The sequence below is a fragment of the Streptomyces sp. HUAS MG56 genome, assembly GCF_058673395.1.
In genome coordinates this window covers 1412793-2319157 of the sequence record NZ_CM178722.1, presented here as the reverse complement: position 1 = coordinate 2319157, position 906365 = coordinate 1412793, and the positions used below count along the sequence as shown (strand labels likewise).

At 72.7% G+C, this 906365-nt stretch carries 793 protein-coding genes and 28 pseudogenes (1 of these 821 only partly in view); 413 read left to right on the top strand and 408 right to left on the bottom strand.

Features of this window, described 5'->3' with window-relative positions:
* Positions 1-630, top strand: the 3' portion of a protein-coding gene (locus AC4OXY_RS11130) for a cation efflux transmembrane domain-containing protein (RefSeq protein WP_491993807.1). 102 nt of this gene lie to the left of the window's left edge; 630 of the gene's 732 nt are visible here — the last part of the coding sequence; its start codon lies off the left edge, out of view; it ends in the stop codon at positions 628-630.
* Positions 602-946 carry a hypothetical protein gene (locus AC4OXY_RS11125; protein ID WP_491993806.1) on the top strand — a complete coding sequence of 115 codons (345 nt, stop codon included), beginning with the start codon at positions 602-604 and terminating at the stop codon, positions 944-946. Before AC4OXY_RS11130 ends, AC4OXY_RS11125 begins: the two co-directional genes overlap by 29 nt.
* Here AC4OXY_RS11125 and AC4OXY_RS11120 read toward each other — a convergent pair.
* The 3 genes from AC4OXY_RS11120 to AC4OXY_RS11110 all read right to left on the bottom strand — a co-directional run bounded on the left by AC4OXY_RS11120 (position 936) and on the right by AC4OXY_RS11110 (position 2761).
* A complete protein-coding gene (locus tag AC4OXY_RS11120; protein WP_491993805.1) occupies positions 936-1580 on the bottom strand; it encodes a polysaccharide deacetylase family protein in 645 nt (214 codons plus the stop codon). The two genes, AC4OXY_RS11125 and AC4OXY_RS11120, sit on opposite strands and share 11 nt — an antisense overlap.
* Before the next feature lie 244 nt (positions 1581-1824).
* Positions 1825-2283: a Fur family transcriptional regulator gene (locus tag AC4OXY_RS11115; RefSeq protein WP_491993804.1), complete on the bottom strand. Its 459-nt coding sequence runs from the start codon at positions 2281-2283 to the stop codon at positions 1825-1827.
* Between the two features lie 13 nt (positions 2284-2296).
* The gene (locus AC4OXY_RS11110) at positions 2297-2761 is read right to left on the bottom strand and encodes a metal ABC transporter permease (protein WP_491994812.1); all 465 of its coding nucleotides are present in this window, start codon (positions 2759-2761) and stop codon (positions 2297-2299) included.
* A 98-nt stretch (positions 2762-2859) separates the two neighbouring features.
* On the opposite strand from AC4OXY_RS11110, the gene AC4OXY_RS11105 reads away from it, so the two are divergent.
* The gene (locus AC4OXY_RS11105; RefSeq protein ID WP_491993803.1) at positions 2860-3321 is read left to right on the top strand and encodes a hypothetical protein; all 462 of its coding nucleotides are present in this window, start codon (positions 2860-2862) and stop codon (positions 3319-3321) included.
* 652 nt (positions 3322-3973) lie between these two features.
* Here the strand turns inward: AC4OXY_RS11105 and adh are convergent.
* The 7 genes from adh to xylB all read right to left on the bottom strand — a co-directional run bounded on the left by adh (position 3974) and on the right by xylB (position 13353).
* A complete protein-coding gene (adh, locus tag AC4OXY_RS11100) occupies positions 3974-5497 on the bottom strand; it encodes an aldehyde dehydrogenase (RefSeq protein ID WP_356023311.1) in 1524 nt (507 codons plus the stop codon).
* Positions 5498-5553: 56 nt separating this feature from the next.
* Positions 5554-6861 (bottom strand): GAF domain-containing protein, encoded by a 1308-nt coding sequence (locus AC4OXY_RS11095; protein ID WP_356023313.1) that lies wholly within the window; start codon positions 6859-6861, stop codon positions 5554-5556.
* Positions 6862-7044: 183 nt separating this feature from the next.
* Positions 7045-7698: an N-acetylmuramoyl-L-alanine amidase gene (locus tag AC4OXY_RS11090; RefSeq protein WP_376288508.1), complete on the bottom strand. Its 654-nt coding sequence runs from the start codon at positions 7696-7698 to the stop codon at positions 7045-7047.
* 110 nt (positions 7699-7808) lie between these two features.
* Positions 7809-8822 carry an acetamidase/formamidase family protein gene (locus tag AC4OXY_RS11085; RefSeq protein ID WP_491993802.1) on the bottom strand — a complete coding sequence of 338 codons (1014 nt, stop codon included), beginning with the start codon at positions 8820-8822 and terminating at the stop codon, positions 7809-7811.
* A gap of 94 nt (positions 8823-8916) precedes the next feature.
* Positions 8917-10401 (bottom strand): APC family permease, encoded by a 1485-nt coding sequence (locus AC4OXY_RS11080; protein ID WP_491993801.1) that lies wholly within the window; start codon positions 10399-10401, stop codon positions 8917-8919.
* Between the two features lie 254 nt (positions 10402-10655).
* Positions 10656-11864, bottom strand: coding sequence for an ROK family protein (locus tag AC4OXY_RS11075; RefSeq protein WP_491993800.1), 1209 nt, complete (start codon positions 11862-11864; stop codon positions 10656-10658).
* Positions 11865-11898: 34 nt separating this feature from the next.
* Entirely contained in the window at positions 11899-13353 is a 1455-nt protein-coding gene (gene xylB / locus AC4OXY_RS11070; RefSeq protein WP_491993799.1) for a xylulokinase, read from the bottom strand.
* A gap of 133 nt (positions 13354-13486) precedes the next feature.
* On the opposite strand from xylB, the gene xylA reads away from it, so the two are divergent.
* On the top strand, positions 13487-14653 hold the full coding sequence (gene xylA / locus AC4OXY_RS11065; protein ID WP_491993798.1) for a xylose isomerase: 1167 nt from the start codon (positions 13487-13489) through the stop codon (positions 14651-14653).
* A gap of 175 nt (positions 14654-14828) precedes the next feature.
* Here the strand turns inward: xylA and AC4OXY_RS11060 are convergent, their stop codons facing one another.
* Entirely contained in the window at positions 14829-16160 is a 1332-nt protein-coding gene (locus tag AC4OXY_RS11060; RefSeq protein ID WP_491993797.1) for an SWIM zinc finger family protein, read from the bottom strand.
* On the bottom strand, positions 16157-19060 hold the full coding sequence (locus tag AC4OXY_RS11055; RefSeq protein ID WP_491993796.1) for an SCO1167/SCO6262 family helicase: 2904 nt from the start codon (positions 19058-19060) through the stop codon (positions 16157-16159). Before AC4OXY_RS11055 ends, AC4OXY_RS11060 begins: the two co-directional genes overlap by 4 nt.
* 386 nt (positions 19061-19446) lie before the next feature.
* Between AC4OXY_RS11055 and AC4OXY_RS11050 the strand changes: the two genes are divergently transcribed.
* Entirely contained in the window at positions 19447-19629 is a 183-nt protein-coding gene (locus AC4OXY_RS11050) for a tail-anchor membrane protein (RefSeq protein ID WP_356023334.1), read from the top strand.
* Positions 19630-19813: 184 nt separating this feature from the next.
* On the opposite strand, the gene AC4OXY_RS11045 is transcribed toward AC4OXY_RS11050, so the two are convergent.
* Positions 19814-20695: a hypothetical protein gene (locus AC4OXY_RS11045; RefSeq protein ID WP_491993795.1), complete on the bottom strand. Its 882-nt coding sequence runs from the start codon at positions 20693-20695 to the stop codon at positions 19814-19816.
* Between the two features lie 313 nt (positions 20696-21008).
* Here AC4OXY_RS11045 and AC4OXY_RS11040 point away from each other — a divergent pair, with 313 nt between their 5' ends.
* Positions 21009-21914, top strand: coding sequence for an oxygenase MpaB family protein (locus AC4OXY_RS11040; RefSeq protein WP_376288509.1), 906 nt, complete (start codon positions 21009-21011; stop codon positions 21912-21914).
* Positions 21915-22032: 118 nt separating this feature from the next.
* Here AC4OXY_RS11040 and AC4OXY_RS11035 read toward each other — a convergent pair whose 3' ends face one another.
* Entirely contained in the window at positions 22033-22632 is a 600-nt protein-coding gene (locus AC4OXY_RS11035; RefSeq protein WP_362820232.1) for a class I SAM-dependent methyltransferase, read from the bottom strand.
* Positions 22633-22782: 150 nt separating this feature from the next.
* Here AC4OXY_RS11035 and AC4OXY_RS11030 point away from each other — a divergent pair, with 150 nt between their 5' ends.
* The 7 genes and pseudogenes from AC4OXY_RS11030 to AC4OXY_RS11000 form a co-directional block, all read left to right on the top strand.
* Positions 22783-23556 (top strand): MHYT domain-containing protein, encoded by a 774-nt coding sequence (locus AC4OXY_RS11030; protein ID WP_356023341.1) that lies wholly within the window; start codon positions 22783-22785, stop codon positions 23554-23556.
* 48 nt (positions 23557-23604) lie between these two features.
* Positions 23605-26163 carry a sensor histidine kinase gene (locus AC4OXY_RS11025; RefSeq protein WP_491993794.1) on the top strand — a complete coding sequence of 853 codons (2559 nt, stop codon included), beginning with the start codon at positions 23605-23607 and terminating at the stop codon, positions 26161-26163.
* The gene (locus AC4OXY_RS11020; RefSeq protein WP_491993793.1) at positions 26160-26597 is read left to right on the top strand and encodes a roadblock/LC7 domain-containing protein; all 438 of its coding nucleotides are present in this window, start codon (positions 26160-26162) and stop codon (positions 26595-26597) included. Before AC4OXY_RS11025 ends, AC4OXY_RS11020 begins: the two co-directional genes overlap by 4 nt.
* Before the next feature lie 17 nt (positions 26598-26614).
* Positions 26615-27028 (top strand): DUF742 domain-containing protein, encoded by a 414-nt coding sequence (locus tag AC4OXY_RS11015; RefSeq protein ID WP_356023348.1) that lies wholly within the window; start codon positions 26615-26617, stop codon positions 27026-27028.
* 197 nt (positions 27029-27225) lie between these two features.
* Entirely contained in the window at positions 27226-27825 is a 600-nt protein-coding gene (locus tag AC4OXY_RS11010) for a GTP-binding protein (protein ID WP_356023351.1), read from the top strand.
* A 273-nt stretch (positions 27826-28098) separates the two neighbouring features.
* Positions 28099-28512: a roadblock/LC7 domain-containing protein gene (locus AC4OXY_RS11005; protein ID WP_071379824.1), complete on the top strand. Its 414-nt coding sequence runs from the start codon at positions 28099-28101 to the stop codon at positions 28510-28512.
* A 126-nt stretch (positions 28513-28638) separates the two neighbouring features.
* Positions 28639-29475, top strand: a pseudogene (locus tag AC4OXY_RS11000) (DUF6397 family protein); the annotation flags it as partial.
* A gap of 548 nt (positions 29476-30023) precedes the next feature.
* Here the strand turns inward: AC4OXY_RS11000 and AC4OXY_RS10995 are convergent.
* Both AC4OXY_RS10995 and AC4OXY_RS10990 read right to left on the bottom strand, forming a co-directional pair.
* A complete protein-coding gene (locus tag AC4OXY_RS10995; protein ID WP_491993792.1) occupies positions 30024-30890 on the bottom strand; it encodes an acyl-CoA thioesterase in 867 nt (288 codons plus the stop codon).
* Between the two features lie 40 nt (positions 30891-30930).
* Entirely contained in the window at positions 30931-33444 is a 2514-nt protein-coding gene (locus tag AC4OXY_RS10990; RefSeq protein ID WP_491993791.1) for a DEAD/DEAH box helicase, read from the bottom strand.
* Positions 33445-33589: 145 nt separating this feature from the next.
* Between AC4OXY_RS10990 and AC4OXY_RS10985 the strand changes: the two genes are divergently transcribed.
* Positions 33590-34384, top strand: a complete 795-nt coding sequence (locus tag AC4OXY_RS10985; RefSeq protein WP_356023358.1) for a metal-dependent hydrolase — start codon at positions 33590-33592, stop codon at positions 34382-34384.
* Between the two features lie 77 nt (positions 34385-34461).
* Here AC4OXY_RS10985 and AC4OXY_RS10980 read toward each other — a convergent pair whose 3' ends face one another.
* The 4 genes from AC4OXY_RS10980 to AC4OXY_RS10965 all read right to left on the bottom strand — a co-directional run bounded on the left by AC4OXY_RS10980 (position 34462) and on the right by AC4OXY_RS10965 (position 39353).
* The gene (locus AC4OXY_RS10980) at positions 34462-34725 is read right to left on the bottom strand and encodes a type B 50S ribosomal protein L31 (protein WP_491993790.1); all 264 of its coding nucleotides are present in this window, start codon (positions 34723-34725) and stop codon (positions 34462-34464) included.
* 42 nt (positions 34726-34767) lie between these two features.
* Positions 34768-35238 carry a DUF5709 domain-containing protein gene (locus AC4OXY_RS10975; protein WP_356023362.1) on the bottom strand — a complete coding sequence of 157 codons (471 nt, stop codon included), beginning with the start codon at positions 35236-35238 and terminating at the stop codon, positions 34768-34770.
* A 531-nt stretch (positions 35239-35769) separates the two neighbouring features.
* Positions 35770-37551, bottom strand: a complete 1782-nt coding sequence (locus AC4OXY_RS10970) for an ABC transporter ATP-binding protein (RefSeq protein WP_376288420.1) — start codon at positions 37549-37551, stop codon at positions 35770-35772.
* Entirely contained in the window at positions 37548-39353 is a 1806-nt protein-coding gene (locus AC4OXY_RS10965; protein ID WP_491993789.1) for an ABC transporter ATP-binding protein, read from the bottom strand. The genes AC4OXY_RS10970 and AC4OXY_RS10965 overlap by 4 nt, the downstream gene beginning before the upstream one ends.
* Before the next feature lie 306 nt (positions 39354-39659).
* Here AC4OXY_RS10965 and AC4OXY_RS10960 point away from each other — a divergent pair, with 306 nt between their 5' ends.
* Together AC4OXY_RS10960 and AC4OXY_RS10955 are read left to right on the top strand one after the other, a co-directional pair.
* Positions 39660-40403, top strand: coding sequence for a L,D-transpeptidase family protein (locus AC4OXY_RS10960; RefSeq protein WP_356023368.1), 744 nt, complete (start codon positions 39660-39662; stop codon positions 40401-40403).
* Positions 40404-40455: 52 nt separating this feature from the next.
* Positions 40456-42066 carry a peptide-N4-asparagine amidase gene (locus AC4OXY_RS10955; RefSeq protein WP_491993788.1) on the top strand — a complete coding sequence of 537 codons (1611 nt, stop codon included), beginning with the start codon at positions 40456-40458 and terminating at the stop codon, positions 42064-42066.
* 226 nt (positions 42067-42292) lie between these two features.
* Here the strand turns inward: AC4OXY_RS10955 and AC4OXY_RS10950 are convergent, their stop codons facing one another.
* The gene (locus tag AC4OXY_RS10950) at positions 42293-42742 is read right to left on the bottom strand and encodes a MarR family winged helix-turn-helix transcriptional regulator (protein WP_491993787.1); all 450 of its coding nucleotides are present in this window, start codon (positions 42740-42742) and stop codon (positions 42293-42295) included.
* Positions 42743-42856: 114 nt separating this feature from the next.
* Between AC4OXY_RS10950 and AC4OXY_RS10945 the strand changes: the two genes are divergently transcribed.
* Positions 42857-44665: an ABC transporter ATP-binding protein gene (locus AC4OXY_RS10945; RefSeq protein ID WP_376288423.1), complete on the top strand. Its 1809-nt coding sequence runs from the start codon at positions 42857-42859 to the stop codon at positions 44663-44665.
* A 193-nt stretch (positions 44666-44858) separates the two neighbouring features.
* On the opposite strand, the gene AC4OXY_RS10940 is transcribed toward AC4OXY_RS10945, so the two are convergent.
* From AC4OXY_RS10940 to AC4OXY_RS10920, 5 genes are all read right to left on the bottom strand, one after another.
* Entirely contained in the window at positions 44859-45938 is a 1080-nt protein-coding gene (locus AC4OXY_RS10940; protein WP_491993786.1) for an NAD(P)-binding domain-containing protein, read from the bottom strand.
* Positions 45939-46204: 266 nt separating this feature from the next.
* Complete coding sequence (locus AC4OXY_RS10935) at positions 46205-46345, bottom strand: RICIN domain-containing protein (RefSeq protein WP_491993785.1); 141 nt, start codon at positions 46343-46345, stop codon at positions 46205-46207.
* An 804-nt stretch (positions 46346-47149) separates the two neighbouring features.
* Positions 47150-48157 carry an ABC transporter substrate-binding protein gene (locus AC4OXY_RS10930; RefSeq protein ID WP_491993784.1) on the bottom strand — a complete coding sequence of 336 codons (1008 nt, stop codon included), beginning with the start codon at positions 48155-48157 and terminating at the stop codon, positions 47150-47152.
* Positions 48158-48218: 61 nt separating this feature from the next.
* Positions 48219-48965, bottom strand: a complete 747-nt coding sequence (locus tag AC4OXY_RS10925; protein ID WP_362820219.1) for an ABC transporter ATP-binding protein — start codon at positions 48963-48965, stop codon at positions 48219-48221.
* Positions 48938-49840: an ABC transporter permease gene (locus AC4OXY_RS10920; protein ID WP_356023387.1), complete on the bottom strand. Its 903-nt coding sequence runs from the start codon at positions 49838-49840 to the stop codon at positions 48938-48940. Before AC4OXY_RS10920 ends, AC4OXY_RS10925 begins: the two co-directional genes overlap by 28 nt.
* A 421-nt stretch (positions 49841-50261) precedes the next feature.
* Here AC4OXY_RS10920 and AC4OXY_RS10915 point away from each other — a divergent pair, with 421 nt between their 5' ends.
* Positions 50262-50690 (top strand): secondary thiamine-phosphate synthase enzyme YjbQ, encoded by a 429-nt coding sequence (locus AC4OXY_RS10915; protein ID WP_356023389.1) that lies wholly within the window; start codon positions 50262-50264, stop codon positions 50688-50690.
* A 479-nt stretch (positions 50691-51169) separates the two neighbouring features.
* On the opposite strand, the gene AC4OXY_RS10910 is transcribed toward AC4OXY_RS10915, so the two are convergent.
* The 3 genes from AC4OXY_RS10910 to AC4OXY_RS10900 are packed head-to-tail and all read right to left on the bottom strand — an operon-like array spanning position 51170 to position 57117.
* Positions 51170-52384, bottom strand: a complete 1215-nt coding sequence (locus AC4OXY_RS10910) for a hypothetical protein (protein ID WP_376288429.1) — start codon at positions 52382-52384, stop codon at positions 51170-51172.
* Positions 52381-55386, bottom strand: coding sequence for a DEAD/DEAH box helicase (locus AC4OXY_RS10905; RefSeq protein ID WP_491993783.1), 3006 nt, complete (start codon positions 55384-55386; stop codon positions 52381-52383). The genes AC4OXY_RS10910 and AC4OXY_RS10905 overlap by 4 nt, the downstream gene beginning before the upstream one ends.
* Positions 55387-55395: 9 nt before the next feature.
* The gene (locus AC4OXY_RS10900; RefSeq protein ID WP_402065139.1) at positions 55396-57117 is read right to left on the bottom strand and encodes a phosphorylase family protein; all 1722 of its coding nucleotides are present in this window, start codon (positions 57115-57117) and stop codon (positions 55396-55398) included.
* Positions 57118-57515: 398 nt separating this feature from the next.
* On the opposite strand from AC4OXY_RS10900, the gene AC4OXY_RS10895 reads away from it, so the two are divergent.
* The 4 genes from AC4OXY_RS10895 to AC4OXY_RS10880 all read left to right on the top strand — a co-directional run bounded on the left by AC4OXY_RS10895 (position 57516) and on the right by AC4OXY_RS10880 (position 62398).
* The gene (locus tag AC4OXY_RS10895; protein ID WP_491993782.1) at positions 57516-58823 is read left to right on the top strand and encodes a glycoside hydrolase family 3 N-terminal domain-containing protein; all 1308 of its coding nucleotides are present in this window, start codon (positions 57516-57518) and stop codon (positions 58821-58823) included.
* 74 nt (positions 58824-58897) lie between these two features.
* Positions 58898-60361: an amidase gene (locus tag AC4OXY_RS10890; RefSeq protein WP_491994811.1), complete on the top strand. Its 1464-nt coding sequence runs from the start codon at positions 58898-58900 to the stop codon at positions 60359-60361.
* 220 nt (positions 60362-60581) lie between these two features.
* Positions 60582-60785 carry a cold-shock protein gene (locus tag AC4OXY_RS10885; RefSeq protein WP_356023399.1) on the top strand — a complete coding sequence of 68 codons (204 nt, stop codon included), beginning with the start codon at positions 60582-60584 and terminating at the stop codon, positions 60783-60785.
* Between the two features lie 170 nt (positions 60786-60955).
* On the top strand, positions 60956-62398 hold the full coding sequence (locus AC4OXY_RS10880; RefSeq protein ID WP_356023401.1) for a DEAD/DEAH box helicase: 1443 nt from the start codon (positions 60956-60958) through the stop codon (positions 62396-62398).
* A 16-nt stretch (positions 62399-62414) separates the two neighbouring features.
* On the opposite strand, the gene AC4OXY_RS10875 is transcribed toward AC4OXY_RS10880, so the two are convergent.
* The 7 genes from AC4OXY_RS10875 to AC4OXY_RS10845 all read right to left on the bottom strand — a co-directional run bounded on the left by AC4OXY_RS10875 (position 62415) and on the right by AC4OXY_RS10845 (position 77251).
* Positions 62415-63602 (bottom strand): cytochrome P450, encoded by a 1188-nt coding sequence (locus AC4OXY_RS10875; protein ID WP_491993781.1) that lies wholly within the window; start codon positions 63600-63602, stop codon positions 62415-62417.
* Between the two features lie 289 nt (positions 63603-63891).
* Entirely contained in the window at positions 63892-65610 is a 1719-nt protein-coding gene (locus tag AC4OXY_RS10870; protein WP_491993780.1) for a hypothetical protein, read from the bottom strand.
* Positions 65607-69218 carry a DUF5682 family protein gene (locus tag AC4OXY_RS10865; protein WP_491994810.1) on the bottom strand — a complete coding sequence of 1204 codons (3612 nt, stop codon included), beginning with the start codon at positions 69216-69218 and terminating at the stop codon, positions 65607-65609. The genes AC4OXY_RS10870 and AC4OXY_RS10865 overlap by 4 nt, the downstream gene beginning before the upstream one ends.
* A 140-nt stretch (positions 69219-69358) precedes the next feature.
* Complete coding sequence (locus AC4OXY_RS10860; RefSeq protein ID WP_491993779.1) at positions 69359-70528, bottom strand: ATP-binding protein; 1170 nt, start codon at positions 70526-70528, stop codon at positions 69359-69361.
* A 94-nt stretch (positions 70529-70622) separates the two neighbouring features.
* Positions 70623-75716, bottom strand: a complete 5094-nt coding sequence (locus tag AC4OXY_RS10855) for a hypothetical protein (RefSeq protein ID WP_491993778.1) — start codon at positions 75714-75716, stop codon at positions 70623-70625.
* The gene (locus AC4OXY_RS10850) at positions 75713-76567 is read right to left on the bottom strand and encodes a DUF4132 domain-containing protein (protein ID WP_491993777.1); all 855 of its coding nucleotides are present in this window, start codon (positions 76565-76567) and stop codon (positions 75713-75715) included. The genes AC4OXY_RS10855 and AC4OXY_RS10850 overlap by 4 nt, the downstream gene beginning before the upstream one ends.
* 288 nt (positions 76568-76855) lie before the next feature.
* Positions 76856-77251 (bottom strand): DUF5997 family protein, encoded by a 396-nt coding sequence (locus tag AC4OXY_RS10845; RefSeq protein ID WP_491993776.1) that lies wholly within the window; start codon positions 77249-77251, stop codon positions 76856-76858.
* A 103-nt stretch (positions 77252-77354) separates the two neighbouring features.
* On the opposite strand from AC4OXY_RS10845, the gene AC4OXY_RS10840 reads away from it, so the two are divergent.
* On the top strand, positions 77355-78116 hold the full coding sequence (locus AC4OXY_RS10840) for a LysR family substrate-binding domain-containing protein (protein ID WP_491993775.1): 762 nt from the start codon (positions 77355-77357) through the stop codon (positions 78114-78116).
* Between the two features lie 81 nt (positions 78117-78197).
* On the opposite strand, the gene AC4OXY_RS10835 is transcribed toward AC4OXY_RS10840, so the two are convergent.
* Entirely contained in the window at positions 78198-79667 is a 1470-nt protein-coding gene (locus AC4OXY_RS10835; protein WP_491993774.1) for an MFS transporter, read from the bottom strand.
* A gap of 129 nt (positions 79668-79796) precedes the next feature.
* Entirely contained in the window at positions 79797-80273 is a 477-nt protein-coding gene (locus AC4OXY_RS10830; protein WP_356023421.1) for an Lrp/AsnC family transcriptional regulator, read from the bottom strand.
* Between the two features lie 230 nt (positions 80274-80503).
* Here AC4OXY_RS10830 and AC4OXY_RS10825 point away from each other — a divergent pair, with 230 nt between their 5' ends.
* Both AC4OXY_RS10825 and AC4OXY_RS10820 read left to right on the top strand, forming a co-directional pair.
* Positions 80504-82021, top strand: coding sequence for an FUSC family protein (locus AC4OXY_RS10825; RefSeq protein WP_356023423.1), 1518 nt, complete (start codon positions 80504-80506; stop codon positions 82019-82021).
* Positions 82022-82136: 115 nt separating this feature from the next.
* A complete protein-coding gene (locus tag AC4OXY_RS10820) occupies positions 82137-83174 on the top strand; it encodes a lactonase family protein (RefSeq protein WP_362820205.1) in 1038 nt (345 codons plus the stop codon).
* A gap of 72 nt (positions 83175-83246) precedes the next feature.
* Here AC4OXY_RS10820 and AC4OXY_RS10815 read toward each other — a convergent pair whose 3' ends face one another.
* The 4 genes from AC4OXY_RS10815 to AC4OXY_RS10800 all read right to left on the bottom strand — a co-directional run bounded on the left by AC4OXY_RS10815 (position 83247) and on the right by AC4OXY_RS10800 (position 87201).
* Complete coding sequence (locus AC4OXY_RS10815) at positions 83247-84173, bottom strand: sirohydrochlorin chelatase (RefSeq protein ID WP_356023425.1); 927 nt, start codon at positions 84171-84173, stop codon at positions 83247-83249.
* 190 nt (positions 84174-84363) lie between these two features.
* Entirely contained in the window at positions 84364-85338 is a 975-nt protein-coding gene (locus tag AC4OXY_RS10810) for an N-acetylglucosamine kinase (protein ID WP_356023427.1), read from the bottom strand.
* On the bottom strand, positions 85335-86012 hold the full coding sequence (locus tag AC4OXY_RS10805) for a uracil-DNA glycosylase (protein ID WP_491993773.1): 678 nt from the start codon (positions 86010-86012) through the stop codon (positions 85335-85337). Before AC4OXY_RS10805 ends, AC4OXY_RS10810 begins: the two co-directional genes overlap by 4 nt.
* A 100-nt stretch (positions 86013-86112) precedes the next feature.
* A complete protein-coding gene (locus AC4OXY_RS10800; protein ID WP_491993772.1) occupies positions 86113-87201 on the bottom strand; it encodes a WD40/YVTN/BNR-like repeat-containing protein in 1089 nt (362 codons plus the stop codon).
* A 272-nt stretch (positions 87202-87473) separates the two neighbouring features.
* Between AC4OXY_RS10800 and AC4OXY_RS10795 the strand changes: the two genes are divergently transcribed.
* Positions 87474-88064: an Rv1733c family protein gene (locus AC4OXY_RS10795; RefSeq protein WP_491993771.1), complete on the top strand. Its 591-nt coding sequence runs from the start codon at positions 87474-87476 to the stop codon at positions 88062-88064.
* A 90-nt stretch (positions 88065-88154) separates the two neighbouring features.
* Here AC4OXY_RS10795 and AC4OXY_RS10790 read toward each other — a convergent pair whose 3' ends face one another.
* Positions 88155-90137: a HEAT repeat domain-containing protein gene (locus tag AC4OXY_RS10790; RefSeq protein ID WP_491994809.1), complete on the bottom strand. Its 1983-nt coding sequence runs from the start codon at positions 90135-90137 to the stop codon at positions 88155-88157.
* Between the two features lie 147 nt (positions 90138-90284).
* A complete protein-coding gene (locus AC4OXY_RS10785; RefSeq protein ID WP_491993770.1) occupies positions 90285-91964 on the bottom strand; it encodes an acyl-CoA dehydrogenase family protein in 1680 nt (559 codons plus the stop codon).
* A 72-nt stretch (positions 91965-92036) separates the two neighbouring features.
* Here AC4OXY_RS10785 and AC4OXY_RS10780 point away from each other — a divergent pair, with 72 nt between their 5' ends.
* Entirely contained in the window at positions 92037-92795 is a 759-nt protein-coding gene (locus AC4OXY_RS10780) for a PaaX family transcriptional regulator C-terminal domain-containing protein (RefSeq protein WP_356023437.1), read from the top strand.
* Positions 92792-93202: a DUF6221 family protein gene (locus AC4OXY_RS10775; RefSeq protein WP_356023439.1), complete on the top strand. Its 411-nt coding sequence runs from the start codon at positions 92792-92794 to the stop codon at positions 93200-93202. Before AC4OXY_RS10780 ends, AC4OXY_RS10775 begins: the two co-directional genes overlap by 4 nt.
* Here AC4OXY_RS10775 and AC4OXY_RS10770 read toward each other — a convergent pair.
* Both AC4OXY_RS10770 and AC4OXY_RS10765 read right to left on the bottom strand, forming a co-directional pair.
* Positions 93199-95538 (bottom strand): DEAD/DEAH box helicase, encoded by a 2340-nt coding sequence (locus AC4OXY_RS10770; RefSeq protein WP_491993769.1) that lies wholly within the window; start codon positions 95536-95538, stop codon positions 93199-93201. The two genes, AC4OXY_RS10775 and AC4OXY_RS10770, sit on opposite strands and share 4 nt — an antisense overlap.
* Before the next feature lie 120 nt (positions 95539-95658).
* Positions 95659-96738 (bottom strand): NADH:flavin oxidoreductase/NADH oxidase, encoded by a 1080-nt coding sequence (locus tag AC4OXY_RS10765; RefSeq protein WP_491993768.1) that lies wholly within the window; start codon positions 96736-96738, stop codon positions 95659-95661.
* A gap of 151 nt (positions 96739-96889) precedes the next feature.
* On the opposite strand from AC4OXY_RS10765, the gene AC4OXY_RS10760 reads away from it, so the two are divergent.
* Positions 96890-97246 (top strand): ArsR/SmtB family transcription factor, encoded by a 357-nt coding sequence (locus AC4OXY_RS10760; RefSeq protein ID WP_491993767.1) that lies wholly within the window; start codon positions 96890-96892, stop codon positions 97244-97246.
* Here AC4OXY_RS10760 and AC4OXY_RS10755 read toward each other — a convergent pair.
* Together AC4OXY_RS10755 and AC4OXY_RS10750 are read right to left on the bottom strand one after the other, a co-directional pair.
* Entirely contained in the window at positions 97214-98587 is a 1374-nt protein-coding gene (locus AC4OXY_RS10755) for a nucleobase:cation symporter-2 family protein (protein WP_362820198.1), read from the bottom strand. The genes AC4OXY_RS10760 and AC4OXY_RS10755 overlap by 33 nt on opposite strands.
* A 145-nt stretch (positions 98588-98732) precedes the next feature.
* Positions 98733-100070, bottom strand: coding sequence for an FAD-dependent oxidoreductase (locus AC4OXY_RS10750; protein ID WP_356023448.1), 1338 nt, complete (start codon positions 100068-100070; stop codon positions 98733-98735).
* 208 nt (positions 100071-100278) lie between these two features.
* Between AC4OXY_RS10750 and AC4OXY_RS10745 the strand changes: the two genes are divergently transcribed.
* Entirely contained in the window at positions 100279-100980 is a 702-nt protein-coding gene (locus AC4OXY_RS10745; protein ID WP_356023450.1) for a DUF6214 family protein, read from the top strand.
* A gap of 13 nt (positions 100981-100993) precedes the next feature.
* On the opposite strand, the gene AC4OXY_RS10740 is transcribed toward AC4OXY_RS10745, so the two are convergent.
* The 4 genes from AC4OXY_RS10740 to AC4OXY_RS10725 form a co-directional block, all read right to left on the bottom strand.
* Positions 100994-101662, bottom strand: a complete 669-nt coding sequence (locus AC4OXY_RS10740; RefSeq protein ID WP_356023452.1) for a TetR/AcrR family transcriptional regulator — start codon at positions 101660-101662, stop codon at positions 100994-100996.
* Between the two features lie 206 nt (positions 101663-101868).
* Positions 101869-102561 (bottom strand): HAD family hydrolase, encoded by a 693-nt coding sequence (locus tag AC4OXY_RS10735; RefSeq protein WP_491993766.1) that lies wholly within the window; start codon positions 102559-102561, stop codon positions 101869-101871.
* A 330-nt stretch (positions 102562-102891) separates the two neighbouring features.
* The gene (locus tag AC4OXY_RS10730; RefSeq protein WP_491993765.1) at positions 102892-103827 is read right to left on the bottom strand and encodes a M56 family metallopeptidase; all 936 of its coding nucleotides are present in this window, start codon (positions 103825-103827) and stop codon (positions 102892-102894) included.
* Positions 103828-103941: 114 nt separating this feature from the next.
* Positions 103942-104499, bottom strand: a complete 558-nt coding sequence (locus tag AC4OXY_RS10725) for a DUF5134 domain-containing protein (RefSeq protein WP_491993764.1) — start codon at positions 104497-104499, stop codon at positions 103942-103944.
* 164 nt (positions 104500-104663) lie between these two features.
* Here AC4OXY_RS10725 and AC4OXY_RS10720 point away from each other — a divergent pair, with 164 nt between their 5' ends.
* Both AC4OXY_RS10720 and AC4OXY_RS10715 read left to right on the top strand, forming a co-directional pair.
* Entirely contained in the window at positions 104664-106349 is a 1686-nt protein-coding gene (locus AC4OXY_RS10720) for an FUSC family protein (RefSeq protein WP_491993763.1), read from the top strand.
* Between the two features lie 68 nt (positions 106350-106417).
* A complete protein-coding gene (locus AC4OXY_RS10715; RefSeq protein ID WP_491994808.1) occupies positions 106418-107056 on the top strand; it encodes a MarR family winged helix-turn-helix transcriptional regulator in 639 nt (212 codons plus the stop codon).
* On the opposite strand, the gene AC4OXY_RS10710 is transcribed toward AC4OXY_RS10715, so the two are convergent.
* The 3 genes from AC4OXY_RS10710 to AC4OXY_RS10700 all read right to left on the bottom strand — a co-directional run bounded on the left by AC4OXY_RS10710 (position 107053) and on the right by AC4OXY_RS10700 (position 109149).
* A complete protein-coding gene (locus AC4OXY_RS10710; RefSeq protein WP_491993762.1) occupies positions 107053-107304 on the bottom strand; it encodes a hypothetical protein in 252 nt (83 codons plus the stop codon). The genes AC4OXY_RS10715 and AC4OXY_RS10710 overlap by 4 nt on opposite strands.
* Positions 107305-107464: 160 nt before the next feature.
* A complete protein-coding gene (locus tag AC4OXY_RS10705; RefSeq protein WP_356023465.1) occupies positions 107465-108229 on the bottom strand; it encodes a VOC family protein in 765 nt (254 codons plus the stop codon).
* A 527-nt stretch (positions 108230-108756) separates the two neighbouring features.
* On the bottom strand, positions 108757-109149 hold the full coding sequence (locus AC4OXY_RS10700) for a VOC family protein (protein ID WP_356023467.1): 393 nt from the start codon (positions 109147-109149) through the stop codon (positions 108757-108759).
* A 70-nt stretch (positions 109150-109219) separates the two neighbouring features.
* On the opposite strand from AC4OXY_RS10700, the gene AC4OXY_RS10695 reads away from it, so the two are divergent.
* On the top strand, positions 109220-109759 hold the full coding sequence (locus AC4OXY_RS10695) for a GNAT family N-acetyltransferase (protein WP_356023469.1): 540 nt from the start codon (positions 109220-109222) through the stop codon (positions 109757-109759).
* A 15-nt stretch (positions 109760-109774) separates the two neighbouring features.
* Here the strand turns inward: AC4OXY_RS10695 and AC4OXY_RS10690 are convergent, their stop codons facing one another.
* Positions 109775-110458: a glycerophosphodiester phosphodiesterase gene (locus AC4OXY_RS10690; RefSeq protein WP_491993761.1), complete on the bottom strand. Its 684-nt coding sequence runs from the start codon at positions 110456-110458 to the stop codon at positions 109775-109777.
* A 396-nt stretch (positions 110459-110854) separates the two neighbouring features.
* On the opposite strand from AC4OXY_RS10690, the gene AC4OXY_RS10685 reads away from it, so the two are divergent.
* The 4 genes from AC4OXY_RS10685 (at position 110855) to AC4OXY_RS10670 (ending at position 114808) form a co-directional block, all read left to right on the top strand.
* Positions 110855-112252, top strand: coding sequence for a DUF6421 family protein (locus AC4OXY_RS10685; RefSeq protein WP_362820191.1), 1398 nt, complete (start codon positions 110855-110857; stop codon positions 112250-112252).
* Positions 112253-112308: 56 nt separating this feature from the next.
* A complete protein-coding gene (locus tag AC4OXY_RS10680) occupies positions 112309-113058 on the top strand; it encodes an SDR family NAD(P)-dependent oxidoreductase (RefSeq protein WP_362820190.1) in 750 nt (249 codons plus the stop codon).
* On the top strand, positions 113055-114125 hold the full coding sequence (locus AC4OXY_RS10675; protein WP_356023477.1) for a threonine aldolase family protein: 1071 nt from the start codon (positions 113055-113057) through the stop codon (positions 114123-114125). Before AC4OXY_RS10680 ends, AC4OXY_RS10675 begins: the two co-directional genes overlap by 4 nt.
* Positions 114126-114214: 89 nt before the next feature.
* On the top strand, positions 114215-114808 hold the full coding sequence (locus AC4OXY_RS10670; RefSeq protein ID WP_491993760.1) for a transglutaminase domain-containing protein: 594 nt from the start codon (positions 114215-114217) through the stop codon (positions 114806-114808).
* Positions 114809-114895: 87 nt separating this feature from the next.
* Here AC4OXY_RS10670 and AC4OXY_RS10665 read toward each other — a convergent pair whose 3' ends face one another.
* Positions 114896-115321 (bottom strand): DUF4267 domain-containing protein, encoded by a 426-nt coding sequence (locus tag AC4OXY_RS10665; protein WP_376288461.1) that lies wholly within the window; start codon positions 115319-115321, stop codon positions 114896-114898.
* A gap of 92 nt (positions 115322-115413) precedes the next feature.
* Entirely contained in the window at positions 115414-115860 is a 447-nt protein-coding gene (locus AC4OXY_RS10660; RefSeq protein ID WP_491993759.1) for an anthrone oxygenase family protein, read from the bottom strand.
* A 91-nt stretch (positions 115861-115951) separates the two neighbouring features.
* On the opposite strand from AC4OXY_RS10660, the gene AC4OXY_RS10655 reads away from it, so the two are divergent.
* A complete protein-coding gene (locus tag AC4OXY_RS10655) occupies positions 115952-116530 on the top strand; it encodes a TetR/AcrR family transcriptional regulator (RefSeq protein ID WP_362820184.1) in 579 nt (192 codons plus the stop codon).
* A 223-nt stretch (positions 116531-116753) separates the two neighbouring features.
* Here AC4OXY_RS10655 and AC4OXY_RS10650 read toward each other — a convergent pair.
* Together AC4OXY_RS10650 and AC4OXY_RS10645 are read right to left on the bottom strand one after the other, a co-directional pair.
* Positions 116754-117043 (bottom strand): annotated as a pseudogene (locus AC4OXY_RS10650) (Tn3 family transposase); the annotation flags it as partial.
* An 834-nt stretch (positions 117044-117877) separates the two neighbouring features.
* Positions 117878-118606, bottom strand: a complete 729-nt coding sequence (locus AC4OXY_RS10645; RefSeq protein ID WP_356023487.1) for a lysophospholipid acyltransferase family protein — start codon at positions 118604-118606, stop codon at positions 117878-117880.
* Positions 118607-118894: 288 nt separating this feature from the next.
* Between AC4OXY_RS10645 and AC4OXY_RS10640 the strand changes: the two genes are divergently transcribed.
* The 6 genes from AC4OXY_RS10640 (at position 118895) to AC4OXY_RS10615 (ending at position 125357) form a co-directional block, all read left to right on the top strand.
* The gene (locus AC4OXY_RS10640) at positions 118895-119242 is read left to right on the top strand and encodes a TlpA family protein disulfide reductase (RefSeq protein ID WP_376288464.1); all 348 of its coding nucleotides are present in this window, start codon (positions 118895-118897) and stop codon (positions 119240-119242) included.
* A 208-nt stretch (positions 119243-119450) separates the two neighbouring features.
* The gene (locus AC4OXY_RS10635; protein ID WP_491993758.1) at positions 119451-119960 is read left to right on the top strand and encodes a flavin reductase family protein; all 510 of its coding nucleotides are present in this window, start codon (positions 119451-119453) and stop codon (positions 119958-119960) included.
* A 217-nt stretch (positions 119961-120177) separates the two neighbouring features.
* Positions 120178-120966 (top strand): electron transfer flavoprotein subunit beta/FixA family protein, encoded by a 789-nt coding sequence (locus tag AC4OXY_RS10630; protein ID WP_376288466.1) that lies wholly within the window; start codon positions 120178-120180, stop codon positions 120964-120966.
* A 53-nt stretch (positions 120967-121019) separates the two neighbouring features.
* Positions 121020-121982, top strand: a complete 963-nt coding sequence (locus AC4OXY_RS10625; RefSeq protein WP_356023495.1) for an electron transfer flavoprotein subunit alpha/FixB family protein — start codon at positions 121020-121022, stop codon at positions 121980-121982.
* Between the two features lie 183 nt (positions 121983-122165).
* Entirely contained in the window at positions 122166-123464 is a 1299-nt protein-coding gene (locus AC4OXY_RS10620) for a DUF6986 family protein (protein WP_402065097.1), read from the top strand.
* Positions 123465-123587: 123 nt separating this feature from the next.
* Positions 123588-125357: a serine/threonine-protein kinase gene (locus tag AC4OXY_RS10615; protein WP_491993757.1), complete on the top strand. Its 1770-nt coding sequence runs from the start codon at positions 123588-123590 to the stop codon at positions 125355-125357.
* Positions 125358-125415: 58 nt separating this feature from the next.
* Here AC4OXY_RS10615 and AC4OXY_RS10610 read toward each other — a convergent pair whose 3' ends face one another.
* The gene (locus AC4OXY_RS10610) at positions 125416-126465 is read right to left on the bottom strand and encodes a LacI family DNA-binding transcriptional regulator (RefSeq protein ID WP_362820174.1); all 1050 of its coding nucleotides are present in this window, start codon (positions 126463-126465) and stop codon (positions 125416-125418) included.
* A 239-nt stretch (positions 126466-126704) separates the two neighbouring features.
* On the opposite strand from AC4OXY_RS10610, the gene AC4OXY_RS10605 reads away from it, so the two are divergent.
* Entirely contained in the window at positions 126705-127652 is a 948-nt protein-coding gene (locus AC4OXY_RS10605; RefSeq protein ID WP_356023503.1) for an ROK family protein, read from the top strand.
* An 80-nt stretch (positions 127653-127732) separates the two neighbouring features.
* Here AC4OXY_RS10605 and AC4OXY_RS10600 read toward each other — a convergent pair whose 3' ends face one another.
* Positions 127733-129793, bottom strand: coding sequence for an NPCBM/NEW2 domain-containing protein (locus AC4OXY_RS10600; protein WP_491993756.1), 2061 nt, complete (start codon positions 129791-129793; stop codon positions 127733-127735).
* Between the two features lie 214 nt (positions 129794-130007).
* Complete coding sequence (locus AC4OXY_RS10595) at positions 130008-130790, bottom strand: maleylpyruvate isomerase family mycothiol-dependent enzyme (RefSeq protein ID WP_376288470.1); 783 nt, start codon at positions 130788-130790, stop codon at positions 130008-130010.
* Positions 130791-131006: 216 nt separating this feature from the next.
* Between AC4OXY_RS10595 and AC4OXY_RS10590 the strand changes: the two genes are divergently transcribed.
* Both AC4OXY_RS10590 and AC4OXY_RS10585 read left to right on the top strand, forming a co-directional pair.
* Positions 131007-131249 carry a hypothetical protein gene (locus AC4OXY_RS10590; protein WP_356023772.1) on the top strand — a complete coding sequence of 81 codons (243 nt, stop codon included), beginning with the start codon at positions 131007-131009 and terminating at the stop codon, positions 131247-131249.
* Positions 131250-131439: 190 nt separating this feature from the next.
* On the top strand, positions 131440-132483 hold the full coding sequence (locus AC4OXY_RS10585; protein WP_491993755.1) for an NUDIX hydrolase: 1044 nt from the start codon (positions 131440-131442) through the stop codon (positions 132481-132483).
* A gap of 17 nt (positions 132484-132500) precedes the next feature.
* Here AC4OXY_RS10585 and AC4OXY_RS10580 read toward each other — a convergent pair whose 3' ends face one another.
* The gene (locus AC4OXY_RS10580; protein WP_491993754.1) at positions 132501-133205 is read right to left on the bottom strand and encodes an MBL fold metallo-hydrolase; all 705 of its coding nucleotides are present in this window, start codon (positions 133203-133205) and stop codon (positions 132501-132503) included.
* A gap of 83 nt (positions 133206-133288) precedes the next feature.
* A complete protein-coding gene (locus AC4OXY_RS10575) occupies positions 133289-134641 on the bottom strand; it encodes a dipeptidase (RefSeq protein ID WP_356023513.1) in 1353 nt (450 codons plus the stop codon).
* 131 nt (positions 134642-134772) lie between these two features.
* Here AC4OXY_RS10575 and AC4OXY_RS10570 point away from each other — a divergent pair, with 131 nt between their 5' ends.
* Positions 134773-136014 carry a geranylgeranyl reductase family protein gene (locus AC4OXY_RS10570; protein ID WP_356023515.1) on the top strand — a complete coding sequence of 414 codons (1242 nt, stop codon included), beginning with the start codon at positions 134773-134775 and terminating at the stop codon, positions 136012-136014.
* Here the strand turns inward: AC4OXY_RS10570 and AC4OXY_RS10565 are convergent.
* Complete coding sequence (locus AC4OXY_RS10565; RefSeq protein WP_356023517.1) at positions 136004-136453, bottom strand: nitroreductase family deazaflavin-dependent oxidoreductase; 450 nt, start codon at positions 136451-136453, stop codon at positions 136004-136006. The genes AC4OXY_RS10570 and AC4OXY_RS10565 overlap by 11 nt on opposite strands.
* 127 nt (positions 136454-136580) lie before the next feature.
* Between AC4OXY_RS10565 and AC4OXY_RS10560 the strand changes: the two genes are divergently transcribed.
* The 3 genes from AC4OXY_RS10560 (at position 136581) to AC4OXY_RS10550 (ending at position 139271) form a co-directional block, all read left to right on the top strand.
* Positions 136581-137267, top strand: a complete 687-nt coding sequence (locus AC4OXY_RS10560; protein ID WP_362820167.1) for a TetR/AcrR family transcriptional regulator — start codon at positions 136581-136583, stop codon at positions 137265-137267.
* 103 nt (positions 137268-137370) lie between these two features.
* Complete coding sequence (locus AC4OXY_RS10555; RefSeq protein ID WP_491993753.1) at positions 137371-138609, top strand: sensor histidine kinase; 1239 nt, start codon at positions 137371-137373, stop codon at positions 138607-138609.
* Positions 138606-139271, top strand: a complete 666-nt coding sequence (locus AC4OXY_RS10550; RefSeq protein WP_356023523.1) for a response regulator transcription factor — start codon at positions 138606-138608, stop codon at positions 139269-139271. The genes AC4OXY_RS10555 and AC4OXY_RS10550 overlap by 4 nt, the downstream gene beginning before the upstream one ends.
* Here AC4OXY_RS10550 and AC4OXY_RS10545 read toward each other — a convergent pair.
* The gene (locus AC4OXY_RS10545) at positions 139232-139516 is read right to left on the bottom strand and encodes a DUF6332 family protein (protein WP_356023525.1); all 285 of its coding nucleotides are present in this window, start codon (positions 139514-139516) and stop codon (positions 139232-139234) included. The two genes, AC4OXY_RS10550 and AC4OXY_RS10545, sit on opposite strands and share 40 nt — an antisense overlap.
* A 271-nt stretch (positions 139517-139787) precedes the next feature.
* Positions 139788-141284, bottom strand: a pseudogene (locus AC4OXY_RS10540) (MFS transporter).
* Positions 141285-141369: 85 nt separating this feature from the next.
* On the opposite strand from AC4OXY_RS10540, the gene AC4OXY_RS10535 reads away from it, so the two are divergent.
* Positions 141370-141768 carry a MarR family winged helix-turn-helix transcriptional regulator gene (locus AC4OXY_RS10535; RefSeq protein WP_356023529.1) on the top strand — a complete coding sequence of 133 codons (399 nt, stop codon included), beginning with the start codon at positions 141370-141372 and terminating at the stop codon, positions 141766-141768.
* 25 nt (positions 141769-141793) lie between these two features.
* Here AC4OXY_RS10535 and AC4OXY_RS10530 read toward each other — a convergent pair whose 3' ends face one another.
* Positions 141794-142579 carry a maleylpyruvate isomerase family mycothiol-dependent enzyme gene (locus tag AC4OXY_RS10530; protein ID WP_356023531.1) on the bottom strand — a complete coding sequence of 262 codons (786 nt, stop codon included), beginning with the start codon at positions 142577-142579 and terminating at the stop codon, positions 141794-141796.
* Positions 142580-142652: 73 nt separating this feature from the next.
* Entirely contained in the window at positions 142653-143831 is a 1179-nt protein-coding gene (locus tag AC4OXY_RS10525; protein WP_491993752.1) for an MFS transporter, read from the bottom strand.
* Between the two features lie 417 nt (positions 143832-144248).
* Here AC4OXY_RS10525 and AC4OXY_RS10520 point away from each other — a divergent pair, with 417 nt between their 5' ends.
* A complete protein-coding gene (locus AC4OXY_RS10520) occupies positions 144249-144644 on the top strand; it encodes a luciferase domain-containing protein (protein WP_491993751.1) in 396 nt (131 codons plus the stop codon).
* A gap of 338 nt (positions 144645-144982) precedes the next feature.
* Here AC4OXY_RS10520 and AC4OXY_RS10515 read toward each other — a convergent pair whose 3' ends face one another.
* On the bottom strand, positions 144983-145762 hold the full coding sequence (locus tag AC4OXY_RS10515) for a DeoR/GlpR family DNA-binding transcription regulator (RefSeq protein WP_356023537.1): 780 nt from the start codon (positions 145760-145762) through the stop codon (positions 144983-144985).
* Positions 145763-145885: 123 nt separating this feature from the next.
* On the opposite strand from AC4OXY_RS10515, the gene AC4OXY_RS10510 reads away from it, so the two are divergent.
* A complete protein-coding gene (locus AC4OXY_RS10510; RefSeq protein ID WP_356023539.1) occupies positions 145886-146767 on the top strand; it encodes an SIS domain-containing protein in 882 nt (293 codons plus the stop codon).
* 330 nt (positions 146768-147097) lie between these two features.
* Positions 147098-147958 carry a class II fructose-bisphosphate aldolase gene (locus AC4OXY_RS10505; protein WP_356023541.1) on the top strand — a complete coding sequence of 287 codons (861 nt, stop codon included), beginning with the start codon at positions 147098-147100 and terminating at the stop codon, positions 147956-147958.
* Between the two features lie 8 nt (positions 147959-147966).
* Here AC4OXY_RS10505 and AC4OXY_RS10500 read toward each other — a convergent pair whose 3' ends face one another.
* Positions 147967-149100: a methyltransferase gene (locus AC4OXY_RS10500; RefSeq protein ID WP_356023543.1), complete on the bottom strand. Its 1134-nt coding sequence runs from the start codon at positions 149098-149100 to the stop codon at positions 147967-147969.
* 79 nt (positions 149101-149179) lie between these two features.
* Here AC4OXY_RS10500 and AC4OXY_RS10495 point away from each other — a divergent pair, with 79 nt between their 5' ends.
* Genes AC4OXY_RS10495 through AC4OXY_RS10485 form a run of 3 tightly spaced genes read left to right on the top strand, consistent with a single transcriptional unit; the run spans position 149180 to position 151846 of the window.
* Positions 149180-149830 carry an alpha-ketoglutarate-dependent dioxygenase AlkB family protein gene (locus tag AC4OXY_RS10495; RefSeq protein ID WP_356023545.1) on the top strand — a complete coding sequence of 217 codons (651 nt, stop codon included), beginning with the start codon at positions 149180-149182 and terminating at the stop codon, positions 149828-149830.
* Positions 149831-149876: 46 nt separating this feature from the next.
* Entirely contained in the window at positions 149877-151115 is a 1239-nt protein-coding gene (locus AC4OXY_RS10490) for an ROK family protein (protein ID WP_356023547.1), read from the top strand.
* Positions 151112-151846: an NUDIX domain-containing protein gene (locus AC4OXY_RS10485; RefSeq protein WP_491993750.1), complete on the top strand. Its 735-nt coding sequence runs from the start codon at positions 151112-151114 to the stop codon at positions 151844-151846. Before AC4OXY_RS10490 ends, AC4OXY_RS10485 begins: the two co-directional genes overlap by 4 nt.
* A 145-nt stretch (positions 151847-151991) precedes the next feature.
* Here AC4OXY_RS10485 and AC4OXY_RS10480 read toward each other — a convergent pair whose 3' ends face one another.
* From AC4OXY_RS10480 to AC4OXY_RS10470, 3 genes are read right to left on the bottom strand one after another with little or no spacing between them, the layout of a single operon-like run.
* On the bottom strand, positions 151992-152900 hold the full coding sequence (locus AC4OXY_RS10480; RefSeq protein WP_491993749.1) for a phosphotriesterase family protein: 909 nt from the start codon (positions 152898-152900) through the stop codon (positions 151992-151994).
* Positions 152897-153475 (bottom strand): DUF4865 family protein, encoded by a 579-nt coding sequence (locus tag AC4OXY_RS10475; protein ID WP_362820157.1) that lies wholly within the window; start codon positions 153473-153475, stop codon positions 152897-152899. The genes AC4OXY_RS10480 and AC4OXY_RS10475 overlap by 4 nt, the downstream gene beginning before the upstream one ends.
* Before the next feature lie 5 nt (positions 153476-153480).
* Positions 153481-154056, bottom strand: a complete 576-nt coding sequence (locus tag AC4OXY_RS10470) for a TetR/AcrR family transcriptional regulator (protein WP_356023555.1) — start codon at positions 154054-154056, stop codon at positions 153481-153483.
* Between the two features lie 223 nt (positions 154057-154279).
* On the opposite strand from AC4OXY_RS10470, the gene AC4OXY_RS10465 reads away from it, so the two are divergent.
* The 3 genes from AC4OXY_RS10465 to AC4OXY_RS10455 are packed head-to-tail and all read left to right on the top strand — an operon-like array spanning position 154280 to position 157880.
* Positions 154280-154573, top strand: coding sequence for an SHOCT domain-containing protein (locus AC4OXY_RS10465; protein ID WP_356023557.1), 294 nt, complete (start codon positions 154280-154282; stop codon positions 154571-154573).
* Positions 154570-155322: an ABC transporter ATP-binding protein gene (locus tag AC4OXY_RS10460; protein WP_491993748.1), complete on the top strand. Its 753-nt coding sequence runs from the start codon at positions 154570-154572 to the stop codon at positions 155320-155322. The genes AC4OXY_RS10465 and AC4OXY_RS10460 overlap by 4 nt, the downstream gene beginning before the upstream one ends.
* Positions 155319-157880, top strand: a complete 2562-nt coding sequence (locus AC4OXY_RS10455; RefSeq protein WP_491993747.1) for an ABC transporter permease — start codon at positions 155319-155321, stop codon at positions 157878-157880. Before AC4OXY_RS10460 ends, AC4OXY_RS10455 begins: the two co-directional genes overlap by 4 nt.
* A 947-nt stretch (positions 157881-158827) precedes the next feature.
* Here AC4OXY_RS10455 and AC4OXY_RS10450 read toward each other — a convergent pair.
* A pseudogene (locus tag AC4OXY_RS10450) lies at positions 158828-159307 on the bottom strand (ATP-binding protein); the annotation flags it as partial.
* A gap of 251 nt (positions 159308-159558) precedes the next feature.
* Complete coding sequence (locus AC4OXY_RS10445) at positions 159559-159882, bottom strand: hypothetical protein (RefSeq protein WP_071374519.1); 324 nt, start codon at positions 159880-159882, stop codon at positions 159559-159561.
* 305 nt (positions 159883-160187) lie between these two features.
* Here AC4OXY_RS10445 and cds1 point away from each other — a divergent pair, with 305 nt between their 5' ends.
* Positions 160188-161312 carry an L-cysteine desulfhydrase Cds1 gene (gene cds1, locus AC4OXY_RS10440; protein ID WP_491993746.1) on the top strand — a complete coding sequence of 375 codons (1125 nt, stop codon included), beginning with the start codon at positions 160188-160190 and terminating at the stop codon, positions 161310-161312.
* A 61-nt stretch (positions 161313-161373) separates the two neighbouring features.
* On the opposite strand, the gene AC4OXY_RS10435 is transcribed toward cds1, so the two are convergent.
* On the bottom strand, positions 161374-161835 hold the full coding sequence (locus AC4OXY_RS10435) for an SRPBCC family protein (RefSeq protein ID WP_362820152.1): 462 nt from the start codon (positions 161833-161835) through the stop codon (positions 161374-161376).
* Between the two features lie 78 nt (positions 161836-161913).
* Positions 161914-162750: a DeoR/GlpR family DNA-binding transcription regulator gene (locus AC4OXY_RS10430; protein WP_356023567.1), complete on the bottom strand. Its 837-nt coding sequence runs from the start codon at positions 162748-162750 to the stop codon at positions 161914-161916.
* Positions 162751-163046: 296 nt separating this feature from the next.
* Between AC4OXY_RS10430 and AC4OXY_RS10425 the strand changes: the two genes are divergently transcribed.
* On the top strand, positions 163047-165422 hold the full coding sequence (locus AC4OXY_RS10425; protein WP_491993745.1) for a hypothetical protein: 2376 nt from the start codon (positions 163047-163049) through the stop codon (positions 165420-165422).
* A 34-nt stretch (positions 165423-165456) separates the two neighbouring features.
* Here AC4OXY_RS10425 and AC4OXY_RS10420 read toward each other — a convergent pair whose 3' ends face one another.
* From AC4OXY_RS10420 to AC4OXY_RS10405, 4 genes are all read right to left on the bottom strand, one after another.
* Entirely contained in the window at positions 165457-167895 is a 2439-nt protein-coding gene (locus tag AC4OXY_RS10420; protein ID WP_356023569.1) for a right-handed parallel beta-helix repeat-containing protein, read from the bottom strand.
* 230 nt (positions 167896-168125) lie between these two features.
* Complete coding sequence (locus AC4OXY_RS10415) at positions 168126-168734, bottom strand: Rv1733c family protein (protein ID WP_356023571.1); 609 nt, start codon at positions 168732-168734, stop codon at positions 168126-168128.
* A gap of 186 nt (positions 168735-168920) precedes the next feature.
* Positions 168921-169745: an MOSC domain-containing protein gene (locus tag AC4OXY_RS10410; RefSeq protein ID WP_356023573.1), complete on the bottom strand. Its 825-nt coding sequence runs from the start codon at positions 169743-169745 to the stop codon at positions 168921-168923.
* A 43-nt stretch (positions 169746-169788) separates the two neighbouring features.
* A complete protein-coding gene (locus AC4OXY_RS10405) occupies positions 169789-170223 on the bottom strand; it encodes a DUF6643 family protein (protein WP_362820146.1) in 435 nt (144 codons plus the stop codon).
* A 287-nt stretch (positions 170224-170510) separates the two neighbouring features.
* Between AC4OXY_RS10405 and AC4OXY_RS10400 the strand changes: the two genes are divergently transcribed.
* Entirely contained in the window at positions 170511-171794 is a 1284-nt protein-coding gene (locus AC4OXY_RS10400; protein WP_491993744.1) for a TerD family protein, read from the top strand.
* Positions 171795-171800: 6 nt separating this feature from the next.
* Here AC4OXY_RS10400 and AC4OXY_RS10395 read toward each other — a convergent pair whose 3' ends face one another.
* Positions 171801-172976: a glycosyltransferase gene (locus AC4OXY_RS10395; RefSeq protein WP_376288488.1), complete on the bottom strand. Its 1176-nt coding sequence runs from the start codon at positions 172974-172976 to the stop codon at positions 171801-171803.
* Between the two features lie 57 nt (positions 172977-173033).
* On the opposite strand from AC4OXY_RS10395, the gene AC4OXY_RS10390 reads away from it, so the two are divergent.
* Both AC4OXY_RS10390 and AC4OXY_RS10385 read left to right on the top strand, forming a co-directional pair.
* Positions 173034-173819: a glutamate racemase gene (locus tag AC4OXY_RS10390; protein WP_376288489.1), complete on the top strand. Its 786-nt coding sequence runs from the start codon at positions 173034-173036 to the stop codon at positions 173817-173819.
* Between the two features lie 100 nt (positions 173820-173919).
* Entirely contained in the window at positions 173920-174465 is a 546-nt protein-coding gene (locus tag AC4OXY_RS10385; RefSeq protein WP_356023583.1) for a hypothetical protein, read from the top strand.
* A 27-nt stretch (positions 174466-174492) separates the two neighbouring features.
* Here the strand turns inward: AC4OXY_RS10385 and AC4OXY_RS10380 are convergent, their stop codons facing one another.
* Positions 174493-175464 (bottom strand): O-antigen ligase family protein, encoded by a 972-nt coding sequence (locus AC4OXY_RS10380; RefSeq protein ID WP_491993743.1) that lies wholly within the window; start codon positions 175462-175464, stop codon positions 174493-174495.
* Positions 175465-175881: 417 nt separating this feature from the next.
* Here AC4OXY_RS10380 and lnt point away from each other — a divergent pair, with 417 nt between their 5' ends.
* The 6 genes from lnt to AC4OXY_RS10350 all read left to right on the top strand — a co-directional run bounded on the left by lnt (position 175882) and on the right by AC4OXY_RS10350 (position 182066).
* The gene (gene lnt / locus AC4OXY_RS10375) at positions 175882-177489 is read left to right on the top strand and encodes an apolipoprotein N-acyltransferase (protein ID WP_402065061.1); all 1608 of its coding nucleotides are present in this window, start codon (positions 175882-175884) and stop codon (positions 177487-177489) included.
* Positions 177490-177557: 68 nt separating this feature from the next.
* A complete protein-coding gene (locus AC4OXY_RS10370) occupies positions 177558-178037 on the top strand; it encodes an NUDIX hydrolase (RefSeq protein ID WP_491993742.1) in 480 nt (159 codons plus the stop codon).
* 55 nt (positions 178038-178092) lie between these two features.
* Entirely contained in the window at positions 178093-178908 is an 816-nt protein-coding gene (locus AC4OXY_RS10365; RefSeq protein WP_491993741.1) for a 3-hydroxybutyrate dehydrogenase, read from the top strand.
* A 77-nt stretch (positions 178909-178985) separates the two neighbouring features.
* Positions 178986-180905: a helix-turn-helix domain-containing protein gene (locus AC4OXY_RS10360; RefSeq protein WP_356023590.1), complete on the top strand. Its 1920-nt coding sequence runs from the start codon at positions 178986-178988 to the stop codon at positions 180903-180905.
* 124 nt (positions 180906-181029) lie between these two features.
* Positions 181030-181590 carry a pyridoxamine 5'-phosphate oxidase family protein gene (locus AC4OXY_RS10355; protein WP_356023592.1) on the top strand — a complete coding sequence of 187 codons (561 nt, stop codon included), beginning with the start codon at positions 181030-181032 and terminating at the stop codon, positions 181588-181590.
* A gap of 20 nt (positions 181591-181610) precedes the next feature.
* Positions 181611-182066: a VOC family protein gene (locus tag AC4OXY_RS10350; RefSeq protein WP_356023594.1), complete on the top strand. Its 456-nt coding sequence runs from the start codon at positions 181611-181613 to the stop codon at positions 182064-182066.
* Between the two features lie 8 nt (positions 182067-182074).
* On the opposite strand, the gene AC4OXY_RS10345 is transcribed toward AC4OXY_RS10350, so the two are convergent.
* Positions 182075-182440: a DUF1330 domain-containing protein gene (locus AC4OXY_RS10345; protein ID WP_491993740.1), complete on the bottom strand. Its 366-nt coding sequence runs from the start codon at positions 182438-182440 to the stop codon at positions 182075-182077.
* 286 nt (positions 182441-182726) lie between these two features.
* On the opposite strand from AC4OXY_RS10345, the gene AC4OXY_RS10340 reads away from it, so the two are divergent.
* Complete coding sequence (locus tag AC4OXY_RS10340) at positions 182727-183401, top strand: ankyrin repeat domain-containing protein (protein ID WP_491993739.1); 675 nt, start codon at positions 182727-182729, stop codon at positions 183399-183401.
* Positions 183402-183526: 125 nt separating this feature from the next.
* Here the strand turns inward: AC4OXY_RS10340 and AC4OXY_RS10335 are convergent, their stop codons facing one another.
* Both AC4OXY_RS10335 and AC4OXY_RS10330 read right to left on the bottom strand, forming a co-directional pair.
* On the bottom strand, positions 183527-184600 hold the full coding sequence (locus tag AC4OXY_RS10335; protein WP_491993738.1) for an NAD(+)/NADH kinase: 1074 nt from the start codon (positions 184598-184600) through the stop codon (positions 183527-183529).
* Positions 184601-184796: 196 nt separating this feature from the next.
* A complete protein-coding gene (locus AC4OXY_RS10330) occupies positions 184797-185594 on the bottom strand; it encodes a helix-turn-helix transcriptional regulator (protein WP_376288494.1) in 798 nt (265 codons plus the stop codon).
* Positions 185595-185648: 54 nt separating this feature from the next.
* Here AC4OXY_RS10330 and AC4OXY_RS10325 point away from each other — a divergent pair.
* From AC4OXY_RS10325 to AC4OXY_RS10315, 3 genes and pseudogenes are all read left to right on the top strand, one after another.
* Positions 185649-186833, top strand: a pseudogene (locus tag AC4OXY_RS10325) (MFS transporter); the annotation flags it as partial.
* A 485-nt stretch (positions 186834-187318) separates the two neighbouring features.
* Positions 187319-188821: a purine-cytosine permease family protein gene (locus AC4OXY_RS10320; RefSeq protein WP_491994807.1), complete on the top strand. Its 1503-nt coding sequence runs from the start codon at positions 187319-187321 to the stop codon at positions 188819-188821.
* Positions 188818-189366, top strand: a complete 549-nt coding sequence (locus AC4OXY_RS10315) for a cysteine hydrolase family protein (protein WP_356023604.1) — start codon at positions 188818-188820, stop codon at positions 189364-189366. The genes AC4OXY_RS10320 and AC4OXY_RS10315 overlap by 4 nt, the downstream gene beginning before the upstream one ends.
* Positions 189367-189386: 20 nt before the next feature.
* On the opposite strand, the gene AC4OXY_RS10310 is transcribed toward AC4OXY_RS10315, so the two are convergent.
* Positions 189387-190652, bottom strand: coding sequence for an alpha-L-fucosidase (locus AC4OXY_RS10310; RefSeq protein WP_491993737.1), 1266 nt, complete (start codon positions 190650-190652; stop codon positions 189387-189389).
* Between the two features lie 150 nt (positions 190653-190802).
* On the opposite strand from AC4OXY_RS10310, the gene AC4OXY_RS10305 reads away from it, so the two are divergent.
* Complete coding sequence (locus AC4OXY_RS10305; protein ID WP_356023606.1) at positions 190803-191204, top strand: SseB family protein; 402 nt, start codon at positions 190803-190805, stop codon at positions 191202-191204.
* Positions 191205-191330: 126 nt separating this feature from the next.
* Positions 191331-192221, top strand: a complete 891-nt coding sequence (pqqB, locus tag AC4OXY_RS10300; RefSeq protein ID WP_491993736.1) for a pyrroloquinoline quinone biosynthesis protein PqqB — start codon at positions 191331-191333, stop codon at positions 192219-192221.
* On the opposite strand, the gene AC4OXY_RS10295 is transcribed toward pqqB, so the two are convergent.
* The 6 genes from AC4OXY_RS10295 to AC4OXY_RS10270 all read right to left on the bottom strand — a co-directional run bounded on the left by AC4OXY_RS10295 (position 192218) and on the right by AC4OXY_RS10270 (position 197592).
* Positions 192218-192637 (bottom strand): MarR family winged helix-turn-helix transcriptional regulator, encoded by a 420-nt coding sequence (locus AC4OXY_RS10295; protein ID WP_356023610.1) that lies wholly within the window; start codon positions 192635-192637, stop codon positions 192218-192220. The genes pqqB and AC4OXY_RS10295 overlap by 4 nt on opposite strands.
* A gap of 102 nt (positions 192638-192739) precedes the next feature.
* A complete protein-coding gene (locus tag AC4OXY_RS10290; RefSeq protein ID WP_356023612.1) occupies positions 192740-193090 on the bottom strand; it encodes a VOC family protein in 351 nt (116 codons plus the stop codon).
* Between the two features lie 320 nt (positions 193091-193410).
* Positions 193411-194442: a LacI family DNA-binding transcriptional regulator gene (locus AC4OXY_RS10285; protein WP_356023613.1), complete on the bottom strand. Its 1032-nt coding sequence runs from the start codon at positions 194440-194442 to the stop codon at positions 193411-193413.
* Positions 194439-195344 (bottom strand): carbohydrate ABC transporter permease, encoded by a 906-nt coding sequence (locus AC4OXY_RS10280; protein ID WP_362820127.1) that lies wholly within the window; start codon positions 195342-195344, stop codon positions 194439-194441. Before AC4OXY_RS10280 ends, AC4OXY_RS10285 begins: the two co-directional genes overlap by 4 nt.
* Positions 195341-196279 carry a carbohydrate ABC transporter permease gene (locus AC4OXY_RS10275; protein ID WP_356023617.1) on the bottom strand — a complete coding sequence of 313 codons (939 nt, stop codon included), beginning with the start codon at positions 196277-196279 and terminating at the stop codon, positions 195341-195343. The genes AC4OXY_RS10280 and AC4OXY_RS10275 overlap by 4 nt, the downstream gene beginning before the upstream one ends.
* Positions 196276-197592, bottom strand: coding sequence for an ABC transporter substrate-binding protein (locus AC4OXY_RS10270; protein ID WP_356023619.1), 1317 nt, complete (start codon positions 197590-197592; stop codon positions 196276-196278). The genes AC4OXY_RS10275 and AC4OXY_RS10270 overlap by 4 nt, the downstream gene beginning before the upstream one ends.
* A gap of 236 nt (positions 197593-197828) precedes the next feature.
* Here AC4OXY_RS10270 and AC4OXY_RS10265 point away from each other — a divergent pair, with 236 nt between their 5' ends.
* From AC4OXY_RS10265 to AC4OXY_RS10210, 12 genes are all read left to right on the top strand, one after another.
* A complete protein-coding gene (locus AC4OXY_RS10265) occupies positions 197829-199850 on the top strand; it encodes a beta-galactosidase (RefSeq protein ID WP_491993735.1) in 2022 nt (673 codons plus the stop codon).
* 110 nt (positions 199851-199960) lie between these two features.
* On the top strand, positions 199961-201523 hold the full coding sequence (locus AC4OXY_RS10260; protein ID WP_491993734.1) for a glycosyl hydrolase 53 family protein: 1563 nt from the start codon (positions 199961-199963) through the stop codon (positions 201521-201523).
* A 192-nt stretch (positions 201524-201715) separates the two neighbouring features.
* A complete protein-coding gene (locus tag AC4OXY_RS10255; protein WP_356023625.1) occupies positions 201716-202003 on the top strand; it encodes an ArsR family transcriptional regulator in 288 nt (95 codons plus the stop codon).
* A 68-nt stretch (positions 202004-202071) separates the two neighbouring features.
* The gene (locus AC4OXY_RS10250; protein WP_491993733.1) at positions 202072-202470 is read left to right on the top strand and encodes a CrcB family protein; all 399 of its coding nucleotides are present in this window, start codon (positions 202072-202074) and stop codon (positions 202468-202470) included.
* A gap of 59 nt (positions 202471-202529) precedes the next feature.
* Entirely contained in the window at positions 202530-203366 is an 837-nt protein-coding gene (locus AC4OXY_RS10245; RefSeq protein ID WP_356023629.1) for an undecaprenyl-diphosphate phosphatase, read from the top strand.
* Between the two features lie 174 nt (positions 203367-203540).
* Complete coding sequence (locus AC4OXY_RS10240) at positions 203541-204221, top strand: FadR/GntR family transcriptional regulator (RefSeq protein ID WP_356023764.1); 681 nt, start codon at positions 203541-203543, stop codon at positions 204219-204221.
* Positions 204218-205657, top strand: coding sequence for an amino acid permease (locus tag AC4OXY_RS10235; protein WP_356023631.1), 1440 nt, complete (start codon positions 204218-204220; stop codon positions 205655-205657). Before AC4OXY_RS10240 ends, AC4OXY_RS10235 begins: the two co-directional genes overlap by 4 nt.
* 41 nt (positions 205658-205698) lie before the next feature.
* On the top strand, positions 205699-206715 hold the full coding sequence (locus AC4OXY_RS10230; protein ID WP_356023633.1) for an asparaginase: 1017 nt from the start codon (positions 205699-205701) through the stop codon (positions 206713-206715).
* A 60-nt stretch (positions 206716-206775) separates the two neighbouring features.
* Entirely contained in the window at positions 206776-208185 is a 1410-nt protein-coding gene (gene aspA / locus AC4OXY_RS10225; RefSeq protein WP_356023635.1) for an aspartate ammonia-lyase, read from the top strand.
* A 50-nt stretch (positions 208186-208235) separates the two neighbouring features.
* Positions 208236-209174 (top strand): glutaminase, encoded by a 939-nt coding sequence (locus tag AC4OXY_RS10220; protein WP_356023637.1) that lies wholly within the window; start codon positions 208236-208238, stop codon positions 209172-209174.
* 142 nt (positions 209175-209316) lie between these two features.
* Positions 209317-210720, top strand: coding sequence for a polyprenol phosphomannose-dependent alpha 1,6 mannosyltransferase MptB (gene mptB / locus AC4OXY_RS10215; RefSeq protein ID WP_491993732.1), 1404 nt, complete (start codon positions 209317-209319; stop codon positions 210718-210720).
* The gene (locus tag AC4OXY_RS10210) at positions 210717-212120 is read left to right on the top strand and encodes a glycosyltransferase family 87 protein (RefSeq protein WP_491993731.1); all 1404 of its coding nucleotides are present in this window, start codon (positions 210717-210719) and stop codon (positions 212118-212120) included. Before mptB ends, AC4OXY_RS10210 begins: the two co-directional genes overlap by 4 nt.
* Before the next feature lie 59 nt (positions 212121-212179).
* Here AC4OXY_RS10210 and AC4OXY_RS10205 read toward each other — a convergent pair.
* Positions 212180-212875, bottom strand: a pseudogene (locus AC4OXY_RS10205) (D-alanyl-D-alanine carboxypeptidase family protein); the annotation flags it as partial.
* Positions 212876-213126: 251 nt separating this feature from the next.
* Entirely contained in the window at positions 213127-214275 is a 1149-nt protein-coding gene (gene rho, locus AC4OXY_RS10200) for a transcription termination factor Rho (protein ID WP_491993730.1), read from the bottom strand.
* A gap of 331 nt (positions 214276-214606) precedes the next feature.
* Between rho and AC4OXY_RS10195 the strand changes: the two genes are divergently transcribed.
* A complete protein-coding gene (locus AC4OXY_RS10195) occupies positions 214607-215869 on the top strand; it encodes a cytochrome P450 family protein (RefSeq protein WP_402069366.1) in 1263 nt (420 codons plus the stop codon).
* A gap of 71 nt (positions 215870-215940) precedes the next feature.
* Here AC4OXY_RS10195 and AC4OXY_RS10190 read toward each other — a convergent pair whose 3' ends face one another.
* A complete protein-coding gene (locus tag AC4OXY_RS10190) occupies positions 215941-216345 on the bottom strand; it encodes a nuclear transport factor 2 family protein (RefSeq protein ID WP_356023646.1) in 405 nt (134 codons plus the stop codon).
* 72 nt (positions 216346-216417) lie between these two features.
* On the opposite strand from AC4OXY_RS10190, the gene AC4OXY_RS10185 reads away from it, so the two are divergent.
* Both AC4OXY_RS10185 and AC4OXY_RS10180 read left to right on the top strand, forming a co-directional pair.
* Positions 216418-216981: a PadR family transcriptional regulator gene (locus tag AC4OXY_RS10185; protein ID WP_376295179.1), complete on the top strand. Its 564-nt coding sequence runs from the start codon at positions 216418-216420 to the stop codon at positions 216979-216981.
* Between the two features lie 4 nt (positions 216982-216985).
* Entirely contained in the window at positions 216986-217741 is a 756-nt protein-coding gene (locus AC4OXY_RS10180) for a class I SAM-dependent methyltransferase (protein WP_491993729.1), read from the top strand.
* On the opposite strand, the gene AC4OXY_RS10175 is transcribed toward AC4OXY_RS10180, so the two are convergent.
* From AC4OXY_RS10175 to AC4OXY_RS10155, 5 genes are all read right to left on the bottom strand, one after another.
* Positions 217711-218469 carry a GntR family transcriptional regulator gene (locus tag AC4OXY_RS10175; protein WP_356023652.1) on the bottom strand — a complete coding sequence of 253 codons (759 nt, stop codon included), beginning with the start codon at positions 218467-218469 and terminating at the stop codon, positions 217711-217713. The two genes, AC4OXY_RS10180 and AC4OXY_RS10175, sit on opposite strands and share 31 nt — an antisense overlap.
* Before the next feature lie 141 nt (positions 218470-218610).
* Complete coding sequence (locus tag AC4OXY_RS10170) at positions 218611-219579, bottom strand: acetylxylan esterase (RefSeq protein WP_362822927.1); 969 nt, start codon at positions 219577-219579, stop codon at positions 218611-218613.
* A 186-nt stretch (positions 219580-219765) separates the two neighbouring features.
* Positions 219766-220350: an Rv1733c family protein gene (locus AC4OXY_RS10165; protein WP_356023656.1), complete on the bottom strand. Its 585-nt coding sequence runs from the start codon at positions 220348-220350 to the stop codon at positions 219766-219768.
* A 295-nt stretch (positions 220351-220645) separates the two neighbouring features.
* Entirely contained in the window at positions 220646-221437 is a 792-nt protein-coding gene (locus AC4OXY_RS10160) for a ferredoxin reductase (protein ID WP_491993728.1), read from the bottom strand.
* Positions 221430-222035 carry a sulfite oxidase-like oxidoreductase gene (locus AC4OXY_RS10155; protein ID WP_362822929.1) on the bottom strand — a complete coding sequence of 202 codons (606 nt, stop codon included), beginning with the start codon at positions 222033-222035 and terminating at the stop codon, positions 221430-221432. The genes AC4OXY_RS10160 and AC4OXY_RS10155 overlap by 8 nt, the downstream gene beginning before the upstream one ends.
* Before the next feature lie 170 nt (positions 222036-222205).
* Between AC4OXY_RS10155 and AC4OXY_RS10150 the strand changes: the two genes are divergently transcribed.
* Both AC4OXY_RS10150 and AC4OXY_RS10145 read left to right on the top strand, forming a co-directional pair.
* The gene (locus AC4OXY_RS10150) at positions 222206-223138 is read left to right on the top strand and encodes an NADP-dependent oxidoreductase (protein WP_491993727.1); all 933 of its coding nucleotides are present in this window, start codon (positions 222206-222208) and stop codon (positions 223136-223138) included.
* Entirely contained in the window at positions 223135-223899 is a 765-nt protein-coding gene (locus AC4OXY_RS10145; protein WP_356023662.1) for a GNAT family N-acetyltransferase, read from the top strand. The genes AC4OXY_RS10150 and AC4OXY_RS10145 overlap by 4 nt, the downstream gene beginning before the upstream one ends.
* A 51-nt stretch (positions 223900-223950) precedes the next feature.
* On the opposite strand, the gene AC4OXY_RS10140 is transcribed toward AC4OXY_RS10145, so the two are convergent.
* A complete protein-coding gene (locus tag AC4OXY_RS10140) occupies positions 223951-224349 on the bottom strand; it encodes a MarR family winged helix-turn-helix transcriptional regulator (RefSeq protein WP_356023768.1) in 399 nt (132 codons plus the stop codon).
* Between the two features lie 123 nt (positions 224350-224472).
* Here AC4OXY_RS10140 and AC4OXY_RS10135 point away from each other — a divergent pair, with 123 nt between their 5' ends.
* Positions 224473-225600: a hypothetical protein gene (locus AC4OXY_RS10135; RefSeq protein WP_491993726.1), complete on the top strand. Its 1128-nt coding sequence runs from the start codon at positions 224473-224475 to the stop codon at positions 225598-225600.
* 66 nt (positions 225601-225666) lie between these two features.
* Here AC4OXY_RS10135 and AC4OXY_RS10130 read toward each other — a convergent pair whose 3' ends face one another.
* From AC4OXY_RS10130 to AC4OXY_RS10120, 3 genes are all read right to left on the bottom strand, one after another.
* Positions 225667-226908, bottom strand: a complete 1242-nt coding sequence (locus AC4OXY_RS10130; protein WP_491993725.1) for a vWA domain-containing protein — start codon at positions 226906-226908, stop codon at positions 225667-225669.
* The gene (locus AC4OXY_RS10125) at positions 226905-228134 is read right to left on the bottom strand and encodes an AAA family ATPase (protein WP_491993724.1); all 1230 of its coding nucleotides are present in this window, start codon (positions 228132-228134) and stop codon (positions 226905-226907) included. Before AC4OXY_RS10125 ends, AC4OXY_RS10130 begins: the two co-directional genes overlap by 4 nt.
* 77 nt (positions 228135-228211) lie before the next feature.
* A complete protein-coding gene (locus tag AC4OXY_RS10120; RefSeq protein WP_491993723.1) occupies positions 228212-229684 on the bottom strand; it encodes a hypothetical protein in 1473 nt (490 codons plus the stop codon).
* Positions 229685-229996: 312 nt separating this feature from the next.
* Here AC4OXY_RS10120 and AC4OXY_RS10115 point away from each other — a divergent pair, with 312 nt between their 5' ends.
* The gene (locus tag AC4OXY_RS10115; protein ID WP_491993722.1) at positions 229997-230806 is read left to right on the top strand and encodes a putative protein N(5)-glutamine methyltransferase; all 810 of its coding nucleotides are present in this window, start codon (positions 229997-229999) and stop codon (positions 230804-230806) included.
* A 12-nt stretch (positions 230807-230818) separates the two neighbouring features.
* On the opposite strand, the gene AC4OXY_RS10110 is transcribed toward AC4OXY_RS10115, so the two are convergent.
* Positions 230819-232897 carry a SpoIIE family protein phosphatase gene (locus tag AC4OXY_RS10110; RefSeq protein WP_356023674.1) on the bottom strand — a complete coding sequence of 693 codons (2079 nt, stop codon included), beginning with the start codon at positions 232895-232897 and terminating at the stop codon, positions 230819-230821.
* Positions 232898-233227: 330 nt separating this feature from the next.
* On the opposite strand from AC4OXY_RS10110, the gene AC4OXY_RS10105 reads away from it, so the two are divergent.
* Positions 233228-234106 (top strand): hypothetical protein, encoded by an 879-nt coding sequence (locus tag AC4OXY_RS10105; RefSeq protein ID WP_491993721.1) that lies wholly within the window; start codon positions 233228-233230, stop codon positions 234104-234106.
* A gap of 118 nt (positions 234107-234224) precedes the next feature.
* Entirely contained in the window at positions 234225-234596 is a 372-nt protein-coding gene (locus AC4OXY_RS10100; protein ID WP_362822937.1) for a hypothetical protein, read from the top strand.
* A gap of 16 nt (positions 234597-234612) precedes the next feature.
* Here the strand turns inward: AC4OXY_RS10100 and AC4OXY_RS10095 are convergent, their stop codons facing one another.
* Entirely contained in the window at positions 234613-235026 is a 414-nt protein-coding gene (locus AC4OXY_RS10095; RefSeq protein ID WP_491993720.1) for a tautomerase family protein, read from the bottom strand.
* Positions 235027-235194: 168 nt separating this feature from the next.
* Between AC4OXY_RS10095 and AC4OXY_RS10090 the strand changes: the two genes are divergently transcribed.
* Positions 235195-237210 (top strand): oxidoreductase, encoded by a 2016-nt coding sequence (locus tag AC4OXY_RS10090; protein ID WP_491993719.1) that lies wholly within the window; start codon positions 235195-235197, stop codon positions 237208-237210.
* Between the two features lie 39 nt (positions 237211-237249).
* Complete coding sequence (locus AC4OXY_RS10085) at positions 237250-237795, top strand: PadR family transcriptional regulator (protein ID WP_356023684.1); 546 nt, start codon at positions 237250-237252, stop codon at positions 237793-237795.
* Between the two features lie 51 nt (positions 237796-237846).
* On the opposite strand, the gene AC4OXY_RS10080 is transcribed toward AC4OXY_RS10085, so the two are convergent.
* Positions 237847-238332, bottom strand: coding sequence for a hypothetical protein (locus AC4OXY_RS10080; RefSeq protein WP_356023686.1), 486 nt, complete (start codon positions 238330-238332; stop codon positions 237847-237849).
* A 184-nt stretch (positions 238333-238516) separates the two neighbouring features.
* Positions 238517-239491 (bottom strand): fibronectin type III domain-containing protein, encoded by a 975-nt coding sequence (locus AC4OXY_RS10075; protein WP_491993718.1) that lies wholly within the window; start codon positions 239489-239491, stop codon positions 238517-238519.
* Positions 239492-239936: 445 nt separating this feature from the next.
* Between AC4OXY_RS10075 and AC4OXY_RS10070 the strand changes: the two genes are divergently transcribed.
* Positions 239937-240638, top strand: a complete 702-nt coding sequence (locus tag AC4OXY_RS10070) for a glycoside hydrolase family 75 protein (RefSeq protein WP_356023689.1) — start codon at positions 239937-239939, stop codon at positions 240636-240638.
* 37 nt (positions 240639-240675) lie between these two features.
* Here AC4OXY_RS10070 and AC4OXY_RS10065 read toward each other — a convergent pair whose 3' ends face one another.
* The 3 genes from AC4OXY_RS10065 to dhaK are packed head-to-tail and all read right to left on the bottom strand — an operon-like array spanning position 240676 to position 242747.
* The gene (locus AC4OXY_RS10065) at positions 240676-241086 is read right to left on the bottom strand and encodes a PTS-dependent dihydroxyacetone kinase phosphotransferase subunit DhaM (protein ID WP_356023690.1); all 411 of its coding nucleotides are present in this window, start codon (positions 241084-241086) and stop codon (positions 240676-240678) included.
* Entirely contained in the window at positions 241083-241697 is a 615-nt protein-coding gene (gene dhaL / locus AC4OXY_RS10060) for a dihydroxyacetone kinase subunit DhaL (protein WP_491993717.1), read from the bottom strand. The genes AC4OXY_RS10065 and dhaL overlap by 4 nt, the downstream gene beginning before the upstream one ends.
* A gap of 57 nt (positions 241698-241754) precedes the next feature.
* A complete protein-coding gene (gene dhaK, locus AC4OXY_RS10055; RefSeq protein ID WP_356023694.1) occupies positions 241755-242747 on the bottom strand; it encodes a dihydroxyacetone kinase subunit DhaK in 993 nt (330 codons plus the stop codon).
* A gap of 356 nt (positions 242748-243103) precedes the next feature.
* Here dhaK and AC4OXY_RS10050 point away from each other — a divergent pair, with 356 nt between their 5' ends.
* From AC4OXY_RS10050 to AC4OXY_RS10040, 3 genes are read left to right on the top strand one after another with little or no spacing between them, the layout of a single operon-like run.
* Positions 243104-243649 (top strand): STAS domain-containing protein, encoded by a 546-nt coding sequence (locus AC4OXY_RS10050; RefSeq protein WP_376295205.1) that lies wholly within the window; start codon positions 243104-243106, stop codon positions 243647-243649.
* Positions 243646-245103: an ANTAR domain-containing protein gene (locus AC4OXY_RS10045; protein ID WP_491993716.1), complete on the top strand. Its 1458-nt coding sequence runs from the start codon at positions 243646-243648 to the stop codon at positions 245101-245103. Before AC4OXY_RS10050 ends, AC4OXY_RS10045 begins: the two co-directional genes overlap by 4 nt.
* A gap of 43 nt (positions 245104-245146) precedes the next feature.
* Positions 245147-245602 (top strand): RpiB/LacA/LacB family sugar-phosphate isomerase, encoded by a 456-nt coding sequence (locus AC4OXY_RS10040; protein ID WP_491993715.1) that lies wholly within the window; start codon positions 245147-245149, stop codon positions 245600-245602.
* Positions 245603-245688: 86 nt separating this feature from the next.
* Here AC4OXY_RS10040 and AC4OXY_RS10035 read toward each other — a convergent pair whose 3' ends face one another.
* Entirely contained in the window at positions 245689-246054 is a 366-nt protein-coding gene (locus AC4OXY_RS10035; RefSeq protein ID WP_356023702.1) for a DUF6479 family protein, read from the bottom strand.
* A 186-nt stretch (positions 246055-246240) separates the two neighbouring features.
* Here AC4OXY_RS10035 and AC4OXY_RS10030 point away from each other — a divergent pair, with 186 nt between their 5' ends.
* The 6 genes from AC4OXY_RS10030 to AC4OXY_RS10005 all read left to right on the top strand — a co-directional run bounded on the left by AC4OXY_RS10030 (position 246241) and on the right by AC4OXY_RS10005 (position 255242).
* The gene (locus AC4OXY_RS10030; protein ID WP_491993714.1) at positions 246241-247419 is read left to right on the top strand and encodes an acyl-CoA dehydrogenase family protein; all 1179 of its coding nucleotides are present in this window, start codon (positions 246241-246243) and stop codon (positions 247417-247419) included.
* Positions 247420-247428: 9 nt separating this feature from the next.
* Positions 247429-248292 (top strand): oxygenase MpaB family protein, encoded by an 864-nt coding sequence (locus AC4OXY_RS10025; RefSeq protein ID WP_491993713.1) that lies wholly within the window; start codon positions 247429-247431, stop codon positions 248290-248292.
* 119 nt (positions 248293-248411) lie between these two features.
* The gene (locus AC4OXY_RS10020) at positions 248412-250394 is read left to right on the top strand and encodes a serine/threonine-protein kinase (RefSeq protein ID WP_491993712.1); all 1983 of its coding nucleotides are present in this window, start codon (positions 248412-248414) and stop codon (positions 250392-250394) included.
* A 520-nt stretch (positions 250395-250914) separates the two neighbouring features.
* On the top strand, positions 250915-252483 hold the full coding sequence (locus tag AC4OXY_RS10015; RefSeq protein WP_491993711.1) for a phytoene desaturase family protein: 1569 nt from the start codon (positions 250915-250917) through the stop codon (positions 252481-252483).
* Between the two features lie 78 nt (positions 252484-252561).
* A complete protein-coding gene (locus AC4OXY_RS10010; protein ID WP_376295212.1) occupies positions 252562-253671 on the top strand; it encodes an NAD(P)H-dependent flavin oxidoreductase in 1110 nt (369 codons plus the stop codon).
* Positions 253668-255242, top strand: a complete 1575-nt coding sequence (locus AC4OXY_RS10005; RefSeq protein WP_362822950.1) for an acyl-CoA synthetase — start codon at positions 253668-253670, stop codon at positions 255240-255242. Before AC4OXY_RS10010 ends, AC4OXY_RS10005 begins: the two co-directional genes overlap by 4 nt.
* 47 nt (positions 255243-255289) lie before the next feature.
* Here AC4OXY_RS10005 and AC4OXY_RS10000 read toward each other — a convergent pair whose 3' ends face one another.
* Complete coding sequence (locus AC4OXY_RS10000; protein WP_491993710.1) at positions 255290-257698, bottom strand: penicillin acylase family protein; 2409 nt, start codon at positions 257696-257698, stop codon at positions 255290-255292.
* A 104-nt stretch (positions 257699-257802) separates the two neighbouring features.
* Between AC4OXY_RS10000 and AC4OXY_RS09995 the strand changes: the two genes are divergently transcribed.
* Positions 257803-259299: an acyl-CoA synthetase gene (locus AC4OXY_RS09995; RefSeq protein ID WP_402067436.1), complete on the top strand. Its 1497-nt coding sequence runs from the start codon at positions 257803-257805 to the stop codon at positions 259297-259299.
* On the opposite strand, the gene AC4OXY_RS09990 is transcribed toward AC4OXY_RS09995, so the two are convergent.
* The 3 genes from AC4OXY_RS09990 to paaK all read right to left on the bottom strand — a co-directional run bounded on the left by AC4OXY_RS09990 (position 259289) and on the right by paaK (position 262141).
* Positions 259289-260218, bottom strand: a complete 930-nt coding sequence (locus AC4OXY_RS09990; protein WP_402067438.1) for a TIGR03620 family F420-dependent LLM class oxidoreductase — start codon at positions 260216-260218, stop codon at positions 259289-259291. The genes AC4OXY_RS09995 and AC4OXY_RS09990 overlap by 11 nt on opposite strands.
* A 179-nt stretch (positions 260219-260397) precedes the next feature.
* Positions 260398-260742, bottom strand: coding sequence for an ArsR/SmtB family transcription factor (locus AC4OXY_RS09985; RefSeq protein WP_356031981.1), 345 nt, complete (start codon positions 260740-260742; stop codon positions 260398-260400).
* Between the two features lie 94 nt (positions 260743-260836).
* On the bottom strand, positions 260837-262141 hold the full coding sequence (gene paaK, locus AC4OXY_RS09980; RefSeq protein WP_356031979.1) for a phenylacetate--CoA ligase PaaK: 1305 nt from the start codon (positions 262139-262141) through the stop codon (positions 260837-260839).
* A 160-nt stretch (positions 262142-262301) separates the two neighbouring features.
* Between paaK and AC4OXY_RS09975 the strand changes: the two genes are divergently transcribed.
* Both AC4OXY_RS09975 and AC4OXY_RS09970 read left to right on the top strand, forming a co-directional pair.
* Complete coding sequence (locus tag AC4OXY_RS09975) at positions 262302-263168, top strand: alpha/beta fold hydrolase (protein ID WP_491993709.1); 867 nt, start codon at positions 262302-262304, stop codon at positions 263166-263168.
* Between the two features lie 83 nt (positions 263169-263251).
* Positions 263252-263971 carry an alpha/beta fold hydrolase gene (locus AC4OXY_RS09970; protein WP_491994806.1) on the top strand — a complete coding sequence of 240 codons (720 nt, stop codon included), beginning with the start codon at positions 263252-263254 and terminating at the stop codon, positions 263969-263971.
* On the opposite strand, the gene AC4OXY_RS09965 is transcribed toward AC4OXY_RS09970, so the two are convergent.
* Positions 263889-265568: an alkaline phosphatase family protein gene (locus AC4OXY_RS09965; protein WP_491993708.1), complete on the bottom strand. Its 1680-nt coding sequence runs from the start codon at positions 265566-265568 to the stop codon at positions 263889-263891. The genes AC4OXY_RS09970 and AC4OXY_RS09965 overlap by 83 nt on opposite strands.
* Before the next feature lie 187 nt (positions 265569-265755).
* Complete coding sequence (locus AC4OXY_RS09960) at positions 265756-267372, bottom strand: acyl-CoA synthetase (protein WP_491993707.1); 1617 nt, start codon at positions 267370-267372, stop codon at positions 265756-265758.
* 157 nt (positions 267373-267529) lie between these two features.
* On the opposite strand from AC4OXY_RS09960, the gene AC4OXY_RS09955 reads away from it, so the two are divergent.
* The 7 genes from AC4OXY_RS09955 (at position 267530) to AC4OXY_RS09925 (ending at position 273468) form a co-directional block, all read left to right on the top strand.
* A complete protein-coding gene (locus tag AC4OXY_RS09955) occupies positions 267530-268330 on the top strand; it encodes a crotonase/enoyl-CoA hydratase family protein (protein WP_491993706.1) in 801 nt (266 codons plus the stop codon).
* Between the two features lie 14 nt (positions 268331-268344).
* Complete coding sequence (locus AC4OXY_RS09950) at positions 268345-269286, top strand: Zn-ribbon domain-containing OB-fold protein (protein ID WP_491993705.1); 942 nt, start codon at positions 268345-268347, stop codon at positions 269284-269286.
* Positions 269283-270353: a thiolase family protein gene (locus tag AC4OXY_RS09945; protein ID WP_356031962.1), complete on the top strand. Its 1071-nt coding sequence runs from the start codon at positions 269283-269285 to the stop codon at positions 270351-270353. The genes AC4OXY_RS09950 and AC4OXY_RS09945 overlap by 4 nt, the downstream gene beginning before the upstream one ends.
* Positions 270350-271516 carry a thiolase family protein gene (locus AC4OXY_RS09940; protein WP_362820910.1) on the top strand — a complete coding sequence of 389 codons (1167 nt, stop codon included), beginning with the start codon at positions 270350-270352 and terminating at the stop codon, positions 271514-271516. Before AC4OXY_RS09945 ends, AC4OXY_RS09940 begins: the two co-directional genes overlap by 4 nt.
* A 104-nt stretch (positions 271517-271620) precedes the next feature.
* Positions 271621-271863, top strand: coding sequence for a DUF397 domain-containing protein (locus tag AC4OXY_RS09935; RefSeq protein WP_071385297.1), 243 nt, complete (start codon positions 271621-271623; stop codon positions 271861-271863).
* A 122-nt stretch (positions 271864-271985) separates the two neighbouring features.
* Positions 271986-272888, top strand: a complete 903-nt coding sequence (locus AC4OXY_RS09930; protein WP_362820909.1) for a universal stress protein — start codon at positions 271986-271988, stop codon at positions 272886-272888.
* 82 nt (positions 272889-272970) lie between these two features.
* Positions 272971-273468, top strand: a complete 498-nt coding sequence (locus tag AC4OXY_RS09925; protein WP_356031951.1) for a hypothetical protein — start codon at positions 272971-272973, stop codon at positions 273466-273468.
* A 13-nt stretch (positions 273469-273481) separates the two neighbouring features.
* Here AC4OXY_RS09925 and AC4OXY_RS09920 read toward each other — a convergent pair whose 3' ends face one another.
* A complete protein-coding gene (locus AC4OXY_RS09920; RefSeq protein WP_362820908.1) occupies positions 273482-275455 on the bottom strand; it encodes an N-acetylmuramoyl-L-alanine amidase in 1974 nt (657 codons plus the stop codon).
* 270 nt (positions 275456-275725) lie between these two features.
* Positions 275726-276865 carry an aminoglycoside phosphotransferase family protein gene (locus tag AC4OXY_RS09915; protein ID WP_356032325.1) on the bottom strand — a complete coding sequence of 380 codons (1140 nt, stop codon included), beginning with the start codon at positions 276863-276865 and terminating at the stop codon, positions 275726-275728.
* Between the two features lie 282 nt (positions 276866-277147).
* On the opposite strand from AC4OXY_RS09915, the gene AC4OXY_RS09910 reads away from it, so the two are divergent.
* Positions 277148-278638: a DNA-binding protein NsdB gene (locus tag AC4OXY_RS09910; RefSeq protein ID WP_356032323.1), complete on the top strand. Its 1491-nt coding sequence runs from the start codon at positions 277148-277150 to the stop codon at positions 278636-278638.
* An 81-nt stretch (positions 278639-278719) separates the two neighbouring features.
* On the opposite strand, the gene AC4OXY_RS09905 is transcribed toward AC4OXY_RS09910, so the two are convergent.
* Positions 278720-280174 carry a PP2C family protein-serine/threonine phosphatase gene (locus tag AC4OXY_RS09905; RefSeq protein ID WP_362820907.1) on the bottom strand — a complete coding sequence of 485 codons (1455 nt, stop codon included), beginning with the start codon at positions 280172-280174 and terminating at the stop codon, positions 278720-278722.
* A gap of 348 nt (positions 280175-280522) precedes the next feature.
* On the opposite strand from AC4OXY_RS09905, the gene AC4OXY_RS09900 reads away from it, so the two are divergent.
* Complete coding sequence (locus AC4OXY_RS09900; RefSeq protein WP_356032319.1) at positions 280523-280936, top strand: SsgA family sporulation/cell division regulator; 414 nt, start codon at positions 280523-280525, stop codon at positions 280934-280936.
* A gap of 128 nt (positions 280937-281064) precedes the next feature.
* Positions 281065-283092, top strand: a complete 2028-nt coding sequence (locus AC4OXY_RS09895; protein WP_491993704.1) for a phosphocholine-specific phospholipase C — start codon at positions 281065-281067, stop codon at positions 283090-283092.
* Here the strand turns inward: AC4OXY_RS09895 and AC4OXY_RS09890 are convergent.
* The 3 genes from AC4OXY_RS09890 to AC4OXY_RS09880 all read right to left on the bottom strand — a co-directional run bounded on the left by AC4OXY_RS09890 (position 283082) and on the right by AC4OXY_RS09880 (position 285796).
* A complete protein-coding gene (locus tag AC4OXY_RS09890) occupies positions 283082-284116 on the bottom strand; it encodes a Gfo/Idh/MocA family protein (RefSeq protein ID WP_491993703.1) in 1035 nt (344 codons plus the stop codon). The genes AC4OXY_RS09895 and AC4OXY_RS09890 overlap by 11 nt on opposite strands.
* A 71-nt stretch (positions 284117-284187) precedes the next feature.
* Positions 284188-285282 carry a baeRF3 domain-containing protein gene (locus tag AC4OXY_RS09885; RefSeq protein ID WP_362820904.1) on the bottom strand — a complete coding sequence of 365 codons (1095 nt, stop codon included), beginning with the start codon at positions 285280-285282 and terminating at the stop codon, positions 284188-284190.
* Positions 285283-285355: 73 nt separating this feature from the next.
* Positions 285356-285796, bottom strand: a complete 441-nt coding sequence (locus AC4OXY_RS09880; RefSeq protein ID WP_362820903.1) for a PaaI family thioesterase — start codon at positions 285794-285796, stop codon at positions 285356-285358.
* A 79-nt stretch (positions 285797-285875) separates the two neighbouring features.
* On the opposite strand from AC4OXY_RS09880, the gene AC4OXY_RS09875 reads away from it, so the two are divergent.
* Positions 285876-286328 carry a MarR family winged helix-turn-helix transcriptional regulator gene (locus AC4OXY_RS09875; RefSeq protein WP_356032309.1) on the top strand — a complete coding sequence of 151 codons (453 nt, stop codon included), beginning with the start codon at positions 285876-285878 and terminating at the stop codon, positions 286326-286328.
* Between the two features lie 278 nt (positions 286329-286606).
* Positions 286607-288448 (top strand): asparagine synthase (glutamine-hydrolyzing), encoded by a 1842-nt coding sequence (asnB, locus tag AC4OXY_RS09870; protein WP_356032307.1) that lies wholly within the window; start codon positions 286607-286609, stop codon positions 288446-288448.
* On the opposite strand, the gene AC4OXY_RS09865 is transcribed toward asnB, so the two are convergent.
* Both AC4OXY_RS09865 and AC4OXY_RS09860 read right to left on the bottom strand, forming a co-directional pair.
* Positions 288441-288986: a DUF4232 domain-containing protein gene (locus AC4OXY_RS09865; protein WP_491993702.1), complete on the bottom strand. Its 546-nt coding sequence runs from the start codon at positions 288984-288986 to the stop codon at positions 288441-288443. The genes asnB and AC4OXY_RS09865 overlap by 8 nt on opposite strands.
* 60 nt (positions 288987-289046) lie before the next feature.
* A complete protein-coding gene (locus tag AC4OXY_RS09860; RefSeq protein ID WP_402067459.1) occupies positions 289047-290681 on the bottom strand; it encodes an alpha/beta hydrolase in 1635 nt (544 codons plus the stop codon).
* A gap of 308 nt (positions 290682-290989) precedes the next feature.
* Between AC4OXY_RS09860 and AC4OXY_RS09855 the strand changes: the two genes are divergently transcribed.
* From AC4OXY_RS09855 to AC4OXY_RS09845, 3 genes are all read left to right on the top strand, one after another.
* On the top strand, positions 290990-291628 hold the full coding sequence (locus tag AC4OXY_RS09855; RefSeq protein ID WP_491993701.1) for a chaplin: 639 nt from the start codon (positions 290990-290992) through the stop codon (positions 291626-291628).
* A 74-nt stretch (positions 291629-291702) separates the two neighbouring features.
* Positions 291703-292212 (top strand): hypothetical protein, encoded by a 510-nt coding sequence (locus AC4OXY_RS09850; RefSeq protein WP_362820899.1) that lies wholly within the window; start codon positions 291703-291705, stop codon positions 292210-292212.
* Entirely contained in the window at positions 292209-293063 is an 855-nt protein-coding gene (locus AC4OXY_RS09845; RefSeq protein WP_356032295.1) for a GNAT family N-acetyltransferase, read from the top strand. The genes AC4OXY_RS09850 and AC4OXY_RS09845 overlap by 4 nt, the downstream gene beginning before the upstream one ends.
* 13 nt (positions 293064-293076) lie before the next feature.
* Here AC4OXY_RS09845 and AC4OXY_RS09840 read toward each other — a convergent pair whose 3' ends face one another.
* On the bottom strand, positions 293077-293553 hold the full coding sequence (locus AC4OXY_RS09840; RefSeq protein ID WP_491993700.1) for a nucleoside deaminase: 477 nt from the start codon (positions 293551-293553) through the stop codon (positions 293077-293079).
* Between the two features lie 190 nt (positions 293554-293743).
* Between AC4OXY_RS09840 and AC4OXY_RS09835 the strand changes: the two genes are divergently transcribed.
* Together AC4OXY_RS09835 and AC4OXY_RS09830 are read left to right on the top strand one after the other, a co-directional pair.
* Positions 293744-294520 (top strand): GNAT family N-acetyltransferase, encoded by a 777-nt coding sequence (locus AC4OXY_RS09835; protein ID WP_491993699.1) that lies wholly within the window; start codon positions 293744-293746, stop codon positions 294518-294520.
* Positions 294521-294709: 189 nt separating this feature from the next.
* Positions 294710-296176 (top strand): hydrolase, encoded by a 1467-nt coding sequence (locus AC4OXY_RS09830; protein WP_491993698.1) that lies wholly within the window; start codon positions 294710-294712, stop codon positions 296174-296176.
* 57 nt (positions 296177-296233) lie between these two features.
* On the opposite strand, the gene AC4OXY_RS09825 is transcribed toward AC4OXY_RS09830, so the two are convergent.
* Positions 296234-298954 (bottom strand): glycoside hydrolase family 2 protein, encoded by a 2721-nt coding sequence (locus tag AC4OXY_RS09825; RefSeq protein WP_491993697.1) that lies wholly within the window; start codon positions 298952-298954, stop codon positions 296234-296236.
* Positions 298955-299080: 126 nt separating this feature from the next.
* Entirely contained in the window at positions 299081-300268 is a 1188-nt protein-coding gene (locus AC4OXY_RS09820; protein ID WP_491993696.1) for an ROK family transcriptional regulator, read from the bottom strand.
* A gap of 138 nt (positions 300269-300406) precedes the next feature.
* On the opposite strand from AC4OXY_RS09820, the gene AC4OXY_RS09815 reads away from it, so the two are divergent.
* Entirely contained in the window at positions 300407-301840 is a 1434-nt protein-coding gene (locus AC4OXY_RS09815; protein ID WP_491993695.1) for an APC family permease, read from the top strand.
* Positions 301841-301952: 112 nt separating this feature from the next.
* Positions 301953-302465 carry a GNAT family N-acetyltransferase gene (locus AC4OXY_RS09810; RefSeq protein ID WP_356032279.1) on the top strand — a complete coding sequence of 171 codons (513 nt, stop codon included), beginning with the start codon at positions 301953-301955 and terminating at the stop codon, positions 302463-302465.
* A 57-nt stretch (positions 302466-302522) separates the two neighbouring features.
* Here AC4OXY_RS09810 and AC4OXY_RS09805 read toward each other — a convergent pair whose 3' ends face one another.
* Positions 302523-303161: a hypothetical protein gene (locus AC4OXY_RS09805; protein WP_491993694.1), complete on the bottom strand. Its 639-nt coding sequence runs from the start codon at positions 303159-303161 to the stop codon at positions 302523-302525.
* Between the two features lie 248 nt (positions 303162-303409).
* Here AC4OXY_RS09805 and AC4OXY_RS09800 point away from each other — a divergent pair, with 248 nt between their 5' ends.
* Positions 303410-304177 (top strand): ArsR/SmtB family transcription factor, encoded by a 768-nt coding sequence (locus AC4OXY_RS09800; protein WP_356032275.1) that lies wholly within the window; start codon positions 303410-303412, stop codon positions 304175-304177.
* A gap of 126 nt (positions 304178-304303) precedes the next feature.
* Here AC4OXY_RS09800 and AC4OXY_RS09795 read toward each other — a convergent pair whose 3' ends face one another.
* From AC4OXY_RS09795 to AC4OXY_RS09785, 3 genes and pseudogenes are all read right to left on the bottom strand, one after another.
* Complete coding sequence (locus AC4OXY_RS09795) at positions 304304-304738, bottom strand: SPW repeat protein (RefSeq protein ID WP_356032272.1); 435 nt, start codon at positions 304736-304738, stop codon at positions 304304-304306.
* Between the two features lie 200 nt (positions 304739-304938).
* A pseudogene (locus AC4OXY_RS09790) lies at positions 304939-305973 on the bottom strand (FAD-binding domain-containing protein); the annotation flags it as partial.
* 62 nt (positions 305974-306035) lie between these two features.
* Positions 306036-306941 carry a LysR family transcriptional regulator gene (locus AC4OXY_RS09785; RefSeq protein WP_491993693.1) on the bottom strand — a complete coding sequence of 302 codons (906 nt, stop codon included), beginning with the start codon at positions 306939-306941 and terminating at the stop codon, positions 306036-306038.
* A gap of 137 nt (positions 306942-307078) precedes the next feature.
* Between AC4OXY_RS09785 and AC4OXY_RS09780 the strand changes: the two genes are divergently transcribed.
* From AC4OXY_RS09780 to AC4OXY_RS09750, 7 genes are all read left to right on the top strand, one after another.
* On the top strand, positions 307079-307162 hold the full coding sequence (locus AC4OXY_RS09780; RefSeq protein WP_356032329.1) for a putative leader peptide: 84 nt from the start codon (positions 307079-307081) through the stop codon (positions 307160-307162).
* A gap of 174 nt (positions 307163-307336) precedes the next feature.
* A complete protein-coding gene (gene sfnG, locus AC4OXY_RS09775; protein WP_491993692.1) occupies positions 307337-308464 on the top strand; it encodes a dimethylsulfone monooxygenase SfnG in 1128 nt (375 codons plus the stop codon).
* 74 nt (positions 308465-308538) lie between these two features.
* Positions 308539-309768, top strand: coding sequence for an acyl-CoA dehydrogenase family protein (locus AC4OXY_RS09770; protein WP_402067471.1), 1230 nt, complete (start codon positions 308539-308541; stop codon positions 309766-309768).
* Positions 309769-309830: 62 nt separating this feature from the next.
* Positions 309831-310385, top strand: a complete 555-nt coding sequence (gene ssuE, locus AC4OXY_RS09765) for an NADPH-dependent FMN reductase (RefSeq protein WP_356032261.1) — start codon at positions 309831-309833, stop codon at positions 310383-310385.
* Between the two features lie 8 nt (positions 310386-310393).
* Complete coding sequence (locus AC4OXY_RS09760; RefSeq protein ID WP_376293140.1) at positions 310394-311581, top strand: SfnB family sulfur acquisition oxidoreductase; 1188 nt, start codon at positions 310394-310396, stop codon at positions 311579-311581.
* A 47-nt stretch (positions 311582-311628) separates the two neighbouring features.
* Positions 311629-312771, top strand: a complete 1143-nt coding sequence (locus tag AC4OXY_RS09755; RefSeq protein ID WP_356032255.1) for an LLM class flavin-dependent oxidoreductase — start codon at positions 311629-311631, stop codon at positions 312769-312771.
* A gap of 28 nt (positions 312772-312799) precedes the next feature.
* The gene (locus tag AC4OXY_RS09750) at positions 312800-312973 is read left to right on the top strand and encodes a hypothetical protein (RefSeq protein ID WP_491993691.1); all 174 of its coding nucleotides are present in this window, start codon (positions 312800-312802) and stop codon (positions 312971-312973) included.
* 93 nt (positions 312974-313066) lie between these two features.
* Here the strand turns inward: AC4OXY_RS09750 and AC4OXY_RS09745 are convergent, their stop codons facing one another.
* Positions 313067-314101, bottom strand: coding sequence for an acyl-CoA dehydrogenase family protein (locus AC4OXY_RS09745; RefSeq protein ID WP_491993690.1), 1035 nt, complete (start codon positions 314099-314101; stop codon positions 313067-313069).
* Between the two features lie 209 nt (positions 314102-314310).
* On the opposite strand from AC4OXY_RS09745, the gene AC4OXY_RS09740 reads away from it, so the two are divergent.
* From AC4OXY_RS09740 to AC4OXY_RS09715, 6 genes are all read left to right on the top strand, one after another.
* Positions 314311-315633 (top strand): aldehyde dehydrogenase family protein, encoded by a 1323-nt coding sequence (locus AC4OXY_RS09740; protein ID WP_491993689.1) that lies wholly within the window; start codon positions 314311-314313, stop codon positions 315631-315633.
* 70 nt (positions 315634-315703) lie between these two features.
* A complete protein-coding gene (locus AC4OXY_RS09735) occupies positions 315704-316621 on the top strand; it encodes an aldo/keto reductase (protein ID WP_376293152.1) in 918 nt (305 codons plus the stop codon).
* Positions 316622-316774: 153 nt separating this feature from the next.
* A complete protein-coding gene (locus AC4OXY_RS09730) occupies positions 316775-317155 on the top strand; it encodes a BlaI/MecI/CopY family transcriptional regulator (RefSeq protein WP_356032245.1) in 381 nt (126 codons plus the stop codon).
* Positions 317152-318078, top strand: a complete 927-nt coding sequence (locus AC4OXY_RS09725) for a M48 family metalloprotease (protein ID WP_402067482.1) — start codon at positions 317152-317154, stop codon at positions 318076-318078. Before AC4OXY_RS09730 ends, AC4OXY_RS09725 begins: the two co-directional genes overlap by 4 nt.
* A 154-nt stretch (positions 318079-318232) precedes the next feature.
* The gene (locus AC4OXY_RS09720; protein WP_362820883.1) at positions 318233-318625 is read left to right on the top strand and encodes a VOC family protein; all 393 of its coding nucleotides are present in this window, start codon (positions 318233-318235) and stop codon (positions 318623-318625) included.
* A 35-nt stretch (positions 318626-318660) separates the two neighbouring features.
* On the top strand, positions 318661-319740 hold the full coding sequence (locus tag AC4OXY_RS09715; RefSeq protein WP_491993688.1) for an adenosine deaminase: 1080 nt from the start codon (positions 318661-318663) through the stop codon (positions 319738-319740).
* Here AC4OXY_RS09715 and AC4OXY_RS09710 read toward each other — a convergent pair.
* The 3 genes from AC4OXY_RS09710 to AC4OXY_RS09700 all read right to left on the bottom strand — a co-directional run bounded on the left by AC4OXY_RS09710 (position 319722) and on the right by AC4OXY_RS09700 (position 322778).
* The gene (locus AC4OXY_RS09710) at positions 319722-320237 is read right to left on the bottom strand and encodes a mycothiol transferase (RefSeq protein ID WP_362820882.1); all 516 of its coding nucleotides are present in this window, start codon (positions 320235-320237) and stop codon (positions 319722-319724) included. The two genes, AC4OXY_RS09715 and AC4OXY_RS09710, sit on opposite strands and share 19 nt — an antisense overlap.
* A gap of 28 nt (positions 320238-320265) precedes the next feature.
* Positions 320266-321774, bottom strand: a complete 1509-nt coding sequence (locus tag AC4OXY_RS09705) for a carotenoid oxygenase family protein (protein ID WP_491993687.1) — start codon at positions 321772-321774, stop codon at positions 320266-320268.
* Positions 321775-321851: 77 nt separating this feature from the next.
* Positions 321852-322778 (bottom strand): LysR family transcriptional regulator, encoded by a 927-nt coding sequence (locus tag AC4OXY_RS09700; RefSeq protein ID WP_402067488.1) that lies wholly within the window; start codon positions 322776-322778, stop codon positions 321852-321854.
* Positions 322779-322889: 111 nt separating this feature from the next.
* Here AC4OXY_RS09700 and mgrA (AC4OXY_RS09695) point away from each other — a divergent pair, with 111 nt between their 5' ends.
* The gene (gene mgrA, locus AC4OXY_RS09695) at positions 322890-323882 is read left to right on the top strand and encodes an L-glyceraldehyde 3-phosphate reductase (protein WP_362820880.1); all 993 of its coding nucleotides are present in this window, start codon (positions 322890-322892) and stop codon (positions 323880-323882) included.
* Between the two features lie 28 nt (positions 323883-323910).
* Here mgrA (AC4OXY_RS09695) and AC4OXY_RS09690 read toward each other — a convergent pair whose 3' ends face one another.
* Both AC4OXY_RS09690 and AC4OXY_RS09685 read right to left on the bottom strand, forming a co-directional pair.
* Complete coding sequence (locus AC4OXY_RS09690) at positions 323911-324372, bottom strand: DUF5990 family protein (RefSeq protein ID WP_362820879.1); 462 nt, start codon at positions 324370-324372, stop codon at positions 323911-323913.
* A 78-nt stretch (positions 324373-324450) separates the two neighbouring features.
* Entirely contained in the window at positions 324451-324831 is a 381-nt protein-coding gene (locus AC4OXY_RS09685; protein WP_362820878.1) for a nuclear transport factor 2 family protein, read from the bottom strand.
* A gap of 317 nt (positions 324832-325148) precedes the next feature.
* Between AC4OXY_RS09685 and AC4OXY_RS09680 the strand changes: the two genes are divergently transcribed.
* The 4 genes from AC4OXY_RS09680 to AC4OXY_RS09665 all read left to right on the top strand — a co-directional run bounded on the left by AC4OXY_RS09680 (position 325149) and on the right by AC4OXY_RS09665 (position 329607).
* Complete coding sequence (locus tag AC4OXY_RS09680; RefSeq protein ID WP_356032217.1) at positions 325149-325559, top strand: hypothetical protein; 411 nt, start codon at positions 325149-325151, stop codon at positions 325557-325559.
* An 83-nt stretch (positions 325560-325642) separates the two neighbouring features.
* Positions 325643-327985 (top strand): ABC transporter ATP-binding protein/permease, encoded by a 2343-nt coding sequence (locus AC4OXY_RS09675; RefSeq protein ID WP_362820877.1) that lies wholly within the window; start codon positions 325643-325645, stop codon positions 327983-327985.
* Between the two features lie 78 nt (positions 327986-328063).
* On the top strand, positions 328064-328615 hold the full coding sequence (locus AC4OXY_RS09670) for a hypothetical protein (RefSeq protein WP_491993686.1): 552 nt from the start codon (positions 328064-328066) through the stop codon (positions 328613-328615).
* Positions 328615-329607 (top strand): serine/threonine-protein kinase, encoded by a 993-nt coding sequence (locus AC4OXY_RS09665; protein ID WP_356032210.1) that lies wholly within the window; start codon positions 328615-328617, stop codon positions 329605-329607. Before AC4OXY_RS09670 ends, AC4OXY_RS09665 begins: the two co-directional genes overlap by 1 nt.
* An 11-nt stretch (positions 329608-329618) precedes the next feature.
* Here the strand turns inward: AC4OXY_RS09665 and AC4OXY_RS09660 are convergent, their stop codons facing one another.
* Positions 329619-330896, bottom strand: coding sequence for a streptophobe family protein (locus AC4OXY_RS09660; protein WP_491993685.1), 1278 nt, complete (start codon positions 330894-330896; stop codon positions 329619-329621).
* Positions 330897-331033: 137 nt separating this feature from the next.
* Between AC4OXY_RS09660 and AC4OXY_RS09655 the strand changes: the two genes are divergently transcribed.
* The 4 genes from AC4OXY_RS09655 to AC4OXY_RS09640 all read left to right on the top strand — a co-directional run bounded on the left by AC4OXY_RS09655 (position 331034) and on the right by AC4OXY_RS09640 (position 333934).
* Positions 331034-332335, top strand: a complete 1302-nt coding sequence (locus AC4OXY_RS09655) for a DUF6777 domain-containing protein (RefSeq protein WP_491993684.1) — start codon at positions 331034-331036, stop codon at positions 332333-332335.
* A gap of 114 nt (positions 332336-332449) precedes the next feature.
* Positions 332450-332902 (top strand): ATP-binding protein, encoded by a 453-nt coding sequence (locus tag AC4OXY_RS09650; RefSeq protein WP_356032202.1) that lies wholly within the window; start codon positions 332450-332452, stop codon positions 332900-332902.
* 67 nt (positions 332903-332969) lie between these two features.
* The gene (locus AC4OXY_RS09645) at positions 332970-333371 is read left to right on the top strand and encodes a helix-turn-helix domain-containing protein (protein ID WP_491993683.1); all 402 of its coding nucleotides are present in this window, start codon (positions 332970-332972) and stop codon (positions 333369-333371) included.
* A gap of 80 nt (positions 333372-333451) precedes the next feature.
* Entirely contained in the window at positions 333452-333934 is a 483-nt protein-coding gene (locus tag AC4OXY_RS09640; RefSeq protein ID WP_376293173.1) for a VOC family protein, read from the top strand.
* A gap of 76 nt (positions 333935-334010) precedes the next feature.
* Here AC4OXY_RS09640 and AC4OXY_RS09635 read toward each other — a convergent pair whose 3' ends face one another.
* The 3 genes from AC4OXY_RS09635 to AC4OXY_RS09625 all read right to left on the bottom strand — a co-directional run bounded on the left by AC4OXY_RS09635 (position 334011) and on the right by AC4OXY_RS09625 (position 337456).
* Positions 334011-334886 (bottom strand): geranyl diphosphate 2-C-methyltransferase, encoded by an 876-nt coding sequence (locus AC4OXY_RS09635; RefSeq protein WP_071385249.1) that lies wholly within the window; start codon positions 334884-334886, stop codon positions 334011-334013.
* A 64-nt stretch (positions 334887-334950) separates the two neighbouring features.
* Positions 334951-336003 carry a family 2 encapsulin nanocompartment cargo protein terpene cyclase gene (locus AC4OXY_RS09630; RefSeq protein ID WP_376293174.1) on the bottom strand — a complete coding sequence of 351 codons (1053 nt, stop codon included), beginning with the start codon at positions 336001-336003 and terminating at the stop codon, positions 334951-334953.
* A 16-nt stretch (positions 336004-336019) separates the two neighbouring features.
* On the bottom strand, positions 336020-337456 hold the full coding sequence (locus AC4OXY_RS09625; protein ID WP_491993682.1) for a family 2B encapsulin nanocompartment shell protein: 1437 nt from the start codon (positions 337454-337456) through the stop codon (positions 336020-336022).
* A 393-nt stretch (positions 337457-337849) separates the two neighbouring features.
* Here AC4OXY_RS09625 and AC4OXY_RS09620 point away from each other — a divergent pair, with 393 nt between their 5' ends.
* Together AC4OXY_RS09620 and AC4OXY_RS09615 are read left to right on the top strand one after the other, a co-directional pair.
* Positions 337850-338644 (top strand): VOC family protein, encoded by a 795-nt coding sequence (locus AC4OXY_RS09620; protein WP_491993681.1) that lies wholly within the window; start codon positions 337850-337852, stop codon positions 338642-338644.
* A gap of 38 nt (positions 338645-338682) precedes the next feature.
* Positions 338683-339387, top strand: a complete 705-nt coding sequence (locus AC4OXY_RS09615; RefSeq protein WP_376293178.1) for a ribonuclease H family protein — start codon at positions 338683-338685, stop codon at positions 339385-339387.
* Positions 339388-339408: 21 nt separating this feature from the next.
* On the opposite strand, the gene melC2 is transcribed toward AC4OXY_RS09615, so the two are convergent.
* Both melC2 and melC1 read right to left on the bottom strand, forming a co-directional pair.
* The gene (gene melC2 / locus AC4OXY_RS09610) at positions 339409-340230 is read right to left on the bottom strand and encodes a tyrosinase MelC2 (protein WP_356032183.1); all 822 of its coding nucleotides are present in this window, start codon (positions 340228-340230) and stop codon (positions 339409-339411) included.
* Between the two features lie 35 nt (positions 340231-340265).
* The gene (gene melC1 / locus AC4OXY_RS09605) at positions 340266-340655 is read right to left on the bottom strand and encodes an apotyrosinase chaperone MelC1 (RefSeq protein ID WP_491993680.1); all 390 of its coding nucleotides are present in this window, start codon (positions 340653-340655) and stop codon (positions 340266-340268) included.
* 334 nt (positions 340656-340989) lie between these two features.
* Here melC1 and AC4OXY_RS09600 point away from each other — a divergent pair, with 334 nt between their 5' ends.
* The 4 genes from AC4OXY_RS09600 to AC4OXY_RS09585 all read left to right on the top strand — a co-directional run bounded on the left by AC4OXY_RS09600 (position 340990) and on the right by AC4OXY_RS09585 (position 345346).
* Entirely contained in the window at positions 340990-342186 is a 1197-nt protein-coding gene (locus AC4OXY_RS09600; RefSeq protein WP_491993679.1) for an FAD-dependent monooxygenase, read from the top strand.
* A gap of 133 nt (positions 342187-342319) precedes the next feature.
* A complete protein-coding gene (locus AC4OXY_RS09595; RefSeq protein ID WP_376293184.1) occupies positions 342320-343141 on the top strand; it encodes a lipase family protein in 822 nt (273 codons plus the stop codon).
* Between the two features lie 115 nt (positions 343142-343256).
* Positions 343257-344753: an MFS transporter gene (locus AC4OXY_RS09590; RefSeq protein ID WP_491993678.1), complete on the top strand. Its 1497-nt coding sequence runs from the start codon at positions 343257-343259 to the stop codon at positions 344751-344753.
* On the top strand, positions 344750-345346 hold the full coding sequence (locus AC4OXY_RS09585) for a TetR/AcrR family transcriptional regulator (RefSeq protein ID WP_376293187.1): 597 nt from the start codon (positions 344750-344752) through the stop codon (positions 345344-345346). Before AC4OXY_RS09590 ends, AC4OXY_RS09585 begins: the two co-directional genes overlap by 4 nt.
* Before the next feature lie 279 nt (positions 345347-345625).
* On the opposite strand, the gene AC4OXY_RS09580 is transcribed toward AC4OXY_RS09585, so the two are convergent.
* Positions 345626-347377 carry a cholesterol oxidase substrate-binding domain-containing protein gene (locus tag AC4OXY_RS09580; protein WP_491993677.1) on the bottom strand — a complete coding sequence of 584 codons (1752 nt, stop codon included), beginning with the start codon at positions 347375-347377 and terminating at the stop codon, positions 345626-345628.
* Between the two features lie 158 nt (positions 347378-347535).
* Here AC4OXY_RS09580 and AC4OXY_RS09575 point away from each other — a divergent pair, with 158 nt between their 5' ends.
* On the top strand, positions 347536-348519 hold the full coding sequence (locus AC4OXY_RS09575; protein WP_491993676.1) for an aldo/keto reductase: 984 nt from the start codon (positions 347536-347538) through the stop codon (positions 348517-348519).
* 55 nt (positions 348520-348574) lie between these two features.
* Positions 348575-349129 (top strand): DUF6328 family protein, encoded by a 555-nt coding sequence (locus AC4OXY_RS09570; RefSeq protein ID WP_491993675.1) that lies wholly within the window; start codon positions 348575-348577, stop codon positions 349127-349129.
* On the opposite strand, the gene AC4OXY_RS09565 is transcribed toward AC4OXY_RS09570, so the two are convergent.
* From AC4OXY_RS09565 to AC4OXY_RS09525, 9 genes are all read right to left on the bottom strand, one after another.
* Positions 349126-349539: a VOC family protein gene (locus AC4OXY_RS09565; RefSeq protein ID WP_362820862.1), complete on the bottom strand. Its 414-nt coding sequence runs from the start codon at positions 349537-349539 to the stop codon at positions 349126-349128. The genes AC4OXY_RS09570 and AC4OXY_RS09565 overlap by 4 nt on opposite strands.
* Positions 349540-349741: 202 nt before the next feature.
* A complete protein-coding gene (locus tag AC4OXY_RS09560; protein WP_362820861.1) occupies positions 349742-350830 on the bottom strand; it encodes a hypothetical protein in 1089 nt (362 codons plus the stop codon).
* Positions 350831-350894: 64 nt separating this feature from the next.
* Positions 350895-352499 carry a serine/threonine-protein kinase gene (locus AC4OXY_RS09555; RefSeq protein ID WP_356032157.1) on the bottom strand — a complete coding sequence of 535 codons (1605 nt, stop codon included), beginning with the start codon at positions 352497-352499 and terminating at the stop codon, positions 350895-350897.
* Between the two features lie 146 nt (positions 352500-352645).
* Positions 352646-353614 carry a threonine/serine dehydratase family protein gene (locus tag AC4OXY_RS09550; protein WP_376293198.1) on the bottom strand — a complete coding sequence of 323 codons (969 nt, stop codon included), beginning with the start codon at positions 353612-353614 and terminating at the stop codon, positions 352646-352648.
* Between the two features lie 104 nt (positions 353615-353718).
* Positions 353719-354750, bottom strand: coding sequence for a polyprenyl synthetase family protein (locus tag AC4OXY_RS09545; RefSeq protein ID WP_491993674.1), 1032 nt, complete (start codon positions 354748-354750; stop codon positions 353719-353721).
* Entirely contained in the window at positions 354747-355787 is a 1041-nt protein-coding gene (locus tag AC4OXY_RS09540) for a tetratricopeptide repeat protein (RefSeq protein ID WP_356032149.1), read from the bottom strand. Before AC4OXY_RS09540 ends, AC4OXY_RS09545 begins: the two co-directional genes overlap by 4 nt.
* Before the next feature lie 182 nt (positions 355788-355969).
* Positions 355970-356647 carry an AIM24 family protein gene (locus AC4OXY_RS09535; RefSeq protein ID WP_356032148.1) on the bottom strand — a complete coding sequence of 226 codons (678 nt, stop codon included), beginning with the start codon at positions 356645-356647 and terminating at the stop codon, positions 355970-355972.
* Positions 356648-356703: 56 nt separating this feature from the next.
* A complete protein-coding gene (locus tag AC4OXY_RS09530; RefSeq protein WP_491993673.1) occupies positions 356704-358035 on the bottom strand; it encodes a CAP domain-containing protein in 1332 nt (443 codons plus the stop codon).
* 85 nt (positions 358036-358120) lie between these two features.
* On the bottom strand, positions 358121-359305 hold the full coding sequence (locus AC4OXY_RS09525) for a serine hydrolase domain-containing protein (protein ID WP_491993672.1): 1185 nt from the start codon (positions 359303-359305) through the stop codon (positions 358121-358123).
* Positions 359306-359614: 309 nt separating this feature from the next.
* On the opposite strand from AC4OXY_RS09525, the gene AC4OXY_RS09520 reads away from it, so the two are divergent.
* The 5 genes from AC4OXY_RS09520 to AC4OXY_RS09500 all read left to right on the top strand — a co-directional run bounded on the left by AC4OXY_RS09520 (position 359615) and on the right by AC4OXY_RS09500 (position 368163).
* On the top strand, positions 359615-361393 hold the full coding sequence (locus AC4OXY_RS09520; protein WP_402067512.1) for a M4 family metallopeptidase: 1779 nt from the start codon (positions 359615-359617) through the stop codon (positions 361391-361393).
* A 159-nt stretch (positions 361394-361552) separates the two neighbouring features.
* Positions 361553-362740, top strand: coding sequence for an ROK family protein (locus AC4OXY_RS09515; RefSeq protein ID WP_491993671.1), 1188 nt, complete (start codon positions 361553-361555; stop codon positions 362738-362740).
* A gap of 37 nt (positions 362741-362777) precedes the next feature.
* On the top strand, positions 362778-364580 hold the full coding sequence (locus AC4OXY_RS09510) for an alpha-galactosidase D (RefSeq protein ID WP_491993670.1): 1803 nt from the start codon (positions 362778-362780) through the stop codon (positions 364578-364580).
* A gap of 14 nt (positions 364581-364594) precedes the next feature.
* Positions 364595-366946 carry a glycosyl hydrolase family 95 catalytic domain-containing protein gene (locus tag AC4OXY_RS09505; protein ID WP_491993669.1) on the top strand — a complete coding sequence of 784 codons (2352 nt, stop codon included), beginning with the start codon at positions 364595-364597 and terminating at the stop codon, positions 366944-366946.
* On the top strand, positions 366943-368163 hold the full coding sequence (locus AC4OXY_RS09500; RefSeq protein ID WP_491993668.1) for an SGNH/GDSL hydrolase family protein: 1221 nt from the start codon (positions 366943-366945) through the stop codon (positions 368161-368163). The genes AC4OXY_RS09505 and AC4OXY_RS09500 overlap by 4 nt, the downstream gene beginning before the upstream one ends.
* Positions 368164-368185: 22 nt before the next feature.
* Here the strand turns inward: AC4OXY_RS09500 and AC4OXY_RS09495 are convergent, their stop codons facing one another.
* Genes AC4OXY_RS09495 through AC4OXY_RS09485 form a run of 3 tightly spaced genes read right to left on the bottom strand, consistent with a single transcriptional unit; the run spans position 368186 to position 371706 of the window.
* Positions 368186-368545 (bottom strand): UBP-type zinc finger domain-containing protein, encoded by a 360-nt coding sequence (locus tag AC4OXY_RS09495; protein WP_491993667.1) that lies wholly within the window; start codon positions 368543-368545, stop codon positions 368186-368188.
* A complete protein-coding gene (locus AC4OXY_RS09490; protein ID WP_491993666.1) occupies positions 368542-369996 on the bottom strand; it encodes an ATP-binding protein in 1455 nt (484 codons plus the stop codon). Before AC4OXY_RS09490 ends, AC4OXY_RS09495 begins: the two co-directional genes overlap by 4 nt.
* Positions 369997-370032: 36 nt before the next feature.
* Entirely contained in the window at positions 370033-371706 is a 1674-nt protein-coding gene (locus AC4OXY_RS09485) for an FAD-dependent oxidoreductase (protein WP_491993665.1), read from the bottom strand.
* A gap of 29 nt (positions 371707-371735) precedes the next feature.
* Between AC4OXY_RS09485 and AC4OXY_RS09480 the strand changes: the two genes are divergently transcribed.
* The 6 genes and pseudogenes from AC4OXY_RS09480 to AC4OXY_RS09455 all read left to right on the top strand — a co-directional run.
* Complete coding sequence (locus AC4OXY_RS09480; RefSeq protein ID WP_491993664.1) at positions 371736-372233, top strand: recombinase family protein; 498 nt, start codon at positions 371736-371738, stop codon at positions 372231-372233.
* A 616-nt stretch (positions 372234-372849) separates the two neighbouring features.
* Complete coding sequence (locus AC4OXY_RS09475; RefSeq protein WP_356037075.1) at positions 372850-373458, top strand: hypothetical protein; 609 nt, start codon at positions 372850-372852, stop codon at positions 373456-373458.
* 13 nt (positions 373459-373471) lie between these two features.
* On the top strand, positions 373472-374812 hold the full coding sequence (locus AC4OXY_RS09470; protein WP_491993663.1) for a Dyp-type peroxidase: 1341 nt from the start codon (positions 373472-373474) through the stop codon (positions 374810-374812).
* A 28-nt stretch (positions 374813-374840) separates the two neighbouring features.
* A complete protein-coding gene (locus AC4OXY_RS09465; RefSeq protein ID WP_491993662.1) occupies positions 374841-375929 on the top strand; it encodes a catalase family protein in 1089 nt (362 codons plus the stop codon).
* A 102-nt stretch (positions 375930-376031) separates the two neighbouring features.
* Positions 376032-376679 carry a TetR/AcrR family transcriptional regulator gene (locus AC4OXY_RS09460; protein ID WP_356037082.1) on the top strand — a complete coding sequence of 216 codons (648 nt, stop codon included), beginning with the start codon at positions 376032-376034 and terminating at the stop codon, positions 376677-376679.
* Positions 376680-376746: 67 nt separating this feature from the next.
* Positions 376747-376990, top strand: a pseudogene (locus AC4OXY_RS09455) (Stk1 family PASTA domain-containing Ser/Thr kinase); the annotation flags it as partial.
* Between the two features lie 371 nt (positions 376991-377361).
* Here the strand turns inward: AC4OXY_RS09455 and AC4OXY_RS09450 are convergent.
* Positions 377362-378975, bottom strand: a complete 1614-nt coding sequence (locus AC4OXY_RS09450) for an MFS transporter (protein WP_376293230.1) — start codon at positions 378973-378975, stop codon at positions 377362-377364.
* A 184-nt stretch (positions 378976-379159) separates the two neighbouring features.
* On the opposite strand from AC4OXY_RS09450, the gene AC4OXY_RS09445 reads away from it, so the two are divergent.
* Both AC4OXY_RS09445 and AC4OXY_RS09440 read left to right on the top strand, forming a co-directional pair.
* Positions 379160-379798 carry a TetR/AcrR family transcriptional regulator gene (locus AC4OXY_RS09445; RefSeq protein ID WP_376293233.1) on the top strand — a complete coding sequence of 213 codons (639 nt, stop codon included), beginning with the start codon at positions 379160-379162 and terminating at the stop codon, positions 379796-379798.
* Positions 379799-379868: 70 nt separating this feature from the next.
* The gene (locus AC4OXY_RS09440; protein ID WP_491993661.1) at positions 379869-380669 is read left to right on the top strand and encodes an LmeA family phospholipid-binding protein; all 801 of its coding nucleotides are present in this window, start codon (positions 379869-379871) and stop codon (positions 380667-380669) included.
* Between the two features lie 11 nt (positions 380670-380680).
* On the opposite strand, the gene AC4OXY_RS09435 is transcribed toward AC4OXY_RS09440, so the two are convergent.
* On the bottom strand, positions 380681-381316 hold the full coding sequence (locus AC4OXY_RS09435; RefSeq protein ID WP_356037093.1) for a TetR/AcrR family transcriptional regulator: 636 nt from the start codon (positions 381314-381316) through the stop codon (positions 380681-380683).
* A gap of 134 nt (positions 381317-381450) precedes the next feature.
* On the opposite strand from AC4OXY_RS09435, the gene AC4OXY_RS09430 reads away from it, so the two are divergent.
* The 6 genes from AC4OXY_RS09430 (at position 381451) to AC4OXY_RS09405 (ending at position 387811) form a co-directional block, all read left to right on the top strand.
* A complete protein-coding gene (locus AC4OXY_RS09430; RefSeq protein WP_491993660.1) occupies positions 381451-382596 on the top strand; it encodes a VOC family protein in 1146 nt (381 codons plus the stop codon).
* Between the two features lie 29 nt (positions 382597-382625).
* Positions 382626-383564 (top strand): fumarylacetoacetate hydrolase family protein, encoded by a 939-nt coding sequence (locus AC4OXY_RS09425; protein WP_491993659.1) that lies wholly within the window; start codon positions 382626-382628, stop codon positions 383562-383564.
* Positions 383565-383584: 20 nt separating this feature from the next.
* Positions 383585-385174, top strand: a complete 1590-nt coding sequence (gene mhpA / locus AC4OXY_RS09420; protein WP_491993658.1) for a bifunctional 3-(3-hydroxy-phenyl)propionate/3-hydroxycinnamic acid hydroxylase MhpA — start codon at positions 383585-383587, stop codon at positions 385172-385174.
* Positions 385171-387150 carry an acetoacetate--CoA ligase gene (locus AC4OXY_RS09415; protein ID WP_491993657.1) on the top strand — a complete coding sequence of 660 codons (1980 nt, stop codon included), beginning with the start codon at positions 385171-385173 and terminating at the stop codon, positions 387148-387150. The genes mhpA and AC4OXY_RS09415 overlap by 4 nt, the downstream gene beginning before the upstream one ends.
* Complete coding sequence (locus tag AC4OXY_RS09410; RefSeq protein WP_491993656.1) at positions 387147-387485, top strand: DoxX family protein; 339 nt, start codon at positions 387147-387149, stop codon at positions 387483-387485. Before AC4OXY_RS09415 ends, AC4OXY_RS09410 begins: the two co-directional genes overlap by 4 nt.
* A 140-nt stretch (positions 387486-387625) precedes the next feature.
* The gene (locus tag AC4OXY_RS09405) at positions 387626-387811 is read left to right on the top strand and encodes a hypothetical protein (RefSeq protein ID WP_491993655.1); all 186 of its coding nucleotides are present in this window, start codon (positions 387626-387628) and stop codon (positions 387809-387811) included.
* A 377-nt stretch (positions 387812-388188) separates the two neighbouring features.
* On the opposite strand, the gene AC4OXY_RS09400 is transcribed toward AC4OXY_RS09405, so the two are convergent.
* The 3 genes from AC4OXY_RS09400 to AC4OXY_RS09390 all read right to left on the bottom strand — a co-directional run bounded on the left by AC4OXY_RS09400 (position 388189) and on the right by AC4OXY_RS09390 (position 389821).
* On the bottom strand, positions 388189-389070 hold the full coding sequence (locus AC4OXY_RS09400) for a PhzF family phenazine biosynthesis protein (protein WP_491993654.1): 882 nt from the start codon (positions 389068-389070) through the stop codon (positions 388189-388191).
* A gap of 109 nt (positions 389071-389179) precedes the next feature.
* The gene (locus AC4OXY_RS09395) at positions 389180-389491 is read right to left on the bottom strand and encodes an EthD family reductase (RefSeq protein WP_491993653.1); all 312 of its coding nucleotides are present in this window, start codon (positions 389489-389491) and stop codon (positions 389180-389182) included.
* 87 nt (positions 389492-389578) lie between these two features.
* Positions 389579-389821, bottom strand: a complete 243-nt coding sequence (locus tag AC4OXY_RS09390) for a putative quinol monooxygenase (protein WP_491993652.1) — start codon at positions 389819-389821, stop codon at positions 389579-389581.
* A gap of 91 nt (positions 389822-389912) precedes the next feature.
* Between AC4OXY_RS09390 and AC4OXY_RS09385 the strand changes: the two genes are divergently transcribed.
* Positions 389913-390815 carry a LysR family transcriptional regulator gene (locus AC4OXY_RS09385; protein WP_376293251.1) on the top strand — a complete coding sequence of 301 codons (903 nt, stop codon included), beginning with the start codon at positions 389913-389915 and terminating at the stop codon, positions 390813-390815.
* A 142-nt stretch (positions 390816-390957) separates the two neighbouring features.
* Here AC4OXY_RS09385 and AC4OXY_RS09380 read toward each other — a convergent pair whose 3' ends face one another.
* Complete coding sequence (locus AC4OXY_RS09380) at positions 390958-391557, bottom strand: TetR/AcrR family transcriptional regulator (RefSeq protein WP_491993651.1); 600 nt, start codon at positions 391555-391557, stop codon at positions 390958-390960.
* A 101-nt stretch (positions 391558-391658) separates the two neighbouring features.
* Here AC4OXY_RS09380 and AC4OXY_RS09375 point away from each other — a divergent pair, with 101 nt between their 5' ends.
* From AC4OXY_RS09375 to AC4OXY_RS09360, 4 genes and pseudogenes are all read left to right on the top strand, one after another.
* Positions 391659-392822 (top strand): epoxide hydrolase family protein, encoded by a 1164-nt coding sequence (locus AC4OXY_RS09375; protein ID WP_491993650.1) that lies wholly within the window; start codon positions 391659-391661, stop codon positions 392820-392822.
* A gap of 36 nt (positions 392823-392858) precedes the next feature.
* A complete protein-coding gene (locus tag AC4OXY_RS09370) occupies positions 392859-393179 on the top strand; it encodes an MFS transporter (protein WP_402067539.1) in 321 nt (106 codons plus the stop codon).
* Positions 393180-393293: 114 nt separating this feature from the next.
* A complete protein-coding gene (locus AC4OXY_RS09365; RefSeq protein WP_491993649.1) occupies positions 393294-394415 on the top strand; it encodes an alpha/beta fold hydrolase in 1122 nt (373 codons plus the stop codon).
* A 171-nt stretch (positions 394416-394586) separates the two neighbouring features.
* Positions 394587-394733, top strand: a pseudogene (locus AC4OXY_RS09360) (non-reducing end alpha-L-arabinofuranosidase family hydrolase); the annotation flags it as partial.
* Here AC4OXY_RS09360 and AC4OXY_RS09355 read toward each other — a convergent pair.
* The 3 genes and pseudogenes from AC4OXY_RS09355 to AC4OXY_RS09345 all read right to left on the bottom strand — a co-directional run.
* Positions 394717-395055: pseudogene (locus tag AC4OXY_RS09355) on the bottom strand (ATP-binding protein); the annotation flags it as partial. The pseudogenes AC4OXY_RS09360 and AC4OXY_RS09355 overlap by 17 nt on opposite strands.
* 209 nt (positions 395056-395264) lie before the next feature.
* Entirely contained in the window at positions 395265-396656 is a 1392-nt protein-coding gene (gene dctA / locus AC4OXY_RS09350; protein ID WP_491993648.1) for a C4-dicarboxylate transporter DctA, read from the bottom strand.
* Complete coding sequence (locus AC4OXY_RS09345; RefSeq protein WP_491993647.1) at positions 396653-397771, bottom strand: PrpF domain-containing protein; 1119 nt, start codon at positions 397769-397771, stop codon at positions 396653-396655. Before AC4OXY_RS09345 ends, dctA begins: the two co-directional genes overlap by 4 nt.
* Before the next feature lie 146 nt (positions 397772-397917).
* Here AC4OXY_RS09345 and AC4OXY_RS09340 point away from each other — a divergent pair, with 146 nt between their 5' ends.
* On the top strand, positions 397918-398826 hold the full coding sequence (locus tag AC4OXY_RS09340) for a LysR family transcriptional regulator (RefSeq protein ID WP_402067543.1): 909 nt from the start codon (positions 397918-397920) through the stop codon (positions 398824-398826).
* A 321-nt stretch (positions 398827-399147) separates the two neighbouring features.
* On the opposite strand, the gene AC4OXY_RS09335 is transcribed toward AC4OXY_RS09340, so the two are convergent.
* Together AC4OXY_RS09335 and AC4OXY_RS09330 are read right to left on the bottom strand one after the other, a co-directional pair.
* Entirely contained in the window at positions 399148-399435 is a 288-nt protein-coding gene (locus AC4OXY_RS09335; RefSeq protein WP_356036488.1) for a hypothetical protein, read from the bottom strand.
* A gap of 374 nt (positions 399436-399809) precedes the next feature.
* Positions 399810-401303 (bottom strand): RICIN domain-containing protein, encoded by a 1494-nt coding sequence (locus tag AC4OXY_RS09330; RefSeq protein WP_491993646.1) that lies wholly within the window; start codon positions 401301-401303, stop codon positions 399810-399812.
* Positions 401304-401616: 313 nt separating this feature from the next.
* Between AC4OXY_RS09330 and AC4OXY_RS09325 the strand changes: the two genes are divergently transcribed.
* Both AC4OXY_RS09325 and AC4OXY_RS09320 read left to right on the top strand, forming a co-directional pair.
* Positions 401617-403542, top strand: coding sequence for a glycoside hydrolase family 97 protein (locus tag AC4OXY_RS09325; protein ID WP_491993645.1), 1926 nt, complete (start codon positions 401617-401619; stop codon positions 403540-403542).
* Between the two features lie 747 nt (positions 403543-404289).
* Positions 404290-406254 (top strand): S9 family peptidase, encoded by a 1965-nt coding sequence (locus AC4OXY_RS09320; RefSeq protein WP_491993644.1) that lies wholly within the window; start codon positions 404290-404292, stop codon positions 406252-406254.
* A 4-nt stretch (positions 406255-406258) separates the two neighbouring features.
* Here AC4OXY_RS09320 and AC4OXY_RS09315 read toward each other — a convergent pair whose 3' ends face one another.
* Complete coding sequence (locus tag AC4OXY_RS09315) at positions 406259-406624, bottom strand: hypothetical protein (protein WP_491993643.1); 366 nt, start codon at positions 406622-406624, stop codon at positions 406259-406261.
* Positions 406625-406720: 96 nt separating this feature from the next.
* On the opposite strand from AC4OXY_RS09315, the gene AC4OXY_RS09310 reads away from it, so the two are divergent.
* Both AC4OXY_RS09310 and AC4OXY_RS09305 read left to right on the top strand, forming a co-directional pair.
* Complete coding sequence (locus tag AC4OXY_RS09310) at positions 406721-407098, top strand: molybdopterin-binding protein (RefSeq protein WP_402067551.1); 378 nt, start codon at positions 406721-406723, stop codon at positions 407096-407098.
* Positions 407099-408052: 954 nt separating this feature from the next.
* Positions 408053-408919: a universal stress protein gene (locus tag AC4OXY_RS09305; protein WP_356036500.1), complete on the top strand. Its 867-nt coding sequence runs from the start codon at positions 408053-408055 to the stop codon at positions 408917-408919.
* Position 408920: 1 nt separating this feature from the next.
* Here the strand turns inward: AC4OXY_RS09305 and AC4OXY_RS09300 are convergent, their stop codons facing one another.
* The 3 genes from AC4OXY_RS09300 to AC4OXY_RS09290 form a co-directional block, all read right to left on the bottom strand.
* The gene (locus tag AC4OXY_RS09300; protein ID WP_356036502.1) at positions 408921-410156 is read right to left on the bottom strand and encodes a DUF4032 domain-containing protein; all 1236 of its coding nucleotides are present in this window, start codon (positions 410154-410156) and stop codon (positions 408921-408923) included.
* Between the two features lie 61 nt (positions 410157-410217).
* Positions 410218-410964, bottom strand: coding sequence for an MBL fold metallo-hydrolase (locus tag AC4OXY_RS09295; RefSeq protein ID WP_491993642.1), 747 nt, complete (start codon positions 410962-410964; stop codon positions 410218-410220).
* 85 nt (positions 410965-411049) lie between these two features.
* On the bottom strand, positions 411050-411679 hold the full coding sequence (locus tag AC4OXY_RS09290; protein WP_356036508.1) for an alpha-ketoglutarate-dependent dioxygenase AlkB: 630 nt from the start codon (positions 411677-411679) through the stop codon (positions 411050-411052).
* Positions 411680-411798: 119 nt separating this feature from the next.
* Here AC4OXY_RS09290 and AC4OXY_RS09285 point away from each other — a divergent pair, with 119 nt between their 5' ends.
* Together AC4OXY_RS09285 and AC4OXY_RS09280 are read left to right on the top strand one after the other, a co-directional pair.
* On the top strand, positions 411799-412443 hold the full coding sequence (locus AC4OXY_RS09285; RefSeq protein WP_376293281.1) for a TetR/AcrR family transcriptional regulator: 645 nt from the start codon (positions 411799-411801) through the stop codon (positions 412441-412443).
* Between the two features lie 35 nt (positions 412444-412478).
* Positions 412479-414152, top strand: coding sequence for an FAD-binding dehydrogenase (locus AC4OXY_RS09280; protein ID WP_356036514.1), 1674 nt, complete (start codon positions 412479-412481; stop codon positions 414150-414152).
* A 26-nt stretch (positions 414153-414178) separates the two neighbouring features.
* Here AC4OXY_RS09280 and AC4OXY_RS09275 read toward each other — a convergent pair whose 3' ends face one another.
* On the bottom strand, positions 414179-414529 hold the full coding sequence (locus AC4OXY_RS09275) for a DUF488 domain-containing protein (RefSeq protein WP_356036517.1): 351 nt from the start codon (positions 414527-414529) through the stop codon (positions 414179-414181).
* A 166-nt stretch (positions 414530-414695) separates the two neighbouring features.
* Here AC4OXY_RS09275 and AC4OXY_RS09270 point away from each other — a divergent pair, with 166 nt between their 5' ends.
* The 4 genes from AC4OXY_RS09270 to AC4OXY_RS09255 are packed head-to-tail and all read left to right on the top strand — an operon-like array spanning position 414696 to position 419082.
* On the top strand, positions 414696-416123 hold the full coding sequence (locus tag AC4OXY_RS09270; protein WP_362823429.1) for a M1 family metallopeptidase: 1428 nt from the start codon (positions 414696-414698) through the stop codon (positions 416121-416123).
* 42 nt (positions 416124-416165) lie between these two features.
* Positions 416166-416465 (top strand): hypothetical protein, encoded by a 300-nt coding sequence (locus AC4OXY_RS09265; protein WP_491993641.1) that lies wholly within the window; start codon positions 416166-416168, stop codon positions 416463-416465.
* 29 nt (positions 416466-416494) lie between these two features.
* Positions 416495-417199, top strand: coding sequence for a response regulator (locus tag AC4OXY_RS09260; RefSeq protein ID WP_376293286.1), 705 nt, complete (start codon positions 416495-416497; stop codon positions 417197-417199).
* A gap of 35 nt (positions 417200-417234) precedes the next feature.
* Positions 417235-419082: an ATP-binding protein gene (locus tag AC4OXY_RS09255; RefSeq protein ID WP_376293289.1), complete on the top strand. Its 1848-nt coding sequence runs from the start codon at positions 417235-417237 to the stop codon at positions 419080-419082.
* A 33-nt stretch (positions 419083-419115) separates the two neighbouring features.
* On the opposite strand, the gene AC4OXY_RS09250 is transcribed toward AC4OXY_RS09255, so the two are convergent.
* The gene (locus AC4OXY_RS09250) at positions 419116-419367 is read right to left on the bottom strand and encodes a WhiB family transcriptional regulator (protein WP_356036527.1); all 252 of its coding nucleotides are present in this window, start codon (positions 419365-419367) and stop codon (positions 419116-419118) included.
* Between the two features lie 295 nt (positions 419368-419662).
* Positions 419663-420547, bottom strand: a complete 885-nt coding sequence (locus AC4OXY_RS09245) for a LysR family transcriptional regulator ArgP (RefSeq protein WP_376293291.1) — start codon at positions 420545-420547, stop codon at positions 419663-419665.
* Between the two features lie 66 nt (positions 420548-420613).
* Between AC4OXY_RS09245 and AC4OXY_RS09240 the strand changes: the two genes are divergently transcribed.
* On the top strand, positions 420614-421228 hold the full coding sequence (locus AC4OXY_RS09240; RefSeq protein ID WP_376293294.1) for a LysE/ArgO family amino acid transporter: 615 nt from the start codon (positions 420614-420616) through the stop codon (positions 421226-421228).
* An 83-nt stretch (positions 421229-421311) separates the two neighbouring features.
* A complete protein-coding gene (locus AC4OXY_RS09235; RefSeq protein ID WP_362823425.1) occupies positions 421312-422613 on the top strand; it encodes an MFS transporter in 1302 nt (433 codons plus the stop codon).
* A gap of 16 nt (positions 422614-422629) precedes the next feature.
* Here AC4OXY_RS09235 and AC4OXY_RS09230 read toward each other — a convergent pair whose 3' ends face one another.
* The 10 genes from AC4OXY_RS09230 to AC4OXY_RS09185 all read right to left on the bottom strand — a co-directional run bounded on the left by AC4OXY_RS09230 (position 422630) and on the right by AC4OXY_RS09185 (position 438415).
* Positions 422630-423088: a cyclic nucleotide-binding domain-containing protein gene (locus AC4OXY_RS09230; RefSeq protein WP_356036537.1), complete on the bottom strand. Its 459-nt coding sequence runs from the start codon at positions 423086-423088 to the stop codon at positions 422630-422632.
* A 281-nt stretch (positions 423089-423369) separates the two neighbouring features.
* On the bottom strand, positions 423370-425619 hold the full coding sequence (locus tag AC4OXY_RS09225) for an FUSC family protein (RefSeq protein ID WP_491993640.1): 2250 nt from the start codon (positions 425617-425619) through the stop codon (positions 423370-423372).
* A gap of 171 nt (positions 425620-425790) precedes the next feature.
* Positions 425791-427158, bottom strand: coding sequence for an NAD(P)/FAD-dependent oxidoreductase (locus tag AC4OXY_RS09220; protein WP_356036542.1), 1368 nt, complete (start codon positions 427156-427158; stop codon positions 425791-425793).
* Between the two features lie 250 nt (positions 427159-427408).
* A complete protein-coding gene (locus tag AC4OXY_RS09215) occupies positions 427409-429307 on the bottom strand; it encodes an AMP-dependent synthetase/ligase (protein ID WP_491993639.1) in 1899 nt (632 codons plus the stop codon).
* A 203-nt stretch (positions 429308-429510) separates the two neighbouring features.
* Positions 429511-430599, bottom strand: coding sequence for a glutamate--cysteine ligase 2 (locus tag AC4OXY_RS09210; RefSeq protein WP_356036547.1), 1089 nt, complete (start codon positions 430597-430599; stop codon positions 429511-429513).
* Positions 430600-430691: 92 nt separating this feature from the next.
* Complete coding sequence (gene glgB / locus AC4OXY_RS09205) at positions 430692-432905, bottom strand: 1,4-alpha-glucan branching enzyme (RefSeq protein WP_491993638.1); 2214 nt, start codon at positions 432903-432905, stop codon at positions 430692-430694.
* Positions 432906-432909: 4 nt separating this feature from the next.
* Entirely contained in the window at positions 432910-434274 is a 1365-nt protein-coding gene (locus AC4OXY_RS09200; RefSeq protein WP_356036552.1) for a maltokinase N-terminal cap-like domain-containing protein, read from the bottom strand.
* A 30-nt stretch (positions 434275-434304) separates the two neighbouring features.
* The gene (treS, locus tag AC4OXY_RS09195; protein WP_376296074.1) at positions 434305-436020 is read right to left on the bottom strand and encodes a maltose alpha-D-glucosyltransferase; all 1716 of its coding nucleotides are present in this window, start codon (positions 436018-436020) and stop codon (positions 434305-434307) included.
* A complete protein-coding gene (locus AC4OXY_RS09190; RefSeq protein WP_491993637.1) occupies positions 436017-438008 on the bottom strand; it encodes an alpha-1,4-glucan--maltose-1-phosphate maltosyltransferase in 1992 nt (663 codons plus the stop codon). Before AC4OXY_RS09190 ends, treS begins: the two co-directional genes overlap by 4 nt.
* A gap of 107 nt (positions 438009-438115) precedes the next feature.
* Entirely contained in the window at positions 438116-438415 is a 300-nt protein-coding gene (locus AC4OXY_RS09185) for a DUF5133 domain-containing protein (protein WP_071376163.1), read from the bottom strand.
* A gap of 303 nt (positions 438416-438718) precedes the next feature.
* On the opposite strand from AC4OXY_RS09185, the gene AC4OXY_RS09180 reads away from it, so the two are divergent.
* Entirely contained in the window at positions 438719-439231 is a 513-nt protein-coding gene (locus tag AC4OXY_RS09180) for a pep a2 (protein ID WP_356023781.1), read from the top strand.
* Positions 439232-439260: 29 nt separating this feature from the next.
* On the top strand, positions 439261-441381 hold the full coding sequence (glgX, locus tag AC4OXY_RS09175) for a glycogen debranching protein GlgX (RefSeq protein WP_362822171.1): 2121 nt from the start codon (positions 439261-439263) through the stop codon (positions 441379-441381).
* A gap of 5 nt (positions 441382-441386) precedes the next feature.
* Here glgX and AC4OXY_RS09170 read toward each other — a convergent pair whose 3' ends face one another.
* Positions 441387-442196: a VOC family protein gene (locus AC4OXY_RS09170; RefSeq protein WP_356023783.1), complete on the bottom strand. Its 810-nt coding sequence runs from the start codon at positions 442194-442196 to the stop codon at positions 441387-441389.
* A gap of 130 nt (positions 442197-442326) precedes the next feature.
* Between AC4OXY_RS09170 and AC4OXY_RS09165 the strand changes: the two genes are divergently transcribed.
* From AC4OXY_RS09165 to AC4OXY_RS09150, 4 genes are all read left to right on the top strand, one after another.
* Positions 442327-442800: a MarR family winged helix-turn-helix transcriptional regulator gene (locus AC4OXY_RS09165; RefSeq protein ID WP_376288048.1), complete on the top strand. Its 474-nt coding sequence runs from the start codon at positions 442327-442329 to the stop codon at positions 442798-442800.
* Complete coding sequence (locus AC4OXY_RS09160; protein WP_491993636.1) at positions 442797-443702, top strand: ABC transporter ATP-binding protein; 906 nt, start codon at positions 442797-442799, stop codon at positions 443700-443702. Before AC4OXY_RS09165 ends, AC4OXY_RS09160 begins: the two co-directional genes overlap by 4 nt.
* Entirely contained in the window at positions 443662-444507 is an 846-nt protein-coding gene (locus AC4OXY_RS09155; protein WP_402068496.1) for an ABC transporter permease, read from the top strand. The genes AC4OXY_RS09160 and AC4OXY_RS09155 overlap by 41 nt, the downstream gene beginning before the upstream one ends.
* Before the next feature lie 212 nt (positions 444508-444719).
* The gene (locus AC4OXY_RS09150; RefSeq protein ID WP_362822109.1) at positions 444720-445244 is read left to right on the top strand and encodes a hypothetical protein; all 525 of its coding nucleotides are present in this window, start codon (positions 444720-444722) and stop codon (positions 445242-445244) included.
* Positions 445245-445271: 27 nt separating this feature from the next.
* Here AC4OXY_RS09150 and hemC read toward each other — a convergent pair whose 3' ends face one another.
* From hemC to AC4OXY_RS09135, 3 genes and pseudogenes are all read right to left on the bottom strand, one after another.
* Positions 445272-446213, bottom strand: coding sequence for a hydroxymethylbilane synthase (gene hemC, locus AC4OXY_RS09145; RefSeq protein ID WP_376288051.1), 942 nt, complete (start codon positions 446211-446213; stop codon positions 445272-445274).
* 18 nt (positions 446214-446231) lie between these two features.
* Positions 446232-447185 (bottom strand): ATP-dependent DNA ligase, encoded by a 954-nt coding sequence (locus tag AC4OXY_RS09140; RefSeq protein ID WP_362822172.1) that lies wholly within the window; start codon positions 447183-447185, stop codon positions 446232-446234.
* Between the two features lie 129 nt (positions 447186-447314).
* Positions 447315-447967 (bottom strand): annotated as a pseudogene (locus AC4OXY_RS09135) (response regulator transcription factor).
* 544 nt (positions 447968-448511) lie between these two features.
* Between AC4OXY_RS09135 and AC4OXY_RS09130 the strand changes: the two are divergent.
* Together AC4OXY_RS09130 and AC4OXY_RS09125 are read left to right on the top strand one after the other, a co-directional pair.
* On the top strand, positions 448512-449165 hold the full coding sequence (locus tag AC4OXY_RS09130; RefSeq protein WP_491993635.1) for a TetR/AcrR family transcriptional regulator: 654 nt from the start codon (positions 448512-448514) through the stop codon (positions 449163-449165).
* The gene (locus AC4OXY_RS09125) at positions 449132-449464 is read left to right on the top strand and encodes a hypothetical protein (RefSeq protein ID WP_491993634.1); all 333 of its coding nucleotides are present in this window, start codon (positions 449132-449134) and stop codon (positions 449462-449464) included. The genes AC4OXY_RS09130 and AC4OXY_RS09125 overlap by 34 nt, the downstream gene beginning before the upstream one ends.
* 81 nt (positions 449465-449545) lie before the next feature.
* Here AC4OXY_RS09125 and AC4OXY_RS09120 read toward each other — a convergent pair whose 3' ends face one another.
* Entirely contained in the window at positions 449546-450355 is an 810-nt protein-coding gene (locus AC4OXY_RS09120) for an EamA family transporter (RefSeq protein WP_491994805.1), read from the bottom strand.
* Between the two features lie 152 nt (positions 450356-450507).
* On the opposite strand from AC4OXY_RS09120, the gene AC4OXY_RS09115 reads away from it, so the two are divergent.
* Together AC4OXY_RS09115 and AC4OXY_RS09110 are read left to right on the top strand one after the other, a co-directional pair.
* Entirely contained in the window at positions 450508-451365 is an 858-nt protein-coding gene (locus AC4OXY_RS09115; RefSeq protein WP_356023801.1) for a LysR family transcriptional regulator, read from the top strand.
* Positions 451366-451411: 46 nt separating this feature from the next.
* Positions 451412-451519 (top strand): annotated as a pseudogene (locus AC4OXY_RS09110) (GntR family transcriptional regulator); the annotation flags it as partial.
* A 292-nt stretch (positions 451520-451811) separates the two neighbouring features.
* Here AC4OXY_RS09110 and AC4OXY_RS09105 read toward each other — a convergent pair.
* The 3 genes from AC4OXY_RS09105 to AC4OXY_RS09095 all read right to left on the bottom strand — a co-directional run bounded on the left by AC4OXY_RS09105 (position 451812) and on the right by AC4OXY_RS09095 (position 453806).
* On the bottom strand, positions 451812-452594 hold the full coding sequence (locus tag AC4OXY_RS09105) for an XRE family transcriptional regulator (RefSeq protein WP_356023803.1): 783 nt from the start codon (positions 452592-452594) through the stop codon (positions 451812-451814).
* 257 nt (positions 452595-452851) lie between these two features.
* On the bottom strand, positions 452852-453277 hold the full coding sequence (locus AC4OXY_RS09100) for an SH3 domain-containing protein (protein ID WP_356023805.1): 426 nt from the start codon (positions 453275-453277) through the stop codon (positions 452852-452854).
* A gap of 241 nt (positions 453278-453518) precedes the next feature.
* The gene (locus AC4OXY_RS09095; protein ID WP_356023807.1) at positions 453519-453806 is read right to left on the bottom strand and encodes a putative quinol monooxygenase; all 288 of its coding nucleotides are present in this window, start codon (positions 453804-453806) and stop codon (positions 453519-453521) included.
* Between the two features lie 165 nt (positions 453807-453971).
* On the opposite strand from AC4OXY_RS09095, the gene AC4OXY_RS09090 reads away from it, so the two are divergent.
* The 3 genes from AC4OXY_RS09090 to AC4OXY_RS09080 all read left to right on the top strand — a co-directional run bounded on the left by AC4OXY_RS09090 (position 453972) and on the right by AC4OXY_RS09080 (position 457504).
* Entirely contained in the window at positions 453972-454499 is a 528-nt protein-coding gene (locus AC4OXY_RS09090; RefSeq protein WP_491993633.1) for a MarR family winged helix-turn-helix transcriptional regulator, read from the top strand.
* 138 nt (positions 454500-454637) lie between these two features.
* Positions 454638-455105, top strand: coding sequence for a peroxiredoxin (locus AC4OXY_RS09085; RefSeq protein ID WP_491993632.1), 468 nt, complete (start codon positions 454638-454640; stop codon positions 455103-455105).
* Between the two features lie 56 nt (positions 455106-455161).
* Complete coding sequence (locus AC4OXY_RS09080; RefSeq protein WP_491993631.1) at positions 455162-457504, top strand: SpoIIE family protein phosphatase; 2343 nt, start codon at positions 455162-455164, stop codon at positions 457502-457504.
* A 24-nt stretch (positions 457505-457528) separates the two neighbouring features.
* On the opposite strand, the gene AC4OXY_RS09075 is transcribed toward AC4OXY_RS09080, so the two are convergent.
* Positions 457529-458668 (bottom strand): diaminopropionate ammonia-lyase, encoded by a 1140-nt coding sequence (locus AC4OXY_RS09075; RefSeq protein ID WP_491993630.1) that lies wholly within the window; start codon positions 458666-458668, stop codon positions 457529-457531.
* Positions 458669-458753: 85 nt separating this feature from the next.
* On the opposite strand from AC4OXY_RS09075, the pseudogene AC4OXY_RS09070 reads away from it, so the two are divergent.
* Positions 458754-459521: pseudogene (locus AC4OXY_RS09070) on the top strand (LysR substrate-binding domain-containing protein); the annotation flags it as partial.
* A 74-nt stretch (positions 459522-459595) separates the two neighbouring features.
* Here the strand turns inward: AC4OXY_RS09070 and AC4OXY_RS09065 are convergent.
* Positions 459596-460459 carry an oxidoreductase gene (locus AC4OXY_RS09065; protein ID WP_491993629.1) on the bottom strand — a complete coding sequence of 288 codons (864 nt, stop codon included), beginning with the start codon at positions 460457-460459 and terminating at the stop codon, positions 459596-459598.
* Between the two features lie 169 nt (positions 460460-460628).
* Between AC4OXY_RS09065 and AC4OXY_RS09060 the strand changes: the two genes are divergently transcribed.
* Positions 460629-461492 carry a helix-turn-helix domain-containing protein gene (locus AC4OXY_RS09060; protein WP_356023816.1) on the top strand — a complete coding sequence of 288 codons (864 nt, stop codon included), beginning with the start codon at positions 460629-460631 and terminating at the stop codon, positions 461490-461492.
* 117 nt (positions 461493-461609) lie between these two features.
* Positions 461610-462584 (top strand): TauD/TfdA dioxygenase family protein, encoded by a 975-nt coding sequence (locus AC4OXY_RS09055; protein WP_491993628.1) that lies wholly within the window; start codon positions 461610-461612, stop codon positions 462582-462584.
* Between the two features lie 12 nt (positions 462585-462596).
* On the opposite strand, the gene AC4OXY_RS09050 is transcribed toward AC4OXY_RS09055, so the two are convergent.
* The 3 genes from AC4OXY_RS09050 to AC4OXY_RS09040 form a co-directional block, all read right to left on the bottom strand.
* Entirely contained in the window at positions 462597-463625 is a 1029-nt protein-coding gene (locus AC4OXY_RS09050; RefSeq protein ID WP_362822117.1) for an LLM class flavin-dependent oxidoreductase, read from the bottom strand.
* Positions 463626-463692: 67 nt separating this feature from the next.
* The gene (locus AC4OXY_RS09045; RefSeq protein ID WP_491993627.1) at positions 463693-465195 is read right to left on the bottom strand and encodes a metallophosphoesterase family protein; all 1503 of its coding nucleotides are present in this window, start codon (positions 465193-465195) and stop codon (positions 463693-463695) included.
* A 111-nt stretch (positions 465196-465306) separates the two neighbouring features.
* A complete protein-coding gene (locus AC4OXY_RS09040; protein WP_491993626.1) occupies positions 465307-466047 on the bottom strand; it encodes an SDR family NAD(P)-dependent oxidoreductase in 741 nt (246 codons plus the stop codon).
* Between the two features lie 217 nt (positions 466048-466264).
* On the opposite strand from AC4OXY_RS09040, the gene AC4OXY_RS09035 reads away from it, so the two are divergent.
* Positions 466265-468682: a M4 family metallopeptidase gene (locus AC4OXY_RS09035; protein WP_491993625.1), complete on the top strand. Its 2418-nt coding sequence runs from the start codon at positions 466265-466267 to the stop codon at positions 468680-468682.
* A gap of 47 nt (positions 468683-468729) precedes the next feature.
* Here the strand turns inward: AC4OXY_RS09035 and AC4OXY_RS09030 are convergent, their stop codons facing one another.
* From AC4OXY_RS09030 to AC4OXY_RS09020, 3 genes are all read right to left on the bottom strand, one after another.
* Positions 468730-469929, bottom strand: a complete 1200-nt coding sequence (locus AC4OXY_RS09030) for a glycoside hydrolase family 64 protein (protein ID WP_376288062.1) — start codon at positions 469927-469929, stop codon at positions 468730-468732.
* A 179-nt stretch (positions 469930-470108) separates the two neighbouring features.
* Complete coding sequence (locus AC4OXY_RS09025) at positions 470109-470864, bottom strand: dienelactone hydrolase family protein (RefSeq protein ID WP_356023830.1); 756 nt, start codon at positions 470862-470864, stop codon at positions 470109-470111.
* A gap of 123 nt (positions 470865-470987) precedes the next feature.
* A complete protein-coding gene (locus AC4OXY_RS09020; RefSeq protein WP_356023832.1) occupies positions 470988-471608 on the bottom strand; it encodes an L-threonylcarbamoyladenylate synthase in 621 nt (206 codons plus the stop codon).
* 389 nt (positions 471609-471997) lie between these two features.
* Between AC4OXY_RS09020 and AC4OXY_RS09015 the strand changes: the two genes are divergently transcribed.
* A complete protein-coding gene (locus tag AC4OXY_RS09015; RefSeq protein WP_491993624.1) occupies positions 471998-473539 on the top strand; it encodes a helix-turn-helix domain-containing protein in 1542 nt (513 codons plus the stop codon).
* Between the two features lie 123 nt (positions 473540-473662).
* Here the strand turns inward: AC4OXY_RS09015 and AC4OXY_RS09010 are convergent, their stop codons facing one another.
* Positions 473663-473785: a hypothetical protein gene (locus AC4OXY_RS09010; RefSeq protein ID WP_376288063.1), complete on the bottom strand. Its 123-nt coding sequence runs from the start codon at positions 473783-473785 to the stop codon at positions 473663-473665.
* A gap of 274 nt (positions 473786-474059) precedes the next feature.
* Here AC4OXY_RS09010 and AC4OXY_RS09005 point away from each other — a divergent pair, with 274 nt between their 5' ends.
* Entirely contained in the window at positions 474060-474323 is a 264-nt protein-coding gene (locus AC4OXY_RS09005; protein WP_491993623.1) for a hypothetical protein, read from the top strand.
* A 4-nt stretch (positions 474324-474327) separates the two neighbouring features.
* On the opposite strand, the gene AC4OXY_RS09000 is transcribed toward AC4OXY_RS09005, so the two are convergent.
* The 5 genes from AC4OXY_RS09000 to tgmA form a co-directional block, all read right to left on the bottom strand.
* Positions 474328-474795, bottom strand: coding sequence for a hypothetical protein (locus AC4OXY_RS09000; RefSeq protein WP_356023840.1), 468 nt, complete (start codon positions 474793-474795; stop codon positions 474328-474330).
* Between the two features lie 207 nt (positions 474796-475002).
* Complete coding sequence (locus tag AC4OXY_RS08995) at positions 475003-476160, bottom strand: PP2C family protein-serine/threonine phosphatase (protein WP_491993622.1); 1158 nt, start codon at positions 476158-476160, stop codon at positions 475003-475005.
* A gap of 120 nt (positions 476161-476280) precedes the next feature.
* Positions 476281-477168 carry a Gfo/Idh/MocA family protein gene (locus AC4OXY_RS08990; protein ID WP_356023844.1) on the bottom strand — a complete coding sequence of 296 codons (888 nt, stop codon included), beginning with the start codon at positions 477166-477168 and terminating at the stop codon, positions 476281-476283.
* A gap of 38 nt (positions 477169-477206) precedes the next feature.
* Positions 477207-478190 carry an ATP-grasp ribosomal peptide maturase gene (gene tgmB / locus AC4OXY_RS08985; protein ID WP_376288066.1) on the bottom strand — a complete coding sequence of 328 codons (984 nt, stop codon included), beginning with the start codon at positions 478188-478190 and terminating at the stop codon, positions 477207-477209.
* A gap of 17 nt (positions 478191-478207) precedes the next feature.
* Positions 478208-478399, bottom strand: a complete 192-nt coding sequence (tgmA, locus tag AC4OXY_RS08980) for a putative ATP-grasp-modified RiPP (protein ID WP_071376133.1) — start codon at positions 478397-478399, stop codon at positions 478208-478210.
* A 467-nt stretch (positions 478400-478866) separates the two neighbouring features.
* Here tgmA and tap point away from each other — a divergent pair, with 467 nt between their 5' ends.
* Positions 478867-481341, top strand: a complete 2475-nt coding sequence (gene tap, locus AC4OXY_RS08975) for a telomere-associated protein Tap (RefSeq protein ID WP_491993621.1) — start codon at positions 478867-478869, stop codon at positions 481339-481341.
* A gap of 34 nt (positions 481342-481375) precedes the next feature.
* Here the strand turns inward: tap and AC4OXY_RS08970 are convergent, their stop codons facing one another.
* Positions 481376-482251: a fructosamine kinase family protein gene (locus tag AC4OXY_RS08970; RefSeq protein ID WP_491993620.1), complete on the bottom strand. Its 876-nt coding sequence runs from the start codon at positions 482249-482251 to the stop codon at positions 481376-481378.
* A 188-nt stretch (positions 482252-482439) separates the two neighbouring features.
* Between AC4OXY_RS08970 and AC4OXY_RS08965 the strand changes: the two genes are divergently transcribed.
* Complete coding sequence (locus AC4OXY_RS08965; protein WP_356023852.1) at positions 482440-483150, top strand: cyclodityrosine synthase; 711 nt, start codon at positions 482440-482442, stop codon at positions 483148-483150.
* A complete protein-coding gene (locus AC4OXY_RS08960; protein ID WP_491993619.1) occupies positions 483147-484367 on the top strand; it encodes a cytochrome P450 in 1221 nt (406 codons plus the stop codon). Before AC4OXY_RS08965 ends, AC4OXY_RS08960 begins: the two co-directional genes overlap by 4 nt.
* 130 nt (positions 484368-484497) lie before the next feature.
* Here the strand turns inward: AC4OXY_RS08960 and AC4OXY_RS08955 are convergent, their stop codons facing one another.
* Both AC4OXY_RS08955 and AC4OXY_RS08950 read right to left on the bottom strand, forming a co-directional pair.
* Positions 484498-485361 carry an SCO6745 family protein gene (locus tag AC4OXY_RS08955; protein WP_362822129.1) on the bottom strand — a complete coding sequence of 288 codons (864 nt, stop codon included), beginning with the start codon at positions 485359-485361 and terminating at the stop codon, positions 484498-484500.
* A gap of 301 nt (positions 485362-485662) precedes the next feature.
* Positions 485663-486502: a hypothetical protein gene (locus tag AC4OXY_RS08950; protein ID WP_491993618.1), complete on the bottom strand. Its 840-nt coding sequence runs from the start codon at positions 486500-486502 to the stop codon at positions 485663-485665.
* Between AC4OXY_RS08950 and AC4OXY_RS08945 the strand changes: the two genes are divergently transcribed.
* Positions 486497-486619, top strand: a complete 123-nt coding sequence (locus tag AC4OXY_RS08945; protein ID WP_356023860.1) for a hypothetical protein — start codon at positions 486497-486499, stop codon at positions 486617-486619. The genes AC4OXY_RS08950 and AC4OXY_RS08945 overlap by 6 nt on opposite strands.
* A gap of 166 nt (positions 486620-486785) precedes the next feature.
* On the top strand, positions 486786-487532 hold the full coding sequence (locus AC4OXY_RS08940) for a class F sortase (protein WP_376288071.1): 747 nt from the start codon (positions 486786-486788) through the stop codon (positions 487530-487532).
* A 55-nt stretch (positions 487533-487587) separates the two neighbouring features.
* Here AC4OXY_RS08940 and AC4OXY_RS08935 read toward each other — a convergent pair whose 3' ends face one another.
* From AC4OXY_RS08935 to AC4OXY_RS08925, 3 genes are all read right to left on the bottom strand, one after another.
* Positions 487588-488754 carry a GDSL-type esterase/lipase family protein gene (locus AC4OXY_RS08935; RefSeq protein WP_376288072.1) on the bottom strand — a complete coding sequence of 389 codons (1167 nt, stop codon included), beginning with the start codon at positions 488752-488754 and terminating at the stop codon, positions 487588-487590.
* A gap of 61 nt (positions 488755-488815) precedes the next feature.
* Positions 488816-489385 carry a TetR/AcrR family transcriptional regulator gene (locus tag AC4OXY_RS08930; RefSeq protein WP_356023866.1) on the bottom strand — a complete coding sequence of 190 codons (570 nt, stop codon included), beginning with the start codon at positions 489383-489385 and terminating at the stop codon, positions 488816-488818.
* Positions 489386-489511: 126 nt separating this feature from the next.
* The gene (locus AC4OXY_RS08925) at positions 489512-489823 is read right to left on the bottom strand and encodes a substrate-binding domain-containing protein (protein ID WP_491994804.1); all 312 of its coding nucleotides are present in this window, start codon (positions 489821-489823) and stop codon (positions 489512-489514) included.
* Between the two features lie 32 nt (positions 489824-489855).
* On the opposite strand from AC4OXY_RS08925, the pseudogene AC4OXY_RS08920 reads away from it, so the two are divergent.
* The 3 genes and pseudogenes from AC4OXY_RS08920 to AC4OXY_RS08910 all read left to right on the top strand — a co-directional run.
* Positions 489856-490919, top strand: a pseudogene (locus AC4OXY_RS08920) (His/Gly/Thr/Pro-type tRNA ligase C-terminal domain-containing protein); the annotation flags it as partial.
* A 162-nt stretch (positions 490920-491081) separates the two neighbouring features.
* Positions 491082-492035, top strand: coding sequence for a LysR family transcriptional regulator (locus AC4OXY_RS08915; protein ID WP_356023870.1), 954 nt, complete (start codon positions 491082-491084; stop codon positions 492033-492035).
* 147 nt (positions 492036-492182) lie between these two features.
* A complete protein-coding gene (locus AC4OXY_RS08910; protein ID WP_376288073.1) occupies positions 492183-494141 on the top strand; it encodes a collagenase in 1959 nt (652 codons plus the stop codon).
* Positions 494142-494226: 85 nt separating this feature from the next.
* Here AC4OXY_RS08910 and AC4OXY_RS08905 read toward each other — a convergent pair whose 3' ends face one another.
* Positions 494227-495672 carry a glyceraldehyde-3-phosphate dehydrogenase gene (locus AC4OXY_RS08905; RefSeq protein WP_356023874.1) on the bottom strand — a complete coding sequence of 482 codons (1446 nt, stop codon included), beginning with the start codon at positions 495670-495672 and terminating at the stop codon, positions 494227-494229.
* A gap of 219 nt (positions 495673-495891) precedes the next feature.
* Here AC4OXY_RS08905 and AC4OXY_RS08900 point away from each other — a divergent pair, with 219 nt between their 5' ends.
* On the top strand, positions 495892-497115 hold the full coding sequence (locus tag AC4OXY_RS08900) for a glycosyltransferase family 39 protein (RefSeq protein ID WP_356023876.1): 1224 nt from the start codon (positions 495892-495894) through the stop codon (positions 497113-497115).
* Positions 497116-497394: 279 nt separating this feature from the next.
* Here AC4OXY_RS08900 and AC4OXY_RS08895 read toward each other — a convergent pair whose 3' ends face one another.
* From AC4OXY_RS08895 to AC4OXY_RS08885, 3 genes are all read right to left on the bottom strand, one after another.
* Complete coding sequence (locus tag AC4OXY_RS08895) at positions 497395-497865, bottom strand: MFS transporter (protein ID WP_491993617.1); 471 nt, start codon at positions 497863-497865, stop codon at positions 497395-497397.
* Positions 497866-497873: 8 nt separating this feature from the next.
* Complete coding sequence (locus tag AC4OXY_RS08890; RefSeq protein WP_491993616.1) at positions 497874-498380, bottom strand: MFS transporter; 507 nt, start codon at positions 498378-498380, stop codon at positions 497874-497876.
* 275 nt (positions 498381-498655) lie between these two features.
* Positions 498656-498970 carry a hypothetical protein gene (locus AC4OXY_RS08885; RefSeq protein ID WP_356023880.1) on the bottom strand — a complete coding sequence of 105 codons (315 nt, stop codon included), beginning with the start codon at positions 498968-498970 and terminating at the stop codon, positions 498656-498658.
* A gap of 336 nt (positions 498971-499306) precedes the next feature.
* On the opposite strand from AC4OXY_RS08885, the gene AC4OXY_RS08880 reads away from it, so the two are divergent.
* Both AC4OXY_RS08880 and AC4OXY_RS08875 read left to right on the top strand, forming a co-directional pair.
* Positions 499307-500137, top strand: coding sequence for a PP2C family protein-serine/threonine phosphatase (locus AC4OXY_RS08880; RefSeq protein WP_356023882.1), 831 nt, complete (start codon positions 499307-499309; stop codon positions 500135-500137).
* Positions 500138-500292: 155 nt separating this feature from the next.
* A complete protein-coding gene (locus AC4OXY_RS08875; RefSeq protein ID WP_356023884.1) occupies positions 500293-501306 on the top strand; it encodes an MASE1 domain-containing protein in 1014 nt (337 codons plus the stop codon).
* A 52-nt stretch (positions 501307-501358) separates the two neighbouring features.
* Here the strand turns inward: AC4OXY_RS08875 and AC4OXY_RS08870 are convergent, their stop codons facing one another.
* Positions 501359-502591 (bottom strand): RNA polymerase sigma factor, encoded by a 1233-nt coding sequence (locus AC4OXY_RS08870; protein WP_362822136.1) that lies wholly within the window; start codon positions 502589-502591, stop codon positions 501359-501361.
* On the bottom strand, positions 502588-502959 hold the full coding sequence (locus AC4OXY_RS08865) for a YciI family protein (protein WP_356023888.1): 372 nt from the start codon (positions 502957-502959) through the stop codon (positions 502588-502590). Before AC4OXY_RS08865 ends, AC4OXY_RS08870 begins: the two co-directional genes overlap by 4 nt.
* A 212-nt stretch (positions 502960-503171) precedes the next feature.
* On the opposite strand from AC4OXY_RS08865, the gene AC4OXY_RS08860 reads away from it, so the two are divergent.
* From AC4OXY_RS08860 to AC4OXY_RS08845, 4 genes are read left to right on the top strand one after another with little or no spacing between them, the layout of a single operon-like run.
* The gene (locus AC4OXY_RS08860) at positions 503172-504668 is read left to right on the top strand and encodes an MFS transporter (RefSeq protein WP_376288074.1); all 1497 of its coding nucleotides are present in this window, start codon (positions 503172-503174) and stop codon (positions 504666-504668) included.
* A gap of 52 nt (positions 504669-504720) precedes the next feature.
* Positions 504721-505143 (top strand): MarR family winged helix-turn-helix transcriptional regulator, encoded by a 423-nt coding sequence (locus tag AC4OXY_RS08855; RefSeq protein WP_362822138.1) that lies wholly within the window; start codon positions 504721-504723, stop codon positions 505141-505143.
* Positions 505140-506957, top strand: coding sequence for an MFS transporter (locus AC4OXY_RS08850; protein ID WP_491993615.1), 1818 nt, complete (start codon positions 505140-505142; stop codon positions 506955-506957). Before AC4OXY_RS08855 ends, AC4OXY_RS08850 begins: the two co-directional genes overlap by 4 nt.
* Complete coding sequence (locus AC4OXY_RS08845; RefSeq protein WP_356023894.1) at positions 506933-507502, top strand: cysteine hydrolase family protein; 570 nt, start codon at positions 506933-506935, stop codon at positions 507500-507502. The genes AC4OXY_RS08850 and AC4OXY_RS08845 overlap by 25 nt, the downstream gene beginning before the upstream one ends.
* Positions 507503-507509: 7 nt before the next feature.
* On the opposite strand, the gene AC4OXY_RS08840 is transcribed toward AC4OXY_RS08845, so the two are convergent.
* The 5 genes from AC4OXY_RS08840 to mgrA (AC4OXY_RS08820) form a co-directional block, all read right to left on the bottom strand.
* Complete coding sequence (locus AC4OXY_RS08840; RefSeq protein ID WP_356023896.1) at positions 507510-508139, bottom strand: DedA family protein; 630 nt, start codon at positions 508137-508139, stop codon at positions 507510-507512.
* A gap of 45 nt (positions 508140-508184) precedes the next feature.
* On the bottom strand, positions 508185-509435 hold the full coding sequence (locus AC4OXY_RS08835) for a cation:proton antiporter (RefSeq protein WP_362822140.1): 1251 nt from the start codon (positions 509433-509435) through the stop codon (positions 508185-508187).
* 4 nt (positions 509436-509439) lie between these two features.
* Positions 509440-509925: a cation:proton antiporter regulatory subunit gene (locus AC4OXY_RS08830; protein ID WP_356023900.1), complete on the bottom strand. Its 486-nt coding sequence runs from the start codon at positions 509923-509925 to the stop codon at positions 509440-509442.
* A gap of 126 nt (positions 509926-510051) precedes the next feature.
* Positions 510052-510234: a hypothetical protein gene (locus AC4OXY_RS08825; RefSeq protein WP_376288077.1), complete on the bottom strand. Its 183-nt coding sequence runs from the start codon at positions 510232-510234 to the stop codon at positions 510052-510054.
* A gap of 172 nt (positions 510235-510406) precedes the next feature.
* Entirely contained in the window at positions 510407-511450 is a 1044-nt protein-coding gene (gene mgrA, locus AC4OXY_RS08820; RefSeq protein WP_491993614.1) for an L-glyceraldehyde 3-phosphate reductase, read from the bottom strand.
* 292 nt (positions 511451-511742) lie between these two features.
* Between mgrA (AC4OXY_RS08820) and AC4OXY_RS08815 the strand changes: the two genes are divergently transcribed.
* Together AC4OXY_RS08815 and pgm are read left to right on the top strand one after the other, a co-directional pair.
* On the top strand, positions 511743-512591 hold the full coding sequence (locus tag AC4OXY_RS08815; protein WP_491993613.1) for a chitosanase: 849 nt from the start codon (positions 511743-511745) through the stop codon (positions 512589-512591).
* 138 nt (positions 512592-512729) lie between these two features.
* Positions 512730-514370: a phosphoglucomutase (alpha-D-glucose-1,6-bisphosphate-dependent) gene (gene pgm, locus AC4OXY_RS08810; protein WP_491993612.1), complete on the top strand. Its 1641-nt coding sequence runs from the start codon at positions 512730-512732 to the stop codon at positions 514368-514370.
* 11 nt (positions 514371-514381) lie between these two features.
* Here pgm and AC4OXY_RS08805 read toward each other — a convergent pair whose 3' ends face one another.
* A complete protein-coding gene (locus AC4OXY_RS08805; protein WP_356023909.1) occupies positions 514382-515308 on the bottom strand; it encodes an SGNH/GDSL hydrolase family protein in 927 nt (308 codons plus the stop codon).
* A 159-nt stretch (positions 515309-515467) separates the two neighbouring features.
* Between AC4OXY_RS08805 and AC4OXY_RS08800 the strand changes: the two genes are divergently transcribed.
* The 4 genes from AC4OXY_RS08800 to AC4OXY_RS08785 all read left to right on the top strand — a co-directional run bounded on the left by AC4OXY_RS08800 (position 515468) and on the right by AC4OXY_RS08785 (position 521069).
* Entirely contained in the window at positions 515468-517075 is a 1608-nt protein-coding gene (locus AC4OXY_RS08800; protein ID WP_491993611.1) for an adenosine deaminase family protein, read from the top strand.
* Between the two features lie 235 nt (positions 517076-517310).
* Positions 517311-517967, top strand: a complete 657-nt coding sequence (locus tag AC4OXY_RS08795; RefSeq protein ID WP_491993610.1) for a maltokinase N-terminal cap-like domain-containing protein — start codon at positions 517311-517313, stop codon at positions 517965-517967.
* Between the two features lie 169 nt (positions 517968-518136).
* Entirely contained in the window at positions 518137-520008 is a 1872-nt protein-coding gene (locus AC4OXY_RS08790) for a M1 family metallopeptidase (protein WP_491993609.1), read from the top strand.
* A gap of 197 nt (positions 520009-520205) precedes the next feature.
* Positions 520206-521069: a lysozyme gene (locus AC4OXY_RS08785; protein WP_491993608.1), complete on the top strand. Its 864-nt coding sequence runs from the start codon at positions 520206-520208 to the stop codon at positions 521067-521069.
* Positions 521070-521192: 123 nt separating this feature from the next.
* Here AC4OXY_RS08785 and AC4OXY_RS08780 read toward each other — a convergent pair whose 3' ends face one another.
* Complete coding sequence (locus AC4OXY_RS08780) at positions 521193-521528, bottom strand: hypothetical protein (RefSeq protein WP_362822147.1); 336 nt, start codon at positions 521526-521528, stop codon at positions 521193-521195.
* Positions 521529-522030: 502 nt separating this feature from the next.
* Between AC4OXY_RS08780 and AC4OXY_RS08775 the strand changes: the two genes are divergently transcribed.
* The 3 genes from AC4OXY_RS08775 (at position 522031) to AC4OXY_RS08765 (ending at position 524923) form a co-directional block, all read left to right on the top strand.
* Positions 522031-522561: a PadR family transcriptional regulator gene (locus tag AC4OXY_RS08775; RefSeq protein WP_376288085.1), complete on the top strand. Its 531-nt coding sequence runs from the start codon at positions 522031-522033 to the stop codon at positions 522559-522561.
* 98 nt (positions 522562-522659) lie between these two features.
* The gene (locus AC4OXY_RS08770) at positions 522660-523838 is read left to right on the top strand and encodes a DUF2306 domain-containing protein (protein ID WP_491993607.1); all 1179 of its coding nucleotides are present in this window, start codon (positions 522660-522662) and stop codon (positions 523836-523838) included.
* A 158-nt stretch (positions 523839-523996) separates the two neighbouring features.
* Positions 523997-524923 (top strand): hypothetical protein, encoded by a 927-nt coding sequence (locus AC4OXY_RS08765; protein WP_402068538.1) that lies wholly within the window; start codon positions 523997-523999, stop codon positions 524921-524923.
* Positions 524924-525083: 160 nt separating this feature from the next.
* On the opposite strand, the gene AC4OXY_RS08760 is transcribed toward AC4OXY_RS08765, so the two are convergent.
* Entirely contained in the window at positions 525084-526244 is a 1161-nt protein-coding gene (locus tag AC4OXY_RS08760) for an FAD-dependent monooxygenase (protein WP_402068539.1), read from the bottom strand.
* Between the two features lie 105 nt (positions 526245-526349).
* Between AC4OXY_RS08760 and AC4OXY_RS08755 the strand changes: the two genes are divergently transcribed.
* On the top strand, positions 526350-526907 hold the full coding sequence (locus AC4OXY_RS08755; protein ID WP_376288089.1) for a TetR/AcrR family transcriptional regulator: 558 nt from the start codon (positions 526350-526352) through the stop codon (positions 526905-526907).
* Positions 526908-527230: 323 nt separating this feature from the next.
* Here AC4OXY_RS08755 and AC4OXY_RS08750 read toward each other — a convergent pair whose 3' ends face one another.
* Entirely contained in the window at positions 527231-528418 is a 1188-nt protein-coding gene (locus AC4OXY_RS08750; protein ID WP_491993606.1) for an AI-2E family transporter, read from the bottom strand.
* Positions 528419-529001: 583 nt separating this feature from the next.
* Here AC4OXY_RS08750 and AC4OXY_RS08745 point away from each other — a divergent pair.
* The 3 genes and pseudogenes from AC4OXY_RS08745 to AC4OXY_RS08735 all read left to right on the top strand — a co-directional run bounded on the left by AC4OXY_RS08745 (position 529002) and on the right by AC4OXY_RS08735 (position 530937).
* Complete coding sequence (locus AC4OXY_RS08745) at positions 529002-529673, top strand: glycoside hydrolase family 11 protein (RefSeq protein ID WP_491993605.1); 672 nt, start codon at positions 529002-529004, stop codon at positions 529671-529673.
* Positions 529670-530362 (top strand): annotated as a pseudogene (locus tag AC4OXY_RS08740) (polysaccharide deacetylase family protein); the annotation flags it as partial. The gene AC4OXY_RS08745 and the pseudogene AC4OXY_RS08740, both read left to right, overlap by 4 nt.
* A gap of 365 nt (positions 530363-530727) precedes the next feature.
* On the top strand, positions 530728-530937 hold the full coding sequence (locus AC4OXY_RS08735; protein ID WP_356023937.1) for an antitoxin: 210 nt from the start codon (positions 530728-530730) through the stop codon (positions 530935-530937).
* A 16-nt stretch (positions 530938-530953) separates the two neighbouring features.
* Here the strand turns inward: AC4OXY_RS08735 and AC4OXY_RS08730 are convergent, their stop codons facing one another.
* Entirely contained in the window at positions 530954-531850 is an 897-nt protein-coding gene (locus AC4OXY_RS08730) for a LysR family transcriptional regulator (RefSeq protein ID WP_356023939.1), read from the bottom strand.
* A gap of 78 nt (positions 531851-531928) precedes the next feature.
* Between AC4OXY_RS08730 and AC4OXY_RS08725 the strand changes: the two genes are divergently transcribed.
* Positions 531929-532279 carry a DoxX family protein gene (locus AC4OXY_RS08725; RefSeq protein WP_356023942.1) on the top strand — a complete coding sequence of 117 codons (351 nt, stop codon included), beginning with the start codon at positions 531929-531931 and terminating at the stop codon, positions 532277-532279.
* 9 nt (positions 532280-532288) lie between these two features.
* On the opposite strand, the gene AC4OXY_RS08720 is transcribed toward AC4OXY_RS08725, so the two are convergent.
* Both AC4OXY_RS08720 and AC4OXY_RS08715 read right to left on the bottom strand, forming a co-directional pair.
* The gene (locus tag AC4OXY_RS08720) at positions 532289-533503 is read right to left on the bottom strand and encodes a PP2C family protein-serine/threonine phosphatase (RefSeq protein ID WP_356023944.1); all 1215 of its coding nucleotides are present in this window, start codon (positions 533501-533503) and stop codon (positions 532289-532291) included.
* Entirely contained in the window at positions 533500-534588 is a 1089-nt protein-coding gene (locus AC4OXY_RS08715) for an aromatic acid exporter family protein (protein WP_356023946.1), read from the bottom strand. The genes AC4OXY_RS08720 and AC4OXY_RS08715 overlap by 4 nt, the downstream gene beginning before the upstream one ends.
* Positions 534589-534952: 364 nt before the next feature.
* On the opposite strand from AC4OXY_RS08715, the gene AC4OXY_RS08710 reads away from it, so the two are divergent.
* Positions 534953-536758 carry an alkaline phosphatase family protein gene (locus tag AC4OXY_RS08710; protein ID WP_491993604.1) on the top strand — a complete coding sequence of 602 codons (1806 nt, stop codon included), beginning with the start codon at positions 534953-534955 and terminating at the stop codon, positions 536756-536758.
* A gap of 118 nt (positions 536759-536876) precedes the next feature.
* On the opposite strand, the gene AC4OXY_RS08705 is transcribed toward AC4OXY_RS08710, so the two are convergent.
* Both AC4OXY_RS08705 and AC4OXY_RS08700 read right to left on the bottom strand, forming a co-directional pair.
* Positions 536877-537548, bottom strand: coding sequence for a response regulator (locus AC4OXY_RS08705; protein WP_356023951.1), 672 nt, complete (start codon positions 537546-537548; stop codon positions 536877-536879).
* Positions 537545-538786, bottom strand: coding sequence for a sensor histidine kinase (locus AC4OXY_RS08700; RefSeq protein ID WP_491993603.1), 1242 nt, complete (start codon positions 538784-538786; stop codon positions 537545-537547). The genes AC4OXY_RS08705 and AC4OXY_RS08700 overlap by 4 nt, the downstream gene beginning before the upstream one ends.
* Before the next feature lie 137 nt (positions 538787-538923).
* On the opposite strand from AC4OXY_RS08700, the gene AC4OXY_RS08695 reads away from it, so the two are divergent.
* On the top strand, positions 538924-540504 hold the full coding sequence (locus tag AC4OXY_RS08695; RefSeq protein WP_491993602.1) for a nitrilase-related carbon-nitrogen hydrolase: 1581 nt from the start codon (positions 538924-538926) through the stop codon (positions 540502-540504).
* A 4-nt stretch (positions 540505-540508) separates the two neighbouring features.
* Here AC4OXY_RS08695 and AC4OXY_RS08690 read toward each other — a convergent pair whose 3' ends face one another.
* Complete coding sequence (locus AC4OXY_RS08690) at positions 540509-541312, bottom strand: serine hydrolase (RefSeq protein WP_491993601.1); 804 nt, start codon at positions 541310-541312, stop codon at positions 540509-540511.
* A gap of 215 nt (positions 541313-541527) precedes the next feature.
* On the opposite strand from AC4OXY_RS08690, the gene AC4OXY_RS08685 reads away from it, so the two are divergent.
* The 3 genes from AC4OXY_RS08685 to AC4OXY_RS08675 all read left to right on the top strand — a co-directional run bounded on the left by AC4OXY_RS08685 (position 541528) and on the right by AC4OXY_RS08675 (position 544291).
* A complete protein-coding gene (locus AC4OXY_RS08685) occupies positions 541528-542565 on the top strand; it encodes a permease (RefSeq protein ID WP_376288098.1) in 1038 nt (345 codons plus the stop codon).
* Complete coding sequence (locus AC4OXY_RS08680; RefSeq protein ID WP_402068552.1) at positions 542562-543341, top strand: TIGR03943 family putative permease subunit; 780 nt, start codon at positions 542562-542564, stop codon at positions 543339-543341. Before AC4OXY_RS08685 ends, AC4OXY_RS08680 begins: the two co-directional genes overlap by 4 nt.
* A 347-nt stretch (positions 543342-543688) precedes the next feature.
* The gene (locus AC4OXY_RS08675; RefSeq protein ID WP_491993600.1) at positions 543689-544291 is read left to right on the top strand and encodes an Rv1733c family protein; all 603 of its coding nucleotides are present in this window, start codon (positions 543689-543691) and stop codon (positions 544289-544291) included.
* Between the two features lie 461 nt (positions 544292-544752).
* Here AC4OXY_RS08675 and AC4OXY_RS08670 read toward each other — a convergent pair whose 3' ends face one another.
* From AC4OXY_RS08670 to AC4OXY_RS08660, 3 genes are all read right to left on the bottom strand, one after another.
* Positions 544753-545685 carry a M56 family metallopeptidase gene (locus AC4OXY_RS08670; protein ID WP_491993599.1) on the bottom strand — a complete coding sequence of 311 codons (933 nt, stop codon included), beginning with the start codon at positions 545683-545685 and terminating at the stop codon, positions 544753-544755.
* 33 nt (positions 545686-545718) lie between these two features.
* Positions 545719-546102 (bottom strand): BlaI/MecI/CopY family transcriptional regulator, encoded by a 384-nt coding sequence (locus tag AC4OXY_RS08665; RefSeq protein ID WP_491993598.1) that lies wholly within the window; start codon positions 546100-546102, stop codon positions 545719-545721.
* Between the two features lie 152 nt (positions 546103-546254).
* Positions 546255-546521 carry a GlsB/YeaQ/YmgE family stress response membrane protein gene (locus AC4OXY_RS08660; protein WP_071376074.1) on the bottom strand — a complete coding sequence of 89 codons (267 nt, stop codon included), beginning with the start codon at positions 546519-546521 and terminating at the stop codon, positions 546255-546257.
* Between the two features lie 201 nt (positions 546522-546722).
* Between AC4OXY_RS08660 and AC4OXY_RS08655 the strand changes: the two genes are divergently transcribed.
* The 4 genes from AC4OXY_RS08655 to tatA (AC4OXY_RS08640) all read left to right on the top strand — a co-directional run bounded on the left by AC4OXY_RS08655 (position 546723) and on the right by tatA (AC4OXY_RS08640) (position 550690).
* The gene (locus AC4OXY_RS08655) at positions 546723-547850 is read left to right on the top strand and encodes a TerD family protein (protein WP_491993597.1); all 1128 of its coding nucleotides are present in this window, start codon (positions 546723-546725) and stop codon (positions 547848-547850) included.
* A 91-nt stretch (positions 547851-547941) separates the two neighbouring features.
* Positions 547942-548334 (top strand): ArsR/SmtB family transcription factor, encoded by a 393-nt coding sequence (locus AC4OXY_RS08650; protein WP_362822168.1) that lies wholly within the window; start codon positions 547942-547944, stop codon positions 548332-548334.
* 359 nt (positions 548335-548693) lie between these two features.
* Complete coding sequence (locus tag AC4OXY_RS08645) at positions 548694-550400, top strand: LCP family protein (RefSeq protein WP_491993596.1); 1707 nt, start codon at positions 548694-548696, stop codon at positions 550398-550400.
* A gap of 83 nt (positions 550401-550483) precedes the next feature.
* Positions 550484-550690 (top strand): Sec-independent protein translocase subunit TatA, encoded by a 207-nt coding sequence (gene tatA, locus AC4OXY_RS08640; protein WP_356023979.1) that lies wholly within the window; start codon positions 550484-550486, stop codon positions 550688-550690.
* Between the two features lie 20 nt (positions 550691-550710).
* Here tatA (AC4OXY_RS08640) and AC4OXY_RS08635 read toward each other — a convergent pair whose 3' ends face one another.
* Positions 550711-550944 carry a hypothetical protein gene (locus tag AC4OXY_RS08635; RefSeq protein WP_356023981.1) on the bottom strand — a complete coding sequence of 78 codons (234 nt, stop codon included), beginning with the start codon at positions 550942-550944 and terminating at the stop codon, positions 550711-550713.
* Between the two features lie 60 nt (positions 550945-551004).
* Positions 551005-551175 (bottom strand): twin-arginine translocase TatA/TatE family subunit, encoded by a 171-nt coding sequence (locus AC4OXY_RS08630; protein WP_356023983.1) that lies wholly within the window; start codon positions 551173-551175, stop codon positions 551005-551007.
* A gap of 233 nt (positions 551176-551408) precedes the next feature.
* Here AC4OXY_RS08630 and AC4OXY_RS08625 point away from each other — a divergent pair, with 233 nt between their 5' ends.
* On the top strand, positions 551409-552473 hold the full coding sequence (locus AC4OXY_RS08625; RefSeq protein WP_356024270.1) for a LacI family DNA-binding transcriptional regulator: 1065 nt from the start codon (positions 551409-551411) through the stop codon (positions 552471-552473).
* On the opposite strand, the gene AC4OXY_RS08620 is transcribed toward AC4OXY_RS08625, so the two are convergent.
* From AC4OXY_RS08620 to AC4OXY_RS08605, 4 genes are read right to left on the bottom strand one after another with little or no spacing between them, the layout of a single operon-like run.
* On the bottom strand, positions 552436-553821 hold the full coding sequence (locus AC4OXY_RS08620) for a glycoside hydrolase family 32 protein (RefSeq protein WP_362822843.1): 1386 nt from the start codon (positions 553819-553821) through the stop codon (positions 552436-552438). The two genes, AC4OXY_RS08625 and AC4OXY_RS08620, sit on opposite strands and share 38 nt — an antisense overlap.
* Positions 553818-554672, bottom strand: coding sequence for a carbohydrate ABC transporter permease (locus AC4OXY_RS08615; protein WP_362822844.1), 855 nt, complete (start codon positions 554670-554672; stop codon positions 553818-553820). Before AC4OXY_RS08615 ends, AC4OXY_RS08620 begins: the two co-directional genes overlap by 4 nt.
* A 14-nt stretch (positions 554673-554686) precedes the next feature.
* Positions 554687-555634, bottom strand: coding sequence for a carbohydrate ABC transporter permease (locus AC4OXY_RS08610; protein ID WP_376288105.1), 948 nt, complete (start codon positions 555632-555634; stop codon positions 554687-554689).
* On the bottom strand, positions 555631-557040 hold the full coding sequence (locus tag AC4OXY_RS08605; RefSeq protein WP_491993595.1) for an extracellular solute-binding protein: 1410 nt from the start codon (positions 557038-557040) through the stop codon (positions 555631-555633). The genes AC4OXY_RS08610 and AC4OXY_RS08605 overlap by 4 nt, the downstream gene beginning before the upstream one ends.
* Before the next feature lie 158 nt (positions 557041-557198).
* On the opposite strand from AC4OXY_RS08605, the gene AC4OXY_RS08600 reads away from it, so the two are divergent.
* Entirely contained in the window at positions 557199-558779 is a 1581-nt protein-coding gene (locus AC4OXY_RS08600) for a glycoside hydrolase family 32 protein (protein ID WP_491993594.1), read from the top strand.
* Between the two features lie 426 nt (positions 558780-559205).
* Positions 559206-559766, top strand: a complete 561-nt coding sequence (locus tag AC4OXY_RS08595) for a hypothetical protein (protein ID WP_356023997.1) — start codon at positions 559206-559208, stop codon at positions 559764-559766.
* Between the two features lie 156 nt (positions 559767-559922).
* Here the strand turns inward: AC4OXY_RS08595 and AC4OXY_RS08590 are convergent.
* Positions 559923-560033 (bottom strand): annotated as a pseudogene (locus AC4OXY_RS08590) (cold-shock protein); the annotation flags it as partial.
* Here AC4OXY_RS08590 and AC4OXY_RS08585 point away from each other — a divergent pair.
* The gene (locus AC4OXY_RS08585) at positions 560032-560478 is read left to right on the top strand and encodes a hypothetical protein (protein ID WP_356023999.1); all 447 of its coding nucleotides are present in this window, start codon (positions 560032-560034) and stop codon (positions 560476-560478) included. The pseudogene AC4OXY_RS08590 and the gene AC4OXY_RS08585 overlap by 2 nt on opposite strands.
* Here AC4OXY_RS08585 and AC4OXY_RS08580 read toward each other — a convergent pair.
* From AC4OXY_RS08580 to AC4OXY_RS08565, 4 genes are all read right to left on the bottom strand, one after another.
* A complete protein-coding gene (locus AC4OXY_RS08580) occupies positions 560436-561137 on the bottom strand; it encodes a GNAT family N-acetyltransferase (RefSeq protein ID WP_491993593.1) in 702 nt (233 codons plus the stop codon). The two genes, AC4OXY_RS08585 and AC4OXY_RS08580, sit on opposite strands and share 43 nt — an antisense overlap.
* Before the next feature lie 45 nt (positions 561138-561182).
* Positions 561183-562052, bottom strand: a complete 870-nt coding sequence (locus AC4OXY_RS08575) for a class II glutamine amidotransferase (protein WP_491993592.1) — start codon at positions 562050-562052, stop codon at positions 561183-561185.
* 164 nt (positions 562053-562216) lie between these two features.
* The gene (locus AC4OXY_RS08570) at positions 562217-563131 is read right to left on the bottom strand and encodes a TIGR01777 family oxidoreductase (RefSeq protein ID WP_491993591.1); all 915 of its coding nucleotides are present in this window, start codon (positions 563129-563131) and stop codon (positions 562217-562219) included.
* Between the two features lie 109 nt (positions 563132-563240).
* Positions 563241-564188 carry a TIGR01777 family oxidoreductase gene (locus tag AC4OXY_RS08565; RefSeq protein ID WP_491993590.1) on the bottom strand — a complete coding sequence of 316 codons (948 nt, stop codon included), beginning with the start codon at positions 564186-564188 and terminating at the stop codon, positions 563241-563243.
* Positions 564189-564357: 169 nt separating this feature from the next.
* Here AC4OXY_RS08565 and tpg point away from each other — a divergent pair, with 169 nt between their 5' ends.
* Positions 564358-564912, top strand: coding sequence for a telomere-protecting terminal protein Tpg (gene tpg / locus AC4OXY_RS08560; protein WP_356024008.1), 555 nt, complete (start codon positions 564358-564360; stop codon positions 564910-564912).
* Between the two features lie 41 nt (positions 564913-564953).
* Here tpg and AC4OXY_RS08555 read toward each other — a convergent pair whose 3' ends face one another.
* Positions 564954-566948, bottom strand: coding sequence for a hypothetical protein (locus tag AC4OXY_RS08555; RefSeq protein WP_491993589.1), 1995 nt, complete (start codon positions 566946-566948; stop codon positions 564954-564956).
* A 130-nt stretch (positions 566949-567078) separates the two neighbouring features.
* Entirely contained in the window at positions 567079-569625 is a 2547-nt protein-coding gene (locus AC4OXY_RS08550; protein ID WP_491993588.1) for a beta-L-arabinofuranosidase domain-containing protein, read from the bottom strand.
* A 180-nt stretch (positions 569626-569805) separates the two neighbouring features.
* Here AC4OXY_RS08550 and AC4OXY_RS08545 point away from each other — a divergent pair, with 180 nt between their 5' ends.
* Positions 569806-570549, top strand: a complete 744-nt coding sequence (locus AC4OXY_RS08545; protein WP_356024016.1) for a class I SAM-dependent DNA methyltransferase — start codon at positions 569806-569808, stop codon at positions 570547-570549.
* A gap of 76 nt (positions 570550-570625) precedes the next feature.
* On the opposite strand, the gene AC4OXY_RS08540 is transcribed toward AC4OXY_RS08545, so the two are convergent.
* Positions 570626-571792 carry a PucR family transcriptional regulator gene (locus tag AC4OXY_RS08540; protein ID WP_376288114.1) on the bottom strand — a complete coding sequence of 389 codons (1167 nt, stop codon included), beginning with the start codon at positions 571790-571792 and terminating at the stop codon, positions 570626-570628.
* A gap of 158 nt (positions 571793-571950) precedes the next feature.
* Here AC4OXY_RS08540 and AC4OXY_RS08535 point away from each other — a divergent pair, with 158 nt between their 5' ends.
* Both AC4OXY_RS08535 and AC4OXY_RS08530 read left to right on the top strand, forming a co-directional pair.
* Positions 571951-573438 (top strand): long-chain-fatty-acid--CoA ligase, encoded by a 1488-nt coding sequence (locus tag AC4OXY_RS08535; protein ID WP_491993587.1) that lies wholly within the window; start codon positions 571951-571953, stop codon positions 573436-573438.
* Between the two features lie 90 nt (positions 573439-573528).
* Positions 573529-573972 (top strand): DNA-binding protein, encoded by a 444-nt coding sequence (locus AC4OXY_RS08530; RefSeq protein ID WP_356024023.1) that lies wholly within the window; start codon positions 573529-573531, stop codon positions 573970-573972.
* Positions 573973-574019: 47 nt separating this feature from the next.
* On the opposite strand, the gene AC4OXY_RS08525 is transcribed toward AC4OXY_RS08530, so the two are convergent.
* Both AC4OXY_RS08525 and AC4OXY_RS08520 read right to left on the bottom strand, forming a co-directional pair.
* Positions 574020-577175 carry an amidohydrolase family protein gene (locus tag AC4OXY_RS08525; RefSeq protein ID WP_491993586.1) on the bottom strand — a complete coding sequence of 1052 codons (3156 nt, stop codon included), beginning with the start codon at positions 577173-577175 and terminating at the stop codon, positions 574020-574022.
* 167 nt (positions 577176-577342) lie between these two features.
* Positions 577343-578689 (bottom strand): hypothetical protein, encoded by a 1347-nt coding sequence (locus tag AC4OXY_RS08520; protein ID WP_491994803.1) that lies wholly within the window; start codon positions 578687-578689, stop codon positions 577343-577345.
* Positions 578690-578850: 161 nt separating this feature from the next.
* Here AC4OXY_RS08520 and AC4OXY_RS08515 point away from each other — a divergent pair, with 161 nt between their 5' ends.
* A complete protein-coding gene (locus AC4OXY_RS08515) occupies positions 578851-580083 on the top strand; it encodes a molybdopterin-dependent oxidoreductase (protein ID WP_491993585.1) in 1233 nt (410 codons plus the stop codon).
* A 328-nt stretch (positions 580084-580411) separates the two neighbouring features.
* Here the strand turns inward: AC4OXY_RS08515 and AC4OXY_RS08510 are convergent, their stop codons facing one another.
* The 3 genes from AC4OXY_RS08510 to AC4OXY_RS08500 form a co-directional block, all read right to left on the bottom strand.
* Positions 580412-581176 carry a class I SAM-dependent methyltransferase gene (locus AC4OXY_RS08510; protein ID WP_491993584.1) on the bottom strand — a complete coding sequence of 255 codons (765 nt, stop codon included), beginning with the start codon at positions 581174-581176 and terminating at the stop codon, positions 580412-580414.
* A 136-nt stretch (positions 581177-581312) separates the two neighbouring features.
* Complete coding sequence (locus tag AC4OXY_RS08505; RefSeq protein ID WP_491993583.1) at positions 581313-581930, bottom strand: TIGR04282 family arsenosugar biosynthesis glycosyltransferase; 618 nt, start codon at positions 581928-581930, stop codon at positions 581313-581315.
* Positions 581927-582628, bottom strand: a complete 702-nt coding sequence (locus AC4OXY_RS08500) for a glycosyltransferase family 2 protein (RefSeq protein WP_362822858.1) — start codon at positions 582626-582628, stop codon at positions 581927-581929. Before AC4OXY_RS08500 ends, AC4OXY_RS08505 begins: the two co-directional genes overlap by 4 nt.
* 104 nt (positions 582629-582732) lie before the next feature.
* Between AC4OXY_RS08500 and AC4OXY_RS08495 the strand changes: the two genes are divergently transcribed.
* From AC4OXY_RS08495 to AC4OXY_RS08485, 3 genes are all read left to right on the top strand, one after another.
* Positions 582733-583464 (top strand): response regulator transcription factor, encoded by a 732-nt coding sequence (locus AC4OXY_RS08495; RefSeq protein ID WP_491993582.1) that lies wholly within the window; start codon positions 582733-582735, stop codon positions 583462-583464.
* 2 nt (positions 583465-583466) lie between these two features.
* Positions 583467-584579: a sensor histidine kinase gene (locus tag AC4OXY_RS08490; protein WP_356024038.1), complete on the top strand. Its 1113-nt coding sequence runs from the start codon at positions 583467-583469 to the stop codon at positions 584577-584579.
* Between the two features lie 111 nt (positions 584580-584690).
* A complete protein-coding gene (locus AC4OXY_RS08485; protein ID WP_491993581.1) occupies positions 584691-585941 on the top strand; it encodes an MFS transporter in 1251 nt (416 codons plus the stop codon).
* 55 nt (positions 585942-585996) lie between these two features.
* Here AC4OXY_RS08485 and AC4OXY_RS08480 read toward each other — a convergent pair whose 3' ends face one another.
* Positions 585997-586998: an NAD-dependent epimerase/dehydratase family protein gene (locus tag AC4OXY_RS08480; RefSeq protein ID WP_491993580.1), complete on the bottom strand. Its 1002-nt coding sequence runs from the start codon at positions 586996-586998 to the stop codon at positions 585997-585999.
* A 94-nt stretch (positions 586999-587092) separates the two neighbouring features.
* The gene (locus tag AC4OXY_RS08475; RefSeq protein WP_491993579.1) at positions 587093-588934 is read right to left on the bottom strand and encodes an ATP-binding protein; all 1842 of its coding nucleotides are present in this window, start codon (positions 588932-588934) and stop codon (positions 587093-587095) included.
* 308 nt (positions 588935-589242) lie between these two features.
* Between AC4OXY_RS08475 and AC4OXY_RS08470 the strand changes: the two genes are divergently transcribed.
* Entirely contained in the window at positions 589243-590115 is an 873-nt protein-coding gene (locus AC4OXY_RS08470) for an SGNH/GDSL hydrolase family protein (protein WP_356024048.1), read from the top strand.
* A gap of 18 nt (positions 590116-590133) precedes the next feature.
* On the opposite strand, the gene AC4OXY_RS08465 is transcribed toward AC4OXY_RS08470, so the two are convergent.
* Positions 590134-590931 (bottom strand): SDR family NAD(P)-dependent oxidoreductase, encoded by a 798-nt coding sequence (locus AC4OXY_RS08465; protein WP_491993578.1) that lies wholly within the window; start codon positions 590929-590931, stop codon positions 590134-590136.
* 87 nt (positions 590932-591018) lie between these two features.
* Between AC4OXY_RS08465 and AC4OXY_RS08460 the strand changes: the two genes are divergently transcribed.
* Complete coding sequence (locus AC4OXY_RS08460) at positions 591019-591870, top strand: helix-turn-helix transcriptional regulator (RefSeq protein ID WP_356024052.1); 852 nt, start codon at positions 591019-591021, stop codon at positions 591868-591870.
* 28 nt (positions 591871-591898) lie between these two features.
* Here the strand turns inward: AC4OXY_RS08460 and AC4OXY_RS08455 are convergent, their stop codons facing one another.
* The 18 genes and pseudogenes from AC4OXY_RS08455 to AC4OXY_RS08370 form a co-directional block, all read right to left on the bottom strand.
* Entirely contained in the window at positions 591899-592663 is a 765-nt protein-coding gene (locus tag AC4OXY_RS08455) for an NADase-type glycan-binding domain-containing protein (RefSeq protein ID WP_491994802.1), read from the bottom strand.
* A 501-nt stretch (positions 592664-593164) separates the two neighbouring features.
* A pseudogene (locus AC4OXY_RS08450) lies at positions 593165-593290 on the bottom strand (zinc-ribbon domain-containing protein); the annotation flags it as partial.
* Positions 593235-593798 (bottom strand): phage tail protein, encoded by a 564-nt coding sequence (locus tag AC4OXY_RS08445; RefSeq protein ID WP_356024055.1) that lies wholly within the window; start codon positions 593796-593798, stop codon positions 593235-593237. The pseudogene AC4OXY_RS08450 and the gene AC4OXY_RS08445, both read right to left, overlap by 56 nt.
* Positions 593795-595756: a putative baseplate assembly protein gene (locus AC4OXY_RS08440; RefSeq protein WP_491993577.1), complete on the bottom strand. Its 1962-nt coding sequence runs from the start codon at positions 595754-595756 to the stop codon at positions 593795-593797. The genes AC4OXY_RS08445 and AC4OXY_RS08440 overlap by 4 nt, the downstream gene beginning before the upstream one ends.
* Complete coding sequence (locus AC4OXY_RS08435; RefSeq protein WP_356024060.1) at positions 595756-596178, bottom strand: GPW/gp25 family protein; 423 nt, start codon at positions 596176-596178, stop codon at positions 595756-595758. Before AC4OXY_RS08435 ends, AC4OXY_RS08440 begins: the two co-directional genes overlap by 1 nt.
* A complete protein-coding gene (locus AC4OXY_RS08430) occupies positions 596178-596495 on the bottom strand; it encodes a PAAR domain-containing protein (RefSeq protein ID WP_356024062.1) in 318 nt (105 codons plus the stop codon). Before AC4OXY_RS08430 ends, AC4OXY_RS08435 begins: the two co-directional genes overlap by 1 nt.
* A 77-nt stretch (positions 596496-596572) precedes the next feature.
* Entirely contained in the window at positions 596573-598396 is a 1824-nt protein-coding gene (locus AC4OXY_RS08425) for a VgrG-related protein (RefSeq protein ID WP_362822868.1), read from the bottom strand.
* Complete coding sequence (locus tag AC4OXY_RS08420) at positions 598393-599115, bottom strand: CIS tube protein (protein ID WP_356024280.1); 723 nt, start codon at positions 599113-599115, stop codon at positions 598393-598395. Before AC4OXY_RS08420 ends, AC4OXY_RS08425 begins: the two co-directional genes overlap by 4 nt.
* Positions 599112-599537 carry a phage tail protein gene (locus tag AC4OXY_RS08415; protein WP_356024067.1) on the bottom strand — a complete coding sequence of 142 codons (426 nt, stop codon included), beginning with the start codon at positions 599535-599537 and terminating at the stop codon, positions 599112-599114. The genes AC4OXY_RS08420 and AC4OXY_RS08415 overlap by 4 nt, the downstream gene beginning before the upstream one ends.
* A 24-nt stretch (positions 599538-599561) precedes the next feature.
* Complete coding sequence (locus AC4OXY_RS08410) at positions 599562-602513, bottom strand: hypothetical protein (RefSeq protein WP_491993576.1); 2952 nt, start codon at positions 602511-602513, stop codon at positions 599562-599564.
* 4 nt (positions 602514-602517) lie between these two features.
* On the bottom strand, positions 602518-602676 hold the full coding sequence (locus AC4OXY_RS08405) for a DUF6760 family protein (protein WP_356024072.1): 159 nt from the start codon (positions 602674-602676) through the stop codon (positions 602518-602520).
* A complete protein-coding gene (locus AC4OXY_RS08400) occupies positions 602673-603173 on the bottom strand; it encodes a hypothetical protein (RefSeq protein ID WP_356024074.1) in 501 nt (166 codons plus the stop codon). Before AC4OXY_RS08400 ends, AC4OXY_RS08405 begins: the two co-directional genes overlap by 4 nt.
* Positions 603170-603610: a phage tail protein gene (locus AC4OXY_RS08395; RefSeq protein ID WP_071376035.1), complete on the bottom strand. Its 441-nt coding sequence runs from the start codon at positions 603608-603610 to the stop codon at positions 603170-603172. The genes AC4OXY_RS08400 and AC4OXY_RS08395 overlap by 4 nt, the downstream gene beginning before the upstream one ends.
* Before the next feature lie 35 nt (positions 603611-603645).
* The gene (locus AC4OXY_RS08390) at positions 603646-605205 is read right to left on the bottom strand and encodes a phage tail sheath family protein (RefSeq protein ID WP_491993575.1); all 1560 of its coding nucleotides are present in this window, start codon (positions 605203-605205) and stop codon (positions 603646-603648) included.
* Positions 605206-605321: 116 nt separating this feature from the next.
* Complete coding sequence (locus AC4OXY_RS08385) at positions 605322-607403, bottom strand: ATP-binding protein (RefSeq protein WP_491993574.1); 2082 nt, start codon at positions 607401-607403, stop codon at positions 605322-605324.
* Positions 607400-608107, bottom strand: coding sequence for a Pvc16 family protein (locus tag AC4OXY_RS08380; RefSeq protein WP_356024081.1), 708 nt, complete (start codon positions 608105-608107; stop codon positions 607400-607402). Before AC4OXY_RS08380 ends, AC4OXY_RS08385 begins: the two co-directional genes overlap by 4 nt.
* Positions 608104-611265 carry a TolB family protein gene (locus AC4OXY_RS08375; RefSeq protein ID WP_491993573.1) on the bottom strand — a complete coding sequence of 1054 codons (3162 nt, stop codon included), beginning with the start codon at positions 611263-611265 and terminating at the stop codon, positions 608104-608106. The genes AC4OXY_RS08380 and AC4OXY_RS08375 overlap by 4 nt, the downstream gene beginning before the upstream one ends.
* A 251-nt stretch (positions 611266-611516) precedes the next feature.
* A complete protein-coding gene (locus tag AC4OXY_RS08370) occupies positions 611517-612209 on the bottom strand; it encodes a helix-turn-helix transcriptional regulator (RefSeq protein ID WP_362822875.1) in 693 nt (230 codons plus the stop codon).
* A 269-nt stretch (positions 612210-612478) separates the two neighbouring features.
* Here AC4OXY_RS08370 and AC4OXY_RS08365 point away from each other — a divergent pair, with 269 nt between their 5' ends.
* A complete protein-coding gene (locus AC4OXY_RS08365) occupies positions 612479-613804 on the top strand; it encodes a COG1470 family protein (protein ID WP_362822876.1) in 1326 nt (441 codons plus the stop codon).
* A 194-nt stretch (positions 613805-613998) separates the two neighbouring features.
* Here AC4OXY_RS08365 and AC4OXY_RS08360 read toward each other — a convergent pair whose 3' ends face one another.
* Both AC4OXY_RS08360 and AC4OXY_RS08355 read right to left on the bottom strand, forming a co-directional pair.
* On the bottom strand, positions 613999-614697 hold the full coding sequence (locus AC4OXY_RS08360; protein ID WP_376288134.1) for a TetR family transcriptional regulator: 699 nt from the start codon (positions 614695-614697) through the stop codon (positions 613999-614001).
* 142 nt (positions 614698-614839) lie between these two features.
* Positions 614840-615520 (bottom strand): hypothetical protein, encoded by a 681-nt coding sequence (locus AC4OXY_RS08355; RefSeq protein WP_362822877.1) that lies wholly within the window; start codon positions 615518-615520, stop codon positions 614840-614842.
* A gap of 173 nt (positions 615521-615693) precedes the next feature.
* Between AC4OXY_RS08355 and AC4OXY_RS08350 the strand changes: the two genes are divergently transcribed.
* The 3 genes from AC4OXY_RS08350 (at position 615694) to AC4OXY_RS08340 (ending at position 619179) form a co-directional block, all read left to right on the top strand.
* Positions 615694-616056 carry a 5-carboxymethyl-2-hydroxymuconate Delta-isomerase gene (locus AC4OXY_RS08350; RefSeq protein ID WP_356024095.1) on the top strand — a complete coding sequence of 121 codons (363 nt, stop codon included), beginning with the start codon at positions 615694-615696 and terminating at the stop codon, positions 616054-616056.
* 119 nt (positions 616057-616175) lie between these two features.
* Positions 616176-616832 (top strand): maleylpyruvate isomerase N-terminal domain-containing protein, encoded by a 657-nt coding sequence (locus AC4OXY_RS08345; RefSeq protein ID WP_356024097.1) that lies wholly within the window; start codon positions 616176-616178, stop codon positions 616830-616832.
* 166 nt (positions 616833-616998) lie between these two features.
* Positions 616999-619179: an MMPL family transporter gene (locus AC4OXY_RS08340; protein WP_362822879.1), complete on the top strand. Its 2181-nt coding sequence runs from the start codon at positions 616999-617001 to the stop codon at positions 619177-619179.
* A gap of 69 nt (positions 619180-619248) precedes the next feature.
* On the opposite strand, the gene AC4OXY_RS08335 is transcribed toward AC4OXY_RS08340, so the two are convergent.
* On the bottom strand, positions 619249-620136 hold the full coding sequence (locus AC4OXY_RS08335) for an MBL fold metallo-hydrolase (protein ID WP_491993572.1): 888 nt from the start codon (positions 620134-620136) through the stop codon (positions 619249-619251).
* A gap of 364 nt (positions 620137-620500) precedes the next feature.
* Between AC4OXY_RS08335 and AC4OXY_RS08330 the strand changes: the two genes are divergently transcribed.
* From AC4OXY_RS08330 to AC4OXY_RS08305, 6 genes and pseudogenes are all read left to right on the top strand, one after another.
* Positions 620501-621448, top strand: a complete 948-nt coding sequence (locus AC4OXY_RS08330; RefSeq protein WP_402071053.1) for an ABC transporter ATP-binding protein — start codon at positions 620501-620503, stop codon at positions 621446-621448.
* Positions 621445-622290 carry an ABC-2 transporter permease gene (locus AC4OXY_RS08325; RefSeq protein WP_356024106.1) on the top strand — a complete coding sequence of 282 codons (846 nt, stop codon included), beginning with the start codon at positions 621445-621447 and terminating at the stop codon, positions 622288-622290. Before AC4OXY_RS08330 ends, AC4OXY_RS08325 begins: the two co-directional genes overlap by 4 nt.
* Before the next feature lie 59 nt (positions 622291-622349).
* Positions 622350-623612, top strand: a complete 1263-nt coding sequence (locus AC4OXY_RS08320; protein WP_356024283.1) for a sensor histidine kinase — start codon at positions 622350-622352, stop codon at positions 623610-623612.
* Positions 623609-624277: a response regulator gene (locus tag AC4OXY_RS08315; RefSeq protein WP_356024109.1), complete on the top strand. Its 669-nt coding sequence runs from the start codon at positions 623609-623611 to the stop codon at positions 624275-624277. Before AC4OXY_RS08320 ends, AC4OXY_RS08315 begins: the two co-directional genes overlap by 4 nt.
* Before the next feature lie 372 nt (positions 624278-624649).
* Positions 624650-625399, top strand: a pseudogene (locus AC4OXY_RS08310) (LysR family transcriptional regulator); the annotation flags it as partial.
* A gap of 40 nt (positions 625400-625439) precedes the next feature.
* A pseudogene (locus AC4OXY_RS08305) lies at positions 625440-625796 on the top strand (LysR family transcriptional regulator substrate-binding protein); the annotation flags it as partial.
* A 116-nt stretch (positions 625797-625912) separates the two neighbouring features.
* On the opposite strand, the gene AC4OXY_RS08300 reads toward AC4OXY_RS08305, so the two are convergent.
* Positions 625913-626656, bottom strand: a complete 744-nt coding sequence (locus AC4OXY_RS08300) for a TetR/AcrR family transcriptional regulator (RefSeq protein ID WP_491993571.1) — start codon at positions 626654-626656, stop codon at positions 625913-625915.
* 92 nt (positions 626657-626748) lie between these two features.
* Between AC4OXY_RS08300 and AC4OXY_RS08295 the strand changes: the two genes are divergently transcribed.
* From AC4OXY_RS08295 to AC4OXY_RS08275, 5 genes are all read left to right on the top strand, one after another.
* Positions 626749-627618: an NmrA family NAD(P)-binding protein gene (locus AC4OXY_RS08295; protein WP_491993570.1), complete on the top strand. Its 870-nt coding sequence runs from the start codon at positions 626749-626751 to the stop codon at positions 627616-627618.
* Between the two features lie 80 nt (positions 627619-627698).
* Positions 627699-628391 carry a lytic transglycosylase domain-containing protein gene (locus AC4OXY_RS08290; RefSeq protein ID WP_491993569.1) on the top strand — a complete coding sequence of 231 codons (693 nt, stop codon included), beginning with the start codon at positions 627699-627701 and terminating at the stop codon, positions 628389-628391.
* Between the two features lie 94 nt (positions 628392-628485).
* The gene (gene tatA / locus AC4OXY_RS08285; protein WP_362820108.1) at positions 628486-628779 is read left to right on the top strand and encodes a Sec-independent protein translocase subunit TatA; all 294 of its coding nucleotides are present in this window, start codon (positions 628486-628488) and stop codon (positions 628777-628779) included.
* Positions 628780-628914: 135 nt separating this feature from the next.
* The gene (locus tag AC4OXY_RS08280; protein ID WP_491993568.1) at positions 628915-629490 is read left to right on the top strand and encodes a TerD family protein; all 576 of its coding nucleotides are present in this window, start codon (positions 628915-628917) and stop codon (positions 629488-629490) included.
* A gap of 135 nt (positions 629491-629625) precedes the next feature.
* Positions 629626-630894: a KAP family P-loop NTPase fold protein gene (locus AC4OXY_RS08275; protein WP_376288142.1), complete on the top strand. Its 1269-nt coding sequence runs from the start codon at positions 629626-629628 to the stop codon at positions 630892-630894.
* Between the two features lie 48 nt (positions 630895-630942).
* Here AC4OXY_RS08275 and AC4OXY_RS08270 read toward each other — a convergent pair whose 3' ends face one another.
* The 4 genes from AC4OXY_RS08270 to AC4OXY_RS08255 form a co-directional block, all read right to left on the bottom strand.
* The gene (locus tag AC4OXY_RS08270) at positions 630943-631668 is read right to left on the bottom strand and encodes a polysaccharide deacetylase family protein (protein ID WP_356024126.1); all 726 of its coding nucleotides are present in this window, start codon (positions 631666-631668) and stop codon (positions 630943-630945) included.
* Between the two features lie 171 nt (positions 631669-631839).
* Positions 631840-632505 carry a DedA family protein gene (locus tag AC4OXY_RS08265; protein WP_362820105.1) on the bottom strand — a complete coding sequence of 222 codons (666 nt, stop codon included), beginning with the start codon at positions 632503-632505 and terminating at the stop codon, positions 631840-631842.
* Between the two features lie 101 nt (positions 632506-632606).
* Positions 632607-633404: a polysaccharide deacetylase family protein gene (locus AC4OXY_RS08260; protein ID WP_356024131.1), complete on the bottom strand. Its 798-nt coding sequence runs from the start codon at positions 633402-633404 to the stop codon at positions 632607-632609.
* The gene (locus AC4OXY_RS08255; RefSeq protein ID WP_491993567.1) at positions 633401-634783 is read right to left on the bottom strand and encodes an MGDG synthase family glycosyltransferase; all 1383 of its coding nucleotides are present in this window, start codon (positions 634781-634783) and stop codon (positions 633401-633403) included. Before AC4OXY_RS08255 ends, AC4OXY_RS08260 begins: the two co-directional genes overlap by 4 nt.
* 146 nt (positions 634784-634929) lie before the next feature.
* Between AC4OXY_RS08255 and AC4OXY_RS08250 the strand changes: the two genes are divergently transcribed.
* Positions 634930-635340, top strand: a complete 411-nt coding sequence (locus AC4OXY_RS08250) for a BlaI/MecI/CopY family transcriptional regulator (RefSeq protein ID WP_362820103.1) — start codon at positions 634930-634932, stop codon at positions 635338-635340.
* Positions 635341-635360: 20 nt separating this feature from the next.
* Positions 635361-636368, top strand: coding sequence for a M56 family metallopeptidase (locus AC4OXY_RS08245; protein ID WP_491993566.1), 1008 nt, complete (start codon positions 635361-635363; stop codon positions 636366-636368).
* Positions 636369-636393: 25 nt separating this feature from the next.
* Here AC4OXY_RS08245 and AC4OXY_RS08240 read toward each other — a convergent pair whose 3' ends face one another.
* Together AC4OXY_RS08240 and AC4OXY_RS08235 are read right to left on the bottom strand one after the other, a co-directional pair.
* Positions 636394-637680: an FAD-dependent oxidoreductase gene (locus AC4OXY_RS08240; protein WP_491993565.1), complete on the bottom strand. Its 1287-nt coding sequence runs from the start codon at positions 637678-637680 to the stop codon at positions 636394-636396.
* 196 nt (positions 637681-637876) lie between these two features.
* The gene (locus AC4OXY_RS08235) at positions 637877-638464 is read right to left on the bottom strand and encodes a rhodanese-like domain-containing protein (RefSeq protein ID WP_362820100.1); all 588 of its coding nucleotides are present in this window, start codon (positions 638462-638464) and stop codon (positions 637877-637879) included.
* A gap of 96 nt (positions 638465-638560) precedes the next feature.
* On the opposite strand from AC4OXY_RS08235, the gene AC4OXY_RS08230 reads away from it, so the two are divergent.
* Positions 638561-638848: a metal-sensitive transcriptional regulator gene (locus tag AC4OXY_RS08230; RefSeq protein WP_356024145.1), complete on the top strand. Its 288-nt coding sequence runs from the start codon at positions 638561-638563 to the stop codon at positions 638846-638848.
* A 39-nt stretch (positions 638849-638887) separates the two neighbouring features.
* Here the strand turns inward: AC4OXY_RS08230 and AC4OXY_RS08225 are convergent, their stop codons facing one another.
* Both AC4OXY_RS08225 and AC4OXY_RS08220 read right to left on the bottom strand, forming a co-directional pair.
* A complete protein-coding gene (locus AC4OXY_RS08225; RefSeq protein ID WP_376288149.1) occupies positions 638888-639637 on the bottom strand; it encodes a sulfite exporter TauE/SafE family protein in 750 nt (249 codons plus the stop codon).
* Between the two features lie 112 nt (positions 639638-639749).
* On the bottom strand, positions 639750-641123 hold the full coding sequence (locus AC4OXY_RS08220; protein WP_356024150.1) for a rhodanese-like domain-containing protein: 1374 nt from the start codon (positions 641121-641123) through the stop codon (positions 639750-639752).
* 222 nt (positions 641124-641345) lie between these two features.
* Between AC4OXY_RS08220 and AC4OXY_RS08215 the strand changes: the two genes are divergently transcribed.
* The 6 genes and pseudogenes from AC4OXY_RS08215 to AC4OXY_RS08190 all read left to right on the top strand — a co-directional run bounded on the left by AC4OXY_RS08215 (position 641346) and on the right by AC4OXY_RS08190 (position 647038).
* Positions 641346-642539, top strand: a complete 1194-nt coding sequence (locus AC4OXY_RS08215; RefSeq protein ID WP_356024152.1) for an acyl-CoA dehydrogenase family protein — start codon at positions 641346-641348, stop codon at positions 642537-642539.
* 93 nt (positions 642540-642632) lie between these two features.
* Positions 642633-643411 (top strand): annotated as a pseudogene (locus tag AC4OXY_RS08210) (GntR family transcriptional regulator).
* A 6-nt stretch (positions 643412-643417) separates the two neighbouring features.
* Positions 643418-644650, top strand: coding sequence for an MFS transporter (locus tag AC4OXY_RS08205; RefSeq protein WP_356024157.1), 1233 nt, complete (start codon positions 643418-643420; stop codon positions 644648-644650).
* Positions 644651-644654: 4 nt separating this feature from the next.
* A complete protein-coding gene (locus AC4OXY_RS08200) occupies positions 644655-645638 on the top strand; it encodes an NADPH:quinone reductase (protein WP_362820095.1) in 984 nt (327 codons plus the stop codon).
* A gap of 166 nt (positions 645639-645804) precedes the next feature.
* On the top strand, positions 645805-646425 hold the full coding sequence (locus tag AC4OXY_RS08195; protein WP_356024161.1) for a phosphatase PAP2 family protein: 621 nt from the start codon (positions 645805-645807) through the stop codon (positions 646423-646425).
* 103 nt (positions 646426-646528) lie between these two features.
* A complete protein-coding gene (locus tag AC4OXY_RS08190; protein WP_356024163.1) occupies positions 646529-647038 on the top strand; it encodes a GNAT family N-acetyltransferase in 510 nt (169 codons plus the stop codon).
* Positions 647039-647053: 15 nt separating this feature from the next.
* Here the strand turns inward: AC4OXY_RS08190 and AC4OXY_RS08185 are convergent, their stop codons facing one another.
* The 4 genes from AC4OXY_RS08185 to AC4OXY_RS08170 form a co-directional block, all read right to left on the bottom strand.
* Positions 647054-647296 carry a hypothetical protein gene (locus tag AC4OXY_RS08185; RefSeq protein ID WP_356024166.1) on the bottom strand — a complete coding sequence of 81 codons (243 nt, stop codon included), beginning with the start codon at positions 647294-647296 and terminating at the stop codon, positions 647054-647056.
* Positions 647297-647492: 196 nt separating this feature from the next.
* Complete coding sequence (gene pcp / locus AC4OXY_RS08180; protein WP_491993564.1) at positions 647493-648143, bottom strand: pyroglutamyl-peptidase I; 651 nt, start codon at positions 648141-648143, stop codon at positions 647493-647495.
* A gap of 81 nt (positions 648144-648224) precedes the next feature.
* The gene (locus AC4OXY_RS08175) at positions 648225-649199 is read right to left on the bottom strand and encodes a DUF979 domain-containing protein (protein ID WP_362820092.1); all 975 of its coding nucleotides are present in this window, start codon (positions 649197-649199) and stop codon (positions 648225-648227) included.
* Positions 649196-649915 carry a DUF969 domain-containing protein gene (locus tag AC4OXY_RS08170; protein WP_491993563.1) on the bottom strand — a complete coding sequence of 240 codons (720 nt, stop codon included), beginning with the start codon at positions 649913-649915 and terminating at the stop codon, positions 649196-649198. Before AC4OXY_RS08170 ends, AC4OXY_RS08175 begins: the two co-directional genes overlap by 4 nt.
* A 177-nt stretch (positions 649916-650092) precedes the next feature.
* Between AC4OXY_RS08170 and AC4OXY_RS08165 the strand changes: the two genes are divergently transcribed.
* The 5 genes from AC4OXY_RS08165 to AC4OXY_RS08145 all read left to right on the top strand — a co-directional run bounded on the left by AC4OXY_RS08165 (position 650093) and on the right by AC4OXY_RS08145 (position 655200).
* Positions 650093-650845: a LamB/YcsF family protein gene (locus AC4OXY_RS08165; protein WP_356024176.1), complete on the top strand. Its 753-nt coding sequence runs from the start codon at positions 650093-650095 to the stop codon at positions 650843-650845.
* Entirely contained in the window at positions 650842-651492 is a 651-nt protein-coding gene (locus AC4OXY_RS08160) for a 5-oxoprolinase subunit B family protein (RefSeq protein ID WP_491993562.1), read from the top strand. Before AC4OXY_RS08165 ends, AC4OXY_RS08160 begins: the two co-directional genes overlap by 4 nt.
* Complete coding sequence (locus AC4OXY_RS08155) at positions 651489-652346, top strand: 5-oxoprolinase subunit C family protein (RefSeq protein ID WP_362820090.1); 858 nt, start codon at positions 651489-651491, stop codon at positions 652344-652346. Before AC4OXY_RS08160 ends, AC4OXY_RS08155 begins: the two co-directional genes overlap by 4 nt.
* A 139-nt stretch (positions 652347-652485) precedes the next feature.
* A complete protein-coding gene (locus tag AC4OXY_RS08150; RefSeq protein WP_376288156.1) occupies positions 652486-654558 on the top strand; it encodes an FUSC family protein in 2073 nt (690 codons plus the stop codon).
* A gap of 126 nt (positions 654559-654684) precedes the next feature.
* Positions 654685-655200 (top strand): hypothetical protein, encoded by a 516-nt coding sequence (locus AC4OXY_RS08145; RefSeq protein WP_356024184.1) that lies wholly within the window; start codon positions 654685-654687, stop codon positions 655198-655200.
* 54 nt (positions 655201-655254) lie between these two features.
* Here AC4OXY_RS08145 and AC4OXY_RS08140 read toward each other — a convergent pair whose 3' ends face one another.
* Positions 655255-656163, bottom strand: coding sequence for a TolB-like translocation protein (locus AC4OXY_RS08140; RefSeq protein WP_356024186.1), 909 nt, complete (start codon positions 656161-656163; stop codon positions 655255-655257).
* A gap of 122 nt (positions 656164-656285) precedes the next feature.
* On the opposite strand from AC4OXY_RS08140, the gene AC4OXY_RS08135 reads away from it, so the two are divergent.
* The 3 genes from AC4OXY_RS08135 to AC4OXY_RS08125 all read left to right on the top strand — a co-directional run bounded on the left by AC4OXY_RS08135 (position 656286) and on the right by AC4OXY_RS08125 (position 659929).
* Positions 656286-657311, top strand: a complete 1026-nt coding sequence (locus AC4OXY_RS08135; protein ID WP_356024189.1) for an alpha/beta hydrolase — start codon at positions 656286-656288, stop codon at positions 657309-657311.
* 4 nt (positions 657312-657315) lie between these two features.
* Positions 657316-658146, top strand: coding sequence for a M55 family metallopeptidase (locus AC4OXY_RS08130; protein WP_362820086.1), 831 nt, complete (start codon positions 657316-657318; stop codon positions 658144-658146).
* Between the two features lie 67 nt (positions 658147-658213).
* Positions 658214-659929, top strand: coding sequence for a DUF885 domain-containing protein (locus AC4OXY_RS08125; protein ID WP_491993561.1), 1716 nt, complete (start codon positions 658214-658216; stop codon positions 659927-659929).
* 68 nt (positions 659930-659997) lie between these two features.
* On the opposite strand, the gene AC4OXY_RS08120 is transcribed toward AC4OXY_RS08125, so the two are convergent.
* The 3 genes from AC4OXY_RS08120 to AC4OXY_RS08110 all read right to left on the bottom strand — a co-directional run bounded on the left by AC4OXY_RS08120 (position 659998) and on the right by AC4OXY_RS08110 (position 669831).
* Positions 659998-660477, bottom strand: a complete 480-nt coding sequence (locus tag AC4OXY_RS08120; protein WP_356024197.1) for an HIT family protein — start codon at positions 660475-660477, stop codon at positions 659998-660000.
* 43 nt (positions 660478-660520) lie between these two features.
* A complete protein-coding gene (locus tag AC4OXY_RS08115) occupies positions 660521-661972 on the bottom strand; it encodes a tryptophan 7-halogenase (RefSeq protein WP_491993560.1) in 1452 nt (483 codons plus the stop codon).
* Between the two features lie 65 nt (positions 661973-662037).
* Positions 662038-669831, bottom strand: coding sequence for a beta-ketoacyl synthase N-terminal-like domain-containing protein (locus AC4OXY_RS08110; protein WP_491993559.1), 7794 nt, complete (start codon positions 669829-669831; stop codon positions 662038-662040).
* Between the two features lie 168 nt (positions 669832-669999).
* Here AC4OXY_RS08110 and AC4OXY_RS08105 point away from each other — a divergent pair, with 168 nt between their 5' ends.
* From AC4OXY_RS08105 to AC4OXY_RS08090, 4 genes and pseudogenes are all read left to right on the top strand, one after another.
* Entirely contained in the window at positions 670000-670386 is a 387-nt protein-coding gene (locus AC4OXY_RS08105; RefSeq protein ID WP_376288162.1) for a (2Fe-2S) ferredoxin domain-containing protein, read from the top strand.
* 30 nt (positions 670387-670416) lie between these two features.
* Positions 670417-670557, top strand: a pseudogene (locus AC4OXY_RS08100) (acyl-CoA dehydrogenase family protein); the annotation flags it as partial.
* Entirely contained in the window at positions 670554-671651 is a 1098-nt protein-coding gene (locus AC4OXY_RS08095; protein ID WP_376288163.1) for an enoyl-CoA hydratase/isomerase family protein, read from the top strand. The pseudogene AC4OXY_RS08100 and the gene AC4OXY_RS08095, both read left to right, overlap by 4 nt.
* 174 nt (positions 671652-671825) lie before the next feature.
* A complete protein-coding gene (locus AC4OXY_RS08090; RefSeq protein WP_362820081.1) occupies positions 671826-672110 on the top strand; it encodes a hypothetical protein in 285 nt (94 codons plus the stop codon).
* On the opposite strand, the gene AC4OXY_RS08085 is transcribed toward AC4OXY_RS08090, so the two are convergent.
* The gene (locus AC4OXY_RS08085) at positions 672100-673359 is read right to left on the bottom strand and encodes a glycoside hydrolase family 88 protein (RefSeq protein WP_491993558.1); all 1260 of its coding nucleotides are present in this window, start codon (positions 673357-673359) and stop codon (positions 672100-672102) included. The genes AC4OXY_RS08090 and AC4OXY_RS08085 overlap by 11 nt on opposite strands.
* 175 nt (positions 673360-673534) lie before the next feature.
* Between AC4OXY_RS08085 and AC4OXY_RS08080 the strand changes: the two genes are divergently transcribed.
* The 4 genes from AC4OXY_RS08080 to AC4OXY_RS08065 all read left to right on the top strand — a co-directional run bounded on the left by AC4OXY_RS08080 (position 673535) and on the right by AC4OXY_RS08065 (position 679566).
* The gene (locus AC4OXY_RS08080) at positions 673535-674299 is read left to right on the top strand and encodes a hypothetical protein (protein ID WP_491993557.1); all 765 of its coding nucleotides are present in this window, start codon (positions 673535-673537) and stop codon (positions 674297-674299) included.
* Positions 674300-674445: 146 nt separating this feature from the next.
* Positions 674446-675450 carry an ABC transporter ATP-binding protein gene (locus AC4OXY_RS08075; protein WP_491993556.1) on the top strand — a complete coding sequence of 335 codons (1005 nt, stop codon included), beginning with the start codon at positions 674446-674448 and terminating at the stop codon, positions 675448-675450.
* A complete protein-coding gene (locus AC4OXY_RS08070) occupies positions 675447-676811 on the top strand; it encodes an ABC transporter permease (RefSeq protein ID WP_491993555.1) in 1365 nt (454 codons plus the stop codon). The genes AC4OXY_RS08075 and AC4OXY_RS08070 overlap by 4 nt, the downstream gene beginning before the upstream one ends.
* A gap of 4 nt (positions 676812-676815) precedes the next feature.
* Positions 676816-679566, top strand: coding sequence for an alkaline phosphatase family protein (locus tag AC4OXY_RS08065; RefSeq protein ID WP_491993554.1), 2751 nt, complete (start codon positions 676816-676818; stop codon positions 679564-679566).
* Positions 679567-679644: 78 nt separating this feature from the next.
* On the opposite strand, the gene AC4OXY_RS08060 is transcribed toward AC4OXY_RS08065, so the two are convergent.
* From AC4OXY_RS08060 to AC4OXY_RS08030, 7 genes are all read right to left on the bottom strand, one after another.
* Positions 679645-681357: a carbohydrate binding domain-containing protein gene (locus AC4OXY_RS08060; RefSeq protein ID WP_491993553.1), complete on the bottom strand. Its 1713-nt coding sequence runs from the start codon at positions 681355-681357 to the stop codon at positions 679645-679647.
* A 154-nt stretch (positions 681358-681511) separates the two neighbouring features.
* Positions 681512-683176 (bottom strand): allantoin permease, encoded by a 1665-nt coding sequence (locus AC4OXY_RS08055; RefSeq protein ID WP_491993552.1) that lies wholly within the window; start codon positions 683174-683176, stop codon positions 681512-681514.
* A gap of 123 nt (positions 683177-683299) precedes the next feature.
* Complete coding sequence (locus AC4OXY_RS08050; RefSeq protein WP_362820073.1) at positions 683300-684307, bottom strand: isopenicillin N synthase family dioxygenase; 1008 nt, start codon at positions 684305-684307, stop codon at positions 683300-683302.
* Between the two features lie 46 nt (positions 684308-684353).
* Positions 684354-685841 carry a class I adenylate-forming enzyme family protein gene (locus AC4OXY_RS08045; protein ID WP_362820072.1) on the bottom strand — a complete coding sequence of 496 codons (1488 nt, stop codon included), beginning with the start codon at positions 685839-685841 and terminating at the stop codon, positions 684354-684356.
* Positions 685838-686704 carry an alpha/beta fold hydrolase gene (locus tag AC4OXY_RS08040; RefSeq protein ID WP_491993551.1) on the bottom strand — a complete coding sequence of 289 codons (867 nt, stop codon included), beginning with the start codon at positions 686702-686704 and terminating at the stop codon, positions 685838-685840. Before AC4OXY_RS08040 ends, AC4OXY_RS08045 begins: the two co-directional genes overlap by 4 nt.
* Positions 686705-686719: 15 nt before the next feature.
* Positions 686720-687679 (bottom strand): cucumopine synthase-related protein, encoded by a 960-nt coding sequence (locus AC4OXY_RS08035; RefSeq protein WP_356024232.1) that lies wholly within the window; start codon positions 687677-687679, stop codon positions 686720-686722.
* The gene (locus AC4OXY_RS08030) at positions 687676-689226 is read right to left on the bottom strand and encodes an FAD-binding oxidoreductase (RefSeq protein ID WP_356024234.1); all 1551 of its coding nucleotides are present in this window, start codon (positions 689224-689226) and stop codon (positions 687676-687678) included. The genes AC4OXY_RS08035 and AC4OXY_RS08030 overlap by 4 nt, the downstream gene beginning before the upstream one ends.
* Before the next feature lie 357 nt (positions 689227-689583).
* Here AC4OXY_RS08030 and AC4OXY_RS08025 point away from each other — a divergent pair, with 357 nt between their 5' ends.
* A complete protein-coding gene (locus tag AC4OXY_RS08025; RefSeq protein ID WP_491993550.1) occupies positions 689584-690780 on the top strand; it encodes a cytochrome P450 in 1197 nt (398 codons plus the stop codon).
* Between the two features lie 610 nt (positions 690781-691390).
* On the opposite strand, the gene AC4OXY_RS08020 is transcribed toward AC4OXY_RS08025, so the two are convergent.
* A complete protein-coding gene (locus tag AC4OXY_RS08020) occupies positions 691391-692854 on the bottom strand; it encodes a dihydrolipoyl dehydrogenase family protein (protein WP_402067151.1) in 1464 nt (487 codons plus the stop codon).
* A 229-nt stretch (positions 692855-693083) separates the two neighbouring features.
* On the opposite strand from AC4OXY_RS08020, the gene AC4OXY_RS08015 reads away from it, so the two are divergent.
* Both AC4OXY_RS08015 and AC4OXY_RS08010 read left to right on the top strand, forming a co-directional pair.
* Positions 693084-693836, top strand: a complete 753-nt coding sequence (locus AC4OXY_RS08015) for an SDR family NAD(P)-dependent oxidoreductase (RefSeq protein WP_356024241.1) — start codon at positions 693084-693086, stop codon at positions 693834-693836.
* A gap of 152 nt (positions 693837-693988) precedes the next feature.
* Entirely contained in the window at positions 693989-694405 is a 417-nt protein-coding gene (locus tag AC4OXY_RS08010; protein ID WP_491993549.1) for a hypothetical protein, read from the top strand.
* Positions 694406-694741: 336 nt separating this feature from the next.
* On the opposite strand, the gene AC4OXY_RS08005 is transcribed toward AC4OXY_RS08010, so the two are convergent.
* A complete protein-coding gene (locus AC4OXY_RS08005; protein WP_356024243.1) occupies positions 694742-695257 on the bottom strand; it encodes a DUF2231 domain-containing protein in 516 nt (171 codons plus the stop codon).
* 101 nt (positions 695258-695358) lie between these two features.
* A complete protein-coding gene (locus AC4OXY_RS08000; RefSeq protein WP_356024245.1) occupies positions 695359-696291 on the bottom strand; it encodes a LysR family transcriptional regulator in 933 nt (310 codons plus the stop codon).
* A gap of 182 nt (positions 696292-696473) precedes the next feature.
* Between AC4OXY_RS08000 and AC4OXY_RS07995 the strand changes: the two genes are divergently transcribed.
* The 3 genes and pseudogenes from AC4OXY_RS07995 to AC4OXY_RS07985 all read left to right on the top strand — a co-directional run.
* On the top strand, positions 696474-696776 hold the full coding sequence (locus tag AC4OXY_RS07995) for a muconolactone Delta-isomerase family protein (protein WP_362820065.1): 303 nt from the start codon (positions 696474-696476) through the stop codon (positions 696774-696776).
* An 82-nt stretch (positions 696777-696858) separates the two neighbouring features.
* The gene (locus tag AC4OXY_RS07990) at positions 696859-698103 is read left to right on the top strand and encodes a YbfB/YjiJ family MFS transporter (protein WP_491993548.1); all 1245 of its coding nucleotides are present in this window, start codon (positions 696859-696861) and stop codon (positions 698101-698103) included.
* A gap of 78 nt (positions 698104-698181) precedes the next feature.
* Positions 698182-699276 (top strand): annotated as a pseudogene (locus AC4OXY_RS07985) (CapA family protein); the annotation flags it as partial.
* A gap of 26 nt (positions 699277-699302) precedes the next feature.
* Here the strand turns inward: AC4OXY_RS07985 and AC4OXY_RS07980 are convergent.
* Positions 699303-699962, bottom strand: coding sequence for a dienelactone hydrolase family protein (locus AC4OXY_RS07980; protein ID WP_402067299.1), 660 nt, complete (start codon positions 699960-699962; stop codon positions 699303-699305).
* Between the two features lie 168 nt (positions 699963-700130).
* Here AC4OXY_RS07980 and AC4OXY_RS07975 point away from each other — a divergent pair, with 168 nt between their 5' ends.
* Both AC4OXY_RS07975 and AC4OXY_RS07970 read left to right on the top strand, forming a co-directional pair.
* On the top strand, positions 700131-700550 hold the full coding sequence (locus AC4OXY_RS07975) for a CBS domain-containing protein (protein ID WP_356024252.1): 420 nt from the start codon (positions 700131-700133) through the stop codon (positions 700548-700550).
* 95 nt (positions 700551-700645) lie between these two features.
* The gene (locus AC4OXY_RS07970; protein ID WP_491993547.1) at positions 700646-701446 is read left to right on the top strand and encodes a GNAT family N-acetyltransferase; all 801 of its coding nucleotides are present in this window, start codon (positions 700646-700648) and stop codon (positions 701444-701446) included.
* A gap of 9 nt (positions 701447-701455) precedes the next feature.
* Here the strand turns inward: AC4OXY_RS07970 and AC4OXY_RS07965 are convergent, their stop codons facing one another.
* From AC4OXY_RS07965 to AC4OXY_RS07920, 10 genes are all read right to left on the bottom strand, one after another.
* The gene (locus tag AC4OXY_RS07965; protein WP_376288178.1) at positions 701456-703099 is read right to left on the bottom strand and encodes an FAD-dependent monooxygenase; all 1644 of its coding nucleotides are present in this window, start codon (positions 703097-703099) and stop codon (positions 701456-701458) included.
* An 85-nt stretch (positions 703100-703184) separates the two neighbouring features.
* The gene (locus AC4OXY_RS07960; RefSeq protein WP_356031765.1) at positions 703185-704027 is read right to left on the bottom strand and encodes a methyltransferase domain-containing protein; all 843 of its coding nucleotides are present in this window, start codon (positions 704025-704027) and stop codon (positions 703185-703187) included.
* Between the two features lie 161 nt (positions 704028-704188).
* Positions 704189-704836 (bottom strand): dTDP-4-dehydrorhamnose 3,5-epimerase family protein, encoded by a 648-nt coding sequence (locus tag AC4OXY_RS07955; protein ID WP_491993546.1) that lies wholly within the window; start codon positions 704834-704836, stop codon positions 704189-704191.
* A gap of 82 nt (positions 704837-704918) precedes the next feature.
* Positions 704919-706028, bottom strand: coding sequence for a DegT/DnrJ/EryC1/StrS family aminotransferase (locus AC4OXY_RS07950; protein WP_362820061.1), 1110 nt, complete (start codon positions 706026-706028; stop codon positions 704919-704921).
* A gap of 28 nt (positions 706029-706056) precedes the next feature.
* Positions 706057-707067 carry an NAD-dependent epimerase/dehydratase family protein gene (locus tag AC4OXY_RS07945; protein ID WP_491993545.1) on the bottom strand — a complete coding sequence of 337 codons (1011 nt, stop codon included), beginning with the start codon at positions 707065-707067 and terminating at the stop codon, positions 706057-706059.
* On the bottom strand, positions 707064-708503 hold the full coding sequence (locus AC4OXY_RS07940; RefSeq protein WP_362820059.1) for an NDP-hexose 2,3-dehydratase family protein: 1440 nt from the start codon (positions 708501-708503) through the stop codon (positions 707064-707066). Before AC4OXY_RS07940 ends, AC4OXY_RS07945 begins: the two co-directional genes overlap by 4 nt.
* A 67-nt stretch (positions 708504-708570) precedes the next feature.
* Positions 708571-709398, bottom strand: coding sequence for a class I SAM-dependent methyltransferase (locus AC4OXY_RS07935; RefSeq protein WP_491993544.1), 828 nt, complete (start codon positions 709396-709398; stop codon positions 708571-708573).
* Positions 709399-709439: 41 nt separating this feature from the next.
* Positions 709440-710687, bottom strand: a complete 1248-nt coding sequence (locus AC4OXY_RS07930; RefSeq protein ID WP_491993543.1) for a cytochrome P450 — start codon at positions 710685-710687, stop codon at positions 709440-709442.
* Positions 710688-710726: 39 nt separating this feature from the next.
* Complete coding sequence (locus AC4OXY_RS07925; protein ID WP_491993542.1) at positions 710727-714005, bottom strand: ferritin-like domain-containing protein; 3279 nt, start codon at positions 714003-714005, stop codon at positions 710727-710729.
* Positions 714006-714063: 58 nt separating this feature from the next.
* Entirely contained in the window at positions 714064-715614 is a 1551-nt protein-coding gene (locus AC4OXY_RS07920) for a flavin monoamine oxidase family protein (protein ID WP_491993541.1), read from the bottom strand.
* Positions 715615-715972: 358 nt separating this feature from the next.
* Between AC4OXY_RS07920 and AC4OXY_RS07915 the strand changes: the two genes are divergently transcribed.
* Genes AC4OXY_RS07915 through rfbB form a run of 4 tightly spaced genes read left to right on the top strand, consistent with a single transcriptional unit; the run spans position 715973 to position 720557 of the window.
* The gene (locus AC4OXY_RS07915) at positions 715973-717280 is read left to right on the top strand and encodes a glycosyltransferase (RefSeq protein ID WP_491993540.1); all 1308 of its coding nucleotides are present in this window, start codon (positions 715973-715975) and stop codon (positions 717278-717280) included.
* On the top strand, positions 717277-718503 hold the full coding sequence (locus tag AC4OXY_RS07910) for a cytochrome P450 (RefSeq protein WP_362820052.1): 1227 nt from the start codon (positions 717277-717279) through the stop codon (positions 718501-718503). Before AC4OXY_RS07915 ends, AC4OXY_RS07910 begins: the two co-directional genes overlap by 4 nt.
* A gap of 48 nt (positions 718504-718551) precedes the next feature.
* Positions 718552-719616 (top strand): glucose-1-phosphate thymidylyltransferase, encoded by a 1065-nt coding sequence (locus tag AC4OXY_RS07905; RefSeq protein ID WP_362820114.1) that lies wholly within the window; start codon positions 718552-718554, stop codon positions 719614-719616.
* The gene (gene rfbB / locus AC4OXY_RS07900) at positions 719613-720557 is read left to right on the top strand and encodes a dTDP-glucose 4,6-dehydratase (protein ID WP_491993539.1); all 945 of its coding nucleotides are present in this window, start codon (positions 719613-719615) and stop codon (positions 720555-720557) included. The genes AC4OXY_RS07905 and rfbB overlap by 4 nt, the downstream gene beginning before the upstream one ends.
* 9 nt (positions 720558-720566) lie before the next feature.
* Here the strand turns inward: rfbB and AC4OXY_RS07895 are convergent, their stop codons facing one another.
* Complete coding sequence (locus AC4OXY_RS07895) at positions 720567-723401, bottom strand: LuxR C-terminal-related transcriptional regulator (protein ID WP_491993538.1); 2835 nt, start codon at positions 723399-723401, stop codon at positions 720567-720569.
* Positions 723402-723675: 274 nt separating this feature from the next.
* On the opposite strand from AC4OXY_RS07895, the gene AC4OXY_RS07890 reads away from it, so the two are divergent.
* Together AC4OXY_RS07890 and AC4OXY_RS07885 are read left to right on the top strand one after the other, a co-directional pair.
* Positions 723676-724086, top strand: a complete 411-nt coding sequence (locus AC4OXY_RS07890) for a VOC family protein (RefSeq protein WP_356031800.1) — start codon at positions 723676-723678, stop codon at positions 724084-724086.
* Positions 724087-724233: 147 nt separating this feature from the next.
* Positions 724234-725457 carry an alginate lyase family protein gene (locus AC4OXY_RS07885; RefSeq protein WP_491993537.1) on the top strand — a complete coding sequence of 408 codons (1224 nt, stop codon included), beginning with the start codon at positions 724234-724236 and terminating at the stop codon, positions 725455-725457.
* A 42-nt stretch (positions 725458-725499) separates the two neighbouring features.
* Here the strand turns inward: AC4OXY_RS07885 and AC4OXY_RS07880 are convergent, their stop codons facing one another.
* Positions 725500-726195 (bottom strand): alpha/beta fold hydrolase, encoded by a 696-nt coding sequence (locus AC4OXY_RS07880; RefSeq protein ID WP_491993536.1) that lies wholly within the window; start codon positions 726193-726195, stop codon positions 725500-725502.
* A 125-nt stretch (positions 726196-726320) separates the two neighbouring features.
* Positions 726321-727163: a class I SAM-dependent methyltransferase gene (locus AC4OXY_RS07875; RefSeq protein WP_491993535.1), complete on the bottom strand. Its 843-nt coding sequence runs from the start codon at positions 727161-727163 to the stop codon at positions 726321-726323.
* A 138-nt stretch (positions 727164-727301) separates the two neighbouring features.
* Between AC4OXY_RS07875 and AC4OXY_RS07870 the strand changes: the two genes are divergently transcribed.
* Positions 727302-727886, top strand: a complete 585-nt coding sequence (locus AC4OXY_RS07870; protein ID WP_491993534.1) for a TetR/AcrR family transcriptional regulator — start codon at positions 727302-727304, stop codon at positions 727884-727886.
* Between the two features lie 14 nt (positions 727887-727900).
* On the opposite strand, the gene AC4OXY_RS07865 is transcribed toward AC4OXY_RS07870, so the two are convergent.
* Both AC4OXY_RS07865 and AC4OXY_RS07860 read right to left on the bottom strand, forming a co-directional pair.
* Entirely contained in the window at positions 727901-728722 is an 822-nt protein-coding gene (locus tag AC4OXY_RS07865; protein ID WP_356031813.1) for an SDR family NAD(P)-dependent oxidoreductase, read from the bottom strand.
* A gap of 105 nt (positions 728723-728827) precedes the next feature.
* Entirely contained in the window at positions 728828-729406 is a 579-nt protein-coding gene (locus AC4OXY_RS07860) for a TetR/AcrR family transcriptional regulator (RefSeq protein WP_362820044.1), read from the bottom strand.
* Positions 729407-729676: 270 nt separating this feature from the next.
* Here AC4OXY_RS07860 and AC4OXY_RS07855 point away from each other — a divergent pair, with 270 nt between their 5' ends.
* The 7 genes from AC4OXY_RS07855 (at position 729677) to crcB (AC4OXY_RS07825) (ending at position 737012) form a co-directional block, all read left to right on the top strand.
* Complete coding sequence (locus AC4OXY_RS07855; protein ID WP_362820043.1) at positions 729677-730258, top strand: (2Fe-2S)-binding protein; 582 nt, start codon at positions 729677-729679, stop codon at positions 730256-730258.
* Positions 730255-731247, top strand: coding sequence for an FAD binding domain-containing protein (locus AC4OXY_RS07850; RefSeq protein WP_491993533.1), 993 nt, complete (start codon positions 730255-730257; stop codon positions 731245-731247). Before AC4OXY_RS07855 ends, AC4OXY_RS07850 begins: the two co-directional genes overlap by 4 nt.
* Positions 731244-733382 carry a xanthine dehydrogenase family protein molybdopterin-binding subunit gene (locus AC4OXY_RS07845; protein ID WP_491993532.1) on the top strand — a complete coding sequence of 713 codons (2139 nt, stop codon included), beginning with the start codon at positions 731244-731246 and terminating at the stop codon, positions 733380-733382. Before AC4OXY_RS07850 ends, AC4OXY_RS07845 begins: the two co-directional genes overlap by 4 nt.
* The gene (locus tag AC4OXY_RS07840; RefSeq protein ID WP_376288191.1) at positions 733375-734511 is read left to right on the top strand and encodes an XdhC family protein; all 1137 of its coding nucleotides are present in this window, start codon (positions 733375-733377) and stop codon (positions 734509-734511) included. The genes AC4OXY_RS07845 and AC4OXY_RS07840 overlap by 8 nt, the downstream gene beginning before the upstream one ends.
* Before the next feature lie 97 nt (positions 734512-734608).
* Positions 734609-735904 carry an FAD-dependent oxidoreductase gene (locus AC4OXY_RS07835; RefSeq protein ID WP_491993531.1) on the top strand — a complete coding sequence of 432 codons (1296 nt, stop codon included), beginning with the start codon at positions 734609-734611 and terminating at the stop codon, positions 735902-735904.
* A gap of 242 nt (positions 735905-736146) precedes the next feature.
* Entirely contained in the window at positions 736147-736641 is a 495-nt protein-coding gene (crcB, locus tag AC4OXY_RS07830; RefSeq protein WP_491993530.1) for a fluoride efflux transporter CrcB, read from the top strand.
* Positions 736638-737012, top strand: a complete 375-nt coding sequence (gene crcB, locus AC4OXY_RS07825) for a fluoride efflux transporter CrcB (RefSeq protein WP_356031833.1) — start codon at positions 736638-736640, stop codon at positions 737010-737012. The genes crcB (AC4OXY_RS07830) and crcB (AC4OXY_RS07825) overlap by 4 nt, the downstream gene beginning before the upstream one ends.
* A gap of 97 nt (positions 737013-737109) precedes the next feature.
* Here crcB (AC4OXY_RS07825) and AC4OXY_RS07820 read toward each other — a convergent pair whose 3' ends face one another.
* Together AC4OXY_RS07820 and AC4OXY_RS07815 are read right to left on the bottom strand one after the other, a co-directional pair.
* Positions 737110-737511, bottom strand: a complete 402-nt coding sequence (locus AC4OXY_RS07820; protein WP_491993529.1) for a YrdB family protein — start codon at positions 737509-737511, stop codon at positions 737110-737112.
* 102 nt (positions 737512-737613) lie between these two features.
* Entirely contained in the window at positions 737614-737895 is a 282-nt protein-coding gene (locus AC4OXY_RS07815; RefSeq protein WP_356031839.1) for a hypothetical protein, read from the bottom strand.
* A gap of 272 nt (positions 737896-738167) precedes the next feature.
* Between AC4OXY_RS07815 and AC4OXY_RS07810 the strand changes: the two genes are divergently transcribed.
* Positions 738168-738587, top strand: a complete 420-nt coding sequence (locus AC4OXY_RS07810; protein ID WP_356031841.1) for a hypothetical protein — start codon at positions 738168-738170, stop codon at positions 738585-738587.
* 29 nt (positions 738588-738616) lie between these two features.
* On the opposite strand, the gene ppk2 is transcribed toward AC4OXY_RS07810, so the two are convergent.
* Complete coding sequence (gene ppk2 / locus AC4OXY_RS07805) at positions 738617-739456, bottom strand: polyphosphate kinase 2 (RefSeq protein WP_356031844.1); 840 nt, start codon at positions 739454-739456, stop codon at positions 738617-738619.
* Between the two features lie 132 nt (positions 739457-739588).
* Here ppk2 and AC4OXY_RS07800 point away from each other — a divergent pair, with 132 nt between their 5' ends.
* Together AC4OXY_RS07800 and AC4OXY_RS07795 are read left to right on the top strand one after the other, a co-directional pair.
* Entirely contained in the window at positions 739589-739936 is a 348-nt protein-coding gene (locus AC4OXY_RS07800; RefSeq protein WP_356031847.1) for an ArsR/SmtB family transcription factor, read from the top strand.
* 135 nt (positions 739937-740071) lie between these two features.
* A complete protein-coding gene (locus AC4OXY_RS07795) occupies positions 740072-741097 on the top strand; it encodes a zinc-dependent alcohol dehydrogenase family protein (protein ID WP_491993528.1) in 1026 nt (341 codons plus the stop codon).
* Positions 741098-741105: 8 nt separating this feature from the next.
* On the opposite strand, the gene AC4OXY_RS07790 is transcribed toward AC4OXY_RS07795, so the two are convergent.
* A complete protein-coding gene (locus AC4OXY_RS07790) occupies positions 741106-741813 on the bottom strand; it encodes a TetR/AcrR family transcriptional regulator (RefSeq protein ID WP_356031852.1) in 708 nt (235 codons plus the stop codon).
* 97 nt (positions 741814-741910) lie between these two features.
* Between AC4OXY_RS07790 and AC4OXY_RS07785 the strand changes: the two genes are divergently transcribed.
* Positions 741911-743134 carry a saccharopine dehydrogenase family protein gene (locus AC4OXY_RS07785; protein WP_402067207.1) on the top strand — a complete coding sequence of 408 codons (1224 nt, stop codon included), beginning with the start codon at positions 741911-741913 and terminating at the stop codon, positions 743132-743134.
* Between the two features lie 52 nt (positions 743135-743186).
* Here the strand turns inward: AC4OXY_RS07785 and AC4OXY_RS07780 are convergent.
* The 5 genes and pseudogenes from AC4OXY_RS07780 to AC4OXY_RS07760 all read right to left on the bottom strand — a co-directional run.
* Positions 743187-743498, bottom strand: a pseudogene (locus tag AC4OXY_RS07780) (TetR-like C-terminal domain-containing protein); the annotation flags it as partial.
* A 128-nt stretch (positions 743499-743626) separates the two neighbouring features.
* A complete protein-coding gene (locus AC4OXY_RS07775; protein ID WP_491993527.1) occupies positions 743627-743953 on the bottom strand; it encodes a plasmid stabilization protein in 327 nt (108 codons plus the stop codon).
* 82 nt (positions 743954-744035) lie between these two features.
* Positions 744036-744335, bottom strand: coding sequence for a hypothetical protein (locus tag AC4OXY_RS07770; RefSeq protein ID WP_356031860.1), 300 nt, complete (start codon positions 744333-744335; stop codon positions 744036-744038).
* A gap of 106 nt (positions 744336-744441) precedes the next feature.
* Positions 744442-745533 (bottom strand): enolase C-terminal domain-like protein, encoded by a 1092-nt coding sequence (locus AC4OXY_RS07765; protein ID WP_356031863.1) that lies wholly within the window; start codon positions 745531-745533, stop codon positions 744442-744444.
* A 48-nt stretch (positions 745534-745581) separates the two neighbouring features.
* A complete protein-coding gene (locus tag AC4OXY_RS07760; RefSeq protein ID WP_356031865.1) occupies positions 745582-745749 on the bottom strand; it encodes a hydrophobic protein in 168 nt (55 codons plus the stop codon).
* Positions 745750-746030: 281 nt separating this feature from the next.
* On the opposite strand from AC4OXY_RS07760, the gene AC4OXY_RS07755 reads away from it, so the two are divergent.
* From AC4OXY_RS07755 to AC4OXY_RS07735, 5 genes are all read left to right on the top strand, one after another.
* Positions 746031-746825 carry an RNA polymerase sigma factor SigF gene (locus tag AC4OXY_RS07755; RefSeq protein WP_356031867.1) on the top strand — a complete coding sequence of 265 codons (795 nt, stop codon included), beginning with the start codon at positions 746031-746033 and terminating at the stop codon, positions 746823-746825.
* Positions 746826-747018: 193 nt separating this feature from the next.
* Positions 747019-747354, top strand: a complete 336-nt coding sequence (locus AC4OXY_RS07750) for an ANTAR domain-containing protein (protein ID WP_356031870.1) — start codon at positions 747019-747021, stop codon at positions 747352-747354.
* A gap of 179 nt (positions 747355-747533) precedes the next feature.
* On the top strand, positions 747534-748631 hold the full coding sequence (locus AC4OXY_RS07745; RefSeq protein WP_491993526.1) for an alpha/beta hydrolase: 1098 nt from the start codon (positions 747534-747536) through the stop codon (positions 748629-748631).
* Positions 748628-751036 carry a GMC oxidoreductase gene (locus AC4OXY_RS07740; RefSeq protein WP_491993525.1) on the top strand — a complete coding sequence of 803 codons (2409 nt, stop codon included), beginning with the start codon at positions 748628-748630 and terminating at the stop codon, positions 751034-751036. The genes AC4OXY_RS07745 and AC4OXY_RS07740 overlap by 4 nt, the downstream gene beginning before the upstream one ends.
* A gap of 110 nt (positions 751037-751146) precedes the next feature.
* Positions 751147-752589 carry an MFS transporter gene (locus tag AC4OXY_RS07735; protein ID WP_491993524.1) on the top strand — a complete coding sequence of 481 codons (1443 nt, stop codon included), beginning with the start codon at positions 751147-751149 and terminating at the stop codon, positions 752587-752589.
* 104 nt (positions 752590-752693) lie between these two features.
* Here AC4OXY_RS07735 and lgt read toward each other — a convergent pair whose 3' ends face one another.
* Positions 752694-753581: a prolipoprotein diacylglyceryl transferase gene (gene lgt / locus AC4OXY_RS07730; protein WP_491993523.1), complete on the bottom strand. Its 888-nt coding sequence runs from the start codon at positions 753579-753581 to the stop codon at positions 752694-752696.
* A 192-nt stretch (positions 753582-753773) separates the two neighbouring features.
* On the opposite strand from lgt, the gene AC4OXY_RS07725 reads away from it, so the two are divergent.
* Positions 753774-754286: a MarR family winged helix-turn-helix transcriptional regulator gene (locus tag AC4OXY_RS07725; RefSeq protein ID WP_356031882.1), complete on the top strand. Its 513-nt coding sequence runs from the start codon at positions 753774-753776 to the stop codon at positions 754284-754286.
* A gap of 60 nt (positions 754287-754346) precedes the next feature.
* On the opposite strand, the gene AC4OXY_RS07720 is transcribed toward AC4OXY_RS07725, so the two are convergent.
* Together AC4OXY_RS07720 and AC4OXY_RS07715 are read right to left on the bottom strand one after the other, a co-directional pair.
* Entirely contained in the window at positions 754347-755771 is a 1425-nt protein-coding gene (locus AC4OXY_RS07720) for a M1 family metallopeptidase (protein ID WP_491993522.1), read from the bottom strand.
* The gene (locus tag AC4OXY_RS07715; RefSeq protein ID WP_491993521.1) at positions 755768-759733 is read right to left on the bottom strand and encodes a Pls/PosA family non-ribosomal peptide synthetase; all 3966 of its coding nucleotides are present in this window, start codon (positions 759731-759733) and stop codon (positions 755768-755770) included. Before AC4OXY_RS07715 ends, AC4OXY_RS07720 begins: the two co-directional genes overlap by 4 nt.
* A gap of 294 nt (positions 759734-760027) precedes the next feature.
* Here AC4OXY_RS07715 and msrA point away from each other — a divergent pair, with 294 nt between their 5' ends.
* The 6 genes from msrA to AC4OXY_RS07685 all read left to right on the top strand — a co-directional run bounded on the left by msrA (position 760028) and on the right by AC4OXY_RS07685 (position 765599).
* On the top strand, positions 760028-760534 hold the full coding sequence (gene msrA, locus AC4OXY_RS07710; RefSeq protein WP_491993520.1) for a peptide-methionine (S)-S-oxide reductase MsrA: 507 nt from the start codon (positions 760028-760030) through the stop codon (positions 760532-760534).
* Positions 760535-760864: 330 nt separating this feature from the next.
* Positions 760865-761950: an S-(hydroxymethyl)mycothiol dehydrogenase gene (locus AC4OXY_RS07705; RefSeq protein WP_356031891.1), complete on the top strand. Its 1086-nt coding sequence runs from the start codon at positions 760865-760867 to the stop codon at positions 761948-761950.
* Complete coding sequence (locus AC4OXY_RS07700; protein ID WP_491993519.1) at positions 761950-762582, top strand: MBL fold metallo-hydrolase; 633 nt, start codon at positions 761950-761952, stop codon at positions 762580-762582. Before AC4OXY_RS07705 ends, AC4OXY_RS07700 begins: the two co-directional genes overlap by 1 nt.
* 259 nt (positions 762583-762841) lie before the next feature.
* On the top strand, positions 762842-763204 hold the full coding sequence (locus AC4OXY_RS07695) for a bifunctional 3-phenylpropionate/cinnamic acid dioxygenase ferredoxin subunit (RefSeq protein ID WP_356031896.1): 363 nt from the start codon (positions 762842-762844) through the stop codon (positions 763202-763204).
* Positions 763201-764370 carry an NAD(P)/FAD-dependent oxidoreductase gene (locus AC4OXY_RS07690; protein ID WP_356031899.1) on the top strand — a complete coding sequence of 390 codons (1170 nt, stop codon included), beginning with the start codon at positions 763201-763203 and terminating at the stop codon, positions 764368-764370. The genes AC4OXY_RS07695 and AC4OXY_RS07690 overlap by 4 nt, the downstream gene beginning before the upstream one ends.
* 95 nt (positions 764371-764465) lie before the next feature.
* A complete protein-coding gene (locus AC4OXY_RS07685; RefSeq protein ID WP_491993518.1) occupies positions 764466-765599 on the top strand; it encodes an aromatic ring-hydroxylating oxygenase subunit alpha in 1134 nt (377 codons plus the stop codon).
* A gap of 65 nt (positions 765600-765664) precedes the next feature.
* Here the strand turns inward: AC4OXY_RS07685 and AC4OXY_RS07680 are convergent, their stop codons facing one another.
* Positions 765665-766462, bottom strand: coding sequence for an IclR family transcriptional regulator (locus tag AC4OXY_RS07680; protein ID WP_491993517.1), 798 nt, complete (start codon positions 766460-766462; stop codon positions 765665-765667).
* Between the two features lie 153 nt (positions 766463-766615).
* Here AC4OXY_RS07680 and betA point away from each other — a divergent pair, with 153 nt between their 5' ends.
* The 12 genes from betA to AC4OXY_RS07620 all read left to right on the top strand — a co-directional run bounded on the left by betA (position 766616) and on the right by AC4OXY_RS07620 (position 784645).
* The gene (gene betA, locus AC4OXY_RS07675; RefSeq protein WP_356031905.1) at positions 766616-768286 is read left to right on the top strand and encodes a choline dehydrogenase; all 1671 of its coding nucleotides are present in this window, start codon (positions 766616-766618) and stop codon (positions 768284-768286) included.
* Positions 768287-768289: 3 nt separating this feature from the next.
* A complete protein-coding gene (locus tag AC4OXY_RS07670; RefSeq protein WP_491993516.1) occupies positions 768290-769126 on the top strand; it encodes a methylenetetrahydrofolate reductase in 837 nt (278 codons plus the stop codon).
* A 111-nt stretch (positions 769127-769237) separates the two neighbouring features.
* On the top strand, positions 769238-770707 hold the full coding sequence (locus AC4OXY_RS07665) for an aldehyde dehydrogenase family protein (RefSeq protein WP_356031910.1): 1470 nt from the start codon (positions 769238-769240) through the stop codon (positions 770705-770707).
* A 20-nt stretch (positions 770708-770727) separates the two neighbouring features.
* The gene (locus AC4OXY_RS07660; RefSeq protein ID WP_356031912.1) at positions 770728-771819 is read left to right on the top strand and encodes a quaternary amine ABC transporter ATP-binding protein; all 1092 of its coding nucleotides are present in this window, start codon (positions 770728-770730) and stop codon (positions 771817-771819) included.
* Positions 771819-773795, top strand: a complete 1977-nt coding sequence (locus AC4OXY_RS07655) for an ABC transporter permease (RefSeq protein WP_356031914.1) — start codon at positions 771819-771821, stop codon at positions 773793-773795. The genes AC4OXY_RS07660 and AC4OXY_RS07655 overlap by 1 nt, the downstream gene beginning before the upstream one ends.
* 13 nt (positions 773796-773808) lie before the next feature.
* Positions 773809-774774, top strand: coding sequence for an ABC transporter substrate-binding protein (locus AC4OXY_RS07650; protein WP_376288210.1), 966 nt, complete (start codon positions 773809-773811; stop codon positions 774772-774774).
* A gap of 219 nt (positions 774775-774993) precedes the next feature.
* Positions 774994-777432 (top strand): GcvT family protein, encoded by a 2439-nt coding sequence (locus AC4OXY_RS07645; RefSeq protein ID WP_356031919.1) that lies wholly within the window; start codon positions 774994-774996, stop codon positions 777430-777432.
* A gap of 21 nt (positions 777433-777453) precedes the next feature.
* Positions 777454-778314, top strand: a complete 861-nt coding sequence (locus AC4OXY_RS07640) for a bifunctional methylenetetrahydrofolate dehydrogenase/methenyltetrahydrofolate cyclohydrolase (RefSeq protein WP_356031921.1) — start codon at positions 777454-777456, stop codon at positions 778312-778314.
* On the top strand, positions 778311-779594 hold the full coding sequence (gene glyA, locus AC4OXY_RS07635; RefSeq protein ID WP_491993515.1) for a serine hydroxymethyltransferase: 1284 nt from the start codon (positions 778311-778313) through the stop codon (positions 779592-779594). The genes AC4OXY_RS07640 and glyA overlap by 4 nt, the downstream gene beginning before the upstream one ends.
* Positions 779591-780823 carry a sarcosine oxidase subunit beta family protein gene (locus AC4OXY_RS07630; protein WP_362820012.1) on the top strand — a complete coding sequence of 411 codons (1233 nt, stop codon included), beginning with the start codon at positions 779591-779593 and terminating at the stop codon, positions 780821-780823. The genes glyA and AC4OXY_RS07630 overlap by 4 nt, the downstream gene beginning before the upstream one ends.
* A gap of 11 nt (positions 780824-780834) precedes the next feature.
* Positions 780835-784050, top strand: coding sequence for a sarcosine oxidase subunit delta family protein (locus AC4OXY_RS07625; protein WP_491993514.1), 3216 nt, complete (start codon positions 780835-780837; stop codon positions 784048-784050).
* Positions 784043-784645, top strand: a complete 603-nt coding sequence (locus AC4OXY_RS07620; RefSeq protein ID WP_376288214.1) for a sarcosine oxidase subunit gamma — start codon at positions 784043-784045, stop codon at positions 784643-784645. The genes AC4OXY_RS07625 and AC4OXY_RS07620 overlap by 8 nt, the downstream gene beginning before the upstream one ends.
* Positions 784646-784674: 29 nt before the next feature.
* On the opposite strand, the gene AC4OXY_RS07615 is transcribed toward AC4OXY_RS07620, so the two are convergent.
* The 5 genes from AC4OXY_RS07615 to AC4OXY_RS07595 all read right to left on the bottom strand — a co-directional run bounded on the left by AC4OXY_RS07615 (position 784675) and on the right by AC4OXY_RS07595 (position 790669).
* A complete protein-coding gene (locus AC4OXY_RS07615) occupies positions 784675-785472 on the bottom strand; it encodes an IclR family transcriptional regulator (RefSeq protein ID WP_356031933.1) in 798 nt (265 codons plus the stop codon).
* 129 nt (positions 785473-785601) lie between these two features.
* Positions 785602-786474 carry a formyltetrahydrofolate deformylase gene (gene purU, locus AC4OXY_RS07610; protein WP_491993513.1) on the bottom strand — a complete coding sequence of 291 codons (873 nt, stop codon included), beginning with the start codon at positions 786472-786474 and terminating at the stop codon, positions 785602-785604.
* A 90-nt stretch (positions 786475-786564) separates the two neighbouring features.
* The gene (locus tag AC4OXY_RS07605) at positions 786565-788211 is read right to left on the bottom strand and encodes an MFS transporter (protein WP_491993512.1); all 1647 of its coding nucleotides are present in this window, start codon (positions 788209-788211) and stop codon (positions 786565-786567) included.
* 16 nt (positions 788212-788227) lie between these two features.
* Positions 788228-789661 (bottom strand): alpha/beta hydrolase, encoded by a 1434-nt coding sequence (locus AC4OXY_RS07600; protein ID WP_491993511.1) that lies wholly within the window; start codon positions 789659-789661, stop codon positions 788228-788230.
* A gap of 186 nt (positions 789662-789847) precedes the next feature.
* On the bottom strand, positions 789848-790669 hold the full coding sequence (locus AC4OXY_RS07595) for a PaaX family transcriptional regulator (protein ID WP_491993510.1): 822 nt from the start codon (positions 790667-790669) through the stop codon (positions 789848-789850).
* A gap of 96 nt (positions 790670-790765) precedes the next feature.
* Between AC4OXY_RS07595 and AC4OXY_RS07590 the strand changes: the two genes are divergently transcribed.
* Positions 790766-791287, top strand: a complete 522-nt coding sequence (locus AC4OXY_RS07590) for a hypothetical protein (RefSeq protein ID WP_491993509.1) — start codon at positions 790766-790768, stop codon at positions 791285-791287.
* Positions 791288-791299: 12 nt separating this feature from the next.
* Here the strand turns inward: AC4OXY_RS07590 and AC4OXY_RS07585 are convergent, their stop codons facing one another.
* Both AC4OXY_RS07585 and AC4OXY_RS07580 read right to left on the bottom strand, forming a co-directional pair.
* On the bottom strand, positions 791300-791728 hold the full coding sequence (locus tag AC4OXY_RS07585) for a hypothetical protein (RefSeq protein ID WP_362820004.1): 429 nt from the start codon (positions 791726-791728) through the stop codon (positions 791300-791302).
* A gap of 153 nt (positions 791729-791881) precedes the next feature.
* Positions 791882-792652, bottom strand: a complete 771-nt coding sequence (locus AC4OXY_RS07580) for an SDR family NAD(P)-dependent oxidoreductase (protein ID WP_356037915.1) — start codon at positions 792650-792652, stop codon at positions 791882-791884.
* Between the two features lie 183 nt (positions 792653-792835).
* On the opposite strand from AC4OXY_RS07580, the gene AC4OXY_RS07575 reads away from it, so the two are divergent.
* Together AC4OXY_RS07575 and AC4OXY_RS07570 are read left to right on the top strand one after the other, a co-directional pair.
* Positions 792836-793450 (top strand): TetR/AcrR family transcriptional regulator, encoded by a 615-nt coding sequence (locus AC4OXY_RS07575; protein ID WP_491993508.1) that lies wholly within the window; start codon positions 792836-792838, stop codon positions 793448-793450.
* A gap of 576 nt (positions 793451-794026) precedes the next feature.
* On the top strand, positions 794027-795211 hold the full coding sequence (locus AC4OXY_RS07570) for a type III polyketide synthase (RefSeq protein ID WP_491993507.1): 1185 nt from the start codon (positions 794027-794029) through the stop codon (positions 795209-795211).
* Between the two features lie 93 nt (positions 795212-795304).
* Here the strand turns inward: AC4OXY_RS07570 and AC4OXY_RS07565 are convergent, their stop codons facing one another.
* The 4 genes from AC4OXY_RS07565 to AC4OXY_RS07550 form a co-directional block, all read right to left on the bottom strand.
* Positions 795305-797467, bottom strand: coding sequence for an ATP-binding SpoIIE family protein phosphatase (locus tag AC4OXY_RS07565; protein WP_376288222.1), 2163 nt, complete (start codon positions 797465-797467; stop codon positions 795305-795307).
* Positions 797468-797640: 173 nt separating this feature from the next.
* Positions 797641-798912, bottom strand: a complete 1272-nt coding sequence (locus AC4OXY_RS07560; RefSeq protein WP_362820001.1) for a L,D-transpeptidase — start codon at positions 798910-798912, stop codon at positions 797641-797643.
* 300 nt (positions 798913-799212) lie between these two features.
* Entirely contained in the window at positions 799213-799737 is a 525-nt protein-coding gene (locus AC4OXY_RS07555) for a hypothetical protein (RefSeq protein WP_491993506.1), read from the bottom strand.
* Between the two features lie 189 nt (positions 799738-799926).
* Complete coding sequence (locus AC4OXY_RS07550) at positions 799927-800535, bottom strand: TetR/AcrR family transcriptional regulator (protein WP_491993505.1); 609 nt, start codon at positions 800533-800535, stop codon at positions 799927-799929.
* Positions 800536-800581: 46 nt separating this feature from the next.
* Here AC4OXY_RS07550 and AC4OXY_RS07545 point away from each other — a divergent pair, with 46 nt between their 5' ends.
* On the top strand, positions 800582-801046 hold the full coding sequence (locus AC4OXY_RS07545) for an SRPBCC family protein (RefSeq protein ID WP_356037934.1): 465 nt from the start codon (positions 800582-800584) through the stop codon (positions 801044-801046).
* Between the two features lie 111 nt (positions 801047-801157).
* On the opposite strand, the gene AC4OXY_RS07540 is transcribed toward AC4OXY_RS07545, so the two are convergent.
* From AC4OXY_RS07540 to AC4OXY_RS07530, 3 genes are all read right to left on the bottom strand, one after another.
* On the bottom strand, positions 801158-802249 hold the full coding sequence (locus AC4OXY_RS07540; protein ID WP_362820112.1) for a glutamate--cysteine ligase 2: 1092 nt from the start codon (positions 802247-802249) through the stop codon (positions 801158-801160).
* 261 nt (positions 802250-802510) lie between these two features.
* Positions 802511-802891, bottom strand: coding sequence for a hypothetical protein (locus AC4OXY_RS07535; protein ID WP_356037936.1), 381 nt, complete (start codon positions 802889-802891; stop codon positions 802511-802513).
* Between the two features lie 492 nt (positions 802892-803383).
* Positions 803384-804181: an MBL fold metallo-hydrolase gene (locus tag AC4OXY_RS07530; protein WP_402067268.1), complete on the bottom strand. Its 798-nt coding sequence runs from the start codon at positions 804179-804181 to the stop codon at positions 803384-803386.
* An 81-nt stretch (positions 804182-804262) separates the two neighbouring features.
* On the opposite strand from AC4OXY_RS07530, the gene AC4OXY_RS07525 reads away from it, so the two are divergent.
* Positions 804263-804871, top strand: a complete 609-nt coding sequence (locus AC4OXY_RS07525; RefSeq protein WP_402067270.1) for a CGNR zinc finger domain-containing protein — start codon at positions 804263-804265, stop codon at positions 804869-804871.
* A gap of 133 nt (positions 804872-805004) precedes the next feature.
* Here AC4OXY_RS07525 and AC4OXY_RS07520 read toward each other — a convergent pair.
* A pseudogene (locus tag AC4OXY_RS07520) lies at positions 805005-805190 on the bottom strand (hypothetical protein); the annotation flags it as partial.
* Between the two features lie 142 nt (positions 805191-805332).
* Between AC4OXY_RS07520 and AC4OXY_RS07515 the strand changes: the two are divergent.
* A complete protein-coding gene (locus tag AC4OXY_RS07515; protein ID WP_491993504.1) occupies positions 805333-805515 on the top strand; it encodes a hypothetical protein in 183 nt (60 codons plus the stop codon).
* On the opposite strand, the gene AC4OXY_RS07510 is transcribed toward AC4OXY_RS07515, so the two are convergent.
* Positions 805512-805730, bottom strand: a complete 219-nt coding sequence (locus AC4OXY_RS07510; RefSeq protein WP_356037944.1) for a ferredoxin — start codon at positions 805728-805730, stop codon at positions 805512-805514. The genes AC4OXY_RS07515 and AC4OXY_RS07510 overlap by 4 nt on opposite strands.
* An 8-nt stretch (positions 805731-805738) precedes the next feature.
* The gene (locus AC4OXY_RS07505) at positions 805739-806929 is read right to left on the bottom strand and encodes a cytochrome P450 (protein ID WP_362819996.1); all 1191 of its coding nucleotides are present in this window, start codon (positions 806927-806929) and stop codon (positions 805739-805741) included.
* A gap of 136 nt (positions 806930-807065) precedes the next feature.
* On the opposite strand from AC4OXY_RS07505, the gene AC4OXY_RS07500 reads away from it, so the two are divergent.
* The 3 genes from AC4OXY_RS07500 to AC4OXY_RS07490 all read left to right on the top strand — a co-directional run bounded on the left by AC4OXY_RS07500 (position 807066) and on the right by AC4OXY_RS07490 (position 810616).
* A complete protein-coding gene (locus tag AC4OXY_RS07500; RefSeq protein WP_376288228.1) occupies positions 807066-807779 on the top strand; it encodes a TetR/AcrR family transcriptional regulator in 714 nt (237 codons plus the stop codon).
* Positions 807780-808026: 247 nt separating this feature from the next.
* Positions 808027-808905, top strand: coding sequence for an endonuclease/exonuclease/phosphatase family protein (locus tag AC4OXY_RS07495; protein ID WP_491993503.1), 879 nt, complete (start codon positions 808027-808029; stop codon positions 808903-808905).
* A gap of 1291 nt (positions 808906-810196) precedes the next feature.
* Positions 810197-810616 carry a DUF3566 domain-containing protein gene (locus tag AC4OXY_RS07490; protein ID WP_491993502.1) on the top strand — a complete coding sequence of 140 codons (420 nt, stop codon included), beginning with the start codon at positions 810197-810199 and terminating at the stop codon, positions 810614-810616.
* 14 nt (positions 810617-810630) lie between these two features.
* Here AC4OXY_RS07490 and AC4OXY_RS07485 read toward each other — a convergent pair whose 3' ends face one another.
* The gene (locus AC4OXY_RS07485; RefSeq protein WP_356037952.1) at positions 810631-810927 is read right to left on the bottom strand and encodes a DUF1330 domain-containing protein; all 297 of its coding nucleotides are present in this window, start codon (positions 810925-810927) and stop codon (positions 810631-810633) included.
* A gap of 247 nt (positions 810928-811174) precedes the next feature.
* On the opposite strand from AC4OXY_RS07485, the gene AC4OXY_RS07480 reads away from it, so the two are divergent.
* The 4 genes from AC4OXY_RS07480 (at position 811175) to AC4OXY_RS07465 (ending at position 814620) form a co-directional block, all read left to right on the top strand.
* Positions 811175-811717: a HEAT repeat domain-containing protein gene (locus AC4OXY_RS07480; protein ID WP_491993501.1), complete on the top strand. Its 543-nt coding sequence runs from the start codon at positions 811175-811177 to the stop codon at positions 811715-811717.
* A gap of 152 nt (positions 811718-811869) precedes the next feature.
* Complete coding sequence (locus AC4OXY_RS07475; RefSeq protein WP_356037956.1) at positions 811870-812361, top strand: peptidylprolyl isomerase; 492 nt, start codon at positions 811870-811872, stop codon at positions 812359-812361.
* 246 nt (positions 812362-812607) lie between these two features.
* On the top strand, positions 812608-813267 hold the full coding sequence (locus tag AC4OXY_RS07470) for a GNAT family N-acetyltransferase (protein WP_356037958.1): 660 nt from the start codon (positions 812608-812610) through the stop codon (positions 813265-813267).
* Between the two features lie 348 nt (positions 813268-813615).
* A complete protein-coding gene (locus tag AC4OXY_RS07465) occupies positions 813616-814620 on the top strand; it encodes a 2-dehydropantoate 2-reductase (RefSeq protein ID WP_491993500.1) in 1005 nt (334 codons plus the stop codon).
* Between the two features lie 386 nt (positions 814621-815006).
* On the opposite strand, the gene AC4OXY_RS07460 is transcribed toward AC4OXY_RS07465, so the two are convergent.
* Entirely contained in the window at positions 815007-816386 is a 1380-nt protein-coding gene (locus AC4OXY_RS07460) for a gluconate:H+ symporter (protein ID WP_491993499.1), read from the bottom strand.
* Positions 816387-816584: 198 nt separating this feature from the next.
* Between AC4OXY_RS07460 and AC4OXY_RS07455 the strand changes: the two genes are divergently transcribed.
* A complete protein-coding gene (locus tag AC4OXY_RS07455; protein ID WP_491993498.1) occupies positions 816585-817682 on the top strand; it encodes an asparaginase in 1098 nt (365 codons plus the stop codon).
* Here AC4OXY_RS07455 and AC4OXY_RS07450 read toward each other — a convergent pair.
* Genes AC4OXY_RS07450 through AC4OXY_RS07440 form a run of 3 tightly spaced genes read right to left on the bottom strand, consistent with a single transcriptional unit; the run spans position 817564 to position 819557 of the window.
* On the bottom strand, positions 817564-818541 hold the full coding sequence (locus AC4OXY_RS07450; protein WP_491993497.1) for an NAD-dependent epimerase/dehydratase family protein: 978 nt from the start codon (positions 818539-818541) through the stop codon (positions 817564-817566). The genes AC4OXY_RS07455 and AC4OXY_RS07450 overlap by 119 nt on opposite strands.
* Positions 818538-818975, bottom strand: coding sequence for a MerR family transcriptional regulator (locus tag AC4OXY_RS07445; RefSeq protein WP_356033213.1), 438 nt, complete (start codon positions 818973-818975; stop codon positions 818538-818540). Before AC4OXY_RS07445 ends, AC4OXY_RS07450 begins: the two co-directional genes overlap by 4 nt.
* 54 nt (positions 818976-819029) lie before the next feature.
* A complete protein-coding gene (locus AC4OXY_RS07440; RefSeq protein WP_491993496.1) occupies positions 819030-819557 on the bottom strand; it encodes a GNAT family N-acetyltransferase in 528 nt (175 codons plus the stop codon).
* 187 nt (positions 819558-819744) lie between these two features.
* Between AC4OXY_RS07440 and AC4OXY_RS07435 the strand changes: the two genes are divergently transcribed.
* Both AC4OXY_RS07435 and AC4OXY_RS07430 read left to right on the top strand, forming a co-directional pair.
* Complete coding sequence (locus AC4OXY_RS07435) at positions 819745-820386, top strand: methyltransferase family protein (RefSeq protein WP_491993495.1); 642 nt, start codon at positions 819745-819747, stop codon at positions 820384-820386.
* A gap of 414 nt (positions 820387-820800) precedes the next feature.
* The gene (locus tag AC4OXY_RS07430; RefSeq protein ID WP_491993494.1) at positions 820801-821880 is read left to right on the top strand and encodes a S1 family peptidase; all 1080 of its coding nucleotides are present in this window, start codon (positions 820801-820803) and stop codon (positions 821878-821880) included.
* 115 nt (positions 821881-821995) lie between these two features.
* On the opposite strand, the gene AC4OXY_RS07425 is transcribed toward AC4OXY_RS07430, so the two are convergent.
* Positions 821996-822403 carry a hypothetical protein gene (locus AC4OXY_RS07425; RefSeq protein WP_356033203.1) on the bottom strand — a complete coding sequence of 136 codons (408 nt, stop codon included), beginning with the start codon at positions 822401-822403 and terminating at the stop codon, positions 821996-821998.
* Positions 822404-822514: 111 nt separating this feature from the next.
* On the opposite strand from AC4OXY_RS07425, the gene AC4OXY_RS07420 reads away from it, so the two are divergent.
* The 5 genes and pseudogenes from AC4OXY_RS07420 (at position 822515) to AC4OXY_RS07400 (ending at position 825248) form a co-directional block, all read left to right on the top strand.
* Complete coding sequence (locus AC4OXY_RS07420) at positions 822515-823018, top strand: LURP-one-related/scramblase family protein (protein ID WP_356033201.1); 504 nt, start codon at positions 822515-822517, stop codon at positions 823016-823018.
* A gap of 129 nt (positions 823019-823147) precedes the next feature.
* On the top strand, positions 823148-823849 hold the full coding sequence (locus tag AC4OXY_RS07415; RefSeq protein WP_356033199.1) for a metal-dependent hydrolase: 702 nt from the start codon (positions 823148-823150) through the stop codon (positions 823847-823849).
* A 97-nt stretch (positions 823850-823946) separates the two neighbouring features.
* Positions 823947-824027, top strand: a pseudogene (locus AC4OXY_RS07410) (hypothetical protein); the annotation flags it as partial.
* Positions 824011-825038 (top strand): annotated as a pseudogene (locus AC4OXY_RS07405) (NAD(P)/FAD-dependent oxidoreductase); the annotation flags it as partial. The pseudogenes AC4OXY_RS07410 and AC4OXY_RS07405, both read left to right, overlap by 17 nt.
* A gap of 39 nt (positions 825039-825077) precedes the next feature.
* Entirely contained in the window at positions 825078-825248 is a 171-nt protein-coding gene (locus AC4OXY_RS07400; protein ID WP_376288241.1) for a hypothetical protein, read from the top strand.
* Positions 825249-825295: 47 nt separating this feature from the next.
* On the opposite strand, the gene AC4OXY_RS07395 is transcribed toward AC4OXY_RS07400, so the two are convergent.
* Positions 825296-826450, bottom strand: a complete 1155-nt coding sequence (locus tag AC4OXY_RS07395) for a Gfo/Idh/MocA family protein (protein WP_491993493.1) — start codon at positions 826448-826450, stop codon at positions 825296-825298.
* Between the two features lie 110 nt (positions 826451-826560).
* On the opposite strand from AC4OXY_RS07395, the gene AC4OXY_RS07390 reads away from it, so the two are divergent.
* A complete protein-coding gene (locus tag AC4OXY_RS07390) occupies positions 826561-827568 on the top strand; it encodes a LacI family DNA-binding transcriptional regulator (RefSeq protein WP_376288243.1) in 1008 nt (335 codons plus the stop codon).
* A 55-nt stretch (positions 827569-827623) separates the two neighbouring features.
* On the opposite strand, the gene AC4OXY_RS07385 is transcribed toward AC4OXY_RS07390, so the two are convergent.
* Together AC4OXY_RS07385 and AC4OXY_RS07380 are read right to left on the bottom strand one after the other, a co-directional pair.
* A complete protein-coding gene (locus AC4OXY_RS07385) occupies positions 827624-829201 on the bottom strand; it encodes an alpha/beta hydrolase (RefSeq protein WP_491993492.1) in 1578 nt (525 codons plus the stop codon).
* Positions 829198-830415 (bottom strand): serine hydrolase domain-containing protein, encoded by a 1218-nt coding sequence (locus tag AC4OXY_RS07380; RefSeq protein ID WP_491993491.1) that lies wholly within the window; start codon positions 830413-830415, stop codon positions 829198-829200. Before AC4OXY_RS07380 ends, AC4OXY_RS07385 begins: the two co-directional genes overlap by 4 nt.
* A gap of 287 nt (positions 830416-830702) precedes the next feature.
* Between AC4OXY_RS07380 and AC4OXY_RS07375 the strand changes: the two genes are divergently transcribed.
* Both AC4OXY_RS07375 and AC4OXY_RS07370 read left to right on the top strand, forming a co-directional pair.
* The gene (locus AC4OXY_RS07375) at positions 830703-832661 is read left to right on the top strand and encodes a S53 family peptidase (RefSeq protein WP_491993490.1); all 1959 of its coding nucleotides are present in this window, start codon (positions 830703-830705) and stop codon (positions 832659-832661) included.
* Between the two features lie 202 nt (positions 832662-832863).
* Positions 832864-833904 (top strand): ATP-grasp domain-containing protein, encoded by a 1041-nt coding sequence (locus AC4OXY_RS07370; RefSeq protein WP_362819980.1) that lies wholly within the window; start codon positions 832864-832866, stop codon positions 833902-833904.
* 79 nt (positions 833905-833983) lie between these two features.
* Here the strand turns inward: AC4OXY_RS07370 and AC4OXY_RS07365 are convergent, their stop codons facing one another.
* Complete coding sequence (locus AC4OXY_RS07365; RefSeq protein ID WP_491993489.1) at positions 833984-834877, bottom strand: LysR family transcriptional regulator; 894 nt, start codon at positions 834875-834877, stop codon at positions 833984-833986.
* A 136-nt stretch (positions 834878-835013) separates the two neighbouring features.
* Here AC4OXY_RS07365 and AC4OXY_RS07360 point away from each other — a divergent pair, with 136 nt between their 5' ends.
* Both AC4OXY_RS07360 and AC4OXY_RS07355 read left to right on the top strand, forming a co-directional pair.
* Complete coding sequence (locus tag AC4OXY_RS07360; protein ID WP_491993488.1) at positions 835014-836129, top strand: alcohol dehydrogenase catalytic domain-containing protein; 1116 nt, start codon at positions 835014-835016, stop codon at positions 836127-836129.
* 268 nt (positions 836130-836397) lie between these two features.
* Positions 836398-836568 carry a hypothetical protein gene (locus AC4OXY_RS07355; protein WP_376288249.1) on the top strand — a complete coding sequence of 57 codons (171 nt, stop codon included), beginning with the start codon at positions 836398-836400 and terminating at the stop codon, positions 836566-836568.
* A gap of 72 nt (positions 836569-836640) precedes the next feature.
* Here AC4OXY_RS07355 and AC4OXY_RS07350 read toward each other — a convergent pair whose 3' ends face one another.
* Positions 836641-837411, bottom strand: a complete 771-nt coding sequence (locus AC4OXY_RS07350) for a maleylpyruvate isomerase N-terminal domain-containing protein (RefSeq protein ID WP_491993487.1) — start codon at positions 837409-837411, stop codon at positions 836641-836643.
* Between the two features lie 417 nt (positions 837412-837828).
* Between AC4OXY_RS07350 and AC4OXY_RS07345 the strand changes: the two genes are divergently transcribed.
* The 5 genes from AC4OXY_RS07345 (at position 837829) to AC4OXY_RS07325 (ending at position 842488) form a co-directional block, all read left to right on the top strand.
* Positions 837829-838944, top strand: a complete 1116-nt coding sequence (locus tag AC4OXY_RS07345) for a Gfo/Idh/MocA family protein (RefSeq protein ID WP_402068183.1) — start codon at positions 837829-837831, stop codon at positions 838942-838944.
* Positions 838941-839873, top strand: coding sequence for a DUF6807 domain-containing protein (locus tag AC4OXY_RS07340; protein WP_491993486.1), 933 nt, complete (start codon positions 838941-838943; stop codon positions 839871-839873). Before AC4OXY_RS07345 ends, AC4OXY_RS07340 begins: the two co-directional genes overlap by 4 nt.
* Positions 839867-840637: a cupin domain-containing protein gene (locus AC4OXY_RS07335; protein WP_491993485.1), complete on the top strand. Its 771-nt coding sequence runs from the start codon at positions 839867-839869 to the stop codon at positions 840635-840637. Before AC4OXY_RS07340 ends, AC4OXY_RS07335 begins: the two co-directional genes overlap by 7 nt.
* A gap of 430 nt (positions 840638-841067) precedes the next feature.
* Entirely contained in the window at positions 841068-841625 is a 558-nt protein-coding gene (locus AC4OXY_RS07330) for a carboxymuconolactone decarboxylase family protein (protein ID WP_491993484.1), read from the top strand.
* Positions 841622-842488, top strand: a complete 867-nt coding sequence (locus tag AC4OXY_RS07325; RefSeq protein WP_356033163.1) for an RNA polymerase sigma-70 factor — start codon at positions 841622-841624, stop codon at positions 842486-842488. The genes AC4OXY_RS07330 and AC4OXY_RS07325 overlap by 4 nt, the downstream gene beginning before the upstream one ends.
* 43 nt (positions 842489-842531) lie before the next feature.
* Here the strand turns inward: AC4OXY_RS07325 and AC4OXY_RS07320 are convergent, their stop codons facing one another.
* Positions 842532-842675, bottom strand: a complete 144-nt coding sequence (locus AC4OXY_RS07320; RefSeq protein ID WP_356033160.1) for a hypothetical protein — start codon at positions 842673-842675, stop codon at positions 842532-842534.
* A gap of 112 nt (positions 842676-842787) precedes the next feature.
* On the opposite strand from AC4OXY_RS07320, the gene AC4OXY_RS07315 reads away from it, so the two are divergent.
* Positions 842788-843327 carry a PadR family transcriptional regulator gene (locus AC4OXY_RS07315; RefSeq protein WP_356033158.1) on the top strand — a complete coding sequence of 180 codons (540 nt, stop codon included), beginning with the start codon at positions 842788-842790 and terminating at the stop codon, positions 843325-843327.
* A gap of 64 nt (positions 843328-843391) precedes the next feature.
* On the opposite strand, the gene AC4OXY_RS07310 is transcribed toward AC4OXY_RS07315, so the two are convergent.
* From AC4OXY_RS07310 to AC4OXY_RS07280, 7 genes are all read right to left on the bottom strand, one after another.
* A complete protein-coding gene (locus AC4OXY_RS07310) occupies positions 843392-844354 on the bottom strand; it encodes an alpha/beta fold hydrolase (RefSeq protein ID WP_356033155.1) in 963 nt (320 codons plus the stop codon).
* Between the two features lie 65 nt (positions 844355-844419).
* Positions 844420-845409, bottom strand: a complete 990-nt coding sequence (gene hypE / locus AC4OXY_RS07305) for a hydrogenase expression/formation protein HypE (RefSeq protein WP_356033224.1) — start codon at positions 845407-845409, stop codon at positions 844420-844422.
* 91 nt (positions 845410-845500) lie between these two features.
* Positions 845501-846622 carry a hydrogenase formation protein HypD gene (hypD, locus tag AC4OXY_RS07300; RefSeq protein ID WP_362819969.1) on the bottom strand — a complete coding sequence of 374 codons (1122 nt, stop codon included), beginning with the start codon at positions 846620-846622 and terminating at the stop codon, positions 845501-845503.
* On the bottom strand, positions 846619-846963 hold the full coding sequence (locus AC4OXY_RS07295) for a HypC/HybG/HupF family hydrogenase formation chaperone (protein ID WP_356033151.1): 345 nt from the start codon (positions 846961-846963) through the stop codon (positions 846619-846621). Before AC4OXY_RS07295 ends, hypD begins: the two co-directional genes overlap by 4 nt.
* 10 nt (positions 846964-846973) lie before the next feature.
* Positions 846974-849346: a carbamoyltransferase HypF gene (gene hypF, locus AC4OXY_RS07290; RefSeq protein ID WP_491993483.1), complete on the bottom strand. Its 2373-nt coding sequence runs from the start codon at positions 849344-849346 to the stop codon at positions 846974-846976.
* On the bottom strand, positions 849343-850092 hold the full coding sequence (gene hypB / locus AC4OXY_RS07285) for a hydrogenase nickel incorporation protein HypB (protein WP_356033146.1): 750 nt from the start codon (positions 850090-850092) through the stop codon (positions 849343-849345). The genes hypF and hypB overlap by 4 nt, the downstream gene beginning before the upstream one ends.
* Positions 850093-850095: 3 nt before the next feature.
* Complete coding sequence (locus AC4OXY_RS07280) at positions 850096-850494, bottom strand: hydrogenase maturation nickel metallochaperone HypA/HybF (RefSeq protein ID WP_491993482.1); 399 nt, start codon at positions 850492-850494, stop codon at positions 850096-850098.
* A gap of 86 nt (positions 850495-850580) precedes the next feature.
* Between AC4OXY_RS07280 and AC4OXY_RS07275 the strand changes: the two genes are divergently transcribed.
* Complete coding sequence (locus AC4OXY_RS07275; protein WP_356033141.1) at positions 850581-850994, top strand: helix-turn-helix transcriptional regulator; 414 nt, start codon at positions 850581-850583, stop codon at positions 850992-850994.
* Here the strand turns inward: AC4OXY_RS07275 and AC4OXY_RS07270 are convergent.
* The 10 genes and pseudogenes from AC4OXY_RS07270 to AC4OXY_RS07225 form a co-directional block, all read right to left on the bottom strand.
* Positions 850970-851086 carry a DUF6893 family small protein gene (locus tag AC4OXY_RS07270; protein WP_376288257.1) on the bottom strand — a complete coding sequence of 39 codons (117 nt, stop codon included), beginning with the start codon at positions 851084-851086 and terminating at the stop codon, positions 850970-850972. The genes AC4OXY_RS07275 and AC4OXY_RS07270 overlap by 25 nt on opposite strands.
* A 3-nt stretch (positions 851087-851089) precedes the next feature.
* On the bottom strand, positions 851090-851641 hold the full coding sequence (locus AC4OXY_RS07265) for a hydrogenase maturation protease (RefSeq protein ID WP_491993481.1): 552 nt from the start codon (positions 851639-851641) through the stop codon (positions 851090-851092).
* Complete coding sequence (locus tag AC4OXY_RS07260) at positions 851638-853047, bottom strand: hypothetical protein (protein WP_491993480.1); 1410 nt, start codon at positions 853045-853047, stop codon at positions 851638-851640. Before AC4OXY_RS07260 ends, AC4OXY_RS07265 begins: the two co-directional genes overlap by 4 nt.
* Complete coding sequence (locus tag AC4OXY_RS07255) at positions 853044-853691, bottom strand: DUF6084 family protein (protein ID WP_356033133.1); 648 nt, start codon at positions 853689-853691, stop codon at positions 853044-853046. The genes AC4OXY_RS07260 and AC4OXY_RS07255 overlap by 4 nt, the downstream gene beginning before the upstream one ends.
* Positions 853688-854317, bottom strand: a complete 630-nt coding sequence (locus AC4OXY_RS07250; RefSeq protein ID WP_356033130.1) for a DUF5947 family protein — start codon at positions 854315-854317, stop codon at positions 853688-853690. The genes AC4OXY_RS07255 and AC4OXY_RS07250 overlap by 4 nt, the downstream gene beginning before the upstream one ends.
* Positions 854314-855225 (bottom strand): NifU-related iron-sulfur-binding protein, encoded by a 912-nt coding sequence (locus tag AC4OXY_RS07245; RefSeq protein ID WP_491993479.1) that lies wholly within the window; start codon positions 855223-855225, stop codon positions 854314-854316. The genes AC4OXY_RS07250 and AC4OXY_RS07245 overlap by 4 nt, the downstream gene beginning before the upstream one ends.
* 35 nt (positions 855226-855260) lie before the next feature.
* Positions 855261-857042, bottom strand: coding sequence for a nickel-dependent hydrogenase large subunit (locus AC4OXY_RS07240; protein ID WP_376288261.1), 1782 nt, complete (start codon positions 857040-857042; stop codon positions 855261-855263).
* Between the two features lie 19 nt (positions 857043-857061).
* Positions 857062-858144, bottom strand: coding sequence for an NADH-quinone oxidoreductase subunit B family protein (locus AC4OXY_RS07235; RefSeq protein WP_376288262.1), 1083 nt, complete (start codon positions 858142-858144; stop codon positions 857062-857064).
* A 127-nt stretch (positions 858145-858271) separates the two neighbouring features.
* Positions 858272-858646 (bottom strand): annotated as a pseudogene (locus tag AC4OXY_RS07230) (alpha/beta fold hydrolase); the annotation flags it as partial.
* A 129-nt stretch (positions 858647-858775) separates the two neighbouring features.
* A complete protein-coding gene (locus AC4OXY_RS07225; RefSeq protein ID WP_356033221.1) occupies positions 858776-860245 on the bottom strand; it encodes an MFS transporter in 1470 nt (489 codons plus the stop codon).
* 297 nt (positions 860246-860542) lie between these two features.
* Between AC4OXY_RS07225 and AC4OXY_RS07220 the strand changes: the two genes are divergently transcribed.
* The 4 genes from AC4OXY_RS07220 to AC4OXY_RS07205 all read left to right on the top strand — a co-directional run bounded on the left by AC4OXY_RS07220 (position 860543) and on the right by AC4OXY_RS07205 (position 865968).
* Entirely contained in the window at positions 860543-861385 is an 843-nt protein-coding gene (locus AC4OXY_RS07220; protein ID WP_356033119.1) for an MBL fold metallo-hydrolase, read from the top strand.
* Between the two features lie 113 nt (positions 861386-861498).
* Complete coding sequence (locus AC4OXY_RS07215; protein ID WP_376288263.1) at positions 861499-862059, top strand: nitroreductase family protein; 561 nt, start codon at positions 861499-861501, stop codon at positions 862057-862059.
* Positions 862060-862247: 188 nt separating this feature from the next.
* On the top strand, positions 862248-863309 hold the full coding sequence (locus AC4OXY_RS07210) for a PI-PLC domain-containing protein (RefSeq protein WP_402068168.1): 1062 nt from the start codon (positions 862248-862250) through the stop codon (positions 863307-863309).
* Positions 863302-865968, top strand: coding sequence for a lectin (locus AC4OXY_RS07205; protein ID WP_491993478.1), 2667 nt, complete (start codon positions 863302-863304; stop codon positions 865966-865968). Before AC4OXY_RS07210 ends, AC4OXY_RS07205 begins: the two co-directional genes overlap by 8 nt.
* A 10-nt stretch (positions 865969-865978) precedes the next feature.
* Here AC4OXY_RS07205 and AC4OXY_RS07200 read toward each other — a convergent pair whose 3' ends face one another.
* Entirely contained in the window at positions 865979-867409 is a 1431-nt protein-coding gene (locus tag AC4OXY_RS07200) for a M14 family zinc carboxypeptidase (RefSeq protein ID WP_356033109.1), read from the bottom strand.
* 398 nt (positions 867410-867807) lie between these two features.
* Between AC4OXY_RS07200 and AC4OXY_RS07195 the strand changes: the two genes are divergently transcribed.
* Positions 867808-868767, top strand: a complete 960-nt coding sequence (locus tag AC4OXY_RS07195) for a hypothetical protein (RefSeq protein WP_491993477.1) — start codon at positions 867808-867810, stop codon at positions 868765-868767.
* Between the two features lie 220 nt (positions 868768-868987).
* A complete protein-coding gene (locus AC4OXY_RS07190; protein WP_491993476.1) occupies positions 868988-870565 on the top strand; it encodes a serine/threonine-protein kinase in 1578 nt (525 codons plus the stop codon).
* Between the two features lie 48 nt (positions 870566-870613).
* Here AC4OXY_RS07190 and AC4OXY_RS07185 read toward each other — a convergent pair whose 3' ends face one another.
* Complete coding sequence (locus AC4OXY_RS07185) at positions 870614-871180, bottom strand: DUF6817 domain-containing protein (protein WP_491993475.1); 567 nt, start codon at positions 871178-871180, stop codon at positions 870614-870616.
* A 95-nt stretch (positions 871181-871275) separates the two neighbouring features.
* A complete protein-coding gene (locus AC4OXY_RS07180; RefSeq protein WP_491993474.1) occupies positions 871276-872832 on the bottom strand; it encodes a GntT/GntP/DsdX family permease in 1557 nt (518 codons plus the stop codon).
* 201 nt (positions 872833-873033) lie between these two features.
* Between AC4OXY_RS07180 and AC4OXY_RS07175 the strand changes: the two genes are divergently transcribed.
* Both AC4OXY_RS07175 and AC4OXY_RS07170 read left to right on the top strand, forming a co-directional pair.
* Positions 873034-874680, top strand: coding sequence for a sensor histidine kinase (locus tag AC4OXY_RS07175; RefSeq protein WP_491993473.1), 1647 nt, complete (start codon positions 873034-873036; stop codon positions 874678-874680).
* Positions 874677-875360 (top strand): response regulator, encoded by a 684-nt coding sequence (locus AC4OXY_RS07170; RefSeq protein ID WP_402068157.1) that lies wholly within the window; start codon positions 874677-874679, stop codon positions 875358-875360. Before AC4OXY_RS07175 ends, AC4OXY_RS07170 begins: the two co-directional genes overlap by 4 nt.
* Positions 875361-875394: 34 nt before the next feature.
* On the opposite strand, the gene AC4OXY_RS07165 is transcribed toward AC4OXY_RS07170, so the two are convergent.
* The 4 genes from AC4OXY_RS07165 to AC4OXY_RS07150 all read right to left on the bottom strand — a co-directional run bounded on the left by AC4OXY_RS07165 (position 875395) and on the right by AC4OXY_RS07150 (position 880190).
* Positions 875395-876309: a YceI family protein gene (locus tag AC4OXY_RS07165; protein ID WP_356033094.1), complete on the bottom strand. Its 915-nt coding sequence runs from the start codon at positions 876307-876309 to the stop codon at positions 875395-875397.
* Between the two features lie 94 nt (positions 876310-876403).
* Positions 876404-877483: a maleylacetate reductase gene (locus AC4OXY_RS07160; protein WP_491993472.1), complete on the bottom strand. Its 1080-nt coding sequence runs from the start codon at positions 877481-877483 to the stop codon at positions 876404-876406.
* Positions 877480-878376, bottom strand: coding sequence for an intradiol ring-cleavage dioxygenase (locus AC4OXY_RS07155; RefSeq protein ID WP_491993471.1), 897 nt, complete (start codon positions 878374-878376; stop codon positions 877480-877482). The genes AC4OXY_RS07160 and AC4OXY_RS07155 overlap by 4 nt, the downstream gene beginning before the upstream one ends.
* Positions 878377-878450: 74 nt before the next feature.
* A complete protein-coding gene (locus AC4OXY_RS07150; protein WP_491993470.1) occupies positions 878451-880190 on the bottom strand; it encodes an FAD-dependent oxidoreductase in 1740 nt (579 codons plus the stop codon).
* A gap of 179 nt (positions 880191-880369) precedes the next feature.
* Between AC4OXY_RS07150 and AC4OXY_RS07145 the strand changes: the two genes are divergently transcribed.
* Both AC4OXY_RS07145 and AC4OXY_RS07140 read left to right on the top strand, forming a co-directional pair.
* Complete coding sequence (locus AC4OXY_RS07145) at positions 880370-882082, top strand: helix-turn-helix domain-containing protein (RefSeq protein ID WP_491993469.1); 1713 nt, start codon at positions 880370-880372, stop codon at positions 882080-882082.
* Positions 882083-882160: 78 nt separating this feature from the next.
* Positions 882161-882892 carry a DUF7873 family protein gene (locus AC4OXY_RS07140; protein ID WP_491993468.1) on the top strand — a complete coding sequence of 244 codons (732 nt, stop codon included), beginning with the start codon at positions 882161-882163 and terminating at the stop codon, positions 882890-882892.
* 421 nt (positions 882893-883313) lie between these two features.
* On the opposite strand, the gene AC4OXY_RS07135 is transcribed toward AC4OXY_RS07140, so the two are convergent.
* Complete coding sequence (locus AC4OXY_RS07135) at positions 883314-883955, bottom strand: TetR/AcrR family transcriptional regulator (protein WP_491993467.1); 642 nt, start codon at positions 883953-883955, stop codon at positions 883314-883316.
* A 109-nt stretch (positions 883956-884064) separates the two neighbouring features.
* Here AC4OXY_RS07135 and AC4OXY_RS07130 point away from each other — a divergent pair, with 109 nt between their 5' ends.
* Positions 884065-885120, top strand: a complete 1056-nt coding sequence (locus AC4OXY_RS07130; RefSeq protein ID WP_356033075.1) for an aldo/keto reductase — start codon at positions 884065-884067, stop codon at positions 885118-885120.
* Positions 885121-885144: 24 nt separating this feature from the next.
* On the opposite strand, the gene AC4OXY_RS07125 is transcribed toward AC4OXY_RS07130, so the two are convergent.
* A complete protein-coding gene (locus tag AC4OXY_RS07125) occupies positions 885145-885717 on the bottom strand; it encodes a hypothetical protein (protein WP_491993466.1) in 573 nt (190 codons plus the stop codon).
* Between the two features lie 47 nt (positions 885718-885764).
* Between AC4OXY_RS07125 and AC4OXY_RS07120 the strand changes: the two genes are divergently transcribed.
* Positions 885765-886097 carry a hypothetical protein gene (locus tag AC4OXY_RS07120; protein ID WP_491993465.1) on the top strand — a complete coding sequence of 111 codons (333 nt, stop codon included), beginning with the start codon at positions 885765-885767 and terminating at the stop codon, positions 886095-886097.
* 59 nt (positions 886098-886156) lie between these two features.
* On the opposite strand, the pseudogene AC4OXY_RS07115 reads toward AC4OXY_RS07120, so the two are convergent.
* Positions 886157-886324, bottom strand: a pseudogene (locus AC4OXY_RS07115) (ADP-ribosylation/crystallin J1); the annotation flags it as partial.
* A gap of 138 nt (positions 886325-886462) precedes the next feature.
* Here AC4OXY_RS07115 and pyrF point away from each other — a divergent pair.
* Complete coding sequence (pyrF, locus tag AC4OXY_RS07110) at positions 886463-887158, top strand: orotidine-5'-phosphate decarboxylase (protein WP_491993464.1); 696 nt, start codon at positions 886463-886465, stop codon at positions 887156-887158.
* Between the two features lie 105 nt (positions 887159-887263).
* On the opposite strand, the gene AC4OXY_RS07105 is transcribed toward pyrF, so the two are convergent.
* From AC4OXY_RS07105 to AC4OXY_RS07090, 4 genes are all read right to left on the bottom strand, one after another.
* Entirely contained in the window at positions 887264-887980 is a 717-nt protein-coding gene (locus AC4OXY_RS07105; protein WP_356033067.1) for an NADPH-dependent F420 reductase, read from the bottom strand.
* A 418-nt stretch (positions 887981-888398) separates the two neighbouring features.
* On the bottom strand, positions 888399-888971 hold the full coding sequence (locus AC4OXY_RS07100) for a HutD/Ves family protein (protein WP_491993463.1): 573 nt from the start codon (positions 888969-888971) through the stop codon (positions 888399-888401).
* A 245-nt stretch (positions 888972-889216) separates the two neighbouring features.
* The gene (locus AC4OXY_RS07095) at positions 889217-891043 is read right to left on the bottom strand and encodes a hydroxysqualene dehydroxylase (RefSeq protein WP_491993462.1); all 1827 of its coding nucleotides are present in this window, start codon (positions 891041-891043) and stop codon (positions 889217-889219) included.
* Positions 891044-891186: 143 nt separating this feature from the next.
* Positions 891187-891735: a hypothetical protein gene (locus tag AC4OXY_RS07090; RefSeq protein ID WP_491993461.1), complete on the bottom strand. Its 549-nt coding sequence runs from the start codon at positions 891733-891735 to the stop codon at positions 891187-891189.
* A 620-nt stretch (positions 891736-892355) separates the two neighbouring features.
* On the opposite strand from AC4OXY_RS07090, the gene AC4OXY_RS07085 reads away from it, so the two are divergent.
* On the top strand, positions 892356-893015 hold the full coding sequence (locus AC4OXY_RS07085; protein WP_491993460.1) for an MSMEG_1061 family FMN-dependent PPOX-type flavoprotein: 660 nt from the start codon (positions 892356-892358) through the stop codon (positions 893013-893015).
* Between the two features lie 121 nt (positions 893016-893136).
* On the opposite strand, the gene AC4OXY_RS07080 is transcribed toward AC4OXY_RS07085, so the two are convergent.
* The 5 genes from AC4OXY_RS07080 to budC form a co-directional block, all read right to left on the bottom strand.
* Positions 893137-894147 (bottom strand): STM4015 family protein, encoded by a 1011-nt coding sequence (locus tag AC4OXY_RS07080; protein ID WP_356033055.1) that lies wholly within the window; start codon positions 894145-894147, stop codon positions 893137-893139.
* Positions 894148-894292: 145 nt separating this feature from the next.
* Positions 894293-894457 (bottom strand): hypothetical protein, encoded by a 165-nt coding sequence (locus tag AC4OXY_RS07075; RefSeq protein WP_356033052.1) that lies wholly within the window; start codon positions 894455-894457, stop codon positions 894293-894295.
* Between the two features lie 365 nt (positions 894458-894822).
* Positions 894823-896148, bottom strand: a complete 1326-nt coding sequence (locus tag AC4OXY_RS07070) for a lipase family protein (protein ID WP_491993459.1) — start codon at positions 896146-896148, stop codon at positions 894823-894825.
* Between the two features lie 150 nt (positions 896149-896298).
* The gene (locus tag AC4OXY_RS07065) at positions 896299-897327 is read right to left on the bottom strand and encodes an alpha/beta hydrolase (protein ID WP_491993458.1); all 1029 of its coding nucleotides are present in this window, start codon (positions 897325-897327) and stop codon (positions 896299-896301) included.
* Positions 897328-897347: 20 nt separating this feature from the next.
* Positions 897348-898115 carry a meso-2,3-butanediol dehydrogenase gene (gene budC / locus AC4OXY_RS07060; RefSeq protein WP_491993457.1) on the bottom strand — a complete coding sequence of 256 codons (768 nt, stop codon included), beginning with the start codon at positions 898113-898115 and terminating at the stop codon, positions 897348-897350.
* A gap of 100 nt (positions 898116-898215) precedes the next feature.
* Here budC and AC4OXY_RS07055 point away from each other — a divergent pair, with 100 nt between their 5' ends.
* The 3 genes from AC4OXY_RS07055 (at position 898216) to AC4OXY_RS07045 (ending at position 900652) form a co-directional block, all read left to right on the top strand.
* Entirely contained in the window at positions 898216-898782 is a 567-nt protein-coding gene (locus AC4OXY_RS07055; RefSeq protein ID WP_356033044.1) for a TetR/AcrR family transcriptional regulator, read from the top strand.
* Positions 898783-898898: 116 nt separating this feature from the next.
* A complete protein-coding gene (locus tag AC4OXY_RS07050) occupies positions 898899-899861 on the top strand; it encodes an ATP-binding cassette domain-containing protein (RefSeq protein ID WP_491993456.1) in 963 nt (320 codons plus the stop codon).
* On the top strand, positions 899858-900652 hold the full coding sequence (locus AC4OXY_RS07045; RefSeq protein WP_356031233.1) for an ABC transporter permease: 795 nt from the start codon (positions 899858-899860) through the stop codon (positions 900650-900652). Before AC4OXY_RS07050 ends, AC4OXY_RS07045 begins: the two co-directional genes overlap by 4 nt.
* On the opposite strand, the gene AC4OXY_RS07040 is transcribed toward AC4OXY_RS07045, so the two are convergent.
* Positions 900630-903764, bottom strand: a complete 3135-nt coding sequence (locus AC4OXY_RS07040) for an ATP-binding protein (protein WP_491993455.1) — start codon at positions 903762-903764, stop codon at positions 900630-900632. The genes AC4OXY_RS07045 and AC4OXY_RS07040 overlap by 23 nt on opposite strands.
* A gap of 210 nt (positions 903765-903974) precedes the next feature.
* Here AC4OXY_RS07040 and AC4OXY_RS07035 point away from each other — a divergent pair, with 210 nt between their 5' ends.
* Positions 903975-905171 (top strand): alpha/beta hydrolase family protein, encoded by a 1197-nt coding sequence (locus AC4OXY_RS07035; protein WP_362822284.1) that lies wholly within the window; start codon positions 903975-903977, stop codon positions 905169-905171.
* Positions 905172-905340: 169 nt separating this feature from the next.
* Here the strand turns inward: AC4OXY_RS07035 and AC4OXY_RS07030 are convergent, their stop codons facing one another.
* Entirely contained in the window at positions 905341-905787 is a 447-nt protein-coding gene (locus AC4OXY_RS07030; protein WP_491993454.1) for a hypothetical protein, read from the bottom strand.
* Between the last annotated feature and the right edge of the window lie 578 nt (positions 905788-906365).

Here is a 906365-nt window from a genome sequence, read left to right as displayed (position 1 = left end):
GCCGTCGAGGCGGCCGTCGCCCTCACGGCCGGGACCCTGGCTTCGTCCACCGCGCTGATCGGCTTCGGCCTCGACTCCGTCATCGAGGTCTCCTCGGCCGCCACCGTCGCCTGGCAGTTCTCCGCCCGCGAGCACGCGGTGCGCGAGGCCCGGGAGAAGACCGCGTTGCGGATCATCGCGCTGTCGTTCATCGCGCTCGCCGCCTACGTCACCGTCGACGCCGCACGGGCCCTGAGCGGCACAGGTGACGCCGCGCGCTCTCTGCCCGGGATCGTGCTGGCTGCCCTCTCGCTCGTGGTCATGCCGGTCCTGTCGGCGGCCCAGCGCCGTGCTGGACGGGAACTCGGCTCCGCATCTGCCGTGGCCGACTCCAAGCAGACACTGCTGTGCACCTATTTGTCGGCCGTGCTACTGGTGGGCCTGGTCGTCAATGCTGTGTTCGGCTGGTCGTGGGCCGATCCGCTCGCGGCCCTGGCCATCGCCGCGGTCGCGGTGAAGGAGGGGCGCGACGCGTGGCGCGGACAGGCGTGCTGCGCAACATCGGCAGCCGTGGCACCCAGCCCCGGCCGGCGGCAGGCGGACGCAACGGATGCCTACGGTTGTGTTTCAGACTGCGACTGCTGCGGTTGACGGAGGCGCGATCCGCTTCGGCACGCCGGCCGAACGCTTTCCCGCGACGTCCTGCGTCGGCCGGGGCAGCGACTTCGCGGCCGTGGCGGTCCGCACCGGCGCCGAGGTGCTCAGTCGGACGTGGGGACCGGGGAGCCACGCCGAGTACGTTCTCGTGCCCGAGACCCAGGTGGTGCTCAAGCCGGCCACGCTCGGCCGGGAAGCGGCCGGGTCGCAGTACGTTGCGGGCGCCACCGCGTTCGCCGCCACCAAAGCGGGTGGCGCGAGCGAGGGCGAGGTGGCGGCCGCCCCGGCGGCGGTGGCGCCTACGGGGTGACGAACTGGTAGCCGGCGTCGAGCAAGCGGGGAAGCACCAGGTGCAGGGCGGCCACTGTCTGGGAGCGGTCGCCTCCGCCGTCGTGTTCGAGGATGATTGATCCGGGATGGGCGTGAGCCATGATCCGCTCGACGATGAGCGAGGTGCCTGGTCGTGACCAGTCGTGGGGGTCGACGGACCAGTCCAGCAGGCGCATGCCCATCGCGCGGCAGGTGGCCAGGGTTGGCTCCGACCAGGCTCCGTAGGGGGCGCGGAAGATCGTGGGGCGCTGGCCGGTGACCTTCTCGATCGTGTCGCTGGTGCGTTCCAGCTGGGAGCGGACGGTCGCTGAGGATGCCCGGGCCAGGTCGGCGTGGGTCCAGGTGTGGTTGGCGATCAGGTGGCCTTCGGCGGCCACCGCCCGCACCAGGTTGGGGTACGCGCTGATGCGGGCACCGACCTGGCAGAACGTGGCGGTTACGGCGTAGCCGTGCAGGAGGTCCAGCACCTGCGGAGTCCATTCGGGGTTCGGGCCGTCGTCGATGGTCAGCGCGATGGCTCGCGGGCCCTGGTGAACGTAGAACTCCGGCCTGCCCGGCAGCTCGACGTGGGCCGGCTCGCTGGCGTGAGAGTCGCCCGGATGAGTGGGCTTCACGATGTCGGGTGCTGACGTCCCTGTGTGTTCAGGCGTACCGCCATGGGCTGTGCAGGCGCTGAGAAACATCAACCCGCCGACTGACAGCAGGGCTCGGCGGGTGACATGCGTACTGCCTGTGTTCTCCATGCCTTTGGTAACTGCACTTCTCCGGAGGGTGGTTGCGCTCTTTGGGGTAAGAACACTGGGGGTCTGATCCACTCGACGTAGCGGGCCCCTGGCCGACATCAGACGGCGCTCGCGTTCAGTGTCGTTCGGCCGTCGCATGCCGTCGGTCGCAGTCCGGGCACACGCCGGACAGTTCCACCGTGTGCCGGACGTTGGCGAAGCCGGAGGTCCGTGCGATGGCGTCGGCCCAGTTCTCCACCGGGCCGGAGTCGACGGGCCGGCTCAGGCCGCATTCGGTGCAGAGGAGGTAGTGGCGGTGGTCGGGGCCGGGGCGGTAGCGGAAGAGGCGTTCGCCGCCGGTGTCGCGGACCATGTCGGCCCGGCCTGCGTCGGCCAGGGCGGTCAGGGTGCGGTAGACCGTGGACAAGCCGACCGGTGTGCCGTCGGCGGCGAGCCGGTTGTGGAGTGACTGGGCGCCGACGAAGCCCTCGGTGCGGATGAGTGCCTCGACGACGACCGTGCGTTGCTGGGTGTGGCGGCCGATCAGAGTGACGTCGGCTAAGGGCGTGGGGGCGGCTGGTCGGTTGCGTTCCATCGGGTGCCTTCGCTCATGTGCCGGTGGGGACGACGGTTCGCGTACGACGACCGGAGGCGAGCCACCGTATGAGGAACGTTGCGGCGTATACGGCCGTGGCGACGGCCATGATGGCGAAGCTCGGCGGCATCCTCGGCACCGCGTACGAGGCGGACAGCCCCGCCCACATCTCCAGTACCGCCAGTGCGGCGGAGAGGGCGAGTGCCCGGTAGGGGCGGTCGGTGAGCCGGATGGCGGCGCCTGCGGGTGCGGCGAGGAGGCCGAGCAGGAGCAGGGAGCCGACCGCCTGGGTGGCCTCGGCGGCGCTGATCCCGGCCAGGGCGAGGAAGCCGTACCCGAGCAGGCGGACCGGTACCCCGCGCGCGGCGGCCACGGCCTCATCCAGCGTCGCGAACAGCAGTGGCCGGGCGATGAGGACCACCAGCAGACCAACCCCGGCGGCCACCAGAGCGGCGATGACCGCGCTGGAGGAGGAGATGCCGAAGATGGACGCGGCGGCGTGTCGGCCCCGTCCAGACCGATCTGCTGCTGTCGCTGGCCGGTGCCACCGTCAACGGGCTCTGCGCCGGCATTGGCATGCCCGCCGTCGACGCGGCGCACCGGCTGCTGCTGCTCGGCGAGGTCCGCGCCCGGCGGCGGGTGTGGGAGCGGCGCGAGGGGGACCTGTGCTCGGGCCCGGACTGCGTACCGCGCACCCGGCCGGCGCGGCACCTGCGCGCCAGGACCCGGCCGCCCGGGCCCGTGGAGCAATGGGAGAGACGGCTGGCGCGGTCCGCCCCGCTCACCGTCGCCGCTGTCCTCGCGCTCAGGGGGAGTCCCGGGCGGGCGGCGGACGCGCTGCTCGCCACCGTACCCAGGGCCGCCCGCTACGGCCGGGAGGCGTTCGCCGTCATGGTCGGACGCGAGCTTGCCCGGCACGGTGTCGTACCGCTCGACCCGTCGGCGCGCTGCCTGCTGCCTGCGGCGCGGGTAACACGCTGCACGCCACGCAGCGGGTCATCGCCGAGTTGGAATTTTGTGACCCACCTCAGGGGATGACAGGCAGTCACTCGTTGTGGGTGAGCGGGGGCTCGAGTGGAGTCACCCACGGCATCCGGTACGTGATCCAGGTCCATGTCCGTGACGGTGACCCACTTGGGTTCGGCCACAGGCAGGCTCGGCTGCTGGTTCCGGAGGTTGACGTCGACGATGTTCCGGAAGCCGGGGGCTACAGCCGCCGCCACGGACAGAGGTGTTGAGGGTGCAAAGCGTGTGCGTCGTCTGCTATGACCCTGCGGGTCGGAAGACATCGGGAGGCGGCGCCTTTGTGCAGGGGCTGTGCGGTTCACCTGATGGGTGACGTCTCTGCGCTACGTGTCCGGGGGACGAATAAATGGTCATCGTGGCGCTGTAGCTGGTTTTTTCCGGCCTGGCCGTCCCCGGTGGGACCGGGCGGATCCCTACCGCCGTCGCTGCCGGGGACGGGTGGCTCGCACCGAACCGTGCATTGTTCGATGCCCTGCCTCCAGCGATTGGCTTGCGGCCTCCAGGTGGCCCGCTGTTTGGTCCGTGACTGGTCCGGAAGGGCGGCTCAGGAAGCCGGCGCCAGCGTGATGAATCGGGCAATTAATGCAAATGGGCCTCGCGTGATGAGGCGAAGGTAAATGGGCTCCGGTGGAGGATTCCCAGCTCAGCGCCCACTTCAAGCACCCTAGAAGAATCCAAGTTTCTTGGGCGAGTAGCTACAAAAGATGTTCTTGGTCTGCTGGTAGTGCTCCAGCATCATCTTGTGCGTCTCGCGGCCGATTCCCGACTGCTTGTATCCGCCGAACGCGGCGTGCGCCGGGTAGGCGTGATAGCAGTTGGTCCACACCCTGCCCGCCTGGATCGCGCGGCCCGCCCGGTACGCGGTGTTGGCGTCCCGCGTCCACACGCCCGCGCCCAGCCCGTACAGAGTGTCGTTCGCGATCTTGATCGCGTCGTCGAAGTCGTCGAACGAGGCCACCGAGACGACCGGGCCGAAGATCTCCTCCTGGAAGATCCGCATGCGGTTGTCGCCCTCGAAGATGGTCGGCTGGACGTAGTATCCGCCCTTCAGCTCGCCGTCGTACTCGATGCGCTCACCGCCCGTCAGGACCTTCGCGCCTTCCTGGCGGCCGATGTCGAGGTAGGAGAGGATCTTCTCCAGCTGGTCGTTGGACGCCTGCGCGCCGATCATCGTGTCGGTGTCGAGCGGGTGACCGTGCTTGATCTGCTTCGTCCGTTCGACCGCCGCCTGGAGGAAGTCGGCGTAGTGGCCACGCTGGATCAGCGCACGCGACGGGCACGTGCACACCTCACCCTGGTTGAGCGCGAACATGGTGAAGCCTTCGAGCGCCTTGTCACGGAAGTCGTCGTCCTGCGCCCACACGTCGTCGAAGAAGATGTTCGGCGACTTGCCGCCGAGTTCGAGCGTGACCGGCTTGATGTTCTCGGAGGCGTACTGCATGATCAGCCGCCCCGTCGTGGTCTCCCCGGTGAACGCCACCTTCGCCACCCGCGGGCTGGACGCCAGCGGCTTTCCCGCCTCGACGCCGAAGCCGTTGACGATGTTCAGCACGCCCGGCGGCAGCAGATCCGCGATCAGGCTGACCCAGTAGTGGATGGACGCGGGGGTCTGCTCGGCCGGTTTGAGGACGACCGCGTTGCCCGCGGCGAGCGCCGGCGCCAGCTTCCAGGTCGCCATCAGGATCGGGAAGTTCCACGGGATGATCTGCGCGACGACCCCGAGCGGTTCGTGGAAGTGGTACGCCACCGTGTCGTCGTCGATCTCGCCGAGCGACCCCTCCTGTGCCCGGATCGCCCCCGCGAAGTACCGGAAGTGATCGATCGCCAGCGGGATGTCCGCCGCCAGCGTCTCCCGGACCGGCTTGCCGTTCTCCCAGCTCTCCGCCACCGCCAGCGGCTCCAGGTGCGCCGCCATGCGGTCGGCGATCTTCAGGAGGATGTCGCTGCGCTCCGCCGCCGGCGTACGGCCCCACGCGGGCGCGGCCTCGTGCGCCGCGTCCAGTGCCCGCTCCACGTCCTCCGCGGTACCGCGCGCGATCTCGGTGAACGGCTGCCCGTTGACCGGCGACGGATTCTCGAAGTACTGCCCGCGTACCGGCGGCACGTACTCTCCGCCGATGAAGTGGTCGTAGCGCGCCTGGTAGGAGACGATCGCGCCTTCGGTGCCCGGCGCCGCGTAACGAGTCATGCTGGTCTGCCTCCTGGTGCAGCGCTGCCCGCCGTTGGGCAGCTGTCGGCGCGAGGCTAGGCGGGCGGACGTTGCAAGTACGTTGCGCCGCCGGTCCGCCCCGGTGCCGGACCGGCCGGAGCCGTCAGCTCGGCCTCCAGCGCGGCGAGCCGGGCCCGCACCGGGGCCGTGGGCCGCACCGCGGCCAGCGCCCGCCACACCACCAGGTCGTCCTCCCCCCAGGGCGCGTGCGCCCAGTCCGCCAACAGGTCCGGGTCGCCGTGCGCGATCAGTGCCGTGCGCAGCCCGTCGGATATCCGCTCTCGCAGCCGTACGATCGCGGGCGCCTGCGAACCGGGCAGCAGCGGGCCGCAGTACGCCTCCGCCGCCGCCGTGACCGCCCCCGCCTCCAGCCGGCGTTCCAGCACGGTGACGTCCGACTCGACGGCCGCCGTGAACCGGTACGGCCGCGAGGCGAGCAGCCCTGGCCCCAACAGCCTGCGCAGTCGGGCGAGTTCGGCCCGCAGCGTCACCGGTGGCACCGACTCGTCGGCGTAGAGCGCGCACAGCAGCTCGTCACCGCTCAGCCCCTCCGGATGCCGGGCCAGCAGCACGACTATCTCGCTGTGCCGACGGCTGAGCCGCGTCCGGCGGCCGTCCAGGACGAGTTCGGCCTCGTCCCGGCCCAGGGCGCTGAGCATCGGGATGTCCGCGGCTCTCAACGGTGGCGTGAGCAGCGCGAGCTGAGCCTCCGCCGCGCGCGCCACCGCCTGCACGAACCCGAGGCTGTGCGGATGTGCGAGCCCGTCACCACCGGTGATGTCCACGGCGCCCAGCACCCGGCCGGTGCGCGGGTCGTGCACCGGGGCGGCTGCGCACGTCCACGGCTGGACCCGGCGTATGAAGTGCTCCGCGGCGAACACCTGCACCGGGCGGTCCACGGCGACGGCGGTGCCCGGCGCGTTGGTACCGACCGCCGTCTCCGACCAGCGCGCCCCCGGCACGAAGTTCATCCCGTCCGCCCTGCGCCGGGTCGCCCGGTGCCCCTCCACCCACAGCAGTCTGCCGTGCGCGTCGCACACCGCCAGCAGATGCTCGCCGTCCGCGGCGAAGGTGCCCATCAGCTCCCGGAACAGGGGCATCACCCGGGCCAACGGGTGTTCCGCACGATAGGCGCCGAGGTCGCCGTCGGTCAGCTCCACGCTGGCGGCACCGTCCGGCCCGACCCCGGCCCGGGCGCTGCGCCGCCACGACTCGGCGACCACCGACCGCACCGGGCGGGGCACCGTACCCGCCGTGGTGAACGTCTCGTGCGCCCGGCGCAGCACACGGACCCGCTCGGCGGGGTCGGCCCCCGGCTCCAGGGCCACCCACGGATCGCTCAACTCGGCCTCCCCGGACGGTGAAAGCGCGTAGATGCGGCTGGGACCATCGTCACTCGCAGTGTTCGTGCGGACAACCTGTTCGACCTCGGTTCGACTCGGCTTCGTCGCTGACCGTGTCTGCCCTGCGGCTCCTCACTGTGGTGGGCTGTGGCGCGCGGCGCTCCGTCCCGGCCCGGTGGGCGACTAGGCGAAATTGACGAGGCGGATGTAGCGGACCCAGTCCCAGTAGGGCCCCGGGTCGGTGTGATCGGTGCCCGGCACCTCGTAGTGGCCGATGATGTGGTCCCGGTCCTTGAGGATGCCGTGCTTGTCACAGACCGCCGCGGTGAGCTTGGCCGACTCCTGGTAGAGAGAGTCGGTGAAATAGGAGGGCTGGTCCACCCATCCTTCGTGCTCGATGCCGATGCTGCGGGTGTTGTAGTCCCAGTTGCCCGCGTGCCAGGCGATGTCGGCCTCGTGCACGCACTGTGCGATGTGCCCGTCCGCCGAGCGGACCAGATAGTGCGCGGACACCTTCTTCTGCGGGTTGGCGAAGATCCCCAGTGTGTTGGTGTACGTCTCCTGCGTGACGTGGATGATCACACGGTCGATCGCGTAGCTGCCGGGGCGGTCGGACGCCGTGTAGTTGGAGCTGCTCGCCGGCTGCCACTCGGCGGGTGGATAGTCGACGGCCTCGGTCTGCGCGCCGGCCCGTGGGTCCGGGAGCAGTGCGTAGGGCACGGCGGCCAGCGCGGCGCCCTTCAGAATCCGCCGCCTCGTGAGGGGCGAGGGGGCCGGGCGCGCAGAGGGTGCCGATCCGGCTGGTTCTTCCGGCTGCACCGAACCGGGCGGGTCCATGTCCATGAGCGGGTGCCTTTCGAGCGTCGTGGAGAGTGGGGGGAGGACGGGGCGGCGGAGGCGGCGGGATCGGGACGACGGGGCCGACGCCTGGAGGGCCGGCGCCGCTGTCAGCCGCGCAGTGTCCGCGCGGTCTCACGCAGCCGCGCGTGCACACCCCGGTACGTCTCGCGCGCGGGCAGCCACTCCTTACGGAGCTTGGCCACGCACGTGTAGTTCGTGTCGCATACGTTGGCCAACGGTGATTCGACCGCCTGGGTTGCGAATTGATACGCGTCCGGCTCACTGAACCCGTAGTCGCGTGCCAGCCACTGCACCAGGTCGAGCTGGGATATCCGGAACGCGTCCTCCAGCGGGCGGGCCGAGCCCGTTGAGATGATGTGAGTGTCCGACTCCAGCCGGGGCCACGGCGTGGCGACGTCCTTGAGAAGGTCCACGATCACCACCGTGTTCATCGCGCACTCCACGGCCACCCCGCAGGTCTCGCCCTCACCCTGGCGTGCATGCCCGTCGCCGAGGCTCAGCAGCGCGCCCTCGACGTTGACCCCCAGGTAGCAGCTGACGCCCGCCCGCATCTCGGGCGTGTCCATGTTCCCGCCGTGCGCGTCCGGGACGAGGGCCGAGCGCACTTCGAGATGGGCGGGGGCGACGCCCACCGTGCCGTGCATCGGGTCCATGGGCAGTTCCACCCGGATGTCACTGTCGCGCGCCTGGAACAGGGCGGTGCGCCGCGTGCGGTCCAGGTGCCAGATCCAGACCCGTTCCTCCAGCGGGGGCTGAAGCGTGGCCGTGGCGTGCGTGGAGGTGAGGGCGCCGAACAGCGGGACCGTCGTCGAGGCGGCCCAGTCGCGAGCCGGTTCGATCGACACGAAGTGCACGGCCACGGTGTCGCCGGGCTCGGCGCCCTCGATGTGGAAGGGACCGGTCTGCGGATTGAGGTAGGGGAACTCACAGACCTCGGAGACGAGGTCCTTCTCGGAGCGGACCCGGCCGGCGAAGCAGTCCTCGGTGTACAGGTCGAGCACAGTGCCGGGCGCGATCCGCGCCACGGGCGCCGCGCCGCCGAACGTCCAGGCGTACTGATCCGGTTCCGGGCGCACGGTGAGGATCCGGGGGTCGGTCATCGTGAAGGGGTCCCTTCTGGCAGGGGCGGTCGGGGAACGGAGGCCTTTGGGGGGCGGCGTCGGTCCGCGCGGCTGCCGAGCGGGCCGGTGGTGGTCAGCCGGACACGGTGCCGTCCTGCCGGTGGCCTTCCGGGGCGTACTGGTCGAGGTGCACCCGCGCGGTCTCGGCTATCCGCTCGGGGTGCCGTCGTATCAGCAGGAGCAGCACCACCACGCCCGCCGCCATCCAGACGCCGACGATCGGGCCGGCGTAGGACACCGGGGCCTTGAGCGGGGTCACGAAGTCGAACACCGGGAGACCGGCGGCCGTCAGCAGGGCCGGGACGAACGCCACGATGCCCAGCACCGGGAACAGCAGATGCCGCACCGGTTTGAGCAGGGCTCGGCCGGCCCGCAGGAAGTAACCGGCGCAGGCGAGGTTCACGACGATGTAGACGCCGACGACGACCGTGACGATCACCGTGGCGAGGAGCAGGAACGCGGTCACCGGGTCGTACGCGAAGCCGAGCCCCAGCACGGCCCCGACCGCCACGACGGTCTGCACCGCGATGCCGGCCACGGGGGAGCGGTGCCGGGGATGCAGCGTGGCGAGCAGCCCGGGCAGGACCCGGATACGGGCCAGGGCGAAGGCCGTGCGGGTCGAGACGTTGGCGCACGCGTTGGCGTTGGCGATCGCGGAGTTGATCACCGCCAGGAACACCAGCACCCAGAAGAGGCCGAAGGAGGCCCGGGCGACACCGTCCCAGGACGCTTCGCCCGAGGCGCCGAACTTCGTGAAGCGGTCCGGGCCGTAGTAGACCGTCATCGCATAGGTCGTGATCACGTAGAACAGACCGATCCCCAGAGCCGCCCCGAGCACCGCGCGGTGCATCGTCCGTCGGGGGTCACGCGTCTCCTCGGCGAGCGGCGCCGCCGCCTCGAACCCGGAGAAGGCGAGCACCGTGTAGACGGATCCGGCGAACACGCCGCTGAACCCGGCGTACCCGTCGGCGGTGTGCGAAGTCCCGAACACCGACAGGGTGTTGGCGCTGCCCGCCTTGCCGATGAGCAGGACCGCGAACACGAGGAAGACGAGGATCTCGAAGACACCGAGGACCGTCCCGAAGCGGGCCGAGGCCCGGACGCCGAGGTATCCGGCGACGGCGATCACGGCCGCACCGGCCAGCGACCACGGCCACCAGAGGTCGGCCGGACACGAGGCCCATTCCTCATGCAGCGTGCCGGCCGCCGTGAAGCCCAGCTGCAGAAGCAGCAGGGGCGGGACCAGCGCCTCCACGAAGACGTAACCCCAGCCGACGAGGAAGCCGACGGCCGGATGCAGCCCCCGCGCCGCATAGGTGGCCACCGAGCCCGCCGCCGGTAACTCCCGGGCCAGCTCGGCCACGCACGATGCCGTGAACAGGCAGGCCACAAGCGCGATCAGCACCGCCAGTGGCAGACTGCCACCCGCGAAGGCGGCGCCGGACGGAATCGACGCGGCCACCGCGGCGGCCGGCGCCATCGCCGTGACGCTCTGGAACAGCACCTCGCGCAACCCGATGGCGTCGTGCCGCAGAGCCTCGGTCCTCTCCCCGTGCATGCGTGTCCCCCGATGCGTGTCAGCCCGATGCCACCCGACGTGTGTGAAGTGCCGTCATCTCGCGTACGCACCAGATCCATGACGAATCGTTGGCAGCGTCTCGCGTGAATCACGGTACGGCGCGGACGGGGCGGGCAGAAGGGCTCGCAGCGGATCCGTGGACAGCCTGCTGCCTGTGGAAAACTCCGTCACCCGATCGGGTGAATCCTGGCTCGGAAGATCGCCGCGACGGTACTGACGCGGTGCCGATACGGTCAGGACCGCTCGGCCACCACGGCCGGGTCGTCCAGCACGGAGCGGACGACCGAGTGCGCCGCACCCAGCAAGGGGCCCTCCGGCCCCAGCCGCGAGACGGTCACCGGGCAGGCCGGGCCCGCGGTACGGCCCGTCAGTTCCGCCTCCAGGGACGGCAGCAGCCAGGGGGAGAGGCCGGCCAGGGCACCGCCCAGGACCACGGTCTCGGGATCGAGCAGGTTCACCGCTCCGGTCAGCGCGATGCCGAGCGCCGCTCCCGCGTCCCGCAGAGCCGCCCGTACGTGCTCGTCGCCGTCCTCGGCGCGCCCCGCGAGCAGGCCCACCCGGTCCTCGCCCGGCTCCAGTCCGGCCGCGCGCAGCACCGCCTCCTCGCCGGCGTACTGCTCCAGGCACCCCCGGCCGCCGCACGGGCAGGGCGGCCCGTCCGGTCGTACGGGTATATGGCCCAGCTCGCCCGCGAAGCCCCGGGTGCCGCGCAGCAGCCCGCCGCCCACGACGACCGCGGCACCGATGCCGATCTCGGCGGACACATGCAGGAAGTCGCGCGGGGTGTCCTCGCCGAGCCACAGTTCCGCGAGGGCACCGTAGTTGGCCTCGTTGTCCACGGTCAGCGGCCATGCGCCGGGCAGCAGGGCACCGATGTCGGTGTCGTGCCAGTCGAGGTTCGGGGCGCGGACGACCGTACGGCCGTCCCGGGCCACGAGTCCGGGGACGGCGACGGCGAGCCCGGCCGGCCAGAGTTCCTCGCGCTGTGCCTCCGTGACGACCCGGTGCGCCAGTTCCGCCAGCTCCGCGGCCACTGCCTCGGGCGCCCGGCCCCCGTTCGCCCCGCGTCGCACGGCCCGGGAGCGGACCGTGCCGCGCAGGTCGACCGCGCACACCGCGAGATGGTCGACGCCGATCTCGGCGCCGATCCCCGCCGGACCGCGGCCGCTCACCGCGAGCGCGGACCCGGGCCGGCCGACCCGTCCCGGCCGCTCCGGCCCCAGCTCCTCCAGCAGCCTCCAGCGGATCAGCTCGTCCACCAGCGTCGACACGGCCGCCCGCGTCAGCCCGATGCGCGAGGCCACCGCGGCCCGCGACAACGACCCCTCGGCGCTGACGGCGTGCATCACGCGGGCCAGATTGCGCCGGCGCATGCCCTGCTGGGTGTCCGGCAGGGTGCGCCCGGAGCCCGGCGGGCGGGCCTCGTGCAGCGGTGCGGTCATGCCTGCGTCGATCCTCGCTGTCCGCCGCCCGGCGTCACGCCTGCGGCCCGGTGTCCGTCCCCCGCTCCAGCAGCGGGGCCGCGTCGGAGAGTACCCCGGTGATCCGTTCCAGCGTCGCCTCGTCCCGCTCCACCGCCTCCAGCACCGGACCTGCGGCCGTGTTCCAGCGGCGTGCCACGGCGGCCGGGTCCTCGCCGGTGAGCAGCCCGGCGGCCTGTGCGGCGGCCCCGAGGGCGACCAGTTCCCGCGCCTCGGGCACCTGGACCGGCCGCCCCGACAGCCGCAGTACCGTCTGCTGCCAGGCCGTCCCGCGAGCTCCGCCGCCGATCAGCAGCAACGGGGTGCTGCGGTCCGCGTCCGGGTCCAGGACCAGGTCGAGGGCGCCGAGCAGCGCGTGCACGGCGCCGTCGTACGCGGCCTGGAGCAGCTGCCCGCCGGTCGTGTCGTGGCGCAGTCCGTGCAGCAGCCCGGAGGCGTGGGGCAGGCTCGGGGTGCGCTCGCCGTCCAGATACGGCAGCAGCGTCACGGTGCCGCCGGGCTCGACGGCGTCCCGGTCCAGGCCCAGCAGGGCCGCGACACGGTCCACGGCGAGCGTGCAGTTCAGGGTGCACGCCAGTGGCAGCCAGTCCCCGTGCGCGTCCGCGAAGCCCGCCACTGTGCCGGTCGGGTCGGCCGGGCGGCGCCGGGAGACGGCGTAGACCGTGCCGGACGTGCCGAGGCTGAGCACCGGGGCGCCCGGCCGCAGACCGAGACCCAGCGCAGCCGCCGCGTTGTCGCCGGTGCCCGGGGCGACCAGCGTGCCCTTGGAGAACGGCAGGTCATGGCTGTCGCGCACGGTGCCGGCCACCTCGCCCGGCCGCACCACGCGGGGCAGCAGCGCCGGGTCGAGCCCGATGTGCACGAGGGTCTCCTCGTCGTAGCCTTCCGTCCCGGACGCCCACCAGCCGGTGCCCGAGGCGTCGCCGCGGTCCGTCGTGCCCTGTCCCGTCAGGCGCTCGGTGAGGTAGTCGTGGGGAAGCCGTACCGCGCGCGTGGCGCGCACCGCCTGCGGCTCGTGCTCGGCGAGCCACGCCCATTTGGTGACCGTGAACGACGCGCCGGGCACGCTGCCGGTGCGCTCCGCCCAGGCCTTCGGCCCACCCAGTTCCTCCACCAGCCGGCGGGCCTGCGGCGCCGAGCGGACGTCGTTCCACAGCAGCGCGGGACGCACCGGCTCGCCGCGCTCGTCCAGGGTGACCAGGCCGTGCTGCTGGCCGCCGATCGACACCGCCGCCGCCTCGTGCGCCGCGTCACCGCACTGGCGCAACGCCTCGCACAGCGCGCCCCACCACTGACGCGGATCACTCTCGCGGCCCGCGCCCGAGGACACGGTGTGCGGTGCCTGGCCGCTCGCCACCACCTGCCCGGTCGACGCGTCGACGACCAGTGCCTTCGTGGACTGGGTGGATGTGTCCACGCCGACGACGAGCGGACCTTCGGATGCTGACATCGGGCTCTCCTCTTCCGCGGCTCTGCGGTATCTGCATCTTGTCTCTTCCCAGAGGTGCGTGCGCATACTAATTTGTAAACCGCCATGACGAAATAGTCGTCACGCAGCAAGAACGCAGCAAGGGAGCCGCGGCATGAGCTACCAGCCCACCCCCGAGGACAGGTTCACCTTCGGCCTGTGGACCGTCGGCTGGCAGGGAAGGGATCCGTTCGGCGACGCCACCCGCCGTGCCCTCGACCCGGTCGAGACGGTCCAGCGCCTGGCCGAGCTGGGCGCCCACGGGGTGACCTTCCACGACGACGACCTGATCCCCTTCGGCGCCTCGGACACCGAGCGCGAGTCGCACGTCAAGCGGTTCCGCCAGGCTCTGGACGCCACCGGTATGACGGTCCCGATGGCCACCACGAACCTCTTCACGCATCCCGTGTTCAAGGACGGCGCGTTCACCGCCAACGACCGCGACGTGCGCCGCTACGCACTGCGCAAGACCATCCGCAACATCGACCTCGCGGTCGAACTGGGCGCGAAGACCTACGTCGCCTGGGGCGGGCGCGAGGGCGCCGAGTCGGGCGCCGCCAAGGACGTGCGCGCCGCCCTGGACCGTATGAAGGAGGCCTTCGACCTGCTGGGCGAGTACGTCACCGCGCAGGGCTACGACCTCCGCTTCGCCATCGAGCCCAAGCCGAACGAGCCCCGCGGCGACATCCTGCTGCCGACCGTCGGCCACGCCTTGGCCTTCATCGAGCGCCTGGAGCGCCCCGAGCTGTACGGCGTCAACCCCGAGGTCGGCCACGAGCAGATGGCCGGCCTGAACTTCCCGCACGGCATCGCGCAGGCTCTGTGGGCGGGCAAGCTGTTCCACATCGACCTCAACGGACAGTCCGGCATCAAGTACGACCAGGACCTGCGGTTCGGCGCCGGTGACCTGCGGTCGGCGTTCTGGCTGGTCGACCTGCTGGAGAGTGCCGGTTACGAGGGACCGCGCCACTTCGACTTCAAGCCGCCGCGGACCGAGAATCTGGACGGTGTGTGGGCGTCGGCTGCGGGCTGCATGCGCAACTACCTGATCCTGAAGGAGCGTGCGGCCGCCTTCCGGGCCGACCCGGAGGTCCGGGAAGCGCTGCGCGCTTCGCGCCTGGACCAGCTGGCCCAGCCGACCGCGGCCGACGGCCTTCAGGCCCTGCTCACCGACCGTACGGCCTTCGAGGACTTCGACGTGGAGGCGGCGGCCACCCGCGGGATGGCCTTCGAGCGCCTCGACCAGCTGGCGATGGACCACCTGCTCGGAGCGCGCGGCTGACCGTTCGCACGCGCGCGTGCCCTTGCCGGGGCATGAGAAAGGGCTGGGGAGCGCAGCCGCATCACACGCTGTTCTCCCCAGCCCTCGCCCATCGCCAACATGGTCCGACCGGCCACGAGGTCGATGCCGGAATCGGGAGCTCGCCGGATCGTGGCGATGTCGTGGTGACGGTGCCTCAAAACTCCTTGCTATCCAGGGACTTCACCTCGGCATGCTCCACGCGCGGCGTGGCCTCCGTGCCCGTGTCGAGGCGAGCCACGGTCAGAGCCGCAGCCGGATCGCGGTCGGGCCCGCCCGCCGGGATCCAACGGCCGCCGCCGTCGCGGTACGGCCACCAGCGGCCGTCGGGGCCGAGACGCAGCTGAACTCCTTCGCCGGGCACGGTCCATCGGTTGCCGTTCCGGTCGAACGACGGCTGCTCGTCCGCCTCCCAGGCCGCTTCCAGCGCCACACGCGCGCGTGCGAGCGCCGCATCCCGCACCGGCCACACGTCGTCCAGCACGGCCAGGGCCGCCGCGCCCCCGGCGTGCCAGGCCCGGACGGCGGTCAGCAATCCCTCGCGGCCGCGGCCGGACCTCTCGGCGAGCCGGTCGGTGACCGAGCCCGCAGGCGCCGCGCAGGCGAGGCGTACGGCGTCCTGTGCCGCTGTCAGGGCGGTGCCGTCCCGCACGTCGCCGCGAAGGGCCTCTGCCAGCAGCCGGTACGCCTCCACAGCGGTGCGGTCCGCCAGGTGCTCCAGTGCCACAGGATCGATCCCGGGCGCCGCGGCCGCCCCGGTGCCGAGACATGGTGGGGTACCGGGTACCGCGGGAAGCCCGGGCAGCTCGGGGAGCGGGGGCAGGATGTCACCGGCCGCCCATGACTCCGCCGCGTCCACACCCTCGGCCGCGCGCGCGTCGGTTTCCGACAGGGACGCGGAAGCGCTACCGCGCCCTTGCAGCTCCGCGAGGAAGACCTCCCGCTCCCGCCCGCGCAGCAGCAGGAGCAGAAACGGATCTTCGTCCAGCAGGCGCGCCACCTGGTGGCACAGCGCGGCGGTGTGCCCGCAGTGGTCCCACGTTCCGCAGTCGCACTCCGGCTCCAGATCGCCGAGGCGCGGCAGCAGCTCGATTCCGCTCACCGTGGCATCCTCGATCAGATGTGGCGGCAGCTCCCGGTCGAGCAGTGCCGCCATGTGCCCGGCCTGCTCCACGGCCACGTCCAGGAACCGGGCCCACTCCTCCTCGGACAGCTCCGGCAGCAGCACGTCGGCCCGGTGGGCCGCGCCGCCGGGCTCGCGTACGACGGCGGTGACCCGGCCCGGCCGTACGGTCATCGCGCCCACGCCGCCCGCGCGCGCGAGCCGGCGCCCCGCCGCGACCGCCGCGTTGTCCAACGCCCCGTCCTCCAGTGCTCGCAGCCAGGAGCGGCCCCACCAGGTCCGTGCGAACGCCTGCCCGCGCGCGGGCGGTTGCGTGGCGAACGTGCGCCCGGCCACGCGTGTGTGCTTCTCGTCGTAACGGTTCATCGCGCCTCCCCGCGCAGTTCCACCAGCGCCGCCAGTTCCGTGTCGGTCAGCTCCGTCAGTGCTGCCTCACCGGTGGTGAGCACCGCGTCCGCCAACTCCCGCTTGCGGGCGAGCATCTCGGCGATCCGGTCCTCCAGAGTGCCCTCGGCGATCAGCCGGTGGACCTGTACCGGACGGGTCTGCCCGATGCGGTACGCGCGGTCGGTGGCCTGCGCCTCGACCGCGGGATTCCACCAGCGGTCGTAGTGCACGACATGGTCGGCCCGCGTGAGGTTGAGTCCCGTCCCCGCGGCCTTCAAGGACAGAAGGAAGACGGGCACTTCACCCTCCTGGAAGCGCCGGACCATCGCCTCACGAACGGTGACCGGCGTCCCGCCGTGCAGCAGCAGCGAGGGCACGCCACGATCCGTCAGATGCCGTTCGAGCAGGCGGGCCATGCGCACGTACTGCGTGAAGACGAGCACGCCCGAACCCTCCGCGAGGATCGTGCCGAGCAGTTCGTCCAGCAGCTCCAGCTTTCCGGAGCGCCCGGTGAGCCGCGGTTCGTCCTCCTTGAGGAACTGCGCCGGGTGGTTGCAGATCTGCTTCAGGCCCGTCAGCAACTGCACGATCAGACCCCGGCGGGCCATGGCGTCGGCGGCCGCGATCCGGTCCAGTGTCTCGCTGGCCAACGCCTCGTACAGTCCCGCCTGTTCGGGGGTGAGGGCCACGGGGCGATCGCTCTCGGTCTTCGGCGGCAGCTCGGGAGCGATGCCGGGATCCGACTTTCGCCGCCGCAGCAGGAACGGCCGCACGAGCTTCGAGAGCCGCCGCGCGGCGGCCGGGTCGAGACCTCCCTCCACCGGATGCGCATACCGCGCGCGGAAGGCACCGAGCCGGCCGAGCAGGCCGGGTGTCGTCCAGTCGAGGATCGCCCACAGTTCCGTGAGGTTGTTCTCCACAGGGGTGCCGGTGAGCGCCACACGCGCGCGTGCGCCGATCGAGCGCAGTGCCCGCGCGGTCGCCGCGTAGGGGTTCTTCACGTGCTGAGCCTCGTCGGCCACGACCAGACCCCAGGGCACCTTCGCGAGCCGCTCCGCGTCGAGGCGCATGGTGCCGTATGTGGTGAGCACGAACTCCCCGGACACGACGGAGCCGAGATCACGCCCGGGCCCGTGGAACCTGCGCACCGCCACACCGGGAGCGAACCGCTCGATCTCGCGCTGCCAGTTGCCGAGCAGGGAGGCCGGGCAGACCACGAGCGTCGGGCCGGCGGACGAGCCGTCCGTCTGCCGGTACAGATGCAGCGCGATCAGTGTGACGGTCTTGCCGAGGCCCATGTCGTCGGCGAGGCAGCAGCCCAGACCGAGGGAGGTCATACGGGCCAGCCAGTCGAGGCCGCGCAGCTGGTAGTCCCGCAGCGTGGCGGACAGGCCCGGCGGAGGGCCGACGGCGCGTACCGGCTCGGGGTCCGTGAGCCGCTCCCGGAGCTGTTCCAGCCACCCCGTCGAGCGCACGTCGACCAGTCGGCCGTCGACCTCCGTCGACCCGGTCAGCGCGGCGGCCAGCGCCTCGACGGGAGCGACCGAGCGCTCCTGCCGGGTCCGGGCGTCGTTCGCCTGCCGCGGGTCGACCAGGGCCCATCCGTCGTGCAATCGCACCAGGGGCCGTTTGGCCTCCGCGAGCCGGTCCAGCTCCGCCCGGGACAGCTGCCGCCCGCCCAGCGTGAAACCCCAGGAGAAGCCGACGGAGGCGTCTGCGGCGAGGAATGTCGGGGGAGCCGGGGCATCCCCTGGGGCGGACGTGTCGTCGTCCGGCGGACCGACGGTCGCGTGCAGGGTCAGGTCGCGCGACAGTTCCTTCGGCCAGTGCACGTCGACGCCCGCCACGGCCAGCGCACGGCTGCCCTCGCCCAGCAGTTCGGCGATCTCGTCGTCGGCGAGGTCCACGGCGTCGGGCACGGCGGCGGTGAGCATGGGCGTCAACGGCGGCCAGGCGCGGACCGCGCGGCGCAGCGCCAGCAGCGCGTCCGCACGCGCGCGTGTGCCGAACGACTCGTGTCCCTGGCCGGTGCCGCTCCACAGACCGGTGGCGTCCATGACGTCTGGCGCCCCGCTCGGCCCGTGTACTTGCAGCACCGCATGGAACCGGACCCGGCCGTCGTCCTGCTCAGCGGCACGGTCGAGCCCCGAGACCTCGACACGCAGCGACAGTCGTATGCCGGCGTCGTGGGCGGCGGCGATGTCGTCCGCCCAGGACCGCAGCTCGGGCAGGCGCTGCGGCTCGGGCGTCGCGTACGCCGGACCGCCGGTCACCCAGGAGGCCGCGGGAGAGCGTGGGAGCACATCGGCGACCGCGTCCAGGAACGCCCGGAGCAGCCGTTCCGGGTCGGGCAGCCGGGCCGGCTCCGTGGCGGTGAGCGGCACTGCGTGGGCCTCCGGGGGCATGCCGGCCGCGAGTTCGCGGACCAGCTCCGCGTCCCGTGCGGACAGTGGGCCCACCCGCCAGGCGTCATGATCGCCCGGGGACAGGCCCGGCAGCAGCAGTCCGCGCGCGAGGAAGTGCAGGGCCAATCCGCGGGCAGCTTCCCAGAAGCAGGCCGAGCGATGCCCCTCCGGCAGTGCACGCGCGCGCGTGAGCAGCGGGAGGGCATCTTGCACGGGGAGCAGGACCGCGGGGGTGCGGACCCGTTCGACACCGCCGTTCTCGGTGGGCAGTACGACGTCCAGCTCCGTAGTGGAGCCGCCGGGGACGGCAGGCGGAGTCTCACCGTCCCAGTGCCAGAAGGCGAAACTCCCCGCTCGCGCCGGGTCGGACGGCAGGAACACGGCGCAACAGCGGGCCAGTTCGGAGAGTTCTGAGGGGGGTGCCGTGGGGATGGTCTGCACAGCTCTGCCGCACTCCTCAAATTTGACTACCATGGATGGGGTGCCCGACGGTACAGCACGCCGTGGGCGCACCCCGCACGCCGACGTCGTGATCAAGGCCACTTCACAATCTGTTCGATCAGCGGGGTCGTTCGCGGAACACAAGCGGGGCGTGGGCCCCGGCGTCACGACGGCCGGCGGGCGCTGTGACGGGCTGGAGGGCGTGTCGGCGAGACAGTTGAAATTGCTCGTACCGGCGGCCCACACAGGGCGCGTGGCGGAGCGATACTGCGAACAGAGCCCGGACTGTGCGCAGCCCCCGGCGGGACCATTAGGGGGTGGGCTTCGGGGAAGTCTCAGGGTCGGGGTCCGGAACCGCCAAGAGCGCGGGGCCGTTTTCTGAGCAGAGAGCGGCAGTGGCCGCGAAGGAGGCGACGTTCATGTCCAAGAACGCGAAGATCGCCGCAGGAGGCGTGGCGGCCGGGCTGATCCTGCTCATATGGCTGCCCTGGTGGGTGTCATTCCTGATCGTGGTCGGGGTCCCGGTGGCCGCGTACCTGACGCTGGACCCCTCGCAGCGGCGCAGGCTCCGCAGGGTGACCCGCAAGGAACTCGGCCGCTGAGGCGGCGGACAGCCGGAGACGCCCGCCCGGGCTCCGGGCGGGCGTAGAGGCTCGAACAGGCGCCCGCGGAGGTCCGGACGGCTCCCGAGGGGCGCGCCGTCGCCGGGAGTGCGGTGTCCGGGGCCGGTACGGGCGGCTGGTTCAGGTGGCGGGTGCGGCGGCCCCGGACGGGGGCCGCCCAGCGCTAGAGGGGCCGCACGGCCATCTTGTCGAGCGCCTCCAGCAGCCCCGGCAACTCGGGGCCCCGGCCCACCGGCAGGACCTCGCCGGGTTCCTCGTCCAGCAGGACGAACGCGATGTCGTCGGTGCGGGCCACCATCGACCAGCCGGGCCCGTCGGCGCGCAGCGTACGGGCGTCTCCCGGGGCGAACGACGAGCGTACCCGGCCGAGCGGCGGCGGCGAGTCGACGTAGGCGCGCGCCTCCGCGAGCACCCGCTTGACACCACGGTGACCGCTGTGCGGCACGCTTCCGCCGTCCGGCGCGGATTCGGCGGACTCGTCGGCCTCCTCGCCGTGCGCCGAGGATTCGGTGGCCTGTGCCCGTTCGTCCGGTGTGGAGAACTTCTCGTCGTTGATCTGGTCCCGCCACGCCGCCCACTGCAGGGCGATCTCGTCGGCGCCCAGGCGGCGCTGGGCCGGTCCCCAGGCGCTGGTGTCCGGTGGGCTCAGCGGAGGCCCGTCCGCCACGTCGGGAGTGGGGTCGTGAGGTGCGGGGACGCCGGGGGCGGCCACGGCGACCGCCAGGGGCCAGCCCGGCAGTGCGGTCACGACCGCGCGCTCGTCCGGCGACAGTTCGTACTCCATGCCGCAGTCCCAGGATGCGATCGCCACGGCGACCAGCGAGACGTCGTCGATGACGACCGTCCAGCGGGCGCCGTCACCGTCCTGTCCCAGCACCAGGCCGTACCCGTCGGCAAGGGGCGCCAGCCCCAGCGCCATGCACGCCTCCGGATAGTCGTCGCCCAGCACGCTCGGAAACTGCGCCGGCGTCAGCAGCACCGCCGTCAGTACGTACAGCGCATCGTCCGCGGCGGCGGCGACGGCCGCATCGTCCGTCCCGGCCATCCCAGCCTCCCCAGTGGTTCGTCCAACGGCGCGCACCCTAGTGCGAGCGCAAGCCCCTTGTCACGACAGCCCACACCACGTGGAGCTGCTGGTTTCCACCTGGACGGGGGCGAAACGGCCACAGCGGACCAGGGGCGTCGCCATGGTCAGGGGCGGCCCGAGCGGATCACAGGCCTCCGTCGCCGCTGCCTCGAACATATTGTGTGCGGACCGCCTCCGCGCCCCGATCGGGTCGTCGCCGATAGCTCATCCTCGGTCACCCATCGTAGAGTTGGACCCTCTTCGGAAGAGCCGTAAGAAGGGGGACGGTGTGGTGAAGCGGTTCGAGCGGCTCGGTCGGATCCGTCGGCTGGATCCGGTGGCGGACGCGGTGGAGATCTACCGCCTGAGTACGGCGTTCGAGTTCCCCTGGGACTACACACGAGCCCTTGAACTGGCCCTGTACCGCACCTATGCCGTGCCGAGCATCGGCCGGCTGCTCGCCGAGACGGCGGAGCTGACCGAGCGTACGCAGAAGCGGTACGACGACACCGTGCTGCTCCTGGACACCATCGTCGAGCACGGCTTCGCCGCCGAGGAGGGTCGCACGGCGATCCGTCGCATCAACCAGATGCACCGCAGTTACGACATCAGCGACGACGACATGCGCTACGTCCTGAGCACCTTCGTCGTGGTGCCCAGACGCTGGATCGACGCCTACGGATGGCGACGGCTGTCCCGGCACGAGATCGTGGCCGCGACCGAGTACTACCGCACTCTCGGCCGGCACATGGGCATCCCCGGCATCCCCGCGACCTATGAGGAGTTCGAGGCGCTCCTCGACTCCTACGAGCGCGATCACTTCGGCTGGGACGAGCGGGCCCGGCAGGTCTCCGACGCCACCCTCTGCCTGATGGCGTCCTGGTATCCGCGCCCGATGGCGCCGGTGCTGCGCACGGCGACGCTGGCACTGCTCGACGAGCCGCTGCTGCGCACGTTCCGTTACGCGCCACCCGGCGCTGCGACGACCGCGCTGGTGCGCCGTGCGGTACGCACGCGTGGCAGGCTCGTCCGGCTGCTGCCGCCGCGCAACGCCCCCCACTTCGCCCGCCAGAACCGCGAGATCAAGGGCTACCCGAACGGCTACCGCGTCGACGGCCTGGGGACCCGTCCGACTGCCGGACTGCGTGGCTGCCCGGTGCGGCACCGGGACGTCACTGCCGCCGACGCCATCGAGTGACGCGAGCACACCGCCTGGCTCGGATTGCCCCTTGCGCGGCGGTGAGGGTACCGGGCCGGAAGGGGGCGCAGCTCCGCCGTCACGGCACCGCGTCGGAGCAGCATTGTCGACATGCCGATCAGCTCTCGCGTGTTGCGAGGGCGAGGAACCGCGCGTCCTCGTCGACGTACGACGTCATGCGCCATCCCGAACCGGCCAGGAGCGGACCGAGGTTGGCCTCGGCACGCAGGTCGTCGGCCGTGATCTGTCGGCCCTGCCGGGCCGCCAGGGCCGCGCGCCCGACGGGATGGAACAGCGCGAGCGCGCCGCCCGGCCGTACCACGCGCGCCAGCTCCCGCAGGTTGTCCACCGGTTGCGGCAGATGGGCGATCAGGCCGGCCGCGAACACGGCGTCGAGGGTCCGCGAGCGCAGCGGCAGCGCGGCGACGTCCGTGAGCAGCAGCCGTCCGTCCCGGTCCCTGCCCGCTCGCGCGGCCGCCTTGAGCATCGCCGGAGTCAGGTCGGCGCCCAGCACCACCCCGGAGGGGCCCACGGCGGCCCGCAGCGGTGGCAGGGCGCGCCCCGTGCCGCAGCCGGCGTCCAGCACGCGGTCCCCCTTCCGCAGTCCGAGATCGGTCACAGCGGCCGTGTAGGCGGGGCCGTCGTCGGGGAACCTGCTGTCCCAGCCGGCCGCCCGGGCACCGAAGAACTCCTGCACACGTGTGTGGTCTTCGCTCATGCTCCGCATGATTCCTCACCGTCACGGGGGATATGTAGGCGCACATGTTCGGGCCGGACGCGATCGTTCCGGCGCATCCGCCTGTCATATTCCAGCACCTTTCGAAATGCGCCCCCCATGTGCGCCCGTGCCCCCTAGCGTCCCTTGGCCATGGGACACTTGGACCACGCCGCCTTCGGCTGGCTGACCCCCGTGCTGTCGTACCTGATGGCCTGTACGGGCGCCGCACTCGGACTGCGCTGCACCGTCCGCGCGCTCGCCACCACCGGCCGCTCGCGCCGCAACTGGCTCGTCACCGCCGCATCCGCGATCGGGACGGGCATCTGGACCATGCACTTCGTGGCCATGCTCGGCTTCCGCGTCAGCGGCACCGACATCCGTTACGACGTACCCCTGACCATCCTCAGCCTCCTCGTCGCGATGGTCGTCGTCTGCGCCGGCGTCTTCGCCGTCGGCTACGGTCGCGACCGCAACCGGGCGCTGCTGCTCGGCGGACTCACCACCGGGCTGGGCGTCGCCAGCATGCACTATCTGGGCATGGCGGCGGTGCGGCTGCACGGCGACGTCCGGTACGACCCCGTCCTCGTCGGACTGTCGGTACTGATCGCCGTCGTGGCGGCGACCGCGGCCCTGTGGGCCGGCCTCAACATCACGTCGCCCCGTGCGGTCACCGTCGCCTCCCTCGTCATGGGGGCGGCCGTCAGCAGCATGCACTACACCGGGATGTTCGCGGTGAGCGTGCGTGTGAACCCCTCCGGCGAGACCCTGCCCGGGGCCACGGCGATGCAGTTCATCTTCCCCCTCGCCGTCGGCCTCGGGTCCTATCTCTTCATCACCTCGGCGTTCGTCGCCCTCTCGCCCACGGCCGACGAGCGCGAGGCCTCCGCCTCCGCCCAACGGCCCGTCGAGACCGTCGCCCGCTAAGGGGAGCCAGGCCAGAGCGCCCCGACCCACGTCCCGATCGAGGAGGCCATGCGCCCGCCCCGTACCGCCCCGAAAGCCGATGCCTCGGCACACCCCCCGCGCGGCCGCCGTGCGCACGCCGGACCGCCCGCCGACGAGGCCGCCGACCGGCTCGTCAGCGCGTCTCCGGCACAGGCACGCGCGCGTGGGAGCCGCCGGTACCTGCGCCCGCGTACCGTGCGTGCAAAGGTCGTCAGCCTGCTGATGGTCCCGGTCGTCTCCCTGCTCTCCCTGTGGGCCTACGCCACCGTCAGCACCGCCCAGGACGTCGCCCGGCTGCGTCAGTCCCAGCAGGTCGACGCCGAACTGCGTACCCCGGTGGCCGCGGCCGTCGCCGCCCTGCAGGCCGAGCGCGCCGCGGCCGTGCGCCACGCCCTCTCACCCGGCGCGGCCGACGGCGGCGATCTCCAGGCTCTGGCCGGCCGCACCGACCGGGCCGTGGGCGAGCTGCGCCTCGGCGGCGACAACACCGTCGCCGACAGCGAGGAACTGCCCGCCGACGTCTCCGGGCGCCTCGCCGTCTTCGTCACCGGTGCCGAGCGCCTGCGCGCGCTGCGGACGGCCGTGCTCGACCACAGGTCCGGCTGGGACACGGTGTACGCGCAGTACACGAAGACCATCGGCGAGGCCTTCGCCGTGGACGGCGCTCTCACCGGCATCCAGCAGGCCGATGTCGGCTCCGACGCGCGCGTACTGCTCGAATTCTCCCGGGCCGCCGAGGCGTTGGCCCAGGAGGACGCGCTGCTCGGTGGCGGTGCGGACGGTCTTCAGGGCGAGCGGCTGCGGCTGTTCGGCGCCGCCGTCGCCGCGCGCCGTACGTTCACCGACACAGCAGTCGCCGATCTGCCGGCCGCCCAGCACGCCGCCTGGCGGGACCTGTCCCGCAGCCGCTCCTACGCGGCCCTCGGGGCGGCCGAGGACAAGATCCTCACCGCCGGGCCGGGCAGCAGGTCTGCCGAGGTGGCATCGCAGGCTTCCTGGAGTGCCGCCCACGCACGCGTGCAGGACGGCATGCGGAGCATCGCGACGGACACGGGCCGGAATGTGGCGGGCCGCGCCGACCCGGTGACCCGCGGACTGCTCAGCCCCGCCGGTGCCGCCGTACTGCTCGGGCTGGCCGCCGTCGCCGCCTCGCTCGTCATCTCCGTGCGTATCGGACGCGGACTCGTGGTCGAACTCGTGAGCCTGCGCAACGACGCCCTGGACATCGCCCGTCGCAAACTCCCGGAAGCGATACGCAGACTGCGCGTGGGCGAGGAACTCGACATCGAGGCGGAGGCCCCCGCGGGACCGCCGGCCGAGGACGAGACGGGCCAGGTGTCGGAGGCGCTCACCACCGTCCACCGCGCAGCCCTGCACGCCGCCGTGGAGCGCGCCGAGCTCGCCAGCGGCATCTCCGGGGTCTTCGTCAACCTCGCGCGCCGCAGCCAGGTGCTGGTCCACCGCCAGCTCAGCCTCCTCGACAGCATGGAGCGCCGTTCCGACGATCCCGACGAACTGAGCGACCTGTTCCGCCTGGACCACCTCACCACCCGGATGCGGCGCCACGCCGAAAGCCTGATCATCCTCTCGGGTGCGGCACCCGGCCGCGCCTGGCGCATGCCGGTGACGCTCACGAACGTCGTACGGGCCGCCGTATCGGAAGTCGAGGACTACGCGCGCGTGGAGGTCCGCCAACTCCCCGAGGCGCACGTCATCGGTGCCGCCGTGGCCGACGTCACCCACCTGCTCGCCGAACTCGTCGAGAACGCCGCCCAGTTCTCGCCGCCGCACACACGCGTGCGTGTCACCGGCGAACCCGTCGGCAACGGCTACGCGCTGGAGATCGAGGACCGGGGACTGGGCATGGGTGCCGAGACCCTCGCGGAGGCCAACCGGCGCATCGAACAGTCCGAGGCCCTCGACCTGTTCGACAGCGACCGTCTCGGGCTCTTCGTCGTCAGCCGGCTCGCCTCGCGGCACGAGGTGAAGGTGCACCTGCGGACCTCACCGTACGGCGGCACGACCGCCGTCGTCCTGCTGCCCACCGCCCTGCTCCACGGCGCGTCGAAGGAACCCGCCGCCCCGCACCCCGAACGAGCCCGCCACGAGCAGGAACGCGCGTACGCGCACGTGCCAGGCGCGGCCGGACTCCACGAGGCCGTCACCGCACGGCCGGACCGCCCCGCCCTCGCGGCCACCACGCTCCGTCCGCACACCGCGGCCGGCGAGCCCGGACGCCGCGACAGGGACGAGGCGCAGGGCGGGCACGGCACGACCGTCGAGAACCCGCCCCCCGGAGTCACCGCCTTGCGCCCGCACCGCCCGCCCCATGACGCCGAGCCTTCCGGTGACCTTCCACGCCGCGTGCGCCAGGCGAGCCTCGCTCCCCAACTCCGACAACAGCGCACCGAAGAAGCAAGGCCCGATCGGCGCGGTGACGACCTGCGCACCCCCGAACTGGTGCGGGACCGCATGGCGGCCTACCGCGACGGCTGGGCGCGCGGCGGCGGCAGACAGCCCGGACGCGGAGCCACCCCGGGCCCCGTAACGGCCAGTGACGACAGCAGCGAAGGAGACCCGGCATGATCCAGGACCCCCAGACGAGCGCCGGCCGGCGATCCGGCGAACTGGACTGGCTGCTCGACGACATGGTGATGCGCGTGAGGGATGTACGGCACGCCGTCGTGCTCTCCAACGACGGGCTGGCCGTCGGCGCCTCCACCGGCCTCACGCGCGAGGACGCCGAGCATCTCGCCGCCGTCGCCTCCGGCTTCAACAGCCTTGCCAAGGGCACGGGCCGGCACTTCGGAGCGGGCGGGGTGCGCCAGACCATGGTCGAGATGGACGACGCGTTCCTGTTCGTGGCCGCGGCGGGTGACGGTTCCTGCCTCGCGGTGCTCACCGCGGTCACCGCGGACATCGGACTGGTCGCCTACGAGATGGCGCGCCTGGTCAAGCGAGTCGGCGAGCACCTCTACACGCCACCGCGCGCCGCAGCACAGCCGCCCGTCGCCGGATGAGCCGGAAGGCGCCACCGATGACCGAGAACCCGATGGACGGCCCGCGGGAGCCGGGCAGCCAGTGGTACGACGGCGAGGCCGGGCCCCTGGTCCGCCCGTACGCCATGACAGGCGGACGCACCCAGGCCGGGCCCACCGGGGTGCGTTTCGACCTGATCGCCCTCGTCACCCTCGACCCCGCGACCCCGGCCCTCGACGACGACACGGCGCTCGGCCCCGAACACCGGACCCTGATCCGGCTGTGCCGCACGGAGACGCAGTCCGTTGCCGAACTCGCGGCGGACGCCGACCTTCCCGTCGGCGTGGTCAGGGTGCTCCTCGGAGACCTCCTGGAACTCGGCCGCGTGGTCATCAGCCGCCCCGTGCCCCCGGCGCACCTGCCCGACGAGCGGATTCTGCGCGAGGTCATCGCCGGATTGCGAGCACTGTAGATGATCGCGCGGAGCGCGTCGTACGCCTCACCCCGTCCCCATTCGGGCGCGTTGCACCCCCGACCGGGTGCGAGTCGCTCACATCAGGTGCATTTCAGTCAAACCATCCACAAGACCGCCCTATTTGTCACGGTGTCGATGCCGCGCCCGGCGTGCGCGGACGCCGACCGTGACCGGTCCTCCCGAGAGAAGTGATCATGGCTGCCGAGCACTCCGACGTCACCGGCGACACCGCGCTGGCGCTGAAGATACTGGTCGCCGGAGGGTTCGGCGTGGGCAAGACCACCCTTGTCGGGGCCGTCAGCGAGATCCGGCCGCTGCGCACGGAGGAACTGCTCAGCGAGGCAGGGCAGTTGGTCGACGACACCGACGGCGTGGACCGCAAGGTCACCACCACCGTCGCCATGGATTTCGGGCGGATCACCATCCGCTCGGGGCTGTCCCTCTACCTCTTCGGCACGCCGGGACAGGACCGCTTCTGGTTCCTCTGGGACGAGTTGTCCCAGGGTGCCCTCGGCGCCGTCGTCCTCGCGGACACCCGGCGCCTGGAGGACTGCTTCCCCGCCGTCGACTACTTCGAGCACCGGAGCATCCCCTTCGTGGTGGCCGTCAACTGCTTCGCGGGAGCCCGCACCTACGGTGCCCACGACGTCTCCCGCGCCCTCGACCTCGACCACGGCACCCCCGTGGTGCTGTGCGACGCACGCGACCGGGACTCCGGCAAGGAAGTCCTGATCCGGCTCGTGGAGTATGCGGGACGGATGCACACGGCCCGGATCCTCAACTCGGTCGGGTGAGCCGCGAGATCGCGCCTTGTCGAGGTGTCCCCGCCCCGAGCCGGACGCGGTCGGTCCCCGGCCGGCGGGGGTCGGCCGGTCCTGGTGTCAGCGCTTCGTCGCCGCGAAGGGTGGTCAGGTTGGCGGTATCTGTACCGTCCGGGGCGAAGGTCCGACATTGCCCGTCGGTCATCTTCTGTGCCATGCGCCGATCCGGCTTGCCCGGACGCCGGACGTGGTGAAGGCTGGCGGGGAGTTCCTCCAGTCAGGGGGATGTCACACGGGGAGACGGAGATGGCGCAGAACCAGGGACTCGGCTGGCTCCTGGACGATCTGACCGAGCGGGTGGACCATGTGCGGCACGCGCTGGTCCTGTCGAACGACGGACTGGTCACGGGTGCGAGTACGGGCCTGCGCCGTGAGGACGCCGAGCACCTGGCTGCCGTGGCATCCGGGTTGCACAGCCTGGCCAAGGGGTCGGGGCGCCACTTCGGCGCGGGCAGTGTGCGCCAGACCATGATCGAGTACGACGACGCCGTGCTGTTCGTGACCGCAGCGGGCACCGGCAGCTGTCTGTGCCTGCTCAGCGGCGCGGAGGCCGACATCGGCCAGATCGCCTACGAGATGACCCTGCTCGTCAACCGCGTCGGCGAACACCTCGGAGTCGATGCCAGGCAACCCGAGCGAACCCCCAATCAGGACCTCTGAGCTGCACGTTCGCCTGCCCATGTGGAGTTATCCACAGGCTCGCCGCGAGTTGCGCCGAACCGGCTACGGTGTGTACACGGTTCGCGCACAAGGCGTGAGCCTTCACTCCACGGGGGAGCGACGACCATGTCGGCAAACATCATCAGCCCGCCCCGGCCCGCCACATACACCCTGAGCCGTGCCGCTCGGGAACTGGGCCTCAAACGAAGCGAGTTCGACCTCGCTCTGCATCTCGGTCACATCCGCACCGTGCCCGACGAGGGAGGGGGAGGAGCCCGGCGAGTGGAGCGCGCGGAGCTCGACCGGCTCCGCCAGCGGCGCGACTTCCCGGAATCCCTGCGCGAGCGTGTCCAGGTGGTGGGCACCACCGAGGGCGCGGCGCTCATGGAGATCCCGGCCGGCCGCTTCACCCGCCTCGCCCGCCTGGGACTCCTCGTGCCCGTACGCTGGTATCTGAACCGCTACCGCGCCGTGGTCTGGCTCCATCTGGCGGACGACCTGCGGAACTTCACCCTGGCCCCGGAGAACGCGCACCTGCTCAAGGGACGCACTCCCGCGACCCTGCGCGGCCAGTTGGAGGCGGGAGTCGACCTGCGGGCCCGCAACTGGCGCGGACGCCAACTCGGCTTCCTGCTGCGGCACGCCGAGGAACCGTGGGCGCGAGCCGGAGCCGTGGCCGCCTTCCTCTCACCCGTCGAGATCGCCGACATCGTCAAGGATCCTCGCGAACGCTCGTATGTGAATCGCTTCCGGCCCACGCCACTCGGCCAGGGCCTCCCGGGATCGGCCGCGGCGCAACTCGCCGAGCGGATCACGAACGCGCAGGATGCGGACGAGATCGACTGGCTGCGCGGCGAACTGGCCCGTGTGCTGGAGGAGGCCCGCAGCGCGACGCCCGCGCCGCGCCCGGCCGCCCGGCATGTCGCGCCCTCCGTGCGAGCGGCTGCTCGCCCGATCCCGCCCCTGGCCCGAACGGTCACGCGGGACATGGAGCCGGGGGTGCCGCCGGGCATGATGATCACAGGGGCCCGGAGGCGGGACGACGAACCGGCGGTCGGGACACCCGAGTCGGTCGGTGAACCGATGGCGGAGCCGTGCGCGGTGGACAGCGCGCCTGTGGTGAGGACATCCGAGCTGCCCGATGAGCCCGCGCCGGGGAAACCCGTTCCCAAAGCCGGGCCAGCGCCCGCGATGGACGGTGAGCAGGAGCCCACGGTGGCCGAGCCGGACGCCAGGCAGCCTCCCGGGGAGTCCGAGGGGCATGCCGGTCCGGTGTTCGGGGCGCCATGGCCCGAGGACGGGGCGGCGGGCCGGGCGTTCGCATGGGATCGCGCGCCGGTGGTACGGCAGGCCGGGCCGCCGGCGCGCCGGGACCGCCGGCCCGAGCGAGCCGCCCCGGCGCCGGCGAACCGGGGGCTGCGCGGCTGGTTGCGGCGCAAAGCTCCACGCCCTGAACGCAGCTGAGCCCGACCGGTGTCTCACGGCGGGCCGAGGGCCCGGGCGCCGGGTCGCTACAGGGACCTGAACAGACCCTCCTGGACGACCGAGACCAGCAGTCTCCCCTGCAGGTCGTAGATACGCCCACGGGCCAGCCCGCGCCCACCGGTGGCGATCGGCGACTCCTGGTCGTACAGGAACCACTCGTCCGCGCGGAACGGCCGGTGGAACCACATGGCGTGGTCCAGCGAGGCCATGTCGAAGTTCCGCGGGCCCCACAGGGATTCGACCGGGATGCGGACCGCGTCGAGGAGCGTCATGTCACTGGCATAGGTCAGCGCGCACGTGTGGACCAGGGGATCGTCCCCCAGCGGTCCGACCGCGCGCATCCACACGGCGCTGCGCGGCTCGGCCCCCTGGATCTCCTCGGCGTTCCAGCGCAGCCGGTCGACGTACCGGATGTCGAAGGGCTGGCGGCGCGCCATCCGCTCCAACTGCTCGGGCAGCGCACCGAGGTGCTTGCGGATCTCCTCGGTGACCGTCGGCAGCGACTCCGGGTCCGGCACCTTGCGAGCAGGCGGCAGCTGGTGCTCGAACGGTCCTTCCTCAGGCTTGTGAAAGGAGGCGGTCAGATTGAAGATGGTGCGGCCCTGCTGCACGGCCGTGACCCGGCGCGTGGTGAACGACCGGCCGTCACGGACGCGCTCCACCTGGTACACGATCGGCACTCCGGGGCGCCCGGGGCGCAGGAAGTACGCGTGCAACGAGTGCACCGGGCGGTCGCCTTCCGTGGTGCGGCCGGCGGCGACCAGCGCCTGGCCCGCCACCTGGCCGCCGAAGACCCGCTGCAAGGACTCCTGCGGGCTGAGGCCACGGAAGATGTTGACCTCTATCTGCTCCAGGTCGAGCAGGTCGACCAGTCTCTCGGCAGGGTTCGTCATCGGTGGGTCTCTCCTTGGCTCACACCTGGTCGGGCACGGCTCACAGCTGGCCGACTTCGGTGACGCGCACGATGGCACGTCCCTCGGCGTCCGAGGCCGCGAGATCGATCTCCGCGCTGATGCCCCAGTCGTGATCGTTGTTCGGGTCGTCGAAGATCTGGCGGACGCGCCAGAGGCCGTTCTCCGGCTCCTCCTTGATGACCAGCAGCTTGGGGCCACGGGCATCGGGGCCGGTGCCGAGATCCTCGTACTCGTCCCAGTACTTGTCCATCGCCTCGCCCCAGGCGTCGGCGTCCCAGCCGGAGTCGGCGTCCATCTCGCCGAGTTCCTCGACCTGATCGAGGGCGGCCAGCTCCACGCGGCGGAACATGGCGTTGCGGACCAGCACCCGGAAGGCTCGCGCGTTGGCGGTGACCGGCTTGACCTCGTCGGCCTTCTCCTGGGCCTCCTCGGCGGTCATCTCCTCCGGGTTGGCCAGCTGCTCCCACTCGTCGAGCAGACTGGAGTCCACCTGGCGCACCATCTCGCCGAGCCACTCGATCAGATCCTGAAGGTCCTCGGACTTCAGGTCGTCCGGAATGGTGTGATCGAGCGTTTTGTAGGCGCTGGCGAGGTAGCGCAGCACGATGCCCTCAGTACGAGCCAGCTCGTAGAAGGACACCAACTCCGTGAAGGACAGCGCACGTTCGTACATGTCGCGGATGACGGACTTGGGCGAGAGCGGGTGGTCGCCGACCCAGGGGTGGCTCTTGCGGTAGGTGTTGTACGCGTGGAAGAGCAGTTCCTCCAGCGGCTTCGGGTACGTGATGTCCTGGAGTCGCTCCATGCGCTCCTCGTACTCGACCCCGTCCGCCTTCATCGCGGCCACGGCCTCGCCGCGCGCCTTGTTCTGCTGGGCGACGAGGATCTGCCGCGGGTCGTCCAGGGTGGACTCGACGACGGACACCATGTCGAGCGCGTAGGACGGCGACTCGGGGTCGAGGAGTTCGAACGCGGCGAGCGCGAAGGTGGACAGCGGCTGGTTGAGCGCGAAGTCCTGCTGGAGATCGACCGTGAGCCGGACGATGCGCCCCTCGGCGTCCGGCTTGTCGAGCTTCTCCACGATGCCGCCGTCGAGCAGCGAGCGGTAGATCGCGATGGCGCGGCGGATGTGCCGCAGCTGCTGCTTGCGCGGCTCGTGGTTGTCCTCCAGCAGATGACGCATCGCCTCGAAGGCGTTGCCCGGTCGGGCGATCACCGACAGCAGCATCGTGTGGGTCACCCGGAAGCGCGAGGTCAGCGGCTCGGGTTCGGAGGCGATCAGCTTCTCGAAGGTGTTCTCCGTCCAGGCGACGAAGCCCTCCGGTGCCTTTTTGCGTACGACCTTGCGCCGCTTCTTCGGGTCGTCGCCCGCCTTCGCCAGAGCCTTCTCGTTCTCGATGACGTGCTCGGGCGCCTGTGCCACGACGAGTCCGGCGGTGTCGAAGCCGGCCCGTCCGGCCCGACCCGCGATCTGGTGGAACTCACGGGCCCGCAGAGTGCGGACGCGACTGCCGTCGTACTTGGTCAGCGCCGTGAACAGCACCGTGCGGATGGGCACGTTGACACCCACGCCGAGCGTGTCCGTGCCGCAGATGACCTTCAGCAGGCCCGCCTGGGCGAGCTTCTCCACCAGACGGCGGTACTTGGGCAGCATGCCGGCGTGGTGGACGCCGATGCCGTGCCGGACGTAGCGGGAGAGGTTGCGGCCGAACTTGGTGGTGAAGCGGAAATTGCCGATCAGTTCGGCGATCTGGTCCTTCTCCTCGCGCGAGCACATGTTGATGCTCATCAGCGCCTGCGCCCGCTCCACGGCTTGCGCCTGCGTGAAGTGCACGATGTAGACGGGGGCCTGCCTGCTCCCCAGCAGATCGGTCAGCGTTTCCGTGAGCGGGGTGAGCTCGTACTCGTAAGAGAGGGGCACCGGCCGGGTCGCCGAGCGGACCACTGCCGTGGGGCGGCCCGTGCGGCGGCTGAGATCCTTCTCGAAGAAGGACATGTCGCCCAAGGTGGCGGACATCAGGATGAACTGCGCCTGGGGGAGCTCCAGCAGCGGGATCTGCCACGCCCAGCCGCGATCACCCTCGGCGTAGAAGTGGAACTCGTCCATGACGACCTGGCCGACGTCCGCGTCCTTGCCGTCGCGCAGCGCGATCGACGCCAGCACTTCGGCGGTGCAGCAGATCACGGGGGCATCGGCGTTCACGGAGGCGTCGCCGGTGAGCATGCCGACGTTCTCGGTGCCGAAGATCTTGCACAGCTCGAAGAACTTCTCGGACACCAGTGCCTTGATCGGGGCGGTGTAGAAGGTGACCTCGTCCCGGGCCAGCGCGGCGAAGTGCGCGCCCGCGGCGATCATGCTCTTGCCGGATCCGGTGGGCGTCGAGACGATCACGTTCGCCCCGGACACGACCTCGATCAGCGCCTCCTCCTGATGCGGGTAGAGGGTGAGGCCGCGCTCCTGCGCCCACGACTCGAAGGCTTCGTACAGGGCGTCGGGGTCGGCGGTCGGCGGCAGCTGATCGATGAGGGTCACGCACCCATCTTGCCTGGCCTGGCCCCCGAGAGGGGAATCGGCTGCGACGACGAAGATCACGGCAGCTACGCTGTGTCGCCGACGAAGCGTCAGCGCACCGGTTCAACTGGACAGCGATACACGAGGAATGGGGCGGGAAGCGGCCATGATGGGACCAGCACACTCACTGTCGGGGGCCGCGGCCTGGCTCGGGGCCGGAGCGGCCGCCGCGGCGTACGGACACCCGATGCCCTGGCCCGTCCTTCTCGTCGGCGCGCTGATCTGCGCCGGCGCCGCGCTCGCCCCGGACCTCGACCACAAGGCGGCGACCATCTCGCGCTCCTTCGGGCCGATCTCCCACTGGGTCTGCGAGATCGTCGACAAGCTGTCCTGGGCCGTCTACAAGGCGACGCGCATGAAGGGCGACCCGCGACGCAACGGCGGCCACCGCACGCTGACGCACACCTGGCTGTGGGCGGTCCTGCTCGGAGCCGGCGCCTCGGCGTCGGCTGTCACGGGTGGCCGCTGGGCGGTGCTGGCGATCCTGTTCGTGCACATGGTGCTGGCGATCGAAGGCTTGCTGTGGCGGGCGGCCCGGGGTTCCAGCAGCGACATCCTCGTCTGGCTGCTGGCGGGGACCAGCGCGTGGATCCTCGCGGGCATCCTGGACAAGCCGGGCAACGGCTCGGACTGGTTGTTCACGGCGCCGGACCAGCAGTACCTGTGGCTGGGGCTGCCGATCGTGCTGGGCGCGCTGGTGCACGACCTCGGGGACGCGCTGACCGTGTCCGGCTGCCCGATCCTGTGGCCCATTCCGGTGGGCCGCAAGCGCTGGTACCCGGTGGGACCGCCGAAGGCGATACGGTTCCGGGCCGGCAGCTGGGTGGAGCTGAAGGTCCTCATGCCCGTGTTCATGCTGCTCGGCGGGGTGGGCTGCGCCGCCGCACTCAATGTGATCTGACGGCGGGCACGGCCCGGGGCAGGCTCTGCGGTCGGTTCCGTCGCTCCGGCCCGGAGGGGCCGGGGCCCCGCTCCCGGTCAGCCTGCCTCGGCGGACTCCCCTCCGCCGTACCGGCGCTCGAAGCGGGCGATGCGGCCCTCGGCGTCGACCGTGCGGGCCTTGCCCGTGTAGAACGGGTGGCTCTCCGAGGAGATCTCCACGTCGACCACCGGGTAGCTCTCGCCGTCGTCCCACTCGATGGTCTGTTCGCTCTGCGCCGTCGACCGGGTCAGGAACGCGTATCCGGCGGCGCGGTCGCGGAAGACCACGGGGCGGTAGTCAGGGTGCTTGTCCTGCTGCATGGCGGCTCCTCGTGCGGGGCGGTCGGGCAGGGGGCCTGCGGGTCAGCCGGACAGGGAGTCCTCGTCGACGATGTGCATCGCTGCCTCTTCGGCGGAGGCGGCGGCACCGTCGATGCCGACATCGGTGGCGAGCAGGGCGGCCTCGTCGTCCTCGTGGGCACCCTCGTCGGGGGCCACCAGTCGGCCGGAGCGGAGGTCGCCGACCTCGTTGTCCAGGAGTTCCCCGTCGGTGCCGTCGCAGTCGCCGATGCCGTCGCCGTCGGGCGCGGAGAGGTCGGGTTGCTCCTCGGCGAGCCGCTGGTCCAGGGTCTCGCCCGCCTGGCGCTCGGCGGCCGTCACACCGGTGTGTTCCACCGCCCACGGCCGCTCGGGAGGGGACCAGCCACGGTCGAGCGGGTCGTCGACGCCGTCGAAGTCAAGTGTGTCCTCGACGTCGAGCACCCCCGAGTCCTCCCGGATCTCCGAGGGATCGGGCTGGTAGACGTCGTCCCCCCAGCTGTCGGCGCTGTCCACGAGTACCTCCGGGTGATGAGGACGGCCGCATGCCACCGCACGGGGCGGCGGGCCGCCGACACGTGCGGCACGGGTGCCACACGCCGCGAACCAGACGGTTCGCCGACGCTCCCCGAACCGGTGCCGCTCTCCAGCCTTCCACCCCGGCTCGGGACCGCGCAACGGCACGGCCCCCGGCGGAGGCCTGTGTGCGCATACGGGTACCCGGCAGGGCCCACCGCGACGCGGGCCGCCGAGTCCCGGTCCCCTCGTGTTTCGGCTGGGGCAGGACCCCTGGCGGGCCGGTGCACCGGAGCCCCGGCGGTCCGGGCTCCGGTTGTGGCGGCGTCCGCGTCGAGGCGGCCGGCCATGGCCCGACCGCCCCGCTTGCCGGGAACCGAAGCCACCGCGGTCCCGGAAGCCACCCCGGTCCCGGCCTGCCGGGGCAGCCGAGGCATCGTGAGCACCAGGACCGGTGCGACCGGCGGCGCGACCGGTATCGGCAGCGGATGCCTCACTCCGGTACCGATCGCCGGCCGCTCCGGCGGGTCCTCATCCGTGCCAGGAGCGCCACAGGGCCGCGTACGCGCCGTCGGCGGTGACCAGCTCGTCGTGGCTGCCCAGCTCGCTGATGCGGCCGTTCTCCACGACGGCGATCACGTCGGCGTCGTGGGCGGTGTGCAGGCGGTGGGCGATGGCGACCACCGTGCGCCCGTCCAGGACGCGGGCCAGGGAACGCTCCAGATGGCGGGCGGCACGCGGGTCGAGCAGCGAGGTCGCCTCGTCCAGGACCAGCGTGTGCGGATCGGCCAGCACCAGCCGGGCCAGCGCGATCTGCTGGGCCTGCGCCGGAGTGAGCGCCAGGCCGCCCGAGCCGACCTCGGTGTCCAGGCCGTCGTCCAGGGCTCGCGCCCAGTCGTCCGCGTCGACCGCTCCCAGTGCCGCCCACAGCTCGGCGTCGGTGGCACTGGTGCGGGCCAGCAGGAGATTGTCGCGCAGGGAGCCGACGAATACGTGGTGCTCCTGGTTGACGAGGGCGACGTGGGAGCGGACGCGTTCGGCCGGCATGCGGGACAGCTCGGCGCCGCCCAGCGTGATCGTGCCGTCCCGGGGTGCGTAGATCCCGGCCAGCAGCCTGCCCAGCGTGGACTTGCCGGCTCCCGACGGGCCGACCAGGGCCAGCCGGGTGCCCGGCGCGACCTCCAGCGAGACCTCGCGCAGCACGTCGACACCCTTGCGGTAGCCGAAGTGCACCCGGTCGGCGGACACGTCCCGCCCCTCAGGATCCAGCGAGGCGTCCCCGGCATCCGGTTCGATGTCGCGCACACCGACCAGCCGGGCCAGCGACACCTGGGCGACCTGCACCTCGTCGTACCAGCGCAGGATCAGGTTCACCGGGTCGACCAGCATCTGGGCGATCAGGGCGCCGGTGGTCAGCCGGCCCACGTCGAGCCAGCCGTGCAGCACGAAGACCCCGCCGACCATCAGGACCGAGCCGAGGACGATGACATGGACGGCGTTGATGACCGGGAACAGTACGGACCGCAGCCACAGCGTGTAGCGCTCCCAGGCCGTCCACTCCTTGATCCTCCGCTCCGACAGGGTGACACGGCGGGCGCCCAGGCGGTGCGCCTCGATGGTGTGGCCCGCGTCCACGGTCTCGGCGAGCGCGGCGGCGACGGCGGCGTACCCGGCCGCCTCGGAGCGGTAGCCGGAGGGCGCCCGCTTGAAGTACCAGCGGCATCCGGCCAGCAGCACCGGGACGGCGAGCAGCACGGCGGCGGCCAGCGGCGGAGCCGTCACGACGAGCCCGCCGAGCAGCAGCAGTGCCCACACGACACCGATCGCCAGCTGCGGCACGGCCTCGCGCATCGCGTTGGCCAGCCGGTCGATGTCGGTCGTGATACGGGAGAGCAGGTCGCCGGTGCCCGCCCGTTCCAGCACGCCCGGCGGCAGCCCGACGGAGCGGACGAGGAAGTCCTCGCGCAGGTCCGCCAGCATTCGCTCGCCGAGTACCGCACCTCGCAGCCGTACCTGGCGTACGAACACGGCCTGGACGGCCAGCGCGAGTACGAACAGTCCGATGGTCAGGCCCAGTTGGAGATCCCGGGAGCGGTCGGACACCCGCTCGACCAGGCCGCCGAGCAGGTACGGCCCCACCATGGAGGCGATCACGGCGACCGTGTTGACTGCGATGAGCAGCAGGAAGGCCCGCCGGTGCCGCCGGAACAGCTCGGTGACGTAGGCGCGCACCGTCGCGCCCGCGCCGACGGGCAGGGTGGTGGCGGTCGTCGGGGCCGCCGGGTCGTACGCCGGCGGCGCAACGCCGATCATGCGCTCTCCTCGATCTCTTCCAGCTCCTGGAGGGTGTCCAGCAGGACGTCCTCGTCGGTCGCGGCCAGTTCCTCTTCCGTCTGCCGCGTCACCACGGCGCGGTACCGCGGCTCGCTGTCGACCAGGTCGCGGTGCACGCCGACCGCCACGACCTCGCCCTCATGGACCAGGGCGACCCGGTCGGCGCGGTCGAGCAGCAGCGGCGAGGAGGTGAAGACCACGGTCGTCCGGCCCGAGCGCAGCCGGTGCAGCCCGTCCGCGATCCGGGCCTCGGTGTGCGAGTCGACCGCGGAGGTCGGCTCGTCCAGCACCAGCACCTCGGGATCGGTGACCAACGACCGGGCCAGCGCGAGCCGTTGGCGCTGGCCGCCGGAGAGGGAGCGGCCACGCTCGGTGATGCGGGCGTCCATCGGGTCGGCGGCGTCCACCGATCCCTGGACGAGCGCGTCCAGCACGTCGGCGCACTGCGCAGCGGCCAGGGCGTCTTCGGCCGGCACAGCCGCGGAGGCGGGCACGTCGAGCAGTTCGCGCAGCGTGCCTGAGAGCAGCACCGGGTCCTTGTCCTGGACGAGGACGGCGGTCCGGGTGCTGTCCAGAGGGAGTTCGTCCAGGGCGATCCCGCCGAGCAGCACCGAGCGGCCCGGTTCGGCGGGGTGGCCGCCCAGCCGTTCCGCCAGACGTCCGGCCGCGTCGGGGTCGCCGCACACGACGGCGGTGAGCCGGCCGGCGGGAGCGAGCAGCTTGGTGTCGGGGTCGTACAGATCCCCGGTCGGCACCTCGGCCGCGCGGGTGCCGTCGGTGGCCGTGGACCGCTCCAGTGCCAGCACCCGGGCCGCCCGTTTGGCCGACGGGCGGGAGAAGGAGTACGCCATGGCGATTTCCTCGAAGTGCCGCAGCGGGTAGTTGAGGACCATGACCGCGCTGTAGACGGTGACGAGTTCGCCGACGGTGATCCGGCCCTGGCGGGCCAGGTGGATGCCGTGCCAGACGACCGCGATGAGCAGCAGTCCGGGCAGCAGCACCTGGATGGCGGAGATCAGCGACCACATCCGGGCGCTGTGCACGGCGGCGTGCCGTACCTCCTGCGAGGCCCGGCGGTAGCGGTCGAGGAACAGTTCCTCGCCGCCGATGCCGCGCAGCACGCGCAGTCCGGCGACCGTGTCCGAGGCCAGCTCGGTGGCCCGGCCCGCCTTCTCGCGCTGTACATCGGCGCGGCGTGTGGCCCGGGGCAGCAGCGGCAGCACCGAGACCGCGACGATCGGCAGTCCGATCGCGACGACCACACCCAGGGCGGGCTGATAGACGAGGAGGCCGACACCGACCACGACGACCGTGAGCGCCGCGGCGGTGAACCGGGAGATCGCCTCGACGAACCAGCCGATCTTCTCGACGTCGCCGGTGGACACGGCCACCACTTCGCCGGCGGCGACCCGTCGGGTCAGGGCGGAGCCGAGCTGGGAGGCCTTGCGGGCGAGCAGTTGCTGGACCCGGGCGGCGGCCGTGATCCAGTTGGTGACCGCGGCTCGGTGCAGGAAGGTGTCGCCGAGGGCGATGCCCGTGCCGCACAGCAGCATCAGAGCGCCCGTCAGGGCGAGCCGGGTGCCGGAGCGGTCGACGACGGCCTGCACGGCCAGGCCGACACAGAAGGGCAGGGCCGAGACGGAGACGAAGTGGAGCAGGCCCCAGGCGAGTGCCTTCAGCTGTCCGCCCAGCTGGTTGCGCCAGAGCCACCACAGGAATCGGGGGCCGGAACGCGTGTCCGGGACCCCCGGATCGAAATACGGAAGGTCTTGAATCTGCATGACGTCCCAGTGGCTCGTGTCAGGGAGGGGGAGACGGAGGGGTGTGCCAACAAGCCGTGAAAGGTTCGCGTCGCAGAGTGGTGAATTTCAAACGGTTTTCCCGGCGGACCGGCCGAATCAACCGGCTTCCGGCCACGGATCCATGAGGTCACGGGCGGGGCTGGCATCCACGTCGGGAGTCCGGTCGTGGTCGGCGGCCGGGTGATCCGATTCTGTGCAGGTCACTGCTGCTGTGCTGTCAGCCAACCCGGTGAAATGGGAGGATTAGTCACATGATCGATCGTTATGTGGTGCCACCATGGTCATGTGAGGATCTACAGCGTGCGGCTCGTGGCGGCCGCGGTGACGATCGGGGCTGTCCTGGCGACCCTTTCCGGGTGCGGCAGTGACGGATCGTCGGGCCCGGTCGACACCGGCGGTGCGCAGGGTCTTCGCGCCCCGGGCGTGGCGGCGCTGCCCGCGACCGATCCGACCCGCATCCCGGACGTCGGCGAGCGCCTCCAGCGCCGGATCCCCGCCGACACCGGCCAGGTCCTGGCGGTGTACGGCGAGGGCGAGGATTCACCCGACGCCACGGCGGTGCTCTACATGAAGGAGGGTCCGGAGTGGCGGCGGGTGGCCCGTTGGGCCGCCCACAATGGCCGGAAGGGCTGGACCCTGGAGCATTATTCGGGCGACGACCGCAGCCCTGTCGGCGTGTTCGGCCTCACCGATGCGGGTGGCGTGCTCGACGACCCCGGCAGCAGGCTGCCGTACGACCAGGACTACGTGGCCTACGCACCGACGGTCAATGCCGTGGCGTACGACCATGTTTTCGACTATGTCATCGCGATCGACTACAACCGCCTGCCGGGTACCGTCCCGCACGACCCCACCCGCCCCCTCGGTGAGGACAGGGGTGGCGGTATCTGGCTGCACCTCGATCACGGCGACGGCACGTCCGGTTGTGTCAGCCTGCCCAAGGGGGCGATGAAGTTCCTGCTGCGCACGCTCGACCCGGCCCAGCATCCGATGATGGTGATGGGGGACGAGAGGGAACTGCGCGCCTGAGGCGACGAGGCGTCATTGCGGGGCGGGGTCGACTGCCCGTAGAACACGGGCCATGAGAAGACGGATAGTCATGTCCATGCTTGCCGGAGTGACCCTCCTGACAAGCGCGCTCTTCGGCACCGGAGCCGTCACCGCCCAAGCGGCCGACGTGCCGACCGAGTTCGGCACCGACTGGCACGATCCGGTCACCGCCGCGCCGCCCGTCGACCGGCCGCACACCACGTCATGCCAGGTCACGCTGGCCGACGCCCAGTTCCGCGACTTCACGCCCTATCGCGGCGCGTACACCCCGCCTCAGGGCTGTGGCGACCACTGGAGCAAGGTCGTCCTGCGCCTCGACGGCAAGGTGAAGGGCCGTCAGTACGACCGGCTCGGCTATCTGCACGTCGGCGGGGTCGAGATCCTGCGCACCTCCACTCCGGAGCCCTCGCCCGACGGCATCGCGTGGCACGTCGAGAAGGACGTCACCCGATACAGCGACACCTTTCGCAGCCCGCAGGACGTCGAGATGCTGATCGGCAACGTGGTGGACGGCACGTACACCGGCGTCATCGACGTGCACGTCACGCTGACCTTCTACGCGGGCCGCGCCGCCGAGCGCACCCCCGACCGGGTCCTCACCCTGACGGACACGCCGCACGGCACGACGCTCACCACGCCGCGCAACAGTGAGCGCATCGTCGCCGAGGTGTACGCGACCGGTTCGGGCGGCGGCTGCGAGGAGTTCTGGTATCTGACCGTGGCCGACCCGGCCTCGTACTCCTGCAAGGCCGATCACGGTCCCTATCGCGAGGTGGAGGTCAAGGTCGACGGCCAACTCGCCGGAATCGCCGCACCGTTCCCGAACGTCTGGACGGGGGGCTGGTCCGATCCCTTCCTCTGGTACGTCATCCCGGCGCCGGGCGCCTTCGACGTGCGACCCGTCCAGTACGACCTCACGCCCTTCGCGGGCCTGCTGAACGACGGCCGTCCGCACCAGGTCGAGGTCTCGGTCGTCGGCGTGCCCGCGGGACAGTCGGGCTGGAGCACGCCGGTGAACGTACTCGTCTGGCAGGACGCGCACCGTGCCCGGGTCACCGGCGCGCTCACCGCGGACACGGCGACGAACCTCGTCAACTCCTCCAGCTACACGCCGGGTTCGGAGAACCGGGTGAACACCCGGGCCGGACACCGGCTCACCGTCTCCGGATACCTCGACACCTCGCACGGCCGTGTGACGACGACCGTCAGCCGTACCCTCGCCAACACCTCCGTGCACCGCTGGACCGAGGGTGAGAACACGGACGGGCTGGACGCGACCTGGACCGACGACGAGACGGTCACCACCGGCGGACACGGCCCAGCCCGGGTGACGCACACGCAGCGCACGTACACCTTGAACGGCACGACGACCGTCGGGACGGACAACCGGCTGCGCACGGTGTTGACGCTCGGCGACCATGCGTCGGTGAGGCGGCTGCAGGACGGCCGGCGCGTCGCGTGGTCGCGGCTCGACGACACCTACAGCGGCGACGCGGCGTACACGCTCAACGTCCCGCGCGAGCAGCGGCACGCGGTCGGCACCTCCGGCGAGCGCTACCGCCGTTACGGCTCCGACGGCTGCTACGACCGTTCACTGGCCACGGCGCAGGGAATGCTGACGGAGGATCGCAAGCGGTGCTGAGCACGGCCGTGCGGGATGCGCCACGCACGGGGTGATGTACGCGGCTGTGACACGGGTGTCGCGGAAGGGATCAACGACGCCATCGGGATGATCGGCATCGGAAGCTGCCTTCTGTATCACGGAAGTCCCGTTCGGCTTCCGTGAGTCCGGCGTTCCCCGGGAAGTGCCCGTGCCACAGTCCGTGCCGTCCGTGGGCGGTGGCCTGCCGACGGGGCGGGCTCGGCCGTCAGCAGCTCTTGGCCGACTCCCCGTCGATCAGCGTGTCCAGCAGTACGCCGAGCACCGCGCGCTCCTTCTCGGTCAGCGGGGCCAGTATTTCCTCGGCCGCCGACCAGCGTGCGCCGCGCAGTTCGCGCAGGGTCGCGCGCCCCTCATCGGTCAGCTCGATCCGCGTGACGCGCCGGTTCGCCGGATCCGCCGCCCGTCGTACCTTCCCGCTCGCCTCCAGCCCGTCGACCAGCGTGGTCACCGCGCGCGGCACCACCTCCAGGCGCTCGGCCAGGTCGGCCATGCGCGGTGGCGAGGGGTAGTGCGCGAGGGTGCGCAGCAGCCGGGACTGGGCCGGGGTGACGCCCAGATCGCGCCGCTCCAGATGGCGCTTCTGGATGCGGTGCACCCGTCGGGTGAGCCGCAGCAGTTGCTCGGCGAGCAGGCCGTCGGAATCGGGGGTGCTCATGCGGGAACAATATCAGGACGACATTCATTGTGAGTATAGGTAACAATGAGCTACGATCAGTCAGTCATCGTCGGCCGGTTCCTGACCGGCCCCCGTCCGTCTCCGTAGGAGCCCATGCATCCCGACCGTGAAACGTCCTGGACCCCACCTGCCGACGCCAAGGAACAGCCCCGGCAGGTGCGGCGCATCCTGAAGCTCTTCCGTCCCTACCGCGGGCGGCTCGCCGTCGTCGGCCTGCTGGTAGGTGCCGCCTCGCTGGTCTCGGTGGCCACGCCGTTCCTGTTGAAGGCGACCCTCGACGTCGCCATTCCGCAGGGTCGGACCGGCCTGCTGAGCCTGCTCGCGCTCGGCATGATCCTGAGCGCGGTCCTCTCCAGCGTCTTCGGCGTGCTCCAGACGCTGATCTCGACCACCGTCGGCCAGCGCGTCATGCACGACCTGCGCACGGCCGTCTACGGCCGGCTCCAGCGCATGTCGCTTGCCTTCTTCACCCGCACCCGCACCGGCGAGGTGCAGTCCCGCATAGCCAACGACATCGGTGGCATGCAGGCCACCGTCACCTCCACGGCCACCTCCCTGGTCTCCAACGCCACCAGCGTGGTCGCCACGATCGTCGCGATGATCGCGCTCGACTGGCGGCTCACGATCGTCTCGCTGCTCCTGCTCCCGGTGTTCGTGTGGATCAGCCGCCGCGTGGGCAACGAACGCAAGAAGATCACCACGCAGCGCCAGAAGCAGATGGCCGCCATGGCCGCCACGGTCACCGAGTCGCTCTCGGTGAGCGGCATCCTGCTCGGCCGCACCATGGGCCGGTCGGACTCGCTGACCGCGTCCTTCGCCGAGGAGTCCGAGCGCCTGGTCGACCTTGAGGTGCGGTCGAACATGGCCGGGCGCTGGCGCATGGCCGTGATCACGATCGTCATGGCCGCGATGCCGGCCGTCATCTACTGGACCGCCGGTCTGGCCCTCCAGTTCGGCGGCCCGAAGGTCTCGCTCGGCACCATCGTCGCCTTCGTCTCGCTCCAGCAGGGCCTGTTCCGCCCGGCCGTGAGCCTGCTCGCGACCGGCGTCCAGATCCAGACCTCCCTCGCGCTCTTCCAGCGCATCTTCGAGTACCTCGACCTGCCGATCGACATCACCGAGCGCGAGCGGCCCGTCCACCTCGACCAGATCAAGGGCGAAGTCCGGCTGGAGAACGTCGAGTTCCGTTACGACAACGACGACAAGGTCCGCCCGGTCCTCGACGGCATCGACATCACCGTGCCCGCGGGCACCGGCCTCGCCGTGGTCGGCCCCACCGGCGCCGGCAAGTCCACGCTCGGCTATCTGGTGCCCCGGCTCTACGACGTCACCGGCGGTCGCGTCACGCTGGACGGCGTCGACGTCCGTGACCTCGACTTCGACACCCTCGCGCGCGCGGTCGGCGTCGTCTCGCAGGAGACGTACCTCTTCCACGCCACCGTCGCCGACAACCTCCGCTTCGCCAAGCCGGACGCCACCGACGAGGAACTGCACGCGGCCGCCGAGGCGGCGCAGATACACGACCACATAGCCGCGCTGCCCGACGGCTACGACACCGTCGTCGGCGAACGCGGCCACCGCTTCTCCGGCGGCGAGAAGCAGCGCCTCGCGATCGCCCGCACCATCCTGCGCGATCCGCCGGTCCTCATTCTCGACGAGGCGACCAGCGCGCTCGACACCCGTACGGAGGCCGCCGTCCAGGAGGCCATCGACGCCCTGTCCGCCGACCGGACCACGATCACCATCGCCCATCGCCTTTCCACGATCCGAGATGCTGACCAGATCGTGGTGCTGGACTCCGGCCGCGTCGCCGAACGCGGCACGCACGAAGAACTGCTGGAGCGGGACGGGCGGTACGCCGCCCTGGTGCGCCGGGACGCACAGCTGGAGCCGGCCGGCTGAACCCGGGAGGGAGGTCCGACACGGTTCTCGGCTTCCGCTACCAGGCTGCCACCGCCACTGCCACCGTCGCCGGCCTCGTCCAGGCCGAGGCCACGACGAGGGCGGACAGGGGCAAGGCCGCCCGGGTCGTCCTCGACCGGCCGGACCGCGGAATGCCGTTGCAGATGGGCTGCGCCGCTTGTCCGCCGCCGTCTCACACGGCGACCGGCTGCTCCTCGGACAGCAACTGCCTTATGTCCCGTACGGCGGAGCGCCCGGCCCGGTTGGCGCCGATGGTGCTGGCCGAAGGGCCGTAGCCGACGAGGTGGACACGGGGATCGGCGACGGACCGGGTGCCCTCGACCCGGATCCCGCCGCCCGGCTCGCGCAGGCGCAGCGGGGTGAGGTGGTCCAGCGCGGCCCGGAACCCGGTGGCCCACAGAATGACGTCGGCGGCGACGCGGCGGCCGTCGCTCCACTCCACCCCGTCCGGGGTGATCCGGTCGAACATCGGCTGCCGGTCCAGAACCCCGTCCGCGAGACCCTGCCGGACGGCGTCGTTGAGGGGCAGCCCGGTGACGGAGACCACACTGTGCGGCGGCAGCCCCTGACGCACCCGTTCCTCCACCCGCGCGACCGCCTCCCGGCCCGCCTCCTGGTCGAACGGCCCCTCGCGGAACACCGGGGGCCGGCGGGTGACCCAGGTGGTCGCGGCCGCGTAGGGGGCCAGCTCCAGCAGATGCTGGGTGCCCGAGGCGCCGCCACCCACGACCACGACCCGCTTCCCGGCGAACTCCTCGGGACCGGCGTACTGGGCGGTGTGCAACTGCCGTCCCCGGAAGGTCTCCTGGCCGGGATAGCGAGGCCAGAACGGCCGGTCCCACGTGCCGGTCGCGTTGATCAGCGCTCGCGTGGACCAGGTGCCCGCCGAGGTCTCCACGGACAGCCGGCCGCCGTCGCCCTCCCTGACGGCCCGTACGTCGACGGGCCGCCGCACCCGCAGGCCGAAGGCGCGCTCGTAGCGGTCGAAGTACGCGCCGATGACCTCCGCCGACGGCCGCGCGGGATCGGCGTCCGTCAGCTCCATGCCGGGCAGGGCGTGCATTCCGTGCACCTTGCCGTACGTCAGTGAGGGCCACCGGAACTGCCAGGCGCCGCCCGGCGCGGGGGAGTGGTCGAGCACCACGAAGTCACGGTCCGGCTCGAAGCCGGTGCGCCGCAGGTGATAGGCGCTGGACAGTCCGGCCTGACCGGCTCCGATGACGACAACCTCGACCTCGCGCGATTCGTTCACGATTCTACTAACTGGGGAGGGGGCGGGGATCTTCCCGGGCCTGAGCCCTGGCCGCCGTGGAGCTGGGCGACGTGTGTGTCGTCCTCGCTGCCCCAGGCACCGTCGCGTCGGCCCCAGGGCTCGCCGAGTCCCCAGGTCAGGTCGACATCTGGAACCGTCCGCTGCGCAGGTCCGGGGGGAATGTGGCGTCGGTGTAGGTCGGTGGAGTACACCGGGCGCCGTACCGGAGGTTCTGTCGTACGCCCGGCAGGCAGGGGCTTCGCTGGTCAGAAGTGCCAGGAGTGGTCTGCGCAGGTGCCGCAAGGCCACTGGATCACCGCGGCACCGTCGGCCTCGCTCGCGCCGGGGATGCCGAGGCACAGGTTGGGGTCGTAGTGGCTGAGGATGCGGTAGGCGGCGAACCCCACCTACCGGGTGCTCGCCCAGCGGGCCCACTACTCGATCGCGAAGCTCTCCGCCGCCGCGGCCGGTCGTCAACTGCCCACCCTGCCCGTGGCATGAGGAGCAGTGGGCGCGAACGTGGCGCGAGACGGCCACCCGCCTTGCCGCCGCGGAACCCCGTCCACCGTCGGCCTCGACCGCCTCCGGTGGATCATGGGAATCCGGCGAGGACACCGCGCGCTCGGTCGGTCTCGACCGATCCGGCCGAGCGCACCGCCTTCATCGCCGCTCTCGTCCGCTCCGCACAGGCCCCCCGACAGCCGCTGCCGCGTCGTCATCGCCGTCCGCGCCGACTTCTACGCCCACTGCACCCGCCACCCCGACCTGGTCCAGGCCCTGCGCGACGCCACCGGCAGCTCGGACAGCACGGTCCGGGTGTGGGACATCAGGGACTGCCGCCGCCCGGTCCCGTACGGTCCTGCCCTGCGCGGACACGGACAGGCCGTCTTCTCGGCGGCTTCAGCCCGGACGGACGCACTCTCGCCTCCGGCACCCCGCCCAGCTGGCCACACTCACTGGAGACACCGGCGCAAGCCAGTCCGTCGCCTTCAGCGCCGACGGCACCCGGGTGATCGGCGGTGGCGCCGACCACACCGCACAGATCTGGGAGACCACCGTGCCCGCGGTCACCGCCCGGGCCTGCGCCGTGACCCGTCGCACGATCACCCCGCCGAGTGGCGGCGCCACCTGCCCGGCACCGCCTACCGGCCGGACTGCTCCGGTGGAGACACCGTGCTGATCCCCGTGCCCTTCTCGCTCCCCGGCCGGGGTCAGTTCTCGGCCGGTGTCGTCGACGGGGGCAGGCCGGTGTTGAAGCGGGTGTCCACGAAGTCGCCGAAGTCCACCTTCTTCGGAATCAGCTTCAACTCGGTGAAGGCGTCGGCGATCTGCTGCTCGGAGGCGACGAGAGGTTGGTCGACGGCGACGGCGACACGTGTGGAGTTGGTCCGCTTCACCGAGTCCAGCGCCACCTCGTACGGCAGCCCGGTGTCCTTGGCCCACACCCTGGCCCAATCCTGCTGATGGTCGTGGACCCAGGCCGTCGCTCGCCGCAGCCGGGTCAGGTAGTCCTTGACGGCGGCGGCCTTCTTCGGGTCCTTCAGCGCGGAGGGCGCGGCCACCTGGAAGGTGAGCCCGTTGGTGACGCCATCGCCCGTGGTCAGCACCCGCCCCTGCCTGGCCCGCAGGATCTGGGAGGTGTACGGGTCCCAGACCGCCCATGCGTCGACCTTGCCGGAGGTGAACGCGGCGAGTGCATCGGCCGGTTGGAGGTACTTGACCTTGACGTCGGACAGGCTGAGCCCCGCCGCTCTGAGCGAGGCGATCAGCTGGTAGTGCGCGGACGAGCCCTGCGCCACGGCGACGGACCTGCCCTTGAGCTGCTTCGGACCGGTCAGCTTGGAGTCGCTGGGAACGAGGATCGTGTCGCCCTTGGACGTGCCGTGCCAGGCGGCCACCACGGAGATCTTCGAACCGGCACCGGCCGCGAAGACGGGCGGGGTGTTGCCGACGCCGCCGATGTCGACGGCCTGCGCGTTGACGGCCTCCAGCAGGGGCGGGCCGGAGGTGAAGGTGGACCACTTGATCTTGTAGTGCAGGTTCTTCAGCTCTCCCGCGGCGCGCAGGATGGCCTCAGAACCGCCTTTCTGGTCACCGACGTCGAGGGTGACCGAGCCCGTGCCGTCGGTCCCGGTGCTCGCGGACGAGTTCCCGCCGCAGGCGGTGAGCAGGAGTACGAGGGGGAGGAGAGCTGCGGCGGGGACGAGTCGTCGTCGCATGGCGGTTCCGTTCGTGTGCGGGGGTGTCGAGTGCGGTGGGACGCGGGTGCGCATCGAGGGATCAGGCGGCTTCGGCGGCGGTGTTGACGCCGAGCCGTTCCAGCAGCCCGGCGCGGAGTGCGGCGAACCGGGGGTCGGTGATCTCGCGCGGCCGGTCGAGGTCGATGTGCTGCTCGTGGGCGATGCGGCCGTCGTCCATCACCAGGACGCGGTCGGCGAGCAGTACGGCCTCCTCGACGTCGTGCGTGACCAGCAGCACGGCGCAGCCGCGGCGCTGCCACAACTCCCCGACCAGGCGCTGGGCCTTGATCCGGGTGAGCGCGTCCAGCGCGCCGAACGGCTCGTCGAGCAGCAGCAGATCGGGCTCGCGGACCAGGGCGCGGGCGAGGGCGGCGCGCTGGGCCTCGCCGCCGGACAGCGTCCTCGGCCAGGCGTCGACCCGGTGGCCGAGCCCGACCTCGGCCAACGCCTGCTCGGCGACGGCGCGTTCGGGCTTGCCGGGCAGACCGAGCAGGACGTTGCGCCAGACCTTCTTCCAGGGCATCAGCCGAGGCGCCTGGAAGGCGACCGCTCTGCGGCGCGGGACCAGTGCGGTGCCCCGGATGTCGCGGTCGAGCCCGGCGAGGATGCGCAGCAGTGTCGACTTGCCACAGCCACTGCGGCCGAGCAGGGCGACGAACTCGCCGGGCGCGATGTCGAGACGCAGATCGTCGATGACCGTACGGCCGTCGAAGGAGCGGGTGAGCCCCTCGACGTGCACGGCTCGGGTCGTCCGAGGGGTCACCGGCCGGTGAACGTCGGTCGCCATTGCAGCAACACCCTTTCGAGAGAACGGACGATGAAGTCGGCCAGCAGGCCGAGGAAGGCGTAGACGATCAGGCAGACCACGATCACGTCGGTCTGCAGGAAATCCCGTGCCTGCACCATCAGGAAGCCGATGCCGGAGTCGGCGTTGACCTGCTCGGCGAAGACCAGCGCGAGCCAGGCGATGCCGAGGGAGTACCGCAGCCCGGTCAGCGCGCCGGGCAGTGCACCCGGAAGTACGACGTGCCGTACCAGCCCCCGGCGGGAGAGTCCCAACGACTCGCCTGCCTCGATGAGTTGGGCGTCGACGCCGCGGATGCCGGCGTACACGTTGAGGTAGAGCGGGAAGGTCACGCCGAGCGTGATGATGGCGATCTTCGGGGCCTCGCCGATGCCGAACCAGATGATGAACAGCGGGATGAGACCGACGAACGGCACCGTCCGCAGCATCTGCACCGGCGCGTCCACCACGTCCTCGCCGATCCGGAACAGCCCGGAGACCAGGGCGAGTCCGGTGCCGGTCACGGTGCCGAAGAGCAGGCCGAGGGCGACGCGCCGTAGCGAGGTTCCCATGGCCGACGGCAGCGATCCGTCGCTGATCAGGTCCCAGCCGACCTGCGCGATCCGGCCCGGCGAGGCGAGCACGTCGGGCGTCAGGACGCCAGTGGCGCTGAGCAGTTGCCACAGGGCGAGCAGCAGGATCGGACCTGTGGTGCGGCGCAGCCAGCGGGGGAGGCGCAGGGAGCGGGAGGAGGCGGGGACGACGGGTTGGAGGTCGAGGCCGGTGGCGTCCGCCCCCGCCGCCTCGGCCGACCCAGTCTTGGATATACCGGAAATATCGGGTTCAGGGGAGTTGGGCGGTGCATGGCTGATGCTCATGGAGGCTCCTCGGGGAGAGGGGGAGCGAGGTGGAGGGGAGGAAGGGAGGGAGGGGGAGGGCGGGCGGAGAGACGGGGAAGCAAGGGGGCCGTGTCCCAGGCCCGTCTCAGCAGCCGGTCACCGTCGTACGCGAGCAGCCGGACCAGGGGGACACGGGTCTGCGGAATCGACGGCGGAGTGCGCCGGAGAGCGGAAGGGCGAAGCGGAAAAGAGCGTCAGCAGCCGCGGCGACACGCGGCGGAGGCCACCCACAGCAGGTCGATGTGACCGCGCGTGGTGAGCAGGGCTGAACGCAACATGCGGCTGAACGTAGCCAGATGGGCGGTCCACGGTCAACGGTGTCTCGCCCTGTGGACCATGGATATCGGCAGCCGGTCGCGCCGCCGAGAGGGGAGCCCGGCGGATGGGTCAGGATGGGAGCATGCCAGATGCCTTCGCCACCCGAACGCTGCACGTCACCACCGGCTCGCGGGAGCGCGTCGTCGACCTCACCTCCGACTGCGACGACTTCCTGCGGGAGGCGGCGGCGGGCCGTGACGGGCTGCTCAATGTCTTCACCCCGCACGCGACCGCCGGGATCGCGGTCATCGAGACCGGCGCCGGCAGCGACGACGACCTCCTCGCCGCCCTGCACACCCTGCTCCCCGCCGACGACCGCTGGCAGCACCGCCACGGCAGCCCCGGCCACGGCCGCGACCACGTCCTGCCGGCCCTCGTCCCGCCGCACGCGACCCTCCCCGTCATCGCCGGCCGTCTGGAACTGGGCACCTGGCAGTCGGTATGTCTGGTCGATACAAATCAGGATAATCCTCAACGAAAGGTGCGTCTCACGTATCTTGCGGGGGCTTGACCTCATTCCGTGTCCTGCCTCCGTGAGCAGGCGCCCGAGGGGTCCCGTGATGCGTCGCACGAGACGGCGGGCGGCGCGGGCGGCTGCGCGCGGGGTGGGCATGCCCTGCGGCAGCGGTGCGGTGCAGGGTCGTGAGCTGAAACCGGCCGGCAGGTCTGCCGCTGACAGCTGCTGGGCCGGACTGCCACGCGGCCACTGGGCGGCACCGGCCATGAGGGAGGCTGGGCGGCCACGCCGAGGGCGAGGCCGAGTGTGAACTCTGCCTTGCGCAACTCCTCCGGTCTGCCGGCCCGTTGGGACAGAGGACGTAGCGCACCTCCCCTGCGCCCGATCGCCACCTTCGAGTGGGTGACGAGGCCCAGCACCCTGGGGCAGTTGGCGTGCTCAGGAGCCGTCGGGTGGAGACGGCGTCGCTCAGTGCGGAAGGCCGCAGGCTGAGCACCAGGCGGACGGCGCCGCGAAGGACCCTCCGGCGCCGATCACACGTGTTCATCCTCCAGTCCGGCCAGTTGGGCCTCCAGGCCCTTGAGGCCGGTTCTCCCGGCGCCGGCGCGGAGCTGGGACAGGTCGGGGACCGCCAGGCGTAGCTGGCGGGCCAGGCGGGCGACGAGATCCTCTGCCTCTCCCCGCGTGGCCTGGCGGCGGGAGCCGAGGCGTTTGTCCAGACGGTCCAGCAGAGCGTGCTTCCGTGGTGTTTCGGCCGGGCACCACACGCGGAAGAAGCGGTTGCCCGCCATGCGGTAGGTGCCGATGCGGGACACGGGGATTCCGTCTTCGCCGAAGGCGGTGGCGGGCAGCGACACCGACCAGGTGCCGTCGGCGTCCTGTTCCGGTGCGACTGAGTCGAGGTGCTGCTCACGGAGCCAGTTCCGGGCTGCCCGCAGGACACGCTCGTCCGACTCCTCGCCCTGCTCCTCGTTGTCGAGAGCGCTGATCAGCTCTGGAGTACGGGCGCAGAGCGCGCTCAGCTCCGGGTCGTGTTCGGCCCCTGCCCCGGCCTGGCCGTAGACCAGGAGTCCTTCCCGGCCGCGCACCAGATAGACCGGCAGGAAGACGAGTCGCTCGTCCAGGCTCTCCACCGCGTCCAGGGCGACGGGCAGGTTGAACCGGGCCCGGTCCTTGCGGTCTTTGAGGCGTTCCAGGGCTGTGCGGTCGAAGCCGGAGGCCACGTGGATCGGGCTGAAGCGCGGATAGCGGTCGCCCCGTGTCACGGCGGCCAGTTCGTCGGGGGACAGCAGGGTCACGACCTCTTGGTCGTAGTGCGTTCGGGTCAGCGGGGCGCAGCTCAGGGCCTCGAAGTACAGCTTGCGGCGGTCCTGGCGCGTGACCACGTAGCGGATGTCGTCGTCCACGGAGCGCTGTCCCAGTGCTGTCAGGGACAAACGGCCCCCTGACTCCCGCAGGTGGCCGATCGCGGTGAGGAAGCGCACAGCCTGCGCGACCAGGGCGCCGTCCAGGGCGAAGAACGCGGCGAGTTCGTCGACCGTGTGCAGGGCGCCATGGCGCAGCCCGCGCTCCAGGAAGCGGTCGATGAGGAAGAAGTCCTCGCCCTCGGTGATGTCGGCGCGGATCTCCACCTGCCAGACGGGCAGGAGCAGGGCGTAGAGCCGGGTGGGCACGATGCCCTGGCCGAAGGCGGCGTCCTCCAGGACCCGCTCTTCGGGGAAGGGCATGAGGCGGGCGGCGGTCGTCACGCTCGGCCCCCCTTCGGGGCCAGGCCGGCGGCTTCGTCCAGGCCGGGGGCGGCTTTGTCGAGCGCTGCCATGACGTCCTGGTAGTCCCGCAGGTCGCCGCGGTCGAGCAGATGCCGGTGCAGGTCGTCGATGAGGGCGCGGAAGCCGGGGTCGTCCGCGCACAGCAAAGTGCTCAGGTCACCCGTCAGCACCAGTTGGCTCTTGGCACGGGTGAAGGCGACGTTGGCGCGGCGCAGTTCCTTGAGGAAGCCGACACGGCCATCGGGGTTGCTTCGTGTGAAGCCGTACAGCACGACCTCGCTCTCCCCGCCCTGGTAGGAGTCGACGCTGCCGACCGAGGCATCCGCGAGCTGGGAATCTCCGATCAGGGCGGTGAGGTGGCGGACCACCTCCAGGCGCTGCGCGAGGTAGGGGACGATCACCACCCACTCGGAACCCCGCCGGTGGTAGAAGGCGGCGAGGCGGGCCAGGAGACGTGCTTCGCAGTCGTTGGAGGCGCCCTTGCGGCCGCGGCCCTCGGCGCGATGCCCGCCCGACTCGCGACGTACGCCGGCGGGCAGCGAGGCAGTGTCGACGAAGGCCATCGGGCTCGCGAACAAGGGGTCGGTGTGCCGGTGTTCCTTCTCGGTGAGCAGTTCTCCCCGGTAGAAAGCGGCCGAGATGAAGTCGGCGATCTCAGCGGGCATCCGGCGCTGCCGGGTCAGCTGGACGACGTGGGAGGCGGGCAGTCCGGCACGCAGCTGCTCCAAGGCGCTCTGCGAGATCAGCCGGACCAGCCCGGGGTCGCCGACGCCCTGGGCCCAGTCGTCCACCTCGCGGTCGTGGAAGGGCGGCAGTTGCCGGTCGTCACCGACCAGGACGCCGCGGCGGACCCGAGTCAGCGGCACCAGTGCGTCCGCGACGCCGATCTGGCCCGCCTCGTCGACGATGCCCAAGTCGAAGTCGACTCCGGACAGTTCAGGGCGGGACGCGGCTCCGATACAGGTGGCGCCGACCACCTGGGCGTAGCGGACGAGTTCGGGCACCAGCTGGCCAGGGTCCTGGCCGACGGCGGCCTGCCACTGCCGGCTGAGTTCCTGGCGTTGGGAGACGAGCGGCAGCCACGCCTCCAATTGCCGGTGCAGGGCGTGCAGCGCGGCTGCCGCCTCGGCCGGATCCAGGAGCGGAGTGGGAGCGGACACGCCAGGCATGACCGTGCCGAGCGCCCGGACGGCCATGTCCGCGGCCTCGTAGGCGGAGTGAAGGCTCTCGCCGAGTCGATGCTCCACCGCCTGGCGGGCGGCCAGTCCCGAGCTGACGGCAGGCGACTCGCGGACCACACGGTCCACCTCGGCGCTCGCCGCTTCAGCCTGTCGGCGCAGTTCAGGGCCCAGGGCCTCGAACCTCTGGATCTCGTGCCGCACCGCGGTGAGCTCTTCTTCCGCGCGGCGGCCCCTGGAGCGGTGCAGCCGACCGGTCAACCAGGCGTCGGCACGCTGTTGTTCGGACTGCGCCTTCGTCCGGAGCCGGGACGCGCGCTCACTGAGCGCTCGCAAGGCCGACTCCCGTTCGTCCTCCTCGTGCCGGAGTGCTGCCAGCCGCTCCCGGGCCGGTGCCGCGGCCGCCTGGATCGCGCCTTGCAGACGCACGGTCGCGGCGCTCACCTGCTGGGCCAGGTCATCGACCCGGTGGAGCCGGTCGGCGAGTTCCGCCGTCCACGGCGCGGCGGCCTCCGCCTCCCGGTAGGCCTGGGTGCGCAGGGCCATGGTGTGTCGGATGCCCTCGGCGAGGTTCTCCGACTGCTCCTCCAGGAGCAGCGGTTTCACATCGGCGTGGACTTTGCTCTCGTCTCCGACGCGGATGACGACGAGATCCGGTGGCAGTCGGGCCAGCACGTTGTCCACCGCGCGATTGGTGTGGGAGGTGACGAGGACCCGGCCGCCGCCGGTGGCGGCCGTGATCGCGGTGGTGTGGGCGATCTCGGTGATGGTCCGGGTCTTGCCGGTACCGGGCGGGCCGAGCACCACCAGCAGGTCCTCGGTGGTCAGCGCCTTGCGGAAGGCGTCGAGCTGTTCGGGGTCGAGCTCCTCGTGCGGCCGTGCGGTGGTGGCCGGGATGGCGCGTACGTGGTGTTCGACCACGGCCGGGAGCAGACCCGGATTCCTTGTGTCCTCCGTGCGAAGGCTCGCCACGGCCTGCCGCTGTTTGTTGAAGACCACGTTGCTCGGTATGAGTTCCAGTGCTCCGCGAGCCGGGAGCCTTTCCCACGACACGGGCTGGTCGAAGCGGACGGTGACGGAACGTCCCGCGGCACGGCTCACTCTGCCGCGGGTCTCCGTATCACCCTGGATGCGGACGAATGCGCCGGTCGGCGGCAATTCCGTGTTGAGGAGCTGGAATTCATACACTGACTGCGGAGCGCTGCTCCGCCTGCCGCCGGTAGCCGTCAGGCGTTGATACGGGAACGGGGCGGCCGTGCGCTCCTCCCGGGTGGTGATCTCCTCGGTCATGTCGATCAACCGGTCCACCGTGTCGAGGAACTTCGCGTGGGCTTCGCTGACGGAGGAGCTCTCCTGCTGCTCCGACCGTGCTCGGCCAAGCCTGCGCCAGGCCTCTTCGAGGTCGTGCCACTGGGCGTCCGAGCCCTCGGGCACCGCCGGCAGCTCGAACACCATCCGCCAGGCAGGGGGGCGTACCAGGAGACAGGATCGGGCAAGGCGCGCGTGGTCGGCGAGGCGCAGCGGGTCGATGTGCTTGACGAAGTAGCCGGTACCGCGGTTCGTCACCTCAAGACGCAGCCGGTACGTGCGCGTGTGAACCAGCAGGGACGGTTTGTACCTGCCCGTGCCCGGGCTGACGCTGACCGCGGCGCCGTGTTCGAGCTGGTTCAGATCGTGGACGATCTGCGAGACGGCGGGCGGCAACCCAGCGCTGGATTCGGCCTTGGCACTGAGCTGTTCGTCCAGACCGTGCCCCGGGACGAGCACCAGCGGAGCGCGCAGCGCGACGGTGGTGACGGACATCGGCGCTCCTCAGCGCTGGGTCGGCGGGAAGGACGACAGCTCGCGGGCGGCGGCGAGCAGGGAGAGGCGGAATGCGCGCACGCCTGGACGCGCGCCCGGGTCCTGCCGCAGTGCACTGCCGACCACGTGGACGAGGCTGTCCGGAACGGAGGCCGGGGCGTTGGCGGGCGTCAGCCCGGGGTACCCGGGATCGGGGATGCGGCCGGCCAGCGCTTGATGCAGGAGTGCACCCAACTGGTAGACATCGGTGGCCGGTCCGGGTCGGAGACCGGAGCCGTACCGCTGCTCGGGTGCCTGATAGGGCCCGGGGTTTTCGCCCGGGCGGGGCCCCACGGCGGCGAGGCCGAAGTCGCGCAGCACCATGTGCGGCCGGTTCATGACGATCGCGGTCGGCCGCAGCGCCCGGTGTGAGAGATTTTCGCCGGCCAGCCGCTCCAGGACGTGAGCCACTTCGGCGATGCCCCGCACGATCGACCACAGCCGCAGCGGGTCCGTCGGCGAGGACGCGGCGGGCAGCAGTTCGTCCAGGGTCCTGACGGGCCGGCCGAGTTTCGGGTCGGCCGGCCAGGCCAGAGCCAGGGTGGCGGTGTTCCCACGACGCGCGAGCTGTACGACGGCGGGGCCGCGGAAGGCACGGCACAGCCCGGCTTCCTTTTCGAGCGCGGCCAGGGGGTCGACGCGGCCCGGGCCGGGACGTGGCCGTGCCCACTCGACCTGCCGCAGCCAGGCGTAGGAACCGCGGGAATCCCGGTCCGACACCACACGCGCCACTGCCTGGCGCCGTACCACGTCGCCGTCCCGCGACTCGTCAAGAAGGTCTCCGGGACCTTCGTACAGCAGGTACTGCTGTCCCTCGACCTCGACGGTGGGCCGACTGTCCCATGCGGTGGGGCCGGAGTCGCGGTCGGGTCCGGCCACCACGACGACCGCGGGCCCCTGGGGCCGCCGTTGGGCCGGCCGTCCGGCGGGGCGCAGGTCGCGCAGCACCCGCAGCGCGAAGGCGGCGGCGTGCCGTGATGCTGTCTCCTGGGAGCCTGCGGCGTCGGACGCGGCCTTGCCGGGACCGGCGAAGTCGCTGATGCCGCGGACGGAGAGCGCCCGCACCGCGCGATGCATCCGGGCCGCGTGGGTGACGCCCTGGCTCTCCATGTCGACGGCCACGGCGTCGTTGTAGTGGCTGCGGATCCGGCGGGCCGTCTCGGAGTCACGGCTGCCGATCAGCACGTCTCCCGAGGCGATCGGCTCGAAGTGGACCCTGGGCGTCGCGGCGGACGGTGTATTCGGGGAGAGGAAGGCCCATGGCTCGTTGCGGCGGGCGGAGCGCACCAACTGGTCGATGTCGTATGCCGGTTCCCAGGCGTCAGGCCGAGCCTGGAACCCGTCCACGCTCTCACGGCCGCCGTGATAGCCGTAGACCTTCCTGGCGACGACCACGTCACCGAGGTGCACATCGTCTTTGAGGGCGCCTGCTACGCCGACGAAGAACACGGCCTCGGCGTCGAAGTACTCGATCGTGGGCTGCGTGACGAGCGCGGCCCGGGTGTTGGTGGGACCTGTCTCGGCCAGCGCCACTTCCCAGTCGAGGCCGGGTACCCTGCCGACGTCGACGAGGGTGCCCTGTGGCAGCGCGACCTCGTGAACGTCCTCCAGGTGCCGGCGCACCGCTTCGTACTCCACCTGCAGGGCGGTGAGTACGACCACCGTGGGCCGCCGCCCGTTCGCTCCCCCCAATGGAACCCCTCGCTTCACGGGATCTGCGAGATCACCTTAGCCGGGATGCCCTGAACGGGATTCGCCAGCGGTCAACTCCGCCGACGGCGGATCCCTTCGCGGGCTCGTGCGTCGTCGAGAGCCTGACCGACGACATCGGTCGGGTCGCAGGCCGCGGCACCACGCCGGCGGGGTCATCGAGCCATGCTGACCAACTGGAATGCCGAGGCGGGCGCCGGGGCTGCCGACGCGCTGCCGCCTTGCCGCGCCGATCCGCCGCGGAGCCCGCACCGTCTGGCCAAGGGGCGAACGAATGCCCCATAACGTACGGTGTGATGGACGCAGCAAGCCGGGCTCGCCGTGACGGAAGTGGCTACGCGGCGCGGTGACCCCGGCTCGTCCAGGCCGGAGGAAGAAGCATGACCATACGCGTCCGGCAGCAGCCCAGGAACCGCCGCTGCGCAGCCCTGCGCACCAGGATCCCGCTGGTCACCCTCGTGTTCGCCGTCACAGGCTGTGGCGGATCGGTCGCGCCAGGGGCGACACCCGACTCCCCCGGATCCCCCGCCGTCAGCCATGGCACACCGACCCCGGGTGCCTCCAGCGCACTGCCGAGCCGTACCGGCGCCGATGCCGCCCCTGCCACCGCGCGCGCCACCTCGTCGGCGCCCGCCGCCACCTGTACCGACCGATACCTGTCAGGCATGACGACTGCCCAGCGGGTCGGACAGCTGCTCATGGGGGGAATCTCCGCGTCCCAGCCCGACCAGGCCCAGCTGCGCATCCTGCGCGACAACCACGTGGGGTCGGTCATGCTGACGGGCCGCAGCAGCGCCGGTACGACGGCGACCAGAAAGCTCGTCGACGGATTCCGAGGCCAGGCGGACCAGGTCGCCGGGCGGCGGGTCGGCCTGCTGGTCTCGACGGACCAGGAGGGCGGCCGGGTGCAGGTTCTCAACGGCCCCGGCTTCTCGGCCATGCCCAGCGGCCTGACCCAGGGCAGCTGGCCGACATCGACGCTGCGTACCCGGGCCGCCGCATGGGCCAACGAGCTCAAGGCCGCCGGGGTCAACCTGAACCTGGCACCGGTCGCCGACGTCGTCCCGGCCGCGCTGGGCGTCCGCAACATACCCATCGGTTCTTTCCAACGGGAGTACGGCCACACCGCGGACGTCGTGACCTCGCACAGCGGCGCCTTCGCCGCCGGCTTCGCGCAGTCGGGCGTGATGACCACGCTCAAGCACTTTCCCGGACTGGGCCAGGTGATCGGCAACACCGACACCACCGCGAACGTCGTCGACTCGGTGACGACCGCCGACAGTTCCAGCCTCACGCCGTTCCGGGCCGGGATCAAGGCCGGATCGCCCTTCGTGATGATCTCGTCGGCCACCTACACCAAGATCGACCCCAACCACCTGGCGGCCTTCTCGCCGACGGTCATCGAGCACCTGCTGCGCGGCCAACTCGGCTTCAACGGCGTGGTCATCTCGGACGACCTCGGCAACGCGGTCGCGGTACGGTCCTTCACGCCTGCCCAGCGGGCCGTGAACTTCATCGCGGCGGGCGGGGACATGATCCTCACGGTGCAGCCGAGCACCATACCCGCGATGGCACAGGGCATCCAGGCCCGGATGGCACAGGACGCCTCCTTCCGGGCCAAGGTCGACGCCGGTGTGCGCCGGATACTCGACGCCAAGCACAACGCGGGCCAGCTCGACTGCGGTTGAGGTCCGCAGACATCAAACCCGTTGTGCGAAACGGCATTTTATGGCCTGCTCCAGAGGCCTGTACGGTCTGGTTCATGGAGTGGAGCTTTCAGACGGCCGAAAGGCTCGCGGCCGCTTTGTGTGCCGGTGAAGTGACCTCGGTGGAACTGACCGACGAGGCGATCGCCCGTATCGAGCGGGACGACAAGGCGGTCAACGCGATCTGTGTGCCGGACTTCGACCGTGCGAGGGCTGCCGCGCGCGACGCCGACCAGGCGCGCGCCCGCGGTGAGGACCGGCCGCTGCTCGGCATACCGGTGACGGTCAAAGAGTCCTACAACATCGCCGGGCTGCCCACCACCTGGGGCATACCGCAACACCGGAACCACATGCCGGCCGAGGACGCGGTGCAGGTGTCGCGGCTCAAGGCCGCGGGCGCGGTGGTGCTCGGCAAGACCAATGTGCCCTTGGGGCTGCAGGACATACAGAGCTTCAACGAGATCTACGGCACCACCAACAACCCGTGGGACCACGGTCGCACGTCGGGCGGATCCTCCGGCGGGTCGGCGGCGGCACTGGCGTCCGGATTCGGCGCGCTGTCCATCGGCTCCGACCTGGCCGGTTCGTTGCGCACCCCCGCGCATTTCTGCGGTGTCTACGCGCACAAGCCGACCCTGGGGCTGGCGGCGAACCGCGGTATGGTCCCGCCGTCCGTGCCGGCCCTGCCGGTCGATCTCGACCTCGCCGTCGTCGGCCCGATGGCGCGCAGTGCCCGCGACCTCATGCTCCTGCTCGACGTCATGGCAGGACCGGACCCGCTGACCCTCGGCGTGGCGCACGCCTTGACGCTGCCGCCCGCGCGCCACGAGCGGCTCGGCGACTTCCGGGTCCTGGTCCTCGACGAGCATCCGTTCATTCCGACCGGGGCCGCTGTGCGGGCGGGCGTGAACCGGGTGGCCGACGCGCTCGTCGACGGCGGCGCCCGCGTCGAACGGCACAGTCCGCTGCTGCCCGATCTGGCCGAAGCCGCGGAGCTCTACACGCAGTTGATGTTTTCGAGCGCTGTCGCGCGTTTCCCCGTCGAGGCGTACGAGGAGCTGCGGACCCGCGCCGCCGCGCTGAGCGCGGACGACCGCAGTCTCGATGCGGCGCGGCTGCGCGGCATGGTGTTCCGCCACCTCGACTGGATCGAGGCCGACAACCGTCGCCAGCTTCACCGCCACGGGTGGCGGCAGCTCTTCGCCGAGTTCGACGCCGTGGTGTGTCCCATCACGCCCACTCCCGCGTTCCCGCACGACCACAACCCCGATCCGAGGGAACGCCGGATCGACATCGACGGCGTCGAGCACCCGTACTTCGACCAGCTCGTCTGGGCCGGTGTGGCCACCATGCCCGGCCTGCCCGCCACCGCCGTACCCGCGGGACGGTCCCCCGAGGGTCTGCCGGTGGGGGTGCAACTCATCGGGCCGATGTTCGAGGACCGTACCCCGCTGCGGCTGGCCGAACTGCTGGAACAGAGGATCGGCGGCTTCCAGGCGCCGAAGCGTGACGCAATCTGAAGGTTCACCTTCCGTGGTGAAAGAAAGTAGTACAGATCCGCGTACTCTGCTAAACTTACCGGTAGTTGCAGTTGTAGTTCCCGAAACTTCAAGTGCCTCGGCGGCCGTATGCCGCCGGGCATTTCTGTTTATCCGGTGCCTGTCCGGACGGGGTTCAATGTGGCAACGCAGGGGTTCACACGGTGTGGACCCGCGGGCACTGCCCCCAAGGAGATGTGACATGGCTACCGGCACCGTGAAGTGGTTCAACTCGGAAAAGGGATTCGGCTTCATCGAGCAGGACGGGGGCGGCCCGGACGTCTTCGCGCACTACTCGAACATCGCCAGCCAGGGCTACCGTGAGCTCCACGAGGGCCAGAAGGTGAACTTCGACGTCACGCAGGGCCAGAAGGGCCCGCAGGCGGAGAACATCACCCCCGCCTGACGCCGAAGCGTACGAGATATCTGGGGCCCCGTCCTGCGGCGGGGTCCCAGATATCTTTTTTGCATTCCGGTGAAATTCTTTCCGTCTCACATCCGGCTCGTTCTTGCAATTCATCCGGCTCATTCCTGTCGTGAATTCCTCGATGCGTGCCCCGTCGAGGAAGGTTCTCCATGAGCCGCTCAGCTCGCCCGAACGACCGCTCCACCGGCCGCCGTCCCGCCGCGCCCCAGGGGGAGTTCGCCCCGCCGGTCACCGTCACCCCGGCCCTGCCCGCGGTCGCGAACTTCGGTGAACTGGACATGCCTGCCGAGCTGTTGAGGATGCTCACCGATCTCGGCGTGCACGAGCCGTTCCCGATCCAGGCGGCCACGTTGCCGAACTCCCTCGCGGGGCGCGACGTCCTGGGGCGCGGGCGGACCGGATCGGGCAAGACGCTCGCCTTCGGCCTGGCGCTCCTCGTCCGCACGAGCGGACAGCGCGCCGAGGCGAAGAGGCCACTGGCCCTGGTCCTCGTCCCCACACGCGAGTTGGCCCAGCAGGTCACCGATGTGCTCACCCCGTACGCCCGACTGCTGAAGCTGCGACTGGCCACCGTGGTCGGCGGCATGTCGATCGGCAGGCAGGCCGGCGCACTGCGTGCCGGGGCCGAGGTGGTCGTCGCGACTCCCGGGCGCCTCACGGATCTCGTCGAGCGCAGGGACTGCCGCCTGGACCGGGTGAACGTCACCGTCCTGGACGAGGCCGACCAGATGGCGGACATGGGGTTCATGCCGCAGGTCACCGCACTGCTGGACCAGGTACGTCCCGACGGTCAGCGCATGCTGTTCTCGGCCACGCTGGACCGCAACATCGACCTCCTGGTCCGTCGTTACCTCCATGACCCGGTCGTGCATTCGGTCGACCCGTCGGCGGGCGCGGTCACCACGATGGAGCATCACGTGCTGCAGGTGCACGGTGCCGACAAGTACGCCACCGCCACCGAGATCGCCGCCCGCGACGGACGAGTGATCATGTTCCTGGACACCAAGCATGCTGCCGACCAGTTCACCAGGCACCTGCTGAGCAGCGGCGTGAAGGCCGCGGCCCTGCACGGCGGCAAGTCGCAGCCCCAACGCACCCGCACCCTGGAGCAGTTCAAGACCGGCGAGGTCACGGCGCTGGTGGCCACCAACGTCGCGGCGCGGGGCATCCACGTCGACGACCTCGATCTCGTCGTCAACGTCGACCCGCCCCACGACCACAAGGACTACCTGCACCGCGCCGGCCGAACCGCCCGCGCCGGCGCGTCCGGAAGCGTGGTCACCCTGGTCCTCCACGGCCAGCGCCGGGACGTGGCCCGTCTCCTGTCCGACGCAGGCATCAGGCCGCGGATCACGCAGGTCCGCTCCGGCGAGGCCGAGCTGAGCCGCATCACCGGCGCCCAGGCTCCCTCCGGTGTCCCCGTCGGCGGCAGCGGGCCGGTCGCGGAGCGTCCGAAGCGCGGCGGTGCCCCGTTCCGCGGGATGGGCACCCGACCGGGGCGGCCCGGCGGCGACGGCACGTCGCGCCGGTCCGCTGAGGCCCGCCGGATCGCCGAGGCCCGCCAGGCCGCCCGGGTCCGTCGTGGCGCCTAGACAGGCTGGCGCCGGGTCAGCGCCGCACCGGCACGTCCCAGCGGACGCGCACGGCCGGGGGCTTGCGGAAGACCAGGCCTGTGGGCGCGGTGGGTGAGGCCGGGTCGAGCCGCAGGCCGGGAAGACGGTCGAGGAGCGCGAGGAGGCAGGCGCGGGTTTCCAGGCGGGCGAGGTGGGCGCCCAGACAGAAGTGCGGGCCGTGCGCGAAGGCCAGCTGGAGACGGGAGTTGTCCCGTCGCAGGTCGAAGACGTCGGGGTCCTGGAAGACCTCGGGGTCGCGGTTCGCGCCGGCGAGCGAGACGACCACCAGATCACCGCGCCGCACGTCGGCCCCGCCGATCGTCACGTCGGTGGTCGCGTAGCGGTCCACGTTCGCCGCGGCGGGTTCCAGGCGGAGCGATTCCTCGATCGCCGCGTCGACCAGGTCCGGATCGGCACGCACGAGGGCGAGTTGACCGGGGTGCGCCAGCAGGTGCAGTACGGCGTTGGCGATCATGCCCTCGGTGGTCTCGATACCGCCGAACATCAGCACCGCGGCGTTGGCGACCACCTCCGGCAGCTTCAGGCGCTTGCTCCGGGCCGCCGCGACCAGCGGCGACGTGTCGCCTCCTGCCGCGACCGTCGCCTCGACGCTTCCTCGCAGCTGGTCGAAGGCCGCCGCCCCGGCGGGGTTCGCCGGCCGCCCGGCGGTGAGGTCGGAGACCGCGCTCACGATGGCGTCGTACCAGGTCAGTACCTCCTCCGCGGCCGCGCCGACCAGGCCCAGCGACTCGGCGACGACGGCGACGGCCAGCGGTCCGGCCACCTCCCGGCGCAGCTCGGCGCTGCCCCGCGGCCGGATGCCTGCCACGAGCCGGGCTGCTTCCTGTTCCACGAAGCCGGTGAACCGGTCGTGCACGTCCTGCGCGCGGAACGGGTCGGCGAAGGGGGCGCGGTGCCGCTTGTGCTCGGCGCCCTCCACGGAGAGCATGCTCGGACCGACCACCTGGGCGGTGGAGAAGCGGGGATCGTCCACCGTGAAGGTCGCCGCGTCGCGCATCACGCGCAGTGCGAGATCACGCCGGGTCACCAACCAGCCGCCCAACACGGGGAGCCACGACACCGGTTCGTGGGCGCGCAGCAGGGCCAGCCGGGGATGGGGGTCGTCCGTCAGGTCCGTGAGCGTGGTCGCGGAGCCGAGCGGAAACCGGCGCGCTGTCACCATGGAGCCGTCCCCTGTTCCTGTTTCTGTTCCTGTGCCTGGAGTTCCGGCGTGATCCGGTGAGCTGGATCCTAGGCGTGGACGGCGTACGGCGGGTCCTTGCCGTGGTGTGCGGCCAGGAGGTGCGGGTCGGGGCGAGGGCGAGGAGTCCGGCCAGGGACGGGACCGTCGTACAAGGCAGGGCGTCCAGCTCGGGGCGGTGCGCATGGTTCCGGCCGGGAGTCGCACGGCCGTCACCTCGACGAGCATGCGCCCCGGCCCGGTCTCGGGAACCCCGGGCCCGGACCCGGACTCAGGTCCAGGCGGCGGCGCACAGGGCCCGGTCCAGTTCGTCGGTGTAGCGGGCCGCCGCCAGCCACGCGCGGGCGAAGCGGTCCGGGTCCGTCGGCAGGAGGCGGCCGAACACGTCACGGGACCGCTCCGCCGCCGCCCCGTGCAGCGCCTCCAGCAGGTCGCCCGCCGTCGCGAGCCCGGACCGGCCCAGCCGACGGACGTCACCCGCCGAGTCACCGGGGAAGGACAGCACCCGCCGCCCGCCCGACACCGCCTGCTGCACCCGGCGGCGCAGCAGATGGACCGGGGCCTCTTCCGGCGCCGGGGACGCGGCCGGCGCGAGGGACGCGGGCACGGCCGGCAGGTCCGCGCGCTGGAGCCGGTCGAAGCCGAGGTCGACACGCTCGCCGGCCACCGTCGGATGCTCGGCCGCCAGGAGCTGGGCCCGGGGATGCGCGGCCGGTGTGAGCCGGGCGACGACCCGGAGTCCGCTGCCCCGGGCCGCGGCCAGCAGCCGCAGGTTGTCCCGGCAGGGCAGCGCCGGGTCGTCGTGGGCCCGGGTCAGCCGCAGCGCGACGCCACCGCACTCGGCGAGCAGACACTCGCCCGCCGCCTCCGCCGCCGTACCGGCCAGGGTGACCTCCAGGAACAGCAGATCGTGACCGCCGCTCAGCGCCCGCGCGATCTGTTCGGCCACGGGCACCTTCCAGAGCCGGTCCAGCGGCTCCTCGCGCCAGCCGGCACCGGCCGCCGCCACCGCCCGTACCCCCGCGCCCGCGCCGAGCCGACCGCTGGGCGAGACGGTGGCCCCCGACACCGCCAGACCCGCTCGGGACAGCTCCCGGTGGCTCAGGGCCGTGTCACCGATCCGGACCGCCCGGTCGGCAGCGCCCACCGCGCGCCCGGTGCTGCCCGGAGCGACGTCGGACACCTGGTACAGCCGGCCCGTGGCGTCCGCGGTCCAGGTGACGGCACCCGCGTAGCCGCTCGCGGTGACCACCGGCTCGGAGAACAGGCCGTACAGCCGCAGCGAGCCGTCCGGGCGGTACGGCTGCCGTGCGGTGCCGCGCAGCCCGGTCAGTTCGGTGCCCTCGGCGGCCGGGACGCGGTGGGCCACGGTCAGCACGTCACGCAGTCGTGCGACGAGGTCGTCCAGCCGGTAGGCCGGATCGGCCGCGCGGGCGGCGCGCAGCGCGGTGACCACCGACACGGCCGAGGCGGCGGCCCGGTGCAGACCGGCGAGGCGCGCCGTGTGCGCGGCGCGCAGCAGCCCGGCCTGGAGCACCGCGCCCGCGCCGTCCGTACCGGCCTCCAGTACGTCGGCCGCGGCGGAGTGGAGCGCGCGGGCGGCGGCGCGCTGCTCGGCCGTGGCCGTCTCCGGCCGGACGGAGGGTTGCTGCGCGGCGGGCTCCTCCTCCGAACTTCCCTCGATCTCCTCGGAGTCGGTGTCGTCCGCGACCGGGGCCGCCGAGGCGATCGCGGCGCGGTGCAGGCACTCCGGCGCCAGCAGACAACCGCAGCGGACGGCGTCCGTGCTCCTCACCGTGCCGTCCGGGGCGTGCAGTTCGAGGTCGGTGGCGTCGTCGAGGGCGATGCGCACGACGGCGCCGTCGCGCTCGACCGGGCGGTCCGCGAGCTTGGCGATGCCCGTGTCCAGGCGTCTCCGCAGCCGGGGTGAGAGGGCCGCGACGAGAGCGGCGGTCACGGACGGTGCGACCGGCGGCAGTTCCCGGCTCATGCGATCTTCTCTCCTATCCAGCGAGCGAGTTCGAGCGGACTGAGTGCGGCCACCGGCATGCCCGCGGCGACCAACTGCCCGGCCACGCCGGTGGAGTAGCGGGGCCGGCCCGCGTCGTCGAGGCTCGCGCAGCCCAGTACGTGGCAGCCGGCCCCGACCAGGGCACGGACCTCGGCCAGCAGCCCGCCGACCGGGTAGCCCTCCTCGAAGTCGCTGACCACCACGACGAGCGTGCGCGACGGCACGCTGACCAGCTCGCGCGCGTGCCGCAGCCCGGCCGCGATGTGGGTGCCGCCGCCGACGCTGACCTCCAGGAGGAGGGAGAGCGGGTCGGCGACGTGGTCGGTCAGATCGATCACCTCGGTGGAGAAGGCCAGGAAGTGCGTGGACAGGGTGGGCACCCCGGCCAGCACCGAGGCCGTGAGCGCCGCCCAGATCGTGGACGCCTCCATGGAGCCCGACACGTCGGTGACCAGGATCAGCCGCCAGTCGGCCGCCCGCTTCGCACGGCTGCGGAAGACGGGCCGCTCGGGTATGACCCGCACCGTGCCGTCCGGCATACGGCGGGCGGTGGCGAGGTTGGCCCGCAAGGTGCGGGGCAGGTCGAGGCCGCCGCCGGGGCGCCGGCTGGGGCGGGCCAGCGCGGTGCCGTGCAGGGCGGGGCGCAGCCGGGTCGCCAGCTCCCGGGTCAGCGCGTCGACCAGCCGGCGGACCAGCGGACGCAGCGCCGCGATCCGGGACTCGGGCAGACCACCGGCGTGCCGCAGCACCGACCGCAGCAGATCGACGGAGGGCCGCACCCGATCCGGGTCCAGCTCCGCGAACACGTCCTGGCGGCCGGTCGCGGCGGCCGCCGCCAGCACCTCCTCCCGGATCCCCGGGCCGAACAGCGCCGCCAGTTCCTCGGACCACTCCCGCACCCCGGGAAACGCCGCCTCACGCCCGCCGCGGTTCCCGTGTCCGGAGAGCTCTCCGCGACTGCCCTCACCGCGCCCACTGCCGTACAACTCGTCCAGCGCGGTCGCCAACGGCCGTGCGGATGAGTCAAGTTGGCCAGTCCGACGACCCAGGGCGAGCCGCCACCGGTCGGCGGGAGGGAGCCTGTGCCCGGCATCGGCCGGGGCGGGCGTGGGGCGATCCCCGCCGGACGCGGGCGTGTTGGGCGTGGGCGCGTTGGACGTGAGCGTGTTGGTCGTGGGCTTGTCGGACGTGGGTGTGCCGGACCCGTCCCGGTGTGTTTCGTCCCGCGATTCCTCGCCGGCGCGCGCCCCGGTGGGCCGCTGCGGCGGCAGGAGCCCGAGCGCGGCGAGCGTCTCGCGGGCCGTCAGATCCGCACGGGTCCAGACGGCGAGGGTCGCCGGGTCCACGGCCCCGGTGTCGTCCGGCCGGTCGCCGCCGAGGCGCCGCTCCACCGCGGCCAGCAGCCGCTCGCGAGCCGCCGGGCTGAGCGTGTCGAAGCCGCCGCGCAACGCCGGGAGCCGGTCGAGGAAGTCCCGGTCGGACAGCTCCGACACCCGGTTCAGCAGCGGTTCCAGCGCGGGCGGCGCCGACTCCAGCAGCGGCCCGGCCGCGCTCAGCAGACCGGCCAGCCGCGCGGTCAGCGCCGTACGCGACGCGGCGTCGACGGCCCCGTCCACCCAGGACGCGACCCGGTCCCCGAGGGCCCGGGCCTCCTCCTGCCCCAGCAGCACGCGGACGGCCCCGGCGGCGCCCCGCATCAGCGGGGAGCCGTCGGCCGCCAGCCGGGCGAGCGCGTCGGTGAGCCGGATGCCGCCCAACACATCCGCGCGGTGGGCGAGTTCCACCAGGGCGTGCGCGTCGGCCGGGTCCTCCGAGCCCGTGAGCCCGTCGACCTGGCGCACCGCGGCGGCCGTCAGCAGCTCGGCTACGGCCGCCGCCCGCGCCGTACGCTCCTCGTCACGGCCGAGTCCGGCGCTGTGCCCGGCCCGCAGCCGGTCCAACAGGGCCAGTCCGGCGAGGAGTTCGGGCAGCGTGCCGGAGCCGGGCAGCACCTCGGCGGTGTCCGTCAGGCGCTCGTCGGCGAGCCCGGACAGGCCGCATTGCGCCGCCTGCTCCAGCCCCGCCAGGGTCTGCGCCGCCGTCGGGCCGCCCTCGTCCCGCTCCGTACGCCGCCGCTCCCGCAGCACCCCCTCGGTCGCCTGCGCCAGGGTGACCCCGCGCACCCCGGCCGCCGTCAGCATGGCCGCCGTGGCCGGGGTCCAGCGGACCTCCCAGCGCGAGGTGAGCGCGTCGGCGCCACCCGTGCCGGTCACCGCCTTGGGCTCGCCGTACGGAACCCCGCACACCGTCAGGCGCCGCAGCAGGAGTTCACGGCGGCGGTCCAGGTCCGAGCGGAGCGGGTCCAGGCGCAGGTCCCGGACGCCGGCGGACGGTGCGTCCGCCGGGCCCGGCAGGCCCAGCTCGGCCACGTCCGCCTCGACCGCCGGGGCCAGCCCGCTGCGCGGCGCCCCTGGCGCCGGGCGCCCGGTGCGCGTACCCACCAGCACCCGCTCCATCGCCCGGGCGACGGCCCGCCCCCGCCCGTACGGCTCGCCCTGCGCCAGCACCGTCTGCACGGCCTCGACCAGTTCGCCCCGGCCCGCCGCGGGCAGCCCCCGCAGCCGGGCCAGGTCACCGGCCAGCCGCGCGATCTCCCGTGCGTCGGCCGGCCCGGACGGATGACCCAGCGCCCGCAACTCGGCACACACCCCTACGGCGGCCCGGATCAGCGCCTCCTCCAGCGCCGCGGGGTCACCGGCCGCGTCCAGCACCCTGTGCTGCCACTCCGGGTCACGGATTCCGGCGGGGTAACCGGAGCGCTCGTCGAGCAGGGCGTAGCTGTACGGGACGAGGGAGGTCGTCCAGGCCGGGTCGGCAGGCTGCCGCCGCGCGGCCGGCTCACCGGCGTCGTTCTCGCCGGCGTCGTCCTCGGCCGGTCCGAGGAGCGCCGGGGCGTGGAAGGCGCCGACGAGGACCGCGGCACGCTCCCCGTTCGCCGTGGCCGCCGCGAGGCACGAGCGCATCCAGCGCTCCCGCCGCAGATCCAGTTCCGGCACCCCGCCCGAGGCCAGCGCCTCCTCACGCAGCGCCCACCCTGTCAGCAGCGCAGCCCGCCGCAGTGCCTCCGGCGGCGAACCGGGGGCGGCCGCCTCGACCAGCCGGTCCCACAGATCGTCCCCGGGACGGCCGGTGAGCCGGGCGCGGAGGGCGGCGACGACTCCGGGTACGCGACCAGTGTCACTGTCACCGTCGTTGCCGTCGCTTCCGTCCGTCGGCCGGGCCGCGGCGTGCGGCGCCGCCGTCCACGCCCGGTCCGCGAGCGGCAGGTCGCAGGCGATCACCGGCACCTCGTTGCGCGCGGCCCAGCGCACGGCGGCCAGTTCCGGTGAGAAGTCGGCGAAGGGGTAGAAGGCCGGACCCCCGACCGCGCCGCCGCCGCCGGGTGCCGCGGCGAGCGCGACCGGCGCCCGGGTCTCCTCGTGGGCGAGCCACGGCAGCCATTCCTGCAACTCGGCGGGGAGCTCGACCAACAGCACGTCCGGCCCGGCGGCGTCCAGCAGCGCGGGTACGGCGGCGGCCAGGGACGGCGCGTGATGCCGTACCCCGATGAGATACGGCGCCGACGGCCCGGTGAGCGCGGCGACGGCCGCGTCGGGCGCGCGAGTACTGCCGCGAGCCCCGGCGTTGTCCTCGACCTGGGTCCTGCCCTGGCCTGTCGCCTCGGCGGCGGACGGGTGGGTCACGATCCTCAGCCCTCCAGCACCGTGCGCAGATCCCACAGCGTGCGCCAGGTGGCCGACCCCTGTTCGGCCCGGCGCCGGACCGCTCCGTCCCAGTAGCCCCGCAGCCGCGCCGCGTCCGCCGGGTCGTCCTTGCGCACGACACCCAGGAGATGGCCGGGCAGCAGCCCGAGCACGTCCCGGTCACCGGGGAAGTACGCCGCGGCCAGTCCCAGCGCACCCGCCACGGCCACGGCCTCCGCCGTGCTCATCACCGTGGACGGCCGCTCGACCTCCCACCCCTCCGCCGACCTGCCCTCCCGCAGATCACGGAAGACGGTGACCAGGGCCTCCAGGACGGCGTCGTCCACCCGGAAGGCCGCGCCCGCCTGCTCCACCGCCGCCCGGGCCTGGCCGCGCACGAGCGCCGTCTCGGCGTCGAGGTCCGGGATCGGGCCCACCGTCTCGAAGTTGAAGCGTCGCTTGAGCGCGGCCGACATCTCAGAGACGCCCTTGTCCCGCAGGTTGGCGGTGGCGATGAGGTTGAACCCGGGTGCCGCGTGCGCCAACGCGTCCTCGCCGCCCGCCAGTTCGGGTACGGCGATGCGCCGTTCCGACAGCAGCGACACCAGGGAGTCCTGCACTTCGGGCAGACAGCGCGTGACCTCCTCGACCCGGGCGATCGCGCCCCGCGTCATCGCCGTGAGCACCGGCGACGGGACGAGCGCCTGCCGGGTGGGGCCCTGGGCGAGCAACAGGGCGTAGTTCCAGCCGTACTTGAGCTGGTCCTCCGTCGTGCCGGCCGTGCCCTGCACGACCAGCCCGCTGGTGCCGCACACGGCGGCCGACAGCAGCTCCGACAGCATCGACTTGGCCGTGCCGGGCTCGCCGACCAGCAACAGGCCCCGCTCACCGGCGAGCGTGACCACGCACCGCTCGACCAGCGCGCGGTCACCCACGAACTTGCCGGAGATCACCAGCCGGCGAGGCACGCCCTCCGGCGCCGTCACGTCGTCGGGCAGGCGCAGCGCCTGCCCGGCGCTGCCCATGACGAACGTGACGACGGCCCGGGGCGTGAGCCGCCAGGCGGGCGGCCTGGGACCGGCGTCGTGGGCGGCGAGGAAGGCCAGTTCGGCGGCGTACCGGTCCTCGGGAGGGACGATCTGACGGGTCGCGTTGGGCGCGAGGGCGGCGGTCATCGGCGGGAGTCCTTCGGTGCGGTGCGGACAGCGGTCGGTGAGAGGGCGCGGAGCAGGGGCCGGGGCGAGCCTCCTGACCAGGGCCGGCGGGACGTCATCGGCGCCGCCCCCGCCGGGTCGCGCGGGTGGTCAGTTCCTCGTACGCCGGGGCGTCGCCCGCGCGGACGCGGTCCCAGGCGCGCCGGAACAGCTCCGGCACCGGAAGCAGCGGTATCGCACGCTGCCGGGCCGGGACCGGATACAGGCCCTCCTTCCAGGTCTCCACCGGCAGCGCGGGCGACTTCAGGTCGCGCCAGCCGCACGGCAGGAACAACGTCCGCCCGGCGCGCGGCCGCTTGGCCGTGACGACCAGGTCCGTGCCGGCCAGCTCGGTGCGGGCCTTCTTCAGTCGTGCGGGCCTCCAGCCGGTCCAGCGGGCGCAGTTGCGGTCCGTCGGATCGGGCAGGGCGAGCAGCTGGAGGTAGAGCGCGGCCGCGTCCTGGCTCAGTCCGTGGGCCCCGGCGACCTCGGCGACCAGCTCCGGCACGCTGACGGCCGGGTCCTGGGCGTATCCCGTCAGGCCCTCGGTACCGGTCGCGACCGCGCGGCCCAGCTCCTCGTCGAGCAGCGTGCGCAACATGCGCAGGCCGTGCCCCCGGTGCGGCCCCACCAGGCCCTCCAGCAGCCCGAACACGGCGTCGTCGGGACCGGTGAGCCCGGCCGGGCGGACCAGGACCGTCTCGACGTCGTGGTACCAGGGGCGCAGGGCGAGCGCCTCGCCGACCCGGGTCGTGCCGTGGGCGTCGGCTCCGCCGGCCGCGGGCAGTCCGTAGGCCTTGCGCAGCTCCACCGCGGTGGGGCCGCCCTTCTCCGTCGACTCCACGCCCAGACCGAGCATCAGCTCCGGGTCGGACATCCGGCGCCGCACCGCGGTGAGCCCCTCCGGCAGGAGAGCGCGCAGCGGATGGCCGTACGGCAGGACGTAGGCCATCGCGGCGAGCGCGCCGACCGCCTCGGCCAGGGTGTGTCCGCCGGGCAGCGCCTGCGGGTCAGCCGGGGTGAGCCGGCCGTCCTTGTCCCACCGCATCACCGTCGTACGGCTCAGCCACGGCGTGCGGGACGGGTTGAGCACGTCCTCGGCGCCGCCGGCCCCCATTCCGGACAGCTCGGCGCAGAGGTCCTCGGGCAGCCGGACCAGCGAGCCGAACCGCTCGGTCCACATCCGCCCGGCGGCGTCGAGGTCCGGTCCCGCCGTCCACAGGGCGACCGGGTCGGCCGGCAGCAGCGCCCCCATGAGCGCCAACCGCGGCTCCATGCCGAGGGCTTGCAGCAGGGCGGCGCCGAACTCCCGCTGCTTCGGCTTCAGTCCGACGGCGGCGAGGCTCTCGGCGGGCGCCTCCTGCGGCACTCCGGCGAGCAGCACGGTGGCCTGGAGCGGCCCCAGCCCGCCGCCGGTCGCCGCGATCAGCGCCTCGGGCGCCCCCGGCTGCCAGGGAGCGGCGCCCTTCGCCCGGACCAGGCCGATGACGGCGGCGAGGTCCTCGGCGGAGACCGTCGGGGTGTACCGCGTCTCCGCGTCCAGCGTGAAGTGCGCGACCGCGCCGAACGCACCGGCCGGATCGTGGTCCAGCGCCAGCCACTGGATCCGGTGGTGCTGCCGGTCGATCCGGTGCGTACCGAGGATCACCACCGTGCGCCCGGCGCGGCGCAGTACCTGCCCGTCGCGCTGTTGCTGCTTCTCCTCCAGCGGTTCGCCCAGTACGACCTGCCGCAGTGTGCCGTCGGCCGACGCGAGCGGACCCTCGCCGAGGGCCTCGCCGAGCAGCAGCAGTGCCTCCCGGTGCGCGTCGGAGAGGACGGGCGAGGCGGCCCGGTACAGCATCGCCCGCAGGGTGCCCAGGACGGGCGGCCACGTCAGGCCGATCGCCGGGACGGTGTGCTCCTCGCTCGTCCAGCCGTCGGTGAGGGCGTCGAGCCGCTCCGTGCCGGGCAGTTGCCGGCCGTCGGCGGGCCTGCCGGACAGCACGTGGTTGACCGCGCGGATCTGCCGCAGCACGGTGTACCGCTCCCCGGGCCACCAGCCGTGCAGGCCGACGACACCGGACAGGGCGTCGGACAGCGTGCGGTCGTCGCCGTGCGCGGGGCTGTAGTCGGCGAACATGCCCTCGGTCCGGCTGCGCGGCTGCCGTGGCGGCTCCTTCGGGGGGCTCGCGAAGGAGAGGGCCGAGTCGGTGATGTGCAACGCCGACCTGACGAGCCCGGCGACACCGATGCGCAGCCGCTCGTCGGTGATCTCCGGGAAGAAGTGCTCCACGGCCTTCAGCACGATGAGGTCGGCGGTCGGCACGGCGGCCCTGGCGGCCTCGTCGCTCCCGGCCTTCGCCAGCGCTTTCTGACGCAACGTCAGCGTCTCGGTGGTCCTCCCGAGCGCCTCGGCGACCCGCTCGTCGTCCAGTGCACGCAGTGCGGCCGAGCCCTGTTCGTCACGCGGGCGCAGCGCGTGCCAGAAGGGCAGCGGAGGTACGAAGCGGGTCCCGGCGGCGTACTCACCGCCGCCGGCGTTCGGCGTCACGCGGCCCAGCAGCCCGTCGCAGGACGTGTCCTCGCGTGCGTAGAGCCCGAGTTGTCCGCCCGGGCGCGCGTGGTGGCGGGTCAGCTGAGCCACCACGGGCTCGGCGTCGCAGGGCAGCCGCAGCGCGCCGAGGGGAACGCCCGCCGCGCCTGCGTCGTCCATCGCGAGCGACACGGTCCGCCCGTCCGGCGTCCCGGCCGTCCGGCGCTCCTCGGCACCGGCGCCCTCGGTGCGCACCCAGCGTCCGAGCACTGTGCCGTCGGTGCCGAACGGGCTGTGTTCCAGGCCGGGTTGCAGCGGCAGGACCTCGCACAGCTCGGGCAGCAGCTCGGCGTCCTCGCGGATGCCCGAGCGCAGCAGCGCGGGCAGGGAGGCGCGGCCGTGCGTGCCGGTGGCCGGGTCGTACTCCAGCCAGACCGTCCGGCGGCCCTGCCGGCCCTGGCGCCACAGGGTGGTGCCGTCGCCGATGACGGCTCGGCACGGGGGCAGGTCCGTGTCCCCGGCGTGCAGCGTGCGGCCTCCGGTGGCACGGCCCCCGCCGGCCAGCGGGACCGACGCGATCGCCGTCTCCCGGCCGGACCACCAGGTCGGCAACTGCTCGCCGCCCAGCTCGAACACCTCGGCGGGCCGGGCCGACCAGTAGCCGTGCTGCTTGTTCTCGCTCCGCCACATCACGAGCAGTTCCCCGTCCACGAACCGGAATCGGGGGCGCTGCCGGCGGTCCAGTTCGTGCGGCACGCGCAGGTCGTGTGCGAGCAGTACGCGCTCCGGTCCGACGACGACCGCCTTGCGGCCGCGGCTCAGGACCAGCGCGGGCCAGGCCTCGTGGACGGCCAGTTCGTCGTCACCGTCGTTCCGCTTCTTCTTGCCGACCTGGCCACCCTGGCCGCTCTGACCGGCCTTGCCGACCTCGCCGATCTCGTCGTCGAGCAGCGTCAGCGCCTCGTCGAGGGCGGGCCAGCCCAGTTCGTCCAGGACGCCGGCGCGCAGGGTCCGGCCGAGCAGCGGCGCGACCTGGTGCCCGGCGACCCGGGCCACCGCGTCGGGGGCGACCTCGGCGGCGATCACCCGGAACGGACGCAGCCGGTCGAGCGCCGCGCGGGCGCCCGGCAGGCCCACCGCGCGCGTGACGTCGTCGGCGGCCTCCTCCAGCCATTCCCGCAGCACGTCGGAGAGCACCGGATGACCCGCGACGGACTTCAGCAGCTCGCCGGATCGCTGATGGCCGCCGACCCGGCCCATGGTCCGGTGCAGCAGGCGCCGCAGCCGCGGGTCCGCCGCGACCGCCGCCAGGTCACGCCGGCCCTCCTGGGTGTCCAACAGCCATTCGGGCACCGGCAGATACACCGGTACGTCGGCGCCCGGCAGCGTCAGCGGGATCCGCTCGGCCGCGCACAGGTCCAGCAGATCGAGGTCGGCGCCCGCGTGCCAGCGTCCGGTGCACAGGTCCACCGGGCGGCCCGCTTCCCGCAGCAGCGGAGCCATGCGCTCGACCAGTGCCAGCGTGGCCGGGCAGCGCCGCGCGTACGATCCGCCGTGCTTGCGGAAGGCCGCCCAGCGGCTCAGCCAGTCCGCCGGATCGGCGCCGTGCTCCCGGGCCGCCGGCCCATCGGTCAGCAGCCGCTCGGTCCCGGTCTCCGCCAGCAGCGTCAGCCAGAACGCGTCGTCCTCGACGTCCCGGCCGAGACCGGCCGGCATGATCTCCAGGAGCCGCAGCCGGACCTCCGGGCGACGCTCGGCGAGGACGGGCAGCACCGGGCGGTAGGCGGTCCAGAAGGACTTCGGCGCGCGTACGGCGGCGGGAGAGGCGATCAGGTCGGCGACCAGCGCGCACTCCTCGGTGACCCGGTCCAGGCCCGCCGCCCTGATCAGCCCGCGCGCGTCCTGCGGCAGCGAGGCGTACGGCGGCATCCCGGCCGCACAGCGCTCCACCGTGAGCTGCCGGAACTGCGTCCAGGCAGCCGCCGGGTCGAGCCGGGCGGTCAGGTCCCGCACATGCTCCTTGAGCGCCTTCACGGTCAGCGCCCCGGCGAACGCGAACTCCAGGAAGACGGCCCGCTGGCGCTCCTCGTCCACCGCGAGCGCGTGCACCCGCTCGGCCTCCCGGGCCTTGCCGAAGAACGCGGCCGCGTAGGTGGTGTTCTCATGCTCCAGGAAGACCCGCGCGGCCTGTTCGTAGAACGTCGGCAGGAAGTGCGGCACGGCCCGGCCCAGCCGGGCGCCGAGTGCCTCGAAGCCGTCCTTGGCGCCTCCCGGCTTGGACTTGGCCTGCCGCGCGAGCCGCTCGACGTCCTTCACCAGGGCGAGCGCGTGATGGCCGTTGGCCGGGTCGTGGACCAGCGCCCAGGCCGGGAAGCCCAGCGTCTCCCGGCGCACCTGCCCGACCTCGGGAGTCTCCGGCTCGCGGGTCAGGCCCAGGAACTCCAGTGCCAGGTCCTCGGCCTCGCCGAGCGTGCCCGGCACCAGCCGGACCACCGGGCGGCCGTCCAGGGCGGCGTGCGTGTAGGTGCGGACCGTGAGAGTGTCGGCGTCCTCGCGCGCGGTGCTGCCCGGCGGCAGGACGGCACCGGCATCCAGCAGCGCCGACACGGCGGCCCCGTCGTGCCCGTCGTTCCGCTTGTCCCCGTCGTACGTCATGCCGCCCGCTCCTCGTCCTCGATGTCCCGCCCCGCGTAGAGCGCGGCCGCCATGCGCATGCCCTCCGACCAGGCCACCGGCCCGACCTGACCGAGCCTCAGGACCCTCCCGGTGGAGTCCGACCAGGCCAGCGGGCCGGTCTCGGTCTCCGACCAGCCGTCGTAGTCGCCGATCCAGACGCGGGCCTCGGCGCTGCGGCCGTCCTCCAGGACCGGGCACACCGCGTACCCGCCGCGCACCCGGTAGCCGAGCTGGGCGGCCCTGCCGTGCAGGAAGCGCAGCTCCTTGAACGAACCCCCGGCGTATTCCTCGACCTGGGTCGCCTCCGCGTCGAGTGCGGCCGGGCGGTGCCAGACCTCGCGGAAGAGCTGCTGCGCGCGCTGCTCCACACCCAGTTCGACGGCGAACTCCCGCAGCTCCTCCAGGTCGTCGAGCAGGACGGGGTGCGGGACGCGGACGAGGGCGGGGGAGATGCGGACGGTGTCGCCGTCGAGGTCGACCAGGCCGAGGCCGCGCTCGGGGTCGGCGTCCCGCAGGAAGCCGGCGACCTGTCCGTCGGCTCCGGTGACGACGAGGTCGCGCAGCGCGGCCTGCCAGGCGGGGTCCGGCCACACGCGCGTGAGGACGTCGAGCGGGACCGGCAGCGAACGCACCATCCACCGCTCGGTATCGGCCAGGCACTGCCGCTTGTGCCGCTCCAGCCACTCCGTCAGCTGCTTCAGACCCACGACCGCCGGATCGTCCGCGATCTTCGGGGGCACCGACTTCAGCAGCCGCCCCGAGGCGTTGCGGCAGACCACCTTCCCACCGTCGAGGGCGACTTCGTAGTCGCCGGCCGACACCCACCCCATACGTGCCTCCCGCACCCGTACTGATCAAGTGACGGGAACTGTAGGGCACACCACTGACAACGCCCGCGGGCCCTGGGGAGGACCGGCACGGGGCCTCTCACCAGCGGGGCAGCCGCAGTACGTGGTGCAGCCTGAGCCGGAGCCGCGCGCGGCTGTCCCGGGCGTCACCGCCGCGACGGTGAGCACGTCGACGGCGCGCCGGCAGCACGACGACGCCCCCACCGCGCCGTACGACTCGGCGATGGGGGCGTCGGGCAAGCTCCAGGCGTTGCGGGGACGCTCGGTGCGTCAGGGGCGTGCCTGCTCCGCGCGCTCGGCGTTCCTCTGTTTGATCCGCGTGGCTTCCTTGCGGACCTCGGCCTGTGTGGCGCGCTCCTTCTCCAGCCACTCGGGCCGTTCCTGCTTGAGCGCCTCGATCTGCTCGGTGGTCAGCGCCTCGGTCACCCCGCCGCGCGCGAGACCGGCGATGGAGACGCCGAGCTTCGCGGCGACCACCGGACGCGGGTGGGGGCCGGTGCGGCGCAGCTCGCTCAGCCACTCCGGCGGGTTCGCCTGGAGCTCGTTCAGCTCGGCGCGCGTGACGACGCCCTCCTGGAACGAGGCGGGGGTGGCGGGGAGGTACACACCCAGCTTCTTCGCCGCGGTCGCGGGCTTCATCGTCTGGGTGCTCTGCTGCGAACTCATGAGGTCAAGGGTATCGGCCGTGTGCCCGGTCGCCGACCACGGCCGTGCGCGGGGGCGGGCCGCCGGTGACGGCCCCGCAGCCGACGGCCGGTAACCTGGCCTGGTGACAGGCTCGGAGGAATCACCGTCGTTCCGGCTCGCGTACGTCCCCGGAGTGACGCCCGCCAAATGGGTGAAGACCTGGAACGAACGCCGGCCGGACACCCCGCTCACCCTCGTTCAGGTATCGGCCGCCGAGGCACCCGCAGTGCTGCGCGCCGCCGAGGCCGACGCGGGCCTCGTCCGGCTCCCCGTCGACCGTACGTACTTCAGCGCGATCCCCCTCTACACCGAGACCACGGTGGTCGTCGTACCCAAGGACCACGTGATCACGGCCGCGGACGAGGTGACCCTCGCGGACCTCGCCGACGAGGTGGTCTTCCACCCCCTGGACGACGTCTTCGACTGGGACGGTCCGCCCGGCGAGCCCGCCTTCGAGCGGCCCGCGACGACACCGGACGCGATCGAGCTGGTCGCCGCGAACGTCGGGCTCCTGGTCGTCCCGCAGTCACTGGCCCGCCTCTACCACCGCAAGGACCTCACCTACCGCCCCGTCACCGACGCCCCACAGTCCGGCGTCGCCCTGTCCTGGCCGGAGGAGGCCACCACCGACCTGGTGGAGGACTTCATCGGCGTCGTCCGCGGCCGCACGGTCAACAGCACCCGCGGCCGCACCCAACCGCCTGCCGAACAGAAGCCCAGGCGCTCCGAGGGCGCGGGCACCCGCCAGAAGCCCCAGGCGAAGTCCCCGGGCCGCACGCCCCGGGCCCGCACGGCGGGGGGCAAGCCGACGCCGAAGCGGGGGAAGCCGCGGCGCAGGTCGTGAGGCCGGCGGTGGCGGGAGCGGCGCCATGCGCGCCGCCTCGTCCCACGGGCCGCCCCGTCCCGCACCCCGGCACGACTCCGGCTACGCCCCCTGCCTGGCGGCCTCCGGTCTTTTCTCCTCCTCCGGGTGAGAGCGCCGCTCGCGCTGGTCGGCGTAGGCCAGGACGAGGGCCAGCAGAATGATGCCAATGGACGTGACCAGGCCCAGCTGGAGCGCGGCCGCGGGGCTGCCGCGGTGGGCCAGATGGGCGAAGTAGACCGAGCCCACGACCGCGATGCCGGCGGCCGAGCCGATGCGCTGGGCGGTCTGGAGGACCCCGCCCGCGGCCCCGCCCCGCCCCACCGGGACGCGGGAGAGGGTCAGGGTGGTGTTCGGCGAGATGGTCAGGCCCGAGCCGAGTCCGGCGACGAGCAGCGGCAGCGCGGCCCCCCAGGCCACCGCCCGCCCCGGCACGAACTGCACGGCCGTGACGACGCCGACCATCCCCACCGCCACCGTGGTCAGGCCGCCGATGACCGTCCGGCGCCCGAACCGCAGCACCAGCCGGCCCCCGAGCGCGGAGCCCACCGCGGCGCCCAGCGCGAACGGCATGGACGACAGCCCCGCCGCGAGAGCGCCGTACCCCATGCTGTTCTGGAGGAACAGCGTGTAGACGAAGAACAGGGTCGTGAAGCCGCCGAAGTACACGAGGCTCAGCAGCGCGCCGAGCGTGAAGGAGCGCAGCCGGAACAGCCCGAGGTCGATCAGCGGCGCCCGGCCGCGCCGCCCCTGCTGCCGCTCCCACGCCCAGAACGCGGCCAGCAGGCCGGCTCCGGCCGGGAGCAGTGCCCACTTCGACCGCCCGTGCCACTGCTGGTTCTGCACGAGGGGCAGCATGAGGGCGAGCACGCCCGCACCGAGCAGCAGGACGCCCGGCAGGTCGAAACTCTCGCGCCTGCCCGCCGAACCGGGGGAGCGGGGCAGCAGTCGCAGGGCCGCGCAGAAGACGGCCACGCCGATGGGCAGGTTGACGTAGAAGACCCAGCGCCAGCCCTCGGGGCCGCCGGACGCCTGGATCAGCAGGCCGCCCGCGAGCGGGCCGACCGCGGTGGAGATCCCGATGGTGCTGCCCATCATGCCGAACGCGCGCGCCCGCTCCGGGCCCTGGAACATCTGCTGGATCAGCGCCGAGGTCTGCGGCGCGATCAGCGCCGCCGACGCCCCCTGGAGCAGCCGGAACAGCACCAGCCAGGAGGCACCGGACGACAGCCCGCAGGCCGCCGACGCCAGCGTGAACAGGGCGAGCCCGGTCAGGAAGGTCTGCCGCCGCCCGCGCATGTCCCCGAGCCGGCCCGCCGGGACGAGGCAGAGGCCGTAGGCGAGCGCGTAGCCGGACATCACCCAGGACAGGTCGGCCTCGTCGGCGTGCAGCCCGCGTTCCACCGAGGGCAGGGCCACGTTCACGATCGAGGTGTCCAGCAGCGTCATGAAGGCCGCGGTCAGACAGACGGCGAGCGCCTTCCACCGCCGGTCACCGACGACCGGCACCGGTCCGGCCTGGTCTGTGGTCATGCGATCACGCTATGCAGTCACGGCCGCGTGCGCACGACGGGGATCCGCGAGCGGTCGTGCCCGACGCACGTCATGTCGTACCGGCTCGTGCCGGGCTCCCATGGGCCACGCCGATCCGCGGGCCCCGCCTCAGGTGCGGGACGCCCGGCCGACCGACTCCACCAGGGGCAGCAGCCGGTACGGGACGCGCTCGCGCAGCGCCACCTCGGTGCGGGTGCGCACCACGCCCGGGAGGCTGATCAGCTTCTGGATGACGTCCTCCAGATGGGCGTTGTCCCGGCCCACCACGCGCGCGAGCAGATCCCCGCCGCCGGTGATGGAGAACGCCTCCACGATCTCCGGTACGGCGGCCAGCGCGTCCCCCACGTCGTCCAGATGGCCCTGGGTGACCTCGATGTGCACGAACGCCAGCACCGGATGGCCCAGCGCGGCGGGGGAGAGGGACGGGCCCGTGCCGGTGATCACGCCGTCGCGTTCCATGCGGTCCAGCCGGGCCTGGAGCGTGCCGCGGGCGACGCCGAGAACGCGGGCGTACTCGCGCACGCTGGTGCGCGGCTGCTCCAGAAGCAGTCGCAGGATGCGGGTGTCGAGTTCGTCCACGGCCATGACCGGTGACTGTACCAATGGCTCAGGCGTGTCGCCGGGACGAAGACCCTCCGACCTGGTCCGTTGGCTTTTCCATGAGCGCCGCGGCACTGCCCGTGCTGTGCCAATGGACCAGCGATTCGGCGATCACTTGAGCCAGTGAGCCGAGTGATGCTCTCATGGAGACGTCGATGGCGCTGCGGATCCCCGCGGCGCCTTTTCTGTGCCGGAGTTCCATGGGGAGGGCAGCAGTGCTGAAGAGGATGTTCGTGGCGCCGGACCCGGGCCGGGCGCGGTTGCGCTTCGCCGCGCGGGCCGTCCTCGGCATCGGGCTGGCGGTCGTCGTCTGCTTCGCCGCCGGACACTCCCTCGTCGGCGCGGTCACCGGCGGCCTCGCCGCGCTGCTCGCGCTGTTCACCGTGGCCGACGCGACCGTGCGGGGGCAGGCGGTCACCACCGCGCTGCTGCCCGTCGTGGGCGTGCCGGTGCTCGCCGCCGCGGCCGAGCTGCACGCGTTCCCCGTCGCGCGCGACCTCGCCTTCCTGGCCGTCGTCGGCGCCGGGGTGTACGCGCGCCGTTGGGGGCCGCGCGGGCACAGCCTCGGCGTGTTCGCCTTCATGACCTTCTTCGTGGCCCAGTTCGTGCACGCCACCCCGGAGAAGCTGCCCGAGCTGTACGCCGCCGTCCTGCTGTCCGTGCTGAGCGCGGCCGTGGTGCGCTTCGGGCTGTGGTGCTACGAGCGCCGGCTGCCCCCGGCCGCCGCACCCTCGGCCTCGTCCGCGCCGGCCGGGACCGGCCTCGCCCGGGTGACCACGCGACAGGCGGTCCAGGCGACCGCGGGCGCCGGCTTCGCACTGGTCGTGGGCCAGCTGGTGTCGGAACAGCGCTGGTACTGGGCCGTCGGTGCCACCTGGTGGGTCTTCGTCAACACCGCCTCGCGCGGCGAGACGCTGGTGCGCGGCTTCCGCCGCGTCCTCGGCACGCTGATCGGCATCGGCCTGGGCTTCCTCGTCGCCGTCCCCGTACACGGCGCGCCCGTCCCGACCGCCGTCCTCGTCGCGATCGCCGTCTTCGGCATCTTCTACTCGGCCGCCGTCTCCTACACCTGGATGATGCTCTGGGTGACCGTGCTCGCCGAGTCCCTCTACGGCCTCCTCGGCGTCCTCAGCCCCGGTCTGCTCGGCCTGCGCCTGGTCGAGACCGGTGTCGGCGCGCTCGGCGCCGCGCTCGCCGTGCTGTTCGTCCTGCCGGTCACCACCCACGCCGTCACCGACGGCTGGATCCAGCGCGCCCTGCGCTGCGTCCACGCCTGCACCGCCGAGGCCGCCGACCGGCTCGCGGGCTCCGCGACGGCCGACCCGGCGCCGCGCGTGGCCGAGCTGGAGCAGCTGCTCGGCCGGGTCCGGCTCGCGGTCGCCCCGCTGGTGCACCCGCTGAACCCGATGCCGGCCCGCAAGGAGCGCGCCCGCCGCGTCCTCGCGCTCCTCGACGACTGCGTCCGCGAGGTGCGCGGCCTGGTGGCGGTCGCGGCCGACCCCGAGGCCTCGCACGACGCCCGGCTGGCAGCGGCCTGCTGGCGGGTGGAGGCCGCCGTCGAGGCGCTCACGGCTGGCCGCCCGGAGCCGCACCGCGGCCGCACCGCACCCTCCGCCGAGTCCATCCCGGCCCACCCGCCCGCCCTGGCCCATCTGCACGGCCTGGAGCGTGCCCTCGCCGATCTTGCCGAGCCCCTGCGGTCGCCGTCAGGTTCGCGGCTCGTGGGCGCCTGAGCCGACGCCGCATTCCGGGGGGCGCGCCCTGTGTCTCTTGGTCTAGACCCCGCGTGATCGACTGCTACCGTCGGCCCCGGACCGGCTCCACCGGGACGACCGAGAGGGGACAGCGGTGGCACAGGACGGCAGCTCCGGCGGGCACCGGGCGTTCATCGGCTCGTTCACGGCGGCGGGCGGCCCCGGACTGGTCACCGCGACCGTCGCGCCGGACGGCGGCGCCCTCACGCTCGGGGCCACCGCCGACGACGTCCGCGACCCGTCGTATCTGGCCCTCTCACCCGACGGCGACACGCTCTACGCGGTCAGCGAGACGGCCGAGGGCGCCGTCGCCGCCTTCCGGGTCGGCGGCGAGCGGCCGGAACTCGCCGGACCGCCCGTGCCGGTGGACGGCAGCGGCCCCACCCACCTCGGCCTGTACGACGGCCACGTGCTGACCGCCAACTACGGCTCCGGCAGCGTCACCGCCGTACCGCTGCGCCCGGACGGCACCCTCGCCGCCAAGGCTTCCGGGCTGCTCCAGCACACCGGCTCCGGCCCGCACGACCGGCGCCAGCGCGGCCCCCACGCGCACCAGGTCCAGCCCGACCCGAGCGGCCGCTGGGTCGTCAGCATCGACCTCGGCACGGACTCGGTACGGGTGTGCGCCCTCGCGGCCGGCGTCCCCGTCGTGCACCGCGAGATCGCCCTGCGCCCCGGCGCCGGCCCCCGTCATCTGGCCTTCCATCCGGAAGGCCGGCACGCCTACGTCGTCAACGAACTCACCCCGACGGTGACCGTCTGCCGCTGGGACGCCGCCCGCGGCTCCCTGAAGCCTCTGACCGAGGTCCCGGTGCTGCCCGGCGCCCCGGCGGGCGACGCCTATCCGTCCGGCATCGTGGTCTCGCCCGACGGCCGCTTCGTGTGGACCGCCACGCGCGGCGAGGACGTCCTGTCGGTCCTCGCCGTCGAGGGCGACGCGCTCCGCCTCGTCGGCGCGGTGACCTGCGGCGGGAACTGGCCGCGCGCGCTCGCCCAGCGTGCCGGCTTCCTCTACGTGGCCAACGAGCGCTCCGGCGACGTCACCTGGTTCGCCGTGGACGAGGCGACGGGGCTGCCCCGCTACGACGGCTCGGTGCCGGTGCCCGCGGCCTCCTGCGTCGTCTTCGGCTGAGTGCGAAGGGCCCGCTCCGGGTGTGGAGCGGGCCCTCGGCCGTACGGATGCCGGGTGGGTGCCGGCGTGGGATCAGCGGACCGGCGTGCCCTGCGGCTGCTGCGGGGCGATGCCCAGCGCGGTCGTGTACTTGGCGAGGGCGAGCTTGCCGATCGCCGGGTACGCGCCGAGCGACTCGGCCGTGGCACAGCCCGCCTCCTCGGCGGCCGCCGCGAGCAGCCCCGCGTCGATCTCCGGGCCGATCAGGTACGGCGCCAGGGCCAGCTGCTGCGAGCCGGACGAGCGCAGCTGCTCGGCGACGGAGGAGATCGAACCCTCCTGGTCCAGGGCCGCCGCCATCACCGGCACGGCCAGGCGCGCGGCGAGCAGCATGCCGGTGATCCCGGCCGCCTGCACCGCCTCGTCGCCGCCCACGGACGCCAGGATGATGCCGTCGGCGGCGGTGGCCACGGTGAACAGCCGGGCGCGGTCGGCGCGGGCCAGGCCCGCCTCGGACAGCCGCACGTGCAGGCCCTCGGCGAGCAGCGGGTGCGGGCCGAGGACGTCGGTCAGATCGGCGGCGACCCGGCTGTCCATCACGGACTGGCGGATCTGGCGCAGCAGGGCGCTGTCCGGACCGGCCAGCAGCGGCACGACGACGGCGACCGGGCCGTCGGGCTCCTTGATCCCCTCGACACCGGCGGCGACGGCCTGCTCGTAGCGGGCCGTGCGCTCCTCGGCGGCGTGCGCCAGCACGGAGCGGAGCGTGGGGAACTCGGCGTCGTCCCCGTCCAGGTACCCGATCCGGGCGTCCAGGCCGGGCAGCTCGGAGCGGGCGATGCTCACGACCTCCTCGGCGAGGCCACGGGTGGTGGTGCTGGGCGCGCCGGGCACCGCGAGGACGAGCGCGGGCGCGCCCTCGGGAGCCGCCAGCGGTTCCGGTCGGCGGTGCCGTCCGGGCTGACGAGGTCGCGGCATTCGTACTGGCAGGCCGGACGCGGGTCCAGTGGGGGAGCTCATGGCGCCGCATGTTACTGGCTTCGGGGGTTCCTCCGTTCGGGGAGGGTGCAGGTGAGCGGTATCCGTCCTGTTTTGTCTGATGATTTACGCACCAAGGACACGTGTTCCGGGCACGTGCCGGGAACATGGGCCGACAGGGCGAACAATCCGCTTTTACGGTGATCTCGACCCGCTTGCTCCGCCCGTTCGCTCAACCCCCTCGTACGGGGACCACGGAGAGCATCGCCGGTTCACTCGGCAGAGTGAGCCGCCCCGCCGCGAGGTCGGCCGCGATGCGTACCGAGCCGTGCAGGGGATCGCCCTCGGCCGGCACCTGCCGGGCGTGCGGCAGCCTGCTCGCCAGCTCCTCGCGCAGCGGTCCGATGAGCGGCTCGCCCATGCCGAACAGGCCGCCGGTGAGCGCCAGTTCGGGCACCCCGTCCGCCGGGCACACCGCCGCGGCGGAGTCGGCCATGTGCCGCGCCGCCGCGCGCAGGACGTCCGCGGCCATCGGGTCGTGCGCGGCGCACGCGGCCACCGCGGGCGCGAACGAGGCCAGCACGGCGGGCCGGTCGGTGCGCGGGTAGAGCCTGCCCGGCAGTTCGCCCACCGGCCCGAACTGTTCCTCGGCGCAGGCCAGCAGGGGTACGGAGCCGCCGTCGCGGCCGTCGTGGGCGCGCAGCGCCGCCTCCAGGCCGGCCCGGCCGATCCAGGCACCGCCGCCGCAGTCGCCGAGGAGATGTCCCCAGCCGTCGGCCCGCCGCCACCGGGCGAGATCGGTGCCGACCGCGATCAGCCCGGTGCCCGCGGCGAGCACGGCGCCCGGCCGCGGCCCGAGGGCGCCGACATAGGCGGTGACGGCGTCGGCGGCGAGCGCCACCCGCCGCACCCCCAGCTCCCGGGCCAGGGCGCCCGGCAGCTCGGCGCGCAGGGCGTCACCCAGCGTGGCGAATCCGGTGGCGCCGACGACGGCCGTGTCCAGCCCGTCCACGCCGGCCTCCACGGCCGCCGCGCGGGCCAGGGGGAGGAGCTGCGCCAGCAGATGAGCCGGATCGATGCCCCGCGCACCCGTGCGGACGGGTTCCCGTGACTCCCGCCGGGCGGCCGGCGCCCGGCCCGGCACGCCGACGGCGACCCGGACACCGGAGCCCCCGGAGTCGACCGCCAGATATCCGGGGACGGTCACGGCAGACGCCAGTCCACCGGCTCTCCGCCCTGCTGGACCAGCAGGTCGTTGACCCGGCTGAAGGGGCGCGAACCGAAGAACCCGCGGTCGGCCGACATCGGCGAGGGATGCGCGGACTCGACCGCCGGCAGGCTGCCCAGCAGCGGGCGCAGATTGCGCGCGTCCCGGCCCCACAGCACCGACACCAGCGGCTTTCCGCGCGCCGCCAGCGCCCGTATCGCCTGCTCGGTGACCTCCTCCCAGCCCTTGCCGCGGTGGGCGCCCGGGCTGCGCGGAGCCGTGGTCAGCGCCCTGTTGAGCAGCAGGACGCCCTGCTGGGTCCACGGGGTCAGGTCGCCGTTGGACGGCTGGGCCAGGCCCAGGTCGGTGTTCAGCTCACGGAAGATGTTGATCAGACTCGGCGGCAGCGGGCGTACCTCGGGGGCGACCGAGAACGACAGGCCCACCGCGTGCCCGGGGGTCGGATACGGGTCCTGACCGACGATCAGGACCCGTACGTCGTCGAAGGGTTGCTGGAACGCACGCAGGACGTTGGATCCGGCCGGGAGATAGGTGCGTCCCGCGGCGATCTCCGCGCGCAGGAAGTCGCCCATCTGCGCGATCCGCCCGGCGACGGGTTCCAGGGCCTTCGCCCAGCCCGGTTCGACGATTTCATGCAAGGGTCGTGGTGCCACGGGCGTCACCCTACTGCCGTACAAGGGCCCGTGATCAACCGATGGCCGGAGCTCGGCGCCCACGCCCGCGCTCCCGCCGCGCACGCGGGCGTGGGAGACGTCAGCCGATCACCGCCGCCCGCACGCACAGCACGTCCGGCAGATGTGAGGCCAGCTGCTGCCAGCTGTCGCCGTCGTCGGACGAGGCGAACACCTCGCCGTTGCGGTTGCCGAAGTACACACCGGCCGGGTCGGCGTCGTCCGTGCACAGGGCGTCCCGCAGGACCGTGCCGTAGTGGGCCTCCGGCGGCAGCCCCTCGGCCAGCGGCTCCCAGGTGCGGCCCGCGTCCGTGGTGCGGAAGACCCGGCAGCGGTGCTCGGCGGGCACCCGGTCCGCGTCGGCGTTGATCGGGAAGACGTACGCCGTGTCGCCCCGGCGCGGATGCGTGGCCACCGCGAAGCCGAACGTGGACGGCAGATCCGCGCCGATGTCGGTCCAGTGCCCGCCCGCGTCGTCGCTGCGGTACACCCCCCAGTGGTTCTGCAGATACAGCCGGTCCGGGTCGGCCGCGTCCTTGGCGATCTTGTGCACGCACTGGCCGAACTCCGGGTTCGGATCCGGCAGGAACACCGCGGACACACCGGAGTTGGACGGCTCCCAGCTCGCGCCGCCGTCGGTCGTGCGGAACACCCCGGCCGTCGAGACGGCCACGGTCACCGCCTTCGGATCGCGGGCGTCGGTGACCACCGTGTGCAACCCCTCACCGCCGCCGCCCGGCACCCACTGCGCGCGCGTCGGATGCTCCCACAGCGGCCGGACCAGCTCGAAGCTCTCGCCGCGGTCCACCGAGCGGTACAGCGCCGCGGGCTCGGTGCCCGCGTAGACCACGCCGGGCTCGGAAGCTGCCGGATGCAGCTGCCAGACGCGCTCCAGCGAAGCGCCGGTGTCCTTCGGGAACCTGACGGCCGGCCGCTCGGGCTCGGTCCAGCTGCGGCCGAGGTCGTCGGAGTGGAAGACCGACGGTCCCCAGTGCGCGCTGTCACCGCCCGCCAGCAGCCGGGGCCGGCCCTCCCGGGTGTCGATGGCGACCGAGTAGATCGCCTGTGCGTTGAAGTACGGGCCGTCGTCGAACTCCCAGCTGCCGCCGCCTTGTCGCCGCCCGATGAACAGGCCTTTTCGGGTGCCCACCGCCAGCAGAACGTCGGTCATGCCGATCACCTCCGGGACGCCGTTGTCCAGGTAGTCGTCAGATATCGGCCAGTCTGCACCCCACCACTGACACTCTCCCTCCGCGTGCGCGTCTGCGCAGGTCACGGCGGTGTCGTCGGCCTGGGGCGGGGATCGGCCGGATGCGTTCCGGCATGTGCCTGCGCGAACCGGGTGTCTCGTGCGACCGTCGAGGAGACGGCTCGTCGTGAGCAACGGAGCGATCTCCCGCGTATGGGAGGGCGGTCCGGCCGGTCGGTGCGCTCGTGAGGAGGATGCCTTTGAAGGCGTTCCGTGGTCCGAAGGTGTGGCTCTGGCGCTGGCGGCGCAACCCGCTCAAACGCCGGGCCGACGTGGTGGAGGCCTGGGTGGTGCTCGGCACGTGGCTGCTGACCGTCGTCGCCGGGGTGCTGGCCGGTCTCGCGGCCGCCGGGGCGGTGGAGCACGGATTCGCCCGGGAGCGCGCCGAGTGGCAGCCCGTCGTGGCCCGTGTCGTGGGAGTGGCCAGGCAGACCTCGTCCCCGCATGCCCACACCTCCGGGGAGGAGCGGGTGTGGGCCGAGGTGCGCTGGACGGTCGCCGACGGCACCGCCCACACCGGGCAGGTCAGGGTGGGGCTCGGCAGCAAGGCCGGTACGCCGGTCACCGTCTGGACCGATCCCCAGGGCCGTCTCGTCGGCCGCCCCACCTCCGCCTCCGAGGCCGCCTTCCGGGGCACCCTCATCGGCGGGCTGGTGGGCACGGGCGCAGCGGCCGTCCCGCTCGGCGGCGGCCTGGCCCTGCGCCGCCGGCTCGAACGCCGCCGGATGGACGCCTGGGACACGGAATGGGCACGGCTCGGACCACAGTGGGGACGGACGGTCTGACCACCACACCCACACGAGCCACCCCGAACACTCCCAACACCCATGCACCATCAGCTACAACACCCACTGCACCGCCGGTCGCATCACCCGCTACACCATCATCAGCACCTCCCGGCAGGCGCGCAGCAGTGCCTCGTCCTTCGGTACGCCTCGGCGGCAGGACGCGCCCGCGCGGGCCAGATGGCGGCGGGGGGCGGCCAGTTCCGCCGTGACGAGGTTCCGTAGCGGGGCCGCGGCCGGGCCCATCGTGGTCAGGCAGTGGGCGATCGTGCCGCGGGCGCGCAGGTCCTCCGCCCAGGCCGCACGGAGGACGGGGAGCACGGGCTCCGGATCCGCGGCGATGTGCCACAGCGCGTACGCGGCCGACGTCCGCTGCTCTGTCCGCCCCGACCGGGTGGCGCGGCGCAGTGCGGGCAGCGCGGGCCGTGCGGCCGGACCGAGTCTGCCCAGCCGGCGGGCGGCCACGCACCGGCTCGCAGGCTCGCCCTCGGTCAACTCCCGCAGCAGGACCGGGAGTACGGCGGCGCTGTCCCCGTCCGCCGACCAGAGCGCCCCGGCCGCCGCGGCCGCGTGCCGGGTGGGCAGGAGCGCGTGCAGGAGCGGGACCGCCCGCGCGGTGGCGCCCAGGGTCTCCAGCGTTGCGATCACCTGACTCGCCAGCGCGTCCCGTGTCCTCAGGGCGTCGGGGGCGTCCGACAGCAGCCGCAGCACCTCCGGGACCGCCTCCGCGTCCCCCGCGGCTCCCACCGCCGCCAGCAGCGGGGCGGCGAGCCGGGCGGCGGACGGGGAGGACAGCGGGACCCGGCCGAGCCGGTGCCGTACCGCCGGGGCGAGCGGGGCCGCGGCGGCGCCCAGGTGGCTCAGTTCGAATCCCAGCTCCACGGGCGCAGCCGGGCCCGCCAGGAGCTGGGCCAGGGCCGGGAGCGCGCGGGGATCACCACTCCTGGCCAGCGCCTTGAGCGGGCCGCCGAGCGCGGGGGCGCCGCGCTCCCAGCGGTGTGTCCACAGGTCGGGCCTGGCGCACACGAGCGCGTGCAGGGCGTCGGCCGCGGGCGTCGCCAGCGCGTACAGCTCCGCCAGGACCACGACCGCCGCGTCCCGCAACCGGTCCTGTTCCGCGTCCAGTTGGCGGCCCAGCAGCGCGACGGTCGCCCTGTGGTCGCCGCGCCAGCCGCGCAGCAGGGCCGCCGCCAGCCACACCGCGTTGCACCGGTCCACCGGGTCCGCACTGGTCAACTGCCCGGACAGCAGGGCGCTGCGGTCCGCCACACGGTCGCCCAGCGCGGAGTGCAGGGTGCGCAGCAGCCGGGCGCCCTCCTCGTCCGAGGGACGCAGTCGCCGCAGCCGCCCCACGAGGGTGTCGGCCGCGGGCTGTTCTGCGGCGCCGGCACGCCGCGCGGACCGCTCCCGCAGCAGCCGGACCGCCGTCGGCACCAGGCCGGCCGGAAGCCGGGCGGGCGCCGCGAGCGCGAGCTGCCCGAGGGCGGCCAGCCGCAGCCCCGCCTCGTGCGGCGGCGCGCTCAGCTCGGCCAGGAGGTCCACCGCGGCGTCGGCGTGTGCGGGGTGCCGGAGGGCGAACAGGCCGAGCGCCTCGGTGAGGGCGAGCAGGACGGGGCCGTCCCGCTCGGCCCGCAGCCGCCGCCGTAACACCTCCAGGGTCCGCGCGGGCTCGGTCGGGAACCGCACGAGGGCTCCGGCCGCCGCCGCGCGCAGTGCCGGGTCCGGGTCCGCGGCGAGCGGGACGAAGTCCTCCGCACCCGCGCGCACCGCCTCCCACGCGCGCGTGTCCCCGTCCGGACCCGCCGTGCCGACGCCGACCAGCAGTTCCACGATGCCGGCCCGGTCCGGGACCTCCGCTCTGGCCGCGAGCGAGAACAGGAAGGGGACGCAGACCGGTGTGGCGTCGTACACCCCGCCCTCGTGGCGCAGCGCGCCGTACATCCCGTCGAGCGCGGCCGCCCGCTCGGCGTCGTCCGCGGACTCCAGCGCCCGCAACCATCCAGGCACGTCCCGCGCGCTGCCGTGGGCATGCCGCAGCGAGGCCCAGTCGACCTCGTCGATCCCCGTGAACACGTAGTCCTCCCCCACGCGAGTGCCACCTGATCGCGAGTGTGCACCACGGCACTGACAACGGTCCGCAGTCACGGTCTGACTGTGTGCGATCCGTCGGCTGTCACCGGCCACACGCGCGCGTGGCCGGCACTCGCCGGGGGAGAGGGGTCAGTTCAGGCCGGGCAGGGCCCGCTCCAGGATCGCGTCGAGGCCGGTCCCGGCGGACAGCGTGCCGAACGCGTGCCCCCAGTCACCGCCCAGCCTGCTCGCGCAGAAGGCGTCCGCGACCGGCTGCGGGGCGTACCGGACCAGCAACGAGGCCTGCAGGGCGAGTGCCATCCGCTCGACCAGCCGGCGGGCGCCCACCTGGTCGGTTTCGGCCAACTGGTCCTTCAGCCCGGCCACCGTGGCGTCCAGCCGGGCGTCCGCCCCGCGCGCGAGGGCGAGTTCGGCGAACAGCGCCTCCACGGAGTCCGGTTCGCGGCCGAGGGCGCGCAGCACGTCGAGCGCGTTGACGTTGCCCGAGCCCTCCCAGATCGACAGCAGCGGCGCCTCCCGGTAGTGCCGGGGCATGCCGGAGTCCTCGACGTAGCCGTTGCCGCCCAGGCACTCCAGGGCCTCCGCCGTGAACGCGGGGCCGCGCTTGGTGACCCAGTACTTGCCCACGGCGGTGGCGATCCGCCGGAAGGACCGCTCCCCGGCGTCCCCGCGCACCGCGCGGTCGGCCGCGCCGGCCAGCCGCAGCGTGAGCGTCGTCGCCGCCTCCGACTCCAGCGCCAGATCGGCCAGGACGTTGCGCATCAGCGGCTGGTCGAGGAGCCGGGCGCCGAACGCGCTGCGGTACCGGGCGTGATGCCCCGCCTCGACCAGCGTCTTGCGCATCAGGGTCGCCGTGGACATCACACAGTCCAGCCGGGTGCAGTTGACCATCTCGATGATGGTCTTCACCCCGCGCCCCTCCGGCCCCACCAGCCAGGCCACCGTCCGGTCGAACTCCGGCTCGGAGGACGCGTTGGAGCGGTTGCCCAGTTTGTCCTTCAGCCGCTGGATGCGGAACGTGTTGCGGCTGCCGTCCGGCAGGATCCGCGGCACCAGGAAGCAGGACAGGCCGCCCGGGGCCTGCGCGAGCACCAGGAACACGTCGCACATCGGCGCCGACGTGAACCACTTGTGCCCGCGCAGGGTGTACACGCCCGGCTCGCCGGTGGGCGTGGCCGTCGTGGTGTTCGTCCGGACGTCCGAACCGCCCTGCTTCTCGGTCATGCCCATCCCGGCGAGCAGACCCGGCTTCTCGGTCGGCACGCGCAGCTCCGGGTCGTACTCCCGGCTCGTGAGCAGCGGTTCGTAGAGCTTGGCGAGGTCCGGCTGGACGCGCAGCGCGGGGACGGCGGCGTACGTCATCGAGGTCGGGCAGCCGTGCCCGGCCTCCGTGTGCCCCCAGACCAGGCCGCCCGCGCTGCGGGCCACGTGGGCGCCGGGCCGCTCGTCCGCCCACGGGGCGCCGGCCAGGCCCTCGGCGACCGCCGTGCGCATCAGGTGGTGCCAGCTGGGGTGGAAGTCGACCTCGTCGATGCGGTGGCCGTAACGGTCGTGGGTGCGCAGTTCGGGCTCGTGCCGGTTGGCCAGCTCGCCCCACTCCTGCGCTTCCGCGCTCCCGGCGCGCGCCCCCAGCCGCCGGAGGTCCTCCTCGGCCCACCCGGCGCCCTCCCGGCGCAGCCCCTCCAGCAGGGCCCGGTCGTCGGAGGCGTCGTACGGGGCCAGGGGCGGGGCCTGGTTGGTGACGTCGTGCGTGGCGTACTGCGGCCGAGCCGCGGACTGCAGCCGTTGCTGTGCGGGTGTGGAGACCATACGGCAATGTTGCACTCTTCCTGCGGCTGTAGCAATAACGCAACAATAAGAGCGCACGTAGAGTACGTGCCCATGCGCATGAACGTCCCGCCCGAGCCGGAGGACGCGGACCTGCGGCCGCTGTCCGCGCGGTCGGCCGTGCTGAGCCTCCTGCTCGGCGCACACCCGCCCGAGCTGCCGGTGAAGGACCTGGTCCGGCTGGTGGAGCCGTTCGGCGTGGGCGGCTCCACGCTGCGTGCCGCCCTCAGCCGGATGGTGGCCGCCGGGGACCTGCGGCGCGCGGACGGCGTCTACCGGCTCAGCGACCGGCTGCTGGCCCGCCAGCGCCGCCAGGACGAGGCTCTGCGTCCCGGCACGCGCGCGTGGGACGGCGACTGGGAGATGGTGGTGATCACGGCGACCGGACGCGGCCCCGCGGAACGCGCCGACCTGCGCGCCCGGTTGACCGCCCTGCGCCTGGCCGAACTCCGCGAGGGTGTGTGGCTGCGCCCGGCCAACCTCGACCGCCCGCTGCCTGCCGACCTGCACCGCGTCGCCCTCACGTACACCGCCCGCCCCGACGATCCCGCCCCCGAACTGGCCGCCCGGCTCTGGCCGTTGGCCGCCTGGGCCGCCACCGCGCGGACGCTGCTCGCGCACACGGCGGCCGGCCGCGGCCCGGCGGACCGCTTCACCGCCTGCGCGGCGGCCGTGCGCCACCTGCTCACCGACCCCGTCCTGCCGCCCGCCCTCCTCCCGGCCGACTGGCCGGGGGAGGCCCTGCGCACGGCCTACGCCGACTACCAGCGGGAGCTGTCCGCATCGGTCGGCCGCAGAGAGCGCGCCGCATGACGACGACGGCTCTGGAGGCGTTCCTGCGGGACCGCTTCGAGGAGGAGGAACGGGTGGCCCGCGACGCGGTCGCCGGTGCGCCCGGCGCGGTCTGGGGCGTCGTCGCGGACGAGATCGAGCAGGTGCTCACGTCCCGGGACGGCGGGTCCACGCACACGCCGATGGTGCAGTTCGGCGCCGAGGACCCGGTGAAGCTGCTGACCCATGTGGCCCGGCACGATCCGGCCCGGGTGCTGCGTGAACTCCGGGCGAAGCGGGCCCTGGTGGCGGAGCACCGGACCGGGGACGGCGGCAGATGCCGCACCTGCCGCGAGGGCGGGCACCCCCGTGCACCCTGCACCACCCTGCGCCTGCTCGCGCTGCCGTTCGCCGGTCATCCCGAATACGACGACCGCTGGCGCCCCTAGGGGGTGTTCGACCGTTCCGGCGCCGGGATCCGTTCCGGGTGCGTGTGTCGCACCGGCATGGAATGGCCGTCGCTCACGCCGAGTTCGTCCAGTCCACCGAGTCCGCCGGGTGCGCCACAAGCGGCGTCGTCGGCTTCGCCGCCGGTCTCCTCGGCCTCATCGGCACCCCGCCCGCCGTGCGCCAGGCCCAGCCGGATCTGCTCCTCCTCGACGATCAGGCGCGCCAGGTCCGAGTCCGACACGTCGACGGCGTCCGGGGTGGCCTCCGCGAGCGCGCTGCGGCGGGCGTAGGTGTCGAACAGACGGGCCTTGCGGTTCAGCATCTCCACCATCCGCTCGTCCACCCCGCCCGGCGCCAGCAGCCGGTGCACCCGGACCGGTCGTACCTGGCCCATGCGGTGGGCCCGGGCCACCGCCTGCTGTTCGACGGTCGGCTTGAGCTGGGGCTCGCAGATGACCACGACGGAGGCGGCCTGGAGGTTGAGGCCGACGCCCGCCGCCTGGATCTGCGCCAGCAGCACCGCCGGGCCGGACACGGCGGCGAACTCGTCGACCAGCGACTGACGCCGATCGGGCCGCACGCTTCCGGTGAGCGGGCCGAGCACCGGCCCGCCGCCCCGGCGCGGGTCGGGACCGAGCGCCTCCCGCACCACGCCGAGGACGTCCCGGAAGGCGGAGAACACCACCACCTTCAGCCCGTTCTCCCGCGCCTCCTGCACGATCTCGCGGAGCCGGACGAGCTTGGCGGACCGCTCGGGACGGGCGTACGCCGCCCTGCGCATCGCCATGAAGTTCCCGGAGCGCACCGCCTCGCGGTACGCCTCCTCGTCCGTGGCGCTCGGTTCCTCCCACTCGTCCGTGTGCTGGAGCGCGGGGAGTTCGGCGAGCACGTCCACCTGGTTGCGGCGCAGATAGACGGGGGCGACCGCCTTCCGGAAGGCCACGGAACCGGGCAGCCCGGCACGGTCGCCGATGCGTTCCGCCACGGCCTCGTCGAGCATCCGGACCAGGTTGCGGAACTCGGCGACCCGGTTCTCCATCGGTGTGCCCGTCATGAACAGGACCCGTTCGCAGGGCCCGGCCCACTGGGCGACGGCCTGGGAGCGCAGGGTCCTGGGGTTCTTCACGCAATGCGCCTCGTCGACCACCAGCATCCCGATCTCAACCCCGTCCGGCACCGGGAATCCGCGCAGGGCGTCGAAGGTCGTCACGGCGACCCCGCCCCGCCCCTTCCAGTGGGCGAACGCCGCGTGCCGGTCCGGTCCGTGCAACGGCGTGACATGCAGCGAGGTGCGCGCCTCGATCTCCCGCGTCCAGTTCACCAGGACACTCGCCGGACAGACGACCAGGAAGTGGCTCTGCCCCGCGGCGGCCAGATGCGCCAGCGCGGCCAGCGCCTGGATCGTCTTCCCGAGCCCCATCTCGTCGCCGAGCAGGACCCGGCGCTGCGCCAGCGCGAAGCGGGCCCCGAACGCCTGGTAGCCGCGCAGCGACACCCGCAGCCCGGAGTCGTCCACCTGCTGGCCGTGCACGCGCTCGGCGATCTCGTCGGGCAGGAAGCCCTCGGCGGCCGCCGTGTCGGGAGCGCGCCCGGAGATCTCGGTGAGCAGGCCGTAGTACTCGGCGGAGCGCAGCTCGAAGTCCACCCAGGCCGCGAGGTCGTTCGACGGCGCCCGCAGCAGGTCCACCGAGGCCTGCGCGAGCGCCCCGGGGGTGCCGGCCCGTTCGGCGTCCGCCACGACCGTGCGCAGCTGCTCGACGGCCGCCAGCGCGCGGACCTTCTTGTCCTGCCCGGCGACCAGCAGGCTCAGGCGCCCGGCGGCGGGCCCGGCGTCGGACAGCAGAGGTTCGAGGCGCCGCGCGAGCACGCCGGCCGCGCCGACGGCACGCCGCGCCTGCGGCCCGGCCTCCACCAGCACCTGAAGCGCCCTGACGAGCGCCGTCGTCCGCGGCTGCGGCCGGTCCACGTCGAGGTGTACGGCGACGGTCTCCCGCACGGCGTCGGCGAGCCGGCGCGCGGCCGCGACGATCTGACCGGCGGTCCGCTCACCCACCCCGGGGATCTGCCGCAACCGGTAGGGGCCGGCGTCGAGCACCTGACGCACCGTGTGCAGCCCGCTGCCGTCCACCTCGTTCAGCCGCAGCCGCCCGCCGGTGGCGTCCTGGAGCCGGGCCACGGGCAGGGCGTCGAGCGCCTGCTCCACCGCCGCGTCCTCGATCGGCCGCAGTGCCGCCCGTACCGCCTCGACCGCATTGTCGTGGTCGTCGGCCAGCGAGCGTGCCGCCTCGTACAGCCGCGCCGCGCGCGCGACCGCCTCCCGTTCCCTGCGCCCCATCCGCTCTCCCCTCGCCCCCACATCCTGTCACCGGCCGGTGCGGACCTGGGGGAGACGGGCGTGCGGCGAGGCCCGGCAGTGTCGCCGTGCCGAGGGGTGGCCGGCGGCGGGCCGTCGGGCTCAGACCGACCGGTGGTACTGCACCGGCACCCGGGTCTCGGCGCCCAGCTCGCGCGCCGCCTGCCGGGCCCAGGAGGGGCTGCGCAGCAGCTCGCGGCCGAGCAGGACGGCGTCGGCCTCGCCGTTCGTCAGGATCTTCTCGGCCTGCTCCACCTCGGTGATCAGGCCCACGGCGGCGACGGGCAGCGGCGTCTCGGCCTTCACCCGGGCGGCGAACGGCACCTGGTAGCCCGGCTCGACCGGGATGGTCACGCCGGAGGCGTTGCCGCCCGTGGAGACGTCGAGGAGGTCCACGCCGTGGGCGTGCAGATCGCGGGCGAAGCGTACCGTGTCCTCCGTGGTCCAGCCGCCGTCCTGGAGCCAGTCGGTGGCCGAGACGCGGAAGAACACCGGCTTGTCCTCGGGCCACACCTCGCGTACGGCGTCGACGACTTCGAGGGCGAAGCGGGTGCGGTTCTCGTACGAGCCGCCGTAGGCGTCGGTGCGGCGGTTGGAGTGCGGCGAGAGGAACTCGTTGACGAGGTAGCCATGGGCGCCGTGGATCTCGGCGACCTCGAAGCCCGCGTCGAGCGCGCGGCGCGCTGCGGCGGCGAACTCGCCGACGATCGAGGTGATCTGATCGGTCGTCAATTCGGTGGGTACGGGATGCCGTTCGTCGAAGGGCACCGCGCTCGGTGCGACGGGCTGCCAGCCGTGCGCCTCCGGTCCGACCGGCGCGCCGCCCTTCCACGGCCGGTCGGTGGAGGCCTTGCGGCCGCCATGGGCGAGCTGGATGCCGGGCACCGAGCCCTGGGCGGTCAGGAAGCGGGTGATCCGGCGGAAGGCCTCCACCTGGGTGTCGTTCCACAGGCCGAGGTCGTAGGGGGAGATCCGGCCCTGCGGCGAGACGGCGGTGGCCTCGACGATGATCAGGCCGGTGCCGCCCGTGGCGCGCGCACCGTAGTGCGCGAAGTGCCAGTCGTTCGGGGCGCCGGTGAGCGGCCCCTCCGGGTCGGCCGAGTACTGGCACATGGGGGGCATCCACACCCGGTTGGGGATGGTGACTTCGCGCAGGGTGAAGGGCTCGAAGAGCGCGCTCACGACGGACTCCATTCGTCACGGGACCGCTGGTCGACTCGTACGATAACCCTCGTACTATGAGAGATGTCAAACTATGATGGGTGTCGTACAATGGTGCGTGGGCCACGATCACGGATCGACGGGCCAGGATCATGTGACGAAGGGCGCCGCCGTGACCGACACCGCCACCACCGGCCGCGCGCTGCCGCACCCGGAGCGGGGCGAGATCCGGCTGGAGACCGTGCTGCATGCGCTCGCCGACCCGATGCGGTTGCGGATCTTCCGTGAACTCTCCGCCGGTGAAGGGGAGTTGAGCTGCTCGCAGTTCGACCTGCCGGTGACCAAGTCCACCACCACGCACCACTTCCGGGTGCTGCGCGAGAGCGGGGTCATCCGGCAGGTCTACCGGGGCACGGCCAAGATGAACGTCCTGCGCCGGGACGATCTGGACGACCTCTTTCCCGGGCTGCTCGACAGCCTGCTCGCCGCCGCCGCGCTACAGATCCGCCGGCTCGGCGGCGGAGCCTGAACCCGCCTGCCCCGCCGAGCCGCCGGCACCCGAACCCGCCGTCGCCGTACGGTGGTTGAAGAGCAGGTTCAGCACGATCGCGGACAGGCAGCCCGCGCTGATGCCGCTGTTCATCACCGTCCGGAACCAGTCCGGGAAGCCGTCGTACACCGTGGGCACTCCCACCGGCAGCATGCCGATCGCCACCGAGACGGCCACCACGGTCAGGTTGTCGTTGCCCCGGAAATCGACCCGGGCCAGCGTCCGCAGCCCGCTCGCCGCGACCGTCCCGAACATCACCAGACCGGCGCCTCCCAGCACCGGCGCCGGGACCGCCGCGACCACCGCACCCAGCTTGGGCAGCAGGCCGAGCAGCACCAGGATCCCGCCGGCCGCCGCGACCACCCAGCGGCTGCGCACCCGGGTCATGCCGACCAGACCCACGTTCTGCGCGTACGCCGTGTAGGGGAAGGTGTTGAACACCCCGCCGAGCACGGTCGACAGACCGTCCGCGCGCAGCCCGTCGGCCAGCGACCGCGGCTCGACCTTCCGCCCGGTCAGCTCACCGACGGCGATCAGGTCACCGGTCGTCTCGGTCATGCTGACCAGCGCCACCACCAGCATCGACACGATCGCGGACACATGGAACGCCGGGGCGCCGAAGTGGAACGGCGTGCTGATGCCGACCCAGTCGGCGTCCGCGACCGCGCCGAAGCGGGTGAACCCGAACGGCACCGCGACCGCCAGGCCCACCGCGATGCCGATCAGCACGGCGATCCGGGCGAGGAAGGCCGGCGCGAACCGCTGCACGCCGAGCACCACCGCCAGCACGAAGGCCGCCAGCGCCAGGTTCCTCGGCGCGCCGAAGTCCTTCGCCCCGGCGCCGCCGGCGGCCCAGTCACCCGCCACCGGCAGCAGCGAGACGCCGATGATCAGGATCACCGTGCCGGTCACCAGCGGCGGGAAGAAGCGCAGCAGCCGGCCGAAGACCGGCGCCAGCAGCATGATCGCCAGCCCCGCTACGATCACCGCGCCGTAGATCGCGGGCAGCCCGCCGTTCGTCGTCCCGATGAGCACCATCGGCGACACGGCCGCGAACGTACAGCCCTGCATGATCGGCAACCGCACGCCGAACCGCCAGAAGCCGACGCACTGGATCAGCGTGGCGACGCCGCACACCAGCAGATCGGCGGTGATCAGATACGCCAGGTCGGCGGGCGACAGCTTCATCGCGCCGCCCACGATCAGCGGCACGGCGACGGCGCCCGCGTACATCGCGAGCACATGCTGCAACCCGAAGGCGGCCAGCTGCCGTACCGGCGGTATCTCGTCGACGGGGTGCACCTCTGCGGTGGTGGCCATGGGAACTCCAGCAAGCGGCGGGCGGGGAGTGACATCCGAACAGGAGGAGACCGTAGGCGCCTTGAACAGTTTGTTGATTTCCGGACTGTTGCCGGTGTGTGTCACCCCGGCCGCCCGCCTCCGCGGCGCAGCGGAGCAGGCCCGGCTACGCCGAGCGGGCCGCGGTGCGCAGCGCGTCCCAGTCGGCCAGCTTGACCACGCTCCGCCCGAGCCGCGCGCCCAGTGCGGCCTCGGCCCGCCGGATCGCCAGCCAGCCCGACCACGGCACGGGATCGAACCCGGCCGCCCGCAGCGCCGGCACCGGATCCGCGGGCACCTCCCTGGCGAGCAGCGCGGGCGCGTCCGCGAGGAGCGAGGCGGCCGTCTCCTTCGCGCAGGGCCGGTTGGTGCCGATGACACCCGTCGGGCCGCGCTTGATCCACCCCGCGACGTACTCGCCGGGGGCGGGCGCACCGCCCCGCACGATCCGGCCCCCCTCGTGCGGCACGGTGCCGCTCACCGGGTCGAACGGCAGCCCGTCCAGAGGCACTCCGCGATAGCCCACCGACCGCAGCACCAACTGGGCCGGCACCTCCTCGTACCGGCCCGTGCCCGTCACTCCGCCCTGCCCGTCCGGTGCCGTCCGCTCGAAGCGCACGGCGCCCACCCGGCCGCCCTCGCCCGCGAGCAGTTCCACCGGCCGCAGGAAGAAGCGCAGGGCGATCCGCCGCGCGGCCGGCTCCGGCCCGGGCTCCGCCCAGCCGCGCAGCACCTCCAGATTGCGCCGCGACACCCCGGGCAGCGTGCCGGGGTCGCTCGGATCAAGCGCCAACTCATGTGCCCGTACGGTCACTTCGGTGTCGGGCAGATCGCCGAGCTCGCGCAGCTCCTTGGTGGTGAAGCGGGCCTGCGCCGGGCCGCGCCGCCCCACCACGTGCACCTCGGCGAGCCCGCTCTCCGCCAGTGTGTCGAGAGCCGCCTGCGGGATGTCCGTCGGGTTCAGCTCCGCGGCGCCCCGGACCAGCATCCGTGCGACGTCCACCGCCACATTGCCCACTCCGATGACGACGGCCGAGCGCACACCGTGCAGAAAGCCCGCGTCGATCGCGTCCGGATGAGCGCTGTACCAGGCCACGAAGTCGGTCGCCGGCCAACTGCCCGGCAGTTCCTCGCCGGGGATCCCGAGGCGGCGGTCACCGGCCGCGCCCACGCAGTACACCACCGCGTGGTACAGCTCCCGCAGCCGCTCCACCGGCAGCCCGCCCGGACCGCCCACCCGGACCCCGCCGAGGAACCTCACCCGCTCGTGTTCGAGCACCGACGCGAGGCTGCCCTGGAGCGACTTGATCTTCTCGTGGTCCGGGGCGACACCGTAACGGACCAGGCCGTACGGGCACGGCAGCCGGTCCAGGACGTCCACGTGGACCCCTGGATCCCGCTGAACCAGACTCTGGGCGGTGTAACACCCGCTCGGGCCCGAACCGACGACGGCGACACGCAGCACAGCGGAACTCCTTGAGGGAAGGAGAGTGTGCGGACGTCACCAGCATGGCACCGCCCGGCGCGGTACGGCAGGGGCCGCCGGGGTGACGTGGACGCGTGTCCGTTCGTATGGAGTGTGATCATGCGGTTACGTTGCGTGCGTGCCTGGAGCATCCTTTCTTGATCTTTCTGACCTCAATCTGACTGATCGGGACCCGGAGGACGGTGCGGTGTCCGTGTGGCCCGCGTGGGAAGTGCGGGAGCGTGACGGCACCCTGTCCTGGTTCCACGTCCGGCTGGCCTTTCCCGACGGCGCCCGCGTCGACGCGCTGGCCGTCGCCCGCGAGGGACGCGTGTCCATCGAGGACGTCCAGGCCGAACCGGCCCTGTCCCTCGCCGACCTGACAGCCCTCGCGGACTGGCTCAAGGGGCCGCTCTCCGGGGCGTGCGGGGTGGCGGGGGACGCGGTGGACGCGGCGGACCAGGGCGAGGATGCGGCGGCGGGTGCGCGGGCTGAAGCGGTGGAGGGGGCGCAGGAGTGGGTGGTCGAACAGGGTGCTCGTGCGGCGGAGGAGCCGCACGAGGTGAGCGTGAACGGCGCGGCGGGCGAGGGCGCTGAGGACGGTAAGGGCAGCGAGGGCGGCGAGGGCCCTGTGGGCGGTGAGCGGGACGAGGGCGGTGTGAGCGGCGAGGCCGACGGGGAAGCAGCCGGCGTCTGCGCCACGGCTCGACGTGAACGGTCGGCCTGGCCGCGCGGTGTCGAGGGGTGCCGGCGGGCGGCCCTGGAGTACCGCGCCGCGCAGGAGGAGGGCACCGACCCGGTGCTCGCCGTGATGACCGCGACCGGGCGCAGCCGTCGCCGCTCCCTCAAACTGATCGCCCAGGCGCGGGACGCGGGTTTTCTGACGGCGCGTCACGCGCGCCGCGGCTGAGGCCGGTTGGCCGTCAGTCCTGCTCCGGCCGGGCCTCCGTGGCGAAGAACCGGGACAGATCCCGCTTCCGCGCCCCGGTGGCCGGCTCGCTCTCCGGCGGCATCCCCATCGCCCAGTCGAGCCCGTACCGCTGGAACAGTTCGGCCCGCAGGACCGGCAGGGGCATCGGCGCCCCCGGCAGCAGTGCCGCGTACACCGCGCCCATCAACAGGGCCCGCAGCTTCGGGTAGTCGGCCGGGACGTTCTCCGAGCCGTACCGGGCGACGGTGTCCCCCAGCAGTTCCCCCAGCCGCTGCTGCTCCGGGCACTGCACGAAGCCCTCCGCCTGTAGCAGGCCGGCCATGTGCTGCCGCATCAGGACGGGGTGGTCGCGGGTCAGGCCCAGGATGGCGTCGATGGCCCGGGCCAGCCGCTCCCTGCCGTCCTCGGTGTGCGGCTCGCGCTCCAGCGCCTCCTCCAGCGTGCGGTGCATCAGCCGGTGCACGGCGGACTGCACCAACTGACGCTTGCCGGGGAAGTAGTACGACACCAGTCCGCGCGCCGAACCGGCCCGGTCCGCGATGTCGCCCAGCGTGGTGGCCTCGAAGCCGTGCTCGCCGACCATCTCCACCGCCGCCTGCAACAGCCGTTCCCGGGAACGCCGTCGCAACTCTTCATTGACCGAGGCGCTGCGCGGGGACATCCTGTAACTCCTGCGTTGACTGGCTGCCAGCCAACTATACTCAACGCGGGAGGCCCCGCCATGGGCGGGGCCGGTCCAGGGCTGCCGTCCGTCTGGGGCGACGCGGGGGATCGTCTCAGACGGGCGGCGCGTGAGCGAGCCGTTACTCTCCACACCCTTCAGGGCCCCTACCCGAACGGCCGCGGCCCGGCGGCCCGGAGGCGGCCTCAGTCCACGAGGTCCAGCACCGGCAGCAGTGCGCCGGGCCGCTCTTCCGCCGGTAGATGATCGACGAAGTGCACCCGGCAGCCGAGCGCGGCCGCACCGCCGTCCGCCTCCTTGCTGTCGCCGACCATCACCACCTGGCGCGGATCGGCGCCCAGTGCCGCGCAGGCCACCGAGAACAGCCGCGGGTCCGGCTTCTGCACCCCGTGTTCGTACGACAGCACGTACGCGTCCACGTACCCGTCGAGCCCGTGATGGCGGAATACCGGGCGCAGGTCCCAGCCGATGTTGCTGACCACGCCGACCCCGATGCCGCGCTCGCGCAGCGCGCTCAACACCTCGACCGCGTCCGGGTACGGGGACCAGGCGGCGGGCGCCATGTGTCGCTCGTACAGGGCGTCGTACAACTCCGGCCAAGGCAGAGGCACTTGGCGGGCCGCGCCGGTGTAGGCGGCCCGGTGCAGCGGTGCGCTCTCGTCCCGCACCGCCCACATGGCGGCCAGTTCGGTCGGCAGCGCGACCGGTTCCACACCGCTGCCCGGCAGTGCGCCGGCCGCTTCCAACGCCCTCGCGGTGTCGAGTAGTTGTGGTTCGGGGAGGCTGTGCCCCGACGTGTTCAGCGTCGCGCGCAGCCAGGATTCGGCGGACTCGATCCGGAACAGGGTCCCGGAGAAGTCGAACAGCACAGCAGCCATGCCCTCGACCCTATCGGGAGCGGTGTCCAGGTGAGTTGAGCCGGCCGATCCCGACCCGCTCGTGCACCGACACGGCCGACGTCACGGCCAACGCCCCGAACAGCCGGCCGCCGAGCACGTCCGAGAGCCGGCGCACGCCCAGCCGTACCGGGGTCGCTCCGACGCCGAGGCCGCCTTCACCGACTGCTGTACGAGCGTGGCCGCGCACACCAGGCGCACCGTGAGCGGGTCCCAGTGGGCCGAGACGAGGCCGGTCGGCGGGGGCCGTGACCGGCACCCCGGAGGCTCGACGGCGGCTCCCCGACAGCGCCTCGGCGGCTCCGTGGCAGCTCAGCCCAGTGCCCGCAGCCCCGGTACGAGGGCCACCAGCACCGGGATCACCGGCACCAGCGCGGCCAGCGCCGTCAGGCGGAGCCGGTGCAGGGCGGGGAGCCGGTCCGGGGCGGCGAGCAGGCGGTGCACGCGCTGTGGGACATGGGCCTGCGGAGTGGGGGAGGGGCCGAACACGCCCCGCTCCTCGTTCAGTTCGACCAGGGCCAGCGCGGTCGTCAGCCGGCCGAAGCGCCGGGAGGCCATGTCGTCGGCGGCCAGCTCGACCAGCCGGTGCATCTCGTCGCGGAACGCGGCGAACACCGGCACCTGCGGGAACCCGCCCGCCAGCGCGGCCGAACTGTGCAGCAGCCAGTCGTGCCGGGCCTGTGCGTGACCCTGCTCGTGCGCGAGCAGCGCGTCCAGCTGACGCCCCTTCAGGCGGCGCAGAGCGGCCGTGGTGATGACGAGCTGGGGCGCGGCACCGGACAGCCACCAGGCGTCGGGACGGTCGCCCTCCAGCACCACCAGCCGTCCGCTTACCGCCTTCTCGCCGGGCAACAGCGGTGCGCGCACGAGGAGTTCGGTCCGCCGTGCCCGCCGGCGCGTCCGGGACCGTACGACCTCGCGCACCAGCATCGCGAGGCTCCACAGGCCCCCGGAGGCGAGCAGCACGGCGGTGGTCGCGGCCCACGGCCCGGCGGCGCCGAGCGCGTAGGCGTCCACGACCGCGCGCGGCGCCGGGGCGAACACGTTCCCGCGCACCGCCACCCAGGCCGCGGCCGCGCTGAGTGTCATCGAGAGCGCGCAGCACAGCAGGACGGCCACCACCACGCACTGCCACACCCACAGGGCGACGACCGGTTCGCGGTCCGCCCAGTCGGCCCGGGCGAGCAGCCGGGGAGCGACAATGGCGGTCACGGTGCCGAGCAGCAGCAGTGCCACGGGGACCATCATGGGCAGCACCCTATGAGCGCGAGGCCGCTCACCGTACGGCCCGTGACGCCGAAGTGACGCAGGCAACGCTCCCGTCGGGTCCGTCCTCGGGTCCTCGGCCCCTCGGGTGCTCGCTCACATCGTGAGCAGCATCGCCATCATCCCGATGCCCATCGACAACCGGCAGGCCCGGGCCAGTTCCGGGCGGTCTCCCCAGCGTGCCGGTCCGGATCGCGGTCCGCCCACGGCGACCGTGGCCGGCACCAGGCGGGAGCCGGTGAGGAGCACGTACCCCGTGAAGTAGACGAGGAGCGCGCCGGTCAGCACCGGTACGCCCGAGCCGCCGTGCGCATGGTGCGCGGCGGGCGGGGCCACGGCCATCGCCGCCGCCATGTAGACCATCGCGGACGTGCCCACCAGATGGTGCAGATGGTGCGGCGCCGTGCGGGCGGCCCACAGTGCGCGCAGGGCCGCCGCCCCGAACACCGCCGCGTACGCCGGCCACGCCCACCGCGGCGGGGTGAAGGCGGCCGCCGGTACGGCCATCACGGCCATGCCGAAGCCCATCAGCGCCTCGCCGCCCGCGGAGCGGCGCTGCTCCTCGACCCCGCTGCGCATCCGCAGCAGGCAGTAGACCCCGGTCGCCGCGCACAGCGCGAACAGCAGCCAGGCAGCCGTCAACGGTCCGTGCACGCGCACCTCCCCGCTCGACGCTCGGTCGAGGGATGCGATGCCCGGGCCGACCGGGGCGCACGCGAGCGCAAGGGTGTACACGGGGAGCATTCGACGGAGCGCAGCAGGTGAGCGGGACGGGTGGTGAACGTTTTACGAGTAAAACATGTGCTAAATTCATAGGTATGAGCAGTGCGACCCTTCGCCGACTTCCCTTCTCCGGAGTGCTCCGCCTCGGGCGGCCCTCCGACATCTGGTTCAAGCCCGCGCTGAGCGTGGTCGCCGCCATCGCCCCGCCCAACCTGATCCTGCTGGCGCTGGGCCGCCTCGACCTCGCCATGTACACGATGGCCGGATCCCTGTGCGCGCTCTACGGCCACAACCGGCCCTACGCCGCCCGCGCCCGCGTCCTCGCCTGGGTGGTGGCCGGCATGGTCGGCGGCCTCGCCGTCGCGCTGCTCGCGGCGTCACTCACCACGAACGCCGTCGTCCTGGTCACCGTCGGCGCCGTCATGGCGGCCGTGCAGAAGACCGTGTGCGACGCGACCCGGCTCGGACCGCCCGCCAACGTGGTCCTCGCCTTCATCAGCTCCGCCTCGCTGTTCGCACCGCAGACCCTCGGCCAGGTCCCCGGGCACGTCGGGCTGGCCCTGGCGGCGGGCGCCTGGGCCTGGCTGGTCGGCATGGCCCCCGGGCTGCTGCGCCCGCACGGCCCCGAACGGCGCGCCACCGCCCAGGCCCTGAACGCCACCGCCGCGTACGCCGCCACGGACCGCACCGGCGACGGACACGCCAAGGCCCGTGCCGCGAGCGCCGCCGCGATCCACGCCGCCTGGCAGTCGCTGCTCGCCGCACGCCCCGACAGGGCCCGCCGCGCCCTCGAACAGCTCGTCGTGCGCGCCGAGGTCGCCCTCGCCGCCCCCGCCGACAGCGACCCCGCCCGCCTGCGCGCCTGGGCCCGAGAGCTGCGCGGCACCGGCCGGATACCGCGGGTGGCGCCGCCCCGTGAGTCCCCCGACGAACTCCTCGGCGTGGACACCGAACTCGCCCTGCGGCCACGGTCGTTGCGGCACCGCCTCGCCCCGCTCGCGCCGGTCGCCGCGCGCACCGCGCTCGGCTGCGCCCTCGCCGGCTACGCCGCCCTCGCGCTCGGTGTCGGCCGCCCCTACTGGGCCCTGGTCACGGCGGCCTCCCTCTACCAGGCGAACGTCACCCTCACCTGGAACCGGGCCGTCCAGCGCGTCGTCGGCAACCTCGTCGGCGTGCTCGCCTTCGCGGTCCTCGCCCCGCTCGCCCATCTCCACCCGGCCGCCCTGGTGCTGTGCTGCCTCGCCCTGAGCTTCGGCGCCGAGGCGCTGATGGGCCGCAACTACTGGCTCGGCAGCGTCTGTGTGACCCCGATGGCGCTGCTCATCACCGAGTTCGCCCGCAGCCAGGACCCTGGGCGGCTGATGACCGAGCGGGTCGTGGACACCCTCGTCGGCGCGCTGGTCGGTTTCGGCGCGGCCGTCGCCGTCACCAACCGGCGCGCGGGCGACCGCCTCGAACACGCCCTGAGCACGGCCGAACGCGCCCGCGAGCACGCCGCCCGACTGCTGGCCGAGCCGCACCCGGCGCCCCGCGCCCTGGAGTCCGCCCGCCGTGCCCTCGCCGCCGCCCTCGCCGACCTGCCCGCCACAGCCGACGCCGCCTTCGGCGAATGGTGGCAGCGCGCCCTGCCCGAGGAGCGGGTCGTGCTCGCCGAGCAGTCCGGACACCGTACGCTCGCGGCGACGGTACGACGCCAGGGGTACGTGCCGGGGCAGGACGAGGAGCAGGCCCGGGGCCGGAGGCAGGACCCGGACCGGGCGACGGAGGACATACGGCCATGACGGCGAGCAACGGCGGACCGGCACCCGCGGACGACACGACCCGGGCGGAGGCGGGACCGAGCCGGGGCGTGGAGCGGACCGACGCGGGCTCCGGCCCGGGTTCCGGCGCCGACGCCGTGGGCGAGGCCGGGAGCGGGACCGGGCAGGCCGACCGTACGGGTACGGCCACCGGTACCGGCCCGGGCCCCGGTTCCGAGGCCTCGCCCGATGACACCGTCGCCGCCGTGGTCCGGCAGTGGCGGGCCGTGCACCCCGAGCTGGACACCGGGCCCATGGAGGTGATCGGCCGGATCAACCGCTGTGCCGCCCTGCTCCAGCAGGCCGAGGACGCGCCCCTGCGCCGGGCCGGTCTCAGCCGCCCGGAGTTCGATCTGCTCGGCGCGCTGCGCCGCACCGGCCACGAGCTGACCCCGGGCGAGCTGGCCCGCGAGACCTTCTCCTCCGGGGCCGCCGTCACCAAGCGGCTCAAGCAGCTGACCGAGCGCGGGCTGGTCGAGCGGCGCGGCGACACCCGTGACCGCCGCGTCGCCCACCTCCGGCTCACCGACACCGGCCGTGACCTGGTCGACGGCATCCTGCCCGAGCAACTCGCCTACGAGACCGCCGTACTGTCGGTCCTCGCTCCCGAGGGGCAAGGCGAACTCGCCGGTCTGCTGGGGGAGTTGCTCGTCCGCCTGGAGGGCCGGATGGGGGCGCTGCGTGCCTAGGGAGGCCGGGTCAGAGGACGTCGTGGACCGTCGGCGGTCGCCGTATTCCGCGTGACGGTCGGCTCGTGCGGGAGGCCGAGCGGGAGCGCGCGCACCTCGTCCAGCCGGACCTCGGCGCTCGCCGGGCTGTCGGTGAGCCGGGCCGTCCTCGTGGCCGCGACGTTCGGGACGACGTTGCCCTGCCGCCCCAGCAGCCGGGCCGGCGCCACCTGCGCCGGAGTCCGTCCGCCCTGCTCGGCGATCTTCACAGCTCCGCAAGGGTGTTGGCCCGAACGATCTCCCACGCGGGCCGGTCCGACACGCCCCTCGACCGAGGGCACGAGGTTCTTCCGGTGGTTGCCCGCGGTGGGCAGGGCGCGATGCGGGCGCCGACGTCCTTTCCTGGTGGGTGACGGGATCGCCCGCTCCTCAGCCCTCCGGGTCCATGAGGTGCACCCCGAAGGCCGCGCCCTGCGGATCCCGCAGCACCGCGATGCGCGGGCCGTCCGGCACGGTCGCGGGAGGCATGACGACGGCACCGCCCGCCAGGTCCGCGACCTCGGCAGTCGCGTCCACGTCGGCCACCGCGAAGTACGGCATCCAGTGCGCCGGCACGTCGGGCGGGAACCGGTCGGTCATGTCGGCCATGCCGCCGAACTCCGCGCCGTCGAGGGCCCACTCCGTGTACCACTCGGAGGACTGGGCGCTCCAGTCGAACACCGTGGTGTAGAACTCCCGGGCCCGGCGGGTGTCCCGGGTGGCCAGCTCCACCCAGCCGAGTGTGCCGGGCGCGTTGAACAGCCCGGCGCCCCGGAACGTCCGCGCCTGCCACAACTGGAAGGCCGCGCCCGTCGGGTCGAGGGCCACCGCGAACCGGCCCACGTCGAACACGTCCATCGGACCGACGACCACCGCACCGCCGGCCTCCTCCACACGCCGCACCGCCGCGTCCGCGTCCGGCACGGAGAAGGAGACGTTCCAGGCCACCGGCTGGGAATCCTGGTAGAGCGGGGTGAGCGCGGCGACGGGCGCGTCGCCCAGGTGGGCCACCGTGTACCCGCCCGCCTCCGGCCGCGGGTCCGTCTCGGGACGCCACCCGAACAGCTCGGCGTAGAACCGCTTGGCTCCCTCCAGATCGCTGGTCCCCAGCTCGGTCCAGCACGGGCCGCCGGTCACGGGCTTGTCGAACTCCATCGCGGTACCTTCCGGACGAGCGGATGGGCGGACGGGCCCGGCGCACCCCGCGGAGCCCTCTCCCGGCACGCTAACCCCACCCCACAGGCCCGGCCATCCGGGACGCCCTCGCCCCCGACCACCCCCACCGCCCCGCCCGCGAGCCCGAGCCCACGCCCACCGAGCCGTCTTCGAGAACGCGGACACGCTCTGCCGGGCGCCGCGCCGCTCCACAGGTCGGGAGGCCCTGCGCGAGGCCGGACCGACCCGGTCACCCCCACCGCCCCGCCCACGAGCCCGAGCCCCATGCCCGCGGACCCGTCTTCGAGAACACGGCCACATCCGGCCGGCGGTCACGCTGCCCCACGGACCGGGAGGCAGCGTGCCGGGCCGGACCCGAGAACCCTCGGCCGGGCGGCCTGACGCACGGCGCGCCCGCCGACGCAGCCGCACGCGAGCCCCGTACCGGCACCGCGTCAGCCCGGCACCGCACACCCCCTCGGCCCTCCTGCCACCGCCGCCTGTGCCACAGCCACCGCCGTCCCGGATCAGATACCCGGTCGGTACCGCATCGGATGTTCCGCCGGGACCTCCACCAAGGCGATGCGCGTGTCGTCCGGATCGGCGATCCACATCTCGATCAGGCCCCACGGCTCCTTCACCGGCGGCCGGACGACGGCGACGCCCTTCGCGCGAAGCTCCTCGTGCGCCGCCGTCACGTCGTCGACCTGGAGCCACAGCCGGACGGCGGGCGACGGCGGGGTCTCGGAGCGGCCGGAGACCTCCAGGAAGCCGCCGCCGAGGAAGTAGACCGTGCCGCGCTCGGGTCCGGTACCGAACTCGCGATAGACGCACAGCCCCAGCCGCTCGCCGTAGAAGACACGGGAGCGCTCGGGGTCGGTGGGGGTGAGCAGCGTCCGGCTGCTGAGTACATGCACCATGCCGGCGGAGCCTACTGGCAGGGTTACCCTCGACCCTGGCTCAGCCACGCCCGAGATCGAAAGGCCGCCCATGGACACCAGCGCCACCTCCGTCACCTTCCGCGACGCCACGGACGCCGACGTCGACGCGCTGGTCGCGCTGATCGAGTCGGCGTACCGCGGCGACGCCAGCCGGGCGGGGTGGACCACCGAGGCGGACATCCTGGAGGGGCAGCGCACCGATCCCGAGGGTGTGCTCGACGTGATCAAGTCGCCCGACAGCCGGCTGCTCGCGGTGGAGCGGGACGGCCGTATCGTCGCCTGCTGCCAGCTCGAACACCGCGGTGACCACGCCTACTTCGGCATGTTCGCCGTCAGCCCGACCATGCAGGGCGCGGGTCTCGGCAAGGTGGTCATGGCCGAGGCCGAGCGCCGGGCGCGCGAGGCGTGGGGTGTCGGCGAGATGCGCATGACGGTGATCTCCGTGCGCGACGACCTGATCGCCTGGTACGAGCGCCGCGGCTACCGCCGTACGGGACAGATGAGCCCCTTCCCGTACGGCGACGAGCGCTTCGGCATCCCGCAGCGCGCCGACCTCCAGTTCGAGCTGCTGGTCAAGCCGTTGGTGTGACCCTCGCGCGCGCGATCACGCGGTGAAACGCGCGGCGCGCTTGATCTCCGGGAAGTCGGTCGTCGCGCCGTCCAGCTGCAGGGCGCGGACGAGGCGCAGATGGTCGTGCGTGTTGACCACCCAGCCGATGATCCGCAGATCGGCCTCGCGCGCGTGCTCGACGATCTCCAGGGTGATCCGGCGGATGTCGAGACAGAGGGTCGGGGCGCCGACGGCCACGGCCCGCTCCACCACGTCGGTGCCGTAGCGTTCGGCGATCAGTGCCGTGCGCACCCCCGGCACCAGCCGGGCGATCTCGGCGACCGCCTCGTCGTGGAACGAGGACACCTCGACCCGCCCGACCAGGTCCCGTTCGTGCATCACCTTCGCCAGCGCCCTGGCCGCCGCCACGTCCTTGATCTCCGCCTGGATCGGGCTGCGCACCGTGTCCAGCACCTCCTCGAACACCGGCACCCGCTCCCCGCGGCCCGCGTCCAGGTCGCGCAGCTCCTCCAGGGTCTTCTCGGCGATCGGCCCGGTGCCGTCGGTCGTACGGTCGATCTCGGCGTCGTGCATGACGACCAGAGCGCCGTCCTTGCTCAGATGCAGATCGAGTTCGATGAGATCGAGGCCGGCGTCCTGCGCGGCGACGAAGGAGCGAAGGGTGTTCTCGGGCTCGACACCCATGACCCCGCGGTGACCGATGGTAAGGAAGTTCAAGGTTCGACTCGCTTCCGTCGACGGCGGCTCGGCGCGCGCGGGACGGACGAACGGACGCCGTCGTCCGCGCGGGCAGGCTCGCAGCCTAATCGCCGGGGCCCGCGATGAACCCGCACGTGCACGCCGTACGGGTGCGTGCCGCGCGCCTCAACTGGCCGGTATGCGCCCCCACCGTCACCCGCGCGTGGGCGAGTCTCCGTGTCCTTGACCGGCCGGAGCGACACCCTGCCCGGGCGCGCTGTAAGCGACGGAAGTGAGCGCCGTCACGGTTTAGCACAGGAAAATCATCGGTGACCAAGCCATGTAGCGGGAAAATTTCCCGAGATGCCTCTTGATGGCGGAAACCGGGTATGCATACGGTGTCCTTACGCGAGGTTCTCCCGTGAAGGATGGGTCATGACGGAAATTCTTGTGCAGTCGGCTATGAAGGAACAGATTCCTTCGTCGACCAGGGTGATTGAGCACCCGGCCTGGCCGGTGCTCAAGGATGCCGTGGAGCGGATCCGGCCATGGCAGTCCAAGGACGGGTCGATCGACTTCGACGCCGAGGGCGCCCCGGCCGAGGCGGACGCCCAGGCGGCCGTACGGCGTGTCGTGGACGCGGTCGAGCAGCTCTCCCCGCTGCTCCCGCACGACAAGGCCTACCACGAGGCGCTCGTGCGCGACCTGGCCCGCTGGGCCGAGGGCGGCTTCGAGGTGCCGGACTTCCTGGACTCCCTGCTGGCCTTCCAGCCGGCCGCCGGCCGCGCGGACGGCCTCCAGCACCTGGTCGTCTTCCCGATGTACACGCAGAACGGCAACCTCGACCGCAACCTGGAGGCGGTCGTGCTGCGCATGGTCTGGCCGGACTGGCTGGCCGAGCTGGAGCGCACCCGCTACGACAACCCGCTGTTCTGCGGCATCACCTTCGAGGACTTCACCTCCGGCTACGACACCAACTCGGCCGTCCTCTTCCCGGAGACCATCGCCGTACGCGAGGCGCCGGAACGTTTCTCCTGGGGTGGCATCTTCTGCGACCGCGAGGCCGCCCGCTTCCGCCGGGTCACCGACGCGGCCGTCGACCTCCTGGGCCTTCAGCTGCCCGAGGACATCGCCGCGATGGTCCACGACCAGAAGCGCTGCGAAGAGGCCTTCGTGCTCTGGGACATGGTCCACGACCGCACCCACAGCCACGGCGACCTGCCGTTCGACCCGTTCATGATCAAGCAGCGCCAGCCGTTCTGGATGTACGGCCTGGAGGAGCTGCGCTGCGACCTCACCGCCTTCAAGGAGGCCGTGAAGCTCCAGGCGGACGGCGTCGCGCAGGCCCGTGACGTGCAGTACGCGGTGCTCTTCGACCGGATGTTCCGCTTCCCCGTCACCGGCGACCGCGTCCGCAACTACGACGGCCTCGGCGGCCAGCTGCTCTTCGCCTACCTGCACAAGCACGACGTCGTCCGCTGGACCGACAACAAGCTCTCCATCGACTGGGAGCGAGCCCCGCAGGTCACCAACCAGCTGTGCGCCGAGATCGAGAAGCTGTACAAGGACGGCATCGACCGCCCGAAGCTGGTGCACTGGTTCGCCGGATACGAGCTGGTCGCCACCTATCTGGCACCGCACCCCGGCTCCAAGTGGGCCAAGGGCCCGGACGCCCTGGACCTCACCCAGCCGCCGCGCAAACTCGTGGACGACGTGCTTCCGGACGAGTTTCCGCTGAGCATGTTCTATGAAGCCCTGTCCAAGAAGCTGAAGAACGTGATCGCCTCCACCAAGGGCATCACGGCGGACGGCGCCGGGCGGACCGCCGCGTGAGCGACCGCGACGGGATCACTGTTCAAGCTGTTCGAGCTGTTCAAGAGGGGAAGAACGTGGGGAACAACGGGTCTCTCAAGGGAACGGTGATCGCGGTGGCCGGCGCGGGCGGACCCGCCGGGCACGCGACGCTGGTCCGGCTCGCCGAGGCCGGCGCCGTCGTCGTGGGCGCCGACAACAACCCCGAGCGCCTGGCGGAGGCCGTGGACGCGGCCCGCTACGCGAACGGCGGCGCCACGGTCACCGGCGAGACGGTCGACCTGCTCGACCTCGGCTCGACCCGCGACTGGGCGGCGCGCATCGAGAAGGACCACGGCCGCGTCGACGGCCTGGTCCACCTCGTGGGCGGCTGGCGCGGCAGCGCGAACTTCGCCGAGACCGATCTCGCGGACTGGGACCTGCTGGAGAAGCTGCTGATCCGCACCGTCCAGCACACCTCCCTGGCCTTCTACGACGCCCTCCAGCGCAGCGAGCGCGGCCGCTACCTGCTGATCAGTGCCGCAGGCGCCTCGAAGCCCACGGCGGGCAACGCGGCGTACTCCGCGGCCAAGGCCGCCGCCGAGGCCTGGACGCTCGCCATGGCGGACGGTTTCCGCAAGGCCGGGGGTGAGGAGGGTCCGCGTTCGGCGGCTGCCATCCTGGTGGTGAAGGCGTTGGTGCACGACGCGATGCGCGCGGAACGCCCCAACGCGAAGTTCGCGGGCTTCACGGACGTCAAGGACCTCGCCGAGGCCGTCGAGGGCGTCTGGAGCAAGTCCGCCGCCGAAGTGAACGGAAACCGTCTGTGGCTGACCGAGAAGCCGTGAACCCACCCAAGACCGACGCGCGTCGCCACCACGACCCGCAGGTCCGCGGTTTCGCCAGTGACAACTACGCCGGAGCCCACCCCGAGGTGCTGGCCGCCCTGGCCCTGGCCAACGGCGGCCATCAGGTGGCGTACGGCGAGGACGAGTACACCGAGAACCTTCAGCGGATCATCCGCGGCCACTTCGGATCCACGGCCGAGGCCTTCCCGGTCTTCAACGGCACCGGCGCGAACGTCGTCGCGCTCCAGGCGGTCACCGACCGCTGGGGCGCGGTGATCTGCGCCGAGAGCGCGCACATCAACGTCGACGAGGGCGGCGCCCCCGAGCGCATGGGCGGCCTGAAGCTGCTCACCGTGCCCACGCCCGACGGCAAGCTCACCCCCGAACTGATCGACCGGCAGGCCTGGGGCTGGGAGGACGAGCACCGTGCGATGCCGCAGGTCGTCTCGATCACCCAGAGCACGGAGCTGGGCACGCTCTACACGCCCGAGGAGATCCGGGCGATCTGCGAGCACGCCCACGCGCACGGCATGAAGGTGCACCTGGACGGCTCCCGCATAGCCAACGCGGCCGCCTCGCTCGACGTGCCCATGCGGACGTTCACCAACGCGGTCGGTGTCGACATCCTCTCGCTCGGCGGGACGAAGAACGGCGCCGTCTTCGGCGAGGCCGTCGTCGTCATCAACCAGGACGCGGTGCGGCAGATGAAGCACCTGCGGAAGTTGTCGATGCAGCTGGCCTCCAAGATGCGCTTCGTGTCGGTCCAGTTGGAGGCGCTGCTGGCGAAGGACCTGTGGCTGCGCAACGCCCGGCACTCCAACGAGATGGCCCAGCGCCTCGCCGAGGGGGTGCGCGCGGTGCACGGCGTGGAGATCCTCTACCCGGTCCAGGCCAACGGCGTCTTCGCGAAGCTTCCGCACGACGTGAGCGAGCGGCTGCAGCAGCGGTTCCGGTTCTACTTCTGGGACGAGGGCGCCGGAGTGGTGCGCTGGATGTGCTCCTTCGACACCACGGAGGAGGACGTCGACACCTTCGTGGCGGCGCTCAAGGAGGAGATGGCGCGCTAGTCGTACCGTCGCTCGACAGATTGCATAGGTATGCGATCACCTGAAAGTTGATTGACTCTCGGGTGATCGCATTCCTATGCTCTGCACCCATGGAGCTGATCCAGGACACCGCCGACCTCTCTGCCTACTTGGCTGACGACGAGGCCGTCGACCATCACCGTCCCGTGGTCCGGGAAACGGCCGCCCGGCTGGCCGAAGGGGTCGCGGACTCGTATGCCTATGCACGCGCCGCTTTCGCGTTCGTCCGCGACACCATCCCGCACTCGGCCGACGCCGGCGACCCGCGGGTCACCTGGCGCGCCTCGGACGTCCTGGAACTGCGCACCGGCATCTGCTACGCGAAGGCCCACGCCCTGGCCGCACTGCTGCGGGCCGGGGACACCCCGACCGCCCTGTGCTACCAGCGCCTGGCGCACGACGACGGCAGCGGTCACGCCGTGCACGGTCTGGTCGCCGTGCGCTTCCACGGTGCCTGGCACCGGCAGGACCCCCGCGGCAACAAACCGGGCGTGGACGCGCGGTTCTCCCTCGACGGCGAACGGCTGGCCTGGATCCCCGACCCCGCGGCCGGCGAGACGGACTACCCGGTGCTGTACGCCGCACCGCATCCGCGCGTCCTCGACGCCCTGAGGGCCGCGCCGGACCGACCGTCCCTCTGGAAGACACTCCCCGACGCACTCTGAGGCCTGCCGGGTCCGACCCGGGAGCGACCGACTACCGGCCGTCGCAAGGGCGGTGACAGGTGGATACCGACACGCGCCGAGGTGGCGTCAGGCGGGCTGCGGGGCGGGCGTTGCCGGAGCGGCCGTGACCCCGCGGGTCTCGCGCATGATCAGCAGGCCGTTGACCACCATCAGTGTCGCGGTCAGGCAGTGGACGCCGAGCGCGGTGGCCACGGAGCCGTGGTGGGCCAGCACGTTGGCCATGTCGCCGTACGCGGCGAGGGCCTCCACCAGCAGCGCCCAGCCCAGCGCCCGGCGGTGGCCGGTCACCAGCAGGATGCCCAGGACCAGGGCCAGGACGACGTCGCGGATTCCCTTGACGACCAGGAAGCCGCCGCCGTCGCCGGACGGCCGGCTCGGCAGGCCGTAGCCCGGCGCCGTCGTCTCCGGGCTCAGAATGAATTCCGTCCCGAACCAGAGGATGAAGAGGATGAAGGCTGCGGCCAGGACGGTGTTGATCTTCTTCAGCGACATTGTTCTTCTCCTTGCGGGTCTTCGGCAGCTTGGTGAGCTTCGTGGCGCCCGGTGAGTCGTGTGCGCCACCGGCGCGGGGTCGGCCCGCGGGCTCAGGCGAGGGCGGCGACCAGCAGGGTGAAGGCGGCGATGATGACGGCGACGCGGACGTAGTGGTAGCGGTCCCAGCGGTGCAGCTGCTGCTTCCAGTCGGCGGGCCGGTTGTCGGGGGTCCAGGTCTTGTTCCGGTTGTTGATCGGGACGAGCAGCAGGAGCGACATGACCACGCTGAGGATCAGCAGGCCGGCGGCGGTGACGACGAGTCCGGCGCCGTGGTGGTGCCATCCGGCGACGGCCCAGACCGCGCTGAGGACGAGCGAGCCGATGTACCAGAACGGCATCAGGGCGCCGAGCATCCGGCCGGCGTGGGCGTGGCCGAGCTGGCCGCTGTCCTCGGGAAGCGCGTCCAGGATCCGGTTCATGACGAAGGCGACGGAGAACTCCACCCCCACCATCAGACCGACGATCACGGTGGTGAACACCTCAAGTGCGTTGAGCATGACGACCCCTCCGTTGAACTAGCGTTGCTAGCAGGCGGGGCAACGCTAGTACTACTGGCGCTCGATTGTCTAGCGATGCTAGGATCAATGCATGTCGGTACAGGAACGCAAGCAGCGCGAACGGGCGGAGCGCGAGCGCCTCATCGTGGCGGCGGCCCGCGAACTCGCCGAGCAGCAGGGCTGGGACGCGGTGACCACCCGCCGGCTCGCCGAGCGCATCGAGTACAGCCAGCCCGTCCTCTACAGCCACTTCCGGGGCAAGCGCGAGATCATCGGCGCCGTCGCCCTGGAGGGCGCCGCCGAGATGGCCGTGGCGGTGCGGGCCGCGACCGCCGTCGCGGACGGCCCGCGCGAGCGGGTCGCCGCCCTGGCCCGTGCCTACCTCGACTTCGCCGAGCGCAACCCGGCGGTCTACGACGCCATCTTCCAGCTCGACGGCGGCCTGGCGTACGCGCAGGAGCACACGCCGGAGCCGCTGAAGGACGCCTTCGCCGCGCTGATGGAGAGCCTGGGCGAGGTCGCCGGGGACGGCATCGACCCGGGGCTGTTCACCGAGACGTTCTGGGCGTCCCTGCACGGGCTCGCCACCCTGACCCGGGCGGGCCGCCTGCTGCCCGAGGACGCCGAGGCGAGGGTGGAACTGCTGGTGGAGCGGCTCGCCAAGGTCTGACACACCATCCCGGCGGGCACGCAGCCGAGGCCCTCGGGCCCGGCATCCCGGACGGGCACCCGCCCCGGAAGCTGCGATGCTCGTCGATCGCGACCCGATACGCGCCCTGACGCCCCGTCATCCGCCGGTGTCCTCGTCCAGGACGTCATGCTCCCGCTCCTCGGGAGGCAGGGCCCGCAGGTGGTCGACGGCGGCGTCGGGGCAGGCCGAGCGCGCCGAGTTGGTCGACCGGGTCGACGACCCGGAGCAGGTGCCGGGTTTGGCGATGCACCCGTACTCGGCGAACGCCTGCCCCAAGGGCGTGGGCCGCCCCTCGCGGCCGAACAACCGCAGCAGGCCGTACGCGCGGAGCTGCCCGGTCGCCAGTGAGCCGATGGCCCGCGGCATGTCCGGCCAGCGCGCGGCGAGCTTGGTCAGGTCGACCTCGTTGCGGGCCAGGTCCTCCAACAGCCCGTGGCCACCGGTCTCCACACCGGGCATCTCCGCCCGCCAGAACCGCTGGCCGCCCAGATCGCCCGAGCTTTGCCGCACCTCGGCAGGGCCGTTGGACGCTCTGCTGGACGGCAAGATCAGCCCTTGGCGCCAACGGCTGTTCCCTTGTTCCCCGGGGCCGCGTACGACCCGCCGTACGGCGCCGTGGAGTCCCGGACGTGCCATGGTCGTTGGGTGCATGGTCGGTCTGCCTGGCGACACGGCGCAGGTGGCGAGGGGGCGCACCGGCGTGTGTGGCGGGGTCGGCGAGGCGGAACCCTCGTGGATGGCCGGGCGTGGCGCGGCCGTTGGGTCGCCCGGGGCGCCCGCACCGCCACCCCACCCGGCCGGGCGTCGGCGTGCTGTGGCCGTACGGGGATACGTCCCACTGGTTCCGCGCCATGTCGGTGAGGGCGCCGGCTCTCCCCGTCTCTGCTCCGGGACGGTCGTCCCGCCCCGGGTCGGTCCGGGACCGTGCGCCGCCGGGCGGCGTACCCGGGCCGTGCGGCATCGGGTCGGTGTCCTCGGCCACGGACTTCGGGCGGCGGTCGTCGGTCGGACGCGGGTGGTCGGTGCGACTCGGTCACCTGTGCCGGGCCGATGGGTTGTGGTCGTCCGTTCACCGGGCTGGTGGCCCTCGGTCGGACGCGCGCGTTCACTGCGTCCCGGTCACCTGCCCCGGGCCGGTCGGCCTTGGCCGTGCGCTCCGTGAGGCAGTCGGCCTCGGTCAGGTGGCCTTGTGATGGGTGCGCGTGGCCGAACAGCGCCTCGCCGACGCCCCCCCCGCATCCCGGGGAAGCCGCGCTGGCGAAGTCTCCCGCAGAAGTCTCCGCCGAAGTCCGCTCCGCAGAGCCCCTTCGGTCCGCGCCTCGTGCCTCAGTGCGCCTCGGCCGCGCGCAGTTGCTCCATCGTCGGGGCCGTGCCGCCCAGGTGGGAGGGGAGCCACCAGGAGTCCTCGGAGTCCTTGGGGCGGCCGGGGTAGGTGCGCTGGGCGGCGTCGAGCAGATCCTGGACGCGTTCGCGCAGGCGGCGTGTGATGGCGCCCGCGTACTGGTCGCGCGGGGCCTCGACCGACTCGCCCACGCGGATCGTGACGGGCAGATGGCTGCGCTTGAAGTTGCGCGGGTGGCCCTTCGTCCACAGTCGCTGTGTGCCCCAGACCGCCATCGGGACGAGCGGGACGCCCGCTTCCTGGGCCAGGCGCGCCGCGCCCGACTTGAAGCTCTTCAGCGTGAACGACTCCGAGATGGTGGCCTCCGGGAAGACCCCGATGACCTCGCCGGAGCGCAGCGAGTCCAGCGCGTGCGCGTAGGCCGCCTCGCCCTGCTTGCGGTCGACCGGGATGTGCTTCATGCCGCGCATGAGCGGGCCGGAGACCTTGTGCCGGAAGACCGATTCCTTCGCCATGAAGCGCACCAGGCGCTTCTGCGGCAGGGCGGCCAGGCCGTTGAAGATGAAGTCGAGGTAGCTGATGTGATTGCTCACCAGCACGGCGCCGCCCGAACGCGGGATGTTCTCCGAGCCCTGGCAGTCGATCTTCAGGTCCCAGACCTTGAACAACGTCTTCGCGAAACCGACGACGGGACGGTAGACCAGCTCTGCCATGTGCGGGGTGGACCCTTTCTGCTCTGCTCGGGAAAGGGGCTCCCGGCGGGAAAGTTACGCAGCCGTAGGTTTACGGCGTCTCGCAGATCGTGCCCGAAGAACGGACGGGTAGCCAGTCCTGGTGCCTTGCGGCGGCGAGATCCTCGTCACGTCGGCCTACATCCCACCTCGGATCTTTAAATCGGCTTTACGTGCGATGCGAACCTTCCGTCATGCTGGAGGAATCTTCACGGGCTGATCCGCGCTGGTACGGATGCCGACCACAAGTGTCGACCAGGAAGTGACGTCATGCGGTGCGGAGGAGACGGCGTGCGGTGCGGAGATGACGGCGTGCGGCTGGCGGCTGCCGAACTGGGCGCCGAACTGGGGGAGCGGGCCACCCTCGTCCAGTTCTCCAGCGCCTTCTGCGCGCCCTGCCGGGCCACCCGGCGCCTGCTCGGCGAGGTGGCGGCACTGGTCCCCGGCGTGGCGCACGTCGAGATCGACGCCGAGGCCCACCTGGGTCTCGTACGCGAGTTGGAGATCCTCAGGACGCCCACCGTGCTCGTCCTCGACGCGGACGGCCGGGTGGTGCGCCGCGCCGCCGGACAACCGCGCAAGGCCGACGTCATCGCGGCCCTCGGGGAGGCGGTGTGAGGGTGTCTCCACGGGCGGCGCACCATCTTCCGGCCACCGGAACGCACTTGACTGCGCGCGCCACCTATCGTCAGCCTGACCGTATGCCGATCAAACTCCTTCTCTTCGGGCGGGCCCACATCGACCTCGCCCGCACCGCGAGCGCGCGCTGTCCGGGCTGTTGAGCAGCTACGCACCGGCTCGTCCCCCTCGGCAGAAGGACCCTTCCATGACGGCCTCGCCCGAACTCGGCACTCCCCGGCTCGCCTCCCCCGACCTGCTCCGCTCGACGTTCCGCCGGCACGCCGCCGGTGTCGCGGTGATCACAGCGCGCGGCGCCACCGGCCCGGTCGGCTTCACCGCCACCTCCCTCACCTCGGTCTCCGCCGACCCTCCGCTGATCTCCTTCGGCATCGGCACGGGCGCCTCCAGCTGGCCCGCGATCGCCGAGACGGACCACGTCGGCGTGCACATACTCGGCGAACACCAGGGCGAGCTGGCCGGCACCTTCGCCCGCAGCGGCGCCGACCGGTTCGGCGCGCCCACGGCCTGGCGCGAGGGTCCGGAAGGCGTACCGGTGCTCGACGACGTGCTCGCCTGGCTGGTCTGCCGGATCGTCGGCTGTGTCCCGGCCGGTGATCACCGCATCGTGCTCGCCGAGGTCGTGCTGGGCGACCCCTCGGGCACCGGGCGCCCCCTCCTGTACCACCAGGGGCGCTTCAACGGTCTGCGGGATTGATCACGCCGCCGTCATCTGCGGGCCGGTCGAATTCCGATTACGCTGCGTTGCGAAGGTCACAGTTCAAAGCGCTTGCTTAGCGGGCATGAACTGGGTGTACTGACGAGTAATATTTCGGTCGGAGCGCGCGGACGCCCCGACCGGGATCGGCCGCTTGAGGCGCCTATGCTGCCTGCAAGAGGCAGCCCGGAAATGTCGATGCAGTAGGAGAGCCGGCGTGAGCTTGAGGATCGTTGTCACTGTGAAGTACGTGCCCGACGCCACTGGCGACCGGCACTTCGCCGATGACCTGACCGTCGACCGCGACGACGTGGACGGTCTGCTCTCCGAGCTGGACGAGTACGCGGTCGAGCAGGCCCTGAAGATCTCGGAGGACTCCGACGACGACGTCGAGGTCACCGTTCTCACGATCGGCCCGGAGGACGCCAAGGACGCGCTCCGCAAGGCCCTGTCGATGGGTGCCGACAAGGCCGTCCACGTCGAGGACGACGACCTGCACGGCACCGACGCCATCGGCACCTCCCTGGTGCTGGCCAAGGCGATCGAGAAGGCCGGCTTCGACCTGGTCGTCTCCGGCATGGCTTCCACCGACGGCACCATGGGTGTCGTGCCGGCGCTGGTCGCCGAGCGTCTCGGTGTCCCGCAGGTCACCCTGCTCTCCGAGGTCTCCGTCGAGGACGGCGTCGTGAAGGGCCGTCGTGACGGCGACGCGGCGAGCGAGCAGCTGGAGGCCTCCCTCCCGGCGGTCGTGTCCGTGACGGACCAGTCCGGCGAGGCGCGTTACCCGTCCTTCAAGGGCATCATGGCGGCGAAGAAGAAGCCGGTTCAGTCCTGGGACCTGTCGGACCTCGACATCGAGGCCGAAGAGGTGGGCCTGGAGGGCGCGTTCACCACGGTCGAGGCCGCGAACGAGCGCCCGGCGCGCACGGCCGGCACCATCGTCAAGGACGAGGGCGAGGGCGGCAAGCAGCTCGCTGAGTTCCTCGCGAGCCAGAAGTTCATCTAAGGGCTCGCCCCCGCTGACCGCCCCTCAACTTCCTTACGCAGGAGAGCAATCCCATGGCTGAAGTCCTCGTCTACGTCGACCACGTGGACGGTGCCGTCCGCAAGCCCACCCTGGAGCTGCTGACCTTGGCCCGCCGCCTCGGCGAGCCCGTCGCCGTCGCGCTGGGCAACGGCGCCGCCGACACCGCCGCCACCCTCGCCGAGCACGGCGCGGTGAAGGTCCTCACCCACGACGCGTCCGAGTACGCCGACTACCTGGTCGTGCCGAAGGTCGACGCCCTCCAGGCCGCCCACGAGGCCGTGTCCCCGGCCGCCGTGCTGGTCCCGTCCTCCGCCGAGGGCAAGGAGATCGCCGCCCGCCTCGCGCTGCGCATCGGCTCCGGCATCATCACCGACGCCGTCGACCTGGAGGCCGGTGACGAGGGTCCGGTGGCCACCCAGTCGGTGTTCGCCGCGTCCTTCACCACCAAGTCCCGTGTCAGCAAGGGCACCCCGGTCATCACGGTCAAGCCGAACTCGGCCGCCGTGGAGGCCGCCCCGGCCGCCGGTGCGGTCGAGGCCCTCGCCGTGACCTTCTCGGAGAAGGCGACCGGCACCAAGGTCACCGCGCGCACGCCGCGTGAGTCGACGGGCCGTCCGGAGCTGACCGAGGCCGCGATCGTGGTCTCCGGCGGCCGTGGTGTCAACGGCGCCGAGAACTTCTCGATCATCGAGGCGCTCGCCGACTCCCTCGGCGCGGCCGTCGGTGCCTCGCGTGCCGCCGTCGACGCCGGCTGGTACCCGCACACCAACCAGGTCGGCCAGACCGGCAAGTCGGTCTCGCCGCAGCTGTACATCGCCAACGGCATCTCCGGCGCGATCCAGCACCGCGCCGGCATGCAGACCTCGAAGACCATCGTGGCCGTCAACAAGGACGCCGAGGCCCCGATCTTCGAGCTGGTCGACTACGGCGTCGTCGGCGACCTCTTCGACGTCGTCCCGCAGCTGACCGACGAGATCAAGGCCCGCAAGGGCTGAGTCCGGCCAGGCGCTGTCCGAGGCCCCGGTGACCCACGCGGTCACCGGGGCCTCGGTGCATCCTGAAGACGACTCTCTCTCGTGGGCCGGCGTACGGACAGGGTGTTGACCAGCGCGAACCGCCCGGATAACTTCATTCTGCGGATTATTGATTCCGTACAGCGGAAAATAGGAGGGTGTGGGATGGGTCAGCAGGAGAAGGTGGCGACGAGCCTCGCGGGCGCCGTGAGCGAGGAGATCAGCGCCTCCCTCGCACCGGTCGACGCGCAGCTGGAGCGCCTCTACCCCGGGGACCCCGGCACCCGGCAGCCCGTCCACACCGTCTACGTCCCCGGCGACGCCTTCGCCGCCGACACCATCCGCTCCTGGGGCGACCGGGCCCTCGCCGCCCTCGACGAACACGCCCCCGACGCCGCCTCCTTCGCGGCCGTCCTCGGCCTCGCGGACGAACTGGCCGAGCCGGTCTACACGCGCGTGCGCGCCAAGCTGGAGCGCGAACCCATCGAGGACCTGCGCGTCGACTTCGAGGACGGCTACGGCCCCCGCCCCGACGCCGAGGAGGACGCGACCGCGGCCCGCGCCGCCCGCCTGATCGCGGAGGCGTACGAGAACGGCACGGCGGCGCCGTACATGGGCATCCGCATGAAGTGCATGGAGGCCGCCGTCCGCGACCGGGGCATCCGCACCCTCGACGTCTTCCTCACCGGCCTGATCGAGGCGGGCGGTCTGCCCGAGGGCCTGGTCCTCACCCTGCCGAAGGTGACGTACCCCGAGCAGGTCGGCGCGTTCGTCCGGCTCCTGGAGGCCTTCGAGAAGGTCCACGGCCTCGACGCCGGTCGGCTCGGCTTCGAGATCCAGATCGAGACCAGCCAGTCCATCCTCGCCACCGACGGCACCGCGACCGTCGCCCGGATGATCCAGGCCGCCGAGGGCCGCGCCACCGGTCTGCACTACGGCACCTTCGACTACAGCGCCTGCCTCGGCGTCTCCGCCGCCTACCAGGCCAGCGACCACCCCGCCGCCGACCACGCCAAGGCGGTCATGCAGGTCGCCGCCGCGGGCACCGGCGTACGCGTCTGCGACGGCTCCACCAACGTCCTGCCCGTCGGCCCGACGGCCAAGGTCCACGACGCCTGGCGGCTGCACTACGGTCTCACCCGCCGCGCCCTGTCCCGCGCCTACTACCAGGGCTGGGACATGCACCCCGGCCACATCCCGACCCGCTACGCCGCCGTCTTCGCCTTCTACCGCGAGGGCTTCGAGCAGGCCGCCGGCCGCCTCGCCCGCTACGCGGGCCACGTCGGCGGCGACGTCATGGACGAGCCCGCCACCGCCAAGGCCCTCAGCGGCTACCTGCTGCGCGGCCTGGACTGCGGCGCCCTCGACATCGCCGAGGTCGCCCGCCTCACCGGCCTGACCCGCCTCGACCTGGAGGGGTTCGCCGCGCCCCGGCGCGGTGACCTGACCGCCTCCGCGCAGTAGACGTCGCGGACCGGTCACGACCCCCGGCCGCGGGAGTTGGCCGGCGCCGCCGCCCCGTACGCTGGACGCCACGCATCGACCAGGCGGACGCGACAGAGCAACGACTTCAGGAACGGGGCGGCGGTGTCTTCGGGGGAGCAGGGACCGGAGCGGTACGGGCACTCGGACGGAGCCGGCCGGCTGCTGGCCGGGCGCTATCGCGTGAGCGCACGGCTCGGGCGCGGTGGCATGGGCGTGGTCTGGCGGGCGGTGGACGAGGTCCTCGGCCGCGAGGTCGCCGTCAAGGAGCTGCGCACGTACACGGACGCGGCCGGACCGGAACTGTCCGAACTGCGGCTGCGCATGCAGCGCGAGGCCCGGGCCGCCGCCCGGGTCCGCCACCCCGGTGTCGTCGCCGTGCACGACGTGGCCGAGGTGGACGGGCGCCCGCTGATCGTCATGGAACTGATCGAGGGTCCCTCCCTGGACGACGTCCTGCGCGAGCGCGGCACCCTCGACCCGTACGAGGCGGCACGCATCGGCGCCGCCGTGACGGACGCCCTGGCCGCCGCCCACGGCGCCGGCGTCCTGCACCGCGACGTCAAACCCGGCAACATCCTCCTCGACCGCTCCGGGCGCGTCGTCCTCACCGACTTCGGCATCGCCACCATGGACGACCCCGGCGACGGCTCGGCCACCCGCCTCAGCCGCAGCGGCGAACTCGTCGGCTCCCTCGACTACCTGGCCCCCGAGCGCGCCCAGGGCGCCGAGCCCGGCCCGGCGTCCGACGTCTGGGCCCTGGGCGCCACGCTGTTCGCGGCCGTCGAGGGCGCCTCCCCGTTCCGCCGCACGTCCACCTACTCCACGCTCGCCGCGATCGTCACCGAACCGCTGCCCGAGCCCCGCCGGGCCGGAGCGCTGGCCCCGGTCCTGCGGCGCCTGCTCGACAAGCGCCCGGACGCCCGCCCGGATGCCGAGGAGGCCTGCGAGGCGCTGCGCGAGGTGACCGGCACACGGACGCCGGACACGCCGACCACCACCCTGCGCGCGACACCGCCGGGCGCACCCGAACGCACGGAAACCACCACACCGGCCGCGCCGCCGGGATTCGGCCCGGCGGCGCCGCCGGGCCCGGCCGGACAGTTCGCCCACAGCCCCGTGCCCCCGGCCGGTGCGCCGACGAGCCCGGTGCCCGTCCACGCCCAGGGCTCCACCGGAGCGGCCACCCTCGCACCCGGCACCCGCACCGGGCCCGTGAACACCCCGCCGGGCACACCCCGTCGCAGGGGCCGCGTCCTGCTCGCCGCCGCTGCCGTCGCCGTCGTGCTCGCCGCGGCCGGGATCACCGTCGCCACGCTGCGCGACACGGGCTCGTCGAAGGCGGCGCCCGCGCCCGCCGCCTCGCGCTCCGCGAGCGCCACCGCCCAAAGGGCCGGCACCGAGCGGTCCACCCGGCCCGGGCACACCCGCCCGAACGGCAGCAAGGGCGCGGAACCCAGCCCGACGCCGAGCGGCCCGGACACCACCGGACCGACCTCGCGCGCCGCCGCCTCCGCCACGGCCGCACCACCGGGCAAACCGTCCCACGGCCCGGCCCCGACCGGCGGTCCGGGCCACACGTCCGGTCCGACGGCAGCGTGCCGGTCCACCGGCGGCGGCAAGTACACCTGCGGCGTGTGGCGCACGGCCACGTCCTACACGGCCTCCGGCGCCGCGGCCGGGACTCTCAACGCGGGCACCAACTACTTCTACTGCCAGGCGAACCTGGGCCGCCGGGAGACCTACGGCCGCTGGACGAACGTGTGGTGGGCGAAGACCGACGACGACAGCGGCAACACCGGCGTCTACGTCAGCGACGTCTACCTGGAGGGCGGGAACAACGACGCCCCGGTGCCCGGCCTCCGGGTCTGCTGACCGCCGGCGTACGGCGCCGGGCCGGCCGGCTGACGTGGGTGCTCCGGTCCCGCGCGGCTCAGTCCGCCGGCGGCAGTTCGCCCGAGCCGCGCGTGATCAGCCGGGTGGGCAGCTCGATGCGCTCCGGGGCGACGAGCCCGCCGTCCAGCTGGCGGAACAGACGCTCGGCCGCCGTACGGCCGAGGGCGGCCGCGTCCTGGGCGACGACCGTGATCCCGGGCTGGAGCAGATCGGCCAGCTCGAAGTCGTCGAAGCCCACCAGGGCGACCCGGCGGGAGTGCTCGGCCAGGACCCGGATCACGGTGACCGTCACCCGGTTGTTGCCCGTGAAGATCGCGGTGACGGGCTCGGGCCCGGCGAGCATCTCCTCCGCCGCCCGGCGCACCCGCTCCGGATCGGTCTGTCCGAGGGACATCCAGGCGTCCTCGACCGGTATCCCCGCGTCCTCCATGGCCGCCCGGTAGCCGCGCAGCCGCTCGGCGGCCGTGTGGATGCGGGGCATGTCGCCGATGAACCCGATCCGGCGGTGGCCGTGCGCGATCAGATGCGCGACCCCGTCCCGGGCGCCGCCGAAGTTGTCGGACAGGACCACGTCCGCGTCGATCCGCCCGGCCGGCCGGTCCACGAACACGGTCGCCACCCCGGCCCGGATCTCCGGCTCCAGATAGCGGTGGTCGTCCCCGGCCGGAATCACCACCAGCCCGTCCACCCGGCGCGCGCACAGCGCCAGCGCCAGCTCCTGCTCGCGCTCCGGGTCCTCGGCGCTGGAGCCGTTGATGAGCAGGGCGCCATGGGCCCGGGCCACCTCCTCTACGGCGCGGCTGAGCGGGCCGTAGAAGGGGTCGGCGAGGTCCTCCAGCACCAGGCCGATGCTCGCCGTACGGCCCTTGCGCAGCACGCGGGCGCTGTCGTTGCGGCGAAAGCCCAGCGCTTCGATGGCCTCCTGCACCCGCCGCTCGGTGTCCGGCGTGACCCCGGGCTCGCCGTTGACCACCCGGGAGACCGTCTTCAGCCCGACACCGGCCCGCGCCGCCACGTCCTTCATGGTCGGGCGGTTGCCGTAGCGGGTGCCGGGCAGGCGGTCTGTGGGGCGGGTGGTGTCGGGCACGATGCGGGGTCCTGTCCTGTCGTCCGTCTCGTCCGCGCGGTCGGTGCGTGTGCGCAATGTCCCGAGGGGGCTGCGCCGATCCGGCGTTTGTATGAGGATGTGGCGTCGAGCATAGAGCCTGGACAACGTTGTCAGATGCGCGAGACACTGTCCACCGCTGTCTGTCGGCCTGCGCCCCCACCGCTTGACCGGCCCTGCTCTGTATGGTTATCAAGCTTCGACGGGGAGATCTGACTCTCATGCACACCGACCTTGTGGCGGCCCTGGACATCGGTGGCACCAAGATCGCCGGCGCACTGGTGGACGGTGACGGCCGCATCCTGGAGCGCGCTCAGCGTGCCACGCCCGCCCAGCAGGACGGCGAAACGGTCATGCGGGCCGTCGAGGTGGTGCTCGGCGAGCTCGCCGGGTCACCGCTGTGGGTCCGCGCCGGCCTCCTCGGCATCGGCAGCGCCGGCCCGGTGGACGCCTCTGCGGGCACCGTCAGCCCGGTCAACGTGCCCGGCTGGCGGGACTTCCCGCTGGTGGAGCGGGTCCGCGTGGCCACCGGGGGCCTGCCGGTCGAGCTGATCGGGGACGGCGTCGCGATCACCGCGGCCGAGCACTGGCAGGGCGCCGCGCGCGGCCACGACAACGCGCTGTGCATGGTGGTCTCGACGGGTGTCGGCGGCGGCCTGGTCCTGAACGGGCAGCTGCACCCCGGCCCGACCGGCAACGCCGGTCACATCGGCCACATCAGCGTCGACCTCGACGGCGACCCGTGTCCGTGCGGTTCGCGGGGCTGTGTGGAGCGCATCGCCAGCGGGCCCAACATCGCCCGCCGCGCCCTGGAGCAGGGCTGGCTGCCGGGCCCCGACGGCGACACCTCGGCCGCCGCGGTGGCCGCCGCCGCCCGCGCGGGCGACCCGGTCGCCGTGGCCTCCTTCGAGCGGGCCGCCCAGGCGCTGGCCGCCGGCATCGCGGCCACCGCGACCCTGGTCGAGATCGACATCGCGGTGATCGGCGGCGGCGTCGGCAAGGCGGGCGACATCCTGCTCACGCCGCTGCGCAAGGCGCTCACCGGCTACGCGACCCTGTCGTTCGTGCAGCGGCTGACGGTCGTCCCCGCCCAGATGGGCACCGACGCGGGGCTGGTCGGGGCCGCCGCGGCGGCGCTGGCCCGGCGGCCGGACGCGGCGGGGGTCTGAGCCGGGACGGGGCGCACACCGCGGTGCCCCCGCCGGCCCGCGGCCGCGTGCCGGTCGCCGCGCCCGGCGGATGGGCGCCGTCAGCAGGTCAGTGCGGCGTCCGCCCAGTCCGCGTGGTCGGAGTCGTTGCCGTCGCCGCCGTCGGTCACGACGAGGCGGACCACCTGGGCGCCGGTGACGTCGGCGGTGAGGGGCTGGGCGGGCATCGTGTTGGTCAGGACGCCCGTGGCGGCGACCTTCGTGCCGTCCGCCCAGATCTCGAAGGCGACGGTGCCCTTCAGGCCCTTCTCGTCGTCCACGCCGACGGCCGCGCGGACCGTCGTACAGGCCCGGCCGGTGTAGAAGGAGATGTCGCTCGGCGCGTGCGCCCCGAGCCCCTTGGCGTACACGGTGCCGCCGATGGTGATCGGGTGCCCGTCGCCCGCGGCGCTCTCCCCGTTGCTGGTGTCGCGTTCCACCGGTCCCCAGCCGTTGGTCGCCGACAGCCAGGGCAGATCGCTCAGGTACGACGTCCCGGCGGGCGGCCGTACCACCACGGACGCGCTGAGCGGGAGGGCGCTGGAGACCTGTTCGCCGGACGGTGAGCGGTAACGGGCCCGGAGCGTCAGGTCGTAGGCCCCCGTCGGGGTTCCGGCCGGGGCGGTCACGCGCCAGCCGGTGCGCAGGGTCCGGCCGGTGGGGAGGGCGCCGGCCGTGGTCGCCGAGGTCGGCCGCACGCTCCAGCCCGCCGGTCCGGTGAGCGACACCGAGAGCCGGCGCGCGGGTGTACGGCCGAGGTCGGTGACCGTGCCGGTCAGTGTGACCGGGGTGGCCGCCTCCAGCAACGGGCTGCCGTCCAGGCCGAGTTCGACCGCCGGCGGGTGGGTCGCCCAGCGCGGGTCGGCGGAAACGCGCAGCAGCACCGTGCCGTGGGCCGGTACGGTCGAGGCGAGGGTGCCGGCGGTGTTGTCGTCGCGGTGCTGCCACAGGTCCCGCACGGTGTAGGCGGGGGCGGCGGGCAGGCCGACGGCGCTCGCGGTGGTGGCGATCCGCTGGGCGGTGCCGGACTCGTTGAAGAGGGCGACCGCCCGGCTGCCGTCCTTCATCTCCTTGACGATGACCCAGCGCCCGCCCACGGAGGAGATCACCGTGCCCTGCTTGCCGAGCGGGTCCTGGTCGACGGCGATGACGTCTTTGTTGTCCAGGATGTCGAAGGTCGCCGGGGTGGCCTTGCGCAGATCGGTGCCGATCAGCAGGGGTGCGGCCATGATCGACCAGAGCGAGAAGTGCGAGCGGTACTCGGTGTCCGTCATGCCGCCGTTGCCGACCTCCAGCATGTCGGGGTCGTTCCAGTGCCCGGGGCCGGCGTAGGGCGCGAGCGGCAGGTTCTGCTTGAGGATCGAGACCATCGAGCCCCAGTCGTCGCTGATGTCACCTGTGGTCCGCCAGAGGTGACCGACGTCCGCGGCCCATTCCCACGGCTTGTTCTCGCCCCATTCGCAGATGCTGTACACGATGGGCCGCCCGGCCGCTCTCAGTGCGTCCCGCATGGTCCGGTAGCGCGACCGGGCGTCGACGCCGAGGTTGTTGCAGTTGTCGTACTTGAGGTAGTCCACGCCCCAGTCGGCGAACTGCCGCGCGTCGCTGTACTCGTGGCCGAGCGCGCCCGGGAAGCCCGCGCTGTTGCAGGTCTTGATGCCGGCGCTGGTGTAGATGCCGAGTTTGAGGCCCTTGGAATGGACGTAGTCGGCGACGGCCTTGATGCCGTTCGGGAAGCGGGCCGGGTCGGGCACCAGCTTGCCGTTCGCGTCGCGGTTCGGCAGGGCCCAGCAGTCGTCCAGGTTGACGTACCGGTAGCCCGCGTCCTTCAGGCCCTTGGCCACGAAGAGGTCCGCGATGCCCTTGACCATCGTCTCGTTGAAGTCGGCCCGGCAGTGCGTGGAGTTCCAGTTGTTGAAGCCCATCGGCGGGGTGAGGGCGAGCCCGTCGGCCAGGGCGGGGACGGCGGGGGCCTGCGCGGGGGCCGTGGTGACGGGGGCGCGGGCGGCCGGGGTGGCGACGGCGGGGGTGGCGAGGCCCGCTGTGCACAGCAGCCCGGCGCCGAGGGCCCCGAGCAGTCTTCGGCGGGCGGTGCGGGTCGTGCGGGTGTGAGGGTGACGCATCGTGGACGTTCCTCCGACTCGCGAACGGTGGCTGACGACCGGGCGACGCCTGGGTGTCAGCGAGGCTCAGTCGTGCGCGTTTACGGTAGGACCTGTCGGAGTCTGTTGGAAGAGGTAGGTCTGGACTGTTCGATATCCCGTCAAAAGCCTTGACAGCTGGGCTGTTTCACCCTGTGAGCTCGTCGAGTGTTCGGATGTGTTGGCTTCGCTCGGCTCATGCGCCGTCGCCGACGCGGCCCCAGCCCGGCAGCGGAGGCTGGGGCCAGGCGGGCGGCCGGGGCAGGAGATGCGCCGGTGCGTCAGGAACCAGGGTGTCGGCGGGCAGTCGTCCGGTGAGCCAGCCGAGGATCCGGTGTCCGGCCCCCGTGACCGAGGGGCCCTGCGGCGCCAGGGTCCAGCGCCGGCCCAGGTCCACGGCCTCCACCGAGGCGAGCGCGAAGCCCTGCGCCCGCAGGGTGCCGAGCGTGTCGTCCAGCGCCCAGGAGACATACGCGCCGGGCCACTGCTCGGTGCCGTGACCGGTGCCGAGGTCCAGGTGGTGGGTCTCCAGCTCCCGCAGGCAGCGCAGCATCAGATACCAGGCCGGGTGCCGCCAGCCGGCCAGCGCGGGGACCAGACGGTCCCAGGCGGGGGCGGGCATCGCGCGCGCCTGCGCCGTGAACCGGTCGAGGCTCTCGCGCAGCAGGGCCGTGAGCCGGCCGGCGGGCAGGGCCGCGTCCCGCTCCAGCGCGGCGGCCAGTGACGCCCGGTCCGCGCGGGGGCCCGGCTCGCGGCCGGTGCGCGCGAGCCCGAGCAGCCGGACGTAGGCGTCGGCGCTGTGGGCGACATGGGCGAGCACATGGCCGCGCGTCCACCCGGGCAGCCCGGCCGGGGCACGCAGCGCGGCGTCGGACAGCGCGCCGGCGGACCGTACGAGCCGGTCGGCCGAGCGCGCCACGAGACCGAGGGGATCGCCGTCGGGGCCGACGGCCGGGAAACCGCTCACCTGCGCGCGCATGCGACCTCGATCCGTCCGGCGGTGGGGCGTTGAAGAAGGTGATCGTCGACGCTCTGGCCCCGGAGGATATCCGGCACATGATCGGCGGAGCCACGGAATTTTCCCGCCGGGGCGCCCGTACGGCCGGGGCGCCCGCGCGCCGGACGGCGATCGGCCTGATGAGCGGAAGGCGCGCGGTCCGCGTGACCCCCGGCCGCCTTTCCAGTTGGTCAGCGCATGAAGAAGCGCAGCATCCTCGCCCTCGCCACCCTGGCCACCGGATTCGTCGTGGCCGCCGTCACCCCGTCCCACGCGGCGGACAACGGTCCGCTCGACGAGCTCGGTGTCCAGGACACCGTCCACTCGACCGGTGACCTCGTCGACCAGGACGGTCTCGCCCCCGCCGGCCGGCAGTCCGGCGCCCAGGCCTTCGACCACGCCTTCGATCGGGCCTTCCCGCAGGACTTCGGGCAGAACTAGGGGGTGTCGTCTGGATCAGGCCGGCCTGATCCAGACGACACCCCCTGGCTTCGGCGCTCTCCGCGCGCATGCCGGTGTTCCCGCCGCAGGGGGCACCGGCACTCCTGTGCGGACGCCCTCACCGGGGCGGGGTTTCCGTGGCAGGGTGTTGCGGGCAAGCCACAGGGGGCCAACAGAAGAGGGGGAGTCCGTGACCGTCGTCTGGATCAACGGCGCGTTCGGTGCGGGGAAGACCACCGCCGCACGGGAACTGATCGAGCTGATCCCGAACAGCACGCTCTTCGACCCCGAGGTCGTCGGCGGGTCGCTCACGCACCTCCTGCCGCCCAAGCGCCTCGCCGAGGTCGGCGACATCCAGGACCTGCCGATCTGGCGCAGGCTGATGGTCGACACGGCCGCCGCGATGCTGGCCGAGCTGGGCGGGACCCTCGTGGTGCCCATGACCCTGCTCCGCCAGGAGTACCGCGACGAGATCTTCGGCGGCCTCGCCACCCGCAGGATCCCCGTGCACCATCTGCTCCTCGCCCCGGCCGAAACGATCCTGCGCGAGCGGATAGCCGACCGGGAGATCCCGCCCGACCTGCCCGACGGCGAGATACGGATACGGCAGTGGTCGTACGACCACATCGAGCCCTACCGCGCCGCCCTCGCCTCCTGGCTCACCGCCGACGCCCACCTCGTGGACACCGGCGACCTCACCCCGTACGAGACCGCCGTCCGCATCGCCGACGCCGTCTCCGGCGGGACCGTACCCCCCTGCGACATCGTGCAGACCCCCGAGCCGACCGCCGAGACGCTCGCCGCCGGGGTGCTGCTCTTCGACGAACACGACCGGGTGCTGCTCGTCGACCCGACCTACAAGCCCGGCTGGGAGTTCCCCGGCGGGGTGGTCGAGCGGGGTGAGGCGCCCGCCCGTGCCGGGATGCGGGAGGTCGCCGAGGAGACCGGGATAGAGCTGCGGGAGGTGCCCCGGCTGCTCGTCGTGGACTGGGAGCGGCCCGCCCCGCCCGGCTTCGGCGGGCTGCGGCTGCTGTTCGACGGCGGCAGACTGGAGCCCGCCGAGGCGTCCCGGGTGCTGCTGCCGGGCCCGGAGCTGCGCGCCTGGCGCTTCGCCGGCGAGCAGGAGGCCGCCGGGATGCTCCCGCCGGTCCGCTATGAGCGGCTGCGCTGGGCGCTGCGGGCCCGTGAGCGGGGCACCGCCCTGTATCTGGAGGGCGGGGTGCCGGTCGGCTGATCCCGGTGGTCCGGTGTTCAGGCGGTGGCTGCCACCTCGCGCAGCACCGCCGCCGCACCCGACAGCACCGGGTCGCCGTGCCCGAAGCACGCCACCTCCGCGTCCAGCTCCGCCAACCGCCGCAGAGAGGCGAGGAGTTGCGGGCGGTCGAGGTTGAACACCCCTGGGATCACCGAGCCGTCGGCCGGTGACGCGGCCACCGTGTCCCCGGTGAACAGCACGCCCTCGGCGGGCAGGAACAGCGCGATGCTGCCGTCCGTGTGCCCGGGGACATGGAGCACGCGTGCCCCGCCGCCGAAGTCGAGCACCTCGCCGTCGGACACGTCGGTGACCGAGGGGGGCGGCACCGGCGTCCCCTGGGGCAGGTGCTTGCTCACTTCAAGGTGGATCGGCAGCTCCCAGTCCTCGAACCGGGGCCGTGGGCCGGGGAGTTCCCCGCGGACGACCGGGGCGTCGAGGTGGTGCGCCAGCACCTCGGCGCCGCTCAGCGCCGCGAACTCGCCCGCCCCGCCCACGTGGTCCTCGTGGAAATGGGTCAGCACGATCCGCCGTACGTCCGAGGGCGCGTGCCCCAGCGCCGTGATCGCGTCGGCGATCGCCGGGCCCGCACCGATCGTGCCCGTGTCGACGAGCGTCAACTCGTCGTCGTCGCGCCAGAGATAGGCCTGGCCGACAGGGAAGCGCAGCAGGTGCAGCCGGGGGAGCAGTTCGATGACGTCCATGCCCCGACCGTAGGCAGCGCCCCCGCCCGCAGGCGAGGGCGCTCTGCCGCCGGCAGAAGCGGCGGACGGGGGACCCGGAGGGGTCAGCCGGCGTAGTTGCGCAGGAACAGCGCCTCGGCGACCGACAGGCGCTCCAGCTCCTCGGGGGAGACGCTCTCGTTGACCGCGTGGATCTGCGCCTCCGGCTCGCTGAGACCGATCAGCAGGATCTCGGCCCGTGGGTACAGCCCGGCGAGGGTGTTGCACAGCGGGATGGAGCCGCCCTGTCCGGCGTACTGCATGGTCTCACCGGGGTAGGCCGCGGCCATCGCGTCGGCCATCGCCCGGTAGGCCGGGCTGGTGGGGTCGGCGCGGAAGGGCTGGCCCTGGCCGATGTGCTCGGTGCTGACCCGGGCGCCCCACGGGGTGTGCGCCTCGATGTGGGCCTGGAGCAGCTTGGTCGCCTCGGCGGCGTCCACGCCCGGCGGCACCCGCAGGCTGATCAGGGCCCGGGCCGTGGACTGCACCGAGGGGGTCGCGCCGACGACCGGCGGGCAGTCGATGCCGAGGACGCTGACCGCCGGGCGGGCCCACAGGCGGTCGGCGACGGCGCCGCCGCCGGTCAGTTCGACACCGTCGAGCACCCGGGCGTCGGAGCGGAACTGCTCCTCGGTGTACTCCAGGCCGTCCCACGTGGCCGAGGAGTCGAGACCGTCGACGGTGGTCGAGCCGTCCGCGGCGCGCAGCGAGTCCAGGACCCGGATCAGCGCGGCCAGCGCGTCCGGGGCGGCTCCGCCGAACTGGCCCGAGTGCAGGTTGCCCTCCAGGGTGTCGATCTGCACCCGGACCAGGGTCATCCCGCGCAGGATGGTGGTCACGGTGGGCAGGCCGGCCCGGAAGTTGCCCGCGTCGCCGATCACGATCGTGTCGGCCGCGAGCAGCTCGGGGTGCTGCTCGGCGTAGCGCTCCAGACCGCCGGTGCCCTGCTCCTCCGAGCCCTCGACGATCATCTTCACGTTCACCGGGACGCCGCCGTTCGCCTTCAGGGCGCGCAGCGCGAGCAGGTGCATGATGAAGCCGCCCTTGCAGTCGGCGCTCCCGCGGCCGTACCAGCGGCCGCCGCGCTCGGTCAGCTCGAACGGCGGGGTGGTCCAGCCGGCCTCGTCCAGCGGCGGCTGCACGTCGTAGTGGGCGTAGAGCAGAACCGTTTTCGCACCCTCGGGGCCCGGCAGGTAGCCGTAGACCGACTGAGTGCCGTCCGGGGTGTCCAGCAGGGCCACGTCGACGAAGCCCTCGGCGGTGAGCGCCTCGGTGATCCAGCGCGCGGCGGCCTCGCTCTCGCTCTTCGGGAACTGCGCGAAGTCGGCCACCGACCGGAAGGCGACGAGCTCGGTCAGCTCCGCCTTCGCCCGGGGCATCAGCGAGGCGACGGTCTCGGCGACCGGATTCGACGACATGGGCACGCTCCTCGTGGGTGCGACGTTGAACGGGGTGAGTACCCCGATACTCCCACAGTGGCCTGCGGCGACGACCGCCGTAGGATGCGGGGGACACTACGGCAGCGGCTGGATCGGAGCAGTAGACCATCGTGAGCGGCGAGAACTCTTCGGCGGACGACGTGCAGCAGGTGTGGGACGTCGTCGTGGTGGGCGCGGGACCCGCGGGGGCCTCGGCCGCCTATGCGGCCGCGGTCGCCGGACGGCGCGTGCTGTTGCTGGAGAAAGCCGAGTTGCCGCGCTACAAAACCTGTGGCGGCGGCATCATCGGCCCCTCGCGCGACGCGCTGCCCCCGGGCTTCGAGCTGCCCTTCCGCGACCGGGTGCACGCGGTCACGTTCTCCCACAACGGCCGGTTCGCCCGCACCCGCCGCTCCAAGCAGATGCTGTTCGGCCTGATCAACCGCCCCGAGTTCGACCAGCAGCTGGTCGAGCACGCCCAGAAGGCGGGCGCCGAGCTGCGTACGGGCGTCACGGTGCAGCGCGTGGAGCAGCACGGCTCGGCGGTCCCCGACCGGCGCACGGTCGCCGTCCTGCTCCAGGGCGGCGAGACGGTGCTGGCCCGCGCGGTCGTCGGCGCCGACGGCAGCGCCAGCCGGATAGGGGCCCATGTCGGGGTGAAGCCGGCCCAGGTGGACCTCGGCCTGGAGGCGGAGATCCCGGTCCCGGAGTCCGTCGCGGAGGACTGGAAGGGCCGGGTCCTCATCGACTGGGGCCCGATGCCGGGCAGTTACGGCTGGGTGTTCCCGAAGGGCGACACCCTGACGGTCGGCGTGATCTCCGCGCGCGGCGAAGGCGCCGCCACGAAGCGGTACTTGGAGGACTTCATCGCCCGGCTCGGTCTGGCCGGCTTCGAGCCGTCCATCTCCTCCGGGCATCTGACCCGCTGCCGCGCGGACGACTCGCCGCTGTCCCGGGGGCGGGTGCTGGTCTGCGGTGACGCGGCCGGTCTGCTGGAGCCGTGGACGCGCGAGGGCATCTCCTTCGCGCTGCGCTCGGGCCGGCTCGCGGGGGAGTGGGCGGTGCGCATCGCCGAGGCGCACGACGCGGTCGACACCCGCCGCCAGGCCCTGAACTACGCGTTCGCGGTCAAGGCCGGACTCGGCGTCGAGATGAGCGTCGGCAAGCGGCTGCTGACCGCGTTCGAGAAGCGTCCCGGCCTCTTCCACGCGGCCCTCACCGGATTCCGCCCCGCCTGGCGGGCGTTCCGGGAGATCACCCAGGGCAAGACCTCGGTCGCCGAGATCGTCCGCTCCCGCCCGCTCGCCCAGCGCGCCCTGACCGCGCTGGACCGGGAGCAGGGCGCCCCGGCGGAGGATCCGGTCAGTTCGTGACGGTGATCCGGAAGACGGGGTGGTCGGGGGCGATGCGGCGCAGGTCCTCGTCCGGGGAGTCGGGGCCGACGCCGTCGAAGAAGACTCCGACCTCTGCCTTCCAGCGCTTGAGGTAGGCGCGCAGCAGCGGGACCTTGTCGTCGTCGGCGACCTCGGCGGCGGTGAAGACGTCCACGTTACTGCCGAGCCTCAGCTCGCCCCCGCCGACCGCCCGCATGTTGCGGGTCCACTGGACATGGCCGCGCGGGGCGACCAGGTACTGCTGCCCGTCCACCGTCAGCAGGTTCACCGGAGTCGTACGCCACTGCCCGCTCTTGCGTCCGCGCACCGCGAGGACCCGGGAGCCCCAGATGCTGATGCCGCGGCCGGTGAGCCAGGCCACCGTCCGGTTGAAGACGTTGACGGTGAACCAGCCCGGCTTCTTGACGTGTGACGACATGGTGACCCCCACGGTTCGGGAGAGCGGTGCTCTCGGTTGGCTCCAGTGTGGGGGAGGCCGGCACGAGAATGCAAGAGCGCTGCTCTCTTTTGTGTGCACTGCTCTCTCTCGTGGCAGACTTGAGGGTATGAGCACCCCACAGGGCGCCCGCGCACGGGCCAGGACCGAAGTCACCGCCGCCATCAAGGAAGCGGCCCGCAGACAGCTGGCGGACGAAGGAGCGGCGAAGCTCTCGCTGCGGGCCGTCGCGCGCGAACTCGGCATGGTCTCCTCGGCCCTGTACCGGTACTTCCCCAGCCGCGACGAGCTGCTGACCGCCCTGATCATCGACGCCTACGACTCCCTCGGCGAGCGTGCGGAGCGGGCGCACGACGCGGCGCGCGGTGCCGCGCCCGTGGCCCGCTGGACCGCCGTGTGCGAGGCGGTGCGCGGCTGGGCGCTCGCGCATCCGCACGAGTACGCGCTGATCTACGGCTCGCCCGTGCCCGGCTACGCCGCCCCCGAGACCACCGTCCCGGCCGCCTCCCGCGTGGGCCTCGTCCTCATCGACATCATCCGCGCCGCCCACGAGGGCCCCGGGCTCGCCGACCTGCCCCTGCCCGCCTCCCTGCGCCCCGAGGCCGAGCGCATGGCCGCCGACCTCGCCCCCGACCTGCCCCCCGAGGTCGCCGCGGCGATGGTGGCGGCCTGGGCCCAGCTGTTCGGGCTGGTGAGCTTCGAGCTGTTCGGCCAGTTCCACAAGGTGGTCGAGGACCGGGAGAGCTTCTTCCGGCACACGGTCACGCGGCTGGCACACGGGGTGGGGCTGCGGTAGGGGCGGGGTCCCCTGTGGCGGGCGCCGTACTCCCCGGGGAGTACGGGTGATCACCTCGCCCGGCGGACGTCCGGCGCCGCCGCCGGCGTCTAGCGTGGCGGGCATGGAAGAGCAGCGCGCCCCCTCGCCGCGGTGGCGGTACGGGCCCCCGTGGTCGCGGTACGGACCTGCCTGGCGCGACGGCCCGGACGACACGGAGCCGCACCGGGGGCGGGCCTGGCCGTGGCGCTCGACGGCGCTGTTCACCGTGTTCGTGCTGGTCGGCAGCAACTTCGCCGGGCACGGCCAGCCGCACCGGGTGCCGCTCGATCTCTACGCGCGCGTGCTGCTGCTCGCCGCCTCGCTCCTGCTGCTGTGGCGCCACCGCCACCCGGTGGCCGTGGTGTTCGGCACGGCGGCGGTGACCCTCGGTTACCTGGCCGCGGGCTACCCCTACGGGCCGGTCTATCTGACGGTCGCGGTGGCCTGCTTCAGCGCGGTCGTGGCCGGGCACCGGCGAGCCGCCTGGGCGGCCGTGGGACTGCTGTGGGCCGGGCACGCCCTGGTCGCGCTCTGGCTGTACCGCTGGCTGCCGCCCCCGGGGGACAAGGGCGCGGGCGTCATCCAGGAGATCGGCCTCGCCGTCTGGGTGCTGGCGGTGTTCGCCGTGGCCGAACTGGCCCGGGTGCGGCGCGAACAGTGGGCCCGGGAGCGGGCTGACCGCGCCCAGGCGGCCCGGCGGCGCGCCGACGAGGAACGGCTGCGGATCGCCCGCGAACTGCACGACGTCCTCGCGCACAGCATCTCCGTCATCAACGTCCAGGCCGGCATGGGCCTCGCGCTGCTCGACAGCGACCCCGAGCAGGCGCGGACCGCGCTCACCACCATCAAGGCCGCCAGCAAGGAGGCCCTCGGCGAGGTCCGCCAGGTGCTCGACACCCTGCGCGCCCCCGGCGCCGCCCCGCGCACGCCCGCCCCCGGCCTGGACCGGCTGCCGGAACTGGTGGAACAGGCGGCCGCCGCCGGGCTGAGCGTCGAGGTCGAGGGCGTGCCGCCGCAGCTGCCGGCGGGGGCCGACCTGGCCGCGTTCCGCATCGTCCAGGAGGCGCTGACCAACGTCGTACGGCACTCCGGATCGCGGCACGCGCGCGTGGCGTTCGCCCATGACGGCGACGCGCTGCGGCTGCGCGTCGACGACGACGGACCCGCGACCGGAGCCGACGCCGGGGGCAGCGGGAACGGGCTGGCCGGCATGCGGGAGCGGGCGGCCGCGCTGGGTGGCACCATCGAGGCGGGCCCGCGCCCCGACGGCGGCTTCCGGGTGCTCGCCGTGCTGCCGTCGCATCTCAGGGAGGACCAGTGATCCGGGTACTGCTCGCCGACGACCAGTCGCTCGTGCGGGCCGGTTTCAGAGCGCTGCTCGACGCGCAGCCGGACATCGAGGTGGCCGGCGAGGCGGCCGACGGCGAGGAGGCGCTGCGCCTGGTGCGCGAACGGGCGCCGGACGTCGTCCTCATGGACATCCGCATGCCCCGGCTCGACGGCCTGGCCGCGACCCGGCGCATCACGGACGACGCGGATCTGGCGGACGTCAAGGTGGTCATGCTCACCACCTTCGAGCTCGACGAGTACGTCTTCGAGGCCATCCGCTGCGGCGCCTCAGGCTTCCTGGTGAAGGACACCGAACCGGACGAACTCGTGCGCGCCGTACGGGCGGTGGTCGACGGCGACGCGCTGCTGTCGCCGGGCGTCACCCGGCGCCTGATCGCCGAGTTCGCGGCCCGCTCCAAGGAGCCCGCGGCGGCCGACGCCCTCGCCCGGCTCACCGAGCGGGAGCGGGAGGTGATGGCGCTGGTCGGCATCGGCCTGTCCAACGAGGAGATCGCCCGCCGCCTGGTGGTCAGCCCGCTGACGGCCAAGACCCATGTGAGCCGCGCGATGGTGAAACTGGGCGCCCGCGACCGCGCCCAACTCGTCGTGCTGGCCTACGAGTCGGGATTGGTGCGACCCGGCTGGCTGGGCTGAGCGCCCCGCCGGAAGCGCACCAGCACGCTCACCACCCGGGCCAGGAAGACCACGGACGCGGCCACGAGACCGATCCACACCAGCGCCGTCCTCAGCGCTCGGGGCAGAGCGAAGAGCAGCGCCGGCCCCGCGACGGCTCCGAACAGCACCGCGGCCGCGAACCCGGCGCTCACCAGCGCATAGCCGATCTCGACCGTGGCCGCGTCCTGCTGGACCTTGGTGCGGCGTCCCCCGTGGCTGTCCATCACCTCAGCCTCACAGACGTGCGCCCGGCGGGCAAACCAACTCCCGCCGGGCGCACGTACGGAGGCTTCCCCCTGGGAGGTGTCGTCTGGATCATCCCGGCGTCGCGGGCCCTGGCACGCCCTCCCCCAGAGGGGGCACCCCCAGCCGGGTTGTCGTCACTCGCCGACTCCCCACGCTCGGCTTCGCTCGCGCGGGAGGGGCCCCACGATCCCGCTCGGGTCGGCCGATCCGCACCGTTCGTCTCGGCCGGCCTGATCCGAACGACACCCGCTAGTCGCGGACCGCCACGCGCTCCGCTTCCGCCTCCCGCGCCGTGGACGTGGACCGGGCGACCACCACGGACGGCCGGCTACGGCGGCCGCGCAGACCGGTGAGCGTGATCAGCAGGCCCGCCAGCGCGATGCCCGTGACGACGAGGAAGCCGGGCCGGTAGCTGTCGAGGACGGCCTGCGGAGTGGCGTGTGCGGGGGCGCCCGCGGTGACCACGGCCGTCGCCACCGCCAGGAACAGCGCGCCGCCCACCTGCACCGAGGTGTTCAGCAGACCGGAGACCATGCCCTGCTCATGGTCCTCGACGCCGTTGGTGGCCTGGATGTTGAGCGAGGGGAAGACCAGCGCGCAGGCGGCGCCGATCAGCAGCATCGACGGCAGGACGACCGCCGCGTACACGGGGTCGAGATCGACGCGCAGGAACAGGGCGTACCCGAGCGCCATGAAGGCGAAGCCCAGCGCGATCAGCCGGGGCGTACCGAACCGGTCGACGATCGCGCCGACCTTCGTGGACGACACCGCCACCAGTGCGCCGGCCGGCAGGAACGCGAGCGCCGTGTGCAGCGCGGACCAGCCGAGCAGGGACTGCATGTAGAGCGTTGTCAGGAACTGGAAGCCCACGTAGGAGCCGAAGAAGGCGATGGCGCCGAGCTGGGCGCGCACCTGGCTGCCCGAGCGCAGCACGCCCAGCCGGATCAGCGGGCTCGGCGAACGCCGCTCGACCAGGACGAACGCGGTGAGCAGCACGGCGACGGCGAGGAACGACAGCAGCGTACGGGCCGAGGCCCAGCCGGCCTCGGGGGCCTGGACGACGGTGTAGACCAGCAGCAGCATCGACGCGGTGCCGAGGACGGCGCCCGGGATGTCGTAGCCGGCGTGGTTCTCCTCGCGGGCGCTGCGCGGCAGCAGCCGCAGGCCCGCGGCCAGTGCGAGCAGGGCGATCGGCGCGGGCAGCAGCATGGTGAAGCGCCAGCTGGCCTCGGTGAGCAGGCCGGAGAGCACCAGACCCATGGAGAACCCGGTGGCGGCGCAGGTGGTGTAGATGGACAGGGCCCGGTTGCGCAGCGGACCCTACGGGAACGTCGTGGTGATGATCGACAGTCCGGCCGGCGCGGTGAAGGCCGCGCTGAGGCCCTTGATGAAGCGGCTGGCGATCAGCAGCGGACCGGAGTCCACGAGCCCGCCGAGCAGCGACGCGAGCGCGAAGACGCCGAGCGCGACGAGGAACACCTGGCGCCGGCCGAGCAGGTCGGCGGTGCGTCCGCCGAGGAGGAGCAGGCCTCCGTAGCCCAGGATGTAGCCGCTGACGATCCATTGCAGCGTCGACGTGGACAGATGCAGGTCGGAGCCGATGGAGGGGAGCGCGACACCGACCATCGACACGTCCAGCGCGTCGAGGAACATCGCCGCGCAGAGCACCAGCAGGGTGCCCCACAGGCGAGGAGTCCAGCGGACGGCCGGGGACGGGGCCGCGGAGGGGGTGAGCGGAGAGGTCATGCCGAAGACAGTACATGCGCATGCATTGAATGCAAATGCATTTAATTACGGTGCAACAATCTTGATTCTCTGCTACGGTGCGCCCATGGCGGCGAACAGGGCCGAGCAGGCACTCGTGGAGCAGTGGCGGAACATCCTGGCCCTGCACGCCCGCACCCAGTGCGAGCTGGACCGGGCGCTGCACGAACACGGCTTGTGCGCCAGCGACTTCGAGGTCCTCGACCTGCTGGCCGAGGGGGTGGCGGCCGACGGCGGCTGCGCCTACCGCGTGCAGGAGATCTCCGAGCGGGTCCACCTCAGTCAGAGCGCCCTGTCCCGCCTGATCGGCCGCCTGGAGAAGGACGGCCTGGTCGACCGTGCGATGTGTGCCGAGGACCGGCGCGGGGTCCGGGTGGCCCTGACGGGCAAGGGGCGCGCGCTGCACGGCGAGGTGCGGCCCGTGCAGCGCGCGGTGCTGGCGCGGATGCTGGCCTGCGCCGACTGAAGGAGAGATGGAGGCTGACGGAGTGTCAGATGCCGCCCTTCTCCCGCCACAGCTCGGCCAGCGAGTGATCGCCGCGCACACTCGGCACCGGCCTGCGGTTCCACAGCGCCAGGTACAACTCGTCGGCGGGCCCGAACAGTTCGGCCTCGGCCTCACCGGCCTCGCCGGTCTCGTCATTTGCGCCGGCCGTGTTCCGCACGGTCGCCGGCGGCTCGGCCGACAGCCGTACGGTCCACACGGTGTCCGCCCCTTGCGCCCCTTCCGTCCCCGCGTGCAGCGCGCGCACCCGCAGGACGCGCGGCTCCTCGGTGCGCAGCCGGCTCCGGGAGCGGGCGTGGAAGCCGCGCAGCAGTTCGTCGATGCCGTCGACCGCGAAGTCCGGGGCGATCGGGGAGGCCGTACCCCCGCGCGCCGCCTCCGCGTCGTACCGGTGGACGGTCGTCTCGTGTGCCTGCCGGCGGGTCCAGAACGCCAGCGGTGAGGGGCTGGGCGCCGGAAGGAACGTCCAGCACTCCAGGTCGGCGGGTGCGGCGGCCAGGGCGTCGACCAGCAGGCGGTGACTGTCCCGGTACCAGGCCACCAGCTCGGCGCCGTCCAGCTCCGGCGGGTCGCCGAAGGGGCGCCGTGCGGTGCCCTCTTCGGTGATGTAGCCGGCGGCCCAGCGGTGCACGGCGCCGGTGTGCCGCAGCAGGTCGCGCACCTGCCACTCCGGGCAGGTGGGCACCTTGGCGTCGGTCCCCGCGGCGTCGGCGGCCGCCGCGAGCAGTCGGCCCTCGCGGTCCAGGGTCTGAAGGAAGTCGGCAGTCTCCATGGGGCGAGTGTGCCGGATGGAGTCCGCTCGAAGGCCCGCCTTTTCCGCTGCACCGCCGCGTGGCCGAGGTCCGTCAGCGCCCCATGGTCCGCCGCGTCGTGACCCCGATGAACGCGGCGACGGCGGCCAGCGCCGCCACGCTCGTGAGCGCGGTCGGCAGAGAGAACCAGTCGGCCATGAAGCCGATCGAGGGCGGCCCGAGGAGCATGCCGCCGTAGCCCAGCGTCGAGGCGACGGCGACCCCGGACGGGCCGGTCAGCGCGCCCGCCCGCTCGACGGCGACCGGGAAGAGGTTGGCGAGCCCGAGCCCGGTGACGGCGAAGCCGATCAGCGCCGCCCACACGGAGGGCGCGAGGGAGCCGAGCAGCATGCCCGCCGCCGCGACGGCGCCTCCGGCGATCACGGTGCGCGCGCGGCCGAGGCGTTCGAGGAGTGTGGTCCCGGTCGCCCGGCCGATGGTCATGGCCAGCGCGAAACACGAGTACCCGGCCGCCGCCACGCCCGACGAGGCCGCCAGGTCCTGCTGGAGATGGAGCGCGCCCCAGTCGGCCATGGCGCCCTCGCCGTAGGCCGTGCAGAGCGCGACCAGCCCGAAGACGAGCACCAGCCCGCGGTGGCCGCCGCGTCGCGGGCCGCCGGTCCGCGGATTCTGGTGCGGCGACGGGCGGGTCCGGGCCGGCACGGGCGGCTCCTGCCGCAGCAGGGTGCGTCCGGCGAGGGCGGTGACGAGGAGCCCCGTGAGGGTGAGGCCGACCAGATGCCGGGTGGGGGAGAGCGCACCGGCGACCAGTCCGCCGAGGCCCGCGCCGATCATGCCGCCGAGGCTGAACGCGGCATGGAACGTGGGCATGATCGGCCTCCGCAGTGCGGCCACCAGATCGACGGCGGCGCTGTTGAAGGCCACGTTGATCCCGCCGTAGGCGGCGCCGAACACCAGCAGTACGGCGCCGAGCGCGGGCGCGGAGTGAGTGAGCGGGGGCAGGGCGACGCTGAGGGAGAGCAGAACGGCGCAGGCCACGGTGACCGGATGGCTGCCGTAGCGCCGGCACAGGCGCCCGGTGAGGGTCATCGTGATCACCGCACCGGCGGAGACGCCGAGGAGCGCCAGGCCCAGATCGCTGGCCGAGGCGTGGGTCTGCTCCTTGATGTCGGGAATCCGGACGACCCATCCGGCGAAGATGAAGCCGTCCAGGGCGAAGAAGGCGGTCAGGGCGATCCGCAGCCGGGTGAGATCGGTACTGCTGCCCGGCACGACGTTGTGCGATCGGGTTTTGTTTATTTGCGGCACAAACTCAGGTTAGGGGGAGGCCGAAGGGAGGGGCAAGGTCTTTCCAGGGTGCTCGCGTGTACGGACGGGCCAAGCGTGTTCATATCGCGAGACAACCGGATACGCGTCAGCGCTCGCCTCGGTGACGAGCGCCTTCGCATGCCGTCCGGGCCGCCCTCGGCCGCGTGCGACTGGCTCCGGCCTGTCCGTGGCGGGAGCGATGTGTCCTTGACCTGCGCCTACTTGTGTGCCTTGATGCCGGCCGTGCCGTCAACCCCGCGCACCGTGTGCCCCGTTCGGGGTGGCCGGAGTCATTCCGTGCGCGGTCCTCCGGTGGATACAGGTCGGTTAATGCTTGCTCACGAGCTGGTTGCCGAGGGGTGAGCGGTCCATGATGGCCCCATGACGTTGGCCTCGCGCGCGCTCGCGCAACTGGCGACCTGGCCCGACCTGAGCCAGGCGATCCCGAGCTGCGGCCTGGGAGAGGCGGTGGGTTCGGCCCACGGAGAGATCGCCCACTTCCACTCGGACCGCGATGTCGATCTACGGCTGACCGACCGGGCCATCCGGCGCTTCGCCAAGGACCTGAGGGACTCGGGGGCGATCAGGATCGTGCCCGGCTCTCAGTGGGTGACCCTGCGCCTCGACGCCGCGAGTGACGTCGACCTGCTGCTCACCCTGGTGAGCGTGGCCCTCCAGGCCCAGCAGACCTGGCCCGACCCGGCCGACCGGCCGCAGACCGGGTGCAACGACCAGCGGGGGGCGGGGTTCGTGAAGGCTGACCTGGGGCGGTTCTGAGGCGGTCGGCACGGAAGCGGACGTCGGCACGGAAGGGGCCGGATCCGAAGCGGCCGGGTCCGAGGTGGCCGGATCCGGCGTGGGCGGAGCCCGATGCGTCGGTGGCGTGCGCCGCTTCTGTGCGGGCCTCCGCGGTGACCGGGCTCGGTGTCCGGGCTCGGTGTGGGTCGATGTGTCGTGGGTGGGGTTCTGCGCCGGCCGGTGTGGCGGGTGGGTCCGGTGTGGGCCGGTGTCGTGCCCGGGGGTTGCGCACCGGCCGCCGTGCCGGGTGGGCTCGGTGCGGGCCGGTCGCGGCCGGGGCCGGCCGGCCGTCGCGTCGGCGGGGCTCGGGCCGGGCGTCACACCGCCAGGACCCGGATCCCTGCCTCCTCGAAGAGGCGTACCGTCTCCTGCGGTACCGCCGTGTCCGTCACGAGCGTGTGCACCAGCTCCGCTCCGCAGATCCGGGCGAAGGCGCGCCGGCCCAGCTTGCTGGAGTCGGCGGCGACCACCACCCGCTCGGCGCGCTCGCACAGCAGCCGGTTGATCGCGGCCTCCGCCTCGTCGTGCGCCGCCGCCCCGTGCGTGGCGTCGAAGGCGACGACACCGAGTACCGCCACGTCGAGCGTGATCTGCCCGAGCACCCCGTCCGCGAGCGGGCCGATGAGCTCGTACGACTGCGGGCGCGCGACCCCGCCCGTCACCACGATCTTGAACTGGGGCCGTACCGCGAGCTCGTTGGCGATGTTGAGCGCGTTGGTGACGACGGTCAGCGCCGGTGAGCCGCTGGACAGGTCGCCGCGCACGGCCAGGGCGCGGGCCACCTCCGTGGTGGTCGTACCGCCCGTGAGCCCCACCGCCTCGCCCGGCGCCAGCAGATCGGCCACGGCCTTGGCGATGCGCTGCTTCTCGGAGGCGCGGCGGGCGGTCTTGTAGCGCAGCGGGAGTTCGTACGACACCCCGTGCACCACCGCTCCGCCCCGGGTGCGCACCAGCATCTGCTGCTCGGCGAGCTGGTCGAAGTCCCGGCGGATCGTCGCCGCCGACACCTCCAGCTCGGCCGCCGCCTCCTCGACCTCCAGCCGGCCGCGCTCCACGAGCAGTTCCAGCAGCGCCTTCCAGCGGGCGTCCCGGGACATCCGCAGCCTCCTTCTCCGTGTTCCCGGTGACCCTAGCGCACGGTCCTCTGCGCGTTGATGCTTGATTGTGCTCGAAAGCTCGCTATATCTTGCAGGAACAATCAGCGAGGGAAGGGTGTGGGCATGACCCATGTCGAGGACGAGCTGAACAGCCAGCCGGAGTGCTGGGCGCGGGCCGCCGAAGGGGCGCAGCGGTACAAGGCCGCGCTGCCGGAGTCCGGGGAGCGGGTCGCGATCGTGGGGTGCGGGACCTCGTACTTCATGGCGCAGGCGGTGGCCGGGCTGCGGGAGGGCGCCGGGCAGGGCGAGACCGACGCGTTCGCCGCCTCCGAGTTCCCGTCCGGGCGGTCGTACGACCGGGTCGTCGCCCTCACCCGCTCCGGTACGACGACGGAAGTGCTGGAGCTGCTCGGCGCGTTGCGGGGGCGGACGCGGACCACCGCCGTCACCGCCGACCCCGCCACCCCTGTCATGTCCGCCGCCGACGACCTCGTCGTCCTGGACTTCGCCGACGAACGCTCCGTCGTCCAGACCCGGTTCGCCACCACCGCCCTCACCCTCCTCCGCGCCCATCTCGGCCTGCACACCGACTCCGTCGTCGCCGACGCGCGCACGGCCCTCACCACTCCTCTTCCCGAACAGCTCGTCGCCTGCACCCAGTTCACCTTCCTCGGGCGCGGCTGGACCGTCGGGCTCGCGAACGAGGCCGGTCTGAAGATGCGCGAGGCCTCGCTGTCCTGGACCGAGGCCTATCCGGCGATGGAGTACCGGCACGGCCCGATCAGCATCACCACCGCGGGCAGGGCCGCGTGGATGCTCGGCGAGGCGCCCGAAGGGCTCGCCCAACAGGTCGGCGCCACCGGCGGGTTGTGGATCGAGGGCGAACTCGACCCGCTGGCCGAACTCGTCCGGGTCCAGCGGCTCGCGGTCGCCGTCGCCGCCGCGCACGGCCTCGACCCCGACCGGCCGCGCCATCTCACCCGCTCGGTGATCCTCGCCCCCTGACGCCCGGCCGACCGGCTTGACCCCCGGCCGACCGGCCGGCCCAGACTGACGACCGGCCGCCCCCGGCCCGACCCTGGCCGACTCCGGCCCGCGCATGGCCGGCCCCGGCCCGCGCGCGGCCGGGCTCCCGCCGACTTTCCCCGATGTGCGGCCCACGCGCAGCCACCCCCCAGCCACCGCCTGCCCGGCCCCCCGGCCGCCCATCTCCGGCGGCAGCCCGGCTCACCCTCTGCCGGTACCCGGCCGACCCCTGGCCGTTCCCGGTCGAACCTCCGGCCGCCCCGCCCCTGCTGCCACCCCCCCGGTCCGCGTCTCGGAAGGACTCCCGAAGTGCCCCTCGTGAACACAGGCGAGCTGATCACCTCCGCTTCCGCGGCCCGCTCCGCGGTCGCCGCGTTCAACGTCATCACCCTGGAACACATCGAAGCCGTCATCGCCGGCGCCGAGTCGGCCGAAGCCCCCGTCGTCCTCCAAGTCAGTGAGAACGCCGTCAAGTTCCGCTACGGACGGCTGCTGCCGCTGGCCCGCGCCGCCGTCGCCGCCGCCGAACGGGCCACCGTGCCCGTCGCGTTGCACCTGGACCATGTGCAGAGCGACGACCTGCTGCGTCAGGCACCGGGCGCGGGGTTCGGCTCGGTGATGTACGACGCGGCCCGGCTGCCGTACGCCGACAACCTCTCCGCCACCCGGGCCGCCGCCGACTGGGCGCATTCCCAAGGACTCTGGATCGAGGCCGAGTTGGGGCAGGTCGGCGGCAAGGACGGCAGACCTCCGCTGGACGCCCACGCGCCCGGCGCGCGCACCGATCCCGACCAGGCCCGTGACTTCGTGGCCGGAACCGGCGTCGACGCGCTCGCCGTCGCCGTCGGCAGCGTGCACGCCATGACCACCCGCACGGCCCGCCTCGACCACGCACTGCTGAAGCAGCTGTCCGCGGCGCTCGCCGTCCCGCTCGTCCTGCACGGCTCCTCCGGCGTACCGGACGACGGCCTGGTCGAGGCGGTCGCGGGCGGCATCGCCAAGGTCAACGTCGGCACCGCGCTCAACGTGGCGATGACCGGGGCGATCCGGGAGTTCCTCGCCACCCACCCCGAGGCCGTCGACTCGCGGAAGTACCTGAGCGTGGGGAGGGAGGCGATGGCGGACGAGGTACGCCGGATCATCGGGGTGCTGAGCCGCACCTCCGGCTGACCGGCCGTTCAGTCCTTCCTGACCGCCCGCAACACCACGAACTTCGGGTCGGAGGCGACCAGTTCGCTGTTGCCGAACAACCGTTTCAACTTCACGTGGTACCCGAGATGACGGTTGCCGATCACCCACAGCTCGCCGCCCGGCCGCAGCGCGCGCTTCGCGCCGGTGAACATGCGCCATGCCGTCGCGTCGGTCGTCGCCTGGTGGGAGTGGAACGGCGGGTTGTTCAGGACGAGGTCCACGCTGCCCGGGGCCACCCCGGCCAGCCCGTCACCGACCCGGAACTCCGCGTGCCCGGGCACCCCGTTGGCCTTGTACGTCGCCTCCGCCGAGGCCACCGCCTGGAACGACTCGTCGACGAACAGCACCTCGGCCGACGGGTCCGCCAGCGCCACCGCCGTACCGACGACGCCGTTGCCGCAGCCGAGGTCCACCACGCGGGCGGCGCCCGGGCCGGGCAGGTGCCGCAGCAGGAAACGCGTGCCGATGTCGAGACGGTCGGCGCAGAAGACGCCGGCGTGGTTGACGACCGTGCGCCCGGAGGCCGGCCCGACGTCGCCCGGGAGGGCGTAGGTGTACGGCCACGGGTTCGCGGGCCGCTCCAGCGCCGGGTCCGGGGTGCAGAAGACCAGCCGGGCCTTCTGCCGGGCCAGCGAGGTGCGGGTCGGACCGAGGACCCGCTCGAAGAGCTGGAGCGTGGAGGTGTGGATCTCCTTCACCATGCCGGTGCCGACGACGACCGTGCCCGCGTGCACGGCGGGCGCCAGCCGCAGCAGCTGGTCCTCCAGCAGGGCGAGGCTCTTCGGCACCCGTACCAGCAGCACGTCCACGCGCTCCGGCGGCGGGTCCTGGGTGGTGAGCAGCTGGACGGCACCCGGCTCCACGCCGGCCCGCGCCAGATTCGCCCGGGTCGCCTCCTGGCTGAGGAAGGAGTCGGTGATCTGTGTCGGGTGGTACGCGGCGAGCGCCGTCGCCAGCGCGCCCCAGCGGTCCCCGACCACCACGACCGCGCCGGTGAGCGGCACCTGTTCCTCGGCCAGGTGGCGCAGCAGGTACGCGTCGGAGGCGTCCCAGGCACGCAGCCGGTCGCGGGGATCCTCGGGGAAGCGGGTCAGCTCGACCTCGCCCCACGGTGTCGTCATACGGTCGCTCATCGTGCCCCCAGGCTAGCGGAGCCGCAGATCAGGGGTGGTGCGGCGGGCCTGCGCCATGATGGAGCGCGTGGACGCGGAGCTGTTTCCCAGGGAGAGCGCGCAGGTCGCACCGGGCGCCGTGCACGCCCCGGGCTGGCTGGCGGACGAAGAGCAGCGGCATCTGCTCGCCGCCTGCCGGGACTGGGCCCGGCCCCCGGCCGGACTGCGCACGGTCCGCACACCCGGCGGCGGCACGATGACCGCCCGGCAGGTCTGCCTGGGCTGGCACTGGTATCCGTACGCCTATGCCCGCACGGCCGTCGACGGCGACGGCGCCCCGGTGAAGCCCTTCCCGGCCTGGCTCGGCGAGCTGGGCCGCCGCGCGGTCGCCGACACGCTCGGCCCGGCGGCGGTCCCCCCGGCGCCGTACGACATCGCGCTGATCAACTTCTACGACGGCGACGCCCGCATGGGCATGCACCGCGACGCCGACGAGCGCGCGGACGCACCGGTGGTCTCGCTGAGCCTCGGCGACACGTGCGTGTTCCGCTTCGGCAACACCGGGACGCGCGCCCGGCCGTACACCGACGTGGAGCTGCGCAGCGGCGATCTGTTCGTCTTCGGCGGGCCGTCGCGGCGGGCCTACCACGGGGTGCCGCGCGTACGTCCCGGTACGGCACCGCCCTGGCTGGGACTCGGCGGACGGCTGAACATCACCCTGCGGGTGAGCGGGCTGTAGCAGGCGGCCCGGACCCACGGTTGCGGATCATGGGAGACTCGCCCTCATGAGCGGCAAGGCGGACCCCCGGACGGCGGGGGAGAGGACGACCCCGAGGGCGCGACTGGACCGGGGGCGCGGCGCGCTCGGGCCCGCGCTGGAGCTCGTGCACACCGGGCGCGCACCGACCCGGGCCGTGCTCACCGCCGAACTCGGGGTCACCCGGGCGACGGCGGGTGCGGTGGCCGCCGAGCTGGAGGCGCTCGGGCTGATCCGGGTGGACGCCCGGCCCGGCGCGGCCGCCGGCTCCCAGGGGCGGCCCTCGCACCGGCTGGAGCTGGCCGAGGACGGGCCGGTGGCGCTGGCGGCCCAGGTCCACGCCGACGGGTTCCGGGCCGCGCTCGTCGGCCTCGGCGGACGGATCGTGGCGACCGCACCGGGCTGCGAGACCGTCGACGCCGACCCGGCGAAGGTGCTCGGCTCGGTGGTGGAGGCGGGCGCCGAGCTGTTGCGCACGACCGGCCGGCGCTGTGTCGGCGCCGGGCTCGCCGTACCGTCGGCCGTCGCCGAACCCGACGGACTCGCCCTCAACCCCCTGCACCTGGCCTGGCCCGTCGGCGCCCCCGTCCGGCGGATCTTCGCGGAGTGCGTGCGCGCCGCCGGCCTCACCGGCCCCGCGTTCGCCGGCAACGACGTCAACCTCGCCGCGCTCGCCGAACACCGGCACGGCGCCGGCCGGGGCGCCCGCGACCTGCTGTGCGTGGCCACCGGGCACCGGGGCGTCGGCGGTGCCCTGGTCCTCGACGGCCGTCTGCACACCGGCAGTTCGGGCCTCGCGCTGGAGGTCGGCCACCTCACGGTCAACCCGGAGGGCCGCCCCTGCCACTGCGGCAGCCGTGGCTGTCTGGACGTCGAGGCGGACCCGCTGGCGCTGTTGGTCGAGGCGGGCCGCGAGCCGGGCCCCGAGGTGTCCCTGCTCCAGCAGGCCAACGACCTGCTGCGCACGCAGTACGACGACCCGTCCGTCCGTACGGCCGCCGAGGCGCTCATCGACCGCCTGGGCCTCGGTCTCGCCGGGCTCGTCAACATCCTCAACCCCGACCGCATCATCCTCGGCGGCCTGCACCGCACCCTGCTGGACGCCGACCCCGGCCGGCTGCGCGCGGTCGTCGCGGACCGCAGCCTGTGGGGCCAGAGCGGCGGCGTGCCGATCCTGCCGTGCACGCTGGACCACAACAGCCTGGTCGGCGCGGCCGAACTGGCCTGGCAGCCGGTCCTGGACGACCCGCTGGCGGCACTGCGGTGACCGCGCACGGCCCCGCGACCGTGGAACTCCTGCCCGCCGTACGCCTGCGCCTGGTCGAGACGGCTCTGCCGGCACTGTCGGGACCGCACCGCTCGGCGATGGACGAGGTGTGGGAAGAGTCGGTCCGGGCGAACCCGGCCCTCTTCGACGGCCCGGCGGCAGCACTCGTCGGGGTGGAGCGTGACGGGGCGGACGGCCTGGTGCTGACCTGGGCCCGGGCCACCTACCGGTACCGCGCGCTGCGGCACGTGCCCGGCTCGCCCACGCTCTCGTCCCTGTTCGTGGCCGTGGTCCAGCCCGCCGACGACGGCCGTCTGACGGTGGGCCGGATGTCCCCCTCGACCGCCGCTCCCGGCCGTTGGCAGCTGCCCGGCGGAACCGTCGAACCCCCGGCCGGGCCCCACGGGTTGGACCTCGCGGCGCTGCGTGCCCACGCGGCCCGCGAACTGGCCGAGGAGACCGGCTCCGACACCCCGCCCGAGGCCCTGACCTGGTGGCTGACCACCCGGGGCGAGCGCGGCGGCGTCGGCGTGCTGTTCCTCGCCCCGCCGCGTCCCGCACCGGAGTTGTACGACCGGTACGCCGAGCTGGTGGCGGCGGAGACCGCCCGCGGTGACGATCCCGAGTTCGACCGGATCGAACTGGTCGGCTCACCAGCGGACCTGTCCACCCTCCCGGGCCCGCACGTGGACTACCTGCACCCGGTCCTACGCCACTACGCCGACAACTGAGCCTGGTCACACCGCCGTCGGCGCCCTCGCCGGCGGCCCCGCTCCGGCGCCGAATCCGCCCGGCCCCCGGCCGCCCGGTCGCGGACCGCGCGCTGTGCCCCGGCACGCGCCGGAGGACCACCCCGCGCACGAGGCCGGCCAGCACTCACCGCCGGCCGATCCCGAACGCCCGCCCCGGATGCTCCGTGAGGATCCGCTCCACCAGCTCCGTACCCAACTCCGCCACCAGCCGCGGCCGCACCCTGCGCAGCAGATACGGCATGCCGGGCCCGCCGTCGACCGAGCGGGCGCCGGCGAGCACGGTGTCGCAGCCGAGCAGCAGCCGGTCGGCGAAGCCGGCCTCCGTCAGGTCGCGCACCGCGCCCGGCATCCGCCAGTCGGTGGCGTGGTGTGCGCGGGACGGCCCGTCGAAGGCCAGCCAGCAGCCCGAACGCGCGGCCTCCCGCTGCACCACCGGGTCGGGGGAGCGGTTCAGATGCCCGAGGATCACCCGCTCACCCGGTACATCCAACTCCCCGCACAGCAGGTCCAGTACGTCCAGCGCGCCGGTGCCCATCTCCAGGTGCACGGCGATGGGCGCGCCGGTGGCACGGCTCGCCTCGGCCGCCGCCGTCATCGTCCAGCGGGCGTGCGCGTCGAGCGCGTGGAAGCCGCCCGCCACCTTGATCAGCCCGGCCCGGACCCCGGTCGTACCGATACCCTCGGTCAGCTCGGACACGAACACCTCCGCCAGGCGGCCGCGCAGCCCGGCCAGCAACTCCGGTGTGTAGTGCGCGGCCTGGTGCAGGCCGGTGGCGCACACCAGCGTCACTCCCGTGGCCCGGGACAGCCCGGGCAGGTCCGCCGCCCGGCGCCCCAAGCCGTACGGCGTCCACTGCACGACGGCCGCACCGCCGGCCGCCCGGAACGCCCCCAGCTCGGCCCGGGCCGCGGCGGTGTCGTTCAGCTCCCGGCCCGGGAACATCGGGCTGGTCAGGAAGAGATGGTCGTGCGCGTCGCACACGCCCAGGTCCTCGGGTGCGATGTCGCCGAGGACCGTACGGACGCGACTCACCACTGCCGGCCCCGCGGGAGCCGGTCCCGGCCGGGCGCGGACAGGTGCAGCACCTGGAAGACGTCCCCCTCGGCCTTCGGGGCGTCATGCTCCCAGAGCGAGAAGTGCACCAGCTCCCACGCGCGCGTGTCCACGGCCGCCGCCGCCAGCACCGCGCCGTCCTCGGTGGCCAGCCGCTCCGCCTCGGCGACGGCATCCTCCACCGTTCCGGCCAACTCCACGCCTTCCGCGAGCGGTTGACGGCGCCGCACGGCGAACGCCGCGCGCGTACCCGTCCCCTCGGCGCAGCCCAGCCCGGTCCACTGCCGCACGGTGGGCCTGCCGAAGTCGTTCACCAGCCCCTGGAAGGCGCCGCCCCACAGGAAGCGGTTCATGCCCTCGACCGTGTGCCACAGGTAGAACGGTGCGTACTGGTTCACCACGGAGTTGTACCGCCCGCGTTCGCGCAGCAGGTACGCCTTGAAGCCGAGGCCGTCCCAGTCGTCGAGCAGATGCCCGATCCGGGCGACCCGGGTACGGATGATCCCCGTGTCGTAGTCGGCGGGGAGCGTCAGCTCGTACTGCATGGCATGCATCGGATTCAGCGGTCCTTTCCGGTGGCCGGAGGCGTCAGCAGGGAGAGCAGGCCGCGTACGCCCGCGTCGAACGCGGCGGGGGAGCCCGAGGCGCGGGCGAGGACGTAGCCGCCCTGGATCGTCGCGAGGACGGCCGCGCCGATCTCCTCGCCGTCCAGTCCGGGCGCGAACTGCCCCTGCCGCTTGCCCTCTTCGACGAGCTCGGCGATCCGCCGCCGGATGAACGCGATCGTCTCGTCCACCGGCGCGCGCAGCTCCTCGCTGGCGATCACGTCCGGGTCCATCGTGAGCCGGCCGACCGGACAGCCGCGCAGCACGTCTCGCTCGCGCAGCAGGTAGGCCTCGATGCGCTCGTACGGCGTGCCCGGCCCGGCGAGGACGCGCTCGGCCGTGGCGCGCAGTTCGTCGGCGGTCCGCCGGATCGCCGCCAGGGCGAGATCGGGCTTGCCCTTGAAGTGGTGGTACATGCTGCCCTGGCCCGCGCCCGCGCGCTCCAGGATCGCCTTCGGGCTCGTGCCCACGTAACCGCGCTCCCACAGCAGTTCGCGCGTGGACTCGATCAGTCGTTCCGGGGTGCTCATGCGGCTACTGTACATACTAGTAGTTACAAATCGCCAGTTCCCGAGGAGCGAGCGTCCCCGAGGAGCGTCCGTCCGCGCGGAGCAGACGCACCCCGTCGCCGTACTCCCCGGGGGGTACGCGCGGTGCCGCCGGCCGCACGACGACCCGGGCCCCCTGCGGGAGGGAGTCTCGTGGCGTCCCCGAAGACCGGGGACGACGCGACGACAAGGGAGATGACCCGAGATGCAGACCCTGGCGAGCTGGCACGGCGGGCCCGGCCCGTGGATCCTGTTCTTCCCGCTGATCTGGGCGGCCGTCGTGATCGGCGCCGTCACCCTGCTGCGCCGCACCGGGTGGCGCGGTCGCGGCGGTCCCTGGTACCGGCCCGTCGACGGCGGCCGCCCGGCCGGGGACTCCCCGCTCGCGGTGCTGGGCCGCCGCTTCGCCTCCGGCGAGATCGACGAGGACGAGTACTGGCGCCGCCTGTCCGTCCTGGACGAGCAGTTCGGCCGCACGGGCAAGGGGGGCCCGGCATGACCACGACGACCGCACAGCGAAAGGCCGCGGCCGGCGTGAGGGACGCGGTCAAGGTGTACGGCGGTGGCGACACCGCCGTACGCGCGCTCGACGGTGTCACCGTGGACTTCCCCGCCGGACGCTTCACGGCGATCATGGGCCCCTCCGGCTCCGGCAAGTCCACGCTCATGCACTGCGCGGCCGGCCTCGACACCCTCACCTCCGGCACCGCCCGCATCGGCGACACCGACCTGGGCGCGCTGGACGACCGCCGCCTGACCCTGCTGCGCCGCGACCGGATCGGGTTCGTCTTCCAGGCGTTCAACCTGGTGCCCACGCTGACCGTCGCGGAGAACATCACCCTCCCGCTGGACCTGGCCGGGCGGCGCGGCGACCCGGAGTGGACCGACGCGCTCGTGGACGTCGTCGGGCTGCGCGACCGGCTGCACCACCGGCCGTCCGAACTCTCCGGCGGCCAGCAGCAACGCGTCGCCGTGGCACGGGCGTTCGCCGGCCGGCCCGACGTCGTCTTCGCCGACGAGCCCACCGGCAACCTGGACTCCCGCTCCGGCGCCGAGGTCCTCGGACTGCTCGGCCGGGCCGTGCGGGAGATGGACCGCACGGTCGTCATGGTCACGCACGACCCGGTGGCCGCCGCGCACGCCGACGAGGTGCTCTTCCTCGCCGACGGCGGCTTGGTCGACCGCATGGCAGCGCCCACCGCCGACCGCGTCCTGGACCGCATGAAGGCCTTCGAGGTGCGGTCATGAACGCCTCGCTCCGGCTGAGCCGCGCCTCGCTGCGCGCGCACCGACGCCGCTTCGCCGGCACCTTCCTTGCCGTGTTCCTCGGCGTCGCGTTCCTGACCGGCACCCTCGTCATGGGCGACACGCTCAGGGCGAGTTTTGGTGCCATGTTCGGCGAGGCCACCGTCGGTACGGACGCCGTGGTGCGCGGCGCCGACGCCATCACCGCACCCGGCCAGGGCCAGGGCGTACGGCAGCCCGTCGAGACCTCGCTGGTGCGCACCGTCGAGCGGGTGCCCGGCGTGGCCGCAGCCGTCCCGGACATCGAGGGGCGCGGCCAACTCGTGGGCGCCGACGGCAAACCCGTCGGCGGTCAGGGGCCGCCGACCCTCGCCGGGAACTGGATCACCGACCCGCGGCTCAACCCGTACCGGCTGGCCGAGGGCCGCGCCCCCGCCCGCACCGGCGAGGTCGTGGTGAACCGGGGCGCGGCGAAGAAGGCGGGCCTGAAGATCGGCGACACCACCACCCTGCGCACCCCCGACCCGGTGCGCGTGACCGTCGTGGGCCTCGCCACCTTCGGGGGCCAGGACGGCATGGCACAGGTGACCTTCACCGGCATGACCCAGGCGGACGCCGAGCGGTATCTCACCGCCCGGCCGGGGCAGGCGGCGGCCATCGACGTGCGGGCGGCGCCCGGAGTCGGTCAGGGCGAGCTCGTGCGGCGACTGACTCCGGTACTGCCCAAGGGAGTCGAGGTCGTCACCGGGCAGCAGTCGGCGCGCGAGAACACCGGCATGGTCTCCGGCCAGTTCCTGACCCTCTTCACCACCTTCCTGCTCGTGTTCTCCGGCGTCGCCCTGCTCGTCGCCACCTTCTCCATCCACAACACGTTCGCGATCGTGGTCGCCCAACGCACCCGCGACAACGCCCTGTTGCGGGCCCTGGGCGCCGCCCGCCGACAGGTGACCGCCATCGCCCTCGCCGAGGCGCTCGCGGTCGCGCTCACCGCCTCGCTCACCGGGCTCGCGGGCGGCATCGGCATCGCCGCCGGGCTCCAGGCGCTCTTCCCCGCGATCGGATTCCCGTTCCCCGACGGCGAGTTGGTGATCAAGACCCTGTCGATGGCACTGCCGTTCACGGTCGGCGTCGTGGTCTGTGTGGCCTCCGCGCTGCTGCCCGCCCTGCGCGCCGGACGCACCGCGCCGCTCGCCGCGCTGCGCGAGACGGACGTCGACACCTCGGGCGCCTCCCGCCCGCGTGCGGTCACCGGCGCCGCCCTCGGCGCGCTCGCGCTCGCGGCGACCCTCGGCGGTGTCCTCGTGACCCCGTCCGTATGGCTCGCGGGACTCGGCGCGCTGCTCGCTCTGGCGGCCTTCGTCGTCCTCGGGCCGGTCGCCGCGACCGCCGTCGTACGCCTGCTCGGCCGTCCGCTGGACCGGCTGCGCGGGGTCACCGGCGGCCTCGCCCGGCGCAACGCCCTGCGCAGCCCGAAGCGGACGGCCGCCACCGCGAGCGCGCTGATGATCGGCGTGGCCGTGGTGTCCCTGTTCACCGTCTTCGGCGCCTCGCTGAAGGCCACCATGGACCAGACGGTGTCCCGGTCCTTCGCGGGCGACGTCGCCGTCAGCAACCCCTCCTTCGGCGCGGGCGGCAGCGGACTCAGCCCCCGGCTCGCCCCGGCCCTGAGCCGGCTTCCCCAGGTGGACACCGCCGTCGGTCTCGGCCGCGGGGTCGCCGAAGTCGACGGCAGGGGGAGGGCGTTGACGGTCACCGACCCGGCCGCGCTCGCCCACGCCTTCGACCTCGGCACGGTCACCGGTTCGTTGCGCGACCTCGGCACCGACGGGATCGCCCTCACCCGGGCGGAGGCCGGCCGGCAGCATCTGCGCACCGGTGACACCGCCCGCCTGACCTTCACCGACGGCACGAGCGAGAACTTCACCGTCCGGGCCGTGTACGGCCGCTCCGAACTGGCCGGTGACTACGTCATCACCCGGGCCGCCTGGGCCCCGCACCGTACCCAGGACTCCGACACCCTCGTCGCCGTCACCTTCAGGCACGGGGTGGGCGCCGACGCGGGCAAGGCGGCGGTGCAGCAGGTCGCGGCACGCTACGGCAACCCGCAGGTGCAGACCCGCGACGAGTACGCGCAGTCCTCGGCGGGCGGGATCGACATGATGCTCACCCTCGTCTACGCCCTGCTCGCCCTCGCGGTGCTCATCGCCCTGCTCGGCATCGCCAACACCCTGACCCTCGCGCTGCACGAACGCACCCGGGAACTGGGGCTGTTGCGGGCCGTCGGGCAGACCCGCACCCAGCTGCGGGCCATGGTCCGCTGGGAGTCGGTCCTGGTCGCCGCGTTCGGCGCGGTCGGCGGACTCGGCCTCGGCGCCTTCCTCGGCTGGGTGCTGGTGAAGGCCTCCGACGGCGCGAGCGACACCGCGTTCGCCTTCGCCCTGCCACCCGCACGGCTCGCCGTGGTCGCCCTCGTCGGCCTCACCGCGGGCGCCCTCGCGGGCCTGCGCCCGGCCCGACGAGCGGCCCGCCTCGACGTCCTGAGGTCGATCGCCACGCAGTGACCGCCCCGAGGAGCACGGAACCCGCCGGGCGCGTCCGCGTCGGATCTGCTGCCCGGTGCGGTGTGCCCTGGCGTGGGTGGCGCGGCCGTCGGGGTCCCGGGGGCGCGGGGTCCGTTGCGGTCGGCCGCGCGGGATCTGGAGCTGGGGATGGTCCGGCGTGGTTCGGCGGGTGGGTGTGGTCGTCCGGTTCACGGGGTTCGGGGTGCACTGCGACTGGCCGCGTGGGGTGTGTGGCCGGGCTCGGTCCGAGCTGATCTGGTGGGCGGGTGTGGCCGTCGAGGTCCCGGGGGTGTGGGGTCCGTTGCGGTCGGCCGCGTGAGATCTGGAGCTGGGGATGGTCCGGCGTGGTTCGGCGGGTGGGCGTGGTCGTCGGGGTCCCGGGGCGTGCGATCCGCTGTGACCGGCCGCGTGGGATCTGCAGTCGAGCGGGGTCCGACCCGGTTCGGCAGGTGGGTGTGGTCGTCCGGGTTCCGGGGTGCGGGGTGTGGGGTCCATCGCGACCGGCCGCGTCGGGACTGCAACCGAGTTCGGTCCGACCCGGCTCGGCGGATGGGCGTGGTCGTCGGCGTTCCGCGAGTGCGGGAACTGTCGCGATCGGCCGCGTCGGAGGCGCAGCCGGGTACGGTCCGAACCGGCCCGGCGGGCAGGCGCGCCCGTCCGGGTCCGGAGGCGGCCTCACCGCCCGGTCAGCCGGGAACGGCCGACCGGGCGGGAGCCTGTGCCCCGGGCCCGGCGGAGGCGTGTGCCACCGCGGGAACGGGAGCCGGGGACGGGGCCGGTGCGGGCGCAGGAGTCGCGCTCGCGGCAGCGACGGCGGCGCCCACGGGCGTTCCGGCGGTCACCGCAGCCGCGGCAGTCACGGGAGTCCCCGCGGCCACCGAAGCCGCCACCGTGACCGGCACCGTGACCGGCATCGTGGCCACCACGGGCACGGGTACCGGCGTCGGCCGGGCCGGCTGTGCCGCCCGTGCCGGACGGTGCGGGGCCTGTGCCGGACGCGTCCGGGCCTCCTCCGGGGCGGGCAGCGTGAACCACACGACCTTGCCGTTCTCGCCGTCCGGCCGCGCGCCCCAGCTGTCGCTCACCGCGGCCACCATCGCCAGCCCCCGGCCGCAGGTGGCCAGCGGCCCGACGTCGGGCGCGTCCGCGGCCGTGTCGGCCGGCACCGGCAGCCGCGGGTCGCTGTCGCGCACCGAGACCGTGAGCCGGTCCGCCAGCAACTCCAGCTCGACGGTGCACGTCTTGTCGGGCCGGGCATGCCGGTGGACGTTGCTCAGCAGCTCCGTCACACCGAGTGCGGCCCGGTCTATCAACGGGTCCATATGCCAGTAGCGCAACTGCGCAGATACGATTCTGCGGACCTGGCCGATCCGCGACGGCAGGGCTTGCAGCTCCACCGTGCAGTGCCTGCTCGGATGACTGATCACGGCTCGCGACTCCCCGATGTAGAGGTCCGAAGGGACCGGAAGAACACGGAGAACAACGGATCCAGCAGGGTGCTTGCGTCCAAACGTCGCCTGCTGTCATGGCCGGCGGGCTGGTTCGCAGCGTTATCGCCGGTAAACCCAGAGTGACGTGTGTGAACAGCGTGACAGGGCGGATGCGCTCCCGCAACTCGCCGCGGCGCGACGCTGCTCGGAGTGTGTGACCGGTACCCCCACCCGCGGCCCTACGGCACTCAACCGCCGCGGCCTGCGGCCCGGCGCACCGCCTCGATGAACCGCCGGGCCGCGGGCGGCCCCGGCTCGCCGGGGGCGGGGTCGTGCTCGCCCAGCGTCAGCAGATACCGCTGGCCGTTGAGATCGGCCAGTGCCCGGTCGTCCGCCGCGAACCACGGCTTCGACGCCCGCACCGCCTGCACGGGCGCGCTGTCGATCTCGCTGCCGTAGCTGTTGAGCAACTCCAGCCTGCCGTCGTTGATCCGGACCTGCCCGGCCCGCGTGAGCGAACGCAGCCGCTTGCCGATCCGCACGCCCGTGGCCGTGAACTCCGGCTCCGCCATCGCTTGCAGCCCCCTTGCGCGTGTGCTTCCGCGACCCAGTGTGCGCCCCTGGGGACGACAGGTCCCGTCGCGTGCAGTCTGCCCCGAGGGGGCCGAGAGCACCAGTACACGCGGGGCGCGCGCGACGACCGCCCGGAGCACTCCCGCCAATGCGCCCCTGGCCGGCCGCGCCCGCCTGTGCCCCAGGGCCGCTTTGGGTCGCCCAAAGATGCGTTTATGCAGGTGGGAAGCGGTGTCAAAGATGCCTATGCTCGACGTGTCGGCCGCGTCAGGCGTTGTCGGCGCCCAGCGTAAGGAGCACCGCCGTGAGCACCACCCCCCAGATCCGCACCGGCGCCACCCTCGACGTGGACCGCAGCGACCCGGCCTACCGCGACTGGCTGAAAGAAGCCGTACGCAAGGTCCAGGCCGACGCCAACCGCTCGGCGGACACGCACCTGCTCCGCTTCCCGCTGCCCGAGCGGTGGGGCATCGACCTCTACCTCAAGGACGAGTCGACGCACCCCACCGGGAGCCTCAAGCACCGCCTCGCCCGTTCCCTGTTCCTCTACGGCCTCTGCAATGGCTGGATCCGCCCCGGTCGCCCGGTGATCGAGGCGTCCAGCGGCTCGACGGCCGTCTCCGAGGCCTACTTCGCCAAGCTGATCGGCGTGCCCTTCATCGCGGTCATGCCGCGCACGACCAGCGCCGAGAAGTGCCGCCTGATCGAGTTCCACGGCGGGCGGTGCCACTTCGTGGACGACTCACGGAAGATGTACGAGGAGTCGGCCCGACTCGCGGTGGAGACCGGCGGCCACTACATGGACCAGTTCACCTACGCCGAGCGGGCCACCGACTGGCGCGGCAACAACAACATCGCCGAATCCATCTTCCGCCAGCTGGAGTTGGAGCGCTTCCCGGAGCCGGCCTGGATCGTCGCCACCGCGGGCACCGGCGGCACCTCCGCGACCCTCGCCCGCTACGTCCACTACATGCAGTACGACACCCGCGTCTGTGTCGCCGACCCGGACAACTCCTGCTTCTTCGAGGGCTGGACGACCGGCGATGCCGACGTCACCTGCGACTGCGGCTCCCGGATCGAGGGCATCGGCCGGCCGCGCATGGAACCGAGCTTCGTGCCCGGCGCGATCGACCGGATGATGAAGGTGCCGGACGCGGCGAGCGTCGCCGCCGTACGCGCCCTGGAGCGGGCCATCGGCCGCAAGGCGGGCGGCTCCACGGGCACCGGGCTGTGGAGCGCGCTGAAGATCGTCTCCGAGATGGTGGCCGAGGGCCGGACCGGCAGCGTCGTCACCCTGCTGTGCGACCCGGGCGACCGCTACCTCGACAAGTACTACTCCGACGCCTGGCTCGCGGAGCAGGGCCTCGACATCACGCCGTACTCGGCGGCGATCGACACCCTGCTGACGACGGGCGCCTGGCCCGACTGAGCCCCCGGACGGGCCGGGGGGCGGTCCACGGGCGGCCGGCCGGGACGGCGTCGCGGGCGGTTCAGCGCAGGCGCCGGTCGAGTGCGGCGACCGCCGTGCGGAAGGAGCGGCCGACTCCGGGGCGGGCCAGTCCGCACACCAGCCGGAAGGGCGCCGTGCCGTCGAGGGCGAAGGTCATCCGCACCCGCGTTCCCGGTCCGGCCGGGGCCAGCCGCCACTCCTCGATCCAGGCGCGGGCGCCCGGCGTGTTCGTCACGTCGACCCGATAGGCGTACACCTCGGGCCCCTTCGCCGCGAGCACCGTCTCGCGGAAACGGATGCCGCCGCGCAGCCGCACCTCGCGCCCGCCCTCGGTCGGCCGGGCGGAGGCGATGGCCGAGAACCACTGCGGCCAGCCGGGCACGTCCTCGGCGAGGGCGTGGAAGACGGCCTCCGGAGGGGCGGCCACGTCCTGTGTGAACACGAGTCGTACCGGCGCGCTGTCGACGAACTCCGGCCCGACCGGGCGCAGACGGTGCGGCATGACGCGAACCCCCTCGTGAAATCTGAAGTCCTGTCCCGAAGCAGACAGTTGAGGGAGTTCAGCGTAGTTGACGGGCCGTCAGATGTCCTCGGCTGCCTCGATGTCGCCCTCGCCCGCCACGATCAGCCGCGGCAGATGCTCCGAGATCTCCGTACGCGCCTCGGCCGGCAGCCCCGCGTCGGTGACGAGCGTGTCCACCTGCTCCAGCGTGGCGAACGAACTGAGGCCCACCGTGCCCCACTTGGTGTGGTCGGCGACCACCACGACCCGGCGTGCGGAGTGCACCAGCCGCCGGTTTGTCTCGGCCTCCGCGAGGTTCGGCGTGGACAGCCCCGCCTCGACCGATATGCCGTGCACACCGAGGAACAGCAGATCGAAGTGGAGGGCGGCGATGGCCTGGTCGGCGACCGGCCCCACCAACGAGTCCGACGGTGTGCGCACCCCGCCCGTCAGCACCACCGTGGCCGCGCCCTGGCGCTGACCCGAAGTGCGCTGCGCCGCGTGGAAGACGTCCGCGACCCGCACCGAGTTCGTCACGACGGTGAGGTCGGGCACCTCCAGCAGATGCTGCGCGAGCGCGTACGTCGTCGTACCGCCGGACAGGGCGATCGCCGCGCCCGGGCTGACCAGCCGGGCCGCCGCCCGCGCGATGTCCTCCTTGGCGGTCAGCTCCAGACCCGACTTGGCCTCGAACCCCGGCTCATGGGTGCTGGCCTCGACCACCGGCACCGCCCCGCCGTGCACCTTCTCCAGCATGCCCTGACGGGCGAGGGAGTCCAGGTCACGGCGCACGGTCATGTCCGAGACCCCGAGCTTGCGGGTCAGCTCGTTGACCCGCACACCGCCCCGGCGCCGGACCTCGTCCAGGATCAGGGCGCGGCGCTGCTCCGCGAGGAGGTTCTGATTCTCACTCACGCACGCACCGGTCCTTTCGCCGCCAACCGTCCGACTCGCCCGCCGCACCGGCTCCGACCAGGAGAATCCGGAGAACCGGAAGTGCGCGGGCGTCCCATCCTTTCACGGTCCGGCAGGGGTCGCGCCACCCGCCTGTCACGACGCGCACATGCCACTCGTGTCGCACGCGTTGCGTCACGACGTCACACGGATCGGGGAGATTCCGTGACGAGCGGTGCGCGGCACCGGCGGAGCGGAGATCCTGAAGCCCGCATCGACTCAGACCGTTCGGGCGTGGGCACGGGAGTGCGACGACAGTGGAACGCGCGCAGAACCGCCCCACGGGGCGGCAGACCGACGGGCCCGGCGAGGCGGGCACCGACCGGGCGGACGGGCCCGCCGCGCCGCTGGCCGAGCTGGAGCTGCTGGTGCACGGGGTCGGCGGCACCACACCCGAGAAGATGCTCGGCGACCCGCGCACGGTCCGGGTCACCGGCGACGACACCGCCGCGGTGTTCCGCCGCGCGGCGGACGCCGAACCGGGGAAGGCACCACGCGGCGAGCCGGTGCGGGAGGCGTACGTCTGGTGCAACCTGACCTCCGGCGACAGCAGCCGCGCCCTGTGGCTGTTACTGCTGCCGTTCATGGTGGTCAACCTCGCCCACTGGATGCGCCCCGCCGCGACGGACCGGCCGCGCGCCGTCCGCCTGTACGGCCTCCTCGTGCGCCTCACCGCCCTCACCCTCACCGTGCTGCTGGTGGCCGCCGCCTGCGAGGTGGCCCTGGACCTGGTCGCCTGGCAGTGCGCGGGCGCCCCCGAGTGCGCCCGCCGCCACACCTGGCTGACGTTCTCCGGCGTCGCGGCGTCCGTCGCGGACGGCGGCTGGTGGAGCCTGCCCGGCCGTCGGCTCGCCCTCGCGGCGCTGGTGCCGGTCGCGCTGACCGCCCTGCTCTGGTACCTCTCGCGCCGCACCTGGAGTGCATACGAGTCGCACCGGCCGATGTCCCGCGAACCGGAGCCGGAGACCGACGGCAGCGCGCTGGCGATGCCCGGATTCTGGTACGGGCGCCGCCTCGTGGCCCGGCTGCGCGCCGCGCACACCGCGGCCGGCCTGCTGACCGTGGCCGCCGCCCTCGCGACCCCGGCGACCCGCTTCGACCACCGGCCGGGCGGTCCCGTGGCCCTGAACGTCCTGAGCTGGCTGCTGACCGCGGCCCTGCTGGCCGGGGCGGCAGCGGCGGTGGGCGTGGTCTGCCGCCGGGGCCGCAGCGAGAACACCCTCGACCAGGCCCTCGACCGGCATCTCGTACGCCGCCTGCCGCTCGCCGCGCTCGGCCTGCTGCTGCTCACCGCGCTCTACGCCGGCTGGTCCCGGCCCGGCTGGCACTCCAACGGGCGGCTGCCCGGCGACCCGGCCTTCGGCACGCTCATGCTGGCCCAGGGACTGCTTGTGATCGCCCTCGCCGTCGTCGCCCGGGACCTGCACCGCCGTGCTCCCGACCGCCGCGCCGGGATGCGGGGCCTCGGCGGCCCGGCCGTCGCGCTGCTCGCATGCTCCCTGGGCGGCGTGATGTCCGGCGGGGTCGCCCAGCGCGTCGCGGGCTGGCTGGACGGCACCGGCGCCCTGCCCGCCGGGCCGCCCGTGCTGCTGACCTGGCAGGCGTCCACGATCCCGCCGGTCCTCGCGGTCCTGCTGCTCCTCGGCGTCCGGCTCGGACTGGGCACCGCCCGGCTCGCCCGCGCCGAGCGCGCCCGCATCCGCCACGAGCACCCCGGCGAACCCGAGGACCCCGGCCGCACCCGCACCATCGCCCAGGTCCGGGCCATGGCCACCCTCACCGACCGCGCACCCCTCGTCGTCGCCGTGCTCACCGCCACCACCTTCGTGCTCGGCGCCCTGGCCCTGGCCGGCGCCATGACCACCGGCAAGACACCCGACGGCGCCGCCCGCCGCACCGTCGACGTGCTGCGGGCGGCGGCCGAGACCTCGCAGGCGCTGGGCTCCTGGCTGGTCGGGTTCGCCTTCCTGCTGTTCGTGACCTGGGGCCGGCGCGCCTACAAGGACGCCTCGGCACGGCGCACCATCGGCATCCTGTGGGACGTCGGCACCTTCTGGCCGCGCGCCGCCCACCCCTTCGCGCCCCCGTGCTACGCGGAGCGCGCCGTGCCCGACCTGACCTGGCGGATGGCGACCTGGACGCAGCGCACCGGCGGCCGCCTGGTCCTCTCCGGCCACTCCCAGGGCAGCGTCCTGGCCGCGGCCGCCGCCTGGCAGCTGACCCCGTCGACCCGCAAACGGATCGCCCTGCTGACCTACGGCTCCCCGCTGGAGCGTCTCTACGGCCGTTGGTTCCCCGCCCACTTCGGACCGCCGGCGCTCGCCGCCCTGCACCACGACGTCGCCTGCTGGCGCAACCTCTACCGCCGGACCGACCCCATCGGCGGACCCGTCCGGGTCCCCGACGACACCACGCCCGAGGTCGACCACGGCCCCTTGCGGGACCCCCTCGCCTACGGCCGCACCCCGGACCATCCGCTCCCGGCACCCATCCTCGGCCACTCCGACTACCAGGCGGACCCCGACTTCGACCGGGAACGCGCCCGCCTGCTGGCCCGGTTGCGCCCGGAGCTGCCGGGGCAACGCCCGCGGCCGCGACCGGATCCGCGGGACTCCGCGGGCGGCGTCGACTAGACCGTGTGCCGGACCTACCTGTGCCGCCCGGTGCTCACGGCAGTTCGGGCAGATCCTCCGCGTACAGCAGGGTGAGGTCGTCGGTGCTCGGGTCGGCGAGCTGGGCGACGCGGCTCGCGTGCCGCTCCACCATCGCCTCGAACGTCTGCCGGGCGGTGCGGCCGTTGCCGAACGCCGGGCCCTTCGGGATCGCCGTGAAGTACTTCAGCAGTGCCTCGGACGTGCCCGGCGCCAGCCGGTACTCGTGCTCGTCGGCCTGCTGCTCCACGATCCGCAGCAGCTCCTCGGGGCCGTAGTCGCCGAAGGTGATGGTGCGGGAGAAGCGGGAGGCGACACCGGGGTTGACGGACAGGAAGCGCTCCATCTCCGCCGTGTACCCGGCGACGATCACCACCACCGCGTCCCGCTGGTCCTCCATCAGCTTCACCAGGGTGTCGATGGCCTCCTTGCCGAAGTCCCGCCCGGCGTCCTCCGGTGACAGCGCGTACGCCTCGTCGATGAACAGCACGCCGCCGTGCGCCCGTTGAAAGGCCTCCTGGGTGCGGATCGCCGTGGAGCCGATGTGCTCGCCGACCAGGTCGACCCGGGACACCTCCACCAGGTGCCCCTTCTCCAGCACGCCGAGCGAGGCGAGGATCTCGCCGTAGAGCCGGGCGACCGTCGTCTTGCCGGTGCCGGGGGAGCCGGTGAACACCAGATGCCGTTTGACCGAGGCCGCCTTCAGGCCCGCCCGCTGCCGGCGCCGGCCCACCTCGATCATGTCGGTCAGCGCCCGCACCTCGCGCTTGACGCTCTCCAGGCCGACCAGCGCGTCGAGTTCCCCGAGCACGTCCTTCGAGGTGCGCGCCTGCGCGGCCGGTTCCGCGGTGTCGGCCACCGGCTCGTGCTCCGTGGTGCGCTGCCCGGGGATCGAGCCGAGCAGGCCGCCGGCGTGCGTCGCCGTCTGTACGGCGGTCTCCCGCACCGCCGGCGGGCGCAGGCCCCCGCTCTCGTCGCTGGTGCAGTCCTCCACGACCGGGCCCGTCCCGGAACCGGCGTCCGGGCCGTTGTCGGCGAACTCGTAACCGCCGCGCGCGCAGCGCTCCGTACGGCACTTGCGCAGGGTCGCCCGGCAGCCGTCGATCACATGGAAGCCGTACCCGCTGCTGCCGCTGACCCGGCAGTTGAGGAAGCTGCCGCGACCGCCGGCGGAGACGTAGAAACCGGCCTCGGCGGGGGAGTCGACCGTGCACCGCTCGACGGTGGGGTCGGCACCCTTGGTGACGATCACGCCGGTCTGGGTGCCGTCCAGGGTGCAGTTGTTCAGCGTGCCGCCGCTGCCGTGGTCGCGGAACCAGGCGCCGGTGGCCGCCTCCCGGATACGGCAGTCGTCGAGCTGCGCGGTCGCCCCGTCGCTCACCGACACCGCCGTGTTGCGCACCTGGGACAGGTCGCTGTCCACGACGTCCGCGCGCGAGCCGCGGTCCAGCACGAACAGCGCGTCCGGCACGTCGTGCACCCGGCAGGAGTCGAGGACGGCCGTGGCGCCGTCGCTCACCCACACCGCCGGGTAGTCGCCCGTGCTGTCGAAGATCTCGCACTGGTTGGCGTCCACCCGCGTGCCCGGGTCCCACACCGACAGGCCGTTGCGCCCGAACTGACGGACCGTCGTGCGGGTCAGCGTCAGCACCGAGCGGGAGCGCAGGTCGACCGCGTTCTCCGGGATGTCGTGGATACGGCAGTCGGCCAGGGTGAGCACCGCGTCCGTGTCCAGCGTGACGCCGTCGGCGGTGGTGCGGTGCACGTCGCAGTCGGTCAGATGCGCGGTGGCGCGCTGGCTCACCTGCACACCGGAGCCGCGGACCTCGTAGATCTCACAACCCACCGCCTCCAGGGCGGAGTTCTCGCCGGTCGCCGTCAGCCCGGGACCGGAGGCGTGATGCACGCGGCAGCGCACCAGGCGCGGATGGGCGCCGCCGCGGACGGCCACGCCCGCCTGTCCGGCCGCGACGACCTCGCACTCGTCGAACACCCCGCTGCCGCCGTCGAGAACGGCGATGCCGACGCCCGCGGGGTTGTCCACCGTGCAGCGGCGCACGGTCGGGCGGGCACCGCCGCGCACCTCGATGCCGACGGCGGAGCGCGTGACGATCCGCACGTCCGTCAGTTCGGGCGTGCCCTCCTCGACCAGCAGCGCCGGTGCCGCCACGTCCTGGCCCTCCACGTGCAGGTCCTGGACCACGGCCGAGGCCCGCACCGTCAGCGGCACTCCCGCCTCGGGCGCGATCCGCACCGATCCGGGGGAGCCCTCGGGGCCGCGGAGCGTCACGGACCGCTGCACGACGAGGTTCTCCCGGTAGGTGCCGGGGGCGATGGTGAGGACGTCGCCGTCGGCGGCGGCCTCCAGGGCGGCGGCGAGAGATGCGTACTCACCCGTGCGGCGCCGCCACCGCGACGTACCGGTGTGCGTCACCTGGACCGTGCCCTGTGCCATGGCGTTGCCGTGCCCCCACCTCGTCGTACTGATGACTCGATCCCGCGCGGGACCGTGCCGCCGGTGACGGGAGCGCGACGGTGCCGGACCTGGGGCCGGTGCGCCTGCGCGCTCTTCGAAAACCTGCGTGTCCCTGCGGTTCGCTCATCCGCGGGTTGTCGCCGAAAGCGTTTCGGCCGGTCCACCGTAGCGTGTGCGTGCCTGGTGGGTTGACCAGAGCCGTCAGGCCGTCAGCTGCCGGTGCCCGCCTTGCCCCAGTCCGGGCCGGCCCGGTCCCAGGCCTGGTCCCAGCACGCGTACCGCCGGCGGATCATGCGCCATACGGCCAGCCGCCGGACACCCTCGACCAGGCCGGCGATCAGCAGGGCCGCGCCGAATCCGGCCAGCACCGCGTGCGTCGTCGCGGTGGGGGAGTCCAGCGGCCGCGTGGTTATTCGGCCCTGCGGGTCCGTCCAGACGGCGAAGTGGTCGCCCGTGTGAGGGGACTTGAGGTCCGCCAGGGCCGCGCCGTGCTGCGCGGTGCCGTCCGGTGCGGTCCAGTCGGCGAGGACGCGGTGGCGCGACTCGCGCACCACGGCGGCGTCGGGATCCGTCTCCAGCGAGGGGGTGTCCTTGAGGGCACGCACCACCGTGGCGGTGACGAGATGGCGCGTGTGCTGCTGCTCGCGCACCGACCGCTGAAGCGAGTCCTGGGCGACGGCCCCGACCAGACCACCCGTCGCGGGCGCGGCCACGGCGATCAGCGCCAGCGCCACGAGCGCCACCCATGCCTCGGCCAGATCGGTCGGTCGGCGCAGCGGGTTGTGCCGCCAGCGCCACAGCCCCCTGATGGCCCGCATGTCCCCACCCCCTTCCGCTCCGTCATAGCCCCCGGGGCGGGCGTGCGTCCGTGCCCCGGAGCAAGAGAGAGCGACGTCACGTCCGCCGCGGACGGTCCCGAGCGCGGCTTCTCAGGCGTTTCTCATGCACTTTCAACGACGGTGCCCCCCTTTCGGTTCCCGTCCGCATCCGGCCGTTGTCGCGTGTCACTCCAGCACCCGCACCGGGTCCCCGACCCTGATGGTGCCGGGCGTGACGGGCACCAGGTTCTGCCCGAAGACCAGCATCGAGCCGGCCCTGCGGTGGCGGGCCAGGGTGAGCAGGGGCTCCCGGCCGCGTACGGCGGTGTCCTGGTCGGTGGTGGTGACGACGCACCGTCCGCTCGGCTTCGCGACGCGCAGGACCACGTCGCCGACGCGGACGCGGGACCAGTGGTCCTCGGCCCAGGCCTCGGTGCCCGCGACGACGAGGTTGGGCCGGAAGCGGTTCATCGGCAGCGGACCCTCGTGGCCGTGGGTGCCCTCCGCTATCAGGGAGTTGAGGGCGTCGAGGGAGGCCGCGGAGGTGACCAGCAGCGGATAGCCGTCGGCGAAGCTGACCGTCTCGCCGGGCAGGGCGTACGCGGGGTCGACCGGGCGGCGGGTGGCCGGATCGTCCATGTGCACCAGGCGGACGTCCGCCTCCAGAAGGGCGCTGCACCAGGCATGCGCGGGCGGCGCGGCCGGGACCGCCTCCACCTTCGTGCCGAAGATGCTGATCGGCACGGTCTCGCCCGGCTCGGGCACGGTCACCGGCAAGGGCGCCCGGCCGGGCGCGGACAGCAGAACGCCGCCGCCGGGCAGCAGCTCGGCGGCGGCCAGCGCGAGGCGCGGCTGCTCGCGCTGGGTGACGACCTTTCCCCCGTCGTCGATCAGTGTCCAGCGCCGGTCTCCGGCCAGGCCCCAGGGCTCCACCACAGCTTCCCGGGGCGCGAATCCCCGGAAGGCCTTGACCGGATGGACGTGGATCGACTGCACTTCGGCGTGTTCCATGACGCCATCGTGCCAGGCGGCACCGACAGCGAGGAGGCGCCGGTCAGTAGCCGCGGTACTGCTGGTTGTTGTACGGGTCCTGGTAGGGAGCCGGTGCGGGCCGCGGCGCGGGACGCATGGCCTCGTACCCCGTGCCGCCCGCCATCGGGCGCTGCGGCTGCGGGGCCTGCGGACCGGGGTAGCCGCGCGGGGCGCTCGCCTGCTGCGGGATGTACGCCGTGGGCGCCTGCTGGAGCGGCGCGGGCTGCGGCGTCTGCGGGTAGCCGTAGGCGGGGGGCTGCGGTGAGGGGGCCGCCGGGAGGGCGGGCAGTGCCGACGGCAGGGCGGGCAGGTTGCTGCCCATGTCGTAGGCGGCGGGGACCCGGATCGGGGCGATCTGCGGGGTGCCCCGCTCGGCGACGAGGGAGTCGTAGATCGGGGTGTCCGGGAAGGAGGCGGAGTAGTAGCCGCCACCATAAGTGGAGCGGGGGGAGGTCATGGCACATAAGTTAAGCCCACGATGTGCTCGTTGGGGAGACCGATAAGAGGGTTCTTTTCCGTGTCGGCAGTGACCTGGGATCCCCAATCCGAGCGAACTTGGCAAAATGGGGCGCCGACCCGCGTTTGAATCATGTAAAGGGAGACTTTCCGCGGGGTTACCGGCGGTCGACCGGCGATCTTCCGGTGCTGTTCAGGGGAGTTCGCCCGCCCCGGGAATAGGTTGTGCGGGTAGGGATGACCGGACGGCCGGGGGTGCCCGGGAGCCGACACGGATTGGGGCGGGACATGTCAATGCCGAAAGGGTCGAACGCGCCGGTGCCGACCACGGCCCTGCGCGTCGAATTGGGCTGGCGCTCCGGTCCCGGCGTGCCCGACGCGGACGCCTCGGCGCTGCTGCTCGCCGCCGGACGGGTCCGCTCCGACGGGGACTTCGTCTTCTACAACCAGCCCGCGCACCCCTCCGGCGCCGTACGCCACGAGGGCAAGCGGACGGCCGGCGGACAGGTCACCGACACTCTTTCCGTCGACCTCGCGCGCGTGGAGGGGGTGATCGAGCGGATCGTCCTCGCCGCCTCCGCCGACGGCGGCACGTTCGCACAGGTCCCCGGCCTCTACATCGAGGTGACCGACGGCGCGACCGGCTCCGTCGTCGTCCGCTTCGACAGCCCCGGCGCGACCTCGGAGACGGCCTTCGTGCTCGGTGAGTTCTACCGCCGCCAGGGCGGCTGGAAGTTCCGTGCCGTCGCCCAGGGCTACAGCAGCGGTCTCGAAGGCCTGGCAACGGACTTCGGGATCACCGTGGACGAACCGCAGCGCGCCGCACCGCCCGCGGTGGCGACGCCGCCGGCACCCGCGACGCCCCCCGTACCGCCCCCGCCGCCGGCCGTGCCGCCCCCGCCGCCGGCGCCCCCGGTCGCCGCACCGCCCCCCGCGCCGGTCCGCCTGTCCAAGGTCACGCTCACCAAGGCCGCCCCCTCCGTCTCGCTCGCCAAGCAGGGCGGAACGTCCGGTGCCCTGCGCGTGAACCTCAACTGGCAGGTGCGCAAACAGTTTTCGGGCTGGGGCGGCCGCTGGGGAGGCGGCGGCAGCGGGGACGTCGACCTCGACCTGTGCGCCCTGTACGAACTCGCCGACGGCCGCAAGGGAGTCGTCCAGGCCCTCGGCAACGCCTTCGGATCGCTGCACCGGCCGCCGTACATCCACCTCGACGGCGACGACCGCACCGGTGCCGTGGCCGCCGGGGAGAACCTCACCGTCAATCTCGACCACCTGCGGGACTTCCGGCGCATCCTCGTCTTCGTCACCATCTACGAAGGCGCCAGCTCCTTCGCCGACCTGCACGCCACCGTCACCCTCCGGCCGCAGCACGGCGCACCCATCGACTTCTCGCTCGACGAGTGCACCGTCCCCTCGACGGTGTGCGCGCTCGCCCTGATCACGAACACCGGCGGCGACCTCCTCGTACAGCGCGAGGCCCGCTATCTCGTGCCGGCGCGCGGAGTGAGCCCGCAGCGGACCGTGGACCGCGCCTACGGCTGGGGCATGAACTGGACGCCCGGCCGCAAGTGACCGGGCTCAGCCCTCGTCGGGCACGGCATCGGGACGCGCGTACGTACGGCCCTTCCAGGCGGCCCCGCGCCCCCGGTAGTGCTGCACGGCCGAGTCCACCGTCATCAGCAGGTACAGCAGCGCGGTGAACGGCAGCAGCGGGGCGAGCCACAGCGGCTGGCGGTAGTAGCGCAGCATCGGTACGTACGTGCCCGCCATCACCGCCCACGCCAGAGCGCCGCACACGGCCGTCGTCACGCTCCCGCCGGCCGCGCCCGCGACCAGTGCGGCGGGCGGCACCAGGTAGACCAGGGCGAGCCCGGCGACCGTACCGAGGAGCAGCAGCGGGTTGTGCCGCAACTGGGCGTAGGCGCTGCGCGAGACCATCCGCCACAGGTCGTGCAGCCGCGGATAGGGCCGCACGCTGTCCACCCGCTCGGCCAGCCCCAGCCAGACGTGGCCGCCGGCGCCCTTCACCGCGCGCGCGAGCGCCACGTCGTCGATCACGGCGTGCCGGATGGCGTCCGGGATGCGCGCCCGCTCCGCCATGTCCGCGCGCAGCAGGACGCAGCCGCCCGCCGCCGCGGCCGTGCGCGATCCCCGGCGGCCGATCCACCGGAAGGGATACAGCTGCGCGAAGAAGTACACGAACGCCGGCACCACCAGCCGCTCCCACACGCTCTCCACCCGCAGCCGCGCCATCTGCGACACGACGTCGAAGCCACCGGCCCCCGCGGCCGCGACCAGCTCCCGCAGGCTGTCCGGCGCGTGCGCGATGTCCGCGTCCGTCAGCAGCAGGTACTCGGGACCACGCGCGCGTGCCAGGCCGATGCCGTGCCGCACCGCCCACAGCTTGCCCGTCCAGCCCGCCGGCGGCTCCCCCGGCGAGCCCACCGTCAGCGGCAGGCCGCCGTGCCGCCGGGACAGCTCCCGGGCCAGCTCGCCCGTGCCGTCCGTGCTCCCGTCGTCCACCAGGACGACCTCCGCCCGCCCCGGATACTCCTGCGCCAGCAGTGACGGCAGGCTCGCGGGCAGCACGGCGGCCTCGTCGCGCGCCGGTACGACGACGCACACGGACGGCCACGCGTCCGGTTCCCGGCGTGGCGGCAGCCGGACGTCCGTGCGCCAGAAGAAGCCCTGGCAGAGCAGCAGCCAGCACCAGGCGGCCAGTGAGACGACGGTGATCCACAGCAGGGTGCTCACGGCCGCAGTCTGCCCCACCCGGGCGGTCCGCAAGGGCGGATCGTCTATCGTGGCCGGGTGAAGATCGCGCTCATGGACTCCGGAATCGGCCTGCTCCCCGCCGCCGCAGCGGTACGGCGGCTGCGCCCCGACGCGGATCTCGTGCTCTCCTGGGACCCGGACGGGATGCCCTGGGGACCGCGGACCCCGGAGGACATCACGCAGCGGGCCATCGCCGTGGCCGAGGCGGCCGCCGCCCACGAGCCCGACGTCCTGATCGTCGCCTGCAACACCGCGTCCGTGCACTCCCTGCCGCAGATGCGGGCCCGTTTCGAACCGGATCTGCCGATCATCGGAACCGTCCCGGCGATCAAGCCGGCCGCCGCGGCCGGCGGCCACGTCGCCATCTGGGCCACCCCCGCCACCACCGGCAGCGCCTACCAGCGCGGTCTGATCGACCAGTTCGCCGCAGGCGTCACCGTCACCGAGGTGGCGTGCCCCGGCCTCGCGGACGCCGTGCACCACGCCGACGAGGCCGCGGTCGAGGCCGCGATCGCCTCGGCCGCCGCCCGCACCCCGAAGGACGTCACCGCCGTCGTCCTCGGCTGCACCAACTACGAGCTGGTCGGCGAGCGGATCCGCGCGGCCGTCCAGCGTCCGGACGCCCAGCCGCTCGTCCTGCACGGTTCCGCCGGTGCGGTGGCCGCCCAGGCCCTGCGCCGGATCGGCGCCGAGCCGACCCCCGACGCCCTCGCCGACACCACCCTCACGGTGCTGCTCAGCGGCCGCGAGGCCACGCTCCCCGACACCGCCCTCACGTACGCGGAAGGCCGCTTCCTGCGGGCCGTCAGCCCGGTCCGCTGACCGGCGGCGACGGCGCACCGCGAGCGAGCCCGTCCCGCCCGGGCCGGTCGTCCTCCGCACGCCGGTACCCGCGCGGCGAAACCTGAGTAACCTCATAAACATGAGGGACCACCCCCACGCCGAGGACCCCGCACACCCCGACGTCTGGACCGGGCGGGCCACCAACCGCGTGCAGTGGCTGCTGGCCCTGGTCGGTGCGGCGTGCATGGCGCTCGGCATCGAGCTGGCCGTGGACTCGGCCTGGACCTCCGGCGTCGCCCCGCTGGCGATGTCCGTCGTGGGCTGCATCGCGGCCGGGCTGCTGGTCCTGTTCGGCACGCTCGCCTTCGTGCACGTCGACCTCAGGCTCGACAGGGAGTGCGTCGAGGTGCGCTGCGGCCACATAGGGCTCCCGCGCCGCCGCATCCCGCTCTCGCACGTGGCCGGCGCCGACTTCACCGCCCTGGTCACGCCCCGGCACTGGGGCGGCTGGGGCTACCGGTGGCGCCCCGAGAAGGGCACCGCGGTCGTCGTACGCCGGGGTGAGGGTGTCGTGCTGCGCCTGTGGGACGGGCACACCTTCACGATCACGGTGGACAACGCGGAGTCGGCGGTACGGGTCATCCGGGCCCGGCTGCGGGCAGGCCAACCAGGCCCGGCTGCCTGACGCCGCGTGCCGGGGCGGCCCCGTCGCTCAGATCCGCGGCTCCGCGCCCTCGCGCGCCCAGGGCCGTGCCGTCGCCCACCCGGCCAGCAGTCCGGCGCCCGCCGTCACCGACGTGAAGCTCAGCGCGTTGCCCAGCGAGGCGAGCGCGGCCAGCGCCGTCAGGGCGACGCCCGTGGTGAGGGCGACCGGCGTCGAGCGGGGCGTACGCCACAGCGCGTGCAGCACCCAGCAGAACGCGGCCCCGAGCAGCACCACCCCGGCCAGGCCCTGCTCCGAGGTCACCTGCAACGGGGCCGAGTGCGGCTTGCCGTCGGAGGGCACCGTCCGCGTCGCCGCCGGGCTCAGTTCGCCGAACCGGTCCGGGCCGACCCCGAGGCCCCCGTGCCGGTCCGCCATCCGCAGCGCGTCCTGCCACAGCTCCACCCGGTGCCCGGTGAGCCGCCCTTCGAGCACGTCCGCGAGGCCGTCGGGCAGCACACCGGCGGCAAGCGCCCACGTCGTGCCCGCGACCAGGGCCGCAGCCGCGGCCAGCCCCAGCAGGGACAGACCCCGGCGGGTCACCGAACCAGCGGCCAGCGCGCACAGCAGGACGGCTGTGCTCGCCGCGCAACCGGCCGCCGAGCCGAGGACGGCCGCGGTCAGTACGACTGCGGCGGCCAGCGCCCACAGCCCCAGCCGCAGTGCCGGTCCGGGCGCGGCCCAGGCGGCACAGCACGCGGCTCCCGTGGCCAGTGCCAGCAGGGCGGCCGTGCCGCCGGCGTGGCCGAGCGGAGTGGCGTACCAGACGCCGGGGGAGAGATCGGGCTGCGCCACGGCCAGCGCCAGCGCGGCCAGCGCGCCGGCACCGGGCGCGGCGACCGGGAGCAGGGCTCCGGAGACCCGGCCGACGGCATGACCGGCGGTCACGGCCAGCACCGCGAGCAGTACACCCTCGGGCCGTCCGTCGTGCACGGCCGCGGTGATCAGCGCCCACCCGGCGCAGGCCCCGAGCAGGATCATGCCCGCGCCGTCAGAAACGTTCCCTCTGACGTTTGCCGCGTTCACCGCGTTCGCCGCAGCCGTACCGGCCGCAGGCCTCATCTCCGTCGAGCCCACCCGCCGCCCCTCGTCCCCCGCACACCCATGCCGGGCCCACGACAGGGCACGGCGCCGGGTCCGGTCGCACTGCCGAGGCTGGGCACACCGTAGCGGCTGATGACCGCTTTGGGCACGAGATGCGGCGGATCGTCGTGATGAGGAGCGTGGTGAGAAGGGGGAGGACCGAGGCGGGGCCGGCGAGCGGCGGCACGGTGCGGTCCCGGGGTTCCGCGGCCCGCCACACGGCGGTGACCAGCGGAGACCGCCCCGGGCCGACGCCGGTGCCGGCCCTCGAACCGTGCTGTTCGCGGTCAGCCCGGCCGCCGTACACTCACCCGGGTGACCGTCACCGCAACCTCCGTGGACCAGCCGGACCAGCTCCAGCCGTCCGCCTCCGGCACGCGCGGCGCCCGGCTGCTGCGCCTGGTCCCGGCCCTCGCCTCCGCGCTCTGCGGAGTGCTGCTCTACGTCAGCTTCCCGCCCCGCCCCCTGTGGTGGCTGGCGCTGCCCGCCTTCGCCGGCTTCGGCTGGGTGCTGCGCGGCCGGAGCTGGAAGGCGGCCCTCGGCCTCGGCTACCTCTTCGGGCTGGGCTTCCTGCTGCCGCTGCTCGTGTGGACCGGTGTGGAGGTCGGCCCCGGTCCCTGGCTGGCCCTGGTCGCCATCGAGGCGGTCTTCATCGCCCTGGTCGGCGTCGGGATCGCCGCCGTCTCCAGGCTGCCCGCCTGGCCGGTGTGGGCCGCGGCCGTGTGGATCGCGGGCGAGGCGGTACGCGCGCGCGCACCGTTCAACGGCTTCCCCTGGGGCAAGATCGCCTTCGGCCAGGCCGACGGCGTCTTCCTGCCGCTGGCCGCGGTGGGCGGCACGCCCGTGCTGGGATTCGGGGTCGTGCTGTGCGGCTTCGGCCTGTACGAGGCCGGGCGGCTGCTCGCCGAGAAGCGCCGGAGCGCGGCCGTACGGCGCGGAGCCGCGGCCGCCGCGCTGCTGAGCGTGGCCGTTCCGGTGGCGGGCGCGGTCGCCGCCCGGGCGCTCGTGAGCGACAAGGCCGAGGACGGCACCCGGACCGTCGCGGTCATCCAGGGCAACGTGCCGCGCTCGGGGCTGGAGTTCAGCGCCCAGCGCCGGGCCGTGCTCGACTACCACGTGCGCGAGACGCTCAGGCTCGCCGCCGACATCAAGGCGGGCAAGGTCGCGAGGCCCGACTACGTGCTGTGGCCGGAGAACTCCTCCGACATCGACCCCTTCGCCAACCCCGACGCGGCCGCCGTCATCGACGAGGCCGCCAAGGCGGTCGGCGTGCCCGTCTCGGTCGGCGCGGTCGTGGAGCGTGACGGCAAGCTGCTCAACGAGCAGGTCCTGTGGGACCCGGCCAAGGGACCGACGCAGACCTACGACAAGCGGCAGATCCAGCCGTTCGGCGAGTATCTCCCCCTGCGCGGGATCGTCGGCGCCATCAACAAGAACTGGACCGGCATGGTCCGCCAGGACTTCAGCCGGGGCAGCAAGCCGGGCGTGTTCGACATGGACGGCGCCAAGGTCGGCCTGGCCACCTGCTACGAGGCCGCCTTCGACTGGGCCGTGCGGGACACCGTCACACACGGCGCGGAGATGATCTCCGTGCCCAGCAACAACGCCACCTTCGACCGCAGCGAGATGACCTACCAGCAGCTCGCCATGTCCCGGATCCGCGCCGTCGAGCACAGCCGCACCGTCACCGTGCCGGTGACCAGCGGGGTCAGCGCGATCATCATGCCGGACGGGCGGATCACGCAGAGGACCGGCATGTTCGTGCCCGCCTACCTCGTGCAGAAGGTGCCGCTGCGCACCTCCGAGACCCCCGCGACCGAGCTGGGCATCCTCCCGGAGATCGCCCTCGTGCTGGTCGCCGCGGGCGGCGTCGGCTGGGCGATCGGGTCCGGGCTGCGCGCCCGGCGCACCGGCGGCGCGTGACCGCACGACCAGGGTACGGATCCTGAACCGGCAGGAGAGGGCACGCCGGTCCGGTTAGGGTCGAGGCCATGGCTACTCCTGACTTCATCCGCACGCTCAGGGCCTCGGCCGGCCAGCAGCTGCTCTGGCTTCCCGGGGTCACCGCGATCGTCTTCGACGACGAGGGCAGGGTCCTGCTGGGCCGGCGGACCGACACCCGCAAGTGGTCGGTGATCGGCGGCATCCCGGACCCGGGTGAGCAGCCCGCGGCCTGCGCCGTGCGGGAGGTCTTCGAGGAGACCGCGGTGCACTGTGTCGCCGAGCGGATCGTCCTGGTGCAGGCCCTGGAGCCGGTGACCTATCCCAATGGCGACACCTGCCAGTACATGGACGTCACCATCCGCTGCCGCGCCGTGGGCGGCGAGGCGCGCGTCAACGACGACGAGTCGCTGGAGGTGGGCTGGTTCGCCCCGGACGCGCTGCCCAACCTCAACGAGTTCGGTCTTCTCCGGATCAAGCAGGCCATGTGCGAGGAACCCACATGGTTTGCCCCTACGACTCTTGACTGAAGTGTGGGTGGGCACCACATGTGGTGACGGGTTGGGTGCCGCTTAGGGTCGGCCCATGACCGCCCCCAGCCTCCCGTCCGGTCCGCGCTCCCAGCCGCTCTCCCCGGACCTCGGCGGCCGCACCGCACTCGTCACCGGTGCCGCCGGCGGCATCGGCCGCGCCTGCGTGCTGCGGCTCGCCGCCGCCGGGGCCGAGGTGCGGGCCGTCGACCGCGACGCGGCGGGCCTGGCCGAGCTGGCGGCGGAGGCGGACCGAGCCGCCGGCCTGCCCGGGACCGTCGTACCGCACGCCCTGGACCTCACCGACCTCGACGCCGCCGAACGGGCCGCCGCCGGTACCGATGTGCTGGTCAACAACGCGGGCCTGCAACTGGTGCGCCCCATCGAGGAGTTCCCGCCCGATGTCTTCCACACGGTGCTCACCGTGATGCTGGAGGCGCCCTTCCGGCTCATCCGCGGCGCGCTGCCGCACATGTACGCGCAGGGCTGGGGCCGGATCGTCAACGTGTCCTCCGTCCACGGTCTGCGTGCCTCCGCCTTCAAGTCGGCCTATGTGGCCGCCAAACACGGACTGGAGGGCCTGTCCAAGACGGCCGCGCTGGAAGGCGCGCCCCACGGGGTCACCTCGAACTGCGTGAACCCCGCCTATGTGCGCACCCCCCTGGTCGAGAAGCAGATCGCGGACCAGGCGCGGACGCACGGCATCCCCGAGGAGCGTGTGCTGTCCGAGATCCTGCTGAAGGACAGCGCCGTCCGGCGGCTCATCGAACCGGAGGAGGTCGCCGAGGCCGTGGCCTATCTGTGCGGCCCCCAGGCGTCCTTCGTCACCGGCACTTCGCTGGTGCTCGACGGCGGGTGGTCGGCTCACTGAGGTGCGGGCCGGGAGCGTCCGGCGAGAGTTGTCCACAGGCTCGGCGGGCCGGGCCGATGATGCGCAATCCTGTGACCATGTCTCGCGATCACCTCCAGTCGGCACCCCGCCACAGCCCCGAGGTCCCCTACCTGGAGCTGCTGGCCCGCGACGCCTCGGTGGAGGCGTACGAGCAGCCGGTGCTGCTCGCCCGCGCCGAGGGCCGGCCGGCAGCGCGGATCGCCGAGCTGGAGCAGGCCAGGGCGCTCGCCCTGCGCGTCCGGGCCGAGCTGGAGGGCCGCCGGCGCCGCGAGGCGGAGCTGTCCGCGCTCTTCGAGACCGCCCACGATCTCGCGGGCCTGCGCGATCTGGACGCCGTCCTCCAGGCGATCGTGCAGCGCGCCCGCTCCCTGCTCGGCACGGACGTCGCCTACCTCACCCTGAACGACCCGGCGCACGGCGACACGTACATGCGCGTGACCGAGGGTTCCGTCTCGGCCCGCTTCCAGCAGCTCCGGCTCGGCCTGGGGGAGGGGCTCGGCGGACTGGTCGCGCAGACCACACGGCCGTACGTCACCGACGACTACTTCGAGGACGCCCGCTTCCAGCACACCCGCACCATCGACGCCGGCGTCCATGACGAGGGCCTGGTCGCCATCCTCGGCGTCCCCCTCGTGCTCGGCCCGCACGTGATCGGCGTCCTCTTCGCCGCCGACCGCCGGGCCCGTGTCTTCGAACGCGAGCAGATCGCCCTGCTGGGCTCCTTCGCCGCGCTCGCCGCCGCCGCCATCGACACCGCCAACCTGCTCACCGAGACCCGCGCGGCGCTGGCAGGCCTGGAGAGCGCCAACGAGATCATCCGGGACCGCAGCGCGGTCATCGAACGCGCCTCGGACGTCCACGACCGGCTCGCCGAACTCGTCCTGCGCGGCGGCGGGGTGCGCGACGTGGCCGCCGCCGTCTCCGAAGTCCTCGACGGCACCGTGGAGTTCACCGAGGCCGGCGCGGCACCGGCCGAGGCGCTGGAGGCCGCGCGGGCCGAGGGTCATGCCGTACGGCACGGCCGGGACTGGATCGCCCCGGTGGCCGCGGGCGACGAAGTCCTCGGCGCGCTGGTCTTGCGCGGACACCCCGGCCTCGACCCCGTCGACCAGCGCACGCTGGAGCGGGCGGCGATGGTCACCTCGCTGCTCCTGCTCGCCCGCCGCTCCGCCGCCGAGGCCGAACAGCGCGTACGGGGCGAGCTGTTGGACGACCTGCTGGACGCCCGCGACCGGGACCCGCGCCTGCTGCGCGAGCGCGCCGCCCGGCTCCATGCCGACCTGGACGCGACCCATGTCGTCCTCGCCGCCCGCCTCGACGGCCCGGCCGCCGACGCCGACGAGGAGGCCGCGGCCCGCCGCCGCCTGTGGGCGGCAGCCTCCCATCTCGCCGCCACCCGGCAGGGCCTGGCCGCCGCACGCGACGGCGGCACGGTCCTGCTGCTGCCGCTCGGCGCCGGCGACAGCGCCACGGAGGTGGCCCGCCGCACCGCCCGCCACCTGGGCAGGACCGTCCGCCAATCCGTCACGGTCGGCGCCTCCGCCCCCGTCTCGGGTCTCGCCGCCCGGCCCGAGACCGTGGCCGGCGCCTACGCCGAGGGCCGCCGCTGCCTGGACGCGCTGCGTCTGCTGGGCCGGGCCGGGGACGGTGCGGCGGCCGAGGACTTCGGCTTCCTCGGCCTGCTCCTCGCGGGCGAACGGGACGTCGCCGGATTCGTCGAGCGCACCGTGGGCCCCGTCGTGGCGTACGACGAGCGGCGGGGCACCGATCTGCTGCGCACCGTGGACGCGTACTTCTCCTGCGGCATGAGCCCGGCCCGCACCAAGGACGCCCTCCACGTCCACGTCAACACGGTCGCCCAGCGCCTGGAACGCGTGAGCCGGCTCCTCGGCGCGGACTGGCAGACCCCGGCCCGCGCCCTGGAGATCCAACTCGCCCTGCGACTGCACCGGCTGGCCGCCCCGGACAGACGCTGATTCCGGTACGGACGTGTCGTACGGCCGCCCAGGCACGCGGGCTCCGCCCGGTCACGCGCGCGGCGATGATTTCCGCGCTGCCCGGCGGTCGTTATGAGGGAGGAGAGAAAGAAGGAGATCCGTCATGCCGACACAAGACCCCGCGCGGCCCGAGCCAACGGCCTCGCTCGACGCCCGCTACAGTTCCGCCCTCCAGCCCCGGCCCGGTGCCGAGAACGCCACCGCCACCGAGTGGGCCGAGGCCCAGCGGCACCTGGAGGCCGCCGAGATCTTCTGGGTGTCCACGGTGCGCCCCGACGGCCGGCTGCACGTGACCCCCGTGATCGCCGCCTGGCACGACGGGGTGCTGTACTTCGCCACCGGTCCGGGAGAACAGAAGGCGAGGAACCTCGCCCATCACGCCCAGTGCACGCTGACCACCGGCGGAAACTCGCTCACCGAGGGGCTCGACCTCGTGGTCGAGGGCACGGCGGAGCGGGTGGCCGATCCCGCGGTGCTGGAGGAGGTGATCGCGGCGTACGAGGCGAAGTACGGGTCGCACATCACCTCGCCGGAGGGCACCTTCCACGGGATCGGGGACGCGTTCCGTGCAGGGGACGCGGTGGTGTTCGCGGTCGCCCCGGACACGGCGTACGGCTTCGGCCGGGACAACGGGGTCTACACGCACACGCGGTGGGTGTTCTGACGGTCCTTTACAGTAGGCCGATGGTCACCCGTCCCACACTCCAGCTGACCGTCGACTGCGCCGAGCCGGAGCGGCTCGCCGTGTTCTGGGCGGTCGCGCTCGGGTACGAAGTCGAGCCGCCGCCCGCGCCGTTCGCCACCTGGCGTGCGTACTGGCTGGACCAGGGTGTGCCGGAGGAGGAGCTGGGCACGGGCGACTGCGCCGACTCCGTGATCGATCCGCGGGGTGTCGGGCCACGGATCTGGTTCCAGCAGGTGCCCGAGCCGAAGGCAGGCAAGAACCGGCTGCACCTCGATCTGGGGGTGAGCGGCGGGCGGAGCGTCCCGTTCGCCACGCGGAAGGAGCGCGTGCTCGCCGAGGCGCTGCGCCTGGAGAGCGCGGGCGCCGCCCGGCTGCGCGTGCAGGACGCGGAGAGTTCGGGGTCCTTCTCCGTCGTGATGCGGGACCCGGAGGGCAACGAGTTCTGCGTCCACTGACCACGGCCTCATCGACGGCGTGACGGCCCCGGCACGGAGTGCTCCGTACGGAGCTTCGCCGCGCGCTCGCGCGGGTCGTACCCGGGGGCGACGCCCTCCACGAGGACGAGGTCTCCGTCGATGTGGTCGGCCCGCAGCCGCAGGATGTCCTGGTAGGCGGGGGAGTGGTACCAGGCGCGGGCCGCGTCCAGGTCGGGGAACTCGATCAGCACCATGCTGCCCTCCCACGCCCCCTCGACCACTTCGGCGGGCGGACCGTGGACCACGAACCGGCCGCCGAACGGCGCGAGGGTCTCCTGGATCCGTTCCAAGTACGCCAGGATGTCCGGGTGATGACGGCGGCTTCGAAGGTGCGCGAAACCGTAGGCGGACATGGGCGGCTCCTTCGTCTCCGGCACGTCGGCGCGCCGGACCGAAAGTAGCCGCGAGGGCTTCCGGCCGGCCATTACCCCGGAGGTAAGCGCCCGGAGCCCGCCTCCGCGCCCTGCCGTTGTGCAGGCGGGTGTCCGTACCTCTGCGCCGGCGGCCGGTACGGTCTGGGCCGCGTGCGGGTGCGGGAGGCGCGCTGTCGACGGGTTCAGCCGCAGTCGGTGCGGGGGTCGTGCGCGGGACCGGCCGGGAGGTGGCGGAGGACGCCGTCCGGTTCGTACACTCGCCCTCGTGGATCATGAGAAAGTCGCGCACTGGGACGGTGTCACGCGCCGGTCGAGCCTCAAGGACGAGTACGCGGCACTGCGCGACCGGCTCGCCGACGCCGCCCGGGACGGTCACTGGCACAACGTGCTGGCTCTCCTCGGCGAGAACCGCGACTGGGTCAACACCGCGCGACTGGAAGGCCGTAGCGGCTTCACGCCCCTGCACCAGGCCGCCTGGCACGGTGCCTCGGCCGAGACGGTCGAGCGGCTGCTGGAGGCCGGCGCGTGGCGGACCCTGCGCACCGGCGACGGGACGCGCGCCGTGGACATCGCCGCGCAGCGCGGCCACCACCACATCACCGCCCCGTTGTGCCCGGACATCCGGCACCCGCTGCCCGCCGACGTGACCGGCCGCCTCCAGTACCACCTGCACCGGCTGATCCGGCACCGGGCGGGACTGGAGGGCGGCACCGACCTCGCCACCCAGCAGGGGATGCGGCTGCCGGAGGTGGAGGTGCTGACCGAACTGGCGCACCCGGTGTGCTGGTTCCCCGTGCCCGGCATGTACGGCGGCTTCAAGATCGCCCTGAGCGGCCGCGAGCTGACCGTGGACAGCTGGATCCGCGTCGTCGGGGGGTCCGAGCGGACGGACGTCGTCACGATCGACGGGGTGAACATCCAGGAGGGCGGGCAGCTGTAGCGGGCCAGGCGCAGGTCAGGGGCGGCCCGCCGGGGCGGCACGAGCGCGGACGGCCTACGGTGAGCGAGGCTTACGGCGCCCGCGGCTTACGAGGTGGTCACGCGGCGGCTCGCGACGAGCCCGGCTCACGACGGGGGCGGTCCGTCGGCCGGGGCCGGGGGCAGCGCGAGGTGGGCCAGGTCGCCCGGCGGGGGAGTGCTGACCGGCCACAGCGGAGCCGCCTCGCCGTCGGCCAGCGCGGCCGGGGCGTCGGTGAGGTTCATGCGCTCGCGCAACCGGCCGTAGAAGTCCGTCGGGCCCAGCCGGACGGCCTTGAGCCGGTGGGGAGCGGCGTACACGCCGATCCAGTCCCCGGGGCTCAGCACCCCGCGCAACTGGCCGTCGATGCTCACGGCGGCCTGGCCCGAACGCTCCAGCACCCGCAGCCCGATGGGCTCGTCGGGGGCGGCCACGACCGAGCGGTTGAACACCATGTGCGGGGCGACCGGCGTGAAGACGAGCCCGTCGGCGCGCGGCGAGACCACCGGACCGCCCGCGGCGAAGCTGTACGCCGTCGACCCCGTGGGCGTGGCCACCAGCAGCGCGTCGGCGGAGTACGAGGCGAGCAGCCGGCCCGCCAGGTAGACCCCGACCGACACCTGGCGGTCCCGGGTCAGCCGCTCCACGACGACGTCGTTCAGCGCCGTGACGTTCAGGGCCACGCCCCACTCGTCCCCGGTCTCGCACTCCGGGCGCACCCGGGGCGGCGGCAGCATCGGCCCGCGCCCGTACCGCATCAGCGCCTCCATCTGCGCCGGAACCTCCAGCCGGCACGACGCGCGCATCGTCAGCAGCATCCGGCGCTCGACCGTGATCCGCCCGTCCCGTACGGCGTCCAGTGCCACGCGCACCGCGGAGACCGGGACCTCCGTCAGAAAGCCGACCCGGCCGAGGTCGACGCCGAGGACCAGGGCGTCGTGCTCGGCGGCCAGCCGGGCACCGCGCAGAAATGTGCCGTCGCCGCCGAGGGTGACGATCAGGTCCGGATCGCCCGCGGCCTCGACCTCCTCCAGCGCGCTGTGCCGCGCGCCCTCCTGCCACACGTCGATGTCCGTGCAGCCCACCGCGTGCTCGGCGCACCACTCGCGCACGGCCCGTGCGGCGACCACCGCCTCGGGGCGTCCGCCGTGCACCACCAGGCCGACACGGTTCACCGTCATACCCGCCTCCGCCTTTCCGCCGGCTGCTCCCGGGCCCGTCACCGAGCGCCATCCTCGCCGCGCACCCCGGCGGCGCGGCACACGCCACGCCGCCGGTTGCCGCGACCGGACGCGCCAGGCCGCGGGCCACGGCCGAGAGCCCCGCCGGTGGCGGTCGGAGGATGTGCCGGTGCCGGTGGAGGTGCTCGCAGGTGTGTCAGCCGAGGTTGTCGGGGGTGCCGGGAGTACCGGGGGTACGGGGGACGCCGCCGGGGTCCGCCGGGCGCGCGCCCGGCGTATGACCGAAGGCGCGCCGGAAGACGTCGATGAACGCGCTGGCCGAGGACCAGCCGCAGCGGTGCGCCACCGCCGTCACCGGGGTCTGCTCGGCCAGCAGCACCAGCGCCCGGTGCAGCCGCGCCTGGGTGCGCCACTGCGGAAACGTCATGCCCAGCTCGCCGCGGAACAGCCGCGACAGCGTACGGTCGCTCGCGCCGACCTCCCGGCCCAGCTCGGCGAGGGTACGGCCGTCCGCCGGATCGGCGAGCAGGATGCCGCACAGCGCGCGCAGCAGCGGCGACGACGGCGCCGGCAGGTGCAGGGGCTGCTGGGGCGAGGCGCGCAACTGGTCCAGCAGCACCGCGCGCAGCCGCGCCCGCTCGGGACTGCCGTCGTCCGGGGTACGGGTATGCGCGATGATCAGCTCGCGCAGCAGCGGGGACACGGCGAGCACGGTCGGGGTGTCCAGACCCAGCGGGTTCTCGGTCGAGGGCAGCCCCATCAGGTGCAACTCCAGCTCCCCGTACGCCTCGTGGGCGTGCACCGTGCCGGCCGGCACCCACAGGGCACGGGTGGCCGGGGCGACCCAGGAACCGGCGTCGGTGGTGACGGCCACGACGCCCCGGCCCGCGTAGACGATCTGGTGGTCGTCATGCCGGTGGGCGTCGATCCCGGTACGGGACGCCAGCAACCGGGTGCGCGTCGGAGCGATCGGTTCATGGCGGATTTCTGTCATTGTCCGGCAGTTTATCGAAAGCACGACAGTCCCACCCGGTCGCAGCATGGCGAGGTGCGAAAGAACGCCTCGATCACCCTGCTGTCCGTGGGGCACGCCTGCGTCGACGTCTACCAGGGCGCCGTCGCGGCCCTGATCCCCTTCCTCGTCGCCGGGCGCGGCTACGGCTACGCCGCCGCCTCCGGTGTCGTACTGGCCGCCTCCCTGCTGTCCTCGGTGGCGCAACCGCTGTTCGGCGCCCTCACCGATCGCCGCGCGGTCCCCTGGCTGCTCCCCGTCAGCACACTTCTCGCCGGCCTCGGCATCTCCTCTTCCGGCCTCGACGGCGGCTACGGCCCCACCCTCGTGTGCATGGCGGTGACCGGGATCGGCGTGGCCGCCTACCACCCCGAGTCGGCCCGCGTCGCCCGGCTCGCGAGCGGGGGCTCGCACCGTGCCATGGGCTGGTTCTCGCTGGGCGGCAACGTGGGCTTCGCCCTCGCCCCGCTGCTGGTCGCGGCCGTCGTGGGCACGGGCGGGCTGCGCCGGACCCCGGCACTGGCACTGCCCGCGCTCGCGGGGACCGCGCTCTGCCTGGCCGTCCTGCGCACCCCCGGACGCCGCCCACCGGCCTGCTCCGCCGGTACGGCCGCGCGGACCGGACCCGACGACAGGGCGTCGTTCGTCCGGCTGTCGCTGGCGGTGGTGTGCCGCTCGATCGCCTTCATCGGCCTGAGTACCTTCCTGTCCCTGTACGCCGAGCAACGCCTGGGCGGCGGAGCGGGCGCGGGTACCGCCGCGCTGTGTGTGCTCTACGCCGGCGGCGCGATCGGCTCCGTGCTCGGAGGCGCGCTGGCCGAGCGGTGGGACCGGGTCACCGTGTGCCGGTGGTCGTACCTGGTGTCGGCCCTGGCGGTCGCGGGCGTCGTGTTCGTCCCCGGCCCGGCCCTGTACGAGTGCGTGGCGCTGACCTCCGCCGGCCTCTACGTGCCGTTCTCCCTCCAGGTCACCCTCGGCCAGGACTATCTGCCCTCACGGGTCGGCACGGCAGGCGGCATCACCCTCGGCCTGGCGGTGAGCGCCGGCGGGCTGGTGACCCCGCTCATCGGCCGGCTCGCCGACGCCACGTCCCTGCGCACCGCCCTCGCCCCGCTCATCCTGATGCCCGTACTGAGCTGGCTGCTCGCCCGCACCCTGCCGGAACCCCCGACCCCACGGCCGGAACCCTCGACCCCACGGCTGGAACCCGCGGCCTCGCGGCTGGAACCCGCCGTCCCAGGGCCGGGAACTGTTGGCCGACGGCCCGAACCTGCCGCCCTGCGGCCGGAGTCCGGCGCGACGCTGCCGGGAGCCCTCATCCCACGGCGTGAACCCGCCGCCCGACGGCCTGAACCCGCCTCCCTGCCGCCGGAGTCCGGCGCGACGCTGCCGGGAGCTGCTGCCCCGCTGCCGGGAGCCGCCGCCGCACGGCGTGAACCCGCTGCCCGACGGCCCGAACCTGCCTCCCCGCGGCCGGAGTCCGGCGCGACGCTGCCGGGAGCCGTTGCCCCGCTGCCGGGAGCCGCCGCCGCACGGCGTGAACCCGCCGCCCGACGGCCCGAACCCGCCTTCCCACGGCCGGAGTCCGACGCGACGCGCCCGGTCCCGCCCCGCAGTGCCGACGTGCGCCAACTCGATTGACGCTCCCGGGGTGCCCGCCTAGCGTGATCGCGACACGCCCGGACGGGCAGGACAGGGGGCCCGGTGTGACGACGTACCCGCAGGACCCGGTCGACGGCAGACCCGCCGGCCGCCCGATCCAACTGGAGACACACGGCCTCGACGTGATCGGGGACGCGGAGCGCAAGGGCACGCCGCGCACGCTGTTCTGGCCCTGGTTCGGCGCGAACGTCTCGGTCCTAGGGCTGAGTTACGGCGCGTTCGCGCTCGGCTTCGGCATCTCCTTCTGGCAGGCCCTCGCCGCAGGCGTGCTCGGCATCGTCGTCTCGTTCCTGCTGTGCGGGTTCATCGCGGTCGCCGGAAAGCGGGGCTCGGCACCGACGATGGTGCTCAGCCGGGCCGCGTACGGAGTGCGCGGCAACCGGCTGCCGTCCCTGATCTCCTGGATGCTCACCGTCGGTTGGGAGACGGTACTCACGGCGCTCGCCACGCTCGCCACCGCGACGGTCTTCGGCCGCCTCGGCTGGGGCGGCGGCACCGGGACCAAGGTGCTCGCCCTCGTCGTCGTGGCCGCGCTGACCGTCGTCGGCGGAGTCATGGGCTTCGACGTCATCATGCGGCTGCAGACGGCGATCACCGTGATCACGGGCGTCCTCACCGTCGTCTACGTCGCCCTCGTCGCCGGCCACATCCACTGGGCCGCCGTCAGCGCCGTCCCGGCCGGTTCCCCGCAGGAGTTCATCGGCGCGCTCGTGTTCATGATGACCGGCTTCGGCCTCGGCTGGGTCAACGCCGCCGCCGACTACTCCCGCTATCTGCCCCGCAGTTCGGCCGGCCGGGCGGTGATCGGCTGGACCACCTTCGGCGCCTGTGTCGCCCCGCTGCTCCTGCTCGTCTTCGGGCTGCTGCTGGCCGGTTCCTCGCAGTCACTGAGCAAGGCGGTCGCGGCCGACCCGATCGGCGCGCTCACGACCATCCTGCCGACCTGGTTCCTGGTGCCGTTCGCCGTCGTCGCCGTCCTCGGTCTGGTCGGCGGCGCCGTCCTCGACATCTACTCCTCCGGCCTCGCCCTGCTCTCCGCCGGTCTGCCGGTGCCCCGCTACCTGGCCGCGCTCCTCGACGGTGCCCTGATGATCGCCGGCTCCGTCTACATCGTGTTCTTCGCCGGCGACTTCCTCGCCCCGTTCACGGGATTCCTCACCACGCTCGGCGTCCCCATCGCCGCCTGGTGCGGCATCATGCTGGCCGACCTCGCCCTGCGCCGCCGCGACTACGACGACGGCGACCTCTACCGCCCGCACGGCCGCTACGGCGACATCCCCCCGGCACCCCTGCTGCTCACCCTCGCCGCCACGGCCCTCGGCTGGGGCCTGGTCACCAACACCTCCGCGAGCTGGCTCAGTTGGCAGGGCTATCTGCTCGGGCCGCTCGGTCTCGGCGGCAAGTCCGGCGCCTGGGCGTCCGCCAACCTCGGTGTCCTCGCCGCCCTCGCGCTCGCCTTCCTCGGCACGCTGCTCCTCGGCCGCCGCCGGGTGCGCGCCCAGGAGGACGGGGCACCGCCGCCCGGCGAAGGGATGCTCCCCGCATGAGCGCCGGCCACCTCGCCGTCATCGACATGCAGCACGTCTTCGCCGACCCGGCGAGCCCCTGGGCCGCACCCCGGTACGCGGACGCGGCGGCAGGCGTACGCAGCCTGCTGCCCGCCTTCACCGGCCGCGTGACCTTCACCCGCTTCGTGGCCCCCGAGCACCCGACCGGCGCCTGGCGCGCCTACTACGAGCGATGGCCCTTCGCCCGCAGGCCCCCGGACGCCGAACTCTGGGACCTGGACGCAGAGTTCACCGACGAGGCTCAGCACGTCCTGGACGCCACCACCTTCGGCAAGTGGACCCCGCAGCTCGCCGCCCGTCTCGCCCCCGGCGACCGTCTGGTCCTGGCCGGCGTCAGCACCGACTGCTGTGTCCTGTCCACCGCCCTGGCCGCCGCCGACGCCGGCACCGAGGTGCTGGTGGTCGCTGACGCCTGCGCGGGCGCGGACGACGACTCCCACCTCAAGGCCCTCCAGCTGATGGACCTGTACCGGCCGCTGGTCCGGGTCACCACCGTCGCCGGCCTGCTCGCCGGGCCCGGCTGACGACCGCGCGGCCGACGGCGTCAGGTCCGCCCGGTACCCCAGTACAGATCGAGTTCCCCGTCGAGTTCCACGGCGAGCACGGTCGCGTACTCGTCCACATCCGTGGCAGCCGGCGCGTCGATCCAGGTCACGCCCGGTACGTCGTGCAGCCCGCCGGTGACCCGGTGGCCCAGACCGGCGCCCGTCCCCAGCACCCGCACCCGGCGCACCCGGTTGCGCAGCCCGCGCACGGACACCGTCTCGCGCGGGGTGTCGAAGCACACGAGGTACAGCGTCCGCCGGTCGGCCGACAGCGTGCTCGGGCCGTAGTGGTGGCCCGGCGGCAGCCCCGCGACCGTGCCGTACACGGCCTCGGCGTGCCGGCCGATCCACGCCCCGAGCCCCGTGAGCCGGCCCGCCTGTTCCGCCGGGATCGTGCCGTCCTCGCGCGGGCCCACGTCGAGCAGCAGGTTGCCGCCCGCGGCGATCGTCTCCGTGAAGTAACGCACCAGCTGGCGCACCGACTTGTGGTTGTGGTCCCGGTGCTGGAAGCCCCAGGAGTCGTTGACCGTGAGGCACAACTCCCAGGGCCCGTCGGGCGCCTGGAGCGGCACGCCCTGCTCCGGGGTGGCGTAGTCGCCGTGGCTCAGCATGCGCGCGTTGAGCACGGTGTCCGGGTTCCCGGCCAGGATCCGCGCGGCCAGGGCGTCCAGCCCCCACTGCTCCTCGGTGCGCTCCCACTCGCCGTCGAACCACAACAGGTCCGGCCGGAACCGGTCCACCAGCTCCCCGACCTGCCCGTCCCGGTAGGCGAGGTACCGCGACCAGGCCGCCGGATCCTCCGCACCGAGCCGGGCGTGCGCGAGGGGGTTCGGGGGATCCTCGTCCGGGGCGGGGTGCCGGGTGCTCGCGTAGTCGGGGTGGTTCCAGTCCGAATGGGAGTAGTACAGGCCCACTTTGAGGCCGCGCTCCCGCAGCGCGTCCGCGTACCCGGCGATCAGGTCGCGCCCCGCCGGGGTGCGGCGGACCACGTCCAGCCCGCCGTACGCGCTGTCCCACAGGGCCACCCCGTCGTGATGACGCGCGGTGAGCACGGCGTACCGGGCCCCGGCGCGGGCGAAAAGCTCCGCCCACGCGCGCGGGTCGTAACGGGACGCCGTGAAACCGTCCAGCTGCCTCATGTACTGCTCGTGGGAGACCTGGCCGGTGTAGAAGGACCAGGACTCCGGCACTCCGTCCACCGCGTAGACGCCCCAGTGGACGAAGATGCCCAGCTTGGCCTCGCGGAACCAGGGTCGCATCGGCATGAGGACACGCTAGGGCGCGCGCCCGCGTGCTCACCAGACCTCCCCGCGCTCCCCACGCATGCCCCCGGGCCCAGCGGGTACGCGACCGGGAGCGCCCGGGCACGGACCCGCCCGGGAGGCCGCATCACCGCAGCTACCTGGGGATCTGCCATGGAGACATCCGCCGCACACGACCACCGGCCGACACCGGCCCAGCAGGCGCTGGACGCGCTGGCCGTGAACGCCGAGGACCAGGCCGCCCTGGACACCCTCGCGCACAGCGACGTGCTCGTCCCGGTGCCGGACGACGCGCCTGACGAGGAGGGAGCCGAAACCTCCTCGCTGGCCCTGCCCGTCCTGGAACAGCCCGGAGGCGAACCGGTCGTTCCCGTGTTCACCACGGAGGGCGAGCTGGGCCGGCTGCTGCCGTTCATCTCGCGCTACCGCCTCGTCCCGCTCGGCGCCCTCGCCGCACAGTGGCCCGACGAGGACCTGGCCCTGGCCATAGACGGCAACTCGGCCCACGCCCTGACGCTCACGTCACAGGGGGTACGGACACTGCTGGCCCGCTGAAACACGCCCTCAGCCCCCTTTGGGCGACCGAACGGCCGGAACTGCTCCCCGCGCCGGGGTGGCCCCTCTCCTCGCGAGGGGAAGATCCCAGCGGGAGAAAGGCCGGTCGAACGCGGAGGGGTAATCGTGAGGGTCGTCCTGCTGGGCACCGCCGCCGGGGGCGGCTTCCCGCAGTGGAACTGTGCCTGCGCGCTGTGCGCGGCCGCCCGGGACGGCAGGCTGCCCTCCCGTACCCAGGAGTGCGCCGCCGTCAGCGGCAACGGCCGCGACTGGTGGCTGCTGAACGCCTCGCCCGATCTGCGCACCCAGCTCACCGCCACACCGGCACTGTGGCCCGGCCCCGGCCCCCGGGACACCCCGCTGCGCGGGGTCCTGCTCACCGACGCCGAGGCCGACCACGTCGCCGGACTCGGCGAGCTGCGGGGAGCGGCGGGCCTGAAGGTCTACGCGGCTCCGCCGGTCCGCTCGGCGCTCGCCCCCGTCCGCGCCGCCCTGGAGCGCTACGCCCCCTGGGAATGGGCGGACACCCTGGCCGACGGCGGATTCGTGCTGGCCGGCGGGCTGGTGGTCACGGCCCGTACGGTGGGCGCGAAGATCCCGAAGTACATTCCGGTGCAGGCGCCGCAGCCGGCCGGCCCGTGGGTGACGGCGTACCGCGTCGAGGACCTGGCCAGCGGGGGAGTGCTGGTGTACGCGCCCTGCGTGGGCGCCTGGAGCGCGGAGCTGGACGAGCTGTGCGCCGAGGCCGACTGTGTGCTGGTCGACGGCACCTTTTACGCGGCCGACGAGATGGGGACGGCGGTACGGTCCGGCGCCGGGCAGGCGGCCATGGGGCATCTGCCGGTCACCGGCCCGGACGGCACCCTCGCCGCCCTCGCCCGGCATCCCGGGGCGCGCCGGGTCTACACCCATCTCAACAACACGAACCCGCTGCTCGACCCGGCGTCACCGGCACGCGCGCGTGCCGCCGAGCACGGGGTCGAGGTGCTGGACGACGGGGCCGAACTGCTGCTCTAGGGCTGTGGAGCCGATGCTCTGACGTCCTGCTCGGCGAGCATGCGCTCCAGCACCGCCCGCTGGAGCGGCAGCACCGCCGTGTGCAGGGCGCGGCCCTTGGGGGTGAGCGCCACCCACACCCCACGCCGGTCCTCCGCGCACACCGAGCGCTCGACCAGCCCGTCCTTCTCCAGCCGGCCGATCAGCCGGGACAGCGCGCTCTGGCTCAGGTGCACCCGGCCGACCAGATTCTGCACCCGGCACTGCTCGCCCGGCGCGGGCGACTCGGTCGCCAGGATGTCGAGCACCTCGAAATCGCTGGCGCCCAGTCCGTGCGGGTGCAGCGCCCGGTCTATCTCGCACATCGTGCGCGCGTGCACCGCGAGGATGTCCCGCCACCGTTCCTCAAGCCGGGCGTCCGCCGTCTTGACTGCCATACCCGCACCGTAGCACCGATCCAGCCAATCGTTGAGTGTGCAACTAGTTCGGGATACGGGCGGTGACCGGGGCTCGCGGGGCGGGTCTCAGGCAGCCGGGTCTCAGGCAGCCGGGTCCTGGAGGAGGCCGATCAGGTTGCCGTCGGGGTCCTTCACGGAGGCGATCAGCCGGCCGTTGCCCACGTCCCGCACGTCCTGGAGCACCTCGGCACCCGCCTCCACCAGCGTCGCGAGCCGCTCGCGCAGGTCGGTCACGTGCCAGAACGGCACCGGGCCGGTCAGGCCCTGCGCGTGACCGTTCGGGTCGAGCCCGACGTCCTGCCCGGCGGCCTTGAAACCGATGTAGTACGGCTCGTCGGCATACGGCTGGACGCCCAGCAGGGCGGTGAACAGCGCCTTGGCGGCCTTCGCGTCCTTGACGGGGTAGATGATCGTCTGCACGCCTGTGGTCATGGCACTCACTCCTTCGCGATGCGCGGGCCGGCGGGTCGTCCCGCCGGTGCACCTCACGCTAGGACCGGTCGGCCCGCCACGGCTTCTCCGATCCTGACCGGTTGCCGACACCGGCCCGCGATCTTCACCCGGGTGGCGCCCGTCACGCACCGGTCCGCCCTCATCCCGGCGCTGCAGCCGCCTGGATCCCCGGGCCGACGTGAATGCCGGTGACCCTGATGAGCTGCGGCCTAACCACGGAACTGGCCGCCGCGTGGGCGCGAGAGACCACGACGCCGCCGCAGACGGCTGACGGCCTCTCCCAGCACTCCGGTCGGCGCTCAGGCCGACGCCCGCCGCACCAGTTCCGTCGGCAGAATCACCGCCGCCGGATCCTCCCCGCCGATCTGCGCGAGCAGCACCCGCACCATCTCGCTGCTGATCCGGTCCCACGGCTGCCTGATCGTCGTCAGGGCCGGAGTGGCCGCTGTCGCCGCCGGGGAGTCGTCGAAGCCGCCGACAGCGATGTCATCCGGCACCTCCTTCCCGGCCCGGTGCAGCGCCGCCAGCACGCCCTGCGCCATCAGGTCGGAGGCCACGAACACCGCGTCCATGTCCGGCGCCTGTGCCAGCAGCCGCTCCGCGCCCGCCTCACCGCTCGCCCGGCTGTAGTCGCCGGAGACGACGAGCCGTTCGTCGACCCCGATGCCGGCCTCGGTGAGCACCTCCTTGTACCCGGCGAGCCGCTCCACCCCACCCGGTGTGTCCAGCGGACCGGTGACCACACCGATCCTGCGCCGCCCCAGCGACAGCAGATGCCGGACCATGTCCCGCGCGCCGTCCCGGTCGTCGGCGGCCACGTAACTCACCTTCGAGCCCAGGCCGATGGGCTTTCCGCAGGCGACGAGCGGCACGCCCGCCTCCCGCAGTTCCTGCGCGACCGGATCACCGGAGTGGCTGGAGACCAGCAGCACCCCGTCGACGTGCCCGGCGGTGATGTACCGCGTGATGCGCCGCCGTTCGTCCTCGGTGCCCGCCAGCATCAGCAGGAGCGGCACGTCGTGCGCGGCCAGCGCCTGGGTGCAACCGCGCAGCAGGACATTGAAGTTGGGGTCCTCGAAGAACCGCTCCTGCGGCTCGGTCAGCAGAAAGCCGACCGAGTCGGAGCGTCCGGTGATCAGTGAACGGGCGTGCCGGTTCACGACGTACCCGGTCCTGCGGATGGCGGCGTTGACCGCCTCCTGCGCGGCGGGAGAGACGTAGTGCCCGCCGTTGAGCACGCGCGAGACGGTGCCGCGCGAGACGCCTGCCTCGCGCGCCACGTCGTGGATCGTCGGCGGTTTGCGCCGGCCCCCCGGATTGCTCATGGTCATGACTTTACGGCCCCGGACAGCAGGTCGAGGCTCCAGAACCGCTGAATGACCAGGAACAGGGCGATCAGCGGGAGGACCGCGAGGAACGCGCCCGTGATCACGAGGGTGTACAGCGCCGGGGTGTTGGAGCCCTGTTCCAGCAGCGTGTACAGGCCCAGCGTGAGCGGGAACTTCTCGTCGTCGCTGAGCATGATGAACGGCAGCAGGAAGTTGTTCCAGATCGCGACGAACTGGAACAGGAACACGGTGACCATGCCCGGGATCATCATCGGCAGCGCGATCCGGGTGAAGATCCGCCACTCGCTCGCCCCGTCCATGCGCCCGGCCTCCACCACATCGGCGGGGACGGCCGCGGCGGAGTAGATCCGGGCCAGGTAGACCCCGTACGGGGAGAGGATCTGCGGCAGCAGCACGGACAGGTAGGAGTCCGTCAGGTTCGCCTTCGCCAGCAGCAGGTACTGCGGGATCGCGAGGATCACCGGCGGCATCAGCACGCCCGCGAGCAGGACGTTGAAGATCGTCTCGCGGCCCTTGAAGCGGTAGGTCGCGAGCGCGTAGCCGCTGAACGCCGAGACGGCCGTGGAGAGCAGTGCGCCGAGACCGGCGTACAGGGCGGAGTTGCCCATCCACTTCCAGTAGACGCCCCCGCGGTAGGCGCTCAGGTCCTCGATGTTCCGCGTGAACCCGGTGCCCGGCAGGAAGGTGAAGGTGGAGAACAGCTCGTGCCCGGACTTGGTGGACGCGATCACCACCCACGCGACCGGCAGCAGCGTGTAGATCGCCCCGGCCAGCAGCGTGATCGTCGGCACCAGTGCGATCCGGCGGCGCAGCGGCGGACCCTGGGCCGTGCCAGGGGTGGTGCCCGCGGCCGGGGCCGCCTTGCGCAGGGCAAGAGAACTCATCGCGCGTCTCCTTGACTGACGTCCCGCTTGCTGCGGCTGTTCGCGGCCCGCAGGAACCCGAACGACAGCAGCAGCGTGACCAGGGCGATCAGGGTCGCCTCGGCGGCCGCCGAGTAGATGTCGTTGCGGCCGAAGGCGTCCTGGTACACCTTCATCAGCGGACTCCACGTCGTGTTGACGGAGTTGGTGAGCGGCTTGAGGGTCGTCGGTTCGTTGAAGACCTGGAGCGTCGCGATGATCGAGAAGAAGAAGGTCAGCACCAGCGAGGGCGCCACCATCGGGATCTTGATCTTCAGGGCGATCTGCAGCGGGCTCGCGCCGTCCAGCTTCGCCGCCTCGTACACCTCGGCCGGGATGGACCTCAACGACGTGTAGATGACGATCATGTTGAAGCCGGTGCCGCCCCAGACCGCGATGTTCGACAGGGCGAGATAGAGCGGACCGCCGTCCAGCAGGTTCGGCTGCGGCAGATGCAGCTTCGCCAGCAGGTAGTAGAAGGGGCTCACGTCCGGCAGGTACAGGAAGCCCCACAGCAGCGCCGCCACCACGCCGGGGACGGCGTACGGCAGGAAGATCGCGAGCCGGGTGAACGGTGTGAGCCGCACCCGCTCGGAGTCCAGCATCAGCGCGAACAGCAGGGCGAGGCCCAGCATCACCGGGACGACGATGCAGCCGTAGCCGAGCACGCGCAGCGCGCCCTGGAGCAGCTCGCTGTCCTTGAAGGCCTCGGTGTAGTTCGCGAAGCCGGCCCAGACCTCAGCGCGCGCACCCGCGCCCAGGCCGAGCCCGGAGACGTGCACCTTGCGGAAGCTGAGGAAGACGGCGTAACCGATGGGCAGCGCGAAGAAGAGGGCGAAGAGTGCGGTGGCGGGGAAGAGGAAGGCGTACGGGGCCCCCTTGACCCCGTACGACTTCCGGCGTGCGGGGCTCGTCACTGGGAAACCCCGAAGCCCTGCTTCTTCATGTCGGCGACCGTGGCGTCCTGCATCGTCTTCAGGGCGGCGGCGAAGTCCGACTTGTTCTTGGCGGCGGAGCCGAACGCGTCGTTGAACGACGTGTAGGCGACGTTCACGTTCGGGCCCCATGCCGAGGGCGCCGTGGTCTTCGCGATGTCGGCGGCCTTGGTGTAGAAGTCGGCCTGGTTCGAGAAGTAGTCCGGCGGGTTGGAGAAGGCGCCACTGAGCTGCGCGGACGTGGAGGCCGGGTAGATGCCGCCGTCCTTGGCCAGCGCGTTGAGGGCGTCGTGGTCGGTGTTCAGCCAGGCGGCGAACTTCGCGGCCGCCTCCTTGTGCGCGGAGTCGGTGGTCACGGCCGTGGAGGAACCGCCCCAGCTGCCGGTCACGTCCTCGGTGGCCGACCACTGCGGCAGCGGCGCCATCGCCCACTTGCCCTTCGTGTCGGGCGCGGCCGTGGTCAGCGTGCCCGGCGCCCACACGGCGCTCACCCAGGCGAGCTGCTTGCCGGTGTCCAGCGCCTTGTTCCAGGCGGGGGTGTACATCGGCTGGTTGTCGATGACGCCTTCCTTGACCAGCCCGCCCCAGAACGTGGCGACCTTCTGGGTGGCCGTGTCGTCGATGGCGACCTTCCACTTGCCGCCGGAGGCGGTCCACCACTTGGCGCCGGCCTGCTGGGCGAGACCGGCGAAGAGGCCGGAGTCGTTGGCGGAGAAGGTGGTCAGGTCCTTGTCCGGCGCCTTCTTCTTCAACTGGCGGGCGGTCTGAGCGAACTGCTCCCAGGTGGTGGGGACCGTCAGGCCGTACTTCTTGAACAGGTCCGCGCGGTAGTAGAACATCATCGGCCCGATGTCCTGCGGGACGGCGTAGACGGCGTTCGTGCCGAGCGTGGTCTGCTGCCAGACGCCGTCGGCGAACTTGCGCTTGATGTCGCCGACCTGCTGGGAGATGTCGGCCAGCGCGTCGTTGCTGACCAGGGTCGGCAGCGCCTGGTACTCGGCCTGCACCAGGTCCGGGGCCTTCTTCGCCTTGTGCGCGGTGAGGATCTTGGTGACCAGCGTGTCGCCGGACGCCTGCTTCTTCACCGTGACCGTGATCTGGTCCTTCTTCCCCGGCCCCTTGTTCCACAGGTCCACGACCTTGTCCATGCCGGGCGTCCAGGTCCAGTACGTCAGCGAGACCGGACCGGACTCGGACTTGCTGTCGTCCCCGGAGCCGCAGGCGGCGAGGGTGGTCGCGCCGAGCGCGACGGCGAGGGCGGTTGTCACGAGGCGACGACGCTTCGTGTGCGGCATGGTTTCTCCCCTGACCTGGGTCCCCGCCTCCTGCGGGGACCTGCCATGCAGATGTGCACGTTCACATGAACTAGGTCCCCGCCTGTCCGGAGTCCCCGCCATGCTTCTGTGAGCGTTCACAGTAGAGAAACATCCCGGACACTTGTCAATGGTTGTTGCTGTGCGGTTATGTTGGGCTCGCACCGCCTCCGTTGTGTGTGCACGTTCCCAAATGATCGATTCAACGGGAGACACCCATGCCGGACACCAGCCCCAGGGGCCTCACCAGGCTCGCCTTCGGTGGCGACTACAACCCCGAGCAGTGGCCGGAAAGCGTCTGGCTGGAGGACGTCCGGCTGATGCGGGAGGCCGGCGTCACGATGGTGAGCGTCGGGATCTTCTCCTGGGCCCTGCTGGAACCGGCCCCGGGGGAGTACGACTTCGGCTGGCTCGACCGGGTGATCGGCCTGCTCCACGAGAACGGCATCCGCGTCGACCTCGGCACGCCGACCGTCGCCCCGCCCGCCTGGTTCTACCGCGTGCATCCCGAGGCCCTGCCGGTGACCGCCGACGGCACGCGATACGAGTTCGGCTCCCGCGGCGCGATCTGCCACAGCAACGCCGACTACCGGGCCGCGGCCAGGGCGATCACCGTGAAACTCGCCGAACGCTACGGCGACCACCCCGCACTCGCCCTGTGGCACGTCCACAACGAGTACGGCGTCCCCGTCTCCGCCTGCTACTGCGACTCCTGCGCCGCACACTTCCGCCGCTGGCTCGCCCGGACCCACGGCACCGTCGAAGCCGTCAACGAGGCATGGGGGACGGCCTTCTGGGGGCAGCGCTACACGGGCTTCGAGCAGATCAACCCGCCCCGGGCCACCCCGACCGTCGGTAACCCGGGCCAGGCCCTGGACTACAAGCGGTTCGCCGACGCGACCATCCGCGAGAACTTCACCGCCGAACGCGACATCCTGCACCGCCTGTCACCCGGTGTCCCGGTCACCACGAACTTCATGACCGCGCTCAGCCAGTGCGACTCGATCGACTACTGGTCCTGGGGCCGCGAGGTCGACCTCGTCACCAACGACCATTACCTGATCACCGACGGCCGCCGCACCCACGTCAACCTCGCGATGGCCGCCGACCTCACCCGGTCCGTGGCCGGAGGCGCACCCTGGCTGCTCCTCGAACACTCCACCTCCGGCGTCAACTGGCAGCCGCGCAACCCCGCGAAGGCCCCCGGCCAGATGGCCCGCAACTCGCTCGCCCACGTGGCCCGCGGCTCCGAGGGCGCGATGTTCTTCCAGTGGCGCCAGTCCCGGCGCGGCGCCGAGAAGTTCCACTCGGCGATGCTGCCGCACGGCGGCACCGACACCCGGGTGTGGCGCGAGGTGGTCGAACTCGGCGCGTCCGTCGACTCGTTGAGCACGATCCGCGGCACCCGCACGGAGGCCGACGTCGCCATGCTGTGGGACTGGCAGTCCTGGTGGGCGCAGAACCTCTCCTGGCGCCCCAGCGAGGACCACGACCCACGCGAACGCGCCGACTCCTTCTACGAGGCCCTCTACGACCGCCACCTCACGGTCGACTTCGCCCACCCGGAAGCCGACTTGTCGGCCTATCCCGTTGTCGTCGTACCGGCCCTCTACCTGATGACGGAGGCGGCCGGGAACAACGTCCGGGAGTACGTCGAGAACGGCGGCACGCTCGTGGTGTCGTACTTCTCCGGCATCGTCGACGAGTACGACGCCGTGCACGAGGGCGCCTACCCGGGCGCGCTGCGCGACGTCCTCGGTCTGACGGTGGAGGAGTTCTCGCCGCTGCTCAAGGACGAGCGGGTGCGGCTGGCCGGACCCGACGGCTCCGAGCTGACCGGGGACGTGTGGACGGAGTTCGTCGTGCCGCGCGGCGCCGAGACCGTGTGGACCTACGCCGACGGGCTCACCGCCGGCCGCCCCGCCGTCACCCGGCACCGGCTCGGCGACGGCACCGCCTGGTACGTCTCCACCCGCCTCGACGCCCATGGCCTGGACGCGCTGATCGGCTGGGCCGCCGACGACGCCCGGCTCGCGCCGCGCGCAGACCTGCCCCGGGACGTCGAAGTGGTGCGCCGCAGCGGCGCGTCGGGCACGTACCTCTTCGCGATCAACCACACCGCCGGCGACACCAAGGTGCCGCTGGAGTCGCCCGGCACCGAGCTGCTGACGGGCGAACGCGCCGCGGGCCGCCTCCCGGTCCCGGCAGGGGCCGTACGGGTCGTACGACTCGACGGCTGAGCAGGCTCCCCTCCGCCCGCGTGTGCCACGAGAGCCGCGGGCGGAGGGGTTCTCCTCCAGCCCCGCCGGAGGACACCCCCTCCCCAGTCACGTCGAAGGGACGACGGACGATGAAGTTCCATCCCGGACGCACCACCAGAGCCCTGCTGCTGCCGCTCACGGCCGGGCTCGCCCTCACCTTCCTGCCCGCGCAGGCCGCCCACGCCGCGAGCACGCTGACCAACAGCGGCTTCGAGGCCGACGGCACCGGCACGGCCACACCCACCGGCTGGTCCGAGTACGGCGACACCGGGGCCTCGTACACCGAGTCCGGCGGCCACAGCGGCAGTTACCGCCTCACCCAGTACGCGGCGTCCGCCTACAAGGTGGAGACGTACCAGTACGTGTCGGGCCTGACCAACGGCGACTACACGTTGACCGCCTGGGTCCGCTCCAGTGGCGGGCAGAACGCCGCGTACATAGCGCTCAAGAATTGCGGGAGTGCCGAACAGCGCACCGATCTGCCCCTCTCGTCCAGTGGGTGGATCCGTATCGTCACGCCGATCAAGGTGACGAACAGTCAGTGCACCATCAGCATCAACAGTGACGCGAATGCCGGCAACTGGATCAATGTTGACGATCTGACCTTCACATCCGGCACCACCGGCACGTCCATCCACGGCGCCGACATCTCCTCCCTCGCCAAGAGCGAGGCCAAGGGCGGTGTCTACAAGACGAGTTCGGGCACCACGGGCGACGCCCTGGCCATCCTGAAGTCGTACGGCATGAACTACGCCCGCCTGAAGGTCTGGGTGAACCCGGCGGACGGCTTCAACGACAGGGCACACGTCCTCGCGATGGCCAAGCGCATCAAGGCGCAGGGCATGAAGCTCCTGGTCGACTTCCACTACTCGGACACCTGGGCGGACCCCGGAGCCCAGACCAAGCCGGCCGCATGGACGGGCCATACATACAGTCAACTCAAGACGGACGTGTACAACCACACGTACGACGTCTTGAACGCGTTGAAGGCTCAAGGAACCACCGCCGACATGGTCCAGATCGGCAATGAGATCAATGGCGGCATCCTGTGGTCCGAGGGCTCCACGTCCAACTGGAGCCAGCTGGCCGGTCTGCTCAACTCGGGCTACGACGCCGCCAAGGCGGTCAGCTCCTCCACGGTCGTCGCGCTGCACCTGGCCAAGGGCGGTGACAAGTCCGGCACGGAGTGGTGGTTCGACAACGCGGTCGCGAACGGCGTGAAGTTCGACGTGATCGGCCTGTCGTACTACGGCTACTGGCACGGCCCGCTCTCCGACTTCCAGACCACCCTGGACGACGCGGCTTCCCGCTACGGCAAGCCTGTCTTCGTCGCCGAGACCGCCTACCCGTTCACACTGGCCAACAACGACGCGCTGGAGAACCAGATCGACACCACCGCCAAGCTGGTCTCCGGCTACCCGGCGACCGTGGCCGGCCAGACCAAGTGGATGAACGACGTCGCGAGCATCGTGGAGGCCGTCCCGGGCGGCCGTGGCCTCGGCGTCTTCTACTGGGAGGGCACCTGGACCGCCGTGTCCGGCAACGGCTGGGACCCGACCGACGCCACCTCCGGCAACGGCTGGGAGAACCAGGCCCTGTTCGGCTACGACGACAAGGCGCTCTCCTCCATGACGTGGTTCAGCCACCGCTGAACCACCCCAGCAGGGGGCCCGGCCGTAAGGGGCGGCCGGGCCCCCGTCGTCGTACACGGCCCGGGCCCGTTACTCCTCGGCCGCATGCCCGTCCCGTACCGGACAACGGCCGTCGAGTGCCGCACACGACGGCGTCGCCCGGGCCACAGTGGGAACACTGCGTACGAGGAGGCGGCGACGGAGGGCGGACGGATGACGGGAGCACCCTCGGGCCGGATACGGCGCACCATCCTGGAGTGGCTCAAGGACCCGGCGGCCCACTTCCCGGCCCGCGGGCGCGGCGACCTCGCCGAGACCGGTGTCACCGCGCGGGCCGTCGCCGTCAAGCTGGGCGTCCCGCCCCGCACAGCCCGCGCCCACCTCGACTTCCTCACCCGCCTCGGCCTGCTGCGCACCCGCCGCGTGCGCTGCCGCGTCTGCTACCGGCGCGACGAGATCCGCATCGCCGAGGTCGCCCGCGTCTTCGAGAAGGGCTGGTGAGGCCCGGCCCCGGGAGCGGATCCGTGTTCCGGCCCCCGCCCGCCGGGGGCAGCAGGTAAGAGTTCGTCGTGAACTTGCCCATGATGACCGCGGAGGTCGTGGCCGGCGCGCTCCTGGGCCACCTCGCCGACCGCGCCGTGCGGGCCCGCCACGACTCGGTCGTCCCCTGGGGTACGTTCGTCGCGAACAGCTCCGGGCGCCTCGTCCTCGGGACGTTCGCAGCTGTCGTGTCCACCGGGGTCACAGGCTTTCACCTGCAACTTCTCCTGGATGCCGGACTGTGCGGGGCGCCGGCGCCGTGCGCCGCCTTCTCCGGCGAGACCCTGCGGCCGACCAGGGTCGGCTCGGGGCTCTACGCTGCCGTCAACGTCGTCGCGAGCGTGGCGGCCGGGCTCGCTGCAGCGCTCGCGGGGTTCGCCCTCGCCGGTACGTTGTTTGCCTGGCTCTTGCCCTACGGTCGGGCATAGTAAGACCGTCTACAGCACTGTCGACCAGCCGTTCCTCCTCTTCCCCAGAACTGGATCCCATGAGCGCCATCTCCGTCGGTCAGGCCGTCGTCCTCGGAGTCGTCGAGGGGGTGACCGAGTTCCTCCCGGTGTCCTCCACCGGTCACCTGAAGATCACCGAGGGGCTCATGAACATCCCCGTCGACGACAAGTCCGTGGTCGGCTTCTCCGCCGTCATCCAGGTCGGCGCCATCGCCGCCGTGCTCGTGTACTTCTTCAAGGACATCAAGCGCATCGTCTCCGCCTGGTTCCGCGGTCTGACCAACCGCGAGGAGCGCTATCACCACGACTACAAGTTCGCCTGGTGGGTGATCGCCGCCACCATCCCGATCGTCATCGTGGGCCTGGCCGCCAAGCCGCTGATCGACGGCGCCCTCGGCTCGCTGTGGGTGGTGGCCGGCTCGCTGATCGTCGGCTCCGGCGTGATGTGGGCGGCCGACCAGATGGGACGGCACAAGCGCGGCGAGGACGACACCTCGTTCAAGGACGCCATGTGGGTCGGCTGCTCCCAGATCCTCGCCCTGCTCTTCCCCGGCTTCTCCCGCTCCGGCGCCACCATGTCCACCGCGCTCATCCTGGACCTCGACCGCGTGGCCGCCACCCGGCTGTCGTTCTTCCTCGGCATCCCGGCCCTGACCGGCGCAGGCATCTACGAGCTGAAGGACGCCCTCGGCGCCGGCGTGGGCGCGGCCCCGCTGGCCGTCGGCACCCTCGTGTCCTTCGTCGTCGCCTACGCCTCCATCGCGTGGCTGCTGAAGTTCGTCGCCAAGCACTCCTTCAACGCGTTCGTGATCTACCGGATCGTGATCGGCGTGGGCCTGCTCGGCCTGCTCGCCACGGGCGTGCTCAGCGCCTGACCGAAGACCGCTGATCACCCACGGGGTGCGGATGCCTGTTTTCAGGCATCCGCACCCCGTGAATGTTTCCTTACCGGATGCCTTGACAGTATCTGCGGGCAACCCGCAGGATCGTCACTCGTGAACCTGTCAGACAGCCAGACAGGTGGTCGGAGCCCCCGGCGCGTGAGCGCCATGGAAGCTGTACTCGGCCACCTCCGCGGCGCCATCGAACGCGGCGACTACGCCATCGGTGACAAGCTCCCCTCCGAGGCCGAGCTGTGCCGCACCCTTGAGGTGTCGCGGCCCGTGCTGCGCGAGGCGCTGCGGGCCCTGCAGACGATGGGCCTCACGGTCTCCCGGACCGGCAAGGGCACCTTCGTCGTCGCGAACGCCGTCGAGGACCCCACCTTCGGCGACTACGCGGCCAGCGACCTTCTGGAGGTGCGCCGGCACATCGAGATCCCGGTCGCCGGGTACGCGGCCCTGCGCCGCACGCCCGAGAACCTGGACCACCTGGCGCACCTGCTCGACCGCATGGAGCGGGAGACGGACACCACCGCGTGGGTCGCGATGGACACCCTCTTCCACCTCGCCGTGGCCGAGGCCGCGCAGAACCCGGTCTTCCGCCGGGTCATCGAGGAGATCCGCGACGCACTGGCGCGTCAGTCGGCCTTCCTCAACGAGCTGGGCGGCCGCCGCGAGCAGTCCAACCGCGAGCACCGGGAGATCGTCGAGGCGCTGATCGACGGTTCCGAACCCGACGCGGTGGAGGCGATGAGCCACCACCTGGACCGCGTCGAGACGACCCTCACCGACATCGTGCGTCCCCAGCGGACGCACGACCTCCCCACGGAAGGCGGACCCGAGGCGTGAGCGAGCAGCACCTCAAAGACGAGACGCGCCCCTCGTCCGGCCATGTCGACGCCGGAGACGCCGGCTACAGCAAAGGCCTGAAGCACCGGCACGTCAACATGATCGCCATCGGCGGGGCCATCGGCACCGGCCTCTTCCTCGGCGCGGGCGGCAGGCTCGCCGACGCCGGACCCTCCCTGTTCATCGCGTACGCCGTCTGCGGCCTCTTCGCCTTCCTGGTCGTGCGCGCCCTCGGCGAGCTCGTCCTGTACCGCCCGTCCTCCGGCGCCTTCGTGTCGTACGCCCGGGAGTTCCTCGGGGAGAAGGGCGCGTACACCGCCGGCTGGATGTACTTCCTGAACTGGGCCACCACCGGTATCGCCGACATCACCGCGGTCGCCACGTACACCCACTACTGGGGCATGTTCTCGGACATCCCTCAATGGTTGATCGCATTGATCGCGCTGGCCGTTGTGTTGACCGTCAATCTGATCTCGGTCAAGATCTTCGGCGAACTGGAGTTCTGGTTCGCGATCGTCAAGGTCAGCGCGCTGGTGATCTTCATGTGCATCGGCATCTTCCTGCTGGTCACCCAGCACCCGGTCGACGGCCACCAGCCCGGCCCGTCCCTGATCACCGACAACGGCGGCATCTTCCCCAACGGCCTGCTGCCGATGCTGCTGATCATCCAGGGCGTCGTCTTCGCCTACGCCTCCGTCGAACTGGTCGGCGTGGCCGCCGGCGAGACCGAGAACCCCGAGAAGATCATGCCGAAGGCGATCAACTCGATCATGTGGCGCGTGGGCCTGTTCTACGTCGGCTCCGTCGTCCTGCTCTCGATGCTGCTGCCCTGGAACGTGTACAGGTCCGGCGAGAGCCCCTTCGTGACGGTCCTGTCCCACATCGGCGTCCCGGCGGCCGGCGGCGTGATGAACCTCGTCGTCCTCACCGCGGCCATGTCCTCGCTCAACTCCGGCCTGTACTCCACCGGCCGCATCCTGCGCTCCATGGCCATGAGCGGCTCGGCGCCGAAGTTCACCGGGAAGATGAGCAGCAGCCAGGTCCCGTACGGCGGGATCCTGCTCACCAGCGGTATCTGTGTCCTCGGTGTGGGCCTCAACTACGTCGTCCCCGCCGACGCGTTCGAGATCGTCCTCAACTTCGCGGCGATCGGCATCCTCGCGACCTGGGGCATGATCATGGTCTGTCACGCGCTCTTCTGGCGGAAGACCCAGAAGGGCGAGCTGACCCGGCCGTCCTACCGGCTGCCGGGCTCCCCCTGGACCGAGATCGTGACGCTGGCGTTCCTCGTCTCCGTCCTGGTCCTCATGTACGCCGACGGCGGCGCCGGACGCACCACCGTGCTGTGCCTCCCGCTGATCGTCGCAGCGCTGGTCGCGGGCTGGTACGCCATCCGCGGCCGCATAGCGCGCTCGTCCACCGGCGCCGACGCGTGACCCGCGAACCGGCCCGCACCGACCCACCGATACAGGCAGTGATGTACAGCAGTTCCCCCGCCGACGCACCCGTCGTCCGCGAACCCCTCCACGCTCCCGTCGCCCACCTCGTCCGCGGCGGGGTCGTCGAGGGCATCCACTACGGCTCCGTCGTCGTCCTCGGCGCCGACGGCCGGGTGGAGTTCCAGCTCGGCGACATCGAGGCCGCCTTCTACCCGCGCTCGGCCGTCAAGCCGCTGCAGGCCGTGGCCATGCTGCGGGCCGGGCTGCCGCTCGACGGCGACCTGCTCTCGCTGGCCGCCGCGAGCCACTCCGGCGAGGAGCGCCACCTCGCCGGCACCCGGCGCATCCTCGAACTCGCCGGACTCACCGAGGACGACCTGCGCAACGTCCCCGACATGCCGTTCGACCCGGTCGTCCGGGACGCCTGGGTCCGCGAGGGCCGGCTGCCCTCCCGGCTCGCGCAGAACTGCTCCGGCAAGCACGCGGCCATGCTGTGGACCGCCCGGCTCAACGGCTGGACGCTGGAGGACTACCTCGACCCGGCGCACCCGCTCCAGCAGGCGATCCAGGAGATCGTCGAGGACCTGACCGGCCAGCGCGTCGCCCGCGTCACCGTGGACGGCTGCGGGGCGCCGCTGTTCTCCATCTCCCTGCACGGACTCGCCCGCGCCCTCGCCCGGATCACCTCGGCCGCGCCCGGCACGCCGGAGGCCGAGGTCGCCGACGCGATGCGCGAGCACGCCGAGATGGCCTCCGGCTCCGGCCGTGACGTGGCCGCGCTGATGCGGGCCGTGCCGGGGCTGCTCGCCAAGGACGGCTTCGAGGGCGTGCAGGTCGCCGCGCTGCCCGACGGCCGGGCCATCGCCGTGAAGATCGCCGACGGGGCGAACCGGGCGCGGATCCCGGTCGCCGCGGCCGCGCTCGCGCGCGCGGGCGTGGATCCCGGGCTGCTCACCGAGTTCGCGGGCGAATCGCTGCTCGGCGGCGGGAAGCCGGTGGGGTGCGTGCGCGCTGTCCGCGCACTGGACCCGGTTTCGCAGCCCGCGTGTGCGTAGTCCGCCGTCACTGAACCCCGATCACCCTCACCCCCTCAGAAACAGAGGACCTGAACCCTCATGACCGCCGCCACCCGCAGCGAGCACGATCTGCTCGGCGACCGTGACGTACCCGCCGACGCCTACTGGGGTGTGCACACCCTTCGGGCCATCGAGAACTTCCCCATCACGGGTACGCCGATCTCCGCGTACCCGCATCTGATCGACGCCCTGGCCGCCGTCAAGGAGGCCGCCGCGCTCGCCAACCAGGAACTGGGGCTGCTGGCGCCCGAGAAGGCCGGGGCGATCGTCGCCGCCTGCCGGGAGATCCGGGCGGGCGCGCTGCACGACCAGTTCGTCGTCGACGTCATCCAGGGCGGCGCCGGTACGTCGACCAACATGAACGCCAACGAGGTCGTGGCGAACCGGGCGCTGGAGCTCCTCGGGCACGAGAAGGGGCAGTACGCGTATCTGCACCCCAATGAGGACGTCAACCTGGGGCAGTCAACCAATGACGTCTACCCGACCGCCGTCAAGGTAGCGACGGTGTTCGCGGTACGTGGACTGCTCAAGGCCATGGCTGTACTGCAGGACTCGTTCGCCCGCAAGGCCGTCGAGTTCCGTGACGTGCTCAAGATGGGCCGTACACAGTTGCAGGACGCCGTGCCGATGACGCTCGGCCAGGAGTTCTCGGCCTATGCCGTCATGATCGAGGAGGACCGCAGCCGTCTCGCCGAGGCCGTCGAGTTGATCCATGAGATCAACCTCGGCGCCACGGCCATCGGCACGGGACTCAACGCGTCCCCGGGCTACGCCGAGGCCGCCCGCGGGCACCTGTCGGCGATCACCGGGCTGCCGCTGGTCACCGCGGCCAACCTGGTCGAGGCCACCCAGGACTGCGGTGCCTTCGTCCAGATGTCCGGCGTGCTCAAGCGGATCGCGGTCAAGCTGTCCAAGAGCTGCAACGACCTGCGGCTGCTCTCCTCCGGACCGCGCGCGGGCCTCGGCGAGATCAACCTGCCGCCCGTCCAGGCCGGTTCGTCGATCATGCCGGGCAAGGTCAACCCGGTCATCCCCGAGGTGGTCAACCAGGTCGCCTTCGAGGTGATCGGCAACGACGTCGCCATCACGATGGCCGCCGAGGCCGGACAGCTCCAGCTCAACGCCTTCGAGCCGATCATCCTGCACTCGCTGTCCGAGTCGATCACGCATCTCCAGAGTGCCTGCCTGACGCTGGCCGAGCGCTGCGTGAACGGCATCACCGCCAACACCGAGCGGCTGCGCGCGAGCGTCGAGAACTCCATCGGCCTGGTCACGGCGCTCAACCCGCACATCGGCTACACGGCGGCGACCGACATCGCCAAGGAGGCTCTCGTCACGGGCCGCGGCGTGGCCGAACTCGTGCTGGAGAAGGGCCTGCTGCCCGCCGAGCGGCTAGCCGACCTGCTGCGCCCCGAGGTCCTCGCGGGCAGCGGAGCACCGGTCGCCTGACCTGCGGCAACGCACGCTCGATTACGCTCCGGGACCGGCTGGGAGGCACAATGGCGATCATGACAACGACGTCGTCCCACACCTTCCTGCCGGTCCTGGAGCGCATCGCCGAGGAGATAGGCCACACCCCCGGCCGCGGCCGTCCCGCCGACTACATCCCGGCTCTCGCCGCCCGCGATCCGCGCAGCTTCGGCATGGCGGTCGCCGAGCTGGACGGCACCGTGTACGGGGTGGGGGAGTGGCGCGAACCGTTCTCCACGCAGTCGATCACCAAGGTCTTCACGCTCGCCCTCGACCTGGCCCGCGAGGGCGACGAACTCTGGGAGCACGTGGGCCGCGAACCCTCCGGCAACCCGTTCAACTCCCTGGTCCAGCTGGAGTACGAGAACGGCATCCCGCGCAATCCCTTCATCAACGCGGGCGCGCTCGTCGTCACCGACCGCCTCCAGACCCGTACCGAGGACGCCGCCGGACAGCTCCTGGACTTCCTGCGCGCCGAGAGCGGCAACCCGGCACTGGACTTCGACCACGAGGTCGCCGCCTCCGAGACCGCCTACGGTGACCGCAACGCCGCACTCGCCCACTTCATGGCCTCCTACGGCAACATCGACAACGACGTGACGGTGCTGCTCGACCAGTACTTCCGGCAGTGCTCCGTCGCCGCCTCCTGCGCCGACCTGGCCCTCGCCACCGGCTTCCTCGCCCGGCACGGTATCCGCGCCGACGGCTCCCGGCTGCTCACCCGCAGTCAGGCCAAGCAGGTCAACGCGGTCATGCTGACCTGCGGGACGTACGACGCGGCCGGCGACTTCGCCTACCGCGTGGGCCTGCCCGGCAAGAGCGGAGTGGGCGGCGGCATCATCGCGGTCGTCCCGGGCCGCTGCACGCTGTGCGTGTGGAGCCCCGGCCTGGACGAGCGCGGCAACTCGGTGGCCGGAGTGGCGGCGTTGGACCGCTTCACGACGCTGACTGGTTTGTCGGTGTTCTGAGCGGTTCGGGAGGTTCGGTTCGGGAGATCCGCGCTGGGTGGGGCACTGTTCCTCACACGCCGGACACGTCCGGGCCGCCCTTCGGTGGTGGGACCGTAGTCTTCCGGCCACCCGACGTCGACACGCTGACTCAGTGTTGGCCATGGCATTCCCCGTCGATCTCCGCCGCTGTCAGCTGCTCGGGCTGGCCGGTACCGCCTTCCTCGCGTTGGGCGGTGAGACCGCCGGTGCCCTGCCCGTGCAGGATCTGCTGGCCCCCGCCTCGGCGCAGGCGGCGCTCGGGCTGGTCGGCGTGTACTTCGGTGTCGTCCTGCTGATAGCGGCCTGGGTGCTGCTCGGCCGCCTGGTGCGCGGACCCCGGCCGCCCAGCCCGCGCGCCCTGCTGCTCGTCCTGGCGGTATGGACGGCCCCGCTGCTGCTCGCGCCGCCGCTGTTCAGCCGGGACGTCTACAGCTATCTCGCGCAGGGCGCCATGGTCGACGCCCACATGGACGTCTACGCCCATGGCCCGGCCCAGCTCGGCGGCCCGCTCGCCGACGAGGTCGCGCCCACGTGGCAGCACACCGGCGCCCCCTACGGCCCCGCCTTCCTCGGGCTGGCCTCCGCACTGTCCGGGCTGACCCGCGGCGAACTGCCCGCGGGCCTGCTGGGCATGCGCCTGGTCGCGCTGCTCGGCGTGGCGCTCATGGCGCTCGCGCTGCCCCGGCTCGCCCGGCACAGCGGCGCCGACCCGGCCGCCGCCCTCTGGCTCGGCGCCCTCAACCCGCTGGTCCTGCTGCACCTGGTGGCGGGCGCCCACAACGACGCCCTGATGCTCGGTCTGCTGGGGCTCGGCCTGGTCGCCGCGCGCGGCCGCCGGCCGGCCGCCGGGATCCTCGCGGCCACCCTCGTCACACTGGCCGCCCTGGTCAAGGCGCCGGCGGCGCTCGGCCTGCTCGCGGTGCTCGCGCTCCAGCTCCGCTCCGGCCGCCACCCGCTGCCCGCCGTCCTGACCACAGCCGGCGCCGCTGCCGCGACGACAGTCGCCGCCACGGCCGTCGCCGGCACCGGCTACGGCTGGATCGGCGCGCTGGCCACCCCGGTCTCCCCGCAGAACTGGGCCCTGACGAGCCTGCTCGGCCGGGCCACCGGCGCCCTGCTCCACCACCTCGGCAGCGGTCTGGCCCCGCTCGCCGTCCCGGCCTGGCACCTGCTGGGCCTCGCGGTCACCGCCGTGGTCGTCGCGCTGATATGGCTCCGGCTGCGCCTGAAGCCCGTGTACGCGCTCGGTCTGAGCCTGCTGACCGTCGCCGTCTTCGGCCCGGCGATCCGCCCCTGGTACCTGCTGTGGGGGCTGTTCCTCATCGCCGCCGCCGCGCCCGAGACCTCGGTACGGCACCGGGTCGCGGCCCTGGCCGGCGTGCTCGCTCTCGCCGTCCTGCCCAGCGGCGGCCCCGCCGACCTGGGGCAGCTGGTGCTCGCCGTCTCCGGCGGGGTCCTCGGCGTCGTCGTGCTGTGGCAGGCCCACCAGGCGGCGCAGGCCCCGGCCCCGGGACGTCCCGCATGAGCGCGCTGACCGGTCCGATCGGGCCGCGTACCCGCAGGGGCCGGCTGCTCCTGGTCCTCGCCCTCGCCGCGGCGGTCACCGTCTTCACCGCGACCGTGCCGCTGCTGCGCGACTTCTTCGACCTGCGCGTCTACTACGGCACCGTGCACACCTGGGTCCGCCACGGCGGCCGCATCTACGACTACCACGTGCCCGGCACCGCGTACGGCTTCACCTATCCGCCGTTCGCCGCCCTCACCATGCTGCCGCTGGCCCCGCTGGGCCGGACCGCCGCGATCGCCTTGTCCCTCCTGATCAACCTGGCCGCGCTGGTGGCGGTCCTGCGGATCCTCGCCGGTGCCGGCTGGCGACGGCACGGCTGGTACCGCTGGGCGCTGCTGCTCTGTCTGCTCGCGCTGTTCGAGCCGCTGCGGGACACCTTCAGCTTCGGCCAGGTGAACCTGGTGCTCCTCGCCCTCGTCCTCGCCGACTGCTGGCTGCTGGCCACCGGCCGGGGGCGCTGGGCCGGTGCCGGGATCGGGCTGGCCGCCGCCGTGAAGCTGACGCCCGCCCTGTTCATCGGCCTGCTGCTGCTCGCCGGGCGCCGCCGCGCGGCCGCTGTCGCGACGGCTGTCGCCGCCGCGGCGACCGCGCTCGCGGCCTGGGCCGACCCGCGGGCGTCCCACTACTACTGGACCGAGGCCCTGTGGGACACCAGCCGGGTGGGGCGGCTCGACTACGTGTCGAACCAGTCGCTCCAGGGCGTGCTGGCCCGCCTCGGCGAGACCGGCCGCCCGCTGTGGGCGACGCTCGTCCTGCTGACGCTGTGCGTGTGGGCCTGGCGGACCCGGCGGGCGGTGACGGCCGGCGACTGGACGGCGGCCTTCGCGCTCACCGGGGCGGCGGCCTGCCTGGTCAGCCCGATCACCTGGGTGCACCACCTGGTGTGGCTGCTGCCGTCCTTCGCCGTGCTGGTCCGCGCAGGGCGCCCGCGGATCGCGGGCGCCCTGTACGCGGTGCTGTGCACGAGCGTGGTGTGGCTCTGGTACGACGGCGCCTCGGGCGTCGGCGGCTTCCTCGGCAGCAACGCCTACACGTGGATCACGCTGGGCCTGCTGCTGGGGTTGCCGACGGGTCAGCGGCGCGCGGCCTTGTTCCTGGCCCGCCGCTGGAGCGCCAGGGTCAAGGCGCCCGCGCCGAGCCCGGAGAGCCCCGCGATGACCGCCGTGCGCGGCCAGTCCACGCCGTCGCCCGGTGCCTGCGACGCGGCGGCGGCCACCGGTGCGGCCGGGGGCTTGGCCGGGCGGGACGTGACACGCAATCCGTCCAGCGAGCCGACCGGATCCACCCGCCCGGCCGCGTCGAAGCCCCAGTCCAGTAGTTCGCGGGCCTCGTCGTACACCGTGAAGCCGCCGCCCTGAGGGTTCATCACGGTGACGACGAGCGTGCGTCCGCCCCGGTCGGCCGCGGCCACCAGGGTGTTGCCCGCATTGCTGGTGTAGCCGTTCTTGATGCCGATCAGGCCCCGGTACGGCTGCACGCCGTTCGCGCCGGTCAGCAGGCGGTTGGTGTTCTGGATCCCGAACGACCAGCCGTCGGCCGGGAACGTGGCCTGGGCGGTGGAGCAGTAGCGGGCGAAGTCGGGGTTGCGCAGTCCCTCCCGGCCGAAGACCGCGAGGTCGTACGCCGAGGACACCTGGCCGTCCGCGTCGTAGCCGTCCGGGGAGACGACATGGGTGTCCAGGGCGCCGACCGAGCGGGCCTTGGCCTGCATCCGCGTGGCCGTGGCGTCCCAGCCGCCGGCCATCGAGGCGAGCACGTGGACGGCGTCGTTGCCGGAGCGGAGGAAGACCCCGCGCCACAGGTCGGCCACCTGATAGGTCTGGCCCTCCTTGATGCCGACCATGCTGCTGCCCGCGCCGATGCCCGCCAGGTCCTCGTTCCGCACGGTGTGCCGCATCCCGCTCGGCAGCGTCGGCAGCACCGTGAGGGCGAACAGGGTCTTCAGCGTGCTGGCGGGCGGCAGTCTGCGGTGGGCGCCGCTCGCGGCCAGCACGTCCCCGGTGCGGGCGTCGGCCACCACCCAGGACAGCGCCGACACGTTCGGCACCTCGGGCGCGTCGCGGTGCGGCCGGACCTGTGTGCCGGAGCCGTAGAGCAGGGACGGTCCGGGCATCCTCGCCCTCGGGCCGGCCGGGGCCGGCTCCCCGGGGGACGGGACGGGGGCCGCGGCATGGTGCCGGGCGGAGGCCGCGGCCGGTGAGAGCGTCAGGACCCCCGCCGCGCACAGGGCACAGGCCGTGACGGCCGCCCGTTGAGAAAGTCCGTTGAACATACAGATCAACGTACGAATGGGGCTGCCGCTCCTCGCGCGCTGCGGTCCGTTCGGCCCATGCGAGCAACCCGGACGAGGCACCCCGGGCGGGTTCAGCCGGCGGGCAGGGTGGGCCGGATCTGCCGCAGGAACGTGGCGTTGTCCGGTGTGGCGCGCAGCCGGTCCAGCAGGGTCTCCAGGCCGGACGGACCGCCCTCGCGACCGCGCAGCACCCGGCGCAGACCGTGCGTGGCCGTCAACTCGGCCGGGGCGAGCAGGAGTTCCTCGCGGCGGGTGCCGGTCGCGTCGATGTCGACGGCGGGGAAGTGGCGGCGGGCGGCCGCCTCCCGGTCGAGCCGCAGCTCCATGTTGCCGGTGCTCTTCAGCTCCTCGAAGTAGTACTGGTCGGCACGTGAGCCGGTGTCCACCAGCACGGTGGCGAGGATGGTGAGCGAGCCGCCCTCCTCGGCCTGGCGGGCGGCGCCGAAGAACCGCTTCGGACCGAGCAGCGCGCCCGCGTCGACACCGCCGCTCAGGGTGCGCCCGCCGGCAGCGGAGGCGTTGTTGTGGGCCCGGCACAGCCGGGTGAGCGAGTCCAGCAGGACGACGACGTCCTCACCGGCCTCGACCAGGCGCTTGGCCCGCTCGACGAGCAGCTCGGCCAGCGCGATGTGCTCCCTGGGGCTCCGGTCGAACGTGGAGGCGTACACCTCGCCGCGCACCGAGCGGCGCATCTCGGTGACCTCCTCGGGCCGCTCGTCCAGCAGCAGGACCATCAGCCGGCACTCCGGGTGGTTGCCGGCCACGGCCGCGGCGAGCTGCTGGAGCAGCACCGTCTTGCCGGTCTTCGGCGGGGCCACGACGAGTCCCCGCTGGCCCTTGCCGACCGGCGCGAGGAGATCGGTGACGCGGCCGGCCAGCCCGGCCGCGGGGTGTTCGAGGCGGATGCGGTCGTGCGGGTGGAGCGGGGTGAGGTCGCGGAAACGGCGCCGCTCGCGCACGTCCGCCGGGGCACGGCCCTCGACGCGAGAGACCTCGGTCAGCGCCCGCTTCTCGCCCCGGACGCCCTCGACGAGGTCGCCCTTGCGCAGTCCGTGGCGGCGGATCAGGGCCGCCGGGACCTGGGGGTCGGCGGGGGTGGCCAGGAGGTTCACGGGCCGCAGGTGCCCCTTCCCCTGCGCGTCGATGTCGAGGACACCGGTGACGAGCCGGGCGGCCGGGGCCTGCGGGGCCATGGGAGGGTGTTCGAGTGTGGTGGTCATGGTGCGGAGTCCTTTCGCGGACGGAAGAGAAAGCGTGGGAAGGGGGGAGAGGCCGCGAACGGGAGGCGCGTACGGCGCGTACGGCATGCCTCCGGGCGGCGGGAACGGCACCTCGGGTACGGCGGAAACGCCCTGGTCACGAGGTGGTGCTGAGAGGAAGCCCGGGCCGGTCGAACGCCATGGCCGAGGGGCTGGCGGAGAAGTGCGCGACACCGGTGTCCGTACGACGGGACACGCACATGCGCTGATCGCACTATACCCGTGCGTCCGCTTCGGTCAACATGATGGCGTCCGCGTTCATTCCCGGCCCGCCCGACCGTCAGGAGAATCCGTGGAGACCCCTCCCGCCCGGCCCCCGTACCGTCTGGACCCCTCCGGCGGCTGCCCGCACGCCGTCAACGCGCGGCTGCTGGCCGACGGAGCTGTGGCCCCGGTCGAACTGCCCGGCGGCATCGAGGGGATGGCCGTGCTCGGGCACGAGGCGCTGAAGGAGTTCCTCCAGCACCCAGAAGTCGCCAAGGACGCACGGCACTTCACGGCCCTGCGGGAGGGCCGGATCGGCCCCGGTTGGCCGATGCTGACCTTCGCGACCGTGCGGGGCATGACCACCGCGGACGGCGACGACCACCGCCGCCTGCGGTCCCTGGTCAGCCGGGCCTTCACGCCAGGCAGGGTGGCCGAACTCCGGCCTCGGATCGAGGAGTTGACCGAACTTCTGCTCGACGATCTCGCCCGCGCCGCCGACGCCGGTGACGGTGTCGCCGATCTGCGGCGGCACTTCGCCCTGCCGCTGCCGATGGCAGTCATCAGCGAACTCCTGGGCGTGGACGCCGAGTTCCGCGACCGGCTGCACCACCTCAGCAGCCAGGTCGTCGCCACCGACATCACACCCGCCCGGGCCGTCGCCGCCAACCGCGAACTCGTCGCCGTACTGGACCGGATCGCGACGGCGAAGGCAGCGCACCCGGGCGACGACCTCACCAGCGCGCTGATCGCCGCCCGCGACGAGGGTGGCGACCGGCTCAGTGACCAGGAGCTGATCGGCACCCTCGTCCTGATGATCGTCGCCGGACACGAGACCACCCTCAACCTCGTCACCAACGCCGTACGCGCCCTGTGTGCCCATCGCGACCAGCTCGACCTCGTGCGCACGGGCAGGGTGCGCTGGGCGGACGCGGTGGAGGAGACGCTGCGCTGGGACGCGCCGGTCAGCTACTTCCCGTTCCGCTATGCGGTGCGGGACCTCACCGTCGACGGCACCCGCATCCCCGCGGGCTTCCCCGTCCTCGCCGGCTACTCCGCCGCCGGCCGCGACCCGGCCGCGTACGGTCCCGACGCCGACCGCTTCGACGTCACCCGCCCCGCCCGAACCGACGCCGTGCGCCATCTCTCCCTCGGGCACGGCGCGCACTACTGCCTCGGCGCGCCGCTGGCCCGGCTGGAGGCCGCTGTCGCGCTGGAGCGGCTGTTCACCCGCTTCCCCGGCCTCGAAGTCGCCGCGGCCGAAGCCGATCTGCTGCCGCACTCCGGCTTCGTGGGCAACAGTGTGCGCACCCTGCCCGTCCGGCTCGCCCCCGCCGGCGCCCGAGGGTGACCTCTACAACGGCGTGCGCACGGGCGGGAACATGGTCCTGGCCTTCGAGAAGGCGACCGCCGAGGGCGTGCTCACGCCGACCGTGCCTCCGCCTCCGCCTCCTTCACGATCCGGTCGAACCGCGCCCCCATGGCCTCCGCGAGCGCATGGGCGCCGGACAGCGGACGGACCATGACCATGAAGTCGTCGATCAGCCCGTCCTCGTTCACGTGGATGAAGTCGCAGCCGGTCAGCTCGCGGTCGCCCACCCGGGCCCTGAAGACCAGCGCGTGGTCGGCGCCGTCCGGGGCGCCGATCTCGCGGACGTACCGGAAGTCCTCGAAGACCTGGGAGACCGTGCGCAGGATCGCCGCGGTGATCGCCTTGCCCGGGTACGGCTTGAAGACGACCGGGCTGCTGAAGACGACGTCCTCGGCCAGCAACGCCACGGCGGCGTCGATGTCCCCGGCCTCCACCGCCTCGCGGAACGCGCGCATCGGATCACCTCGCATAATCAATTAATTGAATAGGTGCGGATGAGATTAATCAACGGCTGCTAGCCTGTCCACATGTCGCTCAAGTACGCCGTCCTGGCCGCCCTGCTGGAGGGCGAGGCCTCGGGCTACGAGCTGTCGAAGGTGTTCGACGTCTCGCTCGCGAACTTCTGGCCCGCCACCCCGCAGCAGCTCTACCGGGAACTGGAGCGCCTCGCGCAGGACGGGCTCGTCGAGGCCCGCACCGTGCAGCAGGAACGGCGGCCCAACAAACGGATGTTCACGCTCACGTCGACCGGCCGGGCCGAGCTGGGCGCGTTCGCCGCCGAGCCGCCGAAGCGGCCCACGGCCGTCCGCGACGAGCTCCTCATCAAGATCCAGGCCATGGACGGCGGCGACCCCGAGGTCACCCGGGCGCTGATCGAGGAGCGCAGGGGCTGGGCGCGCGGAAAGCTCGACCGCTACCGGCGGGTGCGCGAGCGCCTGCTGGACGGGCGCGGCGAGGAGGAGTACCTGCGCACCGCCGAGCGCGTCGGGCCGTACCTCACCCTCATGGCCGGAATCTCCTTCGAGGAGGAGAACCTGCGCTGGTGCGAGCGGGCCCTCGCGGTCCTCACGCGGCGGGTGAGCCTGGGCTGAGACGATGTTCGGTCCCGAAGGCCCCACCCTGCGCGAACTCGCGGTCCAGGCACTGTCGTCCGTCGAGCGGGGCTACGACCTGCTCGCCCCGAAGTTCGACCGCACCCCCTTCCGGACACCGGACGCGGTGCTGGAGTCGGTCGCGACGGCGCTCGCCCCGCTCGGCCCGTTCGCGGACGGGCTCGACCTGTGCTGCGGCACGGGTGCGGGAGTGGAGGCGCTGACCGGCCTGTGCGACCGGAGCGTCACCGGCGTCGACTTCAGCGCGGGCATGCTGGACGTGGCCCGGCACCGGGTACGGCCGCCCGCCGGCGGGCCCGGGGTCGCCTGGGTGCGCGGCGACGCCCGTGCCCTGCCGTTCGCGGCCGCCTTCGATCTCGTGGTCTCCTTCGGCGCGTTCGGCCACTTCCTGCCGAGCGAGCTGCCGGGGCTGTTCGCACGGGTCCACGCGGCCCTGCGGCCCGGCGGCCGGTTCGCCTTCCCGGTGCTCGCCCCGCCCCGCCCGACGCGGCCCGGCTACTGGGCCCTGCTCGGCTTCGACACGGTGATGCGGGTGCGCAACGCCCTGTGGCGGCCGCCGTTCGTCATGTACTACCGGTCCTTCCGACTCGGCGGCGTCCTGCGGGAGTTGGGGGAGGCCGGCTTCGTGACCGAACTGCGGGCCCTGCCGGAGTTCGGGCGGCGCGGCGACGGCGGCCCGCGGGTCCGGCTGGTGGTGGCCCGCAGGCCTCAGCCCGCGGCGGGCAGCGTGAACTCGTAGACCAGCATGTCCTGTTCGTTCACGACCAGGTCGGTGATCTCCAGCGGCCGGGCGTACTGGTCGTGCACCCGGCGGGTCACCCGCACCGAGGAGGCGTCGCCGACCTGGCTGATGGCGTCCCGGTGGTGCAGGGTCAGACCGGCCCTGCGCATCCAGTCGTAGGCCCGTCGCAGTTGCGCCGGGGTGGCCCCGTCGGCCCGGCCCCGGTAGCGGGCCAGCTCCGCGACCTCGGCCAGTGCCACCGCCGAGAACGACGTCACCGCGGTGCGCAGCGACCGGCCGTCCGGGGTGGCCGACCGGTAGCGGTGCACCAGCGTCGGCCGCTGCGGGGCGAGGCCCAGGGCCCGCGCGTGCTCCGGCGGCGGCGCCTCCCAGGTCACCGTGGCCCGGTCGACCGCACACGGGTCCGCCGAGCGGGCGCCCAGCGGGAAGACCGGGGTCCCCGGCGCCTCGACCGGCCGGCCGGGCAGCGTGACATGGCTGCCGCGCCGGTCGGTGGCGACCAGACCGCCCCGGCGCAGCACCTCCAGCGCCTGCCGGACGGTCTCCCGGCTGACCTGGTAGTGGGCGGCCAGGTGTCGTTCGCCGGGCAGCCGTTCGCCGGGCGGAATGGTGCCGGCGCGCAGTTCGTCGAGCAGCAGAGCCGCGATCCGCCCGTACAGGGGCCGGTCGTCGAGCCGTGCGGGTTCGTGGCTCTGCTCGGGTTCGTGCGGGGTGGTGCGGGCCATGCCGCGCCCTCCTGTGGTGACAAGACGTAGCCGTGCGGGCTCATTGCGCGACCACCATTGCATTGGTCTAAACCACAAGGGAAGAGCGGTATGGCGGTTCGGCCGAAACCCGCCCCGCGCTGTCAGACGGACGACGCGCCGTCAGGCGTACGACCGCAGCCAGCGCACCTTCGCCGCCTCGTGGAACGGCCCGCCGCCCTCGTGGTCGTTGAAGTCGTACACCTCGATCGCCTTGTCCTCCTGCGCCCAGGAGTTGAAGGCCGCGAACACCGTCGACGGCGGGCAGGTCTGGTCCTCCAGGGCGGCGGAGAACAGTGCCGGCGCCCGGCCGCGGGCCGCGAAGTGCACACCGTCGAAGTACGACAGGGTGCGCTGCACCTCCGCCGAGCGGCCGCGGTGCGTCTTGAGGAACTGGCCGATCTCCCGGTAGGGGTGACGGTCCGTCAGCGTCGTGGCGCGCGGGAAGTCGCACAGGAACGGCACGTCCGGCGCGACCGCGACCAGGTCCGGGACCAGGCCGCCGACCGCCAGCGCGATGCCGCCGCCCTGGCTGGCACCGAGCGCCACCGTGCGCGCGGCGTCGGCCAGCGGGTGCGAGCGGGCGGCCTCGACCGCGCGTACGGCGTCCGTGAACACCCGCCGGTAGTAGTAGTTCTCGGGCGCGTCGATGCCGCGCGTCATGAAGCCCGGGTACGCCGGTGCCGCGCCGACCGGGTCCGCCGTGCCGCCGCCCGCGCCCCAGGCGCTGCCCTGGCCGCGGGTGTCCATCGTGAAGTGCGCTCGGCCCGTCGACGCCCACAGCAGGTTCTCGTGCGGGAGCCCGCGCCCGCCGCCGTACCCGATGAACTCCACGACCAGCGGCAGGGGTTCGGTGGCGCCGGCCGGCAGCCGCAGCCAGCCCTTGACGGGGTGGCCGCCGAACCCGGCGAAGGTCACGTCGTACACCTCGACCGTCGACAGCCCGGTGTCCACCGGCTCGAAGCGGGCGTCCAGTTCGAGCTCGCGCGCCTGCTCCAGGGTCTTGTCCCAGAAGGCGTCGAAGTCCTCGGGCTCGGTGGACTCGCTTCGGTACGCGTGCAGTTCGTCGAGGGAAAGGTCGAACAGGGCCATCAACAACCGCCTTGGTGAAGGGACAGTGCGTCGACTCACCGTACGGGGATGATCGGAGGACCGGCCAGGCCCAAGGGGGCATGCCCTACGGTTTCCTGATGGGCGACACGCCTGCTCACGCGATGAGTAAGCGCTTGCTCCCGGGTGGTCCCGGTACCCCGGCCGGACACAGTGGTCGGGTCGCTGTCACGTCCTGGGCTGGGTCCACTTCGGCCCGGTGCGCGCCCACCCGCGCTCCCACTCCGCCATCCGGTGCCGCAGCGCGATCCGGCGCTCGATCGCGTGCCCGAGGAGCACGACGGCGGCCGCGCCGCCCGCCGCGCACACGCCGACGGTCACCGAATGCTGCACGATCGCCGCGTCGTCCGGCGGCGGGGCGACGTCCCGGCCCCGCGTGTCGAGCCACACGGAGACCGTGTCGCCGGCCCGGGTCCCCGCCGGCACCCGGGTCCACGCCGTCCGGGTCCCCCTGCCGGGTTCGGTCCAGCGCACCTGGGCGCGGTAGGGTCGCTCACGGTCGCCCTCCACGGCGGACACCCGGCGCGGCGGTTCGCCGATCACCCGGGCGCGCACCTGGTGCCGTTCGGCACGGGCCGCCGCGGCGAGCGAGCCGGCCTGGTCGTACGCGCGCAGGCCCGCGGCCACTCCGGCCAGGGGCACCACCACGAACAGCAGGACGGAGACGACCAGCACCGTCCACGCCTCCACGACGTCCGAGCGGCGCCGCAGCGGATTGCGCTGCCAGCGCCAGCCATGAACCCGGGTCCGCATGTCCACCTCCTCGCCCCGTAGGAGCCGGAGCGCCGGACGGACCGCTTCACGGGCCCGCCGTCCCCCATCGCTCACGCACACGAGCGTCCACACCCGTCTCGTACCCCGTACGGTGCCCCTCGCTCACGCCGCGAACCGCGAGTTCAAGCCCGCTTGGAGCGCGGAACGAGCCATGCGCCCCACGGTCGCGCGCCCGGCCCCGGCGCGCGACCCGGACAGGTGTTCCAGTCCTGCTCCCGACGGTGTTCCGGAGGATGTCTCGGGCCACGTTCCGGACCGTGTTCCGGACGGGGGGTCAGCCGAAGCGCTCGATGCGGATCCGCTCCACCGGCTGCCCCGCCGCGACCAGCAGCCGGGAGGCGTGCTCGGCGAACGCGTTGGACCCGCACACATAGGCCTCCCACCCACCGGAAGGCCGCTCGGCCAGGAGCGGCGCCACATGTGCCGCCGCCATACGTCCCACCGGCACCCCCTGTGGGGCGCTCCGCGTGAACACGGGCGTCGTCTCCGCGCCCAGTTCGGACGCGTAGATCAGCTCCTCGGGGCTGCGCGCGGACACCAGCAGGCGCAGCGGCACGTCGAGGCCGCGCAGCCGGTGGTGGCGCACCATCGACATCAGCGGTACGACGCCGGAACCGGCGCCGACCAACAGCGCGGGCCGGTCGCCCGGCCAGGCGAAGAAGCCGCTCAGCGGCCCGCGCACCTCGACCGTGTCACCGGGTCGGGCCACCGTGTGGAACCAGCCGGAGACCTCGCCGCCCGGGACGTGGTCCAGGGTCAGCTCGATGTGCCCCGAGTCGTCGGGCGCCGACGCGAGGGAGTAGTGGCGCTGCGCGATGTAGCCGTCCGGCGCGGTCAGCCGCAGCATCAGGTGCTGGCCGGGCAGATGCCCCGCCCAGGCGGGCACGGCCAGCCGGAAGGTGGCCGTCCGCGGCGTCTCGCGCCGGATCTCGGTCAGCGTGGCCGTCTGCCACACCGCGGCCGCCGGGTCGCTCACCTCGATCCGCCCCGGCACGGCGAACCGTGTCGCGGGGACGAGGGGGCCGCCGGCCGTGGCCGTCGGGTTCGTCGTCGCCGTCTCAGTCACCGGAGTACCGCTGCTCCTCCCAGGGGTTGCCGCGCCCGTGGTAGCCGTTGCGCTCCCAGAAGCCGGGTTCGTCGTGGTCGAGCAGCGTGAGACCGGCGATCCACTTGGCGCTCTTCCAGAAGTACAGATGGGGCACGATCAGCCGCGCCGGGCCGCCGTGCTCGGACGGCAGCGGCTCGCCGCCGTACTCCCAGACGATCCAGGCGCGCCCGCCGGTGAGGTCCGCGAGGGGCAGGTTCGTGGTGTAGCCGGTGTGCGAGTAGGCCACGGCATGGGTGGCGGACCCCTGAGGCCGCACCACGTCGAAGAACGCGTCCAGACTGACGCCGCCGAAGCGCACGCCGAACTTCGACCAGCCGGTCACACAGTGGATGTCGCCGGCGTACGCCGACTCCGGCAGCCTGTGCGCCGCGTCCCAGTCCCAGCTCTGCGGCCGCTCGACCAGGCCGTCGATACGGAAGGACCAGTCGGCCGGCGCGAGGTCCGGAGTGACCTCGGCGGACAGGACGGGCCAGTCCTCGCCCGCGTCGTACTGCCCGGGCGGCAGCCCCGGGTTGTCGACGCGCGGACGGCCCGTGAAGCCTCGCGTGACGTTCATGGTTCAACCGTACGCTGTCGTTCCGGGTGCTCCGTCCCAGGTCACCGCGTGATCATTGCGCCCGCATGAACTCTTTCGGGCCCCGGGAATAGCTCTGCGGCGCTTCTCCTTTGCGCTCGATGCGGGTGCCGGTACACCGGTGGCAGCGCGAGAGAAGCGAGGAAGAGAACATGCCCAAGGCGTATGTCTACACGCGGCACGGCGGACCGGAGGCCGAGGCGCTGACCGAACTGGACCGTCCGAGCCCCGGCCCCGGCGAGATCCTGATCGCGGTGCGCGCGGCAGGGGTCAACCCCGTCGACTGGAAGCTGCGGAAGGGCTTCCGGCGCCCTGGTGAGAGCGAGCGCCCCTTCCCCCGGGTCTTCGGCAGCGAGGCCGCGGGTGTCGTGGCGGAGACCGGCCCGGGCGTGACCGGCTTCGCGGTGGGCGACGAGGTGTTCGGCAGCACCGCCAGCGGCGGGTACGCGGAGTTCGCCCTGCTCACCGCCGACGTGACCGTCCACAAGCCCGCCGCGCTGTCCTACACCGACGCCGCCACCCTCCCGGTCGCCGCGGCCACCGCCTACGACGGCATCCGCCAGCTCGACCTGCCGGGCGGGACGACACTGCTGATCACGGGCGCCGGCGGCGGGGTCGGCAGCGCGGCCGTGCAGATCGCCCGGGCCTTCGGACTGCGGGCCGTGGGCGTGGCGAGCGAGGGCAAGAGGGAGTTCGTGGAGTCGCTCGGCGCCGTCCACGTCCCCTACGGCCCCTCCGGTCCCGGCCTCGTCGAGCGGGTGCGCGCCGCCGTGCCCGACGGGATCGACGGGGTGTACGACCTGGTGGGCGGGCCGGTGCTCGCCGAGGCCGCCGAACTGCTCAAGGACCGCAGCAAGCTGGTCACCGTCGGCTCCCCGCTGGAGACCGTGGCCGAGCTCGGCGGTGCGCAGGTCCAGCGCGCCCGCACCGCCGCCGTCCTGGAGGCGGTCGCCGACCTCGCCGTGCGCGGCGAGCTGAAGCCGTACGTCACCCGCACCTTCCCGCTGGAGCAGGCCGACCGGGCGCTGCGCGCCGTCGAGGACGGCCACACCCTCGGAAAGATCGTGATCGAGGTGGCCGCGTGAGCCTCATAGCCGGACCGGGCGGCGGCGACCGGACGTCCGCCGCCGCCCCGCACGTCCTCGACCGCCCCGCCCTGGCCGCGCTGACCGGCCCGCACGCGCGCTTCGCCGAGTGGCGCGGCCGGGTGGTGCGCTATCCCGTCGACGTCACCCCGTGGCTCGCCCTGCCCGACGAGCCGGACGCACGGGACTGGGCGGACCTCGCAGCGCTGGCGGGTCCCGGCGCGGAGGTTCCGCTGCTGGGCTACCGTGGCGAGGTCCCCGACGGCTGGGAGATCACCTTCCGCGTCGAGGGCGTGCAGCTCGTGGACGACGGTCTCGACGCCGCGCCGGACCCGGAGGCGGTTCCGCTCGGCCCGGCGGACGTGCCCGAGATGCTCGACCTCGTGGCACGCACCCGGCCCGGACCGTTCCTGCCGCGCACCATCGAACTCGGCACCTACCTCGGCGTCCGCCGCGGCGGGGCGCTGATCGCCATGGCGGGGGAGCGGCTGCACCCGCCGGGCTGGACCGAGATCAGCGCGGTCTGCACCGACCCGGCCCACCGCGGCGAGGGCCTCGCGACGCGGCTGATCCGCGCCGTCGCCCACGGCATCCGGGAGCGCGGCGAGACGCCGTTCCTGCACACGGGCGCCCAGAACACGAACGCGATCCGGCTGTACGAGTCCCTGGGCTTCCGGCTGCGCCGCCGCACCGCGTTCGGCGCGGCCCGTGTCCCCGAGCGCCTGGCCGAGGACGACCACGCGGCGGTGCCGGTGGCGTAGCCGTAGCCGTCGCGGGAAACCGGCGTGCGCCGCGCCGCCGCACCCGGAGTCTCACTCGGCCCCGGAGTCGCCCCGCCCCGCGTTGTACCGCTCCAGATAGGCCGCGAAGCGGACCAGGTCCTCCTGAGGCCAGTCGGCGAGCCGCTCGTGGAAGGCGGCCCGGCGGCTGCGGGTCACCTGGGCGAGGATCTCCTCGCCCGCCTCCGTGAGATGGAGCACCTGGACCCGGTGGTCCTCCGGGTCCAGCCGGCGCTCGATCAGCCCGGCCCGCTCCAGCGCCGCCACCTGCCGGCTCACCGTGGACTTGTCGAGGGCGTAGTGCGCCGCGAGGTCCGTGGCCCGGCAGCCGCCCTGCTCCTCCAGGTGGCCGAGCAGGGTGTACGAGACCAGCGACAGCTCGGGGTGCATGCGGCCCGCCGAGGCGCGGGCCCGGCGGGCGAAGATCGTCATCTCGCGCTGGATCGTCTCGACGGCCGACTCCGCTGAGCTCACGGGAATACCTCCTCAGGCGTTCTAGTTGTATAGTACAACTTGAAGCTGAAGTTGTATAAGCCAACCATTGGAGGTCGCCCGATGAGGTCACCGGCACTGCGTCACGTGCTCACGCACCTGATCACCCCGCTGCTGATGTGCATCGGCATGGGGCTCGCGTACATGGGGGCCTTCGTCACCCCCGAGCCGCACCACCTGCCGGTCGCCGTCGTCGGCACCACCCCGCGGGCCAAGGTCTTCGCCCAGACGGTCAAGGACACCGCGGGGGACAAGCTCGACGTCCGTACGGTCGCCACCCGCGCCGACGCCGTCGAACTGCTGAAGTCCCGGGACGTGACCGGCGCCTACGTGCCGAGCGCCAAGGCGCCCGAACTGCTCGTGGCCAGCGCCGCCTCGGACATGGGCGCGACCGCCGTCGAGAAGGTCTTCACCCCGGTCGCCGCCCGGCAGGGCCTCCCGCTGAAGATCACCGACGTGGCCGAGCCGGTCTCCGACGACCCCACCGGCCAGGGCCTGTTCTTCCTGCTGATCGCGGTCAGCATCGGCTCCTACGCCTCGGTCGCCGCCCTCGGCGCCGCGGGCGGCGCGCTCCCGATGCGGATACGGGCGCTGCTCGCGCTCGGCGTCTCCGCCGTCGTCGGCGGCATCGGCACCCTGCTCGCCGGGCCGGTGTTCCACCTCGCGCACCACGACCTCGCGAGCCTGTTCGGCATGGCGTGGCTGTACTCGGCGGGCATCCTCCTCATCGGCGTCGGTCTGCACACCTTCCTCAAGCGCTGGACCACGCTGGCCATGATGGTGCTGTTCGTGATGCTCAACTTCACGAGCTCCGGCGGGTTGTTCCGCCCCGAGCTCCAGAACGGCTTCTTCGGCACCCTGCACGCCTTCTGGAACGGCGCCGGCTTCGTCGAGGGCATCCGCAGCCTGCTGTACTTCGGCGACGACGGCCTCGGGCGCAACGTGTGGACCCTCGTGGTCTGGCTGCTGGCCGGCCTCGTGGTGACCGGGATCGCGGCCCTGTACGAGCGCCCCCGGCACGCCCGGCACGCGGCCGGCCACGGCGAGACCACCGCGGTCCAGCCGGCCACGGCGCCCGCCGCCCCCACCGCCCTCGCCGGGCCCGCCGCGCCGCAGACGGCGGGGGACCAGGAGAAGGCACAGGCCGAGGAAGAGATCGAGGAAGAGGTCGAGGAGACGGTCGGCGTCTGATCCGGCACCGGCCGCCGACGACAGGGAGCCAACCGCCCGGCCGCGGGCGGTGCCCCTGCCGGCGCCTCATCCCGACGCCGAGCCGATCGTCACCACCCGCGCCCACGCGGGCGGTGTGTCCGGCCGGTAGCCGGGATCGTTCTCGTCGTACGACCCGCCGGCCCGCGGGAACAGGCCCACCACCGTCCGGCAGGGCGGCCGTGCCTCGGGCCACGGAGTCTGGCCGTCCGTCAGGACCACCACCACGTCGGGCCGCATGCGCAGCGCCCGGGCGAACCCGGTGCGCAGGTCCGTCCCGCCGCCGCCCACCAGCTCGATGCCCTCCGTGCGGCACAGCGGCTGCACCGTCTGGGCCGCCGCGTCGCAGGACAGCACGGAGACCAGGTCCCGCCGCCCGCCCGACGCCCGGCAGATCGCGGCGACTTCCAGCAGTGCGCTGCCCAGTTCGGCGTCGCTGACCGAGCCCGAGGTGTCCACCACCACACAGACCCGCGGCGGACTGCGCCGCAGACTCGGCAGCACCACTTCGGGCAGCCCGGCCGAGCGCCGCGCCGGACGCCCGTAGCGGTAGTCCTCGCCCACGCCCGACGCCGAGACGGCCGAGCGCAGCGCCGAGCCCAGCAACTGGCGCCAGGGCTGCGGCGGATGGAACACCTCCTCGGCCCAGCGCCGCCAGCCCTGCGGGGCATTGCCCGGTGCGCCCCTGATGCCCTGGGCCACCCGGAACCGGACCGCGTCCCGCTCCTGCTCGCTCAGCCCGTGCGCGCCGTCGGGCCCCAGCTCCCAGGGCCGCTCCAGCCCGTCGGCGCCGCTGCCGCAGTCCAGCCAGGCCTGCCGTGCCAGGCGCGGCCCGAGCCGGAACTGCCGCAGGTAGTCCTCCATCAACTCGCCCGGACGCAGCCCCATTTTCCCCGGTGTCACGGCGTCCTCGGGGCACATCAGACCGTCGCCGTACACGTCGTCGTTGATCTCGCAGTCCGCGGCGATGTTCATCCGCAGCCGCTCCGCCGGACCGGTCAGCCCGCGCTCGCGGGCCACCCGGTCACCGCGCCCGTGATGGTCGCGCAGCAGATGCGCCACCTCGTGCACCCACACCGCCGCCAACTCCGCCACCGGGGTGCGGTCCACGAACGCCGCGGAGACGTAGCACCGCCAGTACCGGTCGACGCCCATCGTCGGCACCTGCCGCGACTCCACCGGGCGCAGCGCGAACAACGCCGTCGCCAGATACGGCCGGACCCGGGCCGCGTGCAGCCGGGCCGCGAACAGCTTGCCGAGGTCCAGCGCCCCGGGCGCGTCCGCCGTCATCGCCGGGCCCCCGCGGTCCGCGCGGGGCGCCGCGCGGCCTCGTCGGCCCGCCGGGACAGCGACACCACCCCGGCCAGCCGCTCGATCGCCGCCGGCACGTCCCAGTCCTCCCGGCGCAGCGCGGCCAGCGTGGCCGCCGGGACGACCACCACGTCCGGCGCGCCGGTCTCCATCGCCCGCACCAGCAGCGCCCAGGCCGCGTCCCAGCGGGCCCGCTCCGGCCGCGCCCGCACCGCGGCCACCACTCCGTCCAGCGCGGCCTGGCACAGATCCCCGCGCTCGGGCAGCACGGCACCCGCCGGGTCGGCCAGCAGCGACTCCGGGTCGGGCAGGTCCATCCGGTCCAGGCTCGCCAGCAGCTCCAGCCCGGGTCCGTCCCCGACGGTGCCGCGGACCAGCAGCGACAGCACGTCCCGCGCGGAACCGGCGGCGGTCGCGAAGGCGATCAGCCGCAGCGTCGCCTCCCAGCTCCGGGGTGACGGCCACGCCCCGCCCCGCCGGCCCTCCCCGTTCGGCAGCTTGTGCACGAGCCCCGGCCGTGCGCCGAGGAACGCGCACACCGCGCGCCGGGCGAAGGCCACGGCCTCCGGCAGCCGCGCCGGGTCGAGCCGGGGCAGGGCCGCGCGCGGCCAGGTCCCGCCGAGACCGCGTACGACGACCTCGTGGTCGTGGGTCCACTGCAGGTGCACGAACCGGTTGGCCAGCGGCGGGCTCAGCTCCCAGCCGTCGGCCGCCGAGGAGCGCGGGTTGGCGGCGGCCACGATCCGCACCCCGGCCGGCAGCCGCAGGGCGCCGATCCGCCGCTCCAGCACGAGCCGCAGCAGCGCCGCCTGCACCGCCGGGGGAGCGGTGGACAGCTCGTCCAGGAACAGCAGCCCCCGCCCGGCGCGCACCAGCCGCACCGCCCAGTCCGGCGGGGCCATCGGGACGCCCTGCACGGCGGGGTCGTCTCCTACGACGGGCAGCCCCGAGAAGTCGGACGGCTCGTGCACGCTCGCGATCACGGTGGTCAGCGGCAGGTCCAGCGCCGTCGCGAGCTGGGTCAGCGCCGCCGTCTTGCCGATGCCGGGCTCACCCCACAGCAGGACCGGAAGGTCCGCGGCCACGGCCAGGGTGAGCGCCTCCAGCTGCATGTCGGCGCGCGGCTCGGTGGTGGTGTCCCGGAGGAGCGTCAACAGGGTTTCGGCGACGTCGAGTTGAGGGGCGGGGGAGACGGAGACAGACATGTGTCATCACCTTGAGGCTTGTGAAGTCGGCTGGAAGGCAAGAGATGTTCGCCAAGTGGGCGTGGTGGGTGGGCGGTTCAGCGCAGCCTGTGGTGGGACTTCCGGTGCCGGGTGTGCTTGCGGTACGGGTCGGCGGGGGCGTGCTCCGGGCCGGTCAGGCCCGCGCGGTACAGGCCGTAGGCGATGCGCCGCTCGGCCGCGGCCGTCAGCTCGTCCCGCAGGGGACCGTCGCGCAGCACCGCGCCTGGACCGAGCAGCGCCTCGACCACGGCCAGGGCCCCGGCGCTGTCGCCGTGGTCCAGCCGTTCCCGGACGCCGGTGAGACAGTCCGGGCGCCGGTGCGCCTCGTCGATGACCCGCAGACACGGCAGCACCGGGCCGCCGAGCGAGGCCAGCAGCTCCTCGCGCCGGATCTCGTCCGGTCCGTGGTCCAGCGGGACCAGGACGCCGTCGACCAGACCGATCCGGTGCCGGGCACCCCGGCAGTCCACGGCGGGTGCCTCCGCCACCGGATCGGCGCCGGGCGGCGGCCCGTCCGGCCGGTGCCCGGGGACCAGCGCGGCGGCCACCAGCGGATGCAGCCCGTCCGGCGTGAGCAGCCCGGCGCGGAGCAGCTCCAGGTCGGGCGGGATCCAGGTCGCCGCGTCGGGCAGCACCGGCACGGCCGAGAGGCCGCCCGGTACACGCCCGGTGACGATCCGCAGGTCCGCCCCGCCGACGTCGTCCACGACGGAGTACGGCCGGTCCCGGGGCCCGCGCCCGGACGGGCCAGGGGGCCCGTCGGTCCGGTCGGCCGCGCGCAGGTGGCCGGCCGGACCGGGGACGTCGCCCCCGTCCGCGGCCACCGCCAGGACCAGCCTGCGCCCGCCGCCGAGCCGTACGGCGAAGGCACCGGCCGGCCGCCCCTCGGCCGCCAGCAGGAGGCGTGCCTCGGCCGCCCACCGGCCGACGGCACAGCCGTGCCCCGGCGGGGCCAGGCCCAGCGGATCGGCGTCCGGCGGCGCAGGCCCGCCGGCCCCCGAGCGGTTGCGCAGCTCGGCCGACCTGCGGGCGTCCCACAGATGCCGGTGCAGATCGAGCCGGTACCGCCGGCTCGGGCGCGGGTGCGGATGGCGGCCGGTCATGGCCCCGGCCGGATCCCACAGGGCGAGGCCGATCCGCTGGCCGGCATCCGCCCAGGCCGGCGGCGTGCGGACCACGAGGTGCAGCGGACCGGCCCGGCCGGACCCGTCGTACCGGGCCAGTGTGAGGGTCAGCCCGGGGCGCAGCAGGCCGTCGGGCGCGATCCTCGGCATGTGCCAGCGCAGCAGGTCGGGGGCGAGATGCCGGAGGTCGGCGCGGAGCCGGGCCGCGAGGTCGTGGCCGTGGGCGCGGGCGACGCGGCGCAGATCGAGGTCGACGTCGATCCGGGCGGCGGCACAGGCCCCCGCCCAGTCCCCGGCGGCACGCCGGGCGGTGGCCGGCTCGATCATGGACGGTGGCACGGCGTACGCACGCACGCGCTGCCACAGGGAAAGACGGGAATTCCCGTACGCGGTCGACGTGAGCATCAGCGCTCACCTTGCGCGGACGGGACCCCCAATCGCAGAGTCGGGTGAGTCGTCATCGCGGGGATCGTAACCACGGCCCGGGCGGCGCGTCACCCGCTTTTCCGCAGGGTCCGCCGGGGCGGCGCCGCGCGGCCGTTGGGGTAGGGTGGCCGTCCGGTCGCGAACGGTCGCGGCCCCGACGGACGAGGAGGTGGGACCCATCACCGCTGTGTCAGCCGGGGTGCTCTCTCCTCAGGACGGCGCGGTGCACCGCTAGCGGTGACCGCGGGGAGCGCCCACCGGTCAAGCGCTCCCGAAAGGCTCACGCCCTCCGTGCACTCTCCTTTTCCTCCTGACGCCGTTTCTCCCGATGCCGTTCCTCCTGAAGCCGTCGTCTCGGCGCTGCGCGCCGCCGGGTGCGTGTTCGCCGAGGACGAGGCGGAGTTGATCCTCGCCACCGCCCGGACCGACGCGGAACTGACCTCGATGGTGGACCGGCGCGTCGCGGGGCTCCCGCTCGAACAGGTCCTCGGCTGGGCCGAGTTCCACGGGCTGCGCATCGGCGTGGCACCGGGGGTGTTCGTCCCCCGCCGCCGCACCGAGTTCCTGGTCGACCGGGCGCTGGCCCTGGCGCCGCACGCGTCCGTCGTCGTGGACCTGTGCTGCGGCTCCGGCGCGCTCGGCGCGGCCCTGGCCGCCGCCCTGGACGGCGCCGAGGTGCACGCCGCCGACATCGCCCCGGCCGCCGTCCGCTGCGCCCGCCGCAACCTCGCCCCCTTCGGCGGCCGGGCCCACGAGGGCGACCTCTACGACGCCCTTCCCGCCGGACTGCGCGGTCGCGTCGACGTCCTGCTGGCCAACGTGCCCTACGTCCCCACCGCCGAGGTGCCGCTGCTGCCGGCCGAGGCCCGCGACCACGAGCCACTGGTCGCCCTGGACGGCGGTGCGGACGGCCTCGACGTGCTGCGCCGGGTGGCCGCCGAGGCGCCCGCGTGGCTCGCACCGGGCGGCCGTCTGCTGTCCGAGACCGGCGAACGCCAGGTCCCGGCCGCCCTGCGCGCCTTTGCCGACGCGGGTCTGACGGCCCGTCTGGCGGAGTCGGAGGAGCTGTACGCGCACGTGGTCATCGGCGAACGGCCGTAACGTCCGCCTCAGTTACGGCAGTTCCTGGGCCCGGGCGATGAGCAGGGCGACGTCGTCGTGGTTGTCGGGGTGGTGCAGGGTGCGCAGGAGGAGGTCGCAGGTCTCCTCCAGGGGGCGGGCGGGGTCGTCGAGCAGGGACAGCAGGAAGTCCAGGCGCTCGTCCAGCGAGTGGCAGCGGGTCTCCACCAACCCGTCGGTGTAGAAGACGAGTTCGTCGCCGGGCGCGAAGTCGACGGTGACGGTGGAGAACTCGATCCCGCCCACTCCCAGCGGTACCCCGGTCGGCAGGTCCAGCAGCTCCGGCGGCCGGCCGGGGCGGACCCGGGCGGGGGGCAGATGACCGGCGTTGGCGATCCGGCACTGCCGCAGATGCGGGTCGTGGACGGCGTACACACAGGTCGCGATGGAGTGGTCCAGGGCGGACGTCGTCTTGTCCAGGTGCTCCAGCAGCAGCGCCGGGTCCAGGCCGAGGGGGGCGAGCGTGGTGGTCGCCGTGCGCAGCCGGCCCATCGTCGCGGCGGCGCTGATCCCGCTGCCCATCACGTCGCCGACCACGAGCGCGGTCCTGCCGCCCTCCAGCGGGATGACGTCGAACCAGTCGCCGCCGACCTCGCTCGTCGCCCCGGCCGGCTGGTAGCGCGAGGCCACCTCCAGGCCGGTGGTGACCGGCGGATGGCTGGGCAGCAGGCTGCGCTGGAGCGTGAGGGCGGTGTTGCGGGCGTTCTGGTACCAGCGCGCGTTGTCGATCTGCACCGCCGCGCGGGCGGCCAGCTCGCGGGCGAGCAGGACGTCGTCCTCGTCGAACGGCGCGGGATTGCGGGTGCGTTTGAGGTCCAGGGCGCCGAGCACCTCGCCGCGGGCGATCAACGGGACCGCGAGATACGAGTGCAGGCCCGCCCGGCCCAGGAGCCCGGCGGCCTCGGGGGAGCGGGCGATGCGCGGCAGGTCCTCGTCCTTCACGTGCGGCACCAGGACCGCCTCGGCCGAGCGCACGCACTCGGTGACCAGCCGGTCGGGCTCGTACCGGGCGGTCGCGCCGGGCAAGTCCGCGGCCCGTACGGCCTCCGAGTCGTCCTGGGGGCGCACCGCGAGGGCCCGGATCACCGCCGGCTCCGTCGGGCCCAGCGTGCTGCGCCGGCCCTCCACCACCGTGTCCAGCAGGTCCACGGCGGCCACGTCGGCCAGCTCAGGCACCGCGACATCGGCCAACTCGCAGGCGGTGCGGTCCAGTTCGAGCGTCGTACCGATCCGGGCGGAGGCGTCGGCGATGACCGCGAGGCGGCGCCGCGCCGTCTCCGCCTCCACGGAGGCCCGGTGCTGCTCGGTGATGTCCATCACGGAGGCCGCGACGCCCAGCACGTTGCCCAGCGCGTCCTCCAGGCGGTACAGCGACATCGACCAGGTGTGGTCCTGCTCCGGGTCGGCCGACGTACGGCCGACCACGGGCCGGTCGATCACCGGCACCCCGGTCCGCAGCACCTGCCGGGCCTCCGCCTCCAGGGGCTCGGTCGCCAGCAGGGGCAGGACCTCGGCCAGCGGGCGCCCCACGTGGTCGGCGGCGGGCAGTCCGTTGATCCGCTCCAGCGCCGGGTTCACCGAGACGAACCGCAGCTGCGGGTCCAGGACGGCGAGGCCGCTCGGCGACTGCTCGACCATCCGCTCGGAGAGGGCGACGTCCTGTTCGAGGCGCCGCACGGTCGACTGGTCGGCGGCGAGACCGAGCGCGTACACGTCACCTCGGTCGTCCAGCAGCCGCATGTTGCGGAACTCCACCAGGCGGGTGCTGCCGTCCTTGTGCTTGATCGGGAAACCGCCGGCCCAGCTCTGCCCGGTGCGCATCACATCGGCGAAGAGCTTGCCGACCAGCTCGATGTGGCGCTCGTGGACCATCAGCCGGGCGGCGTACTGGCCGAGGGCCTCGTGCGCGCTGTACCCGAACAGCTCCTCCGCCTGCGGGCTCCACAGCACGATCCGGCCGGTGGTGTCCAGCACCACCGACGCCACGCCCAGCACGTCGAGCAGGCCGCCCGGCCGTACCGGCCCGCGGGCGGCATCGCCGCCCTGCGTCACCGGAGCCTCGGCTGCACTCATGCACTGCACCGCCTTCGCCCGTCGGCTCGGCACGTGGTCCCCCGTGCCGGCTGCCCTTGGTCCACCGCGTCACACCCGACTCCCCGGCGCGTTCGCCGGCTACCTCCACCATCTCTCACCGCGGCGGCACGCGTCCGCCGAAGCCGCCGTACCGGGTGCCTCCGCCGCGGCGGTGCGGCCTCCCGGACATCCTGCACGCGTCGTGCGCGCACCGGGAGTGTTCACGCTCATGTTGCTCGATTGGCCTGTACATGACTACGTGGCCGGGTCAGACTGTCCGCCGACCGAGTGCCCCCGTACGCAGCCCCCACCCCACCCGAGGAGTCGGCCATGCCCGTGTCCGCCCGGCAACGTTGTCACACAGTCCTCGCCGGACTCGTCACCCTGGCCACCGCCGCCGTCGTGTCCCTGGCCGCGCCCGTGCCCGCCTCCGCGGCCGACACCTGGACCGAGACCGGTTCCGACCGCGCCGACCCGCTGACCGAGAGCCAGGGGCTGACCTCGGTGGAGGTGCCGGCGAACAGCCCCAACCACTACACCGGTATCGGCACCATCCCCCTCAGTGTCTCCGTTCGTGGCTGGAACCACGTCGGCGACCCCGACGCCTCGTACAACGGCTACTACGTCGAGCCCTACCAGCAGGACTCCGGCAACTCGAAGATGTACCGCGTGCAGGCGCCCGACGGCACCTGGTCGGAGTACGTGCACACGCTCAGCTCCGGCGAGGCCCTGAACAACTCGTGGGACGCGATCTCCCCCGACGGCCAGTGGATGCTCTCGGGCGAGTGGGGCACGATGAACCGCCTGCTGGTCTTCCCGACCCCCGGCGTCAACGCGAGCACCTCGCCCTCGGCCGACCTCCCGCTGGCCTCGAAGGTCGACCTGGACCACCCGGTCCGTGACGTCCAGGGCTGCGACTTCTCCGGCCCCACCACCCTGCTGTGCTCCTCGGACGACCCCGACGGCAGCCTGTTCGGCATGACCAAGCCGCTGCTCCAGATCGACCTGTCGGCCACCCCCGGCTCCTCGGACGTCACCGGCCACGTCACCGCCCTGCGCCAGCTGCCGCTGCGCAGCTCCTGCTCGGGCACCTTCGAGGTGGAGGGCATCGACTACGACCGGCGCACCGGCATCCTGCGCGTGATCGTGATGTCGCCCGGCTTCTGCATCCTCACGGACAGCAAGACGTACAAGTTCACGCGCGGCTGAACCCCGGCTGGGGGTGTGCTCACGGGCCCGTGGTGCTTTCCTGAGGGGGGACGGGGATGGACGGGGCTCGGCGGGGGTACCCCGTTCCACCGCAGCGCGGCCACGAAAGGAGCGATCAATGGCACACACGGAGCGGTCGCATCCGGAAACCGTCACGGTGGAGATCAGCGGCTCCAAGGAGGACGCCCGCATCGTCTTCGACGCCCTGAGGTCCTGCTTCGCGTCCGACCGGGGCGCCGAGGAGGTACCCCAGCAGTTGCACGAGGTCCGGCCGATGGTGTGGCTCGGCACCTACGACATCGCGGACGAGCATGTGCCGCACTGTGCGCCGGTCCACCTCGGCTCGCCCGTCCAGGCGGACGTCCAGGGCGGCTACTGGGCCGTGGACCGGTTCCGGCACACCCTGGACTCGATCTTCACCGTCCAGGAGACCTGCACGGCCTCCGGCGACCAGGAGCGGGATCTGCACCTGCGCCTGGAGAGCGCCTGACACCGATCGCGCAGCGTCACCGCAGCGCCCCGGCCGGCCCCTCGCCGTCCGGGGCGTACTGCGCCACGCCGTTCCCGAAGGACCAGTCGGCGGACGCGTTCTCGGTGAGGGTGACGAGCACGTTCGCCGGGTCCGTGCCCGTGCGCTCGTGCACCAGCTCGGCGATCCGCCGGTACAGCGCGCGCTTGCGGTCCGGGGCGCGCCCGGCGCGCAGGGTGATCGCGACGAACACCACCAAGTCGTCCTTGGGCACGCCGAGGTGGGCGTCGTAGCGGAGCGTGCCGGTCACGCCGTCGTGGCCGGTCAGCACCTGGAAGCGGTCCTCGGGCGGGACGCCGAGCGTCTCCACCAGGGCGCCCTGGACGGCCTGGCCGAGCGCGTCGAGCCGGGCGGGGTCGGTGCCGAGCGTGTCGATCCGGACGAAGGGCATGGCGGTCCTCTCGGAGGCGGGTGGCGGTCCGTGCTCTGCCGTGCGACTGTACATACTAGTAGGTACAGAGTGGTCGGTGTCACCCTCCCATAGTTGTGCAACTAGTTGCACAAAGGCTCGGGTGTCCTCTACAACAAGGAGTGACGACACCCGTGCACGGAGGGCCCGATGAGCCGTTACCCGCATCTGATGACCCCGCTCGACCTGGGCTTCACCACCCTGCCCAACCGCGTGCTGATGGGCTCCATGCACGTCGGCCTGGAGGAGGCCGAGCGCGGCTTCGAGCGGATGGCGGCGTTCTACGCGGCCCGCGCGCGCGGCGGCGTCGGCCTCATCGTCACCGGCGGCATCGCGCCCAACGACGAGGGCCGGCCGTACGAGGGCGGCGCCAAGCTCACCACCGAGGCCGAGGCCGAGCAGCACCGGACCGTCACGGAGGCCGTGCACCGCGAGGGCGGCCGGATCGCGATGCAGATCCTGCACTTCGGCCGGTACGCCTACCACCAGGACCTCGTCGCGCCGAGCCCGCTCCAGGCGCCCATCAGCCCCTTCGTGCCGCGCGAGCTGAGCGACGCCGACATCGAGCGGACCATCGACGACTACGCCCGCGCCGCCCGCCTCGCCCGGCAGGCCGGCTACGACGGCGTGGAGATCATGGGCTCCGAGGGCTACCTCATCAACGAGTTCATCGCCCTGCAGACCAACCGGCGCACCGACCGCTGGGGCGGCTCCTACGAGAACCGGACGCGCTTCCCCGTCGAGATCGTCAAGCGGGTGCGCGAGGCCGTCGGCGAGGACTTCATCGTCATCTACCGGCTGTCCATGCTGGACCTGGTTCCGGGCGGTTCCTCGCTGCCGGAGGTCGTCACCCTCGCCAAGGAGATCGAGGCCGCCGGGGCGACGATCATCAACACCGGCATCGGCTGGCACGAGGCCCGCATCCCCACCATCGCCACCTCGGTGCCGCGCGGCGCCTACACCTGGGTCACCAAGAAGCTGATGGGCGAGGTGTCCGTCCCCCTGGTGACCACCAACCGCATCAACACCCCCGAGGTCGCCGAGGAGTTGCTGGCCGGCGGCTTCGCCGACATGGTCTCCATGGCTCGCCCGATGCTCGCCGACCCCGACTTCGTCGCCAAGGCCGCCGCCGGCACGCCCGAGGCCATCAACACCTGCATCGGCTGCAACCAGGCCTGCCTCGACCACACCTTCAGCGGCAAGATCACCTCCTGCCTGGTCAACCCGCGCGCCTGCCACGAGACCGAGCTGGTGCTCGCGCCGACCCGGCTGAAGAAGCGCGTCGCCGTCGTCGGCGCGGGACCGGCGGGCCTCGCCTGCGCCGTGAGCGCCGCCGAACGCGGACACGCGGTCACGCTCTTCGACGCCGCGAGCGAGGTCGGCGGTCAGCTCAACGTCGCCCGCAAGGTCCCCGGCAAGCAGGAGTTCGACGAGACCCTGCGCTACTTCCGCCACCAGCTCGACGCGCACGGCGTCGACGTACGCCTCGACACCTGGGTCACCGCCGAGACCGTCACCGGCTACGACGAGGTCGTCGTGGCGACCGGCGTCACCCCGCGCACCCCCGACATCCCGGGCGTCGACCACCCCCGCGTCCTCGGCTACCTCGACGTGCTGCAGGGCGGCGTCGCCGTCGGCGACCGGGTCGCCGTCCTCGGCGCCGGCGGCATCGGCTTCGACGTCGCCGAGTACCTCACCGACGGCGGCGACAAGGCGAGCGAGGACCCCGCGACGTACTTCCGCGGCTGGGGCGTCGACATGGACTACCGGACGCCGGGCGGCCTCGCCGCACCCGAGCGGCCCGCCCCGCCCCGCCAGGTCCACCTGCTCCAGCGCAAGACCAGCAAGGTCGGCGCCGGGCTCGGCAAGACCACCGGCTGGATCCACCGCACCGAGCTGAAGCACCGGGGCGTGACCATGGTCCCGGGCGTGCGCTACGACCGCATCGACGACGCCGGACTGCACATCACCGTCGGCGAGGAGAGTACGGTCCTGGAGGTCGACACGGTCGTCCTGTGCACCGGCCAGGAGCCGCGCCGCGACCTGTACGACGAGCTCGCCGCCGCCGGGCGCAGCGTCCATCTGATCGGCGGCGCGGACGTCGCGGCCGAACTGGACGCCAAGCGGGCGATCAAGCAGGGCACGGAGCTGGCGGCGGCGCTGTAGGGCGCCTGCCGCACCTGCCCGCCTCCCTAGGATGAGCCCATGTCACTCCCGCACGCGATCCTCACCGCCCTGCTGGAAAAGCCGTCGTCGGGACTGGAACTGACCCGCCGCTTCGACAAGTCGATCGGCTACTTCTGGTCCGCGACGCACCAGCAGATCTATCGCGAGCTGGGGAAGCTGGAGGCCGACGGGCTCATCCGCGCGCTGCCGGCGCAGGCGCCGGCCCGCGGGCAGAAGAAGAGCTACGAGGTCCTGCCCGCCGGCCGCGCCGAGCTGGCCCGCTGGACCGCGGCCGCGCAGGACCCCAAGCCGCAGCGGGACGTGCTCCTGCTGCGGCTGCGGGCCGCCGCGGTGGTCGGCACGGCGGGTCTGGAGGCGGACCTGCGCCGCCATCTGGAGCTGCACCGGTGGCAGTTGGCCGAGTACCGGGGGATCGAGCAGCGGGACTTCCCGCCGGACCGGGACGCCCCCGAGGACCGGCTGCGCCACCTCGTGCTGCGGGCCGGCATCGACCTGGAGACCTTCTGGACCCAGTGGCTCACCCACGCGCTGAGCGAGCTCGCCGACCTGCCGGACGGCGCCTGAGCCCCGCGCGGGGCGGGCGCGCCGGTACGGCCGTGTCGAACCGGAACGGCGTCAACGGCGGCGCAGGTACCGGCCCGTGGCGGCCACCCCGCTGCCGACCAGGGCCGCGCCGATGCCCAGCGTCAGCGGGCCGTAGTCCCGGGCGGCGCCGCCGAGGCCGCCCATGATGCCGAGGGACGGCGCGGCCGAGGACGACGGGACGCGCACCGACCGGGTGCCCGCCGTGCTGCCGCCGGAGCAGACCACGACCACGGTGTACGTCCCCGGGCGCACGCCCGACCAGGTCGCGGACTGGCCGGCGGCCGTGCCCGCCAGGGCGCTCCGCCTGCCCGCCGAGACGTTCGTCTGCCGCCCGGTCAGCAGGGCGGCGCTGCCCCAGCTGCCGTCGGTCCGCGTGCACGCGCTCGTGACCACCGAGACGGTGGACCCGACGGCGCTGACGGAGATGCCCGGCTCCGCGACGGCCTGGCCGCCGGGAAGCGCGAGGGCGGCGGCCAGGACCGGCCCGGAGCGGAGCAGAAGACGCGTGCAGCACATGGCCGGCCTCCGGCGGCACGGCCGGCGGTGCGTCCCATGGGCCGCCGAGGGTCGGGTACGTCCGTGCGCCTGGGCAGCAGCCAAGGCGCCGGCGCGGGGGCCTGCATGCGGGAGGCGGCCGGTCAGGTGACGGTTTCCTCCGTGCGGCGCAGCATCGCCCGCTCGTCCGCCCCGATCACCGGTGTCAGGTGGTCACCGTTCGTTCCTGTGACCAGCCGCCCCAGGTGCCGTCCGGCAGCCGGGCCCGTAGCCGTACCCGGTGTTCCGCGCCGGGGCCGGTGCCGGAGCCGCCGTAGAAGCTGTAGCTCGACCGCCCGGTCGGCGGTGTGCCGCCCCACACCAGCGAGGTGGCCGCCCTGCCGTCGAGCTCGATCTGGTACTCGGTGATCACCCCGTCCGCGGCCGGCGGGTCCCAGGACAGATCGATGCAGGAGGCCCCGCCGGACCGGTGGGTCCCGGCGGTGAAGCCGGTGGGCGCGGTGGCGCGGCCGTCGTCGGTACCCGGCGTGGTGAGGCGGACCGGTCCGCTCGCGGGGGAGAGGTTGTCGGCCGCGTCCCGGGCCCGGACCGTGAAGACGTAGGCGGTGCCCGGGCGCAGCCCGGTGACCACGGTCGCCGTCCGGCCGCCGCCGACGGTGTGGATCCTCGCCCCGCCCTGGTAGACGTCGTACGAGACCACGCCCCGGTCGTCCCGGGAGGCGCCCCAGGACAGCTGGACCGCGCGGCTGCCCACGACCCGCCCGACGGGCGCCGACGGCCGGGTCGGGGCCGAGCGGTCGGCCGCCACCCGGGCCGGGGTCCGCGCCGGCACCGCGCGGCTCGGCGGACCGAGGCGGCCCTGGTCGTCCCGGGCCCGCACGGTGAAGGCGTACCGGGTGGACGGCCTGAGCCTGACGACGTCCACCATGTGCTGCGAACCCGGCACTTCGGCCGCCTTCGTGGTGCCGCGGTACACCTCGTAGGTGCGGATGCCGGGACCGTCGGTCACCGCGTTCCACATCACGTGCACGCTCGTGGCGCTGCCCGCCAGCGCGGTGACCCCGGTCGGCGCGCCGGGGGCACGGCCGTCGTCGGTGTCGTCGGCCCGGCTCCAGCCGCAGGACGCGACCAGCAGCAGGGCTCCGCAGACCAGAACGAGCGGCAGGGGTGCGCGTCGCACGGCTCTGCCTCCCCTCTGCCTCCCCGGGGACGGCATCGGCATCGACCTCAAAGGTCCGGACCAATATGCCCGGCGGGCGCGGCGGCGGCAAGAGGGTCGTACGGGGTGACCGGCGGGCGGGACCCGTGTTGGTGACCATCCGGGAGAGTTACGTATGCTGAGGCTCCCTGCGGCTGAACTGACCGAGAGGACACGGGAGTTCACGCCGCCGGCGCGGACACGCTGTCGTCGCCGGAGCCGCGCCGACGCGGGCGGCCGGGGGATCCGGGCCGGCTTCGCGCCCGGATCCCCGGCCCCCTGTGGTCACAGATAATCCTCTTGTCCCTCACGGGGCGTCAGAAGCGTGCTCCATACGGCCCCTTCGGAGCGGCCCGAACGGTCGCGGGCACGAACCCGCAGCACAGTGGCGCGGGTCCGCCCGTCCTCGACGAGAGGGTCCCCCATCGTGCGTGTCCAGTCGCTGACGCTGGCCGCGGCCGGCGTAGCCCTGCTCGCCCCGGCCGCGGTGCCCGCGGCCGCTGTAGCCGTCCCGCCGCGGGAGCGCCCCCAGGCCCGGAGCGAGGGCGCCGTCGCCGCCACCGAACTGCTGTCCCGGGTGGGCGAATGCCACCAGATCTCCCGGGGCCGCTATCGCACCGACGCCGACCGCCCCGCGACCGTACCCGTGTGCGGGACACGGGACGCCGTGTTCTGGAAGGCCGACCTGGACATCGACTGCGACGGCCAGAGCACCGCCCACTGCAACCGCGGCACCGACCCGGGGTTCGCCGCCACCACCGCCTACCCGCAGTCCAACGGCCGCGGCCTGAACGCCGAGACACTGCCCTACATCGTGATTCCGGCACCGAGCCGGATCTGGGACCACCGCGACGACGGCGTGCGCGGCGGCGCCGTCGCCGCCGTCGTCTACCGCGACCGGGTGCAGTACGCGGTGGTCGGCGACATCGGCCCGCGCGACCTCATCGGCGAGGCCTCCTACGCCACCGCCCGGGGTCTCGGCATCAGCACCGACCCGAACGACGGCGGCGCGCCCTCCGGCGTCACCTACATCGTGTTCAAGGACTCCCGCGTGAAGCCCGTCGAGGACCACGCGGCGGCGGTGGCGACGGGAGAGCGGCTGGCCCGCCTGTTCGCGACCGGCCAGTGACCGCCCCGCCCCTCCGCCCCCGCCGCCCGCGCGGCCGTCATGCCTTGCGGTAGGTGTACGCCTCCGCCGCCGCGGCCTCCACCGCGTCCAGGCCCGCTCCCGCGGCGGCGGTGACCACCGCGGCCACCGCGCCCTCGACGAACGGCGCGTCCACCAGGCGGGTGCCGTCCGGCAGTTCGTCGCCCTCGGCGAGCAGTGCCTTCACGGTCAGCACCGCGCTGCCGAGGTCGCCGAGCACCGCGACCCCGGCGCCCCGGTCGACGGCGGCAGCCGCGGCGGAGATCAACTCGGCGCTGGTGCCGAGCCCGCCGTCCTCGGTGCCGCCGGCCGGGGCCACGAGCACCTCCTCGGCCCCGCCCGCGAGACCCTTCGCCAACTGCGCGACCGACGCGGCCACCTCCGCGCTGTGCGACACCAGCACGATCCCGACCAGCTTCTCGTCGCTCACGACCGGCCCCCCGCCGGCGAAGCGGCTGTTTCGAGTGCGGCGATCAGCAGCGCCGACGAGGTCGCGCCCGGGTCCTGGTGGCCGATGCTGCGCTCGCCGAGGTAGCTCGCCCGGCCCTTGCGGGCCTGCAGCGGTGTGGTCGCCTCGGCGCCCTGCTCGGCGGCGGTCCGCGCGGCGGCGAAGCCGTCCCCGAGCGCGGCCACGGCCGGCTCCAGGGCGTCGATCATGGTCTTGTCGCCGACCACCGCCCCGCCGAGCTGCTTCACTCCCTCCACCCCCGAACCCAGCGCCGCGGCCAGCTGCTCCACGCCGACCTCGGCGGCCTCGCCGAGCGCCTTGCCGGTCCGGCGCAGCAGCGTGCCGTACAGCGGCCCGGACGCGCCGCCGACCGTCGAGATGAGCTGCCGTCCGGCGAGCGTCAGGACCGCGCCCGGCGTGGCGGGCTCCTCCTTCTCCAGGGCGGCCGCCACGGCCCGGAAGCCGCGTTGCAGATTGCTGCCGTGGTCGGCGTCCCCGATGGCCGAGTCGAGTTCGGTGAGCCGCTCCGCCTCACGGTCGACGGACGCGGCGGTCACCGCCATCCAGCGGCGGAAGAAGTCGGCGTCGAGCACTGGATCTCCTTGCGTGGTGAGGGGGTTGAGCAGTGGAAGCCGGGGGGTGGGAGGCGCTCACATGCCCCAGCGCAGCGCCGGGGTGCACACCGGTGCGTCCCACAACCGCAGCAACTCCTCGTCGATCTGACACAGCGTCACCGAGGCGCCCGCCATGTCCAGGGAGGTGACGTAGTTGCCGACGAGCGTACGGGCCACCGCGACCCCGCGCTCCGTGAGCACCCGCTGCACCTCGGCGTGGAAGCCGTACAGCTCCAGCAGCGGGGTGGCGCCCATGCCGTTGACCAGCAACAGCACCGGGTTGTGCGGCGGCATGTCCTCCAGGATCGCGTTCACCGCGAAGTCGGCGATCTCCCCGGAGGTCATCATCGGCCGCCGCTCGCGGCCCGGCTCGCCGTGGATGCCGACGCCCAACTCCAGCTCGCCGTCCGGGAGATCGAAGGTCGGGGTGCCCTTCGCCGGGGTCGTGCAGGCGCTCAGGGCCACGCCGAAGCTGCGGGAGTTCTCGTTCACCCGGCGGCCGATGGCCTCCACGCGCTCCAGCGGCTGCCCCTCGGCCGCGGCGGCGCCCGCGATCTTCTCCACGAACAGGGTCGCGCCGGTGCCGCGCCGGCCGGCGGTGTAGAGGCTGTCGGTCACGGCCACGTCGTCGTTCACGAGCACCTTGGCGACCTGGATGCCCTCGTCCTCGGCCAGTTCGGCCGCCATGTCGAAGTTCAGCACGTCGCCGGTGTAGTTCTTCACGACGAACAGCACCCCGGCGCCGCTGTCCACGGCGGCCGCGGCACGCGCCATCTGGTCCGGCACCGGCGAGGTGAACACCTCCCCGGGGCAGGCGGCGGACAGCATGCCGTGGCCGACGAACCCGCCGTGCAGCGGCTCGTGCCCCGACCCGCCGCCCGACACCAGCGCGACCTGCCCGGCAACGGGAGCGTCCCGGCGGACGATCACCCGGTTCTCCACGTCCACGGTCAGATCGGGATACGCCGCCGCCATCCCGCGCAGCGCGTCCGCCACGACGGTCTCCGGCACGTTGATCAGCATCCTCATCGGTATCTCCTAGTGCGCCTTGCGGGTGGGCTCGGGACCTGCGGTTTCCGCCGCCGGGCCGGGTTCACTGGTGGTGCTGGAGGGATCATTCGGATGGAGCTAAGGGCAGTATCGACCTTGGACCGGACGAGGTCACGCGATCCGGGCGCACCCCGCGGCGGCGGGAGAGGCCGGCGCGGGAACTCCGGGTGCGCGCACCGCCCTTCGGAGCCTCCCTGCGGCCGCTGCCGGCCGGGTCCGCGCGGGGTGCGACACGCCTGGGGAAAATCGTTGCATCGGCGGCACGGGCGGAGCACAGTGAAGCCCCGGTCAAGACGCGGCTGGCTGATCCTTCTCCACCCAGGAAGCCCGATCCCATGGAAAACGGCCGGCCGTCCCGTGCCCGCGCCCGCCCTCGCGGCTCGGCCCCGCTGCTCGTGCAGACCGTGCACGAGCGACGCCCCGAGGTGGGCGGGATCAGCGTCCTGAAGGCCCGGGGCACGGTCGACGTCACCAACGCCGTGGAGTTCTCCGAGGCGCTCGCCGAACACATCGCCCACGCCGACCGGACGGCGGAACACCCCCTGCTGGACATGACCGAGATGTACCTCGCCTGCCCGGCCGCCGTGCGCTCCCTGGACCGGGCCACCGGTGCCCTCGCCTTCTCCGGCCGCGCCCTGCCCGTCGTACAGCCCCGCCCGCACGCCCGCGACGCGCTGCGCACCGCGGGACTGCCGGGCATCCGCGTGCACGCCACGATGGCGTCCGCGCTGGAAGCACTGGGAGCGCGGGGAGCAGGGGAAGCGCCGGGGACCCGTGCGGCGCCGGAGGCCCGCGGGGACGCGGTGGAGGTTCGCGACGACCGCGAGAGGGCCGGGAGCGGGCGGGACGCCCCGGCGACGCGCCGACGGGCCGGGCCATGAAGCCCGCCTCGGATTCCGACGCCGATTCCGACGCCGGCCCGTCCGCCCCGACGGGCTCGTCCGCCGACCCCGCCGTCTCCTCTCCTTCCGCCGCCGCGTCCGCCGCTGCCGGTCCCTCTGCCGTCCTGCCCGCCTCCGCCGTTCCGTCCGCCCCGGTCGTCCCGTCCGTCCCGGCCGTTCCCGTCGGCAGGCCGGCCCCGCTCCTGATCGAGTCGTCCGTCGTCGAGGGGCTGCCCGCCGAGGGGGCGGTGCTGCTGCGTATGTCCGGCAGCCTGGACACCGAGGGCGCCCAGGCCTGGTCGGCGCAGCTGCGCGGGCATCTGGAACAGGCGGATCTCGCGGGGCTGCGGCCCGTCCTCGACATGGCCCATGTGCAGCTCGGCGGCGCCGCCGTACTGCGCGCGCTCAGCGAGACGACCCGGGCCCGCACCGGCCGCCCGGACCTGGTCATCGTCCGGGCCCGGCCCGGGCTGCGCGAGGCCGTGCATCTCGCGCGTCTCGACGGCGTCCGGCTCTACGCCACCCTCGACGACGCCCTGCGTGAGCTGGCCCGGGCCGCCACCCGCGGGGCGGACCTGCCCGCCTGGCGGTCGCAGATCTCCGATCCGCTGCGGCCCAGTTACGAGGACCTGCGCAAGGAGGTCCGCGCGCTGCGGGCCCGGGTGCGCTCCGCTCCCGTCATCGGTATGGCGCAGGGTGTGGTCATGGTCCGCTACGGCCTGCCGGACTCCGCCGGCGCCTTCCGGGTGCTGCGCGAGGTCTCGCAGCGGTTCAACGTGCCGCTGCGGGTGCTCGTCTCCGCCGTCGTCGTGGCCCGGCCGCCGGACGGCGCGGTCTGGTTCCCGGGGCGCCGGTCGCTGCCCGTGCCGCAGCTGCGGATCCTGGCCCGGGAGGGACGGGACCCGCGCTACCGACGGCAGATGATCGACGCCGTGCTGCACGAGGCGCTCGCCGCCGGGCGGGCCTGTGCCGGATACGTGCGGTGTGTCGACCCGGCCGTGAACGCGCTCGTGCTGGAGTCCGACCACGGCTGTGCGGATACGTTTCTGGACCACCTGGTGCGCGGCTGGGACGAGGGCACGCCGGACACGGTCGCCCGGCTGCTCGGCCGCCGGGTGAGCGTGCCCGACGTGGCCGCCGACACGCTCCTGTCCGAGGAGTCCCGGCGGGTCCTGCTGGGCACCGGCACCCGCGCCGTGGACAGCGTCCCCGTACTGTCGGGGTCCGGGTCCTGCACCGGCGTGATCACGTTGCACTGGCCCGAGGCCGGGCACCGCCCGACCGGCGACCAGAGCCAGGCCCTCGCCCTGCTGGCCTCCGACACGGCGGCCTGGCTGAGCTGGTACCACCGCTCGGTGCTCCTCGACGCCCTGGAGGAGCTGCACCGGGAGCTGACCGGCCTGGCCGCGGGGCCCGACGACGCGCGCGGAGCACGGCACTCCCAGCACTCCTAGGCGGGCGTCACGCGCTTCCGGTGGAGCCGCTACGCTCGCCGGTATGCGGATCTCCGTCTCCTCCGACATGGACGAACCCGTCGCCTGGCTGATCCTCGCCGAGCTGGCACGACGCGGCCACGAGGTGCGGGCGCACGGCGCGCTGCGCCCGGGGGCCGACCCGCAGTGGGCGGTCTGCTCGGAGGCGGCCGCCCGGGAGGTCGCCGAGGGCACGGCCGACCAGGCGGTGGTGTGCTGCTGGACCGGCACGGGCGCGTCCATCGCGGCCAACAAGGTGCCCGGTGTCCGCGCGGCCCTGTGCACGGACGCCGTGACGGCGGACGGCGCCCGCCGCTGGAACGACGCCAACGTGCTCGCGCTCAGCCTCCGTCTGACCTCCGCACCGGTGCTGAAGGAGATCCTCGACGCGTGGTTCGCCGCCGAGCCCAGCCAGGACGCCGAGGACCGGCAGAACGTGGCCCGCGTCGGCCGCCTGGACGCCGCCCGGAGGGACTCCTAGGGGCGTAGGGCGACCCGGCGCGGGCCGGGACTGCTGTGCGGGGTGTGGCGGTGTGGTCCGGTCGGCGGGGTCGTTCGGGTCGGGGGTCAGTGGGCGCCGAGTCCGCCGCCGCCGAACGAGCCGCTGGACCCCCGGCTCCAGCGCGGACGTTCCTTCGACGCGCTCGGCCTGGTGTCCTGGTTGCTCAGCTCGTACGGGGTGAGCGGGCGACCGCCCTTGGGGATCACGGGGACGTCCTGGGATTCCCTGTTCTCCCGGACTTCCCGCACCGGTCCCTCCGGCGGCAGCGTGGGCTGCTCCTCGGGGCGGGGGCGGGGGGACTCGCGGTACTTGACTCGGGAGTTCATCCAGAATCCGCCGGCGAGCAGCGCGAGGACACCCATGGCCACGATGAACAGGACGAGGCTCATGAGGCCGCTCGCTGCGGCCAGCTGCGTCGATGCGGTACTCATAGGACAGGGATACCCCACTCAAACCCGGGCGAACCGGACACAATGTGTGACCGGTGATGGACGGACGGCGACGCCGCCGACGCCGGGCCGCCACCGGAATTCGTCCCGAGCGCGTCATTCCCTATTTCTGAAACACGTTCTACGGTGTGCGCCGTCAGGACCGCCCTTGGGGAGCCTGGAGGCGCCGTGCATCTCGACCACACGCCCGAGCAGCAGCGACTGCGCACCGAGCTGCGCGCCTACTTCGCGCAACTGGTGCCGGACAACGCCTACGCCCGGTACGCCGACCCGGCCGCGCAGAAGCGGTTCTACCGCGACACCGTCCGCCGGCTCGGCACCGACGGCTGGCTCGGCGTGGGTTGGCCGAAGGAGTACGGCGGGCGCGGCATGACGGCGATGGAGCAGTTCATCTTCTTCGACGAGGCCGCCCAGGCCGGCGTACCGCTGCCGCTCATGGCGCTGAACACCGTCGGCCCCACGCTGATGCGCTTCGGCACCGAGGAGCAGAAGGCGTACTTCCTGCCGCGCATCCTCTCCGGCGAGATCGACTTCGCGATCGGCTACAGCGAGCCCGACGCCGGCACCGACCTGGCCGCGCTGAAGACCAGGGCCGTACGCGACGGGGACGAGTACGTCGTCAACGGGCAGAAGATCTGGACGACGAACGGCGACACCGCGGACTGGGTGTGGCTCGCCACCCGCACCGACCCCGCCGCCCCGCCGCACAAGGGCATCACCATGCTGCTGGTGCCGACCTCCGACCCCGGCTACTCCTGCACCGTCATCAACACCCTCGCCTCGCACGACACCACCGCCAGCTACTACGAGAACATCCGCGTCCCGGTCTCCCGCCGCGTCGGCGAGGAGAACCAGGGCTGGCGGCTGATCACCAACCAGCTCAACCACGAGCGCGTCACCCTCGCCGCCCACGGCACGATGGCCGTCCGCGCCCTGTACGACGTCCAGCGCTGGGCGCGCGAGACCAAGCTCGCCGACGGCCGCCGGGTCGCCGACCTGGCCTGGGTGCGCCGGCTGCTGGCCCGCACCCACACCCGGCTCGACGCGATGAAGCTCATGAACTGGCAGATGGTCACGGCCGTCCAGGAGGGCACGCTCACCCCGCAGGACGCCTCCGCCGTCAAGGTCTACGGCTCCGAGGCCCGCCGGGACGCCTACGCCTGGCTCATGGAGATCATCGCGGCGGCCGGACCCCTCAAGGAGGGCTCCGCGGGCGCCGTCCTGCACGGCGAACTGGAGCGCGGCTACCGCTCGGCGGTCATCTTCACCTTCGGCGGCGGCAACAACGAGATCCAGCGCGAGATCATCTCCTGGATCGGTCTGGGGATGCCGAGGGTGCGGCGTTAGCCTGCGGACATGGGCGATCCCGGGCTGTTCACGCCGAACTCCGTGACCTGGCAGATGCACGGCGACCCCATGATGTGGGTCGCCGGCGTCCGTGCGCTGTATCTCCAGGCGCTGCACCCGCGTGCGGTGCGCGGCGTGCTCCAGAACTCCACGGCGTTTGATCGTCAAAAGGGTGGCCGGCACGACGCCTGGGGCCGGCTCATGCGCACCGCCGGCTTCGTCGGCACGACGACGTACGGCACGACCGAGGCGGCGGAGCGGGCCGGCGCCCGCGTCCGGAGGATCCACGGCATGCTCGGCGCCACCGACACGGACACCGGCGAGCGCTACGGCGTGGACGAACCCGCGCTGCTGCTGTGGGTCCACTGTGCGGAGATCGACTCGTATCTGCACGTCCTGCGCCGCTCCGGCTTCCCCCTCACCGACGCCCACGCCGACCGCTACATCGCCGAACACCGCGTCAGCGCACGCCTGGTGGGCCTCGACCCCGGGACCGTACCGGCGAGCCGCGCGGAACTGGCCGCGTACTTCGAGAAGGTGCGCCCGGAACTGGCCGCGGGACCCGAGGCGCATGTGGTGGACGACTTCCTCCTCCGCCCGCCGACGCATCCCCTCCTCGTACCGGCGCGCGACGTGCTCTGGCGGCGCGTGGCGCACCTGGCGTACGCCGCTCTGCCTCCGTACGCCCATGAGCTGTACGGCAGACCGGCCCCCGCACCTGCGGTCGTCACCCGCCGGCTGCGGGCCACGGGCAGGCTGTTGCGCGCCGTTCCCGCACGTCTGCGCTGGCAGTTGCCGCCCAAACACGTCCTGCGCGCGATGGCGAGGCTCGGCCCGGACGCGCGTCCGGCACCGTACAAACTTGGACGATAGGCCGCCATACTGGACGAGCAGGGGGGTGTGGCGCGGATCGGGCCGGCGCGGTGCGGCCGGATGCGGTCCGGGCCGGTCTCCGGGGGCGGGGGCGGACGGCGACGGGGCGGCGGATCGCGATGGGGGAGAACAGGCTCGTTCAGGGCCGGTACCGGCTGCTCGAACTGCTCGGGCGGGGCGGGATGGGCGAGGTGTGGCGGGCCCGGGACGAGTCCCTGGGCCGGCAGGTCGCGGTGAAGTGCCTCAAACCGCTGGGGCCTTACCACGATGCGGCCCTCTCCGGCGTGCTGCGGGAGCGGTTCCGCCGTGAAGCCCGGGTGGCCGCCGCGCTCTCGCACTGCGGGGTGACCGTCGTCCACGACTTCGGCGAGTGCGACGGTATGCCGTACCTGGTGATGGAGCTGCTGGACGGCCGCGACCTGAGCCGCATGCTGGAGGAGAACAAGGGGCATCCGCTGCCCGTGGACGAGGTGGCGGACATCGCCGACCAGATCGCCGCCGCCCTCGCCTACACCCATCAACGCGGCATCGTCCACCGGGACCTGAAGCCCGCGAACATCGTGCGGCTGGCCGACAGTACCGTGAAGATCTGTGACTTCGGCATCGCCCGCCTCGGCCAGGACATCGGCCTCACGGCCCGGCTGACCGGCACCGGCGTCGCCCTGGGCACCCCGCACTACATGTCTCCGGAACAGATCGGCGGCGGCGAGGTGGACCGGCGCAGCGACCTGTACTCGCTGGGCTGCGTGCTGTACGAAATCGCCACCGGGGCGCCGCCGTTCGACCTGCCGGACGCCTGGGCGATCCTCATCGGGCACCGGGACACCCCGCCGCGGCCGCTGCGCGAACTGCGTCCCGAACTGCCCGCCCACCTGGAGGAGATCATCCTCGACCTGCTCGCCAAACGACCGGAGGAACGGCCGTACGACGCCGGGGAGTTGGTCCGCCGGATCAGGGCGGGGCGCGTACCGGCCCGGGCCGGCGCACCGGAGGCGCCCGGAACGAGCGCGCGGCCGCGTCCGGCGAGCGGCGACCGACGCGTGGGCGCGGCCGGCCCCGACGTCCCCGGCGGCCCCGACGCGCCCGTGGACGATCGACGGTCCACGACCACGACCCTCGCCGCGGAGCGCCTCGTTCGCGGCGGCCGTTTCACCGACGCGCTGGCGGCCTACACGGACGTCGCCGAGGCGAGAGCGCGCGTGCTCGGCGCCGACCACCCCGACACGCTCGCCGCCCGCCAGGAGACCGCCTACGTCCTCGGTCGGCTGGGCCGTCACTTCGAGGCCCATCAGGTGTACGCCGCCGTGCTGGCCGCACGGGTGCGGGCCATGGGCCCCGATCACCCGGACACGCTGCGCTGCGGGCACAATCTCGCCTGCACCCTCGGCAGACTGGGCCGCCTGGACGACGCGCTGCGCACGGCCCTCGACGTGGCGGCGGCGCGGGCGCGCGTGCTCGGTGCGGACCATCCGGACACCCTGGTCTCGCACTGCGAAGTCGCCTATGCACAGGGGCAGTTGGGACGCTGGGAGAAGGCTCTCGCGCTGTACCGAGAGGTCGCCGCGACCCGGGCGCGGGTACTCGGTCCGGACCACGCCGACACCCTCGCCGCCCGCTACGAGACGGCGCTCAGCCTCGGCCGGCTGGGCCGCAGCACGGACGCCCTGCGGCTGTACCGCGAACTGATCGAGGACCGCACCCGCGTCCTGGGGCCGGACCACCCCGACACCCTGCGTGCCCGGCACGGCCTCGGGGTCAACCTCGGCCGGCTCGGCCGCTGGGAGGAGGCCCTGGCCGAGGCCCGCGACGTGTGCCTGCTGCGCGAGCAGGCCCTCGGGCCCGCCCACCCGGACGCGCTCGTCAGCCACCGGGAGGTCGCGGTGGCCCTGGGCTGGCTGGGCCGGTGGGGCGAGGCCCTCGCCGGGTACCGCCGGGTCGCCGCCGCCCGTGAGCGCGTCCTCGGCCCCGACCACCCCGACACCCTCGCCAGCCGCAACGACGAGGCTCACTGCCTGGAGCGCCTCGGCCGGGGCACCGAGGCGGGCGAGCTGTACCGCCGGGTCGCAGTGCTCCGCCAACGGCTCGCGCCCGGCAGCGCTTGACCTTCGACGACGCTTGGTTCCCGGGACGCTTGGGCTCTGACGGTGCCACCGGTTCGCGGGGGGTGCGTGGCTCCTGGCGGTGCTTGGTCTCCGGGGGGCTTGGTCTCCGCGAGTGCTTGGGCCCGGGTGGTGCCTGGCCTCCGGGGGGCCCGGGCTCCGGCAGTGCCTGGTCTCAGGGAGCGCCGGGGCCCCGGCAGTGCATGGTCTCAGGGAGCGCCCGGGCTCTGGCGACGCCTGGTCTCCGGCGGCGCTTGACCTCCGGCTGCATCTGGCCGCTGACGGTACCTCCTCCCGGCCGTGCTTGATCTCCGGCCGTACTTGATCTCCGGCGGTGCCCGGACTCCGCCGTGCCCGGCTTCCGCTGTGCCCGTCCTCCGCTGTGCCCGTCCTCCGCTGTGCCCGCCCTCCGCCGTGCCCGTCCTCCGCCGTGCCCGGCCCCGGTGCGGCCGCGTCAGCCGGGCCTGACCTCGGCCGGAGCGTGCCTCTGGTCGCCGTGGATCAGTACGTGTTACGAAGGACCATGCCTGCCACCGAGGGAACCCGCAGCTACGACGCCGTCATCGTCGGCGGCGGACACAACGGCCTGGTCGCCGCCGCCTACCTGGCCCGGGCGGGCCGCTCCGTCCTGGTGCTGGAGCGGCTGGGACACACCGGCGGTGCCGCCGTGTCCACCCGTGCCTTCACCGGCGTCGACGCCCGGCTGTCGCGCTACTCCTACCTGGTCAGCCTGCTGCCGCAGAAGATCGTGCGCGATCTCGGCCTCGACTTCCGGGTACGCTCGCGCACCATCTCCTCGTACACCCCCGCCGAACGGGACGGCCGGCCGACCGGACTCCTCGTCGGCGGGGGCGAGGAGCGCACCCGGGCGGCCTTCGCCCGGCTGACCGGCGGCGAGCGCGAGTACGCGGCCTGGCAGCGCTTCTACGGCAGGACCGCCCGCGTCGCCGAGCGCGTCTTCCCGACCCTCACCGAGCCCCTGCCCACCCGGGACGAACTGCGCCGACGCGTCGACGACGAGACCGCCTGGCGCGCGCTGTTCGAGGAGCCAATCGGTGTCGCCGTCGAGGAGAACTTCGCCGACGACCTGGTGCGGGGCGTGGTCCTCACCGACGCCCTCATCGGCACCTTCGCCGACGCCCACGACCCGTCCCTCGTGCAGAACCGCTGTTTCCTCTACCACGTCATCGGCGGCGGCACCGGCGCCTGGGACGTGCCCGTCGGTGGCATGGGCGCCCTCACCGACGCGCTGGCCGCGGCGGCCCGCTCGGCGGGCGCCGAACTGCGCACCGGGCACGAGGCGGTGCGCATCGCCACCGACGGTGAGCGCGCCGAGGTCGCCTACCGCACCGCCGACGGCGAGGGAGTCGCCGCCGCCCGGCACGTCCTCGTGAACGCCTCCCCGCAGGAACTGGCCACGCTCACAGGGGACTTGGCACCCGATCCCGCCGAGGGCGCCCAGCTCAAGGTCAACATGCTGCTCACCCGGCTGCCGAAGCTGCGCGACCCGGACACCGACCCGCGCGAGGCGTTCGCCGGCACCTTCCACGTCGCCGAGGGCTACCGGCAGCTCGCCACCGCCCACGACCAGGCAGCCGCCGGTGAACTCCCCGACGCGCCGCCCTCGGAGATCTACTGCCACTCGCTGACCGACCCCTCGATCCTCGGTCCCGAACTCGCCGAGCGCGGCTACCAGACGCTCACCCTGTTCGGCCTGCACACCCCGGCCCGGCTCTTCGACCGGGACAACGACGCCGTACGCGAGGAACTGCTGAAGTCCACCCTCGCCCAGCTCGACGCCCACCTCGCCGAGCCGTTGGCCGACTGCCTGGCCACCGACGCCGACGGCCGCCCCTGCATCGAGGCGAAGACCCCGCTCGACCTGGAACGGGACCTCGGGCTGCCCGGCGGCAACATCTTCCACCGCGCCCTGTCCTGGCCCTACACCCAGGAGGGCACGGGACGGTGGGGCGTGGAGACCGGGCACGCGAACGTCCTGCTGTGCGGCGCGGGCGCGGTGCGCGGGGGAGGGGTGAGCGGGGTGCCGGGGCACAACGCGGCCATGGCGGTGCTGGAGGCCACCACCCCGTGACCGTCCGGCAGTGAAAAGAATCTGACGGAACGTCAGAAAGCTCTTCCGTCGGCACGTCGGCTGCGGCATCCTGCGCCCATGCAGACGGAGCTGAGCAAGAGACTGGGAGTCGAGCACGCCGTCTTCGGCTTCACGCCGTTCCCTGCCGTCGCCGCGGCCATCAGCCGGGCCGGCGGCTTCGGCGTGCTCGGCGCGGTTCGCTACACCGCCCCCGACGACCTCAAACGCGACCTCGACTGGATCGAGGCACACGTCGGCGACCGGCCGTACGGGCTGGACGTGGTGATGCCCGCGAAGAAGGTGGAGGGCGTCTCCGAGGCAGACGTCGAGGCGATGATCCCCGAGGGACACCGGCAGTTCGTGCGGGACACCCTCGCGGGGCACGGGGTGCCGGAGCTGGCCGAGGGCGAGGCCTCCGGGTGGCGCATCACCGGCTGGATGGAGCAGGTCGCCCGCACCCAGCTCGACGTCGCCTTCGACTATCCGATCAGACTGCTCGCCAACGCCCTGGGCTCCCCGCCCGCCGACGTCGTCGCCCGCGCCCACGACCGGGACGTCCTGGTCGCCGCGCTCGCCGGCAGCGCCCGGCACGCCCGCAAGCACCAGGAGGCGGGCATCGACGTCGTCGTCGCCCAGGGATACGAGGCCGGCGGCCACACGGGGGAGATCGCCACGATGGTGCTCACCCCCGAGATCGTAGACGCCGTCGACCCGCTGCCCGTCCTGGCCGCCGGCGGCATCGGCAGCGGACAGCAGGTGGCGGCCGCCCTCGCGCTCGGCGCCCAGGGCGTATGGCTGGGCTCCGTCTGGCTGACCACCACGGAAGCCGATCTGCACGCGCCCGCGCTGACCCGCAAACTGCTCGCCGCCGGGTCCGGGGACACCGTCCGCTCCCGTGCCCTGACGGGCAAGCCCGCGCGGCAGCTGCGCACCGAGTGGACCGACGCCTGGGACGACCCGGCCGGCCCCGGCACCCTGCCCATGCCGCTCCAGGGGCTGCTGGTGGCCGAGGCGGTCTCCCGGATCCAGAAGTACGAGGTCGAACCGCTGCTCGGCACGCCCGTCGGCCAGATCGTGGGCCGGATGAACAGCGAACGCAGCGTCCAGGCCGTCTTCGACGACCTCACCCGCGGCTTCGAGCGGGCCGTGGACCGCATCAACCGCATCGCCGGAAGGAGCGGCCGGTGACCGGCACACCCCCCGCGGGATCCAGCACACCCCCCGCCGGATTCTGGGCCCAGGCCACGCACGACCCCGGCCGCACGGCCCTGATCGCACCCGACGGCGAGGAGTGGACCGCCGGACGTCTGCACGCCGCGGCCAACCGGCTCGTCCACGGCCTGCGCGCGGCCGGCCTGGAGCGCGGCGACGCCTTCGCCGTCGTCCTGCCCAACGGCGTCGAGTTCTTCACCGCCCACCTGGCCGCCACCCAGGCCGGCCTCTATCTGGTCCCGGTCAACCACCACCTCGTCGGCCCCGAGATCGCCTGGATCGTCGCCGACTCCGGGGCGAAGGTGCTCATCGCCCACGAGCGGTTCGCCGACGCGGCACGCGCCGCCGCCGACGAGGCGGGCCTGGCGCCGACCCACCGGTACGCGGTCGGCGCGATCGAGGGCTTCCGGCCGTACGCCGGGCTCCTGGACGGGCAGCCGGAGTCGGCGCCCGCCGGCCGCGAGCTCGGCTGGGTCATGAACTACACCTCCGGTACGACGGGACGCCCGCGCGGCATCCGCCGCCCGCTGTCCGGCAAGGCCCCCGAGGAGGCCTACCTGGGCGGATTCCTCGGCATATTCGGCATCCGGCCGTTCGACGACAACGTCCATCTCGTCTGCTCGCCGCTGTACCACACGGCCGTCCTCCAGTTCGCGGGCGCGTCGCTGCACATCGGCCACCGGCTGGTCCTGATGGACAAGTGGACTCCGCAGGAGATGCTCCGCGTCATCGATGCCCACCGGTGCACGCACACGCACATGGTCCCGACCCAGTTCCACCGGCTGCTGGCCCTCCCGGACGAGGTGAAGGCCCGCTACGACGTCTCGTCCATGCGGCACGCCATCCACGGCGCCGCGCCCTGCCCCGACCACGTCAAGCGAGCCATGATCGACTGGTGGGGGCACTGCGTGGAGGAGTACTACGCCGCCAGCGAGGGCGGGGGTGCCTTCGCCACCGCCGAGGACTGGCTGAAGAAGCCCGGCACGGTCGGCAAGGCCTGGCCGATCAGCGAACTCGCGGTCTTCGACGACGACGGCAAGCGGCTGCCGCCCGGTCAACTCGGCACCGTCTACATGAAGATGAGCACCGGCGGCTTCGCCTACCACAAGGACGAGGCCAAGACCCGCAAGAACCGCATCGGTGACTTCTTCACGGTGGGAGACCTGGGTGTCCTCGACGAGGACGGCTACCTCTTCCTCCGCGACCGCAAGATCGACATGATCATTTCCGGTGGGGTCAACATCTACCCGGCCGAGATCGAGTCCGTGCTCCTTGCCCACCCGGCCGTCGCCGACGCCGCCGCCTTCGGCATCCCGCACGACGACTGGGGCGAGGAGGTCAAGGCCGTCGTCGAACCGGCCCCGGGCCACGAGCCCGGCCCGGCGCTCGCCGCCGCCCTCCTCGACCACTGCGCCGAGCGGCTCGCCGGCTACAAGCGGCCCAAGAGCGTCGACTTCATCGCCGAGATGCCCCGCGACCCCAACGGCAAGCTCTACAAGCGGCGACTGCGGGATCCGTACTGGGAGGGCCGCACCCGCCCGGTGTGACAGCGGTGCGGTCCCGCCCGGAGACGTTCCCGAGCGGGACCGCACGGTCAGTGTTCGCTCACGCGGACCACCCGGAGCGCGGGCGAGGACAGCACGTCCCGCTCGCAGAACCGGGCCGTCACCCACTTCTCACCGGAGAACAGCCGGGTCTGGTCGCTGAAGTGGGACGAGTTCGGATTCGAGGACTGGGAGTACGTCAGCAGCGTACGGGCCACCGGGCACCCGCTGCCGTCCCAGCCGACGGCCTGGATGTGGCTGGAGCCCGTCGTCACCTCCGTGTAGCCGCCCTGCGCCGCGTTCCACGCCCCCTCGACCTTGTTCCACACGCCGAGCCGCTCCGAGCCGCCGGGCACGGGGATGCGCTCGCCGCCGCGCACCACGAACTGGTGCTCCCCGAGCGGGGCGTCGAGGGCGATGCCCGCCGTCCGCAGCTCCCGCACCGTGTCCGCGAGCGCCGTGGCGAAGGCGGGCGCGGCGGTGTCCAGGGTGTTCGGGGTGCGCACCGGGTCCGCCGCCGAGAACGGCACCCTCCACAGCCGCTCGGCCGGCACCGCGGCCGTCAGCTTGCGCCAGAACCGGTCGAAGAGCAGGGCGCCCCGGCTGCCGGTGCTCATGGTCCGGTCCCAGGCGCCGAGCACCGGACAGGCCGCACCGACGTCGACCTTCGTGCCGTCGCTGGCCGTCGCGGTGCCGCCGGGCAGCGCGGCACAGGCCCGGGACGCGTCACCCGCGGCCAGTTCTCCCGCGGGCGCCCGGTTCGTGAACTCCTGGTCCTGGAGGTCACGGACGGTCAGCCCGCCCCGCTGCGCGAGCGCCGCCACCTGCTCGATCGCGCCGCGGGTGCGCAGCGAGCGCGCGGTCCCGACGTCGCCGAAGATCCGCTCGTACCCCGTCAGCGGCCGGTCGGCGTTCGCCAGCCAGGCGCTGTTGTTGGAGTTCTCGGCGTACGGGGCGTCCTTGAGCGTGGGCATGCGGGCGGGCCCGAAGATGCCGGGCTGGACGGAGTCGGGGTCACTGCGGGGCGCACAGGCGCCGCGCGAGCCGTCGAGCACCGCGAGACCCGCCTGCGGGTAGGTGACCTTGCCGAGGTCGGTGGAGCAGCGGGCCACCAGGTCGTCGGTGATCCGGGGCAGCACCTGCGACTGGGTGTAGAGGCTGTGGCCCGAGGAGTCCGCGGCGATGGTGTTGACCCACGGCAGGCCCTGGTGCCGGTCGAGGGAGGCGAGGACGTCCGCCGTCGAGCGCGCCCTGCCGAAGTCGAGGGAGGTGTCCGCGAACCGCATGTTCGCGGCGTTCGGGTCGCTGAGCGCGTAGGCCGTCGTGGTGGTCCACGGCAGCGCTGGCCCGCCGTTCCCGCTGTCGGCGACGACCGGGCCGTAGCGCGTCCACCACTGGGTCCGGGTGACCGGGGCGCCGTGCTCGACGGGCACCGTCACGGTCCGCCGGGTCATCCGCTCCGGTCTGCCGTCCACCCGGTAGACGGTGGGGTCGGACGGGTCCAGGGTCAGCCGGGTCAGGTTGTACGGGACACCGGTGGACACGGTGTGGCTCCACGCCACGTACGCGTTGTAGCCGATGGAGATGGTCGGCGAGCCGAGCAGCGAGGCGCCGGCGACGTTCAGTTCGCCCGGGATGGTCTGCTGTGCCTGCCAGAACCGGCGTCCGCCCTGCCACGGGTAGTGCGGGTTGCCCAGCAGCAGGCCGCGGCCGTTCGCGGTCGTGGCACCGCTGAAGGCGACCGCGTTCGAGCCCATGTCCGCGTCGGCGGTCCGGGCCCGCACGGCCTTGACCAGTGCCTGGGCGTCGGCCCCGCGCGCGTGGGCGGTGGCGCCCGCGGGCGGCTGCGCGCCGGTGATGTCGTCCACGGCGCCGCCCTGGCCGCCGAGCACGGCGATGGCGTAGAAGCGGGCGGCCACGTCCAGCGTCGTGACCGGCCGCACCCAGGCGGCGCCCCGGCACGCCGGATCGGTGATCCGGTTCTGCCGCAGCCAGGCGTCGTAACCGGCGGCGAAGCCCCGCATCAGGTCCCGCACGTCCTCGCTCGGGCCGAGCGGCGCCGGTGTGGCCATCAACTTCCGTACGGTGCCTGCCTGGTGCACCCCGCGGAAGTACAGGTCGCTGGACAGGTTGCCGGAGGCCGACGACAGCGACCTGTCGGTCGTCGCGTCCGGGCCGAAGAAGCGGGAGCGTTCGCCGCGTACGGTCACGAAGCCGTCGGCCAGGGTGCACACCTGGTCGGCGGCCTGCGCCCAGCCGGTGCCGAAGCCGAGGTCCGCGTAGTTCCCGGCGACGATGTGCGGAATGCCGTACTCGGTGTAGCGGATGACGGCGGACAGCCCGCCGTGCGCGGGGTGTTCCTGGTGGCCCGGCCGCGCGGCCGCGGCGGCCGGCAGTGCGGACGAGGCGGTGAACAGGGCGACGGCGGCGACGGCCAGTCGTCTCAGGTGGCTGCGCAATGGTGCCTCCCAACATCATTGAGGGAAGGAGCTGTTGAGCCCACCGGAGGGCGCGTGCCCCCGGTGCTTGACCTGCCCCGGTGACGGACCGAGGATCATGAGTCATGACGCAGGGACACGGCAGCACGGTTGACGGGGTGCTGCGGCGCAGCGCCCGGCGCACCCCGGCGCGCCTCGCGCTGGAGTACGGCGAGCGACGGTGGACGTACGAGGAACTGGACGACGCCGTCTCCCGCGCGGCCTCGGTACTGCGCGCGCAGGGACTCGCGCCCGGCGACCGGGTCGCCGCCTACGGCCACAACTCCGACGCCTATCTGATCGCCTTCCTCGCCTGCGCCCGGGCCGGCCTGGTCCATGTGCCGGTCAACCAGAACCTCACCGGCGACGACCTGGCGTATCTCCTCACCCAGTCCGGCAGCACCCTGGTGCTCACCGACCCGGACCTGGCGGACCGACTCCCCGACGGCGTACGGCTGTTGCCGCTGCGGGACGCCGAGGACTCGCTGCTGGCCCGCCAGGCGCAGGCACCGCCGTACGACGGCCCGGAACCCCGCACCGAGGACCTGGTGCAACTGCTGTACACCTCCGGCACGACGGCCCTGCCCAAGGGTGCGATGATGACCCACCGGGCGCTCGTGCACGAGTACCTGAGCGCCATCGCCGCCCTCGACCTGAGCGCGGGCGACCGTCCGGTGCACGCGCTCCCCCTGTACCACTCGGCGCAGATGCACGTGTTCCTGCTGCCCTACCTGGCGGTCGGCGCGACCAACGTCATCCTGAACTCCCCGGACGGGGACCGCCTGTTCGACCTGATCGAAGCGGGCCGCGCGGACAGCCTGTTCGCGCCGCCCACGGTGTGGATCGCGCTCGCCGGCCGGTCCGACTTCGCCACCCGTGACCTCGACGGGCTGCGCAAGGCCTACTACGGTGCCTCGATCATGCCCGTCCCGGTGCTGGAGCGCCTGCGCGCACGCCTGCCGGGGCTGGCCTTCTACAACTGCTTCGGGCAGAGCGAGATCGGCCCGCTGGCCACGGTGCTCGCCCCCGACGAGCACGAGGGCCGCCTGGACTCCTGCGGCCGCACCGTGCTCTTCGTGGACGCGCGGGTGGTGGACGACCGGGGCGAGGACGTGCCCGACGGCACCCCCGGCGAGATCGTCTACCGCTCCCCGCAGCTGTGCGAGGGATACTGGGACAAGCCCGACGAGACCGCCGAGGCCTTCCGCGACGGCTGGTTCCACTCGGGCGACCTCGCGGTCCGTGACGCCGACGGCTACTTCACGATCGTGGACCGGGTGAAGGACGTCATCAACTCCGGTGGGGTGCTGGTGGCTTCACGCCAGGTCGAGGACGCCCTCTACACGCATGAGGCCGTCGCCGAGACCGCGGTGATCGGCCTCCCGGACGACCGCTGGATCGAGGCCGTCACCGCCGTCGTCGTCCCGCGCGGCGAGGTGACGGAGGATCAGCTCATCACCCATGTGAAGGAGAAACTCACCCCCTTCAAGGCCCCCAAGCGCATCGTGTTCGTGTCCGAACTGCCCCGCAACGCCAGCGGCAAGATCCTCAAGCGCGAACTGCGAGACCGCTTCAGCCGCTGACACCGGTGTGCGCCCGGGGCTGCGCCGGCAGCAGCGCCTCGGCCAGCAGCCGCCAGTGGGGCAGGGCCGACTCGCCCGGTTGGACGCCGATCACCTGGACGGCGACATGGTCGGCGCCCGCCGTCACATGGGCGTGCAGCTTGCGGGTGATCGTGTCCGAGTCGCCCCAGAACACCAGGTCGTCCACGAAGCGGTCGCTGCCGCCGGCGGAGAGGTCGTCGTCGGTGTAGCCGAGGCGGCGGAACTTGGCGATGTTGTACGGGGTTTCGAGGTAGCCGCGCAGATGTGCGCGGGCGGCGGCGCGGGCTCGGGCCGGGTCGGTCTCGAAGAGGACCGCGTGCTCGACGGCGAGGAAGGCGTCCGGTCCGAGGATCTCCCGCGCCTGCGCCGTGTGGGCCACGTTCACGTGGTAGGTCTGGGCGCCGTCGGCGCGGTCGCGGGCCAGCTCCAGCATCTTGGGGCCGTATGCGGCCAGGAGGCGCCGCAGCGGGGCGGCGGGGCGCGGGTTGGGGAGCGCGGCCGGGTCAGCGGTGGCCGACTCGTCCAGCCGGTCCAGGTATTCGGCCATGGCCGCGAGCGGCTTCACCCCGGGCCGGGGCTCGCCGCCGAAGCCCAGGCCGAGCACGTGCCGGCCCGGGTAGGCGTCGGCGAGCAGCAGCGCGGCGCCGTACGTCGAGCGGGCGCGGCGGGGCCAGATCTGGGCGATGCCGTTGACCACGCTCAGCCGGCGGCTGGACGCCAGCAGGAAGCCGGCGTGGGTGAGCGCCTCCCGGCCGAGCAGCTCGGGCACCCACAGCGCCGGCCAGCCCAGGTCCTCCAGCTCCTGGACCGCGTCCCGGATCCCGGCGGCCGGCTGGTGCTCGAAGTCGAAGGTGTAGATCCCGAACGTGCCGAGATCCAGGCCGTGCCGTCCCGTCATGTGTCTCGCTCCCCGTGTGTCGGCCGATGTGTTCGTGCCCGATGGCGACCGTGCCCGATGCGATCGATGAGGCGTGATGTCGATGAGACGCGATCGATTAATCGAAATATCGCAGATTCTCGATATGAAGCGCAAGCGGGCGCGCCTGCTGGTGCCCGGGGTCCGACGTGCGCCCTCGGCTAGAGAGCGCGGCCGAGCTCGCTGACCAGGTCGGCGATGCGCCGCTCGTCCCGCTTGTAGTGGGTCCACTTGCCCACCCGGGTGGCCCGGACCAGGCCCGCCCGCTGGAGCTCGGCCATGTAGGCCGACACCGTCGACTGGGCCAGCCCGGCCTTCTCCTGGATGTGGCTCACGCACACGCCCACCTCGGCCGGGTCGGCGATGGCCCGGTCCATCGGGAAGTGCCGCTCGGGCTCGCGCAGCCAGCGCAGCATCTGCAGCCGCATCGGGTTGGACAGCGCCCGCAGCGCGTTGACCAGGTCCGGGTCCGGGGTGGGGGCGGTGTCCGTGTCCGTGTCCGTCATGGCTCCGGAGTATAGGGAGATGCCGACGTTTCGAGGTACGTCGATATGACTGCCCCCTGACCGAAGCCGAAGCCGAAGCCGAAGCCGAGGCCGGTCACCCCGCGTCCCGCGACCGCAGGTCCACGATCCGGCGGATCTTGCCCACCGACCGCTCCAGCGACTCCGGATCCACGATCTCCACGTCGACCGACACCCCGATGCCGTCCTTCACGGCCAGGGCGATGGACCGGGCCGCCGTCTCCCGGGAATGCGCCGGTGCGTCCGGGCGGGCCTCGGCGCGGACGGTCAGCCGGTCCAGGCGGCCCTCCCGGGTCAGCCGGAGCTGGAAGTGGGGCGCCACCCCCGGCGTGCGGAGCACGATCTCCTCGATCTGGGTCGGGAACAGGTTCACCCCGCGCAGGATCACCATGTCGTCGCTGCGCCCGGTGACCTTCTCCATCCGCCGGAAGACCCGCGCCGTGCCGGGCAGCAGCCGGGTCAGGTCCCGGGTCCGGTACCGGACGATCGGCATGGCCTCCTTCGTCAGCGAGGTGAACACCAGCTCGCCCCGCTCCCCGTCCGGCAGCACCTCGCCCGTGATCGGGTCGACCACCTCCGGATAGAAGTGGTCCTCCCACACGGTCAGCCCGTCCTTGGTCTCCACGCACTCCTGCGCCACGCCGGGGCCGATCACCTCCGAGAGCCCGTAGATGTCGACGGCGTCGATCGCGAAGCGTTCCTCGATCTCGCGCCGCATCTGCTCGGTCCAGGGCTCGGCCCCGAAGACGCCGACGCGCAGCGAGGTGGTGCGCGGGTCCACGCCCTGCCGCTCGAACTCGTCCAGCAGTGTCAGCATGTAGGACGGGGTCACCATGATCACGGCCGGTTTCAGGTCCCGGATGAGCTGCACCTGCCGGGCCGTCATCCCGCCGGAGGCCGGTACGACCGTACAGCCGAGGCGCTCCGCGCCGTAGTGGGCGCCCAGGCCGCCGGTGAAGAGCCCGTAGCCGTAGGCCACGTGCACGATGTCGCCGGGCCGCGCGCCTGCGGCGCGCAGCGAGCGTGCCACCATGTCGGCCCACATGGAGAGGTCGTCGTCCGTGTAGCCGACCACCGTGGGCAGCCCGGTGGTGCCGCTGGACGCGTGCAGTCGGCGGATCCGCTCCCTGGGCACGGCGAACATGCCGTACGGGTAGTGCTCCCTGAGGTCGGCCTTGGTCGTGAACGGGAAGCGGGCGAGGTCCGCGAGCGAGCGGCAGTCCTCGGGGTGTACGCCGGCCTTGTCGAAGGACTCCCGGTAGAACGGCACATGGTCGTAGGCGTGCCGCAGCGAGGCGCGCAGCCGCTCCAGCTGAAGTGCTCGCAGCTCGTCGAGCCCGAGCCGTTCGCCCGCGTCGAGCAGATCCGTCGCATTCGTCATCGGGACGTCTCCCTTGCCGACCGTACATTCCGGGCGACCGATCGTTCGGTCGACCTGTTCGGGGTCAGTAATTCAGGTCATGCGCTCCGAGGCAAGGGGTGCGAGGACTTTCCGCGGAAAGTTGTTGCCCCCGCTGCCGCGGACCGAAATGATCGTGCCCATGCCGACTTTCACGGCGACCGATGGCACCCGGCTCGCCTACCACCTGCGGGGCGCGGGCGAGCCCCTCGTCGTCCTGCCCGGTGGCCCCATGCGCGCCTCCGCCTACCTCGGTGACCTCGGCGGGCTGACCGCACACCGCCGGCTCGCCCTGCTCGACCTGCGCGGTACCGGGGACTCGGCTGCCCCGGCGGACCCGGCGACGTACCGCTGCGACCGCATGGTCGAGGACGTGGAGGCATGGCGCGCCCACCTGGGCCTGGAGCGCATGGATCTGCTCGCGCACTCGGCGGGCGCCGCCCTGGCGACGCTCTACGCGGCCCGTCACCCGCACCGGGTCGGACGGCTGCTGCTGATCACCCCCAACCCGTCCGTGCTCGGCCTGCGGACGACGCCCGAGGACCGGCTGGCCATGGCCCGGCTGCGCGCGGCCGAGCCGTGGTTCGCGCAGGCTTTCCCCGCGTTCCGGGCATGGCTGGCGGGCGAGGCGGACTTCGACGACGTGTTCCTGCCGTTCTTCTACGGCCGCTGGGACGACGCCGCCCAGGCGCACACGGACGCCGAGTCGGAGCAGACCAACGACGAGGCGGGTGAGCGGTACTTCGGCGCCGGCGCCTTCACCCCCGACGTGACCCGGGCCGCCCTCGCCCGCCTGACCGCACCGGTCCTCGTGCTCGCCGGGGAACTCGACGGCGGCCCCCGTCCCGACCTCGCCCGCCGGGCCGCCGAGGCCTTCCCGAAGGCCGAGTTCAGCGTCCAGCCCGGCGCCGGTCACTACCCCTGGCTGGACGATCCGGAGTGGTTCGCGGGCCGGCTGCTCGCCTTCCTCGACGGGCCCGTGGGCTCCGCTCTGCCCTCGGCAGAGTAGGCGGCCCGGGACCTGGCCGCCCGGCTAGCGTGCCGGGCGTGGACACCGCAGAGCCGTACCCCGCCGAGCCGCAGCCCACGGAGCTGCCCACCGCCGAACTGCCCACCGCCGACCTGCTCACCGTCGAGGCGAACGGCATCACCCTGGCCTGCCGGACCTGGGGTCCGCCCGAGGCCCCGCCCCTCCTGCTGCTGCACTGCCGCGGCGCGGACGGCGCCGACTGGACGCCCGTCGCCGAACGCCTCGCGGCACCTCCGGCTCCGCGCCGCGTGTACGCCCCGGACCTGCGCGGCCACGGACGCAGCGACTGGCCGGGGCAGTACACCTGGGAGGCGATGTCCGACGACGTGCGGGCCCTGCTGGCCGCCCTCGGTGCCGGGCGCGCGGACGTGGTGGGCCACTCGCTGGGCGGTCACGTCGCGTTGTTGCTGGCGCAGCGCCACCCCGGAGTCGTACGACGCCTGGTGCTGGAGGACGTCTGCGCACCGGTGCCGCTCGACCCGCCCAGGCCGCCCACCCCGCGGCCCGAGGGGGAGCTGCCGTTCGACTGGGTGATGGTGCGGGCCACCGACGAGCAGCGCAACGCACCCGATCCCGTGTGGCGGGACCGCATGGGCCGGATCACCATGCCCACGCTGGTCATCGCGGGCGGCCCCAGCAGCCACCTCCCGCAGGAGCAGGTGGCACAGCTCGCCGGCCTGATCCCGGACGCCCGGCTCGTCACCCTCGACGCGGGGCACCTGGTCCATGAGACCCGGCCGGAGGAGTTCCTGGCCGTGCTGGAGGAGTTCCTCGGCCGGTAGGCCGGGGCCCGTACGCGGTCAGGAAGCGGTCGCGGAAGCCGTCCATGGGCCAGACGGGGGCGTTCGTGGCGGGCTTCAGCCCCTGCGTCCAGCCCCAGCCGGAGATCCGGTCCAGCACCTTGGGATCGCGGGCGACGATCGTGACCGGCACGTCCTTGCGGGGGCTGTTCCCGGTGACCGTCGGCACGGGCTGGTGGTCGCCGAGGAAGACCAGGACGGTGTTCTCGTCGCCGTAGCGGCGGAGGAACTGGACGAGGCTGCGCAGCGCGTACGCGATCGAGGTGCGGTATGCGGTGCGCACGCTCTCCGGGGTCCGCCAGACCTCCTCCTCGGACCGGCCCGCACGCCTGACCGGCCGGAAGACCGAGCCGTCACCCAGGTTCTCCCAGTCGACCAGCCGCGGGACGGGAGCCCAGGGGTAGTGGCTGGAGGTGAGGATGATCTCCGCCATGAGCGGGCGGCGGCCCCGCCTGCCGAGCTCCGCGCGCCGGAAGGACTCCAGGGCGAACTGGTCCGGCACCTGCGACCAGCCGAAGTCCGGGCCGTGGTACGCGAGATGACGGCCGTCGTAGACATGGTCCAGGCCGAAGAACCGGCCCTCCGGCCAGGCCGTCAGCACACCCGGCACGATGCCGACCGTGCGCCAGGCACCGGCCCTGCGGAAGGAGCCGGTGAGGGTGGTGCGGTCGCTGGAGGTGAGGCTGCGGAAGCGCTGCTGGTTGCTGATCCACAGGCCGGACAGAAAGGTCGCGTGGGCGAGCCAGCTGCCGCCGCCGGTCACCGGCGAGCGCAGCCAGCCGCTGCGCGCACCGAAGCCGGCCGCCGCCAGGCTCGCCGAGCCCTCCTTGAGGACCGCGTCGATCTGCGGCGCCATCGCCGGGTCCTCGATCGCCGAACGGCCGTAGCTCTCGACGAAGGTGAGCAGTACGTCCTTGCCGCGCAGGCCTGTGAGCAGTCGGTCCGGCGGGGTGTGGGCGAAGGCGTCGACGGCGGCCTGGCGGCGGAAGAGCCGGGCGTCGGCGAGCGAGGTGCGGACCTGCCGGGCGCGGTCGCCGAGGAGGTCGGCATCGAGTGTGGCGGCGACGGGCTCGCCGGCGTTGTGCAGGCCGAACAGGACGCAGGTGACCCACGCGGTGCCGAGCACCAGGGTCCCGCGGACCGACCGGGCGCGGTGCCGGGCCAGCAGGGTGGTCAGCCGCAGGGTGGCGCGCGTCGTCAGGACGAGGACCGCGACCGCGAGCAGCACGGCACCGGCGATCGCGGCCAGCTCGCCGGACCGCCCGGACGTCTCGCGCAGATAGTCCGCCGCGTTGCCCAGCAGCCCCCAGTCCAGCACCAGGTCGAACGGGCGGAACAGTACCGAGTAGAAGCCGATGTCGAGGCACTTGAGCAGGGTGACCAGCCCGATCAGCACGCCGAGGGCCACCGCCCCGGCCCGCCGGGCCCGGCCGGGCACCACGAGCAGCAGGGCGGCGAGCAGGACGGCCTCGGCCGGCAGGCGCAGGAACGCGGCGGGGGCGAGCAGGTCGGGCCGGTCCGGCAGGAGGAGCGAGGTCAGCAGCAGGACGGCGGCGAGCACGGTCGTGCCGACGGTCACCCCCTGCCCGATCCGAGGATGCCGACGGCACCACGCGAGCCAGGAACGAGGCGTGGGGTGCGGCACCTCAGGATCCTTCCGTGCGCGGAACTCCTACGACCCGATGTCACCATGAGTCATCAAATGACGGTGTTCGGGCACACAGGGTAATCCTCTGGTGTCGCGGGCGGGGCGGGACACCCCGGGGTCACGGCCGGTCGGCCGCCACCGCCACCTCCCGTGCCCAGCGGTAGTCGGCCTTGCCGCTCGGGGAGCGCCGGATGGAGTCGGTGATCACCAGCTGGCGAGGGATCTTGTAGCCGGCCAGGCGGGCCCGGCAGTGGGTCTGGATGTCGGCCAGGGAGGGGAGCAATGCCCCCGTGCGCAGCTGCACCACGGCCGCCACATGGTTGCCCCACGTGGTGTCCGGCACCCCGGCGACGAGCGCGTCGTACACGTCCGGATGAGCCTTGAGCGCCTGCTCGACCTCCTCGGGGTAGACCTTCTCACCCCCGGTGTTGATGCACTGCGAGCCCCGGCCGAGCACGGTCACCACGCCGTCCGCGTCGACCGTCGCCATGTCGCCGAGCAGCACCCAGCGCTGTCCGTCCTTCTCGAAGAACGTCTCGGCCGTCTTGCGCGGGTCGTTGTAGTAGCCGAGCGGTACATGGCCGCACTGCGCGACCCGGCCGACCTCGCCCACCGCGACCGGCTCGTGCGTGGCCGGATCCACCACCTGCGTACGGGAGTTGACCCGGATGCGGAAGCCCCGCTCGGGCCCGGAGTCGTCCGTCGCGGTGCCGTTGAAGCCGGACTCGGAGGAGCCGAAGTTGTTCAGCAGCATGGCGTTCGGGACCAGCTCCCGGAACTGCCGGCGCACCGTCTCCGACATGATCGCGCCGGACGAGGACACGCTGAACAGGGCCGAGCAGTCGGTGCCCCTCAGCGGGCCGCCGAGCGCGTCGATCAGCGGCCGGAGCATCGCGTCGCCCACCAGCGACACGCTGGTGACCTTCTCCCGCTCGATCGTCCGCAGCACTTCCTCGGGCACGAACTTGCGGTGCACGACGACGCGTTGGCCGAAGTTGAAGCCGATGAACGCCGTCAGCGTCGAGGTGCCGTGCATCAGCGGGGGAGTGGGGAAGAACGTGATCCCGGTGCCGCCGGCCGCGACCCGCTCGGCCAGCTCCTCCGGCGCCTTCACCGGCTCCCCGGTCGGCGCCCCGCCGCCCAGCCCCGCGAAGAACAGGTCCTCCTGACGCCACATCACGCCCTTGGGCATCCCGGTCGTGCCGCCGGTGTAGATGATGAACTGGTCGTCCCCGGAGCGTGCCGGAAAGCCGCGTCGCGGCGACCCGGCGGCCTCCGCCCGCGTGAACGGCAGCGCGCCCGGCACCCCGCACGCGTCCGCTCCCACGCACAGCAGATGCCGCAGCCCCGGCGCCCGCGGCAGCGCCCCCGCCACCCGGTCCGCGAACTCCGCGTCGAAGACCAGCGCGACGAGGTCGGCGTCCCGGTAGAGGTACGCCAACTCCTCTTCCACGTAACGGTAGTTGACGTTGACCGGGACGACGCGCGCCTTCAGGCAGGCCAGCACCGTCTGGAGGTACTCGACGCCGTTGTAGAGGTGCAGGCCCAGGTGCTCCCCGGGGCGGATCCCGCTGTCGATCAGGTGATGGGCGATGCGGTTGGCGGCCGCGTCCAGCTCCGCGTAGGTCAGCCGGCGCTCCGCGCCGGTGCCGGGATGATCGACGTACACGAGCGCCTCGCGGTCCCCGGCCACGTCGACGACCGACTCGAACAGATCGGCAAGGTTGTACTCCACCGCTCCTCCTGACCGTCGCTTCGCCGGCCATCAGAGCAAAGGGCGGCGCAACTGTGAAGGGTCCGCGCCAATAAATCTGACTGTCTGTCAGAAAACCCTTGAAGTGCCTCCCCGCCTACTGCAACCTGTTCTCGTTCTCACCGAGGGGAGAAGGCCCATGGGCGGGACGGAACACCTCACCGTGCGGCGCGAGGGCGCCACACTGGTGCTCACACTCAACCGGCCCGACGCCCGGAACGCGCTCTCGCTTCCGATGCTCGTCGGCCTGTACGACGGCTGGGTCGAGGCCGACGCGGACGACGACATCCGCTCCATCGTGCTCACCGGCTCCGGCGGCTCCTTCTGTGCCGGCATGGACCTCAAGGCGCTCGCCGGGAAGGGGATGGCCGGCGAGCACTACCGCGACCGGCTGCGGGCCGACCCCGATCTGCACTGGAAGGCGATGCTGCGCCATCACCGCCCGCGCAAACCGGTGATCGCCGCCGTCGAGGGGTACTGCGTGGCGGGCGGCACCGAGATCCTCCAGGGCACCGACATCCGGGTCGCGGGCGCCTCCGCGACGTTCGGCCTGTTCGAGGTCCGGCGCGGACTGTTCCCGATCGGCGGCTCCACCGTCCGGCTCCAGCGCCAGATCCCGCGCACCCACGCCCTGGAGATGCTGCTCACCGGCCGGCCGTACACCGCCCGGGAAGCCGCGGACATCGGCCTGATCGGCCATGTCGTCCCCGACGGCACCGCCCTCGACAAGGCGCTGGAGATCGCCGAGCGGATCAACGCCTGCGGCCCGCTCGCCGTCGAGGCCGTCAAGGCGTCGGTGTACGAGACCGCCGAGCTGACGGAGACCGACGGCCTCGCGGCCGAACTCGCGCGCGGCTGGCCGGTCTTCGACACCGCCGACGCGAAGGAAGGCGCCCGCGCCTTCGCCGAGAAGCGGCCCCCCGTCTACAAGCGCGCCTGACCCGAGGAGTCACCGTGCCCGAAGCCCTCAAGGCCCCGCTCGTCGTCGAGTTCCCCTTCACCCGCTCCCTCGGCCCCGTCCAGAGCGCCTTCCTCACCGGCCTGCGCGAAGGCGTCGTCCTCGGCGTGCGGACCGCCGACGCACGCGTCCTCGTCCCGCCCGTCGAGTACGACCCGGTCACCGCCGAGGAGATCCGTGACCTTGTCGAGGTAGCCCCGACGGGAACCGTCACCACCTGGGCGTGGAACCACGAACCCCGCCGCGGCCAGCCCCTCGCCACCCCCTTCGCCTGGGTACTCGTCCGGCTCGACGGCGCCGACACCGCCCTCCTGCACGCCCTCGACGCCCCCGGCCCCGACGTCGTGCGCACCGGCATGCGGGTGCGCATCCGCTGGGCCCAGGAACGCACCGGCGCCATCACCGACATCGCCTGCTTCGAGCCGTACGCCGGAGAGGCCGGGCAACCGACGGGCCGCACCGGCGAGTTCACCGACCCGGTCACCGGGATCGTCACTCCCGCCCGCCTCGACTACACGTACGCGCCCGGCCGCGCCCAGTCCGACTACATCCACGCCCTGTCCGGCCGGCGGACCGTCGGCGAGCGCTGCCCCTCCTGCCGCAAGGTGTACGTCCCGCCCCGGGGCGCGTGTCCCACCTGCGGCATGGCGACCGACGAACACGTCGAGGTCGGGCCGCGCGGCACCGTGACCACCTTCTGCATCGTCAACATCAAGGCGAGGAACCTTCACATCGAGGTCCCCTACGTCTACGCCCACATCGCCCTCGACGGCGCCGACCTCGCCCTGCACGCCCGGATCGGCGGTATCCCCTACGACCAGGTGCGCATGGGCCTGCGCGTCGAGCCGGTGTGGACCGAGGGCGCCCGCTACCCCGACCACTACCGGCCCACCGGCGAGCCCGACGCGGACTACGAGACGTACAAGGAGCTGCTGTGACCAGCGAAGAGGCCCGAGCGGGCCGGGACATCGCCGTCGTCGCCTTCGCCCAGACCGACCACCGGCGCTCCACCGAGGAGTCCTCCGAGGTGGAGATGCTCATGCCGGTGCTGCACGAGGTGCTCGCGCGGACCGGCCTGAGGACCGCCGACATCGGCTTCACCTGCTCCGGCTCCAGCGACTATCTCGCCGGCCGTGCCTTCTCCTTCACCATGGCCCTGGACGGCGTCGGCGCCTGGCCGCCCCTCTCCGAGTCGCACGTCGAGATGGACGGCGCCTGGGCCCTGTACGAGGCCTGGACCAAGCTGCTCACCGGTGACGCCGACACCGCGCTCGTGTACTCCTACGGCAAGTCCTCACCCGGCTCCGTGCGCGACGTCCTGACCCGGCAGCTGGACCCGTACTACGTCGCCCCCCTGTGGCCCGACTCCGTCGCCCTGGCCGCCCTCCAGGCCCAGGCACTCCTGGACGCCGGCCACACCGACGAGCCCGCCCTCGCGGCCGTCGGCGCCCGCAGCCGGGCCGACGCGGCGGCCAACCCGCACGCCCAGCTCACCGGCCGGACACCCCAAGGGGACTACGTCGTACGGCCGTTGCGCACCGGCGACTGCCCGCCCGTCGGCGACGGCGCCGCCGCCGTGATCCTCGCGGCGGGGGAGCGAGCCCGCGAACTGTGCGCGCGGCCCGCCTGGATCCGGGGCATCGACCATCGCATCGAGGCCCATGGGCTCGGCGTGCGCGACCTCACCGACTCACCGTCCACGCGGCTCGCCGGCGAAAAGGCGGGCGCCTTCGAACGGCCCGTCGACACCGCGGAGTTGCACGCCCCGTTCAGCTCCCAGGAAGTGATCCTGCGCAGGGCGCTGCGCCTCGGCGACGACGTGCGCGTCAACCCCTCCGGCGGGGCGCTCGCCGCCAACCCCGTCATGGCCGCGGGACTCCTCCGCATCGGCGAGGCCGCCGCCCGCGTCCACCGCGGCGACTCCGACCGCGCGCTCGCCCACGCCACCTCCGGACCCTGCCTCCAGCAGAACCTGGTCGCCGTACTCGAAGGGGATCCACGATGAGCAAGGAGCCCGTGGCCGTCGTAGGCATCGGCCAGACCAGGCACGTGGCCGCCCGCCGGGACGTGTCGATCGCGGGACTCGTCCGCGAGGCCGCCCGACGCGCCCTGGACGACGCCGAGTTGACCTGGGCCGACATCGACGCCGTCGTCATCGGCAAGGCACCCGACTTCTTCGAGGGCCTGATGATGCCCGAGCTGTACCTCGCCGACGCGCTGGGCGCCGTGGGCAAGCCGATGCTGCGGGTGCACACGGCCGGTTCGGTCGGCGGATCGACGGCACTGGTCGCCGCCAACCTGGTCGCCGCCCGCGTCCACGGCACCGTGCTGACCCTGGCCTTCGAGAAACAGTCCGAGTCCAACGCCATGTGGGGCCTGTCCCTGCCCGTCCCCTTCCAGCAGCCCCTGCTCGCGGGGGCGGGCGGCTTCTTCGCCCCGCACGTGCGCGCGTACATGCGGCGCAGCGGCGCCCCCGACACCATCGGCGCCCTCGTCGCCTACAAGGACCGGCGCAACGCCCTGAAGAACCCCTACGCCCACCTCCACGAGCACGGCATCACCCTGGAGAAGGTGCTGGCCTCACCCATGCTGTGGGACCCCATCCGCTACTCCGAGACGTGCCCCTCCTCCGACGGCGCCTGCGCCATGGTCCTCACCGACCGCGCCGGAGCCGCCCGCGCGCCCCGGCCGCCCGCCTGGCTGCTCGGCGGCGCCATGCGCAGCGAACCCACCCTGTTCGCCGGGAAGGACTTCGTCTCCCCGCGGGCCGGCCGGGACTGCGCCGCCGACGTCTACCGGCAGGCCGGCATCGCCGACCCGCGCCGGGACATCGACGCCGTCGAGATGTACGTGCCGTTCTCCTGGTACGAACCCATGTGGCTGGAGAACCTGGGCTTCGCCGAGGAGGGCGGCGGCTGGAAGCTCACCGAGTCCGGGGTGACCGAACTCGACGGCGACCTGCCCGTCAACATGTCGGGCGGCGTGCTGTCCGCCAACCCCATCGGCGCCTCCGGCATGATCCGCTTCGCCGAGGCCGCGCTCCAGGTACGCGGCCGGGCCGGGGAACACCAGGTGGACGGCGCCCGCAAGGTCCTCGGGCACGCCTACGGCGGCGGTTCGCAGTTCTTCTCCATGTGGCTGGTGGGATCCGAGCCGCCCGACGCCTGACCGGCCGGCCGGCGAGCCGCCAAAGTCCTTCCCAGGTGGCCTGTCGGCAGTCGGGACCGGTCGCTAGGCTGAGCCGCGGACGACGAACCGGGAGGAGCACGGACGTGGCCGAGACCACCATCCAGCAGCAGCCGCTCGCGGGCTGGGACAAGCCGGACCTGGACCTCAGCAGCGCCGAATGGCAGTCCAGCAGCCGGGGTCTGGGCGATGTCCAGATCGCGTTTGTCGAGGGCTTCATCGCGATGCGCAACAGCGGTCGCCCGGAGAGCCCCTCCCTGATCTTCACACCCGCCGAATGGGGCGCCTTCGTCTCCGGCGCGCGCGAAGGGGAGTTCGACCTGACCTGAGCCGCGCCCGGAGGCATTCCGGGCGGGATTTCCGGACACGCGACCAGCAGCGCCCCGCCGGGGCCGACCCTGCGTCAGGCTGGCCCCAGCAAGGGGAAGGTCGTGTTCCGGAGGTGAGAACGATGAGCACTGCGCCGGTCATCGCCGCGGTCGACGGTTCGGACGACAGCCTGCGCGCGCTGGACTGGGCCGTCGACGCCGCCCGGCGCCGCGCGGCACCGCTGCGGGTGGTGCACGTACGGCAGTACGCCGCCTGGGGCCAGGCCGACGTGCTGGTCGCCGGTCCGCCCGACACGGAGGGCGACCCGGTCCTCGACGAGGTCCGCGCCCGGCTCGCGGACAGCGCCGGGAACCTCGCCGTGGAGTACGTCGCCCTGGAAGGCGTGCCGGGCGCGGTGCTGCCCGAACTCGGCACCGACGCCCAGCTGTTGGTCCTCGGCTCCCGGGGCCGCGGCGGCTTCGCCAGCCTGCTGCTCGGCTCCAACGGCCTCGCCGCCGCGCGGGACTCCGAGTGCCCGGTGGTCGTCGTGCCCCGCCCCGGCCGGGAGGTCCACGGCGAGGGCCCGGCCGAACCCGGGCCGCGCGTGGTCGTGGGCCTGCACGTCGACAGCCCCGACGACCGCACGCTCGCGTTCGCCTTCGCCGAGGCCGCCCTGCGCGCGGCCCGCGTCCAGGTGATCGCCGCCTACCCGTGGCCGGTGCAGACGTGGACCGCGCCCGGACAGCTGGTGCCGCCCGCGATCGACCAGGTCGCCGTCGAGGGCGAGACCCGCACGCTCGCCGAGGGCTTCCTCGCCCCGCACCACGGGCGGCACCCCGAGGTCCGCGTCGCCACCGAGGCGCTGCCCGGCGACGCGGCCGGCCACCTCGTCGCCGCCTCCAGGGACGCCGACCTGGTGGTGGTCGGCCGCCACCGCCGCCGCCTGCTCGCGCCCGCGCGCATGATGGGCTCGGTCACCCAGGCAGTCCTGCTCCACGCGGCCAGCCCGATCGCGGTCGTACCGCCGGGGCCGCCGCAGGAGTGAGGCGCGCCATCGCGCCCTGGGGGACCTGCCGGCACCCGGTGCCCAGGTCACCCCCTGCGGCCCGGACACGTACCATGGCCGCATGTCGTTCCTCCGCCGCCGCAGCGCCACTCCTGCCGGACCCGACTTCGACGTGCTGGCCATGGACCCGGGCGACTGGCCGGGCAATCTCGGCGCGGGTCTGCTGCCCGCCCCCGACGGCACCTGCCAGGGTGTCTTCCTGCGCTACGACCTCTTCGGCGGCCGCGGCCCCGCGATGATCATCGGCAACCTCCCCGAGGGCTCCCCGGCCCGCGAGGTCGCCGAGGACGAGATCCCCTTCGAGGTGGGCCAGCTGCTGCTCGCGCTGGACAACGACGAGGACGTCACCGTCGTCGGCACCGAGGACACCCCCGTCCTCCAGGGCGACAACCTCCTCATCGTGCGGCGGCTGAAGCTCTCCGAGAGCCGGATCTCCTGCGTCCAGTTCGACCGCAGCGACGGCGTGCTCGTGACCATCGCCGCCTGGGACCGCCCCATCACCGACGACCTGTACGCCCTGCTGAAGCCGCTCCCGGCGGAGCTTTTCCAGCAGGGCTGAGGCACCGCGGCCCCTAGTCGGCCGAGCCCTCCAGGGTGACGTCCGCGGCACGGACGTAGCCGACCCGGTGGCCGTACTGGATCTCGTAGTACAGGTCCTTGCCCACCACGACCCGGTGCGCGTCGGTGGTGAAGGTGACCGAGTAGTCGTACTCGCCCGGTACCGCGTCACCGGCCACGTACCGCTGCCCGGCCGGAATCGTGTACGGCAGGGGTACGACCGACTGGACGGGGACGCCCGTCGGATAGGCCTCCTTCTCCGGGTAGGCGCGGCCGTACACCGGGACGCTTGCGAGCCCGTTCTTCGGCGTCACCAGCAGGGCCTTGGCCGGGACCGCCGTGGGCTCCTGCGGCGGGTTGCGGAACCAGGCCTTCTGGCCCAGGTACCAGATCGCCGTCCAGTCGCCCCAGCGGCCCGCGACCGCGTACTGCTGGCCGGTGGAGACCCGCGAGGACACGTCGTTGACATCGATGGTCGGGTCCTTGCCCAGGCCGATGTCCTTGATCAGCGGGGCGCCGGTGTCGTGGTCCGCGTACAGCCGCACCTCGCCGGAGCCGTGCGCGGCACAGGGCTCGCCCGACGTGGTGCAGCCCGTGTACTCCGGCTGGTTCACGGCGTACTCCGGCAGGATGGTCACCACGCCCGACTTCCTGCCCGCCGTGCGCTTGAAGGGGTGGCCCAGCAGTTCGAAGTAGTGCCGCCAGTCCCAGTACGGACCCGGGTCCGTGTGCATACCGGGGATGGTGGACGTGGTCGGGCCGGGCACGTTCTCGTGGCCCAGGATGTGCTCGCGGTCCAGCGGGATGCCGTACGTGCGGGCCAGGTACTTCACCAGCCTGGCCGAGGAGCGGTACATCGCCTCCGTGTACCAGGCGTCCGGATCGGCGAGGAAACCTTCGTGCTCGATGCCGATCGAGGCGGCGTTGATGTACCAGTTGCCCGCGTGCCACGCCACGTCCTTCGCCCTCACATGCTGGGCGATCAGACCGTCGGTGGAGCGGACCGTGTAGTTCCACGACACGTAGGTCGGGTCCTGGATCAGGTTCAGCACCCCGTTCCAGGTGCCCTCCGTGTCATGGATGACGATGTACCGGATGCGCTGCGACGCCGGCCGGTCGCCGAGGTCGTGGTTGCCGTAGTCGTTGTTGCCGAACTGGGCGTACGGCGCCCAGACCGCCTCGCAGGACACCGACTTCGGGCACTCGATGCCGTCCGTGGGCAGCGTGCGCAGGCCGGCCCGCTTCAGCTGGGCGGTGTCGGCGGACAGCCGCGGCTCGGCCGCCAGCACGACCTGCTGGCCGTCGTCCGTGGTGCGCTCCTCGCCCGAACGCAGCACGTCGTACACGTCGTTGGCGTACGCCGCCGCGGTCGCCGTGTCGTCCGCGCCGGAGAAGCGGGCCACCGCGGCGTACCAGTCGGCCGGGTCGGTGCTCAGCGGTTCGCCGAGCTGCTTCTGCGCGGCGGCGAGCAGCGCGGCCCCGCCGGCCACGTTCGCCGCCGGGTCGGTGCGCAGCTCCTCGGCGGACCGGCCCGTCAGCTGCGCCGCCTTCGGCAGCGTCTTCAGCCGGGCCGGGACCTGCGAGGCGGCCGGCACCTTGGCGGCGGGACGGACGGCCGGGCGGGATCCGTCGCCGCGGGCGTCCTCCGCGCCCTCGGCATGGTGCTCCGTGGTGGCCAACGCGGTCCGGGCGTCGGTCAGGTGCATGGGGCCGTAGCCGCCGGTCACGCTCGGCGCGCCGCCGTGCCAGTCCCAGCGGGACTGGAGGTAGGAGACGGCCAGCAGAACGCTCTGCGGCACGTGGTACTCGGCCGCGGCGCCGGCGAAGGCCTGCTGAAGCCGGTCCGCGGACGAGCCGGAGGCGGTGCTCTGCGCGGGGGCCGCGCCGAGCAGCGGCAGCAGCAGCGCCGCCGAGGCGAGCGGAACGGCAGCCCGCCGTAGATGTCTGTGGCCGGGAGTGGACAGGGAATCGGTGGCGGAACCTCGCAATGCGGCCTCCTGTGACAGGCGGGCGTGCAGGGTCGTACGACGCCGGGCTCGGTCAGTGGTACCGGCTTGCCGACGATCCGTCAATGATGCATTCGGGCCGCTGATTTCCCCTGCCACAAGGGGGTTTCGGCGAGTTTCGCCACGGCGGGGCACGGGCCTGCGGGGCGTCACTGGCATACACCAGTGGTGGCCCGTGGCGGATGGTGCGCCCGGACGCACGAAGGTCCGCGGTGCGCCGCCGCTCTGGCGCACCGCGGACCTTCGTGCCCGTCAGCGAGTGCCGACCGCCGCTCGGACGGCCTTGCGGGCCAGCTGACAGTCGTCGTGCAGCCGCCGGAGCAGCAGCCGCTGTTCCTCGCCGGACGGCGCGGCACCCGGCTGGGCCGGGGCCGCCGGAGCGGTGTCCTGCATCGAGCGCTGCACCGCGGTCTCGTACGTCCGGATCTCCCGGGTGAGCAGCAGCATCAGGTTCACCAGGAAGGCGTCCCGGGAGGCCGGGCCCGCCGACTGGGCGATCTGGCTGATCTGCCGCCGGGCCACCGGCGCGTCCCCGAGGACCAGCCACAGCGTCGCCAGGTCGTACCCCGGCAGGTACCAGCCCGCGTGCTCCCAGTCCACCAGCACTGGACCGGCCGGTGACAGCAGGATGTTCGACAGCAGGGCGTCGCCGTGGTTGAACTGGAGCATGCCGTGCCGGCCGACCTCGTGGGCGATGCCGTGCAGCAGCTTCTGGAGGTCGCCGAGGTCCCGGTCGGTGAGCAGGCCCAGCTCGTGGAACCGGGCGATCCGGGCGCCGTACTCCAGCGGCTTATCGAACGTACCCGCGGGGGGCCGCCAGGCGTTCACCCGGCAGATCGCGCCCAGCGCGGCCCGGATGTCCGGGCGGGGCGGCGCCTCCACCGGATGCCGCTGGAGCGCCGCCACCCGGCCCGGCATCCGCTCGATCACCAGGGTGCAGTTGTCCGGATCCGCCGCGATCAGCCGGGGCACACGGACCGGGGGCCGGTGCCGGACGAACGAGCGGTATGCGGCTATTTCATGACGGATCCGCTCGGCCCAGGCGGGTGAGCGGTCCAGCAGGCACTTGGCCACGGCCGTACTGCGCCCGGTCGTCCCGACGATCAGGACGGACCGCCCGCTGCGCCGCAGCACCTGCACCGGAGCGAACTCCGGGCAGATCCGGTGCACCGAGGCGATGGCGGCGCGCAGCTGGGCCCCCTGGGGACCGGACAAGTCGAGTCTCCCGCTGAGCGGTGGCGTGCCGGGCTGGCCCGGTACGCGCCGCAGCCGGCCCGCGACCGGGACGGGTCCGCCCGGACGCGCCACCGGGTCGAGGTACGGCCCGCCGCCCGCCGGGCGGGAGCGCAGCGGCCGGGGCGGGGCGGACACGGAGGACGATGCTGCGTACATGGGAGAAACAGATCCCTTCGTGTGCCTGCGGTGCCTGCCTGTGCAAGTCCTTGCGCGCAACCCGGCCCGGTCGCCCGAGGCACCCTGGGGAATGCCCCTGTCATATTGACGTCCGTCGACTCTCGCCGACTTGGGGTGACCGGGTCGGGGTGGCGCATTCCTACCTGACACCCGATGGGCAGTGGCACACCATCTGGCGCACCCTGGCGAACCGTGGCGAATAGTCGCTCGGCAACCTCCACCGGGCTACTGTCAAGTCAGCCGAGAACCTGGGGGCTTGAAGTGAGCGGACAACCCAACACCCGCCTTTCGGACCTGTTCGGCCTGGCCGGCTGGTCCAAGGGCGAACTCGCGAGGCTGGTCAACAAGCAGGCGGCGGCCATGGGCCACCCCCAGTTGTCGACCGACACCTCCCGGGTGCGGCGTTGGATCGACATGGGAGAGATCCCGCGCGATCCGGTGCCGCGGGTGCTGGCGGCCCTGTTCACCGAGCGTCTCGGCCGTGTCGTGACCATCGAGGACCTCGGTCTGGTGCGGCACGGGCGTAACGGGAAACGGCAGGACGGCGGGATCGAGGAACATCCCGACGGCGTGCCGTGGGCGCCCGAACGCACGGCCGCGGTCCTCACCGAATTCACGGGAATGGACCTCATGCTCAACCGACGCGGCTTGGTGGGCGCGGGTGCCGCGCTCGCCGCGGGATCCACACTCAGCAGCTCCATGCACGACTGGCTGCACACCGACCCGGCCCTGAAGGCCGACGCCCCCGTCCTCGACGACCCCCTGCACGCCGACCCCGCTGGGTTCGACCGCTACGAGGCCGCCCCCATCGGATCGCAGGAGGTGGAGGAGCTGGAGCGCTCGGTCGAGGTGTTCCGTGCCTGGGACGCGGCCCGCGGCGGCGGGCTTCAGCGCAAGGCGGTCGTGGGCCAGCTCAACGAGGTGGGCGGCATGCTCGCCTACCACCATCCACCCCATCTCCAGCGCCGCCTGTGGGGCGTCGCGGCCAACCTCGCCGTCCTCGCGGGCTGGATGTCGCACGACGTCGGCCTGGAGCCCACGGCGCAGAAGTACTTCGTCATCGCCGCCCATGCCGCCCGCGAGGGCGGCGACCGCCCCCGCGCGGGGGAGGCCCTGTCCCGGGCGGCCCGGCAGATGGTGCACCTGGGCCGGCCCGACGACGCCCTGGACCTGATGAAGCTCGCCCAGACCGGCTCCGGAGACCGTCTCCAGCCGCGTACGAAGGCGATGTTCCACACCATCGAGGCCTGGGCGCAGGCCTCGATGGGCAAGGGCCAGGCGATGCGCCGCACGCTCGGTCAGGCGGAGGACCTCTTCGTCGCCGACCGGCAGGACGTGGAAACGCCGGACTGGATGCAGACCTTCAAGGACGAGGACCTGTACGGCATGCAGGCCCTCGCCTACCGCACGCTGGCGGACTTCGACCCGAGTGCGGCCGCGCACGCCCAGTACTACGCGGAGAAGGCGCTCGCCCTGCGCGTCGACGGGCGGGAGCGGTCGAAGATCTTCGACCATCTCTCCATGGCGTCGGCCTGCTTCATCGCCGACGATCCGGAACAGGCCGACCGCTTCGCCCGGCTGGCCCTGATGTCGATGGGGTCGAACTCCTCGCGTCGCACCTGGGACCGGCTGCGCCAGATGTACCAGCTCACCGCCCAGTACGCCGAGTACCCGAAGATCCACCAACTGCGGGAGGAGATCAGGAGCGCCCTGCCCAGGCCGAGGGCCAAGGGCAGCAGCGCCGAGGCGTGAGCGCACGGGCACAGGGAGCCCGCGCGCACAGTTCCCTTACCGGTTACAGCGGTTGTACCGGTTGATTCGACATACCCGGGTTCACGCGGTGATTCTGGCGACGAGCACGCACGCGTCGTCCTCGCGCCCGGCTCCGCCGAACTCCTCGACCACCGTCCGCACACAGTCCTGCGCGGTGCACGCCGCGCCGAACCGTGGGCCGAGGGCGAGCAGCCGGTCCACGGCCGCCGTCGTGGTCTGCCCCGGTACCAGCCCGTCGGTGTGCAGCAGCAGGACGTCGCCCGGCCGCAGAGCCTCCTCGGCCTGCCCGTAGACGGCACCCGAGGTCGCGCCGAGCAGTACGCCGTCCGGCGCGGTCAGCATCCGCCCCGTCCCGCCGCGGTACAGCAGCGGGGCGGGGTGTCCTGCCTGTGCCCAGACCAGGGTGCGGGTCTTCGGCCGGTAGCGGCAGCAGACGGCGCTGCCCAGGGCGGGCTGCACGGTGGCGTCCAGTAACTGGTTGAGCATGCCGAGGAGTTCACCCGGACCGGTGCCGGCCAGCGCCATGCCGCGCACGGCGCCGAGCAGCATCGCCATGCCCGAGGCGACGGCGACCCCGTGTCCGGTGAGGTCGCCGACGCTGAGCAGGGTCTCGCCGCCGGGCAGGTCCAGCGCGTCGTACCAGTCGGCGCCGATCAGGGTGCTCGCCGCCGCGGGGAGGCGCTGGGCGGCGAGGTCGAGGGGGCTCGGTCCCGGGGGCGGCAGCCGCAGGGAGCCGAGCCAGGGCGGCAGCACGGCCTGTTGCACCTCGGCGGCGATCCGGTGCTCGGTCTGTTCCTGCGTGCGCCGACGGTGCAGCGAGTCACGGGTCTCGCGCACCGTCCGCTGGGTGCGGCGCAGTTCGCTGACGTCGCGCAGCACGGCCCACATCGAGGCGGTGCCGCCGTCGGCGCCGAGCACGGGCTCGCCCATCATGTGCACCGTGCGTTCCGAGCCGTCGGGCCGGGCGATGCGGAACTCGCCGTCGATCGGCCTGCCGTCGACCAGGCAGCCCGTCACCATCCCGGTCAGCTTCGGCCGGTCCTCCTCCAGGACCAGCGAGGGCAGCTCGTCCAGGGTGAGGGCGGGGTCGGCCGGATCGCGGCCGAGGATCTGGTAGAGCTCGCCGGACCAGGTCGCCTCGTCGGTCAGCAGGTTCCACTCCGCGCTGCCGACCCGGCTGAGCAGCGATCCGTGCGGGAGGTCGGACGGGGCCGTGCGCGGCCCGGACTCTGCGCCGGGCCGGGCCGGGGCGGGCTCGGCGGAAGCGGACGGCGCGGGGTCCGGGCCGTCCCGGAGCTGCGCCAAGTGGGCGTCCAGATCGTCCAGTTGGTGCAGGGCGAGGTCGTACAGAGCGCGCTGCCAGCGTTCCTCGGGGTCCGCGCCGTCGGTCCGGGTGTCCCGCCGTACGGCGTCCACGTCGCCCTTGAGTCGCCGCGTCTGCGTGATCAGCGCCTCGACCGAGCCGCGCCCGGGGGGCTGGGCGGCTGGGCGGCCCGCGGAGACTGGGGACGGCATGACGCACTCCGAAGGGGGACGATACGACCAGGGCAGGACGGGGGACCGCTACGACTGTGGCACAGCCCGCGACGCCCTGTAAGGGATTTGGCAACACACGATACGGTGGTGCTTCCGGCATATGCCAGAGTCTTCCCGGAGTGATTCGCGGATACGAATGACGTACGCGTCGGACAGGGCAAGTCGTAGGAGTCCTACGAGAGTTGACCCGTGTGGGCGATCTTCGTGTCGCGCTCACGCGTGTGTTCGACGCTCCTGTGTTCGTCTGCCTGGCCGAGCGGCCTGTACTCATCGAACTCTGACCGGATTTGGCGGCATGCGAAGGGCCCCCGCGCACTCCATATAAACATGGAGACCACTGTCGAACAGCCCGTGCTCGCCCGGCTCATCACGGCCGAGGATCAGGAGATCCCGGTGTCGGCCACCCTGCGGTACACCGCCGACGATCCGCTGGCCGTCTTCGTCGACTTCCCCGCCGAGGCGTCCCTGGAGGGCGAGGACGTCACCTGGACCTTCGCGCGCTCCCTGCTCGACGACGGGCTGCGCGCCCCGGCTGGTCACGGGGACGTACAGATCTGGCCGTACGGCCGCACCCGGACGGTGCTGGAGTTCCACTCGCCCCACGGGATGGCCCTGCTCCAGTTCCAGACCCCGGCCCTGCGCCGGTTCCTGCTGCGGACCTACGCGGCGGTGGCGCCCGGGCAGGAGGACGTGGCGCGGGTGGTGGAACGGGGACTGAGTGCTCTGTTCGGCGGGGTGTGAGCGACGCCTACGTCTTTTGACTTTTGTTCACCTCCGCCTCACCGCACGGGTATGGACCCTGACGATCACTCCGTGCACCCTGTCGCGCGGTGTGCCGCACGGGCGCACCGGTGACGAGGACGGGGCGAATGACACCGATCAGCCGCAGAGGCTTCGTGGGACTGGGCGCGTCCGTCGCGGCGGGTGTGGCGCTGGGCGCCGGAACCGCCCGTACGGCGTCGGCCGCAGCGGCCACGGCGACCGGCACGATCAAGGACGTACAGCACGTGGTGATCCTCATGCAGGAGAACCGCAGCTTCGACCACTACTTCGGCCGTCTCAAGGGCGTGCGCGGCTTCGACGACCGCAGCGGCATCACCCTCGGCGGCGGATACCCGGTCTTCGACCAGCCGAACGGGCTGGGCCGGCAGTACCCGTGGAAGCTGAGCGCGACCCCGTCCGCCGGCGGCAAGGACGGCGAGACGCTGGCCCAGTGCAACGGCGACCTGCCGCACTCGTGGTCCTCCCAGCACTCCGCCTGGAACAAGGGCCGGATGGACAACTGGGTCGCGGGCGTCGGCAACGTCCGCTCGCTCGGCTACCTGGACCGCTCCGACATCCCGTTCCACTACGCGCTCGCGGACAACTACACCATCTGCGACGCCTACTTCTGCTCCACCCTCAGCGCCACCGGCCCCAACCGCACCTTCCTGTGGAGCGGCAAGGTCGACTCCTCCTCCTACGACGGCGGCGACGAGTCCGGCCTGACCTGGCAGACCTACGCCGAGGCGCTCCAGGCCGCCGGGGTGTCCTGGAAGGTCTACCAGAACGCGGCCGACAACTACGGGGACAACGGCTGCGCCTACTTCAAGAACTTCGCGAACGCCAAACCCGGCGACCCGCTGCACGACCGGGGCATGTCCTCGGTGCCGGGCGTGACCGGCTCGACCCCGGACGACATCGCCGCCGCGATCAAGGCCGACGTCGTCGCGGGCACCCTCCCCCAGGTCTCCTGGGTCGTCCCCAACCAGGGCTTCTCCGAGCACCCCTACGCCCCGCCCGGCGACGGCGCGCACTTCGTCAACCTCGTCTACCAGGCCCTCGCCGCCGACCCGGACGTCTTCGACTCGACCGTCCTGTTCCTCAACTACGACGAGAACGACGGCTACTTCGACCACGTGCCCCCGCCGGCGCCGCCCGCCGGCACGGCCGGGGAGTTCCTGAACGGCGTGCCCTACGGCTTCGGCTTCCGGGTGCCGATGATCGTCATCTCACCCTGGACGCGCGGCGGCTGGGTCTCCTCGGAGGTCTTCGAGCACACCTCGGTGCTGCGCTTCCTGGAGAACTGGACGACCGCGCTCGGCACGCCCGTGCGGTGCGCCAACATCAGCGACTGGCGGCGACAGGTCAGCGGCGACCTCACCGGCGTCTTCGACTTCGCCAACCCGGTCCACGGCGCGGTCTCGCTGCCCGCGACCGGCGTCATCGGCATCAACACCTGCGGACCGCTGCCCAATCCGGTGCCGACGGACAACGCCTTGCCCGCCCAGGAGCCCGGCACCCGGCCCGCCCGCGCGCTGCCGTACCAGCCGAACGGCTACCTGGACCACCTGGAGTTCGACGCGGCGGGCAAGACCCTCGCCTGGTTCACCATGACCAACCAGGGCACCCCGGCCTCCCGCGCCGCCCACTTCTCCATCCACCCGAACGCCTACCGCGACACCACGCCGTACCAGTACACGGTCGACGCGGGCGGCACCGCCTCCGACTTCTTCAACATCGGGACCGGCTTCGGGGGCGGGCAGTACGACCTGACCATGGTCGGCCCCAACCGCTTCCTGCGCCGCTTCCAGGGGGACGCCACGAAGGCGGGCAAGTCGGCCGAGATTCGCGCCCGTTACGCCGTCGAGCCCGGCACCGGCAAGGTCGCGCTCTACATCAGGATGACCAACTCCGGGTCGTCGTCGGTGACGTTCACCATCACCTCGGACCACTACCGGGGCGACGGCCCCTGGACCTACACCGTCGCCGCGGGCGCCTCGACGGAGGACTTCTTCAACGCCGTCGCGTACCAGAACGGCTGGTACGACTTCACGGTGACCGTCGACTCCGACGCGACCTGGTCGCGCCGGCTCACCGGGCACCTGGAGACGGGCGCCGCGAGCGTCAGCGGCTGACCCCGGCGCGGACGTCGTACAGCTCCGGGCGCGGGGCGAGGGCGACGGCCACCCGGCCGCCGTGCTCCAGCGCCCGGACCCCCGCCTCGGCGACGACGGAGGCCGCGTAGCCGTCCCAGGCGCTCGCGCCGGTGACCTCGCCGCGCCGGGTGGCGTCGACCCATGCCTGCACCTCGCGGTCGTAGGCGGCGGCGAAGCGCACGAGGTAGTCCTGCGCCACCTCCTCGCGGGCGGCGCCGCCGGCGGTGACCACCATGGTGTGCTCGTCGCCGATCCGGGCGCTGCCCTTCTCGCACACGGCCTCGCAGCGCACCTGGTAGCCGAAGCCGCAGTTCACGAAGACCTCGACGTCCACCAGCGCGCCCCGGTCGGTCTCGAACAGCACGAACTGCGGGTCGAGCAGGCCGGCCGGGGCACCCGAGGAGGGCGTGGGGCGCAGCACGGTCACCGCCGTCAGCTCCTGCCCGAGCAGCCAGCGGGCCGCGTCGATCTCGTGCGAGACCGAGCTGTTGACCAGCATCGCGCTGGTGAAGCCGGGCGGCGAGGAGACATTGCGGTGGGTGCAGTGGAGCATCAGCGGCCGGCCGAGGCTGCCGCCGTCCAGCAGCGCCTTCAGCCGCCGGTACTCGGCGTCGTGGCGGCGCATGAAGCCGATCTGCGCGAGCCGGCGGCCCAGCCGCGCCTCGGCCTCCACGATCCGCAGCGCGCCGGTGGCGTCCGGGACCATGGGCTTCTCGCACAGCACCGGCAGGCCCCGGGAGAACGCGGCGAGCAGCGCCTCCTCGTGCGCCGGGCCGGGTGAGGCGATGAGCACGGCGGCGACACCGGGCGCGTCGAGCGCGGCCTCGGCGTCCGTGTGCACGCTCACTCCGGCGAGGCCGGCCACCGCCTCCTTCGCCCGCTCGACGTCCGGGTCGGCCACGGCCGCGACCCTGGCACCGCTCACCACCTGATCGAGCCGTCGTATGTGATCGGCCCCCATGTGCCCCGCACCCAGTACCGCCACACCCAGCAGGTCACCCATGCGCGCGCTCCCTTACGCCGACGATCACGCCGTAGCGTACGCCGCGCGGGGAGCGCCGCCGGGGGAGTGGTTCAGTACCGCAGCACGCCCGCGATCCCGTCGGCGTCGCCCAGGGCGCCGTCGGGTACGAAGCGGACGTCCGCGCCGGTCTCCAGGCACTGCTCGACGATCTCGTCGACGATGTCCTCGCGGGCCTCCAGGTCGCCGGACACGGCCGGCACCAGATGGTCGCCGAGGTCGTTGACGGTCGCCCGGAAGTTCTCCTCGACGGCGAGCAGCCGTACCCGGCCCTCGCGGGCGCTCTGCCACAGCTCGTCCAGACCGGCCGCGTAGGTCTTGTGACCGCGTGCCGCGGTCAGCTCGCCCATGACGGACGTGGTGTCCCTGCGGGCCTCGGCCTCCAGCACCGGCCGCAACGCCTGCCACACGGCCTCCGGACCGGCGTGCGCGAGGCCGCCGTGCGGGACCTGGACGGCGTTCCCGGCCACGCTGCCCGCCTCGTCCAGCAGGGACAGCGCCGCCTGCTCGCCGGTGACGTACAGGGGCCGGGGCTGCTCGCGCAGGAGCGCGGCCATGGCGGTGTCGGCGTCGCGCAGGAACTGGCGGGTGGCCTCGTCGCGGTACGCGCTCGGCGTGTCGCCGATCTGCTCCTGGCGCTCCGGGTCGAAGTTCCGCTCCGGTCGCTCCAGCGGGAAGCCGCCGGAGTCGTCGGCCACCACGCGGCCCTCGCCGCCGCTCCACAGACTGACGCGGTCCGCGGAGACCGACAGCACCCAGAACGGCCGCTCGGCCGCCTGTGCGGCGACCAGGTTGCGGGTGAGGAAGGTGTCCGAGAGCACCACCCGCTCGGGGACGGTGCGGGCCAGGGACCACACCTGGTGCTCGCCGGGGGCGGCGAAGATCACCAGGCCGTCCTCGGCGTGCGCGAGGTCGACCTCGGACAGGGCCCGGTCGAGCTGGGCTTCGACGTCGTTGCGTCGTTCACGGGTGACGGCGGGGTCGGCCTCCAGGCGTTTGCGCGCCTCGGTGAGGACATTGCGCAGCCGGACGGGATCCTGCCCGTTGTCCGGTTCGCGGCGGTGTGTCGGGGTCAGCACGGACACCGCCGGGTAGGGACGCGGGCGCCGCAGTTCGGCCAGGGTCGCGGGACTCAGTGCGTGCTCCATGACAGCACGATAGGACCGATTCACGGATGGGGCATTCGGGGCAAGCCCGCCGGGCAGGAGGGTGGTTCCCGGGTCAGGCCGTGGCGGCGGGTACGGCCGGCACGTCCACCGCGATCGATCCCTGGGCCACCGCGCACAGGGTCCGCGTACCGTCGTCGTCGACCGTGGAGAGGTCGCAGCGGCACACGACCCGGCTGCGCCCCGCCCGGATCACCCGGGCGTCGGCGCGCAGCGTCGCGCCCCGCGCCGGGCGCAGGTAGTCGATGCTGTACCCGGCGGTGATCAGCCGGGACCCGGCCACGCTGCCCGCGGCGAAGGCGAGCGCGTTGTCGGCCGCGTAGCCGAGCACCCCGCCGTGCAGGAAGCCGTACTGCTGGAGCAGTTCCTCGCGGATGTCGACTTCGAGCGTCGCCCCGCCGTCGCCGAAGGCCACGAGGCGGGCCCCGAGCAGTGCGCTGAAGGGCTGTGCGGCCAGGACCTTCCGGGCGACCGACAGGTCAGGGATGTCGTGCACGGCACGCCTCGCTCTCCCGATTCACTTCACTAGTGAAGTGAGGGTGGCGCCGGTCCGCCGCCTCTGTCAACATCGGCCCATGTCCGAGCCCGTCCGTCCCGAGCCCGACCAGCGCCTGTTCTTCCTGCTCCAGCGGGCCGCGCACCAGCTGCGCACCGCCGCGGACCGCCGGCTGCTGGCCGCCGCCGGGATCACCTCGGCGCAGCTCGGCGCGCTGTACGCGGTGCGCGACCGGCCCGGGATCACCCAGCGGGAACTCGCCGCGGACCTGGGCCTGCGCGAGTCCGGCGTCACCGCGCTCGTCACCCGGCTCACCGCCGCCGGTCTGCTCGACAGGCGTGCCCACCCCCGCGAACACCGCGCCGTGGTGCTGGAGTTGACCGAGGCCGGTGCCGCGGCGCTGGCCGCCGCCGGGCCGGAGGTCGACCGGTTCAACGCCGGTCTGCGCGCCGCGCTCGGCGCGGACGGCTTCAGCCGGGCGGCCGGGGCGTTGCGGACGCTCACCCGCTGGGAGCCGCCCACCGCGCCGTGACGCCGCAATCATGGTGAAGTCTTTGCCCGTGGCCGGTTCGTGGTGGCCGTGGCCCGGCAGGACGGGCCTCACCGGATTTCGCGCGGGCAAAAAGCGGCCGAAAGCGTGGGGTGAGGGGGCCGTCCGTGTTACGCCCACATTGACTGCCTCGGGCAACTGACGGACGCTCGACTGGTAGGTGCTCGATACAACTGGTTCCTCGACCGGAATCCGTCTCTCATAAAGACAATGCAGGTGAGCACGGGGTACGGGCGCGAACCGGAGGCAGGAGGTAGCACATGTGCGGCATCACCGGATGGGTCTCCTTCGATCGTGATCTGACCGTCGAGGCCACCACATTGGATGCAATGACCGAGACGATGGCCTGCCGGGGTCCGGACGACCGCGGCACCTGGTCCGAGGGCCCGGCCGCCCTGGGCCACCGCCGTCTTGCGATCATCGACCTTCCCGGCGGCCGGCAGCCGATGTCCCTGTCGACGCCCCAGGGGAACGTCGCCATGGTCTACTCCGGGGAGGCCTACAACTTCACCGAGCTGCGCCGCGAACTCGAAGGCCGCGGGCACCGGTTCACCACCGACTCCGACACCGAGGTCGTCCTGCACGCCTACCTCGAATGGGGCGACCAGGTCGCCGAACGCCTCAACGGCATGTACGCCTTCGCCGTCTGGGACGGCCGTCACGACAAGCTCGTGATGATCCGCGACCGCATGGGCATCAAGCCGTTCTACTACTACCCCACCGCCGACGGCGTCCTGTTCGGCTCCGAGCCCAAGGCGATCCTCGCCAACCCGCTGGCCCGCCGCCGGGTCACGCTGGACGGCCTGCGCGAGCTGTTCGTCATGATCAAGACGCCCGGGCACGCGATCTGGGACGGCATGCGCGAGGTGGAACCCGGCACCGTCGTCACCGTCGGCCGCACCGGCATCGGCACACGCGTCTACTGGCGGCTGCGGACCCTCGCGCACACCGACGACCGCGCCACCTCCATCGCCACCGTCCGCTCCCTGCTCGACGACATCGTGCGCCGCCAGCTCGTCGCCGACGTGCCGCGCTGCACCCTGCTCTCCGGCGGCCTCGACTCCTCCGCGATGACCGCGATCGCCGCCCGCCAACTCGCCGAACAGGGCGAGAAGGTACGCAGCTTCGCCGTCGACTTCGTCGGCCAGACCGACAACTTCATCGCCGACGAACTGCGCGGCACCCCCGACACCCCCTTCGTGCACGACGTGGCCCGGCTCGCGAAGACGGACCACCAGGACATCGTGCTCGACTCCCAGTCCCTCGCCGACCCCGCCGTGCGCGAGCAGGTGATCCGCGCCCGCGATCTGCCGTCCGGCCTCGGCGACATGGACTCCTCGCTGCTGCTGCTCTTCCGCGCCATCCGCGAGAAGTCCACCGTCGCCCTGTCCGGCGAGTCCGCCGACGAGGTCTTCGGCGGCTACCTCCAGTTCTTCGACGAGGACGCGCGCCGCGCCGACACCTTCCCGTGGCTGGTGCGCTTCGGACGGCACTTCGGCGACGACACCGACGTCCTGCGCACCGACCTGGCCAAGTCCCTCGACCTGGAGAGCTACATCGCCGACGGCTACCGTACGGCCGTCGCCGCGATCGACCGGCTGGACGGCGAGAGCGACTTCGAGTACCGGATGCGGCAGATCAGCCATCTGCATCTGACCCGCTTCGTGCGCGTCCTGCTCGACCGCAAGGACCGGATGAGCATGGCCGTGGGCCTGGAGGTCCGGGTGCCGTTCTGCGACCACCGCCTGGTCGAGTACGTCTACAACGCGCCCTGGGCCGTGAAGTCCTTCGACGGCCGGGAGAAGAGCCTGCTGCGGGAGGCGGCCGCGGACGTCCTGCCGCGCTCGGTGTACGACCGCGTGAAGAGCCCGTACCCCTCCACCCAGGACCCGCTGTACGCCGTCGCGCTGCGCGAGCAGGTCAAGGACCTGCTCTCCCGGCCCTCGCACCCCGTCTTCGACCTGCTCGACCGGGAGCGGGTCCGGGCGGCCGCCGAGCGCGACACCCCGGTCAGCAACCAGACGGAGCGGCGCGGTCTGGAGCGCACGCTGGACTTCGCGCTGTGGCTGGACGCCTACGCGCCGGAGCTGGTCCTCAGCTGAGACCGATGGCCCGGTCCGCGGCCGCCGCGCTCGGCTGCCACCACGTCGTCACCGGCTCCCACACCAGGACCCGCGTCCCGGTGCCGAGCCGGCCGGCGGTGAAGGTGCGGCCCGCGTGCGCGGCCGAGGCGGCCACGGTGAGGCCGTCCGCCCGGCGGGCCTCGGGGTCCGCCGGGTCACGGATGGTGCGCACGTCCGCGTAGGCGCCCTCGCCCGCCGCGAGCCGGTGGTCGCCGGTGCCGCCCGCCGGTACCGGCACGGCCGCCCCGTCCACGTCCCCGAAGGTGACCGTGGGCACCCGGTCGACGGCACACGCGCGGGTGCCGCGGTTGGTGACGCTGATGCGCACCGTGCCCGGCCGGCCGGGCACGGCCCTCGCCCGGACCGTCAGCGACGACTCAGCGCAGCGGGCGGTCCGCGCGTGTTCGGCAGGGGCCGTGCCGGTCGCGGTGGCGGCCCGGCCCGGCGCCGCGGTCAGCAGCAGGGCCGCCGCGGCGGCCGAGGCGGCGGGTACGGCGAGGGCGGCGCGGATGCGCATGATGGCCTCTCCCTGTCGCGGTCACGTGCGGGGGTGCGGGCCGCCGGGGCGCGCCTGTCGTCAGTCGCCGGAGTCCGTGGCGTCGCTCCAGGCCTTCCCGTCGGCCGGGCAGGAGCTGCCGTTCGGTGGCAGGGAGCCGTACAGCAGGAAGTCGTCGACCGTCTCGTGCACGCACGTGGAGGAGGTGTACCCGGTGTGGCCGTCGCCCTTGTTGTCCAGCACCACCGCCGGCGACCCCAGCCGAGCGGCCGTCTCCACGGTCCACCGGTACGGCGTCGCCGGGTCGCCGCGCGTGCCCACGAGCAGCATGTCACCGGTGCCGACGTTCTTGACCCGGTCGCGGACGAAGTCGGTGCCCCTGGGGCGGCCGTAGCACATGAGCAGCTGGGTCAGCCGGTAGCGGCCGAAGACCGGGGAGGCCTGCTCGTACCGGGCCAGCAGGTTCTTCAGGTCCGCGACGATCCGGTTCGCGGTGGGCCGGTCGGGGTCGTCCGCGCAGTTGATCGCCATCAGCGCGGCCGTCAGGTTGTCCGCCGGGACGTCCTGCGGATCGACGATGCCGCCCTTCCTGTGGTGCCCGCCGGAGGCCGCCGACGCCGCCGCGCCCGACCGCACGGGCAGGCTGGAGCCGCTGGTCGCGAAGGCCAGCACGCCCCGGGTGTCGCCCTCCTGCGTCAGCGAGGCCAGCGCCCGCTCCAGCGAGGGCCACAGCTCCTTGCTGTACAGGCCCTGCCCGATGGCGCCCACCAGGTCCTGCCCGGAGAGGCTGCCGCCGAGGTCCGTCGGCACCGGGTGCGCGTCGAGCGAGCGCACCAGCCGCACGATCTGCTCCCCGGCGGCACGCCGGTCCTGGCCGAACGGGCAGGCGACGTCCGTCGTACACCAGTCCAGGAAATCGTCCAGCGCGGTCTGCTGACCCTCGGCTCCCGCCACTCCCTGCTCGGACAGCGGCTCCGTCAGGGTGTCCACGCCGTCGAGGGCGAACCGTCCGACCTTGTGCGGGAACTCGGCCGCGTAGACGGCGCCGAGCCGGGTTCCGTAGGAGAAGCCCAGGTAGTTGAGCTTCTTGTCGCCGAGGGCCTGGCGGATGACGTCCAGGTCGCGGGCGGCGTCCACGGTGCCTATGTGGGCGAGCACCGGGCCGGAGTGCCGGGCGCACTCGGCGGCGGCCAGCTTCAACTGCCGCAGCAGCTCCTGGGGATGGTCGAGGCCGGCGCTGTCGTCCGCCGCGTCCGAGGCCTCGCCGGCGCCCTCGCCGCAGCTGACGGGGGAGGAGCGGCCGACGCCGCGCGGGTCGAAGGTGACCACGTCGTAGCCGTTGGTCAGGTCCATGAACTCCCGCCCGTCCGATGCGAGTTCACTGATCCCGGCACCGCCGGGACCGCCGAAGTTCAGCAGCACCGAGCCGTGCGAGGGGCCGGTCGCCCGGTAGCGGGCCAGGGCTATGTCGAGGGTTCCCGAGCGCGGACGGGCGTAGTCGAGCGGGACGGTGACCGCGGTGCACTGGAGGTCCTTCGGCATGTCCGGGCTGTCGCAGGACGACCACGTCGGCTTCTGCCGGTAGAACCGGGACAGGTCGGGCTGCGGCCGGGCGGCGGCGGTCGCGGGCAGTCCGGCGCCGAGCAGCGCCAGGGCGAGGAATCCGGCCCCCGCGCAGCGCCGCACGGCGGACCGTGTGGTCGGCTTGGCCAGCATCGATCGCCTCCCGGGACGCCTGTCGCGGACCGGGGGACGGCGCCCTCGGATCACCATAAGCGGGCCCTGCGGCGCCCGCCTCCGGGCGGGCGGGCAGCCCTTCGGTGTCGTACGATTCGCGTTTTATGTTCCCTGATATCGATCATTGAGCGGCTTTACGTGCGGTTCGATAACAGTGTCGCTCGACGGGGTGAAAGACCGATACGCCATAACTCGGATGGTTCACCTGCGTTTTACGGGGTGCGGGTGAGTGCCCGCGACGATGTCTGGAAGGCAGGGAACCTATGAGACGGGCTACCCGAAACGGTGTGATCGCCCTCGTCACCGCCTCCGGAGCGATGGCCGTGGCGCTGCCGGTGTCCGCCGCCTTCGCGGCCGACGGCAGCGCCGCCGACGGCATCGCGGCCGGCTCGCCCGGGCTGATCTCCGGCAACGGCATCCAGCTCCCGGTGGATCTGCCGGTGAACGCGTGCGGCAACACCGTCGACGTGGTCGGACTGCTCAACCCCGCGATGGGCAACCGCTGCGCCAACACCGGCGGCCACCCAAAGGACCGCGCGGCCACGTCCGGCGGAGCCGCCGCCCACGGCGCCGCCCATGACTCGCCCGGGGTGCTCTCCGGCAACGGCGTCCAGCTCCCCGTCGACCTGCCGGTGAACATCAGCGGCAACAGCGTCAACGTGGTCGGCATCGGCAACCCGGCCGTCGGCAACACCTCCGTCAACGGCCCCGTCGGCCACCCCCGCACCCCCCGGCACCCGCACACCCCGCCGCCGGCGCCCGTGCGGCACCGCACCGTCCCGCCCGCACCCGTGCCGGAGCCGTCGGTTTCCACGCTCGCCCACACCGGCAGCGACGCGACCCTCCCCGCCGCGGCGGGCAGCGCCGCGCTCCTGCTCGGCGGCGCGGTCCTCTACCGCCGCTTCCGCCCGGGCCGCACCCGCTGACCTCCCGGCACCCGGCGAGGGCCCCACCGGACGCCGGCCCGGTGGGGCTTGATCGTGTGCAGTACGTTGTCCCGGTGACGGACGGCATACGCGGGCGATGGCGGGCGCTGCCGCGCCGGGCGCGGGCGGCTCTCGTGCTCTACGCCGCTGGGTTCCTGGAGGGCACCGGCTACCACGCGCTGGATCTGGCCCGCGGCGGCCTGCACGTCTATGCCGCCGTCGGCCCACTGCCGTTGCAGGTGTTCTTCGTCGCCCTGGTCGCCCTCGACCCGCTCGCCGCCGCCCTGACCCTGTGGCTGCGCCCCTGGGGCTTTCGGCTGGCGGCCGCCGTGATGACACTGGACGTCCTCGCCAACTGGTACGTCAACTGGCCCTGGGTGACGGCGCATCCCTGGGCGGTGCTGCGGCCGGTGGGGCTGCTGCCGATCACCCTCTTCGGGCTGTTCGTCGTCGTGACGGCACCCGCGCTGCTGCGCGCGGCGCGCGGTCGAGCAACGGCCGATCTTGTCATGGCGCGGCCCCCGTCGATCCGGAAGGATGCGGGACGGCAGCCCGGTCCCGACGGAAATGGAGCGCACCGATGACCCCTGCAGCCCCCCACGACCTCGTCGTCACGCAGGCCACACTCGACGACTGGCCGATGATCGCCGCATGGGCGGCGGCGGAGGGCTGGAACCCCGGAGTGTCCGACGGGCCCGCGTTCTTCGCGCAGGATCCCGAAGGGTTCTTCCTCGGCCGGATCGACGGGGAGCCGGTGTCGGCCATCTCGGTCGTCAACTACGGCCAGGAGTACGCCTTCCTGGGCTGCTACCTGGTCCGCCCCGACCTGCGCGGCCACGGCCACGGCCTCACCACCTGGAAGACCGCCCTGGCGCACGCCGGGAGCCGCACCGTCGGCCTGGACGGAGTCGTCGCCCAGCAGGACAACTACCGCCAGTCCGGCTTCGAACTCGCCCACCGCACCATCCGGTTCACCGGCATCGCGCCCCAGGGCGAGGTGCCCGGAGACGTCCGCCCGGCCGGTCCCGGCGATCTCGCCGCCCTCACCGCCTACGACAGCGTCTGCTACCCGGCCGACCGGCCCCGCTTCCTCACCGAGTGGCTCACCGGCCCCGGCCACCGGGCCTTCGTCCGCCACGACGGCGGGCGTCCGACCGGGTACGGCGTGCTCCGCCCCGGCCACGACAGCCTGCGCATCGGCCCGTTGTTCGCCGACACCGCCGAGGACGCCCGGGCCCTGTTCACCGCCCTCACCGCCGAGGCCGAAGGCCGCGAGGTGGCCATCGACGTGCCCGAGCCGAACGCGGCCGGCATCGCTCTCGCCGAAGAGGCCGGATTCCGCGCCTCCTTCGAGACCGCCCGGATGTACACCGGCCCGGTCCGCGAACACGCCCGGCACCGCGTGGTCGGCGTGACCACCCTCGAACTCGGCTGAACGGCAGGGGGACTTACGACCGTAGGCGGCGCCGGTACAGCTCGCGCACCTCGTCCACCAGCTCCGGCACCGGCCCCTCCACGGCCACGCCGGGCGCGACCTCCTGGACGGGCAGCGGCCGCACCGGCGCCTGCGGCGCACCTGACTCGGCCGACCAGGCGGTGAGTTGGGTGGAGGAGGCGACGTACACGATGCGGCCGAGCCCCACCCACGCGTGCGCGGCCGCGCACATCGGGCAGTGCTCGCCGGAGGTGTAGACGGTGGCGCCCGCCCGCTCCTCGGCCGTCAGATGCGCGGCCGACCAGCGCGCCAGCTCGAACTCGGGATGCCGGGTGTGGTCGCCGCCGGCCACCCGGTTGCGGTCCTCGGCCGGCACCGTGCCGTCCGCCGCCACGAGCACCGACCCGAACGGCTCGTCACCGTTCTCCAGCGCCTCGACGGCCAGCTCCACGCAGCGGCGCAGATGCCCCAGCTCACTGTCCTTCACCATCGTCCACCGACCTCCTGACCGCATGATGTCCGGCGGCGCAGGTTACGGCCACCGGGACCGGCCCGGCCGGCGGCTTTGCCTCCGGGCAAGAGCGCGCCACACGGCCGGACCGGGCGGTCGTACGGCCGCACGGAGCTGTCGTACGGCCAATTCCGTTGCCCGGCGGGAGCCGATCTGCTCAGCTGGGCGCATGGATCACACGGCGGTGCTCGCACTCTACGACCGGGACGTGCGCGAGCGAGCGCGCCCCGACGGCCCCGGCGCCCGGGTCGAGCGGGCCGGCGCGGTCGTGCGGCAGGTCGCGGACGCCCACGGCTGGAACGGCGTGCTCTGGAGCGACCTGGACGAGGCCGGTGCCGACCGGGCGATCCGCGACCAGATCGCCCGCTTCACCTCCCTGGGCCGGGACTTCGAGTGGAAGCTCTACGGCCACGACCGGCCGGCCGACCTGGGTGCCCGGCTCACCGCCGCGGGATTCCGGGCCGAGCCCGAGGAGACGCTGCTCGTCGCCGAGACCGCGCGGCTCGCCCTGGACGCCGAACCGCCCGCCGGTGTCCGGCTCGTGGAGGCCGCCGACGAGGCCGGGGTCGACCTCGTCGTGGACGTGCACGAGAAGGCCTTCGGTACCGACGGTACGCGGCTGCGCCACCGGCTGCTCGCGCGGCTGGCCGCCGATCCCGGCACGGTCGTCGCCGTGGCCGCGCTCGCCGGTGACGAACCGGTCAGCGCGGCCCGCATGGAGCTGGTGCCCGGCACCCCGTTCGCCGGACTGTGGGGCGGCGGCACCGTCGAGGCCTGGTGCGGCCGGGGTCTCTACCGCGCCCTGGTCGCCCATCGCGCCCGCGTGGCCGCCGCCCACGGCTACCGCTATCTCCAGGTCGACGCCTCCCCGATGAGCCGCCCGATCCTCCAGCGCCTCGGCTTCCGCACACTGAGCACCACCACCCCATATCTGTACGGGAATTGAGGGCGCTCCTGCCGGGCGGGGGCGGGGAGAGGTCCCGTCCGTTCATTGCCGGGACTTTCTGTTCACCGGGCTGTCATGCCATGTACCTTTCAAACAGTCCACGCGTGTAGAACCCTCAACCCGGCTCTACGCGCGCAGATTTGGCGGCCCCCCAACCGCCTCTCCCCACCCCTCATGGAGGTTCGCCGGATGCTTGGATCCAGGAGATCCCGCCGCAGACTCACCACCGCCCTGGCCGGTTTCGGGCTGCTCCTCACCGGAGCCGCCGTCCAGGTCGGCAGCGGCAGCACCCCCGCCCATGCGGCCACCACGCACCGCGTCCTGTTCGACAACGCCCACGCCGAGACGGCAGGCAACGCCGACTGGATCATCTCCACCAGTCAGCCCGACCCGCTCGGTGAGAACTCCTCCCCGTCCGCCGAGACCGACTGGACCGGCGCCCTGTCCTCCTGGGGCGTGGCGCTCCAGAAGACCGGCGACTACAGCCTGAAGACGCTGCCGTCGGGCTCCAGCCTCAGCTACGGGGGCTCGTCCTCGACCGACCTGTCGAACTTCGACACGCTGGTCCTGCCGGAGCCCAACACGCTGTTCACGAGCGCCGAGAAGACGGCGATCATGAACTTCGTGAAGAACGGCGGCGGCCTGTTCATGATCTCCGACCACACCGGCTCGGACCGCAACAACGACGGCTACGACTCGGTCCAGATCCTCAACGATCTGATGACCAACAACAGCGTCGACTCCAGCGACCCGTTCGGCTTCTCGATCGACTCGCTCAACATCAGCTCCGACCACCCGGCCGCGATCAGCGACAGCACCGACCCGGTCCTGCACGGCTCCTTCGGGACCGTCACCAAGAGCCTGATCGCCAACGGCACCACCGCCACCCTCAAGCCCGGCGACAACTCCGCCGTCAAGGGCCTGCTCTACCGCACCGGTTACTCCGGAAACACCGGCGCCTTCTTCCTGACCAGCACCTTCGGCAGCGGCCGCGTCGCCTACTGGGGCGACAGCTCCCCGATCGACGACGGCACCGGCCAGGCCGGCAACACCCTGTACGACGGCTGGAACGACTCCAGCGCCACCAACGCGGCCCTCGCGCTCAACGCCACCGCCTGGCTGGCCGGCTCGGGCACCAGCACCGGCGGAGGCGGCGGCACCGGTGGCGGCGGCACCGGCACCTGCACCGCCGCCCAGCTCCTCGGCAACAACGGCTTCGAGTCGGGCAACTCCACCTGGAGCGCCTCCAGCGGTGTCATCACCAACTCCAGCGGAGAGGCCGCCCGTTCGGGCTCGTACTACGCCTGGCTCGACGGCAACGGCACCGCCACCACCGACACCCTCTCCCAGTCGGTGAGCATCCCGTCCGGCTGCACCTCGGCCGAGCTCGGCTTCTACCTGCACATCGACACGGCCGAGACCACCACCAGCACCGCCTACGACACCCTCAAGGTGCAGGTGCTGAACGGCTCCGGCACGGTCCTCGGCACCCTGGCCACGTACTCGAACCTGAACGCGGCCTCCGGCTACACCCAGCGCAGCTTCGACCTGAGCAGCTACGCCGGGCAGACCGTCACCCTGAAGTTCACCGGCACCGAGGGCTCCAAGTACCAGACCTCGTTCGTCGTGGACGACACCGCGCTCGACGTCGCCTGAGCCGAACAGCACTGCGGGGGCGGGCCGTTGGAGCCCGTCCCCGCACCCTTGTCCCCTTCATCCCGCCGGAACCGTCCGCTCGGGCGTGTTCCAGCCGGAGACCCGCACGCCCGGCGCCGAGCCGTGCAGGTCGGCCGTCCGGTAGGTGGCCGTCAGCGTCACCGACTCGCCCGGCCACAGGCTCACCTCGTTGTCCGACCAGCGCACCGGAAGCACCGGCCTGCCCTGCGCGTCCACGAGATGGACGTCCGCCAGCAGGACCGGGGTCCTCCCGCTCCCGGTGCCGCGCAGGGTGACCGTCGTGGTCGAGGTCCCCTCCGAGGCGGTCGTGGCCGCCGTCGCCGACACCGGCACCCGAGTCATCGACGCGAGCCCGGTGAGGTCCGCGTAGCTCGTCGTCGGCGTGTAGTACCAGGTGGTGCCGGACCAGTCGAGGGTGTCGGGGCGGGTGGACAGCCAGTACACGTTCCGGCTCACCTCCCTGCCCGTCGCGTCCGTCAGGTCCAGCCGGAGCAGATACGTGCGCGCCAGTCCGCTCACCGAGGCCGGGAGGGTCAGCGGGGTGGTGTGGGCGCCGTCGCCGTCCACCGAGACGTCGCGCACCGACGCGGCGTACCTCTGGGTGCCGTCGGGGTCGAAGAGGGCGGCCCGTGCGGTGAGTCCGTGCGCGGCGTCGTGCCGGTTGTTCACGACGGCGACCTGGCGGTTGTCGTACCCGTACTGGATGTGCAGCGGTTCGTTCGCCTTCTTCGCGCCGAAGTAGGCGCCGCCCTGGTCGAGATACCGGTCCGTCAACTGCCAGTGCAGGGACGTCCAGCCGCTGTTGAACATCCAGTGGATCACCCCGGTCGCGGGCTTCGAGGTATCCGTCGCGTTGCGCCCGTACGCCTCGAACTGGGCCCGGACGTCCTCGTACTGGGCCAGCTGGGCCTTGCGGACGTAGTCAGCGAGGCCCTTCGGGGCGCCGTAGCGGCCGGTGAGGGCGTTGTCGTAGATCTTCAGCGTGCCGAAGACGGAGGACGGCGAGCGGTGGTACTGCCGGGCGCCCGGATCCTGCCAGAGGGTGTCGAGCTCGGCCGGGGTGAGCATGCGGCGCAGGGTGTCGAGGGTGGGGATGCTCGGGCCCGCGCTGGTCTCGGAGTTGAAGCCGGTGGCCCCGCCCTCGCGCTTGGCGTACCAGTAGCCGGGCGGCACCCAGTCGTACGGTCCGGTCATCTTCAGGCCTGAACGGCCCAGTTGCGGCGAGGAGTTGTCCGATGCTGCGGAGACGACGGGGTCCGGCCAGTCGGCCGCCTTCAGGGCGTCCAGGTAGGTCTTCTCGATCCTCGCGTCGGGTGCGAAGTCGCTGCCGATCAGGAAGGAGATCACGCTGGGGTGACCGCGCAGCCGGGCGGCCTCGGCGGCCATGGACGCCTTCGCCACCGGATAGTCGGCGTCGGTCCACGGCTCCCCGGGCTCGTCGGCGCCGTTGACGTTGCCCTCCCACTTGTCGCAGCACTCCCAGCCGGGGAGCGTGAGGACGCCGTAGCGGTCGGCCAGGTCGAAGAACTCGTCCGGTTCCAGGTGCCCTTCGAGGCGGATCGTGTTCAGGCCGAGGTCGACGGCGTACTTCAGCCGGTCCTCGACGTAGCGGCTGTCCCAGCGCAGGAACTCGTCGGGCGACCAGCCGCCGCCCTTGATCAGCAGCGGGCGGCCGTTGATCCGGTACCGGCGGGCGCCGTCGGTGTTCAGCGGTGCCTGGACGTCGCGGATGCCGAAGCTCTCGTGCGCGGTGTCCGACGTCGTACCGGCGACGGACGCGGTGAGGCCCAGGTCGTACAGCGGCTGCCCGCCCATCCCGGCCGGCCACCACACCTTCGGCGCGGTCAGGTGCAGGCCCGGGGTGTCGGCGGGGGAGAAGGTGACGGTCTTCGTCTCGTGCGCGGCGAGCGGGACCCGGCGGGTGAAGGTGGTCGTGCCGAGGGTGCCGGTGACGTCGGCCGTGACCGGGCCGCCGGTGTCGTTGCGGGCCTGTGCCGTCACCGTCAGGTCGGCGGTGGCCAGCGACGGCACGGCCAGCCTGGTGTCCACGTGTGCGTCGCGCAGCGCGACCGGGCCGCCCCTGCGCACCAGGACGTCCCGGACGATGCCCATGTTCCGGTCGGGCGGCGGCTGGAGCCAGTCGATCCAGCCCGTCGTGAGGTCCTTGGCCGGGTCGTTGGGCCGGATACGGAAGGCGACCGTGTTCGTGCCGGGCCGCACCAGCGAGGTGACGTCCAGTTCGTGGTGCGTGTAGGCGCCGGTGACGTCCTCGGTGGTCGCGACCCGGTGGCCGTCGACGTACACGTCGGCCGCCGAGACGACCCCGCTGAAGTCGAGGTAGGTGCGCCGGGAGGTGTCCTGGACGGTGAAGTCGGCGCGGTACCACCAGGGGACCTGGAAGTCGGCCGTCGGGATCTTCTGCTGGTTGGTGGAGAAGAACGGGTCGGCGTAGACGCCGTCGGCGAGCAGCGCGGCGAGCACCGTGGAGCGGGCGCCCGCCGGATACCAGCCCGTCGCCGGATAGCCGGGGGAGGAGACCGTGGCGGCGGCGTCGGTCACCTTCGCCGAGGACTGGATGGCGTAGCCGGTGAGCGCGGTGCCGGTGCCGGCCGCCGAGGCGACGCGGGTGACCGGGGCCGGTGGCGGCTGTTGCCGTGCGCCGGCCCAGGCGCCGCTCGTCAGCGAGCCGCCGAGCAGGCCGAGGACCAGCGCGGTGGCGGCGTACCGGCGTGCCGAGGGGGTGGGGCGAGGGAACACGGCGGTCTCCAGGCTCGCTCGTAAAGTTAGGAAACTTTACTAACTCCGGTCACGCTAGGGCGCCGCACGGGGCGTGTCAATGACCCTGGCCGGAGCGGGACTTCGACCGGGCGGCCGGTCGGATGACTAGTGCGTGCCGGCCGCCCTGCGCTCGAACACCAGGTCCCGGGCCGTGTCCAGCGCCGTGGCCACCGCGCCCAGCAGCACCGCGTCCTCGCCGAGCCGGCTCGGGGCGATGCGCGGGCGCAGCGGGGTGAGGGTGCGCACCCGCTCCTGGACCGGCCGCAGCAGCAGGTCGACGCTGTGGCCGACCCCGCCGCCGAGCACCACGAGGTCCGGGTCGAGCACGGCGGCGGCCGCCGCCACGGTGTGCGCGATCCGCTCGGCCTCCAGCTCCACCGCCTGCCTGGCCGCCGGACTGCCCTGCCGGGCCGCGTCGAAGACGGTCTTCGCCGTGAGCTGCCCGCTCATCCCGAACCGCCGGGCGGCCTCCACCACGGCCACCCCGGACACCGCGTCCTCCAGCCGCTCAGGCTTGTGCCGGCCCGGCCACGGCAGGAACCCGATCTCGCCGGCCAGCCCGCGCGCCCCCGTGAACAGCCGCCCCTCGCTGACCACGCCCATGCCGAGACCGGTGCCGATGAGGATGTACGCGAACAGCCGGCTGCCGGTGCCCACGCCGTACGTGTACTCGCCGAGCGCGGCGAGGTTGGCGTCGTTGTGCACCTCCAGCGGTACGCCCAGCTCCTCGCGGATCCGGTCGACGAGCCCCGCCCGGCCCCAGCCCGGCAGATGCATCGCGTACCGCACGCGCCGCTGCTTCTCGTCGTAGACACCCGGCGTGCCGACCACCCCGTGCACCACCTCGGCCGGATTCACCCCGGAGCCCGTGATCGCCTGGCGAGCGGTGCCCACGACCAGGTCGGCCAGCGCGCCGGAGGTGCGGGCGCGGTTGCGTACGTCGCAGCGGGCGACGACCGTGCCGTCCAGGTCGGCGACCGCCACCCGCAGCCAGCCCCGGCCGATGTCGACGCCGAGCGCGTGCCCGGCGGCGGGGTCGGGGGCGTAGAGCACGGCGGTGCGGCCGCGCTCCGGGGCGTGGGTGCCGACCTCGTGCACCAGGCCGGCGCCGGCGAGCGAGGCCAGCGCGCTGGACACCGTCGGCTTCGACAGGCCGGTCTCGCGCGCCAGTTGGGCGCGCGAGGCGGCACCCTGGGCGCGCAACCGGTCCAGCAGCAGCCGCTCGTTGGTGCTGCGCAGCCGCCGGCGGTTCCAGGGCTGTTCCTGCTGCTCTACGACATCGCTCCCGGCCATTCCACCATTCTCGTGCATTCTTCACGCCTACTTGACGCCGCTAGTAAGGCTCCTTAACTTTATCGCCCAGTCAGCCCGGCCCGGGCGGAGTCGTCGCGCAGGAACGCGGGCCGCGCGCCCGTCGCGTCAGGAGTCCCCATGTCCGGTAGCCCGCCGCCCCCGGGCGGTTTCGTCCGCCGTGTCGGCCTGTTCCAGGCCACGGCCATCAACATGAGCCAGATGTGCGGCATCGGCCCGTTCGTGACGATCCCGCTGATGGTCGCCGCATTCGGCGGACCACAGGCGGTCATCGGCTTCGTGGCGGGCGCGGTCCTCGCGCTGTGCGACGGACTGGTCTGGGCCGAACTGGGCGCCTCCATGCCCGGTTCCGGCGGGAGTTACGTCTATCTCCGCCAGGCCTTCCAGTACCGCACCGGACGGCTGATGCCGTTCCTGTTCGTGTGGACGGCGATGCTCTTCATTCCGCTGATCATGTCGACCGGTGTGGTCGGTTTCGTGCAGTACCTGGGCTATCTGTCCCCCGGTCTCGGGCAGACGGCGGGCGATCTGATCGGTCTCGGCGTGATCGTCCTGGTCGTGCTGCTCCTGTGGCGCGGTATCGAGCACATCGCCCGGATCACCGCGGTCATGTGGACCGTGATGATCGCCTCGGTGGTCCTGGTGATCGTCGCGGCGGCCACCGACTTCAGCCCGCACCGGGCCTTCACCTACCCGTCCGGCGCCTTCGACCTGACGAGCGACCACTTCTGGCTCGGCTTCGCCGCGGGCCTGACCATCGGCATCTACGACTACCTCGGCTACAACACCACGGCCTACATGGGCGCCGAGATCAAGGACCCGGGCCGCAACCTCCCGCGCTCGATCCTCTTCTCCATCCTCGGCATCATGGCGATCTACCTGCTGCTCCAGATCGGCACGCTCGGGGTGATCGACTGGCACCGGATGACCGACCCGCACGACATCGCCTCGACCTCGGTGGCCTCGGCGGTGCTGGAGGAGACCTGGGGCAAGGGGGCCGCCGACGTGGTGACCGTGCTGATCCTCGTCACCGCGTTCGCCTCGGTCTTCACCGGACTGCTCGGCGGCTCCCGCGTCCCCTACGACGCCGCCCGCGACCGCGTCTTCTTCCGCCCCTACGAGAGGCTGCACCCCAGGCACCGCTTCCCGATGCTCGGCCTGGCCACCATGGGCGTGATCACCGCGGTCGGCTTTCTGATCGGCCGCCACACCGACCTTGCGACCCTGATCCAGTTGCTCACCACGGTCATGGTGATCGTCCAGGCGCTCGCTCAGATCGTCGCGCTGACCGTCGTGCGCAAGCGACAGCCGGACCTGCGCCGCCCCTACCGGATGTGGCTCTACCCGCTGCCGAGCATCGTCGCCTTCGCCGGCTGGTGCGTGATCTACGGATACGCCGACAAAAACTCCCCAGGCCGCTACCCCATCGAGTGGTCCCTGGCCTGGCTGGCCCTGGGCTGCGTCGCCTTCGTGGTCTGGGCCCGGCTGGAGAAGGTGTGGCCGTTCGGCGCGAAGGAGATCACCGAGGAGTACAAGGTCCTCGAACCGAGCTGAGCCGGCCCGGCTGCGCTGGGCAGCACAACACCCCCGTGATGAGCTAGAGTTGCACCAGTCTTTGTGAGCCTCCCCGGACCGGACACCATGTCCGCCGGGGAGGCTTTCGTTCATGAACGACACATTCCCGGCGGACGTGACCGTCCGCCCCGCGATCCCTGAAGACCGGCCCACCGTCGAGCGGCTGTGGCTGATGTTCCATCACGACCTGTCCGAGTTCCGCGGGACGCTGCCCGGCGTCGACGGCACCTTCCGCAACGAGCGGGTCGAGCAGGCCTTCACCCGGCCCGGCTGGGCGCCGTACCTCTTCCTCACCGACGGCCGTCCGGCCGGCTTCGCGTTCGTGCGCGCGCTGGACACGCCGGTGCGGGTGCTGAACGCCTTCTTCGTCGTGCGCGGTGCGCGGCGGCTCGGGCTCGGGACGCGGGCCGTACGGGACGTGCTGCGCCGGCATCCCGGGAACTGGGAGATCCCCTTCCAGGACGAGAATCCGGCCGCCGCACGGTTCTGGGCGCATGTCGCCCGGGACATGGCCGGGGACGCCTGGACGCGCGAGCCCCGGCCGGTGCCGGACCGGCCGGGGCTTCCCCCGGATGTGTGGATCTCGTTCGCCGTGACCGGCTGACCTGGCCCGGTCACCTGGATCGGTCACCGGGCCCGGATCGGCCGGAACCGGGCCTGGTTACCGGTTCTGCGCGTGGTCCGACGCGTCCTCGACCCAGGAGACCAGCTTGCCGTCCGGCTTGAGGACCACGTGCAGGCCGTTGTTCTCGCCGTGGGCGGCGCGGCCCTTGGCGGCGAGGGTGTCGAGCTTGTGGCCGTGGGCGTAGATGTCGGCCTCGTAGTGGTGGGGGCCGAGCCTGTAGACCTTGCCGGTCGAGGTGTCGTCGGCCAGCGTGCTGACGGAGACGAGGATGCGCTGGGCGACGGGCTGCGGCTTGGGCTTCGGCTTGGCCCGCTCGACCCAGGACGTCACCTCGCCGTTCGGGCGCAGTGTGACGTGCAGGCCGTTGTTCTCGCCGTGGGCGGGCTTGCCCTTGGCCACGAGGGTCCCGAACTTGGTGCCCTTCGCCCAGATCTCCGCCTCGAAGTGCTGGTGGTGCTTGCCGGTCTTGTAGACCTTGGCGACGGAGACCTTGTCCGCGAGCCGGACCGTCTTGACGAGGACCCGCTTGTCCTTGCAGTGGTGGTGGGCCGCGGCGTGGGCGGCGGGCGCCGGCTGGGGGGCCGCGGCGGCGAACGCGCCGGAGGCCGAGCCGGCCAGGACGGCGGTGGCGCCGGCGGCGACGAGGGTGGTGCGCAGGGTGTGACGTGCACGCATCGGTGAACAGTCCTTCGATCGGTTTCGTTCGTCGGTGTGTCTTCGACGCTACGGACCGTCCATCAAGGTCACCCATACGTCATGTAACAGATGTTCGTAACGTTCCCCTCGAATCACCTTATAATCCATCATTGAACGGGTGAATTCGCAGGAGATTCCAAGGATTCGCCTGTGAATCTGCTGGTCAGCTTGACATGCAAGTAATTGGCTGCATAACGTTGAGTGTGCGATCAGAGAACGACAGCGGGATGGACAAGGTCTTCAAGGCGCTGGCTGACGACACGCGCCGACGCCTGCTGGACCGGCTCCACGAGAACAACGGCCAGACCCTGGGCGAGCTGTGCGAGCGCATCGCCATGACGCGCCAGTCGGTCACCCAGCACCTGGCCGTCCTGGAGGCCGCGAACCTGATCGGCGTGGTGCGGCGGGGGCGGGAAAAGCTGCACTACCTCAACCCCGTGCCGCTCCATGAGATCCAGGAGCGGTGGATCGAGAAGTTCGAGCGCCCGCGCCTGAGCGCGCTCGGTGCCCTGAAGCGACGAGCCGAGGAAGCCATGACCGACAAGCCCAGCTTCGTGTACGTCACCTACATCGCTAGCACGCCCGAGAAGGTCTGGGAGGCGCTCACCGACGCCGACCTGACGGCCGCCTACTGGGGTCACCGCAACGAGTCCGACTGGCGGCCCGGCTCCCGCTGGGCGCATGTGCGGACCGACGGTTCCGGCGTCGAGGACGTCGTCGGCCGCGTCGTCGAGAGCGAGCCGCCGGCCCGGCTGGTCACCACCTGGGCCGCGCCCGCCGACGAGGACCGGGAGGACCGGCACTCCCGGGTCACCTTCGAGATCCAGCCGTACGAGGACATCGTCCGGCTGACCGTCGTCCACGAGGAGCTGGGCGGCGAGGAGGAGCGCTCGCAGGTCGGCGCTGGCTGGCCGGCCGTGCTGTCCAACCTCAAGTCGCTGCTGGAGACCGGGCGCACCCTGCCGCAGGAGCCCTGGCTGGTGCCGAGCCGCTGAGCGGGCGCGGTGCGGCCGGCCCGCTCGGGCGGACCGGCCGCACCCGGTCGGCTGTCCTTCCTTGTCCCTCCGTGTCTCCTTGTCCCTCCGTGTCTGCTCGCGCTCTCCTGTCGCTCGCGTCTCCTGCTACGGCCTGGGTGTGCTCCTCGCCGCCGTGCCGGCGCAGACCAGTCCGAGCACGAGCGCCAAAGCGCCGATGACGATGTTGTTGATGATCACGCCTCGGTCGGGGCTCGTGCCCACGATCCACGGCGCGATGATCATCCAGATGCCCAGGGCGCACATGGCGTAGCTGAGGCCGTACATCCGCTCGGGGGCACGCGTGAAGCCGAGAGCCAGCAGGCCTATCGCTATGCCCATGATCAGGTTGTGGGCCACGAGCGAGGGCTGGCTCGTCGTGTAGTGCACGATCCACGGGGATGCCGCGCAGTACAGGCCGAGCAGGAAGACCGGCCCGTCCACGAGCGCCACATCGCGACCGCCGAGCATACGGGCGTAGCGTTCCCGCATTTCGGAGACATCGGGGTGGGTCGTCATATCACCCCTGTGCAGGTTGGCCATGACTCGTCTCCTTTGACTTCGCAGGCCAGGCCGTGTCTGGTGCGGCGTGAGATAAGCGCCGCTTGCTTCCATTTTGCCCTTATTTCGGCTTTATGTGTAGGGCTCGGCGGTCGGGCTCCGTCCCGGGCGGAGCCCGACCCGCCGGAAGCGGGCCGGACCGTCGGCGAGGTCGGCGATCGGGCCCGGGCAGCCCCCGAGGCGGGGGCGGGTGTCGGGCCGGTGCCCGCCGCCCACTGCCAGTTCGGCTGGTTGTTCGCCAGGTCCCCGTCGGCCGGCAGGCCCAGGAAGTGCCGCGCCCCCACACGCCGGTCGACGTAGGGCGTCTTCGTCAGGAAGCCCGCCGTCAGCACGCCCGCGGTGGTGCGTCCAGCCCTCGTGGCGCAGTTGGCGCATCTCCGCGTCGATCACCGGATCGCCGGTACGGCCCTCCCGCCACGCCTCGATGTCCGCCGTGGCGGGCCGCGCGGCCGGCACCTGACGGCGGGAGTCCCGCCAGGCGGGCTGCCGGACGAACGCCTCGTCGCCGGATCCGCCCGCCTTCCGTGCGCGGTGGGCGAGTTCGACGGGCGAGAGCGTGCCGCAGTGCAGACGGGGCGACAGCTGTGAGGTAGCGTCGCCGGCCGGTCCTCGTGCCGGTCCTCGTGCCGGTCCTCGTGCCGGTCCTCGTACGCGGCGATGCCCGAACGGAGCCACGCGGTCAGCTGCTTCCCGGCCGCCGGCTCGCCTCCGGCCGGCGTCCCCGGGGACACATCCGACAGCCCGGCGCGGGAGGGGAGCTCCCCGGAGGCGATGCAGTGCGGGACGGACAGCGCGCGCGGCGCACCGAGCGGGTCGCGCAGCCGCCGCGCCGACCAGTGGCGGAAGTACGGCGTGACGCCCGCGAAATGGTCCGAGGCGCCGCGCCCGGTGTCACCGAGCAGGGCGCGAACGCCTGGGTCGCCGTGTCGTGCACGTGCAGCCGCCGCCCGCCGTGCTGGGCGTACGCACTCGCGTCGGCCGCCAGGTGCACCCCGTCGGCGCCCGCCACCGCGGCCACCGCGCACACCTCCTCGACGACGTCCGGAGCGCACCACCAGCCGCCGCCAGCCGGTCGGGCACCGCGAACCCGGCGTCCGGCACGCCCCGATCGCGCACGAACAACGGAACGACCCGGGGGCCCCGGCTGTCGCGGCCCGCAGTGGCGGGTGGTCGTGCAGCCGCAGATCGGAGGTGAACAGGACGGTCGAGACGGTCATGACGCGGCTTCGGGGTGAGGGCGAGGGCGACGACGAAGGCGGCGCGGCGCGTGGTCCGCCGGTCAGCCCGCCGTCAGTTCCCGTGCCCGCCGCACGAAAGCCGCGTGCAGGTCGTGTGCCGCCTGTGGTATCGACTCCGCGCGGCGGCGCTGGAGTGTCAGCAGCACCCTGGTCGTGTCGTCGGACAGCGGCCGGCTGGTGAGGGCGCCGGAGCGCTCCAGCGGGTCACCGGCGACGCTGAAGTCCGGCAGTACGGTCGCCCCGAGCCCCTCGGCCACCATCAGCTTGCCCATCTCCGCGCCGTCCGTCGAGTACGAGAACGCCGGGACGCGGCCCGACAGCAGCCGGTGGACGTACCGGTGCATCACGTACCCGGCGCGCATCGCGATCAGCGGCACGCCGAGCAGGTCCTCGACGCCGACCACCGCGAGCGCGGCGAGCGGGCTGTCCGGGCGCACGCACACCACCGGGCGCCCCCGCAGCAACTGTGTGCACTCCATGCCCGCGGGCATGTCGTCGCCGTCCAGGTGGTTGACCAGGCCCAGATCGAACCCGCCTTCCGCCAGGCCCCGTTGGATCTCCGTCTGCTGCGCGCCGACCACCTCGACCTGGGTGACGGGATGCGCCGCCCGGAACGAGCGCAGTACGGGGAAGAGCAGCGGCACGGTCGCCGCGTTGACCGTGCCGACCCGCACCATGCGGCTGATGCGGTGCTGCTCGCCGGCCGCCGCCCGCAGCCGATCCACCGCCTCCAGCACGCTCACGATGTGCGGCAGCAGCTCCCGGCCCGCCGCGCTCATCTTCGCGCCCGACCGCTTCCGCTCCAGAAGGTCGACACCGAGTTCCCGTTCCAGGTTCCGCACCGTCTCGCTCAACGCGGGCTGGGACAAACGCAGTTCGTCGGCCGCCCGGCGCAGGGAACCCAGCCGGGTCACGGCGGCTATGTATTCCAGCTGTTCGGTACGCACCGCCGCAGAATGCGGGGCCGGGTGGAACAGGTTCAAGGGTTTTCCTGTCACACCTTCGTGAAATTCAATGGTCCGCGATACGAGACCGGTCGGGTTCTCCTTGACGGCCGTCGCCGACGGCTGCCACGATCGACGGCATGACGATGCGACTGGACCTCACGCGGCGACGCCATGTCGACCTCGCACGCGTCTCCAGCGCCTCCTGTTGCGCCGCGGCCTGATCACCCCTCCGCGATCCGCCGCGCTTTCCCCTTTTCCTCGCTCTCGGCTTCCTCTTTTCTCGCCTGAATTCGCCGTGCCCGCACCTTCGTTCAAGTGCGCCCGCGCCCTTTGCGGCGACCGTGCCTGCACCCGAATTCGGCGTGCCCGAAAGCATGACGCACCAGGAGTTCCGCATGCCCGCAGCACCCCTGCAATTCGCCTACTGGGTCCCCAACGTCAGCGGGGGACTCGTCACCAGCACCATCGAACAGCGCACCGACTGGGGATACGAGTACAACCGCCGGCTGGCCGTGCTCGCCGAGAACAACGGGTTCGACTACGCCCTCAGCCAGGTCCGGTACATGGCCAGCTACGGCGCCGAGTACCAGCACGAGTCGACGAGCTTCAGTCTCGCCCTGCTGCTGGCCACCGAGCGCCTGAAGGTCATCGCCGCCGTCCACCCCGGCCTGTGGCACCCCGGAGTCCTCGCCAAGTTCGGCGCCACCGCCGACCACCTGTCCGGCGGGCGGTTCGCCGTGAACGTCGTATCGGGATGGTTCAAGGGGGAGTTCACCGCGCTCGGCGAGCCCTGGCTGGAGCACGACGAGCGCTACCGGCGGTCCGAGGAGTTCATCACCGCCCTGCGGAAGATCTGGACCGAGGACCACACCGAACTCGCCGGAGACTTCTACCGGTTGCGGGACTTCACCCTGAAGCCCAAGCCGCTGGACGTCCCCGGGCGCGCTCACCCGGAGATCTTCCAGGGCGGCAACTCGACCGCCGCCCGGCACATGGCGGGCCGGGTCTCGGACTGGTACTTCTCCAACGGCAAGGACTACGACGGTGTCGTCGAGCAGCTCGCCGACGTCCGCGCCTCCGCCACCGAAGCCGGCCGCGGCGCACCGAAGTTCGGCCTCAACGGCTTTCTCATCGCCCGCGACACCGAGGCGGAGGCCCGCGAGACCCTGCGCGAGATCGTCGCCAAGGCCGACACCGAGGCCGTCCACGGCTTCCGCGCCGCCGTCCAGCAGGCCGGACGGTCCACCACCGACGGCAAGGGCATGTGGCAGGACTCCGCCTTCGAGGACCTGGTCCAGTACAACGACGGCTTCCGCACCGGCCTGATCGGCACTCCCGAGCAGATCGCGGAACGCATCGTCGCCTACAAGAAGCTCGGCGTCGACCTCTTCCTCCTCGGCTTCCTCCACTACCACGAGGAGGTCGAGTACTTCGGCAAGCGCGTGCTCCCCCTCGTACGGGAGCTGGAGGCACAGCTTCCCGGGAGCGAGCCCGAGCCCGTCCCGGCACCCGCCCACGCCTGACCTTTCCTTCCCCCCGCCTTTCGCGCCGCACCGGAAGAGCACCGGGCCGCACCGCGAGAAAGAGGTCACCCCGAATGAGCAGCACCGACGGCACCGACGCGCACACCGACTGGACCACCCGCCCCGCCCCCGCCACTGCCGAGGACTGGATCGCCCGTGCCACCGAGGTGGCGGCCGTCCTCGCCACCGACGCCGCAGCCCGCGACCGGGCCGGTGCCACCCCGTACGCCGAGGTCCGGCTGCTGAAGGACTCCGGCCTCGTCACCCTGCTCGGCCCCGTCGAACACGGAGGCGCGGGACAGGACTGGCCCACCGCCTACCGGGTCGTCCGCGAGATCGCCAAGGCCGACGGCTCGATCGGACAGCTCCTCGGCTACCACTACCTGTGGTTCTGGGCCGCCCGGCTCGTCGGCACCCGTGAGCAGTGGGAGCACGTGGAGGCCGAGGCCTCCCGTGACCGCTGGTTCTTCGGCGGCGCCGTCAACCCGCGCGACAAGGACGTGATCGTCACCGAGGACGGAGACGACCTGGTCTTCACCGGCCGCAAGTCGTTCTCCACCGGCAGCAGGGTCTCCGACGTCACCGTCCTGGAAGGCGTCCTGGAGGGCACCGAGAAGCATGTCTTCGCCATCGTGCCGTCCGACTCCGAGGGGCTGACCTTCCACGACGACTGGGACAACATCGGCCAGCGGCTCACCGAGAGCGGCGGCGTCACCCTCGACGGGGTCCGCACCCCGTGGTCCTCCGCCGCCGGGTACGTGGACAAGGAGTTCCGGCCGCGGGTCTACAACACCCTCAACGTCCCCACCATCCAGCTGGTGTTCGTCAGCTTCTACCTCGGCATCGCCGCCGGCGCGCTGGACACGGCCCTCACCTACACCGGCACCAAGTCCCGCCCCTGGCTGCACGGAGGCCACGAGCGCGCGGTCGACGAGCCGTACGTCATCGACACCTACGGAGACCTCACCGCCAAGCTCTGGGCCGTGGAGGCGCTCGCCGACGCGGTCGCCGCCGAGGGACAGAAGCTGCACGACGACCCCGACGCGGTCACCGCCCGGACCCGTGGCGAGTTCGAGGTGCGGGTCGCCGCGGTCAAGGCCCGCGCCACCGAGGTCGCCCTGGAGATCACCAGCCGGATCTTCGAGGTCACCGGCGCCCGCGCCACCGCGACGGCGGAGGGCCTGGACCGTTTCTGGCGCAACGTGCGCACGCACACCCTGCACGACCCCGTCGCCTACAAGCGACGCGAGGTCGGCCGCTGGGTCCTTGAGGGCGAACTGCCCGAACCCACCTGGTACTCCTGACCGCCCTCCGCCCGGGCGCCCGTCCACGCACGGGTGCCCGGCGCACCAGAAACGAGGCACGCATGGCCACCGTCCTGTCCGTCTCCGGCAGCCCCTCCGCCACCTCCCGCACCGGCCGCCTGCTGCGCCACCTGGACCAGCGGCTGACCGCCCACGGGCACGAGGTGATCGCGCTCGACGTCCGCGCTCTGCCGGCCGAGGCACTGCTCGGCGCCGACGCGCGCCACCCGGCCATCGCCCGGACCGCCGAACTGTTCGCCCGCGCCGACGGCGTCCTGATCGGCACGCCCATCTACAAGGCGTCGTACTCCGGCGTGCTCAAAGCGCTCCTCGACCTGCTCCCGCAGTACGCGCTCACCGGCAAGACCGTGCTGCCGCTGGCCACCGGTGGTTCCACCGCCCATGTCCTCGCCATCGACTACGCGCTGCGCCCGGTGCTGAACTCCATGGGCGCCGCCCACATCGTCCAGGGCTGGTTCACCCTCGACAAGGACATCACCGTGCGCGAGGACGGCTCGCTGACCGTCGCCCCGGCCACCGCCGAGGCGCTCGGGCAGGTGGTGGACCAGTTCTCCGCCGCCCTCGGCCGGACCCCGCTGCTGGCGGCGGCGAGCTGAGCCGTCCCATGACCGCCGCACACGTCATCGCCGACGACGCCGAGGCGCTCGCCGTCGCGGCGGCCCTGGCCGCGGAGTTCCGCGCCGGGGCCGCCGAGCGGGACGCCGAACGGCGCCTGCCCCGGGCCGAACTGGACCGGCTGTCCCGCTCCGGGCTGCTCGCCGTCACGGTGCCCGCCGACCACGGCGGCGCCGACGTCACCATGGGCACCCTCGCGGAGATCTTCCGGCTGCTCGGCACGGCCGACGCGAGCCTCGCCCAGATCCCGCAGAGCCACTTCGTGTACACCAATGTGATCCGTCGTCAGGGAACCGAACGGCAGCGGAAGTTCTTCTTCGCCGAGCTCCTGGCCGGACGCCGGTTCGGCAACGCGCAGTCCGAAGCGGGCACCAAGCACGTGCAGGACATCCGCACCCGCCTGGAACCCCGACCCGACGGGTCGTACCGGCTCACCGGCGTCAAGCACTACTCCACCGGAGCCCTGTTCGCCGACTGGATCCCGGTGCTCGCCCGCGTCCCGGACGACACCCTGCACGTCGCCTACGTCCCCCGGGACGCCCCCGGCCTGAGCGTCGTCGACGACTGGGACGGCATGGGCCAGCGGACGACGGCCAGCGGTACCGTCCGCCTGGACGCCGTACCCCTGCCCGCCGACCGGGTGCTGCCCCACCACCTCACCTTCGAGGGGCCGCAACTGCACGGCGCCGTGGCCCAGTTGCTGCATGCCGCCATCGACACCGGCATCGCGGACGGGGCGCTCAAGGAGGCCGCGGAGTTCGTCCGCACCAAGAGCCGCCCGTGGTTCGAGAGCGGTGCCGACGCCGCCGTCGAGGATCCGCTGCTCGTCCAGCGCTTCGGTGAACTCGACCTCCGGGTGCGGACGGCCCGGGCGCTGCTGACGGAGGCGGCCCGCGCGGTCGACGCGGCCCGCGGTCGGCTCACCGACGACACGGCGGCCGAGGCGTCCCTCGCCGTCGCCGCCGCCAAGGTGCGTGCGGGAGAGGCCGCGGTGGAGGTGGCGGGTGCCCTCTTCGAAGTGGCCGGCACTCGTTCCGCGCTCAACTCCCTCAATCTGCACCGGTATTGGCGCGACGCCCGCACCCACACCCTGCACGACCCGGCCCGCTGGAAGATCCAGCACCTCGGCCGGTACGCGCTGACCGGCACCCCGCCGCCCCGGCACGGCCTGCTCTGACGGACCGCACGGCCCGCCGCGACGGACACCAGAGAACGGAGCCCCACGTGTCCCTCACCTTCCACTGGTTCCTGCCCACCAACGGCGACAGCCGCCATGTCGTCGGCGGCGGCCACGGCACCCCGGCCACCGCGTCGGGCCGGGACCGGCCGCCCACGGTCGCCTACCTGAGCCAGATCGCCCGCGCCGCCGAGCAGCTCGGCTTCGCCGCCGCGCTCACCCCGACCGGCGCCTGGTGCGAGGACGCGTGGCTCACCACCGCCATGGTCAGCCAGAACTCCGAGCGGCTGAAGTTCCTGGTCGCCTTCCGGCCCGGCTCGGTCTCGCCGACGCTCGCCGCGCAGATGGCCTCCACCTTCCAGCGGCAGAGCGGCGGCCGGCTGCTGCTCAACGTCGTCACCGGCGGCGAGAGCCACGAACAGCGGGCCTACGGCGACTTCCTCGACAAGGACGCCCGCTACCGTCGTACCGGCGAATTCCTGCACATCGTGCGCCAGTTGTGGGACGGCAAGAGCGTCGACCTGGACGGCGAGTTCCTGCGCGTCGAGGACGCGAAGCTCAGCCGGCTGCCCGACCCGGTGCCCGAGGTGTACTTCGGCGGCTCCTCGCCAGCCGCGGGAGAGGTCGCGGCCAAGTACGCCGACGTGTACCTGACCTGGGGCGAGCCACCCGCCCAGGTCGCCGGGAAGATCGCCTGGATCCGCGCGCTGGCCGCCGAGCACGGCCGTACCCTGCGCTTCGGCATCCGCCTGCACGTCATCACCCGGGACACCACCGCCGAGGCCTGGGCGGAGGCGGACCGGCTGCTCGACGGCTTCGATCCGGAGACCGTCCGGGCCGTGCAGGCGGGGCTCGCGCGCAGCGAGTCCGAGGGCCAGCAGCGCATGCTCGCGCTGCACGGCGGCAGCCGGGAGAGCCTGGAGATCCACCCGAACCTGTGGGCCGGCATCGGCCTGGTGCGCGGCGGCGCGGGCACGGCGCTGGTCGGCAGCCACGACGAGGTCGCGGAGCGGATCAAGGAGTACCACGCGCTCGGCATCGACGAGTTCGTCCTCTCCGGCTATCCGCACCTGGAGGAGGCGTACTGGTTCGGCGAGGGCGTGCTGCCCCGCCTCGCGGCCCAGGGACTGTGGACACACCCCGACGACGGCGCGTCCGTCCCCTCGGCGCAGGTGCCGTTCACGAGCTGACCAACTCGCCTCAGCAGACGGCCGGTTCATGACGCAAGAACCGAACGAGGTCTCCACCGCCGTCACGTGGGGTGGTGCCGCGCTGGGTGCGCATGCCGGTGCCCGAGCTACGGCGGCGGTTCCCCCGGGGTGCCGTTCCGCCGTGTACCAGACCGCGCTCAACGCCTTCGGCCTGCACGGCCTGGTCCACCCGGCCCCGTGACCTGGGCCTCGGCTTCGCCGCGGCCGAGACGGTCGTCACCCGTGCGCCGGCCAAGGGGGCGCTGCGACGGCGCTGACGCCCGCCCCGTGTGCCTCAGCCGGCCGCCAGCGCCCGCAGATGTGCCGTACGGGTCTCCGTCGTCTGCCCCTGGACCAGCAGGAACAGCGCCTCCCGGGCGAGGCGCTGGGCCCGGCTCGACAGGGCCATCGACCGGCCGCCCCCGGCGACCACCGCCGCCGTGGTGGCCCTGCGCAGCACCTCGTACGCCTCCGCCCGCACGGCCAGCCGCTCCTCGGCCCGCTCCAGCGGCACCGGATGGTCGGCCAGGGCGTAGGCCCGGCGGCGCACGTCGTCGAGCCGGGCGCGCAGCGGGGCGGCCGGCTCCTCGTCCAGCAGGTCCAGGGCGGCGCGCGCGACGCCGAAGACCGCCGGGTTGGCGTTCAGCGTCCGGGCCCGGTCGCCGGATGCCCAGCGTGCGTACGGCATCCGCAGGGCGACCGCGTCCTCGGGCAGCCGCAGTCCGGACAGTTCCAGCGACACCGTGCGCGCGGCGGTGAGGGCGGCGAGGCGCATCGGCTCCGAGGCGCGCAGTCCCGGCTGCTCGCGGGCCTCGGCGAAGGCGAACAGCACCTCGCCGGCCTCGGTCACCCCGGCGAGCAGCAGCACGTCGTTCAGCCCCCACCCCGTGTACCAGGGCACGGTCCCGTCGAACCGCAGGCCGCCGGCCTCCCGTCGGACCCGCACCGGCGTCCGCGGATACGACCGCAGATGCGCGTACGCCACCCCGGCCAGCAGCTCGCCGCGGGCCAGCGGGCCCAACAGGCATTCACGGACCGGGAGTTCGCTCTGCGCGAGGGTCTGCACCGGGGAGTGGTGCTGGGTCTGCACGAACCACGTCGAGCAGCAGGCACCGGCCAGGATCTCGGCGGTCTCGCGCAGCACCGCGGGCGGCGCGCCGGAGCCGCCGTACGCGACGGGTGCCCCCACGCCGAGCAGCCCCGACCGCTTCACCGCCGCGATATGGCTCGCGGGCACCCCCTCCTGGTCCACCCGCTCGGCCTCGGGGACGAGCAGCTCGGCGGCGAGCCGGCGGGCGCGGGTGACGAGCGGATGCGCGGTGGTGGTCATGGCGGGGATTCTTCCGGACCATTGCGGGCGACCCGTGGCGGGGGCCGGTCCGGGCGGGCGTATCGGGGGCGGCGCGGGGGTGGCCCGGGCGTGTGAGCGTGATCACTTCTGCCCGCCGGGATTAACTTGAGGACCTGAAAGGTTGGCGACTACATCCAATGAGTCCTAGGCTCGGGCCGTAACCGCCCGGCACCCCCAGCGAGGCACCCGTGAACCACCCCGCCATCGAGCAGCCCGCCGACATCGTGGCCCGGCTGCGCGCCACCTTCGCCACCGGCCGCACCAAGCCCGTCGACTGGCGCACCGAGCAGTTGCGCCGCCTGCGCGCGATGCTCACGGAACGCGGCGCCGACCTCGCCGCCGCCCTCCACGCCGACCTCGGCAAGAGCGGCACCGAGGCCTATCGCACCGAGATCGACTTCACGATCCGAGAGATCGACCACACCCTGGACCACCTCGCCGACTGGCTGCGCCCCGAGCCCGCGCCCGTCCCGGCCCACCTCGGCGCCGACGCGACGGCCTGGACGCAGTACGACCCGCTGGGCGTCGTCCTCGTCATCGCCCCCTGGAACTACCCGGCGCAGCTGCTGCTCGCCCCCATGGTCGGCGCGCTGGCCTCCGGCAACGCCGTGGTCGTCAAGCCCAGCGAGCTGGCCCCGGCCACCTCCGCCGCCCTCGCCGAGCTGATCCCGGCCTACCTCGACACCGACGCGGTCGCCGTGGTCGAGGGCGGTGTCCCGGAGACCACGGCCCTGCTGGCCGAGCGCTTCGACCACATCTTCTACACCGGCAACGGCACCGTCGGCCGCATCGTGATGCGCGCCGCCGCCGAACACCTCACCCCGGTCACCCTCGAACTCGGCGGCAAGTCACCGGTGTTCGTCGACCGCGACGCCGACCTGGACGTGGTCGCGGACCGGCTCGCCCGCGGCAAGTTCCTCAACGCCGGACAGACCTGCGTCGCCCCCGACTACGTGCTGACCGACCCCGAGACCGCCGCCGCCCTGGAGACCAGCCTGGTGCGGGCGGTCGAGACGCTGTTCGGCACCGACCCCGCGCAGTCCCCGGAGTACGGCCGTATCGTCAACGAGCGCCACTTCGACCGGCTGTCGGGGCTGCTCGGCTCCGGCCGGCTGGCCGTGGGCGGCGCGAGCGACCGCACCGCCAAGTACATCGCCCCGACCGTCCTCGCGGACGTCGACCCGGCGTCGGCGGTCATGCAGGAGGAGATCTTCGGCCCGATCCTGCCGATCGTCACCGTGCCCGGCCTGGACGAGGCGATCGCCTTCATCAACGACCGCGACAAACCGCTCGCGCTGTACGTCTTCAGCGAGTCCGAGCAGACGCGCGGGCGCATCGCCGCCGAGACCTCCTCCGGCGGCCTCGGCTACGGCCTGCCCCTCGCCCATCTCACCGTCTCCGACCTGCCGTTCGGCGGCGTGGGGGAGAGCGGCATGGGCAACTACCACGGCCGCTACTCCATCGAGACGTTCAGCCACCGCAAGGCGGTCCTGGACAAGCCGCTCGGCTGAGCCGGCCCCGGCCCGGCCGTCCTCCCCGAATTCGCTTGCGTGGACGGCCGGATGTGCGACACTCCGCCGGATGACCGCTGAAACGATCACCGCGGAAGCATCCGGCACCGTCACGCTCGGCGATCTGCCCGTCCACCGCATCGGCTTCGGAGCCATGCGGCTGACGGGCAGCGCCGCGTTCCACCTGGGCACTCCCAGCAGCCGGGAGCGCTCCCTGTCCGTGCTGCGCCGGGCCATGGAGCTGGGCGTGAACCACATCGACACCGCCGCCTTCTACTTCTCGGCCACCCGCTCCGCGAACGAGCTCATCAACACCGCCCTCGCGCCGTACGCCGACGACCTGGTCATCGCCACCAAGGTCGGCCCCTTCCGCGACTACTGCGGCGAGTGGGGCACCTCGGCCCGGCCCGACCAACTGCGCGGCCACGTCGAGGAGAACCTGCGCCAGCTCGGCCGCGACCACCTCGACCTCGTCTACCTGCGCCGGATGCGCCAGGACTCCGTCGCCGAGCACTTCGGCGCCCTCGCCGAACTGCGCACGGCCGGGCTCGTCCGCCACCTCGGCATCTCCGGCGTCGAACCGCGCCACCTCACCGAGGCCCTGGAGATCGCCCCGGTGGTCAGCGTCCAGAACCGCTACGCCCTGGACCGGCCGGATCCCGTCGACGACGAGATGCTCCGCCTGTGCGGCGAGCGCGGCATCGCGTTCGTCCCCTTCTACGCCGTCGCCGGAGAGGCGGGCGCCCACGCGGCGGCCGACACCCACGACGAGGAGGTGCGCGCCATCGCCCGTGCCCACGGCGCGACCCCCGCCCAGATCCGCATCGCCTGGACCCTCCACCAGGGCCCGCACGTCCTCGCCATCCCCGGCACGGGCAACCCCGACCACCTCGTGGAGAACGTGGCCGCGGGGGCGCTGCGCCTGACGGCGGACGAGACGGCGCGGCTGGACGCCCTGCACACCGGGCCGGGCACCGGGGCGAGCTGACGCGGGCGGGGGATCCGGCCCGGCCACTCCGGGCCCGCCCATAATGGGCGGGTAAGGGACAAGGCGGGCGCACAGCCGTACGAAGGCGCGGTTGACTACCATCGTGTAGACGGATTCCCTGGCCGCATACGTAGACGGGGTGAGGATCGTTCCATGACCGAGGCGAAGGACGAGCGCCGGCCGGCCGGTGAGCTTGAGGCGAGTGTCATGGCCACGCTGTGGGCCGCCGGAGGGCCGCAGACGCCCGGCCAGGTCCAGTCGCGCCTCGGCGCGGACCTGGCGCGGACGACCGTGACGACGATCCTCAGCCGGCTGCACGACAAGGGGGTCGTGGAGCGGCACCGCCAGGGGCGCGGTTTCGCCTACGTCCCGGTGCGCGACGTCCAGGACGCCCAGGGGCTCACCGCGCGCCGCATGCACAGCGAGCTGGACCGCGACACCGACCGCGAGACCGTGCTCGCCCGGTTCGTGGCCCAGCTCAGCCCCGACGACGAACGTGTCCTGCGGGACCTGCTCGAACCCGAAGAACGATGACCGCACTGCTCCTGCTGCCCCTGCTGCTGCCCTTCGCCCTGCCGGCCCTGGCCCGCCGGGCCCTGGACAGGCTGACCCCGGTCGTCGCGCTGTGGGCCGTCACCGTCTGTGCCGTCGTCCTCGCCGGCTGCTCGCTGGCCGCGCTCGGCTCGTTCGTCCTGATCGGGCTGTTCAAGGTGCCGCTCTTCGCCGCGCTCGGCGAACTGGTCCGCCCGCTGCACACCGCCTCGGACCTCGTCGTCCTGCCCGCCGCCGCGACCTCCGTCGGCGTGCTCGCCGTGTGCGGCTGGACCCTGGTCCGGTCCGTGCTCCGCCAGACGCGCGCCTTCCGCGTCGCGCGTACACAAGCCGGGCGCGGCCCCGCCGCGGGCGACCTGTGCGTGGTGGACTCGTCCCGCCCGGACGCCTACGCACTGCCGGGCCGCCCGCACCGCATCGTCGTCACCACCGCGATGCTGCGCAGCCTGGACGGCCCCGAGCGCGAGGCGCTGTTCGCGCACGAGCGGGCGCACAACGACGGCGGCCACCACTACTTCCTCGCCGCCGCCGAACTCGCCGCACACTGCCACCCTGCGCTGCGCCCCGTCCGCGAGTCGATCCGCCTCGCCGCCGAGCGCGCCGCCGACGAGGCCGCCGCGGCCCGGGTCGGCGACCGGCGGCTGACCGCCCGTGCCATCGCCCGCGCGGCCCTCGCCGGGCACTCCACGCCCGCCGAGCGCCCCGGCTTCGTGGCCGCCGCGACCTCCGGTCCCGTCCCGCAGCGCGTCCAGGCCCTGCTGGCCGCCCCGCGTGCCCCGCGCGCGGGCCGCACGATCGCGGCCCTCCTCCTCGCCTGCACCGCCGTCTCCTGCGTGGCCTCGGGCGCCGGAATGGCCGACTTCCACCACCGTGTGGAGATCGCCCAGGGCGACGAGACGCCCTGACCCGGACCACCGGCCGACCACCGGCCGACACTCCGCCGCAGCCCTGAGGCGACGCATGGAGGCACCCGCGGTGCAACGCGCGTAGAACGGGACTGGCGCCCGTGAAGTTTTACGTATAACCTCACCCGCTAACCAACCCCACCGGAAGGTCCCGATGCGACGCGTCGCCCTGGTCACCCTCGTCGTCGACGACTACGACGAGGCCATCCGCTTCTACACCGAGGCCCTCGGCTTCCGGCTCGCCGAGGACGCCCCGCGTCCCGACGGCTCCCGCTGGGTCGTCGTGGAGCCCGGCGGTGCCGGAGCCGGCACCGGTCTGCTGCTCGCCCGCGCCAAGGGAGAGGTCCAGCGCGCCCGCGTCGGCGACCAGACCGGCGGACGGGTCGGCTTCTTCCTGCACACCGACGACTTCGCCCGCGACCACGCCCGCATGACCGCGGCCGGAGTGACCTTCCTGGAGGACCCGCGCCACGAGCCGTACGGCACCGTCGCCGTCTTCCAGGACCTGTACGGCAACCGCTGGGACCTGCTCCAGCCCGCCGCCTGATCACCGCTGAACCACTCGCCGAGGAACGCCCTGCCATGACCGTGTCCCGCATCGACACCGAGACCCTCCGCCGGCTCCCCAAGGCCGTGCTGCACGACCACCTCGACGGCGGCCTGCGCCCCGCCACCGTCGTCGAACTCGCGGCGGAGATCGGTCACACCCTGCCCACCACCGACCCCGACGAACTGGCCGCCTGGTACTTCGAGGCCGCCAACTCCGGTGACCTGGTCCGCTACATCGCCACCTTCGAGCACACCCTCGCCGTCATGCAGTCCCGCGAGGGCCTGCTGCGCACCGCCGAGGAGTACGTGCTGGACCTCGCCGCCGACGGCGTCGTCTACGCCGAGGTGCGCTACGCCCCCGAGCTGAACACCAAGGGCGGGCTGTCGCTCGCCGAGGTCGTGGAGACCGTCCAGGAGGGCCTCGCCGCCGGCATGGCCAAGGCGGCCGCCGCCGGCGCCCCCGTCCGCGTGGGCACCCTGCTGTGCGGGATGCGGATGTTCGACCGGGTCCGCGAGGCCGCCGACCTGGCCGTCGCCTACCGTGACGCCGGGGTCGTCGGCTTCGACATCGCCGGCGCCGAGGACGGCTTCCCGGCCGCCGACCACCTGGCCGCCTTCGAGCACCTGCGCCGCGAGAGCGTGCCGTTCACCATCCACGCCGGCGAGGCGCACGGCCTGCCCAGCATCCACCAGGCCGTCCAGGTGTGCGGCGCCCAGCGCATCGGCCACGGCGTCCGCCTCACCGAGGACATCCCCGACCTCGCGGCCGGCAAGCTCGGCCGGCTCGCCTCCTGGGTGCGCGACCGCCGGATCGCGCTGGAGATGTGCCCCACCTCCAACCTCCAGACCGGCTGCGCCACCTCGATAGCCGAGCACCCGATCACGGCCCTGAAGGACCTCGGCTTCCGGGTCACCCTCAACACCGACAACCGGCTGGTGTCGGGGACGACGATGACCCGGGAGATGTCCCTGCTGGTCGAGGAGGCCGGCTGGACCGTCGAGGACCTGCGCACGGTCACGGTGAACGCCGTCAAGAGCGCGTTCATCCCGTTCGACGAGCGCAGGGCCCTCATCGAGGACGTGGTCCTGCCCGGTTACGCGGCCGCGCTCTGAAGCAGCCCCCTGAGGTAGGCGGCCTGTCCGACGTGCTGGAGATCGTCGGACAGGACGCTCACCAGGCGGACCCCCAGCGTGACCGGGGGATCCCAGCCCTCGTCCACGACCCGTTCCAGGTCCTTGGCGGCGAGCCCCTTGAGTGCCCCGAGGGTCTGCTCGTGGACGGCGTCGTAGTACCCGGTGAGCAGGTCCGCGGAGTCGACCCGCACCTTGGCGACCTTCGCCGGGGTGTGCCCGTAGCCGTGGTCGCGGGGCGGCAGGTCGAGGCCGAAGCGTTTCTCCCAGCCGTCGCTGAGCCAGACCTGCTCCAGGCCGAAGGCGTCGGCGACGTGGTCGTCCTGCACCCGGGTCAGGTGCCAGACCAGCCAGGCGAGGGAGTTGGCGTCGGGCGCCGGACGGTGGTTCAGCTCGTCCGGTCCGAGGCCGTCGAGGGCGGCGTGGACTTCTTCCTGGATGCGGCCGTAACCGTCGATGAGGATGTCCTTGGCATGCATACGGTCCACGATCGCGCATCCGGCGCCCTCACGCGTCCGGAATCCAGCTTCCGTGGAAGCCCAGCGGCACCCGCCCCGGCAGCTGGATCCGCGCCACCGGCTCGCCGGTGAAGTCCTGCGCCGCGAGGATCACCAGGTCGGCCAGGCCGCGGTCCGGGTTGTGGACGTAGGCGAGGGTGTACCCGTCGTCCTCCGCCGCCCGCCGGTCGCCCGGGTCGCGCGGGACGAACACGGCCTCGCCCGCCGCCGCGCCCCTCGGCAGCCGGTGCACCTGGGTGGTGCCGCGCAGCAGGTCGTGCTTGACCAGCCCGTCGGAGAAGGCGTCGTCGGGCGGGGCGGCGCCGTCCGGCGTCAGATACGCGGCGGTCATCCCGGCGGCCGCCGCCGTGTAGCCGTAGCGGTGCCGCCGCGCCACCCGCGCCTCGTTGACCCGCGGGAACTCCTGCGGCCGGTCGTCCAGCACCCGCTGCCGCACCCGCCCGTGGCGCAGGTCGACGCTCCAGCGCTCCAGCCTGGCCGTGCGCGCGTCGTACGGCCCGTCCGAGCCGCGCCCGGCGACGTAGAACGGCGCCGGGTAGGCCATCAGGTCGATCACCACGGACTCGCCCTCGTCATAGGCGTTGAGGGTGTGCGAGTAGAAGACCGGATCGATGCCGAACCAGCGGACCGGGCCGCCGGTACGCGGCATGACACCCACCCGGGTCGGGTGCTTCCGGTTCCAGACGTACGGCACCGGGGCGCCGGCTCCGGCCGCCGCCGCGTCGAAGGTGACCGGCAGGTCGAAGACGACGACGTACCGCTCGGTCAGCGCGAAGTCGTGCATCATCGGCGCGCCCGCCACCGGGATCCGGTGCGTCCGGGCGATCCGGCCGGAGCCGTCCACGACGAGGTGCCGGACGTGGTCCCAGTCCGGGTGGTAGGCGATCGCGTGCAACTCGTCCGCGAACGCGTCGTACTTGGTGTGCGCCGCGAACGCGCCCTCCAGCGTGCCCCGGAAGTCGTACGTGCCCACTGTGCCCAGCTCGCCGTCGAGTTCGTACGGCAGCGGGCCGCTCTCCTGGAGCGCGAGGATCCGCCCCCGGTGCGGGATGACGTGCGTGTTGCAGGCGAAGTCCTCCGCGGGCACCGGGCCGGGGTACGTCTCGCCGAGCTTCCGCGCGACCTGCGAGGAGCGCACCCAGCGGTTGCGGTACCACTCGGCCCTGCCGTCGCGCAGCCGCACACCGTGCACCATGCCGTCGCCGAGCATCCAGTGGTGGGCCCGGGGATCCTCCAGGCCCAGCACGTTGGGGCCGTTGCGCAGGAAACGGCCGTTCAGCTCGCGCGGGACGCGGCCGGTGACCGGCAGGTCGAAGGCCGTCAGTTCCTCGGTGACCGGGGCGAACACCCCTTCCATGAAGGGATAGTGACGTATCGTCAATTCCGTTGCGGGGCCCGCCGCTACGGCGCTCGCGCCCGTGCCTGTGCCCACGAGCGCGCCCGTCGCCGCGAGCCCCGCCGTGCCGCGCAGCACGGTCCGCCGTGTGTGTTCCGCCATGACATGTCTCCCTGAACCGTCGTCAGTCGTCATCGGTACGCCGACGGTTCCGAGTCTGCTGCGGCGGGCGGCCCGGATCAGGAGGCCTGGGGCCCCTCCTGGGGTGGTGCAAACCCCCCTGTCCCGCCTCCCGTTTCGAGGAGGGTGACCAGCGCGCGGGCGGCGGGGCTGGTGGCGCGGTCCGGCGGCAGCAGGGCGACCGTCTCGTACGCCGCCTCGCCCGCGCCCTTCAGCGGGAGCGCGGTGAGCGCGGGCCGCTTGTGCCGGAAGTGCCGGGGCACGACCGCGATCCCCAGGTTCTCGTCCACCAGGTCCAGCAGGCTGTGCACGTCGTTCACCTCCAGTGCCACCGTGCGCCGTACGCCCGCGGCGGTGAACGCGGCGTCGGTCGTGCGGCGCGGGCCCCAGTCCGGATGGAAGTCGACGAAGACCTCCCCGGCCAGGTCCTCCGGGGCGAGCGCCGCGCCCGCCGAGGCCAGCCGGTGGCCGGGATGGCACAGCACGGTCATCGGCTCGCTGGTCAGCGCCACCGAGCGCAGCTGATCGGAGTCCGCCCGGGTGCGGTAGGCGAAGGCCAGGTCCAGCCGCCCGGCCGCGACCTCCTCGGCCAGCGCGCCGGAGCCCGCCTGCCGCAGCCGGATCTCCACGTCCGGATGCCGCCCCCGGAAGCCCGCCAGCAGCCGTGCCACGTGCACCCCGGCGATGCACTGCTCGGTGCCGAGCGCCAGCGTGCCGCGCAGCACGCCCTGCACCGCCGCCACCGCCTCGTGCGCCGAGCGCACCTGTGACAGGATCCGCTCGGCCTCCGTCAGCAGCGCCCGCCCCGCCTCGGTGAGCGTCACCCGGCGTGTGGTCCGCACGAACAGCGGCGCCCGCAGCTCCCGCTCCAGCGCCCGGATCGAGGCCGACAGCCCCGACTGGGACACCATCAGACGCTCGGCGGCCCGGGTGAAGTGCTGGTCCTCGGCGACCGCGACGAAGTGCTGGAGATGGCGCAGTTCCATGATTGAGAAGCCTAGCCGCACAATTCCATCGGATTCTCCTGTTGGACCGCTGCGTGCGGTGCGCGCAAGAGTGGTCCTGGCAGACCATGTGCCCACCCCTCTGGAGTCGCGTTGTACACCGCACACCCCGACCGCTACGACGGCATGCCCTACCGCCGCACCGGACGCAGCGGGCTCAAGCTCCCCGCGCTGTCCCTCGGCCTGTGGCACAACTTCGGCCCGGACCGGCCCGTCGAGACCCAGCGCGCCATCCTGCGCCGCGCCTTCGACCTGGGCATCACCCACTTCGACCTCGCCAACAACTACGGCCCGCCGCCCGGCGCCGCCGAGTCCGCGCTCGGCGAGGCCCTGAGGGCCGACTTCGCGCCGTACCGCGACGAGCTGGTGATCTCGACCAAGGCCGGCTACCTCATGTGGCCCGGCCCGTACGGCGAATGGGGCTCGCGCAAGTACCTGCTCTCCTCGCTCGACCAGAGCCTCACGCGGATGGGCCTGGAGTACGTCGACGTCTTCTACTCGCACCGCCCCGACCCGGATACTCCGCTGGAGGAGACGATGGGCGCGCTGCACTCGGCGGTGCGGCAGGGCAAGGCGCTCTACGTCGGTGTCTCGAACTACTCCGCCGAGCAGACCCGGGAAGCCGCCCGCATCCTGGCCGACCTCGGTACCCCGCTCCTCATCCATCAGCCGCGCTACTCGATGCTGGACCGGCGCCCCGAGGACGAGGGCCTGCTCGACGCCCTGGACGAACTCCAGGTCGGCTCCATCGCCTACTCCCCGCTGGAGCAGGGCCTGCTCACCGGCCGCTACCTCGACGGCATCCCCGAGGACTCCCGCGCCGCCGGCGACAGCCCCTTCCTGAACTCCGACGCGGTCACCGAGGATCTCGTCGCGCGGCTGCGCGCCCTGGACGAGATCGCGAAGTCCCGTGGCCAGACCCTGGCCCAGCTCGCCCTGGCCTGGGTGCTGCGCGGCGGCCGCGTCACCTCGGCGCTGGTCGGCGCGAGCAGCGCGCAGCAGGTCGAGGACAGCGTCGGCGCGATCCGGAACCTGGACTTCGACACGGAGGAACTGGCCCGGATCGACGCGATCGTCCGTCCGTAGCCCCGCCGCAGGGCAGTGGGACGCGGGCTCACGTCTGCGCCGGCTCGCCCGCGCTCCACACGATCGCCGGGGGCACCACCCGCCCGCACAGCGGACGGCCCTTGGCGTCGGTGAGGGCGAGCCGGCCCACCAGCGTGCCGCGCCGCCGCGCCTCGGCGAGCACCTCGGGCGGAACGTCCACGAGCATCAGTTTGGCGCGCCGGAACATCCGGGACGCCTCCTCCTGCGGCTGCCTCCCGACCCAGGAGAGATAGACGAAGCGTCCGCCGAGCCGGTTCTGCACGTACGGGCCGCGCAGCTCGCCGTCGGCGGTGAACGTGCACGGGAGCGTCCACGTCGCCGTCGCGGCGTCGCCGGGCTGCGGATCGAGCAGCTCGGCCGGCCGGTCCTTGCGCTGGACCGCCACCTCGATCCCGCTAACCCCGTGAAAGTCCGGCCCGGGCCCGCAGTCGCGGCCGGGCAGGGAGTGGGCTTCGATGCGCAGGTGCATGCCACTCAGTGTGGGGGGAAGCGGGGCGGGAGGGCAGCCCCTCGCCCAGGCCGCCGGCCGGGCTGTCGCCGCGAGGCGTCAGGCGCCCTCCGGCACCCGGTCCAGGAAGCCCAGCACCTGCCGGATGCGGCCCTCCTCGTCCAGGGTGACCACGTCGAACCCGGCGACCGGAGCCGAGCCGTCCTCGCTCACCAGCTCCCAGCCGAAGCGCGCCGTGTCGTGATGGCCGTCCACCGTGCCGAGCGGGCGGAAGACGAACCCCGGGAACTGCTCGTGGGCGGCGGTGATCACGGCCGCGACGCCCTCGTGGCCGCGGACGTCGGCGAGGGGGTCGGTGTAACCGCCGTCCGCGGTCCACGCGGCGGCGACCGCCTTCTTCAGCGCCTCCGGCTCGGTGGCGTTCCAGGCCTCGAAGTAACGGGCGGCCGCGGTCTCGTAACGGTCGGTGTTCACGGACATGGTGAATCAGCCTCCATCGTGGTCGTCAGTGCTGGTCGGGCCCGGATCCGGGGCTTCGCCGATCCGGTGTGACCACCATGCCGGAGGCCGGCGGGGCGGGTCGATTACCTCTCCGGTAATGCCGGAGGCCCGCGCGCACCTCGGTGCATTCCGGTCAGAACGGGCGCCGAATATGCCAACAGGCTGGCCGGAAAGGCATGGTGACAGTGTTTCGGGAGAGGCGATACTCGAACGCCAGGGGCACTTCACCGCACAGGAGCCGCACGGGAAGGCGGGGCTTCGGCCGGCACACCAGCGAGGCGACGGGGGAGTGAGACGTGCACGACGAATTCCTGTGCCATGTCACGGCGTACGGCATGTGCGACGGCCGCCGCATCGGCGTACCGCTCGGCACCTATCGCGCGCCCACACTGGCGCTCGCCCTGTGGTGGTTACGGGACCGTGCGTCCTGGATCGCCGAGCGGCTCGACCCGAGCCCCGGGCATCCCTCCTTCCCCGTGGGCGCGCTGGTGCCCGTCGCCGAGACGGTCGCCGACGTGCCCACGCTGCTGCGCGCCTGGTGCGCCGACGACGTCGGGCAGGAGCGGGTGGCCGACGAACTGGCGGGCGGCCGGCTGGTGCGGATCGCCGCCAGCGACGACACCACCGAGTACGAGCTGCTCGCCGAGTCCGTCGACGCGCTCCGGATGCAGCGCACCCTGCCCGCCCTCGTCGTACCCGTCGCCTGACACGTGTCCATGCGCCCCGGGGGGAGGAGGGAGCGGAGAGGGCGGAGAGGCCCATAGCGGGTCTAATCGGTAGAATTCTGGCCATGGCGGAGCGGCCGGTCGCCCCGACGGCGTCCGAACTCGTCCTGGAGACCGACACGGGTTCCACGGTGATGAGCCCGGGGCGCGACTACCACGTCGGACGCGACCCGTTGAGCGACATCGTCTTCGACGATGCCCGGGTCTCGTGGCACCACGCCGTGCTGCGCTGCGACCGCGACCACTGGACCCTGGCCGACCAGCACAGCACCAACGGCACCTACGCCGACGGCCGCAGGATCGAGCGCTGGGACGTCCGCCCCGGCAGCGAGATCCGCTTCGGCAGCCCCGCCGACGGCCCCCGCGCGATGCCCGCCGACGCCCCGGAACCGGTTCCCGACCGCCCCTCCGCCGTGTCACAGCCCCGGCTGACCGGCACCTTCCGCCGCCCCACCAGCGTCCGCCCGCTGCCCCCGCGCACCGTCCGCATCGGCCGGGCCCCCGACAACGACCTGGTGGTGGACGACCTGACCGTCTCCCGCCGGCACGCCGAACTGCGCGCCCACCCGGACGGCACGTACGAGATCGCGGACCTGGACAGCCACAACGGCACCTACCTCAACGGCCGGCCGGTCACCGGCGGCGCCCGGGTCGGCCCCGGCGACATCATCGGCATCGGGCACTCCGCGTTCTGCCTCGTCGGCACGGAACTACAGGAGTACGTCGACACCGGCGAGGTCTCCCTCGACGTGCAGGAGCTCACCGTCGCCGTCGACGGCGGGCGCACGGTGCTCCTCGACCACGTGTCCTTCCCGGTGGGCGAGAAGTGCCTGCTCGCCGTGGTCGGGCCGAGCGGCGCCGGCAAGTCCACGCTGCTGAACGCCCTGACCGGACAGCGGCCCGCCGACCGCGGCACCGTCCTCTACGACGGCCGCGACCTCTACCGCGACTACGCCGAACTGCGCGGGCGCATCGGCCTGGTCCCGCAGGACGACATCCTGCACCCCCAGCTCACCGTGCGCGCCGCCCTCACCTACGCCGCCGAACTGCGCTTCCCCGAGGACACCGCCCCCGCGGAGCGGCAGGCCCGGGTGACCGAGGTCATCCGGGAACTCGGCCTCGAACACCGCGCCGACCAGCCCGTGCACCGCCTCTCCGGCGGACAGCGCAAGAGGGTCAGCGTCGCCCTGGAACTGCTCACCAAACCCTCGCTGCTCTTCCTCGACGAGCCGACCTCCGGGCTCGACCCCGGCATGGACCGCTCGGTGATGACCATGCTGCGCGGCCTCGCCGACGACGGCCGCACGGTCGTCGTGGTCACCCACAGCGTGCTCAGCCTCGGCGGCTGCGACCGCCTGCTGGTCCTCGCCCCCGGCGGCAGAGTGGCGTACTACGGCCTGCCCGACGACGCCCTCGCCTTCCTCGGCCACGAGCAGTGGCCGGAGGCCTTCGAGGCCTTCGACCGCGAGCCGGACCGCGACTGGGCCGGGGAGTACCGCGCGTCGCCGTTCCACCGGCACTACGTCACCGAGGCCACGACCCAGCCCCACCACCCCGGACCGGCCCCCGTCACCCCGGCACCGCCGCCCCGCCCACGCGGCTGGGGCGCCCAGCTCGGCACCCTGGTCCGCCGCTACACGGCCGTCCTGAGCGCCGACCGCACCTTCCTGGTCGTCATGACCGCCCTGCCGTTCGTCATGGGCGCCATGGCCCGCGCCCTGGCGGGCGGGCGCCTCACCCCGGACACGGCGATGAACGCGCTGCTCATCCTGTGTGTCGGCGCCGTGCTGACCGGCGCCGCGAACGCGGTGCGCGAACTCGTCAAGGAACGCCCCGTCTACCGGCGGGAACGCGCCGTCGGCCTGCCCAGATCGGCGTACCTGATGTCCAAGATCGTGGTGCTCGGCACGGTCACCGTCGCCCAGGCCGTCGTCCTCACCCTGGTCGCCCTGCTCGGCGTCGACCTCGACGCCCCCGGCGGCAAGGGCGTCCTGCTGCCGCCGCTCGCCGAGATCGCCCTGGCCGTCGCCCTGCTGGCGTTCACCGCCATGATGTTCGGCCTGCTCGTCTCCGCGCTGGTGCGCAAGGAGGAGGTGACGATGCCGCTGCTGGTGCTCCTCGCCATCGTCCAGGTCGTCTTCTGCGGGGCCCTGCTCACACTCCACGGTGTGCCCGGTCTGGAGCAGCTGTCCTGGCTCGTGCCCTCGCGCTGGGCGCTCGGCGCCATGGCCGGCACGGTCGGGCTGTCCCGGCTCGTGCCCGGCAAGCCGGCCGCCGACCCGCTCTTCCGGCACGCGCCGGGCGTCTGGCTGCTCGACCTGGCCATGCTGCTGGTGCTGTCCGTCCTGTGCGGCCTCGCCGTCGCCCGGCTGCTGCGCCGGCAGGAGCCCGCCCTCATGCGGAAATAGTCGGAAGCAGACGGAAGCGGACGGCAAGACGATCCGCACCCGCAGGCATCACGAGCCCCACGCGGAAGGAGGCGCCCGATGAGCAGAGCGCCCGGTCCCGGATTCCGGCCCACGCACGTCGTCCCGCCGCGTGGCATGCCCGCCTGGGAGGCCCCCGACCCGGCCCGGCCCACCGTGCCCCTCGACCCCCTGCTGCCCGTGCAGCTCCTGGAACGGCGCGGCGACTGGGCGCACATCGGCTGCGCCAACGGCTGGGCCGCGTGGGTCGACGGGCGCGGGCTCGTCGCCGTACCCGAGGACCCGCCCGTCGCCGGCGGACCGGCCGGCGCCGCCGACCCCCGGCCCCTGCTGGGCCGCGCCGCCGAGGCGCTCGCCGCCTACCGCTCCGCGGTGGACGAGCTGGCGGCCGGCTCCCTCGCCGGCGAGGACTTCGCGGACCGCACCCACGGCCTGCGGATCGGGATCGTCGTCGACGGCGAGGCCGTCTGGCTCTACGACCCCGAGGAGAGCCGCTGGATGTACGGCGACGGACGCCGGCTGACCACCTACGCCACCGACCACGCGGTCACCGGCGACACCGAGCCCGGGCACGACCCGACCCGGCTGGTGACGCCCGACGGTGAGCGCTGATGGCCCGCGAGACCAGCCTGTTCTCCGGTCGGCCCGCAGAACTGATCGGCCGGACGGTGGCGAACTACCGGATCGAGAGCGAGGTCGGGCGCGGCGGCATGGCCGTCGTCTTCCGCGCCCACGACCTGCGCCTGGACCGCACGGTCGCCCTGAAACTGCTCGCGCCCGAACTCGCCCGCAACGACACCTTCCGCAAGCGGTTCACCCACGAGTCCCAGGTGGCCGCCGCGATCGACCACCCGCACATCGTGCCCGTCTACGACGCCGGCGAGACGGACGGCGTGCTCTACATCGCCATGCGGTACGTCTCCGGCAGCGACCTGCGTCATCGGCTGGACGCGCACGGAGCGCTGCCCGTGCCGGACGCCGTCCGCATCGCCGGACAGGTGGCCTCCGCCCTCGACGCCGCCCACGAACACGGCCTGGTCCACCGGGACGTCAAACCCGGCAACATCCTGATCGCCGAGGGCACCGACCGCGACCACCCCGAGCACGTGTACCTCACCGACTTCGGGCTCACCAAGAAGTCGCTGTCCCTGACCGGCTTCACCAGCGTCGGCCAGTTCGTGGGCACCCTCGACTACGTCGCGCCCGAGCAGATCTCCGGCCGCCCCGTCGACGGCCGCTGCGACGTCTACGGGCTGGCCTGCGTCGTCTACGAGACCCTCACCGGCCGCCCGCCCTTCCGGCGCGAGGACGACATGGCGCTGCTGTGGGCTCACCAGTACGACGAGCCGCCTCCGCCGAGCGCGGCCCGCCCCGGACTCGCCCCGGCCGTCGACGCCGTCCTCGCCAGGGCCCTCGCCAAGAGCCCGGACGAGCGGTACGCCACCTGCCTCGACTTCGTCGCCGCGCTGCGGGCCACCACGGCCACCCCCGTGCACCCGCCGGCCGCCGGCCCCCGGGCGACCGAGAGGGACGCGGGCTCGGGCCGCACGGTGACCGACACCCGGCGGCCCCCGCACTGGGCCGACCCGATGTTCCACACGTGAGCGAAGGGGGCTCAGGGCGGAGGCTGCTCACCGACCTCGCCCCGCCGCCGCACCGGCAGCGCGAGCAGCCCGCCCAGCAGCCCGGCGACCAGTCCCCACAGGGCGCCCAGGCCCACCGCCTGCCAGAGCCGCGGCTCCAGGAACAACTCGCCGGACAGCCCGCCGCCGAGGTTGCCGATGCCGAGCAGGGACAGGCCGTAGTGCGCCGAGACACGGCCCGTCAGGCAGATCATGAGCACGGTCAGCGCCAGCGCGACGGCCAGGTGCAGGGCGTGCTGCCACAGCCGGATCCGGGCCGGTGAGCGCGCCGCCATCCGGAACGCGACAGCCAGCAGCAGGACCGCGTCCACGACCGCCAGCCACCACCAGCGGCCGTCGTGGGCGGTGAGCGTACGCAGATTCAGTTCCGATGCGCCCGGGGTGCGCAGCAGTTCGTCCAGGACATGGGGCACCGGCAGCCCGAACGGCCCGTCCACCCGGCCGTTCCAGGTGGCGCCCAGACCGACGGTGAGGGCCAGCCAGGCCAGGTTGGGCAGGCCGAGCAGGATCAGTGCCACGGTCGTGGCGACGTGCCCGCGGGTGGCCGCGGTGATCAGCGCGATGACGAGGCCGACGACGACGTAGCCGAGGAGCAGCACGACCACCGCGTGAGCCGCCGGGCGCACCGACTCCTGGAAGCGCAGCAGCCGCCCCGGCAGCGGAGCTCCCCGCGCGACCAGCACCGCCAGCAGCAGCACCCCGGCCAGCCACAACAGCCCGAACAGCACGGTCAGCGGCACGTCCGCGGTGAACCCGACCTTCGGCGCGGCGTTGAACAGCCCGGCCAGATCGCTGAGGGTGCCGCTGCCCACGTCGACGGCGAAGGTCTGCCGGGCGCCGAGAGCCAGCCCGATCAGCGCCAGCAGCCACAGCACCGCGAGCCGCGCCGCCCACCCGGCCAGTTCCGTGGCCGAGGCCACCGCCCGGTGCCGCAGCGGACGCAGAAAGCCCGCCCCGATCGTGAGGGCGCCCACGAGCGTCACCGACAGCGGGATCACGGTCAGACCGGCGTGGCTCTCCGCCAGCACGCCCGCGTTGCCCGACAGTTCGACGGTGCCGCCGACGGCCGTCACCAGCGTCGCGACCACCACCCTCGGGAACGCGCCGTCCGGCAGATCCGCCGCGCCGGCCGCCCACAACCCGAGTGCCGCCACGAGTGCCATGACGGCCAGCCCGGTCAGCACCGCGCCGAGGGCCTGCGCCCAGCCGTGGCGGGCGGCGGGCCGCGCGGGGGCGGTCGGAGGGCTCACACCCTTCACGCTAAGCAGCGGCCGTGCGTCTCGCCCGTCGGCTTGCGACCGCCGCGACTCTGCGACACACAATGGGCTCAATGTGCAGCCGAACGACCTAAAGGCACCAAACGGAACCGCGACGGGAAGAGGTGCTCGTGAGCGTCGAACCTCCGTCCTCCGGCCGCCCCTCCGGCCCGCCCCCCGGCCCGCTGTCGGGCTCCTCCCAGCCGCCCTCCGGCCCGCCCGGGGGACCCTCGGGCGGCGCCGGCGGGCCCAAGGAGCCGCACGAGCCGCACGGGCCGTGGTGGAAGTCCGTACCGGGCATCGCCGCCCTCAGCGCCGTCGTGGTCGCCGCCGTGGTACTCGCCGTCGTCTTCACCCGTTCGGGTGGCGGCTCGTCCGCCAAGGGCGGCGAGGTCTTCCTCCAGCCGGCCGCCAGTGCCGGCCAGGATCCCTTCACGGCATCGACGGCCAAGCGGAGTTCCGTCCCGCCCCCAGCCTCCGCCGCGCCCTCCGCGCCGGCGGGCACGGTGCAGGGCGTGCAGGGCGGGGCGCCCGGCCTGTACGGCGGCACGCAGAACGTCGCCGCCTGCGACGTCGGGCAGCAGATCAAGGCCCTCCAGGCGGACTCGGCCAAGACCAGGGCGTTCGCCTCCGTGGCCGGCGTCCAGCCGTCCGGCGTACCCGCCTATCTGCGCTCGCTCACCCCGGTCCAGCTGCGTGTCGACACGCGCGTCACCAACCACGGCTACCGCGACGGCGCCGCCACCAGCTACCAGTCCGTGCTCCAGGCGGGCACCGCCGTGCTGGTGGACAGCCACGGCGTCCCCCGGGTGCGCTGCGCCTGCGGCAATCCGCTGACCTCGCCCGTCGCCGAGAAGAACACGCCTCGGCTGGTGGGCCCGCGCTGGCCGGCGTACCGGCCCTCGAACGTGGTCGTCGTGACGCCCGCGCCGACGGTCGTCGACATCTTCGTGCTCTACGACCCCCACCACGACGACTGGATCCACCGTCCGCACGGCGACCAGGGCTGGCAGCACGACCAACACGCCAGGCCGCCGAAGGACCCGCACCCCTGGAACCCGCCGCCCTCGCCGTCGGCGTCGCCGTCGTGCCCGCCCGGCGCGCGCCACTGCCCGTCCCCCTCGGCCAAGCCGAGCCCCTCGACGGCGACCTCGTCCCCGGCCTCGCCGAGCGCGTCCGCGACGTCCCCGTCGTCCTCGCCGTCCGCCTCCCCTTCGTCGCCCTCCTCCCCCTCGCCGGCTCCTGCGTCGCCGAGTACGTCCCCGCCGATCTCCCCGTCGTCCTCCCCGTCGTCGTCTCCGCCCTCCTCCGGCGCGTCGCCGGAGTCGGCGCCGGCCGGGTCGCCCTCAGCGGCGTCCTCCTCGCCCCCGTCGGCCTCCGCACCCTCCTCCGCCGGGCCGGTATCACCGTCCCCGAGCCCGTCCGGAGGGTGACCATCGCCACTGTGCGCGCTCGGCGAACGCTTCGGGGGACTGCCGAGCCCGGCTCGGGGTACGAGGTCTGGTGCAACGGACGAAAGGCCGGACCCGGCATTCGAGAGAGACAGCATGACCGAGTACGTGGGCGGGGACGTGATACCGACTGGTTTCGATGTACCCGTGGAACCGCTGCGGCGCGCCGAGCACTACACCGGCGAACCCGGCTCCATAGCGGAGGCGCGGGCCTTCGCGGCGCGGTTCCTGGAGCAGCTGAAGACCGAGTGGTGCGCCGAGCCCGACCGCGGCGCCGACGGCGAACTGCTCCTGCTCGTGAGCGAGCTGGTCACCAACGCCGAGCGGCACAGCAACGGCCCCTACATCCTGGAGCTGGAGGGCACGGACAACGCGGTCACGGTGTGTGTCTACGACAGCAGCTCCGCGCTGCCCCTGCGCTACCCCAGGGACCCGGCACGCGTCGGACGGCACGGCCTGGAGATCGTCGACGCCCTGGCCGTGGAAGTGACCGCCGAGCGCGTCCCCGTCGGCAAGCGGGTGCGGGCCCGCTTCGCGCTCAGGCGCTGAGCCGGTTTCCCTCAGGGCGCAACGCCGGGCCCTTGCCCCGTGACCTGCGGCTCCTAGGCTGACGTGGGTGACCAACCAGGTGAGCAACGAAGCCCGAGTGATCCCGCTGCGGCCCGCACCCGTCCGCCCGCAGGCGCCCGAGACGCAACCGGCGGAGGCGGAGGGCAGAGAGCCCCTCTGGCGTGATCTGGTCGGAGAGGTGCTGCGGCGCGAGCGGCGGGCGCAGGACCGCACGCTGAAGGACGTGGCCGACACGGCCCGGATCTCGCTGCCCTACCTCTCCGAGATCGAGCGCGGCCGCAAAGAGGCCTCCTCGGAGGTCCTCGCGGCCGCCGCACACGCCCTCGGACTGGGCCTCGGCGACCTGCTGTCGCTGGTACACGGCGAGCTCACGCGGCGCACCGGCGTGCACCGCCGCCAGGCCGTCGCTCCGCACCGGCCGTCCAACGCGCTCTGCCTGGCGGCCTGACCGGCTCCGCCCCGGCCGATGAGTTTTGCCGCGCGGTCCGGTCGGTACTGATGACCGCGTTCCCCGCCCAGGAGGTACTCATGACCACCGACGGTTTCACCACCTGTCTCTGGTTCGACGGCAAGGCAGAGGAGGCCGCCGAGTTCTACGTGTCGGTCTTCAAGAACTCGTCCATCGGCCACGTCACCCGCTACACCGAAGCCGGGCCCGGTCCGGCCGGATCGGTGCTGGTGGTCGAGTTCACGGCCAACGGCCAGAAGTTCATCGCCCTCAACGGCGGCCCCCAGTTCACGTTCAACGAGTCGATCTCCTTCCAGATCTCCTGCGCCGACCAGCACGAGATCGACTCCTACTGGACCAGGCTCACCGAGGGCGGCGGCGAGCCCGGCCCCTGCGGCTGGCTCAAGGACCGGTACGGCGTCTCCTGGCAGGTCGTCTACGACCGGATGACCGACCTCCTGAACGACCCGGACCCGCAGAAGGCGGCCCGCGTCACCGACGCCATGCTGAGCATGGGCAAGCTGGACGTCGCCGCTCTGGAGAAGGCGTACGCGGGGGAGTAGGGCAACAGCCGTACGACCGGTCGCGGGGCGGCGAGGCACACCTCCGCCTCGCCGCCCCGCGCTGCCGATCTCGGGATCAGACCCGGTCGGCCACGATCAGCAGGTACTGGAAGCTGCCGTTGCGGTAGGCGTCCAGGAACGCGTCCTCGATGCCCGTCACCAGGTGGTCGGCCTGCTTGCGCAGTTCCCAGTACGGGATCGTCGCCGCGGTCAGGTCCTCCACATGGACCGGCACCAGCCGGTTCTTCGCCATCGACCGGAAGTACTCCGACCTCGGGTGGATGTCGCAGATGTAGTGCGCGTTGATCAGCGACACCTCGCGCGATGCCCGGCCGTAGGTGTCGTTGTAGCAGCCGGTGACCGTCACATAGCGTCCGCCGCGGCGCAGCAGCCGGGCGTGCTCGGCGAACAGCAGCTCCAGCTCGACGTACATCGTGGACTCGTTGTTCCACGAGGCCGCGTACGCACCCGTCTCGAAGCCGGTGTCCAGCATGTTGCGGTGGTGGTAGCGCACCTTGTCGTCGACGCCCCGCTTGCGGGCCATCTCGTTGGCGAAGTCGCACTGCTTGGCCGAGATGGTGACTCCGTCGGCGTGGCAGCCGTGGCGCAGGTTCGCCACGATGCTGCCGCCGCCCCGGCCGCAGCCGGCGTCGAAGACCCGGTCGGCGGGCGTGAGCGGGCCGAGGTGGGAGGCGAGCAGCTCCGCCTGGGCGTGCTCCAGCCGGTGCAGCTCGCTGGTGATGCGCTCCTTGCGCAGCTCGGGGTCGGGCTCCTCCAGCACCGACCGGTCGGCCTCACCGATGCCGTAGTGATGGTGGTAAAGGTCGTCGATCCTGCCGAGTTCGAGGTTGACCGGATTCTCCTCGGCGTTCCAGTAGTCCGCGACCCGGGTCTGGTAGATGGACTGGGTCGGGACCGGAACGGTGGTGGTGCGGGCGGGGGCGGTGGTCAACGAAGACTCCTCTGGACAATGTGACGGCGTTGCGGTGCGGCCGGGCTGCCGGTGATCGGGTGATTCACCAGTAGTCGGGCAGGTGGTAGCGGTTGGTGTTGGTGGCGTGCCACTCGTGGTTGCCGGAGACCCAGGCGGCCAGGCCCTCGGCGTAGCGTGCGATCACGGGTGAGGTGGCGGACAGGGCGGCCGACTCCTCCTCGAAGGCCTCCATGACCTGGTTGTGGATCTCGACGGACTTCAGGTAGGCCGCCTTCAGCCCGCGCCGGTCGTTGGCGGCGACCACCTGGGGCAGATTGAGGTGGTCCGGATCGCTCGCCAGCTCCTTGGTGAAGGAGTACAGGTCGTTCACGATCGTCGTGGCGTTGCACGCGAGGGCCGTGATCCGCTGGATCTCCGGGCGGGCGTAGACCTGCTCGGGCAGCTCGTAGCCGTCCACCGCGTCGACCAGCGACAGACAGGGGCGGAAGTTGTTGAACTGCCGCATCACCAGGTACTCCCAGATCCGCGGCATGTACCGGGACTCCATCCAGGCGGCCTCGCCGAGATAACCGAGGTGCAGCCGGGCGATGTCGTGGACGAACCGGTCGGTCTGGCTGGGGGTGGCGAAGGTGGCGTAGTCCGCGAGGGCGTGGTGGTACGAGCGAAGCGGGCCGTCGGCCTGGATGCCCTCGCGCCACTCGGCCTCCAGCTCCGGGATGCCGTGGTAGGGGTCGAGGGCCGACTGGGCGATGATCAGCGGTCCGCCGAGGCCGCTGCGCGATCCGCCCCGCCCCTCGTCCTCCTCGCAGTAGCAGGAGTCCACGATGTTCTCGGCGAGCAGCAGCTTGCCGGCCGCGGTGAGCCGGTCCAGATCGAGGCCGCCCGGGTGCTGCAGGACGACGGCCCGGCCGAACTGGAAGCCGGAGAAGTCCCCCGTCCAGGACTCGGGGAACAGGTCCAGCTCCCGGGCCCATTCCTCCAGTCGGCGGTCGATCTCGGCGGCCTTCTCCGGGTCGGCGGGCACGGCCGGTCGGCAGCGCAGGCCGGGGATCACGCCGGTGCGCCGCACCGGGCGTAGGGCCTGGGCGAGGTTCGGCGGCCCGGGCAGCGTGTAGGCGGTGGTGGGTGTGCTCATGGCGCGCTCCAGGCCGTCAGTCGGCGGTCCGGCCGAGCTGGACGTTCTCCAGGATCCCTGCCGCGTCCGGGACGAGGATGGCCATCGAGTAGTAGGCCGTGACCAGGTAGTTGATGACGGCCTGTTCGTTGATGCCCATGAAGCGGACGTTCAGGCCGGGCTGGAACTCGTCCGGGATACCGGTCTGGTAGAGGCCGATGACGCCCTGGTCGGCCTCGCCGGTGCGCAGCGCGAGGATGCTGGTCGTGTGGTCGTCGCGGATCGGGATCTTGCTGCACGGGTAGATCGGCACCCCGCGCCAGGCCGGCACCTCGTGCCCGTCGACGCTCGCGGTGCCGGGCACCAGACCGCGCCGGTTGCACTGCCGGAAGAACGCCGCGATCGCCTTCGGGTGGGCGAGGAACACCTTGGTCTTGCGCCGCATGGACAGCAGCTCGTCCATGTCGTCCGGGGTCGGCGGGCCGGTGAAGGTACTGATCCGCTGGCCGTAGTCGACGTTGTGCAGGAGCCCGAACTCCCGGTTGTTGACCAGCTCCCACTCCTGGCGCTCACGGATCTCCTCGACCGTCAGGCGCAGCTGCTGCTGTGTCTGGTCCATCGGGTCGTTGTAGAGATCGGCGATCCGGGTGTGCACCCGCAGCACGGTCTGGGTGAGCGACAACTCGTATTCGCGCGGGGTGAGTTCGTAGTCCACGAAGCCGCCGCGCAGGGTCGGCTCGCCGGCATGGCCGGCCTGCACCGGCACCTCGGCCTCGCCCTTGCGGTTCATGGGCATGCGCTGCTGCTCGACGTACGCCTGCAGATGCGCGGCGAGGGTCGGCACTCGCCGGGTGACCTCCTGGATGGCGGTCCAGGGCAGTGAGAGCACCACGCCCGCGGTGTCGGCGCGCACCGAGGACAGCCACAGCGGGTCGGACTGGCCGACCGCCTCGTCGCCCATCTGGTCGCCGGCGGAGACGATCCCGGTGACCTCCTCGGCGCCGTACTTGCCGTTGGTGTACCGGGTGAACCGGCCGTGCACGACCAGGTACGCCTCGGTCACCGGCTGGCCGGCCTCGAACAGCACCTGTCCGGCGCGCACCTCGCGCGGCTGGAAGCGGCCCGCGAGCTCCCGCAGCACCTCGCCGTCGGGATAGCCGCGCAGGACCGGCAGTTCGGTCAGGGTCTCCGGAACCACCCGGATGTCGTCCGCGCCGTTGTGCTCGAAGTGCACCCGGCCACGCCCGGTGCGCAGCTGGAGACGGCGGTTCACCCGGTAGGCGCCGCCCTTCACGTCCACCCACGGCAGCGTCTTCAGCAGCCATCGGGAGGTGATGGCCTGCATCTGCGGTTCGGACTTGGTGGTCGTGGTGAGCTGGCGTGCCGCCCGGGTGCTCAGACTGCTGAGCTGCCCGTCCGGGTCGGGGGCGGGTTCTTCGACGACGGAACCGGTGGCGCTGTCCGGTGTGGACACTTTCCCTCCAGGCAGGGCGGAACGGGGGTGACGGGATGGGGCAGTGGTGTGCCAGTGGCGTTGCGCACGCCCAGCCAAACAGGCCGGATGATCACCGGGTAAGGCGTGAAAGGGGGCGGGTGTGCGCGCGGGTTGTGCAAACCCGCCGTTTGTGTCAAACCTGCGGCGCGCGGCTGAATGCACGCTTCCGCTCATCGCCGCAGCTGGGTTTCTTCTGCGCCGTTCACCCTCAAGGGTGACCTGAAGTGTTCAGACAACTACTTTCCGTGACGGCTCGGTGTCCCGCTTCGGCCCCCGTCGCTCGGCGCGCGGGCCGACGGCGGCATGGCTAGCGTGAGCAGCGGGGTGGCAAGCGTGAGTGTCCGGACATACCGCATCAGGAGGGTCGTCAGCATGGCCGTGCAACCCGAGGGAACGCCCTGTTGGGCCGACGCGATGTTCAGTGACGTCGAGGGAGCCAAGCGCTTCTACGGCGACGTCCTCGGCTGGACCTTCGGCGAGTCGTCGTCGGAGTACGGCAACTACACACAGGCCTATGTGGACGGCAAGGCGGTGGCCGCCGTCGTCCCGCCCATGCCGGGCCAGGAGGGGCAGTCGCAGTGGTGCCTGTACTTCGCCGCGCCGGACGCCGCCGCCACCGCGCAGAAGGTCCGGGACAACGACGGGGAGGTGCTGATGGAGCCCATGCAGGTCGGGGACTTCGGCACCATGTGCCTGGCCCGGGAGCCCAGCGGGGCCGTGTTCGGCGTCTGGCAGGCGGGCAGTCACGAGGGCTTCGAGGCGACCGGCACCCCGGGCGCGTTCTGCTGGGCCGAGGTCTTCACGCGGGAACCGGAGAAGGCCGACACCTTCCTGTCCGCCGTCTTCCCGTACCGGATGAAACAGATGGAGGACCACGCCGTCGACTACCGGATGTTCGACGTGGGCGGCGACCCCGTCCTCGGTCGGATGAAGATGACCGACGACTTCCCGCCCGAGGTGCCGTCGTACATCAACGTCTACTTCACCGTGGACGACTGCGACCGGGCGGTCGAGCGTGCCGTCAAGCTCGGCGCCGTCCTCCGCTTCGGGCCGATGAGCAGCCCCTTCGGCCGGTTCGCGGCGCTGAGCGATCCGCAGGGCGCGAACTTCTCGGTGATCGACGTCACGACCACCGAAGGAGAGATGCCGTCGGTCAAGGACGTGTGAGGTCAGGGCGCCGGAGCGGCCGCCCGCGCGCCCATGGCATGATCGTGCGTATGCGTGAACGTGTGGTGGCCGCGTGCGACGGGGCTTCGAAGGGAAACCCCGGACCGGCCGGATGGGCGTGGGTGGTCTCCGACGACGAGCGGACCCCCGCCCGCTGGGAGGCCGGCCCGCTCGGCCGGACCACCAACAACGTCGCCGAACTCACCGCTCTGGAGCGGCTGCTCGCGGCGGTCGCGCCGGACGTGCCGCTGGAGATCCGCATGGACTCCCAGTACGCGATGAAGGCCGTCACCACCTGGCTGCCCGGCTGGAAGCGCAACGGCTGGAAGACCGCCGCCGGCAAGCCGGTCGCCAACCAGGACCTGGTCGTGCGCATCGACGAGCTGCTCGACGGCCGGTCCGTGGAGTTCCGCTACGTCCCGGCCCACCAGGCGGACGGCGACCCGCTGAACGACTTCGCCGACCGCGCCGCCAGCCAGGCGGCCTCCGTGCAGGAGGAGGCCGGCAGCGCGCTCGGCTCCCCGCCGCCGCCGGCCTCGCCGGACACCCCGAAGGCCGCGGCCCCGCGCAGGAAGGCTCCCCGCCGCACCGGCGGCGGGGCGGCCGGCGGCACGTCCTCGCGCACGATCAAGGCGAAGTTCCCCGGCCGCTGCCTGTGCGGCCGCTCCTACGCGGCCGGCGAGTCCATCGCCAAGAACGCGCAGGGCTGGGGCCACCCGGAGTGCCGCACGGCCGAGGCCTGACCGGGCGCCGGCGGCCCGTCGTCAGCTGTCGAAGGTGTAGAACTTCGTGTGGTCCAGCAGCTCCGCCGGACGCACGTCGTTCCACGGCTTCATCGTCTCGTTCAGGTCGACGACGTCGGGCGTCCCGCCGGTCGGCACATAGCCCGCGCCCGGGTGCCGGCCCTGCCACTGCGCCCACAGCTTGTCGACATAGGCGTGGTGCAGCCAGAACACCGGGTCGTTGGGGGAGACGCCGGTGGCCATCTGTCCGCCGACCCAGACGTGGACCCGGTTGTGCAGGTTGACTCCGCGCCACCCCTCCAGGTTGTTCCGGAAGCCGTCCGAGGCGCTGTTGTACGGCGCCATGTCGTACGTCGATATGGACAGCACCGACTCCACCTCGGCGCGGGTCGGCAGCTCGCGCACGCCCGTGCCGAGCGAGCGGCGCAGGAACGTACGGCCGTCGACCCGCACGGTCAGCGGCCAGTCGCCGGCCGCCGCGGCGAACGGGCCGTCCATCACCCGGCCGTCCGAGCTGCGGCCGGTACCGCCGAGGAAGTCCGGCGCCCACAGCGAGGCGCGCGGGGTGCGGTCGGTGCTCCAGTCCCAGTACGGCAGGGCGACCGACGAGTCCACCGACTGGAGCGCCCGCTCGAAGTCGAGCAGGAATCTGCGGTGCCAGGGCAGGAAGGACGGGGAGCGATGGCCGGTCCGCTCGCCGGTGTCGGTGTCCGACATGATGAACTCGTTGTGCGTGCGGACGAATTCGTCGTAGCGCCCGCTGCGCTTGAGCGCGAGGACGGCGTCGACGAACCGCTTCTTCTCGTCGGCGGTCAGGGCGGCCTGGTTCTTGCGTACGGTCATGGTGCGCGATGCTCCGAAAGTCCTTGTGCGGGCGGTCAGTTGGCGGGGAAAGGCAGTAGTGGGGCGCCCTGGAGCTCGTCCACCGCCGCGCGGGCGACGGCGCGCGGGGTGGCCACCGGGGCGTAGTGGCTGACGACGCTGATCCAGGTGCCGTCGGCGTTGCGCATCACGTGCAGCTCGACGTCGTCGATCAACACCTCGAATCCGCCGCCGTGTTCGGCGTGGTGGCCGCCTCCGCTCATCGGACGCCCCTGTATCCGGCGGCCCTTGTAGACCTCGTCGAAGTTGTCGGGGTGCGGCGGCATCGGCATGGGGTGCTCGTGACCGGCGGCCGAGGCAGCGGGTGCGACGAGGGTCGCGGCGGTGGCCGTCGCGGCCAGGGCTGCCGCGGCGGTGAGCGCGCGGCGACGGCTGATGTCGGGCATGCGGGTCCTCCTGAAGGGTGCTTTTGGTGGTGACGACGCATGCCTATCGAGGGGGCGGGTACGGGGAGAAATCTCCCGGAACCGGTTGGCCGTGATCCGGACAATTGGCCACATGTCATACAGGGTTGAACGAAGTTGATCTTGCCGCGTCGGGGCGTGGATCTTCTCCGGAACGGCCAATTCCTTGCCGCGCCGACCGCCTTTTCGGTGATCTTTCGCTGGTTCCGTCTGTCCGAGTGGTGCTGCTCACCACGCCAAACTGACGCGATCGAAAGGCCTGCCCGCACTGCTACCCTGCGGTCCCGTTCGACCACGTTCAGTGACAGACAGGGGTATGGCTGTGAAGGTCGTCTGCGCCGGAGGCGGGCCCGCGGGCCTGTGTCTCGCCATCCTGCTCAAGCGGCAGGACCCGTCCCACGACATCACCGTCCATGAGCGCAACCCCGAGGGGTCGACGTACGGCTGGGGCGTGACGTACTGGCGCGGCCTCCTCGACCGGCTCCAGGCCCACGACCCCGACGCCGCGCGGGCGGTCGAGGACGCCTCCGTCCGCTGGAGCGACGGAGTCGCCCACGTCCGGGATCTGACGACCCGTCACCACGGTGACGAGGGCTTCGGCATCGGCCGCCACCGGCTGCTCGACCTGCTCGCCGAGCGGGCCCGCGCGCTCGGCGTACGGCTGGAGTACGAGAGCGAACTCACCGAACCGCCCGCGGACGCCGACCTCGTCGTCGCGGCCGACGGCGTGCACAGCGCGCTGCGCACCCGGCACGCCGACGCCTTCGGCACCGAGATCGCCGCGGGCCGCAACCACTACATCTGGCTCGGCACCACCAAGGTCTTCGACGCCTTCACCTTCACCTTCGCCGAGACCCCGCACGGCTGGATCTGGGCCTACGGCTACGGCTACAGCGACGCGCACAGCACCTGCGTCGTCGAGTGCTCCCCGCAGACCTTCACCGGCCTCGGCCTGGACCGGATGGACGAGGCCGAGGGACTCGCGCTCCTCGAAAAGCTCTTCGCGGACGTCCTCGACGGTCACGGGCTCATCGGCCGCCCCGGCGCCGGCTGGCTGAACTTCCGCACCCTCACCAACCGCACCTGGCACCACGGCAACCTGGTGCTGCTCGGCGACGCCGCCCACACCACCCACTACTCCATCGGCGCCGGCACCACCCTCGCCCTGGAGGACGCCATGTGCCTCGCCGACGCCCTGCGCACGCACCCCGGCCTGCCCGAGGCGCTCGCCGCCTACGAGCGCCGGCGCCTGTCCGAGCTGCTGTCCGTCCAGAGCGCGGCCCGCTACAGCGCCCGCTGGTACGAGAACCTGCCCCGCTACATCGACCTGCCCCCGCACCGGATGTTCGCCCTGCTCGGCCAGCGCCACTCACCGCTGCTGCCGTACGTCCCCCCGCAGCTCTACTACGGCCTCGACAAGGCGGCCGGGCAACTGGAGGTGCTGCGCCGGTTCAAGCGCTGGCTCGGCCCGCGCGCGTCCCGCGCGCTGCACGTCCGTGCGAGGGGCCGCTGAGACTCGGCACGTCGGTCCTCCGCGCCCCACCGCATTTCCCCCACCCGCCTCTCCCCGATTTCCCCCACCCGTCCCCCCGATTTCCCCCACCCCCCCCTCCCTGATACCCCCCCACCCGCAAGGAGCCCCGCCCATGGCCATGCCCGACACCTTCGACCAGACCTCGACCGGCTACAGCGTGCGACGCGCCTACTGGCTCGCCCGTGCGTCCGACCTCGCGTACAAGGACGAGGCCACCATCGAGGAACAGGCCGCGAAGTGGGGCTTCGATCAGGTGCGGCACCATCGGACCCGGTTCACCCCGCCGTTCCCGCTGCAGGACACCCAGGCCTACACGATGGCCGGCGACCGGATGATCGTCATCGCCTTCCGCGGCACCGAACCCACCCAGATCAAGGACTGGCTCACCGACGCCTCGACCCCGCCCGTCAGCGGCCCCGGCGGCAGCGGGCACGTCCACTACGGCTTCGCCGCGGCGCTGCGCTCGGTGTACCCGGACGTCGAGGCGACCCTCAAGGACCTGCGCACCGACGGACAGACCCTGTACTTCACCGGGCACAGCCTCGGCGGTGCCCTCGCCATGCTCGCCGGCGCCCGGATGTACCTGGAGCACCCGAACCTCGCGGCGGACGGCATCTACACCTTCGGCCAGCCGCGCACCTGCGACGCGGTCCTCGCCGAGGCGTTCCACCAGGGGCTCGGGGGCCGCACGTACCGCTTCGTGAACAACAACGACATCGTGCCCCAGCTGCCGCCCGAGCCCGTCTTCACCCATGTACGGGCGCTGCGCTACATCGACTCCAAGGGCAAACTGCACGACAGCATGCCGATGTTCTCGGCGCTCACCGACCGGATCGCGGGAGCGAGTGCGGACGTCTTCGCGCCCGCGTCCGACGGAATCCGCGACCACTTCATGCGCAACTACCTGAAGGCGCTGGAGCAGAACCTGGGCTGACCGGAGCGCGGCTCGGGCCGGGGCGAAAGGCGTTGGTGAAACACCATTCACTCGATACGGTGAATGGGTATTCACTCCTTCTCACCGTGCCCTCGCACCGTCCCCGGGAGCGCCGATGGACCAGTCTGCCCCGATACCCCGGCCGCCCGGCACTCCGGCCGCGGTCCGCGCACTGCGGGACCGGTGCACCATCCCGGTGCTCGCGTCGGGCGGCATCCTCATGGCGGTCATGCAGACCGTCGTCGTCCCGCTGCTGCCGGACCTGCCCCGGCTCACCGGCGCGTCCGCCGCGGCCGTCTCCTGGACGGTCACCGCGACCCTGCTCTCCGGCGCCGTCCTCACCCCGGTGCTCGGCCGGGCCGGCGACATGTACGGAAAGAAGCGGGTCCTCACGGCCGCGCTCGTGCTGATGACCCTCGGCTCGGTGATGTGCGCCCTGACCTCGGACATCGGCGTGCTCATCGCCGCCCGCGCGCTCCAGGGCGCCGCCGCCTGCGTCGTCCCGCTGTCCATCAGCATCCTGCGCGACGAACTCCCGCCGGAGCGACGGGGCTCGGCGGTGGCCCTCATGAGCTCCACGGTCGGCATCGGCGCCGCGCTCGGCCTGCCGCTCGCCGCGCTGGTCGTCCAGTACGCCGACTGGCACACGATGTTCTGGCTCACCGGCGCCCTCGGCGCGCTGGGCGTCGCGGCGACCTGGTGGGCGGTCAGGGAGTCACCGGTGCGCGAGCCCGGCCGGTTCGACGTGCTCGGCGCGCTGGGATTCGCCGCCGGGCTGGTGTGCCTGCTGCTGGGCGTCTCGCAGGGCGGCACCTGGGGATGGGGCAGTGCACGGATCCTCGGGCTGTTCCTCGCCGCCCTCGTGCTCCTCGCCCTGTGGTGGTGGCAGCAACTGCGCACCGAACGGCCGCTGGTGGACCTGGGGCTGGTCAGCCGGCCGCGGGTGGGGCTGTCGCACGTGGCGGCCCTGCTGACCGGGTTCGCCTTCTACGCCAACTCCCTCGTCACCGCACAGCTGGTGCAGGCCCCGAAGACCACCGACTACGGCCTCGGCCTGTCCATCGTCGCCACCGGTCTGTGCCTGCTGCCCGGCGGAGTGACCATGCTGCTGCTCTCGCCGCTGTCGGCCCGGATCTCCGCCGCGCGCGGCCCGCGCATCACGCTCGCCCTGGGCGCCGCCGTCATCGCCTGCGGCTACGCCGTGCGCATCGCCGACAGCCGCGACCTGTGGATGATCATCGTGGGCGCCACGGTGGTGGCGACCGGCACCACCCTCGCCTACTCGGCGCTGCCGACCCTGATCCTGCGCGCCGTCCCGGCGGGGCAGACCGCCTCCGCGAACGGCGTCAACGTCCTCATGCGCACCATCGGGCAGGCCGTCTCCAGCGCCGCCGTCGCCGCCGTCCTCGTCCACCACAGCAGCCCCGTCGGCGGCGTCCCGGTCCCCACCCTGCACGGCTATCTGCTGGCGTTCGCCATGGCGGGCGCCGTCGCCCTCGCCGCCTGCGCGGCCGCCCTGACCATCCCCGGCGACGGCGGCCCCGCCGACGGCACCCGCCGGGCCCGGCGCGCCACCCCCGGCGCGCGCGACGGGGTGCCGGCGGGAACATGAGTACCGTGAGCACCCCACCCGGGCCGGACACCCGCGCCCCCGGCCGCCGTGACGCCGAGGTCACCAAGGCCGCCATCCTCAAGGCCGCCCGCCACCTCCTGGCCCGGCAGGCCCACGCCGACATCACCCTGAAGGCGGTGGCCGAACGGGCCGGTGTCAGCCCGCCGTTGATCCTGAAGTACTTCGGCAACAAGGACGCCCTGTTCGCCCGCGTCATGTCCTTCGACACCGACGCGGACGCCCTGCTCGACGCGCCGCTGCCCGACCTCGGCCGGCACATGGTCCGGCACGTCCTGACCGGTCAGCGTGACCGCGGCACCGACCCGCTGCTGCGCATCGCCTTCGCCCCGCTGCACGGCGACCGCGGCGAGATCCTGCGCGCCAACTTCCGCGCCCAGGTCACCGAACGCCTCGCCGCCCGGCTCACCGGCCCCGACCCCGGACTGCGCGCCGAACTGGCCGTCGCCGCGCTCGTCGGCCTCGGCGTGATGTACGGCATCGCCCGCGGACCGCACCTGCGTGCCACCGACGCCGACGCCGTCGCCGAGCGCTACGGGCCGCTCATCCAGGCCCAGTTGACCCCGCAGGGCTGAGTCGGCACGCCTCGTCCAGCCCGGAAGGCCGCGGCCAGTGGGCCGTCGTCCCCGCCGCGTCACGAGGGCGACCTGGCACGGTTGGACCCCGGCCGGCGGGACCGTGGCCAGGGCGCGCGGCAGGGCGCCGAGCACCTGCTCCAGCCGGTCGGCGCATCTGACGGCTCAACGACGGCTGGGCCACCCGCGGTATCGCCCTGTACGCGGACGAGGAAGGGGTGCCCCGTACCGGGACATCGTCGAGGCGATCGGCCGGGCATCTGGGGGTGCCCGTCACGTTCAGCGCAGGAGGCGGTCCAGGAAGGCGTTGCCGAACACCCGGTGCGGGTCCAGGCGGTCGAGGGTCGCGACCGCCTGCTCCCACACCGGCCGGCAGAAGGTGCCGGGCACGGCCGTGCCGAGCACGTCCGGGTCGCTCCAGGCGGAGTCGTCGGTGTACGCCCAGCCCTTGGACCACTCCGCGCGGGCGAGGGCGTGGCCGCCGTCGTACGTGCCGAACAGGAACCGCTCCACCTCGCGCAGGAACGCCTCCGCGTACGGCGTGCCGGGCAGCGTCAGCACGTCCAGCCACACCGCCGTGTCCCACTCGGGACGCTCCGCGCACGGCCGCAGCGCGGACAGCAGCGGGGTCCGCGCACCCGGCACGCCCGCCTCGGCCGGCTGGTCCAGGCCGGTCACCCGGATCTCCACCGAGCCGTTGACCGGGAAGCGGCCCCGTGCGGCGTATGCGGCGAGCAACTCCCGGTAGCGGCTGGTGAATTCGTGCACCACCCGCTGCACGCCGGCCCGCGAGGTGAGCACCGCGTACCCGCTCGCCGTGACCCGCAGCGTGGTCGGCCGCAGATACAGCAGGGTGTTCTTCGACGGCCCCCACAGGTCGGCCGAGTCCGTGGCCGCCAGCCCGAGCCTGGCCACCGTGAGCTGCGCGTTGCCCACCTCCGGCGCCAGATACCAGCCCGCGCCCGCCACCAGCCGCCCCACCAGGTCGGCCACGGGCGTCGGGACGCTGTCCGAGAAGGGGTAGTTGTACGGCGAGGTGACATGCCGCGAGCCCGGCGGCCGCACCGGTGTGACGCTCCACTCCTTCAGCCAGGGGAACTCGGTGAAGGCGAACCAGATCGCCTCGACGCGGCCCGAGCGGCGCACGAAGCGTTCCAGGGTGCGCCCGCCGGAACCGGGTGCCGCGAACAGCTCGCGGGCCGGCACGTCCGTACGGCTGACACAGCGCAGGTTGCCGTCCGGCGCGGCCCGCAGCACCACCTCGGTGACGAAGGCCCGGCCGAGGTGGGTCAGCAGCGCGGCGCAGTCCGCCTCGTCGCGACGGAACGTGCGCAGCGCGTACGCCCCGCGGCGCGCGTCCCACACCACCGCCGTCAGCTCCAGCACACGATTGCTGAGCGAGCCGTACGTCGTCCCGGGCGCCGGGCGTTCGCCGTCGGCCGGTACGGCCGTGCCGTGCGCGTCGATCGCCAGGGCGCCGCCGAGGGTCAGGTCGCCGGGGGCGGGCGTCGCGGTGAGGCCCAGCCCGTGGCCCTCCAGGAAGGTGAGCAGGGCCTCCATGGTCACGCCCGCGCCGGCGCGGACCGCCGAACCGGACTCCAGGGCCAGGCCGGTCAGATGGAGGGCGGTGTCGACCAGCAGGGTCCGGGTGCCGGCCGTCGTCCCCTCGGTGATCGTCAGGGGCGACCAGCCGTGCGAGCGGCCCCGTGCGCGGACCCGCCAGCCGCCGCGCCAGGCCCAGTCGACCACGGCGAGCACCTGCTCCGGCCCGGCCGGGGCGCAGGCCCACAGTCCGTCGGCGGTGATCTCGCCCGCCCAGTTGCGGTACGCCGAGCGGTACAGCCTCACCTCGGCCGGAAACCCGGGGAGTTCGGCAGCGGCCGCCGCCGGGTCGGCCGCGAGCAGCACCGGCGCGGCGGCCCACGCGGCGGCGCCGGCCGCTCCGCACAGCAGGCCACGGCGGCTGACGGGCCATGAACTGCCGTATGGAAAAGGAGAGTTGCCAGGGGCGTCCGTAGAGCGTTCGGTCACGGGCTCACGGTAGGGGCGCGCTGTACGCCCACCGTGCTTTCGTCCACCGCTATCACCCGAGCGGGTGAAAAGCGCACAGCTTGCGCCCAGGTGCGCCCAGGAAGCCTGCCGGAGCGGCCTGTTCCGCGCGGCCCGGTGCCGGATGACACACTGGCGCCATGGACGAACGCGAATTCGGCAGGTCGGGCCAGTGGGCCTCGGTGGTGGGTCTGGGCACCTGGCAGCTGGGCGCCGACTGGGGCCGTGTGGACGAGAAGGAGGCCCTGTCCGTCCTGGAGGCGGCGGCCGAGGCGGGAGTCACGTTCTTCGACACCGCCGACGTGTACGGCGACGGACGCAGCGAGGAGGCCATCGCCTCCTTCCTGCGCACCCGCCCCGACCTGCATGTGCTGGTCGCCACCAAGATGGGCCGCCGGGCCGAGCAGCTCCCCGGGAACTACGTCCTGGACAACTTCCGTGCCTGGAACGACCGTTCACGCCGCAACCTCGGCGTCGACCGCATCGACCTGGTCCAGCTGCACTGCCCGCCGACCCCCGTCTACTCCTCCGACGCGGTCTACGACGCCCTGGACACGCTCGTCGCGGAGGAGCGGATCGCGGCGTACGGGGTGAGCGTCGAGACCTGCGCCGAGGCGCTGACCGCGATCGCCCGGCCGAACGTGGCGAGCGTGCAGATCATCCTCAACCCGTTCCGCATGAAGCCCCTGTACGAGGTGCTGCCCGCCGCCCGCGCGGCCGGTGTCGGCATCATCGCGCGCGTGCCGCTCGCCTCCGGCCTGCTGTCCGGCAAGTACACCAAGGACACGGTGTTCGCGGCCGACGACCACCGCACCTACAACCGGCACGGCGAGGCCTTCGACCAGGGCGAGACCTTCTCCGGCGTCGACTACGCCACCGGTGTCGAGGCCGCCGCCGAGTTCGCCGCGCTCGCCCCCGAGGGATACACCCCGGCCCAGCTGGCCCTGCGCTGGATCGTCGAGCAGGACGGCGTGACGACGGTCATCCCCGGTGCCCGCAGTCCGGAGCAGGCACGCGCCAACGCGGCCGCCGCCAAGCTGCCGCGGCTGCCCGAGGACACCGTCACCGCGATCCGCGAGCTCTACGACCGCCGGATCAAGGACCAGGTCGAGCAGCGCTGGTAGCCGCCGCCCGGACGGCGGTCGTTTGAAGGAACGGCCGGACGGTTACACGGACCCCATGGCGGAGGAAGGCCGGCGCACGGGGCGCGACGAGAGCGAGGACGAGCGGGCCGACCGGATGTGGGGTGAACTCATCCAGGAGGTCCGCGTCGCCCAGACGGGCGTGCAGATCCTCTTCGGCTTCCTGCTGACGGTCGTCTTCTACCCGAGGTACCCCACGCTGCCCCACAGCGAGCAGGTCATCTACGTCGTGACCGTCGTTCTGGGCGCCGCCGCGACCGGGGCCCTCATCGGGCCGGTGTCGCTGCATCGCCTCGTCTCCGGCCGCAGGGTCAAGCCGCAGGCGGTGCGGATCGCCTCCCGGCTGACCTTCGTCGGCCTGCTCCTGCTGGTCACGACGACGACGTCGGCGCTCCTGCTGATCCTGCGGGTGGCCACGCACGGCAGCGAGGTGACCTGGCTGGTCGCGGGCGTCGTCGCCTGGTACCTGGTGTGCTGGTACGCCCTGCCCCTGTGGATCCGGCGCCGCCACACGGTCCACCCGGACACCGGGGCCTCGCTGCCGCGCCGAGAACCCGGCAGCGGCGGCGAGGACCGCCGTACGGGCGGCTAAGGGCGGACGTAGGGCCGGGTCATGATCTCCATGTTGTGCCCCGACGGGTCGGCGAAGTAGGCTCCGCGGCCGCCGAAGAGCCGGTTGATCCGGCCCGGCTCGCCGTGGTGCGGATCGGCGTAGTACGGGACGCCGAGTACGTCCAGCCGGGCGATCATGCCGTCGAACCGCTCGTCGGGCACGAGGAACGCGTAGTGCTGCGGCTGGACCGGCTCGTCCCGCCGCTCGTAGTAGTCGAGCGTGACCCCGTTGCCGAGGTCGACGGGGAGGAACGGGCCGAAGGGGGCGCCGACCTCCAGGCCGAGGACGGCGGCGAGGAACTCGGCCGACAGCCGCGGGTCCCTGGCGAGCACGGCGGTGTGGTCGAGGCGGACGGCGGTCGTGGGCGTGTGCTGTGCGGTGGTCTGCATCGGTGGGTGTGTCTCCGGGTGTCGGGATTCGCTGGAAACGGCGCCGTACGGGCGCCGGGGCAGGAACACTCGGAGACGGCGGCGGGCCTCTCGCCCGCCTCGCGCTCACGCCGAGGCCGGGACCCTCACTCGTGCGTGGCCCAAGGCCGACCCGGCAGTCACCCGGCCGACTCTAATGATCATCGTCGGCCGGGGCAACCGTTCAGTCCCGCGGCGGCCGGCCCCCGCGCGCTCCCCGCAGTGCCGTCAGACACGTGCCGATGGCCTGCTGGAGTTCCTCCAGACGCTGGACCGCTTCGTCCATGTCCTCCTCCTGGAAGTCCTGGGCGTCGTCGAAGGTCAGCTCCTCGAACGCCTTGGTGGCCTTCTGGAGGCTGTTGTAGAACCTGCTCCGCTGCTCCTGGACGCGCAGTTCGGGGTCGGCCTCGACCGCGTCGGCGACCAGCGACTTCATCGTGTCGTAGGCCTCGGTGGCCCACTCGCCGGTGTCCTCGTCGTCCGTCAGCTCGTCGATGAGCGACAGATGCCGCTCGGCCTCCTCGCGCAGCTCGACAGGGGCGTCGACGGTCTGTCCGGCAGGGGTCTTGATCTGCCCGGACTCGGCGATCTGGCGGACGTAGCCGATCCGGTCGGCCGCCCGGCTCTCGGTCGCGACGGCCTTCTTCAGGTCGTCGGTGCGTACGACGTCACGCGCCAGCTCGGCCTGCAGCTCGGGATCGTCACGGAGCCGGTCCAGCAGGGCGCTGCGGGCCGCGCGGGCGGTGGAGGGGTCGGCGAGGATCGCGGCGCGCAGCGCGGTCGGGTTCTCGGCGACCTCCAGCGCCTTGGTGGGACGGATGCCCTCGGCCTCCGCGGCCTCGGCGATGGCGGTGCCGCGCTCGGAGGTCGCGCTGTTGCGGGAGACGTAGTAGTTCAACCACGCGTCCGAGTCCGGCAGTTCGACGTCCTGGCCGGGTACGAGGGTCTCGAAGTGCGGCACGAGTGCGTCGTCGGCGGCCCGGTCCCAGGCCCGGTAGTAGCGCATGACCCGCTCCGGGGAGCAGTCGGCCAGCTGCGCGAACTCCTTCGCCGACACCTTCGGCGTCTCACCGGCGGCCTGCCCGCCCGGCCGCACGCTGCGCGCCACCATCAGCGCGAAGGCCCAGCCTCCGGTGCGCGCGTAGACGCCGAACTCACGGGCGTCGCGTGCCACGAGGTCGGACAGCGGCGCCGCGGCCGGGGCGGACGGCTCGGCCACGGCGCTGCTCTCGGACGTCTCCGATGTCTCGGACGGGTCGATGACCAGGGTCACGGATGACTCTCCTGCAAGGATGACTCGACGGACCGCACCCGGGAGCGGGCGCGGACAGGAAAGCCTATCGGGACATATCGGCCACGCGGAACGTGGCCAGGAACGTCTTCAGCGCCAGCCGGTTCACCGCGTCGTCCCAGGCCGAGGCGGGGGTGGTGAAGCGCAGCGAGAAGCTCCGGTCGCCGCCGATCAGGAAGCCGCGGCCGAAGGTGTGCACCCGGGCGTCCCCGGTGCCCGCCAGCCACTCCAGGTCGGCGGCCTTGTCGCCCTGGTAGGTGGTGGCCCGTAGGGCGCCGACGCGCTGGTAGCCCGGGAGCCGCACCAGGGACGGTTCGACGTCGTTGCGCCATACGGCGACCGGGTCCGGGCCGACGTGCTCGCTGTAGGTGACGGCCAGGGTGGGGGTGGCGCCGCCCGCGCCGAACGTGATGCGGTACCGCTCGCCGGCGTGCTCGGTGAGCAGCCGCTTCCAGCCGTTCGGCAGCGCCACCGAGAAACCCTCCGGTGCGGTGTAGCGGTGATAGCCGGCGGGCAGCGCGGACGGAGCCGTTGCGGAGGAAGAGGGGGAAGGGGAGGGCGAGGTGGACGCCGTCGGGGTGGCCGTGGGTCCGTCGGCCGGGGTGGGAGGGGCGGCCGAGGTGATGGGGCGTGCCGGTGCGTGCGCCGTGCCGGTGGCGGTGCCGGGCAGTCGGTGGGTCACGGCCAGGGCGACGAGTGCGACGGTGACCACGGCCACCGCGCTGCCGGCGGCCAGCGCCCGTCGGCTCCGCTCCGGCCCGCCGAGCCGCAGCAGACTCGGGTACCCACCGCGCAGCCGGGGCTCGGGGCCCGTCGGCAGGCCGGTGTCACCGTCCTCGTCCAGGGCCCGGGTCAGGGCCTCGCGGGTCACCGGCCGCGGCAGCCGCTCGCGCGAGTTCTTGCGCAGCAGCCCCTGCACGGCCTGGGTGAGCGGGCCCGCGCGCAGCGGGGTGCGCAGCGGCAGCCGGTCCACCGCCTTCAGCGTGGCCTCGGGCCGGCCCCGGTCCCGGAACGGCGGCCGGCCCTCCACCATCGTGTAGAGCAGCGCGCCCAGCGCCCACAGGTCCGCGGCCGGGCCGATCCGCTCGTCACGGGCCTGCTCCGGCGAGGCGTACGACGGTGCCGTGAGCCGTGGCACCAGGGTCGCCCCGGCCAGCCCGAACCCGGTGACGACGACCGGTCCGCCCTCCGGGACGAAGACCTGGCCGGGGCTCAGCTCGCCGTGCGTGATGCCCCCGTCGTGCGCGGCCTGGAGCACCTCCAGCACCTCCAGGCCGATCCGCGCCGACCGCGCCGGGCTGAACGAGCCCTCGTGGTCGAGGAGTTCGGTGAGCGGCGTGCCGTCGATCCACTCGGTGACCGTCCACAGCGCGCCGGCCTCGACCACGGCGTCCACGACCACCGCGACCCGGCCGGGGCACAGCAGCCGCATCGTCTCCGAGGTCCGCACGACCCGGGCCGTGACCCGGCGCAGGGTGTCCGCGTCGCAGTCCGCCGGCAGGGTGGTCCGGGCCACCAGCCGCGGCTGCTCGGCGGTCACGTCCTCGGCGTACCACCACAGGCGGTTCGTCTCGCGGGAGAACACCTCCAGGAGCCGGTACCGGCCTGCGACCAACTCGTGTGCGGAGACGTGCGCCTCGACCATGGTCATCCCTCGCTGAAACCCCTGTCCCGTGTCTCCCAGGGGTACGCAGAGCGCGCGGGGGTGCGTTCAAAGAATTCCCGGATGCGCCCCCTTTTTTCCACGGATTCCGGGAGCGCCCCGCTCCGGGGCTTCCGCAACGCGCTCCGCCGCGCTCACGTCAGCCCGAACCGGTCCGCCCAGCCCATGAGTTCGCGGGGTGTGGTGTTGCCCCCGCACACCACGAGGCCGAGCCGGGCGTCGTCGCCGACCCGGGCCAGCACCTGCCGGGCCGCCGGCAGCAGACAGCCCGCGGCCGGCTCGGCCCACACCTTGGCGTGCTCGGCGAGGTCCAGACAGCCCTGCACGGCGTCCCGGTCCGGAACGACGAGCACCTCCTCGACCAGCGCGGCGACATGGTCGTACGTCAGCTGGGACACGGAGGGCGCGCTGAGCGTGGTGACCAGCGACGACAGCGGTACCGGCACCGGCTTGCCCGCCTTCAGCGCGCCGGACATCGCCTCGGCGCCCTCGGTCTCCACACCCCACACCCGCACCCCGGGGCGCAGGGCGGCGAGGGCCGCCGCGACGCCGGCGATCAGACCGCCCCCGCCGATGCTGACGATCACGTCCGTCAGCCCGGCGGTGTCGCGCGCGTCCTGCCCCAGCTCCAGTCCGACCGTGCCCTGCCCCGCGATCACGACCGGGTCGTCGAACGGATGGACCAGGGTCAGCCCCTCGTCCCGCAGCCGCGTCACCAGCTCGAACGCGCTGTCCATGCCGTCGGTCAGCCGCACCGACGCCCCGGCGGCCTCGGCGAGCGCGAGGGACCGGGCGGGTGCGGTCCGTGGCATCACCACGGTCGCCTTCACGTCGAGGGCCGCCGCCATCACCGCGAGCGCGATGCCATGGTTGCCGCCGCTGACCGCGACCACGCCCGCCGCCCGCTCGGCCCCGCTCAGCGACAGCAGCTTCGCGGTCGCGCCGCGCGCCTTGAACGAGCCGGTGCGCTGGAGCAGTTCGAGCTTGGCGGTGACCGGGACACCGAGCAGCTCGGTCAGCCCCGGGCTCGGTACGGTCGGCGTCCGTACGACGTGTCCGGCGATCCGCTCCGCCGCCGCTTCGATGTCCGAGATGCCGATCACGGTGCTTCACCCTTCCGACGCGGGGGTGGGAACCCGCGTCCCTCGCACCCTTTCCCGCGTGGACAGCCCAGGTCAACACCGTTTCAGGGCCGGCCCGCGGGGTCTCACAGCTCGCGGCCCGCCAGATGGTCCAGCAGCGTGCGCAGCTCCCCGGCGGCCTTGGCGGCCAGGGGCACGTCCGCGAGGATCGCCCGCGCGGCGCCCGTGTGTCTCCGGGCCTGGGCCAGCGCCGCCGTACGGCCGCCCGCCGCCTCGATCAGCGCGGCGGCCTCCTCGGCCCGCTCCGGGCGGCCGAGCAGCTCGGGCAGCCCGCGGGCCACGGGGGAGGCGAGCACCGCCAGCACCGGGTACGTCATCTTGCGCTCGCGCAGGTCACCGCCCGCGGGCTTGCCGGTGACGGCCGGATCGCCCCAGATGCCCAGGACGTCGTCGACCAGCTGGAAGGCGATGCCGAGCTGCCGTCCGGCTTGTTCCAGCGCGCCGACCGCGGCCTCGGGTGCCCCGCCGAGCGCGGCGCCCAGCGCGACGGCGCAGCCCAGCAGCGCGCCCGTCTTGCCCTCCGCCATCGCCCGGTACTCCGCGGGGGTCACCCGCTCGGGGCCGGTCGGGGGCCGGGTTGCGAACAGCAGGTCGTCCGCCTGCCCGCGCACCAGATCGGCGAGGGCCGCCGACAGCAGCCGCACCGCGCCCGGACCCTGGGGAGCGCGTGCCAGGCTCTCCACGGCGAGGGCGAACAGGGCGTCCCCGGCCAGCACCGCCGGTCCCGTGCCGTACGCCTTCCACACGGCCGGGCGGCGCCGCCGGGTCCCGTCGCCGTCCATGATGTCGTCGTGCAGCAGCGAGAAGGCGTGGACCAGCTCGACCGCGACCGCCGCCGGGACACCGGCCCGGCCGTCGGCGCCGGCCGCCTCGGCGCCGAGCACCGCGAGCGCCTGCCGTACACCCTTGCCGCCGGACGCGGCCGCGGGTGCCCCGCCGACCTCGCACCAGCCGAAGGAGTACGCGGCCATCTCGGCCACCCACGGATGCAGCCCGGCCACCGCCTCCCGGAGCGCCGGGAGGACCAACTCCCTGCAGCGGGAGAGGACTTCGGGAGCGGAGGGCGGCGCCTGCACCGCCACGGGCCACGCGCTCACCGTACGGCCGCCGCGTCGAGGCGGAACTCCTGCTGCGCCCGGGCCACCATCTCCCGCGCGTGCTTGAGTCCGCTGCGCTCCAACGTCCGGGCCAGGTCGGCGAGTTCGGCGGCCGTCTCGGCGTGGTCCCGGCCGAGCCGGGCCAGCGACTTGGCCAGGCCCAGCCGGGCCAGCGCCTCGCCGCGGGGTTCGCTCATCGCGCGGAACTCCTCCAGCGCCAGCTCGTACAGGTCCCGGGCCTCGGCGTAACGCCCGGCGCGGTACAGGACGTTGCCGCGCATTTTGTGGTTGTAGGCGAGCGCGGAGGACAGGTTCATCGCCCGGCACCCGGCCTCCGCGCGGGACAGCAGCTCCAGCGCCCGCTCGGTGTCCTGGTCGCGGACCGAGAGGATGTCGGCCAGGCCGCGCAGCGCCCACGCGTGCCCGCGCCGGTCCTCGGCCCGCTCGGCTATCTCCGCCGCCTCCTCGAACAGCGCGTACGCCCGGTCGTGGTCGCCGGTGTTGCGGTGCATCTGCGCGATGCCCTCCAGCGCCCACACGGTGTGCCGGGCCTCTCCGCGCTTGCGGGCCTCGGCCAGCAGTTGTTCGTGCAGCCGGCCCACCGCGTCGTAGTCGCCCTGGATGCGGCCGGTCTCCGCGAGGCCCGCCAGCGAGTAGCCGCGGACCACGATGTCCCCGCCGCGCTCGCCGAGTTCGGCCGCGAGCCCGAGCAGCCGCCAGGCCAGCGGGAACGCCCCGCGCTGGCGCGCGAGGGTGCCGCCGCTCCACAGCGCCCAGGCCATGGCGCCGGTGTCGCCGGCCTCGCGTGCGGCGCGGTAGCTCGCCTTCCAGGTCCGGTCGGCGTCCTCGATCCGGCCGAGCCGTCGCTGTGCCTCGGCGACGGCCAGCCCGCAGCGGGCCGCCTCGGCGGGCTGCCCGGAGCGCTCGGCCGCGCGCAGCCGCTCGGTGCCCTCGGCCAGCACGTCGACCAGCGAGGAGTTCACGGAAAGGGAGGTCAGGGCGCCCTGGTACTCCGGGGCGAAAGCCTTGCCGTACATACGCACCTTTCTATACACGGCATGTATACGCACCGTGTATACCCCCCGGGTATACATCCCGTGCATAGGGGTTGGGAAAAGAGCCCCGGCCCGGAGGCCGGGGCGCCATCGGTCTGTTGTCGATCAAGACGCGGGTACGGCGGCGGGGGTTGCCCGTGCGACGCGGATCACGTTGTGAAGGTTCAGTGTTGCTGTGCCTTCTGCGGGGTCGCCTCGCTCGGCCGCACCACGACGAAGCCCTCGCCCCGGAGCATCAGCTGCACGGCTTCGCCCGAACCGCCGCGGAGCATCGAGCCGATGGACTGGGAGCGGTGCAGCGAGGTCTCCAGGTGGGCGGTCCAGCCGACCACCGCGTCCGTGTCGACGAACACCGGGGACTGCGCGGAAACGGGGATGACCAGCGGATTGCCCTCGCAGACCAGCCCGAGCCGGCCCTGCCCGGCGAACACGCTGTTGAACAGCCCGCCGCCGGCGATGCCGGACCCCTTCACCGTCTTGATCTCGTACGACAGCGAGGGGTCGAAGCACAGCACGTTGCGCCCGTTGACGGTGAACCGGTCGCCCGGCTCGATCTCGACGATGAAGCAGTTCTGCGCCTCGTGCGCGAACCAGGCCTCGCCCTGCCCGCGCACCGCCATGAGCGGCAGCCCCTCACCGGTGACCGCGCGCTTCAGCATGCCGCCCACGCCCTGGCCCTTGCGCTCGAACCTCAGATCGCCCCGGTAGGCGACCATCGCGCCCTGGCGGGCGTACATCTCGCCGTTCACCGTGTACCGGACGCACTTGGCGTTCTCGACGGACATGCCCGGCTGCGCGGCGGGCTGCACCACGCGCTCACTGGAAAAGAGGTCACCCTTCATGCCGGGCATCGTGTCCCGGAAGCCATCATTCCGCCAAGATGACGGAAAGTGCCCGGTCAGCCACCGAACAACTGGGCCCAGTAGGTGCCCGCCCGCCCGCCGCCCGCGAATCCGATGCCCAGGTGACCGAAGTCCCGCTTGAGGATGTTGGCGCGATGCCCGGGGCTGTTCATCCACCCCTCCACGACCTCGGCGGGCGAGCGCTGGCCGCAGGCGATGTTCTCGCCGATCGTGCGCAGCCGGGAGCCCGCGGCGGCGGCCCGGTCCCAGGGCCGGGTGCCGTCGGGACAGACGTGGTCGTAGAAGTCGCGGGCGATCATGTCCGCGCAGTGTGCCTGCGCGGCTGCCGTGAGCAGCGGATCGACGGCCAGCGGCGGCAACCCGGCCCGGCCCCGCTCGGCATTGGTGAGCGCGAGCACCTCGGCCGCCGTACGGGACAGCGCGTCCGGCGTCAGCGGAACCGCCCAGAGCGCCGTCCAGTACCGGTCGCCGGCATCGGTGTGGGCGAGGGCGGCATGCCGGAACCGGGGATCGAGGAGCGTCCGCCGGGCCCGCTCGGACCCCAGGCAGTACTCCACGAACTCCGCCGGTGAACGCGGCCCGGAGACCAGGTGCTCGCCGACGCCGATGTACGCGTACCCGGCGCCGGTGATCCGCTGGTGCACGGACACCCCGTCCCGCCCCTCGGCCCCGAGCCGCCCGGCCTCCGCCATGGCCCGGGCGTGCGAGCGCGCGGCGGTGAGGAGCCGTGGATCGAGGGCGACGTGGGGCGAACCGGCCTGTGCACGGGCCGAGTTGACCAACTGGAGGAAGCGGTCGTCGGCGGGGGAGACGGAGACCGCGGCGGGACGGGGACCGGGCGAGCGCGGTGCCGGTACGGCCGCCCCGGTGCCGGTGCCGCCGTCATCGGTGACGTCCACCCCGAAGTCCCGGGCGAGCCCGGCCAGCCCGTCCGCGTACCCCTGCCCGATCGCCCGCAGCTTCCAGCCGGTGCCGGCCCGCGGATACAACTCGGCGAGCAGCAGTACGGTCTCCGGTCCGGGGCGGGGCGGGGCGAACCGGGCCACCGCCCGCCCGGCGCCGTCGCTGACGTCGAGCCGCGGAGCGGGCAGCCGGCCGAGCGCCGTACCGGGCTCGGCCGCGCTGACGACGACGGTGACCCGGCACGCACCGCCGCGCAGCCGCCCCGGCTCGACGGTCAGGGTGTCACCGAGCAGCCGAACCCCGGGCGCCTGCGGCTGGTTGTAGAACACGAGGTCCGCGTCGGACCCGACCTTCCCGTCGGCCCCGGTGACCAGCGCGGACACATCGAACGCACCGGCCACCCGAAGCCGGACCGGACCGTCGGGCAGGACCAGATTCCCGCCGGGAACCAACTCGGACGTCATGCCTGGGAGAACGCCGCGCGCCCACGAGGAGGTTCCCGCATCCCGGACGGGCCCCCAGCTCCTTTCTGCCTCTTGCTCCTTCTTCCTACTTCCTCCCGCTCCTCTCATTCGTCTTCGCGGTCTTCCCGCAGAACGCCGAATCCAGCACCGCCCCCATCGCCTCCTGCACCTTCCCGTTGTTCGACGTGTTGGCGACGGCCGCGAGACTGCGTGAGCCGTCCTTCGTGGCGAAGGCGTAGGTGTAGTACCCCTGCACGATCCCGGTGTGCCCGTACACGGACACACCGCACGGCAGCGAGCGCCTGCGCAGCCCCAGCCCGTACGCCGTGGTGCTGTCGACCCGGCTGAACCGCTCCATCTCGCCGAGCCGTGCGGGGGACAGCAACGCGCCGCGCAGCAGGGCGGAGTAGAAGGTGTCGAGGTCCCGCGTGGTGGAGATGATCGCGCCCGCGCTCTGCGCCCACGACACCGTCTGTTCGGTGGCGTCGACCAGCGGGGCGCCGGCCCGGCCGGGGGTGAGGTAGCCGCGGGCGTAGCGGCCCGGGATCGTGGTCCTCGGGTGGACGTAGAACGTGTCGCGCAGCTTGAGCGGCTTGAAGACGCGGTCCTCGTACGCCGTCCGCACGGACTGCCCCGTGATCTTCTCGATGAGCATCCCGGCGACGACGAAGTTGGTGTTGGAGTACGCGTACGCGGCGCCGGGCGCGTTGGTGCGGGGCCTCTTCAGGGAGAGGGCGACCAGCTGGCGGTAGGTGAAGACCTTGTTCCGCACCGCCTCGAAGCCGGACTCGCTGTCCGCGAACATGTCGTTGGTGTAGTCGTACAGGCCGCTGCGGTGGCTCAGCAGATGGCGGACGGTGATCCGGTCGTCCGGCAGCAGCTTCGGCAGATAGCGGTTGACCGGCGCGTCGAGCGACAGCCGGTGTTCGTCGACGAGCTGGAGCAGGACCACGGCCGAGAAGGTCTTGGTGACGCTGCCGATGCGGAACCGGTCGTCGGCGCTCAGGGCCCGCCGGGTGCTCCGGTCGGCGAGGCCGCGCGTCACGCCGTACGCCTTGCCATGGTCGTCGATCCGCGCCATGGCGCCCGGCGCGCCCGCGTCCACCGCCGACCGCAGCGCCGCGGCCACGCCCGCGGTGTCGGGCGCCGGGAGCGCCGCCGCCCGCGCCGGGGTGTCCGGCACCGCCGTCGCGGCCCGCGCCGGAACCGCGAGGAGCGAGAGCGCGACGACACCGAGGACCGCGCCCCGCCCCACCGTTGCTGAGACCATCCGGCACCCACTTCCCTCCGTACGACATGTGATGCGACATCGATCACATTCCGGCCCTGGAACCTAGGGGATTGGGGAGCCGTCTCCACAGCCGACACACAGTTGGTCATCTTGTGATCACTCTGTGGCGCATGTTCGTAAAGGATTGTCATGGAAGATAGAGAAATCGATCATTCCGTCTTTACGTGCACATGACTGATCCGTAAGGGTTGCTCCTCGGGGCCGGTCCGGCCCCCGTGGCGCCGAACCGTGCCACGCCGCAAGGCGGTTGGCGATCCCGGCCGCCTTCGAACGAAGGAACCCTGATCAGTGCGTAGACCGCACATACGCAGCGTCGCCGTCGCCATCGCGGTGACGACCGCTGCCACGGGCCTGGCCGGTACGGCTTTCGCGGGCCCCGACACGGGGGTGGAGCGGTCCGCCGCGTCCGCCGGCACGAACACCTCGGCGGCGGTGGTGAAGGCGGCGCAGACCGCGGCCTTCGCCCACGCCTTTGCGACCGGCGTCGCGCAGGGCGACGAACTGCACGCCCAGGACGTGATGATCGACCCCGAGGGCGCGCGGCACGTCCGCTTCGAGCGCACCCACAACGGCATGCCGGTGCTCGGCGGCGACCTCGTCGTCCACCTCGACGCCAAGCTGGCTTACACGGGCGTGACCCGCGCGGCCGCCCACGCCGTCGCGCCGGCCACCACCCGGGCCAAGCTGACCGCGGAGCAGGCCGCCGCCAAGGCCGCCCAGGCCGCCCAGGGCGACGCGGGCAGCGCCCAGCTCGTGGTCGACGCCCGCGCCGGCGCCTCCGCCCTCGCCTACCAGGTGACGGTGACCGACCAGCAGGGCACCAACACGGTCGTCGTCGACGCCGTCACCGGCAAGGTGCGCAGCAACACCCCGGACAGCGACGAGTTCCTGTCCCCGAAGCTGCTCGCCGACCTGCGCAAGCACGGCCAGACGCTGGACCCGGCCACCGGCACAGCCGCCGCGCCCGACTCCGCCCTGGCCGCCTCCGGCGTCGCCCCGTACCCCACGGCGGGCAAGGGCACCGGCAAGACCCTCTTCGTGGGCAGCGTCGGCTTGACCACCACGGCCACCTCCAAGGGTCACTACCTGCTCAAGGACCCGACCCGGTACGGCACCGAGACGCGCGACGCCAAGGGCTCGACCACCGAGAAGTTCAGCGCGGGCGCGCCGTTCACCAGCACCACCGACGTGTGGGGCAACGGCACGACGAGCAACCGGGCCAGCGCCGCCGCGGACGCCCAGTACGGCATCACGAAGACGCTGGACTTCTACCGGTCCACCTTCGGCCGCAAGGGCATAGCCGACAACAGCAAGGCCGCCCAGGGCATGGTCCACTGGGGCAGCAAGGTCGCCAACGCCTTCTGGGACCCGACCTGCAACTGCATGCTGTACGGCGACGGCGACGGCAAGACCTTCAAGAAGCCGCTCGTCGTCCTCGACGTCACCGGCCACGAGCTGACCCACGGCGTCGTCGACGCGACCGCCAAGCTGGAGCCGACCTACGTCGACTCCGACGGCAACCAGTACGGTGAGCCCGGCGCGCTGAACGAGTCCCTCGCGGACATCTTCGGCTCGAACGTCGAGTTCTACGCCAACAACAAGAACGACACGCCGGACTACCTCATCGGCGAGAAGCTGGGCCTCGCGCAGAAGTTCCTGCGCCGCCTGGACCACCCCTCGCTCGACAAGCTCGAGGGCACGATCGACTCCTGGTCGACGGACACCTACTACACCGAGGTGCACGCCGGCTCCGGTGTCTCCTCGCACGCCTACTACCTCCTCGCCGAGGGCAGCGGCAAGAAGACGATCAACGGCGTCGCCTACGACTCGCCGACCTCCAACCACTCCACGGTCAAGGGCATCGGCCGCGCCAAGGCCACCGCCATCTTCTACCGTGCGCTGACCCGCTACATGGTCTCCACGACCGACTTCCACAGCGCGCGTGTCGCGACGCTGCAGGCGGCCAAGGACCTGTACGGCGCGAACAGCACCGAGTACAAGACGGTGGACAAGGCGTGGGCCGCGGTCAACGTCACCGCCGCCAACACCCCGGCCGCCCGTCACTGACGCGGCCGAAGTACCCCCGGATGCCCCGCCTCGTGCGGGGCATCCGCAGGTCCGGGCCGCGCGGCTGCCGGCATCCGCCCGCGATCGCCCCAACTGCCTCCGTAACAGCCCTTGTTTCTTTTATTGACAGCGGAAAATAACGGCCCTAGGTTCCCGGCCATGCGCTCGACCCCGCACGCCGAGACGTTCCCCGCCCACACGCCCGCCGCCGCACAGGTCTTCACGGCGGTGCTGTCCCACGGCCCGCTGACCCGGCTGGAGGCGGGCCGCCGGGCCGGGCTGTCCGCGGCCGCCGTCACCAAGGCCGTACGCCCCCTGCTGGCCGCCGGATACCTCGCCGAGGACGCCGACGACGAGGCCCGGCCCACCCCCGGCCGTCCCGCCACGCTGGTCCGGGTCAACGGCGAACGGGCCCTGTTCCTCGGGGTGAAGGTCACCGGCGGTGAGCTGATCGCGGTCCTGACGGACCTGTGCTGCCGCATCCGTGTCGCCCGCCGCCGGCCCCTGCCCGACCGGGCGCCCGGATCCGTGCTGACCTCGATCGCGGACCTCGTCCAGGAACTCCTCGCGCACGCGGCCGAGTCGGACGCGCCGGTGGCCGGGCTCGGCATCGCCGTCTCCGGCGACGTCGACCGGGCCGAGGGCGTCGTACGCTACTCGCCGTTCCTGGACTGGCGGGACGTGCCGCTCGCCGAACTCGCCGCGACCACCACCGGACTGCCGGTCACCGTCGACCACGACGTGCGCGCGCTCACCGTCGCCGAGCAGTGGTTCGGCGCCGGCGCCGGGCTCGCGGACTTCGCCGTTGTGACCGTCGGCGCCGGCATCGGCTGCGGGCTCGTCGTGCACGGGCGGGTGGTCGCCGGCGCCCATGGCGTGGCCGGGGAGATCGGCCACGTCGTCGTGGACCCGGCCGGACCCGAGTGCCACTGCGGAAACCGCGGCTGTGTCGAGGCGGTCGCGGGCGAGTCCGCGATCGTCGCCCGCATGCGCGAGGTGACGAACCGCCATATCCCCGACAGCGCACAGGCGTTGGTGCTCGCGCACGAGGGCGTGCCCGGTGCCAGAGAGGTGTACGAGCGCGCCGGGGAGGCCATCGGCCGGGGCATCGCCACCGTGGCCAACCTGCTCGGCCCCGAGCGCGTGATCATCTCCGGCGAGGGGCTCGCCGCCTACGACCTCTTCGCGGACCAGATCCGCCGGGCGTTCACCACGGCCGCCTTCGGCTCCGCCGCCCGGTGCGACGTCCTGACCCGCCCGCTGCCCTTCGAGGAGTGGGCGCGCGGCGCCGCGGCCGCCGCGATCCAGTCCTTCATCACGCAGACCCCCGGCACCGGAAAGGGCTGAACCGCCCCGACCCGAACCCACCCTGGAGGTACGGCCCATGCGGTCACCCTCGTACTCCGTCCTGCCCGCCCGCGGGCTCAGAGCCGCCGTCGTCCTGGCCCTCACCGCGGGCCTCGCGACCGCCGTCCCGGCCACCGCACACGCGGCGCCCGAGCCGGTGGTGGCGGCCAAGCCCTATATGGGCTGGTCCAGTTGGAGCATGCAGTCCTCCAAGTACCCCGGCCTCAACCCGGACGGCGACTACAGCTACCTCACCGAGGCCAACGTCCTGAAGCAGGCCGGCGCCCTGGCCGGCAAACTGAAGCCGTACGGCTACGAGTACGTCGACATCGACTCCGGCTGGTGGCGGAACGACAGCTGGAAGCCCGAGTACGACGGCTACGCACGCCAGCGGGCCGACCCGGTCCGCTTCCCGCACGGCATGAAGACCGTCGCCGACCGCATCCACGCGCTCGGCCTGAAAGCCGGGATCTATCTGCCCGTCGGCCTGGAGAAGGAGGCCTACGGCGACGGCAAGGTGCCCGTCTGGCACGCCGACGGCTGCACCACCGCCGACGTCGTCTACGACGACCTGCGCACGACCAACGGCTGGGACAGCGCCTACAAACTCGACCTGGCCAAGCCCTGCGCCCAGAAGTACATAGACTCACAAGCCCAGTTGCTGACCTCCTGGGGCTACGACTTCCTCAAGCTCGACGGCGTCGGCCCCGGCTCCTTCAAGAGCGGGGACAACTACGACAACGTCGCCGACGTGGCCGCCTGGCAGCAGGCCCTCGCCGCCACCGGCCGCCCCGTCCATCTGGAGCTCTCCTGGTCCCTGGACATCGGCCACGCCGCCGACTGGAAGAAGTACTCCAACGGCTGGCGCATCGACACCGATGTCGAGTGCTACTGCAACACCCTCGTCACCTGGGAGAACTCCGTCGACGACCGCTTCGACGACGCCCCCGGCTGGACGCGGCACGCGGGCCCCGGCGGCTGGAACGACCTCGACTCCCTCGACGTCGGCAACGGCGCCATGGACGGCCTGACCAAGGCCGAGCGGCAGAGCTACGCCACGCTGTGGGCCATCGCCAAGTCCCCCCTCTACACCGGCGACGACCTCACCAAGCTGGACGACTACGGCGTCAAGCTCCTCACCAACCGCGAGGTCATCGCCGTCGACCAGGGCGACACCCCGCCCGCCCGGCCGGTCACGCCCTCCGACCCGCAGCAGGTCTGGTCCGCGAAGAACCCCGACGGCACCTACACCGTCGCCCTGTTCAACCTCGCCGACCGCCCCGCCGCCGTCACCGCCGACTTCTCGGCCCTCGGCTTCACCGGCAGGGCGGCCGTACGGGACCTGTGGAACCACGAGAACCTGGGCTCGTACAAGAACAGGATCACCGAGGCGCTGCCCGCCCATGGCTCCCGCCTGTTCACCGTCACCGCGCACGGCAGCGCGGTGAGGACCACCGGCCGCGAGGCCGAGTCCGCCGCCAACACCCTGACCGGCAACGCCTCCGTCGCCGACTGCTCCGCCTGCTCCGGCGGCAAGAAGGTCGGCAACCTCTACCTCGGCGGTGCCCTCCGCTTCAACGACATCGTCGTGGACCGACCCGGCACGTATCTCGTCAAGGTCGCGTACGTCAGCGGGGACGCCCGGTCGGTCAACATCTCGGCCAACTCCGGTGCCGCGGTGTCCCATCGCTTCCCCTCGACCGGCGACTGGAGCACCGTCGAGACCGTGAGCGTCCCCCTCACCCTCAAAGCAGGCGCCAACACCGTGACGTTCGACAGCGGTTCGGACTACGCACCGGACATCGACCGCATCGACGTCCCCGTATCCCCGCGCCAGTGAGATCGGAGCCCGCCATGGACACCCCACCCAGCAGACGCGGCTTCCTCGCCCTCGCCGCCGCCACCGGAGCGCTCGTCACGCTGCCCGCCTTCACCGCCACCGCCGCGCCGCAGCGCGCTGCCGAGGGGCCCGTGCCGGATCCCCGGCACCAGCTCTGGTGGCAGGCACCGGCCGACGAGCAGTCGCTGATCACCCAGGGCCTGCCCGTCGGCAACGGCCGGCTCGGCGCACTCGCGACCAACGACCCCGGCCGGGAACTGCTGCTCGTCACCGACGCCACGATGTGGACCGGCGGCCGCAACGACACCCTCGACTCCGACGGCCAGTTCCCCTACGGCCGCGACGACTTCGGCTCCCTCACCCTCCTCGCCCGGCTCACCGTCGACCTGCCGGACCACGACCTGTCCGCCGTCTCCGGCTACCGCCGCACCCTCGACCTCGCCCAGGGCGTGGTGACGACGTCGTACGTCCGCGCCGGAGTCACCTACCGGCGGCAGCTGTTCGCCAGCCGCCCCGACGACGTCCTCGTCCTGCACTTCACCCAGAGCGGCGGCGGACAGTACACCGGCACCCTCACCCTCGACGGCACCCACGGAGAGACCGCGGGAGCGGCCGGCTCCTTCGCCGGGGCGTTCCCCAACGGGCTGAAGTACGGCGCCGCCGTCGCCGCCCGCGGCAGCGGCGGCAGCGTCCGCGTCGACGGCTCCCGCATCGCCTTCTCCGGCTGCCGGGAGCTCACCGTGGTCCTCAGCGGCGGCACGAACTACGCGCCCGACCCCGCCGCCCACTACCGCGCCCCGTCCCTCGACCCCCTGACGCTGGCCCGCACCAAGGTCCGCGCCGCCGCCCGCCACTCCGCCGGCACCCTGCTGCGCACGCACACCGCCGACCACCGTGCCCTCTTCGACCGGTTCGGCCTCTCCCTCGGCACCTCGACCGCCGAGCAGCGCGCACTCGACACCTGGGAGCGGATCCAGGCCCGCGCCCGGGACGGCGAACCGGATCCCGAACTGGAGGCGGCCTACGTCCAGTTCGGCCGGTATCTGATGATCTCCGGCTCCCGGGGCAGCCTGCCGCTCGGCCTCCAGGGGCTCTGGCTCGACGGCAACGACCCGGACTGGATGGGCGACTACCACACCGACATCAACCTCCAGATGAACTACTGGATGGCCGACCGGGCGGGCCTCGCCCCGTGCTTCGACGCCCTCACCGACTACTGTCTCGCCCAGCTCCCGTCCTGGACCGACCTCACCCGGCGCCTGTTCGACGACCCGCGCAACCGCTACCGCAACTCCAGCGGAAGAAACGCCGGCTGGACCCTGGCCATCTCCACCAACCCCCATGGCGGGGGCGGCTGGTGGTGGCACCCGGCCGGGAACGCCTGGCTGGCCAACACTCTGTTCGAGCACTACGAGTTCACCAACTCCCGCACCCATCTGGCGAAGATATACCCGCTGTTGAAGGGCGCCTGCGAGTTCTGGGAGGCCCGGCTGCTCCCCACCACCCTGCCCGGCACCGGCCAGGAGGTCCTGATCGCCGACAGCGACTGGTCCCCGGAACAGGGCCCGCTCGACGCCAAGGGCATCACCTACGCACAGGAACTGGTATGGGCGCTGTTCGGCAACTACCGGTATGCCGCCGCCCAGTTGGGACGCGACGCCGACTACGCGGCCACCATAGGCGGCCTGCGCGAGCGGCTGTACCTGCCGGTGGTGAGCCCGAAGACCGGGTGGCTGGAGGAGTGGATGTCCCCGGACAACCTCGGCGAGACCACGCACCGGCATCTGTCCCCGCTGATCGGCCTCTTCCCCGGCGACCGCATCCGGCCCGACGGCTCCACCCCCGCCGAGATCGTCGCCGGTGCCACCGCCCTGCTCACCGCGCGAGGCATGAACAGCTTCGGCTGGGCCAACGCCTGGCGGGCCCTGTGCTGGGCCCGGCTGAAGAACGCCGCGAACGCCTACCAGCTCGTCGTCACCAACCTGCGCCCCTCCGAGAACGGCGGCAACGGCACCGCCCCCAACCTCTTCGACATCTACGAGGTCTCCCAGGGCCGGGGGATCTTCCAGATCGACGCCAACTTCGGCACCCCGGCCGCCGTCGCCGAGATGCTGCTGTACTCCCGCCCGGGACACCTCGAACTGCTCCCCGCCCTGCCGGACGCCTGGGCGGCGGCCGGCTCGGTGACCGGGGCCGGGGCCCGCGGCGGGTTCGTCGTCGACCTCGCCTGGCGGGAGGGCAGACCCACCGAGGTGCGTATCCGCAGCGTCGGCGGGACGATGACCTCCGTGGGGTACGCAGGCACGTCCCGGACCGTCCGCGTACGGCCCGGCGAGTCCGTCACACTCCGGGACCTCGCGCGATGAGCGGCAGGATCGGACGCGGCTGCCGCGTCGTCGCAGCGCTGCTCACGGCCGCCGTCTGCCAGTCCCTGCCCGCCCAGGCCGCCGCCCCGCTGCCCGCGTCCGTCACCCGCGCCACCGGAGTCGTCACCTGGGCCGCCAGCGCCGACCGCATGAGCGAGGGCGCGGCGGACGAGGGCTACCGGATGATCGTGCACACCAGCGTCGGCGGAAGCGGTCTGCGCGTCCGTGTGACCAACGCCTTCGGCGACCGCCCGCTGACCCTGGACAGCGTCTGGGCCGGCCGGCGCGACCACGGCGCCGCCCTGCGCCGCGGCAGCAACCGGCGGCTGACCTTCGGCGGCGCCCGCACGGTCACCGTGGCGCCGGGCGCCGTCGCCTGGAGCGATCCGCTGTCCGGCACGCTGCCGCCCGGTACGGACCTCGCCGTCAGCCTGCACACCCCGGCCGCGGCCGGCCCCGCGACCGGCCACGGGATGGCGATGCAGACCTCGTACACAGGGCCGGGCAACCACACCGCCGAGGAGAGCGGCGCCAAGTGGACACGGGCGACCGGCTCCTGGTGGTACCTCGACGCCGTGTCCGTACGGCCGTCCCGCGCCGCCGTACGGGCCGTCGCCGCGCTCGGCGACTCCATCACCGACGGCTGGCATTCCACCACCGACCTGAACCGCCGCTGGCCCGACTACCTCGCCCGGCACCTGAACACCGCCCGCACCGACCTCAAGGGTGTCGCGAACGAGGGGATCTCCGGCAACCAGGTCCTCGCGGACGGAGCCGGCCAGAGCGCCCTGCACCGACTGGACCGGGACGTGCTGTCCCTGCCGGGCGTGCGCACCGTGTTCCTCTTCGAGGGCGTGAACGACCTCAAGGCGCACACCGGTGTCACCGCGGCCCGGCTCGTCGCCGGCTACCGGGAGATCGCCCGGCGGGCGCACGCGGCCGGGAAGTGCGTCGTCGCCGCCACCGTCGGCCCGTTCAAGGGCTGGCCCGAATGGGACCCGGCCGCCGAGACCGTACGCCAGGAGGTCAACCGGTACCTGCGCACCACCCGTGACGTCGATGCCCTCACCGACTTCGACCGGGTGCTGCGCAGCCCCTACGACCCGGAACGGATCCTGCCGTTCTTCGACGGCGGCGACCATCTCCACCCCAACGACAAGGGGATGCAGGCCATGGCCGACGCCGTCGACCTGGGCCGCCTGAACTGCGCCCGCTGAACCCGCCGGGCCCGCCGGCGGTTCAGCGCAGCGTCTCGGCCCAGTTCGCCGGTACCCGTCCCGCCGGGCCGGGTACCGGCTGGTCGGCGGGGTGGCTGCCCGGCGGGGCGAGTTCGGGGCCCGAGACGTACAACTCGTCCTTGGTGTAGTCCCAGAACCACTCCTCGCCCGGCTCGAAGCTCTGGATCACCGGGTGACCCGTGGCGTGGTAGTGGGCGGTGGCGTGCTTCTCGGGGGAGTCGTCGCAGCAGCCGATGTGCCCGCACTGCGCGCACCGGCGCAGATGGAACCACCAGCCGCCGGCCTTCTCGCACTCCACGCACCCGGCGCCGCTGGGCGGGACGGCCGGGTCGATCGCCTCGGTTCCGTCGGTCGCGCTCATACCGTGTCCTCCTTGTCAGGTGTCTCGGCGGTCAGCGGCAGCAGCACCTGGAACCGGGTGTCGCCGGGCACCGACTCGACGCGCAGCGTGCCGTGGTGCTTGTTGACGACGATCCGCCAGGAGATGTCCAGACCCAGCCCGGTGCCCTCGCCGACCGGTTTCGTGGTGAAGAACGGGTCGAAGATCCGGTCCTTGTTCTCCGGCGGCACGCCCGGCCCGGTGTCCCGGAACTCCACCAGCAGCCGCTCGTGGTCGAGCGCCGTGCGCACGGTCAACGTGCCCGTGCCGCCCGCGCTGTTGACGGCGGAGACCGCGTTGTCGATCAGGTTGGTCCACACCTGGTTGAGCTCCGCCGGATAGGCGGGCACCGGTGGCAGCGTACGGTCGTACTCCTTGACGACCTCGATGCCCGCGCCGATCTTGCCGGAGAGCATCAGCAGGGTGCTGTCGAGGAGTTCGTGCACGTCGACCACCCGGTACGGTGCCCGGTCCAGCTGGGAGTACTGCTTGGCGGCGTCCACGAGATGCGAGATCCGGGTGGTGGAGTCCTCGATCTCGTTCATCAACAGCTCGGTCTCGATGGTGTAGTTGAGCCAGCCGACCGCCCCGGGCAGGATCTCCGTGTCCACGGCCGCCACGACCTGCTCCAGCCAGTCGACGTCGAGCCCGGCCTGCACGAAGGCCGGCGCCAGCTGCCAGCCGTTGTCGATGCCGTGGTCGTCCAGCCAGTCGGTCAGCAGGTCCTCGCGGTCGGCGGCCTCCATCGGGCTGAGCACCGGGGCCTTGGCGACCCGCTCGGCGGTGCGCTCCTGGACCTCGATGAGGCTCGCCAACGCCTCGCGGGAGAAGGGGCCTTCGGCGATCACGGCCAGCTTGTGCCGCATCTTCGCGACCCGCTCGCGCAGCGTGGCCGTGGCCCGCACGGCCGCCGCCGCGGGGTTGTTCAGCTCGTGCGTGAGCCCCGCCGACAGCGAGCCGAGCGCCAGCAGCCGCTCCCGCTGCCCGATCGCCGCCTGGGCGCTCTTCGACCCGAAGAACAGCCCCTCCAGCAGATGCACGGCCATCGGGAACCAGTCGTTCATGACCTCCGCGAAGACGTCCGCCGGCAGCACGAAGAAGCGGGTCGGCACCGTCACCCGCATCGAGTTGTTGTAGACCTGCCGCACCCGGTCGCCGATGTAGGCCTGCATCGCGCCCGCGTACACCCCGGACTGGGAGGTGCGGGTGACCTCCACGTCGTCGCCGCCGACCCGGCGGGACAGCACCACCGTGCCCTCGATCATCACGAAGAAGCAGGTGGCGGCGTCGCCCTCGGTGTACACCGGGCCGGGTTCGAACAGCTCCACCCGCCCGTCGCTGCACAGCCGCCCGAGCTGCTCGGGGCTCAGCTTCTCGAAGAGGAACAGCGAGCTGATCTCCTTCGGACTGCACGGCATGATCCGACCGCTCATGACCTCTCCAGACCGCTCATGGCTGCTTCAGACCGTTCATGACTGTTCGAGATAGCGATGGACGAGCATCACGGCCATGGCTCCCTCGCCGACGGCGGAGGCCACGCGCTTCGCGGACTCGGCGCGCGCGTCACCCGCCACGAAGACACCGGGCACGCTGGTCTCCAGATGGTACGGCGGCCGGTCCAGCTCCCAGCCGGCCGGCGGACGCCCGTCGGGGCTCAGGTCGGGCCCGGCCAGGATGAACCCGCGCTCGTCGCGCAGCACGGAGTCGCCCAGCCAGTCCGTCAGCGGGGCGGCACCGATGAACACGAACAACCACTGCGCGTCGACCCGTTCGCTCTCCCCGGTCACCGTGTCCCGCAGCGTCACCTGCTCCAGGTGGTCCGTGCCGTGCGCCGCGTCCACGACCGTGTGCGGGCGCACCGAGATGTTCGGCGCCTCGTTGATCTGCTGGATCAGGTAGTACGACATCGACGCCGACAGATCCGGGCCGCGCACCAGCAGCGTCACCGACTTCGCGCGCCGGGACAGGTACATCGCCGCCTGGCCCGCCGAGTTGGCGCCGCCGACGATGTAGATGTCCTGCCCCTGGCAGGCCGCCGCCTCGGTCAGCGCCGAGCCGTAGAAGACCCCGCAGCCGGTCAGGTCGGTGCAGCCGGCGGCGTCCAGCTGCCGGTACTGCACCCCGGTCGCGAGGATCACGCTGTGCGCCGCGATCGCCGTGCCGTCCGCGAACCGGACGATGCGGGCGGCGCCGTTGGCCTCCAGCCCGGTCACCTCCCGCGCGGTCAGGATCTCGGCGCCGAACCGGGCCGCCTGCCGCCGCGCGCGCTCGGCGAGCTGGGCGCCGGAGACCCCGTCGGGGAAGCCCAGGTAGTTCTCGATCCGGGAGCTCTGCCCGGCCTGTCCGCCGGTCGCCGAGCGCTCCACCAGCACGGTCCGAAGCCCCTCGGAGGCGCCGTACACGGCGGCGCCGAGCCCGGCGGGCCCGCCGCCGATCACGACGAGGTCGTAGAAGTCGGCCGTGGGCGTCGTCGCCAGGCCCACCTTCGCCGCCAGCTCGGGGGCCTCCGGCTCGACCAGGACGGTGCCGTCCGGGGTGATCACCAGCGGCAGCCGCTGCCCGTCCTGACCGGCCGCGGCCAGCAGCCGGTGCCCCTCCGGCTCGTCCACCGAGTACCAGCGGTACGGCACCTGGTTGCGGGCCAGGAACTCGCGCACGTCGGACGACCGGGCCGACCAGCGGTGCCCGACGACCTTGGTGCTGGGCACGGGCCGGTAGTCGCTGCACCGCCAGGCCTGCAGCAGATCGTCGAGCACCGGATAGAGCTTCTCCTCCGGCGGATCCCACGGCTTGAGCAGATAGTGGTCGAGGTCGACCACGTTGATCGCGTCGATCGCCGCGTTGGTGTCCGCGTACGCGGTCAGCAGCACCCGCCGCGCCCCCGGATACACGTCGAGCGCCAGCTCCAGGAACTCGATGCCGTTCATCTGCGGCATGCGGTAGTCGGCCAGGATCACCGCCACCAGGTCGCCGCGCAGCTTCAGCTCACGCAGCGCCTCCAGCGCGGACTGGCCGGATTCCGCCCGTACGATCCGGTACGACTCGCCGTAGCGCCGCCGCAGATCGCGGGCGACGGCACGGGACACGCCCGGGTCGTCGTCCACGGTCAGAATTACACCTACGGTTGATTGGGCAGGAGACATAGCGCGACCGTAAGGGATGGGGGAGGGGCATGGCGACGGTAATCGGGACACGGACGGCGCGGGAGTACCTGCGGGTGTCCAAGGGCAAGGGGAAGACCGCTCGCAGCATCACCGACCAGCACCGGGACAACATCGCGGCCGAGGCCGACCACGGCCCGTGGACGTGGGGCGAGCCGTACAAGGACACCGGCAGTGCCAGCAAGTACGCGACCAAGACCCGCGACGACTTCGAGAAGCTGCTGGCCGACCTGACGTCCGGCGCGTTCGGCGACCCGGGCGACGTCCTCGTGCTGTGGGAGGTCAGCCGACTCGCCCGCGGGACCGGTCGGGGCGTGGCCCTGATCGACGCGGCGGAGGCGGGCGGCTACCTCATCCACGTGACCAGCCTGGACCGCACCTTCGACCCGCGCAACTACGGCGACCGGCACAGCCTGATCGGCGGCATCAACGACGCGGAGAAGGAGGCCCGGCCAGCAGCAGGATCAGGCGAACAGCGTCCCCGTTGGTGGGAAGGTCCCGCAGCATAGCCTCGGGCAGCCGCTCAGCACCCTCGGCCGCACGCACAGCCAGGGCCAAGCGGACCATCTCGGCGACCTTGTAGCGCCAGCCCGCGATCAACCCGTGCTCGGCCTCCATCGCCTCGATCACCGGCTGGGCCTTCTCCCATCCGGCGACGGGACGGCCGACGATTGCACTGACCGTGGCGTCGCCCAGCACGCGGGGCATGGTGAAGAGTGGGACCTGACCGTGTACCTGCGCCTCCAGTACTCGACCCCCACACTCAGTCCGTTCTTGGTGGGCCGGGGCAGCGGCCGGCCGACGCCGACCGGTCGCCGTATGTGCCGCCTACCGTGAGCTGGACCGGCCGAGGTCGCGCCTCCTTCAGGCCCAGGGCCCACTCGGCGTCTTCCTCAACTCGGATCGCCATGAGGCACGGCTTGCACAGCCCGTCCGTGTTCAGGTGTGCCTCGTGCCGGCACCGTGGGCAAACCCACTGACAAGCCGGGAGCAGTGAACTGATGATATAATCACTAATGCGGAGATGGTCAGAAGGTGGATCCCTCCCCGCTTGCACACCATCTCGCGAAGGCCTTTTTGTAGCGGTATCTGGAGTATTGCCGCATGACCCCAAGGGGAGACGCCATGAGCGAACACGTCCTGCATGCGAAGTTCCAGCAGTTCCCCGAGGCCGTCCGCGAGAAGGTGGACGCTGCGCTCTCGGACGCCAAGATCGCCCTCAAGCTCAAGGCCGCCGAGATCCTCGCCGACAAGGAGGAGACGGCCGAACACGCCGTCACCACCGCCGGCCGGATCGGCGCCAAGAGCGGCGAGGTGTCCGAGCTGACGACGATCCTGCCGCTGAAGCCGAACGGCGCCGCGCGGCTGCGGAAATTCTTCGGCCTGGTCGGCGGGAACCTGGCGGGCGCCGGTCAGGTCGGCACCCTTCACAACATGCGGTTCGTGTTCCTCGACAACGACACGAAGCTGCTGTTCGCGACCGCCTTCGACGGCGAGTGGGACCCCTACATCGACGACTTCGCCACCAAGATCCCCGAGTTCATGGACTACCTGTTCAGCAACGTCGAGGGCTGGCCCGGCATCACCTCGCCGGACGTGAAGGACTTCATCGTCAAGTACCAGATCCCGGCCGAGGCGTGGTTCGTCGCCCACCCCAACCTCACGGTCGCTGAAGGCCACCGGCTCAAGCGGCAGGAGGCCGCCGTGCAGCGTTTCCTTTCGGACCTCAACTGAAGGCAGGCGCACCATGCCTTCCCCGCTGTTCCGGCGGCTGCGCCGCCCTCCCACCCTTGACCTCGACGACATCCAGGCGACCCTGCTGCGGGCCCGGCCCGAGCCTTACTTCGGCACCCACGCGATCCTGGAGATCTCCGAAGCGGCCGCGGGCAGGGAACTGCTGCGCCGGCTGGCCCCTCGGGTGACCTCGGCGGCTCGCTGGGACGAACCGCGGCCGTCCTGGCTGGCCCTCGCCCTCAGCTACCAGGGACTGGTCGCGCTGGGTCTGCCGGAGACCTCATTGGCCTCCTTTCCGGCCAACTTCCGTGCGGGGATGGCGGCTCGCGCCGAGCGGCTGCGGGACACGGGCGTGAACGCGCCGGACCGTTGGGAGTTCCCCTTCGGCACCCCGCGCGTGCACGTGGCCGTCACGGTCTACGCCGCGAGCGAGGACGACTGGCGGGCCGAAGTCGCCGCCTACGAAAAGGAATTGGGCGAGGTCCCGGGTGTGCGGCTGCTGTCGCACCAGGACTTCGCGGCCGACGGGTTCAACGTCTTCGGCTACCGGGACGGCTTCAGCCAGCCGGTGGTCGAGGGCAGCGGCGCCGAGCCTCTGCCCGGCGACGGACGGCCCATCAAGGCCGGTGAGTTCGTCCTCGGCTACCCGAGCGAGACCGGTGTGCCGCTGCCCGTGCCGGCTCCGGATGTCCTGGGCCGCAACGGCACGTACGTCGTCTTCCGCAAGTACCACTCCCACGTCGCCGCCTTCAACAAGTGGCTGCGCGACAACGCCTCCACCGAGGCCGAACGCGAGCTGCTGGCCGCCAAACTCGTCGGCCGCTGGCGCAGTGGCGCGCCCCTCGCCCTGACCCCGGAACGCGACACGCCCGCGATCGGCGAGGACCCGAACCGGATCAACGACTTCGACTACTCCGCCGACCCGCGCGGACTGCGCACCCCGCTCGGCTCCCACATCCGCCGGATGAACCCGCGCGACACCGAGCTCACGGTCCTCACCGACGTCAACATCCGCCGGATCATCCGGCGCGGCACCTCTTACGGCACCCCGCTCCCCCCGGACCGCCTCAAGGACGACGGCACACCGCGCGGCCTGGACTTCATCGCCCTTGGCGCCCGGGCCATCGACAACGTCGAGTTCCTGCAGAGCGAATGGGTCGGCTCCGGCAACTTCATGGGCCTGGGCAAGGAGAAGGATCCCATGATCTCGCTCCAGGACAAGGGCGCCTACTTCACCGTGCCCGGGACCCCGCCGCGCCGGGTGCAGAACATCCAGTCCTTCAACACCCTGCTCGGCGGCGAGTACTTCTTCATGCCCAGCCTGTCGGCCATCCGCTGGCTCGGTAGCAACTGAACCCCCACCTCGCGCGGAGGCCCTCCCCATGACCTCGTACGTCCGATACAGCCCCGACCTCGAACAGCCCTTTCCGAACGAGGACGAACTCGTCCGCCAGGTCGTCGCGGCCATGGGCAAGGCCAATCAGCAGGTCGCCGACAAACACCGCCACGGCCTGCGCGACGCTCACGCCAAGAGCCACGGCGTCCTCGCCGGTGAGCTGCACATCCAGCCCGACCTGCCCGCCCACCTCGCCCAGGGCCTCTTCGCCGAACCGGCTGCTTACCCGGTGATCGTCCGCTTCTCCTCGGCCCCCGGCGACCTGCGCTCCGACCAGGTGCCCGTCCAGCGTGGCCTCGCGATGAAGGTGATCGGCGCCCCCGGGCCCCGTGCCCTCGACGACGGCTTCACCACCCAGGACTTCCTCCTCGTCAACCACCCCACCCTGCCCTTCGGCAACATCGCCGAGTACGCCAAACTCCAGGACCTGCTGGAGAAACAGCCCCGCCAGAGCGACCAGCAGCTCCAGCTCACCGGCGCGGCCGCCCGGGTGGCCGCCAAGGCCCTCACGCGCGTCGGACGTCCGCTTCCGCCCGCCGTCGAGACCCTGGCCGCCGCCAACGGCCGCATCCTCGGCGAGACCTTCCACTCCATGGCCGCGCTGCGCTACGGCGATCACGTGGCGAAGATGTCCGCCGCGCCCCGCTCGGCGAACGTCAGGGCCCTCACCGGCAGCCACGTCGACAAGAAGGCCGGCGAGTCGGCTCTGCGCGACCTCGTCATCGACTTCTTCGCGCACGACAGCGCCGAGTACGACATCCGTGCCCAGCTGTGCACGGACATCGACCGGATGCCGGTGGAGGACGCCTCGGTCCTGTGGCCCGAGGAACTGTCACCGCACCAGACCGTGGCCGTGCTGCATCTGCCCGCCCAGGACGCCTACAGCGACGCCCGCCGCCGCTACGCTGACGACGTCCTCTCGTTCAGCCCCTGGCACGCCCTGGAGGCCCACCGCCCGCTGGGTTCCATCATGCGCTCGCGCCGGGCCGCCTACCCCGCCTCCAGCGACTTCCGCCACCGCTTCAACGGGATCGAGCCGCAGGAGCCGTCCGACATCAAGGAGCTCCCCGCCTGATCAGGACTGCCCGATCCGTGGATGCGGCCACGGATCGGGCCGAAGCTCGCGTGTCAGAATGAAGGCGCCTGTTCTTCCGCCCGCCTGCAGCGAGGTTGTTCCGTGTCCCAGTCCGTCGGCCGCGTGCCACAGCGACGCAACGCGCGGTCCAACCGGGCGCGCATCCTGGCCACCGCACGTCAGGAACTCGGACGCAACCCCGACATCACCCTGGAGGAGCTGGCTCGCGCCTCTGGTGTCGTCCGGCGCACTCTGTTCGGGCACTTTCCCGGGCGTGCGGCGCTCCTCGCGGCGCTGGCCGAGGAGGCCGCCGAGGCTCTGCAGACGGCCGTGGCGGTCGAAGCGCCGGTGGCGGAGCCGGCGGACCGGGCGCTCGCGCACTTCACCCTGTCGATGTGGCCCGTGGGTGACCGCTACCGGATGCTCCTGGCGCTGGCCCGTCGGGATCTTGGCGTGGAACGTGTCGACGAGATCCTCAAGCCCGCCCGTGTCAGGGTCACCGGCATCCTGGAGCAGGGCCAGCGCGACGGCGTCTTCCACCCTCATCTGCCGCCCGCCGTGCTCAGCGCCGGTCTGGAGGCGATGACGGTCGCCCTGCTGGAAGAGGTCAACACGGGGGCGTTCGAGGACGACGGCACCCGGGTGGCCGTCGCCACGCTCATCGCAGCCGGTGTCCCGGAGGAGCGGGCGCTCACCGTGGTCGACGACGCCGCTGCCACGGCAGCGGCGGAGCATGTTGCCGACGACTGAGCCCCGGTGCGCCCCGTTGAGGCAGTGGTCAGGACAGACCCCGGCGTGCAGTGCGCGGCGCCCTGTACTTCGGGCCGCCGTTCACCGTGGGGACCGTGCCCTGGAAGTGACGGCCGGCGTGCTGCGGGCGTTTACCCACTCCCACCGGCAGGGCATCGTGCACCGGGACATCAAGCGGTCAGGTCGAGGGCATGGGCTTCGGGATCGCACGGGACGCACGGGACGTCGGCATGACGCAGACGTCGGTCGTGATCGGGACGGCCCAACATCTCTCGCCGGAGCAGGCGCTGGGGCGGGAGACCGACGCCCGTGATGGAGGCGGCCAGCACCGTGGTTCTCATCAGCCACGACATGAGCGGCCAGTCGTCGGGTGGCGGGACACAGACCGCCGGCGTGGCCACCACGCCGGCCTCGACGACCGGTGGTCAGCAGGACCTCATTGGCGCAGGACAACACCGAGCCCTCGACCGACGAGTGCGGTCGAGGGCTCTTGGCTGTCGTCCTCCGGGCTGCTGCGCAGCACGGGCGCGAGCGGTGGTCGGCTCCCCGGCGCGGACAGCAAAAAAGGGACGGTGCCGGGCGTCCCCTCCCGGCACCGTCCGGGACCGTGCGCCGCTCAGGCACGGTCCGTCCTGGGGTGGTGGGGGCCGGAACAGGTGTCCGGCCCGCTACCTCGTGGGGCTCAGGCGGCGCCCACGGACTCGGTCTCCTGCGCCGGCACCGGCGTGTCCTGCTGACGGTGCGTGCCGGTGTGCCCCCGGCCGGGGAGGACCGCGATGACGATCACGGCTCCGACGGCCATGATGATGCCGCCGACGAGGCTGGTGTGGGCGATGGCGTGGGCGAAGGACTCGTGCACCGCCGCGACCAAGGTCTGGGCCTGCTGGGGTCCGCCCTGGGGGTTCCTGGCGACCTGTTCGGCGACGGCGAGGCCGCCGCCGACCGAGTCCTTGGCGGTGTCCAGCGCGGCGGCCGGGAGGTGGCCGCCGACCAGGTCGGTCAGCTTGTGCTTGTAGGTCGTGGCGAGGAGCGAGCCGAGGATCGCGATGCCGAGGGAGCAGCCGAGTTCCAGTGCGGTGTCGTTCGCCCCGCCGCCGACGCCCAGCTCGTCCTCCGGGAAGGAGCCCATGATGGTGTCGGTGGCCGGGGACAGGCTCAGGCCGATCGCGAAGCCCAGCACCAGCAGGGACGGCAGGAAGTCGGTGTACGTCGACCCCGACGCGATGCGAGTGAGCAGGATGACGCCCGCCGTCCCGAGCACCATGCCGACGCCCACGACCGCCTTCACACCCAGCTTCGGCGTCAGCTTCGCGGTCACCGCGGCGCCGACGAACACGGCTCCGGCCAGCGGCAGCAGTCGTACGCCGGTCCCCAGGGCGTCGTAGCCGAGGACGAACTGCAGGAACTGGGTGGAGTAGTAGATCGAGCCGAAGGTGCCGAAGAAGAAGAACAGCACCGCCATCATCGATCCGGAGAACGGGCGCTCGGTGAACTTGCGCACGTTCAGCATCGGGTTCGGGTGGCGCAACTCCCAGGCGACGAAGGCCAGCAGGCCCACGCCGGCGACGACAGCCGCGGTGATCGGGCCGGCGCCCCAGCCGAAGTGCGGGCCCTCGATGGTCGCGTAGACCAGGGAGCCGATGGAGACGATCGACAGCAGACCGCCCACGTAGTCGATGCGGCCCATGCCCTCGGCCCTGGACGGCGGCACGAGGAGCAGCGCGCCCACGACGCCGAGGGCGGCGATGGGGACGTTCATCAGGAAGGTGGAGCCCCAGGCGTGGTGCTGCAGCAGCCAGCCGGCGGCGAGCGGGCCCGCGGCGATCGCGAGGCCGGAGGTGGCGGACCAGGCGGTGATGGCCTTGGCGCGCTCGGCCTTCGGGAAGATGGCGACGAGCAGGGACAGGGTGGCTGGCATGACGACGGCGGCGCCGACGCCCATGATGGCGCGTGCAGTGATGACCAGGTCGGTGTGGTGGACCTGGCTGCCCATCACCGAGCCGCCCGCGAAGATCAGCAGGCCCAGGACCAGGGCACCGCGGCGGCTGTACTTGTCGCCTATCGCACCCAGCACCAGCATCAGCGCGGCGTAGGGGACGGTGTAGCCGTCGATGACCCACTGCAGGTCGCTGCTGGACAGGCCCAGGTCTTTCGTCATGTCCGGCGCCGCCACGATCAGCGAGGTGTTCGCCATGACGACGATCAGCAGGCTCAGGCAGAGCACCAGCAGGGCCCACCAGCGCCGGGGATAGGGCCCGGTCATCTTCTCGGCGGGTGTGTTGGCAAAGAGCGGCATCGAAAGCTCCTCGGCAGGAGGGGAAGCGGAGGCTTCAGGGATTCGCGGATCGGGGTGAGCGGTGCGGCCTTGTCGCCTGCGAGGCACCGTGGCAGTTAATTGCCCATCGATGTGCAGACTAGTTTGTTGCTCGTCGATGTGCAAATATCGAGCTGCCCTCCCACCGTCGACCGGAGGACCCTGCATGACCAGCGCACCCGTCACAGACACCCCGGGACGAAGCCGTGCCCTCCTCACCCGGGCCCGCATCCTCGAAGCGGCCAGGCAGGAACTCGGCCGTGATCCCGACAGCAGCCTCGGTGACATCGCCGTGGCCGCGGGGGTGGTGCGTCGTACGGTCTACGGTCACTTCAACGGCCGGGCCGCGCTCGTGGAGGGTCTGGTGGAGGATGCTGCGCAGGCGCTGTGGCAGGCGCTGGCGACCCGGGGTGTTCGCGAGCCGGACGCTGTCACGGCGCTGGCACGCTTCGTGCTCGCCGTGTGGCCCGTCGGTGACCGGTACCGCATGCTGCTCCGCCTGGCCCCCCAGGACCTCGGGGCCGAGCGGGTCACCGAGGTCCTGGCTCCCGCGCGCGAGACGGCGGCGGCGATCATCGCCCGGGGGCAGCGGCAGGGGGTCTTCCAGACCAGCGTCCCGGCCGGCCCGCTGAGCCGGGCACTGGAGGGCCATCTGCTCGGGCTCCTGGAATGCGTGAACGCCGACACCTGGAGCGACGACGGCACGCGCACCGCGGCTGCCGCCCTGATCGCGATGGGCGTGGACGGCGACCTCGCCGTCACCTTTGTCCGAAGCCTCGGCCGGCCGGATCGCGCCGGCGCCTGAGTCCACCCATAGGCCCCGACCACATATCCCAAGAAGTTCCCCAGCACCTCACGGAGAGGGACAGGACACCATGTACCAGTCGCAGCCCGAGGGCGAGTTCGTCAACGAGTCCTACTACGGTGAGTCCCACTACGGCGACGCCGCCGTCTACGCGAGCCCGCCTCCTCCCCGGAGGCGGCGCGGGATCGTCATCGCCGCGTCCCTGGTGGCGCTGCTGGTCAGTGCCGTCGTGGTCGACCGCGCCGCCGCGGCCAACGCGGAGAGCCGTACGGCCAAGGCGTTCCAGGAGGGTATGGGCACACTCGACCGGCCTTCGGTGCACGTCAGCGGCTTTCCCGTGCTGACACAGCTGGCCCGGGGCAGCCTGCATCACGTCGACATCACCGCGAACGACATACCGACCCGGGGAGCGACCCGGCCGCTGCCGGTGACGAAGCTGACCGTCGGCCTGGATGGTCTCAAGACCTCGGGGAGCGCCGAGGAGGCCTATGCGCGCAGCGTCGAGGCGACCGCCTTCCTGTCGTACGACGACCTGTCGAGCGCCCTCGGCGTGCGGATCTCGCAGGGGGACGAGGCGGGCCGGGTCGATGCGACCGCGAGTCTGCCCCTCGCCGGGGACGTGACCGTGAGCGCGGCTGTCTCGGCGGCCAGTGGCAACCGCATCGCTTTCTCGGACGTACGCGCAGAGCAGGGTGAACTGCTCCCCCCGCTGAAATCACTGCTCGACAAGGCCCTGGACCAGCCCATTCCGCTGCGGAACATCCCCGAGGGGCTGCGTCTGCGGTCGGTGACCACCACCGAGGACGGGATCGACGCCCGCTTCACCGGCCGCTCGGTCACGTTCCGCCCGGACTCGTCGTCGAGTGCCTAGAGGCAGGGCGGTCAGTCGAGGTCGGGCAGCGGACGCCGGGCCACCTCGTGAGCGTCGTCCGCCGACAGGCCCAGCATGCGCAGCACCATCTCGGCGAGGTTGACCGCCGCCTCGTCGCCGTCCACGTCGGGGCGGGCGAAGCGCAGCTCCACCAGGGACAGCAGGGTTCCGCCCAGCGCGGACAGGGCGACCACGGGGTCGAGAGTGGTGAAGCGGCCGGAGGCGATGCCGACCTGGAGATCACGCAGGGCACGTCGGGCCAGACCGTTGTCCGAGTGGATGTGCCCGAGGCCACGGCGGCGCAGGACCTGCATCAGCTCCGGGTGGGAGTCGGCCATGCGGGCACTGAGCCGGAAGCCGGCCGCGAGCAGCTCCGCCGGGTCGTCGATCCCCGTCAGATGCTCGTCGAAGGCCTGCCCGAACTCCTCCAGGGCGTCGACCACCGCCGTCTCGAACAACTCCGCCTTGGAGTCGAAGTGGTTGTAGAAGGAGCCGAAGCCCACGTCCGCGCGCTCGGCGATCGCCTGGATGCTCGCGCTGGTGTCACCGCTCTCGGCGAGTATCTGCCGGGCCGCTCGCACGAGAGCCCCACGGGTCTCCGCACGACGCCGCTCGAACCGGTTGCTGGGCGGGGCTGACGTAGACATGCGCAAAGTCTAACGGTTACACAACGGCGACCGCAGACCTGATGAATCCATCATTTCCTGGCGTGAACAGCTTGACGACAGAACTGTCACAGTTGATGATTTTCTCATTACGGCGATGTTGCTCGGAGGGCACCATGTCTGAAACCCGCGTCAAGGGGGCCGACGTCAAGACGGCCCACCAGGACCTCCACAGCGAGCAGGGCGCCCTGCGCGGGGAGCATCCGGGCCGGTCCCGAAATCCCGTGATCAAGGTCGCCGACCTGGCCTGGCTGGAGTTCGAGAAGCCCGACCTGGACCAGGCCGAGGTCTTCGCCCGCGACTTCGGCTTCCAGATCGCCGCGCACACCGAGCGGGAGCTGTGGCTGCGCGGCACCTTCGCCGCCTCGCCCTGCATGGTGATCCGACGGGGTCGGACGTCCCGGTTCATCGGCCCGGCGTTCCGTGCCGCCGAGCGAGCCGACCTCGACCGGCTGGCGCGCGCCACCGGATCATCCGTGCGGGACGCCGATGTGCCCGGCGGCGGCAACGTCGTCGACCTGCTCGACCCGTCCGGCTTCCCGGTGCGGGTCGTGCACTGCGGCGTGGAGTTGCCGGCGCTGCCCGAGCAGCGGCCGCTGCTGCTCAACTTCGGCACGGATCACCGCCGTACGAACGCCACCCAGCGTCCGCCGCGCGAGCCGTCGCGGATCCAGCGCCTGGGTCACGTGGTCCTGGAGACCCGGGTGTTCGCCCGCGCCCTGGACTGGTATCTGGACACCCTCGGGATGATCGTGTCCGACTTCCTCTTCCTGGACGGGCAGCGCGACCGTGGCCCGACGATGGCGTTCATCCGCTGCGATCTGGGCAGCGTGCCGGCCGACCACCACACGCTGGCCATGCACTTGGGGCCGGGCACCGGCTATGTCCACTCGGCCTACCAGGTGACCGACCTGGACTCGATCGCGGCCGGTGGTGAGTACCTCAACGAGCGTGGCTATAAGCGCAGCTGGGGGATCGGACGGCACATCCAGGGCAGCCAGCTCTTCGACTACTGGCGCGACCCGGACCACTTCATGCTGGAGCACTTCGCCGACGGCGACCTGTTCACCTGCGACGTCGAACCCGGCTGGGCGCCCATGTCCACGAGCGGACTGGCCCAGTGGGGCCCGCCGGCCACCCGCGACTTCCTCGGAGCCAGCCCCTCACCACAGCGGATCCGCGACGTGATCGAGGCCCTGCGCGGCGACAACGAGATGGACCGCGCACGCCTGTTCGGCCTGCTCAAGGCCGCGAACTCCTGAAACCTCCGACCTCTCACAAAGGCACTGACATGAGCACCAACGTCCTGCGCACCGCCGACGGCTGGTGGGCCGTTCGCGGCCACCGCGCCGTCCTCGTCGACACCAAGGCCGCGACCACCGCGGAACTGATCGCCGACCGAGCCGCCGTGCATGAGGCGGCCCGCTCGGACGACGCGGGCACGCCCGTCGCCGACCTGGCCGCCCTCTCGCCGGTCACCACCCCCTGCCGGGTGGTCGCCCAGATGGTCAACTACCGCAGTCACGCCCGTGATTCGGGCTTCACCGGCGACATCCCGCCGGCCTTCTTCCGCAAGGCGTCCGGCTCGGTCAGCGGACCCGCTCAGGCCGTGGTCCGGCCCTCCCACGTGAAGTTCCTCGACTACGAGGTCGAGCTGGGCCTCGTCATGGGGGCGCCGCTGCCCGTCGGTACCGTGGTCGAGGAGCGGGACCTGCCGCCGTACGTCGCCGGGCTCGTGATCACCAACGACGTCAGCGCCCGCGACGTCCAGCTGACCAAGACGCAGTTCTACGAGAGCAAGTCCTACCCGACCTTCACGCCGACCGGCCCCTACCTGGCCCTGCTGGAGCCGGAGGACTTCGCCCATCTCCTCGACCTGCGGCTGACGTTGTCCGTCAACGGCGAGCTGCGTCAGGACCGCACGCTCGCCGACATGATCGTCCGACCAGCACGCGCGCTGACCCTGCTGGCCCGCTTCCAGGCCCTCGACCCCGGGGACCTGCTGCTGACCGGCACTCCCGGTGGCACGGCGCTGAAGGCTCCGCCCAAGGCGGTGGAGAAGATCGGCTCGCTGCTGCCGCCCGCGGCGAAGTGGAAGGCGTTCTTCAAGAGCCAGGCCCGCAACCCGCACTACCTTCGCTCGGGTGACGTGATCACGGCGACGATCTCGACCCCGGACGGCCGGATCGACCTCGGCGAGCAGCGTACGCCCGTCACGGACGCCAAGTAGGGACCCGAGGTGAGCCGCACATGACCGCCGACCAGCCCCCACCCCCGCACTCCGCACAGCATGCACCCGTCGTGATCATCGGCGCCGGACCGGTGGGCGTGACCGCCGCCCTTCTCCTCGCCCGGCGCGGGGTCCGCAGCGTCGTCCTGGAACGGCACCGGGACGTCTACCCGCTCCCGCGCGCGGTCGCCACCGACGACGAGGTGTGCAGGATCCTCCAGGCCGCGGGCGTGGAGAAGGAGTTCGCCGCCATCTCCCGTCCCGCCAAGGGGCTGCGGCTGCTGGACGCCCAGCACCGGGTGATGGCCGAGTTCCGACGCTCCCGACACGGCCATCACGGCTACCCGCAGACCAGTATGTTCGACCAGCCCGAGCTGGAAGTCCTGCTGCGCGACGCCCTGGTCCGACGCCCGGAGTGCGAACTGCGAGGCGGCGTGGAGGTCACCGGCGTCGGCCCGGACCCCGCGGGCCCCGTGCGCGTGACCTACCGCGACGACGACGGTGAGCATCACCTGTGGGCACAGGCGGTCCTCGGCTGCGACGGCGCCAACAGCCTTACCCGCGACGCCATCGGAGCCGTCTGGGAGGACCTGCGTTTCGAGGAACACTGGACGGTCGTCGACGTCCGGACGAACGCCGACGTCCGCTGCTGGGAGGGCGTCGACCAGGTCTGCGACCCGGACCGGCCCGCGACGTTCATGCGCGTCGGCGAGGACCGTTACCGCTGGGAGTTCCGCCTGCGGGACGGGGACGAGCCGGTCCGCGAGCTGGTCGCCCCGTGGCTGCTGCCCTCGTACGACGGGGACTTCGAAGTAGTCCGCAAGACGCAGTACACCTTCCGGGCACGCGTCGCCGACCGGTGGAGCGGCGGACGCGTCTTCCTCCTGGGCGACGCCGCCCACCTCACCCCGCCCTTCATCGGACAGGGGCTGTGCTCCGGCCTGCGGGACGCGTACAACCTCACCTGGAAGCTCGCTCGCGTTCTCCAACAGGGCGCAAATGAGCGGATGTTGGAGACCTACGAAAGCGAGCGCAAGCCGCACGCACGGCATGTGATCCGGCTCGCGGTCGCCATGGGCTGGGCCATGACCGGCGGCCAGGACGGCGCCGCCGCACTGCGCCGCAATCTTCTGGCCGCCGCGTGCCGCATCCCCGGCCTGACCGAACTGGCCGGCCGTGACCTCAGCCCGTCCCTCACCGCAGGGCCTTTGGTACGGCGTCGTGCCCGCCGGGGTCTTGCGGGCACCCACTGCCCGCAGCCCTGGGTGAGGGCCGACGGTCGGCCCACCCGCCTGGACGAGGTGCTCGGGGACGACTTCACCGTCCTGACCGCCACCGACCCGTGGCCCTCGCTGACCGCGCTCGCCCACGGGCTCGGCGTCAGAGCGATCCCCGTAGCCGACCTGCGCGACGACGGCACGCTCGCCGCCTGGCTGCACGCCGGCCGGGCGGACGCCGTACTGCTGCGCCCGGATCGCGTCGTCATGGACGTCGTCCCGGCCGGTCGGCGGGACTTCACGGACACCGCCGCCTGGGCGTCCCTGCTGCACACCACGCGCAGCCCCCACCCTTCCCCACGGAAAAGCCTGCTGAGGAGCACGACGCGATGAACACGCCGTACCCGGCCCCCTTCTTCACCCCCGATCCGGAGGACACGGCCGCCAGCCGCATCGCGGACTTCGCCCGTCACGCCGGGCTGGACGGTTCCGACTACGCCGCCCTGCACCGCTGGTCGGTCACCGACCTGGAAGGCTTCTGGGGTGCGGTGTGGGAGTACTTCGACATCGACGCGGACACCCCGTACGAGCAGGTCCTGGCCGAGGAACGGATGCCCGGCGCCCGATGGTTTCCCGGCGCCACCCTCAACTACGCCCACCACGCCCTGCGCAACATCACCGACGACGGCGTGGCGATCATCGCCCTCGACGAGACCGGCGCCGGCTACGAAGTTACCGGGAAGCAGCTGCGCTCCCAGGTCGCCTCGGTGGCCGTGACCCTGCGCGACCTCGGGGTGGGACAGGGCGACCGGGTGGTCGGCTACCTGCCCAACACCCCGCACGCGATCGTCGCGTTCCTCGCCGCGGCGAGCCTCGGGGCGGTGTGGTCGGTGTGCGGGCAGGACTATGCGCCCAAGGCCGCCGCCGACCGGTTCGCCCAGCTCGAACCCACCGTCCTCATCGCCGCCGACGGCTACCTCTTCAACGGCACCACCCACGACCGTCGCGACGCCGCACTGGAACTCGCCCGCGGCCTGCCAACGTTGAAAGCGACGCTGCTGGTGGACCATGTGGGCCTGCAGCGGCCCTCGGAGAACCACCACGCACTGATCATTCCATGGGAGGACGCCTGCACCCGGACCGAGGAACTCACCTTCGCGCCGGTGCCGTTCGACCACCCTTTGTGGGTCGTGTTCTCCTCCGGCACCACCGGCCTGCCCAAGGGCATCGTCCACGGCCACGGCGGCGTCCTGCTGGAGCACCTGAAGACCCTGGCACTGCACTCCGACCTCGGCCCCGGTGACTGCCTGCTGTGGTACACCACCACGCACTGGATGATGTGGAACCTGGTCGCCTCCACCCTGCTGACCGGTGCCACGACCTGTACCTACGACGGCAGCCCGGCGCCCTTCGCCAAGCTCGACGTCCTGTGGGAGTTGGCCGCGCGCCACCGGGTGACCGTCTTCGGCACCAGCCCGCAGTACCTCCTGGGCATGGCCAAGTACGGCATCGACCCGTCCGCGCACGACCTGTCGTCGATCCGCGTGGTCGGCTGCACCGGCTCCGCCCTGCCGGCCTCCGCCTACCCCTGGGTCCGCGACCACGTCGGCGACCACGCCCTGCTGGCCTCCATCAGCGGCGGCACCGACGTGGTGTCCGGCTTCGCGGGCAGCGCGCCCAATACGCCCGTCTGGTCGGGAGAGTTGTCCGCACCGCACCTGGGCGTGGCGCTGGCCGCGTACGACACCGAGGGCACCCGGGTCACCGACCAGGTCGGCGAGCTGGTGATCACCCAGCCCATGCCGTCGATGCCGCTGTACTTCTGGAACGACCCCGACGGCACCCGCTACCACGACGCCTACTTCTCCTCCTACCCCGGCGTCTGGCGGCACGGCGACTGGATCACGCTCACCGGGCACGGCTCGGTGATCGTCCACGGCCGCTCGGACAGCACGCTGAACCGCAACGGCGTACGCCTCGGCAGCGCCGACATCCACGACGTCGTCGAACGCCTCCCCGAGATCACCGAGGCCCTGGTCATCGGCGCGGAGGAACCCGACGGCGGCTACTGGATGCCGCTGTTCGTGGTCCCGGCCCCCGGGACGACCCTGGACGACGACCTGCGCGAGAAGATCCGCGACGCCGTTCGTACGGGTGCCTCACCACGCCACGTCCCCGACGAAATCCTCGAAGCGCCGGGCATCCCGCACACCCGCACCGGCAAAAAGCTGGAGGTCCCGGTCAAACGCCTGCTCCAGGGCGCCCCCGTCGAGCAGGTCGTCAACCCCGCCACCGTGGACAGCCCCGACCTCATCGACTACTACGCGCGTCTGGGCGCCGAGCGCCGCGAAGGCAGGACCATCGCATGACCACCGTGCTCGCCATCGTCCTGTCCCTGGTATTCCTCCCGCTGGGCCTGGCCAAGATCGCAGCGGCACCGGTCATGCGGCAAGCAGCGGCCCACCTCGGCATGTCGACCGGCCTCTATCGCGTTGTCGGCGCGACGGAGGTGGCCGGCGTCGCCGGTCTGCTGCTGGGGCTGACCTGGACGCCGCTGGGGCTGGCCGCCGCGACAGGCCTTGCGCTGCTGATGGCCGCCGCGGCGGTGGTCCACCTGCGCCACGGCGACCCGCCGGTCCGGGCCGTCCCGGCCGCCGTACTGGCCCTCATCGCTGTGACGCACGCGGCAGCAGCCATCGGCTGACGCGTGTCCTCTGCGAGCGGGTCACCATCGCACACCGGCCTTCCCTTCCCCCTGAGGGCCGAGGTGGGCCCGCGCCGACGTCCGGGGCCTGCGAGACGCCGGGCTCGACAGGCCCCCCCGATGGGGTGGTCGCGGGGTGCGTGGCGCAGGTCATCGGCCCCGGCCCGAGCCGAGACCGTCGCGGGAAGCAAGGCATCAAGCGGTCCCAGCTCACGGACGACTGCGGCATACCCGTCGTCACCGTCCCGGCCGGAGCGAACGTCCGCGACCACACCCTGCTGCCCGAAACCCTGGACGAGTTCGAAGTCCTGACCCGGGAGTCATGATCACTCACTCAAGATCAGGCCAAATCGACAGCCCATGCTCTCATCCCACCACTTGCGCTCCGCCCGTCAACCGGCACAACACCCCAACATCTCAAACACGTCTCAGGCCCCGAAGTCCGAGCCCAGACACCAGGGGACAAGCAACCCGCCGGTAGCTTTGGCGGCTCAGGCATTCGCGGCCGTGGCGACTTGTTCATCATGTTCGCGCAGCATGGGCAGGACGGTGGCGGGCGAGGGGTGCTGACCCTTCTTCGCGCCCTTGGAGATGACGAGCCGCGCCTTCGACACAGCGTCCCGCTGACGGCCGCCACCGGGTGCCAACGCTTGACCGCGGCGGACAGCCCCAGTCCCATGCGCGGATCGCAGAAGAGGGCGGTCTAGTCGTCGCCTCGGTGTCCGTCTCGGACCACCGCCAACCCGCCGACCCGGGTCGTGATGCCCGCCGGCCCGCGTCGGGCCGAAGCGAGCACGCTGGCCGGTCGACCGAGGGTGTCACCCTGCTCCACCTCGATCGTGACCGTCTGTGCCCCTGTCGTGTCGAGCAGGTGGGCGGCCAGGCAGCCGGTGCTGTTGGCGTTGGCGACGTCCTCGTCGACACCGATCGCCGGCGCGAACATCCGCGCCGCACCCGGCCGGTCGCCCACCGGCGGTACGTACACGAAACAGCCGAGGAGCCCGTACCGCCGGCACACCGCTGTCAGCCTGCGGAGGTGTGGGTGGACTCGGAGCAGGGCCGACCGGTCGTGGACCGGTACCAGCATGCGTGGTGCGCCGGGCGCGGCGATCCGTGGCGCGTCGGTCGGATGCAGGTCGTCCGCGGTGAGCCCGAGCGCGGCGACGATCGCGGCGCGCTCGTCCGGTGCCGGGTGGCGCAGCGCGACGAGGCCCTGGTCGAACCACACCTCGATGCCGGCGGGGCGGCGGATCGCGACGGTGTCGAACGTGCGCCCGCCGGTGTGCTGGCGGTCGTTCAGCTCGCCCAGCGCGGTGCGGGTCAACCGGATGGCCTGCGCGGCAACGGTGCCGTGGCCGCAGCCGGACAGTTCGGCGGTGGCGGTGAAGAACCGGACCGGCCGGCCACCGTCCGGTGTCCGCCCCGGGCCGAGGAACGCCGCGTGCGAGGTGCCGGCCGCAGCAGCGACCGCACGCCGGTCCGCGTCCGTCGCCGCCGGGTCGTCGTCGGTGACGGACGTGGGGCTGCCGCCCCGGCCGTCGCGCCGCACGCACGCATCAACCACCGTGACATCCGGCCAGGACATCGGCCCCCCTTGACCCTGGACGAACCGGCAACCGCGAACGGCGTTCCGCCGATGGCCGGACCTGGCCGAGGCGGCCGACCGAGGGCGTCCCGGAGCGTACCGTCCTGCCTCAGCCGGTGCCGTCCGGTACCGGATAGTGGATGACGACCGCACCGCCGGTGGCGTAGTTGGCGACATCGGCGGTCACCCGCTGGCCGTGCTGCGACGCCCGCGCCGCGGCCATGGCGGCGGCGTCGGCGAAGTCGCCTTCGAAGACCGCGAAATACGGCGCTTCTCCCTGGGGCGCCGCCACGTCGAAGCTGTAGCGCCACGCAAGCAGGCCGGGCCAGTTCATGACCAGTGGAAGGTGGTTGGTCACGTAGTAGTCGCGGAAGTGGTCTGGGTCTGCGGGCTTGGAATACAGGACTACCAACTTATGCATGACTGCCTCCTGCAGCTGGGTGCGGGACATCGGGATTCGGGTGAGGACGGAGGAGGTTTCGAGGCGTGCGCGGGAGTCGGTGGCCAGTCAGCGCGGGATGCCGATGAAGGCTGCGACGTCAGGGAGGGCCAGGTGGGTGTCGACCGCTGCCTGATCCGCGTGGCGTTCGCGGATCAGGCAGCGGCCCGGGTGCGTCGGGTCGTGCCGGAATCCGTGGTCGAGTACACCGGGCTCGGTGGCCGCGGCCTTCGCGAGAGCGGTGATGGCGGACTCGAAATCGGCGGTGTGCGTGCGTGCGATGTCCGGACCCACGGTCAGTTGGATCGCCATATGCGCAGGCTAGGGCTTGATGTGCGATCGAGGGAAAGACCGGTACGGGATAGACTCAGAACGGATTGTTATCAATCGGCAGGGAGGGCATGTGGCGCCGGACACGGTGAGCCTGCGGTACTTCCTGGTGCTGGCGCAGGAGTTGAACTTCACCCGCGCCGCCGCACGGATCGGTATCGCCCAGCCCGCACTCAGTGCCCGGATGCGCCGATTGGAGGCGGAACTCGGTACGAGCCTGCTGGTTCGCAACACGCGAAGCGTCGTATTGACCACGGCCGGTGCGGCTTTGGCGGAGTCCGCGCCGCCCGCGCTGGCGGCGCTGGACCGGGCATGGGACACCGCCCGGAATGCAGGGGCCGGTGAACTGGGCACGCTGCGCATCGGATACAGCCTCAGCACGGGGGCCGAGACGGCACCGGCCCTGGTGGACAGGCTCATTCGCAGCAGCCCGGGACTTGAGGTCGGCGCGGTCCCGATGGCGACACCGGAGATCTCCCCCGCGGTCGCTGACGGCCGCATCGACGCGGGGATCACCCGCGGTGAACAGCCGGGTCGTGGCGTGCGCCGGTTCCTGCTGCGGCGTCAGCGCGTTGGGGTCCAATTGGCACAGCATCATCCGCTGGCCGAACACCCGGAGATCGAGATCGCCGATGCGGCCGCGTATCCGCTGCGACTTCCCGACCGTACGGCCAACCCCGTGATCCACGATCAGCTGTCCGCACTGTTCCGTGACATCCGGCCAAACCCCCGATTCCACACGCCCGCAGTCTCCTTCGACATGTCACAGCGCGACCTACGCGACGGGCTCACCCTCGCCCCGGCCGGTGAAGCCGCGGCCACGACATCACCGGCCGGTCTCACGTGGCGACCGCTGCAGGGCGCACCCACCTTGACGATCCACCTGGTCCTCCCGCGCGTGCCGTCACCACTGCACCGCCGCATCCGTACCGTCGCCAAATCTCTGGCGCACGAGCTGCACTGGCTGCCGGACTGACGCGCAAGAGGTCAAGCGAGACGGACATCTGCGGTGGCGAGGCCGAAGACCTTGCGCCGGGCGGGGCGCGCGTCAGGTCGAGGGCGCGCCACGCGGCCTCGTTCATCCGGGGTCGGTGCGGTCGGCGAAATCTTTCATGAGGTCAGGGCTGGTCGCCTACGAGAGCGATGGCGCGCGTCTCGGGAACTCCCAGCATCAGCAGGCTCGTGATCGTCGCTGCTCGGGCGCCGAGGGTCCCGTTCGGCAGGTCGCTGTCCGCGATGGCGAACACGACGCCGTAGGCGACCTGGCTCAGAATGCCCGCCGGCAGGTGCTGTGCGAACACCTCGGTGTCCTGGCCCCGTTTCACGAGGTCGGCGAGGAGTTCGTCGACTGGCCCGAGCAGGGCGTGGATCGCCTCGCCGTACTCGCCACGGCGCAGCGCCAGCAGCACTCGGTACCGGTGCGCCACAGGCCAGAGGCGGTCGATGAATTCGACCCACGCCGCGTCCGCTTCCGCGTCGGAGGCGTTGACATCGGCGAGCACGGCTGTCATCTCGGCGACGGCCCGTTCCGTGAGTGTCCGGACCAGGTCGAGGCGCGAGGGGAAATGGTCATAGACCGTGCGACGGACGACGCCGGCGGTGGAGGCGATCTCGCCCATTCCGGCGTCGGGGTTCTCTCCCAGCAGATCGAGGGCGACGCCGAGGATGCGTTCGCGTGTCTCGTTCATCGAGCGCGCACGGGAGGACTCGGTGGGCACGGCACCAGTATTGCACACCGGTGTACAGTGAGATTGACTGTACAGCAGTGTGCAGCGAGAGTTGTGCTGCGCTTCAAAGCTCAGGAGAAGAGAAGAAGGCCATGACCGCACCGACGCCACCTGCGTCGACCCTCGTCCGCCCGTTCACCGTGTCGATCCCGGAATCGGAGATTGACGACCTCAAGCAGCGACTGGCCAGAACCCGGTGGCCGGATCCGGAAACGGTGGGCGACTGGTCGCAAGGGGTTCGTGTAGAGAACGCCAGGTCTCTGGTCGACTACTGGGAGCGCGGCTACGACTGGCGGCGCTTCGAGTCCGAGCTCAATCGCTTCCCCCAGTTCCTGACCGAGATTGATGGGCTGGACATCCACTTCATCCACGTCAGGTCCAAGAATCCCCACGCGATGCCGCTGATACTCACGCATGGATGGCCAGGCTCGATCGTCGAGTTCCTGAAGCTGATCGGCCCGCTGACCGATCCGGTTTCGTTCGGGGGAGACGCCGCCGACTCATTCGACGTCGTCGTCCCGTCGCTCCCCGGGTTCGGGTTCTCCCAGAAGCCCACGGAGACCGGGTGGACCGTCTCGCGCATCGCCAGCGCATGGGTGGAGCTGATGAAACGTCTCGGCTACACGAGATGGGCCGCGCAAGGCGGCGACTGGGGTGCCGTCGTCACCACCGCCCTCGGGGCCATGCAACCTGAGGGGCTTCTCGGAATTCATCTGAACACCCAGTACGCCTTCCCCGCTCGGATACCCGACACCTTGTCGCCCGAACAGCGCTACGCCGTGGAGACCCTCGCCCTCTATACCGGCGATCTCGGTGGGTCGAACCACCTTCAGGGCACGAAGCCGGAGACGGTCGGATTCGCCCTGGCGGACTCTCCCGCCGGCCAGGCAGCCTGGATCTACGAGAAGTTCCAGTCCAAGACCGACAACCACGGGCTCGCCGAGGACGCTCTCAGCATCGACGACATGCTTGACGCGATATCCCTCTACTGGTTCACCAACAGTGCAGCGTCGTCCGGCCGCATCTACTGGGAGAACAGATCGCTCACTTTCGCCGGCCCGAAGGTGACGCTGCCGGTCGCGGTGACCGTCTTCCCGAGGGACATCCCACGCGTGCCACGTAGCTGGATCGAAGACACCTACAGCAATCTGATCCACTACGGCGAGGCCGACAAGGGCGGGCACTTCGCGGCCTTGGAACAGCCCGAGATCCTGGTCAGCGAAATCCGCACCGGCCTGCGCACCCTTCGATCCTGACGCCAACGCGCGAGCTCAGCTGACGATAAGCGTGTCTTGTACGGCCGCGCCGCCTGCTCGGTGCTGGCCGGGCGGCTGGTCGGCACCTTGACCGACCGGTTCACCGGCTGGCAGGTGTCGGCCCGGCTTGCGGCACTCACCGTCGTCGGCGTGCTCGTGGTCGCGATCTTCACCGAGCCGGTCCCGATCGTCGTCGGCACGGCGTTGACCGTGTGCGGGTTCGCCGGCGCCCAAGCCGTACTGGTGAGCCTCGCACCGGACCTGGTCGCCGCGGACGACCGCGACACCGCACATAGCCTGCTCAACTTCATGAACGCCTCGCGGCACTCCCCCTGGCCGGACTCGTCCTCAGCCTGACCCGGCGCCCTACCGCCGACCGCCGCCCCGAACCCGACGCCACGCGTGGGCGCCCGCGACGACGGTCCACCTGCATCTGATCCGATAACTCCCTGACCAGTAAGGAGCCTTGCCATGTCCGCCGAGCCATTCGAGGTCGGCATCACCGAAGCAGAGATCGAGGACCTGCGTGAACGATTGCGACGGACACGGTGGCCCGAGCGCGAGCCGGTGGACGACTGGTCACAGGGTTTGCCGCTGGCGTATGCGCAAGAGCTTTGCCGCAGCTGGGCCGAGGACTACGACTTCGGGTTCGCCGAGCGGCTGAACGTGTTCCCGCAGTACCGCGACACGATCGACGGGCTGGGCATCCACTTCCTGCACGTCCGCTCGCCGGAGCCGGACGCGTTCCCGCTCGTGCTCACGCACGGGTGGCCGGGTTCGGTGCTCGAGTTCCTGGAGGTCCTCGGCCCGCTGACCGACCCGCGCGCGCACGGCGGTGACCCTGCGGACGCGTTCCACGTGGTCGCGCCGTCGTTGCCCGGGTACGGCTGGAGTGACAAGCCGTCGACAACCGGGTGGGGCATCACTCGCACCGCGCGCGCCTGGGACACGTTGATGGTCTCGCTGGGTTACGAACGATACGGCGCGCAGGGCGGTGACTGGGGTTCGGCGGTGTCCGCGGTGCTGGGCGAGGTGGCGCCCGAGCGGGTCGCCGGCGTGCACCTGAACCTGGGATCCGTGGCGGCGGGCACGTTCGACGACCCGACGCCCGCGGAGCTGGCGAATCTCGAGGCCGAGAAGGAGATGCAGCGCACCGGCCGGGGGTACTCGGCGATCCAGGCGACCCGGCCGCAGACGCTCGGCTACGGCCTCACCGACTCCCCGGCGGGACAGGCCGCCTGGATCGCCGAGAAGTTCTGGGCGTGGACGGACAACGACGGCCATCCCGAGGACGCGTTGTCGCGGCAGACGATCCTCGACGAGATCTCGGTCTATTGGTTCACCGCGTCGGCCACTTCGTCGGCGCGCCTGTACTGGGAGAGCTTCGCCAACTTCCGGGACAAGGTGACCGCGCCATCCGGGCTGTCGGTCTACCCGCGCGACATAACCCGCCCGTCGAGGCGGGAGGCCGAGCTGCGGTTCACCGACCTGCGCTGGTTCGAGGAGCTGCCGCATGGTGGCCACTTCGCCGCGCTGGAGCAGCCGGAGTCGCTGGTCAAGCAGGTGCGCGGGTTCTTCCGCCTGTTCCGCTGACTGTCCGGTCTTGTCTGCACCGCCCGCCTGCCGCTGTCGAGCGCCACCCTGAACCATCTCGCCGACCTGATACGCAGCCATCTGAAGAAGATCGGCTCGCCGTGGCGGGCCCGGCCCACAGGAAAGATCGCAGGGATCGTGCTGGCGGTCCTGCGCTGTGACCAGCGGCCCGGCGACCTGGTCCGCAACAACCCCGACCAGACCATGACCGTCGACCCCTGCCACCTGCAGCTCCTCTACCAGGGCAAGTCCCCCACCGCGAGCGGCCCCTACGACCGACTGCCCTGGCGGCCGGGTCTCCTCACCCTGCAGCGCTGACCTGCCTGATCCACGGTGATCGCGATCGGGTGCGGTGCGCCGGCGCGTAGACGAGCGGTCTACGGCGTGGGCGCCGGCGCCGCCTGGCCGAGAGGTCCGCAGCCCGACGACCCCACCGCTGGGAGAGCTGAGCGACGATGAGGAGGCCCCGGCCGCCTTCGTCGGAGAGGCGGGCGCGTCGCAGACGCGGGGCTGTGCTGCTGGCGTCGCTGACCAGTTCGCTCACCACGAGTTCCGCGGTGAAGGCGGCTTCCTGCTGGTGCCAGGCGGCCAGACGCTCACCGGCGGGCTCACGGGCCAGGGCCACGACGGAGGATTCGGCGGCAGTTCCATGAAGGTCCGGTTCCGCATACCTGGCCACCTGATGTACCTTCTGCGCGGCGTTCGCCGGACTTGATCAGCGGTTGGAGGACTGGGCGTACCGGAGGGCCGGACGTTCCTGATCAGGCCGGACGGCGAGTGCGACGTCCTGTTGAGACGTGGGAGGGCAGGTCCTGAGCGTGTGCTCCGGACCTGCCCTCCCGTGCGTCGTCAGATTGCGGCGGGGACGGGGTCGCGGGTTGGTGCGGGCGTCGGGCCGGGCTCGGCTGTCTCCGCAGAAGGAGCGGGGGCAGGGGCGTATGGAATGTCGCCGCGCAGGACGGCCTTGGCGCGGTCCTCGTCGAGTTCGCCCTCCCAGCGGGCGACGGCCAGGGTGGCGACGCCGTTGCCGACCAGGCTGGTCAGGGCGCGGGCTTCGGACATGAACCGGTCGACGCCGAAGATCAGCGCGAGGGCGGCGACGCGGACGTGGGGGACGGCGCTGAGGGTGGCGGCCAGGGCGATGAAGCCGGAGCCGGTGACGCCTGCGGCGCCCTTGGAGGTGAGCAGCATGACGGCGAGCATGGCCAGCTGCTGGGTGAGGCTGAGGTGGATGCCGAGGGCCTGGGCGAGGAAGACCGAGCCCATGGTCAGGTAGATGGCGGTGCCGTCGAGGTTGAAGGAGTACCCGGCGGGCAGTGTGATGCCGACGACGGGTTTCGAGGCGCCGGCGTGCTGGAGCTTGGCCATCATGCGCGGCAGGACGGGCTCGGTGGAGGAGGTGCCCAGGACGATCAGCAGTTCTTCCTTGATGTAGCGCAGGAAGGGCAGCAGCCGCAGTCCGTTCAGGCGCATCACGGTCCCGAGGACGACCAGGACGAAGAGGAGGGCGGTCAGCCAGAACGAGCCGACCAGCAGGGCCAGGTGGCGCAGGGTGCCCAGGCCGTAGTGGCCGATGGTGAAGGCCATGGAGCCGAACGCGCCGATGGGGGCGAGCCGCATGATCCAGCGGATGAGCGTGAACAGGACCGTGGAGAACTTCTCGACGCCCCGGGCGATGCTCAGGCCGGCCTCTCCGCTGGCGTGCAGGCCGAAGCCGAACAGCACCGACACCAGCAGCACGGGCAGGATCTCGTTGCCGGTCAGGGCGCTGACCAGGGTGGCCGGGATGGTGGCGAGGAGGAAGGCGGCGAAGCCCTCGTGGGCCGTGGTCGCTTCCGGCGGCAGGGCCTTGGTGGACAGGGTCGAGAGGTCGATGTGCAGACCGCTGCCCGGCTTGACGACGTTGACGACGACCAGGCCGATCACCATGGCCACGGTGGTCAGCACCTCGAAGTAGACCAGGGCCTTCAGGCTCACGCGGCCGACTGCGCGGGCGTTGCCCATGGAGGCGATGCCGTGGACGACCGTGCAGAAGATGATCGGTGCGATGAACATCTTCACCAGCGCGATGAAGCCGTCGCCGAGCGGCTTGAGGTCAGCGCCGAAGGACGGCCACAACCCGCCCACGGCGGCGCCGAGGAGGACGGCGATCAGGCACTGGACGTAGAGGTGGGACAGCATCCGGCGGATGCGGCCCGGTGGTGCGGTGACGGTACCCGGGGCGGCGTCGTTGCGGCTCATGCGGGGCGTCCTTCCAGGACGGGAACGAGGAGTTCGGCTCGGGCGATACGCCGGGCGGCGCGGTGCAGCAGCACCGTGGGGGACGCGCCGTCCGGTGCGGGGACGGCTTGGGTGGTGACCACGCCGGCGGGGGTGCCCAGACGCAGCGTTCCGTCGGCGGTCTGCCGGGCGACGCGGTGGGCGAGGGTGCCAGGGGTGGCGGCGGCCGTGGCCAGGGCCACGGCGGAGGTCAGGCCGATCGCCGGGTGCGGGGCGTGCATGGAGACATTGCGCACGGCCAGGTCGTACTCGTCCTGGTTGATGAGCATGCCCTGTGTGGTGCGATAGGGGGCAGGCCGGGCGACGATGCCCACCTTCGGCACCGCATGGCTGACCGGATCGCCGTCGCGGGCCAGGCCCATGGCCAGCGCTGCCTGGCGCCGCAGCAGCGTCAGCGCGGGCACCGCGGTGGCGAACGCGGTGAGGGATTCCGTGCCGTCGAGGCCGAACGCCTTGGCCTCGAAGAGCGCGGCCGGCGCGCCGGCGTCCACCAGGGATGCCTCGACGGGGCCGTCCGGGCCGGTCAGCTCGTCCAGGGCCCGGCCGGTCGGCAGAGCGTGGCCGGTCGTCGAGCCCGCCGGGTCCTGAAACCCGAGCAGGACCGGCACGCCCCGTGCCGAGGTACCCGGGACCACGGCCGTGCCCTCCTCCGGAGCCACGCCCGCGGGGGTGGGGATCGTGCCGGTGAGACGTGCCCCGGTGTTGACGTTGAGCATGCGGACGGTGGTGGTGTCCGACGTGATCGGCACGAGGTCGTGGTGGACGGCGTACAGGGCCACGGCGGTGGCGCAGTTGCCGCAGTTGCTGGCCCACTCCACCCGCTCGTCGCCGATGCCGACCTGTGCGAAGGCGTACTCGACATCCACACCGGGCTGGGTCGACGCCTGTACGACGGCGGCCTTGGAGGTGGTGGAGGAGGCGCCGCCCACGCCGTCGATCTGGCGGGGGTCGGCGGCGTTGAAGGCGGCGAGCAGGAGGGCATCGACGTCCACGCCCGTGGCGGCCACGTCGCGGTGGTCGAAGATCCAGCACTTGCTGGTTCCTCCGCGGATCATCTCGCCCTGCAGACGCAGCACAACCGACTCCTCACAGCCATGAAAGGGGAAGTCCACCGACGGTCTCGCCGTGCGTGGTGTCCTCCACGGTGGGTTACGGCAGCGTGAAGTACAATCTCGGAAATCTGCATGGCTATTAAGGTGAAGTGAACGCTGGAGGTGGCGGCATGCTCGACGTCCGGCGCATCCTGCTGTTCACGGAGGTCGCCCGGCGCGGCTCGGTGACCGCGACAGCCCGCGCCCTCAACTACACACCGTCAGCGGTATCGCAGCAGATCAGCCGCCTGGAAACGGAGGCAGGCCAGCCCCTGCTGGAACGCCACGCCCGAGGCGTCACCCTCACCGACGCCGGACGGGCGCTGGCCGAGCGAGGGCAACGGATCGCACGCGAACTGCAGGCCGCGGAGAACGAACTCGCCGACTTCGCCGGCCTGCGTGCGGGCACGCTGCGCATCGGCACTTTCCCTACCGTCGGCGCCTCGCTCCTCCCGCAGGCGGTGATCGCCTTCCGGGACGCCCACCCCGACGTACGGCTGACCGTCCGCAGCGCCCGCATCGCCGGGCTCTGGACGATGCTGGAGAACCGGGAGATCGAGATGTCGCTGATGTGGGACTACGACTGGAGCCGGATCGACCGGGAGGACATCGTGGTCACCCCCCTCCTCGATGACCCGCCGGCCCTTCTCGTCAGCGACCACCATCCACTCGTCGGCCGCGACGCCGCCTCATTGGCCGACTTCGCACACGATTCCTGGATCACCCGCGCCGAACAGCACCCGGTGGCCGAAGCCCTCGTCCGTGGCTGCCGCGCCGTCGGCTTCGAGCCCCACATCGCCTACGAGGCCCACGACTACCAAGAAGCCCAGGCCATGGTCGCCGCCGGCATCGGCGTCGCCCTCGCCCCCACTCTGGCCCTGGAGGGCATCCGACCCGGCGTCCACGTCCTGCCGCTCCTGCCCCCGGCCCCGGTGCGCCGCATCCTCCTGGTACGCATGAGCGACCACGCCCTGACCCCGGCCGCCGAGGCCTTCGCGGGGTTCCTGCGGGACAGCGCGGCGGTCGCCGGGCGGCGATGAAGCCCCGGCCAGGACGCCCACGATGTACGAGGCCTCGAACACAGGTCAGCAGCACCGCCAGGTGGAGGACGGTCACTCCGGGCGCCCAGGCGCTGGAGAGCTTGCCGCCGAGGATCAGGGACACTTCCAGAACCGCGAAGAACAGCAGGAGCCCACCGCTACGAGGTCTTCCTCCAGATGTCGTCGTCGACGATTTCCGCTCATGCGGCCGCCGCGGCACTGGCGGCCGCTCGGGGCGCCGGGGCGGCGTGGTTCACGTCCGGGCGGCGAAGTGACGCGCCCTGCGTCTGCGCGTGCGGCTGGGTGGGGTGATGTGCCGCGTCAGGTCGCTTCGTCGTCAAGGAGGCCCAGCAGGATGATGTCGAGCGCGTCGGCGAGCCGCTGGCGGAGGTCGAAGGGGGCTGGTTCCTCTCGGATCCAGCGCAGGACGGCCGTGAAGTAGCAGGTGGCCAGCAGTTGTCCCGCCTGGCCGCAGTCGACGCCCGCCCTGGTCTCCCCGCGCTGCTGCCCCTGTTCGACGATCCTGGCGAGTTCGGTCTCCAGGGACGGGTCCTGGAGGAGGATGTCGTCCCGCCCGGCCACGATGCACACCGCTCGACCAACGACCATTACCAGACTCCTCTGATCTCCAGAGTCATACGCAGGCCGGCCGCTGCCCTGGTGAGGCTGAATCTCTTCGGCCGCGGTTGGCAGGGCTCAAGTCCCAGCTCACGCATGACACGGCGGTCCAGCTGAGCCTGTTCGATCAGCGGCAGGGAGTCGCGCGCGCCGTCCGCCGGTTCCTACGCCGCAGGTGATGGTCCGGCAAAGGTCTTCCAAGTGGGGTAGACGGTGGGCGGCGGAGTAGCGCATGTGCTGCTCGACGGTCATGATCTGGCCGCCGTGTGACGGGTGAAGAACTCCTCCGCCGCGTGGAAGCGTTGTGGGTCAGGTACACGCAACCGACATGGTGGTTGATCCGCGTCAGCGGTCCCGGCGCCCCGTCAGGAAAGACTCCACCGCTGGCTCGTCGCGCCTGTGCCCGCTTCTTGCTCCACGGCCGCCCGGCTGGTGGTCGAGGCGTTCGCAACACTGATTTCCAGGTCGCTGCCCACGCCGGCGAGCATGTAGGTGCTGTCGGTGTAGCTGCCGACCAGGTCGAGGAACCACTGCTGGTTTGTCCCGCCGTTACAGGTCCACTGCTTCAACTGGACGCCGGTGTCGGTCGATTGGTTCGGTACGTCCAGGCACAGGCCGCTCTCCACGCTCTTGAGCGTGTAGATGTTGTCCGCCACCCGCGTGAGCGTCCACTGCTGGTTCGTGCCGCCGTTGGACGGCCACTGGATGATCCTGGCGCCGTTCGCCGTGGAGCCGCTCATCACGTCCATCAACAGGGAGCTGTTGACGTTCTTCAGGGTGTGGACGCCCTCAGCGGGGATCCCGCTGTCGGCCGTCCAGGTTCCCGCTGAGGTGTCGAGTGACCAGGTGGGGTACTGGCCGAGGTTCACCGTGGTGCCCCTGACGGTCAGGGGCAGCCAGATCAGTTTCGACGCGCCGAGGTCGGAGGTGTTCCAGCGGTCGCCGGCGTAGATGTAGGTGGTGCCGGAGGAGCCCTGGACGGTGATGACGTTCGCCGTCTGGCTGCCGTAGGTGCGGGTGCCGGGCGCGGCCAAGTTCCGGAAGGACGACCAGGGGCCGCCCAGTGACGTGGCGGTGGCGTAGATGTTGTCGTTGAGGCTCCAGCCCGTCAGGCGGGAGCCGAAGACGTAGTAGGTGCCGTCCTTCTTGATCATGGCGGGGGCCTCGACGCTGCCGCTGCTGCCGCTGCTGCCGAGCACCGCCACCGCGCTGTCCACGGACAGGTAGTCGGCGGACAGTTTGTCGACGCGCAGGCCGTTGTTGCGGTCCTCGCTCAGCAGGTAGCCGGTGCCGTCGGTGTCCTGAAACAGGCCGAGGTCGCGGCTGAGTTGGCCCAGCGGCCGGAAGCTTCCCCGGTAGGTGTAGGGGCCGCACGGGGTGCTGCTGGTCGCCACGCCGACCTTGGCCTCGGAGTAGTTCCTGCTGTCGATGTGCATGTACATCACGTATGTGCTGGTCGACTTGTTGTAGATGACCTTGGGCCGCTCCACGATGCGGCTGGGGCCGAGGTCGCCGCTGCTCTGTCTGCTCAGCGCCTGGCCCTGGTAGGCCCAGCTGGCGAGGTTGGTGGAGGTGTAGCAGGCGATGTCCTGGAAGGACGTGTCCGACGAGGTCTCGCCGGTCTTGTCCTCGCCGAAGCCGTACCAGGTGTCTCCCACCTTGATGATGCCGAGGCCGTGCAGTTGCAGGGTGTTGCCGTTCTGGTCGGTGCGTGCGGCACCCGTGGTGAACGACACCGTGGCCGCGTGCGCCTCGGTCGCCGGAAGCAGCAGCGCCGCAAGGCCTCCCAGGAGGGTCAGGAACGCTGCGGCACCGCGCCACCGTCGGCCGGCGGGCGGCCGGGGAACTCCCTGGAACATGTGCGTCCCTCTCGGTCGAGGTTTGACGATCCGTTGATGTCGCGGGGACCAATGAGAGTCGTGGCACGTTCGTGGCGTCAAGGATCGCGTTCGAGTTTGTTGAATTCATGACCGGCTCTGGGGGCACCTAATGGGGCTCGCAGGGTCGCAAGTCGCCCAGAACGTCCGGGATTTCGGACATGTAAGGGGGCGGATGCGAGGGGTTGACCTTTGGGTCTCGGGAGGCGTAGAAACCTGGCGACGGTCAGAATCTGTTACTTGTTGGTTTAGATTGTTGGAAACCATGCCCCAGCGAGGTGGGCCGACTGTGAACATGCCAGGGCGTCAGGGACCTTCCCGCCGCAGGGTGCTCAAGGGCGCGGCTGTCACCGCCGCAACGGCCGCGCTGGGCATCGGCAGCGCGTATCCGGCCGAGGCCGCAGACGCCTCGGTCACCGCAACGTCGCTCGACGGCACCACCAGCATCACCATGTCGCTGGCGGGCGGCTCGCTCCAGTGGTCGGCCCGGCGTAACGGCGCGGCATTCGTGGCCAGTTCGGCCATGGGGCTGCGGCTGAGCGACGGAACCGCCCTCGGCACCGACGCCGTTCTGACGAACTATCGGCACTGGCACGTCGACACCACCTGGAACCCGTTGTACGGGCGCAACGCGACCGTCTCCGACGCCTACCAGGAGATGCGCTGGAACCTCCGGGACAACCGCACCTCCATCAACTTCGGTGTCCAGATCCGGGCCTACGCGACCGGCGTCGCGTTCCGTTACGTCCTGCTGGACTCGGGCACCGCCACCATCGCCGGTGAACTGACGACGTTCGTCTTCCCGGACGGCACACTCGTCTACAGCGCGCGGGACGAGGACGACTACAACCCGGTCGCGCCCGGCTCCATCCCGTCCACCGGAACCTCCTCCACGGACACCGGTCCCCTGACCGACCTCCCCCTCACCGCGACCTACAGCAGCGGGCTCATCGCCTGCGTCTGCGAGTCGGCCCGCACCGACTACCCCCGCACGATGCTCAGTTCGGTCTCCGGACAGCCCAACACCCTCGCGGCGTACCTGATGCGGCACACGGCCCGCGGCTCCGGAGCGGTCCAGACGACCTCCACCGTCACCACACCGTTCGCCACGTCCTGGCGCGCCGTGGTGATCGGCTCCACCCACGCCGAACTGGTCGACAACGCGGAGCTGGTACTCAACCTGGCCCCGGCCGGTGCCCTCGCCGACACGTCGTGGATCAAGCCGGGCAAGGTCTTCCGGTGCAATCTGACCACCGCGGACGGGCTGGCGGGCGTCGACTTCGCCGTCGCCCGCGGCCTGCAGTACATCGAGTACGACTCGGGGTGGTACGGCCCCGAGCACACCTCGACCGACGCCACGCAGCCGATCCCCGCCATCGACATGCCCAAGGTCATCTCCTACGCCGCCGGCAAGGGAATCGGCGTCATCCTCTACGTCAACCCCATGGCCATGAGCAGCTCGGACAGCCTGTTCGCCCTGTACCGGAGCTGGGGCGTGGCGGGCGTCAAGCTGGGCTTCATCAACGACGGCACCCAGGCGATGACGAACCAGATCCTCGCCTGGGCCAGGACGGCGGCGACGCACAAGCTGCTGATCGACATGCACGACGACGTGCGGCCGTTCGGCTACGAGCGGACCTGCCCCAACTGGATCAGCATGGAGGGCGTGCGGGGCAACGAGCACTTCCCGACCGCCACCCACAACGTCACCCTGCCCTTCGCCCGCAACATCGGCGGCCCGATGGACTACACCATCTGCTACGGCCAGTCCCGCGACCGGACGACGAACTCTCACCAGATGGCGATGGCCGCCGTGTACTACCAGCCCCTGAACTTCCTGTACTGGTACGACGCCCCCTCGAAGTACTCCACCCCCTCCAACTGGCCCGGGCTGCCCTGGTTCGACGCCATCCCCACCGTCTGGGACCAGAGCCGGACCCTCGCCGGTTCGATCGGCGAGTACATCGCCGTCGCCCGGCGCAGCGGCACCACGTGGTACCTGGGGGCGATGACCAACGAGACCGCCCGGACCCTCTCGATCCCGCTGTCCTTCCTCGGTAGCGGCACCTACACCGCCACGATCTACGCCGACGGAACGCCGGGCAGCAGCCCGTGCCAGACCCCCGTCGCAGTGAGCACACGGACCGTGACCTCGTCGACCACGCTGCGCGTCGCGATGGCCCCCGCGGGCGGCCAGGCAGTCGTCCTGAGCCAAGGATGAGCGGCCGTAACCTGGGATTTCGCCGGATCGGGGCTGGTCCGCAAGGGGTGCCCGCCCCCTTTACGCCCTACGGCACCCAGCTCGATGTCCTCGTCCACCGCAGCGGGCGACGTCGTGGCCCCTTTTGCGACAGTAGTACAGGTCCGTCTCGGCGAAGAACGGGCGACTGTCCATCGACCGCGCCAAGGTCAAGGCCGAGAGCGTCTCGACGGCAGTACTTGCTGACCTGCTCGCACGGCTGCTGATTTCGCCCGAGCGGGGGCACCCCCACCGAGGGCTCTCTGCGCCTTGCGATGCACGGCCCCAGACCACGGGGACTGCATCGGACGCCCATAGTGCAAGGACCCCTTAAAGGACAGAGCCAGGATGCCGGGGTCCTCCACGGTGTGGACGACAGATGCAGGACCGGAGGCGAGGGTGAACTCGCCCGGGGCTCGCAGTTGGGCGAGGGCCAGTCCGACGGCCTGAGCTGTCTCGGCACGAACAGGGGCCGCACGGGCGAACGAACCCTCACCGTCCGGGTGCGGTCCACCTACGAGAACGGTGGCCGGCAGGTTGTCGTCGGCGATGCCGCGCGAGCGCACAAGGCGCGCTCGATACACCGAGGACTCCGGGGCGGTGTCGTGGAGGATCGCCAGGGGCTCGGAGGGTGAGGGTGGACAGGCGGGTGCCGAAACCCGACTGACACAGGCTCGCCAGTCCGACAAGATGTCCGTTTGTCGTACTGGCGAGTGAGAGGCAGTCCGCATGCCGCACCCTGCACCGCGACCGATTCCCGAGCCGACCGACCTGCTCACCGCGGAACTGGTGGTGGACATGGCCGCCCCCGTGGCGCCGGCCATCTCGCCGGACGGTCGCCTGGTCGCCTACGGCGTGGTCGCGAACAGCGGAACGGACGGACGTCCGCACAGCTCTGTCTGGGTCGCCGCCGCCGACGGCAGCGCAGCCCCGCGCAGGCTGACCGACGGCACGGCCCGCGACGCCACCCCGAAGTGGGCGCCGGACTCGGCATTTCTGTTCTTCACCTCCGACCGCGAGGAGCGGGACACCGCTCAACTCCAGCGGATCCTTCTGGACGGCAGCGAGGACACCGCCAAGGCTGAGTCCCTGGCCAGGTGGCGCGGGGGCATCTGCGACTACTACCCGCTCGCCGACGGCCGCACCGTCGCGCTGCTCACCGAGGACGAGCCCACCGTGGAGGACGAACGCCGGGAGGCCGAGGGCGACGACGCGAAGGTCTGGGGCCGGCACCTCCCGGTCACCCGGCTGCGCCTGCTTGACCTGGCGACCGGCGTGGTCCGCACCGTGGACGGCCTCGGAGACCGCCATGTCGTGGAGGTGACCCAGCGTCCGGACGGCGGCCCGCTGGCCGTGCTGAGCTGGGCCACCCCCGAGCTCGACCCCGGCGTCACGACGGCAAGGCTGCAACTGGTCGCCCCGGAGACGGGAGCCGTCCAGGACCTGGGCCCAGTCGGAGTCGAGGCCCAGTCCCCGGTCTGGTGGAATCACGACGATGCATGGCATCTGGCCCACCTGGCGGTGACCCCTGGGCACTTGGTAGGCGCGCTCGCGGTGATCGACACGGTCCCGCCGGCGTCCGGCCCGACCGTCGAACAGCGCAATCTCACGGTCGGCGTGTCCGCCTGCCCCACTGAGCTGGTGCAGGTTGCTGACGGGCCGCCGCTGGCGCTGTTCGCCGACGGGCTGGATACCGCGCTGTACCGGCTCGATCCGCAGTCGCTACGCTTCCACCGATTGTCCTGCGCGCCCGGCACGCTCGCCGGGCTCACTGCGAGTCACTCGGGAGAGAGCCTCGCTGTGCTGATGAGCACCGCGCGCGAGCCCAAGAACGTCCACGCGGGGCCCACGGGCGGGCCACTGCTCCGGCTCAGCGACACCAGTCCCGAACTGCGCAGGATCCGCTGGGGTGTCCAGGAACGGCTCAGCTACCGGGCGTCCGACGGACTCCAGCTGGACGGCCTGCTGATCCTGCCTGCAGGCCGGACTCGGGACGAGGGTCCGTTCCCGCTCGTCACCATGGTCCATGGCGGCCCTTACTTCCGCCATGCCGACGAGTTCACACTCAATGCGGTCGACTGCGGCCAGTGGCTGGCGACCGCCGGATACGCGGTCTTCCTGCCCAATCCCCGGGGCGGGTCGGGCCACGGCCATGAATTCGCCGCCGTGGTGGCGGGCGCGGTGGGCGGCGACGAGTGGACCGACATCCTCACCGGGATCGACCTGCTGGTCGCCGAGGAAGTCGCCGATCCCGAACGCCTGGGCATTTCCGGCTGGAGCCACGGCGGTTTCATGGCGGCCTGGGCCATCGGCCAAACCGGGCGATTCAAGGCCGCCATGATGGGCGCCGGCATCAGCGACTGGGGCATGCAGGCCGGGACCGGCGAGTGGGGATTCATGGACGCGGCGCTCGGCGGCAGCACCGGCTGGAACGGGCCGGAACCGCACATCCACGACCGGAACAGCCCGATCTCCTACGTGTCCCGGATCCGCACGCCGATCCTGATCCTGCACGGCGAGCAGGACACCAACGTCCCACTCGGCCAGGCGGTCCACTTCCATCGCGCACTGCGCCACTTCGGCGCCGAGCACGAGTTCGTCGTCTACCCCCGAGAGGGCCACGGGCTTCACGAGCGCGTCCATCAACTCGATGCCCTCAGGCGTATCCGCGCCTGGTATGACCGCTGGCTGTAGGCCCTCACCAGGGTGGGCACTGGGTCGTGATCAATGAGTGGTGAAAGCAAAGTTCTTTGATCCAGATCATCGATGTGCGTAACTGGAGGCCGGCGAGGTAGCTGCCCGGGGTCTTGCCGTAGCGGGTGGCGATGCCTGGCCATGCCTTGAGCTTGTTGATCACGTAGGAGGCGGTTTGGGCATGGCGTGCACCGTGGAGCGCCGTCCAACCGGCCGACCGCCGCCCCTGCCAGTCCGGATGGAACGGCGCTTCCGAGGACAGATGGATCAGGCGCCGTCGGAGCGCAGTGCGCGGGCATGTCGCAAGCTGCTGATAGGCGGCGTGCCACTCTTTCTGAGTGAGGGCAAGGTCGTCAGGAATCGGTCTCACGACCGAATCCAATCATGTGTTCGAATTTCTTCGCACTCCAGAAAACCTGGTTCTCCACTGTGTCGTGTCGCAGTGGGCCGACCCACCGTCTGGCCCATGTCATGGATGACGCTGGTCAGTGCAGTCGTCGGGGCCCTGATCGCGACGGTTTCCACCGCCATTCCCGTCGACGCAGACGTCCACGTCGGCAGGCCCGTAGAGATCTGGGGCTGGGCCTGGGCACACGAGCCCGTGACGCGCGTCGACGTCAGCGTCGACGGCGGACAGAGATGGACGTCCGCCGAGGTGACATCCCGCACGGGGCACGCCTGGCAGCGCTTCACGCTCACCTGGACTCCCTCGTCGGTCGGCGAACACATCCTTGCCTGCCGCGCCACGACAAACACGGGCGCGACACAGCCCTCGACACCACGCCGTAACCGGACCCACCAGCGCGTCGTCTTCGTAACCCAGGAGAAGACGTCACCAGCATGATCGTCGGAAATTTGCCCGCCACGTTCACCAGCTTCGTGGGTCGGCGGGAGGAGGTTGCCGAGGTCCGCCGTCTGCTGGGGGCGGCGCGGTTGGTGACGCTGACCGGTGCGGGCGGAATGGGTAAGACGCGGCTGGCGCTGGAGGTGGCCGCGGCCTCGGCGAAGGCGTTCCCGAGCGGGGTGTGGCTGGTGGACCTGGCGTCGGTGCACGAGCCGTCGGCGGTGGCCGACGTTGCCGCGGGCACGCTGGCAGTGGCGGACGTGGGTACCCGGCCGCTGGTGGAGTTGCTCGCCGCGTACCTGTCCGGGCGGCGGGTACTGCTGGTTCTGGACAACTGCGAGCATCTGGTGGGGGCTTGCGCGCAGCTGGCGCAGCAGCTGCTGTCGGCCGCCCCTGAGCTGGGGATCCTGGCGACCACCCGGGAGACGCTCGGTGTGACGGGCGAGCATGTCCTTGCGGTGGCGCCGCTGCCCCTCCGCCATCTGCCCGAACTGCAACATCACGCTCGCCGAAGCCAACTCCGCCTCGATGGACGACCTCGGCACGGCCGTGAACGAAGCCGTCAGCCTGGGCGCCACTGCCGTCTCCAACAGCTACGGCGGCTCGCAGTCCTCTTCCGGCACGACGTACGACTCCGAGTACTTCAACCACCCGGGCGTCGCCACCACGGGCAGGATGACGGTCCGCGCTGTCTCGGCGGCCTGTGTCATGCCTCTCCCACCCCGAGCTTCGGTTCCCGCGGCCCGGCGTCCGGGGAGCGCCGCACCGTTTCCCAGCCGTCGTATGTTCGATCGCCCCGGTTCGCCCCGGGATACCGAGGAAACGGCCCGGCCAAGCACCTCGGCCCACCGGCGCCCGAGCGCCACCGGGACGGCACCCGTGTTTCTGCGCCCGTGGCGCGGCCGCGAGATGATCGTCCCCGCGGACGCGCCGCGACGACGAGGAGGCCCACGCATGACACGCCCGATCACGGCAGGGGTGGACGGTTCCGAGGAGAGCCTGGCCGCACTGGACTGGGCCGCCCGCGAGGCGGTACGGAGGGGGTTGCCGCTGCGGGTGGTGCACGCGTGGCGCTACACCGAGCAGCTCGCCACGGCCGACCGGAGCGCCCAGCACGGGTGGGTGTCGGACGGCGTGACACAGGCCGTGCGGGGCGTCGCCGAACGGCATCGGGGTCTCGACCCGGCCGTCGACGTCGTCGAGGGCGACCCCGTGCACGCGCTGGCCCGGGCGGCGTCGGAGGCCGAGATGCTGGTGCTGGGCTCGCGGGGGCACGGCCCGGTCGTCGGGTTCCTGCTCGGCTCCGTCGGCCAGCAGGTGATCGCCGAGGCGAGCCGGCCGGTCGTGCTCGTGCGCGCCGGGGACGAGCCGGCCGCCGAGGCCGCCGGGCGGGACGTCGTGGTCGGGCAGCAGGGCGACGGCGACGACAGCGCGGCCGCGCTGCGGTTCGCGTTCGAGACGGCGGCGGCGCGCCGTGCGACCGTCCGGGCCGTGCGGGCGTGGACGCTGCCGCCGGTCTTCGCCTACAGCCCCGGCTCGCTCAAGCTGCTGGACGACGCCGGCGGCCTCGAACCGTACGAGAAGGAGGCCCTGAGCGAGGCGCTGAAGCCCTGGCGGGAGCGGTTCCCCGGGGTGCCGGTGGCCGAGCAGGTCGAGATGGGGAGCGCGGGCCAGGTGCTGCTGGAGGCGGCCGGCCGGGCCCAGCTGATGGTCGTCGGCCGGCGCGCGCACCGTACGGCCGTGGGCGCCCGGATCGGGTCGGTCGCGCACGGGGTGCTGCACCACGCCGGGTGCCCGGTCGCCGTCGTCCCGCACGACTGAGCTACTCGGGGCCGGTGGGCCCCAGGGCCGCCCGCGCCCCGGGCAGGACGTTCTCGATGTAGTCCGCGACGGCCGTGCCGAGGCCGATGTCGTGCTGTGCGCGCTCCGACAGGTACCAGCGGTGTTCCAGGAGCTCGTGGTAGATCTGGGCCGGGTCCATCGAGCCGCGCAGGTCCGGCGGCACGGCCCGCACGGTCGGCCGGAACACGTCCCGCACCCAGCGGTGGGCGAGCACCTCGGGACGGGCGGCGAGGGGATCGCCGGGCGCGTAGTCGTCCTGGGTGGCCATCCAGCTCTCCAGGTCGCCCAGCAGCCGCCGCGCCTGGTTCTCCTCGGTGTCCAGGCCGGTCAGCCGCAGCAGCTGGCGCTGATGGTGGCCGGCGTCCACGACCTTCGGCACGAAGGCGACCGAGTCTCCGTTGGAGGAGTGCTCGATCTGCATCTCGGCCACGTCGAAGCCCAGTTCGTTCAGCCGGCGGATGCGGCGCTCGATGTAGTGGTACTTGCCCGCCGGGTACACCGAGGTCCGGGTCAGCTCCTGCCACAGCCCCTGGTACCGGGTGCAGATCTCGTGCCCGAACTCCACCGGGTCGACCGACGGGTGCAGCGCGCCGGACGCCTCCAGGTCCAGCAGCTCGCCGCTGATGTTCACCCGGGCCAGGTCGAGGTCGTACTCCCGCTGCCCGGGACTCAGGCGCGGGTGCAGGTCGCCCGTCTCGGCGTCGACGAGATAGGCGGCGTAGGCGCCCGCGTCGCGCCGGAAGAGGGTGTTGGACAGCGAGCAGTCGCCCCACGCGAACCCGGCCAGGTGCAGGCGGACCAGCAGCACGGCGAGGGCGTCCATCAGCCGGTGCATGGTCGCCGGACGCATGGTCGTCTCGAACATGGAGCGGTACGGCATCGAGCCGCGCAGATGCCGCGTGACCAGGACCGGCTCCAGCGGTTCGCCCGCGCCGTCGGTCCGGCCGGTGACCACCGCGAGCGGGTCGACGGCCGGGATGCCGAGCCGGTCGAGGTCGCGCAGCAGCTCGTACTCGCGCAGCGCGGGCCGCTCGGCCAGCTCCTTGACCGCGATCACCTCGTCACCGGCGTGCGCGTACCGCACCACGTGCCGGGAGATGCCCCGCGGGAGCGGCACGAGGTACTCCTCGGGCCACTCCGCCAGGGGCACGTCCCAGGGCAGGGCGAGCAGGAGCGCGGGGTGCTCCGGGTTCGTGGCGTTGATCTGCAAGGCCATGACACGAACCCTAAAGCCCCGCGCGGGAGTTCCGGAAAGCCCTTTTCCGACCTGAGGGGGCCTAGGAAGCCCGCTCCAGGGCCAGTTCGGCCGCCGCCCGCACCGAGCCCCGGTGGACCGGCCCGTGCCCCGGCAGCAGGATGTCGCCCTCCAGCTTGCCGATCGCCTTCAGGGAGGTGAGCGCCTGGGCGCGGTCGTGGTGGAAGAAGTCGGTCAGCAGCTGCGGGCCCTTGATCCGCGAGATCGCGTGCCCGCTGACCAGTGCGTCGCCGGAGATGACGATCCCCGCGTCGGGCAGGTGGTAGACGCAGTGGCCGTCGGTGTGGCCGGGGGTGTGCACCGGCATCGGACGGCCGGGCAGGTCCAGCGGGCCGTCGGCCGGGAACGGCTCGGGCGCGGTGACCGGGTGCTGTTCCATGCCGCCGACCCGGAGGGTGTGCACGGCCCAGGGCAGGACGCCCGGCCGCCAGATGTTGCGCACCACGTCGCCGACGGCGGCCTGCTGGAGGAACTCCCGGCGCGCGTGCCGGACTTCGACGGGATGCAGGACGACCGGGGTGCCGTGGGTGGCGCGCAGGTACTCCGCCGAGCCGAGATGGTCGTTGTGCGCGTGGGTGATCAGCACGGCGGCGACCGCCGCCGGCGAGCTGCCCACCGCGGCAAGGGACTCCAGGACCCCCTGCCGGTCCCCGGGATAGCCGGTGTCCACCAGGGTGACGGCGTCGCCGTCCTTGAGGATCACCCAGTTGACGTTGCTGCCGTGCACCAGATAGGTGCCGTCGGCGACTTGGTGTACTTCTGCCCGCATGGTCTCCCCGCCCGGGTGGCCGCTGATCGTCGCCGGACAGCCAACCAGATCGGGTGCCGTCGCGCACCGGCGGGTGCCGCGCACGTCACCGCACGCCGCGCGGCCGGAACTGGATGCTGATGCGCGCTCCGGCGGCCCGCGTACTCTTCGGCACGCAGTGCTCCCACGTCCGCTGGCAGGATCCGCCCATCACGATCAGGTCGCCGTGCCCGAGCGGGCGCCGCACGGTCGCGCCGCCCGTGCCGAGGGGCCGCAGCAGAAGATCCCGGGGCACGCCGACGGAGAGGATCGCGACCATCGTGTCCTCGCGGGCGCCCCGCCCGATCCGGTCCCCGTGCCAGGCCACGCTGTCCCGGCCGTCGCGGTAGAAGCACAGCCCGGCCGTCGTGAACGGCTCGCCCAGCTCCGCGGCGTAGTGCCGGGACAGGGTGTCGCGTGCCTCGTCCAGCACGGGGTGGGGGAGCGGCTCCCCGGCCGCGTAGAAGGCCAGCAGCCGTGGCACGTCCACCACGTGGTCGTACATGGTGCGGCGCTCCGCCCGCCACGGCACGTCCGCCACGAGCCGCTCGAACAGGGCGTCGGCCCCGCTCAGCCACCCCGGCAGCACATCGATCCAGGCTCCGGCGCCGAGCTCGGTCCGGCGCAGACCGCCGAGCGGGCCGAGGCGCAGCTCGTCGGTCTGGTCGAACAGGGAGCCCTGGAGGTGCGTGGACATAGGTCCAGCGTACCTCGTAATCGAAAATGCGTTCCCTTTTTCTGGGGAGGGTGGCGGTCGCCGGGGGTCTTTCGATACGTCGATGTATCGGATACATTCGCGTATCGAATGGAGGATCGATGCCGATGCCGATGCGGATGCCGTCGAGCGACACGCCCAGGCGCGTCACCCGGCGCCGTGTCGCGACCCGGGCCCGGCTGCTCGACGCCGCCTTCACGGTGTTCGCCGCCAAGGGATTCGGCCGCGTCTCCATCGAGGAGATCTGCGAGGCCGCCGGGTACAGCCGCGGCGCCTTCTACTCGAACTTCGCCACCCTGGACGAGCTGTTCTTCGCGCTCTACCAGGACCGCGCCGACCTCATCGCGGCCCAGGTCGCCGAGGCCCTGGCCCAGGACGGGCCCGGCCTCGACGTGCCGGCCGCCGTGGACCGGGTCACCGAGGTGCTGCTGCTCGACGTGGACTGGCTGCTGGTCAAGACCGACTTCCTGGTGCACGCCGCCCGCGACCCGGAGGTCGCCCGGGCCCTCCTCGACCACCGCGCACGCCTGCGGGAGGCCGTCGCCGACCGGCTGTTCCGGGCCCGCGGCCACACCGAACTGCCCGCCGTGCTCGGCGACGTGGACAGCGCCGCGCACGCCGTGGTCGCCGCGTACGACGGGGTCACCACCCAACTGCTGCTGGACAAGGACGTCGAGGCCGCGCGGGCCTGGCTGAAGCAGCTGCTCACCGCGCTGCTGACCGACGGCAGCCGCACCCCCGTCTGAGCACCGTCAGCACCGTCAGGAAGGACACAGCCGCCATGGACGCGGACGTCATCGTCGTCGGAGCGGGCCTCGCCGGGCTCGTCGCGGCGCACGAACTCACCAGCCGGGGCCGCAGGGTGGCCCTGGTCGACCAGGAGAACGCCGCCAACCTCGGCGGCCAGGCGTTCTGGTCCTTCGGCGGGCTCTTCCTCGTCGACTCCCCGGAGCAGCGCCGCCTCGGCATCAAGGACTCCTTCGACCTCGCCTGGAACGACTGGCAGGGCAGCGCGCAGTTCGACCGGCTCGACGACGAGGACTCCTGGGCGGTGCGCTGGGCGCGCGCCTACGTCGAGTTCGCCGCCGGCGAGAAGCGCTCCTGGCTCCAGGGCCACGGCATCGAACTGCTGCCGACCGTCGGCTGGGCCGAACGCGGCGACCTCCGGGCGAACGGGCACGGCAACTCCGTGCCCCGCTTCCACATCGCCTGGGGCACCGGCACCGGCGTGGTCGAGCCGTTCGTGACGTACGCCCGCCGGGCCGCCCGGGACGGGCTGCTGACCTTCTACCACCGCCACCAGGTGGACGAGCTGGTCATCGAGGACGGCACGGCCCGCGGGGTGCGCGGCACGGTGCTCGCCGAGGACCGCTCGCCGCGCGGGGTGGCCTCCAGCCGCGACCGCGCCGGAGACTTCGAACTCACCGCCCAGGCGGTCGTCGTCACCACCGGCGGCATCGGCGCGAACCACGACATCGTCCGCCGCTACTGGCCCGAGCGGCTGGGCACGCCCCCCACCGAGATGGTCACCGGCGTCCCCGCCTACGTCGACGGCCGGATGCTCGACATCAGCGCCGGCGCGGGCGTCCGCCTGGTCAACCGCGACCGCATGTGGCACTACACCGAGGGCCTGCAGAACTGGGACCCGATCTGGCCCGGCCACGGCATCCGGATCCTGCCCGGCCCGTCCTCCATCTGGCTGGACGCCCTCGGCCGCCGCCTCCCCGACCCCTGCCTGCCGGGCTACGACACCCTGGGCACCCTCAAGTACCTGCGCACCACCGAGGACATCGCCGGGTACGACCACTCCTGGTTCATCCTCACCCGGAAGATCGTCGAGAAGGAGTTCGCGCTCTCCGGCTCCGAGCAGAACCCGGACATCACCGCCAAGGACCGGGGCGCCGTGCTGAAGGACCGGCTGCTCGGCAAGGGCGCGCCCGGACCGGTGCAGGCCTTCGTCGACCAGGGCGCGGACTTCGTGACCGCCGGCAACCTGGAGCAGCTGGTCGGCAGGATGAACGCCCTCACCGACAAACCGCTGCTGGACGCCGCCGAGGTGCGCCGCCAGATCGAGGCCCGCGACCTTCAGATCGCCAACCCCTACAGCAAGGACTCCCAGGTCCAGGGCATCCGCAACGCCCGCCGCTACATCGGCGACCGCCTCGGCCGGGTCGCCGCCCCGCACCGCATCCTCGACCCGGCCGCCGGGCCCCTCATCGGCGTGCGGATGCACGTGCTGACCCGCAAGACCCTCGGCGGCATCCAGACCGACCTCGACTCCCGTGCCCTGGCCGCCGACGGCACCCCGATCGAGGGGCTGTACGCGGCGGGCGAGGTGGCCGGCTTCGGCGGCGGCGGGGTGCACGGCTACAACGCGCTGGAGGGCACGTTCCTCGGCGGCTGCCTGTTCTCCGGCCGTGCGGCGGGCCGGCACGCGGCCCGGCAGACGGGCTGAGGGGTACGCGAAGGGGCCCGGAGGGGTCAGTGCTTCAGCAGGTCCAACAGCACCTGGGCCTGGCTGTGCGCGGGCTCCTTCGACGCCGTCAGCAGCGTCACCGGGCCCTTGTGGACCGCCTTCCTGAGGCCGTCGAGCAGCTCGGCGGCCTCAGGAGCCCTGAGCTCCTCCTCGTAGCGCTGGCGGAACTCCTCGAACCCGCCCCCGCCGCCGTGGAACCACTTGCGCAGTTCGGTCGACGGTGTGAGCCCCTTCGGCCACTCGTCGACGTGCGCCTCCTCCTTGGAGACGCCGCGCGGCCACAGCCGGTCCACCAGCACCCGCAGGCCGTCGTCGGGGTGGGGCTCTTCGTAGATCCGGCGCGCACGCACGCTCACTTCGGTCCCCTCTCGGGTCGCGGACGGTGCCGCGAGCCTAACCGCGGCCGAGCGCGGCCACCCGGTGCGACGCGGCGTAACGTGACCTGAAGGAGCGCTTCACGCGGACCGGACCGTGCCTACGCTGACGGCCAGACGATCACCGGCCGCTCCCCGAGGAGACCATGTGACGCCATCCCTCAGACCGCCCGTCCGGCGCGGCACCACCGTCCCGCGCCGGCGGGCGGCCCTCGCCGCCGTCCCCGTCGCCCTCGCGGCCCTCGTCGGCGCGGCCGCGCCCTCGGCGCCGGGCACGGCCGGCGCGCCCGGCGCGGGCGACCCCTACTTCCCGCTCAGCGGCAACGGCGGCTACCACGTACAGCACTACGACCTGACGCTGCGTTACGACACCACGCGCCGGCACCTCGACGGCACGGCCGTCCTCACCGCCCGCACCACCCAGCGGCTGAGCCGCTTCGACCTCGACCTGACGGGCCTGACCGTCACCGGCGTCACCGTCGACCGCACTCCGGCGGCCTTCCGGCGCGCCGGCCAGGAACTGGTCGTCACCCCGCGCCGCACCCTGCCCGCCGGGCGCGCGTTCCGGATCGCCGTCACCTACCAGGGCACCCCGACGCCGGTCACCGACCCGGACGGCGCCCAGGACGGCTGGATCCCCACCGACGACGGCGCGTTCGTGGCGGGCGAGCCGCAGGGCGCGATGACCTGGTTCCCGGCCGACGGGCACCCGAACGACAAGGCGTCGTACGACATCACGATCACGGTCCCGCAGGGCCGCACCGCGGTCGCCAACGGCGCACTGGTCGCGCAGCACACCGCACAGGGGCGGACCACGTTCCACTGGCGCGAGGACCGCCCGATGGCGGCCTACCTGGCCACCGCGACCATCGGCACCTTCCAGGTCCAGCGCTACACCACCCGCGACGGCATCGAGGTCTACAACGCCGTGGACCCGAGGGAGGCGAGCGCCGCCGCTCCGGTGCTCAAGCAGCTGCCGTCCGTCCTCGCCTGGGAGAGCACGCTGTTCGGGCCGTATCCCTTCCGGTCCGCCGGGGCGATCGTCGACCACGCCCCGGGCATCGGCTACGCGCTGGAGACCCAGACCCGGCCGCTGTACGACTCCGCGCCCGACCTGACCACCCTGGTCCACGAGAGCGCCCACCAGTGGTTCGGCGACTCCGTGTCGCTGGCCGCCTGGAAGGACATCTGGCTCAACGAGGGCTTCGCGACGTACGCCGAGTGGCTCTACACCGAGCAGCACGGCGGCGACAGCGCCCAGAAGGCCTTCGACGCCCTCTACGCCACCCCGGCCGGCGACGCGCTGTGGGCGTATCCGCCCGGCGACCCGGGCAGCGCCAAGAACATCTTCGGCCAGCCCGTGTACGCCCGCGGCGCCATGGTCCTGCACGAGTTGCGCAAGGCGGTCGGCGACCGGGACTTCTTCCGGATCCTGCGCGCCTGGGCGGCACAGCACCGCGACGGGCACGGGACGACCGCACAGTTCACGCGGCTCGCCGAGCGGGCGTCCGGGAAGCGGCTCGACGGGGTGTTCCACACCTGGCTGTTCGCGGGGGGAAAGCCGAACCGCGCCTGAATCCTCACCAGTTTCAAACAAGTGTCGGCCAAGGTCGGCACCATGATCCATCGCAGAACCGCCGTCGCGCTCCTCGCCTCCCCGCTGCTGCTCACCGGCTGCGGCGGCGGAGCCGAGGCGACCGGGCGCCGGGCGCCGGCCGCCCGTCCGGCGCCCACCGGCACCCCCACCCCCCACCTCCAGGCCGGACAGGCACCGCAGGGCATACCCGGCGAACGCGCCGACACGGACACCGGCCGGCAGCCGGGCGCCACTTGGCCCGCGTACAACGCCCTGCGCACCCTCGGCCCGGCCCGGCATCCGGTCGCCGTCAAGGGGTACGCCGACCGGCCGGCCGCCTGAGCCGCCCGCGACGCCTAGGATCCGAACTCGTGTGCGCACATGTGCTGGTCGCCGAGGACGACGAGAAACAGGCCGAGCTGATCCGCCGCTCGCTGCTGGCCGAGGGTCACACCGCCACGGTGGTGCACGACGGCGGCGCCGCACTGGACGCCGCCCGGCGCCTGCGGCCCGACCTCGTCGTCCTCGACCTGATGCTCCCCGTCGTCGACGGCTTCGACGTGTGCCGGGTGCTGCGCGGCGGCACGGACCCGGAGATCCCGGTGGTCATGCTCACCGCCCGCGCCGCCGAGGACGACGTGCTGCTCGGCCTCGAACTGGGCGCCGACGACTACCTGACCAAGCCGTACAGCCCGCGCGAGCTGATGGCCCGTATCCGTACGGTGCTCCGGCGCAGCGGCCGGGGCGACGGCACCCGCGGCGGCGACCTCGTCGTCCGGGCCGCCGGGCTCACCATCGACTCAGAACGGCACGAGGTGCGCTGCGACGGCGCACCGGTGGAGTGCACGCCCGCCGAGTTCCAGATCCTGCTGGCCATGGCGGGCGAGCCGGACCGCGTCTTCACCCGGCGCCAACTGCTGCACTTCACCCGCGGCTTCGACCGGGCCTCCACCGAGCGCGCCGTGGACGTGCACATCATGAACCTCCGCCGCAAGATCGAACCCGACCCCCGCCGCCCCGTCCGCCTGCTGACCGTCTTCGGCGTCGGCTACAAGCTGACCGGCACCCGGCCGTGAGGCGCGGGCGGCCGCGAGCGGGGCAGGAGGCGCGCGTGCGGCGGCGGATCCCGGTGCGCAAACGGCTGCTCGTCCGGCTGCTCTCCGTCTCCGCCCTGATCGCGGTCTGTTCGGTGGCCGCCACCGCATGGCTCGCGGTCACGACGACGACCAGCGCGCTCAAGGAGGAGCAGGGGCAGGATCTCGCGGCCGACAACAGCATCCTGGCCGAACTCAGCGGGTACGCCGCGACCCACGCCGGCTGGTCCGGTGCCCGGCGCACCGTCCAGGACCTGGCTGCCAGGACCGGGCGCCGGATCGCGCTCACCACCGCCGACCGCACCGTGCTCGCCGACTCCGCGCCCCGCGGCACCCCGCTGCCACCCCGGCCCGCCGCCACCGTCGACCCGCTGCGCACCGACACCTACAGCGAGACCGGCGCCCAGCTCAGCGGCATCGACCCGCGGGTGGTGGGCCCGTACCGGCTCCCGGCCGCGGAGCGGGCGGAGCTGGACGCGCTGGCCGCCGCCCGCAAGCGGTGCTACGCGCGCCACGGCCTGCAGTCCGGCATCGTCCACATGGCGAGCGGGCGGCCCGTCGTCACCACCGCGGACGGCACCGACCCCGCGGCCTACGGCGCCACCGACTGCGAGGACGGCAGGCTGAGCACGCCCACGCCGACCGAGAGCAGGGCCCTGAACGCGCTCACGGATCTGGCCCGCCCCTGCCTGAGAAAGGCCGGCCTCGACATCGTCGGCCCGCTGTTCCCCCTCTACGACCCCGGCGCCAAGGACCCCTTCTCCGGCGGCCGCCTGATCGCCAAGTACGTCGCCAGGGACACCAAGGCGAGCCGGGCGGCCACGGAACGCGCGGCCCAGACGTGCGTCCTGACCGGCCGGCGCGCCCAACTGGAGCCCTACGTCGCCCCGGTGGCCGAGCTGTTCCTCGGCATCGGCGACCAGAGCCCGAGCCGCTTCGACATGTCGACGGCCAACAAGGCCAAGGTGATCGGCGCGGCCGGACTGGTCCTCGCCGTCACCGTCGCCGTGACCGCCGTCGTCGCGATCCGGCTGGTACGGCCCCTGCGCGCGCTGACCGAGGCCGCGGGGGCGCCGCCCGAGCTGCACATACGGGTCCCGGTGACCACGCGGGACGAGACGGGCATCCTCGCCGAGGCCTTCAACGACCTGACCGAGCGGCGCGAACGCCTGGAGGCCCAGCGCAAGGCGATGGTCAGCGACATCGCGCACGAACTGCGCAGCCCGCTGACCAACATCCGCGGCTGGCTGGAGGTCGTCCGGGACGGCGTCGTCGAGGCCGAACCGGCCCTCCTGGACTCGCTGCACGAGGAGGCGCTCGTCCTCCAGCGGATCATCGACGACCTCCAGGACCTCGCCGCCGCCGACGCCGGCACCCTGCGGCTGCACCGTGAACCGCTGCGCGCCGCCGACCTGCTGGACCAGGTGGCCGCCGCGCACCGCGTGGCCGCCGACGCCGCCGGGGTCGCCCTGCGCACCACCGCCGACCCCGCCGCCTGGCTGGACGCCGACCCGGTGCGGATGCGGCAGGCCCTCGGCAACCTGGTCTCCAACGCGCTGCGGCACACCCCGGCCGACGGCACGGTCACCCTGGCCGCCCGCCGGGAGGGCACCGACGTCGTGCTCCGTGTCGGCGACACCGGGACGGGCATCGCGGCCGAGGATCTGCCCCATGTCTTCGAGCGGTTCTGGCGCGCGGAGAAGTCCCGCAGCCGGCGCACCGGCGGCAGCGGCCTGGGCCTGCCCATCGTGCGCCATCTGGTCGCCGCGCACGGCGGCACCGCCGAGGCCGCCAGTGCCCCCGGCGAGGGCGCCGTCCTCACACTGCGGCTGCCCGGCATCGAGGCCCCGGCCGACGGAGCCTGACGGCACGGGCGGCGAACGGCGAGGCGGCGCCGGTCAGCGCGAGCGCGGCCGGGAGCGGGCGCGGTGGCGCAGCGCCCGGCGTTCCGTCTCGCTCGTCCCGCCCCACACGCCGGTGCCCTGTCCCGTCGCCAACGCCCAGGCCAGGCACGGTTCGCGGGCCGGACAGAGCCCGCACACCTCCTTGGCCCGCTCGGTCTGCACCAGTGCGGGTCCGGTGGTGCCGACGGGGAAGAACAGGTCGGGGTCCACATGACGGCAGGCGGCGTGGTCGCGCCAGTTGTCCATCGGGGTCTCCTGGATGCATCTCCTGGACTGGATCGGAACCGTTCTCGGGATGCGAGTGACCGGTCGGCGCGGCGGGAAACCGGGGAGAGGGCGAGCCGCTCGCGCAGGGCGGGCCGGGAACGGGGCGGAGGGCCGCGAGGGCCGGGGGCGGCCGTGTCCGACCGGGCAGCGGGGGGCGCGGAGTTGGGGGCGACGACCGGACGAACCGGCGTCCGCCGCGCGACCGTCCCCCACCGTACTCCGCCATCCGGCGCCCGGCACCCGTCCCGTGACGGACCGGGCGGCGGGGCCGGGGTCAGCCGCGCAGCGTCTCGGCCGCGGTCTGCGCCACCGCGTCGGCCAGCGCGGCCAGCGCGGGGGAGTCGAGCTTCCACTGCTGCCAGTACAGCGTGCGGTCCACCCACTGCGCGGGGGCGAGCAGGCGCAGCCGGCCCTCGGCCAGCAGCGGGCCGGCCTGGGCCTCGGGGACCAGGCCCCAGCCGAGACCCGCGGCAACGGCGTCGGCGAACCCCTCGGAGGTGGGCACGTAGTGGCGCAGCGGGCTCGCGGCCCCGCGGCCCAGCCGGCGGACGAAGTCGTCCTGGAAGCCGTCCTTGCGGTCGAAGACCACGACCGGGGCCGCGGGCAGCAGCTCGGGCAGCGGACCGGTCAGATGACGCTCGGCGAACTCCCGTGCGGCGACCGGGAGATAGCGCATCCGGCCGAGCGGGCGGACCGTGCAGCCCGGCACGGGTGCGGGCAGGGTGGTCACCGCCGCCATCACCAGTCCCTCGCGCAGCAGCGCCGCCGTGTGGTCCTCGTCCTCCCGGTGCAGCTCGAAGCAGAGTCCCGCCACCCGGGTCAGCGCCGGCAGGAACCAGGTCGCCAGCGAGTCGGCGTTCACCGCGACCGACACCCGGGTCGGCTCCCCGGCACCGCTCAGCCCCAGCTCGCCCCACGCGTCCCGCTCCAGCCGCGCGAGCTGCCGGGCGAAGCGCACCAGCACCGCCCCGGACTCGGTGGGGCGCACCGGCTTGGTGCGCTGGAGCAGCACCCGGCCGGTTCGCTGCTCCAGCGCCTTGACCCGCTGGCTGACCGCCGACGGCGTCACGTGCAGGGCCGCCGCGGCGGCGTCGAAGGTGCCCTCGTCCACCACGGCGAGCAGCGTCCGCACCTGCTCCAGGGGAAGATCAGCCATCACGGCAGCTAATGCTACGTAAGAATCCTTAGCTGTACTTAGTCGGAGTCGTTTCCTAGCCTCGACGGCATGCACCACGCCCTGACCGCCGCGGCCGCCGGATTCGGCAGCGGACTCTCCCTGATCGTCGCCATCGGCGCCCAGAACGCCTTCGTCCTGCGCCAGGGGGTGCGCCGCGACGCCGTGCTCGCCGTGGTCGGCATCTGCGCGCTGTCCGACGCCGCGCTGATCGCGCTCGGCGTCGGCGGGGTCGGGGCGGTCGTGGTGGCCTGGCCGGGTGCCGTCCGCGCCGTCGGCCTCGTCGGCGGCGCCTTCCTGCTCTGCTACGGCGCCCTCGCCGCCCGCCGGGTGCTGCGGCCCGGCCCCGGCCTGCGCACGGAGGGCGAGGCGGCCGGCTCGCGGCGCCGGGCGGTGCTCACCTGCCTCGCCATGACCTGGCTCAACCCGCACGTCTATCTGGACACGGTGTTCCTGCTCGGCTCCCTCGCCGCCGACCGGGGCGCGCTGCGCTGGACCTTCGGGCTCGGTGCCGCGCTCGCCAGCCTGTGCTGGTTCACCGCACTCGGCTTCGGTGCCCGGCTGCTCGGCCGCTTCCTGGCCCGGCCCGCCGCCTGGCGGGTGCTGGACGGCCTGGTCGCCGTCACGATGCTGGCCCTCGGCGTCACGCTCATGGCCGGATCCTGAGACAACCGGTTCGGCGTACACGGGAGTTGCTGAGATAGTCAGGCTCCCGAACGGAAAAGATGTAGCGAGCAATCAGGACGGCTGTGGACACGAGCGAGAGCAGTACCACCGAACCGGGACCGATACGGGAGGAGGCGAAGGCGCCGCCGCGGCGCGGCTGGCGGCGCTGGGCGATGGACACCCGCCCCCTGCGGATCCCCGCCTACCGGCGTCTGTGGACGTCGACCATCGTCACCGCGGTCGGCAGCCAGCTCACCGCCGTCGCCGTACCGAAGCAGATCTACGACATCACCCACTCCTCGGCCTGGGTGGGCTACGCGAGCCTCGCCGGGCTCGTGCCCATGGTGGTGTTCGCACTGTGGGGCGGGGCCGTCGCCGACACCGTGGACCGGCGCAGACTGCTGCTGGTCACCAACAGCGGCATCGCGGTGACCTCGCTGCTGTTCTGGGCGCAGGCCATCGCCGGCCTGGACTCGGTCGTCGTCCTCATGCTCCTGCTCGCCCTCCAGCAGGCCTTCTTCGGCCTCAACTCGCCGGCCCGCAACGCCTCCGTCGCCCGGCTCGTGCCCGCGGAGGAGCTGCCCGCCGCGAACGCCCTCAGCTCCACGGTGATGCAGACCGGCCTGGTGGCGGGCCCGCTGCTCGCCGGTGTGCTCATCCCGGTCATCGGGCTGCCCGAGCTGTACCTCATCGACGCCCTCGCGCTGTGCGTCACCGTGTGGGCCGTCTTCCGGCTCCCCGCGCTGCCGCCGCTCGGCGACGCCCCCGCCCGCCGGGCCGGGATACGGCAGATCGCCGACGGCTTCGCCTACATCTCCCGGCACAAGGTGCTGCTGCTGTCCTTCCTCGCCGACATCGTCGCGATGGTGTTCGGCATGCCCCGCGCCCTGTTCCCGCAACTGGCAGCGCAGACCTACCAGTCCTACGGCGAAGGGCTCGCACTCGGTGTGCTGTTCGCCGGCATCCCGGTCGGCGCGGTGCTCGGCGGCCTGTTCTCCGGGGTGTTCTCGCGGGCCCGGCGGCACGGCTGGATGGTGATCGGGGCGGTCGTCGGCTGGGGCGTGGCCGTTGCCGCGTCCGGGCTGAGCGGCAACCTGTGGATCGCCATGGCCTTCCTCGCCCTGGCCGGGGTCGCCGACATGGTCTCGATGGTGTTCCGGGGCGCGATCCTGCTGTCCGCCGCGACCGACGAGATGCGCGGCCGGATGCAGGGCGTGTTCACGGTCGTCGTCGCGGGCGGCCCCCGCCTGGCCGACGTGCTCCACGGCACCGCCGGCTCGGTCTTCGGCCCCCGGGCGGCCGTGGCGGGCGGCGGCGCCCTGGTCGTCGTGGTGATGCTGAGCCTGGCGGCCGCGGTCCCGGCGCTGCGGCGCTACCGGATCTGAAGGAGCGGGCGGGCCGTCAGATCAGGCCGCTGCGCCGCCGGATGGCGTACTGGTCCATCAGCTTGCCTCGGGTTGTCTCCAGGCGGCCCGCGAGGATCTCGGCCACCGTCCGCACCAGCGACAGCCCGAGCAGCGGATCCTCCACACACAGCGCGAGCACCGCGGGCCCGTCGAACTGGTAGGCCCGTACGTTGCTGAAGGCGACCGCGCCGAAGTCCCACGTGTACGGCGGGAACAGCCAGGACCAGCCGAGCAGGTCGCCCGCGCCGAGCGTGGCCACCGTGACCCGCTGCCGCGAGGTGACCTCCGTGTCCAGGTGGACCGCGCCCGACCGGATCACCCAGAACCGGTCGGCGGTGCCGCCCGCCTCGAAGATGCGGGTGTCCTCCGGGAAGGAGACCTCCTCGGCCAGCTCCATCAGGCGCTCGCGCTGTGCCTGGGGGAGCGCGGTGAGCAGTTTGATCGCTTTGGTCATGGCGCGGGGCTCCTCGCCGGCGGCGGTTCCGGGTGATGTGCGTAAGCCCATTTCAGCCGCTGCCGCCGATCGGGGCACCTCGAAGGACGCGGAGCCGGGTGCCGGATCACCTGTCCGGTGGCGCGTGCGGGCATGAGAAAGCCCTGGCCGGACGGGGGAGGCCGGCCAGGGCCGCTTGAGGTGACGCGCGGAGGGAGGGAAGGACGGTTCCGGTCCACTCCGGCATCACGTATGTGTGAACGATAAACCATCTGGAGTGCCGGTGCGCAATCCGGAGCGGGTCACGTGACCGGTTTCACCTTCCCGCCCGTACCGGCACCCGGCCGGGGGACGCCCAGCGGCCGGGCCAGACCCGAGACCGCCTCGTCCAGGCGCTGGAGGTGACGCAGCACCCGGTCGGTCACCCGCCCGTAGCGCGGGGTGTGCAGGGTGCCCGGCTCCAGCATCGAGGCGATGCTCGGCCCGGTCTCGGTCGCGGCCGCGGAACGCGGGTCGGCGACGTGCTCGGCGATCGCCCCGATGTTGTGCAGGATCCGCGCGCACGCCCCGCGCAGCCGGGGGTCCGCCGCTATCGACGGGTGCGTGGGCAGCAGCTCGGCCGTGGCCGCGAGGGAGCGCGCGTGATAGGCGCACGTCTCCAGCAGCGCCACCACGTACCGGGCGGTGTCCCGTCGCGAGCGCATCGGGGTGATCGGATGCGTCAGCGGGTCGGTGGCCGCGCGCAGGTCGGCCAGCGCCTGGTCCAGCTCGCGCGCCTGCTCCACCAGATCGGCGCCCGCCCCGCCGCTCAGCTGGTCGACGGCGGCCCGGGCGACGTCCTCCAGCCGCCGCAGCACGTCGACGAGCAGCTCGTTGGTCCGGCGGTCGGTGTGGATCGGCAGCACCACCGCCGCCGCGATCACCCCGCAGGCCGCGCCGAGCGCCGTCTCCTCGATCCGCAGCACCAGCACCGACAGGCTGTAGGTGTTCAGCAGCGTGTACAGCAGCCCGAGCATCGCCGTGACGAAGAACGACATCAGCGTGTACGACAGGGGCGCCGTGTAGAACATCGCGAAGATGAACAGCAGCACCAGCGCGAACGCCGTCCAGGTGTGGTGCCCGACCAGCCCGGCGAGTCCGATGCCGGCCACCACACCGAGCACCGTGCCCAGCAGCCGGCGGTAGCCCTTGACCAGGATCTCGCCGGTGGAGGCGGTGTTGATGAACACGATCCAGCAGGTCAGCACCGCCCAGTACCAGCGCTGACTGGACAGCAGCTCGCCGCCCGCGATGGCCAGCGAGGAGCCGACGGCCACCTGGACCGCGGCCCGCGTCGTGGGCCGGCGCAGACCGGTCGGCTCAGGCTCCTCGGCCTCGCTCTCCGCGCCCGCTTCGACTGCCTCGATCGCGGCGTCCTCCGCGTCCAGCTCCTCCCGCGAGCGGACGGTCGCCGGGCTGTCGTCGGCCTCGGCCGGCGCCCCGTCCAGGGCGACCCGCAGGCCGAGCGCGGCCCGGGCGGCCTCGCCGAGGCCACGGAAGACGTCCTGCACGGCCGGGGAGGCCTTCGGCAGGTTCTCCTCGTCGCGGTAGCCGAGCAGCCGGTTGCGCAGGTGGGCGAGCGCGGTGCCGCGGGCCTCGCCGACCGGCCGCAGCATCAGCAGCCGCAGCGCCTGAAGGTCGCGGCGCAGCGCCTCCGTCGCCTCGTCCCGCACCGGCAGGGCACCGCCCGACGGCAGATGGGCGCCTGGCAGGTGCAGGGTGAGGGTGTCGGTCCGCTCGGCGCTGCGCGCGGTGAGCAGCAGCAGACCGAGCCGCTCGGAGGCGATCTCGGCGTCGGCGATCCGGCGCTGGAGCAGCCGGGCCACCGCCGGATCGGAGGTGCCGTCCTCCAGCCGCCCCTGGATCATCAGCGCCGTCTCGTGCAGCCGGGCGGTGGCGGTGCGCAGGTCCTCCAGAACCGTGTCCACGTCGTCCGGACCCGCGTCCAGCAACTCGGTCTGCACGGCGATCAGCTGGGCGAGCCGGGCGCGGAACGCCCGCCGCAGCCGGTCCAGGGTGCCCGCCGGGGTCTGCGGCAGCAGCACGAACCGCGCGAGGGCGCTGCAGGCGAACGCCACGCAGATGACCCCGCACAGCGCGGGCAGCAGGGCGGGGGTCGCGTGGACGAACAGGGAGAGGAAGTAGACCTGGAAGCCGATCAGGCCCAGCGCCGTACCGCGGTCACCGAAGCGGCGGCCGTAGACCGCGCTGAAGATGAGGGCGACGAAGAACAGGTCGCCGACGACGACCCGTTGGTTCAGCAGCGAGCCCAGCGTCACCGAGGCCAGCGCCACCGGCAGACCGAGCGCGAGCGTGACCGCCTGCTGGGCGCGCGACTTCTCCCGGATGGCGAAGGTCGCCACCATCGCCGCTATGGCACCGGCGACCAGCTGCGGCACCGGCACCCGCAGGGCGGCCAGGACGGCGAGGGTGAGCGCGATCGCGGTGACCGTGCGCAGCCCCGCGGTGAGCCGCAGCAGCCCGGGATCGGACGCCGCGAGCCGGTCCCGCATCCGTACCCGTCCCGACCGTCCCGCTGCCCTCACGCCGCCGCGCTCTCTCCCGTGCCAGAAATCGATCTCCGTCCCAGCATCGCACGAGTGCCCGAACCAGTTGCTCCCGGCCAGGGGCGCGACGACCAGGGCGTCGGCGTGCCCCCGGCCGAGCCGGTGATCCGGGACACATCAGCCCTCGGTGTCGGCCCCGCCCTCCACCCGTGCCCGCACCTGTTCCGGCGTCAGGTACGAGTTCGTGTACTCGAAGTCCTTCAGCCGGGCGGGCCGGTGGGCCTGGAATCCGGTGCGGACGAAATCGTCGCCCGCGACCGCGTTCAGCAGCCAGTTGGTCGCGACCCGGGTCTTGGCCACGTTGGTGCGCAGCGCCGACCAGTGGTAGCCGCGGGCCACGGCCTGGGCGGTCATCCCGCGCAGTTCGATGCCGAGCGGCTTGGACACGGCGTCCTTGCCGCCGAGGTCGACGACGAGGCCCAGGTCCCTGTGCACGTACGGCACGAGCGGCTCGCCCCGCAGGGTCGCGATGACGTTGTCGGCGACCTTCCTGCCCTGGCGCATGGCGTGCTGCGCGGTGGGCGGGCAGACCGCGCCCGTCTCGTCCTTGGCCAGGTCGGGCACCGCCGCCGCGTCCCCGAGCGCGAACACCCCGTCGTGCCCGGGCAGGGTCATCTCGGCGGTGACCGCGAGCCGGCCGCGCACCGTCTCCGTGCCGAGCGTGCCGATCAGCGGGCTCGCGACCACCCCGGCGGTCCAGATCAGCGTGTGCGTCGGCACCACCCGGCCGTCGGTGAAGGTGACCTCCTCGGCGCCCGCCTTCTCGATCGACACCCCCAGCGAGACGTCGACACCGCGCCGGCGCAGGATCTCCTGCGCGCTGCGGCCGAGCTTCTCGCCCAGCTCCGGCATGAGCCGGGGCGCGATGTCGATCAGGTGCCAGCGGATCAGGCCGGGGTCGATGCGCGGGTAGCGCTGCACGGCGGCGTGGGTGAGCCGTTGCAGACAGGCGGCGGTCTCGGTGCCGGCGTACCCGCCGCCGACCACCACGAACTGGAGCCGCGCGGCCCGCTCGGCCGGGTCGTCGCTGGCGTCGGCGAGGTCGAGCTGGGTGATGACGTGGTCGCGCACATAGGCGGCCTCGGCGAGGGTCTTCATCCCGAAGGCGTGATCGGTCAGTCCCGGGATGTCGAAGGTGCGGGTCACGCTGCCCGGGGCCAGCACGAGGTAGTCGTACGGCTCGTTCAGGAGCTTGTCGGTGATGGTGCGGACGACGCACACCTTGGCCTTCAGGTCCACGCCGATCGCGCCGCCGGGCAGGATCCGGGTGCGGTACTTCTTGCTGCGGCGCAGGCTGACGGCGATCGACTGGGGTGTGAGCACACCCGAGGCGACCTGGGGCAACAGCGGCAGATAGAGCTGGTAGGAGAACGGCGTCACCAGGGTGACGTCGGCCTCGTCGGGGGCGAGTTTCCGCTCCAGGCGGCGGACGCACTCGACTCCGGCGAAGCCGGCGCCAACCACCAGGATCCTGGGTCGTGTCACGGTGTCATCCCTTTCTGCGGCTCCAGGCGGTCCGACTCGACGCCGTTCGCATGCCCTGGACCGCCTCGCACCATGTCCGATCCCACCGCGCACCGAGCCGTTCCGCCAGCCGGGTGCGGCAGGCAGACGAACGCGTGGCCACCAGCATGCACCCGATCAGGGCCGGGTGAGCGGTAGTCGCACGGATAACCGTCGGACAGATGTCGTTGCCGGTCGGACCGTGTCCGCTCAGCGGACCAAGCGGTTCCGCTCAGCGGAAGACGTCGTCGGGCTCGTCCCAGTCCGCGGGCTCCCGCACCCCCCGCCCGGCCCGCGAGCGCGCCTGGTACATCGCCTCGATCTCGGTGGCGTAGTGCCGCACGATGACGTCCCGGCGCAGCTTCAACGACGGGGTCAGGAGCCCGTCCGCCGCGGCGAACGGCTCGGGCAGGACGCGGTGGACCCGGATGGACTCCGCCCGGGACACGGCGCTGTTGGCGGAGGCCACGGCTCTTGCGATCTCCTCGCGCAGCGCGTTCTCCTCCCGGCCCTCCCGGCCGGGGCCGCCGCCCGGCAGCGCGAGGGCGGCCCGCCAGTGTGCGAGGAACTCCGGGTCCAGCGTGATCAGCGCGCCCACGCACGGCCGGTCGTCGCCGAGTACGACGGCCTGGTGGATCAGCGGGTGCATGCGCAGCCGTTGCTCCAGCGGGGCCGGGGCGACGCTCTTGCCGCCGCTCGTGACGATGATGTCCTTCTTGCGCCCGGTGATCGTCAGATAGCCCTCGGAGTCCAGCCGCCCGATGTCCCCGGTGGCCAGCCAGCCGCCGCGCAGCGTCGCCCGGGTCGCCGCCTCGTCTCCGACGTAGCCCTGGAACACCGACGGACCGTGCACCAGGATCTCCCCGTCGTCGGCCACCTGGACGTCCGTGCCGGGCAGCGGCCGGCCCACGGTCCCGGACTTCTCCCGGCCCAGCGGCTGCATGGTGATCCCGCCGGAGGACTCGGTGAGCCCGTAACCGTCGTTGACGACGACGCCCATCCCCTCGTAGAACAGCGTCAGTTCGCGGCTGAGCGAGGAACCGCCGGAGGTGCCGCGCACCACCCGGCCGCCCAGCGCCGCGCGCAGCCTGCGGTACACCGTCCGCTCGAAGACGGCGTGCTGGAGGCGCAGTTCGAGACCGGGACCCGGCCCCGTGCCCAGCCGCCGGCGTTCCTCGGCCGCGGCGAAGTCCCGAGCGGTCTGCGCGGCCCGCTCGAACAGGGCGCCCCGGCCCGTCTGTTCGGCCGTGCGCAGGAACGTCTTGTACAGCTTCTCGAACACCGACGGCACGCCGTACAGATACGTCGGCCGGAACGTGCCGAGCGCCGACGCGAGCGCGGCCTCGGACAGCTCCGGCTCGTGCGCCATCAGGACCCCGCCGCGGACACAGATGAGCATGATCATGATGCCGTACACATGGGAGAACGGCAGGAACGCCAGCACGGACGGCTGCTCGCCCGGGGGCGCCGCGGCGTGCGCCCAGCCGGCCAGCATCGTGTCGCAGGGGTAGGCGAGGGAGCGGTGGCTCAGCGCGCAGCCCTGGGGGCGGCCCGTGGTGCCGGAGGTGTAGACGACGGCCGCCGTGGCGTCCGGCAGCACGATCCGGCGCAGCGACTCCACCGTGGTGTACGGCACGGCCGCGCCCCGCTCGACGAGTCCGGGCAGCGCGCCCGCGTCCAGCTGCCACACGTGGCGCAGCCGCGGCAGCCGGGTGCAGACCGTGCCGACCGTCATCACACCCTGCTCGTCCTCCAGCAGTACGGCGACACAGCCGGCGTCCCGCAGGATCCACTCGACCTGGTCGCGCGAGGAGCAGGGATGGACCGGCACCACCTCCGCGCCCACGGCCCACAGCGCATGGGCGAAGACCGTCCACTCGTAGCGGGTGCGGGCCATCACGGCCACCCGGTGGCCGGGCGAGATCCCGGCGGCGATCAGCCCCTTGGCCACGTCGACCACCTCGTCGCGCAGCTCGACCGCGGTCATCTCCTGCCAGCCGCCGGCGGCCGTGTCCGCGCGATACGCGAGGAGCGGCAGGGCAGGGCTGTGCTCCGCGGTCTCGAAGAGGCTGTCGGCGAGGCCCCCGGCGAGCGGCGGGGCCACGGCGGGAGCGAGGGCGACATCGCGCATGCGCTGCTCCTGGATGTACGGAGGGTCACACCGCCGATCGGCTCTGTGGTCGGCGGTGCTCGAATGTAGCCGAGGTGAGCGCGTTCGGTGCAGGGAACGGGGAAGTCGTGATCAGTTGATGATCCGGCCGTGTCACTACCCGGTGCCGTACGACCTCCACGGTATGCATCCGGCACGTCATACGTCCGGCCCGGTCCCCGCGTTCAGCCCTGGGTGTGCCGTACGCACTCGGTGACGACCTCCCGCAGGCTGCCGACCCGCTCCAGCACCCCGCGCTGCTCGCGCGCGCCCGTTCCCCGGCCCAGCAGTTCGCCGACGGCCTCCTCGACCAGGGCCGCGTCCCCGCTGTCGGCGAGCGCCTCCCCGGTGTGCTCCACCAGGGCGCGCACCACGTCGGGCGCGGGCCGGGGCAGCATCGTCACGGGGTCGAGCAGGTCCCCCTCCAGGCCGGAGCGGGCGGCGTGCCAGGCGGCCAGCCGCAGCAGGCTCACGCTGTGGCCGGCCGGCGGCCGGCCCGCCCGCCAGTCCCGCGCGGCCGTCTCCACCAGGGCGCGGACCAGCGCGGCGACGAGCACCGTGGTCTCCGCGCGCAGGCACACGTCCGCCACCCGGATCTCCACCGTCGGGTACTTCACGGACAGCCGCGCGTCGAAGTACACCATCCCGTGGTCCAGGATCACCCCGCTCGCCAGCATGTCCGCCACCTGCCGGTGGTAGCCCGCGGGCGAGCCGAACAGCTCGGTCGGCCCCGCCGACGGACCACGGCTCCACAGCCGGCTGCGGAAGCTGGCGTACCCGGTGTCCCGGCCCTGCCAGTACGGCGAGTTGGCGCTGAGCGCGCGCACCACCGGCAGCCAGGGCCGCAGCCGGTCGAGGACCGCGACCCCCTCCTCGTCGGACTCCACCGCCACATGCGCGTGACAGCCGCAGACGAGCCAGTCCTGGGTGGCGATCCCGTACCGCCCGGCCATCCACCGGTAGCGGTCGTCCGCGGTGAGCGCGCCCGTGACCGGCAGCGGGCAGGTGGCCAGCGCGGCGACCGCACAGCCCACCTCGCCCGCGACCCGGGCCGCCTCCTTGCGGGAGCGCACGATCTCGGCGCCGAGCTCGGCCATGTCCGTGTGCGGATGCGTGGCGAGCTCCAGCATCTGCCCGAACAGCTCCAGCTGGAACAGGTCCTGCCCGGGATCGTCCTGGACCGCCCGGGTCAGCACGGCGGCCGACAGTGCCTTCGGCTCGCCGCTGTCCGGATCGACCAGAAGGAGTTCCTCCTCCACACCGACAGTGCGCACGTGGGGCCGCCCTTCTGTTCAGACCGCGAGGGGCAGACGAAAGTCTGTACGACCCTGACTGCCCCTCGGGCGTCCGGCCGACTCCTGCGAGTTCAGCGCACAGGCGTCAACCAGACAGTGGCGAGCGGCGGCAGCGTGACCCGCAGGAATCCGTGCTCCGGCCGCAGGACCGCGCCGGGCGGCCCGGCACCGACGCCGCTGCCGCCGTAGCGGGTGTCGTCCGTGTTCAGGGCCTCCTGCCAGGCCGGGAGGGAATCCGGAACCCACAGCCGGTAGTCGGCGCGGACGGCCGGCGAGAAGTTCGAGACCGCCAGCAGCGCCGAGCCCTCGGCGTCGAACCGCAGGAACGCGAATACGTTGTCGTCCGCAGCGTCACACAGCACCCACTGGAAACCGCCCGGATCGGTGTCCCGCTGCCACAGAGCCGGTGTCGCCCGGTACACACCGTTCAGGTCCCGCACGAGATCCCGCACGCCCCGGTGGTCGCCGGCCGAGTGGTAGTCGTCGCCGAGCAGCCACCACTCCGGGCCGTGCGCCTCGGACCACTCGGCGCCCTGCGCGAACTCCTGGCCCATGAAGAGGAGTTGCTTGCCGGGATGGGCCCACATGAAGCCCAGATAGGCCCGGTGGTCGGCGCGCTGCTGCCACCAGTCGCCGGGCATCTTCGAGACGAGGGACCGCTTGCCGTGCACGACCTCGTCGTGGGAGATGGGCAGGACGTAGTTCTCGCTGTAGGCGTACACCATCGAGAAGGTCATCTCGTGGTGGTGGTACTTGCGGTGCACCGGCTCCTTCTGGACGTACTGGAGCGAGTCGTGCATCCAGCCCATGTTCCACTTCAGGCCGAAGCCTAGCCCGCCGCTGTCGGTGGGCCGGGTCACCCCGTCCCAGGCCGTGGACTCCTCGGCGATGGTGACGACCCCCGGGCAGCGCCGGTACACGGTCGCGTTCATCTCCTGGAGGAAGGCCACCGCGTCCAGGTCCTCCCGCCCGCCGAAGACGTTCGGCTGCCACTGCCCGGAGTCCCGCGAGTAGTCGAGGTACAGCATCGACGCGACGGCGTCCACGCGCAGCCCGTCGATGTGGAACTCCTGGCACCAGTACACGGCGTTGGCCACGAGGAAGTTGCGCACCTCGGTCCGGCCGAAGTCGAACTCGTAGGTCCCCCAGTCCGGATGCTCGGCCCGCCGCCAGTCCCCGGGCTCGTACAGCGGCTCCCCGTCGAACCTGGCCAGCGCCCAGTCGTCCTTCGGGAAGTGCGCCGGCACCCAGTCCATGATCACGCCGAGCCCGGCCCGGTGCAGCGCGTCCACCAGGAACTTGAAGTCGTCCGCCGAGCCCAGCCGGGGCGTCGGCGCGTAGTAGGAGGTGACCTGGTATCCCCAGGACCCGCTGAAGGGATGCCCGGCGACCGGCATCAGCTCCACATGCGTGAAGCCCAACTCCTTGACATACGAGGGCAGTTCGTCTGCGAGCTGACGATACGTCAATCCGGGTCGCCAGGAGGGCAGATGCACCTCGTACACCGAGAACGGCGCCTGGTGCACGGGCGTGTCACCCCGGTGGGCCATCCACTCCGCGTCGTCCCACTCGTGCCGGGACACCGCGACGACCGACGCCGTGTCGGGCGGCACCTCGGTGCACCGGGCCATCGGGTCGGCCTTGAGGAACCGGTCGCCGCGCCGGGAGGTGATCTCGAACTTGTACCGGGCGCCCTCGCCGATCCCGGGCAGGAACAGCTCCCACACCCCGGACGCGCCGAGCGAGCGCATCGGGTACTGGGTGCCGTCCCAGTACGTGAAGTCCCCGGCCACCCGCACCCCCTGGGCGTTCGGCGCCCACACCGTGAAGCGGGTGCCGGCCACGCCCTGGTGCGTCATCGGCTCGGCGCCGAGTGCCTGCCACAGCTGCTCGTGCCGGCCCTCCCGGATCAGATGGAGGTCCAGCTCGCCGAGCGCGGGCAGGAAGCGGTACGGATCGTGCACCTCCTGCTCGGTGTCGTCGTACACCACCAGCAGCGTGTACGACTTCGGCACCCGCGGCAGCGGCAGCACGGCCGCGAACAGGCCGCCTCCCTCCGACACCAGCGGATGGCGCGTGCCGCCGGTCACGACGCTCACCGCGCGGGCGTTCGGCCGCAGCGTCCGGAACAGGGTGCCGCCCGGCACCGGATGTGCGCCCAGCAGGGCGTGCGGATCGTGATGGGCGCCGCCGAGGAGCCGGCCGCGCTCGGCCGGGTCCAGGGGGACGGCCGTGACCGGTGCGGGACCGGCGGCCTCGGGGAGCGAGGTGTCGCGCAGAGCCATGCCGTCAGCCTCCCCACACGGCGAGCCGTTTGATCGCCGCCATCGGTACCGGCAGCCAGTCCGGCCGGTGTCTCGCCTCGTACAGCACCTCGTAGACCGCCCTGTCCGTCTCGTGCGCGCGCAGCAGCGCGTGCTTCTTGCGTGGATCCCAGCCCGCGCGGGCCGCGTAGCCCGCGCAGAACGCCTCCCGGCAGCGGCGCGCCCATTCGGGTCGCCAGGGGCGGCGCTGCCGGGCCGCGTAGTCGAAGGAGCGCAGCATCCCCGCCACGTCCCGCACCGGGGACTGCGGGGCCCTGCGCTCGGCGAGCGGCCGGGACGGCTCGCCCTCGAAGTCGATGACGAACCAGTCGCGGCCGGCCCGCAGCACCTGCCCGAGATGCAGATCGCCGTGCACCCGCTGCGCGGGCGGCCCGGCGTCGCACGTGGCGAGCGCCCCGAACGCGGCCCTGAGCCCCGGCACGAACGGCCGCAGCCCCGATACGGCGTGCGCGGCCGCGTCCAGCCGCGCGGACATCGCCCGCGCCGTACGGCCGTTCTCACCCGGCCCGGCCGCACCGAACGCCTCGGCCAGCGCCAGATGCACCTCGGCCATCGCCCGGCCCAGCTCCCAGGCCTCGGCCGTGAAGTCGTCGCCCGCGGCGAGCGCGCGCAGCGCCAGCGTCCAGCCGTCGGTCGCGTCCGGCAGGAACGGCTGGAGCACCCCGAGCGTCGCCGGCCGCGGTGCGCTCGTGCCGAACCAGGCCACCGGCGCCGGCACCCGGGTGCACCCCTGCGCGGCCAGCGCGGCCGACACCTCCAGGTCCGGATTGACGCCCGGCTGGATGCGCCGGAAGACCTTCAGGATGTACGCGTCGCCGTACACGAGCGAGGTGTTGGACTGCTCGGCGTCCAGCAGCCGCGGCGGCAGCCCGCCGGGCACCTGGACAGCCGGATCCGCCTCGAACCGCAGCGGGCCCGCCGCGCCCGGGTGCCGCAGCCGCTCCAGCAGCAGATGCGCCGAGCGCGGGTCGTGCAGCGCGTCGTACACCGCGAGCCCGGCGAAAGGTCCCTGCTCGGCGCGGCCGAGGAACGCCCGTTCCAGCCGCGGGGCGAGCTGCTCGCGCAAGGTCAGCAGCAGCTGGTAGCAGTCGCCGGGCGGGGGAGTGCCGCCGGGCGTGGGCACCGGCGCGTGCGAGGCGTGTACCAGCAGATGCAGACACCCGGGGAACAGCTCGGTCACGTGCAGCACCGACAGATCCGTGACGGGCCGGTCCTTGCCCGCGAACCAGCGCTGCCTCGGCAGCCACTCGCGCAGCAGCCCGCCCAGCGAGGCCAGCGGCCCGCCCCGGCCGGTCGCGGCTACCGGTCCGACAGTGATGGTCTTCGGCATGACGCGCGTCCTTTCCTCGGCGCCGGGCGTTCAGTGGCTGCCGATGCGGGATGCGACCCGGGTGAGCCGGAACCAGTAGAAGCCGTGGCCCTGCAGGGTGAGCAGGTACGGCAGTTCACCGATGGCGGGGAACCGCACCCCGCCGATCAGCTCGACCGGATGCCGGCCGTCGTAGGCGCGCAGGTCGAGTTCGGTCGGCTGGGCGAAGCGGGAGAAGTTGTGCACGCACAGGACGAGGTCGTCGCCGTACTCGCGCAGGAAGGCGAGCACCGCCGGGTTGGAGGACTGGAGCTCGTTGTACGAGCCGAGTCCGAAGGCGGGGTTCTGCTTGCGGATCTCGATCATGCGCCGGGTCCAGTGCAGCAGCGACGACGGCGAGGACATGGAGGCCTCGACGTTGGTGACCTGGTAGCCGTAGACCGGGTCCATGATCGTCGGCAGGTACAGGCGCCCCGGATCGGACCTGGAGAAGCCGGCGTTGCGGTCGGGGGTCCACTGCATGGGGGTGCGGACGGCGTCGCGGTCGCCGAGCCAGATGTTGTCGCCCATGCCGATCTCGTCGCCGTAGTAGAGGATCGGTGAGCCGGGCAGGGAGAGCAGCAGGGCGGTGAACAGCTCGATCTGGTTGCGGTCGTTGTCGAGGAGGGGGGCGAGGCGGCGGCGGATGCCGATGTTGGCGCGCATGCGGGGGTCCTTGGCGTATTCGGCCCACATGTAGTCGCGTTCTTCGTCGGTGACCATTTCGAGGGTGAGCTCGTCGTGGTTGCGCAGGAAGATGCCCCACTGGCATTTCGACGGGATCGCGGGGGTCTTGGCGAGGATCTCGGAGACCGGGTAGCGCGATTCGCGGCGTACGGCCATGAAGATGCGTGGCATGACGGGGAAGTGGAAGGCCATGTGGCACTCGTCGCCGCCGGTGCCGTAGTCGCCGAAGTAGTCGACCACGTCCTCGGGCCACTGGTTGGCCTCCGCCAGCAGCACCGTGTCCGGGTACATCGCGTCGATCTCCCGGCGCACCCGCTTGAGGAAGGTGTGCGTGGCGGGCAGGTTCTCGCAGTTGGTGCCCTCCTCGGCGTAGAGATAGGGGACCGCGTCGAGCCGGAATCCGTCGATGCCGAGGTCGAGCCAGAACTTCAGGGCCGCCAGGACCTCCTCCTGCACGGCGGGGTTCTCGTAGTTCAGGTCCGGCTGGTGCGAGAAGAAGCGGTGGAAGTAGTACTGGCCGCGCACCGGGTCGAAGGTCCAGTTGGAGGCCTCGGTGTCGACGAAGATGATCCGGGCGTCCTCGTACTGCCGGTCGTCGTCCGCCCACATGTAATAGTCGCCGTAGGGGCCGTCGGGATTCTTGCGGGACTCCTGGAACCACGGGTGCTGGTCGCTGGTGTGGTTCATGACGAAGTCGATGATGACGCGCATGCCGCGCTGGTGGGCGGCGTCCACGAACTCCACGAAGTCGGCGAGGTCGCCGAACTCGGGCAGGACGGACGTGTAGTCCGAGACGTCGTAACCGCCGTCCCGCAGCGGTGACTTGAAGAACGGCGGGAGCCACAGGCAGTCCACGCCGAGCCATTGCAGATAGTCGAGCTTGGCGGTCAGGCCCTTCAGGTCGCCGATGCCGTCGCCGTTGCTGTCCTGGAAGGAGCGGACCAGGACCTCGTAGAAGACGGCGCGTTTGAACCAGTCCGGGTCGCGGTCCTTGGCGGGCGTGTCCTCGAACGTGTCGGGTACGGGTTCGTTGACGGTCATGACGCTGCGGGCCCTCCGATCTGGGGCGTCGATCGCCCGACGTGGAGCACGTGCGCCGGCGCGCTGCCGGGCGTGAGACGCACGTAGTTGGTCCTGCCCCAGAGGAACGTCTCGCCCGTCAGTTCGTCGTGTACGGACAGGGCGGCGTCCCAGTCCAGGCCGAGTTGCGGCATGTCCAACGAGACCGTGGCCTCCTGGGTGTGATGCGGGTCGAGGTTGACGACCACGATGACCGTGTCCGTCCCCGTGCGCTTGCTGTAGGCGAGCACGGCGTCGTTGTCGGTCGGGTGGAAACGCAGATTCCGCAGGCGCTGTAGCGCGGGGTGCCGGCGTCGGACGGTGTTGAGGCGGGTGATGAGGGGGGCGATGCTGCGGCCCTCGCGTTCGGCGGACTCCCAGTCGCGGGGCCTGAGTTGGTACTTCTCGGAGTCGAGGTACTCCTCGCTGCCGTCCTTCAGCGGGGTGTTCTCGCACAGTTCGTAGCCGCTGTACAGGCCCCAGGCGGGGGAGAGGGTGGCGGCGAGCACGGCGCGGACCTCGAAGGCGGGGCGGCCGCCGTGCTGGAGGTAGGCGTGCAGGATGTCCGGGGTGTTGGCGAAGAGGTTCGGCCGCATGTACGCGGCGGCCTCGCCGGTCAACTCGGTGAGGTGTTCGGTGAGTTCGTGCTTGGTGTTGCGCCAGGTGAAGTAGGTGTAGGACTGCTGGAAGCCGATCTGGGCGAGGGTGTGCATCATCGCGGGGCGGGTGAAGGCCTCGGCCAGGAAGATCACGTCCGGGTCCGTGTTGTTGACCTCGGCGATGACCCGTTCCCAGAACACGACGGGTTTGGTGTGCGGGTTGTCGACCCGGAAGATCCGCACCCCGTGGTCCGTCCAGTGCCGCAGGATCCGCACCGTCTCGGCGACCAGGCCGTCCAGGTCGGCGTCGAAGGCGACGGGGTAGATGTCCTGGTACTTCTTCGGCGGGTTCTCCGCGTAGGCGATGGTGCCGTCGGCCCGGTGGTGGAACCAGTCGGGGTGCTTGTCCACCCAGGGGTGGTCCGGGGAGCACTGCAGCGCGAAGTCGAGGGCGACCTCCATCCCCAACTCCCGTGCCCGGCCCACGAAGTGGTCGAAGTCCTCGAACGTGCCCAGCGCCGGGTGCAGGGCGTCGTGCCCGCCTTCGGGGGACCCGATCGCCCACGGCACCCCGACGTCGTCCGGACCGGCGGCGAGGGTGTTGTTCGGGCCCTTGCGGAAGGTCGTCCCGATGGGATGGACCGGCGGGAGGTACACCACGTCGAAGCCCATCGCGGCGATCGCCTCCAGCCGGCGGGCCGCCGTACGGAACGTGCCGTGGGGCTGCTCGGCGGTGCCCTCCGACCGCGGGAAGAACTCGTACCACGACCCGAACAGCGCCCGCTCCCGCTCCACCAGCAGCGGCATCGCCTCGGACGCCGTGACCAGCTCTCGCAGCGGATGCCGCTCCAGCACCGCCGCCACCTGCGCGGACAGCGCCGGCGTCAACCGGTCCCCCACCGACAGGGAGTCGTCACCGAGCGTGCGTGCGGCGGCCCGGACGAGGTCGCGCTCCGCACCCTTCGGCGCTCCGGCGGCCGCCCGCTCGAACAGTTCGGCGCCCTCCTCCAGCACCAGCCCGACGTCGACACCGGCCGGGATCTTGACGCTCGCGTGGTGCCGCCAGGTGGCCAGCGGGTCGGACCAGGCCTCCACCCGGTAGGTCCAGCGGCCGGTCGCGTCCGGGGTGATCTCCGCGCCCCAGCGGTCACTGCCGGGGGACAGCTCCCGCATCGGTGTCCACGGGCCGCGCCGGCCCTTCGGATCGCGCAGGACCACATTGGCACCGACGGCATCGTGCCCTTCGCGGAACACGGTGGCCGTGACCTGGAAGGTCTCCCCGGCCACCGCCTTCGCCGGGCGCCTGCCGCACTCCACGGCCGGCCGGACGTCACGTACCGGTACACGGCCGATGACCGGGGTCCTGCGCATGTATCTCACCTCCGCCGTGCGCGAAGCCGGGCACTTGGCCCGGCTTCGCGATCCGATACGGGCCGACTCACGTCGGTCCCGGGGGGAACGCCTTGTACGGTGCCAGCTCAGGGGCTGGACGCCGTGGAACGCCGCTCCGGTGGCGGCGCGCTTCGCGCCGAACGGCGGCGCTTCGGCCGCCCGTTCTGCTCACGCAGGTAGGTGACCAGGTTCGTGCGCAGATAGCGCTCGGCCGCGTCCGCCGCCTCGCGGGCGCAGCGTTTGCCCATCAGCACGCACAGCGTGTAACCCGAGTCCTCGAAGGTGGCCCGGACCGCGCGGTCGTGGGGCGAGGCGAGCATCACGCGCTCCCACGCCCGGTAACGCCGCAACTGCCGGGCCACTTCGGCCTTGGCGGGGAGCAGCATCGCCGTCTTCACCTTTCACGCTCTCGACTGGGCGCGTTCCCGACGGTCGGGTGGCGTCCGCGCGCGGAAGGGCACGGCACCGTTACGGCGATCGAGGCTTTCACTTATGGTGCACGCACGACGACGCAGCGTCTTGTTGGAGCTTCAACCATGCGTGGTGTGTCGGGTGCTCGTGTTGCACGAATGGCGTAGTGCCCGCACCGTGGAGGTGACTCAGAAGCCATCGGCGCTCACGCTGTGTGTCCTGGAGCCTCCCGGACAGGCGAGGGGCGCACGAGCTTCGCCGGTGAGGAGCAAGCGACGATGGAGACCGCAGTGCCCTGCTACTACCACCTCGACGTGGAAGTCAGCCCGGAACGGGTGGGACAGGTCAGCCGCATCCTGGCCGCCCATTTGCGCTACTGGGACCTCGACAACCTCGCGGACCCCGTCCGCCGCGGCGCCGAACTGCTGCTGCGGGCGATCCACCAGCACGCCTCCAACAGGCACACGTCGATCGAGATGTGGTGGAACGGCCAGCACCTGATCACCGCCTTCGGCGACGACGACCCCGATCTGCGCCCCGACCAGGACCTGCGCTCCTGCCTCGCGGACATCGCCGCCATGAGCGACGGCTGGGGCTGCTGCACCTCGGACCGCGGCAGCACCATCATCTGGTTCACCCAGCGGGCCCGCTCCGGCGAGCGCGTCCCGCGGGTGCCCCTCACGCCCGCGCCGACCCTGCGCCAGGGCCTCCCGTTGCCGCGCACTCTGCCGGTCGCGCGGCTGGCCGCCCCGGCGGGCGCCCCGGACGACACCCTGGAGGGCAGCCGGTGACGTCCCGCACCTCCGGATCCCGGCACGGGCTGCCCGCGTGGAGCGGGCAGCCCTATCCGTTGGGCGCCACCTTCGACGGACAGGGCACCAACTTCGCACTGTTCAGCGAGGTCGCCGAGCGCGTGGACCTGATCCTGCTGGACGACGCGGGCACGCAGACCCCCGTCCGGCTGCACGAGGTCGACGGATTCGTCTGGCACGGCTACCTGCCCGGGATCGCGCCCGGCCGGCGCTACGGGTACCGGGTGCACGGACCCTGGCAGCCGTCCCTGGGCCACCGGTGCAACCCGGCGAAGCTGCTGCTCGACCCCTACGCCATGGCCGTGGACGGCCAGATCGACAACCACCCCTCGCTGTACGAGCGCGCCCCCGACGGCCCGGCGCCCGCCGACAGCGCCGGGCACTCCATGCTGGGCGTGGTGGCCGATCCGTACTTCGACTGGGGCGACGACCGCCCGCCCCGCACGCCCTATGCCGACTCGGTCATCTACGAGGCCCACGTACGCGGCCTCACCCGCACCCACCCGGACGTCCCGGAACGGTTGCGCGGCACCTACGCCGGCCTCGCGCACCCCGCGGTCATCGAGCACCTGACCTCGCTCGGGGTGACGGCGGTGGAGCTGATGCCGGTGCACCAGTTCGTGCAGGACGGCGTCCTCCAGGACCGGGGCCTGGCCAACCACTGGGGCTACAACACCATCGGCTTCTTCGCCCCGCACAACGCCTACGCCGCCTTCGGCACCCGGGGTCAGCAGGTCAACGAGTTCAAGGCGATGGTGAAGGCGCTGCACGCGGCCGGCCTCGAAGTGATCCTCGACGTCGTCTACAACCACACCGCCGAGGGCGACGAGCGGGGCCCGACCCTCTCCTTCCGGGGCATCGACAACGCCTCCTACTACCGGCTGGTCGACGGCGACTGGGCGCACTACTACGACACCACCGGCACCGGCAACAGCCTGCTGATGCGGCACCCGTACGTCCTCCAGCTCATCATGGACTCGCTGCGGTACTGGGTCACCGAGATGCGCGTCGACGGCTTCCGCTTCGACCTCGCGGCCACGCTGGCCCGGCAGTTCCACGAGGTGGACCGGCTCTCGGCGTTCTTCGACCTGATCCAGCAGGACCCGGTGATCAGCCGCGTCAAGCTGATCGCCGAGCCGTGGGACGTGGGCGAGGGCGGCTACCAGGTGGGCAACTTCCCGCCGCTGTGGTCCGAGTGGAACGGCAAGTACCGGGACGCCGTACGGGACTTCTGGCGCGCCGAGCGCGGCTCGCTCGGCGAGTTCGCCTCCCGGCTGACCGGCTCCTCCGACCTCTACCAGCACAGCCGGCGCCGGCCCCGCGCGAGCGTCAACTTCGTCACCGCGCACGACGGTTTCACGCTGCGCGACCTCGTGTCGTACAACGACAAGCACAACGAGGCCAACGGCGAGGACAACCGGGACGGCGAGAGCCACAACCGCTCGTGGAACTGCGGGGCGGAGGGTGACACCGACGACCCGGGCATCCTCGAACTGCGCGCCCGCCAGCAGCGCAACCTGCTGGCGACGCTGCTGCTCTCGCAGGGCATCCCGATGCTCTCCCACGGCGACGAACTCGGCCGCACCCAGCGGGGCAACAACAACGCCTACTGCCAGGACAACGAGATCTCCTGGGTCGACTGGGAACTCGACCGCGAACAGCGGTCGTTGACGGCGTTCACCCGGCACCTGATCGCCCTGCGCGCCGCCCACCCCGTGCTGCGCCGGAGCCGGTTCTTCCGCGGCGAGACCGCGACCAACGCCGACCAGCCGCTGCCCGACCTGATGTGGCTGCGGCCCGACGCCCGCGAGATGACCGACCGGGACTGGCAGCGCGGCGACGCCCACTCGGTGACGGTCTTCCTCAACGGCGACGCCATCGCCGAACGCGACTCCTACGGGCGGCGGATGACCGACGACTCCTTCCTGCTGCTCGTCAACGGCTACTGGGAACCGGTCGTCTTCCGGCTGCCCGGCCCCGCGTTCGCCGAACGCTGGACCACCCTGATCGACACGGCCGACGCGGACGGCATCCCGGACGAGCGGGAACACAAGGCGGGCACGAGGCTGCGGACGGAGGCACGCAGCCTGGTCGTACTGTCCAGGCCGTCACGCGTCACCGCCGGGTGACGACCCTAGCGCTGCCGGTGCGAGGTCACCGTGAACTGGGCCCCGTCCGGGTCCCGCAGGATCGCCTCGTCCTCCGCCTCGCTCAGCACACTGCCGCCGTGCTTCTCCGCCGTGCGGGCGCAGCCCAGGACGTCCGCGACGGCGAAGTGGATCTGCCAGTGCGGCCGCACGGACGGATCCGGCGCCGACCCCACCGCGCCCGAGTCGATCCGGGCCACGATGTCGCCCTGGCTGCGCAGCACCACCTCGCCGCCCTCGTACTCCACCTCGCAGCAGCCCGGCTTCCCGGACGCCCAGTCGAGGATCTCGCCGTAGAACAGTGCGGCGTCGAAGGCGTCGCGCGTGTGCAGCCGGATGAAGGTCGGCGACGCCCGGCGCCAGGCCTCCCAGTTGCCGACCAGTTCCCCCTGCCAGATCCCGAACGTCGCCCCGTCCCGGTCGGCGAGCAGCGCGGCCCGGCCCGGCGGGAAGGACAGCGGTCCGACGGCCGCCGTACCGCCGCGCTCGCGGGCCCGGGCCACGGCCGTGTCGGCGTCCGGCACCGCGAAGTACGGCGTCCAGGCCACCGCCATCTGCCACATCGCGGCGACGGCCGCGATCCCCGCCACCGGCACCCCGTCGGCCAGCGCGATGCGGAAGTGCTCGCCCAGTTTCACGCCGCGCCAGCGCCAGCCCAGGACGGCCGTGTAGAACTCCTGGGTGGCCGCGAGGTCGCGGCTGGTCAGGCTCACCCAGCAGGGGGCGCCGAAGACGGAGTGCGTGGAGACGACGTCCCGTCTGCGCGGTCCACCGTCGGCGGGGGGCTTGTGGTTCATGGCGGTCGCGTCCTGGGGTCGGGGACGGTCTGGCACCAGTGTCCACTGTGCGGCCCGGTTCGCGCTCCTCGGCCTCTTCTTCGACCGCCGTCCGGGGGAAATATCTCTGTAGCAGAGGTAATCTTCGAGTGTGGAACACGAGAGCTACCCGGAGGAGCTGGCGGACACGCTGGTGCGCATCCAGCGGCTGATCCGGCGCCGCCTGCGCGGCGGGCTCGCCCGGCCCCGGCTGCGCGGCGCCGAGGTGGAGCTGCTGCGGCTGGTCGAGTCCCGGCCCGGCATCGGCATCTCGGACGCCGCCAGGGCGCTGCACCTGGCGGGCAACTCCGTGTCGACCCTGGTCAACCAGCTGGTCAAGGGCGGCTATCTGGTCCGCGAGACCGACCCGGCCGACCGCCGGGCCGCCCGTCTGCTGCTCACCGGGGCCGCCGAGAAGAGGCTCGCCGACTGGCAGCGCCGCCGGGCCGAGCTGGTGTCCCGGCACGTCTCACGGCTCGACGAGGCCGACCGGGAGGCCCTCCGCGCGGCCCTTCCGGCGCTGCGCAGGCTGGCCGTCACCCTGCACGAGGAACACGAGGAGCACGAGGAGACAGCGAAGCCATGACGCAGCCCGAGGAACGGGACGTGAGTCCGGGCACGACGACGAGCGAGAGCACCGGTGTGGCCGACGGAGGAGCCGAGGGCGTCGCCGACGCCGTCTCCTGTATCTCCCTGGCCTACGCGTTCGGCGACACGAGGGCCGTCGACGGACTGGACCTCGCCGTCCGTGAGGGCGAGGTGTTCGGACTGCTCGGCCCCAACGGCGCAGGCAAGACCACCGCCATCCGCTGCGTCACCACGCTGCTGCCCGTCCCCGCCGGCAAGGTCCGGGTCTTCGGCCACGACGCGGCGAAGGAACGCATGGCGGTACGCCGGCTCCTCGGCTACGTCCCGCAGCAGCTCTCCGCCGACCAGGGGCTCACCGGCCGGGAGAACGTCGCCCTGTTCGCCCGGGTCTTCGACGTGCCCCGGCGCGAGCGCGCCGCCCGCGTCGCCCAGGCTCTCGCCGCCGTCGGCCTCGCCGACGCCGCCGACCGGCTCGCCGGCACCTACTCCGGCGGCATGATCCGCCGCCTCGAACTCGCCCAGGCCCTGGTCAGCGCGCCCCGGCTGCTGATCCTGGACGAGCCGACCATCGGGCTGGACCCGATCGCCCGCACCGGCGTGTGGGAGCACATCAACGCCGTCCGCGCCGCGACCGGCATGACCGTGCTCGTCACCACCCACTACATGGACGAGGCCGACCAGTACTGCGACCGGGTCGGCCTCATGCACCGCGGCCGGATCCGCGCCCTCGGCACCCCGGCCGAACTGCGCCAGGGGCTCGCCGAACGCCAGGGCACCGACACCCTGCCCACCCTGGAGGACGTCTTTCGCGCCATCGCCGGCAGCGGCCTCGACGACACGTCCAAAGGAGGTTTCCGCGATGTCCGCAGCACCCGCCGCACCGCGCACCGAGTCGGCTGACCACACGGATCTTCTGCTCACCCCGCCCGTGCCCCGCGCCGGCTGGCGGCTGCTGCCCGCCCGGGTCGTCGCCATGTGCGCCGTCGAACTGCAGAAGCTGCGCCACGACCGCACCGAGCTGTACACCCGCGCCGTCCAGCCCGCCCTGTGGCTGCTGATATTCGGCCAGACCTTCACCCGCATCCGGGCGATACCCACCGGCGGCATCCCCTACATCGACTTCATGGCGCCCGGCATCATCGCCCAGTCGGCGATGTTCATCGCGATCTTCTACGGCATCCAGATCATCTGGGAGCGCGACGCCGGCATCCTGAACAAGCTGCTCGTCACCCCGACCCCGCGCTCGGCACTCATCACCGGCAAGGCGTTCGCGGCCGGTGTGAAGTCGCTGATCCAGGCCGTCGTCGTCATCGTCATCGCGGCGATCCTCGGCGTGGCGCTGACCTGGAACCCGCTCAAGCTGCTCGGCGTCGCCGCGGCCGTCGTGCTCGCGTCCGCCTTCTTCTCCTGTCTGTCGATGACCATCGCGGGCATCGTGATCAGCCGCGACCGCCTGATGGGCATCGGCCAGGCGATCACCATGCCGCTGTTCTTCGGCTCCAACGCCCTCTACCCCGTTTCGGTGATGCCGGGCTGGCTCCAGGCCGTCAGCAAGGTCAACCCGCTGAGCTATCAAGTCGATGCGCTGCGCGGGCTGCTGCTCGGCACACCGTCGCATCTCGGCGCCGACTTCGCGGTGCTGGCGGCGGCCGCCGCGCTCGGCATCGCGGCCGCCTCCTCGTTGCTCGGTCGCCTGGCCCGGTGATCGCGCTCGCGCGGCCTGCCGATCTTGTGCGAACGTGATGTGCGGCACGCGCGCGTACCCCCGGAGAAGGGACCGTGAACGGATTCTTCCTGGGCAGCGCTTGATCAGCGATCAAAGCGGGCGAACCCGCTGGCCACGGCGCATTCTGCCCATTTGACAGTGCGCTGAGCGCACAGATAGACAGCAGCTCTCGATAGGTCGAGAGGGGCACTGTGTACGAGCCGAACGTGGTCGGTGACTGGCACGAGTACGACGAGCATGCCGGTCTGCGGGTCCGCGTCCACCGCCTGGAGGCCGCGGAGCCGCCGCGCGGACGCGACGACGCCGCCGTGGGGCTGACGTACTTCAGTGTCCGGGTGACCGTCGAGAACCGCGGTGCGCGGCACTACGGCATCCATCTGGAGGACGGTCAGATCGACGTCCGCGTCGGCCAGGACGGCGAGGCCGCGTTCATGGACTGGCGCAACTCCCAGTTCATCGAGGGCTTCGACGTCTATCCGCTGCGCCGGGCCACCGCCGTGCTCTACGCCGCCGCCCCCGAGGCCGCCCTGACCCACGTGGACGTACAGGTGCAGCTGCGGGTGGAGGAGGAGTGGACCGACCGCAGGCTGTGGGCCGGCGGCATCGGTGTCCAGGAGGCGCCCGCCGCGGCCGCCCCGGCGGGCAGCCACCAGGGCGGCCTCGCCCACCAGGTCAGCGCCTTCCTGCGGGACCAGACGGAGCCGGGCTCCGCCTGACGCCGTCGGCCCGCGCGTCGTACGACGTCAGTGCGGGATGCCGTCGATGATCTCCCGGGCGCCCTGCCGGAGCAGCGCCACGGCGACCGAGGTGCCCAGCGTGGCCGGATCGAGCCGTCCGGCCCACTCGTGGGCGTTCAGCCGGGTCTTGCCGTCGGGCGTGAACACGCAGGCGCGCAGGGAGAGTTCCCCGCTGCGGTCCACGCGCGCGTACCCGGCGATGGGGCTGTTGCAGTGGCCCTGGAGCACATGCAGGAACATCCGCTCGGCCATCGCCTCCCGGTGCGTGTCCGGGTCGCCGAGCCCGCTGACCGCGTCGATGACGCCGGTGTCGTCCTCCCGGCACTGCAGGGCGAGGATGCCCGCGCCGATCGGCGGCATCATCGTCTCCGTGGACAGCACCTCGCTGATCACGTCGGTCCGGCCGATCCGCTCCAGCCCGGCCACCGCGAGCAGCAGCGCGTCCGCCTCGCCTTCGGCGAGCTTCGCCAGCCGGCGGTTGTCGTTGCCGCGGAACGGCACGCACTCCAGATGCGGGTGCGTGGCGGCCAGTTGGGCGATCCGGCGCACCGAGGAGGTACCGATCCGGGTGCCGGCGGGCAGCTCGTCCAGGGTGAGCCCGTCCGGGTGGACCAGCGCGTCCCGGATGTCGTCCCGCTTCAGGAACGCGGCGAACACCGTCCCGGCGGGCAGCGGCCGGTCGGCGGGCACGTCCTTCACACAGTGCACCGCGAGGTCGGCCTTCCCGGCCAGCAGGGCCGCGTCGACCTCCTTGGTGAACGCCCCCTTGCCCTCGACCTGGGACAGGTCGCCGAGCCACTTGTCACCGGTGGTCTTCACCGGGACGACCTCGGTGCGCAGCTCCGGGTGCAGGGCGGCCAACTCGGCCCGGACCCGGTCGACCTGGGCCAGGGCCATGGGCGAGTCGCGGGAGACGATACGGATCAATTCGGGAACCGGCATGGGCACACGATAGACCTTCGGCGGTCACCGAAGGTCTTCGGGCAGGTCGGCCGCCGACTCCTCGGGCGCAAGGTCCGGGCGCAGCCGCAGCCAGACCGGCTGGCGCAGCAGCCCGTCCCGGGTGCGGGTGCTGTAGGAGACCTCGCCGACCAGCCGCGGCAGCACCCAGTGGGCGCCCGCGATCCGCGGCACCGGGTCGAAGGGACACCGCCCGCTCGCGGCGGCATCGAGCAGCCGGGCCAGCTCCAGGCGCTCCGCCTCGCTCCAGCCGGTGCCGACCCCGCCGGCGTACCGCAGCCGCCCGCCCGAGCGCTGGCCGACCAGCAGCGCCCCGGGCAGTCCCGTCAGCCGCCCCTTCCCGGGCAGCCAGCCACCGACGATCACGTCCTCGGCCCGCATGTTCCGGATCTTGATCCAGGCGCGGGAGCGCACCCCGGGCTCGTACACCGAGTCCAGCCGCTTGCACACCAGCCCCTCCAGACCGTGCTCCCTGGTCGCCGCGAGCGCCTCCGCGCCGTGCCCGACGACCGCGCCCGGCACCGACCAGTACGGCCCCGCCAGCTCCAGCTCCGCCAACCGCGCCCGCCGCCGGACGTACGACTGCCGGACCAGGGACTCGCCCAGATGGGGAACGTCGAAGAGCACCAGGTGGACCGGCGTCTCGGCGGCCCTGCGCGCCGCCCGCGCGGGGGAGTGGGCGAGCCCCATCCGGCCCTGCAGCAGCTGGAAGTCGGCCCGGCCGTGCTCGTCCAGGGCCAGCACCTCACCGTCCAGCACGGCGGGCGTGGCGCCCAGGGCGGCGCCGAGCGGCCGGAGTTCGGGATAGGCCGTCGTGATGTCCTCGCCCGAGCGGGCACGCAGGAGGACACTGCCGTCGCCGGGCAGGTACACCATCGCCCGCTGGCCGTCCTGCTTGGTCTCGTACGCCCAGCGCGCGTCCTGGGCGGCGGGCGGCAGTCCGCCGGGCGTGGCGAGCATCGGCGCGATGAGGGGCAGCGGCGGGGGCGGGGGGACGGCGGTCACGGCTGAAGTCCTCGACCGCTTCCGCCGGCCGCACGCGCCTTCGCCCGCCGGTTCCCCCGAACGGGTCCCGCAGCGCACGCGGGATCAGGCGTGCCGGGTGTGCCGCAGATGGGCGGGCACCGCCAGTACCCTGCGGTGCCCGCTGTCGCTCGGCGGCAGGCCCAGCTTCAGGAAGACGTTGCCGATGTGCTTGCTGACGGAGCGCTCGGTGATGACGAGCGTCCGGGCGATCGTGGTGTTGTCGTGCCCCTCGGCCATCAGCCGCAGCACCTCCCGCTCGCGCGGGGTGAGCGCGTCCAGGGGCGAGTCCGCGTGGCGGGTCATCAACTCCGTCACCACCTCGGGGTCGAGGGCGGTGCCGCCGCGCGCGACCCGGTCCAGCGCGTCGAGGAACTCGTCCACACAGCCCACCCGGTCCTTGAGCAGGTAACCCACCCCATGCGCCCCACCGCTCAGCAACTCGGCCGCGTACGACTCCTCGACGTACTGCGAGAGCACCAGGACCGGCAGTCCGGGCAGCCGCTCACGCGCGGCCAGTGCCGCGCGCAGTCCCTCGTCACGGAAGCGCGGCGGCATCCGTACGTCCAGGACGGCGATGTCGGGGCGCTGGGCGAGCAGCGCCGGCAGGACCTCCGGCCGCTGCCCACGACGGCGGCCACCTCGTGCCCGGCCGACGCCGGCAACAGCACCAGGCCCTCCCGGAGCAGGGCGTTGTCCTCGGCGATCACGATGCGCACGGCGGTTCCTTCGTCTCTCTTCGTTCCGGGACGGACCGATGGCCGCCGCGGTCGGCCGGGGCCGGGCCGGCTCCGGCGGGCTTCGGCCGGAGGCTCCCGCACGGGGCCGAGCCCGCCGTCCCCGCTCGACCGAGCGCACCGTCCCGCTCGTACGCCTCAGCACGCCGCTCGCTGGGGCCCGGTCACCGTCCCCGGAGGTCCGGCTCAGGCCACCGCTTCGGCCGAGGGCTCGGCGGCGGCCGGTGCCGGGGCCGGGTCGGCCGGACGGTGGCGGGGGAGGTCGGTCATGAGGAGAAACCTTCCGGAGGGCAAGGGGTGGGAATCGGCGGGCGACGGGTGAGAATGGCGGGTAAAACTGATTAAGTCAACTGCTTGACTTACTTTAGTGAGCCGAAAAGGCGCCGCACACGTGGCCTGTCCGTGGTGGCGCGGGCGCGCATCGTAGGCTTCTCGGGCTGGACCTCGCCGCCCCGGTCGAGGACCCGGGGTGGCGTGAGGGACTGGCCGCCCCAGGGCGCTGCGCAGTCCCGGAGCGGTGGTGAGCATGGCGCGCAGGACGGCTCGGGCCGAGCAGGTGAGCGCGACCCGGGAGGCGATCCTGACCGCGGCGGAGCGACTGTTCGCCGAGCACGGCGTGTACGCCGTCTCCAACCGCCAGGTCAGCGAGGCCGCCGGCCAGGGCAACAACGCCGCGGTCGGCTACCACTTCGGCACCAAGGCCGACCTGGTCCGCGCGGTGGCCCGCCGGCACGCCGAGCGCATCGAGACGCTGCGCGAGCGGGCGCTGGAGGCAGCCGGCGACTCCACGGACGTACGCGACTGGGTCGACTGTCTGGTGCGCCCGGTCACCGAGCACCTGGCCGGGCTCGGCAGCCCCACCTGGTACGCCCGGTTCTGCGCGCAGGTGATGACCGACCCGGCGCTGCACGAGATCATGGTCGAGGAGTCCATGACCTCACCCGCGCTGCGCCGCGCGATCGAGGCGCTGAACCGCGTCCTGCCCGAGCTGCCGCCCGAGGTCCGCGCCGAACGCCGCCAGATGGTCCGGCAGTTGATCCTGCACACCTGCGCCGAGCGGGAACGTGCCCTCGCCGAGGGCACCCCGACCCCGCGCGCCACCTGGGCGGGCGCGGCCGACGGGCTCGCCGACGCGATCGTCGGCCTGTGGCTGGCCCCGGTGGCGCGCGGCGCGCGCTGAACCCCGCGGACCCGGCCCCCGGCTCCGGCGCCGTCCACGCCCGGACCTCGCTCACCCGGAGCCACCGCACCCGGCGTTCACGCACCGGCTCACGCATCGAAGGTCACCACGACCTTCTCCGCCGCGCACGGCGTCTGCGGCGCCCGCTGTCCGGGGCGGGGATCCGGATCGAGCACCGCACCCACGCCGCCGAACAGGGCATGGCCGCGGCTCGCAATCTGCTCGCCCCCGAGCCCCGCAAGCCGTTCGCGCCGGTACCGTACTTCTGGTCCGACCAGTACGAGCTGGATGCCGTCTAAGGCCATCCGGGCGTGGCGCCAGGTCGTCGCGGCGGGATCCGCCTGGCGGGACGCGGTGGGGTAGCGGCACCGTCGGGGCGCTCACCCCTTGGCCGCGAGGCTCACCGCGTTCGCCGCCACCACCGCCCCGATCCCCGCCCACTCCGCCGCGCCCAGGCCCTGGCCGAGCACGACCTGGCCGACCAGCGCCGCCAGCACCGGGTTGACGCTCATGAACAGGCCGAAGGTCTGCGCAGGGACACGGCGCAGGGTCAGCAGGTCGGCCAGGTAGGGCACCGCGGAGGACAGGACGCCTGCCGTCACCGCGCACAGGACGGCCCCGGCCGTCGGCGGATGGCGCAGGACGACCACGATGCCGGCCGGGACGAAGGCCAGCGCCGAGACCGACGCGGCCGCCGCGGCGCCCTGCGCGCCCGGTATGCGCCGGCCGACGACGCGGTTGAGCAGGATGTACGACGCCCAGCAGCACGCGGCGACCAGGCCGAGGGCCATCCCGGCGTAGTCGGCGGAGGGCCGCGGGCGCATCAGGACGATCACCCCGGCCGCGGCCAGCACCGCGCACCCGGCGTCCAGCCGGCGCCGCGTCGCGGCCAGGGCGATGGTCAGCGGTCCGAGGAACTCCAGGGTCACCGCGAGCCCCAGACCGATCCGGTCGACGGCGCTGTACAGGCTGAGGTTCATCGTGCCGAACACCACGGCCAGCAGCAGCACCGGCCACCACTGCCGCCAGGTGAAGGCGCGCAGCCTGGGCCGGCCGACGGCGAGCAGGACGAGCGCGGCGACGTACTGCCGTACCGCGACCACACCGAGCGGACCGAGCACGGGGAAGGCCAGCGCCCCGACGGCGGCGCCGGTCTGGTTGGAGAGCCCGCTGCCGAACATGGTGGCCACACCGGCCAGGGGCCCGGACCGCGCCGGGGACGGGGTCACGGCCGTGGCAGCGGCCACGGCCGGGCGGTGGAGAGCGCGTCGCATACCGGGATCGTGTGTCACCCGCACTCTTGCGCAAAATGCATGCCTCGGCCGATCTATACGCTGAGCGTATGCACGACATCGAGCTGCGCCAGCTGCGCTGCCTCGTGGCAATCGTCGACGAGGGCACCTTCACGGACGCGGCGATCGCCCTCGGCGTCTCCCAGGCCGCCGTCTCCCGCACCCTCGCCTCCCTCGAACGCGCCCTGGGCGTACGGCTGTTGCGCCGCACCTCGCGCGAGGTGATCCCCACCGCGACCGGACTGCGCGTGGTGGCCCAGGCCCGCCGGGTGCTCGCGGACGTCTCCGACCTGGTCCGGGAGGCGTCCTCGGGACACACCCGGCTGCGGGTCGGTTACGCCTGGTCGGCGGTGGGCCGGCACACGGTCGCCTTCCAGCGGCGCTGGAACGCGGCGCACGGCGACATCGACCTGCATCTCGTGCGCGTCAACTCGCCCGCCGCCGGGCTCGCCGAGGGCGCCTGCGATCTCGCCGTCGTCCGCAGACCGCTGGAGGACCGGCGGTTCGACACCGCGATCGTCGGCCTGGAGCGCCGGCTGTGCGCGCTCGCCGCCGACGACCGGCTCGCCCGGCGCCGTTCGGTCCGGCTGGCCGAACTGACCGACCGCACCCTGCTCGTGGACCGCCGTACCGGCACGGCCACCGTCGACCTGTGGCCGCCGGACGCCCGTCCGGCCGTCTGGGAGATCCACGACGTCGACGACTGGCTCACCGAGATCGCCGCCGGACGCGGCATCGGCGTCACCGCGGAGTCGACCGCCCACCAGTACCCGCGGCCCGGCATCGTCTACCGGCCGGTGCGCGACGCCGAACCCGTCGCCGTACGGCTCGCCTGGTGGCGCGACGACCCGCACCCGGCCCGGCAGGCGGTGGTCGAGCTGCTCACGGAGCTGTACCGGTCGGCCTGAGACGGGGCGACCGGACAAAGCGGCCGAACAGCATGCGCTCGCGCGGCTGCGACAGGCGATCCTCCGCGGTGCGACCGCACCGGCCCAGCGGCAGGTGGAGACCGAACTCGCCGAGCAGTTCGGTGCGACGCGGGCCGGCATCCGGTTGGCGCTCCGGCCGGGATGGCTCAGCAGTCCCGGCCACGCCTGAGCCGCTGAGCTTCCTGGTCGCCGAGGGCCGTACCACCGAGGCCCGCGCACTCGCCGCCCGCTACGGGGCCGAACTCCGCGCGGCGAGGGCGACAACCTCGGCTCCGCCCTGACGTTCGTGGTGCTGTTCGACCTCGGCGGCCATCGTGGGCATGCTCCTCGCCGGCCGCGCCTCCGACGTGTTCGGTGCCCCGCGCGTCCGCGCGATCCGGTTCGCGCTCACCGCGGCGGGCGCAGCGGCAGCGGGCGGCGACTCGTCACCCCAGGTCGGCCGGCGTCACCTCCCGTCCCGTGCACGCCAGTTCCCCGTCCACCTCGGCACACGCCTCCACGCCGCGGGGCGAGGACACCGACAGCATCGGACTGCTGTCGCCGGCGGAGTCGTCCGCCGGATAACTCGCCGACAGCACGTCCTCCCCCTTCCGCACCGACACCTCGTGGGCCCGCGCCGAGCGCAGCCGGACCTGGGACCAGGCGGTGCCGCAGGCCGCCGACCAACGCAGCCGGACCGTATAGGCGCTGTCGGTGACCGAGCTCGTGGTCCGCGCGTCCCGGGCGCACACCGAGGCGTCGGGCAACTCGCCCTGGCACGAGCGGGCGTGGCAGCGCGGCACCGCCGGCAGGGTCTGCGCGGCGGGCGCGGTGCCCGGGCGGACGGCCAGGATCACGGTGGCGGCCACCGCCGTGACCGCACCGAACACGGCGAACGCCGACAGCGGCAGCCAGGAGGGGCGACGGGACGAGCGCCGTGACCGGAGCCGGCCCCGCGGTCGAAGCCGGCCGGACTCCTCGGCCGGGTCCGCGCCCGGCGCGTCCGGTGCCGGCGGGGGCCCGTCGCCCGCGTCGGCCGGATCCCACCGGGCGAGCACGGCGTCGGGATCGGCGCCGGCCAGCCGGCACAGCGCCTCCACGGCGGGCCGGGGCGGCGGCGTGCTGCCGGACAGATAGCGGTGCCACGCGGACTTGCTGTACGGAGTGCGTGCGGCGAGCGCCGCCAGGCTCAGTCCCGTGCGGTCCTTCAGGGCGCGCAGTATCGCCACCAATGGCTCGTCCGGCGTGGTCGATGTCGATGCTGTCGATGCCTGAGGGTGCCGCATCGTGCGTCCTCGACTCCCTTTTCCGCTATGGGCTCCCCTATGGGAGGTTTCGCCCCTGTTGTCGGAATGGCTTCCCGGGACTGCGGCGAGCGCAACACGCGGTGAGGTATGAGGAAGGTGAGGCGTGGGCGTACCGAAGGCCCGTTCGGGGGTCGTCGAACGGGCCTTCGGTGTGAGGGTGATGCGGCGGTGAGGGACCGTCAGCACCAGGGCAGGGCGCGGCGGGTGCGGACGTAGTGCGCCGTGACGTAGCCCCGGTGGTGCGCGAGCCGGTACCAGGTGCGGTTGCCGTGGACCCACGAGCCGCGCGTCCGGCAGGTGAGGTGCAGGTACTGGCCCGCGTGCCGGTGGCCGATCACCCGGTAGCCGGTACCGGGGCCGGAGCGGACGTTGAGCCGTGCGTAGCCGGTGGTGACACGGCCGTAGGTGCGGTACGTGTGGTGCCGGTGCAGGCGGTACGGGGCGTGGTGGATGTGGTGGATGTGGTGGGCGTGGTACTGGCTGATCGCGGCGGGTACCGGGTACGGGGTGGCGGCGTCGACGGGTGCGGCCCCGGCCGCCGTGGGCAGGAATGCGAGGACCGCGACCGTGGCCAGCAGACCGCTCTTGAGGGTCTGTCGGATCATGGCAACCTCCGGCTGTCGTTCTCGTGACCACGAGCCGTGATCACGACAGCCAGCGTTTCCGCGGCGGGCCGCCGCGATGCCGTTCCGGCGTCCCCGGGGACACCCGGGACGTCCCCCGGGACGGATCCCCGCGCCGCGGCCCCGCCCGCCTGCGCCGGGGCGGACCGGCGTTCCGCCGTGCCGCCCGTCTCCGCGCCGGTCCGGGTGACGCGTCCCGGGTGGGTGTTCGGGGGTGTCCGCGTCAGACGGTCTCGGCGAAGGTGATGGTCCGCTCCTTCAGCAGCGGGAACACCGTGCCCCGGATCAGCTCCGCGAAGTGGGCCGTCCGCTTGTGCGCCTCGAAGCCGTCGCGGTCGGTGTACCGCTCGTACAGCAGGAACGCCCCCGGCTGGTCCACCACCTCGTGCGCCTCGTAGGCGAGGTTCGCGGGCTCGGACGCGACCAGCTCGCGCATGGCGCGGAGCGCGTCACGCACGGTGTCCACGTCGGCGGGCGCGCACTGGTACTGGGCGACGACGGCGAAGGCCATGGGTTCCTCCGGGGTTCTTCGGGGGTGGGTCGTGGTTCTGCCGATTGCAGCACGCGGGTGGCGGGGGGCGGTCCGCACGACACGCGTCCGGTGGTGTCGGCCGGAGCCGCCTGAGGGTGCACGGAAGTTACTTGACTTACGCAACGATCCGGTAAACTGGCGGGTGTGCCCACGGAATCGCTGTCCGGCATGCCCGTCGCCTCCCCGGAGGTCGTCGAGATCGAGCGCGCTCTGACGCGCGTCACCTATCTCAGCACGCGATCCCGGCAGCACGAGCGGCTGATGGGGCTGGCCGGTGTGCCGCTGGACCGGGCCGCGGTGGCGCTGCTGCGGCAGATCGCCGACTCCGAGCCGCTGCGGCCGGGCGAGCTGGCGCAGCGCCTGGGCGTGGAGGCCTCGCACGTGACACGGACCGTCCAGCAGCTCCAGCGGGCCGGCTATGTCAGCCGCGTCCCGGACCCCGACGACCGGCGGGCCCAGCGGATCCAGCTGACCGACGCCGGGCGGGAGGCCGTCGGACGAATCCGGGAGGCCGGTGCCCGGGGCATGCAGCTCGCCCTCGCCGGCTGGCGTCCCGAGGAGCTGCGGCAGATGGCCACGCTCTTCCACCGCATGGTCGACGACTTCCTCGCGTACACGGTCGAGGAGGACTCCGGCCGGGAGGCCGACGCCGCCTCGCCGGTGACGGGCTGACGGGCGTCGCCGTACGGGGACGGCGGTGCGGGCGCCGCCTCTACCGTCCAGTAATATCCGGCCGCAGGCCGGCGCGCCGGAACACGGTGTGGCCGGCACAGCGGGGCGCGCAGTCGCCCGAAACGAGGAGGGACGGTCGTGACCGAACGCATCGAGGTCGGGAGCAAGGTCGAGGACTTCGCTCTGCCCGACGAGACGGGCACCACCCGCAGGCTCACCGCGCTGCTGGCCGACGGGCCCGTGGTCCTCTTCTTCTATCCCGCCGCCATGACCCCCGGCTGCACCGCCGAGGCCTGCCACTTCCGTGATCTCGCCGCCGAGTTCGCCGCCGCCGGCGCCCGGCCCGTCGGCATCAGCGGCGACACGGTCGACAAGCAGCAGGAGTTCTCGGGCGCCCACGGCCTCGGCATGCCGCTGCTCTCCGACGTCGACGGCACCGTGCGCGAGCGGTTCGGCGTCAAGCGCGGTTTCTCCCTCGCCCCCACCAAACGTGTCACCTATGTCATCGCCCAGGACCGCACCGTGCTGGAGGTCGTCCGCAGCGAGCTGCGCATGAACACCCACGCCGACCGGGCCCTCGCGGCGCTGCGCGCCCACCAGGGCTGAACCCGGCGCCACCGGCGCGCTTGATGCTCCGGAACAATCGGAACATCCTTGGGCGTATGAAGCATGTCGCCGCAGTGGCGATCATCGATGCCGTCGGCACCGTGACCGGGTGGAGCGACGGCGCGCGGCAGCTCACGGGCCACCCGGCCGCGGACGTCGTGGGCCGGCCGGCGGCCGGCCTGCTCGCCGAGGACATCCCCGGCGAGATCCTCGCCGCCCGCACCGGCACCGTCGTCCTGCGGCACCGTGACGGCCACCGCGTCCCGCTGGCCCTGACCGCGCTCCCCGTGGCCGGCGCCGGCGGCGAGCCCGCCGGTTTCGTCGTGACGGCCCACCCGCCCGCCACGGCCCTGGCCGCGCAGGCCTTCGAGCAGGCCTCCATGTCCATGTCGGTCTTCGACCTCAAGCAGCACTACCTGCGCGTCAACGACGCCGCCGGGCAGGTCCTGGGCGTCCCCGAGGAAGCGCTGATCGGCCGGCACTTCCTGGAGACCGTCGAGGACATGGAGCACAGCCGCGGCTTTCTCGCCCATCTGCGCCAGGTCGCCGAGACCGGCCGGGCGCTGCGCTACGAGAGCTTCACCGGCGCCCCCGCCCTCAACCGGGAGCACGCCTGGACCACCGAGATGTGGCCCCTGCACGACGAGTCCGGCACCCTGACCGCGGTCGCCCTCGCCGCCCTCGACAGCAGCGAACAGTACTGGGCCCAGGCACGCCTCGTCCTGCTCAACGAGGCCGCGGCCGCCATCGGCACCACCCTCGACGTGGTCCGCACCGCCGAGGAAGTGGTCGAACTGCTGGTGCCGCGCTACGCCGACTTCGCCAGCGTGAACCTCCTCGACTGGGTGCTCGGCACGGAGGAGCCGCCGATGATCCCGGACGGCCCCGTCACACTCCGGCGCGTCGCCCACGGCTCCACCCGCGAGGGCAACCCCGGCGCGGCCGTGCACCTCGGCGAGGCCGACGCCTACGAACCCTCCTCACCGCTCGCCAGTGCCCTGCGCGAAGGCCACTCCGTCCTCAGCCAGGCCGGTGAGCCGGAGTTCGTGAAGTGGCTGGAGGAGCGCAACCTCCGCTCGCCCGAGGGCCGCGCCTTCCGCGAGGGCGCCCACTCCGTGCTCGCGATGCCGCTGCGCGCCCGCGGCACCACGCTCGGCGTCGCGGTCTGCGTCCGCATGGCCCACCCCGACGCGTACGGCCCCGACGACGCGGTCTTCGCCGAGGAACTCGGCAGCCGCGCCGCCGTCTGCATCGACAACGCCCGCCGCTTCGCCCTGGAGCGCAGCACCGCCCTCGCCCTCCAGCACAGCCTGCTCCCGCGCGGCCTGTCCGGACAGGTCGCGCTCGACGTCGCCCACCGCTACCTGCCGTGCGGCTCCCTGGCCGGCGTCGGCGGCGACTGGTTCGACGTCATCCCGCTCTCCGGCGGCCGGGTCGCCCTGGTCGTGGGCGACGTGGTGGGCCACGGCATCCAGTCCTCGGCCACCATGGGCCGGCTGCGCACGGCCGTACGCACCCTCGCCGACGTCGACCTGCCGCCGGACGAACTCCTCACCCACCTCGACGACCTGGTTCTCCTGCTCGCCGCCGAGGACAGCGGCGACGACATCCGCGAGGAGGTCGCCGAACTCGGTGCCACCTGCCTGTACGCCGTCTACGACCCCGTCTCGCGCCGGCTCAGCCTGGCCGCCGCCGGCCACCCGGCCCCGGCCGTCGTCCTGCCCGGCGGCACCGCGGAGACCGTCCCCATGACCGCCGGGCCGCCGCTCGGCGTGGGCGGGCTGCCGTTCGAGGCGACGGAACTGGATCTGCCCGAGGGGTCCGTCGTCGCGCTCTACACCGACGGCCTGCTCGAAGACCGCGACCGGGACTTCGACGGCGCCACCGACGCCCTGTGCCGGGCCCTGACCACACCCGCCGACTCCCTCGACGCCCTGTGCGACAGCGTCCTGAAGGCGGTCCTGCCCCACCAGCCCGGCGACGACGTCGCCCTGCTCCTCGTCCGCACCCGCGCCCTCGGCGCCGACCGGGTCGCCACCTGGGACGTGCCGCCCGACCCCGCCGAGGTCGCCACCTTCCGCCAGGCGGTCGGTGAACAACTCGGCGCCTGGGGGATGGACGAGGCCGCCTTCGTCACCGAACTCGTCGTCAGCGAACTCGTCACCAACGCCATCCGCTACGGCGAACCGCCCATCCAGCTCCGCCTGATCCGCGACCGCGCCCTCATCTGCGAGGTCTCCGACGCCAGTTCCACCTCCCCGCACCTGCGCCGGGCCAACGACTACGACGAGGGCGGCCGCGGACTGCTCCTGGTCGCCCAGCTCACCCAGCGCTGGGGCAGCCGGCAGACCGGCCGCGGCAAGACCATCTGGGCCGAACAGGCGCTGCCCGAGGCCTGATCACCGCCCCCTCCCGGCCGGCGGTCAGGAACCGTTGAGGGCGGTGCCCGGGTTGGCCGCCGCGCCCTCGGTGCTGAGCAGGACGACCACCGAGGCCGGCCCGAGCCCGAGTGCCGTACGGCGTTGCGCGGCGCCCGCGCCGGTCAGTGCCGCGCGCAGTCCGGCGAGCGCCGCCGCCCCACAGGGGCCCGAGGAGACGCCGAGGGCGGCGAGATCGGCCACCGCGAGGGCGCTGCCGGCGTCGGTGACGGCGACCGCGGCGTCCAGCCCGTCACGCAGATACGGCCAGGCGAGGCTGGACGGGGTGCCGCAGTTCAGCCCGGCCATGATGGTGTCGCCGGTCGGGACGCCGACGAGGGCGCCGCGGGTGAGGCTCAGAAGGACACAGGCCGCGGTCTCCGGCTCCACGGACAGCAGCGCCGCCGCCCGCCCGGACGGCCGGCTGCGGTAGTGCGTCACCACGGCCTGGGCCAGCGAGCCGACGCCCACCGGTACGCAGACGAGACCGGGCCCGTCGGGAACTCCCGCGGCCGCCAGCTGGTCGTCGACCTCCGCGCACAGGGTGGAGTAGCCCTCCACGATCCAGGCGGGGACCTGCTCGTAACCCCGCCAGGCGGTGTCCTGCACCAGGACGGCGTCCGGCGCGGTGGCCGCCTCCGCCGCCCGGCGCACGGCCTCGTCGTACGGCCCCGGGACCTCGGTGACCCGCGCACGTTCGGCGGCGATGGCCGCCACCGCCTGCGGATGCACACCCTGCGGGACGAAGACGTGGGCGCGCTGCCCGAGGCGCCGCGCCGTACGGGCCACCGCGCGGCCGTGGTTGCCGTCCGTGGCCGTGACCAGGGTGACCGGGTCCCGGCCCTGACCTTGCGGGCCGGGGGCGTCGGCGGCGCGCGCGGCGAGGACGCGGTGCACGGCCCAGGACGCACCCAGCGCCTTGAACGCGGGCAGCCCCAGCCGGTCCGACTCGTCCTTGACGAAGACCCGTCCGATCCCCAACTCATCGGCGAGGGAGGGGAGTTCGGTCAGAGGGGTGGGTGTGTGGCCGGGCAGCGCGGCGTGGAACTCCCGCACCTGGGCCGGTGCGGGCGCGCAGCGCCAGGCACGGGCGCCGGGCCGCGCGTGCCACGGCGGGGTGCGCGGGGGCGAGGTCTTGTCGGACACGGAAGCAGTGTGCTGCGCGGATCTTCGATCGGTCCAGCGAATCTCTTCGACCCATAGTCGTCGGAAAGGACGACCAGTCAGCCGGGAGCCCGTCGGGCGGCGGGTGCGGCTGACCGGACAGGCCGAGATCCTCGTCGCCCACACCGAGGCGGTCCTCGAACGCCTGGAGCGCGCGGAGGCCGACATCGCCTCCTCGCTCACCGAGCTGACGGGTACCGTGCGCCTCGCCTCCTTCCAGACCGCCGCGCTCACCCTGGTCCCCGCCGCGCTCGGCCTCCTCCGTGAGCGCCACCCGCACCTGCGCGTCCACTTCACCCAGCTGGAACCGGAAACGGCCCTGCCCGCGCTCCAGGCCCGCGACTTCGACCTGGTCCTTGCCGAGGAGTACCCCGGCAGCCCCAACCCGCGGCTCGCCGGACTCGAACAGGAAGACCTCCTGGAGGACGCCCTCCGCCTCGCGCTGCCGACACCGGCCGCCGCCCCCGACGGCGGCGGTCCGACCGTGGCGCTGCGCTCGCTGGCCGACCACCCCTGGGTGATGGAGCCCGAAGGCACCGCCGCGCGCCACTGGGCGACGACCCTGTGCCGGACCGCCGGCTTCGAACCCGACGTACGCTTCGAGACCACCGACGTGCTGCGGCACCGCCGCCTCGTCGAGCAGCGGCACGCGGCCGCCTTCCTCCCCGACCTGGTGTGGAGCGGACAGCCCCCGACGGTGCCGCTGCGGCGGCTCCCGCGCGTCCGGCGCACCCGACGGATCTTCACCGTGGTCCGCGGGGGCCGCGGCAGGCATCCCGCCGTCCTCGCATGCCGGGACGCCCTGCGCCACGCGGTGACCCTCCACTCGGGCCAGGCCTGGGCGGGCCGCCAGCAGACGGACCTCCTCCGGGGGCCGCATCCCGCGTCCCGTGGATCCGGCGGTCCGCGTCAGCCCCCGATGCCGTCCAGCTCGGCCAGCGCGTCCGCCGGCAGTTCCAGGCTCGCGGCGGCGATGTTCTCCCGCAGATGCTCCGGGGACGACGTGCCGGGGATCAGCGCGATGTTCGGGGAACGCCGCAGCAGCCAGGCCAGCGCCACCTGCTGCGGCGAGGCCTCCAGCCGGGCGGCGACCTTGGCGAGCGTCTCGGACTGGAGCGGGGTGAAACCGCCGAGCGGGAAGTACGGCACGAACGCGATGTCCAGCGCCGCCGTACGCGCCAGCAGCGCGTCGTCCTGCCGGTTGGCCAGGTTGTACAGGTTCTGCACGGTGACCACGGGCGCGATGGCCCGGGCCTCGTCCAGCTGCGCCGTGGAGACGGCGCTCAGCCCCAGATGCCGGATCAGCCCCCGCTCGCGCAGCTCGGCCAGCGCGCCGAACTGGTCGGCGACGGAGTCCTCGTTCGGGGTGTCCATGTCGCCCAGCCGCAGATTGACCACGTCCAGGGTCTCCACCCCGAGGTTGCGCAGGTTGTCGTGGACCTGCGCCTTCAGGTCCTCCGGGTGCCGCGACACCATCCAGCTGCCGTCGGCACCCCGGCGGGCGCCGACCTTGGTGACGAGGTGCAGGCTCTCGGGGTAGGGGTGCAGTGCCTCGCGGATGATCTCGTTGACGACGACCGGGCCGTAGAAGTCGGCGGTGTCGATGTGCGTGACACCGGCCTCCACCGCGGCGCGCAGGACCGCCACCGCCCGGGCGCGGTCCTTCGGCGGGCCGAAGACGTGCGGCCCGGCCAGCTGCATGGCGCCGTAGCCGACGCGGGTCAGCGTCAGGCTCTCCGCCGGGGTGATGGTGCCGCCGAGCTGTGCAGTCATGTCGTACCTCTCAGAATGCGCGGTGTCCGTGGTGACTCCGGGCCGCCGGTCGCTCCGGTGGCCTCGTCGTCCACCCTGCGCCGGGGGCGGGCGGCGGTGGCAGTACCCCCGCGTTCCTGGGAGTGGCAGGGACAGTCACCGCCGCCCGTCCGGCCGTACGGTGGGTGCCATGGACGGTTCGAACGCGCTCGGTGAGTTCCTGCGCGCCCGCCGGGCGCTGGTGCGGCCCGAGGACGTGGGGCTGCCCGGCGGCGGGCTGCGCCGGGTGCCGGGGCTGCGCCGCGAGGAGGTCGCGATGCTCGCCGGCATCAGCTCCGACTACTACCTGCGGCTGGAGCAGGGCCGGGACCGCAACCCGTCCGTCCAGGTCCTGGAGGCCATCGCGCGCGTGCTGCGGCTGGACGCCGACGCCACCGCCCACCTCGTCTCGCTCGCCCAGGACCGGCCCGCCGCCGCGGTACGGCCCGGGCGCCGCTCGCAGCAGGTCCCGCCGAGCCTCCTCCAGCTGATCGACGGCTGGCCCCGCAACCCCGCCTATGTGCAGAACCGCTATGCCGACTGCCTGGCCGCCAACGCCCTCGCCACCGCGCTCACCCCGAACTACCGGCCCGGCGTCAACGTCCTGCGGGCCGTCTTCCTCGACCCCGCCGAGCGCGAGCTGCGCCGGGACTGGGAGGCCCTCACCGAGGAGGGCGTGGCCGTGCTGCGGTCCGAGGCCGGCGCGGACGCCGCCGACCCCCGGCTGCGCGACCTGGTCGGCGAGCTGTCCCTGCGCAGCGAACGCTTCCGCACGCTGTGGGCCCGGCACGAGGTACGGCCCCGGCGCGGCCGCACCAGCCACCTCACCCATCCGCAGGTCGGCGACCTCGAACTGCACTCCCACAAGCTGTCCGTGGACGGCACCGACGGACTCACCCTGGTCGTCTTCCACGCGGAGCCCGGCAGCCGCAGCGCCGAACTCCTCGACATCCTCGGCAGTCTCAGCGCGCCGGCGGGGGATGCCGCCGCGTCGGAGCGTGTCGAGGAGCAGTAGGGGAGGGCCGGCAGGGGAGGACCGGTGGACGGCGGTCGTACGGGAGTTCGCCGTGTGCGGGCGGTAAAGGTGTCACGATCGGTTCCGGAGCCGGTACCGACGAGCATCGGAGCGCGCATGACGACGCACAGGGCCACCGACCGGGCGACGGAGCACGTCGAGGGCGTGGAGGTGAGGCCGGTCGCCGGACACATCGGCGCCGAGATCACCGGCGTCGACCTCGCAGGACCGCTCGACAATGCCGTGACGGCCCTGATCCGGGAGGCGTTGCTGCGCTGGAAGGTGGTGTTCTTCCGCGGTCAGGAGCTGGACCACGCCGGGCATGTCGCCTTCGCCCGCCGCTTCGGCGAACCGGTCGTCCTCGGCCGCCGCGGCAGCGCCTCCCCGGCCGCGTTCCCCGAGGTGGAGACCACCGCGGACCGCCTGGAACTGGGGGGCCGGATCGGCATGGAGCACGAGGAGTGGCTGCACCGGCGCCGGCACACCCTGCTGCGCGGCTGGCACTGCGACCACGGTGCCCGGATCGACCCGCCGGCCGCGACGATCCTGCGCGCCGAGACCGTACCGCCCTACGGCGGCGACACCACCTGGGCCAGTCTGACCGCCGCCTACGCCGGTCTGTCGGCGCCGGTGCGCGCCTTCGTGGACGGGCTGCGCGCCGAGCACCGGCTCGGCGTCGGCTATCAGCCCCGGCCCGGCGACGACGCGTACCTCCGGCACCTCCTGGACCATCAGGTGGCCTCCGTCCATCCGCTGGTGCGGGTGCATCCGGAGACCGGGGAGCGGGTGCTGTTCGTCAACGGCTACTACCTGGAGCAGATCGCCGGCGTCTCCCGTCCGGAGAGCGCGGCGCTGCTGGAGATGCTGCTGGAGCAGGCCGTGCGCCCCGAGTACACGGTCCGCTTCCGCTGGGAGCCCGGCAGCGTGGCCTTCTGGGACAACCGGGCCACCATCCACCTCGCCCCCGGCGACAGCGCCCACCTGGGCTTTCCCCGGATCATGCACCGGGTGATGCTCGCCGGGGAGGTGCCGGTCGGCGTGGACGGCAGGCCTTCGGAGCCGGTCACCGGTACCCGGGCGGGACGCTGGTGAAGCGGGCGCCGGTCAGCTCGCGGGGTGCCATCCCAGGGCGGGGCCCAGCTCGGTCGCCATGTCGGTGAGGATCTGGACGTAGTCCTCGTGCGCGAAGGTGAACGGCAGCGCGAACGCGACCTCGTCGACCTCGCGGAACGCGGCGTGCGCGTGCAGCCGTTCGGCGATCTGCGCCGAGGTGCCCACCAGGTCCGGCGCGAACAGCAGCCGTCCGGGGCCCTGCGGGGACGCCGTGCGGGGCAGGCGCGCGGCCGCGTACGCCTCGTACCGGGCACGCTGCTCCGGGCTCGCGGAGTCGGTGGGGATCACCACCAGACCCTGCGAGACCCGGGCGGCCTCGCCGTCGGGGTGGTGGGCGCGGAACTCCCGGATCAGGGCCAGCTGGAGCGCGGCGAAGTCCGGTTCCCCGTGCGGGTCTTCGGCCTTGACGACGCTGCTGGTCAGGAAGTTCATCCCGTGCTCACCGGCCCAGCGTGCCGAGCCGAGGCTGCCGCCGCCGTACCAGAGCCGCCGGCCGAGGCCGGGGGAGTGCGGCTGGACCGTGTCCGCGAACACCTCGAAGCCCTCGACCCCGCTGAAGTCGCTGGCGGGCTTGCCGCGCACGAAGTCCAGCAGCCGCCGGACGCGCTCGTAGGAGAAGTCCTCCGCGCCGGCGGTGTCCGGGTGGAGCGCCCCCTTGATCTGCTCGTAGTGCATCGGCGGGCCGACGCTCACGCCCGGGTTCAGCCGGCCGCCGGACAGCAGGTCCACGGTCGCCAGGTCCTCGGCGAGGCGCAGCGGGTTCTCCCAGCCCAGCGGGATCACCGCCGTGCCCAGCTCGATGCGCCGGGTGCGCTGGGAGGCCGCCGCCAGGACCGCCACCGGGGAGGAGATGCCGTACTGGAGGTGACGGTGGCGGACCCAGGCACTGTCGAAGCCCAGCCGCTCGCCCAACTCGATGATCTCCAGCGTGGACTCGTGGCCCCGCGCCGGATCCGCCGCGTCGAACAGGCCGATCGTGAGAAAGCCCAGCTTGCGCAGCGGGCGTGGGGTGGACGGCACGGGCTCCTCCAACGGTCGTACGCCGACTCCGTCCCGATTCTGGCAGGTCAATGTGACAACCGTGTGATCACTTCAGCGGGATGACGACCTCGTCCTCGACCGGCGGATCGAGCTCCTGCGCACGGTTGCCGGTCGCGGCGAAGCAGCGCAGCCGGACCTCCTCCGGGGCGACGTCGAGTCGCAGGAAGCACTTGAAGAACGGCGGGCTGTAGGTGGCCGAGCCGGGTGAGAACAGCGAGGTGTACGCCTTGCGCACGGGCAGCCGGAACCGGGACGTGCGGTCCGGGCGGCCGCCCGTGCCGAGCAGGCTCGCCACCAGCCGGGTGCGCCGGGTCACCCGGGCGTCCGGACCGGGCGCGCGGCCCGGCTCGATGCCGAGCCGCTCGGCGACGACGGCCGTGGCCTCGGACTCGGTGAGGGTGAGGAAGCGGGGCAGACGCAGCCGGCGGCCGTACAGGCGGCTGTAGAAGGCCAGCGAGTCGCCGCGCAGCGGGTAGCAGCGGAAGTCCCGCTCGGTGACACCGCCGACGGACACACGCGCAATGGTGTGCGTGGCGTGCATGAACGCACCGCCACCGCCGCACACCACGTACTGGACGGTGCGGCCGTCCACGTCGACCGGATAGCGCTGGTAGTTGTGGATGTCACCGCCGATCGCGGCCACGTAGTGGTGCTCCGGGTCCCGGACGACGTCGTCCACGGTGCCGCCGCCCTCGATGGCGCACGGGTGGTGCTCGCCGTCGACGTACAGCGGTGAGCCGGTGACGAGGATCTTCGGCTTCGGCCCGCGGGACACCGCGCGCAGCCAGGCGCCCTGTTCGGCGTCGATCGTGCCCAGCAGCCCGGTGTCGATGCCGACGATCCGCACGGGTCCCGCGTCGATCGCCCAGTACGGCCCCGGCTGCTCGGCTCGTTGACCGGGCTTCGCGCGCAACTCCCGGGCGGCGGCGAGGCGTTGCTCGTCGGTCGGGGCGGGCCGGTGCCACAGCAGGGCGCGCCACCAGGCGGCGGTGAGCGGGCGGGGCCGGGGCTCGGGGGCGAGCGGCGGGGTGTCGGCGCAGAAGACGCGCATGAACGCGCCGAGGTCCTCGTACCAGTCGTGGTTGCCGGGTATCGCGTAGATCGGCGCGGGATAGTCCTGGTACGGGCGGAAGAACTTGTCGTGGTAGTCGTCGGCGGTGCCGACCGGGTAGATCACGTCGCTCGTGACCACCGTGAAGTCGGTGTCCTGACTCGCCTTCAGAAAGCCGGGCACGACGGCGTACTGAGGATCGTCGCCCTCGCCGGTGTCCCCGATGACCATGAAGGAGAAGACGTCGGGGACCTCACGCCGGATCACCTTGTCCGCGGGCGCCCCCGCCGCCTCCCGGCGGGCGACCCAGCGGCTGCGGGTGCGGCCCGTCGGATCGCCGAACCAGGACGCCAGCACGCCGTTGCGGGCGGCCCACAGGGTCCGTGGATCGAGCCACGAGACCTTCTGGACGTGGCCCGGCATCAGCTGTTTGTAGGCACCGGGCTCGGCCGAGCCCCAGCCGGCGCCCTGTGGGGTATCACGTGAGGAGTCAGACACGCCTGCACCGTAACAACGCGCCGGTCAGCGGCGGTTGGCAGGGCAGCCCGGGGTGACGGTCGCCATGACGGCGCAGGCGCGAAGCCGGGACTGCGGGGGGGTGACGGTCCGTCAGGTCAGGTTCAGGCCGCCGTCGAGCAGGATGACCTCGCCGGTCAGGTACGTGTTGGCGAGCACCGACGCGACCAGGCCGGCCACGTCGGCGGGCCGGGCCGGGCGGCGCATGGGGGCGCGCTCGCGCCACAGTGCGTGCGCCTGCGTCCAGTCCTTCGTCATCGGCGTGTCCACCAGACCCGGGGCGACCGCGTTCACCCGCACGTCCGGTGCGAGCGCGGCGGCGAGCAGCCGGGTCACGTGGTTCAGCGCCGCCTTGCTCGCCGCGTACGGCACCGACGAACCCTTGGGCCGCACCCCTGCGTGGCTGGTGATGTTCACGATGCTTCCGCCGCCGGGGGCCGTGCGCAGCGCCGGAAGTGCCGCGGTGCACAGGACCCAGGGCGCGATGAGGTTGACCTCCAGCAGCCGCCGCCAGTCCGCCGGTGTCGCGGCGGCCAGGTCGGTGTGCGGGATCGGCCAGCTGATGCCGGCGTTGTTCACCAGCACGTCCAGCCGCCCGTACCGGCCGAGCGCCGCCTCGACCAGCCCGCGCGTCTCGTCCTCCGCCTCCAGGTCGGCGCGTACGTAAGCGCCGTCCAGCTCGGCCGCCAGGGCCTCTCCGGCCCGCACGCTGCCGCGCGAGTGCACGACCACCCGCATGCCGTCGGCCGCCAGCCGCCGCGCCACGGCCTCCCCGATCCCCGACGTGGACCCGGTGACCAGGGCAACGGGCCGCCCGCTCTGTTCGCTGCTCATGATCGACGATCCTGTCACGTCAGCCACCGGCATAGGGAAAACCCTCTGATGGCCCCCCCGTGGCTGACATGTGCGGGTCAAAAGTGGCATCCTTCCCCAGCACATCGCACCTCCTCGCTGTGCGCGGATCCCGCACAGCTCAGCTCGCCCGGGCAGCAGACCCGTCTGCCCGTCTGTCACCGGCCGCGACCCGGCGGCCGCAGCAGGAGGAGTACGAGTGAGACCCCACAGATCCGTTCCCCACAGAGGTCGCAGACGCGCCACGGTCGGCGCCGCCCTGATCTCCACCGCGGCCTTGCTCGCCGTCGGCGTCCAGGCCACCCCGGCGGCAGCCAAGCCCGCCGCCCCCCACCCCGGCCCGCTGCGCGCGGGCGGCCTGGAGGCCCGGCTCAGCCCGGCCCAGCACCGGGCGCTGATGACCAGCGCCCGCCGGCAGACCGCCGCCACCGCCCGCACCCTCGGGCTCGGCGCGCAGGAGAAGCTGGTCGTCAAGGACGTCGTCAAGGACAACGACGGCACCGTGCACACCCGCTACGAGCGCACGTACGCGGGCCTGCCCGTCCTCGGCGGCGACCTCGTCGTGCACACCCCGCCCGCCTCGCTGGCGAAGGGGACGGTGACCGCCACCTACAACAACCAGCAGAAGATCAAGGTCGCCTCCACCACCGCGACCGTCACCAGGTCCGCTGCCGAGAGCACCGCTCTGAAGGCCGCGAAGTCCCTCGCCGCCCAGAAGCCGACCGCCGACAGCGCCCGCAAGGTGATCTGGGCCGGCAGCGGTACCCCGAGGCTCGCCTGGGAGACGGTGATCGGCGGTTTCCAGGACGACGGCACGCCCAGCCGGCTGCACGTCGTCACCGACGCCGGCACCGGCAAGGAGCTGTACCGGTACCAGGCGATCGATACCGGCGTCGGCAACACCCACTACAGCGGCCAGGTCGCGCTGACGACGACCCAGTCGGGTTCGACGTACACGCTGACCGACGGGGCGCGCGGCGGCCACAGGACGTACAACCTCAACCACGGTTCCTCGGGCACCGGGACGCTGTTCTCGCAGAACAACGACACCTGGGGCGACGGCACCAACACCAACGCCGCCACCGCGGGCGCGGACGCCCACTACGGCGCGCAGGAGACCTGGGACTTCTACAAGAACACCTTCGGCCGCAGCGGCATCAAGAACGACGGCGTCGGCGCCTACTCCCGCGTCCACTACGGCAACGCGTACGTGAACGCGTTCTGGGACGACAGCTGCTTCTGCATGACCTACGGCGACGGCTCCGGGAACAACGACCCGCTGACCTCCCTCGACGTGGCCGGCCACGAGATGAGCCACGGCGTCACCTCCAACACCGCCGGGCTCGACTACACCGGAGAGTCCGGCGGGTTGAACGAGGCGACCTCCGATATCTTCGGCACGGGCGTGGAGTTCTACGCCAACAACAGCTCCGACCCCGGTGACTACCTCATCGGCGAGAAGATCAACATCAACGGCGACGGCACGCCGCTGCGTTACATGGACAAGCCGAGCAAGGACGGCGGGTCCGCGGACAGCTGGTACTCGGGCGTCGGCAACCTCGACGTGCACTACTCCTCGGGCCCGGCGAACCACATGTTCTACCTGCTGTCCGAGGGCAGCGGCACCAAGGTCATCAACGGCGTGACCTACAACAGCCCGACCTCGGACGGCGTCGCCGTCACCGGCATCGGCCGGGCCGCCGCGCTGCAGATCTGGTACAAGGCGCTGACGACGTACATGACGTCGAGCACGAACTACGCCGCCGCCCGTACCGCCGCCCTGAACGCGGCCGCCGCCCTCTACGGCACCAACTCCACGCAGTACGCGGGCGTCGGCAACGCCTTCGCCGGCATCAACGTCGGCAGCCACATCACCCCGCCGAGCAGCGGCGTGACGGTCACCAGCCCGGGCAGCCAGACCTCGACCGTGGGGACGGCCGTGAGCCTCCAGGTCCAGGCGAGCAGCACCAACAGCGGCGCGCTGGCCTACAGCGCCTCCGGCCTGCCCGCGGGCCTGTCGATCAACAGCTCGACCGGCCTGATCACCGGCACACCCACCACCGCGGGCACCTCCAGCGCCACGGTGACGGTGACCGACTCCACCGGCGCCAGTGGCACCGCGACCTTCAACTGGACGGTCAACCCCGGTGGCGGGGGCGGTGGTTGCACCTCGACCCAGCTGCTGGCCAACCCCGGCTTCGAGTCCGGCGGCACCGGCTGGACCGCGACCAGCGGCGTGATCACCACCGACTCCGGCCAGGCCGCCCACGGCGGCTCGTACAAGGCGTGGCTGGACGGGTACGGCACCTCGCACACCGACACCCTGTCCCAGTCGGTGACGATCCCCGCGGGCTGCAAGGCGACGCTGACCTTCTACCTGCACATCGACACCGCCGAGACCACCGGCAGCACGGCGTACGACAAGCTGACGGTCAGCGCCGGTTCCGGCACCCTGGCGTCGTACTCGAACCTCGACGCCGCTTCCGGGTACACGCAGAAGACCTTCGACCTGTCCGCGCTGGCGGGCCGGACGGTCACCCTGCAGTTCAACGGAGTCGAGGACACCTCCCTCCAGACCAGCTTCGTCGTGGACGACACCGCCCTGACGACCGGCTGAGCCACCCGTCGCGGCCCCGCACCCGGGCGGTGCGGGGCCGTGGCACGTCAGCTCAGCGGATCCAGCGTGAGGTAGGCCTGCTGCGGATCGCCGTCGTTCACCAGTGACTCCTGGTTGCCGACGTCGTCGAAGGCGAACGCGTAGGCCTTGCCGTCGGCCATCTGGCCGTGGACCGCGCGGGCGTACTGGTTGGTCACCGCGTCCTGGTAGAAGTCGGCGGGGGTGGTGTCCGGCTGGTCCGAACTCACCAGCAGTGTCGAACGGTTGAAACCCGCGCACAGCGTGCGGGAGATGGGGCCGCGGACGGTGTCGTTCGGCGCGTCGAGCAGCTTGTGACAGCCGAAGACGCTGTCCGCGTCCGGCTTCCGGAAGCTGGTGACGACCGTGCCCGAGGCGTCCGTGAAGTTCATGACGTCCCCGGAGACCCGCCCGAAGTACTTGGTGTTCGGCTGGTCCGCGAACGGCGTCACGGTCAGCGTGCCGGTCGCGTACTTCTGCCAGACCCGGTTGACGTAGTCGTCCATCACGTTCGCCGGCAGGGCACCCGTCTCCACACCGTAGAGCGGGGACAGCGCACGCAGCACGGTCCCGTCCGAGCGGGTCTGGACCAGGCCGGACCAGCCGCCGGACTGTGCGCGCAGGGCGTTGAAGAAGCCCGTGTAGCCACCGGACTTGAGATGGCCGGTGGTGCTCACGCTGCCGTCGGCCCGTTTCACCCCGACCGCGTACGGTGCCGAGAACATGTCCACCTGGGTGCTGTTGAGCCACAGCCCCGAGTCGTTCAGCGTGTACTCGGACCAGTTGAAGAGGATGTTCCGGTTCGGGTCGGACGGGTTCTGCACGGCCGGCTGGACGAGGCCGCCGGTGGTGAGCCGGAAATCCAGCTTCTGGCCGTAGGAGAAGTAGATCCGGCCGGAGAACTTCGGTATCCGGATGGTGGTCGACCGGCCGGGTGCCGGACCCGCGATCGACGCGTCCGGCGCGGGCGTCGGCGGGTTGCCGCCCGCGGGCCAGGCGTGGAAGGCGCCGTTCGCGTCGGCCCAGCCCTGCTGTCCGGAGGAGAGCTGGGTGCCGAGGTCGTAGACGTAGACCGGTTCGGAGCGGCCCGAGTTGTTGGTGATCGTCAGCGCGAGGGTGTCCGGGACGGCGGCGCCGGCGCGGTCCGGGGCACCGAGGGCGAGCACTCCGCCGACCAGGGCCGCCGCGGCCGCCAAGGGCAGCGCGGGGCGGGTGAGTTGATGCGCCACTCTCCATACCTCCGTGTGGGGTCGGGGTGGTGCGGATGTTGGTCCGTACCAGTTCTGAGAGCGCTCTCAGACTCGTGGTGCAACCGCGTGCATGTCAATGCGTGGAACGGGATCGGCTCCCGGCGCCCGCTGTGCGGCAGGCCCCGGGAGCCGATCGGTGACCGACGGGTGACCCGGTGTCAGAAAGTGCGCTCCAGCAGACCGAGCAGGGCCGCCCAGTGCCGCTCGGAGGCCTCCTCGTCGTACGCGGTGGTGTCCTCCTGCGTGTAGCCGTGCTGGGCGCCTGTGTAGACCTCGCAGGTGTGCCGTACCCCGGCGTCGGTCAGGGCCTTCTCGAAGCGCTCGATCTGCTCCGGCGGCAGCGAGGGGTCGTTGTCGGCGTGCCCGAGGTACAGCTCCGCCTTGATGCGCGGGGCGCCCAGGTGCGGGCTGGCCGGGTCGTCGGTGGCGAGGGCCGCGCCGTGGAACCCGGCCGCGGCCGCCACCCGGTCCGGATGCGCCGCGGCCGTCCACAGGGCGAGCCGGGCGCCCATGCAGTACCCGGTGACCCCGACCGGCCCGTCGGCGACCAGCGGGCTGTCGGCCATCCAGCGCAGATAGGCGGCGGAGTCCCGCTCGATCATCTCCGGGTTCAGGGCGAACACGATCGGGCCGAGCTTCTCCCAGATGGTCGGATCGGCGGCCGGATCCTTGAAGTCGGGCAGCTCGACGACCGGGGCCCGGCCGATGCGGTAGGTCACGTTGGGCACCAGCACCGTGTATCCGGCGGCGGCCAGCCGGTCGGCCATCTTCTTCAGGTGCGGACGCAGGCCGTAGGCGTCCTGGTAGAGCAGTACACCCGGGCGGGGTCGCCCGTCCGCGGGGTGGACGAGGTAGGCGTCAGCGACGCCGTCCTCGGTCGGGATGTCGAGGTCGGTTCGCTGGAGATCGGTCATGGTGAGCAAGCCTCCCTGGGGAATGGGGCGCCGGGCGGCGTTCGCCCCCCGGCGCCGGCTACGGCCCATGCTGCCATGCAAGATCGGCGGCGCCGCGCCGGGTGTGCCGTGCGGCCGCCGCGGTCACTCGAAGCGGACGGTGTCCCCGGCGCCCCGCCGCACGATCTCCGCCTCGCCGCCGGAGAAGTCCACGACCGTCGTCGGCTCGGTGCCGCACTCGCCGGAGTCCACCACCGCGTCCACCACGTGGTCGAGCCGGTCCTTGATCTCCCAGCCCTGGGTCAGCGGCGCCTCCTCGTCCGGCAGCAGCAGCGTGCTGGACAGCAGCGGCTCGCCCAGCTCGGCCAGCAGTGCCTGGGTGACCACGTGGTCGGGGATGCGCACCCCCACCGTCTTCTTCTTGGGGTGCAGCAGCTTGCGCGGCACCTCGCGGGTGGCCGGGAGGATGAAGGTGTAGCTGCCGGGGGTGGACGCCTTCACGGCCCGGAAGACGTCGTTGTCCACGCGTACGAACTGGCCGAGCTGCGCGAAGTCCCGGCACATCAGGGTGAAGTGGTGCCGGTCGTCCAGATGGCGGATGGAGCGGATCCGGTCCATGCCGTCCTTGCTGCCCAGCCGGCAGCCCAGCGCGTAACAGGAGTCGGTCGGGTATGCGATGAGCGCGTCGGAACGCACCGCCTCCGCGATCTGGGCGATGCTGCGCGGCTGCGGGTTGTCAGGGTGCACGTCGAAGTACTTCGCCACCCGTCGAGCTTATGCCGCCTCACGCGTCCCGCGCGCACCGGCCGGTCTCCGGTGCCCTGTGCCTGGTCCCGGTCCCGGCCACGGCCGGGATGCGTGCGGGAACGGCGCGGGCCGCGGCCGGGTCGGATCCGTGCACCCCGCCCGCCCCGAAAGTCTCGCGAGGACACGCGCGTACGCCCGGGATTCCGGGGCATCCGCTCTCTGAGCCGTCCAGGGCCACCCCCCCGGCCCCGTGCGCCTCGACTCCGCCGACGGCCCACCCCCCCCCAGGCCGTCGGCGGAGTCATGTCCGGGCTGCCTGCCGGCAGGGGACGCGGGCGGGCCCCTTCGGGTAACGTGCCCGATGCGTATGCGCAGGTCAACGCCGGGACGAGGAGGGGTGGAAGCACGTGGCCGGCCCACCGGAGGAGAGTGCGCCGCCTGTGCGGCCGAACGGCGGCGACGGCGCCTGGGCGCAGCAACTGCTGGACCATCTGCGGCCCGCAGGCCGCGATCTCGGCCGCCTCGTCGCCTGGCTCGCCCGCAGCACCGGGGCGATAGTCTGCCTCCTGGACGCCCACGGCCGCCTGCTCGCCGGTGAGCCGCTGCCGCTCGACACCACCGTGGTCGCCGACGTCTGCACCGGCCGGGTCGCCGCCGCCGCGCTGGAGGACGGCGTACGACACGTTCGGCTGGTCGGGATACGGCATCCGGGACCCGGCCCGGCGGCGGGCGCGGTGCTGGCGCTCGCCCGCCCGGCGCCCTTCGACCGGCACACCGCGGAGATCCTCAATCACACCGCAGGAGTACTGGAACTGCTGCTCAGGGAGCGCGAGTTGGCGGACTCGGGGCGGCGGCTGCGGCGGGCGACGGCCGACCTGCGGCTCGCGATCCTGCAACTGCTGATGGTGGAGGACACCGTCTCCGCCCGCCGTGTCGCCGCCGGACTCTGGCCCGGACTGCTGGAGGAGGACACCGCCCGCGTCTACGTCGTCGAGACCACCGCCGCCGAACGGGACCGGCTCGCCGACGCCTGCGCCGACGCCACCGGCGGGCGGGCGCTCGTCGTGCGCTGCCCCGCGATGGACGGACACGTCATCGTCGTCGGCCCGTCGAGCGAGGTCGGGGAGCGGCTGCGGTCCCTCGTCTCCGGCCGCCCCGGCACCTTCCTCGGCGGCAGCCCCCGCCAGCGCCTCGCGCTGACCGCCACCGCCTACGGCCAGGCCGTCACCGCCCTCGCCGTGGCCCACTTCCGGCCGGAACGGTCCGCGGTCTACGCCGCCCGCACCCGCCCCGCCCAGCTCATGGACCCGGCCGGGCTGCGCGCCTGGGCCGGCGCGGTGCTGCGCCCGCTGGACGCGCTGCCGCACCACGTGCGCGCCGAACTCCTCGCCACCACCGGGCTGGGCCTGGAGTTCACCGCCGTCAGCGCGGCCAAGGTGCTCGGCGTCAGCCGGAACACGGTCCGCGCCCGGATGGACCGGGTCGCCGGGCTGCTCGGCGCCGACTTCTCCCGGCTGGCCGTCCGCGCCGTCGCCCACGTCGCGCTCAACACCGAGGCGGCGCACGGCCCGTACGACCCCGGCGGCCCCGCGGCCGGACCTGCGGACCGGGGCGGGCTCGCGGAGCTGTTCGGCACGCGCGCGCTGCGCGCCTGGGCCGAGGGCCTCCTCGGCCGGCTCGACGAGGACGGCCGGGACCTGCGCGGCACCCTGCGCGCCTGGCTCGCCGCGGACGCGCACGCCGAACGCGCGGCGCAGTCGCTCGGCGTCCACGCCCAGACGGTACGCGAGCGCGTCCGCTCGGCCGAGCCGGTCCTGGAGCGCCGGTTGACGGCCGGTGGCACCGATCTGTACGAGACCGCCCTCGCCCATCTGGTCGTCGGTGAGCTGCCCGTACCCGAACTCGGTACGACGAAGCGGGACCAACCGGACTCACCTGTGCACGGGTGAGTGCCGGGCGGGCCCCGCCGGGCACCGGTGCACTACCCCGGCCCGCCGCTCGCACGTAAGTTCAGTGTGCCGCGGGGCACGACCGGAACGGGGGACCGGTCGGGGCCCCGCGGCCTCGTCCTCTCAACCCGTGGGCGTGCGCGGCAGGTTGTAGACGTGTGCGGGGGAGAGGATCGACGTGATCGCCCTGCCCACCAGCGTGCTGGGCTCCTGCCCCTGGTACGCGGTGCCGGTGTTGAGGAGCACGACGAGCGTCGTCCGCGTCGGCGGCGGCGCCCTTGATCGTGTCGGTCTCCGGGGTGATCAGCCGCTGCGTCTGGGTGGCGGCACTGATCATCCGCTTGCCGTAGCACAGGAGAGCCCGCGTCGCACCGCCCGCCGGGCCGGACGGGTGCCGAGGGGGTGCCGACGGGATGCTTGTACGACGGGTACGGTGCCTCGTTCGAGCGACGAGCTCACCCGACCCGGTGAGCCGGCGCGGCCGGGCGTACCGACGGCGGCTCCGGCGCGTTGCCCCGGCATGGACCGCTTGGACGGCTCGGGCCGCGTGAACCCGGCGTACCGCTCGAACCCGGCGTACCGCCTGGACCGGATGGACCGGCTGGAGCAGCTGCGCCGGGCGGACCGGTCCGAGCAGCCGGACCGGGCCCGCGAGCCGATCTACGCCCGGCTCGTCGCCGAGTGGCGGGCGCACGGGCGGGCCGTGCCCGCGGAACCGGACGTGCTCTTCGCCGTCGTGCGCGGATTCGCCCCGCGGGCCCGGCCCGTGGTCGAGCGCACCTGACCGGTCACCGCCCGCCCAGCGGCGCGAGCACGGCGAGCGTGCCGTTGGCCTGCCGCAGCGCCTCTTCGAGGGCGGCGGGCGCGTGCAGCGTGCCGGTGCCGTCGGGCGGGACGAGCCACTCCACGAAGCGCGCGGGCCGGTACGGCGGCGGTACGGCGACCCAGGCCCCCTTGGTCGCGTACCGCAGTCCCGCGCCCACCCAGCCCCCGGACGGGTCCGGCGGCAGGAAGAACCCCACCCGGCCCGCCGCCGTGTCGACCAGCGTCGGGCCCGGCGCGGCCGCCCCGGGCCGCCACAGCAGGTCCAGGGCGAGCAGGCCGAGCTGGTCGGGAACGCTCAGCACGTCCCAGAAGCGGCCGACCTCCAGCAGCGCGATGCCCTCCCCGTGATCCCACTCCCATTTGCAGGAGCGGGGGTCCGCCGCCGCGGCGGCCAGCCACTCCACTCCCCGCGTCCACATCGTGTTCGTCATGCACTGCTCCGGATGTCCTCGCCCGCCTGCCTCGGTGCAGGGGACGGCCATGGCCGGGCACGTCGTGCGTCCGCACGGCGACCCGGCATATGCATGCTCGTAGATATTTCTACATGGCGGAAGGGGTGGCGCAGCGTGGCGTTTGAGCTGGTTCGTTCGAACTCCGGCCACCGGTTCGCCAGTTGGGGGAAAGGCGAAGGCGGGGTGTCACCCTTTCGGGGACGGATCCCGGCGCGGAGCGGGCCCGCCGGGTGGCGGGTCGGGGGCGAGCACCAGCATGGTGACGTCGTCCCGGACCTCGTAGCTCAGCCGATCGAGGTCCTGCCAGACCAGTCCGGGCAGCTCGGCCCACGCGGAGCCGGGCCCGCAGGACAGGGCGGCCAGCCGGGCAGGCAGCGGATAGAAGGCGTCACCGCCGTCCCGTGCCCGCGCCTCCCACACCCCGTCGGAGGCCAGGAACAGCAGGTCGCCCGGGCCGAGCGCCACGGTGACCTCCTTCGGCGGTTCGACGCCGGCCAGTGCCAGCCCCAGCGGCGGTCCCGGCGCGACGGTCACCTCCAGGGCGCGTTCCCCGTCCAGCAGCACGGGCGCCGGATGACCGCAGGCCACCACACGCACCGCACGGCCGTCGGCGGAGAACTCCAGCAGCACCCCGGTGGCGAACAGCTCCCCGTTCGGCACGCCGGCCGCGTCCACCGCCAGCCTGCGGTCCATCCGCGCCGCCACGTACTCCAGGTCCGGCTGGTCCAGCACAGCCTCCCGGAAGGCGCCGAGCAGCGACACCACGGTCGCGACGGCCGACAGCCCGTGCCCCCGCACGTCCCCCATCACCGCGCGCACCCCGTACGGCCCGGCGCGTACGTCGAAGAAGTCGCCGCCCACCAGGGTCCCGTCCTGCGCGGCCCGGTAGAAACCCGTGCACCCGACGTTCCCGACCCGCGCCGGAAGCGGCGGCATCACGGCGCGCTGCACCGCCTCGCCGATCTCCCGCTCCGCGTCCAGCTGGGCGTCGCGGTGACTGCGCACGTACGACACGAACACGCTCAGCGCGGCCACGAACACGATGGTGAGCAGATCGGTGTTGCCCGGGCGGTTCAGATGCGTGGCCGGGACGTTCAGCGCCACGACCACGCCGATGCCGAGGACGCCGGTGGCCAGCGGGCCGTACGACAGCACCGACAGCGGCGGAATGGCGCCCAGCAGAAAGCCGAGGTCGCGGGCGTGGGGGGTGACCAGCGTCGCAACGCTGACGGCGACGAGCAGTGCGACGGGCAGCACCCTCACCCACAACGGCGGCGGCGCCCCGCGCAGCCAGCCGCGACCTTTCAGCTCCCCACGCGCCGACCAGCCGCGCACCGATCTCACACCCTCAACCTACGCCGCACCCGCGGCCCGGGCCTCCCGCCGGGGGAGGGCAGGGGCGGCGGGCCGGGGGCACCGAGGCGGCGGCGCGTGGAGTGAGCGGCCGGAGCCCCCCGGGGCGGGCTACTCCTCGCTGTCGGACAGGCGGGCCTCCGCGGCCGAGAGGATTTCGGTGACGCGCAGGCCGAAGGCCGCGTCGCAGGCGTGGGGGCGGCCGGTGCGGACGGCGGCCAGGAGGGCGTCCGCGGCCCGTGCGAGGGCGGGGACCGCGCCCTCCGAGCTGCCGGGCAGCTGGGTCGTGCCCGCCTCGCCCCGCAGCTCCACGTCGGCCCCGGCCGCCGCCGGCGGCGCCGTCAGGCTCAGGGTCAGGGTGCTGGAGGCGCCGGTGGCATGGTCGAGGACCAGGTGCACGGTGTCCGCCGGACCGTGCGCCGCCGCCCGCACCTGCCGTACGTCGCCGAGGACGGGGAGCAGGACGGACAGCGCGTGGGGGCCCACGTCCCAGAGGGCTCCTTTCTCGCGTCGCCACGGTGACGCCGCGAACGGGCTGTCGGACGTGAACACGGCCCCCAGCCACTGCGCCCGCGCCGTGAACCAGCCCGCCACGGCCGCCTGTTCCTCGATCCAGGCCTCCGGTTCCTTCTGGAAGCGCGCGGTGAAGAACACCACGGACGCCACCCCGGCCCGCTCCGCCGCCGCCACGACGGCCCGGCCCTCGGCGACCGACACCGCGAGCGGCTTGTCCAGCAGCAGATGACGGCCCGCCCGCGCCGCCCGTACCGCCAACCCGGCCTGCACGGACGGCGGCACGGCCACCGCCACCGCGTCCACGTCGGCCAGCAGCGCGTCCACGTCGTCGTACGCCGGGACGTCGTACCGCTGCGCCAGTTCCCCGGCCGCCTCCGGCCGGCGCCCCCACACCCCCGCGAACCGGAGGGCGGTGTGCCCGGCGAGCGCGGGGGCGTAGGCCGCCCTGGCCCACGGGCCCGTTCCCAGCAGTCCGATGCGCATGCAGCGTTCCCTTCTCCGAGCCGATGCTCCCCGCACCCTCAAGATGCTGCGCTCCGGCCGCCCTCCGCACACCTGCGTTCCGAACCGCCTTCCCCCGCGAGCCAGTTGGCGATCGTCGCGGCGATGGGCTGACCTGTGTCCATCTCGACGAACCCGAACTGACCCGACTGGTTGCACTCCAGGAACCACCAGATCCCGTCCGCGTCCTCGGCGAAGTCGAATGCGCCGTACGCCAGTTGCGCGCTCTTCATGTACCGCCGTACGCCCTCCGCGACGCTCGCCGGCACGTCGGCGGGCAGCCAGGGGGAGACCGACGGGGCGAAGCGGACGTCCACGTCGTCCGGATGGGCGTCGGGGGCGGTGGGCTTGCGCGCGGCCAGCAGGGTGTCGCCGACGACGGTGAGCCGGATGTCGGCCCGCTTGGCGATCCGCCGCTGGAGCAGCGTCGGGCCGAACGCGACCGCCGAGAAGTCCGTGTCCGGCGCGACCCGGCTGGTCGGCACCGCACGCGGCGGCTCCTGCGGATGCGCCCCGGAGACCGGCTTGACCACCAGGTCCGGAAAGCGCTCCGCGAACTCCCGCGCGGCCTGCGGGAACGTCGTGATGAGCGTGGCCGGGACTGGCAGGCTTGCGTGCTGGGCCAGATGCAGCTGCCACGGCTTGTACCGGGCGCGCCGGGCCGCGTCCGGATGGTTCATCCAGCGCGTCTCGCCGCACCGCAGCATGCCGTACAGCGCCTGCGTGGACTCCTCCGTCAGCCAGGCCGACGGGTGAGCGGCGCGGGCGGCCGCGGCACCGGGCCTGCGTACCCAGACGGAGCGCAGGCCGTTCATGCTCACGAGGCGCCCGCCGACGGACAGATGGCCGTCGTAGGCGCCCTGCACGTACTCGCCCGACAGTGCCACCCCGTTGGTCAGATCGGCGGGGTCGAGCCGGACGACGGGCACGCCGGCCTCGCCCAGCCGGAGGACCACCATGTCCGCCGTCACGTCCTCTTCACTGGTCAGGATGAGTACGGTCATGTTCTCGGGTCCGTGGTTCAGTCGTCGAAGTGCGTCTTGGAGCCCGCGGTGGACGTCGTGGTCCCCAGGGCCCTGAGCGTGGCGTGGTCGGTGGCGGCGGCGCGCCCGTCCGGGAGGACGTTCAATTGCAGTCCGGAGTCGTACGCATACGGAGTGGTGACGTCCAACTGCACAGCGGGCCGCGCGTAGTTGAGCGTGAACGGTTGCATGGTCTCTCCCTGGTTCGGCTTTTCACGTCCTTATACGAATCGAACGAGTGGATGGTTTCCTTACGCTGCGTAATCGCAGGTCGGAGTGGGTCCCGCTAGGGCGACCCGCACGGAAACCACACTTCGTCGGCCCGTTCCGAGGGCCGGATAGCATGCCCTCATGGCACATGACGCCGACGATGTCCACGACGTTCACACCGCGGGCCGGTCGAGACCCACCGCCCTCGGGACCGGCGCCGGGGCCGACGGCACCCCCCGTGCACCGGGTCGCCCAGGACGCTGCGTTGCCCGGCCGGTTGCTCACAGCGACGACGTCACGGCCGGCCACATCGGCGCCGCCCTCGGCCTCGTCGACGGCCTGCGTCGTCAACTGGACGGCTGGGAAAGCCACGTGGTGACGGCGTCAGCCAGTAGGCGTCAGGTGGTCAGGTGGGAAGAGGGCGTCAGGTAGAAAGACGGATGTGGAAATGACGGACCAGCCCGACGAGCTGTTCTCGGCGGTGGACTCACTGCTCGCCGCCGTGGACGACGGCACCGTGCTGCCCGCCCCGGCGGAGCGGACACGGCTGCGCGAGGCGGCCGGCCTGACCGAGGCCGCGGTCGCGCAGGCCCTCGGTGTCCGCGTGCCCAGCATCCAGGCCTGGGAGGCGGGCCGCGCCGAACCGAAGGGCGACCGCCTGGAGGCCTACCGCCGCCTCCTCGACGGCCTGTCCCGGCGCTACCCTGCCCCGGCCACCGCGCCGGGGACCGCGGCGGACGCGCTGTCCGGCTCGTCCGGTCCGGATGCCCCGTCGCCCCAACCCGCGGTTCCGGCCACCGAGTCGGCCCAGCCGCCCACGCCCACCGTCCCGTCGGCCGCAGTGGCGTCCTCCGGTCCGGGCACCGGGGCCGCCGCACCGGGCCGGCCGCCGCATCCGACGGCGCCTGCGCACCCGACCGCTCCAGCCACCGCCGCCGGTCAGCCCGCCCCTGCGACCCCTGCCACCGCTGCGGGAGACACGCCTGCGCCGACCCCGGAATTCCATGGTCCGGCGCACGCCCTCCCCGGACAGGCGGCCGATTCCGACGCGCCCGCAGCCGCCGTCCACCCCGGGCCGGCACCCGGCACGCCCGGCTCCGCCGCCACCCGGCAGGCGCCCGGACCGGCCCCGCGCCCGGCGGCCCGCCGCCCCGCCGCCCGCAAGGCCGCCCCCGGCACGTCCCGTACCCCCTCCCGCTCCGCCTCGGCCGCCGCGGCTCCCTCCACCGCGCCCGGCCCCGTCGACCCCCGCTTCGCGCACGGTCCCCTCGCCGTGCTGGACGCCGATGACGACGGCCGGGTGAGCGCGTACTGCGTCGGCGGGCTCGTGCTCGACGTGCCCGCGGCCTCGCTGCCCGACCTGGTGGAGTGGACCCTCGCCGAGGCGCGGCTCGGCCAGCCCCGGCTGCACCGGTCCGGGAAGGACGCCGATCCGCTCGTCGTCCTCACCGAGTCGGCGTGCGTGCGCTACGGACTGCCGCCGAAGCTGACCGACGAGGAGCGGCTCGCCGGCCGGATCCCCGACACGCACAAGGCGGTCCGCCAGCTGCTCAAGGCCGACTGGCTGCTCACCCGGCGCGGATTCGGCCCCTGGGCCTGGGTCTACCGCCCCGCCGAGGGCAGCCGGCGCCACAGCGTCCACTTCTGCCTGCCGTCCTGGAACGCGCTGGACAGCCGGTACTGGGGCGGCGCGGCCGACCTGCCCCCCGCGGAACTCGCCCACGTCCTCGGCACGTACGCCACGCGCGTCCTCACTCCGTGCGGTTCCACGGCCGTGACGGGCCTGGAGCTGATGACCGCGCTGCACCCGCCGACCCGCGCGGTGCGGGGCGAGCACGGCCAGTGGGTGTCCGCCCCGAACCCGGGCGCCCTGACCGAGGCCGTCGACTGCGCGCCCTGCGAGGCCCCGGACGGGCACCCGCTCCTCGCCCACCTGCCCCGGTTCCACGAGCGCACCCCGGCCGAGATGCTCCGCGAGGAGGCCTACGACTGGGCCCGGCCGCTGACCGACGAGGAGTGCATGCGGCCGTACCTCGTCGGCATCGACGTCAACATGGCGTTCGCCGCGGCGGCCAACCGTACCGTCGTCGGCCTCGGCGCCCCGGCGCACGTGCACAACCCGGAGTTCGACCCGGCGCTGCCCGGCTCCTGGCTGGTCGACCTCTCCCACGTACGGCTCGACGAGCGCCTGCCGAACCCCTTCACCCCGGACGGCGAGCCGCCCGAGGGGCCCGCCTGGTACGCGACACCGACGGTGGCGTACGCCCTCGAACTCGGTTACGAGGTCGCACCGTTGGAGGCGTACGTCCGCCCCGGGCACGGCCCGTACCTGGACGCCTGGTACACCAGGCTGCGCGACGCGTACGTCGCCACGATGGCCGACCTCGGCGTCACCACCGGCATGGCGCCCGAGGAGTACCTCGCCGCGATGGAGCGGCACAGGAGCCGCGACCCGCAGCTCGCCCTCGTGCTCTCGGCGATCAAGGCCACGGTCAAGGGCGGCATCGGCAAGCTGCGCGAGCGCGGCCGCTCCGGCTGGCGGCCGGGGGAGCGGTGGCCGGCGCTGGACCGGCCGACCTGGCGCCCGGACATCCGCGCCGCGGTCATCTCCAAGGCCCGGGTCAACATGCACCGCAAGATGCTGGCCACCGCGCGCGCCACCGGCCAGTATCCGATCGCGGTCCTGTCCGACTGCGCGGTCTACGCCTCCGCCGGCCCGAGCCCGCTCGACTTCCTGCCCTACCGGGACGGCAAGCCGCTGCCCGGCGGCTTCCGGGTCGGGGTGAGCCCGGGCATGGTCAAGCACGAGGGCACCCAGAGCGTGCTGTGGGCGGAGGGCCTGCGCGAGGAGTACGGCGACGGGCTGAACCTCGCCCGCTACATCAAGTCCGGCGAGATCACCGCCCCGGACGCGGGGGAGTAGCACCGGCCCCCGCCCGCCCCCCCGCGGTCCTGCCTCACCGCGCGAGCGCGCTCCGCGCCACCGCCAGCGCCTGTTCCGCGTAACCGCGCCCGAACAGTACGGCGTGCACCAGCAGCGGGAACAGCTGGTGCACGCCCACCCGCTCACGCCAGCCGTCGGCGAGCGGTGCCGTCGCGTCGTACCCGGCGAGCACCCGGTCCAGGTGCGGGCAGCCGAACAGCGCGAGCATCGCGAGATCGGTCTCGCGGTGCCCGCCGTGCGCGGCCGGGTCGATGAGCCGGACCTCGCCGTCGGCGCCCCACAGCACGTTGCCGTTCCACAGGTCCCCGTGCAGCCGGGCGGGCGCCTCGGCGGGCCCGGCCAGCTCCGGCAGCCGCGCGCAGACCCGCTCGAACACGCTCGCCTCGCCCGGCCGGAGCGTGCCGCGGCCGACCGCGCCGCGCACGTACGGCAGTACGCGGTGCTCGGCGTACCAGCGGGGCCAGTCGGCGCCGGGTGTGTTGCGCATGGGGGCGAGGCCGATGAACGCCTCCTCGGGGCCGTCGGGCGGCGGCGCCCCGAAATCCGAAGCACCCGCGGCATGCAGGGCCGCCAGGGCCTGGCCGAAACGCAGCGCCGCCTCGGGGTCCGGACGTCCGGTGTGCACCCGCTCCGTCACCATCCAGCGCTCGTCGTGCCCGAGCACCGCCGGCACCCGGACCGTGCCCGCCGCGGCCAGCCAGCGCAGCCCGGCCACCTCGGCCCGTACGGCCCCGGGCGCGTCGCCGCGCTTGACCATCACCCGGGTGCCGCCGTCCAGCGTGACCTCGGCGGGCGAGCCGGACCCCGCCCGCGCGCCGGCGACCGGGCGACCGGTGAGCCGGGACGCCGCCCGGCCCGGATCCTCGTGAGCCTCGTCTCGGTTGACCACGGCCCCAGAGTACGGCGCTCAACAGTTGCACGGGACACGGAACTTCGAGCATTGCTACGACTGTTTCCGGCCAAAACCAGGCAGTAACTGCACGTGCTGATTCCGTACGACTAGCGTGAGGGCGCCGCGCAGCCACACCAGGGGCACCGGGCCCCGCAGGGACTAGCGCGCGGCGGAGGATTCCCTCTGTGACCACAGCATCCGTGCTGCTGGCCGACCTCTTCGAAGTCCAGCCGTACACCTCGCACTGTGAGGTCATCCTGGGCGAGGGCGCGCACGCGGTGATCGGTGTCTCCCCGGGCAACAGCTACTTCTCGGCGCGCCGCCTGCATGCCCTCGCCCGCTGGGGGCTGGACCACTTCGACCGGGTCGACTTCGTCTACACCGACCTGTACGTCGCCGAGATGTACGAGGCGTCGGGCTATCCGCCGGACGAGGCCCGGCGCAAGGCGGTGAAGAACCTGCGCGGTGTGCGCGCCAAGGTGCGGGACGCGGTGAACGAGGCGGACCCGGGTGGCGCGCGGCTGGACTGGCACCCGATGTCGGAGTTCCGCACCAACCCCGCCTATCAGGAGATCCACCGGCAGCTGGCGGCGCGGCTGGGCACCGACGGCGCTTTCCGGGCCGTCTGCGACGCCCTGGTGAATCGTTTCCTCACCGCGCGCGGCGAGGAAACGACCGAGCGGCTGCGGGCCGTGTGCCTGGAGTACGTGTGCGCCGAGGCCCCGCTGTTCCTGGACACGCCCGCGATCCTCGATGTGCCCTCCTCGCTCAACTGCTACCACCAACTGCTTCCGATGGCCGAGCTGTTGTACTCCCGAGGCGCCGGTCTGCGCGCCTCCCGCAACCAGGGCCACGCCGTCGTCACCCCCGCCGCCTTCGAAGGAACCGCCGCATGACCACCGCCACCGGCACCCGCGCCGGCCACCCGCCCCTGCCCGACTTCCCGTTCTCCTGGAACGGCACCCAGGTCCCCGCCGAGGTCGAGGAGATACGCGCCGCCACCCCCGTACGCCGGGTGCGGACCATCGCCGGTGACGAGGCCTGGCTCGTGACGTCGTACGAACTGTGCGCGCAGGTGCTGAAGGACGACCGGTTCTCCCTGAAGGACACCTCCGCTCCCGGAGTGCCCCGGCAGTACGCGCTCACGATCCCGCCCGAGGTCGTGAACAACATGGGCAACATCACCGGCGCCGGACTGCGCCGCGCCGTGCTGAAGGCGCTCAACCCGAAGTCACCGGGCCTGCTGGAGTGGCTGCGCGAGGAGGCGCACCGGCTGGTGGACCGGCTGCTGGCCGACGGCCCCACGGCCGATCTGCGCGGCGCGTTCTGTGAGCCGTACTCGGCGGGCATGCACTGCCTCATCCTCGGCATCCCGCAGACCGAGGCCCCGGCCTTCTCGCGCAGCCTCGACATCGCCTTCATGAACGCGCCCTGCCCGATCACCGGTGCGCGGATCAACTGGGACCGGGACATCGCCCGGATGACGGCCCTGCTCGACGACGCGGCGACGCACGCACCGACCGGCCTGATGGGCGAGCTCGCCGCCCTGCGCGACGACCCCGACTACGCGCACCTCACCGACGAGATGCTGGCCACGGTCGGCGTCACCCTGTTCGGCGCCGGGGTGATCTCCACCTCCGGCTTCCTCACGATGGCCCTGGTCCACCTGCTCACCCACCCCATCGCCCGCGACCTCCTGCGGGACCGCCCGGACCTGATCGGCCCCGGCGTCGAGGAACTGCTGCGCGTCAACCTCTCCATCGGCGACGCCCTGCCGCGCCTGGCCCTGGCGGACGTCCGGCTCGGCGACGTCGGCATCCGCGCGGGCGAACTCGTCCTGGTGCTGGTCGAGGGGGCCAACCTGGACCCCGACAAGTTCCCCGACCCGCACCGCTTCGACGTCCACCGCGACAACGCCGCCGACCACCTTTCCTTCGGCGGCGGCGCCCACTGCTGCCCCGCGACCGCGCTCGGCCGCGCCCACGCCCGCATCGCCCTGGAGGTCCTCCTCGCCCGTCTTCCCGAGCTCGCCCTCGCCGTCCCGCCCGGCCAACTGGTCTGGCGCACGGGCTTCATGAAACGGATCCCCGAACGCCTGCCGGTCACCTGGTAGCGGGCGCCGCGCGTCCGCCCGCACGGCGCCTCCGGCCCGGAGTCCCGGGCCGGGGTGCCGGCGGGTGCCCCGGACCCGACCGGTGGCCGGCGAGCCGGCGTACCCGGAATCTCCATCCGCGGGCGGCGGGCTACGCCCCCCGGGGCAGGCCCACCGGGTTGCCCGGCGGCAGCAGGCCCGAGGCCATGACGGCGCCGGCCAGTGGGTCCAGCAGTGCGGCGAGGCGGGCGCTGCGGTCGGGGCCGAGCGCCGTCCAGGGACCCTCGGCGGCCGCGTCGGTCAGCGCCTCGACCTCCGTGCGCAGCGCCGCCCCGGCCGGGGTGAGCGACCCGTCCGCCGCGAGCAGACCCCGCCCGCGCAGCCGAGCCCCGGCCGACTCCCAGTCGGCCCGCTCCCACCTGCGCGTCTCGCGCAGGAACTCCCCGTCCGACTCACCCTCCGCGGCCTTGAGCACCATCGCCTCGACCGGCCCGAGCCCCTGGCTCACCAGTACCGCGACATGCGAGTCGCCCCGGTGCTCGCGCAGCGTCGTCAGGCCCTGCCACAGCCGCGCGGCCGGGCGCCTGGGGCGCTCCAGCGTCTGGTTGGCGGCGGCCAGCACCCGGCCCGTGGTGTCCGCCGCCGCGGCGGCCTCCCAGGCCAGGTCGGCCGCCTCGGCGAACTCGGCCGAGCCGACGGTGTCCGCGCCGAACAGGCCGGTCATCGCCGCGTCCAGGGCGTCCAGACGGGCAGCCAGCACCTCGGCCGGGGCCGCGTACCCCCAGGCGTCCGGCAGGGCCCGGGCCACGCGTGCGGGGTGGAAGACGTAGAAACAACTCGTCACCACGGACGGGGACACGGCGCCGAGCGGCGCGGCGCGCAGCGCGAAGTACCCCATCCAGTACCCCCGCAGCCCGAGTGCGTCCGCCGCCCCGCGCACCTCCGGCGCGAAGTACACGAGATCGTGCACCGGCTCGTACCGCTCCCACAGGGCCCGCGCCATCCCGTCCGCCACTGTCGTCTCCCGCCGCCTCGACCTGCCGCATCTGTCACATCCGTTGGCACCAGCCTGCGTTATGACGACAGTCATAACAAGGGGTCCGGGGAAGTCCACGGAGATTCGGCGGGCGCCGCGCAGGACCAGGAGGGGAGGAGTGCCGCGCGGTGGTGGCGCCACGCCGTGGCATTCCCCCGGACGGCCGCTCGAAGAAGGTGATCGCTGGGTCAGACGGGTGGCTCGATGACTCCATTGGGCGGCTCAGATGGTGCGAGTCCGGGCCCTCGCTGACGGTGGTTCATGTCGAGGCCGGGTCTGTTCAGCTGATGAGGTATCCGCTGCCTGGCCGCGACGGAAGGACATCGCTATGCGTTCTGCCCGCAGGCTTCTGGCCACGGCGGCCGTCACGGCCGCCCTCGCCTTCGCCACGCCCGGCGCCGCGCTCGCGGTCGCCCACCTGGGCGACGACGGTGGCCGCGACGACTCTTCCTACAGCCGCGACAACGGTCGCGGCGAGGACCGAGGCCGTGACAACGGCCGCGACAACGGCCGGGGCAACGGCCGAGGCAACGACAACGGCCGCGATCACGACAATGATCGCGGAGGCGACCGCGACAACGGTCGCGGACACGACGACCCGCACGGTGGAATTCACACGGGCGGCGGAGCACTCGCCCTGGTGCGCGGCGACAGCCACGGCGGTGACCGTGGTGGCGACGAGGGTGGCGACCGGGGCCGTGGTGGCGACGAGGGTGGCGACCGGGGCCGTGGCGGCAACGACCGTGGCGGGGAGAACGACCGGGGCCGTGGTGAGGACCGGGGTCGCGGCGAGCCGCACGGCGGCGTGCACACCGGTGGCGGCGCGCTGGCCATGCTGACCAGTGACGACCAGGGCGGGGACCGTGGTGGCGACGACGGTGGCAGCAGTGACCGGAGCGGTAGCGACCGAGGCAGTAGCGACCGAGGTGGTAGCGACCGAGGTAGTAGCGACCGTGGTGGCAGTGACCGTGGTGGCAGCGACCGAGGTGGTAGCGACCGAGGTAGTAGCGACCGTGGTGGCAGTGACCGTGGTGGCAGCGACCGAGGTGGTAGCGACCGGGGTGGCAGCGACCGTGGTGGCAGTGACCGGGGCGGTGAGGAGCCGCGTGGTGGCATGCACACCGGTGGCGGGGCGCTCGCCGATTCGAGCGTGACCGCGGGTGGTCTGGCCGTACTGGCCCTGGGCGCGGGCGCCATGTACGTGGTGCGCCGCAGGAAGGCCGGTCAGGAGTCCTGATCCGGCGGCTCGTTTCCTGAGGCAGCGGCCGCCGCCGACGTTCCCCTCGCGTCGGCGGCCCGCCGCCCGGGGACGCTCCCCGCGTCCCCTCCCTGTGCGCCGGGCTTCGGCACCGGCGCCCTTGTTCTGATTCCTGTGCTGCCGTATCCGAGCGAGGTGGTGTCCGATGGCAGCAAATCCCTCCTCCCCGTCACCTGCGGACGGGCGGGGTTCCGGTCGTGGTGGGCGGCTGACGCTGTGGTTGGTGGCGATCGTCGTCCTCTTCACCAGCGTGTTCGGCGGCCACCACAAGACCGGTGACTCCTCGCAGACCTCCCGGGCCTCCGGCGCGGGCGCCTCCTCGACCGCCGACCGCGGCGACTCCTCGAACACCGACCGTGGCGCCTCCTCGGCCACCGGCAAGGACGCCCCCGCGACCGCCGATCCGCAGCGGCCCCGTCCGCAGCCGACCGGCCCGTCACTGCCCCGGTCCGCACCGACCCGCCTGATCATCCCGAAGATCGACGTGGACGCCCCCTTCACCACCCTGACCATCGGCGCCGACGGCAAGCTCCAGCCGCCGCCGGCCGACGACACCAATCTGGTCGGCTGGTACTCCAAGGGCGTCGCGCCCGGTGAGCGGGGCACCGCGATCATCGCCGGGCACCTCGACACCACGACCTCCCCGGCCGTCTTCGCCGGTCTCGACGAACTGGAGCCCGGTGACGAGTTCACCGTGGAGCGTGCCGACGGACAGGACGCGGACTTCGTCGTGGACGACGCCAAGACCTTCGCCAAGAACGAATTCCCCAGCGAGCGCGTGTACGGCGACGTGCCGCGCGCCGAGGCCCGGCTCATCACCTGCACCGGGCCGTACGACCACGCGGCGAAGGACTACACCGACAACCTGGTGGTCTTCGCCCACCTGGTGTGACGCGTCCGCTACGGGCGGCCCGTACGAGGGCGGCCCGTACGGTCGGGCGGTGTGGTCAGAGGGCGCCGTCCCCGAAGGGGCCGCCCGTCGTGAACGCCCGCGCCGCGAAGCGCTCGCCGATCCGGCGGTGCGCGGCGGCGTCCGGGTGCAGGTCGTCGGGCAGCGGCAGTTCGCCGAAGTCGGCCTCGCCGTACAGGTCACGGCCGTCCAGGTAGTGCAGGTTCCGGTCCTCGGCCGCGCGCTCGCGCACGATCCGGTCCAGCTCCGTACGGATGACGTTCAGCGTGAGCTTTCCGCTCGCCGTCTCCGCCGGGTCCCCGACGGCCCGGAACCGCAGCCGGCCCTCGCTCAGGGCGGAGAAGTCCGGGGCGCTGGGACCTGGCGTGTCCTCGTGGATCGGGCACAGGAGGGGCGAGACGACGAGCAGCGGCGTGTCGGGGTGGCCCTCGCGGACGGTGTCGAGGAAGCCGTGCACGGCCGGGCCGAACGCGCGCAGCCGCATCAGGTCGGCGTTCACCACGTTGATGCCGAGCTTGACGCTGATCAGGTCGGCGGGGGTGTCGCGCAGCGTGCGCGCGGTGAACGGGTCGAGCAGGGCGCTGCCGCCGAGCCCCAGGTTGATCAGCTCGACCCCGCCGAGGGCCGCGGCGAGTGCCGGCCAGGTGGTCGTGGGGCTCGCGGCGTCGGAGCCGTGGCTGATCGAACTGCCGTGGTGCAGCCACACCGCGCGGCCCCGGTCCGGCACCGGCTCGACGGGCGCGTCGGCCCGCAGCGCGACGAGCTCGGTCGTCTCGTTGTGCGGCAGCCAGATCTCCACGTCCTTGACCGTGTCGGGCAGGCCCGTGAAGCGGACGGTGCCGACCGGGCCCGGCCGGTGCTCGACGTCGCCGGTCGTCATGTCGATCGTGAGCGTGTCGCCGCCCTCGACCCGGGCGCTGCCGGTGAGCCGTCCGTCGACGAGCAGGTCGTACACGCCGTCCGGGCGCGGCGGCGCGCCGACGTAGACCCGCTTGGTCGCCAGGGTGTCCAGCTCGACGACGGTCGCGCGGGTGCGCAGGGCCAGTCGTACGCCGGAGGGCTGGGACTCCACCATGGCGAGCTGCGGGTCGGCGCACTGGGCGCGGGCGCGGGCGGGCAGCCGGTGCGGCAGGAGTCCGAGCGCGGTGCGTTCCACGTCCAGCGCGCCGCGCAGGAGTTCGGGGGTCAGCGGGATGGAGTGCATGGTGTCGGCCTGCGTTTCGAAGATGTCGACGTGCTGAAGTGGGGTTCGGGGAGTCGGGGATTCAGGGGGAGGGCCAGTCGCGCAGCAGGGCGTCGAGGGCGTCCAGGATGCGCGTCCAGGACTCCTGCGAGTCGGGGGCGCTGTGACTGAATCCGCCGGCCAGCTCCAGGCTGACGTAGCCGTGGAAGACGCTGCCGAGGAGGCGGACCGCATGTGTCTCGTCGGGTTCGGTCAGGTCGTAGCCCCGCAGGATCGCCCGGGTCATCCGGGCGTGCCGGCCGCCCGCGCTCGCCGCCGCGGCTTCGGCGTCGAGCGGGTGGCGGGTCGCGGCGTAGCGGCCCGGGTGTGCGCGGGCGTAGTCGCGGTACACGTCGGCGAAGGCGGCCAGGGCGTCCTTGCCGGCCCGGCCGGCGAGCGCCTCGGCGGCGCGGTCGGCCAGCTCCTCCAGGGCGAGCAGCGCGATCCGGGTCTTGAGGTCCTGGGAGCTCTTCAGGTGCGAGTACAGGCTCGCGACCTTGACGTCGAACCGCCGGGCCAGCGCGGACACGGTCACCTGCTCGAAACCGACCTCGTCGGCCAGCTCGGCGCCCGCACGGACCAGACGCTCGGTGCTCAGACCTGCGCGAACCATGAACCTTCCCCTCTCTGCCCAAATTGATTATGAGCATGCCTAAAAGCTTTAGGCAAATGAGGGTGTGCTGCTGCAGCCCGGTCGAGGTGGAGAGAAAGCAGAGAAAGCGTGGGGCGAGAACCAGGGTCAGGGGGCGGTCGACTCGCGTGGCACCAGCGAGAAGGGGCTCACGAACTCCTCCTGGTCCGCGGGCGGCCCCGCGCTGTCCAGCCGGGCGACGAGCAGGGCGACGGCCCGCTCTGCCATCAGGTCGTGATCCGGATCCACCGTGGACGGCGACGGGACGAGGAAGGCGCTCTCGTCGACGTTGTCGAAACCGATCACCTTGACGGCTTGCGGCACCCGCACCCCGGCGTCCGCGAGCCCCCGCAGGACCCCCATCGCCACGGTGTCCGTCACACAGAACACGCCGTCGAAGTCCAGTCCGGTCGCCACCATCGCCCGCGCCCGCCGGGCCCCCTCCGCCATGGTCAGCGCCGGCACGCAAGTGGGTGCACAGCTCTCGCGATCTGCCCCTGCTCATCAACCAGTGGGCGAACGTGGTCCGTTGGGAGCTGCGCCCGCGCCTGTTCCTGCGGACGACGGAGTTCCTGTGGCAGGAGGGCCACACCGCGCACGCCACGTACGAGGAGGCCCGGGACTTCGCGGCACGCGTCCAGAGCGAGGTCTACGGCGACTTCCTGCGCGACGTCCTCGCCATGGACTTCGTCTCCGGACGCAAGACGGCCCGGGAGCGGTTCGCCGGCGCGATCAACACGCTCACGCTGGAGAGCATGATGGGCGACGGCAAGGCGCTCCAGATGGTCACCAGCCATGAGCTCGGCCAGAACTTCGCCAAGGCCTTCCACACGCGCTACGTGACGAAGGACGGGCGGCAGGAGCACGTCTGGCAGACCTCCTGGGGCTCCACCACCCGCATGATCGGCGCGCTGGTGATGGCCCACGGCGACGACGACGGGCTGCGCGTCCCGCCCCGGCCGGCCCCGGTGCAGCGGTGGTCCTGGCGGTGAAGGGCGACGAGGAGGTGCTGTCCGCGGTCCGCGCGATCGGCGGCCGGCTGGCGGAGGCGGGCGTACGGGTCCACGTGGACGACCGCACGGACGTGCCGCTCGGCCGGCGCGCGGTCGACTGGGAGCTGAAGGGCGTCCCCGTACGGGTCGAGGTGCGCCCGCGCGACCTGGAGAACGGCACCGCGATGCTGGTCCGCCGCATCCCGGGCACCAAGGAGCCGGTCGCCGCCGCGGCGCTGCCCGCACTGCTGCCCGGGGCGCTGGCGGACGACCAGGCGCTGCTGCCCGCGCAGTCCCGCCGGCGCCGTGCGGACCGCACGGCCGAGGTGACCGGGCCGGAGGAGGCCGCCGAGGCCGCGCGGACGGGCTGGGCCCGCATCCCCTGGGCCGCGCTCGGCCCCGACGGCGAGGCCCGGCTGGCCGAGCGGGGCGTGTCGGTACGGTGCCTGGTCGCGGCCGACGGTTCGGTGCCGGTGAGCGAGGACGAGCCGGGGGTCGTCGCGGTGGTGGGCCGGGCGTACTGAGGCGGCCGGGCGCCCCGACGGCCGCTCCGGCTCCGTCTCCCCCCTTCGCACGCCGTGGCACGACGACGGCTGACCTGCGGCTTGTGCCCGGCAGGGCACAATGGAACGCTTCGTCCGCCGGGTGTGAGCCGGGGCGGTGTGGCCGACACGAGGAGGGGCGAGATGGAGCTGGAGCTGCGGCATCTGCGGGTGCTGTGCGCGATTGCCGACGCGGGCAGTGTGGGGCGCGCGGCGGCACAGCTCGGCTACTCGCAGCCCGCCGTGAGCACCCAGCTGCGCCGCATCGAGCGCCACTTCGGCGAGCCGCTCTTCGACCGCGGCACGAGCGGCGCGCGCCCGACCTCCTACGGCGCCGAGGTGGTGGCCCAGGCGCGTGACGTGCTGGCCCGCGCCGACGCGATCGGCCACCGTCCGACCCCCGCGCGGCCCCGCCCTCCCCTGCGCATGGCCGCGACCAACTCGCCCATGCTGTCGGGCACGGTCTCCCGTGTCCGCACCCGGCTGCCCGGGCTGTCCCTCGCGGTGAACAGCGTCTACGCCTCCTCACGGATCGTGGAGCTGCTGGAGGATGGCGCGGTGGACGCCGCGATAGCCGCCGACTACCCGGGCATGGAACTGCGCCACTCGGACGCCGTGCGGCACCGCGGCATCGTCACTGAGCCCACGTTCGTCGCCCTGCCCGCCCGGCACCGGCTGCGCCAGTGCGCCCAGGTGCAGCTCGCGGACCTGGCCGAGGACGCGTGGTTCGTGACCCCGGACGACGGCGCCGGCTGGCCCGGGGTGTTCTACGACGCCTGCGCGGCAGCCGGATTCACCCCGGTCACCGTGCACGAGTTCCTCGGCGACCAGAGCCAGCTCCAGAGCATGATCGCCGACGGCCTCGGGGTGTCCCTGGTGCAGCCCACGCTGCGGCCGGGCCCGCACGTCGTGGTCAAGCCGCTCGTCGGCTCGCCCCTGTGGTGCCGCTATGTGCTCGCCTGGCGGCCCGACAGCGTCACCGACGAGGTCCTGGAGGCGCTGGCCCAGTCGGCCACGGCCGCCTACCGCGACCTCGTCGCCCAGGCACCGCACCTGCGGGCCTGGGCCTCGCGCACCTGGAGCGTCACCGGGGCGTAGCGGCACGTCAAAAGCGCCTCGCGATGTTATGAGCGGCCGGTGCCATGTGCTATGTCACACGGCATTGTCGCTCCACCGGCCCGCTGACACAGTGCCTCACACGCCTCAACCCCCCACCGAGGCGCACCACTTCGTGGAGGAACCTCGATGCACTATCGCTTCGCGCTGCCCGGACGCGGGCACGGGCGTGCCGTCGCACGCCTGACCGGTGCCGCCGCCGTCTGTGTCACCGTGGCTGGCCTGCTGACCGCACCGGCGCTGGCCGCGCCCCAGCCGCACCCCGGTACGGCGGTCACGCCCCGCGCCCGCACCTCCGTACCCTCGCCCGTCGGCGCCACCATCGCCGGCACCGAACGCCCGGCGAGCCCGACCCGACGGCTCAGCCCGGTCCAACTCCCCCCGCGACAACCCCTGTTGAGCCGCGCACCCAGAGCGACCGCCGGGGCGGCCTCCTGCACCCCGGGCGACTTCGGCAGCCGTGACGGAGCCGCCCTCGTCGCCTTCGTGAAGGCCTCGACGACGGACTGCGTGAACACCCTCTTCGCGGTCACCGGCCAGGACGCGCACGCCGTCTTCCGCGAGTCCCAGATGCTCACCGTGGCGGCCGCGTTCACCCGCACGGCCGCGCAGTACCGGGGCGACAACACCGGCAGCCTGGAGCAGCTGGTGCTGTTCCTGCGCGCCGGCTACTACGTACAGTTCAACGACGCCTCGGACACGGGCCCGTACACCTCACGGCTCACCACCGCCGTCACCGCCGGCCTGGACGCCTTCTTCGCCCGCCGGCACGCGTACGACGTCACGGCGGCCAACGGCGACATCCTCGGCGAGACCGTCGTCCTCACCGACAGCGCCGACCAGCAGGGCCGCTACCTCCCGGTCTACCAGAGGCTGTTGGAGGACTACGACAGCTCGTACGGCACGGTGGACAGCATGGTCAGGGCGGTCAACGACGTCTACACCCCGCTGTGGCGCGGCAACTGGAACCCCGACTACGTCCGGGCGGTCACCGCCGACCCGTCGATCGCCGGCACCCTGCACGACTTCGCCCTGGACCACACCGACCTGCTCGGCACCGACAACGCGTTCCTGGACTCCAACGCCGGGATGAACCTGGCCCGTTATGTGGAGCACCCCGAACTCCAGGCAACCGTACGGCCGTTGACCAGGGATCTGCTGGACGAGTCGGAGATCACCGGCCCGACGGCCGGGCTCTGGGTGGCGGTGGCCACGCAGGCGAACGCCTACGACGGCGGCGACTGCGCCTACTACGACGTCTGCGACCTGCCCGCCAAGCTCACCGCCGCCGCCCTGCCGGTCACCCACCGCTGCGACGCCGCCCACACGATCCGCGCCGAGTCCCTGACGGCGGACGACCTCGCCGCCGTGTGCGCGAGCGTGCAGAACCAGGACGCCTACTTCCGGAACCTGGTCAAGGCCGACGGCGCCATACCCGGCCAGTACGTCTCCGCCATCCAGCTCGTGGTCTTCGCGAGCCGCGCCGACTACCAGACGTACGCCGGTGCGATCTACGGCGTCAGCACCGACAACGGCGGCATCACGCTGGACGGCGACCCGTCCGACCCGGCCAACCAGCCCACGTCGATCATGTACCAGAAGGACTCCGACGACGGCTTCACGGCCCGGATCTGGAACCTCAACCACGAGTACACGCACTTCCTCGACGCCCGCGACGACATGAAGGGCGACTTCACGCAGCAGACGTCCGTGCCCGACGTGTGGTGGATCGAGGGTCTCGCCGAGTACGTCTCCTACGGCTACCGGGGTCTCGCCGACGACCAGGCGATCCAGGAGGCGGCCAGGCACACGTACAAGCTGAGCACTCTCTTCGAGAACACCTACGCCAACAGCGACACGACCCGCACCTACCCCTGGGGCTATCTCGCCGTGCGCTACATGGCGGAGCGCCACCCCGACGACGTCCAGCAGATGCTCGCGCGCTTCCGCGCCGGTGACTACGCGGGCGGTTACGCCGTCTACCACGACGGCATCGGTACACGGTACGACGCCGACTTCGACCAGTGGCTCACGGCGTGCGCGGCGGGAGCCTGCGCCGCCTCGGCGAAGGCCGGGACCGGGGCCTGAGCGCACGTGCCCTCGGCGCGGCGGAGGCCGCCGACCGGAATCCCGGCCGGCGGCCTCCGCCGTACGCGCGCCGTCCCGTCGGCGGTCAGACCGCCGTGGCCGGGAACGTCGGGTACTCGACGCCGGAGACGTGCTGGACGACGCGGACGACCTGGCAGGAGTAGCCGAACTCGTTGTCGTACCAGAGGTAGAGGATCGCGTTGTCGCCGTCGACCTTGAGGGCGCCGCCGTCCACGATGGAGGCGTGGCGCGAGCCGATGAAGTCGCTGGAGACCGCGTCGGGCGCCGTGGTGAAGTCGATCTGGCGGCGCAGCGGCGAGGTCAGCGAGACCTCGCGCAGGTAGTCGTGGACCTCCTCGGGGGTGGTCTCGCGGGCCAGCTGGAGGTTGAGGATCGCGATCGAGACGTCCGGCACCGGCACACGGATCGAGCTGCCGCTGATCTTCGCCTTGAGGTCGGGCAGCGCCTTGGCGACGGCGGAGGCGGCACCGGTCTCGGTGATCACCATGTTGAGCGGCGCGGAGCGGCCACGGCGCTCGGCCTTGTGGTAGTTGTCCAGCAGGTTCTGGTCGTTCGTGAACGAGTGGACGGTCTCCACGTGCCCGCGCAGCACGCCGTACTCGTCGTCCATCGCCTTCAGCGGCGGGACGATCGCGTTGGTGGTGCAGGAGGCGCAGGACAGGATCTGCTCGTCCGGCTTGACCGTGTCGTGGTTGACGCCGTGCACGATGTTCGGGACGTCGCCCTTGCCCGGCGCGGTCAGGACGACCTTGTCGATGCCGGGGCGCAGGTGCTTGGACAGGCCCTCGCGGTCGCGCCACTTGCCGGTGTTGTCGATGAGGATGGCGTCCCGGATGCCGTACTCGGTGTAGTCGACGGCCGTCGGGTCGTCGGCGTAGATCACCTTGATCGCGTTGCCGTTGGCCACGATCGTGCTGGTGTCCTCGTCCACGGTGATGGTGCCCTGGAACTGGCCGTGGATGGAGTCGCGGCGCAGCAGCGAGGCGCGCTTGACGATGTCCTCGGCGCCGCCGCCGCGCACGACGATGGCGCGCAGCATCAGACCGTTGCCCGAACCGGCCTTCTCGATCAGCAGGCGTGCGACGAGCCGGCCGATGCGGCCGAAGCCGTACAGGACGACGTCCCGTGCCTCGCGGCGCTCGATCTTGTTGCCGCCGGTGGCACCGGCGACGGCCTCGGCGGTGAACTCGGCGACACTAAGGCCCCGGTCGTCGGCCTTGTACGTGGCGGCCAGCAGACCGAGGTCGATCTGGGAGGGCCCGAGGTCGAGCTCGGTCAGGGCCTGAAGGAACGGCATGGTCTCGGTGACCGACAGCTCCGCGCCGGCGATCTGCCGGGCGAAGCGGTGCGTCTTGAGGATGCTGACCACCGACTTGTTCACCAGGGAGCGGCTGTGCAGCAGGACGGTCACGTCCCGCTCGCGGTGCAGCTTCCCGATGAGCGGGATCATCGACTCCGCGATCTCCTCGCGGATCTTCCAGTTGGTGAACGAGTCGTCGTTGACAGTCACAACATCCATCTTTCGAGCTAGGCAGCGCTCATATGTTTACCACACGTTGTTTCAACGCCTTCGGGCGCCTTCGATCGGCGGCCGATCGATGATCGGTCAGCGATTGATCAGTATGGTTTGTCCGGATTCGGCGAGAAGGGGCAATTTCCTGAATCAGGGTGGAAGTGTGTAAGAAACCCGGGTCGCGGATTGCACGTCTTACCAGGCGTGTTCAAGGTCATGAGCGTGAGTACCTCTTCTGTACCCCGGCCCGAGTCGGCCGCCCCGTCCCCACCCGCCCGTCTGTCGGTGCTGCCGGCCCTGCCGAGGATCGCGCGGCGGGGAACTCCCGAGGGCGTGCTGCCTGCCCTCGCGCTGTTCGTGGCCGTCCGGTTCGCCGGGGTCCTCACAGTGATCCTCACCAACGCCCTGCGGGGCCATCCACTCCTCAAAACCCTCGCCCACTCCTGGGACTCCCGCTGGTATCTGCACATCGCCGCCCAGGGCTACGGCCACAAGATCTGGATCACCCCGCAGGGCGCCGTCCAGGCCGACTGGGCGTTCTTCCCCCTGTATCCCGGCATGATCAGGGCGCTGACCACCGTCCTGCCGCTGACCCCCGGCCAGGCCGCGCTGCTCATCTCCTGGATCTGCGCGGGCGTGGCGGCGTACGGCGTCTACGCCATCGGCCACATGCTCTACGGGCGCGGCGTCGCCACCGCACTGGTCGCCCTGTGGGCCGTGATGCCGCACGCCGTCGAGCTGACCATCGCCTACACCGAGTCCCTGTTCGCCGCGCTGGCCATCTGGTCCCTGTACCACGTGCTCAAGCGCAACTGGCTGTGGGCCGGAACGCTGGCCGCGCTCGCGGGTCTGGCCCGGCCCAGCGGCTTCGCGATCGCGCTGGCCGTCTGCCTCGCCGCCGCCCATGAGGCATGGCGCCGGCGCGGCCGGGTCCCGGTGAGCCTGTGGGCCGGCGCCGTACTCGCTCCGGTGGGCTGGCTCGGCTACGTGCTGTGGGTGGGCAGCCAGACCGGAAACCTGCTCGGCGGCTACTTCAAGGTGCAGAGCGCCTGGGACTCGAAGTTCGACTTCGGCATCGGCTCGGCCAAGTTCGTCAAGGCGATGCTGCTGCACGGCGGGGGAGCCGTCTACCCGATGGCCCTGGTGATCGTCGCGGCGAGCGTCCTGCTGTTCGCGCTGCTGTGCCTGGAGCGCGCCCCACTGGCGCTGGTGGTCTTCTCGGGGGTGCTGGTCCTGCTCGTGGTCGCCGCATCCGGCTCCTTCTCCTCCAAGCCGCGGTTCCTGCTCCCGGCCTTCCCGCTGCTCATCCCCATGGCCCGCGCCCTGACCCGGACCTGGCGGGTCCGCCCGGCCCACGCAGTGATCGTCTACGGCGCCCTCACCATCGTGTCCCTGCTGTTCGGCGCCTTCCTGACAGCGGTGGCCCGCTCCCCGCTGTGAGCCACCACAGGACGGCCGCGCCGACCGTCCCAGCGGCCGTTCCCGCCCGCCGCGTGCGGCCATGGCCGGCGTGGCGAGTGCGGACGTGACGTGCGGGGCGCTCGCCTTTCTGACGGGGGTGGCTCAGCACTCCGTGCTGTGTGCCGCGGCCCATCCCTGGACGGCGGCGCCGACGGTCACAGGCGCCGTTCCCGCTCGCCGCGTGCGGCTACGGTTTGACGGTGGTGGCTCACTCCGTGCCGTGGGCCGCCGGCCATCGCCGGACGGCCGCGCCCGGCGTCACGCGGGTCGCCGGTCTCGGCCGTCGCGTGCGGTCATGGTCAGTGCGGCGAGCGCGGGCGTCGCCAGCAGGCCGCTGACCCAGACCGGGGCGCGGAAGCCGAGACCGCGGTCGATCGCCGCCCCGCCCGGCACCGGGCCGAGGGCGGCGCCGGCGTTCAGCGCCGACGTCGCGAACGCGGTCCCGAGGGACGGGGCGTCCGCGGCCTCGTACAGCACCCGGGTGATCAGCGTCGAACCGACGCCGAACGCCAGCAGTCCCAGCAGCGGGACGAGCAGGACGGTCGCCGTCGTGTGCCCGGCGGCCAGGGACGGCAGCACCCAGCCGACGAGCAGCGCGGCCCCGCCCGCCCGCAGCACCGGCAGCGGCCGCCGGTCCGCCGGCCGGCCCGCCGACGTCACCCCGGCGAACGCGCCGGCCCCGAACAGCGCCGGCATGCCCGGCACCCACCCGGCAGCGAGTCCGGTCACCTCCGTGGTCAGCGGTGCGAGGTAGGTGAAGGTGCAGAAGGTGGCGCCGTCGACCAGCGCGCGGAGGCCCAGCGCCGGCAGCAGCCGGGGCCGGCGCAGCGCCCGCAGCTCCGCGCGGGCCCCGGTGCAGGGCCGCTCCGGCCGCCCGGCAGCGACCGGGCGATCGCGGCGAGCGTCGGCGCGGACAGCGGGGCGTCCTCCCGGAACGCCGAACGCCAGCCCGGCAGCCGGCCGAGCGCGGCACCGGCGGGCACGCACACCACGCAGGCGAGCGCGGTCCCGCCGAGCAGGATCGAGGTGGCCCGGCCCTTGGCGTCGGCCGCGACCATCTCCGTCGCGGCGGTCAGCCCTACGGCCAGGAAACCGGCGTCGGCCAGGGCCGCGAGGACCCACGTGGCCAGCAGGACGGCGAGGCCGGAGGTGAGGGCCCCGACCGCGTGGGCGAGCAGGAACACCCCCAGGAACACCAGCAGGGTCCGCCGCGCGGAGCGGCGTCGGCCGAGCAGCGCCGTCAACGGTGCCCCCCCCGATCATGCGTGCCCGCGGCGGGGACCGGCAGCCGGCCGCGTGCGGAACGGCGATCCGGTGAGGGCGTACGCCTCATGGCCCTCACGACCCGGACGGACGAGGCCTGCGGGGTGTGAGGGCGGAGAGGGAACGACGAGAACGCCACGGGACGGCCGGTGGCCAGCGCCTGGATGTCTCGGGACTGGACACGGGTGGCACGCCAACGCCCAGGCGCGGACGCGTGCCACCCGTGTTCGGTGTGCGGCGCCGGTGTCTGTGCCGGTCAGCGCGGGTCGAACACGATGCTGGCGAAACGCGCGCCGCTGGGCGCCGACTTGCCGGGGGCGAGCCGCGTCGCCGTCCCCTTGCACTTCTTCTGCGTGTAGACGACCAGGGGCTTCTTCGTGGCATTGCGGGCGCCGCGCGCCTCCTGGGCCATGTTGAGGCACTTGCGGGCCGGCGGGTTGTCGATGGCGTACAGCTTGCCCTGGGGGCCGGTCCACAGGAACGTGCTGTCCGCGGCGAGAGCGGAGCCGGTGGTGGTCAGGGCGAGGGCGAGTCCGCCGAGAACGGCGACGAGCGGACGGCACAGGCGCATGGTGAGGTTCCTCCGTGGAGCGCGATATCGGGATGAAAAAGGGATGAAAGGGGGAACGCGGGAACAGGGAGAAGGGAGACGGGAGTCGGAGAGTCGGGGGAGAGTGAGTGGCGGGGCGGCCCCGGTCCGCAGCCGTAATCTCCCACTCCGGTCCGGCGCGCCCGGTGGCCCGACACGGGCACATCCATCGACCGGGGGACGGTGCGGATCCGGACGTTGACTCGCATCGGAGGCTCTGTCCGAGAGCACGATCATGAGATATAGGTAAAATCTAGGCATTTGATGAAAATTCAGGCGGTCGGCCTTCGAAGGTCACCGCATCGCCGGAAGTGATCAATGCCCCGCAAGCGCTCCACGGACGAAGGCGACGAGCTGCTGGCCCGACTCGGCTCGCTCACCGCCCAGGCACGCGAGCGCGCGGAGCTGCAGCGCAGCCAGGTCGAGCTGGCCATCGCGCTCCAGCGCGGCATGCTCCCACGGGATCTGCCCGCCGCCCCCGGCCTGCACCTCGCCGTGCGCTACACGCCGGCCAACCTCGGTCTCAACGTGGGCGGCGACTGGTACGACGCCTTCGCCCTTCCCGACGGCCGGATCGGGCTGTCCATCGGCGACGTGCAGGGGCACAACATCGAGGCCGCCGCGTTCATGGGCCAGGTCCGGGCCGGACTGCGCGCCCTGGCCTCCGTCACCAGCGACCCGGGCGAACTCCTCGCCCGCACCAACGAGCTGTTGCTCTCCCTGGGCAGCGACCTCTTCGCCACCTGCACCTTCATGCGCCTCAACCTCACCACCGGCGTACTGGAGAGCGCCCGCGCCGGCCACATCCCCTTCGTGTGGGCCACGGCGGACGGCAAGTCCGGCGTCGTCGACGACGAGGGAGGGCCGCCGCTCGGCATCGAGACGGGCATGGAGTACCCGGTGACCCGGCACCGGCTGACCACGGGCGGCGTCTTCGTCCTGGTCACCGACGGCGTGGTGGAGGGCCCGTCGCTGACCATCGAGGACGGGCTCGATCAGGTCGTCCGCCTCGCCGGCATCGCCGCCGTCGCGAGCCTGGAGGCACACGCGCTGGCCGCCGCCGTGATCAAGGGCGCCGAGAGCGTCGGCCACGAGGACGACGCCGCCGTCCTCGTCGTCGGCCTGGACGGCCCCTGCGTCCACATGTGACCGCCCCCGCCCCGACCGCCCCTCCTCCGCCCCCGCTCGCCCGCCGTCGACCCGGGCGGGCCCGCTTCCGGCCGTACGGTCCGGTTACGCCATAGGGCTGGACGGCGTGGGCTCTCGCCTCGCCCCGGCGGGGGCGGCGGTGTGAGATTGCTGGTGTGGTGGGTAACGAGGTTCAGCGCCGCTCGGTCGGCCCTGCCGTCCAGGTACTGGCCGTCGCGGCCTGCTACTTCGGTGCCGGCCGGCTCGGACTCCTCCGTGAGCTGGCCGTCGAGGGCGCCGTCGTCACTCCCATCTATCCCGCCAGCGGCGTCGCCGTCGCCGCCCTGCTGATCCTCGGGATGCGCTGCTGGCCCGGCATCACGATCGGCGCCCTCTTCGTCGTCATGTCGATCACCACCCCCCGCCTCGACGTGCTGGGCACCCTCGCCGGCCAGACCGGCGCGCCGGTGTGCGCGGCGCTGCTGCTGCGCCGGGCCCGCTTCCACACCGATCTCGGCCGGCTGCGCGACGGACTCGCTCTGGTGTTCCTCGGCGCGCTCGGCGCCATGCTGATCAGCTCGACCGTGGGCGTCGGGCTCCTCGTCGTCACGGACCGGCTGGCCGCGTCGAGCTTCCCGCCGGTCTGGCTGGCCTGGTGGGTGGGCGACGCGATGGGCGTCCTCATCGTCACCCCGCTGCTGCTGTTGCTGCACGGTGCCCGCTGGCCGCCGCCGCTGACCCGCTGGAAGGAGGCGGTCGCGCTGACGGTCGTCGCCTGCGTGCTGGTGCCGGTCTCCGTCTACAGCTCGCTCAGCCTGCTCTTCCTCGTCTACCCGCTGCTGATCTGGGCGGCCCTGCGCTTCCAGCTCGTGGGCAGCGCGCTGTGCGCGTTGCTGACCTCCGTGCTGGCCACCGTCGCCGCGACCGACGACGTCGGTGCCTTCACCGGGCTGAGCCGCATCGAGGTCATGGCGAAGCTCCAGGCGTTCAACGGCTCGATGGCCCTGACCGCGCTGCTGCTGTCCGCCGTGATCACAGAGCAGCACAACACCCGCCAGTCGGTGGAGAAGGCCTGTCAGGAGCTGGTCGAGGTCCTCGAACACCTCACCGCGGGCGAGGCCCCACCGCGTCTGCCGCCCTCGAAGGCCGAGGGCCGGGACGAAGGACCGCGGCGCCCGGGTTCCCCGTGAGGATCCGAGCCCGCGCCCGGTCGGCCGGCTCTGTCGCCCGGCACCGGCCGGTTCAGGCCACCGGGGGTTCGGGGCGGGCGGCGACCCTGTTCGCCCGGGACTCCAGATAGCGCTGCTCGGCGAGGCTCGCCGTGGCCTTCGCGGCGCGGCGGTAGTGCTCGTACGCCCCGGCCGTGTCGCCCGTCCGCTCCAGCAGATGTGCCCGTACGGACAGCAGCCGGTGATGCCCGGCCATCCGCCCGTCACCGTCCAGGCCGGACAGCAGGTCCAGCCCGGCCTGCGGTCCCTCGGTCTCGGCGAGTGCGATCGCGCGGTTCAGGGTGACCATCGGGTTGGGCGCGATCCGCTCCAGGATCAGATACAGGGCGTGCACCTGCACCCAGTCGGTCTCCTCGGCGGTGGCCGCGTCGGCGTGCGTGGCGGCGATCGCGGCCTGGAGCTGGTACGGCCCCAGGTCCGGGCCGGCCAACGCCGCCTTCACCAGGTCCAGGCCCTCGTCGATCAGCGCGCCGTCCCACCGCTTGCGGTCCTGTTCGGCCAGCGGCACCAGGTCGCCGGACGGTGTCGTCCGTGCCTCGCGGCGGGCATGGGTGAGCAGCATGAGCGCGAGCAGCCCGGTCACCTCACCGTCCTCGGGCAGTTGCGCGTGCACCGTCCTGGCCAGCCGGATCGCCTCGCGGGCGAGATCGGCACGGACCAGTTCGCTGCCCGAGGAAGCGGTGTACCCCTCGTTGAAGATCAGGTAGAGCACGTGCAGCACGACTCGCAGCCGCTCCTCGCGCTCCGCGCCCTCGGGCAGGGCGAAGGAGCTGCCGGCGGCCCGGATGCGCTGCTTGGCCCGGCTGATCCGGGCCGCCATCGTGGCCTCCGGCACCAGGAACGCGCGCGCGATCTCGGCCGTGGTCAGGCCGCCGACCGCGCGCAGCGTCAGCGCGGTCTGGGAGGCCGCGGTCAGGGTCGGATGACAGCACAGGAACAGCAGGACGAGCGTGTCGTCGGTGTCCGGCACGTCCGCCGGGGCCGCCTCGGCGGCCAGCGCCGACTCCCGTTCACGGCGCGCGTGGTCGCTGCGCAGCTGGTCGACGAGCCGCCGGGACGCGACCGTCGTGAGCCAGCCGCGCGGGTTGTCCGGCACTCCCTCGGCCGGCCACTGCACGGAGGCGGCGAGGACGGCTTCCTGTACGGCGTCCTCGCATCCCTCGAACCGGCCGTACCGGCGCACCAGCGCACCGAGGACCCGCGGGGTGAGGTCACGCAGCAGGTCCTCGATGGCCGGTGCTGTCATGCCTCCAATTGTCCCTCGTAGAACATCACCTGCCGCACCTCGACCCCCAGACCCGCGATCCGGGTGTCCGGGATCCGCGCCGCCAGCTCGATCGCCCGCTCCTTGTCCTCGCAGTCGATCAGGTAGAAGCCGCCCAGGAACTCCTTGGCCTCCAGGAAGGGCCCGTCGGTCACCACCGGCTGGCCCTCCCGCACGGACACCACGACGGCCTGCGACGGGTCGACCAGCGCCTGCGTGGCCAGCAGTTCGCCGGACTCCTTCAGCTCCTGGATGAACCTGGTGTGGCCCGCGCCGATCGCCGCCTTCTCCTCGTCGGTCAGCGCGTCCATCACGGCCGGGTTGATGTGCAGGCTGATCACGAACTTCATCGTGTGCTCCTCGTGCTCCTCGTGCTGCGCGAGCCCCGGTCGGGGCCCTTCGACGGGTTGGTCGGAGCCGCCGTCGACTTCTTGACATCCCTCGCCCGAAGATTCCCACGAGTTTTCCCCCGCCACGGAAATTCCCCTCCGCACCCGTGTCAAGAAGCCGCCGCCCGCTCCGACCGACCGGCGGGACATCGACAGAACAAGGAGGATCCGAGATGCGGGTCAACCGGGCATGGCTGGGACTGGCCGTCCTCATGCTGCCGACTTCGGTCGTCGCGATGGACATGACGGCGCTGCTGCTCGCGCTGCCACGACTGAGCGCCGACCTGGGCGCCGACAACATCGAGCAGCTCTGGATCAGCGACAGTTACGGGCTCATGGTGGCGGGCCTCGTCATCACGATGGGCACGCTCGGCGACCGGATCGGGCGCCGGCGACTGCTCCTGACCGGCGCGGCGGCCTTCGCGGCGCTGTCGGTCGCCGCCGCGTGCGCGGTCGGCCCGCTGATGCTGATCGTCGTGCGCGCGCTGCTGGGCGTCGCCGGAGCGACGCTGGCGCCGTCCACCCTCGCCCTGATCACCACCATGTTCCGCGACGAACGGCAGCGCGGGCAGGCCATCGCGATCTGGGCGAGCTGCCAGTTCACCGGCGGTGCGCTCGGACCGGTGCTGGCCGGCCTCCTGCTCCAGCACTTCTGGTGGGGCTCGGTGTTCCTCGCCGCCGTACCGGCGATGGCCGTGCTGCTGCTCGCCGGTCCGCTGCTGCTGCCGGAGTCCCGTGGCGACCGGGCCGGGCGGCCGGATCCGGCGAGCGTCGGGCTGTCGCTCGTGTCCGTGCTGCTGCTGGTCTACGGCATCAAGCAGCTGAGCCTCCAGCACGCGTCGGCCGTCCCGGCGGCGGCCCTCGTCGTGGGAGCGGCCGTGGGAGCGCTGTTCGTCCGGCGTCAACTGCGGCTGCCGGAGCCGCTGCTGGACCTGCGGCTGCTGCGCAGCCGGCCGTTCACGGCGGTCCTCGTCGCGCTGGTCCTCGCCGGTGTCGCCATGGCGGGCACCGGTCTGGTGGTGACGCAGTACCTGCAGAGCGTGCTGGGACACTCGCCGCTCGCGTCGGCGGTGCTGTTCGCGCCCATGGGGCTGGGCGTGGCGGTCGGTACCCTGACCGCGCCCCTGCTCGCCCGGCGGATGGAACAGACGACCGCGATCGCGGGCGGGCTCGCGGCATCGGCGCTGGGAAGTCTGCTGCTGATCGGCGTCCACGGGTCGCTCGCCCTGCCGCTGGTCATGACCGGGATCGCCGTGCTGGCCCTCGGCACCGGCCCGCTGTTCGCGCTCGGCACCGGACTGGTCGTCGGGTCCGTGCCGCCGGAGCGGGCCGGCTCGGCGGCGTCGATGTCGGAGACCGGCAACTACTTCGGCGGCTCGCTCGGCTTCGCGCTGCTCGGTGTGCTGGCCGCGGCGGTCTACCGCGACCGCACGCATGGCACGTCCGACTCGCCGGCCGGCGCGGTCGTGGCGAGCCGGCGTCTTCCGGCCGACCGGGGCGCGGAACTGCTGCACACCGCGCGGGAGGCGTTCACCGCGAGCCTGCACACCATCGGTGTCGCCGCCGCCGTCATCTTCGCCGCCCTCGCCGTACTGACCCTCACCCTGCGCCCGGCATCCGGCCCCGCCGCGACCACGACTCCCCGCGAGCAGGTGCCGGCCTCCGGGTGAATTACTTACGCTTGGTTGAACAGTCCAGACTGATAAACCTATCGTTAGCAGCATGGATACGGTTGCACTCGCCGCCGGGCTCCGGCTGGCCATGGGGCGCACCGTCCGGCGGCTGCGGCAGGCGCACGCGGTCGGGGACGTGTCGCTGTCAGGAGTCTCGGTGCTGGCCCGGCTCGCCCGGACCGGTCCGGACTCGCCGGGCTCGCTCGCCGAACTGGAGCGGGTCCGGCCGCAGGCCATGGCGGCCACACTCGCCGGGCTCGAACAGCGCGGGCTCGTCAGCCGCGCGCCCGACACGGCGGACGGGCGCCGGGCCATCGTCTCCGTCACCGACGAGGGCCGGACCATGCTGGAGCAGCGCCGCTCCGAGTCCGTGACCCGGCTCGCCCACGCACTCGACGAGTTCACCCCGCAGGAACGGCAGGCCCTCCAGGACGTCCTGCCCCTGCTCGACCGACTGGCGGAACGACTGTGAGCGGCGCCCGGCCCGCGGCGGCGGGCGCGACCGGCGACGGCGGCGGCATACGCGGCCGGCTGCTCGCGCGTTCCGCGCGGCTGCGGGACACACCCCCGGGCCCCGGCTACAAGTGGGTCGCCCTCTCCAACACCACGCTCGGCGTACTGATCGCCACGATGGACGCCTCCATCGTGATCATCTCGCTGCCGGCGATCTTCCGCGGGATCGGGCTCGACCCGCTCGCGGCCGGGAACATCGGCTATCTGCTGTGGATGATCCTCGGCTATCTGCTGGTCTCGGCCGTCCTGGTCGTCGTCCTCGGCCGGCTCGGCGACATGTTCGGCCGGGTCCGCATCTACAACCTCGGCTTCCTGGTCTTCGCGTGCGCCTCCGTCGCGCTGTCCCTCGACCCGTTCCGGGCCGGTGCGGGCGCGCTGTGGCTCATCCTGTGGCGCATCGTGCAGGCCTTCGGCGGATCCATGCTCACCGCCAACTCGGCCGCGATCCTCACCGACGCCTTCCCGGCCCGGCAGCGCGGCATGGCCCTCGGCATCAACCAGATCACCGCGCTCGCCGGACAGTTCCTCGGCCTGCTCGCCGGCGGCCTGCTGGCCGCGGTCGACTGGCGAGCGGTGTTCTGGGTGAGCGTCCCGGTGAGCATCACCGGCACGATCTGGTCGTACCTGAGCCTGCGCGAGACCTCCGTCGGCGGCCGCGGCCGGGTCGACTGGCTCGGCAACATCACTTTCGCCTGCGGCGCGGGCATCCTGCTCGCCGGCATCACCTACGGCATCCAGCCCTACGCCGGCCACTCCACCGGCTGGACCAACCCCTGGGTCCTGAGCGGCCTGTTCGGCGGCCTCTTCCTGCTGCTGGTGTTCGCCTACGTCGAGACCCGTGTCCCCGAGCCGATGTTCCGCCTGTCGCTGTTCAGGGTGCGCGCGTTCGCGGCGGGCAACCTGGCCGCCCTGCTGACCGCGATCGCCCGCGGCGGACTCCAGTTCATGCTGATCATCTGGCTCCAGGGCATCTGGCTGCCGCTGCACGGCTACGCCTTCGAGGACACCCCGCTGTGGGCCGGCATCTTCATGCTCCCGCTCACCCTCGGCTTCCTGATCGCCGGGCCGGTCTCCGGCTATCTGTCCGACCGGTTCGGCGCCCGGCTGTTCTCCACCGCAGGGCTGCTCGTCGTCGCCGCGTCCTTCCTCGGTCTGCTCGCCCTGCCGGTGGACTTCGACTACGGCGTCTTCGCGACGCTGCTCCTGCTCAACGGGCTGGGCCAGGGCATGTTCTCCGCGCCCAACACCTCCTCCATCATGGGCAGCGTGCCGGCCCGCTACCGGGGCGTGGCCTCCGGAATGCGCTCCACCTTCCAGAACTCGGGCACGGCCCTGTCCATCGGCGTCTTCTTCTCGCTCATGGTGTCCGGGCTCGCCGGCACCCTGCCGAAGACGCTCGCCGCCGGGCTCCAGGCCCACGGCGTCCCGGCCGGCACCGCCCACGAGGTGGCCTCGCTGCCGCCGGTCAGCACCCTGTTCGCCACCTTCCTGGGCAACAACCCCATCGGCCATCTGCTCGGCTCCGGCGGCACCCTGGACCAGCTGACCGCGGCCCAGCGCGCCACCCTGACCGGCCACACCTTCTTCCCGGAGCTGGTCTCCGGCCCCTTCCACCACGGCCTGGCCGTCGTCTTCGGCGTCGCCACCGGCATGGCCCTGGTCTCCGCACTCGCCTCCGCGCTGCGCGGCGGCCACCAGCGCGCCGACGACGACACCCCGACCGGGCGCGACACGAAAGGACAGTCCTCGTGCCGCACAGCGCGCTCCTCGTGATGGACGTCCAGCGCTCCGTCCTCGGCCGTTTCGACACCTCCGGCGACTACCTCGGCCGCCTCGGCGAGGCCGTCGCCGCCGCCCGCGCGGCCGAGCTGCCGGTGATCCACGTGGTGGTCGGCTTCCGGCGGGGCCACCCCGAAGTCAGCCCGCGCAACAAGTCGTTCAGCGCCGTCGCGGGCTCCGGCCGACTCGTCACGGGCGACCCCGGCGCCGAGATCCACCCGGACGTCGCACCGCGCCCCGAGGACGTGATCGTCACCAAGCGCCGGGTGAGCGCGTTCGCGGGCAGCGACCTCGACCTCGTCCTGCGGTCGGCCGGCATCGAGCATCTGGTGCTCACCGGCATCGCCACCAGCGGCGTCGTCCTGTCCACCCTGCGCCAGGCCGCCGACCTCGACTTCCGCCTCACCGTCCTCGCCGACGCCTGCCTCGACGCGGACCCGGAGGTCCACCGCGTCCTCACCGAGAAGGTCTTCCCCCGTCAGGCGGACGTGCTGTCCGTCGCGGACTGGACCAAGGGCCTTGCCGGAGACGGCGGTTGAGGCCGCGCTACGCCGTCTTCGCGCGCCGCCTGCGTACGACATGGCGCACGACGAGGGCCGCGAGGACGACGGCGGCGGCGCCGACGACGTAGAGCAGATAGCGGTTGACCTCGGCGTAGATGGTGGTGATGTGACTGCCCGCCAGATAGGCGAGGGTCGTCCACAGACCGACCCACAGCGCCGCGCCGAGCGCGTTGAAGGCGAGGAAGCGCGGCCAGGGCATGCCGGTGGTGCCCGCGATGATGCCGTTGGCCTGGCGCAGCCCCTCGATGAACCGGGCCACGGTCACGATCTTGCCGCCGTGCCGGGCGAAGAACTCCTCGGCGGCGGCGAACCGCTCCGGCGTCAGGAAGACGTACTTCCCCCACCGGTGCACGAACGCCCGCCCGCCGACCCGGCCGATCAGATAGCCGATGTTGTCCCCGACGAGGGCCGCGACGAAGGCGATGACCGCGACCGCCACGACGTTCAGCCGCCCCGCGCCCGCGTACACCCCCGCCGCCAGCAGCATCGTCTCGCCGGGCGCGGGCACCCCGAAGTCCTCGACCAGGACCACCGCCCCGACCGCCCAGTAGCCGTAGTGTTCGAGCAGCGGCGCCAGATGGGCCAGCGGGCCCGGGAGCGGAGGGGCGGACATGACACCACGGTACGTCCGGCCGGCCCGCCCCCGGGCTGCGGCGGATCAGGAGCGGGCCACGGTGTCCTCGTCCGGTACGGCCGCGGTCGCGTCCGCCGCGACGGGGCGCGGCTCCTCGGCCGGTGCCGCGGGGCCGGACCGCAGGCCGGTCAGCCGGCGGGCGAGCGGCTCGGTCCAGCGGGCGGTCAGCGGGCCGAGGACGACGAGGATCAGCACGTACGCGGTGGCCAGCGGGCCGAGGTCGGAGTCGATCCCGGAGGTGACGGCGAGACCGGCGATGACGATGGAGAACTCGCCGCGCGCGACCAGCGTGCCGCCCGCCCGCCAGCGGCCCTTGGCCGAGACGCCCGCACGCCGGGCCGCCCAGTACCCCGTCGCGATCTTGGTGAGCGCGGTGACCACGGCCAGCGCGAGCGCGGGCAGCAGCACCGGCGGGATGCTCGCCGGGTCCGTGTGCAGACCGAAGAAGACGAAGAACACCGCCGCGAACAGGTCCCGCAGCGGCGCGAGCAGGTTGTGGGCGCCCTCGGCGACCTCGCCGGACAGGGCGATGCCGACCAGGAACGCGCCGACGGCCGCCGACACCTGGAGCTGCTGCGCCACCCCGGCGACCAGCAGCGTCAGCCCGAGCACCACGAGCAGCAGCTTCTCCGGGTCGTCGGTGGAGACGAAGCGGGAGATATGCCGGCCGAAGCGCACCGCCACCAGCAGGACCAGGCCGGCCACGCCGAGCGCGATGCCCAGGGTGAGGCTGCCGGCGGCGAAGCCGGTGCCGGCCAGCAGCGCCGTGACGACCGGCAGATAGACAGCCATGGACAGGTCCTCCAGCACCAGGATGCTGAGGATCACCGGGGTCTCCCGGTTGCCGATCCGCCCCAGGTCGCCGAGGACCTTGGCGATGACGCCGGAGGAGGAGATCCAGGTGATGCCGGCCAGTACGACGGCGGCGATCGGACCCCAGCCCAGCAGCAGGGCCGCCGCGGCGCCGGGCAGGGCGTTGAGGGCCATGTCGACGAGGCCGGCCGGGTACTGGGTCTTGAGGTTGGACACCAGATCGCTGGCCGTGTACTCCAGGCCCAGCATGAGCAGCAGCAGGATCACGCCGATCTCGGCGCCGACGGCCACGAACTCCTCGCTGGCGCCGAGCGGCAGCAGCCCGCCCTCGCCGAAGGCCAGCCCGGCCAGCAGGTACAGGGGTATCGGGGAGAACCGCAGGCGGGCGGCGAGCCGTCCGAGCAGGCCGAGGCCCAGGATGATGGCGCCGAACTCGATCAGGAAGACCGCGGAGGAGTGCACGCGCTCACTCCCGCCCGAGTATCGCGGCGGCCGCGTCGGCGCCCTCGCGGGTGCCGATCACGATCAGCGTGTCCCCGCCGGCCAGCCGGAAGTCGGGTCCGGGGGAGGGGATGGCCTCGGCGCGGCGCAGCACGGCCACGATCGACACCCCGGTCTCGGTGCGCATCCGGGTGTCGCCGAGCAGCCGGCCGTTCCAGTACGAGCCCGAGGACAGCTCGATCCGCTCGGCCACCAGGCCGAGCTCCGTCGTGGACAGCAGGTTCGGGCTGTGGTGGGTGGGCTTCAGGGTGTCGGCCAGGGCTTCCGCCTCCTGGCCCGTGAGGTGGACCGACAGCGCACAGGCGTCGGGGTCGTCGCCCCGGTACGCGCTCAGCGTCCTCGACCCGTCCCGGTGGGCCACGACCGACAGTCCGCGGCGTTCGCGGGTCGTCAGGTCGTACCGGACGCCGATGCCTGGCAACGGCGTCCTGCTCGTGCGTGCGGCGCCCATGGCGGCCCCCTGTCCGTTTGACGGTTTCTTGGTGAAACCATTACCGGAACCTTAACCTGGCCGCGCGAGGCGGCCGGGCGGGCCCCGGTCGGACGGGGGGCGGGGAGGATATGGGGTGGGGTGCCGTCATGCGCCGTGGCGCGAGGGGGCCTCGTCGTCCTCGGGGGTGAGCTGGCAGGCGTGGCACAGCTCGTGCTCGCCGTCACGGCTGACGACGGTTCCCCAGCCGAGGCACACCTCGCATTCGCGGGCGAGACCCAGGTCGGGCCGGGGAGGCAGGAGGGGGCTGCGGTGGGCTCCGTAGACCATGAGCAGTGCGGCTCCTCGGAAGTCGCGGGGAGGGGTGACGGCGTTGCCGTGGGCGGTGACAACGCTGTCAGGCCACTTCCAGTATGTCCGAGATATTCCACCTGTCTGTGATGTACGTCACTCGGTGCCACATCTTGCCCGCTCCACCGCGCCGCCCCCGGGCCGCGGTGAGTCAGCCGAGGTTGCCGAGCCGGGCCTCCCGCCACAGGTCCACGCCGCCGTCGGTCGCGTACTTGTCGATCTCGGCCAGTTCCTCGGCGCTGAAGTCCAGGTTCTCCAGGGCCGCCACGTTCTGCTCCAACTGCCCGGTCCGCGAGGCGCCGATCACGAGCGACGTCACCCGCTCGTCCCGCAACGCCCACGCCAGCGCCAGTTGGGCGAGGGTCTGGCCGCGCCGGGCCGCGATGTCGTTCAGCGACCGCAGCCGGTCCAGCATGTCGTCCGTCAGCCAGGACGTGTCGAACGACGTGCCCTGCGCGGCCCGCGAGTCCCGCGGCACGCCCTCCAGGTAACGGCCCGTCAGCAGCCCCTGCGCGAGCGCCGTGAAGCCGATGACCCCGAAGCCCTCCTCCTCGGCGGTGTCCAGCAGGCCGTCGGTCTCGATCCAGCGGTTGACCATGCTGTACGACGGCTGGTGGATCAGCAGTGGGGTGCCCAGCTCGCGCAGGATGGCGGCCGCCTGCCGGGTGCGTTCGGCGTCGTAGGAGGAGATGCCCACATAGAGGGCCTTGCCCTGGCGGACGGCGGTGTCGAGCGCGCCCATCGTCTCCTCCAGCGGCGTGGAGGCGTCCAGCCGGTGGGAGTAGAAGATGTCCACGTAGTCCACGCCCATCCGGCGCAGCGACTGGTCGAGCGAGGCCAGCACGTACTTGCGCGAGCCGCCGCCCTGCCCGTAGGGGCCGGGCCACATGTCCCAGCCGGCCTTGGTGGAGACCACCAGCTCGTCCCGGTGCGGCGCGAGGTCGCGCTTCAGCAGCCGCCCGAAGTTCAGCTCGGCCGCGCCGTACGGCGGGCCGTAGTTGTTCGCCAGGTCGTGGTGGGTGATCCCGAGGTCGAAGGCGCGCAGCGCGATCTCGCGCTGGGTCTCGAAGGGGCGGTCGTCGCCGAAGTTGTGCCAGTAGCCGAGCGACAGGACCGGCAGGTCCAGTCCCGAGCGGCCGGTGCGCCGGTAGCGCATGGTGCCGTCGTAGCGAGCGGGGTCCGCGACGTGGGTCATCGGGTCTCTCCGGGTGGTGCCGTAGGGGCCGCCTCTCCGGTCGTGGAGGGGGCGGGTCCACCCTCGCTTCCGCATGCCGCGCGCGTCCAACCGCCGTACCGGATGGGATTGAGTGATTCCGTTTCTGAATCGGGCGCGGCCGACCTGCCTCGTCGCGGAGGTTGCGGTTGTCCGATCCTACGAACTTCGCGCGCGCCGGGTATCCGGTCCGTGACACTTCTGATAGGAAACTTTCCTACCAGTACTGCGGTACGGACCAACTCCCCACCCCCCGCCTCGACTTGGAGTCCCTGTGGTACACGCAGACCGCGAATCATCCCCCGCCACCGTCTCCCGCCGCACTCTCGTCGCCGTGCTCGGCGCCGCCGTCGCCTCCGGTGCCCTGATCGGCACCGAGCGCGCGAGCGCGGCCCCGGCGGCCCGCGCGGCCGGAGCGGGCCTCGACGACCCGGCGAAGAAGGAGATCGCCATGGAACTCGTGTCGAGCGCGGAGAATTCCTCGCTCGACTGGAAGGCCCAGTACAAGTACATCGAGGACATCGGCGACGGCCGCGGCTACACCGCCGGCATCATCGGCTTCTGTTCCGGCACCGGCGACATGCTCGACCTCGTCCAGCTCTACGCCGACCGCAGGTCCGGCAACGTCCTCGCGAAGTACCTGCCCGCCCTGCGCAAGGTCAACGGCAGCGACTCGCACGCCGGCCTCGACCCGAACTACCCCGGGGACTGGCGTACGGCGGCCAAGGACACCGTCTTCCAGCAGTGCCAGAACGACGAGCGCGACCGCGTCTACTTCAACCCCGCGGTCGGCCAGGGCAAGACGGACGGCTTGCGCACGCTCGGCCAGTTCTGCTACTACGACGCCATCGTCATGCACGGCGACGGCGGCGACCCGACCAGCTTCAGCAACATCCGCAAGCGCGCCCTGCGCAGCGCCAAGCCGCCGGCGCAGGGCGGCGACGAGACGACGTACCTCAACGCCTTCCTCGACGCCCGGGTGTGGGCCATGAAGCAGGAGGAGGCGCACAGCGACACCAGCCGCGTCGACACCGAGCAGCGGGTCTTCCTGCGCAAGGGCAACCTCGACCTGGACACCCCGCTCGACTGGAAGACGTACGGGGACAGTTACCACATCGGCTGACACCGCATCGGCCGGCATCGCATCGCCCGACCCGCGAGCGGGGTGTACTCGCGGGTCAGGGCCCTGGCGGGGAAAGATGGGCGGTGAGCGATCGATCACACAGGCATCGATCACACCGACGCGGAGGAATAGGGACTCATGCCGCACGAGCGAGCGGGCCGGCCGGCCGAGCCCGAGGACCTGGTCGACGTGGCCCGGCTGGTCACGGCGTACTACGCGCTCCACCCGGATCCTGCCGATCCGGCACAGCGGGTCGCGTTCGGCACCTCCGGGCACCGGGGCTCGTCCCTGGCGAGCGCCTTCAACGAGGACCACATCGCGGCCACGAGCCAGGCCATCTGCGAGTACCGCGCGGCTCAGGGCATCGACGGCCCCCTCTTCCTGGGGGCCGACACCCACGCCCTGTCGGAGCCCGCGAAGGTCACCGCGCTGGAGGTGTTCGCCGCGGGCGGCGTGAGCGTCCTGATCGACAGCGCCGACGGCTACACGCCCACCCCTGCCGTCTCGCACGCCATCCTCACCCACAACCGCGGGCGCACCTCAGGCCTCGCCGACGGCGTCGTGGTCACCCCCTCGCACAACCCGCCCGCCGACGGCGGCTTCAAGTACAACCCGCCGAGCGGCGGCCCGGCCGCCTCCGACGCCACCTCCTGGATCCAGGACCGCGCCAACCAGATCATCACCGGCGGCCTGAAGGACGTGCGACGGCTGCCGTACGCCCGTGCGCTCGCCGCCGGGACGACCGGACGGTACGACTTCCTCGGCGCCTACGTCGGTGATCTGCCGAGCGTGCTGGACCTGGACGCGATCCGTGCGGCCGGGGTGCGCATCGGCGCCGACCCGCTCGGCGGCGCCTCCGTCGCCTACTGGGGCCGCATCGCCGAAGAGCACCGCATCGACCTGACCGTGGTCAATCCGCACACCGACCCCACCTGGCGGTTCATGACGCTGGACTGGGACGGCCAGATCCGCATGGACTGCTCCTCGCCCTACGCGATGGCCTCCCTCATCGAGCAGCGCGACCGCTTCCGCATCGCCACCGGCAACGACGCCGACGCCGACCGGCACGGCATCGTCACCCCGGACGGGGGCCTGATGAACCCCAACCACTACCTCGCGGTCGCCATCGACTACCTCTACCGGCACCGCGAGCACTGGCCCGCCGGCGCGGGCGTCGGAAAGACGCTCGTCTCCTCCAGGATGATCGACCGGGTCGCCGCCGACCTCGGCCGGCAGCTCGTCGAAGTCCCGGTCGGATTCAAGTGGTTCGTGGACGGACTGGTCGGCGGCGCCCTCGGGTTCGGCGGCGAGGAGTCGGCCGGCGCGTCCTTCCTGCGCCGCGACGGCTCGGTGTGGACCACCGACAAGGACGGCATCATCCTCGCCCTGCTCGCCTCCGAGATCACGGCCGTCACGGACCGGACCCCGTCGGAGCACTACGCGGGCCTGATCGCCCGCTTCGGTGCCCCCGCCTACGCCCGCATCGACGCGCCCGCGACCCGCGAACAGAAGGCGCTGCTCGGCACGTTGTCTCCCGCCCAGGTCACCGCCGACACCCTCGCCGGCGAGCCGGTCACGGCCGTGCTCACCGAGGCGCCCGGCAACGGCGCCGCGATCGGCGGGATCAAGGTCACCACGGACAACGCCTGGTTCGCGGCCCGCCCTTCGGGCACCGAGGACGTCTACAAGGTCTACGCCGAGTCCTTCCTCGGCCCCGGCCACCTCGCCCGGGTCCAGGAGGAGGCCAAGGCCGTGGTGCGCGCCGCGCTGGGCGGCTGAACGCCGGTCGCTCAGCCGCGCCCGCGATGCCGGTCCGGGCGGTCCAGCCGGTCCAGGACCGCCCGGGCCATGGCCTGTTCCCCCCTGGCGTTGGGGTGGGCCGGGGCCGCGGGCGCGGCGGGCTGGAGCGGCTCGATCCAGCGGTCCGCGGGCGACTTGCACATGTCGTGGCCGACCGTGGGGCCGTAGGTGTCCGCGTACTCGGCCCGGTCGACCGCCGCCACCAGCCGCAGCATCAGGTTCAGGTGCTTCTCGGTGTCGCGGAGGTAGGGGAAGTCGCCCTGGGCGAAGGGGACCTGGGGGAAGCAGCCGGTGCCGTCGTCGGGCAGCAGGTCCGGGTAGCCCACGACGACCACCCGCGCGTGCGGCGCCCGGGCGTGCACGGCCCGCAGCACCCGGTCGACCTTCGGCGCGGTCTGCGCGATCGCGAGGGTCAACCGGTCGTAGCCGGCGGCCTCGTAGGAGCGCTCGCAGGGGTTGCCCGTCGGGTCCTGGGCGGCGAGCCGGGCGCAGGTGCCGATGATCGCGCCGAATCCGACGTCGTTGCCGCCGATCTGGACCGTCACGAGGTCCGTGTCCCGCCGCACCGCGTCGAGCTGGGGTCTGTTCGTGCCCTGCGCCCGCCACATCTCGGCGGTCGTCGCACCGGCACAGCTGACGTCCGTGAAGGTGCTCACGCGCCGTCCCGCGGCCACCAGCGAGGGGTAATTGCGGTCGGAGCGGGCGCAGTTGGCGTCCACCTGGGCCGGGATGCCGGGGCCCGAGGTGTAGGAGTCGCCGAGCGCCACGTAGCCGGTGCCGCGGCCGGGTCCGCCGGGGTGCGCGGCGGCCGGGACCGCCGAGGCGGCGACGAGGGCGCAGCCGCCCAGTGCCGCCCCGAGTACCGCGGCCCGCCGCCGGACTCCCGTACCGCCCGCCGGACGCGTGGATTTCGCCATGATTCCTCCCCCTGGGTTCGACCGGTTCTGTATACCGTCCGGTAGGCGCCGCCGACCAGAAGCAGGAACGAACGAGTTTATTCGCGGACATGTCACTCGGTCGGGTACCGCCGGCCGAGGATCGACGTACCGCCGTCACCGACCCGTGATCATGCCCCTGTGAAGCCGAACCGTCGAAGTGCCCTGCGCCGCCGTGCCGTTCCGGCCGCGCTCGGCACCCTCAGTGTCCTGTCCCTGCTCTCCGCCCTGCCCGCCGCCGCCCAGCCGGCGGCCGCGGACGCCGGACGCCCCGCACAGCCCGTGCGCCGGGCCGTCACGCCCGCGGAGGCACGCACGGATGCCGCTCTGCGTTCCCTCCACGACCGGCCCGCGGCCCTGCGCGACTTCTTCCGGGCGATGCCCAAGGGCGGCGACCTGCACAACCACCTCTCCGGCGCGGTCACCACGGAGTACCTGATCGAGCTGGCCGCCGCGGACGGCCTGTGCATCAACACCACGACCCTCGCCGCGGCCGAGCCGCCCTGCGGCACCGGCACCCGTCCCGCCGCCGACGCGCGCACCGACCGCGCCTTCCACGACGCGATCGTCCGGGCCTGGTCCATGCAGGACTTCCCGCCCGGCCGGAACGGCCACGACCACTTCTTCGCGACGTTCGACAAGTTCGGCGAGGTCACCTGGCGCAATCGCGGCAAGCTGCTCGCCGACGTCGCCGACACCACCGTACGCAACAACCAGTTCTATCTGGAGACGATGGTCACCCCGGCCTCGGACGGAGCGAAGAAGCTCGCCGCCGAGGTCGGCTGGGACGACGATCTCGCCGCCCTGCACCGCACGTTGCTGGCGGGCGGCAAGCTGGACAAGCTGGTCGCCGACGCCCGCAAGGAGGCCGACGCCGGCGACACCGAGTTCCGTGCCGCCGAGCACTGCGGCACCTCGAAGGCCCGCCCCGGCTGCGGGCTCACGGTCCGCTGGATCTCCCAGGCGAACCGGGGCAGTTCCCCCGAGCGGACCTTCACCCAGCTCGCGCTCGGCATGCGGCTGGCCGAGGCCGACCCGCGCTTCGTCGCGGTCAACCTCGTCCAGCCCGAGGACTGGGACAGCTCGCTGCGGAACTACAGCCTCCAGATGCGCATGGTCGGCTATCTGCGTACCCAGTACCCGAAGGCCCATGTCTCCCTGCACGCGGGGGAGTTGTGGCCCGGACTGGTCAAGCCCGAGGCCCTGAAGTCCCACATCGAGGAGGCCGTGGACGTCGCGCACACCGAGCGCGTCGGGCACGGTGTCGACCTGCGCTGGGAGGACGACTGGCAGCGCACGGCTCGCACGATGGCGAAGCGCCGGATCGCCGTCGAGGTGCCCTTCTCCAGCAACGCCCAGATCCTCGGCGTGAAGGGCGGCGACCACCCCTTCACCACCTACCTGCGCTACGGCGTCCCCGTCGTCCTGTCCACCGACGACCCCGGGGTGTCCCGCATCGACATCACCCACGAGTACCAGTACGCCGCCGAGACCTACGGCCTCGGCTACCCCGAGCTGAAGGACCTGGCCCGCACCTCGCTGGAGTACGCCTTCCTGCCCGGCGCGAGCCTGTGGCAGGGCAACCCGACCGCCCAGGGCTTCCACCCGGTGCCGGTCTGCCGCGCTGAGCGCCCCGGCCTGCCCGTGCGCGGCGCGGGCTGCCGGAAGTTCCTCGGCGGCAGCGCCAAGGCGCAGCTCGAATGGCGCCAGGAAGCGGCCTTCGCCGCCTTCGAGCGGGCCCACGCCTGACGGCAGCGCGCCCCGCGTCTCAACTCCCCTCTGAAAGAGCCAGTTGGCCGAGAAGCGGCCCACCGTGCACACGGTGGGCCGCGTTCCGTCGCCGGGCACCCGTCGACTCTGCGCCAATGTCGCCCGGCGCGCTCCCGGCGCCGGGGTCCGTCGGCCAGAGCCAGGTGGGTGACCTGCGGGAACGGTGTGCGAAGCTGCGGGGGACAGCGACCGCGCGACGGAGGAGAGGAGCCTCATGGCCATCATCCACCACACCACGCTCAAGCCCACGAAGCTGGAGCTGCTCACCGACTGGCTGCCCACCCGCCCCTGGTACCGGGGCGGCCCGGACGCCCCGGTGCTGACCAAGTCCGGTGGCTTCCGGCTGGACGACCCGGCGGGCGAGGTCGGCATCGAGTTCATGGTGGCCACGGACACCTCCACCCCCGAACCGACCGCCTACCTCGTCCCGTTGACGTACCGCGGCGCACCGCTGGCGGGCGCGGAGCACGCCCTCGTCGGCACCATGGAGCACGGTGTGCTGGGCAGGCGCTGGGCCTACGACGGCTGCCACGACCCGGTGCTGGCCGCCGAGCTCCTGAAGCTCATCGACGGCCGGGCCCAGGCACAGGCGCAGAGCATCGACAACACCCCGGACCACGAGGTGGCCCTCTCCTACGCCGGAGCCCCGTTCACCCTCGACGGCTTCACGCCCGCCCCGGCCGACGACGAGCACGGCACCCGCCTCCCCGCGCCGCACGGCACGGTCCTCCAGGTGCACCGGGTCCTGACCCCCGTCCCGGAGCACCCGCCGCTGCCCCCCGAGGGCGCGCTCGGCCATGTCGCCCGCGGCTGGCAGGCGCCGGACGGCACGCGGCTGTCGGCACTGTTCGTGACGGTGCGCACGGCCTGACGCCACACCGGCCCGCCTTCTGGCATGGTCCGGTCAAATCTGACACTCTTTTGACGGTTCGACGCTTCGAGTGATCGCGCAAGCCCCGTCCGCGGCCGCGCCGGCGCACCCCAGCCGGCCGGCCGCCACCGAGCAGGCCGGGATCCCGGCCGCCGCAAAGGAGTAGCGTGTGAGACCGACCCCCCACAAGGCCCTCGGCGCCGGTGCGCTCACCGTCGCCGCGCTGGCCGCCTTCGTCCTCCCCGCAAGCCCCGCCGCCGCAGCCCGGCCGGCCCCGCACCAGACCCCGCGCCCGGCCGCCTCCTGCACTCCGGCACAGGTCGTCGGCAACGGCGGCTTCGAGAACGGCGCGTCGTCGTGGACCGCGTCCTCGTCCGGCACGATCACCAGCCGCTCCGGACAGACCGCCCACGGTGGCAGCTCCTACGCCTGGCTGGACGGCACCGGCGGCACCCACACCGACACCCTGAGCCAGAGCGTCACCGTCCCGGCCGGGTGCGACCGGGCCACCCTCACCTTCTGGCTGCACATCGACACCGCCGAGACCACGTCGTCCGTCGCGTACGACAAGCTCACGGCCAAGATCGGCGGCACGACGCTGGGCACGTACTCGAACCTCGACAAGAACACCGGCTACGTGAGGAAGTCGTTCGACGTGTCGGCGTACGCCGGGCAGACCGTCACCCTGTCCTTCACCGGGACCGAGGACTCCAGCCTCCAGACCAGCTTCGTGCTGGACGACATCGCGCTCGACACCTCCGGCGGCACCGCACCGCCGAGCGACTCGACCCGTACCCCGGCCGCGCCCTCGTACACGGTGAACCTCAGCAGCGACACGACCGGCACCCAGTGGACCGGGCACGAGAGCGTGACCTTCGCCAACGCCTCGGCCACCGCGCTGAACGAGGTCTACCTGCGACTGTGGGACAACTATCACGGCACGTGCGACGCCATGCCGATCCGCGTCACGGGCGTCACCGGCGGCACCGCGCAGGCACCCACCGTGGACTGCACCGCCGTCAAGGTCGACCTGCCGGCCCCGCTCGCCCAGGGCCAGAGCGCCACCATCGGCTTCGACCTCGGCATCACGGTGCCCAGCGGCGCCGACCGCTTCGGCCATGACGGCGCCTACAGCTTCATCGGCAACGCCCTGCCCGTCCTCGCCGTCCGTGACAGCTCCGGCTGGCACCTGGACCCGTACACCAACAACGGCGAGTCCTTCTACTCCCTGGCCGCCGACTTCAAGGTGACCCTGGACCACCCCAGCGGCCTGCTGGTCCCGGCCACCGGCACCTCCACCGACACCCCCGGCGCGGGCGGCCGTACGGTGACGACCGCGACGGCGTCCTCGGTGCGCGACTTCGCCTGGGCCGCCGGACCCTTCACCAAGATCTCCGGCACCTCGTCCGCCGGTGTCGCGGTGAACGTCTACTCCGTCTCGGGCATCAGCTCCGCCAACGCCCAGTCCATGCTCAGCACCGCGAAGAGCGCCGTGGACGCCCACGCGGGCCGCTTCGGTGCCTACCCCTACGGCGAGCTGGACGCCGTGCTCGACAACAACTACTGGTTCGGCGGCATGGAGTATCCGGGGTTCGTCCTGGACGTGGTCAGCAGCACCGCGCTCACCCATGAGATCGGCCACCAGTGGTGGTACGGCATCGTCGGCGACGACGAGTACAACAGCCCCTGGCTGGACGAGGCGTTCACCGACTACGCCACCGACCTCGCCCTCGGCAAGACCGGCAGCAACTGCTGGAGCGGCGTCTCCTGGGCCTCGCCCGACGAGAGGATCACCGACTCCATGGCCTACTGGGACGCGCACTCCTCGCGCTACTCCACCGTCGTCTACGGCTACGGCAAGTGCGCCCTGCACGACCTGCGCCGCGTCCTCGGCGACACCGCCATGACCAAGCTGCTGAAGGACTACGCGACCGCGCACTGGTACGGCGTGTCGACCACGGCCGAGTTCAAGGCGGCGGCCCAGGCGGCCACCGGCACCGACCTCACGTCCTTCTGGACCCAGCACCGTATCGACGGCTGACGACGGCTCGACCGCCGGCGACCGCTGACGACGGCCGACAGCGAGCGATCCGGCGGCGGCCGGTCGCGGAGGCAGCCCGGGCCCCCTCCGCGACCGGCCGCCGCACGACCGTCGGGCCACCCGTATGGACCAAGCAGGGCCCGGATTGGCCGTGTTGGGCGGCTTCCGGCGTGCGGGGCCGCCCGACTGCGTGTCAGATGACAGACGTGCGAACCTCCATCCTCTTCCAGCGCAGCCTGACCCGTCCGGCCCTCGCAGGGGCCCTGACCGGCCTTCTCCTCTGTGCGTCCGTCCCATCGGCGCTGTCCGCGCCGGCCCCCGACGTACCGCGTCGCGGCAGTGCGTACATGGGCATGGGCGTCCTCGCCCACGACGGCAGCACCCCCGACGCAGGCGACGGCAACGCGGACGACTCGTCGTCCGTGCCCCGCGCGACCCAGACCGAGGGGGTGGACGTCTCCAGCTATCAGGGCAACGTGGCCTGGTCCACCCTGTGGAGCGGCGGGGTCAGATGGGCGTACACCAAGGCCACCGAGGGGACGAGCTACCGGAACCCCTCCTTCACCCAGCAGTACAACGGCCCGTACAGCTCCGGCATGATCCGCGGCGCGTACCACTTCGCGACCCCGGACTCCTCCGGTGGCGCCGCTCAGGCCGACTACTTCGTCGGCCACGGCGGCGGCTGGTCCAGGGACGGCAAGACGCTGCCCGGCGCGCTCGACATCGAGTGGAACCCGTACGGCGACGACTGCTACGGCAAGTCCAAGAGCGGGATGGTCAGTTGGATCCGAGACTTCCTGAACCGGTACAAGTCCCGCACGGGTCGTTACGCCGTCATCTACACGGCGACCAACTGGTGGACCGAGTGCACCGGGAACTACGGCGGCTTCGCGGCGAACAACCCGCTGTGGATCGCCCGCTACGCCTCGTCCGCCGGGACGCTGCCGGCGGGCTGGAAGACACACACGATGTGGCAGTACACCTCGACCGGGAAGACCGTCGGGGACCGTGACCGGTTCAACGGCTCCACCGCCCGGGTGAAGGTCCTCGCGACGGGCTGAGCGTACGCCGCGCCGAACTGACCGTGTTCCTCCAGCGGTTGCCGTGGCGGAGACGGGACGGACCCATCCCCGCCACGGCGCGTCCGCTGGCCCGCGATCAGGCGGATCGGCGAATCAGGATGATCAGGAGAAGATGACCGAGCGGAGCTTGAGGCGGTCACCCAGGACCTTGCCGGGGTTCATGACGTAGTAGGTGTCGCCTTCGCAGTGCGGGTCGAGGAAGACCACGGCGGTGGCGTCCGTCCGGTTCTTCGGCGCGAAGCCGGGCTCCCCGGCCGTCCCGGGGAGGTCGAGGCACTCCCCGCTCGGCGGATCGGTCAAGGTCTCGGCGTGCCGAGCGCCGTCGAGGCCGGTGTACGAGTACTGGAAGGATCCGGTCGCCGCGAAGGCCGACGTCGGCAGGGTCACGATCAGGGCCAGGGAGCCGACGGCGCAGGCCAGGGCGGTACGAAGGCGCATGTACGCGGTCCTTTCGGGGGTGCTGACAACATGATCGTCACTGCCCCTCGCGCTGCCCGATATGCGCTCCTCATCCAGATGAGGGAATTCCCGGATCCATGCCCAACTCGGCGCGGGCAGCCCGAAGTCGAGGGCGTCGCCGTGCAGGTCTGCCCGCCATCCCGGACCGAGGCGTCTTCACGGGACTGGGCCTGCGCACCGGCGAAGACGACCACGGCGATCAGCGTGGCCAGGAGAGCGACCGCGCCGACCGCGCCCGCGGCGGCCCGACAGCCCCACAGCGCGTCCGCCTCGACGGCCTTGGCGGTGTCCAGCGTGACGCCGGTAACAGCCGAACTCCCGGTGTGCGGCGGCGAGTTCGATCTTGCTGTACTTGGTGACGCTGAGGAACGCGTCCGAAGTGCCGTCACGCGCTTGGCCGTGAGCCACCGGCTCGTCGGTCATGGCCTGCCTCCGGGGGCGTCGGTACAAGCGGACGAGCGAGGCGCGGTACGGTCGGCCCATGGCTGACCTGCGGCTGACCACCTCCTCCTTCCTGGTCCTCGGCGTCATCGACAAACTCGGCGAAGCCAGCGCCTACGACGTGAAGGTGGAGGCGGGCCGTACCGTCGCCCCGTTCTGGTCGGTACCGCATGCGCAGGTGTACGCGCAGTGCGACCGGCTGCTCGCCGCCGGACTGCTGTCCCAGGTCCGCCAGGAGAGCGGGCGGGGCCGCCGGGTGCTGGCCCTCACCGACCGCGGTCGCCGCGTCCTGCGCGACTGGCTCGACGACCCCGGCTTCGTGCCGGTCGAGGCGCGCGAGCGCGGCATCCTCAAACTCTGGTTCGGGGCCCGGCCGGAGCTGATCGCCCCCACCCAACGCGCCGAGCACGAGAAGACCTTGGGGGAGTACGAGGAACTCGCCGACAGCGTGGGCGAGTTGCTGACCTCCGGCCAGCGGGAAGCGCTGGAGTTCGGCATCCGGTACGAGCGGATGATGAGCGAGTTCTGGGAGTGGGTGCAAAGCCGCGACGAGCGCGCACCGGACCGTTGACCTCACGGGCGCACGGCCCTACCGTCGGTAACGCGCGATAGTCCAGAAGAGACGGTCCAGAAGAGACTGTCACCGGGCCGCGAGGAACAGGGGGCGCCGTGCGTTCGTGGACGAGCAGCAGCACCTGGCGCCGCGCCGCCGCGGTGGCCGTGACGGCCGTATGCCTCTGGTACGCGCCCCTCGCGATGACCGAACTGTGGTCCTACGCCCGCCCCGGCGCCCCGGCCCCGGGCGCGTGGCTGCTGGCCCACACGGTCTCGCCCCGGTACGTCGCCGACGCGTTCGCGACCCGGGTCGCCCCCTACCGGCACAGCCTCGTCCCGATGATCGTGCACTCCGTTCTCGGCGGACTGCTCATGCTCCTCGGTCCGGCGCAGCTGCTGACCGCCGCCCGCCGCCGCGTACGCCTGCACCGCGCGCTGGGTGTGCTGTTCGCCGTCACGGTCTGCGCCTCCATGGCGGGCGCCGGCCTCTACCTCGCCCGCACCCCACCCCGGGACGCCTTCAGCGGAACGGCCTTCTGGATCGTCCTCGCCACGATCCTCGTCGGCACCGTCCTGAGCGTCGCCTTCGGCATCCTCGCCGCCGTCGGCCGCCTACCCGACCTGCACCAGCGCTGGATGCTGCTCGCTTACGGGTACCTGCTGACCGCGCCCCTGCTGCGGCTGGAGTGGGGCGCCCTGCCGGCGCTGCTGCCCGGACTGCCGATGACGGAGGTCAACCGGGTGGCGATCATGCACCTCGGCTCCCTCGTCGTGTTCGGCGCGCTGCTCGCCGCCCGCGCCCGCGACCACCGGGACACCGTCGAGGGCCTCGGCCGCTCCTGGGCCCCGCTTCCCGTCACCGCCGCGGTCCACCTGGCCGGAGCGGCCGCTCTGCTCTGGCTCGCGCACGCCCTCACGTCCTACGGCACGCCCGGAAACCGGCTGCTGACCGCCTACCTGCTGCCCTACGCCGTGGCCTACACCGTGATGGCCGCAGGCGCCCGGCGCGCCGCCCGCGCGGGCCGGGACTGGGCCCGCGAGGAGTGGCGGATCCAGCTCACCGGCCTCTGCCTGGCCCCCGCGCTCTCCGCCGGAGCGGTCGCGCTCTTCCAACACAGCCTGGGACTGGGCCGGTTCACCGCGCTCACCGCGGGTGTCGCCATCGGCTGCGGGCTCACGGCCTTCGGCGCCACCGCCGTGGTGAGCCTGCGCCTGCTGTACGCCCGTGAGGTCCGCCGCCGCGCCCTGCCCGCGGCGCCGCCCGTGTCCCGGACGCCGACCGCCGTGCCGTGAAGCCGGGTCAGCCGCCCGGAACCGGCCGGCGCGCACGCGTACAGCCGTCGTCCGCCCGTCCTTCGACCCGAGCGCCAACTCCCCGGAAGACACCCGGACATCATTCCGGCAAACACCCCGGCAGTCACCCGGAAACCTCCCCGGAAACGGAATCCGTCATGGCCGAACCGACCGACCCCGCCGTACCGACGGCGACCCCCGCGCCCCCGTCCGCCCGCTCGGCTGCCGTGCCCGGCCGGCCGCTGTCGGCCGGGGTGGCGCTGCTGGCCACCGCGGTCGCGGTGATCAACCTGCTCGTCGGGGGAGTGCTCACCGTCGTCGCCCTCACCGGACATGTCCTCGGCGCCTGGCCGTCGCCGGATCCGCTCAGCCCCGGACTCCTCGGTGCCGCGATGCTGGGCACCGCGCCCGCGCTGTTCACGCTCGCCCGCGCGACGACCTGGCAGCAGGCGCGCACCCTCGTGCTGCCGCTGGTCGTCGTGCCGGCCGGTCTGTTCGCGGTCAGCCTGGTCAACGTGCGCCGGCTGTACATCGCCCACGGCGGCCCGATCATCTCCGTGTTCTTCAGTCTCGGCTGGCTGCTCACCCTCGGCCTGCTCTGCGTGGCGGCGGTGATCTGCCTGGCCGGACAGGCCTTCACCCGGTCCGGACCGGCCGCCCCGCGGACCGTGCCGCTGCCGGGCTGGGCCAAACCGGCCCTCGCCGTGCTCGGCTCCTCCTGGCTGGGCATCGGCACCGGACTGCTCGTACGGCCCGGATTCTGGGCCGACTTCGTGCCCTGGCAGACCAACCGCGTCGACGCGCAGGCCCTCGGTGTCTGGGCCCTCGCCCTCGGCGTGGGAGTCCTCGGCTCCCTCGCCGAGGACGATCTCGACCGCACCCGGCCCGCCCTGCTCTCCCTGCCCGGAACCGCACTCGCCATGGCGGTCGTCCTGGCCGTGCGCGCCGCCCACGTCGACTGGGCCTCCGGGCCCGGACTGAGCCTGATCGTCATGGTGGGCGGGCTGCTGCTGGCCGGGGCGAGCGGGCGGCTCCTGCTCAAGGGCGATGCCGGGACGCGTGAGGTGCCGGGCGGTACCGGCTGACCGTGCGCGGCCCCGGCCGTACGCCCGACGTGTGGAGCGGATCGAGATCCTCCAGCCGCTGGGGCCCCGCCGCGGTGGATCCGGCCGTCATCGCGGACCTCCATGGGGTGTGCGCCGGCACCACCGTCGACCGGCCGGACCGCGTTCCCCGGCGGCGGCCTCAGCGCTCCAGACGCGGCGGCGCCCAGTCGGCGTGCCGCAGGATCGCGCGCATCGTCGCCCCGGACGGGGCGAGCCGGAGCGCGGTGTTGCGCAGACCGACGGCGAGCGGGTGGGCGAGCCGCTGCCCCATGCGGCCCGCCTGGCGGGCCGCGCGGGCGACGGCCTGGGAGCGGGGACGGCGCTCGGCGTCGTAGCGGGCCAGTGCCGAGGGGACCGAGGTCTGTGTGGCGAGCGCGGCGGCCAGCGTCGCGGCGTCCTCCAGGGCCTGGCACGCGCCCTGGCCCAGGTTCGGCGTCATGGCGTGTGCCGCGTCACCGAGCAGCACCACCCGGCCTGCGACGAACGACCGCAACGGCGTGACCAGTTCATGGATGTCGTGGTGGAGCACGGCGTGCGGCCGGGTCGCGGCCAGCAGTGCCGGGATCGGATCGTGCCAGCCGCCGAACCGGCGGAGCAGCATGCCGAGCGGGTCGGTGTGGCGGCCGCCCGGCGGCGCGGTGAGCACCGCGTGCCACTCGGCCCGGCCGTCGGCGAGGCCGATGTGCCCGAACTCGGCTCCCTCGCCCCACGTCAGCTCGAAGTCCGTGGCGAGATCGAGGGGTTGGTCGGTGATGGCCCGCAGGACCGTCGAACCGGTGTAGACCGGGCCGGGATGCTCCGGGAACAGCAGCGCGCGCAGCCGGCTGCCCACCCCGTCGGCCGCGACGACCAGGTCCGCTTCCCACATCTCGTCCGCGACCGGCATGGCCACCCGGTCGGGGGCCGCGCGGTCCGGCGCGGACACGGTGACGCCGGTGCGCAGGCACGGGGCGGGCAGCGCCGCGCGCAGCAGCCGGTGCAGGTCGGCGCGCCGGATGCCCATGATCGGGGTGCCGAGGGCGCGTTCGAGCGCGGCGCCGTCCATCCGCGCCAGCCAGCGGCCGTCGGGGGTGCGGGTGCCCCCGGTGTACTGCGGGCGGGCCGCCGCGCGCACCGCCGTACCGACACCGAGGGCGTCCAGCGCGCGCAGTCCGTTGGCGTGCAGCGAGATCCCCGCGCCCGCGTCGGCCAGAGTGGCGGACCGCTCCGCCACCCGGACGTCCCAGCCGATCCGGTGCAACCCGATGGCTGCGGCCAGCCCGCCGATACCGCCCCCGACCACCACAGCCGTACCGCCCATGACGGACCCCTTTCGACCTCGCGTGCCGCCTGCCACTTCTACAGGTGTAGAAGACCCTACAGGCCGCCCTCTACAGATGTAGAAGCGGGGGTGTAGAAAGAGAGGGTGAGCACAGACCGACGTACCCTCCTCGCCGACACGGCCATAGCGGTGCTCGCCGACACCGGTATGCGGGGGCTGACGCACCGCGCCGTCGACCGGGCGGCGGACCTTCCGCCGGGCACCACGTCCGCCTACTTCCGCACCCGTCAGGCCCTGCTCACGGCACTGGTGCGGCGGCTGGTCGCGCTCGACCAGGCCGAGCTGGAGGAGGCGGGTGCCGGGGTGCCGGTGCTGCGCACCGCGGCCCAACTGGCCGACGGCATCGCCGCGTTGGCCGGGGCGCGGCTCACGGGGGAGGGGCGCAGGCGCTCGCTCGCGCGCTACGCGTGCGCGGTCGAGAGCGTGCACCACCCCGAGCTGCGCGAGATCCTGGTACCGCGCGAGAACCGCGGACGGCGGACGGTGTGCGACTTCCTCGCCGCACAGGGGGTGGCCGACGCCGAGGAACGTACGGTCACGCTGCTGACCTGCGTGGACGGGCTGGTCTTCGACAGGCTGGTGAACGGCGGCCGTGTCCACGCGGAGGAGATCCGCGGGCTCGTGGCCGCGGCTCTGCGCTGAGCCGGGCGGCAACACGACGGCGGCGCCGCCTCCTTGGGACGAGGAGACGGCGCCGCGCTTCTTCACACGCCTCGTGGCGTCAGACGAGCCACCCGACGAAGTGGGCGAGTCCGGCGAGGATGTCGGTGAGAAGGTTCATGGTCGTGCTGCTCCTTGCGGTGTTTCCGAAAGTGGGACCTGTGCGTCGACCACGGTCTGCAGCCCGTCGTTCGCACACCGTAAGTATGGTTGTGTCACTCCCGCCCCGGCGGTCTCCTGAGCGACGATCACCTGTTCCAGCGAACAACTGATCCCTTGTTCGGGTCACCGGTATCTCCCGTGCCTCACAGGCGAGTCGAACCGGGCGGCGGCACCGCGCGCAGCGCCCGCAGGACCGCCCAGACGACCGAGACCAGCGGGACGGCCACGACCGCGCCGATCACCCCCGCGACGATGCTCCCCGCGATGACCGACACGGCGACGACCAGCGGATGCAGCCGGACCGCCCAGCTCATCACCAGGGGATGCAGCACATGCCCCTCCAGCTGGCCGATCACCACGATCAGCGCCAGGACGGCCGCGGCCGTCAGCGGTCCGCGCCCGGCCAGCGCGACGACCGTGGCGACGGCCAGCGCCACCGGCGAGCCCACCAGCGGCACGAACGCGGCGAAGAACTCCAGCAGGGTGAGCGGCAGCGCCAGCGGCACCCGCAGGACGAGCAGCGCGATCCCGACGAGAACGGCGTTGGTGGCGGCGACGATGATGATGCCGCGCGTGTACCCGGCGAAGGCCCGCCAGGCCGCCCGACCCGCCCGGTCCCAGGCGGGTCGGGCGGCGCTCGGCAGCAGCTCGTCCCGCATCCAGCCCCACAGGTGCTCGCCGGAATGGATGAAGAACACCGAGGCGAACAGCGCGAGCGCGCCCCCGGTGACCACCTCCACCGCCCGGCTCAGCCCGCTGACGGCGTTGCTGAACAGGGTCGAGCGGTGGGTGGAGAGGTAGTGCGTCACCTGGCTCTGCAACTCGGACAGCCGGCCGGGACTCAGCCGGAACGGCGGCCGCCGCAACCACTGCTCGATCCGGTGCACACCACCCCGGAACTCGCCCGCGAGCCGCCCCGACTCGCCCGCCACCGCGTTGCCCACCAGAGCGAGCAGCGTGAGCAGGGCCAGCGTGCTGCCCACCAGCGCGACGGCGACGGCCAGCGGACGAGGCAGCACCCGGTCGAGCAGATCGGTCAGCGGGCGCAGCACCGAGGTCACGATCAGCGCGAGGAAGAGGGCCACCGCGATGAGCTCGAAGCTGCCGAGGACGCTGAAGACGCCGTAGACGACGATGGCGACCAGGATGAGCCGCCAGGCGTAGGCCGCCGCGACCCGCAGCCACGGCACCGTCCGCTCGGCCACCGGCTCCGGCCGGGAGCGCGCGGAGGCCGGCAGCCGCACCGTGAACCCGGGCCGGCTGCCCGGCACACCGCCCGCCCGCCGCCGTCCGCCCGGCCGTGCCGCCCGTCGGCCCGCATCGCCCTCCACCGCTCACGGCTCCTCTCCGTCACCTGTGCTGACGGTCGGTCACATTGAGGGAAACCGTAAGCTCCGGGTGGGGAAGCGGCTCGTGCAACGCGCCCGCGCGTGCTCAGGAGCGGGCGGCGCGGGCCCGTCGTCCGGCGAGACGGCCTCGGCGACCGTGCGGTGGTACGCCGACCAGGCCTGCACAGCCGTGCAGACCCGGCGTGCCCATGGCGCGGTCGATGTGGCACGGCAGGAGGCAAGGGGCGCCGAAACAGCGCCAGCCGGCGGCGGCCTCCGCCCGGCGCTCCGCGTGCGGCGCCTTCGGATCCGGCGGACGTGCGGCGGCGGCCAGGATGTGACCAGTCGAAGGCGAAGGTGCGCGTGACGCTCCGGTACGACAGCTCGCGCAGCCGTTGCCGCCGTGCCGTCATCGAAACATTCGAAGCCTCATGATGGCTGCTTTTGGGCATCTATGGGTCCGTGTGGGGCGAGCCACGCAGGCGAATGTTTCGAAATATGAACCGAATGTGTTGACAGGTGACATGGCCAGGCCAACACTCCCCATCACGTCACGGCCCACCGTCCCACAAGGAGGAAGTACGCCATGAACCCGCTCGACCATGCGACGAGCCGCAGGACCGCCTGCGCGCTGCTGCTCGGCACCGCGGCCGGACTGGCCCTGCCCGGCACCGCCCGTGCCGCCACGGTCATCACCACGAACCAGACCGGCACCGACAACGGCTTCTACTACTCGTTCTGGACCGACGCGCAGGGCACGGTCTCGATGACCCTGGGCTCCGGCGGCACCTACAGCACCAACTGGAGCAACACCGGCAACTTCGTGGCCGGCAAGGGCTGGAGCACCGGCGCGCGCAGGAACGTGTCCTACTCCGGCAGCTTCAACCCGTCCGGCAACGGCTACCTGTCGCTCTACGGCTGGACGTCGAACCCGCTCGTCGAGTACTACATCGTCGACAACTGGGGCACCTACCGGCCCACGGGGACGTACAAGGGCAGTGTCACCAGTGACGGGGGCACGTACGACATCTACCAGACGACGCGGTACAACGCCCCGTCCGTCGAGGGCACCAGGACCTTCAACCAGTACTGGAGCGTGCGGCAGTCGAAGCGCACCGGCGGCACCATCTCCACCGGCAACCACTTCGACGCCTGGGCCCGCGCCGGGATGACCCTCGGCAGCTTCAGGTACTACATGATCCTCGCGACCGAGGGCTACCAGAGCAGCGGCAACTCCAGCATCACGGTGTCGTCGTGAGGGCCGCGCGCCGACCCGCGTTACGTCCGCTGACGGCGACCGCCGCCGTCGCCGCGCTGGCCGCAGGTACGCTCACCGTCGCAGCCGCCGCCCCGTCGCACGCGGGCACCTGCTCCGGGTATGCCGGACTCACCTTCGACGACGGCCCGTCCGACGCACACACCCCGGCGCTGCTGGCGGCCCTCAGGCGGTACGGCCTGCGGGCCACGATGTTCAACGAGGGGCAGTACGCGGCCGCCTACCCCGCGCAGGTCCGGGCCGAGGCGGCCGCCGGGATGTGGATCGGCGACCACAGCTACACCCATCCGCATCTGACCCGGCTGAGCCAGGCGCAGACCGACTCCGAGATCTCCCGCACCCAGCAGGCGATCGCGGCGGCCGGCGGCGGTACGCCGAGGCTGTTCCGCCCGCCGTACGGCGAGACCGACGCCACGGTGCAGGCGGTGGCGGCCAAGTACGGCCTGAGACAGGTGATCTGGGACGTCGACTCGCAGGACTGGAACGGCGCGAGCGCCGACGCCGTCGTCCAGGCCGTCTCCCGGCTGACCGACGGCCAGGTGATCCTCATGCACGAGTGGCCGGCCACCACGCTCGCCGCGATCCCGCGCATCGCGCAGACCCTGGCGAGCCGTGGCCTGTGCGCGGGCATGATCTCCCCGCAGTCGGGCCGCGCCGTCGCACCCACGGGCTGACACCCCCTCCCGTCCGCACGGACCGTACGGGTCCCGGTCCCCCCTCGGGCCGGGACCCTCGCTCCGGCGGACCCGACCGGCCCGCGTCCCCGTCGGCATGGCGGCCCCGCGCCGTGCCGACGGGGCTCGTGCGTTCCCGTCGGCTGGAGTGACGCCTCCGGCGCGGCGTCGAGTCGTCCCGACGCCGTGCCCCGGCCACCCGGTTGCTTGCGACGTCGTGTCCGGCCGCGCGGTTGCCTCCGGCGCGCCGCCCCCGATGCCTCGAACGCCGTCCGCGGCCGCCTTTCCCGGCCCCGGTCGCGTGGGATCATGGTCCCGGTCTGACCGGGCGGCCGGGACATCCCGGGAGAGGGGAACGGCACATGTTCGACTTCGACGACCTGAAGAAGCTCAAGGACAAGGTCGAGGACATCGCCGAGGAGCACGGCGACAAGATCGCCGATGGTCTGGAGAAGGTCGGTGACTTCCTCGACGACCGCACCGAGGGCAAGCACAGCGACAAGATCGACACGGCCGTCGACAAGGCGCAGGGCCTCGTGGAGAAGCTGGGCGAGAACGGCAAGAAGCACTGAGCCCTCGCCGCAGTGGTCATGAGGTGCGCGCGAGATCGAGACAGCAGCGCACGAAGTCCCGTACGACCGGATTCCGGTCGTCGGCTGGCGCCCAGGCCACAGCCACCCGCGTCGGGCTCACCCCCGTGACCGGCCGGTAGACCACACCGGGGCGGGCGTAGAAGCGGGCGGCCGACTCGGGCGCGAGGGCGATGCCGTAGCCGCTCGCGATGGCGCTCAGCCAGTCGTCGGGCTGCTCGGTGACCGCGCCGATCCGGACCGGCCGGCCCTCGCGCTCGTCGGCGGCCAGCCAGTGGTCGCGCCACGCCCCGGTCTGCTCCGGAGCGGCGACGAACGGCTCGTCCCACAGCTCCCGGAAGTCGATCTCGGTGCGCCCCGCGAGCGGATGCCCGCTCGGCAGCGCCACCCAGCGCGCCTCACGGAAGAGCACCTCCACGCGCAGTGCGTCCTGGCCCGGGAACGGCAGCCGGAGCAGCGCGGCGTCCACCTCGCCGTCGGCCAGCCCCGCGCTCGGGTTGCTCCAGGACGCCTGCCGCAGCTCGGCCCGCCAGCCGGGCCGCCGCCGGGCGAACTCGGCGACGACGTCCTGCGTCGCCTCGTTGGCGGCGCTGGCCACGAACCCCACCCGCAGCACCCGCGTGGACTGCCGGCCGGTCGCCCGCGTGGCCCGCACGACGTCGTCCCAGGCGGTGAGCAACTGCGGCGTACGGCCCGCGAGTTCGTGCCCCGCGTCGGTCAGCGTCATCCCGGTGTGCGAGCGGTCGAAGAGCCGCATCCCGAGCTGGTTCTCCAACTGCCGGATCTGCTTGGTCAGCGCCGGCTGGGACACGAACACGCGCTCGGCCGCGCGCGTGAGGCTGCCCTCCTCGGCGACCGCCAGGAACGAGCGCAGCAGGCGCGTGTCGACATCCATCCCCACAGGCTAGCCATTCCCATGCGTTATAGATGCTGGTATTGGACGGCACGGCGACCGCCCGGTGAGGGTGGAGCCATGGACATCGCCGATGTGACTCTCCTCTGCGTGGCCGTGCTGGCCAACGCGGGCATCGCCGCGGCCGACGTCGCGCGGGCGCCGTTCGTGCTCGCCAACTCGGCCGAGGTCGGCGTACCGCGCAGCTGGCTGCCCGCGCTCGCCGCGCTGAAGGCCGCCGGAGCGGCCGGGCTGCTCCTCGGGCTGCTGGGGGCGCGCCCCCTGGGGATCGCGGCCGGTGCAGGTCTCGTGCTCTTCTACGTCGGGGCGGTGATCGCCCATGTCAGGGCGCGGGTGTTCCGCACCATCGCCTTCCCGGGGCTGTTCCTCGCCCTGGCCGCAGGCGCCCTGGCGGTGTCGGCGGGCCGCTGACCGGCGCGGTCACGGCAGGCGCTCCAGGGCCACCAGGGCCGCGTCGTCGCCGAGGTCGCCTGCGACGTGGTGCAGCAGGTCACGGCGGAGAGCGGCCACCATCGCCTCCAGCGGCCGGCCCGCGTGCGCGCGCACCCGGGCGGCCAGGTCGTGGAAGCGGCCCCGGCGGTCGCGGCCCTCGATGAAGCCGTCGGTGTACAGGACGAGACGGTCGCCCGGGCCGAACGGCACGTCCTGCGCGGCGAGTCGGGTGTCCAGCAGATCGCCGAGCCCGAGCGGCGTTCCCGGCTGTTCCGGCTCGCAGGGGTGCACCTCGCCCCCGCGGACGACGTAGGGCTCGGGGTGGCCGCAGTGCACGATGCGGGCCACGGCCTCGCCGGGCGGGAACTCCACCAGCAGCGCCGTCGCGAACCGCTCGGTGAACAGAGCGCCCGGCTCGTGGCCGGCGGACGGTTCCGGGCCCGGTGCGCCGTCCAGCGCGGCGATGTGGCGGCGGGCCCGGGCGTCCAGTTGCTCCGCCGCCCGCGTCAACGACGGCTCGCGGTAGGCCAGTTCACGGAACGCGCTGAGCAGGGTCGAGGTGGCGCCGACGGCCGGCAGCCCCTTGCCCCGCACGTCGCCGATCAGGACCCGGGTGCCGTACGGGGTGCGCAGGGCCTCGTAGAAGTCGCCGCCGATCCGGGCCTCCGACTCGGCCGGCAGATACACCCCGGACAGGGCGAGCGAGTCGATCCGGCGGGGGAGCGGATGCATCAGGGCGCGCTGCGCGGTCTCGGCGACGGAGCGCACCTGGCGCAACTGCCGCTCCCGGCGCTGCCGCAGTGAGCACGCGGCCAGCGAGCTGAGTCCGACGACGAACAGACTGGCGAGGGTGACGTCCGCGTCCGGATGTCCGAGGCTGCCCGCCTCCCACTGGAGCAGCACCGTGACCACGAGCACGGCGCACGCGAGCACCGCCGTGGCCCGCCGGGAGAGCAGCACGGCCGCCAGCACGGGGACCGCCGCGAGGACGGGCGCGATGTGCAGCCAGTCCGGGGTGAGCAGATCGATGACGGTGACGACCGCCAGGAGCAGCACGGGTACGGGGACGAGGAGCCCGCGCGGGCGGAACCGGCGGGGCCAGGGCGGCGCGGCGGCCCGGGGCGGGCGCTGCACGTCCGCTCCGGTGGCGGTTTCCCGCAGGTCGGCGGGGTGATCGGTGGTGTGGTCGGTGGGATGGGTCATCGTCGTGGTGTGTGCCGTAGCGGGTGGAGGGTCCGGGGGGACCGGGCGGCGGGGGCGGGCGCCGGTGCGGACAGGGAGGTCAGGGCCGACTCCAGGGGCCGCAGGAGGCGCTGGTCCGTGTCCGCCGCGGGCGGGTGGTCGCGGGCGGGGCTGCCGAGCCGGGCGAGGGCGTGCCGGGCGGCGGGCAGCGCGGGGTGCGGCCGGCCGCCCCGGCAGGAGTAGGCGCACAGGGCGGTCGTCCGCAGCAGGCGTGCGTACGGCCGCGAGAAGCCGCGGTCGTCGGCCGCGGCGGACTCCGTGTCGAGGAGCCGGCCCGTCGTCGTCACCTGCCCGGCGACGCCGGTGAGCGTGCCCAGCACCCGGTCGTCCAGGTGCCAGCGGCGGCGCCGGGCGGTCGGCCGGAGGTTCCAGCGCATGCTCTCGTGCGCTTCGTCCACGGCGGTGCGGGCCCGGCCGAGTGCCGTGTCGAGGTCGTCCTCCCAGGACGGCCCGAGCACGGTCCGCGGCCGTTCGCGCCGTACGACCGCGTCGGCCAGGCCGTCGAGGTGCCGGGCGACCAGCAGCCGCAGGTCCTCCAGCGCCCGCTCGGCGGACCGTACGCGTACGGCGGGGAAGAGCAGCGCGCTGCATCCCAGGCCGAAGGCGATGCCGAGCGCGATCTCCGCGAGATGGGTGACCAGCTCGCCGGGGTGGCGGCCGTGCACCAGGGCGAACGTGAGCACGGCGGTCGTCGGGACGTGCACGCCGTGGTGGCCGAGGAACCCGTGCCGGGCCAGCAGCGCGGAGGCGAGGACGACGAGTGCCAGTCCGGCCATGCCGGGCCCGGCGTACAGCGCTCCGGGTACCGCCACGAGGACGCCGAGCAGGCATCCGGCGGCGTAGCGCCCGGCGGCGCCGACCGTCGCCACCACCGTCGTCTCGACCACGAGCAGGGCCGCGACGGCGCCCGCGTAGGGGGCGGACACGTGCAGCAGCGTCACACAGGTCTGCCAGGTCAGCCCGGCCGCGACGGTCGCCCGCGCGGCCTCGGCGGCACCGGCCCGGCGGATCCGGGAGAGGAGGGCGGACAGCTGCGCGCGGTGCATGGCGGGTCCATCTCCTTCTGGTCTCGGGTGGTGGCAGGGGGCTCTGCCGGAGGCCTGCCCGGCCGTCCAGGATAAGCGGATGAATGGGGCATACCGCAAATAAGGATTATGTAGGGATCCTGATTCAAGCCTCAACGAAATGGCCGGTGTTCGTGGCCGACGCGGCCCGCGCGGATCCCCTGCGGCGGCCCGTCCATGACCGGGGAATCCCGCCCGCTCGCCCCAAACTTGTCTGGTCAAGTTTGGTCGTGGTTCTTCCGCTCGACAGCGGCGGCCACTACTCATGTCCCGTTCGATGCGCACAGTCAGGCCGTGCGGCCCCAGCCGTGCACGGCGATCTCACGAACGGGACGAGGTACTACGCATGCGACTGCGCTGGAGATCCCTCGGCGGGCTGCTCGCCCTCCTCGGCGCACTGATCGTCTCCGCCCCCGCACCCGCGCAGGCGGCCGGGAACAGCGGCAACCTCATCGTCAACGGCGATGCGGAGAGCGGTGGTTACTGCACCGGTGACTGGTCGGCCGCCACGACGGTGCCCGGCTGGACCACCGAGGCCGGCGGCCCGGACGTCATGTGCCACAGCGTCGCCTCCTTCGGCCTGCCCGGCGACGGCCAGGCACCCGGCACGGCCTTCTTCGGCCCGGGCAACCTCGGCGACGGAGCGATGACCCAGACCGTCGACGTCCGCTCGGCCGCCTCGGCCATCGACGCGGGCGCGGTGCACTACGACCTGTCCGGCTGGCTCGGCGGCTGGACCACCTACGGCGGGTACGTCGCGGTGAGCCTGCACTTCCACGACGGCGCCGGTCACCCCCTCGGCACCCCCGCCAAGCTGCCGACGGTCTCCGCCTCCGACCGCGGCCTCACCACCGAGTTCCTCGCCCGCAGCACCACGGGCGCGGTCCCCGCCGGCACCCGGTCCGTGCAGGTGGAGGTGCAGTTCCTGTCGACGTCCCACGAGACCGGCTACCTCGACAACCTCTCCCTCACCCTGGACACCCCGGTCGCCCCGCCCGCCCCGCTCGCGCCGCCCGTCTCCAAGGTCCCGGGCTACGACCACGTGTTCACGGTCATGATGGAGAACACTGACTACTCCGAGGTCATGAACGACCCCGCGGACACGCCGTACATGCACAGCCTCATGGCCCAGGGCGCCACGCTCACCGACCACCACGCCGTCTACCACCCGAGCGACGAGAACTACCTCGCCGTCGCCGGCGGCGACACCTACGCCCGGGGCGCCACGTACTTCCCGAACATCAACTCCCCCGAGCGCAACCTCGGCGACACCGTCGAGGCGGCCGGCAAGACCTGGAAGGCCTACGAGCAGGGCATGGGCACGCCCTGCAACACCAAGAACAACAACGACAGTTACTACCAGCCCGACGACGCGCCCTTCATCAACTACACCGACGTCAGCGGCAACGCGTCGCGCTGCGCGGCCCACCTGTTCGACACCACGCAGCTGACCACCGACCTGAAGTCCGCCGCCACCACGCCGAACTTCTCCTGGATCGCCGCCGACGACTACTACGACGGCGAGGCCTCCGGCAACGGCAGCGCCACCAGCCTGAAGACCCAGGACGGCTGGCTGAAGCAGACCCTCGCCCCGGTCCTCGCCTCCCCGGCCTGGACCCAGGACCGCTCGCTGCTCATCCTGACCTGGGACGAGAGCCAGAACGAGGGCTACGACCACGTGGCCACCACCCTCGTCGGCTCCCAGGGCACGGTCCCGGCCGGCACCAGCAGCCCGGCCCACTATGACCACTACGGCATCGCCCGCACCATCGAGGCCGCCCTCGGCCTGCCCGGCCTGACCGCCAACGACACCTACGCCACCCCGCTCAACGCCGCGTTCGCCCCGTCCACCGCGACCACGCCGACGCTCACCGCCGGCCTGAACGCGGTCACGTCCGGCGGCAACGTCACTTTCCGCTACGCGGTGCCGTCGGCGGCCCAGGCGAACGCCAAGAACTGGATCGGCGTCTACCCGGCGGGCGTCACCCCGGGCACGCAGTCGTCCCGCACCTGGGCCTACGCCCCGAACGCCAGTGGCGCCCTGGCCTTCTCCACCGGCTCGTTCGGCGGCGCGGGGACGTACGACGTGTACTACCTCGCCGACGACGGCTACACGGTCCTCGCCGGACCGTTCACCGTGACCGTCGGCTGACCCGGCCGCGCCGTACCGGGCGCGCACCGCACCCCGGCCCGTCCGGTGCGCGGTGCGCGCTCCTCGCGTCACCGGCCCGGGGAGCCGGCCACGCGGGTCGGCCCGGCCGTGGTGGGGGTCAGGCGAGCCCCGCCCGGTGGGCGTACAGGGCCGCCTGGACCCGGTTCTCCAGGCCCAGCCGGGTCAGGATGCGGTTGACCCGGCTCTTCACCGTCGCCTCGCTCAGGCCCAGGTCCGCCGCGATCCGGGCGTTGGACAGACCGCGCGCGACCAGCACCAGGACCTGGACCTCGCGCTCGGTCAGCATGACGTCCGCAGGGCCGGGCGCGGGCGCCGTCGGCAGGAGCGCGGGCGGCAGCGCCGTGACGGTGTCGATCAGGCGCCGGGCGACGGTGGGGGCGAGGACCGGCTCGCCCGCGGCCGCCGCGCGCAGCGCCTCCGCGAGCTGCTCGGGCCGGCTGTTCTTCAGCAGGAAGCCGACGGCCCCGGCACGCAGGGCCGCGTGCACGTACTCGTCCAGGTCGAAGGTGGTCAGCACCAGCACACGCGGCACCGGCCCCGGACCCGGCCATTCCCGCACGATCCGCCCGGTCGCCTCGACACCGGTCGTGCCCGGCATCCGTACGTCCATCAGCACCACGTCCGGGCGCAGGGCCACGGCCTGGGCGACGGCCTGCTCGCCGTCGCCCGCCTCCCCGACGACCGACAGCCCCTCGCGCCGGTCGATGACGAGCCGCAGCGCGGTCCGCACGATCTCCTGGTCGTCCACGACGAGCACCCGTACGGTCATCGGCGCTCCCGCGAGCCGGAGGGCTGCGCCGCCCGGGGCGCCCGCGCGCACAGGACGGCGCGCAGCCGCCAGCCGCCGTCGGGGCGCGGGCCCGCGTCCAGCTCGCCGTCGAAGGCCGCCACGCGCTCCCGCATCCCGACGAGTCCCCGCCCGGCGCCGGGCACCGGCCGGTGCTCCGGGCCCGGCGGATCGTTCTCGACCTCGACCGTGAGCCGCGTGTCGTCACCGCGCACGGCGATCCGCACGACGACCGGGCCGGCGTGCTTGACCGCGTTGGTCAGCGCCTCCTGGACGATCCGGTAGGCCGAGACCTGCATCCCGGCGGGCGGCGCCGCGCTCACCTCGACGTCGCAGCCGACGCGGCAGCCCGCCGAGGCCGCGACGCCGACGAGCCGGTCGAGACCGTCCAGGGACGGTTCGGGCGCGAGTTCGTGTGCGCCCTCGCCGAAGGACAGCAGCCCGAGCAGCCGCCGCATCTCGGTGAGCGCCGTGTCGGCGGTGCGCGCGATGACCCCGACGCCGTGCGCGGCCTCCTCCCGCTGGAGCGGACCGGAGGTGAGCACGTCCTCGGCGGCCCGTGCCTGGAGGGCGATGGCGCTGACGTGATGGGCGACGACGTCGTGGAGATCGCGGGCGATACGGGCGCGCTCGGTGAGCACGGCCTGCCGGGCGTTGAGCTCCTGTTCGGCCGCGAGCCTTCGGTTCAGCTCGCGCAGCCGGGCCGCGTCCGCGTCGATCCGGCGCCGTCCGTGGCCCAGCAGCCAGGCCAGCGCGAAGAAGAACACGAACGTCGTGACACTGATCGGCTCCAGCGAGCCGAGGCGCGGCGGCTCCCAGTGCCCGGACAGGGCGTCCGTGACGGCCGCGGAGAGGAGGCTGAGCAGTGCGAGCGGCCCGCTCACCGAAGCGCGCGCGTACCGGGCCACGGCGTAGACGCCGAGCATCAGCAGGAAGGGCCCCGGCACCTTCGACGGAATGGGGCCGAGCGCCTGGAACAGGACGTACAGCCCCGTCATCGCGACGAGCACGGCACGCGGCGCCGTCCGCCGCCACAGCAGCGGCACGGTCTGCGCGCCCCACAGCGCCACACCCCAGCCGGGCGGCTCGGGCGACCTGTGCAGCACCGTGGCCATGTCGAACAGCGTGAGCCCCCCGACCCACACGGCGTCCGTCAGCCGCGGTCGGGCGGCGAGCCGGCGTTGCACGGCTCGGGGCAGGGCGTTCACCTGGGCACTCATCTCGATCCGTCAGGCTAGACGACCCGGGGGCGGCCCGGATCCTCCCTCGGGCGCGCATCGAAAGATGCGTCGGCAGGCCCCAGGATCGACACCGGGCCCGATCCGCGGCCGGGCCGTCCCGCCCTAGCGTCCCCGCCATGACGAACGACCTGACGAACGACCCGGCGCGCAGCATGACGGACACAGCCGTACAGAACCTGCCCCTCCCGGCGACCGCACGGCCGACCCGTTCCCGCGGGCACACCTGGCCCCTGCTCCCGCTCGGCACCGCCGCGATGCTCTTCGCGGTCGGCGGCCGGTGGGACATCGCGGTCGCCGCCTGGATCTTCCCCATCCTGCTGCTGCGCTTCACCCGGCTGAGCCGCACCTGGCCGGGAGCGCTGTGGATCTGGGCGGCGCACTGCGCGGCCGCCGTCTTCTGGGTCCAGGAGTCGGCGATCGGCTTCAACGCCGTGGTGTTCGCCGGCGCCGTGGCCCTGGCCGCCCTCCAGACCCTGCCGTTCCTCGCCGACCGGCTGCTGACACCCCGGCTGCGTCCGGTGCCGGCGAGTCTGGTCTTCCCGGCCGGTGTCGCCGCCGCCGAGTTCCTGGTCACCGTGGTGTCCCCGTTCGGCACGGCGTACGGCTCGCTGGCCGTCACCCAGCACGCGGACCTGCCGCTCCTCCAGGTCGTCGCGGTCACCGGCCCCTGGGGCGTCGGATTCCTCGTCGGCTACGTCGCGAGCACCGTCAACCGCCTCTGGGACGGCGCGTCCTGGCGCGGCGCCCTCGGCTGTACGGCCGTGCTGCTGAGCGTCCTGCTCGCGGGCGGCGCCCGGCTCGCCTTCTTCCCGCCCCAGAGCACGACCGTACGCGTCGCGGGCGTCACTGCCGGCCGTACGGTCACCGACGCGCTCAAGACCACGCTCGCCCGGTTCGCCGACCGCCCGGGTGGCGTCGCGGCCGCCCCGGCCGCCGCGGTGCGGCCCGCGATGACGGCGGTCGAGGACGACCTGCTGGCGGCCACCCGCCGGGAGGCCGCCGCAGGCGCGAAGATCGTGATCTGGCCCGAGGAAGCCGTCCGGACCCGGGAGGCCGACGAGACCGCCGCCATCGCCGCAGCGCGGCGGCAGGCCCGCCGCTCCGGCGTCTACCTGGAGATCGGCGTCCGCGTCTACAGCACCGCCGCGCCCGCCCACGGCCGTGACGAGGCGCTCCTCATCGACCCCCGCGGCACGGTGCTCTGGACCTACCAGAAGGCCCACCCCATCCCCGGCTCGGAGACGTTCGAGCCCGGCGACGGGCACGTCCCCGTCGTCCGCACGCCCTACGGCCGCATCGCGAACGTCATCTGCTACGACGCCGACTTCCCGGCCCTGATGCGGGTGCGGGCCGACATCATGCTCGTCCCCTCGCACGACTGGAGGGAGTACGGCGGCGCGCACACCGAGAAGGCGGCGGTGAGCGCCGTCGAGGGCGGCTACGCCCTGGTCCGCCAGGACGCCGAGGGAGTGTCGGCCGCCTACGACGGCGAGGGGCACGTCCTCGCCGCCTCCGACTACTTCGCGACCGACCGGCGGGACCGGCAGACGGTGGTCGCCTACGTCCCGGTGCGCGGCGTCACGACGGTCTACGACCGCATCGGGGACACCTTCGCCTGGCTCTGCCTGGCCACGCTCGCGGCGCTCACGGCGACCGCCGTCGTCCGGCCCCGGCGCCCGGCACGGGGCGTCCGCTGAGCCGTTACGCGACCGCCCCGCGGGCCGTCTGCTCCACCAGGGAGACGCCCTCGGCCATGGAGGCGCTGCCGTTCGACAGGACCGCGACGAGGTACCGGTGTCCGTTCACGGTGACCTGCCCGACGCTGTTGACGTCCCAGAGACCGGACGTGGTGCGCTGGAGCCAGCCGTTCTTCAGCGCGTGCCGGGAGCCGACGGCCGAGACGCCCCATTTCTGCTCGGGCACCACCTGGCTCATCAGGGTGTTGATGTAGGCCCGGGACCCGGCGTTCAGCGCGGTGGCGCCGGTCTTCACCGCCGTGTCGTCTCCATCGCCGTCGAACACGGCGCGCAGCAGCCGTATCTGATCGCTCGCGGTGGTCCGGGTCAGCCCCCACTTGCCGCCGGGGCCGCTGGTCGTCGAGGTCAGCCCCAGCCGCTTGTTGGCCGCCGCCAGCCCGTCGGCCTGCCCGATCCGCCGCCACAGGGCGTCGGCCGCGACGTTGTCGCTCTGCTTGATCATCGGCTCGGCGTGCGCGCGCTCCTGCGCGGTGAGTCCCCGGCCCGCGTCCTGTGCCTGGAGCAGCAGGGCCGCGAGGATGTCGACCTTGACGATGCTGGCGGTGTCGTACGCGGTGTCCTCGCCGTGCACGACGGGCGCGTGGCCGGTGCCGTCCAGGTCGAGCACGGCGGCGGTGGCGTGGGCCGGCGTCCCGGCGGGCGAGGAGGCCGCCGACGCCGGGGCCGGATGCAGCGCAGCGGTGGTCACGAGGGTCGCGGCCGCGGCCAGCACAAGACCGGTCCGGGCGCGGATGGTGAGGGACGGCATGGCCCGGAACGTATCCAGAACGGGCACCGGACGACATGACAGCCGTCACCGTCACCCCGTTTCACGGTGAATTGTGAGGAGAGCCACCGGACATGCCGCATGGGCCCCCAAGGGGCGGAATGCGGCGTGCGGACCGGCCGAACGGCGGCGTGTACGCGCGGCCGGGCGGCGCCCCTCGCCTATCGTCGGCCGGACAACCGACATCCGGAGTGAAGATGGAAAAAACGGATGAAATGGTTGGTGTGGCCGAGGGTGTGGCGGTCGTCTCCGTCGAACCATCCCTGCGCCGCATCCGGCCCTGGCCGCACGGCGCCGTCCTCGCGATCGCGGCCGCAGCCGCGGCCGTGCTCCTCCTCGTCGGCACCCAGTGGCTGGACCGGCCCGCCGTCCAGGCCTGGCGCACCGTCTGCCTCGCCATCACCGTCCAGGCGCTCCCCTTCCTTCTCCTCGGCACCGCGCTGTCCGGCGCCATCAACGCCTTCGTACCGGCCGAGCTGTTCACCAGGGTCCTGCCCAGGCGGCCCGCCCTCGCCGTGCCGGTGGCCGGGGTCGCGGGCGCGGTGCTGCCGGGCTGCGAGTGCGCCTCCGTGCCCGTAGCCAACAGCCTGATCCGGCGCGGTGTCACCCCGGCCGCCGCCTTCGCCTTCCTGCTCTCCGCACCCGCGATCAACCCCGTGGTGCTGACCGCCACCGCCGTCGCCTTCCCGGGCAGCCCCGCGATGGTCGCCGCCCGGCTGCTCGCCTCCCTCGCCACCGCCGCCGTGATGGGCTGGCTGTGGCTCTGGCTGGGCAAGGAACGGTGGCTGCGCCCCGTACTGCGGCACGGGCACACCGGCCACCGGCACGGCAGCAGCCGCTGGAACGAGTTCCGGCTCGGCTTCCAGCACGACTTCCTGCACGCCGGGGGCTTCCTGGTGCTCGGCGCCATGGCCGCCGCCACCTTCAACGTCGCGGTGCCGCGCTCCGTCCTCGACACCTTCTCCGGCTCGCCCTGGCTGTCGGTGCTCTTCCTGGCCGGGCTCGCCGTGCTCCTGGCGGTCTGCTCGGAGGCCGACGCGTTCGTCGCCGCCTCGCTCGCCGGGTTCTCGCCGACCGCCCGGCTGGCGTTCATGGTGGTCGGCCCGATGGTCGACCTCAAGCTCATCGCCCTCCAGGCGGGCACCTTCGGGCGCGCCTTCGCCTGGCGGTTCTCCACGGCCACCACCGTGGTGGCGGTCGCCGCGAGCGTCCTGATCGGAGGCGCCCTGCTGTGAGACGCCCCGTACAGACCCTGCTGCTGACCCTGACCGGCATCGGCCTGCTCCACACGGCCCTGTTCACCGACATCTACCTGCGCTACGTCAAGGCCGGCCTGCACCCCCTGCTGATCGTCTCCGGGGCGGTCCTGCTGCTGCTCGGCCTGGCCTCGGCGGCCCTCGGGGACGGCCGGGACCAGACGTACGACGACGAGCCCGGCCAGGGACCCGCCTCCGACCACGGCCCTGAACACGGCCATGAACACGGTCACGACCACTCCGGCGCCCCGCGCGTCGCCTGGCTGCTCTTCCTCCCGGCGCTCAGCCTGCTCTTCTACGCCCCGCCCGCCCTCGGCGCGTACACCGCGGCCCGCTCGAACGCCAAGCCGGTCAGTGCGCAGAAGAAAGGATTCGCTCCGCTGCCCGCGACCTCACCCCTGCCGCTCACCCTCACGGACTTCACCCGGCGCGTCCAGCAGGACCGCAGCCTGGCCATCAGGAACCACGCCGTGCGGCTCACGGGGTTCGTCACCCCGGCCGAGGACGACGACGGCTGGTACCTGACCCGCATCATCTTCACGTGCTGCGCCGCCGACTCCCAGACCGTCAAGGTCCGCGTGTACGGCACCGAGGCACCGCCCGCCGACACATGGCTCGCGGTGACCGGGACCTGGCATCCCCGGGGCACCCTCGGCACGAGCACGGCAGAGGCGGCACTCGACGTCACGGACGCCCGCCCCATCGCCCAGCCGGTCAACGCCTACACCGACGACCTGCCGCTCACCCCGTCGTAGCCCGGCGCGCGGCGTCGTGCGTGGCCCATGCCCTGCCGCACCGCCCAGGGATCCGGCCGGGCGCGGATGCGGGACAGCTCCCCGGGATCGGCGACGAGACTGCTGCGGTGCACCGGTGTCTCGGCACGTCATGGGCGGAGCGGCACCGCGGGGGATCGGTGCCGCTCCTGAGTCCACCGTGGCCCCTCGCCCACGGCTTCGGACAGTGCCTTGAGTCCCTTCCCGGGGGCCGGACGTCCCGATGGCGCGGATCTTTTGCGCTCTCGCCCCGCCGCGATCCGCAATGAGGTGCACGATGGAGTCGTGACACCCGCCGCTCGCCCGGCGGTGGAGAGGAGGCGGTGACGATGGCCCGGACACCTCCCACGACGGTCACACCGGTACGGCTGTGGCGGTGGCGGAGCAACCCGCTGCGGCGGCACAGCGATGTCGTCGAGGCCTGGATCATCCTCACGACCTGGGTGTTCGCCATCCTCTGCGGCGCCGTCGCGGGCCTCGCGGCGGCCCACAACGCCGACGCGGCGTTCTCCGCCCGGCGGGCCCACGTGCACGCGGTCCACGCCGTGATCACCGATGACGCGGCCCGGCCCACCGCCTCCGGCACCGGCTACGACGACGGACGGGTCTGGGCCGCCGTGCGCTGGACGGACGCGCACGGCGCGGTGCACACCGACCGCGCGAAGATCGTCCCCGGCGCCCCCGCCGGCTCCCGGATCACGGTCTGGACGAACAGCGCGAACCGGGTCGTGTCCCCACCGGTCACCGGCGCCGCGGCCGACCTCCAGGCGGCCCTCACCGGCGCCCTCGTCGCCCCGACGGCCGGCGCGGCGGTCTGGGTCGTGGGGTGGGGTGTCCGCACCCGGCTCATCCGGCGTCGCATGGCCGAGTGGGACGAGGAGTGGAAGCACATAGGACCGCGGTGGGGCAACCTCAGCGGCGGCCGGGGCTGACCGTACGCCCGCACGTCCGCACGCCTGTACGTCGTTGCTGGCATCCCGGCGCGACAGGGCGGGAAGGGCCACCCGCTTCTCGTGGGTCCGGATTGCGCGGTGCACGGTTCCCGACCGCTTCTCCGCGTCTGTCTCGGTCCTTCCCGCCACTACCAGCACACCACGGAAACCGCTCGCCCACCAGGGGTGCCGGGGCCCGTCCGACGGCCGGACCCGTCGGTGTCACCCGCACGGGTCGTTCCGCCGTCTCCCGGCCGCCCGAGGCCCGGGTACGGCTGCCCCGCGAGGTCGGGCGTGGCCGGCTGTCCGGACCTGGCGCGACGGCGACCAGGAGATCGGATCGACGTGTTCGAGCAGCACCCGGACCGTCCGGACCTCCTGGAGTTCGGCAACCACGTCCGCGGCGCCGACCACTGCGGTGGACGGCATCCGGGCCTGTGCCGACGGCAGTCGGTCCGTGCTCACAGCGGCGTCGCCGCGCGCAGCAGGAGCAGGAGTGTGACCGCCGAGTTGGCCGAGAACATCGCGGAGAGGGCGGCTCCGGCGGCCGCCGTCCACAGGGCCAGGCCCACCGTCGTGAAGAAGGACGGCCAGGGGCGGCCGCTCGGCGCCGGAGCCAGCAGTGCGGCGACCCGGCGGGGGAGCGGGCCGGGGGCGGCCAGCGCGGCGAGAGCCGGCGCGGGGGTCGGGCGGGAGACGAGCGCGGCGGTGCCGATCGCGCGGGCCACGGCCTTGCGGCTGCCGACCGCCCGGGCCGCCTCCTCGTCCGCCCAGCGCTCGGCGGTGTAGACGACCGCCGTCCGCAGCGGGCGCAGGAACGGGTTGGCGCAGGCGGCGAGTTGGACGAGCAGCAGATGCCGGTGGTGCCGGGCGCGCAGGTGGCTGCGCTCATGGGCGAACAGCGCGCGGCGCTCGCGGGAGGAGAGACAGCCGAGCATCGCCGTCGACACGACGATCCGGTCGCGCGGCCCGCCGGGCAGCGCGTAGGCGTACGGCTGGGCGTCGGGCAGCACGGCGACCTGGGTGGGCGGCAGCCCCCGGAGCGCCGCGTGGGCCCGTCGCCGTACCCGGCGATGGCGCAGCAGGGCGCGGCCGCAGCCGGTGACGACCGCGAGCAGCGCGGGGATGGCGGCCTTGCCCGCGACCTCGTGCCGGGGCACGCTCTCGCGCACCTCGGGGTCCGACCAGCCGTCCGGCAGCGGATTGCCGGGAAGCTGGGCCGTGCCGACCACCATCAGCAGCCCCAGGCACACCGTGCTGCACAGCACCATGACGGTGGACACCCAGGTCAGCAGCACGGTCGCGGTGCGCGGATGGAGGCGCTGCTCGGCCAGGCGCGCGATCGGCCAGGCCGTGAGCGGCAGTACCAGGGGGAGGAAGACGAAGATTCCCATCGTCGCTCGGCTCTCGGCTCTCGGCTCTCGTCCTCAGTCCTCGTCGGTGGCCTGGGCCAGCAGCTCGCGCAGCACTTGTTCGTCACCCTCGGGCAGCGCGGTGATGAAACTGGCCAGCACCGCGCGCCGGTCCTGCTCGCCGTCGAGGACCTTGCGCATCTTCAGCGCGGCCAGCCCGGCCTCGTCCGCGGTGGGCAGCCACACGAACGACCGGCCCTCGCGCCGGCGTGTCACGGCGTGCTTCGCTAGCAGCCGGGCCAGGACGGTCATCACGGTCGTGTAGGCGAGGTCGGCGGCCAGCCGGTCCTGCACCCAGCCTGCGGTCACCGGGCCCCCGGCCTCGTGCAGTGCCGCGAGCACCTGCGTCTCCAGCGCGCCCTGCGCCCTGCGCGGCCGGCGCGGATCCGGGTGCGTCACCCGCTGTCTCCCTTCTGCACGGAGGTCTGCCGGAGGAACGTCACATCGTACCGAGCCGCCGGTCATGGCCGGTTTACGCTCCCGACGGCAGTGTCCCTCGCGTCGCGCCGTCCCGATACTTCTACAGTGTTGTAGATTCGGGAACGCCCGGATCAGTCGCGGGAGTTGCCGAACAGGAGGCGATAGCCGATGAGCAGCACCAGGGAACCGCCGATCGCCGCACCCCAGGTGTAGAGGTCGAAGAAGTGCTTCTCCACCGGGCGGTGGAGGAAGCGGGCGGAGAGCCATCCGCCGATGAACGAGCCGGCGATGCCGATGAGCGTGGTGCCGATGAAGCCGCCCGGGTCGCGGCCCGGCAGGAGCAGTTTGGCGATGGCTCCGGCGGCCAGGCCCAGGATGATCCAGCCGATGATGCCCACGGTGTTGCCTTCCGGTCGGTTGTGTGTTTGCGCAAGCCTAGGGGCGGTTGACGTGAGCACACAGTCGTCGCAGGCCTCTGGTGATGTCCCGTCGAGGTTCTGCTACATGATTAAGACATTGCGCAACTGGGGAACCGGAGGAGTCCCGGCTGCGTTGATCGTGATGGACGCGGGAAGCGCGAGCGGCTGCGGAGGACGTGGATGAGTGTGTCCCTGACCAAGGGCGGCAATGTGTCGCTGGGCAAACAGGCCCCTGGTCTGACTGCTGTGACGGTCGGGCTGGGCTGGCAGGCGAACACGGGGTACGAGCTGGATGCCAGCGCGTTGCTCTGTGACGCCTCGGGTTACGTGCTGTCCGACGAGCACTTCGTCTTCTTCAACAACCTGACCAGCCCTGACGGTTCGGTCCGTCACGGCGGCGCAGGCGGTCGGGCCGCCGGCGACGACCAGCGGATCCAGGTCGATCTGACCCGGGTCCCGGCGCAGGCCGAGAAGATCGTCTTCCTCGTGTCGCTGTACGAGGCCGCGAGCCGGGGCCAGACCTTCGGGCAGGTGCTCCGCGCGCACATCCGCGTCCTCGACCAGGACGGCGGCGCCGAACTCGCCCGCTACGACCTCGCGTCCGGCAGCCTGTCGGCCGAGACCGCCCTGGTCTTCGGCGAGTTGTACCGGCACGGCGCGGACTGGAAGTTCCGCGCGGTCGGCCAGGGGTACGCCTCGGGCCTCGCCGGTATCGCGTCCGACTACGGCGTGACGGTGCTCCGGGAGACATCCCCGAGCCCCGCACCGGCGCCGAACCAGGCACCGGTCGCCATACGAAAACAACCGGGTGCGGCCGCGCCCGCGTCCTCCGCCCCCTCCGGGCCGTCGGTCGCCGCCGCGTCGGCCCCGGCGTTCACCGCATCTCCGCAACCCACCGGGAGTTCCACCGTGACCTGCTTCTTCGACCCCAACCACGGCCCGGGCACGATGACCGTGACCTGGTCCCCGCAGTGGGGTGTGGCCCGCCCCGTCCAGACGTGCGGCGGCTGCGCACAGCGCGTGCAGACCACGGTCCCGCCGTTCTACACCCCGCCCCAGCAGGGCTACCCGCAGCCGGTGCAGCAGGGCTATCCGCAGCAGGGTTACCCCCAGCAGGGCTACCCGCAGCAGGGATACGCGGAGCCGTACGGAGACCGCCACGACCACCAGCAGGGCGGCGGCCGCCGCTTCGGCACCGGTGCGCTCATCGGCGCCGGTGCGGCCGGCCTCATCGGCGGCGCGCTGCTCAACGAGGCGTTCGACGACGACGAACCGGACGTCGAGGTCAACAACTACTACGAGGACTGATCCCGAGGGCCGGCCCCGTTCCCGTCTCCGGTGGCGCACGGCCGCCGGAGACGGACGCCTACACTGGGTGGGCGCATGTGCGTCGGCTGTGATGAGCCAGGGACGGGGACGGGAGAGGACAGTGACGGAGAACGCCGCCGGCTTCGAGGACCCGCCCGCCGAGGTGCTGGCCGAGGCCGCCGCGGCGTTCGGGCTGCTCGCCTCCTCGGCCCGGCTGCATCTGATGTGGGCCCTGTCCCAGGGCGAGAGCGACGTCACGCATCTCGCGGACCGCGTGGGCGGCGCCCTCCCCGCGGTCAGCCAGCACCTGGCGAAGCTGAAGCTCGCCGGCCTCGTCCGCTCCCGCCGCGAGGGCAGACGGCAGGTGTACTACATCGACGACCCCGACGTCGTCACCCTGGTCCGGGTGATGGTCGGTCAGCTCACCGCGCGCACCCAGCATGCCTCCGCCCCCGTCCACCGCCTGCGCGGAATCGGCGGCTGAGGTGAGATATCCGCGAAGTCCCTCTGTAAGAAAAGGGTTTGAGTGACGCGGGTGGGTAATTCGTCCGCTTTTGGCCCGCTATCGCCATCTGTGATGGGTCACACCTGACATCGTTCTTAACCCGGGGGCGTACACTCCGGCTCCCGTACCGACGCAGGTCCGCACGGCGATTCCAAAAGGTGCCCCACCTGTGAATTGAGTGTGTATCCGCGCTGTTCGGGCCACAGGTTTGTTAGATTGCGCAACCACGCAAGCAAGGCGGAACGGCAGTCTTCCGCCCGCCTTTACACCGCCGCGCAGGTCTGGCCGTACACCCCTCGGCCGGGACTGACGGGCCCGACCGTTCATGGGAGTGGGAGATGAGCGACCCGTGGGACGGCCCCGCCGGCCAGGCCACGCGGAGCCGTAACGCACGGGTTCCCGGACAGCGCGCAGCCGAGGCCGACGGAGCACGTCAGCAGGGCGGCAGGGCCGCGGCCCGGGCGGCCGCCCGCTCACGCGCCGGCAAGCGCGGGCGCCGGGCCCGTCAGGCGGGGCGCGGGAAACGGGCGCTGAAGATCATCGGCATCGGCATGTCGACCCTCATCGTGGTCACGGCCGGTGCGGGCTGGTGGTTCTACGAGCACCTGAACGGCAACATCCACAGCCTCTCGCTCGACGGCAAGGGCGGCTCCGAGAAGGCCGACGCCTTCGGCCGCACTCCGATCAACATCCTGGTCATGGGCTCCGACGGGCGCACCAGCGCGGCCGACTGCAAGCTGGGCGGCGGCTGTTCGCAGACCGGCGTGCAGACCGGCAGCAACGCGGACGTGGAGATGGTGCTGCACATATCCGCCGACCGCTCCAACGCCACGGTGATGAGCATCCCCCGCGACACCATGACCAAGGTGCCCGCCTGCACGGACAGCGAGAGCAAGCAGTCCACCAACGGCTACTACGGCCAGATCAACAGCGCGCTGCAGTACGGCCCCGCCTGTCAGGTGGCCACCGTCCACCAGCTCACGGGCATCCCGATCGACCACTTCGTCAAGCTCGACTTCTCCGGCGTGGTGAAGATGTCGGACGCGATCGGCGGCGTCTCCGTCTGCGTCAATGACAACGTCTACGACACGTACTCGCACCTGAAGCTGTCCAAGGGCGACCACACCCTCAAGGGTGTCGCGGCGCTGGAGTTCGTGCGGTCCCGGCACGGCTTCGGCGACGGCAGCGACCTGGGCCGTACGACGACCCAGCACCTCTTCCTGAGCGCGATGATGCGCAACTTCAAGAGCGCGGGCACGCTCACCGATCCCACGGCGGTCTACGGCCTTGCCGACGCGGCCACCAAGGCGCTGACCGTGGACGACGGTCTGGGCACGGTGAAGAAGCTGATCTCGCTCGCGTCGGACGTGAACAAGGTGCCCACGAAACGCATGACGTTCACGACCATGCAGACCGCCCCCGACCCGAACAACAAGGACCGCCTCGTCGTGGGGCCGGGCGCGCAGACGCTGTTCTCCACGATCGCCGACGACCAGTCCCTGACGACCGGTTCGGGCGGCAAGTCGGCGGCGGCCTCGGCCACGGCGAAGCCCACCGCCTCGGCGGTGCCGGCGGCGCAGATCGCGGTGACGGTGGAGAACGGCACCGCGGTGACCGGCCGCGCCTCGCAGATCGCGACCGCCCTGACCGACCAGGGCTTCAGCTCCGCCACCACCACCGCCAACGCGCCCAGCCCCGCGGCGACGACCACGCTGACGTACGGCAGCGGCGAGAAGGGCGAGGCGCAGACGGCGGCCAAGGCGCTCGGACTGTCCTCCGCGCACCTGCAGCAGGGCACCGGCACGGGCCTGACCCTGGTGATCGGATCGGACTGGCCCACCGGCACCTCCTTCCCCGGCGGCAGCTCCCGGCCCGCGCCCGCCGACACCCACGCCGCCGTCTCCAACGCCCACGCCTCCACCGCCGACGACTCCAAGACCTGCGCCAAGGTCAGCCAGTACAGGACCGTCAGCCTGGGCGGTGTCTCGATGACACCGGCGCAGGCGTACGCCGCGGCACGCAATGTCCCCGACTCCGACTCCTGATCGACGCCGGGGGGACTTGCGCACGGTCGTATAGTTGCGCAAAACGGAAATCTGGAAAACGTATCTGGAGAGGGGCGGGCGTCATGCTGCGCAACGGACTGGAACCCTGGCACCTGCTGATCGTCGCGATCGTCGTCATCGTGCTGTTCGGCTCGAAGAAGCTGCCGGAGGCGGCGCGCGGGCTGGGCAAGTCCATGCGCATCCTCAAGAGCGAGGCCAAAGCCATGAAGGACGACGGTGCGACTCAGTCGGCCACCGCCCCCGTCACCGAGGCGCGGCCGGCCGACTGAGCCACGCCCGCCCGCACCGGTCAGGGACTGGCGACGTCGAAGCCGTACCGCAGGGGCTCGGCGGTTACGCTGTAGTCGCGGCGGTACAGGTACACGGCTTCCGCCCGTACACCGTCGGGGGAGGCGGCCTCCACCTTGCAGGGGTACGTCACCTGGATCACACGGGGCCGGTCGGAGACCTTCATCCGCAGCCCGTCCGCCGGCCCGCCCGCGAGCACGGCGGTCTCCCAACCCGTCACTTCGGTAGTGTCCACGGCGCACAGTTTAGAGGTTGCGCAAGTTTTGATCCGGTGAGCCGGGTCACTCCGGTCTCGTCACCGATGCGTACGGCGCTCCGCTGTGTCCTCGTCCCTCAGCGCCCTGGCCTCGCTCTTGAAGATCCGTGTCGCCTTGCCCGCCGACCGGGTCAGCTCCGGCAGTTTGCGTATGCCGACGATCACGGCCACGACCACCAGGATCACGGCCAGCTCGCTCAAGCCGAACATCAGGACTGCCTCCACGCTCGATCTACAGGTCTGTAGAAGTATCGCCTGCTGGTGATCATCCGACAACCCCGCCGCCCGACCTCCCCGCGCCGCACGGTGTGACCTGGGAGGACGCGGTGTGCGTCGGGCTGCTGATCGCCACGGGACCTCCCTCGACTGTGTTGTACATCGTGCGTCACGGATAGGGTGAGCAGTGATCAACCGGACGGGCGGGGATGAGGGCAGCGCGCGGCATGGGCGGCACGGAGGAGAAGCAGTCGACGGGGTCCGGGCGTCCCACGTCACGGGACGTCGCCCGGCTCGCCGGGGTGTCCCACACCGCTGTCTCCTTCGTGTTCAACGGGCGCGCCGAGGGCAATCTCTCGCCCGCCACCCAGGAGCGGATCCGCCAGGCGGCCGCCCAGCTCGGCTACCGCCCCGACCCCGTGGCCCGCGGCCTGCGCCGCCGTCGTACGGCCGTGATCGGCCTGGTCACCGACGAGATCGCGTCCTCACCCTTCGCGGGCCGGCTGCTGCGCGGCGCGATGGAGACCGCCTGGGACAGCGAGCACCTCGTCCTGACCGTGGACTCCGGCGGCGACCCGGCCAAGGAGGACGCCGCCGTCGCCGAACTCCTCGACCGACGCGTGGACGGCATCATCTACGCCGCCATGTCGCTACGCAGGGTTCGCGTCCCCGAGGGCCTGCACCGCACCCATTCCGTCCTCGCCAACTGCCTGCCCGAGGACGACTCCCTGCCCTCCGTCATCCCCGCCGAACGCGCCGGAGGTCGCACCGCCGCCCGGCTCCTGCTGGAGGAGGGGCACCATCGGGTCGCCGTGGTCGGTGGCCAGGACGACATCGCCTCCGTCGAGCGGCTGCGCGGCTACCGGGACGCCCTGCGCGTCGAGGGGATCACGGTCCCCAAGGAGTGGGTCCTGCGCACCGGGGGCGAGATCTCCGGCGGTTACGAGGGCGCGATGCGGATCCTCGACGGAGCGCCCGCGGATCGCCGCCCGACCGGGATCTTCTGCTACAACGACCGGGTCGCGGCGGGCGTCCTGCACGCCGCGACCGGCCTCGGCATCGCCGTCCCCGCCGATCTGTCGGTGGTCGGCTACGACGACCAGGAGCACATGGCAGAGTTCCTCACCCCGCCCCTGACCACGGTCGCTCTCCCGCACCGCGCGATGGGCGAGGCTGCCGCCCGGCTCCTCCTCGACTCCATCGAAACCGGACGCACCCCGCCGGCCACCACGCGGCGCATCGCCTGCCCGGTGATCAGTCGTGCGTCCGTGGGGCCAGCGCCCATCCCGTGACGGCGGTCGCCGCCCCCGACACGACGAGCTCGGGCACGTCGTCGGGGCGCAGGTAGACACGCTCGGTGACCGTGGCCCGATCGTCGACGAACAGCTCGAACAACGAACCGTCGACGAGCACTCGCAGCCGCCTGCCCGGCGTCCGCACCACGATCGGCGCCGACGCGTCGACAGGCGTGCGCGGCCGGTCACCGCGATCCAGCGTCACGGTGCCTGCGTCCGGGTCCAGCCGCACCGTCACCTCCGCACCGGAGGCGGACCGCAGCAGGCTCACGGTGGTGGGTCCGTGTGCGGTGACGGTGAGGTCGTACGACTGCGGCAGCGGTACCCGGCCGCCCGGTGCGGTGACGAACGGCTCGGGCGCGCGCAGCAGTTCGAGCTCCTTCGCCGGTACGACGCGCAGCGTGCCGTCCGGATGCACGTCCACCTCTCTCGGCGCGGTGAGAACACCGGCCCACCCGGCGAGGTCCACCTCGCCCTGCTCGCGAGCTTCCCAGGACCAGCCCCACATCAGGGCCCGGTCCGGCTCCTGGAGCACGGCGGGCGCGTAGAAGTCCCGCCCGTGGTCGAGCCGGCCGCCGGTCCGTGCCTCGAATCGCAACTCGCCGTCACCGTAAGGATGCAGACGTCCCGTCAGATATCCTGTGGTCCACGGGTCCCCGTCCCACAGCGATACCACGAGCACCCGTTCCCCACTGGCCGTCGCGTACATCTGCGGGCATTCCCAGCCGACGGCCCGATCGCCGAACAACCCGGCCGCCACGGGGTCGTTGCCGTCGAGGAGCACTCCGGCGAACCGCCAGTCGGTCAGGTCGTCGCAGTCGTACAGCAGGACCGACGGTGTGCCGTCGGCGTGTCCTGCACCGACCAGCGCCCATCGCCGCCCGCCGTCGGTGAACACGAACGGGTCGCGGAACATCGCCACGTCGAGGCCGGCCGGCGGACCGGCCGCCACAGGCGTCGGCAGCGGTTTCCAGTCGGTCAGTGTCTCGTCGTCGGGGACCACGGCCCGGGCCAGGCAGATGGAGCCGAGGCCGGCGTGGTGGCGGTCGACGCCGGTGTACACGGCGGTCGGTACGCCGTCGTCGTCGACCACGCAGCCGGACCAGCAGCCGGCCTCGTCCGGGCCGCCGGGTGTCGGGGCGAGCGCGATCGGGTGGTGCTCCCAGTGCGCCAGGTCGGGGCTGGAGGCATGGCCCCAGTGGACGTTCGCGTGCACCGGGGCGTCGGGGTTGTGCTGGTAGAAGAGGTGGTAGCGGTCCCGCCAACGGAACGGACCGTTGGGGTCGTTCGTCCAGCCGGCGGGCGGGCGGACCCTGAAACGCGGTGCGTTGGGGTCATGGTTCAACGGTTGACTCCTGCGGACGTGATGCCCTCGCGCAGAGGACGCTGGCCGACGACGAACACCGCGACGGCGGGAAGCATGGACAGGACGACACCGGCGAGGACGACGGAGATGGAGCCGGTGCCGAGGTTGCCCTGGAGCGAGACCAGGCCCAGGGGCAGTGTGTAGTTCTGGCCGGAGGTCTCCAGGATCAGCGGCCGGAAGAACTCGTTCCAGTGGTAGTTGAAGGCCAGCACGCCGACGATCGCGAGGCCGGGCGCGGCCAGCGGCGCGTACACGGACCGGAAGATCCGCCAGGGCCCGGCGCCGTCCAGCATGGCCGCCTCGCCCAGGTCCTTGGGCATGCCCAGGAAGTACTGGCGCATCAGGAAGGTGCCGAACGCGGTCGGGAAGGCCGGGATGATCAGGCCGAGCAGGGTGTCGGTCAGGCCCATCGACTTCAGCACCAGGAACACCGGCACGATGGTGACCTGCAACGGCACCATCATCGTCGCCAGCACCAGCCCGAACAGGGGCTTCTTGAAACGGAATTCGAGGCGCGCGAACGCATACCCGGCCAGTCCCGCCGTGATCATCTGGCCGATCGCGATCAGCGCCGTCACCAGGGTGGAGTTGAGGGCGAGCAGCCACACGTCGAGCTGGTCGAACACCCCGCGGTACGCGGCGGCCGTGGGATGCATCGGGATGATCTTCGGGGGCAGGTCGAAGGACTGGGCCGGGGTGCGCAGCGAGGTCGACACGGTCCAGATGACCGGGCCGAGGGTCAGCAGCGCACACACGGTCAGGGCGGCGATGCGTGCCCACGGCCCGAGGGTGTACCGGGCGCGGCTCGGGGACAGGGTTGCTTGGCTCAAGGGACTCACCCGGCTCACTGGTAGTGGACGAAACGCCGGCTGAGCCGGAACTGGAGGGCGGTCACCGCCATGATCAGCACGAACAGCAGCACGCCCACCGCGGACGCCTCGCCGAAGCGCAGCTGCTCGAACGCGGTCTCGTAGATGACCATCACGACGGTGCGGGTGGAGTCGCCGGGTCCGCCGTTCGTCAGCACGTACGGCTGCTCGAAGACCTGCAGCGCGTTGATCACGCCGACGACGGTCGCCACCAGCAGCGTCGGCGACAGCAGCGGCAGCGTGATGTGCAGGTGCCCCCGCAGTCCGGTCGCGCCGTCGAGGGAGGCCGCCTCGTGGATCTCCTTGGGGATGTTGTTCAGGCCGCCGACGAACAGCAGGAACGAGAAGCCGAACTGCTGCCAGACGTAGACGATGACCACCGTCGCCATCGCCGAATTCTCGGACGTCAGCCACGGCACCGGGGCGATCCCGACCAGCCCGATCAGCCAGTTCACCACCCCGAAGTCCTGGTTGAACAGGTACTTCATCACTACCGAGATCGATGCGGCGGACAGCACCAGGGGGAAGAAGAACGCCGAGCGGAACACCGAACGCAGCCACATCGGCATCCGCCCGTTCAGCGCGAGCGCCAGTGCCAGCGCGATGAGCAGCTGCAGCGCGACCGCGAACACCATGAACACGAGGGTGTTGCGGAAGGAGACCAGCACGGTCGAATTGCCGAAGACCTCACGGTAGTTGGCGGTCCCGGCGAAGCTGGGGGAGTCGATGACGTTCCAGCGGAACAGGCTGAGCACGACCGAGCCGACGATCGGTACGACCGTGAAGACGACGATGCCGATGATGGTGGGTGCCAGGAAGAGCGTGGCCAGCAGGCGGGTTCCGCGGTCTCGGGGGGAGGTGCGCGGGGCGGGCGACGTACGTGCCGGCGTCCGCACGGGCGTGGTGATCTGAGTGCTCGTCATACCCCACGCTCCATGGCCTTCTCCAGGTCGCCCTGCATCCGGCGCAGCGCGGGCCGCACCGAGCGCGGGGAGGCCAGGGCGGTGCCGGTGTACTTCAGCAGGACCTCGGTCACCTCGGCGACCTGCGGCGGCGCCGGTATCGGCCCGGTGTCGGGGTACTTGTCGAGGGTGTCGTAGAAGACCGGCCAGCGTGCCGGGCCGGTTTCCTTGTAGCGTCCGGCGGTCAGCATCGAACGGCGCGCCGGGGTCGTCTGGTTGGTGTCGAACAGCGCCGTGAGGGTGTCCTTGCGGGCGGCGTACTTGATGAACTCCCAGGCTTCGTCCTGCTTCCTGGAGGTGCGCAGCAGGGCGTAGCCGGCGGCGCCGAACTGCATGCGCTGGGTGCGCCGGCGAGGGAAGTACTGGACGTCGTAGGCGTCGGCCTTCATGCCGGCCAGGTGCAGTCCGCCCGCCCAGAAGCCGCCCGCGGGCGTGACGCCGACGCGGCCGGTGGAGAAGACGCCGACGAGGTTCTGGCCGTTGCCGCCCTCGGGGCGGGTGCAGAGGTTCTCCTGGATGAGGGAGGCGAGATAGTCGTACGCCTCCTCGACGCGGTCGTCCGTGGCCTGCGGGGTCGTCCAGCGGAAGCCGCCGCCGCGGCCGCTGCGTTCGGCGGCCGGATAGAAGGAGTCCCACAGCCAGGCGCCGCCGGGTGCCTTGGACTCGGCGAGGAGGTTGGTGCCGTTGTTGAACAGCCAGGGCACCACGCCGCCCCACAGCCGGTTGGTCCAGAAGTACGGGGTGAACTGGGAGCCGCTGGACTTCTTCATGGCCCGCAGCAGCGCGGTGAAGTCGTCGCGGGTCCAGTCCGGCGCCGGGAAGTCCGCGCCCGCCCGCCGCAGCACCTGCCGGTTGAGGTACATGTCGGCCGCGTTGAACTCGACCGGCAGCTGGTAGAGATGCCCCTCGTACATCATCGACTCCACCAGCGAGGGGTGGACATCGGCGAAGTACTCCTTCAGCTCCGCCGCGTCACGCTTCACCCAGCGGTCCAGCGGGACCCCGAGCCGCTGGGCGAACAGCTGGACGCCCTCGGTGGCGACGTAGACCAGGTCGGGGGCGGTGCCCGCCGCGATCTGGGTGAGGATCTTCGCGAAGAAGTCCGACCAGTCGACGGCCTGCACCGCGTTGATCCGGAGCTTGATGTCCGGGTGCGCTTTCCGGAAGCCCTCGGTGAGCGTGCGGATCGCCTCCGGCCCGTAGGCCGGGCCGAGGGTGGCGACGACGAGCGAGCCGTCGTCGCGGCCGGGTATGTCGGCCCCGGTGAGCCGGTCCCAGCTCGCGGCGGTGCCGGCCAGGGCGGCGGCTCCCGCCCCGTAGGCGCCGTACCGCAGCAGCGTGCGGCGGGTGAGGTGCGAGTCGGTCATCCAACGTGCCTAACTCGTGTTAGATCAGGGTTGATGCCCAGATGATGTGAAGCGCGTCACGGCCGTGTCAAGAGTCGTGAACGCTTGACCTTTAACGAGTTAGGTCGCACAGTCCTGCTTCACATGAGCCGCCGTTTTCACGAGAGGAACGATGTGTGATGCCTGAGATGTCCAGGAGAGCCCTGTTCGCAGGGTCGGCCGTAGGGGTGGCGGCCGCGATGCTGCCCGCGACGGGGGCCGCCGCCACGCCCACCGCCGCGCCGAAGCCCGCAAAGGCGCGGCCGAAGGTGACGGCCGGCTGCGCCAGCTACCGCGCCGAATATCACCACACGGTCCCCGACGGCTGGAAGAACGACCCGCAGCGCCCGGTCTGGATCAACGGCAAGTACCACTACTACTACCTGTACAACGCGGACTACTTCACCGGAGCCGTCGGCACGGCCTGGCGCCTGGCCACGAGCACCGACCTGGTGACGTTCCAGGACGGCGGCGTCGCCGTACCGAAGGACACGACCCCCAACGGCGACGTCTGGTCGGGCTCGGCGGTGGTCGACGCGGACAACACCGCGGGATTCGGGGCGGGTGCGGTCATCGTCATCGCCACCATGTCGCCCGGCGGCGGCACGGACCGCCAGGAGCAGTTCCTGTACTACTCCACCGACCAGGGGCGTACCTTCACCAACTACGGCACCGATCCGGTGCTGCCCAGTCCGGGTGCGGGGGCCGACTTCCGCGACCCCAAGGTGATCCGCGACGGCGAGCGCGGCCGCTGGGTGATGGCCCTTGCCGAGGGCACCAAGGTGGGCTTCTACCACTCCGACGACCTGAAGAAGTGGACGTCCGTCAGTGACTTCGTCAAGGAGGGGCTCGGCGCGCTGGAGTGCCCGGACCTGTTCCGGATCACCAGCGCGGACGGCACCGCGAAGTGGGTGCTCGGGGTGAGCGCCAACGGCAAGGGCTCGGGGCTGCCGAACACGTACGCCTACTGGACCGGCAGCTTCGACGGCAGCACGTTCACCGCCGACGCCACCGACCCGCAGTGGCTCGACCACGGCTTCGACTGGTACGGCGCCGTCACCTTCGAGAAGCGTCTCGCCGACGGCTCGACCGACCCCGCGACCCGGTACGCGATGGGCTGGCTGAACGACTGGGACTACGCGGGCACCACGCCCACCATCGACTGCGACGGCTTCAACGGCACCGACTCGATCGTCCGCGAGGTGACGCTGAAGCGGACAGCCTCCGGCGCGTACTACCTCGCTTCACAACCCGTCGCCGCCCTGGACGACCACGTCTCGCGCACGGTGAACCTCGGCGACATCGAGGTCAACGGCAGCCGCGCACTGGACTACACCGGCACCGCCTACGAGCTGACCTGCCGGATCACCTGGAACCAGCTCACCGGCGCGGGCCTGCAACTGCGCCGCTCCGCCGACGGCAGCCGGCACATCGATGCCGGAATCTACAGAGACTTCGCATTCCTCAACCGGCGCGGTGCCGTCAACCCCGACACCTCCGGCAAGTGGCAGGAGAGCCACACACCGTTCGACCCGTCCGCAGGCATGGTGACGCTGCGGATCCTGGTGGACCGAACGTCCGTCGAGATGTTCGTGGACGACGGGCGGTACGTGCACTCCACGGAGGCGTTCCCCTATCTCGTCGACACCGGACTGGCGCTGTTCACCATCGACGGGACGGCCGTCTTCCGGGACGTGGTGATACGGGAGTTCACCGTGTGAGGCGGCCGAGGTCTCGCCTGGACGGGGGTCGAGTTCGTGCAGATGCCCGCGCATCCGGTTGATGATGCCCGTGCGTTCGGCGACCAGGTCTTCGCGGTAGTCGACCAGCAAGCACAGTTCCCTGCTGGGCCCGGACAGTTGGGCTGTGGGTAGGTCGGGTGTGGTGTAGGGGTTCGACCTGATCCGGGGGTTTGCTCCGGCGTCGGATGGCCGGTTCGCTGTGCACTCTGGCACCGGAACCCCCTCTTCACCGTGCAACTCGACACTCCACACCACGCGTTGATGAGCCTAGTTTCACGACGGAACGCAACCCGCCCGCGGTTCCCATGGCTGTCCGTGCACAGGCACGCTGATGCGCGGACGAATGGCGGAGACCGTCCAAGGCCCCTCACCAGGGCCTCCACTCACACAGGGGGAAGCACACGCATGCTGAAACTCGGGAAGGCCAAGCGCGCCGTCGCCCTCGGAGCCGTCACCGTCGCCCTCGCCGGCGTCGCCACCATCGGCCTCGGCGGCACCGCCGGCGCCGCCCAAACCCAGCCCAGGGCCGGCACCGCCTGCACCTCGTTCCAAGTCGGCGACAAGATGCCCTACGGCGCCAACGGGATGACCGCCGGCTGGATCTCGCAGTGGTACAGCACCTGCAACGGTTACACCTACGGCCGCTGGGACTGGAACACGAACTTCATGCTGGCACACCCTGGCCGCCAGGTCGTGTTCGGCGTGGAGTCGGACAGCATCGACGGGGGCCAGCCGCACTTCGGCGGCGTGCTGAACTCCACTCCTGGAAACCCTCTGTTCGCCTACTGGGGAAAGCCCCACACCGACGCGTCGGACAACATCTGGCGCGCGGGCGCCGAACTGGACAACAGCGGCTGCGTGGCGTGGAGCTCCGCGCACAACTACAACAATGGCAGCGAGGTGGCCGGGCCGTACGCAGGCTGCAACGACAGGAACTGGAGCCAGATCCCGTGGACTGCGCCCTGAGCCAGGCCGGAGACATCCTCGGAACGTCTGGCCGACGTGAATCCAAGGTCTGAAGGGTGTACAGGCAATCTGATGTCAGGACGACCACGGCGGACACAGCCGTCGAAGACGCAGCCGGAGTCGGCCGAGCCGACCGAAGACGACTGAGGCCCGGACGAAGAGTGCGGCCCCGTTCGCGCGGAAGTGCACGAAGACGTCCGGGCCGCCGTCGTCCTGAGCGATGAAACCGAAGCCCTTGTCCCAGCAACAATCACCCGGAGAAGAAATGAGACGAATACTCGGCACCAGGGCGGCAGCCCTGACTCTGGCAAGCGCAGCCCTGCTCGGCGGGCTGGTCGCAGCGCCGGACGCCTCCGCCACCGACTGGGGTGGCTGCCGCGCGTGGGAACCCGTGGCTGCCGGCGTGACCCTGTCGCCCTGTGCCTATCCCACCATCGACGGTCGGCTCAACGGCTGGACCTACGTGAGCGACCCCGCCGGGCTCAACATCGACGTCTGCGCCCAGGTTCTCCGAGTCAACCCGGACGGCTCCACAACGGAGGTCGCGGACCTCCACTGCGCCGGCTGGAATAAGCAACCCTGGGCCTTCCAGCCGGGCTACCTCTCGATAGCTCCCGGCAAGTACGTGGTGCAGGCCGGCTTCTGGGCCACCATCAACGGCCACTACGGCTACCAGGGCTTCGTGCAGTCACCGCGCGTCGACATACCCTGACGCTCGCCGTCGAGGTGGGCGAGTGCAACTGCCAGGTCCCCGACGGGTGGGCCGGGCCAGAGCTCCGGTGCCGGTCGGTCCACCCGGCGGGACATGAAGAGGGCCACCTCACCGGCGGACTCCGTGCCGTCGTAGAGCGAGGTGTCGAGCCCGCAGAAGGTGAAGCCCATGCGCAGGTAGGCGCCGACGGCGGGCGCGTTGACGCTGCTGACCTCCAGCCACATGTGCGCCGCCCCGCACTCCCGGGCGAAGCCGAGCGCGAGTCGCATCAGGTTCCGCCCGATCCCCTTGCCCCGCCAGGCCGGTGCCACCTCGATGTCACGGATGGTCAGACGCGCGTTCCACGGCGCGAACGCGGCCGTGACGAACCCGCACACCTCGGTACCGGCGACGGCGACCATCGTGCGGCTCGGACCCGTGTCGTCGTCGGCGGCGGGCTCGTCGGGCTCGTCGTCCGGGAAGGTCTTGTGGAGGGGAGGGGTGACGGGGATGCGCCGGAGCCCGAACCCGCCTTCCGTGACGGTGACTTCGTACACGGAGTCCGTGCTGAAGGAGGAGTCGACGCCTGCCAGGGCATCGCGGTCGCCGGGCCGGGCCGGCCGGTAGACGACGGGCCCTGCCGTACCGGGAACCGTCGTGCCCTCTCCAGTCGTGTGCATGCCCCGACCGTACGGCAGCCCGCGTGCCGCCGTTGTGCGCCCGCGCTATGCGGGACGCTGCGAGGCGGCCGCGGTGGGCCGGAGATCGGCCAGAGTGAGGGGATGGGCCGGTGCGTCGGGCAGGGCGATCCGGCTCGTGGTGTGCAGGTCGGGGCCGACGTGGAGCAGTTCACCGGGATCCAGCAGGCGCCACAGCGGGCTCTCGTCCATCGGCTCGCTGGCCACGACGACGGAGGGGAGCGCGCCCAGCCGGGCCGAGCGGACCCGCAGATGGCCGTGCCGGCCCGCGTGGTCCAGGTGCCGCGCGCCATGGTGACCGCCTGCCGGGCGGCGCAGCACGTACAGCTCGTGCGTGGCGGGATAGCGCAGGGCCCACAACTCGTCGGGGGTGGTGAGGACGATGTTGAGGGCGAACAGGGGAAGGTGTTCGGCGACCCAGCGCGCCGCGGCGGCGAGGCCCGCGGACACGTCGCCGCCGTGCGCCGCGGTCTCCCGGGTGACCAGGGCGAAGAAGCGCTCGGAGTCGGTGTCGCCGCGTACAAGGGACCGGTCCTCGCCCAGGTGGCGGTCGAGTTCGTCGAGCCCCTCGATCACCCCGTTGTGCGCGAACAGCCGCCCCTCCTGCTCGAAGGGGTGAGTGTTGCGCATGTCAAGGCCGCCGGTGGAGGCGTAGCGGATGTGCGCGAGGAAGGTGGCCGACTCGGCCTCCCGGGCCTCCCGGGCGAAGGCGCGGTCCTCATAGGCGGCGATCGGGGCCTTGTGCACCTCGGGCGTCCCGTCGGCCTCGAAGTAGCCCAGTCCGGTGCCGTCGGGTTCGCGGTGGCTCTGTGCGCTGAGGCTGTCGGGGGCGTCCAGCAGCCAGAACGTGGCGTGTGTGCGGTGGGGGGAGCTGGTCAGTCCGAACAGCCGGCACACGGCATCCTCCTTGTCGCCCTTGCCGCCGGTCCTCCGCCGGGACCCGGCGCCGTATGGCGGGACGACCATGGTCCCGCGCGCCGGGCGTTCCCGCACGCGGCGCAGGTGGGGACATACCCGCCCGTGGCCGGAATCCCGCGTCGGGGTCGCGCCGATCCGGGGCCTCAACCGGCCGTGCGCAGCGCCGAGTCGAGCGCCTCGCCGACCGTCGGGTGGGCGAAGGAGAAGCCCGCCTTCTGCAGGGCGCCGGGGACGACACGGGCGCTGCACGTGATGCTCGTGGCGAACTCGCCCAGTACCGCGCGCAGGGCGACGGCGGGGACCGCCGCGAACGCCGGGCGGTGCAGGGCGCGGCTCAGGGCCCGGGTCACCTCCCGGTTCGTGGGCGGCTCGGGGGCCGTGAGGTTGACGGGGCCGGACAGCTCTTCGGTGTCGAGGGCGAAGCGGAGCGCCGCGATGTGATCGGTCAGCGAGATGACCGGCCAGTACTGGTCGCCGGAGCCGAGCCGGCCGCCGAGCCCGAGCCGGAAGAGCGGGAGGAGCCTGCCGAACGCGCCGCCCTCGGCGGAGACCACCAGCCCGGTGCGCGGGTGCACCACGCGGACGCCGGCCTGCCGCGCGAGGTCGGCGGCCGCCTCCCACGCGACGCAGACGGAGGCCAGGAAGTCGTCCCCGGCCGGCCCGCTCTCGTCGGTGATCCGCTCGCCGGTGTCGCCGTAGTAGCCGGTCGCGGACGCGGACACCAGGACGCGGGGCGGGGCGGCGGCCGCGGCCACGGCACGCGCGAGGGCCGTGGTGCCCCGGACCCGGCTGTCGAGGATCTCCCGCTTGTACCCCGAGGTCCACCGCTTGTCCCCGACGCCCGCGCCGGCCAGGTGCACGACGGCGTCGGCTCCGTCCAGCGCGCCGGGCTGGACCCGCTCCGCGACCGGGTCCCAGTGGGCGGTCTCGCTGCCGTCCCGAGGAGCGGTGGCGGACCGGTCGCGGACGAGACGGACGACCTGGCGGCCGTCCGCGAGCAGCGAGCGGGTGAGAGCGGAGCCGATGAGTCCGGTGGACCCGGTGATCGCGACGCGCATGGCGTCCTCCCGAGCAGGCGTGGGCGGTTCACGTGATTCAAATTTGAATCACGAGGGACCCTACACCTGGTGCTTGTAAGTTCAAGTAAAGGCTCGTGGGTGCGTGGATTCACCGGGGCCGCCCCGGTACCCGCTGGACGAGGTCCATGGCGGCGGAGTCCCAGGTGGGATGCGTGAAGGTGAACCCGGCCTCGCGCAGCCGCCCCGGCGTCACGCGGCGGCTCTTGAGGAGCAGTTCGGTGTCCGAGCGGAACGCGGACGCGCCCAGTTCCGCCATCCAGCGCGTCGCGGGCAGTCCGAACGGGACGCCCCAGGCCGCGCGCAGGGTGCGCATGAACTCCCGGTGGGGGAGGGGGCCGGGGGAGGCGAGGTTCACCGGTCCGTCGATGTCCTCCCGGTCGACCAGGAACTCCACCGCGCGGACGAAGTCCTCGTCGTGGATCCACGAGACGTACTGCGCACCGCCCGCGACGGGCCCGCCCAGCCCCAGCCGGGCGAGGCCCAGCAGGACGTCGAAGACCCCGCCGTGGTCCGGGCTCATCACCATCGCCGCGCGCAGCGCCACCTTCCGGGTCGCGGGCGTCGGCGCCTCACGCTGTGCCCGCTCCCAGTTCTCGGCGATCTGCACGCTGTAGGCCCAGTAGTCCGGCACGCCCGGCTCGGAGCCGCCGATCACCCCGGTCGCCTCGTCGTGCGCCGCGTCGAAGCGGTGGGCGTAGATCGTCGCCGTGCTCATCTGCAGCCACACCCGCGGCGGCCGCGCGGCCACCGCGATCGCCTCGCCCACCACCCGCGCGGAGTCCACCCGGGAGTCCATCATGGCCCGCAGGTTCGCGGGGGTGTAGCGGCACGAGACGCTGCGCCCGGCCAGATTGACGACGACGTCGCAGCCGTCGATCGCCTCGGCCCACGGCCCGAGCGTGACCCCGTCCCAGCCGATCTGGCGTGCTCGCCGCGGACGTCTGGTCAGCACCGTGACCTCATGGCCGGCGGCCGTCAGCGCGCGGTCGAGAATCGTGCCCACCTGTCCGGTGCCCCCGGGCAGAACCACCTTCATCGCGCCCCCTCCGTTCGTGTCGGACACAGCGTAGCCCTGGAGTTGAACGCGTTCAAAACCATGGTGGGCGTGTATGTCCCTCGGCTGTCCCGCAGTGTTCGCTCCGTCGCATAGGCTGACCTGCGAGACGGCCGACGCCAGGTCGTTTCGAGGTGGAGAGGAGCAGCCCGTGGACACCGTGGGGGAGAGCCTGGACCGGGCGCTGGAAGGGGCGTTCACCCGCCCCGTCCCCAAGTCCGCGCAGGCTCAGATGAAATACCTGGTCAAGCAGCTCAAGGGCACACGGCCGGCCGCCGAACTGCTGGGCGTCTCGCAGCGCACCGTCGAGCGGTACGTCGTCGGCACGCTCCGGCATCCCCGCAGGGATCTCGCCGCGCGACTGGAGCGCGAGGTCAGGCAGCGCTGGCAGCCGCAGGTGCGGGCGCGGGCCAGGGACCGGGCCGCCACGGCGGAGGGCATCGTCGTCTCGGCGCGCGCCCGGTTCGGCTTCACCGCGGCGCCGGGCACCACGGACGACGCCCGGCTCCGCCACATCACCCAGGCACTGCCGCCCCGTTGGGCCGAGCGCCTGTTCGCCGCCCGCGACCGGGGCGCCACCGAGGCACAGTTGCAGGACATCGCCGCCCAGGGCCTGGGCGAGATGTACTTCCGCGACGCCGGACGCCGCGCCCAGGGCCTGCTGGTGGAGTTCACCGACGTCGAGGACATCGACATCTCCCTGTGAACCAGGGCCTGTCGGGCCGGTACCGGCCCGACAGGCCCTGGTCACGGCAGGGCGAGAACGTCGTCGATCGCGGACCGGATCTCCGCGTCCTCCAGGAAGGCCCGGTAGTCCCGGTACGTCGACAGCCGCCGGTCGGACCCCCGCACCGCACGCAGGGCTGCCCGCGCCGCCGGAGAGACCGTGCCGATCCTGGCCAGGGCGCGCAGCGCGTCGAGGAAGAGGCCGTAGGTGTCTCCGCCGCCGGCGACGGAATGGACGTACTCCTCCAGGACGGATCCGGTCGGCTCCGGCTCGCCGGTGACCGACCACAGTGCGACCGCCGCGCGCAGCCGCACCCAGCTGTCACCGTGCTCCATGACATGCCGCACCCGGCCGGCGTAGCCCGCGGCCGCCGGTCCGAAGTCGCCGAGGAGGCCGACGGGACCGTAGAGCGGCGCCTCCCCGGTCAGCACCGCCTCCCGGATGAGCCGCAGCGCCGCGTCGCGGTCGCCGCCCAGGCGCCAGGCCGCCCACGCCACCTTGTGATGGTTGCCGGGGAAGTCGAGGACCGTGCAGCGGCGCACGGCGGGCTCGGCCGAGTTCGCGGCCGGTCCCATCGCCACCAGCGCGTCGAGTGCGTGCAGCGAGTACCGGGTGTCGTCCAGCAGGGCCACCACGTCCGGCAGCGCGGGCGCCGCGGCCGGCCCCCACGCGGTGAGGACTTCCAGGAAGCAGCAGGTGAGCGAGCCGCCCACCCCGTCGTCCCGGAGCAGCTTCCGCACCGCGGGCAGCAGGGCCTGCGCGTGCGCCCACAGGGGGATCAGGACGTCCTCGACCTCCGGCAGGCGCGGGTCGCCCGAGACGTACGCGCGTGAGTACTGGCCCTCGTACGGCGCGTACAGCCGCTCGACGAGCCCCGGCAGGGCCCGCTCGTCGCCGATGCGGGTCAGCGCCCAGCGGGCGTGGTCACCGACGGTGCCCTCAAGAAACCCTGCCTCGCCCGGGTCGTCGAGGAGGGCGGCCAGCTCGTCGGCGTACGGCGCCGCCAGCGGCCCCAGCACGGCCAGCAGGTGGGCCGCCCGGTACCGTACGCCGTCGTCCGGATCGGCGAGCAACGCGCCCGCGAGCGGCACCAGCGACGATGCCGCCGACGGCCGGACCGCCGACAGCCGCCACCCCTCGTCCAGCGCGGCCCGGCACAGCAGGGTGTCCCCGTTCCGGCGCGCCGCGCCGATGAGCCGGACGACGAAGGCGAGTCCCGTCCGCGGCGCGCCCTCGAACAGGCGGGCCGTCCAGGAGACGACATCCTCACGGGTGAAGCCACCGTCGACGTCCGGGACGTACCAGATCGCCTCGAACTGCGGACGCGCAGCCGGGTCGGACAGCACGTCCACCAACAGGTCCAGCTCGCGGACCGCCGCCCGGGCGTCGAACGCGGCCCAGGCGTGCACGGCCGCGACCCGCACGACGGGACCCTCCGTACGCAGCGCCCGGGCCACCACCGCCCGCACCCGATCCACCGGGCCCGCGTCGGTGCAGTCGGCCGCGGCGGTGCCCAGCGCGAGCAGCACAGGAAGCCGCACCGTCGGGTCCGTCTCGGCGTGCCACCGCTCCAGCAGCACGCCGATCCCCTCGCCGAGGGGCAGGGCCTCCCGCCGCACCTCGGGCAGCGGGTCCGCGAGCAGCGCCCGGAACCGGGGGCGCTGGGCCCGCCATGCCTCGTGCCACCCCGCGTCCACCCGGCCCGGGTCGGCTTCGGCCGCCGCCTCGGACAAACTCGCCAACAGCCGGACCAGCGTGACCCGGGCGCCCATGCCCGGATCGCCGGCGAGGGCGACGACGAACGGCAGCGCGGCCGTCGCGACGGCGGCCACGCGTCCGGTGCCCAGCGCGAAGCAGCCGAACAGGGGGTAGCAGTCTTCCTCGGTCGCCGCCCCGCCCTTGAGGGCCAGGCGACGCAGGGCGTCCCGCATCTCCTCGGCCGGGTGGTGCCCGAGCGCCGGCTCCAGCCGCTCCCACGGCACCTCGTCCAGCGCCTTCAGCGCCATGCCTGCCACGCCATCTCCCCCTGTGACCGCGAATGGGCGTTCCGACGGACACTCTGTCATCGAAAGGCGGCCGGGTGGCGGCCTCCGCGGGATCGCCCGACCGGGCCCGGGCTCTCGTGACGCCCCCGTCGGCGAGGGCCTACGCGTCGGCGAGGGCCGTGACCTCCGCCGCGGTCAGTGTCCTTCCGTAGACCCTGAAGTCGTCGACCGCCGCCTTCAGGTACGGGTCCGGGTACTGCGACCTGCCGATGTACGCGGCCCGGATGTGGTCGCCGAAGTCGAGGGGCTCGACGGCGACCGCCGTGTTCCGGCCCACCTCACGGCCGTCGGCGTAGAGCACGGCCGTGCCGGATCCGTAGGTGACGGCCACATGCACCCAGCGGTCCGTCGGCAGCGGGTCGGCGTCGATGCGCTGCTCGGCTCCGCCGCCGCTCGTGGTGATCGCGTAGCGCAGGGTTCCCGCGTCGCTCAGCGGGGTGAGGAACATGTTGGCGCTGACCCCGGTGCCGAAGTCGAAGATCCGGCTCCAGGTGGCGGGCCGTCCGGCGAGGTTCACCCAGGTGGCCACCGAGTAGGCGGACGCGCCCGCCAACAGGTCGGCGGCCACGGCGACATGGCCGTCCGTGCCGTCCAGCGCGACGGCGCCCGCGAGATGCCCCTGGACCCAGGCGGCGCCGCCGGTCAAGGTCGCCGTCCTCCCGTTGCCGGTGGCGTCGGCGGCGCTGGTGCCGGAGGCCTCGTCGAAGCGGTACCAGGCGGCGAACGCCGGGGGCGGGGACGGGGGCCGGCCGGTCAGCCAGTAGACGTTGTAGTACTGGTGGTGGACGCGGGCGACGGGCAGCAGCGTCACCGTCTTCTGGCCGGCCGTCGCGCTGAACCGCAGCGGGTCGGCCGATGTCTGCCGGATCGTGCCCGTGTCCAGCCGGGGCATCGAGCGGCTCTGCGTGGTGCCGTACGCCCCGGCGAGCACCACCGGACCGTGCAGCACGGCCTGGACGTCCGGGTCGTCGGGGGTGGCTTCGAGGGTCGTGCGCATCGGCAGGGCGACCTCGACCTGGTCGCCGGTCTTCCACGCGCGGTCGAGACTCAGCCAACTGCCCGCGTCCAGGCGGCCTTTGATGGTACGGCCGTTCAGCTTCACGCGCGCGACGGAGGCCCAGGCCGGGATGCGCACCCGCAGCTCGTGCCGTGCGCTCCCGGCGGTGACCGTGAGCACGGTCGAGGCGGTGTCGGGCAGCCGGGTGGTCTGCCGCCAGGTGATCCCCTGCTCCTGCCAGTGCACCTCGGACGGGATGAACAGGTTGACCAGCAGCCGCTGTTCGTCGTGCGTGTAGATCGTGTCCGCGAACTTCGCCTGTGTCTCCATGCCGGTGCCGTGGTCGCAGGAGAAGTTGTCGTAGTCGGTGGAGTACGCGTTCGGGTCCGTGCCCATGAAGGACGGCTGCTGCTTGAAGGAGCCCGGGCCGAGGCCCGTGTAGTAGATGTCGAAGCCGTGCGCCGAGTCCGGATCCTGCTCGCCGAGCATCTGGTTGAACAGGGTGCGCTCGTAGTGGTCGAGCAGGTCGGTGCGGTCCGGTGCCTCGAAGTGCAGCAGCCGGGTCAGCTTGAGCATGTTGTAGCTGTTGCAGTTCTCGCAGGTGCCGTTGGACAACTGGGCGGCGATGGCGTCCGGTTCGTGGAAGGCCTCGCCGTTGCTGTTGCCGCCGATGACGTACGAGTGGTGGTCGGTGACGATCTGCCAGAAGTTCTGCGCGATGGTGCGGTAGCGGTCGGTCAGACCCTCCTGCCACAGCCGCATCGCGCCGACCATCTTCGGGATCTGGGTGTTGGCGTGCAGCCCGGCCAGCCGGTCCTCGCCGGCGGCCAGGGGGTCGAAGACCCGGGCGTGGGTGAAACGCTGGGCGACGTCCAGCCAGACCGTTTCCCCGGTGATCGCGTGCAGATCGGCGAGGACGTCGTTCATCCCGCCGAACTCGGTCTCCAGCACCTGCTGCATCTTGGCGTAACTCAGCTTCCCCGTACGGGTGTTGACCCACTCGCCGAGCTGGAGCACCACGGCGCGGGCCTGGGCGTTCCCGGCCAGCCGGTACTGGTCGACCAGCCCCGCCATGATCTTGTGGATCGTGTAGTACGGCGCCCAGACGCCCGTCCCGGCCTCCAGCCGGTCGAAGAAGCTCTCCGGGAAGGCCGACAGATAGCCCTTGCCGTACCCGGCCGACGGCGACGCGGCCTGGCAGGCGGCCAGGGCCGCGACGAGGCTGCGGCCCTTGTCGCGCAGCGCGGTGTCTCCGGTGTTCGCGTAGGTGAGCGCGAGACCGGAGAGCAGATGACCGGTGGAGTGCCCGCGCAGCTCCACGCCCGGTGCCTCCCAGCCGCCGCAGGGCTGGGCGCCGGAGGGCAGGCCGACGTTCAGCCGGAAGGTGTGCAGCAGCCGGTCGATGTCGACGAAGCGCAGATAGGCGGTGTTGCGGTGCTGGTTGTCCTGGAACGGTCCGGCCAGCAGCGTCACCGCGGTCAGCGGGAACGGCTGGACGCGAACGGCCCGCCGGCGCGGCGCCGAGGCGTGGTGCGGTGTTGAGGCTTGGTGCGGCGCTGCCTGGGCGGGGCCCGTGTCGGTCACCGTCAGGGCCGCCGCGGTCGCGCCGGCCGCCGTGAGGAAGGACCGTCTGCCGAGGGGTGGGGTCACGAAGTCCTCCGCATGTCGATGGCATGAGTGGTGCGTTCGAGATATCGAAAGCTGTGCGACATGCTGTGCGGTGATCTACCGTAGAGGACTGGCTCCCGGTGTCAATGGCGTGGGAGAGACGGGTGTGCCGGGCCGAAACAGGCTCGACAACTCATGTGCGGGCGGCCAGGGTTGGTTGCCATGGAACAGCAGAACCTCTGGGACGCGGCCACCGCCCGGCGCTACGACACCCCCGGTACCGGCATGTTCGCGCCGCAGGTGCTGGAGCCCACCGTGGCACGCCTCGCCGAGCTGGCGGACGGCGGGGCGGCACTGGAGTTCGCGATCGGGACGGGGCGGGTCGCCGTCCCGCTCGCCGAGCGCGGCGTGCCGGTCACCGGCATCGAGCTGTCCGAACCGATGGTGGAGCAACTGCGCACCAAGGCCGACGAGGCGTCGATCCCCGTGGTCATCGGCGACATGGCGACGACCGCCGCCCCAGGGACGTACCGCCTCGTCTATCTCGTCTACAACACGATCTCCAACCTGCTCACCCAGGCCGCACAGGTCGAGTGCTTCCGCAACGCCGCCCGCCATCTCGGTCCCGGCGGCCGGTTCGTGATCGAGCTGTGGGTGCCCGAGCTGCGCTCGCTCCCGCCGGGGGCCGCCGCCACCGTCTGGCACTCCGAGCCCGGATACCTCGGCCTGGACACCTACGACGTGCTCGACCAGCGTGTCGTGTCCCACCACTTCCACTTCGACGACACCGAGCGGGCCGAGCTGCACCGCAGCCCGCACCGCTACATCTGGCCCGCCGAACTCGACCTCATGGCCCAACTGGCCGGATTCGAGCGGGAGTTCCGGCATGCGGACTGGACGGGGACCCCGTTCACGGCCGAGTCCCGCTCCCATGTGTCGGTGTACCGGATCCCGGCCGAGCGCTGACCGGGCGGCACGCCCCGGGACATGTGCGGCGTACGGGCAGCCCCACTGACGGGCCCCCGGCCGAAGTCCGCGGTGCTCAGGACGGCAGCAGGCGCAAGGCGTGCAGCGCGGCGCCCAGGTCGGCCAGCGCGGCCGGGTCCGAGAGGGAGCGGCCCGTCAACTCCTCGACGCGGCGCAGCCGGTAGCGCACCGTGTTGGGATGGACGAAGAGGCGGTCCGCGGCCTCGGCCGCCGCGCCGCCCGAGGTGAACCAGTGGCCGAGGGTGCGCAGGAGCCGGGCCCGCTCCGCCTCCGGGAGCCGGAGCACCGGTCCCAGGGCGACCTCGACCAGCCGGCCCGCCTCCGCCGGGGCCGCCGCGACCAGCATGGCCAGCGGGTTGTCGTCGAAGCGCGTGACCCCCGGCCCGTCGCCGGGCAGCCCGGCCAGGGCCAGCCGGGCGAACCGCAGCGCCTGCGGGGTCTCGCGCAGCGAGTCGAAGCGGGGGCTGACCCCGACCCGGGCGCGCCGCCGGCGCAGCGCCCGCATATTCACCGTCTCCGCGTCCCGGTGCGCGAGCGAGACCAGACCGATCTGCTGGTCGGGCAGCAGCCGCCAGACCGACGACACCCCGGAGCGGCGCAGCGCCGCCTCGATGCCGGGCAGCGGCTCCTCACCGGGATCCGGCACGGCGGCGGCCACGACCGCGTACGGGCCCCGCTCCGGCAGACCCAGCTGCCGGGCCGCCTCCCACGGCGTCGTACGGTCCGCGAGCGCGCCCGTGAACAGGGCCTCGGCCAGCGCCGAGCGCCGCGCCTCGCGTTGCAGCGCCAGCTCCGCGCTGGCCTCCCGGTAGGCGGCCGCCACCGCCTCCGCGTAGCGGCCGAACAAGGCCCAGATCTCCGACGAACCGGCGACCAGCTCGGCGTCCGTGACCTCCGGATGCCGGCGCGCCTCGTCGACCATCTCCGACCAGAGCAGCTCGAAACCGACCCGGTAGGCGTGCAGTGTGTCCGCGAGGGGCACCCCCTGCTCCGCGCGCAGCCGCCCGGTCTGCCGCGCCGCTCCCACGTCCGGCTCGGCGCCGAACGCGAAACGGCCGAGGAGCAGATCGGCGTTGTCCGCGCAGGACACGCGGAGCGACTCGAACGGGATGAGGGCGTCGTCCGCGTACGACTCGACGTCCGCCCGGATCCGCTCCGTCATCCGCACACCCAGCTCCGGAAGCCGCCCGCGCAACGCCGCGCCCACTTTCTCCAGCCCCATACCCGCAGCGTACGGCGGTCTGTTTGGTTCCGGGAACAACTGTGGGAGGCGCGGACTGTGGGCGCGGCCATGGACGGCCGCCGGCCCCCGGGTGATCATGCCGTGAGCGTCGGCGGCGGGACCCGTGGGCGCCGGAAGCAGGGGTGCGAGGAGGCATCATGGCCAATCTGGCGGACTTTCTGGTGGACACGGCACGGCGCCTGCCCGACCGGCCGGCGCTGCGCCTGGGAACGACCACGACGACCTACGCCGAGCTGGACCGGCTCAGCGCCCGGGCCGCCGCCCTGCTGCGCACCGAGGGCCTGCGCACCGGCGACCGGGTCGCGCTGATGCTCCCGAACGTGCCCGAGTTCGTGATCCTTTACTACGCCGTCCTGCGCGCCGGCGGCATCGTCGTACCCATGAACCCGCTGCTCAAGGAGCGCGAGACCGCCTACCACCTGCGGGACTCCGGTGCCGTGCTGCTCTTCGAGTGGCATCGGGCGCCGGGCGAGGGCGGCGCGGGCGCGGCCGCCGCCGGGGTACGGCACCTGGCGGTCGAGCCCGCCGCGTTCGCCGCCGAACTGGCGCGCCTGGAGCCGCAGTTCGACGTCACGCCCGCCGCGGGCGACGACATCGCCGTGCTGCTCTACACCTCCGGCACCACAGGCCGCCCCAAGGGTGCCGCGCTCACCCACGCCGGACTGCGCCACAACACCGAGGTCAATGTCACCGAGGTCCAGCGGCTGACCTCCGAGGACGTGATCGTCGGCTGTCTGCCGCTGTTCCACATCTTCGGGCAGACCTGCACGATGAACGTCGCCGTCCGCAGCGGCGCCGCGCTCACCCTCGTGCCCCGTTTCGAGCCGGGCGCGGTCCTCGACGCCATCGCCCGCGACCGGGCCACCGTCTTCGAGGGCGTGCCCACCATGTACGCCGCCCTCCTGCAGCACCCCGCCGACGCCGACGTGTCCAGCCTGCGCATGTGCGTCTCGGGCGGCGCCTCCCTGCCGGTGGAGGTGCTGCACGGCTTCGAGCGGCGCTTCGGCTGCATGGTGCTGGAGGGCTTCGGCATGTCCGAGACCAGCCCGGTCGTCTCCTTCAACCATCCCGACCGGCCGCGCAAGCCCGGCTCCGTCGGCACGCCGATCCGCGACGTCGAGGTCCGGCTGCTGGACGAGAATGGCGAGGACGTCGCGCCGGGCGAGGTCGGCGAACTGGCCGTGCGCGGGCCGAACGTGATGAAGGAGTACTGGAACCGCCCCGAGGACACGGCCGCCACCGTTCCCGACGGCTGGCTGCGCACCGGCGACCTGGCCCGGCAGGACGAGGACGGCTACCTCTTCATCGTGGACCGCAAGAAGGACCTGATCATCCGCGGCGGGTACAACGTCTACCCGCGCGAGATCGAGGAGGTCCTGCACGAGCACCCCGCCGTCGCCCTCGCCGCGGTGCTCGGCGTGCCGGACGAGCGGCTCGGCGAGGAGGTCGCGGCCGCGGTGGTGCTGCGCCCCGGCGCCCGGGCGGACGCCGAGGAGTTGCAGCAGTTCGTCCGCGACCGGGTCGCCGCCTACAAGTACCCGCGCCGCGTCTGGCTGACGGACACCCTGCCGATGGGCCCGAGCGGCAAGATACTCAAGCGCGAGATCACCGCACCGGCGTCGTGACACATGCGCCGGGGAGGCATACGGGCGGATGAACAAGGTGTTCACAATAATCGGTTGACGTCATGTCGTGTGGAAGCTCATGCTTGCCCCATGTCATCGACCACCGACCCCGCCGACCCCTTCCTCCCCCCGCACCCGGAGCAGGCGCGCGCCGGGCGGGTCCCCGCCTCGCTCTTCCGCATCGCCGAGCGGCACGCGGCGACGGACGGGCAACGGCGCCGCCAGACACACCCGTTCGTCCTCGCACCGCACGAGGCCGTGCGGCTCGTGGCGTTCCTGCTCAGCGGGGCCGCGCTGCCGGAGGACGGGGAGCCGGAGGTGGACCACGCCGACATCACGGCCGCGCTGAGCCTCGTCCCCACCGTGCGGGCGGAGCTGGACGAACTGGAGGCCGGGCTCCTGGAGATGGCCCGCGGCCGGGGCCTGACCTGGCCCGAGATCGCCTTCGGCCTCGGCCTCGGCACCCCGCAGGCCGCCCGGCAGCGCTACGAGCGGCTGGCCAGCCGCACCGCCACCGACGACGCGGACGCCTGACCGCCGCATCCCGGTGGAGAACGGCACCGCCGTCCACCGCCCGCGCCCTATCCGTTCGTGCCGGGGTGACAGCACGACCCCTCGCGAAGCCGGTGCGCCACCTCCAGCCAGGACCCGTCCCGGGGCGGCTCGGGTGCCGTCGCGCCGCGGTGGGCGGACGTCAAGTCGCCCTGGGTGTGCGGGACTCCCTCGCGTACCACGACCGGGATGTCGACGAGCGTGGCGAAGTCGGCGAACGGATCGCCGTCGACGATCGCCAGATCGGCGATCTTGCCCTCCTCCACCGTCCCGAGGTCGGCGTCGAGGCCGAAGAGCCGGGCCGGCTCGGCGGTCGCGGTGTGCAGGGCCTCGGCCGCCGAGAACCCGTGCGCGCGCAGGGCGCGCAGGCCCAGGTGCAGGGAGAGCCCGACCGGGACCAGGGGCGCGTCGGTGCCCAGGGAGATACGGGTGCCGTGCGACACGAGCCTGCGGTAGTCGGCCATCTCCCGCTCCAGGGCCAGCCGATCGTGATCCGTCGGCTCGGCGCCTGCCTCCTTGCGCACGGCGGCGACGTCCCACGGCGGCATGAGCGCGGTCACGCGCGGGTCGTCCGCCAGACCGGGGTCGGCCGCGAGCAGGATCCGCGCGTGGAACGGCGTGATGATCATCGCGAAGGCGCCGTCCGCGTACTGCTGCACCAGGTCCTGGTTCACCCGGCCGAGCGGCGTCGTGGCATGCCCGTGGTCGAGGCGCTGGGTGGCCTGGAGATGGGTGGTCAGGTCCTGGCCCGCCGAACGGCCGGGCGCGCACAGATGGCTGCCGCTCGGCACACCCAGCGCGTGTGCCGTCTCGGCCGCCATGGCCATCGTCTCGCCCGGGGCGCGCACATACGTTTTGACGAAGTCGACCTCCAGGGCGGTGGCCCGCCGCAGCGAGCGCCGCACGCCGTCCCGGGTGCGGTGGGCGCGGCCCATGGCGTACGCGGTGCGCGCGCCGTCGAGCAGTTCTGCGCAGGCGAGTTGGCGCGGACCGAGCAGGGCGCCGGACCCGGCCGCCTCGCGCAGCCGGACCGCGTCGTACAGCGGACTGCCGAGACAGAACGTGGTCGTGATGCCGTAGGCGAGCGTGGTCAGACTCTGACGCGCGCCGTACGTGGCGGTGTACGGGTGGGTGTGGCTGTCGACGAGTCCGGGGACGACGGTCCGTTCGGAGGCGTCGAGGGTGCGATGTCCCGGGCGGCGGGAGCGATGGGGCTCGATCGCGGTGATCCGCTTGCCGGTGACGAGGATGTCGACGTCGTGCCGCGGCGGCGCGCCGGTGGCGTCCCACAACTGCCCGGCGTGGATGCGCAGTGGCTCCGGCTGCGGGCCGCCGCCCCAGGTCAGCCGGAGCGGGAGGGTACGCGTCCGGGAGGCGCCGACGGCGAGGCTGCGCAGCCGGCCCTCGCAGAGGTACAGGATCGTGCCGGAGTCCGCCGACCAGCTGGGGTGGTCGGCCGGCTCGTCGGTGAGCCGCCGGGCGGGCCCGGACGGGGTGCCGTCGGCCGACACCGGCAGCAGCCACAGCGCCGACTCGGCGACCAGCGCCATCCCGCGGCCGTCCGGAGACCACACCGGTCCGGAGGCCACGCGGTCGGACAACGACTGGTGCTCGGCGGGCAGATGGCGGCGTTCTCGGCCGGTGCGTGTGTCGATCACCCGGATGAGGTTGTAGCCCTCGCGGAAGCGCTGGTTGAGCCGGTTGCGGTCGCAGAACGCGATGTACCGCCCGTCGGGCGACCAGGTGGGCGCGCCCGGCGGACCGTCGACCGCCAGCGGCTTGGCCAGCGTCCGCTCCTCGCCCGTGGCCAGGGTGCGCAGCAGCAGGTTCCCGGTCACGTCCTGGCAGGCCAGCCGGGTGCCGTCCGGCGACAGCGCGGGGAAGAGCCGTCCACCGCCGGTCACGGCCTCGTCGGTGCCGTCGTGCAGGTGGTACCGGCGTACGGCGACCAGCCCGTCCCGGTCGGTGCAGTACAGCAGGCTGCGCCCGTCCGGCGCCCACGCGGGCATCTGCACCCAGTGGACGTCGGCCTCCTGGACGAGCTTGCGGGGCGTGCCGTCGACCGGCATCAGCCACAGGGCGCCCAGTGCGGCGAACGCCACGCTGCGACCGTCCGGGGCCAGGACCGGCCGGTGCACGCCGCGCACGTGGGCCGGTTCCTCCAAGGCGAGCGGGCGCCGGCGCCCGCGCCGGGACGGCTCCGGCATCGGCATCCGCGCGGTGAACGGCACCTCCCGCACGGAGGAGTCGGCCAGGGAGCGGATACGGATGCGCCCGTCACCGACGTACAGCAGTTCGTCCTCGCTCAGCCAGCACAGCGGTGCGGCCGCCAGGTCCTCGTCGGCCGTGACGACCTCGCCGTCCACCATCAGCGCCGCCGTGTCGGCCGAATCCCCGGCGGTGGACGGCCCGTTGAGGTGCACATAGGCGATCCGGCCGGCCGGTGAGACGGACGGACACAGCAGCCGGCCCCCGGTCACCGTGCGCACCACCTGCGCCTCGCCCCCCGCGGCGGGGACGCGTACCAGCGACAGACCGCCGTCGTTGCCGCCGCCGGAGACATGCGCGGCGCGCACGCACACGAGCGACCGCCCGTCCGGCGACCAGGCCGGATCGTAGTCCTCGAAGTCCCCGCCGCTGAGCCGCCGGGGCTGTCCGCCGGCCGCGTCCACGACCCACAGCCCGTAGGAACCGCCCGCCGTCGCGTCGCCGCCGCGCTCGGACGAGAAGGCCAGCCGGGTGCCGTCCGGTGACCAGGCCGCCCCGCGGTCGTCCCACGGCCCGTCGGTCAACTGCCGCAGTCCGCCGCCGTCCGGCCGCAGCGTCCACAGGTGGAAGCCACCGCCGCGATAGCCGCACACGGCCAGTGTCCTGCCGTCCGGGGACAGCGCGGGGCGGGTCGCCTCCAGCGTCCAGTCCGTCACCTGCTCCGCCACGCCACCGGCACGCGGAATCCGCCACAGCACGCCCTGCACCTCGGCGATCAGCTCACCGTCCGGCCCGACGGCGGTGACCGAACCCCCGGTCAGCTCCGTGAAGGTGACGGCCCGCCCCGCCGGGCCGGTCGGCGTGGCGGCCGTGTCCGGCGGTTCGGCCGCCGTCGCCGTGCGCGCGGACGCGACGGTGGCCAGCCCGGCCGCCGCCGTCCCGAGGAACCCGCGCCGATTGAACCTGCCGACGTCCATCCGCTGTCCTTCCTGCCGTTCTCGGTCATCGCTCAGCGAAGTCGCACCGGTGCCTCTCGCACCAGTGGGCCGTTTCAGCCACTGCGGCCCCGTCCCACGCCCAGGGCAACGCCCGTTCGCGTACGTCGGTCACGCGCAGTCACTCCGGTGTATGACCTGACGTATCGTCACCAGCCAGTGAGCAGAAGGTGGTTGAGCAGCAGGGCGAGCACCGCCTGGGCGGCGAGCCAGGCGCGGGGCCGGGACAGCAGGGCGCAGGCCGGGAGCAGCCACAGGGCGAAGGGCAGCCAGATGCGTTCCGTCTCCGCCTTGCTCATGCCGGACAGGTCGGCGATCAGCAGGGCGAGCAGGGCCGCCGACACGAGGAACGCGAGGCGGATACGGCCGGGACCGGGACGCGGGGACCGGGGACCGCGGCCGCGCAGCAGTACGGCGGTCGTGCGGCGCAGGCCCGCCGCCGTGGCCGGGCCGGTGATGAGCGCGGTGCAGGCGAGGTTGGCCCACACCCAGTACCCGTACGGGCGGGTGCCGCCCACACCCTGGTAGTAGCGCGTGACGAGCAGGTGGTAGCCCTCCCGCCAGTCGAACCCGGCGAGCGCGAACACCGCCGGGAACACGGCCAGTCCGGCGAGCACGGCCAGCAGCAGGGCGGGACGCTCGCGCACGCCGGCCCGGCCGAGCACGAGCACCGCCGCGCCGATCAGGGCGAACAGCGTGAGGCCGTAGGAGAGATAGCAGGTCAGACCGAACAGCAGACCGGCGGCCGCCCCGCACCACAGGCACCGGCGGGTCAGGGCGAGGGCGAACAGGGCCAGTGACCAGGCGGCGACGGCGGCGAAGTAGCCGTCCGCCGAGACGCCCTGCCACACCGCCGCCGGGGCCAGCACCAGGAACGGCGCGGCCCGGCGCGCGAGCTCCTCGCCGGTCAGCGCGCGCAGCGCGACCAGCACGGCCGCGCACCCCGTCGCCCCCACGACGATGACCCACATCCCGGCCCAGCCGCCGCCCCGCAGCCCGATCCGGTCCAGCAGGACGAAGGTCAGCGTCGCGGCCGGCGGATGACCGGCGATGTGCGCGGGCCAGGGGCGGGGGGTGCCGTCGACGATGTGGTGGGTGAAGTCGCGGAGCGTCGCCGGGATGTCGTGGAAGCGGTCGATGACCCGCAGATACTCGTTGGCCGTGGTCAGCCGGCCGGCGATGCCCCGCTGCCAGCCGTCGATCCACGCGAGGGAGAAGATCCAGGCCAGCGCGGTCGCCCAGGACGCCACGAGCAGTCCGCGCCAGGGCAGCCGGGCCGCGAGAGCGGTGCCGTACGCCACCGTGGCCGCCGCCACCGCCAGGGCCGCCGGGGTGCCGGGGCCGAGGTGCGGGTCCCAGTCGGCGAACACCGGCGGCCAGTGCACGAACAGGGTGTGGCGGGTGTCCTGGATGTGCCGCCCGACCAGGACGGCCACCGTGACGAGGAGGACGGCGGCGAGCACGGCGTACAGATCACGGCGCGAGGACCGGGACACACGGTGGCGGGCGGGGCGGGGCTCGACGGGGAGGAGTTCGCGGATCACACCGGAACGCTAGGCCGGGGGAGCCGCACATGGCCGCCGGCCAGGCCGGACGTCAGCGTTTCGTCATGGGTCACGCACCCTTTTCCGCGCGTTCCGCGGCCTACGGTCGGGACATGCGCGACCAATCCCGGCTTCCCACCTCCCCAGGTTTCTGGCGCAGCCCGCTGCGCGGCACCTGGTTCACCTCCGTGCTCGGCCTCGTCCTGCTCGTCGGCGTCACCGTGCTGTTCGTGACCGGCCTGGTGTCGTACGCCGCCTACAACCCGGACCTGTCCCGGGTGAACGACATGACACCGGACAAGGGCGTCCTGGGCTTCTACCTCTTCGCCTGGCCGTCCAACCCGGTCTGGCTGTACCGCTTCACCCAGGGCCTGCACGTCACCCTCGGCGTCACCCTGATCCCGGTGCTGCTGGCCAAGCTCTGGTCGGTGGTGCCCAAGCTGTTCACCCTGCCGCCGGCCCGCTCCGTCACGCACGCGCTGGAGCGGATCTCGCTGCTGTTGCTGGTCGGCGGCGGGCTGTTCGAGTTCACGACCGGGGTGCTCAACGTCCAGCTGGACTACGTCTTCCCCGGCTCCTTCTACCCGCTGCACTTCTACGGCGCCTGGGTCTTCTTCGCCGCCTTCGTGGCCCACGCCGCGCTGAAGACGCCGACCGCGCTGCGCGCCGTACGGCACCGGCTGCGCGACGAGAGCGAGCTGGCCGCCCCGCGTCCCGACGCGCCCACCGTGTCCCGGCGCGGCGCGCTCGGGCTGGTCGGCGGCGGCTCCCTGCTGCTGTTCCTGACCACGGTCGGGCAGAGCCTCGGCGGCCCCTTCCGGCGTACGGCCCTGCTCGCGCCGCACGGCACGGCCGATCCCGGCGGCGGCCCGAACGGCTTCCAGATCAACAAGACCGCCGCCTACGCCGGGATCACCGCGGCCGACACCCACGAGGACAACTGGCGCCTCGTCGTCACCGGCCGCACCGCAACCGTCCGCCTCAGCCGCGCCCAGCTTCTCCGGCTTCCCTTGCACAGCTCGTCGCTGCCCATCGCCTGCGTGGAGGGCTGGTCGACCGCCGACCAGTGGTGGCGCGGGGTGCGGCTGCGCGACCTCGCGGCGCTCGTCGGACACGACGGCGATCCGCCGGACGTGCTCGTGGAATCCCTGCAGCGCCACGGCGCCTTCCGCCGCGCGGCCCTGCGCGCCAACCAGGTGGCCGACGGCCGCTCCCTGCTCGCCCTGTACGTCAACGGCGAGGAACTGTCCCCCGACCACGGCCACCCGGCGCGCATCATCGTGCCCGCGGCCCCCGGCGTGCTCAACACCAAGTGGGTGGCCCGGCTGACCTTCGGAGACCTGTGATGCCGCGACCTGTGATGCCGCGCCGCCTCCCTCTCGGCAGCCCGTTCCAACTGCTGCTGCTCGCCTGTTCGTTCGCGCTCGCCGCGTACGCCGGTCTACGACTGTTCGCCGGCGACTGGTTCGGGGTGGCGCTGTGGATCGTCGGCGCGGCCCTGCTGCACGACCTCGTCCTGGTGCCGCTCTACGGGCTCGCGGACCGCATGGTCGTGCGCGGGCTCGGGGCGGCCGGACAGCGCGGCCGGACCTCGTACGTACGGGTCCCGGCCGCGCTGTCCCTGCTGCTCCTGCTCGTGTGGTTCCCGCTGATCAGCGGGATGACCGCCCAGCGCTACCGGCTGGCCACCGGGCTCCGTCCGGACGGCTTCCTCACCCGCTGGCTGCTGATCACGGCCGGCCTGTTCGGCGGCTCGGCGCTGCTCCTGGTGCTCCGCGTGCGCAGGGCCGCGAAGCAGCGGCCGCCCGCCTCCCACTGAGCCACGCGCCGCCAGCCCGTGCGGCGCGCGTGCCGCAGCAGGGCGGGGGTGCCGAGGCGCGCCCAGGGAAAGGCGTCGGCGTCACCCGGAGCCGAGGTGGCCGTACCGACCACCTCGACCCGGGCGCGCTCGTCGACGTCGGCCGGCACGGTCTCGGCGATCAGCAGGCCGCCCGGCCGCAGCAGCCCGGCCGTCCGCTCCAGCAGGGCGGCCGGGTCGCCGCCGATGCCGAGGTTGCCGTCCATGAGCAGCACGGTGTCCCAGCGGCCCTCACCGGGCAGCGGCTCGAAGACCGAGCGGCGCAGCACGGGCCCGCCGAGCCGCTCCGCGTGCTCGACGGCGGCCTCGCTGACGTCGACGCCGAGGACGGTACGGCCCCGGGCGGCGAGTTCCGCGACCAGCCGGCCCGGCCCGCAGCCGACGTCCAGCACGGCGCCCTCGCAGCGGTCGAGCACCGCCAGGTCGACACGATCGGCCCGGCCGCACCAGCGCTCCACCTCCAGCGGCAGCAGCCAGCCGTCGGCGCGGCGCAGGAACAGCGGGCCCCGGCCGGAGCGCAGCGCGGCGGCGTAGGGGTCGGCCGTGGCCCAGGGGGCGCGGGCGGCGCGAGTGCCGTTCATCGTGGGCCGCCCGGTGTGCGCCGGGCGGGGCGCTTCGTGAGCCGGCCGTGTGCGGCGGGCACGGTGACAGCGGGGGTGCCGACGGCGGCCGAGGTGTCCGGGACTGCCCTGGCGGCCCGGGCGCCGTGCGCGCCGCTCATCGCGAGCCGACCGGGGTGCACCGGGCCAGCCGCGCCGCGAACCGGCCGTGCGGGGCCAGCGCGGCGACGGCACGGGCGTCGGCGGCGGTGTCGACGTCCCGCAGCCGGGGCAGATCGCGCACCCGCAGCCCGTCCGCCAGCAGCCGCTCCCGCTGGACGGCCCCGGTCTGCGGGGTCGACATCGGCACGCCCCGCAGCAGCGCGGGATCGGGCGCCGCGAGCCCGAGGGCCCAGAAGCCGCCGTCCTGCGCCGGGCCGAACCAGGCGTCGCAGCCCGTGAAGTCCACGGTGAGCAGCTCCGGTGTGACCTGCGGGGTGTCCATGCCGATGAGCAGCGCCGGGCCCGCGCAGTGCGCGAAGGCGTCCGCCAGCCGCTCGTCCAGCCCGCCAGCGCACTGCGGCAGCACCTCGAAGCCGGACGGTAGCCAGTCGCCGGGCGTGCCGTCCAGGACCAGGATCCGCCGGGTGGCCGGGGTGGCGGCCACGGCGTGCAGGGTGTCGGCGAGCGCCGCCTCCGCGAGCCGTGCGGCCTCCCACGGCGTGAACGGCGGGGTGAGCCGGGTCTTGACCCGGCCCGGCAGCGGCTCCTTGGCGATGACGAGGAGAGTGGTCATCGGACGGCCTCCCGGTCGGCCGGGGCCTCGGCCAGTACACGGCTCATGTCCCGCACCGCCTGCCAGGTGCCGCGCCAGGTGCCCGTCACCTTGGAGACGCCGGTGCGCGGCCGGTAGGGCACGTCGTGCTCGCTGATGTGCCAGCCGGCGTCGGCCGCGCGGACCACCATCTGGAGCGGGTAGCCGCTGCGCCGGTCGGTGAGGTCAAGCGCGAGCAGCGCTTCGCGCCGGGCGGCGCGCAGCGGGCCCAGGTCGTGCAGGCGCAGCCCGGTGCGCCGGCGCAGCATCCGGGCCAGCGCGAGGTTGCCCGCCCGGGCGTGGGCGGGCCAGGCGCCCCGGCCCTGCGGCCGGCGTCGGCCGAGGACCAGGTCGGCCGCGCCGTCCCGGACCTCCCGTACGAAGGGTTCGAGCAGGGCGGGATCGAGCGAGGCGTCGCAGTCGCAGAAGCACACGATGTCGCCGGTGGCCGCGGCCAGCCCGGCGTGGCAGGCGGCGCCGAAGCCGCGCCGCGGCTCGTGCACCACCGTGGCGCCGAGCGCGCGGGCGATGTCGGGGGAGCCGTCGGTGGAACCGTTGTCGACGACGAGAGCGCGCCAGCCGGCCGGAATCCGGCCGAGCACCCAGGGCAGGGCCTCGGCCTCGTCCAGGCAGGGCAGCACCACGTCGACGTCCGTGGAAGTGGTCGTCACGGGTTTCACCCTACGAACGCCAATCGGGCATTTCGGACTTCGGGACCTTACGAAACGCGGACGCCCGCACCGCTGCCCCGACGGCGCCGACCTGCGGGTGCGAGGCTGGAGACATGCAATCGCCGTACCCGCCCCACGGGGCCGAAGCCACCGGTGAGGCGGCCCGGGTCCTCGTCGTCGACGACGACCCGACCGTCGCCGAGGTCGTCACCGGATACCTGCACCGCGCCGGCTACGTGGTCGACCGCGCCGACGACGGCCCCACGGCCCTGACCCGCGCCGCCGCCCACCGGCCCGACCTCGTGGTGCTCGACCTCATGCTGCCCGGCATGGACGGCCTGGAGGTGTGCCGGCGAATGCGGCACGACGGCCCCGTGCCGGTCATCATGCTCACCGCCCGCGGCGACGAGGACGACCGCATCCTCGGCCTGGAGGTCGGCGCCGACGACTACGTCACCAAGCCCTTCAGCCCCCGCGAACTGGTCCTGCGCGTGGAGTCGGTCCTGCGCCGCAGCCGCCCCGCCGCCGCGGGACACCGGCTGGCCGCGGCCGGACTCACCGTCGACCCGCACGCCCGCCGGGCCACCAAGAACGGCACCGAACTCGCCCTGACCCTGCGGGAGTTCGACCTGCTGGCCTTCTTCCTGCGGCACCCGGGCCGGGCCTACAGCCGCGAGGACCTGATGCGGGAGGTCTGGGGCTGGGACTTCGGCGATCTGTCGACGGTCACCGTCCATGTGCGCCGGCTGCGCGGCAAGGTGGAGGACGACCCGGCCCGCCCCCGGCTGATCCAGACGGTCTGGGGCGTCGGCTACCGCTTCGAGCCGGCCGGGATGGTGGCCTGACCATGCGCGACACCCTCCTCATCGCCCTCTACGCCTTCGCCGGCGCCGCCGCCGCGGGGGTCGCGGGAGCGGCCGTGCTGCGCCTGATCCGGCGGCGCTCGCTGACCGCCTCCGTCGCCGTGGTCGCCGCGGTCGGCGTCGGCGCCATGCTCGCCGGCACGCTCGCCGTGGCCTGGGCCATGTTCCTCTCCTCGCACGACCTGACCGTGGTCACCACCGTCGTCGCGATGGCGGCCGTGGTCTCCCTGGCCACCGCCCTGCTCCTGGGCCGCTGGGTCGTCGCCCGCAGCCGCGAACTCGCCGACGCCGCCCGCTCGTTCGGCGACGCCGGCGCCTTCGCCGCCCCGCACCGCCCGGCCACCGCCGAACTGGACGCCCTCGGCCGCGAGCTGGCCGCCACCAGCGCACGGCTCGCCGAATCCCGTGAGCGGGAGCGGGCGTTGGAGAAGTCACGGCGCGAGCTGGTGGCCTGGATCTCCCACGACCTGCGCACCCCGCTGGCCGGACTGCGCGCCATGTCCGAGGCGCTGGAGGACGGCGTGGCCACGGATCCCGACCGGTACCTCAAGCAGATCCGCACCGAGGTGGAACGCCTCAACGACATGGTCGGCGACCTCTTCGAACTCTCCCGCATCCACGCGGGCACCCTCCCGCTGCACCCCTCCCGGATCTCCCTGTACGACCTCGTCGGCGACGCGCTCGCGGGAGCCGATCCGCTCGCCCGGGAACACGGCGTGCGGCTGGTCGGCGACGGCGTCGCGGCCGTACCGGTCGAGGTCGACGCCAAGGAGATGACCCGCGTCCTCGGCAACCTCCTGATCAACGCCATCCGCCGCACCCCGCCGGACGGCACGGTGGCGATCGCCGCCGAACGTACCCAGGACGGCGTGGTGCTGTCCGTCACCGACGGCTGCGGAGGCATCCCCGAGGAGGACCTGCCCCGTGTCTTCGACACCGGCTGGCGCGGCACCGACGCCCGCACACCCCCGGCGGGCGCGGGGCTCGGCCTGGCCATCGTCCGCGGCATCGTGGAGGCCCACCAGGGCCGGGCGAGTGTCCACAACATCCCCGGCGGCTGCCGCTTCGAAGTGACTCTGCCCCTTCCAACGCCCTGAGCCACCACGATCGTTCCCGAATCCGCTGTGACTCTTCCCTTGCAGGTCAGGCCTGTTCCGAGCACCGCTGAGCACCGCATACTCCCTCGTCGGCCAAGTGATGGGGAAACCATGTCAGTCGAGCACGGAAACTCCTGGCTCGTCGCGCGCGGCATTCTGCTCGAACCGGGTCCGCGGCGCACCCTCGCGACCGCGAGTTTCGTCAACATGCTCGGCAGCGGGGTGTTCATGCTGAGCGCCGCCGTCTTCTTCACCCGCTCCGTGGGGCTCTCCGTGGCGCAGGTCGGACTCGGCATGGGCGTGGGTGCCGTCGTGGGGCTGCTGTCCGGGGTGCCCGTCGGGCGGCTCGCCGACCGGCGCGGGCCCCGCGAGGTCTACCTGGCCACCCTCACCGTGCAGGCGGCGGCCATGGCGATGCTCGTCCTCGTCCACTCCTTCTGGCTGTTCACGGCGGTGGTCTGCCTCACCGGACTCGCCGGATCCGCGAGCCAGGCGGCCCGTGGCCCGATCGTGCGCGGACTCTCGGGGGAGCGGCCCGCCCGGTTCCGCGCGTATCTTCGCGCCACCGCGAATCTGGCGGGCAGCATCGGTGCGCTGCTCGCCGCGCTCCTCATCCAGGCGGACTCCCGCGCCGGATACCTCTGCCTCGTCCTCGGCAACGCCCTGAGCTTCGTGGCGGCCGCCGTCGTCGTCAGCCGGCTGCCCTCCCTGCCACCGGTGCCGGCACCCCGGACCGGCGGACGCCGGCCGGCGCTCAAGGACTTCCGCTACCTGGTGGTCACGGCCCTCGACGGCATTCTGTCGATCAACGGCTCCGTCCTGGTCTTCGCCCTGCCGCTGTGGATCGTCGGACACACGCACGCCCCTCGCTGGTTCGCCGGGACCAGCGTGCTCGTCAACACCGTCATGGTGATCTTCTTGCAGGTCAGGACGGGACGCGGCATCGACACCGGCACCGCCGCCGCACACGCCTGGCGCCGGGCGGGCTGCGCCTTCCTGGCCGGGACGACCCTGATCGGCCTCGCCTCGGGACGCTCGGCCTGGGGTGCCGTCACGCTGATCCTGCTCGGCGTGGGAGTGATCACCCTCGGTGAACTCCTCTACGCGGCTGGGTCGTTCGAGCTGCGGTACAGCCTCGCCCCCGCTCACGCGCAGGGCGAGTACACGGGCGTCTTCCGCTTCGGCAGCGGCCTCGCGAGCGTGGTGGCCCCCTCCGTGCTGGCGTCGCTCTGCCTGAACGGCGGCACGCGCGGCTGGATGCTGATAGGGGCGGTCTTCCTGAGCGTGGGGTGCGTGGCGCCGTCGGCGGTGCGGTGGGCGGCACGCGGGCCCCGGGAGAAGGAGGCGGTGGCAGCCGGCTGACCCCCGAGCGGCCCTGTGCCGGACTCGGTTCGCCCGGCACAGGCGCCGGGCGCGCTCATCCCTCGCGCAGTTGCGCCCGCGCGAACTCCCGCATCCCTTCCGCGAACCCGACCTGCGGCTTCCACCCCAGTTCCGCGCGCAGCCGGGAGGAGTCCGCGGTGATGTGCCGCACGTCCCCCAGCCGGTACTCCCCGGTGACCACGGGTTGCGGCCCGCCGTGGGCGTCGGCCAGCGCCCGGGCCATCTCGCCGACGGTACGCGGCTCACCGCTGCCGGTGTTGTACGCGCGGAGGGCGCCCGGGGCCGTATCCGCTTCCAGCGCGGCCACGTTCGCCTCCGCCACGTCCCGGACATGGACGAAGTCCCGCCGCTGCCGCCCGTCCTCGAACACCCGGGGGGCTTCCCCCCGGGCCAGCGCCGAGCGGAAGAAGGAGGCGACCCCGGCGTACGGGGTGTCCCGCGGCATCCGGGGACCGTACACGTTGTGGTACCGCAGGGACACCGCCGACCCGCCGGTGCTGCGGGCCCACGCGGCGGCCAGGTGCTCCTGCGCCAGCTTGGACGCCGCGTACACGTTCCGGGGATCGGCCGGGGCGTCCTCGCCGACCAGCTCAGGGCTCAACTCCGCCCCGCAGCGCGGGCACACGGGCTCGAACCGGCCCGCGTCGAGGTCGGCGACGCTGCGGGGACCGGGCCGTACGACGCCGTGCCGAGGACACGCGTAACGGCCCTCCCCGTACACCACCATGGAGCCGGCCAGCACGAGGCGCCGGACGCCCGCCTCCGCCATGGCCGCGACCAGCACGGCGGTGCCGAGATCGTTGCGCGAGACGTACTCCGCCGCGTCGGCGACGCCGTTGCCGAGCCCGACCATCGCCGCCTGGTGGCAGACGGCGTCCACGCCCGTCAGCGCGCGGGCGACCGCCGCCGGATTGCGCACATCGGCGCCGGGATCCTCCCGGACGTCGTACACGACCGGCTCGTGCCCGCTCGCTCCGAGCGCCTCGACGACATGGGACCCGATGAACCCGGCACCGCCGGTGACCAGTACACGCATACGGCCACGCTAGCCGCGCACCGCCCCGGGGCCCGGCGACGCGGCCCGTACGTCACGACTCCGTAAGAGGCGGCCGGTGCGAAGAGGAGCGCGGTCACGTCCGCCTGCCGCGCTCCCGGCGCCGCAGTTCCCGCCGCGACTGCCGCTGCGCCTTGCCCTCCGCCCGCCTGGCCTGCTGGTACATGCGGGCGAGTACGGCCTGGGAACGCGGCAGCGACGCGGGCCGGGCCTGCTCCAGCAGGGTGTACAGCTCGCGGGTGCCGAGAGTGGCGAGAGCGGGATCGACGTCCGCCTCCGGTGTGCGCAGGCCCTCGGCGATCCAGGGATCCGCCCGCTCGGGACGCGCCAGCACCCCGGCACTGCGCACGGCGTCGTAGCCGTGCGCCCACGGGTGGCGCGCGACGTACCGGCGCAGGTTCTCGCCCGCCTCGGGGAAGTCCTCGCAGGCCCGGCACAGCAGGCCCGCCAGATGCTCGGAGCGGCGCGCGTCCAGCCCGGACTGAAGCCGGTCGAACAGCTCCGGGTCGGCGCGCAGGCGCGTGGTCAGGAACCAGTTGGCGAAGGATTCCGGTCCGATCCAGGGCTCCGCCATGTGTGCGGCGATCGGCGTGCCGCCGTGCAGGGCGAGGGCCCACCTCACCCAGGCGGACGTCTCGCTCCAGGCCCGGTCCCGTTCCAGCCCCGCGAACGCGGGGAGCCGTTCGAGTACGTGCGCGGCGGCGACGTACTCCCGATGGCTGGTCAACAGCAGGGCCAGCATGACGAGTTCGGGCAGGGCGGGCTGCTCGGACAGCCGGGGGAGCGCGGGGATGCCGGGGGCGGTGAAGGACTCGGCGTGGTGCCGCCAGCGCCGGAGCTCGTGCGTGAAGAGGATCTCGGCGACGTCCTCGAAGCGTCGGGGGACCTCGGTCGAGGGCTCGCCGGTCAGCGCGGTGACGAGGGCCCGGGCATGCAGGTCCAGGGGTGTCCGGCCGGGCCCGGTGGGGGTGAGGTCCGCCCGCCCGGCGGCGGGGGCCCGGCCGAGAGCGGCGGTGAAGGCGGCGACGGCCTCCGTGTGGCGCTCGGCCAGGGCGGCGCGGTCGAGCACGGGCGGCGCCAGGTCCAGCACGGGAGCCTCGTCGACGAGACGGCGGGCCTCGGGGCTGTCGCGGTAGGCGAGTTCCTCGCAGACCACCGCGCGGAAGCGCTCCGCGTGCCGCACGACGAACAGCAGCCGCACCGGCGGCGCGCCCTGCGCAGGGCTCCGGAACGCCCGGAGCAGCGGGACCACGTCCGCACGCACCCGGGAGTGCAGAGGGCTGTCCGTGTCGGAGCGGCTGTCCGCCTCGTCCACGACGACCAGCGCGGGCCTGCCCCGGTCGCGCAGCGCCGGGAACAGCGCCGGACCGGTGCCGCGCAGCAGCCGCCCGGCGGTCCACTCCTCGCCGAGTGCCCGGGCCAGCTCCAGCGCCAGCCGCGAGGTGCCGACCCCACGGTCACCGGCGAGCAGCAGCACCGGGTGCGGGTCCGCCTCGTCCGCGCACCAGCGTCGCAGCCGGGCCAGCTCGTCCTCGCGATCACGGAAGGGCACGGGGCTGTGCAGCGGCGACAGCAGCCGGAACACCGCGGGCTCCGAACCCGCTTCCACGGCCTCGGGGTTCGGGTTCTCCAGGACCTTCCGGTACGCGAGGAAGCGTTCGGCCCGCCGGATGTGCGCCTCGATCCCGTGGTCGATCACGTATCCGGCGAGCCCCACGACGATCAGCGTGCCGATCTGCCACCACGGCACGTGCCACAGCCGGGGCCGGGCCACCCGCACGATGATCCCGGCGAAGCCGGCGATCACCAGGGCCGGGCCACCCCATCCGGCCACGTCCGCCGCGATCCGCAGCCCCCGGCCCGGCCCCGGATCGTCCCATCCGCCCCGCCTCGCACCCCGGCGCCTTACCGCACCCATGGCATCCTCCCCGTCCGCGCCCGAGCCCCCCATGATCACGCGGCAAGTCCCGTCCGGCAACGGCTCGTTGGTCGGCGGCGGCGGGGAAGGGCGCGTTTCCGTGGGCGTTTCAAGAATCTCTGTCAACAACGTTGACTCCCGGGTGCGGCGCCCTCACATTACTTTTCAGTAGTACCTAGCGGTAACCCCCACGCTTCACGGCACTCCCCTTGCTCTGAGCCGCCACTTTCTCGCGCACCAGCACCCGTGCGGGCCCCCTCGTGCCCGCCGGCTCCGTGTCCCCCACCCGAGAAGAGGGAGCACCTGCCATGCCCACGCCTGCCCTGCGCCGCGTCGTCGCCGCGGCATCCGCACTCGCCGGCACCCTGGCCCTCGGCCTCACCGCCGCGCCCGCCCAGGCCGCCACGCCCCTGAACTACGCGGCCCTCGGCGACAGTTACAGCGCCGCCTCCGGCGTCCTGCCCGTCGACCTCGGCAACCTGCTGTGCCTGCGCTCCACGGCCAACTACCCGCACGTCCTCGCCGCCCGCACCGGCGCCCGGCTGACCGACGTCACCTGCGGAGCCGCCCAGACCAAGGACTTCACCGCGTCGCAGTACCCCGGGGTCGCCCCGCAGGCGGACGCCGTCACCTCGGACACCGACCTGGTGACGCTGACCATCGGGGGCAACGACAACGGCACCTTCATCAACGCCGTCCTGGACTGCGGCACCGCGGGGGTCCTCAGCGGCGGCAAGGGCAGCCCCTGCGAGGACAGGTACGGCACGTCCTTCGAGGACGCCATCGACGCCGACACCTACCCCGCGCTGAAGAGCGCGCTGGGCGCCGTACGGGCCAAGGCGCCCGACGCCCGTGTGGCGGTGCTCGGTTACCCGTGGATCACGCCCGCCACCGCCGACCCGTCCTGCTTCGCCCGACTGCCCATCGCCGAGGGCGACGTGCCGTACCTGCACGCCATCCAGGCCCACCTCAACGCCGTCGTGGAGCGCGCCGCCGAGGAGAGCGGAGCCACGTACGTCGACTTCTCCCAGGCCTCCGCGGGGCACGACGCCTGCAAGCCGATCGGCACCCGGTGGATCGAGCCGCTGCTCTTCGGGACGAACATCGTGCCCGTCCACCCCAACGCGCTCGGCGAACAGCGCATGGCCGAGCAGGCCATGAGCGTCCTCGGCCTCGACTGACCGCAACGCGGCGGGACTTCAGGCCCCTGCGCCGCCGTCGACCTTCAGCACCGCCCCGCTCACGTAGGAGGCACGGTCGCTCAGCAGCCACGCGGCGGCCTCGGCGATCTCCCCGGGGTCGGCCGCACGGCCCAGCGGGGTGCGGGCCTTGAGCCGGTCGCGGAGACCTGGGGACCGCTCCTCCCAGGTCCGGATCATCTGCGTCAGCGTGCCGCCCGGCGCGACGGCGTTCACCCGGATCCCCTCCGGGCCGTACGTCACGGCGGCCGACTCGGTCAGGCTGTTCACCGCCCGCTTCATCGCGGCGTACGCGGGCAGTTCCGGATTGGCCCGATGGCTGCCGACGGACGAGTTGTTGACGATGGCACCGGTCCCCGCCGTCGCCCGGATCGCGTCGACCTCGGCGGCCATGGCCAGCCAGACGCCCTTCAGGTTCACCGTGTAGACATGGTCGAAGTCGGCCTCCGGCAGCCCGTCCATGGGGCCGGGCGGCTGGATCGTCGCACCGTTGTTGAAGGCGACGTCGAGACGGCCGTACACCCCGACGGTACGGTCCACCGCCGCACGCACGCTCCGCGCGTCGGCCAGGTCGCAGACCACGTGGCTCGCAGTGCCGCCCGCCGCCCGGATCTCCTCGGCCACGGTCTTCAGCTGCTCCTCCGTACGGGCCGCCAGCATCACCCGGGCTCCTTCCCGGGCGAAGAGCCGGGCCGCCGCGGCGCCGATCCCGCGCCCGGCGCCGGTGACGAAGGCGACCTTGCCGGCCAGGAGGCCGGAAGCGGCGGCGGTCGAGAAAGGGGTGTGTGTGTTCTCCATGGCACCGAGCCTGCGGCCGTGCGCGGGGCACATCCAGGCACCGGGAGTACCTGGATCGGCCGCGCGGCCCTCGCGCACACTGGACAGGTGGACAGAGCGGAACTCGCGGCCTTCCTGCGCAGCCGGCGCGAGCGGATCGGCCCCGCCGACGTGGGCCTGCCCGCCGGGCCCCGCCGTCGCACACCGGGGCTGCGGCGCGAGGAGGTGGCGCAGCTGGCGTACATCTCGACGGAGTACTACACCCGGCTGGAGCAGGCCCGCGGCCCGCGCCCGTCGCGCGAGGTGCTGAGCGGGCTGGCCCGGGCCCTGCGCCTGACGGACGCCGAGCGCGACCATCTCCACCTCCTCGCCGGCGCCCCGCCCGGCCCGCCGCCCGGACCCTCCCGCGAGGTGCCGCGGAGCATCCTCGACCTGGTGCACCGGCTGCCGCACTCCGCCGCCTTCGTCACCTCGGCCCTGCTGGAGGTGCTCGCCTGGAACGACCTGGCGGCCGCCCTCATGGAGGACTTCTCGGCCCTGCCCCGGCGCGAGCGCAACCTCGCCCGCCGCGCCTTCCTCGGCCCGCGCCCCGAGGGACGCAGGCTGTACGGCGTCTCCGACGCGGACGCCTTCGCCCGGCATGCGGCCCGGCGCCTGCGCACCGCCGCCGCACGCTACCCCGACGACCCCGAGGTGACCGCACTGATCCGCGAACTCCTCGACGGCAGCGAGGAGTTCGCCCGCCTCTGGGCGTCCCGCGACGTGGCGGTGACACCCACCCTGCGCAAGACGTTCCGGCACCCGGTCGTCGGGCCGGTCACCGTCAACTGCGACGCGCTCGACCTCACCGACCGGGACCAGCAGGTCGTGATCTACACCGCCGTCCCGGGCTCGTCCTCCGAGGAGGCGCTGCGGCTGCTGTCGGTCATCGGCACCCAGCGCATGGACGCGCCCCGCTGAACCCGACGGCCCCGGACGGCGGCACGGATCAGCTCCGCTGGAAGAACTCGACCTCGGCGAGGGCGACATGACGGCTTCCGGTGAGCCCCGTGACCGAGCCCAGCGTCAGCCGTACCTTCACCACGTCGTCGATCCCGGTCGTGACGGTCGTGTCGCCGGCCTTGTCGGCGAGGTCGATCTCCCTGTGGTGCACCGAGCCGTCCGCCGACGTGACCTCCATGTCCATCCGGAGCGCCCGCGCCTCCCGGTCGTACTGCTCCGGCTCCCTCGACGCGCCGTTGGTGATGATGAGGTCCACCATCCGGAACGGCTTGCCGAAGGTGTACGTGATCGAGGCTCCCGCCCCGGGCACGGCCCAATAGCGGTTGCTGAGCCCGTCCGTGGTGTTCTTCGCCGGATGCCCGGGCTCCGCGGCACTCGCGCGCACGTCCACCGGGCTGACGGCCTTGACGCCGCTGAGCTTGTCCCGGGTGTCCTCGAACAGGGCGCGTCCGGCGGGCAGCAGGAAGAAGCCGCCCGCGCACAGGGCCACGACCACGGCCAGGATCACCAGGAACCGGATCCACCGCCCGGACCCCGCCCGCACCCGGCGCCGCAGCGGCCAGATCGTCCGCCACCAGGGCAGCGGAGCCCGCTGCGCCGTCGGATCCAGCGGACTGGCACAGCGGCGGCAGAACCGGCGGCCGGGCGGATTGGGCGTGCCGCACACCGGGCACGGCACCCCGGACACCTCCTCCTGCGCCGCCACGGGCCGTACGACCGGCCGCGGTGCGACCGGCTTCGCGGGCGCCACAGGTCCGATGGCTTCGGGCTCGGGCTCGGCCGGGGGTGTGGGTGCGGGTTCCGGGCGCACCGGGGGAACGGCGGGAACAGACGGGGTGGGTGGGGCCGACGGTACGGGTGCGGCCGGTGGGGGAGAGGTCGGCGCGGGCGGGACAGGCGTGGACGCGGCGGGCGGGGCACCGGCCGCCGTGGCCGCGGTCTCGCCTGCCGTACCTGCTGTCTCGCCCGTCGCGCCGCCGGGCGCGCGGGTCGTGCGGCCGTCGGCATCCCGAGTCGGCCGCTCCGCATCCCGCTGGGTCCGGCCCGTCAGCCCGGACCGCGGGGACGACGAGGGGAGGGGCGGCGACGTGGCGGGTTCCCCCTCGGCTGATGTCGCGGCGGCCGGAGCTGGGGCGGGCGCGGGTGGGGCCGCGGGCGCGGACTCGGAACCAGGTCCGACCCCGGACCCGGATGCGGCCCCGGATCCGGATTCGCCCTGCGGTGCGGCCTCCTCGGACCACCCCAGGTACGACCCGCAGTTGGAGCAGAAGTCGTCATCGGGCTCGTTGGACGCTCCGCACACGGGACAGGCGCGCACGGCGTCACCTCCCTTCGTCGGCGGGCGGGCCGGGCAGGATCTCCACCCGGCAGGAGACATGCACGGGGCACAGGGCCCGGACGGCCTCGCGGACCCGGCCCTCGTCCACCTCCGGGTCGCGGCCCGGCCACACCCGGACCAGCACCTCACCGGCCGGCGCCGGCGGCGGCTCGGTGCCCGGCGTGCGCGACCACACCGCCGCGCCGTCACCGCTGACCTCGGCGTTCACCCCGAGGGTGAGCCGCAGCCGCTCCACCAGGCCGCGCCGGGTGCCGCGCCAGCGGTGCAGCTCCATCGCCCGCACCACCGCCTCGCGGCGCAGTTCCGCGGACCACTCCGGGTCGTCGGCGGCGCCCACCCACGACGCCAGCCAGGCCACGAAGTCGAGCGGCGCGACGCGCGGGTCGAGGTAGGCGGGCAGACTGTCGAGGGTCGTGAACACCGGGGCGAGGACGGTGTCCAGACCGGCGGTGAACCGCTGGGCGAAGTCGTCGTCGGCGTAGAGCGCGGGCAGCAGCCCGCCGATCGGGTGCCGGCTCGGCAGGCCGGGGACGGCGGCGCGGCTCATACCGGACCTCCCGGCTGCTGCATCGGCTGTACGACGACCTGGTGCTGGTACGAGAACACCAGCGCGCCCGCGGCCACGTCGACACGGTCCGCCGGGGTGCCCCGCCGGCCCGTGATCGGGTCGGCGGCGAACAGCCGGATCTCCTCCACCAGCGCGTTCCCGGTCGCGCGTTGCAGCAGGCCGAAGATCTCGCCGTACTGCACGGGCCGCCCGAACGGCCACCCGGTGCCGTCCGGTCCGCCGTGCAGCGGATTGAGGTACCGGAACAGCGCGGCGAGGGCCGCGTCCCGCACCCGGTCGGTGTCCTCGGGGGCCGTCGCGAGCCGGGCGACGACCGTGATGCCCTGGTAGACCGGCGGCTCCACCACCAGCCGGGTCCCGAGCAGCCGCCGCTCGTCCAGGCTCTCGGTGATCGCGGCGAGCACCTGGTCCGAGGGAATGAGCTGCTCGAAGCGGAGCCGGTCGCCGTCGTCGGCCACGGCGTCCGGCACCACCAACACCCGTACGGCGCCCGCCCCTTCGGCCGCCGGCAGACAGCGCACCCGGTGCACCGAGGGCGCCGCCTGCCGGGCGATGATCTCGTAGTCCTCGGCCGTCACCGCCCGCTCCTGCATCCGCAGCGCGTCCGGCGCCCGCAGCTTGGCGTTGGCGACGGTCTCGCCGTCCACCCCGCCGCGCGCCGCCTCCCGGTTGACGACCCGGGCGATGTACGGCACGGAGCTGCGCAGCACCGAGATCGCGCCCCGGGCCACATTGCCGGCCGGGCCGCCGCCGGTGCGATAGCGGGACACCCGGATCTGGGCGCCCTTCTCCGGCACCGCCCCGCACAGCCGCAGCGTCCCGTCCGGCTCGCGCAGCGCGGGCGGGAAGGTGAACTGGCCGGTGGTCGCGTCTACTTGGACATGCCGGTCGGTGGGGCCGGAGCGGCCGAAGTGCTCCACGACGTCCCAGCGGAGCCAGCCGTCGGCCGAGGAGACCTCCACCACCGGGGGCTCGCCGTCCAGCAGCACGGGCGGCCGGCCGAGCCGGAACGTCTGTCCCGGCACCCCCTCCGACGTGCCGAGCGGTACGTCCGTGACCGTCTCCGCGTGCTCGACGGTCCCGGTGCCGCCGACCGTGAAGACCGTCGCCTCGCGCACCGTCGGGGACTCCGAGTAGAACGGCTGGCCCGGCTGCGCCTCGGTGACCCGGCAGCGCAGCCAGCCCGCGCGGGCCCCGCCGATCACCGAGGCCGTGTGCCCGGCCGGGACGTACACGATGACCTCGCCGGGCCGGTTCAGGCCGCCCGTGGTGTCCGAGCCGGTCTCGCACACCTGCCAGCGGGCGCCGTCCCACGCCTCCCACACCAGCGGCGGCTGGCGCGGGTCGACACCGACGCCCTCCACCCGGCTGTCCAGCCGGATGGCGACGATGCACCGCGGCACGGCCGCGGGCAGCCCGAACAGCAGCGCGTCCCCCGGCTCGGGCGCCGGCTGGAAGCACCGCACGTCGCGGCCCTCGCCCAGCTCACGCGTCCGGTCGGTCTGCTCACCGGTGCGCGGGGCGGTCACCAGACAGGTCAACTCGCTCGGCACGATGCGCAGTTCGTCCGTGGTCGCGAACACCACGGGCTCCTCCGCCTCGCCGTCCGCCGTGGTCACCTCGGTCCCGGCATGCAGTGTCACCGCGTCGGGCTGCGGTGCCGACAGCCAGAAGTCGACCTCGGCGCTTGCCGCCGCAGGCGGGAACAACCGGATCCCCAACAGGTCCAGGAAGGCGGTGTAGTTCTTGTCCGGCACCCGGTTCAGCCGGTACAGCAACTGGTCGACAATGTAGGCGAACGTCTCGATCAGGGTGACACCCGGATCGGAGACGTTGTGGTCGGTCCACTCCGGCGCGCGCTGCTGCACGTACCGCTTCGCCTCGTCGACGAGTTGCTGGAACCGCCGGTCGTCCAGGTTGGGGGAGGGCAGGGCCATCAGTCCGCGACCGCTTCCTCGGCCCCCTCCTCGGAGGGGATCGTGTAGAAGGGAAACACCAGGTTGCGCCGGTCGTTGGTGGAACGCACCGTGTAGCGCACGTCGATGTAGAGGGTTCCGTCGTCCACCGCGTCGAAGGCCACCACCACGTCGTCCACCGTGATCCGCGGCTCCCAGCGCTCCAGTGCCGTGCGCACCTCCTGCGCGATCCGGCCGGCGGTGGCGCCGTCGCCGGGCGCGAAGACGTACTCGTGGATGCCGCAGCCGAACTCCGGCCGCATCGGTCGCTCGCCGGGCGCGGTCCCCAGGATCAGCCGGATCGCCTCCTCGATCTCCCGCTCCCGCTCCACCATGGCGATCCCGCCGGTCGGCCCGACCCGCAGCGGGAACGCCCAGCCGCGGCCGATGAACCGCTCGCTCATCACACCCCTCCGATCTGCACGTTCAGGGCGCCGAGCTGAACGGTCGCGCCACACGTGGTGGAATCGCCCATCCGGGCCGCCGGCAACCCGCCGATGAGCACCTGGCCCGAGACGAGCGAGGCCGGATTGGGGATGATCACATTGCCCGGGCCGAGGGCCGCGTGCGGGGGCATCACGCAGGTGTGCAGACTGCCCACGACGGCGGCGGGCCTGCCGCCGATCAGCACGCGCGCCACCGCCGCGGCGGCGCCGGGCGGCGGGGTGGCGATCACACCCCCGTGGTTGGTGGGGTCGCCGGTACGGGCTGCGGCGGGCATGCCGGGCTCCTCGGAATCCAGGGTGGTCATAGCCTCAACGGCCTTGGGAACAGGGTGAATTGTGTCGACGACGAAAGTCAGTTGATGCGCACGAGATCCGCCTTCAGCACGCCGAGCAGGCCGCCGTCGAGGGTGAGGTCCGTCTGTCCGGAGACCGTCACCGAACGGCCCCCGACCTTGACCGAGTTGGTGCCCTCGATCTCCACGCTGCCGCCCTTCACGCTGACCTTGCCGGTCTTCGCGTCGAGCGTGATGCCCCGGCCGTCCAGCACCACCGAGGACAGCGCCCGTCGGCCGCCGGCCGCGTACACGGTCAGCTCCAGCCGGTTGTTGCGGTCGTCCAGCAGCACCTCCAGCCGCTCGTCCGCGGTGCGCAGCCGCACCCCGGACGGTCCCGTCGCAGGATCCAGCAGTTCGAGCCGGTGCCCCGAACGCGACACCACCGAACGGCGGTTGACCTTCCCGCTGGTCCGGTCGATCAGCGGCACGTCGTGTTTCGAGGGCCGGTCCACACCGTTGTACAGGCCGCCGATGACGTACGGGCTGTCCAGCAGGCCCTGTTCGAAACCGACCAGCACCTCGTCGTTGACCTCGGGGCTCACCACACCCCCACCGCCCTTGCCGCCCCACTGCACCGTACGCACCCAGTCGGTGACGTACGTGTCGTCCAGCCAGGGGAACTTGAGCCGGACACCGCCGCTCTGCGCACCGCCCGGCTCACGCACGTCCGTCACCACGCCGATCGCCAGCCCCGGCATGCGCGGGCCGCGCCCGGGCGCGTTCGCGCCGGTCACCAGGCCCGCCAGGGACCGGTCCGGACTGGCGCTCACCCACACCGTCGTCCGGTAGCCGCCGTGCGGGTCCAGACTGTGCTGCACCGCCGTGGCCGTGTACCGGCCGGAGAACGCGGGCCCCACGTTGCCCAGCGCGACCGGCACACCCGCCCGCAACCGCGGACTGCCCTCGACCAGCGCCTCCACCTCGCCGAAGCCGGCACCGACCTGAGCGGCCAGCGCACCCGCGACCGCCGTCGTCTCGGCCTGCGTCCGGTACGGCGTGTCCGTCACCGTCAGCTTCGCCGACTTGCCGAACCGGGCGCCCAACGCCGGTGCCAGACCCGGCAGTACGGTGTCGCTGGTCACCGACTGCTGCCGGGCCACCAGCGCCGTCTTGGTGGTGACGTCCCAGCCGCGCACCTCGACCTGCGACGCCCCGTCCGCACCCGACAGCGCGGCTCGCAGCGCCAGCAGGTTGCGCCCGTACTCCAGCACCATCGGGCTCTGCGTGGCCGGCGTCGACGGCGCGGGCGCCCCGGAGGCCTTCTCGGGCTTGGTGAACTGCAGCACGCCCTTGTCGTCCACCCGCACCTGCGCACCGCTCTCGCCTGCCAGATACTGGAGGAAGTCCCAGTCGGAGACGTTGGCCTGTGACAACTGCTTGTACGTGACCGGCGCGGCTTCGACCTTCCCGACGGGGAGCCCCGCCCCGGCGGCCACCTTGCGGACGATCGCGGCGGCCGTCATGTTCCGGTACGCCACCACCTTCCGGCCCCGCTGGAGCCGGTGCGCGACGGAATAGGCGCGCACCACCGTGAACGACCCGGTCGAGTCCCGGTCGATCTCCACGGCCGTGACCTCGCCGTTGAACAGCCGCTCACGCGCCTGCCCGGAGACCGTCACGACCGACACCCGCAGCGGCGTACCGAGGGTGATGCCGGTCGACTTCAGGAACTCGTGGTCGGGATCGCGGTACGTGAGCACCGCGGTGTCCGGCAGGCCCACGTTCTCGTCCACGACACAGCTCACCAGCTGCGCCGCCCAGATCCGCGGCAGCTCACCGGGCGCCTCCACGACGGGGTCCGCCGCGAACGACCGGCCGCCGCGCGCCTCGGGTGTGCTCACCGTTCCTCCTCTCCGCCCACGTCCCCGAGCGCCGGCACCACCAGTTCGGCACCGGGCGCCAGGGCCATCGGGTCATCGATCCCGTTCGCCTCCGCGATGACCCGCCAGGCCGTCGCGTCGCCGTACTCCCGCCACGCCAGCAACGGCAGACTGTCCCCGGCCACCACGGTGTGCGTGCTGCGGGCCGTACGCGCGCCGGAGGTCGGGTTCTGCCCCGGCGGGTCGACGCTCGCCTCCTCGATCGACAGCGAGCAGGTCGCGCGCAGCGGCTTGCCGTCCACGTCGAACAGCGAGTACGTCACCGACAGGCTCGACAGCACCCCGTCGAACGACGTCGTACGGGCCGAACCCCACTCGAAGCGCACCCACGGGCTGGCGGGCTTCTTCCGGGCGAGGCTCGCCGGGGTCGGCACGCACCCCTTCATCAGCTTCTCGACCGCCTGCTCGACCGAGTTGTCGTGCTTCGAGGTGGCGTCGAGGAAGACCTCCAGGCTCAGCTCGCGCGGGCCGCTGCCCACGAACTCCGGCAGCGCCGACTCCCCGGCCATCCGCGACGGGGTACGGCGCCACTCGGTGGACTTGCGCAGCTGAAGGCTGTTGGGGTTGAACTGGAGGTTCAGCTGCGCGATCGTCCCGCCGGGCTTGGCGCCCACCGCCGCCGGGGGTTCCTTCAGGGTCAGCTGGGCCCTCGCCACACTGGCGCGAACGGCGGCCATCAGGAAGGCCTCAGTCCCTCGTGGGCGATCTCCAGCGTCTCCACCGCCGCCTGCGAGGTGGCGGGATCGAACGACGGCCCCTGCCAGCGCACCGGCACGATGCCGAGCACCTGCCAGCTGATGATCTTGCTCAGATCCGGCCGCAGCGCCACGATCTCCCCGTCCTTCGGCTCCACTCGCCGCAGTGTCTCGTCGAGCCAGCGCGCGATCTTCGCCGTGTCGGAGGTGACCGGCCGGGTGAGCGTGATGTTCGACCAGGTCACCCGGCCGGGCAACTGCCAGGTGAAGCCGTTGTTGCCGCCCTCGGCGTACGTCTCCATCTCCACCTCCGCCCCCATGCCGGAGCAGGTGTGGAAGGCCCCCAGGTCGTTGCCGCCGATCGCGAGCCGGAAGAACACGCTCGTCGCGAAGATGTTGTCGGTCATCCGTCGGTCATCCGTTCCCTGTCCTCAGCGCCGTCCGTCATACGGCCGGCCCGCACGTTCCCGCCCCCGCCGCAGATCGGCCCGCAACAGCCGCGCCATCGGCTCCAGCAGCCGCCGCGCCAGCTCGTCCAGGTCGATCCCGGGGTCCTGCGCGGCCTCGGCCGACCGGACGGGGTGCGTGCCCGTGGCCCTCCCGGCCACCGTCCCCGCGGACGGCGACCGCTGCACCGTCCCCGCGGGTACGGCGGTCACCGGCACACCGGGAGGCACGAGACCGGCGCCGGCGGGGGTGACCGTGGGGGCGTTGGCCACGGCCCGCTGGACGACGGGCACCGGCGGGGCGGGCCGCGGATCCGGGCCCGCCGGGCGGTCCCGCACCGGGGCCGCCTGCGGATCGGTCACGGGCAGCGGCTGTGACCGCAGTGGTGTGGCCCGCTGGACGGGTGAATTCGGCCGTACGACGGGGACCGCGCGGCGAGGCTGCGCCGAACCGGCCCCGCGGGAAAGCGGGTTGTACGACGCGGTCGCCCCCGGGGTGCTGCCGGTGCTGCGCTGCAGCTGCGTTGCCGGTGCGGGTGCCTGTGCCCGTGCCGGTGCTTGTGCCGGTGTCTGCGTCCGGCTCGGTTCGCGTCGCCAGGACGCGGTCACGACCGGACGCTCGGCGGCGCGGGCGGCGGCGGGCGGCGCGATGCCGTCCGGGACCCGGGTGTTGACCGTGAGCGGGCGAGTGGCGAGCAGGGAAAGGCTGCGCTGAGCCGTCCGGTGCGAGGCCGTGAAGGTGTGTGCCGTGAGGGGGGCAGAGGAGGTGACGGCCCGGGCGATGACGACCGGCGGGGTTCCACCGGGGCGCGTCCGGGGCGGTGCTCCGGTGCTGCTCGCGGACGCCGTCCGGATCTCCGATGCGGGCGTGGGCCGCGCCGGGCCGGTGCCGGGTTCGGGAGTGGCGGAGGGCGTGGGCCGAGGGCCGCCCGGAGCGACGAGGGGGGTGGCGGTGGTCGGAGCGGGGTTCGCAGGTGACGTTGGATTTCCCTTGCTTACAAGGGAGTTGGTGTCGATGCTCGCGGTCTCTGTCGTGCCCAGCAGGGGGGCGGTGCCCGTGTGGGGGCCGGACACGGACCGGTCCGCGTGTGCGGGCGTGCGCTGGACGTGCGGAGTGACCGGGCCGACCGAGGAGTGCGGCCGACGACCGGGACCGGCGGAACCCGGCACGTCCGCCGTCGCCGGCATCGACGGCAGCGGCGCCCCCAGGCCGCCACGGGCCCGGACACCGGACGCGCCGGTGGCAGACGGGCGGGCGTCGGACGGGCGGGGCGGGGCGGGAGCGGCAGCCGGGCTGGGCGGCCGTCCCTCGGCCCTGGGCGCCGCCGGACCGCTTCCGCGCGAACCCGGCGCGGGAACGGGAGTGTCCACCTGACGCTGCACGAACGGCAGTGCCGGTCCGTCTGCCGGTCGAGTGGTGCCTGTGGCGTCGTCCGTCAGTGGCCGTGCGGTGGAAGGGAGTTCGGTCAGGGGTGCGCCCAGCGGCGGCCTGCTGCCGGGCCGGGCGGGGGCGGCGGCGCGCTGCACGGTGGGCGTGTCCGGTGCCGATGGCCTTGCAGTTGGGGGGAGTTCAGGCATGGATTCGCCCAGCGGCGGCCTGCTGCCGGGCGGGGCCGGGGCGGCGGCGCGCTGCACGGTGGGCGTGGGCCCGGGAGCGGAGGAGTCCAGCTGGCGTTGGACGATCGGCAGTGTCGGTCCGTCCGCCGGGTGTGCGTCCTCCGCCGGTCGAGTCGTGTCCGCGGCATCGGGTGCCAATGGCCGTACGGTGGAGGGGAGTTCAGGCATGGATTCGCCCAGCGGCGGCCTGCTGCCGGGTCGGGTGGGGGCGGCGGCGCGCTGCACGGCGGGTGTCGGTCCTGCGGGTGTGGTCCGGGGAGCCTCACCCGTGAGGGGAGTCGGCGCCGCGTCCGCGTGGGAAGGCGACACCTCTGTCGCCCGGACGGTGGGCCGCAGCGCCGTGATCCGTCGTACCGGCGTGGCCGCGCGACGGGCGACGGTCAGTGAGGGGCCAGGAGCCGTAGGGCGCACGGGACTGTTCGCTGCCCGTTCCCGCGGAGTGGGGCGTCCGGCCTCCGGTGCCGTACGGCGGACGGCAGGAGCCCCGGGCGCGGCGGAGACACCCGAGGCGTCCGGCACCACGGCGATGCGCCGTACCACCGGAATCTCCGGTGCCGGCGCCGGGCGGCCGGGCTCGTCGGGCCGGACCACACGGGCACCCGGACCCGCATCTGTATCCGAGCCCGCACTCGTCTCCGAGCCGGCGCCCGGCCCCTCGGTCCGCTGAACCCGCGTCGTCGGAGCGGTCGTCGGGACGAGAGGGGCCGAGGTCACCGAGCGTTGGACGGAAGCGGTATCGGACGCAGGCGTCTGTCGGGTCCGGTCCGGTCCGGCTGCGTGTGACGGCACCGAGGTCCGCCGACGGTCAGCGGTGTCGTTCCCCTTGCCGCTGCCCTTGGCGTCCCTGCGGTTCTCCTCGGCGGCCGGCGCCGTACGGCCGTGCGCGGCGCCGGACTCGCCGCCCTCGCCCTCCCCGGCGTCCGTCCGCAGCGCGCGCAGCAGCAACGGTCCGCCGTCGGCGTACGTCCCGCCGGTGACGGGCGGGCCCGTCACCCCACGGACCAGGCCGACCGGCGCGGACGGCAGGACGGCGTGTCCGAGGCCGGTGTCGAAGGACGGGTCCTGCCACGAGGCGAGGCCCGCGCGGAAGGTGAGGCCGTCGCTGACGCCGAGCGGGGCGCGGGCCACGGTCAGCGCCGGCGGCGAGGTGCGGCGCCAGCCGCCGTCCCAGTCGCCGGGCAGGGACGTGCCCTGCGCACCCGGCACGGAGGCACCCGGCACCGACGGATCCGCCGCACCGGACGCGGACGTGCGCGCGGCGGGGCCCGGCGCGGCAGTCCGCGCCGCGGCCCGGCGGCGCAGTCTGTCCCGCCATGCCATGTGTTCAACCGCCTTCGTTCACGCGGGTGTTGATACGGGCGATCTCGGTCACCCACTGCTGTCGCTCGGCGTGGGTGAGGTCGAGGATCTCCTCGCGCTGCCAGTGGAAGTGGTAGGCGATGTACGCGATCTCCTCCCGCAGCCGGGGGAGTGCGTACGTCACGATTCCCCCAGGCGCCCACCCGAGAGGTCGACCTCGAAGGCGCCCTCGCAGTGCGGGCAGGTCACCGCCGCGCGGGTGTGTCCCTCGCTGTTGACGCGGCGGTAGAAGTCCTGGAGGAACGCGACGTCGGTGGCGTACATCCGCTCCACGATCCCCGCGTGCACGTCGGTGATCGTGCCGAGCCGGGTGATGACCTGGCTCAGCAGCACCACGCTCAGATAGGCCGGGTTCTCCTTGACCCGCAGGTCGATCTGCGGGCGCAGTTCGTCGCGGGCGGTGGCCAGGCGCATCGAGCCGTGCCGGTGGAGTGTGCCCGCCTCGTCCACGTACCCGCGCGGCAGTTCGAACTCGAACTCCGTGCGCAGCCCGTGGTCCTGGGCCGGTGCGGGGCGGGCGGCCGGAGCCTCGGGCTCCTCGGCCGCCGCTGCCTCGGCGGCGGGCGCCGTCGCCTCCAGGAACTCCTCCAGGTTGCCCGCCGTGACGGTACGGCGCCTCATTCGACGACGATCTCCTCGAACACGATCGTGACGCTCTCGGTGGCCGCGGCGGACTCACCGGCCTTGAGGGAGGGGCCCTCCCACTTGGAGGCCCAGCCGTTCATCAGCTGGATGCGCCGTACCGTCTCGCCCTTGGTGTCCTTGATCTCGATGGTCAGGTTCTGCCGGGCGGTGTCGACGGCACCGTTGTTGAGCGTCTCCTTGATCCACTTGGTGAACTCGCTGCTCTTGTCGAGTCCCCGGGTGATCGTGATCTCACCGGCCTGGCGCGCGCCGGGCTGCTTGCGGATGATCTGCTTGCCCGTCGAGGTCACCTGCCTGACCTCGACGACCTCTTCCTCGACGGAGAACCCGCTGATCTCCTGGATCGACTCGACCATGTAGCCGCCGAGCTGCACGCCGAAGACGTGGGTGGAAAGAGCATCGCCCTCTGCCATGACTGTCTGTCACCTTTCCTTGGCCGACCCGCGGGTCACTCGTCGATGAGGCTGGTGCTGTCGGAGAACTGGGCCAGCCGGAACACCACGAACTCGGCGGGCTTGACCGGGGAGACACCGATCTCGCAGACGACGCGACCCTGGTCGATCGAGGTCTGCGGGTTGTTGTCGCGGTCGCACTTGACGTAGAACGCCTCCTCGGCGGTGCGGCCGAAGAGCGCGCCCCGACGCCATTCCTCGGTGAGGAACGCGGTGACGTTGCGCCGGATGCTCGACCACAGCCGGTCGTCGTTCGGCTCGAAGACCACCCACTGGGTGCCCAACAGGATGGACTCTTCGAGGTAGTTGAACAGGCGGCGCACGTTCAGGTAGCGCCAGGCCGGGTCGGAGGACAGGGTGCGGGCGCCCCAGATCCGGATGCCACGGCCGGGGAAGGCGCGGACGCAGTTCACGCCGATCGGGTTGAGCAGGTCCTGCTCGCCCTTGCTGAGCCGGATGTCCAGGTCCACCGCGCCGCGGATCACCTCGTTGGCGGGCGCCTTGTGCACCCCGCGCTCGGCGTCGCTGCGCGCCCACACACCGGCGATGTGACCGCTCGGCGGGACCGTGGTGTTGCGCCCGGCCGCCGGGTCGAAGACGCGCACCCACGGGTAGTAGAGGGTGGCGTACCGGGAGTCGTAGCCCGCCTCCTCGTTGCGCCAGTGGCGCACCTGCTGGGCGTTCAGGCCGGGCGGGCTGTCCAGGACCGCGACCCGGTCGCCCATCTGCTCGCAGTGCGAGATGACCGCGAGCTGGACGGTGCGCACGCCCTCGGCGTCGATGTCGCCCCGCTGGTAGGCGCCCATCAGGTCGGGGACGGCGACCATGGTGATCTCGTCGATGGACTCCAGCCCGGCGAACCCGGTGCGGGCGGCCGCGTCACCGACGTACTCGGCCGGGTCGATCCGGTTCGCCGCGCCGGAGCCGGGCGCCGCGGGGGCGGCCGGCGCGTCGGGCACGGCCACCGTCTGGCTGGCGGGCCGGGTCTGGCCGGCGTCGCGCTGCTCGGTGACCTCGATCAGCTTCGAGGCGCGCAGCTGGGTGACGACATAGCCCTTGACGTTCTTGCGGGTGGAGACGTCGTACGTCTCGACGACCTGGTCGCCCTGGCGGACCAGCAGCTTGAAGCGGTCCTCGGGCGGGTTCTCGCCGTCCGCGTCGGCGATCTCCACCGAGACGCCGGAGATGCCGGGCCTGGCGGCGATCCGGAGTCCGCCGAGCGCGACCGGCTCGGCCGTCCGGACCTGCCGGGAGGCCTGGCCACCGCCGGCTCCGGCGGAGGCGCCGTCGGCGGGGCCGCCGATGCGCACCACGTAGGCCGCGCCGCCGCCGTTCGAGAAGTAGCCGTAGACGGCGTGCGCGAGGTAGGTGCCCTCGGTGAAGCCGCCGAACAGCTGGGTGTACTGGTCCCAGTTGGTGACCAGGGTCGGTTCGTGGAAGGGCCCGTTCTGGGCGAACCCGACGAACGCGGCGACGGCGGTGCCGACCCCTTCGATCGGGCGGGCACCGGACTGCACCTCCTCCACGTACACGCCCGGGGTGAGGTACGTCGGCATGCTCGCTCCTTCACGTTCCTATCGGGTCACACCTGCGTCGATGCCGAGTCTCCGAGGTGCAGGAGGCCCGGCGACAGGGGCGTTGGTACCTTGCCGGGGGCAACTGCGCTGCCTTTTCAGGCGTCGAGGGCGGCCGCCAGGTACGGCCCGAACTCGCTCTCCAGCACCAGCCGGCCGAGCTTGCGGTACTCCTGCACCACCGCCGACACCAACTGCCGCATGGCGAGCGGCTGTCCGGACTCTGCGGCGAGATACGCGGCGGTCACCGCACACGCGCGGATGGAGCCGCCGGCGAGTTCGAACCGGGCCGCGCAGAAGCCGAGATCCAGGTCGCCGGCGCGGGGCAGCCGGTCGCCCAGGCACCGCTCCCACAGGGCGAGACGCTGGTCGGCGTCCGGTACGGGGAACTCCGCCACCACGTCCAGCCGGCGGGTGAACGCCTCGTCCAGATTGGCCCGGAGGTTCGTGGTCAGCACCGCGATCCCGTCGAAGGACTCCATGCGCTGGAGCAGATACGCCGACTCGATGTTGGCGTGCCGGTCGTGCGCGTCCTTGACCTCCGAGCGTTTGCCGAAGATCGCGTCGGCCTCGTCGAAGAGCAGCACCGCGTTGACGGCGGACGCCTCGGTGAAGATCCGCTCCAGGTTCTTCTCGGTCTCGCCCACGTACTTGTCGACGACCGTGGAAAGGTCGACCACGTACAGGTCCATGCCGAGATCGGCGGCGATCACCTCGGCGGACATGGTCTTGCCGGTGCCCGACTCGCCCGCGAACAGCGCGATCACACCGCGCCCCCGGCCGCCCCCGGGCCGCATCCGCCACTGCCCGAGCACCTGCTCGCGATGCCGGGCGCGTACGGCCAGTTCGCGCAGTCGGCGCAGGGTCGGTGGGGGCAGTACCAGGTCGTCCCAGCCGACAGCGGGCTGGACCCTGCGGGCCAGCCGGGCGAGCCCCGCGCCGTTCTGCGCCCGTACGGCCGCCCGCAGATCGTCGGGGGAGACCGGGCGGTCCGCGAGGCCCGCGGCCCGCACGGCGGCGTGCGCGGCGCGGCGCAGTTGTCCGCCGTCGAGGCGGTGTGCGGCGACGACCCGGGCGAGCGTGTCGACGTCGCCGTCCACGGACGCGTCGGCGCCGGCCAGGGCGAGGACGTGCCGCCAGCGTGCGGCCTGCCGTGCGGGGGAAGGCGCCGTCACCGGCAGGACGACCGGGGTGTCGGCCGCCCAGGCCGGGTCCCAGCCGTCCGCGCCATGGGCGAACACGGGAACGCCGCGCAGCGCCGCGCACAACTCGGCGGCGCTGCGGGCCCGTTCGGCGGGTGCCGGGGGCAGCTCCTCCAGCGGGCCGAGGACGACGCCCGAGCCGGTGAGGCGGGCCTCCAGCGCCGCGATCCGGGCGAGCGCGGGCAGGTCGGCGGAGCGCCGGGCGAGGGCCGCCGCGTCGACCACCAGGGTGCCCAGCCCGGCGGCGCTCAGGGCCGCGGCGGCAAGGCCCGGCGCGTCACCGCCCCGGGCGTGCAGATGCACGAGACCGGACCCGGACCGCGCCGCGCGGGCCGCCCGCTGGACCTCCTGCGTTGGTGCCGTCGGATCCTCCGCGACCGTGCCGAGGACACCGGCGAGCCGGCCGTCGGGGGCCGTGTCGCCCAGCAGGAACGCGGTGACCCGGTCCGGCACCGCCAACACCCGTGACAAGGGCGGGCGTTCGGGCTCGGTGATCTCCAGCAGTCCGCCCGCGACCAGGGGCGAGGACGCGGAGAGCCGGAACCGGGCGGGCGACGCCTGCGCGAGCCCGCACAGCTCCAGGGCCAGCCCGACCGTGGGCCGGCGGCGGGTCAGGTCGTCGTTGAGATAGCCGTAGAGCCGCTCGAAACGGGCGTCCAGATCGGGTGCCAGCGCGATCAGCAGCAGATCGGTGTCGAGCGGCGACAGGGCGAAGCGCGCGGCGAGCGTGCCGAGCACGGAGTCGGGCGGCGGGGGCTGCGGGTCGTACACCGGTACGTCGAGCCCGCCCGGCTCGTCCAGGACCCGCCGCACGGCCTCCGGGGTGAGGTACTGCCCCCGGTAGGGGTCGTCGGGGTCGGGATCGACGGCGCGGCGGGCCGCCACCGCGTACCGGATCCGCTCCTCGACCAGCCGCAGCCGGTCCCACAGGGGGTCCGCGCCGAGGCCCGTGACCGTCTCCTCCTCCACGTACGTCACGGCTGGCGTCCTCCCCGGCGGCGGCGCGCGGGAGCCGGACGCCGCTCGCGCGGGCCGGCGAAGCCCTCGTCCGGCCCCGGTTCGCTCACCCCGTCGTAGCGCAGCCGACGGCCCGGCTGCGGATCCTCGTCCTCCTCCCGGCGCGCGGAACGCACCAGGAGCCCTTCGGTGACCGGCGGCGCGGCGGCCCTGTTCACCCCGGCGAGGGGTGCGCGCACGCGGACGCCGAGGGACGCCTTCAGCTCGCCGCCGAGTGCCGACCACACGTCGGAGGCGGCGGGCGCGTCCAGTCCGGCGCCGCCGGCGTCCAGGGAGACCGTCAGGCCCAGTTCGGCGAGCGAGCCCGTGAGATGCCGCTCCGGCAGCGCGTCGACGGACACCAGTGTCGCCAACACCTGTGACAGCAGCCGGTGTTCGTCCTGCGGGCGGCTCGCCCACGCGGTGACCAGGTACGTCAGCTCGAACCAGCGCGGCGGGGTGCGCCGCGCGACCACGAACCCGTCCGTGTCGTACACCTCCCCGGCGCCGCTGCCGCGCCGGGTCGCGTCCTCCCGGATGTCGTACAGGAACACGCAGACGGTGGGCGCGGTGCGGCGGGCCGCCCAGTCGCGCGTCGGCGCGTCGAAGACGGTCTCGACCCCGGACGCCTCCAGCCCGGACTCGCCGAGCAGCCCGCGCAGCGCCTCGTCGACCTCGTGGATCACCGGCGGGTCACCTCGTCGGGCGGCTGCACGCTGCCGTTCACCACCAGGAAGTCGGTCGTCACCGGGGAGAATCCGGGTCCGCTCGCGGTGATGACGCGCGGACCCGTCTGGTCCTTGGTGAGGATCAGCAGCTGGCCGATGAAGGTGCCGTCCGGCTTCGGCACGGTCGGCGCGGCGGCCGCGGTGATCCCGGGCTTCCAGGTGAACCGGACCGGCACGCCCGGTGGGAAGTCCTTGCCGCGCACCGAGGTGACGAAGCCGGGCTTGCCGATCGGCGGCACGGCGACGATCTTCGGCTGGAGGATCCGGATCGTGGTCCGCGTCCTGTTGTCGTCAGGGTTGGCATCCGTACCGGTGGTGGTCAGGACGCCGGTGGCGCGGCCCGTCGTGGCGTGGTCGGGGGAGAGGACCACCCGTACGACCGTGCTGTCGCCCGGTGCCAGGTCCGGCAGCGCGCACACCCAGCCGCTGTCGCAGCCCGCGGGCGGCCCGCTGTCGGGGATACCGCCGGGCAGCCCGATGTGCAGCCGCAGTCCGGTGGCGAGCGCGTTACGGCCGTTGCGCACGGTGTACGTCACCACGACCCGGCCGCCGACGTAGCCCGGGTCGGGCTGGGCGGTGACCCGGACCCCGGGTCCGGCCTTCGGCGCGGGCGGCGTCGGGGGCGGCGTGGGCGCCGGAGGCGTCGGGGTGGGGCTCGGCGGGGCGGCCGGGTGGACCGGCACGAGCGTCCGCGCGGTGTTGTCGCCGGGCTGGGGATCGATGACGCTTCCCGTGACGGACCAGTCGACGGGCTGGTCGCCGACGACCCGCCCGGTGACCGTCACGGTCACGGGCACCGTCGTGCCGGGCGGCACCACCCCGATGTCGCACTGCAGGGAGGCGGCGTCGCAGGTGCCGCGGGGGAAGCGGATCCGGGTGACGGTGAGGCCGGCCGGCGGGGCGATGGTCAGCCGGGTGCCGGGAGAGGCGGCCGGACCGTTGTCGACGACGTCGACGCGGATGTCCGTGGTGTGGTCGACGGTGACCGCGGGCACCGTGCCCGGCGCGCGCACCGCCAGGTCCACCGACTGCTGGACGCCGGGCTCCTTCTGACGGCCCGGCAGCTCCAGGGTGAGGGGGCTCTGGTGACCGGTCGTGACGTTCAACAGGTGCAGCTTTTCAGGGCAGTTGACCGGGGCGTCCGTACGTGAGCTGTAGACGATGCCGTTTCCGTCCGCCGTCCAGGCCGCGTCGCGCGGCTGGTGCGGGCCGGTCGTGGTGGTGTCGGGCAGATCCTGGTGGCAGCCGTCCGCGGTGGAGCGGGCCGCCTCGGGCAGCAGCACCCGGCAGCTGTCGCCGGACACCGAGGTGAGCAGCAGGCCGTTGTTCTCGTTGACCCGGCCGCCACCGTCCTTCCGGTTGAAGGCGATCTGCCGTCCGTCCGGGGAGAACGCGGGACTGTCGTCGATGACCGTGCAGTTGCCGGGGCAGATCCGCGCGCTCAGATCCTGCTGCTGGTTCAGGTCGTCGACCGGCACGGTCCAGATGTGCTTGTTGCCGCCGCCCCCGTCGATGGTCATGTTCCGGGTGAAGGCGAGCCGGGTGCCGTCGGAGGACCAGGTGGGCTGGGCGTCGCCGCCCGTCTGCTGCCCGGCCGGCGGCACGATCTCGTGCACGATCGCGCCCGTCGTCGCGTCGGCGACGAGGACCCGGCTCGGACCCGCGGCGGAGCCGACCCCGCCCGGCGAGGTCCGGGTGAACGCGAGGTACTTGCCGTCCGGCGACAACGTCGGGTCGGTGTCCCAGTCCCGCGGCCCGCGCCCGGCCAGTGGCATCGGAGCGGCGTTGGAGCCGTCGGCGTCCACCGTCCAGATCCGCTCGATCCGCCTGTCCGCAGTGCCCTCGAACACGGTCACCACGATGCGGCGGCCGTCCGGCGTGTAGTTCTGCCGTTCGGTCCACGGGTCGTACCCGGCCGCCGGGTTGAAGAGGGGATCCTTGGTCGGGTCGGTGTTGGAGTCGGCCGCCGGGTCCTCGTTCAGGATGGTCAGCCCGAGGTCGCGCGGGTCGGAGCCGTCCGTCCGGACGTCCTGAAGGGTCACCACGTGCGGACCGTGCACGCCGTTCGCCGTGTTGGTTCCCTTCGCCGTGGTGCGGTCCACCACGACGTAACCGCCGTTCTGCGGACCGAACCAGGTCGGCCTGCCGACCGCGCGGTCCTCCTGGAGCACCAGGTTCGGGGCCGTCGTGCGGTTCTGCACCTGGTACACGTGGTCCCAGTCGCCCTCGCAGCCACAGGTGCGGTCCGGGCTGAGGAACAGCACGCCCTCCCCATCGGGCATCCAGGCTGCCCCGTGGGTCCGCCAGTTGACGGGTGTGCCGGTGAGCATCTGCTGGTCCCCGCCCGCGCCGCCGGTGAGGTGCAACCGGGGGCCGGTGGAGGAGTCGGAGGTGTAGGTGTACGCGATGAGGTCGCGGTGCGCCGCGTCGTCGACCGGGTTCCACACGGGTTCCGTCGCCGTGCCGACCACGCTGGTGACCCGGGTCTCGGCGCCGCCGGCCAGCGGGCGCTCATAGATCTGGAACCCGAGTACCGAGTTGCTGTTGGCGGAGTACGCGATCCGCTGCCCGTCCGGCGACACGGTCGGGTCTTCCTCGTCGTACGGCGTGTCGGTCAGCCGGGTCAGTCCGGTGCCGTCGGTGTGCACCAGCCACAGGTCGCGCTGCTTCCTGCCGTTCGCGCCGCCGGGTTCCGCCGAGTCGAAGACCACGGACGCGCCGTCCGGCGTCAGCCGGGGGTGCGCCGCGTCCCGGCCGCTGGTCAGCTTGCGCACCGAACCGTCGGCGGCGCGCAGATAGATCTGCGGGTTCTTCTCGTCGCGGCGACTCGCGAACACCATGGTGTCCCCGAGTGCCGACGGCTCGACGTCGTCATGCTGCAGAACCGTCCCGAACAGCGGGTCGCTCTGCTTGGGGTTGATCACCTTGCCGAGACTGCGGTGCCCGGTCCCGGCGTAGACGATCCGGGTGGCGGCGGCGGTGGCCGCCTGCGGCCGGGCCTCGGCGCTGTCGGGCCCGGAGGCCGCCGTCACCGCGAGCAGCGGGACCAACAGGAGCAACGACGCGCCGAATCTCCCCAGCCGACGCTGCTCGCCGGGGACAGCGGTGCCGTTCACGGTTCCACCTCGCAGTCTTGGAACACCAGGGTGTGCCCGGCCACTGTGCCCCCGCGCGTGTGCCGCGCGGCAGGGCGGCGGGGCCGTGCCCGGGGGAAGCGCGGGCTGCGCTTTCGGGCAGCCGCCGGGTGCCGGGCGCGCTGCGGGCGGGGGGATTCCCGCAGCGCGCCCGGTTGCCCGACCGGCTCGTCAGATCAGCCCGCCGCGGACGAAGAGCGGTCCGGAGTCTGCCCCGGCACGCAACTGACGCTTCATATCAGCCCGTTGCGCAGCGCATAGCCCACCGCGTGGGCCCGGTTGCGCAGTTGCAGCCGGGTGGTGATCTCGTGCAGGACGTTCTTGACGGTCCGCTCGGAGTACGCCGTCTTCTGCGCGATCTCCGACGTGTCGAACCCCTCCGCCACCAGGCGCAGCATGTCCGCCTCCCGCGCGGTCAGCGTGGACAGGGCGAGGCCGTGCGGATCGAGCGCCGAGCGCTGGAGGCCGCCCACATGAGTCAGCAGCTTGCCGAGCAGGTCACCGGGGAGCACCCCCTCGCCGTTGGCCATCGCGAGCACCAGGTGCAGCAGCCGGTCCTGGTCGGCCTCGGCCCGCCGCAGCACCGCCGCGACACCGCACTCGATGACACGCTGCAACGCCGCGGTCTCGAACGTACCTACCACGAGCCCGGTGCGGGTGCCGGCATTGCGCTGCAGCCGTTGCAGCAGGGCGATGACATCGTCGTCCACGGAGTCGACGATCACGAGCGAGGTCCGTGCCCCGTCCGCCTCGGCCTCGTCGACCAGCTCCACCTCGGGACGCTGGCGCAACTGGTGGACGACACCGATGCGCAGCACCAGATCCTGTGCGTACACCGCCACGGTGACCCGGCGCGTCCGGTCCTCGGGAGCTGTTCGCTGGGTCGTGGCGGGAGGATGGATGGTGAGCGTCGTGCGGGCTGGCATCAGGAGGTTCTCCTTCACGGAGCCGGACATACTGAGCACCTGTTTCAACGGGACGAGAAGACAGGACGAGAAGAACGGAGAGGGGCGCACCGGGCCAAGGAGGCGCGCGGAACGGGCGCCGCCGGAGGGCGGCGCACGCGCCGCGCGTGATGGGTTCAACTGACCTGTCATTCCGTGGAGTTGGCCTTGACCGCTGGGGGCATGCCGACTGCCCGGGAATTGCCCTCGCATCTCTCGCGATGCTCCGGATCCGGTTCTACGGTCGTGGCGTGACGCCATCTGCTGCCTCTTCCGGCCCCGGAGCGCCCGGTCTCGACATCCCTGCCGTGACCGTGACACCGGGCGGTACCGCCTCCACCAGCCTGACCGTTCGCAACGACAGCGACATCGTCGAGGCGTACACCCTGGAGGTCGTGGGCGACTGCGCGGCCTGGACCACCGTGGAACCCGCGCGGGTCTCGCTCTACCCCGGCACGTCCGAGACGGTGACCATCCGGCTGGCCCCGCCGCGCTCCCCCGACGTGCGTGCGGGCGATGTCCCGCTGGCCGTACGGGTGTTGCCGGCCGAGCACCCCGAATCGGTCACGGTCCCCGAGACCACGGTGCACATCGAGGCGTTCCACGAGCTGCGCACCGAGGTGCTCCCGCGCCGTCGGCGCGGCTGGCTCCGCGGCCGCTACCGGCTCGCGGTGCGCAACGAGGGCAACACCCCGGCCCGGGTCTCCTTCGCGCCGCAGCAGCCGGGAGAGGAGCTGAAGTTCGGGTTCACACCCCCCGAACTGACCCTGGAACCCGGTGAGTCGGCGGAGACCCGGCTGCGGTCGCGCATCGGCAAACCGGTCTGGTTCGGCAAACCGGTGGTCTGGCCATTCGCCGTGCACGCGACGGACACCGAGGCGGCGGCCGAGGGCGAGCGGCCCGGAGCCGTCGTACGCCCGCCGCTGGAGGCGGAGTTCGTCCAGATCCCGATCTTCCCGAAGTGGCTGCTGGCGGTGCTCGCGGCGCTGATCGCGCTCATCCTGGCCTGGTTCGCGCTGGTCCGCCCGGCGGTGCGCAGCGCCGCCAAGCAGGCGGCCAACGAGGTGGTCCAGCCCCGGCCGACCCCCGGCAACAGCCAGAACGGGCAGTCCCCGGGCACCGGCGCGGACAAGGGCACCGGCAAACAGCAGGGCGGCGGTCAGGGCGACGGCGGTTCCGGTGGCACCGGTGGTACCGGCGGCACGGAGTCCGGGAGCGGGCAGCAGAGTTCGACCACGATCGACGTGCAGACGGCGGGCGGCGGGAACAAGACCGGTACCTATGTGGTCCCCAAGGGCAAGATCTTCGGCATCACGGACATCGTGGTCGCCAACTTCCAGGGCGACGAGGGTCTTTTGACGATCACCTTCGGCGACCGGAAGATCACCACGATCGCGCTGGAGACCTTCCGCAACCAGGACTACCACTGGGTCACCCCCATCAAGATCCCCGCGGACGCCACCGTCACCATGAACGTGAACTGCGCGAAGCCGGGCACGCCGGCGACCGGGCAGCAGGCGGCGCAGTGTCATGAGGTCCTGAACGTGAGTGGTGTGCTCAGTGATGTCACACGGTGAAGTGGTTCCTGCGCATATCGTTCGCCTCGTGCGGTGGGAGGGGAAGAGGTGACTCCCACTCCGACCGAAAACCGACACGGGCGTACATGTAAACAGCATGTTTCCCGTATCGCCGCGCGTCCCGGAATCAGGGCGTCCGCGCTGATCAGGCCGGTCGGGACGGAGTGGTCGAGGCCGTAGGAGGATTGGCCGGTTTACGCGCTGTGCTCCGGGGACCGCAGGACCGCGAACGCGTCCTGGAGCAGCGTGCCGAAGTCGTCGACCTCGGCTGAACCGGCCTCGGCGGCGCCGCGCGAACCATCCGCCGCCTCATCCTGTGCACCGGTTCCGGCCGCGCCCCCCGCGTGGATGAGCAGCGCGCTGCGCACCGCGGCCACGGCGGACCGGGCCAGGACCGAGGCGCGCAACGCGCGTCGGCGGGGCGGCTCTTCGGGGCCGAGGCCGGCGAAGCGCTCGGCGAGGGCGGCGGTGATGCCGTCCTCGAAATCGGTCAGGACATGGGTGCGCCGGGCCGCCCGGCCGGTCAGCGCGCGGGGCGGCGCGCCGACGACGAGGATGGCGAGACCGCCGTCGAGTCCGGACGCGGCCGCGAGCAGGCTGTTGAGCACGGCGGTCAGGGGCGGCTCGTCGGCGGGCCGCCGCAGGATCTCGCGTTGTACGAGAGGGACGAAGTCGAGGATCTCGGCGAAGACGAGGTCCTCCTTCGAGGGGAAGTAGCGGAAGAAGGTGCGCTCGGTGACACCGGCGGCGGCCGCGATGTCCTTGACCGTCGTGTCCTGGTAGCCGCGCTCGGCGAACATCCGTGTCGCCGTCTGGAGCAGGGTGCTGCGTGTGGCGGCCTTCTTCCGGTCCCGCCGTCCCGGCTCGGTCTCCCGTGTCACCTGCTCGTTCACCCGCTCATCCTGCCACGGTGCGGTGATCGCGCGGAGATGGCAGGGGCATGAGACGGGTCGCCGCCCGTGCCCACCGGGGCGCCCTGGGCGCGCGCCGTCGGCCGGGGCCGCCGCCATCCGGTGGGCGGCCCCGGCCGAGGCGCTATCCCTCGGTGGCGGCCGAGGGGGGTACGGCCGTCGCCGCCGTCCCCGGGGCGAACCGGATCGGCAGGCGTCGGCCGATGAGCAGCACGGCGCCGCCGAGGGCGAAGCCGCAGCAGGTGACCAGGCCGTGCCCGTTCTCCTGGGCCAGCCACATCGCGAGCCCGGCCGCGGGCGCGCACACGGCCGGCACCCGCCGCTTCGGGGTGGACGCGGTCAGCGCCAGCCCGGCCGCAAGCGTCGCGGCGAGGAAGTACGTCGCGCCCGAACTCCCGGCGAAACCACGGGGATCGGCGCTGCGGGCCGGCTCGCCGAACAGCGCGTCGACGTGCTCGGGGAGCAGGATGCCGGCGGCGAGCAGTACCAGCATCAGGGGCGCGCCCCAGAACCACTGGGCGAGCGCGGCGATCACGGCGAGCGTGACGATGTTCCAGACGGCGCCGAACACCCCGCCGTTCTGCATGAACACCGAGGTCACCCCCCGCCACCAGCCGGACTCGCGCGGATCGCCGTCCAGCGCGTCCATCGCGCCGGACCAGCACAGCTGGAGGACCACCGCGCCGACGGCCACGGCCGTGACCGCGACGGCCGCGTACGGTACCGGCCGACGGCGGATCGTGTCCTCGCCGATCAGCAGCACCCCGGCCCTGAGCATCAGCACCATCAGTAATGCCGTCGTCACATTGAAAAGAATCGCGCTCACGCAGTTCGTCCCCCGGTGCAAGCCCCTGGTCGCGGGCCGGCGATCACCTTAGCCGAGCGCGCCGCTGCACGGAGGGTGCGGTGCGGTCCCCGCATCGCATGAGGGAAAATAGTTGCCTAGCGAAACCACCGGGATCATGTGAAAGGTCCTCCATGCCACACCTCACCGTCGACTACTCCTCCCATCTGGCCGGATCCTTCGACCCGGCGGCCCTGGTGAAGGAGCTGCACCCGCTCGTGGCCGAGGAGTCCGGCACGACGGGGGTGTGCAAGACGATGCTGCGCCCGGTGGTGACATTCGTGGGGGACCGGCCGAGCGAGGAGGCGGTCTTCGTACACGTGGAGATCGGGCTCATGCCGGGCCGCCCCGAGACGCAGAAGACGCGGCTGTCCGAGGCGGTGCTGGCACTGCTGGGCAAGCATCTGCGGGTCGAGGGTGTGCCGCCGGAGGCGGTCCTCTCGGTGGAGGTGCGGGACCTCGCCGCCTCCTACCGGCTGTCGCCGTCCGCCCGCTGAGCCCACGGCCCGGTCCTGGCCCGGTCCCGCCGCGCCACCTGACCCGCCCGAACGACCTGCCCCGGCGATCCGCTCGAATTCGCTTGAGTGCCCTTCCGCCCCCGCACTACGTTGCCCCGGTGGATCTCTTCTCACGTTCCTGGGCGGCGCTGCGCTCAGCGGTCGCCGCACTCCCGGACGAGGACTTCGAACGGCCCTCGGGCTGTGCCGGCTGGCTGGTGCGGGACCTGGTGTGCCACCTGGTCATCGACGCCCAGGACGTGCTGATCACCCTGGTCACGCCCGCCACGGGCGAGCCGACCGTCGACGCGGTCGGCTACTGGAAGCTGGTCGAGCCCCCGACCGGTGAGGACCCGCTCGACGCGCTGATCCCCCGGCTGGCCGCCGCCTACGGCGAACCCCGGTTGCTCACGTTCCACCTGGACGACGTCGGCTCCGCCGCGGGCCGGGCCGCCGAACTCGCCGATCCGGCCGCGCGCGTGAGCACCCGGGGCGAGGTGCTGACCGCGGGCGACTACCTGTCCGCGTACGTCGTCGAGTGGACCCTGCACCACCTCGACCTGATAGCGCACCTGCCGTCCGCACCCCAGCCGCCCGCCGAGACCCTCGCGGCGGCGCGCACCGCACTGGAGAAGATCGCGGGAACCACGTTCCCCGCCTCGTTCCCCGACGCGGACGCCCTGCTGGTCGGCACCGGCCGGCGTGGGCCGACCGCCGCCGAGCGGGACGAGCTGGGTGAAGAACTCGCCGCGGAACTCCCCTTCGTTCTCGGCTGAGCAACACTCTCGTCAATTGATGAGATGACTGTCGTATCGGGTCACTACCATGTGGCCTCAAGACAACCAATCGACCGGTACGCGCAGTGCGTTCCGGTCGGGGTCGCCGATGCCAGGGACCGCTCCCCGGGCTGCGGTGATCTTCCTGCCCAGGAGGACCTTCCGCATGTTCCGACGTATTGGCAGCACAGTCGTCCGACATCCCGTGTGGACGATCGTGGCATGGCTCATCGCCGCGGTGGCGATCATCGCCACCGCCCCCGGTCTGCCCTCGAACAGTGACGAGAGCAGCTTCCTGCCCAAGAGTTACGAGTCCATCAAGGCCGCGGTCACCCAGGAGAAGGCGTTCCCCAGCGCCTTCACCCCGTCCGCGATCGCGCTCTACCAGCGCACCGACGGCGGCAAGCTGACCGCCGCCGACCAGAAGGACATCGCCCGGATCACCACCGAGCTGGGCGCCAAGCACATCGACCAGGTGCAGAAGGTCGTCCCCGGCCCGCCGTCCAAGGACGGCAAGTACTCCATGACCCTGGTCCAGATGGACAGCAAGAACGCCGGCCAGCCCAAACAGGCCGACGCCGCCAAGGTGTTGCGCGACGACGTCAAGCAACTGACCAAGGGCACACATCTCGACGTCAAGCTCGGCGGCTCCGCCGCACAGGCCCTCGACCAGCAGGACTCGTCCAAGCGAGGCCAGGCGCTGATCGGCTTCGGCACCTTCGCGATCATCCTGGTGACCCTGCTGATCATCTTCCGGGCGCCGATCCTGGCCGTACTGCCGCTGGTGCTCATCGGTCTGGTCGCGGGCATCGCCAACGGGCTGATCGCGTACGCCACCAAGCTGTTCGACCTCCAGGCCAACAGCTCGATCTCGTCGATCCTGATCGTCGTGCTCTTCGGTGTGGGTACGGACTACTTCCTGTTCCTGATGTTCCGCTACCGCGAACGCCTGCGCGCCGGTGACGAGCCCAAACTGGCCATGGTCAACGCCGTGGGCCGGGTCGGCGAGGCCATCGCCTCGGCCGCCGGTGCGGTCATCATCGCCTTCCTGGCGCTGGTGCTGTCCACGCTGGGCTTCCTCAAGCAGATGGGCCCGGCCCTCGCCATCGCGGTCGGCGTCACCCTGGTCGCCGGTCTGACCCTGATCCCGGCCGTGGTCTCGCTCATCGGACCGAAGGTCTTCTGGCCGTCGAAGTCCTGGCAGCGGGAGCCGGAGAACGCCCGGTTCGCCGCCCTCGGCCGCGGAGTCCAGCGCCGCCCGGCGCTGACGGCCGTGATCTCCGGTCTCGTCCTGGTCGCCCTGTCGCTCGGCACGCTCGGCTTCAAGGCCACGTTCGACCTGGCGTCCGGCTCCATGCCGAAGACCAAGGAGTCCATGGTCGTCCAGGACCAGATGCAGAAGGCGTACTCGGCGGGCGCCGCCGCGCCCACCGACGTCTATCTGTCCAGCACCGACGGCAAACCGCTGGACAAGGCCGGGTTCACCGCGTACGCGCAGAAGCTCGGGGCCGTGGACGGCGTCGCGAACGTCCGGATGAGCCAGGTGAGCAAGGACGGCACCACCGCGGACTTCACCGTCACGCTCAAGTACGAGGCGTCGACGGACAAGGCGATAGACGCGGTGGGCAGGGTGCGCGACGTCGCCCACTCCGACGCGCCCGAGGGCACCAAGGCGGTCGTCGGCGGCTTGTCCTCGATCTACAAGGACATCGACACCGCGGTCAACCACGACTACAAGACGGTCTTCCCGGTGGCCGCGCTCCTCATCATGGTCATCCTGGGCCTGCTGCTGCGCAGCGTGGTCGCCCCCTTGTACCTGATGGCCTCGGTGGGCCTCGGCTTCGGCGCCACCCTCGGCGCCACCGTGTGGATCTTCCAGAACGGGGAGGGGCACTCGGGGCTGATGTTCATGCTCCCGGTGATCATGTATCTGTTCGTGGTCGCCATCGGTACCGACTACAACATCCTCATGATCGCCCGGCTGCGCGAGGAGGCCCGCGAGGGCCGCGAGCCGCGCGAGGCGGCCGGCATGGCGCTGAGGCAAGCCGGACCGACCGTGGCCGCGGCCGGGTTCATCCTGGCGGCGACCTTCGCCACGATGATGCTGGCAGGCAACTCGCTGCTCACGGAGATGGGTTTCGCGGTCTCCTTCGGCATCATCGTCGCCGCGTTCGTCATGGCGATGTTCTTCACGCCGAGCCTCACCGCCCTGATCGGCCACGCCGCATGGTGGCCGGGCCACGGCGACCAGGCCGAGGAGCCGACGGCCATGGCGGGCACCGCCGGCTACGGTTCCGTCCCGGCTCCCGGCACCGACCGGGACTCCGTCGGCGGACACCTCAACTAGCGGCACCCTGACCACAGGGGAGTCCTGCCGGACCGCACCGGCCCGGCAGGACTCCCCTTCGCGTCGCTGTCACCAGCGCACCGCCGTGAAGTCGATGGGCTGGGGCCGCAGTTCGCGGGTGCGTGCCGCCAGGCGACGCAGCCGTGCCGTCATGTCGTCGGCCGGGAGGTGGCATCGGTCGCCGTGGCCCGGCAGCAGCCACTCGAAGCGCAGCCGGTCGACGGTGCGGGCCAGCGAGGACGCCAACTCGCCGATGGAGTACCAGGTGACGGTCTCGGCCACCTCGATGTCCCCGGTACCGCGCGACCAGTAGAAGCTGTCGCCGCTGAAGCAGTACCGCTCGTCCGCGACGAACAGCACGCTGCCCCTGGTGTGTCCGGGCAGCGGGAAGGCGGTCACGCCGTCGGCGATCTGCGTCGGGTCGGTGCCGCGCAGCACGCGGTCGGCGTCCGGCGCCGCGTCGAGGTCGCCCTCGTGGATCCACAGCCGCGTGCCGAGCCGGTCGGCGTACCGGCGGCCGTGCGCCACGTGGTCGCGGTGGGTGAGCAGGACGTCGGTGACAGGGCCCAGTCCCTCGTAGCGATCGGCCAGCGTCGTGCTCCAGCGCGGGGTGTCCACCAGCATCGCGGTGCCGTCGGGGCGGCGCAGCAGGTAGGAGTTGGCGCCCGCGGTGCGCGGGGAGTTGTGCCCGCACAGGAACACGGCGTCGTCGAGGGCCAGCGGGAAGGGGTCCTGGGCCGCGTCCAGCCGTCCGGTCGGAGGGCGCACGGACCGGGTGTGGCACGCGTTCGCGGCCAGGTGCATCCGCCGCACCTCGTCCCGGTCGCGCGGCTGGCGCAGGACCGCCGAGCGGCCGTCGACCTCGCCGATCAGGCCGGGGGCCAGCTGCCGGGCGACGTCGCAGTTCGTGCAGCGGTCGTCCACGTACCAGCCGTCCCGTAACTGTTCGTCGCCCATGGCCCGTTCCTCTCCTCGCGGCGCTCGCCGCCCCTGTTGCCGACCCTTCAGAGGTATCCCGCGCCGGACGCGTATCGGAAGGGGGTCCGGGCCTTGTACTTGCGCGGGCGCGCTGCTCTCGGACGGCCTTGACGGGCGTCGAGTGCGTCGCTCCGGGCCGCGGAGCCGGCCGTGTCGAACCAGGCCGGCACCGGCATCGGGGCACCCCCGAGCCCGGTGCGGGCGGCGGTCGTAGTACCCGGGTACCACGTCCTGGGCCGGGTTCAGTCCCCGGTACCACGGGAACCGGGGGGTGTGGATCTTAGCGTGGTCGGTGGGCCCCGGCGGTTGTCGGCGGGCGCCGCGTCCGACAGAGAGAACGCGCATGATCGAGGCACAGCAGCTGACCAAGAGGTACGGCGAGAAGACGGCCGTAGACGGGCTGGACTTCACCGTCAAACCCGGTACCGTGACCGGCTTCCTCGGCCCCAACGGCGCCGGGAAGTCCACGACCATGCGCATGATCGTCGGGCTCGACGCCCCGACCAGCGGCTCGGTCACGGTCAACGGTCGGCCCTACGCCCGGCACCAGGCGCCCCTTCAGGAGGTCGGCGCGCTGCTGGAGGCGAAGTCGATCCACCCGGGCCGCTCGGCCTACCACCATCTGCGCGCGCTCGCGCTGACCCACGGGATCCCCCGCAGCCGGGTCGACGAGGTCATCGACCTCGCCGGTCTCGGCAGCGTGGCGAAGAAGCGCGCCGGAGCCTTCTCCCTCGGCATGGGCCAGCGGCTCGGCATCGCGGCCGCGCTCCTCGGCGACCCGCAGACGGTGATGCTGGACGAGCCGGTCAACGGACTGGACCCGGAAGGCGTGCTCTGGATCCGCAACCTCCTCAAGGCGCTCGCCGACGAGGGCCGGACCGTGTTCGTGTCCTCCCACCTGATGAGCGAGATGGCCCTGGTGGCCGACCACCTCATCATCGTGGGGCGCGGCCGGCTGCTGGCCGACACCACCGTGCCGGACCTGATCGCGGAGGCGGGCGGCGACGCGGTGAAGGTCGTCACGGGCGCCCCGGCGCGGCTGCGGGACGTCCTGGCCGGGCCCGGCGTCGACATCACCGGCCGGATCGGCTCGGAGGAACTCCAGGTCACCGGCCTGAGCGCCCGTGAGATCGGGTCGACGGCGGCCGAGCACGGCATCGCGCTGTTCGAGCTGACCCCGCGGACGGTCTCGCTGGAGGAGGCCTTCATGAACCTGACCAGGGACGCCGTCGAGTACCACGGCTCCACCACCGCCACCGAGACGCTGGAAGCCGCCGGGAGGCCCGCATGAGCACCCTGACCACCACGGAGGCCGAGGCGCCCGCCGCCGCTCCCGCCCGCCCCGCCTACCGGGTCACCGGCCGGCGTGTGCTCTCCTCGGAGTGGGCCAAGCTCTGGACGCTGCGGTCGACCTGGATCACCCTCGGCCTGGCCCTGCTGTTCATGGTCGCGTTCGGGCTGATCGCCTCCGCCCGCTACAAGTCCAACATCGACTCGGGCCACCACATGGACGGGGACTTCGCCCGCTCCACCGCCGTCAGCCTGTCCCTCTTCGGTACGCACTTCGCCCAGCTCGCCCTCGGCGTCCTCGGCGTCCTCGTCACCGCGGGCGAGTACTCGACCGGCATGATCCGCTCCACGCTTGCCGCCGTACCCCGCCGGCTGCCCGTGCTGTGGTCGAAGGCGGCCGTGTACGGGCTCGTCGCGCTCGTGGTGGCGACCCTCGGCGCGTTCGTCACCTTCGGGATCGGCAGCGGGATGATCTCCGGCACGCCCGCCGCGATGGGCTTCTCGCACGCCGGCGTCGCCCGCAGCCTGCTCGGCGCCGGGCTGTACCTCGGCCTGGTCGGTGTCATCGGCGCCGCCCTGGGCGCGCTGCTGCGCTCCGTCGCCGGCGGCATCTCGGTCCTGGTGGCGACGCTCATGCTGATCCCCGGCCTGATCTCGCTGCTGCCCAGCTCCTGGCAGGACAACATCAACCCGTACCTGCCGAGCAACGCCGGCGAGTCGCTGTTCGCCCTCACCCACGACAGCACCACCCTGTCGCCCACCGCCGGACTGCTGGTCTTCCTCGGCTGGACGGCACTCGCGCTGGCCGGTGCGGCGTACCGGCTGGTGCGCAGCGACGTCTGACCGCCCTGCACCATGGGCAGGTGACACCTTTGACGACCACCACCGACGACATCGGCGGCATGGGGCCGCTGCTGGCCCGGATCTCCCGGGCCGGGCAGCGGCTGCGGCAGGCCGACCGCGCCCACCCCTGGGTGCTGGACACCGCGGTGGTGGTCGTCGTCTTCCTGCTGTTCTGCCTGCCGGACCTGCTGCACGGGCACACCGGGGACGGCGACGCCCCCCGCCACCTGCGGCTCGCCTTCACCCAGCTTCCCCGGGCCGCCATGCTGGCCGTTCAGACGGGGCTCGTGCTGCCGCTGCTGTGGCGGCGCCGCCGCCCCATGGCCGCCTTCGGTGCCGTCGCGGCCGTCTTCGTCGTCCAGTGGTCCCTCGGTGCCGTACTGCACGCGGACGTCGCCCTGTTCATCGCGCTGTACAGCCTGACCCTGCACGGAAGACCGCGGCAGTGGCCGTGGGCCGGCGGGGTCATGGCCGCCGCGATCATCCTGGTCGCGCTCCGCGCGTCGGCGGCGGTGTCCGTGTGGGACGCGCTGTTCGTTCTGCTCAGCATGACGATCGCGGCCCTGGCGCTCGGGCTGATGGTCCGGATCCGCCGGGCCCAGCTCGCCGGGCTGCGCGACCGCGCGGCCCGCCTGGAGATCGAGCGCGACCAGCGCAGCAGGCTCGCGGCCGCCGCCGAACGCGCCCGGGTGGCCCGTGAGATGCACGACATCGTCGGGCACAACCTCTCCGTCATGATCACTCTCGCCGACGCCGGCGCGTACGCCACGGACGCGGCCCCCGAGCGCGGCAAGCAGGCGCTCGAACTCATCGGTGACACCGGCCGCATGGCCCTCGGCGAGCTGCGGCGCGTCCTCGGCGTGCTCCGCGAGGACCCGGACGACGACACTCCCCGGCCGCCCGAGCTCAGTCCCCAGCCCGGCATCGCGGACCTCCCGACGCTGTGCGACGGTGTCCGCACGGCCGGCCTGGACGTCGTCTACCGGACCGTCGGCGACGTGGACGCCCTGGACAGCGGGGTGCAGCTGGCGGTCTACCGCATCGTCCAGGAGGCCCTCACGAACACCCTGAAGCACGCCGGAGCCGACACCCGGGTGACACTGTCCGTGGTCGTCGAGGACACCCGCCTGCTCGTCCGGGTCCGGGACGACGGACCGGCGGCCGGGCACCCGGCACCGCCGAACGAGGAAGGACACGGCCTGGTGGGCATGCGAGAGAGAGCCGCGCTCTACGGCGGACACGTCAGCGCCGGCCCCGCGCCCGGCGGGGGCTGGGCCGTGGCGGCCACCCTCGACCTGACCCCCGAGAGGGGTGACCGGTGACGACCGTGCTCGTCGTGGACGACCAGCCGCTGCAGCGCTTCGGGTTCCGCATGCTCCTCGACGCCGTCGCCGAGACGGAGGTCGTCGGCGAGGCGGCGCACGGCGGCGAGGCCGTCCGCAAGGCCGCCGAGCTGCGCCCCGACGTCGTCCTGATGGACGTCCGCATGCCGGGCATGGACGGCATCGAGGCCACCCGGCGCATCACCGCCGCAGGCGACCGCTCCCGGGTCCTCGTGCTGACCACCTTCGACCTGGACGAGTACGTCCACGCCGCGCTCCGGGCCGGGGCCAGCGGCTTTCTGCTGAAGGACGCGCGTCCCGAGGAACTCCTCGCCGGAATCCGCGCCGTCGCCGCCGGTGACGCCGTCATCGCCCCGTCCCTGACCCGCCGCCTCCTGGACGAGTTCGCCCGCTACGGTCCCGTGCCCGGCGGCGACGGCACCGACGACGCCCGGCTGCGGTCCCTCACCGACCGCGAGCGCGAGATCCTGGTCGCCGTCGGCAAGGGCTGGACCAACGGTGAGATCGCCACCCGTTTCGTTCTGTCCGAGTCCACGGTCAAGACCCATGTCGGCCGCGTCCTGGCCAAGATCGGCGCCCGCGACCGCATCCAGGCCGTGATCTTCGCCTACGACCACGGGCTCGCCCGCCCGAACGCCCGCTAGGCGCCGTCGTCACCTCCCCCGTCGTCGCCCGGATGGCGTGCCAGGCGTCGCGAGCGGACGGGAACGCAACGACAGGGCCCGGGGCCCCGGTCACCCCGGCGCCACGTCACACTCCGGCGGTGACCGCCACCCCCCAGGGCGAGCAGCACGGGCCGCTCGCCGTGACGGACCGAGGCAGCACCGAGACCGCGAACACCCCGCCTTGGGGTTGCCCAGACTGGTGCCGAGCCCTGTGGCGAAGCCGCCGCGGAAGCCGGTTCCGCGGCGGCGGCCTCGGCGGCCGGGGAGCCGCTGATCCCGGAGCCCGTGGCGGACCGGCGTACGGACCACAGCGTCCGTATCCCGGGCGCGACCAGGACGACTTCGCCGACGATGCGGATCGCGGCGCAGGCACGGGGGCCGGCGAGCAGGACGGCGGACAGACCGGCCGCGGCGGCCACGGACCACAGGAGCAGGCCCGTCGCGTTCGGCAAGCCTGGAGGCGTCCCGCACCGACCGACGATCCCGAAGGGAAGGCCGACCCGTGCCCAGCCGTCTGCCCGCGTTCCTGGTCACCACCTGGCTGCCGGCCATGCTGCCCGGCGCCGGTCAGGCCGTCATGATCCGTCAGGTGCTGTCGAGCGGACTGCGTACGGCCCGGGGCACGATCGCGGGCCTGCTCGCCCTGATCGAGGAGCAGGCTCGCTCACCTCGGCCGCCCATGCCCTGCGGCTCACGCCGGCCGCCGTGACCCAGCAGGTGGCCAGGGCCGAACGCCAATGGCAGGTGCCGCTCGTGCTGCGCGGACCCCGCGGCGCGACCCTCACCGAGGCCGGCGCCCTGCTCGCCGTGCACGGACGGACCGCCGAGGCGGCGGCGGAGCAGGCGGCCACGGACATGGGGGCGCTCCTCGGCCATCTGTCCCTGCGCCTTCGGGTCGGCGCCTTCCAGGCCGCCGCGCTGCACCTGGTGCCACCGGCGCCGACCGCCCTGCGCCACCGCCCTCCCGACGCCGACGTCTCCGTGGTCGGCCTCGCGCCGGACCGCGGGCTGGGCGAGATCACCGCAGGCCGCCTGGGCCTGGCGGTCGTCGCCTTCTTCGGCGCCGCCCCCGAACTGCCGCAGCGCGTGCGCGCGCACCGGCTGCTGCACGACCCCATGGTCGTCGTCCTGCCCGACGGCCATCCGCCGGCCGCCCGCCCGCACACCGCCGGGCAGCCCGCTGCGTCCGGAGCGGCTGCGCGATGCGTCCTGGGTGGCGATCCCGGCCGGTCACTCGGCCCGGGAGCAGCTCGACCGGGCCGCGGGCGCAGCCGGCTTCAGGCCCAGGGTGCGCTTCGAGGCGGAGTCCTACGACGTGGCCCGGGCACTGGTCGGCGCGGGCAGCGGCGTGGCCCTGGTCTCGCGCCTGGCCCTGACCGACACGCCGGGCACCACGCACCGCGAACTCGTCCGGCCGCGGCCGTACCGCGAGAGCCACGCGGTCACCCAGGCCGACACGACGCTCACCCCGCTCGCCGAGGTCTTCCTCGGCCTGCTGCGCGATGTCGCCCGCGGACGCGCCGCCACCTGTCGGAAGTCCGCTCGGTCGCCGGGCAAGCGGGTGCGGGTGCGGTACGGCCGTCCGGCGTCGCTCCGTCGCGGTGTCGCGACTCCTCAGTCCTCGGTGGCGAGGCGGCCGAGCCACTCGCGCAGGAGGTGCTGTTCCGCGCCGCTGAGGGCCGTCTGGTCGGGGAGCGCGGCGCGCAGGGCCCGGGCCGCGCCGGCCGGGCCCGGCTTCCGTACGGCCGGCTCCACGTGGGTGACGGCGGTGACCATGGCCTCCCGCAGGGCCGTCAACAGGGCGGACCTGCGGGAGCCTTCGGGCAGGGACAGCCAGGTGAGCACCGCGCCGCGTGCCGTGGCATGGATGATCGCGGCCGCCAGTTCCTCGTCCACGCGCAACCAGCCGCCGGCGGCCAGGCGCCGGATACGGCCCCGCAGGATCTCAAGGCCGGTCCGGTAGGCGGCGGACGCGGTTGCCGAGGGCTCGCTGTACATCAGCGTGTAGAGCGCGGGATGGGTCAGTCCGAACTCGACCGCGAGGTCCCATCCGGCCCGCAGGTCCTCGATGAGGTCCGGGGGATGCGGGTCGACGCGCTTGGACGCGAGGAACGTGGCGAAGCCGTGTTCGGCCACCGCCTCCAGCAGCCCGTCCTTGTCGCCGAACAGGCGGTAGATGGCGGGCGGCTGGACGCCCGCCGCGTCGGCGACCGCACGGGTGGTGACCGCGTCGCGGCCCCCGGATTCCAGCAGGCCGATCGCGGCCTCGACGATCCGCTGCCGGGGCTGCTCGTGACCGGGAGAGGCGGGAGCGGGATCGGCGGCGGCACCGCTTCTGCTGTGTGAGGAGGACGGCATGTATCAACGATATCGAATTTCCGTTTCCTTCGTTAGTATCGGTGGTATCGTCAATGTGATTCCACTGGAACTCCTACCTTCCGGAGTGCATCGTGATCATCGTGACCGGAGCCAACGGACACCTCGGACGCCGTGTCGTCGACCGACTGCTGACGCGGATCCCCGCGGAGCATGTCGGCGTGAGCGTCCGCGACCCGAGCAAGGCGCAGGTCCTCGCCGACCGCGGAGTTCGGGTGCGGCAGGGCAGTTTCACCGATCCCGCGAGCCTCGCCCACGCCTTCGAGGGCGCCACCCAGGTGCTCCTGGTCTCCGTCGACAAAATGGGCGAGGAGACCGTGCGGGAGCATCGCGGCGCCATCGGGGCGGCCGTCGCGGCAGGCGCCCGCCGCATCCTCTACACCAGCCAGATGGGCGCCTCGGCCACCTCGCACTTCCAGGCCTGCCGCGACCACGCCGCCACCGAGTCCGCGCTGCGCGACTGCGGCGTGCCGTTCACGTCGCTGCGCAACGGCTTCCATGCCGCCAGCGCGCTGCTGTTCCTCGGCTCCGCCCTGGAGACCGGCGAGATCGCCCTCCCGGAGGACGGGCCCGTGTGCTGGACCACGCACGACGACCTCGCCGAGGCCGCCGCCGTCGTCCTGGCCGACGAGGGCCGCTTCGACGGCCCCACGCCATCGCTCACCGCCGGTCAGGCCCTGACCTTCGCCGACATCGCCGCCCTCGCCGCCGAACTGACGGGCCGTGCCGTCAAGAGGACCGTCGTGTCCGACGAGCGGTTCCGGGAGCGGATGGTGGGTCAGGGCGCCCCCGCCGAGGTCGCCGACCAGCTGCTGGGCATATTCGCCGCGAGCCGGGCCGGCGAGTTCGGCGCCGCCGACCCGGCTCTGCCGGACCTCCTCGGCCGCGAACCGGTGACGATGGACACGGTGCTGCGCGACCGGCTGTCAGGGGGCGGTGCCTAAACTGATCCGGCGCGTGTGCGCCGGGCGATCCGCCAGGTGGTCGCATCGGCGTGCGCGGCCGACTCCCGGAGGGGACGGGCATGCCGGATTCCGTGCGACCGAGGCGCCACCGCTGGCTCGCCGTGGCGGTCCTCGCCCTGGCGCTGTACGTCGTCCTGCGCGCCGCGGGACTCTTCGGCGACGACGACGGCGACGACACCCCGCCACCGGCGAAGGCGTCGGCCGCCGCGCCGACCCCCTCGTCCGGCGCCTCGCCTCCCGCCTCCACTCCCTCGGCCGCCTCGTCGTACGACCCCGCCCAGTACGCCGCGCAGGTCCGCACCCGGGCCCGGCAGACCGGCGTCAGCGCCCAGCTGCTGATGGCGATCCTCTACAACGAGGCCTACAAACCGCACGACCCGGCCTTCGAGCGGGCCTGGCAGAAGTACAAGCCGGACGCGGCCTTCGGCATCGCGAACATGCACCGTGCCACCTTCGACGGGGTCAAACAGGGCCGGGACTTCGCACGCCGACGCTGGGACGAGCTGCCGGACGACCGCAGCCTCGCGATCGAGGCCGAGGCCTGGTACCTGCACGACCTGGCGGACCAGCTGCCCGCCGGCCGGACCACCGCCTACTCGAAGGACGACCTGCTGGCGCTCGGCTACAACGCGGGCGCGGGCAACATGCTCGCCTTCGCCCGCGGCGCGAGCCCCGGCAGCCAGGCCCGCTCGTACCTGGACCGTCTGCATGCGAACTGGGCCAAGGCGGGCAAGGCGGTCGGCGCGGACTGAAAGCGATTGCCGATCTCCGGCGCCCGCCCGGGGACGCGGCACGGACACGGTTGTACAGTTGCGCAAAAAGGCAATCTAGAGAGGGGTGGGCGCGATGCTCCGCAACGGACTGGAACCCTGGCACCTGCTGGTCGTGGCGATCATCATCATCCTGCTGTTCGGGTCGAAGAAGCTGCCGGATGCGGCCCGAGGCCTGGGCAAGTCCATGCGCATCCTCAAGAGCGAGGCCAAGGCCATGAAGGAGGACGACGCCCCCGCGCCGGCCGCCGCTCCCGCCGAGGGCACGGACACGGCCGCGACCCCTGCGGCGGCCCCCCGCCTCGCCAAGGGCGCGTCCGAGGCGACGGAGACCACCGCACCGGCGACGGAGAACCACGCGGCGCACTGACGCGGCCCCCCGCGCTCCCCGACCGGTGCCTGACCCCGCGACGGTTCAACCTTTGCGCAAATTATGGAACCGCGACGGTGAGCAGGACGTTCAACCCAGTGAACGGACACAGGACCGCAGTCGGAAGGACGAGTCGTGGGAGTTTCCCTGGGCAAGGGCGGCAACGTGTCGCTGAGCAAGCAGGCGCCGGGCCTGAGCGCCGTGGTGGTCGGACTGGGCTGGGACGTCCGGACCACCACGGGCGCGGACTACGACCTGGACGCCTCCGCCCTGCTCTGCGACGCCTCCGGGAAAGTGGTCTCCGACCAGCACTTCGTCTTCTACAACAACCTCAAGAGCCCCGACGGATCCGTCGAGCACACGGGGGACAACCTCACCGGTGAGGGCGAGGGCGACGACGAGTCGATCAAGGTGAACCTGGCCGCCGTGCCGGGCGAGGTCGCCAAGATCGTCTTTCCCGTCTCCATCCATGATGCCGACGTCCGGGGCCAGAGTTTCGGCCAGGTGCGCAATGCGTTCATCCGCGTCGTGAACCAGGCGAACGACCAGGAGATCGCCCGCTACGACCTCTCCGAGGACGCCTCGACCGAGACCGCGATGGTCTTCGGCGAGCTGTACCGGCACGCCGCCGAGTGGAAGTTCCGCGCGGTGGGCCAGGGCTACGCCTCCGGCCTGCGCGGCATCGCCCAGGACTTCGGCGTCAACGTCTGACGGAACCGGCCGCCCGGCCCCTTCTCCCCGCCGGTGCCGTGGGAAGGAGGGCGCCGGATCTCCAGCTCTCCTGACAGACTGGGCAGCCGAACCCGCCCTCGGGGCAGGTGACTTCCGCAGACAGGAGCAGCCTCGTTGCGTCCCCTCACCGACAACCCGGTCACCGGCCCGCAGGACGACTCGTTCCATTTCGGCCCGTACGTCGACGTCCTGCACGCGGCGGTGGAGCAGGCCGCACCGCTGCCGCTGACCGTCGGCGTGTTCGGCTCCTGGGGTGCGGGCAAGTCGAGCTTCCTGCGGCTGTGGGAGCGGCGCTTCGAGGCCGGCGCCACCCGGACGATCTGGTTCAACCCCTGGAAGTACGACCGCAAGGTCGAGGTCTGGGCCGCGCTGCTGCACACCATCCTCGCCGAGATGGAACAGGTGCCGACCCTCCGGGACAAGGCCGTCCGGCTGGCCAAAGCCGCGACCTGGCTCTCGGTCCGTGCCGGTCTGGGCGCCGCGGTGGCGCTCGGCACCGGCGGCGTCATCAAGCGCGAGGACGTCGACGATCTGCTGAAGGGCCTGTCCGAGGGGGACGCGGAGCAGTACCGGCAGGTGAACCACTTCGAGACCGACTTCGCCGATGCCGTACGGGAGTTCGTCGGCGAGGACGGGCGGCTGGTGGTCTTCGTGGACGACCTCGACCGCTGCACCCCCGAGTCGGCGATGACGGTGCTGGAGTCGCTGAAGCTCTTCCTGGCCCAGTCGCAGTGTGTCTTCGTCCTCGCCATGGACGTCGACGTACTGGCGGCGATCGCCACCAACAAGTTCGGCGAGTCCCTCAAAGGGGCCCCGGCCGAGGTCGCCTCCGGCATGGCCTACCTCGAAAAGATCGTCCAACTGCCGTTCTTCCTCCCGGACGTGGGCTTCGGCACCCTCCGCGAGGCCTTCACGCCCTACGTCTCGGAGCTGGCGGACGACCCCCTCTTCTGGGAACTGCTCCAGCGCGGCCTGGGAGCCAATCCGCGCCGGCTCAAGCGCTACGTCAACGTCTTCAACATGGCACTGGCCGTCTCCCGCGCCCAGTTGCCGGCCGGCCGGATCGACCGGGAGTACCGCCTCCAGCTGGCGGCGCTGCTCATCATCCGCACGCTGCACCGCGGCTTCTTCCACGTGCTGAGCGTCGATCCGGAGTCCTGGCAGACGCTGGTCAGGTGGTTCGAGCAGGTCCAGATCAATCCGATGGGCCGGCAGAACACCTTGCAACTCCCCGAGCACCTGCGTGACTTCGCCGGTGACGCGGTCCTGGAGCGCCTCTTCACCCACAGCGGCGGGGAGCGCCTGCGGCCGCCGGCCGGCCCGGTCGTCCAGGAGATGATCAGCACCCTGCGCAGCACCGCCGGCCCGGTCGATCCGCAGTAGCCCCGGGTCCGCCCGCCGCGCACCGCTGAACCTGGCTGCGGGCGGCGCTCAGGGGCCGTGGTGATAGACCTGGCCGGGGATCAAGTCTCCTGCGGAGCCGAACAGTTGGGGGACGGTGACCAGATGGTAGCCGCGGGCCCGGAGTGCGCGGACGATCGTGGGGACGGCCGGCGGGGTGGTGGCGTACCGGTCGTGCAGGACGACGATCGCGCCCGGCCGTACCCGGCTCAGCACCCGGTGCTCGATGGCGGGCGGATCGTGGAACTTCCAGTCCCGGGCGGTGACGCTCCACATGATCACCGACATGCCCTCCGCGGCGGCTGCCGCCCGCACCCGCGCGTCCCACGCCCCGAACGGCGGCCGGAACAGCGTCGGCCGCCGCCCGGTGACGGAGGCGATCTGCCGTGCGGCGATGCCGATCTCGTACTCGATCCGGGCGAGCGGGAGACGGGTGAGATGCGGGTGGGTCACGGTGTGGTCGCCGATCGCGTCGCCGGCGCGGTACTCCCTGAGCACGTCCGCCCGGTAGCGCAGCGCGTGCGGCCCGATGAGGAAGAACGTGGCCGGGACGTGCGCTCGTTGCAGCGTGTCCAGGATCGGGGCCGTGTACGGGGTCGGTCCGTCGTCGAAGGTCAGGGCGACACATCGGGTGACCCGGCAGTCCACCCGGTGGGCCGGCCCGGCGGCGGGTGCGGCCATGCCCACGGACAGCAGCCCGACGGCCGCCAGGGGAACGAGCGCGCGGGGAAGAAGCCCGTGCCGGAAGCCGGACATGTCCTTCTCCTTCCGTCTCCTTCCGTCCCGGAGGCCGGGGACCGGCCCCGGTACGTCACCAGCTTCGTCCCAGCGGGTAAGAGCAGGCTGAGAACAGCCGCCCCCCGGCAGTGGGGGCGACGAGGCACGACGGACTCGCGGACGGCGCCTCGCGCCGCTCCCGCGCAGCGGTCAGCGCTCCTCCTGTGCGCGCGTCGCCCGGCGGGCGCGCAGGACCTCGGCGAGCAGCGGGATGAGGGAGAGGACCACGATCAGGGCGACCAGCGGCAGCAGATAGCGGTCGACGTTCGGGATCGAGGACCCCAGCGCGTATCCGCCGAGCGTGAGGCCGAGGCTCCACACCAGCCCGCCGACGACCTGCCAGAGCGTGAACGTCCGCACCGGTACGCCCAGGGCGCCCGCCATCGGGTTGAGCACCGTCCGCACCACCGGTACGAAACGGGCCAGGACGACGGCCTTCGCGTGCCCGTACCGCTCCAGCAGTTCCTCGGCCCGCTGCGCTCCCTCGCGCAGCTTCTTCGAGCGGCTGCGGGCGAGCAGGGCCCCGCCCGCCTTGCGGCCGAGGAGATACCCGACCTGGGCGCCGGCCAGCGCGCCGACCGCGGCCGAGACCAGCAGGGGCCCGAGCGAGAGGTGCAGGCCCTGGTCGGACGAGCCCGTGCAGAGCAGGCCCGCGGTGAACAGCAGTGTGTCCCCGGGCAGGAAGAAGCCGATGAGGAGCCCCGTCTCGGCGAACATCACCACGCCGACGCCGAGGACGCCGAACGCGGCCAGCAGCGAATGGGCGTCCAGCACGTTGACGGCCAGCTGCGCGGCGAGATGCGTGGGTGTGGTCATAGACCCCGAGCCTCCATGAGGGTGACGACAGGCATGCAAAGCATGAGGACGATCCGTGAACTGATCAGGACGAGTGGGGACGCGTGCGGCGCTCCCGGTGTCTAACGGCCGGAGCTGCCCGGGGCACCGGCACCGGCAGGGTGAACGTCGGGAGCCGTGGCGAGGCCCGGCCACCCGTGGTCGCGGATCGGGCCGACCTCGTAGCCCCGCTCCGCGCAGGTGTCGAGGATACGGGGCAGCGCGCCGAGGGCCGAGCGCCAGGCGCCGGGGGCGGAGGTGCAGTCCGAGTCGTGCAGCAGGATCGTGCCGCCGCCGTCGAGGTCCGCCGTCACCGTCCGGTGGACGGACTCGGGCGTGGCCCGTGCCGTCCAGTCCTCCCCCCAGCAGGTCCACAGCACGGGGGTGAGCCCGAGGCGCCGGGCCGACACATGGGCTGCGGTGGACATGACCCCGTACGGCGGCCGGAAGAGCGTCGGCGGCGTCCCGGTGATGTCGGCGACCGTGTCGCGGGCGCGGGCGAAGTCGTCGTACGTCGCGCGCGGGCCCCGCAGCAGCAGCGGCCGGTGCAGCCAGCCGTGGATGCCGATCTCGTGGCCGGCCGCCGCGATCTCGCGCACCACGCCGGGGGAGCGATGTGCCTCGCTGCCCAGCAGGAAGAAGGTGGCGCGCACTCCGCGCCGGTCGAGCGACCGCAGGAAGAACGGCGTGGACAGCGGGTCGGGTCCGTCGTCGAAGGTGAGGGCGACGTGGTCCGCGCGGCCCCGGCCGGACAGGCGCGGCATGGTGCGGTTGCGCAGGGGCCCGAAGGTGGAGACGACGGGAGCGCAGTGCACCGCGGCAAGGGCGGCGGCGGGCACGGCGGCCAGTGCGGCCGTGCGCAGGGGGCGGGAGGTCGTCACGAGTGGTGCCCTTCTTCGGTGAACGCCGGCGCGAGCCGGTCCAGGTCGAGGCCGTGGCCCAGGGTGCGCATCAGCGCCGGTCCGTCGTAGGTCGTCACGACCCCGGTGCCGACGGCGCCTGCCCACACCGCGCAGGCCGCGGCGCCGGTGACCACGAGCCGCCGGGTACGCAACCGCCGCCGTCGGCCCGGTCCCGGCGGCGGGGGCGGCGGGCCCGGGCGGTGGAGGCGGGCGATCTCGGCCGCGGGGCCGTCGGCCGGGACGGGCGCGAACAGGGCGAGCCCTGCCTCGCGCTGCCGCTGCCCCAGCGGGCCGCCGACCAGCTCGCCCAGCACACCCTTCAGGTCGGCCGGGTCCCGGATCCACACGGCCACGCCCGCCTCGTCCAGGGCGGCGGCGTTGGCCGGTCCGTGGCCCGGTATGCAGCGGTAGCTGGCCACGGGCAGGCCCGCGGCGAACGCCTCCAGGGAGGTCAGCCCGCCGGCGTTCTGCACCAGGACGTCCGCCGCGTGCATCAGGCCGGGCATGTCGTCGACCCAGCCGTAGGAGTACGTGATCCCGTCCGCCCGCAGCTGCCGGGCCAGGGCCTCGTTGCGACCGCAGACCACGACCGGGACGGCGGCCCCGCAGTCGCGCAGCTCTCCGGCGACCTGCCGGACCGGTCCCACCCCCCAGGACCCGGCGACCAGCAGGGCCAGCGGGGCGTGCTCCGGCAGCCCGAACCGAGCCCTCGCGCGGGCGCGTTCGAGCGGGTCGCCGGGGCGGAAGCGGGGGTCGGTGACCGGTCCGCGCACCCGCACGTCGCGGGCTCCGGCCGCGCGCGCCTGCGTCGCGGGCACCGCATGGGCGGCGAGGTGGACGTCCACGCCGTCCGCGACCCACAGCGGGTGCACCGAGAAGTCGGTCAGGTAGGTGACCACCGGGACGGCCAGGCGGCCGGCCAGGCGCAGGTTGCCGAGCACGCGGCTGGCGCCCGGGTATGTGGACACGACCGCGCCGGCGTCCGGGTGCAGCGCGCGCAGCACGCGCTCCTCGGCGGCGCGCAGCAGGGCCCGCGCCGCGGGACCGCTGCCGCCGGCGCGCTCGGTCCCGGCGTAGAGCCGCTGGTAGGCCCAGGGGGCGGCGACGAGCATGCGGTGGTAGCCGCCCCGGACGGCGCGGCCGAGACCGGCGGGCAGCAGGTCCAGCAGGTCGTGCCGGTCGACGACGAAGCCGTCCGCGACGAGGCGGCGCTCCAGTTCGGCGGCGGCACCGTCGTGGCCGGCGCCGACGCTCGCCGAGACGATCGCGACGCGGCGCGAGGCCGTGGTCGCGTCGCGGGGCACCGGCGGGACGCCCGCGGGCGCGGGCCTCGGCAGCGTACGTCCGGGATTGGCCATGGGCTGTCCTCTGCGCGCAGGTGGTGAAGGAGTACGAAACTACAAGTTGTAGTAGTTCCTGTTTCAAAGCCCGGAGCATACCTCCTACAACTAGTAGGAGACCGCCGGGTAGCCTGGACTGCGGCAAGGCAACGAAAGGGCGAACGGTGAACGGCTTCAGGGATGGCGGCACACCCGGCAGGCGGGCGCGCGGCGAACTGGAGAGCAATGTGCTCGCCGCCCTCTGGTCCGCGGACGGACCGCTGACGGCACGCCAGGTGCTTGCGGGACTGCCGGACGATCTCGCCTACACGACCGTCCTGACGATCCTGTCCCGGCTGTACGACAAGGGCATGCTCGTCCGGCACCGCGCCGGCCGGGGCTACGCCTACGAGCCTGCCCGTGACGAGGCCTCTCACACCGCCCACCGCATGAAATCGCTCCTGGAGGGCGGTTCCGACCGCGAGGCGGTGCTGACCCGCTTCGTCTCCGAACTGTCCGCGCGGGACGAGCGGTTGCTCCAGTATCTGCTGTCCGGGCCCGAGGACCACCCCGGCCGCGACGGCGCCGGACACTGAGACGGCGGGGGAGTGAGCCGGTGCTGATCAGCGTCTACGTCCCGCTCGTCGTGACGGTCGTGCTGAGCGTCCTCGCGCCCCGGCCGGCCCGTCGGCTCGCCCCGCGCCCCGCCGCCTGGGCCCTGGCCTGCACCGCGCTCGTGACGACCGTCGGCTGGACGGGCTCGCTGGCGCTGCTGGCCTTCGCCGGGATCGCCCAGATACCCGAGGTGGCGGCGGAGGGCCGCTGGTCGGTACCGGTCCTGCGGGCCGAGAACCCGGTCCACCTCACCGTCGCGGTCGCCGGTTCCCTCGTCCTGGTCGCGGGGTGCGTCTCCCTGGTGCTCGCCGCCGTACGGCAGGTCCGCCATCTCCTGTGGGCCCGGCGCGAGTGCGCCCGCGTGCCCGGCGACGGGGAGCTGGCCGTCGTCGACACCGACGTGCCCCAGGCGTTCGCGCTGCCCGGCGCGCCCGGCCGCATCGTCGTCTCTCGGGGCATGCTGCGCTGTCTGGACGACGAGGAGCGCGAGGCGCTGCTGGCGCACGAACGCGCCCATCTGCGCGGCCGGCACCACCTGTTCCAGGCCCTCTGGCGCCTTGCCGCGGCCGTCAATCCGCTGCTGCGGCCCCTGGCCGACGCGGGCGGGTACGTCCTGGAGCGCTGGGCCGACGAGGAGGCGGCGACGCACGTCGGCAGCCGCAGGGTCGTCGCCCGCGCCGTGGGCCGAGCCGCCCTCGCCGCCTCCTCCCGCAGATCGACCCCGCCCGCGCTCGCCGTCACGGGCGGCGCCGTGCCGCAGCGGGTCCGCGCCCTGCTCGGCCCGCCCCCGCCCCGCCGGCCCCTCCCCATCGCCGGCGGAGCCCTGCTGCTGACCCTGTGCTGCGCGGGCCTCGCCAACGCCGCCTCCGACAGCGACAAGATGGTCGACGACGCACAGCGGGCCCAGTGCGCGGCGACGGTCGCGCACGTGGAAGCGGGCGTGCGCCCCGCGCACGCCCGCTTCCGCCTCTGCTGCCGCCATCACGGGCCGGGCGAGCGGCGAGGGTAGCGTCCGGCCCGCGCGGCTGCCGCGGTCAGCGGGCGGCCCGGATCCGCCGCAGGGTGTCCCGGGCGATGCGGGAGGCAGCGAACTCCGTTCCGGCGACGAACCGCATCATGGGGCCGAACACCGGCGCCGCGAGCGACCCGGTGAAGTACAGCCCGGGTACGGACGACTCCAGCGTGCCCGCCAACTCGGGGGCCCTGGACCCCGGTACGCACACCAGCTCCCGGCGCAGCGCCGGGGACAGGAACGGCAGCGCGTCCAGGTCGAGCCGGTAGCCCGTGGCCGCGAGGACGTGGTCGACGGTGAGATCGGACGTACCGTGGGACCCGGTGAGCCGGAGCCGGACCGTGGCCTGTGGTGTCACCTCGGCGAGCGTGACGCGGCTCGCGGTGTGCACCGGTACGACGCCCTCGACCCGGTCCCGCAGCCACCAGCCGCCCGACGGGCCGAGCGCGCGCCGGAACAGCAGGAGCCGCGCGGAGGCGGGCAACTGCCGTACGGCGTGCGGGGCTTTGCACACCGCGGCCAGCACATAGCCGGTGCCCAGGGGCGAGGCCGGCTGGGCGAGGCGCCGGGGCCAGGGGCGGGACAGCACGGGCGTCGTCCCCCACCGCACCCGGCCCTCCCGGACCAGCACCCGCACCTCGGCGCCCGCCTCGTGCAGCAGCGCGGCGCTCTCCAGCGCCGACTGGCCGCCGCCGATCACGGCGACCCGCCGCCCGGCGTAGCAGGACAGGTCGGTGTGGTGGCTGGTGTGTGACACAAGAGCCCCGGGCCCGGCACCCTCGGGGGCCAGCCGGCTCAACTGGTCGGGTATGTGGGCGAGTCCGTTCAGTCCGGTGGCCACGACGACGGCCCTGGCGGCCACGTCCCGCCCGTCCGCCGGCCGGACCGTCCAGCCCGCGCCCGTGCCGTCCCGGTCGAGGGACACGACCCGGGTGGGGTCGACGTCACCGACGTACTGCTTCTGGAACCACTGCCCGTACCGCACGAACACGTCGCACGGGATCGGCGTCAGCTCGGTCAGTTCCGGCTCGCCCTGGAGCCGGCGGAAGTCGGCGAGCCGGGCGCCCGGCCCGGGTGCGGACAGATCGGTGGCCGCCGGTGTCGACTTCAGGAACATCCCGGTGGCCATGGCATGGCGCCAACTGCCCATCACCTCCCCGAAGATGTGCACCGGCACCCCGGCCGCCCGCAGATGCGCGGCCACGGACAGCCCGTACGGCCCCGCCCCGACCACGACGACCGGAAGCTCCCCGCGCCCGGCCTGCGCCCGCTCGGCGGCGGGGTGTCGGCCTGGAAGCGACTGCGTCATGCATCCCCCTGCTGGTCCGCTCGCCGCCTTCCCCCGGGCGGCGCGACACGTCGGGATGGTGCGACCGCCGCCGCACTCGTCCCCCCTCCGCCACCGAGTGTGACCCCTCACCCGTCGGCGATGTGTGAAAACGGCGCACGTTGCCTGAAACATGGTCGAACCGTGTGAGGTGCATTGCCCGGCCGCGCGCCCCGGTTCAGCGGGCGCGCAGGGCGGCGAGCGTGGCGGCGAGGTCGGCGGGGCGCGGCCGGTTGTGCGGCAGCTTGCCGAGGACGACCGCCATGCCGCAGGTGTCCGTCAGGGCGGAGAAGACCAGGCCGCCTGCGACGCCCGCCGACAGCAGCGCGAAGGCCGGGTGGACCAGCACGCCGAGCAGCAGGCCCAGCAGGACCAGCGTGCCCGCGGTGAGGCGCACCTGCCGCTCCATGGCCCAGCCGGACCGCGCGTCGCAGGCCACGGGCCGCTCCAGGTCGTGTCCGGCGGCGGCGAAGGCGGTGGTGCCGCCGGCGAGCGTGGCCGCGGGGATGCCCTGCTCGGCGAGGAGCGCGCAGGCGTTGCCGGAACGGGCGCCCGAGGCGCACACCATGAGGAGGCCGCCGCGCCCGGCCGCGTGCCGCAGTTCGGGCAGCGCGTGCCGGAGCTGGTCCACGGGGATGTTCAGGGCCCGGGGCAGATGGCCGGCGGCGTACTCGCCGGGGGTGCGGACGTCGATGACGGTGAACTCGTGCAACCGGGCAGCGGCCTGGTCGGTGCCGAGGGTGGCGGGGGAGAGGGGGCTGGTCATGGCGGAGCCGGTCCTTTGCTGTTCGTCTGCTGTGCGTCGTCGTCCCGCGAGGGGACGTACAGTTACCCCTAGGGGTATTCGGTTGAGGAGTTGATCGTGGAGCTGGAGCTTGAGGGCGAGTCCCTGAAGGCCGTGCTGAACCGGCTGCGGCGGGCGCAGGGCCAGATCTCCGGGGTGATCCGGATGATCGAGGAGGGCCGGGACTGCGAGGACGTCGTCATGCAGCTGGCCGCCGCCTCGCGGGCGCTCGACCGGGCCGGGTTCGCGATCATCGCCACCGGCCTCCAGCAGTGCGTGGCCGACATCGAGTCCGGCCGGAAGAACGGTGAGGACGCCGAGGCGATGCGCGCCCGGATGGAGAAGCTGTTCCTGTCCCTGGCGTGAGCTCTCGGCGGTCCCCGCACCAGCGTGCGCGGCGGGCCGTCACAGCACCGCGTCGGCCAGCATGAAGCCGGCCACCGCGAGCAGGATCACGGCGAAGGCCCGCTGCAGCGTGCGCGCGGGGAGCTTCGCCGACAGTCGCCTGCCGTCCCACGCGCCGAGGACGGCCGCCCCGGCGAAGGGCCCGATGAGGCCCCAGTCCAGGCCGCTCGCCGTACCGGCGCGCGTCACCAGCGCGGCCAGCGAGTTGACCGTGATGACGAGCAGGCTGGTGCCCACGGCCGCCCGCATCCGCATCCCGAGCACGCTCACCAGCGCCGGGACCGCGAGAAAGCCGCCGCCCACGCCGAGCACGCCGGTGACCGCGCCGAGTCCGGCCCCCGCGGCCGCCGCCCGGCCCGGCCGTACCGGTGCGGCGGCCTCCTCGGCGGGCGCGCGCCGGCGCACCATCCGCAGCGCCGCGACGCCCGCCACGACGGCGAAGCCCACGGTCAGCACGGTCGCCGGCAGGCGGGAGGCGAGCGCCCCGCCCAGCATGGCCGGGCCGATGCCGGCCGCCGCGAACAGCAGCCCCGTACGCCAGCGCACATGACCGTCGCGGGCATGCGCCGACAGAGCCGTCGCCGAGGTGACGGAGACGATGACCAGCGCGGCCGTGGTGGCCGCGACCGGAGTGAACCCGAGCAGGTAGATCAGCGCGGGGACGGCCAGCACACTGCCACCGCCGCCGAGCGCCCCGAGCGTCAGACCGATGGCGGCTCCGGCGGCCAGGGCGAGGAGCACGGCGCTCACGCGACGATCCCGCCCTCGTCGGCCCCGCTGTGGCCGGTGCGCTCGGCGGCCTCCGGCACGGTCGGCCGGTCCGGGGCGCCGGGGTGTCGTGTGAAGGAACTCATCGTGGTTCTCACTTCTGTTGCTCGGTGAGCCCGGCTTCCACGGCCGAGGCGAAGGAGTCGTCGACGGCCACGACGTCGCGGCCCCCGGCGTCCAGCAGCGACGCGGCGATGGCGGCGCGCATGCCGCCCGCGCAGTGCACCCAGACCTGCCCCGCGGGCACTTCGTGGAGGCGCTCGCGCAGCGTGTGGACCGGGATGTGCACCGAGCCCGCGACGAAGCCGCCGGCGCGCTCGGAGTCCCGGCGGACGTCCAGCACGACGACGCCGTCCCGGGGGCGTCCGGCGAGATCCGCGAACGTGGCCCGCGGGAAGGACGCCGGTGCCGTGCCCTCGGACACCCAGTGCGCCGGGTCACCGGTCGCCGCGGCGGCCGGGCGCTCGATGCCGACCTGTGCCAACTGCCGCTGTGCGGCGGCGAGTTGTTCGGCGGACTCGGCCAGCAGGGTCACCGGCCTGCCCCAGGGGATCAGCCAGGCCAGGTAGATGCCGAGCTGCCCGTCGGCCTCGAAGTTGAACGAGCCCGCGACGTGCCCCGCGGCGAAGGCGACACGGTGGCGCAGGTCCACGACCCACTCCCCGGCTGCGAGCCGCGCGGCGATCTCGCCGGCGTCGGCCACGGCGGGCGGCGTCAGGTCGACCGGGGCGGGGCCGTCGGCATTGGCCGGGCCCATGTGCGTGTAGTACGCGGGGACGTCGTCCAGGCCGGCCAGCAGCTCGGCGACGAAGGTGTCGACGTCACGGACGAGCGCCGCGTTGTTCGTCTTCTCCTTGCCGATCGTCGTGGCGTCGCCGCCCGCCCGGCCCGCCCGGTTCGACGCGCAGAAGCTGCCGAAGCCGTGTGTGGGCAGCACCGCCGTCTCCTCCGGCAGTTCTGCGGCCAGCCGGTGCGCGGAGGCGTACTGGGCCCGGGCGAGGTCCCGCGTCAGGCGTGGCTCGACCAGGTCGGGGCGGCCGACGGTGCCGATCAGCAGGGAGCCGCCGGTGAACACCGCGACCGCCGAGCCGTCCTGTTCCAGGGCGTACGACATGTGGTGCGGGGTGTGGCCGGGCGTCGCCAGCGCGCGCAGGACGAGTCCCGCGGCGGCGTCGATGTCGTGGCGGTCGCCGTCGTGCACCGGCACGCGCGCGTAGGCGACCCGGGCGCCGGCGGGGACGAGGTAGGCGGCGCCCGTGAGCCGGGCCAGTTCGAGGCCGCCGGTGACGTAGTCGTTGTGGAGGTGCGTCTCGACCACGTGGGATATGCGCACACCGCGCCGGGCCGCCGCCGCGATCACGTGGTCGATGTCGCGCGGCGGATCGACCGCCACCGCCGTGTGCGCGCCGCCCGCCAGGTACGTGCGGTTGCCCAGCCCCGGCACCTCGATCGTGTCGACGAAGAACATCGGGCACTCCTTTCCCGTGCGTGAATTACCCCCGGGGGTATGTGTTCGACAGTAGCACGGGTACCCCGGGGGGTATTTTTGGCGAAGGGTGCGGAGCTCGGATCGGCGGTGTGTTTTGAAGCCAGTCGGGTGATCGACGGGCCGGTCCCGGGCTTGGGTGCGGCCTGTCTCGGGCTCCGCCGGAGAGACTGCGGCCATCCCCCAGTGGAGGTGGCGAACAGCATGCTCAGCGACAGCACAACGACGATCGTGGCCGAGCGGCCGCTGGTGGCGGACGTCGTCGCCGGCGCGCCGCGCGTGGCGGAGATCGCGGCGCGGTGCGCCGAGGAGACGGAGGCCGCCCGGCGGCTTGCGCCCGAGGCGGTCGAGGCGGTGCGGGAGGCCGGGTTCGCCCGGCACTTCGTCCCCGCGGCCTACGGCGGCGCGGACGGCCGCTTCACGGACATGACCGCGGCGGTCACCCTGGTCGGCCAGGGCTGCGCCTCGGCGGCCTGGGCCGCCTCGCTGTCCGCGTACGCGGCCCGCTATGGGGCCTTCCTGCCCCTGGAGGGACAGGCCGAGATCTGGGCCGACGGCCCGAACGCCCTGATGGCGGGCGCGCTCATGCCGGCCGGCAAGGCCGAGCCCGCCTCCGGCGGCTGGCGGCTGAGCGGCGAGTGGCGGTACATCAGCGGGGTGCGCTTCGCGGACTGGGTCTTCGCCTGCTCCGCCGTACCCGACGGCCAGGTGGGTCCCGACGGACGTCCCGAGGTCCGGTTCTTCGCGGTGCCCCGGGCGGACATCATGGTGCGGGACACCTGGTTCACGATGGGCATGCGCGGGACCGGCAGCGACACCATGGCCCTGGACGACGTGTTCGTGCCCGAGCACCGGACCCTGTCGAGGTTCGACATCAACGCCGGCCGGGCGACCGCCTCCGAGGCCCGCTGCCACACCGTCCCCGTGGACGCCCTGAACGCCCTGCCCCTCGCCGTTCCCGTGCTGGGTGCCGCCCGCGGGGCACTGCGCGTCGGCGCCGAGCAGACCATGCGGCGGGTCGACCGGCGCGGCGCCCCGGTGCGGGAGAAGCCGCCGGTCCAGATCGAGCTGGCCCGCTCGGCCGGCGAGGTGGACGCGGCCGAGCTCCTCATGCAGCGGGCCGCCCGTGTCGCCGACGGTGTCGAGCAGGCCCGGGAGGGCGAGGCGGCGGTACGCGGGCCGCGGGACCTCGCGCTGGCGGTCGGACTGCTGGTGTCGGCCGTCGACCGGATCTTCAAGGCCGGCGGCACCACGTCCCACTTCGAGACCGACCCCCTCCAGCGGTTCTGGCGGGACGTCAACACCGCGGCCTCCCATGTGATCTTCGAATTCGAGACCGCAGGAGCCGCCTTCGGCGCCTGGGCACTCGGCGCCGAGGGCGCGGAGCGCAGACGCTGAGGCGCGAGCGCCGAGCGTGTTTCTGCTCCAGTAGCTTTCACGCGGTGAAGTAGCTTCTCAACTCCGCCTGGAATCACCGCTGGAGAGTCACCCATGCCCCGAGAAGCGCCGTACCGTGCACTGGCCGACGTGTTGCGCGCCCGTGTTCTCTCGGGGGAGTGGGACGTCGGTGAGCGCCTGCCGTCCCGGGCGCGGCTCGCCGAGGAGTACGGGGTCGGACGCAATGTCGTGCAGCGGGCCATGGACCGCCTCATCGACGAAGGACTCCTCGAAGGGCGCGCGGGATCGGGCACCTATGTGCGCACACCGCGCGAGCGCCTGCGGCTCGTCCGCTCGCGCCACCACGAACGCCGGGACGGCTCACCCCGCCGCGCCGGTACGTCCGCCGGCGCACGTCCCGATCTGCGGGAGCGGGGCCGGGCCGACTCCTGGGACGCGCACAGCCAGGTGCGCGTGCCCGCCCCCGAGGCCATCGCCGAGCGGCTCGCCATCCGCCCCGGCGACCTCTGTGTCACCACGCACTACGAGTTCCTCGCCGAGGGGCACCCCGTCCAGCTCTCCGCGTCCTGGGAACCGATGACCCTCACGGGCGGAACGCCGATCGTGCTGCCCGAGACGGGACCGCTGGCGGGAAAGGGGGTGCCCGAGCGCTGCGCTCCATCGGAGTCGTCGTCGACACCGTGGTCGAGATGCCCCGCCCGGCCCGCGCCACCCCGGTACACGCGAATCTGCTGGGAATCAGCGCCGGAGACCTCGTACTCCGGATAGAGCGGACCATCTACGCCACCGACGGCCGCCCGGTGGAAACCGCCGACATCGTCATCCCGGACGCGCGCCGGGCCGCGGTGTACGAATTCGGCGTCGAGCGGTGACACCAGGTGATACCCAAGGGAATTCCCTCGCGGCTCGGTCTTCTGCGTGATCCGGATTTCGGGCGGCTCTTCGCCGCCACCGCCCTCGGACAACTGGGCGACCGCATCATTTTCCTGGCACTGCCCCTGGTCGCGATCACGGCGCTGAACGCCGACGAACTCCAGGTCGGACTGCTGACCGCGACGACCACGGCGGGCTCGCTGCTCATCGGACTGCCGGCCGGCGCGTGGGTGGACCGGATGCGAAAGCGGCCCGTGATGATCGCCGCCGATCTGGTGCGCGCGCTGATCCTGCTGTCGGTCCCGGCGGCGTGGTGGGCCCGTCTGCTCACGATCGAGTGGCTCTGCGCGGCCGCCCTGCTGCACGGACTGCTGACCGTCTTCTTCGACGTCGCCTACGTCAGCTATCTCCCGCACCTGGTGGGACGGGACAACCTGGTCGAGGGGAACGCGAGACTCTCGGCGGTCCGGTCGGTGACCAGCATCGGCGGACCCGCGGTGGCGGGGCCGCTGGTCGGCTGGGCGGGAGCCCCCGCCGCGCTGCTGGCGAGTTCGGCGGGGATGGTGGCCTCGGGGCTCCTCGCGACCCGCATCCGCAGGCGTGAGGAGAGACCGGGGGCGGGCGGGAGACGGCATCTGGCCCGGGACATCAGGGAAGGGCTGGCCTTCGTCCTCGGGCAGCCCGTCCTGCGCGCGACGATCGCGGGGGACGCGATGTTCAACCTCTTCCTGGTCCTGTACCAGACGATGCTTCTGGTCTTCCTGGAGCGGAAGATCGGTCTCGGCACCCTCGGTATCGGGCTCGTCCTGTCGGGCATGGGCTGTGGCGCGCTGCTGGGTGCCCTGCTGGCCACCGGCATCGCGCGGCGGCTCGGCCAGGGGCGGGTGATCTGGCTCGCGCCGCTGGTCACGTGTCCGCCGACCGCCCTGATGCCGCACGCGCGGCCGGGCTGGAGCCTGTACGCGGCGGCGGTCGGGCTCGCGGCGCTCTCCCTGGGCGGTGTCGTCCGCGTGGTGTCCCAGTCGAGCCTCCAGCAGGCCCTCACCCCGGACCGGCTCCTCGGCCGTATGAACGCCACGGCCCGGTTCGTGTCCTGGGGAGGCGTTCCGCTGGGCGGAGTACTGGGCGGGGTCTCGGGTGCGCTGTGGGGAGCCGGGGCGACCCTGTGGACCGGCGCCATCGGCATGACACTGAGCTCGCTCGTCCTTCGCCGGGCGGGCCGGGGTGGAACCATGTGATGTCATGCGTGCCGCGTACATCCAGGAACTGGGTTCCGCCGACGTCATCCGGTACGGGGAGATTCCCGCGCCGGTGCCCGGTCCCACCGACGTACTGGTGGCGGTGCGGGCCACGGCGGTCGACCCCGTCGACGCCTTCGTCCGCTCGGGGCTCTTCCCGACGCACCTGACCTTCCCGTTCGTCGTCGGACGCGACCTGGTCGGGACGGTGGCCGAGGTGGGGCCCGGCGTCACCGGATTCCGGGTCGGGGACCGGGTGTGGTGCAACAGCCTCGGGCACGAGGGGCGCCAGGGCGCTGCGGCGGAGCGGGCGGTGGTGGCGGCCGACCGGCTGTACCACCTGCCCGACGGCGTCGATCCGGACAACGCGGTCGCGGTCGTCCATCCGGCGGCGACCGCGTACCTCGCCCTCTTCGTGCACGGGCGCCTGCGCGCGGGCGAGACCGTGCTGGTCGCCGGGGCCGCGGGCAACGTGGGCGGTGCCCTGGTGACGATGGCGGCGCGGGCCGGCGCCCGGGTCCTCGCGACGGCCGGCGCGCGGGACGCGGCGTACTGCGCACGGTCGGGCGCGGCCGAGGTCTTCGACTACCGCGATCCGGACCTGGCCGGGACGATCCGGGCCGCCGCGCCCTCGGGCGTCGACCTCTACCTGGACACGGCGGGCGTCAACGACCTGGAGACCTCCGTCGGACTGCTCGCCCGGCGGGGCCGCGTCGTGCTGCTGGCCGGTGCCGGCACCCGGCCCGTGCTGCCCGCCGGAGCCCTGTACATGAACGACCGCTCCGTCGTGGGATTCGTCATCTCCCACGCGACCACCGACGAACTCGCCGAGGCCGCCGGGTACATCAACGACCTGCTCGGCCGGGGTGCCCTGCGGGCGCGCCGGACCGAGATCCTCCCGCTCAGCGCGGCCGGCGCGGCGCACGCCCGGCTGGAGCGCGGCGAGCTGCACGGGCGGCGCGTGGTCCTGCGCACGGACGTCTCCTAGCGCGTATCGATCTCCAGGTGAGTGAACCGATCTCCGCCTGATAACGTCTACTCACTTGTAGACGTTCATGTTCCGGACGTCCACAGGTCATCTTCATGTCCACTCAGTGTCGCGGCGCGTTCCCCGGAGCGCGCCGCACGCGCACCACGGCCCGGAGATCCGCTCGATGACGACTTCCTCCCCGACCGTTCAGGCACTCGACGGCGCGGCCATAGACGGCGGCCTGTACACCGACGTCACCGACTTCGCCCGCCATACGCACTGGCTGAACGGAACCGCGGCCGCGTACAGCGCGTACGGCACCGGCATCTTCGCGCTGCTCCTGCTGGTCGCCTGGTGGCGGGCCCGAGGGCAGGGGAGCACCGCGATGGCCGCCGTGCTGGGCGCTCCGTTCGCCGTCGTCCTCGCCTATGTGGTGAACAGCGGGATCAAGATGGTCTTCCAGGAGCCCCGGCCGTGCCGGGCGCTGCCCCACGACTTCCTCATCGAGGCGTGCCCGGCCCCCGACGACTACGCCTTCCCCAGCAATCACACGACCGTCGCCTTCGCCTTCGCGGTGGCGCTCCTCCTCGTCAGCAGGCGGCTCGGATCCGTCGCCCTGCTCGCGGCCGTCGTGATGGGGGCCTCGCGTGTCTACGTCGGCGCCCACTACCCGCACGACGTCGCCGTGGGCGCCCTGGTCGGCAGCGTCGTCGCCCTGGCCACGGTGCTCGCGGCACGCCGGTTCGCGCCGCCCCTGGTGGACCGGCTCCGCGACGGCGCGCTGCGCCCGCTGCTCATGGCCTAGCCGGCGCGGCGAGTCGGCGGCAAAGGTCGCAAAAGGGTTGGTCCGGCCCGGTCGGCATGTGCTTCGATGCAGGCCGTCAAGCGAATCGGAGCGCACGCCCCCCATGCCGCACAGGTGGACCACCCGCGCCGAGACCGGTGCCGACATCCCCGCAGTCCGCGAGATCAACCTCTCCGCGTTTCCCACCGCCGGGGAGGCCGACCTCGTGGACGCCCTGCGGGGCGATCCCGCGTGGCTCGACGGGCTGTCCGTGGTCGCCGTCGACGACAGCGGCACGCCGGCCGGGTACGCCCTGCTGACCCGCTGCCACATCGGCGACGTCCCGGCGCTGTGCCTGGCACCCGTCGCCGTACGTCCCGACGGGCAGCGCACCGGCGCCGGATCCGCCGCGGTCCGGGCCGGGCTGCGGGCAGCCCGGGAGCGGGGCGAGCGCCATGTGGTCGTCCTCGGTCACCCGGACTACTACCCGCGCTTCGGATTCACCCGGGCCTCGGCCCACGGGATCGGCCTGAGCATCGACGTCCCGGACGACGCCCTGATGGCCCTCACCCTCGACGCACGCCACCCCCTGCCCGCCGGTATCGTCCGCTACGCCGCCCCGTTCGGCATCTGAACGCGCGGACCGGCCCTACCCAGGGGATCGAGGGCCTGCGCCGCGAAGGTGCCCGGCCAGTGCCCGGTCGCGAAGTCGCCGCGTTCCACGGCGGGCGGGCCGGCCACCAGACGGGCTCCGGGCGCCTCGGTCAGCCGACTGCGCACCGGCCCGTCCGGGCGGAGCCCCCGTGGCCGAGCGGAGCGCGGCGGCCCTGCTCAGGGTGAGCCCCGGCAGATGGCCGATCCGCGGGTCGCTGCGGTCGGAGACGACGGGCACCTCAAGCGGCGGGCAGGAAGCCGTCGAGCCACCACGCGAACCGCTCCCGGCCCAGCGTCCTGCGCATCGCGTACGGCCTCTGGGGTCGCGGGAGCCCCGGGGCGAAGGCGCTGTGGGGGTGGTGGCCGTAGCGCACGGGATACGTGGCCCAGTAGTACTGCCGCTCGAAGGAAGGGCGGTGTACAGGTGGGCGGCATCAGTGGGTGGTTCCCTCGGAGATCTTCAGGTCCTGGCCCGTGGGGGTGGCGGCCGCTGTGACCAGCAGGGCGCGCAGGCCGCGGGCGACCGTGGCGGGCTCCAGGGCCGGGGCGGTGCCGTCGGGGACCTGCTCCGGCGCCCAGGGCACATGGACGAAACCGCCCCGGATGTGCGGGAGTTCGGTGGCGATGAGGTGGGCCAGGCCGTACGCGACGTGGTTGCAGACGAACGTGCCGGCGGTGTGCGAGACGGCGGCGGGCACACCGGCCGTGCGCAGGGCGGCGACGCAGGCCTTCACGGGGAGGGACGAGAAGTACGCGGCGGGGCCGCCCGGGACCACGGGTTCGTCGACGGGGCGGCGGCCGGCGTTGTCGGGGATGCGGGCGTCGTCGAGGTTGACGGCGACGCGTTCGACCGTCACGCCGGGGCGGCCGCCCGCCTGGCCCAGGCAGAGGACCAGTTCGGGGCCGGCCGCGCGGACGGCGTCGCGCAGGACTGTGACGGACTCGCCGAAGACACACGGCAGTTCGGCGGCGGTGACGGTCAGCCCGGCGGGCGGCTCGGCGGCCACGAGGGAGGCCGCCTGCCACGACGGGTTCACGCGCCGGCCGTCGAAAGGGGCGAAGCCGGTGATGAGCACGCGGGTCATGGCACTTCCTTCATCGGGCCCTCTTCATCGTCTTCATCGGGTGTTTCCTCCACGGGGAGCGGAGGGCGGCGGGCGCGGCGGTCAGAAGGCGAAGAGCGCCATGATCACCGTGGCGCAGACCAGCAGCGGCAGCGCCGTCGGGATCTGCGCCTTGATCGGGCCGTACTGGTCCTTCAGTTCGAGCAGGGTGGCCGGGACGATGTTGTAGTTGGCGGCCATCGGTGTGCACAGCGTCCCCGCGAAACCGGCCAGCATGCCGATCGCGAGGACGGCCGCTTCGTTGCCGTGCATCTGCTCGATGAGGACGGGCCAGCCGATCGCCGCGGTCATCACCGGGAACGCGGCGAACGCGTTGCCCATGATCATCGTGAACAGGAACATGCCGACGCAGTACGCCGCCACGGCGAGGTACTTGGAGTCGCCGGGCAGGATGTCGTGCACGATCCTGCCGACCTGGGTGCCGACTCCGGCCAGCGCGAAGATCGAGCCGAGCACGGCGAGGAGCTGGGGCAGCAGCAGGGCGGAGCCCATCGCCTCCAGCATGGAGCGGCCGGAGTGCAGCGGGACCGACAGCCTGCGCTCGCCGGTGACCAGCATGCCGACGACGAGGGCGACCAGACAGCCGATCCCGAGTCCGATCAGGGTGGCCTTGCCCGTCTCGAACAGGCCGGAGGTGTCGAGCACGGAGGCGCACACGATCGCGACGAGCGGAATGGTCAGCGCGGGGACGAAGATCCTGCCGCCGAGCCGGGTCGCGGAGGCCTCGCGCTCCTCCGCGCTGCTGGTGACGGGCTCGCCCTTGCCGAGGAAGTTGAACCCGGCGAGCACGATCAGGGCGAGGACGGCGACACCGAGCGGTTCGGCGGGCAGGGTCCAACCACCCTTGTGCGCCGTGTCGTTGGCGACTCCGGTGCCGTAGGGGAAGGTGAGCCCGAGCAGGCCCCAGAAGGCGGCTGAGGTCCACCGCCTGGGGTTGGTGCGGTCGGCCGCCATCTGCGCGGCCATGACGACGAAGACGAGGCCCACCAGCCAGTAGAGCCATTCGGCCTTGATCACTTGTCGGTTCCCTTCGGCAGCGGCAGGTCGTGCTCGGCGCGGGCGAGGGCCATCTGGCGCTCCAACTGCCGGTCCAGGAGCAGGAGTCGGGCGCCGTGGACGAGGAAGGCGCAGACGGCGAGCGGGACGGCCCACACGGCCAGCTGGGTCGGTTCGAGGTTCTGGTGGTACGTCGAGTTCACGAACCCGGTGATCAGCAGGATCGAGCCGATGGCGATGAAGCAGTCCTCGCCGAAGAAGAGGCCCACGGTGTCGGCGGACGCGGCGTAGGAGCGCACCTTCTCGCGCAGGCGGTCCGGCAGTTCGGTGCCCGTCGTGCGCTCGGCGGCGGCCTCGGCCATGGGTGCGACGAGCGGCCGTACGGTCTGCGCGGGGCCGCAGATGCTGGTGAGGCCGAGGGCGGCGGTGACCTGACGGACCAGCAGGTAGACGGTGAGGAACCGGCCGGTGCTGAGCCCGGTGAGCCGGCCGATGAGACGGCGGGCCTGTTCGCGCAGGCCGTAACGCTCCAGCAGGCCGATCACGGGCAGGGCGACGGCGAAGACGGTGACCGACCGGCTGTCGGCGAAGGACCGGCCGAAGGCCGCGAGGACCTCCAGTGGATCCATCCCGCCGACCAGCCCGGTGAAGACACCGGCGACGCCCACCACGAGGACGGGATTGCAGCGCGTGACGAAGCCGAGGATCACCACGACCACGCCGAGGAGAACGATCATGCGGCGGCCTTCTTCGCGGGGGACGGGGCAGGACGCCCGGGTGGTGCGGATCCGGGAGGTCCGGATCCGTGAGGGATGCACGGACCCTAGGGGATCGTTCAACGATCGAACAAGAGGTGCTGCAGAAATCGATCGATGCCTTGTCGGATCGTTCAACGATCGATTACGTTCTGGGGCGTGATCGACCTCAACGCGGACCTCGGCGAGGGCTTCGGCCGCTGGACCCTCACCGACGACGACGCCCTGCTCACCGTCGTGACCAGCGCCAACGTCGCCTGCGGCTTCCACGCCGGCGACCCCTCCGTGATGCGCCGCGTGTGCGACCTCGCCGCCGAGCGCGGCGTACGGATTGGCGCCCAGGTGTCCTACCGCGACCTGGCCGGTTTCGGCCGGCGCACCATGGACGTCCCCGCGGACGAACTCGCGGCCGAGGTGGCCTACCAGATCGGGGCGCTGCGCGTCTTCGCCCGGGCCGCCGGGGCCGAGGTGGCGTACGTCAAGCCGCACGGCGCCCTCTACAACCGCACCGTGCACGACGCCGAACAGGCCGCCGCCGTGGTGACGGGCGTCGAACTGGCCGGCGGGGCGCTGCCCGTGCTCGGCCTGCCCGGGTCACGGCTGCTCGCCGCCGCCGCGGACGCGGGCCTGGCCGCCGTACCGGAGGCCTTCGCGGACCGCGCCTACGCCCCCGAGGGCACCCTCGTGCCACGCCGCGAGCCGCACGCCGTGGTCACCGACGAGGACGAGGTGGTCCGGCGTGCGCTCGCGTTCGCCGTGGACGGCGCGGTCCGGGCCGTGGACGGGACGAGCGTCGCCGTGGCCGCCCGTTCCCTGTGCGTGCACGGCGACACCGCGGGCGCCGCCCGGATCGCGGCCCGCGTGCGCGCGGCCCTCGACGCGGCCGGGGTCGAGGTCGGGGCCTTCGCATGACCGGGAACCGGCTCCTCACCGTGCGCCCCGCCGGACGGCACGCCCTGCTCGTCGAACTCCCGGACGCCGAGCGCACCGGCGCCTTCCACGCCGAACTGCTGCGACGCCGCGCGGCCGGCACCCTGCCACCGGTCGAGGAGATCGTGCCCGGCGCCCGGACCGTCCTCCTCGACGGCGTCCCGCGCCCCGCGGAACTGGCCCGCCGCATCGCCGACTGGGAGGTGCCCGCCCGCGCGGCCGACGAAGGGGAGGCCATCGAGATCCCCGTGCGCTACGACGGCCCCGACCTCGCCCGGGTGGCCGACCTCTGGCAGGTCGGCGTCGACGAGGTCGGGGCACGGCACCGCGCGTACACCTACCGCGTCGCCTTCTGCGGATTCGCCCCCGGCTTCGGCTACCTCACCGGCCTGCCGGCCGAACTGCACGTCCCGCGCCACGACACGCCCCGCACCCGCGTCCCGGCCGGCGCCGTCGCGCTCGCCGGTCCCTACAGCGCGGTGTATCCGCGCGCCACCCCCGGCGGCTGGCAGCTGATCGGCACCATGCCCGACCCGACCCCGCTGTGGGACCTCACCCGCGACGAACCCGCCCTGCTCACCGCGGGCACGCGCGTACGGTTCGTGGCCGAGAGCGGCGGTGCGCCGTGACCGGCACCCTCACCGTCGTACGCCCCGGCGCTCTCACCACGGTCCAGGACGCCGGCCGGCGCGGCCACGCCCACCTCGGCGTCCCCCGCTCCGGTGCCCTCGACGCCGCCGCCCTGGCCCTGGCCAACCGCCTCCTCGGCAACGCCCCCGACGCCGCCGCCCTGGAGACCACCCTCACCGGCTGCGCCCTGCGCCCCGAGCACACCGTGACCGTCGTGGTCGGCGGCGCGCCCTGCCCGGTGACCCTCGACGGACGGCCGGCGGCCTGGGGGACACCCGTGCGGGTGCCCGCGGGCGCCGTCCTCGACGTGGGCGCCGTGACGGCGGGGGTGCGCTCCTACGTGGCCGTCCGCGGCGGCATCGCCGTCGCGCCCGTGCTCGGCAGCCGCTCGGCCGACCTGCTCTCCGGACTGGGCCCGGAGCCGCTGCGTGCCGGGGACGTCCTCCCGCTCGGCGCAGCCGCCCCGCAGCCGCCCCGCACCGACCTCGCCCCCTGGCCCGCGCCGCCCGCCGAACTGACGCTGCCGCTCCGGCTCGGCCCGCGCGCCGACTGGTTCACCGCCGCGGCGCTGCGCACCCTCACCTCGGCGACGTACCGCGTCTCGCCGCACAGCAACCGCATCGGCCTGCGCACCGAGGGGCCGCCGCTGGAACGCGTGTCGGGCGGCGAACTGCCCAGCGAGGGCATGGTGCTCGGCGCCGTACAGGTGCCCCCCGACGGCCGCCCGGTGGTGTTCCTGCGCGACCACCCGACCACCGGCGGCTACCCGGTCGTCGGCGTCGTCGCCGAACCCTCCCTCGCGGCGGCCGCCCAGGCCGCGCCGGGCACGCCGGTCCGCTTCACCCTGGGCTGACTCCCGGCCCGCCGGCGCGCCGAAGCGGTCGCGACATGCCGGGGGACCGGCGCGGGGCGATTCTGTAGACGTGGGCCGTCGAGTCGCTTCCCGCCACACCCTGGCGGACTACGCAGCCTCGGGCCGACGGGCGGTCCGCGTGACGCTGGTCGCTGCGGCCGGGTTCTACCTCTTCCGCTACGGCCTCGACCGCCCCGTCGGGGCCACCTACGCCCTGTTCGCCGCCGTGGCCCTCGGCGGACTGGCCAGGATCCCCGGCACCGGGCGGCAGCGGGCCGCGCTGGTGCTGCGGCTGCTCCCGGTGTGCTGGCTGCTGGTCGTCGTCGGCACCTGGCTGTCGGTACGGACCTGGAGCGCCGTCGTCGGCATGCTGGCGGTCGGCTTCGCGCTGGCCTTCGCCGCCGTCGGCGGACCACGCCTCGCGGGAGCCGCGCCGGGCCTGCAACTCCTGTACATCCTGCCGTCGTTCCCGCCCTACGCGCCCGGCACGCTCGCCGAGCGCCTGGCCGGTACGACCACCGGGCTCGTCCTGCTCGTCGCCGCCGAGGCGCTGCTCTTCCCCGAGCCCGCCCCGCCGCCGTACCGCGAGCGGGCCGCCCACGCCGCACGCGTGGCCGCGCGCTGCGCCACGCTCCTCGCCACCGCGCCCCACACCCTGACCGGCACCGACGTCCGCCTGGCCCACGAGACCGGCCGGACGCTGCGGTCCCTGTCCCTGCCGGAGGCGGAACGCCCGGCCGGACCGGGGGTGCGCGACCGCGCCCTCGCCCACACCGGCCTCGCCGCGCGCACCCTCCTCAGCCGCCTCGCCGACCTGCCCGCCGCACCGGACGGGCGGCCCGGCCCCGAGGAGACCGCCGCCCTGCGCGCGGTGGCGGTGGTGGCCACGGCGGCCGCGACCTGTCTGCACACCGGGCAGCCGCCGGTGACGCCGTACGCGGAACTGGCCGCCGCTCGCGCCCGCGTGGCGGCGGCCTCCGCGGCAGGTGCCGCCGGCGCGGCACCGCCGGACCTCCCGCCCGGCGTGCTGCGCCGGCACGCGGCCGTGCTGGAGATCGCCGACGCCGCGCTCGCCCTCGGCACGGCCGCCGATCTGGCCGTGCACGGCCGGCACGCGTCGGTGGACACCGGGCAGAGCCGCTTCTGGTACGCCAGGAGCCGGGCACCCGTGCTGTGGTGGCACCGGGTCTGCCACCACGCCGGTCGCAGGTCGGTGTTCTTCCAGAACGCGGTCCGTATCGCCCTGGCCCTGACCGCAGCCCGGCTCGTGGCCGGGCTGGACACGCTGCCCCACGGATTCTGGGCCATGCTGGCGACCCTCAGCCTCACCCGGACCACCCTGGGCGACACCTGGAGCACCATCCGCGCGGCCCTCGTGGGCACGCTGGCCGGAGCCCTGGTCACCGCCGGGGCGCTGACCCTGGCCGGCACCGACACCGCGGTCTACGCCGTCGTCCTGCCGGCCTGGATGCTGTTCGCCTTCACCGTGGGGCCGGTCAAGGGCGTCGGCTGGGCGCAGGGACTGTTCACCGTGCTCGTGGCCCTGGTCTTCGCCCAACTGACCACATCCACCTGGCAGTTGGCGGAAGAGCGGGTGCTGGACGTGCTGATCGGCAGTGCGATCGGCGCCGTGTTCGGCGTGCTCGCCTGGCCCCGCGGCGCCCATGACGAGATGCACCGTGCCGCGGCCGAACTCCTGCGCCGGGCGGCCGAGATCGTCGTCGCTACCGGCGCCTCCGTGGCGGGCACCGGCGCCGGAAGCGCACCGACCGGGGCGCCGGGACACCGCTCGCTGCAACGCGCGATCGTCCTCGCCGAGTCCGCCTACGCCCAGTTCCAGTGCGAACAGGCACCCTTCGGCGGGCCGCCGGGCGAGGCCGTACCGCGCCACGTGGACTGGCAGGCCACACTGATGGCCGGCCACCACACGCTGTGGGGCTCCGAACGCCTGCTGGAGCCCCCGCTCACCGCGCTCGGCCCCGCGCCGGCCGAGTCCGTCAGCGGGCTCGGAGACCGGGTGGCCGCGCGGATGCTGCTCGTCTCGGCGGCCCTGGACCCCGGCGGTGACACCCCGACCGGACCGGTGCCCCGGATCGATCCGGCACCCGCCGCACTCGCCGCCGAACCGCCAGGCGCGCCGCGCCTGTACTACGCCACCGTGTCCTGGCTGGCGTCGCTGACGACCGACCTGACCCGCATCGCACGCGAATGACCCGCCCCGGACAGCCCCTTGGTGGTGCCGCCCGGCGGAGCCTGATAGGCATGGCAGGTGCGATTCGAGAGGGTTCCCATGCCGGCGGGCGTCGCGGCGCGCCCCCGGGACGCGCGCGGATATCCCGTGCCCGCGATCACTCCGTGGGAGAACGACGAGCCGCAGTTCGCCCTGACCGACCACGACCGCAGCGCCGCGTGCGCCCGGGGGCGGCTGTGCTCGGTGTGCGACCGCCCCATGCCGCGGGGGCCGGTGTGGCGCGTGGTGGGGAGCGGGGAGAGCGCGGCGATCGGCGAGGCGCTGGCCGCCGGGCGGCCGTACCGCAATCTCGCCCCGACCCTCGAAGGGCCCGGGCACCGCGCGTGCATGCTGTACGCCTCGATGGTGTGCCCGTATCTGGCCCGGCCGAACGCCCGGCGCGGGCTGTCGGCGGCCGAGCCGGACGAGATGACCGAGCACGTGGTGCGCGGCGCCGTCCGGGGCACGACGGGCGCGGTGGTGGGCTTCGCCGAGTACGAGTACGCCGTCACGAGCAGCCAGGTGCTGTTCCGGTTCCTCGACGTCGTGGAGTTCCTGCCGCACGACCATGCCGACACGCACCTGGAAGAGCTGCGGGCCGAGCTGGCCAGGTCGGCGAAGTGACCCGCACTCCGCGCCCCGGACCCGCCCGGCCCGTCCCGTCGGCCGCCGCCGTCGTCAGGGGCGGTACGCCGCCAGACCCGTCGTCGACGTGACCTTGGCCGGGTGGCCCGTGCCGTCGGCCGGCAGGGTCACCGTGCCGGACGGGGTGCGCACCGCGAGGGTCCTGCCGTCGGGGGACCAGGCCGGCTCGGTGTAGTCGGTGGTCGCGTGCGGGGTGAGGTCCTTGACGCGGTCGCCGTGCATGAGGTCCTCCACGAGGACGTGGTCGTGGCCGGCGACCGAGCGCACGAACACGACCTCTTCCTCGTTCGGGGACAGCGCGGGCTGCGAGCCCTTGGTGAGCTTGCCGCCCTGCTGGCGCAGGTAGTCGTCACGGATGTAGACCGCGCCGGTGTCGACGTTGGCGTAGACCGACGTGCCGTAGTGCCCGCCCGCGTTGGGCCAGACGTTGCCGGTCTGCGGGAGCGCCCCGCCCGGGCCCGGGTCGCCGTTCAGGGACAGCGTCTTCGGCGTGCCGTGGACGGCCTTGGCGGAGATGTACTTCAGGCGCGAGACGCCCTTGTCGCGGGCCGCGAAGATGAGGTTGTCCTTGGCGGGAATGCCGTTGCGGGTGTCCTTCGCGGTCACCTGCCAGGTCGGGTGGGACCAGTTCTGGTTGCCGGGGTTCTTGGCCACGACCACGCGGCCGCTGCCGTCCGGACGGGCGGTGTCGAGATTCCCGGAGCCGTCGATGAACGCGGCCCGGGCGCCGTCCGGGGACCAGGCGAGATCCCGGACGGGCACGCCGAAGTTCACCCGGTGTCCGCCGATCAGCACGTACGCGGTGCCGTTGCTGACGGTCAGGGTCCCGTGCGCGGAACCGGTGGCGGCCGATGCGGCTCCGGAGGCACCCAGCAGCGCCGTGCCGGTGACGGAGGCGGCCACGGCGATGGCGGCGGTGATGAGGCGGGTTCGGTTGGTCATGGCTGAATCCCCCAGAAATGTGGATAGGCAAGACAGAGGGTGACAGGCTTCGATCTTCGGATGGTCCGCTCGGTGTCACAGGCGCGTAACAGTGCTCCGGGGCGGGTGATTGACTGGGCCGCATGGACTTCACTTCGGCATCGACGCCAGGGAAGGCACCGCCGCTCGACCCCGAACTGGCCGAGACGATCGCTGCGTTGGGGGAGGCGGCGAAGGAGCCGTTCACCCCGGAGAACCTGGCCGCACGGCAGGCGCACGACGCCGCGAGCCGGCCCCGGCCGACGGTCCGGGACCTTGAGGACGGCGGCCGCTTCGAGGTGACGGAGCTGCGCGTGCCGGGAGCGCCCGGCGCACCGGACGTCACGCTCGTCAGCGCACGCCCCGCCGGACTCGCGGGCCCGCTGCCGCTGCTGTACTACCTGCACGGCGGCGGCATGATCATGGGCAACGCCTGGTCCGTGCTTCCGCAGGTGCTGCGCGCCTGGGCGCTCCCGCTGCGCCTGGCCGTCCTCTCGGCCGAGTACCGGCTGGCACCGCACACGCGCTACCCGGGACCGCTGGAGGACTGCTACGCCGGATACGTCTGGGCGGTCGAGCACGCGGCCGCACTCGGCGTCGACGCCGACCGAGTCGTCATCGGCGGAAAGAGCGCCGGCGGCGGACTGGCCGCGGCACTCGCCCTGCTCACCCGGGACCGCGGCGGCCCCGCCCCGATCGGGCAACTCCTCGTCTGCCCCATGCTGGACGACCGCAACGACACGTTCTCCAGTCACCAGATGGCCGGCGTCGACCTCTGGGACCGGACCTCCAACGCGACCGCCTGGCAGGCCCTGTTGGGCGACCGGTACGGCGCCGCGGACCTGCCGCCCTACGCGGCCCCGGCCCGCGCCACGGACCTGTCGCGACTGCCCCCGGCCTATATCGAGGTCGGGGCCGCCGAGACGTTCCGGGACGAGGGCGTGGCCTACGCGCAGGCCCTCTGGCAGGCCGGGGGCCAGGCCGAACTGCACGTATGGCCCGGCGCGTGCCACGGCTTCGACACCTTCGCACCCCAGGCGGCCCTCAGCCGCGACGCCCGCGACGCCCGCACCCGCTGGCTACGGCGGGTCCTCGCACGGCCCACGGCCAAGGACGCAGGCGATAGTTGAGGGCATGCGGATCTACATCAGTGTGGACATGGAAGGCGTCACCGGCCTCGTGGACGCCCATGACGTCCAGCCCGGCGGCCGGGACTACGAGCGCGGTCGGCGCATGATGGCCGAGGACGTCAACGCCGCCGTACGGGGCGCCGTCGCGGCCGGCGCCACCGACATCCTCGTCAACGACGCCCACGGCCCCATGCGCAACATCCTCCCCGAGGACCTGGACCCGGCGGCCCGCCTGATCCGAGGAAAGCCCAAGCAGATGAGCATGCTCGAAGGCCTCACGCCCGAGCACGACGCCATGGTCTGCGTCGGCTACCACGCCCGGGCCGGCGCGCTCGGCGTGCTGAGCCACAGCTTCATGGGCCATGAGATCGAGGACATCTGGCTGGACGGCAGGCCGGTGGGCGAGATCGGACTCGCCCATGCCACCGCGGCGGCCCTCGGTGTGCCGACGGTGGTCCTCACCGGCGACGACCGCGCCTGCGCGGAGACGGCCGAGTGGGACCCCGAGGTCACCACCGTGCCGGTGAAGTACGCCCGGGACCGCTTCGCCGCCGAGCTGCGCCCCGCCGAGGAGGCACGCGCGGCCATCCAGGAGGCGGTCACCGCGAGACTCTCCGCGCCGCTGCCCACGCCGGCGGTGCCGGCCGGCCCGGCGACGCTCAGGGTCCGTTGGCAGTCGGCCTCCGTGGCCGCCACCCTGCCGGGAATTCCGGGAGTCGTCTCGACGGACGACCGTACCGTCGAGGCGCGCGGCCCGCTGCCCGGCCTCTACCGGCAGTTCGTCGTGTGGATGCGGGTGGCGGCATCCCTGACCAACCAGCCGCCGTACTGCTGAGCCACCGCGGCCGAAAGACAACACGCCCTGCTGACAGTCCCCGTGGCGGGGCGTCAGCATGGCCCGCATGGCCGACGAACCGAGCACGCCGAGCACTTCGAGCACACCGCGCCGTATCGCCGACGACCACGTCGCGCAGGTCGCCGCCCTCGACCCCGTGACCTCGACCCGGCTCGGCCTCGACCCGGAGGACGACCGGCAGCCGGATCTGTCGCCGGAGGGCTTCGAGGCACTGGCCGACGTGGCCCGGCGCACGCTCCCCGCGCTCGACACGGCCGAGCGGTACGGCGAGAAGCACGGCACGGTGTGGGCGGACGCCGAGCGGAACTGCGCCCGCCTCCTGCGGGAACGGCTGACCGCCGAACTCGCCCTGCACGAGGCGGGCGACCAGTTCCGCCAACTGCGCAACGTCAACTCCCCCCTGCACCAGGTGCGCGGCATCTTCACCCTGATGCCCACCGGGACCGACGAGAACTGGGCAGCCGTCGCGGGCCGGTTGCGGCACGTGCCCGGGGCCCTGGACGGGTACCGGGCCACCCTGTCCGAGGGCATCGCCCGCGGGCTGCTGTGCGCGCCCCGCCAGGTGCGGGCCGTGCTCGGCCAACTCGCCGCCTGGACCGGCCAGGACGCCGGCGGCACCGGCTGGTTCGCCGCGTTCGTGGCCGCCGCGCCCGACCGGCTCAGGCCCGGACTCGACGCCGCCGCCGAGCGGGCGACCGGCGCGGTCGCCGACTTCCGCGACTGGCTGCGCAGCGCCTACCTGCCCGCCGCCGAGGGCACCCCGGACCCCGTCGGCCGCGAGCGCTACCTGCGCGCGGCGCGCTGGGCCGTCGGCGCCGCCCCGGACCCGGCCGAGGCCTACGCCTGGGCCTGGGAGGAGTTCCACCGCACGCGCGCCGAGATGCGGACCGAGGCCGCACGCATCCTCCCGGGCGCCGACGTCCGCGCGACCATGGACCACCTGAACCGGCACGGCCACAGCATCACGGGCGAGGAGAACATCCGCGCCTGGCTCCAGCAGATCACGGACGAGGCGATCGACGCCCTCGACGGCACCCACTTCGACCTCTCCGGCCCGATCCGCAGGGTCGAGACGCGCATCGCGCCCGCGGGCAGCTCGGGCGCCCCCTACTACACCGGCCCCAGCCTGGACTTCAGCCGCCCGGGATACACCTACCTCCCCACCCTCGGCCAACAGACCTTCCCCACCTGGGAGATGGTGAGCACCTGGTACCACGAGGCCGTGCCGGGGCATCACTTGCAGACCGCCCGCTGGACCGCCGAGGCCGGCCGGCTCAGCACCTACCAGATCACCCTCGGCGCGGTCAGCGCGGACAAGGAGGGCTGGGCGCTGTACGCCGAGCGCCTGATGGACGAACTGGGCTTCCTCACCGATCCCGCCCGCCGACTCGGTTACCTGGACAAGCAGATGCTCCGGATCATCCGCGTGATCATCGACATCGGCATGCACCTGGAACTGACCGTCCCGGCCGGCTCCGGCTTCCATCCGGGCGAACGCTGGACCCCCGACCTCGCCACCGCGTTCATGGCCGCACACCACGGCAGCGGCGCCGCCCGCCGCACCAGCGAGATCGACCGCTACCTCGGCTGGCCCGGCCAGGCCATCGGGTACAAGCTCGGCGAACGCGCCTGGCTCCAGGGCCGCGAAGCCTCCCGGCGCCGCCTCGGCACCGCCTTCGACCTGCGGGCCTGGCACACGAAGGCACTCACGCTGGGGTCACTCGGTCTCGCCGACCTCTCCGAGACGCTCGCGTCGCTGTGAGGGACGGCAGGCCGGGCGGAGGGGGGAGCTCGTCCGGAGTGAGCCGCTCGCCCGGTGCCGGACGGCCGTCAGTCCGTCGACCGCAGCCCGTCCAGTTCGGCACCGATCGCGGCCCGCAGCGCGTCGTGGCGCGGGCCGAGCCGGAACCGTTCGTCCCGCCACCGGTCGGGCGGGTAGAGCCATACGGGCTTGCCCACCAGCTCGGCCGGCTCCCACTCGAACCGGGGCCAGACGTGGGCGTGCAGGAACGGATCCGTGTTGCCGAGGATCTCCAGATTGACCCGGCGGAAGCCGGGGTCGAGGCCGCGGCAGGCCCGCTCGACCGCCTCGCCGAGCAGGTCCATGTCGGACAGGAACGCCAGCCGCTTCCCCTTCGGCAGGTCGGACAGCCGCCGAACAGCGGGGTCGTCCGAGAGGAGAACCGAGTAGCCGGGCAGGAACTGCACATCGCCGATCACCGCGAAGCCCGCCGCGAGCCTGCGCAGCACCGTGGGATTCCCGCCCCGCAGCGCCGCCCCGATCCGATCCGTCCGCCAGTCGTCCGCCATGGCCTCAACCTACCGCCCGCGACCGCCGGCTCCTCACCGGCTTTCAGGGCCGGAGCCAGGACAGTCCGTCCGCCGCCACCGTCAGGGAATCCGCTGCGGCCGGGGCGTCGGGGGAGCCGCCGTACAGAGCCTGTTCCTGGAGGTCGTTGCCGGTGCGGAAGGTGTCCGCGACGATCCGGGTGGACAGCAGTGGGTTCACGCGCTCCGCGCCGTCCGCCAACCGGCGCACCGCGTCGTCCAGTTCGGCCGCACCGGCACTGCGCTCCGCCGCGAGCACCGACGCGTCGCCGGAGACCAGTCCGCCGGCGAGTTCGGCGAAGGCGGCGGCTTCGCCGAGGCCGACCCGGGTGATCTTCTTCGCCGACCAGAAGTACGAGTCCTCGCCCCGTTCCATGTCGTAGAAGGCGATGAGGAATTCGTAGAACACGCCGTACTCGCGGCGGTACCGCGCCTCGAACTCGGCGAAACCGCGCTCCTCGGGGACACTGCCGTCCAGCGCGGAGTTCACCGCGCGGGCGGCCAACAGGGCACCGTACGTCGCCAGATGGACGCCCGACGAGAGCACCGGGTCCACGAAGCAGGCGGAGTCCCCGGCCAGCGCCATGCCCGGAACCCACAGCGACGTCTTCCAGTAGGAGTAGTCCTTGCGGACCCGGATCCGGTCGTACGGCGGCTCGGTCGCGAGCGGTACGTCCGTCAGCAGCCGGTCGACCTCCGGGCAGGCCTTGATCATGTCCTGCCAGGCGCCACGCGGATCGCGCTGGACGGCCGCGAGGTGCTCGGGCGCGATCACGGCGCCCACACTGGTCAGATCGTCGCGCAGCGGGATGTACCAGAGCCAGCCGGCGTCGAAGGCGGCGCAGAAGATGTTCCCGCTGTCCGGTTCGGGGAGCCGGCGGCCGCCCGCGTAGTAGCCGAACACGGCGAGGTTGCGGAAGAAGTCGGAGTACACCCGGGCCCCGCCGACCTGGCTGTGGATCCGGCTGGTGTTGCCGGACGCGTCGATGACGTACCGGGCCTGGGCCGTGCGTGCGGTTCCGTCCCGGTCGGTGTACTCGACGCCGCGCACCCGCCCGCCCACGCTGAGCACGCGGCGCACGGGGCTGCCCTCACGGACCTGGACGCCGACCCGCTCGGCGTTGCGCAGGAGTATCTCGTCGAACCGGGAGCGCTCCACCTGGAAGGCGGTCGCCGTGGGCTCGGGCAGGCGCGGCGTCATGGAGAAGGAGAACTGCCAGGGCAACGGATCGCGGCCCCAGCGCATCGTCCCGCCGCGCTTCGGGGTGAAGCCCGCCCGGGCGACCTCGTCGGCGACGCCGAGGAGGCGGCACAGGCCGTGCACGGTGGCGGGCAGCAGCGACTCGCCGATCTGGTACCTGGGGAAGGTGTCCCGCTCCAGCAGGAGCACGCGGTGCCCCCGCAGGGCCACGGCCGTCGCGGCGGTCGCGCCGGCCGGCCCGCCGCCCACCACGACGAGGTCGTACTCGGAGGTCATCCGGAGGCTCCTGTTCTCGTGTCCGGTTTCCATGTCCGGTTGCCTGTCCGCGGTCACCCGGCCGGTCACTCGGCCGGCCGGCCGGTCAGCCAGGCGCGGATCGCCGCGGCCGTGCCGTCGGCGTCGCGGTGCAGCGCGGAGTAGTGGTCGCCGGGGAGGTCCGCGCTGTCGTGGGGGAGCGGCCAGTGCGGCCGCCAGTCCGCGTCGGGATCGATCCGCCGCATCTGCGCGGTGGGGCGGCCGCGGAGCAGCAGGGCCGGGACCGGTGACGGCTCGGGCCGCCAGTTCTCCAGGACGCGGGCGTAGGCGCCCCCGGTGATCAGCACCGAGTCGTCCAGCAGGTCCACCAGTTCGTCCGGCAGATCGGCACCGGCCGACACCAGCGCCAGCCCGCGCGGGTCGTCGCGGCGCAGCAGTCCCGCGTGGGAGTCGATCAGGATCACACCGGCCGGCGGATGTCCCGCCCGCGCGAGCTCCCTGGCCACGGCATGGGCGACGGCGCCGCCCGCGCAGTAGCCGACGAGGACGGGGGCCGTGCCGAGGGGCAGGGACCGTACGGTGTCGGCGTGCGTGCGCGCCAGCGTGGCCATGCCGTCCGGGACGGCCCGGTGGGGCGCGCCGAAGCCGGGATGCTCCAGCAGGAACAGGTCGCGTTCGCCGTCGAACCGGTCGGCCAGCGCGGTGGGCACCCGGTGCGACGGGGTGAGGTAGTCGGGGATGTACACCAGCGGGGTGCCGCTGCCCCGCGCGAGCCGGACCGGCGGGACCGTGTGCCGGGCCCGTTCGGCCTCGGCGAACGCGGGCAGGGCGTACGACGCGAGGTAGCGCAGCCCCATCGCCTCCAACGGTCCTTTCTCGCACAGCACTTGGTGATACAGACGGCTGAAGCGGTACGACGTCCCGGCACCGGCGGAGGGGCCGACACCAGTCGCGGGGGATCCGGTGTCCGCCCGCGGCAGCCCGCCCGCCTCGACCAGCGCGGCATGGACGTGCGCCGCCAGCTCGGCCGGGGTGGGATGCTCCAGCACGGCGGTCGGGGACAGCCGTACGCGGGTGAACGCACTGATCCGGTTGCGTAGTTGGACGGCGGTGAGGGAGTCGAAGCCCAGCTCGGTGAAGGCCCGGTCGGAGGGGAGCGCGGCCGGGTCCGGGAAGCCCAGGACCGCGGCGACCTCGACCCGGATCAACTGGGCCAACGCCGCCTCCCGTTCGCCCGCGGCGACGGCCGCGAGCCGCTCGCGCCACGCGCCCGGCGCCTGCGTCACGGCTCCGACGGCGGCCGGTACGCCGGTGGCCGCCTCCCCACTGCGGCTCGCCGGATGCGGCAGCAGGTCCGCGAGGACGGCCGGTGTGCCCGGGGCGCCGCCCGCCGCCGTGAGGTCCAGCGGGACCGGCACCAGCACCGGTTCCGCACGGCGCAGCGCACTGTCGAGAAGAGCGGTGCCCTCCTGCTCGGTGACGGGCAGGACGACGCCGTCGTCGAGGCGTTCGGGCGCGACACGGCCCGCCATGCCCGCGCCGCCCGCGACGGACCAGGGGCCCCAGGCGAGCGCCTGTGCGGGCAGTCCCCGGGCCACCCGGTGCCGGGCGAGGGCGTCGAGGAACCCGTTCGCCGCCGCGTAGTTGGACTGGCCCGGCCGGCCGAGCACACCGGCGGCCGACGAGTACAGCACGAACGCGGACAGGGCGAGGTCCCGCGTCGCCTCGTGCAGGTGCCAGGCACCGTCCGCCTTCGGCCCGAGCACGGCCGCGAGCCGCTCACCGGTCATGGCGTCGAGCACGCCGTCGTCCACCACCCCGGCCAGATGGAAGACCGCGGTCGGCGCCGGGCGGCAGGAGGCGACCAGTGCGGCGACGGCGGCACGGTCGCTCACGTCGCAGGCCGCCCCGCGCACCGTGGCCGCCAGGCCGTCCGCCCAGTCCGGGACCCGGCCGCCGCGGCTGACCAGCAGCAACTGACGGACACCACGTTCGGCGACCAGATACCGGGCCAGGCTCGCACCGAGCGCACCGGTGCCGCCGGTGACGAGCACGGTGCCCGCGGGATCCAGCGCGGGTGGCTCGGCGGCGGGAGGGTCCGCGAGGGCGAGCCGGGGCGCGCGCAGGACACCGTCGCGCAGGGCCACCTGGGGTTCACCGCACCGCAGCACCGCCTCGACCGTCGCCGGGGCGGGCGCAGTTCCCAGTCCGTCGGCCAGCACGATCCGGCCCGGGTGCTCGGACTGGGTGCTGCGCACGAGCCCGGCGACGGCGGCCTCGGCGAGGTCGGGATCGTCACCGGTCGCGTTGCGCGTGAGGACCAGCAGACAGCCCGGCCGGACATCGCAGGCCCAGCCGCGCAGCCGTTCCAGTACGGCGGTGAGCAGGCCACGCACCCGGTCCGGGACCGGCAGGTCGGCCGGCAGCGTCGCGGCCAGAGCCGGCACGTCCAGCACCTCGTGCCCGGGAACGGCGTCGTGGACCGGGGTCGTGGGCCGCCAGGCGAGTCGGTAGGTCCCGGCGGCGGCCCGGGGCGGCGCCGGGAGCGAGCGGGTGACCACGGACTCCACGGCGGCGACGGGGCGGCCGGCCGGGTCGGTCAGGGTGAGCCGGAACTCGTCCGGGCCCAGCCTCCGTACCGCGGCACGAGCGGCGTGGGCGCCGGGCACGTACACCGTCAGGCCGGTGCAGGCCATCGGCACCCGCGGCGCGCTCGGCCGCCCGCCCGGCTCCGCGGCCAGCAGCGCGGAGTGCAGCGCCGCGTCGAGGAGGGCGGGGTGCAGCGTGTACGCGCCGGCGGTCGCCGCTTCCCCGGGCGACAGGGACAGTTCGGCGAAGACCTCCTCGTCCCGGCGCCACAGCGCGGTCACCGCGCGGAACGCGGGTCCGTAGCGCAGGCCGTGCGAGGCGAGCCGCGAGTAGCCGACCGGGACCGGCACGGCGCCCGGGGGCGGCCAGGCCTCCGGCGCCGCACCGATGGGCGCCGTACCCGTGGGCGTCGGATCCGCGGTGGTGAGCGTCGCGGTCGCGTGCCGGGTCCACGGCCCGGGCGTCTCGGCCGTACGGGCCCAGACGGTGACCGGGCGCCCGCCCGTCCCGTCCGCCGCCCCGGCCACCACCTGCACCTGCGTCGGCTCCGCCGGGGACAGCACGAGCGGCTCGTGGAGGGCCAGTTCGGCGAGCCGGACGGCGCCGGACGCACCGGCCGCCCGCGCGGCCAGCTCGGCGAAGAGCGTCGCAGGCGCCAGCACCCGGCCGCCGATCACGTGGTCGGCGAGCCAGGGGTGGCGGCTGGTGGACAGCGCGGCGGTGTGCCGGACGCCGGGTCCGTCGGCGTCGGGCTGCGGCCGCCCGAGCAGCGGATGCCCGGCCGGGGCCGGCTGCCGGACGGCGTTCAGCCAGTAACGCTGCCGCTGGAAGGGATAGGTGGGCAGCGGACGGCGCCGGGCACCGCTGTCCGCGTACACCGACGGCCAGTCGACCGCGACCCCGTGCACATGCAGGGCGGCCAGCGCCTCAAGTACCGTGCGCGGATCGGCACATGACGCGAACACCGCACCCGTGCCCGGTTCCACGCACTCCTCGGCCGCCGCGCTGAGCGCCGGGGAGGGCCCGGCCTCGACGAACGCGGTGACGCCGTCGTCCGCCAGCCGGCCGACCGCGTCGGCGAACCGGACCGTCTCACGCGCCTGCCGTACCCAGTACTCGGGGGTGGTGAGCGCGTCCGGCTCGGGACGGCCGGTGAGCGTGGACACCACCGGGACGGACGGGCGGTGGTACGTCACGGACTCGGCGACCGCGCGGAACGCGGCCAGCATCGGGTCCAGCAGTGGCGAGTGGAAGGCGTGGCTCACCGGCAGCCGTCGCGCCGGCCGGCCGAGGGCGGCGGCGAGCTCCGTCACCGCGTCCTCGTCGCCGGAGAGCACGACCGACGTCGGTCCGTTGACCGCCGAGACCGCGACCCGGCCGCCTGTCCGGCCGAGGAGGTGCGTCACCTCGGCGAGCGGCGCTCGCACCGCGACCATCGCGCCGCCGGGCGGCAGGGCGGCCATCAGCCGGCCGCGGGCGGCGACGAGGCGTACCGCGTCGGCCCGCGAGAACACACCGGCGAGGTGCGCGGCGGCCAGCTCGCCGACGGAGTGGCCGGCCAACCGGTCCGGTCGTACGCCGAAGTCGGCCAGCAGCGTGTGCAGGGCGACCTCGAAGGCGAACAGGGCGGGTTGCGCGTAGTCGGTGCGGTGCAGCAGGCCGTCGTCGGGGGCGTCGATCACCGCCGGCAGCGGCCGGTCGAGCAACGGCGCGAAGGCGTCGCAGAGTTCGCCGAACGCCGCGTCGAAGACGGGGAACGCGGCACACAACGCACGGCCCATTCCCGGGCGTTGAGCGCCCTGGCCCGCGCAGAGCAGCGCCACTTTCGGCCGGGTCCGCGCGGTGCCCCGCAGCAGCGCGGGACCGTCGGCGCCGTCCGCGAGATCCCGCAGCCCGGCGAGCAGGCCCTCGGGGCTGTCGGCGAGGACGGCCGCGCGGTGGGAGAGCGGGGCCCTGGTGGTCGCGAGCGAGTACGCCACGTCCAGCGCGGCGGACTCGCTCGTCACGTCGGCCGACGCGGCCGCCAGCCGGGCGGCATGGGCCCGCAGCCCGGCCTCGTCACCGCCGCCGACCAGCCAGGGCGTCACCGGCAGCCGCCCCCCGGGCGCCGGCGCGGAGGTCTGCGAACTCCCCTCCGCCGCCTCCTCGATGATGACGTGGGCGTTGGTCCCGCCGATGCCGAACGACGACACGGCCGCCCGGCGCGGCCGCTCACGGCGCGGCCAGGGGCGCGCCCGGTCGAGCAGCCGCACCGCCCCGGCCGACCAGTCGACGTGCGGGGACGGCCGCTCCGCGTACAGCGAGGCGGGCAGCACACCGTGGCGCATCGCCTCGATCATCTTGATCAGGCCCGCGATGCCCGCCGCGGCCTGGGTGTGTCCGAGGTTCGACTTGACCGAGCCCAGCCACAGCGGGTCGGCCGGATCACGGCCTTGGCCGTAGGTGGCCAGGAGCGCGCCGGCCTCGATCGGGTCGCCGAGGGCGGTCCCCGTGCCGTGCCCCTCGACGGCGTCGACGTCGGCGGCCCGCAGTCCCGCGTCGGCCAGGGCCAGCCGGATCAGCTCCCGCTGTGCCGCACCGCTCGGGGCGGTCAGGCCGTTGGACGCGCCGTCCGAGTTCACGGCCGATCCGCGCAGCACCGCCAGCACCGGATGACCGTTGCGCCGGGCGTCCGACAGCTTCTCCAGCAGCACCAGGCCGACGCCCTCGCCCCACGCCGTACCGTCGGCGCCCGCGGCGAACGACCGGCACCGCCCGTCCGGCGACAGCCCGCGCTGACGGCTGAACGCGATGAACGGCTGCGGGCTCGACAGCACTGTCACCCCGCCCGCCAGCGCGAGCGTGCACTCCCCGGCCCGCAGCGACGCGGCGGCCAGGTCCAGCGCGACCAGCGAGGACGAACAGGCGGTGTCCAGGGTGAGCACCGGCCCGTGCAGCCCGAGGGCGTACGCGATCCGGCCGGAGGCCACACTGCCCGACGAACCGATGCCGATGTGCGACTCCAGCTCGTGCGGCGAGACGCCGGTGCCGTAGCCGACGTGCATCAGTCCGACGAAGACCCCGGTGCTGCTCCCGCGCAGCGCCGGCGCCGGAATGCCTGCCCGCTCCAGCGTCTCCCAGGCGACCTCCAGCAGCAGGCGCTGCTGGGGATCGGTGGCCAGGGCCTCGCGGGGCGACATGCCGAAGAAGAGCGGGTCGAAGTCCGCCACGTCGTCGAGGAACCCGCCCCGGCGGACGTACGTCGTCCCCAGCCGGTCGGGGTCGGGATGGTACAGCGAGGCGAGGTCCCAGCCCCGGTCGGCGGGGAAGTCGCCGGTGGCGTCGACGCCTTCGGCCGCCAGACGCCACAGGTCCTCGGGGGAGGACACCCCGCCCGGGAAGCGGCAGCCGACGGCCACGATCGCGACCGGCTCGGCCTGCGGACCGCGCCGCGCGACCGGGCCGGCGGACTCGGGCTCCGGCGCGCTGTGCAGCCGGGCGTCCAGGTGGTCCGCCACGGCGGCCGGGTTCGGATGGTCCCAGACCAGCGTCGCCGCCAGCCGCAGGCCGGTGCGCACGCTGAGGCGGTGCCACAGGGTCATCGCGTCCATCGAGGTCAGGCCCAGGTCGGCGAACGCGGTGCCGGGCGCGGCGGCCGCCCCCCGCATCGCCGCGATCTCCGCGCACACCAGGTCGGTCAGGACGGCCCGCCGTTCGCCGGGCGTGCGCCCGGCCAGCCGCGCGAGCGTCGGCTCGGCCGGCCGCCCGGCCAGCGCCTCACGCAGCAGGGCCCGGCGCGGCTTGCCCGCGGCGGTGCGCGGCACGGCCGGTGTGAACAGGACCTCCTCGGGCACCTTGTGCGCCGACAGCACCGCGGCGCAGGCCCGCAGGAGCGCCGCCGTGTCGAGGTCGGGCCGCGCGGGCACCACGAACGCCACCGGCACCTCGCCGAGCAGCGTATGGGCCCGCGCCACCACGGCCGCGTCCCGCACCCCGGGCAGAGCGCGCAGCACCTGCTCGACCTCGGCCGGGTCCACGTTCTCACCGCCGCGCACGATACGGTCGTTCACCCGGCCGGTGACGGTCAGCGCGCCGTGCTCGCCGAACCGGCCCAGATCGCCGGTGCGGTACCAGCCGTCGCGCAGCGCACGGGCGCTCTCCTCGGGCCGGCGGTGATAGCCGAGCATGACGCCGGGCCCGCGCACCCAGATCTCCCCCTCGCCGGTGTCCCGCCCGGTCCGCGGATCGACGATGCGGACGTCCGTCCCGGGCAGCGGCGCCCCGCTGCCGCCGGGCACCCTCGGCCCGTCCGGCGCCTCCATCGCGATCTTGCCGCAGGTCTCGGTGCTGCCGTAGCCGTCCAGGAGCGGCGCACCGAGGCCCGCCGCGACCTGCTCGCGCAGCTCCGGATCGCTCGGCGCACCGGCGGTGACGCACCACCGCAGCGAGGGCACCGTGCCCAGGCCCGCGTCCAGCAACTGCCGGTACGTGAGGGGCACACCGCCGAGGACGGTGGGCGCGAACTCACCCACCAGCCCGACCAGCGCGGCCGGTTCGGACACCGAGGTGATCCGCGCGCTCGCCCCGGCAGCGATGGTGCCGAGGACACAGAACGAGTGCGCGTAGGTGTGCGCGAGCGGCAGCGGCCACAGCACCCGGTCCGTCGCGGACAGGCCGAGCCGCGGCAGATAGCAGGCGACCGACGACCACAGCGCGGACCGCTGGCTGGACACCGCGGCCCTGGCGGAGCCGGAGGTGCCGGACGTGTAGAGCAGCCAGGCCGGCTCGTCGAGGCCGAGGTCGTCGCGCGGCGCGTGCGACCCAACGGCGGCCGGATCCGCGCCGGGTGCCGTGGCCGGTACGCCGGCGGCCAGGTCCTCGAAGCCCACGGCCCCTTCCGGCAGCGGGCCCTCGCCGGTCACCACCAGCCGGATGGGGCGCCCGGCCGTCAGCGGGGCCAGCCGGGGCAGGTTCCGCCGGTCGGTGACCAGCACGGCCGGATCGCAGTCGGCCAGCAGCTCGGCGAGTTCGGCATCGGTGCCGCGCGGACCCAGCGGCACCCCCACCGCGGCGGCACGCACCGTCGCGAGCAGCCCCTCGACCAGCTCCACGCTGTTGTCGAGGCAGAACGCCACCCTCGCACCGCGGTCCACCCCAAGCCGGGCCGCCAACCCGGCGGTCCTGCACTCCAGTTCGGCCCAGCCCACCCGGCGCCGGTCGTCGGCGAACGCCAGCCTGCCGCCATGGCGCCGCGCGTTCTGCGCGAGCAACTCGGGGACGGGCCGCACCTCGAACGCCTCCGCCGTATCCACCTGGCTTCTCCCTCGCTCCAACACCCGCTCCGTGTCGGCCTGTTGATGAGCCTACGGCGCTCACCGGCAGGTCAGCGGCAGCGGCTCGCTGGGGCGCCGGCGGGAGAGATGAAAAGATGGCCGCTCAGGTACACCGGGGCGGATCTCCCCGGGAGGGGAGCGGACGGCATGCCGGAGCGGCGGACGGAAGAAGGACCCGGGAGCGGGCGGGCGACGGCACCGTGCCGGGTCGTCGTGTGCCGGGACTGCTGCTGCGGCACCCGCAAGGTGCCCGGCGTCGACCATGCCGCCCAGACCGCGAGGCTGCGCGCCGCGGTGCCCGTGCGTGTCTCCGACTGCCTCGACGCGTGCGACCAGGCCAACGTCATCGTCGTACAGCCCTCCGCCGCCGCCCGGGCCGGCGGCGCGCGGCCGGTCTGGCTGGGGCTGGTCAACGATCCGGACGCGACCGAGGACATCATCGACTGGGTCCGCGCGGGCGGCCCGGGCGTGGCCGCCCCGCCGGACATCCTCGACCTGTACGCCTTCACGCCCCCGGGGCGCCGCGCGGTGTGACCGGCCCGGCGCCGCTCGTGCCGTCGCCCGCTGCACGGGGGGTGCGGGAACCCCGGCGCGCACGGCCTTGAGAAGATCGTCCGAGACCAGCGGGTGCACCGGATTCGGGAAGGAACCAACGAGATCATGCGCGTCACCGTGGCCCATGACCTGACGGAGGTGTCCGGATGACCGGCGCCGCGGGAGCAGCCGTGCCGCACGGCGGCGAACCCGTCCTGTTCCACACCGCCGGCCGGGCCGCCCACATCACCCTGAACCGGCCGAAGGCCCTGAACGCCCTCGACCACGAGATGGTTCGCCGTATCGACGCCGCGCTGACCGCCTGGGAGCGCGACCCGGCGGTGCGGACCGTGGTCCTCACCGGCGCGGGGGAGCGCGGTCTGTGCGCGGGCGGCGACATCCGGGCCATCCACGACGACGCCCGGGACGGCGACGGCACCGCCTCGGCCGCGTTCTGGCGCGACGAGTACCGGCTCAACGCCCGCATCGCCCACTACCCCAAGCCGTACGTCGCCCTCATGGACGGCATCGTGATGGGCGGCGGGGTCGGCCTCTCCGCACACGGCGGCGTCCGGGTCGTCACCGAGCGGTCGCAGGTCGCCATGCCGGAGACCGGCATCGGCTTCGTCCCCGACGTCGGCGGCACCTACCTGCTCGGCCTGGCCCCCGGCGAGCTCGGCACCCACCTCGCCCTGACCGGGGACCGGATCGGCGCCGGTGACGCCCTGCTGTGCGGACTCGCCGACCACTACGTACCCTCCGCGGCACTCGGGGAGCTCGTGGCCGACCTCGCCACCGTGTCCGTGCACGATGCCCTCGCCCGTCACGCACGGCCCGCGCCCCAGGGGGAGTTGGCCGAGCGGCGGGAGTGGATCGACGCCTGCTACCGCGCCGGCACGGTCGAGGAGATCGTGGACCGGCTGCTCGCCCACGGCGACCCGGCGGCCAAGGAGGCGGCCGGAACCCTGCTCGCCAAGTCGCCCACCGCCCTGAAGGTCACCCTGGCCGCGGTGCGCCGCGCCCGGCGGCTCGGCCCGCTGGAGCGGGTGCTCGACCAGGAGTACCGCGTCTCCTGCGCCTGCCTGAGCACCCACGATCTGGTGGAGGGCGTGCGCGCCCAGGTGATCGACAAGGACCGCGACCCCCGCTGGTCCCCGGCGACCCTCGCGGAGGTCACCGACGCCGACGTGGACCGCTTCTTCGCCCCGCTCGGCCCGCGCGAGCTGGGCCTCGCCGGGCCCGGTGAGGCCCTGGAGACCTCGTAGGCGTCCGTTTCCAACGCCCCCTGTTCCGGCGCCGTTCCGTCACGGCCGCCGCCCCCGTCGGCGCGGTCCCGGGAGCGGACGCGGCGCGTCCGGGAACAATCCCGCTGTGTCGCGTGCTGCACCTGGTGACGATGGCCGGGGCCGGAACCGACCGGCGGAGGGAGTGTGGGACCGATGACGACGGCAGCGGACGAACGGCACGAGGGCATCGAGCGGAGCCCCGTGGCCGAGTCCCGTCTCGTGACCATGTGCGGCCGCCGGATCGAGGTACGGCGCCTCAGGCTCGGCCTCGCGGACCGGCCCGTCAGCCGGATCGCCCTGGACGTGGGGGAGGACCGCGGCGGAGTGCCCGGAGTGTGGGCGTCGCTCACTCCGGACGAGGCACGCGGTCTGGCCCGGCTGCTGCTGCGCCAGGCCGGCGCGACGGAACACCCCGCCGACGACCCGTTCAGCCACTGACGCCGGCCGCCGTCGTCGACAGGTCGACGGCCCGGTCGACGTCCTTCGGCTGGAGCACGCGCAGGATGCCCTCCAGCAGGTAGTAGTCGGCGTAGGGCAGCGAGATCTCGATCCCGTCCTCGGCCGGGCGGTTGCGGGTGCAGCGGGCGACCACGGCCTGGGCGCGCGTGGACCTCGTCGTCAGGCAGGTCTCGCAGAGGGCGGTGAGGATCCGCAGCGCGACGTCGCGGTACTCCGGCCTGCCGGTCGCCGTGGACAGGTCGAGCAGACCGCAGGCCATGACGGCTCCGGCCGACGCGTCCTTGACGTCATGGGGCTGCTGCGGCGCGCGGTAGTCCCACACCGGCACGTGGTCGGGCGTCAGCGCTCGTGTCGCGAAGTCGGCCAGGCTGCGCGCCGTCGACAGGAACGGCCGGTGGCCGGTGCGGCGGTACATCGTGGTGAAGCCGTAGATCCCCCAGGCCTGCCCGCGCGACCAGCAGGACGAAGGGCTGTAGCCCTGGACCGTGTCCGGTCCGATCGGCGTGCCCGTGTCGGGGTCGAAGTCGAAGACGTGGGGCGTCGAGCCGTCCGGCCGGGGGAAGTGCCGCTGCGTCGTTCCGGCGTGCTCCACGGCGACGTTCAGGTACTTCTCGTCCCCCGTCCGCCGGCTGGCGAAGGCCAGCAGGTCGAGGTTCATCAGGGTGTCCATGATCACCCGGCCCGCGTTCTGCGGGGTGTCGAGCGCTCCCCAGGCCCGGATGAAGCGGCCGCGCGGGTTGTAGCGCCGGATCAGCGAGTCGGCCGCCTGTACGGCGCCCGCGCTCCAGCTCTCGTCGCCCGTCAGCCGCCACGCGGTGACCCAGGACGGGTAGAAGAGGAAGCCGAGATCGTGGGTCGTGGTGTCGTACCGGCGGGGAGCGAGTCTGCGGGCCCAGTCGAGCGCCAGCGTGCGGAACATGTCGTCCTGGGTGCGCAGGTACGCCATCCACAGCGTCCCCGGCCAGAAACCGCCGACCCAGTCGCCGTTCTGCGAGAAGACCCACTTCTCGAACTTCGTGCCGACCGGGAAGCCGCTCACCCCCGGCGCGACGGCCCGCAGCTTGTGCACCGCGTAGTCGGCGGCCTCGGCGAGCGTGCGGGCGACGGAGGCCGGGGCCGGTTCGGCGGACCTGGCCGCGGCAGCGGACGCGGATGTGGAGGCGGGCGTGGCCTGCGCCGCCGGAGCGACGGCGGCCACGGCGAGCACGGTACGCCGGGAAACGCTCATGACTGTCCTCCAACTCGGCCGACTGGCGGGGACGTTGGGCGAGTCTGGCACGGCGGCCTCGTCGACGTACACCCATGTGTGTTCAGTTCATGTGTGTGAACACCCGGATGGGCTGTCACCGGCCTCCCGTAGACTCCCCGATGATCATGCGGGCGGCGACTCGGGGGAGTGCGTGATGGCGGGTGCGTGGCGGAACCGCACGGGAGACGGGCCGAGGCGGCGAAACTATCTGAAGGCCCATCACGCCGCCTGGGCGGTGTTCCATCCCGACTGGATACCCGAACCGCTCGACCCGTCCGTCGAGTGGCTCAAGCGGGTCCGGGTCGCCGCCGGAACCGTTGCCGCCGCCGGTGTCTACACCTTCGTCGAGGGCGGCTTCGCCTTCGAGGAGATGGCGCAGAACCTGCTGATCGCCTCGGGTGTCCTGCTGTTCATCACCCCGCTCACGGTCGGGGTCATGCTCTGGAGATGGCGGCGTGACGGCAGCCTGCGCCCCCTGCGTCCCGCGCTGCTGAGGGCGCTGGGCCTGCTGCTCACCTTCGTCGCGTCCGTCGTCGTGACCGCCCTGCTGCTCCAGAACGGCACCGCGCTGGGCGGCGGCCTGCTGATCATCCCGCTGGGCTCCGTGACGCTGTGGCTGGTCTGGTTCGTGGGCGCCGGTGCCCTGCGGATCACGGGGAACTTCTTCGGTACGGCCGCGGTGCACCGCTGTCTGCCGCCCCTGCTCGCCATCGTCACGACCTGGCTGATGGCCCTGCCCGACCTGTTCACCGGCGACCTGCACGGGCTCGGACTCAGGCTCGGGATCCTGTTCATCCTCGGCGCCCCGGTGACGGTCACCGCCATCGCGCTGTTCGAGATGGCCCGCCTCAAGCGGGACCACGGCATCCGGCTCACCGACCACCCGTCCCGGAGCCGCTACAACAACCCTTACACGTAGGACAGTTGGCACACAGGCCCACCCACGCGGCGCCACCCGGAGCGAGCGTGCCGGTTGGCTTCCGTTCCTCTAGCGTTCAACTGGCGTCCCCTGCCACCGTTGTGTGCCCTCCCTAGCCTCCTTGAGGCTTGTGAAGGAAGGGGCTCATGGACACACTCCTCGCGATCCGGGCGCGTGGCATCACGAAGTGTTTCGGTGAGGTCGTCGCACTCGACGGCGTCGACCTGGACGTGGCGCAAGGTCAGATCCACGGTCTGGTCGGGCCGAACGGGGCCGGCAAGACGACGTTGCTCGGGCTGCTGCTCGGCCTCGCCGTCGCCGACAGCGGCGGCCTCGACATCCTCGGCACACCGGTCGGACGGACCTTCGCGGCACCCGACGGTGTCGCCGGCTTCGTGGACGGGCCGGGCCTGTACCCCTCGCTCACCGCACGCCAGAACCTCACCGCGCTGGCCGCACTGCGCGGCCAGGACCCGCGGGCGGCCGGCATCGACGACGTACTCGCCCAGGTCGGGCTCACCGATGTCGCCGACGACAAGGCCCGTGGCTTCTCCCTGGGCATGCGCCAGCGACTCGGACTCGCCGCCGCCCTCCTCACCAGGCCCCGGCTGCTCGTGCTGGACGAGCCGTCCAACGGCCTGGACCCGGCCGGAAAGAAGCACGTGCACGGCGTCCTCGACCGGCTTGCGGCGCAGGGGACCAGCGTCGTGCTCTCCAGCCACCGGATGGACGACCTGGAAGCGCTGTGCTCAGAGGTCACCATCCTCGCCACCGGACGGGTCGTCTTCTCCGGCCCGCTGAGCAAGCTGGCCGCCGAGAACCGCGCACTCGACTACCGGCTCGTCACCTCCGACCCGCAGGCCGCGCGCCGGCTCGCGGCGGACGCGCCCGGGATCCGCACCGTCGACGGCGTCGGCGCGCGCCAGGGCACCGAGACACTCGTCGTCCGCGCGCTCGTGCCCGACCTGGACGAGCTCGTGACACGGCTCGTACGGGCGGGCGTCGCGCTGCGCGAACTCGCCCCCGTGATGTCCCCGCTGGAGGCCGCGTTCCTCGCCCTCACCGAGCAGCAGGAACCGGCCACGGGGCAGCGGGACACCGACACCGCACGGCACACCGCCGACGCCGACCGGCAGGAGGCCGACAGATGACCGGAACTGCCGTCGGCCGTACGCCCGTTGCCGCCGTCGCCCGCGTCACCGTGGCCCGGGGCTACCGCTTCGAACTGGTCAAACTCGTCTCGCAGTGGCGCATCCGGCTGCTGGTCCTCGCCTGCTGGATCGCGCCCGGGCTCTTCGTCGCCGGAGTCGGCCAGCAGAGCACACTGCCCGCCGACACCCTCTTCGGCCGCTGGATGCTCGCCACCGGCTGGGCCGGACCCCTGGTGATCCTGGGCTTCTCGGGCACCTGGGCGCTGCCGCTGCTGACCTCCGTGGTCGCCGGTGACGTGTTCGCCTCCGAGGACCGGCTCGGCACCTGGCGGCATCTGCTGGTCGCCGTCCGCTCGCCCCGCCGGATCTTCGTGGCCAAGGCACTGGCGAGTCTGACCGTCATCGTGCTGCTCGTGGCCGGGCTGGCCGTTTCGAGCACGGTGGGCGGGCTTCTCGCCGTCGGCAACCATCCGCTGGTCGGGCTCGACGATCATCTGCTCGCCCCGGGGGACGCGGCCGGCAAGGTGCTGCTCGCCTGGCTGAGCGTGCTGGCCCCGACCCTGGCGCTGGCCGGCATCGGACTGCTCGGGTCGGTCGTGCTGGGCCGCTCCCCGATGGGACTGCTGCTGCCCGCGGTCGTCGCCCTCGTGATGCAGCTCGCCCAGATGCTGCCGCTGCCCGTCGCCGTCCGGCTCGCCCTGCCCGGCTGGGCGTTCATCTCCTGGAACGGCCTGTTCGCCGACCCGGGCCAGCTCGGCCCGCTGGCCATCGGCATCGCCGTCAGCCTGGTGTGGGCGGTGACGGCGACGGCGATCGCCTATCTGCTGTTCCTGCGGCGCGACTTCACCAACTCCGCCGACGACCGATCGGCGCGCCGCGCGGTCACCGCCGGGCTCCTGCCGATCGCCGGGCTCATCGCCGTCACCGTCGCGGTCGTCGCCGCGCTGACCGGCGCGACCACCGGCTCCGGGATCCGGCAGGACAAGGTGCAGCGCTCACTGGCCACGGCCTTCGCGCACCTCTACCGGATGCAGACCGCGCAGCTCAACCGGCCCGCCGTCACCGAGGCACAACTGGAGTCCTCGGCCGCCTGCACCAAGGGCGACGTCGCGGACGACGCACAAGGGGCCGGCAACGACTGGCGCTGCGTCGTCTCCTGGCACCTGCCCGGCACCCGGACCGTGGGGCAGGCCGTCTACCAGCTCGACATCACCGCCGACGGGCGGTTCGTGGCCGACGGCGACGGACCGAAGGAAGTGAACGGCTACTTCCTGGTGCGCACCTCGACCGGAGACGCGCCCAACCCGCTCTGGCAGTTCGACGGCAATGTCGACCTGCTCTCCACCTCCCCGAAGGGATGACGTCATGCAGATAACGCGCCGACGCCGGCAAGCCGAGAAGGAGTACTTCGTCCTGCTCGGCAGACAAGTCGGCCGCCGGGCGACGCTGCTCACGGCATGCATCACCACGGCGGCCCTGGCCACCGGCACCGCCGTGGCCTCGACACAGCAGTTCGGCAAGGAGCAGGTCGGCCAGGTCACCGACAAGGGCCAGGTCATCTCCAGCGACCAGTACCTCAACCCGTACGGCAGCCGCCTCGTCATCAACGACGGCAAGATCATGTCCTCGACGGTCAGCCCGGACGGCAGCCACCTCGCCGCCACGGTCACCGACGGAGACGCGGCACTGGTCCTCGTGGACCTCAAGACCGGACAGGTGAAGCAGAAGGTCGGCACCAACGCGGCCGACGACCTGCGCATCAAGAGCGCCGCCGTCGGCCAGGAGGGCCCGGCGTACTCGCCCGACGGCAAGCAGCTGTGGCTGGGCCAGACGGACGGCTACACCAAGTTCACCGTGAACGCCGACGGCACCCTCGCCAACCCGGTGACCGTCTCGATCCCGGCCGACGGCGACAAGCACGCCCTGGCGAGCGCGGCGGTGTTCTCCGCCGACGGCTCCACCGTGTACTCCGCGGTCAACGGGCAGAACCGGGTGGTCGCCATCGACGCGGCGACCGGCGCCGTCAAGCAGAGCTGGTCCGTGGGCAACGCCCCGCGCGGCATGGTCCAGGTCGGCGACAAGCTCTACGTCAGCAACGAGGGCGGCCGCCCGGCGAAGGCCGGCGACACCACGATCAACTCCTACGGCACCCAGGTGCCCGCCAACCCCAGGACCGGTGCCACCACCACCGGCACGGTCAGCGTCATCGACCTGAAGAACGCCTCCGCCGCCGTCGGCACCATCGACGTCGGCCTGCACCCGACGGCCGTGTACGCCAAGAACGGCGCGGTGTTCGTCACCAACACCGCCGACAACAACGTGTCGGTCATCAGCACCAGGAACGACAAGGTCGTCCAGACCATCTCCACCCAGCCCTGGCCGGAGGCCTCGGTCGGCTACGAGCCCAACGCGGTCACCCTCACCGACGACGGGCACCTGCTCGTGACGCTCGGCCGCGCCAACGCGGTCGCCGTCTACCGCTACAACTCCGCGCAGGAGCCGGTTTCCTACGTCGGCCTGCTCCCGACGGACTACTTCCCCTCCGAGATCACCACCGTGGGCAAGACGGTGGTCGTCTCCAACACCCGTGGCATCGACGCCCGCCGCCCCGACAGCGCCGGCCACGCCACCCACGACACCACGTCCAGCCTGACGCGGTTCGCGCTGCCCAGCGACCGGACCATCCGCTCCGAGACCCGCAAGGTCTTCCAGCAGAACGGCTGGACCGCGGGCGCGGTGCGGACGGCGAACAAGCACAGCAAGGCCAGGGCGGTGCCGGTCCCGGCGCGCCTCGGCGACCCCTCGACGATCAAGCACGTCTTCCTCATCGTCAAGGAGAACCGGACCTACGACCAGGTCTACGGCGACATCGCGAAGGGCAACGGCGACCCGTCGCTGACCCAGTTCGGCGAGAACGTGACGCCCAACCAGCACGCGCTGGCCGAGCAGTTCGGGCTCTACGACAACACGTACGACATCGGCACGAACTCGGCCGAGGGCCACAACTGGCTGATGCAGGCCGACAACCCCGAGTACACCGAGTCCTCGGCCGGTGAGTACCAGCGCAGCTACGACACCGAGGACGACGCGCTCGGCCACCAGAAGTCGGGCTTCCTGTGGTCCGGTGCGCAGGCGGCCGGCAAGTCCGTGCGGGACTTCGGCGAGTTCCAGCAGTTCCTGACCAAGCCGTCGGGCGCGAGCTGGCAGAACCTGTACTGCGACGCCAAGAACATGGCCGCGACCGGGCAGGGCACCGCCTACCCGCTGAACTCGTCCTCGCCGATCCCCTCGCTCAACAGCGTCTCGGTGCCCGGCTTCCCGAAGTTCGACACCAGCGTCCCGGACGTGTACCGGCAGCAGATCTGGAAGCAGGACTTCGAGAAGAACGGTCCGGCGAACCTGAACATGTTCTGGCTCTCCAGCGACCACACCGGCGGTCCGGCGAGCCCCGCGGCCCAGGTCGCGGACAACGACCTCGCGACCGGCAAGATCGTCGACGAGATCTCGCACAGCAAGTACTGGAAGGACTCGGCGATCTTCGTCGTCGAGGACGACTCCCAGGCCGGCCTCGACCACGTCGACGGCCACCGCGCGCCCATCCAGATCATCAGCCCCTGGGCCCAGCACGACACGGTCGACAGCCGCTACTACTCGCAGATCACCGTGATCCGCACCATCGAGCAGATCCTCGGGATCCACCCGATGAACCAGAAGGACAGCGCGGCCACCCCGATGCGCGGTGCCTTCACCAGCCACCCGGACGACACGCCGTTCACGGCGCTGCCCAACCGGACCTCGCTGACCGACGGTCTGAGCACCCCGCCGTCCTGCGGCGTGGACACCCCGGCGAAGCAGAACACCAAGGCGGCGCTCGTCCCGGCGACGAAGGTCCCGGCTGACAAGAAGTCGCTCGTGTCCGAGTGGAACACCTGGACGTCGAAGCAGCGGCTGACCGGCCCGAACGCCGTGCCCGACTACGCCAACCCCGAGCAGATGAACCACCTCACCTGGTACGAGACCCACAACTGGAGCACGCCGTACCCCGGCGAGAAGAAGATCTTCGCTCCGAACGACGTACCGGGCGCGTACATCCCGTCCGCGGAGAACGACGGCTGACCCAGCCCCGGACCACGAAAACGTGCGGCGCATCTCTTGTGGGGGGAGAGGTGCGCCGCACGCGTGCAGGGGTGGTGGTCAGCTCAGGGTGAAGTCGTCGGCGTAGACGTCGGACTGGCCGTACCAGCCGTGGACGTAGACGGTGACGGTCGCGCTGCTGCCGGTGGTGAAGGTGACCGACTGCTGGTTCCACGTCGAGCTGTTCGACCACGTGCTGGCGGTGGCGCCGCCGCTGACGCCGATGTAGGCGTACGGGCCCTGGGTCCAACCGCTCAGCGTGTAGCTGTGGTCGGGGGACAGGGTGACGGTCTGGTCGCACTCGCCCGTGCTGCTCGCGCTCGGTGTGACCTGGAGCCCGTGGCTGCCGGAGTGGACCGGGGTCGAGACCACCGAACTGCCGCCCGTGCAGGTCCAGGGGCCGAGACCGCCGGACTCGAAGCCGGCGTTGGCCAGCGAGCCGCCACCGCCACCGCCCCCGCCGGAGGTGACGGTGAGCGTGTACGTCGCGCTGTGGCTGCCACTGGCGGCCGTACCGGTCACGGTGATGGGATAACTGCCCGCCGCCACCGATGAGTTGACCGCCGCCGTCAGGGTCGACGTGCTGCCGGAGCTGACCGACGCCGGGCTGAAGGAGACGCTGACGCCGGAGGGCGCGCCGGTGGCGGAGAGGCCGACGGACTCGGCGCTGCCGGAGGTGACGGCCGTGTTCACGGTCGCGGTGGCCGAACCGCCCTGGGCGGCCGAGGCGGAGCCGGGTGACAGGGAGAGCGAGAAGTCGCTGCCCGTGGTGCCGCCTCCACCGCCCGAAGTGCCCTCGTACGGTACGAAAGCGTCCGTGAAGGCGAGGCTGTTCTGGCTGATCTCGCTGCACGTGGGCAGGGAGTTGGCGTTTCCGCCGCACGGCTGGTCGCGGGTCACCGCCCAGAACGCGAGGCGTCCGACGCCGTTCTGCGCGGCGAAGTTCTCCACCGTCTGCGCGTCCGCCGGGGTGAACGTGGAGCCGTCGTCGTTCTTGCCGATCATCGGGGTGATGCCGAGGTTGGCGTACGTGTAGCCGGAGTCGACGGACTGCATCTGCGCCAGCGTGGCCTTGGCGGCGTCGACGGCGCCCTGGCCCATCTCGGTGCCGGTGCCCGCGTAGTAGTCCATGGCCATGATGTTGACCACGTCGATCTTGATGCCCGCGTTCTTGGCGGCCTTGAGGATGTTGACGCCGTCGCCCGTGAGCCCGCTGGTCAGCACCGGCAGGGTCATGGAGAACCGGAGGTTCGGGTTGGCCGCCTTGAGGTCCTTCATCGCCTGCATCTGCCGGGCCGCCGCCGCGGTGTCCGCGACCGCGGCGCCCTCGACGTCGAAGTCCAGCTGGGTGACGCCGTAGTCGTCGATGATGGCCTGGTATCCGGCGTCGATGCTGCTCTGTGTGGAGCAGGTCCAGGCGAGCGGCTCACCGCTCGCCCCGCCGGAGGAGATGATGACCGACGCGCCCTCGGACCTGGCCTTGGCGATCTCGGGGTCGGTGTAGGAGTCGTTGCCGATGGGGAGCGTGTCGCCCCAGATCTGGTTGCAGCCCGTGCCGAGGACGAAGGCCGCGGTGTAGGCCTTGAGGCCGTGTCCGGTGACGGCCGTGTCGAGCAGGCCCTCCTGACCGTTCGACATGTCGACATAGGGAGCCACGGAGTAGACGCTGCCCGCCGCGGACGCGGCACTGCCGGCGGGCGCCAGGGCCGTGGCTGCGCCGGTGGCCGCCAGTGCGAGCGCGCAGGCGGAAGCCGCGAATCTTGCCAGGTGCATGACATTGCCCCTTTCGGGGATGACCCTCGGGCGTTCGAGTGATGGGGAGTTGGTACATACCAAACCGCCCGAGAGTGCACCCGTCAAGAGGACTAGACCAAATCAAAACCATCCAGGGTTCTGATGCCCGTTCAGGCGGTGCTCCCCGATCGGCCTACGCGCTGGCCGGCAGCACGTGGTCGCCCGCCTTGTCCGTGCTCAGGCACAGCGAGCACACGACCGCGCCGTGCGCGGTGCACGCCGTCAGGTCCGGGCGCTCGTACGGCTGGTGGCACACGTGGCAGTCGAGGGTGACCGCACTCGGATTGCCGTCCGCGTCGAGCAGCGGCTCGGTGATGCCGTCGTCGGTGCGGCGCAGGTAGTACCTCCCCTTGGTGACGACGGCCGTCACGGGGGTGAGCACGAAGGCGAGCACGGCCGCGGCGACCGGGGAGTACGGCTGGAGGGTGTCGCCCAGCAGATGGAAGTACATCGCGATCGACAGGCCGGAGGCCGCGACGAAGGCCACGACCCCCACGGGGTTGACGGCGTACAGCATGCCGCGACGGAACTCGGGGGTCAGCGGGGACAGCTTCAGCACGTACTTGTTGACGCCGATGTCGGTGGCGACGGTGACCACCCAGGCGATCGCGCAGTTCGAGTAGAAGCCCAGGATGCTGTTGAGGAAGCTGAACATGTCCGCCTCCATCAGCGCCAGCGCGAAGCCCAGGTTGACCAGTACGAAGATCATCCGGCCGGGGTAGTGCCGGGTGACCCGGGTGAAGGAGTTCGTCCACGCCAGCGAACCGGAGTACGCGTTCGTCACGTTGATCTTGATCTGGCTGATCACCACCAGCGCCACGGCCAGCGGGACGACCATCCAGGACGGCATCATCGCGTCGAAGGCGCCGCGGAACTGCTGGATCGGCTCGGTCGCGGCGGCCGGGCCGACCTTCGCGAGGATGTAGACGGCGAGGAAGACGCCGATGGCCTGCTTCAGCGCACCCAGCACCACCCAGCCCGGGCCCGCCATGACGACGGCGGTCCACCACGTGCGCTTGTTCGCCTCGGTCCTCGGCGGCATGAAGCGCAGGTAGTCGATCTGCTCGCCGATCTGCGCGATCAGGGACAGACACACACCGGCGCCGAGCAGCACGGACGCGGTGTCGACCCCGCCGCCGCCGTCGGTGCCGGCGTAGGAGAGGAAGCGGTCGACCGTGCCGGGGTCGGTGGCGATCAGGTAGACCAGCGGGCCGACCATCAGCAGCAGCCAGATCGGGGTCGTCCACACCTGGAGCTTGCTGAGCGCCTTCATGCCGTAGATCACCAGCGGGATGACCATCAGCGTCGCGGCCAAGTAGCCCAGCCACAGCGGCAGTCCGAGGCCCAGCTTCAGGCCCTGGGCCATGATCGAGCCTTCGAGGGCGAAGAAGATGAAGGTGAAGCTGGCGAAGATGACGCTGGTGAGGACCGAGCCGTAGTAGCCGAAGCCGGAGCCGCGGGTGATCAGGTCGAGGTCGATGTTGTAGCGGGCGCCGTAGTAGGCGAGCGGGAGCCCGGTGACGAAGATGACGACGGCGGCCACCGCGATGGCCACGAGCGCGTTGCCGGTGCCGTGGGCCAGGCCGATGCCGGCGCCGATGGAGAAGTCGGCCATGTAGGCGATGCCGCCGAGCGCGGTCGTCGCCACGACCATGGGGGTCCAGCGCCGGTAACTGCGCGGTGCGAAACGGAGGGTGTAGTCCTCCAGTGTCTCCTGGGCGGCCTGTCCGGCGGCATCCTGCGGCGTGGCCGGCTCCGCCGTGGCCGCTGCCGGCGGCCGTGACTCCGTGGTGCTCATGTCGCGCCTCCCGGTGCTGCGTGCGTACGGTCGTGTATACGACCCTGGTCCCACGGCCGGTCACGCTAGAAAGCCGTTGTTACCCCCGCTCCCCGCCCTCGTGAACGCGGCGTTTCCGAGAACTCACCCGCCGCCCGGGGGACTTGCCGCCTGCCGCGCCGCCAGCAGCGGGTTCCGGTACGGGTGCGTCGCGTCGAGCCGGGACGTCAGGTACTCGCCGGCCACCTGGGGGGCGTAGCGGGGCTCGGCACCCGGGGCGAGGCAGCTGGGAAGACACGTGATGCGGGCCCGGTAGGGCGGGGTGACGAACAGCGGGATCGAGTACCGGTCCGTGTCCGGCGGGTTGACCACCCGGTGCGGATTCGAGACCCAGCGGTCGTTGGTCCAGATGGCCATCAGATCACCGAGGTTCACCACCAACAGGCCTTCCGGCACCGCCACTTGGATCCAGGTGCCGTCGCGCCGCATGACCTCCAGTCCGCCCACCCCGTCGTCGGCCAACAGGGTCACCGTGCCGTAGTCGGTGTGCTCCCCGCAGCCGAGCCGGCCGGGGGCGGGCCGCGTGTGCCGCCGCGGCGGATAGTGCAGCAGCCTGAGGTGGTACATCACCTCGCCGCCCTCCATCGTGAGCAGGTGCTCCGCCGGCAGCCCCAGGGCGCGGGCGAGGGTGCGCTGGACCCGTTCGGCGGCCTCGACCGCCTCGGCCCAGTAGGCGCTCCAGGCCTGTCGGAAGCCGGGCAGATCCGGCAGCTGGTTCGGGCCGAAGGTCGGGGTGCCCGCCAGGACTTCGGGGTGGTCGGGGCCGTGCTCGCCGCCGGTGTCCAACCCTTCTTTCAGATCGCCGGTGGTCCCTTCGTCCAGGGTCTCGGCGCCGATGCCGAAGTACCCGCGATGGCAGCTCGACCGGCTGATCGCGAGCGCGTTCTTCGCGGCGTCGGGCAGCGCGAAGAACTCCCGGGCGGCCGCGAACATCGCCGCGCGGGTCTCGGGCCGCACCCCGTGACCGGCGGCGAGGAAGAACCCGGTCTCCCGGCAGATGCGGTCCACCTCGGCCGCCACCGCGTCCCGCCCGGGATCCGGCGCCGCCCCGGTGGCGAAACCGCTGATGTCGACAACTGGAAGGCCGGCCATGGGATCTCCAGGAAGTTGGGGGTGGGACGGAGTCACGGTCCGCGTGTCACTCGGGCAGGTGCGGGCGCCGCAGCACCCGGCGCAGGACCTTGCCCGTCGGGCCGCGCGGAAGGCTGCTGACGATCCACGCCTCATGGATCCGTTTGGGCGCGGACACCCGGGCCGCCACGAACGAGACGAGCTCCTGCGGGCTCACCGGCGCGCGCAGGGTGACGAAGGCGACCGGCACCTCACCGGCGCGGGCGTCCGGCCGTCCGACGACGGCGGCCTCGGCCACGGCGGGATGCCTGCCGAGCACCGCCTCCACCTCCGCCGGTGACACCTGGTGCCCCTTGCACTTGATGAGGTCCTTGAGCCGGTCGGTGATCCAGAGATAGCCCTCGTCGTCCACATGGCCGACGTCGCCGGTGCGCAGCCAGCCGTCCGCGCCGAGGACCCGCCGCGTGGCCTCCGGATCGCCGAGGTAGCCGGCCATCAGCCCCGGCCCGGCGATGTGCACCTCGCCCGACGAGCCGGCGGCCGCCTCCCGGCCGTCCCGCACGATCCGGATCCGCACACCGGGCAGGGGCAGTCCGGCCGAGCCGGGCCGGGCACGGCCGTCCACCGGGTTGACCGTGATCATCGGCCCGCCCTCCGTCATGCCGTACCCCTGCGCGACCACGCAGCCGAGCCGCTGCGCACAGGCGCGTTCGAGCTCGGTACCGGCGGCGGCACCGCCCACGTACACGACACGCAGCGCGCTCAGGTCGTACCGGTCCACCAGCGCACTGGTGGCGAGCAGGTCGACGAGCGGAGGCGGGACGATCGTCTGCGTCACCCGGTGGCGGCTGAGCGCGCCGAGGAACGCGGCGGGGGTGAAACGGTCCAGCGTGACCACGGTGGCCCCGGCCGCGAGACCTCGCAGCAGCACTCCGCAGACTCCCATCACATGCGCGAACGGGGCCAGCGCCAGCAGGACGTCGTCGGTGCCGAGCGGCAGTGGACCCGCCGCCTGACGCAGGTTGGCGACCAGGCCGCCATGGGTGAGCACGGCGCACTTCGGCAGGCCCGTCGTGCCGCTGGACAGGACGAGCAGCGCCGGATCACCGGCGCGGACCGTGACGGGTGCCGTGGCGGATTCCGTGGCCCGGCGGTCCGGCAGGTGGTCGAGCACCGGTCCGGCGCCCGCCCGTGCGGCCGCGGCGCGGGCCGACGCCCGCAGCGCGGGCGTCGTGACGACCACAGCGGCACGGCTGAGGGCGAGCTGGCCGGCGAGTTCGTCCTCGGTCGCCCGCGTGCCGCACAGCACCGCGGCGGCGCCCGCCCGCAGCACGGCGAACAGCGCGGGCGCGAAGTCCGGGACATTGGGCAGGTGCAGTGCGACCACGTCACCGCGCCCGACCCCCAGGGCGGAAAGCCCGGCCGCCCCGCGCCGAGCGCGGTCCGCGAGCGCGCGGCCGGTGAGCGGTCCGGTTCCGTCGGCGGCGACGATCGCGGTCCGCCCGTGCGGCGCGGCGCCGAGCACGTGCTGCGCCAGCCCGCCGTCGCCGCTCACGAGGGATCGGTGAAGTGCCTGGTGAGGAAGCGCCGCACCGCCGCCAGGAACGCCTCCCTCTCCTCGACGAAGGCGAAGTGACCGCTGTGTTCGCACACGACCAGTTCCGCCTGCGGCACACCGGCGGCGATCGCCTCCGCCGCCGCGACCGAGCAGACCCGGTCGTCCCGGCCGGCGAACAGCAGCATCGGGCCTTTGACCCGGTCGAGACGGTCCCGCACGTCGATGCCACCGTAGCCGTTCGCCACGAAGTGCCGCAGTACGGCAGGTGCGTACCGGGTGTCCTTCGTGCGCTCCAGGTACTCCGCGATGCGCGGGTCGGCCGGGTCGGCGAACAGGAAGGGCAGCTGTGCGTCCAGGGCGTCCCGGGCCTCCGCGGGGGTGCGCACCTGGGTGGAGCGTTCCATCGCCGCGCCCACCCGGTCGCGCAGCTCGGCCGGCCGGAACGTCTCCAGCGCCGCGTCGGCGTGCGCGAAGTACGTGACGGACGGCACGGCGGCGCACAGGATGCTCGCGACGTCCGCGGTCGGCTCGTCGACGGCGTGCTGGAGCGCGACGAACGCCCCCAACGAGTGGCCGAGCACGGCGTACTCACCCAGGTCCAGGGCGCGCGCGACCGCGCCCACGTCCGCCGCCAGGCGTTCGAGCGTCCAGCTGTCCTCGGCGGACGGGGCCGAACGGCCGTGGCCGCGCTGGTCGATGAACAGCAGGCGGTGGCTGTCGGCGAGCGGGTCCAGGTAGTCACCGAAGGACCCGTGGTCGAGGCCCGCCCCGTGCAGCACGAGTACCGCCGGTCCGCTGCCCCGTTCCACGACATGGAGTGCGGTGTCCCCGATGTCGACCATCGCACCGTCAACGGTCATGGTGTGCCTCCTGGTTCAGATGCGCTCGACGGTGAGCCACATGTGCTCCTTGGTACGGAAGGTGCTGTCCCAGGCGGCCCGGCCGACCTTCCGCAGCGCGTCGATGTCGGCGGCGACGACCCGGCCGAGCACCGGAGCGCGCAGCGTCTCGGTGGTGGACCCGTACTGGACGACGAGCTTGTTGCCGGTGGCCTGGGAGAAGCGCAGCCTGCCCACGGGGGCGTCGCGGATGCGTTCCGTCACCGGTGTCGGGGCCACACTCACCAGCGGTGTCCAGGCGTACATGGACTCACCGGTCACGACCGCGTGGTCCTGCAGCACCGTGAACGGCAGAGCGCCGAGGAAGTCGTCGCACAGGCGGTCGTTGAGGTCGCGGCAGACCTCCGCGACGACCTCGACGCCCAGGGGCTCCCAGCGGAGCCGGACCGGCGCGCGCACCGAGGAGCCCTCGTCGCACGCGGGCGGCGGCGCCTGCGGCACGGCGGCGGGCGAGGCGGCGTCGTAGCGGTACGCCTCGCCGACGTGCCACGGGAAGTAGTGATGGGACCAGGCCGTGAGGCGGTTGACGTACGCGACGAACGCGGACAGCGCCGCGACGAGCCGACGGTGGTCGCGGACACCGGACTCGACCATCAGCCGGGCGTGATCGGCCAACCGCTCGAAACCGTTGTACCGCAGGAACTCGCCGTACATGGGAACCCAGCTGCGCAGTACCGCCAGCGCGCTGTCCACGCCGATCTCCCGGTGGGTCACCATGCGCAGCGCCTGGTACAGGTTCATGGAGTAGTCGCGCAGGATCCCGTTCGCCAGATCCCAGGTGGTGAAGTACTGGCCGTACGAACCCGGTCGGTGGGGGAGTGCGCCGGTGCGCAGGGTGTGGATCTCCTCGGGTTCCCGGGCCAGCAGGTGTGCGGTCAGGGACCGCAGTTCGGACCAGGCCCGGGCCTCGGTCGTCTCGGTCGGCGTGGTGGTCATGGAGCCCTTCCTGTGTCGTGCGTGACCGGTCGGCCCGCGCGGGTCCGTGGGGGCGGGGTGTAGCGGCCGGCGATGACGTCGTCCGGATCCAGAGCTCGCTTGAGCGCGGAGACGGTGCGCCAGAAGCCGTCGTCGGTGCGCTCGATGAACGGGCCCGCCGAGTCCACGTCCAGACGCATCGGGTAGATGCCGCGGGCTTCCAGCCGTCGGTGCAGTTCGTCCCGCAGGGCATGGGCGCGGGACACCGCGCCGGGGCTGCGCCGGTCGAAGTAGAAGGGGAAGAAGCCGGACAGGGCCGTGGGGCCGATCATGCCGAACAGGCACGCGGCCGTGATGCCGGCCTCGTCGGCGGCGGCCCGGACCTCCGCGACGCAGGCGGCCACGTGGGCTCCGGAGAACGGCAGCGTCACGTTGGCGCACAGGAAGCCGGGCAGCTCGCGGTCGTGGTCCAGGCCGGCCGTCCCGGGCGGGAAGGACTTTCCGGCGGACCGGGCGATGTTCTCCAGCGAACGGTCCGAGGGGGCGCCGTGGGCGAGGCGCAGCCGGGCTTCCAGCAGGGCGCGGTCCTCGCCGTCGCGGGCCCGGAGATCGTCGTGCTCGGTGTCGAAGCAGTCCGTGCGGTGCACCAGGGCGCTCGTGCGGCGCCGCATCTCCCGGCCGGCCTCGGCCCGCAGCGCGCTGGTGCCGTAGAGCGTGATCTGTGCCTTCCAGGTGGCCCCTGTGCCGCGTCGGAAGAACCGGATGTGGGGGTCCATGCCGTCGGTGAGGCGGACGTAGCCGTTGATGACACTGTCCTCGCGGGCCTGGCGCAGCGCGTCGACGACGGCGGGCAGCCTGGCCTCGGCGGCTTCGAGCGTCAGCTCCCGGAAGGGCCGGGCCGGGTGCAGACGCAGCACCATCTTCGTGACGATGCCGAAGCTGGACTGCACGAACAGGCCGCGCAGATCAGGTCCCAGCCCCGGCGGATAGTGCTGGATCATGTCGCCGGACTCCCGCAGGTGCCACAGTCCGGTGCGCACCACCTCGCCGTTTCCCAGGGCCACCTCGACGCCGAGCAGGTCGTCGAAGCGCGCACCGAGATGGCCGCCGCCGTGGTCGAGGACGTTGCCCACGATGCTGGTCTCCCGGCCGGCTCCGGTCACATTGAGTTTCAGGGCGCAGCCCAGACCCGTGAGGTGGTCGGCGAGCTGTCCTTGGGTCGTGCCGGGTTCGAAGACGGCGTAGCGGTACTGCGTGTTGACCTCGATGACGCGATTCATCCGCCCGAGGTCGACCAGCGCCACCGGCCCGCGGGGCGGTAGCGCCGATCCGAATCCCCAGTTGCGGCCGGTGCTGAGGGGATAGAGCGGCACTCCGGTCGAGCGGGCCACGTCGATGATGTGCCGTACGTCATCCGGTGCCGAGGGACGCAGCAGAGCAATGAGCTCACGGGGACGGTACTCCGACGTATTCATCTGATAGGCGGCGAGGACCTGCGCATCGGTCGAGACCGCCGTGGTGCCGAGTACGGCCCGCCAGTCGGCCACCGCACGGTCGATTTGTTGCATGCTTTTCGTAATCGGCCCTGCCCCCCCTTTATATGACGGATTCCATGATCCGGGACGGGGTGGCGACTTGTCAAAGAGGCGAAATGGGCCGCACATGATAACGAGAGATTTTTATATGATGAGAGGTGGTCGAAGGCGTGCGTCATGGCCGGTGTTCGGTGCTGCTATATTCGGCGCGTGATGCGCGCGCGACGGCTTCAATATTATTTACGGGCCGGTCGGTGATGTGTCCGACGCGGTGCCAGGAATTGCTTTCTCAATCTATTTCCGTGGGCGCGACCGGATTTAATGTTCCGGGAAATCCGAGAGAATTCGGCAGGAGGCGACATGCCAATGAACCCGGTTTCGGCAACGCGTTTGAGGACAGTTCCGTTCCTTGACGTCACCGATCCCGAATTCGACTTCCGCGGCCCGGAGGTGGCCGCGGCGCAGGCGGGCGACTGGTGGGCCGAAAGCCCGATCGGGCTCGTGGTCCTGCGCTACGCCGCGGCGCAGGAACTGCTGCGCGACCCTCGCTTAACGCAGTCCGGTGAGGCCTATCTGGCGATGAACGGAGTGCTCGACGGGCCGCTGTACGACTGGTACCTGCCGATGATCATCAATCAGGACGGCGAGAACCACCGTCGCCTGCGCGGCCTGGTGGCCAAGGCCTTCACCCTCCGGATGATCAACAACCTGCGGCCCGGCGTACGGGCGGCCGCGGAGCGGCTGGCGGACCGGCTCGCGGCCGCCGGCGCCTGCGACTTCGTCGCGGAGTACGCCGACCGCCTCGCGCTCGCGGTGCTATCCGAGCTGCTCGGAGTCCCCGCGCAGGACCACGAGATCTTCCGCCGCTGGAGCACCGACATCGGCCTGGTGTTCAGCCTCGCGCACGGCGGGGACATCCGCGCCAGGGTCGAGACCGCGGTGAGCGAACTGAACGCCTATGTCGACGGCCTGATGGCCGACAAGCGCGCGAATCCGGGCAGCGATCTCGTGTCCGCCCTGGTCGCGACGGAGCCGGACGACGAGCACCTGAGCGTGGCGGAGCTGCGCAACTTCATCGTCGCCCTGGTGTTCGCGGCCCACGACGCCACGCTCCGGCAACTCGCCCACGCCATGGTCGCCTTCGCCGGGCACCCCGAGCAGTGGACCGTGCTCGCGCAGCGGCCCCGGCTGACGGACAAGGCGATCGAGGAGGTGATGCGCTGGTCTCCGACGACCACGACGGTGCACCGGTTCGCCACGACGGACTTCGACTTCCGCTCCGTGCGCCTGACCGCCGGCACGGTCGTCACCGTCGCGGTCGTACCGGCCCAGCGCGATCCCGCCGTCTTCCGCGACGGGCATCTCTTCGACATCACCGCTCCGCGCGAGGCACCGCTGCTCCAGTTCGGCGCCGGACCGCACCACTGCCTCGGCGCGGTGCTGGCCCGCGCCGTACTCGGCGAAGCCCTGCGCGCGCTCACCGCCCGCTTCGGCCCGCCCGTCGTCACCGACCGCATCATCTGGCGGCCCCCCATGGGCATCACCGGCCCGGCCGTCCTGCCCCTCCGCTTCGACCCGCGCCGGTGACCCACGGCCGGCGACCCCGTCCGGCCGGGCGGGCAGCAGCACGTGGACCTCACGCCCTCGCCCCCGGGAACACCACCCGCAGGCTGCGCACCCGTCGGCCACGACTCGGAGAATCTCCGGCGGCAGCGAGCCCCGTGCCCGCTCTCCTCGGCGAGGGCATGCGGGTCGCCGTGGGTCTGCTCGGCGGTCGTCATGAGCACCTGGGCCGTCTTCGCCGGGGTATGGCTGAGCCGGCCGCGCACGGTAGCACCAGCCGCTGCTGCGGCGGCAGTTCCTCCACCGCGCCCCAGATCCGTCCTGCATCGCGTGCCGGTCGATCAGACGCCCGGGGAACGACCGCTCCTGCTCGCGCAGGCGCCGTTCGTCGAGCCCGTCCCGGCCGGGGGTCTCCCGGGCGCCGCGCAGGCGCATGCGCGCGGCGTCCTGGACCGCGTCCTCCGCAGTGGACCCCGCGCGGCGCGCCGATGGACCGGACGCGGTCGTGCGTCGGCCCGGATGCCCTTCCTCTCCCCAGGCCATGAACGTGAACCCGGTGCCCCAGGCGCTGGTGTTGCGGTTGTCGACCCGGACGGACTCCGGCATGTCCCAGCGGCCGCGGAGTCGTCGCCCGTCAGGAGACCGCCTTCTCCCGCTGGTACGCGGCCAGCAGGAACAGCCAGATCTCGCTGACGGTCGGGAAGGGGGCGATCGCGTGCCGGAGCCGCTTGAGCGGGACCTCGCCCGCCACCGCGATCGTCGCGGAGTGCAGCAGCTCGCTGACGCCGGAGCCGACGAAGGTCACGCCCAGCAGCACCTCCCGGTCCCGGTCGACGACGAGCCGGGCATGGCCCTGGTAGCCGTCGGCGTACAGGTTGGCGCCCTGGGCGGCGTTGAAGTCCAGGTCGACGGTCTGGACGCGGTGGCCCGCGGCGGCGGCCTGCTCGGCGGTCAGGCCCACCGCGCCCGCTTCGGGGTCGGTGAAGAACACCTGGGCCACGGCGTGCTGGTCGGCGGTGGTCGCGTGGTCCCCCCACGCCCCGTCGTCCAGCGGCCGGCCGGCCGCGCGCGTACCGATCGCGTCCCCGGCGGTACGGCCCTGGTACTTGCCCTGGTGGGTGAGCAGAGCACGGTGGTTGACGTCACCGAGGGCGTACAGCCACTCGCCCTCGACGCCCTGGACCAGACAGGTCGTGTCCACGTCCAGCCAGGAGCCGGGGGTGAGGCCGACCGTGTCCAGCCCGATGTCGTGCGTGGCGGGGGTGCGCCCGGTGGCGAACAGCACCTCGTCCGCCTCCAGTTCGCCGCCGTCGTCCAGGGTGAGCGTGACGGGACCGGCGGGGTCCGGGCGGCGCAGGGCCGTCACCTGTGCTCCGATCCGCACGTCCACACCCGCCTTCCGCAGGCCGTCCGCGACCAGCTCTCCGGCGAACGGCTCCATCCTCGGCAGCAGCCGGCGCCGGACCAGCAGGGTGACCCGAGAGCCGAGGCCCTGCCAGAGCGTGGCCATCTCCACACCGACGCCACCACCACCGACGACCACGAGCCGGGCCGGCACCGTGCTGGAGTCGGTGCCCTGCCGGTTCGTCCAGGGCCGGGACTCCTCGATGCCCGGCAGGTCCGGCACCACCGGCAGGCTGCCGGTGGCGACGGCCACCGCGTGCCGGGCCGTGAGGGTCTGCCGCGCGCCGTCGTCCCCGGTGACGGTGACTCGGCGGGGCCCGTCGAGCCGGCCGTGCCCGCGGAACAGGTCGGCGCCGATGGACTTGACCCACCGGGCCTGTCCCGAGTCGTCCCAGTCGGCGACATAGCGGTCGCGGCGGGCGAAGACGCCGCCGGTGTCGAGTCGGCCGGTGACGGCCTGGCGTGCGCCGTCCACCCGGCGGGCGTCGGCGACCACGAGGACCGGCCGCAGCAGCGCCTTGCTGGGGACGCAGGCCCAGTACGAGCATTCACCGCCGACGAGCTCCCGCTCCACGACGGCCACGGAGAGACCGGCGGCGCGGGCGTGGTCGGCGACGTTCTGGCCGACCGGCCCGGCGCCCAGCACGATCACGTCGTGGACGGAGGCTTCCCGGGGTGCCTGCGGTTCGCTCATGGTCTTCCTCGCCTCGTGGCCGGTGCTGCGGGTGAGCCGTGGACGGGAACGCGTCCCCGCCCCGCACGGGTCATGTAACCCCGGGGCTCGCGTCGTTCATCGCCGCTCGGCCAGACGGCTCACGAAGAACGGCCATAAGGAGTGCCTCCAGCCGGGCCGGAATCGCCGGACGGCACCGGCGCTTGAGGATGCACGCCACGACGCACACCACGACACGAAGGACGTTGGCATGGGTTCTGTTGATCTGGCCGGGCGCGTGGCTCTGGTGACCGGAGCGACCAGCGGCATCGGCGCGGCGACGGCCGAACTGCTCGCCGAGCGCGGTGCGCATGTCCTGGTCGCCGGGCGCGACGCGGCCCGCGGCGAGGCCGTCGTCTCCGGTATCCGGGAGCGCGGCGGCAAGGCGGACTTCGTCGCCGCCGAGCTGGCGGACGCCGAGTCCGCCCGGCGGCTGGCGCGGAAGGCCACCGACCTGGGCGGAGGGCGCGTGGACATCCTGGTGAACAACGCCGGCATCTTCCCGTTCGGGCCGACGGCACAGACGTCGCCCGCCGACGTGGACGCCGTCTACGACGTGAACGTGAAGGTGCCGTTCCACCTGGTCGCGCGGATCGCCCCGGCGATGGCCGAGCGCGGGTCCGGCGCGATCGTGAACGTCAGCACCATGGTTGCCGAGTACGGCGTCGCGGGGGTGGCGCTGTACGGCTCCAGCAAGGCGGCGCTGAACCTGCTGACCAAGGCGTGGGCCGCCGAGTTCGGTCCGCACGGGGTGCGGGTCAACGCCGTGGCGCCCGGCCCCACCCGCACGGGCGGCACGGCAGCCATGGGTGAGGACCTCGACGCCCTCGCCGCCCAGGCGCCGGCCGGGCGGCCCGCCGAGGCCCGGGAGATCGCCGAGGCGATCGCCTACCTGGCGGGCGACGCGGCGAGCTTCGTGCAGGGCGCCGTCCTGCCGGTGGACGGCGGCCGTACGGCCGTCTGACCCGCGCTCACCCTCGCGGCCCGCCCCCTCCACCGTGCGCTCTTGTGTTCGGGACCCATTCCGGCGGTGTGCCCCCGCGACGGCCGTGGAACGGAAAGAGCGTGACGGGCCCGTGCGATACCGGCGCGGGGAGTGCGGCGAGGGGCGGGACGATGGGCGCGCGGCGGAGTGCGAGGGCGGCCCTGGTGGGGCTGGGCCTGACGGTGGCTCTCGCGGGCTGCGGATCGGGGACCGGGGCGCGAGGCGACGGCTCGGGGGAGGGGAGCAAGTCGTCGCCCGCGCAGATGGTTTCCCCGCCCGCCGATGTCGCCGCCTGCTTCGAGGGGCACTGCCGGATCCGTCTGACGGAGCAGCCGACGCGCATTCCGGTCGACGCCCGGTTAGGGGTCGGCTCGCTGGAGGTCACCGGCATCACCTCACGCTCGGTGGTCGTACAGGCCTCCGGGAACGGTACGTTCATGGCCTCGTCGGTCGGCGAGGGAGGAACGGGCAGCCTGAACGGACTGGGCTTCCGGGTCGAGGACATCCGCGACGGGCAGGCCGTACTCGACTTCTTCCCGAAGGACTAGCCGACTTTCTGGAGGGGCGCCCGCAGTCCGGCGGTGTCGATGACACGGGACGGGACGGGATCGCGTTGTCGGCGAGCACTTGGTCCAGGTGTTCGGCGTGGCCCTGGCCGGGGTCGCATCCCCGGGCGTACGCATCCTCGCTGTGCGCGGCGGTCCCCGGAACAGCGGCGCCTGCTGCTCGCCCGGCTTCCGCATCCGCCGTCGGACCCGGTCGGCAGGGTGGCTCCGGCGCTGCGCGCGGCGGCACTGGACAGCGATACGCCCGGCACGGAGTCTCCGTGCCGGGCGTATCGGCAGGCCGCCGGGCCGGTCAGGGCCGGGCGTGACCGCTGTGCGTCAGGAACCGTTCGCCGACTTGGTCGCCGTCTTCGTGTAGGCGTCGTGCCAGGCGGCCTTCGCGCCGGAGTCGCCGATCCGGTAGACGTCGACGACCGCGCCCACCGCCACGGCCAGCGAGAGCACGCCCACCACGATCCGCACGGGCAGGGCCGACCAGCGCAGGGCGCCCCCGCCCCGGCCGGACTCCGCCGCGGTGCGCCGCCCGGCCCACCACACGAGCGTCGCCAGCACGAACAGGCCCAGAGCCCATGGCAGCAGCCCGTCGCCCAGCTCGGTGTGCCGGCGCACGAGGGGGTCGGAGTCCACGTGCCGTTCGAGCCACTCACCGGCATGCGTCGTCAGCGGCACGCTCACCAGGGCGACGAAGGCCGCCAGCGGCAGCACCAGCCCCAGCCGACGGGCGGCGCGCGGCCACACCGCGGCCGTGACCAGGGCCAGCGCGGTGAGGGGGATCAGCACGACGACCACGTGCACGAACAGGACATGTGCGGGCAGACCGTTGATCAGAGTCATCCAGGGGCTCCTGAGGGGGGATGGGCGCGTCAGCCTGCCACAGCAGACTCTCAGTCACCTCTGAGCCCGCTCAGCCGCACGCACGACGGTGCGCGCGGGTGTCATGCCCGCGCGCGCCGGTACGGATCGCCCTCGGGCAGCCAGGCGCCCGGGCCGTGGATGCCGAGGTCGCCCACGCCGTCGCGGAGGGCGTCGACCACGGCGAGCACCGCGGACCGGGCCTCGTCGGCGCGCCACACCACCGACCAGGTCCAGTGGACCTCCGGTCCCACCACGGGGCGCCGGACCAGGTCGGGCGGGAGCGGATTCGTCTGGCCCTTGGGGCAGTTGACGACCGGACGGTCACTGCGGCGCACGTGGTCGAAGAAGGCGGGGCCGGTGACGCCGCCGTCGCCGATGCGCACAGCACGCGCGCCCGTGTCCCTGGCCAGCTGCTCGGCGTAGACGTTCCAGGACGACCAGGACGTCACGTCGGCGTCGATGAGGACGGCGGTGTCCCCGGCCGCGACATCACCGGTGTCGGCACCGGCGGCGACGGCGTAGAGCCGGTCGGCGCCGATGAGCGCGGCCCGCAGACCGCGCCTCTCCAGGTCCTCGGTGCGCACCCAGCACACGGCCACGTCCAGGCCCCCCTCGGCGACCCGGGCCGCCTGGGTGTGGGAAGGGGCGACCCAGGCGTCCACATGGACCTGGGCCACCGCCGACGTGCGGGCGGTCAGGTCCGCCGGCAGCCAGTTGACGTATCCGAGCCGTACCGGTTCCGAGCCGGCCAGGGCACCCGCGTGGCGCTCCAGGTCCGCGGCCCGGGCCAGCAGGTCGCGCACCTGGGGGAGCAGCGCGGAGCCCGCCGGAGTGAGGGAGACCGAGCGGCGGTCGCGGTCGAAGAGGCGTACGCCGAGGTCGCGTTCGAGAACCTTGATCTGCTGGGAGAGGGAAGGGCCGGCGATCAGGAGCCGTGCGGCGGCCCGGCCGAAGTTCAGCTCTTCGGCGACCGCCACGAAGTACCGCAGTTGGCGCAGCTCCACGACGCTCATGCTACGGCCGGTAGGAGGCTCTGCCTATCAGAAGGGAGGAACCCGGTCGTGGCGCCCGGCCGGCGGCGGACGGACGATGAGGGAACGACGGTCCGGTGCCGGAGACCCGCGCACCTGGGCGCCGCAGCACCCGTGGCGCACCGGTTCGTGCCGGACGCCCCAGTGAACGGAGGAGCCGGGCCATGCGAGAGTTCCTGGTCGAGATCACCACGACCGTCCCCGAGGGCACGAGCCAGGACGAGGTCGACCGCCGGCGCGCGGCCGAGGCGGTCCGCGCCCGGGAACTGGCCGCCGCCGGCCGTCTGGCACGGCTGTGGCGCCCGGTCGGCGAGCTGCGCAGCATCGGCATCTGGCGCGCGGCCGACGAGGACGAGCTGCACGAGAAGGTGCTCGGCACCCTGCCGCTGCGTCCGTGGATGACCCTCGCCGTCACCGCGCTGGAGCCGCATCCCAACGACCCCGGCCGCGGAGTCGGCACCGAGTGACGCGTACGACACCTACGACACGCACGCCTTCCGATTCCCGTGTGGCCCTCGCGGCCCCGTATCGCCGGACGAGGACCCCTTCATGACCGTACGTCCCCTGCGCGCGGCCTCGCACCGAGGAAGCGGCTCCCTCCCCTCGCCCTGGGGTCATGTCGCCCGGGTCGCGGCGGCGCTCGCCGCGGGGATGGGGGTCGGCCGGTTCGTCTACACGCCGATCCTTCCCCTGATGCAGGCCCGGGCGGGGCTCTCCGCGGGCGCGGGAGCCGACCTGGCCACCGCCAACTACGCCGGCTATCTCGTGGGCGCGGTCGCGGGCATCCTGTGTCCCGCGCTGGTGCGCTCACCCGCCGTCCTGCGCGTCTGCCTGACCGCCTTGGCCGGCAGCCTGGCCGCCATGCCCGCCACCCACAGCACCGCGATGTGGACGGTGCTGCGGCTGTCGGCCGGGGTGGCGAGCGCGCTGATCTTCGTCATCGCGGTCAGCTCCCTCCTGGGCCACCTGCGCGAGCACCCGGCCCACCTGCCCGGCTGGGGCTTCGGCGGTGTCGGAGCCGGCATCGCGCTGTCCGGCCTGCTCGTCCTCGCGGTGCGCTCCGTCGCCGACTGGCGGGCCGCCTGGTACGCGGCGGCCGCGCTCGCCGCGCTGCTGGGCGCGGCGTCGTGGAACCTGCGCCCCGAGGCCCCCGCGCCGGCGGCCGTGCACCCGGGCGGGGACCCGGCCGGTGCGGCGCGGATGCGCACCCACCGCTGGTTCACGGCGCTGTTCGTCTCGTACACCCTGGAAGGCGTCGGCTACATCGTGGCCGGCACCTTCCTGGTGTCCGCGATCGAGCAGAGCACGCCGGGCCGGGTCGGCAGCGGAGCCTGGGTCCTGGTCGGGCTGGCGGCCGTACCGTCCTCGGCGCTGTGGGCCTGGCTCGGCCGCCGCCGGTCCCGGCCCGGCCTGTTGCTGGCCGCGCTCGTCGTCCAGGCGGTCGGCATCGCCCTGCCCGCCCTGACGACCTCGGCGGCGGCCGCACTGGTCTGCGCCGCCCTGTTCGGCGGGACCTTCATCGGCATCAGCACCCTGGCCCTCGCCATCGGGTCCCACCTGCGCTTCCCGCGTTCCGTCGCCCTGCTGACCGCCGGATACTCCGTCGGCCAGATCCTCGGTCCACTGGCCGTGGCACCCCTGCTCCGGCACGGCTACCACCAGGCACTGATGCTGGCCGCGGCCGTGGTCCTGGCCGCGGCCGCGGCAGCCGCCGTCCTGCGCATCGGCTTCCCGCAGCAGGTGACGCCGGCCCGGCCCACCCCCGCGGTCCGGGCGGGTGACCCGGCGCGGTGACCCCGGTCGCCCGGCCGTTCCCCGTCGGTAGACGTCCCGCAGCAACAGCGGGGGCTGCCGCCGTCCTAGGGTGGAGGTATGGGCGGCGGCACGGTGACGCTGTTCCTGTGCGGTGACGTGATGCTCGGGCGCGGCGTCGACCAGATCCTCCCGCACCCCGGAGACCCGGAGCTGCGCGAGGACTACGTCACGGACGCCCGGTCGTACGTCGAGCTGGCCGAGGCCGTCGGCGGACCCATCCCCGCGCCGGTCGGTCCCGCCTGGCCGTGGGGCGAGGCGCTGCCGCTGCTGGAGCGGGCCGCCCCGCACGTCCGGATCGTGAACCTGGAGACGGCCGTCACCCGCAGCGACGCGTTCGCCCCCGGCAAGGCGATCCACTACCGGATGCACCCGGACAACCTCCCCGCGCTGACCGTGGCCCGGCCCGACGTGTGCGTCCTGGCCAACAACCATGTGCTGGACTTCGGCCGGCCGGGGCTGGAGGAGACGCTGGACTCGCTGACCGGTGCGGGCCTGCGGGCCGCGGGCGCCGGGCGCGACGCCGAGGAGGCCCGCGCGCCCGCCGCGGTCCCCGCCGGGCCCGGCCGCCGCGTACTGGTCTTCGCCCTCGGCGCGCAGTCCAGCGGCATCCCGTCCGACTGGGCCGCGACCACCGACCGGCCGGGCGTCGCCCATGTCCGCGAGCTGTCGGCCGCGGCCGCCGGGGCCCTCGTACAGCGGGTGCGGGCCGCGCGGCGACCGGGCGACATCGTCGTCGTGTCGGTGCACTGGGGCGCCAACTGGGGCTACCACGTCCCCCCTGAGCAGGAACGCTTCGCGCACGCCCTGATCGACGGCGGTGTCGACCTCGTCCACGGGCACTCCTCGCACCACCCCCGCCCGGTCGAGGTGTACCGGGACCGGCTGATCCTCTACGGCTGCGGCGACTTCATCGACGACTACGAGGGCATCTCCGGCTACGAGCGGTACCGCGACGACCTCCGACTCGGGCACCTCGTCTCGGTGGACGCGGACACCGGGGCCCTCGCCGGGGCGCGGATGATCCCCCTGCGGGCGCGGCGGATGCGGCTGGAGCACGCCGGGGCCGAGGACCGCGCGTGGCTGCGCGCGACCCTCGCCCGGATCAGCCACGGCGTACAGGTCGACGAGCGGCGCGACGGCACGCTCGGCCTCGTACTCCGGCGGCCGCCCGGTGACCCTCACTCCGGCGGCGCCGCGCGCAGGCGCTCCGCGCACCACTCCCGGACCGTGTCGGCGACCTGCTCCAGCGCGCCGGGTTCCTCGAACAGGTGGGTCGCGCCCGGGATGACGCGCACGGCGTACGGAACCTGGAGGCGGCGCGCGGCCTCCTCGTTGAGCCGCAGCACCTCGTGGTCCTGGCCGCCGACGACGAGCAGGACGGGCGCGCGTACGGCGGGCAGCGCGGCGCCCGCCAGATCGGGGCGCCCGCCCCGCGAGACGACGGTCAGGACGCCCGCGGGGCGCTCGGCCGCGGCCTGGAGGGCGGCGGCCGCGCCCGTGCTGGCGCCGAAGAGGACGACGGGCAGGTCACGGGTGCCGGGCCGGGCGCCGAGCCACTCCATCGCGGCCACCAGGCGACGCCCCAGCAGCGCGATGTCGAAGCGGTGCTCGCCGGTCACGACGTCCCGCTGTTCCTCCTCGGCGGTGAGCAGATCGATCAGCAAGGTGCCCAGCCCGGACTCGCGCAGCGCGGCGGCCACGGCCTGGTTGCGCGGACTGTGCCGCGAACTGCCGCTGCCGTGCGCGAACAGCACCACGGCCGGCGCGGCGTCCGGCACCACCAGATCACCAGGGAGCGCGGCGCCGTCGGCGGGCACCACGACCGTCTCGGACATCATGGTCATTGGTCATCGACTTCCCCAGGGGACTACGACGGTTCTCGGCCGTCTCCTGCGACTTCCTGCACCTCTCAGGTACCCCGGCGCACGTCCGGGTACCGATTGAAAGCCCAACAGGACATCGCGACGTACGCGGGTGCACGCTGGCTGGGGATGGAGGGAACAGCGATGACTACTGCGAAGGACATCATGCACCCGGGTGCCCAGTGGGTGCCCCGGTACGAGACGCTGGACCGCGCGGCACAGCTGATGCGGGACCACGGAGTGGGCGCGCTTCCGGTCAGCGACCCCGAGAACGGTGACCGCATGTGCGGCATCATCACCGACCGTGACATCGTGGTGAAGTGCGTGGCCGCGGGTCACGACCCCGCGAAGGTGACGTGCGCGGAGATCTGCGAGGGCACACCCCGCTGGATCGACGCCGCCGCCGACATCAAGGACGCCCTGCGGGAGATGGAAGGCCGCCAGATCAAGCGTCTGCCGGTGGTCGAGAACAAGCGTGTGGTCGGCATGATCAGCGAGGCCGACATCGCCCGGAACCTGAGCGAGGGACAGCGCGCGGAGTTCGTGCAGCGGGTGTACGCCTAGAGCGACCACGTGGTCGTCGATGGTGTCCGTGCCCGGCACCGACGGGTCGGTCCCGTCGTTGGGCCTGGTGACCGTGGTGTCACCGAGGAGGCCTGATGAGGGATCGTACGGAAGCCATCGAATCCATGGAGCAACTCGCGCTGGTCTGGCGCGCGATGGTGCTCGACCGGGACCCGCACGCCGATGTGCGGGACCTTCCGGGCATCGCCGTGCGCTGGGCCGACTCCCGGTTCGCGTTCTGGAACTGCGTCACGCTCACCGAGGTCGACGCGGACCCGGCGCTGCTCGGCCGACGCCTGGTCCAGGCGGCGGACATCATGCGCGCCAAGAAGCAGCCCGGGTTCCTGTGGCTGTTCGACGACCTCCTCGGCGACGAGGCGCGCGCGGGAGTGCGGTCGGCGGCCGAGAAGGCGGGCCTCGCCTACGGCTTCCCCGGTACGGGCATGGCCGCAGACCTCCTGCCCGTCCCCGAGCCGTCCCACCCCGACCTGACCTTCGCCCGCGTCACCACGGAGGAACAGCTCCGGGCGTATGCGGACCTGAACTCACGCGCCTACGGCTTCCCGCTGGAGCACGGCCGTGACGGGCTCCTCGGCTCCACGCTGTGGAAGAGCCGGGTGCACGCCTACCTCGGTCTGCGCGACGGCGTCCCGGTGACCTGCGCCGGCACCGTGGAGGCCGACGGCCGGCTCTTCGTCGCACTCGTCGCCACCGCCCCGGAATGGGAGCGGCGCGGCTACGGCGAGGCGGTGACGCGCAAGGCCCTGTACGAGGGCGCCAGGGCGACCGGGCTGACCCGGGCCACCTTGCACGCTACGGCGGCCGGTGCGCCCGTCTACCCCCGCATCGGCTTCCGGCCGAACTCGCCGATGGGCTTCTACGGCCTGAAGGTGTGACGACACCCCCTAACCCCCCTTGCCGGTGAGCACGGCCTCGGCCCGGTCGCCGCGCACCGTGTCGACGAACGCCCCGGGGTCGTCGGGAAGTTCGTCGCCGCGCCAGGCCACGTGGCCGTCCGGGCGGACCAGCACGAAGGACCGTTCGTAGAGCGTGGCGGCCGCTCCGCCCGCCCCGGCGTGTATCGTCAGCGGAACGCCCCGGCCGGCGAACGCACGCTCCACGTCCGGGAGCCGGCCCGCCCCGGCGAAGCACAGCAGGGCGAAGCCGCGCCCGAACAGGTCGAGCGTGGAGGTGGTGGCGTCCCACCAGGTGTGCGCGGCGCGGTAGCCGGGCTCGCTGCCGGGGCGCCAGTCCGGGCCCGGCTTTCCGTGGCGTACCGGCACCCGGGGGTCCTCGATGATGGCGGGCGAGCGGTAGCGCAGTCCGAAGTGGATCTCCGGGGCGTCGAACTCCCGCTGCGCGCCGCTGTCTTCGAGCACCCTGGCCGTACGGCTGCGGGCCAGCTCGCCCTCGGGCCCGTCGAGGTGGATCTCGGGCGGCACCTGCCTGCGCATGGTGCGCTGCAGATTGACGTTGGCCTCCTTGAGGCTCGCCACGGCGATCGGCCGGCGCTCGGCGTCGTAGGTGTCGAGGAGCGACTGTCCGGCCCAGCCGTTCAGGGCGGCGGCGAGTTTCCAGCCGAGGTCGGCGGCGTCGCCGATGCCGGTGTTGAGCCCGAAGCCGCCGGAGGGCGACAGCGTGTGCGCGGCGTCGCCGGCGAGGAAGACGCGCCCGGCCCGGTACCGGTCGGCGACGCGGTGGGTGAGGTGCCACTCGCCGTCGCTCAGCAGCTCCACCGGGGTGTCGAAGGCGAGGGCGTCGCGGATCAGCGTCACCGGGTCGCAGCGGTCGGCGGTGTCGCCCGCGGCCACCACCAGGTTGTACAGGTCACTGCCGTTGAGCGAGCGCATGGGGAAGCGCAGCGTGGACGACAGCATGAGGAAGTAGACGAGCGCGGCCCGGTCGCCGAGCCGCTTGTTGAGTTCGGGGGCGCGGAAGAGGATGTTGCGGAACACCTGGGTGCGGTGGCGCGCCGGCGCGTCGATGCCGCAGGCCTGGCGGATCGGGGAGGAGGCACCGTCGCAGGCGACCAGATAGCGCGCCCGGACCGTGCCGGTCGTGCCGGTGGCGTGGTCGGTGACGTCGGCCGCGACGTGGTCCTCGGTCTGCCGGACCCGGTCGACCGTCGTCCGCAGCCGCAGGGGACCGTCCGGATGGACGCCCACGGCCCTGGTCAGCACCGGGTTCAGCCAGTGGGCCGGGCACATCTGGTCCGGCTCGGGGGTGTGCGTGAAGGCGGGCCGGTTCCCGGCGGTGCCCCGGCGGTAACGGTAGACCTCGTGGCCGCCGACCCGGGTGACCCAGGCGATGTCCAGGGGGTGGTCGGCCGGCCAGCCGGCGCCGCGGACGGCGTCCGCGACACCCCAGCGGCGGAACAGCTCCATCGAGCGCGGGCCGATCGTGCTCACCTTGGGGTGCCGGACCTGTCCGTCACCGGCGTCGATGACCAGGCAGTCGATCCCGCGGTACGCCAGGTCCAGCGCGAGCGCCATTCCGACGGGGCCGCCGCCCACGATCAGCACGTCGGTCCGCTCGTCGGAACGCGTCATGTCCTGCCTGCCTTTCGTGCGTGGGTCCGTTCCCGGTGGGGCGGGCGGGTCGGGCGGCCCGGGGCCGGCCGCCCGACACGCCGGATCAGGGTCGTTCCGCGCTGGCCAGCAGGCAGCCGAAGGTGTCGACGCCGGCCAGGTCGGCGGGGTGGAACGCGTCCTCGGAGAAGGCGAAGTTGCTCTCGACCATGGCCTCGGGACGCTCGTCGGGACGCGCCGTCTTCAGCAGTTCGTGGCCGGTGCGCAGGGTGGTCTGCTCCGTGACGTCGAGCACGGCGCGCGGCCGCAGGCCGGAACGGCGCAGCAGCCCGATGTAGTCGTCGAGGTCCGCCATGGTCGCCATGAGGTCGCGGCAGAACTTCTCGACGCCCGGGTGCCTGGCCTGCCCGCGCGGGCCGCGGTCGAACACGTCGGTCAGGACGAGCCGGCCGCCGGGGACCAGCACACGGCCGATCTCGGTGAGAACCCGCTGCCGGTCGGGCATGTGGCAGAGCGACTCCAGCGCCATCACGGCGTCGAACGACCGGTCCGGGAAGGGCAGTCGCATCGCGTCTCCGTGCCGGAACACGGCCCGGTCGGCCACCCCGGCCTCGGCCGCCAGCCGGTTGGCGGTCTTGATCTGCTCCTCGCTGATGCTGATGCCGGTCACCCGCGCACCCGTGCGGTCCACCACCCGCAGACCGGGACCGCCCACCCCGCAGCCCAGGTCGAGCACATGGGAGGTGGCGTCCACCTTCAGGTGCTCGATGAACACGTCGGTGAGCCGGTCCATCGCCTCCTCGATCGTGGCGTCGGAGTCCGGGGTGTCCCAGTAGCCGATGTGCACGTTGGTGTTGAAGGTGCCGTCCTTCATCGCGTTCAGCGTCAGCTGGTCGTACAGCTTGCCGACGGCTCCCGGCACCGGCAGGGTCTGGGCGGAATCGGTCATGGCTGTGGCCTTTCTGATCGGGGCTGGTCGGGATCCACGAGATCGGCGCTCCGCCAGCATCGGGCCGCGCGGGCGGCCGGGCGGCACGGCGGAGGAAAACCCGCTCATTCACGCGGGGGGCGCGGGCCGGCTCCACCACGACCGGGTGAGCCGGACCTCGCTCACCCCATGCGTGCCCGGGACGGTTGGGGGATGTGATCCGTGCGCGGGTGGGACCACGCGGCCTCGATCTGCGCGCACCGGGCGTGGTCCGGCAGCAGGCCCCGCTCGTGCGCCTCGGCGAGCGTGGGCGCCGCCCGGTCCCGGCCGGACAGGACCGGTTCGGCCACCCCGGTCAGGGGCAGCCCGAGGGCCGGGTCCAGCACGGACAGGGCGAGTTCGTGCTCCGGTACGTAGCTCTCGGAGAGCAGGTACGACATGACGGTGTCGTCCTCCAGCGCCACGAACGCGTGCCCCACCCCCACGGGCAGATACGAGGCGCGGTGGTCCCGCTGGTCCATCAGCACCGCGTCCCAGCGGCCGAACGTGGGCGAACCCACCCTGATGTCGACCACGATGTCCAGGGCCCGGCCGCGGGCGCAGTACACGTACTTCGCGGTGCCGGGCGGGGTCACGGTGTAGTGGATCCCGCGCACCACACCACGCCGGGACACACTGTGGTTGGACTGCGCGACGCGGAACAGCGGACCCCCGCGCGCCTCGGTGAACGCCTGCTGCTGGAACGGCGAGAGGAACAGGCCCCGGTCGTCGGGAAAGACCCGCGGGGCGAACTCGATGGCTCCCTGGACGGCGAGTACGCGTGCTTTCATGTGCGCTCTCTCGTGGCTCGGTGTACGTCTCGGTGTACGGCTCGGTGAACAGCTGGGCGGAGTAAGGGAGTTCGGCGGGGCGTCACAGCGTGCTCAGCACCTCGCGCAGCGCGTGCACGACCTTGTCCTGGAGGTCCTGGGGGAGCGCCGGATACATCGGCAGCGAGAAGATCTCGCCGGCCAGCGCCTCGGTGACCGGGAGCGAGCCGGTGGCGTAGCCGAGGTGGGCGAACCCGGTCATGGTGTGCACCGGCCACGGATAGCTGATGTTGAGGTGGATGTCGTACGCCTTGAGGCGTTCGACGATGTCGTCGCGCCGGGGGTGGCGCACGACGTACACGTAGTACACGTGGTCGTTGCCCGGGGTGGTGCGCGGCAGCCGCAGTCCGGTGCCGGCGAGGCCCTCGGCGTAGCGCCGGGCGACGGCCCGGCGGCCCGCGATGTAGGCGTCGAGCCGCCTCAGTTTGCGGCGCAGGATCTCCGCCTGGACCTCGTCCAGACGGCTGTTGTGGGCGGGCGTCTCCAGCGTGTAGTAGCGGTCCTCCATGCCGTAGTGGCGCAGCCGCCGCAGCCGGGCCGCCACGTCCTCGTCCGAGGTGAGCACCGCGCCGCCGTCGCCGTACGCGCCGAGGACCTTGGTCGGATAGAAGGAGAAGGCCGCCACGGCGCCCGTCGTGCCCGCCAGGGTGCCGCGCTGCCGGGCGCCGTGGGCCTGGGCGCAGTCCTCCAGCACGGCCAGCCCGTGCCGGTCGGCCAGCTCCGTCAGCGGTGCCAGGTCGGCGCACTGGCCATACAGGTGCACCGGCAGCAGGCAGCGGGTGCGTTCGGTGATCGCGTCCGCCACCTGGGCGGTGTCCATGAGGAAGTCGTCCTCGCGGACGTCGACGAAGACGGGAGTGGCGCCCGTGGCGTCGATGGCGACGACGGTCGGTGCCGCCGTGTTCGAGACCGTGATCACCTCGTCGCCCGGTCCGACGCCCAGGGCCTGGAGCCCGAGCTTGATCGCGTTCGTGCCGTTGTCGACTCCGACGCAGTGACCCACCCCGTGGTAGGCGGCGTACTCCTCCTCGAAGCCGCGCACGCTCGCGCCGAGCACGAGCTGCCCGGAGGCGAAGACGGTCCGTACCGCGTCGAGGATGTCCGGATGCTCGCTCTCGTACTCCGTCAGGTAGTCCCAAACACGTGTGGTCATGTCCTGCCAGCCTTTCCGGAAACGGATGTCAGTGCTGCTCGTCCTGCTGCCGGGCCAGGGCGTCGACCGTGCGCCGCACCCCTTCGGGCAGGGAGATGCGCGGGTGCCAGCCGGTGGCCGCGCGGAACGGGGCGGAGTCGATCGTCACGCTGCGGAAGTCCGTCACGGGCGCGTGCGCGGGCGGCTCCACGCACTCCACCGCGACCGCGCGCCGCCCGGTGCGCTCGGCCACGGTCCGCGCGATGAGCCGGAAGGCGTCGCCGAGCGCGTCGCCCCGGCCCGCGCCGATCAGATGGCGGCCGCCCACCAGCGCCTCCGGGCGGTCGAGCGCGGCCGTGAACGCGTCGGCGACATCCTCGACATGGACCAGATCGCGCCGGACCGTGCCGTCGTGCCACATGGTCAGCGGCCGGCCGGCGAGCGCCTGCCGCACCATGGCCGACACCACGCCGCGGTCCCCGGCACCGCCCGCCGCGCTCTCCCCGAACACCGTGGGCAGCCGCAGCCCGACACCGCGCACCCGGCCCTCGGCCGTCGCCTTCAGCAGGATCTGCTCCGCCGCCAGCTTCTGCCGGTCGTAGGCGGTCTGCGGACGGTCGGGCTCGCTGCCGTCGAGCGGCTCCCGCGGCGGCACGCCGACCTGCGAGGCGGCACCGCCGTACAGCACCAGCGCGGGCGGCCCGCCGGCGTGCCCCGGGCCCCGTGCGCCGAGCACGTCGACGAGGTCCCGCATCACACCCACGTTGACGCGTTCGGCCGCCGGATCCGACTCCGCCGCCCGCCAGCCGCCGTCCCCCAGCAGCAGATGCACCACCACGTCCGCACCCGCGACCGCCCGGGCGAGCTCCGCGCGGTCGGTGACGTCGGCGGTGACGACGGTGATCTCGGCCGGGCCGGGGACGACGGGACTCGGCCTGCGCGCCACGGCCCGCAGCCGGACCGGGCGCGACGCCAGCGCGCGCAGGACGGCCGAACCCACGAAGCCCGAGGCACCGAGCACGCTGATCAGCGGGGCGGGGGCCGGTGCGGTGCCCGTCATGTCACGTCCCTTCCCGGCGGCCGCGCCGCGACCGCGTTGAGGCAGGCCAGCAGGGTGCGGGCCTGCACGTTGAGGTAGTGCCCGTGCCGGGTCAGCGCCCGGAGCTGGGCGGGGGTGGCCCAGAAGAAGCCGGGGGGAGGGTCGAGCGGGGCCTCGGCCGCGCCCGCGTCCACGGCGAGATAGCGGCTGCGGGCGTGCAGGAAACGCCCGCCCTCCTCCGACTGGATCGCCTGGTAGCGGATGCGCGACGGGTCGGCGCCCAGGACCGTGTCGAGGAACGGCGGCCGGTCCGCCACCGGCAGATGGGCGTAGTTGCCCGGCGTGCACTGCACGGTCGGGGCCAGCTCGACCGTGTCCAGGAACCCGCCCTCCGCACGGGCGTTGACCAGCACGTGCGCCACCCCGCCGAACTCACGGACGAGGAACGCCGCGACCCCCGGACCCACGGGTTCGAGCAACGGCTGGGTCCAGTTGACGTTCTCGCGGTTGCTGCCCCGCACGGAGACGGCGACCACCCTGAAGTAGCGGCCGTGTTCGTGCTCGATCGCCTCCACCCCGTGCTTCCAGCCGCGCACGGCGGCGAGCGGAATGCGCTGCGCGCGCACGTCGTGCCGGGAGCGCTCTCCGGTGAACCAGGACAGCAACCGCCCGTCGGAGTGCAGCGCACCGGGCGCCGTGTCCGGGTACGGGACACAGGACAGCACGCTCCGCGCGTTCATGTTGATCAGGTCGTCCTCGTGCAGCAGAGCGGCGATCTGACCGAGGGTGAGCCAGCGGAAGTCGGCCGACGCGGCGACCTCGCCGGTGGTCTCCACGACCATGTTGCGGTTGCACTTGTGGAAGAACCACGAGCCCTGCTCCGACTGGAGGACGTCGACGACGACCCGGTCGGGATCGGGCCGCACGAAGTGGTCGAGGAGCCGGACGTCCGTACCCCGGTGCGCCCGGGTGTAGTTGCTGCGGGTGGCCTGCACGGTGGGGGACAGCTGGAGCAGATTGCGGTTGCCCGGCTCCATCTTGGCCTGCATCAGGAAGTGCAGCACCCCGTCGAACTCCTTGGCCAGGATGCCCAGGATGCCCACCTCGGGCTGTCTGATGACCGGCTGCTGCCACTCCCGGTGGGGCCCGTCGCCGTGCGGCCCGTCGTGCTCCACCACGTGCAGGCCCTCGACCGTGAAGAAGCGTCCGCTGCGATGCACGAGATTGCCCGTGCCCCGCTCGAACCGCCACTCGCCCAGCTCGCCGAACGGGATCCGCTCCACCCGGAACTCGCCCGCCGCCCGGCGCTCGGCGAGCCAGGCGTGCACCTCCTCGGTCCGCAGCTGCGCCCCGCGGTGGGTCGCCGCCGACACGGCGATACGGTCGATCAGCCCCGGGTCCTCGCGGGGACGTACGGCGGCCGGAGAGGCGGCAGGGGGGCCGAGACACGACGACATCGAAGAACTCCCTGTCTGCGGACGACGGAGGCGGGCAACAGAGGTGGGTAAAGGGGTGGGCAGCGGGTCAGAGCCGCTGCGCGGTGATCAGGAGGTAACCGGCGTGCGGGTGCTTCCCGAACGCCTCCAGCAGGTCCGCCGCGGCGCCGATCCGTGCGGCGGCGGGCTCGGCGAGCATCGCGGCGATGTCCCGGAAAGCGGCCGCACCGTGTCCGTAACTCGCCCGGACCTGTTCGCCGATGTCCGTCAGCTCCAGCAACTGCCATCCGGATTCGGCCAGTTGTGCCCGCTGCTCGTCGGGCGTGCTGATCCTGGCGATCTCGTACACGTCCAGCATGCCGTCCAGTACGGCCTGGTCGTCGCCGGTGAACGGCAGCCGTCGGCACAGGTCGGCGACCACGAGCCGGCCGCCGGGGCGGACGACCCGGTGGAGCTCCGTCAGGGCGGCCGTCTGGTCGGGCATGTGCAGCAGCGACTCGATCGCGAAGGCGCCGTCGAAGAAGGCGTCCTCGAACGGGAGCTTCATGGCGTCCGCGAGCTGGAAGGAGACCCGGCCGCAGGCCTCGGAACCCGCCGCCGACTCCGTCGCCTGGACGACCTGTTGGCTGCTGACGGTGACACCGGTCACCCGCACCTCGTGCGCCGACGCGATGCGCAGGGCCGGGACGCCGTTGCCGCAGCCCACGTCGAGAAGCCGCTGCCCCGGCCGCGGGGCGAGACGGCCTGCCACGAGGTCGGTGAGCTGGTGGGTGGCCTCGACGACGGAGATGTCCTGGCCGTCCTTCCAGTAGCCCACATGGATGTTGCCGCCCAGGGCGTTCGTGGTGCCCGCGTCGGCGAACGCGTCGTACGTCTCGCCCACGGACTCGGGGCTGGTGTCGGTCTGCTCGGGCACGGTTGCCTTCCTTTCGTCGGGTGTCGGTTCGGCGCCGCGGGTCACGGCAGGCTCAGGACCAGCCGCCTCGGGCCGTGGAACACCATGTCGTCGGCGTAGTCGACCTGCTGACCGCCGCGGCTCAGCCCGGGCACGCCGTCCAGCAGCGTCCGCAGGCCGATCTCGGCCTCGGCGCGGGCCAGCGTCGCGCCGAGGCAGTAGTGGATGCCGAGCCCGAAGCCCACATGCCGGTCGGCGCTCCGGTGCACGTCCAGCACGTCGGGGTGCGCGAAGCGCGCCGGGTCGCGGTTCGCCGAGCCCAGCAGGGCCACCACCCGGCTGCCGCGCGGCACCTCGTGCTCCCCGAACCGGGTGTCCTCGTACGCCCACCGGGTCACGGCCTGCACCGGCGAGTCGTAGCGCATCAGCTCCTCGACCGCCCCCGGCGTCAACTCGGGCCGGGCGCGCAGCTCGTCGAGCACCCGCGGATGCGCCCGGAGCGACAGCACCGCCTTCGCGAGGAAGTTGGTGGTGGTCTCGTGTCCGGCGGTGAGCAGGTGGACACACGTACCCACGATCCCGTCCACGCTCAGCGGGGCGCCGGACTCCCGGGCCCGGACGAGGAGCGTGAGCAGATCCCCGCGGTCCTCCCCGCTCCGCCGCTCCACCTCCCGCCGGAAGTAGCGGGCGAACTCCCGGGCGGCCGCCTGGGCCCGGACATAACCGTCCGCCCCGCCTCCCGCTCTGCTGCTGCTCGCCTCCTGGAGCGCCACGGCGTTGGCCCGCAGCCAGCTCTGGTGCTCCGGCGGGATGCCGAGCAGTTCGGAGATGACGAGGATGGGGAACGGCGCCGCGAAGGCCTCGACCAGATCGGTCGGCTGCCGCGACCCCAGTCGTTCCAGCAGATCCTGTGCGATCCGTGTGACGCGGGGCCGCAGACCGGCGACGACCGAGGGCGAGAACTCCGCGGTGAGCAGGGAGCGCAACCGGGTGTGGCGCGGCGGGTCGAGGAACACCAGCCAGTTCTCGACGAGCGTCCGCAGCACCCGGTACTCGGCGGGAATCGGGACGGACGCCGCGGACGCGTCGCCGGACGCCACCCGCGCGCTCCGGCCGAAGAGCCGGCTCGTCAGCACCCGGACGCAGTCGTCGTAGGAGAAGACGTAGAAGGTGTCCGGCCGGTCCGTGCCCGAGGGGCGCCGATGGACGGGCGCGCTCTCCCGGTAGCGCCGGTACACCGGGTACGGGTGGGCTATGTCCTTGCTGTCCCAGCCCTGGAGGTCGAACCGCGGCAGCGTGGGGGAGGGCATGCGGTCTCCTTCGGTCGGCGGTGCGGTCGCGTGTGGCGGCTAGGGGCGTGGCCGGAAGCGATCAGCCCAGAACGTGCTCAACTCGCCTATTTGTGAGGGAACTTGGGGGCACTTGCCGCATGCCACGGTGAGGTGGTCCAGGCGCAGCGCGATGCCGCGCCGTGCCACGTCCGGGCGGGACACCGGGGCCGGCTGCCCGTCCAGTTCGAACGACGGACCGGCGGTCCTGCCCCGGCGCCCCGACGGCAGCGTCACCAGCAGCTCCGCCAAGGGGCGCATCATGCCGGCCATCACGTCGATCGCCGCGTTCATCAGGTCGGACCGCCGCAGGCTCCCGTCCGGGCGCTCGCCGAAGTGCTGGGCCATGAGCTGCAAGGCCATGAAGTACGAGCGGTTGAACAGCCGCATGACCGACCGGGCGTCGGGGTCCGTGACGGTCTCCATGGCCGGGTTTCCCTCCGCGAGCGTCGGGTTCCGCACGACGGGATGGGCCGGGTCCCAGCGTCCGCCGCCCGGGTGGGCCGTGCCCTGAGCTGCGGACAGCAGATCGGCGATCCGCAGGAACGAGGCGTGGTGCGACTCCTCGCCCGCGTCGGTCCCGAAGCCGAGGACACCTCCCTCGCCCTGCTCGGTGATGATGTCGATCGCGAACAACGCGCTGGAGAGGTCGTCGACCTCCAACTGGTAGTCCGGGTGGTGCCGGTTGACGGATTCGCGCAGGAACAGGTGGTGCTCCCCGCCTCCCCTGCCCTTCGCCACGAGGAAGAGATCCGGAACGCGTTCCAGGCCCTCCCGGATGTCGGCGTACAGCTCGCTCAGCGAGGCGTAGGGGGTGGGGCGGTCGGCGTCGTACGGCGCGGGAGCCGGCGCCGTGTCGCCGCGCCGCACCTCGCCGACGAGGCCGTCGGGGCGCTCGATCAGCGCGAACCGCTCGACGCTGCCCGGGGTCAGGCGTTCGAGACAGAGGTCGAGCGGGACCGGGAGTTCGTGGTTGAGGGTGGCGAAGTCGATCCGGGGCACGTGGAACGGCTCGCCCAGCGCGGTGATGATGTTGTTGACGAGGAGGAAGTGGATCATCTCCTCGCGGGCGACGGTCACGAGCATGCCCCGGACGCCCTCGTCGGTGGTCCGGCCGCCGTCGCCGCAGGCGAGCCGGAGCTGCTCGTCCGTCCACCGGCCCCGCCGCACGTACTCCAGACCGGTGCCGTGCGTGGGTACCGAGTAGGCGGCGTACAAGTACTGGAGCATGACGGCCAGTTCGAGCGTGGCGGCCTCGCGGAGCAGGTGGAGGAGCCGGCCCCGGGTGGTGACGCCCGCCCTGGCGCGGCGGGCCACGGGCACGGTGAGAGGGACCGCGTCCGGCACCTGCCGGGCCCGCAGGTACGTCAGCAGAAGCCGTGCCTTGGGCTCGGACAGGTCCCGGGTCGGCGGCATGTAGTAGGTCTTCGCCTTGTTGCGCGGGTCGCACATCTGCCAGATCAGCTTCGCGTACGTCTCCACCCGGCACCGGTCCGCGAGGCTGAAGACCTCCGCCTTCATGAACGAGTAGAGGTGTTCGTAGAACGCGAAGACCTCCTGGTACACCAGCTCGAAGGTCGCCTCGTCCTCGGTGGTGCCGGCCAGCCGCCAGTCGTCGGGGAGCACGCGTACGGACATATGGCCCGCGCCGGACCAGTAGCCGAGCGCGTCGTCCGCGTCGTGACCGAGGGCCGCCGATCCGGGCAGGTCCGGGTCGCACGGCAGGTCCTCGGCGCCGGCCGACAGGAGGACCCGGGCGGTGCCGGCCGCCGCGCCCCGCAGGGTGAACCAGCCGTGGCCCGTGTGGTCGGTGTCCAGGACGCACATGCTCGACCAGGGGCCGGACTCGTCCCGCCGGCCCGCGCGCAGCCGGACGATGTCGAGGTCGCGGCAGCGTGCCTCGGGGGAGCGGGCGACCGGATGGCGGGGCAGGGCCCGGGGGTTGAAGAACTGCCGTACCCCGATCCCGCCGACCGCGTGCGGCCGGCCGCGCACGAAGGACCGCACGAGCACCTCGACGTCGTGCTCCGCGTCGTCCGGATTCCGGGGGTGCTCCAGGAAGAGGCAGGCGTCGTCGACCTGGATGTTGACCTCCTTCTCGCGCAGGTGCACCACCGGAGCGCCGGCGCCGGTGCCGACCAGGCACAGCGCCTCGTCGGCCGCGGCGTGCGCCGGTATCTCGCCGGGGACCGTCACCAGGCCGCCGGCCAGCGCGTACCGCGCACCGAGGTAGGCCCGCCGGGGCACCCGCGCCACCAGCCGGTCGCTGTCCGCCGTGCGCAGCTCCAGGTCGCCGACGTCGAGCGGCGCGGGTGCGGCGGAGGGCGCCGCGGCGCGGGCGGGCAGCGCGGTGATCATGTTGAGGGTGACCTGCCGGTCCGTCAGCTCGACCGTCAGGTTGTGCAGGGGACTCGGGGCCCGGCCGAATGCGCGGCGGGCCGGGACGAGCAGGCGGCCGGCCGGATAGGTGCGCGGCTCGTACGGGCGCCAGGGCGCCACCGTCCCCCGCAGCAGCCACCGGCTCGGCTGGTCGGGAGCCTCGGGCGGGGACAGATGGCTGAGCGCGAACTGCACCACCAGCCCGCCGGTCTCCTCGGCGGTCACGACCGCGCGCAGCCGCCGTACGGCCGGGGACACGGTCGCCTCGTCGAGCCAGATCAGTTCCTCGTCCTCGGGCACCACGAACTGGTGGACCACGGACCGGCGCAGCCGGCCGGCCAGGACGTGCTCGCCGACGCCGCTGACATGCCCGGCGTTGTGCCATCTCGGGGGTTGGAAACCGCGGACGGCGCCGGTGACCATGGAGCCGACGTCGTGGGAGCGGCCGTCGCGCCCGAAGCAGAACCGGCCGACCATGAGCGTCGTCGTCCGGTCGGACGCCGGATCGACGTCGAAGACACGGGCTCGGTTGACCGTGGTGGCGAGGTACTCGTTGTAGTGGCCCCACATGTCGACCGTGCGACCGACCACCGGGTCGGTGGTGTCGAGGTCGCCCGCGACGGTCTCGACAGCGGCGACGCGGGCGTCGATCGAGAAGTGCCCGTTGCCCGCGAAGTCCACGCCCTTCGCCGCGCTGAACGGCCCGGCCGGGTCCGGGCGGCCCGTGGCGTCGAACCGCGGCCCCAGCCGGTCCAGATGGGCGTGGTACTCGGCGGGCGGACGGTGCGCCGGGAAGGGCCGCCCGTCGCCGGTGAGAGCGGTGTTCGTCGCCAGATCGACGAGACCGCTCCCGGCGCCGGTGGGCAGGCGGGTCGTCGCCACTCCGCGGAAGTGCAGCCGTGGCAGGTCGAAGACGCTCATGCGCGCACCCTCCCTTCCGCATCGTGAACGGGCCTGTGAGCAAGGCGGCTTGGGACGTTCACGCCGACTCCTCCGAGCGGCTCGGCCGAGAGGCGGCGAACACACGGCTGGCCCGCGGCTCGTACCACTCGATCTCGTGGGCGGCGTCGATCGCCGACTCGATGGCGCCCTCGATCCACGCGGGCTTGGACGAGCAGTGCTCGCCGGCGAAGAAGAGCCCCTTCTGCGGCCGGGCGGCCTCACGGCGCTCCGCCTCGCGGACGGCGGCCGCCTGGCCCCAGCGGACCGTCGCCGCTCCCCTGGACCAGTGGTGTGTGCCCCAGGCCCGGGCGGCCACGCCCAGCACCATGCCCGGTTCGCGCAACTCGGGGTGCATCACGCCCAGTTCGCGGGCGACGACCGCGTTGCGCTCCGCCTCGCCCAGCCGGGCGAGCGCCTCGGCGTCCGGGCCGATGGTGTAGCTCGCGAGCAGCACCGCGCCGAGCGCCGGATCGCCGTCGACGGGTGGGTAGTAGGTCTGCCGCACATGCCCGCCGGTGAAGGAGGCTCCCCCGCTGATCCCGTCCTTCTCCCAGAAGGCCTCCCGGCAGTGGAAGGCTATCTTCGTCCCCGCCCAGTACTTGGTCTGCCGGATGATGTCGAGCTTCTCCCGGTCGAAGCCGCTCAGTTGCATCCCCCGCAGCACCGTGAACGGAATGGTGCACACCACGTAGTCGCAGATCCTGGTGAGGGTGCCGGTGCCCTGGCGGATGCGCAGAATCACCGCGTCGTCGCGGACGTCGATGCCGGTGACCTCCAGGCCGGTCGAGATCCGGCCCCGGACGCGCGCGGCGAGCCGGCGGGGGAGTACGTCCATGCCACTCCGCAGCCGCACGATGGTGGAGCTCGTCTCGTCCAGCACGTCGTCGAGAAAACGCTCCAGGTGCGGCGGGCAGAACGTACGCACCTCGGGATGGTCGGCGAAGAAGGCGTGCAGGTCGACGCGGTTCCTCGTGCTGCCGCACCGATAGGGCGTGAGGTCGATGTGGTCGACGCGGTTCAGCAGTTCCACACCCATTTCGGTGCCCAGCGCACGGTAGAACGCGCGCGGGGCCACGGCCCGCAGACTCGCGTCCAGCCAGGCGCCGAACAGCAGGGTGTTCTCCCGGTAATCACGGCTCGGCAGCCCGGCGGCGAACTCGTCGACCAGCGACTCACGCGCGTCCCGCACCCGAAGATATCCGGCAGAGACAGGCAGATATGCGGCCTCGTCGGAGAACAGTGTCTGGAACTCGGAAACCTGCTTCTGCAAACCCAGTTCGGCGATGTAGTGCATGGTCAGCCGGTGCCCGGCCGGGATCCGCATCGCACCCAGCTCGGCGAGCGGCCCGCCCGGACCGCCGGCGGAAATCCGGCCGCCGCCCGGGACCTGGGCGTCGCCGGAAAAGCGATGGGTGTGAATACGGCCGCCGATCTCCTCACTGCCCTCGATGATCTGGACGCGATGTCCGAGTCGCTCCAATTCATAGGCCGCCACCAGACCGGAGATGCCGGCGCCGATGACAGTGATGTTCTTCGGCCCGCCGATGGCACCGTCCGGTCCGGCAACCTCCTGCAAGGGTCTCGTCACAGGTTTCCTCTCCAGTGCGCGATGTCCTGGCCCGGAAGCATGTCCTGGATGAATCCGGTGCCTTTCCCTGTTCCGGAACGGCCATGCCGGGAATTTCTCAACGGCCATTGTTTGCGGGGTGGTAGCGCTCCCATATCCCCCAACGGGCCCCGCACCCGGATGGTTTGACAGGGCCGCGCCCACCCACTCGGGGCGGCGGGGCACCCGTCACCCCGCGCGATCGCGCGGGGTTTGCCCCGCACCGCAGTAGAGCGCGCGAGGCAGGGGAAAACTGGCGGGCGTCGCCGGACGGCCGGACCCACGGGAGGCCCGGCCGTCCGGCGGGCACGGTGACACACCCCCCACGGAGGCGACGTCGATGCGCGTGTTGATCGCTACCACCCCGGCACCAGGACACGTCGTCGGCATTCTTGAGGTCGCCCGCGAACTGGCCCGGCGCGGCCACGAGGTGCGCTGGTACACCGGGCGGACCTTCCAAGGACAGGTCGAGCAGGCCGGGGCCCGCTTCGAACCCATGAGAGCGGAGCTGGACTTCAGCGGAAAGAGCCGGGAGGAGGCCTACCCCGGGCACGCCGGACTGACCGGCACGGCCAGCTTCAAGACCGGCGTCCGGGACATCTTCTACCGGACCGCGCCGGCCCAGATGGACGACCTGCTGGCGGTCCTCGAACGGTTCCCGGCCGACTGCCTGCTCTCCGACGACATGTGCTACGGCGCCTGCTTCGCCAGTGAGCACACCGGGATCCCGCTGGCCTGGCTGAGCAACTCCGTCTACATCCTGGGCAGTCGGGACACCGCCCCGCTCGGCCGCGGACTGCTGCCGAGCGCGTCACCGGTCGGCCGGGCGCGCAACGCACTGCTCAGGTTCGTCGGCGACCACGTGGTGATGCGGGACATGCGCAAGGAGGCCGACCGGACCCGGGACCGGGTGAAGCTGCCCCGGCTGCGCACAGGTGCCATGGAGAACATCGCCCGCCCGCCGGCCCTCTATCTCCTCGGCACCGTACGGTCCTTCGAGTTCCCCCGCAGCGACCTGCACCCCGGCACCCATTTCGTGGGCGGCCTGCTCGGACTGCCCCCGGAGCACTTCGACCCGCCCGGCTGGTGGGCGGAACTGCACGACAAGCGGCCGGTGGTGCTGGTCACCCAGGGCACCACGGCCAACGACGTCGACCGGCTGCTCGTGCCCACCCTGCGCGCACTGGCCGGCCAGGACCTCCTGGTCGTGGTCACCACCGGCAGCACCGTGGACCGCGGCCGGCTCGGTCCGCTGCCGGACAACGTCCGCCTGGAACGCTTCGTGCCCTACCACCACCTGCTCCCGCACGTGGACGTGATGGTCAGCAACGGCGGCTACAACGGCATCAACGCGGCCCTCGCCCACGGCGTCCCGCTCGTCGTCGTGCCGGGCTCGGAGGAGAAGCCCGACGTCGCGGCGCGGGTCAAGTGGGCCGGGGCCGGGGTGGTGCTCGGCCGGCGGGCCGTTTCCGAAGCCGGCCTGCGCGAGGCCGTGACCACCGTACTGAACGACGACCGCTACCGGCGCCGGGCCCGTGAACTGGCCGAGGAGTACCGCGGCTGCGACGCCCCGCGCGGGGCCGCCGACCTTGTCGAGTCCCTGGCCGGTTCCGCGGGCCAGGTTCCCACCGGAGGAGTCACACGTTGAACACCACGACGAAAGCGGGCCTGAAAGAGGCCCCCGAGACCAACATGCCCGTGGACCCGGGCCCCTTCGACTGCATGCCGGAGCTGCTGGCCGCCGCGAAGGTGGCACCGGTCGTCCGCATCCCCTACCTCGGCAGGCACGCCTGGGTGGTGTGCGACCCGGAACTGGTGAAGGTCGCGCTGACCCACCCCCAGATGGGCAAGGACGTCACCCTGGTCCCCGACTTCATGCGCCGGCCCGGCCTGATGGTGGGATCCCAGCCGGACCCGGACTACGCCCGCGCCATGATCATGAGCGACGGCGAGAACCACGCCCGGATCCGGCGGATGCACGCACCGGTGCTGAGCCCGCGCAACACCGAGAGGTGGGGCGAGCGGGTCGCCGTCAAGGTCGACGGCTTCCTCGACGAACTGGAGCGGTCCGCCCCCGGGACCGACGCCGAGATCAACGTCGTCACGGACTACACGCACCGGATCCCGCTGGCCTTCATCTCCGAGATGCTCGGCCTGCCGCCGCAGGCCCAGCGTCAGCTGCGCGGCATCACCGACATCATGCTCTACTCCTCGGACTACCCGGCACGCAAAGAGGCGGTCGGGGCGCTGTACGGGGCGGTCGAGGGCTGGGTGCGCGACCCGGAGCCGCTGGACGAGGGCGTCATCACCGGCCTGCTGGCCTCCTCCGGCGGCACGGACGCGGCGGTCACCGAGGGCGAGGTCATCGTCTGGACGCTGGGAATGATCATCACCGGCTACGAGACGACCGGGAGCCTCATCTCGGCCTCGCTGTACGAGGCGCTGCGCCGGCCTCCCGAGGAGCGGCCCCGTACCGAGGACGAGATCAGGGCGTGGGTCGAGGAGACCCTCCGGGTGCACCCGCCGTTCCCGCACCCCACCTGGCGCTTCCCCCTCACCGACATCGACCTCGGCGGCTATCTGATCCCCAAGGGCGCGCCCGTGCAGGTCAGCATCGCGGCGGCCAACCGCGAACCGGACGAGGGGGCCGACTGCTTCGAGCGGGACCGGCAGGGCAAGGGGCACCTCAGCTTCGGCCTCGGCATGCACTACTGCATCGGCGCTCCGCTGGTCCGCCTGGAGGCGAAGATCGCGGTGGGCGGCTTCCTGCGGCGCTTCCCGCGGGCGCGGCTGAGCACCACCACGGCCGTCGAGTGGGAGTCGGAGTGGATGATCCGCCGGCTGAGCGTCCTGCCCGCGACGCTGTTGTGAGGAAGCTGCTCCGAAGACGACGGGATGCCCACAGGTGACGGGATGTCGATGAAAGCGCTCGTGCTCGCCGGCGGGTCCGGCCGCCGGCTCCGGCCGATCACACACACCTCGGCCAAACAGCTCGTACCGGTCGCGAACAAACCGGTCCTCTTCTACGGTCTCGAATCGATCGCCGCGACGGGGATCCGGGACGTCGGCATCGTCGTCGGCGACACGGCCGCCGAGATCGAGTCCGCGGTCGGCGACGGCTCGCGCTTCGGCCTCGACGTAACCTACCTGCCGCAGGAGGCACCGCTGGGCCTGGCCCACGCGGTGCGCACCGCCCGGGACTATCTCGGCGACGACGACTTCGTGATGTACCTCGGCGACAACTTCATCGTCGGCGGCATCAGCGCGATCGTGGACCGCTTCCGGGCGAGCCGCCCGGACGCCCAGATCATGCTGACCCGGGTGTCGGACCCACGCGCCTTCGGCGTGGTCGAACTGGACGGGCACGGCCGGGCCGTCCGGCTGGAGGAGAAGCCGGAGCAGCCGAGGAGCGACCTCGCGCTGGTCGGCGTCTACCTGTTCACACCCCGCGTGCACGACGCGGTGTCCGTGCTCAAGCCGTCGTGGCGGGGCGAGCTGGAGATCACCGACGCCCTCCAGGAGCTGATCGACTCGGGCTGCCGGGTGGACTCCACCGTCGTCTCCGGATACTGGAAGGACACCGGCAACGTCGACGACATGCTGGAGGTCAACCGCCTCGTCCTCGACGGCGTCACGGCCGACTGTGCCGGTGAGGTCCACTCCAGCGAACTGATCGGCCGGGTGGTGATCGAGCGGGGCGCGACCGTCACCGGGTCACGGATCGTCGGCCCGGCGGTGGTGGGGGCCGGAGCGCGGATACGTGACTCCTACGTCGGGCCGTTCACCTCCATCGACCGGGACTGCGCGGTGGTCGACAGCGAGGTCGAGTACTCCATCGTGCTGCGCGGGGCGTCCATCGTCGGGGTGCGGCGCGTCGAACGCTCGCTGATCGGACGCGAGGTCGAGGTCACCTCGACACCCCGGATCCTCAGGGCCCACCGCCTCGTCCTCGGTGACCACAGCACGGTGCGGGTCGCGTCATGAGGATCCTCGTGACCGGCGGCGCCGGCTTCATCGGCTCGCACTTCGTGCGCAGCCACGCCGACGAGGCCGAGCTGACCGTGCTCGACAAGCTGACGTACGCCGGGAACCCGGCGAACCTGGCGCCGGTCCGCGGCCGTTGCACCTTCGTCCACGGCGACATCTGCGACCCCGAACTGCTCGCCGAGGTGGTGCCCGGCCACGACCTCGTCGTCAACTTCGCCGCCGAGTCGCACGTCGACCGCTCCATCGCCGACGCCGACGCCTTCGTCCGCAGCAACGTCCTGGGCGTCCAGACCCTCATGCGGGCCTGCCTCGACGCGGGCACCCCGAGGATCGTCCAGGTCTCCACCGACGAGGTGTACGGCAGCATCGAGACCGGCTCCTGGGACGAGACGGCCCCGCTCGGCCCCAACTCCCCGTACGCCGCCGCCAAAGCGGGCGGTGACCTGATAGCGCTCGCCTACGCACGCACCCACGGACTGCCGGTCAGCATCACCCGCTGCGGCAACAACTACGGCCCCTACCAGTACCCCGAGAAGGTCGTCCCGCTGTTCGTCACCCGCCTGCTCGACGGCCTGGACGTCCCGCTGTACGGCGACGGCGGCAACGTCCGTGACTGGCTCCACGTCGACGACCACTGCCGGGCCGTACGGCTGGTCGCCGAGCGCGGCGAGCCCGGCGAGGTCTACCACATCGCCGGGACCGCCGAGCTGACCAACCTCGAACTGACCGCCCGGCTGCTCGACGCGCTCGACGCCGACTGGCCGCGCGTCGCGCGGGTGCCGGACCGCAAGGGCCATGACCGCCGCTACTCCCTGGCCGACGGCAAGCTGCGGGCCCTCGGCTACGCACCCCGGATCGAGTTCGAGCGGGGCCTGGCCGAGACCGTCGACTGGTACGCCACGCACCGCGCGTGGTGGGAACCGCTCAGGGAGCCCTGACCGGGCGCGCTACTCCTTGAACTGGACCAGGGCCGTACGGGAGCGGATCCCCAACTTGCGGTAGATCTGCCGGAGATGGAAGCCCACCGTGTGCGGGGAGACGAACAGGTGGCGCGCGGCCTGCCGGTTGGTGAGGCCGCCGGCCACCAGTTCCGCCACCTTCCGTTCCGTGTCGGTGAGGCTCTCCCAGCCGGACACCGGGCGCTTCGCCTGGGTCCAGTGGCGGCGCCGGACCCCGAGCCGGCGCAGCCCGGCCCGCACCCGCGCGGCGTCCCGCTCGCCGCCGAGGCCGCCGTACGCGCCCATCGCCCGGTTCAGCTCGCCGATCGCACGCTCGTGGTCACCGCGATCGAGCAGCACGCCCGCGTGGTCCTCGGCCGCCGCGGCGCGCGCCCACGGATTGCGGTGCAGCCGAGCCGCCCGGGCCAGGGCCTCCGCGTCACCTTCGGCGAGAGCGCGCGCATGGGTGGCCGCGGCGACCACCGAGGGCACCCGCGGATTGTGGGCGCGCAGGTACTCCGTCGTCTCGACCACCGTCCGCGCCAGCTCCGGCAGGTCCGCCGCCAGCGCACAGCGCACGCACCACGCCGCGGCACCCGAGTCCTCCAGCACGAGTTCGCGGAACGCGCCGGGATGCGTCCCGATCTCGGCCAGGACGTCCGCGGCCACCGTGGAGTCCGCCTGCGCCTCGGCCACCTGCGCGTTCAACAGCAGGCGTGCGGCCCACCAGGGGCTGTGCGGATGCTGCGGGAAGTCCTTCTCCAGCGTCGCGATGTGCCCCTGGGCCTGGGCGAGTTCCCCGCGGCGCAGCGCGGCGTCCGCCAGCACCAGCCAGGCCTGCGGGGCGAGCATCGGCACACTCGGGCCGTCCAGGCTCACACCGGCCTTCGCCGCCGCCTCGGCCTCGTCCAGCCGGCCCTGGGCGAGGTGCAACGGCGCCCGGAGCACCGCCGGGAGGGTGGCGGCCAGCGTCCGCGCGCCCGGGACGACCGTCCGGGCGAAGGACTCGACGACGGCCGTGGCCTCCTCGTACTCGTCGATCCTGGTGAGGGTGAAGGCGAGGAACCAGCGCGGATCGAGGAACGGTACGTCCTCGCCTCCCTGGTCGAGCGCGGCGGCCTGGCGCAGTATCGCCACCGCGTCGGCCACATGGCCCTCACGCCACTGTGTGAAGGCCTGGAAGGTCATCGCACCGATCTGCACGGCCCACGCGTGCCGGTCGGGCGCGCTGAGGATGTTCCGGGCCCGTTGGGCCGCGGTGCTGTCGCCGTTCAGATAGGAGGCGGCGAGATGGGTGAGCACGGCGTCCCGGAGCTGGAGGCCGCCCCGCTGCACCGCGAGCGCGTCGCGGGCGGCCTGGTACGCCAGCGGTGCGTTGCCCAGCAGAAGCAGCGCGGCGGACATGGACGCCCGCAACGAGGCGATGTCGGCGGTGAGTTCGGCCGGCAGCGGAACGGAGAGGCGGGCCGCCTCGTCGATCGTGTCCTTGGCCAGGGCGATGGCCCGGTCCAGGCTGCCCGCCCTGGTGAACGCGTCGACCGCGGTCTTCGCGAGGCGGACGCGCCCGGCCTGGCCGGGAGGCAGCAGCTCCATGCCGCGGGTCGCGAGCGAGGCGGCGAGCGAGGGATCGGTGGCCAGCAGCCGCTGGGATCCCTCGGCGATGATGCGCAGCGCCTCCGCGTTGCCGGGCTGGGCGACGTGCACCAACTGGAGCGCGGCGCGCTCGATGCCGCCCGGTCGCGACAGCAGCATCTCCGCCGCCTGCCGGCGCAGCAGCGCGCACAGGGGCGGCGGCACGGAGTCGAGCAGGACCCGCCAGACGGGCTCGCTGCGGAACGCCAGATCGCGCTCGCCGCAGACGAGGAGCCCCCGGTCGACCGCTTCGTCCACCGCCGCCAGCAGGCCCACCGGCGCCTCGCCGAGCAGGGCCGACAGATCCTCCGGAGCGAACGGCGAACCGAGCACGGCCGCCAGTCTGAGCGCTCTCGTCGTGACCTCGGAGAGCGACCTGAGATCCTTCTGGACCAGGGCGGAGAAGCGCTTGGGCACCGGTGCCGGCAGACACACGTCGGACCCGCCGCGGGCGCCGCCCGTCGCCGCGGGCTGCAATCGTGAAGTGCCGTCGACCACACATAAGTCACCGTCCTCCACGAGGCCGCGCACCAGCTCGATCACCGCCCGGGGAGTGTCGTTGACACTCTCCGCCAGGGCGAGGAGCCCCGCGTCGGGGGCGGCTCCTGCGCAGTCGGCGACCAGCAGGCTCAGCGCGTCGCCCGAGAGCGGGCCCAGCTGCCGCAGGTGCTCCATCGGGAGCCTGCCGCGCAGCCTGCCGAGGCAGCCCGGCGCCGACTCGTAGGGCGTGGCGCGGCTGTCCGGGGTGAAGGCGAGCAGCCAGAGGATCGGCCGGCCGCCGAGGCCCGCGACGAGGTCGCACAGCACCGCCAGGTCGGGGAGGTTCGCCAGATGCAGATCGTCGAGCGTGACGACGGTGCGGACCGGCTCCGTCCTGTTGCGCAGCAGCGCCCGTGCGGCCTCGATGGCGATGGAGGCCCGCTGGGTGTGGAACCCGTCCTCGACCGTGCGGGACAGGGGCGGCGGGTGCGGAGCCGCCCTGGAGACGGTGTCGGAAGCGCGGGGGACGCCGTCGACGACCGAGAAGCCCATCGCACCGGCGAGCGCGGCGGCCTCGACGAGCAGCCGGGTCTTGCCCGCGCCCGGTGCCCCTTCCACCAGCAGGATCCTGCTCCGCCGGGTGTCCGTCACGGTGTGCAGACGGGCACCGATCTGTGCCAGCTGTGCTTCCCGCCCGCGCACCTGCGGCAGTGGTTGTGCAGTGGGCCCCATGACGCTCCATGTCCGATTTTGAAGGGACGCAGACTAGTACGTACCCGGCTGCCCGCGCGGTGCACACGGGCGCGAGGACCGGAGGGGAGGTGCGGAGGGCTCACTGGTACACAGGTGGTGAACGCGTGGCGCGCGGTCGCTCCGTCAGCGCCGCCCCGGGAGGACGTCCCGCGCGGCCGAGTGCCCACAAGGTGACGAATCATCAGATAGGGCGCGGCGCCCGGATAGCATGGCCGCCTGCCGGACACCTCACAACGCCGAAGGAGCGAGCGGCATGGAGTTCGCGTCGTCGCAGAAGATCACCACGTTCTTGATGTTCGAGGGTGACGCCGAGGAGGCGATGACCTTCTACGTCTCGCTCTTCGACGACGCCGAGGTCGTGCACCTCACCCGCTACGGTTCCGGCGGTCCCGGCAAGGAGGGGAGCGTGCGGCACGCGACGTTCTCGCTCGCCGGTCAGCAGTTCATGTGCATCGACAGCCCCGCACGGCACGACTTCACCTTCACCCCCTCGGTGTCGCTCTTCGTGCAGTGCGACAACGACGCCGAGATCGACCGTCTCTTCACGGCCCTCGCTGAGAACGGCACCGAGCTGATGCCGCTGGGTGAGTACGGCTTCAGCCCCAAGTTCGGCTGGGTGAACGACCGGTTCGGCGTCTCCTGGCAGCTCAACCTGCCCGCCTGAACCGGGGGGCAGTCCTGTTCCAGGCAGGCGGACGTCGAACGCCCCGCGGATTCCCGCCCCTTGACGACCGTCTGGTCCGTACCTATGGTCGTCGGTCAGCGCAAAGTTCAAGCTGCCGCCTGCTGTTCACATATGAGGACGGGTCTCATGCAGGACACCCCCATACCCGCTCGACGTCGCCGCACGTCCAGGCGCCCCACCCTCGCACTTGCCGCAGCCGCCGCCCTGCTGACCGCCGGACTGCTCTCCTGGCCCGGCGCCCAGCGGGCACAGGCCGCCCCCACCGCCTTCGCGCACCCCGGCGTCACCGTCTCGCGCGCCCAACTCGACTTCGCGCGCGCCAAGGTGCTCGCCGGCGCCCAGCCCTGGAAGGGCGCGTACGACCAGATGACGGCGAGCCCGTACGCGAGCCTCAGCCGCACGGCCAAGCCCCGCGCCGTCGTCGAGTGCGGTCCCTACTCCAACCCCGACTACGGCTGCACGGACGAGCGCGAGGACGCCATCGCCGCGTACACCGACGCGCTCGCCTGGTACGTCACCCGGGACGACCGGTACGCGAAGAAGGCGATCGAGCTGATGGACGCCTGGTCCGCCACGCTCACGGACCACACCAACAGCAACGCGCCCCTGCAGACGGCCTGGGCCGGCGCCTCCTGGGCCAAGGCCGCCGAGCTGATCAAGTACACGTACACCGGGACCTGGGCCGACTCCGGCCGCTTCGCCACCCTGCTGCGCACCGTCTACCTGCCCAAGATCATCAACGGCTCCAATTCCAACGGCAATTGGGAGCTGACGATGATGGAGGCCGCCGTCGGCATCTCGGTCTTCCTGGAGGACAAGGCGTCCTACGACTCGGCCATGGCCCGGTTCCGCACCCGCACCGCGGCCTATGTGTACCTCTCCTCCGACGGTGCCCTGCCGAAGACCGTGCCGAGCCAGAACCTGAACACCCGTGACAAGATCGTCTCGTACTGGCAGGGCCAGTCCACCTTCGTGACCGGACTGACCCAGGAGACCTGCCGCGACTTCACCCACACCGGATACGGCATCTCGGCCATCTCGCACGTCGCCGAGACCAGCCGCATCCAGGGGCAGGACCTCTACGGCACCGACGTCGGCGAACGGCTGCGGCAGGCGCTCGGCTTCCAGTCCAGGTACGAGCTCGGCGCCGCCGTCCCGAGCTGGCTGTGCGGCGGATCCCTCAAGCTCGGCCTCGGTCCCGTCACCGAGGTCGGCTACAACGCCCTGCACAACCGCCTGGGCATCGCCATGACCAACACCCAGACGCTGACCGAGCGGAACCGCCCCGCCGGCACCGACAACCTCTTCGTGGCCTGGGAGACCCTCACCGACGGCGACAACCCCAACTGATGTGACAGGACGGCCGGTTCGGAAACACGCGGCGTCGACGCATCACGCCACGGCGGCCAGCTCGACCAGATGGCGGGCCGTGCCGGCGGGATCGACGATCTGGTGCAGGTGCGCGCCGGGCAGGCGGGCCACGCGCCAGCCACGGGCGCCCGCCTCGGTGGCGAGATCCTCGTACGGAGGGCCGAACAGCAGATAGGAACAGGGGTGGTCGTCCCAGCCGGCAGGGACCGGGATCCGCTGCTCGTAGTAGGACAGCGGCAGGGTGGGCTGCTCCTCGACGACGGTCCGCCGCACCGTCGGATCGGCGAACATGGGCGCGACGTCCGCCTCCTCCCACCAGTCGGTCCAGCGCGGCAGCCTGCCGTCCACGGCCAGGGGACGCAGGAAGTCCAGCAGTTCCGGTGCGGCGACCGGGGTCGCTCCGGTGCGGGCCGGCAGCGCCGCGTCCACGAAGACCGACGCGGCCACCGGACGGTCGAGCGCCGCGCGGATCGCCGGGAGGAACAGGCCCGCGTTGCTGTGCGCCACCAGCACGAGCGGGCTGGCGGCCGGCACGTGCCGTACGTCGTCCAGGACCGCCTCGGCGACGCGTGGCCAGAACGGCGGCTCACCGGTGCCGATGTGCAGCAGGGACGGTACGTGTACCCGGTGCCCCGTGGCCAGCAGGTGCTCGGCCACGGGACGCCAGGTCGACGGGCCCACGGACGGGCTGTGCACGAGAACGAAGGTCGTCTGCATGGGACGATCCTGCCGCCGGTGGAGGTGAGGAGGCGAGCGTCTCGGCCCACGGCAGAACACGGCGCCGTACCTGCGCGCCCCGCACGCCTGCGCGCCGGCCCGAAGTCATCGGCCGACGGTGCTGGTCAGCGGTCCGCCGTGACGAGCCAGGCGGTGCTGCGCAGGCGGACCGTGCCGTCGGCGGCCTCGTGGGTGCGCAGCTGGGCGACGAGCGTGTCGCGGGCGCGGGCCCGGGTCGGCGTGTCGGCCTGGGACGTCAGGTGGCGGCCGGGGCCGGTGCCGAGGAGGAAGTCCGCCGCGTCCCCGGCTCCTTGTCCCCAGTCGCCGTACGCCTGGGCCTGGTTGACGGTGACGGCGGTGAACCCGGCGGCGCTGAGCACGGCGCGGATGTGGTCGGGGTCGGCCAGGGAGAACATGCCGGGCAGCCCCGGCCGGCCGAAGTCACCGACCGGCAGGATGCCCCGGAGCGCGGCCACGGCCACCACCCAGTCGTTGCGTGCGGCGTCGGCCGGGCAGACGAACGCCAGCCTGCCACCGGGGGCCAGGGCCCGGGCGATGTTGGTGAACGCGGCCACCGGGTCGGCGAAGAACATCACCCCGTAGCGGCTGATCGCCACGTCGAAAGAGCCCGCCTCGAAGGCGTGGACCTGCGCGTCGCCCTGGACGAAGGAGACGTTGGCGACGCCCTCCCGCTCAGCGCGGGCCCGCGCCTCGGCCAGCATGGGGCCGGACAGGTCGACGCCCGTCGCATGCCCCTGCGGTGCCCTGAGCGCGGCGAGGCGTGTGGTCCGCCCGGCGCCGCAGCCGATGTCCAGGACGCGGTGGGACGCGGTGGGGGCCGCGGCGTCGAGGAGGGGGGCGTCGAAGCCGCCGTTCACGGCGTTCCAACGGTCCTGGTTGCGGGCCCAGTGGGTGCCTTCCGGGCCGTTCCATGCCTGTGCCTGCTCCGTGTTGACGATGTCGGACACGGGTCCCTCCTACGGTGGGCGGCGGAGAATGGGCGTACGCCCAAACAGTATGGGCATACGCCCAAACCCGCAATGTCCGTTACCATCAAGGCGGTTGCGTGTCGCATGAGCGGCGGATTCCGGACGGAAGAGAGGCCCATGGCACCGCGGGGAGTGGCGACGCCGGACGTGCGCGAGCAGTTGTTCGCCGCCGCCGAGCGCGTCGTGGAGAGGGACGGCCCCGGGGCCCTCACCAGCCGGGCCGTCACCACCGAGGCCGGCTGTGCCAAGGGGCTGCTGCACACGCATTTCGCGGGCATGGACGAGTTCGTCGCCGAGCTGTGCGTCGACCGCTTCGCCCGTACGGCCGCCAAGGCGCGGTCGCTGTCGGACCGGGTGGGGCAGGGCGCCGTGGCCCAAAACCTCGAAGCCGTCGCCCTCGCCCTGTTCGACTCCGGAGGCCCGGCGATCTCCGGCCTCGCCATGACCCGGTCCGGGGCCGCGCTGCGCATCCGTGAGGCGCTGGAGGGCGGGGCGCCCGGCTTCGACGCGATCCAGAAGGCGGTCACCGGCTATCTGGAGGCCGAACGGCGGCTCGGCCGCGTGGCACGGACCGTCGACCCCGACTCGGCCGCCCTCGCCCTCGTCGGCGCCGCCCACCACCTGCTGATGACCAGCCGGCCGGGCACACCCGACCCCCGTCCGGCCATGACGCGCCTGGTCGGCGCGCTGGTGGGCGGCTAGGCGGTGTCCTTCCCCTAGAGGGTGTCGTCGCCCCGTGGCGCGATGTGGAAGTCGAATGCCAGCGTGCCCGGATCCAGGGCCGTCGTGCCGCCGTCCACCGTGAGCACCGAGCCGTTGACGTACGACGCCGCCGGGGACAGCAGCCAGTCGATCGCCTCCGCGACTTCCCGCGGCTCACCCGGTCGCCCGAGCGGCATCAGCCGGGTCGCCTCCGTGTAGGCGGCCTCCGCTCCCGCGTCCCCCAGGCCCGCCTCCTGCGCGAACCGGGCCATGCGGCGGTCGGCCATCTCGGTACGGACCCAGCTGGGGCACACGATGTTGGCGCGCACCCCCGCACGCCCGTAGTCCACGGCCACGGAGCGGCACAGCTGGAGCAGGGCCGCCTTGGACGTGGCGTAGGCGGCGTTGCGGGTGCCGTTGCGCAGGGCGGACACCGAAGCGACGGCGACCACCGCCCCCTTGGACTCCAGCAGGTGCGGAATCGCGGCGCGCAGCAGGAGCATGGGCCCAGTGACGTTGGTGCGCATCACCTCGTCCCAGTCGCCGAGGTCCAGGTCGCCCACGGCTCCGCCGCGCCCGATCCCCGCGTTCAGGACCACCCCGTCGAGCCGTCCATGTGCCTCCAGGGCCGCCCGGACGAGACCGTCGGCCGTGTCGGGCGCCCCGATGTCGGACGGGTACGCCAGCGCCCCGGTCTCCCGCGCCAGGCGGTGCAGGGGCTCGGCGCGGCGGCCCGAGACGACCACCTGGTGCCCGCCCTCGCACAGCAGCCGGGCCGTGGCCTCCCCGATGCCCGAGCCCCCGCCGGTCACGATGACAACTTGCTTGTCCGCCACTGTAGTCAGGCCCTTCCGACGAGATCACCCGGACACCGTCCGACTCTAGGCCCGACGGCGGCACGGCTGATGACTTCCGGCCAGAGCGCGGCTGTCGGGCGCTGCTCAGGCGCCGACGGGCCGCGTGCGCAGGCCCGCCATGACCAGGTCGAGGAGGCGGGCGGCCCGGGGCGCCCAGTCGTCGTGCGGGTCGAGCTGCCACAGGCCCGCGATGGCGAGGAGGAAGTCGTCCGCGGTGATGCCGGGGCGGACGGTGCCGGCGTCCTGCCCGGCGCGGAGCAGGAGGCCCGCCGCCCTCGCCACCGGGGTGGGCGGCGGCTTCACCGGTCCTCCCGGGGTGCTGGTCGCCTGGCGGATCGCGTCGGCCAGCCCGGCCTTGGTCATGGCGAACTCGGCGAGCCGGTCCATCCACGCGCGCAGGGCCTCGTCGGGGGGCCGGGTCTCCAGCAGCTGGATCGCGCTGTCGGCGACCTGCTGCATCTCGTGGCGGTAGATCTCCAGCACGAGCGACTCGCGGTTGGGGAAGTTGCGGTAGAACGTGCCCTGCCCGACGCCGGCCTTCTTGGCGATCACGCTCAGCGGTGCGTCCGCGCACCGCGACAGTTCGACGAGTGCGACTTCGAGTATGCGCTCGCGGTTGCGCTGCGCGTCCGAGCGCCGGGGTGAGCCCTGCTGCTGCGGCACTCGTCCTCCTCATGGGTTCGTGGCGCGAACCCACCCTTGCTAAGCGGACAACTGTCCGGTACGTTCTCAGGTAACGGACAGTTGTCCGGTTGTGTCCACCATAGCGGCGGACGCGCCCCAGCGGCAGTCGACGGCTGCCCCTGTCCGGCCCCAGCACTCTGCACCTTCGTTTCGCCCCGCGGCACAGGCCCGCACGGCGCGCTCCCCGCGCCGCACGCATCCCGGCTGCCGGACCCTTCGTACGCACTGTCCATGCGAAAGAAGCAGCTCATGACCTCATCGACGTCCAGTGTCATCACCCTGAGGATCAACGGCGAGAAACACACACTGCCCGTCGACCACCGCACCACCCTGCTCGACGCACTCCGCGAGCGCCTCGACCTCACCGGCACCAAGAAGGGCTGCGACCAGGGGCAGTGCGGGGCCTGTACCGTCCTGCTGGACGGGCGCCGGGCGGTCGCCTGTCTGCAACTGGCCGTGGCGGCCGAGAACCGCGAGATCACCACCATCGAGGGCGTGGCCGACGGCGACCGCCTGCACCCCGTGCAGCAGGCCTTCCTCGACCTGGACGGATTCCAGTGCGGCTACTGCACCCCGGGCCAGATCTGCTCGGCGATCGGGGTGATCGAGGAACACGCGGCGGGCTGGCCGAGCGCCGCCACCGCCGACGTACGGCCCGAGGCGGGGCCGCCGTCCCTGAGCGCCGAGGAGATCCGGGAGCGGATGAGCGGCAACCTGTGCCGCTGCGGCGCGTACGTGTCGATCGTCGAGGCGGTGGCCCGCGCGGCCCAGGTCCGGGTGGACGAGCGCCGTGACGAGGACGTCCCGGCGGGCAAGGGGGCGGCGGCATGAGGGAGTTCGACTACCAGCGGGCGTCCGGCGTCGCCGGCGCCGTCGCGCTGCTCGGCGCCGATCCGGACACCCGCTTCCTCGGCGGCGGCACCAACCTCGTCGACCTGATGAAGTCCGGGGTCGAGCGCCCCGCCCGGCTCGTCGACATCCGCGAACTCCCGCTCGACGAGATCGAGTCGACGCCCGACGGCGGACTGCGCATCGGTGCCACGGTCACCAACGGCGACCTCGCCGCCCATCCCGAGATCCGGCGCCGCTACCCGGCCCTCGCACAGGCGGTGCTGGCGGGCGCGTCCGGGCAGCTGCGCAACATGGCCACGGTCGGCGGGAACCTGCTCCAGCGCACCCGCTGCGGATACTTCACCGACGTCACCAAACCCTGCAACAAGCGGGTGCCCGGCAGCGGTTGCCCCGCGGTCGAGGGCGAACACCACAACCACGCGATCCTCGCCGCCTCCGGTCACTGCGTGGCCGTGCACCCCTCGGACATGGCCGTGGCCCTCGCCGCCTTCGACGCCGTCGTCCGCTTCCACACGGCGGACGGGCCGGGGGAGTTGCCGCTCGCCGACTTCTACCTGCCCGTCGGCGACACCCCGCACCGTGAGACGGCCCTGCCGCCGGGCGCGCTGATCACCCACGTCACGCTCCCGCCCGCCCCGGTCGCCGCCCGCTCCCGCTACCGCAAGGTGCGCGAGCGTGCCTCGTACGCCTTCGCCATCGGCTCGCTCGCCGCCGCGCTCGACGTCCGCGACGGCGTCGTACGGGACGCCCGCCTGGCCTTCGGCGCCGTCGCCTCCCGGCCGTGGCGGGCCCGCGCGGCCGAGCGGATCCTCATCGGCGCGCCGGCCGACCCCGGGACCTACGCCGCCGCGGCGGACGCCGAGCTGGCGGCGGCCCGGCCGCTGCCGCACAACGGCTACAAGGTGGAGCTGATCCGCAACCTCGTGGTGGCCGTCCTGTCCGAACTCGCCGAGGAGGCCGCCCGATGACCACCCTCACCACCGCGACCACCCTGCACACCCCCGCCGTCGGCACCGCGCACACCCGGGTCGAGGGCCGGGACAAGGTCACCGGAGCCGCCCGCTACGCCGGGGAGGTGCCCTTCGCGGACCTCGCGTACGGCTGGCTGGTGCTGTCCACGGTCGCCCGCGGCCGCATCCGTGACCTCGACACCGAGTCCGTCCTCGCCATGCCCGGTGTCCTCGCCGTCCTGGAGCACCGCAACGCCCCGCGCCTCACCACCGACTACACCGGCCTGATGGGCATGCGGCCGGACCCGACCTGTGCCGTCTTCCAGCACGACCGGGTGCCCCATCTGGGCTGGCCGGTGGCGCTGGTCGTGGCCGAGACGTCGGAGCAGGCCAGAGAGGCCGCCGAGGCGCTCGTGGTGCACTACGAACAGGAGCCGCACGACGTCGCGTTCAGCGCCGGGCACCCCGACGCCCACCCGGTGGAAGGCCACATGCCGGCGGTGACGGAGAAGGGCGACCTCGACGCCGAACTGGCCGCGGCCCTCGTCGTCGTGGACGCCGAGTACACCACTCCCGAAGAGCATCACCACCCGATGGAACCCCATGCCGCGACCGCCCGCTGGGACGGTGGCCGGCTGGAGGTGACCGACTCCAACCAGGGCGCCACCTGGGTCGTCGGCGAGCTGGCGAACCTCTTCTCGCTCGACCCGGCCGCGGTGCGCGTACGCTCCGAGCACGTCGGCGGCGGCTTCGGCAGCAAGGGCGTGCGCGCCCACCAGGTGGCCGCCGTGATGGCCGCTACCGTCCTCCAGCGCCCGGTGCGCGTCGTCCTGACCCGACGTCAGATGTTCTCGCTGGCCGGCTACCGCAGCCCCACCGTGCAGCACGTCCGGCTCGGCGCCGACGCCGACGGACGTCTGCGTGCCCTGGCGCACCGCTCCCTCAGCCAGACCGCCACCGGGTACGAGTTCGTGGAACCGAGCGCCGGGGTGGCCCGGGTGATGTACGACGCCGACGCCCACCACACCGCCAACCGCGTCGTACGGCTCGACGTGCCGTCCCCGACGTTCATGCGTGCCCCGGGCGAGGCGCCGGGCTCGTTCGCGCTGGAGGCCGCCCTCGACGAACTCGCCGAGAAGTGCGGGATCGACCCGGTCGACCTGCGCCTGCGCAACGAACCCGACAGGGGGCCGGTGTCCGGCCTGCCGTTCGCCGGCCGCAATCTGGCCGTCTGCCTCCGGGAAGGCGCCCGCAGGTTCGGCTGGGCCGAGCGGGACCCGCGCCCCGGGCTGCGCCGGGAGGGCCGCCTGCTGCTCGGCACGGGTATGGCGGCCGCCTCCTTCCCGGCGGGCGCGATGCCGTCCACCGCGAGCGCGACGGCGCACCCGGACGGCACCTTCACCGTCCGGATCTCGGCGGCCGACATCGGCACCGGGGCCCGTACCGCACTCACCCTGGTCGCCGCCGACGCGCTGCGGACGTCTCCCGAGCGCGTCCACGTGCGCATCGGCGACAGCGACTTCGGCCCGGCGATGATCGCCGGCGGCTCCATGGGTACCCGCTCCTGGTCCTGGGCGATCCGGGTGGCGGCCGGGGAACTGCGCGAGCGGCTGGCCCTCGGCACCGGCATCCCGCCCGAGGGGATCACCGTACGGTCGGACACCACCGAGGCCGTCGGCGCCCTCGCCGCCGCCGAACGGCACTCCTACGGCGCGCAGTTCGCGGAGGTCGCCGTGGACGCCGGCACCGGCGAGGTGCGGGTGCGGCGCATGCTCGGCATCTTCGCGGCGGGCCGGATCATCAACCCGCTCACCGCACGCAACCAGTTGCGGGGCGGCATGATCTGGGGCATCTCCATGGCCCTGCACGAAGAGGCCGTCCGCGACCGCGTCTCGGGCGGGCACGTCGGCGCCGACCTCGCGGGTTACCACGTCGCGACCCACGCCGACGTGCCCCGCATCGAGGCCGACTGGATCGAGGACACCGATCCCGACGACCCGGTCGGCATCAAGGGCATCGGTGAGATCGGCATCGTCGGCGCCGCGGCCGCCGTCGCCAACGCGGTCTGGCACGCGACCGGCGTACGCCACCGCAGCCTGCCCATCCGCCCGGACCGGATCCTCGCCGCCGCCGTGGAGGCGCCGGATGCTTGACCTGGCCGGGGAACTGCACCAATGGGCCGAGGAGGGGAGGGAGTTCGCCGTCGCGACCGTGGTCGCGGTCGGCGGCAGCGCGCCGCGCGGCCCCGGCGCCGCCCTCGCCGTCGACAGCGCGGGCACCGTCATCGGCTCGGTCTCCGGCGGCTGCGTGGAGGGCGCGGTGTACGACCTGTGCCGCGAGGCGCTGCGGACCGGCGAGAGCGTGCTCGAACGGTTCGGCTACAGCGACGAGGACGCCTTCGCCGTGGGGCTGACCTGCGGCGGGACGATCGAGGTGCTGGTCACCCCGGTGACCGGCCGGGCCGGGACGCTGCCGGCCGCGGCCCTGTCGGCCGCCGTCCGCCGCGAACCCGTGGCCCTCGTCCGGGTCGCCCGCGGCCCGGACGGACTGCGCGGACGCGCCCTGCTGGTCCGGCCCGACGGCACCGGTGAGGGCGGCCTCGGCGGTCACCCGGACCTGGACCGGGTGGCGGCGGCCGAGGCCCGGGCCCTGCTGGAGGCGGGCCGCACCGGCACGGTGGAACTGTCCGCGGAAGGGTCCCACTGCCCCGGCGGTCTCACGCTGCTGGTCGAGTCGAACGTGCCGCCCCCGCGCATGATCGTGTTCGGTGCGATCGACTTCGCGGCGGCGCTGGCGAGGGCCGGAAAGTTCCTCGGGTACCACGTGACCGTCTGCGACGCCCGCCCGGTCTTCGCCACCCGGGCCCGCTTCCCGGAGGCCGACGAGGTCGTCGTGGACTGGCCCCACCGGTATCTGCGGCGCACCGGCACCGACGCCCGCACGGTGCTGTGCGTGCTCACCCACGACGCCAAGTTCGACGTGCCCCTGCTGACGGCCGCCCTGCGGATGCCGGCGGCGTTCATCGGCGCGCTGGGCTCACGCCGTACCCACGAGGACCGCGACCGGCGGCTGCGCGCGGAGGGCGTGAGCGCGGCGGAACTGGCCCGGCTGCGCTCGCCGATCGGCCTCGACCTGGGCGCCCGGACGCCCGAGGAGACCGCGCTGTCGATCGCGGCGGAGATCGTCGCCGTCCGGCGGGGCGGGACGGGTGCCCCGCTGACCGGTTCGACGACGCCGATCCACCACGACGACGAAGAACACGGTAGGCGGGCGGCCGCCTGAAGGAGTAGAATATTCATCGTACGATGAATTAATGCTGCTGAATCAGCGCTGCCCGATCTGCTGCTGAATCACTGGTCTCCCGAAGGGCAGGACTGCCATGGAACAGACCACGTGCTGCGTCGTGGGCGGCGGCCCCGCGGGCATGGTGCTCGCCCTGCTGCTGGCCCGCTCCGGCGTCGACGTGACGGTGCTGGAGAAGCACGGCGACTTCCTGCGCGACTTCCGCGGCGACACCGTCCACCCCTCCACCCTGGCGCTGCTGGACGACCTCGGCCTGGCCGAGCGCTTCGCCCGGCTGCCGCAGCGCCGGGTGCGCACCGTCCAGCTGCCGGTCGGCCCCGGCCGCGCGAACGTCACGGTCGGCGACCTCTCCGTACTGCCCGGCCCGTACAACTACGTCGCGATGGTGCCGCAGTGGGACCTGCTGGACCTGCTCGCGGACGAGGCCGGCCGCGAGCCGTCCTTCCACCTGCGGATGAACACGGAGGTGACCTCCTTCCTGGTCGAGTCCGGCCGCGTGCGGGGCGTGCGCTACCGCACCGCCGACGGCCGCACCGGCGAACTGCGCGCCCACCTCACCGTCGCCTGCGACGGCCGCGGCTCTCTGGCCCGCATCCGGCCGGAGCTGGGACTGCGCGAGTTCACCTGCCCGATGGACGCGTGGTGGTTCCGGCTGCCGCGCCGCGAAGGCGACCCGCAGGGACTCGTCGGCGCCGCCGGTGACCGCTTCCTGGCCGCGTTGATCGACCGCGGCGACTACTGGCAGTGCGCCGGACTCATCCCCAAGGGCACGGACGCACAGCGCCGGGCCGCCGGACTCGACCGCTTCCGGGCCCAGTTCGCGGCCGCCGCCCCCTGGATGGCCGACCGGGTGCACGCCCTGCGCTCGTGGGACGAGGTCAAACTGCTCGACGTACGCATGGACCGGCTGCGCCGCTGGCACCGCCCCGGGCTGCTGTGCATCGGCGACGCCGCGCACGCGATGTCCCCGGTCTTCGGCATCGGGATCAACCTCGCCGTGCAGGACGCGGTGGCCGCGGCCCGGTATCTCACCGAGCCGCTGCGCCGAGGGACCGTGGGCCTGCCCGACGTACGCCGCGTGCAGCGCCGCCGCCGGCCCACCACGGTCGTCACACAGGCCCTCCAGCGGACCGCGCACGCCCGCTTCGTCGCCCCCGTCCTCCAGGGCCGGCCCCCGCTCGGCAGCGCGGACCGGGCCAAGGCCGTGGCGCATGTGCTCGCCGGATCGCGCTGGGTCCGCCGGCTCCCCGCGTACTTCGTCGCGTACGGCGCCCTGCGGGAACGGCCACCGGCCTCGGCGGTCCGCAGGCCGCCCGCGGACACCTTCCCTCCGCCCGGCGCGACGAACCGTACGGCCAAGGCATCTCCCTGAAACCGTCCGGGCGTTGACGCCTGCGGCGGCGGGCGGACGTACACCGGAGGCGGGGCCGGTGCCGGGCCCCGTCGGGGGCACGCTATTGTGATCCGCGGCTGTGACCTCCGGTCATGGCGCGGCGGTGGGGCTCGCCGTACCCGAACCGCGGCATCGGTGCCGCCAACAGTCCCTACTTGCGGTGGAGTGTGCCCGCGTGCGTGCGATGTGTGCGGGTCCCGGCGAGTAGGAGACGTACGTTCATGACAGCCCCGAACCCCCAGGTGGACGAGTCCACGGACCCCGGCGTCGATCTGCGTGCGCCCGCCCGGCCGCGCGAGCCGGACTGGCGGGGGCAGGCGCCGGTGGCGGCGGTGGTGGCATTCGGCGGAGCGATCGGTGCCTCGGCGCGCTACGGTGCGGGGCTGCTGTGGCCGGCGGCGGGTGTCTTCCCGTGGACGACCCTGTGGGTCAACACGGTCGGCTGTGCGGTCATCGGCGTGTTCATGGTGCTGATCACCGAGGTGTGGGAGGTGCACCGACTGGTGCGGCCGTTCTTCGGGACCGGTGTCCTGGGCGGTTTCACGACGTTCTCGACCTATGCGGTGGACATCCGGAAGCTGGTCGACGGCGGGCATCCCCGCACGGCGCTGGCGTATCTGGCCGTGACGCTGTGCGCGGCGCTGGCGGCGGTGTGGCTCGCGGCGACGGCGACGCGCCGCGTGGTGACGAGGGCCGGCCGGGAGGAGAAGGCGTGAACTGGCTGTTGGTGGTGGCCGGGGCGGTGGTCGGGGCGCCCTTGCGGTATCTGACGGACCGCGCGGTGCAGAAGCGGCACGACACCGTGTTCCCCTGGGGGACGTTCACCGTGAACGTGGTCGGCTGTCTGATCCTGGGCCTGCTCTCCGGCGCGGCGGCGGCCGGTGCCGCCTCGCCCCACGTCCAGTTGCTGGTCGGCACCGGGCTGTGCGGGGCGCTGACGACGTACTCGACCTTCTCGTACGAGACGCTGCGGCTGGCGGAGAGCGGGGCCCGGTTCCACGCCGTCGCCAACGTCGTCGCCAGTGTGGTGGCCGGCCTCGGGGCGGTGTTCGTCGGGGTGTCGTTCGCGGACGCGCTGTGGGCGTGATGCCGCCGGCCGGCGGCATCACGGCCTTCGGCCAATGAGGCGTGGCACTCAGGCAGTTGCTCCCACGCGCGCATGAGCGAGAGCCGCGCCGGCGCCTTCAGGTTCCGGTCTGCGGGAAGGTCGGCCGGCGGCGGAAGAGCTCGGCGACGGCCGTGTTCGCGGTCACGAACACGGCCATGGCGACGGCGCCGACGGGATGCCCGACGCCGTACAGGGCCGCCGCTCCGCCGCCCAGCACGAGAGCCTTCACCGCGAGCACGAGAGGGAGCCCCGGCCGCAGCCGGGCCCTCGGTGCGGCGAACAGCGCCCACAGCGCCACCGCCGCCACAGGTGTGCCCAGGCCGAGCAGGACATGAAGGAGCGCGTCGTCGCCGACGGTGAACCCCCACCAGCTCAGGCAGGCGAGCGCGGCGAGTTCGAGCAGGAACGCCAGGAGTTCGTTGGCGGCGTACCAGTGCCGTTCGTCCGGAACGGCCGTGGCGCCAGGGCCTGTTGGCATGGAGTCCTCTCGGTGCACCGCGGGAGCCCAGCATGACAGGGCGGCGCCGTGCGGAGAATCCCCCTGACGGACGCCGTGGACACCGGGATACGGCGCTCGGACTCAGCGCCGGGTCTGGCCGAAGCGCGCCGCGATCCACGCGGCGCCGCGCTCGGCCATGGCCCGCCTGCGCCCCCACCGGGACCGACGCCGGGCGACGGGCAGGGACGGGCGCTCCGGCGGGGTGGCCGCCAGTGCGGCGAGCCGGCCGGCGGCGCGTGCGAGGTCCGCCTGTAAGCCCCGGCGCCGCTCCGAGGTCCCGGCACGCAGGAGCGCCGAATAGAGCCCCTCGACCTCGGCCACAGCAGCGCCCAGCCGCAGATTCGCGTCGCGTACTCGTCGCATGTCCCCGCGTGGCATGAACGCCCTGCCTTCCCCCGATGCCGGTACGGACCTCCGTTGACTTCAATTATTGCGCAAGGCGGCAAGTTCTTGTTGCTCTGCTGCCCCACCCCGCCGCAACCGTGCCCTCCCTCAGCCCTGTTACAAGACAGGGACATAGCGTCAGTGAACGCCCGCCTTCCCCGTGTCGTCACTTCTAATGACCACGCCAATCGCCATGTAACCGGCCTTTGGCGCGAAAAACTCTTCTCTCCACGGAAAAGGACATACCAGTGATGGTCTCGAAGCGTCGCTCCCTGCGCATAGCCGTCGTCGGTACCCTCGGCGCGGCCTCCCTCGCTCTCGCCGGCACCGCGATGGCGGCCACCCCCGCCACGCACACCGCCTCGGCCGTCGCCTCCGCGCAGAAGGCGCAGCCCGCCAAGGCGAGCATCACCGCCAAGCCGTCGGTGTCCTCGGTCCGCGCCTGGCAGCTGTTCCGGGTCACGGGCAAGACCACCGGCATCAAGGCGGGCGGCAAGGTGACCCTGCAGCAGAAGCAGCACGGCAAGTGGGTCAGCCTGCCCGCCTCCGCGCCGGTCCTGCGCAACGGCTCCTACTCGCTCGGCGTCAAGCTCGGCCTGAAGGGCAAGAACGACCTGCGCATCGTCAACGGCACCACGGCCTCGCCGGTCTTCGACGTGACCGTCCGCTGAGCCCGTCCGACCCGGCCGCAGGGTCCCGTTCACCGTCTGCGACCGCCGCCCCCGGCCGCGCCGCCCTGCAACTGGGCCGCATGGTCGGGGACGTAGGTCCGCAGATCGCGCGGGGGGCGTTCGTAGCCGGTAGACGGGGGCCGCTTCGGCAGGTTCAGCACCGGCGGCGGGACCTCGTGGTACGGGACGGACGCCAGCAGGTGGGCCATCATGTTCAGCCGGGCGCGCCGCTTGTCGTCGCTCTCGACGATGTACCAGGGCGCTTCGGTGATGTCGGTGTGCACCATCATCTCGTCCTTCGCCCGGGAGAACGCCTCCCAGTGGGTGATCGACTCCAGATCCATCGGTGACAGCTTCCAGCGCCGCAGCGGATCCTCCAGCCGGCGCCGGAACCGCTCCTGCTGGGCCGTGTCGCTCACCGAGAACCAGTACTTGCGCAGCAGGATCCCGTCCTCGACCAGCATCCGCTCGAAGGTCGGGCACTGGCGCAGGAACCGTTCGTGTTCCTCCGGGGTGCAGAACCCCATGACGTGCTCGACCCCGGCCCGGTTGTACCAGGACCGGTCGAAGAGCACGATCTCTCCGGCGGCCGGCAGATGCTCGACGTACCGCTGGAAGTACCACTGGGTGCGCTCGCGCTCCGTCGGCCTGGGCAACGCGGCGATCCGGGCCCCGCGAGGGTTGAGGTACTCGGTGACCCGCCGGATGGCGCCGCCCTTGCCGGCCGCGTCCCGCCCCTCGAACACGACCACCAGCCGGGCGCCCTCGGCTCGCACCCACTCCTGGAGCTTGACCAACTCGGTCTGGAGGCGCAGCAGTTCGGCTTCGTAGACCTTGCGGGAGAGCGTCGGCGCTCTGTTGCCCTTCATGTGTGTATTTTCCCCTCGTTCCCGCTGTCCGGCCCGGAGGGTGAGCCGATGCCCGAGGGGCGCTCCTCCGGCTCCCTTCGATGGCGGTCGTACCATGGCCTGACCGTACCGAAGCCGCCCCGAGGAGTCACCGTGGCCCGCCCTCGCACCGCCCGGACAGTGGAGCACCCCGAACTGTCGGAGGTCTCCCTTCAGCAGGTGCTGGAGGCGCTGGTGGATCCTGTGCGGCGGCTCGTGGTGACCCAGCTGGCCGCGGCGGACGAGGACATGAGCTGCGGCACGTTCGAGGCGCCGGTGTCGGTGTCGACGCTGACCCACCACTTCAACGTGCTGCGCGAGGCAGGCGTGATCCGGCAGTACTACGTGGGAACGACGAAGCTGAACGCGCTCCGCGCGGACGAGATGGAGCAGCGCTTTCCCGGTCTGCTCACCGCCGTGCTGGCGGCCGCAGCGGCGGAGGGCGCGGCGGGGCCGGCCTGAGGCGGACGGGCGGGGGCGAGACGCTTATTTCGATGAATCTCAAAATTTGACGGCCATCGAACCTTGGTGCAGGGTGGATGTCGGCACCGCCGCTGCGGTGCGTTCCCCCATCCCTGCTCCCAGGACGGATGCGTCATGGCACGTCACGTACAGTTCGACCGGATCGGCGGCCCCGAGGTCCTCACTCTGCGCGAGGTGGAGGTGGGTGCTCCGGGAGTCGGAGAGGTGCGGCTCCGCGTCGAAGCGATCGGCCTGAACCGGGCCGAGATCATGTACCGCGAGGGCGCCTACTTCTACCAGCCGGCCTTCCCGTCCACGCTCGGTTACGAGGCCGCGGGTGTGGTCGAGGCCGTCGGCGAGGGCGTGACCGGCCTCGCCGAGGGCGACCCGGTGGCGGTGGTGCCGTCGTTCCACCAGACCGAGTACGGCACCTACGGCGACCATGTCATCCTCCCGGCCTCGGCGGTCGTGCCGCGCCCCGCGAACGTCGACCCGGTCCGGGCGGCGGCGGTGTGGATGGCCTACGTCACCGCCTACGGCCCCCTCGCCGAGAGCGGCCGTGTCCGGCCCGGCGACCATGTGCTGATCACCGCGGCCTCCAGCAGCGTGGGGCTGGCCGCCATCCAGATCGCCCGCCACATCGGTGCGATCCCGATCGCCACGACGCGCGGCGCGAGCAAGAAGCAGCGCCTCCTGGACGCCGGCGCGGCCCACGTCATCGTCACCGGCGAGGAGGACCTGCCCGCCCGGATCAAGGAGATCACCGGCGGCGAAGGCGTCCGCCTGGCCTTCGATCCGGTAGCCGGTCCCGGAGTCGAGACCCTCGCCCGGGGCATCGCACCCGGTGGCTTCCTGGTGGTCTACGGCGCCCTCGACCCGCGCCCCACCCCGCTGCCCAACGCGGGTTCCTACCCGGCGCTGAACAGCAGCACCTACACCCTCTTCGAGATCACCTCGGACCCCGAACGGCTGCGCCGCGCCGTGGCGTTCGTCAACGCCGGCCTCGCGTCGGGGGCCTTCGCGCCGGTCGTCGACCGCACCTTCGCCCTGGAGGACATCGCCGAGGCGCACCGCTACATGGCGGCCAACGGCCAGGTCGGCAAGATCGTCGTCACCGTCGGACCGCAGGCCTCGCGGGACCCGCAGACCCGGCAGGACTGACGCGGTCGTCACGCCCCGGACGAGGGCACCTGTGCGGCGGTGTGTTCCAGCAGCATCTCCAGCGCGGCCGGATAGGCGCTGTGCGGCATGCGCCGGGCGAGCAGTCCGGCCGTGGCGGCGATGTGGGGATGCGAGTCGGCGGGCAGCCGCGCATAGGCGGTGTGCCACATCTCCTCGTCCCGGGCGCGCGTCTCGTCCGCCAGGGCGAGGGAACCGGCGTCGAGCGCGGCGAAGGCGAGGCTCTGATCGATGAACGCGTGATACACGCGCACCGCCACCGGGTCGGGCAGCCCGGCACCGCGCAGGATGCCGAGGATGGCCTCGTCCACCGCGATCTCGCGGGGCCGTCCGGTGACGCGGCTGGCGGTGAGCAGGGCGGCCTGCGGGTGGGCGAGGTAGGCGCCGTAGATCGACCGGCCGAGAGCGCGCAGATCGGCGCGCCAGTCACCGGTCGCCGTCCAGCTGTCGAGGGCCCGCCCCATCAGCTCGTCCCCGATGGCCCGGGTCAGCTCGTCCATCCCGGCGAAGTAGCGGTACAGGGTGCTGGGATCGGCGCCCAGCGCCGCGCCCAGACGCCGGGCCGTCAGCCCCGTGCTGCCGTGCTCGCGCAGCACGCGCAGGGCGGTGTCGACGATGATCTCCTCGGACAGCACCGTGCCCGTGCGCGTGGGCCGTCGTCGCCGCCGCGCCGCCTCCGGCACCACTTGTTTCGCCACGCCGCCCGCCTCCGCCATCCATCCTTATGCCAACAGGGTTGACCTTATCTTCCTCCGTCCCGTTCCATCGGTCCCCTCCGGAAGAAAGGTGTGTGTCATGCGCGTACTCCTCGTGGGCGCGGGTGGAGTCGGAACGGCCGTCACCCGGATCGCGGCCCGTCGTGACTTCCTCACCCGCATGGTCGTCGCCGACTACGACCTCTCCCGTGCCGAGGCCGCCGTCGCGGCGCTGGGGGAGCGGGGCGCGCGGTTCGCCGCGCGGCGGCTGGACGCCTCGGACCAGGACGCGGTGCGCCGGCTGCTCATCGAGGAGCGCTGCGACGTCCTGCTCAACGCCACCGACCCCAGGTTCGTGATGCCGCTCTTCCGAGCCGCCCTGGAGGCCGGTGCGCACTACCTGGACATGGCGATGTCTCTGTCCGCGCCGCACGGCTCGCGCCCGTACGAGGAGTGCGGCGTGAAGCTCGGCGACGAGCAGTTCGCGCTGGCCGCGCGCTGGGCGGAGGCGGGACGGCTGGCGCTGGTGGGCATGGGCGTCGAGCCCGGTCTGTCGGACGTCTTCGCCCGCTACGCGGCCGACGAACTCTTCGACGACATCGAGGAGATCGGCGTCCGGGACGGAGCGAACCTGACCGTCGAGGGCTACGACTTCGCACCGTCCTTCAGCATCTGGACGACCATCGAGGAGTGCCTGAACCCGCCGGTGGTCTACGAGAAGGACCGCGGCTGGTTCACCACCGTCCCGTTCAGCGAGCCCGAGGTCTTCGACTTCCCCGCGGGCATCGGTCCCGTCGAGTGCGTCAACGTCGAGCACGAAGAGGTGCTGCTGATCCCGCGATGGGTGGACGCGCGCCGGGTCACCTTCAAGTACGGGCTCGGCGCCGACTTCATCGCCAAGCTGAAGACCCTGCACGAACTGAGCCTGGACGCCACGGCCAAGGTGACCGTGCGCGGGGACGACGGACCGGTGCGGGTGTCCCCGCGGGACGTCGTCGCCGCCTGCCTGCCCGACCCGGCCGGGCTGGGCGACCGTATGACGGGCAAGACCTGCGCCGGCACCTGGGTGAAGGGCACCAGGGGCGGGGCGCCGCGTGAGGTGTACCTGTACCACGTGGTCGACAACGAGTGGTCGATGCGCGAGTACGGCTCCCAGGCCGTCGTCTGGCAGACGGCGGTCAACCCGGTCGTCGCCCTGGAGCTGCTGGCCACCGGTGCCTGGTCCGGCAAGGGCGTCCTCGGCCCGGAAGCCCTGCCCCCACGCCCGTTCCTGGACCTGCTCACCGAGTACGGCTCCCCCTGGGGCCTGCGCGAGGAGAACTGACCGGCCCAGCCGGCGGACAGCTGATGCGGAGCCCTGCCGCCGCGTCCGAGGGGTGATCCCGGGGGCCGAACGTGTCGGGTGCGTGCTCGCCGCGTTCGCGGGCGCGATCGAGCATGGACTGCAGTTGCCGGGTGCGTTCGGCGAGGAGGTCGTCACGCGCCTGTAGGCCCTGCCGACCGTTGCCCGACAGGGCGACGGCCAGGCGCACCAACGCCAGACCGTCGGATCCGGTGATCTCGCGGGCCACGTTGGCCGCGTAAGTGCGCAGGTCGCCGGCCAGGCTCCCGGTGTCGGGCATCGGCGACCGCGCGTTGAGGCGGGTGAGCGCCACGTCGATGAGCAGGGTTTCCGGGCCGCCCCGACGCGACGTTCCACCGATCCAGGTACGGTCACCACCTCGAACGAGGCATCCGCGCACAGCCGTTGACGGCGACTCCGACGCGTGAACAACTGCAGGCAGAGGCGGTTCCGGGCGAGACTGTCGGCCCGGGCTCAGCGGCCGAGGGCGTTCTTCAGCTCCTGCTTGGTCATCGAGGAGCGCCCGTGCACGTCGCGCTTCCTGGCCTCCTCGTACAGCTGGTCCTTGGTCGGGCCCGCCGCTCCGCTGTGCGAGCGCTGCCCGCCCCGCTCGTACGCCGACTTCGGATCGCGGGTGGACGTCCTGCTCGCCCTCTCGGACTCGCCCGACCTGGCCCGTTCCTTGTTCACGGTGCGCGCCGCGATCTCCTTGGCGCGCTTCGTGGACTCGCCGCGCTGTTCGGCGCTCTTCTCGATGTGCTCGTACTGGCGCTCACGCCTGGCGCTCGATCCGGCAGGCATGACGGCTCCTTCCTCTTCGGATTCGGACCACTTCGGATTCGGACGCACGGGTACCCCTGACAGCGGACGCGTCACGCCGGCGTCAGGCCCGCGTACCACCGATCGAGGGGCCGGCCGTGGTCCTGCCGTGCCTGCGGTGCGTACCCGTGCCGCGCCGGTGGTGTGCCGCGCCGCCGAAGGTCATGGCCATGCCCAGGCAGAAGATCAGGGCCAGGGCCAGGCCCGAGCAGAAGAGGGCGAGCGGGCCGAGGCTGGCGATGTCGTGACCGAGCACCGACACCGTGTGGTCCGGACCGCCGGACAAGTTGTCGCTGATCGCCAGTGCCGTGAAGGCGCCGGCTCCCACGATGAGGAGCAGTCCGAGGAACAGCATCCGATTCATCTCCTCTCGTCTCCTTGCGGAGTCGTCGTTGTGGAGTCGTCGTCGCGAAATTCTCGTCGTGGACTCGTAGTTGCGGAGTCGCGGTTGCGGAGTCGTCGCTCCCTTCCTAGGCGACCCGGTACTTCTCCGCCGTGTCCCTGCGCAGGGTCAGACCGAGCCCGTGGCCCTGCTCCGGCCGGACCGTCCCGCCGGTGGGGTCGAGCGCGCCGTCGAAGAACATCGACTCGATCCGCACATGGTCGTGGAACCACTCAAGGTGGCGGAAGTTGGGGATCGAGGCGGCCGCCGCGGCATGGACGTGCGGGGCACGGTGCGCGGAGACCTCCAGTCCGTGGGCCTGGGCGAGCGCGGCGGCCCGGAGGAACTCGGTGATGCCGCCGCAGCGGGTCGCGTCGACCTGGAGGCAGTCCACCGCGTTCGCCGCGATCAGCCGGGCGAAGTAGGGCAGGTCGTAGCCGTACTCACCGGCCGTCACCTCGCACGGCAGGGTGTCGCGCAGCAGCCGCAGACCGGTCAGGTCGTCCGCGGACACGGGCTCCTCGAACCAGGTCACGCCGTACTCGGCGAGCCCGTCTCCGACACGCAGCGCCTGCTTGCGGGTGTAGGCGCCGCCGGCGTCGACGTACAGGTCGGCCTCGGGGCCGACGGCCCGGCGGGCCGTACGGACACGGGCGAGGTCCCACCGGGGCGCGCGACCCCAGTCCTCACCGATCCTGATCTTGACGCGCGGGATGTGCTGCGCGTGCACCCAGTCCCCGAGCTGCTCGGCGAGACGCCGGTCGTCATACGTCGTGAACCCGCCGCTGCCGTACACCGGGACGTGTGTGCGGGCCGCGCCGAGGAGGCTGACCAGAGGGAGGCCCAGCAGGCGCGCCTTGAGGTCCCACAGGGCGATGTCGAGGGCCGAGATGGCGCACGCGGTCACCCCGGGCCGGCCGGCATTCCGGACCGATCGGCACATCGCGTCGTGCAGGGCCGGTATGTCGAGCGGGTCGTGCCCCTCGACCAGGGGAGCGAGGTGCTCGCCGAGCATCAGCCCGACCGCCGCCGGACCGTACGTCCAGCCCGTGCCGGTCACGTCCCCGGCCGAGGCCTCGGCGATCACCATGGTCGTGGAGGCCCAGGCCAGCGTGCCGTCGGCTTCGGGGGCGTCGGTCGGCACCGTGTAGACGGACACCTCGGGTCGGCGGAGTTTCATCGTTTTCCTGCCGGGGTCGACATCTCGAAGCCTCCCGATCGGCCGGTGTCACCACCGGTACCAGCGAGCCCTGCCGCCGCCCGCCGCGCCCCGGACGAGGAAGCCCAGCAGCCATACGACAAGAACCGCCAAGGCGATCCACCAGAGAACCTTCACGGCGAAACCGAGGCCGAAGAGAACGACTGCCAGAAGCAGTACGAGAAGGATGGGAATCATGACGTGAACCTCCTGACCGTCTGCGAGTTCCCCGGGATGCGGAGATCACGCGCCGGCCGGCACAACGGGTGCCTCGCGCGGGACGGCGAGGGGCCTGCCGTGTCGCCGCCGTGGATCGGGTTTGGCCACCCGCTTCGGGGGAAGGGGGCAAACAGAGTGTTTCGGACAGGAGGCACATCCGTGGGAGCGACGTCCCCGTCGCCCGGATGCGGCCGTTCCGGAACGCGGTCGCTCGTCCACGGTGATCGTTCATCCCTCGCGCACGAGAGGTGCGATGCACCATGCGAACCCGAACGAGCGCGCAACACCATCCGCACGACGACGCCCCGGACACCGACCGGGCGTTCCGGCGGCTCGCCGCACTGCCCCCGGGGCACGAACGCGACACACTCCGTGAGCAACTGGTCGAGGCCTGGCTGCCGATGGCCGAGAGAATCGCGAGCCGGTACCGCAGCCGTGGCGAGAACTACGAGGACCTGTGCCAGGTCGCGGCCCTCGGGCTGGTCAAGGCGGTCGACCGTTACGACCCGGGGCGCGGCCACGCCTTCGAGAGCTACGCCGTTCCGACGGTGACGGGAGAGATCAAGCGGCACTTCCGCGACCACATGTGGACGCTGCACGTGCCACGCCGGGTCCAGGACCTGCGCAACCGGGTGCGGACCGCCTGCCAGGACCTGTCGCAGAACGTCTCGGACCGCTGGCCCAGCGTCAGCGAGATCGCCGAGTACACCGAGCTCAGCGAGCACGACGTCCAGGTCGGGCTGGAGGCGCTGGAGAGCTTCAGCACGCTGTCCCTCGACGCCGAGACCCCGGGCAGTGACGACGGCTACTCGCTCGGCGACGCGCTGGGCGCGTGCGACCCGGCCCTCGACGTCGTCGTGGACCGCGAGGCCGTCAAGCCACGCCTGGAGGCCCTGCCCGAGCGCGAACGCACCATCCTGTACATGAGGTTCTTCAAGGACATGACCCAGAGCCGGATCGCCGAACAGCTCGGCATCTCGCAGATGCACGTCTCACGCCTGATCAACCGCTGCTGTCACCAACTGCGCGACGAGGTGCTGCACGACGTCGCGTAGCGACGCGCTCGGAAGCCCTCAGCGGGTTGGTGGCGTCCGGGAGGGATCGTCCACCTGGGCGAACGCCGACGCCACGCGGCGGGGCGGTGTCCGACGCCGCGCAAGGGTGGCACAGCTCTTCCGGGAAGCGCAGGATGGATGGGCCGGGAGAGTACGTGAGAGGCGCACTGCGCGTCGGACTCCGGAGGGGTTGATGACCACGGACGGCGGCCCGGCAGGGGCCGACGGTGAGCGCATCCATGAGCTGGAGGAAGAGGTCGACCAGCTGAGGCAGGCCGTCAGCTCGCACGCGGTCGTCGACCAGGCGATCGGGATGATGGTCGCGCTGGGCCGGGTCGGACCGGACCAGGGGTGGGCCGTGCTGAAGGACGTGTCCCAGCACACGAACATCAAACTGCGCCACGTCGCCGAGATGATCCTCATCTGGGGACGGCAGGGGGACATCTCCCCGGAGATCCGGGTCGAACTCGAAGAGGCCCTCGACCGGCACGGGCCCGCGCAGATTCCGGGCGCTCCGCTGACGGACTGAGCCGGCGCGGACCGCCTCGGCGACGCGTCTCGCGCGGTTTCCGGCGTATCTCCATCCTCGGTCTGACTCCGTGCCGCCGCGTTCTCTGCCACGCTGTCGCTGCGACGACATGACCGGGCCGGGTCGTGTCGACGGGGGAGTGCACCACGACGGGGGAAGTGCGGAGGGGGAGCATGGCCATGGCACAGCGCATCCCGAGGTTCTCGCTCGACGGCGTGCCGGACGCCGAGTCGGCGCATCATCCGTTCACCACCGAGGACGGCCTGGGCCTGGGCCTGACGCGGTTCCGCCGGGGCGAGGGCGCCGATCCGGTGCTGCTGGTGCACGGACTGACCTCCGGCAGCGACCTCTTCACCATGCCCGAGCACCGCAATCTCACGAGTTACCTGCTCGACCACGGCTTCACCGACGTCTGGGTGCTGGACTCCCGGATGAGCAACCGCTTCCCGTACAACACCGAGCCGGGCCGCCGTACGCTCGACGACCTCGCCCGGTTCGACTACCCGGCGGCGCTCGCCGAACTCCGCCGGCACACGGGCCAGCGGCCCGTGCACGTCGTCGCGCACTGTCTCGGCTCGGTGGCCTTCGCCATGAGCCTGTCCGCGGGCACCGTGGACGGCATCGCCGCACTCGTGACGAACAGCGTGGCCCTGACCCCACGGCTGACGTCCTGGTCCCGCTGGAAACTGGAGTACGGGCCCGAGCTGCTGCAACACGCTCTGGGAGTCTCCGTCCTGGATCCCCGCGCGCGCAGCGCACACCCGTTCACTCCCGGCTGGGCGCTGTCCCGGCTGGTCTCGCTGGCGCACCGGGAATGCGACAACCCCGCCTGCCACATGATCAGCTTCATGTGGGGGAGCGGCTGGCCCGCCCTCTACAGCCACGAGAACCTCCACCCGGTCACCCACGACCGCATCGCCGACCTGCTGGGCCCCAGCGGACTGGACTACCTGCGGCACGTGCGGAAGATGGTCCGGGCCGGGCACGCGGTGAAGTACGACCCCCGCGATCCGCGCCACGCCACGCTGCCCGACGACTACCTGACGGACGCCGCCGGGATCGACACACCGATCCTCTTCCTGGCCGGTGACCGCAACCATGTCTTCGGCGACTCCAACGTGATCTGCCACCGTGAGCTGTCCCGGCACGCCCCCGACCGGCACGAACTGGCCGTTCTGCCCGGCTACGGACACCTCGACCCGATCATCGGCAAGGACGCCGACCGCGACGTCTTCCCGCAGATCCTCGACTTCCTGCGGCGCCGGGCGGCGGCATGAGCGCCGGCACGCGGCCCGGCCGGCCGGTGCGAGGGGCGGGTCCGGGCACCGAGCATGTGGACGTCGTGGTGGTCGGTTCCGGATTCGGCGGCTCGGTGGCGGCCTGCCGGCTGGCCGAGGCCGGGCTGTCGGTGGTCGTGCTGGAGCGCGGCCGCGCCTGGCCGCCGGGCAGCTTCGCCCGGACGCCCGCCGAGTTCGGCCGCGCCTTCTGGGACCCGGACGCGGGCCTGCACGGGCTGTTCGACGTCTGGTCGTTCCGCGGCTGTGACGCGGTGGTGGCCAGCGGCCTCGGCGGTGGCTCGCTGATCTTCGCCAACGTGCTGCTGCGCAAGGACGAGCGCTGGTTCGTCCAGGAACAGCCGCTGCCCGGCGGCGGCCACGAGTCCTGGCCGGTCGGCCGCGCCGATCTGGACCCGCACTACGACGCCGTGGAACGGATGATGGGCGCCGTACCGTACCCACTGCACCGCCCCGGCTACGCGGACACCCCCAAGACCCGGGCGATGCGGGACGCCGCGGCCGCGCTGGGGCTGGAGTTCCAACTCCCGCCGCTCGCCGTCCGGTTCGCCCCCGCACCCGGTGCCGTACCGCAGCCGGGACTGCCGCTCGCCGACCGGGCGCACGCCAATCTGCACGGCGCCGCCCGCCGTACCTGCCGGCTGTGCGGCGAGTGCAACATCGGCTGCAACGACGGCGCGAAGAACAGCCTCGACTTCACGTATCTCTCGGCCGCCCGGATCCATGGCGCCGACCTGCGCACCGGGCACGACGTCCAGGCTGTCCGCCCCGGCCCGCGCGGCGGATACCAGGTCGACTACGTCCGGTACGACGGGCACGACGACACCGCGCCGCAGGCCGGCGAGCCGGGTCGCCCGCCGACGACGGGGACGCTCGCCTGCGACCGGCTGGTCCTGGCCGCCGGGACACTGGGCACCACACAACTCCTGCTGCGCTCGCGCAACCGGCTGCCCGGACTCGGCCCGGCGCTCGGCACCCGCTTCTCCAGCAACGGCGACATGCTGTCCTTCCTGATCAGGGCCAAGGACGGACACCCGGGCAGGGGCAGGCTGCTGAACCCGAGCAAGGGACCGGTGATCACCGCGGCCGTCCGCCTGCCCGACCAACTGGACGGCACACCCGGTGCCGGGCGCGGCGGCTACATCGAGGACGGCGGCTACCCCCAGTTCGTCCAGTGGCTGGCCGAGGGCGCCCGGGGTCCCCAGCACCTCTCCCGCACGGCCCGGTTCCTCACCCGCCAACTGGCCCGTCGGATCGGCCTCTTCCAGGAGCGCCGCCTCTCCCGGGACCTCGCGGAACTGCTGGGCGACGGCCTGCTCACCAGCACCTCCCTGCCTCTCCTCGGCATGGGCCGGGACATCCCCGACGGCGAGCTGAGGCTGCGCGGCGGCCGGCTCCACGTCAGCTGGGCGACGGGCCACAGCGCGGCCACGCTCCGGCGGATCCGCTCGACGATGCGGCAGCTGGCGGACGCGCTCGACGCCGGTTACGCCGACAACCCGCTGTGGCACCTCGGGCGGACCGTCACCGTCCATCCGCTGGGCGGCGCCCCGATGGGCCGGCGGCCGGAGACGGGGGTGTGCGACGCGTTCGGCGAGGTGTACGGGCACCGGGGCCTGTACATCGCGGACGGCTCGGCGCTCCCCGGCCCGGTGGGCACCAATCCGGCCCTCACGATCGCCGCGCTCTCCGACCGCATGTGCACCCGGCTGCTGGAGAATCCCGCCGGCGGGGGAGCGGCGGCCGCGCCCCGGCCGGCCTACACCCGGCGCACCTCGCTGCTCTTCACCGAGACGATGCGCGGTCACTACGTCCCCGGGGCGCCCGGTGCGAAGGCCACCGGGCGGAACGACGGGCGTGAACCCTTCGCCTTCCGGCTCACCATCACGGCCGACGACCTGGATGCCTTCCTGGACGACCCCGGCCATGAGGCCCGCGCCGACGGCTGGGTGGAGTCCCCCGCCTGCGGAGGCCGACGGCCGGTCCTGCACGGCAGGTTCAACCTCTTCGCACCGGCCGAGGGCAGCGGCGACGCACAGGCCCGGGACGGGGACGTCCGGCGCGTGCTGCGCTACCGCCTCCACTTCACCGACGCACAGGAACGCCCCCGCACCTTCGCCGGACACAAGCAGATCACGCACGGCACCCCGCTGCGCCTGTGGCCGGACACCACCGCGCTGCCTTTCCATCTCCTCGCGGGACACCTCACCGACGAGGCAGCGGACACCGGGGCCCTGCTCCTCGGCACCGGCCGCCTCCACCTGGGGCTGCGCGACCTGGCCCAGCAGCTCACCACCTTCCGCACCACGGGCCCGGGCGGACCGGCCGCGCTGGCCCGCTTCGGGGAGTTCTTCCTCGGCCGACTGTGGGAGAGCTACGGCCCGTGAGGACACTGATACGTGAGCGGTGTGCCGTGCTGCGCCGATACGGACGGCACTCACGGCGTCGAAGATAGGACGCTGGCAAAATATTTCGGTGACCGATGTAATCTGGATGCATGGCCACCGACATGAAGCCCCCCGCGTCCAGGCGACGCTGGCCTGCCCTGCTCACCGTCGAGCGCGCCCGGCCGGAGGGGATAAGGGCGCGGCCGGGCGGCTGGTGGCTGGCCGTGGGCGCGGTGTGCTTCGGCGCGTTCATGGGCCAGCTGGACGCCAGCATCGTGACGCTGACCTACGGCAGCCTGCGCGACGAGTTCCGCACGTCGCTGGCGGCGGTGGAGTGGGTGTCGCTGGCCTATCTGCTGACCCTGGTGGCGCTCCTGGTGCCGGCCGGGCGGCTGGCGGACGCGCACGGCCGCAAGCTCCTGTACCTGTACGGGTTCGCCGTCTTCACCCTGGCCTCCGCCGCCTGCGGCTTCGCCCCCTGCCTGCTCGCGCTCGTCGCGTTCCGGGTGGTCCAGGCGGCCGGAGCGGCCATGATGCAGGCCAACAGCGTGGCCCTGGTGACGACCAGCGCACCGCGCGAGCGGATGCGCAGCGCCCTCGGCGTCCAGGCCGCCGCCCAGGCGCTGGGGCTGGCGCTGGGCCCCACGGTGGGCGGGGCACTGGTGTCGACGCTGGGCTGGCGGTGGGTGTTCTGGGTCAACGTCCCCGTCGGCGTGATCGCGCTGGTCGGGGGCCACTATCTGCTGCCCCGCACACGGGCGCGTACCCGTGTCGCACGCTTCGACTGGCGGGGGCTCGTCCTGCTGGCCTCGGCGACCACCGGCGCGCTGATGGGTGTCTCGGCGGCCTCCGGGCTGCCGGTGCCCGGCTGGGGCGTGGCCGCGCTGTTCGCGGTGGCGGCCGTGACGGGCCGGGGATTCGTCCGCCGCCAGCGAGGGACGGCCGCGCCCTTGCTCGACCTGGCCCTGCTCCGGGTGCGGGCGGTGACGTTCGGGCTGCTGGGCGCGTTCAGCGGCTATCTCGTGCTGTTCGGCCCGCTGGTGCTGGTGCCCGTGGTGCTCACCGCGCGGGGCACCTCGGAGCTGACCGCCGGGCTGGTGCTGACGGCCCTGCCGACCGGGTTCGCGCTGGCCGCGACCGGCGGTGACCGGCTGCTGCCGCACGGCCTTCCGGACCGCGGTCGCTGCCTGGCCGGTGCCGCGCTGTTCCTGGCCGCGACGGCCGCCCTGCTGGTCGTCCCCATGACGGCTGCCTGGCTGGTGCCCGTGCTGGCGCTGACGGGTCTGGGCCTCGGGACGTTCACGCCGGCCAACAACGCCATGGTCATGGGCGCGATACCGGCCGGTTCCTCCGGCACGGGCGGCGGTCTCGTCAACATGACCCGTGGCCTGGGCACGGCACTCGGCGTCGCCCTGGTGACCCTCGCCCTGCACCTGGCGGGGAGCACGGGCACGCAGACCGGAGCGCGCTGGGCGGCCGTCGTCCTCGTCGCGGCCTCGGCGACCGCGGTCGCCTCGGCGTGGCTGAGCCCTCGTACGGGACGGAAGGCGTGATCAGGGGAGCGGGAACCCCGCGCGGCCGCCCCCGGGGCCGGCGTCCCGGGCGGGAGTGACGGTCCGGGCCGCTCGCTGTCGCCGCGCGGCCCCGCGCTTCGCCGTCAGGCCTGCTTCCGGCCCGGCGTACCGGCCTCGGTCGTCCGCGTGCTGTCCGCGTCGTCGCCGGGCGGGTACGGGGCGTCGTCGTCGCCGCGCGGGCGGCGGCTCACGATCAGGTAGACCAGCGCGCCGGTGAACAGGACGATCGAGACGTAGTCGTTCAGGCGCAGGCCGAGGAAGTGGTTGGCGTGGTCGATGCGCAGGGCCTCGATCCAGGCCCGGCCGGTGGTGTAGGCGAGCACGTAGCAGGCGAACAGCCGCCCCCGGCGCAGCCGCCCGTGGTGCCGGCGGTCCAGCCACAGCAGCAGCGCCATGACGCCGAGGTCCCACAGCGACTCGTAGAGGAACGTCGGGTGGTACAGGGCCACGTTCGGGCTGTCGACGGGCCGGTGCGCCGGGTCGATGTACAGCGCCCACGGCAGGTGGGTGGGGCGGCCGTACAGCTCCTGGTTGAAGTAGTTGCCCCAGCGGCCGATCGCCTGGGCCAGCACCAGCCCGGGGGCGACCGCGTCGGCGAAGTCGGACAGCTTGATGCCGCGGCGCCGGCAGCCGAGCCACGCGCCGACCGCGCCGAGGGCCACCGCGCCCGGGATGCCCAGGCCGCCGTCCCAGATGTAGAGGGCGCGGACGGGCTGCTGCCCGGCGGTGAAGTACAGCTCCGGGTCGGTGATCACGTGGTAGAGCCGGCCGCCGAGGACGCCGAACGGCACGGCCCAGATGGCGATGTCGGCGATGTCCTCGCGGCGCCCGCCCCTGGCCTCCCAGCGGCGGCCGGTGAGCCATACGGCGGTGAAGATACCGGCCAGGATGCACAGTGCGTACGCGCGGATCGGCAGCGGTCCGAGGTGCCAGACCCCCTGCGAGGGGCTGGGGAGGTACGCCAGGTTCAAGAGATCGACCGTTTCTCGCACGTACGGAACCCGGCTCACGTGCCGGGGGCGGATCCCATCGACGATACATCGGACACCGAAGCTTTCGGTAAGGACAAATGGGGACAGCGGCGGCGGACCGGGTGTCCGGCCGGGCGTCCGGCCGCCGGACGGCTGAACCGCACCTGTGTGCCGCCCCGTTACCCTTGCCCCATGCCCGCGCAGCCCCGTACCGAGGTCTCCTCACCTCCCACCGGCCCTCTCGGCCGGGAGCCGGAGGCCCGCCAGCTCACCGAGGCCGTCACCCGGCTCCGGCGCGCGCTGCGCTCCTCGATCCGCACCGACTACCCGTGGGAGACGCTCCCCATGGCGCAGGTCGAGCTGTTGCAGGTGCTCGGCGAGCACTCGCCCGCGCGGATCAGCGACCTCGCCGCCCGCCGCAGGCTGGCGCCGAGCACGGTCAGCGGACTGATCGGGCAGATGATCACCGCCGGGCTGGTCACCCGCGACGTCGACGCCGCCGACCGCCGCGCCTCCGTCGTCGCCCTCACCGACGCCGGCCGCGAGAAGCTCGCCGCCTGGACCACCGCCCACGAACGCCGCATCGACGCCGCCCTCGCCGCCCTCGACGACAGCGCCCGGGCGGCCATCAAGGACGCGCTGCCCGCCCTGTTCCAGCTGGCCGAGCACCTCGGCGAACCGGCCGACGGCGCGGCGGAGGACTGACGGAAGCCGGGAGACACGCGTCCGCCCCCTCGCCGCGTACGGGCGAGGGGGCGGACGGGCTCAGACCTGCGCGTCGTCCGCGCGCGGACGCGGCAGGTGCGGGAGCCGCTTGTCGTAGAGCCAGGCGCGCAGCAGGGGCTCCAGCTCCGCGGGCCGGGACCGTCCGGCGTGGGCGATGAAGGCGGCGGTCCCGGCGCTCCTGCCGCGGTGCGTCTCGTGCCAGCCGCGCAGCATCGCGAAGAACCGCTCGTCACCCAGCGTCAGGCGCAGCGCGTGCAGTGCGCACGCGCCCCGGTTGTAGACGCGTTCGTCGAAGATGCGGTGCGGTCCCGGATCGGCCGTCCGCAGGTTCTGCACGCCCTTCGCCATCGTGTGCCAGGCCTGCCGGGCGATGTCGTCCGCGGAGTCCTCGCCGATGTGCTCCGACCACAGCCACTCGCCGTACGTGGCGAAGCCCTCGTTGAGCCAGATGTCGCGCCAGTCCCGCAGGCTCACGCTGTTGCCGTACCACTGGTGGACGAGTTCGTGGGCCACGAGGGTCTCCCAGGTCCGGTGGCCGTCGACGTGGTTGCGCCCGAAGACGGAGACCGTCTGGTTCTCCACGGGCTCGTCCAGCTCCGCGTCCACGACGACCGCGCCGTACGTCTCGAACGGATACGGCCCGAACCAGTCGGTGAACGCGCTGAGCATGGCGGGCTGGCGGCCCAGATCGTGCCGGGCAGCGGCTGCCAGCCGGGCGGGGAAGGCGTTGCGTCCGGAGATCCGGCGGCCGGTCGAGGAGTCGCGCGCCTCCCAGGTGTCGTAGGCGAAGCGGCCCGTGTACAGCGAGGCGAGATAGGGGGCCATCGGACCCGGGTGGTGGTAGGTCCAGCACGCGGTCGACTCCGACTCGCTCCGCTCCAGCAGCGTCCCGTTGGCGACCACCTGGTGACCGCGCGGCACGGTCACCCGGAAGGTGAACTCGGCCTTGTCGTCCGGGCGGTCGTTGCACGGGAACCACGACGGGGCGCCGAGCGGCTGCGAGGCGACCAGCGTCCCGTCGTGCGCGTCGCCGGTGCGGTCCCAGCCGATCTGCCCGAACGGCGTGCGCAGCGGACCCGGCCGGCCGCCGTAGCCGATCTCCACGCTGAAGGGGGTACCGGCGCGGAGCGTGCGCGGGGCCGGCAGGACCAGCTTGTCCCGCCGCCTGCCGGGGCGTACGGCGGTCCCGTCGATCCGCGCGTCATACACGGCCAGCCGGGCGAGGTCGAGCTCGACCTGCGGCAGCGTACGGTCCGCCACCGCCCGGATGTGCGCCCGTCCGTCGAGCCTGCCGGCGGCCGGGTCGTACGCCAGGTGCAGGTCGTAGGAGAGGGTGCGGTGACCGTACGAGCCATGGCTCGCGAAGTAGCGTTCGGCCTGGTGCGGCAGCTGGTCCGCGGCCGTCGCCGCGAGCGGGGCGAGCGCCGCGCCGCGCAGCAGCGCCCGCCGGGTGCACCACTTCATGCCGCCTCCCCACCGGCGAGCGGGGCGGCGGGCGCGGTCGCGTCGGCGCCCGCGATGGGGTTGCCCGCCCAGCGGGTGCCCTCCGGCACGGTCTCGCCGCGCATCACGAGCGAGGCGGCGGCGATGGAGGCACCGGCGCCGATCGTGGTGCCGGGCAGGGCGATGCTGTGCGGGCCCAGGGAGGCGCCGGCCGCCAGCTCCACGGTGTCCATCCGCATGATGCGGTCGTGGAAGAGATGGGTCTGGAGCACACATCCGCGGTTGACGCTGGCGCCGTCGCCGAGGGTGACCAGATCGGTCTCCGGCAGCCAGTAGGTGTCGCACCACACACCGCGTCCGATGCGTGCGCCGAGGCTGCGCAGCCACCAGTTCAGCACCGGGGTGCCCACGTGTGCGCCCGCCGCCCATGGCACGGCCAGTACCTCGACGAACGTGTCGAACAGCTCGTTGCGCCACACGAACGGTGACCACAGCGGGCGCTCGCCGACCCGGAACCGGCCCACCAGCAGCCACTTGGCGCCGGTCGTGACGAGACAGGCCACCAGGCCCGCGGCCATGAGCAGCGGGGCGGCGGTGAGCGCGGCCAGGGGCAGCCCGCCGAGGTCGAAGAACCGCTGCTCGCCGAGGAACAGGGTCTCCGCCAGCACCGTGCCGAGGACCATCGGGAGCAGGCGGCACAGCTCCACGGCCGCGCGGGCCGCCACCAGCCGCCGGGGCGGGGCGAACGTGCGCGCCGGGTCGCCGGTCTCCGGCAGCCGGGGCAGCGGCATCGCGGGCCGGCCGATCCAGGACATGCCGGGCTCGCCCTGCTGCGGCGCGTCGGACAGCACGCCGACCAGCGCGTGGTCGGCGACCTCGCGGCCCGGTCCGACGATGCCGGAGTTGCCGACGAACGCGCGCTCGCCGACCCGTACCTCCCCCAACTTCAGCCAGCCGCCGCGCAGTTCGTACGGCGCGACCAGCGTGTCGTCGGCGAGGAACGCCCCGTCCTCCACCGTGAGCAGCGACGGCAGCGGCAGCACCGTGGAGATCTCGGTGCCGCGGCCGACGCGGGCGCCGAGCAGCCGCAGCCAGGACGGCGTCGCCAGGCTCGCGTACAGCGGGAAGTAGCCGGCCCGGGCACCGTCGAGGATCCGTGTCACGAGCCAGGCGCGCCAGGCCACGCCGCCGTCCGCACGGTGCATGCCGGGCCTGATCGACCGGTTCAGCAGCCGCACGGTCGCCGCGGTGAGCAGCAGCCCGAACACCATCGTCATGACGGCGAACAGCGGGGCCGCGGCGAGCAGGTGCCCCGCCGCGCCGGACAGCGTCGGCGTGGAGCGGACCAGCAGCCAGGTGAGGAACAGGGCGGGGGCCGCCGCCAGCAGCGAGGTCAGGGGCAGTACGGTCAGGGAGAGCGCGTAGGCCACGTGCCAGCGGCGCCGGCGGTCCGCCGGGGGTGCCGGCCACCCGACACCCGCGAGACGCTCGGCGGGCTCGGCCGGCCGGGCCGGCGAGCCGGTCCACACCATGCCGTCCGGGATCCGCTCGCTCAGACAGCTGCCGGCGGTCAGTTCCGCGCCACGGCCCACCACGGCACCAGGCAGCAGCGTGCTGCGGTGACCGACCCGCGCGCCCGCCCCGACCGAGATCCGGCCGACGTGCAGCGTGTCACCGTCCAGCCACCAGCCCGCGATGTCCGCCTCGGGTTCGATGCTGCACCCGTCGCCCAGCTCGGCGAGGCCCGTCACCGGGGGCATCGTGTGCAGCTGGACGTCGCGCCCGGTGCGGCAGCCCAGGATGCGGGCGTACAGGACCGCCCACGGGGTGCCGAGCAGGGACGGCACGCCGAACGTGGCGACCGCCCGTTCCGCGGTCCACAGCCGCAGATGCGTGCTGCCCCCGCGCGGGTGGGCGCCCGGAGTGATCGAGCCGGCCAGGGTGCGGGCGAGGACCGCGCCGGTCAGACAGCGCACCGGCGAGCTGAACAGCACCACCCAGCCGGCCAGGACCAGCCACCACGACGTGTGCGGCGCCCACTGGTGCGGCGCGACCCAGCCGAGCACGTTGTCGGCCGCCGCCAGCCCGACCAGTCCGCGCAGGCCCGTGACGGCGTAACCGGCCAGCTGCACGAAGAACTGCACGACGGCGGTCGTCCGGGGGATCGGCCGGACCTCGCGCACCTCCCGCGTGGTCCCGGCGAGGGAGTCGAGGTGGTCGGCCATGCGGTGCAGCACCGAGTGCCGGTAGAGGTCGGCGACGGACAGGCCCGGATACTCCTCGCGGAGCATCGAGGCCATCCGGGCGGCCGTCAGGCTGGTGCCGCCGAGCGCGACGAAGTCGCTGTCCGGGCCGGGCCGCAGCCCGAGCAACTGCTCCCAGACGTCCGCCAGCCGCACCGCCGTACCCTCCAGCGGCTGGTCCCCGCCACCGCCGTCGCTCTCGCCGCCCGCCAGGGGAACCGGCCAGGGCAGGGCCGTGCGGTCGACCTTCCCGGAGGCGCGCGTGGGCAGCGTCGGCACCTCGGCCAGCACCGGCACGAGCGCCGCGGGCAGTTGCTCGGCGAGCAGTGCTCTGGCCTTGCCCGCCTCGAACGCGGACCGCCCCTCCACGTCCTGTTCCGGTACGACGTACCCGACCAGGATCGAGGCACCGGCGGCCGTCGGCTGCACGGCAGCGGCCGCGCCGCGCACCCCCGGCAGGGCGAGCAGGGCCGCGTCGATCTCGCCCAGCTCCACGCGCCGTCCGCCGAGCTTGACCTGGTCGTCGACGCGGCCGAGGAACACCAGCCCCGCGGCGTCGGCGCGCACGAGGTCGCCCGAGCGGTAGGCGCGGAGAGAGTCCAGCGCGGGGCACGGCCGGAAGCGCTCCGCGTCCTTGACGGGGTCGAGGTAGCGCGCGGTACCGGCACCGGCGATGACCAGCTCGCCCTGCTCCCCGTACGCCACCGGTTCCCCGGCCTCGTCGACCACGGCAAGGTCCCAGCCCGCCAGCGGCAGGCCGATGCGCACGGTGCGGCCGCGCCGCAGCGGGGCGGCGCAGGCCACGACGGTGGTCTCCGTGGGGCCGTAGGTGTTCCACATCTCCCGCTCGGGACCGGCGAACCGCTCGACCAGGCCGGGCGGGCAGGCCTCGCCGCCCAGGATCAGCAACCGCACGCGGCGCAGGGCCTGTTCGGGCCACATGGCCAGCAGGGTCGGCACGGTGGAGACGACGGTGATGCCCCGTTCGTCGAGCCACGGCCCGAGTTCGTGGCCCGCCCGGACCAGGGCGCGTTCGGCCGGTACCAGGCAGGCACCGGAACCCCAGGCCAGCCACATCTCCTCGCAGGAGGCGTCGAAGGCGACGGACAGCCCCGCGAGGACCCGGTCACCGGGGCCGAGCGGCCGCTCGCGCAGGAACAGCCGCGCCTCGGCGTCCACGAACGCGGCCGCGGACCGGTGGGTGACGGCCACGCCCTTGGGGGCGCCGGTCGAGCCGGAGGTGAAGATGATCCACGCGTCGTCCACCGGAGCGGGCGCGCGGCGGCCGCGCACCGCCCCCGACGCGACGGCCGCCCCGGCGGGCTGCGGGTGGGGGCCGAGGACGAGGCACACCCCGGCCTCGCGGAAGACGGTGGCCGCCCGCTCCTCGGGGTCGTCCGCGTCGACCGGTACGTAGGCCGCTCCGCAGTGCAGTACGGCGAGGATCGACAGATACAGCTCGGCGGTGCCCGAGGGGATCCGGATCCCCACCCGGTCGCCGGGACCGACACCCTGGCCGGTGAGCCGCTGGGCACGACGCACGACCTCGGCCGACAGCTCGCGGTAGGTCAGTGTTTCCGTGCCGGTGTCCAGGGCCGGGGCGTCCGGATTCCGGGCGACGGTGGATTGCAGGACATCGACGAGGGTACGCGGCGACGAGGCGGCCGCGGAGCGGAAGAGAGCCTGATTCCCAGGCGAGCCGAGTGGGGGGTGTGACGCATCGAATGCGGGCGAAGACAAAGTGGTGCCTCTGGTGTGCGGTGCCAACGGATGCGAAATCCATTACGTCTAGTCAGACGTACTTGTACCGCGAGGCGTTCACCAACTCATTGCAATTAATACACGGTCGGCCCATGGGGGGAAATTGATGAAGTCCAAACCGTGATTCGGCCACTCGATTTGGCGTACGTACATTCTCTTCAATTACGGAAAGAATTCGGCGTGAGAACGGTTTGATTTCTGCGCCCTCATTGTATGATGATCGCATGGTCGGCGCGTCCATCGGGCGCCGGGCGCGAGCGTCAGGAGTGATCGATGACTGTGGGAACCGAGCGGGCCGTGCTGGCGGGCGGTTGTTTCTGGGGTATGCAGGATCTGGTCCGCAAGCAGCCGGGTGTGGTCGCCACGCGTGTCGGCTACAGCGGCGGGGACACGCCGAACGCCACGTACCGCGACCACGGCGACCACGCCGAGGCCATCGAGATCCTCTTCGACCCGGCGGTCACGAGCTACCGCGACCTGCTGGAGTTCTTCTTCCAGGTCCACGACCCGACCACGAAGGACCGCCAGGGCAACGACATCGGGCGCAGCTACCGGTCCGCCATCTTCTACGGCGACGAGGGGCAGCACCGCGTCGCCCTGGACACGATCGCCGACGTCGAGGCGAGCGGGCTCTGGCCGGGCAAGGTCGTCACGGAAGTGGAGCCCCTGGGCGACTTCTGGGAGGCCGAACCCGAGCACCAGGACTACCTGGAGCGCTACCCCGACGGCTACACCTGCCACTTCCCCCGCCCGAACTGGAAGCTGCCGCGCCGGGGGTGAACGCCCCCGACGGACCGGGCGCCAGGGTGACGTGTCCCCTCGGCGCCCGGTCCGTTGCGTAGAGCGGCTGCCGCGGCGGGCGGGGCGTTCGCCGCTGCTCGATCTCGCGCTGCCGCAGGTCCGTTCCTCGGGCGCCGAGACCGCCGCCGCGCACAACTCCGCGCCGTCGCCCCGTACTTGGGGCAGGTCCGCGACGGACTCCTCCGGCCGATCGGCACGGACCGAAGCCCCGATTCTTGACCGCCGCCCCGGCCTCCGCGATGCTGTGTTGCGAAGCGCGAGATGCGTGCCGTAATGGGCAACATCCCAACTGTCAGCCGAGGAGTGGCCATGTCTCAGCAGGTCCGTGCTGTCGTCGCGATGCGCAGGGGCGCCCCCGTCAGTCTGGAAACGATCGTCGTGCCCGATCCCGGACCGGGCGAGGCGCTGGTCAAGATCGAGGCCTGCGGTGTCTGCCACACCGATCTGCACTATCGCGAGGGCGGGATCAGTGACGACTTCCCGTTCCTGCTGGGGCATGAGGCGGCGGGAGTCGTGGAAGCGGTGGGGGAGGGTGTCACCGACGTCGCTCCCGGTGACTTCGTCATCCTCAACTGGCGTGCGGTGTGCGGTCAGTGCCGGGCCTGTCTGCGCGGGCGGCCGTGGTACTGCTTCGACACGCACAACGCGAAGCAGAAGATGACGCTGACCGACGGCACGGAGCTGTCGCCGGCGCTGGGGATCGGTGCGTTCGCGGAGAAGACGCTGGTGGCGGCGGGACAGTGCACGAAGGTGGACCCGGCCGCGTCCGCGGCTGCCGCCGGGCTGCTGGGATGCGGTGTGATGGCGGGTCTGGGTGCGGCGATCAACACCGGGAACGTCGGCCGCGGTGACAGCGTCGCCGTGATCGGCTGCGGTGGGGTCGGGGCCGCGGCCGTCGCCGGGTCGAAGCTGGCCGGCGCGGCGAGGATCATCGCCGTCGACATCGACGACCGCAAGCTCGCCACGGCGACGAAGCTGGGCGCGACCCACACCGTCAACTCCAGGCAGGCGGACGCGGTCGACGCCGTGCGCGAGCTGACCGGCGGCTTCGGCGCGGACGTGGTGATCGACGCGGTGGGGCGTCCGGAGACGTACCGGCAGGCCTTCTACGCCCGTGACCTCGCCGGCACCGTCGTCCTGGTCGGCGTGCCGACGCCGGAGATGAAGCTGGAGCTGCCCCTGCTCGATGTGTTCGGGCGGGGCGGGGCGTTGAAGTCGTCCTGGTACGGCGACTGCCTGCCCTCCCGGGACTTCCCGATGCTGATCGACCTGCATCTCCAGGGCCGGCTCGACCTGGACGCCTTCGTCACCGAGACCATCGCCCTCGACGACGTGGAGAAGGCGTTCGAGCGGATGCACCACGGCGACGTCCTGCGCTCGGTGGTCGTCCTCTGATGCCGGGCACCCGCATCGAACGCCTCGTCACCTCGGGGACGTTCTCGCTCGACGGCGGCACCTGGGACGTCGACAACAACGTGTGGATCGTGGGCGACGACACCGAGGTGATCGTCATCGACGCCGCCCACGACGCCGAGGCCGTCGTCCGGGCCGTCGGCGGACGCGCCCTGCGGGCGATCGTGTGCACCCACGCGCACAACGACCACATCGACGCCGCGCCCGAACTCTCCGCCCGGACCGGGGCGCCCGTCCTGCTGCACTCCGGCGATCTGGAACTGTGGAAACAGACCCATCCCGACCGGGCGCCCGACGCCGAGCTGACCGACGGGCAGCCCCTCCTGGTCGCGGGGACGGAGCTGACCGTGCTGCACACCCCGGGCCACGCCCCCGGGGCCGTGTGCCTGTACGCCCCACGGCTCTCCGCGCTCTTCAGCGGCGACACGCTCTTCGCCGGCGGGCCGGGCGCGACCGGACGGTCGTACAGCGACTTCCCGACCCTCATCGGCTCGATCAGCGAGCGCCTCCTCACCCTGCCGGACGACACCGTCGTACACACCGGTCACGGTGACACCACCACCATCGGCGCCGAGGCGCCGCATCTCCAGGAGTGGATCGACCGCGGTTTCTGACCGCCCGGTCGGTGAGCGGCCCTGCCCCCGGTGCCTCCCCCGTGCGGACGGCATCGGCGGCAGGGCCGTCGGCGCGCCTCACGGACGCCCGTTTCCCCCCGTCTGACCTGCGCTTTCGAGGGCGCTTCGGCATGCCCCGGAACGGCGTCGGCGCAGCCCGCGCAACCTGGCCTTCCGACGCCTTGACAAGCCTTCAGCGCCGCCAGCAGACTGACGTTGCGCTCATCGCAATCCGTTTCGCTATACGCACCGAGGTGTCATGATGATTCCCGCGTGCCGTCTCGCGGATCTGCCGCGAGGCGAGGCCCATCGGCTCGACGTCGACCCGCCCGTGGCGGTGTTCCACACCGACGACGGTGAACTCTTCGCCGTCGACGACACCTGCACCCACCAGGACGCGTCGCTCGCCGACGGCTGGCTGGAGGGCTGTGAGGTGGAATGTCCCCTGCACGCCTCGAAGTTCGACCTGCGGACGGGTGCCGTGGACGCACCCCCGGCCAAGCTGCCGGTCCGCACCCACGAGGTCGTCGTCGAGGACGGCATGATCCACGTCCGGCTCTCCACGGCGGCACCCAACCTGCCGCCGTGCGTCTCCGCCCGCCTGGCCGGAGGCGCCGCGTGAGGACCGTGGCCGTCGTAGGCGCCTCGCTGGCCGGTCTGTCGGCCGCGCGCTCGCTGCGCAAGCGGGGTTACGACGGCCGGCTGGTCCTCGTCGGCGAGGAACTGCACCGGCCGTACGACAGGCCGCCGCTGTCCAAGGAGTTCCTGGCCGGCGCCCTCGGCGAGGCCGAACTGGCGCTGGAGCGGGACGACGAGGACCTCCAGGCGGAGTGGGTGCTCGGCACTCGCGCCACCGGACTCGACCGCACCGAGCGGGCGATCCGGCTCGCCGACGGCCGGGAGATCCGCGCCGACGGCGTGGTCGTCGCCACCGGCGCGGCCGCCCGCACCCTGCCCGGCACCGAGGGCCTCGCCGGTGTCCACGTGCTGCGCACGCTGGACGACGCCCGCGCCCTGCGCGACGAACTGGCCCTGGGCGGACGGCTGGTGGTGATCGGCGGCGGGTTCGTCGGCGCCGAGGTCGCCTCCACCGCGTACGCACTCGGTCTCGACGTCACCGTGGTCGAGGCGGCCCCGACGCCGCTGGCCGGCCCGCTGGGCGCGGCCATGGGCGCCGTCGTCTCCGCCCTGCACGCCGATCACGGCGTCCGCCTGCTGTGCGGTGCGGGAGTCAAGGGGCTCGGCGGGGAGCGCCGGGTGGACGCCGTGCTCCTGGAGGACGGCCGCAGCGTTCCCGCCGACACCGTCGTCGTCGGCGTGGGGGCCCGCCCCTGTGTCGACTGGCTCGACGGATCCGGTGTCGCCCTCGACAACGGCGTGAAGTGCGGCGCCGACGGCCGCACGACCCTGGCCGGGGTGGTCGCCGTGGGCGACTGCGCCAACTGGTACGACCCGCACACCGGCGCCCACCGCCGGGTCGAGCACTGGACCGGCGCACTGGAACGGCCGGACACCGCCGTCGCCACGCTCCTCGCGGGCGGCGCCAGGGAACCGGGCGTGCCCCGGCCCGCGTACTTCTGGTCGGACCAGTACGGCGTGAGGATCCAGTTCGTCGGCCACGCGGCCGGGGCCGACGAGGTGACGGTCGAGGAGGGCTCGACCGGCGACCGCAGCTTCCTCGCCGTGTACCGGCGGGCGGGCCGGCCGGTCGCCGTGCTCGGGATGAACCAGCCGCGGCTGTTCACCCGCTGGCGCAAACAGCTCACCTCCGCGGCGACCGGGTCCTGACACCACCGCGGATCGACGTACCGATGTGCCGATGTGCCGACGTATCGATGTACCGATGTATTGACGACACCACGACGTTTCCCGAGGAGTGCACCGTGACCTCGACCAGCCTGCCGGACAGCCTGATCGCCACCCTCCCCGGCTCCGGCTACACGGACCCCGGTGTCTTCGCCCAGGAACAGGAGCACATCTTCGAGACGATGTGGTTCTGTGTCGCGCGCTCGTCCGAACTGGCGAAACCCGGCGCGTTCCGCACCGTCGACGTGGGCCGCGAGAGCATCCTCGTCACCCGCGCCCGGGACATGTCCGTCCGGGCCTACTTCAACGTCTGCCGGCACCGTGGGGCCAGGCTCCGCACCGAGGAGACGGGCGAGGTCAAGCGCGCCTTCCAGTGCCCGTACCACGCCTGGACGTACGACCTGGAGGGCAAGCTCGTCGCGGCGCCCAACCTCACCAGGATGCCCGACGTCGGCCGCACCGAGTACGGCCTGGTGAGCGTGGCCGTGCGGGAATGGCTCGGCTATGTCTGGGTGTGCCTCGCGGAGCACCCGCCCTCCTTCGAGGAGGACGTCATCGGCGAGGTGATCACCCGCCTCGGCGACGTCGAGTCGATCGACCGCTACGACATCGCGAACCTCTCGGTGGGCAGGCGGATCGTCTACGACGTGCGGGCGAACTGGAAGCTCATCATCGAGAACTTCATGGAGTGCTACCACTGCGCCACCATCCACCCCGAACTCACCGAAGTGCTGCCGGAGTTCGCCGACGGCTACGCCGCCCAGTACTACGTCGGCCACGGCGCCGAGTTCGGCACGGACGTCCGGGGCTTCACCGTGGACGGCTCCGAGGGCCTGGACCGCATTCCCGGGGTTTCCGAGGAACAGGACCGCCGGTACTACGCGATCACCGTCAAACCGCAGGTCTTCATCAACCTCGTGCCCGACCACGTGATCTTCCACCGGATGTACCCGGTGGCCGCCGACCGCACGATCGTCGAGTGCGACTGGCTCTACCTGCCGCACGTCGTGGAGAGCGGCAAGGACGTCAGCCGGTCCGTGGAGCTCTTCGACCGGGTCAACCGCCAGGACTTCGACGCCTGCGAGCGCACCCAGCCCGGCATGGGTTCACGGCTCTACGGCAAGGGCGGCGTGCTGGTCCCCAGCGAGCACCACATCGGCGCCTTCCACGACTGGGTGAGCGAGCGTCTCGGCGCACGCACGCCGCAGTAGCAGGGGTCGCCCGTGGCCCGCGCAGGGGGCGAACGCGGGCCGAACGGCGGTCGTACCGGGTGCGATCAGCCCAGGTATCCCATCCGGTGACTGATCTCCTCCGCGCCCTTGACGAGCAAGGGAGCCAGCTCGTGCATGCGCTCCTCGGTGAACCGGTACCCGGGCCCGGACGCGCTGACCGAGGCGATGACCCGGCCGTCCCGGTCCCGGATCGGGGCGGCCATGGCGTGCAGCCCGATCTCCAGCTCCTCCAGCGTCCAGGCGTAACCGCGCTCCCGGGCCTCGGTGAGGTGCTTCTCCAGCTTCGCCTTCGAGGAGATCGTGTGCGGGGTCAGCTTCTTCTGGCCCGTCTCCGTCAGCAGCGCGGCGCGCTCCTCGGCGGGCAGGTGGGCCAGCATGATCTTGCCGCTGGAGGTGGCGTGCAGCGGGGTCAGCTGGCCGACCCAGTTGTGCGCGGTGACGGCGGCCTGCCCGCGCACCTGGTAGAGGTTGATCGCGTAGTGCTCCTGCAGCACGGCGATGTTGACCGTCTCGCCGATCTCCTCGGCCAGCCGCTCGCACACCGGCCGGCTCTGCTGGGTGATGTCGATACGCGCCGTGACGGCGCCGGCCAGGCGTACGATGCCGAAGCCGAGGGAATACTTGCCCCGCTCGCCCGACTGCTCCACCAGGCCGCGCGCCTCCAGGGCGCCGAGCAGACGGAACGCGGTCGACTTGTGCACGTCGATCTCGGCGGCCACCTCGCTCACTCCCGCCTCGCCACGCTGCGCGAGGATTTCGAGGACGCTGATGGCCCGGTCGACGGACTGCACCCCGCCGGACTGTGGTCCGCTTGTGCCGGTATCCGGACTGTAGTTGCTCATGACGGAACTATACGCGCAGTAAACAACACCTTTCACGTAACGCGGCGTGAACAAGGATCTTACAAGTTGCGTTGTTCGCAACCTGGTGCGCATTGCGACACCCGTACTAGCATGCCGCGCATCACGACGGCGCGAGCGAGACGAGGCGGACACATGGCTCCTCTGCACTACGACTTCGTCATCGTCGGCGGCGGATCGGCCGGCAGCGCACTGGCGAACCGGCTGTCGGCCGACCCCGGAAACCGTGTGCTCGTCCTGGAGGCGGGCCGCTCCGACTACCCCTGGGACGTCTTCATCCACATGCCCGCGGCCCTCACCTACCCCATAGGCAGCCGCTTCTACGACTGGAAGTACGAGTCCGAGCCCGAGCCGCACATGGGCGGCCGGCGCATCTACCACGCCCGCGGCAAGGTGCTCGGCGGCTCCAGCAGCATCAACGGCATGATCTTCCAGCGCGGCAACCCCATGGACTACGAGCGCTGGGCCGCCGACCCCGGCATGGAGACCTGGGACTACGCCCACTGCCTGCCGTACTTCCGGCGGATGGAGAACTGTCTGGCGGCCGACCCGGACGACGAGTTCCGCGGCCACGACGGACCCCTCGTCCTGGAGCGCGGCCCGGCGACGAACCCGCTCTTCGGCGCCTTCCTCCAGGCCACCCAGGAGGCGGGCTACGCCCCCACCGACGACGTCAACGGCTACCGGCAGGAGGGCTTCGCCAAGTTCGACCGCAACGTCCACCGCGGACGTCGGCTGTCGGCCGCGAAGGCCTACCTCAAGCCCGCGATGAAGCGGCCGAACCTCACCGTGCGCACCCGCACGCTCGTCACCCGGGTGCTCTTCGAGGGCGAACGGGCCGTCGGCGTCGAGTACCGGCGCGGCAAGGGCGCGCCCCAGCAGGTGCGGGCCGGCGAGGTCATCCTGTGCGGCGGCGCGATCAACTCGCCCCAGTTGCTCCAGCTTTCCGGCGTCGGCAACGCCGCCGAACTGTCCGCCCTCGGCATCGACGTCGTCCACGACCTGCCGGGCGTCGGCGAGAACATGCAGGACCACCTGGAGGTGTACGTCCAGTACGCCTGCAAGCGGCCCGTGTCCATGCAGCCGTACATGGCGAAGTGGCGTGCCCCCTTCATCGGGCTGCAATGGCTGTTCCGCAAGGGGCCCGCGGCCACCAACCACTTCGAGGCGGGCGGATTCGCCCGCAGCAACGAGGACGTGGAGTATCCCAACCTGATGTTCCACTTCCTGCCGGTCGCGGTCCGCTACGACGGCTCCTCGCCGGCCGGCGGCCACGGCTATCAGGTGCACGTCGGACCCATGTACTCCGACGCGCTCGGCTCGGTGAAGATCAGGAGCAGGGACCCGCGGGTCAAGCCCGCGCTGCGCTTCAACTACCTCTCCACCGAGCAGGACCGGCGCGAGTGGGTCGAGGCGATCCGCGTCGCCCGCAGGATCCTCAACCAGCCCGCGCTCGCCTCCTACAACGGCGGCGAGGTCTCGCCCGGACCCTCCGTCGACACCGACGAGGAGATCCTCGCCTGGGTCGCCAAGGAGGGCGAGACGGCCCTGCACCCCTCCTGCACCTGCAAGATGGGCACCGACGAGATGGCCGTCGTCGACCCGCTGACCCTGCGGGTGCACGGCGTGGACGGGCTGCGCGTGGTGGACGCCTCGGTGATGCCCTACGTCACCAACGGCAACATCTACGCGCCGGTGATGATGGTCGCCGAGAAGGCCGCCGACATCATTCTCGGCAGGCAGCCGCTGGAGCCCTCCAAGGCCGTGTACTACCGGCACGGCGACGCCCGGACACAGGCCGGGTAGCCGGTGGCACCCGAGGCCCTGCGGGCGCTGCTCGGCCGCGTCCGCTACGAGGTGCTCCCGGCGCGGGCGACGGAGGAGAAGGTGCTCGCCCATGTGCCCCGCGACGTCGTGGTCACGGTCACGGCGTCGCCGGTCAAGGGGCTGGAACCGACCCTCGCCCTCACCGAGCGGCTCGCGGCGCACGGTTACCGCGTCGTCCCGCACCTGCCCGCACGACTGTTGCGGGACGACGCACACCTGAAGGACGTCGCCGAGCGGCTGCGTGCGACGGGGATCGAGGACCTCTTCGTGCCGGCGGGCGACGCCGACCCGCCGGCCGGGCCGTACGAGGGCGCGCTCCCGGTGCTCCGCAGGCTGACCGAACTGGGCAGTCCCTTCCGGGAGTTGGGCATCACCGGGTACCCGGAGAGCCATCCCCTCATCCACGACGACATCACCGTCCAGTCGATGTGGGACAAGCGCACGCACGCGACGTACATCGTCAGCAACCTGTGCTTCGACCCGCGGGTGCTCGGCGACTGGATCACCCGGATCCGGCGCCGTGACATCACCCTGCCCGTGTACGTCGGGGTCGCGGGGCCGGTGCAGCGGGCGAAGCTGCTGGCCATGGCGACGAAGATCGGGGTGGGGGAGTCGACGCGCTTCCTGACCCGGCACCCCGCCTGGTTCCTGCGGTTCGCGGCACCCGGCGGCTACGCCCCCGAGCGGCTGCTGAGCCGGGCCGCGCAGGCGCTGACCGGGCCGTCTGCCGCAGTGGCGGGGCTGCATCTGTTCACCTTCAACCAGCTTGCCGAGACGGAGTCCTGGCGGCGTGCCCTGCTGGACCGGCTGGGCGGCTGAGAATCGTGGTCGACCGACCCCTTGACGGGTGCCGGGCATTCGGCCAGGGTGTTCCACCACAAGCAATGCAATGCACAATGCGCAACGGATTCGGTTCGAAGGGCGCGTCGCATGGCAGATCTGTATGTGGCCGGAGAATGGCGTGATCCGGTGGCCGGCGGTCACCGCGAGATCCGCTGTCCGGCGGACGGCACGCTCGTCGCGACGGTCTCGGAAGGCACCCGCCCCGACACCGGGGCGGCGATCGCCGCGGCCCGGCGGGCCTTCGACGACGGCACCTGGCCCGGCACCCCCGAGCGGGAGCGCGGCGCGCTGCTGCTGCGCACCGCGGACGTCATCGAGCGCGACGCCAAGGAGTTCGCCCGCGCCGAGTCCCTCGACACCGGCAAGCGCCTGGTCGAGAGCGAGTACGACATCGCCGACGTCGTCTCGTGCCTGCGCTACTACGGCGGCATCGCCGGCACCGGCGCCGGCCGGGTGGTCGACACCGGCCGCGACGACGCCCTCAGCCGGGTCGTGTACGAGCCCGTCGGCGTCTGCGGGCTGATCACTCCCTGGAACTACCCACTGCTGCAAGCCTCGTGGAAGGTCGCCCCGGCCCTGCTCGCGGGCAACACGATCGTCCTCAAACCGAGCGAGCTGACGCCGTCCACCTCGATCCTGCTGATGAAGGCGCTGGAGGAGGCCGGGCTGCCCGCGGGCGTGGCCAACCTCGTCCTGGGCGCCGGAGCCGAGGCGGGCGCACCGCTGGCCGAGGACCCGGCCGTCGACATGGTGTCGTTCACCGGAGGCCTGGACACCGGACGGCACATCATGGCGACCGCCGCCGCGACGGTGAAGAAGGTCGCGCTGGAACTCGGCGGCAAGAACCCCAACGTGGTCTTCGCCGACGCCGACGTCGAGACGGCCGTCGACTTCGCGCTCACCGCCGTCTTCCTGCACTCCGGGCAGGTCTGCTCGGCCGGTGCCCGGCTGATCGTCGAGGACTCGCTGCACGACGCCTTCGTGGACGAGGTCGTACGCCGCGCCCGGCTCATCCGGCTCGGCGGGCCCTTCGACCCCGAGGCGGAGACCGGGCCGCTGATCTCCGCGCGGCACCGGGAGAAGGTCGAGGCGTATGTCGCGGCGGGCCTCGCCGAGGGCGCCGTACTGCGCTGCGGCGGGGCACGCCCCGACGACCCGGCGCTGGCGGGCGGCTTCTACTACCCGCCGACGGTCCTCGACGCGTGCCGCCAGGACATGCGCGTGGTGCACGAGGAGTCCTTCGGACCCGTGCTCACCGTCGAGAGCTTCCATGACGAGGACGACGCCGTGCGCATCGCCAACGACACGGAGTACGGCCTCGCGGGAGCCGTGTGGACACAGGACGCGGGCAAGGCGCAGCGCGTCGCCCGCCGACTGCGCCACGGCACCGTGTGGATCAACGACTACCACCCCTATGTGCCGCAGGCCGAGTGGGGTGGGTTCGGGCACTCCGGCGTGGGCCGTGAGCTGGGGCCGACCGGCCTCGACGAATACCGGGAGCCCAAGCACGTCTGGCAGAACATCCAACCCCGGCCGCAGCACTGGTTCCGCGGCTGAACGCCGAAGAGAGGTCGACCATGGCCCCAGCACAGACCGAGGTGTCGCAGCGGCGCGACACGTCCGAGGATCCCCAGGACCGCACCCCCGTCATCTCCGTGCGCGGGCTGTGGAAGGTGTTCGGGCCGAAGGCCGACGAGGTGCCGGACTCCGCGGAGCTGTGCGGACTCACCCGCCGCGAGCTGATGGACCGCACCGGCTGCACCGCCGCCGTACGGGACGTGAGCTTCGAGGTGTCGCCCGGCGAGGTGTTCGTCGTCATGGGCCTGTCCGGTTCGGGCAAGTCCACCCTGGTGCGATGTCTCACCCGGCTGATCGAACCCACCGCGGGCGAGGTCGTCTTCGAGGGCGAGGACATCCGCGGCGCCGACCCCCGGCGGCTGCGCGAGATGCGGCGCAGCAAGTTCTCCATGGTCTTCCAGCACTTCGGCCTGCTGCCGCACCGCAAGGTCGTGGACAACGTGGCCTTCGGGCTGGAGATCCGTGGCATGAGCAAGGCCGAGCGTGTCCGACGGGCCCTGGAGACGGTGGAGTTGGTGGGCCTCGCCGGGTACGAGAACTCCTACCCCGACCAGCTCTCCGGCGGTATGCAGCAGCGCGTCGGCCTCGCCCGCGCCCTCGCCGGCGATCCCGACGTCCTCTTCTTCGACGAGCCGTTCTCGGCGCTCGATCCGCTGATCCGCCGTGACATGCAGAGCGAGGTCATCCGGCTGCACCACGAGGTCGGCAAGACCATGGTGTTCATCACCCACGACCTCTCCGAGGCGCTCAAACTGGGCGACCGCATCCTGATCATGCGGGACGGCAAGACGGTCCAGTGCGGCACCGGGGACGAACTGGTCGGTGCCCCCGCCGACGACTACGTACGGGACTTCGTGCGGGACGTGCCGCGCGGCGATGTCCTCACGCTGCGCTGGATCATGCGCCCCGCCCAGCCCGAAGACGCCCTCGACGGGCCCGAGTTGGGGCCGGACGTCGTCGTGCGCGAGGCCACCCGGGCGGTGCTGGCCGCCGAGAAGCCGGTCAAGGTCGTCGAGGGCGGCAAGCTGCTGGGCATCGTCGGCGACGAGGAGATCCTCTCCGTCGTCGCCGGTGACGAAGGCGGTGCGTGATGGCCGTCGCCGCCGACGCGACCGCGTCGGTCACCCCCCTGCGCGAGAAGGCCAGCCGCCCGATGGTGGTGGCCGCCGTCCTGGTCGGCTGGCTGGTGCTGTTCGCCGTGCTGCGCGGCCGGCAGACGCTCACTCTCGCGGCGGCCGACCTCACCGGACTGCACCGCTGGCTGAACGACGTCAACGACACCATCGGCGCCAACCGCAACTCCAACCCGCTCTTCCTGTACTTCTTCAACGAGATCCGGCTGGCCATCGACCAGCTGGTGACCTTCGTCCAGCAGCTGATCTCGCAGCCGGTCGGCGCCCGCCCGGTCCCGCAGATCGGCTGGCTCGGCGTCGTCGGCATCACCGGCTACGTCTCCTGGGCCGTGGGCAACTGGCGGGTCGCCCTGCTGGCTGTGGCCGGCTTCACCTTCTTCGGGCTGCAGGGGCTGTGGCAGGAGAGCATGGACACCCTGGCGCTGACCCTGTCGGCGGTCCTCGTGGCGCTGCTCATCGGCATCCCGCTCGGTGTGTGGGCAGGCCTGTCCGACCGGTTCAACCGGATCATGACGCCCTTCCTGGACTTCATGCAGACGATGCCGACCTTCGTCTATCTCGCCCCGCTGACCCTGATCTTCCTCATCGGCGGTGCCTCCGCCGTGATCACCACGGTGATCTACGCGGCACCGCCCGCCATCCGCATCACCGCGCACGCCATCCGCTCCGTGCCCGAGACCACCGTCGAGGCGGCGGACTCGCTCGGCACGACACGCGGGCAGCAACTGGTGAAGGTGCTGCTGCCGATGTCCCGGCGCACGGTCGTCATGGGCGTGAACCAGACCATCATGGCCGCCCTCGCCATGGTGACCATCGCCGCCCTGATCGACGCGCCCGGCCTCGGCAAGACCGTCGTCCAGGCCCTCCAGTCCCTCGACGTCGGCACCGCCTTCAACGCCGGGCTCGCCATCGTCGTCATGGCGATCGTGCTCGACCGGGTCACCACGGCCGCCGCCGCGCGCACCGAGACGGCCCGCCGCACCGACGCCCGGCTGCTCAGGTGGCGCCGTCCGCTGCTGGCGGCGGGCGCGATCGGAGTCGGCTTCGTGATCTACGTGTCCCACACCTACCTGTGGGCGGCACAGTTCCCGGGCAGTGGCGCCGTCGGCGGCCACATCGCGAGCGCGGCCGACACCACGACCGGCTGGCTGCAGAACCATGTGTCGGGACTGACCAACGGCCTGCGCAACGTGCTCACCAACGGACTGCTCAACCCCTTCCAGACGCTGCTCACCGACTCCCCGTGGTGGCTCGTCGGCATCGTCCTGGTCGCGCTGGCCCTGGTGCTCGGCGGACGGTGGGCCGCGGTGACGGCCGCCGGCTGCGTCGGGCTGCTGGTCGGCACGGGCGTGTGGTCGGACAGCATGACCACCCTCGCCTCGACGGCCGTGGCCACGGTGCTGGTGATGCTGCTCGGTGTCGTCTTCGGCGTGTGGATGGGGCGCAGTGCGCTCGTGGACCGTGTGGTACGGCCCACCCTGGACGCGGCACAGGTCATGCCGCCCTTCGTCTACCTCGTGCCGTTCCTGGCCCTCTTCGGCGCCACCCGGTTCACCGCGATCGTCGCGGCCGTGGTCTACGCGGCACCCGTCGCCGTCAAGATCATCGCGGACGGGGTGCGGAACGTCCCCGCGACGACCGTGGAGGCGGCCACCTCGGCCGGGTGCAACACGTGGCAGATCATCACCAAGGTCCAGCTGCCGATGGCCCGCAGCGCCCTGACGCTCGCGACCAACCAGGGGCTGATCTATGTGCTGTCGATGGTTGTGGTGGGCGGCCTGGTGGGGGCCGGCGCCCTCGGCTACGACGTCGTGGCCGGATTCTCGCAGGGACAGCTGTACGGCAAGGGGCTCGCGGCGGGACTGGCCATCGTCCTGCTCGGAGTCATGTTCGACCGGATCACTCAGGCCGCGGCGCGCCGCACCCGGGCATAAGGAGCACGACACCATGGCAAGACACTGGCGAGCCGGCGCGGCCGGCCTGGCCGTCCTCGGCCTCACCCTCACGGCCTGCTCGGGGGCGAAGGTCGGCGACAGCACCTCCGCGGGCGCGAAGTCCTCGGGCGGCAAGTGCGGCACCTTCAACCTGGCCGTCAACCCGTGGATCGGCTACGAGGCGGACGCGGCGGTCGTGGCGTACGTCGCGCAGCACGACCTGGGCTGCACCGTCACCAAGAAGGACCTGAAGGAGGAGATCGCCTGGCAGGGCTTCGGGACCGGCGAGGTGGACGCGGTCCTGGAGAACTGGGGCCACGACGATCTGAAGAAGAAGTACATCACGAGCCAGAAGACCGCCGTCGAGGCCGGCTCGACCGGCAACAAAGGCGTCATCGGCTGGTTCGTGCCGCCGTGGCTGGCCAAGGCGCACCCGGACATCCTCGACTGGAAGAACCTCGACAAGTACGCCGACGAGTTCAAGACGTCCGAGTCCGGCGGCAAGGGCCAACTGCTGGACGGCGACCCGTCGTACGTCACCAACGACGCGGCCCTGGTCAAGAACCTGAAGCTGAACTTCAAGGTGGTGTACGCGGGCAGTGAGACCGCGCTCATCCAGGCGTTCCGGACGGCCGAGAAGAACAAGCAGTGGATGATCGGCTACTTCTACGAGCCGCAGTGGTTCATGTCCGAGGTGCCCCTGGTCAAGGTCAACCTCCCGAAGTACACGACGGGCTGCGACACCGACGCGGCGAAGGTGGCCTGCGACTATCCCCTCTACGACCTGGACAAGATCGTCAGTGCGCAGTTCGCCAAGTCGGGCAGCCCGGCGTACGGCCTGGTGAAGAACTTCCACTGGACCAACGACGACCAGAACACCGTCGCCCGGTACATCGCGCAGGACAAGATGTCGGACGACGCGGCGGCCAAGAAGTGGGTCGACGCGAACCGCGACAAGGTCGATGCCTGGCTCAAGTAGCACGGGCGGGGAAGGGCCGAACGGACCAGCCCGGCAGGCGGTGCGCAGCCATGCGCGCCGCCTGCCGGGCGCTGTCGTGTTCCCGCCCGTGAGCAGGCCGTTTTCCGACGTCACCGGCCCCTTGACACCCCTCCTCGACGCCGGGCACATTGAGTTGCGCAGCCTGAATCGCGTTGCGCAGAAAGCAACTGAATCGGTCTCAAGTTCGGAGGTTGGGCGATGGCGGGACCCCGAGTGGTGATCATCGGAGCGGGCGTCGTGGGAGCGGCTCTGGCGGACGAGGTCTCCGCACGCGGCTGGACCGAAGTGACCGTGGTCGACCAGGGCCCCCTCCCGGCCACCGGGGGCTCCTCCTCGCACGCCCCCGGCCTGGTCTTCCAGACGAACCCCTCGAAGACGATGACGGAGCTGGCCCGCTACACCGTCGAGAAGTTCTGCTCCCTCGACGTCGACGGAAAGCCCTGCTTCCTCCAGGTCGGCGGCCTCGAAGTGGCGACCTGCCCCGAGCGCCTCGCCGAGCTGCACCGCCGGCACGGCTGGATCACCGCGTGGGGCATCGAGTCCCGCCTGCTGAGCCCGGACGAGTGCGTCGAGCAGCACCCGCTGGTCAACCGGGACCGGGTGCTCGGCGGCCTGCTCGTCCCCACCGACGGACTCGCCAAGGCCGTCCTCGCCGTCGAGGCGCAGATCCGCCGGGCCACCGAACGCGGCGTGCGCTTCCTCGCCCGCCACGAGGTCCTCGACATCCGGCAGAGCGCGGGCCGCGTCACCGGCGTCGTGACCGACCAGGGCGAGATCCCCGCCGACATCGTCGTGTGCTGCGCCGGCATCTGGGGCCCGAAGATCGCCCGCATGGCGGGGATGAACCTGCCGCTCACCCCGCTCGCCCACCAGCTCGCCTGGACCGGCCCGATACCGGCGCTGAAGGGCCAGACCGAGGAGGCGGTCCGCCCGATCCTGCGCCACCAGGACGCCGACCTCTACTACCGCGACCGCTTCGACGGCCTCGGCATCGGCTCCTACGGACACCGCCCCATGCCGGTCTGCGCCGACGACATCCTCTCCGTGGACGAGGCTGAACAGATGCCCTCGGTCCTGAAGTTCACCGAGGACGACTTCGCGGACGCCTGGACCGAGACGCAGTCCCTCCTCCCGGCGACCCGCGAGGCCAAGGTCGAGGAGGGCATCAACGGCCTGTTCTCCTTCACCACCGACGGCTACCCGCTGCTCGGCGAGTCCCCGGACGTCAAGGGCTTCTGGGTTGCCGAGGCGGTCTGGGTCACCCACTCCGCGGGCGTCGGCCGCGCCGTCGCCGAATGGCTGGTCGACGGCCACTGCTCCTCCTTCGACCTGCACGAGTGCGACGTCAACCGCTTCGAGCCGCACCAGCTCTCCCCGGAGTACGTCCTGGCCCGCGACTGCCAGAACTTCGTCGAGGTCTACGACATCCTCCACCCCCTCCAGCCGTCCGGGAAACCGCGCCCGATCCGCACCAGCCCCTTCCACGCCCGCCAGCAGGAGCACGGCGCCTTCTTCCTGGAGGCGAACGGCTGGGAGCGCCCGCAGTGGTACGAGGCCAACGCGGGCCTGGTGACGGGCCGTTCGATCCCCACCCCGGGCGACTGGGCCGCCCGCTACTGGTCGCCGATCGTCGGCGCCGAGGCCCAGGTCACCCGCGAGAGCGTCGCGATGTACGACATGACCGCCCTCAAGCGCCTGGAGGTCAGCGGCCCCGGCGCCGCCGACTTCCTGGAGGGCCTGGTCACCGGCAAGGTCGCCAAGTCCGTCGGCTCGGTGACGTACACGCTGCTGCTCGACCACGACGGCGGCATCCGCAGCGACATCACCGTCGCCCGCCTCGCCCCGGACCGTTTCCAGGTCGGCGCCAACGGCAACCTCGACCTCGACTGGTTCACCCGACACCTGCCCGCCGACGGCAGGGTCCAGGTCCGCGACATCACCGCCGGCACCTGCTGCATCGGCTTGTGGGGCCCGCTCGCCCGAGACGTCCTCCAGCCCCTCACCGACGCGGACTTCAGCAACGACGGCCTGAAGTACTTCCGCGCCAAGCACGCCTACATCGGCAGCGTCCCGGTGACCGCGATGCGCCTGTCGTACGTCGGCGAGCTGGGCTGGGAGCTGTACACCACCGCCGACCAGGGCCAGAAGCTGTGGGACACCCTGTGGGCGGCGGCCGAGCCGCTCGGCGGCGTCATCGCCGGCCGCGGCGCCTTCAACAGCCTCCGCCTGGAGAAGGGCTACCGCTCCTTCGGCACCGACATGACCTACGAGCACGACCCCTACGAGGCCGGCGTCGGCTTCGCCGTCAAGCTCGACAAGGGCGACTTCATCGGCAGGTCCGCGCTGCAACGCCGCAAGGCGGACGTACGACGCAGGCTGACCTGCCTCACCATCGACGACCCGCGCTCGGTCGTCATGGGCAAGGAACCGGTGTACGACGGCGAGCGCGCCGTCGGCTACGTCACCAGCGCCGCCTACGGCTACACCATCGGCAAGGGCATCGCCTACGCCTGGCTCCCGGCCGACCTCGCCGTCCCCGGCACCACGGTGCACATCGGCTACTTCGACCAGCGCGTCGAGGCGGTCGTGGCCGAGGAGCCGCTGTTCGATCCGACCATGTCCCGCCTTCGTGGCTGAGCGCTGGAAGGAGCACCGCGCGTGACCGCACAACTCCTCGACGGCAGGGCGACCGCCGCCGCCATACGTCACGAACTCACCGATCGCGTAGGCAAGTTGACTGCCCTCACGGGACGCGCCCCGGGCCTCGGCACCGTCCTCGTCGGCGACGACCCCGGCAGCCACGCCTACGTCGCAGGAAAGCACCGCGACTGCGCACAGGTGGGCATCGCCTCGCTGCGCCGCGACCTGCCCGCCGACGCCACCCAACGCCAGGTCGAGGACGTCGTCGACGAACTCAACGCCGATCCGGCCTGCACCGGCTACATCGTCCAGCTCCCGCTCCCGCGCCACCTGGACGCGAACGCCGTCCTCGCGCGCATGGACCCCGCCAAGGACGCCGACGGACTCCACCCGGTCAACCTCGGACGACTCGTCCTCGGCGTCGACGCCCCCCTGCCCTGCACCCCGCGCGGCATCGTGGAACTGCTGCGCCGCTACGAAGTCCCGCTGGCCGGAGCACGGGTCTGCGTGGTCGGACGCGGCATCACCGTCGGCCGGCCGATCGGGCTGCTGCTCACCCGCCGCTCCGAGAACGCCACCGTCACCCTCTGCCACACCGGAACCAAGGGCCTGGCCCGGCACGTACGCGAGGCAGACATCGTCGTCGCGGCGGCCGGCTCGCCGGGACTGATCACCAAGGACATGCTGCGCCCCGGCGCGGCCGTCCTGGACGTCGGCATCACCCGCACCGACCAGGGCCTGGTCGGTGACATCCACCCGGAGGCCGCCGAGGTCGCCGGACGGCTCGCGCCGATGCCCGGGGGAGTGGGACCCATGACCCGGGCGATGCTGCTCGCCAACGTCGTCGAGGCCGCCGAGAGGAACGCGAACCCCGCATGAACGCGCTGAACACCCCCCTGGCCGAGCTGGACCCCGAGGTCCACGACGCGCTCCGGGCCGAACTGCACCGCCAGCAGTCCACCCTGGAGATGATCGCCTCCGAGAACTTCGCGCCCACCGCCGTGATGGAGGCCCAGGGCTCCGTCGCGACCAACAAGTACGCCGAGGGCTACCCCGGCCGCCGCTACTACGGGGGCTGCGAACACGTCGACGTCACCGAGAAGTTGGCCATCGAACGCGTCAAGTCCCTCTTCGGCGCGGGCTTCGCCAACGTCCAGCCGCACTCCGGCGCCCAGGCCAACACCGCCGTGTTCTTCGCCCTGCTGAAGCCCGGCGACACGATCCTCGGCCTCGACCTCGCGCACGGCGGCCACCTCACCCACGGCATGCGCATCAACTACAGCGGCAAGATGCTCAACGTCGTGCCGTACCACGTCTCCGGGACGGACCACCTCGTGGACATGGACGAGGTGGAGCGGCTCGCCAAGGAACACCGGCCCAAGATGATCATCGCGGGCTGGTCGGCGTACCCGAGGCAGCTGGACTTCGCGGCGTTCCGCCGGATCGCCGACGAGGTCGGCGCCCTCCTCATGGTCGACATGGCGCACTTCGCCGGCCTGGTCGCCGCCGGACTGCACCCGAGCCCCGTCCCGCACGCCCACGTCGTCACCACCACCACGCACAAGACGCTCGGCGGACCCCGCGGCGGCGTCATCCTCACCAACGACGCTGACCTCGCCAAGAAGCTCAACTCGGCCGTGTTCCCCGGGATGCAGGGCGGCCCGCTGGAGCACGTCATCGCCGCGAAAGCGGTCTCGTTCAAGGTCGCCGCGTCGCCGGAGTTCGCCGAGCGCCAGGCCCGCACGCTCGCCGGCGCCCGCATCCTCGCCGAACGCCTGACCCGGTCCGACGCGGCGGCGGCCGGAGTGCGCGTGCTGACGGGCGGCACGGACGTCCACCTCGTCCTCGTGGACCTGCGCGACTCCGCACTCGACGGCAAGCGCGCCGAGGACCTCCTCCACGAGATCGGCATCACCGTCAACCGCAACGCCGTCCCCTTCGACCCGCGCCCGCCGATGGTCACCTCCGGGCTGCGCATCGGCACCCCGGCGCTCGCCACCCGGGGCTTCACCGAGGCGGACTTCACCGAGGTCGCCGACGTGATCGCCCTGGCCCTCCAGTCCGCGCCGGACGTGGCCGCACTGCGCGCCCGCACCGAGGCACTGGCCGCCAAGCACCCGCTCTACCCGCACCTCTCGCACGACGGAGACGCCCGATGAGCCCCCGCACCCCCGGCGCCGGCCTGCCCGACCACCCGGACTTCCTCTGGCGCACCCCCGAGCCCAAGCGGTCGTACGACGTGGTGATCGTGGGCGGCGGCGGACACGGCCTCGCCACCGCCCACTACCTGGCGAAGAACCACGGCATCACCGACGTCGCGGTCCTGGAGAAGGGCTGGCTCGCGGGCGGCAACATGGCCCGCAACACCACGATCATCCGCTCCAACTACCTGTGGGACGAGAGCGCGGGCATCTACGAACACGCGTTGAAGCTGTGGGAAGGGCTGGAGGAGGAGCTCGACTACCCGATCCTCTTCTCCCAGCGCGGTGTGCTGAACCTCGCCCACAGCCTCCAGGACGTCCGCGACAGCGTGCGCCGGGTCGAGGCCAACCGGCTGAACGGCGTCGACGCCGAATGGCTCGACGCCGAGCAGGTCAAAGAGGTCTGCCCGATCGTCAACACCTCGCCCGACGTGCGCTATCCGGTCCTCGGCGGCACGTACCAGCCCCGCGCCGGCATCGCCAAGCACGACTACGTGGCCTGGGGCTTCGCCCGCTCCGCGGACGCCGCCGGTATCGACATCATCCAGAACTGCGAGGTCACCGGCCTGGACGTGGTCGGCGGCCGGGTGGTCGGGGTGCGGACCACGCGGGGCCCGATCGCGGCGGGCAAGGTGGCCCTGTGCTCGGCCGGACACACCTCGGTCCTCGCCGCCATGGCGGGCATCGAACTCCCCCTCCAGAGCCACCCGTTGCAGGCCCTCGTCTCCGAACTGCTGGAGCCCGTGCACCCGACCGTGGTGATGTCCAACGCGGTCCACGTGTACGTCAGCCAGGCGCACAAGGGCGAGCTGGTGATGGGCGCGGGCATCGACGCGTACAACTCCTACACCCAGCGCGGCGCGTTCCACGTCATCGAGGAGCAGATGTCCGCCGCCCTGGAGCTCTTCCCGGTGTTCGCCCGCGCCCATGTGCTGCGCACCTGGGGCGGCATCGTCGACGTCAGCCCCGACGCCTCGCCCGTCGTCGGCCTCAGCCCGGTCGGCAACCTCTACCTCAACTGCGGCTGGGGAACGGGCGGTTTCAAGGCCACCCCCGGCGTCGGCTGGGTGTACGCCCACACCATCGCCCACGACTCACCGCACACGCTGAACGCCCCGTTCTCGCTCGACCGATTCACCACCGGCGCGCTCGTCGACGAGCACGGCGCCGCCGCCGTGGCCCACTAGGGAGGCCGACCATGCTGCTGATCTCCTGCCCGTGGTGCGGGCCCCGCGACGAGGCCGAGTTCCACTACGGCGGCCAGGCCCACGTCCCCTACCCCGAGGACCCGGCCGCCCTCGGCGACGAGGAGTGGGCGCGCTACCTCTTCTTCCGCGACAACCCCAAGGGCCCCTTCGCCGAACGCTGGAACCACGCGGCGGGCTGCCGCAAGTGGTTCAACGCGGTGCGGGACACGTCGACCAACGAGATCCTGGCGGTGTACCGGCCGGGGGAGGAGCGCCCGGAGCGGCTGGAGCCGCGCCCGGTGACCTCTCAGCCGGCCCCGGCCGTGCCAGCCCGTCCGGTCACCGAGGCCGTGGCCCCTGCTGAGCCGAGCCGGGCTGTCGGGGCGGCGCCCCCGGCACGGCTCGCGGGTCAACCCCGCCGCCTCGCCACCGGCGGCCGCATCGACCGCGCCACCGCCCTCTCCTTCACCTTCGACGGCACCGAGTACCAGGGCTACCGCGGCGACACCCTCGCCTCCGCCCTCCTCGCCAACGGCGTCATCACGGCGGCGACCAGCATCCGGCTCGGCCGCCCCCGCGGCATCTTCTCGGCCGGTGTCGAGGAACCCAACGCCGTCGTCCAGATCGAGGCCCCCTTCCCCGAGCCCATGCTCGCCGCCCCGGCCGTCGAGCTGTACGACGGCCTGGTCGCGAGCAGCCTGCCCGGCCAGGGACGCCTCGCCACCGAACCCGACCCCGCCCGATACGACGCCGTGCACGCACACTGCGACCTGCTGGTCGTCGGCGCCGGCCCGGCCGGTCTCGCGGCGGCCGCCGCGGCAGCCGACAGCGGCGCCCGCGTCATCCTCGCCGACGACCAGCCGGAACCCGGCGGCAGTCTGCTCGGCACCGGGGAGCACCTCGACTGGGTCGAGGCCACGCGGGCGCGGCTCGACTCCGCCCCCGAGGTGCGCGTCCTCGCCCGCACCACCGTCTTCGGCCACTACGACGACAACCACGTCCTCGCGGTCGAGCGCCGCACCAACCACCTGGGCGCCGACGCCCCGGCGAACGTCTCCCGCGAACGCGTCTGGCGGATCCGCGCCCGGCGCGTCGTCCTCGCCACCGGCGCCCACGAACGCTCCCTGGCCTTCGGCGACAACGACCGGCCCGGCGTGATGCTGGCCGCCTCGGCCCGGACGTATCTGCACCGGTACGCCGTCGTGCCGGGCCGGCACGCCGTCGTGTTCACCACCAACGACAGCGCCTACGCCGCCGCGCTCGACCTGGCGGCGGCCGGAGTGGACATCGCGGCGATCGTCGACACCCGGCCCGAGCCGGGCCAGTGGGCCGAGCGCGCCCGGTCCGCCGGGATCGAGGTGCTCGCCGGACACGCGGTCACCGGTACCGAGGGCGCGGACCGCCTCACCGCCGTCACCGTCGCCCCGTACGCCCAGGAGACCACCGGCCAGCGGGAGTTCGCCGTCGACCTCCTCCTGGTCTCGGCCGGCTGGAACCCGGTCGCGCACCTGTACAGCCAGGCGGGCGGCAAGCTCCGGTACGACGACGTGCTCGGCGCGTTCGTCCCCGACCACTGCCGTCAGGCGGTCGAGGTCACGGGCAGCGCGAACGGGACCTTCGACCTCGCGGCGGTCCTCGCGCAGGGCGCGGCGGCCGGCGCCCGCGCGGTCGGGGCGGAGGGCCACCGCGCCGGGGCGCCCGCCCTCCCGGCCGTCGCCACCGCGCCGTACACCCCGCCCATGCAGGTCTTCACCGTCCCCACCGCCACCGGCGCCCCCCGCTTCGTCGACCTCCAACGTGACGTCACGGTGGACGACCTGGCGCGGGCCACCGGGGCGGGCCTGCACTCGGTCGAGCACACCAAGCGCTACACCACGGCGGGTACGGCAAGCGACCAGGGCAGGACGGGCGGCGTCCTGGCGAGCGGGGTCGTCGCCGAACTCCTCGGCGTCGACATCTCGGCGCTCGGCCTGCCGACCTTCCGGCCGCCGTACACCCCGGTCTCCTTCGCCGCCCTCGCCGGCCGCGACCGCGGCGCGCTGCACGACCCGATCCGTACGACCGCCCTGCACGCCTGGCACGTCGAGCACGGCGCGCTGTTCGAGAACGTCGGCCAGTGGAAGCGGCCCTGGTACTACCCGCGAGACGGCGAGGAAATGGAGAGCGCCGTGCTGCGCGAGTGCCGCGCCGCCCGCGAGGGCGTGGCCTACATGGACGCCTCCACGCTCGGCAAGATCGACGTACAGGGCCCGGACGCCGCCCGCTTCCTCGACCTGCTCTACACCAACATGATGAGCACCCTGAAGACCGGCATGATCCGCTACGGCGTGATGTGCCGCCCGGACGGCATGGTCTTCGACGACGGCACCGTCATCCGGCTGGCCCAGGACCGCTTCCTCGTCACCACCACGACCGGCAACGCGGCGGCCGTCCTGGACTGGATGGAGGAGTGGCTCCAGACCGAGTGGCCCGACCTGAGGGTGCACTGCACGTCGGTGACCGAGCAGTGGGCCACCGTCGCCCTGGTCGGCCCCAGGTCCCGCGCGGTCCTCGGCTCACTCGCACCCCGACTGGCCGTATCCAACGACGACTTCCCCTTCATGGCCTGGCGCGACACGACCGTCGCCGGCATCGGGGCCCGGGTCTGCCGGATCAGCTTCTCCGGCGAACTCGCCTACGAGATCAACGTGTCGCCGTGGCACGCCCTCGCGCTGTGGGAGGCGCTGTACGAGGCGGGCGCCCCGTACGGGATCACCCCGTACGGCACCGAGACCATGCACGTCCTGCGCGCCGAGAAGGGCTACCCGATCGTCGGCCAGGACACGGACGGCACGGTCACCCCGCAGGACCTCGGCATGGGCTGGGCGGTGTCCAAGAAGAAGCGCGACTTCATCGGCAAGCGCTCCTACGCCCGCGCCGACACCGTCCGCCCCGACCGCAAACACCTGGTCGCCCTGCTCCCCGACGACGGCGGTGTCCTCCTCCCCGAAGGCACCCAACTGGTCGCCGAGAGCGAACTGCCCGCCCCGCCCGTGCCGATGCTCGGCCACGTCACCTCCAGCTACCGCAGCGCGGCGCTCGACCGGACCTTCGCGCTCGCCCTGCTCAAGGGCGGCCGGGACCGTATCGGCGAACGCCTCTACGCACCCGTCGGCGACCGGCTGTTCCCGGTGACCGTCGCCAGTCCCGTCCTCTACGACCCCGAGGGAGCCCGCCGCGATGGCTGACACCGCCCCGACCACCCGGCCGCGCAGCCCCCTTGCGCATGCCGCCGACCGCCTGGCGGACGTGACGCGCACGTCCGGAGGCGCGATCCGGCTGGCCGAACTGCCCTTCCTGGCCCAGGTGAACGTCCGTCTCGACGCCAAGGGCCCGGCGGCGGACGCCGTGGGGCTCGCGCTCGGGCTCCCACTGCCACTGGAACCCAACACGGCTGTCCGCGCAGGCGAGTTGACCGAGGTGTGGCTCGGCCCGGACGAATGGCTGGTCGTGGGACAGCCCGGGGCCCAGAAGGAGTTGGAGGGCAGGATCCGTGCGGCGGCCGGGGACGAACACGTGTCGGTGACCGACGTCTCCGCCCAGCGCACCACCCTCCTGGTCACCGGCCCCCGCGCCCGCGACCTGCTCTCCCACGGCTGTGCGCTCGACCTGCACCCGAGCGCCTTCGGCCCCGGCCGCTGCGCCCAGACCACCCTGGCCCGCGCCCAGGTCCTCCTCGTCGCCCGCGACGAGACCAGGGCGGGCTTCTGGGTCCTGGTGCGCTCCTCCTTCGCCGGCTATCTGACGGAGTGGCTGTTGGACGCGGCCGTCGAATACGGGTGAACGACTCCGCGCCGGCACCTCTGCGGGGCTCAGCCCAGGTACCCCATCCGGTGGCTGATCTCCTGCGCGCCCTTGAGCAGTGCCGGCGCGAGTTCGTGGAGTCGTTCCTCGGTGAAGCGGTACGCCGGCCCCGATGCGCTGAGGGCGGCGATGACCTCGCCGTCGCGGGAGCGGATCGGGGCCGCAATGGCGTGCAGGCCGATCTCCAGCTCCTCCAGCGTCACCGCGTAGCCGCGCTCGCGCGCCTCGGTGAGGTTCTTCTCCAGCGTCGTCCTCGCGGTCAGGGTGTGCGGCGTCAGCTTCCGCAGGCCGGCCGCCGCGAGCACCCGGGCGCGCGCCTCCGCCGGCAGATGGGCCAGCAGGATCTTGCCGCTCGACGTGGCGTGCACCGGGGTGAGCTGCCCGACCCAGTTGTGTGTGCCGACCGCGCCGGGGCCGCGCACCTGGTAGAGGTTGACCGCGTAGTGCTCCTGGAGGACGGCGATGTTGACGGTCTCGCCGATCTCCTCTATCAGCCGCTCGCACACGGCCCGGCCCTGCTGGGTGACGTCGAGACGGCCCGTGACCGCGCCCGCGAGGCGCACGATCCCGAAGCCCAGCCGGTACTTGCCCCGTTCGGCCGTCTGCTCGACCAGGCCGCGTGCCTCAAGTGCGCCGAGCAGGCGGAACGCGGTCGACTTGTGGACGTCGATCTCGGCGGCGACCTCGCTGACGCCCGCCTCGCCGCGCTGGGCGAGGATCTCCAGGACGCTCACGGCACGGTCGACGGACTGCACCCCGTTCACAGCGGGGCCTGTTGTTTCGCCATCTGCTGTGTAGTTGCTCATGACGCAACTATACGCATCGACGTCCCGGTGTCCCGCCCTTGAGACGAAGGCATACCACGGCACAGTGCTGTCCGCACTGCCCGCAGCGACCTCGGTCCGTGGTTGCGGTGTGCGCCGCCGCCCTTCCCGTCAGCGGAAGACGACCGTGCAGCGGCCGTTGACCAGTACGCGGCTCTCGCTGTGCCACTCGACGGCGCGGGCGAGCACCTGGGCCTCGACGTCACGGCCGAGGGCGACCAGTTCGTCCGGGGCGTGCCTGTGGTGCACACGGACGACGTCCTGCTCGATGATCGGGCCCTCGTCGAGGTCGGACGTGACGTAGTGCGCCGTGGCCCCGACGAGCTTGACGCCACGCTGGTGCGCCTGGACGTAGGGCTTGGCCCCCTTGAAGCTCGGCAGGAAGGAGTGGTGGATGTTGATGGCCCGGCCGTCGAGCTTCTTGCACAGGTCGTCGGAGAGGATCTGCATGTACCGGGCGAGGACCACGAGGTCGATGTCCAGTTCGTCGACGAGCCGGAGCAGCCGGGCCTCCGCCTCCGCCTTGGTCTGTGGCGTCACCGGGATGTGGTGGAAGGGGATGCCGTAGTTCCGGGCCAGCGGCTCGAAGTCGCGGTGGTTGGAGACGATCGCCGGGATCTCGATGTTGAGCGCGCCCGTGGAGGTGCGGAAGAGCAGGTCGTTCAGGCAGTGACCGAACTTCGAGACCATGACGAGCGTGCGGGTCGGGGTCGAGGCGTCGTGCAACTGCCATGTGATCCGGTACGCCTCGGCGACCGGCCCGAAACCGGTGCGCAGATCCTCCAGCGAGACGCCCGGATCCGAGACGTCGAAGTGCACCCGCATGTAGAAGCGGTCCTGGAGCCGGTCGTCGAACTGCTGGCTCTCCAGGATGTTGCCGGAGCGGGTGACGAGGAAGGAACTCACGGCGTGGACGAGACCGGCCCGGTCGGGGCACGAAAGAGTGAGGACGAACTCGCGGCCGGGCTGCGGTCGAGGGGACATGGCATCCTCCCTGGGTGCGCTATGCGCAACGAAGCGGGTGATACGCAACATGGTCCGGCGCGAGGGGTCGACTGGTCAAGAGTGCCGTTCTTATTGCGCATCAGGTTTCGTCATGTGCAACGGATGGATCTCGCGGTGTTCGACAGGGAGGTCCTCCTCCTGCGGTGCGGCCTCCTGTGCCGTACGCCCGCGCAGGGCCGCCACCACCAGTACGGCCGAGCACAGAGCCGCCGCACCGCACACCACGAACCCGATCGAGTAGCCGTGCCCCAGGGCGTCGAGGGCGTATGAACGGGCGGCACCCGGTGGGGTGTTGGCGGGGACGGAGTTCAGGGCGAGAGGGCCGCCCGCTGCGAGCACCTCGTGTGCCGCCGCCTTCGACTCCGGGTTCAGCGACGACGAGGCGCCCAGCGAGGACGTCACCCGGGACGCCGCCTGGCTCAGCGCGACCGCGCCGATGACCGCCGGGCCGAGGGTGAAGCCGAAGTCGCGCAGCAGGTTGGTCGCCGCGCTCGCCATGCCCGCGAGCGGGAGCGGCACCGTGTTGACGGCGGTCGCGGTGATCGACGACACCGTGAACGCGAAGCCGATGCCGACGAGCCCGAGCGGCAGGATCAGTGACGTCAGGGCCCGGTCGCCGACGTCGAGCCCCGCGGCCAGGAAGTCGCCCGCCGCGATCAGTGCCAGACCGGCGGTGAGCAGCGCCCGCGCGGGCAGCCGGTGCAGCAGTCGCGAGGTCAGCGGGGTGAGCAGCGGCGTGATGCCGTTGAGCAGCAGGAACGCGAAGGAGGCGCGCATCGGGCTCTGGTGCTGGACGGGGCCGAGCCGGATGCTGGTCGCGTACGCCGTGCCGAGGAAGCTGAACATGCCCACGACCGCGACCGCCGACGCGATGGCGAAGGAGCGGTTGCGGAACAGGTCCAGGCGCAGCAGCGGGGAGCGGGCCCGGCTCTCGGCGACCACGAACAGGCCCACGAACACCGCTGCGATCACGAACGCCACGACCACCGGAGCCGAGCCCCAGCCGTCGGCCGGCCCCTGGATGACGGCGTACAGCAGGGCGAACAGACCGACGCCGATGGCGATCTGGCCGCCGGCGTCCAGCGAACGTCCCTCCGGCGAGCGGGAGTTGGCCGCGAGCCACAGGCTCACCAGCGCGCTGACCGCGGCCAGCACGGCGACCACCACGAACGCCGAGCGCCATGAGCCGTAGGTGCCGGTGATCCCGCCGAGCAGCGGGGCGAGGAAGCCGCCCGCGGACAGGCTGGAGGCCCAGAGCGCGATGGAGCGGGCGCGCTCGGCGCCGGTGTGCGTACCGGCCGCGATCATGGCGAGCGAGGTGGGGAAGAGCGCGGCCGCACCGAGACCGGCCAGTGCCTGGCCCACCCACAGCTGATGGACGCCGGCGGCGCTCGCGGCGACGACCTCACCCGCGCACACCAGCGCGGCGCCGCCGACGAGGAGGCGTTTACGGCCGAAGAGGTCGCCGAGTACACCGAAGGTGAGTTCCAGGACGGCGACGGGGAGCAGGAACGCATCGGATATCCAGGTCAGTTGGGAGCCGACCGGGTGGAGGTGCTCCTGGAAGAGCCCGTTGAGGGTGGCGGGTATCGCGAGGCCGATCTGGGCGAGGCAGACCGCGAGACAGCCGGCGACGAGCGTGCCGACGGGCAGGGGCGCACGGGGGAGGGACGTACGGGGGAGGGGCGTGTGCGGGGCGGCGGATGCGTCGGACATGAGCGGGGTCCCAACGTCAGTGGCGGGCGGGGTGCACGGGCCGGTCGCGGCCGACCGTGAGCGGTGCGGGGCGGAACGGGAGGTACGCCGCCCCGTCCAGACCGAGTGCGGTGGCGGACCGCTGGAGCGCGGCCGGGCTCGCGGCGTCGTCCCAACGGCCGGTGGTGACGCGGTGTTCGAGGGCGTGCAGGGCGGCCACGGTCTCGGCGGTCGTGAACGTGCAGTGGCCCTGGCGCTCGACGTACGCCTGCCGCAGCAGCGCGTCGTCCCCGGCCGCGCGCACCCGGTCACCGAACCGCCGCTCCTGCTCGACCGGGACCAGGTTGTCGGCGATCGTGTGCACGTCCAGCAGCGGCACGCCGAGCCCCTGCCCGGCGGAGGAGCTGCGCTGTGCGGCACGGACCGCGGCGGGGTCCGCGGTGACCGAGGCGTCCCGGGTCAGGGCGGCGAGGTCGGCGCGCAGGTCGAGCCCGGCCGCCCGGTACAGCGCGCGGACCTGCGGCGCGTGCACGGATCCGGCGAGCAGGTTCGCGTAACTGACGCCCTGGTTCCAGGAGTTGTCGCCGCCGACGGTCCGCTCGACGGCATACCGGCCGCCCTCGACGAACGCCAGGATGCCCTGTGCGAACCACGCGTACTGCTGCCGCTCCTGGCCCGCCCAGTCGGTCGGCGCGGGCCGGTCCTGTCCGGGCGCCCAGGCGGGCAGGTTGAGGAAGGCCGCGGCCAGCGCGATCCGGGCCCGGCCCCGCGGGGTGGCCTGGGCGGCGGTAACGGCGTCGGTGAGCCTCTGGGCGGTGGCGGCCGCGGCGTCGGCGGACCCGAACCGGACGAGGCCGACGTCCTGCCCCGGCAGGAGCAGCCGGGCGATGGTGTACTCGGCGTCGAGCTGGTAGTTGTCGAGGTCCGTGCCGCCCGCGACCAGACCGCACAGCCCGAGCGCGCCGTCGACGCGGCCGGCGCCGTCGCGGGCGATCTGCGCGTTGACGAGCCCGCCCATGGACTGGCCGACGGCGAGGGTGCGGCGCGGGGTGCCGATCTTCGCGCTGACGGCGTCGAGCGTGCCGAACTGATCGCGTTCGGCGCTGTTCAGGGCCCACATCGAGCCGTGGGGGTCGTACGACGACCCGGCCAGCGCGTACCCCTCGGTGAGCAGTTCGGCGCGTACGGCGTCGGAGGGCGCGTCGTTGGCGACGACGGGGCCGAAGCCGTGGCTGAACAGCAGCAGCGTGCCGTTCCAGCGGGCGGGGACGTCCGCGACCCAGGCTGCGCCGTCGGAGAGCGTGCCGGTGAGGTGACCGGCGGTCCCCGTGTCCGCCCGGGCGGCGTGCGCGGGCGAGGTGGCGAGGGCCGCGGACGCGAGCGTGGCCAGCGCGGCGAGGGCCACCCGCAGGCGGGTCCGGGAGGCACGGGAACGGGGACGGGACGTGCGGGGAGGGGTGCTGGCGCGCATGGGTGGGCTCCTTCTGGGCGGCGGCGGAGCGGGTCCCGGACGGATGTCCAGATGCTCAGTGCACTGAACGAAGCGGGGTGTCAGGAATGTAGGGCGGATTTCTTGCGGCCGTCAATGCAATGCACAACATCACTTGAGGAAGGAGCGCACGACGGTGCGCGGCAAGTGCGCCCGACGGGAACGCCGCTACGCCACGGGAAGGGTCTCGATGAGCCGGCGCGCCGCGTCCCGGGCGGGCGCCTCCAGACGGGCGTGCACCGCACGGAACGTCTTCTCGGCCCGGGCCGCGGGCCAGTCGGCGGGCAGGTGCTGCACGGGCAGCCGGGGGTCGGCGCGGATGACCTGAAGCCATTCGGCGGTCAGCCGGAGGCGCAGCACGAGAGCCTCCTCGGCGGCCAGGTGCGCTCCGCCCGAGGCGTACGGTCGCCAGGCCTCGTCGAACTCCCGGTAGCAGGCGGCCAGTCGGGCCAGGTCCCAGGTCTCGTCGATCATCCCGGCGATGTCCGTGCCGGCGTCCGCGTTGGCACGGAAGACCTTGACGTGCGCGGCCAGGCCCAGCTCGCCGACGATCTCGGAGACGTCGACCTCGCCCGGCGCGATCCACAGCCCGCTGAACAGTGCGCCGAAGCCCGCCCAGGTCAACTGCGCGCGCAGATCGTGCCGTTGACGCTGCCACGACTCCGGCAGCGAGAACCCGAGCAGCGTCCAGGTCCCGTCCCAGTCCCGGTTCACCGCCCCCGTGTGCCAGATGCGCCGCTCCCCGTCACGCAGGACCGCCTCGGAACGGTCGGTGAGCCCGATGTACGTCCGCCGGCCCTGCCGCCGCCGGCTCAGCAGCCCGCGCCCGGCCATCCGGCTGAGCATGGACCGGGTGGCCTGCTCCCCGACACCGGCCCGGCGGAACACCTCGATGACACTCCCTGTGTACACGCACACCCCACGCCCCAGCACCTCGTCACCGAGGAAGCTGAGCAGCAGGGACTGGGGGCGGGGGACGGGACCGGTCACGTGGACACAGTACGAGACGGCCGCCGACCGGAGCAGCCGCTGGAGACTCCGGTACGTTCGGGCCATGACACACGAGACGGAAGTCCCGGTGGAACGGTGAGCGGATGGTGGACCTGTCCGGACGAGCGGACCCGCCGGGAGGTCGACGCGCGGGTGCCGGACGACCGCCGGTTCGCGGCGGTCACGACCGTCTGGGCAGCGCTGCGTCCGCTCGGACCGGGCGTGCACGAGGCGGAACAGGTGGTCCACGCGCGCTACGCGGCGCTCGGCGACCGTGTGCGGCCCGCCCCGCCCGATCCGCTCGACGTACCCTCACTCGCCGCTTGCGCCGCCGCCCATCGGGGCCGGGCCGCCGCGATCGAGGCGATCTGGGACGGCGACACCGTCCACGACTGGTTCGTCGTCCTGGTCGCGGTCCTGGAGGACCCGTCCGGGGAGGGTCCTCCCGCGACGGTCTACCGCCGCCGGGGCGGCCCTGCTCCGGGGACGGTCGCCGCGGACGCGGGCCGGGCCCTGGCGGACCACCTCGGCGTTCCGTTCCACTTCGCCTCCCCGGACGTCCCTGACGACGAGGCCCCTCGCCGGCGCGCGACCCCTCGCCCGTCCGAAGAGCCGTGAGCGCGACGCCGGTCAGCCGATGAGTGAGCGGAACCGCTCGATCGTACGGCGCCGCATCGTGAGGAAGGCGAGCCACGAGCCGTCGGCGTAGTGCAGCCGGAAGCGGGCCATGAGCTGGGTCCGGGGGCGGCGTTCGACCCGGACCACCCAGGCGCGGGGCACCTCCCAGACCGGGGTGCCGTCCAGGGGCCTGACGAGTCCGACTCGCTGGTCCGTGACGCGCAGCAGCAGGGCGCCTGAGGTGTCGGGCATCCCCGCGGCGATGCTGCCGGCCGCGCCGGACTGCGCACCGACGCTGTTGACGAACTGGTTCGCGATGACCCCGCCGACGTTCAGGCCGATGCCCTTGGCGCTCTTGGCGGGTACGACGCTGCCGTACCCCAAGAGCCGCTCACCGGGAGCCAGTTGATGGAGGGCGGAACGCTCTTGGAGGGCAGACATGCCCATGATCATAGGTGATCGGCGTCGAGGCCGGCGGAGAGCGCGGAAGACCGCCGGTCGGAGGTGTCGGTAGCGCGCTCCCATGTCAGAGCGCTCTCCTCCTGGGCGCTGAGAGACAACGCCCCGGACGAGAGCGGCCACCCGGTCCGCGGCCTACGCGGCGATGACGGCGACTCCGGTCCTGCCCCCGTCGACGTCCACCACCGTTCCGTGCACGAACGCCGCCTCGTCGCTCGCCAGCCAGACCGCGGCGTGCGCGATGGCGTCCGGCGTGCCGACCCCGCCGGCCGGGGTGCCCTTCATCATGATCTCGCCCGGATGGGGCTCGCCGCCCTCCGGCGCCGGAGGCTGGATCACACCCGGCGAGATCGCGTTGACCCGCACGCCGAGCGGGCCGAACTCCGCGGCCCACGCGCGCGTGAGCGTCTCCATGGCCCCCTTGGTGGAGCTGTAGAGCGCGCCCAGGGGAACGCCCAGGCGCGCGATCCAGGAGCCGAGGTTGATGATCACCCCGCCTCCGGACTCCGTCATGGCCGGGACCACCGCCGCGGTGAGGAAGAACGGCGCCTTGACGTTGATCGCGTAGACCCTGTCGAACGTCTTCTCGTCGGTGGCGGTCGTGCCGGGTGCCGGATAGACGCCGGCGTTGTTCACCAGGATGCCGATCCGCCCGCCCAAGGCCGCGCGGGCCCGTCCGGCCAGGTCCTGGGAGGCCTCCGCGCTGCCGTCGAGGTCCGCCGCCACGAAGTCGGCCCGGCCACCCGATGCGCGGATCCCCTCGACGACCTGTGCCCCGCGCTCCCGATTCCGCCCGGACACGACGACATGGGCCCCCTCGGCGGCGAGCGCTTCGGCGATCGCCTGCCCGATGTTGCTGGTCGACCCCGTCACCAGCGCCGTCCTGTTCCGCAGCCGTTCACCCATGACGCTCTCCCTTGTCTCGTACGGTCGTGTCCCGCACGGTCACCGGTTCTGTCCGGCGGGGCACTGCCCCGCGCTGTGCGGGCCACTGTGCGTCGTGGAAAATGGACCGGCAAGTCCAGACTGGGCGGGTCCGGCGGCAGTAAAGTGGACCCGATGGTCCAGTGAGGCGGAGAGGGAGGCCGTATGCCGGACGCGCTGACCGCGAAGGGGCGTGCCACGCGGGCCCGCATCGTCGAAGGGGCCGCCGAGGTGCTGCGCGAGCAGGGGGTCGCCGACACGACGCTCGACGACATCCGCGGCCGGACCGGTACGAGCAAGAGCCAGCTCTTCCACTACTTCCCCGAGGGCAAGGACCAACTGCTGCTGGCGGTGGCCCAGTTCGAGGCGGATCGCGTGCTGGCCGACCAGCAGCCGCACCTGGGGTGTCTGGACTCGTGGGAGTCCTGGCAGCAGTGGCGGGACGTGGTGGTGGAACGGTACGAGCTCCAGGGCGACCACTGCCCGTTGGGGTCGCTGTTCATACAGGTCGGGCGGTCCCGCCCCGGTGCGCGGGCGATCGTGACGGAGCTGATGCGCCAGTGGCAGCAGCAACTCGCCGACGGCATGCGCGCCCTCCGGGCGAACGGCCTGGTGTCGTCCGACCTCGACGTCGACCGGACGGCGGCCGCGCTGCTGGCCGGCGTCCAGGGAGGCGTGGCCATCATGATGTCCACGGGCGACTCGACCCACCTCAAGGCGGCCCTCGACACAGGCATCGCCCACCTGCGCGCGACGGCGGGGGAGCCGGAACGGACCTGACGGCCGCCGGCCACCGACGGCGTACCGGCGCGACATGAACCCCCACGGGCGGTGATCGCATCGAGGCGGTCGGGACCGTCCCGCAGTCCGGACGCGCCCCGACCGTGCCAACGGGCAGCAGACCCTGATCCGGGTGAACAGGCCCGAGCGGTGAGCCCGTTGTCGGCGTCGTCGTCGTAGGTGACCTGGCGGTCCAGGCCGTTCGGGCACACGAACGCGGACATGCATACGCAGGACGGGGCCGACCTCGGCCCGGATGTGATCCTCCCCACCCGCGCCCCGCTCTCGGACCTGGCCGCCAGGGTATCCGCTCCCGACTCATTCCTGACGGTATGTCAGATGTGACCTACCGAACCCCGCCGTGGATCTCTGTTCGGCGGTGTGCGCCGAGTCACGTATTTCGGGTACCACCTAAGTTGTCTGGATCACAGCGGAAATGTCCCTTTGGCGTCCATGCTCGATGCGGACATCGGCGCCCCAAGTGGAGCCCCTCGGCAACCTCTTGGGCGTGACGCCCAAAGTGACCCATGACACAGCACTCGTGACATTCCTCCTCCCCCGGGAAGGTGCCCCCTTATGGCCGCTTACCTCTGTCCTCCTGCCGTGATAAACGGCGAACACCCCGTGGAGACCAGCCAGATCGTGGCGGAAGTGCGCGAGCGGCACCCGCACGCCGCGTGGGCGCCGCGGATCGACGGCATCGCGGCCGGCACGGGCATCGAAACCCGCGGGTGGATGCTGCCGCTGGAGGCCGCCGTCGCGCCCGGCGACGGCGGTGGCCTGCGGGCTGTCGGCACCGGGGCGGCCCAGGAGGCGCTGGCACGCGACGGGTTCACCCAGCAGGACGTGGACCGCGCGATCGCCGCACTGGAGGCGATACCCGCGCCGCAGACCGTCCAGGAACGCACCGCGCCGGCCTGGGAGGCCGTGCAGTCCTACGGGGAGCGTGCGGCGCGCGGGGCCCTGCAGAGCGCCGGGCTGGACGCCGCGGACATCGACTGCCTGATCACCAGTCACTCCACCACCCCGGCGCTGCCGGGCCTGGACGTCGCCCTGGCCAACAAGCTCCCCCTCCGCAACGACGTGATGCTGCTGCCGGCCACGCAGTGGGCCTGTGTCGCGGGGACCCGCTCCCTGGCGCTGGCGGCGGACCTCGTGGCCGCCGACCCCGACCGGGTGGTCCTGGTCGTGATCGCGGAGGCGCTGAGCACGACCTACCAGCCCGCGGACGACACGCTCGAATCCCTGATCGTCCGGTTGCTGTTCGCGGACACCGCGGTCGCCGCGGTGGTCACGGGCCGTCCGAGGCGCGAGTCGACGCTGCGGCTGGACGCCGCCTGGCACCACACCCTGCCCGGCACCCACGACCTGCACCGACTGGAGACGCGGGCGGACGGCACCCACTTCGTGATGGACCGGCGCGGGCCGCGCGCCGTCCAGGAGACGGTCACCGCGATGTGGGAGTGGCTGCGCCTGCGTTACCGCGACGACCCCGACTCATGGCACCCCGACGTGCTCCTGGCGCACCCCGGCGGGACCCGGGTGCTGGAGTACATGGAGCAGACGATGCCCGACGCGTGGCCGTCGGGGCTGCTGGACTACAGCCGGGACAGCTACACCAGCGGCAACCGCGGAGGCGCCGCCGTGTTCGACATCATGCGGCGGGCGTACGACGCCGGGCAGAAGCCGGGCAGTCGCGCCGTCCTGTACGCGGCGGCACCGGGCCTGACCGCCACCGCCCTGGAAGGCGAGTGGCTGTAGCGCGACCCCGCAGCACCCGCACCGGCAGACAAGTGGTGCGCATCACATGCCGTACGCCGGTCACGCCACCCCACTCCCCGCCCCGCAGCCGCGTCACCTCGCGACTTCCGCCCAGACCACCTTGCCGGTGTCCGTCCACCGCACTCCCCACCGGCTGGTCAGCCTGTGCACGGTCTGCAGGCCGCGACCGCCGTCGTCGAGGAGGCCGCCCCGGCCCAGACGCGGCCTGCCGTTCCCGGTGTCGCCCACCTCGCACAGCAGGCCGTGACCGGCCCTGATCAGCCGTACCGTGATGGGACCGGTGGCGAAGCGCACCGCGTTCGTGACCAGCTCGCTGACCAGCAGCAGCACGTCGTCCCGGGTGTCGGCCCTGGTGCCCCATCGCCGCAGCAGCGCGGAGACCTGCGCGCGGGCACGGGCGGGCGCGTCGTCGCGGGCGGGCAGCCGCCAGGTCGCGGTGTCCCCCTTGCGGTAGCCGATCATCCGCGCGAGCAGCAGGGTCACGTCGTCGCGCTGGTGCGCGGGTGCCAGCGCGGAGACGACGTGCCGTGCGGCCTGCTGCAGGGCGTCCCAGGGGTGCACCGCGGACACGGCGTCCGCCAGCCTGGCGATGCCCTCGTCGATCGACACCGCCGGATCCTCCACCAGGCCGTCGGTGTAGAGCGCGAGCAGCGAGCCCGGGGGTGCGTCGAAGGCGTGCACGTCGAACGGCTCCCGCAGCGCGAACTCGGCGCCCAGGCCGGGGTGCGGGCGGACCACCAGCGGGACCGCGTGCCCGTCGGGGGAGACCAGGACCGGGGGCAGGTGGCCGGCGCTGGACAGCGCCAGGTCGTAGCTGACCGGGTCGTAGAGGGCGATGCAGCAGGTCGACCCGAGGGCGCTGTAGCCGGCCGCCAGCCCGGACTCCGTGTCGTCCAGCAGCGTCACGGTCTCGTCCAGGTGCTCCAGCACCTCGTCGGGCGCCAGCCCCGCGGACAGCAGCGCGCGGGCCTCCATGCTCAGCTGGCCCATGGTGGCCGCTGCGCCCAGGCCGTGCCCGACGACATCACCGACCACCAGCGCGGTACGGCCGTCCGGCAGCGGAAAGCTGTTCACCCAGTCGCCGCCGACGCCCGCGCTGTCGGGCGTGGCGGGCTGGTAGACGCTGGCGACCTCGATGGTGTCGCCACCGGTCCGCGGCAGCAGCCGGCGCTGCAACGCCAGCACCTGCGTATGCTCGCGCTGGTGCTGACGGGCCAGGTCGACGTGGTGGACGGTTCTGGCCACGAGTTCCTGCAGGTCGAACAGCTCGCTGTCGCGGAAGGGGCGGTCCGACCGCCGCCAGACCTCCGCCACGCCCAGCACGACGGGCGGCGCGCCGTCCAGGACCAGCGGTATGCACGCCACACCGGCCGACCGGTCACCGGGCACCAGGGCACGCATCACGCGCGAACTGCCGAGCACCCGCTCGACCGCCGCCCCGTCGGGGATGACGATGGCCTGCGGGGCGTCGGCCCGCCGTATGGCCTGCGCCAGCAGGCGACTCGCGTCGCCGGGAAGATCGTCGCCCGGAGTCACGTAGCCCTCGGGCCACGCCCGGTCCGGCACCAGGGCCGCCCGCCGTAGCCGGATGCGACCCTGCGCCCGCTCGGTGACGCCCTCGCCCGTCCACACGGCGAAGTCGAGGTCGACGGCGGCGACGTCTCCCCAGGCCAGCAGGGACTCCGCCAGCGACTGCGCGGTCTCGCCGATGTCCAGCGAGGTGCCGATCGCGGTCTCGGCGGCGTACAGGTGCAGCCTCCTGGCCATGGCGATCACGGAGACGGTCAGGCCTTCCTGGGGCGCCGCTGCGGGCAGGATGCTCAGCGAGACCACCAGCTCCGACCCGTCGCCGCGCCGCAGGCGCTGGATCCGGGCGACGTGCGCCTCTCCGGTCTCCAGGACCTGCCGCAACCGCCGTGTGACCGTCGGTACGTCCCCGGGAGGCAGGAGACCGACGAAAGGGCTCCCGGGCACGGCGTCCAGACCCGCGAACACGGGGGCGTCCAGATTGCAGCGGGTGATCCTCAGATCCTGGTCCAGGTTGACCGCGCCGAGAATCCGCTCCTGACCGCCGTCTGCCGTGTCGTCGGGTACGCGCCGCCTTGCGGTGCCGTCGCCCTGCGCGTCGGCAGGCCCTGCGGCCGCTGCCGCTCCGCCGCTCGGGATGTAGCGCCCCAGAGCGCTGCTGACCAGGTCGAACGGCGAAGAGGACGAGGCGGAGGGTGTGGAGTCCATGCGGCTCTCTCGGCAATCCCCGGCGCGGCGCCGGGGCCGTACTCGGACCCGTCCGACGGGGCCCGAGATCCCTGACGGCACACCTCATTGAATAACACCGGGGGTCTCTTCGCCCACATCAGCGGATCACGCCGTGACGGCGGACGGCGCGGAACGCCGCGGCCGGTGGGGCGTCAGCCGGTCGCGCTGCCCGCGACCCACTTGCTCCAGGGCATGTTCCAGTCGCTGAGCCCGTTGTCCGGGGCCAACGTGGTCTTGTCCGCGGAGTTCTTGACGATCACGACGTCACCGATCATCGAGTTGTCGAAGAACCACGCGGCCGGCTGCCTGCCGTCGCCGCCGCCCTTGACGTCCTTCAGGCCGACACAGCCGTGGCTGGTGTTGACCTTGCCGAAGATCGAGTCGGCACCCCAGTAGTTGCCGTGGATGAACGTGCCCGAGTCGGTCAGGCGCATGGCGTGCGGTACGTCCTTGATGTCGTACGCGGCCGTGCCGTCCTTCTTCGTGAGGCCGACGCTCGCACCGTTCATGTGGATCTGCCGGAACTTCTCCGAGATGACCATCTGACCGTTGTACGTCGGGTGCTCGGGGCTGCCGGACGAGATCGGGATGGTCTTGATCGTCTTGCCGTCCCGTACGACGGTCAGCTGCTTCGTCCTGGCGTCGACGGTGCTGATCTGGCTCCGGCCGATCGTGAACGTGACCGTCTTCCGGATGCCGTGGCTGGTGAGCTTGACGGTGACGGTGGAGCCGGGCTTCCAGTAGCTCTCGGGGCGGAAGTCCAGGCGGTTGTCGTTGAACCAGTGACCGACGACCCGCTGGCCGCTGCTGGAGCTGACCTGGATCTTCGACTCCACGGCGGCCTTGTCGCCGACGGCCTTGTCGAAGTCGACCGTCACCGGCATGCCCACGCCGACGGTCGAGCCGTTCTCGGGGGAGAGGTGCCCGATGAAGTCGTTGGCCGGGGAGACCGTGGTGATCGTGGCGTTCCCGGTGACGGGGCGGCCCTTGGCGTCCGCAGCCTCCGCCTCGACCTGATAGGTGGTGGCTCGCGCCAGCCGCCCGTTCGGCTTCCAGGACGTGCCGTCCGCGGACAGCGTGCCCGGGATCTCGGTGCCGGTCGCGACGGCGGTCATGGTCACCTTGGTGAGCTTGCCGTTGCTGACGGTGACGTTGACGGGACTGTCGATCCCGACGTTGTGGGCACCTTGACCGGGCGTGATCCTTATTCGGGCGGCGGAAACGTCCTGGGCGCCCGTCCGGTCTCCCTGGGCCTGCGTCTTCGGGGGCTGCCCGGTGCCGTTGCCGCTGGTGGCAGCGTTGCTGGTGCCGCCGAGAGCCGTGAGCGCGAGTACGCCGCCGAGCACGCCGGCCGTTCCTATCAGTCCGGTGCGTCGCTTACGTGCCGTGATCAAACGCTTCTCCCATGTCGCTGGTCGGTGCATCCCTGGAGCCGGTTGACCGTAGGGGTGCAACCGGCATTAAGGATCCACTCTTACGCGGTTATCCGCCCCAAAGGGAGTGAATTGTGGCGAATTCCACGTACGCGTGGGCGCCGTCGAGGGCGGCGGCCACGCCGGCGGCATGCGGCCTGCGGGCGTCTTCCGGGAGCGGAGCTCCGGACGGTTCGTCCGTCCTGCGGCGCAGAACCAGGCCTGTTCGGGAGGGAGTTGACGGGGTGGTCGACCGAACGAGGGGCCGGCGTCCCCGGGCGGGGAGCCGGCCCCCGTGGCGTAGACCGGGGCTCAGCCGAGGCCGAGCTTCGCCAGTGCCGTCGTCCAGTCGGTCATGATGGCGTCCTGCGCGTCGTTGAGGCTGACGGTGCCCGCGCAGACGGCCTTCTTGAGCTTGTTCTCGACCACGTCCTTGTCGGCCGAGGTCTTGTTGCCGTAGTGCGGCTCGGGCCACAGGTTCTGCTCGCTCTTCGGCGCGCCGCCGAGTTCGAGCGGGACGAAGTGGTCCTCTTCGTAGTCCGAGGTGCTGGTGTCCGCGTAGCCGTACTCCACGATTTGCTTCTTCTTCAGCGGGGTGGTGTAGGAACTCGGGGGACGCACCGTCGAGGTCCAGCCCGAGACGCAGATCGTGGAGTTGATGGTGCTCTGGGTGACGTCGGGGTTGAGGGCGCCGGGCTGGCACGTGGGGTCGGGGAGGGGGAGGTAGGCCTGGCTGCACGACTGCGCGTGCGCGCTTCCGGTGGTGACGATGAGTCCCGCCGCCGCGAGGGCGAGGGCTGACAGGGCGGTCACGAGGGGGCGTGCTGTTCGGGACATGTGGGGGGATCTCCCGGTGTGGTGCCCGGCATTTGTCCGGGCGGTCATGATCATGACAACACGGGGATCATCTATGCGGGTAGATGCTTTGCCGCCCAGGGAAATCCTTTGGTTGAAGATTTGTCTACGGCAGGGGGTGTCAAGGCCAAGTCCTGGCCGGAACTTGGTTGTTGACAAGGATGCCGCGCGTCACTCCGGGCCGTAGTAGAGCCGGAGGAACTCCTCCACCGCCGCGTCGACCCCCGCCCGGTCACCGGTGGCGAGCAGGTCGAGCAGCAGGCCGCGGACGGTGGCGAGGCCGAGCCGGGCGCGGTTGCGGGCCGAGGCGGGGTCGGCCCCGGCCGCCGTCTCGGCGGCCACCAGTGGCTCCAGCCAGTCGGACACGAGCCCGTCGAGGACCGGGACGGCCTCGGGGCGGCCGCGCAGCGCCTGCCCGCAGAGCTCGAAGAACAGCCGCTCCTGGCCGGCCAGCCCGGGGTCCGTCAACCGGTGCCACAGCCGGCGGGCGGCATCGGCGGGCGACAGGCCCGGCTCCAGGCGGAGTTGGGACAGCAGTTCGCGCTGGCGCCGCTCCGACGTCCGGACGATCTCGACGAGGAGCTGTTCCTTGGAGCCGAAGTAGTGGATCAGCATACGGTGGCTGACGCCGATCGCGGCGCCCAGGCGGCGCAGGCTCAGGTCCGCGATGCCGTGGGCCGCGACGTGGTCGACGGCCGCGTCCACCAGCCGGGCGCGCCGGTCCCCGTCCGTGCCGTGCGCTGTCCCGCCGTCCGGGACGGGGTCATCGGTCTTCGCCACGTCGCGAGTGTACCGAGTGGTACATGCCGGATGTACCGTGTGGTACATGAAGTCTGTCACCGTGTCGACCGACGTACCGCAGACGCCCGAGCAGGTCTACGACTTCCTCGATGTCATGGCTCACCACGAGCGCTTCACCGACCACTACCTGAGCGACTGGCGCTACAGCGGCCCGGCCCGCGGCATCGGATCGTGCGCCACGGTCACCGCCGCGCTGGGCGGCGCCAGGACCGACGTCACCATCGAGGTCGTCGAGGCCGACGCGCCCCGCCGCATCGTCGAACGCAACGTCAGCGCGGGCGGGCGGCGCCTGGCCCACGGCACCTACACCCTCGCACCGCTGCGCACCGGCGGGAGCCGTGTCGCGTTCACGTACGCCTGGGTCCGCGCCCCGCTCGCCGACCGCATGCTCGCACCCGTCGTCCGGGCCGTGATGCGGCGCGCCAACCGCACGGTCATGCGACGCCTCGCCGCCGAGCTGGCCCACCACACCTCCGCGTCCGGCTCCTGACACCGGGCCGTACGCGCCCGCCCGGCACCGTGCGCGGCCGAGCCCTCGCGGACGCGGGCATCGATCCGCGGACGACGCCGCACGGGCACCCGGAGCGGTGCCGTCCGCCCCTCACTCGCTCTGGGTGCGCCGTACGCACTCCGTGACCACGCCCCGCAGGCTGCCCGTGCGTTCCAGGAGCAGCCGCTGTTCGCAGGCGCCGTTGCCCCGGCCGAGCAGCCGGGCCACCGTGTGCTCGACGCGGGCCGCGTCGCCGTTCTCGGTGAGGACGTCGCCGATGTGGTCCAGCAGCGAGCGCACCACCTCCGCGGCGGGCCGGGGCCGCATGGTCGCCGGGTCGAGCAGGTCCTCGTCCAGGCCGGCGTGGGCGGCCTGCCAGGCGGCCAGCCGCAGCACGCTGACACTGTGGTCGAGCGGCGGTTCGCCCGCCCGCCAGTCGCGAGCCGCCGTCTCCACCAGGGCACGGCCCAGCGCGGCGACGAGCACGGCGGTCTCCGCGTGCAGACACACGTCCGGCACCCGGATCTCCACGGTGGGGTAGCGCGCGGACGGGCGCGCGTCGAAGTAGGCCATCGCCTCGTCGAGGATCACCCCGGTGGCCAGCATGTCCGACACCCGCCGGTGATAGCCCTCGGCGGACCCGAACAGCTCGGTCGGTCCCGCCGACGGCCAGCGGTTCCACAGACGGCTGCGGTAGGCCGCGTAGCCGGTGTCCCGGCCCTGGCAGTACGGCGAGTTGGCGCTGAGCGCGCACAGCACGGCGAGCCAGGGGCGCAGCCGGTCGACCACGGCCACGGCTTCCTCGTCGGACTGCACCGACACATGCACATGGCAGCCGCACACCAGCTGTTCCCGGGCGGTGACCCCGTACCGCTCGGCCATCCACCGGTAGCGCTCGTTCACACTGATCGTCGGGCTCACGGGCAACGGGGAGGTGGCCAGCGCGGCCACCGCGCAGCCGATCTCGCCCGCGTGCCGCGCCGCCTCCCGGCGGCAGTGCGTGATCTCGGCGCCGAGGGGCTCCATCTCCGCGTGCGGGTGCGTGGCGAACTCCAGCATCTGCCCGAACAGCTCTTTCTCGAACACCTCCTGTCCGGGGTCGTCCTCGGCCGCGTGGGCGAGGACGGCGGCCGACATGGCCTGCGGCTCCCCGCTGCGGGGGTCGACCAGAAGGAGCTCCTCCTCCACGCCTACCGTGCGCACCAGCATGCCGCCTTCCTGCTCGGTACGGCCCGGGGGTATCCGGCGCCCGGGGGCGACCGGCGCCCAGGGGCCGTCGCCACGCCGAAACCCGGATCTGCCCTCCGCATCCCGCCGCGGTCGTGCTGCGCCGCGAGAGCGGACGGCGACCGGGCCGACGGCCGGCGGGGCATGGCCGCCCCGGAGGTCGTCGGGCCCTTTGTACGCGAAATCCATCGTAATCACGTCCGGGAGCCGCTTCCTGGGCTACCGCGGGGGCGGCCTTCAGACGTGCGGTCCCGTCGTGTGCTCCAGAGCCTTGCGGGCGGCCAGACAGCCCGCGATCTTGAAGGCGAGTTCATGGGAGCCGAGCGTGTGGGTGCGGACCTGCCGCAGCACCACCCTGGCCGCGGTCAGGACCCCGTGCTCGGGCAGGCTCAACTGCTCTCGAATCCCCGCGGCGATCGCGGCGAAGAAGCGCGGCAGATCCTCGGCGGTCGCGTGGTCCACTGTCAGCCCCTTGGCCACCTGGAAGGCCAAGCCCTCCGCCGCGGGCTCGAAGTCCACCGTGATGTCCGCGAACTGCGGCGCACAGTTCTGCCGTTGGTGCAACACCCGCACGCCGCGGATCGGATACGGCGGGAACCGGAACGGCGCTGACGTCATGCGACGACGCTACCCCCGCACGCCCCGGTCGACGCGGTCCCGGAGGAGGCGGCGGTGGCCGTGGCGATGGCGGTGGCGTCCCGCCAGTCGGTCCTGGTGGCGATCGCCGTTCGCCACTGGCGCGGTTCGCGTGGGGCATGTCCACAACTCCCGTGACCCGCCCGGACGTTGACTCGACCGAGGCGACCTGTGCCCCCGTCCGCACGTCGACGCCGTTGGCGCGGTGTACGCCTGCCAGATACGCGCGCACCACGACCGGCCGGGTGCCGGTGTCCGGCCTCTCCCGCAGGGCCAGGGCGTCCGGGATCTGTGTGGACAGCGGCGGCCGGTCGCAGGGCAGGTGCCGCTCCTGTCCGACGAGGGCGGGGAGCCGTCGAGCCCCCCCCGTCCCGATGCGCCGCGTCCGGGTGCGGGCTCAGTACTTCATCGACACCGTCGGCGTTCCCTTCCGTACTCCGGCTCGGCTGGGCAGGTCGGCCGGGGCCTGTCGGTTCAGGCGTGCCGGCCCCAGTCCAGCCGGTCGGCGAGGCCTGCGGCGGCGAAGGCGGCCGCCAACTCCTCGCGGCCCTCGGTGAAGTGGGCCCAGCTGTCGTAGTGCGCGGGAACGACCCGGCGGGCGCCGAGGATCTGCGCGGCCTCGGCGGCCTGGGCGCTGTCGAGGACGATCAGCGCGCCGTCGAAGAGGACGGGGAAGCGCGGGGCTCCGGCGAAGAGGACGGCGGTGTCCACCGGGGCGAAGCGCCCGGCGATCTCCTTGACCGCGTCGAGGGAGGCGTTGTCGCCGCTGACGTAGACGGTGGGCAGGCCGGCTCCGCTGAGGACGAAGCCGACGACCTGGCCGGTGATCGGCTCGATCTCCTCGTGCGTCCCCGGTCCGTGGATCGCGGGTACGCCGGTCACGGTGATCGTGCCGCCGTCCGGGCGGTCCAACTCCACGGCCTCCCAGTCGGCCAGACCCTTGGCCGTGCCGCCGAGGCGCCGGCCGCCGTCCGGTGTCGTGAGGGTGAGCGGGATGTCGGCGAGCAGGGCGCGGCCGGAGTTGTCGAGGTTGTCGGCGTGCTCGTCGTGCGAGAGCAGGACCACGTCGATGGGGCCGAGGTCGGCGGGGGCGGCGGTGGAGGGGGTGGTCTTGGTCAGGACCGGGCGGCCGGGCCGGCCGTAGTCGCCGGGGCCGTCGAAGGTCGGGTCGGTCAGGAAGCGCAGGCCGCCGTACTCGAAGAGGACGGTCGGGCCGCCGAGGACGTGGACCGGGAAGGGGTGGGGGGCCGCGGGGAGCGTGGACGAGGGCATGATGGAGTCACCTCACGGATAGATTCCTATGAACCGTGAGGTGACCGTAGCTGCTTCTCACGGTTGGGCGCAAGCTGTACCATGAGGACCGTGAAGGAGTACGTCATGGAAGAACCGTCCCTGCCACCCGCACAAGGCGAGGAGGAGCACATCTCCCTGGCCCTCGCCAACAGCTCGATCACCCTGCCCGGCGGGCACACGGTCGATCTCCTGGCGACTCCGGCACAGGCGAATCACTGGCTGACGGCACGTGGTCTCGCACCGGTCGACGCCGGCATGCTGGAGATGTGCACGACCCAACTGCGGTCGCTGCGCGAACAGATCAGGTCGCTGCTCGCCTCCCGCACCGCGGGGCTGCCCGCCCTCCCCGCCGCCGTCACGGCCGTCAACGACGCGATGACCCGCGTCCCCACCGCCGCGCTGCTGCACTGGGACGACCAGAGGGGCCCCTACCGCGCCACACCGCATCCCACGACCGCGATCGTCGAGCACGCGCTGGCCGCCCTCGCCGCCGACGCCGCTGAACTGCTCACCGGCCCCGACGCCGATCGCCTCACCGCCTGCGGCTCGACCCCCTGCAATCGCTACCTGCTCCGCCACGGCCGACGCCACTGGTGCTCCACCCGCTGCGGCGACCGCGCCCGCGCCGCCCGCGCCTACGCCCGCCGCGCCCGGCCCGGGGTGGAATGAGGAGCCTGCGGGGCCGATGCCGTCGGCTCTCCGTGTCGGTGTGGACGGCCGTCCCGGCCGCCGCGGGGATCGGCGCCGGCGGAGTGGCGGTCCGGACGGCAGGTGGTCCCATGCGTGCCGTCGCGCCGCCGCACGGCAGGACGGCTTCGCCTGTGGTGGCGGCCTGGGGGAGGGCCTGGCCGAGGCCGGCGACGTTGCCGTGCCCGAAGATGCCCCACACGACGGGGATCAGGCGCTGTTCCTGGCCGCCGCGCTCGCTGTACTGGTTGGCCAGGAAACGGACCAGGGCCTGAGCGGTGGTGAGCCTGATCGCTTCCATTACGCGCTCTCCTCGGCGCCGAAAGGGAGCCGGTCGTCGCAGTTGCCGCCCGGGGTGAGGACCTCGCACGCCGGGAGCTGCGCGGCGTCGAAGGTGCCGGGCAGCCGAAGCGCTCGGCGGCCGGGGCGGGGCGGGGCGGCCCGTGACCGTCGTGACGGCCGACACCAGGTTGTCCGTCAAGGCCCACGGCGAAGGCGGACTCGCGCGTGCCGAGTGCCCCTGGCTGGAGCTGGGTCTCTACGGCTTGCTGTCCACCGATCCCGAGGTGGGCCGCGACGAGTTCGCTCGCCGCGGCACCGGAGGTTTGCCACTGGTGAATGGCTAGCGGGGCGCGATCTCCGTTCCGTTCGCGTCCCGGATGGTGATGGCCAGCATCGGGCAGATGTCGGCGGCTTCCAGAGCGCGCTCGTCGTGCTCGGTGAGGTGCTCGTGCACGGGATGTGCGTGGTCGTCGTCGAGGACGAACAGGTCCGGTGCGGTTCCGGCGCACATACCGGAGCCGATACAGCGGTCGGCGTCGATGCGCAACTCCCAGCTCATGGGCCGTCTCACCATCCCACCGGCATCACGCGGGGGCCGCGCACCAGCATCTCGGTCTTCCAGGTGATGTCGCCGGCGATGTGCAGCCGGGGGAAGCGGGCCACCAACGCGCCGATGGCTTCCTGGAGTTCGAGGCGGGCCAGGGGAGCCCCGAGGCAGTGGTGGACGCCGTGGCCGAAGCCCAGGTGGGCGTTGCCGCTCCGGGTGATGTCGAGCGTGCCCGCCGAGGTGAAGCGCAGCGCGTCGCGGTTGGCCGCGCCGACGGCGACCAGCACCGGCTCCCCGGCCCGCACCAGGGTGCCCCCCACCTCGACGTCCTCTTTGGCGTACCGAGGCTGACCGGCCCCGCTGCCCAGGGGCACGAAACGCAGCAGTTCCTCGACCGCGCCGGTGATCAGCTCCGGCTCGGCGCGGAGGAGGGACAGCGCCTCCGGATGGTCGAGCAACGTGACCACGAAGTTGGGGATCTGGGTGGCGGTGGTCTCATGGCCGGCGACGAGGATTCCGACGCACAGGTCGACGAGCTCCAGCTCGGACAGCCGGTCGTCGTGGTCGCGCGCCTCGATCAGTGCCGTCATCAGGTCGTCCCGGGGCTCCTTCCGGTGCGCGCCGATCAGCTGGGACATGTACGCGCGCAGCTCTTCGCGGTTGCGGTCGAACTCCTCGGCGGTCAGTGAACTGGTGGACAGCGCCGCGTCGCTCCACGCACGAAAGCGCGGCCGGTCCTCCTCCGGCACCCCGAGAAGCCGGCAGATCACCGCGACCGGAATGGGCAGGGCGTAGCGGTCGACCAGGTCGGCCGGCGGGCCCGCCGACTCCATCTCGTCCAGCAGAGTGGACGTCAACTCCTTGATCTGCGGCCGGAGTTTCTCCACCTGGCGGACGGTGAAGGCCTTGGCGACCAGCGACCGCAACCGGGTGTGGTCGGGCGGATCCATGCTGAGGATCCCGCTGTCCCGCTTGCCCTCGGAGGCGCGTGGCTCGTCGTGAACGAGTGCCAGAGCACGGCTGAAGCGCTGGTCGCCGAGGACGAGCCGGGCGTCCGCGTAGCGGGTGGCGAGCCAGGCCGGCTCGCCGTAGGGCAGCTGGACGCGTAACAGTCCCGGGGTGTCACGGGCCCGCTCGTACGCCTCCGACAGGGCCAGATCCTCGCTGGAGTTGAAGGGATAGGCGAGGGGTGCGTGGTCCGTTGCCGTCACTGCTGCCTCCCTGGTGTAATCACGTGCTTACAAAGCTAGGAGGTGCGCACCGGCCGGTCAACGACGCTAATCGGCCGTTACCCTGACGGCTCCTCGGCAGGCGCGAGCGGGCCCACGGCGGCAGAAGGAGCAGAGGGTGGACACCAGCGAGCAGACCCTTCACCAGGACCGGACCGGCGGTGGCCCGCCGCAACAGGTCTCCCCGCGACAGGACTCTCCGCAACAGGACTCTCTGCGAGAGGACAACCCGCACCGTCCGCGTGACGCCCGAGGGACCCGCACGCGCATCCTGCACGCGGCGGGCGCGGTCTTCGCGGAGCGTGGATACGAGGCGGCCACCGTCCGTGACATCGCCGGCCGCGCCGGCGTGAACCAGGCGCTCATATTCCGCTACTTCGGATCCAAGAAGGCGCTGCTCACCGAGGTGATGGCCCAGGGAGGCAAGGAGCAGGTGAGCGGCACGCCCCCGGACCGGCTGTTCGAGACCGCGCTGCGCGGTGTCCTCGCGGACGGCGGCAAACCCGGGTCGGACCGCCTGCTCGCCGTCTACCTTCGCTCCATCGGCAGCGCGGACGCCGCTCCTGACACCGTCCGCGCGCTGGGCGAGGAGTACGCCGCCGCGCTCGCCGCCCTCTCCACGGCCGACGACAGCAAGCTGCGCGCCCAGCTCGCCATGGCGTGGCTGCTCGGTATCGGTCTGATGCGGGTCGTGGTCGGCCAGGAACCGCTGGCCAGCGCCGAACCGGACAAGATCTGCGGGCATGTCCTCACGGCGCTCGACGGGCTCCTGCGCGACGGGACGGCGCCCGGGGGAGCGGGAGCGGAGCAACGATCCGACGAGCGGCCGTAGCGGGTGGCGGCCGTAGCCCGGTGGCGGACGCGCCGGTGTCGCGCCGCCGTCCGTCGTCCCGTTGCCGGCGCCGGTCCCCCGTCGCTGTTGCTGTCGTCGTCGCCGTCGGTGAGGGGCGAGGCGTGGTAGACCGTGAGGTGTCCGGGCCCCGCCGCGGCATCCGGCGGTCGCCCATGACCTGCGGGACCGGTGGTGCGCGTCCCGGCGTCCGCCCGGGTGAGGTGAGGTGAGGTGAGGTGAGGCGCGCGTGCGCTGTGCGACTCTGAACGTCCTGCACGGCCGGCGGCTCCGGAGCGACGGCCGCCCGGCACCGGCAGCGGACGACGTCCCCTGGTGGCCGCTCGCTGACGCCGTCGCCGCCCTCGACGCCGATGTGCTGGCCCTTCAGGAGGTCGACCGCTTTCAGGACAGGTCGGGCCGTGTCGACCAGGCCGCCGTTGCCGCCGATGCCATGGGCGCGCCCGACTGGCGCTACGCCTCCGCCCTCCACGGACGGCAAGTGCCCGGCCGGGGATGGGTGTTGGACCCCTCCCGGCCCGGGCCGAACCTGTACGGACCGCGCGACACGGACCAGGCGGACGCGGTTCCCTCGCACGGGGTCGCGTTGCTGTCCCGGCTCCCGGTACGGGAGTGGCGGGTCCTGAGACTGTCCCCGGCGCCATTGCGACTGCCGCTACGGGTCGCCGGGAACCCAGGATTCGCCCTGAGCCGGGATCAGCCGCGCGCCGCGGTGGCGGCCGTGCTCGACGGAGGGCAGGGCCCCTTCACGGCCGTGGCCCTGCACCTCTCCTTCGTCCCCGGCTGGAACATCGGCCAGTTGCTCCGCGTGCGCCGCTGGATCGCCGCACTGCCCCGACCGCAGCTGCTGCTCGGCGACTTCAACCTGACGGGCGCGCTGCCCAGGGCCGTGCTCAACGGGGCGACGCCGGGCCCGCGCCCGGGTCGGGGGCCGGCCGACCGCTGGCGGGATCTGGCCCGGGCCCCGACCTATCCCGCGCACCGTCCGATCGTGCAGCTCGACCATGTCCTCGCGAGGGGCGTCGTGGCGGACGCGGTGCGCTCGGAGAGTGCGCCGGTGCTCGGCATCTCGGACCACCGCCCCCTCGTGGTCGAGCTGTCGCCGTGAGGCCTCCGTCCGGCGGCGGCCCTCGACCGGGGCGGCTCGCGCGGCAGTGACGGCCGTACCTCAGGTCGTCGTGGCGGACTGCGTGCCGGGCCTGGTGAGCGCGCTTCCCACTCTGCGTCGGCAGGCCCGGTCCGTGGCGAAGCCGCTCGGATCCCCGACGCGTACGACGAGACCGTGGGCGCGGTGAACGGGAGGGCGCGGCAGAGTACGGCCGGGGCTGCCGGGGACCCGCGTCGCGCGGCCGAGATCACCGTGTGAACCGTACGGCGGGACCGGGGTCCAGGGCCACCTCCTGCTGGGCGTGGAGCCCTACCCCACAGAACTCCGCCGGAAGAACGTCCGTGACCGCGGCCCCGCCCGTGTGTCCCCGGCGGCCCCTGGTCGTGCGCGCAGTGGCTGACCGGACAGAGAGGTGGGGCACTCGGTGAAGATGATCCGGCACCCCGCCGGGCCCGGAGACCGGTGACGGCGCCGACGCGGCGCCCGGTGCCGGGACCGTTCATGCGGAAGTTGCTCACCCACACGCCCGTACGCCCGTCCGGCGTCGGTGGACCGGAGCGGTTCCGTGTCGCTCCGTGTGCGTGGTCCGGCCTGGGGGAGGTGGTCACCTCGGCGCAGGGGTGGCCCGCGACCTCGTGTTCCGGGACGTCGACTGCGGGTGCATGATCCCGACCGAGCCCATACCGTCGGAGGCACGGACCCGCAGGCCCCCCGAGGCCGCAGGGCGGTCGACGCAGGCCCGTTCGATGCGGGAGGGCACTGCGAGGCTGCCGCGCCAGTCAGGGAGACAGGCATGAGTCGAGCCGAGCGCAGGCCTCGCGGCATCGCCCGCGGGCAGGCGGGTCCGGAGCAGGACGGCGGAGCCCGGGGCGTGCGGATCAACGGGTCCGTCGGCGAACTGCCGTGCACCGTGCACCCCGATGGCGCCGAAAAGAGGCCGACTCGCGGGGCCCGCCCCGACGAGCGGCCGGCGCCGACGGGCCGGCCCGCAGCCCCCGACCACACCGGATCCGCGCCGCCGCCCTCAACACCCCCTGCCCCGTACGGACCGGCAACAGCGCCACCAGCACCCCCTCTCCCGGCCGAATCCGCCCGGCTGCCCTCGGCACCGTCTCTCCCGGACGGACCCGCATCGGTGCCCCCAGCACCCCCTCCCTCGGTCGGAGCCGCCACACGACCCGCGCACCGGTCCCGGCCCAACGCGTTCGGCCGGCCCGATCCGGCACCCGGTGCCGCCTGTCACCCGGCACCGCCCGACGGGGTCCCCGGACCCGGAGCGTGGACCCTACGGATGCGCATATCGGAGGGGGACCCGTGGTCGGTGATGGTGACGAGCTTCCTGCTCCTGGCCGGCCTCGGTGTGGTCGCGGTCGTCACCGCGGTCATCGTCTGGTTCCTGGTGGAAGCGATGGCCCCGGACGTCCTGCCGGAGCTCGGCACCGTCTTCGCCGTCTCGATCGGCGTCGTCGGCCTGGAAGTCGTCATGGGGACGTTCCTGGCGACCCTGGGCACCTTCATCTACAACCTGTCGGCGCAGTACAACGGCGGTGTCGAAGTGGCCGTGACCAACGACCTCGGGCCGACCCCGGCCACTGCCCGGGCCCTGCTGGTGGTGGCCAGGGCTCGGGTCCACGCTCGCCGTTGTCTGCTCGATCACGCCCCGATCTGGGCCTCTCACGTCGTACGACGCCCGCCGGTCAAGGAGGACTGAGCGGAGGTCAACGGCTACTCGGGCAGGCCCTCGGCGAAGAGGAGCCGTCGTTCGAGCGCGACCTGACGCAGCTTCAGCGCCTGCGCGTACTCGGGCGAGGCGTACCACTCCCTGGCCCGGTCCATATCGGGGAACTCGACGATCACGAGCCGCTGTTCGGAAGGCCAGGCCCCTTCGACGGCGTCCGGCAGCGCGCCGCGGACGACGTAGCGGCCCCCGTGACGAAGGATCGACGCCTCGGCCAACCGCCTGTACTCGTCCGCGAGTGCGGGGTTCAGGAACTTCACCTCGGAGATCACATAGGCAGCCATGCCGGTCATGCTGCCACGCGTGTCCTGTCCAGGAGTCGTGGCGGAGCGCCAGGACGCGTGGCGCAGCGTGGGTGCCGGAGTGCCGTCGACATCCGGTGGCCGACTCCTGGGGTGGTCACAGCGGGCCAGACCGGCCCAGTGGGCGCGATCGGCCGCCCGGACGCGTCAGCCCCCGCTCGCCGTCCGCCTGACTCGTGGGCGTGGAAACTCCTTTGGCGGGATGCGCCGAGTGGCCGACACTGAAGTCATGCTCGGATTCGTCAGGACCGACAATGCATCACTCGTCTCGTGCCTGGGTGATCCTCAGCGCACCGTCGCCGCGTATCACGCGTTGCTCCGACGTGGGGAGAGCGTACTGGGCGCCGTCCGTGCCGGCCTGCGGGACCGCAACCCGGCCGTGCGTGAGAGCTGCTGCCGCCTGCTCGACCACCTGGTGGACACCGAATCGATGGGCGAACTCATCGCCATGGCGGACGACCCCGACGCCCGTGTCAGGATCGCCGCGCTCCACGCTCTGGCCTGTGACCGGTGCAAGGGCGACACCTGCGCACCGGGTGCGGACCGAGTCCTCGAACCCGCACTGCACCACCTGGCCTCGGACCCCGACCCGCACGTCCGGGCGATGGCCGCCGAACTCGTCGGAAAGTTCGCCCACTTCGACGCGCGCGCCCTCGCCGCCCTGCGCGCGTCCCAGGCCGGTGACCCGAGCCCCGCGGTGCGTAAGAAGGCGGGTTGGTTCACACCCGGCGGCACCATCTACGAACGGACCCTGCCGTCCGCCGCCGGATGACGGGGACGAGGTCTTCTCGGCACATGACGGCCCCTGTCAGATGCCCGGCGAAAGGCGATGGAGCCCGTGTTCGCCGGTGAGGCGGTCGCGCGCACCTCCGCGCGGTCGGCCAGGTTCCCGGGTTTTCCGAGCCTGCGACATACGATGTCCGAATGACCAAAGTATTGCTGAACACCTCGGCCGGAGACATCACGCTGGAACTCGACGAGGCGAAGGCACCGAAGACGGTGGCCAACTTCGTCGAGTACGTCCGGTCCGGCCATTACGACGGAACGATTTTCCACCGGGTGATCCCCGGATTCATGATCCAGGGCGGCGGCTTCACCCCGGAGATGGAGCAGCGGCCGGCGCCGCAGCGCGTGGAGAACGAGGCCAAGAACGGCCTGCGCAACGACAAGTACACGGTGGCGATGGCCCGGACCTCGGATCCGCACTCGGCGAGCGCCCAGTTCTTCATCAACACCAACGGCAACGACTTCCTGAACTACCCGGGCCAGGACGGCTGGGGTTACGCGGTCTTCGGGAAGGTCGTGGCCGGCAACGAGGCCGTGGACGCGATCGAGGGAGTGTCCACCACGACCCGGGCCGGGCACCGCGATGTGCCGGCGGAGCCGGTCACCATCGTGTCCGCGCGGCTGGCCTGAACCCTGTGACGTGTGTCTGTGCGGCCCCGCACCGGGGCCGCACAGACACGGTCCGGCGGGGTGCCCACCGCTGCGACGGCTGAACGCGGCGCACGCTCCGGGCGGCAGCGGGCCTCGCCGGCTCCCGCGTCGCGCCGAATTTCGCGCGACAGGGCGCGAAAGCTCTGCAACGCTACGGGCCTGGGGCTGCGGATGCGGCTGTGGCCCGGACACCGACCATCCGTACGGGCACGTGATTGGTGAGCGATGGGTTTCACGCTTGAGGGACCGGCTCTGGACGGCACGCTCGTGCGTCTGGAGCCGCTGGAGCACCGCCACGCGGCGGACCTGGCCGTGGCGGTGGAGGACGACCGCAGCTCCTACCGGTTCACGTGGGTGCCCACGGCCGACGAGGTCGAGGGGTACATCGACGCCCAACTCGCCCGCGCCGCCGCCGGAAAGCTGGCCCCGTACGCACAGGTGGACCGGGCGTCGGGGCGGGCGATCGGGACCACGGCCTACTGGGACCCGCGGTTGTGGCCGACGAGCGGTGAACTGTACGCGATCGAGGTCGGGTTCACCTGGCTCGCGGGGTCGGCCCAGGGGACGGGCGTGAACACCGAGGCGAAGTACCTGTTGTTCCGGCACGCGTTCGAGAACTGGGGAGTGGCGCGGGTCGACCTGAAGACGGACGCGCGCAACGCGCGGTCGAGGGCCGCGATCGAGAGGGTGGGTGCCCAGTTCGAGGGTGTGCTGCGCAACTGGTCCCCGTCCTGGGTGGCGGGTGAGCAGGGTCGGCTCCGTGACTCCGCGATCTTCTCGATCACCGCGGAGGAGTGGCCGGACTGCCGCGCGCGGCTCGAACAGCGCGTGACGCGCGGCTCCCGGCGCGGGCGACCGGGGGTCGATCTGCCTTCCCCCGCCTGACCCGGCAGACGACCTCGGCGGCCGCGCCCAGAAGTATCAGAAGCAGGCGGGCACGCGGGGCACGTACGGAGCCCACGACCGGGGCGTCGACGACCGGGCTCCTCAGCCTCCGGGTTGCCCCCCGAGCGGCGTGTCGAGCACTCGCCCCCGGGGCTGGGCGAGGCGTCCGGCGGCGAGCGGGCTCCACGGGACGCCGCCCACCCACGGGTCGGCGAGCAGGCCGCACCTCGGCGAACTGCCAGGCCACATGGTCGAGGCGCCCAGGTGCGGGCCTTGCTGGTCAGCCGACCTGCGCATGGGCCATGCTGGCCCCTGCCAGCCCCCCGCTCATGCGCAGGAGTCGCCCCCATGTCCAAGCCCCGCTTCGCCGTCCTCGGTGCCGGCAGCATCGGCTGTCACCTCGGCGGTCACCTCGTCGCCGCCGGGCACGACGTGGCACTCGTGGGCCGGCCCGGCGCCATGGATGTGCTGCGCGAGCGCGGCCTCACCCTGAGCACCTCCGTACGGCCGCCCGTCCACCTCCCGCCGGACCGGCTGGTGTTGGCCACCGGCCCCGAGGCCGCAGCCGACGCCGACTACGTGCTGGTCACGGTGAAGACCGCCAGTACCGAGGCCGCCGCCGAGGACCTCGCCCCCCATCTCGCCCCGGGCGCCGTCGTGGTCAGCTTCCAGAACGGGCTGCACAACCCCGCCACCCTGCGCGCCGCGCTCCCCGGCCACACCGTGCTGGCCGGGATGGTGCCGTACAACGTGGTGCAGTCCGAGCCGGGCACCGTGCACCAGGGCATGCCGGGCCGCCTCATGACCGAGCCCGACGACACGCTCTTCGGCGCCTTCCGCGAGGCCGGCCTCGCGATCGAGGCCCGCACCGACATGTCCGAAGTGCAGCACGCCAAGCTGCTGTTGAACCTCAACAACGCGATCAACGCCCTGTCCGGGCTGCCGCTGCGCGACCAGCTCGGCCAACGCGCGTACCGCCGCTGCCTCGCCCTGTGCCAGCGCGAGGCCCTTGCCGCGTACCGCGCCGCCGGGGTCGCTCCGGCCCGCCTCGGCCCCACCGCGCCCGCCGTCACCCCGTACGTGCTGGGACTGCCCGACGCCCTCTTCCGCAGGGTCGCGGCGGCGTCCCTCCGGATCGACGCCCACGCCCGTTCCTCGATGTGGGAGGACCTCCAGCGCGGCCGGCGCACGGAGATCGACTCCTTGCAGGGCGAGATCGTCGCCCTCGCCGCCGCCCACGGACTGAGCGCCCCCGCGAACGCGCGGCTCAGGGCCCTGGTGCACGAGGCGGAGTCCGCACCGCGCACCTGGACGGGGCCGCAGCTGTACGCCGAGCTGCGTGCGGCGCGCTGATCCGCGCGGATACCGGCGAGCGGCGTCGGAGGCCAGGAACGCGACCGCGTCGGCGATGTCCGGGATCCGGCCGGTCCGGCCCGGGGCGGTCAGGCCGATGGTGCGCTCCGGGTTCGCCGGGTCGGTCGACGTCACGACGGCCTGCAACCGGGCGTTTCGTACCACGGTGGCCACGCACCAAGGGCCCCTCGCCGTGTACGTGGCCCACCTGGGGTCCGTGCGCGTGTTTCCCAGGAACGGCTTCTGGACGGCCGGCCGGGGTGGCAGCACGGACCAGCGGGTGAACACCGCGGGGGCCGGCCACGCGCAACGGGCCTGACCGGTACGGCTGCTGAAGGCCGCGGACGCCTCGCCGGTACGGCGTCCGCCGGGCACGGTCCGTGGGGTCACACGCCGAGGGTGTCCAGGATCGACTCCATGGCCAGGACCCCGCCGAGGCCGAGCACCGAGAGCACGGTCGTGTAGGTGGTGCGGGCCTTGATCGCGTCGATGACGGACAGGTTGAAGTACTCCTTGAACATCCAGAAGCCGGGGTCGTTGACGTGCGAGAAGGCGATCGAGCCGCAGGAGATGGCGAGCACCATGATCTCGGGGCGGACTCCGCTGCCGGCAAGCAGCGGCAGCGCCACGCCCGAGGCGGTGACGACGGCGACGGTGGCCGAGCCGAGGGCCACGCGGAGGATGGCCGCGATGAGCCAGGCGAGGATGATCGGCGACAGGGACCAGCTGCCGGTGGCGTTCTTGATGTAGTCCGAGATCCCGCCTTCCACGAGAACCTGCTTGAACGCGCCGCCCGCGCCGATCACGAGCAGGATCATCGCCATCGCCTGGGCGGCCGACCGGCACGACGCGCTGACCTCGTCCAGGCTGCGGCCGATCCGCGGGCCGAACGCCCACATCGCGACCGCCAGGGTGAGCAGCAGGGCGATGGGCGCCGATCCGATGAACGCGACGAAGTGCAGCACCGGCCCCGAACCGGAGCCGGCCAGTCCGGTCACGGCGGCTCCGGCGATGAGGACCACGGGCAGCAGGGCCACCGACAGCGACCAGCCCATGCCCGGCATCTCCTCCTCGGTGAAGACGCGGTCACTGACCAGGCCGGTGGGTATGGAGGGGTTCATCCTCCGGACGAACGGCAGGCGCGGCCACACCAGGGCGACCAGCGCACCGGCCGGCACGGCGATGAACAGGCCGTAGAACAGCGTCAGTCCGACCGAGGCGTGGAACGTCGCGGCCACCGAGGTCGGGCCGGGGTGCGGCGGCAGGAAGCTGTGCATGGTGGACAGGGCGATCGACATCGGCAGCCCGACCCACAGCAGGTTCGCCCGCGTGACCCGTACGAGAGTGAAGGCGACCGGCACGATGATGACGAAGGCGACCTCGTAGAACATGGTGATGCCGATCAGCATGGCCGACAGGATCATGGCGACCTGGACCCAGCGCGGTCCGCACAGGTCGAGCAGTCTGGCGGCGATCCGCTGGGCGGCGCCGGAGTCGCCCAGCACCCGCCCGACCATGGCGCCGAGCCCGATGGTGAGCATGGTGTCGCCGATCTGCCCGCCGATGCCCTCGGAGAGCACATCGGGGATCTTCTCCAGCGGGATGCCCCGGACCAGGCCCACGCCCACCGCCACGAGCAGCAGGGCGGCGAAGCCGTTGAGTCTGAGCTTCGTCATCAGGAAGAGCAGGATCAGTACGCCGACGGCAACGACAACAAGTGGCATGGGCCAGTTCCCCTTTGAACCGCGGTCGCCTGCATGAACCATGTCCTCGTACCGCCGAGGAAGCCGTCCATGTATGAGGATGGAGGCTATGGATGTGGACGACCAGGGTCAATGGGCTTGCAGAAACGGGATCTGACGCACTGTCCGTGCGCCCGATGTGTGCCCACCGGTAGGTTGGGGAACGGTCGGGCCACGGCCGGTGGATCACCGAGGGCGGAACTCCAAGAGAAGGAGCGGGTGTTGAGCGTCGTACTGCTGGCACTCGGGGGCACGATCTCGGTGCCGGGCCAGGCTCGGGGGACACGGCTGAGCGGCGCCGAGATCACCGCCGCCGTACCGGGCCTGGCGGAGCTGGGAGTCCCGCTGGAGGTTCGGGACGTACACGCCGTACCCAGCGGAAACCTCACCTTCGCGCAGGTCCTCGACGTCGTCGCCGTCGCCTCACGGGCCGTGGCCGAGGGCGCGGACGGCGTGGTCGTCACCCAGGGCACGGACACCCTGGAGGAGACGGCCTTCCTGGCCGACCTGGTGTGGCCGCACGACGCGCCGTTCGTACTGACCGGCGCGATGCGGCAGCCGGTCATGGCCGGAGCGGACGGCCCCGCCAACGTACTTGCCGCCGTACGCGTCGCCGCGGCCCGCGAGGCGCGCGGCGCGGGTGCGCTGGTCGTCCTCAACGACGAGGTGCACGCGGCGCGTTGGGTGCGCAAGACACACAGTACGAACCCCGCGAGCTTCGCCTCACCGAGCGCCGGCCCGCTCGGCCATGTCGTCGAGGGCCGGGTGCGGATGCTCCTCGCCCAGCCCCGGCACCCGCCGCTTCCGGTCGACGTCGACCGGAAGCGGCTGGAGACCGCCCGCGTCGCCCTGCACGTGGTCACCCTGGACGACGACGGCGCGCGGCTCGACGGGCTCGAAGCGACACATCGGGGCCTGGTGGTCGCCGGTTTCGGCGTCGGTCACGTGCCGGACGTGCTGGCACCACGGCTCGGCGCGCTCGCCGCACACCTGCCGGTCGTCCTGACCTCGCGCACCGGGAGCGGTTCGGTGCTGCGGCACACCTACGAGGCTCCCGGCTCGGAGACCGACCTGTGCCGGCGCGGGCTGATCGACGGCGGCTTCCTCGACCCGTACAAGGCCCGGGTGCTGCTCCGGCTGCTGCTGGCGGCCGGGGCCGGGCGCGACGAGATCGCCGAGGCCTTCGACCTGCGGGGCTGGGTCACCGTCCCGTTTCCGGCACACCCGGGCCGCGCAGGCTCTCGGCCGTCTGCACGACGGTGGTCTCGACGGGGCGGGGGCGCCAGCCGAGCTCCTCGCGGGCGCGGTCGTTGTGGATGACCGGCCGTGGCGGCTCGTCGCCCGGTGCCTCCTGCGTGGGTACGCGCGCGGCGAGCGGACCGAGCCGTCGGCGCAGGATCTCGGCGATCTCCAGGAAGCTCAGCGCCGGGCCGTCCGCGACGGCCAGGAACCGCTTGCCCGCGGCCTCGGGAGCGGCCATCGCGCGGATGTGCAGGTCGGCCAGGTCGCGGACGTCCACGATGCCGAACCGCTGGCGGGGTGCGACGCTCATCGTGCCGTCGAGCATCGCCTTGACCAACTGCGTCGACGAGCGCGGCTCCGTGGTGAGGGCGGGACCGAGGATGAACGTCGGGTTGACGACGACGAGTTCGGTGTCGCCGCCCTCCCGTTCCATCAGGTCCCACGCGGCCCGCTCGGCGATCGCCTTGGACCGGGGGTACGGCGCGAGCCCGGGGGTGTCGGGATCGGTCCAGTCCGCCTCGGTGAACTCGGCGCCGGCCTTCGGCGTGTAGCCCACCGCGGCGAACGACGAGGTCAGCACGGTGCGCCGGGCGCCCGCGTCGCGTGCGGCCCGCAACACCCGCAGCGTGCCGTCGCGGGCGGGGACGATCAGCTCGTCCGGATCCTCCGGCTGGACGGCCGGGATGGGGGAAGCGACGTGATGGACCTCCTCGCAGCCGGACACCGCGGCGTGCCAGCCGTCGTCGGACATCAGGTCCGCAGCGACGACCTCCAGACCGCCGTCGTCGGCGCCACCGCGACGCACCGCCGCGCGCAGCTCGGACTCCCGGGCCGTCGAACGCACCGTGGCCCGCACCGGGCGCCCGGCCCGCAGCAGCGCGGTGATCAGCTGCGTCCCCACGTAGCCGGCTCCGCCGGTGACCAGGACCCGGCTCATCGCAGCACCCCCAGGCTCTCGACCGCGGCCACGACACGGCGTGTCGACTCGGCCTCCGCGGCGGCGTCGCCGCGGTCGCGGGCGTCCCACATCGCCGCCTTCTCCCGCAGGTAGCGCAGCCGCGCCCGCTGGGCCGCGATCTCCGCCTCGATCCGTTCGGCGTGCCGCAGCAGCAGGTCACGCTGCTCGGCCGCCGCCTCCCGGCCACGCGCCCGGTTGCCCAGGTAGGTGCGCATGTCCTCGATGCTCACGCCGACCGCGCGCAGGCAGGACAGTGCCTCCAGCGTGTCGAGGTCCCGGCTGCTGTACCGGCGGTGCCCACTGCTCTCGTCGCGGTCGATCGGTCCGATGAGCCCGACATCTTCGTAATAGCGCAGTGTGGGCTCACTGAGCCCGCTATGGGTTGATACCTCATGAATCGTGAAGGTCGTCATGGCGTCAGCAGACCACACCTCAAGCGCTTGAGGTCAAGCGCCCGCGGACGGCGATCACCGGCGGACGTGCTCGGCGGCCAGCTCCCGCTGCATGAGGAAGGTGTCGATCCAGCGGCCGTGCTTGTGGCCGACCCGCACCAGGCGACCGGCGTCGGTGAAGCCGAAGCGGCGGTGCAGGGCGCGCGAGGCGTCGTTGCCGGTGTCGGCGATGACGGCGATCATCTGCCGCATCCCCGCCCGGGCGGACTCGGTGACGACCGCGTCGAGCAGGGCCGTGCCCAACCCTCGGCCGATGGCGTGGGGTGCGAGGTAGACGGTGTCCTCGACCGTGCTCCGGTACGCCGGTTTCGGGCGCCACGGAGCGGCGAGGGCGAAGCCCGCGACGGTGTCGTCCGACGCGGCGACGAGGAAGGGCAGCTTCCGGCCGGTCAGGTCGTCGAGCCGTTCCTCCCAGTGGGCGACGGTCGGCGGGGTCTCCTCGAAGGTGGCCACGGTGTGGCGGACGTAGTGCGTGTAGATGTCGGCAACGGCCTGGAGGTCGGCGGAGGTCGCCGGACGGACGACCACCTGGGGCGCTGTCATCTCGGGTACTCATCTCTCCATGGAGGAACGGCGGCGGACGCGGGCCGAGATTAGCGTGAGCATGCTGGCGTCGGTCGAGCGCGGGCAGAGGGCGGCCGCTCTCCATCCAGGGGTGGAGGTCGGCGGATCGTCTCCATCGACCCGTGGGTGGTGGTGATCGACAGCCCGTGCGGAGCACCCTTGAGCCATGGGATCGCTTCACTCGGCGCTCGCGCTGGTCATCGTCATCTGCTTCCTGATCTTCTACGCGGCCTGGATCGTGGGCGCCGTCTACTTCGGCGTGAAGAGCCACTCCGGTGTACGCGGCTGGTGGCGGGGACAGCGGCGCACGCTGCCCCGCCGGCTCCTCCTCATAGCAGGTGTCTACGTGTTCTCGGTCCTGGTCGGCCGCACCGGCGGCCTCTGGAGACAACTGCGGTACTGGCAGCCCGGGCTGGCCCTGCTGGGCGCCGCGCTCGCCGTCGCGTCCACAGCCCTGTTGCTGTGGGCCCGCTGGGTGCTGGGCACGATGTGGGCCAGCGTCCCGACGGTGCGGGAGCATCACGAACTCCGTACGGACGGCCCCTACGGGCTGGTCCGCCACCCCATCTACACCGGCCTGCTCGGCCTCGTCGTCGGCGGGATGCTGGCCCGTGGCTTCGGCGTCTGGGTCGCCTTCCTCATCGTCGCGGTGCCCTGGATGCTGCTGCGGGTCCGGGCCGAGGACCGGCTGATGGCCGGCCGGTTCGGTCCGGCCTACGAGGCCTACCGCGCCCGCGTCCCGGCGCTGATCCCCTGGACACGTCGTGCGCGGACGGATGTCGAGCACCGGGACGGCGTGAAGCCGTAGGCATGCGACGGCCGTGGGGATGCGGACAGGCGAGGGTGTGGTCGCGTCAGGTCATCAGTGGGCCAAGAGTGGTCTAAATAAAGGACGACTGGTTCGAATTCCGAACGGGATCATGGCGTACCGGCCAGCCGTTGATGAACCGAGCGTGGACGGCGGGGGCGGTGGCGGCGACCGTGCGTGACTTCGGACGCCCGCGCCGGGGCTTGGAGTGCGGGGATGGTGACGGCGCCTGCGTGTCCGTGGTGCCGGAGGTCAGGCCGGAATCCCTCCTTGTTGTGACGGGAGAGCCTCGCCATACTCGTCGGCGTTTGGCATGGGCACGACCGACGCTTGGGTTCGGAGCGTGCCCGTGGCTGTCGTTCCTCCGGCCCCGGCCCGTCGATCGGGCGGGGCAACCCCCACTGGAGGCCTCACATGGCGCAACGCCGAAACACCCGCACCGCCCGCGTGTTCACCGCAGCCGGCGTCCTCGTCCTCACGGCCGGCGCGGCCCTGCTCCCCGGCGCCGGCTCGGCCACGGCCGCTCCCGCCGCCGCGGCCACCCCGGCCGCGGCCCGCGCCGCGTCCGCCGCATCACTCGTCGCACGACTGGGCGACCGTGCGGCGGGTTCCTACTACGACGCCGCGGCCCACCAGTTCGTCGTCGGCATCACCGACCCGTCCGCGGCCGCCCAGGTCCGCGCGACCGGCGCCGTCCCCAGAACCGTCCGCTACTCCACCACCCAACTCCGTGGAGCACAGCGCACGCTGGCCCAGCGCGCCCGGATCGCGGGCACCGCCTGGGCGATCGACCCCCGCAAGGACAAGGTGGTCGTGACCGTCGACCCGACCGTCACCGGTGCCCAGCGTGCCCGGCTGAACTCCGTGGTGGACTCGCTCGGCGAGAAGGTCGTCGTACGCCGGACCGCCTCCGCCTTCAAGCCGTTCATCGCGGGCGGCGACGCCATCTGGGGCAGCGGTGTCCGCTGCTCCCTCGGATTCAACGTGACCGTGAACGGCGCGCCCTACTTCCTCACCGCCGGGCACTGCGGCAACGCATCCCAGACGTGGTCCGACTCCCAGGGCGGCGGGGAGGTCGGCCAGACCGTCGACTCGCAGTTCCCCGGTACCGACTACGCCCTGGTGCAGTACGACGACGCGAGCAGCGACCACGCGAGCGCCGTCGACCTCTACGACGGCAGCAGCCAGCAGATCACCCACGCCGCCGATGCGTACGTGGGTGAATCGGTCACGCGCAGCGGCAGCACCTCGGGGGTCCACAGCGGGTCCGTCACCGGGCTCGACGCGACCGTGAACTACCAGGAGGGCTCGGTCTCCGGGCTCATCGACACCAGCGTGTGCGCCGAGCCCGGCGACAGCGGCGGCGCGCTCTTCGACTCCGACGCGGCCGTCGGGCTGACCTCGGGCGGCAGCGGTGACTGCACGTCCGGCGGTGAGACCTTCTTCCAGCCGGTGCCGGCGGCGCTGAACGCGGAGGGAGCCACTCTTCCGTAACCGTCAACGGTCCGCGACGCCATGAGCGTCGCGCGAACGGAACGCCTCAACCGGCCCTCGTGCGGGGCCGGTTGAGGCATTTTCCCGATCAGGGCGCCGTCGCCGGCGCGGCTCCTCAGCGCTCGCGCCTCCCCCGGAAGACCCGGCGGACGAGGTGGACCAGCAGCCAGATGACCAGGACGACGAAGAGGATCACGAGGATCACGACGACCAGGAGGAAGATGCCGAGCTTCTTGAGGAAGCTCTTCTTCTTGGTCTTCGTCCTGCGGAGGGTCGCCGCCGCGTGATGTGTGGAAGTGGTGTGCCTTAGGCGGATGGTGGAGACGGTGCCCGCAAGCGCGGGTCCGGTGCGTACAGTGCCCGTGGCCGCCGCAGCTGTCGTAGGCGTTGCGGCCGTCGCGGCCTGCCGAGCGGTGGCCGGAGCGGCGGCGGCCGGTGTCGCCGCCAGGCCGAGGCCGAGCAGCAGCGTCAGAAGTACGGTGGCGACGGGGCCCTTTCGGCCCGGTCGGTGCGTGATGGTCATTCATGCCCTCCCCGTGAGCGGTGCGGATGGAGTTGCTGTCTTGCGCAACGCCGCAACTATTATCGCGGCGGACAGTGATTCTTCCTCTCTCGGGATCTGGACGGGGTACTCATGCGCTACCTGGTACGCGACCGCATGCTGGCTTTCCACGAGGAGGCCTGGGTCGAGACGGAACACCGGGAGAAGCTCTTCAAGGTCAACCGCAAACTGCTGCGGTTGCGCACCACGTTCGACTTCGTCGACACCGAGGGCGAGCAGGTGGCCCGCATCGTCAAGAAGGCACTCACCTTCCACCACACGATCCTCATCAAGCAGAACGGCGAGACCGTGGGCCGCATCAGCAAGCGGACCCTGCGGATCTTCAGGGACCGCTACAAGGTGACCCTGCGCGGCGGGCGCCGGCTGCGGATCGCGGGCAACCTCTGGGACCGCGAGTTCGACATCGCGGACGACAGCGGGACCCTGGCACACATCTCGCGCCGCTGGTTCACCGTCCGCGACGCCTACGCGGTCGACGTGATGAGCGAACCGGACTGGCTGCTGCTGATCATCCTCGCGGTGTGCGTGGACCACATCATCGAGGACCGCGAGGGGGAGCAGCTCACCAACCTCTGAGCCACACACATCACCGATCGCACACACATCACCGATCGCACACACATCACCGACCGCGCGCACCTCTTTGACGCTCGGACATCGACGCGCCGTTGTCACGGCGCCCGACCGGGGGAGAACAACCTCACCATGATGGGCCATTCGCACGCCGTGAGCGGCGCCCTGCTGTTCGCCGGCACTGCTCCCTACCTGCCGCCCGTGCTGCTGCACACGCATCTGTCGCCCCAGGAGATCCTCATGGGCACGGTGCTGTGCGCGGGCGCCGCGCTGCTGCCGGACCTGGACCACCACGACGGCACGATCGCGAACTTCCTCGGCCCGGTCTCCAAGATGCTGTGCCGGTTCGTCGCCTTCGTCTCCGGCGGCCATCGGCATGCCACCCACTCCCTGTTCTTCATCGCCTTCATGACCGCGGGCACCTGGGCCGGAATCGCCTTTCTGGGACGGCCGTTCACGCTCGTCATGTGCTTCTTCCTGTTGGCGCTGGCGGTGCGTGCACTCAATCTCTGCCCGCCCGGACACGGCTTCCATGCCTGGGGCACCAACGTGGCGCTGGCCGCGCTGGGCACCGCCGCCATCGACAAGTTCATCCCCTCCGCGCCGCTCTGGCTGCCCTACGCCATCGGCCTCGGCTGTCTGGCCCATCTCCTCGGCGACTCCATCACCAAGCAGGGCGCGCCATGGCTGTGGCCGCTCAGGACGCGCTACGAGATCGTGCTGATCAAGAGCAGCGGCAACAAGCTGGAGACCGAGATACTGACACCGCTGATGGGCGCCGGGACCATCGCCCTCCTCTGGTTCACGGTGCTGTCCCCGCACCCCCTGCACTGAGCCCGGCCGCCGGTGCCGACCGCCGGTGTCACGGCACTCACCGGCCGGTCGCCGAGCAGACCTGCCTTCGTTCGGTTCCCCGTCTGAAAGGCACACGATGTCCGATCGGAGTTTCGACACGGTGGTGATCGGCGCCGGCGTCATGGGCTGCTCGATCGCCCATGCCCTGGCCGCGGGTGGACGGCGTGTCCGTGTCGTGGAGCGGGGGCCGGCGGCCGGGAGCGGTTCCACCAGCGTCCTCGGCTGTCATCCGCTTCAACTACCCCACCTGGACGGGCGTCGCCGGCGCCTGGGAGTCCCGGCACGCCTGGGCGGACTGGAGCGGACACCTCGGCGGCCACGACGAGGCGGGCCAGGCCCGGTTCAGCAGGACCGGCGGTCTGCTCCTGGACTCGCCCGGCCAGGACCGCGCCACGGTGCACGAACTGTGCGACCGGGCCGGGGTGCCGTACGAGGACTGGGACGCCGCGACCATCCGCGAGCGTCTGCCCGTGCTGGACACCGGCCGCCACTGCCCGCCCAAGGCGATCACCGACGAGGCCTTCTTCGACGAGCCGACCGGTGACCTGAGCGGCTGCTGGACCCCCGACTGCGGCTTCGTGGACGACCCGCAACTCGCCGCCCACAACCTGATGGCCGCCGCCGTACGCCACGGAGCCGCCTTCCGGTTCCGTACGACGGTCACCGGCATCACGGCGCACGACCGGGTCACCGGCGTCGGCCTGGCCGACGGCACCCGGCTGTCGGCCCCCGTCGTGGTCAACGCGGCCGGACTGCACTCCGGCGCCGTCAACCAACTCGCCGGAGTCGGCGACGACTTCGCCGTCACCACCCGGCCGCTGCGCCAGGAGGTCCACGAGGTACGGGCCCCCGACGGCTACGGCCGCGGCGGCAGGCGGCTCCTCGTCGCCGATCCGGACCTCGGCACCTACGTCCGGACCACCCCGAGCGGCGGCCTCGTCGTCGGCGGGACCGAACCGCGGTGCGACCGCCGCACTGGCTCGACGATCCCGACGACTGTCCCCCGCAGCCGACCAGAGCGGTCTACGACGCCCAGTTCCACCGCGCCGCCCGCCGTATCCCCACCCTCACGGTGCCCCACACCCCACGGGGAGTCGCCGGTGTGTACGACGTCTCCGACGACTGGATCCCGATCTACGACAAGACCGCCCTGCCGGGCTACTACGTCGCGATCGGCACCAGCGGGAACCAGTTCAAGAACGCCCCCGTGGTCGGACTGTTCCTGACGGCGATCATCGACGCCTGCGAGAGCGGCCGGGACCACGACACCGAGCCCGTCCAGCTCACCCTGCCGCGCACCGGCCTCGCGGTGGACCTCGCGCACTACAGCCGCAGGCGCCGGATCAACCGGGACAGCAGCTTCAGCGTCATGGGGTGATGACTCCGCCCGCCTCCACGTGCAGGGCGTGGTGGGACGCATGGTGCTCAGACGAGGTCCACCCACGCTCGCCGCTGGGCCGAGCGCCCGATCGCGTCCAGCGTCACCGCGCTGGCCACGGCGTCGTTCAGGGTGGCGCCCACGGGGGTGCCCCCGGCGATGGAGCGCAGGAAGCGGTGGGCCTCGATCACCTTCAGATCGTCGTAGCCCATGCTGGTGGCCGCCCCCGGCTGGAACGCGCCGTACTCGCCGTGGCCGGGGCCGACGTACACGGTGCTCACCGGCTGGTCCTGGTAGCTCGTGCCGCGGCTGACGCCCAGCTCGCCCATGCGGCGGAAGTCCCAGAAGACGGCGCCCTTGCTGCCGTGCACCTCGAAGCCGTAGTTGTTCTGCTCGCCGACCGAGACCCGGCAGGCTTCGAGGACGCCCCGGGCGCCGGAGGCGAAGCGGAGCAGGCAGTTGACGTAGTCCTCGTTCTCGACCGGGCCGAGTTCGCCGCCGGTGGCGAGGCTGTGCCCGGCCGTGGCGCCGGTCGGGCGGGCCCGCTCCGGGACGAAGACCGCGGTGTCGGCGGTGAGCGAGGTGATCTCGCCCAGCAGATGGCGGGCCAGGTCGACGCCGTGCGAGGCGAGGTCGCCGAGCACCCCGCTGCCGCCACGCGCGCGCTCGTAGCGCCAGGTCAGAGCGCCCTGAGGGTGGGCGGCGTAGTCACTGAAGAGACGGATGCGGATGTGGGTGACCGTGCCGATCTCTCCGGCGGCGATCAGCTCGCGGGCGGCCTCGACGGCAGGCGCGTTGCGGTAGTTGAAGCCGACCGTGCCCTGCACCCCGGCCTTGGCCGCCGCGTCGGCCACGGCCCGGGCGTCCTCGGCGGTCAGTCCGACCGGCTTCTCGATCCAGATGTGCTTGCCGGCCTCGGCCATCGCGACACCGATCTCGCGGTGCAGGAAGTTGGGGGCGGTGATGCTGACCGCCCGGACCCGGGGGTCGGCGGCCACCGTGCGCCAGTCCCGGGTGGCGGAGGCGAAGCCGTGGAGCCCGGCCGCCTCCTGCGCCCGGCCTGGTACCTCGTCGGCGACGGCGACCAGTTCCGGCCGTAGGGACAGCTGGGGGAAGTGGTGGTGCACACGGGCGTACGCCTGCGTGTGCACCCGTCCCATCCAGCCGAATCCGACGACCGCGACGCCGAGCGTGTTCACCATGAGCGCCCTTCTTTGGACCGTTCCAGAACCTGCGCCACACCCTGAGTCCTGGCTCTCTCCCGTGTCAAGGGGTCTTTACAGGGCCCTCCGGGATATGGAACGGTCCAGACATGAGCACTCCGACCATCCGTGACGTCGCCGAGCGGGCCGGCGTGTCGAAGTCCCTGGTCTCGCTGGTGCTGCGCGGCTCGGCGGGGGTACGGCCGGAGAAACGCGAGGCCGTCCTGGCCGCCGTCGAAGCGCTCGGGTACCGGCCCAACGCGGCCGCGCGCAGCCTGAGCGAGCGGCGCACCCGCACGGTGGGAGTGCTGCTCAACGACCTGCGCAACCCCTGGTTCGTGGAACTGCTCGACGGCCTGAACGGGCGGTTGTACGACAGCGGGATGCACGTCCTGCTGGCCGACGGCCACCTCAACCGGCGGCTCGGCGAGGATCTCACCCGGACCTTCACCGAACTGCGCGTCGACGGCCTGATCGCCGTCGGCACGCTCCAGGACCCCGAGGCCCTGCGCACCGCCGCCGGCCGGATCCCCACGGTCGTCGCCGGCGCCCGGGAACCGGTGCTCCCCGGCGTGGACATCGTCGCCAACGACGACGAACAGGGCGCCCGCCTGGCCACCGAGCACCTCATAGGCCTCGGGCACCGGCACATCGCCCACATCGCCGGGCAGGGCGCGGTCGGCGAACTGCGCCGGCGCAGCTTCGAGGCGACCATGCGCGAGCACGGACTCGCCGGCACGGCGGTCGTGGAACAGGGCGACCTCACCGAGGAGGGCGGCTACCGGGCCGCCGTCCGGCTCCTGAGCCGCCCGCAGCGCCCGACCGCCGTCTTCGCCGTCAACGACATGACCTGTGTCGGCGCGCTCTCGGCCGCCGAGGAGAGCGGCCTGCGGGTCCCGCGGGACCTCTCCCTCGTCGGCTACGACAACACCTACCTGTCGCGCCTGCGCCATCTGTGGCTGACCACCGTGGACAACGCCAGCCACGACGTGGGCCGCCGCGCCGCGCAGCGGCTGCTCGACCGGATCGACGAGCCGGACCGCCCGGCCGAGGTCGACCTCGCGCCCCCGTCCCTCGAAGCGAGGGGCACGACCGCCCCACTACGCACCGCCACGTGACAGCCATCGCTGGTGTGGGTGGCCCGCAGATCCCGCGGGCACCGGCGCCGTCACGTCATGCGGCGGGCCTGGGGCAGGTGACGTCGTCGGCCGGTGGGCGGCCGGTCCCCAGATAGGCGTTCACCGTGGCATCCACGCACGGGCTGCCGAAGACGCCGTACACCGCGTGCTGGTCCGCCCCGCGCAGGGTGACCAGGCGGGAGCTGGGCCAGCCGCGGCGGACCGCTTCGGCACCCTGGTAGACGGTGCGCGGGTCACCGGTGGCGTTCACGAGCAGGGCCCGCAGGTCGCCGCGGATCGTCGTGGGGCGCTCGCGGGGCGGCGCCCAGAACGCGCACGGGTTGATGTCGTTCGCGACGGGAGCGAAGATCCGGTCGCGCGACCCGGCACGCGTCAGATCGCGCCAGTACGTCTCCGGGTCGTGCGGAGCGGCCACGTCGCCGCAGAGGATCGACGTCTGGGCGCTGCCGTACGTGGAGTCGTGCCCGGTCAGCAGGAAGTCCAGCGAATCCGCCAGCCAGGGGGACGGGGTGACGGTCCGGCCGTCGGCGGCCCGCCGCAGGTCCCGCACGGCCCGGGCGAGATCCCCGTAGGCCGTGGGGTTGTCCTGGGAGAGGCCGTTGAAGACGAGGACGGGGAGGACGTGCTCGTCCACCCGGTGGGCGCCGAGCCGCAGGGGCGTGCGGGCGGCGGCCGACCGGACCGCGTTCACGGTCGCCAGCACCGCCCTGCGGGTACGTCCCAGGCCGTAGGCCGCGTCGTGCGCGGCGGCCCAGGCGGCCCAGTCACCCAGGGCGTCGCGGTTGGCCTGCTCCGCGCTCAGCAACAGCCGCGGACCGTAGCGGGCGGGATCTATCACACCGTCCAGGACCACCCGGTCGGTCCGGTCCGGGAACATCGTCGCGTACACCTGGCCGAGGTAACTGCCGTACGAGTAGCCGAGATAGGAGATCCGCCGCTCGCCCAGGGCGGCACGGATCACGTCCATGTCCCGGGCGGTGTTCCGGGTGGTGGCATACGGGATCAGGCCGCCCGCGTGGGTACGGCAACGGCGGGCGAGGCCGGCCGAGAAGGCGACCATCCGGTCGAAGCCGGCGCGGCCGGTGCCCGCCCCGCGGAACATGCTGCCGGTGGGCCAGTGGCAGTCCAGCGGGGTGCTCCGGCCGACGAAGCGCGGGTCCACCCCCACCACGTCGTAGCGCTTGCCGACGTCCTTCATCGCCGCGCGCACCCACGGCGGATCACCGATGGTCTGTCCGCCCGGGCCGCCGCTGTTGAGCAGCAGCGCGCCGATGCGGTGGGCGGTGTCGGTGGCCCGGATCCGGGAGATCGCGACGGTGAGCGTACGGCCGTCGGGGCGGGCGTGGTCCAACGGCACGGTGACGTCGGCGCATTGGGCGCCGGCCTGCTCCAGTTCCTCGCCGGTGGTGTCGCCGGGGCCGAGCCGGCAGCTCTTCCAGTCGAGGCGCTGGTGGTCGTAGCGGGCGAGGGGATCGCCGGCGGACGCGGCGGTGGCGGACGGGGCGCTGCCCAGGGTGAGTGCGCCCGCGAGGCACAGGGCGGCGGCCGCGGCGCACCGCGCGGTGCGGCGGCGTGAGCGGCGACCGGCGCCGCGCGCGGTGGGGGCGGTCATGCGGGTGTCCTTACGGAGGGGGCCGGCTCGCAGAAGGCCTTGTCGACGACGTCGTGGAAGTCCTGTTCGGCCTGGAGCGTCGCCGGGATCCCGTTCAGGGCCACGGCGACGCTCCGGCCGCCGGGGCCGGCGGCGACCAGGGCACGGTGGCCGCCGGGCACGGTTCCCGCGTGACCCCACCAGGTACCGCCGCAGGACAGGGGCGAGGAGATCAGCCCGAGCCCGTAACGGGCGCCGGGCCAGAGCCGGTCGGGATCGGCGGCCACCGTCCGCCGCATGTCGGCGAGTTGGGCCGCCGGCAGCAGGCGCCCGCCGAGCAGGGCGGTGAGGAACCGGATCATGTCGGCGGGTGTGGACACCAGGGCCCCGCCGGCCCCGCCGAAGGTCATGTTCCAGCTCGTGCCGTCGGTGCGGCGGCCGTCGTCCGCGGTGAAGTAGCTGTGGGAGTGCGGCCCGTGGAGGCGGGGGTCGTCGCCGGGCCAGTACGTGTCGTGCAGCCCGAGTGGCGCGATGACGCGGCGGGTGATCTCCGACTCGGGGGAGTGGCCGGTGACCGCGCGCACGATCAGCCCGGCGACGAGGTAGTTGGTGGTCGCGTAGTGCCAGCTCTGCCGTGGCCGGGGCAACCGCAGCGCGTCGGCGACGAGTTCGCGCGGGGCGAAGTGGCGGTGTCGCAGCCGCTCGGGGTGGTCCCAGACGGGCGCGTCGAGGTAGTCGGGCAGCCCGCTGGTGTGCTGGAGGAGTTGGCGGACGGTGATCCGGCGGCCGTCGTACCCGTGTCCCCGGATCAGTCCGGGCAGGTACCGCTCGACAGGCGCCTCCAGGGACAGGCGCCGTTCGGCGGCGAGTCGGAGGACGACCGTCGCGGTGAAGGTCTTGGTGACGCTGCCGATGCGCAGTCGGTCGGTGGTGTTCATCGGTCGGCCGGAGCGCAGATCGGCCACTCCGTCCGTCACGGTCCAGCGGGCGCAGGGTGCGTCCGGGCCCGTGCTCTCGGCGAGGACCGCGGCACCGGCGATCCGGTCGTGCACGACCAGGTGGTGCAGGGACCGGCGCAGGGCGTCGTGCGTGCCGCACGGGCGGGACGCGCGGGCCGGCGGTGGCGCTTGGGCGGCTGCCGCGGGGGTGGCGACCAGCACGACGGCCGTCGCCGCGGCGGTGGCCGCGAGGCCGGTACGCCTGCGGAGTAATCGGCTCAGGAGGGGGATGGTCATGGGACAGCACGCTAGGCACCGGCCGGGACCCGATCACTCCGGCAGGCAGGAGGCTTCGGGGTGGGGACAGCACCAGAGCGTGCCGGGCATCACCCCCCACCCCGTCAGGAAGGGCTGGATCCGGTCACGTGCACCGGATCACCGCAACCCGGGGCCGCGGGTCGTCGTCGTAGGAGGAGAAGGTGCGGGAGAGGCTGGAGCCGGAATGAGGCGGTGCCCGAGCGATCGGGCCGGGCTGGGGGACACACGTGAAAAGAGCGTTCGTGGACGGGCGGGGAGCGGGACCGGTGGTGCGGAGCCGGCGCCGGGGGCGGGCCGCCGCTGCCGTGGCAGGCTGTACGGCCGTGCTGGCCGCCGGAGCGCTGCTGGGGGTGCCCGGCACCGCACAGGCGGCGGCCACCACGACGGTGCCGGGGACGGCGTCCCCCGCCGTGCACACCATGCCCCTCGCCGGTGCCGTGCCGTCCGCCCAGGACATGACCGTCCAGGTGTGGCTGAAGCCGGATCTGGCCGGTGCCGCCGCGTTCGCCGACGCGGTCGCCACACCGGGCAGCGCCGCGTTCCACCACTATCTCGGCCCTGACGCCTACACCGCCCGCTTCGGGCCGTCCGCCGCGCACGCCCGGGCGGTCGCGGCATGGCTGAGCACCAAGGGTCTGACGCGGGTGCACATCAGCGACGGCCGCGACTACGTCTCGGCGACCGGGACGGCGTCGGCGGTGCAGTCGGCGTTCCAGGTGCGGATCAACCGGTACCGGGCCGAGGACGCTCTCGGCGGGACCACGGTGATCCAGTCCAACGACCGCGACGTGTCGGTACCGGCCCCGCTCGCGCCCGACGTCCTCGGGGTGACCGGGATGAGCGGAGCCCGGCCGAACACCACCCGGACCGCTGCCGTGAGACAGACGCAGACGCAGACGGGGGCGCCCGAGGCACCGACGTGCTCCCGGTACTGGGCGCAGCACACGCACCCCGTCCACCCGGCCTACCAGGGACTGAGCACGGCATCGCTGCCTGTGTGCGGGTACTCCGCCCGTCAGATCCGCGCCGCCTACGGCGCGACCTGGACGGACACCGGCAAGGGCCAGACCGTGGCCCTGACCGAGGACGAGGCGCCGACCGCGATGTTCCGGACGCTGACGGAGTACGCGCGCACCAATCACCTGCCCGCGCCGAAACCCTCCCAGTTCCGGGAAGTCCGGTCCGGAAAGTCCTGCGGCACCTCCGCGCGGGGCGCGGCGCAGGCGACCGCGGTGAACGACGAGGCGGAGATGGACTCCGAGGCTGTGTACGCCATGGCGCCCGGAGCCGCCCAGCTGATGGTGGTCGGCGGCGGCTGCGACGAGGACCAGGCACTGCTCGACGCGGCCCTCTCCGTACTCACCGGCGACGGCAAGCACCCCAGCGCCTCCATCGTGTCCAACTCGTGGCAGATCCCCCTGGGCATGGTGCCAGAGAAGACCGTGCACGCGATCGACGTGCGGGCCGCGGCCCAGGGGGTCGGCATGTACTTCTCGTCCGGTGACACACCCGGGCTGACGGTGACCGACTCCGACCCGTACGCGGTGGCGGTCGGCGGCACCAGCCTCGGCATCGGGGCGGCGGACAACCGGGTCTTCGAGACCGGGTGGTCCAGCGACTACGGCTCCCTGGAGCACGGCAGGTGGAGCGACCTGGGCATCAGCGGGGGCGGCGGAGGCACCAGCCTCGTCTACGGCCTGCCCGCCTACCAGAAGGGTGTCGTTCCCGCGTCGATGTCGCGTGTCCGCGTCGGCAAGCGGGTCGCCACCGACCGGGCCGTCCCCGACATCGCGGCCGACGCCGATCTCGACACCGGGCTCCTGACCGGGTACACGGAGTCGGGGAGCGACGCGAAGCCGGGGCCGTACCGGACCATGGTGAACGCCGGCACCAGCCTGGCCTGTCCGCTGATCGCCGGCCTGATCGCCGACGCCCAGCAGGGCCGGAAGACGGCGTTCGGCTTCAGCAACCCGCTGATCTACCGGCTCGCCGGCACCCGCGCCTACCACGACGTCCTGCCGGTCGACTCCCGGACGCCGCAGCAGAACAGGGCTGCCTACCTCGCGGCGGACGGGTCCGGCGGCGCCCCGGGCGTCGACGTCTTCGGCTCCCAGGAACGCGCCTACACCCAGCAGGTCACCGCCAAGGGGTACGACACGATGACGGGCGTCGGCACACCGAACGGCGCCGCCTTCATCGCCGGGCTGCGCCGCGCCGCCCCCTGACCGGCCCGGACGACCGGTGACCTCGCCGACGTCCCAACTCCCGCGCCACGGCGCCGACATCGGGCAGTGGTCGGCCGGTTCCCCCGGCCGACCGCGCCGTATCCGCCATCGCGTCGCCTTCCGTGATCGCGCGATCACGGATGTGTGACAGTGGTGCTCCACGGCCCGGCAGCGGCGGGCGGCGAGGAGACGAGGAGTCGGAGTGGACACACGGCACCGTGGCCGGCCGGAGCATCCCGTACCGGCCGATGTGTGGATGCTGGTGCGGGAGCGGCCCATCGCGCTGCGGCGGTCCACGGCCGAACTGGCAGGGGCGTTCACCGCCGCCTTCGGACCCCGCTTCGTCCTCTGGCACACCGACGAGCTGCTCTTCGGCGTCCGGGACGGCAGGCTCGTCCTGCACACCCTGGGCGGCGTGGACCTGCCGGCTCCGGACGTGGTGTGCGTACGCCAGATGCCCGGCTCCATGCGGAGCGACCGGGAGACCACCCTGCTGCGCCATCTGGAGCGCATGGGCAGCACCCTCGTCAATCCGGCCGACGCCCAGCTGACGGCCCGTAACAAGGTGTGGCAGGTGCAGGAACTCGCCCTGGCCGGGGTGCCGGTGCCCGACACGCTCTCGTACGCCACCGCCCCCCTGGACGGCGTCGTACACAGCCGGAACCTGCGCACGCCGTGCGTGGTGAAGGCCGTCAGCGGTACCAAGGGCCGGCAGGTCTTCCTCGCCCGCGAGCAGGGCCTGCTGCGTGAGCTGTCCGGCAGCCTGGCGGACGGGACGCCGTTTCTGTTCCAGGAGTACGTGGCCGGCTCGCACGGCCGCGCCCTGCGTGTCGTCGTGGTCGACGGCGAGCCGGTGAGCGCCGTCCTGCACACCTCCCGGCACGGCGCCCTCGCCGCGAACATCGCCAAGGGCGGCTCCGCCACGCTGTGCGCCGGCCGCCACCCGCAGGCGGAGGAGCTGGCGGTGCGCGCGGCCGGCGCCCTGGGCCTGGACATCGCCGGGGTGGACCTGCTGTTCGCGGCCGACGGCACCTTCACGGTCTGCGAGGTGAACGCCGTCCCGGGCTGGCGCCCGGAGATGACCACGGTCACCCCGGCGATCGTGGCCTGCATCGCCCGCCGCCTGGCCATCCGCGGCTACGAGGCATCGCCCGCACCTCGTCCGGGCGAGCCCGGCCCGCCCACGAGGCCGGCCGAGCCCCGGGAGAAGCCTGCCGCGGCTCGGCCGAGCACCGGGGACTGACGCGGCAGCGCGGTGCCGGCCGGCCACCGGGAGCGAGACCTGGTTCGCCGCGGATGACTTCCCGCGGCGCGGCCGGGCCTCAGTCGGTCGGCACCAGCGCCTGAGCGACGGCCGTGATCGCCGGCGTGGGCGGGCCCGGCAGCCGCGCCAGGAGGATCCGGCGCACTTCACGGGGCGCGCCCTCGACGCGCAGCAGGGTCACCCCGGGCGGCAGCACCTCCGACATCCGGGACGGCACCGTCGTCACCCCGAAGCCGCCGGCGACCAGGTGAAGCTTGGCCAGCCAGTCACGCACGGCATGGCTGACACGCGGGCGGCCCGGCAGGCCCGGCCAGACGCCCAGCAGCGGTTCGGAGTTCGACGACGGGGTGGCGATCCAGGCGACGTCGACGAGTTCGTCGACGTGCACCGAGGTGCGGCCCGCGAACATCCCCGTCGTCCGGGCGGCCACGAGGAGTTCGGTGTCCTCCACCGTCTCGACGTGCAGGCGCGGCGACTCGCCGTCCGGGGGCCGGTGGGGCGGCCGGGACGTCAGCAGGGCGAGGTCGATCGAGCCGGCGCGCAGCGCGCGGACCAGGCGGGGTGTCGTGCCCTCGCGCGTCGTGACCGTGACCTGCGGATGGCCGGCCGCGAGCCGTGCGAGTGCGGCGGGCAGGAGCGCCGCGCCCGCGCTCAGGAACACGCCGAGCCGTACCCGTTCCCGCTGCGGTGCGGTCCCGGTCAGGTCGCGCTCGGCCGCGTCGAGGGAGTCCAGGATGGTACGGGCGTGCCGCAGCAGGGTCAGCCCCGCGGAGGTGAGCTGTACCCCGTCGGTGCGGCGCTCGAACAGGACGGCACCCGCGCCGCGTTCGAGGGACGCGGCCTGACGGGAGACCGCCGACTGGGTGTAGCCGAGGCGCGCGGCCGCCGCCGTGAAGCTGCCGGACTCCGCGATCTGCCGCAGAACGCGCAGGCCCGAACTGGAGAGGTCCATGCGTCCTACGCATACCACGGATGCCGGATCCTCGCTTCCCGAATGCCCCCCTGCCTTCCTAGCCTCGATGACGTCGCCCGAGGAACGACGGACAGACGACGAGACAGACGACGAAGAGAAACACGGAGGTCCACCCGTGCGCGCAGCAGTTCTGACGCAGTTCGGCGCCCCGCTCACGGTGCGGGAGCTGCCCGACCCCGAGGTGAGGGGCGGCGAGGTGGTGGTCGAGGTGGTCGCCGCCTGCGTGCTGCCGTACGCCGCCGAGGTGTTCAGCGGCGCCCGGAACTACCCCCTCGTCCCGCCGGTCGTACCCGGTACGGGCGGCGTGGGACGCATCGTCCACGTCGGCCCGGACGCCACCCGGCTCCGCGTCGGCGACCTGGTGTGGTGCGACCCGACGGTGCGCTCCCGGGACGACGCGCTGACGCCCGACATCACGCTCCAGGGCTGGAGCTCCCGGGGCGACGGCGGCGCACGCCTGGCGCGCCATCTGCACCACGGGTCGTTCGCCGAGCGCATGCGGGTACCGACGGAGAACGTCTTCCCCCTGCCGGAGCCGGCGCGCGACGACCCCGCACGCTGGGCCTCGCTCGGCGTGTACGTCATTCCGTACGGCGGGCTGCTGGCGGGCGGGCTCGAAGCCGGCGAGACGCTGCTCGTCAGCGGCGCGACCGGGAACCTCGGCAGCAGCGCGGTGGCGGTCGCGCTCGCGATGGGCGCGGGCCGCGTGATCGCCGCGGGCCGCAACCGGGCCGCCCTCGCCCTCCTCGCCGAGCGGTTCGGCACGCGCGTACGCCCGGTGGAGCTGACCGGACAGGAGGACCCGGACCGGGCGGCGATGGCGGCGGCGGCCGGCGGCCCGATCGACATGGTGCTCGATCTGCTGCCCCCGAGCGCGCCCGGCACGGCGGTGCGCACGGCGGCCATGAGCGTGCGCGAGTACGGCCGCGTCGTCCTGATGGGCGGCGTCGGCATGCTCGGCGGTGCCGACCTCGCGCTCCCGTACCCGTGGCTCATGCGCAGCTCGGTGACCGTGCGCGGCCAGTGGCTGGGCCCGCGCACGGCGAACGTCGGCATCATCCGGCTCCTCGCCTGCGGCACCCTGGACCTCGCCGGTGAAGAGGTCCGGGCCTTCCCGCTCGATGCCGTCAACGACGCCATCGCCCACGCCGCCGCGCACGCGGGCCCGTTCGACCGCACCGTCCTCACTCCGTCCGCCGAGGGTGACGGCCGACCACTCGCGCGCTCGTGACCTGGTCACGGGTATGGTCAACTCGCCGCAGAATTAGCCGAGTTGCCGCCACTTCACCGGGCGCCCGCAAGGGAGCGGCAGGCGTGGGCCGGCCGCAGACGACGTTCCGCGCCATCGAGGTCGGAGGGATGAACGACGCCGGGCTCGCGGTGTGGTTCACCTGCTGGAGACGTGTGACACCGTCGGAGAGGTGATCGGCAGGCTGCGGTCCGTCCCGATCTCCATCCCGCAGACCGTCACCGTCGTCGCCCCCTAACGTGCGGCGACGGTGTTCGTCGGGCCGGACATCCCACTGACCGAGGCGCCGGACGCCTGCGCCGCCCACCACCAGCCCTCCGAGGGCCGGGTGACCGACTACCGGCCCGGCGAGTCCCGGGCACACTCCCGCGCCGACTTCGCTCCCGGCTCGCGGACCGTGACGATCGGCCGGGCGGGCTGAGTACCGGGCGCAACCGCGCTCCGTGACACGGGGAGGAGCCGGGCGGCCGGACCGGGGGAGGGAGCGGAGCCTTCAGTAACCGCCCAGCAGGCCCCGTACCTTGCGCAGCGCCTCCGGACCGGCGGAGCTGTGCCAGCGTGCCGGGTCGGCGGGGCGGCGGCCCCACAGCAGCAGTACCCGGGCGGCCGCGTCGCTCTCGATCGTGGCGGGGCCCTCGGGGGCGGCGAGCCGGATGCTGCAGGAGCCCGCGTCGGCGCTCACCACGACGTCGTCCATGCCCGGCGTGCGAAGGCGTCCCTCGACCCGCCCCTCGGGCCCCGGTGCCAGCCCGGCCCGGCCACGCTCCAGCAGGGGACGGCCGACCGAGGTCACGCTGTGCTCCGTCATCCACGGCTCGTCGAGCGCCCGCACCGCCGCAGGGTCGTCACCGGTCAGGTCCCAGCGGTGCAGGATCAGTTCCTCACGCATGTGCTCGGCGAAGAAGGGGGCCTTCACGGTCCGCCCGGTCCACCGCACCTCGGTGTCCGGGGACAGCTCCTGCGCGGCGGCCGCCGTGACCTCGGTGAGTCGCTCGCAGCGGTTCAGGAACGTCGCCCAGAGGTCGGCGTCGGACAGTCGTCGATGGGGATCCTCGCGATCAAAACCCCGGGTCTCCACCGGGGTGCCGTCGAGGAAGGCCTGGAGGACCCGGGCCAGTTCCTCGGCATTCCCCGTCTGGTGGACCAGGACGTCCCGTACGGTCCACGCCTCGCACCACGTGCCGTCGTCGGGCCGCCTGGCCTGGACGGCCCGCACGAAGGGGACCAGCTCCGGCAGGGTCTCCTCGACCCGGGAGGGAATCACGCGCCATGGGTAGCCCGGCCGGGCGCCGCTCAAACCAACGCGTCCGCCCGCCCCGTCCGCGAGGTCGGTGTCGCGCGCCCGGGCCCGTCGCAGTCTCCAGCACCAGGGTGGCTTTCCGCCCCGTCGCGGTCTCTCGTGCCACGGCGGTTCCCCGCTCCCGTCGCGGGCTCCCGCGCCACGGCAGCTTTCCGTTCCCCTCCCGGCCTCCCACGGCACGGCGGTTCCCCGCTCCCGTGCGGCCCTCCTCCGCCCGGCCCATCCGACCCCGCACCAGCGAATTTCCCCGCACTAGGGGTTGTCCTGACAATCCCGTCGCCCTAGGGTCGCCTCGTACGGGGCAAGCGCTTTCTCCCTGGCGCTCGACGCGGCGCTCGAAGTGGTGCTCGACTCCGTCTGCCGAGCCCTCAGGAGCATTGCATGTCCCTCGCCGCACCCCGCCGCCGCGCCGCCGTCATCGGCACCGGCGCCATCGTCGCCGGCAGCCACCTTCCCGCACTCAGAGCCCATGCCGAGCGCGTCGAACTCGTCGCCGCCGTCGATGTGGACGAGGGCAGACTGGACGCCTTCCGGAAGGAGGCGGGGGCGCGGGTCGCCGGGTTCACCTCGACGCAGGCCATGCTCGACGCCGTACGCCCGGATCTGGTCCTCATCGGCACGCCGCCCGCGCTGCACCGCGAGCAGACCGTGGCCGCGCTCAAGTCGGGCGCCTGGGTGCTGTGCGAGAAGCCGCTGTGCCTGTCGCTCGCCGAGTACGACGACATCGCCGCCGCCGAGGAGGCCTCCGGCGCGTACGCCTCGGTGGTCTTCCAGCACCGCTACGGCTCCGGCGCCGTGCACGCCAGGGACCTGATCGCGCGGGGCGAGCTGGGCACCCCGCTGGTGGCGCACTGCCAGACCACCTGGCACCGGGACGCCGACTACTACGCCGTTCCGTGGCGCGGCCGGTGGGCGACCGAGGGCGGTGGGCCGACCATGGGGCACGGCATCCACCAGTACGACCTGCTGCTGCACCTGCTGGGGGAGTGGGAGGAGGTGCGGGCCATGGCGGGCCGGCTGGTCCACGACGTCGAGAGCGAGGACGTCTCCACCGCCCTCGTCCGGTTCCGCGGCGGCGCGCTCGCCACCGTCGTCAACAGCGTCCTGTCCCCGCACGAGGTCAGCCGCATCCGTATCGACTGCTCCGACGCCACCCTGCAACTGACCCACCTCTACGGGCACGGCAACACCGACTGGGTCTACACGCCCGCGCCGCACGTCGACCCCGGGCGCGTCGCGACCTGGCGGACCCCCGCGCAGGACGTGCCCAGCTCGCACCTCGCCCAACTCGGCGTGGTCCTCGACGCGTTCGACCGGGGCGAGCGGCCTCCGGGCAGCGGCCCCGACGCCCGCGCCACCCTGGAGTTCGCCGCTGCCCTGTACAAGGCGGCGTTCACCGGGCAGCCGGTACGGGCGGGCGAGATCGGTCCCGGTGACCCCTACTACGCGGCCATGCACGGCGACCACCCCGACTGGGCCCCCAAGGAGCGCGCATGACCATCCGAGTCAGCCACGTCCACGGCGAACACCTGGCGGTCCAAGCGGCGAACGGCACCGAGATCCTCCGCTACGTCTACCGCCCCGATCCGGACGCCTTCGAGGCCCGCAAGCCCTACGCCCACCCCGTGCGCACCCTCGCCGGGCACACCGTGACCGGCTACCGGCCGAACGACCACCGCTGGCACAAGGGCCTCCAGATGACGGCCAGTCATCTGTCCGGGCAGAATTTCTGGGGCGGCAACTGCTATGTCCACGGCGAGGGTTATCTGCGCCTGCCCGACCGGGTCGGGTCGATGCGCCACGACGGCTTCACCGGCCTCGGCGTCACCGACGAACGCCTCGACGTCACCCAGGAGTTGACCTGGATCGAGAACGGCGGCCGGGAGTGGGCGCGTGAGGTGCGCGGCCTCTCCGTGCACACGGTGGACGTGGAGGCCGGCGCCTGGACCCTGGACTGGTCCATCCGCCTCACCAACACCCGTGACGAACCCCTGCTGTTCGGCTCGCCCACCACCGCCGGCCGTGAGATGGCCGGCTACACCGGCCTCCAGTGGCGCGGTCCGCGCGACTTCACCGGCGGCGGCGTGTTCACGCCCGACTCCGAACCGGGCGTCGGCGCGGAGAAGGTGATGGGCAGTCAGGGGCCCTGGCTGGCGTTCAGCACCGAGCACGACGGGTCCGACGCGCACTCCACGCTCGTCTTCGCCCACGCCCCCGAGAACCTGGACGAGTCGTCCGCGATCCATGCCTCGCACTGGTTCGTACGCTCCGAACCGATCCCGACCGTCGCGTTCTCCTGGGCGTTCTTCGAGGAGTTCGCACTCCCGCCGGGGGAGAGCTTCGGCTACCGCTACCGGGTCGTCGTCGCCGACGGCGCCTGGGACCGCGACCGGGTGAGCCGCCACCTGGAAGGCCTGCCATGGTGAACGAGGCCGAGCCGGGGCCGTCCCGTCCGCTGCCCGGCGCCGTGGGCCTGTCCCACCTGAGCGCCTACGCGTGGCAGGCCGCCGACGGTGTCTGTGGCGGCAGCCCGCATCTGCACCTGGTGTGCACCGAGGCGTACGTCGTCACCGGGGGCCGGGGCGCGGTGCAGACCCTGAGCCCCGACGGCTACCGGGACATCCCGTTGGCGCCCGGCTCTCTCGCCTGGTTCACCCCCGGCACCGTGCACCGGATGGTGCAGGGCGGCGACCTGCGGATCACCGTGCTCATGCAGAACAGCGGCCTGCCCGAGGCCGGGGACGCCGTGTTCACCTTCCCGCCCGAGGTGCTCGCCGACCCCGAGCGGTACGCGGCCGCCGCCACCCTGCCGCCGGGCACCGGCCCGGAGACCGAGGCGGCCGCCCGGCGCCGCCGGGACCTCGCGGTCGAGGGCTACCTCGGTCTGCGTGAGGCACTGCTCGCCGGGGACAGCGGCCCGTACCGTGCCTTCCAGCAGGCCGCCGCCCGCCTGGTCCGGGCCCGGGTGCCCGCCTGGCGCGAGCTGTGGCGGGCCGGTGCCCTCGCCGCCGCCGAACGCACCGGCGCTCAGCTCGACGCCCTGGAGTCCGGCGAGCCGGCCTACCTCGCCGACGCGACCGCGTACCGGAGCGAGCCGAGCAGGCTGGGCGGCTTCGGGATGTGCGGGCGCCGCGACGAGTACGCGCTGCCGGGCACGACGCTGCCGTACGACGGCACGCCGACGGCCTAGAGGCCGAGCGGAACATCGGAGGGAGAGGCGACCTCGGCATGTCCGGACGCAGGGCACCGGCGTCGCCTGGGCGCCGCCACCGCTCGCGTTCCTCGCCCCGGGGCCGCCGGCCCTGGCGCTCACCGCCGTGGACGTACGGCTCGCGGGGCGCCGGGCATGAGCTGACGGGGGCGTCGCCATGTGCCGGTCGCACGCGTGCAGGGTACAGAGATGGATTTGGCCCCCGCTGGTCCGCCTGCCCGGGATCGGCGGACCAGCGCCTTTGCGGGCGCCGTCGCGGGGTAACCGGAACCTACGCTTCCAGCGGGCGTGACGGAAGACCTGTCCGTGTGTGGTCCAGGTCACATCGCCCGGTCGGCATGTCACACACGGGTCGGCCGGCCGGTCTGCCCTGGTGACGACGGAATTCCCGACACCGGAGGCGATCCCCATGGCCCGCATCTCGCTCGACCCGCCGCGCACCCTGCTGTACCGGATCAGCGAGTGGTACTCCAGGCGCACCTACGGCGCGGTCCTCGACCCCGTCCGCGCGATGGCCCACAACCGCAAGGTCATGCTGACCGACGCGCGGATGGAGATGTCGCTCGCCAAGTGGAACACGCTGGACCCCCGGCTGAAGCTGCTCGCCGTGATGGCCAGTTCGCACCTGATCGGCTGCTCCTGGTGCACCGACTTCGGCTACTGGGAGGCCCACAACGAGGGCATGCCGAGCGCGAAGCTGCACGCGGTACCCGTCTGGCGCGAACACCGTACGGCGTTCACCGAACTGGAGCTGGACGTCCTGGAGTACGCCGAGGCGATGACCGAGACGCAGCCGACCGTCACCGACGAACTGACGGCCCGACTGATCGAGCGGCTCGGCGAGCCCGCGTTCGTCGAGCTCACCGCGATCGTCGCCGTGGAGAACCTGCGCTCCCGGATGAACAGCGCCTTCGGCCTGACCGGCCAGGGCTTCTCGGATCGCTGCGCGGTACCGTCGCGTGGGTGAGCGCACTTGAACTCTTCGAGGAGCACCGGCCGGAGCTGTTCGGCATCGCCTACCGCATGCTGGGCAGCGCCGCCGACGCCGAGGACATCGTCCAGGACGCCTGGCTCAGATGGAGCACCGTCGATGCCGACACGATCGACCGTCCTCGTGCGTACCTGTGCCGGATCGTCACCAACCTCGCGATCAACCGGGCCCAGTCGGCCGCCGTCCGGCGCGAGTCGTACGTGGGCCCGTGGCTGCCGGAGCCGCTGGTGACCGCGCCGGACGCCAGCGGCGGCATCGAGCAGGCGGAGGCGATCTCGCTGGCGATGCTGGTGGTCCTGGAGACACTGTCGCCGCTGGAGCGCGCGGTGTTCGTCCTCAAGGAGGTCTTCGGCTTCGGCTATCCCGAGATCGCCGGGATGCTGGAGCGCACCGAGGCGTCCGTACGCCAGGTCGGCAGCCGGGCCCGCAGCCATGTGCAGGCCCGCCGGCCCCGCTACGACGCGCCCGCCGAGGTACGGCGCAAGGCCACCGACGAGTTCCTGGCCGCCTGCCTCGGCGGGGACCTCAACCGGATGATGACGATGCTCGCCCCCGACGTGACCGCCTGGACCGACGGCGGCGGAAAGATCCGCGCCGCGCTGCGCCCGATCTACGGCGCCGACAAGGTCGCCCGCTGGATCCTCGGCGTCCTCGCGAACCACATCCCGGACGTCGCCGTGCACGACGTGCTGGTCAACGGCCGTCCGGGCCGCCTCGTCACCTCCGGCGACCGTCCGGACTCGGTGGCCTGCCTCGACCTCGCCGAGGACGGCACCATCAGCGCCGTCCGGCTGATCCGCAACCCCGACAAGCTCACCCGCGTCCGTCCGGCCGACTGACGCACCGGTACCGACGGCACCGCCCACCGGCGGTTCCGCCGTACTACAACAGGCCGATGTTGGTGAGCGGCACGTTCCAGTCTTCGCTCTCGGCCTGGCCATGACCGTCCCGCGCCGCGGCCGGACCCGCGCACAGCATCAGTCCGGCGGCGACAACGGCCAGGACGGCGACGACACGACGCTTCACGGTTCCTCCTCGACGACGACTCCGTCCACCCTGCTCCGAGCCGGCCGCCCCACCCGCCCAGCCACGCCGCCGGGCCGGTGGATTCAGCCGCTCGGATTTATCATTCGTCCTCATGGCAAGCGTGTTGGACCTGAGCATCCTGGGCTTCCTCTACGAAGAGCCCCTGCACGGCTACGAGTTGCGGACCCGGATCGCGCGGCTCACCGGGCACGTGCGGGCGGTCAGCCACGGCACGCTGTACCCGGCGATCAAACGCATGGAGAAGGCGGGCCTGCTGCGGCGCGAGGCACAGCCGGGCGCGGCCGCCGCCCCGCGCCACGTACTGAGCCTGACCGACGACGGCAGGCAGGAACTGTTCCGCTGCCTGAGCAGCCCCGAGCAGCCCTTCATCACCGACGAGAACCGCTGGTTCGCCCTGCTCGGGTTCCTCAGGCACCTGCCCGACCGTCGGCAGCAGGCCGAGATCCTGCGCCGGCGGCAGGCGTTCCTCGGCGAACCCAGCAGCTTCTTCTACCGGGGCGACAAGCCCCTCTCGGCGGCCGAGGTCGACGACCCCTTCCGCCGGGGCGTCCTGCTCATCGCGCGCGCCACGTCCGAGGCCGAGACGGAGTGGCTGGAGCGGACGATCGCGGAACTGGAGCGCGCCGCCTGACCGGGAGTTCCCGCGCGTCGCACCGGCCGGGCCACTTCGGTGTCGCCCGCTCGGCGGTCGTGGTTCAGGAGTGGGCCTTGAGGAATTCGAGGAGGGCGGTGTTGACCTCGTTCGGGCGTTCCTGCTGTGTCCAGTGCCCGCAGCCGGGGAGCTTGATCGGGTCACGCCAGAGGTTGGGCATGAGGTGGGGGAGCTTCGCGATGAGTTCGGGCGTGCCGGGGAAGGCCGGGACGAGGTCGCGGTCGCCGTACATGTACAGCGCCGGCGGGGTGACCACGGCGTTCTGCCAGGCGGCGGTGAGCTCCCAGTTGCGGTCCAGGTTGCGGTACCAGTTGAGGGCTCCGGTGAAGCCTCCGGAGAAGCTCTCCGTGAGCGCGTCGAGGTCCTCCTCGGTGAACCACTCCGGCAGTACCTCCGGGTCGGGCAGCTTTTCGAGCCAGCCCTGGCCGTGCTCGATCAGCGGCTGCATGACCCTGCCGTCGGAGCGGGCGGAGCCGGAGGCGGAGTAGAAGAACTTGCGCAGCGTGGTGCGCACGTCCCGGGCGAACTCGGCGTCGGCGACCCCGGGCCGGTTGAAGTAGTTCCAGTAGAAGCGGCCGTCGAACCGCTTCTCCATGGCGGCCAGCGGCGGCTGCGCGCCCCGGAAGGGCGGCGGCACGCTGAGTCCGGCCACGCCCCGGACCATGTCGGGGCGCAGCAGCGCGGTGTGCCAGGCGACGGGGGCGCCCCAGTCGTGCCCGACGACGAACGCCTTGTCCTCGCCCAGGGCCTGGATCAGCGCGACGACGTCGCCGACCAGGTGGAGGATGGTGTAGGCGTCGACCTCGTCGGGGTGGTCGCTGCGTCCGTAACCACGCTGGTCGGGGGCGACCACGTGGTAGCCGGCGTCGGCCAGGGGGCCGAACTGGTGGTGCCAGGAGTGCCATGACTCCGGGAAGCCGTGCAGCAGGACGACCAGGGGGCCGCTGCCCTGCTCGGCGATGTGGAGGCGGATGCCGTTCACGTCGATCATGCGGTGCTCAACCATGGCACGAGCCTACGCTCGTCGTGATCTTCGGTCACCGCCGCCGGGCACGGAGGTCACCCGAGTTCTCAGCAGATACGGGGCAGCTGTTCCCCCAGGGGCATGTCCACCACGCGGGTGCCGCCCAGGCCCGTGGCCGAGACGACCATGCCCGGATGGTCGGGCACGCAGCGGCCGATGGCCACCGCCTCCCTGCCCAGCGGATGGGCCCTGAGCGCGGCCAGGCAGGAGTCCGCCCGGTCCGGGGGCACGAAGGCGACCAACTTGCCCTCGTTGGCGACGTACAGGGGGTCGAGGCCGAGCAGGGCGCAGGCGTTGGCGACCGTGTCCGGCACGGGGAGGGCGTCCTCCTCCAGGGCCACTCCGACGCCCGACGCGGCGGCGATCTCGTTGAGCGTCGTGGCGACGCCGCCGCGGGTGGGGTCGCGCAGCACATGGATGTCCGGACAGGCGGCGAGCAGGTTCGCGACCAGGTCGCCCAGCGCAGCGGTGTCGCTCTCGATCTCCACGCCGAACTCCAGGCCCTCACGGACGCTCATGACGGCCACCCCGTGCACCCCGATGGCGCCGCTGACCAGGACCACATCGCCCGGCCGGGCCCGGCGCGGGTGGATGTCGACGCCGTCGGGGATACGGCCGATGCCGGCGGTGTTGATGAACACGCCGTCCCCGTGACCGGCTTCGACCACCTTGGTGTCACCGGTGGCCACGGTCACCCCGGCCGCGCGCGCCGCCGCGCCGAACGCCTCGGCCACCCGTGCCACCACGGCCAGTTCGACGCCCTCCTCCAGGATGAACCCGCAGGACAGGAAGAGCGGCCGGGCCCCGGCCATGGCGAGGTCGTTGACCGTGCCGTTGACCGCCAGATCGCCGATGCTCCCGCCGGGGAAGAACAACGGCCGCACCACGAAGGAGTCGGTGGAGAAGGCGAGCCGTTCGCCGCAGGCGGGCAGCCGCGCGGAGTCGCCCAGTTCGGACAGCACGTCGTTGCCGAAGGCGGGCACGAAGAGGTGCTCGACCAACTCGGCCGACAGGGCGCCGCCGCCACCGTGGCCCATGACGATGCGGTCGTGGTCGCGCAGCGGAGCGGGGCAGGTCCAGCCGGAGAAGTCGGCCGGCGCGTACGTCGGACCGGTCGCGTCGAGTGCGTCAGCCAACGGAACTCGCCTCCTCCGTGGTCGGCACCTGGAGCCTGCGGTAGAGGTAGTAGGCCGCGCACGCGCCCTCGCTGGAGACCATGGTGGCGCCGAGCGGGTTGCGCGGGGTGCACTGCTTGCCGAAGGCGGCGCACTCGTGCGGCTTGATCAGCCCCTGGAGGACCTCGCCGCTGCGGCAGACCGTGGACTCCCGGGTGTCGATGTCGGCCACCGAGAAGCGGTGTTCGGCGTCGTAGTCCCGGTACCGGGAGGACAGCCGCCAGCCGCTCTGCGGGATCACACCGATGCCGCGCCAGGGCCGGTCGGTCACCTCGAAGACATCGGCGAGCATGGCCCTCGCGGCCGGGCTGCCCTCGGGCTGTACGGCGCGCGGGTAGGCGTTCTCGACGACGTGCCGGCCCGTCTCCAGCTGCCGTACCGCACGGCGGATCCCCTCCAGGATGTCGAGCGGTTCGAAGCCGGTCACCACGATGGGGACCTTGTGGCGTTCGGCGAGCTCGGGGTACTCGCCGGTGCCCATCACCGTGCAGACGTGACCGGCCGCGAGGAACGCCTGCACCCGGCAGTCGGGGGAGTTCATGATGGCGTCGATCGCGGGCGGCACCCGCACGTGCGAGACGAGCAGGCTGAAGTTGGTGATGCCGAGCTTCTTCGCCTGGTACACGGTCATGGCGTTGGGCGGTGCGGTGGTCTCGAACCCGATCCCGAAGAACACCACTTGGCGGTCCGGGTTGTCCTGGGCGAGGCGCAGCGCGTCCAGCGGGGAGTAGACGACCCGGACGTCGCCGCCCTCGCTCCGCACCTTGAAGAGGTCCCGTCCGCTGCCCGGCACGCGCAGCATGTCACCGAAGGAGCAGAAGATCACTTCGGGGCGGGAGGCGATCTCCAGCGCCTTGTCGATGATCTCCAGCGGGGTGACGCAGACGGGGCAGCCGGGGCCGTGGATGAGCTGGATCTCGTCCGGCAGCAACTGGTCGATGCCGTGCCGGATGATCGAGTGCGTCTGTCCGCCGCACACCTCCATCATCGACCAGGGCCGCGTGGTGAGCGCCCTGATGTCGTCGAAGAGGTGCCGGGCGAGCACCGGGTCGTTGAATTCGTCGAGGTACTTCATGGCCGGCCCTCCTCGTCGGCATCCTGTGCGGGTCCCGGTGGGGGCGTGGTGCCCGCGGGGCGCTCCGCACCGGCGTCGCGGGCAGCCTTCGCCCAGGCGTCGCCGAACTCCTCCTCCAGGACCCCGAGGTTCTCGAAGAGTTCCAGGGTCTGTTTCGCGGACTCCTCGTCCAGTCGTTGCAGCGCGAACCCCACGTGCACGATCGCGTAGTCGCCGACCTGCATCTCGGGCACGTACTCCAGGCACACGTCCTTGATCACGCCGCCGAAGTCGACCTTCGCCATGCGCGTCGCGTCCCGTTCCTCGATCTCCAGCACACGGCCGGGAACGGCCAGGCACATGATGAGCTCCTCACGTTCCGGTCCGGGCGGCGACGATCAACTGCCCCAGGGCAAGGCCGCCGTCGTTGGGGGGCACCTTGTGGTGTGCGAGGACGGCGAACCCGTCCCGTTCCAGTGCGCCGCGGCAGCCCGAGGCGAGCAGGGTGTTGCAGAACACCCCGCCGGACAGGGCCACCGTGCCGACTCCCGTACGCTGCCGGACCGCGCGGCACATGTCGAGGACGAGTGCGACGACGGCCTCGTGGAACCGGCGGGCTATCCGCCCCGCCGGGATCCCGGCGAGCACCTCCGCGGCCACGGCGGCCAGCACCGGTCCGGCATCGGCCACCAACGGGGCGCCGGGGGCGTCGGATTCGGGCCGCAGCGCGAACCGGTACGCCGGGCCGTCGCCCGCCGCGTCGCCGGGTTCTGCCAGCGCCGCGCACTCCAGCTCCATCGCGGCCTGCGCCTCGTAGGCGACCCGGTGGCAGACACCCGTCAGCGAGGACACCGCGTCGAACAGGCGGCCCATGCTGGACGTGGGAACGCAGTTGAAGCCGCGCGCCAACTGCCGCTCCAGCAGCGCTCGTTCGCCGGGCGTGGTGACGCGGACGCTCGGCAGCTCCGGGCTCCACGGCAGCCCCGCGGCCCACAGGTGGGACAGGGCCATCCGGTAGGGGTTGCGTACGGCCGCGTCGCCGCCGGGCAGTGGCACACGGCGCAGGTGGGCGAGGCGCCGGTACCCGTCGTAGTCGGCGAGCAGCACCTCGCCGCCCCAGACGGTGCCGTCGTCGCCGTAGCCGGTTCCGTCGAAGGCCACCCCGATCACCGGCGCGGAGCCGTCGAGGCCGTGCTCGGCCATGGCCGAGGCGATGTGCGCGTGGTGGTGCTGCACGCGGGCGACCGGCAGCCCGCGCTCGTGTCCCGCGCGCACGGCCCACTGGGCGGACCGGTAGCCGGGGTGCAGGTCGGCCACCAGCAGCCGGGGCGCGACGGAGGTCAGGTCCGCCAGGTGGGCCGTGGCGCGCTCGAACGCGGTCAGGGTGGCCAGGTCGTCCATGTCGCCGACGTGCGCGGACAGCCAGGCGTACCGGTCGTCGCCCACGCAGAAGGTGTTCTTCAGGTCGCCGCCGACGGCGAGCGCCGGCACGACCGGCGCGGGCAGGGCGACGGGGAAGGGGGCGTAGCCGCGGGAGCGGCGCACGGGCAGTTCCGCGCCGTCGCAGACACGGACCACGGAGTCGTCGCACGGCACGTGGATGGGCCGGTCGTGCAACAGCCAGGCGTCCGCCAGCCCCTCCAGCCGGCGCAGTGCGTCCGCGTCGTCGGTGACGATCGGCTCGCCGGCCCGGTTGCCGCTGGTCAGCACGAGCACGCGGGGTCCGGGCGGGTCGCCGGGCAGGCCCAGCAGCAGCCGGTGCAGCGGCGAGTACGGCAGCATCACCCCGAGGTCGGGGCTGCCGGGGGCGACGTCCGCGGTCACGTCGCCCGGTGCCGGTGCGCGGCGGCGCAGCAGGACGATCGGTTTGCGCGGGCCGAGCAGCAGGGCGCGTTCGGCGTTGCCGACGTGGGCGACGCGCTCGACCGTCGCCATGCCGTCGGCCAGGACGGCGAACGGCTTCGAGCCGCGGTTCTTGCGCTTGCGCAGGGTGCGTACGGCCAGCCGGTCCGACGCGTCGCAGGCCAGGTGGTAGCCGCCGATTCCCTTCACGGCGACGACGGCCCCGGCCGCCAGCATCCGGCGGGCCTCGGCGAGCGCCTCGCCGTCCCGGGCGACCCCGGGTGCGTCCGGCGCGCCGGGCAGGGTGTGGGCGGTGCCCGGCGCGTGCAGCAGGGCGAGCCGGGGACCGCAGCGCGGGCAGGCGATCGGCTGGGCGTGGAAGCGCCGGTCGGCGGGGTCGCCGTACTCGCGGGCGCAGTCCGGGCAGAGCGGGAAGCCGGCCATGGTCGTGGTGACCCGGTCGTACGGCAGCCCGGTGATGATCGTGAAGCGGGGACCGCAGTGGGTGCAGGTGATGAACGGGTGCCGGTGCCGGCGGTCGCCCGGGTCGGCGAGTTCGGACAGGCAGGCGTCGCAGGTCGCGGTGTCCGGCGAGACGAGGGTGCGCCCGGGGCCGCCGCCGGAGGGGCGGATGGCGAAGCCGGTGTCGTGGTCGAGGGGGACGGCGTGGTGCTCGACGGACTCGACCACGGCGAGCGGCGGTGCCCGGGTGCCGATCTCCGCGCAGAACGCCTCGACGGCGGCCACCGGCCCTTCGACCTCGGTGTCCACGCCGCCGGCGTCGTTGGCGACCCAGCCGGTGAGACCGTGCTCGGCCGCGAGCGCGTGGACGAACGGACGGAAGCCGACGCCCTGGACGACACCGCGCACGGTGACGTGCCGACGCGCGCGTGCCGTGGTCATGGCGCCGATCCCGGTACGGGCGCCGTGCTCGGCGCGTGTCGGTGCGGCAGGCCCTCGTGCTGCCGCGCGAGCACCGGCGTGTGCGGCGCCCGGCCGTCGGCGCAGGCCATGACATGGGCGAGCAGGCCGTCGACGCCGGCCCCGGTGCGGGCCGAGGTCTCGAAGACGGGGACGTGCGGGTTGACCTGCCGGAGCCCGGCGAGGAAACCGGCCCGGTCGAAGCCGACGGCGTCCGAGAGGTCGCCCTTGGTGACGACGACGACCTGCGCCAGCCCGAACGCGGCCGGATACTTCAGCGGCTTGTCCTCGCCCTCGGTGACCGACACCAGCACGATCCGCAGGCTCTCCCCGAGGTCGTAGGAGGCGGGGCAGACGAGGTTGCCGACGTTCTCCACGAACAGCAGCCGGGTGCCCTCGGGCAGCCAGGGCTCCAGCCGGGCCTGGAGCATCCCGGCCTCCAGATGGCACAGGCCGTCGGTGAGGATCTGCCGGACGGGGGCACGGGAGCGGGCCAGCCGCCGGGCGTCGTTCTCCGTGGCGAGGTCGGCGGTGACGGCCGCGACCCGTGTGCCCCGCGCGAGGGCACGGGTGAGCAGGAGCTCCAGCAGCTCGGTCTTGCCGCTGCCGGGACTGGACATCAGGTTGACGGCGATCGTGCCGTGCCGGTCGAGATAGCGGCGGAGCGCGGCGGCGTTCTCGTCGTTCCTCGCGAGCACGGCCCGGTGCAGCTCGACCGAGCGGCACATGGGCTACCTCCGGGTGGGGGAGCGCTCCTTGTCCGAGGCGGCAGGGGCGTCGGGGGCCGGTTCGGGGCCGGGGTCCGTGACCAGCCGGACGATCTCCAGCTCACGGCCGGAGAGCAGGACGAGCGGTCGGGCGCACGCCTCGCACCAGAGCACCGGGGGCATCCCGGTGGGCCCCTCACGGCCACAGCCGTCACAGCGGGCTCGTCCTTCAACAGTGTCGATCAGCAGCTCGGCGCCCGCCAGCGCGGTGCCCTCGGCGGCCACCGCGAAGGAGAACTCCAGCGCCTCGGGGACGACCGCGGCCAGCTCACCGATCCGCAGCGTCACCGACCGCACGACGTCCCCGCCCGCCAGCGGACGCACCTCGTCGACGACGGCCGTGGCGATCGACAGCTCGTGCATGTCCGTTCCCTCCTGACCTCCTGTTTCTCCCGCGCCCTGGCTCTCGGATGGGGCGCGTGAGGCGGATTGGCTAGGCTGAGAGAGCGATGAACCCGTACGAGGCCGAACGCCGCACGCTGCTCACGCCCGTTCTGCTGCTGTTGCTGGCCGAGCGCCGGGGACACGGCTACGAACTGGTGCGCAGACTGGTCGACATGGGCTGGCCGGACGCGGAGTCGGCACATGTCTACCGCGTGCTGCGGGGGCTGGAGACCGGCGGCGCGGTGACCTCGCACTGGGACGCCTCGGACCACGGACCGGCCCGGCGCGTGTACGCGCTGACCCATCAGGGCGCGATGGAACTGGCCCTGTGGTTCGTGCGACTGGGCGAGCTGCACGGCATCCTCCATGTCTTCCTGGAGCGCTACGTCCAGCTGGCGGATGCCACCGCCACCGCCTCCGGTGACGACCGGCCGTCGGCACCCCTGCCCACCGCTCACATGCGTCGCATACGCAAATAGCGGGTGATGTCCGCCAGGTTCCGCACCATCTCGTAGGCGAGCACCAGACCGACCGCGAGGCCCGTCCAGGCCAGACCCGGGTGTTCGTTCATGGGTCAACTCCTCGTCGCTGTGTGTGCCGCCCGTCGCGCCAGATCCGCGACGAGATCGGCGGCGCGGTGCACCGCTGCCGCCACCGGCGGGGTGAGCCCGATGCCGTCGCCCGCGTCGCCGGGCTCGCAGCCGACGACGTAGAGGTGGTCCGGCAGGGTGCCGCCCATGGCGGCGTGCAGGTTCCGTGTCAGCCGCAGTACGGCGGCCGGATCCATCGCGTGGCCGTCCAGCGGGCCGGGACCGCCGCCGGTCTCCGGGCCGTCGTCGTACTCCGCCGGCCGGCCCGCGTCGATCGTGTAGAGCGTGCCGGGAGGGCCGTCCCGGTGCACGGCGTCCACCAGGACGAGCGTGCCCCAGCCGTCCAGCAGCCGGTAGGCCAGGTGCAGCCCGCGGATGCCCACGTCCATCAGCTCCGTTCCCGGCGGCAGCGCCCCCGGGCCGCGGCGGGCCAGGTGCTGGACGGTCTCCACCCCGAACCCGTCGTCCCGCCGGAAGACATTGCCGATGCCGGCCACGAGCACGGCCGGGCGGCTCGGCGCGGGTGCCCTGGTCATGGTTCCTCCCCGGTGGCGGTGAGCGGCCTGACCTCGTCGGGCCGGAAGTACAGGAACCGGCCCTGGGCGCGGCGCAGATCGGTTCCGGGGTCGTCGGCCAGGACCACCGCGAGGTGCGTCTCGCCGTCCAGATCGGTCACCACGGCCTCGACGGTGGCGTGCCGCCCGCGCATGAAGGCGTCCTGTGCGTCCGTCCGGCGGGCTCCCGGGGCGAGCACGACGAGGCTGCCGGCGCCGACGAGGACGCCGTCGACGACCACCGACGCGACCGCCTCCGCGGCCTCCGGGTCCGCCTGCGGGTCCCACCAGGGGTGCCCGGTCCCGCCGGGCAGCTCCGGCCCGGGCTCGGGGGCGGGTTGCGCCGTGCCGTCGCGCAGCTCGCGGATCGTGCCGTGCAGCCGGTCGCGTACGGCCGGGGGCATGCTGTCGACGAGGTCGATGACCTCGGCGGCGCGCGGATCGGTCCCCCGCGCCTCGCGTTTCTCCCGGTCGGTGAGGGCCGCCGTGCGCAGGGAGAGGATCTCGTCGATCTCCGTGCCGTCGTAGAGCGGCCCCGCGCTCTCCTCGGCCAGCGAGGGATGGTCCTCCAGGATGATCGGCGCCGACAGGACGACGTCGTCCGTGTCGTCGGCGCCCGCCAGGACGGGCCAGGTGTGGTCGTTGTGGCACGCGGCGACCTCGGCGCGGGCCCACTCCGGCGGGTCGGTCATCGACAGGAAGTGACCGCCCGGCGCGGAGAGCAGCAGATGGGTGCCGATCATGGCGTGCGCGAGGGCGGCGGAGCGTCCGGTCTCGGCCGGGGGAACGGCCGTGGTGTTGCGCACCGCGAGGGTGAGCCGCAGGACCCGGTAGGGGCCGGGCAGTTCCTCCAGGACCGGGGCCAGGGTGCCGGTGACGCGCGCGGTCCGGCGCACGAGCCGGCCCACGGTCCGTCCGGCGGCGTCCGTCACCGGTTCCCGGCTCGTGGCGGCGGGCAGGTCGAACTCCACGTCCAGGTCCTCGCCCTCCGGGGGCGGCACACGGACGGGCAGATGGATACGGATGCGTTCCTCCTCGCCCTCGTCCCACGGCACGACGATGCGGTCCGGCAGCTCCAGTTCGGACACCTCGACGGCGCTGCCGTCGGCGGCGAGGCGCTGGACGGTGCGCCGCCGGACCCGCAGGAAGCGCAGCTCGACATCCACCTTCGGCGCGCCGCGCGGCTCCAGCAGGCACTCGGTCCGCAGCGCGCAGGTCTCGCCCGGCGCGGTCAGGGCGGGCGGGTACAGGACCCCGAACTGCCAGCGCAGCCGGTTCTTCGCCGCCGACGCGCGGTACGGGTAGAGCACATAGCCCTCGTAGAGCACCGCGTCGGCCACCGCGCGCGCGTGGGCGAGCGTGTCCTCGGTGTGCCGGGCACCGGTCACGGCGCTCGCCCCCCGTGCGCCTCGGCGGCCGTGAGAAGCTCGGTGAAGACCTGCTCCCAGGACGGCAGGGCATGCCGGGACCGGTAGCGGCGCAGCTCCTCCAGACAGTCGTTGCGTACGCGAATCCAGCCGGTGCCGGGAAAATACGCTTCGATCATGTCCCGCCAGACCTGCACCGGCATCCGGAACGTGGACTCCTTGTGCCAGGGGATGGGCTCGGCGCGGAATCCCTGGCGCCCGGTGAACACGGTGCCGGAATACAGCAGCAGGAGCGGTATCTCGCCCTTGGTGAGCGCCCGGAAGTACGACGCGGAGGCCACCTCCGTGTCGTAGGTGCAGGGCACGGGCATGTCGACCTCGGTCACCCCGGTGAAGGCCGGCACGGTGAGGGACACGTGCGCGAACTGGAGGGGTTTGAGCGTGGTGCTCCAGCGTCCCGGTTCGCCGAACAGGTCGGCGAGCATGTCGACCTCCTCCGGTTCGTAGGTGCGGTGGCCGGGCTCGATACGGATCTGGCAGCGCAGGGCGACGGCGTGCACCGGCTGATGGTCGCTCTCCTCGATCCGCAGTCCGAACAGCAGCGTGGGACCCGTGCCGTACGCCTCCGGCCGTACGCCCGTGCAGCTGAACTCAAGGTCGGTCATGGCGTGTCCCCGGGGCCGAGGGGGCGGGCGGCGGCCCGGACGCGCTCGAAGAACGCCGCGAGGTCGGCGCGTGCCTCGGAGCCGCCGTCGAACCCCTTCCAGTGCAGGCGCATCCGGCCGACCAGTTCGTAGCAGACGTCCACCGGGACCAGCGCGCACAGGCCGGGCCCGGAGCCGTCCGCCCGCTGGACGAGGAGGGCCTCGACGTCGGGTTCGAGCAGTGCGGTCAGCCGGGTGCGGCCGAGGACCTCGTCCCAGGTCCGCGGGTCGAGCTCGCTCTCGGTCGCACCCGCCGGGCTGGGGTAGAAGGCGCACAGCCGGTCCAGCGCGGAGTTGCGGAAGAAGAAGGCGAGCCCGACGGGTATCTGGAGCCGGGCGCGGTCCTGTTCGTCCAACTGGAAGGCGGGGTCGACCAGATAGCGGGCCGGTACGGCCCGGAACCGGCCGCCGCCCGCCCCGGGCCGGTCCAGCAGCAGATGGCAGGAGGGGCAGACGCACTTGAGGGAGCGCAGCCGGGTGTCGACCAGGTGCCGGTGCTCGGCGGGCAGCGGCTCGCCGCACAGCTCGCACCGTTCGCCCGGCGGCGGGGGCCGGCGGGCGAACTGCCGCAGGACGTCGGTGGTCATGGCACCGCCTCCGGACGCTCGGGCAGCGCGACGCGCACCGCGCCGTCCTCCTGCAACAGGGGGAGCGGGTCGAGGTGCCCGTCGGCTCCGACGCCCGCGTGCCGTACGTCGTAGTCGGTGCCGCAGCCGGCGCAGCGCAGCAGGTCTCCGACGAGCACGGCATCACCGAGCCGGGCACCGCACACCGGACAGTGGTCGCGGTAGGCGTACAGCCCGCCCGGCAGCCGCACGAGCAGCAGGCGGGCGTCGTCCACCTGCGCCGTGACCAGGGTCTCCTCCCTGCGCGGGAGCCGGTCGGCGACGACGGTGTGCCAGTGCGCGGGGCCGGGCGCCGCACCGTCGGCGGCGCGTGGGCCGGGCGCGTCGTCGGGCGGACGGGGCAGGATCTGCAGCAGCGGCGGTCCGGAGTCGGCGGTGGCGCCGGCGCTCTCGACGTCGATGCGGACGATCTCGGGGGCGAGCCGGGCGACGGCCTCCTCGATCGTCCAGCGCACGGTCTGGGCCGACGACGGACAGCCGTCGCAGCTGCCGCGCAGCCGCAGCCGGAGGACCGGCCCGTCGTCGGCCGCGACGTCGAGCCCGGTGACCTCGACGTCGCCCGCGTGCGAGCCGAGGTAGGGGCGGACCCGGTTCAGGGCCCGCTCGACCCGGGTCAGGGTGTCGTCCGGATGCAGGTCGTGGAGGATCAGCAGATCGGCGACGAGTTCGTCGGCGACGAGGACGGCGACCGGGTCCGCGCCGGGCGGGGCGTTGCGCAGCAGCCGCACCGCGCGGGTGAGCCCTTCGCCGTAGAACTCGACCAGTGTGCGCACCAGTTCATCGGCCCTGGCGCGGACCTCGGGGTCGGCCGTGCGTCCGAGTTCGTCGAGGAGGGCGGCGATCCTCCCGCCCACGTCCGGTCCGGCCATCGACGGGCCCTCCTCTCACGCGGGGTCAGGCCGGATCAGGCGGACAGCCCGCTCAGGCCGGTGGGCAGGTGCGTGTGCTCGACGGTCCGCCCGCCGCCGACGTACATGTGCACACCGCACGGCAGACAGGGGTCGAAGCTGCGCACGGCGCGCATGATGTCGATGCCCTTGAAGGTCTCCGGCGGGTTCTCCTCGAAGATCGGCGTGTTCTGCACCGCGTCCTCGTACGGACCCGGGGTGCCGTAGGTGTCGCGGACACTGGCGTTCCACGGGGTGGGCGGGTACGGGTGGTAGTTGGCGATCTTGCCGTCGCGGATGACCATGTGGTGGCTCAGCACTCCGCGGACGGCCTCGGTGAAGCCGCAGCCGATCGACTCGTCCGGCACGTCGAACTTCTCCCAGGTCTGGGTGTGCCCGGCCCGGACCTCGGCCATCGCCTGCTCGGCGAAGTGCAGTGCCGCGGCGGCCGCGTACGCCTGGAAGTAGGTGCGTGCGCGGTTGCGTTCGATGGCGTTGCTCCACTTCGGGATGTGCCACTCCAGGGTGGTCTCCGGCTTGGTCATGGTGCGCGGCAGACGGATCTGGACGCTGTCTCCGGTGGCCTTCACATATCCGATGTCGACCAGCCCGGACAGGGCCGTGGACCACAGCCGGGCGATGGGACCGCCACCGGTGTCCAGGGCGAGGTGGTGCGTGCCGTCGAACCAGCGCGGGGACATCACCCAGCTGTACTTGTCCTCGAAGTCGCGTTTCTGCGGGGCGGGGATGGTGTGCTGGTTCCAGGGGTGGCGTTCGTCGACCTCGTTGCCGAGCGGGTCGTACTCGACGAACTTCTCCATCCCGGCCCAGTCCTCGTAGTACGAGGAGCCCAGCAGGATGCGGATGCCGAGGTTGATGTCGACGAGGTCGTTGGTGATCAGCTTGCCGTCGACGATGACGCCCGGGGTGACGAACATGTGCCGGCCCCAGTCGGACATCCGGGCGTAGCTGAAGTCGCAGTGCTCCGGATCGTTCAGCGCGCCCCAGCAGCCCAGCAGCACCCGTCGCCGGCCGACGTCCTCGTACCCGGGCAGCGCCTCGTAGAAGAAGTCGAAGAGGTCGTCGTGCAGCGGGACGACGCGCTTCATGAACTCCACGTAGCGGGTGAGCCGGGTGAGGTAGTCCGTGAAGAGCTGCACCGTGGCGACGGTGCCGACGCCGCCCGGGTAGAGCGTGGAGGGATGCACATGGCGGCCCTCCATCAGACAGAACATCTCCCGTGTGTAGCGGCTGACTTGGAGCGCCTCGCGGTAGAACTCGCCCTCCAGCGGGTTCAGCGAGCGCATGATGTCGGCGATGGTGCGGTAGCCGTGCTCGGCGGCGTGCGGGGCCTCGGTGCGCTCGGCCAGTTCCAGCACGCCCGGGTTGGTCTCCCGGACCATCTTCTCGCAGTAGTCGACCCCGACCAGGTTCTCCTGGAAGATGTTGTGGTCGAACATGTACTCCGCGGCCTCGCCGAGGTTGATGATCCACTCGCCCAGGTGCGGGGGTACGACGCCGTACGCCATGTTCTGCGTGTACACCGAGCACGTGGCGTGGTTGTCGCCGCAGATGCCGCAGATGCGGCTGGTGATGAAGTGTGCGTCCCGCGGGTCCTTGCCGCGCATGAAGACGCTGTAGCCGCGGAAGACCGAGGAGGTGCTGTAGCACTCGGCGACCCGCTTGGCCTTGAAGTCGATCTTCGTGTGGATGCCCAGGCTGCCCACGATGCGGGTGATGGGGTCCCAGGACATCTCCACCAGGCTGCCACCGGCCGACTTGTCCTTCACCGTCGCCATGATGCCGCTCCGATTCCCGTCACCACGGCGCTCGGTAGCCCGTGGTGAGCTTCTCGCCCTTGGTCCGCCACTTCGGTTCCCGGTCCACGGTGTGCTCCGTGAAGTGCCGCAGCCGCCGTACGACCGAGCCGTAGACCGTGCTGGCCGTCGACGAGATGTGCGCCCCGGGCGGCTCGTCCATGAACGGCATGAACTTGTCCGGGAAGCCGGGCATCGTGCAGGCGATGCAGATGCCGCCGACGTTCGGGCAGCCGCCCACGCCGTTGATCCAGCCGCGCTTGGGCACGTTGCACTTCACCACCGGGCCCCAGCACCCCAGCTTCACGAGGCACTGCGGCGAGCCGTACTCCTCGGCGAACTGCCCCTGCTCGTAGTAGCCGGCCCGGTCGCAGCCCTCGTGCACGGTGGCGCTGAACAGCCAGGTCGGCCGCAGCTCCGCGTCCAGCGGGATCATGGGCGCGGCCCCGGCGGCCTGGTACAGCAGGTAGAGCAGTGTCTCGGAGGCGTTGTCCGGATGCACCGGGCAGCCCGGGACGCACACGATCGGGATGCCCGCCTGGGACTTCCAGTCCCAGCCGAGATAGTCGGGCACCCCCATGGCGCCGGTGGGGTTGCCCGCCATCGCGTGGATGCCGCCGTACGTCGCGCAGGTGCCCATGGCCACCACGGCGAGTGCCCTCGGGGTGAGCCGGTCGAGCCACTCGCTGGTGGTGATCGGCTGGCCGGTCTCCGGATCGTCGCCGAAGCCGCACCAGTAACCCTCGGGTTTGACCCGCTCGTTCGGGATGGACCCCTCCACGACCAGCACGAACGGGTCGATCTCGCCCCGCTCGCCCTTGAAGAACCAGTCGACGAAATTGTCCGCCCCCTGTGCCGGACCGCACTCGAAGTCGATCAACGGCCAGTGCACCGCCACCTTCGGCAGGCCGGGCAGTGCTCCGAGCGCGAGTTCCTCGATGCTCGGCTGGCTCGCGGCGGTCAGGGAGACCGAGTCCCCGTCGCAGCTCAGACCGGCGTTGATCCAGAGTATGTGTACGGTCGGTTCGTCCCGCTGATCAACAGAGGCGGCCGGATCGGCCACGGTGTCGGTCGAGGCATTCATGAACCCTCCTCGAATCCGCGCAGGGCAACGGGGTGGTCCGAAACAACCCCTTTTCGGTGTAGCACCGTCGGCAGCCCGCGGGTAAGTGCGATCCGGCCCTACCGGTACGGCCGCCCGATCCGGAGGGTCAGGGGACGAGGACGCGTGCGAGGAAGTCGCGGATGTGTCCGGTGATGGACTCCAGGTGGCTCTCCAGGGCGAAGTGCCCGGAGTCGAGCAGATGGATCTCGGCATCGGGCAGGTCCTGGCGGAACGCCTCCGCGCCCGCGGGGCCGACGATCTCGTCGCCTGCTCCCCAGACCGCCGGCAGTGGCACTCCGGAGTCGCGGAAGTACTGGTGGACCTGCGGGTAGAGGTCCAGGTTGGTGGGATAGTCGCGGAACAGCCCGAGCTGGATCTCGTCGTTGCCGGGGCGGTCCAGCAGTGCCTGGTCGTGGACCCGGTTGTCGGGGCTGACGAGGCTGGGGTCGGGGACGCCGTTGACGTACTGCCAGCGGTCGGCGAGCGCCGGGATCGGCCCGTGGAACATGTGCGAGCTGGTCGGGAAGCCGTGGAGGAGCACGACCACGGCGCAATGTAACCTGTCAAGGCTTCTTTTAGGGGTTAGGGTGGCCGGTGGGTGCGGCAGGTCTCAGGGTCGGCCGGGTGTCCGGTCGCGTCGCCAGTCGTACGCGGCGAGGGCCAGGGAGGCCGCCATGCCGACGAGGGCGGCGCCGATCGCGGTGAAGAGGGCGGTGGGGTAGTGGCCGCTCCTGCCGAGCGTGACGTAGAAGAGACCGGGCAGGGCGGCGGTGCCGACCGCGGCGCCGAGTCGCTGTCCGGTCTGCAGGGCGCCGCCGGCGGCACCGGCCATGTGCACGGGGACGTCCCGCAGGGTCATGGTGATGTTGGGGGAGACCACGAAACCGCTGCCGACGCCGCCGAGGAACAGCAGGGGAGCGGCGGCCCAGGGCGCGGTGCCGAGGGGCGCGTAGCGCAGCAGGAGCGCGGTGCCGCCCAGGCCGACGAGCACGCCCGTGAGGCCGCAGACGGTGAGCGTGCGGCCGAACCGCTCCACGAGCCGGCCGGCGATCACGGCGGCGCTCGCCGACCCGACGGCGAAGGGAGTGACGGCAAGGCCGGAGCGGAGCGGGGAGTAGCCCAGGCCGTGCTGGTAGAAGAGCGCGAAGACCAGCCAGACACCGCTGAATCCGATGAAGTACAGCGTGCCGACGCAGGCACCGATGGCGTAGCCGCGCACGGTGCTGAACAGGCGCGGGTCGAGCAGCGGCTGCGCGCCCCGGGCGACGAGCCGGCGCTGCCACTGCGTGAAGACCGCGAGGAGGACGACGCCGACGGGGAAGAGCCACCACAGCCGGCCGAGACCGCCCGAGTCGGCCTGGACCAGGGGATACATGAGCGCCAGGACACCGAGGCCGAGGAGCACGACCCCGGGCAGGTCCACACGGCCCCGCCGCCGGCCGCCCCCTCGGCCCGAGCGGAGGGCGCGGGGCAGCAGACGGCGGGCCAGGAGGACGGCGACGACGCCGATGGGGACATTGACGTAGAAGATCCAGCGCCAGCCCTGCGCACCGGAGGCCAGGGCGAGGATGGCGCCGCCGGTCAGCGGGCCGACGGCGGAGGAGATGCCGACGGTCGCGCCGAAGAAGCCGAAGGCACGGCCGCGTTCGGCGCCGCGGAACAGCTGCTGGATCAGCGCCGAGTTCTGCGGCGCCATGAACCCGGCCGCCAGCCCCTGCGCGAGCCGGGCCACGACCAGCAGCGTGATGTCGGGGGCCGCTCCACAGGCCGCGCTGAAAACCACGAAGCCGCTGAGGGCCAGCAGGAAGATACGGCGGCGGTCCAGCGCGTCGCCGAGCCGCCCGGCGGTGACGAGGGCGAGGGCGAAGCTGAGGGCGTAGCCGGAGACGACCCACTGCACCTGGGCGGCGGAGGCGTGCAGGTCACGCTGGATGGTGGGCAGCGCGACCGCCACGATGGTCACGTCCAGCAGGCTCATGAAGCCGGCGACCAGGGTGACCCACAGGGCCCGCCACCGCTGCGGGTCCGGCTGGTATCCGGGCTCCTGAGGTCCCGCCCGGCGGCCGCCCGCCGCCGGCATCGACGCCGTCACAAGGGCTCCTCTCCCCGGGTGCGCACCCGGACGGAGCACGTTCCCCACCAGCGCACAGGCACACACCACAGCCTGCAACCGGAACCCTCCCCGGAGCAGGTCCGGAGGCCATGGAGGGGCCCTGCCGGGTGCCCCGCCGGAGAGCCGTCACACCAGGGTCACGCCGGGTCGCCGGCCGGGCGCGGTGCGAAGAGGAACGTTTGAGTACGCCCGTGGCGGCCATCACCTCCCACGCGACACCACATCTCTGGTCCGCCCGGCCGACGTTCTGCTGAGATGTGGGGCATGAGCTTCTCCGCTGACGGCGGTACGCCGGTCACGCCCGGCCCTGCGGGCCCGGTCCGGCAGAACCCGCACCAACTGCCGCACCGCCCCGGTCACTGGTACGAGCTGCATGAGGTGGACCAGGGCGTCGTACGGATCACCGAACCGCATGCCGACAAGCTGCTGAGGGCCAACCTGTGGTGGCTGCGCGGAACCGACCGTGACATCGTCGTGGACGCCGGTCTCGGCGTGGCGGCCCTGCGCCGGGAGATTCCGGGGCTGTTCGAGCGGGACCCGCTGGTGATCCTCACCCACGCCCACCTGGACCACGTCGGCGGAGCCCACGAGTTCCGGGAGCGGGCCGCGCACGTCGCCGCCGCCGAGGTGCTGGCGAAAGGGGTCCCGGCGAGCCTGTACGGGGCCGAACTCTACGAGAAACTCGGCCTCGACACGGACGGCCAAGCCGTACCGGACCTCCTGATCGACGCGCTGCCGTACGCCGCGTACGACCCGAGGAGCTACGACCCCGGTCCGACGACGGTCACCCACCTGCTCCGGGGCGGAGACACCGTCGACGTGGGCGGCCGGACGCTGACCGTCCTCCACCTGCCCGGTCACACGCCCGGATGCATCGCGCTTCTCGAAGAACGCACCGGCGCGCTGTACTCCGGCGACGTGATCTACAACGGCGACCTCATCGACGACCTCCCCGAGTCGGACCGCTCGTGCTACCGGCGCAGCCTGCAACACCTCACCGACCTCGACGTCTCCGTCGTCCACCCGGGCCACGGCCGCAGCTTCGGGCCCGACCGGCTGCGCGAGCTGACGAAGGGATACCTGCGCGGAACGGAGGCGATCGGATGACCGACCGCTGTACGCCGCCGCGCGCGATGACGACGGTGCGGCCGTCCTGGCGCGCGCCCTGACCTCCGCCGACGTGGGGAATACGGCCGCAGGCCGGCTGGTTGCACCCCGGCATGCGACGCGATCACGAACCGCCCGCCGGCATCCATCCTCTGCTGGCCGGACGGTTCAGCCCCTACCGGTTCGACCCGTCGGCCGCCGTGGACGACGACTGCCTGGGGCTGCTGCTGGAAGCCGCGCGGTGGGCGCCGTCCGCCGGCAACTCCCAGCCCTGGGGTTTCTTCACGAGCCGGCCCGGTGAGCCGGAGCACGAGCGGGTGGTGCGTCACCTCGCGCCCAGCTCGGCCCGGTGGGCGACGGACGCGGGCCTGCTCGTCGTCACCCTGACGCACCGCCACGTCGACGAGACACAGCTGCTCTACTCCGAGTTCGCGGACTACGACCTCGGCCAGGCCATCGCCCACATGACCGTCCAGGCCCAGGCGATGGGGCTGGCGGCCCATCAGTTCCGCGCGTTCGACCTGGAAGGCCTCACCAAGGAACTGAGCCCGAACCCGGGATGGGCGATCGTCTCCATGATCGCGCTGGGGAAGGCGGCCGAAGCGCCGCCGGAGCTCCGCGTCCGGCGCAGCGTCGCAGATCTGCTGTCCGCTCCCTGGACTCCGTCGGAGTAAGCCCTGCCTGAGCAGCCCTGCTTGAGCAGCCGTGCCGGAGCAGTGCGGAGGAGCGCCGTCTCGCGCAACACCCGTAACGGTTCCGGGATGTTGGGAAAGCGGTTACCGAGGCGTAGCGAATGGACGTCCGGCACCCCTAGGCTCTGCGCGACCACCACCGAGCACTGCCAGAGGGGATTGGCATGCACATGATTAGCCGAAGAGTGCGGGCCCTGTTGTTGGCCGTCTCGGCTCTGCTGCTCGCCGCGACGACGATGCCGGCCGCGCACGCCGCCGACCTTGGCGGGGCGACGCTGGCCGAGGTGTCCGGCACCGGCATCCACAACACGTACAACGACAAGTCGGCGTACACCTACCTCGCCGACGCCCTGGACACCGGCACCTCCCTGGTGGAACTGGACACCTGGGCCAACGTGTTCACCGGCAAGTGGAACGTGAGCCACAGCAACCCGCTGGGCAGCGACAACAACTGTGTCAAGGCGAATACGGCGGCCGACCTCCACACGGGCGACCGCAACCAGAACCTGGACAGCTGCCTCGACGACATCCGGATCTGGCTGCAGGCCCACCCCGCAGGCCACCCGCTCATGGTCAAGATCGAGATGAAGAACGGGTTCGACAACACCCTCGGAATGAACCCGACCTCGTTCGACGCCTACGTCAAGGCACACCTCGGCAGTACCCTCTACACCCCCGCCGACCTGCTGACCAAGAGCGACGGCAGCCGCTACCCCGACCTCGACACGGCCGCCCGCGCGAACAACTGGGCCGCGAACGCCGCCCTGAGCGGCAAGGCGGTCGTCGAGATCATCCCGGGCACCTTCGAGCAGGCCGTCGACCCCGCCTCCACCTGGGTGGACGTCGTCTACGCCCAGCACCTCAAGGACCTGGCCGCCGCCGGGACCATCGACCGGGCCGCCGTCTTCCCCAGCGTGCTCGGCGCACAGGCGGTGGACCCGCGCACCCGCTACAGCGACAGCACCCTGCGCCCCTGGTTCGTGGTCTTCGACGCGGACGCGGCCGCCTGGGTCGGCGACGGCGACACCCAGTGGTACGACGCCAACCACTATCTGACGGTCGTCACCGACGCCTACGACGTGTCGCCCGCCCTCAGCTCGTCCGACCCCTCCCTGGCCGACGCCCAGGCCCGGGTGGCCGAACTCGCCGCCGACGGTGCCTCGTACATCTCCACCGACTGGATCACCGCCCCGGCGAACGGCGTGCTCGGCGAGGTGCTCACCCGTGGCTGACGCCCCGAACTCCCGCACGCTGCTGCGGGTCCTGGCGGCCGGTGCGACGGCACTCGCCTTCGCCCTGCCCGGCCAGCTCGCCCCGTCGGCAGGGGCCGCGACGGCCGTCTCCGACCCCGTGCCGCTGGTCAATCCCTACATCGGCACCGGCTCCAACAGCGACTTCAGCGCCGGGAACACCTTTCCCGGCGCCGACGTCCCGCACGGCATGATCCAGTGGTCCCCGGACACCACCTCGCGGCCCAAGGGCGGCGGTTACAACTACGCCGACTCCGCCGTCTCCGGCTTCAGCCTCACCCATGTCTCCGGCGTCGGCTGCGACGCGGCCGGGGATCTGCCCATCCTCCCCGTGGCCGGCTCGATCGGCTCCGACCCCGGCTCCACGACGGAGTCGTTCTCCCACGCGAACGAGACGGCGTCACCCGGCTCCTACTCCGTCTCCCTCGGCAACGGCACCGGCGTGGCTCTCACCACGACCACGCACGCGGGGATCGGCCGGTTCACCTTCCCCGCCTCCACCCAGGCCGGCCTGCTCCTCAAACTGAACGGCACGCAGACCCCGTACGCCTCCTCGACGCTGAACGTGACCGGCGACGGCACGGTGACCGGCTCGGTGACCAGCACCGGCTTCTGCGAGGCCGCCAATCCCTTCACGGTCTACTTCGCCCTCACCTTCGACCACCCCTTCGCCGCCGCCGGCTACAGCGGCGGCGAGTACCTCACCTTCGACACCACGAGCAGCCGGACGGTCGAGGCCCGGGTCGGCATCTCCTACACGTCGACGGCCGAGGCGGCCGCCAACCGGGACGCGGAGGTCACCGGCAAGAGCTTCGCCGACGTGAAGTCCGCCGCGACGACGGCGTGGCGCGACGAACTGTCGAAGATCACGGTGAGCGGCGGCACCGGCGACCAGCAGCACGTCTTCTACACCGCCCTCTACCACGCCTCCCTCTTCCCCAGCGTGGTCAGCGACGCCGACGGCTCCTACCGTGGCTACGACGGCGCCGTGCACACCGTGACCAGCGGCCACGCCGCCCAGTACACCGACTTCTCCAACTGGGACACCTACCGTTCGGGTGCCCAACTCACCGCGCTGCTCGACCCCAAGGCCGCCTCCGACATGGCGCAGTCGATCGTCAACGACTACCAGCAGGGCGGCACGCTCACCAAGTGGGGCATGAACACCGGTGAGACCCACATCATGGTCGGCGATCCGGCCGTGCCCGTGCTGGCCGACTACTACGCCTTCGGCGCACGCGACTTCGACACCGCCACGGCCCTGTCCGCCATGATCAAGGAACAGACCGCCGACACCGACGTCACCCCCGGTGTGACCTACCTGGACTCGTTCGGCTATCTGCCCACCAACTCGCTGTACGGCTGCTGCCACGAGTACGCCACCACCTCCACCCAACTGGAGTACGACACGGACGACTTCGCCCTGTCGGCGTTCGCGGGCGCACTCGGCGACAGCGCGAACCGGAAGAAGTTCCAGGACCGGGCACAGGACTGGCAGAACATCTTCAACACGTCGTCCGGCTACATCCAGCCACGGCACTCCAACGGCCGCTGGATGGACGGGTTCAACGCCAAGCTGATCACCGGTACGTCGAGCAACGACTTCGCCGAGGGCGACGCCTTCACCTACACCCCGATGATCCCCTTCAACATCGCCAAGCTGGCGTCCCTGGAGGGCGGCACCTCGTCCCTGGCGTCGTACCTGGACAGCGTGCTCAGCGGCTACCAGGGCCTGGGCAGTGTGATCGGCATCCAGTCCAACATGGGCAACGAGCCCAGCATCGGGCTGCCGTGGGAGTACGACTGGGTCGGCGAGCCGTACAAGACGCAGTCCACCGTGCGCGCCGTCCAGGACCAGCTGTGGACCGACGCCGCCGGCGGTGAGCCCGGCAACGACGACCTCGGCGAGATGAGCGCCTGGTACGTCTGGTCAGCGCTCGGTCTCTACCCGGAGACTCCGGGCACCGCCGACCTGGCCCTCGGCAGCCCTCTGTTCACCTCGGCCGTGGTCACGGCGGGCGGGCACACGCTGACCGTCAACGCCCCGGCGGCGTCGGACAGTTCGCCGTACGTCCAGGCCCTGACGCTCAACGGCAGTGCGTGGAACAAGGCCTACGTGCCGGCCTCCTCGCTCGGCTCGTCCGCCGAGCTGGACTTCACCCTCTCCTCGACCGCCGACACCGGGTGGGCGTCGGACCCCTCGGCCGCACCGCCCTCCTACGACGGCACCCCGGGCACCGGCGTGGCCCAGCCCGCCGGCCCGGTCACCGAGACGGCCACCGGCAAGTGCGTCGACGACGCCGGGGCCGGGACGTCGAACGGCACGGCCGTCCAGATCTACACCTGCAACGGCAGCGACGCCCAGACCTGGAAGGTCGTCCCCGACGGCACCCTCCAGGTGCTGAACGACTGCATGGACGTCACCGACGGCGCGACGACCTCCGGCGCGAAGATCCAACTCCACACCTGCAACGGCACCGAGGCCCAGCGATGGCAGTCCGACAGCACGGGCGAACTCGTCAACCCGGTCTCGGGGCTCTGTCTCACCGATGCGAGCAACGGAGCCACGAACAAGACCCGGTTGACCCTCGCCGCATGCACGGGGAGTACCGGCCAGCGCTGGACCCTGCCGTCCTCGTGAGGCGGGTTCTTCAGCGGTGTGCGGCGGACGTGGTGGTGTACGGCGACGCGGCGTGCTGGGCGGCGTACAGGAGCGCCGGTTCCATCTTCGGCCAGAAGTAGCTGTCCTGGCAGGAGAAGGGCGGTGTGAAGCCGTCGCAGCCGACACCGTCGCTGTCGCCGATCTCGATGGTGAAGCTGGCGAGGCCGAGCTTGTCGTACGTCCAGTCGTCGGTCCCGCCCGAGGCGTTGTAGAGGATCTCGCCCGCCTGTCCGTACTGGTAGCCGGTCAGCGAGGCCATGTGCGCGGCCAGCGCGCGCAGGGCGGTGTCGTTGCCGGTGTGCACGGTGGAGTCGTACTCCCAGGGGAACAGCACCATGCTCGCGTCGCTGTGCAGGGTGATCATCATGCCCTTGGCGTCCGACGGCGCCGGGGCGGTGTCGCCCGTGCCGGTGCGGACGGCGGGGAACAGTTCGCGGAAGAGGTTCTCCAGAGCGCCGTTCTCCACCTCGGAGTCGGCCGAGGGGCCGTCGTAGGTCTGGTCGCAGGGGGCGCTGGAGGTGCCGGAGGTGTTCCAGTGAGTGTCGGCGTTGCGGTTGAGGTCGACGCCGATCTGGCTGTAGGCGCTCACTCCGCACCGGGAGCCGTGCGCGTCGTCGGCGTTCTTGCGCTGGAGGACGGGGTTGTCGCCGCCCGCCGCGACCATGTCGACGCCGTCGGGGTTGGCGTCGGGCACCACCCACATCTCGGTGGTGTCCATCAACTTGGTGATCGCCGAGTCCTTGCCGTAGCCGCTGGTCAGTGCGTCGATCCAGCGCCACGACATCTCACCGGTCGTCAGTTCGCGGGCGTGGATCTGGCTCATCAGGAAGAAGCGCGGCTTGGCCGAGTTCGGGCTGAGCGCGCAGTCGCCCGCCTGGAGTTTGGTGATGCATATCGCCTTGAGATCGCGGCCGCCGCGTCCGTGCTGTTTGAGCCATGACTGACCGTACGTCACCACCTTGGCGAGATCGGGGTGTTGGGACGCGGTGCTGTCCAGGTGGGAGTACTGCGCGGTGACCGTGTGGTAGCCGCCGTCGAAGGTGTCGCCCGCGGCGGCACGCGTCATCGCGGTGCGGGAGGGGATCGCCTCGGTCAGCGTCGTGGCGATCGCGGGGGTGAAGCCGAGCCGCCGCAGTCCGGCCGCGGTGGAGGCGTCGCCGGAGACGAACAGGGTGCTGCCCTGCCGCTTCTCCAGAAGGTCGTATCCGGAGTCGGCGAGCCGCTCGGCGTCGGCGAGCGGATGGCGCGTGGGCACACGGTAGATGACGACCGTACGGTGCCCGCCGTGGGCACGGCCGGTGCTGGTGGCGCGGCCCGCTGTGGCGTGCGCGCCGGTGCCGGCCTGCGCCACCTGCGGCAGCAGGGCCGCGGCGACGACGACGGCACCGGCGGTCAGGCCCGCCAGGCGTTTGTATGCCATGGAGGTGACCTTTCGTGGGGGATGGTCATCCTCAATATGGCATGTCCATGGTGAGAGTGGTACGGGGTGCGCGGCACTGCCCCGGGTTGGCCTGATCGACCCCCCCGAACCGAGCGGCGGCGCCGACAGCCTCCCGGCAGGCTTCGGCTGGAGCGGCGGTCTGCTGCCGGAGACCGAGCCGACCAGCCTGCGGCAGGACACCCCGGCCGCACCAAACCGCTTCGCCCGCCAGCCCGTCGACCACCAGCTGATCGCCGCGCTCATCGAGGACGGGCGGGCCCGGCAGCTCGGCCGCCACCCGCACGTCCCGGAGGTCACCCCCCTCCTGACGGGGGAGTCGGCGGCAACCAATCCGCCGCGGCCGGCGACTTCACGGCATCAACGAGTCGGAGGCGGACGTGACTTCACGCAGACGCCGCACCGCACGCCGTACCGTCGTCGCCGCGGGCGCCGCCCCGGTCGCGGCGGCCGTCACCGTGCTCGCTCCCGGATCCTGCGCCGGTCGGACTCCGGCCGCCCGCGCGGCGGTGGCGTTCGACGGCGCGGTGGGCCACGGCGCGTCCGCCACCGGGGGAACGGGCGGGACCACCTGCCACGTGACCAACCTGAACGACTCCGACAGCGGTTCGTTCCGGGACGCGGTGAGCGCACCGCACCGCATCGTCGTCTTCGACGCGGGCGGACACATCACCCCGAACTCCGCGGTCTCCGTGGCCGACGACATCACCGTCGAGGGCGACACCGCGCCCGGCCAGGGCATAGGCCCGCGCGGCAGGGAGGTGTCCTTCTCCAACTCCTCGAACGACATCGTGCGTTACGTCCGCTTCAGGGAGGGCACGCTCGACCCGGCGAACGGCAAGGCGAGCCTCGCCCTCGCCAAGGCGAGCGACATCATCTTCGACCATGTGTCGGTCGAGTTCGCCAAGTGGGACGACGTCGACGCCGTCGGCGCCAAGAACATCACCGTGCAGAACCCGATCATCGCCGACCCGATCGGACAGCGGTTCGCCGCGCACACCGAGGGCGGACCGTTCACCTGGTACCACGACGTCTTCGCCGACGCGCACAACCGCAACCCGCTGGCCAAGGCCGACACACAGTTCGTGGGCAACGTCGTCTGCGACTACCAGGGCGGGTGCACGGCCTGGAACTCCGGCGGCACCGTCCAGCACGACGTGGCCGACAACGCCTTCATCGCGGGACCGGTCACCGGGACGCCCTCGAACGCCTACTACCAGATGGCCCACCAGCAGGTCTGGAACAGCGGCAACGTCCTGGACGGCGACGCCGACGGCAGGCTCGGCGGCACGGCGCTCGGCGTCGGCGGGGGCGCCACCGCCCGCTCGGCCCCCTGGTGATCGGCGACGTGACCTCGCACGGCACCCCCGGACGGCTGTGGTCGTCCCAGACCCGGACCGGCCTGGACAACGACGGGTACGGAACCATCACGGGGTAGGCCGCCTCTCTGTCACCGCGTACCGCTCCAGATGGCGGACCGCCTACCACCCTCCCGACGAGGTCGGTTAATGTGCACGATCAGTGACATAAGGGGGGACGGACCAGGCGGAGGACAGGGCTGTGTCGGACGAAGGGAGACTCGTCGCCGGACGTTACCGGCTGGTCGAGCGCATCGGCCGCGGTGGCATGGGCACGGTCTGGCGGGCCGAGGACGAGGTGCTCGCCCGGCAGGTCGCACTCAAGCAGCTCCACACACAGCCCCACCTCTCCGACGCCGAGGTCGCCACGCTGTACGAGCGGACCCGCCGGGAGGCGCGCAGCGCCGCCCGGATCGTGCATCCCAACGTGATCGTCGTCCATGACGTCGCCGAGGACGACGGGCGGCCCTGCATCGTCATGGAGTACGTCCCCGCGCCCACGCTCGGCGACGCCCTCAAGGACGGCCGGACCCTGCCCCCCGACGAGGCCGCCCGGATCGGCCTCGGCATGATCGCCGCCGTACGGGCCGCGCACACCGCGGGTGTCCTGCACCGCGACATCAAACCCGCGAACGTCCTGCTGGGCGCCGGGGGCCGCGTCGTCCTGACCGACTTCGGCATCGCCCGGACCGACGGGGCCTCGACGCTCACGCAGACCGGGGAGATGATCGGCTCCATCGACTTCATGGCCCCGGAGCGGATCCGCGGCCAGGATCCCGGCCCCGCCTCCGATCTGTGGTCGTTGGGCGCCACGCTGTACCAGGCGGTCGAGGGGCGCCCGCCGTACCGTCGCGACACCGCCATGGAGACCGCGTACGCCATCGCCACCGACCCGCTGGAGCCGATGCGGCAGGCCGGGCCGCTGACGACGCTCGTCGAGACCCTGCTGGCCAAGGACCCCGCGGACCGCCCCACCGCGGAGCAGACGGAACAGGCCCTGCGAGCCGTCGGGTCCGGCGCCTCGCCCACCGGCACCGCGCCGTCGGCCGGCCCGGCGGGCCTCCGGCCCGACGACACCCGGTCCGCGGTACGGACCTCCCCGGCGCGCCATGCGCCGCCCGAGCCGTCGGACGGGGACCGGCAGGACGCGGGGGACCCGCACGAACGCCGCCGGGGCCGCAGGCGCCCGCGGCGCGCACTGGTGCCGGCGGTCACCGCCCTGGTGGTCGCGTCCGCCGCCGCGGCGGCCTTCTACGTCCTCTCGCACGAGGGCGCGGACCAGGCGCACGCCCACCGCACCGGCGGCACCGCGGCCGGCACCCCGTCGGCCACGCCCTCGCCCGTCCCCGCCGGCTACCACCTGGTCCGCGACCAGCGGCTCGGCGTCTCCTTCCCCGTGCCGGACGGCTGGAAGCCGAAGAAGGGGCCGAGCGACGAGGTCACCTACGCCGACCCGAGCGGCCTGGCCGGCATCACGATCGGCATGGTGGACCCGGCCGGCTCGCACCCCGTCGAGCACTTCGCGGACATCGAGGCGAACACCAAGGTCAACTACGACACGTACCGCAGGCTGCGCATGCAGAAGACCACCTTCAAGGGCAAGCCGGCCGCGGTGTGGGAGTTCACCTTCCGCGGCCGTGCCCGCGTCTTCCGCGCCATCGACCTGGGATACGGCACGGTCGGCGGCCGGGAGTACGACATCTACGTGTCGGCCCCGGACGCCCGGTGGGACACGTACCGTCCCGTCTTCGACCACCTGCGGGACGGGTTCACCGACTGACCGGCGGCCCGGCGCGGACGGCTGCAGCGCCGCAGGAGTCGAAGGACGTCAGCCCAGTTGGCGGGCGACCGCGTCGCGTGCGGCGGGCGGCAGCAGGGGACCCACCCGGGTGAGCAGGCCGTACAGTCCGGAGCCGTGCTGCCTGGCCAGGTCCGCGTTGTGCGCCAGTACGTCGAGTTCGTTGGCGGCCGTGATGGTGAGAAACGCCCGGAGGGTTTCGGCCGGAGGCTGGTGCTCACGGCCTGTGAAGCGGTCCCGGAAGACGACCGCGTCGGTGCCGTCGAGGCGGGGGTACGTGGCGGCGCGGTCGCAGCTCGCGTAGAAGTAGACCAGTTCTTCGGCCTGTTGACCGATCAGCCCGAGAAGTGTGGCCCGGTCCGTGACGGGCAGCAGCTTCGGGCCGAAACCGTCCGTTCCGTACGTCGCATGGCACAGCCCCGCGGTCTGGACGACGCCGTCCGCTCCCCAGTCGGCCAGCATCCGGCGCACACGCGACAGGTGCTCCAGCAGCGTTCCTCCGGGATGCGGGACCAGCGCGGCTCGCCGGTCGCGCAGGAAGGCCTCGACCGCTTGCTGCTCACGTTCCGTCAGGTGGTGCCGCCGGGCTGATGCCATGGGGCCGAGCGTAACGCCGACGCACAGCGCCGAGCCCCGGCCGCGGGAGCGTTGCGGCCGGGGCACGCGTCGACCGTCGGAGGACGGTGCCGGCGTCAGACGACGGTGTCGAGCAGCAGGATGATGCCCAGTGAGGTCAGCGACAGCAGCGTGTGGGAGACGGTCCAGGTGCGGAGCGTGCCGCCCACGGACAGGCCGAAGTACTCCTTGAACATCCAGAACGAGGCGTCGTTGACGTGCCCGAGGAACGCGGCTCCGGAGCCGAGAGCCAGGGCGACCAGGGCCGCGTGCGGGGAGTCGAGGCCCTGCGCCAGCGGGCCGACGATGCCGGCCGCCGCCACGGTGGCCACCGTGCCGGAACCGGTCGCCGTGCGCATGAGGGCGGCCACCAGCCAGGCCAGCAGGAGCAGGGGGAGGTGCAGATGCTGGGCGGCCTGGCCGATCGCGGCGTTGATGCCGGAGTCCTGGAGCGCCGCGGAGTAGCCGCCGCCCGCCCCGACGATCACCAGGACACCGGCGACGGGCGGGAAGGAACGGGACAGCGTCTCCTGGACCTCGCGGCGCGAGGAGCCGACGGCCCAGCCGAAGGTGAACAGCGCCACCAGGATCGCCGCGAGCAGGGAGATCATCGGCGTGCCGAGGAACTCGACGGCGGTCAGGACAGCGCCGTGCGCCCAGTGGAAGGTGTCGCAACTCGCCTTGAGCATCATCAGCGCGATCGGCAGCAGGATGGTGCCGACCGTCACGGAGAACCGCGGCATGTGCCGCCGGCTCCGCGGCTCGCCCTCCTCGCGGGCGGCGTCCGTCGGTGCCTCGGGGCGGTCCGTCACGGCGACGCCCGTCGAGGCCGCCGATGCCGATGCCGACGCGGAGCCGCGGGCACCGGCCCGCACGTGCGAGCGGGCGTGATCGAGCGCGGCGGTGACGGCGGCGCTCGGCGGCGCGGCGGTGGTGAACGCCGCCAGCGCGGAGTCGGGGACACGGGCACTGACCCGCGGCCAGACGTACGCGGTGAACAGCGGCCCGACCACGATCGCGCAGGGGATCGCGACGATCAGGCCGTAGACGAGGGTGAGGCCGATGTCGGCGTGCACCGCGTTGACCGCCACGAGCACCCCGGGATGCGGAGGCACCAGCGCGTGCACGGTGGCCAGACCGGCCATGGCGGGGATGCCGACCCGCAGCACCGGATAGTCCGCGCGCCGGGCGATCTGGAGGACCAGCGGCACCAGCATGACGAAGCCGACCTCGAAGAACATCGGCAGGCCGACGATGCAGGCGATCGCCGTGACGGCCCAGGGCAGTCGTTTCGGCCCGGCGACCCGGGTGAGCGTCGCCACGATCTGGTCGATGCCGCCGGAATCGGCCATCAGCCGGCCGAGCACGGCTCCCAGGACGATGAGGATGCCGACCTTGCCCATGATGTTGCCGAGGCCGGTGGTGAAGGAATCCGCCGCCCTTTCGACGCCTGCCCCGGACAGTACCGAGACGGTGAGCGCACCCACCATCAGAGCCAGAAAGGCGTGCAGCTTCGCCCAGCTGATGAGGAGGACGACCACCGCGATGGAGATGCCGACCAGTGCGAGCAGCCAGGTGTCGTGGCCGGTCCAGGCCACGGCCGCCGGGGCCGTTTTCGCGGATTGTGATGCCAACGCTGCCATCATGCGCATTCAGCTTTCCCTAATTCCCGGGAACTCCCGTAATCGAATTTCCGGGCACCGTATGCGCAGGCGGCGCCACGTCACCAGAGGCGTAACCGTTGCGTTAATTGAGGGCGACGTAAATCTTTCCGTGCTTTCTGCTCGTATTGTGCACGCGGGTCCGCGGGGTGTTCTCCCGGATACCCTGGCGTCATGTTCCGCGGTCCCCGTATTGCCACGCAGGCGCTGCTCGCCCAGGTCCTGGCGCTCGTCGTCGTCCTCGGTGCCGGCTTCGCCCTGACGGTGGCCCTCCTGCGGGACTCCGCCGAGCAGCAGTACGAGCAGCGCGCCCTCGCGGTCGCCCGCAGCGTCGCCGAGAACCCGGTCGTGGCCCAGCGGATCGGCGCCCGCTCGGATCCCGGCGGCGAGGTGGAACACCTCGCGGAGGCGGTACGACGACGCACCGGCATGCTGTTCGTCGTCGTGACCGACCGGCGCGGCATCCGCTGGTCGCACCCGGACCCGTCCGAGGTCGGCAAGGTGGTCAGCACGCCGCCCACCGCGTTGAACGGCCGCGAGTCGGTGTCCGTCCAGCGCGGCACCCTCGGCACCTCCGCCCGCGCCAAGGTCCCGCTGCGCTCCGCCGACGGAGCCGTGGTCGGTGAGGTCAGCACCGGCGTCCGGGTCACGACGGCACTGGAGGCCGCCGTACCGCTGATCCGTGAGCAGGCCGCGTTCTCGGCCGGAGCCCTGCTCGTCGGCATCGGCGCGGCGGCCCTGCTGACCCGCCGCCTCAAGCGGCAGACCCTCGGCCTGGAACCGGCCGAACTCGCCGAGCTGCTGCGCGAACAGCAGGCCGTGCTGCACGGTGTGGGCGACGGCGTCCTCGCCGTGGATCCCGCGAACCGGATCACGGTGTGCAACGAGGAGGCGGCCCGGCTGCTCGACGGATCGGTACGGCCGGGCACCCCGCTCGGCGACGCCGTCCTTCCCGTGCCGGTGCGCCGGGCGCTGGCGGAGCGGCAGGAGCTGCGGCAGAGCGTGGCCGTGGTGGGCCGACGGCTGCTCGTGCTGAGCGCGCAGGCGGTCCGGCGCGGCGAGCAGGACCTCGGCCATGTGGTCACGCTGCGGGACCGGACCGAGGTGGACGAGCTGGAGCGTGAGCGGTCCGCGCTGCGCGCGCTCTCCGACGCCCTGCGCGCCCAGGCCCACGAGTACACGAACCGGCTGCACACCCTCTCCGGCATGCTCGCCACCGGCGGCGTCGAGGAGGCACAGGACTACCTGCGCGAACTGGCCGCCGCGCCGCTCGCCACCGAGGGCCGCGACGGCGCCCGGCTGGCCGACCCCTACCTGCGCGGACTGCTGGCGGCCAAGACGGCGACCGCCTCCGAACACGGTGTGGAACTGCGCCTGGACGCGGACTCCTATCTGCCCGGACGGCTCACCGAGCCGCTCGACGTGGTCAGTGTGGTCGGCAATCTGCTGGACAACGCCGTACGTGCGGCCGAGAGCGGACAGCGGCGTCCGGCCTGGGCGGAGCTGAGCGTGCTGGCCGAGGGCGATACCCTGCACGTGGCCGTGGCCGACAGCGGCGACGGGATCCGGCCCGAGGACGTCGACCGGCTGTTCAGCCGGGGGTTCACGACCCGGGACCCGCAGGAGCGGGCGGGGCACGGCATCGGGCTCACCCTGGCCCGCCAGCTCGCGACCAAGCACGGCGGCGAACTGCGCCTGGGACAGCCCGGCGGGGACGCACACGGCGCGGTCTTCCTGGCCCGCTTCCCCGCCGTGCTGGAGCGGCGGGCCGCGGCGGGCACGGAGGCCGAACACGCGCGAACACAAGGAGGCGAGCAGTGATCCGGGTCCTGGTCGTGGACGACGACTATCGCGTCGCCGAACTGCACGCCCGCTACGTGAACGCGGTCGACGGCTTCACGGTCGCCGGTACGGCCCATTCCGCGGCGAAGGCGGTGGAGTTGAGCCGCGCACTGCGGCCCGACCTCATTCTGCTCGACCTGTATCTGCCCGACCGGCTGGGCACCGAGGTGCTGCCCGCGCTGTCGGGCGACGTGATGATGGTGACGGCGGCCGCCGACGCCGCGCAGGTACGGGCGGCGCTGGGGTGCGGGGCCATGGGCTACCTGATCAAACCCTTCGACGAGCGCGAGCTGAGGAACCGTCTGGCCGCGTACGCCCGCTTCCACGCCCAACTCGCCACCGACCGCTCCCTCGCCCAGGACCAGGTGGACCGCGCGCTGCGCGCCCTGCACGGCACGGACCGCACCGTCCGTGCCCGGCCGCCGCGGGCCACCCCCACCGGAAAGCTCGTCGCGGACACCGTGGCCTCTCTCGACGGCCCGATCACCGCCAGCGCGCTCGCCGAACGCCTGGGCATCTCCCGCCCGACCGCCCAGCGCTACCTGGCCGATCTCGCCGCGGCCGGCACGATCCGCATCGAACTGCGGTACGGCGCCGCCGGCCGACCGGAGCACCTCTACTCGTGGAACGGCGACGGTTCGGAACCGGACCAGGACTGATCCCTGCGCAGCGCGGGGCTGTTCCGCCTGCGGGTTACTCGGGAGGGGTGGGTGTGTCGTGCGTCCGGTACATCGCCTGTACGTCCAGTTCCAGCTGGACCGTCGGGCCCACCACCGCGATCCCGCGGGCCAGCATGGTGCGCCAGTTCAGGGTGTAGTCCTCGCGGTGCAGCTCCGCCTTGGCCAGCGCGGCGCAGCGCAGTTCCTCGCCGTAACCGCCGTTCACCGTGCCGAGGTAGGTCGAGTCCAGCGACACCGAGCGGCTCACGCCGTGCATGGTCAGGGAGCCGTGCAGGGTCCACCTGCTGCCGCCCCGGTAGGCGAAGCGCGTGCTGGCGAAGTCGATGTGCGGGAAACGCGCGACGTCGAGGAAGTCGGCCGAGCGCAGGTGGTTGTCGCGGGTGTTGTTGCCCGTGGTGATGCTGGACGCGTCGATGCGGACGTGCACTCGGGAGCGGGTCATGTCCTGATCGATCTGGATGCCGCCGTCGAAGCGCTCGAAGCGGCCGTGGACGTGTGCCATGCCGACGTGCTTGGCGATGAAGCGGATGGCCGTGTGCGGTGGGTCGAAGAGCCAGGTGCCGGGCGACGGCAGCTCCAGGGCCTGTGCGGGCTGGAGCCACACGCGCTCGGTGGGCGCGGCCGCACCCGCCGCGATCGCCACCGTCTCGCGGTGCGGCCGCAGCCCTTCCGCGGCGATCAGCAGGCTGTACTGGCCCGGCGGCAGCGCCGCGAGGAAGAAGCCGTACGGGTCGGTGGTGCCGCGGGCCACGACGCGGTGTGTGTCCAGCGCGGTGACCGTGACGTCCGCGGCCGCCATGGGCGAACCCATGGGGTCGACGACCTCGCGGCCCACACCGCCCGCGCCGCTGGGGAGGGAGAGCGAAAGGCCCGCCGCCTCGGCCGGGGCGCCCTTGGGTCGCCGACGCCGGAGCAGTGCGAAGGCCATGATGTTCACCTTTCTCGACGCATGGCGCAGCCGCGCCCGCATACGGTCACACCCCCCGTTCGATCGTGAGACACACTGCGTCGGCACGGGTGTCTCAATACGAGACAGTCACGTCCCGTCCCTCGAACGCCGCGCGCAGCACCCCGAGGACGCCTTCCGCCGTGACCGTGCGTGGATTGGCGTACGGCAGGCCCGCCACCTGCTCGGCCGCCACCGCCAAGTCGCCTTCCTTCAAGCCGAGTTCGGCGAGGGAACGCGGCGCCCCCAGTCCCACCGACAGGTCGCGCAGGGCACGCGGCGAGTCATGGGTGTCCAGCGCCCGGTCGAGGGCGGCCATCGCCTGCGGCACCGCGGGCGCGTTGTGGGCGAGGGCGTACGGGAGCACCACCGTGTGTGTCTGTGCGTGCGGGAGTCCGAACGTGCCGCCCAGCACATGGCACAGCTTGTGGTGCAGGCCCATGGTGGTGGCGCCGAGGCACGCTCCGCAGAGCCACGCCGCGTACAGGGCCCGGCCGCGCGCGTCGAGCCCGGTGGGTTCGGCGGCCAGCTGCGGCAGCGCCTTGGCCATCGCGCGGACACCCTCCTGCGCCATGAGCGAGACCAGTGGCGAGGTGTCCGGGGCGTACAGCGCCTCGACGGCGTGGGCCAGGGCGTTGACACCGCTGGTCACGCTGAGCGGCACCGGCAGTGAGAGGGTGAGCTCGGGGTCGTAGACGACGCTGCGGGGCTGGACCACTGGGTCGCGGCCGGTGCGCTTGACGCCGTGTTCCGTCAGGCCCCAGACCGGGGTCATCTCCGAGCCCGCGTACGTGGACGGCACGGCGATCAGCGGCAGGCCCGTGCGCAGCGCGATCGCCTTGCCGAGGCCGATGGCCGAACCGCCGCCGACCGCGACGCACCCGTCGGCCCCGGCCGCCCGCGCCACCGCGACGGCCCGGTCGGCGACGTCGACGGGAACATGCATCCGTGCCTCGGCGTGCAGCCCCGCGCAGGTGTCGCCGAGCGCGTCCGCCACCGCCCTGGCGACGGTCTCGCCCCGGCTTCCGCAGACCACCAACAGCCGCCGCAGACCGAGGCGCTGGGCCTCGTCCGGGACCGCGGTCACGGATGCGCCGGGCCGGAAGACGACCCGCACGGGCCGGGTCTCGTACACGAAGTCGGCGGAGAACGTCATGACGCCCGCTCCAGGACGAGGTCGAAGCGCGCCTGCCGGAAGGGGTTCGGGACACCGAACTCCCGGGCCAGAGCCGGGTCGTCGATCCGCGCGAACTCCTGCACCAGGCTCTTCTTCACCGCGAACACGGCGTCGGAGTCCAGGTAGTCGCTGCCGGCCACGAAGATGTGCGTGGTGACGGGGGAGTGGCCGTCGGCCGTGGCGATGAAGTGGATGTGCGCGGGGCGGTAGGGGTGCCGGCCGGTGGCGTGCAACAGGGTGCCGACCGGGCCGTCCGTGGGGATCGGGTAGGGGGCCGGGACACAGGTGCGGAACCAGAACCGGCCCTCGGCGTCGGCCGTGAACAGTCCGCGGCCGTTGCCCGCGGGCTGGACGTCCGGCTGCTGCACGTCGTAGTAGCCCTCGGCGTCGGCCTGCCAGACGTCCAGGACGGCGCCGGGCAGCGGGGAGCCGTCCTGCGAGCGCACCCGGCCGCTGACGACGCACGGCTCGCCGCCGCCCACCAGGTCGATGTCGTCGCCGAGCCGACGGGCGGGCGACTCGGTCAGGTGGAAGGGGCCGAGCACGGTCGACTCGGTGGCGCCGGGGCCGCGGCCGTCGTTGACGGTCTCGACGAGCATGGACAGGCCGAGCACGTCCGACAGCAGGATGAACTCCTGCCGTGTGTCCGTGCAGGTCTGCCCGGTCGCCGTCAGGAATCCGACGGCCTTCTCCCACTCCTCCTGCGTGAGCCGGGTCTCGCGCACGAAGTCGTGCAGATGGCGGATGAGCCCGCCGAGCAACTCCCGCAGCCGGGGATCGGCAGTCGCGCGCAGACTGGCGAGGGCCTCCTCGGTGACGGCCTCCTCGGTGACGGCCTCTTCGATGACGGTCTTTTCCGCGCCGCTGGTCATACGAGCTCCTTGTCGTCTGCGGCATTGCGCGTTCCGCTGCCCACGGTGACCTGCCTTCCCGCCGTCGCGTGTGTTCAGCCGTGCCCAAGGATGCGCCGCAGCGCGTTCGTCAGCAGCGGCTCGGCGTCGGGTGCCGCCGACGGGTGCCGGAAAGCTACGAAACCGTCGGGACGTACCAGCAGGGCACCCGCGTCGGACACCTCGCTCAGCCGCGCCCAGTCGCCGTACGGGTCCTCGTACTCCTGGCCGGGGCCGATGACCACGGTGGCGATGTCGATCTCCTGCGCCTGCGCGGCCCGCACCCAGCCGTCGCCGCCGATGCCGGTCAGCAGGGTGAAACGGCCCCGGCCGACGGCGTCGAGCGTGGAGAGCCTGCGGGTGCCGGAGGTGATCCAGGCGTGCGGCAGCTTCGCGCCGGGGCGGGAGGAGGGCTGGTGGTGGAGCTCCGGGTCGCGGGCGAAGCCGGGGTCGGGGGTGCCGTCGGGCACGATGGCGTCGGAGTCGTACCGCTGGTTGAGGTCGACGCCGTGCGCGTTGAACTCGTAGACCTTGAGGGCGATCGCCTCGCGCAGCCGGGCGCGCTGCTTCTCGGCGGCCTCGGTGGCGTCCTTGCGGGCGGCGATGTTGGCCCGCAGTTGTTCGGGGGTCTGCGGGGAGAGTCCGTCGAGCGCCTCGAAGATGGGGGCGGTCTCGCCGATGGACTTGTTGGCGCGGGTGACGATCTGCCGGCCGATCGGGGCGCGTTCGGCGGTGTACGTGTCGAGGAGCCGGGCGTCGGCGGTCCCGTCGAGGACCATCTTCAGCTTCCAGGCCAGGTTGTACGAGTCCTGGATGGAGGTGTTGGAGCCGAGGCCGTTGGACGGCGGATGGCGGTGCGTGGCGTCACCGGCGCAGAAGACGCGGCCGTTCGCGTACGTCTGCGCGTACATCTCGTTGACCGTCCACGCGGAGGACGACCTGATCGTCACGGGGATGTCGTCGTCGCCGATCAGCCTGCGGACGACGGACTCGGCGTACTCGGTGGTCAGATCGGGGGCGCCCGCGGTGACGTCGTACCCCCACACGATCAGCCACTCGTTCCACGGCCGGACGCAGCGCACCAGCCCGGCGCCGATGCCGCCGACCGTCGCGCCCGGAGCGAGCACCCAGTAGAGGGTGGACGGACGGTGTGCGGTGTACCGGGCCAGGTCCGCGTCGAAGACGATGTTGATGCTGCCCGCGACGCCCATCCGGCCGCCCATCGGCAGGCCGGCGTCCGCGGCGACCTTCGAGCGGCCGCCGTCCGCGCCGATCAGGTATTTCGCGCGGATCTCGTACGTGTCCCCGCGCAGCCGGTCGTGGAGGGTGGCGGTGACGCCGCCCGTGTCCTGGGTGTGGGAGAGGTACTCGGTCTGGAAGCGCAGCCGGGTGCCGCGGGCGACGGCGGCGTCGACGAGCACCGGCTCCATGAGGTGCTGGGGCATGTCGCACATGCGGGTCGGGCTCGCGAGGTCGTGCGCGGCCTGGACGAGCGGGTCGTTGCCCCAGGAGCGCACCCGGCCGAGTTCCTCGCCGGCCAGGCTGGTGCAGAAGGTCGTGTCGCCCATCAGGTGCTGTGGGGTGGCCCGTGCGATGACGTCCTGTTCGACTCCGAGGTCGCGCAGCACCTCCATCGTGCGCTGGTTGGTGATGTGGGCGCGGGGCGTGTCGGCGAGGCTCGCGCAGCGGGTCACGACGAGGTTGGGCACGCCGTAGGTGCTCAGCGCGAGCGCGGCCGACGCGCCGGCGGGGCCACTGCCTACGATCAGGACGTCGGTCTCGACGACGGTGGGCACGGGTGCTCCTGAGGGGGAGAGCGGACTTCAGGCAGTCATGATCATGGTGCGGTGCGCCGGGGCACGGCTGTCTCATTTCGAGACAGCCCGGTCAACTCGCCTTCCCTGTACGGGTGGGGCCGACGGGGCGGACCGTAGTTGTTGTCGATTCAACTGACTCCGGTAGGGTGGAAGGCGTCGTGACCAGCACCCAACACACCCCTGCCGACCTCACGCTCACCCCGCTGCGCCAGGCCCGCGAGCGGTTCCTGACCGGGCGTCCCCTGCCGGACGGCGTGCCGGACGAGGTCGTCGCCGCTTGGCGGCGCGCCCGGTTCTTCGGGGTGCCGCACGACCTCCGGCAGCCGGCCGCCGGCCCCGTCCCGCCGCTGGAGTCGGCCCTGCTCGGCGTCGCCCGCCCCGTGCTGGAGCGGCTCGCACCCGCCCTGGGGACCGGCCGGGCGGTCCTGCTCCTCACCGACCACCGGTTGCGTGTGCTGTGGACGGGAGGCAGCGTCCCTGGGCTCGAACCCTGCTCCGACCTCTCGGAACAGGAGGTCGGCCACAACAGCGCGGCCCTCGCGGCGCGCACCCGGCGCCGGGCCGAGGTGCACGGTCCCGAGCACTTCCTGGACCGCTGGCAGGACCTGTCGGCGGTGAGCGTGCCGGTGCTCGCGCCGGACGGCGGGCATCTGGTCGGCACGGTGAGCGTCGTGACAGGGCTGTGCGGCGGGTGCCCGCCGCATCCGGGCGCCGCGCTCGCCGAGGCCGCCGCGAACGCCGTGGAAGCCGTGCTGCTCACCCGGTCGCGGACGGCCGAACGGGCCCTGCTCGACGCCTATCGCCGGGCGGCTCAGGGCCCGGACCTCGCGGTGGCGGTCCTCGACGGCCGCAACCGGCTGCTCAGTCCGGCCGCGGAGCGGCTGCTCTCGCCGCAGGCACTGGCCGCGCTGGAGCGCCGGGCCGTGTCCGTACGCGGGCACGACACGCCGGTCGACGTCGTCCGGCTGCCCGAGGGCGCGGGCTGCACCGCGCGGGTGACCCCCGTACGTCATGAGGGTGCCGTGATCGGGCTCGTGGCTCTGCTGCACCCGCTCGCCGACCCCGGCCGCCCCGCGCGACGCCGGTCCACGGCCCTGGCCGGTTCGTCGGTCGCCTGGCGGCACGCGGTGGCGCGTGCGCTCACCCTGGCGGGTTCCGCGGGGCCGTTGCTGTTGACGGGCGAGCGGGGCACGGGCAAGACGGTGCTGGCCCGTCAGCTGCCGGGAGGAAGCGCCGCGCGGGTCGTCGACGCAGCCGAGGACGAAGAACTCGGTTGCATACAGGTCGAGTTGGAGCGGGATCGGCCGGTACTGCTGCGGCACGCGGAGCGGCTCACACAGCCCGGTGTGGCCGCGCTCAACTCCCTGCTCGGCACACACCCGCACGCCCCGCTGCTGGTGACCTACACGCCTGGCGCGCCGCCCGGCCCCTGTCTCCAGCGGCTCCTGGACACGCTGGCCGCCCGCTCCGTGTCCCTGCCCGCGCTGCGTGAACGCCCCGAGGACATAGGGGAGTTGCTGTCGGCGCTGACGCCGCGGCCGCTGCCGGGACGGGCACCGCTGGCCTGGACGCTCGACGCGCTGCGCGCCCTGGAGCAGCACCCGTGGCCGGGGAACATCACCGAACTCGCCCATGTCGTACGGACGCTGGCGGAGCACCGACGCGTGTCCGGGCCGGTCCGGCGGGCCGAACTGCCGGACCCGGTGCGGGAAGGCCCCGCGGAGCGGCACCTCAGCGCGATCGAGCACGCCGAACGCACCGCGATCCTGGACGCGTTGCGCCGGCACGGCGGCAACAAGGCGCGCACGGCGGCCGCTCTGGGCATCGGCCGGGCGACGCTGTACCGCAAGCTGCGGGGCTATCAGGGCTGAACGGCCGGCGGCGATAAAGGAGATGCGGGTGTTCCAGCCTGCGGGGTACGTTCCTGCCTGTTCGAAGGGGGACCCGAAGTGGCGAAACTGAACCAGATCATCGCCGTCGAGAAGAGTGTCAAGAGCAAGTCGCTCCAGGACATCACCGCGGCACACCACAAGGTGCAGAAGCCGGCCCTGCTGGCCGGTATCTCGCGCACGTACCAGCCGAAGGACGAGGAGGGCGAGCAACTGCCGCCCGAGTCCACGCGCGTACAGGTGCAGGCCGAGGACGTGCTGCGGGAGATGTCCGCGTCGCTCACCCGGCTCTTCGACGTGACCGCCACCAAGGACTGGGCGAACTGCGCGGCCCGCGCGGACGTCGCGGTCGACGGCCGGACCATTCTCAGCGACGTCCCCGTCAGCTACCTCCTCTTCCTGGAGAAGCAGCTCACCGACCTGCACACGTTCGTCAGGAAGCTCCCCACCCTCGACGCCGCCGAGTCCTGGTCGCACGACCCCTCCACGGACTGGTGGAAGACGGACCCGGTGCGCACGATCCGCACCAAGAAGGTCCCGCGCAACCACGTCAAGGCAGAGGCCACCGAGAAGCACCCGGCGCAGGTCGAGGTGTACTACGAGGACGTGCCCATCGGGTACTGGACGACCGTGAAGTTCTCCGGAGCGCTCCCGGCTCGGCGGGTCAACGAACTGGTGGAGCGCGTGGAGAAGCTTCAGCAGGCGGTGAAGTTCGCCCGCGAGGAGGCCAACGGCGCCGAGGTCACCGACCAGCGGATCGGCGACGCGGTGTTCGGCTACCTGCTCGGCTGACGCCGGCCGACCAGGTGGCAATCCATGATCGCCCCCGCGTGCGAGCGCGGGGGTGCGCGACAGGCGCGGGCCGGATTGAGGACCGGTCCGCGCGATGAGCGCAAGCTGACACTGAAGTTCAGCCTGAAGAAGCGGTGCCGCAAAGGTCCCGCGGTCAATCTCAGACTCTCGCTCCAGTCTCAGCATCGCCGCCGATCGCCGGATCGACCGAGGCCGGACGAACGCCGTCGGATGCGAGTTCGACTCTCGCCTGCACCTCTCACGCGGTGCGGTAGTTCAAAGGAAGAACACGACGGCATGATGACTGATCCGTCCTCTTAAACGCCGCCGGCGTGCGCAATTGGGTGGCATCCCCAGGGGCCCGGGAGCTGGATACGACTCCCGGGCTCCGCCACGTTCATCGCCGCTGGAGGCGGGCCCGTCACGAGGCGCGGTGGCCGCGCACGTACACCCCGGCGCGCGCGGCGGCCTCGACCGCCGCGGCGGCCCGGTCGGCGGCGGCTTCGTCGAGCGGGCGGTCGGTGGTCAGCAGGCGGTAGTAGAGGGGCGCGGAGACGGCGCGGATCACCTCGTGGGGGTCGGTGCCCTCGGGTGCCTCACCCCGGTCGACGGCCTGCTGGACACAGGGAGCCCACTCGGCGACGCGGACGTCGTAGAAGCGGTGCAGGGCCTCGGCCGTTCTGGCCTCGCAGGTGGCGGCCGCGATGACGGCTTTGAACAGGGCTCCTTGGCGCGGGTCGGCCAAAGTGCGCTGCACGAGGCGGGCGTTGGCCGTGAGGTCGCCCAGCAGCGAGCCGGTCTCGGCGCGCGGCGACGACTGCTCGGCCATGTCGGTCAGCAGGTCGGCCACCAGGCCGGTGACGGTTCCCCAGCGGCGGTAGACGGTGGTCTTGCCCACGTCGGCACGCCGGGCGATCTCCGTGAGGTCCAGGTGGGCGAAGCCCTGCTCGGCCAGGGTGTCCCCGGCCGCCCGGAGCACCGCCGCCCGCACCCGCGCCGTACGTCCGCCGGGCCGGACCGTACCCGGCTCGGAGGACGTCGGATCGCCATCCATCGAATCCATAACGGGACCCCAGTTTCGTTAGTCGTCTTCGCGTGCTACGTTGGGGGCACATCCTAATGGAACTCGTGACCCATTAGTTGGACGGGTCGAGGAGAGTGGGGGAGCACCCATGGAATACAGGCGATTGGGCGCGTCCGGGCTGAAGGTCCCCGCGCTGAGCTTCGGCGCCGGCACCTTCGGCGGCAAGGGACCGGTGTTCGGCGCCTGGGGCACCACCGATGCCCGCGAGGCACGCCGGCTCGTGGACATCTGCCTGGATGCCGGGATCACGATGTTCGACACCGCCGACGTCTACTCCGGCGGCGCGTCCGAGGAAGTCCTGGGCGAGGCGATCAAGGGCCGCCGGGACCAGGTGCTCGTGTCCACCAAGACCAGCCTCCCGATGGGCGACGGGCCGGGCGACGCGGGCTCGTCCCGGTCGCGGCTGATCACCGCGTGCGAGGACGCGCTGCGCAGGCTCGGTACCGACCACATCGACCTGTTCCAGCTGCACGCCTTCGACGCCGGCACCCCGATCGAGGAGGTCCTGTCCACGCTCGACGACCTCGTCCGCGCGGGGAAGGTCCGCTACCTGGGAGTCTCCAACTTCTCCGGCTGGCAGACGATGAAGTCCCTCGCGGTCGCGGAGCGGTACGGCCGACCGCGCTACGTCGCGCAGCAGGTCTACTACTCCCTCGTCGGCCGCGACTACGAGTGGGAACTGATGCCCCTCGGACTCGACCAGGGCCTCGGAGCACTCGTGTGGAGCCCGCTCGGCTGGGGACGGCTGACCGGCAGGATCCGCCGCGGCCGACCGCTGCCCGCCGACAGCCGCCTGCACGACACCGCCGCCTACGGTCCGCCGGTCGACGACGAGCATCTCTACCGCGTGATCGACGCGCTCGACGAGATCGCGCAGGAGACCGGCAGGGCCGTCCCGCAGATCGCCATCAACTGGCTGCTGCGACGGCCGACCGTGTCCTCCGTCATCATCGGCGCCCGCAACGAGGAACAGCTCCGCCAGAACCTCGGCGCCGTCGGCTGGTCCCTGACGGCCGACCAGGTGGCACGACTCGACGCGGCGAGCGGCAAGCCGGCGCCGTATCCGTACTTCCCCTACGAACGCCAGGAGGGCTTCGCCAGGCTGAACCCGCCGCTGGACTTCACGCCTCCGGCCGACGCCTGACGCTCGGTGCTGCTGCCTGCGCGTTCAGATGTCTGCTGAGCGTGACACCAGCCAGCGCCCGTCGCGCATCAGCTCGCGTTCGCGGAGTTCGTTCGCCTCGCGCCATGCCTGGCCGGAGACCCCTTCGGCGCCGCAGCTGCCGCCCGGCGTCGCATCGACATCCTGGCTCCGGTACCGCGCACCCCGGCCCGTACGCACGAGTTGGCGGACGCCCTCGCGATGGCCGCCGGGAACGTCCTCGGCGTGGGGGAGCTCCGCCAGGCCCGCGGGTGGAGCAGGCAGCTCGCCGAGCATCCGCTGCTGGCCGAGGCCGGTCACCACGCCACGTCCTGGCTCCTGGTCACGGAGGCGCTCGCAGGCCAGGGCGACCAGGTGCTCACGGACAGCGCGACGTTCCTCGACGCGTGGGAACACAGCGGTCGGCAGCGGTCGTTCGTGCTCGGCCCCGCCGCCGCGTCGGTCGCCATGATCCACGGCCTGCGCGGCGACCACGACGCACGGGCGACCTGGCTCGCGATCGCGGACCGGGCGGGCCCCGTGCTGCACCACCGTCATGGCCACGGCGCGGTCTTCGACGCCCTGGTCCTGCTCCACCACGAGGACGCCGACGCGGCCCCGGAGCGGTTGGCACCGGAGCCGGAACAGTGTGGAAGTGGGTCTGCTGGGTCTGGCTGCACTGGTACGTCGCGCTCCGGGCGGAGGCGTCGGTACTCGCCGGGCACCCCGACGCCCGGGCCCGGGTCGACGCCGCCCGGAGCGTGGTCGCCGGCAACCCCGTCGCCACCGCCCAACTGGACCGGGCGCAGGCACTGCTGGACGACGACCTGACACGACAGCTCGCCGCCGCAAGGGCGTTCGACGCGGCGGGCTGCCGCTACCAATCGGCCCGCACCCTGCTGCTCGCCGGGAGCGGCCATGCCGCCGCCGGTACGGCGGCACTCGCCGACCTCGGCCTCGCACCCGTGGCCGTCGGATGACGCAGCTGCAGACACCCGGCACGTCGAGCGGCTCGGGCCGGGGCGCAGGCGGAGCCGACCCGGGCGATCTTGATGGCATAGTCCTCGTTGAGGACCGGGTAGAAGATCGGCTGCTCCGGCAGCCGGGCAGGCCAGGCACGCCAGCCCAGTTCGCACACCAGCGCCAGTTCCTTCGGGCCGGTGGGACGCCACAGGGTCGTCGTAGCTCGCTGGAAGGTCGCGGGTATCGCTCTTTGGATGTGACGGCCACCGGTGCGGCCGGCCGGGAACCCGACGGTGCCGGCAGACTCACCGCACCAGCCACACGGTTTCGGTGGCGTCGGTGGTGCGACAGGCTGGGGTGGGGGTGGCGGCACAATGACGCCGTGGATGCGACCCGCCAGATCATCGTCGCCTTGGATTGCGACAATCGCGCAACCGCCGACGCCGTCGTTGAGCGGCTGGGCGACGAATGCCGTTTCTACAAAGTCGGCCTGGAACTGCTCACCGCTGCCGGGCCGGACGTCATCAAGAGCCTTGTCGACCAGGGCAAGGAGGTCTTCCTGGACCTCAAGCTCTTCGAGATCCCGAACTCGGTTGCCGGCGCGGTTCGCGCCGCGGGGGCACTGGGCGTGTCCATGGTCACCGTGCACGGCATGGGCGGCAGCGGCATCGTGTCAGCCGCGGTCGAGGCCGCCCGAGACTTCCCTCAACTGCGCGTCCTCGCCCTGACCGTGGTCACGAGTATGACTGACACGGATCTTGTCGACATCGGCGTCAGAGACGGGGTGGACCAGCAGGTGCTCCGGCTGGCCCGTCTGGCGCAGAAGGCCGGCTGCCATGGCGTGATTGCCTCGCCGAGGGACGTCGCGGCCTTGCGCAGCACCCTGGGTCCCGATGCCCTGATCGTCACTCCGGGAGTCGCGCTGCCCGGCGAATCCCCGGCCGAGCACGCCCGCCCCGGGACACCGCATGCGGCGATTACCGCTGGGGCCTCGCATGTCGTCGTTGGCAGGACGGTCACCCGCGCTGTGGAACCGGCGGTCGCCTTCCGTCTCGTCCGGGCCAGTCTCACTCCGTGACGGCTGTGAGCGCACCGATCCGTCCTACCCGCAGGTCATCGAACGCGACCTCGGCTCGCTCTTCGACCTCGCCGACGTCAGCTGCGGCAACGCCACCATCGAGAACTACGCCTTCGCCAGGAGCGCTCGTACCTCGGCTGCCGAAGCCGGGCCTGCTTTGAGCGAGAGGAACCCGGCTGGGGCGGCGCCGGCCGCCAGGGAGCCGAACGACTCGCTGGGCAGCTCCGTGTACGGGGCGCCGTATGCGGGCGTGCCCGGCGCGAACAGCCTGCCCTGCGGGAGTGATCCCGCATCGACGGCGTCGTATCCGAGGGTGTCGAGCAGTGCGGTCGCGTGTCGCTTCGCCTCGGTGTTGTCTCCGGCGATGGGGAGCGCGGTGCGGTCCTCGGCCCCTGCCGGCCTGTTCAGGACGGCGAGGTGTGTGTGGTGGATGTTGTTGAACGCCTTGACGACATACGCCGATTCACCGAGGTACTGCTGGAGCAGCTCGCTGCTCGTGGTCGAGCCGTTGTCCAGGGCCTCGACCCTGCCGTCGCGCTGCGGAGAGTAGTTGCTGGTGTCGATGACCGTCTTGCTCGCCAGAGGCCGGCGCGGCAAGGAGCCGTACGCTGTGAACGGCACGCTCACGACCACCCAGTCGCCCGCCGCCGCGGCCTCCGCCGCGGTCGCCGCCCGAGCCCGGGGACCAAGTTCCGCGACCAGACCGGCCAGCGTCTCGGGGCCGCGCGAGTTGCTGAGCACGATGTCGAGTCCGCTGTGCACGGCCAGTCGCGCGAGTGTGGTGCCGACCCGTCCGCTGCCGATGAGTCCTAAAGTAGCCACGCCGAGCCAACCAGCAGGGATCCGCACGTATTCCGTCCGAGCCCTGCCGCCGGCGAACGCTCGAAGCGCATCCTTCGAGAGCCGAAGGGCAGCGGCTTCCAAGGTCATCGTGTGGCACGCCGACACGGAGTCTTCGGCTGGGGCCGGATGTCCGGCGACCAGCGGGCCGCGCTGTCGGCGGACCCGGACGAGGGGGGCGGGAGGCGGCGCGGTCGTGTGCGCGCTACGACGATCCGGCCTGGGCGGAGGATCGCGGGCCGCGCCGACCTCCGCCCCGCCGGGCGCCAGGCCCTGGTCGTCGACCCTCATCGGCGGGTGCACCCCGCTTCACCGAGCCGGATCGGGCTCGTCCGGACTGTGCGGTATCGACCGGGGCCAATGCGGGCAGCGGTGTTCGAGATGGCGAAGAGGCGCCGGGTCAGTCCGAGTCGCGTCCGGCGACAGTGACCAGTGCGAGAACCCCGTCGACGTCGATGTCGTCGGCGTCCCCCGGGGCGAACAGTGCGGCATCCAGGCGGTCGAGGCGTACGGGCTTGCGTCCGAGGGTGGCCGCACCTTGGAGTACCACTGCGAGCACGCACGTTCCGGCTGCCGGGCGCACCGCGACGCGGTCGCGCACGATCCGGACCCGCGCCGACGCATCGGCGCGCCGCACCATGACGTTGAAGTCGACGATCGGGCCGCCGAGCAGCTCGCAGCGCGTGTCGGAGTCACCGGCGAAGGCGAACGGCTCGTACGGGACGGCCACTACATGCCGGGCGCCGTCGACCGTCAGGGCCATACCGGGTCCGTCGACGACGGTGATGATCCTGTCCACGCCGTCGAAGACCGAGAACGGTCCGCTCTGCGCGACATCGGCAATGCTGACCCGCCAGACGAAATCGTCGGTCCGCGCTCCCTCCGGGCGGGCGGCGACCTCGGAGGTGACACCTCCGCCGTTCTTCCACGGCGCGGGAGTTCTGTCCTGCGCCCGCAGAACCTGCAGTGCCATGCGCTTTCCTTCCGGAGGGACGGCCGCGGAGCCCGTTCCTTCCGGCCCGGCGGCGGGCAAGACGAGAGGACCGCGCGGGTCGGGCTGCGAACCCGGACCGTCAGGCCCTCGACACCGCACTGTACGCGACGACCCCCGACGCCTCACAGGAGCTGGGACACAGGGGGGCGACCGGCGCGATCAGGTCGTCCGCCTCGCGGTGAAAGTCCTCCCGCCGCACGTGCCGGAGCAGTGGCCCTTCCGGATCACCCCAGGTCGAAGGTGTTGGGCAGACCCAGCCTGTAGCGCACCTCGTCGATCCGCTTGAGGGGCTCCATCTCCGGCGGTCGGTACAGCTCCCACACACGGCACCGCTCGGCGTCCGAACGGTCCGCGTCGAGCAGGGCGTTGACGGCTCGCCGTGCGGACTCGTTGGCCCCTTCCATGGTCGCGAGGTCGACATCGGTGCGGACGTAGTCGCCCGCGAGGAAGAAGTTCGGGATCGCCGTTCGCGCCGAGGGACGATGGTAGAGCGTGCCCGTCGGGTGGATGAGGAGCTGTTCGCGGTTGTGCGGGTCGGGGCCGCCCAGGCCCGTCACCGCCGGGTCCATGAACCAGCCGAGGCGGTCCTCGTCCCTGAGCGTGGTCTTGCCCGTGTCGTTCAGCCCGTCCTTCAGCTGCGCCCACAGTTCGGCCACGATCTCGTCCCGGGTGCACTCCTTGGCCGTCTTGCCGTACAGGATGCCGGGCTTGTCCCACTCCGAGATGATCGCGGAGAGGCAGTCGTGGGCCCGCCCGTCGCCGTAGTCGCGGGAGAAGTCCCGCACGTCCCAGAACTGCGCCTGGCCGACGGCTGTCACCGACCAGGGTGAGTCGAGGCAGTTGATGTGGCCGTGCACGACGGGAGTGGGCGTTCGCAGGTAGAACATCACGCCGGTCATCCAGTCCGTCTTCAGCGCGTCGCACCGACCGAGCTGCGGGTCGGCGGCGCGCAGAGGCCCGCCCCAGGTGGCGCGGGCGTGTTCGACGGGCATGGCGGAGACGTAGTGGTCGGCGGTGACCGTGCGCTCGTGGCCGCCGGCACGGGCCGCGACGCGGACGCCGGTCACCCGCCCGCCCTGGTACCCGACCTCCAGCACTTGCGTTCCGGTCACGAAGCCGACGCCGAGCGACCGCAGATGCGCCTCCCAGGGGTCGATCCAGGCCTCGCTGGTGGGAGCGTTCAGGACGCGGTCGATGTCGGCGTCACCGTCCATCCCGCGACCGAGCAGGCCCCACAGGATCAGGGCCTCGATGATGACGCGGCCGACGGTCCTGGTCGACGCCACCTCGGCGCGGGTGGCGACGAGGTTGCGGGTCTGCCCGATGCCGAGGAGAGTCTGGTACTCCCGGCTCATCTCTCCCGCGCGGATGAAGTCCCACCAGGCGACCTTCTCCCACTGGTCCTCGCGGCGCGCGTCGCAACTGGTGAGGTGGACGAGGAGACGGTCGGCGAAGTAGGCGACCTCGTGGGCGGGCAGGCGGGTGCCCACGTCCAGGACGGACAGGATCTGGTCGCGGATCCAGGACGCGGTGATGTCGCCGGGCGCCGGCGGGGTCGTGATCCGGCGCAGCGGGAAGTGCAGGTCGGGGCGGCCCGATCCGCGGGCGAACAACTCCTCGGTGGCGTTGCGGAGGTTGCCGTGGACTCCGGCGGCGTTGCCGGGGAAGGGGATGCGGCGCATCGTGTCCGGCAGGTTCCGGTAGAAGCCGGGGAAGAAGCGGAAGCCGTGTTCGCCGGGCAGCGGCTTGCGGCCGCCGGCGGCCGTGCCGGGGACGTCCATCGAGCGGGCCTTGCCGCCGAGGATGTCGTGGTACTCGTAGACGGTGACGGCGTATCCGCGTTCGGCGAGTTCGTGGGCGGCGCTGAGCCCGGAGACGCCGCCGCCGAGGACGGCGACGCTTCGGCGGGAGGGCGTGGCCGCGGCTGCTCGCGCTGCGGGTCGTAACGCGGTCGCACCGACAGCGCCCACCGCGCCGCCGGCGACCGTGAGGAAGCGTCTGCGGGAATGTCCGGCGGTCGGCTGGGGCTGCTGCGCGTGGTCGGTTGCCATGATTCCGGGAGGGTAGAGAGGCTTCCGGGAGCCCGGAAGCCCGTTTCCCGTCCTCCACAGCATCCTCACCATCACGGGGCAGCAGAAATGCCGGGTGTGTTCGTGGCCGTCGAGTGGACAACTCCTCTTCCTCGACCGAGGATTCAGCCGTCGGCGGCTTCGTCCTCGGGGCCGGCCGCGTCCCCGATGGCGACGCGCAGGTCGTGCATGCCTTGCAGGATGTCGATGAGGGCTTCTTCCGCCCCGCTCAGAGCGCGCCGGGTTCCCTCTGTGTCGCCGCGTTCCGCGTGCAGCTGGGCGCCGAGCGTGTACACCGCTGTCATTACGGCGGCGAAGGCGGCTTCCCGGCCGGGAGGCAGCTCCTCCGCCTCGGGCTGCGAGATCTGCACCGCGGTGCGCTGCAGCCGGTTCGTCACGACGTTGACCTCCAGACCGGGATCCGCTCCCAATTGGTCTCCCCAGCCGAGCAACGTCTCAAGGACGTCCTCGATCTCCTCTTCCTCGGTCAGCCGGGTCGCGGCGGTGATCTCAAGCTCCGTCTTCGCCAGAAGACTGCCAAGCAGCCGCAGGCGGTCATCTTCCTGTGGCCCCTCGGGCCGCTTCTCGGTATCTGCCGGCGGCTCAGCCCTCAGCGCAGCCAGCGCTGCATGGATCTGTTCGGTACTTGCCGGGCGCCCGTTCCTGATGCTCACGCATTCAGCTTCACCCAGCGAAGGCGCTTCCGCCTGCCCAGACACCGTCGAGCACAGAAGACTTCCACCACCCAGACCAGTGCCGGACCGACGTTCGCGGGCGTTGACGGACAGCAGTGCAGTGCAGTGCAGTGCGGCGCGGAGAAGGAGCGTCGGGGGCGATGTTGCGGGTGACGCGGGTGAACAGGGACGCGGTATGCACTCCGTGTCGACCTCGGCCTTCGCCCCGCGGTGCCGGTGGAACTGCTCGGCGATGCCCTCGGCGCGTACGGCGGTCCGGTCGTCCATCCGACCTGGGTGCTGGGTCCCGGACGGCGATGCCACGGTCCGCCGGCAGTGGGCGGATGCGGATCTCCCAGATCGCCCGGCCGATCATGGAGGGGCCCACCTTGTGGAGCGCGCCCGACGCCCGTGGGCGAGCCCAGTCCGCAGATGGACCTGTGTCACCAGGAGCCGGTCGGTGAAGACCAGTTCGTACAGAGGCCCGGCTCGCCCCAGCCCGGCCCCGCCTCCCGCCGGCGGTCGCCTTCGCGTCGCTCATGGCGCCCGGACGCACAGCCTGCCCGCCGACGCGGGGCGACGTCTGCGACCAACTCGCCCGGCCCATTAGGGTCGGGGGCATGACGACACACCTTGCCAGCAGTGCCTTCGACTCGCTCCGTCTCGACGCCGTGTCCGACCAGTCGGCGCTGCGCCAGGTCTACGAACTCCCCAGCGACGCGGCCGTGCGCAAGCAGATGACCCAACTCACAGACGAGACCCGGCGGTTGATCGGATGCTCATCGCTGGTCCTGGTCGCCAGCGCGGACGCCGAGGGCAACTGTGACGTCTCCCCGCGCGGCGGCCCCGCCGGGTTCGTCGCCGTCCTGGACGCACGGACGCTGGCGATACCGGACGCGACCGGCAACAAGCGTCTGGACACCCTGCAGAACGTCGTCGCCACCGGCCGGGCCGGGTTGTTGTTCGTCATCCCGGGGCGCACCACGACGCTCAGGGTGAACGGCCGGGCCTGCGTGTCCACGCGCCCGGATCTGCTGTCGCAGCTGACCGCCGTGGGCAAGCCGCCGGCCAGTGCGCTGGTGCTGGGGATCGAGGAGGTCTACCCGCACTGTCCCAAGTCGCTCCTGCGCAGCGGGGCCTGGAAGCCGGAGCAATGGTTGCCGGCGGACGCCCAGCCGACCTCGGCCGAGGTGACGCTGGCCCAGCTGCGGATGCCGGAGCTGACGATCGCTGACATCGAGCAGGCGGAGGCGGATTCGCTGAAGTACCGGTACGAGTAACGGCCGACCAGCGAGTGCCGAGCCACCATCCCGCCGAACCCTCAGACCAGCCCGCCCCAAGACCAATCGTGGTGCATCCCCTCAGGGCATGAGTGGCGAACTGCCGGCTTCGAACGCCCTCTCAGTAGCTGACTGGTCCGACGCAGATGTCAGGCTCGCAGAGGTCGTAACGTGTGTCGGGCAGACGAAGGCCGTTGATGTCCAGGACGCAGTCCTGGTCGAGGTCCACCTCGACGCCCGCGGGTGCGAGCGCTTGGCGTATGCGCTGTTGGAGGGGCTCGCTGAGGAAGTGATGGTGCAGGTCCAGCTTCCTGAGGTGGGTCAGCGGCCGGCCGTCGAGGAGTGCGGCCGCGCCGTCGTCGCTCAGGACGCCCATGGACAGGTCGAGCACCTCAAGCTGTCCGACCACCGGGGCGGATGCCACGGCGGCGGCGACCTCGTCCTGGATCTCGCTGTTGCGCAGGGCCAGGTGCCGTAGCCGGGGCAACCGGGCGCCGGACAGAATCGGCTCCAGGTCGGCCGCCGTACAGTCCGCGCCGTCGTCCGAGCTGCCCAGCCACAGTTCGAGGTGCTCCAGCGCGGGCAGTTCGCTCGCCCCGACACCGCGCACGACGTCGGCCGGCAGGCCGCTGCTCTCCACGACCAGCCTGCGCAGCGACTCGTGGCGCAGGGCGGGGAACTTCAGCCTCAAGGTTTCGCCCATGCCGGTGCCCTCTCCCGCGCGCACGCCGAACTCCTCCAGCGCGGGGAAGGCTGCCAGCAGCGGTGTGACGTCGGTCTGGCTGATCCGGGAGAGCTTGCACTCCTTGTCGGTGATGTCCCCGAGGAACAACGACCGCAGCGCGGGCAGCCGGTCGCGCACGGCCAGCAGCGCTTCGATGACCTCGGAGGGATCGGTGTCCTCCACGTCGTCCCAGATGCCGATGATCAGAGCACGGACCCGTGCGAGGTCGACTTCGGCGCAGAAGCGGGCGAATTCGTCCCCCCACGGCTCGCTGGTTGTCCACCGCTCGTGGCCGATCCGCCAGGCCACGGTGCCGGGCTCAGGCAGCCTTGCCGTCTCGCCGGGCAGGGGAAAGGTGAAAGCGGGGAGCCCATAGAGCTCCTCAAGGTGGTCGTCCTGGGTCTTCATGGGGGCTGCTCCTCGCGTGCGATGTGTCAATGTGGCGATGTGTCAAGGGGCGTAATCCGAGGCCGGGCGCGCGATCCGGTCCACGTCCACGTTCATGTCTGTGTCGGCGAAGAACTCCGGCCGGCTCAAGCCTCGTCGGCTTGGTTCAGTCCATGATCCCGTGCTCCAGCAGCCGGACGGTGACCGACGGGGAGGTGAGGGAGCCAGTTCCCAACAACCAGCCGCGCTGCTTGCGGACATTGGTGAGGCCCTCCTGGACGACCCGCTCCACGGACCTGGCCAACCGCGGGGGCCAGGCGGCGCTGTCCATGCCGTCCTCGGTGTTCGGCCGGGCGCGTTGCCCCGGGTGGAGAAGCGGTGGACGAGGTTCTCGATCGCTGCCCGGCACGGGCCTGGACGGCGACGGCGGTGACGTGGTGGGGCACGTGGTCGTGCGGGTCCCGGGCGAGGTCGAGCCGTTCGGACTGGCGCACCCACTCCGCGGCCGCCCTGCGTCTGCCGTCCTCGACGCGCGGACAGTCGCCCAACAGCGCGCAGGCCACAGGCCGCAGGCAGCAGAGGGAGCAGCCCGTCGAGCACGGGCAGATGCGACAGGGAAGGCGCCCGGCCCCGTCGGCGACGGCAAGGGCCAAACACCCCGATAAGACTGTCGGTGTCCGCCGACCTCCTCGCCGGTCAGGGCTGGGCGGGCAGGGTCGAGCAGGTGGAGGGGGCCGGCTTGCCGGAGAATCGGTCGGTCAGCCAGCCGATGGCGTCGCCCTGGTCGGTGAGAAGCGGGGCGAAGTGGTTGAGCAGGGCGCTGCCGACGTCGGGGAGTACGACGGGCTTGTACGTGATGTCGGCGCCCTTGCGGCACCAGTCGACGGCGAGTTGACGTGCCTGGGCGTGCGGGACGAGGTTGTCGCTGACGCCTGTCGCGATGCGGACGGGCCCGGACGGGTTCAGTGTGCCGATGCGCTGGTGGTCCAGGAACCGCTGAAGCGCGGGAGTGGCGGCGATGATGTCGCTGATGGACCGTCCGTCGGTCGTCCACGCGGTGCTCTTCGCGTACCCGTAGCCCAAGACGGCGTCCCCGACGCACATGGTCGACAGATCGGCGAGGGCGGCCTTGCCGGCGGTGTTGAGGTGTGCTTCGGCGATGGGCCTGAGCTGGGGATCGGACTGGAGGAAGCCGTTCAGGGACCAGCCCAGCGCACCGGCCAGCTCGCTGCCGTCGATGGCTTTGGTGACCGCGGTCAGATCCGCGGGCGGCGCGCCCGCGTAGGTGCCGGAGAGTGTGACGTCGGGGGCGTAGGAGGCCTGGAGTTCGGCGGCGGAGGCGGTGGCGCCGCCGCCCTGGCTGTAGCCGAACAGCCCCACCCGGGAGTCATGGGTGACGGTGGCCCCGGGCACCGAGCGGGCCGCGCGGACGGCGTCGAGTACCGCGTGCCCCTCGTCGACGCGGTTGACGTAGGTGTGCAGCCGGTCGGTCGCACCGAGACCGACGTAGTCCGTGACGACCACGGCGACGCCCTTCGCGAGGAGGCGGTAGATCGCCAGATCCTCGTAACCGACCGATGTCGTACGGCCGTTGAACGTCAGCGGGTGCTCCAGCCCCAGGGACGCGGCGCACTGGTCGCCCTGGCCCATGGTGCCGGGTGCCAGCGCGACCAGGGGCCGTGGTCCGCCGCCCTTCCAGGCGGCGGACGGTTCGATGTAGGCGCCGGTGACCGCCACCGGTTGCCCGCCCGAGTCGGTCGACCTGTACATCAGGCGGGTCGCGCGTCCGGGGAGCGGTCCGTCGAGGCCCGGCAGGCCGAGGGCGAGCGGGAGAGGCGCGGAGCGGACGAGGCTGCCGTTGGCCGCGGGCAATGCGGCGGGCGGGTTGTAGAAGGCGGGGATGGTGACGCCTCGGGAGACGACCTCGTCCGCCGCCGAGGCAGTGGTGTGCGAGAGGGCCTGGGCGCCGAGGCAGGCGGCAGCGGTGACCGCTGCCGCCAGGAGCCGTTTGCGTGGGGGCATGGCGAACCTCCTGTGATGCGGCCGGTAGAGAGGTGCACAGGTGAGCACGGCAGGTGAGCAGGGCCGTCCCACGGGCCGGCTCACGCCACTGGGGAGTGGTTCGCCAGAACCTTACGCACGAGTAAGTTACTCGTGGTAGCACTGCGTGGATTACGGTTCGGCAATGTGACTCGTCGTCTCATCGCGGGCGGTGGCGTCGCGAAGAGGCGTCCGCTGTCCGTGGAGGTGGCGGCGCAGGTAGTCGTGCCAGGTCTGTTCGAAGGTCCTGGTGAGGGCCGACTGCGGCGCGAACACGTCCCACGCGTGGCAGGCGTGGGCGTAGACATGCAGGTCGACCGGGACACCGGCGGCGATCAACCGCTGCGCGAAGTCGATGTTCTCGTCGCGGAAGACGTCGAACTGGGCGACGGCGATGAAGGTGTCCGGCAGGCCGGCCACGTCGGTGGCGCGGCCGGGCGCGGAGTACGGGTGCACGTCCGGGGCTCCCATCCGGTCACCCAGCACGGCGGCCCAGGCGTACAGGCTCTCCCTGCGATCACAGATGCCGAGGTCGACGATCTCGTGGCTGGACCGGGTCTCGTGGCGGTCGTCGAGCATCGGGTAGTTCAGCGACAGCAGCCGCGGACGGCGGTCACCGCGGTCGCGGACCATGAGCGCGGTGGCCGTGGCGGGCGCCCCGCCGCCGCTCGCGCCGGCGAGTCCGATCCGGTCCGGGTCGATTCCGTTCTCGGCGGCGTGCTCGGTGAGGTACGTGTACGCCAGGTAGCCGTCCTCGGCGGCGCCCGGCGCCGGGGTCTCCGGCGCCAGCCGGTAGTCGACCACGGCCAGCACGACGTCGAGCCGCAGGGCCATGGTCGCGCTGTACGCCCAGGCCGCGCGGTCGTGGGCGCTGCCGAGCACCTGCCCGCCGGCGTGGAAGTAGACCAGGGCCGGCCGGGGCTGGTCGGCGCCGCCGGGGTGGAACATCACCACGTCGAGCAGGCTCCCGTCCTCGCGCCGGATGCCGAGCGTCTCGATCTTGACACGCGGATCCGGAGCGGGCGCGGGGAACTGTGCGCCGGCCGCCCGCATCCGTTCGCGGAAAGCGGGGATGTCGGAAAAGTCGACCAGCGAGCCGTTCGGGCCCTTGGGCAGGGCGGCCAGTGCGGCTGCGAGCTCGGGGTCGATGTCGTAGTCCATCGTCTCTTTCCCTTCCCGAATCAGAACAAGGGGGGCTGGCCGCTGCCGGCGGTGATGCCGCCGTCGACGGGCAGGATGGTTCCGGTGATGAAGCGGGCGTCGTCGGAGGCGAGGAACGTGACCGCGCCGGCGATGTCGGCCGGGGTGCTGCAACCGGTCAGCGCCCGGCGCTGGTTGAACCGTTCGATCAGTCCTGCCGCCATGGGGTGATCGGCGTGTTCCGCACCGACCGTCAAGGCCGGGGCGACCGTGTTGACGCGGACGCCGAACTGACCGAGGTCGAAGGCGAGCCCGCGGGTCAAGTTCACGACCGCGCCCTTGGCGGCGTTGTAGGCGGTGAGCATCCGGTCGCCGCCCAGCCCGGACGTCGAGGCGATCTGCACGATGCTGCCACGGCTCCGCTTCAGGTACGGCAACGCCGCCTGCGCCCCGAAGAAGCAGCTGTCCACATCGGTACTCATGACCAGCCGCCAGTCGGCGAGCGTGGTCTCCTCGAACTCCTTGCCGAGCCCTACCCCGGCGTTGGACACCAGCACGTCGACGCCGCCGAACCGGGCCACGCCGGCGTCGACCATCGCCCGTACCTCCTGCTGTCTGGTGACGTCGGTGGCCACCGCCAGCGTCCGGTCCGACCCGAGTTCGGTCGCGAGCGCCTCCAACCGGTCCTTCCGGCGCGCCGCGAGCACGACGTTCGCACCCTCCGCGGCGAATCGCCGGGCAATGCCCACCCCGATCCCGGAACTCGCACCGGTGACGATCACCGTCTTGCCGTCGAAGCGTCGTTCCATGTGAGCGACCTCCAAGCATGCGTCAGTGACTGACTCAAAAACTGTCAGTGGCTGACGCTACGCCGAGTCAGTCACTGACGCAACGTGCTACGGTTGGCGCATGCCGAGAAGTGGGGAAGCGGTGCGTCAGCGGCTCCTGACGGCTGCTCTTGAGCTGTTCACCGAGCGCGGCTTCGACCAGACGCCGGTCGAGGCCATCGCCGCACGCGCCGGTGTCACCGAACGCACCTTCTTCCGCCACTTCGCCGACAAGCGCGAGATGTTCTTCGACCGCGAGGGCGAGTTCCGCGACCTGCTCGTCCAGGCCGTCGCCGACGTCCCGCCCGGTACGAAACCGCTGCCGACCCTGCGCGCCGCCTTCCACGAGTCGGTGCCCCTCCTCGAACGCAACCGCCCGGTCACCGAGCCCGGTGCCCGCCTCGTAGCCCAAACCCCGGCCCTCCAGGAACGCGCCCTGGCCAAGCGGGCCCTGTTGATCACCGCGCTGACCGACGCCCTGCGGGCCCGCGGCGTCGACGCCCGGATCGCGCCGCTGTGCGCCCAGGTCGGCATGGACACCTTCGCCATCGCCACCCACCGCTGGATGCAGGACCCCTCGGTCCCCCTCCACGACCAAATCGACCAGGCCTTCCGCGAATTGCGCCTCGCCGCCGCTGCCCTCAAGTAGCCACGACCCGCCTGTGCGTGGTGCATGGTCTCCCTCCCTCGGCTGAAACCGCGCTGAAGCCGCGCTGAAGCCGCGCTGAAACCGCGCTGAACCGCCTCGGCCGCACGCTCTGCGGCATGACGAAGGACCACGAACTCGCGATCGCGGCGCACGGGCTGCGCAAGTCCTACGGGGACAAGACCGTCCTCGACGGCATCGACCTCCGGGTGCCCGCCGGCACGATCTTCTCTCTCCTCGGGCCCAACGGCGCCGGCAAGACCACCGCCGTCAAGATCCTGTCCACCCTGGTCTCCGCCGACGGCGGCGAGGCGCGGATCGCCGGCCACGACCTCACCGCCGAGGCCCAGGCGGTGCGGGCCGCCATCGGGGTCACCGGCCAGTTCTCCGCCGTGGACGGCCTGATCACCGGCGAGGAGAACATGCGCCTGATGGCCGACCTGCACCACCTCGCCCCGCGCGAGGGACGGCGGGTCACGGCCGAACTGCTGGCGCGCTTCGACCTCACCGACGCCGCGAAGAAGCCCGCCGCCACCTACTCCGGCGGCATGAAGCGCCGCCTCGACATCGCCATGACCCTGGTCGGCGACCCCCGGATCATCTTCCTGGACGAGCCGACCACCGGCCTCGACCCCCGCTCCCGGCACACCATGTGGCAGATCATCCGCGAACTGGTCTCCGGCGGCACCACCGTCTTCCTCACCACCCAGTACCTGGAGGAGGCCGACCAACTCGCCGACCGCATCGCGGTGCTGAACGGCGGCAAGCTCGTCGCCGAGGGCACCGCCGAGGAACTCAAGCGCCTCGTCCCCGGCGGGCACGTACGGCTCCGCTTCACCGACCCGGTCGTCTACGAACAGGCGGCCACCGCACTGCGCGAGACCACCCGGGACGACGCGGCCCTCTCCGTCCAGATTCCCAGCGACGGAACCCAGCGCGAGCTGCGCGCCATCCTCGACTGGCTCGACAGCGCCGGCATCGAGGCCGACGAACTGTCCGTGCACACCCCGGACCTGGACGACGTGTTCTTCGCACTCACCGGAAACCCCCTCTCTTCCGCTACCAAGGAGATCGTTCGATGAGCGCCGCCGGCTACGCGTTCCGCGACAACCTGACCATGCTGCGCCGCAGCCTCCTGCACGCCCGCCGCTATCCCTCGCTCACCCTGAACGTCCTGCTGACCCCGGTCATGCTCCTGCTGCTGTTCGTCTACGTCTTCGGCAACGCGATGAGCGCCGGCATCACCGGAGGTCACGCGGACCGTGCCGAGTACGTCGCCTACCTCGTCCCCGGCGTTCTCCTCATGACCGTGGGCATGATCTCGCTCGGCACCGCGGTGTCCGTGGCCACCGACATGACCGAGGGCATCATGGCCCGGTTCCGCACCATGGCGATCTCCCGCCCCTCGGTGCTGGTCGGCCATGTGATCGGCAGCGTGATCCAGACGCTGCTGGCTCTGGTGCTGATCCTGGGTATCGCACTGGCCATCGGCTTCCGGCCCCACGCGACGCCGCTGGACTGGCTCGCGGCGGCCGGGCTGATGGCCCTGGTCAGCCTCGCGCTGACCTGGATCGCGGTCGGCATCGGCCTGGTGAGCCCCAACGCCGAAGGGGCCAGCAACCTCGGTATGCCGCTGACGCTGCTGCCGCTGCTGTCCAGCGCGTTCGTACCGGTGGGCACCATGCCGGAGGGCTTCCGCTGGTTCGCCGAGTACCAGCCGTTCTCGCCCGCCATCGAGACCCTGCGCGCGCTGCTGCTGGGCACCCACGTCGGCACCAGGAACGCGGTGCTCGCCGTCGCCTGGTCCCTGGGGCTGAGCCTGCTGGGCTACCTGTGGTCCAAGGCGCGGTTCAACCGTGAGCCGCGCCAGTGAGCTCGCGCAGCGCCGCGGCCCGCAACTCCTCCCGCCCCAGGGCGGCGTACACCGACCTCGCCTCGGTGTACGCCGCCCTGGCGGCGTTCTCGGCCGCCTGCCGGGACCGCGCCGAGGACAGGGTGGGGTAGTCGCGCATCACCGGCATCCGCTCCGCCAGTGCCACCAACCGTGCCGCCGCCGTGTCACCACGGGCCAGTCCGGCGTGACCGAGCGCCAGCAGAACCGTGCCGCACACCGTCAGTTCCACCATGTCCACGCTGCCGGGAGCGTCGGACAACAGCGCGAGCAGCCGTTCCCGCAGGCGGACGAACAGGTGGGCCACCGGCTCCAGCCGGGCGTGCTGCGCGTGCGCGGCGAGCGCGGCCGCCTGTATCTGGAGGCACCACTGATCCATGAAGGGATCACCGGGATGCAGCAGGCTGTATTCCCGCAATCCCTCCACCGCCTTGCGCCACAGGCCGAGTCCGACCTCGCTCAGTCCCCGGGCCAGTGCGACCTCGGCCCTGGCCGCCTGCAGTTCGGCGGTGAAGGACTGGGGGGACTCCAGCCGGCGGTCCCGGACGGCGAGGCCCAGCCAGTACTCCGCCTCGTCGACCTCCCCACGCTGCAGACAGGCGGACACCAGCCCGTGGCGGACGCCGATCGAGTCGGACCAGTCACCGACCGCGCCGAGCGCGTCCGCGGCCCGCAGATGGTCGTACGCCTCCGCGCCGCGCTCGGTCTTGAGACACAGCTCGCTGATCCGCCCATGGCTGAGCAACAGCATGAACGGATTGCCGAACGGCCCCAGCGCCACGAGCATGCGGCGCGCGCACTCAAGCGCACGCTCCGTCTCGTGCTCGGACTCCCACACATAGCTGGCGACGCCCGACGCGATGCCCGCCAGCATCGGCTCGTCGGCGTCGCACAGCTCCTGCAGCCGGGAGTACCGCGGCGGGTGCAGGTCCGGAACGGCGCACAGCACGACGGCCAGTGCCCGCAGCACGCTGTCCGGCGGACCGGGTGGCAGCCGGCGCAGGACGGCCAACTGCCGTGCGGCGTGCGGGCCGTAGCCCATGAAGAGCCCGGCCGTACACACCACCGCCGCGCTCCGGACAACCTCCACGTCCTCGGGATGCTCCGGCCCCGGACGGAAGCGGGACAGCGGCCCGCCCGTCTCGGCGGCGAGGGTGATGAACCGGGAGTAGTTGTTGCCGATGGACCACAAGGAGGCCAGCACGGCGGTGACGGCGGCGACGGCCGATCCGTCGGAACGGGCCAGGGCGTGCCGCAGCGCCAGCACGAGGTTGTCCTGCTCCGCACGGAAGCGGTCTACGCAGGACATCGCGTCGGCTCCGTACATCGCGTCGTGGTGCGCCCGGCCGAAGTCCCGGGCCCAGGAAAGGAATCGCCCGGTCACGGCCTCGTCCTCGCCCGCCTCCGCCCGCCGGGCGGCGCTGAACTCCCGCAGCGTCTCCAGCATGTGGAAGCGCACCCCGGAAGGGCTGTCACCCACCTTGATCAGGGACTGCCCGGCCAGCTGCTCCAGCGCGCCCCCGGCCTCCCCGAGGACATACTCCGCCGCGTCCACGGTGAAGCCTCCGGGGAAGACCGACAGCGCGCGCAGCGCCGTCCGGCCGTCGTTCTCCAGCAGGTTCCAGCTCCACTCGACCACGGCTTGCAGCGTGCGATGCCGCTCGGGCGCGTCCCGGGCGCCGCCGCGCAGCAGTGCGAAACGGTCCCGCAGCCGGCGGGAGATGTCGGCAACGGAGAGCACTCTCACCCGGGCCGCGGCGAGTTCCACGGCCAGCGGCAGCCCGTCCAGATGGCGGCAGATCTCGGCCACCTTGTCGGCGGGCAGCTCCACACCGGGCCGGGCCGCTCGCGCGCGCTGCTCGAAGAGCTCGAAGGACGTGGTCAGGGACAGCTCCGGCAGCGTGTACACGGACTCCGAGGACAGCCCCAGCGGCGCCCGGCTGGTCGCCAGCACCCGCAGCTCCTGCGAGCGTGACACCAGTGCCTGTACGAGACCGGCCGCGCCGGCGAGCACATGCTCGCAGTTGTCCAGCACCAGCAGGGCGGGGCGGGGGCCCAGCGCGGCGACGATGCCGCCCACCTCGTCCCCGCCGGTGAACTGCCGGCCCTCACCGGCGCCGACCGCCGAGGCCACCTCGCCGACCACGTCCTCGTCGGCGGTGACCCCGGCCAGGGCGACGAAGTGCACCAACGGCTGCTCGGCCGCCCGGCTCACCGCGTGGGAGAGCCGCGTCTTGCCCAGCCCGCCGGGGCCCGTGACGGTGACCACCCGGGCGTCGCGCAGCAGCCTGGCGACGGCGGCGACGTCGGCGTCCCGCCCCAGCAGCAGGTTCGGCTCGTGCGGCACACCGTGGCGCACGGGTGGTGCGTCCGCGTGCAGCAACTCCTGGTACACGGACCTGAGTCGGGGCCCGGGATCCGTGCCCAGCTCGTCGCGCAGCCCGCGTCGATAGGTGTCGTACCGGGTGAGCGCCGCGGCCCGGCCCGCCGTGGCCGCCTCGCAGCGCAGCAGCTCCGCCAACAGCTCCTCGTCGCGGGGCAGTTCGCCGACCAGTTCGGCCAGCGGTGCCGCGGCCTCCTCCGTGCGCCCCAGCCGGGCCAGCGCGAGCGCCCGGGACCGCACCAGTGCACGGAAGGCCCGGACCCGGTCGGCACGCAGCGCCGTCACGGGGTCGTGCCCTTCCTCGCCGTCCGCGGCGCTCGGACCGCCGTCCCACAGCGCCAGGCCTGCCTCGGCCCGCGTCAGGGCGCCCTCGTGATCTCCCGCCCGCGCCCGCTCGGCGCTCGCGCCCTCGTGCGCCAGCAGCGCCGAGCTGTCGACCTGTGCCTCGTCCAGCGCGAGCCGGTACCCCGTCGGCGTACTCACGATCAGTCCGGCACCCAGCTGTGCCCGAAGCCGCGACACCAGCACCTGCACCGCCTTGCCCGGCCGCCCCGGCAGTTCGTCCGGCCACAGCCCCTCCACCAGCCGGCCCGTGCTGCACCCGGTGCGCAGATCCCCGGCGAGCAACGCCAGCAGTCCGCGCAGCCGAGGCGCCGTGATCTCCTGTCCGCGACAGGCGACTCGGGGCAGCAGGGTCAACTCGATGGTCACGTGTGAAGGTTAGCCAGCAGGGCGCGGAGACGCACCTGGCGGGGCCGGGCCGGAGCCGGTGCGGGTCCGGTGCTCATCCCACGGACGTAAGTCTGCGGAGGCATGCGGGACCGGTGATGCGTTCGCCGGGTGGATGTGTTCACGTGTGCCGCCTGACAGCGTTCCCGTATGGACACGCACATGGACAGGCACATGAATGTGAATGCGAACATGAACAGGGACAGCCGTGGCGGACTGACGCGCCGCCGTCTGATGGGAGCGGCACTGGCGGCCGGCGCCGCGGTGCCGCTCGGCGTCGCGCGGCCCGCGTGGGCCGCCCGGACGGCTCCGGGCCCGGCGCGGCTCATCCTTCCCGTGCCCACGGGGCCGTACCCGGTGGGCACGGTGTCGCTGCACCTCGTGGACCCCACACGCCCGGATCCCGCGGCCGGCCCGGCCCGACACCGTGAGCTCATGGCCAGTGTCTGGTACCCCGCCCGGGATGTCCGGCGGTATCCGCGGGCACCCTGGATGGCCGCCGAGCCGCTGCGGGAGCTCCTGACGTCCGCGGGGTTCGCCGCGGACGCCGTGTCGGCACCGTTCACGGCCGGTCACGAGGGCGCCCCGGTGCGGCGAACGGGCGGCCGGCTGCCCGTCGTCGTGTTCTCGCACGGCGCCCACGACCACCGGTCCGACGCCACGGTCGTGGTGCAGGAGCTCGCCAGCCACGGGTACGTCGTGGTCACGGTGGACCATACGGGCGACGCGTTCAGCGAGTTCCCCGACGGCCGGGTCGTCGTCCCGCTGCGAGACCCCCAACACGCCCTGGGGCCGGGGGACTTCGCGCGGGACATCCGGTTCGTCCTCGACTGCGTCGAGGACCTCGACGCGGGGCGCAGTCCCGACGCTGAGCAGCGGCCGCTGCCGGCCGGGCTGTGCGGCGCCCTCGACCTGCACCGCATCGGCATGTTCGGCTGGTCGAAGGGCGGGACGGCGACCGCCCTCGTCATGATCGAGGACCGACGCGTCCGGGCCGGGCTGAGCTTCGACGGCCCGATGGAACCGACGGTCACCACGGACCTGGACCGGCCGTTCATGATGATGACGGCCGTGTTCACCCGGGCCGAGGATCCGAGTGCCGCCGAGTTCTGGTCGCATCTGCGGGGGTGGCGGCTCAATGTCCAGGCCGACGGCGCCGTCCACTCGTCGTACTGCGACAACCAGGTACTGATCCCGCAGCTGGCGAAGGTGGTCGGGATGAGCGACGAGGAGCTTCACGGCTGGATCGGCACGCTCGATCCGGCTCGGGCGCTGCGGATCCAGCAGGCGTACCCGCTCGCCTTCTTCGACCTGCATCTGCGGCACCGCCGGGGGCACCTGCTCGACGGGCCGTCCACGGCCTTCCCGGAGGTGAGGTTCATCCCCTGACATGTCGCCCTCGCCGGTGCGGGCGAGGCATTCGCTGCGGGAGCGGGTGCCGGAGCGCAGCAGGCCGAGGAGGGTCGTGCAGGCGCGTCAGGCCTCGACGACGACCGGGATTCCCCGGCCGAGGCGTCGTTGGCGTCGCTCGGCCGAGGACTCGCGTGCCGTGAGTGTGTCAGCGCACGTGGACGGTCCTGACCGGCGTGCTCATGTCCGCGTGGGGGTGGCCGCCACGCGGACCGTCCACGCCGTAGAGCACGCCACGGAACTGCACGACGCCGCGGCGCGTGACCTTGATCTTCGCGTCCACCTTGGCGTCGTTGCCCCCGATCTCCGTGATCCGGCCGCACGCGACGGTGTGCCACCCGCCGCGCGTCCCCGTGCGCTCCTGCGCACAGAGCTTGGCGAAGCGCACCGCGTCGCTTGCGCCGTGCCCGGTGACATGGACGGTGTGCCCGGCCCGGACCGTGCCGGGCGACGCGTTCAGAACGACGTCGCCCTTGGCGAACGCCGGTGTCACTGCCAGCACGGCGGCGGCCGCGCCGAGTGCGCCCACGGCGACAACCCTGGCTCCCTGACGGCGGAAGCCGGTTTTTCCGGCGGAGCCGATACCACGGTTCATCTTGCTGTCCTGCCCCTCATCTGGTCCCCATCCACGGCCGGGCCGCCGCCCATGTCCTGGGCCGGTGACTGCGCTTCGACCGCAGCCTGATACCCCGCAAGACGGAATTCCCTCGCACCGCGTTGCCTGCCGACCATGAACAGGATCAGTGTGATGCGGAGGGCCCGCCAGTCAGCGCGCGGCGTGGCGGGGTCGTGGACGACACGAATGCTCGTGTACGACACGAATGGGCTCGCCCGGCCGGCTGATCCCCGGCCGGCCTGCGCGTTCATCTCCCGGCCGGCCGCCGCGCTCGCAGCCGTGGCGCCCGCGAGGTTTGTCTGCGTGCCTCGACGGAGGCACTGGGCGTGCTCCTGTCGGCGCTGACCTCCCCCAGCCGCACGCCACCGCCGCCGATCGATCTCCAGCGGCGGCCGACGCCGCCGGAGCGGCTGAGAGGTGACGCCGTCCGAGGCGCGTGGTCGGTCCAACTCCTCGGTAGTGCACTGGAGATGGGCAGGCGCTCGCCGAAGGTGCCGACGGACGGGCCCGCCGCGATCAGGGTGGCGAAGGGCATGGGCAGGCCGAGGTGGTGGGGG

Bases quoted from the DNA above. Each gene is read 5' to 3' on its own strand.
- AC4OXY_RS08700 (WP_491993603.1), bottom strand. From the start codon at position 538,786: ATGAGTGCCCAGGTGAACGCCCTGCCCCGAGCCGTGCAACGCCGGCTC.
- AC4OXY_RS10850 (WP_491993777.1), bottom strand. From the start codon at position 76,567: ATGGGGTGGGTGTCGGCCGGCGACTACGAAGTCGCCCTCGACGGTGGG.
- AC4OXY_RS09815 (WP_491993695.1), top strand. From the start codon at position 300,407: ATGTCCGGTAGCCCGCCGCCCCCGGGCGGTTTCGTCCGCCGTGTCGGC.
- melC2 (WP_356032183.1), bottom strand. From the start codon at position 340,230: ATGACCGTACGCAAGAACCAGGCCGCCCTGACCGCCGACGAGAAGAAG.
- AC4OXY_RS07310 (WP_356033155.1), bottom strand. From the start codon at position 844,354: ATGGTTGAGCACCGCATGATCGACGTGAACGGCATCCGCCTCCACATC.
- AC4OXY_RS11055 (WP_491993796.1), bottom strand. From the start codon at position 19,060: ATGGTAGTCAAATTTGAGGAGTGCGGCAGAGCTGTGCAGACCATCCCC.
- AC4OXY_RS10970 (WP_376288420.1), bottom strand. From the start codon at position 37,551: ATGATCGGCGTTGCGCCGCCGGCGTACGACCCGGCGGCCCCGACGACC.
- mptB (WP_491993732.1), top strand. From the start codon at position 209,317: ATGGCATTCCCCGTCGATCTCCGCCGCTGTCAGCTGCTCGGGCTGGCC.
- tatA (WP_356023979.1), top strand. From the start codon at position 550,484: ATGCTGCGCAACGGACTGGAACCCTGGCACCTGCTGATCGTCGCGATC.
- aspA (WP_356023635.1), top strand. From the start codon at position 206,776: ATGACCGCCGCCACCCGCAGCGAGCACGATCTGCTCGGCGACCGTGAC.
- AC4OXY_RS09955 (WP_491993706.1), top strand. From the start codon at position 267,530: ATGGGCGGGACGGAACACCTCACCGTGCGGCGCGAGGGCGCCACACTG.
- AC4OXY_RS08610 (WP_376288105.1), bottom strand. From the start codon at position 555,634: ATGACGAGCACTCAGATCACCACGCCCGTGCGGACGCCGGCACGTACG.
- AC4OXY_RS09320 (WP_491993644.1), top strand. From the start codon at position 404,290: ATGCCGCACCCTGCACCGCGACCGATTCCCGAGCCGACCGACCTGCTC.
- ssuE (WP_356032261.1), top strand. From the start codon at position 309,831: ATGGCCACCGTCCTGTCCGTCTCCGGCAGCCCCTCCGCCACCTCCCGC.
- AC4OXY_RS08115 (WP_491993560.1), bottom strand. From the start codon at position 661,972: ATGACCTCCGAGTACGACCTCGTCGTGGTGGGCGGCGGGCCGGCCGGC.
- AC4OXY_RS10135 (WP_491993726.1), top strand. From the start codon at position 224,473: ATGAGGTCACCGGCACTGCGTCACGTGCTCACGCACCTGATCACCCCG.
- AC4OXY_RS10265 (WP_491993735.1), top strand. From the start codon at position 197,829: ATGCCGGACACCAGCCCCAGGGGCCTCACCAGGCTCGCCTTCGGTGGC.
- AC4OXY_RS10635 (WP_491993758.1), top strand. From the start codon at position 119,451: ATGACGGCCTCGCCCGAACTCGGCACTCCCCGGCTCGCCTCCCCCGAC.
- AC4OXY_RS07925 (WP_491993542.1), bottom strand. From the start codon at position 714,005: ATGAGCGTCTTCGACCTGCCACGGCTGCACTTCCGCGGAGTGGCGACG.
- AC4OXY_RS09640 (WP_376293173.1), top strand. From the start codon at position 333,452: ATGACCACCGACGGTTTCACCACCTGTCTCTGGTTCGACGGCAAGGCA.
- AC4OXY_RS10880 (WP_356023401.1), top strand. From the start codon at position 60,956: ATGAGCCGCTCAGCTCGCCCGAACGACCGCTCCACCGGCCGCCGTCCC.
- AC4OXY_RS07275 (WP_356033141.1), top strand. From the start codon at position 850,581: ATGAACCCGTACGAGGCCGAACGCCGCACGCTGCTCACGCCCGTTCTG.
- AC4OXY_RS08095 (WP_376288163.1), top strand. From the start codon at position 670,554: ATGACCGGCGCCGCGGGAGCAGCCGTGCCGCACGGCGGCGAACCCGTC.
- AC4OXY_RS10620 (WP_402065097.1), top strand. From the start codon at position 122,166: ATGGGTCAGCAGGAGAAGGTGGCGACGAGCCTCGCGGGCGCCGTGAGC.
- AC4OXY_RS10100 (WP_362822937.1), top strand. From the start codon at position 234,225: ATGGCACACACGGAGCGGTCGCATCCGGAAACCGTCACGGTGGAGATC.
- AC4OXY_RS09230 (WP_356036537.1), bottom strand. From the start codon at position 423,088: ATGACCAAAGCGATCAAACTGCTCACCGCGCTCCCCCAGGCACAGCGC.
- AC4OXY_RS08335 (WP_491993572.1), bottom strand. From the start codon at position 620,136: ATGGGCGACGAACAGTTACGGGACGGCTGGTACGTGGACGACCGCTGC.
- AC4OXY_RS10045 (WP_491993716.1), top strand. From the start codon at position 243,646: ATGAAGCCCGCCTCGGATTCCGACGCCGATTCCGACGCCGGCCCGTCC.
- xylB (WP_491993799.1), bottom strand. From the start codon at position 13,353: ATGTCAGCATCCGAAGGTCCGCTCGTCGTCGGCGTGGACACATCCACC.
- AC4OXY_RS07450 (WP_491993497.1), bottom strand. From the start codon at position 818,541: ATGAGCCGGGTCCTGGTCACCGGCGGAGCCGGCTACGTGGGGACGCAG.
- AC4OXY_RS10755 (WP_362820198.1), bottom strand. From the start codon at position 98,587: ATGGCCACCACCGCAGAGGTGCACCCCGTCGACGAGATACCGCCGGTA.
- AC4OXY_RS10020 (WP_491993712.1), top strand. From the start codon at position 248,412: ATGGGGGAGAACAGGCTCGTTCAGGGCCGGTACCGGCTGCTCGAACTG.
- AC4OXY_RS09005 (WP_491993623.1), top strand. From the start codon at position 474,060: ATGGACCGCTTGGACGGCTCGGGCCGCGTGAACCCGGCGTACCGCTCG.
- AC4OXY_RS08825 (WP_376288077.1), bottom strand. From the start codon at position 510,234: ATGGTCTACGGAGCCCACCGCAGCCCCCTCCTGCCTCCCCGGCCCGAC.
- AC4OXY_RS10815 (WP_356023425.1), bottom strand. From the start codon at position 84,173: ATGAGCTCCCCCACTGGACCCGCGTCCGGCCTGCCAGTACGAATGCCG.
- AC4OXY_RS08000 (WP_356024245.1), bottom strand. From the start codon at position 696,291: ATGAGCGTCGTGGAGCTGCGCCAACTGCGGTACTTCGTGGCGGTCGCC.
- pcp (WP_491993564.1), bottom strand. From the start codon at position 648,143: ATGACCCGCGTGCTCATCACCGGCTTCGCCCCTTTCGACGGCCGGCGC.
- AC4OXY_RS10080 (WP_356023686.1), bottom strand. From the start codon at position 238,332: ATGTGCTGCACGCGTCTTCTGCTCCGCTCCGGGCCGGTCCTGGCCGCC.
- AC4OXY_RS09590 (WP_491993678.1), top strand. From the start codon at position 343,257: ATGGACCAGTCTGCCCCGATACCCCGGCCGCCCGGCACTCCGGCCGCG.
- AC4OXY_RS07175 (WP_491993473.1), top strand. From the start codon at position 873,034: ATGTTCCGCGGTCCCCGTATTGCCACGCAGGCGCTGCTCGCCCAGGTC.
- AC4OXY_RS10930 (WP_491993784.1), bottom strand. From the start codon at position 48,157: ATGCGACGACGACTCGTCCCCGCCGCAGCTCTCCTCCCCCTCGTACTC.
- AC4OXY_RS10470 (WP_356023555.1), bottom strand. From the start codon at position 154,056: ATGAGCACCCCGGAACGACTGATCGAGTCCACGCGCGAACTGCTGTGG.
- AC4OXY_RS08690 (WP_491993601.1), bottom strand. From the start codon at position 541,312: ATGCCGTCCCTCACCATCCGCGCCCGGACCGGTCTTGTGCTGGCCGCG.
- AC4OXY_RS07930 (WP_491993543.1), bottom strand. From the start codon at position 710,687: ATGCCCTCCCCCACGCTGCCGCGGTTCGACCTCCAGGGCTGGGACAGC.
- AC4OXY_RS10875 (WP_491993781.1), bottom strand. From the start codon at position 63,602: ATGGTGACAGCGCGCCGGTTTCCGCTCGGCTCCGCGACCACGCTCACG.
- AC4OXY_RS10860 (WP_491993779.1), bottom strand. From the start codon at position 70,528: ATGACCGCCGCCCTCGCGCCCAACGCGACCCGTCAGATCGTCCCTCCC.
- AC4OXY_RS07445 (WP_356033213.1), bottom strand. From the start codon at position 818,975: ATGACGACCTTCACGATTCATGAGGTATCAACCCATAGCGGGCTCAGT.
- AC4OXY_RS07215 (WP_376288263.1), top strand. From the start codon at position 861,499: ATGCGACGCGATCACGAACCGCCCGCCGGCATCCATCCTCTGCTGGCC.
- AC4OXY_RS09925 (WP_356031951.1), top strand. From the start codon at position 272,971: ATGTCGTTCCTCCGCCGCCGCAGCGCCACTCCTGCCGGACCCGACTTC.
- AC4OXY_RS10260 (WP_491993734.1), top strand. From the start codon at position 199,961: ATGAAGTTCCATCCCGGACGCACCACCAGAGCCCTGCTGCTGCCGCTC.
- hypF (WP_491993483.1), bottom strand. From the start codon at position 849,346: ATGACCACGGCACGCGCGCGTCGGCACGTCACCGTGCGCGGTGTCGTC.
- AC4OXY_RS07280 (WP_491993482.1), bottom strand. From the start codon at position 850,494: ATGCACGAGCTGTCGATCGCCACGGCCGTCGTCGACGAGGTGCGTCCG.
- AC4OXY_RS10140 (WP_356023768.1), bottom strand. From the start codon at position 224,349: ATGACGATCTTCGCCCGCCGGGCCCGCGCCTCGGCGGGCCGCATGCAC.
- AC4OXY_RS09915 (WP_356032325.1), bottom strand. From the start codon at position 276,865: ATGTACGCAGCATCGTCCTCCGTGTCCGCCCCGCCCCGGCCGCTGCGC.
- AC4OXY_RS07970 (WP_491993547.1), top strand. From the start codon at position 700,646: ATGAGGGATCGTACGGAAGCCATCGAATCCATGGAGCAACTCGCGCTG.
- AC4OXY_RS10270 (WP_356023619.1), bottom strand. From the start codon at position 197,592: ATGCCGCACACGAAGCGTCGTCGCCTCGTGACAACCGCCCTCGCCGTC.
- AC4OXY_RS08870 (WP_362822136.1), bottom strand. From the start codon at position 502,591: ATGACAGCACCGGCCATCGAGGACCTGCTGCGTGACCTCACCCCGCGG.
- AC4OXY_RS08545 (WP_356024016.1), top strand. From the start codon at position 569,806: ATGGAACAGCAGAACCTCTGGGACGCGGCCACCGCCCGGCGCTACGAC.
- AC4OXY_RS08630 (WP_356023983.1), bottom strand. From the start codon at position 551,175: ATGTTCGGCTTGAGCGAGCTGGCCGTGATCCTGGTGGTCGTGGCCGTG.
- AC4OXY_RS07295 (WP_356033151.1), bottom strand. From the start codon at position 846,963: ATGTGCCTGGCCGTTCCCGGCCGTGTGCTGGAGATCGAGGAACGGGAC.
- AC4OXY_RS09335 (WP_356036488.1), bottom strand. From the start codon at position 399,435: ATGGTCGTTGGTCGAGCGGTGTGCATCGTGGCCGGGCGGGACGACATC.
- AC4OXY_RS07840 (WP_376288191.1), top strand. From the start codon at position 733,375: ATGCTTGACCTGGCCGGGGAACTGCACCAATGGGCCGAGGAGGGGAGG.
- AC4OXY_RS08400 (WP_356024074.1), bottom strand. From the start codon at position 603,173: ATGAGGCGCCGTACCGTCACGGCGGGCAACCTGGAGGAGTTCCTGGAG.
- AC4OXY_RS07815 (WP_356031839.1), bottom strand. From the start codon at position 737,895: ATGCGACGAGTACGCGACGCGAATCTGCGGCTGGGCGCTGCTGTGGCC.
- AC4OXY_RS09470 (WP_491993663.1), top strand. From the start codon at position 373,472: ATGCCTTCCCCGCTGTTCCGGCGGCTGCGCCGCCCTCCCACCCTTGAC.
- AC4OXY_RS07065 (WP_491993458.1), bottom strand. From the start codon at position 897,327: ATGGACTACGACATCGACCCCGAGCTCGCAGCCGCACTGGCCGCCCTG.
- AC4OXY_RS10355 (WP_356023592.1), top strand. From the start codon at position 181,030: ATGCCGACACAAGACCCCGCGCGGCCCGAGCCAACGGCCTCGCTCGAC.
- AC4OXY_RS07735 (WP_491993524.1), top strand. From the start codon at position 751,147: ATGGCCACCGACATGAAGCCCCCCGCGTCCAGGCGACGCTGGCCTGCC.
- AC4OXY_RS10925 (WP_362820219.1), bottom strand. From the start codon at position 48,965: ATGGCGACCGACGTTCACCGGCCGGTGACCCCTCGGACGACCCGAGCC.
- AC4OXY_RS10455 (WP_491993747.1), top strand. From the start codon at position 155,319: ATGAACGCCTCGCTCCGGCTGAGCCGCGCCTCGCTGCGCGCGCACCGA.
- AC4OXY_RS08300 (WP_491993571.1), bottom strand. From the start codon at position 626,656: ATGCCGTCCTCCTCACACAGCAGAAGCGGTGCCGCCGCCGATCCCGCT.
- AC4OXY_RS10210 (WP_491993731.1), top strand. From the start codon at position 210,717: ATGAGCGCGCTGACCGGTCCGATCGGGCCGCGTACCCGCAGGGGCCGG.
- AC4OXY_RS07755 (WP_356031867.1), top strand. From the start codon at position 746,031: ATGCGAACCCGAACGAGCGCGCAACACCATCCGCACGACGACGCCCCG.
- AC4OXY_RS09675 (WP_362820877.1), top strand. From the start codon at position 325,643: ATGGCGGAGCGGCCGGTCGCCCCGACGGCGTCCGAACTCGTCCTGGAG.
- AC4OXY_RS09795 (WP_356032272.1), bottom strand. From the start codon at position 304,738: ATGGCCAACCTGCACAGGGGTGATATGACGACCCACCCCGATGTCTCC.
- AC4OXY_RS07545 (WP_356037934.1), top strand. From the start codon at position 800,582: ATGAAGTCTGTCACCGTGTCGACCGACGTACCGCAGACGCCCGAGCAG.
- AC4OXY_RS07940 (WP_362820059.1), bottom strand. From the start codon at position 708,503: ATGTCGTCGTGTCTCGGCCCCCCTGCCGCCTCTCCGGCCGCCGTACGT.
- purU (WP_491993513.1), bottom strand. From the start codon at position 786,474: ATGTCCCCTCGACCGCAGCCCGGCCGCGAGTTCGTCCTCACTCTTTCG.
- AC4OXY_RS09305 (WP_356036500.1), top strand. From the start codon at position 408,053: ATGACACGCCCGATCACGGCAGGGGTGGACGGTTCCGAGGAGAGCCTG.
- AC4OXY_RS08065 (WP_491993554.1), top strand. From the start codon at position 676,816: ATGCAGATAACGCGCCGACGCCGGCAAGCCGAGAAGGAGTACTTCGTC.
- glgB (WP_491993638.1), bottom strand. From the start codon at position 432,905: ATGGCTCTGCGCGACACCTCGCTCCCCGAGGCCGCCGGTCCCGCACCG.
- AC4OXY_RS07885 (WP_491993537.1), top strand. From the start codon at position 724,234: ATGCAGGACACCCCCATACCCGCTCGACGTCGCCGCACGTCCAGGCGC.
- AC4OXY_RS08650 (WP_362822168.1), top strand. From the start codon at position 547,942: ATGAGCCAGGGACGGGGACGGGAGAGGACAGTGACGGAGAACGCCGCC.
- AC4OXY_RS07470 (WP_356037958.1), top strand. From the start codon at position 812,608: ATGGGTTTCACGCTTGAGGGACCGGCTCTGGACGGCACGCTCGTGCGT.
- AC4OXY_RS09240 (WP_376293294.1), top strand. From the start codon at position 420,614: ATGCACCACGCCCTGACCGCCGCGGCCGCCGGATTCGGCAGCGGACTC.
- AC4OXY_RS09595 (WP_376293184.1), top strand. From the start codon at position 342,320: ATGGCCATGCCCGACACCTTCGACCAGACCTCGACCGGCTACAGCGTG.
- AC4OXY_RS07225 (WP_356033221.1), bottom strand. From the start codon at position 860,245: ATGCCGGCGGCGGGCGGCCGCCGGGCGGGACCTCAGGAGCCCGGATAC.
- AC4OXY_RS07630 (WP_362820012.1), top strand. From the start codon at position 779,591: ATGAGCCCCCGCACCCCCGGCGCCGGCCTGCCCGACCACCCGGACTTC.
- AC4OXY_RS08710 (WP_491993604.1), top strand. From the start codon at position 534,953: ATGCGACTGCGCTGGAGATCCCTCGGCGGGCTGCTCGCCCTCCTCGGC.
- AC4OXY_RS08350 (WP_356024095.1), top strand. From the start codon at position 615,694: ATGCCACACCTCACCGTCGACTACTCCTCCCATCTGGCCGGATCCTTC.
- AC4OXY_RS10795 (WP_491993771.1), top strand. From the start codon at position 87,474: ATGCCTTTGAAGGCGTTCCGTGGTCCGAAGGTGTGGCTCTGGCGCTGG.
- AC4OXY_RS07430 (WP_491993494.1), top strand. From the start codon at position 820,801: ATGGCGCAACGCCGAAACACCCGCACCGCCCGCGTGTTCACCGCAGCC.
- AC4OXY_RS10660 (WP_491993759.1), bottom strand. From the start codon at position 115,860: ATGCTCAACGCACTTGAGGTGTTCACCACCGTGATCGTCGGTCTGATG.
- AC4OXY_RS09620 (WP_491993681.1), top strand. From the start codon at position 337,850: ATGGCCGTGCAACCCGAGGGAACGCCCTGTTGGGCCGACGCGATGTTC.
- AC4OXY_RS10740 (WP_356023452.1), bottom strand. From the start codon at position 101,662: ATGTCCCCGCGCAGCGCCTCGGTCAATGAAGAGTTGCGACGGCGTTCC.
- AC4OXY_RS10835 (WP_491993774.1), bottom strand. From the start codon at position 79,667: ATGACCACAGACCAGGCCGGACCGGTGCCGGTCGTCGGTGACCGGCGG.
- AC4OXY_RS10510 (WP_356023539.1), top strand. From the start codon at position 145,886: ATGACCCATGTCGAGGACGAGCTGAACAGCCAGCCGGAGTGCTGGGCG.
- AC4OXY_RS07895 (WP_491993538.1), bottom strand. From the start codon at position 723,401: ATGGGGCCCACTGCACAACCACTGCCGCAGGTGCGCGGGCGGGAAGCA.
- AC4OXY_RS08195 (WP_356024161.1), top strand. From the start codon at position 645,805: ATGACGACTTCCTCCCCGACCGTTCAGGCACTCGACGGCGCGGCCATA.
- AC4OXY_RS10360 (WP_356023590.1), top strand. From the start codon at position 178,986: ATGTCTCGCGATCACCTCCAGTCGGCACCCCGCCACAGCCCCGAGGTC.
- AC4OXY_RS08120 (WP_356024197.1), bottom strand. From the start codon at position 660,477: ATGGCGGACGACTGGCGGACGGATCGGATCGGGGCGGCGCTGCGGGGC.
- AC4OXY_RS10335 (WP_491993738.1), bottom strand. From the start codon at position 184,600: ATGACGGTGAACCGTGTCGGCCTGGTGGTGCACGGCGGACGCCCCGAG.
- AC4OXY_RS07245 (WP_491993479.1), bottom strand. From the start codon at position 855,225: ATGGCCGGACCGGACGTGGGCGGGAGGATCGCCGCCCTCCTCGACGAA.
- AC4OXY_RS09650 (WP_356032202.1), top strand. From the start codon at position 332,450: ATGACCGAGTACGTGGGCGGGGACGTGATACCGACTGGTTTCGATGTA.
- AC4OXY_RS10530 (WP_356023531.1), bottom strand. From the start codon at position 142,579: ATGGAGACTGCCGACTTCCTTCAGACCCTGGACCGCGAGGGCCGACTG.
- AC4OXY_RS09735 (WP_376293152.1), top strand. From the start codon at position 315,704: ATGACCGCTGAAACGATCACCGCGGAAGCATCCGGCACCGTCACGCTC.
- AC4OXY_RS09435 (WP_356037093.1), bottom strand. From the start codon at position 381,316: ATGTCTACGTCAGCCCCGCCCAGCAACCGGTTCGAGCGGCGTCGTGCG.
- AC4OXY_RS08235 (WP_362820100.1), bottom strand. From the start codon at position 638,464: ATGACCAGCCCCCTCTCCCCCGCCACCCTCGGCACCGACCAGGCCGCT.
- AC4OXY_RS11105 (WP_491993803.1), top strand. From the start codon at position 2,860: ATGCCCGCCGTCGACGCGGCGCACCGGCTGCTGCTGCTCGGCGAGGTC.
- AC4OXY_RS07030 (WP_491993454.1), bottom strand. From the start codon at position 905,787: ATGAACCGTGGTATCGGCTCCGCCGGAAAAACCGGCTTCCGCCGTCAG.
- AC4OXY_RS09750 (WP_491993691.1), top strand. From the start codon at position 312,800: ATGACGCAAGAACCGAACGAGGTCTCCACCGCCGTCACGTGGGGTGGT.
- AC4OXY_RS10560 (WP_362820167.1), top strand. From the start codon at position 136,581: ATGAGCACCCCACAGGGCGCCCGCGCACGGGCCAGGACCGAAGTCACC.
- AC4OXY_RS09565 (WP_362820862.1), bottom strand. From the start codon at position 349,539: ATGCAGACCACCGCACAGCACACGCCCACGACCGCCGTCCGCCTCGAC.
- AC4OXY_RS08715 (WP_356023946.1), bottom strand. From the start codon at position 534,588: ATGCACCGCGCGCAGCTGTCCGCCCTCCTCTCCCGGATCCGCCGGGCC.
- AC4OXY_RS07390 (WP_376288243.1), top strand. From the start codon at position 826,561: ATGAGCACTCCGACCATCCGTGACGTCGCCGAGCGGGCCGGCGTGTCG.
- AC4OXY_RS07475 (WP_356037956.1), top strand. From the start codon at position 811,870: ATGACCAAAGTATTGCTGAACACCTCGGCCGGAGACATCACGCTGGAA.
- dhaK (WP_356023694.1), bottom strand. From the start codon at position 242,747: ATGAGGATGCTGATCAACGTGCCGGAGACCGTCGTGGCGGACGCGCTG.
- AC4OXY_RS08670 (WP_491993599.1), bottom strand. From the start codon at position 545,685: ATGGGAATCTTCGTCTTCCTCCCCCTGGTACTGCCGCTCACGGCCTGG.
- AC4OXY_RS08215 (WP_356024152.1), top strand. From the start codon at position 641,346: ATGCTCAGCGACAGCACAACGACGATCGTGGCCGAGCGGCCGCTGGTG.
- AC4OXY_RS10640 (WP_376288464.1), top strand. From the start codon at position 118,895: ATGCGGTGCGGAGGAGACGGCGTGCGGTGCGGAGATGACGGCGTGCGG.
- AC4OXY_RS11115 (WP_491993804.1), bottom strand. From the start codon at position 2,283: ATGGAACGCAACCGACCAGCCGCCCCCACGCCCTTAGCCGACGTCACT.
- AC4OXY_RS07625 (WP_491993514.1), top strand. From the start codon at position 780,835: ATGCTGCTGATCTCCTGCCCGTGGTGCGGGCCCCGCGACGAGGCCGAG.
- AC4OXY_RS07365 (WP_491993489.1), bottom strand. From the start codon at position 834,877: ATGGACCTCTCCAGTTCGGGCCTGCGCGTTCTGCGGCAGATCGCGGAG.
- AC4OXY_RS07080 (WP_356033055.1), bottom strand. From the start codon at position 894,147: ATGAAGACCCAGGACGACCACCTTGAGGAGCTCTATGGGCTCCCCGCT.
- AC4OXY_RS10445 (WP_071374519.1), bottom strand. From the start codon at position 159,882: ATGGCGGAGCCGGAGTTCACGGCCACGGGCGTGCGGATCGGCAAGCGG.
- AC4OXY_RS08570 (WP_491993591.1), bottom strand. From the start codon at position 563,131: ATGCGCGTCGCGATCACCGGGTCCACCGGACTCATCGGCTCCGCTCTC.
- AC4OXY_RS08915 (WP_356023870.1), top strand. From the start codon at position 491,082: ATGGAGCTGGAGCTGCGGCATCTGCGGGTGCTGTGCGCGATTGCCGAC.
- AC4OXY_RS07530 (WP_402067268.1), bottom strand. From the start codon at position 804,181: ATGCCCTCGTCCACGCTCCCCGCGGCCCCCCACCCCTTCCCGGTCCAC.
- AC4OXY_RS10315 (WP_356023604.1), top strand. From the start codon at position 188,818: ATGAGCGCCGGCCACCTCGCCGTCATCGACATGCAGCACGTCTTCGCC.
- hypE (WP_356033224.1), bottom strand. From the start codon at position 845,409: ATGGGCCACGGTGGCGGCGGCGCCCTGTCGGCCGAGTTGGTCGAGCAC.
- AC4OXY_RS07165 (WP_356033094.1), bottom strand. From the start codon at position 876,309: ATGGCCTTCGCACTGCTCCGGCGTCGGCGACCCAAGGGCGCCCCGGCC.
- AC4OXY_RS07665 (WP_356031910.1), top strand. From the start codon at position 769,238: ATGGCAGATCTGTATGTGGCCGGAGAATGGCGTGATCCGGTGGCCGGC.
- AC4OXY_RS09530 (WP_491993673.1), bottom strand. From the start codon at position 358,035: ATGACGTCCGAGTTGGTTCCCGGCGGGAATCTGGTCCTGCCCGACGGT.
- AC4OXY_RS07330 (WP_491993484.1), top strand. From the start codon at position 841,068: ATGGCCCGCATCTCGCTCGACCCGCCGCGCACCCTGCTGTACCGGATC.
- AC4OXY_RS07185 (WP_491993475.1), bottom strand. From the start codon at position 871,180: ATGGCATCAGCCCGGCGGCACCACCTGACGGAACGTGAGCAGCAAGCG.
- AC4OXY_RS09940 (WP_362820910.1), top strand. From the start codon at position 270,350: ATGAGCAAGGAGCCCGTGGCCGTCGTAGGCATCGGCCAGACCAGGCAC.
- AC4OXY_RS09725 (WP_402067482.1), top strand. From the start codon at position 317,152: ATGACCGCACTGCTCCTGCTGCCCCTGCTGCTGCCCTTCGCCCTGCCG.
- betA (WP_356031905.1), top strand. From the start codon at position 766,616: ATGGCTCCTCTGCACTACGACTTCGTCATCGTCGGCGGCGGATCGGCC.
- AC4OXY_RS08125 (WP_491993561.1), top strand. From the start codon at position 658,214: ATGGCCGACGAACCGAGCACGCCGAGCACTTCGAGCACACCGCGCCGT.
- AC4OXY_RS10435 (WP_362820152.1), bottom strand. From the start codon at position 161,835: ATGCCGCACCGTCTGCGCCCGGTCGGGCCGGAGTTCGTCGACAGCGCG.
- AC4OXY_RS07220 (WP_356033119.1), top strand. From the start codon at position 860,543: ATGAGCTTCTCCGCTGACGGCGGTACGCCGGTCACGCCCGGCCCTGCG.
- AC4OXY_RS08910 (WP_376288073.1), top strand. From the start codon at position 492,183: ATGCACTATCGCTTCGCGCTGCCCGGACGCGGGCACGGGCGTGCCGTC.
- AC4OXY_RS10125 (WP_491993724.1), bottom strand. From the start codon at position 228,134: ATGTCTGTCTCCGTCTCCCCCGCCCCTCAACTCGACGTCGCCGAAACC.
- AC4OXY_RS07580 (WP_356037915.1), bottom strand. From the start codon at position 792,652: ATGGGTGAACGGCTGCGGAACAGGACGGCGCTGGTGACGGGGTCGACC.
- AC4OXY_RS09025 (WP_356023830.1), bottom strand. From the start codon at position 470,864: ATGACCGATCTCCAGCGAACCGACCTCGACATCCCGACCGAGGACGGC.
- AC4OXY_RS10230 (WP_356023633.1), top strand. From the start codon at position 205,699: ATGTACAGCAGTTCCCCCGCCGACGCACCCGTCGTCCGCGAACCCCTC.
- mhpA (WP_491993658.1), top strand. From the start codon at position 383,585: ATGACCGCCGACCAGCCCCCACCCCCGCACTCCGCACAGCATGCACCC.
- AC4OXY_RS09730 (WP_356032245.1), top strand. From the start codon at position 316,775: ATGACCGAGGCGAAGGACGAGCGCCGGCCGGCCGGTGAGCTTGAGGCG.
- AC4OXY_RS07240 (WP_376288261.1), bottom strand. From the start codon at position 857,042: ATGGCGACGGTGAAGGACAAGTCGGCCGGTGGCAGCCTGGTGGAGATG.
- AC4OXY_RS07655 (WP_356031914.1), top strand. From the start codon at position 771,819: ATGGCCGTCGCCGCCGACGCGACCGCGTCGGTCACCCCCCTGCGCGAG.
- AC4OXY_RS07745 (WP_491993526.1), top strand. From the start codon at position 747,534: ATGGCACAGCGCATCCCGAGGTTCTCGCTCGACGGCGTGCCGGACGCC.
- AC4OXY_RS07965 (WP_376288178.1), bottom strand. From the start codon at position 703,099: ATGACGCGTTCCGACGAGCGGACCGACGTGCTGATCGTGGGCGGCGGC.
- AC4OXY_RS10190 (WP_356023646.1), bottom strand. From the start codon at position 216,345: ATGCGCGCGTTCCGCGAGGCGGTGGAGGCCGGGGACATCGACGCCGCC.
- AC4OXY_RS10905 (WP_491993783.1), bottom strand. From the start codon at position 55,386: ATGTCCGTCACCACCGTCGCGCTGCGCGCTCCGCTGGTGCTCGTCCCG.
- AC4OXY_RS09845 (WP_356032295.1), top strand. From the start codon at position 292,209: ATGACCCCTGCAGCCCCCCACGACCTCGTCGTCACGCAGGCCACACTC.
- AC4OXY_RS09600 (WP_491993679.1), top strand. From the start codon at position 340,990: ATGGCTGTGAAGGTCGTCTGCGCCGGAGGCGGGCCCGCGGGCCTGTGT.
- AC4OXY_RS09490 (WP_491993666.1), bottom strand. From the start codon at position 369,996: ATGAGCGGTCGGATCATGCCGTGCAGTCCGAAGGAGATCAGCTCGCTG.
- AC4OXY_RS08865 (WP_356023888.1), bottom strand. From the start codon at position 502,959: ATGAAGTTCGTGATCAGCCTGCACATCAACCCGGCCGTGATGGACGCG.
- treS (WP_376296074.1), bottom strand. From the start codon at position 436,020: ATGACCGTCAACGAACCCGTACCCGACACGTTCGAGGACACGCCCGCC.
- AC4OXY_RS09390 (WP_491993652.1), bottom strand. From the start codon at position 389,821: ATGGCGATCCAACTGACCGTGGGTCCGGACATCGCACGCACGCACACC.
- AC4OXY_RS08625 (WP_356024270.1), top strand. From the start codon at position 551,409: ATGGGCGGCACGGAGGAGAAGCAGTCGACGGGGTCCGGGCGTCCCACG.
- AC4OXY_RS08855 (WP_362822138.1), top strand. From the start codon at position 504,721: ATGGATACGGTTGCACTCGCCGCCGGGCTCCGGCTGGCCATGGGGCGC.
- AC4OXY_RS08415 (WP_356024067.1), bottom strand. From the start codon at position 599,537: ATGACCGACAACATCTTCGCGACGAGCGTGTTCTTCCGGCTCGCGATC.
- melC1 (WP_491993680.1), bottom strand. From the start codon at position 340,655: ATGCCCGACATCAGCCGTCGCCGCGCGCTCACCGCCGCGGCAGCCCTG.
- AC4OXY_RS10830 (WP_356023421.1), bottom strand. From the start codon at position 80,273: ATGGCCGTGGACGAACTCGACACCCGCATCCTGCGACTGCTTCTGGAG.
- AC4OXY_RS10155 (WP_362822929.1), bottom strand. From the start codon at position 222,035: ATGAACGTCACGCGAGGCTTCACGGGCCGTCCGCGCGTCGACAACCCG.
- AC4OXY_RS10420 (WP_356023569.1), bottom strand. From the start codon at position 167,895: ATGGCACAGGGCACGGTCCAGGTGACGCACACCGGTACGTCGCGGTGG.
- AC4OXY_RS08540 (WP_376288114.1), bottom strand. From the start codon at position 571,792: ATGGGGCTGGAGAAAGTGGGCGCGGCGTTGCGCGGGCGGCTTCCGGAG.
- AC4OXY_RS09115 (WP_356023801.1), top strand. From the start codon at position 450,508: ATGCACGACATCGAGCTGCGCCAGCTGCGCTGCCTCGTGGCAATCGTC.
- AC4OXY_RS07835 (WP_491993531.1), top strand. From the start codon at position 734,609: ATGGAACAGACCACGTGCTGCGTCGTGGGCGGCGGCCCCGCGGGCATG.
- AC4OXY_RS08960 (WP_491993619.1), top strand. From the start codon at position 483,147: ATGACCACCGCCACCGGCACCCGCGCCGGCCACCCGCCCCTGCCCGAC.
- AC4OXY_RS07095 (WP_491993462.1), bottom strand. From the start codon at position 891,043: ATGGCAACCGACCACGCGCAGCAGCCCCAGCCGACCGCCGGACATTCC.
- AC4OXY_RS11010 (WP_356023351.1), top strand. From the start codon at position 27,226: ATGGCTGCCGAGCACTCCGACGTCACCGGCGACACCGCGCTGGCGCTG.
- AC4OXY_RS08325 (WP_356024106.1), top strand. From the start codon at position 621,445: ATGAGCACCCTGACCACCACGGAGGCCGAGGCGCCCGCCGCCGCTCCC.
- AC4OXY_RS07955 (WP_491993546.1), bottom strand. From the start codon at position 704,836: ATGAAAGCACGCGTACTCGCCGTCCAGGGAGCCATCGAGTTCGCCCCG.
- AC4OXY_RS10670 (WP_491993760.1), top strand. From the start codon at position 114,215: ATGGAGCTGATCCAGGACACCGCCGACCTCTCTGCCTACTTGGCTGAC.
- AC4OXY_RS09465 (WP_491993662.1), top strand. From the start codon at position 374,841: ATGACCTCGTACGTCCGATACAGCCCCGACCTCGAACAGCCCTTTCCG.
- AC4OXY_RS09215 (WP_491993639.1), bottom strand. From the start codon at position 429,307: ATGCGCGATGTCGCCCTCGCTCCCGCCGTGGCCCCGCCGCTCGCCGGG.
- AC4OXY_RS10345 (WP_491993740.1), bottom strand. From the start codon at position 182,440: ATGTCCGCCTACGGTTTCGCGCACCTTCGAAGCCGCCGTCATCACCCG.
- AC4OXY_RS10700 (WP_356023467.1), bottom strand. From the start codon at position 109,149: ATGGTGCATGTACTCAGCAGCCGGACGCTGCTCACCCCCACCGACCCC.
- AC4OXY_RS10290 (WP_356023612.1), bottom strand. From the start codon at position 193,090: ATGACCACAGGCGTGCAGACGATCATCTACCCCGTCAAGGACGCGAAG.
- AC4OXY_RS07770 (WP_356031860.1), bottom strand. From the start codon at position 744,335: ATGAATCGGATGCTGTTCCTCGGACTGCTCCTCATCGTGGGAGCCGGC.
- AC4OXY_RS09200 (WP_356036552.1), bottom strand. From the start codon at position 434,274: ATGCCGAAGACCATCACTGTCGGACCGGTAGCCGCGACCGGCCGGGGC.
- AC4OXY_RS07255 (WP_356033133.1), bottom strand. From the start codon at position 853,691: ATGACCGACCTTGAGTTCAGCTGCACGGGCGTACGGCCGGAGGCGTAC.
- AC4OXY_RS07945 (WP_491993545.1), bottom strand. From the start codon at position 707,067: ATGACGGGCACCGCACCGGCCCCCGCCCCGCTGATCAGCGTGCTCGGT.
- AC4OXY_RS08105 (WP_376288162.1), top strand. From the start codon at position 670,000: ATGCCGGAGCGGCGGACGGAAGAAGGACCCGGGAGCGGGCGGGCGACG.
- AC4OXY_RS09300 (WP_356036502.1), bottom strand. From the start codon at position 410,156: ATGGCCTTGCAGATCAACGCCACGAACCCGGAGCACCCCGCGCTCCTG.
- AC4OXY_RS09330 (WP_491993646.1), bottom strand. From the start codon at position 401,303: ATGTTCCAGGGAGTTCCCCGGCCGCCCGCCGGCCGACGGTGGCGCGGT.
- AC4OXY_RS09445 (WP_376293233.1), top strand. From the start codon at position 379,160: ATGACCAGCGCACCCGTCACAGACACCCCGGGACGAAGCCGTGCCCTC.
- AC4OXY_RS10050 (WP_376295205.1), top strand. From the start codon at position 243,104: ATGGAAAACGGCCGGCCGTCCCGTGCCCGCGCCCGCCCTCGCGGCTCG.
- AC4OXY_RS11030 (WP_356023341.1), top strand. From the start codon at position 22,783: ATGGGACACTTGGACCACGCCGCCTTCGGCTGGCTGACCCCCGTGCTG.
- AC4OXY_RS10785 (WP_491993770.1), bottom strand. From the start codon at position 91,964: ATGGTCTCCACACCCGCACAGCAACGGCTGCAGTCCGCGGCTCGGCCG.
- AC4OXY_RS08330 (WP_402071053.1), top strand. From the start codon at position 620,501: ATGATCGAGGCACAGCAGCTGACCAAGAGGTACGGCGAGAAGACGGCC.
- AC4OXY_RS09295 (WP_491993642.1), bottom strand. From the start codon at position 410,964: ATGCGGGCAGAAGTACACCAAGTCGCCGACGGCACCTATCTGGTGCAC.
- AC4OXY_RS08930 (WP_356023866.1), bottom strand. From the start codon at position 489,385: ATGGTTCGCGCAGGTCTGAGCACCGAGCGTCTGGTCCGTGCGGGCGCC.
- AC4OXY_RS08600 (WP_491993594.1), top strand. From the start codon at position 557,199: ATGCCTGAGATGTCCAGGAGAGCCCTGTTCGCAGGGTCGGCCGTAGGG.
- AC4OXY_RS07160 (WP_491993472.1), bottom strand. From the start codon at position 877,483: ATGACGTTCTCCGCCGACTTCGTGTACGAGACCCGGCCCGTGCGGGTC.
- AC4OXY_RS10220 (WP_356023637.1), top strand. From the start codon at position 208,236: ATGGCGATCATGACAACGACGTCGTCCCACACCTTCCTGCCGGTCCTG.
- AC4OXY_RS09375 (WP_491993650.1), top strand. From the start codon at position 391,659: ATGACCGCACCGACGCCACCTGCGTCGACCCTCGTCCGCCCGTTCACC.
- AC4OXY_RS10245 (WP_356023629.1), top strand. From the start codon at position 202,530: ATGAGCGCCATCTCCGTCGGTCAGGCCGTCGTCCTCGGAGTCGTCGAG.
- AC4OXY_RS08645 (WP_491993596.1), top strand. From the start codon at position 548,694: ATGAGCGACCCGTGGGACGGCCCCGCCGGCCAGGCCACGCGGAGCCGT.
- AC4OXY_RS08055 (WP_491993552.1), bottom strand. From the start codon at position 683,176: ATGAGCACCACGGAGTCACGGCCGCCGGCAGCGGCCACGGCGGAGCCG.
- tgmA (WP_071376133.1), bottom strand. From the start codon at position 478,399: ATGCAACCGTTCACGCTCAACTACGCGCGGCCCGCTGTGCAGTTGGAC.
- AC4OXY_RS07680 (WP_491993517.1), bottom strand. From the start codon at position 766,462: ATGAGCAACTACAGTCCGGATACCGGCACAAGCGGACCACAGTCCGGC.
- AC4OXY_RS10305 (WP_356023606.1), top strand. From the start codon at position 190,803: ATGGAGACATCCGCCGCACACGACCACCGGCCGACACCGGCCCAGCAG.
- AC4OXY_RS10870 (WP_491993780.1), bottom strand. From the start codon at position 65,610: ATGAGCCGGGAACTGCCGCCGGTCGCACCGTCCGTGACCGCCGCTCTC.
- AC4OXY_RS08290 (WP_491993569.1), top strand. From the start codon at position 627,699: ATGCCGGATTCCGTGCGACCGAGGCGCCACCGCTGGCTCGCCGTGGCG.
- AC4OXY_RS08050 (WP_362820073.1), bottom strand. From the start codon at position 684,307: ATGGCCGGCCTTCCAGTTGTCGACATCAGCGGTTTCGCCACCGGGGCG.
- AC4OXY_RS09060 (WP_356023816.1), top strand. From the start codon at position 460,629: ATGGACGGTTCGAACGCGCTCGGTGAGTTCCTGCGCGCCCGCCGGGCG.
- glyA (WP_491993515.1), top strand. From the start codon at position 778,311: ATGAACGCGCTGAACACCCCCCTGGCCGAGCTGGACCCCGAGGTCCAC.
- AC4OXY_RS09190 (WP_491993637.1), bottom strand. From the start codon at position 438,008: ATGCGCAGGACCCCGGTCATCGGCCGTGTACCGGTACGTGACGTCCGG.
- AC4OXY_RS08255 (WP_491993567.1), bottom strand. From the start codon at position 634,783: ATGGCCAATCCCGGACGTACGCTGCCGAGGCCCGCGCCCGCGGGCGTC.
- AC4OXY_RS09840 (WP_491993700.1), bottom strand. From the start codon at position 293,553: ATGGTGAAGGACAGTGAGCTGGGGCATCTGCGCCGCTGCGTGGAGCTG.
- AC4OXY_RS07950 (WP_362820061.1), bottom strand. From the start codon at position 706,028: ATGACCACACGTGTTTGGGACTACCTGACGGAGTACGAGAGCGAGCAT.
- AC4OXY_RS07585 (WP_362820004.1), bottom strand. From the start codon at position 791,728: ATGTCTGCCCTCCAAGAGCGTTCCGCCCTCCATCAACTGGCTCCCGGT.
- AC4OXY_RS08070 (WP_491993555.1), top strand. From the start codon at position 675,447: ATGACCGGAACTGCCGTCGGCCGTACGCCCGTTGCCGCCGTCGCCCGC.
- AC4OXY_RS09665 (WP_356032210.1), top strand. From the start codon at position 328,615: ATGGCCCGCGAGACCAGCCTGTTCTCCGGTCGGCCCGCAGAACTGATC.
- AC4OXY_RS11045 (WP_491993795.1), bottom strand. From the start codon at position 20,695: ATGGCCGGGACGGACGATGCGGCCGTCGCCGCCGCCGCGGACGATGCG.
- AC4OXY_RS09975 (WP_491993709.1), top strand. From the start codon at position 262,302: ATGCCGACTTTCACGGCGACCGATGGCACCCGGCTCGCCTACCACCTG.
- AC4OXY_RS07695 (WP_356031896.1), top strand. From the start codon at position 762,842: ATGATGATTCCCGCGTGCCGTCTCGCGGATCTGCCGCGAGGCGAGGCC.
- AC4OXY_RS08340 (WP_362822879.1), top strand. From the start codon at position 616,999: ATGTTCCGACGTATTGGCAGCACAGTCGTCCGACATCCCGTGTGGACG.
- AC4OXY_RS07265 (WP_491993481.1), bottom strand. From the start codon at position 851,641: ATGACCAGGGCACCCGCGCCGAGCCGCCCGGCCGTGCTCGTGGCCGGC.
- AC4OXY_RS08435 (WP_356024060.1), bottom strand. From the start codon at position 596,178: ATGAGCGAGCGGTTCATCGGCCGCGGCTGGGCGTTCCCGCTGCGGGTC.
- AC4OXY_RS11060 (WP_491993797.1), bottom strand. From the start codon at position 16,160: ATGAACCGTTACGACGAGAAGCACACACGCGTGGCCGGGCGCACGTTC.
- AC4OXY_RS11080 (WP_491993801.1), bottom strand. From the start codon at position 10,401: ATGCACGGGGAGAGGACCGAGGCTCTGCGGCACGACGCCATCGGGTTG.
- AC4OXY_RS09905 (WP_362820907.1), bottom strand. From the start codon at position 280,174: ATGCCGTCCCCAGTCTCCGCGGGCCGCCCAGCCGCCCAGCCCCCCGGG.
- AC4OXY_RS08005 (WP_356024243.1), bottom strand. From the start codon at position 695,257: ATGACTCTGATCAACGGTCTGCCCGCACATGTCCTGTTCGTGCACGTG.
- AC4OXY_RS07465 (WP_491993500.1), top strand. From the start codon at position 813,616: ATGTCCAAGCCCCGCTTCGCCGTCCTCGGTGCCGGCAGCATCGGCTGT.
- AC4OXY_RS10735 (WP_491993766.1), bottom strand. From the start codon at position 102,561: ATGGCTGCTGTGCTGTTCGACTTCTCCGGGACCCTGTTCCGGATCGAG.
- AC4OXY_RS07085 (WP_491993460.1), top strand. From the start codon at position 892,356: ATGACGACACACCTTGCCAGCAGTGCCTTCGACTCGCTCCGTCTCGAC.
- AC4OXY_RS10490 (WP_356023547.1), top strand. From the start codon at position 149,877: ATGAGCGGCAAGGCGGACCCCCGGACGGCGGGGGAGAGGACGACCCCG.
- AC4OXY_RS09515 (WP_491993671.1), top strand. From the start codon at position 361,553: ATGCGCTCGACCCCGCACGCCGAGACGTTCCCCGCCCACACGCCCGCC.
- AC4OXY_RS10965 (WP_491993789.1), bottom strand. From the start codon at position 39,353: ATGCAGATTCAAGACCTTCCGTATTTCGATCCGGGGGTCCCGGACACG.
- AC4OXY_RS09860 (WP_402067459.1), bottom strand. From the start codon at position 290,681: ATGCTGGCCAAGCCGACCACACGGTCCGCCGTGCGGCGCTGCGCGGGG.
- AC4OXY_RS07440 (WP_491993496.1), bottom strand. From the start codon at position 819,557: ATGACAGCGCCCCAGGTGGTCGTCCGTCCGGCGACCTCCGCCGACCTC.
- AC4OXY_RS07810 (WP_356031841.1), top strand. From the start codon at position 738,168: ATGGTCTCGAAGCGTCGCTCCCTGCGCATAGCCGTCGTCGGTACCCTC.
- AC4OXY_RS09835 (WP_491993699.1), top strand. From the start codon at position 293,744: ATGGATCACACGGCGGTGCTCGCACTCTACGACCGGGACGTGCGCGAG.
- AC4OXY_RS07425 (WP_356033203.1), bottom strand. From the start codon at position 822,403: ATGACCATCACGCACCGACCGGGCCGAAAGGGCCCCGTCGCCACCGTA.
- AC4OXY_RS09985 (WP_356031981.1), bottom strand. From the start codon at position 260,742: ATGACGGACACGGACACGGACACCGCCCCCACCCCGGACCCGGACCTG.
- AC4OXY_RS07415 (WP_356033199.1), top strand. From the start codon at position 823,148: ATGATGGGCCATTCGCACGCCGTGAGCGGCGCCCTGCTGTTCGCCGGC.
- AC4OXY_RS08240 (WP_491993565.1), bottom strand. From the start codon at position 637,680: ATGACGCAGTCGCTTCCAGGCCGACACCCCGCCGCCGAGCGGGCGCAG.
- AC4OXY_RS10150 (WP_491993727.1), top strand. From the start codon at position 222,206: ATGCCCAAGGCGTATGTCTACACGCGGCACGGCGGACCGGAGGCCGAG.
- AC4OXY_RS07155 (WP_491993471.1), bottom strand. From the start codon at position 878,376: ATGACCAGCGGCGCGGAAAAGACCGTCATCGAAGAGGCCGTCACCGAG.
- AC4OXY_RS08075 (WP_491993556.1), top strand. From the start codon at position 674,446: ATGGACACACTCCTCGCGATCCGGGCGCGTGGCATCACGAAGTGTTTC.
- AC4OXY_RS09615 (WP_376293178.1), top strand. From the start codon at position 338,683: ATGATCGTGCGTATGCGTGAACGTGTGGTGGCCGCGTGCGACGGGGCT.
- AC4OXY_RS08720 (WP_356023944.1), bottom strand. From the start codon at position 533,503: ATGACCCATCCCACCGACCACACCACCGATCACCCCGCCGACCTGCGG.
- AC4OXY_RS09500 (WP_491993668.1), top strand. From the start codon at position 366,943: ATGAGCGGCAGGATCGGACGCGGCTGCCGCGTCGTCGCAGCGCTGCTC.
- AC4OXY_RS10515 (WP_356023537.1), bottom strand. From the start codon at position 145,762: ATGTCCCGGGACGCCCGCTGGAAGGCGCTGCTGGAACTGCTCGTGGAG.
- AC4OXY_RS10895 (WP_491993782.1), top strand. From the start codon at position 57,516: ATGACCATACGCGTCCGGCAGCAGCCCAGGAACCGCCGCTGCGCAGCC.
- AC4OXY_RS09170 (WP_356023783.1), bottom strand. From the start codon at position 442,196: ATGAACCACAAGCCCCCCGCCGACGGTGGACCGCGCAGACGGGACGTC.
- budC (WP_491993457.1), bottom strand. From the start codon at position 898,115: ATGGAACGACGCTTCGACGGCAAGACGGTGATCGTCACCGGTGCGAGT.
- AC4OXY_RS09575 (WP_491993676.1), top strand. From the start codon at position 347,536: ATGGACGAACGCGAATTCGGCAGGTCGGGCCAGTGGGCCTCGGTGGTG.
- AC4OXY_RS08725 (WP_356023942.1), top strand. From the start codon at position 531,929: ATGGACATCGCCGATGTGACTCTCCTCTGCGTGGCCGTGCTGGCCAAC.
- AC4OXY_RS07705 (WP_356031891.1), top strand. From the start codon at position 760,865: ATGTCTCAGCAGGTCCGTGCTGTCGTCGCGATGCGCAGGGGCGCCCCC.
- AC4OXY_RS08885 (WP_356023880.1), bottom strand. From the start codon at position 498,970: ATGCGCCTGTGCCGTCCGCTCGTCGCCGTTCTCGGCGGACTCGCCCTC.
- AC4OXY_RS07995 (WP_362820065.1), top strand. From the start codon at position 696,474: ATGCGAGAGTTCCTGGTCGAGATCACCACGACCGTCCCCGAGGGCACG.
- AC4OXY_RS09000 (WP_356023840.1), bottom strand. From the start codon at position 474,795: ATGACGAACACGATGTGGACGCGGGGAGTGGAGTGGCTGGCCGCCGCG.
- AC4OXY_RS07395 (WP_491993493.1), bottom strand. From the start codon at position 826,450: ATGGTGAACACGCTCGGCGTCGCGGTCGTCGGATTCGGCTGGATGGGA.
- AC4OXY_RS08505 (WP_491993583.1), bottom strand. From the start codon at position 581,930: ATGACCACTCTCCTCGTCATCGCCAAGGAGCCGCTGCCGGGCCGGGTC.
- AC4OXY_RS08160 (WP_491993562.1), top strand. From the start codon at position 650,842: ATGACCGGGAACCGGCTCCTCACCGTGCGCCCCGCCGGACGGCACGCC.
- AC4OXY_RS09685 (WP_362820878.1), bottom strand. From the start codon at position 324,831: ATGTCCGTGAACACCGACCGTTACGAGACCGCGGCCGCCCGTTACTTC.
- AC4OXY_RS10090 (WP_491993719.1), top strand. From the start codon at position 235,195: ATGAGCCGTTACCCGCATCTGATGACCCCGCTCGACCTGGGCTTCACC.
- AC4OXY_RS10890 (WP_491994811.1), top strand. From the start codon at position 58,898: ATGGAGTGGAGCTTTCAGACGGCCGAAAGGCTCGCGGCCGCTTTGTGT.
- AC4OXY_RS08795 (WP_491993610.1), top strand. From the start codon at position 517,311: ATGGCCATCATCCACCACACCACGCTCAAGCCCACGAAGCTGGAGCTG.
- AC4OXY_RS09700 (WP_402067488.1), bottom strand. From the start codon at position 322,778: ATGGAACTGCGCCATCTCCAGCACTTCGTCGCGGTCGCCGAGGACCAG.
- AC4OXY_RS07645 (WP_356031919.1), top strand. From the start codon at position 774,994: ATGGCGGGACCCCGAGTGGTGATCATCGGAGCGGGCGTCGTGGGAGCG.
- AC4OXY_RS09510 (WP_491993670.1), top strand. From the start codon at position 362,778: ATGCGGTCACCCTCGTACTCCGTCCTGCCCGCCCGCGGGCTCAGAGCC.
- AC4OXY_RS08490 (WP_356024038.1), top strand. From the start codon at position 583,467: ATGCGCGACACCCTCCTCATCGCCCTCTACGCCTTCGCCGGCGCCGCC.
- AC4OXY_RS08595 (WP_356023997.1), top strand. From the start codon at position 559,206: ATGCTGAAACTCGGGAAGGCCAAGCGCGCCGTCGCCCTCGGAGCCGTC.
- AC4OXY_RS08785 (WP_491993608.1), top strand. From the start codon at position 520,206: ATGACAGACGTGCGAACCTCCATCCTCTTCCAGCGCAGCCTGACCCGT.
- AC4OXY_RS10980 (WP_491993790.1), bottom strand. From the start codon at position 34,725: ATGCAGCAGGACAAGCACCCTGACTACCGCCCCGTGGTCTTCCGCGAC.
- AC4OXY_RS09450 (WP_376293230.1), bottom strand. From the start codon at position 378,975: ATGCCGCTCTTTGCCAACACACCCGCCGAGAAGATGACCGGGCCCTAT.
- AC4OXY_RS07725 (WP_356031882.1), top strand. From the start codon at position 753,774: ATGCCCGCGCAGCCCCGTACCGAGGTCTCCTCACCTCCCACCGGCCCT.
- AC4OXY_RS09570 (WP_491993675.1), top strand. From the start codon at position 348,575: ATGGCGGAGGAAGGCCGGCGCACGGGGCGCGACGAGAGCGAGGACGAG.
- AC4OXY_RS10285 (WP_356023613.1), bottom strand. From the start codon at position 194,442: ATGACCATGAGCAATCCGGGGGGCCGGCGCAAACCGCCGACGATCCAC.
- AC4OXY_RS07795 (WP_491993528.1), top strand. From the start codon at position 740,072: ATGGCACGTCACGTACAGTTCGACCGGATCGGCGGCCCCGAGGTCCTC.
- AC4OXY_RS10500 (WP_356023543.1), bottom strand. From the start codon at position 149,100: ATGACGACACCGTGGGGCGAGGTCGAGCTGACCCGCTTCCCCGAGGAT.
- AC4OXY_RS10730 (WP_491993765.1), bottom strand. From the start codon at position 103,827: ATGATGGTCCCCGTGGCACTGCTGCTGCTCGGCACCGTGACCGCCATT.
- AC4OXY_RS08430 (WP_356024062.1), bottom strand. From the start codon at position 596,495: ATGCCCGCCGCAGCCCGTACCGGCGACCCCACCAACCACGGGGGTGTG.
- AC4OXY_RS09770 (WP_402067471.1), top strand. From the start codon at position 308,539: ATGAGCAGCACCGACGGCACCGACGCGCACACCGACTGGACCACCCGC.
- AC4OXY_RS09185 (WP_071376163.1), bottom strand. From the start codon at position 438,415: ATGCTGCTCCCCGCCAAGGCCGAAGTGGCCCGGCAGTTGCGGCGTTAC.
- AC4OXY_RS09250 (WP_356036527.1), bottom strand. From the start codon at position 419,367: ATGGACAACTGGCGCGACCACGCCGCCTGCCGTCATGTGGACCCCGAC.
- AC4OXY_RS08990 (WP_356023844.1), bottom strand. From the start codon at position 477,168: ATGCGCATCGGACTGCTGGGAACGGGCCCGTGGGCCAGGGCGGCCTAC.
- AC4OXY_RS09080 (WP_491993631.1), top strand. From the start codon at position 455,162: ATGAAGCATGTCGCCGCAGTGGCGATCATCGATGCCGTCGGCACCGTG.
- AC4OXY_RS10400 (WP_491993744.1), top strand. From the start codon at position 170,511: ATGTCAATGCCGAAAGGGTCGAACGCGCCGGTGCCGACCACGGCCCTG.
- AC4OXY_RS09535 (WP_356032148.1), bottom strand. From the start codon at position 356,647: ATGAAGGGTGACCTCTTTTCCAGTGAGCGCGTGGTGCAGCCCGCCGCG.
- AC4OXY_RS10465 (WP_356023557.1), top strand. From the start codon at position 154,280: ATGCAGACCCTGGCGAGCTGGCACGGCGGGCCCGGCCCGTGGATCCTG.
- AC4OXY_RS07340 (WP_491993486.1), top strand. From the start codon at position 838,941: ATGACCATCCGAGTCAGCCACGTCCACGGCGAACACCTGGCGGTCCAA.
- AC4OXY_RS08655 (WP_491993597.1), top strand. From the start codon at position 546,723: ATGAGTGTGTCCCTGACCAAGGGCGGCAATGTGTCGCTGGGCAAACAG.
- rfbB (WP_491993539.1), top strand. From the start codon at position 719,613: ATGAGGATCCTCGTGACCGGCGGCGCCGGCTTCATCGGCTCGCACTTC.
- ppk2 (WP_356031844.1), bottom strand. From the start codon at position 739,456: ATGAAGGGCAACAGAGCGCCGACGCTCTCCCGCAAGGTCTACGAAGCC.
- AC4OXY_RS09705 (WP_491993687.1), bottom strand. From the start codon at position 321,774: ATGGCGGAACACACACGGCGGACCGTGCTGCGCGGCACGGCGGGGCTC.
- AC4OXY_RS07250 (WP_356033130.1), bottom strand. From the start codon at position 854,317: ATGACCACCGACGTCCTGCGGCAGTTCGCCCGCCGGCCCCCGCCGCCG.
- AC4OXY_RS10180 (WP_491993729.1), top strand. From the start codon at position 216,986: ATGTTCGGTCCCGAAGGCCCCACCCTGCGCGAACTCGCGGTCCAGGCA.
- AC4OXY_RS07915 (WP_491993540.1), top strand. From the start codon at position 715,973: ATGCGCGTGTTGATCGCTACCACCCCGGCACCAGGACACGTCGTCGGC.
- AC4OXY_RS10095 (WP_491993720.1), bottom strand. From the start codon at position 235,026: ATGCCCTTCGTCCGGATCGACACGCTCGGCACCGACCCCGCCCGGCTC.
- AC4OXY_RS10015 (WP_491993711.1), top strand. From the start codon at position 250,915: ATGCCTGCCACCGAGGGAACCCGCAGCTACGACGCCGTCATCGTCGGC.
- AC4OXY_RS09890 (WP_491993703.1), bottom strand. From the start codon at position 284,116: ATGGGTGACCTGCTGGGTGTGGCGGTACTGGGTGCGGGGCACATGGGG.
- AC4OXY_RS10370 (WP_491993742.1), top strand. From the start codon at position 177,558: ATGGCTACTCCTGACTTCATCCGCACGCTCAGGGCCTCGGCCGGCCAG.
- AC4OXY_RS07850 (WP_491993533.1), top strand. From the start codon at position 730,255: ATGAGGGAGTTCGACTACCAGCGGGCGTCCGGCGTCGCCGGCGCCGTC.
- AC4OXY_RS07880 (WP_491993536.1), bottom strand. From the start codon at position 726,195: ATGCAGACGACCTTCGTTCTCGTGCACAGCCCGTCCGTGGGCCCGTCG.
- AC4OXY_RS10720 (WP_491993763.1), top strand. From the start codon at position 104,664: ATGAGCAGTGCGACCCTTCGCCGACTTCCCTTCTCCGGAGTGCTCCGC.
- tgmB (WP_376288066.1), bottom strand. From the start codon at position 478,190: ATGACCGTACTCATCCTGACCAGTGAAGAGGACGTGACGGCGGACATG.
- AC4OXY_RS07600 (WP_491993511.1), bottom strand. From the start codon at position 789,661: ATGCGCGCCAGCACCCCTCCCCGCACGTCCCGTCCCCGTTCCCGTGCC.
- AC4OXY_RS10575 (WP_356023513.1), bottom strand. From the start codon at position 134,641: ATGTCGTCGAATCCGGTCGCCGAGACCGTCGCCTCGCTGATGCCCCGG.
- AC4OXY_RS09810 (WP_356032279.1), top strand. From the start codon at position 301,953: ATGAACGACACATTCCCGGCGGACGTGACCGTCCGCCCCGCGATCCCT.
- AC4OXY_RS07130 (WP_356033075.1), top strand. From the start codon at position 884,065: ATGGAATACAGGCGATTGGGCGCGTCCGGGCTGAAGGTCCCCGCGCTG.
- AC4OXY_RS09475 (WP_356037075.1), top strand. From the start codon at position 372,850: ATGAGCGAACACGTCCTGCATGCGAAGTTCCAGCAGTTCCCCGAGGCC.
- AC4OXY_RS08860 (WP_376288074.1), top strand. From the start codon at position 503,172: ATGCGGGTCAACCGGGCATGGCTGGGACTGGCCGTCCTCATGCTGCCG.
- AC4OXY_RS08695 (WP_491993602.1), top strand. From the start codon at position 538,924: ATGACGAACGACCTGACGAACGACCCGGCGCGCAGCATGACGGACACA.
- AC4OXY_RS07200 (WP_356033109.1), bottom strand. From the start codon at position 867,409: ATGGCATACAAACGCCTGGCGGGCCTGACCGCCGGTGCCGTCGTCGTC.
- AC4OXY_RS10985 (WP_356023358.1), top strand. From the start codon at position 33,590: ATGATGGGACCAGCACACTCACTGTCGGGGGCCGCGGCCTGGCTCGGG.
- AC4OXY_RS11085 (WP_491993802.1), bottom strand. From the start codon at position 8,822: ATGACCGACCCCCGGATCCTCACCGTGCGCCCGGAACCGGATCAGTAC.
- AC4OXY_RS08485 (WP_491993581.1), top strand. From the start codon at position 584,691: ATGTCAGTCGAGCACGGAAACTCCTGGCTCGTCGCGCGCGGCATTCTG.
- mgrA (WP_491993614.1), bottom strand. From the start codon at position 511,450: ATGACCCACGTCGCGGACCCCGCTCGCTACGACGGCACCATGCGCTAC.
- AC4OXY_RS07980 (WP_402067299.1), bottom strand. From the start codon at position 699,962: ATGATGTCCGAGACGGTCGTGGTGCCCGCCGACGGCGCCGCGCTCCCT.
- AC4OXY_RS11005 (WP_071379824.1), top strand. From the start codon at position 28,099: ATGGCGCAGAACCAGGGACTCGGCTGGCTCCTGGACGATCTGACCGAG.
- AC4OXY_RS09505 (WP_491993669.1), top strand. From the start codon at position 364,595: ATGGACACCCCACCCAGCAGACGCGGCTTCCTCGCCCTCGCCGCCGCC.
- AC4OXY_RS09555 (WP_356032157.1), bottom strand. From the start codon at position 352,499: ATGACCATGGTCGAGGCGCACGTCTCCGCACACGAGTTGGTCGCAGGC.
- AC4OXY_RS09280 (WP_356036514.1), top strand. From the start codon at position 412,479: ATGGACGCGGACGTCATCGTCGTCGGAGCGGGCCTCGCCGGGCTCGTC.
- crcB (WP_491993530.1), top strand. From the start codon at position 736,147: ATGACAGCCCCGAACCCCCAGGTGGACGAGTCCACGGACCCCGGCGTC.
- AC4OXY_RS08440 (WP_491993577.1), bottom strand. From the start codon at position 595,756: ATGGCCCTGCCCTCCCCCAACCTGGACGACCGGCGGTTCCAGCAACTC.
- AC4OXY_RS08410 (WP_491993576.1), bottom strand. From the start codon at position 602,513: ATGGCATGGCGGGACAGACTGCGCCGCCGGGCCGCGGCGCGGACTGCC.
- AC4OXY_RS10280 (WP_362820127.1), bottom strand. From the start codon at position 195,344: ATGAGTTCTCTTGCCCTGCGCAAGGCGGCCCCGGCCGCGGGCACCACC.
- AC4OXY_RS07385 (WP_491993492.1), bottom strand. From the start codon at position 829,201: ATGACCGCCCCCACCGCGCGCGGCGCCGGTCGCCGCTCACGCCGCCGC.
- AC4OXY_RS09095 (WP_356023807.1), bottom strand. From the start codon at position 453,806: ATGGCCTTCGCCGTCGTCGCCCAGTACCAGTGCGCGCCCGCCGACGTG.
- AC4OXY_RS09995 (WP_402067436.1), top strand. From the start codon at position 257,803: ATGACGCAGGGACACGGCAGCACGGTTGACGGGGTGCTGCGGCGCAGC.
- AC4OXY_RS10595 (WP_376288470.1), bottom strand. From the start codon at position 130,790: ATGCGCGCGCAGGTGAGCGGTTTCCCGGCCGTCGGCCCCGACGGCGAT.
- hypB (WP_356033146.1), bottom strand. From the start codon at position 850,092: ATGTGCCGCTCGGTCGAGCTGCACCGGGCCGTGCTCGCGAGGAACGAC.
- AC4OXY_RS10310 (WP_491993737.1), bottom strand. From the start codon at position 190,652: ATGCCGATGCGACCCTGGTTCCGCGAGGCCAAGCTGGGCATCTTCGTC.
- AC4OXY_RS09285 (WP_376293281.1), top strand. From the start codon at position 411,799: ATGCCGATGCCGATGCGGATGCCGTCGAGCGACACGCCCAGGCGCGTC.
- AC4OXY_RS08780 (WP_362822147.1), bottom strand. From the start codon at position 521,528: ATGCGCCTTCGTACCGCCCTGGCCTGCGCCGTCGGCTCCCTGGCCCTG.
- AC4OXY_RS09525 (WP_491993672.1), bottom strand. From the start codon at position 359,305: ATGGTCTCAGCAACGGTGGGGCGGGGCGCGGTCCTCGGTGTCGTCGCG.
- AC4OXY_RS08775 (WP_376288085.1), top strand. From the start codon at position 522,031: ATGGCTGACCTGCGGCTGACCACCTCCTCCTTCCTGGTCCTCGGCGTC.
- pgm (WP_491993612.1), top strand. From the start codon at position 512,730: ATGCCGCACGAGCGAGCGGGCCGGCCGGCCGAGCCCGAGGACCTGGTC.
- AC4OXY_RS09830 (WP_491993698.1), top strand. From the start codon at position 294,710: ATGCTTGGATCCAGGAGATCCCGCCGCAGACTCACCACCGCCCTGGCC.
- AC4OXY_RS09130 (WP_491993635.1), top strand. From the start codon at position 448,512: ATGGCGCGCAGGACGGCTCGGGCCGAGCAGGTGAGCGCGACCCGGGAG.
- AC4OXY_RS07565 (WP_376288222.1), bottom strand. From the start codon at position 797,467: ATGGACTCCACACCCTCCGCCTCGTCCTCTTCGCCGTTCGACCTGGTC.
- AC4OXY_RS08945 (WP_356023860.1), top strand. From the start codon at position 486,497: ATGCACACCGGTGGCGGGGCGCTCGCCGATTCGAGCGTGACCGCGGGT.
- AC4OXY_RS07555 (WP_491993506.1), bottom strand. From the start codon at position 799,737: ATGTCCCGAACAGCACGCCCCCTCGTGACCGCCCTGTCAGCCCTCGCC.
- AC4OXY_RS10590 (WP_356023772.1), top strand. From the start codon at position 131,007: ATGAAGAAGCGCAGCATCCTCGCCCTCGCCACCCTGGCCACCGGATTC.
- AC4OXY_RS08090 (WP_362820081.1), top strand. From the start codon at position 671,826: ATGACGACGGCAGCGGACGAACGGCACGAGGGCATCGAGCGGAGCCCC.
- AC4OXY_RS10120 (WP_491993723.1), bottom strand. From the start codon at position 229,684: ATGCTCACGTCGACCGCGTACGGGAATTCCCGTCTTTCCCTGTGGCAG.
- AC4OXY_RS11075 (WP_491993800.1), bottom strand. From the start codon at position 11,864: ATGACCGCACCGCTGCACGAGGCCCGCCCGCCGGGCTCCGGGCGCACC.
- AC4OXY_RS08530 (WP_356024023.1), top strand. From the start codon at position 573,529: ATGTCATCGACCACCGACCCCGCCGACCCCTTCCTCCCCCCGCACCCG.
- sfnG (WP_491993692.1), top strand. From the start codon at position 307,337: ATGCCCGCAGCACCCCTGCAATTCGCCTACTGGGTCCCCAACGTCAGC.
- AC4OXY_RS08525 (WP_491993586.1), bottom strand. From the start codon at position 577,175: ATGGACGTCGGCAGGTTCAATCGGCGCGGGTTCCTCGGGACGGCGGCG.
- AC4OXY_RS07480 (WP_491993501.1), top strand. From the start codon at position 811,175: ATGCTCGGATTCGTCAGGACCGACAATGCATCACTCGTCTCGTGCCTG.
- AC4OXY_RS07870 (WP_491993534.1), top strand. From the start codon at position 727,302: ATGGCACCGCGGGGAGTGGCGACGCCGGACGTGCGCGAGCAGTTGTTC.
- rho (WP_491993730.1), bottom strand. From the start codon at position 214,275: ATGACCACCACACTCGAACACCCTCCCATGGCCCCGCAGGCCCCGGCC.
- AC4OXY_RS09780 (WP_356032329.1), top strand. From the start codon at position 307,079: ATGACGATGCGACTGGACCTCACGCGGCGACGCCATGTCGACCTCGCA.
- AC4OXY_RS08900 (WP_356023876.1), top strand. From the start codon at position 495,892: ATGAGCGTGAGTACCTCTTCTGTACCCCGGCCCGAGTCGGCCGCCCCG.
- AC4OXY_RS10010 (WP_376295212.1), top strand. From the start codon at position 252,562: ATGCAGACGGAGCTGAGCAAGAGACTGGGAGTCGAGCACGCCGTCTTC.
- AC4OXY_RS09715 (WP_491993688.1), top strand. From the start codon at position 318,661: ATGACCGTGTCCCGCATCGACACCGAGACCCTCCGCCGGCTCCCCAAG.
- AC4OXY_RS08140 (WP_356024186.1), bottom strand. From the start codon at position 656,163: ATGACCAACCGAACCCGCCTCATCACCGCCGCCATCGCCGTGGCCGCC.
- AC4OXY_RS11035 (WP_362820232.1), bottom strand. From the start codon at position 22,632: ATGAGCGAAGACCACACACGTGTGCAGGAGTTCTTCGGTGCCCGGGCG.
- AC4OXY_RS08035 (WP_356024232.1), bottom strand. From the start codon at position 687,679: ATGACCACCACGCCGACCGAGACGACCGAGGCCCGGGCCTGGTCCGAA.
- AC4OXY_RS10380 (WP_491993743.1), bottom strand. From the start codon at position 175,464: ATGATCCTGCTCGGGGCCTGCGCCGGGTGGGCGCTGATCACCGCGGCC.
- AC4OXY_RS07750 (WP_356031870.1), top strand. From the start codon at position 747,019: ATGACCACGGACGGCGGCCCGGCAGGGGCCGACGGTGAGCGCATCCAT.
- tatA (WP_362820108.1), top strand. From the start codon at position 628,486: ATGCTCCGCAACGGACTGGAACCCTGGCACCTGCTGGTCGTGGCGATC.
- AC4OXY_RS10655 (WP_362820184.1), top strand. From the start codon at position 115,952: ATGTCGGTACAGGAACGCAAGCAGCGCGAACGGGCGGAGCGCGAGCGC.
- AC4OXY_RS09225 (WP_491993640.1), bottom strand. From the start codon at position 425,619: ATGCGGGACCGGCTCGCGGCGTCCGATCCCGGGCTGCTGCGGCTCACC.
- AC4OXY_RS10605 (WP_356023503.1), top strand. From the start codon at position 126,705: ATGCACACCGACCTTGTGGCGGCCCTGGACATCGGTGGCACCAAGATC.
- AC4OXY_RS07345 (WP_402068183.1), top strand. From the start codon at position 837,829: ATGTCCCTCGCCGCACCCCGCCGCCGCGCCGCCGTCATCGGCACCGGC.
- AC4OXY_RS08130 (WP_362820086.1), top strand. From the start codon at position 657,316: ATGCGGATCTACATCAGTGTGGACATGGAAGGCGTCACCGGCCTCGTG.
- msrA (WP_491993520.1), top strand. From the start codon at position 760,028: ATGACTGTGGGAACCGAGCGGGCCGTGCTGGCGGGCGGTTGTTTCTGG.
- AC4OXY_RS09325 (WP_491993645.1), top strand. From the start codon at position 401,617: ATGCCAGGGCGTCAGGGACCTTCCCGCCGCAGGGTGCTCAAGGGCGCG.
- AC4OXY_RS08765 (WP_402068538.1), top strand. From the start codon at position 523,997: ATGGCCGAACCGACCGACCCCGCCGTACCGACGGCGACCCCCGCGCCC.
- AC4OXY_RS07420 (WP_356033201.1), top strand. From the start codon at position 822,515: ATGCGCTACCTGGTACGCGACCGCATGCTGGCTTTCCACGAGGAGGCC.
- AC4OXY_RS09430 (WP_491993660.1), top strand. From the start codon at position 381,451: ATGTCTGAAACCCGCGTCAAGGGGGCCGACGTCAAGACGGCCCACCAG.
- AC4OXY_RS10520 (WP_491993751.1), top strand. From the start codon at position 144,249: ATGACGTTGGCCTCGCGCGCGCTCGCGCAACTGGCGACCTGGCCCGAC.
- AC4OXY_RS09930 (WP_362820909.1), top strand. From the start codon at position 271,986: ATGAGCACTGCGCCGGTCATCGCCGCGGTCGACGGTTCGGACGACAGC.
- AC4OXY_RS08020 (WP_402067151.1), bottom strand. From the start codon at position 692,854: ATGAGCGAACCGCAGGCACCCCGGGAAGCCTCCGTCCACGACGTGATC.
- AC4OXY_RS07620 (WP_376288214.1), top strand. From the start codon at position 784,043: ATGGCTGACACCGCCCCGACCACCCGGCCGCGCAGCCCCCTTGCGCAT.
- AC4OXY_RS09425 (WP_491993659.1), top strand. From the start codon at position 382,626: ATGAGCACCAACGTCCTGCGCACCGCCGACGGCTGGTGGGCCGTTCGC.
- AC4OXY_RS07380 (WP_491993491.1), bottom strand. From the start codon at position 830,415: ATGACCATCCCCCTCCTGAGCCGATTACTCCGCAGGCGTACCGGCCTC.
- AC4OXY_RS10410 (WP_356023573.1), bottom strand. From the start codon at position 169,745: ATGGAACACGCCGAAGTGCAGTCGATCCACGTCCATCCGGTCAAGGCC.
- AC4OXY_RS07650 (WP_376288210.1), top strand. From the start codon at position 773,809: ATGGCAAGACACTGGCGAGCCGGCGCGGCCGGCCTGGCCGTCCTCGGC.
- AC4OXY_RS08940 (WP_376288071.1), top strand. From the start codon at position 486,786: ATGGCAGCAAATCCCTCCTCCCCGTCACCTGCGGACGGGCGGGGTTCC.
- AC4OXY_RS07975 (WP_356024252.1), top strand. From the start codon at position 700,131: ATGACTACTGCGAAGGACATCATGCACCCGGGTGCCCAGTGGGTGCCC.
- AC4OXY_RS09100 (WP_356023805.1), bottom strand. From the start codon at position 453,277: ATGATCCGACAGACCCTCAAGAGCGGTCTGCTGGCCACGGTCGCGGTC.
- AC4OXY_RS09540 (WP_356032149.1), bottom strand. From the start codon at position 355,787: ATGTACGGCAAGGCTTTCGCCCCGGAGTACCAGGGCGCCCTGACCTCC.
- AC4OXY_RS10800 (WP_491993772.1), bottom strand. From the start codon at position 87,201: ATGACCGACGTTCTGCTGGCGGTGGGCACCCGAAAAGGCCTGTTCATC.
- AC4OXY_RS08370 (WP_362822875.1), bottom strand. From the start codon at position 612,209: ATGCCAGCCCGCACGACGCTCACCATCCATCCTCCCGCCACGACCCAG.
- AC4OXY_RS07045 (WP_356031233.1), top strand. From the start codon at position 899,858: ATGAGCGCCGCCGGCTACGCGTTCCGCGACAACCTGACCATGCTGCGC.
- AC4OXY_RS07235 (WP_376288262.1), bottom strand. From the start codon at position 858,144: ATGAATGCCTCGACCGACACCGTGGCCGATCCGGCCGCCTCTGTTGAT.
- AC4OXY_RS09585 (WP_376293187.1), top strand. From the start codon at position 344,750: ATGAGTACCGTGAGCACCCCACCCGGGCCGGACACCCGCGCCCCCGGC.
- AC4OXY_RS08685 (WP_376288098.1), top strand. From the start codon at position 541,528: ATGGAAAAAACGGATGAAATGGTTGGTGTGGCCGAGGGTGTGGCGGTC.
- AC4OXY_RS07075 (WP_356033052.1), bottom strand. From the start codon at position 894,457: ATGGACAGCGCCGCCTGGCCCCCGCGGTTGGCCAGGTCCGTGGAGCGG.
- AC4OXY_RS09710 (WP_362820882.1), bottom strand. From the start codon at position 320,237: ATGCATGCCAAGGACATCCTCATCGACGGTTACGGCCGCATCCAGGAA.
- AC4OXY_RS08840 (WP_356023896.1), bottom strand. From the start codon at position 508,139: ATGTCCGCCCCTCCGCTCCCGGGCCCGCTGGCCCATCTGGCGCCGCTG.
- AC4OXY_RS10775 (WP_356023439.1), top strand. From the start codon at position 92,792: ATGACGACGACGGCTCTGGAGGCGTTCCTGCGGGACCGCTTCGAGGAG.
- AC4OXY_RS07100 (WP_491993463.1), bottom strand. From the start codon at position 888,971: ATGGCACTGCAGGTTCTGCGGGCGCAGGACAGAACTCCCGCGCCGTGG.
- AC4OXY_RS07990 (WP_491993548.1), top strand. From the start codon at position 696,859: ATGACCGTACGTCCCCTGCGCGCGGCCTCGCACCGAGGAAGCGGCTCC.
- AC4OXY_RS08470 (WP_356024048.1), top strand. From the start codon at position 589,243: ATGCCCACGCCTGCCCTGCGCCGCGTCGTCGCCGCGGCATCCGCACTC.
- AC4OXY_RS07315 (WP_356033158.1), top strand. From the start codon at position 842,788: ATGGCAAGCGTGTTGGACCTGAGCATCCTGGGCTTCCTCTACGAAGAG.
- AC4OXY_RS07510 (WP_356037944.1), bottom strand. From the start codon at position 805,730: ATGAGCTGGGAGTTGCGCATCGACGCCGACCGCTGTATCGGCTCCGGT.
- AC4OXY_RS10255 (WP_356023625.1), top strand. From the start codon at position 201,716: ATGACGGGAGCACCCTCGGGCCGGATACGGCGCACCATCCTGGAGTGG.
- AC4OXY_RS10855 (WP_491993778.1), bottom strand. From the start codon at position 75,716: ATGACGTACGACGGGGACAAGCGGAACGACGGGCACGACGGGGCCGCC.
- tap (WP_491993621.1), top strand. From the start codon at position 478,867: ATGACGGACCAGCCCGACGAGCTGTTCTCGGCGGTGGACTCACTGCTC.
- AC4OXY_RS07760 (WP_356031865.1), bottom strand. From the start codon at position 745,749: ATGATTCCCATCCTTCTCGTACTGCTTCTGGCAGTCGTTCTCTTCGGC.
- AC4OXY_RS07485 (WP_356037952.1), bottom strand. From the start codon at position 810,927: ATGGCTGCCTATGTGATCTCCGAGGTGAAGTTCCTGAACCCCGCACTC.
- AC4OXY_RS10175 (WP_356023652.1), bottom strand. From the start codon at position 218,469: ATGGCCCGCACCACCCCGCACGAACCCGAGCAGAGCCACGAACCCGCA.
- AC4OXY_RS10845 (WP_491993776.1), bottom strand. From the start codon at position 77,251: ATGAGTTCGCAGCAGAGCACCCAGACGATGAAGCCCGCGACCGCGGCG.
- AC4OXY_RS09180 (WP_356023781.1), top strand. From the start codon at position 438,719: ATGGAGACCGCAGTGCCCTGCTACTACCACCTCGACGTGGAAGTCAGC.
- AC4OXY_RS08170 (WP_491993563.1), bottom strand. From the start codon at position 649,915: ATGATCGTTCTCCTCGGCGTGGTCGTGGTGATCCTCGGCTTCGTCACG.
- AC4OXY_RS09400 (WP_491993654.1), bottom strand. From the start codon at position 389,070: ATGTCCTGGCCGGATGTCACGGTGGTTGATGCGTGCGTGCGGCGCGAC.
- AC4OXY_RS07740 (WP_491993525.1), top strand. From the start codon at position 748,628: ATGAGCGCCGGCACGCGGCCCGGCCGGCCGGTGCGAGGGGCGGGTCCG.
- AC4OXY_RS10460 (WP_491993748.1), top strand. From the start codon at position 154,570: ATGACCACGACGACCGCACAGCGAAAGGCCGCGGCCGGCGTGAGGGAC.
- AC4OXY_RS09290 (WP_356036508.1), bottom strand. From the start codon at position 411,679: ATGTCCACGCACCTCCAGGGCTCCCTGTTCGACCAGACCGACGAGCTG.
- AC4OXY_RS10995 (WP_491993792.1), bottom strand. From the start codon at position 30,890: ATGACGAACCCTGCCGAGAGACTGGTCGACCTGCTCGACCTGGAGCAG.
- AC4OXY_RS08015 (WP_356024241.1), top strand. From the start codon at position 693,084: ATGGGTTCTGTTGATCTGGCCGGGCGCGTGGCTCTGGTGACCGGAGCG.
- AC4OXY_RS07890 (WP_356031800.1), top strand. From the start codon at position 723,676: ATGGAGTTCGCGTCGTCGCAGAAGATCACCACGTTCTTGATGTTCGAG.
- AC4OXY_RS08445 (WP_356024055.1), bottom strand. From the start codon at position 593,798: ATGAGCCGCGCCGCCGTCCCCGGCCTGCCGAGCCGGCACCCGATCGGC.
- AC4OXY_RS10025 (WP_491993713.1), top strand. From the start codon at position 247,429: ATGGGCGATCCCGGGCTGTTCACGCCGAACTCCGTGACCTGGCAGATG.
- AC4OXY_RS10695 (WP_356023469.1), top strand. From the start codon at position 109,220: ATGGACACCAGCGCCACCTCCGTCACCTTCCGCGACGCCACGGACGCC.
- AC4OXY_RS09875 (WP_356032309.1), top strand. From the start codon at position 285,876: ATGTCCGAGCCCGTCCGTCCCGAGCCCGACCAGCGCCTGTTCTTCCTG.
- AC4OXY_RS10130 (WP_491993725.1), bottom strand. From the start codon at position 226,908: ATGACGGCGGACGCGCCCGGGGCGCTGGACCTCGGCAAGCTGTTCGCG.
- AC4OXY_RS07055 (WP_356033044.1), top strand. From the start codon at position 898,216: ATGCCGAGAAGTGGGGAAGCGGTGCGTCAGCGGCTCCTGACGGCTGCT.
- AC4OXY_RS08925 (WP_491994804.1), bottom strand. From the start codon at position 489,823: ATGGTGGCGACCGGACTGGACTTCGACGGCGTGTTCTGTGTGACGGAC.
- AC4OXY_RS07855 (WP_362820043.1), top strand. From the start codon at position 729,677: ATGACCTCATCGACGTCCAGTGTCATCACCCTGAGGATCAACGGCGAG.
- AC4OXY_RS07845 (WP_491993532.1), top strand. From the start codon at position 731,244: ATGACCACCCTCACCACCGCGACCACCCTGCACACCCCCGCCGTCGGC.
- AC4OXY_RS09800 (WP_356032275.1), top strand. From the start codon at position 303,410: ATGGACAAGGTCTTCAAGGCGCTGGCTGACGACACGCGCCGACGCCTG.
- AC4OXY_RS07490 (WP_491993502.1), top strand. From the start codon at position 810,197: ATGCGCATATCGGAGGGGGACCCGTGGTCGGTGATGGTGACGAGCTTC.
- AC4OXY_RS08265 (WP_362820105.1), bottom strand. From the start codon at position 632,505: ATGACCACACCCACGCATCTCGCCGCGCAGCTGGCCGTCAACGTGCTG.
- AC4OXY_RS09495 (WP_491993667.1), bottom strand. From the start codon at position 368,545: ATGAGCGCGACCGACGGAACCGAGGCGATCGACCCGGCCGTCCCGCCC.
- AC4OXY_RS10665 (WP_376288461.1), bottom strand. From the start codon at position 115,321: ATGTCGCTGAAGAAGATCAACACCGTCCTGGCCGCAGCCTTCATCCTC.
- AC4OXY_RS08475 (WP_491993579.1), bottom strand. From the start codon at position 588,934: ATGGGTGCGGTAAGGCGCCGGGGTGCGAGGCGGGGCGGATGGGACGAT.
- AC4OXY_RS07035 (WP_362822284.1), top strand. From the start codon at position 903,975: ATGAACAGGGACAGCCGTGGCGGACTGACGCGCCGCCGTCTGATGGGA.
- AC4OXY_RS10165 (WP_356023656.1), bottom strand. From the start codon at position 220,350: ATGCGGACCCGGGTTCATGGCTGGCGCTGGCAGCGCAATCCGCTGCGG.
- AC4OXY_RS07050 (WP_491993456.1), top strand. From the start codon at position 898,899: ATGACGAAGGACCACGAACTCGCGATCGCGGCGCACGGGCTGCGCAAG.
- AC4OXY_RS08510 (WP_491993584.1), bottom strand. From the start codon at position 581,176: ATGAACGGCACTCGCGCCGCCCGCGCCCCCTGGGCCACGGCCGACCCC.
- AC4OXY_RS09265 (WP_491993641.1), top strand. From the start codon at position 416,166: ATGATCCATCGCAGAACCGCCGTCGCGCTCCTCGCCTCCCCGCTGCTG.
- AC4OXY_RS10705 (WP_356023465.1), bottom strand. From the start codon at position 108,229: ATGGAGTTCGACAAGCCCGTGACCGGCGGCCCGTGCTGGACCGAGCTG.
- AC4OXY_RS10780 (WP_356023437.1), top strand. From the start codon at position 92,037: ATGCGCATGAACGTCCCGCCCGAGCCGGAGGACGCGGACCTGCGGCCG.
- AC4OXY_RS08395 (WP_071376035.1), bottom strand. From the start codon at position 603,610: ATGGCAGAGGGCGATGCTCTTTCCACCCACGTCTTCGGCGTGCAGCTC.
- dctA (WP_491993648.1), bottom strand. From the start codon at position 396,656: ATGAGCCGCAACGACGCCGCCCCGGGTACCGTCACCGCACCACCGGGC.
- AC4OXY_RS11020 (WP_491993793.1), top strand. From the start codon at position 26,160: ATGATCCAGGACCCCCAGACGAGCGCCGGCCGGCGATCCGGCGAACTG.
- AC4OXY_RS07070 (WP_491993459.1), bottom strand. From the start codon at position 896,148: ATGCCCCCACGCAAACGGCTCCTGGCGGCAGCGGTCACCGCTGCCGCC.
- AC4OXY_RS10035 (WP_356023702.1), bottom strand. From the start codon at position 246,054: ATGAGTACCGCATCGACGCAGCTGGCCGCAGCGAGCGGCCTCATGAGC.
- AC4OXY_RS09410 (WP_491993656.1), top strand. From the start codon at position 387,147: ATGACCACCGTGCTCGCCATCGTCCTGTCCCTGGTATTCCTCCCGCTG.
- AC4OXY_RS08010 (WP_491993549.1), top strand. From the start codon at position 693,989: ATGGGCGCGCGGCGGAGTGCGAGGGCGGCCCTGGTGGGGCTGGGCCTG.
- AC4OXY_RS08585 (WP_356023999.1), top strand. From the start codon at position 560,032: ATGAGACGAATACTCGGCACCAGGGCGGCAGCCCTGACTCTGGCAAGC.
- AC4OXY_RS08805 (WP_356023909.1), bottom strand. From the start codon at position 515,308: ATGGCGAAATCCACGCGTCCGGCGGGCGGTACGGGAGTCCGGCGGCGG.
- AC4OXY_RS10555 (WP_491993753.1), top strand. From the start codon at position 137,371: ATGGAAGAGCAGCGCGCCCCCTCGCCGCGGTGGCGGTACGGGCCCCCG.
- AC4OXY_RS07335 (WP_491993485.1), top strand. From the start codon at position 839,867: ATGGTGAACGAGGCCGAGCCGGGGCCGTCCCGTCCGCTGCCCGGCGCC.
- AC4OXY_RS10580 (WP_491993754.1), bottom strand. From the start codon at position 133,205: ATGGACGTCATCGAACTGCTCCCCCGGCTGCACCTGCTGCGCTTCCCT.
- AC4OXY_RS08200 (WP_362820095.1), top strand. From the start codon at position 644,655: ATGCGTGCCGCGTACATCCAGGAACTGGGTTCCGCCGACGTCATCCGG.
- AC4OXY_RS08760 (WP_402068539.1), bottom strand. From the start codon at position 526,244: ATGGGCGGTACGGCTGTGGTGGTCGGGGGCGGTATCGGCGGGCTGGCC.
- AC4OXY_RS10170 (WP_362822927.1), bottom strand. From the start codon at position 219,579: ATGGCCCTGTTCGACCTTTCCCTCGACGAACTGCACGCGTACCGAAGC.
- AC4OXY_RS09440 (WP_491993661.1), top strand. From the start codon at position 379,869: ATGTACCAGTCGCAGCCCGAGGGCGAGTTCGTCAACGAGTCCTACTAC.
- AC4OXY_RS09395 (WP_491993653.1), bottom strand. From the start codon at position 389,491: ATGCATAAGTTGGTAGTCCTGTATTCCAAGCCCGCAGACCCAGACCAC.
- AC4OXY_RS10295 (WP_356023610.1), bottom strand. From the start codon at position 192,637: ATGGCAGTCAAGACGGCGGACGCCCGGCTTGAGGAACGGTGGCGGGAC.
- AC4OXY_RS08080 (WP_491993557.1), top strand. From the start codon at position 673,535: ATGGCGGGTGCGTGGCGGAACCGCACGGGAGACGGGCCGAGGCGGCGA.
- AC4OXY_RS09310 (WP_402067551.1), top strand. From the start codon at position 406,721: ATGTCATGGATGACGCTGGTCAGTGCAGTCGTCGGGGCCCTGATCGCG.
- AC4OXY_RS10950 (WP_491993787.1), bottom strand. From the start codon at position 42,742: ATGAGCACCCCCGATTCCGACGGCCTGCTCGCCGAGCAACTGCTGCGG.
- AC4OXY_RS08745 (WP_491993605.1), top strand. From the start codon at position 529,002: ATGAACCCGCTCGACCATGCGACGAGCCGCAGGACCGCCTGCGCGCTG.
- AC4OXY_RS07525 (WP_402067270.1), top strand. From the start codon at position 804,263: ATGAGGACCGTGAAGGAGTACGTCATGGAAGAACCGTCCCTGCCACCC.
- AC4OXY_RS08465 (WP_491993578.1), bottom strand. From the start codon at position 590,931: ATGGAGAACACACACACCCCTTTCTCGACCGCCGCCGCTTCCGGCCTC.
- AC4OXY_RS10040 (WP_491993715.1), top strand. From the start codon at position 245,147: ATGCGGATCTCCGTCTCCTCCGACATGGACGAACCCGTCGCCTGGCTG.
- AC4OXY_RS10535 (WP_356023529.1), top strand. From the start codon at position 141,370: ATGGCGGCGAACAGGGCCGAGCAGGCACTCGTGGAGCAGTGGCGGAAC.
- AC4OXY_RS07560 (WP_362820001.1), bottom strand. From the start codon at position 798,912: ATGCACCGACCAGCGACATGGGAGAAGCGTTTGATCACGGCACGTAAG.
- AC4OXY_RS08320 (WP_356024283.1), top strand. From the start codon at position 622,350: ATGGGGCCGCTGCTGGCCCGGATCTCCCGGGCCGGGCAGCGGCTGCGG.
- AC4OXY_RS07785 (WP_402067207.1), top strand. From the start codon at position 741,911: ATGCGCGTACTCCTCGTGGGCGCGGGTGGAGTCGGAACGGCCGTCACC.
- AC4OXY_RS07960 (WP_356031765.1), bottom strand. From the start codon at position 704,027: ATGACCGATTCCGCCCAGACCCTGCCGGTGCCGGGAGCCGTCGGCAAG.
- AC4OXY_RS07660 (WP_356031912.1), top strand. From the start codon at position 770,728: ATGGCCCCAGCACAGACCGAGGTGTCGCAGCGGCGCGACACGTCCGAG.
- AC4OXY_RS07435 (WP_491993495.1), top strand. From the start codon at position 819,745: ATGGGATCGCTTCACTCGGCGCTCGCGCTGGTCATCGTCATCTGCTTC.
- AC4OXY_RS07905 (WP_362820114.1), top strand. From the start codon at position 718,552: ATGAAAGCGCTCGTGCTCGCCGGCGGGTCCGGCCGCCGGCTCCGGCCG.
- AC4OXY_RS09895 (WP_491993704.1), top strand. From the start codon at position 281,065: ATGACACCGATCAGCCGCAGAGGCTTCGTGGGACTGGGCGCGTCCGTC.
- AC4OXY_RS09760 (WP_376293140.1), top strand. From the start codon at position 310,394: ATGACCGCCGCACACGTCATCGCCGACGACGCCGAGGCGCTCGCCGTC.
- AC4OXY_RS10625 (WP_356023495.1), top strand. From the start codon at position 121,020: ATGGCTGAAGTCCTCGTCTACGTCGACCACGTGGACGGTGCCGTCCGC.
- AC4OXY_RS11015 (WP_356023348.1), top strand. From the start codon at position 26,615: ATGACCGAGAACCCGATGGACGGCCCGCGGGAGCCGGGCAGCCAGTGG.
- AC4OXY_RS09805 (WP_491993694.1), bottom strand. From the start codon at position 303,161: ATGCGTGCACGTCACACCCTGCGCACCACCCTCGTCGCCGCCGGCGCC.
- AC4OXY_RS10405 (WP_362820146.1), bottom strand. From the start codon at position 170,223: ATGACCTCCCCCCGCTCCACTTATGGTGGCGGCTACTACTCCGCCTCC.
- AC4OXY_RS09670 (WP_491993686.1), top strand. From the start codon at position 328,064: ATGAGCAGAGCGCCCGGTCCCGGATTCCGGCCCACGCACGTCGTCCCG.
- AC4OXY_RS09140 (WP_362822172.1), bottom strand. From the start codon at position 447,185: ATGCTCGCCACGCCCGGCGGACTGCCGCCCGCCGCCCAGGACGCGCGC.
- AC4OXY_RS11090 (WP_376288508.1), bottom strand. From the start codon at position 7,698: ATGGACCCGCCCGGTTCGGTGCAGCCGGAAGAACCAGCCGGATCGGCA.
- AC4OXY_RS07775 (WP_491993527.1), bottom strand. From the start codon at position 743,953: ATGCCTGCCGGATCGAGCGCCAGGCGTGAGCGCCAGTACGAGCACATC.
- AC4OXY_RS07135 (WP_491993467.1), bottom strand. From the start codon at position 883,955: ATGGATTCGATGGATGGCGATCCGACGTCCTCCGAGCCGGGTACGGTC.
- AC4OXY_RS07720 (WP_491993522.1), bottom strand. From the start codon at position 755,771: ATGAAGTGGTGCACCCGGCGGGCGCTGCTGCGCGGCGCGGCGCTCGCC.
- AC4OXY_RS09365 (WP_491993649.1), top strand. From the start codon at position 393,294: ATGTCCGCCGAGCCATTCGAGGTCGGCATCACCGAAGCAGAGATCGAG.
- AC4OXY_RS10545 (WP_356023525.1), bottom strand. From the start codon at position 139,516: ATGGACAGCCACGGGGGACGCCGCACCAAGGTCCAGCAGGACGCGGCC.
- AC4OXY_RS09480 (WP_491993664.1), top strand. From the start codon at position 371,736: ATGGCGACGGTAATCGGGACACGGACGGCGCGGGAGTACCTGCGGGTG.
- AC4OXY_RS09990 (WP_402067438.1), bottom strand. From the start codon at position 260,218: ATGACGGGACGGCACGGCCTGGATCTCGGCACGTTCGGGATCTACACC.
- AC4OXY_RS09690 (WP_362820879.1), bottom strand. From the start codon at position 324,372: ATGCACCTGCGCATCGAAGCCCACTCCCTGCCCGGCCGCGACTGCGGG.
- AC4OXY_RS09820 (WP_491993696.1), bottom strand. From the start codon at position 300,268: ATGGCCGGGAGCGATGTCGTAGAGCAGCAGGAACAGCCCTGGAACCGC.
- AC4OXY_RS10185 (WP_376295179.1), top strand. From the start codon at position 216,418: ATGTCGCTCAAGTACGCCGTCCTGGCCGCCCTGCTGGAGGGCGAGGCC.
- adh (WP_356023311.1), bottom strand. From the start codon at position 5,497: ATGACTCGTTACGCGGCGCCGGGCACCGAAGGCGCGATCGTCTCCTAC.
- AC4OXY_RS10105 (WP_491993721.1), top strand. From the start codon at position 233,228: ATGCCCGTGTCCGCCCGGCAACGTTGTCACACAGTCCTCGCCGGACTC.
- AC4OXY_RS10885 (WP_356023399.1), top strand. From the start codon at position 60,582: ATGGCTACCGGCACCGTGAAGTGGTTCAACTCGGAAAAGGGATTCGGC.
- AC4OXY_RS10945 (WP_376288423.1), top strand. From the start codon at position 42,857: ATGCATCCCGACCGTGAAACGTCCTGGACCCCACCTGCCGACGCCAAG.
- AC4OXY_RS10085 (WP_356023684.1), top strand. From the start codon at position 237,250: ATGTCACTCCCGCACGCGATCCTCACCGCCCTGCTGGAAAAGCCGTCG.
- AC4OXY_RS09485 (WP_491993665.1), bottom strand. From the start codon at position 371,706: ATGTCTCCTGCCCAATCAACCGTAGGTGTAATTCTGACCGTGGACGAC.
- AC4OXY_RS08580 (WP_491993593.1), bottom strand. From the start codon at position 561,137: ATGCACACGACTGGAGAGGGCACGACGGTTCCCGGTACGGCAGGGCCC.
- AC4OXY_RS11050 (WP_356023334.1), top strand. From the start codon at position 19,447: ATGTCCAAGAACGCGAAGATCGCCGCAGGAGGCGTGGCGGCCGGGCTG.
- AC4OXY_RS08040 (WP_491993551.1), bottom strand. From the start codon at position 686,704: ATGACCGTTGACGGTGCGATGGTCGACATCGGGGACACCGCACTCCAT.
- AC4OXY_RS07575 (WP_491993508.1), top strand. From the start codon at position 792,836: ATGCCGGACGCGCTGACCGCGAAGGGGCGTGCCACGCGGGCCCGCATC.
- AC4OXY_RS07270 (WP_376288257.1), bottom strand. From the start codon at position 851,086: ATGAACGAACACCCGGGTCTGGCCTGGACGGGCCTCGCGGTCGGTCTG.
- AC4OXY_RS08935 (WP_376288072.1), bottom strand. From the start codon at position 488,754: ATGCACTCCATCCCGCTGACCCCCGAACTCCTGCGCGGCGCGCTGGAC.
- AC4OXY_RS10770 (WP_491993769.1), bottom strand. From the start codon at position 95,538: ATGGGGCGCAGGGAACGGGAGGCGGTCGCGCGCGCGGCGCGGCTGTAC.
- xylA (WP_491993798.1), top strand. From the start codon at position 13,487: ATGAGCTACCAGCCCACCCCCGAGGACAGGTTCACCTTCGGCCTGTGG.
- AC4OXY_RS09040 (WP_491993626.1), bottom strand. From the start codon at position 466,047: ATGAGCAGCGAACAGAGCGGGCGGCCCGTTGCCCTGGTCACCGGGTCC.
- hypD (WP_362819969.1), bottom strand. From the start codon at position 846,622: ATGAAGTACCTCGACGAATTCAACGACCCGGTGCTCGCCCGGCACCTC.
- AC4OXY_RS07615 (WP_356031933.1), bottom strand. From the start codon at position 785,472: ATGAGCAACTACACAGCAGATGGCGAAACAACAGGCCCCGCTGTGAAC.
- AC4OXY_RS08730 (WP_356023939.1), bottom strand. From the start codon at position 531,850: ATGGATGTCGACACGCGCCTGCTGCGCTCGTTCCTGGCGGTCGCCGAG.
- AC4OXY_RS10955 (WP_491993788.1), top strand. From the start codon at position 40,456: ATGAGAAGACGGATAGTCATGTCCATGCTTGCCGGAGTGACCCTCCTG.
- AC4OXY_RS08535 (WP_491993587.1), top strand. From the start codon at position 571,951: ATGGCCAATCTGGCGGACTTTCTGGTGGACACGGCACGGCGCCTGCCC.
- AC4OXY_RS10475 (WP_362820157.1), bottom strand. From the start codon at position 153,475: ATGCATGCCATGCAGTACGAGCTGACGCTCCCCGCCGACTACGACACG.
- AC4OXY_RS08480 (WP_491993580.1), bottom strand. From the start codon at position 586,998: ATGCGTGTACTGGTCACCGGCGGTGCCGGGTTCATCGGGTCCCATGTC.
- AC4OXY_RS08135 (WP_356024189.1), top strand. From the start codon at position 656,286: ATGGACTTCACTTCGGCATCGACGCCAGGGAAGGCACCGCCGCTCGAC.
- AC4OXY_RS08605 (WP_491993595.1), bottom strand. From the start codon at position 557,040: ATGACCGACTCGCACCTCACCCGCCGCACGCTGCTGCGGTACGGCGCC.
- AC4OXY_RS08515 (WP_491993585.1), top strand. From the start codon at position 578,851: ATGCGCGACCAATCCCGGCTTCCCACCTCCCCAGGTTTCTGGCGCAGC.
- AC4OXY_RS08830 (WP_356023900.1), bottom strand. From the start codon at position 509,925: ATGGGCGCCGCACGCACGAGCAGGACGCCGTTGCCAGGCATCGGCGTC.
- AC4OXY_RS10350 (WP_356023594.1), top strand. From the start codon at position 181,611: ATGGTCACCCGTCCCACACTCCAGCTGACCGTCGACTGCGCCGAGCCG.
- AC4OXY_RS10920 (WP_356023387.1), bottom strand. From the start codon at position 49,840: ATGAGCATCAGCCATGCACCGCCCAACTCCCCTGAACCCGATATTTCC.
- AC4OXY_RS10385 (WP_356023583.1), top strand. From the start codon at position 173,920: ATGAGGGACCACCCCCACGCCGAGGACCCCGCACACCCCGACGTCTGG.
- AC4OXY_RS07535 (WP_356037936.1), bottom strand. From the start codon at position 802,891: ATGACGTCAGCGCCGTTCCGGTTCCCGCCGTATCCGATCCGCGGCGTG.
- AC4OXY_RS10685 (WP_362820191.1), top strand. From the start codon at position 110,855: ATGACGGAAATTCTTGTGCAGTCGGCTATGAAGGAACAGATTCCTTCG.
- AC4OXY_RS10110 (WP_356023674.1), bottom strand. From the start codon at position 232,897: ATGAGTGCAGCCGAGGCTCCGGTGACGCAGGGCGGCGATGCCGCCCGC.
- AC4OXY_RS09745 (WP_491993690.1), bottom strand. From the start codon at position 314,101: ATGACCACCACCGCGCATCCGCTCGTCACCCGCGCCCGCCGGCTCGCC.
- AC4OXY_RS09900 (WP_356032319.1), top strand. From the start codon at position 280,523: ATGGAGACCACTGTCGAACAGCCCGTGCTCGCCCGGCTCATCACGGCC.
- AC4OXY_RS09065 (WP_491993629.1), bottom strand. From the start codon at position 460,459: ATGACTGCACAGCTCGGCGGCACCATCACCCCGGCGGAGAGCCTGACG.
- AC4OXY_RS10240 (WP_356023764.1), top strand. From the start codon at position 203,541: ATGGAAGCTGTACTCGGCCACCTCCGCGGCGCCATCGAACGCGGCGAC.
- AC4OXY_RS09340 (WP_402067543.1), top strand. From the start codon at position 397,918: ATGCTCGACGTCCGGCGCATCCTGCTGTTCACGGAGGTCGCCCGGCGC.
- AC4OXY_RS09160 (WP_491993636.1), top strand. From the start codon at position 442,797: ATGACGCAGCCCGAGGAACGGGACGTGAGTCCGGGCACGACGACGAGC.
- AC4OXY_RS09055 (WP_491993628.1), top strand. From the start codon at position 461,610: ATGACGACGCACAGGGCCACCGACCGGGCGACGGAGCACGTCGAGGGC.
- AC4OXY_RS09885 (WP_362820904.1), bottom strand. From the start codon at position 285,282: ATGGAGCACGCACTGAGTCCCGCGACCCTGGCCGAACTGCGGCGCCCG.
- AC4OXY_RS10645 (WP_356023487.1), bottom strand. From the start codon at position 118,606: ATGGCAGAGCTGGTCTACCGTCCCGTCGTCGGTTTCGCGAAGACGTTG.
- AC4OXY_RS09155 (WP_402068496.1), top strand. From the start codon at position 443,662: ATGTCCGCAGCACCCGCCGCACCGCGCACCGAGTCGGCTGACCACACG.
- AC4OXY_RS10365 (WP_491993741.1), top strand. From the start codon at position 178,093: ATGACCGCCCCCAGCCTCCCGTCCGGTCCGCGCTCCCAGCCGCTCTCC.
- asnB (WP_356032307.1), top strand. From the start codon at position 286,607: ATGTGCGGCATCACCGGATGGGTCTCCTTCGATCGTGATCTGACCGTC.
- AC4OXY_RS08735 (WP_356023937.1), top strand. From the start codon at position 530,728: ATGTTCGACTTCGACGACCTGAAGAAGCTCAAGGACAAGGTCGAGGAC.
- AC4OXY_RS09865 (WP_491993702.1), bottom strand. From the start codon at position 288,986: ATGCGCATCCGCGCCGCCCTCGCCGTACCCGCCGCCTCGGCCGCCGCG.
- AC4OXY_RS10915 (WP_356023389.1), top strand. From the start codon at position 50,262: ATGCCAGATGCCTTCGCCACCCGAACGCTGCACGTCACCACCGGCTCG.
- AC4OXY_RS08495 (WP_491993582.1), top strand. From the start codon at position 582,733: ATGCAATCGCCGTACCCGCCCCACGGGGCCGAAGCCACCGGTGAGGCG.
- AC4OXY_RS08880 (WP_356023882.1), top strand. From the start codon at position 499,307: ATGCCCCGCAAGCGCTCCACGGACGAAGGCGACGAGCTGCTGGCCCGA.
- AC4OXY_RS10565 (WP_356023517.1), bottom strand. From the start codon at position 136,453: ATGTCGTCACACGTCAAGAAGCCGGGCTGGTTCACCGTCAACGTCTTC.
- AC4OXY_RS09630 (WP_376293174.1), bottom strand. From the start codon at position 336,003: ATGAGCACACCCACCACCGCCTACACGCTGCCCGGGCCGCCGAACCTC.
- AC4OXY_RS09415 (WP_491993657.1), top strand. From the start codon at position 385,171: ATGAACACGCCGTACCCGGCCCCCTTCTTCACCCCCGATCCGGAGGAC.
- AC4OXY_RS08220 (WP_356024150.1), bottom strand. From the start codon at position 641,123: ATGTTCTTCGTCGACACGATCGAGGTGCCGGGGCTGGGCAACCGCACG.
- AC4OXY_RS07820 (WP_491993529.1), bottom strand. From the start codon at position 737,511: ATGCCAACAGGCCCTGGCGCCACGGCCGTTCCGGACGAACGGCACTGG.
- AC4OXY_RS07605 (WP_491993512.1), bottom strand. From the start codon at position 788,211: ATGTCCGACGCATCCGCCGCCCCGCACACGCCCCTCCCCCGTACGTCC.
- AC4OXY_RS08565 (WP_491993590.1), bottom strand. From the start codon at position 564,188: ATGAAGGTGGTTCTGCCCGGGGGCACCGGACAGGTGGGCACGATTCTC.
- AC4OXY_RS11025 (WP_491993794.1), top strand. From the start codon at position 23,605: ATGCGCCCGCCCCGTACCGCCCCGAAAGCCGATGCCTCGGCACACCCC.
- AC4OXY_RS08675 (WP_491993600.1), top strand. From the start codon at position 543,689: ATGGCCCGGACACCTCCCACGACGGTCACACCGGTACGGCTGTGGCGG.
- AC4OXY_RS10415 (WP_356023571.1), bottom strand. From the start codon at position 168,734: ATGCGGGCCATCAGGGGGCTGTGGCGCTGGCGGCACAACCCGCTGCGC.
- AC4OXY_RS10330 (WP_376288494.1), bottom strand. From the start codon at position 185,594: ATGACAGAAATCCGCCATGAACCGATCGCTCCGACGCGCACCCGGTTG.
- AC4OXY_RS08705 (WP_356023951.1), bottom strand. From the start codon at position 537,548: ATGACCGTACGGGTGCTCGTCGTGGACGACCAGGAGATCGTGCGGACC.
- AC4OXY_RS10600 (WP_491993756.1), bottom strand. From the start codon at position 129,793: ATGCGTCACCCTCACACCCGCACGACCCGCACCGCCCGCCGAAGACTG.
- AC4OXY_RS08270 (WP_356024126.1), bottom strand. From the start codon at position 631,668: ATGTCCGGCTTCCGGCACGGGCTTCTTCCCCGCGCGCTCGTTCCCCTG.
- AC4OXY_RS07700 (WP_491993519.1), top strand. From the start codon at position 761,950: ATGCCGGGCACCCGCATCGAACGCCTCGTCACCTCGGGGACGTTCTCG.
- AC4OXY_RS07570 (WP_491993507.1), top strand. From the start codon at position 794,027: ATGGCCGCTTACCTCTGTCCTCCTGCCGTGATAAACGGCGAACACCCC.
- AC4OXY_RS08060 (WP_491993553.1), bottom strand. From the start codon at position 681,357: ATGCACCTGGCAAGATTCGCGGCTTCCGCCTGCGCGCTCGCACTGGCG.
- AC4OXY_RS07765 (WP_356031863.1), bottom strand. From the start codon at position 745,533: ATGAAACTCCGCCGACCCGAGGTGTCCGTCTACACGGTGCCGACCGAC.
- AC4OXY_RS08085 (WP_491993558.1), bottom strand. From the start codon at position 673,359: ATGAGCGTTTCCCGGCGTACCGTGCTCGCCGTGGCCGCCGTCGCTCCG.
- AC4OXY_RS08390 (WP_491993575.1), bottom strand. From the start codon at position 605,205: ATGCCGACGTACCTCACCCCGGGCGTGTACGTGGAGGAGGTGCAGTCC.
- AC4OXY_RS08190 (WP_356024163.1), top strand. From the start codon at position 646,529: ATGCCGCACAGGTGGACCACCCGCGCCGAGACCGGTGCCGACATCCCC.
- paaK (WP_356031979.1), bottom strand. From the start codon at position 262,141: ATGACGAATGCGACGGATCTGCTCGACGCGGGCGAACGGCTCGGGCTC.
- AC4OXY_RS07210 (WP_402068168.1), top strand. From the start codon at position 862,248: ATGATTAGCCGAAGAGTGCGGGCCCTGTTGTTGGCCGTCTCGGCTCTG.
- AC4OXY_RS07460 (WP_491993499.1), bottom strand. From the start codon at position 816,386: ATGGTTCATGCAGGCGACCGCGGTTCAAAGGGGAACTGGCCCATGCCA.
- AC4OXY_RS08030 (WP_356024234.1), bottom strand. From the start codon at position 689,226: ATGCAACAAATCGACCGTGCGGTGGCCGACTGGCGGGCCGTACTCGGC.
- AC4OXY_RS09720 (WP_362820883.1), top strand. From the start codon at position 318,233: ATGCGACGCGTCGCCCTGGTCACCCTCGTCGTCGACGACTACGACGAG.